The sequence below is a fragment of the Burkholderia anthina genome, assembly GCF_001547525.1.
GTDB lineage: Bacteria > Pseudomonadota > Gammaproteobacteria > Burkholderiales > Burkholderiaceae > Burkholderia > Burkholderia semiarida.
Window position 1 is genome coordinate 1,187,701 of record NZ_CM003768.1, and the last position, 904,948, is coordinate 2,092,648.

General features: G+C 66.9%; 827 protein-coding genes, 18 tRNA genes, 1 other RNA gene, 9 pseudogenes and 3 riboswitches (2 of these 858 running past the window's edge). Of the genes and pseudogenes, 405 read left to right on the top strand and 450 right to left on the bottom strand.

Annotated features, from left to right (window positions below; genetic code table 11):
* Together WS64_RS05480 and WS64_RS05485 are read left to right on the top strand one after the other, a co-directional pair.
* Nucleotides 1-1,696 carry the 3' portion of a CHASE2 domain-containing protein gene (locus tag WS64_RS05480; RefSeq protein WP_060965939.1) on the top strand. 692 nt of this gene lie to the left of the window's left edge, so only the last 1,696 of its 2,388 coding nucleotides appear in the window; its start codon lies off the left edge, out of view; it ends in the stop codon at nt 1,694-1,696.
* 37 nt (nt 1,697-1,733) lie between these two features.
* Complete coding sequence (locus tag WS64_RS05485) at nt 1,734-2,348, top strand: DUF4136 domain-containing protein (RefSeq protein WP_059575864.1); 615 nt, start codon at nt 1,734-1,736, stop codon at nt 2,346-2,348.
* Nucleotides 2,349-2,401: 53 nt separating this feature from the next.
* On the opposite strand, the gene galU is transcribed toward WS64_RS05485, so the two are convergent.
* Together galU and WS64_RS05495 are read right to left on the bottom strand one after the other, a co-directional pair.
* A complete protein-coding gene (galU, locus tag WS64_RS05490) occupies nt 2,402-3,286 on the bottom strand; it encodes a UTP--glucose-1-phosphate uridylyltransferase GalU (protein WP_059575861.1) in 885 nt (294 codons plus the stop codon).
* A gap of 87 nt (nt 3,287-3,373) precedes the next feature.
* Nucleotides 3,374-6,241 (bottom strand): valine--tRNA ligase, encoded by a 2,868-nt coding sequence (locus WS64_RS05495; protein ID WP_059575859.1) that lies wholly within the window; start codon nt 6,239-6,241, stop codon nt 3,374-3,376.
* A gap of 214 nt (nt 6,242-6,455) precedes the next feature.
* Between WS64_RS05495 and WS64_RS05500 the strand changes: the two genes are divergently transcribed.
* Together WS64_RS05500 and WS64_RS05505 are read left to right on the top strand one after the other, a co-directional pair.
* Nucleotides 6,456-8,819, top strand: a complete 2,364-nt coding sequence (locus tag WS64_RS05500) for a UvrD-helicase domain-containing protein (protein WP_059575855.1) — start codon at nt 6,456-6,458, stop codon at nt 8,817-8,819.
* Entirely contained in the window at nt 8,819-9,613 is a 795-nt protein-coding gene (locus tag WS64_RS05505; protein ID WP_406806132.1) for a 5'-methylthioadenosine/adenosylhomocysteine nucleosidase, read from the top strand. The genes WS64_RS05500 and WS64_RS05505 overlap by 1 nt, the downstream gene beginning before the upstream one ends.
* A 68-nt stretch (nt 9,614-9,681) precedes the next feature.
* On the opposite strand, the gene WS64_RS05510 is transcribed toward WS64_RS05505, so the two are convergent.
* Nucleotides 9,682-10,914: an MFS transporter gene (locus tag WS64_RS05510; RefSeq protein WP_060965940.1), complete on the bottom strand. Its 1,233-nt coding sequence runs from the start codon at nt 10,912-10,914 to the stop codon at nt 9,682-9,684.
* Between the two features lie 404 nt (nt 10,915-11,318).
* Between WS64_RS05510 and WS64_RS05515 the strand changes: the two genes are divergently transcribed.
* Nucleotides 11,319-12,992: a methyl-accepting chemotaxis protein gene (locus WS64_RS05515; RefSeq protein ID WP_060965941.1), complete on the top strand. Its 1,674-nt coding sequence runs from the start codon at nt 11,319-11,321 to the stop codon at nt 12,990-12,992.
* A 21-nt stretch (nt 12,993-13,013) separates the two neighbouring features.
* Here the strand turns inward: WS64_RS05515 and WS64_RS05520 are convergent, their stop codons facing one another.
* From WS64_RS05520 to WS64_RS05535, 4 genes are read right to left on the bottom strand one after another with little or no spacing between them, the layout of a single operon-like run.
* On the bottom strand, nt 13,014-13,889 hold the full coding sequence (locus WS64_RS05520) for an efflux RND transporter periplasmic adaptor subunit (RefSeq protein WP_060316250.1): 876 nt from the start codon (nt 13,887-13,889) through the stop codon (nt 13,014-13,016).
* A 12-nt stretch (nt 13,890-13,901) separates the two neighbouring features.
* A complete protein-coding gene (locus WS64_RS05525) occupies nt 13,902-14,105 on the bottom strand; it encodes a DUF1656 domain-containing protein (RefSeq protein WP_006476212.1) in 204 nt (67 codons plus the stop codon).
* The gene (locus WS64_RS05530) at nt 14,102-16,306 is read right to left on the bottom strand and encodes an FUSC family protein (RefSeq protein ID WP_060965942.1); all 2,205 of its coding nucleotides are present in this window, start codon (nt 16,304-16,306) and stop codon (nt 14,102-14,104) included. Before WS64_RS05530 ends, WS64_RS05525 begins: the two co-directional genes overlap by 4 nt.
* A 14-nt stretch (nt 16,307-16,320) precedes the next feature.
* Nucleotides 16,321-17,835: an efflux transporter outer membrane subunit gene (locus tag WS64_RS05535; protein ID WP_244166570.1), complete on the bottom strand. Its 1,515-nt coding sequence runs from the start codon at nt 17,833-17,835 to the stop codon at nt 16,321-16,323.
* A gap of 236 nt (nt 17,836-18,071) precedes the next feature.
* On the opposite strand from WS64_RS05535, the gene WS64_RS05540 reads away from it, so the two are divergent.
* Nucleotides 18,072-19,013 carry a LysR family transcriptional regulator gene (locus WS64_RS05540; RefSeq protein ID WP_059640691.1) on the top strand — a complete coding sequence of 314 codons (942 nt, stop codon included), beginning with the start codon at nt 18,072-18,074 and terminating at the stop codon, nt 19,011-19,013.
* 117 nt (nt 19,014-19,130) lie between these two features.
* Nucleotides 19,131-19,283 carry a hypothetical protein gene (locus WS64_RS34850; protein ID WP_167351608.1) on the top strand — a complete coding sequence of 51 codons (153 nt, stop codon included), beginning with the start codon at nt 19,131-19,133 and terminating at the stop codon, nt 19,281-19,283.
* 58 nt (nt 19,284-19,341) lie between these two features.
* On the opposite strand, the gene WS64_RS05545 is transcribed toward WS64_RS34850, so the two are convergent.
* The 4 genes from WS64_RS05545 to wrbA are packed head-to-tail and all read right to left on the bottom strand — an operon-like array spanning nt 19,342 to nt 22,656.
* Entirely contained in the window at nt 19,342-20,181 is an 840-nt protein-coding gene (locus tag WS64_RS05545; RefSeq protein ID WP_060965944.1) for a metallophosphoesterase, read from the bottom strand.
* A gap of 25 nt (nt 20,182-20,206) precedes the next feature.
* Entirely contained in the window at nt 20,207-21,628 is a 1,422-nt protein-coding gene (locus tag WS64_RS05550; RefSeq protein ID WP_060966894.1) for an FAD-binding oxidoreductase, read from the bottom strand.
* Nucleotides 21,629-21,646: 18 nt separating this feature from the next.
* Nucleotides 21,647-22,039, bottom strand: a complete 393-nt coding sequence (locus WS64_RS05555; protein WP_059640696.1) for a DUF2069 domain-containing protein — start codon at nt 22,037-22,039, stop codon at nt 21,647-21,649.
* A complete protein-coding gene (wrbA, locus tag WS64_RS05560; RefSeq protein ID WP_059640698.1) occupies nt 22,036-22,656 on the bottom strand; it encodes an NAD(P)H:quinone oxidoreductase in 621 nt (206 codons plus the stop codon). Before wrbA ends, WS64_RS05555 begins: the two co-directional genes overlap by 4 nt.
* Before the next feature lie 145 nt (nt 22,657-22,801).
* Here wrbA and WS64_RS05565 point away from each other — a divergent pair, with 145 nt between their 5' ends.
* Nucleotides 22,802-24,130, top strand: coding sequence for a YihY family inner membrane protein (locus tag WS64_RS05565; RefSeq protein WP_060965945.1), 1,329 nt, complete (start codon nt 22,802-22,804; stop codon nt 24,128-24,130).
* Between the two features lie 15 nt (nt 24,131-24,145).
* Here WS64_RS05565 and WS64_RS05570 read toward each other — a convergent pair whose 3' ends face one another.
* Nucleotides 24,146-24,463 (bottom strand): Mpo1-like protein, encoded by a 318-nt coding sequence (locus WS64_RS05570; protein ID WP_059640702.1) that lies wholly within the window; start codon nt 24,461-24,463, stop codon nt 24,146-24,148.
* A gap of 157 nt (nt 24,464-24,620) precedes the next feature.
* Here WS64_RS05570 and WS64_RS05575 point away from each other — a divergent pair, with 157 nt between their 5' ends.
* The 3 genes from WS64_RS05575 to aroC all read left to right on the top strand — a co-directional run bounded on the left by WS64_RS05575 (nt 24,621) and on the right by aroC (nt 28,526).
* Nucleotides 24,621-25,076, top strand: a complete 456-nt coding sequence (locus tag WS64_RS05575) for a CBS domain-containing protein (RefSeq protein WP_034207093.1) — start codon at nt 24,621-24,623, stop codon at nt 25,074-25,076.
* A gap of 139 nt (nt 25,077-25,215) precedes the next feature.
* On the top strand, nt 25,216-27,150 hold the full coding sequence (locus tag WS64_RS05580; RefSeq protein ID WP_060965946.1) for an MFS transporter: 1,935 nt from the start codon (nt 25,216-25,218) through the stop codon (nt 27,148-27,150).
* A gap of 275 nt (nt 27,151-27,425) precedes the next feature.
* Nucleotides 27,426-28,526 (top strand): chorismate synthase, encoded by a 1,101-nt coding sequence (gene aroC, locus WS64_RS05585; protein WP_059575828.1) that lies wholly within the window; start codon nt 27,426-27,428, stop codon nt 28,524-28,526.
* 151 nt (nt 28,527-28,677) lie between these two features.
* Here aroC and WS64_RS05590 read toward each other — a convergent pair whose 3' ends face one another.
* Entirely contained in the window at nt 28,678-30,351 is a 1,674-nt protein-coding gene (locus WS64_RS05590) for an electron transfer flavoprotein-ubiquinone oxidoreductase (protein WP_060965947.1), read from the bottom strand.
* A gap of 180 nt (nt 30,352-30,531) precedes the next feature.
* Between WS64_RS05590 and WS64_RS05595 the strand changes: the two genes are divergently transcribed.
* Nucleotides 30,532-31,314, top strand: coding sequence for an SDR family oxidoreductase (locus tag WS64_RS05595; protein ID WP_011545236.1), 783 nt, complete (start codon nt 30,532-30,534; stop codon nt 31,312-31,314).
* 32 nt (nt 31,315-31,346) lie between these two features.
* Nucleotides 31,347-31,787, top strand: coding sequence for an acyl-CoA thioesterase (locus tag WS64_RS05600; protein ID WP_059575825.1), 441 nt, complete (start codon nt 31,347-31,349; stop codon nt 31,785-31,787).
* A gap of 117 nt (nt 31,788-31,904) precedes the next feature.
* On the opposite strand, the gene WS64_RS05605 is transcribed toward WS64_RS05600, so the two are convergent.
* Nucleotides 31,905-32,450 (bottom strand): LuxR C-terminal-related transcriptional regulator, encoded by a 546-nt coding sequence (locus WS64_RS05605; RefSeq protein WP_060965948.1) that lies wholly within the window; start codon nt 32,448-32,450, stop codon nt 31,905-31,907.
* 220 nt (nt 32,451-32,670) lie between these two features.
* Between WS64_RS05605 and WS64_RS05610 the strand changes: the two genes are divergently transcribed.
* Both WS64_RS05610 and WS64_RS05615 read left to right on the top strand, forming a co-directional pair.
* Nucleotides 32,671-33,375, top strand: a complete 705-nt coding sequence (locus tag WS64_RS05610; RefSeq protein WP_059638825.1) for a CoA transferase subunit A — start codon at nt 32,671-32,673, stop codon at nt 33,373-33,375.
* A 1-nt stretch (nt 33,376) separates the two neighbouring features.
* The gene (locus tag WS64_RS05615; RefSeq protein WP_059575820.1) at nt 33,377-34,018 is read left to right on the top strand and encodes a CoA transferase subunit B; all 642 of its coding nucleotides are present in this window, start codon (nt 33,377-33,379) and stop codon (nt 34,016-34,018) included.
* 75 nt (nt 34,019-34,093) lie between these two features.
* On the opposite strand, the gene WS64_RS05620 is transcribed toward WS64_RS05615, so the two are convergent.
* From WS64_RS05620 to WS64_RS05630, 3 genes are read right to left on the bottom strand one after another with little or no spacing between them, the layout of a single operon-like run.
* Nucleotides 34,094-34,807 carry an SDR family oxidoreductase gene (locus WS64_RS05620; RefSeq protein ID WP_060965949.1) on the bottom strand — a complete coding sequence of 238 codons (714 nt, stop codon included), beginning with the start codon at nt 34,805-34,807 and terminating at the stop codon, nt 34,094-34,096.
* Between the two features lie 38 nt (nt 34,808-34,845).
* The gene (locus WS64_RS05625; RefSeq protein WP_060965950.1) at nt 34,846-35,856 is read right to left on the bottom strand and encodes a polysaccharide deacetylase family protein; all 1,011 of its coding nucleotides are present in this window, start codon (nt 35,854-35,856) and stop codon (nt 34,846-34,848) included.
* An 11-nt stretch (nt 35,857-35,867) separates the two neighbouring features.
* Nucleotides 35,868-36,425, bottom strand: coding sequence for an ester cyclase (locus WS64_RS05630; protein ID WP_060965951.1), 558 nt, complete (start codon nt 36,423-36,425; stop codon nt 35,868-35,870).
* A 135-nt stretch (nt 36,426-36,560) separates the two neighbouring features.
* Between WS64_RS05630 and WS64_RS05635 the strand changes: the two genes are divergently transcribed.
* From WS64_RS05635 to WS64_RS05695, 13 genes are all read left to right on the top strand, one after another.
* On the top strand, nt 36,561-37,469 hold the full coding sequence (locus tag WS64_RS05635) for a LysR family transcriptional regulator (RefSeq protein ID WP_059575810.1): 909 nt from the start codon (nt 36,561-36,563) through the stop codon (nt 37,467-37,469).
* Nucleotides 37,470-37,592: 123 nt separating this feature from the next.
* On the top strand, nt 37,593-38,489 hold the full coding sequence (locus tag WS64_RS05640; protein WP_060318229.1) for an alpha/beta fold hydrolase: 897 nt from the start codon (nt 37,593-37,595) through the stop codon (nt 38,487-38,489).
* Between the two features lie 79 nt (nt 38,490-38,568).
* Nucleotides 38,569-38,922, top strand: coding sequence for a RidA family protein (locus WS64_RS05645; protein ID WP_006486103.1), 354 nt, complete (start codon nt 38,569-38,571; stop codon nt 38,920-38,922).
* 39 nt (nt 38,923-38,961) lie between these two features.
* Nucleotides 38,962-41,196, top strand: a complete 2,235-nt coding sequence (locus tag WS64_RS05650) for a RelA/SpoT family protein (protein ID WP_059638819.1) — start codon at nt 38,962-38,964, stop codon at nt 41,194-41,196.
* Between the two features lie 84 nt (nt 41,197-41,280).
* Nucleotides 41,281-41,357 (top strand) — tRNA-Val (locus WS64_RS05655).
* Between the two features lie 271 nt (nt 41,358-41,628).
* Entirely contained in the window at nt 41,629-43,536 is a 1,908-nt protein-coding gene (gene thrS, locus WS64_RS05660; protein ID WP_006486105.1) for a threonine--tRNA ligase, read from the top strand.
* 49 nt (nt 43,537-43,585) lie between these two features.
* Nucleotides 43,586-44,110, top strand: a complete 525-nt coding sequence (gene infC, locus WS64_RS05665; protein ID WP_071734130.1) for a translation initiation factor IF-3 — start codon at nt 43,586-43,588, stop codon at nt 44,108-44,110.
* Nucleotides 44,111-44,300: 190 nt separating this feature from the next.
* Nucleotides 44,301-44,498 (top strand): 50S ribosomal protein L35, encoded by a 198-nt coding sequence (gene rpmI / locus WS64_RS05670; protein WP_004191477.1) that lies wholly within the window; start codon nt 44,301-44,303, stop codon nt 44,496-44,498.
* A gap of 30 nt (nt 44,499-44,528) precedes the next feature.
* The gene (gene rplT, locus WS64_RS05675; RefSeq protein WP_004192938.1) at nt 44,529-44,888 is read left to right on the top strand and encodes a 50S ribosomal protein L20; all 360 of its coding nucleotides are present in this window, start codon (nt 44,529-44,531) and stop codon (nt 44,886-44,888) included.
* Between the two features lie 148 nt (nt 44,889-45,036).
* The gene (gene pheS / locus WS64_RS05680; RefSeq protein ID WP_060965952.1) at nt 45,037-46,050 is read left to right on the top strand and encodes a phenylalanine--tRNA ligase subunit alpha; all 1,014 of its coding nucleotides are present in this window, start codon (nt 45,037-45,039) and stop codon (nt 46,048-46,050) included.
* Between the two features lie 98 nt (nt 46,051-46,148).
* Entirely contained in the window at nt 46,149-48,578 is a 2,430-nt protein-coding gene (pheT, locus tag WS64_RS05685; RefSeq protein WP_060965953.1) for a phenylalanine--tRNA ligase subunit beta, read from the top strand.
* A 72-nt stretch (nt 48,579-48,650) separates the two neighbouring features.
* Entirely contained in the window at nt 48,651-49,037 is a 387-nt protein-coding gene (locus tag WS64_RS05690) for an integration host factor subunit alpha (protein WP_006486093.1), read from the top strand.
* 56 nt (nt 49,038-49,093) lie between these two features.
* Complete coding sequence (locus tag WS64_RS05695) at nt 49,094-49,507, top strand: MerR family transcriptional regulator (protein WP_060965954.1); 414 nt, start codon at nt 49,094-49,096, stop codon at nt 49,505-49,507.
* Between the two features lie 85 nt (nt 49,508-49,592).
* On the opposite strand, the gene WS64_RS05700 is transcribed toward WS64_RS05695, so the two are convergent.
* Nucleotides 49,593-51,803, bottom strand: a complete 2,211-nt coding sequence (locus WS64_RS05700) for a hypothetical protein (protein ID WP_060965955.1) — start codon at nt 51,801-51,803, stop codon at nt 49,593-49,595.
* Nucleotides 51,804-52,193: 390 nt separating this feature from the next.
* On the opposite strand from WS64_RS05700, the gene WS64_RS05705 reads away from it, so the two are divergent.
* The 3 genes from WS64_RS05705 (at nt 52,194) to WS64_RS32405 (ending at nt 54,864) form a co-directional block, all read left to right on the top strand.
* Complete coding sequence (locus WS64_RS05705) at nt 52,194-52,907, top strand: class I SAM-dependent methyltransferase (RefSeq protein ID WP_060965956.1); 714 nt, start codon at nt 52,194-52,196, stop codon at nt 52,905-52,907.
* A 129-nt stretch (nt 52,908-53,036) separates the two neighbouring features.
* Nucleotides 53,037-53,113 (top strand) — tRNA-Pro (locus WS64_RS05710).
* Between the two features lie 131 nt (nt 53,114-53,244).
* Nucleotides 53,245-54,864, top strand: a complete 1,620-nt coding sequence (locus WS64_RS32405; RefSeq protein ID WP_167351609.1) for a DUF6538 domain-containing protein — start codon at nt 53,245-53,247, stop codon at nt 54,862-54,864.
* Nucleotides 54,865-55,193: 329 nt separating this feature from the next.
* Here WS64_RS32405 and WS64_RS05720 read toward each other — a convergent pair whose 3' ends face one another.
* Together WS64_RS05720 and WS64_RS35635 are read right to left on the bottom strand one after the other, a co-directional pair.
* A complete protein-coding gene (locus WS64_RS05720; RefSeq protein WP_060965958.1) occupies nt 55,194-56,231 on the bottom strand; it encodes a DUF4062 domain-containing protein in 1,038 nt (345 codons plus the stop codon).
* A 785-nt stretch (nt 56,232-57,016) separates the two neighbouring features.
* Nucleotides 57,017-57,355, bottom strand: coding sequence for an SWIM zinc finger family protein (locus tag WS64_RS35635; protein WP_155720393.1), 339 nt, complete (start codon nt 57,353-57,355; stop codon nt 57,017-57,019).
* Between the two features lie 839 nt (nt 57,356-58,194).
* Between WS64_RS35635 and WS64_RS05730 the strand changes: the two genes are divergently transcribed.
* The 9 genes from WS64_RS05730 (at nt 58,195) to WS64_RS05765 (ending at nt 69,566) form a co-directional block, all read left to right on the top strand.
* Entirely contained in the window at nt 58,195-58,815 is a 621-nt protein-coding gene (locus tag WS64_RS05730) for a recombinase family protein (protein ID WP_060965960.1), read from the top strand.
* Nucleotides 58,812-59,105 carry a hypothetical protein gene (locus WS64_RS05735; protein WP_060965961.1) on the top strand — a complete coding sequence of 98 codons (294 nt, stop codon included), beginning with the start codon at nt 58,812-58,814 and terminating at the stop codon, nt 59,103-59,105. The genes WS64_RS05730 and WS64_RS05735 overlap by 4 nt, the downstream gene beginning before the upstream one ends.
* 27 nt (nt 59,106-59,132) lie before the next feature.
* The gene (locus WS64_RS05740) at nt 59,133-59,534 is read left to right on the top strand and encodes a hypothetical protein (protein ID WP_060965962.1); all 402 of its coding nucleotides are present in this window, start codon (nt 59,133-59,135) and stop codon (nt 59,532-59,534) included.
* 312 nt (nt 59,535-59,846) lie between these two features.
* Entirely contained in the window at nt 59,847-59,999 is a 153-nt protein-coding gene (locus WS64_RS34205; protein WP_155720394.1) for a hypothetical protein, read from the top strand.
* The gene (locus WS64_RS05745) at nt 59,996-60,568 is read left to right on the top strand and encodes a hypothetical protein (RefSeq protein WP_060965963.1); all 573 of its coding nucleotides are present in this window, start codon (nt 59,996-59,998) and stop codon (nt 60,566-60,568) included. Before WS64_RS34205 ends, WS64_RS05745 begins: the two co-directional genes overlap by 4 nt.
* A gap of 400 nt (nt 60,569-60,968) precedes the next feature.
* On the top strand, nt 60,969-65,324 hold the full coding sequence (locus WS64_RS05750) for a hypothetical protein (protein ID WP_060965964.1): 4,356 nt from the start codon (nt 60,969-60,971) through the stop codon (nt 65,322-65,324).
* 377 nt (nt 65,325-65,701) lie between these two features.
* The gene (locus tag WS64_RS32410; RefSeq protein WP_167351610.1) at nt 65,702-67,276 is read left to right on the top strand and encodes an RNA-directed DNA polymerase; all 1,575 of its coding nucleotides are present in this window, start codon (nt 65,702-65,704) and stop codon (nt 67,274-67,276) included.
* Nucleotides 67,277-67,539: 263 nt separating this feature from the next.
* A complete protein-coding gene (gene bamC, locus WS64_RS05760; RefSeq protein WP_059575791.1) occupies nt 67,540-68,748 on the top strand; it encodes an outer membrane protein assembly factor BamC in 1,209 nt (402 codons plus the stop codon).
* 527 nt (nt 68,749-69,275) lie between these two features.
* Entirely contained in the window at nt 69,276-69,566 is a 291-nt protein-coding gene (locus WS64_RS05765; RefSeq protein ID WP_060965966.1) for a putative quinol monooxygenase, read from the top strand.
* 62 nt (nt 69,567-69,628) lie between these two features.
* Here the strand turns inward: WS64_RS05765 and WS64_RS05770 are convergent, their stop codons facing one another.
* The 3 genes from WS64_RS05770 to WS64_RS05780 all read right to left on the bottom strand — a co-directional run bounded on the left by WS64_RS05770 (nt 69,629) and on the right by WS64_RS05780 (nt 71,236).
* Nucleotides 69,629-69,886: a hypothetical protein gene (locus WS64_RS05770; protein WP_006486090.1), complete on the bottom strand. Its 258-nt coding sequence runs from the start codon at nt 69,884-69,886 to the stop codon at nt 69,629-69,631.
* 136 nt (nt 69,887-70,022) lie between these two features.
* Nucleotides 70,023-70,298, bottom strand: a complete 276-nt coding sequence (locus WS64_RS05775) for a hypothetical protein (RefSeq protein WP_059575785.1) — start codon at nt 70,296-70,298, stop codon at nt 70,023-70,025.
* Between the two features lie 221 nt (nt 70,299-70,519).
* Nucleotides 70,520-71,236, bottom strand: a complete 717-nt coding sequence (locus tag WS64_RS05780) for a YdcF family protein (RefSeq protein WP_060965967.1) — start codon at nt 71,234-71,236, stop codon at nt 70,520-70,522.
* Nucleotides 71,237-71,396: 160 nt separating this feature from the next.
* Between WS64_RS05780 and WS64_RS05785 the strand changes: the two genes are divergently transcribed.
* Nucleotides 71,397-71,714, top strand: a complete 318-nt coding sequence (locus WS64_RS05785) for a hypothetical protein (RefSeq protein ID WP_059575782.1) — start codon at nt 71,397-71,399, stop codon at nt 71,712-71,714.
* A gap of 197 nt (nt 71,715-71,911) precedes the next feature.
* Here WS64_RS05785 and WS64_RS35160 read toward each other — a convergent pair whose 3' ends face one another.
* Together WS64_RS35160 and WS64_RS05795 are read right to left on the bottom strand one after the other, a co-directional pair.
* Complete coding sequence (locus WS64_RS35160; RefSeq protein WP_060965968.1) at nt 71,912-72,163, bottom strand: hypothetical protein; 252 nt, start codon at nt 72,161-72,163, stop codon at nt 71,912-71,914.
* A gap of 201 nt (nt 72,164-72,364) precedes the next feature.
* Nucleotides 72,365-72,760: pseudogene (locus WS64_RS05795) on the bottom strand (transposase); the annotation flags it as partial.
* Between the two features lie 430 nt (nt 72,761-73,190).
* Between WS64_RS05795 and WS64_RS05800 the strand changes: the two are divergent.
* From WS64_RS05800 to truB, 9 genes are all read left to right on the top strand, one after another.
* Nucleotides 73,191-74,093 (top strand): LysR family transcriptional regulator, encoded by a 903-nt coding sequence (locus WS64_RS05800; RefSeq protein ID WP_060318259.1) that lies wholly within the window; start codon nt 73,191-73,193, stop codon nt 74,091-74,093.
* A gap of 75 nt (nt 74,094-74,168) precedes the next feature.
* Entirely contained in the window at nt 74,169-75,371 is a 1,203-nt protein-coding gene (locus WS64_RS05805) for a pyridoxal phosphate-dependent aminotransferase (RefSeq protein ID WP_060965969.1), read from the top strand.
* A 272-nt stretch (nt 75,372-75,643) separates the two neighbouring features.
* Nucleotides 75,644-76,678, top strand: a complete 1,035-nt coding sequence (scpB, locus tag WS64_RS05810; protein WP_060965970.1) for an SMC-Scp complex subunit ScpB — start codon at nt 75,644-75,646, stop codon at nt 76,676-76,678.
* A 60-nt stretch (nt 76,679-76,738) separates the two neighbouring features.
* On the top strand, nt 76,739-78,475 hold the full coding sequence (rluB, locus tag WS64_RS05815) for a 23S rRNA pseudouridine(2605) synthase RluB (protein WP_059638808.1): 1,737 nt from the start codon (nt 76,739-76,741) through the stop codon (nt 78,473-78,475).
* 452 nt (nt 78,476-78,927) lie between these two features.
* The gene (rimP, locus tag WS64_RS05820) at nt 78,928-79,386 is read left to right on the top strand and encodes a ribosome maturation factor RimP (RefSeq protein WP_059575772.1); all 459 of its coding nucleotides are present in this window, start codon (nt 78,928-78,930) and stop codon (nt 79,384-79,386) included.
* The gene (gene nusA, locus WS64_RS05825) at nt 79,386-80,861 is read left to right on the top strand and encodes a transcription termination factor NusA (protein WP_059499058.1); all 1,476 of its coding nucleotides are present in this window, start codon (nt 79,386-79,388) and stop codon (nt 80,859-80,861) included. The genes rimP and nusA overlap by 1 nt, the downstream gene beginning before the upstream one ends.
* A 91-nt stretch (nt 80,862-80,952) precedes the next feature.
* Nucleotides 80,953-83,871 (top strand): translation initiation factor IF-2, encoded by a 2,919-nt coding sequence (infB, locus tag WS64_RS05830; protein WP_060965971.1) that lies wholly within the window; start codon nt 80,953-80,955, stop codon nt 83,869-83,871.
* A 114-nt stretch (nt 83,872-83,985) separates the two neighbouring features.
* A complete protein-coding gene (rbfA, locus tag WS64_RS05835) occupies nt 83,986-84,384 on the top strand; it encodes a 30S ribosome-binding factor RbfA (protein WP_006495346.1) in 399 nt (132 codons plus the stop codon).
* 13 nt (nt 84,385-84,397) lie between these two features.
* Nucleotides 84,398-85,330, top strand: a complete 933-nt coding sequence (truB, locus tag WS64_RS05840; RefSeq protein ID WP_059638807.1) for a tRNA pseudouridine(55) synthase TruB — start codon at nt 84,398-84,400, stop codon at nt 85,328-85,330.
* Nucleotides 85,331-85,437: 107 nt separating this feature from the next.
* On the opposite strand, the gene WS64_RS05845 is transcribed toward truB, so the two are convergent.
* The 4 genes from WS64_RS05845 to WS64_RS05860 all read right to left on the bottom strand — a co-directional run bounded on the left by WS64_RS05845 (nt 85,438) and on the right by WS64_RS05860 (nt 90,368).
* Nucleotides 85,438-86,997: a DHA2 family efflux MFS transporter permease subunit gene (locus WS64_RS05845; protein WP_059638806.1), complete on the bottom strand. Its 1,560-nt coding sequence runs from the start codon at nt 86,995-86,997 to the stop codon at nt 85,438-85,440.
* 28 nt (nt 86,998-87,025) lie between these two features.
* Nucleotides 87,026-88,240 carry an HlyD family secretion protein gene (locus WS64_RS05850; protein WP_059575761.1) on the bottom strand — a complete coding sequence of 405 codons (1,215 nt, stop codon included), beginning with the start codon at nt 88,238-88,240 and terminating at the stop codon, nt 87,026-87,028.
* 52 nt (nt 88,241-88,292) lie between these two features.
* Complete coding sequence (locus WS64_RS05855) at nt 88,293-89,789, bottom strand: efflux transporter outer membrane subunit (protein ID WP_060965972.1); 1,497 nt, start codon at nt 89,787-89,789, stop codon at nt 88,293-88,295.
* 87 nt (nt 89,790-89,876) lie between these two features.
* A complete protein-coding gene (locus WS64_RS05860) occupies nt 89,877-90,368 on the bottom strand; it encodes a MarR family winged helix-turn-helix transcriptional regulator (RefSeq protein WP_059575757.1) in 492 nt (163 codons plus the stop codon).
* A 329-nt stretch (nt 90,369-90,697) separates the two neighbouring features.
* Between WS64_RS05860 and typA the strand changes: the two genes are divergently transcribed.
* The 6 genes from typA (at nt 90,698) to WS64_RS05890 (ending at nt 100,385) form a co-directional block, all read left to right on the top strand.
* Nucleotides 90,698-92,524, top strand: a complete 1,827-nt coding sequence (typA, locus tag WS64_RS05865; RefSeq protein WP_060965973.1) for a translational GTPase TypA — start codon at nt 90,698-90,700, stop codon at nt 92,522-92,524.
* Between the two features lie 316 nt (nt 92,525-92,840).
* Entirely contained in the window at nt 92,841-95,705 is a 2,865-nt protein-coding gene (locus WS64_RS05870) for a 2-oxoglutarate dehydrogenase E1 component (protein WP_059575755.1), read from the top strand.
* A gap of 135 nt (nt 95,706-95,840) precedes the next feature.
* Nucleotides 95,841-97,118 (top strand): 2-oxoglutarate dehydrogenase complex dihydrolipoyllysine-residue succinyltransferase, encoded by a 1,278-nt coding sequence (gene odhB, locus WS64_RS05875; RefSeq protein ID WP_060965974.1) that lies wholly within the window; start codon nt 95,841-95,843, stop codon nt 97,116-97,118.
* 81 nt (nt 97,119-97,199) lie between these two features.
* Complete coding sequence (gene lpdA / locus WS64_RS05880; RefSeq protein WP_059575751.1) at nt 97,200-98,630, top strand: dihydrolipoyl dehydrogenase; 1,431 nt, start codon at nt 97,200-97,202, stop codon at nt 98,628-98,630.
* A gap of 98 nt (nt 98,631-98,728) precedes the next feature.
* A complete protein-coding gene (gene zapE / locus WS64_RS05885; RefSeq protein WP_059575749.1) occupies nt 98,729-99,826 on the top strand; it encodes a cell division protein ZapE in 1,098 nt (365 codons plus the stop codon).
* A 148-nt stretch (nt 99,827-99,974) separates the two neighbouring features.
* Nucleotides 99,975-100,385 (top strand): transposase, encoded by a 411-nt coding sequence (locus tag WS64_RS05890; RefSeq protein WP_059575747.1) that lies wholly within the window; start codon nt 99,975-99,977, stop codon nt 100,383-100,385.
* Between the two features lie 110 nt (nt 100,386-100,495).
* Here WS64_RS05890 and WS64_RS05895 read toward each other — a convergent pair whose 3' ends face one another.
* From WS64_RS05895 to WS64_RS05910, 4 genes are all read right to left on the bottom strand, one after another.
* The gene (locus tag WS64_RS05895; RefSeq protein WP_006483501.1) at nt 100,496-100,957 is read right to left on the bottom strand and encodes a DUF2147 domain-containing protein; all 462 of its coding nucleotides are present in this window, start codon (nt 100,955-100,957) and stop codon (nt 100,496-100,498) included.
* 173 nt (nt 100,958-101,130) lie between these two features.
* Nucleotides 101,131-102,816, bottom strand: coding sequence for a ShlB/FhaC/HecB family hemolysin secretion/activation protein (locus tag WS64_RS05900; protein ID WP_059575744.1), 1,686 nt, complete (start codon nt 102,814-102,816; stop codon nt 101,131-101,133).
* Nucleotides 102,817-102,960: 144 nt separating this feature from the next.
* Nucleotides 102,961-104,310, bottom strand: coding sequence for a collagen-like triple helix repeat-containing protein (locus WS64_RS05905; RefSeq protein WP_060965975.1), 1,350 nt, complete (start codon nt 104,308-104,310; stop codon nt 102,961-102,963).
* A 40-nt stretch (nt 104,311-104,350) separates the two neighbouring features.
* The gene (locus WS64_RS05910; protein ID WP_060965976.1) at nt 104,351-106,006 is read right to left on the bottom strand and encodes a collagen-like triple helix repeat-containing protein; all 1,656 of its coding nucleotides are present in this window, start codon (nt 106,004-106,006) and stop codon (nt 104,351-104,353) included.
* A gap of 678 nt (nt 106,007-106,684) precedes the next feature.
* Between WS64_RS05910 and WS64_RS05915 the strand changes: the two genes are divergently transcribed.
* From WS64_RS05915 to WS64_RS05980, 14 genes are all read left to right on the top strand, one after another.
* Complete coding sequence (locus tag WS64_RS05915) at nt 106,685-106,912, top strand: Flp family type IVb pilin (protein WP_060965977.1); 228 nt, start codon at nt 106,685-106,687, stop codon at nt 106,910-106,912.
* A gap of 97 nt (nt 106,913-107,009) precedes the next feature.
* Nucleotides 107,010-107,510 (top strand): A24 family peptidase, encoded by a 501-nt coding sequence (locus WS64_RS05920; protein ID WP_060965978.1) that lies wholly within the window; start codon nt 107,010-107,012, stop codon nt 107,508-107,510.
* On the top strand, nt 107,507-107,953 hold the full coding sequence (locus WS64_RS05925) for a TadE/TadG family type IV pilus assembly protein (RefSeq protein ID WP_059575733.1): 447 nt from the start codon (nt 107,507-107,509) through the stop codon (nt 107,951-107,953). The genes WS64_RS05920 and WS64_RS05925 overlap by 4 nt, the downstream gene beginning before the upstream one ends.
* 90 nt (nt 107,954-108,043) lie before the next feature.
* Nucleotides 108,044-108,967, top strand: a complete 924-nt coding sequence (cpaB, locus tag WS64_RS05930) for a Flp pilus assembly protein CpaB (RefSeq protein WP_060965979.1) — start codon at nt 108,044-108,046, stop codon at nt 108,965-108,967.
* Between the two features lie 65 nt (nt 108,968-109,032).
* A complete protein-coding gene (locus WS64_RS05935) occupies nt 109,033-110,364 on the top strand; it encodes a type II and III secretion system protein family protein (protein WP_060966895.1) in 1,332 nt (443 codons plus the stop codon).
* Between the two features lie 60 nt (nt 110,365-110,424).
* The gene (locus tag WS64_RS05940; protein ID WP_060965980.1) at nt 110,425-111,699 is read left to right on the top strand and encodes a fimbrial protein; all 1,275 of its coding nucleotides are present in this window, start codon (nt 110,425-110,427) and stop codon (nt 111,697-111,699) included.
* A 3-nt stretch (nt 111,700-111,702) separates the two neighbouring features.
* The gene (locus WS64_RS05945; protein ID WP_059575728.1) at nt 111,703-113,076 is read left to right on the top strand and encodes a CpaF family protein; all 1,374 of its coding nucleotides are present in this window, start codon (nt 111,703-111,705) and stop codon (nt 113,074-113,076) included.
* Entirely contained in the window at nt 113,069-114,061 is a 993-nt protein-coding gene (locus WS64_RS05950; RefSeq protein WP_060965981.1) for a type II secretion system F family protein, read from the top strand. Before WS64_RS05945 ends, WS64_RS05950 begins: the two co-directional genes overlap by 8 nt.
* A 4-nt stretch (nt 114,062-114,065) precedes the next feature.
* Nucleotides 114,066-115,058, top strand: coding sequence for a type II secretion system F family protein (locus WS64_RS05955; RefSeq protein ID WP_060318302.1), 993 nt, complete (start codon nt 114,066-114,068; stop codon nt 115,056-115,058).
* 18 nt (nt 115,059-115,076) lie between these two features.
* Nucleotides 115,077-115,919, top strand: coding sequence for a tetratricopeptide repeat protein (locus tag WS64_RS05960; protein WP_060318757.1), 843 nt, complete (start codon nt 115,077-115,079; stop codon nt 115,917-115,919).
* A 19-nt stretch (nt 115,920-115,938) separates the two neighbouring features.
* The gene (locus tag WS64_RS05965) at nt 115,939-116,268 is read left to right on the top strand and encodes a DUF3613 domain-containing protein (protein WP_060965982.1); all 330 of its coding nucleotides are present in this window, start codon (nt 115,939-115,941) and stop codon (nt 116,266-116,268) included.
* A 5-nt stretch (nt 116,269-116,273) separates the two neighbouring features.
* A complete protein-coding gene (locus WS64_RS05970) occupies nt 116,274-118,337 on the top strand; it encodes a pilus assembly protein TadG-related protein (protein ID WP_244166571.1) in 2,064 nt (687 codons plus the stop codon).
* A 105-nt stretch (nt 118,338-118,442) separates the two neighbouring features.
* Complete coding sequence (locus tag WS64_RS05975) at nt 118,443-119,834, top strand: sigma 54-interacting transcriptional regulator (RefSeq protein ID WP_059575720.1); 1,392 nt, start codon at nt 118,443-118,445, stop codon at nt 119,832-119,834.
* 54 nt (nt 119,835-119,888) lie between these two features.
* Entirely contained in the window at nt 119,889-120,596 is a 708-nt protein-coding gene (locus tag WS64_RS05980) for a DUF2968 domain-containing protein (protein ID WP_060965983.1), read from the top strand.
* Nucleotides 120,597-120,688: 92 nt separating this feature from the next.
* On the opposite strand, the gene hfq (WS64_RS05985) is transcribed toward WS64_RS05980, so the two are convergent.
* The gene (gene hfq / locus WS64_RS05985; protein WP_060965984.1) at nt 120,689-121,255 is read right to left on the bottom strand and encodes an RNA chaperone Hfq; all 567 of its coding nucleotides are present in this window, start codon (nt 121,253-121,255) and stop codon (nt 120,689-120,691) included.
* Nucleotides 121,256-121,550: 295 nt separating this feature from the next.
* Here hfq (WS64_RS05985) and WS64_RS05990 point away from each other — a divergent pair, with 295 nt between their 5' ends.
* A complete protein-coding gene (locus WS64_RS05990; protein ID WP_060966897.1) occupies nt 121,551-121,832 on the top strand; it encodes a hypothetical protein in 282 nt (93 codons plus the stop codon).
* Nucleotides 121,833-121,859: 27 nt separating this feature from the next.
* On the opposite strand, the gene WS64_RS05995 is transcribed toward WS64_RS05990, so the two are convergent.
* The 4 genes from WS64_RS05995 to WS64_RS06010 all read right to left on the bottom strand — a co-directional run bounded on the left by WS64_RS05995 (nt 121,860) and on the right by WS64_RS06010 (nt 126,980).
* Nucleotides 121,860-122,777 carry a DUF1571 domain-containing protein gene (locus tag WS64_RS05995; RefSeq protein WP_060965985.1) on the bottom strand — a complete coding sequence of 306 codons (918 nt, stop codon included), beginning with the start codon at nt 122,775-122,777 and terminating at the stop codon, nt 121,860-121,862.
* Between the two features lie 29 nt (nt 122,778-122,806).
* Nucleotides 122,807-124,561, bottom strand: a complete 1,755-nt coding sequence (locus WS64_RS06000; protein ID WP_059638784.1) for an AMP-binding protein — start codon at nt 124,559-124,561, stop codon at nt 122,807-122,809.
* Between the two features lie 157 nt (nt 124,562-124,718).
* Complete coding sequence (locus WS64_RS06005) at nt 124,719-125,543, bottom strand: TetR/AcrR family transcriptional regulator (RefSeq protein WP_059638783.1); 825 nt, start codon at nt 125,541-125,543, stop codon at nt 124,719-124,721.
* 216 nt (nt 125,544-125,759) lie between these two features.
* Nucleotides 125,760-126,980, bottom strand: a complete 1,221-nt coding sequence (locus WS64_RS06010; RefSeq protein WP_060965986.1) for an MFS transporter — start codon at nt 126,978-126,980, stop codon at nt 125,760-125,762.
* 279 nt (nt 126,981-127,259) lie between these two features.
* Between WS64_RS06010 and WS64_RS06015 the strand changes: the two genes are divergently transcribed.
* On the top strand, nt 127,260-127,802 hold the full coding sequence (locus WS64_RS06015) for a GNAT family N-acetyltransferase (RefSeq protein WP_060965987.1): 543 nt from the start codon (nt 127,260-127,262) through the stop codon (nt 127,800-127,802).
* Nucleotides 127,803-127,997: 195 nt separating this feature from the next.
* Here the strand turns inward: WS64_RS06015 and WS64_RS06020 are convergent, their stop codons facing one another.
* From WS64_RS06020 to WS64_RS06060, 10 genes are all read right to left on the bottom strand, one after another.
* Nucleotides 127,998-128,936, bottom strand: a complete 939-nt coding sequence (locus tag WS64_RS06020) for a carbohydrate kinase family protein (RefSeq protein WP_060965988.1) — start codon at nt 128,934-128,936, stop codon at nt 127,998-128,000.
* A gap of 137 nt (nt 128,937-129,073) precedes the next feature.
* Complete coding sequence (locus tag WS64_RS06025) at nt 129,074-130,018, bottom strand: ABC transporter substrate-binding protein (protein ID WP_059575703.1); 945 nt, start codon at nt 130,016-130,018, stop codon at nt 129,074-129,076.
* Nucleotides 130,019-130,132: 114 nt separating this feature from the next.
* On the bottom strand, nt 130,133-131,170 hold the full coding sequence (locus tag WS64_RS06030) for an ABC transporter permease subunit (RefSeq protein WP_060965989.1): 1,038 nt from the start codon (nt 131,168-131,170) through the stop codon (nt 130,133-130,135).
* Between the two features lie 40 nt (nt 131,171-131,210).
* Complete coding sequence (locus WS64_RS06035; RefSeq protein WP_059575699.1) at nt 131,211-132,764, bottom strand: sugar ABC transporter ATP-binding protein; 1,554 nt, start codon at nt 132,762-132,764, stop codon at nt 131,211-131,213.
* A complete protein-coding gene (locus tag WS64_RS06040) occupies nt 132,751-133,998 on the bottom strand; it encodes an ROK family protein (protein ID WP_059638833.1) in 1,248 nt (415 codons plus the stop codon). The genes WS64_RS06035 and WS64_RS06040 overlap by 14 nt, the downstream gene beginning before the upstream one ends.
* A gap of 336 nt (nt 133,999-134,334) precedes the next feature.
* Nucleotides 134,335-134,421, bottom strand: a tRNA-Leu gene (locus tag WS64_RS06045).
* Nucleotides 134,422-134,525: 104 nt separating this feature from the next.
* Nucleotides 134,526-135,515 (bottom strand): aliphatic sulfonate ABC transporter substrate-binding protein, encoded by a 990-nt coding sequence (locus WS64_RS06050; RefSeq protein ID WP_059638779.1) that lies wholly within the window; start codon nt 135,513-135,515, stop codon nt 134,526-134,528.
* A gap of 187 nt (nt 135,516-135,702) precedes the next feature.
* Nucleotides 135,703-135,789 (bottom strand) — tRNA-Leu (locus WS64_RS06055).
* Between the two features lie 288 nt (nt 135,790-136,077).
* On the bottom strand, nt 136,078-136,203 hold the full coding sequence (locus tag WS64_RS35480) for a hypothetical protein (RefSeq protein WP_279616263.1): 126 nt from the start codon (nt 136,201-136,203) through the stop codon (nt 136,078-136,080).
* Nucleotides 136,204-136,436: 233 nt separating this feature from the next.
* A tRNA-Leu gene (locus WS64_RS06060) sits at nt 136,437-136,523 on the bottom strand.
* Nucleotides 136,524-136,772: 249 nt separating this feature from the next.
* Here WS64_RS06060 and rnr point away from each other — a divergent pair.
* The 6 genes from rnr (at nt 136,773) to WS64_RS06090 (ending at nt 143,988) form a co-directional block, all read left to right on the top strand.
* Nucleotides 136,773-139,247 carry a ribonuclease R gene (gene rnr, locus WS64_RS06065; RefSeq protein ID WP_059584327.1) on the top strand — a complete coding sequence of 825 codons (2,475 nt, stop codon included), beginning with the start codon at nt 136,773-136,775 and terminating at the stop codon, nt 139,245-139,247.
* 148 nt (nt 139,248-139,395) lie between these two features.
* Nucleotides 139,396-140,139: a 23S rRNA (guanosine(2251)-2'-O)-methyltransferase RlmB gene (gene rlmB, locus WS64_RS06070; protein WP_006484150.1), complete on the top strand. Its 744-nt coding sequence runs from the start codon at nt 139,396-139,398 to the stop codon at nt 140,137-140,139.
* Nucleotides 140,140-140,244: 105 nt separating this feature from the next.
* On the top strand, nt 140,245-141,117 hold the full coding sequence (locus WS64_RS06075) for an N-acetylmuramoyl-L-alanine amidase (RefSeq protein WP_060965990.1): 873 nt from the start codon (nt 140,245-140,247) through the stop codon (nt 141,115-141,117).
* 92 nt (nt 141,118-141,209) lie between these two features.
* Nucleotides 141,210-141,905, top strand: a complete 696-nt coding sequence (gene rpiA, locus WS64_RS06080; RefSeq protein ID WP_059584323.1) for a ribose-5-phosphate isomerase RpiA — start codon at nt 141,210-141,212, stop codon at nt 141,903-141,905.
* Nucleotides 141,906-142,187: 282 nt separating this feature from the next.
* Nucleotides 142,188-142,904 carry a FadR/GntR family transcriptional regulator gene (locus WS64_RS06085; protein WP_059638776.1) on the top strand — a complete coding sequence of 239 codons (717 nt, stop codon included), beginning with the start codon at nt 142,188-142,190 and terminating at the stop codon, nt 142,902-142,904.
* A 97-nt stretch (nt 142,905-143,001) separates the two neighbouring features.
* Nucleotides 143,002-143,988 carry a Gfo/Idh/MocA family protein gene (locus WS64_RS06090; RefSeq protein ID WP_059584320.1) on the top strand — a complete coding sequence of 329 codons (987 nt, stop codon included), beginning with the start codon at nt 143,002-143,004 and terminating at the stop codon, nt 143,986-143,988.
* Between the two features lie 61 nt (nt 143,989-144,049).
* Here the strand turns inward: WS64_RS06090 and WS64_RS06095 are convergent, their stop codons facing one another.
* The 7 genes from WS64_RS06095 to WS64_RS06125 form a co-directional block, all read right to left on the bottom strand.
* Complete coding sequence (locus tag WS64_RS06095; protein WP_006484207.1) at nt 144,050-144,742, bottom strand: amino acid ABC transporter permease; 693 nt, start codon at nt 144,740-144,742, stop codon at nt 144,050-144,052.
* Between the two features lie 122 nt (nt 144,743-144,864).
* Nucleotides 144,865-145,659, bottom strand: coding sequence for a cystine ABC transporter substrate-binding protein (locus tag WS64_RS06100; RefSeq protein WP_060965991.1), 795 nt, complete (start codon nt 145,657-145,659; stop codon nt 144,865-144,867).
* A gap of 99 nt (nt 145,660-145,758) precedes the next feature.
* Nucleotides 145,759-146,796, bottom strand: coding sequence for a quinone-dependent dihydroorotate dehydrogenase (locus WS64_RS06105; RefSeq protein WP_081059091.1), 1,038 nt, complete (start codon nt 146,794-146,796; stop codon nt 145,759-145,761).
* 98 nt (nt 146,797-146,894) lie between these two features.
* On the bottom strand, nt 146,895-147,725 hold the full coding sequence (locus WS64_RS06110; protein ID WP_060965992.1) for an arginyltransferase: 831 nt from the start codon (nt 147,723-147,725) through the stop codon (nt 146,895-146,897).
* Nucleotides 147,726-147,758: 33 nt separating this feature from the next.
* A complete protein-coding gene (aat, locus tag WS64_RS06115) occupies nt 147,759-148,523 on the bottom strand; it encodes a leucyl/phenylalanyl-tRNA--protein transferase (protein WP_060965993.1) in 765 nt (254 codons plus the stop codon).
* 10 nt (nt 148,524-148,533) lie between these two features.
* The gene (locus tag WS64_RS06120) at nt 148,534-149,079 is read right to left on the bottom strand and encodes an NUDIX hydrolase (RefSeq protein ID WP_006476111.1); all 546 of its coding nucleotides are present in this window, start codon (nt 149,077-149,079) and stop codon (nt 148,534-148,536) included.
* Nucleotides 149,080-149,262: 183 nt separating this feature from the next.
* Nucleotides 149,263-149,339 (bottom strand) — tRNA-Met (locus tag WS64_RS06125).
* Nucleotides 149,340-149,536: 197 nt separating this feature from the next.
* On the opposite strand from WS64_RS06125, the gene WS64_RS06130 reads away from it, so the two are divergent.
* From WS64_RS06130 to WS64_RS06140, 3 genes are read left to right on the top strand one after another with little or no spacing between them, the layout of a single operon-like run.
* The gene (locus WS64_RS06130; RefSeq protein ID WP_006476110.1) at nt 149,537-150,034 is read left to right on the top strand and encodes a heme-degrading domain-containing protein; all 498 of its coding nucleotides are present in this window, start codon (nt 149,537-149,539) and stop codon (nt 150,032-150,034) included.
* Nucleotides 150,035-150,043: 9 nt separating this feature from the next.
* Nucleotides 150,044-150,376, top strand: a complete 333-nt coding sequence (locus WS64_RS06135) for a DMT family transporter (RefSeq protein ID WP_371090929.1) — start codon at nt 150,044-150,046, stop codon at nt 150,374-150,376.
* Between the two features lie 31 nt (nt 150,377-150,407).
* Complete coding sequence (locus tag WS64_RS06140; RefSeq protein WP_060965994.1) at nt 150,408-151,562, top strand: enoyl-CoA hydratase/isomerase family protein; 1,155 nt, start codon at nt 150,408-150,410, stop codon at nt 151,560-151,562.
* A 127-nt stretch (nt 151,563-151,689) separates the two neighbouring features.
* Here WS64_RS06140 and WS64_RS06145 read toward each other — a convergent pair whose 3' ends face one another.
* Entirely contained in the window at nt 151,690-152,118 is a 429-nt protein-coding gene (locus WS64_RS06145; protein WP_059584310.1) for a hypothetical protein, read from the bottom strand.
* A 341-nt stretch (nt 152,119-152,459) separates the two neighbouring features.
* Here WS64_RS06145 and ssuD point away from each other — a divergent pair, with 341 nt between their 5' ends.
* The 9 genes from ssuD to WS64_RS06190 all read left to right on the top strand — a co-directional run bounded on the left by ssuD (nt 152,460) and on the right by WS64_RS06190 (nt 158,415).
* A complete protein-coding gene (gene ssuD, locus WS64_RS06150; protein WP_059638768.1) occupies nt 152,460-153,617 on the top strand; it encodes an FMNH2-dependent alkanesulfonate monooxygenase in 1,158 nt (385 codons plus the stop codon).
* 16 nt (nt 153,618-153,633) lie between these two features.
* Nucleotides 153,634-154,446, top strand: a complete 813-nt coding sequence (gene ssuC, locus WS64_RS06155; RefSeq protein ID WP_059584307.1) for an aliphatic sulfonate ABC transporter permease SsuC — start codon at nt 153,634-153,636, stop codon at nt 154,444-154,446.
* Nucleotides 154,443-155,402 (top strand): ATP-binding cassette domain-containing protein, encoded by a 960-nt coding sequence (locus WS64_RS06160; protein ID WP_060965995.1) that lies wholly within the window; start codon nt 154,443-154,445, stop codon nt 155,400-155,402. Before ssuC ends, WS64_RS06160 begins: the two co-directional genes overlap by 4 nt.
* Nucleotides 155,403-155,459: 57 nt before the next feature.
* Nucleotides 155,460-155,675 (top strand): TOBE domain-containing protein, encoded by a 216-nt coding sequence (locus WS64_RS06165; protein WP_006476104.1) that lies wholly within the window; start codon nt 155,460-155,462, stop codon nt 155,673-155,675.
* Between the two features lie 144 nt (nt 155,676-155,819).
* Nucleotides 155,820-156,017 carry a hypothetical protein gene (locus WS64_RS06170; RefSeq protein WP_006484168.1) on the top strand — a complete coding sequence of 66 codons (198 nt, stop codon included), beginning with the start codon at nt 155,820-155,822 and terminating at the stop codon, nt 156,015-156,017.
* A 55-nt stretch (nt 156,018-156,072) separates the two neighbouring features.
* Complete coding sequence (locus WS64_RS06175) at nt 156,073-156,318, top strand: hypothetical protein (RefSeq protein WP_059584304.1); 246 nt, start codon at nt 156,073-156,075, stop codon at nt 156,316-156,318.
* A 128-nt stretch (nt 156,319-156,446) separates the two neighbouring features.
* Complete coding sequence (gene dusA / locus WS64_RS06180) at nt 156,447-157,433, top strand: tRNA dihydrouridine(20/20a) synthase DusA (RefSeq protein WP_060965996.1); 987 nt, start codon at nt 156,447-156,449, stop codon at nt 157,431-157,433.
* 54 nt (nt 157,434-157,487) lie between these two features.
* Nucleotides 157,488-157,563: transfer RNA gene (locus tag WS64_RS06185), tRNA-His, on the top strand.
* Nucleotides 157,564-157,719: 156 nt separating this feature from the next.
* A complete protein-coding gene (locus WS64_RS06190) occupies nt 157,720-158,415 on the top strand; it encodes a hypothetical protein (RefSeq protein ID WP_060965997.1) in 696 nt (231 codons plus the stop codon).
* 4 nt (nt 158,416-158,419) lie between these two features.
* Here WS64_RS06190 and WS64_RS06195 read toward each other — a convergent pair whose 3' ends face one another.
* Genes WS64_RS06195 through WS64_RS06225 form a run of 7 tightly spaced genes read right to left on the bottom strand, consistent with a single transcriptional unit; the run spans nt 158,420 to nt 162,364 of the window.
* Nucleotides 158,420-159,541 (bottom strand): site-specific integrase, encoded by a 1,122-nt coding sequence (locus tag WS64_RS06195; protein ID WP_060965998.1) that lies wholly within the window; start codon nt 159,539-159,541, stop codon nt 158,420-158,422.
* A gap of 2 nt (nt 159,542-159,543) precedes the next feature.
* On the bottom strand, nt 159,544-159,783 hold the full coding sequence (locus WS64_RS06200; protein ID WP_060965999.1) for a DUF4224 domain-containing protein: 240 nt from the start codon (nt 159,781-159,783) through the stop codon (nt 159,544-159,546).
* Complete coding sequence (locus WS64_RS06205) at nt 159,780-160,478, bottom strand: hypothetical protein (protein WP_060966000.1); 699 nt, start codon at nt 160,476-160,478, stop codon at nt 159,780-159,782. The genes WS64_RS06200 and WS64_RS06205 overlap by 4 nt, the downstream gene beginning before the upstream one ends.
* The gene (locus WS64_RS06210) at nt 160,475-160,672 is read right to left on the bottom strand and encodes a hypothetical protein (RefSeq protein ID WP_034201656.1); all 198 of its coding nucleotides are present in this window, start codon (nt 160,670-160,672) and stop codon (nt 160,475-160,477) included. Before WS64_RS06210 ends, WS64_RS06205 begins: the two co-directional genes overlap by 4 nt.
* Nucleotides 160,669-161,574: a phage Gp37/Gp68 family protein gene (locus tag WS64_RS06215; RefSeq protein WP_060966001.1), complete on the bottom strand. Its 906-nt coding sequence runs from the start codon at nt 161,572-161,574 to the stop codon at nt 160,669-160,671. The genes WS64_RS06210 and WS64_RS06215 overlap by 4 nt, the downstream gene beginning before the upstream one ends.
* Complete coding sequence (locus WS64_RS06220) at nt 161,571-161,807, bottom strand: hypothetical protein (RefSeq protein WP_060966002.1); 237 nt, start codon at nt 161,805-161,807, stop codon at nt 161,571-161,573. The genes WS64_RS06215 and WS64_RS06220 overlap by 4 nt, the downstream gene beginning before the upstream one ends.
* Nucleotides 161,804-162,364 (bottom strand): hypothetical protein, encoded by a 561-nt coding sequence (locus WS64_RS06225; RefSeq protein WP_060966003.1) that lies wholly within the window; start codon nt 162,362-162,364, stop codon nt 161,804-161,806. Before WS64_RS06225 ends, WS64_RS06220 begins: the two co-directional genes overlap by 4 nt.
* Nucleotides 162,365-162,400: 36 nt before the next feature.
* On the opposite strand from WS64_RS06225, the gene WS64_RS06230 reads away from it, so the two are divergent.
* Complete coding sequence (locus WS64_RS06230; RefSeq protein WP_023474754.1) at nt 162,401-162,610, top strand: hypothetical protein; 210 nt, start codon at nt 162,401-162,403, stop codon at nt 162,608-162,610.
* A 164-nt stretch (nt 162,611-162,774) separates the two neighbouring features.
* Here WS64_RS06230 and WS64_RS06235 read toward each other — a convergent pair whose 3' ends face one another.
* The 27 genes from WS64_RS06235 to WS64_RS06345 form a co-directional block, all read right to left on the bottom strand.
* Nucleotides 162,775-163,014 carry a hypothetical protein gene (locus WS64_RS06235; protein WP_060966004.1) on the bottom strand — a complete coding sequence of 80 codons (240 nt, stop codon included), beginning with the start codon at nt 163,012-163,014 and terminating at the stop codon, nt 162,775-162,777.
* The gene (locus WS64_RS06240) at nt 163,011-163,199 is read right to left on the bottom strand and encodes a hypothetical protein (RefSeq protein WP_060966005.1); all 189 of its coding nucleotides are present in this window, start codon (nt 163,197-163,199) and stop codon (nt 163,011-163,013) included. Before WS64_RS06240 ends, WS64_RS06235 begins: the two co-directional genes overlap by 4 nt.
* Nucleotides 163,196-163,900 (bottom strand): hypothetical protein, encoded by a 705-nt coding sequence (locus tag WS64_RS35065; protein ID WP_060966006.1) that lies wholly within the window; start codon nt 163,898-163,900, stop codon nt 163,196-163,198. Before WS64_RS35065 ends, WS64_RS06240 begins: the two co-directional genes overlap by 4 nt.
* Nucleotides 163,901-164,098: 198 nt before the next feature.
* Complete coding sequence (locus WS64_RS06250; protein WP_155720395.1) at nt 164,099-166,075, bottom strand: hypothetical protein; 1,977 nt, start codon at nt 166,073-166,075, stop codon at nt 164,099-164,101.
* An 8-nt stretch (nt 166,076-166,083) separates the two neighbouring features.
* Entirely contained in the window at nt 166,084-166,395 is a 312-nt protein-coding gene (locus tag WS64_RS06255) for a beta-sandwich lipoprotein (RefSeq protein WP_244166572.1), read from the bottom strand.
* A 110-nt stretch (nt 166,396-166,505) separates the two neighbouring features.
* Nucleotides 166,506-166,766, bottom strand: coding sequence for a hypothetical protein (locus WS64_RS06260; RefSeq protein WP_060966008.1), 261 nt, complete (start codon nt 166,764-166,766; stop codon nt 166,506-166,508).
* 14 nt (nt 166,767-166,780) lie between these two features.
* Entirely contained in the window at nt 166,781-168,643 is a 1,863-nt protein-coding gene (locus WS64_RS06265; RefSeq protein WP_059638751.1) for a DNA cytosine methyltransferase, read from the bottom strand.
* A 114-nt stretch (nt 168,644-168,757) separates the two neighbouring features.
* Nucleotides 168,758-169,165 carry a hypothetical protein gene (locus tag WS64_RS06270; protein ID WP_155720396.1) on the bottom strand — a complete coding sequence of 136 codons (408 nt, stop codon included), beginning with the start codon at nt 169,163-169,165 and terminating at the stop codon, nt 168,758-168,760.
* Nucleotides 169,158-169,364 carry a hypothetical protein gene (locus tag WS64_RS06275; RefSeq protein WP_060966009.1) on the bottom strand — a complete coding sequence of 69 codons (207 nt, stop codon included), beginning with the start codon at nt 169,362-169,364 and terminating at the stop codon, nt 169,158-169,160. Before WS64_RS06275 ends, WS64_RS06270 begins: the two co-directional genes overlap by 8 nt.
* Nucleotides 169,361-169,801: a zinc-finger-containing protein gene (locus WS64_RS06280; protein WP_059638748.1), complete on the bottom strand. Its 441-nt coding sequence runs from the start codon at nt 169,799-169,801 to the stop codon at nt 169,361-169,363. The genes WS64_RS06275 and WS64_RS06280 overlap by 4 nt, the downstream gene beginning before the upstream one ends.
* A gap of 83 nt (nt 169,802-169,884) precedes the next feature.
* Complete coding sequence (locus tag WS64_RS06285; RefSeq protein WP_060966010.1) at nt 169,885-170,508, bottom strand: hypothetical protein; 624 nt, start codon at nt 170,506-170,508, stop codon at nt 169,885-169,887.
* Entirely contained in the window at nt 170,505-172,271 is a 1,767-nt protein-coding gene (locus WS64_RS06290; RefSeq protein ID WP_060966011.1) for an AAA family ATPase, read from the bottom strand. The genes WS64_RS06285 and WS64_RS06290 overlap by 4 nt, the downstream gene beginning before the upstream one ends.
* Nucleotides 172,268-173,152 carry a DNA translocase FtsK gene (locus WS64_RS06295; RefSeq protein WP_060966012.1) on the bottom strand — a complete coding sequence of 295 codons (885 nt, stop codon included), beginning with the start codon at nt 173,150-173,152 and terminating at the stop codon, nt 172,268-172,270. Before WS64_RS06295 ends, WS64_RS06290 begins: the two co-directional genes overlap by 4 nt.
* 30 nt (nt 173,153-173,182) lie before the next feature.
* On the bottom strand, nt 173,183-174,394 hold the full coding sequence (locus WS64_RS06300) for a prolipoprotein diacylglyceryl transferase (RefSeq protein ID WP_060966013.1): 1,212 nt from the start codon (nt 174,392-174,394) through the stop codon (nt 173,183-173,185).
* An 11-nt stretch (nt 174,395-174,405) separates the two neighbouring features.
* Nucleotides 174,406-175,218, bottom strand: coding sequence for a RecB family exonuclease (locus WS64_RS06305; RefSeq protein ID WP_060966014.1), 813 nt, complete (start codon nt 175,216-175,218; stop codon nt 174,406-174,408).
* Nucleotides 175,215-175,685 (bottom strand): HNH endonuclease signature motif containing protein, encoded by a 471-nt coding sequence (locus WS64_RS32425; protein WP_081059087.1) that lies wholly within the window; start codon nt 175,683-175,685, stop codon nt 175,215-175,217. Before WS64_RS32425 ends, WS64_RS06305 begins: the two co-directional genes overlap by 4 nt.
* Nucleotides 175,682-175,972: a KTSC domain-containing protein gene (locus WS64_RS06310; RefSeq protein ID WP_059638742.1), complete on the bottom strand. Its 291-nt coding sequence runs from the start codon at nt 175,970-175,972 to the stop codon at nt 175,682-175,684. The genes WS64_RS32425 and WS64_RS06310 overlap by 4 nt, the downstream gene beginning before the upstream one ends.
* Before the next feature lie 132 nt (nt 175,973-176,104).
* Complete coding sequence (locus WS64_RS34855; protein ID WP_167351611.1) at nt 176,105-176,248, bottom strand: hypothetical protein; 144 nt, start codon at nt 176,246-176,248, stop codon at nt 176,105-176,107.
* On the bottom strand, nt 176,245-176,412 hold the full coding sequence (locus WS64_RS34860; RefSeq protein ID WP_167351612.1) for a hypothetical protein: 168 nt from the start codon (nt 176,410-176,412) through the stop codon (nt 176,245-176,247). Before WS64_RS34860 ends, WS64_RS34855 begins: the two co-directional genes overlap by 4 nt.
* Nucleotides 176,409-176,792, bottom strand: coding sequence for a hypothetical protein (locus tag WS64_RS32430; protein ID WP_081103785.1), 384 nt, complete (start codon nt 176,790-176,792; stop codon nt 176,409-176,411). The genes WS64_RS34860 and WS64_RS32430 overlap by 4 nt, the downstream gene beginning before the upstream one ends.
* A gap of 172 nt (nt 176,793-176,964) precedes the next feature.
* Nucleotides 176,965-177,210 carry a hypothetical protein gene (locus WS64_RS06315; RefSeq protein WP_060966015.1) on the bottom strand — a complete coding sequence of 82 codons (246 nt, stop codon included), beginning with the start codon at nt 177,208-177,210 and terminating at the stop codon, nt 176,965-176,967.
* On the bottom strand, nt 177,207-177,557 hold the full coding sequence (locus tag WS64_RS06320; protein ID WP_060966016.1) for a hypothetical protein: 351 nt from the start codon (nt 177,555-177,557) through the stop codon (nt 177,207-177,209). Before WS64_RS06320 ends, WS64_RS06315 begins: the two co-directional genes overlap by 4 nt.
* 1 nt (nt 177,558) lies before the next feature.
* Nucleotides 177,559-177,783 (bottom strand): hypothetical protein, encoded by a 225-nt coding sequence (locus WS64_RS06325; RefSeq protein ID WP_155720397.1) that lies wholly within the window; start codon nt 177,781-177,783, stop codon nt 177,559-177,561.
* Between the two features lie 127 nt (nt 177,784-177,910).
* A complete protein-coding gene (locus tag WS64_RS06330) occupies nt 177,911-178,150 on the bottom strand; it encodes a hypothetical protein (protein ID WP_060966018.1) in 240 nt (79 codons plus the stop codon).
* Nucleotides 178,151-178,178: 28 nt separating this feature from the next.
* The gene (locus tag WS64_RS06335) at nt 178,179-178,448 is read right to left on the bottom strand and encodes a hypothetical protein (protein WP_059638739.1); all 270 of its coding nucleotides are present in this window, start codon (nt 178,446-178,448) and stop codon (nt 178,179-178,181) included.
* A 19-nt stretch (nt 178,449-178,467) separates the two neighbouring features.
* Entirely contained in the window at nt 178,468-178,884 is a 417-nt protein-coding gene (locus WS64_RS06340) for a hypothetical protein (protein WP_060966019.1), read from the bottom strand.
* Nucleotides 178,885-179,748: 864 nt separating this feature from the next.
* Nucleotides 179,749-180,213 (bottom strand): helix-turn-helix domain-containing protein, encoded by a 465-nt coding sequence (locus WS64_RS06345; protein WP_244166573.1) that lies wholly within the window; start codon nt 180,211-180,213, stop codon nt 179,749-179,751.
* Nucleotides 180,214-180,452: 239 nt separating this feature from the next.
* On the opposite strand from WS64_RS06345, the gene WS64_RS06350 reads away from it, so the two are divergent.
* On the top strand, nt 180,453-180,719 hold the full coding sequence (locus tag WS64_RS06350; RefSeq protein WP_155720398.1) for a hypothetical protein: 267 nt from the start codon (nt 180,453-180,455) through the stop codon (nt 180,717-180,719).
* Here WS64_RS06350 and WS64_RS34210 read toward each other — a convergent pair.
* Nucleotides 180,685-180,966 carry a hypothetical protein gene (locus tag WS64_RS34210; protein ID WP_155720399.1) on the bottom strand — a complete coding sequence of 94 codons (282 nt, stop codon included), beginning with the start codon at nt 180,964-180,966 and terminating at the stop codon, nt 180,685-180,687. The two genes, WS64_RS06350 and WS64_RS34210, sit on opposite strands and share 35 nt — an antisense overlap.
* Before the next feature lie 170 nt (nt 180,967-181,136).
* Between WS64_RS34210 and WS64_RS06355 the strand changes: the two genes are divergently transcribed.
* From WS64_RS06355 to WS64_RS06515, 34 genes are all read left to right on the top strand, one after another.
* On the top strand, nt 181,137-181,511 hold the full coding sequence (locus tag WS64_RS06355) for a hypothetical protein (RefSeq protein WP_059584259.1): 375 nt from the start codon (nt 181,137-181,139) through the stop codon (nt 181,509-181,511).
* Nucleotides 181,508-181,729, top strand: coding sequence for a hypothetical protein (locus tag WS64_RS06360; protein ID WP_060966022.1), 222 nt, complete (start codon nt 181,508-181,510; stop codon nt 181,727-181,729). Before WS64_RS06355 ends, WS64_RS06360 begins: the two co-directional genes overlap by 4 nt.
* On the top strand, nt 181,723-181,950 hold the full coding sequence (locus WS64_RS06365; RefSeq protein WP_060966023.1) for a hypothetical protein: 228 nt from the start codon (nt 181,723-181,725) through the stop codon (nt 181,948-181,950). Before WS64_RS06360 ends, WS64_RS06365 begins: the two co-directional genes overlap by 7 nt.
* Nucleotides 181,947-182,816, top strand: coding sequence for a hypothetical protein (locus WS64_RS06370; protein WP_060966024.1), 870 nt, complete (start codon nt 181,947-181,949; stop codon nt 182,814-182,816). Before WS64_RS06365 ends, WS64_RS06370 begins: the two co-directional genes overlap by 4 nt.
* Nucleotides 182,813-183,961 (top strand): DNA-methyltransferase, encoded by a 1,149-nt coding sequence (locus WS64_RS06375; RefSeq protein ID WP_060966025.1) that lies wholly within the window; start codon nt 182,813-182,815, stop codon nt 183,959-183,961. Before WS64_RS06370 ends, WS64_RS06375 begins: the two co-directional genes overlap by 4 nt.
* A complete protein-coding gene (locus WS64_RS06380) occupies nt 183,958-184,932 on the top strand; it encodes a phosphoadenosine phosphosulfate reductase domain-containing protein (RefSeq protein WP_208606848.1) in 975 nt (324 codons plus the stop codon). The genes WS64_RS06375 and WS64_RS06380 overlap by 4 nt, the downstream gene beginning before the upstream one ends.
* A complete protein-coding gene (locus tag WS64_RS32435) occupies nt 184,929-186,032 on the top strand; it encodes a DUF1376 domain-containing protein (protein WP_244166574.1) in 1,104 nt (367 codons plus the stop codon). Before WS64_RS06380 ends, WS64_RS32435 begins: the two co-directional genes overlap by 4 nt.
* Complete coding sequence (locus tag WS64_RS06390; protein WP_060966027.1) at nt 186,029-186,289, top strand: hypothetical protein; 261 nt, start codon at nt 186,029-186,031, stop codon at nt 186,287-186,289. Before WS64_RS32435 ends, WS64_RS06390 begins: the two co-directional genes overlap by 4 nt.
* An 11-nt stretch (nt 186,290-186,300) precedes the next feature.
* Nucleotides 186,301-186,555: a hypothetical protein gene (locus WS64_RS06395; protein WP_060966028.1), complete on the top strand. Its 255-nt coding sequence runs from the start codon at nt 186,301-186,303 to the stop codon at nt 186,553-186,555.
* The gene (locus WS64_RS06400; RefSeq protein ID WP_060966900.1) at nt 186,552-187,022 is read left to right on the top strand and encodes a RusA family crossover junction endodeoxyribonuclease; all 471 of its coding nucleotides are present in this window, start codon (nt 186,552-186,554) and stop codon (nt 187,020-187,022) included. The genes WS64_RS06395 and WS64_RS06400 overlap by 4 nt, the downstream gene beginning before the upstream one ends.
* A gap of 11 nt (nt 187,023-187,033) precedes the next feature.
* Nucleotides 187,034-187,360, top strand: coding sequence for a hypothetical protein (locus WS64_RS06405; protein WP_059638726.1), 327 nt, complete (start codon nt 187,034-187,036; stop codon nt 187,358-187,360).
* Nucleotides 187,357-188,016 (top strand): MalT transcriptional regulator family protein, encoded by a 660-nt coding sequence (locus tag WS64_RS06410; RefSeq protein WP_060966029.1) that lies wholly within the window; start codon nt 187,357-187,359, stop codon nt 188,014-188,016. The genes WS64_RS06405 and WS64_RS06410 overlap by 4 nt, the downstream gene beginning before the upstream one ends.
* Nucleotides 188,017-188,666: 650 nt before the next feature.
* Complete coding sequence (locus WS64_RS06415; RefSeq protein ID WP_060966030.1) at nt 188,667-189,332, top strand: putative metallopeptidase; 666 nt, start codon at nt 188,667-188,669, stop codon at nt 189,330-189,332.
* Between the two features lie 18 nt (nt 189,333-189,350).
* Entirely contained in the window at nt 189,351-189,830 is a 480-nt protein-coding gene (locus WS64_RS06420; protein WP_060966031.1) for a DUF2280 domain-containing protein, read from the top strand.
* Nucleotides 189,781-191,334, top strand: coding sequence for a phage terminase large subunit (terL, locus tag WS64_RS06425; protein ID WP_060966032.1), 1,554 nt, complete (start codon nt 189,781-189,783; stop codon nt 191,332-191,334). The genes WS64_RS06420 and terL overlap by 50 nt, the downstream gene beginning before the upstream one ends.
* Nucleotides 191,335-191,354: 20 nt before the next feature.
* The gene (locus WS64_RS06430; protein WP_060966033.1) at nt 191,355-192,821 is read left to right on the top strand and encodes a DUF1073 domain-containing protein; all 1,467 of its coding nucleotides are present in this window, start codon (nt 191,355-191,357) and stop codon (nt 192,819-192,821) included.
* Nucleotides 192,818-193,573, top strand: a complete 756-nt coding sequence (locus WS64_RS06435) for a phage head morphogenesis protein (RefSeq protein WP_060966034.1) — start codon at nt 192,818-192,820, stop codon at nt 193,571-193,573. The genes WS64_RS06430 and WS64_RS06435 overlap by 4 nt, the downstream gene beginning before the upstream one ends.
* A gap of 83 nt (nt 193,574-193,656) precedes the next feature.
* Complete coding sequence (locus tag WS64_RS06440; RefSeq protein ID WP_060966035.1) at nt 193,657-194,178, top strand: LPD3 domain-containing protein; 522 nt, start codon at nt 193,657-193,659, stop codon at nt 194,176-194,178.
* A 247-nt stretch (nt 194,179-194,425) separates the two neighbouring features.
* On the top strand, nt 194,426-195,790 hold the full coding sequence (locus WS64_RS06445) for a DUF2213 domain-containing protein (protein ID WP_244166575.1): 1,365 nt from the start codon (nt 194,426-194,428) through the stop codon (nt 195,788-195,790).
* A gap of 9 nt (nt 195,791-195,799) precedes the next feature.
* Nucleotides 195,800-196,306 (top strand): structural cement protein Gp24, encoded by a 507-nt coding sequence (locus tag WS64_RS06450; RefSeq protein WP_060966037.1) that lies wholly within the window; start codon nt 195,800-195,802, stop codon nt 196,304-196,306.
* 69 nt (nt 196,307-196,375) lie between these two features.
* The gene (locus WS64_RS06455; RefSeq protein ID WP_059638716.1) at nt 196,376-197,467 is read left to right on the top strand and encodes a DUF2184 domain-containing protein; all 1,092 of its coding nucleotides are present in this window, start codon (nt 196,376-196,378) and stop codon (nt 197,465-197,467) included.
* A 1-nt stretch (nt 197,468) separates the two neighbouring features.
* Nucleotides 197,469-197,936, top strand: coding sequence for an STY1053 family phage-associated protein (locus WS64_RS06460; protein ID WP_060966038.1), 468 nt, complete (start codon nt 197,469-197,471; stop codon nt 197,934-197,936).
* A gap of 63 nt (nt 197,937-197,999) precedes the next feature.
* Complete coding sequence (locus WS64_RS06465; protein ID WP_060009937.1) at nt 198,000-198,383, top strand: DUF4054 domain-containing protein; 384 nt, start codon at nt 198,000-198,002, stop codon at nt 198,381-198,383.
* A 28-nt stretch (nt 198,384-198,411) separates the two neighbouring features.
* Nucleotides 198,412-198,891 carry a hypothetical protein gene (locus tag WS64_RS06470; RefSeq protein WP_060009935.1) on the top strand — a complete coding sequence of 160 codons (480 nt, stop codon included), beginning with the start codon at nt 198,412-198,414 and terminating at the stop codon, nt 198,889-198,891.
* 61 nt (nt 198,892-198,952) lie between these two features.
* Nucleotides 198,953-199,330, top strand: a complete 378-nt coding sequence (locus tag WS64_RS06475) for a hypothetical protein (protein ID WP_060009932.1) — start codon at nt 198,953-198,955, stop codon at nt 199,328-199,330.
* Nucleotides 199,327-199,917, top strand: coding sequence for a phage neck terminator protein (locus WS64_RS06480; RefSeq protein ID WP_060966039.1), 591 nt, complete (start codon nt 199,327-199,329; stop codon nt 199,915-199,917). The genes WS64_RS06475 and WS64_RS06480 overlap by 4 nt, the downstream gene beginning before the upstream one ends.
* A gap of 9 nt (nt 199,918-199,926) precedes the next feature.
* Complete coding sequence (locus WS64_RS06485) at nt 199,927-201,402, top strand: DUF3383 domain-containing protein (protein WP_060966040.1); 1,476 nt, start codon at nt 199,927-199,929, stop codon at nt 201,400-201,402.
* 15 nt (nt 201,403-201,417) lie between these two features.
* On the top strand, nt 201,418-201,858 hold the full coding sequence (locus tag WS64_RS06490; RefSeq protein ID WP_060966041.1) for a phage structural protein: 441 nt from the start codon (nt 201,418-201,420) through the stop codon (nt 201,856-201,858).
* Between the two features lie 2 nt (nt 201,859-201,860).
* Nucleotides 201,861-202,439 carry a phage tail assembly chaperone gene (locus WS64_RS06495; protein ID WP_060966042.1) on the top strand — a complete coding sequence of 193 codons (579 nt, stop codon included), beginning with the start codon at nt 201,861-201,863 and terminating at the stop codon, nt 202,437-202,439.
* A gap of 59 nt (nt 202,440-202,498) precedes the next feature.
* A complete protein-coding gene (locus WS64_RS35485) occupies nt 202,499-202,630 on the top strand; it encodes a DUF6889 family protein (protein WP_260434614.1) in 132 nt (43 codons plus the stop codon).
* Nucleotides 202,623-204,626 carry a hypothetical protein gene (locus WS64_RS06500; RefSeq protein ID WP_060966043.1) on the top strand — a complete coding sequence of 668 codons (2,004 nt, stop codon included), beginning with the start codon at nt 202,623-202,625 and terminating at the stop codon, nt 204,624-204,626. The genes WS64_RS35485 and WS64_RS06500 overlap by 8 nt, the downstream gene beginning before the upstream one ends.
* The gene (locus WS64_RS06505) at nt 204,623-205,198 is read left to right on the top strand and encodes a phage baseplate protein (protein WP_081059081.1); all 576 of its coding nucleotides are present in this window, start codon (nt 204,623-204,625) and stop codon (nt 205,196-205,198) included. The genes WS64_RS06500 and WS64_RS06505 overlap by 4 nt, the downstream gene beginning before the upstream one ends.
* Nucleotides 205,198-205,515 carry a phage baseplate plug family protein gene (locus WS64_RS06510; RefSeq protein ID WP_059638706.1) on the top strand — a complete coding sequence of 106 codons (318 nt, stop codon included), beginning with the start codon at nt 205,198-205,200 and terminating at the stop codon, nt 205,513-205,515. The genes WS64_RS06505 and WS64_RS06510 overlap by 1 nt, the downstream gene beginning before the upstream one ends.
* Complete coding sequence (locus WS64_RS06515; RefSeq protein ID WP_060966044.1) at nt 205,512-206,480, top strand: phage protein; 969 nt, start codon at nt 205,512-205,514, stop codon at nt 206,478-206,480. The genes WS64_RS06510 and WS64_RS06515 overlap by 4 nt, the downstream gene beginning before the upstream one ends.
* On the opposite strand, the gene WS64_RS06520 is transcribed toward WS64_RS06515, so the two are convergent.
* Entirely contained in the window at nt 206,477-206,854 is a 378-nt protein-coding gene (locus tag WS64_RS06520; RefSeq protein WP_060966045.1) for a hypothetical protein, read from the bottom strand. The two genes, WS64_RS06515 and WS64_RS06520, sit on opposite strands and share 4 nt — an antisense overlap.
* Before the next feature lie 3 nt (nt 206,855-206,857).
* On the opposite strand from WS64_RS06520, the gene WS64_RS06525 reads away from it, so the two are divergent.
* The 12 genes from WS64_RS06525 to WS64_RS06580 all read left to right on the top strand — a co-directional run bounded on the left by WS64_RS06525 (nt 206,858) and on the right by WS64_RS06580 (nt 214,688).
* A complete protein-coding gene (locus tag WS64_RS06525; RefSeq protein ID WP_060966046.1) occupies nt 206,858-207,607 on the top strand; it encodes a Gp138 family membrane-puncturing spike protein in 750 nt (249 codons plus the stop codon).
* Between the two features lie 7 nt (nt 207,608-207,614).
* The gene (locus WS64_RS06530) at nt 207,615-207,968 is read left to right on the top strand and encodes a hypothetical protein (RefSeq protein ID WP_060966047.1); all 354 of its coding nucleotides are present in this window, start codon (nt 207,615-207,617) and stop codon (nt 207,966-207,968) included.
* The gene (locus tag WS64_RS06535; RefSeq protein WP_060966048.1) at nt 207,965-209,146 is read left to right on the top strand and encodes a baseplate J/gp47 family protein; all 1,182 of its coding nucleotides are present in this window, start codon (nt 207,965-207,967) and stop codon (nt 209,144-209,146) included. The genes WS64_RS06530 and WS64_RS06535 overlap by 4 nt, the downstream gene beginning before the upstream one ends.
* The gene (locus WS64_RS06540; protein ID WP_059638700.1) at nt 209,146-209,808 is read left to right on the top strand and encodes a DUF2612 domain-containing protein; all 663 of its coding nucleotides are present in this window, start codon (nt 209,146-209,148) and stop codon (nt 209,806-209,808) included. The genes WS64_RS06535 and WS64_RS06540 overlap by 1 nt, the downstream gene beginning before the upstream one ends.
* 63 nt (nt 209,809-209,871) lie before the next feature.
* On the top strand, nt 209,872-211,197 hold the full coding sequence (locus WS64_RS35165; protein ID WP_060966049.1) for a glycine-rich domain-containing protein: 1,326 nt from the start codon (nt 209,872-209,874) through the stop codon (nt 211,195-211,197).
* Nucleotides 211,194-211,394, top strand: coding sequence for a hypothetical protein (locus WS64_RS06550; protein WP_059638698.1), 201 nt, complete (start codon nt 211,194-211,196; stop codon nt 211,392-211,394). The genes WS64_RS35165 and WS64_RS06550 overlap by 4 nt, the downstream gene beginning before the upstream one ends.
* 5 nt (nt 211,395-211,399) lie before the next feature.
* Nucleotides 211,400-212,686 carry a class I SAM-dependent methyltransferase gene (locus WS64_RS06555; RefSeq protein WP_060966050.1) on the top strand — a complete coding sequence of 429 codons (1,287 nt, stop codon included), beginning with the start codon at nt 211,400-211,402 and terminating at the stop codon, nt 212,684-212,686.
* Between the two features lie 69 nt (nt 212,687-212,755).
* A complete protein-coding gene (locus tag WS64_RS06560; protein ID WP_059638696.1) occupies nt 212,756-212,938 on the top strand; it encodes a hypothetical protein in 183 nt (60 codons plus the stop codon).
* The gene (locus WS64_RS06565) at nt 212,931-213,428 is read left to right on the top strand and encodes a lysozyme (RefSeq protein WP_060966051.1); all 498 of its coding nucleotides are present in this window, start codon (nt 212,931-212,933) and stop codon (nt 213,426-213,428) included. Before WS64_RS06560 ends, WS64_RS06565 begins: the two co-directional genes overlap by 8 nt.
* Entirely contained in the window at nt 213,425-213,973 is a 549-nt protein-coding gene (locus WS64_RS06570; protein WP_060966052.1) for a hypothetical protein, read from the top strand. The genes WS64_RS06565 and WS64_RS06570 overlap by 4 nt, the downstream gene beginning before the upstream one ends.
* Nucleotides 213,970-214,449, top strand: coding sequence for a DUF2514 family protein (locus tag WS64_RS06575; RefSeq protein ID WP_060966053.1), 480 nt, complete (start codon nt 213,970-213,972; stop codon nt 214,447-214,449). The genes WS64_RS06570 and WS64_RS06575 overlap by 4 nt, the downstream gene beginning before the upstream one ends.
* Nucleotides 214,450-214,487: 38 nt before the next feature.
* Nucleotides 214,488-214,688 carry a hypothetical protein gene (locus WS64_RS06580; RefSeq protein ID WP_060966054.1) on the top strand — a complete coding sequence of 67 codons (201 nt, stop codon included), beginning with the start codon at nt 214,488-214,490 and terminating at the stop codon, nt 214,686-214,688.
* A 29-nt stretch (nt 214,689-214,717) separates the two neighbouring features.
* On the opposite strand, the gene WS64_RS06585 is transcribed toward WS64_RS06580, so the two are convergent.
* Entirely contained in the window at nt 214,718-215,107 is a 390-nt protein-coding gene (locus tag WS64_RS06585) for a hypothetical protein (protein ID WP_155720400.1), read from the bottom strand.
* Nucleotides 215,108-215,154: 47 nt separating this feature from the next.
* Nucleotides 215,155-215,607 (bottom strand): hypothetical protein, encoded by a 453-nt coding sequence (locus WS64_RS06590; protein ID WP_060966056.1) that lies wholly within the window; start codon nt 215,605-215,607, stop codon nt 215,155-215,157.
* A gap of 137 nt (nt 215,608-215,744) precedes the next feature.
* Here WS64_RS06590 and WS64_RS06595 point away from each other — a divergent pair, with 137 nt between their 5' ends.
* The 3 genes from WS64_RS06595 (at nt 215,745) to WS64_RS06605 (ending at nt 218,280) form a co-directional block, all read left to right on the top strand.
* Complete coding sequence (locus tag WS64_RS06595) at nt 215,745-216,089, top strand: ribonuclease E inhibitor RraB (protein ID WP_060966057.1); 345 nt, start codon at nt 215,745-215,747, stop codon at nt 216,087-216,089.
* 32 nt (nt 216,090-216,121) lie between these two features.
* Nucleotides 216,122-216,802 (top strand): SOS response-associated peptidase family protein, encoded by a 681-nt coding sequence (locus WS64_RS06600; RefSeq protein WP_060966058.1) that lies wholly within the window; start codon nt 216,122-216,124, stop codon nt 216,800-216,802.
* Nucleotides 216,803-217,764: 962 nt separating this feature from the next.
* Nucleotides 217,765-218,280, top strand: a complete 516-nt coding sequence (locus WS64_RS06605; RefSeq protein ID WP_060966901.1) for a GNAT family N-acetyltransferase — start codon at nt 217,765-217,767, stop codon at nt 218,278-218,280.
* Between the two features lie 79 nt (nt 218,281-218,359).
* Here the strand turns inward: WS64_RS06605 and WS64_RS06610 are convergent, their stop codons facing one another.
* Nucleotides 218,360-218,824, bottom strand: a complete 465-nt coding sequence (locus WS64_RS06610; RefSeq protein ID WP_060966059.1) for a plasmid fertility inhibition factor family protein — start codon at nt 218,822-218,824, stop codon at nt 218,360-218,362.
* A gap of 140 nt (nt 218,825-218,964) precedes the next feature.
* Between WS64_RS06610 and WS64_RS34215 the strand changes: the two genes are divergently transcribed.
* Nucleotides 218,965-219,111, top strand: coding sequence for a hypothetical protein (locus WS64_RS34215; protein ID WP_155720401.1), 147 nt, complete (start codon nt 218,965-218,967; stop codon nt 219,109-219,111).
* Nucleotides 219,112-219,122: 11 nt separating this feature from the next.
* Nucleotides 219,123-219,542 carry a hypothetical protein gene (locus WS64_RS06615; protein ID WP_060966060.1) on the top strand — a complete coding sequence of 140 codons (420 nt, stop codon included), beginning with the start codon at nt 219,123-219,125 and terminating at the stop codon, nt 219,540-219,542.
* Nucleotides 219,543-220,225: 683 nt separating this feature from the next.
* On the opposite strand, the gene WS64_RS06620 is transcribed toward WS64_RS06615, so the two are convergent.
* Nucleotides 220,226-220,969, bottom strand: a complete 744-nt coding sequence (locus WS64_RS06620) for a DUF695 domain-containing protein (RefSeq protein ID WP_060966061.1) — start codon at nt 220,967-220,969, stop codon at nt 220,226-220,228.
* A gap of 183 nt (nt 220,970-221,152) precedes the next feature.
* Between WS64_RS06620 and WS64_RS06625 the strand changes: the two genes are divergently transcribed.
* The 4 genes from WS64_RS06625 to WS64_RS06635 all read left to right on the top strand — a co-directional run bounded on the left by WS64_RS06625 (nt 221,153) and on the right by WS64_RS06635 (nt 223,033).
* A complete protein-coding gene (locus tag WS64_RS06625) occupies nt 221,153-221,461 on the top strand; it encodes a hypothetical protein (RefSeq protein WP_059584348.1) in 309 nt (102 codons plus the stop codon).
* A 40-nt stretch (nt 221,462-221,501) separates the two neighbouring features.
* Nucleotides 221,502-221,750, top strand: coding sequence for a hypothetical protein (locus WS64_RS32445; protein WP_081103787.1), 249 nt, complete (start codon nt 221,502-221,504; stop codon nt 221,748-221,750).
* Nucleotides 221,751-221,853: 103 nt separating this feature from the next.
* Entirely contained in the window at nt 221,854-222,396 is a 543-nt protein-coding gene (locus WS64_RS06630) for a hypothetical protein (protein WP_060966062.1), read from the top strand.
* Nucleotides 222,397-222,559: 163 nt separating this feature from the next.
* On the top strand, nt 222,560-223,033 hold the full coding sequence (locus WS64_RS06635) for a VOC family protein (RefSeq protein ID WP_059584167.1): 474 nt from the start codon (nt 222,560-222,562) through the stop codon (nt 223,031-223,033).
* An 81-nt stretch (nt 223,034-223,114) separates the two neighbouring features.
* On the opposite strand, the gene WS64_RS06640 is transcribed toward WS64_RS06635, so the two are convergent.
* Complete coding sequence (locus tag WS64_RS06640) at nt 223,115-224,086, bottom strand: GGDEF domain-containing protein (RefSeq protein ID WP_060966063.1); 972 nt, start codon at nt 224,084-224,086, stop codon at nt 223,115-223,117.
* Between the two features lie 259 nt (nt 224,087-224,345).
* On the opposite strand from WS64_RS06640, the gene WS64_RS06645 reads away from it, so the two are divergent.
* On the top strand, nt 224,346-224,573 hold the full coding sequence (locus tag WS64_RS06645; RefSeq protein ID WP_059638685.1) for a hypothetical protein: 228 nt from the start codon (nt 224,346-224,348) through the stop codon (nt 224,571-224,573).
* A 150-nt stretch (nt 224,574-224,723) separates the two neighbouring features.
* On the opposite strand, the gene WS64_RS06650 is transcribed toward WS64_RS06645, so the two are convergent.
* Both WS64_RS06650 and WS64_RS06655 read right to left on the bottom strand, forming a co-directional pair.
* Entirely contained in the window at nt 224,724-225,347 is a 624-nt protein-coding gene (locus WS64_RS06650) for a phospholipase D family nuclease (RefSeq protein WP_059638683.1), read from the bottom strand.
* Between the two features lie 332 nt (nt 225,348-225,679).
* The gene (locus tag WS64_RS06655; protein ID WP_059638682.1) at nt 225,680-226,168 is read right to left on the bottom strand and encodes a winged helix-turn-helix transcriptional regulator; all 489 of its coding nucleotides are present in this window, start codon (nt 226,166-226,168) and stop codon (nt 225,680-225,682) included.
* Between the two features lie 187 nt (nt 226,169-226,355).
* Between WS64_RS06655 and WS64_RS06660 the strand changes: the two genes are divergently transcribed.
* Both WS64_RS06660 and WS64_RS06665 read left to right on the top strand, forming a co-directional pair.
* A complete protein-coding gene (locus tag WS64_RS06660) occupies nt 226,356-226,793 on the top strand; it encodes a PaaI family thioesterase (RefSeq protein WP_006484216.1) in 438 nt (145 codons plus the stop codon).
* Nucleotides 226,794-226,948: 155 nt separating this feature from the next.
* Nucleotides 226,949-228,001 carry an NADP(H)-dependent aldo-keto reductase gene (locus WS64_RS06665; RefSeq protein ID WP_060966064.1) on the top strand — a complete coding sequence of 351 codons (1,053 nt, stop codon included), beginning with the start codon at nt 226,949-226,951 and terminating at the stop codon, nt 227,999-228,001.
* A gap of 87 nt (nt 228,002-228,088) precedes the next feature.
* Here the strand turns inward: WS64_RS06665 and WS64_RS06670 are convergent, their stop codons facing one another.
* Together WS64_RS06670 and WS64_RS06675 are read right to left on the bottom strand one after the other, a co-directional pair.
* Complete coding sequence (locus tag WS64_RS06670; RefSeq protein WP_060966065.1) at nt 228,089-229,375, bottom strand: MFS transporter; 1,287 nt, start codon at nt 229,373-229,375, stop codon at nt 228,089-228,091.
* Between the two features lie 35 nt (nt 229,376-229,410).
* Nucleotides 229,411-230,832, bottom strand: coding sequence for a M20 family metallopeptidase (locus tag WS64_RS06675; protein WP_060966066.1), 1,422 nt, complete (start codon nt 230,830-230,832; stop codon nt 229,411-229,413).
* A 162-nt stretch (nt 230,833-230,994) separates the two neighbouring features.
* Here WS64_RS06675 and WS64_RS06680 point away from each other — a divergent pair, with 162 nt between their 5' ends.
* From WS64_RS06680 to WS64_RS06695, 4 genes are all read left to right on the top strand, one after another.
* Complete coding sequence (locus WS64_RS06680) at nt 230,995-231,948, top strand: LysR family transcriptional regulator (protein WP_060966902.1); 954 nt, start codon at nt 230,995-230,997, stop codon at nt 231,946-231,948.
* Nucleotides 231,949-232,012: 64 nt separating this feature from the next.
* The gene (gene mnmH, locus WS64_RS06685; RefSeq protein WP_060966067.1) at nt 232,013-233,143 is read left to right on the top strand and encodes a tRNA 2-selenouridine(34) synthase MnmH; all 1,131 of its coding nucleotides are present in this window, start codon (nt 232,013-232,015) and stop codon (nt 233,141-233,143) included.
* Entirely contained in the window at nt 233,140-234,198 is a 1,059-nt protein-coding gene (locus WS64_RS06690) for a permease (RefSeq protein ID WP_060966068.1), read from the top strand. The genes mnmH and WS64_RS06690 overlap by 4 nt, the downstream gene beginning before the upstream one ends.
* A gap of 100 nt (nt 234,199-234,298) precedes the next feature.
* A complete protein-coding gene (locus tag WS64_RS06695) occupies nt 234,299-234,721 on the top strand; it encodes a hypothetical protein (RefSeq protein WP_059584150.1) in 423 nt (140 codons plus the stop codon).
* 51 nt (nt 234,722-234,772) lie between these two features.
* Here the strand turns inward: WS64_RS06695 and WS64_RS06700 are convergent, their stop codons facing one another.
* Entirely contained in the window at nt 234,773-235,606 is an 834-nt protein-coding gene (locus tag WS64_RS06700) for an ABC transporter permease (protein WP_059584149.1), read from the bottom strand.
* A 6-nt stretch (nt 235,607-235,612) separates the two neighbouring features.
* Nucleotides 235,613-236,527 (bottom strand): nodulation factor ABC transporter ATP-binding protein NodI, encoded by a 915-nt coding sequence (gene nodI / locus WS64_RS06705; RefSeq protein ID WP_060966069.1) that lies wholly within the window; start codon nt 236,525-236,527, stop codon nt 235,613-235,615.
* Between the two features lie 330 nt (nt 236,528-236,857).
* Between nodI and WS64_RS06710 the strand changes: the two genes are divergently transcribed.
* Nucleotides 236,858-237,355, top strand: coding sequence for a universal stress protein (locus WS64_RS06710; protein ID WP_059638666.1), 498 nt, complete (start codon nt 236,858-236,860; stop codon nt 237,353-237,355).
* A gap of 87 nt (nt 237,356-237,442) precedes the next feature.
* Here WS64_RS06710 and WS64_RS06715 read toward each other — a convergent pair whose 3' ends face one another.
* The 3 genes from WS64_RS06715 to lexA are packed head-to-tail and all read right to left on the bottom strand — an operon-like array spanning nt 237,443 to nt 239,188.
* A complete protein-coding gene (locus WS64_RS06715; RefSeq protein WP_060966070.1) occupies nt 237,443-238,150 on the bottom strand; it encodes a DUF2939 domain-containing protein in 708 nt (235 codons plus the stop codon).
* 29 nt (nt 238,151-238,179) lie between these two features.
* Nucleotides 238,180-238,515 carry a hypothetical protein gene (locus tag WS64_RS06720; protein ID WP_006476078.1) on the bottom strand — a complete coding sequence of 112 codons (336 nt, stop codon included), beginning with the start codon at nt 238,513-238,515 and terminating at the stop codon, nt 238,180-238,182.
* A gap of 25 nt (nt 238,516-238,540) precedes the next feature.
* Complete coding sequence (lexA, locus tag WS64_RS06725) at nt 238,541-239,188, bottom strand: transcriptional repressor LexA (RefSeq protein ID WP_006476077.1); 648 nt, start codon at nt 239,186-239,188, stop codon at nt 238,541-238,543.
* 264 nt (nt 239,189-239,452) lie between these two features.
* On the opposite strand from lexA, the gene WS64_RS06730 reads away from it, so the two are divergent.
* The 5 genes from WS64_RS06730 to WS64_RS06750 all read left to right on the top strand — a co-directional run bounded on the left by WS64_RS06730 (nt 239,453) and on the right by WS64_RS06750 (nt 244,526).
* The gene (locus tag WS64_RS06730; protein WP_060966071.1) at nt 239,453-240,490 is read left to right on the top strand and encodes a sulfate ABC transporter substrate-binding protein; all 1,038 of its coding nucleotides are present in this window, start codon (nt 239,453-239,455) and stop codon (nt 240,488-240,490) included.
* A gap of 136 nt (nt 240,491-240,626) precedes the next feature.
* A complete protein-coding gene (cysT, locus tag WS64_RS06735; RefSeq protein ID WP_046545642.1) occupies nt 240,627-241,520 on the top strand; it encodes a sulfate ABC transporter permease subunit CysT in 894 nt (297 codons plus the stop codon).
* Nucleotides 241,517-242,452, top strand: coding sequence for a sulfate ABC transporter permease subunit CysW (gene cysW / locus WS64_RS06740; RefSeq protein ID WP_059584141.1), 936 nt, complete (start codon nt 241,517-241,519; stop codon nt 242,450-242,452). The genes cysT and cysW overlap by 4 nt, the downstream gene beginning before the upstream one ends.
* A 13-nt stretch (nt 242,453-242,465) precedes the next feature.
* Entirely contained in the window at nt 242,466-243,524 is a 1,059-nt protein-coding gene (locus WS64_RS06745) for a sulfate/molybdate ABC transporter ATP-binding protein (protein ID WP_059584139.1), read from the top strand.
* Between the two features lie 75 nt (nt 243,525-243,599).
* Nucleotides 243,600-244,526: a CysB family HTH-type transcriptional regulator gene (locus WS64_RS06750; protein WP_034186954.1), complete on the top strand. Its 927-nt coding sequence runs from the start codon at nt 243,600-243,602 to the stop codon at nt 244,524-244,526.
* Between the two features lie 106 nt (nt 244,527-244,632).
* Here the strand turns inward: WS64_RS06750 and WS64_RS34220 are convergent, their stop codons facing one another.
* The gene (locus tag WS64_RS34220; RefSeq protein ID WP_060966072.1) at nt 244,633-244,890 is read right to left on the bottom strand and encodes a hypothetical protein; all 258 of its coding nucleotides are present in this window, start codon (nt 244,888-244,890) and stop codon (nt 244,633-244,635) included.
* 343 nt (nt 244,891-245,233) lie between these two features.
* Here WS64_RS34220 and WS64_RS06760 point away from each other — a divergent pair, with 343 nt between their 5' ends.
* From WS64_RS06760 to WS64_RS06830, 15 genes are all read left to right on the top strand, one after another.
* Nucleotides 245,234-246,184 (top strand): sugar ABC transporter substrate-binding protein, encoded by a 951-nt coding sequence (locus WS64_RS06760; RefSeq protein WP_011545349.1) that lies wholly within the window; start codon nt 245,234-245,236, stop codon nt 246,182-246,184.
* Between the two features lie 145 nt (nt 246,185-246,329).
* Complete coding sequence (locus WS64_RS06765) at nt 246,330-247,943, top strand: sugar ABC transporter ATP-binding protein (RefSeq protein ID WP_060966073.1); 1,614 nt, start codon at nt 246,330-246,332, stop codon at nt 247,941-247,943.
* Nucleotides 247,940-248,959: an ABC transporter permease gene (locus WS64_RS06770; protein WP_059584134.1), complete on the top strand. Its 1,020-nt coding sequence runs from the start codon at nt 247,940-247,942 to the stop codon at nt 248,957-248,959. The genes WS64_RS06765 and WS64_RS06770 overlap by 4 nt, the downstream gene beginning before the upstream one ends.
* Before the next feature lie 35 nt (nt 248,960-248,994).
* Complete coding sequence (locus tag WS64_RS06775; RefSeq protein ID WP_050012587.1) at nt 248,995-250,026, top strand: LacI family DNA-binding transcriptional regulator; 1,032 nt, start codon at nt 248,995-248,997, stop codon at nt 250,024-250,026.
* Nucleotides 250,023-250,952 carry a ribokinase gene (gene rbsK / locus WS64_RS06780; RefSeq protein ID WP_060966074.1) on the top strand — a complete coding sequence of 310 codons (930 nt, stop codon included), beginning with the start codon at nt 250,023-250,025 and terminating at the stop codon, nt 250,950-250,952. The genes WS64_RS06775 and rbsK overlap by 4 nt, the downstream gene beginning before the upstream one ends.
* Nucleotides 250,953-251,239: 287 nt before the next feature.
* Complete coding sequence (locus WS64_RS06785; protein WP_059638826.1) at nt 251,240-253,012, top strand: methyl-accepting chemotaxis protein; 1,773 nt, start codon at nt 251,240-251,242, stop codon at nt 253,010-253,012.
* A gap of 551 nt (nt 253,013-253,563) precedes the next feature.
* On the top strand, nt 253,564-255,486 hold the full coding sequence (locus WS64_RS06790) for a PrkA family serine protein kinase (RefSeq protein WP_027784391.1): 1,923 nt from the start codon (nt 253,564-253,566) through the stop codon (nt 255,484-255,486).
* Between the two features lie 125 nt (nt 255,487-255,611).
* Nucleotides 255,612-256,880 (top strand): YeaH/YhbH family protein, encoded by a 1,269-nt coding sequence (locus tag WS64_RS06795; RefSeq protein WP_006476064.1) that lies wholly within the window; start codon nt 255,612-255,614, stop codon nt 256,878-256,880.
* The gene (locus WS64_RS06800) at nt 256,877-258,556 is read left to right on the top strand and encodes a SpoVR family protein (protein WP_059638654.1); all 1,680 of its coding nucleotides are present in this window, start codon (nt 256,877-256,879) and stop codon (nt 258,554-258,556) included. The genes WS64_RS06795 and WS64_RS06800 overlap by 4 nt, the downstream gene beginning before the upstream one ends.
* Nucleotides 258,557-258,789: 233 nt before the next feature.
* Entirely contained in the window at nt 258,790-260,094 is a 1,305-nt protein-coding gene (locus tag WS64_RS06805; protein ID WP_059584128.1) for an MFS family transporter, read from the top strand.
* 971 nt (nt 260,095-261,065) lie between these two features.
* Entirely contained in the window at nt 261,066-261,650 is a 585-nt protein-coding gene (locus tag WS64_RS06810) for a fimbrial protein (RefSeq protein WP_059643254.1), read from the top strand.
* A 24-nt stretch (nt 261,651-261,674) separates the two neighbouring features.
* Complete coding sequence (locus WS64_RS06815) at nt 261,675-262,433, top strand: fimbrial biogenesis chaperone (RefSeq protein WP_081103788.1); 759 nt, start codon at nt 261,675-261,677, stop codon at nt 262,431-262,433.
* An 89-nt stretch (nt 262,434-262,522) separates the two neighbouring features.
* Complete coding sequence (locus WS64_RS06820; protein ID WP_244166577.1) at nt 262,523-265,261, top strand: fimbria/pilus outer membrane usher protein; 2,739 nt, start codon at nt 262,523-262,525, stop codon at nt 265,259-265,261.
* A 4-nt stretch (nt 265,262-265,265) separates the two neighbouring features.
* Entirely contained in the window at nt 265,266-266,072 is an 807-nt protein-coding gene (locus WS64_RS06825) for a fimbrial biogenesis chaperone (protein ID WP_060966075.1), read from the top strand.
* Between the two features lie 80 nt (nt 266,073-266,152).
* Entirely contained in the window at nt 266,153-269,140 is a 2,988-nt protein-coding gene (locus WS64_RS06830; RefSeq protein WP_060966076.1) for a two-partner secretion domain-containing protein, read from the top strand.
* A gap of 43 nt (nt 269,141-269,183) precedes the next feature.
* On the opposite strand, the gene WS64_RS35170 is transcribed toward WS64_RS06830, so the two are convergent.
* Nucleotides 269,184-269,390, bottom strand: coding sequence for a hypothetical protein (locus WS64_RS35170; protein WP_226223262.1), 207 nt, complete (start codon nt 269,388-269,390; stop codon nt 269,184-269,186).
* Here WS64_RS35170 and WS64_RS06835 point away from each other — a divergent pair.
* From WS64_RS06835 to WS64_RS06865, 8 genes and pseudogenes are all read left to right on the top strand, one after another.
* Nucleotides 269,380-270,372, top strand: a complete 993-nt coding sequence (locus WS64_RS06835; RefSeq protein ID WP_244166578.1) for a fimbrial protein — start codon at nt 269,380-269,382, stop codon at nt 270,370-270,372. The genes WS64_RS35170 and WS64_RS06835 overlap by 11 nt on opposite strands.
* A gap of 207 nt (nt 270,373-270,579) precedes the next feature.
* A complete protein-coding gene (locus WS64_RS06840) occupies nt 270,580-271,395 on the top strand; it encodes an ABC transporter substrate-binding protein (RefSeq protein ID WP_059584343.1) in 816 nt (271 codons plus the stop codon).
* 94 nt (nt 271,396-271,489) lie between these two features.
* On the top strand, nt 271,490-272,212 hold the full coding sequence (locus WS64_RS06845; RefSeq protein WP_059643266.1) for an amino acid ABC transporter permease: 723 nt from the start codon (nt 271,490-271,492) through the stop codon (nt 272,210-272,212).
* Between the two features lie 2 nt (nt 272,213-272,214).
* On the top strand, nt 272,215-272,940 hold the full coding sequence (locus WS64_RS06850) for an amino acid ABC transporter permease (protein WP_060966905.1): 726 nt from the start codon (nt 272,215-272,217) through the stop codon (nt 272,938-272,940).
* Nucleotides 272,941-273,218: 278 nt separating this feature from the next.
* Nucleotides 273,219-284,855, top strand: a complete 11,637-nt coding sequence (locus WS64_RS06855; protein WP_081103789.1) for a hemagglutinin repeat-containing protein — start codon at nt 273,219-273,221, stop codon at nt 284,853-284,855.
* A 730-nt stretch (nt 284,856-285,585) separates the two neighbouring features.
* On the top strand, nt 285,586-285,894 hold the full coding sequence (locus tag WS64_RS34225) for a hypothetical protein (RefSeq protein ID WP_155720403.1): 309 nt from the start codon (nt 285,586-285,588) through the stop codon (nt 285,892-285,894).
* A gap of 127 nt (nt 285,895-286,021) precedes the next feature.
* Nucleotides 286,022-286,819 (top strand): Imm49 family immunity protein, encoded by a 798-nt coding sequence (locus WS64_RS06860; protein WP_060966078.1) that lies wholly within the window; start codon nt 286,022-286,024, stop codon nt 286,817-286,819.
* A gap of 84 nt (nt 286,820-286,903) precedes the next feature.
* Nucleotides 286,904-288,663, top strand: a pseudogene (locus tag WS64_RS06865) (ShlB/FhaC/HecB family hemolysin secretion/activation protein).
* 209 nt (nt 288,664-288,872) lie between these two features.
* On the opposite strand, the gene WS64_RS06870 reads toward WS64_RS06865, so the two are convergent.
* Together WS64_RS06870 and WS64_RS06875 are read right to left on the bottom strand one after the other, a co-directional pair.
* On the bottom strand, nt 288,873-290,156 hold the full coding sequence (locus tag WS64_RS06870) for a M23 family metallopeptidase (protein ID WP_060966079.1): 1,284 nt from the start codon (nt 290,154-290,156) through the stop codon (nt 288,873-288,875).
* A gap of 329 nt (nt 290,157-290,485) precedes the next feature.
* Entirely contained in the window at nt 290,486-291,133 is a 648-nt protein-coding gene (locus WS64_RS06875) for a TetR family transcriptional regulator (RefSeq protein WP_059584121.1), read from the bottom strand.
* A 151-nt stretch (nt 291,134-291,284) separates the two neighbouring features.
* Between WS64_RS06875 and WS64_RS06880 the strand changes: the two genes are divergently transcribed.
* From WS64_RS06880 to WS64_RS06945, 14 genes are all read left to right on the top strand, one after another.
* A complete protein-coding gene (locus WS64_RS06880) occupies nt 291,285-292,487 on the top strand; it encodes a MexX/AxyX family multidrug efflux RND transporter periplasmic adaptor subunit (protein ID WP_059643278.1) in 1,203 nt (400 codons plus the stop codon).
* A gap of 15 nt (nt 292,488-292,502) precedes the next feature.
* The gene (locus WS64_RS06885) at nt 292,503-295,643 is read left to right on the top strand and encodes a multidrug efflux RND transporter permease subunit (protein ID WP_060966080.1); all 3,141 of its coding nucleotides are present in this window, start codon (nt 292,503-292,505) and stop codon (nt 295,641-295,643) included.
* The gene (locus tag WS64_RS06890; protein ID WP_060966906.1) at nt 295,643-297,103 is read left to right on the top strand and encodes an efflux transporter outer membrane subunit; all 1,461 of its coding nucleotides are present in this window, start codon (nt 295,643-295,645) and stop codon (nt 297,101-297,103) included. The genes WS64_RS06885 and WS64_RS06890 overlap by 1 nt, the downstream gene beginning before the upstream one ends.
* 754 nt (nt 297,104-297,857) lie before the next feature.
* Complete coding sequence (locus tag WS64_RS06895; protein WP_059584116.1) at nt 297,858-298,370, top strand: fimbrial protein; 513 nt, start codon at nt 297,858-297,860, stop codon at nt 298,368-298,370.
* Nucleotides 298,371-298,491: 121 nt separating this feature from the next.
* A complete protein-coding gene (locus WS64_RS06900; protein ID WP_060966081.1) occupies nt 298,492-300,945 on the top strand; it encodes a fimbria/pilus outer membrane usher protein in 2,454 nt (817 codons plus the stop codon).
* Nucleotides 300,946-300,961: 16 nt separating this feature from the next.
* Nucleotides 300,962-301,708: a fimbrial biogenesis chaperone gene (locus WS64_RS06905; protein WP_060966907.1), complete on the top strand. Its 747-nt coding sequence runs from the start codon at nt 300,962-300,964 to the stop codon at nt 301,706-301,708.
* On the top strand, nt 301,705-302,727 hold the full coding sequence (locus WS64_RS06910) for a fimbrial protein (RefSeq protein WP_060966082.1): 1,023 nt from the start codon (nt 301,705-301,707) through the stop codon (nt 302,725-302,727). The genes WS64_RS06905 and WS64_RS06910 overlap by 4 nt, the downstream gene beginning before the upstream one ends.
* A 237-nt stretch (nt 302,728-302,964) precedes the next feature.
* On the top strand, nt 302,965-303,633 hold the full coding sequence (locus WS64_RS06915) for an RNA polymerase factor sigma-70 (RefSeq protein ID WP_060966083.1): 669 nt from the start codon (nt 302,965-302,967) through the stop codon (nt 303,631-303,633).
* 85 nt (nt 303,634-303,718) lie between these two features.
* On the top strand, nt 303,719-303,961 hold the full coding sequence (locus WS64_RS06920) for an MbtH family protein (protein WP_006476052.1): 243 nt from the start codon (nt 303,719-303,721) through the stop codon (nt 303,959-303,961).
* Nucleotides 303,962-304,006: 45 nt separating this feature from the next.
* Nucleotides 304,007-305,014 (top strand): TauD/TfdA family dioxygenase, encoded by a 1,008-nt coding sequence (locus tag WS64_RS06925; RefSeq protein WP_059643292.1) that lies wholly within the window; start codon nt 304,007-304,009, stop codon nt 305,012-305,014.
* Nucleotides 305,014-305,862, top strand: coding sequence for an ABC transporter ATP-binding protein (locus tag WS64_RS06930; RefSeq protein WP_060966084.1), 849 nt, complete (start codon nt 305,014-305,016; stop codon nt 305,860-305,862). Before WS64_RS06925 ends, WS64_RS06930 begins: the two co-directional genes overlap by 1 nt.
* A complete protein-coding gene (gene fhuB / locus WS64_RS06935) occupies nt 305,859-307,949 on the top strand; it encodes a Fe(3+)-hydroxamate ABC transporter permease FhuB (RefSeq protein WP_060966085.1) in 2,091 nt (696 codons plus the stop codon). Before WS64_RS06930 ends, fhuB begins: the two co-directional genes overlap by 4 nt.
* Nucleotides 307,946-308,752 carry a siderophore-iron reductase FhuF gene (gene fhuF / locus WS64_RS06940; RefSeq protein WP_060966086.1) on the top strand — a complete coding sequence of 269 codons (807 nt, stop codon included), beginning with the start codon at nt 307,946-307,948 and terminating at the stop codon, nt 308,750-308,752. Before fhuB ends, fhuF begins: the two co-directional genes overlap by 4 nt.
* Complete coding sequence (locus tag WS64_RS06945) at nt 308,749-309,774, top strand: ABC transporter substrate-binding protein (RefSeq protein ID WP_060966908.1); 1,026 nt, start codon at nt 308,749-308,751, stop codon at nt 309,772-309,774. The genes fhuF and WS64_RS06945 overlap by 4 nt, the downstream gene beginning before the upstream one ends.
* Before the next feature lie 195 nt (nt 309,775-309,969).
* Here WS64_RS06945 and WS64_RS06950 read toward each other — a convergent pair whose 3' ends face one another.
* Nucleotides 309,970-311,715, bottom strand: coding sequence for a cyclic peptide export ABC transporter (locus WS64_RS06950; RefSeq protein ID WP_059643301.1), 1,746 nt, complete (start codon nt 311,713-311,715; stop codon nt 309,970-309,972).
* Between the two features lie 272 nt (nt 311,716-311,987).
* On the opposite strand from WS64_RS06950, the gene WS64_RS06955 reads away from it, so the two are divergent.
* The 9 genes from WS64_RS06955 (at nt 311,988) to WS64_RS06995 (ending at nt 334,194) form a co-directional block, all read left to right on the top strand.
* Nucleotides 311,988-321,686: a non-ribosomal peptide synthetase gene (locus WS64_RS06955; RefSeq protein ID WP_060966909.1), complete on the top strand. Its 9,699-nt coding sequence runs from the start codon at nt 311,988-311,990 to the stop codon at nt 321,684-321,686.
* 9 nt (nt 321,687-321,695) lie between these two features.
* Entirely contained in the window at nt 321,696-326,690 is a 4,995-nt protein-coding gene (locus WS64_RS06960; RefSeq protein WP_060966087.1) for a non-ribosomal peptide synthetase, read from the top strand.
* Nucleotides 326,680-327,633: a GNAT family N-acetyltransferase gene (locus WS64_RS06965; protein WP_060966088.1), complete on the top strand. Its 954-nt coding sequence runs from the start codon at nt 326,680-326,682 to the stop codon at nt 327,631-327,633. The genes WS64_RS06960 and WS64_RS06965 overlap by 11 nt, the downstream gene beginning before the upstream one ends.
* Nucleotides 327,634-327,665: 32 nt before the next feature.
* The gene (locus WS64_RS06970) at nt 327,666-329,042 is read left to right on the top strand and encodes a lysine N(6)-hydroxylase/L-ornithine N(5)-oxygenase family protein (protein ID WP_060966089.1); all 1,377 of its coding nucleotides are present in this window, start codon (nt 327,666-327,668) and stop codon (nt 329,040-329,042) included.
* A gap of 45 nt (nt 329,043-329,087) precedes the next feature.
* Complete coding sequence (locus WS64_RS06975) at nt 329,088-331,325, top strand: TonB-dependent siderophore receptor (RefSeq protein ID WP_060966910.1); 2,238 nt, start codon at nt 329,088-329,090, stop codon at nt 331,323-331,325.
* Between the two features lie 85 nt (nt 331,326-331,410).
* The gene (locus WS64_RS06980; RefSeq protein WP_059643312.1) at nt 331,411-332,250 is read left to right on the top strand and encodes a formyltransferase family protein; all 840 of its coding nucleotides are present in this window, start codon (nt 331,411-331,413) and stop codon (nt 332,248-332,250) included.
* Nucleotides 332,250-333,266 carry a GNAT family N-acetyltransferase gene (locus tag WS64_RS06985; RefSeq protein WP_060966090.1) on the top strand — a complete coding sequence of 339 codons (1,017 nt, stop codon included), beginning with the start codon at nt 332,250-332,252 and terminating at the stop codon, nt 333,264-333,266. Before WS64_RS06980 ends, WS64_RS06985 begins: the two co-directional genes overlap by 1 nt.
* 251 nt (nt 333,267-333,517) lie before the next feature.
* Complete coding sequence (gene vapB, locus WS64_RS06990) at nt 333,518-333,781, top strand: type II toxin-antitoxin system VapB family antitoxin (protein WP_059584333.1); 264 nt, start codon at nt 333,518-333,520, stop codon at nt 333,779-333,781.
* On the top strand, nt 333,778-334,194 hold the full coding sequence (locus tag WS64_RS06995; protein WP_081066539.1) for a type II toxin-antitoxin system VapC family toxin: 417 nt from the start codon (nt 333,778-333,780) through the stop codon (nt 334,192-334,194). The genes vapB and WS64_RS06995 overlap by 4 nt, the downstream gene beginning before the upstream one ends.
* A 45-nt stretch (nt 334,195-334,239) precedes the next feature.
* On the opposite strand, the gene WS64_RS07000 is transcribed toward WS64_RS06995, so the two are convergent.
* Together WS64_RS07000 and WS64_RS07005 are read right to left on the bottom strand one after the other, a co-directional pair.
* Nucleotides 334,240-335,145: a nucleotidyl transferase AbiEii/AbiGii toxin family protein gene (locus WS64_RS07000; protein WP_060966912.1), complete on the bottom strand. Its 906-nt coding sequence runs from the start codon at nt 335,143-335,145 to the stop codon at nt 334,240-334,242.
* Nucleotides 335,114-336,184, bottom strand: coding sequence for a type IV toxin-antitoxin system AbiEi family antitoxin (locus WS64_RS07005; protein WP_060966911.1), 1,071 nt, complete (start codon nt 336,182-336,184; stop codon nt 335,114-335,116). Before WS64_RS07005 ends, WS64_RS07000 begins: the two co-directional genes overlap by 32 nt.
* A gap of 356 nt (nt 336,185-336,540) precedes the next feature.
* Here WS64_RS07005 and WS64_RS07010 point away from each other — a divergent pair, with 356 nt between their 5' ends.
* Nucleotides 336,541-337,704: a M20 aminoacylase family protein gene (locus WS64_RS07010; protein ID WP_060318504.1), complete on the top strand. Its 1,164-nt coding sequence runs from the start codon at nt 336,541-336,543 to the stop codon at nt 337,702-337,704.
* Between the two features lie 153 nt (nt 337,705-337,857).
* Nucleotides 337,858-337,938 (top strand): hypothetical protein, encoded by an 81-nt coding sequence (locus tag WS64_RS35175; RefSeq protein ID WP_244166584.1) that lies wholly within the window; start codon nt 337,858-337,860, stop codon nt 337,936-337,938.
* Nucleotides 337,939-338,025: 87 nt separating this feature from the next.
* Here the strand turns inward: WS64_RS35175 and WS64_RS07015 are convergent, their stop codons facing one another.
* The 5 genes from WS64_RS07015 to WS64_RS07035 form a co-directional block, all read right to left on the bottom strand.
* A complete protein-coding gene (locus WS64_RS07015; protein WP_060966091.1) occupies nt 338,026-339,330 on the bottom strand; it encodes a cobyrinate a,c-diamide synthase in 1,305 nt (434 codons plus the stop codon).
* Between the two features lie 2 nt (nt 339,331-339,332).
* Nucleotides 339,333-339,935, bottom strand: a complete 603-nt coding sequence (gene cobO / locus WS64_RS07020) for a cob(I)yrinic acid a,c-diamide adenosyltransferase (protein ID WP_059584089.1) — start codon at nt 339,933-339,935, stop codon at nt 339,333-339,335.
* A 34-nt stretch (nt 339,936-339,969) separates the two neighbouring features.
* On the bottom strand, nt 339,970-340,347 hold the full coding sequence (locus tag WS64_RS07025) for a cobalamin biosynthesis protein (protein ID WP_059643329.1): 378 nt from the start codon (nt 340,345-340,347) through the stop codon (nt 339,970-339,972).
* A complete protein-coding gene (cobA, locus tag WS64_RS07030) occupies nt 340,344-341,093 on the bottom strand; it encodes a uroporphyrinogen-III C-methyltransferase (protein ID WP_059584328.1) in 750 nt (249 codons plus the stop codon). Before cobA ends, WS64_RS07025 begins: the two co-directional genes overlap by 4 nt.
* A 171-nt stretch (nt 341,094-341,264) precedes the next feature.
* A riboswitch (cobalamin riboswitch) is annotated at nt 341,265-341,502 on the bottom strand.
* Nucleotides 341,503-341,571: 69 nt separating this feature from the next.
* A complete protein-coding gene (locus WS64_RS07035; protein ID WP_060966092.1) occupies nt 341,572-343,710 on the bottom strand; it encodes a TonB-dependent receptor in 2,139 nt (712 codons plus the stop codon).
* 149 nt (nt 343,711-343,859) lie between these two features.
* Nucleotides 343,860-344,122: riboswitch (cobalamin riboswitch) on the top strand.
* A gap of 326 nt (nt 344,123-344,448) precedes the next feature.
* Between WS64_RS07035 and cobW the strand changes: the two genes are divergently transcribed.
* From cobW to WS64_RS07070, 7 genes are all read left to right on the top strand, one after another.
* Nucleotides 344,449-345,537, top strand: coding sequence for a cobalamin biosynthesis protein CobW (gene cobW, locus WS64_RS07040; protein WP_060966093.1), 1,089 nt, complete (start codon nt 344,449-344,451; stop codon nt 345,535-345,537).
* A 6-nt stretch (nt 345,538-345,543) separates the two neighbouring features.
* Entirely contained in the window at nt 345,544-349,353 is a 3,810-nt protein-coding gene (gene cobN, locus WS64_RS07045; protein WP_060966094.1) for a cobaltochelatase subunit CobN, read from the top strand.
* Nucleotides 349,350-350,432, top strand: coding sequence for an ATP-binding protein (locus WS64_RS07050; RefSeq protein ID WP_060966095.1), 1,083 nt, complete (start codon nt 349,350-349,352; stop codon nt 350,430-350,432). Before cobN ends, WS64_RS07050 begins: the two co-directional genes overlap by 4 nt.
* A gap of 68 nt (nt 350,433-350,500) precedes the next feature.
* A complete protein-coding gene (locus WS64_RS07055; protein ID WP_060318526.1) occupies nt 350,501-351,109 on the top strand; it encodes a vWA domain-containing protein in 609 nt (202 codons plus the stop codon).
* A gap of 61 nt (nt 351,110-351,170) precedes the next feature.
* Nucleotides 351,171-351,623 carry a YaiI/YqxD family protein gene (locus tag WS64_RS07060; protein WP_060966096.1) on the top strand — a complete coding sequence of 151 codons (453 nt, stop codon included), beginning with the start codon at nt 351,171-351,173 and terminating at the stop codon, nt 351,621-351,623.
* An 85-nt stretch (nt 351,624-351,708) separates the two neighbouring features.
* Nucleotides 351,709-352,281, top strand: a complete 573-nt coding sequence (locus WS64_RS07065; RefSeq protein ID WP_060966097.1) for a DUF1993 domain-containing protein — start codon at nt 351,709-351,711, stop codon at nt 352,279-352,281.
* Between the two features lie 30 nt (nt 352,282-352,311).
* The gene (locus tag WS64_RS07070; RefSeq protein ID WP_060966098.1) at nt 352,312-352,638 is read left to right on the top strand and encodes a low molecular weight protein tyrosine phosphatase family protein; all 327 of its coding nucleotides are present in this window, start codon (nt 352,312-352,314) and stop codon (nt 352,636-352,638) included.
* 42 nt (nt 352,639-352,680) lie between these two features.
* On the opposite strand, the pseudogene WS64_RS07075 reads toward WS64_RS07070, so the two are convergent.
* A pseudogene (locus WS64_RS07075) lies at nt 352,681-352,969 on the bottom strand (NUDIX domain-containing protein); the annotation flags it as partial.
* A gap of 99 nt (nt 352,970-353,068) precedes the next feature.
* On the bottom strand, nt 353,069-353,329 hold the full coding sequence (locus WS64_RS07080) for a hypothetical protein (protein ID WP_060966099.1): 261 nt from the start codon (nt 353,327-353,329) through the stop codon (nt 353,069-353,071).
* Nucleotides 353,330-353,606: 277 nt separating this feature from the next.
* Here WS64_RS07080 and WS64_RS07085 point away from each other — a divergent pair, with 277 nt between their 5' ends.
* The 4 genes from WS64_RS07085 to WS64_RS07100 all read left to right on the top strand — a co-directional run bounded on the left by WS64_RS07085 (nt 353,607) and on the right by WS64_RS07100 (nt 358,182).
* On the top strand, nt 353,607-354,770 hold the full coding sequence (locus WS64_RS07085) for a CaiB/BaiF CoA transferase family protein (RefSeq protein ID WP_060966100.1): 1,164 nt from the start codon (nt 353,607-353,609) through the stop codon (nt 354,768-354,770).
* Between the two features lie 102 nt (nt 354,771-354,872).
* A complete protein-coding gene (locus WS64_RS07090; protein ID WP_059584070.1) occupies nt 354,873-356,174 on the top strand; it encodes a CitMHS family transporter in 1,302 nt (433 codons plus the stop codon).
* Nucleotides 356,175-356,211: 37 nt separating this feature from the next.
* Nucleotides 356,212-357,378 (top strand): acyl-CoA dehydrogenase family protein, encoded by a 1,167-nt coding sequence (locus WS64_RS07095; RefSeq protein ID WP_060966101.1) that lies wholly within the window; start codon nt 356,212-356,214, stop codon nt 357,376-357,378.
* 60 nt (nt 357,379-357,438) lie between these two features.
* Nucleotides 357,439-358,182, top strand: a complete 744-nt coding sequence (locus WS64_RS07100; RefSeq protein WP_060966102.1) for an IclR family transcriptional regulator — start codon at nt 357,439-357,441, stop codon at nt 358,180-358,182.
* An 85-nt stretch (nt 358,183-358,267) separates the two neighbouring features.
* Here the strand turns inward: WS64_RS07100 and WS64_RS07105 are convergent, their stop codons facing one another.
* From WS64_RS07105 to cobG, 5 genes are all read right to left on the bottom strand, one after another.
* Nucleotides 358,268-359,623, bottom strand: a complete 1,356-nt coding sequence (locus WS64_RS07105) for a chitinase (RefSeq protein ID WP_060966103.1) — start codon at nt 359,621-359,623, stop codon at nt 358,268-358,270.
* A 351-nt stretch (nt 359,624-359,974) separates the two neighbouring features.
* Nucleotides 359,975-361,690, bottom strand: a complete 1,716-nt coding sequence (gene cobJ, locus WS64_RS07110; protein WP_060966104.1) for a precorrin-3B C(17)-methyltransferase — start codon at nt 361,688-361,690, stop codon at nt 359,975-359,977.
* The gene (locus WS64_RS07115; protein WP_060318548.1) at nt 361,687-362,421 is read right to left on the bottom strand and encodes a precorrin-2 C(20)-methyltransferase; all 735 of its coding nucleotides are present in this window, start codon (nt 362,419-362,421) and stop codon (nt 361,687-361,689) included. Before WS64_RS07115 ends, cobJ begins: the two co-directional genes overlap by 4 nt.
* Nucleotides 362,418-363,044 (bottom strand): precorrin-8X methylmutase, encoded by a 627-nt coding sequence (locus WS64_RS07120; RefSeq protein WP_059584056.1) that lies wholly within the window; start codon nt 363,042-363,044, stop codon nt 362,418-362,420. Before WS64_RS07120 ends, WS64_RS07115 begins: the two co-directional genes overlap by 4 nt.
* Nucleotides 363,037-364,437: a precorrin-3B synthase gene (cobG, locus tag WS64_RS07125; protein WP_060966105.1), complete on the bottom strand. Its 1,401-nt coding sequence runs from the start codon at nt 364,435-364,437 to the stop codon at nt 363,037-363,039. The genes WS64_RS07120 and cobG overlap by 8 nt, the downstream gene beginning before the upstream one ends.
* A 68-nt stretch (nt 364,438-364,505) precedes the next feature.
* A riboswitch (cobalamin riboswitch) is annotated at nt 364,506-364,696 on the bottom strand.
* Between the two features lie 201 nt (nt 364,697-364,897).
* On the opposite strand from cobG, the gene WS64_RS07130 reads away from it, so the two are divergent.
* The 4 genes from WS64_RS07130 to cobM are packed head-to-tail and all read left to right on the top strand — an operon-like array spanning nt 364,898 to nt 368,748.
* On the top strand, nt 364,898-366,160 hold the full coding sequence (locus tag WS64_RS07130; protein WP_060966106.1) for a bifunctional cobalt-precorrin-7 (C(5))-methyltransferase/cobalt-precorrin-6B (C(15))-methyltransferase: 1,263 nt from the start codon (nt 364,898-364,900) through the stop codon (nt 366,158-366,160).
* Nucleotides 366,160-367,248 carry a cobalt-precorrin-5B (C(1))-methyltransferase gene (locus WS64_RS07135; RefSeq protein ID WP_059643378.1) on the top strand — a complete coding sequence of 363 codons (1,089 nt, stop codon included), beginning with the start codon at nt 366,160-366,162 and terminating at the stop codon, nt 367,246-367,248. Before WS64_RS07130 ends, WS64_RS07135 begins: the two co-directional genes overlap by 1 nt.
* Complete coding sequence (locus WS64_RS07140) at nt 367,245-367,976, top strand: cobalt-precorrin-6A reductase (RefSeq protein WP_060966107.1); 732 nt, start codon at nt 367,245-367,247, stop codon at nt 367,974-367,976. The genes WS64_RS07135 and WS64_RS07140 overlap by 4 nt, the downstream gene beginning before the upstream one ends.
* A 43-nt stretch (nt 367,977-368,019) precedes the next feature.
* Nucleotides 368,020-368,748, top strand: a complete 729-nt coding sequence (cobM, locus tag WS64_RS07145; protein WP_060966108.1) for a precorrin-4 C(11)-methyltransferase — start codon at nt 368,020-368,022, stop codon at nt 368,746-368,748.
* Between the two features lie 42 nt (nt 368,749-368,790).
* Here cobM and WS64_RS07150 read toward each other — a convergent pair whose 3' ends face one another.
* Complete coding sequence (locus tag WS64_RS07150) at nt 368,791-369,969, bottom strand: MFS transporter (protein ID WP_060966109.1); 1,179 nt, start codon at nt 369,967-369,969, stop codon at nt 368,791-368,793.
* A 130-nt stretch (nt 369,970-370,099) separates the two neighbouring features.
* Between WS64_RS07150 and WS64_RS07155 the strand changes: the two genes are divergently transcribed.
* Complete coding sequence (locus tag WS64_RS07155; protein ID WP_059584044.1) at nt 370,100-370,621, top strand: MarR family winged helix-turn-helix transcriptional regulator; 522 nt, start codon at nt 370,100-370,102, stop codon at nt 370,619-370,621.
* Between the two features lie 104 nt (nt 370,622-370,725).
* Here the strand turns inward: WS64_RS07155 and WS64_RS32480 are convergent, their stop codons facing one another.
* The 3 genes and pseudogenes from WS64_RS32480 to WS64_RS35180 all read right to left on the bottom strand — a co-directional run.
* The gene (locus tag WS64_RS32480) at nt 370,726-371,076 is read right to left on the bottom strand and encodes a hypothetical protein (protein WP_081059274.1); all 351 of its coding nucleotides are present in this window, start codon (nt 371,074-371,076) and stop codon (nt 370,726-370,728) included.
* A gap of 688 nt (nt 371,077-371,764) precedes the next feature.
* Nucleotides 371,765-372,469, bottom strand: a complete 705-nt coding sequence (locus WS64_RS07160; protein WP_060966913.1) for a glutathione S-transferase N-terminal domain-containing protein — start codon at nt 372,467-372,469, stop codon at nt 371,765-371,767.
* 174 nt (nt 372,470-372,643) lie between these two features.
* Nucleotides 372,644-372,832, bottom strand: a pseudogene (locus WS64_RS35180) (porin); the annotation flags it as partial.
* 101 nt (nt 372,833-372,933) lie between these two features.
* On the opposite strand from WS64_RS35180, the gene WS64_RS34865 reads away from it, so the two are divergent.
* The 8 genes from WS64_RS34865 (at nt 372,934) to WS64_RS07195 (ending at nt 378,901) form a co-directional block, all read left to right on the top strand.
* Complete coding sequence (locus WS64_RS34865; protein WP_167351613.1) at nt 372,934-373,107, top strand: hypothetical protein; 174 nt, start codon at nt 372,934-372,936, stop codon at nt 373,105-373,107.
* A gap of 1 nt (nt 373,108) precedes the next feature.
* Complete coding sequence (locus WS64_RS07165) at nt 373,109-373,495, top strand: type II toxin-antitoxin system death-on-curing family toxin (protein WP_060966110.1); 387 nt, start codon at nt 373,109-373,111, stop codon at nt 373,493-373,495.
* A 288-nt stretch (nt 373,496-373,783) separates the two neighbouring features.
* Nucleotides 373,784-374,950 (top strand): ABC transporter substrate-binding protein, encoded by a 1,167-nt coding sequence (locus tag WS64_RS07170; protein ID WP_060966111.1) that lies wholly within the window; start codon nt 373,784-373,786, stop codon nt 374,948-374,950.
* A 49-nt stretch (nt 374,951-374,999) separates the two neighbouring features.
* Nucleotides 375,000-376,079: an ABC transporter ATP-binding protein gene (locus tag WS64_RS07175; protein ID WP_060966112.1), complete on the top strand. Its 1,080-nt coding sequence runs from the start codon at nt 375,000-375,002 to the stop codon at nt 376,077-376,079.
* A gap of 49 nt (nt 376,080-376,128) precedes the next feature.
* Entirely contained in the window at nt 376,129-377,001 is an 873-nt protein-coding gene (locus WS64_RS07180) for an ABC transporter permease (RefSeq protein WP_059585335.1), read from the top strand.
* Nucleotides 377,001-377,924, top strand: coding sequence for an ABC transporter permease (locus WS64_RS07185; protein ID WP_060966113.1), 924 nt, complete (start codon nt 377,001-377,003; stop codon nt 377,922-377,924). Before WS64_RS07180 ends, WS64_RS07185 begins: the two co-directional genes overlap by 1 nt.
* A 130-nt stretch (nt 377,925-378,054) precedes the next feature.
* A complete protein-coding gene (locus WS64_RS07190; protein ID WP_059643406.1) occupies nt 378,055-378,492 on the top strand; it encodes a hypothetical protein in 438 nt (145 codons plus the stop codon).
* 196 nt (nt 378,493-378,688) lie between these two features.
* Nucleotides 378,689-378,901 carry a hypothetical protein gene (locus WS64_RS07195; protein WP_059585338.1) on the top strand — a complete coding sequence of 71 codons (213 nt, stop codon included), beginning with the start codon at nt 378,689-378,691 and terminating at the stop codon, nt 378,899-378,901.
* 208 nt (nt 378,902-379,109) lie between these two features.
* On the opposite strand, the gene WS64_RS07200 is transcribed toward WS64_RS07195, so the two are convergent.
* Complete coding sequence (locus tag WS64_RS07200) at nt 379,110-380,075, bottom strand: D-2-hydroxyacid dehydrogenase (protein ID WP_059643414.1); 966 nt, start codon at nt 380,073-380,075, stop codon at nt 379,110-379,112.
* A 258-nt stretch (nt 380,076-380,333) separates the two neighbouring features.
* Between WS64_RS07200 and WS64_RS07205 the strand changes: the two genes are divergently transcribed.
* The 5 genes from WS64_RS07205 (at nt 380,334) to WS64_RS07225 (ending at nt 384,978) form a co-directional block, all read left to right on the top strand.
* Nucleotides 380,334-381,524 (top strand): CaiB/BaiF CoA transferase family protein, encoded by a 1,191-nt coding sequence (locus WS64_RS07205; RefSeq protein ID WP_060966914.1) that lies wholly within the window; start codon nt 380,334-380,336, stop codon nt 381,522-381,524.
* A gap of 21 nt (nt 381,525-381,545) precedes the next feature.
* Complete coding sequence (locus WS64_RS07210; protein ID WP_060966114.1) at nt 381,546-382,508, top strand: hydroxymethylglutaryl-CoA lyase; 963 nt, start codon at nt 381,546-381,548, stop codon at nt 382,506-382,508.
* 27 nt (nt 382,509-382,535) lie between these two features.
* Entirely contained in the window at nt 382,536-382,919 is a 384-nt protein-coding gene (locus WS64_RS07215) for a VOC family protein (RefSeq protein ID WP_034207330.1), read from the top strand.
* 225 nt (nt 382,920-383,144) lie between these two features.
* Nucleotides 383,145-383,972, top strand: coding sequence for an alpha/beta hydrolase (locus WS64_RS07220; RefSeq protein ID WP_060966115.1), 828 nt, complete (start codon nt 383,145-383,147; stop codon nt 383,970-383,972).
* Nucleotides 383,973-384,075: 103 nt separating this feature from the next.
* The gene (locus WS64_RS07225) at nt 384,076-384,978 is read left to right on the top strand and encodes a LysR family transcriptional regulator (protein WP_060966116.1); all 903 of its coding nucleotides are present in this window, start codon (nt 384,076-384,078) and stop codon (nt 384,976-384,978) included.
* A 58-nt stretch (nt 384,979-385,036) separates the two neighbouring features.
* Here the strand turns inward: WS64_RS07225 and WS64_RS07230 are convergent, their stop codons facing one another.
* The 3 genes from WS64_RS07230 to WS64_RS07240 form a co-directional block, all read right to left on the bottom strand.
* Nucleotides 385,037-386,500, bottom strand: coding sequence for an MFS transporter (locus WS64_RS07230; protein ID WP_060966117.1), 1,464 nt, complete (start codon nt 386,498-386,500; stop codon nt 385,037-385,039).
* A gap of 381 nt (nt 386,501-386,881) precedes the next feature.
* A complete protein-coding gene (prfH, locus tag WS64_RS07235; RefSeq protein ID WP_347876629.1) occupies nt 386,882-387,490 on the bottom strand; it encodes a peptide chain release factor H in 609 nt (202 codons plus the stop codon).
* Nucleotides 387,490-388,635 (bottom strand): RNA ligase RtcB family protein, encoded by a 1,146-nt coding sequence (locus tag WS64_RS07240; RefSeq protein ID WP_060966119.1) that lies wholly within the window; start codon nt 388,633-388,635, stop codon nt 387,490-387,492. Before WS64_RS07240 ends, prfH begins: the two co-directional genes overlap by 1 nt.
* 731 nt (nt 388,636-389,366) lie before the next feature.
* On the opposite strand from WS64_RS07240, the gene WS64_RS07245 reads away from it, so the two are divergent.
* Both WS64_RS07245 and WS64_RS07250 read left to right on the top strand, forming a co-directional pair.
* Nucleotides 389,367-390,236: an RNA ligase family protein gene (locus tag WS64_RS07245; RefSeq protein WP_060966120.1), complete on the top strand. Its 870-nt coding sequence runs from the start codon at nt 389,367-389,369 to the stop codon at nt 390,234-390,236.
* Nucleotides 390,237-390,277: 41 nt separating this feature from the next.
* Nucleotides 390,278-391,411: an AAA family ATPase gene (locus WS64_RS07250; RefSeq protein ID WP_059585373.1), complete on the top strand. Its 1,134-nt coding sequence runs from the start codon at nt 390,278-390,280 to the stop codon at nt 391,409-391,411.
* A 10-nt stretch (nt 391,412-391,421) separates the two neighbouring features.
* Here WS64_RS07250 and WS64_RS07255 read toward each other — a convergent pair whose 3' ends face one another.
* Nucleotides 391,422-392,054 carry a hypothetical protein gene (locus WS64_RS07255; RefSeq protein WP_059585348.1) on the bottom strand — a complete coding sequence of 211 codons (633 nt, stop codon included), beginning with the start codon at nt 392,052-392,054 and terminating at the stop codon, nt 391,422-391,424.
* Nucleotides 392,055-392,314: 260 nt separating this feature from the next.
* Between WS64_RS07255 and WS64_RS07260 the strand changes: the two genes are divergently transcribed.
* The 3 genes from WS64_RS07260 (at nt 392,315) to WS64_RS07265 (ending at nt 393,374) form a co-directional block, all read left to right on the top strand.
* On the top strand, nt 392,315-392,686 hold the full coding sequence (locus tag WS64_RS07260) for a GFA family protein (protein ID WP_059585349.1): 372 nt from the start codon (nt 392,315-392,317) through the stop codon (nt 392,684-392,686).
* Nucleotides 392,683-392,811 carry a hypothetical protein gene (locus WS64_RS35490; protein WP_256122098.1) on the top strand — a complete coding sequence of 43 codons (129 nt, stop codon included), beginning with the start codon at nt 392,683-392,685 and terminating at the stop codon, nt 392,809-392,811. Before WS64_RS07260 ends, WS64_RS35490 begins: the two co-directional genes overlap by 4 nt.
* Before the next feature lie 107 nt (nt 392,812-392,918).
* Nucleotides 392,919-393,374, top strand: coding sequence for a MarR family winged helix-turn-helix transcriptional regulator (locus WS64_RS07265; protein ID WP_060966121.1), 456 nt, complete (start codon nt 392,919-392,921; stop codon nt 393,372-393,374).
* Nucleotides 393,375-393,426: 52 nt separating this feature from the next.
* Here WS64_RS07265 and WS64_RS07270 read toward each other — a convergent pair whose 3' ends face one another.
* The 6 genes from WS64_RS07270 to WS64_RS07295 form a co-directional block, all read right to left on the bottom strand.
* The gene (locus WS64_RS07270; RefSeq protein WP_060966122.1) at nt 393,427-394,143 is read right to left on the bottom strand and encodes a GNAT family N-acetyltransferase; all 717 of its coding nucleotides are present in this window, start codon (nt 394,141-394,143) and stop codon (nt 393,427-393,429) included.
* 152 nt (nt 394,144-394,295) lie between these two features.
* Nucleotides 394,296-394,625, bottom strand: coding sequence for a DUF4148 domain-containing protein (locus WS64_RS07275; protein WP_060966123.1), 330 nt, complete (start codon nt 394,623-394,625; stop codon nt 394,296-394,298).
* Nucleotides 394,626-394,698: 73 nt separating this feature from the next.
* Nucleotides 394,699-395,025, bottom strand: coding sequence for a DUF4148 domain-containing protein (locus WS64_RS07280; protein WP_059585374.1), 327 nt, complete (start codon nt 395,023-395,025; stop codon nt 394,699-394,701).
* A gap of 64 nt (nt 395,026-395,089) precedes the next feature.
* Nucleotides 395,090-395,416, bottom strand: a complete 327-nt coding sequence (locus WS64_RS07285) for a DUF4148 domain-containing protein (protein WP_059643487.1) — start codon at nt 395,414-395,416, stop codon at nt 395,090-395,092.
* Nucleotides 395,417-395,482: 66 nt separating this feature from the next.
* Complete coding sequence (locus tag WS64_RS07290) at nt 395,483-395,902, bottom strand: organic hydroperoxide resistance protein (RefSeq protein WP_060966915.1); 420 nt, start codon at nt 395,900-395,902, stop codon at nt 395,483-395,485.
* Nucleotides 395,903-396,173: 271 nt separating this feature from the next.
* Nucleotides 396,174-396,638 (bottom strand): RidA family protein, encoded by a 465-nt coding sequence (locus WS64_RS07295; protein WP_059585377.1) that lies wholly within the window; start codon nt 396,636-396,638, stop codon nt 396,174-396,176.
* Nucleotides 396,639-396,853: 215 nt separating this feature from the next.
* Between WS64_RS07295 and WS64_RS07300 the strand changes: the two genes are divergently transcribed.
* Nucleotides 396,854-397,819, top strand: coding sequence for a LysR family transcriptional regulator (locus WS64_RS07300; protein WP_060966124.1), 966 nt, complete (start codon nt 396,854-396,856; stop codon nt 397,817-397,819).
* Nucleotides 397,820-397,850: 31 nt separating this feature from the next.
* Here WS64_RS07300 and WS64_RS07305 read toward each other — a convergent pair whose 3' ends face one another.
* The 4 genes from WS64_RS07305 to WS64_RS07320 form a co-directional block, all read right to left on the bottom strand.
* Entirely contained in the window at nt 397,851-398,558 is a 708-nt protein-coding gene (locus WS64_RS07305) for an SDR family NAD(P)-dependent oxidoreductase (RefSeq protein WP_060966125.1), read from the bottom strand.
* 460 nt (nt 398,559-399,018) lie between these two features.
* Nucleotides 399,019-399,570: a shikimate kinase gene (locus WS64_RS07310; RefSeq protein WP_060966126.1), complete on the bottom strand. Its 552-nt coding sequence runs from the start codon at nt 399,568-399,570 to the stop codon at nt 399,019-399,021.
* On the bottom strand, nt 399,567-400,214 hold the full coding sequence (locus WS64_RS07315) for a hypothetical protein (RefSeq protein ID WP_060966127.1): 648 nt from the start codon (nt 400,212-400,214) through the stop codon (nt 399,567-399,569). The genes WS64_RS07310 and WS64_RS07315 overlap by 4 nt, the downstream gene beginning before the upstream one ends.
* A gap of 28 nt (nt 400,215-400,242) precedes the next feature.
* Nucleotides 400,243-400,653 (bottom strand): acyl-CoA thioesterase, encoded by a 411-nt coding sequence (locus tag WS64_RS07320; protein ID WP_059585355.1) that lies wholly within the window; start codon nt 400,651-400,653, stop codon nt 400,243-400,245.
* Between the two features lie 384 nt (nt 400,654-401,037).
* On the opposite strand from WS64_RS07320, the gene WS64_RS07325 reads away from it, so the two are divergent.
* Nucleotides 401,038-402,150, top strand: a complete 1,113-nt coding sequence (locus tag WS64_RS07325; protein WP_060966128.1) for a 3-deoxy-7-phosphoheptulonate synthase — start codon at nt 401,038-401,040, stop codon at nt 402,148-402,150.
* A 19-nt stretch (nt 402,151-402,169) separates the two neighbouring features.
* On the opposite strand, the gene WS64_RS07330 is transcribed toward WS64_RS07325, so the two are convergent.
* Both WS64_RS07330 and WS64_RS07335 read right to left on the bottom strand, forming a co-directional pair.
* Entirely contained in the window at nt 402,170-403,537 is a 1,368-nt protein-coding gene (locus WS64_RS07330; protein WP_060966916.1) for a glutamate--cysteine ligase, read from the bottom strand.
* 119 nt (nt 403,538-403,656) lie between these two features.
* A complete protein-coding gene (locus WS64_RS07335; RefSeq protein WP_059585357.1) occupies nt 403,657-404,493 on the bottom strand; it encodes an AraC family transcriptional regulator in 837 nt (278 codons plus the stop codon).
* A 163-nt stretch (nt 404,494-404,656) separates the two neighbouring features.
* On the opposite strand from WS64_RS07335, the gene WS64_RS07340 reads away from it, so the two are divergent.
* From WS64_RS07340 to WS64_RS07360, 5 genes are all read left to right on the top strand, one after another.
* Nucleotides 404,657-406,096: an efflux transporter outer membrane subunit gene (locus WS64_RS07340; RefSeq protein WP_244166579.1), complete on the top strand. Its 1,440-nt coding sequence runs from the start codon at nt 404,657-404,659 to the stop codon at nt 406,094-406,096.
* Nucleotides 406,097-406,105: 9 nt separating this feature from the next.
* Nucleotides 406,106-407,470: an efflux RND transporter periplasmic adaptor subunit gene (locus WS64_RS07345; protein ID WP_081103791.1), complete on the top strand. Its 1,365-nt coding sequence runs from the start codon at nt 406,106-406,108 to the stop codon at nt 407,468-407,470.
* Nucleotides 407,467-409,005 carry a DHA2 family efflux MFS transporter permease subunit gene (locus tag WS64_RS07350; protein WP_060966130.1) on the top strand — a complete coding sequence of 513 codons (1,539 nt, stop codon included), beginning with the start codon at nt 407,467-407,469 and terminating at the stop codon, nt 409,003-409,005. Before WS64_RS07345 ends, WS64_RS07350 begins: the two co-directional genes overlap by 4 nt.
* Nucleotides 409,006-409,064: 59 nt before the next feature.
* The gene (locus WS64_RS07355) at nt 409,065-409,496 is read left to right on the top strand and encodes a hypothetical protein (RefSeq protein ID WP_059585360.1); all 432 of its coding nucleotides are present in this window, start codon (nt 409,065-409,067) and stop codon (nt 409,494-409,496) included.
* An 85-nt stretch (nt 409,497-409,581) separates the two neighbouring features.
* The gene (locus WS64_RS07360; RefSeq protein WP_081059346.1) at nt 409,582-410,316 is read left to right on the top strand and encodes an autoinducer binding domain-containing protein; all 735 of its coding nucleotides are present in this window, start codon (nt 409,582-409,584) and stop codon (nt 410,314-410,316) included.
* Here WS64_RS07360 and WS64_RS07365 read toward each other — a convergent pair.
* From WS64_RS07365 to WS64_RS07390, 6 genes are read right to left on the bottom strand one after another with little or no spacing between them, the layout of a single operon-like run.
* Complete coding sequence (locus WS64_RS07365; RefSeq protein ID WP_081103792.1) at nt 410,239-411,021, bottom strand: glutamine amidotransferase; 783 nt, start codon at nt 411,019-411,021, stop codon at nt 410,239-410,241. The genes WS64_RS07360 and WS64_RS07365 overlap by 78 nt on opposite strands.
* Before the next feature lie 20 nt (nt 411,022-411,041).
* Nucleotides 411,042-411,686, bottom strand: coding sequence for a glutathione S-transferase family protein (locus WS64_RS07370; protein ID WP_081103841.1), 645 nt, complete (start codon nt 411,684-411,686; stop codon nt 411,042-411,044).
* Entirely contained in the window at nt 411,680-412,915 is a 1,236-nt protein-coding gene (gene metC / locus WS64_RS07375) for a cystathionine beta-lyase (protein WP_081103793.1), read from the bottom strand. Before metC ends, WS64_RS07370 begins: the two co-directional genes overlap by 7 nt.
* Nucleotides 412,906-413,559, bottom strand: a complete 654-nt coding sequence (locus tag WS64_RS07380; protein WP_059585364.1) for a pyridoxine/pyridoxamine 5'-phosphate oxidase — start codon at nt 413,557-413,559, stop codon at nt 412,906-412,908. Before WS64_RS07380 ends, metC begins: the two co-directional genes overlap by 10 nt.
* 8 nt (nt 413,560-413,567) lie before the next feature.
* A complete protein-coding gene (locus tag WS64_RS07385; protein WP_060318623.1) occupies nt 413,568-414,470 on the bottom strand; it encodes an HpcH/HpaI aldolase/citrate lyase family protein in 903 nt (300 codons plus the stop codon).
* Between the two features lie 49 nt (nt 414,471-414,519).
* Nucleotides 414,520-415,662 (bottom strand): acyl-CoA dehydrogenase family protein, encoded by a 1,143-nt coding sequence (locus tag WS64_RS07390; RefSeq protein WP_059585366.1) that lies wholly within the window; start codon nt 415,660-415,662, stop codon nt 414,520-414,522.
* 505 nt (nt 415,663-416,167) lie between these two features.
* On the opposite strand from WS64_RS07390, the pseudogene WS64_RS35185 reads away from it, so the two are divergent.
* Both WS64_RS35185 and WS64_RS35190 read left to right on the top strand, forming a co-directional pair.
* Nucleotides 416,168-416,368: pseudogene (locus WS64_RS35185) on the top strand (hypothetical protein); the annotation flags it as partial.
* 79 nt (nt 416,369-416,447) lie between these two features.
* Nucleotides 416,448-416,588, top strand: a pseudogene (locus WS64_RS35190) (amino acid permease); the annotation flags it as partial.
* Between the two features lie 307 nt (nt 416,589-416,895).
* On the opposite strand, the gene WS64_RS07400 reads toward WS64_RS35190, so the two are convergent.
* The 14 genes from WS64_RS07400 to WS64_RS07465 all read right to left on the bottom strand — a co-directional run bounded on the left by WS64_RS07400 (nt 416,896) and on the right by WS64_RS07465 (nt 438,600).
* Nucleotides 416,896-419,616 carry a TonB-dependent receptor plug domain-containing protein gene (locus tag WS64_RS07400; protein ID WP_060966134.1) on the bottom strand — a complete coding sequence of 907 codons (2,721 nt, stop codon included), beginning with the start codon at nt 419,614-419,616 and terminating at the stop codon, nt 416,896-416,898.
* A 763-nt stretch (nt 419,617-420,379) separates the two neighbouring features.
* Nucleotides 420,380-423,547: a multidrug efflux RND transporter permease subunit gene (locus tag WS64_RS07405; RefSeq protein ID WP_060966135.1), complete on the bottom strand. Its 3,168-nt coding sequence runs from the start codon at nt 423,545-423,547 to the stop codon at nt 420,380-420,382.
* Nucleotides 423,548-423,593: 46 nt separating this feature from the next.
* Nucleotides 423,594-425,237 (bottom strand): ABC transporter ATP-binding protein, encoded by a 1,644-nt coding sequence (locus WS64_RS07410; protein WP_060966136.1) that lies wholly within the window; start codon nt 425,235-425,237, stop codon nt 423,594-423,596.
* Nucleotides 425,234-426,349, bottom strand: coding sequence for an ABC transporter permease (locus tag WS64_RS07415; protein WP_060966137.1), 1,116 nt, complete (start codon nt 426,347-426,349; stop codon nt 425,234-425,236). Before WS64_RS07415 ends, WS64_RS07410 begins: the two co-directional genes overlap by 4 nt.
* Nucleotides 426,303-427,355, bottom strand: a complete 1,053-nt coding sequence (locus WS64_RS07420) for a microcin C ABC transporter permease YejB (RefSeq protein ID WP_059645841.1) — start codon at nt 427,353-427,355, stop codon at nt 426,303-426,305. Before WS64_RS07420 ends, WS64_RS07415 begins: the two co-directional genes overlap by 47 nt.
* 13 nt (nt 427,356-427,368) lie before the next feature.
* Nucleotides 427,369-429,249 (bottom strand): extracellular solute-binding protein, encoded by a 1,881-nt coding sequence (locus WS64_RS07425; RefSeq protein WP_060966138.1) that lies wholly within the window; start codon nt 429,247-429,249, stop codon nt 427,369-427,371.
* A gap of 240 nt (nt 429,250-429,489) precedes the next feature.
* Nucleotides 429,490-432,315 (bottom strand): TonB-dependent receptor, encoded by a 2,826-nt coding sequence (locus WS64_RS07430; protein WP_060966139.1) that lies wholly within the window; start codon nt 432,313-432,315, stop codon nt 429,490-429,492.
* Nucleotides 432,316-432,572: 257 nt separating this feature from the next.
* Nucleotides 432,573-433,148, bottom strand: a complete 576-nt coding sequence (locus WS64_RS07435) for a helix-turn-helix domain-containing protein (RefSeq protein WP_059645851.1) — start codon at nt 433,146-433,148, stop codon at nt 432,573-432,575.
* Between the two features lie 251 nt (nt 433,149-433,399).
* Complete coding sequence (locus WS64_RS07440; RefSeq protein WP_060966140.1) at nt 433,400-434,590, bottom strand: tetratricopeptide repeat protein; 1,191 nt, start codon at nt 434,588-434,590, stop codon at nt 433,400-433,402.
* Nucleotides 434,591-434,606: 16 nt separating this feature from the next.
* On the bottom strand, nt 434,607-435,038 hold the full coding sequence (locus WS64_RS07445; protein WP_060966919.1) for an ExbD/TolR family protein: 432 nt from the start codon (nt 435,036-435,038) through the stop codon (nt 434,607-434,609).
* A gap of 78 nt (nt 435,039-435,116) precedes the next feature.
* Nucleotides 435,117-435,539 carry an ExbD/TolR family protein gene (locus WS64_RS07450; protein ID WP_059645854.1) on the bottom strand — a complete coding sequence of 141 codons (423 nt, stop codon included), beginning with the start codon at nt 435,537-435,539 and terminating at the stop codon, nt 435,117-435,119.
* A gap of 20 nt (nt 435,540-435,559) precedes the next feature.
* Entirely contained in the window at nt 435,560-436,465 is a 906-nt protein-coding gene (locus WS64_RS07455) for a MotA/TolQ/ExbB proton channel family protein (protein ID WP_060966141.1), read from the bottom strand.
* Between the two features lie 86 nt (nt 436,466-436,551).
* On the bottom strand, nt 436,552-437,253 hold the full coding sequence (locus tag WS64_RS07460) for an energy transducer TonB (protein WP_060966142.1): 702 nt from the start codon (nt 437,251-437,253) through the stop codon (nt 436,552-436,554).
* A gap of 858 nt (nt 437,254-438,111) precedes the next feature.
* Nucleotides 438,112-438,600, bottom strand: a complete 489-nt coding sequence (locus WS64_RS07465) for an aminoacyl-tRNA deacylase (RefSeq protein WP_059583420.1) — start codon at nt 438,598-438,600, stop codon at nt 438,112-438,114.
* 447 nt (nt 438,601-439,047) lie between these two features.
* Here WS64_RS07465 and WS64_RS07470 point away from each other — a divergent pair, with 447 nt between their 5' ends.
* Nucleotides 439,048-439,341, top strand: a complete 294-nt coding sequence (locus tag WS64_RS07470) for a YciI-like protein (RefSeq protein ID WP_059583421.1) — start codon at nt 439,048-439,050, stop codon at nt 439,339-439,341.
* 7 nt (nt 439,342-439,348) lie between these two features.
* On the opposite strand, the gene corA is transcribed toward WS64_RS07470, so the two are convergent.
* A complete protein-coding gene (gene corA / locus WS64_RS07475; RefSeq protein WP_059583422.1) occupies nt 439,349-440,326 on the bottom strand; it encodes a magnesium/cobalt transporter CorA in 978 nt (325 codons plus the stop codon).
* A gap of 200 nt (nt 440,327-440,526) precedes the next feature.
* Here corA and cydX point away from each other — a divergent pair, with 200 nt between their 5' ends.
* Nucleotides 440,527-440,673 carry a cytochrome bd-I oxidase subunit CydX gene (gene cydX, locus WS64_RS32495; RefSeq protein WP_063892434.1) on the top strand — a complete coding sequence of 49 codons (147 nt, stop codon included), beginning with the start codon at nt 440,527-440,529 and terminating at the stop codon, nt 440,671-440,673.
* Nucleotides 440,670-441,287 (top strand): P-loop nucleotide/nucleoside kinase family protein, encoded by a 618-nt coding sequence (locus tag WS64_RS07480; RefSeq protein WP_059583424.1) that lies wholly within the window; start codon nt 440,670-440,672, stop codon nt 441,285-441,287. Before cydX ends, WS64_RS07480 begins: the two co-directional genes overlap by 4 nt.
* 132 nt (nt 441,288-441,419) lie before the next feature.
* Here the strand turns inward: WS64_RS07480 and WS64_RS07485 are convergent, their stop codons facing one another.
* Both WS64_RS07485 and WS64_RS07490 read right to left on the bottom strand, forming a co-directional pair.
* Nucleotides 441,420-442,520, bottom strand: a complete 1,101-nt coding sequence (locus tag WS64_RS07485; protein WP_059645859.1) for a saccharopine dehydrogenase family protein — start codon at nt 442,518-442,520, stop codon at nt 441,420-441,422.
* A 468-nt stretch (nt 442,521-442,988) separates the two neighbouring features.
* Complete coding sequence (locus tag WS64_RS07490) at nt 442,989-443,453, bottom strand: Lrp/AsnC family transcriptional regulator (RefSeq protein ID WP_006481526.1); 465 nt, start codon at nt 443,451-443,453, stop codon at nt 442,989-442,991.
* A gap of 249 nt (nt 443,454-443,702) precedes the next feature.
* On the opposite strand from WS64_RS07490, the gene WS64_RS07495 reads away from it, so the two are divergent.
* On the top strand, nt 443,703-444,242 hold the full coding sequence (locus WS64_RS07495; RefSeq protein ID WP_060009782.1) for a Spy/CpxP family protein refolding chaperone: 540 nt from the start codon (nt 443,703-443,705) through the stop codon (nt 444,240-444,242).
* Between the two features lie 143 nt (nt 444,243-444,385).
* Entirely contained in the window at nt 444,386-444,817 is a 432-nt protein-coding gene (locus tag WS64_RS07500; protein WP_059583428.1) for a PGDYG domain-containing protein, read from the top strand.
* Nucleotides 444,818-444,850: 33 nt separating this feature from the next.
* Here the strand turns inward: WS64_RS07500 and WS64_RS07505 are convergent, their stop codons facing one another.
* The 8 genes from WS64_RS07505 to WS64_RS07540 all read right to left on the bottom strand — a co-directional run bounded on the left by WS64_RS07505 (nt 444,851) and on the right by WS64_RS07540 (nt 452,641).
* Nucleotides 444,851-445,213 (bottom strand): DUF3022 domain-containing protein, encoded by a 363-nt coding sequence (locus WS64_RS07505; RefSeq protein WP_059583430.1) that lies wholly within the window; start codon nt 445,211-445,213, stop codon nt 444,851-444,853.
* 13 nt (nt 445,214-445,226) lie between these two features.
* Nucleotides 445,227-446,015: a YhfC family intramembrane metalloprotease gene (locus tag WS64_RS07510; RefSeq protein ID WP_060966143.1), complete on the bottom strand. Its 789-nt coding sequence runs from the start codon at nt 446,013-446,015 to the stop codon at nt 445,227-445,229.
* 54 nt (nt 446,016-446,069) lie between these two features.
* The gene (locus tag WS64_RS07515; protein ID WP_060966144.1) at nt 446,070-447,113 is read right to left on the bottom strand and encodes a LacI family DNA-binding transcriptional regulator; all 1,044 of its coding nucleotides are present in this window, start codon (nt 447,111-447,113) and stop codon (nt 446,070-446,072) included.
* A gap of 320 nt (nt 447,114-447,433) precedes the next feature.
* Nucleotides 447,434-448,399 (bottom strand): NAD(P)-dependent oxidoreductase, encoded by a 966-nt coding sequence (locus tag WS64_RS07520; protein WP_059645992.1) that lies wholly within the window; start codon nt 448,397-448,399, stop codon nt 447,434-447,436.
* A gap of 4 nt (nt 448,400-448,403) precedes the next feature.
* Nucleotides 448,404-449,684, bottom strand: coding sequence for an MFS transporter (locus tag WS64_RS07525; RefSeq protein WP_059645875.1), 1,281 nt, complete (start codon nt 449,682-449,684; stop codon nt 448,404-448,406).
* 115 nt (nt 449,685-449,799) lie between these two features.
* Nucleotides 449,800-450,792: a sugar kinase gene (locus WS64_RS07530; protein WP_060966145.1), complete on the bottom strand. Its 993-nt coding sequence runs from the start codon at nt 450,790-450,792 to the stop codon at nt 449,800-449,802.
* A 28-nt stretch (nt 450,793-450,820) separates the two neighbouring features.
* Nucleotides 450,821-451,585, bottom strand: coding sequence for a TIM barrel protein (locus WS64_RS07535; protein ID WP_060966146.1), 765 nt, complete (start codon nt 451,583-451,585; stop codon nt 450,821-450,823).
* A gap of 162 nt (nt 451,586-451,747) precedes the next feature.
* On the bottom strand, nt 451,748-452,641 hold the full coding sequence (locus tag WS64_RS07540) for a LysR family transcriptional regulator (protein ID WP_059583441.1): 894 nt from the start codon (nt 452,639-452,641) through the stop codon (nt 451,748-451,750).
* Between the two features lie 112 nt (nt 452,642-452,753).
* On the opposite strand from WS64_RS07540, the gene WS64_RS07545 reads away from it, so the two are divergent.
* Nucleotides 452,754-453,830 carry a YeiH family protein gene (locus WS64_RS07545; protein ID WP_060966147.1) on the top strand — a complete coding sequence of 359 codons (1,077 nt, stop codon included), beginning with the start codon at nt 452,754-452,756 and terminating at the stop codon, nt 453,828-453,830.
* Between the two features lie 103 nt (nt 453,831-453,933).
* Nucleotides 453,934-455,667 (top strand): ClcB-like voltage-gated chloride channel protein, encoded by a 1,734-nt coding sequence (locus WS64_RS07550; RefSeq protein WP_196485766.1) that lies wholly within the window; start codon nt 453,934-453,936, stop codon nt 455,665-455,667.
* 27 nt (nt 455,668-455,694) lie between these two features.
* On the opposite strand, the gene WS64_RS07555 is transcribed toward WS64_RS07550, so the two are convergent.
* Nucleotides 455,695-456,315, bottom strand: a complete 621-nt coding sequence (locus WS64_RS07555) for a TetR/AcrR family transcriptional regulator (protein WP_059583446.1) — start codon at nt 456,313-456,315, stop codon at nt 455,695-455,697.
* A gap of 189 nt (nt 456,316-456,504) precedes the next feature.
* On the opposite strand from WS64_RS07555, the gene WS64_RS07560 reads away from it, so the two are divergent.
* The 4 genes from WS64_RS07560 to WS64_RS07575 all read left to right on the top strand — a co-directional run bounded on the left by WS64_RS07560 (nt 456,505) and on the right by WS64_RS07575 (nt 463,483).
* Nucleotides 456,505-457,614, top strand: coding sequence for an efflux RND transporter periplasmic adaptor subunit (locus WS64_RS07560; protein ID WP_060966148.1), 1,110 nt, complete (start codon nt 456,505-456,507; stop codon nt 457,612-457,614).
* Nucleotides 457,611-460,757, top strand: a complete 3,147-nt coding sequence (locus WS64_RS07565) for an efflux RND transporter permease subunit (RefSeq protein ID WP_060966149.1) — start codon at nt 457,611-457,613, stop codon at nt 460,755-460,757. Before WS64_RS07560 ends, WS64_RS07565 begins: the two co-directional genes overlap by 4 nt.
* A gap of 2 nt (nt 460,758-460,759) precedes the next feature.
* The gene (locus WS64_RS07570) at nt 460,760-462,325 is read left to right on the top strand and encodes an efflux transporter outer membrane subunit (RefSeq protein WP_060966150.1); all 1,566 of its coding nucleotides are present in this window, start codon (nt 460,760-460,762) and stop codon (nt 462,323-462,325) included.
* 129 nt (nt 462,326-462,454) lie between these two features.
* Complete coding sequence (locus WS64_RS07575) at nt 462,455-463,483, top strand: MerR family transcriptional regulator (protein ID WP_060966151.1); 1,029 nt, start codon at nt 462,455-462,457, stop codon at nt 463,481-463,483.
* A gap of 122 nt (nt 463,484-463,605) precedes the next feature.
* Here WS64_RS07575 and WS64_RS07580 read toward each other — a convergent pair whose 3' ends face one another.
* The gene (locus WS64_RS07580) at nt 463,606-464,130 is read right to left on the bottom strand and encodes a M949_RS01915 family surface polysaccharide biosynthesis protein (protein WP_059645995.1); all 525 of its coding nucleotides are present in this window, start codon (nt 464,128-464,130) and stop codon (nt 463,606-463,608) included.
* Nucleotides 464,131-464,208: 78 nt separating this feature from the next.
* On the bottom strand, nt 464,209-465,591 hold the full coding sequence (locus WS64_RS07585; protein ID WP_060966152.1) for a sigma-54 interaction domain-containing protein: 1,383 nt from the start codon (nt 465,589-465,591) through the stop codon (nt 464,209-464,211).
* A 253-nt stretch (nt 465,592-465,844) separates the two neighbouring features.
* Here WS64_RS07585 and WS64_RS07590 point away from each other — a divergent pair, with 253 nt between their 5' ends.
* Genes WS64_RS07590 through WS64_RS07600 form a run of 3 tightly spaced genes read left to right on the top strand, consistent with a single transcriptional unit; the run spans nt 465,845 to nt 469,255 of the window.
* Nucleotides 465,845-466,729 carry an MBL fold metallo-hydrolase gene (locus WS64_RS07590; RefSeq protein ID WP_059583456.1) on the top strand — a complete coding sequence of 295 codons (885 nt, stop codon included), beginning with the start codon at nt 465,845-465,847 and terminating at the stop codon, nt 466,727-466,729.
* Between the two features lie 33 nt (nt 466,730-466,762).
* On the top strand, nt 466,763-468,430 hold the full coding sequence (locus tag WS64_RS07595; RefSeq protein WP_060966153.1) for a bifunctional protein tyrosine phosphatase family protein/NAD(P)/FAD-dependent oxidoreductase: 1,668 nt from the start codon (nt 466,763-466,765) through the stop codon (nt 468,428-468,430).
* A gap of 18 nt (nt 468,431-468,448) precedes the next feature.
* Entirely contained in the window at nt 468,449-469,255 is an 807-nt protein-coding gene (locus tag WS64_RS07600; RefSeq protein ID WP_060966154.1) for a sulfite exporter TauE/SafE family protein, read from the top strand.
* 103 nt (nt 469,256-469,358) lie between these two features.
* Here the strand turns inward: WS64_RS07600 and WS64_RS07605 are convergent, their stop codons facing one another.
* The 4 genes from WS64_RS07605 to WS64_RS07620 all read right to left on the bottom strand — a co-directional run bounded on the left by WS64_RS07605 (nt 469,359) and on the right by WS64_RS07620 (nt 473,441).
* Nucleotides 469,359-470,180 (bottom strand): ABC transporter permease subunit, encoded by an 822-nt coding sequence (locus WS64_RS07605; protein WP_059583461.1) that lies wholly within the window; start codon nt 470,178-470,180, stop codon nt 469,359-469,361.
* Nucleotides 470,177-471,103 (bottom strand): ABC transporter permease subunit, encoded by a 927-nt coding sequence (locus WS64_RS07610; RefSeq protein ID WP_060966155.1) that lies wholly within the window; start codon nt 471,101-471,103, stop codon nt 470,177-470,179. The genes WS64_RS07605 and WS64_RS07610 overlap by 4 nt, the downstream gene beginning before the upstream one ends.
* Nucleotides 471,100-472,260, bottom strand: coding sequence for an ABC transporter ATP-binding protein (locus WS64_RS07615; RefSeq protein ID WP_059583465.1), 1,161 nt, complete (start codon nt 472,258-472,260; stop codon nt 471,100-471,102). The genes WS64_RS07610 and WS64_RS07615 overlap by 4 nt, the downstream gene beginning before the upstream one ends.
* Nucleotides 472,261-472,346: 86 nt before the next feature.
* Complete coding sequence (locus WS64_RS07620) at nt 472,347-473,441, bottom strand: polyamine ABC transporter substrate-binding protein (protein WP_059645918.1); 1,095 nt, start codon at nt 473,439-473,441, stop codon at nt 472,347-472,349.
* Between the two features lie 417 nt (nt 473,442-473,858).
* Here WS64_RS07620 and WS64_RS07625 point away from each other — a divergent pair, with 417 nt between their 5' ends.
* Nucleotides 473,859-474,062, top strand: a complete 204-nt coding sequence (locus tag WS64_RS07625) for a DUF1289 domain-containing protein (RefSeq protein WP_060966156.1) — start codon at nt 473,859-473,861, stop codon at nt 474,060-474,062.
* A gap of 76 nt (nt 474,063-474,138) precedes the next feature.
* Here WS64_RS07625 and WS64_RS07630 read toward each other — a convergent pair whose 3' ends face one another.
* The 3 genes from WS64_RS07630 to WS64_RS07640 all read right to left on the bottom strand — a co-directional run bounded on the left by WS64_RS07630 (nt 474,139) and on the right by WS64_RS07640 (nt 477,596).
* A complete protein-coding gene (locus tag WS64_RS07630) occupies nt 474,139-474,780 on the bottom strand; it encodes an OmpW/AlkL family protein (RefSeq protein WP_060966157.1) in 642 nt (213 codons plus the stop codon).
* Between the two features lie 65 nt (nt 474,781-474,845).
* Entirely contained in the window at nt 474,846-476,036 is a 1,191-nt protein-coding gene (locus WS64_RS07635) for an NAD(P)H-dependent flavin oxidoreductase (protein WP_060966158.1), read from the bottom strand.
* 123 nt (nt 476,037-476,159) lie between these two features.
* Nucleotides 476,160-477,596 carry an aldehyde dehydrogenase family protein gene (locus tag WS64_RS07640; protein ID WP_059583475.1) on the bottom strand — a complete coding sequence of 479 codons (1,437 nt, stop codon included), beginning with the start codon at nt 477,594-477,596 and terminating at the stop codon, nt 476,160-476,162.
* A gap of 267 nt (nt 477,597-477,863) precedes the next feature.
* Between WS64_RS07640 and WS64_RS07645 the strand changes: the two genes are divergently transcribed.
* The 3 genes from WS64_RS07645 (at nt 477,864) to WS64_RS07655 (ending at nt 479,608) form a co-directional block, all read left to right on the top strand.
* Entirely contained in the window at nt 477,864-478,229 is a 366-nt protein-coding gene (locus WS64_RS07645; RefSeq protein WP_027784520.1) for a hypothetical protein, read from the top strand.
* Between the two features lie 211 nt (nt 478,230-478,440).
* A complete protein-coding gene (locus tag WS64_RS07650; RefSeq protein ID WP_155720433.1) occupies nt 478,441-478,995 on the top strand; it encodes a hypothetical protein in 555 nt (184 codons plus the stop codon).
* 16 nt (nt 478,996-479,011) lie between these two features.
* Nucleotides 479,012-479,608, top strand: a complete 597-nt coding sequence (locus tag WS64_RS07655) for a polysaccharide deacetylase family protein (RefSeq protein ID WP_060966159.1) — start codon at nt 479,012-479,014, stop codon at nt 479,606-479,608.
* Here WS64_RS07655 and WS64_RS07660 read toward each other — a convergent pair.
* Nucleotides 479,605-480,597: a phosphotransferase gene (locus WS64_RS07660; protein ID WP_208606849.1), complete on the bottom strand. Its 993-nt coding sequence runs from the start codon at nt 480,595-480,597 to the stop codon at nt 479,605-479,607. The two genes, WS64_RS07655 and WS64_RS07660, sit on opposite strands and share 4 nt — an antisense overlap.
* On the opposite strand from WS64_RS07660, the gene WS64_RS07665 reads away from it, so the two are divergent.
* Nucleotides 480,596-481,285 carry a cephalosporin hydroxylase family protein gene (locus WS64_RS07665; protein ID WP_060966161.1) on the top strand — a complete coding sequence of 230 codons (690 nt, stop codon included), beginning with the start codon at nt 480,596-480,598 and terminating at the stop codon, nt 481,283-481,285. The two genes, WS64_RS07660 and WS64_RS07665, sit on opposite strands and share 2 nt — an antisense overlap.
* Here WS64_RS07665 and WS64_RS07670 read toward each other — a convergent pair.
* The 6 genes from WS64_RS07670 to WS64_RS07695 all read right to left on the bottom strand — a co-directional run bounded on the left by WS64_RS07670 (nt 481,242) and on the right by WS64_RS07695 (nt 487,975).
* Nucleotides 481,242-482,450: a glycosyltransferase gene (locus WS64_RS07670; RefSeq protein ID WP_060966162.1), complete on the bottom strand. Its 1,209-nt coding sequence runs from the start codon at nt 482,448-482,450 to the stop codon at nt 481,242-481,244. The genes WS64_RS07665 and WS64_RS07670 overlap by 44 nt on opposite strands.
* A gap of 7 nt (nt 482,451-482,457) precedes the next feature.
* On the bottom strand, nt 482,458-483,525 hold the full coding sequence (locus WS64_RS07675; RefSeq protein ID WP_060966163.1) for an asparagine synthase-related protein: 1,068 nt from the start codon (nt 483,523-483,525) through the stop codon (nt 482,458-482,460).
* A complete protein-coding gene (locus WS64_RS07680; RefSeq protein WP_060966164.1) occupies nt 483,522-484,400 on the bottom strand; it encodes a radical SAM family protein in 879 nt (292 codons plus the stop codon). The genes WS64_RS07675 and WS64_RS07680 overlap by 4 nt, the downstream gene beginning before the upstream one ends.
* Nucleotide 484,401: 1 nt before the next feature.
* Nucleotides 484,402-485,400 carry a phosphotransferase enzyme family protein gene (locus WS64_RS07685; RefSeq protein WP_060966165.1) on the bottom strand — a complete coding sequence of 333 codons (999 nt, stop codon included), beginning with the start codon at nt 485,398-485,400 and terminating at the stop codon, nt 484,402-484,404.
* Nucleotides 485,401-486,150 (bottom strand): FkbM family methyltransferase, encoded by a 750-nt coding sequence (locus WS64_RS07690; RefSeq protein ID WP_060966166.1) that lies wholly within the window; start codon nt 486,148-486,150, stop codon nt 485,401-485,403.
* 232 nt (nt 486,151-486,382) lie between these two features.
* Nucleotides 486,383-487,975 carry an ABC-F family ATPase gene (locus WS64_RS07695; RefSeq protein ID WP_059645954.1) on the bottom strand — a complete coding sequence of 531 codons (1,593 nt, stop codon included), beginning with the start codon at nt 487,973-487,975 and terminating at the stop codon, nt 486,383-486,385.
* A 169-nt stretch (nt 487,976-488,144) separates the two neighbouring features.
* Between WS64_RS07695 and WS64_RS07700 the strand changes: the two genes are divergently transcribed.
* Nucleotides 488,145-488,597 (top strand): lipocalin-like domain-containing protein, encoded by a 453-nt coding sequence (locus WS64_RS07700; RefSeq protein WP_060966167.1) that lies wholly within the window; start codon nt 488,145-488,147, stop codon nt 488,595-488,597.
* 68 nt (nt 488,598-488,665) lie between these two features.
* On the opposite strand, the gene WS64_RS07705 is transcribed toward WS64_RS07700, so the two are convergent.
* Nucleotides 488,666-490,960, bottom strand: coding sequence for an AsmA family protein (locus tag WS64_RS07705; RefSeq protein WP_060966168.1), 2,295 nt, complete (start codon nt 490,958-490,960; stop codon nt 488,666-488,668).
* A 152-nt stretch (nt 490,961-491,112) separates the two neighbouring features.
* On the opposite strand from WS64_RS07705, the gene WS64_RS07710 reads away from it, so the two are divergent.
* Entirely contained in the window at nt 491,113-491,814 is a 702-nt protein-coding gene (locus WS64_RS07710) for an ABC transporter ATP-binding protein (protein WP_060966169.1), read from the top strand.
* Nucleotides 491,811-492,614, top strand: coding sequence for an ABC transporter permease (locus tag WS64_RS07715; RefSeq protein ID WP_059583499.1), 804 nt, complete (start codon nt 491,811-491,813; stop codon nt 492,612-492,614). Before WS64_RS07710 ends, WS64_RS07715 begins: the two co-directional genes overlap by 4 nt.
* 155 nt (nt 492,615-492,769) lie before the next feature.
* On the opposite strand, the gene WS64_RS07720 is transcribed toward WS64_RS07715, so the two are convergent.
* Together WS64_RS07720 and WS64_RS07725 are read right to left on the bottom strand one after the other, a co-directional pair.
* On the bottom strand, nt 492,770-493,321 hold the full coding sequence (locus WS64_RS07720; protein WP_059583526.1) for a DUF6013 family protein: 552 nt from the start codon (nt 493,319-493,321) through the stop codon (nt 492,770-492,772).
* Nucleotides 493,322-493,482: 161 nt separating this feature from the next.
* Nucleotides 493,483-494,499, bottom strand: coding sequence for a zinc-binding alcohol dehydrogenase family protein (locus tag WS64_RS07725; protein ID WP_060966170.1), 1,017 nt, complete (start codon nt 494,497-494,499; stop codon nt 493,483-493,485).
* 126 nt (nt 494,500-494,625) lie between these two features.
* On the opposite strand from WS64_RS07725, the gene WS64_RS07730 reads away from it, so the two are divergent.
* Entirely contained in the window at nt 494,626-495,564 is a 939-nt protein-coding gene (locus WS64_RS07730; RefSeq protein WP_060966171.1) for a LysR family transcriptional regulator, read from the top strand.
* Nucleotides 495,565-495,734: 170 nt separating this feature from the next.
* The gene (gene serB / locus WS64_RS07735) at nt 495,735-496,580 is read left to right on the top strand and encodes a phosphoserine phosphatase SerB (RefSeq protein ID WP_060966172.1); all 846 of its coding nucleotides are present in this window, start codon (nt 495,735-495,737) and stop codon (nt 496,578-496,580) included.
* An 87-nt stretch (nt 496,581-496,667) separates the two neighbouring features.
* Here serB and WS64_RS07740 read toward each other — a convergent pair whose 3' ends face one another.
* The 4 genes from WS64_RS07740 to rimO form a co-directional block, all read right to left on the bottom strand.
* Nucleotides 496,668-497,849: a cystathionine beta-lyase gene (locus WS64_RS07740; protein ID WP_060966173.1), complete on the bottom strand. Its 1,182-nt coding sequence runs from the start codon at nt 497,847-497,849 to the stop codon at nt 496,668-496,670.
* 113 nt (nt 497,850-497,962) lie between these two features.
* Nucleotides 497,963-498,505, bottom strand: a complete 543-nt coding sequence (locus WS64_RS07745; RefSeq protein ID WP_059583507.1) for a hypothetical protein — start codon at nt 498,503-498,505, stop codon at nt 497,963-497,965.
* A gap of 119 nt (nt 498,506-498,624) precedes the next feature.
* Complete coding sequence (locus WS64_RS07750) at nt 498,625-499,551, bottom strand: sugar kinase (RefSeq protein WP_060966174.1); 927 nt, start codon at nt 499,549-499,551, stop codon at nt 498,625-498,627.
* Between the two features lie 3 nt (nt 499,552-499,554).
* Complete coding sequence (rimO, locus tag WS64_RS07755) at nt 499,555-500,916, bottom strand: 30S ribosomal protein S12 methylthiotransferase RimO (RefSeq protein ID WP_060966175.1); 1,362 nt, start codon at nt 500,914-500,916, stop codon at nt 499,555-499,557.
* A gap of 192 nt (nt 500,917-501,108) precedes the next feature.
* Between rimO and WS64_RS07760 the strand changes: the two genes are divergently transcribed.
* The 3 genes from WS64_RS07760 (at nt 501,109) to WS64_RS32510 (ending at nt 503,244) form a co-directional block, all read left to right on the top strand.
* Nucleotides 501,109-501,504, top strand: a complete 396-nt coding sequence (locus WS64_RS07760) for an AidA/PixA family protein (RefSeq protein ID WP_081103797.1) — start codon at nt 501,109-501,111, stop codon at nt 501,502-501,504.
* A gap of 376 nt (nt 501,505-501,880) precedes the next feature.
* On the top strand, nt 501,881-502,135 hold the full coding sequence (locus WS64_RS07765; RefSeq protein ID WP_059583515.1) for a hypothetical protein: 255 nt from the start codon (nt 501,881-501,883) through the stop codon (nt 502,133-502,135).
* 833 nt (nt 502,136-502,968) lie between these two features.
* A complete protein-coding gene (locus WS64_RS32510; RefSeq protein WP_081059350.1) occupies nt 502,969-503,244 on the top strand; it encodes a hypothetical protein in 276 nt (91 codons plus the stop codon).
* Between the two features lie 231 nt (nt 503,245-503,475).
* Here the strand turns inward: WS64_RS32510 and phaR are convergent, their stop codons facing one another.
* From phaR to WS64_RS07795, 6 genes are all read right to left on the bottom strand, one after another.
* On the bottom strand, nt 503,476-504,042 hold the full coding sequence (gene phaR, locus WS64_RS07770; protein ID WP_006485265.1) for a polyhydroxyalkanoate synthesis repressor PhaR: 567 nt from the start codon (nt 504,040-504,042) through the stop codon (nt 503,476-503,478).
* Between the two features lie 118 nt (nt 504,043-504,160).
* Entirely contained in the window at nt 504,161-504,901 is a 741-nt protein-coding gene (locus WS64_RS07775) for a 3-ketoacyl-ACP reductase (RefSeq protein ID WP_059583517.1), read from the bottom strand.
* 120 nt (nt 504,902-505,021) lie between these two features.
* Nucleotides 505,022-506,203, bottom strand: a complete 1,182-nt coding sequence (locus WS64_RS07780) for an acetyl-CoA C-acetyltransferase (protein ID WP_060966177.1) — start codon at nt 506,201-506,203, stop codon at nt 505,022-505,024.
* Nucleotides 506,204-506,302: 99 nt separating this feature from the next.
* Nucleotides 506,303-508,165 carry a class I poly(R)-hydroxyalkanoic acid synthase gene (gene phaC, locus WS64_RS07785; RefSeq protein WP_059585323.1) on the bottom strand — a complete coding sequence of 621 codons (1,863 nt, stop codon included), beginning with the start codon at nt 508,163-508,165 and terminating at the stop codon, nt 506,303-506,305.
* 356 nt (nt 508,166-508,521) lie between these two features.
* Nucleotides 508,522-509,361, bottom strand: coding sequence for a peptidoglycan editing factor PgeF (pgeF, locus tag WS64_RS07790; RefSeq protein WP_060966921.1), 840 nt, complete (start codon nt 509,359-509,361; stop codon nt 508,522-508,524).
* 6 nt (nt 509,362-509,367) lie between these two features.
* Complete coding sequence (locus WS64_RS07795; RefSeq protein WP_060966178.1) at nt 509,368-510,573, bottom strand: RluA family pseudouridine synthase; 1,206 nt, start codon at nt 510,571-510,573, stop codon at nt 509,368-509,370.
* A 41-nt stretch (nt 510,574-510,614) separates the two neighbouring features.
* Between WS64_RS07795 and WS64_RS07800 the strand changes: the two genes are divergently transcribed.
* Nucleotides 510,615-511,439, top strand: coding sequence for an outer membrane protein assembly factor BamD (locus tag WS64_RS07800; RefSeq protein ID WP_046545840.1), 825 nt, complete (start codon nt 510,615-510,617; stop codon nt 511,437-511,439).
* A 122-nt stretch (nt 511,440-511,561) separates the two neighbouring features.
* Here the strand turns inward: WS64_RS07800 and WS64_RS07805 are convergent, their stop codons facing one another.
* The 3 genes from WS64_RS07805 to WS64_RS07815 all read right to left on the bottom strand — a co-directional run bounded on the left by WS64_RS07805 (nt 511,562) and on the right by WS64_RS07815 (nt 514,902).
* A complete protein-coding gene (locus WS64_RS07805; protein ID WP_060966179.1) occupies nt 511,562-513,811 on the bottom strand; it encodes an ATP-dependent DNA helicase in 2,250 nt (749 codons plus the stop codon).
* 55 nt (nt 513,812-513,866) lie between these two features.
* On the bottom strand, nt 513,867-514,082 hold the full coding sequence (locus WS64_RS07810; protein ID WP_006478692.1) for a YdcH family protein: 216 nt from the start codon (nt 514,080-514,082) through the stop codon (nt 513,867-513,869).
* Between the two features lie 76 nt (nt 514,083-514,158).
* Nucleotides 514,159-514,902 (bottom strand): hypothetical protein, encoded by a 744-nt coding sequence (locus WS64_RS07815; protein WP_060966180.1) that lies wholly within the window; start codon nt 514,900-514,902, stop codon nt 514,159-514,161.
* A gap of 163 nt (nt 514,903-515,065) precedes the next feature.
* Here WS64_RS07815 and WS64_RS07820 point away from each other — a divergent pair, with 163 nt between their 5' ends.
* A complete protein-coding gene (locus WS64_RS07820; RefSeq protein WP_059585319.1) occupies nt 515,066-517,390 on the top strand; it encodes a Tex family protein in 2,325 nt (774 codons plus the stop codon).
* A gap of 115 nt (nt 517,391-517,505) precedes the next feature.
* On the opposite strand, the gene WS64_RS07825 is transcribed toward WS64_RS07820, so the two are convergent.
* From WS64_RS07825 to ndk, 17 genes are all read right to left on the bottom strand, one after another.
* Nucleotides 517,506-519,422: a potassium transporter Kup gene (locus WS64_RS07825; protein WP_059585318.1), complete on the bottom strand. Its 1,917-nt coding sequence runs from the start codon at nt 519,420-519,422 to the stop codon at nt 517,506-517,508.
* A 275-nt stretch (nt 519,423-519,697) separates the two neighbouring features.
* Complete coding sequence (locus tag WS64_RS07830) at nt 519,698-520,294, bottom strand: phosphoribosyltransferase (protein WP_059585317.1); 597 nt, start codon at nt 520,292-520,294, stop codon at nt 519,698-519,700.
* Between the two features lie 8 nt (nt 520,295-520,302).
* Nucleotides 520,303-521,649 carry an adenylosuccinate synthase gene (locus WS64_RS07835; protein WP_059585316.1) on the bottom strand — a complete coding sequence of 449 codons (1,347 nt, stop codon included), beginning with the start codon at nt 521,647-521,649 and terminating at the stop codon, nt 520,303-520,305.
* Nucleotides 521,650-521,762: 113 nt separating this feature from the next.
* The gene (locus tag WS64_RS07840) at nt 521,763-522,911 is read right to left on the bottom strand and encodes an ATP phosphoribosyltransferase regulatory subunit (protein ID WP_006496416.1); all 1,149 of its coding nucleotides are present in this window, start codon (nt 522,909-522,911) and stop codon (nt 521,763-521,765) included.
* Nucleotides 522,912-523,024: 113 nt separating this feature from the next.
* Entirely contained in the window at nt 523,025-523,216 is a 192-nt protein-coding gene (locus WS64_RS07845; protein ID WP_006478685.1) for a DUF2065 domain-containing protein, read from the bottom strand.
* Nucleotides 523,217-523,252: 36 nt separating this feature from the next.
* Complete coding sequence (gene hflC, locus WS64_RS07850) at nt 523,253-524,152, bottom strand: protease modulator HflC (RefSeq protein ID WP_060966181.1); 900 nt, start codon at nt 524,150-524,152, stop codon at nt 523,253-523,255.
* A 15-nt stretch (nt 524,153-524,167) separates the two neighbouring features.
* Nucleotides 524,168-525,514 (bottom strand): FtsH protease activity modulator HflK, encoded by a 1,347-nt coding sequence (gene hflK, locus WS64_RS07855; protein ID WP_060966182.1) that lies wholly within the window; start codon nt 525,512-525,514, stop codon nt 524,168-524,170.
* Between the two features lie 47 nt (nt 525,515-525,561).
* Complete coding sequence (gene hflX / locus WS64_RS07860) at nt 525,562-526,734, bottom strand: GTPase HflX (protein WP_208606852.1); 1,173 nt, start codon at nt 526,732-526,734, stop codon at nt 525,562-525,564.
* A 72-nt stretch (nt 526,735-526,806) separates the two neighbouring features.
* Nucleotides 526,807-527,046: an RNA chaperone Hfq gene (gene hfq / locus WS64_RS07865; protein ID WP_006399927.1), complete on the bottom strand. Its 240-nt coding sequence runs from the start codon at nt 527,044-527,046 to the stop codon at nt 526,807-526,809.
* A gap of 142 nt (nt 527,047-527,188) precedes the next feature.
* Nucleotides 527,189-528,526, bottom strand: a complete 1,338-nt coding sequence (gene der, locus WS64_RS07870) for a ribosome biogenesis GTPase Der (protein WP_059585312.1) — start codon at nt 528,524-528,526, stop codon at nt 527,189-527,191.
* A gap of 247 nt (nt 528,527-528,773) precedes the next feature.
* Entirely contained in the window at nt 528,774-529,919 is a 1,146-nt protein-coding gene (gene bamB, locus WS64_RS07875) for an outer membrane protein assembly factor BamB (protein ID WP_059645732.1), read from the bottom strand.
* Nucleotides 529,920-529,960: 41 nt separating this feature from the next.
* Entirely contained in the window at nt 529,961-530,590 is a 630-nt protein-coding gene (locus WS64_RS07880) for a tetratricopeptide repeat protein (protein ID WP_006761402.1), read from the bottom strand.
* 54 nt (nt 530,591-530,644) lie between these two features.
* Entirely contained in the window at nt 530,645-531,985 is a 1,341-nt protein-coding gene (gene hisS, locus WS64_RS07885) for a histidine--tRNA ligase (protein WP_059645729.1), read from the bottom strand.
* A gap of 20 nt (nt 531,986-532,005) precedes the next feature.
* Nucleotides 532,006-533,310: a flavodoxin-dependent (E)-4-hydroxy-3-methylbut-2-enyl-diphosphate synthase gene (ispG, locus tag WS64_RS07890; RefSeq protein ID WP_059585331.1), complete on the bottom strand. Its 1,305-nt coding sequence runs from the start codon at nt 533,308-533,310 to the stop codon at nt 532,006-532,008.
* A 112-nt stretch (nt 533,311-533,422) separates the two neighbouring features.
* On the bottom strand, nt 533,423-534,442 hold the full coding sequence (locus WS64_RS07895) for a helix-turn-helix domain-containing protein (RefSeq protein WP_060966184.1): 1,020 nt from the start codon (nt 534,440-534,442) through the stop codon (nt 533,423-533,425).
* A gap of 247 nt (nt 534,443-534,689) precedes the next feature.
* Nucleotides 534,690-535,829 carry a dual-specificity RNA methyltransferase RlmN gene (gene rlmN / locus WS64_RS07900; protein WP_060316423.1) on the bottom strand — a complete coding sequence of 380 codons (1,140 nt, stop codon included), beginning with the start codon at nt 535,827-535,829 and terminating at the stop codon, nt 534,690-534,692.
* Between the two features lie 55 nt (nt 535,830-535,884).
* A complete protein-coding gene (ndk, locus tag WS64_RS07905) occupies nt 535,885-536,310 on the bottom strand; it encodes a nucleoside-diphosphate kinase (RefSeq protein WP_040144283.1) in 426 nt (141 codons plus the stop codon).
* A gap of 249 nt (nt 536,311-536,559) precedes the next feature.
* Here ndk and WS64_RS07910 point away from each other — a divergent pair, with 249 nt between their 5' ends.
* Nucleotides 536,560-537,258, top strand: coding sequence for a Bax inhibitor-1/YccA family protein (locus WS64_RS07910; protein ID WP_059585309.1), 699 nt, complete (start codon nt 536,560-536,562; stop codon nt 537,256-537,258).
* Between the two features lie 64 nt (nt 537,259-537,322).
* Here the strand turns inward: WS64_RS07910 and rlmD are convergent, their stop codons facing one another.
* A complete protein-coding gene (gene rlmD / locus WS64_RS07915; protein WP_264162848.1) occupies nt 537,323-538,627 on the bottom strand; it encodes a 23S rRNA (uracil(1939)-C(5))-methyltransferase RlmD in 1,305 nt (434 codons plus the stop codon).
* A 324-nt stretch (nt 538,628-538,951) separates the two neighbouring features.
* Here rlmD and WS64_RS07920 point away from each other — a divergent pair, with 324 nt between their 5' ends.
* A complete protein-coding gene (locus WS64_RS07920) occupies nt 538,952-539,806 on the top strand; it encodes an endonuclease/exonuclease/phosphatase family protein (protein ID WP_060966185.1) in 855 nt (284 codons plus the stop codon).
* A 29-nt stretch (nt 539,807-539,835) separates the two neighbouring features.
* Here the strand turns inward: WS64_RS07920 and WS64_RS07925 are convergent, their stop codons facing one another.
* The 10 genes from WS64_RS07925 to ffs form a co-directional block, all read right to left on the bottom strand.
* Nucleotides 539,836-540,612: a 3'-5' exonuclease gene (locus WS64_RS07925; protein WP_059645787.1), complete on the bottom strand. Its 777-nt coding sequence runs from the start codon at nt 540,610-540,612 to the stop codon at nt 539,836-539,838.
* A 3-nt stretch (nt 540,613-540,615) separates the two neighbouring features.
* Entirely contained in the window at nt 540,616-541,710 is a 1,095-nt protein-coding gene (gene rpoS, locus WS64_RS07930; RefSeq protein WP_060316434.1) for an RNA polymerase sigma factor RpoS, read from the bottom strand.
* 11 nt (nt 541,711-541,721) lie between these two features.
* Nucleotides 541,722-542,612, bottom strand: a complete 891-nt coding sequence (locus WS64_RS07935) for a peptidoglycan DD-metalloendopeptidase family protein (RefSeq protein WP_060966186.1) — start codon at nt 542,610-542,612, stop codon at nt 541,722-541,724.
* Between the two features lie 5 nt (nt 542,613-542,617).
* On the bottom strand, nt 542,618-543,568 hold the full coding sequence (locus tag WS64_RS07940; protein ID WP_059645784.1) for a protein-L-isoaspartate(D-aspartate) O-methyltransferase: 951 nt from the start codon (nt 543,566-543,568) through the stop codon (nt 542,618-542,620).
* Nucleotides 543,565-544,326: a 5'/3'-nucleotidase SurE gene (gene surE, locus WS64_RS07945; RefSeq protein ID WP_060966187.1), complete on the bottom strand. Its 762-nt coding sequence runs from the start codon at nt 544,324-544,326 to the stop codon at nt 543,565-543,567. The genes WS64_RS07940 and surE overlap by 4 nt, the downstream gene beginning before the upstream one ends.
* A gap of 220 nt (nt 544,327-544,546) precedes the next feature.
* The gene (locus WS64_RS07950) at nt 544,547-545,752 is read right to left on the bottom strand and encodes a CaiB/BaiF CoA transferase family protein (protein WP_059585302.1); all 1,206 of its coding nucleotides are present in this window, start codon (nt 545,750-545,752) and stop codon (nt 544,547-544,549) included.
* 48 nt (nt 545,753-545,800) lie between these two features.
* On the bottom strand, nt 545,801-546,397 hold the full coding sequence (recR, locus tag WS64_RS07955) for a recombination mediator RecR (protein ID WP_006478665.1): 597 nt from the start codon (nt 546,395-546,397) through the stop codon (nt 545,801-545,803).
* Nucleotides 546,398-546,428: 31 nt separating this feature from the next.
* Nucleotides 546,429-546,755 (bottom strand): YbaB/EbfC family nucleoid-associated protein, encoded by a 327-nt coding sequence (locus tag WS64_RS07960; RefSeq protein WP_006482124.1) that lies wholly within the window; start codon nt 546,753-546,755, stop codon nt 546,429-546,431.
* A gap of 95 nt (nt 546,756-546,850) precedes the next feature.
* Entirely contained in the window at nt 546,851-549,226 is a 2,376-nt protein-coding gene (locus WS64_RS07965; protein ID WP_060966188.1) for a DNA polymerase III subunit gamma/tau, read from the bottom strand.
* A 127-nt stretch (nt 549,227-549,353) separates the two neighbouring features.
* Nucleotides 549,354-549,452: signal recognition particle sRNA small type (gene ffs / locus WS64_RS07970), an RNA gene on the bottom strand.
* A gap of 389 nt (nt 549,453-549,841) precedes the next feature.
* On the opposite strand from ffs, the gene trxA reads away from it, so the two are divergent.
* The 8 genes from trxA (at nt 549,842) to WS64_RS08010 (ending at nt 558,435) form a co-directional block, all read left to right on the top strand.
* On the top strand, nt 549,842-550,168 hold the full coding sequence (trxA, locus tag WS64_RS07975; RefSeq protein WP_006402348.1) for a thioredoxin TrxA: 327 nt from the start codon (nt 549,842-549,844) through the stop codon (nt 550,166-550,168).
* A gap of 195 nt (nt 550,169-550,363) precedes the next feature.
* The gene (gene rho / locus WS64_RS07980) at nt 550,364-551,626 is read left to right on the top strand and encodes a transcription termination factor Rho (RefSeq protein ID WP_006753675.1); all 1,263 of its coding nucleotides are present in this window, start codon (nt 550,364-550,366) and stop codon (nt 551,624-551,626) included.
* A gap of 129 nt (nt 551,627-551,755) precedes the next feature.
* Entirely contained in the window at nt 551,756-552,256 is a 501-nt protein-coding gene (locus tag WS64_RS07985; RefSeq protein ID WP_059585300.1) for a MerR family transcriptional regulator, read from the top strand.
* Nucleotides 552,253-553,809, top strand: coding sequence for an MFS transporter (locus WS64_RS07990; RefSeq protein ID WP_059585299.1), 1,557 nt, complete (start codon nt 552,253-552,255; stop codon nt 553,807-553,809). Before WS64_RS07985 ends, WS64_RS07990 begins: the two co-directional genes overlap by 4 nt.
* Before the next feature lie 38 nt (nt 553,810-553,847).
* The gene (locus WS64_RS07995) at nt 553,848-554,681 is read left to right on the top strand and encodes a M90 family metallopeptidase (protein WP_060966189.1); all 834 of its coding nucleotides are present in this window, start codon (nt 553,848-553,850) and stop codon (nt 554,679-554,681) included.
* Between the two features lie 157 nt (nt 554,682-554,838).
* Nucleotides 554,839-555,102, top strand: a complete 264-nt coding sequence (locus WS64_RS08000; protein WP_040144297.1) for a type B 50S ribosomal protein L31 — start codon at nt 554,839-554,841, stop codon at nt 555,100-555,102.
* 145 nt (nt 555,103-555,247) lie between these two features.
* A complete protein-coding gene (locus WS64_RS08005) occupies nt 555,248-557,080 on the top strand; it encodes an ArnT family glycosyltransferase (RefSeq protein ID WP_155720405.1) in 1,833 nt (610 codons plus the stop codon).
* Nucleotides 557,081-557,082: 2 nt separating this feature from the next.
* A complete protein-coding gene (locus WS64_RS08010; protein ID WP_060966191.1) occupies nt 557,083-558,435 on the top strand; it encodes an MATE family efflux transporter in 1,353 nt (450 codons plus the stop codon).
* An 11-nt stretch (nt 558,436-558,446) separates the two neighbouring features.
* On the opposite strand, the gene lipA is transcribed toward WS64_RS08010, so the two are convergent.
* The 6 genes from lipA to WS64_RS08040 form a co-directional block, all read right to left on the bottom strand.
* Entirely contained in the window at nt 558,447-559,412 is a 966-nt protein-coding gene (lipA, locus tag WS64_RS08015) for a lipoyl synthase (protein WP_060966192.1), read from the bottom strand.
* A gap of 2 nt (nt 559,413-559,414) precedes the next feature.
* A complete protein-coding gene (locus WS64_RS08020) occupies nt 559,415-560,530 on the bottom strand; it encodes an acetoin dehydrogenase dihydrolipoyllysine-residue acetyltransferase subunit (RefSeq protein ID WP_060966193.1) in 1,116 nt (371 codons plus the stop codon).
* Between the two features lie 4 nt (nt 560,531-560,534).
* Nucleotides 560,535-561,539 (bottom strand): alpha-ketoacid dehydrogenase subunit beta, encoded by a 1,005-nt coding sequence (locus tag WS64_RS08025; protein WP_060966194.1) that lies wholly within the window; start codon nt 561,537-561,539, stop codon nt 560,535-560,537.
* 55 nt (nt 561,540-561,594) lie between these two features.
* Nucleotides 561,595-562,578 (bottom strand): thiamine pyrophosphate-dependent dehydrogenase E1 component subunit alpha, encoded by a 984-nt coding sequence (locus tag WS64_RS08030; RefSeq protein ID WP_059645684.1) that lies wholly within the window; start codon nt 562,576-562,578, stop codon nt 561,595-561,597.
* A gap of 77 nt (nt 562,579-562,655) precedes the next feature.
* Nucleotides 562,656-563,432, bottom strand: coding sequence for an SDR family NAD(P)-dependent oxidoreductase (locus WS64_RS08035; RefSeq protein WP_060966195.1), 777 nt, complete (start codon nt 563,430-563,432; stop codon nt 562,656-562,658).
* A 58-nt stretch (nt 563,433-563,490) separates the two neighbouring features.
* Nucleotides 563,491-564,549: an ATP-NAD kinase family protein gene (locus WS64_RS08040; protein WP_060966196.1), complete on the bottom strand. Its 1,059-nt coding sequence runs from the start codon at nt 564,547-564,549 to the stop codon at nt 563,491-563,493.
* Nucleotides 564,550-565,074: 525 nt separating this feature from the next.
* On the opposite strand from WS64_RS08040, the gene WS64_RS08050 reads away from it, so the two are divergent.
* Entirely contained in the window at nt 565,075-567,009 is a 1,935-nt protein-coding gene (locus tag WS64_RS08050; protein WP_060966198.1) for a sigma-54-dependent Fis family transcriptional regulator, read from the top strand.
* A gap of 9 nt (nt 567,010-567,018) precedes the next feature.
* On the opposite strand, the gene WS64_RS08055 is transcribed toward WS64_RS08050, so the two are convergent.
* Together WS64_RS08055 and WS64_RS08060 are read right to left on the bottom strand one after the other, a co-directional pair.
* Nucleotides 567,019-567,453: a carboxymuconolactone decarboxylase family protein gene (locus WS64_RS08055; protein WP_060966199.1), complete on the bottom strand. Its 435-nt coding sequence runs from the start codon at nt 567,451-567,453 to the stop codon at nt 567,019-567,021.
* Nucleotides 567,437-567,898, bottom strand: a complete 462-nt coding sequence (locus WS64_RS08060) for a MerR family transcriptional regulator (protein ID WP_060966200.1) — start codon at nt 567,896-567,898, stop codon at nt 567,437-567,439. The genes WS64_RS08055 and WS64_RS08060 overlap by 17 nt, the downstream gene beginning before the upstream one ends.
* A 286-nt stretch (nt 567,899-568,184) precedes the next feature.
* On the opposite strand from WS64_RS08060, the gene WS64_RS08065 reads away from it, so the two are divergent.
* On the top strand, nt 568,185-568,796 hold the full coding sequence (locus tag WS64_RS08065; RefSeq protein ID WP_059645671.1) for a ComEA family DNA-binding protein: 612 nt from the start codon (nt 568,185-568,187) through the stop codon (nt 568,794-568,796).
* A gap of 88 nt (nt 568,797-568,884) precedes the next feature.
* Nucleotides 568,885-569,316, top strand: coding sequence for a YidB family protein (locus WS64_RS08070; RefSeq protein WP_059585284.1), 432 nt, complete (start codon nt 568,885-568,887; stop codon nt 569,314-569,316).
* Between the two features lie 119 nt (nt 569,317-569,435).
* Here the strand turns inward: WS64_RS08070 and clpB are convergent, their stop codons facing one another.
* Nucleotides 569,436-572,033: an ATP-dependent chaperone ClpB gene (gene clpB, locus WS64_RS08075; protein ID WP_059585283.1), complete on the bottom strand. Its 2,598-nt coding sequence runs from the start codon at nt 572,031-572,033 to the stop codon at nt 569,436-569,438.
* Between the two features lie 158 nt (nt 572,034-572,191).
* Complete coding sequence (locus tag WS64_RS08080; RefSeq protein ID WP_060966201.1) at nt 572,192-572,710, bottom strand: Rrf2 family transcriptional regulator; 519 nt, start codon at nt 572,708-572,710, stop codon at nt 572,192-572,194.
* 252 nt (nt 572,711-572,962) lie between these two features.
* On the opposite strand from WS64_RS08080, the gene WS64_RS08085 reads away from it, so the two are divergent.
* Nucleotides 572,963-573,523, top strand: coding sequence for a group III truncated hemoglobin (locus tag WS64_RS08085; RefSeq protein WP_059585281.1), 561 nt, complete (start codon nt 572,963-572,965; stop codon nt 573,521-573,523).
* Between the two features lie 62 nt (nt 573,524-573,585).
* On the opposite strand, the gene WS64_RS08090 is transcribed toward WS64_RS08085, so the two are convergent.
* The 6 genes from WS64_RS08090 to WS64_RS08115 form a co-directional block, all read right to left on the bottom strand.
* Nucleotides 573,586-574,062: a molybdenum cofactor biosynthesis protein MoaE gene (locus WS64_RS08090; protein WP_060316491.1), complete on the bottom strand. Its 477-nt coding sequence runs from the start codon at nt 574,060-574,062 to the stop codon at nt 573,586-573,588.
* A 9-nt stretch (nt 574,063-574,071) separates the two neighbouring features.
* Nucleotides 574,072-574,329 (bottom strand): molybdopterin converting factor subunit 1, encoded by a 258-nt coding sequence (gene moaD / locus WS64_RS08095; RefSeq protein ID WP_060966202.1) that lies wholly within the window; start codon nt 574,327-574,329, stop codon nt 574,072-574,074.
* Between the two features lie 19 nt (nt 574,330-574,348).
* Entirely contained in the window at nt 574,349-575,596 is a 1,248-nt protein-coding gene (locus WS64_RS08100; RefSeq protein ID WP_059585278.1) for a molybdopterin molybdotransferase MoeA, read from the bottom strand.
* A 234-nt stretch (nt 575,597-575,830) separates the two neighbouring features.
* On the bottom strand, nt 575,831-577,282 hold the full coding sequence (gene thrC, locus WS64_RS08105) for a threonine synthase (protein ID WP_059645654.1): 1,452 nt from the start codon (nt 577,280-577,282) through the stop codon (nt 575,831-575,833).
* Between the two features lie 14 nt (nt 577,283-577,296).
* Nucleotides 577,297-578,625 (bottom strand): homoserine dehydrogenase, encoded by a 1,329-nt coding sequence (locus WS64_RS08110; protein ID WP_059585276.1) that lies wholly within the window; start codon nt 578,623-578,625, stop codon nt 577,297-577,299.
* A gap of 53 nt (nt 578,626-578,678) precedes the next feature.
* Nucleotides 578,679-579,917: a pyridoxal phosphate-dependent aminotransferase gene (locus WS64_RS08115; protein ID WP_059585275.1), complete on the bottom strand. Its 1,239-nt coding sequence runs from the start codon at nt 579,915-579,917 to the stop codon at nt 578,679-578,681.
* A 315-nt stretch (nt 579,918-580,232) separates the two neighbouring features.
* Between WS64_RS08115 and WS64_RS08120 the strand changes: the two genes are divergently transcribed.
* From WS64_RS08120 to WS64_RS08160, 9 genes are all read left to right on the top strand, one after another.
* Complete coding sequence (locus WS64_RS08120) at nt 580,233-580,607, top strand: Mth938-like domain-containing protein (protein ID WP_059645648.1); 375 nt, start codon at nt 580,233-580,235, stop codon at nt 580,605-580,607.
* Nucleotides 580,608-580,731: 124 nt separating this feature from the next.
* A complete protein-coding gene (locus WS64_RS08125) occupies nt 580,732-582,408 on the top strand; it encodes a glycosyltransferase family 39 protein (protein ID WP_060966203.1) in 1,677 nt (558 codons plus the stop codon).
* A gap of 13 nt (nt 582,409-582,421) precedes the next feature.
* Nucleotides 582,422-582,793: an EamA family transporter gene (locus WS64_RS08130; protein WP_059585272.1), complete on the top strand. Its 372-nt coding sequence runs from the start codon at nt 582,422-582,424 to the stop codon at nt 582,791-582,793.
* Nucleotides 582,794-582,923: 130 nt separating this feature from the next.
* Nucleotides 582,924-584,075, top strand: a complete 1,152-nt coding sequence (locus tag WS64_RS08135; RefSeq protein WP_060966204.1) for a DegT/DnrJ/EryC1/StrS family aminotransferase — start codon at nt 582,924-582,926, stop codon at nt 584,073-584,075.
* A 6-nt stretch (nt 584,076-584,081) separates the two neighbouring features.
* Nucleotides 584,082-585,134 (top strand): glycosyltransferase, encoded by a 1,053-nt coding sequence (locus WS64_RS08140; RefSeq protein WP_059585270.1) that lies wholly within the window; start codon nt 584,082-584,084, stop codon nt 585,132-585,134.
* A complete protein-coding gene (locus WS64_RS08145; protein WP_060966205.1) occupies nt 585,131-586,078 on the top strand; it encodes a formyltransferase in 948 nt (315 codons plus the stop codon). Before WS64_RS08140 ends, WS64_RS08145 begins: the two co-directional genes overlap by 4 nt.
* Nucleotides 586,075-587,130 (top strand): bifunctional UDP-4-keto-pentose/UDP-xylose synthase, encoded by a 1,056-nt coding sequence (locus tag WS64_RS08150; RefSeq protein WP_006478632.1) that lies wholly within the window; start codon nt 586,075-586,077, stop codon nt 587,128-587,130. Before WS64_RS08145 ends, WS64_RS08150 begins: the two co-directional genes overlap by 4 nt.
* A 13-nt stretch (nt 587,131-587,143) precedes the next feature.
* Nucleotides 587,144-588,040 carry a polysaccharide deacetylase family protein gene (locus WS64_RS08155; protein ID WP_060966206.1) on the top strand — a complete coding sequence of 299 codons (897 nt, stop codon included), beginning with the start codon at nt 587,144-587,146 and terminating at the stop codon, nt 588,038-588,040.
* 110 nt (nt 588,041-588,150) lie between these two features.
* A complete protein-coding gene (locus WS64_RS08160) occupies nt 588,151-588,612 on the top strand; it encodes a peroxiredoxin (protein WP_059645625.1) in 462 nt (153 codons plus the stop codon).
* Between the two features lie 198 nt (nt 588,613-588,810).
* Here the strand turns inward: WS64_RS08160 and WS64_RS35195 are convergent.
* Nucleotides 588,811-589,052, bottom strand: a pseudogene (locus tag WS64_RS35195) (hypothetical protein); the annotation flags it as partial.
* Here WS64_RS35195 and WS64_RS08165 point away from each other — a divergent pair.
* A complete protein-coding gene (locus WS64_RS08165) occupies nt 588,948-590,759 on the top strand; it encodes a PhoH family protein (protein ID WP_059645620.1) in 1,812 nt (603 codons plus the stop codon). The pseudogene WS64_RS35195 and the gene WS64_RS08165 sit on opposite strands and share 105 nt — an antisense overlap.
* Before the next feature lie 234 nt (nt 590,760-590,993).
* Entirely contained in the window at nt 590,994-592,085 is a 1,092-nt protein-coding gene (locus tag WS64_RS08170) for a C40 family peptidase (RefSeq protein ID WP_060966207.1), read from the top strand.
* A gap of 122 nt (nt 592,086-592,207) precedes the next feature.
* Here the strand turns inward: WS64_RS08170 and WS64_RS08175 are convergent, their stop codons facing one another.
* The 10 genes from WS64_RS08175 to WS64_RS08220 form a co-directional block, all read right to left on the bottom strand.
* A complete protein-coding gene (locus WS64_RS08175; RefSeq protein WP_059585265.1) occupies nt 592,208-593,218 on the bottom strand; it encodes an inorganic phosphate transporter in 1,011 nt (336 codons plus the stop codon).
* A gap of 9 nt (nt 593,219-593,227) precedes the next feature.
* Complete coding sequence (locus WS64_RS08180; protein WP_059585264.1) at nt 593,228-593,854, bottom strand: DUF47 domain-containing protein; 627 nt, start codon at nt 593,852-593,854, stop codon at nt 593,228-593,230.
* Between the two features lie 138 nt (nt 593,855-593,992).
* Nucleotides 593,993-596,416, bottom strand: a complete 2,424-nt coding sequence (dnaB, locus tag WS64_RS08185) for a replicative DNA helicase (protein ID WP_060966208.1) — start codon at nt 596,414-596,416, stop codon at nt 593,993-593,995.
* A 140-nt stretch (nt 596,417-596,556) separates the two neighbouring features.
* Entirely contained in the window at nt 596,557-597,009 is a 453-nt protein-coding gene (rplI, locus tag WS64_RS08190; RefSeq protein WP_059645611.1) for a 50S ribosomal protein L9, read from the bottom strand.
* Between the two features lie 27 nt (nt 597,010-597,036).
* Nucleotides 597,037-597,312, bottom strand: coding sequence for a 30S ribosomal protein S18 (rpsR, locus tag WS64_RS08195; RefSeq protein WP_004193360.1), 276 nt, complete (start codon nt 597,310-597,312; stop codon nt 597,037-597,039).
* A 4-nt stretch (nt 597,313-597,316) separates the two neighbouring features.
* A complete protein-coding gene (gene priB, locus WS64_RS08200; RefSeq protein ID WP_011549649.1) occupies nt 597,317-597,616 on the bottom strand; it encodes a primosomal replication protein N in 300 nt (99 codons plus the stop codon).
* 40 nt (nt 597,617-597,656) lie between these two features.
* Nucleotides 597,657-598,031: a 30S ribosomal protein S6 gene (gene rpsF / locus WS64_RS08205; protein ID WP_006486255.1), complete on the bottom strand. Its 375-nt coding sequence runs from the start codon at nt 598,029-598,031 to the stop codon at nt 597,657-597,659.
* A gap of 230 nt (nt 598,032-598,261) precedes the next feature.
* Entirely contained in the window at nt 598,262-599,158 is an 897-nt protein-coding gene (locus tag WS64_RS08210; RefSeq protein ID WP_060966209.1) for an anti-sigma factor family protein, read from the bottom strand.
* Nucleotides 599,148-599,789, bottom strand: coding sequence for an RNA polymerase sigma factor (locus WS64_RS08215; RefSeq protein WP_060966210.1), 642 nt, complete (start codon nt 599,787-599,789; stop codon nt 599,148-599,150). The genes WS64_RS08210 and WS64_RS08215 overlap by 11 nt, the downstream gene beginning before the upstream one ends.
* Nucleotides 599,790-599,956: 167 nt before the next feature.
* The gene (locus WS64_RS08220; protein ID WP_059645602.1) at nt 599,957-600,868 is read right to left on the bottom strand and encodes a LysR family transcriptional regulator; all 912 of its coding nucleotides are present in this window, start codon (nt 600,866-600,868) and stop codon (nt 599,957-599,959) included.
* 171 nt (nt 600,869-601,039) lie between these two features.
* Between WS64_RS08220 and gcl the strand changes: the two genes are divergently transcribed.
* The 4 genes from gcl (at nt 601,040) to lysM (ending at nt 605,530) form a co-directional block, all read left to right on the top strand.
* On the top strand, nt 601,040-602,815 hold the full coding sequence (gene gcl, locus WS64_RS08225; RefSeq protein ID WP_060966211.1) for a glyoxylate carboligase: 1,776 nt from the start codon (nt 601,040-601,042) through the stop codon (nt 602,813-602,815).
* Between the two features lie 39 nt (nt 602,816-602,854).
* Nucleotides 602,855-603,664, top strand: coding sequence for a hydroxypyruvate isomerase (gene hyi / locus WS64_RS08230; protein ID WP_059585258.1), 810 nt, complete (start codon nt 602,855-602,857; stop codon nt 603,662-603,664).
* Between the two features lie 41 nt (nt 603,665-603,705).
* Nucleotides 603,706-604,599 carry a 2-hydroxy-3-oxopropionate reductase gene (locus tag WS64_RS08235; RefSeq protein WP_059585257.1) on the top strand — a complete coding sequence of 298 codons (894 nt, stop codon included), beginning with the start codon at nt 603,706-603,708 and terminating at the stop codon, nt 604,597-604,599.
* 460 nt (nt 604,600-605,059) lie between these two features.
* Entirely contained in the window at nt 605,060-605,530 is a 471-nt protein-coding gene (lysM, locus tag WS64_RS08240; protein ID WP_060966212.1) for a peptidoglycan-binding protein LysM, read from the top strand.
* Between the two features lie 106 nt (nt 605,531-605,636).
* On the opposite strand, the gene WS64_RS08245 is transcribed toward lysM, so the two are convergent.
* Complete coding sequence (locus WS64_RS08245) at nt 605,637-606,659, bottom strand: asparaginase (RefSeq protein ID WP_060966213.1); 1,023 nt, start codon at nt 606,657-606,659, stop codon at nt 605,637-605,639.
* A 272-nt stretch (nt 606,660-606,931) separates the two neighbouring features.
* Here WS64_RS08245 and WS64_RS08250 point away from each other — a divergent pair, with 272 nt between their 5' ends.
* From WS64_RS08250 to WS64_RS08260, 3 genes are all read left to right on the top strand, one after another.
* Nucleotides 606,932-607,222 carry a PsiF family protein gene (locus tag WS64_RS08250; protein WP_059585254.1) on the top strand — a complete coding sequence of 97 codons (291 nt, stop codon included), beginning with the start codon at nt 606,932-606,934 and terminating at the stop codon, nt 607,220-607,222.
* A gap of 269 nt (nt 607,223-607,491) precedes the next feature.
* Nucleotides 607,492-607,941 (top strand): hypothetical protein, encoded by a 450-nt coding sequence (locus WS64_RS08255; RefSeq protein ID WP_059585253.1) that lies wholly within the window; start codon nt 607,492-607,494, stop codon nt 607,939-607,941.
* Nucleotides 607,942-608,184: 243 nt separating this feature from the next.
* Nucleotides 608,185-608,772 (top strand): BPSL1445 family SYLF domain-containing lipoprotein, encoded by a 588-nt coding sequence (locus WS64_RS08260; protein ID WP_050013250.1) that lies wholly within the window; start codon nt 608,185-608,187, stop codon nt 608,770-608,772.
* Between the two features lie 121 nt (nt 608,773-608,893).
* On the opposite strand, the gene WS64_RS08265 is transcribed toward WS64_RS08260, so the two are convergent.
* The 9 genes from WS64_RS08265 to mltG all read right to left on the bottom strand — a co-directional run bounded on the left by WS64_RS08265 (nt 608,894) and on the right by mltG (nt 617,537).
* Nucleotides 608,894-609,958, bottom strand: coding sequence for a glycosyltransferase family 4 protein (locus WS64_RS08265; protein WP_060316529.1), 1,065 nt, complete (start codon nt 609,956-609,958; stop codon nt 608,894-608,896).
* 264 nt (nt 609,959-610,222) lie between these two features.
* On the bottom strand, nt 610,223-611,398 hold the full coding sequence (locus WS64_RS08270; RefSeq protein ID WP_060966214.1) for an AAA family ATPase: 1,176 nt from the start codon (nt 611,396-611,398) through the stop codon (nt 610,223-610,225).
* 36 nt (nt 611,399-611,434) lie between these two features.
* Complete coding sequence (locus tag WS64_RS08275; RefSeq protein WP_060966215.1) at nt 611,435-612,607, bottom strand: mechanosensitive ion channel family protein; 1,173 nt, start codon at nt 612,605-612,607, stop codon at nt 611,435-611,437.
* Between the two features lie 89 nt (nt 612,608-612,696).
* On the bottom strand, nt 612,697-613,053 hold the full coding sequence (locus tag WS64_RS08280; protein ID WP_059585248.1) for a Rap1a/Tai family immunity protein: 357 nt from the start codon (nt 613,051-613,053) through the stop codon (nt 612,697-612,699).
* Nucleotides 613,054-613,174: 121 nt separating this feature from the next.
* A complete protein-coding gene (locus WS64_RS08285) occupies nt 613,175-613,885 on the bottom strand; it encodes an ankyrin repeat domain-containing protein (RefSeq protein ID WP_059645577.1) in 711 nt (236 codons plus the stop codon).
* A 43-nt stretch (nt 613,886-613,928) separates the two neighbouring features.
* A complete protein-coding gene (locus tag WS64_RS08290; RefSeq protein ID WP_060966216.1) occupies nt 613,929-614,708 on the bottom strand; it encodes a TatD family hydrolase in 780 nt (259 codons plus the stop codon).
* Nucleotides 614,709-614,849: 141 nt separating this feature from the next.
* Entirely contained in the window at nt 614,850-615,878 is a 1,029-nt protein-coding gene (locus WS64_RS08295; RefSeq protein ID WP_060966217.1) for a DNA polymerase III subunit delta', read from the bottom strand.
* Nucleotides 615,879-615,897: 19 nt separating this feature from the next.
* Nucleotides 615,898-616,518, bottom strand: a complete 621-nt coding sequence (tmk, locus tag WS64_RS08300) for a dTMP kinase (protein ID WP_006478605.1) — start codon at nt 616,516-616,518, stop codon at nt 615,898-615,900.
* A complete protein-coding gene (mltG, locus tag WS64_RS08305) occupies nt 616,518-617,537 on the bottom strand; it encodes an endolytic transglycosylase MltG (RefSeq protein ID WP_060966218.1) in 1,020 nt (339 codons plus the stop codon). The genes tmk and mltG overlap by 1 nt, the downstream gene beginning before the upstream one ends.
* Nucleotides 617,538-617,614: 77 nt before the next feature.
* Here mltG and WS64_RS08310 point away from each other — a divergent pair, with 77 nt between their 5' ends.
* On the top strand, nt 617,615-618,649 hold the full coding sequence (locus WS64_RS08310) for a CAF17-like 4Fe-4S cluster assembly/insertion protein YgfZ (RefSeq protein WP_060966219.1): 1,035 nt from the start codon (nt 617,615-617,617) through the stop codon (nt 618,647-618,649).
* A gap of 76 nt (nt 618,650-618,725) precedes the next feature.
* Nucleotides 618,726-619,571 (top strand): NRDE family protein, encoded by an 846-nt coding sequence (locus WS64_RS08315; protein WP_060966220.1) that lies wholly within the window; start codon nt 618,726-618,728, stop codon nt 619,569-619,571.
* Nucleotides 619,572-619,587: 16 nt separating this feature from the next.
* On the opposite strand, the gene WS64_RS08320 is transcribed toward WS64_RS08315, so the two are convergent.
* The 5 genes from WS64_RS08320 to WS64_RS08340 form a co-directional block, all read right to left on the bottom strand.
* Nucleotides 619,588-620,034: a GNAT family N-acetyltransferase gene (locus tag WS64_RS08320; protein ID WP_060966922.1), complete on the bottom strand. Its 447-nt coding sequence runs from the start codon at nt 620,032-620,034 to the stop codon at nt 619,588-619,590.
* A gap of 41 nt (nt 620,035-620,075) precedes the next feature.
* Nucleotides 620,076-621,035 carry an alpha/beta hydrolase gene (locus WS64_RS08325; protein ID WP_060966221.1) on the bottom strand — a complete coding sequence of 320 codons (960 nt, stop codon included), beginning with the start codon at nt 621,033-621,035 and terminating at the stop codon, nt 620,076-620,078.
* 158 nt (nt 621,036-621,193) lie between these two features.
* The gene (locus tag WS64_RS08330) at nt 621,194-621,673 is read right to left on the bottom strand and encodes a PaaI family thioesterase (protein WP_006483907.1); all 480 of its coding nucleotides are present in this window, start codon (nt 621,671-621,673) and stop codon (nt 621,194-621,196) included.
* A complete protein-coding gene (locus WS64_RS08335; protein ID WP_060966222.1) occupies nt 621,673-621,984 on the bottom strand; it encodes a Dabb family protein in 312 nt (103 codons plus the stop codon). Before WS64_RS08335 ends, WS64_RS08330 begins: the two co-directional genes overlap by 1 nt.
* Before the next feature lie 303 nt (nt 621,985-622,287).
* Nucleotides 622,288-622,902: a serine protease family protein gene (locus tag WS64_RS08340; RefSeq protein ID WP_155720406.1), complete on the bottom strand. Its 615-nt coding sequence runs from the start codon at nt 622,900-622,902 to the stop codon at nt 622,288-622,290.
* Nucleotides 622,903-623,618: 716 nt separating this feature from the next.
* On the opposite strand from WS64_RS08340, the gene WS64_RS08345 reads away from it, so the two are divergent.
* Entirely contained in the window at nt 623,619-625,760 is a 2,142-nt protein-coding gene (locus tag WS64_RS08345) for a glucosidase family protein (protein WP_060966224.1), read from the top strand.
* Nucleotides 625,761-625,808: 48 nt separating this feature from the next.
* On the opposite strand, the gene WS64_RS08350 is transcribed toward WS64_RS08345, so the two are convergent.
* The 5 genes from WS64_RS08350 to WS64_RS08370 form a co-directional block, all read right to left on the bottom strand.
* Entirely contained in the window at nt 625,809-627,209 is a 1,401-nt protein-coding gene (locus WS64_RS08350) for a GGDEF domain-containing protein (RefSeq protein WP_060966225.1), read from the bottom strand.
* 256 nt (nt 627,210-627,465) lie between these two features.
* Nucleotides 627,466-628,644 carry an acetyl-CoA C-acyltransferase gene (locus WS64_RS08355; protein WP_059585195.1) on the bottom strand — a complete coding sequence of 393 codons (1,179 nt, stop codon included), beginning with the start codon at nt 628,642-628,644 and terminating at the stop codon, nt 627,466-627,468.
* Nucleotides 628,645-628,694: 50 nt separating this feature from the next.
* Nucleotides 628,695-629,327, bottom strand: coding sequence for a bifunctional nicotinamidase/pyrazinamidase (gene pncA, locus WS64_RS08360; protein ID WP_060966226.1), 633 nt, complete (start codon nt 629,325-629,327; stop codon nt 628,695-628,697).
* A 44-nt stretch (nt 629,328-629,371) separates the two neighbouring features.
* A complete protein-coding gene (locus WS64_RS08365) occupies nt 629,372-631,456 on the bottom strand; it encodes a 3-hydroxyacyl-CoA dehydrogenase NAD-binding domain-containing protein (RefSeq protein WP_060966923.1) in 2,085 nt (694 codons plus the stop codon).
* Between the two features lie 234 nt (nt 631,457-631,690).
* Entirely contained in the window at nt 631,691-633,334 is a 1,644-nt protein-coding gene (locus tag WS64_RS08370; RefSeq protein ID WP_060966227.1) for a 3-(methylthio)propionyl-CoA ligase, read from the bottom strand.
* A 151-nt stretch (nt 633,335-633,485) separates the two neighbouring features.
* On the opposite strand from WS64_RS08370, the gene WS64_RS08375 reads away from it, so the two are divergent.
* The 5 genes from WS64_RS08375 to WS64_RS08395 all read left to right on the top strand — a co-directional run bounded on the left by WS64_RS08375 (nt 633,486) and on the right by WS64_RS08395 (nt 637,301).
* Nucleotides 633,486-635,054, top strand: a complete 1,569-nt coding sequence (locus tag WS64_RS08375) for a protein adenylyltransferase SelO (RefSeq protein WP_059585192.1) — start codon at nt 633,486-633,488, stop codon at nt 635,052-635,054.
* 43 nt (nt 635,055-635,097) lie between these two features.
* Complete coding sequence (msrB, locus tag WS64_RS08380; protein WP_059585191.1) at nt 635,098-635,529, top strand: peptide-methionine (R)-S-oxide reductase MsrB; 432 nt, start codon at nt 635,098-635,100, stop codon at nt 635,527-635,529.
* A 130-nt stretch (nt 635,530-635,659) separates the two neighbouring features.
* The gene (locus tag WS64_RS08385) at nt 635,660-636,190 is read left to right on the top strand and encodes a septation protein A (RefSeq protein ID WP_059585190.1); all 531 of its coding nucleotides are present in this window, start codon (nt 635,660-635,662) and stop codon (nt 636,188-636,190) included.
* 1 nt (nt 636,191) lies between these two features.
* Nucleotides 636,192-636,500 (top strand): BolA family protein, encoded by a 309-nt coding sequence (locus WS64_RS08390; protein ID WP_050013273.1) that lies wholly within the window; start codon nt 636,192-636,194, stop codon nt 636,498-636,500.
* Nucleotides 636,501-636,518: 18 nt separating this feature from the next.
* Nucleotides 636,519-637,301, top strand: a complete 783-nt coding sequence (locus tag WS64_RS08395; RefSeq protein ID WP_050013274.1) for a peptidylprolyl isomerase — start codon at nt 636,519-636,521, stop codon at nt 637,299-637,301.
* A 169-nt stretch (nt 637,302-637,470) separates the two neighbouring features.
* Here WS64_RS08395 and WS64_RS08400 read toward each other — a convergent pair whose 3' ends face one another.
* Nucleotides 637,471-638,019 (bottom strand): GNAT family N-acetyltransferase, encoded by a 549-nt coding sequence (locus tag WS64_RS08400; protein ID WP_060966228.1) that lies wholly within the window; start codon nt 638,017-638,019, stop codon nt 637,471-637,473.
* Between the two features lie 7 nt (nt 638,020-638,026).
* Nucleotides 638,027-642,091, bottom strand: coding sequence for a phosphoribosylformylglycinamidine synthase (gene purL, locus WS64_RS08405; RefSeq protein WP_060966229.1), 4,065 nt, complete (start codon nt 642,089-642,091; stop codon nt 638,027-638,029).
* A 328-nt stretch (nt 642,092-642,419) separates the two neighbouring features.
* Here purL and WS64_RS08410 point away from each other — a divergent pair, with 328 nt between their 5' ends.
* The 3 genes from WS64_RS08410 (at nt 642,420) to pgi (ending at nt 647,052) form a co-directional block, all read left to right on the top strand.
* On the top strand, nt 642,420-643,721 hold the full coding sequence (locus WS64_RS08410; RefSeq protein ID WP_060966230.1) for an FAD-dependent oxidoreductase: 1,302 nt from the start codon (nt 642,420-642,422) through the stop codon (nt 643,719-643,721).
* A gap of 52 nt (nt 643,722-643,773) precedes the next feature.
* Nucleotides 643,774-645,318, top strand: coding sequence for an NAD(P)H-hydrate dehydratase (locus WS64_RS08415; RefSeq protein WP_060966231.1), 1,545 nt, complete (start codon nt 643,774-643,776; stop codon nt 645,316-645,318).
* Nucleotides 645,319-645,429: 111 nt separating this feature from the next.
* Nucleotides 645,430-647,052, top strand: a complete 1,623-nt coding sequence (gene pgi / locus WS64_RS08420) for a glucose-6-phosphate isomerase (protein WP_060966232.1) — start codon at nt 645,430-645,432, stop codon at nt 647,050-647,052.
* Between the two features lie 70 nt (nt 647,053-647,122).
* Here pgi and WS64_RS08425 read toward each other — a convergent pair whose 3' ends face one another.
* The gene (locus WS64_RS08425) at nt 647,123-647,839 is read right to left on the bottom strand and encodes an ABC transporter ATP-binding protein (protein WP_059645536.1); all 717 of its coding nucleotides are present in this window, start codon (nt 647,837-647,839) and stop codon (nt 647,123-647,125) included.
* Here WS64_RS08425 and WS64_RS08430 point away from each other — a divergent pair.
* On the top strand, nt 647,838-648,506 hold the full coding sequence (locus tag WS64_RS08430; RefSeq protein ID WP_060316593.1) for an arylesterase: 669 nt from the start codon (nt 647,838-647,840) through the stop codon (nt 648,504-648,506). The two genes, WS64_RS08425 and WS64_RS08430, sit on opposite strands and share 2 nt — an antisense overlap.
* A 75-nt stretch (nt 648,507-648,581) precedes the next feature.
* Here the strand turns inward: WS64_RS08430 and WS64_RS08435 are convergent, their stop codons facing one another.
* From WS64_RS08435 to tig, 7 genes are all read right to left on the bottom strand, one after another.
* Complete coding sequence (locus tag WS64_RS08435; protein WP_060966233.1) at nt 648,582-650,519, bottom strand: SurA N-terminal domain-containing protein; 1,938 nt, start codon at nt 650,517-650,519, stop codon at nt 648,582-648,584.
* A 165-nt stretch (nt 650,520-650,684) separates the two neighbouring features.
* A tRNA-Asp gene (locus tag WS64_RS08440) sits at nt 650,685-650,761 on the bottom strand.
* A 23-nt stretch (nt 650,762-650,784) separates the two neighbouring features.
* Nucleotides 650,785-650,860, bottom strand: a tRNA-Val gene (locus WS64_RS08445).
* Nucleotides 650,861-651,067: 207 nt separating this feature from the next.
* Nucleotides 651,068-653,491: an endopeptidase La gene (gene lon / locus WS64_RS08450; RefSeq protein WP_059585180.1), complete on the bottom strand. Its 2,424-nt coding sequence runs from the start codon at nt 653,489-653,491 to the stop codon at nt 651,068-651,070.
* 197 nt (nt 653,492-653,688) lie between these two features.
* A complete protein-coding gene (gene clpX, locus WS64_RS08455; protein WP_006489345.1) occupies nt 653,689-654,960 on the bottom strand; it encodes an ATP-dependent Clp protease ATP-binding subunit ClpX in 1,272 nt (423 codons plus the stop codon).
* A gap of 164 nt (nt 654,961-655,124) precedes the next feature.
* Complete coding sequence (gene clpP / locus WS64_RS08460; RefSeq protein ID WP_006496351.1) at nt 655,125-655,778, bottom strand: ATP-dependent Clp endopeptidase proteolytic subunit ClpP; 654 nt, start codon at nt 655,776-655,778, stop codon at nt 655,125-655,127.
* 140 nt (nt 655,779-655,918) lie between these two features.
* Nucleotides 655,919-657,265: a trigger factor gene (gene tig / locus WS64_RS08465; protein WP_059585179.1), complete on the bottom strand. Its 1,347-nt coding sequence runs from the start codon at nt 657,263-657,265 to the stop codon at nt 655,919-655,921.
* 382 nt (nt 657,266-657,647) lie between these two features.
* Between tig and WS64_RS08470 the strand changes: the two genes are divergently transcribed.
* Both WS64_RS08470 and WS64_RS08475 read left to right on the top strand, forming a co-directional pair.
* On the top strand, nt 657,648-658,793 hold the full coding sequence (locus WS64_RS08470; RefSeq protein WP_060966234.1) for a glycerate kinase: 1,146 nt from the start codon (nt 657,648-657,650) through the stop codon (nt 658,791-658,793).
* A gap of 62 nt (nt 658,794-658,855) precedes the next feature.
* The gene (locus tag WS64_RS08475) at nt 658,856-659,305 is read left to right on the top strand and encodes a MarR family winged helix-turn-helix transcriptional regulator (protein WP_060966235.1); all 450 of its coding nucleotides are present in this window, start codon (nt 658,856-658,858) and stop codon (nt 659,303-659,305) included.
* A 183-nt stretch (nt 659,306-659,488) separates the two neighbouring features.
* On the opposite strand, the gene WS64_RS08480 is transcribed toward WS64_RS08475, so the two are convergent.
* Nucleotides 659,489-660,487: a 2-dehydropantoate 2-reductase gene (locus tag WS64_RS08480; RefSeq protein ID WP_060966236.1), complete on the bottom strand. Its 999-nt coding sequence runs from the start codon at nt 660,485-660,487 to the stop codon at nt 659,489-659,491.
* Between the two features lie 109 nt (nt 660,488-660,596).
* The gene (locus tag WS64_RS08485; RefSeq protein WP_060316608.1) at nt 660,597-661,751 is read right to left on the bottom strand and encodes a helix-turn-helix transcriptional regulator; all 1,155 of its coding nucleotides are present in this window, start codon (nt 661,749-661,751) and stop codon (nt 660,597-660,599) included.
* A 302-nt stretch (nt 661,752-662,053) separates the two neighbouring features.
* Between WS64_RS08485 and WS64_RS08490 the strand changes: the two genes are divergently transcribed.
* The 5 genes from WS64_RS08490 to WS64_RS34230 all read left to right on the top strand — a co-directional run bounded on the left by WS64_RS08490 (nt 662,054) and on the right by WS64_RS34230 (nt 666,216).
* On the top strand, nt 662,054-663,100 hold the full coding sequence (locus tag WS64_RS08490) for a porin (RefSeq protein WP_060966237.1): 1,047 nt from the start codon (nt 662,054-662,056) through the stop codon (nt 663,098-663,100).
* Nucleotides 663,101-663,121: 21 nt separating this feature from the next.
* Nucleotides 663,122-664,330: an MFS transporter gene (locus WS64_RS08495; RefSeq protein ID WP_060966238.1), complete on the top strand. Its 1,209-nt coding sequence runs from the start codon at nt 663,122-663,124 to the stop codon at nt 664,328-664,330.
* 14 nt (nt 664,331-664,344) lie between these two features.
* The gene (locus WS64_RS08500) at nt 664,345-665,454 is read left to right on the top strand and encodes a class II histone deacetylase (protein WP_060966239.1); all 1,110 of its coding nucleotides are present in this window, start codon (nt 664,345-664,347) and stop codon (nt 665,452-665,454) included.
* Between the two features lie 112 nt (nt 665,455-665,566).
* Nucleotides 665,567-665,797 (top strand): hypothetical protein, encoded by a 231-nt coding sequence (locus WS64_RS08505; RefSeq protein ID WP_059585171.1) that lies wholly within the window; start codon nt 665,567-665,569, stop codon nt 665,795-665,797.
* A gap of 50 nt (nt 665,798-665,847) precedes the next feature.
* Nucleotides 665,848-666,216 (top strand): hypothetical protein, encoded by a 369-nt coding sequence (locus WS64_RS34230; protein WP_155720407.1) that lies wholly within the window; start codon nt 665,848-665,850, stop codon nt 666,214-666,216.
* A 148-nt stretch (nt 666,217-666,364) separates the two neighbouring features.
* Here the strand turns inward: WS64_RS34230 and WS64_RS08515 are convergent.
* A tRNA-Leu gene (locus WS64_RS08515) sits at nt 666,365-666,451 on the bottom strand.
* A gap of 235 nt (nt 666,452-666,686) precedes the next feature.
* Here WS64_RS08515 and hpnD point away from each other — a divergent pair.
* Nucleotides 666,687-667,520 carry a presqualene diphosphate synthase HpnD gene (hpnD, locus tag WS64_RS08520; RefSeq protein ID WP_060966241.1) on the top strand — a complete coding sequence of 278 codons (834 nt, stop codon included), beginning with the start codon at nt 666,687-666,689 and terminating at the stop codon, nt 667,518-667,520.
* Between the two features lie 10 nt (nt 667,521-667,530).
* Here the strand turns inward: hpnD and WS64_RS08525 are convergent, their stop codons facing one another.
* The 3 genes from WS64_RS08525 to WS64_RS08535 all read right to left on the bottom strand — a co-directional run bounded on the left by WS64_RS08525 (nt 667,531) and on the right by WS64_RS08535 (nt 670,728).
* Nucleotides 667,531-668,748: a DUF1501 domain-containing protein gene (locus WS64_RS08525; protein ID WP_060966242.1), complete on the bottom strand. Its 1,218-nt coding sequence runs from the start codon at nt 668,746-668,748 to the stop codon at nt 667,531-667,533.
* Nucleotides 668,749-668,815: 67 nt separating this feature from the next.
* Nucleotides 668,816-670,315, bottom strand: coding sequence for a DUF1800 domain-containing protein (locus tag WS64_RS08530; protein WP_060966924.1), 1,500 nt, complete (start codon nt 670,313-670,315; stop codon nt 668,816-668,818).
* Nucleotides 670,316-670,449: 134 nt separating this feature from the next.
* Nucleotides 670,450-670,728 carry a hypothetical protein gene (locus WS64_RS08535; protein WP_059585169.1) on the bottom strand — a complete coding sequence of 93 codons (279 nt, stop codon included), beginning with the start codon at nt 670,726-670,728 and terminating at the stop codon, nt 670,450-670,452.
* A 258-nt stretch (nt 670,729-670,986) separates the two neighbouring features.
* Between WS64_RS08535 and ompR the strand changes: the two genes are divergently transcribed.
* The 4 genes from ompR (at nt 670,987) to WS64_RS08555 (ending at nt 674,465) form a co-directional block, all read left to right on the top strand.
* Nucleotides 670,987-671,721 carry an osmolarity response regulator transcription factor OmpR gene (gene ompR / locus WS64_RS08540; RefSeq protein WP_006478565.1) on the top strand — a complete coding sequence of 245 codons (735 nt, stop codon included), beginning with the start codon at nt 670,987-670,989 and terminating at the stop codon, nt 671,719-671,721.
* 40 nt (nt 671,722-671,761) lie between these two features.
* Nucleotides 671,762-673,123, top strand: coding sequence for an ATP-binding protein (locus WS64_RS08545; RefSeq protein WP_059585168.1), 1,362 nt, complete (start codon nt 671,762-671,764; stop codon nt 673,121-673,123).
* 189 nt (nt 673,124-673,312) lie between these two features.
* Nucleotides 673,313-673,861, top strand: coding sequence for a peroxiredoxin (locus WS64_RS08550; protein ID WP_034207560.1), 549 nt, complete (start codon nt 673,313-673,315; stop codon nt 673,859-673,861).
* 76 nt (nt 673,862-673,937) lie between these two features.
* Nucleotides 673,938-674,465 (top strand): carboxymuconolactone decarboxylase family protein, encoded by a 528-nt coding sequence (locus WS64_RS08555; RefSeq protein WP_006478562.1) that lies wholly within the window; start codon nt 673,938-673,940, stop codon nt 674,463-674,465.
* Nucleotides 674,466-674,597: 132 nt separating this feature from the next.
* Here the strand turns inward: WS64_RS08555 and ispF are convergent, their stop codons facing one another.
* On the bottom strand, nt 674,598-675,083 hold the full coding sequence (ispF, locus tag WS64_RS08560; RefSeq protein WP_060966243.1) for a 2-C-methyl-D-erythritol 2,4-cyclodiphosphate synthase: 486 nt from the start codon (nt 675,081-675,083) through the stop codon (nt 674,598-674,600).
* Between the two features lie 27 nt (nt 675,084-675,110).
* The gene (ispD, locus tag WS64_RS08565) at nt 675,111-675,821 is read right to left on the bottom strand and encodes a 2-C-methyl-D-erythritol 4-phosphate cytidylyltransferase (protein ID WP_059585166.1); all 711 of its coding nucleotides are present in this window, start codon (nt 675,819-675,821) and stop codon (nt 675,111-675,113) included.
* Nucleotides 675,822-675,928: 107 nt separating this feature from the next.
* On the opposite strand from ispD, the gene mfd reads away from it, so the two are divergent.
* The 4 genes from mfd to WS64_RS08585 all read left to right on the top strand — a co-directional run bounded on the left by mfd (nt 675,929) and on the right by WS64_RS08585 (nt 682,408).
* Complete coding sequence (mfd, locus tag WS64_RS08570) at nt 675,929-679,399, top strand: transcription-repair coupling factor (RefSeq protein ID WP_059585165.1); 3,471 nt, start codon at nt 675,929-675,931, stop codon at nt 679,397-679,399.
* 126 nt (nt 679,400-679,525) lie between these two features.
* Entirely contained in the window at nt 679,526-680,746 is a 1,221-nt protein-coding gene (gene argE, locus WS64_RS08575; RefSeq protein ID WP_060966244.1) for an acetylornithine deacetylase, read from the top strand.
* Nucleotides 680,747-680,808: 62 nt separating this feature from the next.
* Nucleotides 680,809-681,828, top strand: a complete 1,020-nt coding sequence (locus WS64_RS08580) for a threonine/serine dehydratase (protein ID WP_060966245.1) — start codon at nt 680,809-680,811, stop codon at nt 681,826-681,828.
* A gap of 145 nt (nt 681,829-681,973) precedes the next feature.
* Nucleotides 681,974-682,408 carry a DUF3574 domain-containing protein gene (locus WS64_RS08585; protein ID WP_060966246.1) on the top strand — a complete coding sequence of 145 codons (435 nt, stop codon included), beginning with the start codon at nt 681,974-681,976 and terminating at the stop codon, nt 682,406-682,408.
* Nucleotides 682,409-682,492: 84 nt separating this feature from the next.
* Here WS64_RS08585 and WS64_RS08590 read toward each other — a convergent pair whose 3' ends face one another.
* On the bottom strand, nt 682,493-685,015 hold the full coding sequence (locus tag WS64_RS08590) for a penicillin-binding protein 1A (RefSeq protein ID WP_059585161.1): 2,523 nt from the start codon (nt 685,013-685,015) through the stop codon (nt 682,493-682,495).
* A gap of 498 nt (nt 685,016-685,513) precedes the next feature.
* Between WS64_RS08590 and WS64_RS08595 the strand changes: the two genes are divergently transcribed.
* The 4 genes from WS64_RS08595 (at nt 685,514) to WS64_RS08610 (ending at nt 688,916) form a co-directional block, all read left to right on the top strand.
* Nucleotides 685,514-686,194: a PspA/IM30 family protein gene (locus tag WS64_RS08595; protein WP_059585160.1), complete on the top strand. Its 681-nt coding sequence runs from the start codon at nt 685,514-685,516 to the stop codon at nt 686,192-686,194.
* A gap of 91 nt (nt 686,195-686,285) precedes the next feature.
* Complete coding sequence (locus WS64_RS08600; RefSeq protein WP_060966247.1) at nt 686,286-687,467, top strand: tetratricopeptide repeat protein; 1,182 nt, start codon at nt 686,286-686,288, stop codon at nt 687,465-687,467.
* 237 nt (nt 687,468-687,704) lie between these two features.
* Entirely contained in the window at nt 687,705-688,136 is a 432-nt protein-coding gene (mscL, locus tag WS64_RS08605) for a large conductance mechanosensitive channel protein MscL (protein WP_059585158.1), read from the top strand.
* A gap of 333 nt (nt 688,137-688,469) precedes the next feature.
* Complete coding sequence (locus tag WS64_RS08610) at nt 688,470-688,916, top strand: hypothetical protein (RefSeq protein WP_006488003.1); 447 nt, start codon at nt 688,470-688,472, stop codon at nt 688,914-688,916.
* Nucleotides 688,917-688,982: 66 nt separating this feature from the next.
* On the opposite strand, the gene WS64_RS08615 is transcribed toward WS64_RS08610, so the two are convergent.
* On the bottom strand, nt 688,983-689,876 hold the full coding sequence (locus tag WS64_RS08615; RefSeq protein WP_059645485.1) for an NAD(P)-dependent oxidoreductase: 894 nt from the start codon (nt 689,874-689,876) through the stop codon (nt 688,983-688,985).
* A gap of 164 nt (nt 689,877-690,040) precedes the next feature.
* Between WS64_RS08615 and WS64_RS08620 the strand changes: the two genes are divergently transcribed.
* Entirely contained in the window at nt 690,041-690,250 is a 210-nt protein-coding gene (locus WS64_RS08620; protein WP_006493215.1) for a dodecin, read from the top strand.
* Nucleotides 690,251-690,459: 209 nt separating this feature from the next.
* Entirely contained in the window at nt 690,460-691,389 is a 930-nt protein-coding gene (locus WS64_RS08625) for a LysR substrate-binding domain-containing protein (RefSeq protein ID WP_006478550.1), read from the top strand.
* Nucleotides 691,390-691,520: 131 nt separating this feature from the next.
* Here the strand turns inward: WS64_RS08625 and WS64_RS08630 are convergent, their stop codons facing one another.
* Entirely contained in the window at nt 691,521-692,933 is a 1,413-nt protein-coding gene (locus WS64_RS08630) for an 8-oxoguanine deaminase (RefSeq protein ID WP_060966248.1), read from the bottom strand.
* Nucleotides 692,934-693,440: 507 nt separating this feature from the next.
* Between WS64_RS08630 and uraH the strand changes: the two genes are divergently transcribed.
* Both uraH and WS64_RS08640 read left to right on the top strand, forming a co-directional pair.
* Nucleotides 693,441-693,794 carry a hydroxyisourate hydrolase gene (uraH, locus tag WS64_RS08635; protein ID WP_060966249.1) on the top strand — a complete coding sequence of 118 codons (354 nt, stop codon included), beginning with the start codon at nt 693,441-693,443 and terminating at the stop codon, nt 693,792-693,794.
* A 53-nt stretch (nt 693,795-693,847) separates the two neighbouring features.
* Nucleotides 693,848-695,041 (top strand): urate hydroxylase PuuD, encoded by a 1,194-nt coding sequence (locus WS64_RS08640; RefSeq protein WP_059585154.1) that lies wholly within the window; start codon nt 693,848-693,850, stop codon nt 695,039-695,041.
* Between the two features lie 162 nt (nt 695,042-695,203).
* Here WS64_RS08640 and WS64_RS08645 read toward each other — a convergent pair whose 3' ends face one another.
* Nucleotides 695,204-695,590, bottom strand: coding sequence for a RidA family protein (locus WS64_RS08645; RefSeq protein WP_060966250.1), 387 nt, complete (start codon nt 695,588-695,590; stop codon nt 695,204-695,206).
* Here WS64_RS08645 and WS64_RS08650 point away from each other — a divergent pair.
* Nucleotides 695,570-695,803 (top strand): annotated as a pseudogene (locus WS64_RS08650) (LysR family transcriptional regulator); the annotation flags it as partial. The gene WS64_RS08645 and the pseudogene WS64_RS08650 overlap by 21 nt on opposite strands.
* A gap of 75 nt (nt 695,804-695,878) precedes the next feature.
* On the opposite strand, the gene WS64_RS08655 reads toward WS64_RS08650, so the two are convergent.
* From WS64_RS08655 to WS64_RS08705, 11 genes are all read right to left on the bottom strand, one after another.
* Nucleotides 695,879-696,391: an ureidoglycolate lyase gene (locus WS64_RS08655; RefSeq protein WP_060966252.1), complete on the bottom strand. Its 513-nt coding sequence runs from the start codon at nt 696,389-696,391 to the stop codon at nt 695,879-695,881.
* Nucleotides 696,388-697,401 (bottom strand): allantoicase, encoded by a 1,014-nt coding sequence (gene alc / locus WS64_RS08660; protein ID WP_060966253.1) that lies wholly within the window; start codon nt 697,399-697,401, stop codon nt 696,388-696,390. The genes WS64_RS08655 and alc overlap by 4 nt, the downstream gene beginning before the upstream one ends.
* Nucleotides 697,402-697,476: 75 nt before the next feature.
* A complete protein-coding gene (gene uraD, locus WS64_RS08665) occupies nt 697,477-697,998 on the bottom strand; it encodes a 2-oxo-4-hydroxy-4-carboxy-5-ureidoimidazoline decarboxylase (RefSeq protein WP_060966254.1) in 522 nt (173 codons plus the stop codon).
* A complete protein-coding gene (gene puuE / locus WS64_RS08670) occupies nt 697,995-698,948 on the bottom strand; it encodes an allantoinase PuuE (RefSeq protein WP_059585148.1) in 954 nt (317 codons plus the stop codon). Before puuE ends, uraD begins: the two co-directional genes overlap by 4 nt.
* 150 nt (nt 698,949-699,098) lie before the next feature.
* On the bottom strand, nt 699,099-699,890 hold the full coding sequence (locus tag WS64_RS08675; RefSeq protein ID WP_060966255.1) for an aspartate/glutamate racemase family protein: 792 nt from the start codon (nt 699,888-699,890) through the stop codon (nt 699,099-699,101).
* A gap of 10 nt (nt 699,891-699,900) precedes the next feature.
* Nucleotides 699,901-701,385 carry an NCS1 family nucleobase:cation symporter-1 gene (locus WS64_RS08680; RefSeq protein WP_060966256.1) on the bottom strand — a complete coding sequence of 495 codons (1,485 nt, stop codon included), beginning with the start codon at nt 701,383-701,385 and terminating at the stop codon, nt 699,901-699,903.
* Between the two features lie 149 nt (nt 701,386-701,534).
* A complete protein-coding gene (locus WS64_RS08685) occupies nt 701,535-702,239 on the bottom strand; it encodes a GntR family transcriptional regulator (protein WP_060316692.1) in 705 nt (234 codons plus the stop codon).
* A 308-nt stretch (nt 702,240-702,547) separates the two neighbouring features.
* Nucleotides 702,548-703,486 carry a muramoyltetrapeptide carboxypeptidase gene (ldcA, locus tag WS64_RS08690; RefSeq protein ID WP_060966257.1) on the bottom strand — a complete coding sequence of 313 codons (939 nt, stop codon included), beginning with the start codon at nt 703,484-703,486 and terminating at the stop codon, nt 702,548-702,550.
* 103 nt (nt 703,487-703,589) lie between these two features.
* Complete coding sequence (gene tadA / locus WS64_RS08695; protein ID WP_264162829.1) at nt 703,590-704,180, bottom strand: tRNA adenosine(34) deaminase TadA; 591 nt, start codon at nt 704,178-704,180, stop codon at nt 703,590-703,592.
* Between the two features lie 11 nt (nt 704,181-704,191).
* Nucleotides 704,192-704,593 (bottom strand): DnaJ family domain-containing protein, encoded by a 402-nt coding sequence (locus tag WS64_RS08700; RefSeq protein WP_012328731.1) that lies wholly within the window; start codon nt 704,591-704,593, stop codon nt 704,192-704,194.
* A 275-nt stretch (nt 704,594-704,868) separates the two neighbouring features.
* Nucleotides 704,869-706,101: an MFS transporter gene (locus WS64_RS08705; RefSeq protein WP_059645773.1), complete on the bottom strand. Its 1,233-nt coding sequence runs from the start codon at nt 706,099-706,101 to the stop codon at nt 704,869-704,871.
* Between the two features lie 309 nt (nt 706,102-706,410).
* Between WS64_RS08705 and WS64_RS08710 the strand changes: the two genes are divergently transcribed.
* The 9 genes from WS64_RS08710 to WS64_RS08750 all read left to right on the top strand — a co-directional run bounded on the left by WS64_RS08710 (nt 706,411) and on the right by WS64_RS08750 (nt 713,449).
* A complete protein-coding gene (locus tag WS64_RS08710; protein WP_060966258.1) occupies nt 706,411-707,181 on the top strand; it encodes a GntR family transcriptional regulator in 771 nt (256 codons plus the stop codon).
* Nucleotides 707,178-708,917, top strand: a complete 1,740-nt coding sequence (locus WS64_RS08715; protein ID WP_060966259.1) for a fumarate reductase/succinate dehydrogenase flavoprotein subunit — start codon at nt 707,178-707,180, stop codon at nt 708,915-708,917. Before WS64_RS08710 ends, WS64_RS08715 begins: the two co-directional genes overlap by 4 nt.
* 11 nt (nt 708,918-708,928) lie before the next feature.
* Nucleotides 708,929-709,174: a 4Fe-4S dicluster domain-containing protein gene (locus WS64_RS08720; RefSeq protein WP_006490846.1), complete on the top strand. Its 246-nt coding sequence runs from the start codon at nt 708,929-708,931 to the stop codon at nt 709,172-709,174.
* 134 nt (nt 709,175-709,308) lie between these two features.
* On the top strand, nt 709,309-710,313 hold the full coding sequence (locus WS64_RS08725; protein WP_060966260.1) for a HEAT repeat domain-containing protein: 1,005 nt from the start codon (nt 709,309-709,311) through the stop codon (nt 710,311-710,313).
* Complete coding sequence (locus WS64_RS08730; protein ID WP_059645447.1) at nt 710,310-710,597, top strand: gamma-butyrobetaine hydroxylase-like domain-containing protein; 288 nt, start codon at nt 710,310-710,312, stop codon at nt 710,595-710,597. Before WS64_RS08725 ends, WS64_RS08730 begins: the two co-directional genes overlap by 4 nt.
* 35 nt (nt 710,598-710,632) lie before the next feature.
* Nucleotides 710,633-711,577, top strand: a complete 945-nt coding sequence (locus WS64_RS08735; RefSeq protein WP_347876616.1) for an NAD(P)-dependent oxidoreductase — start codon at nt 710,633-710,635, stop codon at nt 711,575-711,577.
* 121 nt (nt 711,578-711,698) lie between these two features.
* Nucleotides 711,699-712,145, top strand: coding sequence for an NUDIX hydrolase (locus tag WS64_RS08740; protein ID WP_060966925.1), 447 nt, complete (start codon nt 711,699-711,701; stop codon nt 712,143-712,145).
* 91 nt (nt 712,146-712,236) lie between these two features.
* Nucleotides 712,237-712,686, top strand: coding sequence for an acetyltransferase (locus WS64_RS08745; RefSeq protein WP_060966262.1), 450 nt, complete (start codon nt 712,237-712,239; stop codon nt 712,684-712,686).
* Nucleotides 712,687-712,831: 145 nt separating this feature from the next.
* Nucleotides 712,832-713,449 carry a 3'-5' exonuclease gene (locus WS64_RS08750; RefSeq protein WP_059645438.1) on the top strand — a complete coding sequence of 206 codons (618 nt, stop codon included), beginning with the start codon at nt 712,832-712,834 and terminating at the stop codon, nt 713,447-713,449.
* 25 nt (nt 713,450-713,474) lie between these two features.
* Here the strand turns inward: WS64_RS08750 and WS64_RS08755 are convergent, their stop codons facing one another.
* The 7 genes from WS64_RS08755 to WS64_RS08785 form a co-directional block, all read right to left on the bottom strand.
* Nucleotides 713,475-716,177, bottom strand: a complete 2,703-nt coding sequence (locus tag WS64_RS08755) for an AAA domain-containing protein (protein WP_060966263.1) — start codon at nt 716,175-716,177, stop codon at nt 713,475-713,477.
* A 302-nt stretch (nt 716,178-716,479) separates the two neighbouring features.
* Nucleotides 716,480-717,097, bottom strand: a complete 618-nt coding sequence (locus WS64_RS08760; protein ID WP_244166545.1) for a 2'-5' RNA ligase family protein — start codon at nt 717,095-717,097, stop codon at nt 716,480-716,482.
* A 134-nt stretch (nt 717,098-717,231) separates the two neighbouring features.
* Nucleotides 717,232-718,851 (bottom strand): glutamine-hydrolyzing GMP synthase, encoded by a 1,620-nt coding sequence (gene guaA, locus WS64_RS08765; RefSeq protein WP_059573715.1) that lies wholly within the window; start codon nt 718,849-718,851, stop codon nt 717,232-717,234.
* 107 nt (nt 718,852-718,958) lie between these two features.
* Complete coding sequence (locus WS64_RS08770; protein WP_060966264.1) at nt 718,959-719,567, bottom strand: hypothetical protein; 609 nt, start codon at nt 719,565-719,567, stop codon at nt 718,959-718,961.
* Between the two features lie 6 nt (nt 719,568-719,573).
* Nucleotides 719,574-721,034 (bottom strand): IMP dehydrogenase, encoded by a 1,461-nt coding sequence (gene guaB, locus WS64_RS08775; protein WP_034207642.1) that lies wholly within the window; start codon nt 721,032-721,034, stop codon nt 719,574-719,576.
* 282 nt (nt 721,035-721,316) lie between these two features.
* Entirely contained in the window at nt 721,317-722,126 is an 810-nt protein-coding gene (locus WS64_RS08780) for a DUF2182 domain-containing protein (RefSeq protein WP_060966265.1), read from the bottom strand.
* A gap of 28 nt (nt 722,127-722,154) precedes the next feature.
* Nucleotides 722,155-722,919: a DUF899 domain-containing protein gene (locus WS64_RS08785; protein ID WP_059573712.1), complete on the bottom strand. Its 765-nt coding sequence runs from the start codon at nt 722,917-722,919 to the stop codon at nt 722,155-722,157.
* Between the two features lie 113 nt (nt 722,920-723,032).
* Between WS64_RS08785 and WS64_RS08790 the strand changes: the two genes are divergently transcribed.
* The 3 genes from WS64_RS08790 to WS64_RS08800 all read left to right on the top strand — a co-directional run bounded on the left by WS64_RS08790 (nt 723,033) and on the right by WS64_RS08800 (nt 726,057).
* Nucleotides 723,033-724,253 (top strand): hypothetical protein, encoded by a 1,221-nt coding sequence (locus WS64_RS08790; protein WP_060966266.1) that lies wholly within the window; start codon nt 723,033-723,035, stop codon nt 724,251-724,253.
* A gap of 31 nt (nt 724,254-724,284) precedes the next feature.
* Entirely contained in the window at nt 724,285-724,971 is a 687-nt protein-coding gene (locus tag WS64_RS08795; RefSeq protein ID WP_060966927.1) for a Vgb family protein, read from the top strand.
* 120 nt (nt 724,972-725,091) lie between these two features.
* Entirely contained in the window at nt 725,092-726,057 is a 966-nt protein-coding gene (locus WS64_RS08800; RefSeq protein ID WP_060966267.1) for a DMT family transporter, read from the top strand.
* Nucleotides 726,058-726,099: 42 nt separating this feature from the next.
* On the opposite strand, the gene WS64_RS08805 is transcribed toward WS64_RS08800, so the two are convergent.
* Together WS64_RS08805 and WS64_RS08810 are read right to left on the bottom strand one after the other, a co-directional pair.
* Nucleotides 726,100-726,423, bottom strand: coding sequence for an RnfH family protein (locus WS64_RS08805; protein WP_050012887.1), 324 nt, complete (start codon nt 726,421-726,423; stop codon nt 726,100-726,102).
* A 4-nt stretch (nt 726,424-726,427) separates the two neighbouring features.
* The gene (locus tag WS64_RS08810; protein WP_006483809.1) at nt 726,428-726,865 is read right to left on the bottom strand and encodes a type II toxin-antitoxin system RatA family toxin; all 438 of its coding nucleotides are present in this window, start codon (nt 726,863-726,865) and stop codon (nt 726,428-726,430) included.
* Between the two features lie 99 nt (nt 726,866-726,964).
* On the opposite strand from WS64_RS08810, the gene smpB reads away from it, so the two are divergent.
* Complete coding sequence (gene smpB, locus WS64_RS08815; protein ID WP_006478511.1) at nt 726,965-727,411, top strand: SsrA-binding protein SmpB; 447 nt, start codon at nt 726,965-726,967, stop codon at nt 727,409-727,411.
* 153 nt (nt 727,412-727,564) lie between these two features.
* On the opposite strand, the gene WS64_RS08820 is transcribed toward smpB, so the two are convergent.
* The 3 genes from WS64_RS08820 to ppsA form a co-directional block, all read right to left on the bottom strand.
* Entirely contained in the window at nt 727,565-728,500 is a 936-nt protein-coding gene (locus WS64_RS08820) for an SPFH domain-containing protein (RefSeq protein ID WP_059573709.1), read from the bottom strand.
* A 33-nt stretch (nt 728,501-728,533) separates the two neighbouring features.
* A complete protein-coding gene (locus tag WS64_RS08825; RefSeq protein ID WP_059645423.1) occupies nt 728,534-728,968 on the bottom strand; it encodes an NfeD family protein in 435 nt (144 codons plus the stop codon).
* A 209-nt stretch (nt 728,969-729,177) separates the two neighbouring features.
* The gene (ppsA, locus tag WS64_RS08830; protein ID WP_059645420.1) at nt 729,178-731,577 is read right to left on the bottom strand and encodes a phosphoenolpyruvate synthase; all 2,400 of its coding nucleotides are present in this window, start codon (nt 731,575-731,577) and stop codon (nt 729,178-729,180) included.
* 375 nt (nt 731,578-731,952) lie between these two features.
* Between ppsA and ppsR the strand changes: the two genes are divergently transcribed.
* On the top strand, nt 731,953-732,768 hold the full coding sequence (ppsR, locus tag WS64_RS08835) for a posphoenolpyruvate synthetase regulatory kinase/phosphorylase PpsR (RefSeq protein WP_011549549.1): 816 nt from the start codon (nt 731,953-731,955) through the stop codon (nt 732,766-732,768).
* A gap of 99 nt (nt 732,769-732,867) precedes the next feature.
* On the opposite strand, the gene WS64_RS08840 is transcribed toward ppsR, so the two are convergent.
* The 16 genes from WS64_RS08840 to rpsB all read right to left on the bottom strand — a co-directional run bounded on the left by WS64_RS08840 (nt 732,868) and on the right by rpsB (nt 748,550).
* Nucleotides 732,868-733,650: a TrmH family RNA methyltransferase gene (locus tag WS64_RS08840; RefSeq protein WP_060966268.1), complete on the bottom strand. Its 783-nt coding sequence runs from the start codon at nt 733,648-733,650 to the stop codon at nt 732,868-732,870.
* A complete protein-coding gene (gene rnhB, locus WS64_RS08845) occupies nt 733,647-734,291 on the bottom strand; it encodes a ribonuclease HII (protein ID WP_059645414.1) in 645 nt (214 codons plus the stop codon). The genes WS64_RS08840 and rnhB overlap by 4 nt, the downstream gene beginning before the upstream one ends.
* A complete protein-coding gene (gene lpxB / locus WS64_RS08850) occupies nt 734,288-735,457 on the bottom strand; it encodes a lipid-A-disaccharide synthase (RefSeq protein WP_059573704.1) in 1,170 nt (389 codons plus the stop codon). Before lpxB ends, rnhB begins: the two co-directional genes overlap by 4 nt.
* A gap of 3 nt (nt 735,458-735,460) precedes the next feature.
* On the bottom strand, nt 735,461-736,249 hold the full coding sequence (gene lpxA, locus WS64_RS08855) for an acyl-ACP--UDP-N-acetylglucosamine O-acyltransferase (protein WP_059573703.1): 789 nt from the start codon (nt 736,247-736,249) through the stop codon (nt 735,461-735,463).
* Between the two features lie 67 nt (nt 736,250-736,316).
* Nucleotides 736,317-736,784: a 3-hydroxyacyl-ACP dehydratase FabZ gene (fabZ, locus tag WS64_RS08860; RefSeq protein ID WP_006495559.1), complete on the bottom strand. Its 468-nt coding sequence runs from the start codon at nt 736,782-736,784 to the stop codon at nt 736,317-736,319.
* 129 nt (nt 736,785-736,913) lie between these two features.
* The gene (gene lpxD, locus WS64_RS08865; protein ID WP_060966269.1) at nt 736,914-737,993 is read right to left on the bottom strand and encodes a UDP-3-O-(3-hydroxymyristoyl)glucosamine N-acyltransferase; all 1,080 of its coding nucleotides are present in this window, start codon (nt 737,991-737,993) and stop codon (nt 736,914-736,916) included.
* 16 nt (nt 737,994-738,009) lie between these two features.
* Nucleotides 738,010-738,507, bottom strand: a complete 498-nt coding sequence (locus tag WS64_RS08870) for an OmpH/Skp family outer membrane protein (RefSeq protein WP_059645405.1) — start codon at nt 738,505-738,507, stop codon at nt 738,010-738,012.
* A 64-nt stretch (nt 738,508-738,571) separates the two neighbouring features.
* Entirely contained in the window at nt 738,572-740,881 is a 2,310-nt protein-coding gene (bamA, locus tag WS64_RS08875; RefSeq protein WP_059573701.1) for an outer membrane protein assembly factor BamA, read from the bottom strand.
* Between the two features lie 61 nt (nt 740,882-740,942).
* Nucleotides 740,943-742,331, bottom strand: a complete 1,389-nt coding sequence (gene rseP / locus WS64_RS08880) for an RIP metalloprotease RseP (protein WP_060966270.1) — start codon at nt 742,329-742,331, stop codon at nt 740,943-740,945.
* A gap of 11 nt (nt 742,332-742,342) precedes the next feature.
* Complete coding sequence (locus WS64_RS08885; RefSeq protein WP_060966271.1) at nt 742,343-743,539, bottom strand: 1-deoxy-D-xylulose-5-phosphate reductoisomerase; 1,197 nt, start codon at nt 743,537-743,539, stop codon at nt 742,343-742,345.
* Nucleotides 743,540-743,554: 15 nt separating this feature from the next.
* Nucleotides 743,555-744,376 carry a phosphatidate cytidylyltransferase gene (locus WS64_RS08890; RefSeq protein WP_059573698.1) on the bottom strand — a complete coding sequence of 274 codons (822 nt, stop codon included), beginning with the start codon at nt 744,374-744,376 and terminating at the stop codon, nt 743,555-743,557.
* Nucleotides 744,370-745,152 carry a polyprenyl diphosphate synthase gene (uppS, locus tag WS64_RS08895; RefSeq protein WP_034201584.1) on the bottom strand — a complete coding sequence of 261 codons (783 nt, stop codon included), beginning with the start codon at nt 745,150-745,152 and terminating at the stop codon, nt 744,370-744,372. The genes WS64_RS08890 and uppS overlap by 7 nt, the downstream gene beginning before the upstream one ends.
* A 49-nt stretch (nt 745,153-745,201) precedes the next feature.
* Complete coding sequence (gene frr, locus WS64_RS08900; protein WP_006483822.1) at nt 745,202-745,762, bottom strand: ribosome recycling factor; 561 nt, start codon at nt 745,760-745,762, stop codon at nt 745,202-745,204.
* A gap of 133 nt (nt 745,763-745,895) precedes the next feature.
* Nucleotides 745,896-746,609 carry a UMP kinase gene (pyrH, locus tag WS64_RS08905; RefSeq protein WP_006402648.1) on the bottom strand — a complete coding sequence of 238 codons (714 nt, stop codon included), beginning with the start codon at nt 746,607-746,609 and terminating at the stop codon, nt 745,896-745,898.
* A gap of 156 nt (nt 746,610-746,765) precedes the next feature.
* Entirely contained in the window at nt 746,766-747,647 is an 882-nt protein-coding gene (gene tsf, locus WS64_RS08910) for a translation elongation factor Ts (RefSeq protein WP_060966272.1), read from the bottom strand.
* Nucleotides 747,648-747,809: 162 nt separating this feature from the next.
* Nucleotides 747,810-748,550, bottom strand: coding sequence for a 30S ribosomal protein S2 (rpsB, locus tag WS64_RS08915; protein ID WP_006483818.1), 741 nt, complete (start codon nt 748,548-748,550; stop codon nt 747,810-747,812).
* Nucleotides 748,551-748,927: 377 nt separating this feature from the next.
* Between rpsB and map the strand changes: the two genes are divergently transcribed.
* From map to WS64_RS32560, 3 genes are read left to right on the top strand one after another with little or no spacing between them, the layout of a single operon-like run.
* A complete protein-coding gene (gene map, locus WS64_RS08920) occupies nt 748,928-749,743 on the top strand; it encodes a type I methionyl aminopeptidase (protein ID WP_059573697.1) in 816 nt (271 codons plus the stop codon).
* 47 nt (nt 749,744-749,790) lie between these two features.
* A complete protein-coding gene (locus WS64_RS08925) occupies nt 749,791-752,367 on the top strand; it encodes a [protein-PII] uridylyltransferase (RefSeq protein WP_060966273.1) in 2,577 nt (858 codons plus the stop codon).
* 16 nt (nt 752,368-752,383) lie between these two features.
* The gene (locus WS64_RS32560; RefSeq protein WP_081103800.1) at nt 752,384-754,267 is read left to right on the top strand and encodes a pseudouridine synthase; all 1,884 of its coding nucleotides are present in this window, start codon (nt 752,384-752,386) and stop codon (nt 754,265-754,267) included.
* 82 nt (nt 754,268-754,349) lie between these two features.
* On the opposite strand, the gene def is transcribed toward WS64_RS32560, so the two are convergent.
* The 5 genes from def to WS64_RS08955 all read right to left on the bottom strand — a co-directional run bounded on the left by def (nt 754,350) and on the right by WS64_RS08955 (nt 763,078).
* Nucleotides 754,350-754,883 carry a peptide deformylase gene (gene def / locus WS64_RS08935; RefSeq protein WP_059573695.1) on the bottom strand — a complete coding sequence of 178 codons (534 nt, stop codon included), beginning with the start codon at nt 754,881-754,883 and terminating at the stop codon, nt 754,350-754,352.
* Nucleotides 754,880-756,955, bottom strand: coding sequence for an NAD-dependent DNA ligase LigA (ligA, locus tag WS64_RS08940; protein ID WP_059645389.1), 2,076 nt, complete (start codon nt 756,953-756,955; stop codon nt 754,880-754,882). The genes def and ligA overlap by 4 nt, the downstream gene beginning before the upstream one ends.
* 164 nt (nt 756,956-757,119) lie before the next feature.
* Nucleotides 757,120-758,400, bottom strand: a complete 1,281-nt coding sequence (locus tag WS64_RS08945; RefSeq protein WP_060966274.1) for a cell division protein ZipA C-terminal FtsZ-binding domain-containing protein — start codon at nt 758,398-758,400, stop codon at nt 757,120-757,122.
* 84 nt (nt 758,401-758,484) lie between these two features.
* The gene (gene smc, locus WS64_RS08950; protein ID WP_060966275.1) at nt 758,485-761,997 is read right to left on the bottom strand and encodes a chromosome segregation protein SMC; all 3,513 of its coding nucleotides are present in this window, start codon (nt 761,995-761,997) and stop codon (nt 758,485-758,487) included.
* Nucleotides 761,998-762,136: 139 nt separating this feature from the next.
* The gene (locus WS64_RS08955) at nt 762,137-763,078 is read right to left on the bottom strand and encodes a DMT family transporter (protein ID WP_060966276.1); all 942 of its coding nucleotides are present in this window, start codon (nt 763,076-763,078) and stop codon (nt 762,137-762,139) included.
* 159 nt (nt 763,079-763,237) lie between these two features.
* On the opposite strand from WS64_RS08955, the gene dapC reads away from it, so the two are divergent.
* The 6 genes from dapC to cls all read left to right on the top strand — a co-directional run bounded on the left by dapC (nt 763,238) and on the right by cls (nt 769,474).
* Nucleotides 763,238-764,470 carry a succinyldiaminopimelate transaminase gene (dapC, locus tag WS64_RS08960; protein ID WP_060966277.1) on the top strand — a complete coding sequence of 411 codons (1,233 nt, stop codon included), beginning with the start codon at nt 763,238-763,240 and terminating at the stop codon, nt 764,468-764,470.
* Between the two features lie 45 nt (nt 764,471-764,515).
* Complete coding sequence (gene dapD / locus WS64_RS08965) at nt 764,516-765,343, top strand: 2,3,4,5-tetrahydropyridine-2,6-dicarboxylate N-succinyltransferase (protein WP_006478479.1); 828 nt, start codon at nt 764,516-764,518, stop codon at nt 765,341-765,343.
* Nucleotides 765,343-765,711 (top strand): ArsC family reductase, encoded by a 369-nt coding sequence (locus WS64_RS08970; protein ID WP_034207673.1) that lies wholly within the window; start codon nt 765,343-765,345, stop codon nt 765,709-765,711. Before dapD ends, WS64_RS08970 begins: the two co-directional genes overlap by 1 nt.
* Nucleotides 765,712-765,831: 120 nt before the next feature.
* A complete protein-coding gene (dapE, locus tag WS64_RS08975; RefSeq protein ID WP_059573687.1) occupies nt 765,832-766,971 on the top strand; it encodes a succinyl-diaminopimelate desuccinylase in 1,140 nt (379 codons plus the stop codon).
* Nucleotides 766,972-766,982: 11 nt separating this feature from the next.
* Complete coding sequence (gene prmB, locus WS64_RS08980) at nt 766,983-767,891, top strand: 50S ribosomal protein L3 N(5)-glutamine methyltransferase (protein WP_059645359.1); 909 nt, start codon at nt 766,983-766,985, stop codon at nt 767,889-767,891.
* 143 nt (nt 767,892-768,034) lie between these two features.
* Complete coding sequence (gene cls / locus WS64_RS08985; RefSeq protein WP_060966278.1) at nt 768,035-769,474, top strand: cardiolipin synthase; 1,440 nt, start codon at nt 768,035-768,037, stop codon at nt 769,472-769,474.
* A gap of 28 nt (nt 769,475-769,502) precedes the next feature.
* Here cls and WS64_RS08990 read toward each other — a convergent pair whose 3' ends face one another.
* Nucleotides 769,503-769,982 (bottom strand): glutathione peroxidase, encoded by a 480-nt coding sequence (locus WS64_RS08990; protein ID WP_059573684.1) that lies wholly within the window; start codon nt 769,980-769,982, stop codon nt 769,503-769,505.
* Between the two features lie 136 nt (nt 769,983-770,118).
* Between WS64_RS08990 and WS64_RS08995 the strand changes: the two genes are divergently transcribed.
* Entirely contained in the window at nt 770,119-772,050 is a 1,932-nt protein-coding gene (locus WS64_RS08995) for an ATP-binding cassette domain-containing protein (RefSeq protein ID WP_060966279.1), read from the top strand.
* Between the two features lie 202 nt (nt 772,051-772,252).
* Here the strand turns inward: WS64_RS08995 and WS64_RS09000 are convergent, their stop codons facing one another.
* From WS64_RS09000 to alr, 3 genes are all read right to left on the bottom strand, one after another.
* The gene (locus WS64_RS09000; RefSeq protein ID WP_060966280.1) at nt 772,253-772,519 is read right to left on the bottom strand and encodes a DUF2866 domain-containing protein; all 267 of its coding nucleotides are present in this window, start codon (nt 772,517-772,519) and stop codon (nt 772,253-772,255) included.
* A gap of 148 nt (nt 772,520-772,667) precedes the next feature.
* Nucleotides 772,668-774,044 carry a DNA repair protein RadA gene (radA, locus tag WS64_RS09005; RefSeq protein WP_059573682.1) on the bottom strand — a complete coding sequence of 459 codons (1,377 nt, stop codon included), beginning with the start codon at nt 774,042-774,044 and terminating at the stop codon, nt 772,668-772,670.
* A gap of 11 nt (nt 774,045-774,055) precedes the next feature.
* Nucleotides 774,056-775,126 carry an alanine racemase gene (alr, locus tag WS64_RS09010; RefSeq protein ID WP_059645348.1) on the bottom strand — a complete coding sequence of 357 codons (1,071 nt, stop codon included), beginning with the start codon at nt 775,124-775,126 and terminating at the stop codon, nt 774,056-774,058.
* A gap of 218 nt (nt 775,127-775,344) precedes the next feature.
* On the opposite strand from alr, the gene lplT reads away from it, so the two are divergent.
* Nucleotides 775,345-776,652, top strand: a complete 1,308-nt coding sequence (gene lplT, locus WS64_RS09015; RefSeq protein ID WP_059573680.1) for a lysophospholipid transporter LplT — start codon at nt 775,345-775,347, stop codon at nt 776,650-776,652.
* A 58-nt stretch (nt 776,653-776,710) separates the two neighbouring features.
* Nucleotides 776,711-777,520 (top strand): bifunctional hydroxymethylpyrimidine kinase/phosphomethylpyrimidine kinase, encoded by an 810-nt coding sequence (gene thiD / locus WS64_RS09020; RefSeq protein WP_060966281.1) that lies wholly within the window; start codon nt 776,711-776,713, stop codon nt 777,518-777,520.
* Nucleotides 777,521-777,538: 18 nt separating this feature from the next.
* Here the strand turns inward: thiD and WS64_RS09025 are convergent, their stop codons facing one another.
* The 4 genes from WS64_RS09025 to tsaB are packed head-to-tail and all read right to left on the bottom strand — an operon-like array spanning nt 777,539 to nt 780,789.
* A complete protein-coding gene (locus WS64_RS09025) occupies nt 777,539-778,504 on the bottom strand; it encodes a DUF1853 family protein (RefSeq protein WP_060966282.1) in 966 nt (321 codons plus the stop codon).
* Nucleotides 778,501-779,538, bottom strand: coding sequence for a uracil-DNA glycosylase (locus tag WS64_RS09030; RefSeq protein WP_060966283.1), 1,038 nt, complete (start codon nt 779,536-779,538; stop codon nt 778,501-778,503). The genes WS64_RS09025 and WS64_RS09030 overlap by 4 nt, the downstream gene beginning before the upstream one ends.
* Nucleotides 779,525-780,025 carry a ribosomal protein S18-alanine N-acetyltransferase gene (gene rimI, locus WS64_RS09035; protein WP_059573676.1) on the bottom strand — a complete coding sequence of 167 codons (501 nt, stop codon included), beginning with the start codon at nt 780,023-780,025 and terminating at the stop codon, nt 779,525-779,527. Before rimI ends, WS64_RS09030 begins: the two co-directional genes overlap by 14 nt.
* Nucleotides 780,022-780,789, bottom strand: a complete 768-nt coding sequence (gene tsaB, locus WS64_RS09040) for a tRNA (adenosine(37)-N6)-threonylcarbamoyltransferase complex dimerization subunit type 1 TsaB (RefSeq protein ID WP_059645332.1) — start codon at nt 780,787-780,789, stop codon at nt 780,022-780,024. Before tsaB ends, rimI begins: the two co-directional genes overlap by 4 nt.
* Before the next feature lie 146 nt (nt 780,790-780,935).
* On the opposite strand from tsaB, the gene WS64_RS09045 reads away from it, so the two are divergent.
* From WS64_RS09045 to aceA, 3 genes are all read left to right on the top strand, one after another.
* Nucleotides 780,936-781,205, top strand: a complete 270-nt coding sequence (locus WS64_RS09045; protein WP_060966284.1) for an acyl-CoA-binding protein — start codon at nt 780,936-780,938, stop codon at nt 781,203-781,205.
* A gap of 357 nt (nt 781,206-781,562) precedes the next feature.
* A complete protein-coding gene (locus WS64_RS09050; RefSeq protein WP_059645329.1) occupies nt 781,563-783,107 on the top strand; it encodes a DEAD/DEAH box helicase in 1,545 nt (514 codons plus the stop codon).
* A 388-nt stretch (nt 783,108-783,495) separates the two neighbouring features.
* Nucleotides 783,496-784,803, top strand: coding sequence for an isocitrate lyase (gene aceA / locus WS64_RS09055; RefSeq protein WP_059645325.1), 1,308 nt, complete (start codon nt 783,496-783,498; stop codon nt 784,801-784,803).
* Nucleotides 784,804-785,013: 210 nt separating this feature from the next.
* On the opposite strand, the gene WS64_RS09060 is transcribed toward aceA, so the two are convergent.
* Nucleotides 785,014-785,448 carry a universal stress protein gene (locus WS64_RS09060; protein ID WP_059645760.1) on the bottom strand — a complete coding sequence of 145 codons (435 nt, stop codon included), beginning with the start codon at nt 785,446-785,448 and terminating at the stop codon, nt 785,014-785,016.
* A 159-nt stretch (nt 785,449-785,607) separates the two neighbouring features.
* Nucleotides 785,608-786,513 (bottom strand): LysR family transcriptional regulator, encoded by a 906-nt coding sequence (locus WS64_RS09065; protein ID WP_059573672.1) that lies wholly within the window; start codon nt 786,511-786,513, stop codon nt 785,608-785,610.
* Nucleotides 786,514-786,670: 157 nt separating this feature from the next.
* Between WS64_RS09065 and WS64_RS09070 the strand changes: the two genes are divergently transcribed.
* Together WS64_RS09070 and aceB are read left to right on the top strand one after the other, a co-directional pair.
* On the top strand, nt 786,671-787,438 hold the full coding sequence (locus tag WS64_RS09070; RefSeq protein WP_060966285.1) for a haloacid dehalogenase type II: 768 nt from the start codon (nt 786,671-786,673) through the stop codon (nt 787,436-787,438).
* 67 nt (nt 787,439-787,505) lie between these two features.
* On the top strand, nt 787,506-789,098 hold the full coding sequence (gene aceB / locus WS64_RS09075) for a malate synthase A (protein WP_059573729.1): 1,593 nt from the start codon (nt 787,506-787,508) through the stop codon (nt 789,096-789,098).
* Between the two features lie 130 nt (nt 789,099-789,228).
* Here the strand turns inward: aceB and WS64_RS09080 are convergent, their stop codons facing one another.
* Nucleotides 789,229-789,645, bottom strand: a complete 417-nt coding sequence (locus WS64_RS09080) for a gamma-glutamylcyclotransferase family protein (RefSeq protein WP_060966286.1) — start codon at nt 789,643-789,645, stop codon at nt 789,229-789,231.
* A gap of 266 nt (nt 789,646-789,911) precedes the next feature.
* Here WS64_RS09080 and WS64_RS09085 point away from each other — a divergent pair, with 266 nt between their 5' ends.
* Nucleotides 789,912-790,793, top strand: a complete 882-nt coding sequence (locus WS64_RS09085) for an AraC family transcriptional regulator (RefSeq protein ID WP_060966287.1) — start codon at nt 789,912-789,914, stop codon at nt 790,791-790,793.
* A gap of 26 nt (nt 790,794-790,819) precedes the next feature.
* On the opposite strand, the gene WS64_RS09090 is transcribed toward WS64_RS09085, so the two are convergent.
* The 9 genes from WS64_RS09090 to gltX form a co-directional block, all read right to left on the bottom strand.
* A complete protein-coding gene (locus WS64_RS09090; RefSeq protein WP_060966288.1) occupies nt 790,820-791,284 on the bottom strand; it encodes a GNAT family N-acetyltransferase in 465 nt (154 codons plus the stop codon).
* A gap of 339 nt (nt 791,285-791,623) precedes the next feature.
* Nucleotides 791,624-791,700 (bottom strand) — tRNA-Asp (locus WS64_RS09095).
* 73 nt (nt 791,701-791,773) lie between these two features.
* Nucleotides 791,774-791,849, bottom strand: a tRNA-Glu gene (locus tag WS64_RS09100).
* Between the two features lie 65 nt (nt 791,850-791,914).
* Nucleotides 791,915-791,991: transfer RNA gene (locus WS64_RS09105), tRNA-Asp, on the bottom strand.
* Nucleotides 791,992-792,070: 79 nt separating this feature from the next.
* Nucleotides 792,071-792,146: transfer RNA gene (locus tag WS64_RS09110), tRNA-Glu, on the bottom strand.
* A 63-nt stretch (nt 792,147-792,209) separates the two neighbouring features.
* Nucleotides 792,210-792,286: transfer RNA gene (locus WS64_RS09115), tRNA-Asp, on the bottom strand.
* A gap of 78 nt (nt 792,287-792,364) precedes the next feature.
* Nucleotides 792,365-792,440, bottom strand: a tRNA-Glu gene (locus WS64_RS09120).
* A gap of 137 nt (nt 792,441-792,577) precedes the next feature.
* Nucleotides 792,578-792,653, bottom strand: a tRNA-Ala gene (locus tag WS64_RS09125).
* A gap of 127 nt (nt 792,654-792,780) precedes the next feature.
* On the bottom strand, nt 792,781-794,190 hold the full coding sequence (gene gltX, locus WS64_RS09130; protein WP_060966289.1) for a glutamate--tRNA ligase: 1,410 nt from the start codon (nt 794,188-794,190) through the stop codon (nt 792,781-792,783).
* 279 nt (nt 794,191-794,469) lie between these two features.
* Here gltX and WS64_RS09135 point away from each other — a divergent pair, with 279 nt between their 5' ends.
* Nucleotides 794,470-795,387 (top strand): patatin-like phospholipase family protein, encoded by a 918-nt coding sequence (locus WS64_RS09135; RefSeq protein ID WP_060310059.1) that lies wholly within the window; start codon nt 794,470-794,472, stop codon nt 795,385-795,387.
* A 154-nt stretch (nt 795,388-795,541) separates the two neighbouring features.
* Here the strand turns inward: WS64_RS09135 and WS64_RS09140 are convergent, their stop codons facing one another.
* From WS64_RS09140 to WS64_RS09180, 9 genes are all read right to left on the bottom strand, one after another.
* Nucleotides 795,542-796,213: a C40 family peptidase gene (locus WS64_RS09140; protein ID WP_060310060.1), complete on the bottom strand. Its 672-nt coding sequence runs from the start codon at nt 796,211-796,213 to the stop codon at nt 795,542-795,544.
* 128 nt (nt 796,214-796,341) lie between these two features.
* Nucleotides 796,342-797,964: an ABC transporter ATP-binding protein gene (locus WS64_RS09145; RefSeq protein ID WP_060966290.1), complete on the bottom strand. Its 1,623-nt coding sequence runs from the start codon at nt 797,962-797,964 to the stop codon at nt 796,342-796,344.
* On the bottom strand, nt 797,961-799,058 hold the full coding sequence (locus WS64_RS09150) for an ABC transporter permease (protein WP_059573665.1): 1,098 nt from the start codon (nt 799,056-799,058) through the stop codon (nt 797,961-797,963). The genes WS64_RS09145 and WS64_RS09150 overlap by 4 nt, the downstream gene beginning before the upstream one ends.
* A 48-nt stretch (nt 799,059-799,106) precedes the next feature.
* The gene (locus WS64_RS09155) at nt 799,107-800,150 is read right to left on the bottom strand and encodes a microcin C ABC transporter permease YejB (protein ID WP_060966291.1); all 1,044 of its coding nucleotides are present in this window, start codon (nt 800,148-800,150) and stop codon (nt 799,107-799,109) included.
* A 51-nt stretch (nt 800,151-800,201) separates the two neighbouring features.
* Nucleotides 800,202-802,076 carry an extracellular solute-binding protein gene (locus WS64_RS09160; RefSeq protein ID WP_060966292.1) on the bottom strand — a complete coding sequence of 625 codons (1,875 nt, stop codon included), beginning with the start codon at nt 802,074-802,076 and terminating at the stop codon, nt 800,202-800,204.
* Nucleotides 802,077-802,217: 141 nt separating this feature from the next.
* Nucleotides 802,218-802,571, bottom strand: coding sequence for a hypothetical protein (locus tag WS64_RS09165; protein ID WP_059643983.1), 354 nt, complete (start codon nt 802,569-802,571; stop codon nt 802,218-802,220).
* Nucleotides 802,572-802,841: 270 nt separating this feature from the next.
* A complete protein-coding gene (locus WS64_RS09170; RefSeq protein WP_059643980.1) occupies nt 802,842-803,507 on the bottom strand; it encodes a response regulator transcription factor in 666 nt (221 codons plus the stop codon).
* Nucleotides 803,508-803,526: 19 nt separating this feature from the next.
* Nucleotides 803,527-804,918: a sensor histidine kinase gene (locus WS64_RS09175; protein ID WP_060966293.1), complete on the bottom strand. Its 1,392-nt coding sequence runs from the start codon at nt 804,916-804,918 to the stop codon at nt 803,527-803,529.
* Between the two features lie 11 nt (nt 804,919-804,929).
* The gene (locus WS64_RS09180; RefSeq protein WP_059644011.1) at nt 804,930-805,604 is read right to left on the bottom strand and encodes a response regulator transcription factor; all 675 of its coding nucleotides are present in this window, start codon (nt 805,602-805,604) and stop codon (nt 804,930-804,932) included.
* 218 nt (nt 805,605-805,822) lie between these two features.
* Here WS64_RS09180 and WS64_RS09185 point away from each other — a divergent pair, with 218 nt between their 5' ends.
* Nucleotides 805,823-806,122, top strand: coding sequence for a DUF4148 domain-containing protein (locus tag WS64_RS09185; protein WP_059643974.1), 300 nt, complete (start codon nt 805,823-805,825; stop codon nt 806,120-806,122).
* Between the two features lie 105 nt (nt 806,123-806,227).
* Here the strand turns inward: WS64_RS09185 and cyoD are convergent, their stop codons facing one another.
* The 8 genes from cyoD to WS64_RS09220 form a co-directional block, all read right to left on the bottom strand.
* Complete coding sequence (gene cyoD / locus WS64_RS09190; RefSeq protein ID WP_059573658.1) at nt 806,228-806,560, bottom strand: cytochrome o ubiquinol oxidase subunit IV; 333 nt, start codon at nt 806,558-806,560, stop codon at nt 806,228-806,230.
* The gene (cyoC, locus tag WS64_RS09195; RefSeq protein ID WP_059573657.1) at nt 806,561-807,169 is read right to left on the bottom strand and encodes a cytochrome o ubiquinol oxidase subunit III; all 609 of its coding nucleotides are present in this window, start codon (nt 807,167-807,169) and stop codon (nt 806,561-806,563) included. It abuts the gene before it with no gap.
* Nucleotides 807,169-809,175, bottom strand: coding sequence for a cytochrome o ubiquinol oxidase subunit I (gene cyoB / locus WS64_RS09200; protein ID WP_060966294.1), 2,007 nt, complete (start codon nt 809,173-809,175; stop codon nt 807,169-807,171). The genes cyoC and cyoB overlap by 1 nt, the downstream gene beginning before the upstream one ends.
* A 3-nt stretch (nt 809,176-809,178) precedes the next feature.
* A complete protein-coding gene (gene cyoA / locus WS64_RS09205) occupies nt 809,179-810,066 on the bottom strand; it encodes a ubiquinol oxidase subunit II (protein ID WP_059608796.1) in 888 nt (295 codons plus the stop codon).
* Between the two features lie 285 nt (nt 810,067-810,351).
* Nucleotides 810,352-811,881 (bottom strand): complex I subunit 4 family protein, encoded by a 1,530-nt coding sequence (locus WS64_RS09210; protein ID WP_060966295.1) that lies wholly within the window; start codon nt 811,879-811,881, stop codon nt 810,352-810,354.
* Between the two features lie 156 nt (nt 811,882-812,037).
* A complete protein-coding gene (locus tag WS64_RS34235; RefSeq protein WP_155720408.1) occupies nt 812,038-812,220 on the bottom strand; it encodes a hypothetical protein in 183 nt (60 codons plus the stop codon).
* Nucleotides 812,221-812,530: 310 nt separating this feature from the next.
* Nucleotides 812,531-813,127, bottom strand: coding sequence for a LysE family translocator (locus WS64_RS09215; RefSeq protein WP_244166546.1), 597 nt, complete (start codon nt 813,125-813,127; stop codon nt 812,531-812,533).
* A gap of 46 nt (nt 813,128-813,173) precedes the next feature.
* Nucleotides 813,174-814,433, bottom strand: coding sequence for an NAD(P)/FAD-dependent oxidoreductase (locus WS64_RS09220; protein ID WP_060966296.1), 1,260 nt, complete (start codon nt 814,431-814,433; stop codon nt 813,174-813,176).
* Nucleotides 814,434-814,541: 108 nt separating this feature from the next.
* On the opposite strand from WS64_RS09220, the gene WS64_RS09225 reads away from it, so the two are divergent.
* Entirely contained in the window at nt 814,542-815,261 is a 720-nt protein-coding gene (locus tag WS64_RS09225) for a class I SAM-dependent methyltransferase (RefSeq protein WP_060966297.1), read from the top strand.
* A gap of 48 nt (nt 815,262-815,309) precedes the next feature.
* On the opposite strand, the gene WS64_RS09230 is transcribed toward WS64_RS09225, so the two are convergent.
* From WS64_RS09230 to cysS, 24 genes are all read right to left on the bottom strand, one after another.
* Nucleotides 815,310-815,732 carry a hypothetical protein gene (locus WS64_RS09230; protein ID WP_060966929.1) on the bottom strand — a complete coding sequence of 141 codons (423 nt, stop codon included), beginning with the start codon at nt 815,730-815,732 and terminating at the stop codon, nt 815,310-815,312.
* A gap of 23 nt (nt 815,733-815,755) precedes the next feature.
* Complete coding sequence (locus tag WS64_RS09235; protein WP_060966298.1) at nt 815,756-816,178, bottom strand: hypothetical protein; 423 nt, start codon at nt 816,176-816,178, stop codon at nt 815,756-815,758.
* A gap of 32 nt (nt 816,179-816,210) precedes the next feature.
* A complete protein-coding gene (locus WS64_RS09240; protein ID WP_060966299.1) occupies nt 816,211-817,452 on the bottom strand; it encodes a beta-ketoacyl-[acyl-carrier-protein] synthase family protein in 1,242 nt (413 codons plus the stop codon).
* Nucleotides 817,449-818,678 carry a beta-ketoacyl-ACP synthase gene (locus WS64_RS09245; protein ID WP_060966300.1) on the bottom strand — a complete coding sequence of 410 codons (1,230 nt, stop codon included), beginning with the start codon at nt 818,676-818,678 and terminating at the stop codon, nt 817,449-817,451. Before WS64_RS09245 ends, WS64_RS09240 begins: the two co-directional genes overlap by 4 nt.
* On the bottom strand, nt 818,678-819,403 hold the full coding sequence (locus WS64_RS09250) for a 3-ketoacyl-ACP reductase FabG2 (protein ID WP_060966301.1): 726 nt from the start codon (nt 819,401-819,403) through the stop codon (nt 818,678-818,680). Before WS64_RS09250 ends, WS64_RS09245 begins: the two co-directional genes overlap by 1 nt.
* Nucleotides 819,400-819,903: a hotdog family protein gene (locus tag WS64_RS09255; RefSeq protein WP_060966302.1), complete on the bottom strand. Its 504-nt coding sequence runs from the start codon at nt 819,901-819,903 to the stop codon at nt 819,400-819,402. The genes WS64_RS09250 and WS64_RS09255 overlap by 4 nt, the downstream gene beginning before the upstream one ends.
* A 1-nt stretch (nt 819,904) precedes the next feature.
* On the bottom strand, nt 819,905-821,092 hold the full coding sequence (locus WS64_RS09260) for a beta-ketoacyl-[acyl-carrier-protein] synthase family protein (protein WP_060966930.1): 1,188 nt from the start codon (nt 821,090-821,092) through the stop codon (nt 819,905-819,907).
* The gene (locus WS64_RS09265) at nt 821,089-823,497 is read right to left on the bottom strand and encodes an MMPL family transporter (protein WP_060966303.1); all 2,409 of its coding nucleotides are present in this window, start codon (nt 823,495-823,497) and stop codon (nt 821,089-821,091) included. The genes WS64_RS09260 and WS64_RS09265 overlap by 4 nt, the downstream gene beginning before the upstream one ends.
* Nucleotides 823,497-824,087 carry a LolA family protein gene (locus WS64_RS09270; RefSeq protein ID WP_432206246.1) on the bottom strand — a complete coding sequence of 197 codons (591 nt, stop codon included), beginning with the start codon at nt 824,085-824,087 and terminating at the stop codon, nt 823,497-823,499. The genes WS64_RS09265 and WS64_RS09270 overlap by 1 nt, the downstream gene beginning before the upstream one ends.
* A gap of 65 nt (nt 824,088-824,152) precedes the next feature.
* Nucleotides 824,153-824,581, bottom strand: a complete 429-nt coding sequence (locus WS64_RS09275) for an acyl-CoA thioesterase (protein ID WP_060966931.1) — start codon at nt 824,579-824,581, stop codon at nt 824,153-824,155.
* Entirely contained in the window at nt 824,578-826,188 is a 1,611-nt protein-coding gene (locus WS64_RS09280) for an HAL/PAL/TAL family ammonia-lyase (protein ID WP_060966932.1), read from the bottom strand. The genes WS64_RS09275 and WS64_RS09280 overlap by 4 nt, the downstream gene beginning before the upstream one ends.
* Entirely contained in the window at nt 826,175-827,881 is a 1,707-nt protein-coding gene (locus tag WS64_RS09285) for a glycosyltransferase family 2 protein (RefSeq protein ID WP_060966305.1), read from the bottom strand. Before WS64_RS09285 ends, WS64_RS09280 begins: the two co-directional genes overlap by 14 nt.
* Nucleotides 827,881-829,569 carry an AMP-binding protein gene (locus WS64_RS09290; protein ID WP_060966306.1) on the bottom strand — a complete coding sequence of 563 codons (1,689 nt, stop codon included), beginning with the start codon at nt 829,567-829,569 and terminating at the stop codon, nt 827,881-827,883. The genes WS64_RS09285 and WS64_RS09290 overlap by 1 nt, the downstream gene beginning before the upstream one ends.
* On the bottom strand, nt 829,566-830,186 hold the full coding sequence (locus tag WS64_RS09295) for a COG4648 family protein (protein ID WP_208606853.1): 621 nt from the start codon (nt 830,184-830,186) through the stop codon (nt 829,566-829,568). The genes WS64_RS09290 and WS64_RS09295 overlap by 4 nt, the downstream gene beginning before the upstream one ends.
* Before the next feature lie 17 nt (nt 830,187-830,203).
* Nucleotides 830,204-830,452: an acyl carrier protein gene (locus tag WS64_RS09300; protein WP_060966307.1), complete on the bottom strand. Its 249-nt coding sequence runs from the start codon at nt 830,450-830,452 to the stop codon at nt 830,204-830,206.
* On the bottom strand, nt 830,449-830,754 hold the full coding sequence (locus tag WS64_RS09305; protein ID WP_060966308.1) for a phosphopantetheine-binding protein: 306 nt from the start codon (nt 830,752-830,754) through the stop codon (nt 830,449-830,451). Before WS64_RS09305 ends, WS64_RS09300 begins: the two co-directional genes overlap by 4 nt.
* The gene (locus WS64_RS09310) at nt 830,729-831,523 is read right to left on the bottom strand and encodes a lysophospholipid acyltransferase family protein (RefSeq protein ID WP_060966309.1); all 795 of its coding nucleotides are present in this window, start codon (nt 831,521-831,523) and stop codon (nt 830,729-830,731) included. The genes WS64_RS09305 and WS64_RS09310 overlap by 26 nt, the downstream gene beginning before the upstream one ends.
* Nucleotides 831,507-832,202, bottom strand: coding sequence for a beta-ketoacyl synthase chain length factor (locus WS64_RS09315; protein ID WP_060966310.1), 696 nt, complete (start codon nt 832,200-832,202; stop codon nt 831,507-831,509). Before WS64_RS09315 ends, WS64_RS09310 begins: the two co-directional genes overlap by 17 nt.
* Nucleotides 832,203-832,925: 723 nt before the next feature.
* Nucleotides 832,926-833,019 (bottom strand) — tRNA-Ser (locus tag WS64_RS09320).
* A 110-nt stretch (nt 833,020-833,129) separates the two neighbouring features.
* Nucleotides 833,130-834,383: an aspartate kinase gene (locus tag WS64_RS09325; RefSeq protein ID WP_012492698.1), complete on the bottom strand. Its 1,254-nt coding sequence runs from the start codon at nt 834,381-834,383 to the stop codon at nt 833,130-833,132.
* Between the two features lie 342 nt (nt 834,384-834,725).
* Nucleotides 834,726-836,147, bottom strand: coding sequence for a tRNA lysidine(34) synthetase TilS (gene tilS, locus WS64_RS09330; RefSeq protein WP_060966311.1), 1,422 nt, complete (start codon nt 836,145-836,147; stop codon nt 834,726-834,728).
* A gap of 46 nt (nt 836,148-836,193) precedes the next feature.
* On the bottom strand, nt 836,194-837,165 hold the full coding sequence (locus WS64_RS09335) for an acetyl-CoA carboxylase carboxyltransferase subunit alpha (RefSeq protein WP_006401892.1): 972 nt from the start codon (nt 837,163-837,165) through the stop codon (nt 836,194-836,196).
* A gap of 103 nt (nt 837,166-837,268) precedes the next feature.
* A complete protein-coding gene (locus WS64_RS09340) occupies nt 837,269-838,096 on the bottom strand; it encodes a DNA-3-methyladenine glycosylase family protein (RefSeq protein WP_060966312.1) in 828 nt (275 codons plus the stop codon).
* Between the two features lie 43 nt (nt 838,097-838,139).
* Entirely contained in the window at nt 838,140-839,537 is a 1,398-nt protein-coding gene (gene cysS, locus WS64_RS09345) for a cysteine--tRNA ligase (protein WP_060966313.1), read from the bottom strand.
* 234 nt (nt 839,538-839,771) lie between these two features.
* Between cysS and WS64_RS09350 the strand changes: the two genes are divergently transcribed.
* The 4 genes from WS64_RS09350 (at nt 839,772) to WS64_RS09365 (ending at nt 842,517) form a co-directional block, all read left to right on the top strand.
* Nucleotides 839,772-840,494 carry a tetratricopeptide repeat protein gene (locus tag WS64_RS09350; protein WP_081103802.1) on the top strand — a complete coding sequence of 241 codons (723 nt, stop codon included), beginning with the start codon at nt 839,772-839,774 and terminating at the stop codon, nt 840,492-840,494.
* Between the two features lie 39 nt (nt 840,495-840,533).
* Nucleotides 840,534-841,109 (top strand): peptidylprolyl isomerase, encoded by a 576-nt coding sequence (locus tag WS64_RS09355; RefSeq protein ID WP_059583382.1) that lies wholly within the window; start codon nt 840,534-840,536, stop codon nt 841,107-841,109.
* Between the two features lie 88 nt (nt 841,110-841,197).
* Entirely contained in the window at nt 841,198-841,689 is a 492-nt protein-coding gene (locus WS64_RS09360) for a peptidylprolyl isomerase (RefSeq protein ID WP_006483987.1), read from the top strand.
* Between the two features lie 27 nt (nt 841,690-841,716).
* Complete coding sequence (locus tag WS64_RS09365) at nt 841,717-842,517, top strand: UDP-2,3-diacylglucosamine diphosphatase (protein ID WP_060966315.1); 801 nt, start codon at nt 841,717-841,719, stop codon at nt 842,515-842,517.
* A gap of 50 nt (nt 842,518-842,567) precedes the next feature.
* Here the strand turns inward: WS64_RS09365 and cysE are convergent, their stop codons facing one another.
* Both cysE and WS64_RS09375 read right to left on the bottom strand, forming a co-directional pair.
* Entirely contained in the window at nt 842,568-843,341 is a 774-nt protein-coding gene (gene cysE, locus WS64_RS09370) for a serine O-acetyltransferase (RefSeq protein WP_059583378.1), read from the bottom strand.
* Between the two features lie 284 nt (nt 843,342-843,625).
* Nucleotides 843,626-844,450, bottom strand: a complete 825-nt coding sequence (locus tag WS64_RS09375; protein ID WP_060966316.1) for an RNA methyltransferase — start codon at nt 844,448-844,450, stop codon at nt 843,626-843,628.
* 281 nt (nt 844,451-844,731) lie between these two features.
* Between WS64_RS09375 and WS64_RS09380 the strand changes: the two genes are divergently transcribed.
* The 4 genes from WS64_RS09380 to WS64_RS09395 all read left to right on the top strand — a co-directional run bounded on the left by WS64_RS09380 (nt 844,732) and on the right by WS64_RS09395 (nt 851,606).
* Nucleotides 844,732-845,535, top strand: coding sequence for an inositol monophosphatase family protein (locus tag WS64_RS09380; RefSeq protein WP_059608913.1), 804 nt, complete (start codon nt 844,732-844,734; stop codon nt 845,533-845,535).
* A 304-nt stretch (nt 845,536-845,839) separates the two neighbouring features.
* On the top strand, nt 845,840-847,462 hold the full coding sequence (locus WS64_RS09385) for an NAD(P)/FAD-dependent oxidoreductase (RefSeq protein WP_060310075.1): 1,623 nt from the start codon (nt 845,840-845,842) through the stop codon (nt 847,460-847,462).
* Between the two features lie 273 nt (nt 847,463-847,735).
* Nucleotides 847,736-850,393 carry a DNA mismatch repair protein MutS gene (gene mutS, locus WS64_RS09390; RefSeq protein ID WP_060966317.1) on the top strand — a complete coding sequence of 886 codons (2,658 nt, stop codon included), beginning with the start codon at nt 847,736-847,738 and terminating at the stop codon, nt 850,391-850,393.
* The gene (locus tag WS64_RS09395; RefSeq protein ID WP_208606833.1) at nt 850,374-851,606 is read left to right on the top strand and encodes a hypothetical protein; all 1,233 of its coding nucleotides are present in this window, start codon (nt 850,374-850,376) and stop codon (nt 851,604-851,606) included. The genes mutS and WS64_RS09395 overlap by 20 nt, the downstream gene beginning before the upstream one ends.
* Here WS64_RS09395 and WS64_RS09400 read toward each other — a convergent pair.
* The gene (locus WS64_RS09400) at nt 851,586-852,128 is read right to left on the bottom strand and encodes an FKBP-type peptidyl-prolyl cis-trans isomerase (RefSeq protein WP_059643952.1); all 543 of its coding nucleotides are present in this window, start codon (nt 852,126-852,128) and stop codon (nt 851,586-851,588) included. The genes WS64_RS09395 and WS64_RS09400 overlap by 21 nt on opposite strands.
* Before the next feature lie 32 nt (nt 852,129-852,160).
* Here WS64_RS09400 and WS64_RS09405 point away from each other — a divergent pair, with 32 nt between their 5' ends.
* Complete coding sequence (locus tag WS64_RS09405) at nt 852,161-853,381, top strand: cupin domain-containing protein (RefSeq protein ID WP_060966318.1); 1,221 nt, start codon at nt 852,161-852,163, stop codon at nt 853,379-853,381.
* A gap of 56 nt (nt 853,382-853,437) precedes the next feature.
* Nucleotides 853,438-853,684, top strand: a pseudogene (locus tag WS64_RS35580) (hypothetical protein).
* Between the two features lie 307 nt (nt 853,685-853,991).
* Here the strand turns inward: WS64_RS35580 and WS64_RS09410 are convergent.
* The 10 genes from WS64_RS09410 to WS64_RS09455 form a co-directional block, all read right to left on the bottom strand.
* Nucleotides 853,992-854,768 (bottom strand): MBL fold metallo-hydrolase, encoded by a 777-nt coding sequence (locus WS64_RS09410; RefSeq protein WP_060966319.1) that lies wholly within the window; start codon nt 854,766-854,768, stop codon nt 853,992-853,994.
* Between the two features lie 4 nt (nt 854,769-854,772).
* Nucleotides 854,773-855,918 (bottom strand): outer membrane protein assembly factor BamC, encoded by a 1,146-nt coding sequence (gene bamC / locus WS64_RS09415; RefSeq protein ID WP_059643943.1) that lies wholly within the window; start codon nt 855,916-855,918, stop codon nt 854,773-854,775.
* Nucleotides 855,919-856,029: 111 nt separating this feature from the next.
* The gene (gene dapA / locus WS64_RS09420) at nt 856,030-856,932 is read right to left on the bottom strand and encodes a 4-hydroxy-tetrahydrodipicolinate synthase (RefSeq protein WP_059583362.1); all 903 of its coding nucleotides are present in this window, start codon (nt 856,930-856,932) and stop codon (nt 856,030-856,032) included.
* 46 nt (nt 856,933-856,978) lie between these two features.
* The gene (locus tag WS64_RS09425; RefSeq protein WP_060966320.1) at nt 856,979-857,581 is read right to left on the bottom strand and encodes a class I SAM-dependent methyltransferase; all 603 of its coding nucleotides are present in this window, start codon (nt 857,579-857,581) and stop codon (nt 856,979-856,981) included.
* An 8-nt stretch (nt 857,582-857,589) separates the two neighbouring features.
* Complete coding sequence (locus tag WS64_RS09430) at nt 857,590-858,792, bottom strand: tryptophan--tRNA ligase (protein ID WP_006487046.1); 1,203 nt, start codon at nt 858,790-858,792, stop codon at nt 857,590-857,592.
* An 8-nt stretch (nt 858,793-858,800) separates the two neighbouring features.
* Complete coding sequence (locus tag WS64_RS09435; RefSeq protein ID WP_059583358.1) at nt 858,801-859,463, bottom strand: site-2 protease family protein; 663 nt, start codon at nt 859,461-859,463, stop codon at nt 858,801-858,803.
* A 47-nt stretch (nt 859,464-859,510) separates the two neighbouring features.
* A complete protein-coding gene (locus WS64_RS09440) occupies nt 859,511-860,143 on the bottom strand; it encodes an L-threonylcarbamoyladenylate synthase (RefSeq protein WP_059643939.1) in 633 nt (210 codons plus the stop codon).
* A gap of 72 nt (nt 860,144-860,215) precedes the next feature.
* Entirely contained in the window at nt 860,216-861,046 is an 831-nt protein-coding gene (locus WS64_RS09445) for a 3',5'-nucleoside bisphosphate phosphatase (RefSeq protein ID WP_041492088.1), read from the bottom strand.
* A gap of 82 nt (nt 861,047-861,128) precedes the next feature.
* Nucleotides 861,129-862,019, bottom strand: a complete 891-nt coding sequence (locus WS64_RS09450) for an alpha/beta fold hydrolase (RefSeq protein WP_059583355.1) — start codon at nt 862,017-862,019, stop codon at nt 861,129-861,131.
* 176 nt (nt 862,020-862,195) lie between these two features.
* Nucleotides 862,196-863,053 (bottom strand): ferritin-like domain-containing protein, encoded by an 858-nt coding sequence (locus WS64_RS09455; RefSeq protein ID WP_060966321.1) that lies wholly within the window; start codon nt 863,051-863,053, stop codon nt 862,196-862,198.
* 145 nt (nt 863,054-863,198) lie between these two features.
* On the opposite strand from WS64_RS09455, the gene WS64_RS09460 reads away from it, so the two are divergent.
* The 3 genes from WS64_RS09460 (at nt 863,199) to WS64_RS09470 (ending at nt 865,213) form a co-directional block, all read left to right on the top strand.
* Nucleotides 863,199-863,723 carry a gamma carbonic anhydrase family protein gene (locus tag WS64_RS09460; protein ID WP_034183575.1) on the top strand — a complete coding sequence of 175 codons (525 nt, stop codon included), beginning with the start codon at nt 863,199-863,201 and terminating at the stop codon, nt 863,721-863,723.
* A 25-nt stretch (nt 863,724-863,748) separates the two neighbouring features.
* The gene (gene hslO, locus WS64_RS09465; protein WP_059583351.1) at nt 863,749-864,699 is read left to right on the top strand and encodes an Hsp33 family molecular chaperone HslO; all 951 of its coding nucleotides are present in this window, start codon (nt 863,749-863,751) and stop codon (nt 864,697-864,699) included.
* A 196-nt stretch (nt 864,700-864,895) separates the two neighbouring features.
* Nucleotides 864,896-865,213: a hypothetical protein gene (locus tag WS64_RS09470; RefSeq protein ID WP_124658737.1), complete on the top strand. Its 318-nt coding sequence runs from the start codon at nt 864,896-864,898 to the stop codon at nt 865,211-865,213.
* Between the two features lie 89 nt (nt 865,214-865,302).
* Here WS64_RS09470 and ftsB read toward each other — a convergent pair whose 3' ends face one another.
* The 9 genes from ftsB to WS64_RS09515 form a co-directional block, all read right to left on the bottom strand.
* Entirely contained in the window at nt 865,303-865,728 is a 426-nt protein-coding gene (ftsB, locus tag WS64_RS09475) for a cell division protein FtsB (RefSeq protein ID WP_060966323.1), read from the bottom strand.
* 81 nt (nt 865,729-865,809) lie between these two features.
* Nucleotides 865,810-867,093: a phosphopyruvate hydratase gene (eno, locus tag WS64_RS09480; RefSeq protein ID WP_006478406.1), complete on the bottom strand. Its 1,284-nt coding sequence runs from the start codon at nt 867,091-867,093 to the stop codon at nt 865,810-865,812.
* Nucleotides 867,094-867,199: 106 nt separating this feature from the next.
* Nucleotides 867,200-868,054, bottom strand: a complete 855-nt coding sequence (gene kdsA / locus WS64_RS09485) for a 3-deoxy-8-phosphooctulonate synthase (protein WP_059583346.1) — start codon at nt 868,052-868,054, stop codon at nt 867,200-867,202.
* Entirely contained in the window at nt 868,051-869,709 is a 1,659-nt protein-coding gene (locus tag WS64_RS09490) for a CTP synthase (RefSeq protein ID WP_034207739.1), read from the bottom strand. Before WS64_RS09490 ends, kdsA begins: the two co-directional genes overlap by 4 nt.
* 189 nt (nt 869,710-869,898) lie before the next feature.
* Complete coding sequence (locus WS64_RS09495; protein ID WP_059643924.1) at nt 869,899-870,756, bottom strand: alpha/beta fold hydrolase; 858 nt, start codon at nt 870,754-870,756, stop codon at nt 869,899-869,901.
* 234 nt (nt 870,757-870,990) lie between these two features.
* Complete coding sequence (locus WS64_RS09500) at nt 870,991-873,498, bottom strand: DNA internalization-related competence protein ComEC/Rec2 (protein WP_060966324.1); 2,508 nt, start codon at nt 873,496-873,498, stop codon at nt 870,991-870,993.
* 57 nt (nt 873,499-873,555) lie between these two features.
* Entirely contained in the window at nt 873,556-874,344 is a 789-nt protein-coding gene (locus WS64_RS09505; RefSeq protein ID WP_060966325.1) for a TatD family hydrolase, read from the bottom strand.
* A gap of 64 nt (nt 874,345-874,408) precedes the next feature.
* Nucleotides 874,409-875,104 (bottom strand): lipoprotein-releasing ABC transporter ATP-binding protein LolD, encoded by a 696-nt coding sequence (lolD, locus tag WS64_RS09510; RefSeq protein ID WP_059583336.1) that lies wholly within the window; start codon nt 875,102-875,104, stop codon nt 874,409-874,411.
* 58 nt (nt 875,105-875,162) lie between these two features.
* A complete protein-coding gene (locus WS64_RS09515) occupies nt 875,163-876,416 on the bottom strand; it encodes a lipoprotein-releasing ABC transporter permease subunit (RefSeq protein WP_060966326.1) in 1,254 nt (417 codons plus the stop codon).
* 158 nt (nt 876,417-876,574) lie between these two features.
* Here WS64_RS09515 and WS64_RS09520 point away from each other — a divergent pair, with 158 nt between their 5' ends.
* The 5 genes from WS64_RS09520 to WS64_RS09535 all read left to right on the top strand — a co-directional run bounded on the left by WS64_RS09520 (nt 876,575) and on the right by WS64_RS09535 (nt 883,295).
* Nucleotides 876,575-877,651: a hypothetical protein gene (locus tag WS64_RS09520; protein WP_060966327.1), complete on the top strand. Its 1,077-nt coding sequence runs from the start codon at nt 876,575-876,577 to the stop codon at nt 877,649-877,651.
* A gap of 13 nt (nt 877,652-877,664) precedes the next feature.
* On the top strand, nt 877,665-879,362 hold the full coding sequence (gene recJ / locus WS64_RS09525; RefSeq protein ID WP_060966328.1) for a single-stranded-DNA-specific exonuclease RecJ: 1,698 nt from the start codon (nt 877,665-877,667) through the stop codon (nt 879,360-879,362).
* 151 nt (nt 879,363-879,513) lie between these two features.
* Nucleotides 879,514-880,618, top strand: a protein-coding gene (gene prfB, locus WS64_RS32590; RefSeq protein WP_099316561.1) for a peptide chain release factor 2 whose coding sequence is annotated in 2 segments (ribosomal slippage) — nt 879,514-879,594 and nt 879,596-880,618 — 1,104 coding nt in all. Because the reading frame shifts where the segments join, the coding sequence is not laid out codon by codon here.
* Nucleotides 880,619-880,692: 74 nt separating this feature from the next.
* Nucleotides 880,693-882,219, top strand: coding sequence for a lysine--tRNA ligase (gene lysS / locus WS64_RS09530; protein WP_006478395.1), 1,527 nt, complete (start codon nt 880,693-880,695; stop codon nt 882,217-882,219).
* A 347-nt stretch (nt 882,220-882,566) separates the two neighbouring features.
* Nucleotides 882,567-883,295: a glycine zipper 2TM domain-containing protein gene (locus tag WS64_RS09535; RefSeq protein ID WP_059583328.1), complete on the top strand. Its 729-nt coding sequence runs from the start codon at nt 882,567-882,569 to the stop codon at nt 883,293-883,295.
* A 155-nt stretch (nt 883,296-883,450) separates the two neighbouring features.
* Here the strand turns inward: WS64_RS09535 and iscX are convergent, their stop codons facing one another.
* The 12 genes from iscX to WS64_RS09595 form a co-directional block, all read right to left on the bottom strand.
* On the bottom strand, nt 883,451-883,660 hold the full coding sequence (gene iscX / locus WS64_RS09540) for a Fe-S cluster assembly protein IscX (protein WP_059583326.1): 210 nt from the start codon (nt 883,658-883,660) through the stop codon (nt 883,451-883,453).
* A 19-nt stretch (nt 883,661-883,679) separates the two neighbouring features.
* The gene (fdx, locus tag WS64_RS09545) at nt 883,680-884,021 is read right to left on the bottom strand and encodes an ISC system 2Fe-2S type ferredoxin (protein ID WP_059583325.1); all 342 of its coding nucleotides are present in this window, start codon (nt 884,019-884,021) and stop codon (nt 883,680-883,682) included.
* 88 nt (nt 884,022-884,109) lie between these two features.
* Nucleotides 884,110-885,978 (bottom strand): Fe-S protein assembly chaperone HscA, encoded by a 1,869-nt coding sequence (gene hscA / locus WS64_RS09550; RefSeq protein ID WP_060966329.1) that lies wholly within the window; start codon nt 885,976-885,978, stop codon nt 884,110-884,112.
* A 54-nt stretch (nt 885,979-886,032) separates the two neighbouring features.
* Nucleotides 886,033-886,560 carry a Fe-S protein assembly co-chaperone HscB gene (gene hscB / locus WS64_RS09555; protein WP_011549462.1) on the bottom strand — a complete coding sequence of 176 codons (528 nt, stop codon included), beginning with the start codon at nt 886,558-886,560 and terminating at the stop codon, nt 886,033-886,035.
* A 96-nt stretch (nt 886,561-886,656) separates the two neighbouring features.
* Nucleotides 886,657-886,980 carry an iron-sulfur cluster assembly protein IscA gene (gene iscA / locus WS64_RS09560; RefSeq protein ID WP_011885413.1) on the bottom strand — a complete coding sequence of 108 codons (324 nt, stop codon included), beginning with the start codon at nt 886,978-886,980 and terminating at the stop codon, nt 886,657-886,659.
* Between the two features lie 62 nt (nt 886,981-887,042).
* Nucleotides 887,043-887,450, bottom strand: coding sequence for a Fe-S cluster assembly scaffold IscU (iscU, locus tag WS64_RS09565; protein ID WP_006478389.1), 408 nt, complete (start codon nt 887,448-887,450; stop codon nt 887,043-887,045).
* Between the two features lie 67 nt (nt 887,451-887,517).
* Nucleotides 887,518-888,741, bottom strand: a complete 1,224-nt coding sequence (locus WS64_RS09570) for an IscS subfamily cysteine desulfurase (RefSeq protein WP_059583323.1) — start codon at nt 888,739-888,741, stop codon at nt 887,518-887,520.
* Nucleotides 888,742-888,806: 65 nt separating this feature from the next.
* A complete protein-coding gene (gene iscR, locus WS64_RS09575; protein WP_006401955.1) occupies nt 888,807-889,346 on the bottom strand; it encodes a Fe-S cluster assembly transcriptional regulator IscR in 540 nt (179 codons plus the stop codon).
* A gap of 117 nt (nt 889,347-889,463) precedes the next feature.
* The gene (locus tag WS64_RS09580; protein ID WP_060966330.1) at nt 889,464-889,946 is read right to left on the bottom strand and encodes a low molecular weight protein-tyrosine-phosphatase; all 483 of its coding nucleotides are present in this window, start codon (nt 889,944-889,946) and stop codon (nt 889,464-889,466) included.
* Nucleotides 889,947-890,048: 102 nt separating this feature from the next.
* Nucleotides 890,049-890,276: a hypothetical protein gene (locus WS64_RS09585; RefSeq protein ID WP_060966331.1), complete on the bottom strand. Its 228-nt coding sequence runs from the start codon at nt 890,274-890,276 to the stop codon at nt 890,049-890,051.
* 128 nt (nt 890,277-890,404) lie between these two features.
* A complete protein-coding gene (locus WS64_RS09590; RefSeq protein WP_060966332.1) occupies nt 890,405-891,817 on the bottom strand; it encodes a lactate utilization protein B in 1,413 nt (470 codons plus the stop codon).
* Nucleotides 891,818-891,850: 33 nt separating this feature from the next.
* On the bottom strand, nt 891,851-892,573 hold the full coding sequence (locus tag WS64_RS09595; protein ID WP_006481974.1) for a (Fe-S)-binding protein: 723 nt from the start codon (nt 892,571-892,573) through the stop codon (nt 891,851-891,853).
* A 183-nt stretch (nt 892,574-892,756) separates the two neighbouring features.
* Here WS64_RS09595 and WS64_RS09600 point away from each other — a divergent pair, with 183 nt between their 5' ends.
* Nucleotides 892,757-893,566 carry an IclR family transcriptional regulator gene (locus WS64_RS09600; protein ID WP_006478384.1) on the top strand — a complete coding sequence of 270 codons (810 nt, stop codon included), beginning with the start codon at nt 892,757-892,759 and terminating at the stop codon, nt 893,564-893,566.
* 116 nt (nt 893,567-893,682) lie between these two features.
* Here the strand turns inward: WS64_RS09600 and pbpG are convergent, their stop codons facing one another.
* A complete protein-coding gene (gene pbpG / locus WS64_RS09605) occupies nt 893,683-894,849 on the bottom strand; it encodes a D-alanyl-D-alanine endopeptidase (protein ID WP_059643900.1) in 1,167 nt (388 codons plus the stop codon).
* A gap of 655 nt (nt 894,850-895,504) precedes the next feature.
* On the opposite strand from pbpG, the gene WS64_RS09610 reads away from it, so the two are divergent.
* On the top strand, nt 895,505-896,071 hold the full coding sequence (locus WS64_RS09610) for a phasin family protein (RefSeq protein WP_034188948.1): 567 nt from the start codon (nt 895,505-895,507) through the stop codon (nt 896,069-896,071).
* 191 nt (nt 896,072-896,262) lie between these two features.
* Here the strand turns inward: WS64_RS09610 and lpdA (WS64_RS09615) are convergent, their stop codons facing one another.
* From lpdA (WS64_RS09615) to aceE, 3 genes are all read right to left on the bottom strand, one after another.
* The gene (lpdA, locus tag WS64_RS09615) at nt 896,263-898,029 is read right to left on the bottom strand and encodes a dihydrolipoyl dehydrogenase (RefSeq protein ID WP_060966333.1); all 1,767 of its coding nucleotides are present in this window, start codon (nt 898,027-898,029) and stop codon (nt 896,263-896,265) included.
* Nucleotides 898,030-898,316: 287 nt separating this feature from the next.
* A complete protein-coding gene (gene aceF, locus WS64_RS09620; protein WP_060966334.1) occupies nt 898,317-899,969 on the bottom strand; it encodes a dihydrolipoyllysine-residue acetyltransferase in 1,653 nt (550 codons plus the stop codon).
* A 69-nt stretch (nt 899,970-900,038) separates the two neighbouring features.
* The gene (gene aceE / locus WS64_RS09625) at nt 900,039-902,735 is read right to left on the bottom strand and encodes a pyruvate dehydrogenase (acetyl-transferring), homodimeric type (RefSeq protein WP_059583310.1); all 2,697 of its coding nucleotides are present in this window, start codon (nt 902,733-902,735) and stop codon (nt 900,039-900,041) included.
* 273 nt (nt 902,736-903,008) lie between these two features.
* On the opposite strand from aceE, the gene fixL reads away from it, so the two are divergent.
* On the top strand, nt 903,009-904,948 hold the 5' portion of the coding sequence (fixL, locus tag WS64_RS09630) for an oxygen sensor histidine kinase FixL (protein ID WP_059583309.1). 577 nt of this gene lie beyond the right edge of the window; only the first 1,940 of its 2,517 coding nucleotides appear in the window; its start codon is at nt 903,009-903,011; its stop codon lies beyond the right edge, outside the window.

Below are 904,948 nucleotides of genomic sequence, written 5' to 3' on the forward strand. Positions count from 1 at the left end.
CACGCCCGCGTATCCGACACTGTCGTTCGACGACGTGCTCGAAGGGCGCGTGAAGCCCGACGCCCTGCGCGGCAAGATCGTCGTCGTCGGCGTGACCGCGTCCGGGCTGTACGATCGCTTCGCGACGCCGGTGTCCGGCGAGTTCGGTCCGCTCGCCGGCGTGTACATCCATGCGAACGTGCTCGACATGCTGGCGACCGGCAGCGCGATCTCGCCCGCGTCGCGCGCGGGATTGTTCGTCGCGTCGCTGCTGCCGCTCGCCGTGTTGCTGGGCGGCTTCCTGATGCTGTCGCCGTGGCGCGCGCTGCTGCTGACGCTGAGCCTGGCCGCGCTCGCCGTGGTCGCGAGCGTGACGCTGCTGTTCGAGGCGCGCATCTGGCTGACGCCGGCGCCGGCGATCTTCGGGCTGATCGCCGTCTACCCGATCTGGAACTGGCGGCGGCTGGAAATGACGATGTCGTATCTGCGTCGCGAGCTGCAGAAGCTCGCCGACGAGCCGCACCTGCTGCCCGAGGCGCCGCGCACGCGCAACGTCGGCGGCGACGTGCTCGAGCGGCAGATGGCGCTGATGGCGCAGGCCGCGCAGCGCGTACAGGACATGAAGCGCTTCGTGTGGGACAGCCTCGACAGCATGCCCGAACCGATCTTCGTGACCGACCTCGCCGGTACCGTGCTGATCGCGAATCATGCGGCCAAACGCTACGGGTCGCGGCTCGCGCTGCCGCTGCCGGAAGGGCGGCCGCTGCGCATCGCGCTCGGCGAGCTGACGTTCATGAAGACGGTCGACGGCAACGCCGAGCATGACGCGGCGATCCGCGAGCACTGGCCGGCCGCGCTCGACCCGACGCTCGAGGCCGAGCACGACGCGATGGCGCGCGGCATCGAGGTGCGCGACCGGGACGGGCTCGACCATCTGCTACGCTACGCCGCGTGCACGAACGCGCAAGGTCGCGTGACCGGCTGGATCGCCGGCCTCGTCGACGTGACCGAGCTGCACGCGGCCGAGCGGCAGCGCGAGGAAGCGCTGCACCTGCTGTCGCACGACATGCGTTCGCCGCAGTCGTCGATCCTCGCGCTGGTCGAGATCGAGCGCGACCGCGTCGAGAGCGATGCGATGCGCGGGCTGCTCGCGCGGATCGAGCGTTATGCGCACCGCGCGCTGTCGCTCGCCGACGAGTTCGTGCAACTGGCGCGCGCCGAGTCGCAGGCGTACCAGCTCGAGGCGACGAGCCTCGTCGACGTGCTGATCGATGCGAGCGACGAGGTGTGGCCGCAGGCGCAGGCGAAACACATCCGGATCGAGACCGACGTGGGCGCCGACATGTGCTGGGTGCGCGCGGACCGCTCGCTGATCACGCGCGCGTTCGTGAACCTGCTGAACAACGCGGTCAAATACAGTCCGTCCGACACGGTGATCACGTGTACGCTGACGGTCGAGCACGCAACGAAGCGGATGTTCTGTACGATTCGCGATCAGGGGTACGGCATCGCGCCGGAAGATCAGCGGCATCTGTTCGAGCGTTTCAAGCGGTTCCATGCCGGCGAGCGGCCCGAAATCTCGGGTTCCGGGCTCGGCATGGCGTTCGTGAAGACGGTCGTCACGCGCCATGGGGGCAGCGTGTCGGTCGACAGCGAAGTGGGTGTCGGCACCGCGGTGACGGTGTCGCTGCCCGCGATCGACGAGCCGTCCGCCTGACAGGGCCGGGCGCGACGGCAGGCATTTGGGGAAAGCCATGAGAAAGCAATGGGCGGCGGCCGCGCTGGCGGCGTCGCTGTTGGCGGGTTGCGCCGGCGTCACGAGCGGCGTGAGTGCGGTCGGGCAGCCGGATGCGTTCGCCTCCGGTGCGCACGGCTACGATTTCGTGCGGACGGCCGCGCAGGCGGGCGATGCCGAGTACCGGCAGATCGAGACGCTCGTGCGCGACGAGCTCGCGCGCCGCGGCTTCGATGCGCAGCCGCTCAAGGACGCGCGTTACCGGTTGTCGATCGCGTACGCGACGCAGCCGGCGGCGGTCGCGGCAAGCGCCGAGCGCTGCGGCGCGGCGAGCAGCGCATGTGTGACGGTCGACGGGCCCGCGCCGCTCGCGCTGCCGTTCATGGGCCGCGTGTACCGCCACGTGCTGACGCTGCGGTTCGTCGATGCGAAATCGGGTGCCGACGTCTATCGCGTGTCGGCGTCGCTGCGCGATCGCGATCCGGGTACGCAGCAGGCCGCGCCAGCGCTCGTGAAGAGTGCGCTGGCAAAGGTCCCGTTCGGCGACGGCACCGGCTGGCTGGTCAAGACGAAAAAAGACGACGCGGGCGGCATGCCGGGCGTCGTCTCGGTGAAGCCGGCCGACGCGCGCTGAAGGCGCCGGCCGCAAGGTGAGGGCGGGCCCGCCGGGGCAGGCCCTTGCCGCGTTCAGACGGCCGGTTGGCCGCCGTCGCGGGTGCGCAGGTACGTCTCGAACTCCGCGCCGACTTCCGGGTGGCGCAGCGCGAATTCGACCGTCGCCTTCAGGTAGCCGAGCTTGCTGCCGCAGTCGTAGCGCGTGCCCTGATACTTGTAGGCCAGCACCTGTTCGTCGGCGAGCAGCGCCTGGATCGCGTCGGTGAGTTGCAGTTCGCCGCCCGCGCCCGGTTTCAGCGCGCGCAGGTGCTCGAAGATCCGCGGCTTCAGGATGTAGCGTCCGACCACGCCGAGGTTCGACGGCGCGACTTCCGGCGCCGGCTTCTCGACGATCGCCGACATCTTGACGATCGACTCTTCCCATTCCTTGCCGTCGACGATCCCGTACGATTTCGTCTCCGACGGCGGGATCTCTTCGACGCCGATCACCGAGCTGTGATAGTGGTCGAACACGTCGACCATCTGCTTCATCACCGGCGGGTTGCCGTCGAGCAGGTCGTCCGCGAGGATCACCGCGAACGGATTGTCGGCGACCAGCTTTTCCGCGCACAGCACCGCGTGGCCGAGGCCGAGCGCTTCCGGCTGGCGCACGTAGAAGCAGTCGACATGGCTCGGCTTGATGCTGCGCACCAGCTCGAGCAGCTTTTCCTTGCCGCGCGCCTCGAGTTCGGCCTCGACTTCGTACGATTTGTCGAAGTGATCCTCGATCGCGCGCTTGCTGCGCCCGGTCACGAAGATCATCTCGGTGATGCCGGCAGCGATCGCTTCCTCGACCGCGTACTGGATCAGCGGCTTGTCGACGACCGGCAGCATTTCCTTCGGGCTCGCCTTCGTTGCCGGCAGGAACCGCGTGCCGAGACCGGCCACGGGGAATACCGCCTTGGTGACTTTCAACATGATCGAACCTTTATTCCTGTAATCGACTTGTCAGACGGTCTATGTTCACGTCCGCATTATAGTGAACGCAAATGACCTTACCCTTTGTTACGCAGGCAACCGATCGAGCTGAGCACGCAGTTTTTCGAGCGTGCTCTGGAATTCCGCGACGCGTTTTTGCTCCTGTTCGACCACAGCCGGCGGCGCTTTCGCGACGAAAGCCTCGTTGCCGAGCTTCGCGTTGCACTTCGCGATCTCGCCCGTCAGGCGCGTGATTTCCTTCGCCAGGCGCTCGCGTTCGGCCGCGACGTCGATTTCCACCTTCAGCACCAGCTTGTTCGGGCCGACGATCGCGATCGGCGCGCCGTGCGCCTGCTGGTCGAGCGACGCTTCGTCGGCCAGGATCTGCACTTCCGACAGGCGCGCGAGCGCCTGGACGTACGGCGCGAACGAGCGCAGGCGCTCGGCGTCGCCGGCGGCCAGCAGCGGCACCTTGGTGGCCGGCGACAGGTTCATCTCGCCGCGCAGGTTGCGGCAGGCGTCGACGATCGCCTTCAGGTCGGCCGCCCACTGCTCGGACGCCTCGTCGATCTTCTGCAGATTCGCGATGGGGTAGGCCTGCGTCATCAGCGACGCCTCGCCGTCGGCCTTGCCCTGCGGATAACGGCCGGCGAGCGGCGCGACCTTCTGCCAGAGCGCTTCCGTGATGAACGGGATGACCGGATGCGCGAGGCGCAGCACCGTTTCCAGCACGCGCAGCAGCGTGCGGCGCGTCGCGCGCTGCTGTTCCGGCGTGCCGTTCTGGATCTGCACCTTCGCGAGTTCGAGATACCAGTCGCAGTACTCGTCCCACACGAACTTGTAGATGCTGCTCGCGATGTTGTCGAAGCGGTAATCGGCGAAACCCTTCGCGATGTCGGCTTCGGTGCGCTGCAGCAGCGACACGATCCAGCGGTCCGCCGCGGAGAAATCGAGGTAGCCGCCGGGGCCGCAGTCGCCCGCGCCGCACACTTCGGGCTTGTCTGCGCCGCAGTCGTGACCTTCGCAGTTCATCAGCACGAAGCGCGTCGCGTTCCACAGCTTGTTGCAGAAGTTGCGATAGCCTTCGCAGCGCGCGAGGTCGAAGTTCACGTTGCGGCCGAGCGTCGCCATCGACGCCATCGTGAAGCGCAGCGCGTCGGTGCCGAACGCCGGAATGCCGTCCGGGAATTCCTTGCGCGTCTTCTTCTCGATCGTGGCGGCCTGCTTCGGGTTCATCAGGCCCGTCGTGCGCTTCGCGACCAGCGTGTCGAGATCGATGCCGTCGACGATGTCGATCGGGTCGAGCGTGTTGCCCTTGCTCTTCGACATCTTCTGGCCTTCCGCGTCGCGCACGAGGCCGTGCACGTACACGGTGTGGAACGGCACCTTGCCGGTGAAGTGCGTCGTCATCATCACCATCCGGGCGACCCAGAAGAAGATGATGTCGAAGCCGGTGACGAGCACCGACGACGGCAGGAAGTGCTGCAGTTCGGGCGTTTCGTTCGGCCAGCCGAGCGACGAGAACGGCACGAGCGCGGACGAGAACCACGTGTCGAGCACGTCCTCGTCGCGCTTGAGCGCGCCCGCATAGCCCTTCGCCGCGGCCTGCGCACGCGCTTGCTCCTCGTCGCGCGCGACGAACACCTCGCCGTTCTCGCCGTACCACGCGGGAATCTGGTGACCCCACCACAGCTGGCGCGAGATGCACCAGTCCTGGATGTTTTCGAGCCACTGGTAGTAGGTGGTCGTCCAGTTTTCCGGTACGAACTTGATCTGGCCGCTGCGCACGACGTCGAGCGACGTTTCGGTGATCGACTTGCCCGGATTGAACGTGCCTTCCGGCGCCGGCTTCGTCATCGCGACGAACCACTGGTCGGTCAGCATCGGCTCGATCACGACGCCCGTGCGGTCGCCGCGCGGCACCATCAGCTTGTGCGGCTTCACCGAGTCGAGGAAGCCCTGCGCGTCGAGGTCGGCGACGATCGCCTTGCGCGCGTCGAAGCGATCGAGGCCGCGATACTGCTCGGGGCCGTTGTCGTTGATCTTCGCGTCCAGCGTCAGGATCTCGATCGGCGCGAGGTTGTGGCGCAGGCCGACCTGATAGTCGTTGAAGTCGTGCGCGGGCGTGACCTTCACGACGCCCGTGCCGAATTCGCGGTCGACGTAGTCGTCGGCGATCACCGGAATCTCGCGGCCCGTCAGCGGCAGCGTGACGAGCTTGCCGATCAGGTGCGCGTAGCGTTCGTCTTCCGGGTGGACCATCACCGCGACGTCGCCGAGCATCGTCTCGGGGCGTGTGGTCGCGACGGTCAGCGAGCCCGAACCGTCGGCGAGCGGGTAGCGGATGTGCCACAGGTGGCCGTTTTCTTCCTCGCTCACGACTTCGAGGTCCGACACGGCGGTGAGCAGCACCGGATCCCAGTTGACGAGGCGCTTGCCGCGATAGATCAGGCCCTGTTCATACAGCGTGACGAACACGTCGCGCACGGCGGCCGACATCTTGTCGTCCATCGTGAAGTATTCGCGCGACCAGTCGGTCGACGCGCCGAGGCGGCGCACCTGGCCGGTGATCGTCGAGCCGGACTTCTGCTTCCATTCCCACACGCGCTCGACGAACTTCTCGCGGCCGAGGTCGTGGCGCGACACGCCCTGCGCGTCGAGCTGGCGCTCGACGACGATCTGGGTGGCGATCCCCGCGTGGTCGGTGCCGGGCACCCACAGCGTGTTCTCGCCGAGCATCCGGTGGTAGCGGGCGAGGCCGTCCATGATCGTCTGGTTGAACGCGTGGCCCATGTGCAGCGTGCCGGTGACGTTCGGCGGCGGCAACTGGATCGCGAAATCGGGGCGCGCCGGATCGAATGCCGGGGCGGCATAGCCGCGTTTTTCCCACTCGGGCCCCCATTGGGACTCGATGGTGTGGGGTTCGAAGCTCTTCGCCAGCGTGTTGTCGCTCATGGTGGAAATTTGCCGAAAAATGCGTGAATTGGATGCCGAATCCTACAATTATAAATGGATGCACATCGGCCAGCCATCGCCCGTCCGGCGCGGGGCCTCTCGGGACGCGCCCGCAACGTGCGTCCGACATGCGACCGAATCGATCGGAAACGGCATCGCGCGACGGACTTATAATGTCGGGTCCGCATTTTTCTCGCCCGTCAGCTGCCGCTCCATGCCCGATCTGCTCGCCAATCTGAACCCCGAACAACTCGCCGCCGTCACGTTGCCGAACGAACCGGCGCTGATCCTCGCAGGGGCGGGCAGCGGCAAGACCCGCGTGCTGATCACGCGCATCGCGTGGCTGATCCAGCAGGGCTACGCATCGCCGCCCACCGTGCTCGCCGTCACCTTCACGAACAAGGCCGCGCGCGAGATGATGGCGCGCCTGTCGGCGATGATGCCGATCGACACGCGCGGGATGTGGATCGGCACGTTCCACGGCCTGTGCAACCGGATGCTGCGCACGCACTGGCGCGACGCGGGCCTGCCGCAGACCTTCCAGATCCTCGACACGGCCGATCAGTTGTCCGCGATCAAGCGGCTGATGAAGGCGGCGAACGTCGACGACGAAAAGTACCCGCCGAAGAACGTCCAGTACTTCATCAACAACGCGAAGGAGCAGGGGCTGCGCCCGGACAAGGTCGACGCGACCGACAACTTCAACCGCAAGTTCGTCGAGCTGTACCAGGCGTACGACCAGCAGTGCCAACGCGAAGGCGTCGTCGACTTCCCCGAGCTGCTGCTGCGCTGCTACGAACTGCTCGCGTACAACGCGCCGCTGCGCGCGCATTACCAGGCGCGCTTCCGGCATATCCTCGTCGACGAGTTCCAGGACACCAACAAGCTGCAGTACGCGTGGCTCAAGATGCTCGCGGGCGGCGAGAACGCGATCTTCGCGGTCGGCGACGACGACCAGTCGATCTACGCGTTCCGCGGCGCGAACGTCGGCAACATGCGCGACTTCGAAGACGAATTCCGCGTGCGCAACCTGATCAAGCTCGAGCAGAACTACCGTTCGCACGGCAACATCCTCGACGCGGCGAACCAGCTGATCTCGAACAACGCGCACCGCCTCGGCAAGAACCTGCGCACCGACGCCGGCCACGGCGAGCCCGTGCGCGTGTACGAAGCCAGCACCGATTCGCAGGAAGCCGGCTGGATCGTCGAGGAGATCCGTTCGCTGATCAACACCGGGATGGCGCGCAGCGAAGTGGCCGTCCTGTACCGCAGCAACGCGCAGTCGCGCTCGATCGAGCACACGCTGATGTCGTCGGGCATTCCGTACCGCGTGTACGGCGGCCTGCGCTTTTTCGAGCGGCAGGAAGTGAAGCACGCGCTCGCGTACCTGCGCCTGATCGACAACCCGAACGACGATACCGCATTCGCACGCGTCGTGAACTTCCCGACCCGCGGAATCGGCGCGCGCTCGGTCGAGCAACTGGCCGACGCGGCGCGCCTGTACGGCTGCTCGATGGCCGCCGCGATTCCGTACGTGACGGGCAAGGCCGGCACGAGCCTTGGCGGGTTCGCGAACCTGATCGCGAAGATGCGCGCCGACACGCAGCACATGAACCTGCCCGACACCGTCGAGCACATCGTGCGCGCGAGCGGCCTCGCCGATTTCTACCAGGGCGAGCGCGAAGGCCAGGACCGCCTGGAAAACCTTCAGGAACTCGTGAACGCGGCCACCGCGTTCATCGCCGAGGAAGGCTACGGGCTCGACACGCCGGCTCGCTCGATCCCGCTGCGCGCGGGCGCGATCGCGGCGCCCGAGCTGGGCACGGCGACCGACGATCCGGCGCTCGACGTGCTCGATGCGGCGTCGCCCGCCGACCCCGCCCAGAACCCCGACACGATGACGCCGCTCGCCGGCTTCCTGTCGCACGCGTCGCTGGAGGCCGGCGACAACCAGGCGCAGGCCGGTCAGGACGCGGTGCAGCTGATGACCGTGCACGCGGCGAAGGGGCTCGAGTTCTCGGCCGTGTTCATCACGGGGCTCGAGGAAGGGCTGTTCCCGCACGAGAACAGCGTGCTCGAATCGGACGGCCTCGAGGAAGAGCGCCGGCTGATGTACGTCGCGATCACGCGCGCGAAGGAGCGCCTCTACCTGTCGTTCGCGCAAAGCCGGATGCTGCACGGCCAGACCCGCTACAACGTGCGCTCGCGCTTCTTCGACGAACTGCCGGAGCACGTGCTGAAGTGGCTCACGCCGAAGGTCGAGGCCGGCTCGCGCTGGGGCGGGCGCTCGGACAACGCCGGTTACGGGCGCGACTGGTTCGCGCGCCCCGGCGGCGGCAGTCGCGAGCAGATCGTCGACGCGGCCGTGTCCGCGCCGCTGCCCGCGTTCGCGGACAAGCAGCGCGCGGCCGACGCCGGCTTCCGGGTCGGCCAGCAGGTGTTCCATACGAAGTTCGGCGAAGGCACGGTCACCGCGCTCGAAGGCAACGGCACCGATGCGAAGGCGCAGGTGAAGTTCAAGCGCCACGGCGAGAAGTGGCTCGCGCTCGCGGTCGCGAAACTGCAGGCGGTGGAATGATGGACGTCGACCTGGGTGTTGCGCCTGCCGCGCGTCCGCTCGGCATTCTGGCCGCGCTGCCGGAGGAACTCGGCGACCTGATCGCCGCGATGCGCGCCGACGGCGCGATGAAGACGGTCACGCTCGGCCGCCGCGATTATCACGTCGGCACCGTGCACGGCGCGGCCTGCGTCGTCACGCTCGCGCGGGTCGGCAAGGTCGCGGCCGCCGCGACGGTCAGCGCGCTGATCCACGTGTTCGGCGTGTCGGGCGTGGTGTTTACCGGCGTCGCGGGCGGTGTGTCGCGCACGGTGCGCGTCGGCGACGTCGTCGTGGCCGATACGCTGCTGCAGCACGATCTCGACGCATCGCCGCTCTTTCCGCGCTACGAGGTGCCGCTGCTCGGCATCACGCGTTTCGCGACCGACGCGGCGCTGACGGCCCGCTTGCGGGCCGCGTGCGCGCTGTTCGTCGACGAAGAGGGCGCGCGGTTCGCCGAGCGCTTCGGGCTCGCCGGCGCGGCGCTGCACGCGGGGCTCGTCATCAGCGGCGACCGCTTCGTGTCGAGCGAGCGGGAAGTGCTCGCGCTGCGCGACGCGCTGCCGGACGCGCTCGCGGTCGAAATGGAAGGCGCGGCGATCGCGCAGGTGTGCGCCGAACACGACGTGCCGTTCGCGCTCGTGCGCACGATCTCCGATACGGCCGACGACCACGCGACGCAATCGTTCTCGCACTTCCTGTCAGCGATCGCGGGCAGCTACTCGTCCGGCATCCTCAAGCGTTTCCTGACGCTGCATGCCACGACGGCGGCCTGAAGCCGCCGTCGAACCCTTCTCCATTCGAATCGGCCGGCCGCGGCGCGTGTGCCGCGGCCGGCCGGTCGTCATGCCTGCTTGCGTCCGCTGCCTTCGAGGTTCGGCAGGAACACCGTCAGCACGCCGATCAGCGGCAGGAACGAGCACACCTTGTAGACGAACGGGATGCTCGTCGCGTCCGCGAGCTGGCCGAGCACGGCGGCGCCCACGCCGCCCAGGCCGAACGCGAAGCCGAAGAACAGGCCCGCGACCATCCCGACCTTGCCGGGCATCAGTTCCGTCGCATAGACGAGGATCGCGGCGAACGCCGACGCCAGCACGACGCCGATGATCACGGTCAGCACGCTCGTCCAGAACAGGTTCGCGTACGGCAGCAGCATCGTGAACGGCGCGACGCCGAGGATCGACACCCAGATCACGTACTTGCGGCCGATCCGGTCGCCGACCGGGCCGCCGATCAGCGTGCCGGCCGCCACCGCCGCGAGGAACACGAACAGGTGGATCTGCGCGGCCTGCACCGACAGATGGAACTTGTCGATCAGGTAGAACGTGAAATAGCTGTTGATGCTCGCGAGGTAGAAGTACTTCGAGAACACGAGCAGCACCAGCACGCCGATCGCACCCATCACGCGGCCGCGCGACAGCGTCGGGTGGCCGACCGACGCGGCCTTCTTCTTCATCGACGGATGCTTCTTGTACCAGTGGCCGATCTGCGTGAGCACGATCATCGCGACGAGCGCGGCCGCCGAGAACCACGCGATGCTGTGCTGGCCGTGCGGAATGATCACGAGCGCGGCAAGCAGCGGCCCGAGCGCGGAGCCTGCATTGCCGCCCACCTGGAACACCGACTGTGCGAGCCCGTGCCGGCCGCCCGACGCCATCCGCGCGACCCGCGACGATTCGGGATGGAACACCGACGACCCGCAGCCGACGAGCGCGGCGGCCACGAGCAGCATCGGGAAATTCGACGCCGCCGACATCAGCAGCAGCCCCGCGAGCGTGAAGCCCATGCCGACCGGCAGCGAATACGGCTTCGGACGCTTGTCGGTATAGAGGCCGACGAGCGGTTGCAGCAAGGACGCGGTGATCTGGTAAGTGAGCGTGATCAGGCCGATCTGCGCGAACGACAGCGCGAACTGGCTCTTGAGCATCGGGTAGATCGCGAGGATCAACGACTGGATCATGTCGTTGAGCATGTGCGAGAAGCTGATCGCGCCGAGCACCGGGTAGACGGTGCGGGCAACGGGCGGTGCGGACGGCTGGGCGGCGGCGCCGGCCCGGGAGTCGAGGCTGGTTTCCATGTGAGCTGAACGAGTTGAGGTGGCAGGCGCGCTCTGTTGGGGATCGGCGCGTGGGTTGATTCGTTGATGCGTCAATGAAGTGTAATGTGGCGTATCAAGAATGTCAGGCCAAGTTTTATCGCGAATCGGACATTCATCGGACGGATCGGCTGCTGCGTGCTTTTTGGACGGGTATAACGCTGGCGGCGCGTCCGCCCTTCAGCGGGGCCGCGCCGGGGCCCGGTGCGTGTTTTTCCGGACTCAAGAAACGGCGGTGGCGGCCGTAGAACGACCCAATGACGACACGCGCGCCGCGCCTGGCGCCGGCTACCCGCCGGGCGGGCGCAGGACGCGCGGCATGGCCTGCCATCGCGGGACAGCCGGACCGACCTTTCCGGCAGCGTGATCCATACGGGGATAGTTCGATGAAAGCAGCATCTTTGCATCCACAGCCCGGTGCGGCAGCCGCCGCATCCGACGCCGCCGCCGGTCGCGTCACGCGACGCGCGCGAGCGGCGCGCCGAGAGCGCCGGCCGTGGACCGTCAAGGCGACGTTGCGCGCCGCATTCGCGATCCTGCTGGCCGGTACGCTCGCGATCGGCGTGTTCTCGCTGTGGCAGATCAGCCGGCTGAACGCGTCGATCGCGTCGGTCTACGAGCAGGGCCACGTCGCGAGCCGGGCGGCGGCGGAGGTGCGGGCCGAGGTGCTGCGCGCGAGCCGCGCGCAGAAGATGCTGCTGACCGCGACCACCGCGAAGGAGCGTGACGAACTCGGCGCCGAAGTGAGCGCGGGGCTCGCGTCGATCGGCCAGGCGCTCGGCACGCTGCAGCGCTATGCGGATCCGGCCGACGCCGGCGATTCGGCGCGGCTGCGCGCGTTCTCGACGGCGGTCGGCACGTGGAGCGCGCATCTGCGCGATTTCGTCGCGCTGGTGCGCGCGCAGCCGCTCGACCTGTCGCAGATGAACTGGCAGGTCGGCACGCAGGACGTGTCGCTGCTGGTCGAAACCAGCAAGCTCGAAAAACTCGTCGCCGAACTCGTGAAGACGCGCGGCGAAAAATCGAAGGCGACGCTCGATGCGTCCGCGACCATTTTTTCGTCGTCGTTCGCGATGATCGCGGCAATGACGGCCGCGCTGATCGTGCTGGCCGTCGCGATCGCCGAGCGCGTCGTACGACGCCTCGCGTCGCAGCTCGGCGGCGAGCCCGCGCTCGCGAAGGAGATTGCCGCGGGCATCGCGCGCGGTGACCTGACGCGGCCGATCACGCTCGGCCGGCACGATCGCGACAGCATGGTGCGCGCGCTGGCCGAGATGCAGACGGGGCTCGCGGCAACCGTGGGCGAGATCGCGGTGAGCGCCGAAGCCATCGCGGCCGCGTCCGGCGAGATCTCGACCGGCAACCTCGACCTGTCGCGGCGCACCGAGCAGCAGGCCGTCGCGCTCGAGCGCACCGCGGCCAGCATGGAGCAGCTCACGTCGACCGTGCGGCAGAACGCCGAGAACGCGCGGCAGGCGAGCACGCTCGCGGCCAATGCGTCGGCGGTGGCGGAGACGGGCGGGGAAGTCGTCGGGCGCGTGGTCGCGACGATGAGCGAGATCGACGACAGCGCGAAGAACATCCGCGACATCATCGGCACGATCGAGGGGATCGCGTTCCAGACCAACATTCTCGCGTTGAACGCGGCGGTCGAGGCCGCGCGCGCCGGCGAGCAGGGGCGCGGTTTCTCGGTGGTCGCCGGAGAGGTGCGGCTGCTCGCGCAGCGCTCGGCGACCGCGGCCAAGGAGATCCGGGAACTGATCGGCGCGTCGGTCGAGCGCGTGGCGAACGGTGCGGCGCTCGCGCACGACGCCGGTCGCACGATGGACGACGTGGTGCGTGCGGTCAAGCGCGTGACCGACATCATCGGCGAGATTTCGGCGGCGTCGGACGAGCAGAGCGCGGGGATCGACGAGATCGGCCGCGCGGTCACGCAGATGGACGCCGGCACCCAGCAGAACGCGGCGCTCGTCGAACAGGCGGCCGCGGCCGCGAACGCGCTCGACGAGCAGGCGCAGGCATTGAAGGCGCTGGTCGGGCGCTTCCGCATCGCACCCTGAGCGTGCGGCGCGCCCCGCCGATTACCGTTTCTTCTGCTTGTCCGGATCGATGATGACCGTGCAGGTCGTGCCCGCCGACAGCACCACGTCGGCCGGCACTTCGTCGATCTTGATGCGCACCGGCACGCGCTGCGCGAGACGCACCCAGTTGAAGGTCGGGTTCACGTCCGCGACGAGGTCGCGGCTTTGCGGGTTGTCGCGATCGTAGATGCCGCGCGAGATGCTCTCGACGTGGCCCTTCATCACGCCGCCGCTCATCAGCCGCATTTCGGCCGGCGCGCCGATCTTCACGCGCGGCAGCTTGGTTTCCTCGAAGTAGCCGTAGACCCAGAACGAGTGGCTGTCGACGATCGCGAGCTTCGCCTGGCCGGCCACCGCGTAGTTGCCCTTGAAGGTCTGCAGGTTCGTGATGTAGCCGTCGACCGGCGCGACGACGCGCGTGCGTTCGAGGTTGAGCTTCGCGGCGTCGAGCGCGGCGAGCGCCTGCTGGTACTGTGCTTCGGCGCTCGATGCGCTGTGCGCCGCATTCTCGCGGTTTTCCTTCGACACGACGAGCGCATCGAGGTCCGCGCGGCGGGCCGCATCGTCGCGGCGCATCTGCAGTTCCGCGCGGCGGGCGGCCACCGCCGCCTGCGCCTGCTCGACCGCGATCTGGTAGTGCGACGGATCGATCTGCATGATCAGGTCGCCTTTCTTCACGAGCTGGTTGTCATGCACGGGCAGCTCGACGATCGCGCCCGACACGTCCGGCGCGACGTTGACGATCTCCGCGCGCACGCGCCCGTCGCGCGTCCACGGATCGTCCATGTAGTGCACCCACAGCGAGCGCCCGATCAGGATCGCGACGAGAAGGATGACGGCGGTCGCGACGAAGCCGAAGAGTTTTCTGAGCATCATGATGGTTCGGAATCAACGGTAAACGGCAAGACTCAGTCCGCCGCAAATGCAGACGAGAAGGCAGGCCCGGAACAGCGACGGGTGCCAGACGAGACGGTAGAGGCCCGTGTAGGCGAGCAGGCGGTCGACGGCCCAGGTCGCGATCGCGCCGAGGACGAACATCAGCACCACCGTGGGCATGTAGGCATCGAGAATGGCGATTTCACGCGGCATCATGACGAGGTTCCTGGTTGGGGACGCACGGGGCGGTTGCGGTTGAGCGGCTCGAGCGGCGATTCCGGGTCGAGCAGCGCGGTCCGCACGAAATGCAGATGGCTCAGGATGCGCTGCAGCCGGTGGCGCTCTTCACGCGACGGCTCGACCGCGTCGAGCGTTTGCCGGGTCGCGTCGATCGCCGCATTGGTCGCGGCGAGCGTCGCGTCGAAGCGCGCGGCGCTCGGCTTCGAGAACAGCGCCGACAGCGCCGTGCGCATCGTCTCGATCGCGCGACGCCACGGCATCGTGCTCGCATAGCGCGGGTCGGGCGGCAGCGCCGCAAGCTCGTGACGCAGGTCGATCGTCGCGTTGCCGGCTTCGAGCACCGCGAACATCCAGCGCAGCGCGTCGCGCTGCACGTCGGGCTGGTCGGCCGACAGCGTGTGCGCCTGGTACATCAGGTCGCGCGCGCCGCTTTCGAAGCGCGTGCGCAGGCCCGCGAGCCGTGCGTGGCCGGCCGCGACGACCTGATGGCGCAGATCGGCGAACAGCCGTTTCTTGAGCCACGGGGCGGTCGGCGGGAACAGCACCGCGAACGCGATCGCCGATACCGCCATCGACAGCACGAGCGCGAGCGAATCGTTCATGAAGCCGGTCGGGTCGTAGTGCGTGATGTTGTCCGGGCCGGCGAGGAAGCAGAAGAAAATCAGGTAGCCCATCCCGTAGCCGGCGAGCTTCGGCTTCAGCGTCATGTAGATGCCGATCGCGAGCAGCGGCGCGAGCGCCACGCACAGCAGCGGAAAGCCGTCGATGTGCGGATAGATCCCGAACGTCAGCAGGAAGCCCGTACAGACGGCGAGCGCCGTGCCCATGCCCATCTGCGCGGACATCGCGGTCGGGCGCGGCGTCGACGACGCGAGCGCGCAGGTGGCCGCCGCCGTGAGCGTCATCGTCACGCCGCTCGGCCACGCGGTCTCGATCCAGAACCAGCCGAGCACGAGAATCACGGTCGCGGTGCGGATCGCCGCGATCACCGTCGCCGTCGCGTTGGTGCGCGGCTCGTAGCGCTCGATCCAGCGTTCGCGCTCGTGCGTCGCGCTCGACAGCGACGCGTAGGTGGCCGCGTACTCGTGCAGGTCGGTGATGAAGCGGTACAGCAGTTCGGCGGCCGTATCGAAGTCGAGCAGCGGAAAGTCCGGCCGCGTTTCGAGCGTCGCGCGCGTCGCGCGGATGCGGCGCGGCAGCGCGTCGCGCCACGCGAGCAGTTGCGCGGCCGCATGGCCGGCGTCGGCCGACGTGCGCACCGGTTCGCCGGCCGGCGTCAGCAGCAGCGGCGCGATCTCGCGGAAGTACGGCTCGATCGCATCGATCGCGGCCTGCGCGCCGGCCGCATGCAGCCGGTTCATCAACTGGTGCAGCGCATGGAAACGGCTCGACGCGCTCATGAATTCGCTGTTCAGCCGCGCGAGGCGGCCGCTGCGCATCCGCGTGTCCGGATCCTCGAACACGGCCATGCTGCGGGCGGCCTCGAACCCGACCACGTCGGCGACGAAGCGCGTATGGATGGTTTCGATATGCGCACGGTCGAGCTGGCCCGAAAGCGTCGACGCGACGTAATCGACGAAGGTGCCGAAGCGCTTGCGTACCGTCGTGCGCATCTGTTCGCCCGTGTACTGCGGGAACACGAGCGCGCTGACGACGCCGGCCGACACGATCCCGACCATGATTTCGGCCACGCGCGTCAGCGCGCTCATGAACGCGCCGTCCGGGTGCTGCGACGCGGGCAGGCCGATCAGCGCGGTCGTGTAGCCGGCCAGCAGGAAGCCGTAGCTGCGGAAGTTGCGGTTGCGCGCGGCGCCCGCCGTGCACAGGGCGATCCACAGCGCGATCGCCAGCAGGAACAGTTGCGGCTGCTGCGGGAACAGCCCGACGAAGGTGAGCGTCGCGATCAGCCCGAAGATCGTGCCGGCGACCCGGTAGAAGCTCTTCGCGAGCACCGCGCCGCTTTGCGGCTGCATCACGATGAACACGGTCGTCATCGCCGTTTTCGGCGCGGGCAGGTCGAGCCGCATCGACACGCCGGTCGCGATGAACGCGGCAAGCAGCGCCTTGAACAGGTAGAGCCACGCGGCGCCGTCGGTGCGGGCCCAGTCGCCGAACGCGGCGTACCAGGCCGCGAATGCACCGCCGGCGGGCGTGGAAGCGGGGGAGGAGGCTGACATGGCGGCGCTCCGCGTTACCGTGCGTCCGGCGCGGCGGACGCGTCGGCGGTTGCGACCTGCGCGGGCCGGCCGACGGCGGCCGCGGGCTTCGTGCCCGATGCGGCGGCTGGCGCGGCGGCGCCGACGGCGGCTTCGTCCTTCGGCGATGGGTCGCCCCGGCCATCCGTGCCCGTCTCGACCCCGCCGCCGAGCGCGGCCATCAGCTGCGCGTGCGCGGCGAGGCGTTCCGCGTCGATGCGGGCGGCCGTCTCCTGCGCGCGCAGCAGTTGCTGTTGCGCGACCAGCACGTTCACGTAATCGGTCAGCCCGCGGCGGAAGCCTTCGCGCGACAACTGATAGCTACGATTGTTGGCCGCCACCGAGCGCGCGGCGTCCTTCTTCTGCGTCTCGAGCGAGCGAATCCGCACGACCTGGTCGGCGATGTCCTTGAGCGCGCCGACGATCGTCTGGTTGTAGCGCTCGACCGCCTGGTCGTAGCCGGCATTCGCGGCGCCGAGCTGCGCACGCAGCCGGCCGCCTTCGAAGATCGGCAGCGACAGCGCGGGGCCGGCCGTCCAGCCGCCGTTCATCGCGCGCAGGAAGTCGGTGAACGGCGCGGTCACGCCGAAGCCGCCGACCGTCGCGAGCAGGTCGATGTTCGGGTAGAACGACGCCTTCGCGACGTCGATGCCGCGCGCCTGCGCGTCGACCGTCCAGCGCGCCGCGACGACGTCGGGGCGGCGGCCGAGCAGGTCTGCCGGCAGCGCCGACGGCAGGCCGGCCGGCGCGTCGAGCGCGAGCTGCGGCCGCTTGATCGCGTCGCCGGCGCCCGGGCCCTTGCCGGCCAGCGCGGCGAGCTGGTGGCGCGCGAGCTGGATCGCTTCTTCATAGGTGTCGATCTGGCGCTCGTAGTCGGGCAGCATCGATTCCGCCTGGCTGACTTCGAGCTGCGTGCCGATGCCGGCCTGCAGCCGCTTGCGCGCGAGATCGGCGAGCGAGCGCTGGCGTTCGAAGGTTTCATGCGCGAGATCCAGCAGCGCGTAGTTCATCGACATGCCCACATACGCGCGCACCACGTTCACTTCAAGTTCGAGCTTCGCCGCCCGTGCGTCGGCGGCGGTCGCGTGCGCGGTGTCGAGCGCGCGTTCGGTTGCGTTCTTGTCCTTGCCCCACAGGTCGAGGTGGTACGACAGGCCGAGCGTGCCGGTATTGTTCCAGGTGTCGGCGTTCGCGAGCGGGCCCGGGCCGTAGTACACGTTGTCCGGCCAGTGCTCGCGCATCAGCGACAGATTGCCGTTGATCTGCGGCAGTTCGGCCGAACGGGCGACGCGCGCCATGGCCTGCGCTTCGCGCACGCGCGCTCTCGCCGCCGCCAGGGTGGGGTTGCCGGCCTGCGCGGCGGCGATCCATGCATCGAGCTGCGGATCGCGGTACGCGCGCCACCAGTCGGCGGCGGGCCAGCCCGCGTCGTGGTCCGCCGCGCGGATGGCCGCGCCGGCGTCGAGCGCGTTCGCTTCGATGCGGGTGGACTGGGTCCGGTTGTCGCCCATGCTCGCACAGCCGGCCATTATTAATGAGATTGCAAGAACCGCAAGTGCGAACGTCCCTGTTTTTCCCCGAGACTGCACGATTTTCTCCCTTTCGGATATAGATGGGTCGGGGGGGGATTATATTTTTCAGCGATTCCTGAATAAACCGGCAACGGCGAAACTCATTTTTACGAATCCTGGGATAATATTGGCTAGCGGATGTGCAACAATCCCTCCGCATTCAAACGGGTAGTGGGATGGATACGTTACAAAACATGCGGGTATTCGTCCGCGTGGTCGACGCGGGCAGCTTTACCGCGGCCGCCCAGCAGATGAATTCGACCACCGCCTACGCGTCGCGCGCGGTCTCGGATCTCGAGGCCCACCTGCGCACGCGGCTCCTGAACCGCACGACGCGCCGGATCGCGCTGACCGAAGCCGGCGAGCGCTATCTGCAGCGCTGCGAACAGATCCTCGCTTACGTCGACCAGGCCGAAGCCGAGGCCGGCGACGCGCATGCGCGCCCGTCCGGCAAGCTGAAGGTCCATTGCTTCACGAGCCTCGGCCAGCACTATCTGGTGCCGGCCATCGCGCGCTACCGCACGCGCTATCCGGACGTGCACGTCGAGCTCACGCTCGCGCAGCGGATGCCTGACCTGCTGGACGAGGGGTACGACGTCGCGATCGTCGTCGGCCGCGATCTGCCCGATTCGGGGCTCGTGTCGCAGCGGCTTGGCGAAAGCTACAGCGTCGTCTGCGCATCGCCCGGCTACATCGAGTCGCACGGCGTGCCGCAGCGGCCGGCCGACCTCGCGCAGCACGTGTGCCTCGGGATGGTCGCGCCGGGCTTTCACTTCGACGAATGGGCGCTGGCGGGGCCGAACGGCGACGAAGTCGTGCCGATCACGGCGCCGCCGTTTCGCGTGAACGTCGCCGAGGCGCTCGCGGTGGCCGTGCGGGAAGGGATGGGCGTCGGCGGGCTGCCGCTCTATTCGGCGATCGGCTGGCTGCGCAGCGGGCACATCGTGCGCGTGATGCCCGAGTACCGGTCGCACGTGATGAACATCTACGCGCTGTATCCGTCGCGGCAGTACCTCGACGCGAAAATCCGGACCTGGGTCGATTTCCTGCGCGACGAGCTGCCGGTCACGCTCGAAGCGGACGAAGCGGCGCTCGAACAGTACACGCATGCGACATGACAGCGCGGTGGGCCGCAATCTGACGAGATTTGTCCTTCACGCAACATTTTTTTACGAACGCGTGTCGGACAGTTTGATACTGTTGGAATTAACGAGATACATCACACCGGAGTAGCGATGGATACGCACCTGATGATCGGCCTTGGCGTCCTGCTGGGCGCGGTTGCCGCCGCGGCGGCAAGCCGCGACCTGCTGCGTGCGATGAAGGCGAAGGCGCAGATGAAGCCCGTGCCGGTCCGCGTGCGCGAGCCGCGCCGCCCCGGCCGCTGATTCCGCCGTCACGCTTCAGGTCTGGAAGGCCGCGCCACGCGGCGGCCAGGGCCGGCGCTCAGCCGAGCTCGACGACCTTGTCCCACGCGAACGCGGGGTTTTCCCATTCGCCGGTGCGCCGGTGAAAGTAGCCGCGCGGATTGCATACCACGCGCGTGCCGTTGTCCGTCACGTAATCGAATGACGTATGCGTGTGGCCGTGCAGCCACAGATCCACCGGCGGTCGCACCAGGTCCGCCATGTCCGTCACGAACCCCGCCGAAGCCAGATCGTCCGCATAGCGTTGCGCCAGCGAGCGCCGGTGCGGCGCATGATGGGTGACGACGATCGTCTTGCCCGCGAACGGCGCCGCCAGCTGCGCTTCCAGCCATGCGCGCCCTTGCCGGTGCAGCGCGATCGCGTCGGCCGGCGAGAACTCCCGGTCCGGTGCGTCCGGCGCACTCGCTGCCGCATGCAACGCCGCGTCGTGCGGCCAGGTCACCTGGATCAATCCCTTGAAATCGAGCATCACGCGCAGCGCGGCATCGATCGCGCGCGCGACGCTGGCTTCGTCGCGGCCGAACAGCGAGAAATCGGCCCAGAGCGTCGTGCCCAGCACGCGAAAGCGTTGCGCGGGATCGACGTAGACGCCGTTGTTCAAGTAGTGCACGTTGTCGAGCGCATGCGCCGCGTCGCGCATCGCCGTTTCCAGCGCGCCGAATTCCCCGTCGTAGTACTCGTGATTGCCGGGCACGTAGATCACCGGCACCGCGGGGTCGAACGTCTCGGCGGCCCAGCGCAGGCCTTCCGCGTGATTGTGGATGTCGCCGGCCAGCACGACGAGATCCGCGTCGGCATGCGCGATCGCGTCGGGCAGGTTGCTTTCGAGATGCAGGTCGGACAGGACGCGGACTTTCACGGGATTGGCTCCGGAGTAGGCGGCTTCAGCGCAGGACCTTGCCGGGATTCATCAGGCCGCGCGGGTCGAGCGCGGTCTTCAGCGTGCGCATCAGCGCCGTTTCGACCGGCGACTTGTAGCGTTGCGCGTCGTCGATCTTCAACTGGCCGATGCCGTGCTCCGCGCTGATCGTGCCGTGGTGGCGGTGCACGTTGTCGTAGACGATCCGGTTGATCGACGCCTGGAACGCGGCGAGGAACGCCTTCGCATCGCCGCCTTCGGGCATCTGCACGTTGTAGTGCAGGTTGCCGTCGCCGAGGTGGCCGAACGTGACCATCCGCGCGCCCGGCGCGGCCTGCTGGATCGCCGCGTCGGTCTCGTCGATGAAGCGTGCGATCGACGAGATCGGCACCGCGATGTCGTGCTTGATGTTGAGCCCTTCGTCGGCCTGCGCGAGCGGGATGTGCTCGCGCAGGTCCCAGAACGCACGCGATTGCGCGAGGTTCTCCGCGACCACCGCGTCGACCACGAGCCCGGCCTCGAACGCTTCTTCCATCAGCTTCTCGAACAGCGCGCGCGCATGTGCTTCGCTTTCGTTGTCGGACAGCTCCAGCAGCACCGTCTGCGCATGCGTTTGCGCGAACGGGTAGCGCAGTTGCGGATAGTGCTTGCCGACCAGCTGCATGCAGAAATCCGACATCAGCTCGAAGCCGGTCAGCAGCGGTCCGGCCGCGCGCTGCGCGAGCGCGAGGAAATCGAGCGCCGCGTGCGGCGATTCGAGCGCGGCCAGTGCCGTGACCTGCGCGGCCGGCAGCGGATGCAGCTTCATCACGGCCGCCGTGATGATCCCGAGCGTGCCTTCGGCGCCGATGAACAGGTCGCGCAGGTCGTAGCCCGTGTTGTCCTTGCGCAACCCGCGCAGCCCATCCCAGATCTCGCCTTGCGGCGTCACGACCTCGAGCCCGAGGCACAGCTCGCGCGCGTTGCCGTAGCGCAGCACCGCGGTGCCGCCCGCATTGGTCGACAGGTTGCCGCCGATCGTGCAACTGCCTTCCGCCGCGAGGCTCAGCGCGAACAGCCGGCCGCCTTCGCGGGCGCGCGCCTGCACGTCGGCGAGGATCACGCCGGCTTCGACGGTGATCGTGTTGTTGTGCGGATCGAGCGCGCGCACGCGGTTCAGGCGCGCGACGCTCAGCACGGCCTGGCTGCCGCTCGCGTCGGGCGTCGCGCCGCCCGCGAGCCCCGTGTTGCCGCCCTGCGGCACGAGCGCGATGCCGTGCGCGTTGGCCAGCTTCACGAGTGCGGCGACTTCGGCCGTGTTCGCGGGCTTCAGCACCGCGCACGCCGCGCCCTTGTAGCGGCGGCGCCAGTCGGTGAGGAACGGTTCGGTATCGTGCGGATCGGTCAGCACGTGGTCGGCGCCGATCGCGTCGCGGCACGCGGAAACGAAAGCTTCGGAGGACATCATCATCTTGTCGCGTAAGGGTCAGGACGTGGCGCGCGGCTTTTTCGCCGCGCGCTTGAACGGCGCGACGTAGGCCAGCGCCGCGACGAAGAAGCCGACGGCAAGCGCGGTCTCGCACCAGCCCAGCGTCGCGGACAGCCCGCGATCGGACATGCCGCGCACGATGCCTTCGGCAAGATAGACGAGGATCAGCATGCTCGCCCACTGCATCGTATAGATGTTACGCCGCCAGACGCCGGGCAGCGCGAGCGCGAGCGGCACGGCCTTGAGCATCAGCGCGGAGCCGCCGGGGCGCAGCGGCGCGAGCCACAGCTCCCACGCGAGCGACAGCGCGATCAGCGCGACGAGACACGCGGCGGCAGCCAGCGCGTAGTGCGGCCGGGCCGCGACGGCGGGGCGGGCGGGGGCGTTCATGCCGCCTCGGCCGCCTGGGCGCTGGAAAGGGCCGCGGCGGCGCGCGCGAGCCGTACGCCGAGCGCGGCCGCGAGCGCCTTCTCGTCCGCGGACAGTCCGCCGGGTGACGAGCGATCGTGCTGCGCGACGTGCGACGCGCCGTACGGCGTGCCGCCGGTACGGGTCGTGCTGAGGGCGGATTCGGTGTACGGGATCCCGACGATCATCATCCCGTGATGCAGCAGCGGCAGCATCATCGACAGCAGCGTCGATTCCTGGCCGCCGTGCAGGCTGCCCGTCGACGTGAACACGCTCGCGGGCTTGCCGGTCAGCGCGCCCGACAGCCATTGCGGCGTCGTGCCGTCGAGGAAATACTTGAGCGGCGCGGCCATGTTGCCGAAGCGGGTCGGCGAGCCGAGCGCGAGGCCCGCGCATTCCTCGAGGTCGCGCAGTTCCGCGTAGGGCGGGCCGTCGGCCGGGATGTCGGGAGCGGTGGCTTCGCAGACGGCCGACACGGGCGGCACGGTGCGGATGCGCGCCTGCATGCCCGGCACGCTGTCGATGCCGTTCGCGATCGCGAGCGCGAGATCGCGCGTGGCGCCGTGGCGGCTGTAATAGAGGACGAGAATGTCTTTCATGGGCGACGGAGCCGCGTGCGGCCGCGCGCATGCCCGGTGCAGTCGGCCCCTGCTGGAATCGAGCGGCTATTATAGGGGCTGAAGCCGTCGCGCAGCGCGGCGGCGGCGCGCCGTGACGCGCGCGGCATCAAGAAGGAGAAGCCGTTTGCCGAAGTTGAGCGTTGATCTCGATACCATCAAGCGCCTCGCGCAGTTCGCGGCCCGGCGCAGCGCCGAGGATCGCATCCCGCAGGTGGCGGGCAGCCTGACCTTCACGACGCTGCTGGCGCTCGTGCCGCTGCTGACGGTCGCGTTCGCGTTGTTCACCGCGTTCCCGATGTTCGCGTCGTTCCAGATCTCGCTGCAGGGGTTCCTCGCCGATCACCTGATGCCCGCGCAGTTCAACATCCAGATCTTCAAGTACCTGAACCAGTTCGCATCGAAGGCCAAGGGGCTGACGACGGCCGGCCTGATCGTGCTCGTCGTCACGTCGGTGATGACGATGATGACGATCGAATCGGCGTTCAACCTGATCTGGCGCGTGCGCAAGCCGCGGCCGTTCGCGCAGCGCGTGCTCGCGTACTGGGCGCTGATCACGCTCGGGCCGTTGCTGTTCGGCGTGAGCCTGTCGATCTCGTCGTACCTGTTCACGCAATCGCTCGCGTTCACCGGCGCGGGGCCGTCCACGTCGATCGTCGAGTGGCTGCTCGCGCTCGCGTCGCTGCCGTTGACGGTGCTCGCGTTCACGCTGCTGTACGTGTACCTGCCGAACTGCACGGTCGCATGGCGCGACGCGGTGATCGGCGGGCTGTTCGCGGCCGTCGCGTTCGAGCTCGCGAAGCGCGGCTTCGGCTACTACGTCAGGCGCATTCCGACATATACGGCTGTCTACGGTGCGTTCGCGGCGCTGCCGGTGTTCCTGCTGTGGGTGTATTTGAGCTGGTTCATCGCGCTGCTCGGCGCGATGGTCGCGTCGGCGCTGCCGGCGATTCGTGTCGGCCAGTTCCATCGCATTCACTATCCGGGCAGCGACCTGCTCGACGCCCTCGAGCTGCTTGCACGGCTCGCCGAAGCGCGCGCGGCCGGCAAGCGCGGCTACACGGCGATGCGGCTCGCGACGATGCTGCGCTGCGACATGGAAACCGGGCAGCGCTTGCTGACGACGATGGAGGAGCGGGAATGGGTCGCGCGGCTCGAGGGCGGCGACGAGGCCACGCCGCGCTACATCCTGCTCGCGAACCCGGAGCAACTGACGCTCGCGCAACTGTTCGACGTGCTGGTGATCGACCGCGCGGAGTTGACCTACCAGCTGGAGCGGCGCCGCAGCCACGTCGAAGGCGCGGCGCTGCTCGCGGTGCTGTCGAGCGACCGGTTCGACGTGACACTCGCATCGCTGATCGCCGCGCACCGGCTCGCGGGCGGGCAGCCGGCCGGGAGCGCCGGCCCGGCGCCGCGCGTGGACGATCCGCACGCGCGGCCGCCGCGGCCTGCGTGAAGGCGGGGCGGGCGGCTACAGCGGGATCTTGCCGGTGCAGATGTCCTTGAACATCACCCAGTCGCCCATCAGGCTGTAGATCGGGTGCCGGAACGTGGCCGGGCGGTTCTTCTCGAAGAAGAAGTGCCCGACCCACGCGAACCCGTAGCCGCACACGACCGCCGCCGGCAGCCACGGCCAGTGGCCGGTCGCGACCGCCATCGCGACGCAGCCGATCACGCCGAGCGAGCCGATGAAGTGCAGCCGCCGCGACGTCAGGTTCCGGTGCTCGTTCAGGTAATACGGGTAGAAGTCAGCGAAGCTGGCGAATTGCTCCGTATGCGTATGCGCCATGGCCGTCTCCTCGGGCCGTCGTTCACAAGGCCATTGTGCGGCGGGCGGCCGGCGTCCGCAAGCGGCGGCGGGCCGCCGCGCGGGCCCGTGCTTTCCTTTTGACAGGCTTTCCGATAGGATCGAAAGAGATTTTGCATTCAAGCATGAGGGGACTACGATGCGCGTCAGCGATATTCTGAAAGTGAAGGGCAACACGCTGTTTACCGTGACGCCCGATAAGCCGCTGCGCGAAGCGGTCGATACGATGGCCGAACACGACATCGGTTCGCTCGTCGTGATGGAGTACGGCGATCTCGTCGGGATGCTGACGTTCCGCGAGATCATCCTGCGCCTGCGCGAAAATGGCGGCGCGATCGGCGACGTGCAGGTGCGCAAGGTGATGGACGAGCCGCTCACGTGCACGCCGGAAACGGACGTCAACGAAGTGCGCCGGATGATGCTCGAGCGTCACGCACGCTACATGCCGGTGCTCGACAAGAAGGTGCTGATGGGCGTCATTTCGTTCTACGACGTCGCGAAGACGGTCGTCGAGGCGCAGAGCTTCGAGAACCGGATGCTGAAGGCATACATCCGCGACTGGCCGGAATCGGAAGCCGAAGCGCACAAGCCGTGAATCGCGCCGCGCCCGGCACGTCGATGCATGGGCGCCGCCATCCGGCACGCGGCGGCGCAGGCATGGCCTGCGCCGTTTTTTTTTCAACAACAACACGAGGCCCGCGCAGCTTCGCCCAGACGATGCGCGCGTATTCCGCATGAGCGATCACACGCAAGCCACTTCGGGGCGGCGCGACGAACGGCGCGCCCACGCATCGCAGTTCGACCTGCTGCGCGAGCGCCGCTTCGCGCCGTTCTTCACGACCCAGTTCCTCGGCGCGCTGAACGACAACGTCTTCAAGATCGGCTTCACGTCGCTCGTCACGTATCACACCGCACGGTTTTCCGGCGTCGATGCGAAGACGGCCGCATTCCTGATTTCCGCGATCTTCATTCTGCCGTTCGTGCTGTTCTCGGCCACCGCCGGCCAGATCGCCGACAAATACGACAAGGCGACTCTCACGCGCTTCGTGAAATCGTTCGAGATCGTGCTGATGCTGGTCGGCGCGGCCGGCTTCGTCACGCACAGCGCGACGCTGCTGTATCTGTGCACGTTCATGATGGGCATGCACTCGACGCTGTTCGGGCCCGTCAAGTATTCGTACCTGCCGCAGCATCTCGGCGAACATGAGCTGGTCGGCGGCAACGGGCTCGTCGAGATGGGCACGTTCATCGCGATCCTGATCGGCACGATCATCGGCGGCGCGGCGGCCGGCATCGAAGGCAGCGGCGAACGCGTGCTCGCGGTGAGCGTCGTCGTCATCGCGCTGGCGGGGCGGCTCGTCGCGCAGCGCGTGCCGCCCACGCCCGCGCCGCAGCCCGACCTCGTGATCAACTGGAACCCGGTCAGCGAGACCTGGCGCAACCTGAAGCTCGCGCGCCAGAACCGCACGGTGTTCCTGAGCCTGCTCGGCATCTCGTGGCTGTGGTTCGTCGGCGCGACGTTCCTCACGTCGTTCTTCAATTTCGCGAAGGATGTGCTGTCCGCCAGCCCCGACGTCGTCACGATCCTGCTCGCGACCTTCTCCGTCGGCATCGGCCTCGGCTCGCTGCTGTGCGAGCGGCTGTCGCAGCGGCGCGTCGAGATCGGCCTCGTGCCGCTCGGCTCGATCGGCATCAGCGTGTTCGCCATCGAACTGTATTTCGCGAGCCACGCGCTGCCGTCGCCCGGCCATCTGCTGTCGGTCGGCGAATTCCTGGCCGGTGCGCGCCACTGGCGCATTCTCGCCGACCTGTTCCTGCTCGCGATGTTCGGCGGCTTCTACAGCGTGCCGCTGTACGCGCTGATCCAGAGCCGCAGCGCGCCGACCCACCGCGCGCGGATCATCGCCGCGAACAACATCCTCAACGCGCTGTTCATGATCCTGTCGGCCGTGATGGCGATGGGGTTGACCAAGGCCGGCGTCGACATCCCGGGGCTGTTCCTCGTCACCGCGCTGCTGAACGTCGTGGTCGCGACGTATATCTACCTGCTCGTGCCCGAGTTCCTGCTGCGCTTCGTCGCGTGGGTGCTCGTGCACACCTTCTACCGGATTCGCCTCGTGCACGCGGAGCGGATTCCGGCGGAAGGGGCGGCGGTGCTCGTGTGCAATCACGTGAGCTACGTCGATGCGCTCGTGCTGGCCGCCGCGAGCCCCCGGCCGATTCGTTTCGTGATGGATCACCGGATCTTCAAGACGCGTTTCGCGAGCTGGGTATTCCGGCACGCGAAGGCGATCCCGATCGCGCCGCGCCACGAGGATCCCGCGATGCTCGCGCGTGCGTACGACCTGTGCGAGGCAGCACTGAAGGACGGCGAACTCGTGTGCATCTTCCCCGAGGGCAAGCTGACGAAGACGGGCGACATCAACACGTTTCACCATGGCATCACCGAGATCCTGAGCCGCACGCCGGCGCCGGTGATCCCGATGGCGCTGCGCGGGCTGTGGGGCAGCTATTTTTCGCGGCATGCCGATGCGCGGATGCCGCGGCCGATCAAGCGCGGCGTGATGAGCCGGCTGACGCTGGCGGTCGGCGAGCCGATCCCGGCGTCGATCGCGACGCCAGAAGCGCTGCAGGCGGCAGTGACCGAGTTGCGCGGCGCGCGGAAGTAGGCGGGGCGGCCGGGTGCGGGTTGCCGGTCGCCGGTTGCCGCGCAGCGACGAGCGCGGCGAGCCGCACGGCCCGCCCGGCCGCGGTGCGGCCGAGCGACGGCAGGCCACGCCGCGGCCACGGCCGGCCCCGGTGATCTGAACGGTTCACACGGCCCGCGGGCCCGGGACGGCTGGCATAATAACGGTTTACCTCTTTTTCGACCGGCAAACGATCGACCTGCCCGCGGCCCCCGGCAGCGCATCGGTTTGCCCATTTCTCTTTGGGCGGTTCCATCATGTCCGGCAATACCCTCGGCACGCTTTTCACTGTCACGACCTTCGGCGAATCGCACGGTCCCGCGATCGGATGCGTGATCGACGGCTGCCCGCCGGGGATGGGGTTGACCGAAGCCGACATCCAGGTCGAACTCGATCGCCGCAAGCCGGGCACGTCGCGGCACGTGACGCAACGGCAGGAGGCCGACGAGGTCGAGATCCTGTCGGGCGTGTTCGAAGGCGTGACGACCGGCACGCCGATCGCGCTGCTGATCCGCAATACCGACCAGCGCAGCAAGGATTACGGCAACATCGTCGAGACGTTCCGTCCCGGCCACGCCGACTACACCTACTGGCAGAAATACGGCATTCGCGACTACCGCGGCGGTGGCCGCTCGTCCGCGCGCCTGACGGCGCCGATCGTCGGCGCCGGCGCGGTCGCGAAGAAGTGGCTGCGCGAGCGCTTCGGAGTCGAGGTGCGCGGCTACATGAGCGCCCTCGGCGAGATCGACGTGCCGTTCGTCGACTGGTCGCATGTGCACGAGAACCCGTTCTTCTCGCCGAACGCGGCGGTCGTGCCGGAGCTCGAAGCCTACATGGACGCGCTGCGCAAGGACGGCGATTCGATCGGCGCGCGCATCGACGTCGTCGCGTCGGGCGTGCCGGTCGGCTGGGGCGAACCGGTGTTCGACCGGCTCGATGCCGATATCGCGAAGGCGATGATGAGCATCAACGCGGTGAAGGGCGTCGAGATCGGCGCGGGCTTCGACAGCGTCGCGCAGCGCGGCTCCGTGCATGGCGACGAACTGACGCCGGCCGGCTTCGTCGGCAACCACGCGGGCGGCGTGCTCGGCGGGATTTCGACGGGCCAGGACATCACCGTGTCGATCGCGATCAAGCCGACGTCGAGCATCCGCACGCCGCGCCGCTCGATCACGAAGTCCGGCGAAGAGGCGACGGTCGAAACCTTTGGCCGCCACGATCCGTGCGTCGGCATTCGTGCGACGCCGATTGCCGAATCGATGCTCGCGCTGGTGCTGATCGATCATGCGCTGCGCCATCGTGCGCAGTGCGGCGACGTCGAGACGTCGACGCCGAAGATCGCCGGCAGCGCGACCTGATACGAAGCAGGTTGGGGCGCGGCGCGTGTCGCCTCGTCCGGCAAACGATGAATGCAAGCGGGGCGCTGCGTGATGCAGCGCCCCGTTTCGTTTGCGGCGGTGTGCCGTGACCCACGCAAAACGCGCCGCTCGTGGCGGCGCGTTCCGGTCGTTACATGTTCGGGTAATTCGGCCCGCCGCCGCCTTCGGGCGTGACCCACACGATGTTCTGCGTCGGGTCCTTGATGTCGCAAGTCTTGCAGTGCACGCAGTTCTGCGCGTTGATCACGAGCCGATCGCCGCCGTCGTCGTTCTTCACGAACTCGTACACCGCGGCCGGGCAGAAACGCGCCTCCGGCCCCGCGTACGTGCGCAGGTTCACGTTCACCGGCACGCTCGCGTCCTTCAGCGTCAGGTGCGCCGGCTGGTTTTCCTCGTGGTTCGTGTTCGAGATGAACACCGACGAGAGGCGATCGAACGTCAGCTTGCCGTCCGGCTTCGGATAGTCGATCGGCTCGCATTGCGACGCCGGCTTCAGCATCTCGTGGTCCGCGTGCTGGTGATGCAGCGTCCACGGCACGTTGCCGCCCATTACCTTCTGCTCGAGCCCGACCATCAGCGTACCCAGATACAGGCCCTTGGCCATCCACTGCTTGAAGTTGCGCGCGCGGTACAGCTCCGTGTACAGCCACGATTGCTTGAACGCGTCCGGGTACGCGTTCAGCTCGTCCGACTGACGCCCGGCCTGCACCGCGTCGAATGCCGCATCGGCCGCCAGCATCCCGGTCTTGATCGCCGCGTGGCTGCCCTTGATCCGCGATGCGTTCAAAAAGCCCGCGTCGTCGCCGATCAGCGCGCCGCCCGGGAACACCGTCTTCGGCAGCGACAGCAGGCCGCCGGCCGTGATCGCGCGCGCGCCGTACGACACGCGCTTGCCGCCTTCGAGGAATGCGCGGATCGACGGATGCGTCTTGTAGCGCTGGAATTCCTCGAACGGCGACAGGTACGGGTTCGTGTAGCCGAGGCCCACGACGAAGCCGACCACGACCTGGTTGTTGTCCATGTGATACAGGAACGAGCCGCCGTACGTATCGGACTTCAGCGGCCAGCCGGCCGTGTGGATCACGAGGCCCGGCTTGTGCTTGGCCGGATCGATTTCCCACAGTTCCTTGATGCCGATCCCGTACGCCTGCGGATCGGCGTTCGCGTCGAGCTTGAACTTCGCGATCAACTGGCGGCCGAGGTGGCCGCGGCAGCCTTCGGCGAACAGCGTGTACTTCGCGTGCAGCTCCATGCCGAGCTGGAAGTTCTCGGTCGGCTCGCCGTCCTTGCCCACGCCCATGTTGCCGGTCGCGACGCCTTTGACCGAACCGTCGTCGTTGTAGAGGATCTCCGCGGCGGGGAAGCCCGGGAAGATTTCCACGCCGAGCGCCTCGGCCTGCTGGCCGAGCCAGCGCGTGACGTTGCCCAGCGAGATCACGTAGTTGCCATGATTCTTGAAGTTGTCGGGCAGCGCCCAGTTCGGCGTCGTGACCGCGCTCTTCTCGGACAGGAACAGGAAGCGGTCTTCCGTCACCTCGACGTCGAGCGGCGCGCCGCGTTCCTTCCAGTCGGGAAACAGCTCGGTGATCGCGCGCGGGTCCATCACCGCGCCCGACAGGATGTGCGCGCCGATCTCGGAACCTTTCTCGAGCACGCACACGCCGATCTCGGCGCCTTTCTCGGCGGCCAGCTGCTTGAGCCGGATCGCCGCCGACAGCCCGGCGGGGCCGCCGCCGACGATCACGACGTCGTATTCCATCGATTCGCGCGGGCCGTATTGCTCGATGAGGCTTGCGGGGGTCATTGGCGTTCCTCTAACCGTTAGAATGCTTTTATTCGGGAGCGTATTGTCTGCGAAACGAAACGCTTGCCGCAACAACATGCAGGTAGATTAGCACGATCGTTCTATTTTTTGTGCTAGGGTAATGCCGCTCGGGCTGTGCCAGCCCGGGCTGGCGCAACGACATCGAAAGGGGATGTGCAAATGGGTCGATCGATCAATCTGGAAGGCAAGGTTGCGCTGGTCACGGGCGCGTCGAGCGGCCTCGGGCAGCGTTTTGCGCAGGTGCTGTCGCAGGCCGGCGCGAAGGTCGTGCTCGCGAGCCGCCGCGTCGAGCGCCTGAAGGAGCTGCGTGCGGAGATCGAGGCCGCGGGCGGTGCCGCGCACGTCGTATCGCTCGACGTGACCGACGTCCAGAGCATCAAGGCGGCCGTCGCGCATGCGGAGACGGAAGCCGGCACGATCGACATCCTCGTGAACAATTCGGGCGTGTCGACGATGCAGAAGCTCGTCGACGTCACCCCGGCGGATTTCGAATTCGTGTTCGATACGAACACGCGCGGCGCGTTTTTCGTCGCGCAGGAAGTCGCGAAGCGGATGATCATGCGCGCGAACGGCGGCGGCAACGGCAAGCCGCCGTGCCGGATCATCAACATCGCGTCGGTGGCCGGGCTGCGCGTGTTTCCGCAGATCGGGCTGTACGCGATGAGCAAGGCGGCGGTCGTGCAGATGACGCGCGCGATGGCGCTGGAGTGGGGCCGCCACGGCATCAACGTGAACGCGATCTGTCCCGGCTATATCGATACCGAAATCAATCATTACCTGTGGGAAACCGAGCAGGGCCAGAAGCTGCAGTCGATGCTGCCGCGCCGGCGCGTCGGCAAGCCGCAGGATCTCGACGGGCTGTTGTTGCTGCTCGCGGCCGACGAGTCGCAGTTCATCAATGGCTCGATCATCTCCGCGGACGACGGCTTCGGCCTCGCGTGAGCGGATGACATTTCGCAACAAAGAAGACTGCAATGAGCGCAACAAGCGATTACTCTCCCGTTTTTGAGATGTCGATGCCGATCCGCTGGGGCGACATGGACGCGTTCGGCCATGTGAACAACACGGTCTATTTCCGCTACATGGAGCAGGCGCGGATCTCGTGGTTCGAGCAGCTCGGCATTGCGGGCGGCAACGGCGAGGGGCAGGGGCCCGTCATCGTCACCGCGTCGATGGAGTTCCTGAAGCAACTGCACTATCCGGGTGACGTGATCGCGAAGATGTCGGCTGCAAAGCCCGGCCGAAGCAGTTTCGACACCGGCTTCGAGCTCACGCGCGCGGATGATCCGCAGCATGTCTATGCACGCGGCAACGCGCGCTGCGTGTGGGTCGACTACGCACTCGGCAAGTCGGTGCCGCTGCCGCCACTGCTGCGCGACACGATCGAGCGCGCGCTCGCGACGAAAGTCGGCTGAACGCGGATACCGGCAGGCCGGCGCCAGGCCGCCGGTGGCGGGCCGTGCGCAATGTTTCCCCGGATCGGCCGCCGCGCGCGGCCGATCGTCATTCGCGCGCCGCGATGTAATGCGCGTTTACTGCCCGAGCAGGCGCTGCAGCAGCTCCGGCGTGTTGTTCGTCCCGTATTTGCGCATCAGCCGCGCGCGATAGATGTCGACCGTACGCGAGCTGATGTCGAGCACGCGCCCGATCTGCTTGCTGGTCTTGCCGGTCGCGAGCTGGGCGGCGATCTCGCGCTCGCGCGGGGTCAGCTCGACCGCGACGCGGCGCGTCGCGCTCAAATCCTCGAAGGTCCAGACGCCCGCCGAGAGCGGCGCGGTGCGGTCGAGCGCGCGGCCCGTCACGTGGCACCAGAACAGCTCGCCGTCCGCGCGTTTCATGATTCTGTCATCCGAGTAGACGCCGTTCGCGACCATCACGCGGGCGATGCGCTCGCCGATGCGCTGGAATTCGTCCGTCGACGGGTAGAGCACCGAGTACGATTTCCCGATCAGATCGGCCCGTGCGCAGCGGAAGATCGACGCGAGCGCGTCGTTGCAATCCTCGATCACCCGGTCGCGTGACAGCACGAGGCCGAGCGGCGCGAGGTGGAAGGCGGTCTGGTAATCGAGCTCGGGCATGGCGCAGGCAAGCGGAGGCAAATGCTTATGTATTTTTGCGTATTGTGCCGCATCGGCGTCACATCGTACCCTTTCAGGCATCTCGCGGCGGTGTGTCGCGACATAAAAACAGCGCGCTTCGACGCAGGCATCGCCGCGCATGCATAGAATGGTGCGGCGGGCTTGCGCCACGTGGCGCGTGAACCGGTTTTGCTGGTTTCCATAGAGGAAGGGACAACAGATGAACAAAGTCTATCCAAGCGCGGCTGCCGCGCTGGAGGGGATCGTCCGCGACGGACAGACCTTCGCGGTGGGCGGCTTCGGCCTGTGCGGCATTCCCGAGGCGCTGATCGCGGCGTTGCGCGATTCGGCCGTCAAGGGCATCACCTGCATCAGCAACAACGCGGGCGTCGACGGTTTCGGCCTTGGCCTGCTGCTGGAGACGCGCCAGATCAAGAAGATGATCTCGTCGTACGTCGGCGAGAACAAGGAGTTCGAGCGCCAGTATCTGGCCGGCGAGCTCGAGCTCGAATTCACGCCGCAGGGCACGCTCGCCGAAAAGCTGCGCGCGGGCGGCGCGGGCATTCCCGCGTTCTTCACGAATACCGGCTACGGCACCGTGATCGCGGAAGGCAAGGAAACGCGCCAGTTCGGCGATCGCCACTACGTGCTCGAGCCGTCGCTGACGGCCGACGTCGCGCTCGTCAAGGCGTGGAAGGCCGACAAGTCCGGCAACCTGATCTACCGCCGCACCGCGCGCAACTTCAACCCGATGTGCGCGATGGCCGGCAAGATCACCGTGGCCGAGGTCGAGGAGATCGTCGAGAACGGCGCGCTCGATCCGGACCACATCCATACGCCTGGCATCTTCGTGCAGCGCATCGTGCTGAACGCGACGCCTGAAAAACGCATCGAACAACGCGTCGTACGCGCGAAAGGAGACTGACATGGCCTGGAATCGTGACCAGATGGCCGCGCGCGCGGCGAAGGAACTGCAGGACGGCTTCTACGTGAACCTCGGCATCGGCCTGCCGACGCTCGTCGCGAACCACGTGCCGGAAGGCGTCGAGGTGTGGCTGCAGTCGGAGAACGGCCTGCTCGGCATCGGCCCCTCGCCGACCGAGGACGAAGTCGACGCCGATCTCATCAACGCCGGCAAGCAGACCGTCACGACGCTGCCGGGTTCGTCGATCTTCTCGTCGGCCGATTCGTTCGCGATGATCCGCGGCGGTCACATCAACCTCGCGATCCTCGGCGCGATGCAGGTCAGCAAGCAGGGCGATCTCGCGAACTGGATGATCCCCGGCAAGATGATCAAGGGGATGGGCGGCGCGATGGACCTCGTCGCGGGCGTGAAGCGCGTCGTCGTGCTGATGGAGCATGTCGCGAAGGGCGATCAGCACAAGATCCTCGACGAATGCAACCTGCCGCTCACGGGCGTCGGCGTGGTCGACCTGATCATCACCGATCTCGGCGTGATCGAGGTGACGCCGGCCGGGCTGAAGGTGCTCGAGCTCGCCGACGGCGTGAGCGTCGACGAGATCCAGGCGAAGACGGGCGCACCGCTCGACGTCAGCGCGGTGGCCTGACATTACCTCGTTGGGCCATCCTCGACGCCCCGCGTTCCCGACGGAACGCGGGGCGTTTTGTCATGACCGCATGTATCACGCGATCGCGCCGCCGCCGTCGATCAGCACCGTCGAGCCAGTCGCATAAGGCGTTGCCGCCAGATACAGGACCGCATTCGCGACATCCTCCGGCTGACCGACCCTGCGTGCCGGCAGCCGCTGCGCGGCGCCGGCATACATCGCGTCGCGTGCGTCGGGAGCGAGCTTGTCCCACAGCGGCGTCGCGATCAGGCCCGGCGACACGGTATTCACACGCACCGGCGCGAGTTCCAGCGCCAGCCCGCGGGCGAGCGCCTCGAGCGCCGCGTTGATCGCGCCTTGCAGGACCGACGACGCGCTCGGCCGCACGCTGAGGTAGCCCGACACGAACGTCAGCGAACCGCCGGGCGCGATATCGATCGCGCGGGCGATGCGGTAGGCGCCCCAGAACTTGCTGTCCATCGCCGCCTGCGCGTCGTCAAGCGGCAGCGCGCGGACCGGGCCCGTGGCCGTCTTCGCGGCCGAAATCACGACGTGGTCGAACTGGCCGGCGCGGGCGCAGAATGCGTCGACGTTCGCCGTATCGGTGATGTCGAGCGTTTCGGTTCGCACGTGCTCGCCCGGTATGGCGTCGATATCGAACCTGCCCGGATCGCGCGACGCGATCGTCACGCGCGCGCCGCGTTGCGCGAATGCCGTCGCGGTGGCGGCGCCGATGCCGGAGCTTCCTCCGACGACGAGTACTTTCTTTCCGTGGAGCGGATCATTCATGAAGGTCTTTCCTGGGTGATGGGTTGAACGGCATCCGGTCAGATCGTTTCGGTCTCGCGCAGCGTCGACGGGCTATGCAGCGCGAAGCGCGCAATGTCGTCCTTGCGCATGAAAGCGACACCCGGGTGTGATCGCGCGTAGTGCAGGAAGTCGTCCCACGCACGGACCATCTGCGGCGTGCCGCTGATCCGGTCGTGCGCACTGATCGACATCAGCCGCCGCCTGTGGCCGGCTTCCGCGTACAACTGGTCGAAATCGAGCTTGATCTGCTCGACGAACATCGTCGGCGAGTAGTTGCGGCCTTCGATCAGCAGGATGTCGTTGTTGCGCAGCGTGTACGGAACCACCGCGAAATCGCGACCATCGACGGTCTCGATGAACGGTTCGTCGCGACTGACGTCGTCGATGTGATACACGTAGCCGAGTTCCTGCAGCAGCGACAACGTATGCGGCCCGCGCCGCAGCCAGTTGCAGTTGTAGCCGGTCGGGCGCTGGCCGGTCACCGCTTCGACCATGTCGCGCGCTTCGGTCAGGAAGCGGCGCTCGTCGTCGCGGCTCATCGCGAATTGCGCGCGCCACGTCGGGCCGTGCGCGGCGGCTTCGTGGCCGCGCGACACGATCTCGCGCGCCAGTTCGGGGTGCCGGCGCGCGGCTTCCCCGATCATGTGCGACGTCACTTTCACGCCGTGTCGATCCCACAGATCGAGCAGGCGCGGAATGCCTTCCCGGTACCCATACGCGAACCAGGTGGCCGACGCGAGATCGATCGGCACCGACGGCGGAAACGCGACGGCCGGAAACGGGCTGTCCGCGCCGGTCGGAGGTTGTCCGCCCGCCTCGAACTGCATCGAGATCGAGATCACGAGCCGCGCGCCGTCGGGCCAGAACGGCGTAGCGCCCGGCGCCGCGGGCGCCGGCGTCGGCGCGGCGGTGGCAGGCAGGGGCGTGCCTGCGGCCAGCACGACGCCGGCGGCGAGCCCGGCGCCGGCCTGGGCCAGGAACGTGCGGCGCGGCAGGGGTGTCGCGGGCGTGTCGTTATCGTGAGTCATCGTCCCCTCCGTCAGCCGACGAGCCCGAGCTGACGCATCAGCGTCAGGTTGTCCTCGATGTGCCAGTTTTCCGCGATCCGGCCGTGATCGATCCGGTAGATATCGGTCGCGATGAAGTCGATTGCCTGTCCGCGCCCGGCCGTTCCGTTGAATGCGCCGGTGAAATGCCCGCGGAAATGCAGGTGCACGACGACCCGGTCGCCTGCCACGATCATCTGTTCGATGTCGCAGCGCAGGTCCGGGATCGCGCCGCGCATCGTGCCGGAGGCCGCGATCGGCCCCGCTACGCCTTGTTCGCGGCCGGGCGGCAGGGTTTGGTCGGTGAAGTCGTCGGCGAGCGCCGCGCGGGCGAGGGCGGGGTCGCCGGTATTCCAGAAGCTGCCGTAGCGGCGCGCGGCCAGGATTTGCGCGCGAGCCTGCGCGGCCGGCAAGCCTGCCGCGACGGTCAGGCTGTGCGGCGAGACGAGATCGGCGGCCTGGGCCGCGGCGGGCCAGAGCGCCACGACGCAAGCGGCTGCCGCGAATGCGTGCGCGACGGGGCGGGCGGCCGAACGAAGGCGGATCGACATGGTTTCGAGGGTCCTGTGAAGAGCGTCATGCGACGACGCGGAACAGGTATGGTAGGTTTCCGTTCTACATGCAAATACGGGCAAAAGACGAATGGATTCTTCGAAAAAAGGAAAGATTGAAGCGAGGCGGGCGCCATGACGCTCATCGACGATTTTCCGGCGCTCGATACCTTCGCGCGGATCGTGTCGGCCGGCAGCCTGTCGGCGGCGGCGCGCGAGCTCGATCTGTCGTTGTCCGTCGTCAGCAAGCGGCTCGCGCATCTCGAGTCGCGGCTCGGCGTGCGCCTGCTGCACCGGACGACGCGGCAGCAAACGCTCACCGACGACGGCGCGCAGTTTCACGCGCAGGTGCTGCGCATCCTGGCCGAGGTCGAGCATGCCGAAACGCTGATGCGCGATCGTCGCGGCACGGTCAGCGGCGTGCTGCGCGTGACGGCGCCCGGCGAACTCGGCCGCCTGCGCATCGCGCCGCTCGTGGCGGCCTTTCAGCAGAGACATCCGCAATTGACCGTGCAACTGGTGCTGACCGATGCGGTCGTCGATCTGCTCGCAGCCGACATCGACGTCGCCGTGCGAATCGGCAATCTTGCCGATTCGACGATGATCGCGCGCGAGCTGGCGCCGAATCATCGCGTGCTGTGCGCGTCACCGGGCTATCTCGCGGCGCACGGGCGGCCGGCCCATCCCGCTGAGCTCCGCGCGCATCGATGCATCGTGATGGGCGACCAGCCGCGTGCCGAATGGCGGTTCGACGGCGCGCAAGGCGGCGTGGCGGTCGAGGTGACGGCCGCGCTGCTGACGAACGACGGCGGCGCGGCGCGCACGCTGGCGCTCGAAGGCGCGGGCATTGCGTTGAAGTCGATCTGGGACGTCGGCGCCGATCTCGATGCCGGCCGGCTCGTGCGCGTGCTGCCGGCCTTCGAGGCGCCCGCGGCGCCGCTGCATGCCGTCTATCCCGGCGGCCGCCATGTGCCGTTGCGCGTGCGGACGTTCGTCGATTTCCTGCGCGAGCAGTTGCGCCACGCGTGGCGCCGCGACGCTTGAACCCGTCCCGGGCGGTGAGCCGGGCGCGTGGCGCCTCGTGATTCCGAAGCGGTTTACAATCGTTTGCATCGGGCGCCGCAAGCGTTGCCCTGCGCGTCGCCCCCGTTCGACAGGATGCCAACGATGCCAACGACCCCAGCGAATCCCGCGGTTCCCCGCCAGCGGCGCGTGCAGTGTGCGAGCGCGGCCGGCCTTCACCATGTCGCCTATACCGAGTGGGGCGATCCCGCGAATCCGCGCGTGCTCGTCTGCGTGCACGGCCTGACGCGCTCCGGGCGCGATTTCGACCGGCTTGCCGCTGCGCTGTCGGATACGTATCGCGTCGTCTGCCCCGACGTCGTCGGGCGTGGCCGGTCCGATCGGCTGGCCGATCCGCGGCTTTATGCGATTCCGCAGTACGTGGCCGACATGGTGACGCTGATTGCACGGCTCGACGTCGAATCGGTCGATTGGTTCGGCACGTCGATGGGCGGGCTGATCGGCATGGCGCTCGCCGGGCTGCCGGGTTCGCCGCTGCGCCGGATGATCGTCAACGACGTCGGCCCGCGCATCGAGCCCGATTCGCTGACGCGCATCGGCGAGTACCTCGGCGTGCAGCCGCGCTTTGCGACCGAGCAGGAGGGAATCGACTATCTGACGTCGCTGTCGCTGCCGTTCGGTGCGCTGAGCGCCGACGAGTGGCGCGAGATCAACGGGCCGCTGCTGCACGAATTGCCCGAAGGCGGCTGGACGATGCGCTACGACCCGCGCATCGCCGAGCCGTTCAAGGCGACGACACCCGAGCTGGCCGCGCTCGGCGAGGCCGCGCTGTGGCGCGCGATCGAGACGACGGACGCGACGCTGCTCGTCGTGCGCGGCGAGACGTCCGACCTGCTGTCGCGCGAGACGGCGGATGAAATGGTGCGTCGCGGCCGGCATGTGACGCAGGTCGAGATTCCGGGCGCGGGCCACGCGCCGGCGTTCGTCAGCGCCGACCAGATTGCGCTCGCGCGGCGGTTTTTCGTCGAAGGCGACGCATAAACGCGTCATAATATGCGGTTCGGCGGCACGTGGGCCGTGCCGCCGCCCGATTCCTTACCCATCACGACCGGAACATTTCATGGCAGTCATTCGTCACCACGTCGGGGCCCGTCTCTCCGAAACCGCGATCCACAACGGTACCGTGTATCTGGCCGGCCAGATCGCCGAAGACACCACGCAGGACATCCGCGGCCAGACGCGCGAAGTGCTCGGCCACATCGATCGCCTGCTCGCCGAAGCGAACAGCGACAAGGCGCATCTGCTGTCGGTGCAGATCTACATCTCGGATCTCGCGAACTTCGAAGGCATGAATGCGGAGTGGGACGCATGGGTCGCACCGGGCAACACGCCGCCGCGCGCGACCGTCGAGGCGAAGCTCGCCGATCCGGCGCTGCTCGTCGAGATCGTGGTCGTCGCCGCGCAGCGGAGCTGAGCGTTATCCGACGATGACCGTATTCCGGCAGGCCGTGCCATGACCGAATCCGTTTCCGCTTCTCCCGTCGCGGCGCCGTCGTTCGACGACGTGCTCGCGTTCGTGCGCGAGCGGGCCGGCGACGCGCGCCTGTCGTCGGGCGAGCTGCTCGCCGATCACTCGGCGGGCACGGCGGCGATCATGCGCACGCTGAACGTCGATCCGCACGCGATGCAGGCCGCCGCGCTGTTCGTGCTGACGCCGCACCTGAGCGACCCCGAGCGCGAGCTGACCGAGCGTTTCGGCGACGAGGTCGCGCGGCTCGTGGCCGACGTGCGCAAGCTGTTGCGGCTCGGTACCGTCAGCCTGCGCGCCGCGCAGAACGCGAAGCCCGACGCCGGGCGCGACGCGGCGGAGGAGCGGCGCACGCAGATCGAGGCGCTGCGCAAGATGCTGCTCGCCTTCGCGCAGGACATCCGCGTGGTGCTGATCCGGCTCGCGTCGCGGTTGCAGTCGCTGCGCTACTACGCGGCCGCGAAGCTCGATCCGCCGCCCGACGTCGCGCGCGAGACGCTCGAGATCTATGCGCCGCTCGCGAACCGTCTCGGTATCTGGCAACTGAAGTGGGAGCTCGAGGATCTCGCGTTCCGCTTCGAGGATCCCGTCACCTACAAGCGGATCGCGAAGCTGCTCGACGAAAAGCGCATCGAGCGCGAGGCGTACGTCACGCAGGCGATCGCGCGGCTGCAGCACGAGCTCGCGCAGGCGCACATCCAGGCCGACGTGAGCGGCCGGCCGAAGCATATCTACAGCATCTGGCGCAAGATGCGCGGCAAGGAGCTCGATTTCTCCGAGCTGTACGACGTGCGCGCGTTTCGCGTGATCGTGCCCGACATCAAGGATTGCTACGCGGTGCTCGGCATCGTGCATCACCTGTGGCAGCCGGTGCCGAAGGAGTTCGACGACTACATCTCGCGGCCGAAGCCGAACGGCTACAAGTCGCTGCATACGGTCGTGATCGGTGACGACGGCCGCGCGTTCGAGGTGCAGATCCGCACGCAGGAAATGCATCGTTTCGCGGAGTATGGCGTCGCCGCGCACTGGCGCTACAAGGAGGCCGGCGCGCGCGGCTATGGCGGCCAGTTCTCGGCGAGCGACAAGTACGACGAGAAGATCGCGTGGCTGCGCCAGTTGCTCGCATGGAAGGACGACGTCGAGGACGGCGGCGAAGTGTCGGGCGACCAGGCGTGGGCGCAACTGCGCGAGACGTCGCTCGACGACGACCACATCTACGTGCTGACGCCGCAGGCGCGCGTGATCGCGCTGCCGCAGGGCGCGACGCCGGTCGATTTCGCGTACCACCTGCACAGCGAGCTCGGCCATCGCTGCCGTGGCGCGCGCGTCGACGGGGCGATGGTGCCGCTGAACACGCCGCTCGCCAACGGCCAGACGGTCGAGATCGTCGCGGTGAAGGAAGGCGGGCCGTCGCGCGACTGGCTGAACCTGCAGCTCGGTTACCTGAAGAGCTCGCGCGCGCGGCAGAAGGTGCGTGCGTGGTTCAACTCGATCGAGCAGGAAGAAAACGTCGCGCACGGCCGCGCGCTCGTCGAAAAGACGCTGCAGCGCGAGGGCAAGACGTCGGTCAACCTGGACAACCTCGCCGCGAAGCTCGGGTTCAAGTCGCCCGAGGAACTGTTCTCGGTCGTCGGCAAGGAAGAGTTCAGCCTGCGCAACGTCGAGCACGCGCTGTCCGATGCGCCGCCGCCGGAACCGGCGCCCGAGGCGCCGGCCGATTTCGAGAAGCGCAGCAGCGGTGCGAGCGTCGCGCACGGCGCGTCGACCGGCGTGCTGGTGGTGGGCGTCGACGCGCTGCTGACGCAACTGGCGCGCTGCTGCCGTCCGGCGCCGCCCGATCCGATCAGCGGTTTCGTCACGCGCGGCAAGGGAATGTCGATCCACCGCAGCGACTGCCCGACGTTTCGCCGGATGGTCGAGCGCGCGCCGGAGCGCGTGCTGCAGACGACGTGGTCGGCCGACGTGCTGGGCGGGCGCGGCGCGTCCGTCTATCCGGTCGACCTGATGATCGAGGCGAGCGACCGGCAAGGGTTGCTGCGCGATATCTCCGAAGTGTTCGCGCGCGAAAAGATCAACGTCGTGGGCGTGAAGACCCAGAGCCGCCGCAATGCGGCGTTCATGCAGTTCACGGTCGAGGTATCGAATTCGGCGCAGGTGCAGCGCGCGTGCACGCTGCTCGGCGAGGTGCAGGGCGTCGTGCGGGCGGGGCGGAAATCGTAATGGGGTTGGAACGGCGCCATTTTGCTGCGACCGCATAAAACACTTGCCAAGCCGGCCGCTGCCCCATATAATCTTAGCTTCTCTAGGCTCGTAGCTCAGCTGGTTAGAGCACCACCTTGACATGGTGGGGGTCGTTGGTTCGAGTCCAATCGAGCCTACCAACGAATTGAGAATGCCCGGCCTCCGGGTGTTCGAAGCAGTACACAACTCAACGCGAACAAGGCGAATACGGTTATGACACCGCGAACGTTGACCGAAACCACTTCGGAGCGACGCTAGTCGAGGAACGTTTTCGCCCTTTCAGTTTGAGTGAAGTATCGAATGCGGCCCCTCGAAAGCGGGGCCGCATTTTTTTTGTCGCGAAATTTTCATGCGCGAGTTCGATCTCGCGTACCTGGTCTGCCGCCCACTGTCGGCATCACGGAGAGTGCTATGGTTTCGATACGCTTGCCTGACGGCTCAGTTCGACAATACGAGCATCCGGTGACAGTCGCCGAGGTTGCGGCCTCGATCGGTCCCGGTCTTGCGAAGGCTGCGCTTGGTGGCAAGCTCGATGGCGAGCTCGTGGATACGTCGACGGTAATCGACCGCGACGCGTCGCTCGCGATCGTCACGGACAAGGATGCCGACGGCCTCGACATCATCCGCCATTCGACCGCCCACTTGCTCGCGTATGCGGTGAAGGAACTGTATCCGGACGCGCAGGTGACGATCGGCCCGGTGATCGACAACGGTTTCTATTACGACTTCTCGTACAACCGCCCGTTTACGCCGGAAGATCTGGAAAAGATCGAAAAGCGCATGCAGGAACTCGCGAAGAAGGACGAGCCGGTCACGCGCCGTGTCGTGTCGCGCGACGAGGCGGCCGGTTACTTCCGCAGCATCGGCGAGAAGTACAAGGCCGAGATCATCGAATCGATTCCGCAAAGCGATGAAATCAAGCTGTACTCGCACGGCGGCTTCACCGATCTGTGTCGCGGCCCGCACGTGCCGTCCACCGGCAAGCTGAAGGTCTTCAAGCTGATGAAGGTCGCCGGCGCGTACTGGCGCGGCGATTCGAAGAACGAGCAGCTGCAGCGGATCTACGGCACGGCCTGGACGAAGAAGGAAGACCAGGACCAGTACCTGCACATGCTCGAGGAAGCGGAAAAGCGCGACCACCGCAAGCTGGGCAAGCAGCTCGACCTGTTCCACATGCAGGAAGAGTCGCCGGGCATGGTGTTCTGGCATCCGAAGGGCTGGGCGCTGTGGCAGCAGGTCGAGCAGTACATGCGCCGCCGCGTCAACGAAGCCGGCTATCTCGAGATCAAGACGCCGATGATCATGGACCGCTCGCTGTGGGAAGCGTCGGGCCACTGGCAGAACTATCGCGAGAACATGTTCACGACGGAGTCGGAGAAACGCGACTACGCGATCAAGCCGATGAACTGCCCGGGCCACGTCCAGGTGTTCAAGCACGGCCTGCGTTCGTACCGCGATCTCCCGCTGCGCTACGCGGAATTCGGCTCGTGCCACCGCAACGAGGCGTCGGGCGCGCTGCACGGCCTGATGCGCGTGCGCGGCTTCGTGCAGGACGATGCGCACATCTTCTGTACGGAAGACCAGTTCATCTCGGAATCGATCGCGTTCAACACGCTGGCCATGAGCGTGTACAAGGATTTCGGCTTCGATCACATCGACATCAAGCTGTCGCTGCGCCCCGACCAGCGTGCGGGCACGGACGAGACGTGGGATCGCGCCGAGCAGGGTCTGCGCGATGCGCTGACCGCCTGTGGCCTCACGTGGGAAGAGTTGCCGGGCGAGGGTGCGTTCTACGGCCCGAAGATCGAGTACCACATCAAGGATGCGCTCGGCCGCTCGTGGCAGTGCGGCACGCTGCAGCTCGACATGGTGCTGCCGGAGCGCCTGGGCGCCGAGTACGTGGCGGAAGACAACAGCCGCCGCCGGCCGGTGATGCTGCACCGCGCGATCGTCGGTTCGATGGAGCGTTTCCTTGGCATTTTGATCGAGCACCATGCTGGTGCAATGCCGGTTTGGCTCGCGCCGTACCAGGCAATTGTGCTCAATATCGCCGAAAGTCAGGCCGAATATGCGCAGTCTCTGGCCCAATCGTTGCAAAAACAAGGGGTTAGAGTGGCGGCCGATTTGCGCAACGAGAAGATTAGCTATAAAATACGCGAGCACACGCTGGAAAAGGTGCCTTATCTCCTCGTCGTGGGCGATAAGGAGCGTGATGCGCAAACGGTAGCCGTGCGTGCCCGTGGCGGCGTCGACCTTGGCGTTATGCCGGTCGAAGCCTTCGTTGAGCGTCTGCAGGAAGACCTGCGCTCGTTCAAGTAACCGCCCTGGCAGCGCGGCTCGTTTTTTTAATTTTTAGAGGAAACGTAACATCGCTACTGATAAGTCGTCGCACCGCATCAACGGTGAAATCACTGCGCCGGAAGTGCGCCTGGTCGGGATCGAGAATGAACCGCTCGGTATCGTAAAACTCGCTGACGCTTTCCGTAAATCGGAAGAACTGGATGTTGACCTGGTGGAAATCGCGCCGCAAGCGGTGCCGCCGGTTTGCCGTCTGATGGATTACGGCAAGTTCAAGTACCAGGAATCGAAGAAGCAGCACGAAGCGAAGCTGAAGCAGAAGGTCATCCAGGTCAAGGAAGTCAAGTTCCGTCCGGGTACCGATGACGGGGATTACAACGTCAAGCTCCGCAATCTCGTGCGCTTCCTCGAAGAGGGCGACAAGACGAAGATCACGTTGCGTTTCCGCGGCCGCGAAATGGCTCACCAGGAAATCGGTATGCGGATGCTCGAGCGTCTGCGCACGGATCTCGAGGAAGTCGGCCAGGTCGAGCAGATGCCGAAGATGGAAGGGCGCCAGATGATCATGGTGCTCTCGCCGAAGAAAAAGAAGTAACGGGCCCGCGCGCATCGCGCGCAGGTTCGACAGTGGTTCGGCGCGTTGCCCGGTCAGGGCGGCGCGCCAGCAACGACGGCGGCTGCGCGAGCGGTTCGCCGTACACAAGTGGACTGGGTTTCGAAGGGCGGGTCAAGGGCGCAAGCCAACCGCACACCCATCGCCATCTAATAAACTGGAGTTGTTCGTCATGCCTAAGATGAAGACCAAGAAGAGCGCTGCAAAGCGCTTCGTGGTGCGTCCGGGCGGTACCGTCAAGCGCGGTCAAGCCTTCAAGCGCCACATCCTGACCAAGAAAACCACGAAGAACAAGCGCCATCTGCGCGGCGCAACGGCAGTTCACGATTCCGATCTGAACTCCGTCCGCGCGATGCTCCCGTTCGCGTAACCCCTCAACTGATACTCCAAGGAGAGAAACATGCCTCGAGTCAAACGTGGGGTAACCGCACGGGCCCGCCACAAGAAGATCATCAACCTGGCCAAGGGTTATCGCGGCCGTCGCAATAACGTCTACCGCATCGCCAAGCAGGCGGTGATGCGCGCTGGTCAGTACGCGTACCGCGATCGCCGCAACAAGAAGCGTGTGTTCCGCGCACTGTGGATCACGCGTATCAACGCGGCAGTTCGCCAGCACGACATGACCTACAGCGTGTTCATCAACGGCCTGAAGAAGGCGTCGATCGAACTCGACCGTAAGGTGCTGGCCGACATGGCGGTGTTCGACAAGGCTGCTTTTGCTGCGATCGTCAAGCAGGTGAAAGCCGCCGTTGCAGCCTAATTGCGAAATTAGCACTGCGTGGTTAGTTGCAGCGAGGTTCCGGTAGTCTCGGCCGCTGCAGCGAAAACGGGGCTCTTCCGAGCCCCTTTTTTGTTTGGTGGGTAGATTTTCTCGCCAAGACCGAATGACGTTGGAAATGATGGGATCTATGGATCTGGACCAGATTGTCGCCGACGCGCAGCAGTCCTTCGAACAGGCTGCCGACATCACCACGCTCGAAAACGAGAAAGCTCGATTTCTCGGTAAATCGGGTGCGCTGACCGAGTTGCTCAAGGGCCTCGGCAAGCTCGATCCCGAAGCACGCAAGACCGAAGGCGCACGCATCAACGTCGCGAAGCAGCAGGTTGAAGCCGCGCTCACCGCCCGTCGCCAGGCACTGGCCGACGCGCTGCTGAATCAGCGCCTCACCGCCGAAGCGATCGACGTGACGCTGCCGGGCCGCGGCGCCGGCACAGGCAGCCTGCACCCGGTGATGCGCACGTGGGAGCGGGTCGAACGGATTTTCGGCTCGATCGGTTTCGACGTGGCCGACGGCCCCGAAATCGAGACCGACTGGTACAACTTCACGTCGCTGAACAGCCCGGAGAACCATCCGGCGCGTTCGATGCAGGACACCTTCTACGTCGAAGGCAAGGATGCCGACGGCCGTCAGCTGCTGCTGCGCACGCACACGAGCCCGATGCAGGTGCGTTATGCGCGCACGAACCGTCCGCCGATCAAGGTGATCGCACCGGGCCGCACGTATCGCGTCGACAGCGATGCGACCCACTCGCCGATGTTCAATCAGGTCGAGGGGCTGTGGATCGACGAAAACATCAGCTTCGCCGATCTCAAGGGCGTCTATACCGACTTCCTGAAAAAATTCTTCGAGCGCGACGACATCCTCGTGCGCTTCCGTCCGTCGTATTTCCCGTTCACGGAACCGTCGGCCGAGATCGACATGATGTTCGAGCAAGGCAAGAACGCCGGCAAGTGGCTCGAAATTTCCGGCTCGGGCCAGGTGCATCCGACCGTGATCCGCAACATGGGCCTCGACCCCGAGCGCTACATCGGTTTCGCGTTCGGCAGCGGCCTCGAGCGCCTGACGATGCTGCGCTACGGCGTGCAGGATCTGCGGCTGTTCTTCGAGAACGATCTGCGTTTCCTGCGCCAGTTCGCGTAACGCTGCTCGCCGCGCCGACATGTGCCCGTGCATGCCCCCGCCGGACGTTTCCGAAGGGGCCCGGGCGCCGATCTAACCCGTTTCGAACGTAGACATCCATGCAATTCCCTGAATCCTGGTTGAGAACCTTTGTCGACCCGCAGCTGACGACCGACGAGCTGTCGCACGCGCTGACGATGGCGGGGCTCGAAGTCGAATCGCTGAGCAAGGCGGCGCCGCCGACGTCGAAGATCGTCGTCGGCCGCGTGCTCGAAGTCGTCAAGCATCCGGATGCGGACAAGCTCAATGTCTGCCAGGTCGACGCCGGCACCGGCGCGACGCTGAACATCGTCTGCGGCGCGCCGAACGTGGCGCCCGGCATCAAGGTGCCGGTCGCGCTGGTGGGCGCGGAACTGCCGCCGGCGGAAGAGGGCGGCAAGCCGTTCGCGATCAAGCTGTCGAAGCTGCGCGGCGTGGAGAGCCAGGGGATGCTGTGCTCGGCGCGCGAGCTGAAGCTGTCGGAAGACCACAGCGGGTTGCTGATCCTGCCGGAAGACACGCCGATCGGCCAGGACATCCGCGAGACCCTCAATCTCGACGACACGATCTTCGAAATCAAGCTGACGCCGAACAAGGCCGACTGCCTGTCGGTGTTCGGCATCGCGCGCGAGACGGCCGCGATCACCGGCGCGCCGCTGACGCCGGTCGACATCCGCCCGGTGAACGTCGAGCTCGACGAAACGTTGCCGGTGCGCATCGCCGCGCCGGATCTGTGCGGCCGTTTTTCGGGCCGCGTGATCCGCGGCGTGAACGCGGGCGCGAAGACGCCGCAGTGGATGGTCGAGCGCCTCGAGCGTTCGGGCCAGCGCAGCGTGTCCGCGCTCGTCGACATCTCGAACTACGTGATGTTCGAACTCGGCCGCCCGTCGCACGTGTTCGATCTCGACAAGATCCACGGCGGCATCGAGGTTCGTTGGGGCAAGCGCGGCGAATCGCTGAAGCTGCTCAACGGCAACACGGTCGAACTCGACGAAACGGTCGGCGTGATTGCGGACGACCGTCAGGTCGAAAGCCTGGCCGGCATCATGGGCGGCGACAGCACGGCCGTCACGCTCGATACGACCAACATCTACCTGGAAGCCGCGTTCTGGTGGCCGGACAGCATCCGCGGCCGCGCGCGCAAGTACAACTTCTCGACCGATGCGGCCCATCGCTTCGAGCGCGGCGTCGATTACGCGACGACCGTCGAACACGTCGAGCGCATCACGCAACTGATCCTCGAGATCTGCGGCGGCAAGGCCGGCCCGGTCGACGATCAGGCGGTGAACCTGCCGCAGCGCGCGCCGGTGAAGATGCGCGTGTCGCGCGCGAACCGCATCATCGGCGTGAAGATCGGCGCCGACGAGATCGCGAACATCTTCACGCGCCTCGGCCTGCCGTTCGAGCGTGAAGACGACGCGTTCCTCGTCACGCCGCCGTCGCACCGCTTCGACATCGAGATCGAGGAAGACCTGATCGAGGAAGTGGCGCGCATCTACGGCTTCGAGAAGATCCCCGCGCGGCCGCCGGTCGCGACGAGCGAAATGCGCGCGACCCACGAAACGCGGCGTTCGATCCACGACATTCGTCACGCGCTGGCCGCGCGCGACTACGCGGAAACCGTCAACTTCAGCTTCGTCGATGCGGAGTGGGAGCGCGATTTCGCGGGCAACGACAACCCGATTCGTCTGCTGAATCCGATCGCGAGCCAGCTTTCGGTGATGCGCACGACGCTGTTCGGCAGCCTGATCGCCGTGCTGCGCCACAACCTGAACCGTCGCGCCGATCGCGTGCGCGTGTTCGAGTCGGGTCGCGTGTTCGTCGCCGATCCGTCGGTGAAGGCCGGCGAGCTGGCGGTCGAGGGGCATGCGCAGCCGAAGCGCGTCGGTGCGCTTGCGTACGGTCCGGCACTCGACGAGCAGTGGGGCGTGGCGACCCGCGCGGTCGATTTCTTCGACGTGAAGGGCGATCTCGAAGCGCTGCTCGCGCCGGCGGTGGCACGCTTCGTGAAGGCCGAGCATCCGGCCCTTCATCCGGGCCGCAGCGCACGCATCGAGGTCGACGGCCGCGCGGTCGGCTGGATCGGCGAACTGCATCCGCGTCTGATGCAGAAGTACGAGCTGCCGCACGCGCCGGTGATGTTCGAGATCGACGCGGACGCGCTGATCGCACGTGCGCTGCCCGCGCCGACCGACGTGTCGAAATTCCCGCCGGTCCGTCGCGATATCGCCGTTGTCGTCGATCAGGCGGTCGAGGTACAGGCCCTTTTCGACGAAATGAAGAAGGCGCTTGCGGAAGACGCCTGCCGATTCGTTCAGAAGGTTGTACTCTTCGACGAATTTCGTGCAAAATCAAATACTTCCGGTGGCCTTGCCGCGAACGAGAAGAGCCTTGCGTTCCGCGTGACGCTGCAGGACGCGGCTGGCACGCTGCAGGACGAGGTCGTCGATCAGGCGATCCAGACGCTGGTCGAGCGGATGGCGCGTGCCGGTGCGCGTCTGCGCGGCTAGGGAGAGGGCCCGCCCGTTCGCGGGCGGCTTTTTTCCATCGTAAGTTTTGATTCAACGCGCTGTATGGCAGATATGAACGACATGACCTCGAGTGAATTCGAAGCCCTCCTGACGGCGCAACGCAGCGCGATGAACCGCGACGCTTCGGCGCCGGCGTCCACCGAGACGCCGACGCTGACGAAGGCGGAACTGGCGGAGCTGTTGTTCGACAGCGTCGGGCTGAACAAGCGTGAAGCGAAGGACATGGTCGAGGCGTTTTTCGAAGTGATCCGCGACGCGCTCGAAAACGGTGAAAGCGTCAAGCTGTCGGGGTTCGGCAATTTCCAGTTGCGCGACAAGCCGCAGCGTCCGGGCCGCAATCCGAAGACGGGCGAGGCGATTCCGATCGCGGCCCGCCGGGTGGTAACCTTCCACGCGAGCCAGAAACTGAAGGCGCTGGTCGAAAACGGCGCGGAGTAACACGCGCCGGCGCCCCTGCGCGGCCCCGCGCATCCCTTACCGACGGTTAACCGACGATGACCACCACGGTTGAGAAAGTCGTTTTGCCTCCGATTCCCGCGAAGCGCTACTTCACGATCGGCGAAGTCAGCGAGCTGTGCGGGGTCAAGCCACATGTGCTGCGTTACTGGGAACAGGAATTCACTCAGTTGCGGCCGGTGAAGCGGCGCGGCAACCGGCGGTATTACCAGCATCACGAGGTGCTGCTGATCCGGCGGATTCGCGAGTTGCTGTACGAGCAGGGCTTCACGATCAACGGCGCGCGCAACCGGCTCGATTCGCCGGGCAGCGAGCGGGCCGCGGCGGAGCCGGTCGACTCCGACGCGCAGGCAAACGATGGGCGCGGGGCGGGCAAGCCCGGCGAAAACGTCGACGTCATTGCGTTGCGGCAGGCGTTGCTGGACGTGATCGACGGACTGAAACACGACTGAGTGCGCGCCGCGCAGGATGCGTTGAAAAGCCCGGTTGGCGATCTGCCACCGGGCTTTTTTCATGCGGGCCGTGCTTGCTTGCGGATCAGCGCGACGCAAGCGGATTCTTCTGTCCGATGTCGACGACCAGCGTGCCGTCCGGCAGCATCCGCACCGAGCCCTGCGCGACCTGGCTGCGATAGTCGTACAGGTCGAACCGCATCGGCCCGGCCTCGGCCGAATTCCGGATCAGCGCGCGCACGTTCAGTTCGAGCACGTTGAACATCTTCATGTCGCCGCCTTCCATCCACATATAGCTCGGCGCGTCGATCTGCGGCCGCTTCGGCGCGGGCGCGCCCGCCGCGCGCCGGAACGTGAGACGCAATCCATCGCGCTCGACGGTGGCCTGGGCCAGCTTGCCGTTCAGCACGGGCGGCGGGAACACGGTGTACTGGTCGAGCACGAGCGTGTCGCCGCGCAGTTCCGCGCCGCGTCGCCGCAACGGCGTCAGCGATGCGAGCTCGATGCCGAGCGAGCGCAGCAGCGTGGCCTGCGGGATGCCGAGCACCGACACCTGCGACGGCGTGAAGGCGAGATGCCGGTCGTCGAGCACCGTCAGCGAGCCCTTCATGTCGGTCGGCAGCCAGACACCCGGTACGTGATTCCACAGCTTGATGCCGCCCTGGACGCGCAGGTCCTGGCCGTCCGCGCTCAGTTGCAGGTCGTTCAGCGAGCGCGGCGAATAGTCGAGCAGGTAGTCGTTGAACAGCGCCGACATCGCCTTCCACGACTCGACGACCGTGCCGCCGAGAATGCGGATGTCGTACTGGTTCGGGTCGTCGAGATCGACGGGTTCGCCCGGGCGCTTCGACACGAGTTCCACGTCGAGATCGTCGACATGAAAGCCGATGTCACCGGACAGGTTGAAATCGACGTTGCGCAGATGGATCGTCGGGTTGCGGTTCGACACGTACCGTTCGTTGAACGGCGTCGACGACGTGCGTCGCATCGCGACCTTCTGCATGCCGGGCCGCATCGCGTCCGCCGCGAGCGCGGACGCTTCCCAGTGCTGGCGCACGTCGCGTAGCGCATTCTGCTGCGCGGCGAGAAAGCTGTCGTTCAGGCGCGCGGCCGCGTTGCCGAGCGCCGCGCCGCTGGCCGGGCCCGTATACGAAGGCATCCGGATCGTCATCGCGCCGCTTTCGTCGAAGTTGAAGTAGCCGGCCGATACCTGGTCGCGATAGTGATACAGGTCGAACACGAACGTCTGGTCGCGCTTCGACGGGTCGACCGGCCCGATCAGGATGTCCGCGTTCATCGGCATCGAGCGCATGAATTTCACGTCGCCGCCGCGGATGTACATCGCCTGCTGCGGCGCGTTCGCGGGCATCGCGAAGCCGGCATGCGTGCCGTCGTCGAGCTTCAGGTCGAGGCCGGCCGGCGTCACGCGCACGGCGGTGATCGTGAGTTTCAGGCGCGGCGGCGGCATCAGCTTGTCGACGGCCATCACGAGATCGTCGCCGGCGAGTTGCGCGATCGGTGTCTGCACCTTCAACAGGTCGGCCATTTTCACGTTGGCCGCGCGCATCACCGGCTGCGCGTCGAGGCCCGACACGCGTACGCCGGTCGGGTGGAACACGAGCTGGCTGCCGTCGCGGACCGCGAGCGTGCCGGTCAGCGAGAACGGTACCCAGCCGTCGCGCCGCATCTCGCCTTGCAGATGGATCACGCCGTCGCCGGCCGACACCGCGAGCTTGCGCAGCGGCGCGTTGCGATAGCCGAAGATGTAGGTGTTGAAGAGGGCGGTCAGCTTCGCGTTGTCGAGCGTGACCGTGCCTTCGTGCACGTCGATCTCGAAGCTCGTCGGATCGTCGAATACGATCGGCGCGCCGGCTTGCGTCGGCACGAGCGTGGCCGACAACTGATGGATGAAGAAGCCGAGGTTGTTGACGACGCGGAAATCGACGTCGCGCAGGAACGTCATCGCGCCGTTCTGGCCCGAGTCGCGCAGCGTGAACGGGCGCGGCTGCGTGAGGCTGATCGACGCGAGCGACGGCACGGTGCGCGCAAGCTGCCGTTCGCGCGCGAGGCGCTCGGCCTTGGCGCGTTCGATCTTCGTGGATGCGATGGATGTGTTGCTGTCGCGCTGCGCGGCGGATTCCGCGCAGCCCGCGCAGAGCAGCGCGAGCGCCAGCGCGCCGCAGCCGAACAGGCGGGATGTCGTGTGCGACTGCGGGGCGGCCGTGCGTCGCCGGCCGGAAAACCAGTCGAAAATTGCCAAAGGCGAGCGATGGCCGCGCCGGACCGTATTCCGCATCGTCTGTCTCCATGTCTTGTCTTGATCGACGGCGGCGCGCCAGTGCCCGGCGCGAGCGTCGATGCCGTGCAGTGTGTCATAGCGCGCTAGAGCGGCGTCACCAAACAACCGCCGCCCCGGCGCGCCGCGCCGGCGGGCGCCCAGACAACGGATTCGCGCCGGGGGTACGGCCGGATCAAACGGTCGTTTGGTTTGTGCGGGCCGCCGGTGGCTATCGTTCGAAGCGATCCTGAAAACTCGCGGCCCGCCTTGGCCGGCACGGGTTTCGCCCGATGCAGAGGCGGCGCGGCCCCGGGCATCGACGGATACGATCGGCGACGGCGGCGGGGTAAGATCGGCATCAGTGGCGGGTTCGACATCACAACACGGCAGCCATCACGGGGAAGCGCCATGGACCTGAAGGAAGTCGACGTACTGGGTGCGGGGGTGGGCGATCACTGGTACTACGCGTCGAAGGCGAGCGCGATTCGCCGGTTCCTGGGCGCGACTGGCGCGAACCGGATACTCGACGTCGGGGCGGGCTCGGGGTTTTTCTCGAAGCATCTGCTCGAACGCACGCACGCGATGGAAGCATGGTGTGTCGATACGAGCTATGCCGACGACAGCGACGGCGAGGCGGCCGGCAAGCCCATTCACTTTCGGCGCTCCGTCGATCGATTCGATGCCGATCTCGTGTTGCTGATGGACGTGCTAGAGCATGTCGACGACGACGTCGGGCTGCTGACGCAGTATGTGCAGGGCGCGCCTTCGGGCAGCCGGTTCCTGATCACGGTGCCCGCGTTCCAGTTCCTGTGGAGCGGCCACGACGATTTCCTCGAGCACAAGCGCAGGTATACGCTCGGCGGGCTGGAGAACGTGGTCCGGCGTGCAGGGCTCGACGTCGAGCGCGGCGCCTATTATTTCGGCCTCACGTTTCCGCTCGCGGCCGCATTGCGGCTCGGCGAGCGGGCACGTTCGCATCCGCGCGAGCCCGCGTCGCAATTGCGTCGTCATCATCCGTTCGTCAACGGCTTGCTCAAGACGATCTGCCGCATCGAGTTGCCGATGTTCCGCTTCAATCGCGTTGCCGGCCTGACGGTCATCTGTGTCGCGCGCAAGCGGTGACGGCGACGGGGGCGGCACCGTAGATTGCTCGCGTCGACGCCATCGCGCCGAAAAATTTCACGAGAACACGGACAAAATGCATGCGACCCGTTCTAAATCGGGAAACTGTCTGTTATAATTTTTTTCTTTCGGGGCGTAGCGCAGCCTGGTAGCGTACCTGCATGGGGTGCAGGTGGTCGGAGGTTCAAATCCTCTCGCCCCGACCAGGAATCAAGGCCTGGAAGGCTCGTCAGTAAAGGGTTTCCTTATCTGGGGTAGCTTTCCAGGCCTTTCCTTTTTCCGGGTGTGTCAGTTTGGTGTGTCAATTCCGCCGTGCAACAATGCGGAGATGACTGACTTGGCAACCCTTCCCACTGGCGTCTATTTGCGCCCAGGCTCGTCCGTGTTCCACCTCCGGATCGGCGTGCCCAAAGACCTGCAACAACACTTCCGCAATCCAAAGACGGGCAAACCGAGGGCCGATGCCTTTCGGGCGAGTCTCAGGACAAGCAATCGAATCGAGGCCTGCACGCGGGCACACGAAATCATCGCGGAATGGCAACGGCGGTTTGAAGCCCTTAGGGCGAAAACCGAACCCGCTCCGTTTGTAACGCTTACCCCGGCGTTGGCACAACAGTTCAAAGAGGCAGTCCGACGCAGGATTCTCGGAGGGGATGATGGCTTCCGGTTCGGCGCGGCCGGAAATGACAGACTGTGGACGCTTGCGCGGCAAGGCTATGCTGGCTGGAAACGCGATTGCGCGGACGCCCTGAGTCGGGGAAAGCTCGATTTCGCCTTGGGTTTCGCCAACAGCACTGCGGAATCTTGGGGTATTCGGGTCGATTGGGCGTCACCCGAAGGGACGCAATGTCTGATTCAAATTGGGCGTGCCGTTGTAGCTGCTTTGATGGACGTGGAAAAGCGGGATCAAGGCGAACCAGTCGAAACCCCGACCAGACCACAGCCGCCGATACAACACACGGCTAGCAGGCCGCCCCAGACGTTGCGCGAAGTCGTTCCTGCCTGGATCGCCCGTAATGCCCCTAAAGACAACGCAATTGGACGAACAGAGAAGGCGCTGGCGCTGTTCGAGCAGGCCGTGGGCCGCGTGCCACTTAGTCAGCTCACCAAGGCAACGGGGGCTGTATTTCTCGACTTCCTGCTAGACCCGGCTCGCGGATGGTCCCGAAAGACTGCTGGAAATCATGCTGCCTGCATTACGTCCCTAGCAAACGTCGCAGTGAAGGCTGATTTACTGGAGCGGAACCCGCTCGACCTCACGTTTGACAAGACTATCGGGGCGAAATCGCGTGGGCCTTGGACCGACGATGAACTGCGGCGCATGTTCGGTCATTCACTGTTCTCTGCTCGCATGGCGGCCGTCCCCCATTGGCAGGACGTAGCGCCGTCTGATGGTCGCGCTTTGCTGCTGTTACTGCTGCACACTGGGGCACGCATTGGCGAGATTGCGCAGCTACGGAAAGAGGACTTCCAGACCCGTAACGGGGTTACGGTGATACGGATCACTGCTGAGGCGGGCACGGTCAAGACTCAGGAGTCCGAGCGAGTCGTACCGCTGGCCGCGCACCTCTTGGCCGATCCTTGGTTTACCCAGTGGCTCCAGGAAATCCCGGGCGGTACCGGTTCCGCATTCCCGTCTGCGTGGGGGCGTGCTCGGGGACCGGGTGACACTATGGGCCAATGGTTCCATCAGTTCCGCAAGGATGCAGTATTACCTGAAGGGGCGCTTGAAGGCTCGCACAAGTTTCGCCATTGGCTCCGGTCGTCCCTGGCAGAGAAGCATGTGGGCGAAGCTACGATGGATTCTATAACCGGGCATAGCGCCCAGGGTTCCGCAGGGCGTAAGACCTACACCGCCGCCGCGTCGCTCCAGACCATGCTGGAAGCTCTCGACCGTATCGACTGGCCCAAGATCACGGCGCATGATGGACATGCAACGCCCAAGGCGAAGGAGTGACTGTGAACAAGAGCAGGACGAGAGCTACCAACGCCCGTCTACACGCAGACGCATTGCGGCTGCAAGCCGATAGCAGACGGCTACGTGAAGCTATGCAGGCCGAGAGTATGAGGCTGCTAGATGACATGCACGCGGCCCGTCGATGGGATCGGTGGGCATTCCTGGCGTGCGTGTGCGGTCTCATCCTGTTTTGCGGGTTCGCGCTCGGGACGTGGCTCATGCACTAACCGGGAGCGCAAAGGGCGTCCGCGCCGTCCCCGCGATTCACGCTGCAGGGCCCACATCGATACATCCCTTTCAGCGATGAGGGCCGCGCTGAACCTCGTGAATTATGGCTTCTTGATTGCTCTCAACCGCGTCATGACAGTGTCGCCGTAGGGCGTAAGCGTCCAGTATGAGCCTTTGTCTTTTACACTTCGGTTCTTCGTCGTACTTTGGGTAATAAGACCAAGGGCACGCAGCTGAACCTTAATTGTCTGAAAGTCCTCTGCTTCAGCTTTGACATCAAGAATATTGAGTCCCTTCAGGTCCCTGTCCTTTTGCAAGATCGGTAGCGCGACATGTCGAACGAGTTTGTCGAGCGCAGTGGTTAGTGCGCTCTCTGCCGCTTCGTGAATCATCAGCGGCGACAGAGCCGCAAAAATTTCATCCCATCCCGTCGTGATACTTGCCTTATAGGTAGTGCCGTCGTGGGCCCACCTCGATGGTGACGCAATGAACCGATATGAAATTTTAAATTCGTCGGCGCCTTGCGCGAGCTCAGCAGTTCCTGCGGGGCCGGTTGTACGCGTCGCTTGGAGTTCAGCCTGTAGATCTTCAATCTGCCGGCGCAAGCTCAGTATCTCCTCCGTCGCACTTTGCTCGGGTACGAGATTGCCACGAACCCACCCCACGGCAGGGCTACTCTTTATCAGCTTCACAAGGCTACGACTAACCTGGCTTCCCAAGTCTGCGGGGCTTTCCCAAAATCGACACAGCTTCTTTTGAGCAAGCGCACGAAATGCCTCAAGCTTCGCCTTGCCTTCTTCGCCAGCTTCGCACCTTTTCGCAGGGAGGGTCGTTGGGTCTCGGTGCACAAAGCCCAAAACTGGCTTGCCGGTTTCAAGTGCGTAACGGTACTCCATTTCGGTATAGCTCAGGCCGTCCGGCCCAATTGACCCGTAACGCCCCGCAATGATTACCATGTAGTAGTCGCAGTCATCGATTACCTTCTTGATCAGGGTCCATTGATCCTCGTTCGCCGCAGGGAAAAGCTCCATTCCAGCGGGAATGCAGTCGAGTTCCAGAAGCGCTTGCATTACTTCTTGGCGTTCGTCTAGTAGATCGGCGTAAGTCGAGCTCACGAAAACTTGATAGCGTTTGTCCATATTTTCTTGGTCGCTGCTTATTTAGAGGCCGAGCATGGCCCTGCGACTGAAATTGTAACGAAAACCGCCTCCAGTAGCAGTGGATATGCGCGGCCCACACGGCGCCACTCTAGGAGACCGGGTTTCACGGGAGCACACATAGGTGGACCATGCCGAAGCAGGAAAGATCAGGGAGCCCCATCATTGCGCGTGGGCAGGACGCTTGGGAGCACCTCAAGAAGGATGCGTCGAACCGCCGCGCCTTATCACGTGGGCCGGGAGATAAAGCTAGAGAGCGGCGCGAACAATCGCAGATCACGCACCGCCGTTGGTGGTTAGAAGTTGGTGAGGCCCTGACGATCGGCAAGCACAGGAGCGTATCGAACCAGTCCTATTCCGCATGGATCGCAGACAACGGCTTTGACGATCTCAATTACAAGACTCGCCAGGATGCCGTATGGCTGGTCGCTAACATAGAGACGCTTGGGGAACTGCCTGACGGCCTGGCAACTCCTTCGACCATACGGCAGTGGGCGAATAGGCGGCGGGCTATAGCGATGCGCCGCGCCAGTAGTAAGCCCGGTAGCGTGACCGGGCCAGTGAGCGCCACTGACGTTACGTCGCTCGGAAAGGCGGTGGCCTTGCTCCGAAACGCCGCGCGGGACGCTCGACGCAGCGCAGAAGCAATGGATGCAGCGGCACGGCTAATCGCCAAAGTGAGCATTGCGATCAAGAGACGAGGCGGCCCGTAGAAGTTCTGGCGTCGGTGCGTTCGCCACTGCGCCGACGCTGGCGACGGCCAAGCGTCAGTTTCGGCCTAGCATTGTGGCTGCTAGTCGCTTCTTTGCTGCGGACACTGCCTTCTTTGCTGCTTCTACTGCCTTCTCTGCGTCGTCTAGCTCCGCCATGCGCGTCGCTAGGTTTGACCCAGGGAGCCAGGACGCGACCACCTGAACCTGAGCGGTGTTATCGCTGACAACACCGCTCTGTACTCCGGCAAGGATCGACAGGCGATGCTTGCACGCCGTCCCGGTCTCGCCAGCTGGGCAGGAGCAAAATGCTGTAATCGTATTGCCGTCCCTAGAGAACGATAGTTCGTAGGGCGTCGCAGCCGAGCCCTGGACCAAAAAGCCGATTGTCTCCATGCCTGAAATATCTCCCGAGTCGTTAGGCAATCGTATGGTACCCGAAAGGATGCGGATGTTCTCCGGGATACCTCGGCCTCATTTTTCTCCCAGAAATGCGTGACAAGGTGTCCCCGGCCGCGCGAGCCAATTTCCCCCATAGGGGGCGAAAACGGTCTTGGAGCGGATGATCAATTCTGCCCCGAGTGGCCCCCGAAGTTGCGGAGATGGACCGGGAAGCACGGGCTGTCAATCACGGCCGTCTTTCTTTGCGCCGCCGAAGACCGCGATAAGCGCAATCCCCAAGACCACGCAGAACACCGATTTAATGAGGACCACTTGGATGGGCGGAATCGGGAAGTGTTGAAGCACAGCCGTAGTGCCCTGAAACCAGAATGCCCCGCCTGCTATGAAGCAGAGCACGCGTGCATATCGCACTAGCGCATCGGGCCGCTGTCCGCGCCGTATCGCAATATACATCGCGTGATCGAGGACGACGCACCCGGCCAGTAACGGTAAAGACCATCCGAAGTCATAGGCCGCTCGCTTCAATGGTGCGTCCGGGTGCTCGATAGCTAGGAGACCCACAAGGGCGGCAATGGATATGCTGAGCGCCGCTGCGCTCACCTTGCTAAATATGCTCCCGTTCATTTTTGGCCTCTTAGTCGATTTTCCATTCTAGCGGTGGCGCGAAGAACCCAGAGTCGGTATGTGGGCGGCTTCCTCTGAGGGTGTTCCGTTTGGGTATACCTGTAGCGAACGCGCAACGGCCATTCGTTTCCGTTCCGTTGAAGTTGACAGATTTTCGGAACACTGGATAATTCGAAACACTACTTCAACGGAACGGGGTTACGTAGCACATGAGACGCATCTACTACGGGCGTGTATCCACGCTCGACGGACAGACGGCTGCGAGCCAGTACGCCGACGCAGCCGCCCAGGGCATAGCCGCTGACGATGTGTTCATAGATGAAGGGGTGAGTGGGTATCACGTCCCGCCCGCCGAGCGCGAACAGTGGCAGCACGTGGAGCGCGACCTTCGCAAGGGTGGGGTCCTGGTGGTTCGCTGGCTCGACCGCATCTCGCGGCATTACGGCGAACTAGCCGAAACTATGCAGCGCCTTATGAAGAAGGGCGTCCGGGTTGAATGCACGCTCAACGGTATGGTGTTCGACGGGCGAGAGACCGACCCATTGCGGCTCGGGATTCGCGACGCGCTCTTAGCGTTCATGGCGGCGCAGGGCGCAGCGGACTATCTGAACCGGCGCGAGATGCAGGCACGAGGGATAGCCGTAGCCAAAGCTGAAGGCAAGTACAAGGGGCGGAAGCACGCCGTGGATTACGCAGAAGTCAGGGCGTATCACGCGGAACACGGCGGCTCTGTGCGATCTCTCGCGGAGCACTTTGGCGTAGGACTTGCCACCATCTCCCGCGCATTGAATTCCGCTAGTGCCGCCAACCCAGAGGAGGCTGCCAAATGATCGGACCGCATACACAGCTGATTCGTGCCCGCATTGCGTTCTCTCACGCCGGGTTGAGCGGCGATCATTCGTGGCTCGCGAAATCGGAAAGCGAACGGGCAGCGTCGGGTCTCTCCCTTACCTTTGCTCGCGGGGGTGTTGCCAGCATGCCGTCTGGAGAACTCGCGCTGCATTGGGCTGCGTCGATGGAAGACCAGATGCTGCGGCTCGCTAAGGAACTGGACACCCTGGAGATGCAGTACGCCGCCCTGGATTCAGCCATGACCGAGGCGACCGCCGAGCGGCAGTAACGCCCCTATCAATAAGGTGCAGAGGCCATGCAGAAAAAGAATGCGCAACAAACTATCCACGCCTACCGCATTCCGGCCGACGTGGAGGCGAAGCTGATCGATGCAGCAGGCCCCGCAGCAGCGGCATTGAGGGGCAAGCGCCAGGGCGCACTACGAGCTATCCCGGCGCATATCGTGCCCGTTCTCAATCGGGCAGCGGACACCGCAACGCGGCTGCTGAATGCTGACGGCGTCCGTGCGAGTCGTCGGGACCTCCGTGCCGCAGGAGCCGCCGTTGTGGTTCAACAGGAGGCCATTCTGGCAGTCGCAGGCATTGAGAGCCACACGCGTCACCAGGCCTCCGAGGAAATCCTCCATAAGACTCTGGTGGTCGAGATGCTCGCGCCGCTAGACCCGGACCTGGCGCATCAATACGGGTTCGCGGAATAAATCAGCACAGGGTAGAAGACCCTAGACGCGATTAACTCCGCACAAGGTAGTAGGCCCTAACCGGGCAACGACACCCCGCCATCGAGCGGGGTTTTTCTTTTTCAGCGCATTCTCTGCAAGCGCGAGCATTTGCGCACCTCTGCTTTTTGCTGAAACGACATCCCCATGAGATACCTCACGACCAACCCATCCCTACCGACGCAACGCGTATGCCGCTGTTGCAGGCGGCTCTTGCCAATCACGGCGTTCTATGAGGACAAGAGCGTTAGCCCCAAGCTCCGCTCGCGCTACGCGGCTCGCTGCATTGAATGCGTGACGACCGAGAAGCGCAAGCGATACGCGGTGAACCCGACGGCAGCCGCAGCACTGCGCAAGGACCAACGTGAGCGCAAGAAAGCCCGCGACGCCGCCGAGCATCTCCGGGAGCAAGCCATCGCCCGAAGCATTGCTGGACGCATACAATGATCGAGTCCAAACGCTGCAACAAATGCGGCGAGACCAAGCCGCACAGTGAATTCAGCCGGAATGCTGCGAGCCGCGATGGGCTATGCGGCCCGTGCAAGGCTTGCCAGGCCCGCTATTACGTAGCCAACCGCGATAAGCGCCGGGAGTATCAGGCCAGCTATCACCGGGACAATTGGGCGTCCAATGACATACGCGACGCCCGCAGGCGTGGTCCTGTCGTCAACTTGACGCCGGATTATCTCGACTCCATCCAGACCAGCCAATGCGCATGCTGCGGTAGTCGTCCGTCCGATTTCCTGTCGCTGCATCTGGACCGTATCGACACCGCGCTACCGTACAAGCCGGGGAACGTCGCGTATCTCTGCGGGACCTGCAACGTCCGAAAGAATGACCTGAGCGCCACTGACCTACTGGCCCGCTTCGAGCGCGACATGGCAGCAGGAAAGGATATGGCGGCCCATGATCTCATGCTGCACATGTACATCCGTCGAGAGAAGCTCAAGCATCCGCCTGCGGCTTGCGTACAGCACCCCCTGAGCCGCTGGACGTCCCGCGCCACTGCTCGTTAACTCCGGACCTCACGAGGCTGCCAGTGCGCCTCTCATCACCCCCGCCAAATCCTGACGACATGGGCGGCCCAGTGGCCGAATAAATCAGCACAGGTAGAGAGCACCGGGGCCGTCCCTATGATTAGCTAGGAGGTGGAGACAGCAAGGCTTGCATTGGTTGTCTCTAATGCAGCAGTACATAGCCCCCATCAAAGATAGCCCCATTGTTTATCAATGAGTGGCATCGCCTGAGACATCCCATGTTGCCTGGAAATATATTGGACTGCTTACCGATAACGAATCCATTGGAACCGCTCAGGGACCCTGTAGTCGCCCTCTGGCTCCATCCTCCCACCCAATCCAGCCTGCAAGGAAGACGGCGAGGAGGGGGACTGATAGAAACATAAATTGCACTCACACTATGACAAGTATTGGTGAATATCAAAATGTGGTCGAGGCGGTCCCCGCCGACTCTGGCGTACCGCTCAAACCGGCCCAGACGGGCTACGTCCCCGAGGACGTTGAGTACACGCACCTGACGCGCCCGGACACGATGGACGTGGCTGCTGCGATGTGGCGGCAGAGTACGAGCGTCGCGTCGCTTATCAACAACTACCGCGACGCGGACATCCAGGCGCAATCGGACCGCTCGTTCAATCCCTACGCCTTCATCGAGCAGAACAGGGACCAGTACAAGGACCTTCTGCCGCTGGTGACGGGCGGGTCGATCACGTTCAACAGTGTGGACTCACAGGCCGCTTTCGAGTCGTGGGCCGCCGCGCAACGCCAGAACATCAAAGACCGCGAGACTCTGGCTGCTGCTGATACCTGGCAAACCGTGGTGACCATGCCCGTCGCGATGCTCGACGCGACGCTCCTCCTGGCTCCCGTGGCCGAAGGCGCAGCTGCCCTGACCACGGCCCGCCTCGGGTCGGGCCTAGCCGCAAGCGCTGCACGCGGCGCAGTTTTCGGCGGTCTCGACATCGGCACACAACAGGGTGGCGTGTACGCACTCAACGACACGCAGACCGCTGAGGAAGCGTTCATGAACATCGGGGTCGGCATGTCGCTAGGCGCTGGCCTCGGCGCGGTATTCCGTCACGCCACGCCGGACAACATGGCCGCGATCCGCGACGGGCTGCATCCGGACAACCTCGACAATCCGATTCCCATAAACGAGCACCACATCGGCCAGCTGCCCGAGGAAGGCTACGCGTTCGGCGCGGACTCCATCGGTGCGGCTCGCGCCACTGCGGACACCGACACGCTCATCGCCACGTCGAAGAACCCCATCGCCCGTGCGGTGGACTGGGCCACGAAGCTCGGCAGCTACACGCCACTCCAGCGGCTCGGCGGGTATTCGAATGCGCTGACGCGAGACTCGATGCTCCGCCTGATGGACACGGGCGGCCTCCTGACGCGTGCGATGGCCGAGGGTAAGTCCACGGGCCTCGAAGCTGAGACCCTGAAGACGGTCTACGAGCAGCAGATGCAGAACGTGCGGCACAAGGTCTCCTCGATCTACCAGGCCGCCAATGCTGATCTGGGCCAATCAGGCGCTCGCACGGGTGTAGGCAACGTGGTCAACACGCTCACCCAAGGGTCCAAGGACATCAACGCTGTCTCGCAGAAGGCGTTTAACGATGCGGTCGCGCTGATCCAGTACGGCTCGAACGCGCAGGCGACGAACGAGGTGATCTCCAAGGCGGTCATGGACCGGCTCACGGCCGACGGGCTTTCGCTCGACCAGGCCAAGACTGTCCACCGCCGTGTGTACGAGGCCGAGAAGACCTACCACGAGGCATACGAATCCATGAAGGACGAGGCGATCAAGCACGGCCTGCTGGACCCCGAGAACCTCGTGGAGGGCCGGTACGGGATGCCGCAGCGCTGGATGCACAACGGCGTCGATGCGAACGCAGAAAAGCTTAGAGGCTTCTTCATGGAGCACCTGGGCGACAAGCCGACCGATGACTGGCTTCGCGAGAACGGATTCATCGCTGACCCGGCGCGGCCCCGCGTCGAAGGTGACGAGGCACTCCCGGAGTCTTGGGCCGCCCTGAAGCAGTCCGGCGACGACACGATGGTCAACTCCGTCCTGCGTCAGTGGGCCGGGGAGCAGCAGGACTTCCAGAACGCATACCTCCAGTCGAAACTCGCTGATTACCAGCAGCGGCAGTTGAAGGCGCAGGATCACGCCGCTGACATCCTGGACACGCTGAAGGGGCAGGAGAAGGACTGGCGCGGCGCGAAGTTGAAGGAGATGCGGACGGCGGCACGGGACATCGAGCGCCGCTCCGTGCTGCGGTCTGTCGCGTCCGCGCAGCTGCGGGCGCAACGGGCCGGTGAGAAGGTGCAGGCAGCGCTCAACCGTCTTGGCGGCGACGAGTCTGTCCTGGCCGATCTCCAGCGCCAACTCACCGATGGCGGCTACGCGCTGGACGAGGCTGGTGAAGCGGTAGCCAAGGCGCGTGCGCGTCATGCAGATGCGCAGAAGGCCGCCGCTGACACGGGCGAGGCTAAGGCTCTCGTGGACGCGCTGAAGGGCAAGAGCGACTCACTGCTCGCGGAGAAGCGCGATGTCTTGGAGGAACTCAAGGATATCCGCGCAAACCTCGAAGGGACCGAACTCGCACGCGCACGGAATCCGCTCAACCAACAACGAGCCGAGCTACACGCGCAGCGGCAGACCACACGCGCTGAGATTCAGAAGGTGCGGGAGGAAATCCGAGAGGCACTTGCCGAGCGCAACGAGGCGCGGGCGGACCTCCAGGAAGCCAACCGCAACTTCGACGCTCTGGCGAACCAGCAGGCCGAAGTGCGCCGCTGGCACGACGCGGCAGCGAAGGAGGTCAACACCATCGTCAACAACGAGGGCGACGCTCTGCTGGCACCTGGACTCCGCAAGGAGTTGGACGACCACATGGCGGCGGCTGCGGAGTTGAAGCAGGCGCTGGACGAGGCGCGTGCTGCGCGGCGTCTCGCATACGACACGATGAAGAAGACGGGCATGGAGGCGCGGGCCGCTGCGAGGGCAGCAGATCGGGCGGCAAGCCAGCTTCGGAAGGTTGCGTTCCAGGCTCGCCGGGGTATCGCACAACTCTCCCCGCTCACGCAGTACGTCGATGACCTCGTGAACTCCCTTCGTGGGACGGACCGGGCACCACGTGGCATCTTGCTCGACAAGTCGCCCACCTCGGGCCGCCTGAAGGAGCGGCAGTTTCAGTTCAACATGGACGAGTACCGGAAGCTCGTGGACGGCGGGTTCCTCGCGGGGAATGCCGACGACGCGTTCCAGGGCTACTACAAGGACCTGGGCGGCCAGTTGGCGGCGCATCGCTCCTTGGAAGGCCGAGACATCGGGGACATCCTGCGGGAAATCCAGGACGACTATGACGCACATATCGGCAGCGTAACCGACCCGAAGGAACGCCAGGCTCTGCTGGCCGAGAAGAAGTCTGCGCTGGACGATGTACGTCACGCGCACGACCGAATCCTCGGCAAGTACGACGTGAAGGACCACAACGGCCTGGTGTGGGCGGCAGACCGGCTGCGCCAGATGGGCGTCGTGCGCTACATGGGCGGCTTCGTGTTCTCGGCTATCGGGGACCTTGCTACGGCTGCGCTGACGGCAAAGGGGTCCGCCCTGAAGTCCATCGCGTTCAAGGGCGCACGGGACTACCAGTACATCCTGAAGCAGGCCGCTAAGGGCGACAAGGACGCAGAGGAACTCAAGATGATCCTCGGCTCCCTGGAGACCGGGACGCATCTGAATTCATCGGATCGTTCCCTGGGCACCGGGGAGGCCGCAGACATCATGGGCTTCGGAACCGGCCGTACCCGGCAAGTCACGCGCTCCATTGAGGTCGCTATGAATACGGCGGCGGACTACGGGAACAAGCTGTCGTTGCTGAAGGGATGGTCGGACAACATCCGGCGCACTGCTGGTCTCGTCCAACTGTCCAACATTCGGAGGTGGGTCTCTCGATACGACGCGCTCGACAAGGGCAAGGTCGCCCAACTGGGCGCACTGGGCATCGGGGAACCCGAGGCTCGCCGCCTCAACGAGTTGTTCGAGAAGCACGGCTCGGAGATGCGGCAGGGTCTATTCTCCCCAGGGATGTCCAAGTGGCTCGGTGAGCGCGACGGCGAGCACATGAAGTACGTGCTGGAGTCCGCGCTTATCAAGGCGCAGAAGCGGGCCTCATACACCTCTGGGTACGGCAACCAGCCGCTGCTCATGGACAAGTGGTACGGGAAGATGTTCTTGCAATTCCAGACAATGGCAATGCAGTTCTCGAACAACTTCATCCGCGCTGGTGTGCAGTATGGGTTCGTCACCGGGGATCACATGCGGTTCGCGTCTGCCCTTGGGACGGCACTGGCGGCTGGTGTCCTTATCAACGCTATCGCGGCGTTCCGAAAGGGGCAGGACATAGGCGACCAGGAGCCGCAGCAGTTCGCGTACAACGTGATCCAGCGCTCGGGTCTGCTCGGTATGGCAGGGTCCTACACGGACGCCGCAGTGAAACTCACGGACCCTGTGCTCAACTCGAACTTCGGGTGGACGCTCGGGGGCGGTGCTTCGAAGTTCTCCCAGAACTCCTGGCTCGCGAACCTAATGGGTCCGTGGAAGGGGAACGTGGAGACCCTCGAAAGCATCGCGGCGAACGCGCTCAACGGCGACCTCGACAAGGTGGGTAAGAAGGCGCTCCAACTAGCGCCGCTCAATCAGCAAATCCAGATGATTGCCCGGATAATCGCGGCGGAACGATAGTCGTTTTCACTTGTAGCTTGCCCGCATTTACGCGGGCGTTTTTTATTTGGGGTCCGATTATGGATGAATCGAAGGGATGTAATAGCGCAGCGCAAGTCGTTGCGGACTCGATGGCGGCAGTGTTTGCAGCTTCACTCGGTGACAATCTGGCGGTTCTGTTGGCCGCCTGTGACGCTCATGCTCGCGTACTTAATGAGGTTGCCCTGAGCGATCGGGAATAGCTGGGTCATCTTGCGGCCACTCACCTCGCCTTAGTGGAGGCCGTAACAGTCAGGCGAGCTGTTGCTCAAATGATGAGACATCCCGTATGCTGCCTCAGGCCCGTACCATCAAGTGGTGCGTGGATCATCCACATAAATCTAGATACACGCTACGTTATGAACTTGGATGACGCATGCAATCTAAGCATCGAGCATTTGGCGGCACACGGGCCGAGCGATATTACGCGTGAGTCGTTGGAAACCGCGCTTATCGTTGCCAACAAGGCCGATCTCATCGCAGAGGTTCGGGCTAAAATTAGAAGTGGCGATGTAAACGGCATGGGATTTAAGCCGATTCAATATATCTTAACGCCGAAGAATCGGTATGTATTTGACTACCGAAAGGCTGCGATAATTGATCCTCTGTGTCTTGCAAAATATACTGCGATTGTTCTGCAAGCTGCTCGGCAGATAGAGGGGGCGCGGATTCCGGTTTCGGAGAAGATCGTATTCTCGGCGCGATTTGCTCCAAATGAGAATGCGATCTTTGACAAGAACATAGGATATGGAGATTGGCGTGAGCGCGTGAAGGAATTGGCTAACGCTGGTTCTTGTAAGTATGTTGTGCAGTGTGATATTGCATCTTTTTACGACAGAATAAATATACACCGCGTCGAGTCGACATTGCTCAGTATCGGTGTGGATAGGCAAATCGTTTCGACGCTAAATAGTTTGTTGTTGCTTTGGTCAAAGAAGGATAGTTACGGTATTCCGGTCGGGAATGCTGCTAGCCGCATTATTGCAGAAGCTGCGCTCATTGATATTGATAGGTATTTGATTGACGAAGGCGTCAGGTTTGTTAGGTATGTAGATGATTTTCGGATCTTCGCGCCCGATTTAATTACGGCACAAAGATGGATGAACTTGCTCACAACCCGTTTGTTCAGGGATGGGTTGATGTTAAACACTGGTAAGACGAAATTATATCTTGCCAGTAAGGACGAGGAGGCATCTACGGGGCAATCTGATGATACTCCTGAGGCGATTATTAAGAAGGTAACGAAGCTCACGGGGGGATATAATCGGGTTGCTCGCACATTTATTATGCCCGCCAGCGACAAGTATGATGCATTTAAGAAGATAGATATTCCGCAGGAAATTGAAGTTCTCAAGGCGACCGGCATACCAGAATTCTCCGGAATTCAAAAATTGATCATCTCGTGCCTCGTGCAACAGAAATTCGATCTTTTGGAAACGGTTGCCATATTGTGTGGTGAATATCTATATTCTTTAGAATATTTTGTTGACATGTTGCTGAAAAATAGTGATGTCATTCCTCAGCAAAATAAAGAGAATATTACTAACCACTACGCACAGTTGGTATTGTCTTCGGGTTTTGGTGCGCTCGAATGGCACCAAGCGACGCTTGCAAAGCTTCTTTCTAGTGACGGGTATTTTAGGAAGTCCGCATTGATCCATATCGTCAAGGCGCCGGCGAAAGACAGCGTTACCTATCCGTCGATGATTGCATTGGAGGGATTGCGCGGGCATCTTACGCGTGAGGAGTTTCGGACTATTCGCGAGTGGTTCGACCGCTGCGACGAGTGGGAGAAAAGACGTGTGATCAGTGCATCAATTGCGATGCCAGAAGATGAGCGCAAGGCGTGGGGGCGGGCGATCAAGCCTATGCTTCAGGCAGACTTCCTTGCAACGAAGATGGCGGAGAATCTCATTCGGGGGCAAGAGCCGTAACGCGAGGCGTGCTAGACTTCATGTCACTGTGTCAATCGGCATGGCGGTTTTGACCGACACACTCCCCGGACAGCCTTGTTCCACCGTGGGCTCGACGAGGTTCAAATCCTCTCGCCCCGACCAGACAAGAACCCGCGTCAGCTCAGGCTGACGCGGGTTTTTTCTTGGCCGCCGCTTTTTTGCACATCGCAGCGCGGCCCCGGTAAAATGCAAGGTTGATCCACGGAAAGCGCCGTGATTTAGCGGAAGAGGATTCCCCGAACATGACTGATCTTCGTCTTACCATGCGGTTCGCTGCAGTGCTCGCCACCGGCGCGCTCGTCGCCGGTTGCGGTACGTCGTCGCCCACGAAAGTGGACTACAAGAGCGATTCGAAATCGAAGGAAGCGTCGCTCGCAGTGCCGCCCAACATGCTCGACGAGACGGCCGATCAGCGTTCGCTGCCGCCCCAGGGCGGCGCGACTTCCCTGTCCGCGCTCCAGCAGGTCCAGCAGGCCGCGCCTGCGCTGGACACCGTCGCGCCGGCCGTGGCCGGCATGCATATCCAGCGCGACGGCACGGAAAGCTGGCTCGTGATCGACGGCAAGCAGCCGGCCGCGATCTGGCCGCAGGTTCGCCGTTTCTGGCAGGAGCAGGGCTTCCTGCTCGTGGTCGACCAGCGCGACAAGGGCGTGATGGAAACCGACTGGAACGAAACCCATCCGCAGATCAACGACGGCCTGATCCGCAGCGTGATCTCGAAGGCGATGGGCAATTCGTACGTGACGGCCGAGCGCAACAAGTACCGCACGCGTCTCGATTCGGCGCCGAACGGCGGCACTTATGTGTTCATCAGCCAGAAGGGCATGCGCGAGGCGATCACCGGCGCGAACAACGATTCGAGCAAATGGGAACCGAAGCCGAACGATCCGGCGCTCGAGACGGAATACCTGAAGCGGTTGATGGCCGTGCTCGCGCAGAACGAGCAGCGCGCGAAGAACGGCGAGGCTCCGATCGCGAACATCAAGGACAACGTGGTACCGAAGGACAAGAAGGCGGATACCGACGCGTCGTCGAAGGCTGCCGCGGCGATTGCGGCGCAGAACGTCTCGCGCACGTCGGCGCAAGGCAACGACGCGGCGGAAGCGGCCGTGCCGTCCGAAGTCACGCTCGGCGAGCCGTACGACCGGTCGTGGCTGCACGTCGGTCTCGCGCTCGATCGCGCGAACTTCACCGTCGACGATCGCGATCGCTCGAAGGGCCTGTATTTCGTGCGCTACGTCGATCCGAAGGATCTGAGCTCGGCCGAACAGGGCTTCTGGAGCCAACTGTTCCACGGCAAGAAGGAAAAGCAGGCGAAGCAGTATCGCGTCAACGTGAAGGCGCTCACGGCCGATCAGACGCGCGTCGCGGTCGTCGACGATTCGGGGGCGATCGACACGTCGTCGGCGGCTCGCCAGATCATGGGGTTGCTCGTGAATCAGCTCCGCTGATTCCGGCGTTTCCCGCACCCTTGAAAAGCCCGCCATTCGGCGGGCTTTTTTCATGGCCGCTCGCCGGCGCGGGCGCGCGTTCGGGTGGTTCGGCCTTGCCTCGTGACGTTACGTAACATCCGTCGCGTTACGACGACGGAACACGTGTCACATTGTCGCCGATATAAAAATTATCCTTATGAATCAATGGGGTGAAGGTGGATTGGATGCTTGGCACGAAACCTGCTTTATATGTTCGAATCGTTAGAGCAGGGAGGATGGCGTCAGAGTCCGGAATGCGCCGCGAGCGCCTGAACAACGGTATCGACGCCTTTCAAATGCCGTCGCGACAAGCGTCGGTCAACAGATGACGATCCGCGCCAGCGTGCGGATCTCGATGGCCCCGTCGCCTATCCTCGTAGGGCGACGGTTTCGCCCGCGCTTCTCTGAAGCGCGGGCTATTTTTTTTGTGGCGTTGTCATGCCGTATCGGCGTCGCCGGCGCGCGATGCGCGTATTCTCGGACTTTTTCGGATGAAGGAGGCGGGAATGGCGGAAATCGCAGTCGTGGCGCTGATCGTGGCGAAGCCGGGCACCGAGGAAAAACTGCGCGTCGTGCTCGAGGGAATCGTCGAGCCGACCCGCAACGAAGCCGGTGCGTTGCAGTATGACCTGCACCGGGATCTGAGGGAGCCCGCGCGATTCGTATTCGTCGAGCGTTGGGAGAGCGAGGAGGCGCTGGCCGCTCACGCGCGTTCCGCGCACATTCTCGCCTATCGCGAAGCGGCCGCGGACTGGATCGAGCGTTCCGAAATCCGCGTGCTGTCGAAACTCGTCTGAGCCGGAGTCGGGCGGAGTGCGGCGGAGTGGGGCGACCGGACGTGTCCGGTCGCGGGGGCGCGTCAGTGCGACGCGCTGGGTACGTCGAGGATCAGGATGATGGTCCAGTCGGCGTCGCCGTCGTGGTGATACTGGCGCTCGGCAACGATGAACGGCTGCTGCTTGCCTTGCGGGCCGAGGAACAGCACGTCGCCCTCCATCGGCAGACACTCGATCGGCGGCAGCGCGAGGAACGCGTCGTCCGAGCCGCGGGGCATCAGTTGCTTGATCTTGCGAGTGGCGGCTTCGGTCCACTCGATGTCGAGTTGAATGTTGCTCATGCTGTCCTCCGCACCGGGGTGCGCACGGGTGGAAAATTTCGGTGCGCGACTTTAGCACAGCGCGCGGGCGCCGCAACCAAAAAAGCCGAACCCGGTTGCCCGGATTCGGCTTTTCGCTGGAGCGGTGCCGCCGAACTTACTGGCTGGCAGCGTCTGCAGCCTTCGCCTTCTTGGCGGCCTTCTTCGCTGCTGCCTTGTGATGCGCAGCCTTCTTGCCGTGGTGATGCTCTTCCTGCGCCGCCGGCTGAGCCGCTTCGGCCGCTTGTTGCTGTTGCAGCGCTTGGGCGCGCTGCTCGATCTCGGCGATCTTGGCCGGATCGGTGATGGTCTGGATCTGCGTGCTCTCTTGCGCATACGCTGCGCCAGTCAGCGCCGACATCGCTACCAGGATAGCCAGGGACGTCTTCTTCATTGCTTTACCTCCGCTAAGTGGTGATGAACCCGAGTGTTGCCGTTTTGTCTGGCGACTGCAATCGAGTGCGTGTCGAGTGTAACAAAAGTGACGGATCAATGTGCACCGGATCGTCGCACGACGCAAGGCGCCGTTGAAGTCGCGCAACACTTCGCGTAGTTCGTCACGCGTCGGCCATCGAGGATGGTGCCGCGATTTTCGCGCCGATTTTGACGATGTCGTCAAAACCAGCCGAGCCAACGATATACGTGGAATTGCGCGATCCCGACCAGTTCGTGCAACGCCTGCTCGGCGTTGGCCACGTTGCGCCAGCGCGGCAGCCAGCCCGTTTGCGCGCGTCGGAGATTCGCATAAACGGGTTGCGGATCGATGCCGAAATGGCGGAAGTCGAGCAGGGCTCGGCGCATCTGGTACGACGACGTGACGAGAATGCGCGCGTCGTCATACTGTGGGCGTAGTATAGATGCAGTGAATTTCGCGTTTTCGTAGGTTGTGCGGCTGTTCGGTTCGAGCACGAGATCGGCCGGCGCCACGCCTTGCGCGACGAGCTGGCGCCCGTAGACGGCCGCCTCGGTGTCGCCGTGATGCTGCGGGTCGCCGCCCGACATCACCACGGTACAGCGTTCGGCCTGTTGCCGGCACGTGCGATAGAGCGCCGCAACCTTGCGGATGCGCGCGACGCCATCGGGCGGCGGCTGCAATCCGGTGTCGGTGCGGCGCGTGCCGGCGCCGATCAGGATCAGCGTGGTTCGCCCGTGCATGTCGGGATGTTCGACCGGCGTGACGCCGGCCTCGGTCAAGGCGATCAGCGGCGCCGCAAGCCAGCCCGTCGCCAGCAGCCAGAACAGCGCGACGGCGACGATCGAAATGGTTCTACGCTGCTTGCGGCAGAGCATGAAACCGATGAAGAGAAGTACAAATGAATCGAACAGAATCAATTTGATTGGGGTATGGTGTCTTTTTATGGAGGACTGACGATCTGGCCCTGACGCGACGCCGGAGAACGTCGGCCTCCAGAATCGGTGGCGGTTGGGGCGGGCGGAGACCCCGCCCGGCGCGCCGCTTCGCATTGTCGCTGCACTTTAAGAAAGAATCGAGATGGCCACGTATTCCAACGAAGCGGTGCTCGACGCATTGAGACGAGTGCAGTACCGCCAGGTACCGTGGGCACGCCGCCCGGGCGTGTTCGAGTATCTCCGTTCGCTCGGGCTGATGGACACGGTCCGGCAGAAGACCGTTGCCCCCGCACCGGGCTTCCATGCACCGGTCGACATTGCCGTACTGACCGACAGCGGTCGAGCCGAATTCTCGCGCCTCGAGCGCGAAGAGAAATTACTTTCCTGGACGGATCGCCGCATGGACGACTACGCGTTGAGCGAAGCGAGCGCCGTGGCGATTCTCGAAAGCCGTCTGTAGCGGTATTCCATCCCGCCCCGTGCATCGCCACGCGGGCCCGCGACGCAAAAAAAGCCCGTATCGCGAAGATACGGGCGTACCGGATACTTTTGCTGCTGCCACGCTGTGCTCATGGCAACGATGTTGACCCGCCGCATGCGGCGCAGTTCCCGGATGCGGACATTTTCTTTCGCGAAATCTCGAAATCGGCAGGACGTCTACGGATGGCGTGGCACGCCGGGCGACTGAGAGCCGATCCGCGCCCGCGCGTTGCTGGCGATGTCGCCGCGCAAGTCGCCGCGCGGCACGGTTTGTCGGCTGGACGGGTTGGCGGACGGCGGCTGGCGGAGGGTGTTGCGGTGATCCTGCTGGCGATGGGGCGGCTTCACGCGATCGTCGGCATGGGCCGGAGCTGCGAGCGCCACGGAAACGACAATGCCGCATGCAACGAGCAGTGACATTGTTTTCATGGCGGGGCTCCCTTCAAGCCGTCCGTGCGGCCTGTTGATATGTCGCTAAGGTAAGCGTGGGAGTGCAGGCTTGCTGTAAATATTGGTAAATAGATGTTTCGCGGCACGACAACGGTAATCGACTGCAATGCATGCGGCGCAACAAGATCGCGTCGCAGAAAGAAACCGGGCGGCCGAAGCCGCCCGATCGAGCATTCGTTACGCCATCTTGACGGGCGCGCGCCAGGATTCCGGATTGGTCCAGAAGGCGCCGCGCAACCGATCGCGGCTCGGCGGCGCGGGTGGCTTCGCCGCGCTTGCGCCGATGCGTCCACGCAGCGAAATCTGCCGGCCGCTCGTGCCGAGTCGCTTCACGATTTCGGCGAGCGTACCGTCCGCCTGCCATTCGTCGAAGCGGCGGCGGCAGGTCGGCGGGGACGGATAGCGGCCCGGCAGTTTGGACCAGCCTTCGCCCGTCGACAGCACCCACAGCACGGCGTTGACCACCGAACGAGCTTCCACGCGAGGACGGCCGCGCCGCTCACTCCGTGCGGGTTCCGAGCAAAACAGACCCTCGACCAGCGCCCATTCGTTATCTCTCAAATCGTCGAACAGCATCATGTCCTCACCTCAGCGAAGCTAACTCCGGTGCGCTGCCCTGCGCCGCGCACTCTTCAAGCACTCGATCGTCGAGTGCCGGGTGGGGGCGTCCGGTTGGCCGGCAGCGGTGTTTCTGCTCTTCCGTCCGACGAAACCTGCACCCTGTGCGCAAGGTAATGCACGAAGCGTGCCATGTCGGAGGTGAATCCCTCGAGAGCCGCTTGGCAGCGAGCTAACGGCTAAGTCAGCTAGGGGCGTATAAGACGCCAAAATAACCCGTGAGCAAATCGGGACAATCACCAATCTTGTGCAATTCGCCCATGTCACGTGCGTTTGCGAACGTATTGCACCGCAGCGAAACATGGGCGAGGGACGCCGGATTCGTCACCGAAGCCGATTTCGCGCATTAAAATCGCGCATCGATATCGACGATTGATGAGGTCAGGGGATGAACGTTACGCTGCGCCAGCTTCGCGTGTTCATCGAAGTCGCGCGGCTCAAGAGCTTCAGCCGGGCGGGTGACGAGATCGGGCTCACGCAGTCCGCAGTCAGCCGCTGCGTGCGCGAGCTCGAGGCCGAACTCGGGCTGAAGCTGATCGACCGCACGACGCGGGACGTGCAACTGACCGACGTCGGGGCGAACCTGATCGCGAGCGTGTCGCGCCTGCTTGACGATCTCGACGATACGCTGCGCGAGATCCGCGAGATCGGCGAGCAGCGCCGCGGGCGCGTGATCGTCGCGGCAAGCCCGACGATCGCATGCAGGCTGATGCCGCGCGTGGTGGCGTCGTGCGAGCGGCAGTTCCCGTTCGTGACGCTCGGCCTGCGCGACGACGTACAGAGCGACGTGTTGCGCAAGGTGAAGTCGAGCGAAGTCGATTTCGGCGTCGTGATCGGGCCGCTGACGGTCGCCGATCTCGTCTGCGAACCGTTGATGACCGATTCGTTCTGCCTTGTCGCGCGCGCCGACCATCCGCTCGCGGCGCGGTCCGAGGTGCCGTGGGCGGCGCTGGACGGCGAGCGCCTCGTGCTGCTCGACCATGCGTCGGGCAGCCGGCCGCTGATCGATGCGGCGCTGGCCACGCATCGCGTCAACGCGACGGTCATGCAGGAACTCGGGCATTCGGCAACCGTGTTCGGGCTGGTCGAGGCCGGTGTCGGCGTGAGCGTGCAGCCATGGCTGTCGCTGCCGCTGCCCGCCGGCTCGACGCTCGTCGCGCGGCCGCTCACGCCGCGCACCGAACGCACCGTCGAGCTCGTGCGCCGCCGCGACCGATCGTTGTCGCCCGCCGCGCAGGCGATCTGGGAGCTCGTGCGGCAGATGCCGGCGCGGGCCGAGGACCTCGATTGATGCGCATCGGCGTGAGCCGGCCCGGCTTGCCGGCCGGTACACTACGTGGATCGTGTTCGTTGGCGGTGGTTCTCGATGACGCATTCCGCAGGTTTTTTCCCGGTGAACGATGAGCCTGCGGCGCGCGCCGCGGTGCACGCGCTGCGCCCGTCGCTGATCCGCGAAGTCGCGAACGCCGGCTTCGGCGTGCCGGACGTGCTGCCGTTCTGGTTCGGCGAATCCGATCGCGTGACGCCGGATTTCATCCGTGACGCCGCAGCGGCGGCGCTGCGCGAGGGTGCGACCTTCTACACGCACAATCTCGGCACGGCGCCGCTGCGCGACGCGATCGCGGCCTACGTCAGCGCGCGTCACGGCGCGACGGCGGCCGGCACGGTCGCCGTGACGAGCTCGGGTGTGAATGCGCTGATGCTGGCTGCTCAGATGCTCGTCGGGCCGGGCGAGCGTGTCGTCGCGGTCACGCCGTTGTGGCCGAATCTCGTCGAGATTCCGAAGATTCTCGGCGCGCGGGTCGACTGCGTGCCGCTCGATTACGGCGACGCGGGCTGGCAGCTCGACGTCGGCCGGTTGCTCGCGGCGCTGACGCCCGATACGCGGATGCTGTTGATCAATTCGCCGAACAACCCGACCGGCTGGACGATGTCGCGCGACGATCAGCAGGCCGTGCTTGCCCATTGCCGTCGTCACGGCATCTGGCTGGTCGCCGACGAGGTGTACGAGCGGCTTGCATTCGGCGAGGGCGGTGCGCCGTCGTTCCTCGATATCGCGTCGCGCGACGAGCGCGTCGTGGTCGTGAATTCCTTCTCGAAGGCATGGGCGATGACGGGCTGGCGGCTCGGATGGCTGGTTGCGCCGACGTCGGTGATGGGCGAGCTGTCGAAGCTCGTCGAATACAACACGTCGTGTGCGCCGGGTTTCGTGCAGGCCGCGGCCGTGGTCGCGTTGCGCGACGGCGAGCCGTTCGTGCGGTCGTTCGTCTCGGCACTGCGCGACGCGCGCGACCATCTGGTCGCCGCGCTGCGGACGCTGCCGGGCGTCGAGGTGCCGCCGCCATCGGGCGCGATGTACCTGTTCCTGCGGCTGCCGGGCGCGGCCGACAGCCTGGCGTTCTGCACGACGCTGGTGCGCGAGGCAGGCCTCGGCCTTGCGCCCGGGCGCGCGTTCGGCCCCGAGGGGGAAGGGTTCGTGCGCTGGTGCTATGCATGCGATCCGGCGCGACTCGACGCGGGCGTGGAGCGGCTGCGCCGGTTCCTCGCGCGCGGCGCCGGCGCCCGCTGAAGCGGGGCCGGAGCGGGCATGCGGCCCGGGCGGCGGCCTGTTCCGCTCATCTTTACGCACCGGGCAATTTTGCGTAATATGGCGTTCAGTCACGCGGTTCCGTCGTTGAGCCGTGCTGTTCCGTCCGGTTTGGGCCTGGCCTGAAGTTGGTTCGCCGCCCCCGGTTCGTGCTCCCATCAATATGACCGATCAGAATCGGGCGAGCGCGTCTTCCGTTCCTTTCGTCTGTTTGTTGATCCGGTTCGTTTGACCACAGGGTCTGGCCTAGCTGCATGAATACCCAAGAGGCGAAGATCGTCCTCGAGACTGCTTTGATCTGTGCGCAGGAGCCGCTGAAGCTCGGCGATTTGCGCAAGCTCTTTGCCGACGGCGTGTCGGCTGACACGGTCCGCACGTTGCTCGAAGATCTGAAACAGGATTGGTCCGGTCGCGGTGTCGAACTGGTGGCGCTGGCGACCGGGTGGCGCTTTCAGAGCAAGCCGGCGATGCGTCATTATCTCGATCGCCTGCATCCCGAGAAGCCGCCGAAATATTCGCGCGCGGTACTCGAAACGCTCGCGATCATCGCGTACCGGCAGCCCGTCACGCGCGGCGACATCGAAGAGATTCGCGGCGTCACGGTCAATACGCAGGTGGTCAAGCAACTCGAGGATCGCGGCTGGATCGAGGTGATCGGTCATCGCGACGTGCCCGGGCGTCCGGCGCTGTATGCGACGACCAAGCAATTCCTCGACGATCTCGGCCTGAAGGCGCTCGACGACCTGCCGGCGCTCGAAGAGCCGGCCGCGAACATCGAGGCCGCGCTGCTCGCGCAGCAGGCCATGGATTTCGACGGCGACGTGCCGGTGACCGACGAGGCTGCGGCCGAGGTGCCGCAGGCGCAGGCTGACGTGCCCGCCGGCGAGTCGGCCGAGGTGCCGGGCGATGCCGCGGCAGACGTCGCGTCGACGCAGGAATTCCCGAGTCGCGATACGCTCGATGCTGATCGCGGGCACGCGGAACAGACGGAACAGGTCGGCGCCGAAGCAGTGTCGACCGATGTGCAGCCCGAGCCGCAGCGTGCGGATTCGAGCGAGGAAGATCGCAAGCCGGCCGCCGAAGCGGCTGCCGGAGACGGAGCGGAAGCGGCCGGCGACATGCCCGGCGAGGCCGATCGGGCCGACGCCCCCCGCTCCCGTCCTGCGGACGACGAGACGCTGGACGACACGTCCGACAGTCTCGCGGATGCCGTACGAAGCGCCAGTGCGCCCATCGGCGCCGACGCGCTGCCGGACGACGAAGCAGAACCCGAACAGCGTCGCGCCTGATCGCGGCCAACTTCTTGCCGCGCCCGCGCCGGGCGCGAGACCTGACATTTTGAGGTTGTTTTGACAGATATCCACGATATTGAATCGTCCGCGCCTGCCGTGCAGGCAGCGCGTGCCGACGATGCGCCGGAGCAGGATGCTTCGGCCGCGGGTGGCGACGAGCGTCCCCGCCGCGGTCTGCGGCGCGGTCCGCGCAGCCTGATCGCGCGGCGTCGCGCGGCGGCCAAGTCGAAGGGCGCCGAAGGCGAGCAGCAGGGTGCCGAGGGCGCGGATGCGCAGCCGGTCGAGGCTGCCGATGCGCAGCCGGCGCGTGCGCCGCGCAAGGAAGGCGCGGCCAAGGGCGCTCGCAAGCCGGCCGGCAAGCGCGAAGGCGCGGCCAAGGGCGGCCAGGGCCGTCGCGGTGCATCGAAGGCAGAAGGTGGCTCGGCGAAACCCGTGGAAGGCGATGCGTCCCAGGACGAACTGTTCGCATACGTGACGTCGCCCGCCTTCGATGCGGACAACTCCGCGGGCGGTAGCGGCGTACGTGCGCCGATGCTGCGCCGCGGGCGCAACCAGCCGGCGAACAAGCGCGTGCTGTCGCCGGACGACGACGCGCCGAAGCTCCACAAGGTGCTGGCGGAAGCAGGCATGGGTTCGCGCCGCGAAATGGAAGAGCTGATCGTCGCCGGCCGCGTGTCGGTGAACGGCGAGCCCGCGCACATCGGCCAGCGGATCATGCCGACCGACCAGGTGCGGATCAACGGCAAGCCGGTCAAGCGCAAGCTGCCGAACAAGCCGCCGCGCGTGCTGCTGTATCACAAGCCGACCGGCGAAATCGTCAGCCACGCGGATCCGGAAGGCCGTCCGTCGGTGTTCGACCGCCTGCCGCCGATGAAGACGGCGAAATGGCTTGCGGTGGGCCGCCTCGACTTCAATACCGAAGGTCTGCTGATGCTGACGACTTCCGGCGACCTCGCGAACCGCTTCATGCATCCGCGTTACAGCGTCGAGCGTGAGTACGCGGTGCGCGTCGTCGGCGAGCTGTCCGAAGGCATGCGGCAGAAGTTGCTGCACGGCGTCGAGCTCGACGACGGTCCGGCGAATTTCCTGCGTATCCGCGATGGCGGCGGCGAAGGCACGAATCATTGGTATCACGTCGCGCTGGCCGAAGGCCGCAATCGCGAAGTGCGCCGGATGTTCGAGGCGGTCGGCCTGATGGTGAGCCGGCTGATCCGTACGCGTCACGGCCCGATTCCGCTGCCGCGCGGCTTGAAGCGTGGTCGTTGGGAGGAGCTCGACGACGCGCAGGTGCGCAAGCTGATGGCGACCGTCGGCCTGAAGGCGCCGTCCGAGGAGAAGGGCAAGCGCGGCGCTGCCGGTCCGGCCGAGCGTCGCCAGCCCGATCCGATGCAGACGTCGATGGGCTTCATCAGCCGCGAGCCGGTGCTGACGACGCACGGGCAACTCGACCAGCCGCGTCGCGGCGGTGGCCGGCGCGGCGGCCCGGGGTTGCCGGGTCTGAGCGGCTACGGCAGCCTGCCGGTTGCGCCGTCGGGCTACGGCAATCGCGCGGGCGGCGGCCGCGACGGCAACCGCATGGGGCGCGACGGCAACCGCGCCGGCGGCGGACGCGATGTCGACGGCAATCGCGCGTCGTATGGCGCAGGTCCCAAGCGCGATGGCGCGGGCGGCAAGCGCGGCGGCGGCAAGGGCGGCGGCAATCGCAATCCGGGCGGCAATCGTGCCGACGGCGCAGGCAACGGCGGCCCGCGCGGCGGCCAGCGTCCGCAGCGCAGCCGCACGCGCAGCCGTTAAGTCGCTGTCGATTGGCGTCGTACGGCGGCGTAAAGCCGCCGGCTCGTCGGTCTGGCCGGCATCCGGCCGGTTGTGTCGACGCGACGCATTGTATTGACGGGGTTCGGCTGCATCGATGTCGCGTGCCGCGACAACGGCGATCACCGGTACGGCAGGGTGATATCGGTCGATCGGGCAGCCCGATTTCGCATTTTCGGTCCGTAAAGGCAGCCGACGCGCTGCTTTTACCGGCTGGCTTGGCGTTTGCGCCAAAAATCGCTATAATCGCGGAGTCGCTGGGCGTACGGATTCAATGTGCGGCTCAGGTGCGACCACCAGTAAGAAGATGGGCGTTCCGCCCATTTTTTTTTGCTGAAACGGTTAGGCATCTCGGGTAGCGCTTCCTGCGCCGGCTAAGGCGCGCGCCCGCGGGTGAATCGCGAGCGGCGGGCGCGAACACCTGAGAGGACACTGTGCAACTGACGGAACTGATAGAAACCACGGTCACCGGGCTCGGCTACGAGCTGGTGGATCTCGAGCGCACCGGGCGCGGCATGCTTTGCATCTATATCGATCAGCCTGCCGGCATCTCGCTCGAAGATTGCGAAAAGGTCACACGTCAGCTCCAGCACGTCTTGACGGTCGAAAACATCGATTACGAACGGCTCGAAGTCTCGTCCCCGGGGCTCGACCGCCCGTTGAAGAAGCTGGCCGACTTCGAGCGCTTCGCCGGCAGCGAAGCTTCCGTGACCTTGAAAAAGCCGCTGGACGGGCGCAAGACGTACCGGGGCATTCTGCACGCGCCGAATGGCGAAACGATCGGTTTGGAATTTGAGGGGAAGAAGGGCGAGGCAGCCATGCTGGATTTCACGCTGGCCGATATCGACAAAGCCCGCCTGATTCCGCAAGTTGACTTTAGGAGCCGCAAATAATGAGTCGCGAAGTGTTGATGCTGGTGGATGCGCTGGCGCGCGAGAAAAACGTCGACAAGGATGTGGTGCTGGGCGCCCTCGAGGCCGCGCTCGCTTCCGCTTCCAAGAAGCTGTTCGACGAAGGCGCCGAAATCCGCGTCCATATCGATCGCGAAAGCGGCGAGCACGAAACCTTCCGTCGCTGGCTCGTCGTGCCCGACGAGGCAGGCTTGCAGGAGCCGGATCGAGAGATCCTGCTGTTCGAGGCACGTGAGCAGAATCCCGACGTCGAAGTCGGCGAGTATGTCGAGGAACCCGTTCCGTCCATCGAATTCGGTCGCATCGGTGCGCAGGCCGCGAAGCAGGTGATCCTGCAGAAGGTGCGCGACGCCGAGCGCGAGCAGATCCTGAACGACTACCTCGAGCGCGGCGAAAAGATCATGACCGGCACGGTGAAGCGCCTCGACAAGGGCAACTTCATCGTCGAATCGGGCCGTGTCGAGGCGCTGCTGCGCCGCGATCAGCTGATCCCGAAGGAAAACCTGCGCGTGGGCGACCGCGTGCGTGCGTATATCGCGAAGGTCGACCGCACCGCGCGCGGCCCGCAGATCGAACTGTCGCGCACGGCGCCCGAATTCCTGATGAAGCTGTTCGAGATGGAAGTGCCGGAAATCGAGCAGGGCCTGCTCGAGATCAAGGCGGCGGCCCGCGACCCGGGCGTGCGCGCGAAGATCGGCGTCATCGCCTACGACAAGCGGATCGATCCGATCGGCACCTGCGTCGGCATCCGCGGCTCTCGCGTGCAGGCCGTACGCAACGAGCTCGGTGGCGAAAACATCGACATCGTGCTATGGTCGGAGGATCCCGCCCAGTTCGTGATCGGCGCGCTCGCGCCGGCAGCCGTCCAGTCGATCGTCGTCGATGAAGAAAAGCATTCGATGGACGTCGTCGTCGACGAGAACGAACTGGCTGTCGCGATCGGCCGCAGCGGTCAGAACGTTCGCCTTGCCGGCGAACTGACCGGCTGGCAGATCAACATCATGACGCCGGACGAATCCGCCCTGAAGCAGGGCGAAGAACGCGACCGGCTGCGTGCACTGTTCATGGCGCGTCTCGACGTCGACGAAGAAGTTGCCGACATCCTGATCGACGAAGGCTTCACGAGCCTCGAAGAGATTGCCTACGTGCCGCTCAACGAAATGCTCGAAATCGAAGCGTTCGACGAGGACACCGTGCACGAACTGCGCAACCGCGCACGCGACGCGCTGTTGACGATGGCCATCGCGAACGAAGAAAAGGTCGAGAACGCGGCGCTGGATCTCAAGAGCCTCGACGGCATCACGCCGGAGTTGCTCGCGAAGCTGGCCGAACATGGCGTGCAGACGCGCGACGATCTCGCCGAGCTGGCTGTGGATGAACTGGTCGACATGACCGGGATGGAAGAGGATGCCGCTAAGGCGTTGATCATGAAAGCACGTGAACACTGGTTCCAGTGAGAAATGACCATGGCGCACTGATTTGATGGCGGCCGTATGGCCTGACCCGATGCTAACCGCAAGGAATCGGTCCTTGCACTAAGAGGAATGAATGGCGAGTAACAACGTAGCCCAATTTGCCGCGGAACTGAAAATGCCTGCTGGTGTGCTGCTCGAACAGCTGCAGGCAGCGGGCGTCCAGAAAGCGAGTGAAGACGATGCGCTGTCCGAAGCGGACAAGGCGCGTCTGCTCGATCATTTGCGCAAGTCGCATGGCGCAACCGACGGCGACAAGCGCAAGATCACGCTGACCCGCAAGCATACGTCGGAGATCAAGCAATCTGACGCGACGGGCAAGGCTCGCACCATTCAGGTCGAGGTTCGCAAGAAGCGTACGTTCGTCAAGCGCGACGACGTGGCCGACGGTGCGGAACAGGGTCAGGCGCAGGTTGCCGAAGCGGACGACGATGCGGAACTGAAGCGTCGCGAGGAAGAAGCGCGCCGCGAGGCCGAACTGCTCGAGAAGCAGGCGCAGGAGCTGCGCGAGCGTCAGGAACGCCTCGAACGCGAGGAAGCCGAGCGTCGCGCCCGCGAGGAAGCGGCCGAGGCCGAGCGCCGTCGCGCCGAGGAAGAAGCGGCGGCGAAGCGTGCCGCGGCGGAAGCCGCCGCGGCGCAGCAGGCGGCAGCCCGGCAGGCCGCCGCGGCCGAGCAGGAAACGGCGCCGACGCAGTCCGCGCAGGACGAAGCGCGTGCAGCCGCGGAACGTGCGGCGCAGCGCGAAGCGGCGAAGAAGGCCGAGGACGCTGCTCGCGAGGCAGCCGACAAGGCGCGCGCCGAGCAGGAAGAGATCAGCAAGCGCCGCGCGGCGGCCGAAGCCGAGGCACGCGCGATCCGCGAAATGATGAACACGCCGCGCAAGGCCGTGGTCAAGGCAGTCGAGCCGCCGAAGCCGGCGGAACCGGCGAAGCCGGCCGAAGCGAAGGGCACGCTGCACAAGCCGGCGAAGCCGGAAGGTGCGCAGGCGCGTCCGGCCGTGAAGAAGCCGGCCGGCGCCGCGGCACCGGCCGCGACGCAGGCGCCGGCAGGCGCGGGCGACCGCAACAAGAAGCCGGGCGCAGGCAAGGGCGGCTGGCAGGACGACGCAGCGAAGCGTCGCGGCATCAAGACGCGCGGCGATTCGAGCGGCGGCGTCGACCGCGGCTGGCGCGGCGGCCCGAAGGGTCGCGGCCGTCACCAGGACAGCGCATCGTCGTTCCAGGCGCCGACCGAACCGATCGTCCGTGAAGTGCACGTGCCGGAAACCGTGTCGGTTGCCGATCTCGCGCACAAGATGTCGATCAAGGCCTCCGAAGTCATCAAGGTGATGATGAAGATGGGCCAGATGGTCACGATCAACCAGGTGCTGGACCAGGAAACGGCGATGATCATCGTCGAGGAGCTGGGCCATCGCGCGCTCGCCGCGAAGCTGGACGATCCGGAAGCGCTGCTCGTCGAGGGCGAAACCGGTACCGATGCGGAGCAACTGCCGCGTCCGCCGGTCGTCACGGTGATGGGTCACGTCGACCACGGCAAGACCTCGCTGCTCGACCACATCCGCCGCGCAAAGGTTGCCGCGGGTGAAGCGGGCGGCATTACGCAGCACATCGGCGCTTACCACGTCGATACGCCGCGTGGCGTCATCACGTTCCTCGATACGCCGGGTCACGAAGCGTTCACGGCAATGCGTGCACGCGGCGCGAAGGCGACCGACATCGTGGTGCTGGTGGTGGCGGCCGACGACGGCGTGATGCCGCAGACGAAGGAAGCCATCGCCCACGCGAAGGCGGGTGGCGTGCCGATCGTCGTCGCGATCAACAAGATCGACAAGCCCGAAGCAAACCCCGATCGCGTCAAGCAGGAGCTGGTCGCGGAAGGCGTCGTGCCGGAAGAATACGGTGGCGATTCGCCGTTCGTGCCGGTGTCGGCCAAGACGGGCGCAGGTATCGACGATCTGCTCGAGAACGTGCTGCTGCAGGCCGAAGTGCTGGAACTGAAGGCACCGGTCGAAGCGCCGGCCAAGGGCATCGTGATCGAAGCGAAGCTCGACAAGGGTAAAGGTCCGGTCGCGACGATCCTCGTGCAGTCCGGTACGCTGAACCGCGGCGACATCGTGCTGGCGGGTACGGCCTACGGCCGCGTCCGTGCGATGCTCGACGAGAACGGCAAGCCGACGAAGGAAGCCGGCCCGTCGATCCCGGTCGAAATCCAGGGTCTGTCGGAAGTGCCGGGTGCGGGCGAGGAAGTGATCGTGCTGCCGGACGAGCGCAAGGCGCGTGAAATCGCGCTGTTCCGTCAGGGCAAGTTCCGCGACGTGAAGCTCGCGAAGCAGCAGGCCGCGAAGCTGGAAAGCATGCTCGAGCAGATGGGCGAAGGCGAAGTGCAGAACCTGCCGCTCATCATCAAGGCAGACGTGCAGGGTTCGCAGGAAGCGCTCGTGCAGTCGTTGCTCAAGCTGTCGACCGACGAAGTGCGCGTGCAGATCGTGCACAGCGCGGTCGGCGGCATCAGCGAAAACGACGTCAACCTCGCGACGGCATCGAAGGCGGTCATCATCGGCTTCAACACGCGTGCGGATGCACAGGCGCGCAAGCTGGCCGAGGCGAACGGCATCGATATCCGCTACTACAACATCATCTACGACGCAGTGGATGAGGTGAAGGCGGCGATGTCGGGCATGCTGGCGCCGGAGAAGCGCGAAGTGGTCACCGGCATGGTCGAGGTGCGCCAGGTCTTCAAGGTACCGAAGGTCGGCACGGTCGCAGGCTGTATGGTCACGGACGGTATCGTCAAGCGCTCGTCGTCGGTGCGCGTGCTGCGCAACAACGTCGTGATCTTCACGGGCGAACTCGAATCGCTGAAGCGCTTCAAGGACGATGTGAAGGAAGTGAAGCAAGGCTTCGAGTGCGGTATGTCGGTGAAGAACTTCAACGACATCATCGAAGGCGACCAGTTCGAAGTCTTCGAAGTGACCGAAGTCGCGCGTACGCTGTAATCGTCGCGTATCGGCTCATGGGCGGGGCAGGCTTGGGCCTGTCCCGCCCATTTTCATGGTGGCGTGCCGAAAATGGCCGCCGCTTCATCCTGATAAACGGATCACGGATCGATCATGTCCAGGAAACGTACTTCCCCCAATCGCAACGTTCAGATCGCCGATCAGATTCAGCGCGATCTGTCCGAACTCATCATGCGCGAGGTCAAAGATCCGCGCATCGGTATCGTGACCATCCAGAGCGTGGAACTCACGCCGGACTATGCGCACGCGAAGGTCTACTTCACGGCGCTCACCGGCGATCCGGACAAGACGCAGGAGGCGCTGAACCATGCGTCGGGCCACCTGCACAACCTGCTGTTCAAGCGCCTGCACATTCATACGGTGCCGACGCTGCATTTCCATTACGACCAGACGATCGAGAAGGCCGTCGAAATGTCGCGCCTGATCAAGGAAGCGAACTCGACGCGCGCGAAGGACGACGACGAGGCCGATGCGCCTGCCAAGGACGATTGAGCTCGACCGGCCTATGACGAATGCAGCACCCCAACGTCCGCGCGTGCCTCGGCGCGTGCTGGACGGCGTTCTCCTGCTCGACAAGCCGGTCGGCCTGTCGAGCAACGATGCGCTGATTCGCGCAAAGCGCCTGCTTCTCGCGAAGAAAGCCGGTCACACCGGCACGCTCGATCCGCTGGCGTCGGGCCTGCTGCCGCTGTGCTTCGGCGAGGCGACCAAGTTCTCGCAGGATTTGCTCGACGCCGACAAGACCTATGAAGCGACGATGCGTCTCGGCCAGCGCACGGCCACCGGCGACGCGGAAGGCGACGTGATCGACACGCGGCCCGTCGAATGCGATCGTGCGGCGGTGGAAGCGGCGCTCGTGCGCTTCACCGGCGACATCGTGCAGGTGCCGCCAATGTATTCGGCGCTCAAGCGCGACGGCAAGCCGCTGTACGAATATGCGCGGGCCGGCCAGACGGTCGAGCGGGAAGGCCGCAACGTGACGATCCACGCGCTCGAGCTGCTTGCCTGCGAGCTGCCCGACGTGACGTTTCGCGTGACCTGCAGCAAGGGCACGTATGTGCGCACGCTGGCGGAGGATATTGGCGAGGCGCTGGGTTGCGGCGCGCATCTGACGATGCTGCGTCGCACGGGCGTCGGCGCGTTGACGCTCGAGCATGCGGTGACGCTGGATGCGCTGTCGGACGCTGCCGAGGCGGCGCGCGATGCATGGCTGCAGCCGGTCGATGCGTTGCTGTCGACGTTCCCCGCCGTTCGGCTCGACGACGCGTGCGCGAAGCGGTTTCTGCACGGCCAGCGCCTGCCGCTGTCGGCATTGGAGCCGATCGGCGCGGCCGAGGGCGAGCGCGTGCGCGTGTACGACGCAACGCGGTTGCTCGGCGTGGCACGCAAGGCGAATGGTGTGCTCGCACCGGAACGGCTCGTCGTGACGGCTCAATGACGCAGCGGCGCGCATGACTGCACGCGGCGGAATAAGAAAAGCCCGGTCGAAATCGACCGGGCTTTTTGTTTCGCGTGACCGCGCAGTGATGCGCTGCCGGGTAGTGCTCAGTGTGCCGCCGACGCCGCCGCACCGGCATCGCCGCCGCCCGCGCGTTCGGGCTTGGTGATCCAGATCAGCGCGATCAGCAGCACGAAGATCACCGCCGAGATGTAGAACAGGTCGTTCACGCCGAGTTGCGCGGCCTGTTGCGTGGCCATGTTGTTGATGAGCCCGTGCGCCTGGTTCTGCGACAGCCCGAGATTGCCCATCTGCGTGACGGCCTGGTTGAACGTCGGGTTGTACGGGTTCGCCTGCTCGACCAGTTGCGCGTGATGGAAGTTGTTGCGGTGGTCCCACGCGGTCTGGAAGATCGACGTGCCGATGCCGCCGCACATGATTCGCACGAAGTTCGACAGGCCGGATGCCGCGGGAATGCGGTGGCCGGGCAGGCCGGACAACGTGATCGACACGAGCGGGATGAAGAAGCCCGCCATCGCGATACCCTGCACGAGCGTCGGCAGCGTCAGCGACCATTCGTCGACGCCGGTCGTGTAGCGCGAACGCATCCAGAAGCACAGCGCGAACGTCAGGAACGACGCCGTCGAGATGAAGCGTGGATCGGTGCGCGGCAGATACTTCCCGGTGAGTGGCGACAACAGGATGGCGAACAGCCCGACCGGCGCCATCACGAGGCCGGCGTCGGTCGCGGTATAGCCGATTTGGGTCTGCAGCCACAGCGGTAGCAGCACGAGATTGCCGAAGTACAGGCCGTACCCGATCGACAGCGCGACTGTCCCGCCGGTGAAGTTCCGGATGCGGAACAGCGACAGGTCGACGACCGGGTGCTCGGCGGTCAGCTCCCAGATCACGAAGAACGCGAACGCGATGACGGCGGTCAGCGCGAGCACGATGATGGTCGTCGACGCGAACCAGTCGAGATCCTTGCCCTTGTCGAGCATGATCTGCAGCGAGCCGACCCAGATGACCAGCAGCGCGAGGCCCACGCCGTCGATCGGCGCGCGACGCACGGCCGACTCCCGATTGCGATAGATCATCCACGTCGCGGCGGCGGCGGCGACGCCGACCGGGATGTTGACGTAGAAGATCCACGGCCACGAATAGTTGTCCGAGATCCAGCCGCCGAGAATGGGGCCCGCGACGGGTGCGATCAGCGTCGTCATCGCCCATAGCGCGAGCGCCATCGGCGCCTTTGCGCGCGGATAGCTCGACAGCAGCAGCGCCTGCGACAGCGGAATCATCGGGCCCGCGACCGCGCCCTGCAGCACGCGCGACCCGAGCAGGAACGGCAGGTTCGGCGACAGCCCGCACATCCACGACGAGATGACGAACAGGATGATCGACGCGAGGAACAGGCGCACTTGCCCGAAACGGTCGGTCAGCCAGCCGGTCAGCGGCACCGAAATCGCGTTCGCGACGGCGAACGACGTGATGACCCACGTACCCTGGTCGGACGACACGCCGAGGTCGCCCGAGATGGTCGGGATCGCGACGTTCGCGATGGACGTGTCGAGCACGTTCATGAACACCGCGAGCGACACCGCGATCGTGCCGAGTATGAGTTGCCCGCCCTGCAGGGGCGGGTAGGAGGCGGGAGCCTGTGCCATGTCGGTTGCCTTTCCGAAGTCGGAACGGTTACATCATTTTCGCGGCGGTGCTCTGCTTGGCCGCGACCGGCGCCGATGCATTGCCGCCTGCGTTCTCGGCGATGATGCGCGCGATTTCGGCGTCGGCTTCGTCGCCGTATTTCGCGAACACGTTGGTCTCGTAGACGGTGTTCGGCGCGTTGACGAGCTGGTCGCCGCGTTCGTCCTTGATGTTGACGTCGACCTGCATCGACAGGCCGATGCGCAGCGGATGCTTGTCGAGATCCTTCGGGTCGAGCTCGATCCGCACCGGCAGGCGCTGCACGACCTTGATCCAGTTGCCGGTCGCATTCTGCGCCGGCAGCAGCGAGAACGCCGAGCCCGTGCCGGCCGAGAAGCCGACGACCTTGCCGTGGTACGTGACCGACGAGCCGTAGATGTCGGCCGTCATTTCGACCGGCTGGCCGATGCGCATGTGCTTCAACTGGACTTCCTTGAAGTTCGCGTCGACCCACACGGCATTGAGCGGCACCACCGACATCAGCGGGTTGCCGGGCGACACGCGCTGGCCGACCTGCACCGAGCGCTTCGCGACATAGCCGGTGACCGGCGCCGGCAGCACGTTGCGCGCGTTCGCGAGGTAGGCGTCGCGCACCTTCGCGGCGGCGGCCATCACGTTCGGGTGCGATGCGATCGTCGTGTTCGCGGTCAATGCGCGATTCGAGGCGAGCTGCTGCTGCGCGGCGTCGACCGATGCCTGCGCGGCCTTCACGGCGTCGCGGGCATGCGAGATTTCTTCCTGCGACACGGCGCCCGTCTGCGCGACGGCCAGGCGGCGGCGCAGGTCGTCCTGGGCCTTCGACAGGTCGGACTGGCGCAGCGCGACTTGCGCGCGGTACTGATCGTCGTTGACGAACAGGCCGCGCACCTGGCGCACGGTCTGCGCGAGGTTGGCTTCCGCCTGCTGCAGCGCGACCTGCGAATCGGCCGGGTCGAGCACGACGAGCGGATCGCCGGCCTTGACCGTTTGCGTGTCGTCCGCCTTCACCGCGATCACGGTGCCGGTGACCTGCGGCGTGATCTGCACGACGTTGCCGTTCACGTATGCATCGTCGGTGTCTTCATGGAAGCGGGCGACGAGGAAGTAATAGAGGCCGTATGCGATGGCCGCGATCACGATGACCGCGACGAGCAGCGTCATCATTCGCTTGCGCTTGCCGTTATTCTGCGGCTGTGCGCTGGCGGCGTTTTGTTGGTCGCTCATGGCGATTTTCTCCGTCCGTTATTTCGAGTGTCTGCGTAGTGGTGGCGCCGGATCAGTTGGCGGCCTGTTTGGTCGGCGCGGCGGTATCGGGTGCGGCGAGCGGCGTGCCGGTCGCGTCGAACCCGCCGCCGAGCGCCTTGATCAGGGCGAGCTGCATGTCGCGCCGGCGCATCTTCAGGTTGGTCACCGTCTGCTCCGAGGCGAGGCGGTTGCTGTCCGCCGTCAGCACCTGCAGTTGCGGCGACAGGCCGGCCTTGTAGCGAATGACCGCGAGATCGTACGCGCGCGTCGACGCGTCGAGCGCACGTTGGGCGTCGCCCATCTGGCGATCGATCGCGCGGATCGACGCGACCTGCGTCGCGACGTCGTTCAGCGCGCTGATCAGCGTCTGGTTGTAGTTCGCGACCGACAGGTCGAAGTCGGCATAGCGGCCCTTGAGCTGGGCGCGCAGCGCGCCGGCATCGAAGATCGGCAGGTGGATCGCCGGCCCGAACTGCGCCTGGCGGCTCGCGAAATTCAGGAATTTGCCCCAGCCGAACGCATCGAAGCCGAAACCGGCCGCGAGGTTCACGTCGGGGAAGAACTCGGCCTTCGCCTCCTTCACGTCGTGCATCGCGGCTTCGACCTGCCAGCGCGCGGCGACGATGTCAGGGCGGCGCGACACGAGGTCGGCCGGCAGGTTGCCGGGCAGCGTGACGTCGCCGCTCGGGTTCATCACGGGCGCCGCGATCTGCAGCCCGCGATCCGGGCCCTTGCCGAGCAGCGCGGCGAGCTGGTAGCGCACCGTCGTGATCTGGCCGTCGAGGTCCGACAGCGAAGCCTGCGTCGTCGCGATGTTGCCGCGGGCCGTCTGGCGCTCGACGTTGGTGTCGAGGCCGGCCGATACGCGGCCGTCGGTGATCTTGCCGACCGTCTCGCGGTTGGTGATCTCGCGCTGCGCGATGTCGCGCAGCGCATAGAGCTGCGCGAGCGAGTTGTAGGTGCGCGCGACCGACGACGCGAGCGTGATGCGCGCCTGTTGCAGGTCGGCTTCGGCGGCCTTTTCCTGCGATACGGCCGTGTGCAGGCGTTCGCGGTTCTTGCCCCACAGGTCGAGTTCCCACGAGGCGCTCGCGAGCGCGTTGTTCTCGCTGTACCACTGGCCGCCGTACGGGGGCGGGAACAGCGCGTTCGACGAGTACAGTTCGCGCGTCCACGAATAGCTGGCTTCGGCCTTCGGCATCAGGTTCGAGCGCGACGACTCGATGTACGACGAGGCCTTCGCGATGCGCGCCTGCGCCTGCGCGATCGACGGGTTGCCCTGCAACGCTTCGTCGATCAGCTTCGGCAACTGCGGATCGCCGAACTGGCTGGCCCAGTCGAGCGCGGGCCACTGGCCGCCCTGGGCCGGCAGGCTCTGGGCGGATTCGAATTGCGACGCGGGGGCAATCTGCTTGTCGCTCTTGATGCCGATGTAATTCGCGCAGCCCGCGAGCGCCAGCGCGGCGACCGCGGCGGCGACGGCGGCGCGGCACGACCCGGCGCGCACGGACAACGGGGAGGATTTCATCGCGCTAACCCCTGACTCGGAATGAATGATGGACACTGCAAGGATTTCCTTACATTAATCTGTCAAAAGTAATTGTTATGGCAACTATTACGTGACGCTACCGCCGGCCGTCTCGCAATAGTTGCTGAGAATGCGGCGCAGCATGCTCTTCAGGAACCCGACTTCTTCCGGCGTAAACCCGTCCAGCACCTGGTCGAGCACGCTGCGGAAAATGGGTGGCAGCCGTTCGGCCAGTGCACGGCCTTCGTCGGTGAGCTCGAGGCGCACGACGCGACGATCCTCGATGCTGCGCACACGCGACAGCAGGCCGCGTTTCTCGACCCGGTCGAGCAGGCGCGTGACCGCGCTGGCGTCGATCCCGTATTCGCGCGCGAGTTCGGCGGCCGTCGAGCACTTGCCGACGGCGATCATGAACAGCATGCTCGCCTGCGTGCCGGTGATGCCGAGTTCTTCCTGCGTGCGCTGCGTGACGAGGTTGGTCATCACCGACTTCACGCGGGACATCAGATAACCGACGCTATCGTTCATCTGATACGTAGACAGCGGCGAAACGGGCGGTGGGGTAGAAGAATCCGACATAAAACCCTGAAGCTGCAATAGTTGACTAGGCAGCAGTATAGGCACAATTGCTTGCCGCGGCAAATGTTAATCGAACGGCAAAACGCGTGCTGTGTCCCGCGAGAGTCCCTTGTGCGGGTAAGGTTTCTTCGCCGCACGGTGCCGGTGCGCCGGACCTTTCAGCGGTTCGGGAGCGCCGCGCGGCGCAGCCGTTTTGCTGCGTTGCAACGGGCGGGTCGGCTCTCGACACGCGCACGTGCTATAATTTGAGGCTTTCCAAGCTGCAACGCGCGCGCCCGTGAAAAACACGAGCGCGCGCGTTTGCGCGTTCAAACGATTTCCAGGTTTCTATGACCCGCGCCCTTCGCAATATCGCCATCATCGCCCACGTCGACCACGGCAAGACCACGCTCGTCGACCAACTGCTCCGCCAGTCCGGCACCTTCCGCGAGAACCAGCAGATTGCGGAGCGGGTGATGGACTCGAACGACATCGAAAAAGAGCGCGGGATCACGATTCTCGCGAAGAACTGCGCGGTCGAGTACGAAGGCACGCACATCAACATCGTCGACACGCCGGGGCACGCGGACTTCGGCGGCGAAGTCGAGCGCGTGCTGTCGATGGTCGACTCGGTGCTGCTGCTCGTCGACGCGGTCGAAGGCCCGATGCCGCAGACGCGCTTCGTCACGAAGAAGGCGCTCGCGCTCGGCCTGAAGCCGATCGTCGTCATCAACAAGATCGATCGTCCGGGCGCGCGGATCGACTGGGTGATCAACCAGACCTTCGACCTGTTCGACAAGCTCGGCGCGACCGAAGAGCAGCTCGACTTCCCGATCGTCTACGCGTCGGGCCTGAACGGCTATGCGTCGCTCGATCCGGCCACGCGCGAAGGCGACATGCGCCCGCTGTTCGAGGCGATCCTCGCGCACGTGCCGGTTCGCCCGGCCGATCCGGAAGCCCCGCTGCAGCTCCAGATCACGTCGCTCGACTATTCGACGTACGTCGGCCGGATCGGCGTCGGCCGCATCACGCGCGGCCGCATCAAGCCGGGCCAGCCGGTCGTGATGCGTTTCGGCCCGGAGGGCGAAGTGCTGAACCGCAAGATCAACCAGGTGCTGTCGTTCAAGGGCCTGGAGCGCGTGCAGGTCGACTCGGCCGAAGCGGGCGACATCGTACTGATCAACGGCATTGAAGACGTCGGCATCGGCGCGACGATCTGCGCGGTCGACACGCCGGAGGCGCTGCCGATGATCACCGTCGACGAGCCGACGCTGACGATGAACTTCCTCGTCAACTCGTCGCCGCTCGCCGGCCGCGAAGGCAAGTTCGTGACGAGCCGCCAGATCCGCGACCGCCTGATGAAGGAGCTGAACCACAACGTCGCGCTGCGCGTGAAGGATACCGGCGACGAAACGGTGTTCGAAGTGTCGGGCCGTGGCGAGTTGCACCTGACGATTCTGGTCGAAAACATGCGTCGCGAAGGCTACGAGCTGGCCGTGTCGCGTCCGCGCGTGGTCATGCAGGAGATCGACGGCGTGCGTCACGAGCCGTACGAGCTGCTGACGGTCGACGTCGAAGACGAACACCAGGGCGGCGTGATGGAAGAGCTTGGCCGCCGCAAGGGCGAAATGCTCGACATGGCGTCGGACGGCCGCGGCCGTACGCGTCTGGAATACAGGATCTCGGCACGCGGCCTGATCGGCTTCCAGAGCGAATTCCTGACGCTCACGCGCGGCACGGGCCTGATGAGCCACATCTTCGACTCGTACGCGCCGGTCAAGGACGGCTCGGTGTTCGAGCGCCGCAACGGCGTGCTGATCTCGCAGGACGACGGCGCAGCGGTCGCCTACGCACTGTGGAAGCTGCAGGATCGCGGCCGCATGTTCGTGAAGCCGGGCGACGCGCTGTATGAGGGCATGATCATCGGCATCCACAGCCGCGACAACGACCTCGTCGTGAACCCGATCAAGGGCAAGCAGCTGACCAACGTGCGTGCGTCGGGTACCGACGAAGCCGTGCGTCTCGTGCCGCCGGTCCAGATGTCGCTGGAATACGCGGTCGAATTCATCGACGACGACGAACTCGTCGAAGTGACGCCGCAGTCGATCCGCCTGCGCAAGCGCTTCCTGAAGGAGCACGAGCGTCGCCGCGCGAGCCGCGAAGGCGCGGTCGACTGAGCATCGACCGTTCCCGAGCACGACGAAAAGGCTGCCTTCGGGCAGCCTTTTTCGCATCCGCGCATCGTGCAGCCGGGTTGCCTGCAAAACACTGTTCCCGCGGGCCGCCGCAATCCGGCAAAACCCCGTCGCGCGGTGCTTTCACGCACATTTCGCCGCGAACTCCGGTATCGGTTCTGTGATATGCTGCGCGCACGCAAGTTTTAGGTCCTTCCAAGCAAGACTTGATTCGCAATCCGCTAAACGGTCAGGCCGTGTCGCGGAAGGTTGAGTAACCCGCTATTTCTCGAGAAGCTCGAAGAAAGGTGAGCGTAAAATGTCAGATGTAATGAAGCAGTTTCAGCTGAACTCCTATCTGTTCGGCGGCAATGCTTCGTACGTTGAAGAACTGTACGATGCATACCTCAACAATCCGGCGTCGGTGCCGGAGAACTGGCGAGAGTATTTCGACGCGCTGCAGAACGTGCCTGCAACGGACGGCTCGAACGCCAATGACGTCGCTCACTTCCCGATCGTCGAATCGTTCGCCGAGCGTGCGAAGGCCAATGCCTTCATCCCGCGCGAAAGCACCAGCAACCTCGCGACCGCACGCAAGCAGGTGCACGTCCAGTCGCTGATCAGCGCCTACCGCTTCCTCGGCTCGCAATGGGCCAATCTCGATCCGCTGAAGCGCCGCGAACGTCCCGCCATCCCCGAGCTCGAACCGGCTTTCTACGACTTCTCCGAAGGCGATCTCGACCAGACGTACAGCGCAAGCAACCTGTACTTCGGTTTCGACCAGGCGTCGCTGCGCGACATCGTCAAGGGTCTGCGCGACACGTACTGCGGCACGATCGGCGCCGAGTACATGTACATCAGCGATCCGGAACAGAAGCGCTGGTGGCAGGAGCGCCTGGAGTCGACCCGCGCGACGCCGTCGTTCTCGGCCGACAAGAAGAAGCACATCCTGAATCGCCTGACGGCCGCCGAAGGCCTCGAGCGCTACCTGCACACCAAGTACGTCGGCCAGAAGCGCTTCTCGCTCGAAGGCGGCGAAAGCTTCATCGCGGCGATGGACGAAGTCGTCCAGCACGCGGGCAAGAGCGGCGTGCAGGAAATCATCATCGGCATGGCGCACCGCGGCCGTCTGAACGTGCTGGTCAACACGCTGGGCAAGATGCCGGCCGACCTGTTCGCCGAATTCGAAGGCAAGCACGTCGACGATCTGCCGGCCGGCGACGTGAAGTACCACAAGGGCTTCTCGTCGGACGTGTCGACGGAAGGCGGCCCGGTCCACCTGTCGCTCGCGTTCAACCCGTCGCACCTCGAAATCGTGAACCCGGTGGTCGAAGGTTCCGCGAAGGCGCGGATGGACCGCCGCGGCGACGAGGACGGCCTGCAAGTGCTGCCGGTGCAGATCCACGGTGACGCGGCCTTCGCCGGCCAGGGCGTCGTGATGGAAACGCTGAACCTCGCGCAGACGCGCGGTTACGGCACGCACGGCACGCTGCACATCGTCATCAACAACCAGATCGGCTTCACGACGTCCGACCCGCGCGACGCGCGCTCGACGCTGTACTGTACCGACGTCGTCAAGATGATCGAAGCGCCGGTGCTGCACGTGAACGGCGACGATCCGGAAGCCGTCGTGCTCGCGATCCAGATCGCGATTGACTACCGGATGCAGTTCCACAAGGATGTCGTGATCGACATCGTCTGCTTCCGCAAGCTGGGTCACAACGAGCAGGACACGCCGGCCGTCACGCAGCCGCTGATGTACAAGAAGATCGCGCAGCACCCGGGCACCCGTGCGCTGTACGCCGAGAAGCTCGTGCAGCAGGGCGTGATCACCGCCGAAGACGCCGACAACTACGTGAAGGCGTACCGCAAGGCGATGGACGACGGCCACCACACCGTCGACCCGGTCCTGTCGAACTACAAGAGCAAGTACGCGGTCGACTGGGTGCCGTTCCTGAACCGCAAGTGGACGGACGCGGCCGACACGGCCGTGCCGCTCGCCGAACTGAAGCGCCTGGGCGAACGCATCACGACGGTCCCGGAAAACTTCAAGGTTCACCCGCTCGTCGAGCGCGTGATCAACGACCGCCGCAACATGGCGCGCGGCGATCAGCCGCTCGACTGGGGCATGGCCGAACATCTCGCATTCGCGTCGCTCGTCGCATCGGGCTACTCGGTGCGCCTGACGGGCCAGGACTCGGGCCGCGGCACGTTCACGCACCGTCACGCGGTGCTGCACGACCAGAACCGCGAGCGCTGGAACGACGGCACGTACGTGCCGCTGCAGAACATCGCCGAAGGCCAGGCGAAGTTCACGGTGATCGACTCGGTGCTGTCGGAAGAAGCGGTGCTGGGCTTCGAATACGGTTACTCGACCGCCGAGCCGAACACGCTCGTGCTGTGGGAAGCGCAGTTCGGCGACTTCGTCAACGGCGCGCAGGTCGTGATCGACCAGTTCATCTCGTCGGGCGAAGTGAAGTGGGGCCGCGTGTCGGGTCTCACGATGCTGCTGCCGCACGGCTACGAAGGCCAGGGTCCGGAACACTCGTCCACGCGTATCGAGCGTTTCCTGCAGCTGTGTGCCGATCACAACATGCAGGTCGTCCAGCCGACGACGCCGGCGCAGATTTTCCATCTGCTGCGCCGCCAGATGATCCGCCTGTTCCGCAAGCCGCTGATCGTCGCGACGCCGAAGTCGCTGCTGCGCCACAAGGAAGCGGTGTCGGACCTGTCGGAACTCGCGAAGGGCTCGTTCCAGCCGGTGCTGGGCGAAATCGACGGCGGCATCGACGCGAAGAAGGTCAAGCGCGTGCTGGTGTGCTCGGGCCGCGTGTACTACGACCTCGTCGCGCACCGCCGCGAAGCGAAGGCGAACGACGTCGCGATCATCCGTATCGAGCAGCTGTATCCGTTCGCGCACAAGCAGTTCGAAGCCGAAATGAAGAAGTACGAGAACGCGACTGAAGTGGTCTGGGTGCAGGACGAGCCGCAGAACCAGGGCCCCTGGTTCTACGTCGAGCACCACCTGAAGGAAGGCATGAAGGAAGGGCAGAAGCTGGCGTACAGCGGCCGTCCGGCTTCGGCCTCGCCGGCGGTTGGCTACTACGCGAAGCACTACGAGCAGCAGAAGGCCCTGATCGAAGGTGCATTCGGCCGCCTGAAGAGCGCATCGATCGCGAAATAACCGACGTCAAGCGAAACGGGAAGGCGCACGGCGCTTTCCCGTTCCTTTTGGCCCGCCGGCGCGTGGCGCGCCGCACCGGCCGAAGGAATCGCACGAACCTCGTCATACCCCAGATTAAGCATCCAGGAAAATCACATGGCTATCGTAGAAGTCAAAGTCCCCCAGCTGTCGGAGTCGGTGTCGGAAGCCACCATGCTGCAGTGGAAGAAAAAGCCGGGCGAAGCAGTCGCGCAGGACGAAATCCTGATCGAACTCGAGACCGACAAGGTCGTCCTCGAAGTGCCGGCGCCGGCGGCGGGCGTGCTCGCGCAAGTGCTGCAGAACGACGGTGACACGGTGGTCGCCGATCAGGTGATCGCGACGATCGACACCGAAGCGAAGGCAGGTGCCGCCGAAGCCGCGGCAGGGGCCGCCGAAGTCAAGCCGGCTGCGGCGCCCGCCGCAGCCGCACCGGCTGCGCAACCGGCCGCCGCCACCGCATCGAGCTCGGCGGCCGCGTCGCCGGCCGCGGCCAAGCTGCTGGCCGAGAAGGGCCTGTCGACGGGCGACGTCGCGGGTTCGGGCCGCGACGGCCGCGTCACGAAGGGCGACGCGCTGGCGGCAGGCAGCGCACCGAAGGCTGCTCCGGCCGCCGCACCGGCGAAGACCGCCGTCGCGAAGCCGTCGCTGCCGGAAGTGAAGGTGCCGGCGTCGGCAGCGACCTGGCTGAACGACCGTCCGGAACAGCGCGTGCCGATGTCGCGCCTGCGTGCGCGTATCGCCGAGCGTCTGCTCGAGTCGCAGCAGACCAACGCGATCCTGACGACGTTCAACGAAGTGAACATGGCTCCGGTCATGGAGCTGCGTAACAAGTACAAGGACAAGTTCGAGAAGGAACATGGCGTGAAGCTCGGCTTCATGTCGTTCTTCGTGAAGGCGGCCGTCCATGCACTGAAGAAGTTCCCGCTGGTGAACGCGTCGATCGATGGCAACGACATCGTCTACCACGGCTACTTCGACATCGGTATCGCGGTCGGTTCGCCGCGCGGCCTGGTCGTGCCGATCCTGCGCAACGCGGATCAGCTGAGCCTCGCCGAGATCGAGAAGAAGATCGCCGAATTCGGCCAGAAGGCGAAGGACGGCAAGCTGTCGATCGAGGAAATGACGGGCGGTACGTTCTCGATCTCGAACGGCGGTGTGTTCGGCTCGATGCTGTCGACCCCGATCATCAACCCGCCGCAGTCGGCCATCCTCGGCGTGCACGCGACGAAGGAGCGCCCGGTCGTCGAAAACGGCCAGATCGTGATCCGCCCGATCAACTACCTCGCGCTGTCGTACGACCACCGCATCATCGACGGCCGCGAAGCCGTGCTGTCGCTCGTCGCGATGAAGGACGCGCTGGAAGATCCGGCACGCCTGCTGCTCGACCTGTAAGCCGAGTCTCACTGCATCGACCCGTTCTGCACGTTCGCGCCCACGCGCGAACGTGCAGGCGTACAAGTAGAAAGGATTGTCATGTCCAAGGAATTTGACGTCGTCGTGATCGGCGCCGGCCCTGGCGGCTACATCGCCGCGATTCGCGCCGCGCAGCTCGGCAAGACCGTTGCCTGTATCGAGAAGTGGAAGAACCCGGCCGGCGCGCTGAAGCTCGGCGGCACCTGCCTGAACGTCGGCTGCATCCCGTCGAAGGCGCTGCTGGCTTCGTCGGAAGAGTTCGAGAACACGTCGCATCACCTTGCCGACCACGGCATCACCGTCGACGGCGTGAAGATCGACGTCGCGAAGATGCTCGGCCGCAAGGATGCGATCGTCGAGAAGATGACGAGCGGGATCGAGTTCCTGTTCAAGAAGAACAAGATCACCTGGCTGAAGGGCCATGGCAAGTTCACCGGCAAGACCGATGCCGGCGTGCAGATCGAAGTGAGCGGCGAGGGCGAAGCCGAAGTCGTCACCGCGAAGAACGTGATCATCGCGACGGGCTCGAAGGCGCGTCATCTGCCGGGCATTCCGGTCGACAACAAGATCGTGTCGGACAACGAAGGCGCGTTGACGTTCGACTCGGTGCCGAAGAAGCTCGCCGTGATCGGCGCAGGCGTGATCGGCCTCGAGCTCGGCTCGGTGTGGCGCCGCCTGGGCGCCGAAGTGACGGTGCTCGAAGCGCTGCCGGCATTCCTCGGCGCAGCCGACGAAGCGCTCGCGAAGGAAGCGGCCAAGCTGTTCAAGAAGCAGGGCCTCGACATCCATCTCGGCGTGAAGATCGGTGACGTGAAGACGACCGCGAACGGTGTGTCGATCGCCTACACGGACAAGGACGGCAATGCGCAGACGCTCGACGCCGACCGCCTGATCGTGTCGGTCGGCCGCGTGCCGAACACCGACAACCTCGGCCTCGAGGCCATCGGCCTGAAGGCGAACGAGCGCGGCTTCATCGATGTGGACGACCACTGCCGTACGGCCGTGCCGAACGTCTACGCGATCGGCGACGTGGTGCGCGGCCCGATGCTCGCGCACAAGGCGGAAGACGAAGGCGTGCTGGTCGCGGAAGTGATCGACGGCCAGAAGCCGCACATCGACTACAACTGCATTCCGTGGGTGATCTACACGTACCCGGAAATCGCATGGGTCGGCAAGACGGAGCAGCAACTGAAGGCGGAAGGCCGCGAGATCAAGACGGGCAAGTTCCCGTTCTCGATCAATGGCCGCGCGCTCGGCATGAACGCGCCGGACGGCTTCGTGAAGATGATCGCGGATGCGAAGACCGACGAACTGCTCGGCGTGCACGTGATCGCCGCGAACGCGTCGGACCTGATCGCGGAAGCCGTGGTGGCGATGGAATTCAAGGCGGCGTCGGAAGACATCGCCCGCATCTGCCATCCGCACCCGTCGATGTCGGAAGTGATGCGCGAAGCGGCGCTCGCCGTCGACAAGCGCTCGCTGAACAGCTGAGCACGGCGTAGCGCCTGCCGGCCGTCGGCCGGCGCAGCCGTCTCATGACGAAGGCGGGCGGGGTTTCCCGCTCGCCTTCGTTCTTTCCGGTTTGCCCGATGAACGTCACCGAATACTACACGCGCGAGCTGACCACGCGCGGCTATCAGTCCGATCCCGCTCAGCGCGCGGCCGTCGATCGCCTGCAGCGCTGTTTCGACGAATGGGTCGAGTACAAGGCGCGCCGCTCGAACGCGTTCAAGAAGCTCATCAATCATCCGGATCTCCCGCGCGGCGTCTATATGTGGGGCGGTGTCGGCCGCGGCAAGAGCTTCCTGATGGACAGCTTCTACGCGGTGGTGCCCGTGCAGCGCAAGACGCGCCTGCATTTCCACGAATTCATGCGCGAAGTGCACCGCGAGCTCGAGGAGCTGAAAGGGCAGGCCGATCCGCTCGACGAACTCGCACGACGCATCGCGAAGCGCTACCGGCTGATCTGCTTCGACGAGTTCCACGTGTCGGACATCGCCGACGCGATGATCCTGTACCGGCTGCTCGATCGCCTGTTCAACAACGGCGTGCAGTTCGTGATGACGTCCAATTACGATCCCGACGACCTGTATCCGGACGGCCTGCATCGCGACCGCATGCTGCCGGCGATCGCGCTGATCAAGGAGAAGCTCGACGTGCTCAACGTCGATGCGGGCGTCGACTATCGCCAGCGCACGCTCGCGCAGGTGAAGATGTATCACACGCCGCTCGGCGCCGACGCCGATCGCGAATTGCGCCATGCATTCGGCAAGCTCGCGGCCGTGCCCGACGAGAGCCCGATCCTGCATATCGAGAAGCGTGAGCTCAAGGCGCTGCGCAAGGCGGACGGCGTCGTGTGGTTCGATTTCGCGACGTTGTGCGGCGGCCCGCGTTCGCAGAACGATTACCTCGAACTGGCGAGCCGCTTCCATGCGATCGTGCTGTCCGAGGTGCCGCAGATGTCGCCGCGGATGGCGTCCGAAGCGCGCCGCTTCACGTGGCTCATCGACGTGCTGTACGATCACAAGGTCAAGCTGCTGATGTCCGCGGCGGTGCCGGCGGAGGCGTTGTACGTCGAAGGCCCGATGGCCAACGAATTCGCGCGTACGGTCTCGCGCATCGTCGAGATGCAGTCGAAGGAGTATCTCGAAACGCCGCGCCGTATCGTCGATACGTCGTTGACCTGAACCGGTTGCGGGTCGGGAAAGTGGCGGGGTTTAAACATCAATTTCGGTTAAATTTCGTCAATCTTCGGGTATTTTCGGATTTGTCTTATATTCATCGTTGAGGTGAGCCGATATTGTGGTGTCATGGTTATTAAGGCTGGAGATGTCCATGACACCGTATCGCGATTTGACCGACCACGAATGGCGCTGCGTCGCGCCGCTTCTGCCCGAAATGCAGCCGCGCACCGAGTTGCGCGGCCGGCCGTTAGCCAATACGCGCGCCGTGCTGAACGGTGTGCTGTGGGTGATCTACAGCGGCGCAACGTGGTCGGCCATGCCGCGCCGTTACCCGTCGTATCAAACATGTCATCGCCGCTTCAAGGTATGGCACGAAACGGGCACGTTGATGAACGTGATGCGCGAGCTTTATGGCGACGCCGGCATGAATCTTTGCAATGAACTGTCCGCGCGGATGCGCAAGCACACGCAATCGAAGGCGGCGCAGGCGCGCAGCAACGCGGCGCCCGCATATCGCGCACCGGGCAGCTATGCACCGGATGCGATGAAGCACGCAGCGTGATGGCCATCGGTTTCCGTTGTGCGCGCACCAAAAGCAATCGGCCTGGCGACGTCGTCGCAGGCCGATTTTTTATTGAGCCCTGCTAATCGCGCGTTCGGGCGCGTACCGCGTTATTGCTGGCGAACCCAGGTTTGTGACCGGCCCAGCAGCGACACGCCGATGTAGCCGCGCACCACGAGCTTCTGGCCGCCGTCTTCAAGCGTCATCTTGCACTTGTAGACCTTGCCGTTCTCCGGGTCGAGGATGTTGCCGCCGTCCCAGTGGTCGCCGTCCTTCTTCATCGCCTTGATGATCGTCATGCCCTTGATGAGCTGATCCTTGCGCTCGTCCGTGCACGCGGTGCAGCGGCGATCGGGTGTATCGTTCGCGCCGAGTCCCTTGACGACCTTGCCCGTCAGCGAGCCGTCGCCGTCCTCGGCGATCTGTACCAGTGCCTTCGGTTGATGGGTGTTGTCGTCGATCGTCTGCCACATGCCGATCGGGCTGTCGGCCTGCGCGAACGTGGGCGCTGCGCACGCGAGCAGGGCGCCGGCGATGGCGATTGCACGCAACGGGCGGGTCAGTTGAATCATTGTCTTCCTCCTTGTTTTGCATGTCTGTCGATTCGCTCGCACGACCGTCTGCATGGGGCGGGCATGTTGCGAGCTTCGTCAGAATACGTGAAACAGCACGCCACGTTTGATAGAGGGGACTCTAATCGAAACAGCCGGCATCGCGCCGGCCGTTTCGTGGTTTGGGTGACCGATCAGTTGAGCTGATACGAGAACGCGGCGTTGATGCGCGGGCTGCGTGACGCGCTTTCGACCGGCGCATCGCCCACTGGTTTCGCGACGTTCAGATCGAGGCTGTAGTAGCGGCTGTCCGTGAGCCGCACGCCGACGGCGACCGACGACATGCGGTTCGGCGATGGCGTGCCCGCGTGCAGATACACGCGGGCCATGTCGTACGCGATGTACGGCGTGATCGATTTCAGATACGTCCAGCCCGGCGTGAAGCCGCGGTTGACTTCCAGCGACATCCCCCAGCCCGAGTCGCCCGACGTTTCGCCCGGCTGGTAACCGAGCGCGTAACGGGTCGAGCCGAACGATATCTGTTCGGACGTCGGCAGCGAGTCGGGACTGTATTGCCCGGTCAGCGAAACCGACGTGCCGATCCGGAACGGCCATTCGTTCGTCTGCGTGAAGGTCGCGCCGGTGCGAACGAAAGTCAGCGAGATCGGGCTGTCCACCGAGGTCGTCGTCGTACCGACGGTAATGTCCTGCGCTTTCGATGCGCCGAGGATGTTGAAGCCCTTCGCGACGTTGACGCTCAGCTTCTGCACCTGTTTCGGCTGGACACTCGTGTAGTCGAGCTGCATCTGCAGCACGCGGACTTGCGAGCGCGTGTCGATGCTGTTGCCGTTGATCTTGCTCTGGTAACGATCTTCGTTGTGCGACGCATAGCCAGACACGGTGCCGAGCAGGCTGCGCTGGTTGTTCAGCAAGATCGGATAGGACGCCGAAAGTCCGAGTTTCTCGTTCTTGACCGTGCGCTCGACTGACGACGGCAGGCCGGGGTTGTCGGTCGGCTTGCCGCGATACGTGCTCGCATCGAGACGCGTGATCAGGCCGCTGCTGCCGACCGGCAGCGCGCCGCTGAACGCGAAGTAGGTCTGCTTGTCGCGTCCCGGCGGTGCGAGCGCCGAGATGCTCAACTGCTCGCCGAACCGCGTAAGGCCGTTTTCGGTCGCGGTGATGAGGCCCTGGACGCCCGGGTGGTTGAAGTCGACCCCCGTGCTGACGTTGAATGGCTTGCGATCGACTGCGAGCTCGAGCGTCGTCGCGCCGTCGGTGGTTTGCGGCGGCGGGACGTTCGCTTTCACCGTGAGGCCGGGCAGCAGGCCGAACGTGTTCACGTAGCGCTCGAACGTGGCCCGGCGCAGCGGACGATCGGCCGTGATGTGCGCGGCAATGGCGCGAATCTTCGGTTCCATCGCGCCGGGTTTGCCGGTGACCTTGACGTCCGACACATAGCCTTCGACCACCGTGATGCGCACGACGCCGTTCTCGAACGTCTGCGCGGGAACGAACGCGAACGACAGCGCGTAGCCGCGTTCCTGATACAGCTTCGTCACGCCGTTGGCGGTTTCGATCAGCTCGCCGATCGTGATGTCCTTGCCGACGAGGGGCGTGAAGCGGCGCGTGATTTCCTCGAACGGTATCGACTTCACGCCTTCGACCTGGAACGTCTTCGGCGTCAGGTGCCGCGACAGCAGCTCCTGCAATTGCGGCGCCTGCGGCGCGACCTGAACGGTGACGTTCGGGCCCGTCTTCGGTGCGTTGATCTGGGGGAGGGAGTCGAGCGGGTTACCGCCGACGCGCGTTTGTGCCTGTGCCGTGCCTGCTGCCGCGATGGCGAGCAGCATCATCCATCTGTCGAGTCTGGATTTCATTGTTCTTCCTCGTAGGCCTTGCTTTTCGTCTTCTTTGTAATGCCGGCACGCGACACCAGGGTGTCGCGCGCCGCGTGCCGCCATGCCGGGCGTGTTGGTACGGCCGCGTCATTCGCTCCGGCTGCGATGACGCGACCGTCCTCCTTACTTGCCGACGCTACCCAGCGTACCCAGCAACCCCGTGACCGGCGCCAGCAGGCCCGTCGAACCGCTGCCGGACGATGCCGTACCCGACACGCTGCCGACCAGCGACGTGACCGGCGCGAGCGGGCTCGAGCCCCCGGACCCTGCCGCACTGCCCACTGCTCCGGTGACAGTATTCAGCAAACCGGTGACGGGCGCGAGAGGGTTTGCACTGCCTGCGCCACCCGTTGCGCCGCCGAGCGTGCCGGTGACCGTCGAGACGAGGCCCGTGACCGGTGCGAGCGGGCTGCTGCCCGAGCCGCCCGTTGCACCGCCGAGCGCGCCCGTGAGCGAGCCGAGCGGCGTCGAGCCGAGACCCGACAACAGGCCGCCGAGCGGGTTCGTCGAACCGGAACCCGATGACGAGCCGTTCTGGACGGTTGCCGTCGAGCCGCCGACGAGGCTCGTGATCAGGCCGGGAATCGGTGCCGCGCCGTTCGGGCCGTTCGGATTGACGAGGCCGCCGGCGTTGGTCACGGTATTGCCGACCGCGGTCACGAGCTGGCCGACGTCGCCGACGAGCGGCTGGCTCGACGTTGCGCCGACCTGCTTGCCGGCCGAGCTGATGGCGCCGCCGATCTGGCCGAGCAGGCCCGACACGGGTTGGCCGAGGCCGGTCGTTGTGCCGACCTGCTGCGTGACCTGGCCGGCGGTGATCACGAGCGGCGTGATCGCCGAGCTGATCGGCTGCGTGACCTGCTGCACGGCGCCCGACGACAGCGTCGAGCCGATCGTCGTGCCGGCGGCCGTCAGGCCGTTGGCGACCGTGTCCAGCACGGTGCCGACCGGCGTCGTGACCGGCGCGAGCGGTGCCAGCGGGCCCGTGCCCAGCGCCTTGACCGTCGAGCTCAGGCCGGACACCGTGTTGCTGGTCGCACCGACGACGTTGCCGAGACCGGCCACCGTGGTTCCGACCGGGTCCTTCGTCGAGCCGATCTGCCCGAGCCCGTTGCTCACCGCGTCGGCTGCCGCGCCGACGATCGTGCCGGTGCTCGCCAGTGTGCTGCCGACGCCCTTCGTCACGCCGTCGCCGAGGCCCGGCAGGCTGATGTTGCCGACCGTGCTGCCGAGGTCGCTGGCCGTCTGGCCGACCGTGCTGATGACGCCCTTGGTGCCGGTCGACGAGCCGCTGGTGCCGCTCGTGCCCGGCGTGCCGCTCGTGCTCGGGTTGTTGTTGTCGTTGCTGCTGGTCGGCGGCGAGCTGACGCCGCCGCCGCCGCAGGCGGCCAGCAGGCACGCCGCGGCGAAGGCGGTGAGGGGCACGCGCCACTGGCGCAGAGCGGCGGTCGTGACGGAACGTTGCTGGGACATGATGGACTCCTCGCTGTCTTTTCGATGAATGGATGTCGGATTACTTGCCGTGCGTGCCGCCGAGCAGGCCGCCGATCAGCGACGTGACGGGCGCAAGCAGATTCGACGACGAACCCGAGTTCGTGACGGCACCCGTGCCGCCGCTCAGTGCCGGTGCGCCGACCGTGCTGGTGACAGCGGGGACCGGAGCGGCAATCGGATTACCGCCGCCCGCTACGCTGCCGAGTGCGCCGGTGACCGCGGAGACGAGGCCCGTAACCGGGGCGAGCGGGCCGCCGTTGCCGCCTGCTGCGCCGCCGAGCGCGCCCGTCACGGTGGAGACCAGACCGGTAACCGGGGCGAGCGGACCACCGCTGCCGCCTGCTGCGCCACCCAGTGCACCCGTGACCGTCGAGACAAGGCCCGTGACCGGCGCGAGCGGACCACCGCTGCCGCCCGCTGCGCCGCCCAGTGCGCCGGTGACCGTGGACACGAGACCCGTGACCGGCGCAAGCGGGCCGCCGCTGCCGCCTGCTGCGCCACCCAGTGCACCGGTGACCGTGGAGACGAGACCCGTGACCGGCGCGAGCGGGCCGCTGCCGCCACCCGTTGCGCCGCCGAGTGCGCCGGTGACCGTCGAGACGATGCCGGTGAGCGGAGCGAGCGGGTTGGTCACGCCGCCGGTGCCGCCCGTGAGCAGGCCGCCGACCGCCTTCACGGTGTTGCCGGTCGACGAGACGGTGTTGCCGAGGCCCGTGGTGACCGGGTTGCCGCCCGTCGATGCGAGCAGGGCGCCGGCCTGGTTCAGGCCGTTGCCGACCGTGCCGAGCAGCGTGTTGACCGGTGCGCCGAGGCCGGTTGCCGAACCGATCGTCTGGGTCGTCTGGCCGACCATCGTCGTGATCGGCGTGATGGCCGAGCTGACCGTTTGCGTGATTTGCTGGATCGGGCCGGTCGACAGCGCGTTGGTGAGCGTGGTGCCGCCGTTCGACACGGCGCCGCCGAGCGTCGAGACGAGGCCGCCGACGGCGCCCGTGACGGGCGCGAGCGGCGACAGCGGGCCGCTGCCGAGGCTCGTGACCAGGTTGCCCGTTTGCGTGACTGCGCCGCCGAGCTGATTGACCACGCCGCCGGTGCTGGCAACCGTGGTGCCGACCGGATCCTTCGTCGCGCCGAGCTGGCCGAGACCGCTGCCGAGGCCGTTGCCCAGGGCGGTAACCGCGCCGCCCACGCTTTGTACGATGCCGCCCGCGGCTTGCGTGGTGGCCGGATTGACGCCCGGCAGCGTCTGGCTGCCGATGACGGAGCCGAGGCCGGAGACGGTGCCGCCGGCATTCGTGACGATGTTGCCGGTGCTTGCGAGGACATTTCCCACTGGATTCGCCGACACACCCGACGTGCCGGACGTACCGCTCGTGCCCGAAGTTCCGCTGGTGCCCGACGTACCGCTCGTACCCGAGGTCCCGCTAGTGCCGGACGTGCCGCTCGTGCCCGAGGTGCCGCTGCTGCCGGACGTACCGCTCGTGCCCGACGTGCCGCTCGAGCCATTGCCGCCCGACGTGGAGATCGTATCGCCGCCGCCCGAGCTCGAGCCGCCGCCGAGGCCCTGGCTGATGGAGCCGGAGCCGCCGCACGCGGAGAGGGAAAGCATGGCTGCAACGGTGGCCGCGATCAGAGTCGTCCGGAACACGCCATGAGGGATAACCTTAATGTCCATTTCGTCCTCGCATTAGAAGTGTGTTGTGAACTGCGTTGTGTTGAGTGGTGCGAGGACTACTCTGCAACTGTCGTGCCATTTCGATGCCCAACGGCTCGGCAACAGGTTTTAAACGAGGCAATTCCTTGTCGGAAAAGGAAGTTCCGGAGATTGAAAGATTGTTGAATCTGTTTAAGTGCAGGGGAATGAGAACGGTTTCGCCCGTTTCGTAACGTAACGTCACAACAATGGCGTTACGCGTGGGGCGTAACGCGGGGCCCACACGGGCTTGGTGGACGCGGCAATTGTTTTACTGGTGGATTAGGTGTGCACATCTAACCTATCGTAAATCCTATGTGTAAGTCGTACCGAAACGCCGTACAAATACGTTGTGCTCCTGGTCATTTTTTTCCGGCAGAGTGGTTAAAAGAGGTTGGAATTCAAATAGGATCGGATATAGAATCCGGAGCAGATGTAAGGGTATGTACGGTTCGGTACACTACGTTCGAGGAGGAGCGCTATCGCGAATGTTAACTTGCATCAAATCGTGAGCAATGCCCTTCGGGGCGACCTATAAAGAAAGCGCACCCGGTTGTCGTTACAGCAGATGTGACGAACGGTCCGGGGCAAACGGCCAGATATGCGGGGACGTATACGTATAAAAGGCCAGAAAACGTAAATACAGGCACGAGGAATAAAATGAAAGCAATCATCAAGCGTTTCCTTAAGGAAGAAGACGGGGTTACCGCGATCGAGTATGGGCTGATCGCGGGTCTTATCGCTGTCGCGATCGTCGCCGGGGTGACGAACATCGGCAGCAGTCTCGGCAACATGTTCACCAATCTCGGCACGTGCGTGTCGTCTCCTTCGTCTACGAACTGTTCTGCCTCCGCGATTCGGGCAACCCCGACAACCACGGCGGGCTAAGCCAACTTCTTCTTTTCCGGAAGTCGTCGTGGCGCAGTAGCGGGCGGACTACCTCGGTAATCCGCCCGCCCTTGCATCTGCTGCGGATCGTGGTGCGATGGAACATCTCATTTTTAGCGGGATATTTCTGACCTGGGCCGGCTTGGTCGTGGTCAGCGATATTCGTTTCCGCCGTATTTCGAACACCCTTGTCGTGGCCGGATTAATCGGCGGGGTCGGCGCTGCATGCGTGGCCGCGAGTCCGTTTGGCATTTCCGTGCATCAGGCAGTGGTCGGCATGCTGATCGGCCTGATCGGATTGATGCCGTTTTTCCTTCTGCGCGTCATGGGCGCAGCAGACGTCAAAATTTTCGCCGTGCTCGGCATCTGGTGCGGTGCGCATGCGCTGCTTTGGCTCTGGGTGGCTGCCAGTCTGGCTGCAGGGCTGCACGCGCTCGTACTGATGCTGTTGTCGCGCACGTCGCTCGGAGGCTTGTGGCGGCAGCGCGCGCCAGTACTGGCAGTTGGCGGGTATCGGGCGACGCCTTATGCCGCATGCCTCGCGGTGCCGGCTGCCGCCTGGTTGGTCTATCTGGTCGCAATCGGGGGCGTGCGATGAAACGACAGAACGCATGCCGGAGATGGCGACGGCAACGTGGAGCGACAGCGGTGGAGTTTGCGATCGTGTTTCCGTTGTTCTTCGTGATTTTCTACGCGATTCTGAGTTTCGGGATGATTTTCCTTATTCAGCAGAGCTTGACGCTGGCTGCAAGCGAGGGCGCGCGTGCTGGGTTGGCTTATGCACCGGACCTCTCGACGCGCGTCGCGAACGCCAAGACGACCACGCAGAACGTTCTAGGTTGGCTGAACAGCAGTCCGCCCAACGTGGTGGCGCAGCAGTGCAACTACAACGGAACGCCTACGCCGTTGCTGTACTGCCTGACGGTCACGGTGAGCTATACGCCTGATAGCTGGATGACGATCATGCCGTTCCTCGGGACGATCATGACCAAACCACTGACGGGTACGGCAGTGGTGCAAATTCCGCAGTCGATGCTGTGAGTTGGGCATCATGATGCGATAGATCTGTCACGTGCAAATCGCGCGACAAGAAGAAACTGATTGGATTCAATCCGGCATCCATACGACAACATGGCCAACAACATAACGAAGATCATCGCGGGGCTGCTGATTGCGATCGCGGTTCTGCTCGGAATCTATGCATGGGTGCTAGGACGCAGCGTGTCAAGTCCCACGCCGGCACAGCCGATGGTGGCGGCAACGGCGGTGCCGGTCGTCATTGCAACGCGTGCTTTGCCCGGTGGACAGCCGATCCCGGCCGATGCGCTGAAGATCCAGGCGACGGCGCCGGCACCGGCAGGCGCCTTCAGCGATCCCGTTGCGCTGGCTGGTCGCGTGCCGATTCGCGACATTCCGGCCTCGACCCCGGTCGTTGCGGATGCACTGGTGTCGGGGCTTGCCGAGGACGTGCAGCCCGGCGAGCGCGCGGTTGCGGTTCGGGTCGACGAAACGAACGCGGTCGGCAACCGGCTGCGGCCCGGGAATTTCGTCGACGTGTTCCTGAACCTGAAACGCGAGGTCGGCAGCACGATGCTTGACGGCGAGGTTTCACAGACCCAGGCGCGGCTTCTGTTGTCGAAGGTCAGGGTGCTGTCGTTCGGCGATGCGACCGCCGAGCGCGATAGCGGCAACAACAACGGGGGGAACGGGCAACCGACCGGCGCCCGCATCGCGGTGCTCGCGGTGCCGACCGCGCAGGTCGATGCGCTGACGCTCGGCGAGGCGAGCGGCCGCCTGACCTTTGCATTGCGCAACCCGCGTGACGACGATCTTGCGCTGCAGACGGTCGCAGTGCGTACGGATAACAAGCTGTCGCCGTCGGCGCTGGCCGCAGCAGGCGTCTCGCTGCAGCAACTGTCCGGCACACCGAGAACGCCCGTAGCCAGTGCGAACCTGCCTCCGTTGCCGTCGCATCTGCCGCCGCCTGTACGGCCGAGCGGGGGTGGCGGCATCGAAGTGATTCGCGGCGGCCGGTCGGAAACGGTTGCTTATTGAACCAGGTCGACGGCCATCGATATCAGCGACGACAAGCAAAAGGCCGCGCGCCGGTCTACCAAACGATGAAAAACACACTGATTGCATTCGCGATTGCCATCTGCATCATGACCTTCGCTTCGCTCGCAAGCGCGAGCGCTACGATCGAACTCGCCGTCGGCGCACAACGGCAGATTTCGGCGGGCCGCACGCTGCAGCGCGTCGCAGTCGGTGATCCGGCAATTGCCGACGTGCTGATCATGAAGGGTAGTCGCTCCGGTTCCGTGCTGCTCACTGCGAAGGCTCCCGGCGCGACCAACGTGATGCTGTGGGAGCGCGGGAACGATGAACCGAGGATCTGGAACGTCGCGGTGGTCGACGCGGCCGCGCAAGCCGTGCTCGACGGCGCTACGCCGCGTGTGAATGCATACGGCGGCACGGCCGTGCTGCAAGGCTCGGCCGCGTCGCTCGAGGCACATGCGCGTGCGGCTGCGGTCGGCAAGAACATGAGCGGAAAGGGCGCCGTGATCGACCGCTCGACGGTGCCCGGCAAGAGCGTCGTGCAAGTCGATGTGCGGGTCGTCGAATTCAGCCGTTCGGTGCTCAAGCAGGTCGGGTTCAATTTCTTCAAGCAAAGCAACGGCTTTTCGTTCGGATCGTTCTCGCCGGGTGGCGTGCAATCTTATAGCGGCGGGTCGGGCCCGGGGACCGGGGGATACGTTCCGACGCTCGGATCGCCAGTCGCGTCCGCATTCAACCTCGTCGTGAACGCGGCCGGACGCGGCATCTTTGCCGACCTGTCTCTGCTGGAGGCGAACAATCTCGCGCGCGTGTTGGCCGAGCCGACACTGGTCGCGCTGTCCGGGCAGAGCGCGAGCTTCCTCGCGGGAGGCGAGATTCCGGTGCCATCGCCGCAGGGGCTCGGTTCGACGGCGATCCAGTGGAAGCAATACGGCGTCGGGCTCTCGTTGACGCCGACGGTCTTGAGTCCGAGCCGGATCGCGCTGAAGGTCGCGCCCGAATCGAGTCAGCTCGACTTCGTGAACAGCGTGACGATCAGCGGCGTCGCAGTGCCCGGCATTACGACGCGCCGCGCGGATACGACCGTCGAACTGGGCGACGGAGAGAGCTTCGTGATTGGCGGGCTGATCGATCGCCAGACGATGTCGAACGTGAGCAAGGTGCCGTTGCTCGGCGATCTGCCGATCATCGGGTCCTTCTTCAAGAATCTGAGCTATCAGCAGAACGACAAGGAACTGCTGATCATCGTGACGCCGCATCTCGTTGCGCCGATTGCCAAGGGTGCAGTGTTGCCCGCGACGCCCGGCGAGTTGTCCGAGCAGCGCGACGGGCCGGTCTGGAAATCGTATCTGGGCGGAGTTGCGTCGCCCGACGCTGCTCCCGGATTTTCGAAATGAGTGGAATGTCTCGCGGCTTGCGATGCAACGCCACGCCTTGTGTAATCGGGGGTGTTCGACATGAATGCGCGAATTCAATCATTGTGTGAACCCGCCGTGACCGACTATTTCGTTTGTGCGTCGCAGCATGAGGCACATGTCCGCTGGCTGGCCGATACGCTCGTATCGGCCGGCGCGGTCGAGGCCGCATCGCTCGATCCGGGTGTGCTGGCGCAACGCATTACGGGCCTCAATCCGACGCTCGTTTTTATCGATTTCTCCGACGGCAGCACGGCGGCGAGCATTGCCGCGGCTGCGATTCGCGCCACGCATCCGGGGCTGCCGATCGTCGCGCTGGGTTCGCTCGCACAGCCGGAGAGCACGCTCGCTGCCTTGCGCGCCGGCGTTCGCGATTTCATCGACGTGTCGGCTCCGGCGGAAGATGCTTTGCGCACCACGCGCGGGTTGCTGGAGAACGTCGGCGAGCCGGCGAGCCGCCACGGCAAGCTCGTTGCATTGCTCGGCGCGCGTGCGGGCATGGGGGTGAGCACGCTCGCGGCGAATCTGGCCGTATGGTTGCAGAAGCGCTCGGTGAGCCCGGACGGGAGCGGCGTGCCGAACGGCGGGACGCCGGCCGGTCGCCAGACCGCGCTCGTCGACCTCGGGTTGCCAGCGGGTGATGGCGCGTTGTTCCTGAATACCCGCTGTGAATTCCATTTCATCGATGCGGTTCACAACCTGCGCCGCATCGACAGGACCTTCGTGAATACCGCGCTGACCCGGCACGAGAGCGGCGTTGCGTTGACGACGCTGCCGGCGGATCTTGGCGCGCTGCGCGACGTGTCGTACGCGTCGTGCGCCGGTTTGCTGAACCGGTTTCGCGCATTCTTCGATCAGCAGATCGTCGACCTCGGCGGTTTTTCGAACCGCGAATTCGTTGCACAAATCACGAGCTCCGCCGACGAAGCATGGCTCGTCTGCGATCAGGGTGTCGCGTCGATCGTGTCGGCGGCCGATTTGCTCACCGGGCTGCGCGATGCGGGTGTCGAGACCGATCGCATGCGGCTCGTCGTCAACCAGTACGACCCCGCGCTCGATCTGACGCCCGGGCAGATCGCGGAGCGGCTCGGGCTGTCGCTGGCCGGCACGTTGCCGTCGCGCCGCGTCGCGATCGGTCATGCGGCAAACCAGGGGCGACTCATCGTCGATATGGCGGAGCGCGATCCGTACGTGCGCGCGCTCGAGTCGCTCGCCGCGCGGCTGCCGGGCGTGTCGATTCGTCCGGCTGCACCCGGTCCGGCGTCTGGACTGTCCGCGCTGAAGCGTTTCATTCAACCCTTGTCCAAGCGGTCGTAAGCGATGGCACACGACATTCAATTTGCCGACGGCGCAGCGCCGTTCTCCCAGACTCAGCAGTTCCACGACATCAAGAATGCCGCGCACGAACACTTGCTGACGCGCATCGAAGAATTGGGCGCCGAGTTCGGCAGATGGTCCCGCCAGGCGATCAACCAGTTCGTCGATCTCGAGATCGACAGCTTCGTGCGCCTGCGCCGCATTCCGCTCAATGAAAACGAGGTACGGACGATCGCGGAGGCGCTGACGAAGGAACTCGCGGGTTTCGGCCCGATCGAGGATTTGCTGGCGGACCCGGCGGTCGAGGACATCCTGATCAACGGCTACAACGACGTGTATGTGTCACGTCACGGGATTCTTGCCAAGCTGCCGGTGCGTTTCACCGATAACGCGCACCTGTTGCGCATCGTGCGGCGGATACTCGCGCCGATCGGCCGCCGGCTCGACGAGTCGAATCCGATGGTCGATGCACGGCTGCCCGACGGCGGACGCGTGAACGTCGTGATCGAGCCGCTGTCGATCGATGGTCCGGTCGTGTCGATCCGAAAATTCCGCAAGGATCCGCTGAAGCCGTCCGACCTGCTTGGTAACGGGACATTCAACGAAGAGATCAACACGTTGCTTCAGGCGGCGGTCGAGGCGCGCTGCAACATTCTCGTGTCGGGCGGTACGAGTTCCGGCAAGACCTCGCTGCTCAACGCGCTCGCGTTCCATATTCCGGAAATCGAGCGTGTCGTGACGATCGAGGATACGGCCGAGTTGTCGCTGAACCACCCGCACGTCGTGCGGCTCGAGAGCCGTCCGGGCGGGTTCGACGGCACCGGTATCGTGTCGATTCGCGACTTGCTGCGCAATACGTTGCGGATGCGTCCGGACCGGATCATCGTCGGCGAAGTACGCGGCGGCGAGGTGCTGGAAATGCTGCAGGCCATGAACACAGGCCACGACGGCTCGATGGGCACGGTGCACGCGAGTTCTCCACGCGAGTGTCTGTACCGTCTCGAGATGCTTGCCGGTTTTGCAGGTTTCCAGGGCACCGAGTCGAGCCTGCGTCGGCAGATCGCGAACGCCATCGACTTCATCGTGCAGATCGGACGCCTGTCGAACGGGCGGCGACGGATTCTGTCGATCACCGAAGTGACCGGGCTGTCCGACAACATCATCGCGACCCAGGAGCTTTACCGCTATGAAGCGCGGGTGACGCCGGAGGGCGAGGAAGTCGATCACTGGGAAACCCTGGGCATTCATCCGCATTCACCGAAGCTTGCGCGCTTCCGTCAGACGCTGACGAGCGGTGGGTTCGGCGATGCCGGATTCGGTGGCGGCGGCTTTGGCGGTGGCGGGTTCGGCCGCGGCGGCGGGGGTTTCAATGTATAGCGGGATGGTGTGGGCGCTGGCGCTCGCGATGCTGTGTGTCGCGGCTGCGATGATGCTGTGGCATCACGCGCAGACCCGGCGCGTAAGGACCGACGCGAAGCGTTTCATCGACAGCCGGCTCGAGCCTGGCGCACGTGTCGACGCACCGGCGAAGCGTGCGCCGGCGGCTGGTGCAGTGCGTGCCGTACAGCAGCCGGGAGCGGCACGGAAGGTATCGTCGGATGCCTTTTGGGTGCACTGGTATGCGACCGCATCCGAATATCTGTCCAACCTCGCAAGCCGTGCGGGGATAGACGATGCGCGCGGCAAGGCGGTCATCGCGCTTGCCGCGCTCGTTGCGGCTGCGGTCATCGCCGGCAGTCACGGCGGCATGCTGGCGTGTTGCGCGGCGATCATTTGCGGTAGCGCGATACTCGGTGTCTGGCTCGCGTCGCGGATCCAGCGGCGACGGCTGAAGATCGTCCGGCAGATCCCGTCGTTCCTCGACGGGATCGTGCGTCTCGTGACACTGGGCAACAGCGTACCGGCTGCTTTCCAGTCGTCACTGTTGACGACCGAGGAGCCGCTGCGCGGCTGTCTCGACGTCGTGTCGCGGATGCTGCGCGGCGGTATCGAGATCGACCGCGCCATGATGCACATCGCGAAGATCTACCGGACCGAAGAGTTTGAGCTCGTCGGGTCGGTGTTGCGTTTGTCGGTCAAATATGGCGGTCGTGCGGATGTGATGCTCGAGCGGATGGCCGTATTCATGCGCGATCTCGAGCAGGCCGAGCGTGAATTGACCGCGATGTCGTCGGAGACGCGGCTGTCCGCGTTCGTCCTCGTCATGCTGCCGATCGCAATCGGGAGCTTTGTCGTGATGACCAATCCGAAGTACCTGTACGGGATGTGGGGCGATCCGAGCGGGCGGTCGCTGCTCATGATCGCGTTCCTGGCTCAAGTGGTCGGCAGCATATGGTTGTATCGAATGGCTCGGCTCAGGTGACGCTATGACAGCAACTCAGATCGGGGCGATTGCGTTGGCCGTGGGCGCGCTCGGGGTGCTGCTCCTCGGGATGGCCGTGACGTTACGTGCGAATGCCGCGGCGCGGGCGGAACGAGCATTGGTCGATGCGCTGGATCGGCGAATGGCTGCACTGGAGGCGGCGAAAGCGCGGCCCGCGCAGGATGGCGATGCGCAGGCGAAAGCCAACGCGCGTCGCGGGCGGCGCGTCGAACGTTGGCTGGATCGCCTGTCGGCGGCAGGCATGCGCTGGCTGGACACCGGATTCGGCAAATATGCCGTCGCGGAAGAGGATCGTCGCCTGCTGGAGCAGTGCGGGTATGTCGATGCACGCACGCGTGGGCTGTTTCTGAGCGCGCGGGTGGCATGCGGGATCGTGTTGCCGCTGCTGTTCGCGATTTTCGCGAGCGGGCGCATGAAAGGCAGCATCTGGATGGTCGGCATGTGCGCTGCCTTCGGGCTCGGCTTCATGCTGCCGAAACTCTACGTGCAGCGCCGCGCCGCGTCGCGGCGACAGAGCGTCGTCGACGAATTGCCGCTACTCGTCGACATGTTGCGCTTGCTGCAAGGCGTCGGCCTGTCGCTCGATCAAAGCCTGCAGGTCGTGACGAACGATTTTCGGGGGATGCTGCCGGTCTTGTCGTCGGAGGTGGGAATCGCGCAGCGTCAGTTCGCCGCGGGCCGTACGCGCGAGCAGTCGCTGCAGCGGCTGTCCAGTGGATTCGACAACGAGGATTTGCGCGCGATCGTGCGATTGATGATTCAGGTCGACAAGCATGGCGGTGCGGTGCAGGAACCGCTCAAGCAGTTCGGCGATCGTTTGCGCGAGACGCGTCGTGCGATGCTGCGCGAACGGATCGGCAGATTGACGGTAAAGATGACGGGCGTGATGGTGCTGACGCTGTTGCCGGCCTTGCTGATCGTGACGGCGGGACCGGGCATGCTGGCGGTGATGCGCGCGTTGTCGTCGCAGCATTGAAGGATGGAAGGACAGACGATGAAGCGAATCGGCGAAGCGGTAACCCGGGCGGGCATGCTGGCGGCGGCGCTGCTGCTCGGTGCATGCGCGACCAAGGAAAGCGGGTATGGCGTCGGCGCGCAGACCGAGCGTGCGGCACTGATGCAAGCAGCAGATCAGAAGCAATCCGTGCCCGATACGCCGGGGATGTATCTCGGTCTGATTCAGCGCATGCAAGCGCAGGGCCTCTATTACGCGTCGCTCGCGCACATCGATGCATATGACAAGACATACGGTGTCATGCCGGAATCGATCCTGTTGCGTGCGGACGCGCTGCGGATGACCGACCAGCCGGCCGCAAGTGCCGCTGTGTATGGACAATTGCTGAAGACGCCGCTTGCGGCACGCGGCTATCGCGGGCTGGGGTTGCTTGCGGGCGCCGCAGGCGATTTCGACCGTGCGGTGCAAGCGCTGACGCAAGCGTCGGAGCTCGCGCCGACGGATCCGTCGCTACTGTCCGACCTTGCTTATGCGAAGTTGCGCAGCGGCGACGTCGTCGGCGCGCGAGTGCCGCTGATGAAAGCTGCCGAACTCGATCAGCGCAATCCAAAAATCGTCAGCAACCTTGTGCTGTATCTGTTTGCGGCAGGACGTGCGCAGGATGCGCAACGGCTGATGAACCAGCAGCATCTGCCGCCGGAAATTCGCAAGGACATCAATGGTGATGCCGCGAAGATTGCCGCGGCAGTGCGTGCGCAGCAGCGCGCGATCGCGACGCCGCCGGTGGTGTCGCGGCCCGGCGCGACGACGGCGATCACGCCGATGGCGAACAACTTCGGTTACGACCAGACTGTGCCGCTGCTGCAACGGTTTGCGCAATGAACAGCTATCGGGGAACGATATGAACGACAACGCACACAATCGAAGCGCACGCGCGGGGCGGATGGCGGCGCTGGCCGCTATCGTCTGCATCGTAACGGGTTCTGCTGCCGCATACGGTCAAGACGCCGTGACACTGGGTGCGTCCGAGGTCGGCCGCTCGACCAAAGACTGGCTCGCGATGCAACGCGACAACCGCGCGGCGGCCCCGACGCAACCTGTGTTCGGCGACGTCGCGTCGCTTGCGTACCAGCGCTATCTGGATTCGTTCAAGAACAAGATTCCGGATTCGATGAGTTCGCAACTCGGCGCAGTGGGTGGCATGTCGGGCGGCGGGCAGGGCGCGCAATAAGCGGGATGACCATGCGCGCAGATCAATCGCACGCGGGGCGGCGGGTGAGCGCCGGCAGTCCCGGCGGAAGTCGCCAGCGCGGTGGCGTCGCGATCGTGGCGACGATCTGGACGCTGGCCGCGATCATTATCCTGGGTGCGATCGACGTCGGTCATTTCTATGCCGAAAGACGCCGGATGCAAGCCGCGGCCGATCTGGCCGCGTTGTCGGCGGTCTCTCAGGTCACGACCGACTCGACTTGCCAGGCGGCGAGGACCGCAGCCAGTCAAATCGCGAACCCGGCGACGAATGCATTGCCGGCGGGTTCGAAAGTTTCCGTGTCGTGCGGCATCTGGACCGCGCCCCAGGGCAGTGGCAGCGCGCAGTTCACACCGGTGTCGGGTGACCCGATCAGCGGAAACCAGTGCGCGGGTCTGTCGGCCGGAGCGGTCAATGGCCAGTCGATCAACGCCGTTTGCGTCACGGTGACCGAGCCGGTCGACGGGGTTTTTCGCGGTGGCGTCACGATTGGCGGATCTGCCATTGCCAAGAGCGTACCCACCGACACTTTTACGCTGACCACGTCGCTTGCAGCGTTGAACGGTGGATTGGCCAACCAATTGCTCAAGGCGCTGACCCGATCGAACGACAATGCGCTGAATCTTCAACTGGTCGACTATCAGGGGCTCGCACAAGTCAACTTGAAGCTGGCCGGCATTCTGGCCAATCTCCCGGTCGGCACCAGTACGGGCGTGCTGAACGGCACCGTGACGCTCGGTCAACTGGCCAATGCCGCGGTGCAGGCAGCGACGCAGCAAGGCGTGGCCGCGGCGAACCTGAAGGTGCTGAACGCACTTGTCATCGCCCTTTGTCCGGGCGGAGCCTGCGGCGGCCCGCAGATCGCGCTCGGTCAACTCGTTTCCGCCGCGACCGCGACGGGAAGCTCCGCCGTCAACGCCAGCGTCAATGCGCTCGGCTTGCTGTCGACGGCGTTGCAGATCGCGAACGGCACGAATTCAGTCGACATTCCGAGCGTCACGGTTCAGACGCCTACGGTGCTGTCACCGCTGCTGAACGTGACCGTCTCGGGTTCAGTCAAGTTGGGGGCCAATCCGCCGTCCACTGCGAGCGGTCAGCCCGGGCCATCGAATTGCGGAACATCCGATTGCACGACGAACACGTCGACCGCGCAGGGCAACGTGTTCCTCAATACGTCGATCTCGCTGCTGTCGAGCTGCCCTACTGGCGGGTTGGTCTTTCCGGGGGGCAGTTGCCCGTCGGGTAGCGCGACGCCGCTTGCCGCCGTTCAATTGCCGATTACGGCATACGTGGCGCCCGCCACGGCCGGCTTGGCGTCTGTCAGCTGTTCTGCGAACGGTACGAAAAGTGCGACAGTGAACGTACAGACCGGCATCGTCGCCGTCTATGTCGGTGGTTCTTCAAGTACGAAGATCAATCTCTCTGCGCCGTCGGGTTATTCGCCCGACAGCAGCGCGGCTCCGATTCAACTGGTGTCCGTCAATCTAAGCAGCCTGCTCAATCTGCTGAACCTTGGCGGGTTATCGTCCACGCTGGCGGTCTTGGTCAAGACCCTGACGCTCGGCATCGTCGACCTGAACGCAATTTCGGTCAACATTGGCTTGCGGCCCGGGCAAATGACGACAGTGCCCGTCGCTAACCAAAGTCCGACGCAGTTGCTGTTCTCGTATCCCGGGCCGCAGTCGTCCGCTGCGCCGAATCCGCCGGCGCCGTACGCATTGGGCGTCGGAACGGACCAGTTTCTGTCGCCCGCAGTGACAGGCATCACGAATAACGGTCTGACGGTGTCGTTGACGCTGGGTGACAGTGGACTGCTTGCGGCGTTGAAGGCAGTTGGCATCGATCTGAGCGGAGTACTGAGTCAGGTGTTGAGTAAGCTGCTAGGTCCGCTTCTGAGCGCGCTCGGGAACACACTCGTTCCGCTGCTCCTGCAACCGATCGATTCGCTCCTGACTTCCGTCACGGGACTCCTTGGCCTGAGCCTGGGGAATGCCTATGTCACCAACACACCGGATTCGATCAAATGCGGCGATCCCATGCTGGTTCAATGAACACCTGAACGTGCCGTTACCGAAGCAGGCGGTATGGCCGCCTGCATCCGGCTACTGGTCCGCCGCGCCACGCAACCCGTCAATTACTGAAGCCGCACCCGAAACATGAGAACCACGCCCGCAATCGAAGAGCTCGACCTGTACGTCTGGGAAGGCAAGGCGGACATCGTCGACCGTGTCGCCCGATGCATGGCGAGCTTCGACGTCGAAGTGATCCGTGCCGACAACGCGACGGTCTCGCCCGAGCGCGCCGCGTTGCGGCGGTCGCTGGCGATCATCAGCGTGACGATGATCGAAGGCGGCGCGGCATTCCTGCGCGACTGGCAGGCCAACATCGGCATGCCGGTGGTCTGGGTCGGCGCCGCGCGCGACCACGACGCGTCGCAGTATCCGCCCGAGTATTCGCACATCCTGCCGCTCGACTTCACGTGCGCCGAACTGCGCGGCATGATCGGCAAGCTCGTCACGCAACTGCGCGCGCACGCGGCCGAAACGTTGCAGCCGTCGGAACTCGTCGCGCACTCCGAATCGATGCAGGCGCTGCTGCACGAAGTCGATACGTTCGCCGACTGCGACACCAACGTGCTGCTGCACGGCGAAACCGGCGTCGGCAAGGAGCGCATCGCGCAACTGCTGCACGAAAAGCATTCACGCTACCGGCACGGCGAATTCGTGCCGGTGAACTGCGGCGCGATTCCCGACGGCCTGTTCGAATCGCTGTTCTTCGGCCATGCGAAAGGATCGTTCACCGGCGCGGTTGTTGCGCATAAAGGCTATTTCGAGCAGGCGGCCGGCGGCACGCTGTTCCTCGACGAAGTCGGCGATCTGCCGCTGTACCAGCAGGTCAAGCTGCTGCGCGTGCTCGAGGACGGCGCCGTGCTGCGGGTCGGCGCGACGGCGCCGGTCAAGGTCGATTTCCGCTTGGTCGCGGCGAGCAACAAGAAACTGCCGCAGCTCGTGAAGGATGGGCTGTTCCGCGCTGATCTCTACTACCGGCTCGCGGTGATCGAGCTGAGCATTCCGTCGCTGGAGGAGCGTGGTGCAGTGGACAAGATCGCGCTGTTCAAGTCGTTCGTCGCGCAGGTCGTCGGCGCGGAGCGGCTCGCCGAATTGTCCGATCTGCCGTACTGGCTCACGGATTCGGTCGCGGACAGCTACTTCCCCGGCAACGTGCGCGAACTGCGCAACCTCGCCGAGCGCGTCGGCGTGACGGTGCGGCAGACGGGCGGCTGGGATGCCGCGCGGCTGCAGCGGCTGATCGCGCACGCACGTAGTTCGGCCCAGCCGGTGCCGGCGGAGAGCGCGGCCGAGGTGTTCGTCGATCGCAGCAAGTGGGACATGAACGAGCGCAATCGCGTGATCGCGGCGCTCGACGCAAACGGTTGGCGGCGTCAGGACACGGCCCAGCAGCTCGGCATCAGCCGCAAGGTGTTGTGGGAAAAAATGCGCAAATACCAGATCTTCGACGAAGAGCCCGAGACCCGCGAAAGCGAGTAATTAATGAGATAAAATCGCGGTGAATTACAACGACTCGGGCGGGAATAAAACTTCATGAGCCATATGACGGGGTTGGGGCGGGTGAGCGTAGTGCTCGCGATGGTGGGAGGCATGCACGGCGCGTTCGCGCAGGGGCTGGCAGGCAGCGATTCGTCGGCGGTGCAGCCGGCGTCGGCGCCGGTGGCCGCGATTCCGGTGATCGACTCGCAGGCGCAGACGTCGGTGCAGCCGCAGGCCGGCGAGACGACGGGGCCGAGCACGGTCGACGACTTGCAGCGCCAGATCCAGGCGCATTCGCTGACGGAAATGCGCACAAGCTACAACGGCAGCTACGGCGCGAGCCTGCTGTTCAACGTCAAGGACGGTGCGTACTTCGTCGCGTTGTTCCAGCAGAAGGCGTTCTGGCGCGTGATCAAGACTTACGACGAAACGCGGGCGGAAGCGATCTATCGCGATTTCTCGCGCCAGGCCGAGCGGCTGGCCGTCGACGAACTGCGGGCGGCGAAGCTGGAATCGCAGAAGGCGCAGATGGACAAGCAGATCGAAGTCGCGCAGAACCGCGCGCGGCGCCTGCAGGCGGACATCTCGATCGCCCGCCAGCAGCAGGCGGCGGTGGCGGATCGCCAGAAGAGCGTGCGGAGCGAAACGGCGGCGCTGCAGGCGCAACAGGCCCAGCTTCAGGCGCAACTGCGGGCGTTGCAGCAGCAGGTGCGTTCGCTGCAGCGCGAGGCCAACGCGGGCCTGCCGACGACGGCACGCTGAACGCGGTAGCGGCGGTGCGGCGACGTGCCGCGCCGGTCGTACGCCGGTCGTACAAGTGAAAAGGGCAAGCCGGTTGGCTTGCCCTTTTTGTTTTACTGGCCGTCCGGCACGATTCGCCGGCGGCGCGTCACGATGACCGGCCCGTTGCCGCCGCGGGAATCCGACGGTGCGGCGTTGCCGGATGCGTCGCCGGCATCGCGCGGCGCGCCGTAGCTTTCGCGCGGTTCACGCGGCGCGCCATAGCCTTCGCGCGGCTCACGCGAGCCGTAACCCTCGCGCGGTTCGCGCGAACCGTAGCCTTCACGCGGCTCGCGGGAGCCGTAGCCGCCGTCGCCGCGCGATTCGCGCGGGCCGCCGTGCGAGCCGTACGGGCTGTGCCCGCCGCCTTCACGGCCGCCGGGGCGACCACCGGTGCGCGGGCCGCGGGGGCCGCCGCCCGGGCGCGAGCCGCCCGTGTCGAGCTGGATCGTGGAAATCGCACGCTTGTAGATGCCTTGCAGACCCACGGGGGTGCGCAGCATCACCAGATACTGGTCGAACGACTCGATGCACCCCGTCAGACGAATGCCGTTGACGAGATAGATTTCAACACGCTTACGTTCCTTGCGCGCCGAATTAATGAAGTCGTTTTGCGGATGGGATTCTGCGGGATTGGCCATTGAGGTGCGGCAGGAGCCTGCGTCAGAGAATATGTTGTGCGTGTGTGTGGCGTGTTCGTCCACATGGTGTTTGGCGGAATTCTACCTTGTTCGATAGGGAAGCGCGCAGTCGTGATTGTGTCGAACCGTAACCCACTATAGACGTTCCAGCGCATTTTCGCGATTCGGCCGAACGGCGAAAGCCGTTCGGTTACGTCGCGTTACGACTCTCGCCGCCCCGTATCACCTTGGCGCGCACACCGCGCTTACATTGGTCGCGCGAGCCGGGCGGGCCGGCTGATCAGGGATGCGGAGCATGAACAAGAGGCAAGTGGCAGGGATGATCGGGAGCATGGCGTTGCTCGTTTCGGGCAGTGCAATGGCGGGCCATGTGGACCTGTCGGTCGGCATCGGCGTACCAGTCGCGCCGGTCTATGTCGAGCCGGCGCCGGTCTATGTGGCGCCGCAACCCGCCGTGGTCGCCTATCCGGCCTACGGGTATGGCTATTACGGCGATGACGACGACGATCGCTACCGCAAGTGGCGCAAGCACTACTACAAGCACCGGCATCGGCACCACGACGACGATGACGACTGAGCCCGACACCGGCCCCGCCAGCGCGCGTCAGAACGCGTAGTCGGGATTTTTCGGGTCGAATGCGGTGTCGTCGAGCGGCGTCGGCGCGATTTTCTCGATGACGATCCGCTCGAAGATCCTGCCGTCGTTGTCATAGGATTCGACGGTCCGGAAATAGGGTGCGTGCAGATCGAGCCCGAGCACTTCCTTTTTCGCATAGAACTGCGGCCGCCCGGTCGGCGTTTCGTAGGTGAGCGCGACGACGCGCACGCCGCCGATCGTCCTGGCTTCCACATCCGTCGGGCGCTGCACGCCGGCTTCCAGGTATTTCTTCCCTTCGGTCAGGTACAGGTTCGCGATGAATTCGGTGCCGAGATCCTTCACCTGATGATTCGACTGGGCGCGCGCCAGCGCGCCGTCGATCGCTGTCCACAGCGGAATCTTGCCGAGCAGGCCGCCGAGGTGGCCATACATCTCGTCCTTGCGCTGCGTCGTGTCGTAGATCGTCTCCTGTCCGGCATGCGCGCCGCCCGGCAGCCATTTCGCATACACGCGCAGCGGTTCGCGGGTCGTCTTCACGAGCATGCGGTCGGGCGTGTCGGACCATTTTCCGCTGATACGCTCCTGGCGCACCATCGTGAACTGGTAGGACGGATAGCCGTTCGGGCCGTTGCGGATGTAAAGCGGCACGGCGAGCGGGTCCAGCGCCTTGAAGAGCGCCGTGAGCGTCGCGTCGTCGAGTTGCGCGAGCGTGCCGCGCTGGGCCGCCGTGCGCAGCCAGCGCGCCTGTTGCGCGAGCGGCTCGTGCGTGACCTTCGCGAGGTCTGCCGGCAGCGCGACTTCCTGTGCCGCGCTCGCGGCGCCTGCCGTCTCCTGTGCGTGCAGTCCTGCCTGTGCGAGCGACAGCACGCCCGCGATGGCTGCCGCCGCGGCATGCCGCGCGCGGCGTTTCATTCCTTCGTTCATCGACAGCGTCTCCCGGAGCGATGGATCGTTCAGCTCTGCTTCGCGGCATTGAGTTTGGCGAGTTCCTCGTCGCGCAGCGCGCGGCGCAGGATCTTGCCGACGTTCGTCTGCGGCAGTGCGTCGCGGAACTCGACAAACTTCGGCATCTTGTAGCCGGTCAGGTTCTTGCGGCAGTGGGCGAGCACGTCCTCGGTCGTCAGCGACGGGTCGCGGCGCACGACGAACACCTTGATCCGCTCGCCCTGTACCGCGTCCGGAATGCCGATCGCCGCGGCCTCGCTGATGCCGGGATGCATCACGAGCACTTCCTCGATCTCGTTCGGATACACGTTGAAGCCCGACACGAGGATCATGTCCTTCTTGCGGTCGATGAGGCGGATGAAGCCGCGCTCGTCCATCACGCCGATGTCGCCGGTGGCGAGCCAGCCGTCGGCATCCAGCACCTTGGCCGTCTCGTCGGGGCGCTGCCAGTAGCCGCGCATCACCTGCGGGCCGTGCACGCACAGCTCGCCGGGCTCGCCGATGGCGGCCCAGGTGCCGTCCTCGCGGCGAAAGCGCACGAGGGTCGACGGCGCGGGCAGGCCGATGGAACCGCTGAACGCGGCCATGTCGTTCAGGTCCACGGGGTTCATCGTGACGATCGGCGAGCATTCGGTGAGGCCGTAGCCTTCGACCACCGGCCGGCCCGTCACTTGCTGGAAGCGCTCCGCGACCGCGCGCTGCATCGCCATCCCGCCCGCCATCGCGAGCTTGAGCTTCGAGAAGTCGCGCTTGCGGAATTCCTCGTTGTCGAGGAACGCGTTGTACAGCGTGTTGATGCCGGTGATTCCCGTGAACGTCTCGTGGCGGATGATCTTCATCACCATCTTCATGTCGCGCGGGTTCGCGATCAGGATGTTGCGCCCGCCGAGCCCCATGAAGATGAACGCGTTCACCGTCAGCGAATAGATGTGATAGAGCGGCAGCGGCGTGAGCACGGTTTCGATCTCGCCCGACACCTGGTCGGCGATCCAGGCCTTCGCCTGCAGCAGGTTCGCGATCAGGTTGCCGTGCGTGAGCATCGCGCCTTTCGCGACGCCGGTCGTGCCGCCCGTGTACTGCAGGAACGCGAGATCGTCGCGCGTGGTCGGCACCGGCTGCGGCTTGCCGCGCGCGCCGAGCGCGAGGGCGGAGCGCAGCCGGATCGCCTGCGGCAGGTGGTAGGCCGGCACGAGCTTCTTCACGTGCTTCAGCACGAAATTGATCAGGCGTCCTTTCGCGTTGAAGCCGTCGGCGAGCAGGTCGCCGAGCGCGGTGACGACGATGTGCTTCACCTGCGTTTCGGGCAGCGCGTCCTGCAGCGTGCGCGCGAAGTTCTCGAACACGACGATCGTCTGCGCACCGCTGTCCTTCAACTGGTGCGCGAGCTCGCGCACGGTATAGAGCGGATTCACGTTGACGACGATCGCACCGGCCTTCAGCGCGCCGAACAGCGCGACCGGATACTGGAACGTGTTCGGCAGCATGATCGCGACGCGGTCGCCGGGCTTCACGCCGAGGCTTTGCAGATACGACGCGAACGCGTCGACCTTCCGCGCGAGCGTGCGGTAGGTCATCGACGCGCCGGCGCTCACGTAGGCGACGCGCTCGGCGAAGCGGGTCGTGCATTCGTCGAAGAACTGCACGAGCGACGCGTATTGCGTGACGTCGATCTCGTGCGGGACGCCGGGCGGGTACGACGCGTACCAGATGCCGTCGGTGTTCGGCGGAAGCTGGGCCGAGGTGGGTGCTGCGGAAGATGACATGACGTGTCTCCGGTCTTGGCTCTCGGCGAGGGCCGCGCGTCAGCGCGTGCCCATGCCCCGTGCTTCGCGGCCGGCCGGCGCGGGCGTCTCGACGCCGCGCCTGACCGCGCGTATCAATCAAATCGTGAACAGGCAGCCGCGCGTTGGCCTCGCGCGCTCAGTTCGTGGAATGCAGCGTGGCCGTCTCGGCGGTCGTCGCCGCGCACGACTGCGGCAGCCCGAACGCTTCGCTTGCGCCCGCGTCGTCGAGCACGGCCGCGAAGATCGACAGTTGCGCGCTGTCGGGCATCGGCGCCTTCAGCGCGGCGACGATCAGCGACGACAGCCGGGCGATCATCTGCACGTCGTTCATCGTGCGGCCTTGCGAGAATTCGTCGATCAGGCTTTCCGTTTCGGCGCCCGCGAGCGCGCCGGACAGCGCGCCGATCGCGAAGTGCAGCCGCCAGCCGAGCTCGGTGCGCGGCAGGTGCGGCAGCGCGCGCTGGAAGGCGTCGAAGAAGCGGCCCGCGACGCTCGCGTAGTGCGCGGTCAGGAAGTTGCGCACGAACGGCGAAGGGTCGGTGTATGCGCGGCCGATCAGCCGCAGGAACCCGGGCCCGCCGCGTTCGGGGTTGCGCGACGCCTTCAGCGCCGGAATGAACATCGCGCCGAGCACGTGCTCGCAGGTGATGTGCGCACCGAGCTGCGCGTCGAAGCGGTCGAGGATGCCGAGGCGTTCCTGGTTCAACTGATCGAGCCGGCGCGACAGCATCGCGTGGATCAGCGCTTCCTTGCTGCCGAAGTGGTAGTTGACCGCGGCGAGATTGACCGCCGCGCGCGACGTGATCTGCCGCATCGACATCGCCTCGAAGCCATGTTCGATGAACAGATCCTCGGCCGCATCGAGAATGCGGGCCTTCGTCCCGCCGGTCTGCCGCGTGCCGGATGACCGTGCCCCGGACGGCCGTCCCGAAGATGGCCGTGCCTCCTGACTTACTGCCATGTTCCGCCTCCCATGCCGGTTTCCCGGCCGCGAACAGGTGATTTTGATTGTTCGATTCAAACAGTCGTTTTTATTAAGATAAAAAAACGCGGGTGGAGGGGGCAAGCGCGGAATCTGGACCAATTCCTCTAGTTCGATGTGCAAGTGCGGAAAGCGCGGCATCCGCTCGCGGCCGGGCGGGGCGCGAGCGATGATGCGGTGCCGCAACGCGCGGGTTCACCCGACGGTGCTACGCGTATTGACCGATTGCGTCATGTCGATGCCGCGCCGTTCGCGGCTGAACAGGATCAGCACGGCGATCGCGACGGCGACGATGCCGGCCACGAGCGCGAGCGCAAAGCCGTAATTGTTGTCGTTCGATACGGCGAGCGACGCCTGCATCGTCGCGTTGCCCGACGCGAGCAGGTTGCCGAGCTGGTAGACGACGCCGGGGAAGGTCGCGCGGATTTCGTCGGGCGAGATCTCGTTCAGGTGAACCGGTATCACGCCCCACGCGCCCTGTACCGAGATCTGCATCAGGAACGCGCCGGCGGCGAGCGCGATCGCGCCGCTCGAGAACGCCCACAGCGGCAGCACGGGCAGCGCGATCAGCGCGGCGATGAAGATCGCGCGGCGCCGGCCGATCCGCTCCGAGATCGCGCCGAACGCCAGGCCGCCGACGATCGCGCCGACGTTCAGCACGATCGTGATCCACGACACGGTATGCGGATCGAAGTGATGCTGTTCGCGCAGGAAGGTCGGATAGAGATCCTGCGTGCCGTGCGAGAAGAAGTTGAATGCGGTCATCAGCACGATCGCGTAGAGCGTGAGTTTCCAGTTCTGCTTCAGCGTGGCGCCGAGGCTCGGGCGCGCTCGCTTCTCCATCTGTTTCCACGCCGGCGATTCGGGCACGTGCGCACGCACGTACAGCACGAGCAGCGCGGGCAGCACGCCGACCATGAACATCCCGCGCCAGCCGATGTATTGGTAGAACAGGCCGAACACGACCGACGCGAGCAGATAGCCGCTCGGATAGCCGGCCTGCAGCAGCCCGGACACGACGCCGCGCGCGTGGGTCGGCACGGTTTCCATGGTCAGTGCGGACCCGACGCCCCATTCGCCGCCCATCGCGATGCCGAACAGCGCGCGCAGCACGAGCAGCGCGGTCAGGCTCGGCGCGAAACCCGACGCAAGTTCGAGCAGCGAATAGCACGCGATGTTGACCATCAGCGTCGGGCGGCGACCGAAGCGATCGGCGAGCCGGCCGAAGATCAGCGCGCCGAGCGGGCGCATCGCGAGCGTGAGCGTGAGCGCGAACGCGACGGCGGGGATCGTCGACGCGAATTCAGCGGCAATGTCCTTCAGCACGAAAACCATCAGGAAAAAATCGAACGCATCGAGCGTCCAGCCAAGGTAGGCGGCGATCGTGACGTTGCGTTGCTCGCGGGTCCAGCTCATGTCCGGGTCTCCTCGTTGGCTTGCGCGCTCGCGACAGGCATGCGGATGCCGGCCCGCTCGCGCGCGGTGCGGGCGCACTGATCGAGTGTAGGCTTGTGCACCGCGCGACGTGGGGCGCGATACGCCCGAATCGGGAATAATCCCTACGAAATGCACTGTTTCGGAAACGGAAACGGCACCGAGCGAGGCACGCGACAGGTGCCTGTATCATTCCGGAAGGCTTTTTGTATCAGTTCTGTAATGCATTCGATGCGCATCGTCACCGAATCAGGAGTCCGGATGAACGACCATTCCGCCGCCCCGTTGCCCGTGCTCGAAACCGCGCGGCTGTGGCTGCGTCCACGTGTGCTGGCCGATCTCGATGCATGCCTCGAGATGGATCGCGATCCCGAGGTCACGCGGCATATCGCGGGCCCGTGGCACGACCCCGTCGAGCATCGCCGCTTCGTCACGCACCGGATCACGCGCGATTATCCGCCGGGCCTCGGTTACTGGTCGATCTTCGAGAAGGCCGCGCCCGAGGTGTTCGTCGGCTGGATCCTGCTGATTCCCGACTACAAGGACGGCTCGCGCGACGTCGAGATCGGCTGGCGGCTCGTGCGGGCGACGTGGGGGCGCGGCATCGCGAGCGAAGCCGCGGCGGCCGTCGTGCGGCACGCGTTCGACACCTTGCGCCTGCCGCGCGTGATCGCCGATATCGCGGAGGCCAACGGCGGCTCGCTGAACGTGGCGCGCAAGCTCGGCATGCGGCGTGTGAGCGTCGTGCACGACGGCATTCCTTACATTCGTCATCGCCTCGAACGCGACGATTTGCGCGCGTAGCGCGGCGTCGCGCACGTGGCGGATGTCGGAGATCGTCAACCGGATGAGTATCGCGGTCGTGATGGATCAACGGCTCGCGCGATCACGCGTAAGGCGCTGACGGGGCTCGAGGACGATCCGCCCCGACGCCGACTCGCCGCAGCCCGATCATTTCGCGGCGCTCGACGCACCGCCCGCGCCGCGCGTCGGCGCCGTCTATTGCGAAAGCGCGGCGCCGGCGCCGGTGCGCTCGATCATGCCGGCCACTTCCGCGGCCGTCGGCGCATAGGCGCCCGCATGCTCGCAGACGACGGCCGCGCAAGCGGCCGCGTAGCGCAGATGCTCGGCTGCCGACGCGTCGGGCCGGGTGAGCTGGCTCGCGAGCCAGCCGCCGATGCTCGCGTCGCCACAGCCGACCGTGTCGGCGACCTCGGTCGGGAACGCGGGCTGGAACAGCACGGTATCGCGATGCAGCAGTTGCATGCCGGCTGCGCCGCGCGTGACGAGCATCGTCGCGTCGGGCGCCCATGCACGCAGTTGCGCGAGCGCGGCCGCTTCGTCGAGTTCGGGAAAGAGCCCGCTCAGGTCCTCGTCGGATACCTTGATCCAGTCGGCGAGCGCGCTCAGCCGGCGCAGCGTGTCGCGGTACGACGGCGCGGCCATCGGCGCGCGGAAGTTCGGATCGAACGAGATCCGCTTGCCGGCCGCCCGCGCGGCCTGCGCGAGTTCGATCAGGCGCGACGCGAGCGGCTCGCGCACGACGCCGAGCGAGCCGACGTGCACGATGTCGGCCGCGTCGAAGGCGCCGGCCGGCAAGTCGGCCGGATCGAACGCGAGATCGGCGCTGTTTTCGCCGATGAAGAAATAGTGGGGCGGCTGCTTCGACACGACCATCGCGAGCAGCGGTGCGCGGTCGACCTGCCGGATGAAGCGCATGTCGAGCCCCGCGTCGGCGCTCTTGCGCATCAGCTCGTCGCCGAAGGTATCGCGGCTGACCGTGCCGGCAAAGGCGGTCGGCGCGCCGAGCCGCGCGCCGACGCGCGCGACGTTCCAGCACGAGCCGCCGGCGATGCTGCGCCAGTGCTGCGCGTCGTCGCGGATGAAGTCGGTCAGCGCTTCGCCGAACACGATCAGGCGGGGAAACGTCGTCGTCATGGGGAAACCTTGTGCCGCGGCATCGCACGCGGCCGTACAGCGGTTGATCTGAACAGGCGGGCAGTGCCGGCCGTCGCGCGCGCAGACGCGGCCCGGCACCGCCCGGCCTCGCGGGCGGGCGGGCGCGGGCGCCGCGATCAGCGCGGGGAGCTCCAGCCCTTGTAGGTCTTCACGTTGTCGCGCGTCACGAGCGTCGGCTCGATCAGGATCATCGGATTGGCCGGCTTCTGGCCGTTCATGATCCCGTAGCCGACGTTGACGGCCTGCTGCGCCATCGCCCACGGATCCTGGCTCGACGACGCCTGCACGAGCGTGTTCGACTTCAGCGCCACCTCGATGTCGGGTGCGCCGTCGACCGACGTGATCACGATGTTCGGGCGGTTCAGCTGCTTCGCCGCGAGGTCGGTGCCGATCGCCTGCGGGTCGTTGATCGTGAATACGCCGTCGAGCTTCGGAAAGCGCGTCAGGTAGCCCTGCATCGCATTCATCCCGCCTTCGCGCGAGCCCTTGCCGTCCTGGTCGCTCGACAGCAGCTTGATGCCCGGGTTCTTCGCGAGTACGGTCTTGCAGCCGTTCACGCGGTCGATCACGGCCGACACCTGCGGGCCGTTCTCGATGATCACGTTGCCCTTGCCGTTCAGCTTCTTCGCGAGGTAGTCGCACGCGAGTTCGCCGGCCTTCACGTTGTTGGTCTGCACGGTCGCGTTCGCGCCGGCCGCCGCGACGTCCACCGCGACGACCGTGATGCCGGCCGCCTGCGCCTTCTTCACCGCCGGCTCGATCGCCTTCGGGTCGGTCGCGTTGAGCAGGATCATGTCGACGTGCGCGGAGATGAAGTTGTCGATCTGCGTGAACTGCTTGTTCAGGTCGTAGTCGGCCGATACGGCCGTGACTTTCGCATTCGGGTTGAGCTGCTTCGCGCGTGCTTCGGCGCCTTTCACGATCGTGACGAAGTACGGATTGCCGAGCGACCCGACCGTGACGCCGATCGATTTCAGCGGCTTGTCGGCTGCCTGGGCGGCGGTGGCGCCGAAGGCGAGTGCGCAGGCGACGGCGGTCAGGGCGGCGGTGTGCTTGAACATGTCGTTGTGTCTCCGAGAGGTCTGTTGGCGAACGGGCGCAGGAGGACCTGCCTGCGCGCCGATGGTTGAACGATAACGAATGCGCGACAAGAAATGCGCGGTGAGGCAAGCGTGTCAGGTACGGGCCGAGTCGCGCTGGCGATAGCGGTCGAGCGCGACCGCGCCGATGATCACCAGCCCCTTGATGATGTACTGCCAGATGTCGGACACGCCGAGCAGCACGAGGCCGTTGGTCAGTACCGCGATGATCAGCGCGCCGATCAGCGTGCCGACGATCGAACCGACGCCGCCGACGAAGCTCGTGCCGCCGAGGATCACCGCGGCGATCGCATCGAGCTCGTACGACTGGCCGAGCTGCAGGCCGTTGGCCGCATACAGGCGCGCGGCCGACATCACCGCACCGAGGCCGGCGAGCAGGCCCGACGCCGCATACACGAACATCTGGATCGCCCGCACGTTGATGCCCGACAGGCGCGCGGCTTCCGGGTTGCCGCCGACCGAATAGATGCGCATCCCGAGCACCGTGCGGCGCAGGATGAACCACGAGATCGCGATCACCGCGCACGCGATCACGACGAGCCACGGCACGCCGAGGATCGAGCCGTTGCCGATGAACGCGAACGGCAGTTGCGGGTTGAACACGGTCGTGTCGTTGCCGATCAGGCGCGCGACGCCGCGTACGGCCGTCATCGCGCCGAGCGTGACGATGAACGGCGGCAGGCGCAGGAACGAGATCAGCCCGCCGTTGATCGCGCCGAACACGAGGCCGACGGCGAGCGCGAACGGCACGCCGAGCCAGCCCCAGCCGGGAATGGTCGACGCGATGAGCGCCGCGACGGCCGCGGCGGCGAGCACCGAGCCGACCGACAGGTCGATGCCGCCCGTCAGGATCACGAACGTCATGCCGGCGGCGAGCACGATGTTGATCGACGCCTGCTGCGTGACGATCGACAGGTTCTGCAACGTGAAGAAGCCGTCGGTCAGGAAGCCGAAGCCGACGCACAGGACCAGCAGCACCGGCAGCATGCCGGCCGTGCGGATCAGCGATTGCATGCGGGCGCGATGATCGGCGCCGCGCATCAGGGGCGTGCGGTTGGCGACCGGTTGGGCGGTCGCGGAAGCGAGGTTCCGCTGCTTGGTCGGGTTGATCATTTCGGTAGCCTGAAGGTAAGAGTGAAATGAAAAGGGCGGCTCAGTGCGCGTCGGCCAGTTCGGCCTGCGAGCCGGTGGCGAGCGCGATGATCGCTTCCTGCGTGATCGGCGTATGCGTGTGTCCGCCGAGTTCGCCCGCGATCTCGCCTTCGCGCATCACGAGCACGCGATCGGCGACGCCGATGATTTCCGGCAGCTCGCTGGAGATCACGATCACGCCCACGCCAGCGCGGGCCAGTTCGTTGATGATCCGGTAGATCTCGGATTTCGCGCCGATGTCCACGCCGCGTGTCGGTTCGTCGAGGATCAGCACGCGCGGCTTCGTCTCGAGCAGGCGCGACAGCAGCACTTTCTGCTGGTTGCCGCCCGACAGCGCGCCGACGTTGACGTTCGCGTGCGGGACGCGGATCGACAGCGATGCGATGGCGTCGCGCGCACGTTCGGCGCCGCGCGCGAGGTCGAGCGCGCCGAGCCGGGCATCGCGGTTGCACACCGAGATGTTGATGTTGTCGCGCACGCTCATGTCGAGGAACAGGCCCTGGCGCTTGCGGTCTTCCGTCAGGTAGACGAGGCCCGCGTCGATCGCGTCGCGCGGCGAATGCGCGCCGAACGTGCGCTCGCCGAGCTTCACGTCGCCGCGCACGCGCGGCTCGGCCCCGAAGATCAGCCGCGCGAGCTCGGTGCGGCCCGCGCCGACGAGCCCCGCGATGCCGAGCACCTCGCCTGCGTGCAGATCGAGGCTGCAGCCGCGCACGCGCGCGCCGTCGGCGATGTCGCGGACCGACAGCAGCAGATGGCCGGGGTCGTACGGTGCGTGTTCCTTCTTGTAGAAACCGGAGATGTCGCGGCCGACCATCATCCCGACGAGCCGGTCGGCCGACAGCGCCTCGCGCTCCAGCGTGCCGACGTACGTGCCGTCGCGCAGCACCGACACGCGATCGGACAGCTCGTAGATCTCCGCCATCCGGTGGCTGATGTAGATGATCGCGAGACCTTCCTCGCGCAACTGGCGGATCAGTCGGAACAGGTGTTCGGTTTCGCGCGACGACAGCGGCGTGGTCGGCTCGTCCATCACGAGGATCCGGGCGCGGGTGTGCACGGCGCGCGCGATTTCGACGAGCTGCTGTTCGGCGATCGACAGCGTGTCGACGAGCGTGTCGGGCCCGAACGGGGCGCCCAGACGCGCGAGCACGTCCTGGCAGCCGCGCGCCATCGCCGCGCGGTCGATCGTGCCCCAGCGCCGGTTGCCGCGGCGCAGTTCGCGGCCGACGTAGATGTTTTCCGCGACGGTCAGGTTCGGCGACAGGCACAGCTCCTGGTAGATCACCGCGACGCCGGCATCGCGCGCGGCGAGCGGGCCGTCGATGTCGATGCGTTCGCCGTCGATCAGGATCTCGCCGCCGGCGTCGGCGCGGTATGCGCCCGACAGGATCTTCATCAGCGTCGACTTGCCTGCGCCGTTCTCGCCCATCAGCGAATGGATCTCGCCCGGATAGACGGTCAGGCTGACGTTGTCGAGCGCGCGTACGGCCGGGAACGTCTTGCTGATCCCGCGCATTTCGAGCAGCGGACGGGGCGACTCAGAACGCGACATGGTGGACCTCCTGCGAATCGGTGCGGGCGCCCTTGAGGATGCCGGCCCGCGGGGAGAAGTTGAAAAACATCGGCAGCGTGGCGGCGCCGATCGCGCCGGCGTCGGCGCCGAACGTGCCGCGTACGAGCACCGGCGTGCCGCGCGCCTCGGGCGCGGTGGCCACGAGCGCCGCGCGCAGGCGGGTCGTGACCGCGTCGAGCAGGCCCGCGTCGGTGTCGGCGTCGAGCACGACCACCGGCGCGTCGATCACGCACAGCACCGCGCGCAACGCCGGCGCGAGCGCGTCGACGCAGTCGTCGATCCATTCGTCGACGGCCGGCAGGCCGCGGGCGATGCATGCTTCGAGATCGGCGCGGTTCTCGACCGTCTCGCCGTGATGGCGCAGGTGGCGCACGAGCGCATGCAGCGATGCGCGTGCGAGCAGGATGTCCCACGGGCCGCGCGGCGGCGGCGCGGAGGCCAGCCGGCTCGGCGGCACGGGAATCACCGCGATGTCGCCCGCGTTGCCGGTCACGCCGCGCAGGCAGTCGCCGTCGATCGCGATGCCGCCGCCGATCGCCGGCCCGATGAACAGGTAGACGAAGTCGTCGCACTGGCGGCCGTATCCGTAGAACAGTTCGGCGATCGCGGCCGCGTTGCCGTCGTTTTCGCCGAACACGGGCAGCGACAGCGTGCGGCCGAGGTCGGCCGCGAAATCGACGTCTTCCCAGGCGTGAAACGTGTCGGGCGCGAGACCGAGCTCGCGCATCCACGCGCCGAGGTTGTACGGCTGCGCGACGCCGACGCCGGTCAGGCGCGCGCGTTCATGGTCGGGGAGCAGGGCCTGCATCGCGTCGATGTCGCGACGCACGATTTCGAGCACGTCGGCGGGCGGGGGCAGCAGCGTGTCGTGCGAGCGGCGGCCGAGCACGTCGCCGGCGAAGTTGACGAGCGCCGTCTCGATGCGCATGCGGTCGAGATGGACGCCAATGCCGAACGCGCCGCGCGGATCGAGACGGATCAGCGAAGCGGGTTGGCCGCGCTGGCCTTCGGTGCGGCCGGCGAACTGGATCAGCTTCGCGTCGGCGAGCGATGCGATGATGCTGCCGACCGCCGTACCCGTCATGCTCGCGAGACGGGCGAGATCGGCCTTCGATGCGCTGCCCGCGCGGCGCAGCGTCTTCAGCAGCAGGCGCTCGTTGTAACGGCGCACGTTGGCCGAATTGCTTCCCTGGCCGAAGTGCGGGCTTCTCATGGCGTCTCCTTCCATGGCGCGCCGTGCGGCGGCGCATTAAATAAATCACGTTGATTTATTTAACCGTGTGAGCGGCGACCTGTCAGCCTAGGGAAATCCCGGTTGCGGCCGGGAAGGCGCGCCGGGCAGGGCACACGCGGCTCGCCGTGGGCCCGGAATTTCGGATTTGTCGGATGAATTTGCGGCTGGGTGCGCATCGCGATTGCCGCTCGGGCCTGCATGCGACAGGCTTGCAGGCGCAGCCTTTCGAGGCCTCGCGCAAAGCGCGCAGGCGCTTTGCTTCCTGGGCTTGAAATGAAAAAAGGCCGGCTAGAAGCCGACCTTTTCGAAAACAGATGGTGCCCAGGAGAGGACTCGAACCTCCACGATGTTGCCACCGCTAGGACCTGAACCTAGTGCGTCTACCAATTCCGCCACCTGGGCACGTTTCGCTTGCTGCGATGCGAAAGACCGAAATTATAGCGTGCTGATTGAGCCTGTCAACATAATTTCATTCGGGACGATAAAAATAATGCGCCACGAGCCCGTCACGCGCCGACCGGTTCCGCACGCTTCGCGGCGAAATTCCAGCGCTGCGCCTGGCTCGTATCGACGCGGGCGGGTAGCAGTCCAGCCGCCAGGAACGTATCGGCGATCTTCTGCTGTTCGCCGAAGTTTTGCGTGGTCACCGCGCGGACGAGGTAGCTGCGTCGCGCATTCGCCCGCGCGATCGTCGCGGCATCGAGCCCCCAGATCGGTGCGAGCGTGTTCGCGGCCTCCTGCGGATGGTCGCGCAGCCACGCGCCGGCCACCGACAGTTGGTCGAACAGAATCTGGACGACGTCGGGGCGCGCGGCGGCAAAGCTGCTCGATGCGAGGTAATAGCGCTGGTACGACGCGAGTCCGTTGCCGTCGGCCAGGATCCGTACGTCGGGATTCCGGTCGACCGACGCGACATAGGGGTCCCACGTGATCCATGCGTCCACGCTGCCGCGCTCGAACGCGGCGCGGCCGTCCGCGGGCGTCAGGTAATGGATCGCTACCTCGGCGGGCGCGAGCTTCGCGCGTGCGAGCGCGGCAAGCAGCAGGTAGTGGCTGCCGGCCGCCTTGGTGACCGCGATACGCCGGCCCTTGAGATCGGCGAGCGTGCGCAGCGCGCTGTCCTGCTTGACGACGATCGCCTGCGCTTTCGGCGAAGGCGCCTCCTGCGCGACGTACACGAAACGCGCATGCGCGGCCTGTGCGAAGACCGGGACCGTATCGGCCACATCGGCACTGAAGTCGACGGCGCCGACGTTGAGCGCTTCGGTCAGCGGCAATCCGCTCGCGAATTCATGCCATGACACGCGCAGGCCGATCGGCGTCAGCGCCTGCTCGAGCGTGCCGCGCGTGTTGAGCAGCGTGATCAGCGTCGACGACTTCTGGTAGCCGATGCGCAATGTGCCCGGCGCATTCTCGGCGTGCGCGCGGACGCCGGCGGCAGCGAGGCCTGCGGCCAGCATTGCGCGTGCGAATGCGCGGCGGTTCATCGACGTCATGAGGGGTGCTCCTCGTTGGATGCGTTGAAAGCGAGGCGGCTAACGTAACAACGGAGAGGGTGATTGATAACCGATAAATTCTGCTATCGATCGGAGCGGCCGACATAAGGGCCGAAGACAGGCGCTTTGCTTCCTGGGCTTGAAATGAAAAAGGCCGGCTTAGAAGCCGACCTTTTTAAAAAACAGATGGTGCCCAGGAGAGGACTCGAACCTCCACGATGTTGCCACCGCTAGGACCTGAACCTAGTGCGTCTACCAATTCCGCCACCTGGGCACGTTTCGCTTGCTGCGATGCGAAAGACCGAAATTATAGCTGGTCCCGAGAGGCTGTCAACACAATTTCATCGGAGCCCCCAAAATATTCGCTCGCGCGCGATCGCCCGCTCGCACCTCGACGAATCGGAAGCGCCCAGTTGCGGCGAGGTTCCGGTCTCGTGGTTCCGTATCGACGCGAGCCGGCCCCGCGGTCCGTGGTCAGGACCGGCAATTCGGACCACGAACTATCGCATGTCACGCTGCAGGTGATTCGTGTTGCGGGGATGTCGCTGCCGGCCGCGGCCCTCTAGAACAACTGCGACAACTGCGAGTTCAGGATCCAGAACGACGATCGCTTTTCCCGTGCACTCCACTGGATCTTCGCGGTCGTGATCCCGTGCACGATGGTGGCCGGATGCTCGCTGCTCTTCATTACCAGCCGGATGTCTGGCGTTTCGTGTCGACACGCAACGGGTTGCTCGCGTGCCGCCTGAGCCGATGAAAGGGAGGGCTGGCGCGCGACTGCGTACGGTACGGCCGGCGGCGTCCGCCGGGCAAACGAAAAAAGGTCGGCTTTCTCTGACCTTTTTGAAAGCCGGAAGCACTTTGCTTCTTGGGCTGGAAATGAAAAAAGGCCGGCTAGAAGCCGACCTTTTTAAAAACAGATGGTGCCCAGGAGAGGACTCGAACCTCCACGATGTTGCCACCGCTAGGACCTGAACCTAGTGCGTCTACCAATTCCGCCACCTGGGCACGTTTTGCAGTAGCTGCTTGCTGCAAAGAAGCGAAATTATAGCGCCCCAATTATCCCTGTCAACACTTTTTTGCGATGCATCGCAAACCGGCCGCCGCCGCGCCTGCGCGCGGCATTCCCGACATTTGGCGACACGGGCGGGTGATAGAATGACCCGCCGCCGTCAATATAGAACTGTCAGACGGACACCTCTATGTTGATGCCGTGCACCATCAGTCAACGCAACGAGAACAATCATCGACAAACCCTTGAGCAAATATCCGTACCCCATTCCGAGCCGTGAAGAAATTCTCGGCGTGCTGCGTACGAGCGACGCGCCGCTAGCCGCCAACGACATCGCCGAAGCCCTGTCGATCAAGCGTCAGGAGCGCGAGGGGTTCTTCCGGCGGGTCGCCGCGATGGAGCGCGATGGCCAGATCCGCCTCGACAAGCGCGGCCACTACCAGTTGACCCATCCGTCGAATTTCGTCGCGGGGCGTGTGCAGGGCCATCGCGACGGCTACGGGTTCGTGATCCGCGACGACGGCCAGGACGACCTGTTCCTCCCGAACGGCGAAATGCAGAAGGTGATGCACAACGATCGCGTCCTCGCGCGGATCGTCGGCTACGATCGCCGCGGCCGCCCGGAAGGGCATGTCGTCGAAGTCACCGAGCGCGCGAACAAGCGCGTGATCGGCCGCCTGCTGAACGAGAACGGTGCGCTGATCGTCGCGCCGGAAGACAAGCGTATCGGCCACGACATCCTGATCACGCAGAACGTGAAGAAGGCGAAGGTCGGGCAGGTCGTCGTCGTCGAGCTGACCGATTTCCCGAGCCGCCATTCGCAGCCGCTCGGCCGTGTCGTCGAGGTGCTCGGCGATATCGACGATCCGGGCATGGAAATCGAGATCGCGGTGCGCAAGTACGGCGTGCCGCACGAATTCAGCCAGCCGGCGCTCGACGAAGCCGCCGCGCTGCCCGACAAGGTGCGTCCGGCCGACCTGCGTTTCCGCGTCGACTTGCGCGACGTGCCGCTCGTGACGATCGACGGCGAGGATGCGCGCGACTTCGACGATGCCGTCTATTGCGAGCCGGTCAAGGTCGGTCGCGGCGACGGCTATCGGCTGATCGTCGCGATCGCCGACGTGTCGCACTACGTGCAGCCGGGCAGCGGCCTCGATGCCGACGCGCTCGAGCGCAGCACGTCGGTCTACTTCCCGCGCCGCGTGATCCCGATGCTGCCGGAGAAGCTGTCGAACGGCCTCTGTTCGCTGAACCCGCAGGTCGACCGCTGCGTGCTCGCATGCGACATGGTGATCACCGCGCGCGGCGAGATCAAGGCATACCAGTTTTATCCGGCCGTGATCCATTCGGCGGCGCGCCTCACGTACACCGAAGTCGCCGCCGTGCTGTCGAACACGAAGGGGCCGGAAGCCGCGCGCCGCGCGGATCTGCTGCCGCACCTGCAGGATCTGTACGGCGTCTACAAGTCGCTGTTCGCCGCACGTCAGAAGCGCGGCGCGATCGATTTCGACACGACCGAGACCTACATCGTCTGCAACTCGCAAGGCAAGATCGAGCAGATCGTGCCGCGCCAGCGCAACGACGCGCACAAGCTGATCGAGGAATGCATGTTGGCCGCGAACGTCTGCGCGGCCGATTTCCTGAAGCGCAACAAGCATCCGGGCCTGTACCGCGTGCACGCGGGGCCGACGCCGGAGAAGCTCGAGAACCTGCGTGCGTTCCTGCGCGGCATGGGCCTGTCGCTCGGCGGCGGCGACAAGCCGCACGCGAGCGACTACGCGGCGCTGATGGCGCAGATCCGCGACCGGCCGGACGCGCAGATGCTGCAGCCGATGCTGCTGCGCTCGATGCAGCAGGCCGTCTACAGCCCGGACAACATCGGCCACTTCGGTCTCGCATACGAGGCGTACGCGCACTTCACGAGCCCGATCCGCCGCTACCCGGACCTGCTCACGCATCGCGCGATCTACGCGATCCTGTCCGGCAAGAAGTACGTGCCGAAGGCGCCGGAAGGCTTCGAGCTGAACACCGCGCTGTCGCCGCGCGCCCGCGCGATGCAGCAGGCCGACGACGAGGCGCGCGGCCGCTCGCGTTCGAACACGGCGATCTGGGAGGAGCTCGGCCTGCACTGCTCGGCGAACGAGCGCCGTGCGGACGAGGCGTCGCGCGACGTCGAGGCGTGGCTCAAGTGCTACTTCATGCGCGACAAGCTCGGCGAGGAGTATGGCGGGATGGTGAACGGCGTGACGTCGTTCGGCATCTTCGTGCAGCTCGACACGCTGTTCATCGAAGGGCTCGTGCACGTGACGGAGCTCGGCTCCGACTACTTCCAGTACGACGAGATCAAGAACGAGCTGCGCGGCGAACGCACGGGTATCCGTTATCGCCTGTCGGACCGCGTGCGCGTGCAGGTGAGCCGCGTCGATCTCGACGCGCGCAAGATCGATTTCCGCCTCGTGCGCGATACGCCGGTGAAGGCGCCGCGTCCGTCGCCCGCACCGGCTGCCGGCGTCGATCGCAACGGCAGCGGCCCGCGCGTGCGTGCACTGCCGCCGGTGGAGGACACCGTGCCGCGTGGCAAGAAGGCCGCGAGCGCGCCGAGCGTCGCGGTGAAGGAAGCGCGCGCCGCACGTGGCGCCGCGAAGAAGAAGGGCGGCGGTGGCGGCGGCGCGCCGGCGAAGCCGACCGCGAAGAAGGCCCGCGCCCGCAAGAAGTACTGAGCGTTCGGGGCGGCGTGTGCGCACGCCCTGCAGTATCGAGAGACGCCGCGTTACCGGCCATCGGCCGGCCACGCGGCGCTTTCCTTTTCCATGGATCGCGGCTGCGCGCGTCGCGCGGCCGCCTGTTTGATCGAAGGTTGTTCCAGTCATGTCACGTCTGAAGGTTCTTTACGGTTTTCATGCGGTGACCGCACGTTTGCGGCACGATGCATCGACGGTGGCGGAGGTGCTGTACGACCAGACGCGCCGCGACCGCCGCATGCAGGAGTTCCTGCACGCCGCGAAGGAAGCGGGCGTCCGGCTGATCGCAGCCGACGAAACGCGTCTGTGGGGCCTCGCGCATACCGAGCGCCACCAGGGCGTCGTCGCGCGCGTCGAGGACATGCCGCTCGCGCAGAACCTGTCCGAGCTGCTCGACGGCATCAACGGGCCTGCGCTGCTGCTCGTGCTCGACGGCGTCACCGATCCGCACAATCTCGGCGCGTGCCTGCGGGTCGCCGATTCGGCCGGCGCGCACGCGGTCATCGCGCCGCGCGATCGGGCGGTCGGCCTGAACGCGACTGCCGCCAAGGTGGCGAGCGGTGCAGCCGATACCGTGCCCTACATCACCGTGACGAACCTCGCCCGTGCGCTGCGCGAGCTGAAGGAAGCCGGCGTGTGGATCATCGGGACGTCGGACGAGGCGCCGGCGACGCTCTACGAAACGAAGCTCGACGGCCCGGTCGCGCTCGTGATGGGCGCGGAAGGCGAAGGCATGCGCCGGCTCACGCGCGACACCTGCGACGAAGTGATGAGCATCCCGATGGCCGGCAGCGTGGAAAGCCTGAACGTGTCGGTCGCGAGCGGCGTGTGCCTGTACGAAGCCGTGCGCCAGCGGCGCGTGAAGGGCTGAGCCCCCGGGCCCGCCCGTCCCGCGCGTGATGCGCGGGCGTCGAATCACCCAAGCGACGCGTGCCCCGATGCAAGGCGGCACGCGGCTCTCCGGAACCCGCGACCGATGACCCTGTTTCGTGCCGGCATCTCCTGCGCCGTGCTCGGCCTGCTGGCGGCCTGCACGTCGCCGTCGCTCGTCGAGCGCGGCACCTACTACGCCGACACGAGCCTGCACGCGCGCGGCGCCGATTCGCGGATTCGCTTTCTCGTGATGCACTACACCGAAAGCGACGAGACGAAATCCTTGCGCACGTTGACCGGCGATTCGGTCAGCGTGCACTACGTCGTTCCGCCGCGGCCGCCCACCGAGCGCGGGATGCCCGTCGTCCACCAGCTCGTTCCGGAAGCGCGGCGTGCATGGCACGCGGGCGTCAGCGAGTGGCAGGGCACGACCGAGCTGAACGCGGTGTCGATCGGCATCGAAAACGTGAACCGCGGCCCGCTCGACCCGCAGCAGCGCACCTGGCAGCCGTATCCGCCCGAACAGGTCGACGCGCTGATCCGCCTGTCGAAGGATATCGTCGCGCGCTACGGGATTGCGCCGACGCGCGTGGTCGGGCACAGCGACATCGCGCCGCAACGCAAGATCGATCCCGGGCCGCTGTTCCCGTGGCATGTGCTCGCGCAAGCCGGCATCGGCGCGTGGCCGGACGACGCCACCGTCGCCGCGCGGCTCGGCGGCCGCGACCCGCACGCGCCGGTCGACGTGCGCGAACTGCAGCTCAAGCTCGCGCGCTACGGCTACGACGTGCCGACCGACGGCGTGCTCGACACGCGCACGCGGCGCGTGTTCGCGGCGTTCCAGATGCATTTCCGGCCGTCCGACTACGCGGGCGACCCGGACGCGGAAAGCGACGCGATCGCGCAGGCGCTGCTCGACAAGTACTTCCCCGGCGCGCAAACGGCGGTCCCCGCTCCGGTGGCCGACACGCGCTGAATGCGCGGCGCATTGCACGCCGAAAAACGCGGGGGCGTCCGCCGACTCCGGTAAACTGGCGGTTTTCAGCAATCCCGCAGCATTACCACGCCATGACTCAAGACGAACTCAAACGCCTCGTCGGCCAGGCCGCCGCCGATTACGTGATCCAGAACGTGCCGGAAGGCGCCGTGATCGGTGTCGGCACCGGCTCGACCGCCAACTGCTTCATCGACGCGCTCGCGGCCGTCAAGTCGCGCTATCGCGGCGCCGTGTCGAGCTCGGTCGCCACGACCGAACGCCTGAAATCGCACGGCATCAAGGTGTTCGACCTGAACGAGATCGACTCGCTGCAGGTGTACGTCGACGGCGCCGACGAGATCGACGCCGGCGGCGCGATGATCAAGGGCGGCGGCGGCGCGCTGACGCGCGAGAAGATCGTCGCGTCGGTGGCCGACACGTTCGTCTGCATTGCGGACGCCAGCAAGCGCGTGCCGGTGCTCGGCGCGTTCCCGCTGCCGATCGAGGTCGTGCCGATGGCGCGCACGGCGATCGGCCGGCGCGTGACCGCGCTCGGCGGCGTGCCCGTGCTGCGCGTGACGAAGGACGGCGCACCCTACATCACCGACAACGGCAACGAGATCATCGACGTGAAGGGCCTGCAGATCGCCGATCCGCGCGGTTTCGAGGCACAGGTGAACGCATGGCCGGGCGTCGTGACGGTCGGCCTGTTCGCCGAGCGCGGCGCGAATCTGTGCTTGCTCGGCACGGAAAACGGCGTTGAAACGATCGCTTATCCGGCTGGCTGAAACTGAATGAGAAGCAGTCCGTAACGGCGCGGTATCGGTCGTCACGGATTGCATAGTTAAATCTTGTGGAAACCGGGGTCCGGCAGGCGCGACGCGCTTCCCGGGCTTTTTTTTTAGCCGTATAAATCACCTCGTTCAAAAGAGGGATAACCCTGTCAGGTGTTTACCAGATAGCGAAATATCGTCGAACTCATCAACTTATAGATCATAAGAACAGAGTAGTAACCAGGGCCGGCGGAACTGCGGAGCAGGTGTTCGCAAATCGACGCACGGGGAGGTGTCATGGAGCAGGGCAAAGACCGGTCACTGGTCGCCAAAGTGATGGATGGGCTTGTCTCGGGTATCGTCGAGGACAAGTACGGCGGCATCTTGCCGCCGCAGGACGTGCTGTCGAAAGAGTTCGACGTGAGCCGCACGGTGATGCGGGAGGCGTTGTCGATGTTGCTTGCGCGCGACATGCTCGACGTGCGTCCGAAAGTCGGGACGCGCGTGCGGCCGATGCGCGACTGGCGGATGATCGACGAAGACGTCGTGAGCTGGCGCTTTCGGGCAAAGCCCGATCCGCAGTTCATGCGCGACGTCATCGAATTCCGGATGCTGATCGAACCGCGCGCGACCGCGCAGGCCGCCGTGCGTGCGACGGCCGCCGACATCGCGGCCATTCGCGAAGCGTTCGATGCGTTCAAGGTGCTGCAACCGGGCGATTCCGGCTACGACACGGCGGACGAGTTGCTGCATACGCGGATCGTCCAGGCAAGCGGCAACCAGTTCTTCCAGCAGATGGCGGCGATCGTGCGCGGGGCGGTGCGTCTCGTGAATCCGCGCGTCGTGCAGAAGGAAGGCGCGCACGACATCGCGGTGAAGGCGCATGCGCGCGTCGTCGACGCGATCGAGCGGCGCGACCCGCGCGAAGCCGAAGCGGCGTCGCTCGCGCTGATCGATTTCAGCGCGGACGAGATTTCGCGCGATTTCTCGGTCGACGTGCCGGTGCGGGCCTGACGGCGCGCGTGTCGTCCATCCGTGTGCCGCGGGGCCGTTTATCATGACGGCCGGCAGCGTGCCGGCAACCGCCATACGACCGACACGGAAGATCAGGATGAACGACAACGACCATCGCCCGGTGCGCTTCGGCATCGTCGGCGCAGGCAGCATCGCGCGCCGCTTCGCGCAAAGCCTCGCGCACGTGCCGGGCGCCACGCTCGCCGGCGCCTGGGCCCGCCGCGCCGACGCAACGGCCGCCTTCTGCGAGACATGCGGCGGCACGCCTGCCGCCAGCCTCGACGCGCTCCTCGCGAGCGATATCGACGCGGTCTACATCGCGACGCTCCATGACAGTCATGCGCAGTACACGCTTGCCGCACTGGCTGCCGGCAAGGCGGTGCTGTGCGAGAAGCCCGCCGCGCTGAACGCCGCGCAACTCGACACGGTGCTGCACGCGGCGCGCGCTGCCGGGCGGCTCTTCATGGAGGCGATGAAGCCGCCATTCTTCCCGCTGTACCGTCAGTTGCGTGCGCACCTGCGTGACGATCCGATCGGCGAGATCCGGCTCGTGCGGGCGGGCTGCGCATCGTCGTCGGTGCCGGAGGCGCATTCCGTCTATCGGCTCGATCGCGCGGGCGGCGCGCTGCTCGACATCGGCATCTACGAGGCGTTCCTTGCCGTCGACTGGCTCGGCGCGGCGCGCGACGTGCAGACGCTCGGACGCGTCGGCGCGACGGGCGTCGACCTGTTCGCGAGCCTGAACAGCGTGCATGAGAACGGCGGGATCGCGCAGCTCTTTTGCGGTCTCGACGTGATGGGGCGCGGCGACGCGCTGATCGCCGCGGCGGGCGGCCACGTGACGATTCACGAGAAGTGGTGGAACCCCGCGCGTGCGACGATCCGCTACGCGGACGGGCGCACCGTCGAGCTCGATGCGCCGGTCGACGGCGGCGGGCTGAACTACGAAACCGAGCACTTCTGCGATCTGCTGCGTGCGGGCGAGACCGAAAGCCCGATCATGACGCACGACCATTCGCGGCGGATGATCGCGATGACCGATGCGGCGCGCGCCGTGCTCGGCGTGCGCTATTCGGGCGAATAGACGAGAAGACGGGAAAGCGGGCGTCGGGCCGGCGAGCGCCGGCCCGGTGCAACCGCGTGGCTCAGTGCCGCGACGGCAGCGACAGGCGCTTTTCGTACCAGCGCTGCACCCATTCGAGGATCTGGCACAGGATCCAGTACACGGCCGCGGCGGCGAGATAGAGCGGCAGCGGCTGATAGGTCGCGGCGATCACTTCCTGCGCGCTGCGCAGCAGTTCGGTCACGGTGATCACGGACACGAGCGACGTGTCCTTGATCAGGCTGATCAGGCTGTTCGACAGGCTCGGTACCGCGATGCGCAGCGCCTGCGGGCCGATCACGTAGCGCAGCGTCTGCCCCCACGACAGCCCCAGGCTGTACGCGGCGAGCCACTGGCCGCGCGCGATCCCGTTGATCGCGCCGCGCATGCTTTCCGACATGTAGGCCGCGACGTTCGCGGAGAGCGCGATGACGCCGGCCGGCGTCGGATCGAGCGAGATGCCGAGGCTCGGCAGCCCGTAATAGATGACGAAGATCTGCACGAGCAGCGGCGTGCCGCGCATCAGGCTCACGTACGCGCGCGCCAGCCACGCGAGCGCGTTCACCCAGATGCGCTCGAAGCCGTCGAGCGCTTCGCTCTGCCGGATGCCCATCATCGCGAGCACGACGGCGCCAAGCAGGCCGAACACCATCGACAGCACGGCGAACTTGACGGTCAGCACGGCACCCTGGGCGAGCACCGGCAGCGATTGGACGAGCAGGGACGTTGTCGACATGGAATACGAAGCGAATGCGTGCGCGAAAGCGCAATCATAAACCGGACCGATAAAACAAAGGGCGGCATCGTTGCGGATGCCGCCCTTTCCGGCCCGCCGTCAGGCGGGAAATGCAGGCGTGCTTACTTGATCGGTTTCGTCACGTCGATGCCGAACCACTTGTCGGAGATCTTCGTGAACGTGCCGTCGGCTTCGAGTTGCGCCATCGCGTCGTCGATCGCCTTCTGGAACTTCGGGTTGCCCTTCTTGAACGGGATGCCCGACGGGTTCGCCGAACCGACGTTCGCGCCCGGGCGCAGCGGCAGCTGCGAATTCTTCGTCAGGTACGCGAGCATCAGGCGGTCGTTGAGCGCCGCGTCGAGGCGCCCGGCCGCGAGATCGCGCAGGTACTCGGGCGCGCCCGGGTACGTCTTCACGTCGATGCCCGGCACCGATTTCGCCATGTCCATGTAGTTCGTGCCGAGCGCGACGCCGAGCTTCTTGCCCTTCAGGTCTTCCAGCGACTTGAACGCGCGCGTGTCGTCCTTGCGCTGGATCAGCTGCGCGGACGAGTACGTGTACGCAGGCGAGAAGTCGAGCGTTTCCTTGCGCTTGTCGGTGATGCCGACCTGGTTGACGATCACGTCGAACTTGCCGGCCTGCAGGCCCGCGATGATGCCGCTCCATTCGGTCGTCACGAATTCGGCCTTCACGCCGAGCTTCGCCGCGACGGCCTTCGCGATGTCGACGTCGAAGCCGACGAGGTCGCCTTGCGGGCTCTTCGAGTTGAACGGCGGGAACGTGCCTTCGAGGCCGACGCGCAGCGTGCCGCGTTGTTTGACCTGGTCGAGGAGGTCGGCCGCATGCGCGGTTGCCGCGGCGAACGACATGCCGATCGCGCCGGCAACCAGCAGCTTCTTCAACAGCGGAAATTTCATCGTGTGTGTCCTTGCCCTGGTGGGGTCAATGGTTTTCGTCATACGGCGATGATAGCAAAAACGCTATCGATAGCTAAATATACTTTGCTTATGGCTATATTACGCGCTGCGTTCGCTGGCGATCGCCTTCACGCATTCCGACACGAGCGCCGGGCCGCGATAAATGAAGCCGGTATAGAGCTGGACGAGCGCCGCGCCGGCCGCCAGCTTCGCACGGGCATCCTCGCCCGAGAAAATGCCGCCGACGCCGATGATCGGCACGTCGTTGCCGACTTCCGCATGCAGCTTGCGGATCACTTCGTTCGATGCGTCGAACACCGGGCGGCCCGACAGGCCGCCGGCTTCGTCCGCATGCGGCAGGCCCTGGACGGCCGCGCGCGACAGCGTCGTATTGGTGGCGATGACCGCTTCGATCTTGTGGCGCAGCAGCGTGTCGCCGATTTCCTTGACCTGTTCGTCGTCGAGATCGGGCGCGATCTTCAGTGCGAGCGGCACGAGCTTGCCGTGCAGGTCGGCGAGGCGCTGCTGCTTGTCCTTCAGCGCGGCGAGCAGCGCGTCGAGCTCGCCCGCGCCTTGCAACTGGCGCAGGTTCTTCGTGTTCGGCGACGAGATGTTGATCGTCACGTAGCTCGCGAACGGATACACGCGCTCGAGGCAGTACAGGTAATCCTCGGCGGCGCGCTCGATCGGCGTGTCGGCGTTCTTGCCGATGTTCAGGCCGAGGACGCCGCGATAGCGGGCGGCCTGGACGTTCTTCACGAACTGGTCGACGCCGTGGTTGTTGAAGCCCATCCGGTTGATCAGCGCTTCGGCCTGCGGCAGCCGGAACATCCGCGGGCGCGGATTGCCGGGCTGCGGGCGCGGCGTGACCGTGCCGACCTCGATGAAGCCGAAGCCGAGCGCCGCGAGGCCGTCGATGGCCGCGCCGTCCTTGTCGAGGCCGGCCGCGAGGCCGACCGGGTTGCGGAACGTGAGCCCCATCACGGTACGCGGCGCGTCGGGCACGCGCGCCGACAGCGCGCAGGCGAGGCCCGTACGGCCGGCCGCGCCGAGCGCGCGCAGCGTAAGGTGGTGAGCGTCTTCCGCATCCATCTTGAACAGGGATGCGCGGGCCAGCGGGTAGAGGGAACTGAACACGGGAATGGGGCGGACGGCCGGAATGAATGACAACCCGCTATTTTACCGGGAGTTGCGCGGCACGGGCGCGCTTCGCTTCGTAGCCGCCGCGGCGCGCGTCAGCTCGACCCGGAATGCCCGCCCGGCAACGGCGCGCGCGCCAACGCCGCGTCGACGGGCGGCAGGTCGATCCGTTCCGGATCGAGCGTCTTCCAGCGGCCGTCGATCAGCCCTTCGAGCGGATGGAAGTTCGCCTTGTAGGCCATCTTCGGGCTCTCGCGGATCCAGTAGCCGAGGTACACGTAGGGCAGCCCGAGGCTCTTCGCCTGCTCGATCTGCCACAGGATGTTGTAGGTGCCGTAGCTCGTGTGTCGGTCGTCGGGCTCGAAGAACGTATAGACCGACGACAGGCCGTCGCCGAGGATGTCGATCATGCTGACCATGCGCAGCTTGCCGGGTTCGCCGCCCGGCGCGTCGAGGTCGCGGAATTCGACGAGGCGCGAGTTGATCCGGCTTTGAAGCAGGAACTGTTCGTACTGGTCGCGGCTGTCGCGGTCCATGCCGCCGCCCGCATGGCGCGCGGACTGGTAGCGCATGTAGAGTGCGTAGTGTTCTTCGTCGTAGTGCAGCGGCGACACCGTCGCGACCAGCGCGCGATGCCGTTTCCACATCCGGCGCTGCGTGCGCGTCGGCGCGAACGCGGCGACCGGCACGCGCACCGGCACGCATGCGCGGCAGCCGTCGCAGTACGGGCGGTACGTGAACACGCCCGAGCGGCGGAAGCCGGCCTTCACGAGCTCGGTGTAGATGTCGGAATTGATCAGGTGGCTCGGCGTCGCGACTTGCGAGCGCGCGATGCGGCCGTCCAGATAACTGCACGGATAGGGCGCCGTTGCATAGAATTGCAGCGCCGAAAGCGGTGAAAGCGGCAGCTCAGTCGGATGAGTCATGGGCAGCTCTCGATGCAGGGAAGGAGTGCCGCGCTAGCGCTCGGTCCCGGTGGGCGCCGCCGTTTCGGCGGGGCTCGTCAGCGCGGCGAGCACGCGCTTGTCGAAGTGCCACGGAATCGGCGGTTCGGCTACCGCGCGGCGCACGTGAGCGACAAAGGCCTTGCGTGCGATCTCGCGGCCGCCGAGCGACGCTAGATGCGACGTATTCTGCTGGCAGTCTATCATTTCCAGCCCGTGCTCGCGAAGGTGCGCGACGAGCGCGGCCAGCGCGATTTTCGACGCGTCGGTCACGTCCGCATACATCGACTCGCCGAAAAACATCCGGCCGAACGACACGCCGTACAGGCCGCCGACGCGGCGCCCGTCGTGCCACGTCTCGATGCTGTGCGCGTTGCCGGAGCGGTAGAGCGACGTATAGGCGTCGATGATCTCGGCGGTGATCCAGGTGCCGCGCTGCCCGCGGCGCGGCGCCTGCGCGCAGGCGCGCATCACGCCGGGAAAGTCGTGATCGACGCGCACTTCCCATTCCGGCTCGCGCAGCACGCGCTTGAGCGTCTTGCGCAGCGACGGCGACACCTTGAATTCGGCCGGCACGAGGATCATGCGCGGGTCGGGGCTCCACCACAGCACCGGCTGGCCGTCCGAGTACCACGGGAAGATGCCGCGCAGGTAGGCGTCGATGAGGCGCGACGGCAGCAGGTCGGCGCTCGCGGCGAGCAGCCCGGGCGCACCGGTCGCGGGGCCGAGCGCGCGCTCGATGGGCGGGAACGGATCGTCCGGGCCGAGCCAGGGAACCATGGGGCGCGGCTCAGCCGTTGCGCAGCGAGCGGAAGATATCGCCGGTGTGCACGCCGTAGTCGCCGGCGGCGCGATCGGCGAAGAAGAAGCGCAGGGTCTGGCTGACGGTCGGGAACGCGATCTCGTCCCACGGGATGTCCGCTTCGTCGAACAGTTTCACCTCGAGGCTTTCCTCGCCGGCTTCGAAGCCCGGGTCGGTGAGCCGTGCGAGGTAGAACAGGTGGACCTGGTGCACGTGCGGCACGTTGAGCAGCGTGAACAGGTTCTGCACCTCGACGCGCGCGCCGGCTTCCTCGAGGGTTTCGCGCGCGGCGGCTTCCGCGGTCGTTTCGCCCATTTCCATGAAACCGGCCGGCAGCGTCCAGAATCCGTAGCGCGGTTCGATCGCGCGGCGGCACAGCAGGATCTGGTCGCCCCAGACCGGCACCGTGCCGACGACGTTGCGCGGATTCTGATAGTGGATCGTGCCGCAGTGATCGCAGACGAAGCGCTCACGATTGTCGCCCGGAGGAATGCGCGCGAGGACTTCGTGACCGCAGACGGAGCAGAATTTCATGTCGAGTGGAAGGGACGAGGTGATGCGAGTGTATCACCGGGCCGCGGCATTCTTGAACGCCTGCGCATGCGGCGGCGTGTCGTGCGAAACGGCGGGTGCGCAAGCGAAGGGCGCGCGGCGCCCGGACGCGCAAAAACAAAAAGCCCGACGCGAGGCCGGGCTTTCTGCGAAATTCTGGACGGTTGGTTGCGGGGGTAGGATTTGAACCTACGACCTTCGGGTTATGAGCCCGACGAGCTGCCAGACTGCTCCACCCCGCGTCCGTCGAAGAATTGAATTATAGGGGCTATCCAGAATGCGTGCAAGTGTTTTGTGACAATCGCATGGCGAGCGCTGGTGGGGCCGGTACGGGCAGGCACGTGCGCTAGAATCGAGCGGTTTGTGTCGTCATCCCGGCAGCGGCCCTGCGCGATCGCATCGGCACCGTTGCGGCTCTCCTTACTGCATCGACGGATTCATGGACATCGCTCACGATCTGCAATCGATCGGCGCGCAGGAACAGGCGCTCGTGTTTCCCCATTTCGACCCGGCTCGCGCATGGGCGCTCGGCAACCGGATGCATGCGCTCGCGACGTCGCGCGGTCATGCGATCGCGATCGACATCGTCACGTTCGGCCAGCCGCTGTTTTACGCGGCGCTCGCCGGAGCCACGCCCGACAACGCCGACTGGGTGCGCCGCAAGCGCAACGTCGTCGCGCATTTTCGCCGCAGCTCGTACGCGATCGGCCTGCGCATGCAGCAGGCCGGCGCGACGCTCGCGGACAAGCACGGATTGCCGGTCGCCGAGTATGCGTCGCACGGCGGCTCGTTTCCGCTGACCGTCGCCGGCGCCGGCGTGATCGGCTCGATCACCGCGTCCGGGCTGCCGCAGCGCGCGGATCACGAGTTCGTCGTCGAGGCGCTGTGCGCCGAGCTCGGCCACGACTACGCGGTACTGGCCCTCGCAAGGAGCTGAGCGATGCAATTGCCCGGCTACGCATGGCTCGCGATCGCGATCGTCGCGGAAGTGATCGGCACGTCCGCGCTGCGCGCGGCGGACGGTTTCACGCGCTTGTGGCCGTCGGTGCTCGTCGTCGCCGGTTACGGCGTCGCGTTCTACTGCCTGTCGCTCACGTTGCGCACGATGCCGGTCGGCATCATCTATGCAGTCTGGTCGGGCGCCGGCATCGTGCTGATCACGCTCGTCGCGATGCTGCTCTATCGTCAGGTGCCGGACGTGCCGGCGGTGATCGGCCTCGGGCTGATCATCGCGGGTGTCGTGGTGCTGAACCTGTTCTCGAAGATGCAGGCGCACTGAGCGTGCGACTGCCGTTTGCCGGACGACTTTCATGACCGATTCCACTTCCGCCGCCGTTTCCGCCGAATCCGCCCAGCCTGACGTGCGCGCGTATGTCGCGAACCGCATCGGCTTTCTCGAACTGAACCGTCCGAAGGCGCTGAACGCGCTGTCGGTCGGCATGATCCGGCTGATGCAGCAGGCGCTCGACGCGTGGCGCGACGATCCCGACGTCGTCGCGGTCGTCGTGCACAGCCCGCATCCGCGCGCGTTCTGCGCGGGCGGCGACGTGCGCTTCTTCCACGACGCGTGGCAGCGCGGCGACCGCGACGCGGTCGACACGTTCTTCATCGAGGAATACACGCTGAACCATGCGATCTTCACGTACCCGAAGCCGTACATCGCGCTGATGCACGGTGTCGTGATGGGCGGCGGCATGGGGATCTCGCAGGCGGCGCGGCACACGGGCGGCCTGCGCGTCGTGACCGATTCGACGAAGATGGCGATGCCCGAAACGCGCATCGGCCTGTTCCCGGACGTCGGGATGAGCTGGTTTCTCGCGCGTACGCCCGGCGCGATCGGCCGCTATCTCGCGGTGACCGGCGCGACGCTCGACGCGGCCGGCGCGCTGTACGCGCAACTCGCGGACGTCTATCTGCCCGATGCCGCGCTGCCGGCGCTGCTCGACACGCTGCGCGGCGCGCGCATCGACACCGGCGCGCACGCCGTCGCGTGCGTGACCGACGCGGCTGCCGCGCACAAGGTCGTGCCGACGCCCGACACGTCGGCGCTTGCCGATGCGCGCGCCGGGATCGACCGGCATTTCGCGCAACCCGCCCTCGACGCGATCCTCGCGTCGCTCGACGCCGAGGCCGATTGCGCGGCGGTCGACGGGTGGATCGAGAAGGCGACCCATGCGATGCGCGAGCAGTTGTCGCCGCTGTCGATGGCCGTGTCGCTCGAAGTCGTCGAACGCGCGCGCGGCGCGACGATGGCCGATTGCCTGCGGCGCGATCTCGACCTCACGCGCTCGACCTTCCCGCACGGCGACGTGATCGAAGGCGTGCGCGCGCTGATCGTCGACAAGGATCACCAGCCGGTGTGGCGCTTCAAGTCGGCCGCCGACGTCGCGCGCGCCGACGTGCTCGCGATGTTCGACAGTCCGTGGACGCCCGACACTCATCCGCTGCGCAAGCTGAAGGACTGACGCCGATCGGGCTGGCGCGCGCGGCCGACCGACGCGCGACACGGAAACGCAAAGGCCGCGTGCAGATGCACGCGGCCTTTGTCATGGAAGTCGGCTGGTCCCGAAGGACGCGTCGCGCGCGCCGGCGTTATTCGTCGCCCGCGTCGTCCGACATGAACGCGCGCATGAACACGAGCGCGCCGAAGCCCCACACCGCATTCGCCGCGAAGCCGGCCGCCAGCACGGGCAGCATGTTGCCCGACGGCCAGATGCCGCGCAGCGGATCGATCGCGAACACGCGGGCGGCCGTCAGCACGATACCGCCGAACACCAGCGCGCCGATCCACGATGCTTCGCGCTCGGGCGAGACGCGCAACAGCCACGCCATCGGAATCGCGCAGCACGCGCTGATCAGTGCGTTCGCGACAAATTCAGGAATGCCGAGCGGCGCGAACGGCTGTGTCGAGAAGCCGGTTGCGGCGATCAGGTCGGCCGTGTGGAGAAGGGCGAGCGTGGCCTCGCGGAAGAACAGGGCGGCCAGGAAGCCGGACAGGAAGGGCAGGATGACTTTCTGCATCGATGAGTGCACCGCAGGCGCGCACGGCCGGGGCCGGGCGCGCGGAGTTATTCGGATAGGTGCGCCATTATAGGGCCCGGCCGCGGCGATATTCGCTCCAGCGTCGTGCTAATCACGAAAGCGGAAAACCTAAGCTCAAAAAAATCGTTCCAAAGCCTGGTACCGATCCCTAGACTGATTTCCCAGAAACAGCCGTGCGATCGCGTCCTCGTCCGCTGCACGGCGTGACCGGCGAGCCATCCCGATTCGAATGCACACCATGCATGCGTCGCTCATCCGCGACGCGAGCAGGGCGATGTTTTTTTCAAATTTCGGCAGTGACAGTCAAGCAGGAGCAGCAGATGAATGTGTTCTGGTTTATCCCCACGCATGGCGACAGCCGCTATCTCGGCACGGCCGAAGGCGCGCGCGCCGCGGACTACGATTACTTCAAGCAGGTCGCCGTGGCGGCGGACACGCTCGGCTACGACGGCGTGCTGCTGCCGACCGGCCGTTCCTGCGAGGATGCGTGGGTCGTCGCGTCGAGCCTCATTCCCGCGACGCAGCGCCTGAAGTTCCTGGTCGCCGTGCGCCCCGGCATCGCTTCGCCGGGGCTCGCGGCGCGGATGGCGGCGACGTTCGACCGCCTGTCGGGCGGCCGCCTGCTGATCAACGTCGTCACGGGCGGCGATGCGGCCGAGCTCGAAGGCGATGGTCTCTTCGCCGATCACGACACGCGCTACGAGATTACCGACGATTTCCTGAACATCTGGCGCGGGCTGCTTGCCGCGTCGCACGACAACGGCGGGTTCGACTACATCGGCAAGCACCTGCAGTCGAAAGGCGGCAAGGCGCTTTACCCGCCCGTGCAGCGCCCGCATCCGCCGCTGTGGTTCGGCGGCTCGTCGCCGGCCGCCCACGCGATCGCCGCCGATCACATCGATACCTACCTGACCTGGGGCGAGCCGCCCGAGGCCGTCGCGAAGAAGATCGCCGACATCCGTGCCCGTGCCGACGCGCGCGGCCGCAAGATCAAGTTCGGCATCCGCCTGCACGTGATCGTGCGCGAGACCGAGGACGAAGCATGGCGTGACGCCGAGCGGCTGATCAGCCGGCTCGACGACGACACGATCGCACGTGCGCAGAAGGCGTTCGCGAACATGGATTCGGAAGGCCAGCGCCGGATGGCCGCGCTGCACGGCGGCAAGCGCGGCGGCCGCGAGACGCTCGAGGTCTATCCGAACCTGTGGGCCGGCGTGGGGCTCGTGCGCGGCGGCGCCGGCACGGCGCTCGTCGGCAATCCCGAGCAGGTCGCGGAACGCATGCGCGAATACGCGGATCTCGGCATCGAGACGTTCATCCTGTCCGGCTATCCGCACCTCGAGGAGTCGTATCGCTTCGCCGAGCTCGTGTTCCCGCTGATCAAGGGCAAGGGCGTGGAGAGAGCGGCCGGCCCGCTGTCGGGGCCGTTCGGCGAGATCGTCGGCAACAACTATCTGCCGAAGACGAGCCAGAGCTGAGCGACGGAGGCCTGCGATGACAACGAAAACCTCGACGACGGGCGTCGCCGTGGCCGCCCGCGCGTGGCGCGGCGTCGCGCCGTGGCTCGTGCCGCTCGCGTTGCTGGTGGTATGGGAAGTCGGTGCGCGCACCGGGTGGCTGTCGACCCGCGTGCTGCCCGAGCCGGTGGCGGTCGTGCGCGCGGCGTGGTCGCTCGTGACGTCGGGCGAAATGTGGGCGAACGTGAAAGTGAGTACGTGGCGCGCGCTGTTCGGCTTCGCGATCGGCGGCGGCGTCGGCCTCGCGCTGGGGCTCGCGACCGGGCTGTCGAAAGCGGCCGAGGTCGCGCTCGACTCGACGATCCAGATGATCCGCAACATTCCGGCGCTCGCGATGATTCCGCTCGTGATCCTGTGGTTCGGCATCGACGAGAAGGCGAAACTGTTCCTCGTCGCGCTCGGCGTGTTCTTCCCCGTCTACATCAATACGTATCACGGGATCCGCTCGGTCGACGCGAACCTGATCGAGATGGCGAAGAGCTACGGCGTGCGCGGCTTCGCGCTGTACCGCGACGTGATCCTGCCCGGCGCGTTGCCGTCGATCCTCGTCGGCGTGCGTTTCGCGCTCGGACTGATGTGGGTGATGCTGATCGTCGCGGAAACGATCTCCGCGCAGTCGGGCATCGGCTACATGACGATGAACGCGCGTGAATTCCTGCAAACCGACGTGGTGGTGGTCGGCATCCTGCTGTACGCGGTGCTCGGCAAGCTGGCCGATGTGCTGGCGAAATCGATCGAGCGCGTGACGCTGCGCTGGCACCCCGCCTATCAATCAGGAGCAAAGGCATGAATGCGACGACTTCGGCGGCCGCCTACGGCCCGCTCGCCGGCGCAGACCTCGAGGCCGAGCTCGCGCAGGCCCGCGTCGCGGATGGCGACGCGCGCGATGCGGCGGTCCTCGAACGCGACGGCAGCGCATCGGTCGTGCCGCTGGCACGGCGGCGCCCGGGCAGCCCGGCTCCCGACGACGCGGTCACGCTGTCGGGCGTCAGCAAGCGCTTCGGCGCCCGCACGGTGCTCGACAACGTTGAGCTCGGCATCGCGCGCGGCAGCTTCGTCGCGATCGTCGGCCGCAGCGGCTGCGGGAAATCGACGCTGCTGCGTCTCGTCGCGGGGCTCGAGCAACCGAGCAGCGGCGCGCTCGTGACGCGCGGCGAGGGCGGCGGCGCGCTCGATACGCGAATCATGTACCAGGATGCGCGCCTGCTGCCGTGGAAGACCGTGCTCCAGAACGTGATGCTGGGGCTCGGCCGCGGCGCGCGCGACCAGGCCCGCGCGGTGCTCGACGAAGTCGGGCTGCTGGAACGCGCGAACGACTGGCCCGCGCAACTGTCAGGCGGCCAGCGGCAGCGCGTCGCACTGGCACGCGCGCTCGTGCACCGGCCGCAACTGCTGTTGCTCGACGAGCCGCTCGGCGCGCTGGACGCGCTTACCCGCATCGAGATGCATGCGCTGATCGAGCGCCTGTGGCGCGAACACCGGTTCACCGCGCTGCTCGTCACGCACGACGTGCAGGAGGCCGTCGCACTCGGCGACCGCATCCTGTTGATCGAGCAGGGGCGAGTGGCGCTCGACCAGTCGGTGCCGCTCGACCGGCCGCGCGCCCGCGCGTCGGCCGCCTTCGCGGCGCTGGAGGACCGCGTGCTGAAACGCGTGCTCGCCGGCGGCCCCGGCGCGGGCGAGCACGACGCGGCGCATGAAGCAGACGAGGTTCGACCGGTCGGGCAGATCCGCTGGGCCGTTTAATTCCGGGCGGCTTCGGCCGCCCGTTCTGAGACTTTTTTCTTCGGAGCGATCATCCCGATGAGCATCACTGCAATCAACGTACGTAACCAGTTCAAGGGCAAGGTCAAGGAGATCATCCGCGGTTCCGTGGTCTCCGAAGTCGACGTCGAGACGCCGTTCGGCATCGTCACGTCGGTGATCACCACCCGTTCGGTGGACGAACTCGAACTGAAGGTCGGCGCCGAAGTCGTCGCGCTCGTGAAGTCGACGGAAGTCTCGATCGCGCGTCTCTGAGCGCGCGGGTCGCGCCTCGGTGCGGCGCCGCCGGGCAGCGTGCCCGCCGGCGCCGCATTGCATTTCGCGCGGCGCGTTTGCCACGGTATTCGGCTTCCGGGCGAAGTGCTAGGATGGAACGACACCGATGCCGGAGGCCAACGCATGACCCCCATCCTTTCCCCCGAAGCCATCGAGGCGCTGAAATGGATCGACCAGTTCGGCGACAGCCGGCCGGTTCCCGCCGCGTTCGACGACGTCGTCTACGCGTTGCTGAATGACGGGCTGATCTATCAGGCGACGGCCGACCGGGTCGATCTGACGGCCGATGGCCGGTCGTTTTTGTCCGACGAATACGATTGAGCGCGCGGCGCCGGCCGCGCGGGCGGCTTGGCGCGGCATCACCACGGAGCGTGCGATGGAACCGAGAGGGAGCGACCTCGGCGATTTCAGCGAGCCGTACCGCGGCTTCGAGATCGAGGTGAAGACCGAGCAGGTCTGGGACGGCGAGCGGGCGCACTATCGCGTGCTGCAGGGCGATGCCGTGCGGATCGACTGGCGGCTGGTCAAGATCGACGGGATGCTGCTCACCGAACGGCGCGTGATCGAGCGCGTGTTCGACGAGGCGCGCCGCGCGGTCGATGCTGAATTGGGCGGCCGGTAGTGCGCGTGTCGGGCGGGCAGGGCCGGTCTTGCGGTAAAATGTCGGGTTGTTCCGTGCCGTCTGGCCTGTACCCGAATTCCATGTCCGTTCCACCCTCGCTTCCTACCCGCCGCGTATCCGTCGCGCCGATGCTCGACTGGACCGACCGCCATTGCAGGTCGTTCCACCGCACGCTGACGCGCAATACGTGGCTGTATACGGAGATGATCACGACGGGCGCGCTGCTGTTCGGCGACGCCCAGCGGCATCTTGCGTTCACGCCGAGCGAATCGCCGGTCGCGCTGCAACTGGGTGGCAGCGAGCGGGACGATCTCGCGCGCGCGGCGAAGCTCGGCGAGCAGTGGGGCTACGACGAGATCAACCTGAACTGCGGATGCCCGTCCGAGCGCGTGCAGCGTGGCGCGTTCGGTGCGTGCCTGATGAACGAGCCGTCGCTCGTCGCCGACTGCGTGAAGGCGATGCGCGATGCAGTGTCGGTGCCGGTGACGGTCAAGCACCGGATCGGCGTCGACGCGGTCGAGGACTACGCGTTCGTGCGCGACTTCGTCGGCACGGTGGCCGAGGCCGGGTGCGAAACGTTCGTCGTGCATGCGCGCAACGCGATCCTGAAAGGGCTGTCGCCGAAGGAGAATCGCGAGATCCCGCCGCTCAAGTACGACTATGCGTATCGGTTGAAGCGCGATTTTCCGTCGCTGGAGATCGTGATCAACGGCGGCATCACGACGCTCGATGAGGTTGCGCGGCATCTCGAGCACGTCGATGGTGTGATGCTCGGCCGCGAGGCCTATCACAACCCGTACGTGCTGGCGGAGGTCGATGCGCGCTTCTACGGAGCGACCTCGGCGGTGCCGACGCGCGAAGAGGCCGAGGCGCAATTGATCGCGTATTGCGCGGCCGAGCTGAAGCGCGGCACCTACCTCGGCGCGATCGTGCGGCACGCGCTCGGGCTGTATCGCGGCATGCCGGGCGCGCGCGGCTGGCGTCGCGTGCTGTCCGACAACAAGAAGCTCGCACGCGGCGATCTGGCGGTGTTCGACGAGGCGCGTGCGCATCTGAACGCGGCCGAAGAAATTTTTGAAAAAAATGCTTTGCAAGATTCAAAAGACTTCGTATAATCTTGTTCTTCGCTGCTGAAACAAAACAGCGAAACGAAGCAAGCAGTATCAGTGGTGGCTGTAGCTCAGTTGGTAGAGTCCAGGATTGTGATTCCTGTCGTCGTGGGTTCGAGTCCCATCAGCCACCCCAACAAATTCAAGCACTTGCAGCAAGATCACGCTGACGTGTTACAAGTTTTGGAAGATGAGATTCCAAAACTTGGAAGATGATCAAAGAAAGGCCCGCCGAAGAGCGGGCTTTTTGCATTGCGGCCGCACATGTGTTGCGACAACCGGGGAAACAGCCATGGCACTGATTGATGACATCGGCGTTGTACTGAAGCAAACAGAAGACACGCTTGTTACTGCGCGCTACGGGTATTCGGATTTGATTGGAGACGATCAAGCGCGCCGCATGGTGGGCTTGCGCAATTTCGTAGTCTTCGGCCGGTCAGTGTCATACGCCCTGCAAAACTTGCGAGGCATCGTCGGGAAGACGGAATTCGACGAGTGGTATTTGCCGAAGCAGGAGGCAATGTCGAAAGATCCCGTCTGCAAACACATGAATTCTGTGCGGAACGAAATCCTGAAGGAGGGCAAACTCGGGGTTGCCGGATTCGGCCACCTGAAAAGCTTCAGCACGGACGACCTAGCGAGATTTCCGAAACCGGGGGGCGCCGAGGCCTTTTTCATGTTCGATGCTACCGGCGGCTCCGGTTGGACTGTGCGTCTAGCGGACGGGTCGACCGAGCCATATTACGTGGAGCTCCCCGGCGATATCGGTTCGTGGAAGCAATATTTCGTCGGACTCGATGACAAGAAATTTGGCGAGGTCGGAGTGCGATCAGTCGAGGAGGTCGCGAAGCATTATCTCGACATATTGGAGGGCTTGGTTGCCGACGCGAAACGGCACTTCCTCGCGAACGCTGCGCCGCACCCCGATGAATCCACGGTGAGGACGGCAGGGCCCGCGGGGCGTCCGCACCTGCGGCTCGTCAAATAGTGCATCACCGTGTGGCGCGCACCTTTCTTTGCCGCCGGCGGTCGTATGTCTTCCGCACCATTCGTTCATCTACGTGCCCAGTCGCGTCGATGATGCGATCGTCGCCTTCCTCTTGGCGATCTGTCACGGCCGCCGGGCGCATGTCGCGCAGCGCGAACCGCTCGAACGGCACACCGCGCGCCTGCGCTTCTTTCTCGCAGTAGCCCATCAGGCGCGACCAGTTCGTGTTCCAGCCGCTGCGCGTATACACCTGGCCGGCAGTGTTGCCGAATACGTGAACGCTAGACGTTCGCTGCAGGGCGAGCGCCTCGTCGATCACTGCCTTCAGCTCGGGTGACCACAGCACGAGCTTCACGCGCTGCTGCTCGCCGGCTTTGCGCTTGCCGATCGGCACTTCGACGCCATCGGGCCGAATACTTTGACGGTGGAGCTCGCGCATCTCGGTCGGCCGGCTGACGGTCAGGTACGCTGCCTTCACGCATAGCGCGAGGATCAGGTACGCCGAACTCGGGTGCTGGTCACCAACGCTTCGGCGCGACCGCGCAACTTCGACGGCGAGATCGATCTCGTCCTGCCGGACGTACCGCTGGCGCGGCCGCGTCGGGTTGTACTCGATGCCGCGGCACGGGTTCGTTTCGAGCTCGCCGCGGCGCCGGCCGTATTCGAGGATCGCGGACAGGAGGGCGATTTCTTTGTTCGCCTTCGCCGGCGCGCCGAGCTGCGCACGTTTGTCGAGGTAGCCGTAGACGTGCTTCGGCTTGATGGCAGCCGGCGCCATCTTCCCAAAGACCTTGACCAGGCGCTTCGACTCGACGCGGTTCTCGTCCAGGGTGGACTGGGCCTTGCGGCGCTCGTCGGTGTGCGGCAATCCATCCTGCCATTCGAAGTACCGCGCGACGAGCGCCTCGACCGTACCGGGTTCGATCGCGTTCCCGTTGAGCGCCTCCGCGCGCTCGATCGCCTGCTTGCGGATCTCGGCGAGCGCTTCCTTGTTATGGGCCGGCGCCGACAGGCGGAACGCCCAGCGGCCGTTCGGCAGTTTGTAGCCGAAGCTGACCTTGTGTTTCCCGTAGTGGGCGTAGAGCCGGAAGGGCAGCCCATCCGGTCGTTTGCGTCGTCCGATCATGATTACAGTGCGGCGAAGTTCGGTTCTTCCGACGCGGCGGCGCGGTGCCGGCGCGCGGGCGTTGCGGGTGCGGTGCCGTTCATGCGGGCGTCGTAATACTCGCGCGCGACGAGCGGCACGCCGGCGATGTTGACCGCAAACGGCCAGTGGTTGCGCTCGAGCCAGCGTTTCATGCAGGCGTGGCTACGCGGCTTGCAGCCAACCAGCTCGGCCAGCTCCGGCGTGGTGAGGTAGATGCTCATCGTTCGATCCTTCGAAATTCCACGACCCAGACCCACGGGTTCATGTCCCAGCCATGCCCACGCGCGGCGTTCAGGCTGTCCCACAGGTCATGAAACGCGCGAATGCTCGGCGGCCGATAGGCGCCAGCGCAGTACCCGCGCATGTGGTGGTCGGCAATCGTCACGCCTTCGGCGCGGGCGTCTGACTCGCTGATTGATTGCAGGCGCTCGGCGTGCACACCGGTGATCTCGAGCGTGATGCGCGACGCCCAGCGCGGCATGTGGATGGACGGTGTCCAGCCGCGCGATTCCTTGGCGTCAAGCGCCTGGAACGTGTTGAGATCAATGTCGACTTCGGCGCGGCCGTCGTCGGCCTGGTACGCGATGCCGGCATAACGGCGCGCCGGCCGGCCACCCTCGCACGTTTCGGTACCGATGCGGCGCACCTCATGCGTTTCGCGAACCCACAGCCGATCGCCGACGTCGCCATGCGGGCAGACGTAACAATCACCGGTGCGCGTGTGCCAGATCGCAGCCAACTCTGGCGCGGGTGTTCCGCCGACATACTTCACGGCGCCGCCGCCGGCGGTCGTCGGTTCCCATGCACCGAGCGGGTTGTTGTGCGGCAGCTTGATGATGCGACGCGTCTGCGTCTTCCGGCCTTCGAGGATGGCCCGCACCATCGGGCTGCTGAAAAGGATCGGGCGTTCCGTCACAGGTCGAGCTCCTTCGTTTCTGCGAACGTCGTCGTCGCGAGGCGCACCATCTCGCGGATGTTTGTCGACAACTTCCACGACGGGTAGGTGGTCGCGAGCTGCTCCTGCAGCTTCTTCCACTCGCCGAGCGTCATCGTCATGGTGAGCGTCATCGGCACGTCGTCGGGCCGCTGGATTTTGAATTCGGATTTCATCGTGCCTCCGGGAATTCGTCGTGCGCGCGGCCGTCGAGGTGGCGGCCGGCGGCGCGCTTGCCAAGGCGAACGGAATGCTTGCCGTCGGGCCATGGGTGAAGGGCGGAATCAGCTGTGCCGAGCATGTCAACTCCTGGCTGATCATGGTCGATCCATTCGCCCCACTGCTTGAATAGGAACGGGACACCGGCAGCCGCGCACTGGTTACGCAGCTCGCGCGCCCAGTTGGGATGCATCGGCCGCGCGCTGGGGCCGCTTTCGCCGCCGACTATCACCCAGTGCAGGCCGTGTTCAGGACTGGTCCAGCCCTGCAGGACGCTCACGCGATGACCGCCCCACGGGATCGAGGTGAGGTCGACCGGCCCGAGCAGCGGCTCCATCGACAGGAAGCGCACGCGCGCCGGCACCGCGAGCAGCTTCGGGATGTCGCGGTCGGCCTCGGCCTGATTCACGATCGTTGCGCCGAGCCACACGTTCGATGCCCATCTGCGGCGCGGACACGTCCAGTCATACGGGACCATCGCAGCGACGTTGCCGATCCGCTTCGTGAGCAGCAGCCAGTCAAGGTTCGGCGTGGCCGTGATGAGGTCGAACAGGTCGGCGCGCCAGTCGTCGGAGACTTGGTTGTCGAACACGTCCGCGAGCGACGCGCAGAACACGCGCTGCCGGCGCCCGTGCACGGCGAAGAACTGATCGTGCCGCGCATTCCAGCGGATCGGCTCGCGCCACGTCGCGTCCGACGTGCGGACACGCTCGCCGTGCGGCCCCCAGACGACCTTGTGCAGCCGCGTGTCCATCATGTGCTCGGCGTAGCAGTGGTCGCAGCCAGGCGATACCTTCGTGCAGCCGATGAACGGATTGAACGTGTGGTCCGTCCATTCAATCTTGCTGTTCTCGCTCATAGGTCGATGTCCACGTATTTGGTGACGAAGCGCGCGTCTTCGCTGTGGTGACGGCGGTAGATAATGCGGATGCCTCCACCAAGGTCGAGCGGGCGCCCGCGGCCGTTGTCGTCGTTCAGCTCGGCTTGGTGGTCAAAGCAGGCCGAGCGCAGTGTGTCGGCGAAGGAGACGGGATCGACCAACAGTCGAAGCAGGAAGTCGTGGTTCATCTCGATGATGGTTCGGGTGCTCATGCCGCAAGCTCCTCGTTGTTGACGTCCATGGGCTGCTGAAAGACGCGGCCGCGCTCGCCGGCGGGGATCGTTACGAGACCTGCCGCGGCGAGGAACGGATTGCGCTTCATGGCGCTGCGTGCCGCGCGAGCAGCTTCGGTCTTGATAGCGGCCGGGCACGGCACATCGGGCCCGGTGCCGACAGCCCAGACCGCCCGCCACTGAGCGCGGCCGACCGGAGGAATCCAGTCGACGATATGCACTTCGGTGCGGTGAATCGTCAGTAGCTCGCTGACGCGTTGCTGCGAGACGCCGCAGCGCTTCACCAGCTCGCGCACCGACTGGGGCTCCCGCTCGAGAATGGCGCGCATCCTGTCCCACGCCGGCGTCGCGCGCGACCTGTAGTCGCGCTGCGCGCGCTTGAGCTTGAGCACCCTGGTGGCAAAGGTCTGGACTGACTTACGCGAATGACGCGGAAACGCTGCGTACAGAGCCCTTGACGGGATGGGGGACGGATAGAGGCGGGCGAGCAGGCGCGCCTCGGCGGTCGTCCACAGGTTGTGTGTCGAGGTCGACATGCTACGATTCCTCCGGATTCTTCCAGCGAGCACCAGATGAAGACGGTTTTCCTGATGCGTGGGTACGAGATGAACTGCACGCCACGCCCGACCGACGACGGCAAGTTCGCCGCGCAGGTCGAAGTGACGAAAGTGGGATTCAGCCGCGAGGCGGCGTTTCGGAAACTCGGCGAATTCGACACGGAAGCCGAAGCGGTTGCCTATGCGAAGCAGTTTTCCGAAGAGTGGTTGACTCGATACGCGTGACCAAGCCGAGACGACATGAATCGCGATGAGCCCAAAAAGAGAAAGACGATCAAGGACTGGCTCGGTCTAGGCCTGATCGTTTGGGTCGTCGCCCCGCCGATCGCGTCGCTCGTCTTCTTCGTAGTGCTGATGCTTTGGTGTTCCGTGTCTTCGAGCTGTAAATTCTAGGATTTCACCCATCCTTTCGACGTCGAGCGGATCTTTCCGGACTTGCGCGCCGCCTGAAGGCGCCGGTCGACGATTCGCCAGGCCACGACTTCACCGAAGGTGGTCGGCCGACATTCTTCGCGCGCGAGGCGCTCGCTTTCCTCGCGCACTGCGCCGGTATTGACCGCTGCAAACTTCTTCGGCGATTCGTCGATCGACGCGACGATCAGCGCGTCGAGCTTCTGGTACTTACTCATGGTGCCTCTCCTGCCACGATGCAAGCCGTGCACGCACCGCACCACTGGCCGCTCGCGTCGTGAACGTCCCCTGTTCCGTCGCAGGCCGAGCAGCGCGGCGTCAGCTCCGGATACAGCTTCTCGCGCAGGTGATTGGGCAGTCCGGACGCGCGGATCTCGAACACTTCGACGTCGGTCTGCTTCATTGGATTTCACCCGCGCTGATCGCGTCGATGGCCTCGATGAACTTGCGATGCTCGTTCTCGCGCGCCCACCATGCGAACATCACGTATCTCTTGACCCACATCTCGGACGGTGTGTCGAGACGATCCGGCCCTGTGAGGTTCGGGCTGGAGAACACGACGGGTTGCGTACGTTGAATCACGCGGCGCTGCGTGCGTTCCACCAATACCTCCGGCTCACCGTTTTTCATCAGCGCGCGCCAGCGCATTGCCTCCTGTTGGACGTCGTCCGTCACCTCGTCTCGCGGCTCCGGCTGAAACTCGTCCATCAGCACGTGTCGAAGTGCGGCCCGCGTGTCGCGCGTCGGGTGCTCGTGATACTCGTCGACGAGGGCGAGGACTCGCTTTGAGCGCGTGATTGCGTCTCTTGGCTCCGGCACCTTGAACATCCCATGCTGAATCTTTACGGCGACGTCGAGCGCGTCGATGTGGTCGTCGGTAAGGGCATGCGCACGGTCAGCCTCGATCACGGCGATTGCTGCCGTGATTACGCCAACCGAGGCTCGCGGCTCCGGCTGCTGGGTGGCGAGGATGCCGCGCAGCGCGTTCACGAAACACGATGCGTCGTTGGGGCCAATCGTCGTCGGTTTTTCCAGGCTCAAGGTATCGATCAGGATTTCGACCCAGCGCCGGTTGATCTGCGCTTCGGTCAGCGTCTTACTCATGCTTGGCTCCCGTAACTGCAAACTTCATGCGGCCAGCCTCATCGATCAGGTGCGGCGGAACCTCATCACGCATGCAAGGCGGCACGGCGGCCGTAGGCCGGCCGCAGGCGTGGCAGGTGAACCCCATGCACGCTGCGTTCTGAGGAAAGCCGTTCGGGCACAACCCGCCGGGCCGATATGCGGAGCAGTGGTGGTCGTTCATTGCTTGTCCCCTTTGAGAAGAGCGCGGAGTAGCGAATGGTGAATATTGTGCTGCGATGCCATACCGATAGCCCACTCAATGGCTTTTCGCTGCCCGTCAGTTAGCCCGACAGGAGCGGATGCCGGGGCGACCTCATTGCGGCCTTTCTTGAGCCCGCGGTTATATCCGAGCGAGTAGAGGTTGTGGCCTTCACGCGTGCGAGCGAGTGCCGGCAGCTTGCCCTTATTGCCGCCTGATTGCGGCGGATCGATCTCGGGGATGGTGGATGCCGGGGCGGCGTTCTCGATCACCTCCAGCGCTTCGTCCCACGGGCAGTTCGCGTTCGAGTGCTCGCCGATGTCCACGCCGAAATGCTTGGCAATGGCTGCGGCAAGCTTGTTGGCTGTCTCTTCATACTCATCACGCTCGCGCAGCGTTTGGTCCCACAGTTCGTCATCGGTCGGCCGCGCGGATGCCGGGGCGGGAGTGGTGGCGTCCTGACCGCGCAAGTACTGAGCCAGTGCGCACGCGAAATCAGCGGCCAAACTCTCGTTGATGTAGCGGCCGAAGTCGTGCCGGCGCAGCCGCGTCGCGAAGAACTCGGCGATATAGCCGCGCCCACCATCACTCGTGCTCATGTCGTGTTCGCCGATCGCCACCGCTTCCACCGCCTGCACGTCTGCCGGCGCTGCCGCTGCATCTGCGGAGGGAGGTTGCGGGGCGGCGGCGAGCAATGCCGCATAGCGCTCCGACGGAGTATCGTCCGCGCCTGGATCGTAGACGAAGGTCAGCATTTCGACCGTCGGATCGACCGGCATCAGCTTCCACCCCTCCGGCACCGCTCCCGCCACATCAGTGCGAGGGGCGCGGACGATGCCGTTCGGCGATGTGCTGTCGAGGTAAAACAGGATTCGAACGGCTTGGTTTTCGTCAATTGCAAGACCATCGCATTCGCCCTCGATCGCATCGATGATCGCTTTTATCCGCGACGTTTGGGCCTTCGCCCCTTCCGCCCCCGCCGCATTGGGCGACGAGGCGCGGACTGCTTCAACGATCTGACGCAGTTTCTCGCGGCCGAAGAACACGGCGTTCGCTTTCAGCACAGCGTCAACTGCGTCGATGGCCGCCCGCTCGTCTGCCGCTGGCGGTTCGGGCTGCGACGCATCACGGCGAGCCCACCATTCCCTGACCCACTGCCGGCGACGTTCCTTTTCCTCGTCCGTCAGCTGGATGAGTTCATCGGCCGGCGCTGCTTCGTGCTGCTCGACAGGGTAGCCGCCAAACGCATGCGCGATGAACTCGTGCAGGAGGAAGCGATCATCGTCGTTCGGCTCCCGCGAATCGTTGCTCTCGCCGACGATCTCGAACGTTTCGATCGCCGCCAATGCTTCCTGCGCAGTCAGCGTTGTTGGCTGCTCGACAGGGGGTGCGGCGAGAAGCATGCGCGCGAACAGAATCGGCCGCGTCGTGCTGACGTTATGGTCGATCGAACACCACATGCGCCAGATTTCGGCATCCGTCAGCGCATGAGCGCGGCTCACTTTCGAACTCGTCCCATTGCTGCCGCGGGCGCGCGCGCCGACAATGCACTCGGCGGCCGGGACAACCTCCATAAGGGTACTGTCCATTCCCGGCCGCTGTTGCGCCGCCTCGCTTGCCTGTTCGGGAGCGGGGCTCTTTGCGTTGGAGAGGTGGTCGCGCAGCCACGTCGCGACGTCTTCGCCCTGCGGGCAACCGAACTCGCTACAGATACCATGCAGCAGGTCGAGATTCACGCGGACCGCGTTGTACACCCAACGCGCGATCGGGCGCAGCAGGTCGCCGTCTTGCTGTGGCTCGATGGCGTCGAGCAGGTCGCGCACGATCTTGACGCTCGCCGAACTGTCGTTCGTGAGCTCGTCGATGTTGTCGCCGCCATGCTCCGCGTCGTAGTGGTGGCGGATGAACTCGCGCAGCTGGTCGACGGTATAACCGCCGTAGGTGTTCGTCGTCATCGTCGTCCTCACTTGACGGAGATATCCGGCACGATCACCGAAGGCTTGAATACCACCTTGTAGTGGTAGGTGCTCGCGGGAGCGGGCTCGAGCTGCTCGATGAAGTACGTCACGTTGTTCGACAGTCCGAGGAAGTGCTTCTTGTATTCGTTCGGCCCGGTCTTGCAGATGATCGCGAGCTTCGTGTCGGTGCTGGAGTTGTCCTTCGAGCAAAGGCCCTCGATGGTGAGCATGTACTCGCCAGTGAAACCGTTGTAGAACACGATGCGGCGGTTGATCTCGAAGTTGTCGGCGGCCGCCGACAGATTCTTCGATGCCACGTCGGCATCAGAGCACCCGGCAGTTACCGCGATGCTGCCAAGCAGTGCAGCAACGATCAGCAGCCGAGCGGACAAGTTCGAGTGATGGGTCATGGTGTGAGCCTCGATGGTCATGCGAATAGGTCGCCCTGTTTTTTGCCGCTCGACTCTGCGAGGTGCGTAGGGCAGAAGTGGGTATCGGCGCCGACCAGATGCGCATGCACCGCGCACAGGTGCCGGTCGCATGTCTTGCCCGGCTTCGTCTGGAAATCGCACAGGAAGTCGCTCGGCGCGTCACAGCCGTCGACCGAGCAGCGACGCTCGCGCTTGCGACCTCGCGTGCAGATGATTCCGGACATGCCGCCGGGAAGGCGAAACGGTGTGCAGGGCATCAGGCGTCTCCGAATCAGAAGGTCTGCGGCGCTACGGTGAGTGCGATCGCGATCGGGCGCACCCAGACCGGTGTCGACGACAGTTGGAACGTCTCGCCGGATTCAGCGAGCAGCAGCGTGGTGCCCATCGCTTCGGCGATCGCCTGCGCGGCGTCCGGCGGCACGGCGTTGCCGATGCGCTCGCGCCATGCCTGGTCGCTTTCACCGTCGAGCTTGAACGCGAACGCACCCGCGAACACATTGCCGGTCGCCGCGATTTGCTTTCGCCGCCAGTCGGCCTCCTCCGCATCGATCCAGATCTGTTCAGGATCGACGAGCGACTGCAGCACGGCCAGCTCGAGCGTGGTGAACGGCCGGTGCCAGGTGCCATCGAGCGCGCGGATTACGGCGACGGTCTTCTCGTTCGCAGCGGGCATGCGCGGATCTGCGACGGACCAACGCCCGTTGTCGTGGCCGGCGGCGGCCGACACCGCGCCGGTGTGCTGATGCCAACCGACTACGCCGTAATGGCCGCCGGTCAGGTACGCGTCGCCGCGCTCGCGGCGCATGCCCGGGCGCGGATCGGCGACCGCGTACGCGCCCTGGTCATCGCCGCCGATGACCGTGCCGGCGTGGCGGGCCCACTCGGTCACCTTGTACTTGCTGAAGAGTGGGCCGGCCGGCGGCCGCGGGTCGGCGACACCCTGGCCGCCGGCGCTCGGCCCGGTGCCGCCCGTGACCACACCTGCCGGCTGGTCGAACGGCACAATGCGGAAGCAGTTGTTGTGCTTCACGCCCGTCCGCGGGTCCGCGACGCTGAAGGTGCCTTGCCCGGGCGACTTCTGGCCGGTGATCGTGCCGGCGTGGTCGTTCCAGTCGAGTACGCCGTACTGCTGGTATTGCGCCGCGTCAGCCGGCCCGCGCGGGTCGGCAACCGAAAAGGTGCCATTGCCCGGGCGGCTCGCGCCGGCCACGACGCCGCACGGCTCCTCCCAGCGGTTCACGCCGAGCACACCGTTGTGCATGTCCGGCACGATCAGGTAGTCGCGCAGGTGGCCGTTCTCGACCGCGAGCTTGTTCAGGCTGCGCCAGTCGCTGCCTGCCTCGACGAACGCGAGGCGCACCCACGTTTTCCACTGCAGCGACGGCACGCGGTGCATCGGGCCGGCGGCCTCGACGTCGCCCGGCAGCGGCATGCGGCCGAGCAGTGTGCCAACGCCCTGCAGGCGCTTGGCCGGCGGCTCGTACAGGCACGCCGGCACCTTTTCCATGTGCCGCGCGACGAGCAGGAAGCGCTTGCGGCTCTGCGCGAGGCCGGCGATCACGCCGCAGTCGTGCGTCGTTTCGTTCACGGCGTAGCCGTAGTGCCGCAGGATCTGGCCGATCTGGTCGAGCAGGTGGCGGCCGCGCGTCGCGAGGCGCGGGACGTTCTCGAAGACGATCAGCTCGACCGGATCGTCCTTCCATGCCTCGCACATCAGCCACACGCAGCGCAGCGTCAGTTCGTTGAGTGCCTGGTACTTCGGCGTGCGGCTGAGCGTCTCCGATAGCAGGCCCGACGCACCCTTGCACGGCGACGAGATGAACACGCAGTGCGGATGCTGGTAGCCGGCGGCGCGGCGCACGTCTTCGGGTGTGGCCTCGCGCCAGCTTGGCGGCGGCTCGGCGCCGTGGAACGAGGTGTACTGCTCGCGCGTGAAAAGGTCCATGACCGTGCACGGCGTGCCGACCAGCATCTCGAAGTCGCGCGCGGCCGCCGGATCGTTGTCGATGCCGCCGATGCAGCGCCACGTCGCGGTCATGTTGCCGACCCGGGAGGTGGCTTTGGTGAAGCCCTTGGCGCCGCCGCCGAGGCCGCAGCAGAAACCGAAGCTGTTGTATACGCGCTGATTGTCCATAGGTGCCACAGGGAGAATCGGAAAAAAGAAGGGCGCCGAAGTTCGGCGCCCCTTCAAGGCCGCGCAGTCCGAGGTAAGCCGCGCCGGGTTACTCTGTCGTTGAGACGGGGATGGTCAGTCGGATGAGTCGATGGTTTCGCTGAACCCGCACTTCGTACAGGTGTACTGATTCATGCAGTTTCCGACGTTCTTCCGGTCCATCACATGCTTGCACCCGAACCGGAAAACTCTCACGGTGCCGCCCCAGTAATCGCCGATCAGCGCGTAGCTGATCTGGTCGTGCATGAAGAACATTCGCGCGTCGCCGAGGACGGTGCGCGACCACCCAGTCGCGATCGGCGAGTAGCGAAAGAACGATGACTTTGCGAATTCATCCCACGAGATCTCGGTCCAACCATTCGGCAGAACGTCGCAACCGTAGTGGCGCACGGGATGCGGCTGGCAGCCGACCTTGCCGCCCCAGTACAGGTTTTCGATCTGACCGCGAAACGCGGCGTCGGCGCCGCCGATCTTGTCAAGCAACATGGCGGGTCTCCAGCGCTTTCGGCAGCGTCGCGTCGAGGTGTCGAATCAACTTCACGATGTCCTCGGGGATGCGAATTGCGTGGCTGCCGTGCATAGCGGCGAACGCCGGCCGCAGCAGGTTGCGTTCGTCGTCGCTCAGCTCGGCGTGTTCGAGGCGCGCGAGCGCACACCAGAGCGGGTCTTGCGTATCGGTCATCGGGGATACTCCTGTTCAATGACGGCCACGACGCGCTCGCATGTCGCGACGTCGAACCAGCCGATGTGACATTCCTCGTGGTTCGCGATGCCGAGCTGCCGAGCCAGCCAGATATATGCGTCGGTGCGCGTCATGCCGCCGGACTGCCAGATCGGGTTGAAGGCGGCTTTCGCGCGCTTCCGTGCGTCACGAGTCGGCTCGTCGGCCAGCGTGCCGAGAGGAATCTTGGTGAAGGGGTGCAGGCCGACATACGCCCGGCAGGAACGACACAGGAACGCCCACGGCCACTCGCCATACTCGCGTCCGTAGATCGCTGAGTTGTTCACGATCTCGACAGGGCCGCCGTCGTATGGGCATTTCGTCGGAGCCGGCAGAGGGTTTTTGACCCGGGCGGTCGCGCGCCGTGATGGATTCCACGGTGTTTTCGTCTTTTTCATGACCAGATCGAAAAAATGGGCGCTGTGCGAGCCGCCCGAATGCGCCGCGCAATCCGGGGCACGGAAGGCGCGCGGCGGTGCTGCTATCGGGGCATCCACTGCGTGCCGCGCACGATCCGGCCGACTGGCTCGAGTACGAGCACCTCGGATTCCTTCTCGCTGCGCACGAGTGCGCTGCCGCGGCGCTGTGCTTTCTCGAGCGACGTGTGGCGCTTCGGCTTGCAATACCTGCCGACCGTCACGAACAACGGTGCGCTCGCGCCGACCGGCCCGAGCGTCAGCTCGTCGATGCGCGCTTCGAGTGCCGCGGTATTCGCGCGCCACGTGTCGGCTCGTTGCTGCGCAGCGTCGCGCTCGGCGGTGAGGCGCTCGACGTCGGCGCGCAGGTCCGCGATGATCCGCGCGACGTCGATGACGCGGGCGTTCGGGTCCAGTGACTCCTCGACAAGGCCGACCGATACCAGCGCCGGCGCTGCGTTGGCCGGCGGCGCGTCGCCGGCCGGCGTGGCCTGCTGCACTGCGCGCGCGAGCCAGTACACGTACTCGTTGCCGCCGCCGGCCCGCTTCTCGCGTTCGACGATCGCCTCGCCGAGCATCCGGTTCAACTCCTTCGTCACGTCGAGATGCGGGAGCCCGGTTCCCGTCGCCACGGCCTTCGCCGTGGCTTCCGATGTCGCGGCGAGATACTTCTCGATGTCCTCTCTCACGCTGCCTCCCGGATTGCACGCTGCGCGGCCGGCGCGACCTGACCGCCCTCGACCCAGAATGCTTCGATGGCCTCGGGCAGGCCGCCGGGTGGCGTTTTCAGGCTCATGAACACGAGCGCCGTGTCGATCTGATTGGTGTATGCGAGGTCGTCGAGCCAGTAGAGCAGCCGATCGCGCTCCGGGCCGACCAGGACGTCGGCGCGATCGAGCACGAGCAGCTTGAGGCCCGAGAAGTGGCCGATCGCCGCGGCGATGTGCGCGTCGACTCGCCAGCGCTCCGATTCGGACAGCAGAGCGTAGGCGCGCCCGTCGGCGAAGATCTCCATCTCAGGCGTGATCGTCACGTCGGCCCATTCGGACATCTCGGCGAGCGCGACGAGGCGCTCGTTCATCGGCGTCAGCGCTTCGCTGAGCAGGTCGGCCGGGATGCCATTCGGCGCGAGCGCGTCGGCGATCGCCTCGTACGCGACGACGTCTTCGTGCAGCGCGGCGGCCTGCTTCGCCAGATCGGCAGCGCCGGCGGCGCGCCGCTCGATTTCGCGAAGCGTCGCGATGTCGGTGTCGAGCTGCTTTCGGCGGCGGTGGAGGTCGGCCAGTTCCGAGCGAGCGGCGTCGCCGCTCTCGCGTGCGGCGGCCGCGCCGCTTTCCTCCGCATCGTCTTCGTGTGCGCGCAGCTGCGTCGCGGCCGCGTCCGCCGCTTCGACGTCGCGTTTGCGGTTGGCGGCCGCGTTTTGCAGCGTCTTCAAGCCCTGCTCGTACTCGGGCAGCTTTGCGGCCGCGTCAGCGTCGCGCGCGCCGGATGCGGCCGCCGCCGACAGCACGCCGTTGAGGTAGCGCAGGAGCGCGCCGCATTCCGGGCACGAACATTCTGTTCCGGCCGGCGCCGCGCCGGCGAGCACACGAAGCGCTTCGACCTTGGGCAGGAATTCAGCGACCTGCTCGTCGGCGAGCTGCGCGAGCTCGACCGCCTTCGCGTAGCCGGCGGCGCGCGTGCGCAGGTCCGCGATTTTCGACGCGCGCGCACGGGCCGCGGTGTCGGCCGCGTCGGCTGCGCCGATCTGCTGCTGCAGTTCGCCGATCCGGTCGTCGAGCGCCGCGCGGTCGCCCGTGAGCTTCCGCAATGCTGCCTCGTCGAACTCGACCGCCGCCGGGCGCCAGGTGGCGGCCTTTTGGCTGCCGTACGTTTCGCCGGTCGCGGTGCGCCACGACTGCTTCGCGCCGCGCGCGCGATCGGCGGCTTCCTTCTGCGCAGCTTCGAAGCCGGCACGCAACATCGGCGTGATGGCCGCGAGCCGCGCGGCGGCCGGCGCCGGCACCGCATCGGCGCGGAACCCAAGCTTATCGAGCAGCCGGGCCCGCATTTCGTCGACGCCGATCTTCACGCCCATCAGGTCGTACAGGAACGCCCGGCGCTCGGCCGCGCCGAGGTGCGCGAACCGGTGCGCGTCGAGGACCAGCGGCAGGCGCGGATCCTCGGCGAGTTCGCGCTTGAGCTTGCCGGACGGCAGCATGACGCTGTTCGCCTGCTCGCCGCATGCGACCACGATCTGGCCGCCGTCGGCCCCCTCGGTAACGAGCGAGCCGTACTCCTTCTTCAGCGCGACGCGCACGGTGTCACCGGTGAGCGCCATGCGTACGGCTTCCTGCAAGCTGCTTTTGCCGGCACCGTTCGGGCCAGTGAAGAGGGCGACGGGTTTCGCGAGCCGGACGTCCGCGGTGCGGATCCCGAGAACGTTCGCCACGTAGATGTCGGTGATTTTCACGATTCCTCTCCCTGCGGTCGGCGCGGCCGCAGCACCGTGCGGCCGCCGTCCGAATCCATCGCACTGACGATGCCCTTCGCTTCGAGCAACTCGACCAGCCGCGCGGCGCGGTTGTAGCCGATCTTGAACTGGCGCTGTACGCTCGAAATCGTCACTTTCTGCTGCTCGATCACGAACGCTTCGACTTGGGCGTACAGCGGATCCTCGTTGCCGGAGGCGGCTTGTTCCTCGTGCCACTCCTTCCAGCCCTTCACCCATGCGATGCACAGCTCGCCGGCCATCACCGGGCACTCGCTTTCCGGTTTGCCGTCGGCGGCCGCTTGCCGGCCGGCCTGATGCTGCTCGTCGAGTTGCGCTTGCGTCGGGCCGTCGCCGAGCTTCGGCACTTCGCGGAATTCGGCGTCGACGACGTCGTCGCCGTTCGGGCGCCGCCCGTCCATGCCGTCGCCGTCCTGGTCGGTGTACTCGCGGCCGAGGTCCAACCCACGCTGATCGGATTCGCCGCGGATCTCGTCCATGCCGCCGGTGTGCTCGTCGGGGTTTGCGACGACGACCAGGACGGCTTTTCCGCTCGCCTCGTACAACTCGTGCAGGTTCGGTTGGGAGCCGCCGAATTTCACGACCGCCTTGACGCCGTCCTTGATCGTGATCTGGTCGAGGTCGCCCTGAACGACGATGCGGCCATCGCTAGCGATCAGGTGCGTCGCCATCTTCACGTTGTGCTCGACGCGCGCCTTCAGCCGATCGATGACGTCGTTCTGCTTTTTCTCGGACAGCTTGACCCACATGTCCGGCAGGAGCTTGATCTCGGTGACGAGCGCGGAGAGCAGGTCTTTGCCGATCGATTCGGCGGTCATCTGGAGTACGTTTTTGTCGGTCATGTCGAAATCCTTGGCGGCGGTAGTGGCGGGTTAGTCGGCGTTGATCGGGCCGCGCGGCCGGCGGCCGGCCGGCGTGGTAGTCTGGGCGGCTGCTTTGCCGGCGGCCGCCTGCTCAGTTGCGGCGGTGATAGCGCGCATGCGCGCCGAGGCGAGGGCGTTCAGTTCGGCCTTGGCGGTTTCATCGGGCACACCGCTGATCGCGCTCCGAGCGAGGTCGAGGTCTTCGGGAGATTTCGCGCTTTCGATGTCCTCGCGGATGCCGCGCACGAGTCCGGCGACATCGAAGTCGAAGCCGCCTTGGGCGCCGTCATCGTCATCGCTCGGTTCACCCTGGTCGTCGACGGGATCCGCGGGCGCGTCCGACGGCGGCGCGGCGTTTTCGCGCGATTCGGTGGCGGGACCGGTTTGCGCCGGCGTGGCGCGCGAGACTTCCTCGGCCGGCTGCGCGCGGCCGGCTCGCAGCTCGTCGAGCGTCGAGCGGTTGACCGAGTAACTGCCGTCTTCGTGCACGTCGACGATATCCGCCACTTCCTCGACGCTCGTCAGGCCCATCAGTAGCTCGGGCGCGTACAGCTTCCCGAAGAACGACGCGCTGCGGTACCGAAGCATTACTTCGGGCATCGTCTGCCACTTGCTGCCGTTCTTCGTGTACCAGCCTTCCTTCACAGCGAGCTCGATCGACACCGGCGGCGATTCGAGGCGCGTGTCGGTTCCGCGCTCGAGCGCCCAGGCGATGCACTCGATATCCTCGATCTCCACGTCTTGGCGCTTCTCGGTGCGCGAGCGGTTGCCGCTCGGGCCGCTCCATTCGAACGTCACGTATGGCACCGTCTTGCGTCCGAGCTTGCGGATGTCGAAACGCAGCGGGGAGAAGCGTCCGCAACCGTTCACGGCCGCGATGATCCACTGCGACGACCAGGACGGCCGTCCCTCGACGATGTACAGGTTCTGCATCACCATCAGGGGGTCTGCGCCCATGCGTTGCGCCATGTTCAGCGCGACGACGGCATTCGCAATCGCGTTCGGGTTCTCGCGCGATTCGGTGACCTCACCGTAGCGATTGGTTTTCTCGATCGTTTTGCGGTACGCGGCAGGCACAAGCGTCGACGACGCCAACAGGTTCGCCGCGCGCTGCATCAGCTCGAACGATTGCAGCGAGCCGAAGCCGGGCGCGACGGCGGGGAGGGTGGCCTCGCGCGGCAACGGCGAGCGGACGGATTCGAGAGTTGTGGGCGTGGACATGGATACCTCGGTTATTCGTGGAATTGGCAGGTGCCGTAGCGCGGGCAGTATTTCTTGTCGCACAACAGCGATTTCGGGTTGGGGTAGAAGCGGCCAGATCGGAACATGTCGGCCGCGAACTGGATCAGGCCGGGCGTTTCCTCGGTTCCGATCATCACGCGCTTCGCGTTCTTGACCGGGGCGGTCGCGACCTCTGGCTTGCCCTTCGTTTTGAGCCCGATGATCTCGGCTGTATCGGCTATCAGCTCGCCGGTCGTGTGCTCGTAGAGCATCTCGTAGGTGCCGATCTGCGGCCCGTGACCCTTCGTCACCGCGACACCTTGGGCGACAGCCTTCGACCCGCTTTTCAGATCGGCAATGCCGGGGCCGAGCGCTGTGCGCCGGACTCGTGCGCGGTCCATCGTGCCGGTGAGGCGGATCACGATTCCACCGCCGCAGTCGATGTCGAGCGGCTTTGTTTCCATCTCGACCGCGACGAATTCGTACCTCGGCGTGATCTCGAGGCAGTACTTCGTCGTGAGCGAGATTCCGATGCGCTCGGCCTCCTGCAGGTTGAGATCGTCGCTCTCCGGGTTGTACTCGTTCGATGGGTCGTAGAGTTTGTCGATGAATGCGCCAGCCGCGTCGTCGATGGTCAGGCCGGAGCCGTCAAGCACGCTCTGGTCATAGGCGGCCGTGCCGGCGTGGATCGCGGTACCGAGCGCGGCGCGTAGCCCCACGACGTTGCGCATGCCGAGGATGTGGATTGCTTCAAAGCGGTATGCGCATTCAAATAGCGAGGCCCATGCTGACGCACGGACACGAAAGATCGACGGGGTGATCATCGTTGAGCTCCAAAGCCCGGGCGTGAGACCGGTGCGAACTCCGGCCATGCCGGAGAATTCGAGAGGCGGTGGTGCAGAGCGACGTGATACTCGTGAGTGCACACGAGCAGGTTTTCAGGGCGGTTGTCGCTCTTCACGCCGTTGATGTGGTGCACTACCTCGGTGTTTGGATTGCCGGGGCCAAGACTGCGCAGAGGGCGGCCAAGCGCCGCCTCGGCGACGAGAATGTGTTCGTAACGCCGCGTGTTTGCCGCGACGCGCACGACCACATAGCCTTGCGTGCTGAACGTGCGATTTCCTATCGCCGCTGCCGTCTTCGCGGCCGCCGCTTTGCCGATGCCATGGCCCTTGAGGTACTTCAGCGGCTGGCCCTTGATCCATCCCTTCGAACGATCGTTGACGGGCGCAACCCGTGTCGGCCGGCCGCAGCCGCACTGGCAAAGGGCTACGATTGTCGCGGTGGTCATGCTTCACCCTCGACGACGGCCGGCTCGGCCGCCGGCATCTGCTCGATGCACACGTACGGGAAGCGCTCGGGGAACGGCTTGATGTGCTTGTAGAAGTGCGAGCCGATCGAGTCGGCCGTCTTGAGCGCGTCGAAGTTGGCCTGCGTGAAGTCGGCGTAGTGATACAGCGACGTCCGCGCGCCGGTCTTGCGATCCTTGAACCGGACCGCAAGCGTTTCGGATTCAGCGTCGTAGCCGATGCTGTGGATCTGCGAGGATTCGACGGGCAGGGTGTCGATGGTTTTCATCTCGGTTGCTCCTGATAGAGGGATCGGGGCGTGCGTCGGCAGCGCGCAAACTCGCGGCGCGGTGGCACTGGATTCAACGGGGCGGGTGGAGACAGCGTCTCGCGGAATGCGAGGCGGTGCGGCTCGGTGGCGTTACAGAATGCCGAAGTGCTTGGCGATGCCGTCGACGGCGACAGCAAGAAGAGCGACCGCGACGAGGATCGCGACGACGAGGACGCGCGCGGCGCGCGGGTGCCGCCGCTCGAAGAGGTCGGCGTGATCGGTGAAGCGGCTCATGCGGGCCTCACAAAAATGGACGCGGCCGAAGATCCATCGGCGTTGAGTCCGGCGACAATCAAAGTGCACGCGGCCGCAATTGCGAGCGCGGCGAGGTAGCCAACTATGGGATTCCACTCGTATAGGCGTTCGAGCAGATTGCCCAGGTAATCGAACGGCGTCATGGTCGGTTGTCTGTTCGGCAGTGCGGGCAGTCTTGTGAATAGCGGTCGGCATCTCGCAGAAACCTGCCACAGCCGACGCAATTCACGCGAAAGGCACGCGGCTTCGGTGGCTCGATCAGCTTGATGCCAGTACCAGACAGCGCCTCATTGCGATCGATGTACTGCATGTCGACAGCGGGGCGGGTCTTGGAATCGATGTATTCCTTGGGCCACGGGATGTCAGTCTCGCGGGCGTTGTGCTTCGCTTGGGCTTCTTCGCGCGTGAACAGGCGCGCCTTCCGCAGATCGGTTGTGTATCCGCCGCAGCCTTTCTCGGCCCACCACAAAACGTCGTTTCCTACGTAGGCGCGGCTGTCTTGGAGATAGAACTGATTGCTCATCCGAGGCTCCGCAGGTAGGGGCCAGCAAGGTCAGCGCCGAACCAGAGCGCGCCGATCACGACGCCGTATGCCGCCGCCCACGCCGATCCTTCGATTACGTAGCGCAGACGCGATACAGGTGATCGTTTGTAATTGCGCGATACAGGCGATAGGCTGTTGAGGGAAACTCGCATCAGTGATTCCTCCGTAGGTTCCGTTCAGCAAACGTCGCGACGTTGTGCTTCGTGCGATTGAGGATCTGATGCGCGATCGCCTCGCTGCCAACCATGGCAATGCCGAGCGCCGCCTTGCTGATCAGCATTTCCATCACGTTCGCGAGCGCATCGGGATTTCCGTATGCGCCGCAGTTGCGCACGTAGTCGGCGATCAGCCTTTCGGCGAGGTCGCCGCATTGGACGGGGGATTTGAGGGTGCTCATCGGTCGACTCCGGCGATGGTGATGTGGCGAACGGGATCGGACACCGGCATGGGAGCGCGGAAACCCGCCTTCGCCAGCGCGTCGTCGACAACGGCGCGGATGCCAGACGTCAGCACGGTCTTCGACGCGACCAGGTGCAACGCATCGATCAGGTGCGCCATCGGTTGAAGGTGCGCGTCGAGCGACCGATCGGCCGCGAGCGAGCGCGCATAGGCATCAGCCGACGCACTATCGCCGGCATCCGACGGCAGCTCGCCGTAAGCGAAGCTCGAATCGGCCCGCTCCTGCGCCAGTTCCTTCGCGCGCTGCAGCCAGGCTTGACCGACCGAGTGCTTGTTCTCGTTCATGTCAGGCACCTCGCGCGCGGAGCATGGCGTCGGCGTAGTGGTAGTTCCAGCGCGTGCGCCGCTGCCACGAGTCGGTTTCACCGGTCGCCCAGCCGAAATCGTCCGGCACGTCGGGTGCATGTGCGGCGAAGTAGTCGCGCAGCGTCATACCAGATTTGCCTTCATAGCCGTTGCAGTCGCCGGGAACTTCCGGAAACGCCGGGCCGCCATGCTTCGTGTTGTCCATTTCGATCCTCTTCGCGGTACTGACGGCCATCGTCAGGCAGCGCCACACGCTGCGACCTCGCCGCGATGCTCTGCGGCGGGCGGTTTCGGCCTTGGGTCAGATTGCCCGCCGTAGCGGGCGCGGTTGGTCAGGCCGTGGGATAAACCCCGTTGCGGATGTCGTTCTCGGCCTGGAGCTTCCAGAGATCAGCCTCGCGGTTCACTTCGGCGCAGATGGCGCGCCGGTCCTTCGGACGGCCCAAGGCGTCACGATTGAACGGGTTCACGGTTTGCTCGAAACGCCGGGTCTTCTGGCGTTTCTTGCCCGTCCCCGGGTCGATCCAGCACACGGTTCGTTTGGTGGTGACCATCTCGAAAGTGATTCGCATGTCTTTCTCCTGTAGCGGGAGCAGTTGATCAGGCCGGCTGCAATTCGTTGATCCGAGAAAGCAGATCCTCAACCCCGTTCCAGGCGAGATTGCCGATAACGTCATCGGTGATTTCGGTCCCATATTCGAGATGCCACGAATCGCCGTTGAACTTGATCACGGCGAGTTCCCACTCGCCGCGATCACCGCCGTAGCTGAATTCGTGTTGCACCACGCTCGCGCCGAATCCGTTTTCGAAGCGATAGAGTTTTTGCGTGCCGCCATTCAGCGGACGTTCCATATAGGGCGTGAATCCCATGGCTTTCTCCTTGGGTTGGTCAGTCGGCGCGCGCCCGGCGCCCGAAGTGTCCGTTGCAGCTGGAAAACCCGGCATTGCCCGGCCCGAACTTCTGGCCGCAGCTCGAGCAGTAGACGTTCGCGAAACGCGGCACGGCGGCGGCGAGATCAGCGTCGGCGATGCGCTGCGCGATTTCCGCGTCGAGCGCTTCCTTGCAGACATTCCAGACCTCGTACACGTCCTCGATTCGGCCGCGACGCAGCGCGGCATCGAGCACGGCGATCTGCTCAGTCGAGAACGGCAGCACGTCGAACGTGACGCCTTCGGCGATTGCTTCGTTGCGCTCGTCGCGCTCGAGCGCTGCATCGTCGGCCGCGGCCTGCAGCTGGTTGGCGTGTCGGTCGACCCGCACGGGCAGGGTGCGTATGTTGTGGTGATGAGGTCGAGGAGTGTGCATAGCGCCCTCCAATGAAAGTAGTATTGCTAAGCAAATTACGGTCTTGAACTTCGATGCTGCGTGTGCAGCTCTCACTGGTGACGCCTCAGAAGACGAACCGCCACCGGTCAGAACTGCATCACTCGCGCGCCCGACTACTCCCGGCCGCGCCGGCTCCGGGTCGCGCGAGGTTTGTGCCGATTACGACGCCATCGGTCACGTGGTGCTGGCTGTCTTGTGTCAGGTTCGTTCAAGCCTGCAAGCGGTAGCCAAACTTCGGCCTAGCGCGCTGCGCCTGTCCTGACTCACGACGCGGATCGCGCCGGCCGGTTGCTCCCATACTGCGGTCCCGGCTGTCCAGATTGTTTTCACGATGCCGGCATGACTACTGCCGATCCGTCTAAAGAGCGATCCGCTAGGGCGGTGGCGCGGCGTCGGTGCCGCGTTGAACGAATAATCACATATGTGATTTGTCACAGTCAACACAAATGTGATTTAGACAGGAAAAGTTTGTAACAACGGGACGTGAGGGTCGCGGAAACGCCCCGGGATTAAGCAGTTGCTGACACCAGTTGAAAGTCGCCCGGATCTGGTACTAAACTACTGTACATTCATACAGTATTTGGTGCTGACAGGCGAGGCGACTGATGAAAGAAGAAGTGAAGGCGCGACTGCGGTGCAAGCCCGGGGATTTGGCGATCGTGACGAAATGCGGGGTGCCCGATCGAATCGGGCTTCTGGTGCGGGTAGTTGAACGGTGCTTAGACGATCAGCACGACTGGCTGGTAGAACTTCAGGGGCCTGGAGTTTGGGCCCGTGGCGCTGTAACGGGTCGCGTCACCGTGCGGCGACGGGCGCTCTTGAATGACTGGAATTTGACGCCAATCAGCGGGGAGGCTCTTCCAGGCGAAATGGCTCGTCCGGATTCGGAAGCATCCGAAGCATCAGGGCGAATGTTTGTGCCGGCTCGCCAGCCTTGTCTGCCTTGAGGATCGCGTCAATTAGCGCCTTCGCGCCTGCGCTCGCGGTGACTAGCGCGGAATCGTAGCTTTCCGCGGTATCGGCATCCGACGTCGGTTTACCTTTCCCCTCGGCGAGCCATAGGGCACTCACGCCGAGCGTGTCGGCAATTTGAGGAAGGCGGCGTGCGCTGTTGCGCGTACCCGCTTCCAGATTCCCAATCGTCGATTGGGAAACGCCTGCCTTGGCGCCCAGTTCCTCTTGGGATAGGCCGGCTCGGGCTCTCGCCCATTTAAGTCTGTCGGCTAGCGTGTACATATCACAATCGTAATAGAACGGACCATTCGATTTGTGTTGACCAAAGCAAACACAAATGTGATACTGGGCCATGGACATCCAACGTGCAGTCGCCGACCTCCTTGGATCGGGACTTACCCAATCTCAGCTAGCGGGCCTTGTTCCGTGCTCGCAATCGCTCATTTCCGCACTTCTCCGGGGCGCTCGCGGCTCGAGAGTGTCCTACACGATTGCAAATCGGGTCGCGGAACTGCACGCGGAACGATGTGCCGAGGCGGCCAAGGAGGGGGCGTGAGCTACCTAAAACCCTCGCGTGCGCCCAAGGAGGCGAAGTGAAACCTATATCCGATATCACCGAGCCGCCACCGCGGCCGACGCATGTGCGGAAGCTGCCGCGCATCACCGACCGCCAGGTCGAGATCATGACCGCGACTCTCTGCGAGGTGATCGCGAACAAGAATCTGCCGCCCGACGAGGGGAAGGAAATTGTCGGGCAGCTGATTCGAGCAATGGTGATCCAGGTATCGAGGCTGAACACCGCGATCGCGTATGGCGTCGATGAGGTTATTCCCCGAGCTTCGTCCAAAGCTCCGGATTGAAATCGCCGTCTTTTTCTTCCGGAGGTAGATCGAGATACACGTGCAGCGCGCTCGCATCTTTCCGGTAGACGAACTGGCGGCCAACGACCACAAAGGCTCTTGGTCCCGTAGAAAGTTCGAAATCGACGACATCGCCGGTGTTCGGGAACGGATCGGTCGGAGAGGTGAGGAATTCCGGATTGCCGCCTGGTTCGTTGATGGTCTTCTGGGCGCGATCGGTGTAACGGAAATAGATGTTGATGGCCATGCGAACCCCGTTGTGTGGTGGTTGAGGAAGGGAAGATCTTCGATTCTCGCATAGCGGTGGTTCGCATCTCTTTTTCGCATTCGGCCAGGTGTTGTCCTGGCCGTTATTTCGCCCCGGCGCCAACTGGGTAAGCAAGTGGGTAATCAACTGGGTAACGATTGATTTTTCGTATGAACCAGCCAGAAATCAGGATGTTTGCGCTGTGGACGCCGGCCGCCACGCTTCCCGAGAGCGAGATCGAGGCTATGACGTTCGAGGAGTGCCTGGCGAAGGCACTCGAGATTGGCGTCACGCGCTTCGATCGAAAGACGCTCGCGAAGAAATCGAAGATCCACTATCCGCATCTCGGTGATCTGATCGCCGGCCGCCGTCCATTTCCCGCGACGAAACTGCACCTGTTCTGCATGTTCAGCGGCTGCGACTACCCGCGGCAATGGCTCGCCATCCAGGAGCGGAAGGCAATCGAGGAATACCGCCGGCTGAGCCAGCAGGCGATCGGCGAGTTCGTCCAGCAGGCTTTCGGCCAGCGGCAGGTGGCGGCATGACGGTCACGATCAGCCGGCGCGACATCGGCAAGGACTTCGTCCGCAAGCTCGGACGGCCCATGACCTACCTCGGCCTCGTCGAGGAAAAGCACCTTTTCATCTTCCGCGATCCCCCGCAGGACTATCTCGCGTTCCGTCCGGACCAGCTCTGGATGCTCGAGCGCGTGCGACCCGAGGCGGCGCCGATCGACAACGCGAAGGAGGGCGGCTCGTGCTGACCGAACTGTTCGAGCGCGCGGCGTTCCGCGCTGGCTGGCGCGCCGCGCGCGCAGGCATCCCATTTCACGAGAACCCGCTGCGCGGCCCGCTCGCGCGCTTCGTGCGGCAGTGGGGGTGCGGCTGGGCGGCGGCGAACGACTGCCCGCGGCCGTACAGGGTTTTCGATTGGGAGGCAGGGATTCGGCCGGAAACCGTTGAACTGGCACTGGAGGCGGCATGACGTGGGCGCACGATGACCTCGCCAAGGATCTCGCCGCGCATCTTCGCGGCGCATCCGATCGCCTCGTATGGACCGACATGCAACTCGGGCCGGCCGGCTCGCCGCGGCCCGACGTCTACACAGTGCCGTGCTCGTTCGCGCGATTCCAGCCTGTCGCCTACGAATGCAAGATCAGTGTCGCCGACTTCCGCCGCGACGTGACGGCGGGGAAGTGGACCTCCTACCTGCGGTTCGCCGCCGGCGTGATCTTCGCTGCGCCGGCCGGGCTGCTGAAGAAAGAGGACATCCCGGCGGGCTGCGGGCTGATCGTGCGCGGCCCGGACGGTTGGCGCTCGCTGAAGGGGCCGACGCTGAAGAACATGGAGAACCTGCCGCGCGACGCGTGGATCAAGCTCATCATCGACGGCATGGCGCGGCTCGCGGACCAAAGCTACGAGCAGCTGCGCGCCGGTCTGTGCAATGAATGGACGCTCGAAAAAAAGCTTCGCGCGCGCCTCGGCGACGTCGTCGCAGATGCTGTCCGGGATCGACTGAACGCGGAGCGCCGACTGAAGGTGGCCACCGAGCGCCTTGAGAACCTGGCCGAAGAGGCGGAAGACGAACGGCGCCTGATCCTCGATCGGGCGAAGCAGCATGCGGAGCGCGATGCGGCGCAGATCGATGGCGCACGCATCGAGCTCGCGCACGCGCTTGGACTGCCGGCGAGTGCAGGAGCGTGGCAGATCGCCAGCGCCTGCAAGCAAGCCGCGCGGCGCGTCTGCCTCGATTCCGAGGTCAAGCGGCTCCGTCAGCAGCTTGAGCGCATTCAGGCTGCGATCGAGTCGGCTGCCGAGCCGCTGCCGCATATCGCACGGGAGGCGGTGTGAACTGGATCGACCACTCCCACCGCGGCGACTGCCGCGACCTGATGCGCGCGATGATCGCCGACGGCGTGCGCGTGCAGACGATCGTGACGTCGCCGCCGTACTGGGGCCTGCGCTCGTACCTTCCCGACGGCCACCCGGACAAGCATCGCGAGATCGGCCAGGAGCCGACGCTGCGCGAATTCATCGACACGCTGGTCGGCGTGTTCGACCTCGCGCGCGAGCTGCTCGCCGACGATGGCACGCTCTGGTTGAACATGGGCGACAGCTATGCCGGATCGCGCAGCGGGCCGGATATTGGTTCCACGCTGCAGGGCACGCGGCGCAACCAGGCTGAGTCGCGGAAGGCTCGTACGAGCATGACGGCGAGCCGGCGACGCGATGACGCGCCGGTACCGCGCTCGGACGTGCGCGTCGACGGCCTGAAGCCGAAGGATCTGGTCGGCCAGCCGTGGCGCTTGGCGTTCGCACTGCAGGACGCCGGCTGGTATCTGCGTCAGGACATCATCTGGCACAAGCCCAACCCCATGCCGGAGAGCGTGCGCGACCGTTGCACGAAGGCGCACGAATACCTGTTCCTGCTCAGCAAGGGCCCGAAATACTACTTCGACCAAGAAGCGATTCTCGAACCGGTCAGCCCGAACACGCATGCGCGCCTGTCGCAAAACGTGCAGGCTCAAATCGGCAGCGAGCGTGCGAACGGCGGAGCGAAGACGAACGGGAATATGAAGGCCGTCGCCCGCGGCGTCGGTTGGGGCCACGGCACCGACGCCGACGAGCGCAGCCGCGGTCGCGTGACGCGTAAGCTGGCCAACGACGGCAGCGGGACGAAGAACAACGGCAGCTTCGACGACGCGATGGCGATCATGCCGACTGAACGTAACCGGCGTTCCGTCTGGACGATCCCGACCCAGTCGTACAGCGGTGCGCACTTCGCGACCTTCCCCGAATCGCTCGTCGAGCCCTGCGTGCTCGCCGGCAGCCGCCCGGGCGACGTCGTGTTCGATCCGTTCTTCGGCAGCGGCACTGTCGGCCAGGTTGCGCAGCGGCTGGGCCGGCGCTTTCTCGGCTGCGAGCTGAACCCCGACTACGAACCGCTGCAGCGCGATCGCCTGCGCCAGCCCGGTCTCGTGCTGGAGGTGTCGTGATGGACCGGCCGACCCTCCACGTCGCTTCGCTGTCGGGCGGGAAGGACAGCACCGCGACGCTGCTCGTCGCGCTCGAGCTGCACGGCCACGAGAATGTCCGTGCCGTATTCGCCGACACCGGCAACGAGCACGAGTCGACGTACGAATACGCGCTCGAATACCTACCGCGCGCGCTGGGAATCGCCGTCGACGTGGTCCGCGCCGACTTCACCGACGAATTTGCCACGAAGCGCGCGAACCTCGCGCGGATCGCCGCCGGCGAGCCGGAATCATCCGTGTACGGCAAGCGCGAGTTCATGTACGCGTGGACGCCCGAGGCGGCCGCTCGCGCGCTAGACCTGCTGCACCCGACCGGGAATCCGTTCCTTGACCTTTGCATGGTGCGTGGTGGCTTCCCGTCCCGGAAGCGGCAGTTCTGCACTGAATACTTGAAGCGGAATCCCTTGACGGAATACGCGCTGGATCAGATCGACGCGGGGTATTTCGTCGAGTCGTGGCAGGGCGTTCGCGCGGACGAGAGCGAGGCGCGCAGGTGGCTTCCGAATTACGAATGGCGCGGTGGTCATTACGCCGTGTTTCGACCGATTCTGCGCTGGAACGTTGCGGACGTATTCGATGCACACGCGGCCGCTGGCATCGCCGCGAATCCGCTGTACCGCGAAGGCATGACGCGCGTCGGGTGCATGCCCTGCATCAACGCAGGGAAGCTCGAATTGCGTGAGATCGCGCGCCGGTTCCCCGAGCACATCGAGCGCATCGCCGCGTGGGAGAGCCTAGTTTCGGAGGTATGTCGACCCTTGAGCCCCGTCTCATTTTTCCACATGGGCACGGCGGGGCATTCGGGCCAAGCCACAACAGTGCATCAGGTCGTCGAGTGGTCGAAAACGACTCGCGGCGGCCGGCAATACGACCTTCTCGCGGACGCCGAGCCGGCGGCCGCATGCGCCTCGGCGTATGGACTTTGCGAATGAATGACGTCCCGAATCCTCTCACCGACGCGACATGTGACTTGCGGACGTTCGCGTTCATGCCGCTCGATGTCGTGCGTCTTCGCGACAGCGACATCGCCGCGCTGTCCACAGCTGAAGAGTTCCGCGCGGCAGTGCTGCTCTGGTGCGCGGCATGGCACCAGGTGCCGGCAGCGTCGCTTCCTGATGATGATCGCGTGCTCGCGCAGTTGGCCGGCTACGGCCGCGTCGTCGCCGAGTGGCGGAAGGTGCGCACCGGCGCGCTGCGTGGCTGGATCAAGTGCGCTGACGGTCGGCTGTATCACCCCGTCGTCGCCGAGAAGGCACGCGACGCTTGGGCCGCGAAGCACGAGCAGCGCTACAAAACCGAGTGCGCGCGCATCAAGAAGCACAACCAGCGACACGGGACAGAGATCGAATTCCCCACGCTCGAAGAGTTCTTGTCCCCCGATTACCACGATCCTGTCCCCAGGGACAAAAAGAAGATGTCCCCGGGGACAAAGGGCAAATGTCCACCGGGACAGACCGAAGTTGTCCCTCAGGACGTCCCTAGGGAAACAGCATCCAAGGGACAGGGAGAGGGAGAAGTAAACCTAAAAGCAAGCGGCGGCGGCACAGCACAGGCAGTAGGGGGCGATGCGCCGATCGCCGCCGCCGCCTTCGTCGAAATCCTTCGCTCGTCGGGCGTCGGCTTCGCCGCCGATGACACGCGGTTGGCGAGCTGGCCCGGGCGCGGCGTGACGGTCGACGACCTGCGTGCGGCGATCGCCACGGGACGCAAGCGCCGTGAGCGCGAGCGCTCCGAGCAGCCGCTGAACCTCGGCCTGCTCGAGCTGATCCTCGGCGACCTGCTCGCCGCGCGCGCCGCGAAGCCGGTGCCTGGGACGTGCTCCGTAGGCGACTGGTGGCGCTCGTGGACCGGCATCGTCGAGCACGGCGGCACGCTCGGCATCGAGCAAGGCCGCGACGAACCTCCGTTCGATTTCAAGCTGCGCGTGTTCGACGCCGCGGGCGACGGCCCGTGGTGGGACGACCACAACCGTGCATTTCGCAACACTGCCGGCCCGGTCGCGGCCGGCGCTTTGATGGGGGAAGGGCGATGAACTGCAAAGTCGGCGACATGGCCGTGATCACGCGTGGCGAAGCCCGCGACCGCATCGTCGAGGTGAAGGCGCCATACGGCGACTACCTGCACCTTGGCTTCTGCTGGTACGTCGAGGCGCCCACGCCGATCCCGGCGACGGACGTTGTCACGTTTCGGCCGTGCGAGCTCAAGACCGGATGGATTCCGGACGCGTGGCTGCGCCCGATCAGCGGCGTGCCGGTGACGAACGACGTGAGCGACGAGGTGACGGCATGAGGGTCTTGGGAATGGATGTGATCGAGTCGCCGCTGTGCGCTGACGTGCCGCGCATGACCGTTTCGCCGCGATTCGCCGAGCTGATGCCCGCCGAGTTCGTGAGCGACTTGAACCGGTGGATGCGCGAGTTCTTCGGCACTTCCGACGTGTCGTACATCGTCGAAGGCCGCACGATCGTCATGAGCCCGCGCGCGGCCGCCGATCTCCGCCGGCAGGCTTCGCAGGCTTCAGTTCGTCCCTGGCATTGGCAAGGGTGGCGGGCATGACGCAGCAGTCGCTCATCACGGCGTCGCCGATCGCGCAGCGCGTCGAGTTCGTCGTTCCCGGCACGCCGGTCGCGAAGGGGCGCCCGAAGTTCGCGCGCCGCGGCGCGCACGTCACGACCTACACGCCCGAGAAGACGGAGCGTTACGAGAACCTCGTGAAGATGGCCGCGCGCGAGGCGATGCGCAGCGCCGCGCCGTACGTCGGTCCGATCCGCCTGATCGTGCACATCGGCCTGCCGATCCCGGCGAGCTGGTCGCTGAAGCGCCAGGGCGAAGCGGCTGCCGGCGCCATCGGCGCGACGAAGAAGCCGGACGCCGACAACGTTGTCAAGGCGTTGAAGGACGGCATGAACGGGGTGGTGTACGTCGACGACGGCCAGGTCGTCGACCTCTGGGTGTCGAAGCGCTACGCGCGCACGCCGGGCGTGCGGATCGAGGCGATCGAGTTGAATTTGAAGTCAGCATAAGGAGCGGGGCCTTGAAAGCAAAAAGCAAACTCACCATCAACGGGCTGATCGGCGCGATGAAGCCCGGCGTCCGGTATTCCGCGCACGACCTCGCACGCCGGGTGAAGCATCCGGTTTCGTCGGTGCGCCAGCTGCTGTCGCTCGACGTCGCGCTCGCGCGGCTCGACTGCCATTCGGAGAGCCGCGGCCGCATGTACTCGCTGGCGGGCACGAGCCGCTCGCCGGGCACGCACGTCGACACGCGCATCCGGCCGGACTTCACGAGTAACCTGTCGGGCTACATGGCCGAGCTCAACACGCGCCAGGCGCTGGCGATGATGACGCGGGGTGGCCGGTGATCGCCATCTTCGAGAACACGCAGCAGGCGCTGCACGTCAGCTTCCTGGTGACGTCGCTGCCGCCGCGGCAGAAGCAGCAGTTCCGCCTGGCGCTGATCCAGATCCTCGAATCGGTCGGGCGCCTCAGCGCGCGCCAGGCTGAATTCCTGGACTACCTGTACGGCAGCTCGTCGGGCACGATCAACTTCGACGGGTTGAGCAGTGACGAAATCCGGGCTCAGTGCGCGATGGTCGTCGGCGCGGTGCGCGATCACCTGCTGAAGCCGGAACGCAACGCGGTGTGGCTTCGCTATGCCTGCGGCATGCCGGCGCGGCCGGCGAGCGCCACGCGCGCGGCAGACCCGGGAATTCCGCCGTCGGCCGAGTGGAAGCGGGCGCTGGTCGAGATGCGGACGTACCTACGGCCGTCGCTGACCGTGACGAACGGCAAGGCGATCATGGCGCTGATCGCCGGCCATTCGCAGGCTCGGCTGCGTCAGGACGGGTTGTCGTATCGGGAAATCTCCGAGGAGACGCACGTCACGGTCCGCACTCTCGAGCGGAACGCGCAGATCATCCGGAAGCGCCTCGTCGAGCTGGAGCACCAGGCTGTGAAGCGGCTGACGCCGCTGTTCGAGCGAAACAACGTGACGATTGCGGAGGCCGTTGAGGCGTAAGGGGTGCAGCGAAAATACCCCTTGCAAATGTGGCGGATGGGGTGTAAATTTTCGCCAAATTGCAGAGTTGCGACCAAAGCCCGCTGAGCCGACAAGCCAGCGGGCTTTTTCGTTGTGGCGTGTCCGCGCTATACTCGGCTCGGCCTTAGCTGCGCCGGCGGGAAAGACGCTGCGAGGCGATCAGCCAGCGCGCCGAAAGGTGCAGACGGGTTTCCGCCGCCCTGCTGGCACCAGACATGTTGAGCCCGCTGAGCGAAAGCCAGCGGGCTTTTTTGCTTTGCTATCTCGACACGGGAAGGTTGTACCAGGTGCTTGCAACGCTTTCTGTTACCAGCACGGCGTACGAAGTCTTAACCCGTGCTGCGGCTGCTTTGACGCTTTCCAGCACACCCTCTCTGGTCCCGGTGCCTTCTCCGTAGTATTCGGCCGGTGGAAGGTCATACCAGACCCCGTCGCTGTCAACGATCGCTCGGCCGAGACCGATTGCGGCCATTTGAGTGTGAAGCTTTTCGTAGTCTTCCCAAGTTGCGTTATGTAGTTCGACGCGCACAACAAATCGAGTCATTGCGTCACCCCGTAGATGTATGCCGGCGGATTGCGGCTGGACAATTCTACGCCGCCGTCCTGACCCACCCGAGCACGCGATAAACATGCCTCGTTCGACGCGAACTGAAGGCGCTCCGGTGGCGCACGCGCCGCGGCCTGCGCCGCCCGACATCCTCTTCGATGATTCGAACTGGATCCGGCGCATCGTGCCGGCCGACGGTGTCGCCGAGTGGGTGAACGACACGCTCCTACGCGGAGGCGCGCCGCTGCACAACACTGACCACGAGCACCTGATCGGCGCCGACGTCGCCTACCTATGGGCAGCCGTCGAGAACGTGCGCCATATGCGCCGCGTCGTCGGCCAGTGCGAAGAGGTGGCGATCCGCTCGGGTGGTTGGCAGCGGGCCCGGCAGGAACAGCAGTACCTCGAATGGTTCGGCCGTGTGCCGGCGTTCCTGATCACGCTCGACGCGCATTACGCGCGCGAGTGCAACGACCTGCAGTGGTGCGCGCTCGTCGAGCACGAGCTGTATCACATTGGCCAGCGTACCGACGAATTCGGCGCGCCGGCTTTCACGAAGGACGGCATGCCGAAGCTCGGCATCCGCAGGCACGACGTCGAGGAGTTCGTTGGCATCGTCCGACGCTACGGCGTGGCCGGCGGCGCGGGCGACACCGCGAAGCTCGTCGACGCCGCCCGCCGCGCGCCCGAGGTCGGCCACGCCGACATCGCGCGCGCCTGCGGCACCTGCATCCTGCGGGCCGCGTAACCCGACCGTTTTCCCGCTATGGCAGCACTTCCCGACGCGATCAAGGTGTTCATCGTGCAGTCGCTGGCGTGCTTCGATACGATCTCGCGCACCGCGAAGGCCGTGCGCGAAGAGTTCGGCGTCGAGGTGTCGCCGCAGCAGTGCGAGCGTTACGACCCGACGAAGCGTGCGGGCGAGACGCTCAGCAAGAAGTACCGCGAGATCTTCGAGCGCACGCGCGCGGAGTTCCTCAACGACACGTCGCGCATCGGCGTGTCGCACCGCGCCGTGCGCCTGCGCGCGCTCGACCGTGCCGTCGCGGAAGCGGAGCGACGCAACAACCTGCCGCTGATGGCGCAGCTGCTCGAGCAGGCTGCGAAGGAATCCGGCGACGCCTACACGAACCGGCGCCGCCTCGAACACACTGGGGAGAACGGCGGCCCGATCGAGAACAGGACGGTCGTCGTCGATGAAAAGCAGGTCGCAGACGCCATCGCCAAACTCGAAGACGAGTATTGACCCCGCCATCGAGCGGGCCGTCCTGAAGGCGAAGTGCGAGCGGGATCACCTGTTTTTCAGCAGGTACTTCTTCAAGCACCGGCAGGCGATCAAGTTCCGCGTCAACTGGCACCACGTGCTGATCGCCGACACGGTGCAGCGCGTGATCGACGGCACGCTGAAGAACGTCGTCATCAACGTGCCGCCGGGCTCGTCGAAGACCGAGCTGGTCGCGATCAACCTGATCGCGCGCGGCCTCGCGCTGAACCCGCGCGCGCGGTTCCTGCACATCAGCTACTCGGACGACCTCGCGCTCCTGAACAGCGAGACGGCACGCGACATCGTCGCATCCGACGAGTATCAGGCGCTCTGGCCGCTGAAGGTGGCTGACGACGCGAAGTCGAAGAAGCGCTGGAACGTGCTGGTCGACGGGAAGAAAGCCGGCGGCGTGTACGCGGTGTCCCTCGGCGGGCAGATCACCGGCTTCCGTGCCGGGCACATGGCCGAGGGCTGGCAGGGCGCGATCATCATCGACGACCCGCTGAAGGTCGAGGACGCGTACAGCAAGACGAACCGCGACAAGGCCAACCGCAAGCTGCAGTCGACCGTGAAGAGCCGAAAGGCGAGTCCGGACACGCCGATCATCGTGATCATGCAGCGGCTCGCCGAGGAAGATCCGACGGGCTTCATCAAGGCGCGCAAGCTGCCCGGCGAGTGGGAGTTCATCGAGATCCCGGCGCTGATCACCGACGAGTACGTCGCGAAGCTGCCGGCGCACATCCGCGACCGCGTCGAGCGCGACGAGCGGGACGAGGATGGCCGGTACAGCTACTGGCCGTACAAGGAACCGCTGCAAGAGCTGATCGCGTCCGAGAAGGCCGACGCGTACGTCTTCAACGGCCAGTACATGCAGCGTCCGTCGCCGCTGGGCGGCGGGATCATCCAGAGCGGCAAGTTCCTGCGCTACGGCGCGCTGCCGCAGTTGCAGTACCGGAAGATCTTCGCCGACACGGCCCAGAAGACCGCCGAGCGAAACGACTACAGCGTGTTCGAGTGCTGGGGTCTCGGGTACGACAACCGTCTGTACCTGATCGACCTGGTGCGCGGGAAGTGGAAGGCGCCCGAGCTGAAGCGCCGCGCGATCGACTTCTGGAACAAGCACGCGGCCATCGGCGCCGACGACCCGGCCGCGCCGGTGCTGCGGCAGATGAAGGTCGAGGACAAGTCCAGCGGTACCGGGCTGATTCAGGACATTCAGGCCGAGGGCGGGATCCCGATCGAGGGCATCGAACGCGTGAAGGACAAGCTGACGCGCGTCATGGACGTCGTCAGCCACATTGACGCTGGCAACGTCGGCGTCCCGCTGGATGCCCCGTGGGTCAGCGACTTCTTGACCGAGTGCGACTCGTTCACGGCTGACGACACGCACATGCACGACGACCAGATCGATCCGATGGTCGACGCAATCAACGACATGCTGGGAGGCGCGAAGGACCTGTCGGTCTGGGAGCGGCTTGCCGGTTGAGCACGACAGGATTTCCCGGAATGTCGAAACGGAAGCAACAGACGCGGCCGCCGCGCGCACCGGCGGCGACGCGCGCCCATCGCACGGTCGACTCGTTCGCCAACTTCGAAGCGCGGCTCGGCTGGGGCGCCGACAACCAGGCGTCGGCAGCGCAGTACACGCTGACGTACCAGAGCCGCAACCGCGTCTGGCTGGAAGCGGCGTATCGCGGATCGTGGATCGTGCGCGCTGCGGTGGATGCGATCCCGGAGGACATGACCCGCAAGGGCATCGAGATGTCCGGGCTCGATCCGACCGACGTGTCGAAGATGGAGACGGCGCTCACGCGCAAGGCTATCTGGGACCAGCTGTGCGACACCGGCAAGTGGGCGCAGCTGTACGGCGGCGCGATCGCGGTGATGCTGATCGACGGCCAGGACATGTCGCAGCCGTTGCGGCGCGAGACCATTGGGAAAGGCCAGTTCAAGGGCCTGCTGGTGCTCGACCGCTGGATGGTTGCGCCGCCGGTCGGTGAAGTCGTGACCGAGTTCGGCCCCGATCTCGGCATGCCGAAGTACTACGACGTGCTGCCGACCGCGATCGGCTTGCCGCAGGGGCGCATTCACCACTCGCGCGTGCTGCGAATGGATGGCGAAGCACTGCCGTTCTACCAGCGCATCAGCGAGAACGGTTGGGGCCTGTCGATTCTCGAGCCGATGTGGGACCGGCTGATCGCGTTCGACAGCGCGACGGTCGGCGCCGGTCAGCTCATCTACAAGGCGCATCTGCGCACGCTGAGCGTCGAGAAGCTGCGCGAAATCATCGCGGCCGGCGGCCCGGCGCTCAACGGCCTGCTGAAGCAGGTCGAGATGATCCGGCACGGGCAGTCGAACGAGGGCATCACCCTCATCGACTCGACCGACAAGTTCGAGGCGCACCAGTACGCGTTCAGTGGCCTGTCTGACGTCATGCTCCAGTTTGCGATGCAGCTCAGCGGCGCGACTGGTATTCCGCTCGATCGCCTGTTCGGCCAGCAGCCGGCCGGGCTGAGCGACACCGGCGAGGGGTCGCGCCTGCTGTATCACGAGAAGGTGCACACGCGGCAGGAGCGTCGGCTGCGCAACCCGCTGCACGGGCTGCTTGACGTGATGTGCCGGTCGGAAATCGGGCAGCCGCTGCCCGAGGACTTCTCATACGAGTTCAACCCGCTGCAGGAGATGTCGGCCGCCGAGAAGGCGGAGATCGGCAACAAGACGGTCGACTCGGTGACGAAGGCCGTAGACGCCGACCTGATTCCGCGCAGCCAGGGCATGCGCGAGCTGAAGGCGTCGTCGCCCGACACCGGCATGTTCGGCGACATCCCCGACGAAGCAATCGAGCAGGCCGAGCGCGACGAGCAGGGCGAGGATCCGCCGGGAATTGATCCAGTGCTTCCGCTCGGCGCGACGCCGGGCGCGGCCGCACGGACGAATGATTCTCTGCTTCGCAGGCTTTTCCGACGTCGATGATCCTCACCCTCGATCGAAAGCGCGAACGGCGCAAGAATCCTGTCCGGCTGAGCGGTGCCGAGCGCCAGTACGGCAGCCAGTTGCGAAAGATCGCTCATCAGGTCGGCGTGCTCGTGAACGGCTTTCCGGCCGATGACTCGTCGTATGCGCCGACGATCGAGGAACTGCTGCGGCGGTACGCCGAGGCGCTCGCGCCGTGGGCCGAGGCGACTGCGGCGCGCATGATCGCCGACCTGAACCAGCGCGACGAGCAGATGTGGATGAAGCAGGCCGCCGACATGTCGCGCGCGCTGCGCAGCGAGATCCGCGGCGCGGCCACCGGCGAGACGATGCGTGCGCTGCTGTCCGAGCAGGTGCGGCTGATCAAGTCCATCCCGCTCGACGCAGCCGAGCGCGTTCACCGGCTCACGCTCGAAGGAATCGTCGACGGCACGCGCGCCGCGGAGATCTCGAAGGCGATTCAGGAGTCGGGGCAGGTCGCGAAGAGCCGGGCCGATACGATCGCGAGAACCGAGGTCAGTCGCACGGCCGCGACGCTCACGGAGGCGCGTGCCATCGACGTCGGCAGCCCGGGCTATTTCTGGCGGACGTCGGGCGACTCGGACGTCCGCGAGGACCATCGCGAACTGGAAGGCAAGTTTTTCACGTGGGACAAGCCGCCGGTCGCGGATAAGCGTTCGGGCGCGCGGGCGCACCCGGGCTGCATCTACAACTGCCGATGCTGGGCGGAAGTGGTTTTGCCGGCGGACTGATGTCGTGAGATTGGACGGGCCGGTCGGCGTCGGCCTCCGCTTTGAGTAGTTGCCGGGCCGAGCCCGCATGACCCGACAGGCCCATGGCAAAGCATCTGCATATCTACTTCCACACGTATGACGCGTCGTGGGAGGAGTCGAAACACCCACGCTCCGCGAACGGTCAGTTCGGATCCGGCGGCGGTGCCGGGACATCGGCAGCCGCACCTACGACGCTGATAGGTGACGAGCTAGGTGACTTCACCAGCATGAAGGAGCTGCGCCAAAAGGCGATCGCCTACGGCAAGCAGTTCGCCGGGAAGAAGTTCAAGAACGTGGCGACGGGCAACCAGATCGAGGTGACGAACGGCGGGATACGGCACACCGTGGCGACCGGCCACGATGAGGTGCTGCGTTCAATTCCTGCCTTGCCGGACCTGCTGACGAGAGCTCGACTCATCGACTCGCAGCCCGATAAGCGCGGCGATCCGAACGTGAAGGCGGTCGAGACGTACTCAGCTCCGCTCAAGCTGGACGGCAAGAGCTATCGGGCGGTGATCACGGTGAAGGTGTTCTACGACGGCCATCGGTACTACAACCAGGGCCTGGTGCGGGAAGGGGAATAGGGCCAGTCGTCGTTTAAATAAGGCACCCCCTGCCTTTCGGCAGTCGGCTCACCTCCGGCGACCGTCCCTGTCCGCATTATAGCCAAGTACTCACGGCATGAGAATTCCTCGCCAAATCATCGACTTACCTCCAAATTCGTTCCAGATGCGAACTATTCGAATTCCAACGGCGGACCACGCCTGTAGCTGCGGGGCGGGTGCCGCCCGCGCTCGCGCGCATACCCGCGACGGCATCACCGCGTCGGGCGTGTACGCGGCCGAGCAGCTCGGCGAGCGGCAGTCGATCACGCCGGAAGGCTTCCTGCTCTGCGAGGCTGTGCCGATCGCGCGCGTCGGCGCGCAGGACTACGCCTATTTCGAGCTGCCCGAGATCGAGGCGAAGGACGGCGTCATCGTCGCCGAGCGCACGGCCGACGTGCTGTTCAGCCCCGAGACGCTCGCCAGCTTCGAGGGTAAGCCGATCACGATCGACCATCCGCCGGACTTCGTGACGCCGGCGAACTACATGTCGGTGGCGCGCGGCACGGTCCGCAACGTGCGGCAAGGCGAAGGCGACCAGGCCGAGCTGATGCTTGCGGACCTGCTGATCACGGACGCCGAGGCGATCCGTCGCGTCCAGAGCAAGGGCGCCGATGCGCTCACGCAGGTCAGCAACGGTTACGACGCCGACTACGAACAGATTGCGCCTGGGCGGGCGCGACAGGTGGTGATCGTGGGCAACCACGTCGCCCTCGTGAAAAGCGCCCGCTGTGGCCCCGTGTGTTCGATCGGGGATAGCAGTTCCAACTTACTCCCGACAGGAGATGCAAGCATGGCAACCAAGAAAGGCTCCAAGTTCGTCGACGCGTTGCGCAAGGCGTTCATGACTCGCGATTCCGAAGCGTTCGAGAAGGTCGCGAGCGAGATGACCGGCGACGAAGGCGGCGAGGGTGGCGACGGCCAACCCCAGATTCACATCCACATGCCCGGCACCGGCGCGGACCCGAAGGCGGCCGTCTCGCCGACCGGCGACGATGGCGCAGGCGGTGGCGAAGGCGACCCGCTGAAGCAGGTGCTCGATGCGATCCAAGCCACCAACGGCAAGATCGATGCGCTCGCCGATCGCGTGACGAAGCTCGAAGGCGGCGGCACCCAGACCGGCGACGCGGACGACGATGACGACGACCTGCTCGGTACCGGTACGACGGACGACGGCTCCGGCGAGGGCGACGACGACAAGACCGGCGCGCGTACCGGAGACAGCGCCGCGCTGCGTGACCAGTTTCAGGACGCGCTCTCGCGCGCCGAGATCCTCGCGCCGGGCGTTCGACTGCCGACGTTCGACGCGAAGGTCGCGCGAAAGAAGACGGTCGACGCCCTCTGCGTGCTGCGCCGCCGCGCGCTGCGCGCCGCGCTGGACAACGAGAACGCCGAACTGGTCAAGTCGGTGGTCGGCGGCGCGAACGTGGCCAGCATGACCTGCGATTCCGTCGCAGCGTTTTTCAACGCAGCGTCGGAGGTCGTGCGCAGCAAGAACTCCGGCGTCACGCAGCGCCGGACGAACGATTCCGCTCAAGCCGAGCGGAAAGACATCAACGCAATCCACGCGGAATTCTGGAAGGTCCGCAAGTAAGGAGCCGACATGCCCTCGTATCAAGCCTATCAGTACCGCATGCCGGCGGGCTTCGCCGGCGACCTTCAGCGCGCCGAAGTAGCCACGATCGAGACGCAGCTGATCGACCCGGCGGCGCCGCCGACGGCGTTCGGCGTTCCCGTGAAGATGGTGAACGGCAAGATCCAGCCGATCAACAACGCCGCCGACACCGCGGTGTCCGTGTACGGCGTGAATCTCCGCGCGTACCCGATTCAGGGCAACGGCACGGATCCGCTCGGCACGTCGACGCCGCCGACGAGCGGCCCGACCGACATCCTGAAGCGCGGCTACTTCGACGCCGCGCTCGGCGGCACCGCACCGGCCACGAAGAACGGTACGGTGTACGTGCGCGTCGCGGCGGTCGCCGCCGGCAAGCCGCTCGGTGGTTTCGAAGCGGCCGCCGACGGCACGAACACCGTCGCGATGCCCTCGAACTGGTACTTCACCGGTCCGGCCGACGCTTACGGCATCGTCGAGATCGCCGTCAACATCTGATCCGGCGCTGAACAGCGCTTCACCCGAAGCCCGGCAATCGCGGGGCTTTTGCATTTCTGGAGCCATTACATGGACATGTCCGAACTGAAGCACCTGCGCCGGGCCGGGGCCTCGATCCCGATGTCGGCGGCCGTCGCGGATGCGACGCGCCGGCTGGTCCGCGCGCGTACGCAGGACCAGCAGTACACCTACGATCGCGCGACGATCGACTCGACGGGCGCGTTCCTCGTCGGCCAGCTCGAACGCCTCGACCAGACGCTGAACGAGCCGCTCGTCGAGTACACCTGGTCGCGCGACATCTACATCCGCAGCGACGTGTCGGCGGCTGACGAAGTCGCGTCGTTCACGAACTCGGCGTTCGGGATGAGCGGCGGCATCAACCCGAACGGCCTGAACTGGATCTCGAACGAGGGCAACGCGATCGCTGGCCCGTCGGTCGACATCGGCAAGACGCCGCAGCCGATGCGTCTGTGGGGTGCCGAGGTCAAGTACACGGTGCCCGAGCTCGTGAAGTCCCAGGCGCTCGGCATGCCGATCGACTCCCAGAAAGTCGAAGCCATGAACATGAAGCGCAACATGGACCTCGACCAGATCGTCTACTACGGCGATCCGCAACTGAACTTCACCGGCCTGGTGAACTCGATCGGCGCCGTCGGCAGCGTTTCGAACGTTGCGAACGGTGCGGCCGGCACGCCGCAATGGAACACGAAGACGCCGGACGAAATCCTGAAGGACGTCAATGAAATCCTGACGTCTGCGTGGCAGGCCACCGGCTGGAAGGTGAAGCCCAATCGCTTGATGCTTCCGCCGGCCACGCTCGGTGGTATCGCATCGCGCATCATCAGCAATGCCGGCAGCAAGTCGATCCTGACCTATCTGCTCGAGAACAATATCTGCACGCAGCAGGGCACGCCGCTGGAGATCCTCGAGCTGAAGTGGCTGATCGGCGCCGGCGCGGGCGGCACGCAGGGGCAGCTCAATACCGTCGACCGGATGGTCGCGTACAACAGCGACAAGAAGTACGTCCAGTTCCCGATGACGGACCTGCAGCGCACGCCGCTCGAGTACCGCTCGCTCTACCAGATCACGACCTATTGGTCGCGGATCGGTCAGGTCGAGTGGCGCTACGGCACGACGGCTGCTTACCGGGACGGGATCTGACATGGCGAAGATCAACGTTCTGACGGCGTTCACGATCCGGCTGGCCCACGAGGGCGAGGAAGTCATCCGTCGCGTCGAGGCCGGCGTGCAGGAGGTCGAGGACTTCATCGCCGACCACTGGTACGCGAAGGCGCACACGGGCCCGCTGCCGGAGAAATCCGGCGATTCGGGTGGGGCGCAAGACGGCGAGGCGGATCAGGATGCCGCGCTGGCAGCAGCGAAGGCCGATCTGCAGTCCGAGTCGGACCGCCTCGAAAAGCTGCGTGTCGAGCTCGACACGTTCAGCAAAGGTCTGGACGAACGCGCGGCGGCGCTCGATGCGCGTGAAGCTGCTGTTGCGGCGAGCGAGCAGGATCTCGCCGCGCGGGTCGCGGCCTTCGAGGCGGCCCAGAAGGATGCCGCGGCGGCCGCGAAGGATGGCGCAGCCGACGGCGCGCCCCAGAAGTCCGGCAGCGGGAAGAAGGCATAATGGCCTCCCGGCGCCGCGCCATGCAGGCGCGCGCCGGGCATCCGAATTTTGGCAAGGTGACACGTGGATATCGCCCAGTTCCGACAGTCGTTCCCCGAGTTCGACGATACGACGACGTACCCCGACTCGCTCGTCCAGTTCTGGATGACCGTCGCGGTGTCGCTCGTCAACGCTGACCGGTGGGGCGAGCTGACCGATCTGGGTATCGCGCTCGTCACCGCGCACCACCTCGCGCTCGCGCTGAAGGACCAGAAGACGGCCGCCGTCGGCGGCGTGCCGGGGCAGGTGACCGGGCCGCAGTCGTCGAAGGCCGTCGACAAGGTGAGCGCGAGCTACGACACCGCGGCCGTTGCCATCAAGGACGGCGGCTTCTGGAACGCCACGATGTACGGCGTCCGCTATCTCAGTCTGGCGCAGATGATGGGCTCGGGCGGCATTCAGCTGTAACGCTGCCGCCGCCCATCGGGAGAATCCCATGGACGGCATGAAAATCGACCGCCTCGACGAGGTGCTGAAGTCGATCAGCGGGCTCGTGCAGAAAGAAGTGCTCGTTGGCGTGCCCGACAGCACCGCCGGACGGAAGAACGAGGGCGAGCCGCTCAGCAACGCCGAGATCGGCTACATCATGGAAAACGGCTCGCCGGCCAACAACATACCGGCGCGCCCGCACCTGGTGCCCGGCGTGCAGGACGCGCGGCCGAAGTTCGAGCCGCAGCTCCAGAAGGGTGTCGAAGCGGCACTCGACGGCGATCTCGAACAGGTCGAGCGCAGGCTCAAGCTGGCAGGTCTTGCCGGGCAAAACGGCGTGCGCGCGAAGATCAACAGCAACATCGCTCCCAAACTCGCTGACTCGACGCTGGCCGCGCGCCGGCGCCGCGGCGTCACGCGCGAGAACACGCTGGTAGACACCGCTCAGTATCGAAACGCGATCACGTACGTGGTCCGCAAGAAGTAGTTTCCAGTCTCCCCGATCCATGGGCCGCCGAGTGCGGCCCTTTTTCGTTGGTGCCCGCGCAATGGCCTTCCTCGACGTTACCGACGTACTGCTCGACCCGGATTTCATGGACACCGGTCTGCTCTGCAACCGCATGACGCAGACAGTCGACGATCACGGTCGCGCGCAGAACACAGCGGCGCCGACGCCGTTCTCGGCCGTCGTGACCAGCGACAAGGGCGACATCCTGCATCGCAATGCGGACGGCAGCCGAATCATCGGTTCCATCACGCTGCACACGATGTTCCGGCTGATAGACGGCAGCGCCGGCCACGACGCCGACGAAGTCGTGTGGGCGGGCCGCACCTACACGGTCGTGAATGTGAACGACTACTCGCACTTCGGCCGCGGCTTCGTTTGCGCGACGTGCGACATCAAGCCTCTCTCGGGGACCTCATGAACGACAGCTCGACCGGCGGCTACCTGGCGCCAGCCGTCGATGCGCCGCCGGCCGAGGACGACGCGCTCGATGATCTGGTCCACGACCTCATCGCGGGCGTCACGGCGCTCGCGCCGGACCTTGTGCGGCCGCGCTGGCAGCAGACCGTGCCAAAGCAGCCTGAGCCGTCCGTCGACTGGTGCGCGTTCGGCGTGCAGGAGCAGGAGACGGACGCCGGCCCGGCGATCCAGCATGACGGCGCCGACGACGGGCACGACACGTACATCCGGCACCAGGACATCGACGTCGTGTGCACTTTCTACGGCCCGCGCGCGAAGGGTTACGCGCAGCGGCTCGCCGATGGCCTCGCGATCCCGCAGAACCGCGAGCAGCTCCAGCTGCAGGAGATGGCGTTCGTCGGCGTCGGCGCGATCCGCCCGGCGCCGGACCTCGTCAACCAGCAGTGGGTGCGGCGCTACGACATGACCGTGACGCTGCGCCGCAAGATCACCCGGACCTACGCGGTCCTCAACCTCAAATCGGCCACCGTGGCGACGACGACCGACTCGTCGACGCCGGTGGTTGGCGTTTCGAACATCCACTCGTAGGGGACTAGCATGTCCAACGGATTGCCGGTATCGCGTCTGATCAACGTGACGATCAACCTCGCCGCGCTGGCGGCGCAGGGTGCGAACATGAACACCGGGCTGATTCTCGGCCCGTCGGCCATCATCGACACCAACGAGCGCGCGCGCTCGTACGGCGGCATCGATGAGGTGACGCCTGATTTCGGCACGAACACGCCGGAGTACTACGCCGCTGCGCTGTACTTCAACCAGGTGCCGCAGCCGAAGTCGCTGTTGATTGGTCGGTGGGCGAAGACGGCGACGTCCGGCTCGCTGCGCGGTGGCGTGCTGTCGGCGGCGCAGCAGGACATCGCGGTGTGGGAGGCGGTCACGACCGGCGCGTTCAGCATTACGGTCGACGGCGTGGCGAAGTCGGTCACCGGCCTCGACTTTTCGGCACAGACGAACCTGAACGGCGTCGCCACCGTGATCAACGCGAAGCTGACGGGCGCGACCATCGCCTGGACCGGTTCGCAGTTCGTCGTGACGTCGAATACGACCGGTACGAACTCGAAAGTCGGCTATGCGACGGCGCCGGGCAGCGGCACGGACATCTCGGCGATGCTTGGCCTGACGAGCAGCCTCGCCGGCGTGCCGGCGGATGGCATCTCACCCGAGCAACCTGTCGACGCCGCCGCGCTGTTCCTCGATCGCTTCGCGAACCAGTTCCTCGGACTGGACTTCGCCGACGCGTCGATCACAGACGACCAGCACATCGCGGTCGCGAACCTCATCGAGGCCGACCAGCGGCACATTTACGGCATCACGACGCAGAACGCGAAGGTGCTCGACTCGACCGTGTCGACCGACATCGGGAGCAAGCTGAAAGCACTGAAGCTGAAGTACACGGTGGTGCAGTACTCGAGCTCGACACCGTACGCCGTGTCGTCGCTGCTCGGCCGCCTGCTGACGGTGAACTTCGACGGCAACAACACGACGATCACGCTGATGTTCAAGCAGGAGCCGAGCGTCGTAGCCGAGCAGCTCACCAGCACGCAGGCGAACGCGCTGCAGGCGAAGAACTGCAACGTATTCGTGAACTACAGCAACGACACGTCGATCATCCAGTACGGCGTGACGCCGAGCGGCATCTACGTTGACTCGGTCTACAACGCGATCTGGTTCCGCAATCGCATCGAGACGGACGTCTACAACCTGCTGTACCAGAGCCCCACGAAGATTCGGCAGACCGACGGCGGCAATGCCACGATCGCGGCCACGATCTCGGCGGCCTGCGAGGCAGGGGTGAACAACGGGTATCTGGCACCTGGCGTCTGGAACTCGGCTGGCTTCGGCGTGCTGAACCAGGGCGACACGCTCGCGAAGGGCTACTACGTGTACCAGCCGCCGATCGCGACTCAGTCGCAGGCCGACCGCGAGGCGCGCAAGTCCGTCACGTTCCAGGTCGCGGCGAAGGAAGCAGGCGCGATCCACAGCGTGGACATCCTCGTCAACGTCAACCGCTAACAGAGGCATATCAACATGGCGACTTACAGCTTTCAGGACGTCGCGGCGACGATCGTAGGCCCGGGCGGTGCGTTCTCGCTCGGCTACGGGGAAGCGACCGCGGAAGAAGGCATCACGATCGTGCGCGCGGGCGACAAGAACACGATGATGGTCGGCTCGGACGGCGAGGGCATGCACAGTCTGCATGCCGACAAGTCCGGGCAGGTCACGCTGCGATACCTCAAGACGGCGCCGATCAACGCGAAGTTGATGGCGCTGTACGACGCGCAGTCGCTCGACAGCCGCCTGTGGGGCAAGAACCTGATCGAGGTTCGGCAGACGGCCGCCGGCGATGTGACGACCGCGCGCAGCTGCGCGTTCAAGAAGGCGCCGGACCTGAAGTACGCGAAGGACGGCGACACCGTCGAATGGGTCTTCGACGCGATCAAGATCGACAACATCCTCGGGACGTATTGAGCATGACGACCGAACTCAAACTCAACGGCGTGCGGTACGCGATCGGCAAGCTGAACGCGATGCAGCAGTTCCACGTGTCGCGTCGCATCGCGCCGATCATCCCGTCGATGATCCCGGTGCTGATGAAGTTCTACGCCGAGCTCGAGCAGACCGACGTCGCGCGCGAGCAAGAGCGCACGAACGCCGCGCTCGCGGCGCTGGCCGAACGTGCCGAAGGTGCGGAAGCGGCGGCCGCCGCGGCGTCGGCCACCGCGGCGCCGGCACCCGCGGCCGACCGCTCGCGCGAGCTGCTGTCGATGGTCGATGCGATCGCACCGGTGCTGCAACCGTTCGCCGACGCGCTGGCCGGCCTGAAGGACGAGGACGCTGAATACGTTTTCGGCACATGCCTGTCCGTTGTCGAGCGTTGGCAGGGCGCCGGCTGGGCGAAGGTCTGGAACCTCGCGCACAAGACGTCGATGTTCGACGACATCGGCATCGACGTGATGCTGCCGTTGGTCGTGCGCGTCGTGGTGGCGAACCTCGGCCCTTTTATCAGCGGGCTGCTTACCAGCCAAGCGAGCAGCCCGGCGGCGACGTAGGCTGGATCCGCACGCTGCCGGGCGGCGAGGATTGGCTGCTCGAGCCAGCGCGAGCGCAAATGTGCAAATACGAGTCGCTGATCGACGGAACGCTCGACTTGGCCGATGTCGCGCTGATGAACGACTATCTCGCCGTCCGGGCGGACAACGAAGCGGCGTACCGCCGCAAGATGGAAAGAGAAAATGGCTGATTCGGTCGTCATCCGCGAGTTCCTGGTCGCGCTCGGCTTCAAGGTCGACGAGAAGGGCCTGAAGAACTTCAAGGAAGGCGTCGAAGGCACGACGAAGGGCGTCAAGCAGCTGATCGCAACGGTGTCGGGCGCCGCGCTCACGGTGAGCGCCGGCGTCGCCGCATTCGCGTCGAAGCTTGAGCGGCTTTATTTCGTGTCGCAGCGCACCGGCGCGTCGGCGACCAGCCTGCGCGGCTTCGAATTCGCGGCGCGGAACATGGGCGTCTCCGTCGAAGCGGCCACCGGCACGATCGAGAACCTCGCGCGGTTCCTGCGCAACAATCCTGCGGGCGAGGGTTACCTCGCGACGCTCGGCGTGCAGACGCGCAACGCGAACGGCGAGCTGCGCGACACGGTCGACATCATGTCCGACCTCGGGAAGTCGCTGGCGAACAAGCCGACGTGGCTCGCGAGCCAGTACGGCAACATCCTCGGCATCGACGAGAACCTGATGCTCGCGATGCGTAACGGGGACTTCGAGAAGCTCCGCGCGCAGTACCGCGAGATGTCGAAGTCGACCGGCCTGGACAAGGCGGCCGACGACTCACACCGGTTCATGACGCAGCTGCGCGGGCTTGGCACGTCGTTCGAGAACCTCGGCATTCGCGTCGAGGGCGCGATGCTGCAGAAGGTCGGGCCCAGTCTCGATCGGTTTCAACGGTGGATGGACGCGCACGGCGACGAGATCGCCAATCGGATAACGGACATCGCCAACGCGGTCGTGAAGGCGGCCGCAGCGATGGGACCGCCGCTGGCCTGGCTTGCCGACAAGTTCGTCGAGCTCGATCGTGACACCGACGGCTGGTCGACCAAGATCCTGCTGCTCGGGGTGGCGCTGAAGGCGCTGGGCGTATTCAAGATCGCTGGCGGCATTCTGAAGATGGCCGGCGCACTGCGCGCCGCAGGCGCAGCCACGAGTACGGCTACTGCCGCCGGCGGCGGCCTGCTGACGGTGCTCGGAAGTCTCGCGACAGCGGCGGCCGCAGTCGGTGCCGCATTCGCGGGCTGGAAGATCGGCGATGCGCTGCGCGACTCCGTCGACGGTTGGATTTCAAAGGCGTCCGGCGGCCGGTTCCGCTCGATCTGGGATGTGCTGACCGGGAAGGATCGGCGCGGGCTCGACGCGACCGGCGGCTACACGCAGGCCGAGCTCGATAGTGTGCGGAAGGACGGCGGCGGTGGCGCGAAGTTGGCGTCGCCGCGCGGCGCTGCTCCTGCACCGTCGCCTGCCGCGCCCGCTGTACCCGCCGCATCGGCCGGCCTGGCCGGCGCGATGTCGCGTCTCGCCGACACTGCATTCGGCCAGCTGATCGCGCGCGGCGAGGGCGACTACAACAGCGTCAACCGCGGCGCGCGCGGTGGATACCGCTCCGGCACAGAGAACCTCGAAGGCATGACGCTGGCGCAGGTCATGGCGGCGCAGCGCGCCGGGCAGTTCAACGCCGCCGGCCGCTACCAGATCATCGGTAGCACCCTGGCGGAGGCGGCGCGCGGGTTGAAGCTGAACGGCGACGAGATGTTCGACCGCAAGCTGCAGGACCGGATCTTCGAGCAGTACCTCGTGCGCAACAAGCGCCGCGCGATCGCCGACTACGTCGAAGGGCGAAGCGACGATCTGCGCGGCGCGCTACGCGCGGCGTCGCGCGAGTGGGCCAGCGTCGCCGATCCGGACACGGGCCGCAGCTACTACGCCGGCAAGGGCAACAACCGCGCGAGCATCACGGTGGCAGAGATGGAAGCCGCGTTGCGCAACACGCGCGCGACCTACCAGCCGGCCGGCGCGCTGGCCGCGCAGTCGGCGGCGCGCGGCGGCCCCGCGAAGGTCGAGCTGCACCAGTCCACGCAGATCCACGTGACCGGCGCGGGCGACGCTTCGGCGGCCGGTCGCGTGGTCGAGCGCGAGCAGCGCGCGGTGAACGCAGACATGGTGCGCAATCTACAGGGGGTGATCGCGTGATCCTCGACATGATCATGATCTCGCCGAAGAAGATCGGCAGCATCACGGTGCAGGTCGCGATCGAAGAGGTCTACAACGACGAACTGACGATCACCGAGCATCCGGTCGAGCAAGGCGCACAGATCACCGATCACGCGTTCAAGCGTCAGCCGGATCTCGTGATGCGCTGCGGGTGGAGCAACGCCGACTACGAAGCGCTGCTCGGCGCGGCGGAGGCGACGTTCGACGGCGGCGGTCTGCCGTCGGCGCAGTACGTCAACGCGATCTACTCGCAGCTGCTGGCGCTGCAGCAGGCACGCACGCCGTTCGACGTCACGACGAGCCGCCGCACCTACCAGAACATGCTTCTGCAGGGGCTGCGGCTCACGGTTGACGCGAAGACGTCGAGCGCGCTGATCCTGACGGCGACGCTCAAGCAGATCCGCATCGTGTCGACGCAGGTGACGAAGTTGCCGCCGCGCGAGAACCAGGCCGATCCGGCATCGACGGCCGAGACCGGCAACGGCGGCGCGAAGGCCGCCGTGCCTGCGACGCCGGCGCCGGGCGGCGCAGTGCCGCCGGGGAGTATGTGATGCCGAGCTTCTTCGAGATTCCGTTTTCGCCGCGCCCGGAGCGCTTCACCGTGACGCTGAGCGGGACCGACTATCGCCTGACCGTCCAGTATCGCAAGGCCGGCGGCGCGGGCTGGGTGCTCGACATCGCGGACGCCTCGGATAACCCGCTGGTGTCCGGCATCCCGCTGGTAACCGGCATCGACCTGCTCGGCCAGTACAAGCACCTGGGCTTTCAAGGCCGGCTATGGGTGCAGGGCGCCGCTGATCCTGACGACGTTCCGACGTACGAGGATCTGGGCATCGGATCGCATGTTTTCTGGGTGACGGACCAATGAGCGTTGAGCAGTTCGGCCGGAAGGTATCGCTGATCATCGGGTTCGACAGCGGCGAGGCACTCGACCTGTCCGAGCTGCGGATCGTGTTCCGCGTTCAGCGTGGCGATCTGCAAACGCCGAACCAGGCGCGGATCCGCGTCTACAACGTGTCCGCGACGACGGCGCGGCGCGCGCGGAAGGAGTTCACGCGCGTCGTGCTGCAGGCCGGCTACGAGGGCAACTACGGGATCATCTTCGACGGCCAGATCAAGCAGGTGCGACGCGGCCGCGAGAGCCAGACCGACACGTTCCTCGACATCACCGCGGCGGACGGCGACTCCGCGTACAACTTCGCCGTGGTCAACACGACGCTTGCGGCCGGCTCGGTCGCGACTGATCATGTGTCCGTGGCTACGGCGGCGATGAACCCGTACGGCGTGTCGCTCGGCTACATGCCGCAGGTGACGTCGAATCCGCTGCCGCGCGGGAAGGTGATGTTCGGGATGGCGCGCGATTTCCTGCGCGGGATCGCGAAGACGACGCAGACGGTCTGGAGCATCCAGGACGGCAAGGTGGTGATGGTGCCGGAGACGGCGTACATGCCCGGCGATATTCCGGTGATCACGTCGGCGACCGGCATGGTCGGGCTGCCGCAGCAGACCGCCAACGGCATCGAAGTGAAGATGCTGCTGAACCCGAGCGTGAAGATCGGCCGGCTGATCTGGCTCGACAACGCGAGCATCCAGCAGTACGAGTACAGCCTGAACGTCGGCCAGCAGGCCGAGAACGAGCGGATCGAGATGCAGGCGAAGCTGCAGGACGATGGCTTCTACTACGTGATGCTAGCGGAGGTGAGCGGCGATACGCGCGGCGAAGAGTGGTACACGAGCGTGACGTGCCTGGCGGCCGACGTGACGGTGCTGCCCGATTCGTTCAAGGATAAGGCGGCCGTGCCGCCCGCCGGTGTGATCAAAAAGTATGGCTAACGGCCGTAGGTCGGCAGCGCCTTGATCGTCATCGACGTGTTCTCGCCGTTGCGCTTCACGTCGGCGCGTGCGAGCACGTTGAGCGGCATCGACTTCGTTGGCATCGTCGGCACGATGATCACGGCGTCGCCGTCGATCGTTTCGCCCCAGCAACCTACGTCCCACACGCCGCGGTAGGACTCGTATCGCCGCATGTTCTTCGCGTTCGCGAGCGGCAGGTCGCACTTCTTCCCCGTGTACAGGATGGTCGGGAATTCGTTCTCGACGGTCACGCCGACCTTCATGCCGGCGAACGGGTAGACGTAGGCGTCGTCAGCGACGGCGGCGAGCGGCGCGAGCAGCGCGGCGGTCAACAGCATTTTTTTCATTTTCATCCCATGGATCGACGTGAAAGGGTAGGCGACCCGGAGGTCGCCCTGCGTGAAGCGTTCGACGGCTTGCGCGCGGGCGTCTGGACGGCATTGCCCGGAATTATCCAGTCGTTCGAAAGCGCCGCCGACCGGCCGCCGACGTGCAGCGTCCAGCCGGCCATCAAGGCGCAGGTGCGCAGCATCGACGGCACTATCCAGAGCGTTGCGCTGCCGCTGCTGGTCGACTGCCCGGTCCAGTTCCCCGCTGGCGGAAATTGTACGTTGACGTTTCCGGTCAAGCAGGGCGACGAGTGCCTTGTCGTCTTCGCCTCGCGCTGCATTGATGCATGGTGGCAGTCGGGCGGCGTGCAGGAGCAGGCCGAGCTGCGCATGCACGACCTGTCGGACGGGTTCGCGCTGCTCGGCTTTCGATCACGGCCGCGCGCGCTCGTCGGCGTCAGCGGCACCTCGACGCAGCTGCGCAGCGATGACGGCGCGACGTACATCGAGCTGAACCCGGCCCTGCAGAAGGTGAAGATTGTGGCGCCGGGCGGCTTCGACGTGGTCGCTCCGCTGTCTACGTTCTCCGCGGCCGTGACGATCACGGGCCTGCTGACGTTCGTCGGTGGCATGGTCGGCAGCGCGGTGAGCGGCGCTGCGGCGGTCTTCAACGGCGTGCTGAACGTGATCGGACAGATCACGGCGAACGGCAAGCGGGTCGACGACACGCACACGCACTCCGACCCGCAGGGCGGCAACACCGGTCCGGTCAACTGAGATTCCCATGCGATACCGAAAACTCGACGCTGACGGCGATTACGTCTTCGGCGGGGGCGCGGCCGACTTCCTCGTGAACACGCCGGAGACGGTCGCGCAGGCCGTGCTGACGCGCTTGCGCCTGCTGCGCGGCGAATGGTTCCTCGACACGACGGCCGGCATGCCGTGGGCGACTGACGTGCTCGGAAAGTACACGAGCGGCAAGTACGACGCGGCGATCCGCCAGTGCATCCTCGGCACGCAGGGCGTGACCGAACTCGTCAGCTACTCGAGCACAGCTGATCCCGAGACGCGCGTGCTGACCGTCACCGCGACGATCAACACCATCTACGGCACCACCACGGTACAGGCGACATTGTGACTCTCACGACTCTCGCACCCACCATCGACGCGAACGGCATCACTGCCCCGACGTACGCGGACGTGTTCGCGTATCTGCAGGATCAGTACCGTTCGATTTACGGCGCCGACACGTATCTGGAGCCGGACAGCCAGGACGGTCAGTTGATCGGCGTGTTCGCGAAGGCCATCAGCGACGTCAACTCGGTCGCGATCGCGATCTACCGGTCGTTCAGCCCGGCGACGGCGCAGGGCGATGCGCTATCGAGCAACGTCAAGATCAACGGCATCGCGCGCAAGGTCGCGTCGTTCTCGAGCGCCGACCTGGTGCTGGTCGGGCAGACGGGCGCGACGATCACCAACGGCGTCGCGAAGGACATCAACGGCGTGCAGTGGATGCTGCCGGCTACGGTGACGATCCCGCCGAGCGGCACGATCACCGTCACGGCCACATGCGCGACGATCGGCGATGTCTCCGCGCGCGCGGGCACCATCAACCAGATTGCGACGCCGGCGCTCGGCTGGCAGTCGGTGACGAACCCGACGGATGCCGCCGAGGGCGCGCCCGTCGAGAAAGACCCGGTGCTGCGGCAGCGGCAGACGGTGTCGACGGCGCTGCCGTCGCTCACGGTGCTCGACGGCATCATTGGCGCAGTGGCGAATGTCCCGGGCGTCACCCGGTATGTCGCCTACGAAAACGACACCAGCGTGACCGACGCGAACGGCATCCCGTCGCACTCGATTTCTCTGGTCGTCGAGGGCGGCGACGCGACTGCCATCGCGAACGCGATCGCGGCAAAGAAGACGCCGGGGTCCGGGACCTACGGTACGACCGCCGTCATCGTCACGGACATCTACGGTCGTCCGATCACAATCAGGTTCTTCCGGCCGGTGGCCGCGCCGATCACCGCGACGGTCACTCTGAAGGCGCTCACCGGCTACACCAGCCAGGCCGGCCAGCAGATCCAGCAAGCCGTGTCGGATTACATCAACGGCGTGCACATCGGCGGTGGCCTGTCCGGCAGCGTCGAATGGGGTGACGCGCTGACCGCGGCGAATGGCGTGGGCGGCGGCGTCACGTTCAAGCTGTCGGGGCTGGCGCTTTCCGGCCCGCGCGGCGCCGGCGCGCCGGACGTCGCGCTGCTGTTCAACGAAGCGGCGTCGTGCACGCCCGCGAATGTGACTTTGGTGGTGACGTGATGGCCGAGCTGACCGACTACACGGCGCTGATCACGTCCGAGCACCGCGACCTGCCGCGGTTTTCGGCGGTGCTCGGCGCGCTCGTGCAGCCGCTCGTCGATCAGATGAACGTGCTGCAGAGCATGCCGGGAAAGTTCGACCTCGATAACGCGGTCGGTGTGCAGCTCGACGACGTCGGCGTCTGGGTCGGCGTGTCGCGGAAGATCCGCACGCCGCTGTCCGGCATCTACTTCTCGTTCGATGTCGCTGGTCTCGGATTCGATCAGGGCATCTGGAAGGGGCCGTTCGACCCGGACACCGGCCTCACGGTGCTCGACGACGACACGTATCGGCTCGTCATCCGCGCGAAGATCGGCGCGAATCACTGGGACGGGACGCTCGAATCCAGCGCCGCGATCCTGAACAGCATCTTCGACGCGGACACGCACGTGTTCATCGAGGACCACCAGGACATGTCGATGACGATCGGGATCGCGGGCAAGGTGCCGTCGGCCGTGTTCCTCGCGCTACTCGCGGGAGGCTATATCCCGCTGAAGCCGGAGGGGGTCCGCGTCGCGTACACCGTTGTCACATCAGTCGACGGATCACCACTTTTCGGGTTCGACATGGACTCCGACCTGGTCGCCGGATTCGACGCCGGTGTCTGGGGAACCACTCTGTAACGGACGACATTTCTCGCGCATTGCAAGCCGCCTTCGGGCGGCTTTTTCATTTCTGGAGCATCAATGCCCACCATTCAGAACGACTTCCTGCCGTTCGCGACCGGCCCGGGTGCGAATGTTGTCGATCAGGCTACGTACAGTGCGCTCACGGCGCTCACGACGGGCTTCTTGTCCGGCACGGCGCAATCTCAGCAGCTCAACAAGGTTTGGCGCCAGTCGAGCATCATGTCTGCAGTGATCGCGCAGTTCATCGTCGCGCAGACCGGACAGGCCGCAGTCGACGACGGGACCACGCCTACGCTGCTCGCCAATTTCACGAAGGCCGTGAATGCCGCATCGAAGCAGCGCGTCATCCTCACGGATACCGGTGCGGCGAACGCGTGTGCTGCTGCCAACCCGGTCCCCATGACCAGCCTGCCAACGGTGAGCGGCGTCGTGCAAACGATCAGCGTGAAGGCGAGCAACACGGGAGCGTCGACGTACGCGCCGGACGGTCTTGCCGCGCGACCGATTTTTGGCCTCGGCGGCGCCGCGCTACAGGGCGGCGAGATGCCGGCGAACGGGATCGCGACGCTCGTTTCGTATGTCGGGCCCCTGCTCAATGGCGGAGTGCTCTGCTGGGTGTTGTTCGAGTGCATCGGCGGCGCGCAGCAGGTCGCGCCGGCGACACAGTTGCAGCATGCGCTGCAGCTCGGTCAGGCTACAGGACGCCTGCTCCGGACGACGGTCTACATCAATTCCGGTGGTGTGCTTCAATCGTCGATCGATGGAGCGGCGTTCGCGAATGCGAGTTCAACGTACACACCCCTCGCATTGACGACGTCGATCGAGGTCGAGGTGCTGGGCGGTGGGGGTGGAGGCGGCGGCGCGGCGTCTACCGGGGCAAACCAGGTTTCCGCGGGCGGCGGCGGCGGTGCAGGAGGCTATGCACGAAAGCGCATCATGGGGGGCTTCTCCGGCGTGACCGTGACGGTCGGTGCAGGTGGCACGGCGCCTGCCGGCGCGGCAGGTACAAGCGGCGGCTCGTCGTCATTCGGTCCACTGGTTTCGGCGACAGGGGGTGTTGGAGGGACGCTCGGTGCGGCCGCTTCGAGTACCACGAACTCGTTGAACGGCGGTTCGGCGGGCGGAGGCGGTTCGGGAGGCACGATCAACGGCGTCGGGGGTATGGGGCAATCCGCCTTTTATGCCCTCGTGCCGGTCAGCGGGAAAGGCGGAGGGTCGATGTACGGCGAGGGGGCGTTTCCGGTCAGCAATAACTCAGGTGGCAGCTCGGCAACATCGTACGGGGCCGGAGGCAGCGGCGGCTCGTTGACGCAGAATGCGGCCAGTCCGGCGGCAGGCGGCAACGGAGCGGGCGGATTGGTCATCGTTAGGGAGTATGCATGATGAAGATTTACGCGCGTGTAGACGATGACGTAGTCGTCGAGATCATTGAGCCGGTGACTGACGATCTCGGAAATGAAGTGCCTATCGAGGACCGTTTCACCCCCGAAATCGTCAAGCAGATGGTGGATGTAACCGGGCTTTCCCCAACGCCAGCGTGCTGGTGGACATATTTAAACGGCGAGTTTTCAGCCCCCTGAGAGTCATGCTACTCTTCTCGCCAACAAAAACCGAGGGGGCCGCAATGCTTGGCAAGGACGAGTTGGTTGCGTTGATGAATCGTGAGATTCCGGCAGGGGTAGATTGGAAGGCCGGCGCGGAAAAATATGTCGCGAGCTGCTTTGAGAAGATGGGGCGGGAAGAGATCGAGATATATTCCGCCAACAAGCCGTTCCGGGTTGTAGGAAGTGTCGACCCGACGCCTGCCATTGTTGAGTGCGTGCACTATCTGAACAATTTCGCCAATGCTTTGGCGCTTCTCAAACCGCGCCTCGGGTCGCGTGTGTTAGACGTTGCGTGCGGGGGCGGGTGGGTTTCTCATTATCTTAGCAAGCTCGGGTATTGGACGTACGGGATCGATATATCGAGCGACTTTATCGATCTTGCACGCAGCCGCCTAGCCACCGACCCGTCGCTCAGGGTGACTCCGTCTGATGCGATCTCGCGGTTTCAAATCCTCGATATTGAAACGACACGCCTGCCCGATCATCTCAAGGGCACCTTCGATATTATTTGGCTCGAATCCTGCCTCCACCATTTTGTCGATCCAGTTAAGGCGCTCGAACATCTAGTAGAAGGGCTATCTCCAGACGGGATAATCGTCCTGATTGAATTCGAAAATCGAGTTGCCGGCATCAAAGACGAGTACATGCAGGTGATGCGAGAGTTCGACACGCTGGAACGTCCCTATGCACGTTGGGAATTGGAAAATGCATTGGATCTCGTAGGCCTTTGCGAGCGCGAATTCGTTGGCTCGATCAATGGCTGGTTTTCGCCGCACGACCCGGCTACCGCGCACCTCGGGCAGGCGACGATATCCGGTGCAAACCAAATGAACCTCGCGATTTGCGCGAGGCAACCCGGACGACTCGACGCAATATTTCCCCATCGGCTGCAACATAATGGTGTCTCGCTGCGCGGTGAGGCAGCAGTGAAATTTGGGCTTGGCTTCTACCCGAATGAAGGCGGATTCAGGTGGTGCGGACCAGCCGGCGAACTGACCGCGTCGCGCGATATGCCGGACGTAGCGCTCGACGTCGTAAGCATGCCGCTGCACGAGGAAGCCGGCACGCAGACGATCGTTGCGTACGGTCCGGGCGGAGAATTGTCCCGGGTTACGTTGAGCGCGCAGCATCCTTCGCGCACCCTGCAGTTGAAGAGCCTCGCGGCCGGTGATGTCGTTAGCCTGCATTCAACCGAGGCTTTCCGTCCTTCGTGGAGGGGCAGCGGCGACACGCGATTGCTGTCCTTCTACGTTCGAACCAACGACTGACCAGAATCAGTTCCAGCGCAACATTACAACAAGCCGCCCTTGGGCGGCTTTTTCCATTTCGGGGAATCGATGAAGAGCGATCTCGCGACAAGCGCTGCGAAGGTGGCGCCGGCAGTGGGGAGCAACTTTTGGTTGTGGCTGACAAGCCACGACATCAACTGGTGGGTAGCCGTCGCGACGATCGCGTACATCGGGCTGCAGGCGTACTACCTGGTCAAGAACAAAGGGAAGAGGGCATTGCTCGATGGCTAACGTACCGAAGAAGACACTGGCTGGTGTTGTGGGGGCTGCTGCGGCAGCCCTTCTTTTTTCCATGGTCCCGAAGTTCGAGGGGCTCGAGCTCGTCGCGCGGCCGGACCCGATCGGCATCATCACGGCGTGCTACGGCGACACGAAGGACGTGCGCGCTGGCCAGCGCTTTACGCCGGACGAGTGCCGCGCGCGCCTCGAACAGCGGCTGATCGAGCACGCCGAGCCGGTTCTGAAATGCACGCCGGTCCTGAAGGGGCACACGTACCAGCTCGCGGCCGCGGTGAGCTTCGCCTACAACGTCGGCACGGGCGCGTACTGCGGCAGCACGACGGCGAAGCGGTTCAACGCTGGAGACTGGAAGGGCGCGTGCCGAGCGATGAATGAATCGGACAGCGGCAAGCAGCAATGGGTGTACGGAGGTGGCCACGTGCTGCCGGGGTTGGTCGAGCGTCGCGAATTCGAACGCGCACTTTGCGAGCGCGGCCTATGACGACCATGAAGACCCACGAAACGCGGCGCACGCTCGCCGAGGACGTCTTCTATCCCGATCACGAACCGCGCACCGAGTCGCCGACGTTCCGCGCGAGCAAGCGCGCGATGAAGGCGGCCGGCGGCTACGTCTGCGCGGTATGCGGCGACGACCAGGCGGTCGAGTCGCATCACAGGTTCTTCGAGTGGGCGTTCTCGCGCGCTATCGACTGGAAGTGGATCCGCGGCGTCGCGCTCAACCAGATCGACACGATGTTCAGCCACAAGCTGCAGCGCATCGTGCCGATCCCGCGCCAGCACCCGATCTGGGACGTGATCAAGCTGACGCAGGGCTTCGACTGGGAGGCGTTCGACCCGGCCCGGCCGGAGGCATTCGTCGACTCGACCTACAACCAACTGCTGCTGTGCGCGCTCCATCACCGGGGCAAGGACCACGGCCGGCACGAGGAAAGCGACCCGGTCTGGAGCGTGCAGGCGTTCCTGCTGGCTGGCTTCGTCTACTCGCCGGACGAGTTGAAGCAGCTGCATGCGAAGGAGCGGAAATGACACTTCTGAAACTGGTGTGTCCGTACGTGCTCGCCGTGCTGCTCGGCTTCGCCGCCGGCGTCTACGGCGAGCACCTGATCAGCGCGCGCGAGATCGCCGGCATGAAGGCCGACGCCGCGATGGCTCAAGCGAAGGCTGTGGATGCCGCGCGCGCCGAGGAACAACGCCGCACCGCGGCTCAATCGGAGATTGCGAAAGATGCGAACCAACAACGAACGGCCGCGCTTGCGGATGCTTTTGCTGCTCGTGCTGCCGCTGGCAGCCTGCAGCAGCGCGTCGACCAGTTCGTCGCCGCCGCCCGCCATCCCGCCGCTGCCGCCGGAGGCCCGGCAACCGGCGACGCCCTCGATCTGCTTGCCAACGTGCTCGGCCGCGCTGACGAGCGCGCGGGCGAACTGGCAGAGTACGCTGACCGTGCCCGCATCGCCGGCCAGCAGTGCGAGCGCGACTACGATGCGCTGACGCCGATACGTTGATCTACTAGACTTCCGTCGTCTGGGTGACGGAGGCTGTCATGGACGAACCTGAGATCGACTGGGAAGTGGCCCCGAAGAACGCTCGCTGGTGGGCCATGGATGCCGACGGACGTGCGTACTGGTATTCCATGCCGGACATCAAGCCGTTCACGGACTTCTGGGGCGTCGATATGGTTGAGGCCCCGGCGTTCGAATTCGGCGGGGACTGGCGGATGAGCTTGGTCGAGCGGCCAACGTGACCGCTGGCGGTGTGCCGGGAGCGGTAGGGCTAGTTGATCGGTTCAAGGTAGAACCCGCGCGCCGTCAGGTCCATCTTCGCGTCGCTGAACGAGTCGAAAATGTCGTAGCCGCATTCGACGTACGTGATCGTGTGGTCGAAGTCGAGGTGCTCGATATTGCGCTTCCACGTGAGAGGCAAGTCGGTCGAGTGTCCGGGATCGAAGTGAACGACGCTCAGATACGGCGGACGGATGCCGCGAGGCGGATATTCCGTGCGTAGTACGAGCTCGACGTTCACGACAACATGGTGTTCCGGGATGCGGTCTGCGTAACGCAGCAGGTACGCCCGCAGCGAGTGGCCGTCCTTTCGGTCTTGCGCCGAGGCGAAGCCAAACCAGTCGTCGTCGGAATCCCTGAATTCTTCCGCAATCGTGCGCATGTCGATCTCCAAGTGCGACGAACGTTCAGGATGCCATAGCCGCGCCCTCACTTCATGCCGGCGCGCAGCATCTCTTCTCCCAGCAGGTGGTATAGCTTTCGAAACGGCCCAAACGGACCGTCCAGATCGCCACGGTTCGACGTCGCACTTTCGGTCGTCTGCCACCAGTCCATGACCTTTTCAAGAGATTTTCGCAGCGCCACGATCTCGAGGATCAGGCGCCGTACCTCGGGGTCGCGGTTGGTGCGCCAGAGCTCGCGCAGCTCCGCTTCGGTCGGGGCGACGAAGTCCGGCATCGGCACGTGGCGACGGATTGGCGCCCTCAGTGGCACCACATTTCGATCGACCTTCGTCTCCTCCAGCGGGCGCGGGTCCGATTCATCGGGGAACTGTCCGGTGTAGGACTGAAATTCTCCGCGCGTCACAGGGATGTGCGTGCGCCGGCGCTCCCCGGATTCGAGGTGCGTGTACTCCCAGATATAGGCCCAGCGCGGTTTCATGATGCGACACGATGCTGTATGAATGTACAGTGTATCGCGTCGTGGTGTGATCTCGTCAAGCTGCAGAAATAGGGAGCGGATGTTGCGGTCGAGGGTGATACGATGAGATTCGATCCGAGAAAAATGGGGCCTGGACCATGTCGACTATCGCAGCGCTGATGGACACCGCCGTGGCCGACGTTGAGCTCCTGCGCGTGCTCGACTCCGATGGGGACGATTTCAGCATTCCTCGGGATGTTGAATTTCTGCTGCGCGGTCCATCCGCGGAGAAGACATCGCTCGTTGCAAGCTTCATCAATGACCACCAGTACGGCCGCGCGATCGCCGATCAATCAGGGGAAATTTATCGCGTCCTGGTGGTGATCAATATGCCTATCCAGCAGCACAATATCCTGTCCGTTTCCGGTTTCATGGTATGCCTGAGCATGCTCTACGGTTTGGAGTATGACGGGTGGGGGTGTCTTGTCCAGAGGCGCCACTGACTACGGCACGTATCATTGGAGGTACCTCCGAGATGTGCACGAACTACGTCGCGCCGGGCGAGGACCCGGGTCTGAGCGAGCTCAAGATCGACAGCTTCCGCGACCTGTACCGCTGGACCCCGTGGAAGCCCGAGATCTACCAGGACTACGACGCGCCGATCGTCGGCTACGTAGACGGGCAGTTTAAGCCGCTGATCGCTGGCTTCGGATTCTGGCCCCGCGCGCTGCAGAAGGCCAACGTCGAGAAGGCGAAGGAGCAAGGCAAGAAGCCGCCGATCATCCGCAGTACGATGAACGTGCGCGACGACAACCTTGGGAAGTCGCCGCTGTACGGGCCGGCGTGGCGCGCCGGGCACCGCTGCCTGATCCCGGCGAAGTGGATCTACGAGCCGAACTGGGAGACTGGGAAGCACATCCGGTACCGGATCGGGTTGGCGGGCTGGCGGCCGCTGTGCGTGGCTGGTATCTGGCGGACGCTTCAGCGCCCGGATGGCACCGAGCAGCATGCCATGGCGATGATCACCGTGAACGGCGACGAACATCCGATCATGAAGCACATGCACCGGCCCGGCGATGAGAAGCGATCGGTCGTAATCCTGCGCCCGGACGACTGGGAGGAATGGCTGACGACGTCGAACGTCGAGGCGGCCCGCGCGATGCTGCAGTTGTACCCGGCGGAGGACATGGCGGCCGAGCCGGCGGCAGCCGAATGAGGCGAATTTCTCTGGAAGATGAGGAATTTTCGCTACGCCAGACAAGGATCTCGCGACACCAAATATTCCAATGTTTCGGTCTAACCTTATGAAATATAAGGAAAATATATAAGGATTGTGATTCCTGTCGTCGTGGGTTCGAGTCCCATCAGCCACCCCAACAAATTCAAGCAAAAAGCCCGGTTCATTGAGCCGGGCTTTTTGCTTTTCGGCGTTCGGATAGAGCCTCGGCGTGTCTTGCCCGCGGTGTCTTTAACGAAGCGGCATCCCGTATTCAACGAAGCGACCGCGATACCATGTCGGCGCTCGCGCGCTTCAAAAGTGCGGTTGCGTAAATCGAGTCACCCCGACGATATGGCTTCGATGTCGAATATGAAATCGCGGACGAGGCGGACAGGTGTTGAAATCGGGCGCGCGATCGTGCGTGGTATCGACCGATGGCGCCGCTTGTCTCGCATCGCCGACGGGGATGACGGAGATGGCGACGAGGCCTCGGGCCTGCTTCGTATCGCGCTTCCGTGTCGTTGCGCTGACAACGTTCGTACCCGTTTACCCGCGACGTTTTCTTTCCCGCCTAAGGTTCCCGCGCGCCGTGCCGTTATCTTCTCTGGACAGCCCTCGTGCCTCGAATGCTGATCCGTTTTCTTGCCTGCTCGCGCCAAACGCGAGCAGGCTTTTTTCGTTTACGGCCTTTCGTAACCCGCTGATTGGCGGAATCGAACAGGGGCTTGGCGCAAACCGACAAAGTGCAACAGTCTTGCATGCGTGTAATGTAGGACCTTCCTCGTGCCCTCATGCTTTGCAGGGCCGTTCGATCCCGATGACCGATGAAGGTGTCGGGATTTTTTTGCCCGCACGCCGAGATCCCGACAACGCGCCGCATGAAGTGCATCCCGCAAAGCACGGTATATTTTGCGATGACACATGCCGATCAAGAAAACCAGCACAAGGAGTTGCCGCCGATGCCGGGCACCCGGACCACACTGCGCACCGCGACGGCGCACGACGCGAACCACATTGCTCGCCTGCACACGCTGAGCTGGCAAACCGCCTATAGCCATATCCTTCCGGCCGCCTATCTGACCGACGAGGTGCCGACGGAGCACGCGGTTCGCTGGCGCAAGTATTTCGATCGCGACGAGAGCGAGTGGGGCTTCGTGCTGATCGCCGAATCGCACGGCGAGCCGGTCGGCTTCGTCAGCGCCGAGCGCCCCGTCGATCCGGCGCTTGGCGTGCTGCTCGACTGCCTGCACGTTCATCCTTCGCATCACGGCGGCGGCACGGGCAAGCGCATGATCGAAGCCGTTCGCGCGTGGGCCAGGTCGATCGGCGTGGGCAAGGTCCATCTGCAGGTGCTGGAGGGCAACGTGCGCGCGATCGGGTTCTACGAACACAACGGCTGGCGATTGGCCGGTGTCGAAACGTGTCGCCTCGGCCAAACGGAAGTCATTGACCGGATTTACGCGATCGAGGCTTGAACGCTTGCGGCTTCGGCGCGGGCGGCGGCAGCCGGCCGCCATGGCATCGCGCGAGGGGAAAGCCGAACGGACATTGCGATCATTCGCCGCAATACCGCACAAGCAAATCGGCTTCGGTCTCGTGGATTTCGACGGGCAAGGTCGTCGCACCGGCATAGGCCAGATAGCGCGCGCGATGCTGGCCGTTACGGAACGACGCGACGCCGATTTTCGACAGGCCGGGAATACCGAGTAGCGTTCGCGTTCTCGTCTCGCGAAACGTGATGAACGGCATGTCCGGGATCCTGCTGCGGTTCGGATCGAGGAATTCGCGAATGCCGGCGGCTTTGCCAGGGGCCCAGTACTGAACCGACGGCAGTACGTAGTCGGTGGTGTCGCGGTCGGCGCAGGCCAGCAATTTCTTCAGGTCGACCGTCACGACCCGATGCCGCGAGTCGTCGGACGAGAATACTCGCTTGAGGTGCGTGTAGGCATAGGGGGCGTGTCCGGGAAGCTGGACGATCCAGACATCTACGCCGCTTTGTTTTGCGTGAGCGAGCGTCATTATTTCCTCTGGTGGCGCGAGGTCTTTGTGATCCGAGTTTAGCAGCGCGACGACGGCCGCGGAGCAGGTCGACAACGGAAATAGCAAGGCGGGGCAACTTTCGGTGCCATCGAAAGGGCAAAAGGAATGAGAGCGGTCATATGGCTGAGGTCGATATCGACAGGTTGCGAGAATATCGTGATGCTGCCGGTGAAAATGAAGCGCTGCGCGAAATTCACGCAAGATTCACACTGTGCCGCGAAGCACGTCGGGTGCCGGGCGTCATAAAAATAGAGAGGGCGGATTGAGCGGAGAAGCCATGTCGTCGAAACTCGAGATCGAATATCTCGATTACTGTTTCACAGCAACGCTCGACGTCACGGCGTCGGGCCGTACCGCGGTTGTCGACAGGCAACTCGAATCCGCGGTGCGAAGCAGGACGCTCGCGTGGATCGTGTTCGATCGCTTTCTGGAGCGCAATGATTTCGCCAATGCGGAAGACGCGCGCGCCAGTATCATCGACTGGCTGGAGCGACTTGCCGATCCGAAGCCCGTCGCATCGACCGCGATTGCGAAGGCGAACGCGGTGGCGACCGGCGCGGTGGCGGCAGATTCGTCGACGGCCGAAATCGTTGGCGATGTCGCTATCGAGATCGTCGGCGATGCCGCTGTCGAGATCGTCAGCAATCTCGACTGGGGCGATATGGTTGCCGACTGGTTTTCCAGCGGCTCGTTGTAGTGACGAACTCGTGATTTCGTGACGCAGATCATTGCGTGCGTGAAATTCCTCGCGAAAAAATGAAGCGAAAATCACTTCGTCAAAAAATAGAATAATCCTGCTTTGACAATACCGGCGACTTACCGGAAACTGCGCGCGGTGCTGAAAAATTGAATTGAATTAAGACGGGATAAACCGCTGGATGGGCAGGCGACCGCTGTCGGCCGGCTCTTCGTCAGCGAAGTCCGCAAGCAATGCGTCGCGCTTGAACCATGACGGTATTCGTCGGCACGCGAGCATGCCGGTTATCGTCACATTGTCACCAAAGGGTGAGTTGCCGCACAGACCGTCGCGTGACCCGCGATCACAATTTGACCGGTTGACCGTTCTTCCCCGGCCCGGTCAACCATTTCCCCGCTCGCTCGCGCAGGAGCGGGGGCTTTTTGCCCCCCGACGCCGGAAGGCTGCGTCGGCGGAACCGGACAGGCGTCCGGCGGGCTGCGCGACGGCATTCGTTCGCGTCCCCACATCCGTTCGCCTGATCCGTACGAATCGTTTTCCTCGTGCCTGAGCGAACCCTCAGGCCCATCGCCGGTTTTTGCCGGCGATGCCTTGATCCCGGCGGCGGGCAACATCGCTGCCGGGATGTTTTTTGCGTCGGATGGCGTGACGTCACATCGCGCGCCACGGGCATGGCGCTTCGCTCATCCCGCCTGTTCGACGCTGGTTTCCCATCCGTCGTAGTTTCCGCCGAGCGCGCGTACCTCGCGATTGAGCGCGATCGTATGGCGCGTGATGTCGGCGAGCGCCATCGTGCCTTCGTGCGAAAACCGCACGGCGGACTTGCCGTCTTCGGTCGGCGCGACCGATTCGACCGGATAGCCTTTCGCTTCGGCCCAGTCCGCGAACTGGTGCGCGTCGCTCGGGTCGGGGAAGTACGCCCAGTGCATCACGCGCCGGCCCACGTCGGGGACATCGCCTTGCTGCCGCAGCGCATCCAGCGTGCGCATGTCGCGCATGATCTGCCAGTCGTCGTCGGTCGGGTAGAGCGTCTGCCAGTAAGTGGCCTTGTCCGGGTCGTCCTGATGCGCGTACTGAAGTGCATAGGTCGTCTGGTCGGCCAGCGAATCGACGATTTCCGCGGCTGCCTCTTCGTCGAACGGCACGTAGAAAAGAAAATCCCGGTTGCCGTCGACGGTGATGCGGCCGACCTGCACGCCGCCTTTCGCGATGATCGCGGCGTCGAGCAGATCCTCGATCTTCGCGAGATCGGCGAATTCGTCGCCGGTCGGCAGGCCTTCGGGCGACGGGCGCGCGAACGGGACGCGCACGCTCAGCAGCGACGTGCGCGGATCGCCTTCGGCGATTTCCGCAAAGCCATGGTTGAAGCTGATGAAAGCCTGATGGTCGCCCATTCTGGCAGGGAAGGTTCCCCAGGCGTCGCTCATGTGTTTCTCCCGTACACGATTGTCTGTTGACGGTTGCAAAGCGTCCCAATGTATCATCGAAAATCGCGTTGGCCGGGCAAGCGCGCATGATCGCCGGCACGTGCGGGCCATGGTCGCGAGATCCGGCTGTCAGCCGCTTGCCGCGTGCAGGCGGCAGGCCGCAAAAATTCAAAGGAGATGCCGATGTCGACGTTTGCGGTGAATGGTGTACGGATCGATCCGCTCAGCGCGCGCGTGACGCACGTGCGCTGGGCGGCCGTGAACCCGGCCGATCGCTCGTGGGCGGAGACGCCGCGCGAGGCCCCGGTGGCGGACGTGGCGCGCGCGCTTGCGTCCGGTAACGATGTCCGCGCGATCTTCTCGGCATCGGATACCACCGCGATCGGGCCCAGGCTGAAACGCGTGCTGTATCGCGATGCGTCGGAAGGCATCGAGCTCGACATCGATGCAACGAGCGAGTCGCGCACGTTGCGCGATCTGCCGCAGATCTGACTGCGGGCCGTTACCCCAAACGAATCGAGCGAGCGCGTCCATGACCCTGTCCAGATTTTCCATCGTCCCGTCGGCATTCGCGCTGTGTCTGGCGCTTGCCGCCTGCCAGACCGCGTCCGGGCCGGCGCCCGTGCAACCGTCGCCGGAGACCGCGTCGACGACCGATCCTGCCTCGTCGCCGGTGGCCGCGCCGGATCGCGGCATGGGCCTCGCGCCCCGGTTGGCGGAACAGACTCACAGGGCCACCGGTCAATGTACGGCCAACGGTTCCGTCAACGTATGCAATTGACCGATGTCGGCGCCGCGGCGCGTGATTCGCGCCATCGGTATCGGAATCCTCACATGCCGGCCGCGTCGATGGGCCGGCGGCCGTCGGCACGAGCGGGCGTGCAATGACTGACGAGCGGAAACCAACGGATTCCGGCTGGCACGTCGATCCCGACGCGGAAACGGTCATCGGCGCGTTGCCGGTCACGCTGGCAGTCGACAGCCGAAGCCTGAAAAGCAGGGCGATCGTGTGTGCGGGGCTGGCCGTGGCGAGCCTGTGCGGTTACGTGGCCGCGCCGGCGCTCTGGCCGGTGGCGGCGCTGGCCGCGTTGCTGGGGCTGGCTAGTGCGGCGTTGTTCGTGTCGTCGCGGCGCAAGCTCGCGCTGCAGATCGACGAGACAGGCTTCCGGCTGATCGGCGCCGCGCGCGAAAAACCCGTCACGCCGTGGCGGGACGTCGCCGAATTCCGGATCGTCAGCGTCGCCGGTAATCATTACATCGGCTACCAGTTCTCCGCGCATTCGTCGCGCACGAAGGTGCCGGGTGGCGTGATGCTGCCGATCGCCCGGTTTGCCGATTTTCCGCTCGGCGCGGTGGCCGGGTTGCTGGAAGCCTGCCGTCGTCAGTTCGGCCTGCCGGACGAACAGGCCGAGCGAACGGGCCGATGACGCCCGAAACCGCGTTGTCCCGCGCCTCTGTCACTCGATCAAACAAAAAAATCCCGGGCGCCATGTCGATTTTCGCCGGAGTCGTCCGTCGTAGCATCGGAGGCGTGCGCAACGCGCGTCCGTCCCGATTTTCGATACGACAACCGACTGAAGGAGCGACACCATGCCCACGTCCGTCAAGCCGATCCCGGAAGGGATGCGCACGCTGACCCCGCACCTGATCTGTGCGGGCGCGACCGCAGCCATCGATTTCTACAAGCGCGCGTTCGACGCGACCGAACGATTCCGCCTCGCGATGCCCGACGGCCGGCTCGCGCATGCGTGCCTCGCGATCGGGGATTCGACGCTGATGCTGGTGGATGAAATGCCCGAGCACGGTGCGCTGGGGCCGAAGGCGCTGAAAGGCACGCCCGTCTGCCTGCATCTGTACGTGCCGGACACCGATGCGGCGATCGCGAAGGCGGTGGCAGCCGGCGCGACGGTCACGATTCCGGCCGCGGACATGTTCTGGGGCGATCGTTACGGGCAGGTCGAGGATCCGTTCGGGCATCGCTGGTCGCTGGCGACGCATCAGCGCGATCTGACACCCGAGCAGATCGCGGACGCCATGGCCAGCGCGCCGCCTTGCGGCAGTTGAACCGGCCCTCGTCGAACGACCGTGGGCGAGCGCGCTGCGCGGCGGCGCGATCTCGCCGCGGCCCGCGTGGCGCGTTCGCGGTCATGCGCCGGCCGTCTTGCCGTGCTGCTTGTGTTCGTACATCCGGCGATCGGCCGATGCCAGCAGGTCGGCGACGGTGCGATGGTGTGCGGGATCGTAGGCAACGTGCCCGACGCTGAACCGGATCGCGTAGCCGCGTGCGTCGGCGGCGTTGCGCTGCGCGAGCGCCTGCGTGACGCGTTCGACGGGCTCGGCGACGTCGGCCGGATCGGTGGCGCTCAACAGCACGACGAACTCGTCGCCGCCGAGCCGTGCGATGACGTCGCTGTCGCGCAGCGCGCCCGTCAACGTTTCGGCGAACGCCTTGAGCGCGCGGTCGCCTTCGCCATGGCCGAAGCGATCGTTGATCGCCTTGAAATCGTTCAGGTCGAAGAACAGCAGCACGGCGTGACGGCCGACACGATCGCACAGCCTCAGCACGTGGCGGGCGAGAAGCTCGAAGCCGCGCCGGTTCGTCAGTTGCGTGAGTTCGTCGGTGGTCGCGAAATGCAGCGCGGCGATCTCGCGCTCGGTCATGTGGGCGAGATCGCCCAGCAGCGCGAGTTCGTCGGGTTCGAGCGAGCGGGGCCGCGTGTCGATCAGGCACAACGTGCCGATGGGGGCGCCGTTCGGAGCGGCGAGCGGCCGGCCGGCGTAGAAGCGGATGCCGGGCGCGCCGGTGACGAGCGGATTGTCGTGGAAGCGGTCGTCGTTCAGCGCGTCCTGGATCACCATCGTATCGGGCGCGAGCAGTGCGTGTGCGCAGAACGACACGTCGCGCGGCGTCTGCGCGGCGTCGAGGCCCGGATGACTTTTGAACCACTGGCGGTTCTCGTCGACGAGGCTGACGAGGGCGATCGGGACGTCGAACAGCCGCCGCGCGAGGCGCGTCAGGCGATCGAAACGCTCTTCGGGCGGCGTATCGAGGATCGAGAGCGAATGAAGCGTATCGAGCCGGGCCGCCTCGTCGGCCGATTTCGGTGCGATTTGCATGGGCCTTGCCTCTTGTCCCGGCCGTCGGGCCGGTGATGGGTCGTACGTGGAACAGTATCGCGCATTCGTCGATGCATCGCCACGCTGCATGTTCCGCCACGGCGGTGACCGGGTTCGTGAGATTCGGTGACGATGCCGTGAAAGGCGCGTGTCACCGGCCCGGGTTTCGTCCCGCTGCGGAATCGGACACGCGATAACCTCAAGGCGCGCGTCGCCGCGCCGTAAACAGGACAAGTCCAATCGTTCATCCCATCGCACCATGGTTCGAATCCTGTACGCGGGCTATCTCGCGTTCGCGCTGTATTTCCTTTACCCGCTGGTTCAGAACACACTGACATTCAGCACCGATTGCGTGCGCAGTGCGCTGCCGATGGGCGCCCACGGCTTGTCGGCGAATTCGGCGAGCGGTGCGGACGGACATGCGAATCGCTGTGCGTCGAGCGCGCATGCCGGCGTCGCGACCGGCCGGGTGCCGGAGATCCATTGAGCATGGCGGCATCGCGCGTGACGGGCGCTTCGCGCGGCGGTGCACTGGCCATTCGGCCGAATTGAACATCACGCCGCGCTCGTCGATCATTTGCACCATGGTGGCGGGAAGGCGAGCGGTCGAGCGTCGGGCGAAAGGGCGTGCGGCGCGTCAGTAGCTGGAGCGGTACGGCGTGCCCTGATCGAAGCGGCTTTGCCAGTGCGTGAGGTAGCGCGACGCGAGTTGCGGATTGTTCCAAACCACGACGACGTTCTCGGAATTGCGGCTGGCGGCCGACGCACTGTAGTTGAACGAGCCTGTTTCGACGTGCTCGGCATCGATCACGAGGTACTTGTCGTGATGGATCGCATAGGTGTCGATCGTGCGTGTCGGGATGCCCGCGTTGATGAGCAGGTTCAGTGCCTGCTTGCTGCTCTTTGCGCGGTTGCCCTTGTCGTCGACGACCACTGCGACATTGACGCCGCGGCGCTTGGCGGCAAGCAGTGCACGCGTGACGGGCGGCGACGTGAACGAGTAGGCGGCGACCCGGATCGAACTGCGCGCCGCGCCGATCGCTTTCAGCACGAGCGCCTCGGCGCCGCCGTCGGGCGAGAAGGCCGATTCGACGACCTGCGTCGCGGGAGCTTCGTGAGTCGGAGCCGGCAACCATCGCGACACGAGATCGATCGCCTGCTGAAGCAGCGATTCGCTTTGCGTCTTGCCGAAGGCGGCGAAGGGTGTGGCGAGCAGGGAAGCGGCGAGACAGGCGGCAGCGAGGCGATTGCGCGACAACATGTTGGACAGCGAATGATTTCGAGACAGCGGGCCGTGAGTGTAACGCACGCGTGGCGGCCCGGTCACGTGCGGATGCGAAGCGACGGGCCACGCGATGATCGGTAGGGGTGGAGAAGGGTGACGCAAAGTTGCGTTGTGCGGTCCGTGTGCGATCGGCAATCAACGGACAGGAGTAGGCCCGATGATTGTGTGCGTTTTGCGTGTACCGTTGCGGAGCACGCGCGTGCGAGCAATGCGCGCGCCCGCTCGGACGGGCGCCCAATCAATGCGGCCCGCGGCTCAGGCGTACGTCTGGCGGGCATGCCGCTCGGGCATCCGCACGCAACGCATCGTCAATCCGCCGCTGCACGCGCCCCGGCTTCGTCGGACGCGATCCAGCCGGGCCCGGGCTCGGGCTGCACGTCGCGAGCGTCGAGCGGTTCGCCGCAGGCCGAGCACACGGTGACCGCGTGCATCAGTTGCCCGCAGGCCCGGTGGCGCAATTGCACCGGCGGACCGTGGCCATCGTCCTTCCAGCGATCGCCCCACGCCATCAGCGCGAGCAGGGCCGGGTAGAGGTCGAGGCCCTTTTCCGTCAGCCGGTATTCGAAGCGCGGCGGGCGTTCCTGATACGCGCGCTTGACGAGCACGCCTTCGTCGACGAGCCGCGCGAGCCGTTCGGCCAGCACGTGGCGCGTCAAGCCGAGCTGGGCCTGGAACGCATCGAAGCGGCGGCAGCCGAGGAAGGCGTTGCGCAGGATCAGCATGGTCCAGCGGTCGCCCAGCACGGCGAGCGTGCGCGCGACCGAACAGTTCAGCGTGCCGATGTCATCCCATTTCATCGTCGAGTCTCTTGCCTCTTGCGGCGGTCTTGCGGCAGTTCAGCGAAATAGCGGGTTCGATTATAGAACTCGCCTTCGGTCGCAACGGCCGCAGCCGCGTTGACAACGGCCGGCGTCGTTGACAATAATGAGTTCCAATTTAGAACTTACGCGCGCGGCGACGCGCTTTCAACCCGGAGACAACCCGATGAATCCGCTTTCCCTGTCTGGCCTCGATCTGCTGCGTGCCGCCGTGTCGGGCGACGCGCCCCTCGCGTCGATTTCCGAGACGATCCCGATGCGTCCGCTCGACGTCGAGCTCGGTTACGTGAAGTTCTCGGCGCGAGCGGACGGCCGGCACCTGAATCCGCTGGGCGGCGTGCACGGCGGATTCGCGGCGACGGTGCTCGATTCGGTTACCGGGTGCGCGGTGCATTCGATGCTCGACGCGGGCGTCGGTTACGGCACCGTCGATCTGCACGTGAAGATGCTGCGGCCCGTGCCGCGCGACGTCGACCTGATCGCGGAAGGGCGGGTGATTCACCTGTCGCGTTCGCTGGGCGTCGCGGAGGGCACGCTGAAGACGCCGGACGACAAGATCGTCGCGCATGCGTCGGCGACCTGCTTCATCCAGCGGCCCCAGTAACGGGGGGCGGCCTCACGCTTGACGGAGCGGGCGAAGGAGCGCAGGAGCGTGCCGGGCGGCACCGCAGGCCGCCTGTAAGCATGTGCCGCGCCCGTCTGAAGCAGTCGCTCCAATGTGATAGCGTTCCTGCTTTCCACCGACGCGACAGGAACAGCATGGAATACCGCACACTCGGCGATTCGGGTATCGAGGTCAGCCTGATCGGTCTCGGCACGATGACGTGGGGCGAGCAGAATTCGGAGCGCGACGCGCACGAGCAGATCGACTACGCGCTCGGGCAGGGCGTGACGCTGATCGACGCCGCGGAGATGTATCCGGTGCCGCCGAAGCCCGACACCCAAGGCCGCACCGAACAATACATCGGCACCTGGATCGCGCGGCATCGCGCGCAGCGCGATCGCATCGTGCTCGCGACGAAGATCGCGGGGCCGGCGCGGCAGCCGCACAATCCACGCCATATTCGCGGCGAGGGCAACCAGTTCGACCGCAAGAACCTGACCGAAGCGCTCGACGGCAGCCTCAAGCGCCTGCAGACCGACTACGTCGATCTCTACCAGCTGCATTGGCCCGATCGCAGCACGACCACGTTCGGCCGGCCCGCGTATCCGTGGGTCGACGACGCGTACACGGTGCCGATCGAGGAAACGCTCGGCGCGCTCGCGGAATTCGTGAAGGCCGGCAAGGTGCGCGCGGTCGGCGTGTCGAACGAAACGCCGTGGGGTGTCGCGCAGTTCCTGCGCGCGGCCGAAAGGCTCGGGCTGCCGCGCATCGCAAGCATCCAGAATCCGTACAGCCTGCTGAACCGCACGTTCGAGAACGGGCTGTCGGAATTCACGCATCGCGACGGCGTCGGTCTGCTCGCGTATTCGCCGCTCGCGTTCGGCTGGCTGTCCGGCAAGTACGAGAACGGCGCGCGTCCGGCCGGCGCGCGCATCACGCTGTTCGAGCGCTTTCAGCGCTACAGCAAGCCGCAGGCCGTCGAGGCGACGTCGCGCTACGTCGCGCTCGCGCGGCGTCACGGGCTGTCGCCTGCGCAACTGGCGCTCGCGTTCGTCAACAGCCGCCCGTTCGTGCGCAGCAATCTGGTCGGTGCGACGTCGCTCGAGCAGTTGAAGGAGAACATCGGCAGCATCGACGTGACGCTGTCCGACGAGATCCTCGCCGAGATCGACGCGTTGCACGAACGGCAGCCGAATCCGGCGCCGTAAACGGCGCGCGGCCCGCGCGGCAGCGATGTCGCGACGGGCTGCGATCGGTTGCACCGACGGCGCCGCGCCGCGCCGTCGTTGCTCGCGTCAGCGCATCTTCAGCCGCGTGCGTGCGACGAACAGCGCGGCGAGGCTCAGCAGCGCACATCCGATCAGATAGAGCGCCGGCGACAGCCGGTTGCCGGTCGCGCTGATCAGCCAGGTGATGACGAACGGCGCGAAGCCGCCGAACAGCGTGACGCCGGTGTTGTAGCTGACCGCGAGCCCGGTGGCGCGCGTCTGCGACGGGAACAGTTCAGCCATCAGCGCCGGCAGCGCGCCGCAGTACATCGCCTTCAGCCCGCCGATCCAGACCAGTGCGGCGAGCATCGTCGCGAACGACGCGTGGCGCGTGAGCCATGCGAACGTCGGCCACACGGTCAGGAGCATCAGCACGGCCGCGACCGCCATCATGCGGATCCGCCCGGTGCGGTCGGACAGATGGCCGACGACCGGCGTGACGAGCGTGAGCACGAAGCCGGTCGCGAGCGTCGCCGCGAAGCCGGTCGATGCCGGCAGCCCGAGCTGCTTGATCGCATAGGTCGGCATGTACAGGATCATGTAGTTGATCGCGGTCGAGATCACGAGCACGCCGATCGACAGCAGCAGCCGCACCTTCTGGCCAGCGAACAGCTCGCGCACCGGCGCCTCGGAGCGTGCCTGCGTCTTGAATTCGACGCCTTCGTCGACGTAGCGGCGGATGTACAGCCCGACCGGGCCGATCGCCAGCCCGAACAGGAACGGCACGCGCCAGCCCCAGCTTTCGAGTTGCGCGGAGGTCAGCGTGGCCGTCAGCAGCGCGCCGAAGCCCGACGCGAGCAACGTCGCGAGGCCCTGGCTCGCGAACTGCCAGCTCGACATGAAGCCGCGCCGCTGCGGCGCGTGCTCGACGAGGAATGCGGTCGAACTCGCGAATTCGCCGCCGGCGGAAAAGCCCTGCATCAGCCGCGACAGCATGATCCCGAGCGGCGCGAGAATGCCGATCGATGCGTAGGTCGGCATCAGCGCGATCAGCAGCGTGCCGGCCATCATCATCGCGATCGACAGCAGCAGCGACGCCTTGCGGCCCGCGCGATCCGCGTACGCGCCGAGCACGAAGCCGCCGATCGGCCGGATCAGGTAGGACAGCCCGAACGTGCCGAGCGTCAGCATCAGCGACGTCGCTTCGCTCGTGGCGGGGAAGAACAGCTTGGCGATCGTCACCGCGAAGAAGCCGTAGACGATCAGATCGAACCATTCGAGCGCGTTGCCGATCGACGCCGCGAAGATGATGCGCCGGATTTGCGCGGCGCTGGGGCGCGCGGCGTCCTGTGAGGTCAGGGTGGTCGTATTCATCGTGTGTGCAGGTCCCGTGAAAGGGGCGAAGCGCGTTACAGGGCGGCGCCGGCCGCGGCGGAGGCCGCGCGGCGAACGGGCGGCGCGTTCTCGCCGAGATCCCAGAAAAGGCCGGCCATCATCTGCAGCCCCTCGCTGACGACGCTCGCGAGCAGGTGCTCGTCGGGCGCGTGCTGCGAGCACGCCGGGTACGAGTGCGGCACCCACAGCGTCGGCAGCCCGAGCGTGTCGGCAAACACCTCGTTCGGCAGCGTGCCGCCGAGATTCGGCAGGATCGCGGGCTTCTTGCCGGTGGTGCGCGCGAGCGACGCGACGGCCCAGCGGACCCACGGATCGTCCGGCGGTACGCGCGTCGCCGGTGCGCCGCGTTCGACGTCGATCTCGATGTCGGCGAAGCCGTGCGCATCGAGATGGGCGCGCAGGTGCGCGTGCAGCGCTTCCCAGTCGGTGCCGACGACGAAGCGCAACTGGCAGTGCGCGTACGCGGCGGGCGGGATCGCGTTGACGGGATGCTCCGGATTGCCGGCCTTGAACGCGAGGATCTCGAACGTGTTCCAGCCGAACACGCGCTCGGCCGCGGACAGGCCGGGCTCGCCCCAGTCGGCGTCGAGCGCCGGGTCGCCGGGGCCGCCGCCGACGGAAAGATCGGCGAGCGCGTCGCGCACCGCGGCCGGGATCGGCGGCGGGCGCAGCCCCGCGACGCGAATCGCGCCGCGCGCGTCGACGAGGCTCGCGAGCGCATGCGCGAGCACGATCGCCGGGTTGCGCAGCAGTCCGCCCCAGTTGCCCGAGTGATGCGCGCCGTCGCGGGCGCGCAGGCTCAGCTTGAAGTTGACCGAGCCGCGCGAGCCGAGAAATACCGTCGGGCGCGCGGCGGCGATGCGCGGGCCGTCGGACGCAATCAGCACGTCGGCCGCGAGCGCGTCGCGCTCCCGGCGGCACAGCGCGTCGAGGCCCGGCGAGCCGGTTTCCTCGCCCATCTCGATCAGCAGCTTCGCGTTGAAGCCGAGCCGGCCGCCGCGTGCTTCGAGCACGCTCGCCAGCGCGGCCAGGTTGATCGTGTGCTGGCCCTTGTTGTCGGCGCTGCCGCGGCCGTACCAGCGGTCGCCGTCGGCCGTCAGCGTCCACGGCGACAGCGGCGTGCGCCACTGCGCGTCGTAGCCGCGCACGACGTCGCCGTGGCCGTAGATCAGCACGGTCGGCAGCGCGTCGTCTTCGTGGCGCGACGCGAGCAGGAACGGCCCGCCGCCAGCGACGGGGTTGTCGACGATCCGCGACGTGAAGCCGAGGCGCGCGGCCTCGGGTGCGATCTCGTCGGTCAGATAGGCGCGCAGCGCGGCTTCGCTGCCGCTTTCCTGGCTTTCGGTGCGCAGGCCGACGCGGCGGCTCAGGGTCGTGAAGAACGCACCGGATTCGAATTGGTTCAGCGCGTGCTGGATGGCGGCGGTACGGCTCAAGTCGAGTCTCCTCGGTCGGGTTCGCCGTGCGCGGGCGCGCAGGCAGCGTGAAGTGCGATCGATTCTAGAAAGCCGGTTTTTTTGTCACAATGATCGAATTTCGAACCTTTCTTTGCCGAAAAGGCAAAGCAGCGCGGCCGGATGCGGCGCGGAGACAGAACGATGGCGGCTTTCCTGCATGGCCTGGCATTGCGATATTTCGTCGAGGTGGCGCGTACCGGGTCGATCAGCGACGCGTCCGCGCGGCTGCACGTGGCCGTATCGGCAATCAGCCGCCAGATCGCGAAGCTGGAGAGCGAGCTCGGCACGCCGCTGTTCGAGCGGCGGCCGCGCGGGATGGCGTTGTCGGAGGCGGGAGAGCGGTTGCTGGCGTTCGCGCAGCGCAGCCTGCTGGAGGCCGAGCACGTGATGAAGGACATCGGCGGGCTCGACGCGCTGCACGGCAGCCTGCTGAAGATCGCGTGCTCGGAAGGGTTCGCGATCGATTTCCTGCCCGGCGTGCTCGCGAACTTCAAGGCGCGCCACCCGGGCGTCGACTTCATCGTGTGGGTCGTGTCGCCGGCGGACGCGACCCGGCGCGTGCGCGACGGCGATGCGGACATCGCATTGACCTTCAGCCTCGCGCCGGAGAAGGGCGTGCGCGTCGACCACACCGAGCGCGCGCCGGTCTTTGCGCTGGTCCGGCACGATCATCCGCTCGCGGCGCGCGACGCGGTGTCGCTTGCCGATGTCGCCCGGTACGCGCACGTGCTGCCCGAGGCCGGCACGACGGTGCGCCAGCTGATCGACATCGCGTGCGCGCTCGACGGGCTGCTGCTCGAGCCCGAGCTGACGAGCAACAATACCGCGGCGATGTACGGCTACGCGCGGCGCACGGGCGCGGTGATGTTCACGGGGCTGTTGTCGGTGCGCGACCGCGCCGAGGCGGACGGTTTCGTCGTCGTGCCCGTGACCAATCCGCAACTGCGCGAACGCAGCATCCAGGTGCAGACGATGGCGGGGCGCGATCTGCCCGCGTCGGTGCGCGCGTTCCGCGACCATCTGATCGACGCGATGCAGGCCGCTTCGTCGCCGCCGACCGCCGCGCGAGGCCCGGGACGCCGGCCCGTGAGATAATCGTCAATCCGCCTTCCGCGCCCATGCGGCTTCTCGAGCCGCATCGCCCCTGTTCGACGCCAAATTGAAGAACCTGATTGTCACCCTCGATCGCGCCGGCGAGTTCGACGAGATCATCGACGTGCGCACACCGCTCGAGTTCGCCGAGGACCATATCCCCGGCGCGCTGAACGCGCCCGTGCTCAGCAACGAAGAGCGCGTGCTCGTCGGCACGATGTACCGGCAGGTGTCGCCGTACGAGGCGACGCGCGTCGGCGCGGCAATGGTGGCGCGCAACATCGCGCGCCATCTCGACACGACGTTCGCGGACCGTCCGCGCAACTGGCGGCCGCTGATCTACTGCTGGCGCGGCGGCAAGCGTTCGGGCTCGATGACGACCTGGTTCAACCTGATCGGCTGGAAGGCGCGCCAGCTCGACGGCGGCTACAAGGCGTACCGCCGGTCGGTGTGCGCGACGCTCGATTCGCTGCCTACACGCTTTCGCTATATCGCGCTCGTCGGCCATACGGGCTGCGGCAAGACGCGCCTGCTGAACGCGCTGCGCGACGTGGGTGCGCAGACGCTCGACCTGGAAGCGCTCGCGTGTCATCGCGGCTCGCTGCTCGGCGCGCTGCCGGGCAAGCCGCAACCGGCGCAGAAGGGCTTCGATTCGGGGCTCGTCGAGGCGCTCGGACGCTTCGACCCCCAATGGCCGGTGTTCGTCGAGTCGGAAAGCCGCAGGATCGGGCTCGTGCAGTTGCCGATCGCGCTGATCGAGGCGTTTCACGCGGGGCCGTGGGTTCAGGTCGAAGCCGCCCACGACGAGCGGATCGCGTTCCTTCTCGACGATTACGCCCATCTGTTCGACGCGCCGGACGCGTTCAAGGCGCAGCTTCATCGGCTGATCGGCCTGCACAGCCGCGAAGAGGTGTCGCGCTGGAAGGGGCTGATCGATGCCGGCGCGCGAGCCGAATTGTTCACCGAACTGATCGACAGGCATTACGATCCCGCCTATGCGCGCACTTACCGCGCGACGTACAACAAGCCGAACCGGGTGCTGACGTTCACGTTCCGGCCCAACGCGGCCGACGTTCACGATCAGGCGCGCACGCTGCTGGCCGAACTCGCGCAAGCCGGGCTGCCCGCATCGGCCGCATTTGCTGCCGGCACGACATCCGAAATCGATAAAAACCACTCGACGACCATCACACGATGACGACCACACGCACCCAACCCGCCCCGGCCCTCGGCTGGACGACCTTCCTGCTGATCGCGGTCGCGGGACTGTTCTACGTAAAATGGTTTCCGTACTACAACAAGGCGTTCGTTGCCGCCGAGCACCATTCGATCGGCCAGTCGATCCTGATGGGCACGTCGGCGGCCGCGCCCGAGCCGTCGCTGAAGGCGGCGCTCGACTACGCGTGGGCATACGGCAAGGCGATCTGGCAGGCGATGGTACTGGGCCTGCTGCTCGGCTCGGCCGTGCAGGCGCTGCTGCCCGCGCACTGGGTGGCGCGCGTGCTCGGTCGCACGGGTTTCGGCAGCGTCGCCGCGGGCGGGCTGTTGTCGCTGCCCGGGATGATGTGCACGTGCTGCGCGGCGCCGGTCGTCGCGGGCCTGCGTGCGCGTCATGCGTCGCCGGGCGGCGCGGTCGCGTTCTGGCTCGGCAACACGGTGCTGAACCCGGCGGCGCTGGTGTTCATGGGCTTCGTGCTCGGCTGGCACTGGAGCGCGCTGCGCCTCGTGCTCGGCATCGCGATGGTGTTCGGGATCGGCTATCTGCTGAATCGCGTCGCACGTCCCGAAGACCGCAGCATCGACGATGCGCAGCTTGCCGCGCTGGCGGCCGAACAGGCCGCGGCCGGCAATCCGTTCGTCCGCTGGATGAAACTGCTCGCACGCATGGCCGTGCGGCTCGTGCCCGAATACATCGTGCTCGTGCTGCTGCTCGGCGCCGCGCGCGCCTGGCTGTTTCCGCATATCGGCCCGGACATCGGCAATCAGCTCGGCTGGATCGTCGCATTCGCGGTCGCGGGCATGTTGTTCGTGATTCCGACGGCCGGCGAGGTGCCGATCATCCAGGCCATGCTGTCGCTTGGCATGGGCGTCGGTCCGGCCGCCGCGCTGTTGATGACGCTGCCGCCGATCAGCGTGCCGTCGCTCGCGATGCTCGCGCGTTCGTTCAAGCCGTACATGCTGGCGATCGTCGCGACGCTCGTCGTCGTATTCGGGATCGTGAGCGGCTTGCTCGCGATCGCGTTCGGGTTCTGACGCGCGCAACGGCGCGCCCGTCGCGCGCCATCGTCGTATTCACCCGGCGCCGCCGCTTCATGCGTGCGGCGTCCTTTACAAGAAGCAAACAGGAAAACGCATGACCCAACCGAAGATTCATCCTCGACTCGAAAAGGCGCTGACGCGCGGCGATCTCGCGATTCGTCAGGCCAATTCCGCGCGGGCGACGGCCGTGCTGCACGCACTCGGCACGATGATCATCGAGGCCTCCGCAACGATCGGTGTCGAGGCCAGCATCGACATTCCGCAGGGCGATCGCATTTACGATCCCGTCAACGGCCTGTGGCCGCAGAAGATGCTGGTGTCGTTCGACGGCCCGGTGGACGAAGCCGACAAGGAAGAGCTGCGCACGGTGTATCTGGTGGCCGACGATCCGGGCACGCAGTTCCGCGTGGAATGGCATCGCGCGGACGGCAAGCTCGGCCGCCACGAAGGCGGCCCGCTCGCGACCGTCGCGTTCCTGACCGACGTCGAAATTCCGTGGAGCGACGACGACGAGTAACGTCGTCGCATTTGGCCGGCGGCCGGTGCGTGGTGCCCGACGCGCCGGCCGTCAGCGCATCATCCGCCGCCGGAACAGCCACGCGGACAGCAGGAATCCGCCGACCGCGTAGCCGGCGAGCACCGCGACGTGCAGCGCGATGTCGGTCGCCGGCCGGCCGAGCATCGCAGGCCGGATCAGCTCGACCGCATTCGCAAGCGGCAGCGCCTGCGCCGCATGCCGCGCGATCGGCGGCAACTGCGTGATCGGGAAGAACACGCCCGACAGCAGCAGCATCGGCGTCAGCACGAGCGTCTGATAGAACATGAAGAAATCGTAGGATGGCGCGAGCGCCGTGACGATCATCGCGATGCTGGCGAACGCGAGGCCGGCCAGCGCGATCACCGGCAGCACCGCGAGCATCGACGGAAAGCGTGCGTAGCCGAGCACGCCCGCGACGAGCATGATCGCGCCCCCCGACAGCATTGCCTTGCTGGCCGCCCACACGATTTCGCCGAGCACGATGTCGCCGAGCGCGAGCGGCGTATGCATGATCGCTTCCCACGTGCGCTGCACGTGCATCCGCGAGAAACCCGAATACATCGACTCGAAGCTCGCGGACATCATCACGCTCGAGCCGACCGTGCCGGCCGCGAGGAATGCGATATACGACACGCCGTCGACATGGCCGAGCATCAGGCCGAGCCCGAAACCCAGCCCGAACAGATAGATCATCGGATCGGCAAGATTGCCGAACATCGACGCGAGCGCGAGCTTGCGCCACACGAGGTAGTTGCGTCGCCAGACGGCGACCCAGTTGCCTGCATTGGCCGGCATCGCGATCGCGAAGCGTGATTCGCGCGGCGGGGCCGACGGCGTGGTGGCGGAATAGTTGCGGACGTCCATGGTCGTTCAGTCCTGCATCTCGCGGCCGGTGAGCCGCAGGAACACATCTTCCAGATTGGCCGGGCGATGCAGATAGCGCAACCCCGTGCGGCCCTTGAGGCGCGCGCTGAGCGGTTCGGGATCGGTCACATAGCAGAACAGCGTCTCGCCGCTGATCTCGGTGCGCTTCGCGAAGGCCGACAACTCGTCGCGCAGCGCGGCCGGATCGGGCCCGTAGATCTCGATCACGTCGCACCCGATCTCCGATTCGATCAGGGCATGCGGCGCGCCTTCGGCGATCTTGCGACCTTCCTCGATCACGCACAGCCGATCGCACAGACGCTCGGCTTCTTCCATGAAATGCGTGGTGATCAGGATCGTCTTGTCGCGCGCGAGCAGCGAACGCAGCCGCTCCCACATCAGATGCCGCGCCTGCGGATCGAGGCCCGTCGTCGGCTCGTCGAGTACAAGCACGTCGGGATCGTTGACGAGCGCGCGGGCGAGCGTGAGGCGACGCTTCATGCCGCCCGACAACTCGCCCACCTTCGCATCGGCCTTGTTTTCGAGCTTCGCGAATTCGAGCAGCGGCGGCACGAGCGCGCGTGCCGCCTGCGCCGACATCCCGAAATAGCGGCTGAACACGAGCAGGTTTTCCCGGACCGTGAAGTCCGGATCGAGATTGTCGAACTGCGGGACGACGCCGACGCGCTGGCGTGCATGTCGGGCACGCGATGGAACCGGTTCGCCGCACAGCGAAATGGTGCCGGCATCGGGATGCGCGAGGCCGAGCAGCATCTTCAGCGTCGTGGTCTTGCCGGCGCCGTTCGGGCCGAGCAGGCCATAGCATTCGCCGGCCTTCACGTGGAAGGACAGACCGTTGACGACGAGCTTGTCGCCATAGCGTTTTTCGACGTTGCGGAAATCGATCGGTGCGACGGACATGGGCGCTTGTCGTTGTAAGCGGGCGTGTGCTGCTGCCTGGTGCGTGGCTGGTTTCCGAACGGATCGCGCGAATCCGTGTCACACGGGCGTGACCGAAGCGCACGATGCCGGCGCGACGCGGCTCGCTGGTGTACGAATGGGCCATTCTAGTGCATCGGCTGCGTCGCTTCAGGGCACGCCCGCCCGGTGCGACGCATGTGCGCACCGATCATGCACCGCATCATCGCGCACGCGCCACGCGGGGCGAATCAGCGTTTTCCATCTCTTGCGTCCTGGATTGCGGCGCACCATGATGAATGCGTCGGCTCGTTGTCGCGATAGGGAGGCTTCATGGCTAGCTACAACAAGATTTTGCTGTGTTACGACGGCACGCTCGAAGGGCGCAAGGCACTACGCTGCGGAGCCAATCTCGCAATGGACCTGAAGGCGGAAACGCATTTGCTGTCGGTCGTCGACATGCGTTCGAGCATTGCGCAAAGCGCCGGCTTGCTGACCGATGTCGCATGCGGCCGCTTCGAGGAAACCGCGCGCGAAATCCTGCAGGAAGGCGTGAACTGGCTGCGCGAGCGCGGTGTGCAAGCCGAGGGCCATTTCGCCTTCGGTTATCCGATCGACGAAATCGCGAATCTCGCGTCGGAGCTGAAGGTCGACCTCGTCGTTGTCGGCCATCGGTGCCGCAGCGGATTGTCGAGATGGTGGATGGGCTCGGGCAATACGCAACTGCTCGATCGCGTGAACTGCAGCATTCTGGTGGCGTGTTCGTCGGCGGAAGAGCAGAAGGCCGAAATCGCGCGCGAGCGCGAGGCGGCCATGGCGAGCGGCCAATGATCTAAAGACTGGATGGCGACCTGACCGGCGATGGAGGCCGGTCAGGCATCGCGCTGGATCGGCGGAGCGGGCGTCCAGCGCGACCTGCTATGCATGCAGGTCGATCCCGGACAATTTCCACGAGAACAGCCCGAAGCGGTGAAAGATCGCCGCATAGCGCGTGCCGTCGGTGCCGCGCTGATACGTGACGACGAATTCATCGATATTTCGGTAGCCCGCGCTGGTTTGTTGCTGGCGCGGCGCTTGCGGTGCCTCGCTGGGGCTGGCCGGTGCGGCGGGCGCGGGGGCCGGCGACGATGCCGCGGAAGCGGCCGCGTTGCCACCCGGTACGCCGGCACTTGCCGGCGCCGGATGGGCGGGTGGCGCGGCAGGCGCATTGCCCGCCGGTGGCTGATTCGACCAGTCAGGCGGCCGCTCCCCCGGATTGCCGCGCGGCGGCAATCCGCTCATCAGCGCGGCGACGCCTTCCGGGGTCGCGTACGCATCGACGAGCGGGCCGATCAGCGCGGACCCGATCAGCGCACCGATCACCGCGAACGGATTGTCCTTCTTTACGGCGTCGACGCGGCGCATCAATTCTTCCGTGACCTGCTGCTTCAGGCTGATGCGCAGCGACGGAAAGTCCACATATTCGCTGATCGCCTGCGCGTCGCGCGCATCGATCGCCGATTTCAGGCGGCCGAGCGCGAGATACGGCGACGCGTACCCATAGCCGAGCGCCGCAATGACGGCCACGACGACCGCGACGATCAACAGGGGCTTGAGTCGCCATGCACGGCGCGACGAACCAGTCACGTTGCCTCCAGTGCCGGAAGGTTCCGCAATCAGAGACCGCCCGGCGTGGCCGATCGTTCCTCCGCGATGCAGCGATCGATCATCCGGCAGACGGCGTCGATCGTGCCCACCATGATCAGGCGCGAACGACCGTGATAGACGCGCACGGGCGCGCGACGCGCGGGTTCCGCGTGATTCAGGCCAGCGTTCAGCGATACGCGCGCGAACGCGGGGAGCGCTGACGGCAGCAGGGACGCCTGCCGTTCGACTGCGACTTCTTCTTGCACGGGCGCCGCCGCGGACAGCGGAGCGCAGGGCGTGCGGCCGCGCAGATGACGCAGGCGACCGAATTGACGGAAAGGCAGCAGGCGGGCAAGGCGTTCCATGATGTTCTCCTAGCGAGACGGAATGTCAGAGTTCGCCCGAGCGGATCAGCCCGACGGCGATGCCTTCCAGCGCGAAATCCGCGCTGCCGGCCTTGACGAAGATGTTTTCGTAATCCGGGTTCTCCGCGATCAGCTCGAGGCCGCCGGGCCGGCGCATCAGGCGCTTGACCGTGACGTCGTCGCCCAGGCGCGCGACGATGATCTGGCCGTCCTTCGCTTCCGTGCGCTTCTGCACGGCGAGGAGGTCGCCGTCGAGAATGCCGGCGTCGCGCATAGACAGCCCGCGCACCTTCAGCAGGTAGTCGGGCTTGCTGGTGAACAGCGCGGGATCGCACGCGTAGTGCTGCGAGATGTGCTCCTGCGCAAGGATCGGGCTACCGGCCGCGACGCGGCCGACGAGCGGCAGCGACAGTTGCATCAGGCCGGCGTGCGGCAGCGTGAACTGATGCGGGGCGTCGTCGATGCCGAGCAGCCGGATGCCGCGCGATGCGCCCGCGGCCAGCTCGATCACGCCCTTGCGCGCCAGCGCACGCAGGTGCTCCTCGGCCGCATTCGGCGAGCTGAAGCCCAGTTCGGCCGCGATCTCGGCACGGGTGGGCGGGAATCCGGAGCGCTCGATCGCGCGACGGATCAAGTCGAACACTTGCTGCTGACGGGCGGTGAGTTTGGTCATGGCTCAACTGTATGGATAGACAGTGAGCTGTATTTTTATACAGTACTTCGTGAATTTCAAGTGTTACTTGAGGTTCGACGCGATTGCGTCGATTCCGGCGCGATTTCGCGACGCCCGGACGCCGGTTTGTCCGCCGCAACCGTCCGTCCCGTATGCGTTAGCACTTTTGAGTATTAAAAAATGAGGAAGGATTATTTTTAATCATGTAACCCGTTCGATAGACTGGCCCGACATCGCAATACCGACAACACTGGAGAACCAAGGATGGGCAAGCGCAACACGGGGCTGGTGGGCGGAGTGGGCCGCCTGATCGCAACATTCGCGCTGGGCGCGGCGGCGGCGCTGGGCGTCGCGACGCATGCGCAGGCCGATACGACTTTCCTGAACGTGTCGTACGACCCGACGCGCGAGCTGTATCAGGATTTCAACCAGGCGTTCGGCAAGGAGTGGAAGGCGAAGACGGGCGAAACCGTCAACTTCAAGCAGTCGCACGGCGGTTCGGGCGCGCAGGCGCGCTCGGTGCTCGACGGCCTGCAGGCCGACGTCGTCACGCTGGCGCTGGCGTACGACATCGACGCGCTCGCGAACAAGGGGCTCGTGAACAAGGATTGGCAGAAGCGCCTGCCCGACAACGCGTCGCCGTACACGTCGACGATCGTGTTCCTCGTGCGCAAGGGCAATCCGAAGGGGATCAAGGACTGGGACGACCTGACCAAGCCGGGCATCTCGATCGTCACGCCGAACCCGAAGACGTCCGGCGGCGCGCGCTGGAACTACCTGGCCGCATGGGCGTACGCGCTGCACAAGCCGGGCGGCAACGAGCAGACGGCGAAGGACTTCGTCACGAAGCTCTACAAGAACGCGGGCGTGCTCGATTCCGGCGCGCGGGGCGCGACGACGAGCTTCGTGCAGCGCGGGATCGGCGACGTGCTGATCGCATGGGAGAACGAGGCGTTCCTGTCGGTCAAGGAATTCGGCACCGACAAGTTCGAGATCGTCGTGCCGTCGGTGAGCATCCTGGCCGAGCCGCCTGTCGCGGTGGTCGACAAGGTGGTCGACAAGAAGGGCACGCGCAAGCTGGCGGAGGCGTACCTGAATTACCTGTACAGCCCGCAGGGCCAGGAAATCGCGGCGCGCAACTACTACCGGCCGCGCTCGAAGAACGTGCCGGCTGAACTGACCAGGCAGTTCCCGAAGCTGAAGCTGTACACGGTCGACGACACGTTCGGCGGCTGGACGAATGCACAGAAGACGCATTTCGCGGACGGCGGCGTGTTCGATTCGATCTACAAGCCGCAGTAACGCACGCAGTCACACCATAACGACCAAGCGGCGCGCCACGACAGCGCGCCGCATCCCCGACGGGCCGCCGGCGCGATGCACTGCGCCGGCGTTTGCGTCGGACCCGTGAGCAGCATCGACCCAGCAAGAGCATCCGATGACGACGTACACCTTTCGCAAGCCGAGCGCGCTGCCCGGTTTCGGCGTGACACTCGGCATCACGGTGGCCTATTTGAGCCTCGTGGTGCTGATTCCGCTCGCCGCCACGTTCCTGAAGACCGCGACGCTGTCGTGGGACCAGTTCGTCACCGCCGTCACGTCGCCGCGCGTGCTCGCGTCGTACCGGCTGACGTTCTCGGCCGCGCTCGGCGGCGCGCTGATCAACGCCGTGTTCGGCTTTCTCGTCGCGTGGGTGCTCGTGCGCTACACGTTCCCGTTCAAGCGCCTCGTCGATGCGGTCGTCGACCTGCCGTTCGCACTGCCGACCTCGGTGGCCGGCATCTCGCTCGCGGCCGTCTACGCGACCAACGGCTGGGTCGGCCAGTATCTCGCGCCGCTCGGCATCAAGATCGCGTTCACGCCGGCCGGCGTGCTGGTCGCGTTGACCTTCATCGGGCTGCCGTTCGTCGTGCGCACCGTGCAGCCGGTGCTCGAGGATTTCGAGCGCGAGCAGGAAGAGGCGGCCGCGTGCCTCGGCGCGTCGCGCTGGCTGACCTTCCGCCGCGTCGTGCTGCCGGCCGTGCTGCCGGCGCTGCTCACCGGTTTCGCGCTCGCGTTCGCGCGCGCGCTCGGCGAATACGGATCGGTGATCTTCATCGCCGGCAACGTGCCGATGAAATCCGAGATCACGTCGCTCCTGATCATCACGAAGCTCGAACAGTACGACTACGCGGGCGCGACCGCGTTGGCGGTCGTGATGCTGGTGGTGTCGTTCCTGATGCTGCTGCTGATCAACACGCTGCAGTGGTATCTGCAGCGCAGGACGAGCAAGGGCGCGAGCGGTCCGGCGCCCGCCACCGTCAACGCCGTCGCGGCAGGAGGCCAGCAATGAGCCAGGAGGCCACCGTCGTGCTGAAAACCCCGTCGTCCGCCGTGCGCGCCACGAAGCGGCTCGACCCCGTCAGCGAGTCGCGCGTCGTGCGCTGGCTGCTCACGGGCATCGCGCTCGCGTTCCTCGCGTTCTTCCTCGTCGTGCCGCTCGCCGCGGTGTTCGTCGAGGCGCTGCGCAAGGGCGTCGGCTTCTATCTCGAATCGCTGGCCGATCCCGATGCGTGGTCGGCGATCAAGCTGACGCTGACCGTCGCCGTGATCGCGGTGCCGCTGAATCTCGTGTTCGGCGTATGCGCATCGTGGGCGATCGCGAAGTTCGAATTCCGCGGCAAGGCGCTGCTGACGACGCTGATCGACCTGCCGTTCTCGGTGTCGCCGGTGATCTCCGGCCTCGTGTACGTGCTGCTGTTCGGCGCGCAGGGCTGGTTCGGGCCGTGGCTGCAGGATCACGACGTGCAGATCATCTTCGCGGTGCCGGGCATCGTGCTCGCGACGATCTTCGTCACGTTCCCGTTCGTCGCGCGCGAGCTGATTCCGCTGATGCAGGCGCAAGGCACCGACGAGGAAGAAGCGGCGCGCGTGCTCGGTGCATCGGGCTGGCAGATCTTCCGCCGCGTGACGCTGCCGAACGTGAAATGGGGCCTGCTGTACGGCGTGATCCTGTGCAATGCGCGCGCGATGGGCGAGTTCGGCGCGGTGTCGGTCGTGTCCGGCCACATCCGCGGCGTGACCGACACGATGCCGCTGCACGTGGAGATCCTGTACAACGAATACAACTTCGCGGCGGCGTTCGCGGTGGCGTCGGTGCTGGCGCTGCTCGCGCTCGTCACGCTCGCGCTGAAGCTGATCGCCGAGCGTCATCTCGCCGCCGAACTGGCCGACGCCGTTCCCGCACATGCCGGCCCTGTCGGTGCCGTTTCGTCGAAATCGTAAAGAGGCAACCAGAATGGGTATCACTGTCCGTAACCTTCAGAAGCGCTTCGGCGATTTCACGGCGCTCGACAACGTATCGCTCGACTTCCCGCCCGGCGAACTGGTCGCGCTGCTCGGGCCGTCCGGCTGCGGCAAGACCACGCTGCTGCGCGTGATCGCGGGCCTCGAGCACGCGGACGCCGGCCAGGTCGTGCTGCAGGGGCTCGACGTCGCGTCGGTCGGCGCGCGCGACCGCCAGGTCGGCTTCGTGTTCCAGCACTACGCGCTGTTCCGCCACATGACCGTGTTCGAGAACGTCGCGTTCGGGCTGCGCGTGAAGCCGCGCCGCGAGCGGCCGTCGGAAGCCGCGATTCGCGAGAAGGTGCACGAGTTGCTCAAGCTCGTGCAGCTCGACTGGCTCGCGCAGCGTTACCCGTCCGAGCTGTCGGGCGGCCAGCGCCAGCGCATCGCGCTCGCCCGCGCGCTCGCGGTCGAGCCGAAGGTGCTGCTGCTCGACGAACCGTTCGGCGCGCTCGACGCGAAGGTCCGCAAGGAACTGCGCGGCTGGCTGCGTCGCCTGCACGACGACTTGCACATCTCGACGATCTTCGTCACGCACGATCAGGAAGAGGCGCTCGAGGTGGCCGATCGCATCGTCGTGCTGAATCGCGGCCACGTCGAGCAGGTCGGCAGCCCGCAGGATGTCTACGATCATCCGCAAAGCGCGTTCGTGTACGAGTTTCTCGGCGCGGCGAACCGGCTGCCGGGCACGGTCGCCGGGCGCGGCTTCGTCGCCGACGGCGCGGCTGCGCCGATCGAGGTCGACGCCGATTTCGCCGGCCCCGCGAATGCGTACGTGCGGCCGCACGATCTGCAGCTGTGGCCGGCGGGCGAAGGGCACCGCGACGGCATCGCGGTGGACGTGCGGCGCGTGATTCCGCTCGGCGGTTCGGTGCGCGTGGAGCTGGAGGCACGCGCGGGCGGGGCGCTCGAGGCGGAACTCGACCGCGACGCCTGGCGGGCGCTCTCGCTGCAGGTCGGCGACGGCGCGACGGCCGTGCCGCGTGCCGTGCGGGTATTTCCCGCGCGTTGACGAGACAATGTGGGGCAAAGGGCGGGATTCGCTCCGATTCGACAATCAAACAACGACAGCCTAAGAGGCATACCCATGAATTTTCAGCAATTGCGGTTCGTGCGCGAAGCGGTGCGCCAGAACATGAACCTGACCGAAGTCGCGAACGTGCTGTACACGTCGCAGTCGGGCGTGTCGAAACAGATCAAGGATCTGGAGGATGAACTGGGCGTCGACATCTTCATTCGGCGCGGCAAGCGGCTGACGGGGCTCACGGAGCCCGGCAAGGCCGTGCACCAGCTGATCGAGCGGATGCTGCTCGACGCCGAGAACCTGCGCCGCGTCGCGCGCCAGTTCGCCGATCAGGACAGCGGCCACCTCGTCGTCGCGACGACGCACACGCAGGCGCGCTACGCGCTGCCGAAGGTGATCCGGCAGTTCACCGAGGTGTTTCCGAAGGTGCATCTCGCGCTGCGCCAGGGCAGCCCGCAGCAGATCGCGCAGATGATCCTGAACGGCGAGGCCGATCTCGGCATCTCGACCGAGGCGCTCGACCGCTATCCGGACATCGTCACGTTCCCGTGCTATTCGTGGCACCACACGGTCGTCGTGCCGAAAGGCCACCCGCTCGTCGGCCGCGAGAACCTGACGCTCGAGGAAATCGCCGAGTACCCGATCATCACGTACGACCAGGATTTCACGGGCCGCTCGCACATCGACCAGGCATTCACGCAGGCGGGCGCCGTGCCCGACGTCGTGCTGACCGCGATCGACGCGGACGTGATCAAGACTTACGTCGAGCTCGGGATGGGGATCGGCGTGGTCGCGGCGATGGCCTACGATCCGCAGCGCGACACGGGGCTGGTCGCGCTCGATACGCAGCACCTGTTCGAGGCGAGCACGACACGGGTCGGGCTGCGCAAGGGCGCATTCCTGCGCGCGTATGCGTACCGGCTGATCGAAATGTTCGCGCCGCACCTGAACGAAGCGGAAATCGCCGGGCTGTTGCGCGAAGCCGTCTGACCATTGCGCGTCGCGCGCCGTCCGGGCGGATGTCACGGATGCCGCGCGACACGCACCACGCTTACCTTGCCGTCCGACGCACCGGGCGGCGGCAGGGGAGGCGCCGTCACGATCGAAGCCTCGGCCGAGGTTTTCCGCGCCAGACGGCGATCGATACACGTTCCCACGCCAACAGAAGAACAGGAACGACCTGCCGAACCTCGGCGCGGCACGAAAAATCGGCAGTCTCTTCCCATTCACGCAACAGCGCCGTCCGACTCGCCGCTTCCGTCATGGTCGGCGACAGGTCGCGACGACGAATGCCCGCGCGCTGCGCGTCGATATCGTCGGCGCGAAGCGCGTTGTCCACGACGAACCGCGCCATCGTCGGCCGCCGCCCGCGAAGCGAGCGCTTCGGCGAGCCGCCGTCGCGAGTGTCGCATTTGCGCGTCGCGAAGCCCGCTCGCGCGCTCCGAATAAACCCTTAAATATTGATCAGACAGGTTGCGCGCCGAAGCGAATCGGTACAGCATAGCCTTCACTCCGCCGGCGTTCCGCCGACGGTGGCGCGTCGACGACAGCACGCGCCAGGCAGTCGGCCGTCTGCCTCGCTTCCATTCCGTGGTACCGACAGCAGCATCGATGGCCATTGCCCGGGTAGTGTGGCGCAAACGTTTGCTCACATTAAAACAACAATCCGGCCTTCGGGCCGTCGCCAGGAGATGTGTATGAATGTCCGCTTTCGCCGTCGCTTCCTGACCGCCGCGCTCGCCGCCGTCGCGGTGGCCGCCGCACCGGCTGTCCACGCGCAGTCCGCGGCCAAGCCGAAGGTCGCGCTCGTGATGAAGTCGCTCGCCAACGAGTTCTTCCTGACCATGGAAACGGGCGCGAAGGAATACCAGAAACACAACGCGAACCAGTTCGACCTGATCACCAACGGCATCAAGGACGAGACCGACACCGCGAACCAGATCCGCATCGTCGAGCAGATGATCGTGTCGAAGGTCGATGCGATCGTGCTCGCGCCGGCCGATTCGAAGGCGCTCGTGCCGGTCGTGAAGAAGGCCGTCGACGCCGGCATCGTCGTGGTGAACATCGACAACCGGCTCGATCCCGACGTGCTGAAGTCGAAGAACCTGAACGTGCCGTTCGTCGGCCCGGACAACCGCAAGGGTGCGCGCAAGATCGGCGATTACCTCGCGAAGCGGCTGAAGGCGGGCGACCAGGTCGGCATCGTCGAAGGCGTGTCGACGACCACCAACGCGCAGCAGCGCACGGCCGGCTTCCAGGACGCGATGAAGGCGGGCGGGATGAAGGTCGTGTCGGTGCAGTCGGGCGAATGGGAGATCGACAAGGGCAATGCGGTGGCCGCCGCGATGCTCAACGAATACCCGAACCTGAAGGCGCTGCTGTGCGGCAACGACAACATGGCGATCGGCGCCGTGTCGGCCGTGCGCGCGGCCGGCAAGCAGGGCAAGGTGCTCGTGGTCGGCTACGACAACATCAACGCGATCAAGCCGATGCTGAAGGACGGCCGCGTGCTCGCGACCGCCGACCAGTACGCGGCGAAGCAGGCCGTGTTCGGCATCGACACGGCGCTCAAGGCCATTGCCGAGCATCGCAAGCAGGCCGACATGTCCGGCGTGGTCGAGACGCCGGTGGATCTCGTGACGAAGTAACGCCGCACCGGTCCGGCCGCCGGCCTCAAGAATCCGGCGCGGCGGCCGTTATCCGGTGTGAGCGCGATCACGGCCACTGCATGCACATGCACTTGTGAGCGTCATACCCGCGCGCCGCGTGCGCGCGGCCGCAATCAGGATCGCGATGGAACCGACCTTCCAACCCTCCCGTTCAGCCCACCCCGTGCTGTCCGTCTCCGGTATCGGCAAGACCTATGCCGAACCCGTGCTCGCCGACGTCACGCTGACGCTCGATGCAGGCCAGGCGCTCGCGCTGACCGGCGAGAACGGCGCGGGCAAGAGCACGCTGTCGAAGATCATCGGCGGGCTCGTCGACCCGACCACCGGTACGATGCAGCTCGGCGGCGAGGCCTATGCGCCGGCGAGTCGCACGCAGGCCGAGGCGCTCGGCGTGCGCATGGTGATGCAGGAGCTGAACCTGCTGCCGACGCTGACCGTCGCCGAAAACCTGTTCCTGAACCGCCTGCCGCGCCGCTTCGGCATCATCGATCGCGCGCGGCTGCGCGACGACGCGCGCGCGGCGATGGCGCAGGTCGGGCTCGACGCGGTCGACCCCGATACGCCGGTCGGCGCGCTCGGCATCGGCCACCAGCAGATGGTGGAGATCGCCCGCAACCTGATCGGCGACTGCCGCGTGCTGATTCTCGACGAGCCGACCGCGATGCTGACCGCGCGCGAAGTCGAGCTGCTGTTCGAGCAGATCGACCGGCTGAAGGCGCGCGGCGTCGCGATCGTCTACATCTCGCACCGGCTCGAAGAGCTCGCGCGCGTCGCCGAGCGCGTCGCGGTGCTGCGCGACGGCCGGCTCGTGCACGCGGGCGACATGGCGGCGACGACGTCCGACGGGCTCGTCACGCTGATGGTCGGGCGCGAGATCGGCGAACACATCGATCTCGGCGAGCGCCGGTTCGGTGCGCCGCGGCTCGCGGTATCGGGCCTCACGCGCGGGACGGCCGTGCGCGACGTGTCGCTGGAGGTGCGCGCGGGCGAGATCTTCGGCATCTCCGGGCTGATCGGCGCGGGGCGCACCGAGCTGCTGCGGCTGATCTACGGCGCCGATACGCCGGACGCCGGGACGATCGCGGTCGGCCAGCCGCTGAAGCCGGTGCGGATCGCGTCGCCCGTCGAGGCGGTGAAGCGGGGCATTGCGCTGATCACCGAGGATCGCAAGGGGGAAGGGCTGCTGCTGTCGCAGTCGATCACCGCGAACGTGTCGCTCGGCCAGCTCGACCGGCTCGCGCGCGGCGGCATCGTCGATTCCGCACGCGAAACGGCGCTCGCCGAGCAGCAGATCGAGGCGCTGCGGATCCGCACGCACGGCGCGGCGCAGGCGGTCGGCGAGCTGTCGGGCGGCAACCAGCAGAAGGTCGTGATCGGCCGCTGGCTCGCGCGCGACATGGGGGTGCTGCTGTTCGACGAGCCGACGCGCGGGATCGACGTCGGCGCCAAATTCGAGATCTACACTTTGATGGGCGCGCTCGCGCGCGAAGGCCGCGCGCTCGTGGTCGTGTCGAGCGACCTGCGCGAGCTGATGCTGATCTGCGACCGGATCGGCGTGATGTCGGCCGGGCGCATGACCGCCGTGTTCGAGCGCGGCAACTGGACCCAGGATGCGCTGCTGGCCGCGGCGTTCGCCGGCTTCGGCCGCGAGACGTCGGCCCCCGCCATGCAGCATCCGGACGCGGGGCAGGCGCGCGGCGCCGCTCCGGGCACTTCGACGACAGGACGACAGCAATGACCCAGCCTCCCGTATCCCCGACCGACGCAGGCGCGCAGCAGGACGTGACCGGGCGCCGCGCGCGCACGCTGTCCGGCACGCGGCTCGGCCTGTCGAACTATCTCGGGCTCGCCGGCGCGCTGGCCGCGATGATCGCGCTGTTCTCGGCGCTGAGCTCGCATTTCCTGACCTACGACACGTTCAGCACGATCGCCAACCAGATTCCCGATCTCGTCGTGATGTCGGTCGGGATGACCTTCGTGCTGATCATCGCCGGGATCGACCTGTCGGTCGGCTCGGTGCTCGCGCTCGCCGCGTCGATGGTCAGCGTCGCCGCGCTGAAGTGGCAGTGGGGGCCGCTGCCGGCCGCGCTGATCGGGATTGCGGTCGCGACCGCGACGGGCGCGCTGACCGGCGCGGTCACGGTCGGCTGGCGGATTCCGTCGTTCATCGTGTCGCTCGGCGTGCTGGAGGCCGCGCGCGGCCTCGCGTACCAACTGACGAATTCGCGCACCGCGTATATCGGCGACGCGTTCGATTTCCTGTCGAACCCGATCGCGCTGGGCATCTCGCCGGCGTTCCTGATCGCGGTCGCGGTGATGATCGCCGCCCAGTTCGTGCTCACGCGCACCGTGTTCGGGCGCTATCTGGTCGGGATCGGCACGAACGAGGAAGCGGTCCGACTTGCAGGGGTTAACCCGCGGCCGTATAAAATCCTCGTATTCGCACTGATGGGCGCGCTCGCGGGGCTCGCGTCGCTGTTCCAGATTTCGCGGCTCGAGGCGGCCGATCCGAACGCGGGCGCGGGCCTCGAACTGCAGGTCATCGCCGCCGTCGTGATCGGCGGCACGAGCCTGATGGGCGGGCGCGGTTCGGTGATCAGCACGTTCTTCGGCGTGTTGATCATCTCCGTGCTGGCCGCGGGGCTGGCGCAGATCGGTGCGAACGAGCCGACCAAACGGATCATCACGGGCGCGGTGATCGTCGTGGCGGTCGTGCTCGATACGTATCGCAGCCGGCGTACGCGCGTGCGGTAAAAAGACAGACAGAACAGACCAGAGAGAAACGGGAAATGGCGACGATCAAGGATGTGGCGGCCATGGCGGGCGTGTCATTTACGACCGTCTCGCACGTGGTGAACAATTCGCGGCCGGTGTCCGCGGATGTGCGTGCGAAGGTCGAGGGCGCGATCCGCGAGCTGAATTACGTGCCGTCGGCCGTGGCGCGCTCGCTGAAGGCGCGGGCGACGGCGACGATCGGCCTCGTCGTGCCGAACAGCACGAATCCGTACTTCGCCGAGCTGGCGCGCGGGATCGAGGATCAGTGCGCGGCCAACGGCTATTGCGTGTTCTTCTGCAATTCGGACGACGATCCCGTGAAGCAGCGCAACTACCTGCGCGTGCTGCAGGAAAAGCGCATCGATGGGCTGATCGTCGCTTCGGCGGGCGAGGACGCGGTGCTCGCTCAGACGCTCGCCGATATCCATGCGCCGCTCGTCGTCGTCGATCGCAACATCGAGGGGCTCGCGGCCGATCTCGTGCAGATCGACCACGAGCGCGGCGCGTACCTCGCGACGCGCCACCTGCTCGAACTCGGACACGCGAAGATCGGCTGCATCACCGGGCCGACCGACACCGCCGTCAGCGCGATGCGCGTGCACGGCTTCATCCGCGCGATGGCCGAGCGCGGGGTCGACATCGTGCCGGGCGCGATCGCGGAAAGCGATTTCTCGTGCCTGGGCGGCTATCACGCGGCGTCGCGGCTGTTCGAATCGGTGCGGCCGAGCGCGATCTTCGCGGGCAACGACCTGATGGGCGTCGGCGCGCTGCGCGCGGCGGCCGAGCGCGGGCTGCGCGTGCCCGACGACTGCTCGATCATCGGCTTCGACGACATCGAATTTTCCCGCTACACGTATCCGGCGCTGTCGACGGTCGGCCAGTCGGTGCGCGCGCTCGGCGAAATGGCCGCGCAGACGCTGATCGAACGGATCGGTGGCGGTTCGACGGCCGTGCCGAGCCGTCGCCGCGTCGTGTCGCCGCGCCTCGTGCTGCGCGAATCGACGGCGGTCTATCGCGAGCCGGCCGCGCCGGGCGCTCGCGCATGACGGCGAGCGCAACGGGCGCCGGCCGCGTGACGGTGGTCGGCAGCCTCAACATGGATCTCGTCGTGCGGGCGCCGCGGCTGCCGCTGCCGGGGGAAACGCTCGCCGGGCATGCGTTCGCGCAGGCGGCGGGCGGCAAGGGCGGCAACCAGGCCGTCGCCGCCGCCCGGCTCGGCGCGCAGGTCGCGATGATCGGCTGCGTCGGTGCGGATGCGCATGGCGCCGCGCTGCGCGCGGGCCTCGAGGCCGAGGGAATCGACTGCGCGGGGCTCGCGACGAGCGTGTCGGCGTCGACCGGCGTCGCGCTGATCGTCGTCGACGACGGAAGCCAGAACGCGATCGTGATCGTCGCGGGCGGCAACGGCGAGGTCACGACCGATACGATCGCGCGGCACGAGGCCGCGCTGGCGGCGGCCGACGTGCTGATCTGCCAGCTCGAGACGCCGCCGGACGCGGTGTTCGCGGCGCTGTCGGCCGGGCGCCGCCTCGGCCGCACGGTGGTGCTCAATCCGGCGCCGGCCGTCGCGCCGCTGCCGGACGGCTGGCTGCCGCTCGTCGATTACCTGATCCCGAACGAGGTCGAGGCAGCCGCGCTGACCGGGCTGCCGGTGCGCGATCCGGCGCAGGCCGAAACCGCCGCGCGGGCGCTCCAGGCCGGCGGCGCGCGCAACGTGCTGATCACGCTCGGCGCGCGCGGCGTGCTTGCGCTGACCGCCGACGGCGCCGCGCATCACTATCCGGCGCCGGTCGTGGAGGCCATCGACACGACGGCGGCCGGCGACACCTTCATCGGCGGCTTTTCCGCACGGCTCGCGGCCGGCGCGGACGTCGACACGGCCATCCGCTTCGCGCAACGCGCGGCGGCGCTGTCGGTCACGCGCGCGGGCGCGCAGCCGTCGATTCCGACGCGCGCCGAATTGGCCGACTAGGGCCGGATCCCCGGTTTTCCGGTTCCATCGCGCTGCCGGTGCGTCGCATGAGACGGCCGGCGGCGGCCCCGGCAATGCTTGGCGTTCCCACTGGCCTTTGGCGATTCCCCATCCCGACCCGAATTCCGTCATTTATTCAGACTTATGAAATAAACAGACGAATAATTCGAAATAAACACGCCAAAACCATCAAGTTATGCGTCGTGCGGTCGTAAATGCACCAAGTGAAGCAATGCTTCGAGCCAACGGGCCAGGCCCGTTCATGACGACGCAACACAGGATGGATGATGGTGTTCAGGAACCTGACGATTCGGGCGCGCATCGGTTTCACGATGGCGTTTCTGGCGGTACTGCTGGCGGTCACCGGCGTGCTCGGTCTGCACGGGATGACGCGTTCGAACGATTCGACGCGCGAGATTTTCACGAACCAGATGCCGAGCGCGGTCGACGTGGCGATGGCGGAAATGTTCGCCGCGCGCGAGCGCCTCGCGCTCGACCGTGCCGCGCTGCTGGCCGGCACGCCCGACTCGGCGGCGGCCATCGAGCGCAGCCGCGCGATGCGGGCGCAATCGGACGCCTGGTGGCAGAAGTACCTTGCGCTGCCGCGCGACGCCGACGAGGACCGGCTCGCACAGGACGTCGTCGCCCGGCGCAAGGTGTTGCAGAGCAGCTGCGACGCGTTCGCGAGCGCGGTCGCGGCCGGCGATCACGAGCGGATCGGCGACGGCGCCAAGCAGCTTCAGGCGCGCTATACCGAGCTGGCCGCGGCCGGTGAAGCGCTGCGCGGCTTCCAGTTCACCAATGCGCAAGCGCGCTTCGATCAGGCCGAATCGGTGTTCGAGACGATGCGCGTGCTGTCGATCGTCGTGCTGCTGGTCGGCATCGGCGCCGCGGTGCTGTCGTGGCTGACGCTGAGCCGCGCGATCGGCCGCCCGATCGCCGACGCGCTGTCGCATTTCGACGCGATCGCCGCGGGCGACCTGCGCCGGCCGATCGTCGTGGACCGGCGCGACGAGATGGGCCAGTTGCTGGCGGGCCTCGCGAGGATGCAGCGCGGGCTCGTCGACACGGTGCGCACCATGCGCGGCGGCAGCGAGTCGATCGCGACCGCGGCCCGCCAGATCGCCGCCGGCAACATCGACCTGTCGTCGCGTACCGAGGAACAGGCTGCTGCGCTGCAGGAAACCGCGTCCAGCATGGAGCAACTGACGGGCACCGTGAAGCAGAATGCGGACAATGCGCGTCAGGCAAGCTCGCTGGCGGCGAATGCGTCCGAAATTGCGAACAAGGGCAACACGGTGGTCGGCCAGGTGGTCGGCACGATGGGGGAAATCAACGACAGCTCGGCGAAAATCGCGGACATCATCGCGATCATCGAGGGAATCGCGTTCCAGACCAACATTCTGGCGCTGAATGCGGCCGTCGAAGCCGCACGGGCGGGCGAGGAAGGCCGCGGCTTCGCGGTCGTCGCGGGCGAAGTGCGCAGCCTCGCGCAGCGCTCGTCGAGCGCGGCGAAGGAAATCAAGGCGCTGATCGACGCGTCGGTGGAGCGTATCCGGACGGGCTCGACGCTGGTCGACGAGGCGGGACGCACGATGAGCGACGTGATCGGCGCGGTCCAGCGCGTGACGGACATCATGGGCGAGATCGCTGCGGCGTCCGAGGAACAGAGCGGCGGGATCGACCAGGTGGCGCGCGCGGTCGCGCAGATGGACGAGGTCACGCAGCAGAATGCCGCGCTCGTCGAGGAAGCCGCCGCCGCCGCGCAGTCGCTCGAGGAGCAGGCGGCCCGCCTGCGCGAAACGGCGGCGGTATTCCAGCTCGACGACGAGGCGGCACGTGCGGGCACCGTCGTTGCGGTTGCCGCACGTCACGCGCCTCGCGCGCCTTCCGCGCCGGCTGCTGCGCCCGCACCGGCTGCCGCGCGCGTCGAACGCGAGGCCGCGCCGAAACGCGCGAGCACCGCGACGCCGGCGCGCAAGCCCGCCGCCGTGTCGGCCGCCCCCGCACCCGCGCCGGCAGCGGCGACCGCCGGTGGCGACGACTGGGAGACGTTCTGATTCGCGTGCGCCGCGTATCTATCCCCATTTGGTGACGACGACGCCCGCGATCCGCGGGCGTTGCCGTTTCTGCGGCGGACGAAATGTGACAGCGCGGACGAGTCGATCGCGCATCGGCAGGTGTGCCGAGCGTCGCGCACCGAGAGATTCGCCGGAATGCGCTGCGTGCGCGTCATGTTCCCGCGTTCGTCGTACGGGTATGTCCGTAAGGGACTGCGAAAAAAATTTGTAACGGTTCGCGCGGCGTGTCATCGCACGCGGCCGCTCGAACGTAAAGGGATGAAGGGAGGAGGTGGCGACGTCGGAGGTGTCCAACGCACGAGACGTTTCGGTGTTCGACGAGACGCGGCGGATGCAGTTTCTGCGGCTCGGGAAATCGATTGTAAAACGACGAAATGCGTTGTCCAAGCGGTGTTGTCGAGAATGACGAACTTCATACGAAGAGTTCGTGAAAAAAAATAAGAAAGGGTTTAGGATGAATTCGAACGCGCTTGCTTCTGCGCAGTCATACGAAGGCAGGCACGTCTTCAGACTCAGGCGAGGGAGGTAGCATGGATATTTACAGCAGCTTCGCGAACCGCTTCGAAAAAACGCGAGAGGAAGAGCTCTCGCTGGAGGAGTATCTCGCGCTCTGCAAGAACGATCCATCCGCGTACGCGACGGCTGGTGAACGCATGCTGGAAGCAATCGGGGAACCTGAACAGATCGATACCCGCAACGACCCGCGCCTGTCGCGGATCTTCGCGAACAAGGTCATCAAGGTGTATCCGGCATTCCGTGAGTTCTACGGAATGGAGGAGGTGATCGAGCAGGTGGTCGCGTACTTCCGCCACGCTGCGCAAGGTCTTGAAGAGAAGAAGCAGATCCTCTATCTGCTGGGCCCGGTGGGCGGCGGCAAGTCGTCGATCGCCGAGCGCCTGAAGCAACTGATGGAGCGCGTGCCGTTCTATGCGCTGAAGGGCTCACCCGTCAACGAGTCGCCGCTCGGGCTGTTCGACTACGACGAGGATGGGCCGATCCTCGAGGAGCAATACGGCATTCCGCGCCGCTACCTGAAAAGCATCCTGAGTCCGTGGGCCGTCAAGCGCCTGCACGAATACAACGGCGACATCCGCCAGTTCCGCGTGGTGCGCCGCTATCCGTCGATCCTGCGGCAGGTCGGCATCGCGAAGACGGAGCCGGGCGACGAGAACAACCAGGACATCTCCTCGCTGGTCGGCAAGGTCGACATCCGCAAGCTCGAGCAATACGCGCAGGACGATGCCGACGCGTACAGCTACTCGGGCGGCCTGTGCCTCGCGAACCAGGGCCTGCTCGAATTCGTCGAAATGTTCAAGGCGCCGATCAAGGTGCTGCACCCGCTGCTGACCGCGACGCAGGAAGGCAACTTCAAGGGTACCGAAGGTTTCGGCGCGATTCCGTTCGACGGCGTGATTCTTGCGCACTCGAACGAGTCGGAGTGGAAGGCTTTCCGCAACAACCGCAACAACGAGGCACTGCTCGACCGGATCTTCGTCGTGAAGGTGCCGTACTGCCTGCGCGTGTCGGAAGAGATCAAGATCTACGAGAAGCTGATCCGCAATTCGTCGCTGGCCGAGGCCGTATGCGCGCCGGGCACGCTGAAGATGATGTCGCAGTTCTCGGTGCTGTCGCGCCTGCACGAGCCGGAGAATTCGAGCCTGTTCTCGAAGATGCAGGTGTACGACGGCGAGAATCTGAAGGACACCGATCCGAAGGCGAAGTCGTACCAGGAGTATCGCGACTACGCGGGCGTGGACGAAGGGATGACCGGCGTGTCGACACGCTTCGCGTTCAAGATCCTGTCGCGCGTGTTCAACTTCGACACGAGCGAGGTCGCGGCGAACCCGGTGCATTTGATGTACGTGCTCGAACAGCAGATCGAACGCGAGCAGTTCCCGCCGGAAACCGAGCAGAAGTACCTGTCGTTCGTGAAGGACGTGCTCGCGTCGCGCTATGCGGAGTTCATCGGCAAGGAGATCCAGACGGCGTATCTCGAGTCGTATTCGGAGTACGGCCAGAACATCTTCGACCGCTACGTCACGTATGCGGACTTCTGGATCCAGGACCAGGAATTCCGCGATCACGACACGGGCGAGAGCTTCGATCGCGCCGCGCTGAACGCGGAGCTGGAGAAGATCGAGAAGCCGGCCGGGATCAGCAATCCGAAGGATTTCCGCAACGAGATCGTGAACTTCGTGCTGCGCGCACGGGCGGCGAACGCCGGCAAGAACCCCGTGTGGACGAGCTACGAGAAGTTGCGGGTCGTGATCGAGAAGAAGATGTTCTCGAATACCGAGGAACTGTTGCCGGTCATTTCGTTCAACGCGAAGGGCTCGGCGGAGGAGCAGCGCAAGCATGAGGACTTTGTGAACCGGATGGTCGCGAAGGGCTATACGCCGAAGCAGGTGAGGCTGCTTTGCGACTGGTACCTGCGCGTGCGCAAGTCGTCATGACACGCGCGGTATCGCGCCCGTACGGCGAGTCCGTACGGGCACTTTCAGAGGCGCCACCCGCATGACGGCAGACGGCATGCGCGGCGAGTGCCCCGGCAGATCGACTTTCGAGCGGGAGACCGGGAGTGCTTCATCAAATCATCGACCGCAGGCTGGCCGGCAAGAACAAGAGCATCGCCAATCGCGAACGCTTCCTGCGTCGCGTCAAGAACTACATTCGTCGCGCCGTGTCCGACGCGGTGCGCGACCGTAGCATCAAGGATATCCAGAGCACGCAGAGTATCACGATCCCGCGCAAGGACATCGCGGAGCCGAATTTCCGGCACGCGCCGGGCGGGCGTCGTGAATACGTGCACCCGGGCAACGAGGACTACGTGCGCGGCGACAAGATCCCGCGTCCGCAAGGCGGCTCGGGGGGCGGCGGCAGTCAGGCGAGCAACGAGGGCGAAGGGCAGGACGACTTCGTGTTCGAGCTGTCGCGCGACGAGTTCATGCAGTACTTCTTCGACGATCTCGAACTGCCGCGCCTCGTGAAGACGCACCTGCTGACGGTGCCGAGCTGGAAGAACGTGCGCGCGGGCTGGTCGGCGGAAGGCACGCCGAACAACATCGACGTCGTGCGTTCGCTGCGCAGCGCGCTCGGCCGGCGCATCGCGCTCGGCTCGCCGCTCGTCAACGAGTTGCGCGAGCTCGAGGCGCAGCTCGAAGCGCTGAAGAGCGACCCGGAAGACCGCCGCGCGGAAATCGCGACGCTCGAAGCCGAGATCCATCACCTGAAAGGGCGCATCTGGCGGATTCCGTTCATCGATCCGTTCGACCTGCGCTACATCAACCGCGTGAAGCAGCCGCAGCCGTCGAGCCAGGCCGTGATGTTCTGCCTGATGGACGTGTCGGGCTCGATGGACGAGCAGCGCAAGGATCTTGCAAAGCGCTTCTTCATCCTGCTTTACCTGTTCCTCAAGCGCAACTACGAGCGCATCGAAGTGGTGTTCATCCGCCACCACACGCGGGCCGAGGAGGTCGACGAGGACACCTTCTTCCATTCGACCGAAAGCGGCGGCACGGTGGTGTCGAGCGCGCTCGAACTGATGCGCAAGGTGATGGACGAGCGCTACTCGCCGACCGAGTGGAACATCTACGGCGCGCAGGCGTCCGACGGCGACAACTGGACTGACGATTCGCCCAAGTGTCGCAAAATCCTGGAAGAGGATATCCTCACCAAGACGCGTTACTTCGCGTATATCCAGGTCGCGCCGGAAGAGCAGAACCTGTGGCTGGAATACGCGCAACTGGCCCTGTCGCAACCGCATCTCGCGATGAAAAAAGTGGAATCGGCTGCGGACATTTACCCAGTGTTTCGCGAATTGTTCGAAAAGCAGGTGGAAATGTCATGACGAGCCGCCATCTGCACAACGAGTCGCGCGGCTACGAGCCGCGCCCTTCCGGCGACGACACGGCCGGCCCTGCCGCATCGCAGCAACCCGGGCAGGCCGAGCCGCCGCCGCCGGCCGCCGACTTGCCCGGTTCCGGGCAAAAGGAAGCGCGTATGAACGTTGCCGAACGCAAGCCGCTGCCGTGCCCGTCCGACTGGACGTTCGAATTGCTCGAGGAATACGACACGCACATCTCGCAGGTTGCCGAACAATACGAGCTCGACATCTACCCGATCCAGCTCGAACTGATCAGCGCCGAGCAGATGATGGACGCGTATGCGTCGGTCGGGATGCCCGTCAACTACCGTCACTGGTCGTTCGGCAAGCACTTCCTCGCGACCGAGAAGAGCTACCGCCGCGGGCAGATGGGCCTGGCCTACGAAATCGTCATCAATTCGAACCCGTGCATCGCGTATCTGATGGAAGAGAACACGATGACGATGCAGGCGCTCGTCATCGCGCACGCGGCGTACGGGCACAATTCGTTCTTCAAGGGCAACTACCTGTTCAGGCTGTGGACGGACGCGCACGCGATCATCGACTATCTCGTGTACGCGAAGAATTACGTCGCGGAATGCGAGGAGCGCTACGGTCTCGATCGCGTCGAGGAACTGCTCGACTCGTGCCATGCGCTGATGAACTACGGCGTCGACCGCTACAAGCGGCCGCAGAAGCCGTCGCTGTCGAAGGAAGCGGCGCTGCGGCGCGAGCGCGAGGCGTACCTGCAATCGCAGGTCAACGAACTGTGGCGCACGCTGCCGGGCAAGAAGCCCGAGCTGACGGAGGAGCAGGAAGACCGCTATCCGCCCGAGCCACAGGAGAACCTGCTGTATTTCGCGGAGAAGAATGCGCCGCTGCTCGAACCGTGGGAGCGGGAGGTGATCCGCATCGTGCGCAAGATCGGCCAGTATTTCTATCCGCAGCGGCAGACGCAGGTGATGAACGAAGGCTGGGCGACGTTCTGGCACTACACGCTGCTCAATACGCTGTACAACCAGGGGAAGCTGGAAGACGGCTTCATGATGGAGTTCCTGCACTCGCACAGCAACGTGGTCTACCAGCCGCCCGTCACGAAGCCGTACTACAGCGGGATCAACCCGTATGCGCTCGGCTTCTCGATGATGAGCGACATTCGCCGGATCTGCGAAGCGCCGACGGAAGAGGACTACAAGTGGTTTCCGGAGATCGCGGGCACGCCGTGGCTGCCGGCGATGCACTACGCGATGCGCAACTTCAAGGACGAGAGCTTCATCGCGCAGTACCTGTCGCCGAACCTGATCCGCGAGATGCGGCTGTTCTCGGTGCTCGACGACGACATGCGCGATTCGCTCGAGGTATCGGCGATCCACGACGATTCCGGCTATCAGTACGTGCGGCAGGCGTTGTCGCGGCAGTACGACATCCATCACCGCGAGCCGAATATCCAGGTATGGGCCGTCAACACGCGCGGCGACCGCAGCCTCACGCTGCGCCACTTCATGACCGACAACCGCCACCTGTCGAACGACAGCGACGAAGTGCTCAAGCACATGGCGCGGCTCTGGCAGTTCGACGTGTACCTGGAAAGCGTCGACGAGGCCGGCACCGTGCGCAAGCGCTACGAGTGCCGCTACGTGCCGCCGGAGGTACGCGTGTGATCGTCGCGGTCGAACATGTTTGCATCCGACGCCAGCCTGCCGGCTGGCGTTTTCATATGACGAACGGGTGACGGGAGAAAAATTTTCTACATCCGGACGAACCCGCAAAGCCTGTTACTTTACATTTCGCTAAAATCCCGTAGCGCCGTGCGCCGGAACCGGTGCCACGCGCGACCGCACGCGGCGGCCCCGGCCGTCTCGCCCAGAAAGCACTAAAAGGAACAGACCAACCCATGGACGTCCAGACCGACCAAGCTGCGCTGTCCGCGCATGACACCCGGCGGCGCGTGTTCGCCATCGTCGGCGCCTCATCGGGCAACCTCGTCGAGTGGTTCGACTTCTACATCTACTCGTTCTGCGCGCTGTACTTCGCGCCGGCGTTCTTCCCGAGCGGCAACACGACGACGCAGTTGCTGAACACGGCCGGCGTGTTCGCGGCCGGCTTCCTGATGCGTCCGATCGGCGGCTGGCTGTTCGGCCGCATCGCCGACCGTCATGGCCGGCGCGCGGCGATGATGATCTCGGTGCTGATGATGTGCGGCGGCTCGCTCGTGATCGCGGTGCTGCCGACCTATGCGCAGATCGGCGCGCTCGCGCCGGCGCTGCTGCTGGTCGCACGGCTGTTCCAGGGCCTGTCGGTGGGCGGCGAGTACGGGACGAGCGCGACCTACATGAGTGAAGTGGCGCTCAAGGGCCGTCGCGGCTTCTTCGCGTCGTTCCAGTACGTGACGCTGATCGGCGGCCAGCTGTGCGCGCTGCTGGTGCTCGTGATCCTGCAGCAGACGCTGTCGGCCGGCGAGCTGAAGGCATGGGGCTGGCGCATTCCGTTCGTGGTCGGCGCGGCGGCCGCGCTGATTTCGCTGTACCTGCGCAAGTCGCTCGACGAGACGTCGACGAGCGCGTCGCGCGACAAGAAGGACGCGGGCACGATCCGCGGCGTGTGGCAGCACAAGGGCGCGTTTTTCACGGTGGTCGGCTTCACGGCCGGCGGCTCGCTGATCTTCTACACATTCACGACGTACATGCAGAAATACCTCGTGAACACGGCCGGCATGCACGCGAAGACGGCCAGCAACGTGATGACCGTCGCGCTGCTCGTCTACATGCTGATGCAGCCGGTGTTCGGCGCGCTGTCGGACAAGATCGGCCGCCGCACGTCGATGATCCTGTTCGGTTCGTTCGCGGTGATCGGCACGGTGCCGCTGATGCATGCGCTGAAGGACGTGACGAGCCCGGTGGCCGCCTTCGTGCTGGTGACGGTCGCGCTGGCGATCGTCAGTTTCTACACGTCGATCAGCGGCCTCATCAAGGCCGAGATGTTCCCGCCGGAAGTGCGCGCGATGGGCGTCGGCCTGTCGTATGCGGTGGCGAACGCGATCTTCGGCGGCTCGGCCGAGTACGTCGCGCTGTGGTTCAAGTCGATCGGCAGCGAGGAAACCTTCTACTGGTACGTGACCGTGCTGTGCGCGATCTCGCTGATCGTGTCGTGGCGGATGCGCGATCCGAGCAAGGAAGGGTACCTGCGTCACGAGCCGTGATCGATTGCGCCGTGCGCGCATGTGCATCGTGACGAACGTCCCGCCAGCGGCGGGACGTTTTCGTTGGTGCGCGCGATTCCGCCGGGGCGACGCGCGGTCGGGATCCGGTGCCGGAGCCTGGACAGGCGCGGGCATGAGCGTACGCCGTCATATCGATATGGAAATCGATTCGTTGCCTGTTGCGGGCGATTTCCTTACTCTGAACCCGTAGTTCGTGTGACACCTCCTTGACTGGGATTCGCGCCCGCTGCTTGCAGCGGGCGTTTTTTTGCGTGCTGCGCCCACTGCCGGGCGAGGAGCGACGAGTGCCTGGCCGGCTCTCGGCTTGAAGACGCGCATGGGACACGTCCGTAATAGTGCGGGTGTCGATATAACCGGTCCAAAAATGTGGATTTTCAACCGTGAGCCGGGAAGGCATGCCAATTTCCATTGGCAATGCTCGTGTGCGGGTAATTCGTCAAAGAAAACCCGGCGTGCATTGCCCCGATCATGCGATTTGTCCTTTTTTCTATCTTCGTTGATGGTACGTTATCGAGCGTTTTAATTTTGATATAAGGAATTGCCGGTTTTTGACTAATGTGAATATTTTTTGACGATTCAGGACAAGCTGCAAAAAACAACCGGGACAGACCATGTCTCGTGCTGCCGGGAAGGCGATTCGCCGGCCCGTGCGCGCATTCCGGCCGGTCGACGCAGATGGCCGAAACTATGCCGGTTGGCTGATATCGAGCCGGTTTCGTGGTTAGGATTTATCCGAACGGATAAGGATTCCGATATTTCTTACTCGTCCGATATCGGAAAGTCATCCAAATAAATAGAATGGCTGCGGTCGTCATTTTTCGGTTGAAGTCATCCAGTCTTCCGGAATAACGCGATCCGATCGGCGGTGCCGGCAAGCGGTGGAAGGCTGAATGCCCATGCGCCGATCGTCTCTTCCGAGAAAAATCGTCCATTTTTAGAGGAATCCAACGATGAAAATGAATCTGCTTCGGGGTTGCGTTGCAGCGGGTGTCGCGAGTGTCGCCATGGTGCCGTCGGTTTCGCACGCGTTCGATGGCCAGCTCGATTTCTACGGCAGCATCTCCGACGTTACCTGCAACATCAATGGCGAAGCGCCCGGCCCCGGCAACCGGAAAGAGGTGCAGCTCGGCGATCGCATCAGCCCGGGCACGTTCGACAAGATCGGGGCGACGTCGACGCCTGTCGCGTTCAATCTGGCCATCGGCGGCAATACCGGTTGTACCAACAACACGAAGGTCGTGATCGAATTCGATCCGGTGTCGGTGAACATCAACCCCGCCACGGGCAACCTGAAGCTCATCGGCACGAAACCGGCGGAAGGCGTCGAGATCCAGATCAGCGACGCGGGTAACGGCAAGTCCGGCAAGATCATGCTCGGCAAGCCGCAGAACATCACCGAAGCGCAGGTCGCGACCGTCCAGAACAACGTCGCAACGCTCAGCTATACGGCGTCGTATGTGTCGACGGCCGCACCGGATGCGATCAAGACTGGTTCGGGCAACTCGTTCATCCGCTATCTGCTCGCGTATCACTGATCGGCGCATTCTCCATTCCATGTCATGACCTTGTCAGTTCGTTGTCCTTATTTACAAGTCGTGGCCGGTGTCATGGCGTGGGCCGCCTGCGCCACGCTGGCGCAGGCGGCGCTTTTGCTGGACGGTACGCGGGTGATTTTTCCCGAGCGCTCGCGCGACGTCACGGTCCGGATGGAAAACTCCGGTTCCGATCCGGTGCTCGCGCAAAGCTGGATCGACGACGGCCGCGCCGACGTTCCGCCCGAGCAGATGCGCACGCCATTCGTCGTCACGCCAACGCTGGCGCGCGTCGAGGCGGGGCGCAGCGCGGTGCTGCGCATCACCAACATGCAGGCGAAGTTGCCGGCCGACCGTGAATCGGTGTTCTGGCTGAATGTGCTGGAAGTTCCAACGGTGCGTCCCGATGCGGACAATCAGCTGCGCTTCGCGTTCCGAACCCGTATCAAGCTGTTTTATCGGCCTTCGTCATTGGCGAACGACGTCGATATGGCACCGGAAAAACTGGTGTGGAAGGCGGCGACCGATACGTCGCATGCGGGCGAACGGCAGATGTCGCTCGAGGTCTCCAACCCGACGCCGTATTACGTTTCGTTCGGGATGGTCGAAGGCGGCTTCGGCGGCACGTTCGTGTCGGCCGGTGGCGGGATGGTCGCACCGTTCGCGTCGCAGCGTTTTCCGCTGCGAGGCGCCGCCGTGCAGTCGCATCTCCCGACGGCCGTACGTTACATGCTCATCGACGACTACGGCGGCCGCACCACGATAACGAAAAAACTGACCGACTGAGCAGTCGGTCCACGCAACGCATCCGGAAGGCACCATCCAGTATGCCGGATTCCATTTATCAATTCGGTATACGAACTAACTGAATCCACATGCGCAGTTCAGCAGGTTTCCACTCTTCATGCGCGACGGGGCTTGCGCTCCGGTTGCCGCAGCGGCCGTGTCTGCTGGCGGTCGCATCCGTGTTCGCGACGGTCGCGATGGTGTCGGGTACGGACGCCATCGCGGACACGATCGACACGGTGGCGCAGGAGGACGAGCGTCGCGCGGCCGCGGGTACGGCGCCGGCCAACCCCGCGGCGGGCGCGACGCGCTTCGACGATTCGATGTTGATGCACGGCCCGGACAGCGAGCCGATCGATACGACGCCTTTCGAGCGCCCGAATACGGTCCCGGCAGGCGTGCATCGGGTCGATCTGATCGTCAATGGACTGTGGCGTGGCGTGGAGGACATCACGTTCCGCCCCGATGCGCGCGGCGACGTGACGCCTTGCTACGACAAGGCGCTGCTGCAGCGGGTCGGCGTCGACCTCGACCGAAGCGCGCGCGGCCAGGATGGCGACCAGCCGCCGAACCCGATGCCCGACGGCACGATCTGCGATGCGCTGTCGCGCTACGTGCCCGGTGCCGCGTTGTCGTTCGATGCGGCCGAGCAGAAACTGTATCTGACGGCGCCGCAGTTCTATATGCGGCTCGCCAGCCGGAGCACCTACGTCGATCCGTCGAACTGGACGAACGGCGTGCCTGCCGCGTGGCTGAACTACAGCGCGAGCGTGTTCAATACGCGTTCCAGCGGCTACGCGTTCTCGCAGCTCTACACCGGGTTGTCGATGGCCGCGAGCGCCGGGCGGTTCCGAATTCGCCACAACGGCAACCTCACGTGGTCGCAGCGCGGCGGCACCCGCTATCAGCGCGGCTACGTATACGCACAAACCGATCTGCCCGACTGGCGCGCACAGTTGCTGGCCGGCGAAAGCTCGACCAACGGCACGCTGTTCGACGGTGTGTCGTTCCGCGGTGTACAAATCTCCAGCGATGACCGGATGCTGCCCGACGAACAGCGCGACTATGCGCCGGTCGTGCGGGGCGTCGCGCAGTCGAATGCCAAGGTGTCGATCTACCAGCGCGGCTATCTCGTTCACGAGACGACCGTCGCACCGGGGCCGTTCACGATCGACAACCTGCAGGCGATGACCTACGGCGGCGACCTCGACGTGACGGTGACCGAGGCCAACGGCGAAACGCGCAGCTTCGTGGTTCCGTTCGCGACGACGGTCCAACTGTTGCGGCCCGGCAGCACGCGGTTCAGCGCGATGGCCGGGCAGGCGATCGAACTCGGCGGCGGCACCGACATCGGCACGCAGTACGTCGGCCAGTTCACGGTGCGGCGAGGCATCAGCAACGCGGTGACGGCCTACGGCGGCGCCGCGTTCGCGAACCGCTACCAGTCGGTGCTGACGGGCGTCGCGCTCAATACGGCGATCGGCGGTTTCGCGGCGGACGTCACGGTCGCGCGCACCCAGCCGCAAGGCAGCGAGCGCATGACGGGCTCCAGCGTGCGCGTGTCGTACAGCAAGAACCTGCCGAACAGCGGCACGAACTTTTCGCTGCTCGCGTATCGCTACTCGACCAAAGGCTACCTCGGCCTGCGCGACGCGCTGCTGCTGAATGCCCAGAGCAACACCGGCGCGGGTCTGGCATCGATCGCGCGCGTGCGCAATCGCGTCGACCTCAACGTGAGTCAGCAGGTCGGGCGCACGGGCAGCGTCTACGCGAACGGATCGGCGCTCAGCTACTGGGCGGGACGCGGGCAGACGCTCAGCTTCACGCTCGGCTACAACACGCAGTGGCGCGACGCCACGATCACCGCGTCGGTGCAACGCGTGCGCAATCTGTCCGTGATGGACCGGTCGTTCGGCGGCACGTCGGGCAGCACGCTCGTGAGCCTGAACGTGTCGATTCCGCTGGGTCGCAATACGCGGCGCGCACCGATCTTCAGCTCGTTCGTCACGCATGACAGCAGCACCGGTACGAGCGCGACGGCCGGCCTCGCGGGCCGTTTCGGCCAGCAAAACGGCGGATCGTATTCGCTGTCGTCGAGCTACGACGGCAGCAACCGCGCGTCGTCGGGCAGTTTCGGCGTCGGCTATCAGCGGCCGGCCGTGTCGCTGTCGGCGAATGTCGGCATCGGGCGCGATTATCAGCAGGCGTCTGCGAACGCAACGGGCGGCCTGGTGCTGCACCCGGGCGGCCTGACACCGGCGCCCACGTTGAGCGAGACCATCGGTGTCGTGCATGCGCCGAACGCGCGCGGCGCATTGGTGGCAAACACCACGGCACGCGTCGACCGCTTCGGTTACGCGATCGTGCCGAGCCTGATCCCGTATCAGCTCAACAAGGTCGACATCGACCCGAAGGACGTGCCGGAAGACGTCGAACTGAAGACCGTGTCGCACAGCGTGGCGCCGCGCTCCGGTTCGATCGTCATGCTGTCCTACGACACGGTGAAGGCGCGCGCGCTGCTGATCGACGCGCAAACCGACGACGGCCGGCCGCTGCCGTTCGCCGCGCGTGCGCTCGACGCGCATACCGGTGCGGCGCTCGGCGTGGTGGGGCAGGGTAGCCGGCTGTTCGTGCGCAGTCCCGCGGAAGACGGCCAGATTCGCGTCGAATGGGGCACGCGCGCCGATCAGCAATGCGTGATCGATTACGCGGTGCCGGCCGCGCAGCGTGCGGGAACCGGCTACGTGACGCTGAGCGGCGTCTGCCGCGCGGCGACGGTAGTGCCGACGCCGGTGGCATCGGCGGCCGATCGTATTGGCGAGCGCTAGCCCCATGCGTCGATCGACATCCCGTTTCGCCGCCGTCATTCACACGCTGCGGCCCCGCTGGCGCCATCGCCCCGTCGTTGTGCGGGTCGTGTGTGCGGCCGTGCTCGGCTGCGTCGCGAGCGTCGGCACGATGCGGTGCGACGCAGCGTTATCCGTGGTCGGCACGCGCTTCGTTTATCCGGGCGACGCGCGCGCACTGACCATCTTCACGCGCAACGACGGAGACGCACCGATCCTCGTGCAGGCGTGGCTCGACGATGGCGATGCGAACGCCGATCCGGGCCGCCTGCGTGTGCCGTTCGTCGTCTCGCCGCCGCTCGCGCGGCTCGATCCGGGGCAGCCGCTGTCGATCCGTGTGCAGTCCCTGGGCGGCGGCCTCGCCGCGGATCGAGAGTCCTGTTTCTGGATCAACCTGCTCGAAGTGCCGCCGGCCGCACCGGCGGGCGAACACGCGCTGCGCATCGCGTACCGGCTGCGGATGAAGCTACTGGTTCGGCCGCCCGGTCTCGACGGCGATCCGGACGAGGCACCGAACCGGCTCGCATGGTCGCACGCCGGCGCGAACGAGGCGGCGTCGCCGGCGCCGCTCGTCGCGCTCAATCCCACGCCGTACTACGTGACGCTCACGCGTGTGTTGCTGAACGGCAAGGGCGCGATGCCGGCGAACACGGTAATGGATATCGCACCGTTCGGCCGTGTCGAGATCCCGATCGGCGCGCAGGCCGGCACGGGGCCGGGCGAGATCGTGTTCGACGCCGTCGACGACAGCGGCGCCGCGCACGAATACCGCGCGCGGCTCGCGCCGCCGTAACGGCCGGCGCGTGAAAGCTTGCAGTACCCGTCCTGCCGTGGGCATCGGCAGGGATTCAACCACAACAAGGAAAAACGAACGTGAACAAGACCTATTCTTTGGTATGGAGCGACGCGCAAGGCGCGTGGCAGGTCGCCGGCGAACGGGTGCGCCGGCGCGGCAAGTCGGCGACGCGCGCGCGCGTCGTCGCGGTGCTGGCGCTGCTCGCCGGCGGCGCGGCGACATCGGCGTATGCGCTGCCGACAGGCGAGAAGATCGTGTCCGGGAACGGCGACATCCATCGCTACGACAACGGGCGGCAGATGTCGATCAACCAGCATAGCGACAAGCTCGTGACGGACTGGCAAGCGTTCAACATCGGCAAAGGCGAGCGCGTCAAGTTCAACCAGCCGTCCGCGGCGTCGATCGCGCTGAACCGGGTCGTCGGCCAGGACGGCACCACAATCTACGGCAATCTCGATGCGAACGGCCGCGTGTTCCTCGTCAATCCGAACGGCATTCTGTTCGGCAAGGGCGCACAGGTCAATGTCGGCGGCCTGGTGGCGACGACGCTGGATATCAAGAACGACGACTTCGACGCAGGCCGCTACCGGTTTTCCGGCCAGTCTCCGACCGAAGTGCGCAACTTCGGCAATCTCGTGGCGAGCGAAGGCGGCGCGATCGCGCTGCTCGGCGCGAAAGTCTTCAACAACGGGGTCATCCAGGCGCAGATGGGCACTGTCGCGCTGGGCGCGGGGAGCGACGCCACGCTGAACTTCGACGGCAGCAAGCTGCTCAACGTGCAGATCGACCGAGGCATCGTCGATGCGCTCGTCAGCAACGAGCAGTTGCTGAAGGCCGATGGCGGGCAAGTGCTGATGAGCGCGAAGACCGCCGATACGCTGCTGCGCACCGTGGTCAACAACCAGGGCACCATCGAGGCGCGCACGCTCAGAAACGTCGCGGGCCGGATTTCGCTGGACGGCTACGACGCCGGCACCGTCAACGTCGCGGGCGTGATGAACGCGAGCGCGTCGACGCCGGGCGACGGCGGCACGGTCGAAACCCGCGGCGCCGACGTGAAGATCGCGCTTGGCGCGAGGGTCGATACGCGCGCAACCAACGGACGCGTCGGCACCTGGCGCATCGCATCGTCGGATATGTCGGTCAAGGCGGGCGCGAACCAGCCAGGTACGATCGTGGCCGATACGCTGTCGCGCAATCTCGCGACCACCGATGTCGAGCTGATCGCCGAACGCGGCCAACTGTCGGTCGACGGCCCGGTGACCTGGGCCAGCGGCAATCGCTTGACGCTCGCCGGCCGGCAAGGCGACGTGTCGATCAACGGCGCGCTGCGTGCGACCGGTGCGAATGCGAGCATGGCCATTGCCGCGAAGAACAACGTGCAGATCGCGGCGCCGATCGCGCTGACCGGCACCAACGCGCTGCTGACGCTCGATTACGGCGTCGCGCACGCCCTCGCGGGCGGTGCGGCCGTGACGCTGTCGGGGGCCGGTGCCGGTTTCGAGTCGAACGGCTATCGCTATACCGTGATCCAGAATCTGCAGCAGTTGCAGGCCGTCAACGCGAATCTCGACGCGCTGTATGTGCTCGGCAACGATATCGCCGGTTCGTATTATTACGGCTCGTCGCTCAAGACGATCGGTTCGGGCACGCCGTTCGCCGGCGTGTTCGACGGCCTCGGCAACACGATCAGCAATCTCGCCATCGCGAGCAGCGATGCCTATGCCGGGCTGTTCGGCCGCAACACCGGTACGATCGCCAACCTCAACCTGAAGTCGCTGCGTGTCAGCGCAGCCTCGGGCGTCGGTCCGGTCGCGATCGGCGGGCTGGTGGGCGAAAACGCCGGCAAGATCTCGAACGTGACGGCGACGGGCATGCAGATGAGTGCCGGCGCCAGCCGCAGCAACGTGCTGGGCGGTCTCGTCGGCATCAATAGCGGCGAGCTTTCCCACGCGCAGTTTTCGGGATCGGTAACGGGCAACGGCATGTCGGATGCCGTGGGCGGGCTGGTCGGCGAGAACCGACTGGAACAGCGTGCCGGCATCGTGTCGGACAGCGAGTCCAACGCGACCGTTTCCGGCGGCGCGTCGGTCGGCGGTCTCGTCGGCGTGAATCGGCGCGGTGAAATTCTGCGCTCGACGAGCCGTGGCACCACATCGGGCGCGTATGTCGCCAGCGCGAACGTCGGCGGGTTCGTGGGTTCGAACCTGTTCGGCACGATCGTCGACGGAACGGCGCTCGGGCGCGTGACGGGCGGCTCGAGCGGCACGGCAGGCGGGTTTGCCGGAAACAATACCGGCACGATCACCGGTTCGAGCGCGAGCGGTGCCGTGGACGGCCGATACGCGCAGGCAGTCGGCGGCTTCGTCGGGCTGAATCAGAGCAAGGTGGCCGACGGCAAGGCGCTGGGCGCCGTGTCGAGCCAGTCGGCAGGTTCGACGGGCGGTTTCGTCGGCATCAACCTCGGCGACAACGCGTCCATCGACATGGCGGAAGCGCACGGCACGGTAACGGGCGGCCAGGGTGCGAACGGTGGTTTCGTCGGCAGTCATCTCGGCGGCCGGATTGTCGACTCGGTCGCACGCGGCAAGACGATGGGCGGCAGCTACAGCAAGACGGGCGGCTTCGTCGGCAACAACGATGCCGAATTGGTTGGTGTGAACGCGAGCGGCGACGTGGTGGCCGGCACGAGTGCGTCGGTGGGCGGCTTCGCGGGCGCCAACAGGCGGTTCGGCACGATCGACGTCGCGTCTGCAGCTGGCAAGGTGATGGGCGGCCAGTCGAGCACGATCGGCGGGTTCGCAGGCGAAAACCTCGGCACGATGCGCGACGTATCGGCATGGGGGACGGTCGGCGCCGCCTACTGCGCGACGCTCGGTGGTCTGGTGGGCCTGAACGCCGGGCTCGTCGAGCGCGGTGACGCAAGCGGACGCGTCGACGGACGGCCGAACCAGACCTTCGGCGGCCTCGTCGGCATCAATCGCGGCATTTTCCGTAACAGCACCGTGTCCGGCGAAGCTGCGCTGCAGAAGATCGCCGGTCTCAATCTCGGTGTGATCGAGTAATGCAGCAGGCGGCGGGCGAGCATGGCCGGCTCCCGTCGCCGATTCAACGGGAGGGCAGCATGAAGACGATTCGACGGCGCTGGCTTTGGCGAGTCGGCCGGGCGATGCGTCGCCTGGCGACGGCGGGATGCATCCTTGCATTCGGCACGAACGCGATGGCGCAGAGCAGCAGTGGCGCGACGGCGCTGGGGTGCACGTTCAGCAACGCCGACGCGTCATCCTGGCGAATGATCACGCCGTTGACGAGCACGACGCCGGTCGGCGCGATCCTGTATCAACGCACGGTTTCTCTGATAGTCTCGTTCGCGTACGGCGTCGCGCCGACGGCGCACGAACTGGTGAGCGCCGCACACTGGATGCCCGGCAGCGTGGTCGCGAACGGTGTTGCGCAGACGAATGTGAGCGGGATCGGCTTCAAATGGGCCGGCGTGTCCGACGACAGCAGCGAGCGCACGCTGCTGCAGAGCGCGCTGCCGATGGTAACCGCAAAGTCCGAACTTGCTCTACCGGTGGGAGGCGGCAACGACGCGCGAATGGTGCGCTTCCGGCAATTTCTGGTGCTGGACAAACCGGTGTCGCAATTGCCGGAGGGCAAGCTGGTCGTCAAGAACCTGCTGGGCAGCCCGACCGTCGCGATTTATGCGATCGACTTTCCAAAAGGTGTCGCTTCGATCGGCAGCACGGTGGTGGTACCCGAGCAAACGACGCCGCCCAACCTGTGCAAGCAGGTGAAGACCTTCGTCGGCGTCGGCAACGTCTGCATCGGCAGCCAGTGCGAGATCCAGGTGCCGAACCGCTGCGAGATCCAGTCGAACATGATCGTGCCGGTCACGCTCGGCAATTTTTCGATCAACAATTTTCCAACCGTGAACGCGATGTCGAAGCCGGTCAGTTTCGATATTTCGCTCAGCCAGTGCGCGGCAGCGGCGAAGCCATTGATCAGTTTCCGCGACAAGGCCACGCAGCCGAATCCGGACAAGACGTTGCTGCAGTTGAGCGCACCGGCCGGCCAGAAGGTCGCGCGCGGGTTCAACATCGTGATGACGAATGCGCTGACCGGCGAGCGGATTGCATACGGCGAGCCCGGCGCGGCCGTCCAGTATCCGATGCGGCGCACGGGCGACATGGCCGTCATGCCGTTGAGCGCGCAGTACATCCGCACCGGTACGGATGCGGAGCTGGGCCCCGGCTATGCCGGTGGCGGCGCGGAATTCTCGTTGACGTTTCCGTGAACGCGATGCATCGATCGGTGGTCAAGCCGGTGCCGACCCGCCGGCCTCATCACGAAACCCGCAGAGCAAAGCACCATTTGTTGGTTCGGATTCGCCGCACGCGCTGATACGTTAGCGGCTTCGCGACGACACACTTCGCCGCGATGTTTTTCGAACCGTGCCGCCGCGCGATCCGCGGCGGCCTCCATAACAAATCAGGTCGTGCTCATGAAAATCAACACGCTCGCTACGTGGCTCGTCGGGGTCGCGCTCATTACCGCAGGCACCGTCGCGCATGCGGACCGTCTCGACGACATCAGGAAGGCCGGTGTGCTGCGCGTCGCGACGTTCGACAGCAACCCGCCGTTCGGTTATGTCGACGCGAAAAGCAACCACATCGTCGGTCTCGACGTCGATTACGCGAAGGCGCTTGCCGACAAGCTCGGCGTGAAGCTGCAACTGCAGCCGACCAACCCCGCGAACCGCATTCCGTTCCTGACCTCCGGCAAGGTCGACCTCGTGCTCGCGAATTTCACGATCACCGACGAGCGCGCGAAGCAAGTCGACTTCAGCATCCCGTATTTCTCGTCAGGCCAGCAGTTTCTCGCGAAGAAGGGCGTGCTGAAATCGGCCGATCAGCTGAACGGCTTGCGCGTCGGCGCGGACAAGGGCACGACCAACGAAATCACGCTGCGCGAGAAATTCCCGAAAGCGACGATCGTCGCATACGACGACACGCCGTTCGCATTTGCCGCGCTGCGCGCGGGCAACGTGCAGGCCATCACGCAGGACGGCCCGAAGCTGATCGGCCTGCTCGCGAACGTGCCCGACAAGCAGAACTACGAGATCCCGGCGTTCACGATCTCGAACGACTACATGGGCGTCGGCGTGCCGAAGGGCGAGACGCGCCTGCTCGGCTTCGTCAACGACACGCTGAAGGGGCTCGAGGCGAGCGGCCGCGCCACGCAGATCTACGACGCATGGTTCGGGCCGACGACGAAGACGCCGCTCACGCGCATTTTCCGGATCGGCGACAAGACCTGACCGCTTCCGCACGCACGCCGCGACCGGCCGGAAGATCGGCCGCGCGGCGTTGTTCGTATACCTCCGATCGCGCGCTTCGTGCGCGCTTCCCAGCATGCTCGGGTTGGCTCCCAAATATCTGTCCTGGCTCTGGCAGGGCTTCCTGCTGACACTCGGCCTCGCGGCCGCGTCGGCCGTCGCCGCGACCGTCGGCGGGCTGCTGCTCGCCGTGATGCGGCATGCACGCGGCAGGGCGCCGCGTGCGGCCGCCGCCGCGTACGTGATTGCATTTCGCAACACGCCGTTGCTCGTGCAGTTGCTGTTCTGGTATTTCGGTGTCGCGTCGTTGCTGCCCGATACGTGGACGGCGTGGCTCAATGCGCGCCATGCCGCGAGCGTGGGCCCGTTCACGCTCGCGTGGCCGTCGTTCGAATTCGTGGCCGGGTGGGTCGGGTTGAGCGCCTATACGGCTGCCTTCGTCGCCGAGGAATGCGAAGCCGGCCTGCGCGGCGTGCGGCGTGCGCAACACGATGCGGCGGCCGCGCTCGGCCTCACGCCGATGCAGTCGCTGCGCTACGTGGTGCTGCCGCAGGCCGTGCGCATCGCGTTGCCGCCGTTGTTCGGCCAATACATGAATCTCGTGAAGAACTCGTCGCTCGCGATGGCGATCGGCGTCGCCGAGTTGTCGTATGCGTCGCGGCAGGTCGAGACCGAGACGTTCAAGACGTTCGCCGCATTCGGCGTCGCGACGCTGCTGTACGTCGCGGCGGTGGCCGCGATCGAGGCCGGCGCGTATGCGGCCACGCAATGGCGCGACCGACTCGGAGCGGGGCGCTGACGATGGATCTTTCGCTGCTGCTCTCGAATCTGCCGTACCTGCTGGTCGGCGCGTTTCCGGACGGCCCGCTCGGCGGCGCCGCGCTGTCGCTGGTGTTGGCGCTCGCGTCCGCGATCGCGTCGGCCGCGCTCGGCGTGGTGCTCGGCGTCGCGATGGCGCTTGTACGCGGCCCGGCGCGCGTGCTGCTGCTCGCGTTCATCGGCTTCTTTCGCGCGATTCCGGTGCTGATGCTGATCTTCTGGACGTATTTCCTGATGCCGGTGCTGCTGCACATGGATGTGCCGGGGCTCGCGACGGTCGTGTGCGCGCTGGCGCTGATCGGTGGCGCGTATCTCGCGCATGCGGTGCATGCGGGGATCGTCGCGGCCGGCGACGGGCAATGGCAGGCCGGCCTGTCGCTCGGGCTCACGCGCTGGCAGACGGTGCGCTACGTGCTGTTGCCGCAGGCGATCCGGATCATGACGCCGTCGTTCGTCAACCAGTGGGTCGCGCTCGTGAAGGACACGTCGCTCGCGTATATCGTCGGCGTGCCGGAACTGTCGTTCGTTGCAACGCAGGTGAACAACCGGCTGATGGTGTATCCGGCGCCGATCTTCCTGTTCGTCGCGGTCATCTATCTGGTGCTGTGCACGTCGCTCGACGGCGCGGCGCGGTGGTTGCTGTCGTGGCGGCCGCGGTCGCGGCGTGTCGAGAGCACGGCGGTCGAACGGATCAAATCCCTCCGATGATGTAATCCCGATACGCGGTTGCAAGGGAGCCGATTACTGGTCGCATGCCGATTCGACCTCGCAATTCTGTCAGGGATTTTTTCGAAATGATGGATGAGGTAAGATTCGCGCGGATTGCCGTTAACAATACCGTCGATATTTGCAGTTGACGGAATATGTCATTACATAAAATAAAGATAATCGGATTGACGCGGCCTTTCCACGGTTTCAATTAGCTTCCATGCGATGTTCGAGGCCGTGAGGGCGGATCGAACGAGAATCGCGAGTAGACCAAGAATATGAACAAAAACCATTATCGGCTGGTGTTCAGCCGCGTACGGGGTATGTTGGTTGCCGTCGAAGAGACGGCCAGCAGGACGGGGAAAACAAATACGGGCGAGACTCGTCGCGTCGCCGAGCGCGGCGGCGAGCATCATCCGGCAGCGAAGTTCGCGTTACGGGTTGCTGCATTCGGCGCGCTGGTCGCAGCCGGCATGAATCCGATTTGGGCGACTGCGCAGATCGTCGGCGGAGGGGCTCACGCGCCCGCGGTGGTGCAGACGCCCAACGGCCTGCCGCAAGTCAACATCAACAAGCCGAGCGCTGGCGGCGTGTCACTGAACACCTATAACCAGTTCGACGTTCAGAAGAGCGGCGCGATCCTGAACAACGCGCCGACGATCGTCAACACGCAGCAGGCCGGCTATATCAACGGCAATCCAAACCTGAGCGCGGGGCAGGCGGCGCGCATCATCGTCAACCAGGTCAACAGCACCGCGGCTAGTCAGATCAGGGGGTATGTTGAGATCGCGGGAAGCCGCGCGGAGATCGTTCTTGCCAATCCAGCCGGGATCGTCGTGGACGGAGGTGGTTTCATCAATACGTCGCGGGCGGTCCTGACGACCGGTGTGCCGCAGTTCGGCGCGGACGGATCGTTGACGGGTTTCAACGTTAATCGCGGCCTCGTGACTGTGCAAGGTGCGGGCCTCGATACCTCGAATGTTGATCAGACCGACATCATCGCCCGCGCTGTACAGGCTAACGCCGCGATCTATGCGAAGAATCTCAACGTAATCGCGGGTGCGAATCAGGTCAATCACGACACGCTGGCCACGACGCCGATCGCGGGTGACGGTCCTGCCCCGGCTGTCGCGATCGATGTGGCTCAGTTGGGCGGCATGTATGCCAATAGGGTGTTTTTGGTCGGCAACTCCTCGGGCGTGGGTGTCGCGAACGCTGGCACGATCGCGGCGCAGGCAGGCGATCTGACGTTGCAATCGGATGGTCGGCTCGTGCTCACGGGCAAGACCACGGCGAGCGGCAACCTCGCGATGTCCGCCTCGGGCGGCATCCAGAATAGCGGCACCACGTATGCGCAACAATCGTTGTCGGCGAACTCTGCGACCGATTTCACGAACAGCGGGACGCTCGCGGCGCAGCAGAATGCGGCGATCAACGCCGGCAGCGTCAATTCGACCGGCACGCTCGGCGCGGGTGTGAACAACGACGGTTCCGTCGCGCACAGCGGCGACCTGAACCTGATTGTGTCGGGCCAACTGACCGCCATCGGCCAGAATGTGGCGGGCGGTAACGCATCGCTGACGAGCGGCAGTGTGAATCTCGCCGGCAGCCAGACCGCCGCGAACGGCAATCTGTCGCTGAATGCGACGGCCGGCGACGTGAATCTGTCGAACGCGACGACGAGCGCGCAAGGCGCCATTCAGGCGAACGCATCGGGCACCGTCATCAACGACCACGGTAGCCTGTCGAGTGGCAACGGCACGACGCTGACCGGCGGCAACCTGTCGAACCAGGGCGGCAAGATATCGTCGCAAGGCGCGCTGTCGGTGAATGTCGCCGGTCGGATCGCCAACCAGTCCGGCGAACTGGTATCCGAACGCACGGTGGACGTACGTGGCGGCGCCATCGCGAACAATCAGGGTACCGTTCAAAGCGCGGCCGGCATGACAGTGGCCGGTGCATCGCTGGACAACACGGCAGGTCGGATGACGTCGCTCAATAGCGACGGCCTCTCCGTAACGACCAGCGGCCAGTTGACCAACGCAGCGGGCACGACCGCGAACGGCGCGCAGGGCGGCGTGATCGGTGGCAACGGCGACGTCACCGTGCACGGCGGCAACGTCGCCAACCACGGGACGATGACGTCCAATACGAATCTGCATGTCTCGGGACGAGCGATCGACAATAGCAGTGGCGCTTTGCAGGCTACGCAAACGGTAGCGGTCGATGCGGGCGCGCACCTGATCAACAACGGCGGCTCGATTGTCGCTCAGACGGCAGAACTGACCGGCACGGCCCTCGACAATAGCGCGGGCGCCGTGAAGGCCGACAAGATGTCGTTGAATGCGACCGACCTCGTGAACCACGGCGGCACGATCACGCAGATCGGCACCGGCGCGATGAGCGTGAACGTGTCCGGCACGCTCGACAATTCGAACGGCGGTACGTTGCAAACCAACAGTACCGACCTGACGCTCGCCCCTGCGTCGCTGGTCAATGACGGCGGCAAGATCACGCATGCGGGCACCGGCGCACTTACACTCGGCAACGGCACGGGATCAGTGTCGAACGTCGGCGGTACGATCGCGAGCAATGGGCGCGTGGTGGAGCGATCGGCCAAGCTGAACAACACATCCGGTTCGATCACCGGCCAAACCGGCCTGTCAGCCACGGTCGGTAGCGTGCTGAACAATACGAACGGCAAGCTGCTGTCCAATACGGACCTCGGCATGACGAGCGGCACGCTCGCAAACGACGGGGGGCGGATTGGTGCGACGACGAATGCGGTAATCCACACGGGCTCGATGACGAACCTGAGTGGATCGGTCAGCGCGTCCAACGTGTCGGTGACGGCTGATTCGACGCTTGACAACAACGGCGGCAAGCTCGAAGCCAACCAACTCGCATTGACCACACCGAACCTGACGAACCATGGCGGCACGATCACGCAATATGGCTCGTCGGCCATGGCTGTCAACGTCAGCGGCACGCTCGATAACTCGGCAGCCGGTGTGATTCAGACGAACAGCACCGATCTTATGCTGACTCCGGCTTCGCTCGTGAACGATGGCGGCACGATTACGCACGCCGGTACCGGCACGCTGGCGATTGGCAATGGCGCTGGTTCGATGTCGAACGTCGGCGGCTCGATCGTGAGCAACGGGCGCGTTATCGCGCAAAGCGGTTCGCTGAACAACACCTCGGGAGCGATCAACGGCCAAGCCGGGGTGACGGCGACGATCGCCGGCGTATTGAACAACACGAATGGCAAGCTGTTGTCCAGTACGGACCTTGCTGTTTCCAGCGGGACACTAACGAACGACCGTGGCCAACTTGGCGCAAGCGCGAACGCGATGATCCACACGGGCTCGATGTCGAACCTGAACGGTTCGATCGTTGCGCCAAATCTGTCGGTGATGGCCGACTCGACGCTTGACAACAATGACGGTTCGCTCGAAGCGAATCAGCTCGCGTTGAGCGCGTCGAATCTCACGAACCACGGTGGCACGATTACGCAACTTGGCTCGTCGGCCATGGCTGTCAACGTCAGCGGCACGCTCGACAATTCGAATGGCGGTACGCTACAAACCAACAGTACGGACCTGACGCTTTCCCCTGCATCACTCGTGAACGATGGCGGCACGATTACGCATGCCGGCAGCGGCATGCTGACGCTTGGAAACGCGACGGGATCGGTATCGAACGTTGGCGGGTCGATTGCAAGCAACGGTCGCGTCGTGGAGCATTCGGCCACGCTGAACAATACATCGGGGTTGATCAACGGCAAATCCGGGTTGACGGCGACGGTCGGGAACGTGCTGAACAATACGAACGGCAAGTTGCAGTCCCGCGCGGACCTTGGCGTTTTCAGCGGCACGCTGACGAATGACGGCGGTCAGATCGGCGCGAGCACGAATGCGTCGATCCACACGGGCTCGATGACGAACCAGAGCGGATCGGTCAGCGCGTCCAGCCTGTCCGTGACGGCCGGTTCAACGATCGACAACAGCAGGGGCAAGCTCGAAGCCAACCAACTTGCGTTGACCGCGCCGAACTTGACGAACCACGGCGGGACGATCACGCAATATGGCTCGTCGGCCATGGCTGTGAACGTCAGCGGCTCGCTCGACAACTCCGCAGCAGGCGTGATTCAAACGAACAGTACCGACCTGACGCTGGCCGCTAGCCAATTGAACAATGCAGGCGGCACGATCACGCATGCCGGTACCGGGACGCTGACAATCGAGCCGGGTAACGGTGCGAGTGCGCTGAACAATGCAGGCGGGACCATTGTCACCAAGGGGCAGGCGGTTGTCGATGCGAGCAGTTGGGACAACTCGAACGGCATTCTCGCGGCACAGGGCGGCGTCACGGCGACGGTTGCGGGCGACGTGAACAACGCACAAGGGCTGGTGCGTGCGGGCGCGTCTCTGTCGTTGACGAACGGCGGCGCGCTGGTGAACCAGGCCGGGCACGTTCAGGCCGGGCAGGCGACGGCCGGGGACACGAGCACGCTCGCGGTTCATTCCGGATCGGTCAACAACGCTGACGGGGCCATTACCGACCTCGGCACGGGCGCGATGACTGTGCAAAGCGGCAGCCAGGTCACGAACAGCCGCGCAGGCAACGTGTCGGGCATGGGCGCGATCACCGGTAATGGCGACGTGACGATCAGCGCGACATCGATTTCCAACACGCAGGGCGGGGAGTTGAGCGGTGCGAGCCTCCATGTTCAAGGGACGATCTTGGACAACAGCGGCGGACAAATCGGCAGCGTTGCGAATTCGAGCGGCGACGTGGACGTGACGACGAGCGCGGCACTCACGAATACGAACGGGCACATCAGCGCCACACACGATCTGGCGATCACGGCTCCGACACTGCAAGGCGGCGGCGCGTATAGCGCAGCGCACGATGTACGCGTGAATCTGCAAGGTGATTACACGACAACGCCGGGTACACAGTTCAACGTCGGTAACGATCTTACCTTTGCGCTGCCCGGTACGTTCACCAACAACGCGGGTTTCCAAACCATCAATGGCCTGAACATCAACGCGGCCAGTATCGTCAACTCGGGCGCGTTGTCGGCCGGCGGACTGCTGCATACGCAATCGAGCAATCTGTCCAATACCGGGTCGCTGGTGGGAGGGAGCGTCTCGCTCAACGCAACCGGCACGGTGTCGAACGTCGGGCCGACGGCGTTGATTGGCGCATCGGATAGTAACGGCAAGCTTGAAATTCTCGCGCACGACATCGAAAACCGTGACGACACGACGGCGACCGATTCGATGCCGACGACGGCGATTTTCGGGATGGGTAAGGTTGTACTCGCGGGCGGCAAGGACGCGAGCGGCAATTACACGAATGCGGCACTCGTCAATAATTCGTCGGCATTGATTCAGTCCGGCAGTGATATGGAGCTGCACGCCGACAAGGTGACGAGCACGCGTCGCGTGATGAGCACCACGGGAAGCACGAGTAACGTCGATCCGGCGGTACTTGCACAATACGGCATCAGCTTGTCGGGCTGTGCGGCGTATTTCGCGGGGAATTGCACTGGTCAGACGAGTTACGGTATTCGGTCCGACAACCTCACGCCGGACATGAGCGACGTGTTGCTCAAACAGCCGGGCGGCATGTATATCGAGCCGCCTCACGGCGGCCAATGGAACAGCAGCTATCAGTACACAACCTATACCGGCACCGCCGTTGCGAACACGGTCACGGCATTGAGTCCGGCCGCGCAGATTGTGTCGGGCGGCAAGATCGATGCGTCGTCGACCGGTACCCTCCAGAACTACTGGAGCAGCATCACGGCCGTCGGCAATCTCCACTTGCCGCAAAACTATGACGGTAACGGTTGGGCGGCGACGGGCCAGCAGGCACCGACCGTGACGGTGACGTACTCGGGACAGTATCACTACAACAACTACGACAACTCCGAGCACAACTGGCAGTTGCCGTTTGGCGATGCCACGTTCGTGACGAGTCGTCCGGGTGGCTATACCCAGGTCGCTCCAGCGGACGTCAAGACCTACAAGCTGCCGGGCTACGATTCGACCTTGGGTTCGAACGGCACGATTTCCGGCACGGGCGTGAGCATCAACAACACCGCTGGCAACGCATCGCTGCCGTCGCTCGGCCTGCTGCCCGGTCAATCGGTCACGGGTTTGACGCCTGTCTCGCTCAATGGTGCTGCGACGGGCTCGGGGGTGACCGTGACGCCTGCCACGCTCAATGGCAATGCAACGGCTTCCGCAACGGCTGGCGGCGCCGTTCGAGGGGCGGTCGCGGGCGCGGGTGCCCAATCGGCGGCACCGGTGCATGGCGGCGCCTCAACACCGGTCGATCGGATCATTGCAAGCGCGACTGCGTTGAACGTGCTGAACAACCTGACGATTCCGCAGGGTGGCTTGTACCGACCGAATCCGTCGCCGAATGCGAGCTACGTGATCGAGACGAATCCGGCGTTCACGAACCAGAAGAACTTCATTTCGAGCGACTACTTTTTTGGTCAGATCGGGGTTGACCTCACCCACATTCCGAAGCGCCTGGGTGACGGCTTCTATGAGCAGCAGCTTGTACGCAATCAGGTGACGGCGCTGACGGGCCGCGCGGTATTGGGTCCTTACACGGATCTTCAGGGTATGTATCAGCAGCTTATGGCGGCGGGTGCAGCGCTGGACAAGCAACTCAATTTGCCGATTGGCGCGAGCCTGTCTCCCGAGCAGGTGTCGAAGCTGACCGGTAACGTGATCATGATGGAAACGCGCGCGGTCGACGGTCAGTCGGTGCTCGTGCCGGTCGTGTATCTGGCACAGGCGAACCAGCAGAACGTCAATGGTCCGCTGATCACCGCCACCGACATCGATCTGAAGGACGCGCAGAACTTCACGAACAGCGGCACGCTGAAAGCGGACAATTCGTTGTCGATTCAAGGCAAGCAGATTGACAACGCGTTCGGTGCGCTGCAAAGCGGCGGTCTGACGACATTGATAGCTGAAGGTAACGTTGATCTGACTTCGGCCAAGGTAAAGGCTGGCAATCTGTTGATCGGCGCAGGGGGCGACCTGATTCTTAATACCGCAGCCAAGACCGAGACGCAGGTGAGTCGTGACGGTGCGATCAGCGTTAAAACGACGCTTGGGCCGACGGCGAGTGTTGATGTGGCTGGCGATGCCGGGATCATCACCGGGGGGAACTTCCAGCAGAACGCCGGCAGCCTGACGGTGGGCGGCAATTTCGGCGCATTGATCGGCGGTGACTGGGATCTGGGCGCGGCGCAAACGGGAGAGCACAAGGTTGTTCAGCGCGCGAACGGTGTGTCGAATACCGATTTCAACCAATCTGCGGTCAGTTCGGTCAAGGTCGGAGGCGTGTCGGCAGTCGCCATCGCGGGTGATCTGACCTCGCACGGCGCACAGATCGAGCTGGGTAAGGGGGGCGCGATTGCCGCGCAGGGGAACATCTCTCTGTTGGCGGTAAGCGCGACCTCAAACTTGAACAGCAACAGTTCGGGTAGCGATAGCCACGGCAGCTACGCGGACACGCAACATGCGTCAGATCAGACGCTGACGGGTACCATGCTCAAGAGCGGCGATGCACTCAGCCTTTCATCGAGCAAGGACATTACGCTCAGCGGCAGCGCGCTGGTCCTCGACAAAGGCAAGGCGACGCTGGATGCGAAGGGGGATGTAAATATCGGCGTCGCGACCGAGACGCACGAACTCAATTCGCACGAGAATCACAGTCACGGTAGCGTGGTCAGTAGCACGAAGGTGGCAAGCGGTCTTGACCAGGCCGACACAATCAGTCACGGTAGTCTGGTGTCGGCCGACAGCGTGTCGGTGAGAAGCGGGCACGACATCAACGTGACCGGTAGTGCGGTTGCCGGAACGGGCGATGTCTCGCTGGACGCTGCGCGCCACGTGAATGTCCTTGCGGCGGAGGATCGGAGCGATTCGTCGGCGTATTTCGACAAGAAACAATCGGGTGTGATGGGTTCCGGTGGTCTGGGCTTCACGATTGGTTCGGCCGAGCAAAAGGCGCAGTCGGATAATCACGTGGTTACGCAAAGCCAGGACCGCAGCACGGTTGGTAGCGTGCGGGGCAACGTGTCGATCAAGGCCGGTGAAAACGTCCACATCGGTGGCAGCGACGTTACAGCGGGTAAGGCCGCAGGTGACACTAAGAACGCGACGGGCAATATCAAGATCGCAGGCCAGAATGTCACGATCGATCCGAGTGAGGACGACACACGAACCCACGACCAGCAGGAATCGAAGTCCAGCGGCTTGACGTTCGCGGTCACTGGTACGCCGTTCGATACGGTTCGTAATCTGAAAGACAACGCGTCAACCGGTAACGCATTCCAACGCGGGCAGAGCGTTGCGAACGAGATTGGCGCTAGCGCGCTTGATGTGCCGTCGATTTCCGTGACTTATGGTCGCAGCCAGAGCAAGAGCGTGATCGATACGTCGAACCAGACGCATGCCGGCAGCGCAATCCGAGGTGCGGGCAACGTTTCCGTGACCGCCACGGGCGGCGCGGAGCGCGACGCACAGGGCAATGCGATTGACGGCGATATTAACGTGATCGGCTCGACGATCAGTGCAGGCGGCAAGACGCTGCTGGATGCAAACCGGAACGTGAACCTCACGGCTTCGACTGACCAGTATCAACAGAGCAACGCATCGAGTAGTTCGAGCACGAGTATTGCCCTCCTGTCGTCACCGAGCCTGGGCGATTTGGGGCGTTGGATCAGTGGTACGGCGAACCATGGCGGCAACAGTCCCTCGCCGTACAACGCGAGCCGCAGTAGCTCAGACGGAAACATGTCGGAGACGCACCAGACGGCGAGCCTTGTCACTGGCGACAAGGTTGAAATCATCAGTCGAACGGGTGATGTGAACGTCGTCGGATCGGGGGTGAGCGGCACTCACGATGTGAAGGTGACAGCCGACAAAGGTGCGATCAACGTGCTCGCAGGCCTGGAGACGAGCGTGAGCCATCAAGAATCGAGCAGTCGCCAGATCGGCAGCCTTGGCAGCAATGGCACGTCAACGGGTTTCAGCGTCGGTGTGGCGAACAGCCATACGGTGCAGGATAGTGCGAGCCAGACGCAGAACACGATGCGCAGCCAGATCGCGAGCGCGAGCGGAAACGTAACGCTCGACGCGAAGAAGGATATTACGGTCGCGGGTTCTGACTTGATGGCGGGCAACGACCTGAAGCTCAAGGGCGAGAATGTCCACCTTGACCCGGGCTCGGATACGACGCAAACGAGTATGAGCCAGCACTCGAGCCAGTTCGGCGTTAGCCTTGCGTTGGGCGGTGCCGTGGGTAATGCCGTGGCCGCGGTAAACCAGAGCATGCGAAACCCGGCGCGTGGTGGTGATGCGCGCCTTGGCGCGCTTGACAAGGCGCAGGCCGCGCTCTCGGTCTACGACGCGACCAAGGTGGCGGAGAACTTCAGTAATGGCAAGCCGACCGGGCAACCGCTCATAAAGGCGACGGTGAGCATCGGCGGTGGCACGAGCAGCAGTGAATCACGTAGCAGCTCGCTTGCGAACACCGGGAGCACGCTTACGGCAGGGCGGAACGTCGAGGTAATCGCCACGGGAAGCGGTGCAAAGGATGCGGACGGTTTTGCGGCGGACGGCAATATCGACGGTCGCGGCACGCGCATTACGGGCAAGAACGTGACACTCGACGCTGCGCGCGATATCAACCTGCAAAGCGCGAAGGATACGACGCAACTGTCGAGCAGCAACAGCAGTAGCGGCGGCAGCATCGGTCTCGGCGCGAGCCTTGGTGGACAGCAGAACGGCTTTACGCTCGAATTGGGCGCGAGTATGGCGCGTGGTAACGCGAACGGTCAGAGCGTGACGAACCGCGATACGGTGGTGTCGGCAAGCGATACCCTTACATTGAAGAGTGGTCGCGATACGAATCTGCGCGGAGCTGAAGCGACGGGCAATCGTGTTGTCGCGGACGTGGGTCACGATCTGAACATCCAGAGCCAGCAGGATACGGCGACGTATGACAGCAAGCAGACGAGCGGCGGATTCCAGGCAAGCATCTGTGTGCCGCCGTTCTGCTACGGCCAGACGGTTAGCGGTAGCGCGAGCGCGAGCCAGGAGAACGTCAAAGCGAACTTCGCTTCGGTCAACCAGCAAAGCGGGATATTTGCAGGCAGCGGGGGTTATGACGTCAACGTCGGGAACCATACGCAGCTCGATGGTGGGGCGATCATTGCCACGGCAAGTCCCGACAAGAACAGCCTGTCCACGCAGACGCTCGGCTATACGAACATCGAAAACAAGGCGAGCTATTCGGGCGAGTCGGTCGGCTTCAGCGCGAGCGGTGGTGTGGGTAACAGTTCGTCCAAGGGTATCAATCTGAATACGCCAGTCACCCAATCCGGGCCAGTCGGGCGGGGACCGGTGACGCCGAACGGTTTGGGGCCCAGTGGGTTCTCGTCGGCGGGTACCAGCAGCGACGTGACGGGAACGACCTACGCAACGGTGAGTCCGGGCAAGATCACGGTTCGCGGTGATGCGGGTACGGATCATGACAGTACGGAAGGGCTGAATCGCGATACGTCGATTGCGAACGGGGCAGTGCAGAACACGTTCGACGCGCAGAAGGTGCAGAACGATATTGCAGTGCAGCAGGCAGCCGGTCAGGTCGGCATGCGGGTCGTCGGCGAGATCGGGAAGTACATGACGGATAAGGCAGCGGCCGCTGTAAAAACGGCCGATGCCGAGTTGAAGGCCGCCGAGAAATCGGGTGATCCGGTGGCGATTGCGACGGCCAAGGTCAATCTCGATTCAGCCAATCAGCAGTATGCGATGTGGAACGAGGACAGTGCGAGCCGTACGATCGCGCACGCGGTCGTAGCGGGGGGCGCTGCTGCGCTCGGCGGAGGTAACGTGGCCGGTGCAGTTGGCGGCACGCTGGCGGGCGACTACGCTAGGAAAGAAGTCGGGCAACTCACGAACGATACGCTCGGAGGGACGCTGCTGACGAACGTTGTAGCGGGTGCGGCTGGTGCAGCAGCAGGCGGAGCGATCGGCGGCGCGTCGGGGGCAATTAGCGGTGGGGGTGGTGCGTTGAGTGCCGACATGTACAATCGGCAATTGCACCCTGACGAAAAGGCCGCCATTGCGAAGAAATCAAATGGAGATAAAGATTTAGAAAACGAATTGACGCGTGCGGCCTGTTACGTAGTTCAATGCTGGGCGGAATTTACTCCAAATAGTGCGCAATATCGGGAAAATTTCGTTTCTATTGTTGAGGCTGAGAATCTCAAATCTCAGATTGATTGGGTCGTGGAACAGCAGAGCCGAGGTTTGTTTGTTTATTCTGAAAGTCAAAGGTATGTCGACAACGTAAAGTCGAATCTGATCGCGCCGGCGAAGGATGTGGTCAAAGTTGCTACGGGAACCATAGCGACTACGACTGGACTTGGCCTCTGTTCCGCGACGGGCGTTGGGTGTATTGCTGGCGGGCCGATGGCCGCAATGGGAGCAAGTGATATAACAGAAGGGGGGACAGGCTTGTATCGCTTCTATTTCGGGGACGGGGCGGTAGGATACAATCCGCTGAAAAGCGCTGCTACGACGGTATTCCCCCAATGGGGCGAGGTTGGATACGATGTTGTCAACTTCGTTGTTAGTCTTGGCGCTCTTTCTGCGCCGCAGGTGCTTAACGTTGGCCTTGCAGATGGACTTGGACGTGCCAAGTCTATGTTCGGCGTAACTGTCCCGGCGTTTAATAACGTTAAATTGTTGCCGCTTACAAAAATGCCGTTACCTGGAGTAAATCAGCCGGCAATGCTAATTGGTGTTGGGGCAAAAGGTGCTGCAGTCTATACCGGCGTGTCGAATGCGAAAGGGGGTGAAGGAAAGTGAGGGGTAGCATGATTGAAAGAATTAGGGAAGTTGTTTTTATTATTTCAGTATCGTTTGGGACGGGTATTTTTTGGTCTTTTTTGATTTCGGGGGTGGTCAGGTACGCTTTTGGAGTTGATGAGAATAAGGTTCTTTTATTTTTGGGGTTTCCTGTATTTTTTGTCTATTTTTTTTGGTGTTGTTGTGCATTAAATAAAATTTTACGGAAAGCGAGGGGTGGTTAACGTATTTCGGCTGCTTGTCGTGGTGCATAGCCACGTATGCAGTCGATAGCGATCTGTTGGGCGAGATCGCGTAAGTGGTCTACGGGCAGAATCAAGGATTCGAGGGCAAATGAAAATCAAGAAGCGGCTGCCGGCGTTGATGTCGCTCCGGGTATAGTGAACGTGACTACTGAGTCTGCGGCGTTCACGTAATCGTCGTCGTTTCCGTCAAGAATGGCGGGGCTTGCATTCGAGATGTATGGCCGCTCGGCGTTGTATTTGCATATTCTATCCAGTGAGTGCTCTGCAGATCGCATTAACTGGAAGAGGCGTGATTATCCATCTATGAGATCAATGCATTCGGTAGTGCTATGAATAGAATATGTGATCTTTACTTGCCCGTGGGGTCGACGTCGGTTGACATCAGGTTTATCAGACTTTTTGATTCTGGATTCTTGTATGATGCCGGGCACTCGTATAGTGGCTTCATAAACGTGAACGTTTCTAGGGTAAAGTTGGTTTCGGTTGTGTCTGAGTTGCGAAAAAAAGAGGTTTTGTCTTTTAGTGTTCCTGTGGAATACCGGGATGGCAAGATCGTTGATGTTCGCGAAGCAATGGAAATTGCGGAGAATTATGCGAAGTCGATTGGTTGCTTAATAGTCGGAGCGTCGCCTCGATCGGGATTTGCGCCTTTATTTTGGGTGTTCGATATTGCAAGCAAAGAAGGGGGTATTGATAAAGTGGGAGGAGTAGTGATGGTGGATAAACTGGATGGTCACGTTTGGACGATGGCTGAGTACGAGGAGTATATGTACGACTACAACAACGTGTTTTGATTCCATTGAGATTGCTTGCCCCGATGGGTACTAAGATGTTGTTGTGAGAATTGGTCACTGTGCCTTGTTGATAGGCCGCAAAAAATGGACAAACTTGCTGTTCCTGTAAAGATTGAATGAGTGTGATATGGTAAAAGGACTCGGTTATTCGGATATTCAGATAAAGGGGTTAGATCATGTCGAAAAGCGCCTTCTGGCTCTTTCTGATAAGGTCAAATTCTTTTTGGAGATTATCTCAAGCGGCAGCGGAGACCCCGATTTTTGCCTGGTACGCCTTCGCTCTCACGCCATGGCTGCGGCCTTGGCCTCATGGTTCAAGGGGCGTGACATAATTTCCTTTAAGCAGTGGTGCTATGTATCTGGAAAGCTGGAATACATCTCGTTTCAGCGAGAGCCGAAAAGTTGGTATCCAGCGTATCTTCTGTTGATGCCGTTGCTGTCTGATCACGAGGGATTGATTCAATGGTTCGCGAGCAATGATCAGCCGTTCGACATGATTCGAGCCAATGATCCAGCGACGGCGGAATTTCACGGGTACCAGGCGCTTTTGGCTCTGCGCGGTGAATGGAAGACGTTGGAGCAGCGTTGCTTCCAGATCATTGGAAATTCGTCGGAAGAGATGAAAAAGTACGAAATAGATCATCGCTTCTATCTTGCATTGTCCCGTCAAGATGTGCCGAGCATGGAGGCGACGTTACAAGAGCTCACGTCACCAAAAGTTGCTAAGGTGCGAAACGCCGAACACGCGTTTGGCTTTACTGAAAAACTCATTGGCACCCATGCGGTGATATACGCAAAAATCGCGTGGCGTCACGGATTGAAGGTGAGGGTGGAGACGCCTTGGATTCCGGAGGAGTGGCTGCCGATTGAGCCGCTAGAAAATTACCTCGATCCTTACGAGTTTATGGGGAAATTTAAAGTCTGATCGGTTATTTTGCCTCTCGAACTTTTGCTCGAGCGTGATGGTGCTCCTTTGCTGGGATCAGGCGGAATCAGAGATTTAAGAACAATGAAAATTAAGAAGCGGCTGGCGGCTTTGCCGATCACAGCCTTAGTATCGCTCGGAGTCCAGGCGCAGCAGGCTCCCACGCCTGCCGATCAAGCCGCCGCAGCTCGCGCGAACGCCGAACAGGATCGGCAGGCGCAGCAGCAACGTGACGTGCAGCAGCGCGACGCGGCCGTGCGTACTCCTTCCGTGCGTTCCGATGTACCGAAGGCCGAAGCGTATCCGGCGCTTCCTGCCGAAACGCCGTGCTTTCGCATCGACCGCTTCACACTCGACGTCCCGACGTCATTGCCCGACGCAGCGAAAGCACAAGGTGCATCGGCTCTACCGATGGATCGTTTCACCTTCGCCCGGGAATGGTTGAACCACTACGCTGGTCAATGCGTCGGCAAGCAAGGTATTGACGTACTGATCAAGGGACTGTCGCAGGCGATTCTGGCGAGAGGTTACGTCACTACGCGGGTGCTCGTTCCCGAGCAAGACCTATCGACCGGCACGCTCAAACTTTCGCTGATTCCCGGCACGATTCGCCGTGTGCGCTTTGCTGATGAAAAGCTCCGCGGCACCTGGAAAACCGCCTTTCCCAGCCGCGACGGTGAGGTGCTGAACCTGCGCGACCTCGAACAAGGCCTTGAGCAAATGAAACGCGTATCGAGTCAGGATGTCTCGATGCAACTTGTTCCGGGTGATCTTCCCGGCGAAAGCGACGTCGTGCTCGACGTGAAGCGCGGCAAGCCGTGGACAGTCGTCGCGTCGATCGACAATTCCGGCACGCGTGCCACCGGCAAACTGCAAGGCAACCTCTCGCTCGGCATCGACAACCCGCTCGGCCTGAACGACGTGTTCAACGTCGGCGTCAGCCAGGATCTCGAATTCGGCGACAAGCGCCTCGGTTCGCACGGCTGGAACGTTTCTATTCGATTCCGTGGGGCTACTGGACGGCAACGCTCTCGGCTTACACGAACACGTACTACCAGCAGATCGCCGGCGTGAACCAGACGTTCATCGCAAGCGGCAACTCCAAGACGGTCGATTTCAAGCTGGCCCGCGTGCTGTCGCGTAGTCAAAATGATGTGTTCGGCGCCTACGTTCGCCTGTCGCGTCGTTTCGGACAAAGCTTTATCGAAGACACCGAGATCTCGCAGCAGCGCCGCAACAACACGATGATCGAACTGGGCCTGACCGATCGCCACTACTTCGGCGGCGCACAGTTCGACGGCTCGCTTGCATATCGTCAAGGTGTCGGTGGATTGGGCGCTCAGGACGATACGATGGCAGCGGGTGGTGGACCGACCTATCGCTTCAAGATGGCGGTGCTCGACGCGAACCTGTCGGCGCCGTTCGCGATCGGCAAACAGCCATTCCGCTATGTCGGCACATTCCACGGTCAGTACACCGGAAACACGCTTTACTACATCGACGACTTGACGATTGGCAGTCGCTACACAGTGCGCGGTTTCGATAGCGAAACGATGCTCACCGCGGCACGTGGCTTCTACTGGCGCAACGAACTACAGGCGCCGATCGGGCAGACGGGACAGGCAATTTATGCGGGGCTCGACTACGGTCGCGTATGGGGTCCGCAGCCTGTCGCCCTCGTCGGGACGCAATTGGCCGGCGCTGTGATCGGCATAAAAGGTAGCGTGGGCACGCGATTCGGAGCGTATGCGTACGATCTCTTCGCGGGTACGCCTGTCTACAAGCCGTCGGGTTTTCCGACTGCGCGAGTGACGCTCGGTTTTCAGGTGACTGCTCAGTTCTGAATAAACGCGGTCTTGTTTGTCATGAGGGAACCTATCTCGCTCAACTACGAGAGGTAAGTGCACACCACAGGCGGTATCGGGCGCAGGTCTGCTTTTACCCCGTGCCAGAACATCGGCTCAAGCCCGTGACCAGCCGACGGTGTAGAGAAGAGTGGCGGAGCACTTGACCGTACGCTCTTCCGCGACCACCAGCATCGTGTACCTCAGAATCAGCTTCGCTCCGCCGAGTAGTGCGTATCGAAAACCGCACGCAGCGTCGACGGACCGGTCGCGAAATCGCCCCACAGCGGCCCGTCATTCTGCGCGAACGCGAACGGCGTCGTCTTGATCGACGCAAGCCGGAAGCGCCATTGCGCGGCTTCCTGGCGGAACGCGGTGAGCTGCATGTCGGACAGCCCCGTCTGCGCGTTCGCGAGCGTGACGAGCGGATCGACCGGATCGTTCGCGATCCGCACCTCGAAATGCAGGTGCGGGCCGGTGGCCGCGCCCGTCATCCCGACCGAGCCGATGCGCTGGCCCTGCTTCACCGTTTCGCCGACCTTCAGCCCGCGCGCGTACGCGGACAGATGTGCGTAGTAGGTCGAATAGCCATCCGCATGATCGACGATCACGTAGCGGCCATAGCCGCCCGGATCGGTGCCGACGAACGACACGACGCCGTCGGCCGCCGCGTCGACCGGCGTGCCGCCCGGCGCGGCGAGATCGACGCCCGTATGGAACGCCATCGCCTGCGACAGCGGATGGATGCGCTCGCCGAAGAACGAGCTGATGCGCGTCCACTTGACCGGCATCGTGAACGCCGCGGCTTCGAGCGGCGAGCCGTCGAGCGTGTAGTACGCACCGTGTTCGGCGCCCGGCGCGTGGAACCAGATCGCGCCGAACGTGCGGCCGGCGACGCGCAGTTCGAGCGCGGTCAGGCGCGGCGTGCCGTCGTGCGCGTCGAACGCGAGGCGGTAATAGTCGCCGCGCTGCGCACTCGCGCGCATCGCGACCTTGCCGGTGACGAGATCGCCCAACTGGATGCGCACTTCGGGCGGCACGTCGAGACGATTCAGCGTATCGGACAGCGTGAGCTCGATGTCGCCTGCGCGCATCCCTTGCCGGTGATCGGGCGACGCGAACTGGAACAGGCTCGCGTAGCCGAGCATGTCGTTGCGATGCGCGCTGAGCGGCGCGAACAGGCCCGGCTGCGGGCTGCGATCGTTGCGCTCGAGGTATTCGTTGCGCTCGCCGAGCGTGCGTGCAAGCTCGCTCGTCACGAAATGCTGCGCGGTGGGAAACGGCGTATCGGACAGCACGCGCTGCGGCAGCGCGGCCGTGCCCGAGTCGACGGCGCCGGGCAGTTGCGACACGGCAGGCAGCGCGGCGGCGAGACCGAAGGCGGCGAGGGCGCCGAGCACGGCGGCCGGCACGAGCGCGCGCACGAGGCGCTGCGCGCGGCCGGGCGCGAAAGCATCAGGGGTTGCGGCAGGCTTGACCAAAGGTGTCCACATCCAGGAAAGCGGTTCAAAGAGGTGTGGGCAGGAGCCGTCGGCGGTCCATGCGTCAGGGGGGCGACATGGCGGGCGACGGGCGTGCAACAAAACAGGCCCCGCCAGGGGCCTGTATCGTTCCCGTTCGACCCAACTCGCGGGGCGGGCCCCGCTTCGAACGGCGGCGTGCATGCCGGGTCGAACCCGGTTATCACGAAGACGCTAAAGAAAGATGACAGCGTCAGTCTACCGATGTTCCGCGAAACGTTAAAAATTTTAAAGAGGGTCAGCTCATTCGTTTCGCACTGCGGTAAGTCGGGTTAAATCAGCATTTGTTACGACGATTTTCATTAGTCCGGCAATTTTTGCGCGCGCCTGCGCAGCGCGGCCGACGTGCGGACGGCGTCGAAACCGGCGTCGAGCATCGCCTCGGCGTCGTTCCACAGGTTGCCGCGCAGCCGGTTGGTCCAGATCATCGACGCGAACACGCCTTCGAGCAGCGACACCAGATAGACGGCAGCCAGATGCACGTCGAGATCGGCGGCGATTTCGCCGGCAGCGATCGCGCGACGCAGCAGCGCCTTCGTGATCCGCAGCATCTGCAGCTCGAGCAGCATGCGGCGCCGCTGCAGCGCGCCGTTTTCCTCGCTCTGCTCGCACTTCGTATAGAGGATCACGAGCACGCGCTGCATCGGGCCCGGCTCGCCGCATTCCTGCAGGTAGTGCGACGCGGCGCGGCGCAGCGTCGCGAACGGCGGCAGGCCGTCGCCGGCGTCGAAACCTTCCGACGTGCGCGCGAACGCGCGGTCGCACATCGCCAGACAGACTTCCATCTTGTTGCGGTAATGGCCGTAGACGGCGCCCCGCGACATCCCGGCGGCCTCGGCGAGGTCCGCCATCGCGGTTTGCGCGACGCCTCGCTCGAGCAGCACGAGCTCGGCGGCGTCGAGGATCCGGTGCTTGATGGCGAGCGATTCTTCCCGGGTCTTGCGGGCCATGTCGTGAAATTCCTTACAGTTCGCTGTCGTTTTATTGAGACAGTGTGTCGGTCAGATTGAAGGAGCCTGTATTTAATCAGACATGACTGATTATAATCGGCCACCCTGAGCCGCCGCATTGTATCGGCGGCGAACGTTCCGAGGTCAGAACATGAATAACAAACGCACCCTGTGGCGCCGCACGCGGCTGGCGCCGTTCGCGCTCGCGGCCCTGCTGGCGGTGGGCGGATGCGGAAAGGGCGACGAGGACGCCGCGCCGGAGGCCGCGAAGCAGGCCGCCGTCGTGACGGTGCGCCCGACGGCGGTGCCGATGACCGTCGAGCTGCCGGGCCGGCTGGACGCATACCGGCAGGCGGAAGTCCGCGCGCGGGTCGCGGGCATCGTCACCGCGCGCACCTACGAGGAAGGCCAGGAAGTGAAGCAGGGCGCGGTGCTGTTCCGCATCGATCCCGCACCGCTGAAGGCCGCCCGCGACGCCGCGCAGGGCGCGCTCGCGAAGGCGCAGGCCGCCGCGCTCGCGGCGACCGACAAGCGCCGCCGTTACGACGATCTCGTGCGCGATCGCGCGGTGAGCGAGCGCGACCACACCGAGGCCGTCGCGGCCGACACGCAGGCGAAGGCCGAGGTCGCCTCGGCGAAGGCGGAACTCGCGCGGGCGCAACTGCAGCTCGACTACGCGACCGTCACCGCGCCGATCGCGGGCCGCGCACGGCGCGCGCTCGTGACCGAGGGCGCGCTCGTCGGCCAGGACCAGGCGACGCCGCTGACGACCGTCGAGCAGCTCGATCCGATCTACGTGAACTTCTCGCAGCCGGCCGCCGACGTGGACGCATTGCGTCGCGCGGTGAAGAGCGGGCGCGCGACGGGCATCGCGCAGCACGACATCGCGGTGACGCTGCTGCGCGCGGACGGCACCGCATATCCGCTGAAGGGCAAGCTGCTGTTCAGCGATCTCGCGGTCGATCCGACCACCGACACCGTCGCGATGCGCGCGCTGTTCCCGAATCCGGAGCGCGAGCTGCTGCCCGGCGCATATGTGCGGATCGCGCTCGACACGGCGGTCGACCAGCGGGCGATCCTCGTGCCGCGCGACGCGCTGCTGCGTACCGCCGACCGTACGTCGGTGCGTGTGGTGGGCGCGAACGGCAAGGTCAAGGATGTCGAGGTCACGGCCGACCAGATGAGCGGCCACGACTGGCGCATCACGCGCGGCCTCGCGGGCGGCGAGCGCGTGATCGTCGACGACGCCGCGCAGTTCGCGCCGGATACCACCGTCAAGCCCGTCGAAAAGGCGCCGCGGTCGAAGGCGGCGCCGGCAGCGGCCGCTTCGCAGGCGGCCGCCCGTCAAACCTGACCGGTTCAAACCAACATGGCACGTTTCTTCATCGATCGCCCCGTCTTCGCGTGGGTGATCGCCATCTTCATCATGCTGGGCGGCCTGTTCGCGATCCGCGCGCTGCCCGTGGCGCAGTACCCGGACATCGCGCCGCCCGTCGTCAGCATCTATGCGGCGTACCCGGGCGCGTCAGCGCAAGTCGTCGAGGAATCGGTGACCGCGCTGATCGAGCGCGAAATGAACGGCGCGCCGGGATTGCTGTATACGTCCGCGACGAGCAGCGCCGGGGCGGCGTCGCTGTACCTGACGTTCAAGCAGGGCGTGAACGCCGATCTCGCGGCCGTGGAAGTGCAGAACCGGCTGAAGACGGTCGATGCGCGCCTGCCCGAGCCCGTGCGCCGCGACGGCATCCAGGTCGAGAAGGCCGCCGACAACATCCAGCTCGTCGTGTCGCTGACGTCCGACGACGGCCGGATGACCGACGTGCAACTCGGCGAGTATGCGTCGGCGAACGTCGTGCAGGCGCTGCGCCGCGTCGAGGGTGTCGGCAAGGTGCAGTTCTGGGGCGCCGAATACGCGATGCGGATCTGGCCCGACCCGGTGAAGCTGGCCGGGCACGGCCTCACCGCGTCGGACATCGCGTCGGCCGTGCGCGCGCACAACGCGCGCGTGACGATCGGCGACATCGGCCGCAGCGCGGTGCCGGACAGCGCGCCGATCGCGGCGACCGTGTTCGCGGACGCGCCGCTGAAGACGCCGGCCGATTTCGGCGCGATCGCGCTGCGCGCGCGGCCGGACGGCTCCGCGCTGTTCCTGCGCGACGTCGCGCGCATCGAATTCGGCGGCAACGACTACAACTATCCGTCGTACGTGAACGGCAAGGTCGCGACCGGGATGGGCATCAAGCTCGCGCCGGGCTCGAACGCGGTGTCCACCGAGAAGCGCGTGCGCGCGACGATGGACGAGCTGTCGAAGTACTTTCCGCCGGGCGTGAAATACCAGATCCCGTACGAGACGTCGTCGTTCGTGCGCGTGTCGATGAACAAGGTCGTCACGACGCTGATCGAGGCCGGCGTGCTGGTGTTCCTGGTGATGTTCCTGTTCATGCAGAACCTGCGCGCGACGCTGATTCCGACGCTCGTCGTGCCGGTCGCGCTCGCGGGCACGTTCGGCGTGATGTACGCGGCCGGCTTCTCGATCAACGTGCTGACGATGTTCGGGATGGTGCTCGCGATCGGCATCCTCGTCGACGACGCGATCGTCGTCGTCGAGAACGTCGAGCGGCTGATGGTCGAGGAAGGGCTCGGGCCGTACGACGCGACCGTCAAGGCGATGCGGCAAATCAGCGGCGCGATCGTCGGGATCACCGTGGTGCTCACGTCGGTGTTCGTGCCGATGGCGTTCTTCGGCGGCGCGGTGGGCAACATCTATCGGCAGTTCGCGCTGTCGCTCGCGGTGTCGATCGGCTTCTCGGCCTTCCTCGCGCTGTCGCTGACGCCCGCGCTGTGCGCGACGCTGCTCAAGCCGGTGTCCGGCGACCATCACGAGAAGCGCGGCTTCTTCGGCGGGTTCAACCGCTTCGTCGCGCGGGCGACGCAGCGCTACGCGACGCGGGTCGGCGCGATGCTGAAGAAGCCGGTACGCTGGCTCGTCGTGTACGGCGCGCTGACCGCGGCCGCCGCGCTGATGCTCACGCAACTGCCGACCGCGTTCCTGCCGGACGAGGATCAGGGCAACTTCATGGTGATGGTGATCCGCCCGCAAGGCACGCCGCTCGCGGAAACGATGCAGAGCGTGCGCGAAGTGGAGTCGGCCATCCGCCGCGACGAGCCGGCCGCCTATACCTATGCGCTCGGCGGCTTCAACCTGTACGGCGAAGGGCCGAACGGCGGGATGATCTTCGTCACGCTGAAGAACTGGAAGGCGCGCAAGGCCGCGCGCGATCACGTGCAAGCGATCGTCGCGCGCATCAACGAACGCTTCGCGGGCACGCCGAACACGACGGTGTTCGCGATGAACTCGCCGGCGCTGCCCGATCTCGGTTCGTCGAGCGGCTTCGACTTCCGGCTGCAGAACCGCGGCGGGCTCGACTACGCGACGTTCAGCGCCGCGCGCGAGCAACTGCTCGCGGCGGGCGGCAAGGATCGTGCGCTCACCGATCTGATGTTCGCGGGCACGCAGGACGCGCCGCAACTGAAGCTCGACATCGATCGCGCGAAGGCGTCCGCGCTCGGCGTGTCGATGGACGAGATCAACACGACGCTCGCGGTGATGTTCGGCTCCGACTATATCGGCGACTTCATGCACGGCACGCAGGTGCGGCGCGTGATGGTGCAGGCCGACGGGCGGCACCGGCTCGATCCTGACGACGTGAAGAAGCTGCGCGTGCGCAATGCGCGCGGCGAGATGGTGCCGCTCGCGGCGTTCACGACGCTGCACTGGACGCTCGGGCCGCCGCAGCTCACGCGCTACAACGGTTACCCGTCGTTCACGATCAACGGCTCGGCCGCGGCCGGCCACAGCAGCGGCGAGGCGATGAGCGCGATCGAGCGGATCGCCGCGAAACTGCCGGCCGGCATCGGCTATGCGTGGTCGGGTCAGTCGTTCGAGGAGCGGCTGTCGGGCGCGCAGGCGCCGATGCTGTTCGCGCTGTCGGTGCTGGTCGTGTTCCTCGCGCTCGCGGCGCTCTACGAGAGCTGGTCGATTCCGTTCGCGGTGATGCTGGTCGTGCCGCTCGGCGTGATCGGCGCGGTGCTCGGCGTCACGCTGCGCGCGATGCCGAACGACATCTATTTCAAGGTGGGGTTGATCGCGACGATCGGGCTGTCCGCGAAGAACGCGATCCTGATCGTCGAAGTCGCGAAGGATCTCGTCGCGCAGCGCATGTCGCTCGTCGACGCGGCGCTCGAGGCCGCGCGCCTGCGGCTGCGGCCGATCGTGATGACGTCGCTCGCGTTCGGCGTCGGCGTGCTGCCGCTCGCGTTCGCATCGGGCGCCGCGTCCGGCGCGCAGACGGCGATCGGCACCGGCGTGCTCGGCGGCGTGATCACGGCGACCGTGCTCGCGGTGTTTCTCGTCCCGCTGTTTTTCGTGATCGTCGGCCGCCTGTTCGACGTCGGCCCGCGCCGGCGCGGCGGCGCGCAGCCGACGACGATGGAGGGTTCGCAACCATGATGTTCGCGCTGAATGCACGCGTCGCGCGGCGGCTTCCGGCGGCGCTGGCCGCCGCGCTCGCGCTCGCCGGGTGCTCGCTCGCGCCGCGTTACGAGCGCCCGGCGGCGCCGGTGCCGGCGACCTATGCGCCGGTCGACGGCGGTACGACACCGGCCGGCGCGTTGGCCGCGGCGCAGGATGCGGCGCTGCTCGACGACTGGCATGCGTATTTCACCGATCCGGCGCTGCAGGCGTGGATCGACGCGGCGCTCGCGAACAATCGCGACCTGCGGATCGCGGCCGGCCGGCTCGAGGAAGCGCGCGCGCTGTACGGCGTGCAGCGTGCGGACCTGATGCCGTCGGTCGATGCGAATCTCGGCTATGAACGCGCGCGCCAGTACGATCCGGTCGTGCGCGAAAGCGCGATCAGCGGGCTGTACCGCGCGGGCGTCGGCGTCAGCGCATACGAGCTCGACCTGTTCGGCCGCGTGCGCAACCTGTCCGACGCGGCGCTCGCCGAATATTTCGCGACGGCCGACGCGCAGCGCACGGTCCGCATCGGCGTGATCGCCGAAGTGGCGGGCGCGTACGTTTCGGAACGATCGTTGCACGAGCAACTGGCGCTCGCTCAGCGCACGCTCGATGCGCGCGAGCGGATGGCCGCGCTCACGCAACGCCGCTATGCGGCCGGCACGAGCGACGCGATCGAGCTGCGCTCGGCCGAGATGCTGGTGGCGTCCGCGCGCGCGTCGCAGGCCGCGCTGCAGCGCGAGCATGCGCAGGCCGTACGGGCGCTGCAATTGCTGGCGGGCGACTTCGCGCGCCACGTGCCCGACGGCCCGAGCGCGCTCGACGCGCTGTCGATCGCGCCCGTGGCGCCCGGTGCGCCGAGCGCATTGCTCGAACGGCGGCCGGACATCCGGCAGGCCGAGGCACGGCTGAAGGCCGCGAACGCGAACATTGGCGCGGCGCGCGCGGCGTTCTTCCCGCGCATCGCGCTGACGACGGACTACGGCTCGGTGAGCGACGCGTTCTCGAGCCTGTTCGCGGCTGGCACGAGCGTGTGGACGTTCGCGCCGCGCATCACGCTGCCGATTTTCGCGGGCGGCCGCAATCGCGCGAACCTCGACGTCGCCAACGCACGCAAGGACATCGCCGTTGCCGAATACGAGAAGGCGGTGCAGACCGCGTTTCGCGAAGTGGCCGATGCGTTCGCCGCGCGCGACTGGATCGACCGGCAGCTCGCCGCGCAGCAGGATGTATATGAGGCGGACGGCGCGCGGCTGAAGCTGGCGGAGCGTCGCTACGCGGGCGGCGTCGCGACTTATCTCGAACTGCTCGACGCCCAGCGCAGCACGTACGAGTCGGGGCAGGAACTGATCCGGCTCAGGCAGCTCAAGCTCGCGAACGCGATCGCGCTGTACCGTGCGCTCGGCGGCGGCTGGGCGCCGGCAACGGCGGAGGCCGCGGCTTCCGCGTGACGTGCGATTCGTCGCCCGACGCCGCGTGTCGGGCGACTTCACGGCGGCCACGCGCTTCGACGTTCGGCCGCCGCTTCGACAGGGCGTACCGCCCGCCGTGCCGCCGATCGCGATCGGCGCCTCCTTTCGCCGTTCGGCGGACCGTCTCCGCGCTTTTTCATTTCGCCCAATCCGGCATGCCAGCCGCGTTCCAGCGGCCGCGCCTGCATGCGGTTTCACGATCGGCAATTGACGATCGAATTAATCAATGCATTGGAATTAATGGCGGCGACAAAGTGTCGCGGTAAAACGTTTGTATGCTTTTCGCAATCGTTTGCGCGATAAATCCATGTCGATGGAATGCCGTCGTTAATTTCCTGTCAGTTGAAAATGGCGTGATATTCGCGTTGCGATATGACAACGGTGGCGGCTTTGGACAATGTTTTGTCTTTTGAATGGTGCTCCCGTGCAACCCAATGCAGGCAAGGATGAGCAGCGCGCCAGAGATTGTCGGCAAGAAATTTCCTTAATCTTCAACAATTTCCGAAAAATAAAAAAGGACTGCGGATGAAAAGGCGGGAATTGAAAATGGAAAGGAAGGAATGAAGTTTTAGAGGGGTAAATCGAACATTGTCAGATGTATTTGACAATGATTTACAGAAATCTTTCGCGGTTATCTCGATAATGCCGCCTCGTGACGGACGGGAGCCACCACACGCTGCCGTTTGCGTCCGCCACGTCATTCATTCCATTTGCACTCCTTACGGGAAACTTCATGAAAAAAACCATCCTGACCGCTGTCGCACTCGCGGCCCTGTCCACCTCGGCCTTCGCGGCGGGCACCGGCACGATCAACTTCACCGGCGAGATCGTCGCGGGCGCATGCGGCATCGACTCGGGCTCGGTCAACCAGACCGTGAACCTCGGCAAGGTGCCGACCAACGTGTTCAAGCAGGCCGGCGACAAGTCCACGCCGACCAACTTCGACATCAAGCTGACCGATTGCGACACCAGCGTCGCGAAGAACGCGTACTTCACGTTCACGGGTACGTCGAGCGCCGGCCAGCCGAAGCTGCTCGCCACGATCGGTTCGGCAACCAACGTCGGCATCCGCCTGCAGGCCGCGTCGGGCGAGTACCTCGACAACGGCGCCGAGCAGAAGGCGCCGACGGTGCTGCAGAACGGCACGAACATCGCGCGCTTCGCGGCGATGTACGAAGCGACGGCAGCCGGCGTGACGCCGGGTACCGCGGACGGCGTCGCGAACTTCACGGTCCGCTACCAGTAAGCGTCCGTACCGGAGGAGGGAGGCGTGCATCCCTTCCTCCGTCATCTTCCCCCCGTTTTCCTTCTCCCTGGACTCCCGGTAGCGCCGCGTGCGAATCAGACATTCCTTCCTTTGCGTCTCCGTGCTGGTCGTCGGCAGCCAGAGCCAGGCGACGGAATTCAATTCGTCGTTCCTCGACATCGGCGGTACGAACAACGTCGACCTGTCGCAGTTCTCGCAGCCCGACTTCACGTTGCCGGGCGAATACATGCTCGACGTGCAGGTCAACGACCTGTTCTACGGGCTGCAATCGATCGAGTTCATCGCGCTCGACGCATCGGGCGCGGGCAAGCCGTGCCTGCGGCCGGAGCTCGTCGCGCAGTTCGGGCTGAAGCCGTCGCTCGTGAAGGATCTGCCGCGCTTCCAAGGCGGGCGTTGCGTCGACCTCGGCGCGATCGAGGGCGCGACCGTGCGTTACCTGAAAAGCGACGGGCGGCTCAAGATCACGATTCCGCAGGCCGCGCTCGAGTTCACCGATTCGACCTACCTGCCGCCGGCGCGCTGGTCCGAAGGCATTCCGGGTGCGATGCTCGACTATCGCGTGATCGCGAACACGAACCGCAACTTCGGCTCGGGCGGCGGGCAGACGAATTCGATCCAGGCCTACGGGACGGTCGGCGCGAACTGGAATGCGTGGCGCTTTCGCGGCGACTACCAGGCGCAATCGAACGTGGGGAACACCGCGTACGCGGACCGCACGTTCCGCTTCAGCCGGCTGTATGCCTTTCGCGCGCTGCCGTCGATCGAATCGACGGTGACGTTCGGCGACGACTACCTGAGCTCCGACATTTTCGACACGTTCGCGCTGACGGGTGCGTCGATCCGCAGCGACGACCGCATGCTGCCGCCGTCGCTGCGCGGCTATGCGCCGCTGATCTCGGGTGTCGCGCGCACCAACGCGACCGTGACGGTGTCGCAGGCCGGCCGCGTGCTGTACGTGACGCGCGTGTCGCCGGGCGCGTTCGCGCTGCAGAACATCAACACGAGCGTGCAGGGCACGCTCGACGTGGCGGTCGAGGAAGAGGACGGCAGCGTGCAGCGCTTCCAGGTGACGACGGCCGCCGTGCCGTTCCTCGCGCGCACCGGGCAGTTGCGCTACAAGGCCGCGGTCGGCAAGCCGCGCCTGTTCGGCGGCGCCGGCATCGCGCCGTTCTTCGGCTTCGGCGAGATCGCGTACGGGCTGCCGTTCGACATCACCGCCTATGGCGGCTTCATCGCCGCGTCGGGCTACACGTCGGTCGCGCTCGGCGTCGGCCGCGATTTCGGCGCGTTCGGCGCGGTGTCGGCCGACGTCACGCATGCTCGGGCGCGCCTGTGGTGGAACGGCGCGACACGCAACGGCAACTCGTATCGCATCAACTATTCGAAGCACTTCGACGGGCTCGATGCCGACGTGCGCTTCTTCGGCTACCGCTTCTCCGAGCGCGAGTACACGAACTTCGCGCAATTCTCGGGCGATCCGACCGCGTACGGCCTCGCCAACAGCAAGCAGCGCTATTCGGCGACGCTGTCGAAGCGCTTCGGCGACACGTCGACCTATTTCTCGTACGACCAGACGACCTACTGGGCGCGTGCGTCCGAGCAGCGGGTCGGCCTGACGCTCACGCGTGCGTTCTCGATCGGCACGCTGCGCAACCTGAACGTCAGCGTGTCGGCATTTCGCACGCAGAGCGCGGGCGCGAGCGGCAACCAGTTCTCGGTCACCGCGACGCTGCCGATCGGCGGCCGCCACACCGTCACGTCGAACCTGACGACGGGCAGCGGCAGCACCAGCGTGAACGCCGGCTACATCTACGACGATCCGGCCGGCCGCACGTATCAGGTCAATGCGGGCGAGACCGACGGGCGTGCATCGGCGAACGCGAGCTTCCGCCAGCGCACGTCGGCGTACCAGCTCACCGCGCAGGCATCGACGCTCGCCAATGCGTATGCGGCCGCGTCGCTCGAGGTCGACGGCTCGTTCGTCGCGACGCAGTACGGCGTGTCGGCGCACGCGAACGGCAATGCGGGCGACACGCGGCTGCTGGTGTCGACCGACGGCGTGCCCGACGTGCCGCTGTCAGGCACGCTTGCGCATACCGATTCGCGCGGCTACGCGGTGCTCGACGGTATCTCGCCGTACAACGTGTACGACGCGACCGTCAACGTCGAGAAGCTGCCGCTCGAAGTGCAGGTGACGAACCCGATCCAGCGCATGGTGCTGACCGACGGCGCGATCGGCTTCGTCGAATTCTCCGCCGCGCGCGGCAGCAATCTGTACCTGACGCTGACCGACGCGGCCGGCAAGCCGCTGCCGTTCGGCGCGTCGGTGCAGGACGCGGCGAACGGCAAGGAACTCGGCATCGTCGGCGAGGGCGGTGCGGCGTTCCTGACCCAGGTTCAGCCGAAATCCATGCTGGCGGTGCGAGCGGGCGAACGGACGCTCTGCACGATCGACGCACTGCCGAGCCAGCTCCAACTCGAAGGCACGCCGATTCCGGTGACGTGCCGGACGCCCGGCGAGTCGCATGCGGCGGCCGCGCGCGTCGAACGATGATTTCACGGATCCAGCGATGAACAATTCCTTTGCCCTTTCTTTCCCGCGGCGCGCGCTGTGCGCGCTCGCGGCCGCCGGCGCGCTGCTCGCGGGCGCCGCCCATGCGGCGATCGTGCCCGATCGCACGCGCGTGATCTTCAACGAAGGCGAACAGGCCGCGATCGTGACGATCACCAACAAGAGCACGACGTATCCGTATCTCGTGCAGTCGTGGCTGGAGGACGCGAAGGGCAACAGGGTCACGTCGCCGCTGATGGTCGTGCCGCCGCTGCAGCGCGTCGAGGCGAACGAGCGCAACGTGCTGCGGATCGCGAAGCTGCCGGGCGCCGAGCTACCGGCCGATCGCGAAACGGTGTTCTATCTGAACATCCGCGAAGTGCCGCCGAAGACCGACACGCCGAACACGCTGCAGATCGCGCTGCATACGCAGATGAAGCTGTTCTACCGGCCGAAGGCCGTGCAGCCCGCCCGCGACGAGGACTGGACGCTGCCGATGACGCTGCGCGTCGACGCGGCCGCGCACAGGCTGGTGTTCGACAACCCGACGCCGTACCACGTGACGGTCGTCGACGTGAGCGCGGGCGCGCAGAAGACGCCGGTGCCGATCGAGCCGGTGATGGTGAGCCCGATGAGCACGGCCGACGTGCCGTTCAAGGCGGCGACGCCGTCGACGCTGTTCGTCACGCATATCGACGATTACGGCGGCCAGGTGGCGGTCGAATATGCGTGCGACGCGGGTGTGTGCAAGAGCGTGAAGCGATGAGCGCGGGCATGCGTCAACAGGTGTCGCCGGCGGCATGGTTGCGCTGGGTCGTCCTCGCGCTGCTGGTCGCGGCGGTGCAGCCGGCGTGGGCGCTGCGCTGCCTGACCAACAGCGGCGCGACGTCGTTGACCGAGCCGATCGGCGGCGTGGCGTCGTACCCGACCGATGCGCCGGACGGCTACGTGATCTGGGTGTCGCCGGTGCGCACGACGTCGGGGTATTGCTACAAGGATCTGGGTGACGCCGGCAGCCTGAAGGTCGTCGACAACATTTACTTCTACGCGAATCCGAATCGCACGGACCCTGCAGCATGGGGGCTCGAGATCGGCATCCGTTACAAGGGCGTCGATTATTTCGACAAGACCAGCAATCGCGGCGGCGGGGTGTTTACCGGGTATGCGGTGCCGCCGTGCAGCCGGTACGACTTCGATCGGGGGCGTTGCCAGCGGACGAACATCAGCATCGACTACCAGGTCGTCGTGCGCAAGAAGGGCAACTGGGTCCAGCCGCCGAGCGACATCTACACGGTATTCCAGTTCGACGGCGAATTCGGACTGAATGCGTTCGGCACGAGTTTCCAGTACCGCCTGAGCGGCCTGCGCAACCTCAAGCCGACGCCGTGCTTCGTCGACGTGCTGGTGACGCCCGAACCGGGCATCGTCAATTTCGGACAGGTGCAGGCGGCCGGTAACGGCTTCCTGCCGGCGGTGCCGCGCAAGCGGTTCTCGTTGTCGTTGACCAAGAAGTGCAACGTCGCGGTGCGGGTGGACGGATATTTCGAAACGAGTTTTCCGGTCCAGAACGGTTTGCTGGTGCCGGCGAAGGACAGCAATTTCGGGATCGGCATCGAGGACAGCCAGGGCAGGGCCATTCCGTTCAACCAGCAGTTCACGCTGGCTCAGTTCGCGTCCAACGTGATGAATCAGAGCGTGTTGATGGACGCGGTGCTGAAGTCGTTCGGTCCGCCGAAGATCGGACGATTCGACGCGACGGCGACGATTCGGTTGTTTATCTACTGACGGCGGCGGGCGCGGCCGAAGCGGCTGCACGCGGAGCAAGGGAAACGCCGGCGTGTCGCGTTTTTTCAAACTCGCCGCCAGATGGTGGGGGCCGGATGCGTCCCATCCGTCAAAACATGGATTCCGTCGATTGTTCAGACAAATCCCGACAACCGGAAGGGTCATCGTGTAATCGGATTGAGAATGATTTGCGTTTACGTTAAATTGCGCTATCTCGGAATTTGACGGAGCAGATCGATGGCGATGGCGGAAGTGCTCGACCGACCGGCGGCGGCAGCGGCGAACCCGTTCCTCGGCAGTTATCCGGACCTGCCGCCGCGCGCCGCGCCTCGTGCGCGCCGGGCGGCCGAGCCCCGTGCGCAGGGCGCGCTGCTCGACGTGCTGATCTCGCATCGCGCGATGCTCGTCAACGTCGCGCGCGGCTTCGTCGGCTGCGCGAGCCGCGCGGAGGACGTCGTGCACGACGTGTTCGTGAAGCTCGTCGAATTCCCGAACCAGGAGGCGGTGCGCCAACCGGTCGCGTACGTGACGCGAATGGTGCGCAATGCGTCGATCGACGCGTGCCGTCGGCAAAGCCTCGAAAACATCTATCACACGGAAGAGGACGACGGCTTCGACGTGCCGTCGCCCGAGCCGACGCCGGAAGCCGCGCTGATGACGCGCGACACGCTGCGGCGCGTGTGGGCCGCGCTCGACGACCTGCCGGCGCGCAGCCGGGCCGCATTCGAGATGGTGCGGCTGCGCGAGGAAACGCTGCAGACCGCGGCGCGCGCGCTGAACGTGTCGCAGACGCTCGTGCATTTCATGGTGCGCGACGCGGAGCGCCACTGCGCGGAATGCCTCGACGCGTGCCATCGCGGCGTCGCCTGCCCGGTGTTCCTGGGCGGCCGCGCGCGGCGGCGGTAAAAAAACGCGCCGGCCAACCGTCTATCAGACAGGAGCGGCCGAATTCGCCGCTCCGCCTCCTTCAACCGCCCAGCGATTTCCGATCATGACGCAAGCCCCGACGCCTTCCGCCGACACCGACGATCTCGTCTATACGGTCGTCATCAACGACGAAGAACAGTATTCGATCTGGCCGACGTTCCGGCCCGTGCCGGCCGGCTGGCGCGAAGTGGGCGTGAGCGGCCCGAAGGCTGACTGCCTCGCGCACATCGAGACCGTCTGGACCGACATGCGCCCCGCGAGCCTGCGCCGCGCGATGGACGGCGAGCGCGCGACGCGCGCGTCGTGACCCGTTGCGCCGCATGCGCGGCGCGCCACCTGAAGAGGACGTTGCATGACCCTGCTTTCGTTGCCGACGCTCGACGACCTGCGTATCGAGCCGGGACTGCCCACCGTCGTGTCGCCGCGCGGCAACGACGGGATGTCGATCGACGAGGTCGCGCCGCTCGCGCGCGAGATCGCGGCCGACACGCTCGAGAGGGCGGGCGGCGTGCTGTTCACGGGCTTTCGCGTGCCGTCGATCGACGCATTCCAGCAATTCGCGGCCTCGTTCGGCGATCCGCTGATCGGTTATGAATACGCGTCGACGCCGCGCAGCCAGGTCGAGGGCGCGGTCTACACGTCGACCGAATACCCGCCGCACCGCGCGATTCCGCTGCACAACGAGCAGTCGTACACGCGCGAATGGCCGCTGCGCATCTGGTTCCACTGCGCGCTCGCCGCGCCGAAGGGCGGGGCGACGCCGATCGCGGACAGCCGCGCCGTGTATCGCGCGCTCGATCCCGCGCTCGTCGCGCGCTTCGAGAAGCGCGAGCTGCTGTACGTGCGCAATTTCGGGCAGGGGCTCGACCTGCCGTGGCAGCAGTCGTTCGGCACCGACGAGCCGGCCGAGGTCGAGCGGATGTGCGCGGCGCGCGGGATCGAATGCGCATGGCGCACCGACGACGACGGCGAACTGCTGCTGCGCACGCGCGAACGCTGCCAGGCCGTCGCGCGTCATCCGCGCACGGGCGATCGCGTATGGTTCAACCAGGCGAACCTGTTTCACCTGTCGGCGCTCGACGACGACATGCAGGAAGCGCTCGTCGACGCGGTCGGGCTGGAGAACGTGCCGCGCAACGTGTATTACGGCGACGGCGAACCGCTCGAGGCCGACGCGCTCGCGCAGATCCGCGGCGTGCTCGACCAGCAGCGCATCGTGTTCCCGTGGCGCACCGGCGACGTGCTGATGCTCGACAACATGCTGACCGCGCATGCGCGCGACCCGTTCGAGGGGCCGCGCAAGGTCGTCGTCGCGATGGCGCAGAGTTATACGGTCCCGCGCGACCGAACGGAGGATTGATGACGCGTAGTACCGCCGCGCTTGCCGCGCGCGGGCTGTCGGTGGGATATCGCGACCATGTCGTGATCGACGGGCTGGACCTGTCGATCGCGGCCGGCCGCGTAACCGCGCTGTGCGGACCGAACGGCTGCGGCAAGAGCACGCTGCTGCGCACGCTGGCGGGCCTGCAGCCCGCGCGTGCCGGCCATGTCGAAGTGAACGGCCGGCCGCTCGCGTCGTTTCGCCGCCGCGCGCTCGCGCGCGAGCTGACGATGCTCGCGCAGTTCAACCAGATTCCGTCGGGCCTCACGGTGCGCGAACTCGTCGCGTACGGGCGCTATGCGTACGGCGGCTTCCTGCGCGGCCTGTCGCGGGCCGATCATGCGGCGATCGACGAGGCGCTCGACACGAGCGGCCTCGCGGGCGACGCGGAGCGCGACGTCGGCGCGCTGTCGGGCGGCGAACGCCAGCGCGCGTGGATCGCGATGGCGCTCGCGCAGCAGGCGCCGATCGTGCTGCTCGACGAACCGACGACCTACCTCGACATCCATCACCAGCTCGACATCCTCGATGCGCTGCGTGCGCTGAACCGCGCGCGCGGGCTGACGATCGTGTGGGTGCTGCACGACCTGAACCAGGCGGCCGCGTACAGCGACGAGATCGTGCTGATGCGCGCGGGTCGCCTCGTCGCGCAGGGCACGCCCGACGCGATGCTCGATCCGGCGCGGCTGCGTGCGGCGTTCGGCGTCGAGATGCTGAAGCTCGCGCATCCGCAGACGGGCGCGCCGATGTGCGTGCCGGCCTACGGGCCGACGGCCGACGGCGCGCCGCAGGCGGCCGGCGTTTTCGATCGGGATCTCGCGGTATGACGACGTTCGCGATGCGCAAGCGCCTCGCGGCGACGGGCAAGCGGGCGACCGCAGGGCGGGCCGGCGCGATTGCGCTCGGCCTCGTCGTGCTGATCGCGCTGCTCGCCGCGCTACGGATCGCCCCCGATCTGCGCGTGTGGTGGGACGCGGCGCCCGGCAGCGATGCCGCCGCGCTCGCGCACGTGTTCCTGTTCGACCTGAATCTGCCGCGCGTCGCGGCCGCGCTCGTCGCGGGCGGCTGCCTCGGCATCGCCGGCGCGTTGTTTCAATCGCTGACGCGCAACCCGCTCGCGTCGCCCGACCTGCTCGGCGTGACGGGCGGCGCCCAGCTCGGCCTGCTCGCGGCGATGCTGGTGCCGGCGTTGGCCGGTGTCGCGTCGGTGCCGCTGCTGTTCGTCTGCGGGCTCGCTGCCGCCGCGTGCGCGATCGTCGCGGCGGGCGGTTGGCGCGCGACGCCGTTGCGGCTCGTGCTCGCGGGCAGCGTGTGCATGCTGCTGTTCGCGGCGCTATCGACGCTCGTACTCGCGTTCTTCGAGCAGAACATCGCGGGCGCCGCGCTGTGGACCAACGGCAGCCTGTACCAGCCGGGCGCGACGGGCCTCGCGCTCGCCGCGCGCTGGCTCGTCGTGCCGCTCGTCGCGCTGCCGTTCGTGATCCGGCCGCTGAATCCGCTCACGCTCGGCGACGATGCGGCGGCCGCGGCCGGCGTGCGCGTCGATGCGACGCGGCTCGCCGCGACGATCGTCGCGGTCGCGTTCACGAGCGTGGCCGTCAGCATCGCGGGCCCGCTGTCGTACGTCGGCCTCGTCGCGCCGAACCTGCTGCGCCAGATCCGCGGCGCGCGTGCGGCGCGGCTCGGCGTGCTGGTGCCGCTGTCGGCGCTCGCCGGCGGCGCGCTCGTGCTCGTCACCGACAGCGCGGTGCTCGCGTCGGGCCTCGACGCGACGCTGTCGACCGGCGTCGCGATCGCGCTGGTCGGCACGCCGCTGATGCTCGCGATGATCCGGCGCGGCGCCGCGTGGTCGGGCGTGCTGCACGCGGATGCCGAACGCGCGGCGGGCGGCGGCTCGACGCGGCTCGTCGGCTGGCTCGAACGGCTCGGCTGGCCGCTGCGCACCGTGCTGTTCGTCGTGGCGGGCGTGCTGGTCGTTTTCGTCGGCGTGTCGGCCGGCCCCGAGTGGCTGTCGCCCGCGCGCTGGTCGGCCGCGCTGTCCGGTCACGATGCGCTCGCGCGCATGCTGATCGACCTGCGCATGCCGCGCCTGCTGTGCGCGCTGCTCGCCGGCGCGTTGCTGGCCGTCAGCGGCGTCGCGATGCAGAGCGTCGTACGCAATCCGCTCGCGGGCCCCGAAGTGCTCGGCGTCACGCAGGGCGCGGGGCTCGTCACGCTGTTCGCGCTGTCGACGTGGCCGCTGATGGGCCATGTGACGCTTGCCGCCGCCGCGCTGATCGGCGGCGGGCTGTCGCTCGCGATCACGCTCGCGCTGAATCACCGGCATCGCTACGCGCCGCTTGCGGTTGCGCTGACGGGCATCGTGATCGGCGCATTGTGGACGACGCTCGCGCAATGGCTGATCACGCAGGAAAGCGTGCAGCCCGCGCGCTTCGTCGTGTGGCTCGTCGGCGGCACGTATGGCCGCAGTTGGGGCGAGGTGTCGATGCTGCTGCCGTGGTGCGTGCTCGCGGTGCCGGTGTTCGCGTGGCTCGCGAAACCGCTCGACATGCTCGCGCTCGGTGACGATCAGGCGGCCGCGCTCGGCCTGCCGGTGGCCGCGCTGCGGCCGCTCGCGCTGACGATCGCGACGCTCGCGGCGTGCGCGGCCGTCGCGGCGGTCGGGCCGGTCGGCTTCATCGGGCTGATGGCGCCGCACGTCGCGACGATGCTCGGCGCGCGCCGGCATCGCACACGGCTGTGGCTCGCGGCGGCGTGCGGTGCGCTGATCCTCGGCGTCGCGGATCTCGCGGCGCGCACGGTCGTCGCGCCGCGCGAAGTGCCGGCCGGCGTGCTGACCGCGCTGATCGGCGCGCCGTACCTGCTCGGGCTGCTGATTCTCGAGGGGCGCCGCGCCCGGCGCGCGGGGCGATGACGCCCGCGCTCGACGGCGCGCGCGCCACGCGCTTTTCGGCGTTCGCGCCGCAACCGTTCGCCGAACATCTCGACGTCGTCTGGCTCGGCATGCCCGACGATGCGCACGTGCACGCGCCGGGCCGTATCGTCGTGCCCGTCGCCGAATTGCCCGCGCATCGCGACGCCGTGCTCGCCGCGATGGTCGACCATTACGGCGGCGATCCCGCGCAGCATGCGCGCGCGCTGATGTCGCAATGGAGCAAATACTATTTCGGCCGTGCGGCGCCGGCCGGCGTCGTCGCCGCGCTGACGCTCGGCCGGCCGCTCGACATGACGCCCGAGCGCACGTTCGTCGCGCTCGACGACGGGATGCCGGCCGCGCTGTATTTCGCGAACGATGCGCTCGGCGCGCCGTGCGACGAACCGGAGCCGCGCTATGCGGGGCTCATCGCGCATCTCGGCGCGGTGATCGAGCGGCTCGCGGCGATGGGCCGCGTCACGCCGCGCGTGCTGTGGAGCAACGCGGGCAACCTGCTCGACTATCTGCTCGATACGTATCGTTCGCTGCCGTGCGCGGCCGATCCCGTCCGCGATGCGGACTGGCTGTTCGGTTCGACCTGCGTGCGCGGCGAATCGAATCCGTTGCGCCAGCCCGTGCGCGATGCGGTGCCGCGCTCGCCGCTGCTGCCGACGCCGTTTCGCGCGCGCCGCGTGTGCTGCCTGCGCTACGAAATTCCTGGAGAAACGCAACTGTGTGGAAGCTGCCCCCTGCTACTGACGATGGACGACGCGGCGCTGGCCGAGCAGGACGCGTGCCGGTGACGCACGCCGGCCGCCGTCACGCGCTCGGCACGCTCGCGGCGGCACTCGGCGCCGCATGCTGTGGCGCGTTTTCCGCATTGGCCGCCGCGGCTTCCGTCGCCGGCGATGCACGTGGTACACAGGGCGCCGTGTCGCTGGCCGGCAATCCCGTCGTGTCGCAGGCCAGCGCGAAGATGCCCGTGCGGCCGCAGCGCGTGGTCGCGCTCGACTTCATGTTCGCGGAAAGCGTGATCGCGCTCGACCTCGTGCCGGTCGGGATGGCCGATACCGCGTTCTACCCGGGCTGGCTCGGTTATCGCAGCGAGCAGCTCGCGCACGTGACCGACATCGGCTCGCGGCAGGAGCCGGGGCTCGAGGCGATCGCGGCGGTCAAGCCGGACCTGATCATCGGCGTCGGTTTCCGGCATGCGCCGATCTTCGATGCGCTCGACCGGATCGCGCCGACGATCCTGTTCCAGTTCAGCCCGAACGTGTCCGAAGGCGGCGTGCCCGTCACGCAGCTCGACTGGATGCGCCAGATCTTCCGGACGATCGGTGCGGTCACGGGCCGCGACGCGCGCGCGCAGGCGGTCGAAGCGCAACTCGACGCCGGCATCGCGCGCAATGCGGCGCGGCTCGCGGCCGCGGGCCGCCACGGCGAGCGCGTCGCGCTGCTGCAGGATCTTGGCCTGCCCGACCGTTACTGGGCCTATACGGGCAACAGCACGTCGGCGGGCCTCGCGCGCGCGCTCGGGCTCGATCCGTGGCCGAAGAAGCCGACGCGGGAAGGCACGCTGTACGTGACGTCGGCCGATCTGCTGCGGCAGCGCGACCTGGCCGTGCTGTTCGTGACGGCGTCGGGGATGGACGTGCCGCTGTCGGCGAAGCTCGACTCGCCGGTGTGGCGTTTCGTGCCCGCGCTGAAGGCGCACCGGATCGCGCTGATCGAGCGCAATATCTGGGGGTTCGGCGGCCCGATGTCGGCGCTGAAGCTGGCCGACGTGATGACCGATACGATGCTGAAGCTGCCGGCCGTGCGTTGAGCGCGCGGCGCGCTTCGAGCCGCGGACGATGCTGCGTTTGACGAGCAGGGCGTTGCGACCGACCTCACGACGCGCGGTTTCCACCTTTCCTTTTCACCGCGCGTCAGCAACGTTCCCCGCTGAAACGACAATCGCCGACACACTGCCAATGAATGCAGCGTGCCGGCGATTTTTCTCGTCGACCGTCGTGTCGGGTTACGCGCTCAGCGCATCGACGCCATCCTGCGCACGCAGGCGCGCCGGCTGCGTGTCGCTGACGATGCGCCCGTTGTCGAGCTTCAGCAGGCGGTCGGCGAGATCGAAGTAGCGGTCGTCGTGCGTGATCACGATCACGGCCTTGCCGCGCGCGCGCAGCTCCGGCAGCAGTTGCTCGTAGAACACGGCCTTGAACGACGGATCCTGATCGGCCGCCCATTCGTCGAACAGGTAGAACGGACGATCCTCCAGATACGCGACGACGAGCGCGAGCCGCTTGCGCTGCCCGGTCGACAGCGCGCGCGTCGAGAACGCGCCGTCGACGACCTTCACCTTGTGGTCGAGCGCGAGTTTCGCGACGAGCGCGTTCGCCCGCGCATCGGCCTGCGCGCGCGACGGATCGTCGGGGTCGACGATGCCGAGTAGCGCATCGAACAGGTGGAAATCGTTGAACACCGCGCTGAAGCGCTGCCGGTAGGCCGCGCGCTCGCGCCAGCCGATCGTGCGGCCGTCGACCTCGATCGTGCCTTGCTCGGGCTCGTACAGCCCCGTCAGCACCTTCGCGAGCGTCGTCTTGCCGCTGCCGTTGCCGCCGACGATGAACACGAGCTCGCCCGGTTTGATCGTCAGGTCGATCGGCCCGATGCTGAACATCCGTTCGTCGCGTTCGTGGAAATACGCATGCGTGACGCCGCGCAGCGTGACGGCGCCGGCTGGCGGCACGTCGGGCGCATCGGCCGCGGGCGGCACCGTGCGCAGCGCGCCGAATTCGGCCATCACGCCTTCGATCCGCGTGAGCGACACGCGCGCCGCGTTGACGGTCGGCAAGTTGTTCAGCAGGCCGTCGAGCGGCACGAGCATGAACAGGAACACGACGACGTAGCCGGCGGCCGCGGCCGGGTCGGCATGCACGCCGAGCTGCGGCCAGAACGACGCGACGCCGAGAAACACGTAGAACAGGAAGATGATCCAGCCGACCCCGACCGCATACGCGCTGAACGCGCGGCGGCGGTGGTCGCGCACCTCGCCGATCGCGGCGCCGAGCTGGCCGTCGACGAACTGGCGGGCGCGCGCGTCGTGCAGCTTCAGCTCCTTCGCGCCGGAGAACAGCGAGCCGAGATAGCCGAACAGCCGGTCCTGCGCCTGGCCGGCGGCTTCGAGCGCCGCGATCGCGCGGCGGTCACCGGTGTGATAGCCGAGCGAGCCGGCGATGATCGCGGCCAGCGCCAGCAGGCACACGGGCCAGGACAGCCACGCCAGATAGCCGAGGCAGCCGAACACGATCGAGCCGTGCATGACCAGGTTCGGCAGCGCGAAGAACAGCATCGACACGTTGGTCGCGTCGTCGGTCAGCACCGACTGCACGGGCGCCGCGCCGATGCGCTCGATGTCGCGCAGTTCGGCCGCGCCGACGCGCCGCGCCAGATGCACGCGCAGCCGCGCCATCGTGTCCTGCGACAGCCGGGCGAACAGCGTGCCCGACACGATCCGCGTGACGAGCGCGATCACCGCGCACAGCGCGAAACGCCACGCGAGCGCCGCGTCGGCGGCGCCCGGTTGCGACAGCGCGCGGTTCAGCGTCGCGACGAGCAGCACGCTCGCGACGCCGTTCAGCACGCACGCGGTGAGCGCCAGCGTGAGCGACACGCGGCTTTCGCGCAGCAGCGCGAGGATCAGGCGCGCCGCGGGGCGGCCGGGGGAAGCGTCGAGGGACGGCGGGGAAGAAGGCTCGTGGGCGGCTGTCATCGGCAACGTCGGTAAAGGGAGGGCAGGCAATAACGCGAAAACGGCAAATCTGACGCGAAAGCGGCGGGCGGGGCGAGCCCCGTTGCGGCTTTCCTCCCTGATAGACGAACGGGCCGCGCAAATATTTAGTCCCGTCGTCAAAAAAAAGCGGTCGCACGCACTTTGCGCGCAAAACGGTAAAAAATCGGCTGCGTCGTTCGTCACACCAGTGAAGCCGCCCCTTGCGGCCCCGAGACTTGGCCGAAGCGGCCGGACCGAAGGACTTCACGCACATGACGAGTTTCCCGACTGCGCTGCATCACCGAATCCGCGAACTGGCGCGCCTCGCGCCCGACGCGCCCGCCATCGCGGTGCCTTTCCAGAACGACCTGCGCCTGTCGCGCGGTGCGCTCGACGCACGTGCATCGCGACTCGCCAGGCAACTGCGCGCGGCCGGCGTCGGCGCCGAAGTGCGGGTCGGCGTGTGCGTCGAGCGTTCCGGCGAACTGTTCGTCGCGCTGCTGGCCGTGCTGAAGGCCGGCGGCGTGTTCGTGCCGCTCGATCCGCGCCATCCGGCCGCGCGCCTCGACTGGATCGTGCAGGATGCGCAACTGCGGCACGGCATCGTCGACGCCGCCGGCCGGGCGGCGCTCGGCACGCCGTTCGAACACGCGTTCGACGTGGCGGCCGAAGCGTCGGGCGTCGCGCAGGATCACGCGTTCGACGACGATGCCGTGGCCGTGCACCCGCGTTCGGCCGCGTACATGATCTATACGTCGGGCTCGACCGGCACGCCGAAGGCGGTGGTCGTCGAGCACGGGCCGCTTGCCGCGCACTGCGACGCGCTCGCGGCCGCGCTGCCGATCGAGGCGGGCGACCGTCTGCTGCATTTCGCGTCGGTCAACTTCGACGCCGCGCACGAATGCTGGCTCGCGCCGCTCGCGGTCGGCGCCGGCATCGTCGTGGCGCCGCCGCAACCGTTCGCGCCGGACGCCGCACATGCGCTGATGGTGCGCGAAGCGGTCAACGTCGCCGCATTTCCGCCTGCTTACCTGCGCGAGTTCGCGGCCGTCGCCGCACGCGACGGCGTGCCGCCGGCCTTGCGCGTGCTCGCGTTCGGCGGCGAAGCGCTGCCGCAGCAGGCATTCGAATTCGTGCGCCGCACGTTCCCGGCCGTGCGCCTGATCAACGGTTACGGGCCGACCGAAGCCGTGATTTCGCCGATGCTGTGGCCGGTGGAGCCGGGCGAGACGCCGGTGCTGGCCGCCGACGACGCGTATGCGTCGCTGCCGATCGGCCGCGCGATCGGCCCGCGCGTTGCGCGCATCGACGGCGCCGACGCCGACGGGGTGGGCGAACTGCTGCTCGGCGGCGTGTGCATCGCTCGCGGTTATCACGGTCGCCCGGCGTTCACGGCCGAACGTTTCGTTCCCGATGCGGACGGTGAGCCCGGCGCGCGCGTCTATCGCACCGGCGACCTCGCACGGCTGCGCGACGACGGCGCGTTCGACTATCTCGGCCGCCTCGACGATCAGGTCCAGGTGCGCGGCGTGCGCGTGGAGCCGGCGGAAATCGCCGCATGCCTGCGCTCGCACCCGGCCGTGGCCGACGCGGCCGTGCTGGCCGAAACCGCCAACGGGCCGACGCGGCTGATCGCGTGCGTCGTGTTGCGCGCGGCGGCCGACGATGCCGCATTGAAGGCGCACGTGGCCGCGCAATTGCCGGCCGCGTGGCAGCCGCACCGGTTCGTGCGTTGCGATGCGCTGCCGTACACGCTGAACGGCAAGCTCGACCGTGCCGCGCTGCGCGAGCGGATTGCCGCCCAGCGGATTGCCGCCCAGCAGGCTGCCGCCGCGCGCGACACGACGCAAGCCGCGGGCGATGCGCCGCGCACGCCGACCGAACAGCAGATCGCGGGCCTCTGGCAGACGCTGCTGGGCCTCGACGTCACGCCATCGCGCGACGATCGCTTCTTCGCGCTCGGCGCCGATTCGCTCGCCGCGATGCAGTTGCAGGCCGCGATCCGTGCCGCCGTGCGCGTGAACCTTCGGCTCGACACGCTGTTCGCCGATCCGGCGCTTGCCGAACTGGCCGAAACCGTCGATCGCGCGGAGCGCGAGACCGGCGAACCGCTGGCCACGATTGCCGCGCGCCGCACGCCGGCCGATGCGGCCGTATCGGGCGCGCCATACGTCGATCGCGCGGCATCGCTCGCGCAGCAACGCTTCTGGGTGCTCGCGCAGACGCGTGACGCGAGCGCCGCGTATCACATCGCCGCGCACTGGACGATCGACGGGGCGCTCGACCGCGACGCGCTGCAGCGCGCGCTCGATCACGTGATCGGCCGTCACGAAGCATGGCGCACGACGCTGGTCGACAACGACGACGGCGTCGTGATGCAGCGGATTCATGCGCATCTGCCGGTGTCGATCGCCGCCGTCGATCTGCGCGACCAGCCGCCGGCCGCCCGCGACGCGCAAGCCGCGCGTCTCGCCGAGCGCGACGCGGCCGCGCCGTTCGACCTCGCGCGCGGCCCGCTGCTGCGCGCGACGCTCGTCGTGCTCGCCGACGACCGTCACCGGCTGCTGCTGACCGCGCATCACGCGATCACCGACGGCTGGAGCTCGCGCTGCGCGTTCGACGAACTGTCGGCTGCGTATCGCGCCTGTGCCGAAGGCCGCGAACCGTCGCTGCCCGCGTTGCCGATCCAGTACGCCGACTACGCGGACTGGCAGCGCGACATGCTGGCCGGCGGCGAGGGCGAGCGCCAGCTCGACTACTGGCGCGGCGCGTTGCACGACGTGCCGGGCCCGCTCGCGCTGCCGGTCGATCGCCAGCCGGGCGCCGTGCGTACGCTGCACGGCGCGCGCGTGTCGGTGCGCCTGCCCGATGCGGTCGCGGCCGACGTGCGGCAACTCGCACGCGACGCGCAGGCGACCGTCTTCACGGTGCTGCTGGCCGCGCTCGACGCATGGCTGTCGCGCGTGACCGGCGAAACGGACGTCGTCGTCGCGGTGCCGGTCGCGCATCGCCAGCGCCCCGAAACGCGCGCGTTGCTGGGTCTTTTCCTGAATACGGTCGCGCTGCGCGTGCGCGTGGCGCCGACGCTGCCGTTCCGCGCGCTCGTCGATGCGGCGCGCACCGCGGCGCTCGATGCGGTCGCGCATCAGGACGTGCCGTTCGAGCGCGTCGTCGATGCGGTGAAGCCGCCCGTCAAGCGCGGCGACGAATGGCTGCGCGTGAAGTTCGCGCAGCAGTTCGACGCCCGGCACGACAGCGTGCTGCCGGGCGCGACCGCGGTCGCGACGCCGGGGCCGGATCTCGCCGCGCGCTTCGACTTCGCGCTGGATTTCACCGACGACGCGAACGGGATCGAGCTGGTCGCGGCGTATGCGACCGACTGCATCGATGCCGACACCGCGCGCGCGTGGCTCGACAGCTATGCGGCGCTCGTCGCATCCGCCGCGCATGAACCGCACGCCACGACGGCCGCGCTGCCGTGCGATGCGTCGGCTGCATCGCGTCAGCCGCGCGACGGCCGTGCGCTGCGCGTCGAACATGCCGACATCGTCGCCGCGTTCGCACGGCAGGCGGCCGCTTATCCGCATCGCGTCGCGCTTTCCGACGCATCGGCATCGCTGACGTTCGCCGAACTCGACGACGTATCGAACCGCATCGCACGCGCGCTGGCGCAACGCGGCGTGGCCGCCGAAGCGGCGGTCGTCGTCTGCATCGAGCGTTCGGCGCGTTTCGTCGTCGGCCTGCTGGGCGCGCTGAAAGCCGGCGCGCTGGCCGTGCTGCTCGACCCCGCGCAGCCGGCCGCCCGCCTCGCCGCGGCCGCGGCCGACTGCGGCGCGCGCTGGGCGCTCGTCGCGCAGCCGGCCGCGTGGCCGGCCGGCATCGACGCGCAGCCGCTCGACGTCGACGCGCTCGCGCAGGACGCGACGCTCGCCCATGCGGCCGGCGTGCGCGTCGCGCCGCACCCGGAGCAGGGTGCGTACCTCATCTATACGTCGGGCTCGACCGGCACGCCGAAGGGCGTCGTCGTCTCGCACGGCGCGCTGGCCGATTACGTGCAGGGGATGCTCGACGAACTCGCGTTCGCGCCCGACGCATCGTTCGCGATGGTCTCGACGGTCGCGGCCGATCTCGGCCACACGACGCTGTTCGGCGCGTTGTGCGCGGGCCGCACGCTGCACCTGCTGCCGGCCGCGTGCGCATTCGATCCGGACCTGTTCGCCGATGAAATGCGCCGCCGTGAAGTGGGCGTGCTGAAGATCGTGCCGAGCCATCTGCAAGCGCTGCTCGACGCGCGCGTGCCGGCCGACGTGCTGCCGCGCCACGCGCTCGTGACGGGCGGCGAAACGCTCACGTGGGCGCTCGTCGCGCGGCTGGCCGCGCTCGCGCCGGCCTGCCGCGTGATCAACCATTACGGGCCGACCGAAGCGACGGTCGGCGCGATCGCGTGCGATACGGCGTCGATCGCCGCCGACGCGCGCGATCCCGCGAGCGGCGTGCCGCTCGGGCTGCCGCTGCCGAATGCGCGCGCGCTGGTGCTCGACGCGTTCGGCGCGTGCGTGCCGGCCGGTGCGACGGGCGAACTGTACCTCGGTGGGCCGGGCGTCGCGCGCGGCTACCTCGGGCGCCCCGCGCAAACCGCCGAGCGCTTCGTGCCCGATCCGTTCACGCCCGGCGCGCGGCTGTATCGCACGGGCGACCGCGTGCGGTTGCGCGCGGACGGCCGGCTTGCGTTCCTGGGCCGCATCGACGATCAAGTGAAGATTCGCGGCTACCGCGTCGAGCCGGGCGAGGTGAGCGCGGCCGTGCGCGCGGCCGGCCCGATCGCGCAGGCCGAAACGCTCGCGATCGAGCACGATGGCCGCCTGCGGCTCGCGACGTTCGTCGTGATGCGCGACGGCGCGGCGTTCGACGAAGCCGCGGTGCGCGCCGCGCTCGCCGCGACGCTGCCCGACTACATGGTGCCCGCGCAGTTCGTCGCGCTCGCACGCCTGCCGGTGACGGCGAACGGCAAGATCGATCGCGCGGCATTGCGCGAACGGGCGGCGGTGCCGGTCGCGGCCGCGCCGGGCGATGCGCCGCAGGGCGCGGTCGAGACGGTGCTCGCCGACGTCTGGCAGGCCGTGCTGAAAGCGCCGAAGGTCGGCCGCGACGACAATTTCTTCGAGCTCGGCGGCGATTCGATCCTCGTGTTGCAGGTGATCGCCCGGGCGCGCAAGCGCGGCGTGCGCTTCACGCCGAAGCAACTGTTCGACGGGCCGACCGTCGCCGAACTCGCACGCGTCGCGAAAACGGACGACGCGGCCGGCGCCGCTCAACCTGTGGGCGCGGCAGCAGCGACCACGGCTGTCACGCCGGCTGCCACGCCGATCCTGACGCCCGCGCAACAACGCTTCTTCGCGCTCGGGATTCCGCACCGCGGCCACTGGAACCAGTCGGTGTCGTTCGATGTGCGCGGCGCGTTCGACGCGGATGCATTCGCGCGCGCCTTCGACGCGTTGCTCACCCATCACGACGCATTCCGCCAGCGCTTCGCACGCGGCGCCGACGGCACGTGGCACGCGAGCGACGCGGCGAAGCCGTACGACACGCTGCCGTTCGTCGAAGTCGCCGCACGCGACGACGCCGACGCGCTGGCCCGCTTCGACGCGCTGCAACGCCGTCTCGATCTCGGCCGCGGGCCGCTCGCGTGCGCGTGCGCGGCACGGCTGCCGGACGGTTCGACGCGACTCTATCTGGCGATTCACCACGCGATCGTCGACGGCGTGTCGTGGCGCATCCTGCTCGACGACCTGGACACGGCCTACCGCGCCGCATGCGAACGCACGCCGGTGCGCCTGTCGCCGCCGGGCCTGCGCGCGGACGCCTGGGCCGCACGGCTTACGCGTGCCGCGACGGAACCGGCGTCGCCGTTCGCGGCCGAAGCCGCCTACTGGGCCGGCATGGCGCAGGGTGACGACATCGCGCCCGATCACCCCGACGCCGTGGCCACGAACGCCGATGCGGCCGTCGTCGTGCAGACGATCGACCCGGCATTGACCCGCGCCGCGCTGACCGACGCGCACGCGGCCTATCGCACGCAGACGATCGAACTGCTCGGCGCGGCGCTCGCATTGGCGCTGGCCGGCGCGCGCGGCGCCGCGTCGTGCCGGGTCGAACTCGAAGGGCACGGCCGCGAAGCGCTGTTCGACGACGCGGATGCCAGCCGCACGATCGGCTGGCTGACGAGCCATTACCCGGTGACGCTGCCGGTCGAAGCAACGGCCCGCGACACGCTGTGCGCGGTCAAGGACACGCTGCGCGCGGTGCCGCACAAGGGGCTCGGCTTCGGCGTGCTCGCGCACTACGGCGATGCGGCCACGCGCGCGGCGCTGGCCGCCGTGCCGCGCCCGCGCGTCACGTTCAACTATCTCGGCCAGTTCGACGCGCCTCGCGATGCGACGCTCGTCCCGCGTTTCGGCGGCACCGGCGTCGAGCGCGATCCGAACGGGCCGCTCGGCAATACGCTCGCGATCCATGCGTACCTCGACACGGACGGCGACGGCGCGCGCACGCTGAAGGTGCACTGGGTCTACGGTGCGCCGCAATTCGAACGCGTGACGATCGACGCGTTCGCCGAACGCTTCGCAAACGCGCTGCGCGAACTCGTCGAGGCATGCGCGTCACGCATCGCGCATCGCGGCGCCGGCGCGACGCCGGGCGATTTCCCGCTCGCGCAGGCCGCCGGCCTCACGCAGGCCGCGATCGAACGCGCACCGCTCGACTGGCGCGCGATCGACGATGTGTATCCGCTGTCGCCGATGCAGCAGGGCATCCTGTTCCATGCGCTGTTCGCGCCCGGCCACGCGAGCTACGTGAACCAGCTCGTCGCGACCGCGACCGCGCTGGACGCCGACCGGCTCGCGGCCGCGTTCGACGCGTCCGTCGCGCGTCACGACATCCTGCGTACGAGCGTGATGCCGGACGAAGCCGCGCCGCTGCAATGCGTGCATCGTCACGCGCGCATGCCGGTCGAGCAGCTCGACTGGCGTACGCGCGGCGACACGCTCGACGCCGATTTCGACGCGTGGCTCGCGGCCGACCGCACGCGCGGCTTCGACTGGCGCGAGCCGCCGCTGATGCGGCTCACGCTGATCCGCGTGACGGACGACGCGTGGCGCGTCGTCTGGACGCGCCACCACGTGCTGCTCGACGGCTGGAGTACCGCGCGCCTGCTCGCCGACGTGCTGCGCGACTATCGCGACCCGGATGCCGTGTCGCCGTTCGCGAGCCGCCCGGCGCTGCGCTATCGCGACTTCATCGCATGGCTCGGCACGCGCGAGCGCGACGCCGACGAACGCTTCTGGACCGAACGCCTCGCGCGCCTCGACGCCCCGACGCTGATCGCGGAACGCACGGCCGATCGCGCGGAGGCCGAGATGGTCACATGGCGCGCGACGCTCGACGCCGACACGACGGCGCGCGTCGCGCAGACGGCCCGCGCGCTGAAGCTGACCGTCAACACGCTGGTGCAGGGCGCGTGGGCGCTCGCGCTGCAGCGGATGACGCACCAGCTGGCCGTCGCGTTCGGCGCGACCGTCGCCGGCCGTCCCGATGCGCTCGCGGACGTCGACTCGGTGCTCGGTCTTTTCATCAACACGCTGCCGGTCATCACCGCGCCGGCGCCGCAGCAACGCGCGGCCGACTGGCTGCAAACGCTGCAGCGCGAGAACGCGGCGGCCGCCGAACACGCGCACACGCCGCTTGCCGACATCCAGCGCTGGGCGCGCGGCTCGGGCGGCGCGCTGTTCGACACGCTGGTCGTGTTCGAGAACTATCCGGTGGACGACACGGCGCGTGATGCCGATCCGCGCGCGCTGGCGCTGAGCGACGTACGCAGCATCGAAGCGACCGATTTCGCGCTGACGCTCGTGATCGAAAGCGGCGCCGAACTGACGATCGACTACGGCTACGACACCGCGCGCATCGACGCGCGTCAGGTCGAGACCTGGCATCGCGCGTTCGCCTGCGCGCTCGACGCGCTGGCCCGTACGCCCGACGCGCTGCTCGGCACGCTGTCGATCGCCGACGATGCGACCCGCGACGCGCTGGCCCGCGCGCAGGACACCGCACATGTCTGGCCGATCGAACGACGCCAGCCGCTGCACCTGCAATTCGCCGACGCGGCACGGGCGACGCCCGACGCGATCGCGCTCGAATACGCGGACGCTCAAGGCCGCGTGCAGCGCGCGACCTATCGCGAACTCGACGCCGCCACGTCGCGCATCGCCGCCGCGCTGCGCCGGCGCGGCGTGCGGCCGGACACGCCGGTCGCGCTGTGCGTCGAGCGCTCGTTCGACATGGTGATGGCGCTCGTCGGCGTGCTGAAGGCCGGCGCCGCGTACCTGCCGGTCGATCCCGACTATCCGGCCGAGCGTATTGCGTACCTGCTGCGCGACGCGCGGCCGGCCGTCGCGATCACGCAGGCGCATCTGCGCGAGCAGGTCGAGGCCGCGCTGGGCGAGGGCGCCGATACGCAACTGCTGACGGTCGCCGACCTGCTGGCTGACGAGGCCGGCGATATCGATGGCGAAACCGCCGCGGTCGACGACGCGCAGCTCGCGTACCTGATCTACACGTCCGGCTCGACCGGCAAGCCGAAGGGCGCCGGCAACACGCATGGCGCGCTCGCGAACCGGATCGCGTGGATGCAGCACGCATACCGGCTGACGCGCGACGACGTCGTGCTGCACAAGACGCCGTTCGGCTTCGACGTGTCGGTGTGGGAATTCGTGTGGCCGCTCGCGATCGGCGCGAAGCTCGCGATCGCCGCGCCGGGCGACCACCGCGATCCGGCGCGTCTGGCCGCGGCGATCCACGCGCACGGCGTGACGGTGCTGCATTTCGTGCCGTCGATGCTCGCCGCGTTCGCCGCGCATCTCGACGATTTCTCGGCCGCCGCGCAATGCGACAGCGTGCGTCTGATCGTCGCGAGCGGGGAGGCGCTGGCGCCCGAACTCGTCGCGAAGATGGCGCGCCTGTTGCCGAACGCGACGCTCGTGAACCTGTACGGGCCGACCGAGGCCGCGATCGACGTGTCGCACTGGACCTGCGGTCCCGACGACGCGCAAGCGGTCGCGGTGCCGATCGGCCATCCGATCGCGAACCTGCAACTGCACGTGCTCGATGCCGCGTGGCAGCCGGTGCCGGCCGGCGCGACCGGCGAACTGTATCTCGCGGGCGCGGGCCTCGCGCGCGGCTATCTCGGCCGGCCGGCGCTGACCGCCGAGCGTTTCGTGCCCGATCCGTTCGTGCCGGGCGCGCGCATGTACCGCACCGGCGACCTCGCGCGCCGGCGCGCGGACGGCGCGCTCGACTACCTCGGGCGTGTCGACACGCAGGTGAAGCTGCGCGGCCAGCGGATCGAGCCGGGCGAGATCGAGGCGCTGCTGCGCGCGGCGCCGGGCGTGAACGATGCGGTCGTGATCGTGCGCGACGAGCAACTGATCGGCTATGTCGCGCGCGGCGACGCGGGCGCGCTCGACCGTGCGGCGCTGCTCGACGCGCTGCGCGCGCAACTGCCGGCGTACATGGTGCCGTCGCAGTTGATCGAGCTGGACGCATTGCCCGTCACGCCGAACGGCAAGTGCGACCGCCATGCGCTGCCGGCGCCGGTGCGCGAAGCGGCCGAAGCCGTCGAGCTCGCGACCGATACCGAGCGCGCGCTCGCGGCGATTTGGCAGCGCGTGTTGCGCGTGGACGCGATCGGCCGCGACGGCGATTTCTTCCTGCTCGGCGGCCACTCGCTGCTCGCGACGCAGGCTCACGCGCAGGCGAACCTGCACTGGGGGCTCGCGCTGCCGCTGCGCACGCTGTTCGACACGCGCACCCTCGCGCGCTGCGCGCAAGCGATCGACGCGGCCTGCGCGGCGCGCGGCGAGACCGATGCGGCGAGCGCGATCGACGCGCTGCTCGGCGAACTGGAAACCCAATAAGGACGACGGATGACGAAGGTTCAACCCGACTGGCTCGCGCTCGCGACGCGTTTCGCGCAACTGCCCGACGCGCAGCGCGCGGTCTTCATCGACAAGCTCGGCGCGGCCGGCATCGATTTCCGCGTGCTGCCGATTCCGCCGCGCACGCCGCGCAGCGACCGCGTGCCGGCGTCGTTCGCGCAGACGCGGCTATGGCTGCATGCGCGGCTGATCGATGCGCCGGACGCGTACCACATCACCGAGCGCCTGGCGCTGACGGGCCCGCTCGACGGGCATGCGCTGCGTCTCGCGTGCGATGCGCTGATCGCGCGCCATGAGGCGCTGCGCACGACTTTCGACGAAGCGCAGGACGGCGTCGCGCAAACGATCCACGCGCCGCTGCGCTGCCCGTGGCGCGAAACCGATCTCGAAGCGCTGCCGGACGCGCAGCGCGTGCCGCGCGCCGAAGCCGTCGCGGCGGCCGACGAAGCCGAACCGTTCGACCTCGGTACCGCGCCGCTCGTGCGTGCGCACCTGGTGCGCTTCGACGCGACGCATCACTGGCTCGTGCTCACCGTGCATCACATCGTGTCTGACGGCTGGTCGTCGGGCGTGATGCTGGAAGAGCTCGCGGCGTTCTATCGCGCGTATGCGTCGGGCGAGCCGGTGCCGCTCGCGCCGCTGCCGATCCAGTACGCCGACTACGCGCTGTGGCAGCGCCGCTGGCTCGATGCCGGCGAGCGCGACCGCCAGCTCGCGTTCTGGCGCGAGCGGCTCGATCCGCAGCGCGGCGTGCTGACGCTGCCGGGCGCGGCCGCACGGCCGGCCCGCCGCAGTGCGCGCGGCGCGCGTCACGTGTTTTCGCTCGATGCGCGCGTCGGTGCGCAGTTGCGCGCGTTCGCGGCCGCGTCCGGCGCGACGCCGTTCGCGGTGCTGCTCGCCGCGCTCGACGCGCTGCTGGCGCGTGCGACCGGCGACGCGCGGATCTGCGTCGGCGTGCCGGCCGCGAACCGCGAGCGCGCGGAAGTCGCCGGCCTGATCGGCTTCTTCGTCAATACGCTGGCAATCGACGTCGACGTGCCCGCGCACGGCGATTTCTCGTCGCTGGTCGCGCGTACGCAGCGCGCGCTCGTCGACGCGCAGATGCACCAGGACGTGCCGTTCGAGCAGGTGGTCGACGCGCTCGGCGTGCCGCGCAGCGCGAGCCACCATCCGCTGTTCCAGGTGATGGCCGCGTATGGCGAACGCCGCGCGCTGCCGCCGCTCGGCGCGGCGTCGGCCGCGCTGCTGCCGTCGGGCACGCCGTCCGCGAAATTCGATCTGACGCTGTCCGTCGAAGCGACGCCGGACGGCACGTTCGACGCGGCCTTCATCTACGCGCTCGACCTGTTCGACGCGGATGCGATCGCACGGCTGGCCTCGCGCTTCGTCACGCTGCTGACCGACGCGCTCGCGCGTCCCGACACGCCGATCGGCGATCTCGACTGGCTGCCTGCCGACGAACGCGCGCAGCTCTTCGCGTGGAACGCACCGGCCGGCGCGGCCGCCACCGAGCCGTTCGTGCCGGTGCACGTGCGCATCGCCGCGCATGCGCACGCGCGGCCCGATGCACGCGGCGTCGCCGATATCGATCGCGCATTGACGCGCGGCGAAGTCGATGCGCGTGCCGCGCGCCTGGCGCGCCATCTGGTGGCGGCCGGCGTGCGGCCCGAGATGCGCGTGGGCGTCGCGCTACAGCGCTCGGTCGATCTGCTCGTCGCGCTGATCGCGGTGCTGAAGTCCGGCGCCGCGTTCGTGCCGCTCGACCCGGCGCACCCGCGCGAGCGGCTCGCGCAGATCGTCGGCGATGCGAACATCGCGCACGTGCTGACCGACGCCGCGAGCGCCGCGTCACTGCCCGAATTGCCGGAATTGCGCATCTGGCGCGCGGACGAAATCGATGCGCTCGACGAAGCCGCGCACGTCGCGCTGCCGGACGTGCTGCCCGGCCACGCGGCGTACGCGATCTACACGTCGGGCTCGACCGGCAAGCCGAAGGGCGTGATCGTCGACCACGCGTCGTTCGCGCTGCACTGCGCGGCGATCGCCGAACGCTACGGCGCAGGCGAGAACGACGTGTTCCTGCTGTTCCAGTCGGTCAATTTCGACGGTGCGCACGAAGGCTGGTTTTCGCAATACATGTCGGGCGCCGCCGTGTCGGTGACGGCCGACGTGCTGTGGCCGCCCGCGCAGACCTGCGCGATGATGATCCGCGACGGCGTGACGATGACCTACGTGCCGCCGGGCTGCGCCGCCCAGCTTGCAGAATGGGCGCTCGCGCACGGCGCGCCGCCGACGCTGCGTTCGCTGACCGTCGGCGGCGAGGCGACGTCGCGCGAGGCGTTCGCGATGCTGCGCCGCGCGCTGCCGAACGTGCGCGTGGTCAACGGCTACGGCCCGACCGAAACGGTCATCACGCCGACGCTGTGGATGTTCCGTCCCGGCGACGATCTCGCGAAGCTCGGCGACGCCGCGTATTTGCCGATCGGTACGCTGGTCGGCGCGCGCACCGCGCACGTGCTCGACGCGCGGCTGCATCCGCTGCCGGTCGGCGTGATCGGCGAACTGTATCTGGGCGGCGAGGGGATCGGCGTCGCACGCGGCTACCTCGACCGCCCGGCGCTGACGGCCGAGCGTTTCGTGCCCGATCCGTACGGCGCGCCGGGCGCGCGGCTGTACCGTACCGGCGACCTCGTGCGGCGCCGCGCGGACGGCGTGTTCGACTTCATTGGCCGCGTCGATCATCAGGTGAAGCTGCGCGGCCTGCGCATCGAACTCGGCGAAATCGAGGCGCAGCTTGCCGCGCACGACGCGGTGCGCGAAGCCTGTGCGGTCGTGCACGGGCAGGGCGCGCTCGCGCAGCTTGTCGCGTACGTCGAGCTGACGGCGGAGGCGCGGGCGGCCGCGCAGCCGGTCGAAGCCGCGGCGCTCGACGCGCATCTGCGCCGCACGCTGCCCGACTATATGGTGCCCGCGCAACTGATCGTGCTCGATGCGCTGCCGCGCAACGCGAACAGCAAGGTTGACCGTGCGCGGCTGCCGGCGCCCGTGCGTGTCGAACGCGCATACGAGGCGCCGCGCGACGGCGACGAAGCCGCGCTCGCGGCGATCTGGTGCGACGTGTTGAACCTGGAACGCGTCGGTCGCGGCGATCATTTCTTCGATCTCGGCGGCCATTCGCTCGCGGCCGTGCGCGTGGCGACGCGCGTGGCCGAACGGCTCGGCCGCGACGTGCCGGTGCGCGCGCTGTTCGAGGCGCCCGTGCTTGCCCAGTACGCGCTGCAGGTGGCCGACGCGCCGCGCGCCGCGCAGGCGGGCGCCACGGCGCCGGGTATCGCCGTGGCCAAACCGGACGCCCACGGCGTGTGGCCGCTGTCGCCCGCGCAGCTCGGCCTGTGGTTCCTGTGGCGCGCGCAGCCGGACAGCGCCGCGTACAACATTCCGGTCGCGCTGCGCGTGCGCGGCCCGCTCGACGTCGATGCGCTGCGCGCGGCGTTCTCGGATGCGGCGGCCGTGCATCCGGCGCTGCGCGCGCGGCTCGTCGCCCGCGACGGCGCGCTGCCGGGTCAGCGGATCGACGCGGACGTGGCCGTCGCGCTGCCGGTGATCGACCTGTCGGCCCGAGCCGATGCGCTGGCCCGCGCGGCCGCGCTGACCGACGAGGATGCGCTCGCACCGTTCGACCTCTTGGCCGACGCGCCACTGTGGCGCGCTCGTGTGCTGCGGCTCGGTGCGAACGACCACGTGCTGTCGGTGACGATCCATCACATCGTGTCGGATGGCGAATCGATCGAGCTGTGGCTCGACGCGGTGCGAGCTCGCTATGTCGCCCGCGTGCAGCGCAGCGGCGCGCCGGCCGACGAAGCCGACCAAGCCGCCCGACCGGCCCTCCCGCTCGTGCTGCCCGCGCCATGCCATCCGGCGCGCGTCGCGTACTGGCGCGACGCGCTCGCGGATCTGCCGTCGCGCGTGTTGCCGCAGCGCGCCGATGCGCCGGCCGTGCCGCAATGGCGCGCGGCCCGTATCGCGTTCGAATTCGACGCACAACTGATTCGCGCAGCGCGCGACGCCGCATCGGCCTCGCACGCGACGCTGCCGATGCTGCTGCACGCGGCGCTCAACACCGCGCTGTTCCGCGCGACGGGCGCGGCCGACCAGCCGGTCGGCGTGCTGGCGTCGACGCGCGAGCTCACGGGCGACGCGGCCCGCGCCGCGCTCGGCCTGTTCATCAACTCAGTCGTCGTGCGTACGCGGATCGGCCCGGCGGCGCGCCGCGCGGACGTGCTCGCGCAAGTGCGCGACACGGCGCTCGCCGCGTATGCGCATGCCGACGTGCCGTTCGCCGACGTCGTGGCCGCGCTGCGTGCGCCGCGCGCCGCGCAGGCCAATCCGCTGTTCCAGGTGATGTTCAACTACCTGCGCCCGACCGGCGCCGCCGCACGCGACTGGGCCGGCCTGTCGCTGGCCGAATTCAACGAGACGCGCCATCGCGTCGTGTTCACGCTGGAGCTGGACGTCGTCGAGCATCCGGACGGCCGCGTGAGCGCCGCGTTCTCGTATGCGGACGAATTGCTCGCGCGCGATTTCGTCGACGCGCTCGTCGAGCTGTATCACGACGAGGTCGCGCGTTTCGCCGGCGCGTCGGAAGCAGCGCTCGGCGCACCCGATGCGCGCGCAACCACGCACGGCGCGTTCGGCGCCCACGCTCACGCGGCAGCGCCAGTCGATGCAATGCCGTCGCATGCCGCCGCCGCGCTCGCCGCGCTGTGGTCCGACACGTTCGCGACGGCCGCTCCCGAGCCCGATGCCGACCTGTTCGAAGCCGGCGCGACGTCGTTCGACGTCGTGCGCTTCGTCGACGCGGCCGGCCGCGCCGGTCACGCGCTGACGGTCGCCGACGTGTTCGCGGCGCCGACGCTCGCGGCGCTCGGCGCGCGGCTCGATGCGCGAGCGGAAACGGGACAGGAGGCGCGCCATGCTGGCTGAAGTGCGTCCGGACGGATTCACGATGCTCGATACCTACCGGCTCGCGTTCGCGGACGGCCTGTTCGCCGTGCGCGACGGCGCGGAGATCCGCGTCGCGCACGGCGACGGCATCGGCGCGCAGTTGCTGCGCGCGCAACTCGGCGACGACGGCGCGCTGCGCCTCGTCGCGTACAACCATCGCGCGGCGCCGGCCGACCAGCGGCGGGCGCTGCTGGCCGCACTGGCCGCGGCGTTTTCGGACAGCGCGCGCCACGCGGCGGTCCGGCTCGACCCGGCTGCCTGGCCGGCCGTCGCGCTCGACGCGTTGCGCGCGAGCGGCGTCCTCGCCGACGGCGGCCGCTGCCTGCGCGACGGCTGGGCGCAACAGGCCGACCTGTGGCGCGTCGGCCCGGCTCTGCCGTGCGCGACGCTGCCGACGATCACCGACGGCCGGCGTCATCCGCGCCGGCCGCCCGCACCGCGCGGCGACGTCTATGCGCGCGACCTGCCGGCGCTCGGCGTGCGCTTCACGCTGCGCGGCTGGCAGCCGGCCGAGGACGCCGAACGGCTCGCGCGCTGGTTCGCGGAGCCGCGCGTGCGCGACGGCTGTTTCGACGGCGAGCCGTTCGCGTATTTCGAGGCGTTCTGGCTGAAGGAGGACGCGCTCGCGCCGCACGTTGCGGCGCGCGACTACGACCGCGGGCTGCGGATGCTGGTCGGCGAGTCGCGCTGGCGCGGCGCGCACCGCGTGGCCGGCTGGCTGCCGTCCGTCGTGCATTACCTGTTTCTCGACGACCTGCGTACCGAAGCGGTCGGCTGTGCCGTTCCGGCCGGCCATACGCGGGTTGCCGACCATCTCGCGCGGCATGGCTTCGCGCGGCAGCGCCGTCTCGCGCTGGCCGACGCGCAGCCGCTGTGGATGCGCACGCTGCGCGAGACGTTCTTCTCCGGCCGTCACGTCTGACGGGCCGGATTCACCGACAAGGGAGCTGAGACATGCAGAGAGAAACCGTATTCGACCTGATCGGCGTCGGCTTCGGGCCGTCGAATCTGGCGCTGGCCGTGCGCCTCGCGGAGCGCGGCGGCGCGCACACGCTCGCCCATTGCTTCATCGAGCGCCAGCCGGAATTCGGCTGGCATCGCGGGATGCTGCTCGACGACTGCCGGATGCAGATTTCGTTTCTGAAGGATCTCGTGACGATGCGCGATCCGAAGAGCCGCTACACGTTCATCAACTATCTGTTCGAACGCGGTCGGCTGAACGAATTCATCAACCTGAAGAATTTCTACCCGACCCGCGTCGAATTCCACGATTACCTGAGCTGGGTCGCCGATGCGTTCGACGATCGCGTCCATTACAGCGAGACGGTGCTGGGGATCGAACCGGTGCGCGGCGACGGCGCGAGGATCGACGCGCTGCGCGTGCTGTCGCGCGACGCGGCCGGCCACGAGCGCCAGCGCGTCACGCGCGCGCTGTCGATCGGCGTCGGCGGCACGCCGGCGATTCCGGATGCATTCGCCGCGCTCGGCCGCGACCGCGTGATCCATTCGTCGTCGTACCTGGCCGACATCGACCGGCTCGTCGCGTCGCCCGACGGCGAACGCCGCCGCGTCGCGGTGATCGGCGCGGGGCAGAGCGCGGCCGAGGTGTTCATCGACCTCGCGCGCCGCTTCCCGTACGTCGACGCGAGTCTCGTGATGCGCGCCGGCGCGTTGAAGCCGGCCGACGACAGCCCGTTCGTCAACGAAATTTTCAGCCCCGAATTCACCGACGTCGTCTATGCGCAGCCGCACGACGCGCGTCGTGCGCTGCTCGAGCGCTATCGCGACACGAACTACGCGGTGGTCGACCGGCCGCTGATCGAGCAGATCTACGAAATGCTGTACCTGCAGCGCATCGACGGCACGCCGCGGCATGCGCTGCTCGCGAACAGCGCGATCGAGGCCGCGGTGCGCGCCGCCGACGGCCGCATCGAGCTGACGCTGCGCGACCGGATGAGCGGCGCCACGCGCGTCGAGCGTTTCGATGCGCTCGTGCTCGCGACCGGCTATCGCCGCGACACGCATTCGGCGCTGCTCGAAGGGCTCGCGCCGCATCTGGGCGATGCGCTCACGCGCGGCGACGTCACGCGCGACTACCTGCTCGCGACGCCCGAGCACTTCGCGCCGCGCATCTACCTGCAAGGCTGCTGCGAAGACAGCCACGGCCTGTCCGACACGTTGCTGTCGGTACTGGCGCGCCGCGCGGACGAAATCTGCGCGTCGCTCGAAGACGGGATCGCGCTCGCCGAGGACGACGGCGCGGCCCGGGCAACGCACGAAAAACGACCGAACAACGGGGTGAGCGCGGGCCGGATGGCTTTCGCTCTTTGACAAAGGCGCGGTCGGAGACCGCATGAAAAAGTGGAGCAGAAGAAGATGGAGTGGGCAACAGGCACGCGTTTGCGTGCGATCGCAGCCGCGGCGAGCGTGGCGTTCGGTACGGCGGCAGGGCACGCATACGCCCAGACGGCGCCGGCCGTGAACGCGGGCGCCGCGGCGTCGGCCAGCAGTGCGCAAAACGGCGCGACGGCGAATGCGTCGACCAGCGCGCAAAACGGCACGCTGCCGGCGATCACCGTCAACGCGGCCTCGGCAGGTGACGGCACGGTCGGGCTCGTCGCGAAGCGCAGCACGACCGGCACCAAGACCGACACGCCGCTCAACGAGATCCCGCAGACGATCAACGTCGTCACCGCACAGCAGATCGAGATGACCGGCGCCACCGACGTGAACGCGGCGCTGCGCTACGTGCCGGGCTTCTCGTCGTACGGCTCGGACAACCGCTCCGACTGGTACGCGGCGCTGCGCGGCTTCACGCCGACCGCCTACGTGAACGGGCTGCAGGTGCCGAACACGATCAACCTCGCGAGCTGGCGCGTCGATCCGTACATGATCGACAGCATCAGCGTGCTGCGCGGGCCGACCTCGGTGCTGTACGGCGCGGGCGATCCGGGCGCGATCATCGACGTGCACACCAAGCTCGCCGACGGCGAGCGCGTGCGCGAAGCGGGCGTGCAGATCGGCAACTACGCGCGCAAGCAGTTCATGATCGACGTTGGCGACAAGCTCGATCCGGACGGCAAGTATGCGTACCGGTTCGTCGGCGTCGCGCGCGACGGCAACGCGCTGACGGGCCCGAACAACGACCAGCGCGTCGCGCTCGCGCCGTCGTTCCGCTGGCGCCCGGACGCGGATACGTCGCTGACGCTGTCCGCGACCTACCTGCAGGACTGGGGCGACATCTCGTCGAACTTCCTGCCCGCGCAGGGCACGGTGCTGCCGAATCCGAACGGGCAGCTCGACAAGGACGTCTACGGCGGCGACCCGAATTTCAACTACTACCGCAAGAAGCAGTGGTCGGTCGGCTACCAGTTCGAGCGCAACCTGACGCCGGCCTGGACGTTCCGCCAGAACACGCGGCTGATGCACCTGTCGCTCGACAACGGTTCGGTGTTCGGCAACGGCTTCGTCGAGGGCAGCACGACCGACGTGTCGCGCTGGGCCGGCGTGTTCCAGATGAACTACAGCCGCTTCGACATCGACAACAACCTCGAGGGCCGCTTCGCCACGGGCCCGCTCCAGCACACGCTGCTGCTCGGCTTCCAGTACAACCGGCAGACCGCGACCGACAGCGAATGGCTGGCCGCCGCGCCGCCGCTGAACATCTACAACCCGGTGTACCAGCCGGTCACGACGGCGGTGTTCACGCCCGACGCGACGTTCCGCACCAACACGTACACGACGCTGAACACGTTCGGCCTGTACGCGCAGGATCAGATCAAGTGGAACCGCTGGACGCTGACGCTCGGCGGCCGCGAGGACTGGGTCAACCTGCGGCAGGACGACCGCGCGGCCGGCACGTCGACGAAGGCCGATGTGACGGCATTCACCGGCCGCGTCGGCCTCACGTACCAGGGCGATTACGGGTTGTCGCCGTACGTCAGCTACGCGACGTCGTTCAATCCGCTGATCGGCGTGAACCTGGTCGGCGGCGGGCTGCCGCAGCCGACGCGCGGCAAGCAGATCGAAGCCGGCCTGCGCTGGCAGCCGCCCGGCAAGAACCTGATGCTGAACGCGGCGATCTACCAGATCAACCAGACCAACGTGCTCACGTCGGCGCTGCCGAGCCAGGACCCGACCGGCACGAAGTCGGTGCAGACGGGCGAGGTACGCTCGCGCGGGATCGAGTTGAGCGCGACCGGCAAGGTCACGCGCAACCTGTCGGTGATCGCGTCGTACGTCTATCAGGACGTGAAGAACGTGCAGGCGAACGACGTCTCGCTGAACAACTGGCCGGTCGATATCCCGCGGCCGCGCCAGATGGCGTCGCTGTGGACCGACTGGACGTGGCACACGGGGCCGCTCGCGGGCTTCGGCCTCGGCGGCGGCATTCGCTACCAGAGCGCGTCGGCCGGTGCGGCCGACAACTCGCTGACGGTATCGAGCGTCACGCTGTTCGACGCGGGCCTGCATTACGACATGCGTAACTGGCGCTTCGCCGTGAACGGGACGAACCTGTTCAACCGTCATTACATCAGCGGTTGCCAGTCGAACAACGTCTGCATTTTCGGGACCGACCGCACGGTAATCGCGACCGCGAAATACAACTGGTGACGTCGCGCGCCGCGGCTCGCCGGCCGGCCTTCGTGGCCGGCGCGGGCGGCCGCGGCGCCTTCGTCCGCTTTTCCACGACGCATCCATGCCGAAGAAAAATCTCGTCTACATCCAGTCGCTGCGCAACGGCGCGGCCGATCGTGCCGGCCAGCCGGTCGCTTATCGGGGCGGCACGCGCTACATGAAGGCGCCGCTCGAATTCCTCGTCGAGCGCCTGAACGATTCGCCGCTCGGCGAACGCTACACGCTCCAGGGCGTGATCGTCGACGACGACGAAGGCTCGCCCGCCGACCGCGCGAAAGTGGCCGACTACGGTTTCGCGCGCACCCCGGGCCGACCGTGGATCCTGCCGGAAGGCCTGACGGTGCAGGGCAGGCCGGTCGACGAACTGTTCTGCACGATTGCGTCGACGTACCGGCGGCTGCCGCGCGACGCGCGCGAGCGCGTGGCCGGCAAACAGGCGTTCGAGCGCCGCGTGCTCGAACGCCTGCTCGAACTCGAAGCGGACATCGTCGTGCTCGACGGGCTGCTCGTGATCCTCGACGAACTCGTGCGGCCGGGCGCGCGCTTTCACCGGCGCATCGCGAACATCCACCCGGGCATCACGGCCGACGATTCGCCGTACCAGCGGCGTGGCGCGTGGGCGACGCTCGACGCGCTGCACGGCGCGCGCGGCGAACGCGTCGACTGGGCCACTGGCGCCACGTCGGCGGTCGAACCCGTGACGATGACGGGTGCGTCGTTCCACTACGTCGACAACGGTATCGATTCCGGCGAGGTGATCTGCGACGTGCTCGACACGCCGATCGCGCCGGACGACACGATTCTCGAACTGCGCTGGAACAACTTCCAGCGCAGCCTGTTTCCGGCGCTCGAGCGCGGGCTGCACGTCCTCGCCGACCGCCACGACGCGGGAGCATTGTGATGCAAGACACGCTGACGAAACCGGCCGGCGCCGCCGACGCGGTCGAAGGTGAAGCGGCCGCCGCGCTCGACGGCGCCGCGCACGGGCAGGCGGCGGCCGTCGTCGAGCATGCGCTCGACGCATGGCGGTCCGACGACACACCCGACGCGCTGCTCGCGACGTTCGTCGCGCTGTTCAACACCGACACGCGGTACGACGCGGCAACGATCTCGGTGCCGCGCGGCGGCGCCGATGCGGCGGCCGTGGCGGCGTACGTCGCGCGTGCGGTGCGCGAGGGCGTGATCGACGGCGCGCAAGTCGCGGGCGACACGCTGCGGCTCACCGTGTCGCGCACGACGTTCTGGCAGAATCCGCGGCCGTGGCTGAAGGCGAGCGCGTCGGGCGGAATGCCGCTGCGCTACGCGATCACGAACGGCCATCGGCATCCGGTGCGGCCGCCGTCGCCGGCTGGCGAGATCTATGCGCGCCACATGCCGCAGGTCGGGATGACGTTCAGCCTGCGCACCGTCGACATCGATGCACACGCGGACCTGTTCAGCGGCTGGATGAACCTCGACCGTGTCGCGCATTTCTGGGACCAGCGCGGCACGCGCGACGAGCATGCGGCGTATCTCGCCGAACGGCTGGCCGACCCGCACATGCACCCGATGATCGGCTATTTCGACGACACGCCGTTCGGCTATTTCGAGTTCTACTGGGCGAAGGAGGACCGCCTCGCGCCGTTCTACGACGCGCACGACTACGATCGCGGGCTGCACCTGCTGATCGGCGATTCGCGTTTCCAGAGCGCGGGCAAGCTGCATGCGTGGTGGAGCGGGGTGCTGCACTACATGTTCGTCGACGAGCCGCGTACGCAGCGGCTCGTCGGCGAGCCGCGCGTGGATCACGTGCGGCATATCGCGTACATGCACCGGCTCGGGTTCTACACGCTGAAGGAATTCGATTTCCCGCACAAGCGCGCGGCGCTCACCGTGATCGAGCGCGATACGTTTTTTGACACTTTCCGGTTGCCTTGACGGGGCCGGGCACGCGGCGTCGCTGCGACGGTGCGCGCGGCCTTGCGATGCGCATGCATCTGCCGTCCGGTATATGGACCGCGCGGCCTGCGTCATGAAGAATGGGGCACTTCTCTCATCGACGACAGGCCGCCAGCATGAATCAGACATCCTCGACAACGTGGGACGCAACCGCGAGTTCGCCACCCGCCAAATTGACATATGTCGGCATATGTCTAGAATGGGCGCATCGTACTTCCATGGAGTGGCTCATGCGCACCGTTTCCATTTTCAAGAACGCCCGTAACCAGGCAATCCGCATCCCGAAGGACATGGAGTTCGAGGGTGTCACGGAACTCGAGATCCGCCGCGAGGGCGATACGCTGCTGTTGCGGCCGGTACGTCCCACGTGGCTGTCGTTCGCGAACGAACCGCTGGCCGATGCCGATTTCCTTGCCGAACGCCCGGCCGTCATCGAGTCCGGTCGCTTCGATCTGTCCGGCGACGCCGACGCCCCGACGGAGTCCAACCGGTGACCACGCTCTACATGCTCGATACGAACATCTGTTCGTTCATCATGCGCGAGCGGCCACCCGTCGTGCTGTCGCGGTTGCAGTCGTGCGTCAACGCGCAGCACCGGATCGTCGTGTCGGCCGTTACCTACGCCGAGATGCGCTTCGGCGCGGTTGGCAAACGAGCGTCCCCGAAGCATGCGGAACTCGTGACGGCCTTCGTTTCCCGGCTGGATGGCGTGCTGTCGTGGGATTCCGCGGCAGTGGACGCCACGGCCGCGATTCGCGCGGCGCTCGCCGTACGCGGCACGCCGATCGGCGCAAACGATGCGTCGATCGCCGGGCATGCGATCGCGGCCGGTGCGGTGCTCGTCACGCACAACGGCCGCGAATTCGGCCGTGTCGCGGGGTTGTCGCTGGAAGATTGGGCGGCATGAACACGTCGGGCTGAAAGTGCGATGCCGTCGCCGCTGCTTGGCGCATCATGCGTGCGGTGGGGGCGAATCGACGAGAAACGCGCGGCGGAACGCGTCGAGATACCGTTCGGCGTCGTCGCTGAATTCGCCTGGCAGCAGCGCGAACGCGCGAGCGAGCAGATCCTGGCGGAGTGCCGCATAGGTTGCTTCGTCGGACAGCAATGCGCGGATGGCGTCGCGCGTTTGCGGCAGGGTGATGCGTTTCGCATCCCGCGCGAGCAACCCGGCTGCGGCAAGACCGGGCTGGAACGCATGTGTCTCGAGCAGATCGGCCGCCGCATCCCAGATGCGCTCGCGATTCCCGGCGTCATGATAGTGGCGCAGCAGAAACAGCAGGTCGTACGCGTCGCTGTTCTGGCGCGCGCGCCGATCTTTCCACGCGAGCAGCTTGAGCAGCGCGAGTGCGGGCAAACGGGCGACCGGCACCACGGTCCGCGCGTCGATCGATACCAGTTGCGCCGTGTCGACCGCTTCCTGGAAGCCGAGCACGTTCAGGACGAATTCACCGGCCGGCGGCCACGCGATTTCGCCCGGCGGCGCTTCGAGCGGCCCGAACGGCACGAGATCGAGCTCGGTGCGAAAGCCCGGCATGCCGCTTTCGAACAGCAGTTTCTGCTGTTGTTTCGGTGCTCGCGTGAATCGCCCGGTCGCGACGAGCGTATCGACGAGCTGCGCGTGGAACGGCCAGCTCACCGCGCATACGGCAACGTCGACGTCCCGCGTCGCGCGCGCCGGCCGGATGCCGTGGACATGCCACATCAGAATGTCGCGCGCGGTTGCGCCGGCCACGACGAAGGCCGCGTCGAGCTGCGCGCAGGCCGTGCCGACCGCTCGCAGCAGCGCGACCGCCGCCGGTTCGAGCGGCCGGCTCGCCTCGACTTCAAGCGGGCGGGTGGGTGAGGTATCGGTCATGGATTCGTTCGGCGGCAGCAAGGTTGCGGCTGTCCCCGGACGAGACGAGATCCGCATAGATCAGGAGCGGCGGCACGAGCGGCACATCCTGCTCGTGCCAGTCGAGCGCCGGCGAGCGCGGCCAGAACGCTTCGAGCAGCTCGACGTCGCCGTGCTCGTCCGGGCGCAGGCGCGCCTGCAGCAGCAGGCGGTTCGGCACGGCGCCGTGCGTATAGACGGTGATCGCCGCCGGCTTCAGGTCGTGCGTCAGCAGATCCGCCGCCGCTTCGCCGCCGAGCCGCGCATCGAAGGCGGCGAAATCGAAGCCGCGCCACCAGTCGGGTGCGATCGCGGCAAACCGCCGGGCCGGCAGTTTCGCGCGCAGGCGGCTCGGGTACAGCGCGACCCATTCCTGCAGGAAGCGCGGCCAGTCCGGCATCAGCCTTTCGCCGTTGCGCCGCTGCGCGACGAGGCCGCGCGCGATCAAGTCGTCCATCGCGAGATTGACCGTGCCGAGCGCGACGCCCGATGCGGCGGCGATCGCCCGGTACGGCTGGGCGACGAGGCCCGGGTGCGTCGCGAGCGCGAACATCACGGCGAGCCCCTTGGGCGTGGTCGCGCGCGACGCCTGACGGCGCGGCGTACGCGCAGGTTTCGGTCGGCCGGAGATCATCAGGGTGGCCTCCGGCTGGATCAGGCTCGCATTGCCGGCGGTATCGAGAAACGGGATGTCGTGCTCGGTCAGGCGGGCGGCCAGTTCGGCAGAAAAATAAGGTGCGACCAGCATCAGCGGCCGCTCGCCCGGCACCGGTGGGCCGCCGCGGCGACGCAGCGCCGCGAGCGCTGCTTGCAGCGATTCGACGCCGACGCTCACGGCTGCCGGCATCTCGAAGGTCTGCCCGGCGATGTCGAAGCGGATCATGGCGTCGGCGCGCGCCTGGTACGCCTGCGGCACGCGCACGGGCCGCGCGGCGAAGCGCCGGGTCGCGCGTCCGAACGCGGCACAAGCCTCGTCGAGCACGTGCTGTTCCGAGATGGGGAGGGGGACGTTCGCGGGCATCACGGAGAATCGCTTGTTCACTGTTTTGTCAGCGTACACAAAAAATGTACAACCGTCAAAAAATGAACAAATCATTTCAACCCGTTGATGTAAAGGGATTATTCCGGAATGTTGGGCGACTGCCAACGATAACCTCCGTGTGAAAATCGAGCCTGAACACCAGTGTCGGGCATGCCTGTCGCTAGCGGCAGTCGTTCGTATGGGATAGCCCATACGGGCGGCCGCGCTTGGCCCTGCGCCCTGCGATCGACCGACAATCAACGGTTGCCACCGCGACGACTTTCTGTCTGTCCGGTTGTCGCTCAACGAACTATCCTTGCCTGCACGTTCCCCACTGGACAACAGGAGACGACACCGTGACGCACAGCGTGATCCCCGCAGGCCTTGCCGACGAAATGATCGAGATCCGGCATCGCATCCACGCCCACCCCGAACTGGGTTTCGAGGAATTCGCGACGAGCGATCTCGTCGCGGAGCAGTTGCAGTCATGGGGCTACACCGTGCATCGCGGGCTCGGCGGCACCGGCGTCGTCGCGCAGTTGAAAGTGGGCGACGGCCAGCAGCGCCTCGGGCTGCGCGCCGACATGGACGCGCTGCCGATCCACGAAACGACGGGCCTGCCGTACCAGAGCACGATCGCGGGCAAGATGCACGCGTGCGGCCACGACGGCCACACGGCGATGTTGCTCGCGGCCGCGAAGCACCTCGCGCGCGAACGCCGCTTCTCGGGCACGCTGAACCTGATTTTCCAGCCGGCCGAGGAAGGGCTCGGCGGCGCGAAGAAGATGCTCGACGACGGGCTGTTCGAGCAATTTCCCTGTGACGCGATCTTCGCGATGCACAACATGCCGGGCTTCCCGACCGGCACGTTCGGTTTCCTGCCGGGGCCGTTCATGGCGTCGTCGGATACGGTCGTCATCGACGTGCAGGGCCGCGGCGGACACGGCGCGGTGCCGCACCGGGCGATCGATCCCGTCGTCGTGTGCGCGCAGATCGTGCTGGCGCTACAGACGATCGTGTCGCGCAACGTGTCGCCGCTCGACATGGCGATCGTCACGGTCGGCGCGATCCATGCGGGCGACGCGCCGAACGTGATTCCCGATCGCGCGCAGATGCGCCTGTCCGTGCGTGCGCTGAAGCCCGACGTGCGCGACCTGCTGGAGACGCGCATCAAGGAGGTCGTGCATGCGCAGGCAGCCGTGTTCGGCGCGACCGCGACGATCGACTACCAGCGCCGCTACCCCGTGCTCGTCAACGACATGGAGATGACGGCGTTCGCGCGCGGCGTCGCGCGTGAATGGGTCGGCGAAGCCAATCTGATCGACGGAATGGTGCCGCTCACCGGCAGCGAGGATTTCGCGTTCCTGCTCGAAAAGCGGCCGGGCTGCTACCTGATCATCGGCAACGGCGACGGGGAGGGCGGCTGCATGGTGCACAACCCCGGCTACGACTTCAACGACGCGGCGTTGCCGACCGGTGCGTCGTACTGGGTGAAGTTGGCCGAGGCGTTTCTGGTGTGACGGACGAGGCTAGACAGCGTGGGTCTCCGGAGCAGGCAGAGCACCATCACCGTGATCTGAGCGGCACCATCGAAGCGCTGCGCGCGGCAAAAAACGGGGCGAACTTGCGTCGTTCGCGACGGGTATTTTCGCTACCCCGCTGGCTCTCACGTTGTGTTTTACCGTGAAACGGATGACGCGATCGATGTGATTCGGCTCCTGCATCAGCGAATGGACATCGAACGGCATCCGTAGCCGCGCACGTCGAATGCCGTAGTCGCTACAAAGCGACGCTCAAACCCGACAGGATGCCGCCTCGATGCAGGCTCGACATCGATCAGCCTAGAACGCTTCCCCGCTGAACAACGCAACGACCGCATCCGGATTCGACGGCCAGTACATGTGCATGTACGTCGCGACGATCGCGCCGCTGCGATAGACGGCTTCGCCGCCGTCCGGCGTGCCGTCGGGGCGCGTGGCGTTCGCAATCGGCACCAGCGGCGTCGCGAGCCGCGAGTAGTGAAACGTATGACCGCGCATCGGCCCCGTGCGCGTATCGAGCTGCTGCATGCCGAGCGCCGCGAACCGGCGCTGCATCGTCGCGTGGCCCGGCAGCACGCCGAGCATCGGCGTCGCCGAGCCATCCACGTCGGTCAGCGATTCGCACAGATACACCATCCCCCCGCATTCCGCGACGATCGGCCGGCCGGCGGCCGCATGCGCGCGAATCGTCCGTGCGGTCGCGGCATTCGCCGCGAGCGTCGCCGCATGCAGTTCCGGATAGCCGCCCGGCAAAAACAGCGCGTCGCAATCGTCGGGCACGGGTTCGTCGGCGAGCGGCGAGAAGAACCGCAGCTCGGCACCGAGTGCGTCGAGCAACGCGAGATTCGCCGGATAGATGAACGAAAACGCCGCATCGCGCGCCACCGCGATCCGCTTGCCGGCCAGCGCACGCGGCAGCGGCGCGGCCACGTCCGGTTCCGCGAATGTGACGGCAGGCGGCAACTCGGCGAGCGCGGTTTGCGCGAGCACATCGGCCGCGCGGTCGAGCCGTGCATCGAGATCGTCGATATCGGCCGGCTGATGCAGGCCGAGATGCCGCTCCGGCAGCGCAATACCCGCATCGACCGGCACGTGCCCGAGCCAGCGCAGGTCGCCGGGCAACGCCTGTTGCAGCAATTGCGCATGCCGCGCCGAGCCGACGCGGTTGGCCAGCACGCCGTGAAACGGCAACCCCGGCCGGAACCGCGCGAGCCCGAAGGCGATCGCCGCGAACGTCTGCGCCATCGCCTTCGCCGAAATCACCGCGACGACCGGCACGCCGAACGCGGCCGCGAGATCGGCGCTGCTCGGCGTGCCGTCGAACAAGCCCATCACGCCTTCGATCAGGATCAGGTCCGCGTCGCGCGCGGCTTCGGCGAGCAGCGCGCGACAACCGGCCTCGCCGACCATGCCGAGGTCGAGCGCATGCACGCTCGCGCCGCTCGCGCGTTCGAGCAGCATCGGATCGAGAAAATCGGGCCCGGTCTTGAACACGCGCACGCGGCGGCCGAGCCGGCGGTGCAGCCGCGCGAGGCCGGCCGTCACCGACGTCTTGCCCTGGCCCGACGCGGGCGCGCTGACGAACAGCGCGGGGCAGGCCGGCATGCTCAGAACTCCACGCCGCGCTGCGCCTTCACGCCTTGCTCCTTGTACGGATGCTTGACGAGTCGCATTTCGGTGACGAGATCGGCCGCATCGATCAGCGCATCGGGCGCGTGCCGCCCGGTGACGACGACGTGCACCGACTCCGGTCGAGCCGTGAGCGTCGCGAGCACTTCGTCGAGCGGCAGGTATTCGTACTTCAGCACGGTGTTCAGTTCGTCGAGGATCACCATCCGGTAGTCGCCGCTTTCGATCATCCGGCGCGCCTCGTCCCAGCCTTTGCGCGCGGTCGCGATGTCGGCGTCGCGGTTTTGCGTGTTCCACGTATAGCCGTCGCCCATCGTCACGAAATCGCATTGTGCGACCGCACCGAGGAAGTCGCGCTCGGACGTATGCAGCGCGCCCTTGATGAACTGCACGACGCCGAGCCGCATGCCGTGGCCGAGCACGCGCACGGCCATCCCGAACGCGGCCGTGCTCTTGCCCTTGCCGTTGCCGGTGTGGACGATCAGCAGGCCTTTCTCCTGCGTGGCGGCGGCCTGCTTCTTCTCGTGGCCGGCGCGGCGGCGTTCGGCCATCCGCTGATGGGATTCGGAATCGGTCTTCATCGGGAATCGTCCTGTCGAAAGCGAAACAATGGGTTCAGAGCGGGCCGGCGAGCGCGACCGTCACGCCGTCCCGGATGGATTTGGGGCCGAGCAGCCGGCCATGCGGCGCCGCGAGCCGCGCGCACGGCTCAGCCACGCCCGCGACGCCGAAGCGGGCCAGCGCGGCGTCGGAAGGACCGCTCGCGGCCAATTCCGGACGGCTCGCGAGTTGCGCAGCATCGAACGCGACGAGCGGCCAGCCACGGCGCGCACACAGCGTGCGCAGCGCACGCGCGCGCGCCTTGTCGGCGAGCGTCGCGACGAGCGCCGGTTCGGCGCCCGGATGGCGCGCGAGCGCGGCGCGGATCGCGGCATCGAGTTGCGCGGGCGTGACGCCCGCGCGGAAGCCGACGCCGAGCGCGACGCGCATCATGCGCGGCCGCCGAGCGCCGCACGCACCGCCGGATCGTCGGCGAGCGCGGCTACACGGCCGATCACGACGATCGCCGGCGAACCGATGCCGGTTTCGCCGACGCGCGCGACGAGCGTATCGAGCGTCGCGAGTACGTGGCGCTGTTCGGCGCGCGTGGCGTTCTCGATCGCCGCGCACGGCGTGTCGCCGGGCAGGCCGCCGTCGCGCAGCGCCGCGGCGATCGCGTCGAGCCGGCGGATGCCCATGTAGATCACGATCGTCATGCGGGTGGCCGCGAGCGCGCGCCAGTCGGGCTCGTCGGCCCCCGCGCCATGGCCGGTGACGAAGATCACGCCTTGCGCGTCGCCGCGGTGCGTGACCGGGATGCCGAGCGCGGCCGGCGCGGCGATGCCGGCCGTGATGCCGTTGACGACTTCCACCGGAAAACCCGCCGCGCCGAGCGCGATCAGTTCCTCGCCGCCGCGGCCGAACACGAACGGATCGCCGCCCTTGAGCCGTGCGACGCTGCGGCCGGCGCGCAGGTGCGCGAGCATTGCGGCGACGATCGTCTCCTGCGGCGTCGACGCATGGCCGCCACGCTTGCCGACGTGCTCGATCGACGCATCGGCGCGCGCATGGCGCAACACGTCGGGGTTCACGAGATCGTCGACGAGCAGCACGTCGGCCGCGCCGATCGCGCGTACGGCCTTGAGCGTGAGCAGGTCGGCGTCACCGGGGCCGGCGCCGACGAGCCAGGCGCGGCTCATCGCGCGCGGCACGGCGCGCACCGTGTCGAAACAGTGGAACAGGGCAGGCGGGCGGCGCATCGGCGGCCGGCGGGCAGGCAGTGCATGGCGGATCGGGGCGAAACCCGCGCGAACGCGGGTGGAATGCGCACCCGATCCGTCCCCCGCGGATCGGGCGTTCGGCGAGCAGTGCGCTCGCCCCTTGCGTCGGCCGGTATCCGGGCTGGCCGCTTGCCAGGCCGCAGCCTTCCCGCCCGGCAGAAGGGCAGTGGCATCGCGGGCGGCCTGGGCGCACGCGCGGCAGAGCGCGTTGCGCGGGCGGCGTACCGTTGCGGGGACAGCACAGGCCGGGCGGGTCTCCGCCTCCTGTTTCCCGTTTAACTGCATGCACGGAATGCGCATGCGAGCACCGAACGCGGCGCATACGATAGCACACGCGTGCGCCGCGCGAGCGGCCCCGGCGCGCCCGCTGCGCGGGGCGGCGGCACCATGCACGCGGTCAGAACTTGTACGTCGCCGTCAGCGTGAACGTGCGTGGCGTGCCGGGCATGATCTGCGCGACGCTCGTCGCATTCGCGTAGTAGTCGCGATCGGTCAGGTTGACGGCCGCCAGCGTCACCTCCAGGTCGCGCGTGCGATATCCGGCCTTGCCGTCCCAGCGCACGTAGGCGGGCAGTTCGAGCACGTTGTCGCGATCGGCGTAGCGCGCACCTTCGTACACGAGCCCGAGTTCGGCGAAAAAACCGCGCAGCGGCGCATGGCCGACGAACAGGCTGCCGTTCGACGCCGACACGCCCGCCGACCGCTTGCCCGCGTACTTCGGTTCGGCGTCGACCACCCGCGCGTGTTGCCAGCCGATGCCGCCGCGGACGAACCAGTCGCCCGTGAGCCGGCCGGCGACGCCCAGTTCCATACCGCGATTGCGCTCGAGGCCGGTGAGATCGAAGAATCCCGGCCGAACCGGGTCGGCGACGCGGCGGTTGTACAGATCGAGCTGAAACAGCGCGAGCGTCGTGCTCAGCGCGCCGTCGCGCCAGTCGCTTTTCACGCCGATCTCGTATTGACGCGTGTATTGCGGGCCGAGATCGTTGGCGTTGCCGCGCGCGCCGGGCGTGATGCCGATCAGGTCGCCGCCGACCGGCGCGAAGTTCTTGCTGTACGACGCATACAGGCTGTGCGCGCTCACCGGCGACCACACGACGCCCAGCCGCGGGCTCCATGCCGTCGTCGTGCGCCGTGCATGCAGATCGTTCAGCGCGTTGGTCGAATCGACGTCGAAGCGTTCTCCCCGCACGCCACCGAGGAGCTTCCACCCTCGCCCGAAGTCGATGCGATCCTGCGCGAAGATCGCGTAATCGCTGACACGGTGGCGATTCATCGCATACGGACGCGGCGTCGAGCCGGCCAGGGCGAGACGATCCGGTCCGGCGATCGGGACCGGCGCCGCGTCGGCCTGCCAGAGCGTCGGGGCGCGTTTCTGCCAGCCGTATTCGATGCCGAACAGCAGGTGATGCACGCCCGGGCCGGTCGCGACCTTGCCGCCCAGTTCGACGCCGGTCTGCACGTTCAGATGCGTCATGTCCTGCAGGTAGCGCGCCCGTTGCACGCGCCGGTAGTCGCGCGGCTTCGTGACGTAGCTTTGCGTGACGTAGGTGTTGTCGAAAGTGCTGCGCAGATCCAGCACGCCCAGCGTATGGCGCAGTTCCCAGCCGCCATCGAACGCGTGCGTGAAGACCGAGCGCCAGTTCATGTTTTCGTCGCGGATCGTGTCGCGGCCCGCCGCGCCGAAGAAGGTCGCGCGCGGCGCGGACGGCAGCGCGTACGCGAGCGGCTTGCCGGCTGCATCGACCGCGGCGACCGACGCCGGCATGCCGCGATCGGGCACGCGCCGGTACGTGTCGTATTCGAACTGCAGCAGCCAGCTTCGCCGTGCGTCCTGCCATTTGATCGACGGCGCGATGTACTGGCGCGTGCCGTCGACGTGGTCGCGGAAGCTGCCCGCGTGCTCGCGTCCGGCATTGAGCCGCACGCTCCATGCGCCCGACAGCATCCGGTTGAGATCGACCGACGCGCCGAGTCGTCCATAACTGCCGGTCGCCGCCGACACATGTCCGAAGTTTTCCGGCAACGGCTGCTTGGTGATCCGGTTGATGACGCCGCCGCCGCTGCCGCGCCCGTACAGCGCCGCCGCCGGCCCCTTCAGCACTTCGACGCGTTCGATGTTGCCGAGACTGCGCACGTATTGCGCGTCGTCGCGCATGCCGTCGAGCAGCAGGTCGCCCGCGGCGGAAAAGCCGCGAATGCGGAACGAATCGAAGCGCGTGTCCGAGGTATTCGACACACCCGGCACGCCGGCCAGCGCGTCGGCCAGCGTGCGGCCGCCATAGGACAGCGTTTCCTCGACCGGCACGCTGTCGATGGTTTGCGGGACGTCGCGCGGATCGCTCGCGGTGCGCGTCGCCGTACTCACGCTTTCGGCGCGCGGATCGTTCGGATGACGGCGGCTGCGCACCTCGAGCGCGGGCAGTTCGTCGTCGAACTCGGCCGCCGGGGCAGGAAAGGAGGCAACGCCGGCGATCGAGCACAGCGACAGGGCGAGCACAGGAAAGGGCCGCCCGGATATCTGTCGTTTCGACATGGAAATTTAAGGATGACTGAGTGATTGCCTCACATTGCCGTTGCGCGGGGTTCGTTGTTGTCGGGTGAAGTTTATCTCGATCAGTTGAAAACGACAATCATTCTCGTTCGCTGCTGGCCGCTCGCCTTGACGCTCCCGGCCCCGCCGCCTACACTCGCACGCGTTTTGGTGCTCGCGCGCGCCGCTCCGGCGCACGCAGTTAAACGGGAAACAGGGAGCCCGCCTGCGCCGCAGTCGAGCCAACCTGTGCTGCCCCCGCAACGGTAAGCGAACGCGTCGCGCGCAAGCGCCACGCAGCGCCGCTTCGCCGCATGCCATGCGCATGCGGACGACCGCCACTGGATGCCGCGCATCCGGGAAGGCGAAGCGCGTGTTCGTCAGCCCGGATACCGGCCTAAACGTTGGGGTTCAGCGCCGCGGGGAGGCGGCGCATCGTCCACGGCCGCGGCAGGCCCGACGCCCGGTGTTTCCCGCTGTCTCCTCCGATCCGCCGGCGCGCGAACGCGCCCGGCCGGCACGGCGAACGGCGCGACGCGGGCGGGGCAGGCAGCAGCCGTGTTGGCATTCACGATGTCGACCGTTCGCAAGGAAGCACCATGCCCGATTCGTTGTTCCGCCCGTCCCGCGGCTGTCCGGCCGGACTGCGCGGCGACCTTCCCGCGTACCGTCCCGTGAATGGCCGTGCCGCCACCGACGCGACGATCCCGTCCTGATTCCTTCTTCGACACCGGACCTACCATGACCCTACGCAAGCTGCCCGTCACGATCGTCACGGGCTTTCTCGGCAGCGGCAAGACGACGCTGATGCGTCACATCCTGCAGCACGCCGAAGGCCGCCGCATCGCGGTGATCGTCAACGAATTCGGCGAGCTCGGCATCGACGGCGAAATCCTCAAGGGCTGCGGCATCGGCTGCGACGAGGCCGACGGCGCGCAGGGCGAAGCGTCGGGCCAACTGTACGAACTCGCGAACGGCTGCCTGTGCTGCACCGTGCAGGAAGAGTTTTATCCGGTGATGGAAGCGCTCGTCGAGCGCCGCGCGGACATCGATCACGTGCTGATCGAGACGTCGGGCCTCGCGCTGCCGAAGCCGCTCGTGCAGGCGTTCAACTGGCCGACGATCCGCAACAGCTTCACGGTCGACGCGGTCGTGACCGTCGTCGACGGGCCGGCCGCCGCGAGCGGCCAGTTCGCGGAAAACCCGCAGGCCGTCGACGCGCAGCGCCGCGCCGATCCGAACCTCGACCACGAATCGCCGCTGCACGAACTCTTTGCCGATCAACTGTCGTCCGCCGATCTCGTGATCGTGAACAAGGCCGACCTCGTCGACGACACCGAATTCGCGCGGATCGAAACCGCGATCCGCGAAGAAATTCCGCCGCAGGTGAAGATCGTGCGCGCGACGCGCGGCGCGCTCGATCTCGCGATGCTGCTCGGCCTCGAATCGGCGTCGGAGGAAACGATCCACCTGCGTCACGACCATCACGGCTCGGCCGACGACGGCGATCACGATCACCATCACGACGATTTCGATTCGGTCGTGGTGTCGGGCGACGCCGGCACGCGCGAAGCGACGATCGCCGCGCTGCAGCGTGTGGTCGAAGCGCACACGATCTATCGCGCGAAAGGCTTCGCCGCGCTGCCGGGCGCGCCGATGCGGCTCGTGATCCAGGGCGTCGGGCGCCGTTTCGACAGCTATTTCGACCGCCGCTGGCAGGACGGCGAAGCGCGTGCGAGCCGCTTCGTGCTGATCGGCGAGGATCTCGACGCGGCCGCGCTGCAACGCGCGTTCGACGCCGCGTGCGCGGCCGAGCCGCAACAGGCGTAACGCACGATGCATCTGCTGCGCACCACGCCGGGCGGCTTCGTCGACGATACGCAGGGCGTCGTCCGGATCGACCAGCAGCCGGCCGACATCGTGATCCTGAGTTCGGCCGACACGACGCTGTCGCTGCTCGCGAGCGTCGTGCCGCACTTGCCCGAAGGATTTCCGAGCGTGCGGCTCGCGAACGTCACGTTCCTGCGGCAGCCGGCGTCGGTCGATTTCTACGTCGATGACGTGCTGCGTCACGCGAAGACGGTCGTGATCGATCATCTCGGCGGCGAAGCATACTGGCCGTACGGGATCGAGCAGGCCGTGTCGCTCGCGTCGAAGCGCGGGCAGCAGCTCGCGATGTTCTCGGGCGACCTGCAGGAGGACCCGAACCTCGTCGCGAAGAGCACGGTCAGGCCGGACCTGTGCCGGCTGTGGTGGCGCTATCTGCGCGAGGGCGGCGTGCACAACGCCGACGCGTTGCTGCGCAGCATCGCGTTTCACACGCTCGGGTTCGGCGACGAGCCCGAACCGCCGCGCCCGCTGCCGGCCGCCGCGCTGTATCACCCGGCGCGCGACCGCGCGAGCGTCGACGACTGGCGGCCGCGCTGGACACCCGGCGCGCCGGTCGTCGCGATCCTGTTCTATCGCGCGCACTGGCAGGCCGCGAACACGGCCGTGTTCGACGCGCTGGCCGACGCGCTGATCGACGAAGGGCTGAATCCGCTGCCGATCGCGGTCACGTCGCTGAAGGACGCGGTGAGCCGCGAGGTCATCACGCAGCTGTGCGACACGCATGGCGTCGCGCTCGTGCTGAATACCACCGCGTTCGCGGCCGGCGCGATCGACAGCCCCGAGCACGACGTGCTCGCGGGCGACGCGCCGGTGCTGCAGGTGATTCTGTCCGGCGGCAATCGCGACGCGTGGCTCGCCGACAGCCAGGGCCTGCACGCCCGCGACATCGCGATGCACATCGCGCTGCCCGAGGTCGACGGGCGCATCGTCACGCGCGCGGTGAGCTTCAAGGGGCTCGCGTATCGTTGCCCGCATACCGAGGTCGACGTCGTGCGCTATCAGCCGGATGCCGAGCGGATCGCGTTCGTCGCGGCGCTCGCGCGCGGCTGGTGCCGGCTGCGCACACTGGATAACGCCGACAAGCGCATCGCGCTGATTCTCGCGAACTATCCGCAAAGCGAAGGGCGGATCGGCAACGGCGTCGGGCTCGACACGCCGGCCTCCGCGCTGCGCGTGCTCGCGGCGCTGCGCGACGCGGGCTATACGGTGGCCGACCTGCCGCCCGACGGCGATGCGCTGATCGCGCGACTCACCGAGGGCGTGACCAACGATCCCGCCGTGCGCACGCTGCGCCCCGCATTTCAGAGCTACGCGCTGACCGACTACGTCGCGCGGTTCGCGCGGCTGCCGGCCGCCGTGCGCGATGCGCTGAACGAACGGTGGGGGCCGCCCGAAGCCGATCCGACGCTGCGGCAACAGCGTTTCACGATCGCCGGCTGGCGCGCGGGCAACGTGTTCGTCGGCATCCAGCCGTCGCGCTCGCGCGACGAGAACGACTACGCGAGCTACCACGACGCCGACCTCGTGCCGCCGCACGCGTATCTCGCGTTCTATTTCTGGCTGCGCGATGTGTACCGCATCGACGCGGTCATCCACCTCGGCAAGCACGGCAACCTCGAATGGCTGCCGGGCAAGAGCGTCGCGCTGTCCGACGCGTGCTGGCCCGACCTGACGCTCGGGCCGCTGCCGCACCTGTATCCGTTCATCGTCAACGATCCGGGCGAGGGCAGCCAGGCGAAGCGCCGCGCGCAGGCCGTGATCATCGATCACCTGATGCCGCCGCTCACGCGCGCGGAAAACTACGGGCCGCTGCAGGATCTCGAACGGCAGGTCGACGAATACTACGAAGCGCTGATGGTCGATGCGCGGCGCGCGAAGCTGCTGCGCAAGACGATCCTCGCGACGATCGCCGAGCATCGTCTGCACGACGAGCTGAGCGTGTCGCCGCCGCGCGATGCGGGCGACGAGGATGCGCTGCTCACGCGGGTCGACGCGTGGCTGTGCGAATTGAAGGAAGCGCAGATTCGCGACGGGCTGCACGTGTTCGGCGCGTCGCCGGTCGAGCGCCAGCGGCGCGACACGCTGCTCGCGCTCGCACGTTTTCCGGTTGGCGACGGCAAGGGCGAACGGGCGGGGCTGATCGGCGCGCTCGCGCGCGATCTTGCGCTCGGCGACGCGTTCGATCCGCTCGCGGCCGACTGGGCCGCGCCGTGGACCGGGCCGCGGCCGGCCATCCTGCAGACGATCGACGCGTCGCCGTGGCGGCACGCGGGCGATACGCGCGAGCGGCTTGAACGGCTCGCGCAGCACTGGCTGGCCACTGTGTGCGGAACCGCTTCGGAGAATTCCGGTATCGACGTGCCGCCGCCCGGCGAATGGCCGCATACGCTCGCGGTGATCGAGCGCGTGCGGTCGACGCTGTTGCCCGCACTCGACGCGTGCGGCCGCGAGGAAATGCGTCAACTGCTGCGCGGGCTCGACGGGCGCTTCGTGCCGCCGGGGCCGAGCGGCTCGCCGTCGCGCGGCCGCCCCGACGTGCTGCCCACGGGCCGCAACTTCTACTCGGTCGATACGCGCGCGGTGCCGACGCAAGCCGCGTGGTCGCTCGGGCTGAAATCCGCGCAGCAACTGATCGAACGCCATCTGCAGGATCACGGCGACTATCCGCGCGCGATCGGGCTGTCGGTGTGGGGGACGGCCACGATGCGCACCGGCGGCGACGACATCGCGCAGGCGTTCGCGCTGATCGGCGTGCGGCCGAAATGGGCGCACGGCAGCCACCGCGTGACCGACTTCGAGATCCTGCCGATCGAGATCTTCGACCGGCCGCGCATCGACGTGACGCTGCGCGTGTCGGGCTTCTTCCGCGACGCGTTTCCGAACCTGATGCATCTGTTCGACGCGGCCGTGCAGGCCGTTGCCGCGCTCGACGAGCCGGAGGAGCTGAACCCGATCCGCGCGCGCATCGAGCGCGAACGCGAGAAGTGGGTCGCACAGGGCATGGCGCCCGACGACGCGCGGCGCCGCGCCGGCTGGCGCGTGTTCGGCGCGCGGCCGGGTAGTTACGGCGCGGGCCTGCAGGATCTGATCGACCAGCGCCGCTGGCAGACGGACGCCGATCTCGCCGATGCCTACCGTCAATGGGGCGGCCACGCATACGCGCAGAACAGCGCGGGCGACGCGGCGGCCGACGTGTTCGGCGAGCGGCTCGCGACGATCGACGTCGTCGTGCAGAACCAGGACAGCCGCGAGCACGACATCCTCGATTCGAACGACTACTACCAGTTCCAGGGCGGGATGACGGCGGCCGTGCGCCATCTGTCGGGGCAGCAGCCGAGCATCTATCACGGCGACCATGCGAACCCGGTCGCGCCGAAAATGCGCACGCTGCGCGAGGAAATCGCGCGCGTGATCCGCTCGCGCGTCGTCAACCCGAAATGGCTCGACGGCGTGAAGCGTCACGGCTACAAGGGCGCGGCCGAGCTGGCCGCGACCGTCGACTACCTGTACGGCTATGACGCGACCGCGCGCGTGCTGTCCGATCACCAGTACGCGCTCGTCGCGGACGCGTACCTGTTCGACGACGCCACCCGCGCGTTCCTCGAACGGCACAACCCGAAGGCGCTGCACGGCATCTGCGAACGCTTCGTCGAAGCGATGCAGCGCGGGCTGTGGCAGCAGCCGGGCCCTTATCGCGAGCGGATCGAGGCGGTCTGGCTCGCCAGCGAACAACGCCAGGAAGGAGGACCGCGATGACCGATCCGACGATGCACCGCGCCCGCGCGGTTTTTCCGTTTGCGGCGCTCGTCGCGCAGGACGCATTGCAGCAGGCGCTGCTGCTCGCCGCGATCGACCCGTCGATCGGCGGCGTGCTCGTCAGCGGCCCGCGCGGCACCGCGAAATCGACGGCCGCGCGCGGCCTCGCGGAGCTGTTGCCGGAAGGGCAGTTCGTCACGCTGCCGCTGTCGGCGAGCGACGAGCAGGTGACGGGCACGCTCGATCTCGCGCATGCGCTCGCCGAAAACGGCGTGCGCTTCCGGCCGGGTCTGCTGGCTCGCGCGCATCTCGGCGTGCTGTACGTCGACGAAGTCAACCTGCTTGCCGACGGGCTCGTCGATACGCTGCTCGACGTCGCCGCGAGCGGCGTGAACATCGTCGAGCGCGATGGCGTGTCGCACGCGCACGACGCGCGGTTCGTGCTGGTCGGCACGATGAATCCCGAGGAGGGCGAGCTACGCCCGCAGTTGCTCGACCGCTTCGGGCTGATGGTCGCACTCGAGAACTGCTTCGACGCTGGGCAGCGCGAGCGGATCGTGAAGGCGCGTCTTGCGTTCGATCTCGATCCGGACGCGTTTCGCGCGCGTCACGCGGTTGCCCAGCGGGAACTCGCGGACCGGATTCACGCGGCGCGCGCCCGGCTGCCGGCGCTGGATTTCGACGATGCGGTTCATGCACGCGTCAGCGCGCTGTGCATCGATGCGGCCGTCGACGGGTTGCGCGCCGATCTCGTGATGCTGCGCGCCGCGCGCGCGCTGGCCGCGCTGGAGCAGGCCGACGCGGTGACGGTGTCGCACGTGGAGCGCGTGGCCGAAGCCGTCCTGCGGCACCGGCGCCATGCGGAGCCGCCGCATCAGTCGCCGCGCCAGTCGTCGCAACACGGCGGCGAACGCGACGATCGTTCGCCGCCGGATACGCGCCAGCAGCCCGGCGACCGATCGGGCGAAACACAGGCCGGCGCGTCGGCATCGCAGGGCGACTGGGGTTACCTGCCACCCGAACCGGCCGGGCTGCGCGACGTGAAAGGCGTGGTGCCGCTGCCGCTAAAAAAACGCTGAGCCATCGAGCCGGCGCCGCCGCGAACGCGATTCGCGGTCCTCGATGGCAATCAGGCGCAGCGGCGCGCGTGCCGGGTACGTTGCGTGCCGGCACGGCCGTCGCGTGGCCGGCGACGCTCGCCGCGAAACGCGGAAGTCCGCTGCATCGCGACCATCTGCGCTTCGCGAAACGCGCGGGCACGCCGCACGCGCTGCATTGCTTCGTGCTGGATTGTTCGGCGTCGATGCTGTCGCACGAGCGGCTCGCGCTCGCGAAGGGGCTGATCGTCGCGTATTTCGATCAGGCCGCGCGTGAGCGTGCCGAAACCGCGCTGGTCTGCTTCGGCGGCAACGGCGCCGCGCGGCGCTTCGGCCCGGCCGTGCCGCGCTGGTGGAATGCGCGCTGGCTCGAGCCGGTCGACGGCGGCGGCGGCACGCCGCTGGCGGACGGCATCGCGGCCGCCGCGCAGTTGCTCGCCCGCGCGGCGCGGCGCGAACCGGCCAGGCAGCGCTGGCTGTGGGTGCTGTCCGACGGGCGCACGCGCGAGATGCCGGCCAGACCCGCGGCAGCCGATCACGTCGTGTTCGTCGACTTCGACGATGCGGCCGTGCGGATCGGGCAGGGCCCGCGGCTTGCCGCGGCGTGGGGCGCGCAGTGGGTGACGGCCGACGCGCTTCGCACGGATCTCGCGGGCTGATGGCCGCCCGGCGGTGCGCTATGATCACCGTTTCCGCTTCTGCTCCCTGGAAACTCCCGCCATGCAAGTATTGGTCGATGCCGACGCGTGTCCCGCCGTCATCAAGGACATGCTGTTTCGCGCCGCGCGTCGTGCCGAAATCTGCGTGACGCTGGTCGCGAACCAGTTTCTGCGCACGCCGCCGTCGCCGTTCATCAAGGCCGTGCAGGTGCCGGCCGGCTTCGACGTGGCCGATGCGCGCATCGTCGAGCTGGCGGAAGCCGGCGACCTCGTGATCACCGCCGACATCCCGCTGGCCGCCGCGGTGCTCGAAAAGGGCGCGCATGCGCTCGACCCGCGCGGCAACTGGTTCAGCCGCGAAAACATCGAGGAGCGCCTGTCGACGCGCGCGATGATGGACCAGTTGCGCAGCGCGGGCATCGACACGGGCGGCCCGGCGCCATTCAGCGCACGCGACGGCAAGGCATTCGCATCGCAGCTCGACCGTTTTCTGGCGCGGCACGGCAGGCCGTAACGACACGTCGGCGCCCCCGCCGGGATGCAGGTTTGCGCCGACGCTGCTATCGTGTGGCGCGAACCCCCAGCACAGGAGCGCACGCGTGTCACCGACCCAACTTCTCGTTCCGACGTACACCCAGATGCTCCGCGCGCAGTCCGCGTGGCTCGACAAGGCCGTCGCGCCCCGGCAAGCCGCGGGCGAGGAACCCGACGCGGCGATGACGCTGAGGCTGGCGCCCGACATGTATCCGCTCGCCGCCCAGGTGCGTTTCTCGTGTTTCCAGGCGATGGAGCCGGTCCACCGGCTGCGTGGCGAGCCGCTGCCGGCTGCCTTGCTGGCGCTGCGCGAGGCCGGCTGGAACGCCGATGCGCAACCGGGCTCGCCGGCCGACGCGCAGGCGATCATCGCCGGCACGCTCGCCTTTCTCGGCGAACTCGCGCCCGATGCGCTCGACGGCGGCGCGGCGCTGCCGATCTCGCTCGAGCTGCCGAACGGGACCGCGTTCGACATGACGGGCGAACAGTACGCGCGCGACTGGGCGCTGCCGCAGTTCTACTTTCACGCGATCGCCGCGTACGCGATCCTGCGCCATCACGGCGTCGAGCTCGGCAAGGCCGATTACGTGCCGCACATGCTCGCGTACGTGCGGCCGGGCACGATTCCGCAAGGCTGAGCGGGCCATCCCGGGGCGGCGCGAAGCGACATGACGCGCGCACTGTTCATCTGCAGCCGCAACCGGCTGCGCAGCCCGACGGCCGAAGCGGTATTCGCCGCGTGGCCGGGCATCGAGACCGATTCCGCGTGCCTCGCGCCCGATGCGGACGCGCGGCTCACCGCCGAGCAGCTCGACTGGGCGGACATCGTGTTCGTGATGGAGCGCGCACACAAGGCGCGACTGTCCGCGCAATTCGGCGCGCATCTGAAGCACCGGAAGATCGTCTGCCTCGACATCCCCGACCGCTACGCGTTCATGCAGCCCGAACTCGTCGCGCTGCTCGAACGCAAGGCCGGCCCGTTCCTGCGCGCGTAATCGCCGCGGTCGGTACCCGAGCCCGAGCCGGCGTCGACCTCGGCGAAGCGGCTCGCTCGTGCACTCTGAAAAACAGTCGAGCCGCAGCAGTTCGATGATCTCGCGCGTCGGTACGCTCGCCCGAGCGTGTCGAGCCGGTCGACGGTGAATCACATGCAGCGCGCGATCTCGTTGCTCGCGCACGGCGTCAGGTTCGCCGGCACGTCGGCCAGACCACCAACACGTGACGCAGCTTCGTCAGGCCGCCGAACCGCACCACGTAGTCGAGCGCGAGCCCCTCCAGCCGCGTTTGCTCCGCAAGCTCCCGCTGCGCGGCTTCGAGCGGCGTGTCGAGCGCCGGCCGGCGGCGACGGCATGCAGGCCGCCGCACCGACGTGACCGGCCGTTCGTGACCGTTCCATGCGCCGCGGTCGCGCCCACGGACGACAGTTCACGCGTGCGTGTAGATTCCGCTGCGCGCGGGTTTCGCCCGGCGCGAATGGCGGCGCTTGTCAACGGCACGCCGGTGATGACGCGCCGGCGCGGTGACGTGCCGGCGCGCGGGCGCGGGCCGCGCGGCCGGCCCCGCAGCATGCGGCGCGGCGCCCGGCATCCCCGTTTGTCCCTCGCCGAAGTGGAAAGTCTGGTTCTGCGCGTGCGCGACGCCCAGCGACGACACCAGCACGAGGGCCGCCAGCCACAACCGTTTCATGAATATTTCGCCTTGTATGGATAGGGATGAACGTTGCCCACCAGCTTAGCGAAGCGCAAGGCGCCACCGCAACCGGCGCGCGTTCGGTGTCATCCCCACTTGCACGCGACGGCGTGATCCGGACGGCAAGCGGGTCCATCCGGGCTTGACAACATAATTCGTGAGTGTGAATATAAATTCACGCACAAGAATTATTTATCGAATCCGGACTGGCCGCGCGCAAGCGCCGGCCCACCGGAACCGGCAGTCCGATCGACCGGAACCAGGAGCGAGACGCATGGCGGAACACGAGCAGCAGGGCGCGCTGGCGGGATTGCGCATCATCGATCTGTCGCGGGTGCTGGGCGGCCCGTACGCGACCCAGATCCTCGCCGACCACGGCGCGGAGGTGATCAAGGTCGAACCGCCTTCCGGCGACGAGACGCGCACGTGGGGCCCGCCGTTCGACGGCGACACAGCGTCGTACTTCCTCGGCGTGAACCGCAACAAGCTCGGCATCGCGCTCGACCTGACGCAGCCGGCCGATCGCGAGCGGCTGCTCGGGCTGCTCGAACACGCGGACGCGCTGGTCGAGAACTTCAAGATCGGCACGATGGAGCGCTGGGGGCTCGGTTTCGATGCGCTGCACGCGCGGTTTCCGCGCCTCGTGTATTGCCGCGTGTCGGGTTTCGGCGCGGATGGTCCGCTCGGCGGGCTGCCGGGCTATGACGCGGCGGTACAGGCGCTCGCGGGGCTGATGAGCGTCAACGGCGAAGCCGGCGGCGCACCGTTGCGCGTCGGCGTGCCGATCGTCGATCTCGTCACGGGGCTGAACGCGGCGCTCGGCGTGCTGATGGCGCTGCGCGAGCGCGATGCGAGCGGGCGCGGCCAGTTCGTCGAGTCGACGCTGTTCGACTGCGCGCTGTCGATCCTCCATCCGCATACGTCGAACTTCTTTCATTCGGGCCAGGCGCCCGTGCGCACCGGCAACGCGCATCCGAACATCACGCCGTATGACAGCTTTCCGACGGCGGGCGTCGACATCTTTCTGGCGGTCGGCAACAACGGGCAGTTCGCCGCGCTGTGCGACGTGCTCGGCACGCGCGACTGGCTCGACGATCCGCGCTTCGCGGACAACCGCGCGCGCAGCCGTAACCGCGCCGCGCTGCGCAGGCTGCTCGAAACGGCGCTGGCCGCGCACGACGGCGCGACGCTCGCCGAGCGACTGATGCACCGCGGCGTGCCGTGCGCGCCCGTGCTCGCGCTCGACGCGGCGCTCGCCCATCCGCACGTCGCGCATCGGCGGATGACGGTCGAGCTGGGCCGGCATCGCGGCATCGCGTCGCCGATCAAGCTCGGCCGCACGCCGGCCACGTACCGGCGGCCGCCGCCCGCGCTGAACGAACATGCGGCACAGGTGTTTGCGGATGACAACGGCAACGACGGCAACCGCCGGACCTGACCGGCCTGGCCGCGCGCGCCGGCACACCAACAATTCGGACATCACGCCGGCCCGCGCATCGACACGCACCGACACGCGCACCGGCTGAAGAGGAGACGCATCATGCTCGCATGGATCGGCGCGATCGCCATCGTCGCGCTGTTCGGCCTGATCATCACGAAGCGGCTGTCGCCGCTCGTCGCGCTGATCGTCGTGCCGGTGGCCGCGTCGCTCGCGGCCGGCTTCGGCCTGCAGACCGGCAAGTTCGTCGTGCACGGCGTACAGAACATCGGCCCGATCGCCGGGATGTTCGTTTTTGCGATTCTATTTTTCGGTATCCTCACCGATGCGGGGATGCTCGATCCGATCATCGCCGGCGTGCTGCGCGTGATCGGCTGCCATCCGCCGCGCATCGTGATGGGCTCGGCGCTGCTCGCGCTGCTGATCCATCTCGACGGCTCGGGCGCCGTCACGTTTCTCGTCACGCTGCCCGCGATGATGCCGCTCTATACGCGGCTCGGGATGGATCGCCGCATCCTCGCGTGCGTCGCGTCGATGGCGGCCGGCGTCAATTTCCTGCCGTGGGTCGGGCCGATGCTGCGCGCGTCGGCCGCGCTGCACATTCCCGGCTCGGCGATCTTCACGCCGATGATTCCGGTGCAGATCGTCGGGCTCGTGTTCGTATTCGGCACCGCGTACGTGCTCGGCGTGCGCGAGGCGAAGCGGCTCGGGCTCGACCGCGCCGGCGCGGCCGCGCTCGCGATCGCACCGCGCGAGCTGACCGACGCCGAGCGCGCATTGCGCCGGCCGGGCCGCTTCGGAATCAACGTCGCGCTGACGCTCGTCGTGCTCGTCACGCTGGTGTCGGGCATCGTCGACCCAATGGTGATGTTCATGCTCGGCACGGTCGCCGCGCTCGTGATCAACTATCCGGACGTGCACGCGCAGCGCGAGCGGATCGACGCGCATGCGAAGGCCGCGCTGATGATGGCGAGCGTGCTGCTCGCGGCCGGCGCGTTCACCGGCATCATGTCCGGCACCGGGATGCTGAAGGCGATGGCCGAGGTCGTCGTCGCGCACGTGCCGGTCGAGCATGCGCGCCACATGCCGTTCGTGCTCGGGCTGCTGTCGATGCCGCTCAGCCTGCTGTTCGATCCCGATTCGTTCTACTTCGGCGTGCTGCCGGTGCTCGCGGAGAGCGGCAAGCTGCTCGGCGTGCCACCGATCCAGATGGCGCAGGCCGCGCTGCTCGGCCAGATGACGACGGGTTTTCCGGTGAGCCCGCTCACGCCCGCGACGTTCCTGATCGTCGGCCTGACCGGCGTCGAGCTCGCCGAGCACCAGAAATTCACGATTCCGTTCCTGTTCGCCGCCACCGTGCTGATGGTCTTCGCCGCGGTCGCGACGGGCGTGTTTCCATTGTGAGCGGCGCGGCCGTTCACGCTTGCCGGGAGAGCAGTCCATGCAGTTCGACCTGACCGACGACCAGCGCGCGATCGAAAGCGCGATCGAGAAAATCTGCGAGCGCTTCGGCGACGACTACTGGCTCGAACGCGATCGCGCGGGCGGGTTTCCGGCCGATTTCCACGCGGCGCTCGCCGAGGCCGGCTGGCTCGGCATCGCGATGGATCCGGCCTACGGCGGCGCCGGCCTCGGGATGACCGAGGCGGCGCTGATGATGCGCACGATCAGCGCGTCGGGCGCCGGGCTGTCCGGCGCGTCGGCGGTCCACATGAACATCTTCGGGCTGAATCCGGTGCAGGTGTTCGGCAACGATGCGCAGAAGGCGCGCTTCCTGCCGCCGCTGATCGCCGGGCGCGACAAGGCATGCTTCGCGGTGACCGAACCCGACGCCGGGCTCGACACCACGCACCTGAGCACGCAAGCGCGCCGCGACGGCGATCACTACGTGCTGAGCGGGCGCAAGATCTGGATCTCGACCGCGCAGGTCGCGAACAAGATGCTGATCATCGCGCGCACGACACCGCTCGAGCAGGTCGCGAAACCGACCGACGGGCTGAGCCTGTTCTATACCGACCTCGACCGCTCGCGCGTCGAGGTGCGCGAAATCGAGAAGATGGGCCGCAAGGCGGTCGATTCGAACATGCTGTTCATCGACAATCTGCGCGTGCCGCGCGACGACCTGATCGGCAACGAAGGCGACGGCTTCCGCTATCTGCTGCACGGGCTGAACCCCGAACGGATCCTGATCGCCGCCGAGGCGATCGGGCTCGGGCAAGCCGCGCTGCGCCGCGCGACGCAGTATGCGTGCGAGCGCGTCGTGTTCGGCCGGCCGATCGGGCAGAACCAGTCGATCCAGCATCCGCTCGCGCAGGCATGGATGCAGCTCGAGGCCGCGTGGCTGATGGTGATGAAGGCCGCGACGCGCTACGACGCAGGCCAGTCGTGCGGCGCGGAGGCGAACGCGGCGAAATACCTCGGCGCGGAAGCCGCGTTCCAGGCGTGCCAGACGGCGATCGCGACGCATGGCGGGATGGGGTACGCGAAGGAATACCATGTCGAGCGCTACCTGCGCGAGTGTATGATTCCGAGGCTCGCGCCCGTGAGTCCGCAACTGATCCTGTGCTACATCGCGGAGAAGGTGCTCGGGCTGCCGAAGTCGTACTGACCGTACCGACCCGGCGGCCCGCCCGGCGCGCGGATTCCCGTTCCGAATCAAGCGCTCGTCATGGACGTCAAACTCGTTGCCCGCACGCTCGACCTGTTCGAGCTGTTCGCCGCCGAACGGCGGCCGCTGCCGCTCACCGAACTCGCGCGCCTGCTCAACGTGCCGGCGTCGAGCTGCCTCGCGATGGCGCGCACGCTCGTGAGCCGCGGCTATCTGTACGAAGTGCGCAAGCGCGGCGGCTACTATCCGACGCGGCGCCTGCAGACGGTCGCCGCCGCGATCGACGCGACCGATCCGGTCGTCGACATCGTGCATCCGCACCTCGTCGCGCTGCGCGACGCGAGCCGCGAAACGGCCGTGCTCGGCAAGATCCAGGGCGCGTCGGTCACGTACCTCGACGTCGTCGAATCGGAGCAGGCGATCCGCTATACGCGCCAGCCGGGCGAACTGCGGCCGCTGCATGCGAATTCGATCGGCAAGGCGATCTTCGCGGAACTCGCCGCCGATGCGCAGCAGGCACTCGGCGCGCAACTGCCGTTCGAACGCTTCACCGACGCGACGGTGGGCGACCTGCCGGCGCTCGTCGCGCAGACCGCGCGGTTTCGCGAACTCGGGTGGGCGGAGAACTTCGGCGAAAGCGCGCCCGAACTGTCGGCGATCGCGGTCGCGCTGACGCTCGACGGCGACTGGTACGGGCTGTCGATCGTCGGCCCGACCGAGCGGATCCGCCAGCATCGCGACACGCATGCGGCGCTGCTCGTCGACGCGAAGGCGCGGCTGCTGGCCGAGCACGCGCGCGGGTAGGGCGCCGGCTGCGGGCCGTCGCCGGCGTGCGGTCCTGCCACGCGGGAACGGCCCGCCGCGCGTCACGCGCGAGCGCGCCGCACCGTCACGACTTCACCCACACGCCGCCCGCGCTCGGGTTGTCGCCCTGCGTCCACCATTTCGCGCAATACTTCGCGCCCTGATACGTCACGCACGTGCCGCCCTGGTACGCGGTCGTCGCCGACCACGCAGGCGTGCCGCCGCCGATCGGTTTCCACACGGCGGCCTGGCCGGGCACGTCGCCCTGCGTCCACCACTGCGCCTGATACGTCGTGCCCTGGTAGGTGACCGTCGCGCCGGCCGTATAGACCTGGCCGGCCGCCCACGGTGCGCCCGGCTGCGGCGTGCCGCCGTCCGAGCCGCCGCCGTAGTTCGGGTCCTGCGTGACGCCCGCGCCCCACTTGCCGTCGAGCTTCCTGAAGATCGCCGCGAACGCGTACGGCTGCTGCGCGACGCCCGAGCAGGTCGGCGACGCATACGTGCCGCCGGACGGGCACGCCTGATCGCGGCCGACCGACCAGTTGCCGAAGAAGCCGTAGCCGTTCGCGACCGCCGCGTTCAGCACGGTCTGTGCATTCGCGAGCGTGAAGGTTTCGCCCTGCACGTCGTTCACGCCGATCATCGGCGTGACGCCGACCATCTGCCACAGCTGCGCGTTGGTCTTCGGCTGGCCGGCCGACTTGAACGCCGTGTCGAGCTGCGAATACAGCGCCTGCGCGGCGCTGATCGCCGCGGCGCCCATGTCGATGTTCGCGGGGCCGTAATCCATCGCCATCACGTTGACCGCATCGAACGTGGTCTTGTTCGCGATGGCCGCGTTGACGACGTTCACGCCGTCCTGCGTGAGCCCGGTCGGCATCGTCGGCAGCGTCAGCGTCACGTGCAGCGGCTTGCCCTTCGCCGCGTAGTCGGCCTGCAGTTGCGCGACCGCCTGGAAGTTGCGCGCCACCGCCGCCGTATCCTGCTGCGACGCGCCCTCGATGTCGAAATCGACATGCGTGAGGCCGTACGTATCGATCACCGTCTGGTATGCGGTCTTCAGCGCGGGGACCGTCGAGCACGCCTGCATCAGCGGCGTGCCGTTCGCGCCGCCGAACGACACGGCGACTTCGCCGCCTTTCGCGCGGTAGCTCGCGATCGACGTGGACAGCGCGGTCAGCAGGCCGCCGCTCGCGCCGTTGCCGATCGGCTGCACGCCGCCCCACGACGGCACGCAGCCGTTGCCCGCGACCACGAACGCGAGCGTGAACTGCTGGATGCCCTGGCGTACGCCGATCTGGTCGACCAGCGGTGTCGGATAAAGCGTCACGTCGACATACGGTGCATAGACGCCGGCACCGTGCGACACGCTCGCCATCGCGAGCAGACAACCCGCGGCAAACGCACGCGGAACGAAACGCGGCAACACATTGTTGTTCATTCTGTGTTCTCCAAGTGGAAGAGGGATACGCTGGCCTGCGTATCGCCGCCGGCGGGCAACGCAGGTGTCCCACCGGCGGCGTGCCTATCTTGGAGGATTCGCGTCGAATAGGGAATTTAGGTGTTCTTCTTTTCGTTATTCGATTCCCAATACGTAACGAACTTGCCGATTCGATCGCGTTTCGAAACGCGAGGCGGGCACTTTTTCCGGTCAATCGTGCGACGGCGTGCGCATGGACCGGTTCCAGCGAACCCGCGACGCGCCGGCATGCCGATCGCCGGCGCGCGTGCATGCGCATTCACGCGAGCGTCGCCGGGGATGCGGTACGCGCCACGCCGCGCGCAGCCGCGTTCACCGATACCAGCGCGGCGTATAGACCCATTCGCGCGCGTTGCCGATCGCGAAACGCCGTGTCGTCGACGAGCCGACGATCACCATCGTGCGCATGTCGACCTGCTCGCCGCGCAGCGCGCCGAGCGTCGTCGTCGAGAGCGTCGCGCCCGGCCGGCCGATGTCGCGGCCGAGCACGACCACCGTATCGGCCGCGCGATGCGCGCGCACGATATCGAGCGCACGGTCGAGCTGCCACGGCCGCGCGCGCGAGATCGGGTTGTAGAACGCCATCACGAGATCGGCTTGCGCCGCGTGCCGCAGGCGCGTCTCGATCACGTCCCACGGCTTCAGGTTGTCCGACAGCGAGATCGCGCAGAAATCGTGGCCGAGCGGCGCGCCGGCCTGCGCGGCCGTCGCGAGCGACGCGGAGATGCCGGGCTCCACGCGCAGGTCGACCGCGGCCCATTGCGGGTTGCATGCTTCGTCGAGCGCTTCGAGCACGGCCGCGGCCATCGCGAACACGCCGGGGTCGCCCGACGACACGACCGCGACGCGGCGGCCCTCGGCCGCCAGTTCGAACGCATGGCGCGCGCGCTGCATTTCCTCGCGATTGTCGGTGCCGTGCACGCGCTGGTCCGCCCGAAACGGGCCGGCCATGTTCACGTAGGTCGTGTAGCCCAGGATGTCGGTCGCGTCCGCGAGCGCCGCGCGCGCGGCCGGCGTGAGCCATGCGGCGCCGCCCGGGCCGAGGCCGAGCACCGTCAGGCGGCCGCGTGCGCGGCCGAGCGTGGCCGGATCGACCGGCTGCGATGCGACCGCGCACGCGAGACCGTTCGATGCGTCACGCAGCGTATGCGCGACGCGCAATGCGCGGCCGAGCAGCGTGGCGGCGTCGGCGGGCGCGTCGCGATCGCCATCGCTAGCGACGAAACGCAGCGGCACGTCGAGCGTGCTCGCCGCTTCTTCCAGCGCGGCGTCGCCGATCGCCGAGGCCGGCGCGACGATGGCCGCGAGCGCCAGCCGCGCGAGGTCCTGCGCGTCGAGCGCGGCTGCGATGCGCACGGCTAGCGCTTCGTCGGCATGCACGGCATCCGCCGCCACGCCGACCACCACGCTGCGCGGATGAATCACGAGTTCGTCGCGCGCGCCGCGCCACGCATCGGGCGTCACGCGAATCGCATGCGCGGCCGCGGCATCGCGCGGCAACGCGACCTCGTCGAGCCACGGCGCGGCGCCGTCGATGCGCGTCGACGCGCCCGCGAGCAGGTCGGACACGAAGCGCTTGCCTTGCGCGAGGTCGGCGAGCGCGTAGCCTTCCGGCGGATTGAGTACGCATGCGCCGAAGCGCAGTTCGCCGCTCGTCGTGATCGCCGGCGCGACGCCGACGCATGCGGCGATTTCACGCGCGATCGCGTTGACACCCGTCAGCCCGCCGAGCAGCGGCACGACGGCCGAGCCGTCCTCCGCGACCGCGAGCACCGGCGGCTCGACGCCCTTGTCGGCGAGCGCGGGTGCGAGGCAGCGGATCACGATGCCGGCCGCGCACAGCGCGACGATCGGCAAGCCGCGTGCATAGAGTTCGCGCAGGTGCGCGCCGAGTTCGTCGAACGACACGTCGGCGTCGACGCGCGCGGCAAGCCCGTGCACGCGGGCGCCCGGGTAACGCGCCTGGATCCGCCGTGCGGTATCGAGCGCGCCCGCGCCGAGAATCACGATCGCGGGCGGCGTCGTCATCCTTGCCATTTTTCCCCCGGCACGACGAGCAGCGAGAAATACGGCGACGCCATCGGATCGACCTCGTCGAGCGGCACGATGCGCTGGTTCGCCATCGTCGCGCGCTCGACGTACAGCGCGCGCTTCGCGAGCCCGAGTTCGTCGAGCACGCGCCGCACCTTGTCAAAATTGCGGCCGAGCTTCATCACGACGGCCGCGTCGGCCCGCGCGAGCCGCTCGCGCAGTTCGTGCTCGGGCAGCACGCCCGACAGCACCGACAGGCTCTGGTTGCGATAGACGAGCGGCTGGCCGAGCACGGCCGTGCCACCGAGCATCGCGCACACGCCGGGGATCACCTCGGTGTCGTAGCGCGGCGCGAGGCGGTCGTGCAGATACATGTACGAGCCGTAGAAGAACGGATCGCCTTCGCAGATCACCGCGACGTCGCGGCCCGCATCGAGGTGCGCGGCGACGATGTCGGCCGCGGTGTCGTAGAAATCGGCGATCACCGTCTCGTAGCACAGTGGCGGCGGCAGCGCCTCGGTCGTCACCGGGTAGACGAGCGGCAGTTGCGTCTGCCCGTCGAGCAGGTGCGCCTCGACGATGCCGTACGCGTTGCCTTTCTTGCCTTTCGCGACGAAATACGCGACCACGGGCGCCGCCTGCAGCACGCGCAGCGCCTTGATCGTCATCAGTTCGGGGTCGCCCGGGCCGACACCGACCCCGAACAGCCGTCCGCGCGCCGTCGTCATTCGACCTCCGTTGCAAGCGCATTGACTGCGGCGGCGGCCATCGCGCTGCCGCCGCGCCGGCCGAGCAGCGCGACGTACGGCACGCCGCGGCTGTCGGCGTCGAGCATCGCCTTCGATTCGGCCGCGCCGATGAAACCGACCGGGAAGCCGAGGATCAGCGCGGGGCGCGGCGCGCCGGCGTCGATCATGTCGAGCAGATGAAACAGCGCGGTCGGCGCATTGCCGATCACGACGACGCTGCCCGCGAGATGCGGGCGCCACAGTTCGAGCGCCGCGGCCGAACGCGTGTTGCCCAGTTGCCGCGCGAGATCGGGCACCTCCGGCTCGCCGAGCGTGCAGATCACGCGATTGGCCGCGGGCAGCCGTGCGCGCGTGATGCCTTCGGCGACCATCCTCGCGTCGCACAGGATCGGCGCGCCGGCCGCGAGCGCGGTACGGCCGGCCGTGCCGGCGCCGGCGGAAAAACGCAGGTCGTACACGATGTCGACCATCCCGCACGCATGGATCACGCGCACCGCGAGTTTCTCGAGATCGGGCGGGATCTGCGACAGGTCGGCCTCGGCGCGGATCGTCGCGAACGACTGGCGGTAGATTTCCTGCCCGTCGCGAATGTAGTCAAGCATCGGTGGTGTCCTGGGTGTGCCGCGCGTCCATGAGTCGGACCGCGGCCTGGTCAATCGTCAGATGGCGCGCGAGCGGGGCGCCGAGGCCCGCGGCCGCGTCGCGCCGGTAAAGGTCGTAGTGCGCGGGCGCCACCGCGACGAGCGTATGCGCGGCGGGGTGCGGCAGCGCGCAGTGGCGTTCGCAACCGGTCAGATGCACGTCGAGCGGATGGCCGAGACGCGCGGCGAGCGCGCGCGCGTCGTGTTTCGTGTCGGCGTGCGCTTTCGCGCAGCCGGCGCTGCCGGCGCACGCGACGAGCGCCGCCAGCGGTTCGGACGACGCGCACACGAGGCCGAGCGACGCGAGTGCTTCGCGCATCGCAGCCGCACGCGCGTTCGGCACGCCGTGCATGAACACGCCTTGCCACGGCGTCATCGACAGCGTGCCGTCGCCGTCGGCTTCGGCCAGCGCGGCGAGCCGTTCCAGTTGCGCCGCGTCGAGCCGCCCGAGCGCGAATTGCGCGCCGATGCTGCAGCGCGCCGCGTCGCGCGACGGGCGCGCGCCGAAACGCAACGCGGGGTCGGTGCGCGTGCGCCGCCAGTCGGCAAGCGCCGGATCGGCCGCGAGCGGGAAGGGCAGGTCGTGCTGAGCGCGTTCGAGCAGCGTGCGTTCGTCGCACGTCTCCAGCAACGCGCGCATCCGCGTGACCTCGGCCGGCGCGAGATCGAGGAACGCGCGCAGCAGCGCGCGAACCAGCGCGACGGCCTGATCGGGCGATACGTCGACCGAAGCCGGCCGGTCGCCGCGCGCAACCGGCGGACAGCCGGCCAGCCCCGCCGCGACACGCATCGCGCCGTCGCCGCGACGCCACGCCGCCAGCCAGATGTCGTGCGGATGATCGAGCGCCGCGACCGTTTCGCCGCCGTCGAGCTGGATCGAGAATTTCGGCGACAGTTCGCCGCGACGCGGCTCGCTCGCCAGCATGTCGAGCAGCGACTCGGCGAGCGCGCGGCTATCGACGAGCGCGGCCGGGTCGTGCCCGGCGAGCGGGCTCACCATCACGTTGCGGACGTCGTCGCTCGCCGCGAGCGCGGCTGCATCGAAGGTGGCGTTGTCGGCGCTTGCGCGGGGGCCGAGCCCCGCGTCGAGCAGCGCGTGCGCCAGCGCATCGGCCGCGCCGTCGCGAATGCCGCGCAGCTGGAGATTCGCGCGATTGGTCGCGTCGATCGCACCGGAGCCGTACAGGCGCGCGGCGGCGGCGATCGCGCGCGCCTGGCGCGCGTCGAGCCGGCCGCCCGGCAGCTTGATCCGGCACAGCCCGCCGTCGGCAGCCGCGACCACGCGCACGAGCCCCGGGCAGGCCGACGGGCGCACGGCGGGCGACGCAGGAATCGAATCGGGAGCGGAATTCAACGAGATACCGGGACAGTGTGGCGCCGCGGCCAACGCATCGGTACACCCCGCCCGACGCCGACTGGCACGCACGCACTTTCTGGCCGGCAGGTCTCCTGGCTGACAGGTCGGCGCCGGCTCCCGGCCTTCCCGGTGAAACCAGTGGCATGAGGGGGAGATCGGCTCGCTGTCTACAGTTGCGGGGGCAGCCACAGCGGCGCGCGAGGCGCCCTGTGTTCCCTCTTCGGCCCCGAGGGGCACCGGCGAACGAACGGCCGTAGGATACCCGATTTCGGCCGCGATTCGCGACCGGCCGGCCGTTCGCGGCGGGCGAAGCGGGCAACGATCGGGCGCGGGCGGGCCGGCGGATGAAACGCAGGGTGGAACACGGTACCATGCCGTTTTTCGCAATGCGGACGGCTGCACCGGCGCTTTCACGGCCGGCGGCGACACGATGGAATCGAACGATGGGGAAGGGTGCATGACGGCGTGGCTGACGGTAGTGGGCATCGGCGACGACGGTTACGCGGGGCTCGGACGCCACGCGCGGCGCGCGCTGCTCGACGCGACGCATGTGGTCGGCGCGAAACGGCATCTCGACATGCTGCCCGCCCGGCTGCGGGCCGCGCGCGAAGCTTGGCCGTCGCCGTTCGACCTGTCGGGGCTGCTCGCGCGCCGCGGCGCGCCCGTATGCGTGCTCGCGAGCGGCGACCCGATGCTGTTCGGCGTCGGCGCGACGCTCGCCCGCCAGCTTTCTCCCGACGAATGGCGCGTGCTGCCCGCGCCGTCGTCGCTGTCGCTCGCCGCCGCGCGCCTCGGCTGGGCGCTGCAGGACGTCGGCGCGGTGTCGCTCGTCGGGCGTCCGCTCGCGACGCTGGCGCGCCACCTGCTGCCGGGCCGGCGCCTGTTCGTGCTGAGCGCCGACGGCCGCACGCCGGCCGCCGTCGCGGCCGAACTCACCGCACGCGGCTTCGGACCGACGCGCGTCAGCGTGTTCGAGCATCTGGGCGGGCCGCTCGAGCGCCGTATCGACGGCCTCGCGCAGGACTGGAACGTCGATGAAACCGCCGCGCTCAATCTCGTCGCGCTGGACTGCCAGGCGGGGCCCGATGCGCCGCGCCGCGCGCTCACGCCCGGCCTGCCCGACGACGCATACCGCCACGACGGCCAGCTCACCAAGCGCGACCTGCGCGCGATGACGCTAGGTCGTCTTGCGCCGGCCCCCGGCGAACTGTTGTGGGACGTCGGCGCCGGCAGCGGGTCGATCGGCATCGAATGGATGCGCGCGCATCCATCCTGCCAGGCGATCGCGATCGAAGCGCATGCGGAGCGGCAGCGCTTCATCGAACACAACCGCGATACGCTCGGCGTGCCGGGCCTGCAACTCGTCGCGGGCCGCGCGCCCGCTGCGCTCGCGGGGCTCGCCGCGCCCGACGCGATCTTCATCGGCGGCGGCGCAACGGCGCCGGGTGTGCTCGACGCGTGCTGGGCGTCGCTGAAACCCGGCGGGCGGCTGGTCGCGAACGCGGTCACGCTGCAGGGCGAGACGGCGCTGGCCGCGTGGCGCGATGCGCATGGCGGCACGCTCACGCGCGTGTCGCTCGCGCATGCCGAGCCGCTCGGCCGCTTCGACACGTGGCGGCAGCCGCTGCCCGTCACGCTGTACGACGTGCGCAAGCCCGACGCGACAGACGCGGCCGGCTCGTCGCATATGTCGAACACGTCGAACCCAATGGACGCGTGATGCGCGACGAAACCCCCGAACAGCCCGCGCCGCTACGCTTCGGCTACACGACCGGCAGCTGCGCGACCGCGACGTCGCTCGCGGCCGCGCGGCTGCTGCTCGCAGGTCACGCGGACGACGCGGTCGAGATCGTGCTGCCGAAGGGACAGCGCGTGATGATGCGGCTCGAATTCTGCCGCGCCACGGCCGAGGGCGCCGAAGCCGGCACGATCAAGGATGCCGGCGACGATCCGGACGTCACGCACGGCGCGCTGATCTTCGCGCGTGTCGCGCTCGCGGCGGCGCCCGGCGTGCGCTTTCATGCCGGACCGGGCGTCGGCACGGTCACGCGTGCGGGGCTGACGCTGCCGGTCGGCGAACCGGCGATCAACCCGGTGCCACGCCAGATGATGACCACGCACCTCGAAGCGCTCGCCGCCGAACACGGCTACGCGGGCGGCTTCGACGTGACGATCGGCGTCGAAGGTGGCGAGGCGCTCGCGCTGAAGACGATGAACCCGCGCCTGGGCATCGTCGGCGGGCTGTCGATCCTCGGCACGACCGGCATCGTGCGGCCGTTCTCGTGTTCGGCCTATATCGCCTCGATTCATCAGGGCATCGACGTCGCACGGGCGAACGGCATCGCGCACATCGCCGCCTGCACGGGCAACGCGAGCGAGGACGCGATGCGCGCGCACTACCATCTGCCCGACATGGCGCTGATCGAAATGGGCGATTTCGCGGGCGCGGTGCTCAAGCACCTGCGGCGCGCGCCGGTCGCGCGCCTGTCGATGTGCGGCGGCTTCGGCAAGCTCAGCAAGCTCGCGGCCGGCCATCTCGACCTGCACAGCCGCCATTCGAGCATCGATCTGCCGCTGCTCGCGCAGTGGGCGGCCGAGGCCGGCGCGAGCGATGCGCTGCAGGCCGCGATGCGCGCCGCGAACACGAGTCAGGAAGCGTTGAAACTCGCGCAGGCGGACGGCGTGCCGCTCGGCGATCTCGTCTGCGCGCATGCGTTGCGGGTGGCGCGCGACATCGTGCCGCCGTCGGTCGCGGTCGAGATGTTCGCGATCGACCGGCAGGGCCGTTTCGTCGGGGAGGCGCGATGAGCCCGCGCATCCTGCTGCTCGGCGGCACCGGCGATGCGCTGAAGATCGCGCGCACGCTGGGCCCGCATCATGTCTACAGTCTCGCCGGTCTCGGCAAGGCGCCAGACGATCTGCGCTGCGACGTGCGCGTCGGCGGTTTCGGCGGCGCAGCCGGGCTGACCGCGTATCTTCGCGACGCCGGCATCGGTCTCGTGATCGACGCAACGCATCCGTATGCCGCGCAAATCAGCGCGAACGCCGCGGCGGCGACGCGCGCCGCGGGCGTGCCGCTCTGGGCGCTGCGACGCGCGCCGTGGACGCCGCAACCGGGCGACGACTGGCGGATGGTTGACGACTGGGCCGGCATCGAGGCCGCGCTCGCGCCGTTCAGGCGCCCGCTGTTCACGCTCGGCCGCGAGCCGCTCGCACATCTCGACGCGATCCCGCCGCACCAGTTCTGGCTCGTGCGCTGCCTCGATGCGCACCCCGGCAACGCCCGCGCGCAGGTCGTCGCCGCGCGTGGGCCGTTCACGCCCGAAGGCGAGCGCGCGCTGTTCGCGCTGGCCGGCATCGACGTCGTCGTCAGCAAGAACAGCGGCGGCGCGGCCACCGAGGCCAAGCTCGACGTCGCGCGCGAACGCAGGCTGCCGGTCGTGATGCTGCGCCGGCCGCCGCTGCCCGATGCCGACCGCGCGTTCGACTCTGTCGCGGCGCTCGTCGACGCACTCGATCCGGCCGCGCGCGCGTGACGCAACACAGCGGCTCATCCCACGAATTGACGGAGAAATTTCGATGACGGTGTATTTCATCGGCGCGGGCCCCGGCGACCCGGAGCTGATCACGGTAAAGGGCCAGCGCCTCGTGCGCACGTGCCCGGTGATCCTGTATGCGGGCTCGCTCGTGCCGGCCGCCGTGCTCGACGGTCATCGCGCGGAGCAGGTCGTCAACACGGCCGAGCTCGATCTCGACGCGATCGTCGCGCTGCTCGCGGCCGCGCACGCGAAGGGGCAGGACGTCGCGCGCGTGCATTCGGGCGACCCGTCGCTGTACGGCGCGATCGGCGAGCAGATCCGCCGCCTGAAAGCGCTCGGGATTCCATACGAAATCGTGCCGGGCGTGACGGCCACGGCCGCATGCGCGGCCACGCTCGGCGTCGAACTGACGCTGCCCGGCGTCGCGCAGACGGTGATCCTCACGCGCTTCGCGGGCAAGACGACGATGCCGGAGGGCGAAGCGCTCGGCGCGCTCGCCGTGCATCGTGCGACGCTCGCGATCCATCTTGGCGTGCGCCATCTCGCGCGCATCGTCGACGAAGTGCTGCCGCATTACGGCGCCGATTGCCCGGTGGCGGTGATCTATCGCGCGAGCTGGCCCGACGAGGAGCGCGTGACGGGCACGCTGGCCGACATCGTCGGCAAGGTACAGGGCACGCAGATCGAGCGCACCGCGCTGATCCTGGTCGGGCGCGTGCTCGACGCCGAAGGGTTCGCGGATTCGACGCTCTACGCGAGCACGGGCTGAGCGCGCCGGCCTTGGCATCGGCGCGCCCGGCCGGCAGGCCCGTCAGGCCCGCGCGATCTGCCGCATCTGCTTCGGCGCAAAGCCGGCCGCCAGCGCGAACAGCGCGATACACAGGCACGCCATCGCGATCCACGCGGGCGTGAGATCCGCCAGATGCTGGCGCGCGATGCCGGCCGCGAACGGAAACAGGCCGGCGATCAGATAGCCAATGCCCTGCACGAACCCCGTCAGCGACGCGGCATCGGCCGGCGTGGCCGCGTGGTCGACCGTGACGATCAGCGACAGCGGAAACAGCGCGCCGATCCCCGCGCCGAGCAGCAGCGCGGCCGGCAATGCGAGCGCGTCGGGCGCGGCCAGCATCACCAGCAACCCGACGAGCAGCGACGCGATCGCCGCATGCAGCGCAGGCCGGCGATCGGGCAGGCGGTCGATTGTCGCGGAAACGGTCAGCCCCGCGACGACTTCCGCGAACGTCACGCCGCCGAGCAGGCTGCCCGCCGCGGTCGGCGACCAGCCGAGCCGTGTGTAGTATGGCGGCAGCCACGCGAGCACGAGCGTGTAAGCACCCGTCGCGATGCCGAAGAACAGTGCGAGCCGCCACGCCCGCGGCGAACGCGATGGCTGCGCACCCGATACCGACACCGGGCCGGAGGCAAGCGCGTCGCCGCCCCGGCTGGCCAGCGGCCAGGCCAGTGCGGCCAGCGCCGCCGGCAACGCCCAGCCCGCAAGCGCGGCGAGCCAGCCCCAGCGCACTGCGGCGAACGGCGCGACGACGCTCGCGAGCACCGCGCCGCCCATGATCGACGTCGAATAGACGCCCATCGCGCCGCCGATGCGTGTCGCGAAATGCGCCTTCACGAAGCCGGGTAGCAACGCCTGCACCATCGCGATCCCGACGCCCGCGCAGCACGCGCTCGCGAGCAGCAGCCATGCGTGCTGCGCCCCGACGCGCGACGCGCAGGCCAGCGCGATCAACGCGACGCCGAGCCACACGCCGCCCGCGATCCCGGTGAGGCGCTGCAGGCGCCGCGCGCTCAGCGCGCCGAGCCCCATCAGCAGGATCGGGATCGTCGTCAGCAGGCTCGCCGCGCCGTCGCCGATGCCCGTCGCGCGCTGGATCATGTCGAGCAGCGGGCCGATCGCGGCAAGCGCCGGCCGCAGGTTCAGCCCGACGAGCACGACCGCGGCGAGCCGCCAGCCGGGGGAGATGAAGCGATTCATTGCAAGGCCCTCGATATCGGTGCGCGGCTGCCAGCCAGGCGCCGCACGTTTTTCAGGTAAAGTATCTCGACATCAAGATATATGGCGATTTATCTTGACGTCAAGATAACCGGTGAGCCGAGGAGGGTTAATGGATCGAGCCGAGCACGCGCTCGCGCAATGGCGTGTCGAGCGCCCGGATCTCGACGCGACGTCGATGGTGGTGATGGGGCGGCTGCAGGAAGCCGCGCTCGTGATCGCGCGCGATCGTCTCAATCCGCTGTTCGCGCGCTACGGCATGCAGCCGGGGGAATTCGACGTGCTCGCGACGCTGCGGCGCAGCGGCGCGCCGTTCGCGCTGACGCCGACCGCGCTGTACGACGCGCTGATGATGTCGTCGGGCGGGATGACCGCGCGCATCGACCGGCTGCAGAAGGCCGGCTGGGTCGAGCGCCGGCCGAATCCGGCCGACGGGCGGGGGACGCTCGTCGCGTTGACGCATGCCGGGCGGGCGTTGATCGACGAAGCGGTTGTCGCGCATATCGATAACCAGCGGGCGGTGCTGGCTGCGTTGTCAGAGACCGAACAGGCGCAGTTGTCGCGGCTGTTGGGGAAGCTGCTGGCGGGGTTGGAAGCCGGAACGCCGGAAGGGGAGGAAGGGAACTCGCGTTGAACAATGCGTGATGGAAACGTACGCGGCGGGCAAAAAGTTCTTCGTGAATTCTCGTGGACGTCGCGTGTCGACCCGGAGCGGCCTCACAGCTATCCTGCAAGCGGTCATTCAAAGTCCAAGGCGATCTCTGCGGTGGCCTTATACCAATCTAGAAAATTTTCGAACTCGCCGGCACATTCCCACCCTGGCGACGCGAAGTCATGAACAATCTGCACTCGTTCGCCCTTGCCCGTCTCCCAACAGGCTATGTCATCGCTACTCGTATCCCGGAAGAAAGGAACCAACTGCCGATCGGGATATCGCTTAGCCAGCCCTTCCAACCGAACGCGAAGCCACTTTCCCTCAAGTAGCTGCCACGGATCCAGATTCAGGATATTCAGTTCAACAGCTCGGACAAAGTGGCGCGGATAAGAAAACCATGTTGGTCGCTCAGTTTCATTAAGTAAATCGGGCATCACGGATTCACTCGCGGCAGTCATTGGGAGCAGCGTCGATCGCTGTGGTGATTGTTGCCGATACAAGACGCGAGGTCTACCGGCCGCTTCTGGCCGCGCTGTGCCACAAGATCGAAGGTGACGACCATAGCGTGTTTCTTTTGACCGATCGGGGTGGCCGCGGCAGGAAGCAGCGACCTCACGACGGTACGTCACGGCTCCGAACTTAGAGCGCAGAGTGCGGATTCAATTCCAAGAGTTCTCGCGCTAGTCCAACGGTAACAACCACGCCGCAGTCGTCGCAGACGCCGTCGTTTGTTTTCTTGCCGCAACACGGGCAATACCATTGCCCTATCTTAGTCAACGGCGGCTGGCCGGGAGCACGCTTTAGCATGAGTTCCTCGAACCGCGCTCGAACAGAGACGCTGAAGAGCGCACCCGAAGAAGCGCATCGAAGTTCCCCTCCCAGTGCGATCGTGAGTTTGGCGGAGCAATATGGGCAATTCATTGGTACGCGACAAATGACCGAGTTGATTGTCGACAATAATGCGGGGCATGTCGAACGTCTGCAACTGGCCGAATACCGACGGTCTCCCGGCGTTCCCCGGAGATCGGCAATGGTCAAAAAAAACCCGCCGCGCAATGCGGCGGGCGGCGGGCGGCACAAATCATGGGCCGTAGCTCGCACGGCGCGTACCCGCGCAGCGGATCAACCCCGCGCCGGAATATTGAGCCCACGCTCGACAGCCGGCCGCGCAACGAACGCGTCGAGCACCCGCTTGACGTTGCGGAATTCGCTGAAGCCCACCAGATCGCCCGCTTCATAGAAGCCAACCAGATTGCGCACCCACGGGAAGATCGCGATGTCGGCGATCGTGTACGCATCGCCCATCACCCACTGGCGGTTCGCGAGATGCGCGTCGAGCACGCCGAGCAGGCGCTTCGATTCGGCGACGTAGCGGTCGCGCGGGCGCTTGTCCTCATAATCGCGGCCGGCGAACTTGTGGAAGAAGCCGACCTGGCCGAACATCGGCCCGATGCCGCCCATCTGGAACATCACCCACTGGATCGTCTCGTAGCGGCCCGCGAGATCCTTCGGGATCAACTGGCCCGTCTTGTCCGCCAGATAGATCAGGATCGCGCCCGATTCGAACAGTGGCAGCGGCTGGCCGTCGGGGCCGTTCGGATCGATGATCGCCGGGATCTTGTTGTTCGGGTTCAGCGACAGGAATTCGGGCGACAACTGGTCGTTCGTGTCGAAGCGCACGAGGTGCGGCTCGTACGGCAGGCCGGTTTCCTCGAGCATGATCGACACCTTGACGCCGTTCGGCGTCGGCAGCGAGTAGAGCTGGAGGCGGTCGGGATGCTGGGCCGGCCACTTTTGCGTGATCGGGAAGGCGGACAGATCGGGCATGAAGGTTCGCTCGTCGAAGTGAATGATCCACGCTGCGTTCGCGCCGCCGCGCTCGCGCACGGTTCGCGGCGCGGCGGCGGGGCGCAGCGCGCCGAAAGCGCCCACTGTAGCCGATCACCGGAATCGATGCAGGCGCCGGCTGCGCACGTGCCTGCGCCGCGTGGCCCGAAGCCGTCAGAAGTTGTGCCGGGGCCCGACCATCGCGGCCGTCGTACCGACGCCCGGCGCGACCGGCTGCCCATACATGAGCATCTGGTCCATCATGCGGCGATTGTTCACGTGGCCGACCTGCGCGTAGACCTTCGTCCGCTTCGACGTGCTGTAGTCGGCCGCGAGGACGACCGCCGTCGACCGGTTTTCAGCATCGACCGCCTCGTCTGGTGCTATGATTTCGAGCGGTGCGGTGCCGCGTGAAAATGCGGACTAAGCCACTGATTTGTTATCGTTTTTAATGGAATGCCATCATGGCCCCAAAAAGAAAGGTGCTGTACGGGGTTGAACTGAAACCCCGCACGATTATTCGCCCCACGACCGAGGTCAAGGCTTCGACCGAAACCGAGAAAAGCGATGTCCTTCGAGCAGCCCGGAAAGTCATTTCCGAACACCGGGACGTGCTGATCGCATTGAAGGACCGCTGATTTGCTGGATCTCGATTACGTCATCACGATCCACGACGAAATCATTCGAGACCTCGGCGGTCTGAGCGGGTTTGCGCATGCCGGGCGTGGCGGTGTCGAAGCCGCCTTGCACCGGGTTGAAAATCACGTCCATTACGCCGGTCTCGACGACGTGTTCGGCATTGCGGCGACCTATGCCGTCGCGATCGCGCGCGGCCATGTATTCAATGATGCAAACAAGCGCACCGGGCTGACGTGTGCATTGACGTACATGGAGCGACAAGGCATCTCGATGCCCCGTTTGGCTGATCTCGAAGATCTCATGGTTGACGTTGCGGACGGCAGCGTCACAAGCGAAGAGCTGGCCGAGTATTTCAGTGCGGTCTGGGAAAGTTCGCTTTCTCGCTGAAGCGCCCCACGGATTCATTCTTCTGCGGTGCTGCCGCAGTAACTGCCCATCGGTCATTCCGCAGACTGTCGCTCGAAAGCATCACGCTCTCGCTGCTCATACGTTGACATATGACGTCTTAACAGCACTGACTGACATACCGGGGCTTCCTAGGCATGCTGTTACGGAAGCTTTTTGTCAGGGAAAGTCCCGCCCCGCATCCCGCGGTTTTTTGTTGACCGACATCGTATAACGCCGTCATGATTTCCTGACAAGAAAGGTCCCATCCACCGACCGAAGTGAGGAGACATGAACACCACCCCGATCGCTCGCCGTGTCCGCCGGATCGCACTCGCACTGGGCTTCGCGCTGTCGGCCGCCGCGGCCGTTGCCGCCCCCGTATCGCTGAACATCGTCGACGTCGCAGGCAACCTGCAGCTCACGCAGAAGGCCATCGAGGCGTTCAAGGAGAAGAACCCGAATCTCGTCGCGAACGTCACGTTCACGAACGCGCCCGCGCCGCAGTTGCCGGGCAAGATCAAGGCGATGCAGGCGGCGGGGCGCGCCGACATCGACCTCGTGCTGACGGGCACCGACGCGCTCGCCGCCGGCATCGAGCAGAACCTGTGGCAGAAGCTGCTGCCCGACAACGCGGCCGCGCTCCCCGGTGTGCTCGACAAATACGCGCCCGGCCCGCGCAAGATGCAGGATCTCGCGCAAGGCTACGGCCTCGAGGTCACCTACATGCCGGCCGGCCCGCTGCTCGAATACAACCCGGCGAAGGTCAGCGACCCGCCGAAGACGCCCGACCAGCTGCTCGCGTGGTGCAAGGCGCACCCGAACAAGCTGATCTATGCGCGCCCGGCGAACTCCGGCCCCGGCCGCACGTTCCTGATGGGGCTGCCGTACGTGCTCGGCGACAAGAGTCCGCAGGACCCGATCAACGGCTGGGACAAGACCTGGGCGTTCCTGAAACAGTTGAACGAATGCGTGCCGTACTACCCGGGCGGCACGTCGGCGGTGATGAAGGAGCTCGGCGAAGGCACGCGCGACATGACCGTGACCGTCACCGGCTGGGATCTCAACCCGCGCGCGCTCGGCATCGTGCCGGCCGAATTCAAGATCCAGGCGTTCGACAACATGACGTGGGTCAACGACGCGCACTACATGGTGATCCCGAAGGGCGTGCCCAAGGAAAAGCTCGACGTGCTGTTCAAGCTGATGAACTTCCTGCTGGAACCGGCGCAGCAGGCGATGACCTACGACGACGGGTATTTCTATCCGGGCCCGGCGGTGAAGGGCGTGACGCTCGAGATGGCACCCGCGCACAGCCAGGAAGTCGTGCGCAAGTTCGGCCGCCCCGAATACGCGAAGCTGCTCGCCGATCGTCCTCACGTGCAGCCGCTCAACGCGCAGGCGATGGTCGCCGCGTTCCAGAAATGGGATCGCGAGATCGGTTCGCAGAAATCGAAGTGACGCCTGAACCGGCGGGCGCCGCGGCGTCCGCGTCGATGGAGTTCGTGGAATGAAGCACAGTTTCGAACGGTTGCGGCTCGACGGCGTGTGCCGCAGTTTCACCAATGCGCAAGGCGCGCAGGTCGCCGCGCTGGACGGGCTCGACCTCGAGATCCGGCGCGGCGAGTTCATCGCGCTGCTCGGCCCGTCGGGCTGCGGCAAATCGACCGCGCTGAACTGCATCGCGGGGCTGCAGCCGCTCACGCGCGGCGGCATCTGGCTCGACGACACGCGCATCGACGTGCTGCCGCCCGAGCGTCGCGGCTTCGGCATGGTGTTCCAGAACTACGCGCTGTTCCCGCACATGTCGGTGCTCGACAACGTCGGCTTCGGCCTCAAGATGCGCGGCGTGCCGAAGCAGGAAACGCGGCGGCGCGCGCAGCAGGCGCTCGAGCTCGTGCAGCTCGTCGGTCACGAAGGCAAGCTGCCCGGGCAGTTGTCGGGCGGGCAGCAGCAGCGCGTCGCGATCGCGCGTGCGATCGTGATCGAGCCGCCGCTCGTGCTGATGGACGAGCCGCTGTCGAACCTGGACACGAAGCTGCGCATCGAGATGCGCGCGGAGATCCGCCGCATCCACACGCAGCTCGAACGCGCGACGATCTACGTGACGCACGACCAGGACGAGGCGCTGTCGATGGCCGACCGTATCGTCGTGATGAAGGAGGGCGTCGTGCAGCAGGTCGCGTCGCCGAAAGACGTCTACACGCGCCCGCACAATCTGCATGTCGCGCGCTTCATGGGCTATCGCAACGTGCTGCCGTTCACGCTCGAAGGCATGGCCAGCGATTACGTGAACGTCGCGTCGGGCGGCGTGCGCCTCGCGGGCGTGCCGATGGCCGGCTTCGACGCGAAGGAGGTCGTCGTCGCGCTACGCCCCGACGACATCGAGCGCGCGGAACAAGGCGCCGACAATGCATTCGACGCGACCGTCGAGACGGTCGAGTACGGCGGGCGCGACTCGCTGATCCGCGCGATCACGCCGTTCGGCGCGATCTGGGCGCGCGTGGCCGGCGAGTTCACGGAAGGCGAGCGCTTGAGGCTGCGCGTGGCGCCGGCGCGCACGCTCGTCTATGCGGGAGACGGGCAATGAACGGGCTGCGCCACGCGGCGCGCGCGGCGGCGTCCCGCCCGGAGGCCGCATGAGCACGCTCGCGACCGGCGGCGCGGCGCGCGACGCGAAAGCCTGGCTCGTCACGCCGGCGCTCGCGTTCATCGCCGCGCTGTTCATCTATCCGTTCGCGTACGGCCTCGTGCTGTCGTTCCAGCCGATGAACGGCGGCGGCGCGCTTGCGAACTACGTGCAGTTCTTCACCGACACGGCGATGTGGCCGACCGTGCTCGTCACGCTCAAGCTCGCGGTGCCGGCCACACTGCTCAACGTCGGCATCGCGGTGCCGGTCGCGTTCGCGCTGCGCCGCCATTCGCCGTACCAGAAGTTCGTCACGACGCTGCTCGTGATTCCCGTCACGCTCGGCACGGTGCTCGTCGCCGACGGGATGCTCACGTACTTCGGGCCGAACGGCTGGTTTCCGCAGGCGCTGCAGGGGCTGCACCTGTACACCGACGAAGTGCGCCTCACGCACAACTACTGGGGCGTGCTGCTGTCGCTGATCGTGTCGGGCTTTCCGTTCGCGTTCCTGCTGATGCTGTCGTACATCAGCGGCATCGATCCGACGCTCGCGCGCGCGGCCGCGACGCTCGGCGCGAACCCGTGGCAGCAGTTCCGGCAGATCTACCTGCCGCTGCTCGTGCCGGGGCTCACGATGGCCGCGTGCCTGTCGTTCGTGCAGGCGTTCTCGGTGTTCCCGTCGGCCGTGTTGCTCGGCGCGCCGGCCGGGCCGACGCGCGTGATCTCGATCGCGGCGGCCGAAGCCGCGTTCGAAAGCTACGACTATTCGCTCGCATCGGCGATCGCGATCGTGATGGGCTTCGCGCAGTTGCTGGTGGTCGCGTCGATGCTCGGCGCGCGCCGCTTCTTCTACACGGGTGCGGTAACGGGAGGCAAGGGCTGATGGCGACCGACAATCATGCCGCTCGCACGTGGCCGCCGAAGCACGACGCCCCCGATGCGCGGCCCGTCGATGCAAGGAAACCGCACCGGATGAAAAGCAATCTCGCCGGCCGCGCATGGAAGGCGCTCGTGTGGGGGCTGATGGCGTTCTTCCTGCTGAACGTGATGCTGCTGATCGCGACCGTCGCGGTGAACTCGGTCGCGACGCGCTGGTTCGGCACGCCGCTGCCGCAGGGCTTCACGCTGCACTGGTATGCGAAGGCATGGGAGGATTTCCAGCTCGCGAGCGTGCTGTGGGTGACCGTCGAGGTCGTCGGCGCGGTCGTGCTGCTGTCGATCGCGCTCGGCGTGCCGGCCGCGTATGCGCTCGCGCGCGTGCAGTTTCGCGGCAAGCGCTTCGCGCTGCTGGTGTTCCTGCTGCCGCTGATGGTGCCGCCCGTCACCTACGGGATCCCGATGGCGACCGTGATGTACAAGATCGGGCTCGCGGGCACGCTGCCGGGCGTGATCCTCGCGAATCTCGTGCCGGCGCTGCCGTTCGTGATCCTCGTGATGACGCCGTTCATCGAGCAGATCGATCCGAACCTCGAAGCCGCCGCGCGCACCTTCGGCGCGAACACGTGGCGCTATTTCCGCTACGTGCTGCTGCCGCTGCTGGTGCCCGGCATGCTCGCGGCCGGGTTGCTCGTGCTCGTGCGCACGATCGGGATGTTCGAGCTGACGTTCTTCACCGCGGGTCCGAGCACGCAGACGCTCGTCGTCGCGCTGTATTACGCGGTGTTCTCGACCGGCGTGCGCGCGCCGCAGTCGATCGACGCGATGGCGATGATCTACATGGCGATCACGCTCGTGTGGGTCGTGATCGCGCTGCAGTTCGTCAGCCCGACGCAACTCGTGAGCCGCGTGAAGCAGGAACGGCAGTAGGCCAGGGCGTCGCACGATCGCGCGCGGGCGCCGTGTCGCCCAGCCGCCGTGCAATTGGTTACAAATGGATACCGCGCACGACGCGCGGACGTTGCAGACTACGCGGCGTTCACCCGATCGACGGATATCCATGAAGTTTCAACTGCTGCTGACCCTCGCCGGCGCGTCGACGCTGCTGGCCGCCTGCAACCTGCTTCACGACGGTCCCGGATCGAGCGACGTCGACGCCGCCGTGCGCCGCGCGCTCGAAGCGGAAAACCACGGCGGGCTGAACGCGCTGTTCGGCCAGCCGCTGCCCGTTTCGGCCGACGTCGTATCGGCGAAACCCGACGGTGACTGCAAGAAGCTCGGCGATCGCACGTACTCGTGCGACGTCGTGGTCACGTGGCGCAACGCCGATTACTCGCCGTCGCGCGCGAACCTGACCTTCGTGAAGGCGGCCGACGGCTCATGGCAGACGTCGGGCGTCGACGCGGCGCTCGTGACGGGCACCGCGAAGTCGCTGATCGACCATATCGGCAAGGCGTGGCCGGGCAATGCGGCGAGTGGCGCTTCGGCGCCGCAGTGACGCGCCGGCGGCGAGCCTTCTTCTCCTTCCTCGTTTATGCGGCCCCATCCGCGCGGGCCGCGGTGACATGTTTTTGATGAAAGGGCGCGACCATCGCGCCTATCTTGATTTGAACGCATCCTCGGTATGCGGGCAGGATTATAGGGAAAACCCTTATCTCAAGGTATAATTCCGGGCTGAGAGAAAGGTCAAGATCATGCCTGAACGTTTCCAAGCCCTTGAAAAATTTGTGTTTTCCCTCGTCGTGATGTCCGCGGTCGTGTGCTCGGCCTTCCTCGCGTACGAGCGTCACCCCGAGATCAAGATCGCGCTGCACGAAGGCGAGGCGCTGATGCGCGAGAGCGCCAAGTACTCGGTCATCTGCTCGCCGTCGAAGGTCGACCCTTGCGTCGAGATGTCCGCCTACTGAGCCGGTTTTCCGCTTTTCGGACTGGCCTGATATCGACATCCTTGCCGGTCTGAACGCGTTGAAGTAGCGCCCATCAGATAGTCGGAAACCCGCCGCCAGACAGGGCCGAGGCACGAACCCTTCACGTGCCGGGTCGCTGGCGCAAGCAGCCCCGCATTCAGTCGGCCCCGCTTCGAGCAATCGAGCGGGGCCGTTCCGTTCGTGCGTGTCACACGACATGCCGCGGCTCGCCGCCGACGAACGCGGCGACGTTGTCAACGAGCTGATCGGCCAGCGTCTGCATTGCCTCGTCGCTCGCCCACGCGACATGCGGCGTCAGGATGAACGCCGGATGCGACAGGATCGCGTGAAACGGATGCGCGGCCGGCAGCGGCTCCTGCGTGACGACGTCGAACCCCGCGCCCGCGATCTGCCCCGACTGCAACGCCTCGACGAGCGCGCTTTCGTCCACGAGCCCGCCGCGCGCGGTATTGATCAGCAGCGGCCGGCGCGCCATTCGCGCGAATGCGCGGGCGTCGATCAGGTGCCGCGTCGCGGGCGTGAGCGGGCAGTGCAGCGTGATCACGTCGCTGTCGCGCAGCAGCGTGTCGAACGGTGCATGGCCGTCGCGCGCGGTGTCGCCGTGTGCCGCGAACAGCACGCGCATGTCGAGCGCCCGCGCGATGGCGGCCACCGCGCGCCCGAGCACGCCGTCGCCCACGATCCCGAGCGTCGTACCGGCCAGGTCGCGAATCGGGTGATCGAAAAAGCAGAACTGTCCGCTGTCGAGCCAACGCCCCGCGCGCACCGCGTCGCGATAAGCGACGAGGCTGCGACGCAGCGCGAAGATCAGCGCGAACGTGTGCTCGGGCACCGTGCGCACCGCATAGCCGCGAATATTGCTCACGACGATCCCGCGTGCCGCGCACGCATCGAGATCGACGATGTCGGTGCCGGTCGCGGCGATCGCGATCATCCGTATCTGCCGCGCATCGGCGAGGGCCGTCGCGTCGAGCCGCACCTTGTTCGTCACGACGATGTGCGCGTCGCGGATGCGCGCCGCGACCTCGTGCGCGGCCGTCCGGTCGAATGTCTGCAAGGCGTGCGGAAACGGAAATCGTTTCAGCACGGTCTGCGGCGACAGCGTCGCCCGGTCGAGGAACACGATCTTCGCGGGAGCGGAAACGGAAAACATGGCGGTCTCGCTGGCAGGCGCCCGATGGCGCGGAACGGCCTCGATTCTGCCGGCGGCGCGCGCGCCGTCGTTTGACCGTTGCGCGAGCGCGCTTTCCCGGATGGAAAGGCTGGCGCGTCCCGCTTGGCCGATACCGCGCTCGCGCCGTCGCCTGCCTTTCCGTTTCGGAAAGGCGGGTTGACCATCGAGCGATTTTCGCCGGGCGCGAACGCCGTCATGATCGCCGTCATCGACAACGCGATTTCATCGGAGACAGTCATGACACGCCCCCTGGACGGCATCCGCGTGCTGGAACTCGGCCAACTGATCGCCGGGCCGTTCGCGGGCCGGATGCTCGCCGAATTCGGCGCGGACGTCATCAAGGTCGAGCCGCCCGGCGTCGGCGACCCGCTGCGCAAGTGGCGGCTGCTGCACGACGGCACGTCGGTCTGGTGGGCCGTGCAGTCGCGCAACAAGACCTCGCTCACGCTCGATCTGCGCACGCCCGAAGGACAGGACGTCGTGCGCCGCCTCGTCGCGGAGACCGACGTGCTGATCGAAAACTTCCGGCCCGGCACGCTCGAAGGCTGGGGGCTCGGCTGGGACGCGCTGTCCGCGCTCAACCCGGGGCTCGTGATGCTGCGCGTGTCGGGCTTCGGACAGACGGGCCCGTATCGCGACCGCCCCGGCTTCGGCGTGATCGCCGAGGCGATGGGCGGCCTGCGCCACCTCACGGGCGAACCGGGCCGCACGCCGGTGCGCGTGGGCATCTCGCTCGGCGATTCGCTGTCGGCGCTGCACGGCGTGATCGGCGTGCTGCTCGCATTACGGCATCGCGAGCAGCAGGGCGGCAAGGGTCAGGTCGTCGACGTCGCGCTGTACGAATCGGTATTCAACATGATGGAAAGCCTGTTGCCCGAATATGCGGCGTTCGGCGCGGTGCGCGGGCCGGCCGGCAGCAGCCTGCCGGGGATCGCGCCGACCAACGCGTACCGCTGCCGCGACGGCCGGTACGCGCTGATCGCCGGCAACGGCGACAGCATCTTCCGGCGCCTGATGGAACTGATCGGCCGGCCCGATCTCGGCAACGATCCGGCGCTCGCGCACAACGACGGGCGCGTCGCGCAGGTCGCGCGCATCGATGCGGCGATCGGCGAATGGAGCGCGCGCCACGACCTCGACGACGTGCTCGCCGCGCTGAACGACGCGCGCATTCCGTCCGGACGCATCTACGACGTGGCCGACATCGCGGCCGATCCGCACTACCGTGCGCGCGACATGATCGTCGACGCCGCGCTGCCCGACGGCACGCCCGTGCTCGTGCCGGGCATCGTGCCGAAACTCGATGCCACGCCCGGGCGCATCGAGCGGCCGGCCCCCGCGCTCGGCGCGGATACCGACGCGGTGCTCGAATCGCTCGGCATCGATGCGGCGACGCGCGACGACTGGCGCACGCGCGGCGTGATCTGAAACAGCCATCGGAACGAAGACATGAATCCGCATCCGCAACGCCTCCACATCCACGAAGTCGCGACCCGCGACGGTTTCCAGAACGAAGCGGCGTTCGTCGACACCGACGACAAGATCGCGCTCGTCGACGCGCTGAGCGCCTGCGGCTACGCGAAGATCGAGGTCACGTCGTTCACGTCGCCGAAGGCGATTCCCGCGCTGCGCGACGCGGAAGCCGTGATGCACGGCATCGCGCGCGCGCCGGGCGTCGTCTATACGGCGCTCGTGCCGAACGTGCGCGGCGCCGAGCGCGCGCTGTCGTGCGGCGTCGACGAGGTGAACCTCGTGATGTCGATGAGCGAGCGCCACAACCGCGCGAACCTGCGGATGACGCGCGAGCAGTCGTTCGCGCAGTTGCGCGACGTGATCGACGCGGTGCGCGGCACGGGTGTCGCGATCAACGTGTCGCTGTCGACCGCGATGGGCTGCCCGATCGAAGGCGACGTGCCGGCCGAAACCGTGCTCGCGTGGATGCAGCGCTTCGCGGATCTCAGCGTGCACGGCTTCACGCTGTGCGACACGACGGGCATGGCGTTTCCGTCGCAGGTGCGCGACTTGTCCGGACGTGCGCGCGAGCGATTCCCCGCGTTGCAGCTCACGCTGCACTTCCACAACACGCGCGGGATGGCGCTCGCGAATACGCTCGCCGCGCTCGACGCCGGCATCGACCGCTTCGACGCTTCGCTCGGCGGGCTCGGCGGCTGCCCGTATGCGCCGGGCGCGACCGGCAACGTCTGCACCGAGGAACTCGTGCACATGCTCGAACTCGACGGCTACGATACGGGCATCGACCTCGCGGCCGTGCTCGCCGCGGCCGCACGGCTGCCCGCGCTGATCGGGCATGACGTGCCGAGCCAGATCCTGAAGGCCGGGCGCCGCTCGGACCTTCATCCGCCGCCGCGCGCCGATGCCGGCGGCAAGCCCGCGCAACGCGCGTTCTCGTGAACAGCAACAGAAACAGGAGCGAATGCCATGGCGCTGATCGACCACCTCGATCATCTCGTGCTGACCTGCGTCGATCCGGAACGGACGAAGCATTTCTACACCGAGGTGCTGCAGATGCAGCTCGAAACCTTCGGCGCGGGCCGGCTCGCGTTCCGTTTCGGCAACCAGAAGATCAACCTGCACGTGCGCGGCGCGGAATTCGAGCCGAAAGCGCACGTGCCGGTGCCGGGCGCGCTCGACCTGTGCTTCATCGCGTCGGTCCCGCTCGACGACGTGATCGCGCACCTGCGGCGCGTCGACTGGCCGATCGTCGAAGGGCCCGTCGAACGCACCGGCGCGACGCAGAAAATCCGCTCGGTCTACGTGCGCGATCCCGACCTGAACCTGATCGAAATCTCCGAGCCGATCTGAATTGCCGGGCTCGGTCGCCCGCGCGGGCGCCGGCCCGCCGCGCGCACGGCGTCGCAGTCCTTCGCCGAAAGCGGACAGGCACGCGCCGCGCCCGCCGATTCCGGATAGCCGTGCGCGGCCGCGCTGCGGATAATGGCGCCACGGCGTCGGCCCGGCCGCCGCCTTCGCCGCGCGCACGGACAGACCTGCCGCGCGCATCCGCAACCCGATCCAGGCGCTTCCCGAATGACGATCCTCTATCGCGGCATGGACCGTGCGGCGCTCGACGCCGCGTACCTAAACACGAGGGCTGTTCCCGATTTCCCCGCGCTGCTCGCGTCATGCCAGGCGCGCAGCGCGGCGCTGTACGCGGCGACGCCCGGCCGCCGCGACCTGCGTTACGGCGCGCAACCCGCGCAGCGCTTCGACTGGCTGCCGTGCGGGCAGCCCGACGCGCCGCTGTTCGTGTTCATCCACGGCGGCTACTGGCAACACTGCACGAAAGAGGATTTCGCGTATGCGGTGAGCGGGCCGCTCGCGTGCGGCTACGACGTCGTGCTCGCCGAATACACGCTCGCGCCGGTCGCGACGATGACCGATATCGTCGGCGAGATCGGCGCGCTGCTCGACCATCTCGCGGCCGACCGCGACGGCCTCGGCATCGCGGGGCGGCCGATCCACCTGAGCGGCCATTCGGCGGGCGGCCATCTGACGGCCATGCATCGCACGCATCCGGCCGTCGTGTCGGCACTGGCGATCAGTCCGCTCGTCGATCTCGAACCGATCGCGCTGTGCTGCCTGAACGACAAGCTGCAGCTCACCGCGCGGGAGGTCGACGCGTACAGCCCGTTGCGCCATGTCGGACCGGGCGCGGCGACCGTCGTGGCAGTCGGCGACGCCGAACTGCCCGAACTCGTTCGGCAGGCGGACGAATACGCGACGGCGTGCGAAGCCGCCGGCGAGCGGATCGCCCGCGCGTGGCTGCCCGGCATGCAGCACTTCGCGGTGCTCGACGATCTCGCGACGCCCGACGGCGCGATGCTCGCCGCATTGCACGCCATCGCGCCGCGCTAGCCGCGCCGTATCGTGCGTATCGCATGCGCACGGCCCGGCGTATGATCGGCGTCAGGCCGGCGCGATGATGACGCCCCCGCACGGCCTTCCCAGGACCCCCGACATGGTGAACCCGCTTCATTTCGATCTGCAGTCGCTGCGCGTGTTCGCGCTCGTCGCCGAGCACGGCAGCCTGACGAAGGCGGCCGAACACGGCCAGCTCACGCTGTCCGCGGTCAGCAAGCGCATCGCCGAACTCGAAAGCGTGACCGGCAGCGCGTTGTTCGTCCGGCACGCGCGCGGCGTCGAGCTGACGCCCGCGGGCCGCGCGCTGCTCGATCATGCGGCGAAGGTGATCGAGCAGGTGAACCGGATGGCGCACGAGATGAGCGACTACGTCGCAGGCGTGCGCGGCCATATCCACGTGTGGACCAACACGTCGGCGATCGTCCAGTTCCTGCCCGCCGATCTCGCCGCGTTCCTCACCGGCAACCCCGGCATCAAGGTGAGTCTCGAGGAGCGGCTGAGCCACGAGATCGTCGACGCGATCGCGTCGGGCAAGACCGATCTCGGTGTATTCGCCGACAACGTGCCGGCGCCCGGCATCGACCGGCGGCTGTACCGGCGCGACGAGCTCGTGCTGCTCGTGCCGCGCACGCACCGGTTCGCCGTGCGCGACAGCATCCGCTTCGCGGATACGCTCGACGAGGACTACGTGGGCCTGAGCGATGGCAGCTCGCTGCTCGCGCGCATGACCGACGCCGCGTTCGCGGCCGAGCGCTCGCTGAAGCTGCGGATCCAGGTATCGAATTTCGACGGCGTGAGCCGGATGATCGAGGCGGGGCTCGGCATCGGCGTGCTGCCGCGCGATGCGGTGACCGGCGAGCGCGCGGCGCGGCTCGGTGTCGTGAAGCTCGACGACGCGTGGGCGACGCGCACGCTATGGGTCGGCGTGAAGGCCGGCGCGGTGCTGACGACCGACGTCGCGAAGCTGTTCGATTTCATGTCGGCGCGCCGAATGCGATGAGGCGATGAAACGGCGACGCACGGGGCACGCGTGCGTGCGCCCCGTGCCGATCGCCGCGTCAAACCGGATTGATCTCGTCCTGACTGCGCCGCGTGGTGAGCGGGCCGAGCACGCGCAGCGTGACGGCGACGATGCCGAGTGCGACCGAAATCACGCCGAACATCGCGCCCGCGCCGTAGTCGACGAGCACCGGCAGCAACACGAACGGCAGCGCGCCGCTGACGATGCGCGACAGCGCATAGGTGCTGCCGATCGCCGTCGAACGCGCGCCGGCCGGGAAAATCTCGGCCTGGTACACGTGATACGCGTTGCTGAACACGTTGGACGCACACGTCGTCAGGAACCCGAAGCCGACGATCAGCACGGTATGGCCGGAATACGCGAAGCACAGCCCGAACACCGCGATCGACAGGATCGACACGATCACGAGCGTGCGGCGCTCGATCCAGTTGAGCAGCGGAATCGACAGCAGCGAGCCGATCGGATAGCCGATGAACGACAGCGCGATGAACAACGTGCTGTCCGTCACGTCGAAGCCGCGGCTTTTCACGACGGTGCCGGCCAGCGTGCCGAACCCGTAATAGCCGAAGCCCTGGAACAGGTGAAAGATCGCCAGCATCACGTAGCGCGCGCCGTACGGACGGCGACGCAGCAGCGCGATGCGCTCGCCGAGCCCGAGCGGCCGCTGCGGCTGGACCGGTTCCGCGAAATGCTCGGGCACGGGCACGCCGGCGCTTTGCGCGAAACGCCGCAGCGCCGCGTGCGCATCGGCCGTGCGGCCTTGCGCGAGCAGCCAGCGCGGGCTTTCCGGCAGCCGGTGCTGCACGAGCAGCACGTACACGGCGCCGAGGCTGCCGACCGCGAGGATGATGCGCCAGCCCGCGACGCCCGCCACATGCAGCGGGTTCAGCCACAGCGCGAGAAAGCCGACGAGCGGCACCGCGACATACGAAGTCGTGTAGGCCCACGCGGCGAGCCGCCCGCGCTTGTCCTTCGGCAGGATTTCGGACAGGAAGCTGTCGGCGACCGGATAGATCGCGCCGACGCCGATGCCGGTCAGGAACCGGCAGGCCACGAGCATGTCGGCACTCGCCGAAAACGCACCGACCAGCGAGAACGCGCTGTACCACCCGAGCGTGAGCAGGAACGCCTTGCGCCGGCCGATGCGGTCGGCCAGGCTGCCGAGGCACATCGCGCCGACGAACATGCCGATGAACGCGGACGCCAGCAGCAGCTTGAAATCGGCGCTTTGCCGGCTCAGCCCGTATTCGTGCTGCAACGCGGAGCCGATCGTACTGACGAGAAAGATCTCGTACATGTCGAAGAACAGCCCGATGCCGATTACCCAGACGACGAAGCGGTGCAACGCACCGACCGGCAGATCGTCCATGAAATCGCCGAGCGTGACGCGGCGGGCGGGGAGGGGCGTTGCGTCGACGCCGGCGCCTGCGGAGGCGGCCGACGTGCGGGCGGACGCGCGTGCGCCCGCATGGCCGTCGAGGTCGAGGGATTGGCTGTTCATCGTGTCTCCTGATTATCGATATGCGGTGGCGCTGGGCTGGCCGTTCTTAGCCGGCGTCACGCGTCGGCCGCACGATGCGACGCCAGGCATCGCCAGGCAGGTGCAAGAGGCGGCCATGCGGGCTGCGCCGATCGTCCGACACATGGTGGGCAAATCGGCGGCACGTGATAATTGAGGATGTTTCAAGCATCCTTTCCCGAGCAGAAAGGGTAGGGAGCGCGCGGTGGACACGATTCGCGCGGCAGGCCGTTGCAGCCTGCGTGGCGGGCGGATGCGTATCGAAAACGATGCGCACCCGCGCCATCCGGCGAGGCCGGGAAAACCATGACGCCAGTGGCGTGGCCGCCGGCGCAACCGCCGCCGACGACCACACGGTCGTGCTCAATCGACCGGCACGAACGCCGTCCCATGAAACACGCGCACGGGGTTCCCGCGCGCCAGCGCAAAGTGTTGCATCCGCCGCTGCCGGCGCGCGTCCGACGCATGACGATCGGCTTCCTGCTGCAAACGCACGTGCAGCAATTGCAACGCCAGACGCTTATTCGCATGCTGGCTGCGCTCGCTTTCCACGCGTACCGACAGGCCGGTCGCGACATGGGTCGCGCGGATGGCCGAGCTCGTCTTGTTCACGTGCTGGCCACCGGGCCCGCGCGCACGCATCGCTTCGAACCGCACGTCGCTGTCCGGCAGCGGCTGCGCGTCCGCACAGCGCGTGACGCCGATGAACCAGTTCTTGCGTGGATGGCGTGACCGGTACGGACTCGCGCAAATCCATTGCAGCGTGCCCGTCCACCGCTGCGCGAGCGCCTGCGCGGCATCGCCGTCGAGATCGACCAGTGCCGAACGCAGCGTGCCGGGCAGGTCGCCCGGCTGCACATCGAGCACCGTGACGATCACGCACCGCGCATCGGCTTCCGCCTGCAGACGCCGCAATGCATGCGCCGCGGCGAGCTGACATTCGAGTGGCCCCAGTGCCGAAGAAATCTGCATCAGCATCGGTCGCCCGCCCCGGAGGTCTTGTAGGTCAGCACCGGCGCGAGCCGTGCGAGCCGACGCAGCAGGCCGGCCGCCTCGAGCGCGTCGACGACGCTGTCGATCGGCTTGTACGCCTGCGGCGCTTCGTACAGCAGGTCGCGATCCTCGCAGACGACGTGGCTGCCGAGCGCGGTGCGCGTGAGCTGCGACGGCGTGAAGCGCCGCTCGAGGCGGCCCTTGCAATCGCCGCGCGCCCACTTGCGGCCCGCGCCGTGCGCGAGCGACGCGAGGCTCGCCGCATCGTCGGGCCGCCCCGGCGCGACCAGATAGCTGTAGTCGCCGCGCGAGCCGGGAATGACGACGGGCCCCGCATCGGCCGGCGTCGCACCTTTGCGATGCAGCCAGCCCGATTCGCCGTCGACGGTCGCGCGGCTCACTAGGTTGTGGTTCACGTCGAGCACGCAGCGGCCATCGCTGCGCCAGCGCGCCAGCATGCGCCGCGCGATCAGGTCGCGATTCGCCACGGCATAACGTAACGCCGCATCGTGACGCGCAAGGTACGCGGCGCATGCGGCGTCCGACTCGCCGAGGCCGTCGTAGCCATGCTCGCGCATGTGCTGCTCGAGAATCGACTGGCCGAAGCCGCGCGACCCGCTGTGCACGAGCAACAGCAGGCGGTCGCGATCGAGATCGAGCGCCTCGACGGCCTCGGCGTCGTACACCGTGTCGATGCGCTGCGCCTCCGCGAAATGATTGCCGCTGCCGATCGTACCGAGCGACGCGGCAAACGCATGATCCGCGAAGCCCGCAGCCGCGATCAGCGGCTGCCAGCCGGCATCGGGCGTCGCGTCGATCGAGCCGAGCCGGCTCGCGAGCTTCGACGCACCGACGCGCCGCGCATCGAGCGCGGTTTGCCAGAGCGCCATCCCGCAGCCGATATCGCCGCCGATCAGCGCCGGATAGAGCCGGCCGGTCGAAAAGAACGCGGCGCCGACCGGGTAGCCGCGTCCGGGATGAAGATCGGGCATGCCGGCGACGCGCCGCATGCCGGGGAGGGTGGCAGCCTGTTCGAGCTGCCGGATGGCCTCACCTTCGATCCAGGTGGTGGCGCAAGCGCACAGCGTGATGCACTCGGCCAGGTATTGCATGGAATTGCCCATGGAGGTTTCCGTTCGATGAAAAGGAAGAACGGCGGGCCATGGCGCGGACAGTGCACATGCGCTGTCCGACATCGGAAGTCGGGAGGAGGGCGGCACGACCGGACCGGAACGATCCGGCGCATCGCGATGACGGCGATGCGATGTGCTGCGTGGCGTGAGCGATGAAACGAGCGGACGCGAAAAACCCGAACTACGACCCGCGACGGGAGGAGCATTGGCGTGACGTCATGATGTTCTTCTCCTTGCGAGTGAGGGGTTGATCGGAATGGCGGCGACTCTAGCATGCACGCAACCGGCGCAGCAAGCGGACGACGCGATGCCGGCGATCGATTCGGCGCGTGATGTGGCGAAAAACACACACATAGGATTCCGGATCGTTCATGTATCGATCACCGGTGCGGCGCGTCGCAGCAGGCGTTCGACGCGTTCGGCAGGCCGCAATGGACGCACCCGGTCGCGCTTGACACCGCAAAAACCGTTTCGTAGCATCCGCCTGCTTCATCCCTGAACCCTCATCGAACCGGTGATCCAAGTGCCCGCAATCATTCGTCCCTTCGCCTGATACGCCGACGACTGCCGTCCCGGCCGCGTGTCGTCCTGCCCGTTTCCGTTTGCGCCATCGCGTCGGAACAGTGATCGCAGGGCCGCGCCCGGACTCGCACTGACACCGCAACGCACTCCAATCCGTTCGTTCACGTCGTCGGCTTTTTCCCTGTTTCCGGAGAAAGACCATGACGCTGGATTTTCGCGCCTACGCGCAATCGCTCGACCTCGCCCGCTACCCGCGCACGCCGCACCTTGAAGGCTCACGCCTGCAGGACGGCGACGAAGGTCACGACCATGTTCCCTATCGCACGCTCGCCGGCGCGTACCTTGTCGTCGAGGAAAAGCTCGACGGCGCGAACACGGGCATCAGCTTCAGCCCGGCTGGCGAACTGCTGCTGCAGTCGCGCGGCCACTATCTGGCCGGCGGCGGCCGCGAGCGGCAGTTCGGTTTCGTGAAGACCTGGGCAGCGGCCCATGCCGGCTGGCTGCTCGAGCGCCTCGGCGATCGCTACGTGATGTACGGCGAGACGATGAGCAAGAAGCACGCGGTGTTCTACGACGCGCTGCCGCATCATTTCTTCGAATTCGACGTGTTCGACCGCGCGACGGGCCGCTTCCTGTCGACGCCCGCGCGGCGCGCACTGCTCGCCGACGGGCCCGTGCTGTCGGTGCCCGTGCTGTACGAAGGCGTGGCGCCGGCGCGGCTTGCGGACCTCAAGGCGCTGCTCGGTCCGTCGCTTGCGAAGACGCCGGACTGGCGCCGCGCATTCGAGCACACCGTGCGGCGGCAAGGGTTCGATCTCGCGCGTGCCTGGCAGCAGTGCGACAAGTCGGAGCGCTCCGAAGGGCTCTACGTGAAGGTCGAGACCGACGACACGACGACCGCGCGCCTGAAGTGGGTGCGCCACGATTTCGTGCAGGCGATTCTCGATTCCGCGCGCCATCACTCGGAGCAGCCGTTCATCCCGAACCTGCTCGCGCCGGGTGTCGACCTGTATGCGCCGTGCCCGACGGTGACGTGGGCGTCGTGTCCGGCTGCGCATTCGAACCCATGAATACGAAGCGGCTGCGCGCCGCGTCGACAGGAGTCCAGATCATGAAGTACGAAAACTTGCAGGCGCTCGTGCCTGCGCCCGGACGACAGCCGGACTATCGCGCGTGCCTCGCGGCGTTCCCCGCGCTCGAACATGCGAAAACAACGCCGCAAGAGCCCGCGCATCACGGCGAAGGCGACGTATGGACGCATACGATGATGGTGATCGATGCGCTGCTGGAACTGCCCGGATATCAGGCAGCGTCGCGCGCCGATCAGGAAATCGTGTTCCTGGCCGCTCTGCTGCACGACATCGCCAAGTCGAGCACGACAGTGCTCGACCCCGTCACCGGTGCGATCGGCCATCCCGGCCACTCGCGCAAGGGGGCGATCGATGCGCGCATCGCGTTATGGGATGCCGGCGTGCCGTTCGCGGTGCGCGAGGCCATCTGCCGGATGATCGCCGTGCACCAGGTGCCGTTCTTCGCGATGAGCGGTGCGCGCCGTGGCACGCCGGAGTTCATCGCGCGCGAACTGTCGTGGCAGGTCAGCCTGCCGCTGTTGTGCCTGCTCGCCGAAGCGGACATCCGCGGCCGCATCTGCCACGACACGCAGCGCGTGCTCGACAACATCGAGCTGTGGCGCGAACTGGCGCGGGAGGACGGTTGTTACGGCCAGCCGCGTGCATTCGCCGACGCGCATACCGCACTCAGCTACTTCCGCGGCGCGGACGTGCATCCCGACTATCCGCTGTTCCGCACGCCGGGCTCGTCGGTCGTCGTGATGGCGGGCTTGCCTGCATCGGGCAAGAACACGTGGGTGGCGCGCCATCATCCGGATCTGCCGGTCGTGTCGTTCGACGATGCGCGCGATGCGTTGGGGCTGCGTCACGGCCGCAACGAAGGCGCGGTCGCGCACCATGCGATCGATGCCGCGAAGGTGTTGTTGCGCGACCAGCGGCCGTTCGTGTGGAATGCGACGAACCTGTCGCCGCTGATGCGCAAGAAGACGCTCGACCTGCTGTATGCGTACGGCGCCGACGTGACGCTCGTGTACCTCGAACGGCCCCGCGCGGAGCTGTTGCGCCGCAATGCACGGCGCGACACGTCGTTGACGAACCGTGCGCTCGAGGCGATGCTGCTGCGCTGGGATCTGCCGCTGCCGACCGAAGCGCATGCGGTGCGCTACGAAGTCTGACGCGGCGACCCTAGCTCGCCATCACGATGAATACCGTCAGCGCGATCGGGAACAGCGCGAGACCAAGCAGGCCCAGCGCGCCGTCCGCCGCCATCGTGATCGGCGACAGCGCGAGCTTGGCGCCCTTGCCGACGGCCGACAGCTTCTCCGTCACCGTCACGCCATACGCATGATTGAACGCCTGCGGGACTGCCGACGGCGTGACATCGTTCGGCAGGTAGCGCTTGCCGCTGATCGTGCCTTCCGACTCCAGGTGGCCCGAGTCCTTCCTGAAGCCGTCCGCAAGCGCACGCTCGCGCGTGCCGGAGCCGGTCGGCGCATCTGCGTAGTCCAGCATCATCGTGTAATGACCGGTGATCGTGTCGCCATGCGCCTCGAAATCGTTGAACGCCGTGTGGAGCTTCGGGCGATACGGCGCGGTGAGCACGGTCGCGAGGCCCGGCGGCATTTCGAAGATGTAGTGATACCGCTTGCCGAGCACGACGAGTTGCTTGCCGTCGGATGTAATCAGGAAGGTCGACAACGTTTCGTCGTATTTCGAATCCTTCATCCACTCCTTGGTGACGGGACCGAAATCGGCGCAGCCGGCCAGCATGCCGGACGCCGCCATGGCAGGCAGCGCGAGAAATGTTCTTCTTTTCATGAATGTTGTAATGGTGTTGTTCGTTATTCGGCGGAACCGCGTGAATGTCGGCGAAGCGTTCGACGAACGCTGCGCGCTGACGGCCCTGGATGCGGTTTCTCCGGCCGCCATTCTAGGGCCGAAACAGGAAATGCGATACGTGTCGCCGCGCGCTGTAGATTTGCAATGTCCTGTATCCGCCCCGACGGCCGATACAGTGCGATACACCGCCCGCGCGCGGCTTCGCTATAAAGCAGGCGTGACCTTTTTCGGAGCCCGTCATGTCTGCCACCCGGTTCAAAGGATCCTGCCATTGCGGGGCCGTCAAATTCGAAGTCAGCACGGCCATTGCGCCGGCCGTTCGCTGCAACTGCAGCCTGTGCCGCCGGCGCGGCGCGCTGATGAGCCCGATGTTCGCCGCCGCTAACCTGACGATCGTCGAAGGCGAGGGCGCACTGACGTGCTATCGCTTCAACACGCACACCGCACGTCACTATTTCTGCAGCCGGTGCGGCGTCTATCCGTTCCACCAGACCCGCAAGGACCCGGCATGCTGGCGCGTCAACCTCGGTTGCCTCGACGGCGTCGATCCGTACACGCTCGACGCGACGGTGGCCGATGGTGCGAGTCTCTCGGTCGTGGAGGACGCATGAAACGCTGGCTGATGATCCTGCTGTTTGCCGCGGGCGGGCTCGCGACCGAAATCGCGCATCCGGTGCAGTGCACGTTGTTGTCGGTCAGCCGTCAGCAAACCGGCAAGCGCCGCAAGCCGGGCTGAGCGCGGCGCGCGCGAGCCGATCGACCCCGATTATCATGCTTCCGATAAGATCGCATGCGATATATAATGCGATTGTCTGCGACCGTTCGCGTCGCTGGAGGAAGTCCATGAAACCGACCGAAACCCCGTCGCCCGCCGCGCCGAAGCTGTCCGAGTTCCTGTGCTTTGCGATCTACTCGGCGAACCTCGCGTTCGGCAAGGCGTACAAGCCGATCCTCGACGAGCTCGGCCTCACGTACACGCAATACATCACGATCATCGCGCTGTGGGAGCAGGACAACCAGACCGTCGGCCAGCTCGGCGAGAAGTTGTTCCTCGAATCCAATACGCTGACGCCGATCCTGAAGAAGCTCGAGGCAATGGGTTACCTGGAGCGGCACCGCGATCCGTCCGACGAACGCCAGGTGCTCGTCAGCCTGACGAAAAGCGGCCGCCGCGTGCGCGAGAAGGGGCTCGACATGAACCTGGTCGAAGCCACCGGGCTGAAGCCGGACGAGTTCGCGAAGGTGCAGAAGGCGATCGTCACGCTGCGCGGCAACCTGATCCGGTCGACCGAAGAATAAAGGCACTCAGGCATGACGAGTGGCCGGCGCGTGAATCGCGCCAGCCGAATTGTCACGCGTGCGCATCGCCCAGCACCAGCAGGTGCATGTCGCGCCGTACGACGAAACCGAGCGCGAGATAGCGCTCGATCGCCACCTGGTTCGTCGTGAGCACGTGCAGGAACGGCGTGTCCGATCGTGCGTCGATCGACGCAATCAGCGACCGGATCAACCTCGCCGCCAGCCCTTGCCGCCGAAACGCGGCATCCACGCACACGGCGCTGATCTCCGTATAGCCGTCCAACTGCATCCGCTCGCCGGCCATCGCGGCCAGCCGCCCTTCGCTGCGCACGCCGATGTAGCGGCCGAGTTCGAACGTGCGCGGGCCGAACGGGCCCGGCTGCGCGGCGGCGGTCAGCGCAAGCATGTCCGGCACGTCGGCTTCGCCGAGCGGGACATGTTCCGATTCATGTGCCGGGTCGAACGTCCGTTGCCAGATCATTTGGAGCAGCGTCGCGCGCCGGATCACCGACCATCCCGCCGGTGGCGCGATCTCGTCCGGCGTGACGAGCGCGGCCGGCCCGTGTGCGGCGACCAGCGCGCGCAGCGCGTCGAACGACGCCGGGCTCGTGTCGGCGAGCGCGGCAAACGGCGCCACGGGCGCCGGAAACCGCCATGCGCGGTCATTGCCGAGCGCAAAGCGGTGCTGCTTGCCCGTCAGCGCGTTCCAGACAACGCGATCGAGCACGTGCGCATCGCTTGTCGCGTTTCCGGTCATGGCATCCGGCATCGGCGGCTCCTTCGTGAAAGATGGGGGTGCCGCACAGAATAATCCGGGATGGGCGGGGATGCAGGTTGCGGCAATGCAAATAAAAGCGCATACGATTACATCGCATGCGCTTTATATGATGGACTTCAGCGACCGAATTCGTCGTACCACGCTCAATGCCCGAAATAGATCGAGCGCTCGGCCATGCGAATCGCGCCGCGGCTGCCGGACTGCGTGGCGCCGCCGGCATCACCGCCGTAACCGGCTGTCTGCGTATCGGCCGCGACGGCGCCATCGTCGCGAATCCTTTTCAGCGCCGCCTGGATATTGTCCGGATAGTGCGGATCGTTGGGGCGATTCGGCTGGTAGCCGGCTTGCTGCAACGCGGCCAGTTCGGCACGCACTTGCGCACGCGTGACGGTGCTTTCTCCGGCAAAAGCCGGCGCGGCGACGGCGGCCGACACGGCAACGAGCAGGGCGGCAATCAGTTGGGGCTTCATCATTCACCTCGACAGGGATTCAGGAATTCAGGGGGGCGCACCGCACGCCGGCCATCGGCGCCGTTCGCGCGTTCGTTCAATGACCGAAGTAGATCGAGCGTTCGGCAACACGCATCGCCGGCCGGCTGCCCGACTGCGTCGCGGCGGCGGCATCGTTGCCGTAACCGGATGCCGATGCGTCGGCCGCCACCGCGTCGTTCGCATGAATGCGCGTCAACGCGGCCTGCAGGTCGTCCGGGTAATGCGGATCGTTCGCGCGGCCCGGCCGATAACCGGCTTGTTCCAGCTGGACGAGCTCGGCGCGTACTTGCGCGCGGGACACGACGGCTGCATCGGCAAACGCCGGCGCGGCGGCAGAAGCGGAAACAGCGACGAGAAGGGCAGCGATCAGGCGGGTTTTCATCATTCACCTCGACAAAATGGAATCAGGAATAAAAGGACTCAGGGTTCACGTACCGGCGTAGTGCTCAGTGACCGAAGTACACCGAACGCTCGGCCACGCTTGCGACATCGCGGCGGCCGGATTGCGTCGCGGCGCCGCCGTCGCTGCCGTACCCGGCAGCCGCTGCGTTGGCCGCGACGGCGTCGCCCGCATGGATCCGCGTCAGCGCGGCCTGCAGATCGTTCGGATAGGTGGCGTCGGTCGCGCGGTTCAGCGGATAGCCGGCGTGTTGAAGCTGCGCGAGCTCGGCGCGCACCTGCGCACGCGTCACGGTGGTTTCGTTGGCGAACGCCGGTGCGGCAACAGCGGCCGAAACAGCGACGAGCAGGGTAGCGATCAGTTGGGTTTTCATCATTCACCTCGATGGAAAAGGAATCGGGAATTCGGGAGGGCGGCGCTCGGCCGCCCGATGCAACGTTCAGACGATCCGGATGTCGACGTCGATGTTGCCGCGCGTCGCCTTCGAATACGGGCAGGTCTGGTGAGCGGCGTCGACGATGCGTTGCGCGACGTCGCGCTCGAGCCCCGGCACGCTCACGTTCAGCCGGGCCTGCAGGAAGTACGCGTTGCCCGCGGTGCCGAGATCCACTTCGGCATCGACCGCGAGGTCGGCCGGCAGCGTCACCTTCGCGGCACGCGCCGCAAGCTGCATCGCACCGATGAAGCAGGCCGACCAGCCGGCTGCGAACAGTTGTTCCGGGTTGGTGCCGGTGCCGGCGCTGCCCGGCGACGAGAACTGGATGTCGAGGCGGCCGTCGGAACTGCGCGCCGTGCCGTCGCGGCCGCCGGAAGTCGTATGCGTCTTGCCCGTGTACAGCACCTTGTCGATCTTGCTCATCATTTGCTCCGTCGGTTGGTTTGTCTCAGATGCGATTCGATCGCATGCGACGCAGTTTCCGCCTGACGACCTCTCTCGTCAAGCGGATTCGATTAAATCGCATGCGATATTTTGTATTTCAATGTATCCGGATCGTGTAGCGCCTTTCCTGACAAGCTTTTCAGACGATCCGGCCCCGATTGCACGGTGCACCGACGTGCGTGCCCGATGCCGGTAGGGCGCGCGAGAACACTTGCGGGACGGGATGCCGCCCCACACGTCCGGCCTGTCATCACGCCACCTCGATTTCGGCGATCACGACCAGGATCACGGCGGCGTTGGCCGGCAACTGGTGCTGGGAGAACGCCGAACGCGCATGTCCGGCCTTGGCGCCGAGCACGGCGGCGAACAGGTCGGACGCACCATCGATCACGGCTGGCTGTCCGAAAAAGCCGTCGGCAGAGCTCACGTGCCCCTCGACGCGCACGATCTTGCGCAGGCGATCGAACCCGCCCAGATGCTTGCGGATTTGCGCAAGCACGTTCAGTGCCGCCAGCCGCGCGGCATGCTTGCCATCGTCGACGCTCAACTGCTCGCCGACACGGCCGGTATAAGCAAGCTTGCCGTCGGCGAGCGGCAACTGTCCCGACACGAACAGCAGGTTGCCGGCTTCGCCGACGGCCGTATAGCTGCCGAGCGGACTCGGCGGTTCCGGTAATGCGAGGCCGAGTTCGGCCAGGTTCTGTTCGACGCTCATGTCGTGCTCCTTGCGGTAAAAGGGATCGGGCGGCCGGCGTGGCCCGTGAATCACTGTAGTCACGCGGCCGAAGCCGGTAAATGCCGGCCGCGCAATTGAGTCGGGACGTCATGTAACGAATCGCGCCCGCCGCACCGGCTGGTTTCCCGCACGAGATTCATGCACACTCGTTGCTTCACCGCGTCCCCCATGGCCGAGACGGCAGGAATCGCCCCATGCAACGACAATTCGACGATCTGCTGCTGGGCAGCATCGAGCTGTTCTGTCTGGCTGCCGAGCTCGGCAGCTTCACGCTTGCGGCAAATGCGGCCGGCGTCACGCCGGCTGCGGTCAGCCGGTCGGTCGCACGGCTCGAGGAGCGTCTCGGCGTGCGCCTGTTCGTACGCACGACGCGACAGATCCGGCTGACCGATTCCGGCCGGCGTTATTTCGAGCAATGTCGCGATGCGTTGTCGCAGCTCGTCGACGCGGAGCGCGAAGCCACGGGCCAGCAGGCCACGCCCGCCGGCCTGCTACGGATCAGCATGCCGACGCCGTACGGGCACTATCGCGTGCTGCCGCTGCTGCCGGCGTTTCGCGAGCGCTACCCGGCGGTACGCATCGAAACTCACCTGAGCAACCGCAACGTCGACTTCGCCGAGGAAGGCTACGATCTCGCGATCCGCGGTCGCGCGCCGGCCGATTCGAGCCTGGTCGCGCGCAAGCTGGAGGACGCCGAACTCGTCGTCGTCGCGACGCCCGGCTATCTGAAGCGCGCGGGCACGCCGATCGCGATCGCCGACTTGCACGCGCACGAATGCATCCAGTTCGAGCTGCCGAGCAGCGGACGGACGATTCCCTGGCTGTTCGACGACGGCGCGGATGAAATCGACGTCACGACGGCCGGCAGCTACGGCACGTCGGGCGACGTCCTGGCCGGCGTGACGCTCGCGCGCGGCGGCGCAGGGCTGTTCCAGACCTACCGCTTCATCGTCGAGCACGATCTGCGCGCCGGCACGCTCGTGGAAGTGCTGTCCGGCGTCGGCGGCCGGTCGCGGCCGTTCGTGCTGCTGTACCCGCATGCACGCTTTCTGTCGTCGCGCGTGCGGGTGTTCGTCGACTTTCTCGTCGAACAGCTGGCGCAGGCGCCTGCCAACCCGACAGCCGGCACACGCGGCAAACGCGCCGGCGCATCGCGATAGACACGCCGGCTCGCGGCTTCGACGCCGGCGCTCAATGCCCGGCGCTCTGACCGCCGTCCACGTGCAGGATTTCGCCGGTGACGAACGGCGCCGAATCGAGATACAGGATCGCACCGACGATATCGCTCATCTCGCCCATCCGGCCGACCGGATGCAGCGACGCGAGCGTCGCGTGCGTGTCGGCCGCATGCATCGGCGATTTGATGATGCCGGGCGACACCGCATTGACGCGAATGCCGGCCTTCGCATACTCGATCGCGAGCGACTTCGTCGCGGCATTCAATCCGCCTTTCGTCAGCGACGCCAGCACCGACGGTACGTTGCTGTTCGCGTGATCGACCAGGCTCGTCGTGATGCTGACCACATGGCCGGCGCCGTGCTTCTGCATCGCGGCGATCGCACGCTGCGTGACGTGGAAGAAGCCGTTCAGGTTGACGCTCGTGATCCGTGCATAGTCGTCCGCGGTGTATTGCGTGAACGGCTTCGCGACGAAGATGCCCGCGTTGTTGACGAGCGTGTCGACACGGCCGAAATGTTCGATTGCCGCATCGACCACACGGTGCGCGACGGCCGGATCGCCGATGTCGCCCGCGACGGTGACGAGATCGGGACCGTGCGACGGGCCGATCGAACGGGACGTCGCGACGACGCGATGGCCGCGTGCCCGGAATGCGTTGACCGTTTCCGCCCCGATGCCTTGCGATGCGCCGGTGACGATGATGACTTTGGATGCGCTCATGATGTACCTCGACAGGTGAATGGTGTTCGGCCTCGATGCCGACCGGATCGATGAATCCGATGGGCAGACTGTAGGCGTGCCGGTCACGATTTCGAACACCCGCCATGGAGCAACAGTCTTGCGTCGCGGGAACAAATGACGGGAAAAGGCGAGGGTCTGCGGCGATCGCCGCGCTGGAGTCGGGTACGCCGCCGCGCCGGGTGCTCGCCAAGTCGGCGCGCTACGGGAGAATGTCGGCGCGGGGCGGGATCGCGCCTGATGGACCGATTTTCCGGGAGCTTGAAGCGTCGATTCGTTTGCCACGAAAACGCGGGGTTGGATAAGAAAATACCTCTATCCGGATAACTTTTCTTATCACGATAGCACTATCGCAAATCCAAACTCGCCACTTCAAAAACGCGTATGACGTCGAGCGCGTCGTCGAATCGAAGGGCAGGGAAGCGACCGCGCCGTCACGCCGTCACGCCGGCGCGTTCCTCCGCGCAAACAGCAGCGTCAACACCTCCGCGGTCGCGTGCGCGACATCGTGTGCGGTCGTATCGACCAGCGCATGCGCGCATTCGCGATACAGCGGGTCGCGCGTCCGGTACAGCGCGGCGAGCGTCTGCCGCGGTTCGCCCGCCTGCAGCAGCGGCCGCCGCCGCGTGTCGTCGCGCGTACGCCGCCACAGCACATCGGGATCCGCATGCAGATAGATCACGCTGCCGCGCTCGCTCAGGCGTGCGCGGGTGTGCGGATTCAGGACCGAGCCGCCGCCGGTCGCCACGACCACGTTCGCGCGCTGCGTCAGCTCGTCGACGATATACGCTTCGAGCAGCCGAAAGCCGCCTTCGCCGACCACGTCGAACAGCGCGGCGACCGAGCGGCCGGTGCGCCGCTCGATCTCGTCGTCGCTGTCGGCGAACGCCCAGCCGAGCGAAGCCGCGAGCGCGCGGCCAAGCGTCGATTTGCCCGCGCCCATCATGCCGACCAGAAACGCGCGCCCGCCGGCCGTCTCGACGGCGGGGCTCATAACCGTCGCGCGAGCGGCCAGCCGGCCCGCGTCGCCAGGCAGATCCTTCGCGCGCGCACCGCGTCCGACAGCGTGTCGAGCGCCGCGCCGGTCGACGCGTCATCGGCGTCGAGCAGCGCGCCGAGCACCTGCTCGTCCGGATCGCAGGCCGCGATGTGCTCGGCTGCATCCGCCGCGATGGTCCGCGGCGTGCGTTCAGGCGCCGCGTCGCGCTCGGGCCGCCGCCACCTGCCGTGCAGATCGCGCCATCGCACGACCAGCCCGTAGAGCAGCGCACCACCCGGCACGGCCGCGTCGTCGGGTGCCGCTGCCGAATCGTCGGCCGTCGTACACCGTGTGACCCAGCTCGCGAATTCGAGCAGCGACGCGTCGTGGGCAACCGTCGCCGCGTCGAGCGCCACGGCCACGCCGGCATCCCGCAGCCGGCCGAGCAGCGTCCGCACGCCGTCGTGCGCGCCGCCGCACGGCTGCAGCAGCACTTCCAGCTCGTCCTCGTGGCGGCACGCGAGCGCACGGTGCCGCTCGAGCGCGGCGGGCTCGAGCAGCGCCTGCGCCGCATGCCGGACGATCACGATCGCGCGATCGTCCCGCCTCTCGACGATCGCGCCGATCCGGCGCCGGGCGCGCGCCACCGCGCAGCTCACGTTTCGCTCCCGAGCGCGCGCTCACGCATCACAGCGACCCCTGGAATTCGAGCACGCGCGTCTTGAATTCGTCGGGCACGGCCAGCGTCGTGTTGTTCGCGTAATCGAACATCACGTGCGTCGACACGCCGCGCGCGACGATGGTCTGGTCGTCGCGCTCCATCAGGTGTTCGAGATCGAAGCTCTTGCTGCCGAAGCGCACGATGCTCGAGCGGACGGTCAGGTTGTCGCCGAACTGGGCCGGTGCGAGGTACTCGCACTGCGTCTTCACCATGATGTGCGGCAGTTTCTCGGTGCGCGGCAGGCCGAGCAGATCGAACATGTAGCAGAGGTACGAATGCTGCAGATAGTCGTAATAGACGGGGCTGCTCACATGCCCCATCGAATCCGTATCGCGATACTTGACGTGAATGGGGGTTTCGTAATGCCGTTTCGACATGGTGACTCTCCGCAATGACTGGGTTGATTTATATTTTCGAGCCCGAATGGCCTGTCGGGCATCCGAAAATTAATCGAACGACTATCGGGCCGCCACTATCAGAACGAATAGCGAAGCGTGGCGGAAAGCCGCATGCGGACGCATTCGCCGCTGCAAGATCACGGCCTGATTTCCGAACGAAAACCCAATGAACGCTCCATTCCACACCCGCGAACAGGCATGCCGACAGGATCCTCAATTATCGAATCCGACGCTTATTTACCTCATTCATAAGGTTATGAATTAGAAACTGATAACTATGTTAGTTGCGCGCTGAAAGCACCATTCAATACAGTCGCGCTGTAGTAAAAAGTCACGTTCATTATCGACAGGAGGGCAGTCCCCATGCATGCAAACGCCTGGACGACAAACCGCGACGCCGTGCTGCGCTTGCCGTCCCCTGCGGATCTGGCCGGCGCGCTGCCGCCGGCGTGGCGCGCGTCGCGCACAGTTCATACGACCCGCCGCGCGATCGTCGACGTGCTCGACGGCGCGGACGACCGGCTCGTGGTCATCGCCGGCCCGTGTTCGATACACGATCCCGACGCCGCGCGCGACTACGCGGCACGGCTCGCGCTGCAACGCGCGCGCTTCGCGGACGAGCTGGAAATCGTGATGCGCGTGTATTTCGAGAAGCCGCGTACGACGGTCGGCTGGAAGGGGCTGATCAACGATCCGCTGCTGGACGGCAGCGACCGGATCGACATCGGACTGCATACGGCCCGCGCGCTGCTGTGCGACATCAACGGCGCGGAGATGCCGGCCGCGACCGAGTTGCTCGATCCGCTGTCGCCGCGCTACCTGGCCGATCTGATCGCCTGGGGCGCGATCGGCGCGCGCACCGTCGAGTCGCAGGTGCATCGCGAGCTCGCGTCGTCGCTGCCGATTCCGATCGGCTTCAAGAACGGCACCGACGGCAATGTCCAGGTCGCCGTCGACGCGATGCGCGCGGCGGCGCACGCGCACCGGTTCCTGTCGATCGATGCAGGCGGCCGGCTATGCGCGAGCGCGTCGCCCGGCAATCCGCATACGCACGTCGTGCTGCGCGGCGGACGCGAACCGAATTTCGACGCGGCCGCGGTGAACGCCGCCTGCGAACGCATGACGGCCGCGCAGTTCGCGCCGCGCGTGATGATCGACGTCAGCCACGGCAACAGCCGCCGCCAGTACCGGAACCAGCTCGCCGTCGGCGCGGAAGTCGCCGCGCAGGTGGCGGCCGGCGATACGCGCATCGTCGGCGTGCTGATCGAATCGAACCTGATCGAAGGGCGGCAGGATCTCGTGCCCGGCGTGCCGCCGCGCTACGGGCAGAGCATCACGGACGCGTGCCTGTCGTTCGCCGATACCGCGCAGTTGTTCGAGACGCTCGCGCACGCGGTGCGTACGCGGCGACGCGGCCACCCGCTGCCGCTCGGCGCCGAGTTCGCGCACGAGCCGCTGCTCGCCTGCTGCGCGTGAGCGGCCCGGCGCGATACGCTCAGATGGCGGCTTCGTCATGGATGCGCGTCGCGTCGCCGGCCCACGCGTCGCGATAGCGGGCCAGCCAGTGCTCGGCCTGCGTCGGCGCACCGGCGACGATCTCGTCGAGCGGCGCGAGATACATCGATTCATCGCGGCCGGCCGCATCCGTGCGCGCCCGCGCGCGCAGGCCGCGATGCGCGATCGCGAGCGCATCGGCCGCGATCGCGCGTAACGACCGGCCGCCGGCCGGCGTATCGAGCCCGGTACGCGGCACGTCGCGACGCAGCGCGAGCAGCGTACCGCGGTCGATCTCGGCAGCCAGCGCCCCGGCATCCGACAGCGCCGCCGGATCGTACAGCAGGCCGGTCCAGAACGCGGACAGCGCGACCATCATGTCGGGCGAGCCGGCGTCGGCGCCGCGCATCTCGAGATAGCGCTTGAGCCGGACCTCGGTGAACACCGTCGTCAGATGGTCCGCGAAATCGCCCAGCGTCGGCGTCTCGCCTTCGAGGTGCGGAATGCGCCGCCGCATGAAATCGCGGAACGTGTGCCCGGTCGCGTCCGCATAACGATCGCCGCGCCGCACGAAATACATCGGCACGTTGTCGAGCAGCCAGCTCACGTAGCGCTCGAAGCCGAAGCTGCGCGACAGGAACAGCGCCGGCGCGCCGCAGCGATCCTCGTCGGTATCGAGCCACGTGTGCGCACGCGTCGACAGCAGGCCCGACGGGCGGCCGTCGCGGAACGGCGAATTCGCGAACAGCGCGGTGGCGACCGGCTGCAACGCGAGCGACACGCGCATCTTGCGCGCCATGTCGCTTTCCGATGCGAAATCGAGGTTGACCTGCACGGTGCAGGTGCGCTGCATCATGTCGAGCCCGCGCGTGCCGACCCGCGGCATGTAGCGCCGCATGATCGCGTAGCGCTGCTTCGGCATCCACGGCAGCGCGTCGCGCGACAGGTGAGGGTGAAAACCGAGCGGCACGCAGCGCAGGCCGAGCGGATCGCATGCCGCGCGGGCCGCGGCGAGGTGCGCGTGCAGCTCGGCGTGCGTGTCGTGCAGCGTATCGAGCGGGGCGCCCGACAGTTCGAGCTGGCCGGCCGGCTCGAGCGAGATCGCGGCGCCGTCGCGCTGGATCACGCCGACGGTCTGCCCGGCATCGACGATCGGCGTCCCGTCGCCGCGCAGCCGCGCCAGCACCTCGGCGATGCCGGACGATCCTTCATAACGCGCGGCAGCATGCGTCGCGCGGGAAACGACGAACTTCTCGTGCTCGGTACCGATCCGGAACTGCGCGGCCGGCTTGCAGCCGGCGGCCAGATGATCGGCGAGCTGCTGCTCGGAGACGATCGGCGTGTTGTCCGATCCGACGGCGTTCGACATCGACATCCTCCACAGGTCACATTGGGCGACCGACCGGCCGGTCGCACGGCGACTATAGCGACGTCGATGCGCGCGCAGTACTGGCAGGGGTGATAGGGGCCGGCCGATGCCGCGCGGCGTTACGGCTGCTTGCGCTTCGCGAAGTAATGCGCGGGCGAATCGCCGAACGCGCGGCGGAACATCGCGATGAAATTGCTCGGCGTCGCATAGCCGAGCGCGTCGGCGATGTTGGCGACGCTGTCGCCGTTCGCCAGACGTTCGAGCGCATGCGTGAGCCGCGCCTGTTGCCGCCACTGCGCGAAGCTCGTGCCGGTTTCCGCGACGAACAGCCGGCTCAGCGTGCGGGCGGACAGCCCGGCCCACTCGGCCCACGCGTCGAGCGTGCGGCTGTCGTGCGGCTGCCCGAGGATCGCATTGGCGATCCGCAGCAACCGCCGGTCGTGCGGCATCGGCAAGTGCAGCGGTTCGTGCGGCGCGCGGCGCATCTCGTCGAGCAGCACGACGCTCATGCGCGCCTGTTCGATGTCGAGCCGGTCCTGGTCGGCCCACGACACCGCGCGCCGCACGAGCGCGCGCATCAGATCGGTGATCGCGATCACGCACGGCTGGTCGGGCATGCGGCGGCTCGCGGCCGGCGCGATCACGACGCTCCAGCCGCTCAACGCGCCGCTGATGCTGACCTTGTGCTGCTCGCCCGGCGGAATCCAGCCCGCGCGATGCGGCGGCAGCAGCCACGAACCGTGCGGCGTGCGCACGTGCGCGAACCCGCTTTCGACGCAGAACACCTGGCCGCGCAGATGGCTGTGCCAGTCGACCTCGCGGGTGCCGAGCTGGTAGGTATTGCTGCCGTCGTCCTCGCCCCAGACGGCGATCAGCGACGGGCCGTCCGCGCGTTCGCTCGGATCGGCGTCGGCGCGTTGCGCCGCGCGGGCGGGAGAGGCTTCTCGGATGGGCATGGCCGGAATTCATTATTTTTTGTCTAAACAACATTATCAGCTTTACCCGGGAGCGTCCAACAATGCGTGTCGTGTTCAAACCCAAACGAAGCAGAGGAACGCGATGCACGCAGCACTTGCTCCCTCGCCACGCGATGCCGTCGCGCGGCGCGTCCTGTCGCGCATGGCCGCAGTCGTGGCGCTCGCCATGCTCGGCGCATGCGCGAGCCGCGACGGGCTCACGCCCGCCGGCACGCTGCGCGGCGCCGATACGCTCGCGGCATCGCGCAGCCTCGCGCATGCGCCGGCCGCCGACTGGCCAGCAGCCGACTGGTGGGTTGCGCTGAACGATGCGCAGTTGAATGCGCTGATCGACGAAGCGCTTGCCGGCAATCCCGATCTCGCGACCGCCGATGCGCGTGCGCGCGAGGCGCAGGCGCTCGTGATCGAAGCACAGGCTGCCCGCTTGCCGCATCTGGTCGGCCGCGCGGGCGCGAAAGGGGAACGCACGTCCGGCACGCAGTTCTCGAAAGGCGAGGGCGGCGGCGTCTTCAGCCACACGCGCGAAATCAATCTCGGCCTGAGCTGGGATCTCGATTTGTGGGGCGGCCGCCGCGCGGCGTGGGAAGCCGCGCTCGGCGAAGCGCGGGCCGCGCAGATCGATGCACGGGCCGCGCGCGTGCTGCTGTCCGTCAACGTCGCGCGCGCCTACGTGAATCTCGCCTATGCGTTCGATCAGCAGGACGTCGCGCGGGCCGAATACGATCGCGCCGACGAAGCACTGTCGCTGACGCGTCAGCGTGTCACGAAAGGCATCGACAACGTCGCGCAGCAGCGCCAGGCGGAAAGCGAAGTCGCGGCCGCGATGCGCGAGCAGGCACGCGCGGCGCAGGCGATCGACAGCGCGCGCATCGCGCTCGCGATCCTGCTCGGCGCGGGCCCCGATCGCGGCCTTGCGCTCGCGCGGCCCGCGCCGCTGCCCACCGCCGCGCTCGCGGTGCCGGCCGACCTGCCGGCCGCGCTGCTCGGCCGGCGCGCCGATCTCGTCGCCGCACGCTGGCGGGTGGAAGCCGCGAGCCGCAACGTCGCGGCTGCCCGCGCGGACTTCCTGCCCGACGTGAGTCTCACCGCGCTGATCGGCCTCGCGACGCGCGGCGGTGCATCGCTGTTCCAGGCAGCGTCGCGCACCTACAACGTCAGCCCGGCCGTGAGCCTGCCGATCTTCGACGGCGGCGAACGGCGCGGCGTGCTGCGCAAGCGCGACGCGCAATACGACGTCGCGGTCGCCACCTACAACAAGACGCTGATCGGCGCGATCGGCGAGGTGGCCGACGATCTGCACCGGCTGCATTCGCTCGCCGTGCAGGCCGATGCGCAGCAGCGCGCATTCGACTCCGCCACCGATGCATGGCGGCTCGCGGACGCGCGCTACCGCGCGGGCGTCGGCAGCTACCTCGACGCGCTCGTCGTGCGCCAGCAGCTCCTGATCGCGAGCCGCGAAGTCGCCGCGTTGCGCGCCCAGCGCGCGGACCAGTCGCTGCAGCTCGTCGCCGCGCTCGGCGGCGGCTTCCGCGCCGAGCCGGACGACGTCGCGCTCGCCGCCACTCCTTCCCACCGTCCTTGACATCGAACCATGAGCAGCGACAACACCCTGCAGACTCCCGCGCGGCCCGCCGCCGCCGATCCGGCCAGCGCCCGCCAGCAACCGTCGGCCGACCACACCGGCGCGCCGCGCGCGCCAGGCGGGTCGGACGCCCGCACGCAACCGGCACCGGGCGGCGCCGCACCGGCCACGCCGCCGCCCGCAAGACGCAAGCACCTCGTGCGTGCGCTCGTCGCCGTGTTCGCGCTCGGCATCGTCGGCTGGGGCATCTGGTACGGGCTCGTCGGCCGCTGGTACGAGTCCACCGACAACGCGTACGCGCAAGGCAACGTCGTCGAGCTGACGCCGCAGGTGACGGGCACCGTCGTGTCGATCGACGCGGACGACGGCGACCTCGTCCGCGCCGGCACGCCGCTCGTCCGTCTCGACGCGAGCGACGCGCAGATAGCGCTCGCGGCCGCGCAGGCCGACCTCGCGGCCACGGTGCGCAAGGTGCGCGGCCTGTACAGCAACGAGCGCGGGCTCGCGAACAGCATCGACGGCGCGCGCGCCGATCTCGACGCGCGGCGCACCGCGCTCGACAAGGCGAAGGCCGACTACCGGCGCCGCGAGGATCTCGGCCGCTCCGGCGCGATCTCGCGCGAGGAGCTCGCGCATGCGCTCGATACGCTGACGTCCGCGCAAAGCGCGTACGCCGCCGCGCAAAGCGCGCTCGCGACGTTGAGCGAACAGCACCAGACGAGCAAGGCGCTCGTCGACGACACCGCGGTCGCGTCGCATCCCGACGTCGAGGCCGCGGCGTCGCGGCTGCGCGCGGCCTATCTTGCCCGTGCGCGCACCGACATCGTCGCGCCGGTCACCGGCTATGTCGCCAAGCGCACGGTGCAGGTCGGCCAACGCGTGTCGCCCGGCGTGCCGCTGCTCGCCGTCGTGCCGCTGCGCGAGCTGTGGGTCGACGCGAACTTCACCGAAAAGCAGCTCGAGCACATGCGGATCGGGCAACCAGTCGAGCTGACGGCCGACCTGTACGGCGACGCCGTGCGTTATAAGGGCCGCGTGCAGAGCCTCGGTGTCGGCACCGGCAGCGCGTTCTCGCTGCTGCCCGCGCAGAACGCGACCGGCAACTGGATCAAGATCGTGCAGCGCCTGCCGGTGCGCATCGAGCTGACGGATCCATCGCAACTCGACGTGCATCCGCTGCGCATCGGCCTGTCGATGCACGCGCGCGTCGACCAGCACGACCGCAGCGGTGCGATGCTGTCGCGCCGCGCGCAGGACGCGCCGGTGTTCAGGACCGACGTGTACCGCGACGAGCTCGCGCGCGCCGACAGCCTGATCGCCGACGTCGTGCATGCGAACCTGCCGGCGGCGGTGCGTGCGGAGCGTGTGCGATGAGCGGCCCGATGCCGGCCGCGGACGCCGGCTTTCGCCCGTCGAGCGTCGCGCTGACGACGTTCGGCCTCGCGCTCGCGGTGTTCATGCAGGTGCTCGACGGCACCGTCGCGAACGTCTCGCTGCCGACGATCGCCGGCAACTTCGGCGTCAGCACGACGCAGAGCGCATGGGTCGTCACGACGTTCTCGGTCAGCAATGCGATCGCGTTGCCGCTGACCGGGTTTCTCGTCAAGCGTGTCGGGCAGGTCCGGCTGTTCGTGTGGGCGACGCTGGCGTTCACGTTCGCGTCGCTCCTGTGCGGCCTCGCGCAGAACCTGCCGCAGCTCGTCGCGTTCCGCGCGCTGCAGGGCCTCGTGGCCGGGCCGATGATCCCGACCACCCAGGCGCTGATGCTGTCGATCTACCCGCCGCAGCGGCGCGGCTTCGCGCTGTCGATGATCGCGATGGTCACCGTCGTCGCGCCGATCGCGGGCCCCGTGTTCGGCGGCTGGGTGACGGAACATTACTCGTGGCGCTGGGCGTTCCTGATCAATCTGCCGATCGGCGTGTTCGCCGCGATGTGCGTGTTCGCGCAGATGCGCGCGCGCGTCGAGACGACGGTCGCCGCGCGCGTCGACTATGTCGGGCTCGCCGCGCTCGTCGTCGGCGTCGGCGCGCTGCAGATCGTGCTCGACAAGGGCAACGAAGCCGACTGGTTCAATTCGACGTTCATCGTCGTGATGTCGGTGGTCGCCGCGTTCGGGATCGCGCTGTTCCTGATCTGGGAGCTCAACGAGCCGAACCCGATCGTGAACCTGCGGCTGTTCGCGCATCGCAACTTCGCGGCCGGCACGCTGACGCTCGTGCTCGCGTACTCGGCGTTCTTCGCGGTCAACGTGATCGTGCCGCAGTGGCTGCAGCGCACGCTCGGCTATACGGCGTTCTGGGCCGGGCTGGCCGTCGCGCCGATGGGCGTGATCCCCGTGCTGATGACGCCGTTCATGGGCAAGTACGCGCCGCGCTTCAACATGCGCGTGCTCGTGTGCTGCGCGTTCGCGATCCTCGGCACGTCGTCGTTCCTGCGCGCGGGCTTCGTACCCGACGTCGACTTCACGCACATTGCGCTGATCCAGCTGCTGCAAGGCCTCGGCCTCGCGCTGTTCATCATGCCGATCAACAGCATCCTGCTGTCCGACCTGAAGCCGGACGAGATCGCCGCAGGCTCCGGCCTGTCGACGTTCCTGCGCACGCTCGGCGCGAGCTTCGCCGTGTCGATCACGTCGTTCTTGTGGGACCGGCGCGCGATCCTGCATCACGCGCAGCTCAGCGAACACCTGAGCAGGTTCGATCCGTCCGTTCGCGCCGAACTCGCGCAGCTGGGTGGCGACGATCCGCAACGCGCGGCGGCGCTGCTCGGCAACCTGGTCGACGCGCAGGCGTACCAGATCTCGTTCAACGACGTGTCGTTCGCGCTCGGCTGCGTGTATCTCGCCGTGATCGCGGTGGTGTGGCTCGCCCGCCCGCCGTTCGGCCCCGGCGCTGCCGCGAAACGATGAAGCGGGCGCCGCGCGGCCCGTTCCGACCCATGCTGTTCAACTCGATGGAGACTGACCCGATGCCTACCCACCACGCTGGAAACGCGCCGTCCGCACTGGCGGCGCTCGCCGTGTTCGACGTCACGGAATTCCCGCTCGTCGTCGTGCGCAACGACGCCATTGCGTCCCGCGGCTACGCGCAGCGGTGGCTCGACGACATGCACGCGCTGATGCGGCACGGCGAGCCGTTTGTCATGATCTTTCCGCCGGCCCGCCCCGACGAGCCGCACGACGACCGCAAGGAGCGCGGCATGTGGCTCAAGCAGAACCGCGCCGCGCTCGCCGCGGTCTGCCGCGCGCTCGTGTCGGTCGAACCGGACCCGAACGAGCGTGAAGCGGCCATCGCGAACGCATCCGGCATCGAAAAGGCGTTCGGGATCCCGTTCGACGTGACGGCTTCGCTCGACGACGCGAAGCAGGCGGGTCGGCGACGTCTGACCGAGGCGGTCTAGCGCGGCCCGTTCGCGCGCAACGCCTCGAACCGGTTGCGCAAGTCCGCCTGATTGCAGATTCCAACTAATAAACGGGGTGGCTTGTATGAAAGGACTGGATTGTCTGAAATGGTTGGTACCCGGCGACACGGACGCGTCATGGCAGCGGATGACCGACGCGGCCGCCGGCATGGGGTTCGACAAGGTCGTGCTGATCGTGCTGCCGTTCGCCGGCGCATCGTTCGATCTCGCGCGCAAGTGGAGCAGCGGCGTGCCGGGCTGGACGGCGCTGTACCGGCAGCGGCAGTTCGACCGCATCGACCCGATGCTGCAGCATTGCTTCCGTTCGGCGCTGCCGCTCGTCTGGGACGGCGCGCTGTTCGGGCTGCCCGGGCAACGGCCATGCTACGAGGCGGCGGCCGCGTACGGCATGCGCAGCGGCGTCGTGTTGCCCGTGCGCGGCCCGAAGGGGGAGGTCGGCATGCTGTCGTGCGCGAGCGCGGACGATCTCGCCACCACGTGCGAGCGCTGCGACCGGCATCTGGCGGCGCTCACGCTGCTGCGCGACATCGCCTGCGAAGCGATCGCCGGCACGCGCTGCCACACACCGCCCGACAGCGTGCCGCGTCTGAGCCGGCGGGAGGTCGAGTGCCTGCGCTGGCATGCGGCCGGCAAGACCTCGTGGGAAATCGGCCACATCCTGAACGTGACCGAGTCGTGCATCAACTTCCACTTCATGAACATCCGCCGCAAGTTCAACGTGTCACGTCGGCACGAAGCCGTGCTGCGCGCGGTCGAGTGGGGGCTGATCAGCATCTCTGACGTGACCGTGCAGACCTGATGCCGGCGTCCCGTCGAGCCAGCGGTCGAGAAACGCGCTGAGCCACGCGGCCGTCGCGCGGTCGTGCCGGCAGCCTTCGTTCGCCTGCGTCGCGAGATCCTGCGCGCCGGGCACCCCCAGCTTGTGCGCGGCCGCCGTGCTCCAGCGCCGCATCATCGGATAGCTCACTTCCGGATGGAACTGGACACCGTACGCGCGCGGCCCGTAACGGACGGCCTGGTTCTCGAAATGCTCGCCGGTCGCGAGGATCTCGAGCCCCGCGACGCGCTCGAAGCCCTCGCGATGCCACTGATACACGTGCGACGGCCATGAACCGAGCCGCCGGCCGGCCGGCGTCGCGGCGATCGGCCAGTAGCCGATTTCCGCGCGCCCGTCGCGATGCGCGTTCACGCGACCGCCCAGGTGGCGGATCATCATCTGCGCGCCGAGGCAGACGCCGAGAAACGGCGCCGCCTCGCGCAGCGGCACGCCGATCCAGTCGATCTCGTCGCGGATCCAGCGATCGCCGTCGTTGGCGCTCATCGGGCCGCCGAACACCACGGCGCCCGCATGGTCGGCGAGCGTCGCCGGCAACGGATCGCCGAGCGGCGGGCGCCGGATGTCGAGCGGATGGCCGCGGGCGGCGAGCAGCCGGCCGATCCGGCCGGGGCTCGACTGTTCGCGATGCAGCACGATCAGGATCGGACGAAGGGCGGAATGCGTCATGTCGTGAGGTCGATAGAAGGTCAGCCCGGCTGGCCGCGCAACGCGTCGAACGACACCATCACCTGTTCGCGGTAGGCGGGCCGTCGGCACAGGCGGGCGTACCAGGCCTCGACGTGCGGCAACGGCGGCCGCTCGACGTCGAGCGAGAAATAGCGGAACAGCGTCGCGCCGGCCGGGATGTCGGCCAGGCCCGGCGTCGCGCCGCCGAGAAACGGCTGGGTCGACAGCAGCCGGTCGAGCAGCCGGTAATGCGCCGCGCTGCGCGCGGCCTTGTCGCGCACGATCGCATCGTCGCGCCGCTCCGGCGGCGTTCGCACGAGTGCCCAGAACAACCCGGTCATCACGTCGGGTTCGAGCGCGGTCTGCGACCAGTCCATCCAGCGCTCCGCGCGCGAACGGGCGAACGTGTCGCGGCACCAGAACGGATTGCTCGGCACGCGCGCGGCCAGATAGCGCAGGATCGTGTGCGACTCCCACACGACGTCGCCGTCCCAGTCGATCACCGGGATCCGGCAGGTCGGATTCAGCGCCGCGAACGCGGGCGTCTGCAGCGAGCCGTGCTCGCCGCCGGCCGGAATATGCCGGTAAGGCAGGCCGAGCTCGCCGATGAGCCACAACACCTTCTGCACGTTGAACGACGTGCGGCGGCCCCAGACGGTCAGCATCGCGCGGCATCCTCGCAGGCGGCGGTCGACGCGCATGCCGCGTAGCGGTCGAGGCCCGCCGCCAGATCGGCGATCAGGTCGTCCGCATCCTCGAGCCCGATGTGCAGGCGCACGCCGCGGCTGCCGGCCTGCCAGCGCGCCGCGAGGCCGTGCGCGTCCAGTTCGAACGGCAACGCGAGGCTCTCGTAGCCGCCCCACGAATAACCGAGCCCGAACAGCGCCAGATGATCGAGAAACGCGTCGATCGCGTGCGCGGGAGCCGGTTGCAGCACGATCGAGAACAGCCCCGACGCGCCACGGAAATCGCGGCGCCATAGCGCGTGGCCCGCGTCGCCCGGCAACGCCGGATACAGCACGCGCTGCACTTCGGCGCGCGTCGCGAGCCAGCTCGCGACCGCAAGCGCATTGCGCTGATGCTGCCGCAGCCGCACGCCGAGCGTGCGCAGCCCGCGCAGCGCGAGATACACGTCGTCGGGGCCGGCGCACAGTCCGAGATCGCCATGCAGTTGCTTCAGCGCGGGCCATGCGCGCGCGTTGGCCGACACGGTGCCGAGCATCGCATCCGAGTGCCCGACCAGATACTTGGTGCCGGCCTGGATCGACAGGTCGATCCCGAATGCATGCGGCTGAAAGAACAGCGGCGTGGCCCAGCTGTTGTCCGCGAGGACGAGCGCACCGTGCGCATGCGCGAGCCGCACGAGGGCAGGGATGTCGTGCATGTCGAACGTGTAGGAGCCGGGCACCTCGACGTACAGTGCACGCGTGTTCGGACGAAACGCGGCTGCGACGGGCGTGCTGCCGTCGTACCACGTCGTCTCGACGCCGAGCCGCGCAAGCACGCCTTCGCATGCGTGACGCACCGGGCCGTAGACCGATGCGGTCATCAGCAGATGGTCGCCGGGCTTCAGGCACGACAGCAGCGCGAGCGTGCACGCGGACAGGCCCGACGGGCACAGCACCGCGCCGGCGCCGCCTTCGAGGCGCGTCACCGCGCGCTCGAGCGCGTCCGTCGTCGGTGTGCCGCGACGGCCGTAGATATACGGCTGCGTGCGGTTCAGCAGATCCGACACCGTCGGGCTGAGCACGGTCGACGCATGGTAGACGGGCGGATTGACGAAGCCGTGCCACGCGGCGCTGTCGCGGCCCGCGTGCGCGAGCCGCGTGTCGTCGTGCAGGCCGTCATGCGCGCCGTCGCGCGGCGGCGGCGGTTCGTCACGCTTCACGGCCATAGCGCACACCGTTCCCAGCGCGCGCCGGCGCGACGATAGGCCTGCCGCGCGAAACGGCGCGAACTGTCGGCCCGCCAGAACTCGACTTCGTCGGGGGCCAGCGCATACAGGTGCCAGTCGGGCGACACGAGCGCCGGATCGGCGGCCAGCCGTTCGAGCTGCGCGTCGATCGCACGCGTCAGGTCGGCCGGATCGTCGAGCCGTTCGCTTTGCCGTCCGGCCAGGATGCTCGCGCGCGACCGCTCGGGGCGGCTCGCGAAATCGGCATGGCCTTCGGCGTCCGGCAACCGCTCGACCGGGCCGCTCAGCCGGATCTGGCTCGCGATCGCGGGCCAGTAGAACGTCAGCGCCGCGAACGGCCGGTTCGCAAGCTGGCGGCCCTTCGGACTGCGTGCGTTCGCCGCGAAATGCCAGCCGCGCGCGTCGACGTTCAACAGCACGACGGAACGGGCATCGGGCCGTCCGTCCGGGCGGACCGTCGACAGCGTCGTCACCTGCGGTTCGAGCGCGCCGGCGGTCACGGCCTCGTCGAGCCAGCGTTCGAACTGCGCGTGCGGCGTGTCGGCCCAGTGGTCGGCCGGCACGTGCGGCGCGGCATGCGCGAGGGTTTTCAGCGCCTTCAAGCGCGTGGCGATCGTATCCATGGCGGTACTCACGCGATGCCGAATTGCGTCGCGCGGGCGATCAGCCGATGCGCGGCGAGATAGTCGGGGACTTCCGCGAGGAAGCCGTCGACGACGGCCGCGGCCACTCGGCGGCCGCCGGAGGTACGCCGCGCGTGATCGAACGCGTCGATCACGCGGCGGGCGAGGGCGACCTCGTCGGCCGTCGGCGTCAGCACGCGATTGACGACCGGCACGAACTGCGCGTTGACGATCGCTTTCGCCTGGTAGCCAAGGCCGCGCGACACGCGCATGTCGAGTTCCGCGCCTTCGTTGTCTGCATAGCTGTACGGGCAGTCGATCGCGGTCACGCCGACCGCCGCGCATTCGACGCGAAAGCGCGAGCGCACGTAGTCGAGCTCGCGGCCCGCACGGGTGCGCTCGGCACCCATGTCGGCCACCATGTCCTCGGTCGCGACGAGCACGGCCGACACGCGCGGGCTCGAGCGCGCGATCGCCATCGTGTTCACGAGGCCGAGCGTCGTCTCGACGTTCGGCACGAGTTCGGTCGAGCCCGGCGCGATGTCGTATTCGCGCTCGAAGCGCGTGACGGCTTCGTCGAGCGCGACGACCTGCTCGGGCGTCGCGACGTACGACATCATCACGATGTCCGGGCGGCCGCGCATCGCGGCGCGCAGGTCGTCGATGCCGCCCGCGTCGAGCGGATTCACGCGCACGGACGCCAGCACGCCGGCATCGCGCCAGCCCGCGAGCACCCGCTCGCTCAGTTCGCGCGCGGCCGGGCGCCGGTCGGGCGGCGTAAAGGTTTCGAGTTCCTGGATCAGCACATCCGCGCCGCTCGCGGTGCCGGCAACGAGCGCATCGTGATCGGCGCCGGCGAGAAACAGCCAGGAGCGGCGCAGGCGGGAAGGGCGTCGGTTCGTCGGTGTCATGCGTGGTTTCCTGTAAGGTGCGCGGTGCGCGCGGCGATGGCGCGGGCGATCAGCCGGCGCGCATCATCTGGTTGAAGATGTTCTTGCGATGCATTTCCTCGGTGCCGCCGACGCTCATGAAGCCCAGTGCGTCCGCCGCGAACGCGGCCACCGGCCCGGCCTGGTAGCCGAGGCTGCCGTACAGCCGCACGAGGCCGAGCGCGCTGTCGACGAGATCCTGAGCGCCGACGAGCTTCGCGATCGAGCATGTCATCAGCGCGTGCGGGTGATCCGTCAGCAACTGGGCGAGCGCGCCGCGCGCGAGCCACGTGCCGCGCTCGATGCCGATCTGCAAATCGACGAGGCGGCGCTGCACGTACTGGTGGACATCGATCGTGCTGTCGAAACTGCGTCGCTCGCGGCAATAGCCGATCGCGTCGCGCAGATAGGGCGCCGTCACCTGGGCGGCGACGAGGCCGTAATAGAGCCGGCCGAGCGAGATGATGTCGATCAGGTTGCCGAGCCCGGCGCCCGGTTCGCCGAGCAGCTGCCCGCGCGTGATCGGACAGTCGTCGAAATGCAGCGCGCCGGTGGGCAGGTCGTCGAGGCCCAGTTTGCGGTCGGGCGGGCTCACCGTGATGCCCGGCTGGTCGCGATCGACGATCACGAGCGCGGTGTTGCGCCGGCCCGGCGTTTCGATGCGCGTGACGACGAGGATGAAGCGCGCGAGCGGCGCATGCGCGATATTGAATTTGCTGCCGGTCAGCCTGTAGCCGTCGCCGTGCTCGGCGAGCGTCGTCGCGATGCTGCGCACGTCGGTGCCGGTGCCCGGCTCGGCAATCGCGGTCGCGCTCAGTTCGCCACGCAGGATCGCACCGAAATAGCGGTCCTGCTGCGCGGCCGTGCCATACCGTTCGAGTGCGCGCACCATGCCGGCCTGCGCGATCACCGACAACAGCAGCGCCGGGCGGCGGATCGATGACGCAAGCCCTTCGAGCGCTGCGGAAAAGTGCCACCAGCCGTGACCGTCGCCGCCATACGTCTGCGGCACGATCATGTCCCACAGTCCTTCCTGCCCGAGCTTCATCCAGCCGGCTTCGTCGAATCCGGCGGGCGCGCGGCCGTCGCGTTCCACGGCGGCGGCGATTCCGGCGCCAATGTCGCGAAACCGCGCCCGCGTCGCGTGCTGCTCCTGCGTCCAGTCAAATGGCATCTGTCGTGTCTCCGGTCGAAGCGGCGCGGCCTTCGACGGCGCGCCAGCGATGACGACAAGGTTAAGGGGGCACGGACAGCGCAGGTACTGGCAGTAGTGGTAGTTGCCGCCCCAATGACGGCGATGACACCGGCACATGGCGTGCCGGCTTCGCGTCGCCGGTCCATTGTTTCCGCACGACCAACTGTGAAGTCTTCCGCCAGGCATTTATCGGGTGGGCGGCCGTCCCGATAATCGATGCATAAGGTCAGGGCAGGGTACGCGGCGATCCGGTGGCGACGCGCCCGACCCGCAGGAAAAGGCGGAGGGCACGATGGATACGATGGCGCCCGAATGGGCGGCCTGCGTCACGGCCAGGCAGGATGCGCCGGCGTTCGGCGTCCGGCGCGTCCGGGACGCGCGGGACGGAACGCCGATCCTCCTGCGTGCGATCGAGCCCGACGATCTCGACATCGAACGCGAACTGGTCGACCGGCTGTCGAGCCGCAGCCGCTACCTGAGGTTGATGTCCGCACGTAAGCCGACCGAAGACGAATTGATCCGATGGACCCGCATCGATCGCCGGCGGGAAGGCGCGGTGATCGCGACGATCCGCGCCGGCGGTCGCGAGCGTTTGATCGGCGTTGCGCGTTATGCGATTGACGATGGATCAACCGAAATCGTCGAATGCGCGATCGTGATCGACGACGCATGGCAGCGGCAAGGGCTCGGCCGTATGCTGCTGTCGAGCCTGATCGATCTCGCGCGGCGCTCGGGCATGCGGCAAATGGTCGGCACGATGCTGCGCGGTGGCCGATATATGGCTGCTCGTCAGCCTCGAGAAGACGGCGCTCGTGCTCGGCGTCGTGTGGTTCGCGCTCGGGCTCGTGTATCTGTGCTGGATTACGCGGCTGTTTCGGCAGGCACCGCCGGAAGTGGCGATTTGACGGGACTCGACGAAACCGATGACCAGCCGGCGGCCGGTTAGCTTACGCGGCCCGAAAGCGACATTTCAACTTTGCTCAGATGCGACATTACTACTTTGCTTTTACACGTGAACTATCGATAATTATGATTATGTCAAATACGATAAAGTCGACTGCATGGAGTGCTGCTAGCCAAGCATCCTCGCGTTCAAACCTTGCGCCTCCGCCCTTGCCTTGAGTAAAGCCGACTGCCAGTCCAGCTCATTCTTCGTCGTCCCGGCGCGGGCCGCGCGCCGGGACCGGTTGCCGCCTGGCGGTTTCCTCCCTGTCAGAACCGGTACGTCGCCCCGATCTGGAAGAAGCGGCCAAGGTCCGTGTAGAGCGACTGGTCATAGCCAGTGATGTCGGGCACGGCTTGCCACTCGACGTCGAACGGCGGCTTCTTGTCGAAGAGGTTCGTGATGCCGCCGTAAATCGTCCAATGCTTGAAGCCCCGATAGTTGAACATGAGGTTGAACTGGCTGTACGACGCCACCGATCCCGTACCGCCGTCGCCGAATTCCGCGGCCACGGCGTTCGTATACGGTCCCGTGTATTGCCAGGTCAGCGTGGTGGTCAGCTGCCGGTAGTCCCAGCTCAGGCTCGTGTTGCCCTTCCAGCGCGGGTTGCTCGCGCCGAACGGCTGCAGCAGCGCAAGGTTGTTGCCGGCGAAGTCCTGCGGTGCAGTTCCGGGGCTGTGCAGCTTGAAGTGCCACACATAAGCCCAGTCGCCTGCGAGCGTGAACGTGCCGTACTTGGTGCGCAGCGCCTTGCGGAAGTTGAGATCGAAACCATCGGTGTCGAGCGCGCCGAGGTTCACGAAATGCTGAACGAGGTAACGCACCGATCCGTCGGCGTTGCGCACGACGCGGGAGGGATCGTTGGCGACGAGCACCGCGTTCGGATCGTCGGTGCCGATGACGCCGTCGATGCGGACCTTGTAGAACGCCGCGCCGATATCGGTCATCGCATCGGGCGAAAGCTGGAAGCCGATGTTGTAGTTCTTCGTGTGCTCGGGCTGAAGATTCGGATTGCCCGCGACTTGCTCCGTCGTGAAGTGCTTCGTCGGCACACCGCTCGGATCGTTCGGATCGACGAGGTTCTGGTGAGAGAGATAGACGGCCTGCGAGTTTTCGACGAGGGTCGGCGCGCGGAAGCCGCGACTGTACGATGCATACGTCGTCAGCATCTGCACCGGCTGGAAACGCAGCGCAAAGCTCGGCGAAAACGCCCCGCCGAAGTCGCTGTAGTGATCGTAGCGGCCCGCCTGCGTGAACGTCAGATTGCGCAGGATCGGAATGTCGACCTGGTAGAACGCGGCGGCGACGTTGCGCGACCCCTCCACCGTCTGCACGTTCGCGGGCGCGGATACGCCCTGCGACGCGAGCGTCTGCGGGTTGATCGTCGACGATTCGTGGCGGAACTCCGTGCCCAGGCCCAGGCCGACCGGGCCGCCGGGCAGCGTGAAGAGATTCGACGTCGAGGCCTTGGCTGTCACGCTGTCGACCTTCGAGATGGCCTGCTGATCGTCGTCCGTGAAAACGCCGTTCAGGCCGTTTGGCGTGGCGGCCGGGTTCGAGAAGTTGTAGGTGCCGTTCGCGAGCATGTTCTCGAGGCCCGCGACGTTGATCCGGTTGCGATACGTCGTATCGACGGTGCTCTGCGAATGGCCGTAATCGGCCGACCAGTCCCATGCGCCGAATCTGCCTGCATCGAACGAACCTTTGACGCCCGTGTTCGCCATCCAGAACGTCGATACCGTGTCCGCCCCCACGACGTTGCCCGGGAAGGTCAGGTTGATCGCCGTCGGCACGCCGAACGGGTTATAGGGGTTGCTCACCGGTACGGTGCGCGGCAGCGGCGAAACGGACCCGGTCGACGGGTTGTAGACGTTCGTCGTGCTCGAGATGGAGGCCGGTCCCTGCAACTGGACGGTTTCATCGCGGCTCACCCAGAAGCCCGCATAGGCCTGCGTGTTGTCGTCGATCTTGAAGGTGGCGCGCACCTTCGCGTTCAGGCGCGTCGTGGACGGAACGAGCGATGTCGACGCGGCCGGGTTGTACGTGCAATTGGTCGCGCTCGTCTTGCTGCCCGGCGGGCACGGCGAAAGCGGCACCTTGGAGCCGTCCGCCCGCGACCAGTACGATTGCTGGTTCGGCCCGAGCGGCGCTGCCAGCCCGCCGGGATATTGCGTGAAGTCTTGCGCCGACGTCATGTCGCGATCGCCGAGCGTCGAGCCCGAATCGCGGTAATAGCTGGCGGCCGCGGTGACGTTGAAGCGATCCGAATTCAGATCGCCGAAGCCGGCCAGTACGCTGAAGTTACCCTGCCCGTCGCCCGGATGCTGCGCCTTGCCGAGTTGGCCGTCGATCTGCAGGCCCTGAAAGTTCTTCTTCGTAATGATGTTGACGACGCCCGCGATCGCGTCGGAGCCGTACACGGATACCGCACCGGTCTTGACGATCTCGACGCGCTCCACCATGTTCAGCGGGATCGCGTTGACATCGAAGAACGTGTCGGTGAAGTTCACCGACTGCGCATAGTTCGCGACGCGCTGGCCGTCGACGAGCACGAGCGTGTATTTCTCGCTGAGCCCGCGCAACGCCATGCCGGCGCCGCCGGGGGCCGAGCTGTTCATCGTCGTCTGGCCCCAGCTGCTTGCGGAGTTGGCCGAGGTCGAACGCAGGAAATCGGCGACCGTCGTGTATCCGCTTTGCTGGATTTCCTTCGCGGTGATGACCTGCACTTCGGTGTGACCGACCTTGTCGGATGTGCGGATCAGCGAGCCCGTCACCTCGAACTTGTCGAGCTTTTTCACGCTCTGCCCGCCGGCGGTGGCGCCAGATGCCGGCGCCGGCGCGGCGGCGGCAGCGCTGCCGGTTTGCTCGGCGGCGACGCTTCCGTCGACAGGCGTTGTCTGCGCGTAAGCGGAGGTACCCAAAGCCGCCGTCAACGCGACTTCAGCCCATACGATGCTGCGTATTGCCGATCCCAAAGCCGTTGGTTTCATAACACCCCTCTGTCGTCGCAAGGCCTGACCTTTTTGTATGCACGGAGATTCGCCGGCCTTTAAATAGCGCTGCCCCGCTTTCCTGATTCGTCATCTAGCGATCGCAACCATTCCGTTCGCCTGCGCATTTCTTTCAACGTTATTTCTTCTACCGACAAGTGGAATTAATTTGAAATACAAGAAACGGCATTCCCATAGAGTTAGGAAACCTAATTACATGAGTCGATCTTTCCGCGCATCGAACGGCTGCAAACAAGCTGCACCCTGGAAAATTCGCACTATGGCGCCTCGTCAATTAGCGCGTACGCGTTGCCAGGAAAACCAGTCGCTCGTCGAAGGGCTGCTTTACGTCTTCACTTTGAAAGCCTTAATGCACGGAATCTTCATTACCGTTCGCTACCAAAGTTTTACGTTGGACGCGAACATAGCAGGACAGAATCGATGCGTCAAAAAATATTTGATGCCGCATAACTTTGTTTAGGTGCATTAAGCGCACTCGGTTGGTGCCGAATGAAAGCGATATGGTTCACCAGCCGATACCGTTGTCTTGTCTTCCTTGTTCGGCTGTTTTTCGCCCCCTCCCGAATGCGCCGCAATGGAGCACACTGCCGGTACTCGTCAGCCAGAACTTTTTTGTTTAGCAAAGAGCGGGCACTCATCCTGAGAACAGATCGGACTCTTGATGGAGCAGCCCTTCGCGCACGTGCGCGGCGTCGCGCACCGGCGAGTTGACAGCCTTCGTGTGGAACACCCGTCGCGACCATCAATCGGTCTCCAGATTCCCGGGCGTTTCCACGCGCTGCGCGTCGCGCTTCGTCACCGCCGCCTGCCGCCCGCGCCGGCCTATGGACACGACTACCCGAAACGCCACCGGCGCGAACACCAGCCCGAACACTGTCGCCGCCAGCACGCCCCCGAACGCGCCGGTTCCGATCGAACGCCGGATTTCCGCACCCGCGCCGGTCGCCAGCACCAACGGCACGACGCCGAGCAGAAACGCCATCGACGTCATCACGATCGGCCGAAACCGCGCAGCCGCCGCCTCCACCACCGCCTGCCGCAGCGGCACGCCGCGCCCGACGAGCTCACGCGCGAACTGCACGATCAGAATTGCATTCTTCGCCGACAACCCGATCACGGTAATCATCCCGACCTTGAAGTACACGTCGTTCGGCATCCCGCGCGCGAGCGCCGCCGCCAATGCCCCCACGATGCCGAGCGGCACGATCGTCAGCACCGACAACGGAATCGTCCAGCTTTCGTACAGCGCGGCAAGCGCCATGAACACCGCGAGCACCGACAACCCGACCAGCAGCGGCGTCTGCCGCGCGGCGATCCGCTCCTCGCGCGCCGCGTCCACCCAGTCGTAGCCGATCCCGGCCGGCAGCATCGCGGCAAGCCGCTCCATCTCCGCCATCGCCGCGCCCGAACTGGTGTGGGTCGCCGCCCGGCCGCTGACGTCGAGCGACGGATAGCCGTCGTAGCGATTCAGCATCACGGGCCCGACCGTCCAGTGCGGCGCGGCGATGGCCGACAGCGGCACCATGTCCCCCGTGCGGTTGGGCACCGTCAGCGCCATCAGTTGCGTGTCGGTCGCGCGTGCGGCCGGGTCTGCCTCGATGATCACGCGGCGCATCCGGCCCGACGCCGGAAAATCGTTGATGTAGTTCGAGCCGAACGTACCGCCGAGCAGCCCCGCGATGCGCTCGAACGGCACGCCAAGCGCATACGCCTTCGCGCGATCGACGTCGAGCTCGATGCGCGGCGCATCGGGCAAGTCCTCGAAATGCACGGACGCGAGCGCCGGGTCTGCCTTCGCGCGCGCGGCCATCTGCTCGCGAGCGGCCTTCAGCGCGTCGAGCCCGACCCCGCCACGATCCTCGAGACGGAACGTGAAGCCGTCCGCGTGACCGAGGCCGGGCACCGATGGCGGCAGCGTCGCTTGTACGTCGCCGTCGAGCATCCCGTCGAAGCGCCGGTTGAGGCGATCGCGCAACGTCGTCGCATCGACGTCGCGCCGCGTCCAGTCCTTCAACTCGACGAATGCCATCGCGACGTTCTGTCCGCTGCCCGCGAAACTCCAGCCGATCACGCTCGTCACGTTCGCGACGGCCCGCTCCGCGCGCAGAATCGCCTCGACGCGCTGGACGACCGCCACCGTACGCGCTTGCGTCGCGCCAGCCGGCAACTGGATCATCACCTGCAGTTGCCCCTGGTCCTCGGTCGGCAGGAAGCCGCCCGGCATCATCCAGGACAGCAGCCCGCACACGGCCACGAGTGCGACGTAGAGGCCCGCGACCGTGCCCGTGCGGCGTACCGCCGACACGGTCACGCGCCGATAGCCGGCTTCGGCCCGCGCGAACGCGACGCCGAAGCGGTCGGCCAGGCGCGCGCCGAGGCTGCGTCGCGGCACGTGGGCGCCTTCGCGACGGCCGACTGGCTTCAGCAGATTCGCGCACAGCGCCGGCGTGAGCGACAGCGCCATGAACGACGATACGAGCATCGACGCGATCATCGACACCGCGAACTGCCGGTAGATGCCGCCGACGCTGCCCGGGAAGAACGCCATCGGCACGAACACGGCCGTCAGCACCGCCGTCACGCCGACGATCGCCCCGCCGATCCGCTTCATCGCGAGGCGCGTCGCCTCGCGCGGCGACACGCCCTCCTCCATCACGCGGTGCACGCTCTCGACCACGACGATCGCATCGTCGACGAGAATGCCGATCGCCAGCACGAGGCCGAACATCGTGAACACGTTGATCGACAGCCCGAACGCCCACATCGCGACGAACGCGCCCATCAGCGTGACGGGAATCACGACGGTCGGCACGAGCGTGTAGCGCAGCTCGCGCAGAAACAGCCACATCACGCAGAACACCAGCACGACGGCCTCGACGAGCGTCAGCACGACTTCCCGAAGGGCGATCGTCACGAAATGCGCGCCGTCGAATGGAATCTCGACCGCGACGCCAGGCGGCAGCGTCTTCGACAGCTCGGCAAGCCGCGCCCGAATCGCGTTCGACGTCTGGAGCGCGTTGCCGCGCGGGCCGAGCTGGATCCCGACGGTGGCCGCCGGGCGGCCGTTCAGCCGGGAATAGAACGAATAGTCGTCGCGGCCGATTTCGACGCGGGCGACGTCGGCGACACGCACCACCGAACCGTCCTGCTTCGACTTCAGCACGATCCGGCCGAACTCCTCCGGCGACGTCAGTTGCCCCTTGACGACGATCGTCGCGGTGAGCTGCTGGCCGCGCTCGAACGGCGCATCGCCGATCGCGCCGGCCGTGACCGTCGCGTTCTGCACGCCGATCGCGGCGATCACGTCGTCGGCGCCGAGGTCGTATTCGCGCAATTTGTTCGGATCGAGCCAGACCCGCAGCGCCTCGTCGGCGTCCCACAGCTGGGCCGCGCCGACGCCCGGCGCGCGCTTCAGTTCGCGCAGCACGTAACGGTTCAGATAGTCGCCGAGCTGGGCGGAGTCGCGCGTGCCGTCGGTCGACGTCAGCGTGACGAGCATCAGGAACGTGTTGGCGGCCTTGAACACGCCGATGCCCTGCTGCACGACCTGCTGCGGCAGCCGCGGCTCGACCTGCTTCAGCCGGTTGTTGACGTCGACGAGCGCGATGTCCGGATCGGTGCCGGGCGCGAACGTCACGTCGATCTCGAGATTGCCGTGACCGTCGCTGCTCGTTTCGTAGTACTGCAGCCCGTCGGCGCCGTCGAGGCTTTCCTCGATGATGCTGCCGACGGCGCCGTCGACCGTCTCGGTCGACGCGCCCGGATAGGCCGCCGTGATCACGACGCGTGGCGGCGCAAGGCGCGGATACTGCGCGACCGGCAATTGCGGAATGGCGAGCACGCCCGCGACGACGATCGCGAGCGCGACGATCCACGCAAATACCGGGCGGTCGATGAAGAACGACGGCATCGGCGTGCGTCAGCGAACGGTACGGGCGCGCCGCGCCCGCTTCACGTCACTCATCCGCGTCCCCTTCCCGCTGCCGCGGCCCCGGTTCCGGCGCGAGCATCGACGACGCGAGCAGCGCCTGCGTATACGGGTGGGACGGCGCGTGCAACACGTCGAGCGTATCGCCTTCCTCGACCACGCGCCCCGCCTTCATCACGATGACCCGATGGGCCATCGCACGCATCACCGCGAGATCGTGCGTGATGAACAGATAGCTCAGTTCATACTTCTTTTGCAGATTCGTCAGCAGATTCAGCACCTGCTTCTGGATCGACACGTCGAGTGCGCTCGTCGGCTCGTCCAGCACCAGCAATTCAGGCTCCACCGCCAGCGCGCGCGCGATCGCGATGCGCTGGCGCTGGCCGCCGGAAAATTCGTGTGGATAGCGAAGCATTGCCTCGGCCGGCAGGCCGACCTCCTGCAGCAAGGCCGCGACGCGCGCGCGCCGCGCGGCGCCGGCCACCGTCGGCCGGTGCACGGCGAGCCCCTCGCCGACGATCTGCTCGACCGTCATGCGCGGCGACAGCGAGCCGAACGGATCCTGGAACACGACCTGCATGCGGCCGTACAGCGCGCGCCGGCCGCGTGTCGTGCGCAGCGACGCCAGCGGCATGCCGTCGATCTCGATGCCGCCGGATGCCGGCCGCTGCAGGCCGAGCACGGCTGCCGCCAGCGTCGATTTCCCCGACCCCGATTCGCCGACGATCCCGAGCGTCTCGCCGCGCCGCAGGCTCAGCTTCACGTCGTGCACGGCCCGGAACGCCGTCTTGCCGAACGCCGCGCGCCAACCCTTCGCCGCGATGCGGTAATCGACGGCAAGGTGCTGGACATCGAGGATCGTCCGCGCGTCGGCCGCAACCGGCTCGACCGCGCGTTGCGGCGCGCTGTCGAGCAGCCGGCGCGTGTACGCGTGCCGCGGCGCGGCGAACAGCGCGCCGGTCGTATTCGTCTCGACGAGCACGCCCTGCTCCATCACGGCCACGCGCTGCGCGAAGCGCCGCACGAGGTTCAGGTCGTGCGTGATCAGCAGCACGGCCATTCCGCGCGCGGCCGCCTCCTGCTCCTGCAGCTCGATCAGCAGATCGACGATCTGCTGGCGCACCGTCACGTCGAGCGCCGTCGTCGGCTCGTCCGCGAGCAACAGCCGCGGCCGGCACGCGAGCGCCATCGCGATCATCGCGCGCTGCCGCTGGCCGCCCGACAACTGGTGCGGAAAACTGTCGATGCGCCGTTCCGGCTCCGGAATTCCGGTGCGCCGCAGCAGCGCGATGCCGCGCTCGCGCGCGTCGCCCGCTCGCAGCCCCTCGTGCAGCCGCAGGCTCTCGGCGATCTGCTTGCCGATCGTATACAACGGGTTGAGCGCCGTCATCGGCTCCTGGAACACCATCGCGATATCGGCGCCGCGGATGCCGCGCATCTGCTGCTCGGTCTTCGCGAGCAGATCCTCGCCGTCGAACAGCATCTGGCCCGACAGCGTCGCCTGCTGCGCGAGCCGCAGAATCGACAGCGCCGTCACGCTCTTGCCCGAGCCCGACTCGCCGACGAGCGCCACGCGCTCGCCGCGCGCGACCGCGAGGTCTAGGTCCTTCACGGCGGCTTTCGCGCCGAAGTGCGCGGAGAACCGCCGGATGTCCAGCAACGGCGCCGTCATCGTTGCTCCCCGCCGAAGGCCGAGCCGCGCGCGCGCATGTCGAGCGCGTTGCGCAGCGCGTCGCCCATGAACGTAAGCAGCAGCAGCGTGACGACCAGCGCCGAGAACGCGGAGATGGAGATCCACCACGCGTCGAGGTAGTTCTTGCCTTCCTGCAGCAGCTCGCCGAGGCTCGGCGTCGGCGGCTGCACGCCGAGGCCGAGGAAGTCGAGGCTCGTCAGCGACAGGATCGCCGCGCTCATCCGGAACGGCAGGAACGTGATCACCGGCGTCAGGCTGTTCGGCAGCACGTGCCGCCACATGATCTGCCAGTTCGACAGCCCCATCGTGCGCGCGGCCTTCACGTAGTCGAGCGCGCGGTTGCGCAGGAACTCCGCGCGCACGTAGTCGGACAGCACGAGCCAGCCGAACATCGACAGCAGGATGAACAGCAGCCACAGCGACGGTTCGAAGATCGACGCGAAGATGATCAGCAGGTACAGGTCGGGCAGCGCGCTCCAGATCTCGATCAGGCGTTGCCCGACGAGATCGGTACGTCCGCCGTGGAAGCCCTGCAGCGCGCCCGTCAGCACGCCGATCGCGACGCCCGAGACCGTCAGCGCGAACGCCATCAGCACCGACAGCCGAAATCCGTACAGCAGCCGCGCGAGCACGTCGCGGCCGAACTGGTCGGTGCCAAGCCAGTTGCTCGCGGACGGCGGCGCCGGGTACGGCCGCGACGCGAAATAATCGATCGTGTCGTAGCGGTAGCGGTTCGGCGGGTAGATCGCGAAGTTGCCGTGCGACTCGATCTTCGCGCGGATGTACGGATCGAGATAGTTGGTCTTCGCCGGGAAATCGCCGCCGAACTGCGTCTCCGGATAGTCCTTCACGATCGGGAAATAGAGGTGCCCGTCATAGCGCACCACGAGCGGCCGGTCGTTCGACAATCCGTCGGCCAGCAGGCTGATCGCGAACAGCGTGGCAAAGATCACGAGGCTCCAGTAGCCGAGCCGCTGCGCGCGAAACCGCAGCCACGTGCGTCGCCACGGCGACGGCGACGCCGCGCATGCGACGGCGGCCGGATCAGTGGTCCAGGCGGCTGAACTGGATACGGGGGTCGACGAGGACATAGCAGATATCCGCGATAAGCTTGGTCAGCAGACCGATCAGGGTGAACAGGAACAGCGAGCCGAGCACGACCGGATAGTCGCGGCGGATCACCGAGTCGTACGACAGTTGCCCCATCCCGTCGAGCGAGAACAGCGTCTCGATCAGCAGGTTGCCGTTCAGGAACGCGCCGACGAATGCCGCCGGCAGCCCGGTGAGCAGCGGAATCGCCGCATTGCGCAGCACGTGCTTCCACAACACGTCGCGCTCCGGCGCGCCCTTCGCGCGCGCGGTCAGCACGTATTGCCGGCCGATTTCCTCGAGGAACGTGTTCTTCGTGAGAATCGTGACGATCGCGAAATTGCCGACGACCGACGCGGTGACCGGCATCGCGATGTGCCACAGATAGTCGAGGATCTGGCCGATCAGCGTCAGGTCGTCGAAGTTGTCCGACGTGAGCCCGCGCATCGGGAACACCTGCCAGAACGTGCCGCCGCCGAACAGCATCAGCAGCAGCACGCCGAGCACGAAGCCCGGCACGGCGTAGCCGGTCAGCACCAGCACGCTCGTCACGGTGTCGAACCGCGAGCCGTTGCGCACCGCCTTCGCGATGCCGAGCGGCACCGACACGAGATACGTGAGAATCACCGTCCACAGCCCGAGCGTGATCGACACCGGCAACTTCGAGCGGATCACCGCCCATACGCTGCGGTGCGCGAAATAGGATTGCCCGAGGTCGAACGTCGCGTAGCTTTTCAGCATCAGCGCGTAGCGTTCGAGCGGCGGCTTGTCGAAACCGAACTGCTTGCGGATCTGCTCGATCTGCTGCGGATCGACGCCCTGGCTGCCGTGGTAGCCGCCCCCGCCTCCGCCCGCGTCGCCTCCACGCGCGCTGCCGTGGCGCAACTGCGCGAGCACCTGCTCGACCGGGCCGCCCGGCACGAACTGCGTGACCGCGAATGTGATCGTCACGACGCCGATCAGCGTCGGAATCATCAGCAGCAGCCGCCTCACTATGTATGCCAGCATCGTTGCTCCCCCGTCAGGCCGCCGGAGCGGGTTGTGGTCGTGCGGCCGGCTTCTTCACGTACCAGTAGTCGACGATCCAGTCCTCGTACTGATAGGAAGCCGGCACGACCGCCGGATGGCCGAGCGTCGTCTTGTATGCGATCCGCGCGTTCGGCAGGTAGTACTGCGGGACCAGCACGTACAGGTTGATCAGCACGCGGTCGAGGGCGTGCGTGGCCGTCTCGAGATCGTCGAGCGTATCTGCCGCGAGCGCCGCGCGGATCAGCGCGTCGACGGCCTTCGACTTCACGCCCGGATAGTTCTCCGAGCCGGGCTGCGAGGCGGCCGCGCTGCCGAAGCGGCGCGTCAGCTCCGCGCCGGGGATCGTCACGGGCGAGTAGATATACGTCGTCATGTCGTACTCGAAATTGTCGAGCCGCTTCTGGTGGAGCGCGCTGTCGATCTCGTGCAGGTACGCGTGGATGCCGAGCGTCGCCAGCGCCTGCGTGTACGGCAGGATCAGACGATCAATGCCGGGCTCGTCGTCGATGATCTCGATCGTCATCGGCGTGCCGTTCGCGTCGCGCAGCGCGCCGTCGCGATAGTGCCAGCCGGCCTGCGCGAGCAGGTCGCGCGCTTGCCTGAGGTTCGCGCGCAGCGAGCCGGGCGGCAGCGTCGACGGCTGTTTGACCATCGGGCCGAACACCTCCGGCGGCAACGTCGACCGGAACGGCTCCAGCAATGCGAGTTCCTTCGCGCTCGGCATGCCGGATGCCGCGAACGGGCTCGCGTCCCAGAAGCTGTTGGTGCGGCGATACTGCCCGTAGAACATCATCCGGCTCATCCAGTCGAAGTCGAATGCCAGCGCGAGCGCATGCCGCACGCGTACGTCCTGGAACATCGGCTTGCGCAGGTTCATCAGGAAACCCTGCATCTGCGCGGGGCCATCCGGGAATTCGCCCTTCTTCAGCAGCCCGTTGCGGAAATTCTTGCCGACGTACTTGCGCGCCCACTGCGTCGAGCTGTACTCCACCCGCGCGTCGACATCGCCGGCCTTGAACGCCTCGAGCGCCGTGTACTGGTCGAGATACAGCTTGAAGGACACGCGTGCGAAACGGAACATCCCGCGCCGCGACGGCAGGTTCGCGGCCCAGTAGTGCGGGTTGCGCACGTACGTGATCTGCTTGTCGTTCCTGCGCTGCTCGATCAGGTACGCGCCGCTCGCGATCGGCGGCACGTTCGCGATCTGGTCGAACGGCGGCCGCGTACCGTCCGCGCGCTGCCCCCACTTCGGCGAGAACACCGGCAAGTCGCCCGCGATCAGCGCCGCGTCGCGCTCCGCGTGCTGGAATTCGAAGCGGATCGCGTGCCGGTCGATCACCACCGCGCGCTTGATGATGGAGAACTGCGCGTTGTAGATCGGCGACGCCTGCGGGCTCGTCAGCGTGTCGAACGAATACTTGACGTCCGCCGCGGTGATCGCGTCGCCGTTCGAAAAGCGCGCGGCCGGATTGATGTGGAACGTGGCCGACAGCCCGTCGGGAGCGACCTCGACGTCGTCGGCGATCAGCGCGTATTCGGACGCGAGCTCGTCCCAGCTGCGCTGCATCAGCGTGTCGAACATCAGGTTCTTGATGTCCGGCGCGGGCGAGCCGCGCACGAGGAACGGGTTCAGCGAGTCGTAGCTCTGCGCTTGGTCGTAGTTTTCGAAATTGAGCGTGCCGGTGTCCGGCGCGTCGGGATCGGCATAATCGAAATGCGCGAAATTGGTCGGGTACTTCGGCTGATCGTATTGCGCAAACGCCGACACCGCGAGCGCCGCACGTGGCATGGCGCTACCCGACACGAGCAGCACGACGCATGCGAACAGCGCCGCGCGCGGCACGCCTGTCCATCGCCATTTCAACAGTTTCATGGTCGGTCTGTCCGAAAGCGTGCGGGCGTGATGCCTGCGCGCGGTAGATGCCGGTGCAGGATGCCGCGTGCCACCTGCATCCCACTGGTTGTTCGTGCTGAAAACGCGCCTGCGAACTGCATCGCCGCACGTCCCGGTTGCAGGCCGTCGTGGCGCCAGGCGAAAAAGGGCCGCTCCAAAAAATGGGGAGGTGGACGTGGAGCGGCCGGTCTAAAGCCCATCCGTGCATCGCAATCGGCATCAGAACTTGTAGGTCGCGCCAACCTGCGCGAATCGACCGACATACGTGTACAGCGACGTGTCGTAGCCCGTCTGGTAGCTCGCGTTCATGAAAACCGGGTCGAACGGCGGCGCACGATTGAAGATGTTGTCGATGCCCGCGTAGATCGTCCAATGCTTGAAGCCGGTGTAGCTGACCATCAGGTTGAACTGGCTGTACGACGCCACGCTGTCCTGCATGTTCGGATATTGGCCCGGCGACAGGATGGCCTGGCTGTACGGTCCCGTGAACATCCACGTCAACGTCGCGTTCCATTGGTTGTGGTAGTTCCAGTTCAGACTCGTGTTGCCCTTCCAGCGCGGGAAGCTGCCGCCGAACGGCTCGTTCAGCGAACCGTTGTTGCCCGCGAAGTCGGTCGTCTCGCCGCCCACCGGCATCTTGAAGTGCCACACGTAGGCCCAGTCGCCCGACAGCGTGAAAGTACCGATCTTGGTCGACACCGATTGGCGGAAGGTGGTCTCGAAGCCGTCCGTATCGAGCGACGACAGGTTCATGTACGGCAGCACGACATACGCGATCGAACCATTCGGATTACGGATCACCTTGGACGGATCGTTCTGGTCCACCACCGTCTGGATGTCTTCCGTGCCGATCACGTTGTCGATGTGGATCTTGTACCAGTCGAAGCCGAAATCGGTATTGCGGGTAGGCGACAGCTGGAAGCCGATGTTGTAGTTCTTGGTCCGCTCCGGCTGCAGCTTGCTGTTACCGGCCTGCACTTCCTCGACGAGGTTGTATGCGTTCGGGTTGTTAGGATCGTTCGAATCGACCGCGCCCTGCGCGCCGTAAGTCCTCGACGAGGTGTTTTCGATCAGCGTCGGCGCGCGGAAGCCTCGGTTGTACGAACCGTACATCGTCAGCTCGCGGATTGGCTGGAAGCGCAACGCGAAGCGCGGCGAGAACGCGCCACCGAAGTCGCTGTAGTGGTCGTAGCGTCCCGACTGGCTGAACGTCAGGTTCTTCAGGATGGGAATGTCGATCTGGTAGTAGACCGCCGCGACGTTGCGCTCGCCGTTGACTGATTGCAGCGCCGGCTGGATGAGCGTGCCGTTCGCGTAGTCCGCGCCCGTCCCGATGTATTGGCTCTGGTGCGTGAATTGCGTACCGAGACCTAGGCCGACGTTACCCGTGGGCAACGTGAACAGGTTCGGCGTCGACAGCGTCGCATCGACGGCGTCGAGCTTCGTGATGGCCTGCGTCGACGTGCTTCCGTACAGCCCGTTCAACCCGTTCGGTGTCGACGATGGATTCGCGAAGTTGAATACGCCGTTCTGGACGATATTTTCGAGCGCGGCCGCGTTGATCAGGTTCGAATAGTTGTTCGACACCGTGTTCTGCGAATGCGTGTAGGACGCCGTCCAGTCCCAGTCACCCACGCGCGGCGTGCTGAACGATCCTTTCACACCCGTCGCGGCACGCCAGAAGTTGGAGCTCGTATGCACGGCCTGCGTGGCCGGGAATGCATAGACCAGCTTGGCCGGCACGCCAAACGGGTTATACGGGTTGCTACCCGGCACGAGGTTCGAAATCGGGTTGAGACCGCCCGTCGCGGGATCATAGGTCTGCGTGCTGTTGCCGAGGCGGCCGACGAAGTTGTTCGTGACCGTCGTATTGTTGCTTTCCCAGAGATCGGCGAACGCCTGCATCGCGTCGCTGATCTTGAAGTCGGCGTGCACCTTCGCGCTCAGGCGTTCAGTCCACGGTGACAGCGACGATGCGTACGCGGTGTTGTTTGCGCAGACCGTGCCGGGACCGTTGACCTGCGCGACGGAGGTGCCCGGCACGGCCTGGCCGCCGTTCGGACACGGGCTCAGCGGCACCTTCGCGCCGGTGGCCGGATTGCGCCAGTACGACACGCTCTGGTTCGACAGGCCGCCCGGGAAATTGGAGAAATCCTGGTTCTGCGTCGTGTCGCGATCGGCGATCGAGATGCCGTTCGACTTGTAGTAGCTGAGCGCCGCCGTCACGTTGAAGCGGTCGGCGTTCAGGTCGCCGAAGCCGCCGAGGATGCTGAACTTCGTCGTGCCCTGGCCGCCTTCACCGTTCGTCGCACCGCCGTAGCTGCCTCCCAGCTCGAGACCCTGGAAGTTTTTCTTCGTGATGATGTTCACGACGCCCGCGATTGCGTCGGAACCATACTGAGACACCGCGCCTGTCTTGACGATTTCGATTCGGTCGATGATGTTGAGCGGCAGCGTGTTCAGGTCGAAGAACTGATCGCTGCCGTTCACCGCGAACGCATACGGTGACACCCGCATGCCGTCGATCAGCACCAGCGTGTACTTCTCGCTGAGGCCGCGCAATGCGATGCCTGCGCCGCCCGGCGCGAAGCTGTTCGTCGTCCCTTCGCTCCAGCTGCTTGCCGAATTCGCCGAGGTGCTGCGCAGGTAGTCGGCGACGCTGGTGTGGCCGCTGTTCTCGATGTCCTTGCTCGTGATGGTCTGAACCTGGTTGAAGCCGACCTTGTCGGCCTGCCGGATCAGCGAACCCGTCACTTCGAACCGCTTGATCTGCGCGACCTTCCCTTGTCCGTTCGCGCCGGGAGCGGCAGGCGTCGCCTCGGCTGCCGCACCGGATGCCGCGGCGCCCGTGGCGGCGACAGTGCCCGCCGTACCGTTCGCCTGCGCAACGGTCACGGGTGCGCCATTCGCGACCGCATCCGCGATCGATGCGGCGCCCGGCGCCGGCTGGCTCTGGGCGAACGCCGGCGGCACCAGCGCGGCCGTCAGCGCCAGTTCCGCCCAGACTATCCTCTTGATGGCCAACGCCAACACTCTCTGCTTCATCTCGTTCCCTCTCGCTCGTAGTAAGACCCCACCTGCTGTACGCCGGAACCTTGTGAATTCCTTGCGCGTCCTGGGCGCCCGTGTAACGGAACCCGCAATAGCCACCCTTCCGACCGCCACCACTCGAACGGATCGGCCCTGGGCATCCGTTCCGTCCGGCATCACCGTTTCTTTATATTTACTTCGTCATACTTACTACATGTCATGAGCGCACTTCCTGCTGCTTCCGGTTCGACATGCGGTGCCTGCCGCCTCCGCTAGAACAGCCTCGGCGTGCCGACCCAGACGATCACCGCTTCCTCGTCGGCCGTGTTGCGCCATGCATGCGGCATCGTCGATTCGTAGTGCGCGGTATCGCCCGCATTCAGCGTGAACGTGCAATCCTCGAGCGTCAGCGCGACCTGCCCGCGCATCACGTAGACGAATTCCTCGCCCGCATGCGTCGTTATCTCGGACGGCGACTGCCCCGCCGGCATCCTGACGAGAATCGCGTCGAGCTTGCGGCCATCCACCAGGTTCGTCAGCCTGGCGAACAGGCTGGCCGAGTTCGCGAACTGGAAGTACTGCAGCGCGTTCCCGCGGCACACCGAACGCGCTTCCGTCGGCGTGTCGATGAAGTACTGCATCGTGACGCCCAGCGCGTGCGCGATCCGGACCAGCGACGTGATCGACGGCGTCGCGCGCCCACGCTCGACCTGAGACAGGAACGGCTTCGAAATACCCGCGATCCCGGCCGTCTCGTCAAGCGTGAGCTTCAGGCGCTGGCGCAGCGCCCGGATCTTGCTGCCCAGCGATACCGCGACCAGAACCGACTCATCAGGGGGCACAGTCATGGAAGTGCGGAGCCTCGCAGTCGAAACCGGTTTGATGTCGGCCATCCTTGCCCGATGCGATGACGCGGCCGTCGCGGCGCGGCACCGTCGCCGCGCACCCGCAAGTGTTTCGCCTATTTCATTCGTGTTACTAATTAACAAGATTTCCCCTGTCTCTCTTCATGTCCGACCGTCAAGGACTTGTACTTCCATCGCGCCACGCTGCTCGTCGATTGCGTGCGCATCGCATGCCGTCGCGGCCTTGCGCTGCGCTACCGGGACGCCACCGCCGTCCACAGCTTCGCCAGATCCGCCGACCCGTCGTTACCCTTCACCGTGCGCAGCACCTGGACCGCACGCGCCTTCTGGCCGGCCACGTAGTACGCCTCGCCGAGCCGCAGCCGCGCGGCATCGGGATGCTCGAGTCCACCTTTCGCGATCACCTGCTCCATCATCGACAGCCCCTGCGCCGCATGGCCCGCGAACACCAGGTTCATGCCGGCATCGATCGGCGCCACCGGGTTGGCGGCGTCCGCACCCGACTGCGCACGCGTGGCAGCCAGCGCCTGCAGCCGTTTCTCGCGCTCGGCCTGCGCATCCTTGCCGAGCACGCCGGACGCGAATCCCTGGTCGATCACCTGCCTGCCCTCGGCCGGCGTTCCCGCCACCAGCGCGAGCTGCGTCATCTCCATGTAGGCGTCGGCCGTCGTCAGCGAGCCCGTCGCCCTGCGCAACCGGTAGATGTCGAGGTCGAGCGACGACAGGTAACCGGGGCTGCCGCGAATGGCCGAGATCATGTCCTCCCAGTACGCGGGGCTCGGATGAAAAGCCACCAGCATGCCGAGCGCGTTGCGATAGGCAACGGCGTCCTTGCTCTTTTGCGCACAGGTCGCCAGCATCTGCAGCTGGCCCTCGTCCGGCGCGTGGCCGGCCTTCGCCTGTGCCTCCGTGCTCGCCTTCAACTGGCTCACGACCTGGCCGCAATCGTTCGACAGGTAATACGACTGCGTGAGCAGCGTGCGCATGTCCGGGTCCGTGCCGCCCGCCTTCAGGTAGCGCTGCGCGACGCGGATCGCCTGCGGATAGTTCTTCTGCTGGAAGTAGATTCCCGCGAGCGCCGCCGTCGTCCGCTGCTCGTCCGCGCCCGACAGGCGCCCCGAGTTGAGCACGGTTTCGTAGGCCTGCGCGGCCACGCCGGTATCGCCGGCCGCCATCGCCGCCGCGCCGCGCGTCGCTTCCACCATGTAGGTTTCGTACGGCGTGCGGTTGGGCACGGCGGCCGCCTGCGCGATCTTGCCGAGCGCATCGCGATACTTGTGCGCGCGATACAGGTCCTGCGCCGCGGCCAGCGGCTTCGCTACGTCGGGCCGCAACACGTCGGCCGCCCACGCCGGCCGGCCGAGCACGCAGGCCGCACCGAGCGCGGTCAGCGCCATCATCCGTTTCCATCGTCGCTGGTTCATCGGTCCGCCTGTCCCGTCATTGCATGAACTGCTCGTTTCCGATCAGGCCGATCTTCGTCGCGCCCACGCGCTGCGCGGACGCCAGTACAGCCGCCACGTCCTTGTACGGCGCCAGCTTGTTCGCCCGCAGATGGATCTCCGCCTGCACGGGCTCGTGCGCGACCGCCGTCAGCTTCGCCTCGAGTGCCGCGCGGTCCGGCACCGGTGCGCCGTTCCACGTCGTCGTACCGTCGAAGTCGATGTCGATCTGCACCACTTCCGGCGGTGCGGCGGGCGGCGGCGGGTTGCCCACCGGCAGGTCCATCTTCACCGAATGCATCTGGATCGGGATCGTGATGATCAGCATGATCAGCAGCACCAGCATCACGTCGATCAGCGGCGTGGTGTTGATGTCGACCATCACGTCCGGCTCGCCGCCGCTCCCGCCCGAAGGCACGTTCATTCCCATCGTCTGCTCCTGTCGATGCCTGATCTGATCCCATGCGTCGTCAATCGGAATCGGCGCGTATGCCGTTCCCATGCAAGGCTAACCACCCCGCGCCGGCGGTTCCGTAATGAACGACACCTTCGCGATACCCGCTCGCTCGCACATCGTGACGACCCGGCCGATGAACTCGTAGCGCGTGTTCTGGTCGCCCCGTACGTGCACGCTCGGCTGCGGCTGCTGCTGCGACACACCCTTCAGCTTCGCGAGCAACGCCGACGCATCCACCCGTTGTTCGCCCCAGAAGAAATCGCCGTCGCGATTCACCGCGATCTCGACGCTCTTCGGCGTGGTCTGCAGCGGCTGTACGACCTCCTTCGGCAACTGCAGCTGGATCGTGTGCGTGACGACCGGAATCGTGATCAGGAAGATGATCAGCAACACCAGCATCACGTCGACGAGCGGCGTCGTGTTGATGTTCGCGATCACCTCGTCGCTTTCGTCCTGCCCGACGTTCATGCCCATCGCGCGCCTCCGTCAGCCGGTCAGTTCACGAGCGACGCGGCAGGCGACGGCGCGCGCACGGCACGCTTGCTGCCGGCCAGCAGCACGGTATGCAGCTGGGCGCCGAAGTTGCGGACCCGTTCCATCACCGACTTGTTGCGCCGGACGAGGAAGTTGTAGCCAAGTACGGCAGGCACCGCGACCGCCAGACCGATCGCCGTCATGATCAGCGCCTCGCCCACCGGGCCCGCGACCTTGTCGATCGACGCCTGGCCCGCGATCCCGATCGCCGTCAGCGCGTGATAGATCCCCCAGACCGTGCCGAACAGCCCGACGAACGGCGCGGTCGAACCGACCGTCGCCAGGAACGCGAGCCCGTCCTGCAGGCGGTTCGACACGTTCGTGATCGAGCGCTCGACGGACACGTCGATCCACGTGTTGCGGTCCACGGCTTCGAGCAGGGCCTCGTCGTGATGCTCGCCCGCCTCGATCGCCGTTTCGGCGATGAAGCGGAACGGCGACGCCTCGTCGAGCAGCTTCGCGCCCTCGGCCAGCGACGGCGCGCTCCAGAGCTGCGCGTCCGCGATTTTCGCGCGGCGGTTTGCGCGCAATTGCTCGACGAACTTCGTGATCATGATGTACCAGCTGCCCATCGACATGATCACGAGCAGGATCAGCACGAAGCGCGCGACGAAGTCGCCGTTCTTCCAGAGCGCGCCGAGCCCGTACGGATTCTCGACCGCTTCGGTCGTAGCAGGCGACGGCGGCGGGGCCGGCTCGGCCGCGGAAGGCGCCTGCGTGGGCGCCGCGGCCTGTTGCGACGCGTCGGATGCCGCCGCGGATCCGCTCGCCTGCGCGTAGGCGGGCTGCGGTGCAACGAGTCCGTCGATTGCAGCGACGGACATCAACAGGCTTGCCGCCAGCGCGGCCAGAGAACGCTTCGTCATACCCCACTCCAATTCTTTCGTTGAACTTACGATTAAGGTTCGAGCCGGTTTTCACCGGTCCGGCTCCCGCCGGACCGCCCACTGCATCAATTCAGGTTGAACGAGAACGGCACCTGCACCCGTACCGCCTGGCCTTGCGCCACGCATTTGAACCGCTTCACGGTGTTGTACGCCGCACGATCGAGCACGGGGTCGGCCGACTGGGCCACGCGTTCGTTCGTGATGTTCCCTTCCGCATCCACGACGAACTCGATCGTCACGTCACCCGTGATGTTGTTTTCCTGCGCTTCCTTCGGGTACTGCATCGACGCGCGAATCGTGTCCGAATTCGGGCAGACGACACCTACTTCGTGACTGACCGGTTTGGCGGCCGGCGCGGGCGGTGCGATGACCGGCGCCTGCACGGCCGGTGCGGATGGCACCGGTGCCGACTGGTGCGTGATCGTCGCCTGCGGCGGCGCCTGCACCGGTACTTCCGGCGGCGGCACGAACGGCGGCGGCGGGGGCGCGAACTTCGGCGGCGGAAGCTTGACGACCGGCATCGGCGGGGGCGGCGGCGGCTTCACCGGCTCGATGATGCGGGTTTCGATCGGATGCTGGATCACCTGCACGACTTTCGTCGCGAGGCCGTTGAGCAACGCGTAGATCAGCACTGCATGCAACAGGAGGACGACTGCGACGCCGCCGAAACGGCGCACCGGATTCTGCTGCTTCTTGCCGAATTCCCGCGGACGGCCGAGCGTGGCCAGTCCGCTGTTCGAAGCAACCAGATGCTCTTCGACTTTCATGCCCACTATCCATCCCCCCAAGCGAATTGCCCAGTTTCGCGATGATGGCCGGCGCCGGAACCGGGTCGGTTCCGCCTCCGCCTCAACCCGAAATTTCATTTTCAATGCAATTAGCAATCCGAATCGAAAGCATCGATTTCGGATCCGAATTCATTCAATTTCAAGGAATCGTTTCAACCACCACGGGATATCCGCCCTATCCGGCGTCCGCCCCGCACCAGCGCGTTCAGGCAATTGTCAGCTTCGTCGGCGCAGGCACGTTCTCGTATGACGATTGAATCTTCGTTACACGCCGACGTCAGCCAGGCCGTTCGTCTTGGCTGCAGAAGATAGCAAGGAAAAAATTTGGGCGTCAAACTTTATTTGATACCCAAATACAAAGTTTGGAGGCCTTACTCGAATAACAAGTTAGTAAGCTTCAACAAACATTTTCCATTAATTCGGTAATTATTTTGTAGGCTATCGCACTAATTCAGTGCCTCTCATAAATAATCACCGATTTAGTGCGGCGCACTGAATTGGCGCGTCTGGAATGAGCGCCGCCGGATGCGTCTGGTTGTCTCATGCAAGGATGGAAGCCGATTGACCGTTGTCACGCGGAGCCAGGGCCCGTTGACGCGATGTTCCGAGGAGTCGCCCGCCGCTTATTTGAAAAGGATTCCAAACGAAAATAAGCAAACCTTCCTACCGGCCTGGTTTAAATAATCGTCTGCACAACGAATATTTTTTACGAAACCGGATACCGCTGCGCCAGCGTGAATTCGTTGCCGCCCCTCTGCGTGCACGGGCATCTCCACTTCACCGAGTCCGGTGGGAAAAATGCCCGCGCATGCGTCATCGATGCACGGCCGGCATCGCTCAGGACAGCATCATCCCCTGCATACGATGCGAGAAATGCGCGCGCTCGGCCGTCTCCATCAGCGCCAGGAATTCGTCCTGCATCATGTGGATCAGCGCTTCGTGGTCGCCGGCCTCGAAATAGACTTCCGGCTGCTGCGCGAGGTGTTCCTCGAGGAACGTCTTCATCCCGTACGCCATGCACACGGGCGGCAGCGCGCCCATGTCGCAATCCTTGAAGAGGTCGCGCAATTCGACCTCCCGGGCGAGCACGAGATGGCGTCCCGTCTTCACCCAGAGATCCGACAGACGCACGGCGTGCGTCGTCGGCAACACGGCGGCGACGTAGCCCTCGGCGTCCTCGAGGAGCACCGTTTTCGCGAGACGATCGCCGGGAATGTGCGCGGCGGCGGCCGTCTCCATGCTCGTATGGCTATAGGGGTGGTACACGACTTCGTACCGCGATGACTTCTGGCGCAGGCAATCCTGCAGGGTGGCTGAGACCGGCATGGCACACCTCGTCTGGGCGAATCGGGCGAACGGCGTTCGCTCCGGATTCGTTCAGCATAGGTCGCATTCCGGCCCAATGGAAACACCCCTCGCACGCCCCCCGCCCCGGGCCGGCGCCTATCGTTTTCACCCGCTCCCCTGCGTTCGCCGGCATGCGAAATCCGGACCCGGCATAGGCCGGCGGCCCCTCGTTTCCTGTAGACGAATTCCACGCGGATCGGCCGTGGACGCGAAGCGCCCGGCAATTCGCCGATGTTTGGAAGCTCGACCGTTAGTTGCGTTTTTGAGGAAGCCAGCGGGATATCGGCCGGGATGCGCGGGTCATGAAGCGCGCCCGGCCAATGCCCGCCATCGCGCCGGCAAACCACGCCGCCAAGGGCGTTCCCGCTGCCCTATACTGACCTGGCCGCCCACTATCCGAGGCGGAAACCGATTCCTGGAGCGATCATGCATTACCAGTTGATCTACGAACTCGTCGACGACTACCTGTCGCGCCGCGAACCGCTTCGTGCGGAGCATCTCGCGCTCGCGCAGGCCGCGACCGAGCGCGGCGAACTCGTGCTCGCCGGTGCGCTGGCCGACCCGGCCGACCAGGCCGTGCTCGTGTTCGAAGGCGATTCGCCGGAAGCGGCCGAATCGTTCGCGCGCGCCGATCCGTACGTGCAGAACGGCCTCGTGAAATCGTGGCGCGTGCGACCGTGGCGCGTCGTGGTCGGCAAGCACGCGCCGCGTCCGGCGTGACGCCGCCCTACAGCCACCCTGCCCGCTTGAAACGCCACCACAGCGCGAGGTCGGCGGCGGCCATCACCGCGATGCAGCCGTAGAACCCGTATTTCAGGTGCAGTTCGGGCATGTTCGCGAAGTTCATCCCGTAGATGCCGGCGATCATCGTCGGTATCGCGAACAGCGCGGCGAACGAGCCGAGCCGCTTGGTCACCTCGTTCTCCGCGAGCGAGATCATTCCGAGGTTGACCTGGATCGCCGTGACGACCATCTCGCGCCGCCCTTCGATCGTTTTCACGATCCGCTGCAAATGGTCGTACACATCGCGGAAGTAGGCCGCCATCCCGCTGCAGACTTGCGGAACACGCCCGCCGGTGAGCTTCGCGAGCGGCTCCATCAGCGGCGCCGTGTGCTGGTACAGCAGCACGAGCCGGCGTTTCAGCGAATAGAGATCCTCGATGATCGCGCGCGACGACGCCGGCGTGGCCTTCGCGAAAATGCGGTCCTCGAGTTCCTCGAGTTCGGTGCCGAGCGTTTCGAGAATCGGGAAATACCGGTCGACGACCTGGTCCATCAACGCGTAGAACACGAACGCCGACCCCTCCCGCAGCAGATGCGGCTCCCGCTCGCAACGCTTGCGCACGTCGCGGAAATCGTGCTCGGTATGGTTACGGATCGACAGCACGTAATTCGGGCCGACGAACACGTTCAATTCGCCGACCTTGAATTCGCCGTCCTCGTCGAGTTCGACCGTATGCAGCACCGCGAACAGCGAATCGCCGTATTCCTCGATCTTCGGCCGCTGATGGCCCTTGCGCGCATCCTCGAGCGCCAGCTCGTGCAACCCGAATTCCTCGCCCATCAGGTCGATTTCCTCGGGCGTCGGATCCTTCAGCGCGACCCAGACGAAGCATTCGGGCTTCGACACGTAATCGCTGATGGCATCGATGTCGATATCGGCCAGCTTGCGGCCGTCCTGGTAAGCAGCACAGTTGATCAGCATGTTGTTCACGATATTGCGGTTTGCGCATCAGTTTACCGGTTTGCTGCACGGACGGGCCGGCTTGCGCGGCACGCCGATATTGGTCATGATCGGGCTGCGTGCACCGCAGCACGCGCCCCGGGCGCTTCGACAGCCCTCGCCGGGCCTGCATTGCGCACTGCACAACGGCCGCGCGGCCCAACCGTCAAGGAGACAGACCTATGTGGTATTTCTCGTGGATACTCGGCATCGGCGTGGCGCTCGGCTTCGGCATCATCAACGCGATGTGGCTGGAAGCGGAAGTGTTCTCGCGCGGCGACAAGCGCGGCGACACGTCGGGCCAGCGGTCGGGGAGCCGGCATTCGTGACGCACCTGGTGTTCTTCTGCGGTCACGCCGGCACCGGCAAGACCACGCTTGCGAAGCGGCTCATCGGGCCGCTGATGCGCGCGACCGGCCAGGCGTTCTGCCTGCTCGACAAGGACACGCTGTACGGTCGCTACAGCGCGGCCGCGATGGGGGCGCTCACGGACGATCCGAACGACCGCGACAGCCCGCTCTACCTGAAGCACCTTCGCGATGCCGAATACCAGGGCCTGCTCGACACGGCCCGTGAAAATCTCGCGCTCGGCATCGGCGCGCTCGTCGTCGGCCCGCTGTCGCGCGAAGTGCGCGACCGGCGCATCCTCGATCGCGCGTGGCTCGGCATCGCGCCGGACGTCACGCTGACGGTCGTGTGGGTCCATACGTCGGAAGACGTCGCGCACCAGCGGATCGTCGCGCGTGCAAACCCGAACGATGCGTACAAGCTCGCGCACTGGGACGAATACCGGCAGCGCCGCTTCGTGCCCACCGGCCGCGAATGCGACGGCATCGTGATGTTCGACAACACCGCGCCGTCCGACGCGGACATCGACGCGCTGCTGTACCGCATCGTGCCGCCGCCGCAACCGGCGACGATGGTCCCGCCGCTGCCGGCCTGATCGCGCGCCCCGGCGCCCTTCCTCTTCTCGCCCAAAAAACAACGCCGGAAGCGCTGCTGCGCTCCCGGCGTCGTACGGCCCTCGTGCCAGTGTCTGGCGAATCGTCTAGTAACTACTGTGTGGCAACCTCGGTCAGGCAACCGCGTGCATGCGCTCCATCGTGCCGCCGTCGTACAGCTTGCCGAAACGATTCGACAGGAACGCCTTCAGCGACACCTTCTCCTGCGGGATGAAACCGCTCTGCGGCAGCTTCTTTTCGCGGAACAGATCCAGCACCGCGCACATCGCGCCGGCCGTCGTGATCTGGATCGCGCTCATGTGCATCCCGCACACGTCCTTCGCGAAGATCTTGCGCGTGAACACGTCCTGAACCAGTTGGCCGTCCTTCACGCCCGTCACCGTGACGAACACGAGCACGACGTCCTGCTTCGTCGACGGCACCGCGCGGCGCATGATCGACTTCAGCGTGTCGCGGTCGGTCGACAAGCGCAGGTCTTCCAGCAGGAACTGGACGAGTTCGCGGTGGCCCGGGTAGCGCACCGACTTGTAGTCGAGCGTCTCGACCTTGCCCGACAGCGTCTCGCACAGCGTGCCGAGGCCGCCCGACGTGTTGAACGCTTCGTATTCGGTGCCGTCGAGCGAGAAGTGTTCGAGGCCTTCGAGCGGCTGCACCCACTGCTTGCGGCCGTCGCGGATCGCTTCGCACGGCTGGCAGTATTCGTTGATCAGGCCGTCGACGCTCCACGTCAGGTTGTACTTCAGCGCGTTGGTCGGATATTCGGGCAGCGCGCCGACGCGCATCTTCACGTCGCGCACTTCGCTGAAGCCGTTCACGAGTTCGTGCGCGGCGATGCCGATGAAGCCCGGCGCAAGGCCGCATTGCGGCATGAACGCGCGGTCGGAGCCGTCGGCCAGTTCGCGGATCGCATGGGTGGCGCGCACGTCTTCGGTCAGGTCGAAGTAATGGACGCCGGCCGCCTTCGCGGCGGCGGCCACGTTGACCGCGAGGTAGTAAGGCAGCGCGTTGACGAGCGCATCGAAGCCCTTCACCGCTTCGCGAATCGCGTTCGCGTCGGCCGAATCGACCCGTTGCGTCGCAATGCCTTCGCGCGTCAGCTTCGCGAGCGCATCCGCGTCGCGGTCGAACGCGACGACTTCGTAGTCGCCGGTTTCGCGCAGCATGTGAGCAATGGTGTGGCCGATCAGACCTGCGCCGACGATGGCGATTTTCATGCGCTTATCTCCTGATGATGGGTTTGGTGTTGTGAACGGCGTTGAGCCAATGAACACAGTGTAGGGACGCGCAAAATCAGTTCCAAGACGAAGAATGATGCGAAACGACCGATAATTTCGACGTTATGACGATAGATTTCGTCGAAACGACCGATTCACATAAAAATCGCGTATAGCCGCTGTCGCACGCCGGCCGTTGGCGGCTGCGCATTGCGAGGATGAAGACGACGCACGGCGTCGCACCGGACGCACGAACCGCACATGCGTCAGGTACGACACATCGGTCGAAGCGAAATACGAAAGGAGATTCGGGAAAGACGCGCGAAGTGCGCAGAAGGACAACGGCGGGCGCCCGTGCCGATCACGAAGGACAGCGAAGGCCGATACGAATGCGTGCGGGCAGGTACCACGGCTTCAATCCGGGCAGCCGTGACGCAGCGACGCCCGCGCGGCGCCGCATCCAACGGATCAGCCGCCGATCGTTCCGCGATCGATCTTGCGCGACAGGATGATCGACGTCGTCGTGCGCTCGACGCCCTCGAGCGTGCCGATCTGGTCGAGCAGGTCGTTGAGCCGCTCCGGCGAATCGGCGCGCAGCCACGCGACGTAGTCGTACTCGCCGCTCACCGCGCACAGCAGTTGGACTTCCGGCATCCGGTCGAGCTTGCGCAATACGTCCTTGCCGAACTTCGGCGTGAGGATGATGCCGACGTACGCATAGATACTCGCGTCGAGCACGTCCTGCCCGAGTCGCACGCTGTACCCGGCGATCACGTTGGTGCGTTCGAGCCGCGCGATGCGCGCGACGACCGTCGTGCGCGCCACGTCGAGCTGGCGCGCGAGATCGGCGACGCTGGCGCGCGCATCGGCTTGCAGCAGCGCGACGAGTTGCCGGTCGAGATCGTCGAGTTGGTCGAGACGGGGTGGACGCATGACGCTGAGCCGGCGCGCGATGTGCCGGCGGAGTGGAAAGTGACGCGATGATAGCGCCGAACGCCCGCGCGCCCAACCGGCACGGCCCGGATTCGCACCTTCGATTTCGATTCGTATCGGATGTAAGCAAGTGTCGCATTCACTGCCGCGCGGCAGGCAACGTGCTACTAATAACGGGCGACGCGACAGGCGCGCTGGCGGCGATGGCCGCCGCGCCCGCTCGCCAGACACCACCCCGGAGAGCCAACCATGAAGAAAATCTCGCTCACCCTCGCTACGCTCGCCGTTGCAGCCAGCGCGTTCGCGCAAACCCCGGCACAGCCGCAAGCACCGGCAACGACGGCCGCGGCGTCGGCGCCGAGCGCCGAGCAGCGCGCGGCACGCCACGAAGCGCGCATCGAGCAGCGCATCAAGTACCTGCACGACCAGTTGAAGATCACGTCGGCGCAGGAGCCGCAATGGAAGACGTTCGCCGACACGATGCGCGACAACGGCGCAACGATGGGCCGCCTCTACAGCGAACGGATGGCCAAACACGACGTGTCCGCGATCGACGACATGAAGCAGTACGCGGAACTGTCGCAGGCGAACGCCGACGGCGCGAAGAAGCTCGCCGACGCATTCGCGCCGCTCTACGAGAGCTTCCCGGCCGAGCAGAAGGCGCTGGCCGACACGACGTTCCGCAGCTGGCTGCACCACGGCGGCGAGCACCGCGGCAAGGGCAAGACGAAGGGCAAGGAAGGCAACGCGGCCGCCGCGCCGGCCGCGAGCGCGCCCGCGCAGCCCTGACACCTTCCCCGCCGGCGCCGTGCCGGCCCACCCGGGCCGAACGGCGCCGCGCGTCGACCGGCGACCGGCGACCGGCGCGTCACACGGCGCGCCGAATTCGGGATAAGCTCCCGGCTTTTCCCGCTTTCCCGCCCCTCCCCGCCATGCTCGAACTCAAGCAACTCGATCTGCGTACCGATCCGCAGGCCCGTCGCGTCGTCAAGGACGAAACCGTCGCCGTGTCCTTCGCGGACGCCGACGGCGAACTGATGAGCCTCGAAGGCCCGAACCGTTATGTGACGGGCGACGCATTGATCACCGGCTCGACCGGCGACCGCTGGGTCGTGTCGCGCGCACGTTTCGACGCCAAATACCTGCCCGCCGATCCGGCGCTCGCGCACGGCACGCCGGGCGCCTACCGCAACCGGCCGGCCGTCGTGCTCGCGCGCCGGATGGACGAGCCGTTCACGATCGCCCGCTCGGAAAACGGCGACACGCTGCGCGGCGTCGCCGGCGACTGGGTAATGCAATACGCGCCCGGCGACTACGGCGTCGTGCAGGCGCAGCGCTTCGCTCAGGTCTACCGCGACGCGTGACGCACCGCGCCGGCCCGCGGCCGGCGCCGCCGCTCACGCAAAGTCTTCGTCCAGTTCGAGTTCCGCGTCGCGCTCGACGGCCTCGCCGGCCGCGTGCCGCTCTTCGAGCGAGCCGAGCATCGCTTCCGTATACGCATGCAGCACCGCATGGCTGCGCGCGCGCTGCATCGGCTTGAGCGCCAGGTAGCGCGCGAGCGCGGCCGGCACGATCCGGATGTCCAGCGTCATCCGCTTCGGCGTCGCGCCGAAACGCATCGCGAGCCACTGCACGGACAGGAATCGCCCGCGTTCGTCGCTGTTTTCGACAAAGCGCGTCTGCTCCGGAAAGAGTTCGCAGATCACGCGCGCAAGCGCGTCGAATTCCGCGCTCGGGCATTCGATCAGATAGTCGTCCATTGCGTCTCTCCGGTCAGGCCGTCGCACGCGACGGCCGGCACGTCTTCACCAGCACGGCCACCAGGATCGCGGCCAGCACGAAATACGCGGCCTCGACCCACGCGGCCGGCAGCACGCGCACCTGGTACAGCAGCGTGGGCGTCGCCGCGAGCGCATGCAGCACGATCGCGAGCGGCAACACGGCGATGCGGCCGGCACGCACGCCGCGCCACATCAGCACCGACAGCGCCAGTTGCACCGCGAACGCCGCGCAGCGTTCGAGCAGCAACAGCAGGATCGACTGGGCCGACAGCGTCGCGAGCATCATGTGCAGCCGCACCACGGTGTCGACCGGCAGGTCCGACAACTGCGTCTCGAGCTGGCCGCGGCTCGCGAGCCACGCGAGATACGACCACTGGCCCCACACGAGCACGCCGACGAACCACGCCTCGGCGCCGCCGTGACCGATCCCGTAGCCGATCCCGCGGCCGTCGCCGGCCGACGCGCCATAGCGGCGGTTCAGCACGCGCATGCCGAGATAGCGGCCGATTTCCTCGAATACGGCGGTCGCGAGCGCGCTGTACGCGACGAACGCGAGCGGCTGCGTCAGCCAGCCGTCCTCGGGCGTGCGGCTCAGCACGAGCCCGTGGAGCGCGCGCTCGACGATCATGGCAAACAGCGTGAAGACGGCGACGCCGACGATCGTGTCGCGGCGATTGAGCACGAGCGGCTTGCGCAGGATGCGGTAGAGGACGAGCGGCAGCAGCGCGATGATCAGCGTGGCGGCGATCAGCGCCGCCAGCGTGACGGGAGCGACAGTCATGGAGTTCCTTGTTCGAGGCAGCGCACCTGGCGCGCTGCGTGCCCCGAATGATACTCAGCTTGCGGTCGACGCGCGCGCGATCAACTCGCCGGGCAGCATCGCGACGCGCACGTCGCCCGCCGCGCCGTCGATCCGCTCGTGCACGAATTCGACGGCCTTGTAGCCGATTTCGTAGGTCGGCTGACGGATCGTCGTGATGCCGATCAGCTCGGCCCATTCCGGATCGTCGATCGACAGCAGCGCCGCCTGCTGCTGCCATGCGGCGCCGAAGCGCGCGCGCAGGTGGCGCGCGATCGCCAGCGCGACCGGCGCATTCGCGGCGAACAGCGCCGCGCGCACGCCGCGCCGCGCCGCATCGTCGATGCGCGCATCGACGTCGGCAAGCGCCGCCGCGGCCGCGCCAGATTCGTTCAGATCGAGCACGACCGTCGACGGCACCGCCAGCCCGCGCGCCGCCAGCGCCGCGCGGAACGCGGCCTCGCGCACGCGCCGCGAGCTCACGTGCTCGAACGGCTGCACGACGAAATGGATCGCGTCGAAGCCCTGTGCGACCAGATGCGCGAGCGCCGTCTCGATCGCGTCGGTATTGTCGAGGCCGATCAGGTCGGCCTCGAAGCCCTCGACCGTGCGGTCGACGAGCACGGCCGGAATGCCCGCGCCGCGCAGCGGGCGCAGCACGTCTTCCTCGGCGCCGAGCGCGTTGACGATCAGCCCTTCGACGCGGTAGGTCGTGAGCAGTTGCAGGAAGCGGCGCTCCATCTCGACTTCGTTCGCCGCGTGACAGATGAGCGGCATGTAGCCGAGCGCATGGCACGCGGCCTCGACGCCCTGCAGCACTTCGACGGTGTAGGGATTGGTCAGGTCGGCCGCGAGCATGCCGAGCAGCCGGTTGCGGCCGCGCTTGAGCCCGCGCGCCATCTGGTTCGGCCGGTAGTTGAGCCGCGCGATCGCCGCCTCGATCCGCTGGCGCAGATCGACCGACAGCACATGCGTCTCGCCGTTCAGGTAGCGCGAAACGCTGGTCTTGCCCGTGCCGGCCTCGCGCGCGACGTCGCTGATCGTCGCCGGACGCGTCGTGGAAGATTGCGAATCGGTCACTGTCGTGCCTCGCGACGTACGATCCGCGCCGCTTCGTGAGCAGACGGACCATTGTTGTTGGAAACGTAAGCCAGCCGGCGGCCTCCCCTGTCCTGGCGCGTCGGCGCCTGCGCCGGCCCGGTGCTTCACGCTCGAGCAGACGCCCGCCAATGGCGTTCCAGCAGTCGGCCGCACCGGACCTGGCGCGGATGCCCGTCGCGCGACGCCGCCGGCCGCATGGCCGGCCGTCGATGCGACGAGCGCGGGCGATCATAACGCAGCCAGCCCTCGGGCACCAAGACCATCGACTCTAACCGCGCAGGGCGGTTATCGCAGGCGGCTCAGGCGTGCGCCAGCGCATCCGGGTTGACGAGATTCGCGCGCAGCGTGCCGGCCAGCGCGCCGACCAGGTTTTCCGCCGCGCAGCGCGCCATCGCATGGCGCGTCTCGTGCGTCGCCGAGCCGATATGCGGGAGCGCGACGACGTTCTTCATCCGCAGCAGCGGCGAATCGGCCGGCAGCGGCTCCTTCTCGAACACGTCGAGCCCCGCGCCGCGGATGGTTCCCGCACGCAGCGCGTCGATCAGCGCGGCCTCGTCGACCACCGGCCCGCGCGACGCGTTGATCAGGATCGCGCCGCGCTTCATCTTCGCGAACTCGGGCGCCCCGATCAGATGGCGCGTGTCGGGCGACAGCGGCACCTGCAGGCACACGAAATCCGACTGCGCGAGCAACTCGTCGAGCGTCACGCGCCGGGCGCCGTACTGCGTCTCGGCCTCGGCATGCGCGGACCGGTTCGCGTACAGCACCTGCATCCGGAAGCCGAGCGCCGCGCGGCGCGCGACCGCGCCGCCGATGCGCCCGAGCCCGACGATGCCGAGCGTCTTGCCCTGCACGTCGGTGCCGTACAGGTCGGGGCCGATGCTGCGATGCCAGTGTCCGGCCTTCACCCACTCGGCCAGCTCGACCACGCGCCGTGCGGAGGCCAGGATCAGCGAAAACACCGTATCGGCCGTCGACTCGGTCAGCACGTCGGGCGTATGCGCGAGCACGATGCCGCGCCGCGTGAAATCGGCGACGTCGAAGTTGTCGTAGCCGACCGAGATCGTCGACCACGCCTTCAGCCGCGGCGCACGGTCGAGCATCTGCGGCGTGACCTTCAGGCTCGCGCCGATCGCGCCGTCGGCGTCGCCGAGCGCGGCGGCAAGCGCGTCGGCGCCGTCGGCCTGCACGACGTCCGCATGCTCGCGCAGGTACGCGAGAACGTCATCGGGCAGCGGCTTGTACGCGACGATACGGGGCTTCATCGTTTCATTTTCCTTGCAGCGGCGCGGCGAGCGGATGCGCATCGCGCGCCTGGGGTTTGACGGACAGCGTGAGGATCACCGCGGCGACGAGCGCGGCGCTCATGAACGCGTACGACGCGACGGGCGACCCGGTCGCGCCGTTCAGGTAGCCGACGAAGTACGAGCCGACGAACGAGCCGAGCGCGCCCATGCTGTTGATCAGCGCCATCGCGCCGCCGGCGACGTTCCTCGGCAGCAGTTCCGGCACGATCGCGAAGAACGGGCCGTACGGCGCATACATCGCGGCGCCAGCGACGACCAGCAGCGCATACGAGATCCAGAAATGCGACGAGCCGAGCGCGTACGACGCGGCGAACGCGGCCGCGCCGACCAGCAGGAACGGCCACACGAAGCCGCGACGCGAGCCGACCTTGTCGGACGCCCACGACGCGGCGAGCATCGCGATCGTCGCCGCGAGGTACGGCAGCGCGGACAGCCAGCCGGTCGCGACCATCCCGAGATCGGAGCCGTTCTTCACGATCGACGGCAGCCACAGCACGAAGCCGTACACGCCGATGCTCCAGCAGAAGTACTGCGCGCACAGCTTGATCACGGCCGGCGAGCGGAACGCCTCGCCATAGTTGCGCACCGGCTTGATCGCCGCCTGCTCGGCCGCGAGCGCGGCGTCGAGGTCGCGCTTTTCCTGCGCGTTGAGCCACGGCGAATCGGCCGGCTTGTCCTGCACGAGGCACCACCAGCACACGGCCCAGATGATGGCCGGCACGCCTTCGGCGATGAACATGTGGCGCCAGCCGAATTCATGGACGAGATAACCCGACACGATCGACATCCACAGCACGGTGACCGGGTTGCCGAGGATCAGGAACGTGTTCGCGCGCGAGCGCTCGTTCTTCGTGAACCAGTTGCTGATGTAGATCAGCATCGCCGGCATCACGGCCGCCTCGACGACGCCGAGCACGAAGCGGATCGCCATCAGCGACGGGATGTTGCTGACCACGCCGGTCAGGGCCGCGCAGCCGCCCCACAGCACGAGGCTCGCGAACACGAGCTTCTTCACGCTGCGGCGTTCCGCATAGATCGCGCCGGGAATCTGGAAGAAGAAGTAGCCGAGGAAGAACAGCGCACCGATCAGCGACGACAGGCCCTTGCTGATCCCGAGATCCTGGTTGATGCCGGCCGCCGCCGCGAACCCGTAGTTCGCACGATCGAGGTAGGCGAGGCTGTACGTGATGAAGACGATCGGCATGATCGTCCACCACCGACGGGCTGCGAGATTGGCTGCCATGTGAGTGTCTCCGTATATGGACCGGAGTGGACGCGCTGGCGCCTGCCCGGCCTCGAACAAAACTGCTGTGCGTCGCGCACGAAATGGATCCGCGGATTGTGCCGTGTCCGGCCTCTCATTGCGCGGTGATGGTTTCCTCTAAGCGATCGGCGTCATTGCTGACATTTTCGAGCCGGTCGAGCGCGTCGCGGGTCGGCAACCCTTCCGAATCGCCGATCACCTGGATCGCGAGCGCACCGATCCGGTTGCCGCGCGCGACCGCCTGCTCGACGCTGCGGCCTTCGAGCAACGCGCTGACCACGCCGACCGCGAAGCCGTCGCCGGCGCCCACCGTATCGACGACCTTTTCAACGCGCTCGCCGGCAACGATGCCTTCGCGGCCGTCGGCCGTGCGGAAATACGCGCCCTGCTCGCCGAGCTTGATCACGACGCCGCGCGCGCCCTGCGCGAGATAGAAGCCCGCGATGTCGGCCGGCGTGTCGTGCCCGGTGAGCTGCCGCCCTTCGGCGAGGCCCGGCAGCACCCAGTCGGCGAGCGTCGCGAGCGCATTCAGCGTCTTCGCCATCACGTCGGCGGCCGGCCACAGCGTCGGGCGCAGGTTCGGATCGAACGAGATCGTCTTGCCGGCCGCCCGCATCTCGCGCGCGAGCCGGAACGCCAGTTCGCACGACGTCGCCGAGATCGCCGGCGCGACGCCCGTCAGGTGCAGATGGCGCGCGCCGAGCACGTAGTCGGCCACGTAGTCGTCGCACGACAGGTGGCTCGCGGCCGAACCCTTGCGGAAATATTCGACGGTCGGGTCGCTGCCGTCGTCGTTGCGCGACTTCAGCTGGAAACCGGTCGGGTAACGCGGGTCGACGGTCACGCACGACGCGTCGATACCCTCGCGCGCCAGCGTGTCGAGCACGTAGCGGCCGAACGAATCGCTACCGACCCGGCTCATCCAGCCGACCCGGAAGCCGAGCCGCGACAGGCCGATCGCGACATTCAGGTCGGCGCCGGCGATCCGCTTCGCGAATTGCCCGGCGTGCGCGAGGTGGCCGGGCTCCGTCGCGACGAACATCGCCATCGCTTCGCCGTAGGTCACGACATCGAGTGCTGCTTTCATGACTGAACTCCTCAGGAACCTGCTGCCGTTACGCGGTCGCGAGCCACGCGACACGCCGGCAGGCATCGCCGGCCAGGTCGGCCGCGTCGAACGGGAACTCGATGCCGCGCGGCGCATGCCGCGGCAGCGCCGCGAGCACGCCGGTCACGAGCGCATCGTCCGGCGCCGGCGCGACGGCGAAACGACGCGCGCCCTCGCCTTCGATGGTCTTGCAATGAATGTATTCCACGTGCGGCGCGAGCACCTGTGCGCAGTCGAGCGGCGCTTCGCCGCGCCACAGCCAGTTGCCGATGTCGAACGTCATGCCGAGCGCCTCGCGCATGCCGGCATCGGCCAGCGCATCGAACAGCCCGCGGAACTGCGCGAACGCGCCGCCGACCTCGAGCTGGCCGTTTTCCACCACCACGCGAGCCCGCGCGCCGCGCGACAGCGCGACGATCTCGGCCGCGTGCGCGTCGCCCGCGAAGCCGCCGAGCTGCAATTTCACGAAGCGCGCGCCGAGCGCATCTGCTTGCGCGAGCGCGTCGCGCAAAGCGTCGGCATCGAGCGCGCCCGTTTCCGTATACAGCGAGTCCGGGGTCGAATAGACCGACCACAATCCGTGGCCGGCGATTTGCGCGCCGAGCGCGGCCAGCGCGCCGGGCGCCGTGTCGTCGTCCGACGCGAACAGTTCGCGCCGCACCTCGAACCCGGTCGCACCGGATGCCGCCACGGTCGCGATGAATGCACTGTGGCCCTCCTGGCGCACCCGGTCCATCCCGAATGCGCTCGCCACGATCACGATGTCTGCCATGTTGCCCTTTTTCAACCGGAATGGAACCGGTTCCATTTGCTTGAGACGGATGGTGCGCTTCGCTTCAGACCCACGCCATAGAGGAAATCCCTAAGGCCCGCTGGCCGCGCGAATGCGCGCCCGAACGCATGCAACACCTGTTCCCGGCGCAGCGGCGAGCGTCTATGCGAGGCCCTGCGCGAGGCTCATTTCGAGGAATTGCGCGGCGATTCGCGACGGTGCGCCGCCGTGCGGCACGAGAATGGAGAAATGCCGCGTGAGCGGCGCGGGCGCCAGCGAGCGCGGCACGAGCGCCGCATCCTCGTGACGCAGCGACATCGCGGACACGAACCCGACGCCCATCCCCGCGCGCACGGCCTCCTTCACGGCCTCGACCCCGGCGATCTCGAACGCGACGCGCATCGGCGCGCCGCCGTGCGCGAACGCGCGCTCGACGAGTTGCCGCACCGCGGAGCCCGCCTCGCGCAGCACGAGCGGATGCGCGGCGAGCGCATCGAGCGTCACGCCCGCGTCGTGGCCAGGCGCCGCGAGCGGATGGCCGGCCGGCACGATCGCGACGATCTCGTCCTCGTGCCACGCGTGCACGGCCGTACCCGGCGGCAGCGCCTCGCCGGGCGGCCCTTCGATCAGCGCGATGTCGAGCGACGGCAGCGCCGCGACCACGTCGGCCGTATTGCCGCTCATCGTCTGGATCGACACGCGCGGCGCGCGCGGCTGGAACGCCGCGATCAGGTACGGCAGCAGGTAGCTCGCGGGCGTCGTGCTCGCGCCGATGCGCAGCGTGCCGGCTTCCAGCCCGCGCACCGCGTCGCGAAACGCACGCGCCTGCGCGAACGTGTCGCGCTGCGCCTTCGCGTACTGCGCGAGCTGTTCGCCGACCGGCGTCAGGCGGATGCCGCGGCCGTCGCGCTGGTACAGCGGCTCGCCGAACTCGTCCTGCAGCAGCCGCAACTGGCCCGACACGGCCGGCTGCGACAGATGCAGCGCCACGGCGGCGCGGCTGATGTTCAGATGCTCGGCGACGGCGGCGAACGTTATCAGTTGATCCGGGGTCATGGCGATGAATTATCGGCTTTCCGGATAGTTTACGTCACAAATCACAATTTTTCATATCGATATAACGAAATTAGGATTACACCATCGCCACACGCTCCATCACGGTGCCCCCATGTCCACTGCTCCGACTCCCCCTCTCAGCCATGCCGCGCCGTCGATGCGCGGCCAGTTGAACGGCGTGCTGTTCGTCGCGCTGTTCGCCGCCGCCGTCACGAGTCTGTCCGAACTCCCCGCGATCGCGGGGCTCGGCCTGTCGCCGCTGATCGTCGGCATCGTCGCCGGCGCGCTGTACGGCAACGGCCTGCGCGACGGCATGCCGGCCAGTTGGGCGGCCGGCGTCAATTTCTCCGCGCGCAAGCTGCTGCGCATCGCGGTCGCGTTCTTCGGCCTGCGCGTGAGCCTGCAGGAAATCGCGCAGGTCGGGCTGCCGGGCCTCACGGTATCGGTGCTGGTCGTCGTCAGCACGCTCGCGATCGGCACCTGGGTCGGCATGAAGCTGATGAAGCTCGACCGCGACGCCGCGCTGCTGACCGCCGCCGGCAGCGCGATCTGCGGCGCGGCCGCCGTGCTCGCGTTCGAGTCGACGCTGCAGTCGAAGCCGCACCAGAGCGCGATGGCCGTGGGCAGCGTCGTGCTGTTCGGCACGCTGTCGATGTTCCTGTATCCGCTCGCCTATCACGCCGGTCTGCTGAACCTCGATCCGGCGGGCCTCGGCCTGTTCTTCGGCGGCACGATCCACGAAGTCGCGCAGGTGGTCGGCGCGGCGAGCGACATCAGCCCGGAGGTCGTGCGCGTCGCGACGATCGTCAAGATGACGCGCGTGATGCTGCTCGTGCCGGTGCTGCTCGCGCTCGGCTGGTGGCTCGCCCGGTCGGCGCGCTCGGCGCATGACGCGGCCGGCGGCGCGCAAGGCAGGCGCAAGGTGGCGGTGCCGTGGTTCGCGCTCGGCTTCCTCGGCTTCGTGATCGTCAATTCGCTGAACGTGCTGCCGGCGGACGTCACGCACACGCTGAACGTGCTCGATACCTTCGCGCTGACGATGGCCATGACCGCACTCGGCATCGAGACGCGCGTCGCGCAGATCCGGGCGGCCGGCCCGCGAGCGCTGATGACCGGCCTGATCCTGTACGTGTGGCTGATCGTCGGCGGCTACGGCATCACCTGGGCCGTGCAGCACTGGCTTGGCTGAGCCGCACGTCCGCGACGGTTCGCGCGCCGCGCCCGACGGGAGAGTCCCGCGGGCGCGGCGCGGTGCTATGCTTCGCGTCGTTTTCCATCGCCCCCTTTCAGCCGTGCTCTCGTTCCTGCTGAAGCTGCGCACTCGCGCCCGAACGCTGCTCCGCCTGTCGGACGCCCATACGATGCTGATCTGGTCGGCCATCGTCGGCGTCGGCGGCGCCTTCGCGACGATCGCGTTCCGCGAAGGCATCGATCTGATGCAGCGCCTGATCTCGGGGCACAGCGGCAGCTTCGTGCAGATGGCCAGGAGCCTGCCGTGGTACGTGCGGTTCTGGATGCCGGCCGCGGGCGGCTTCCTCGCCGGCTGCGTGCTGCTCTTCGCGACGCGCGGCGACAAGGAGGCCGCCAAGACCGACTACATGGAATCCGTCGCGCTCGGCAACGGCGTCGTGCCCGTGCGGCAGAGCCTGTGGCGCAGCGTGTCGTCGCTGCTGACGATCGGCAGCGGCGGCTCGATCGGCCGCGAAGGCCCGATGGTGCAGCTTGCGGCGCTCGCCGCGTCGCTCGTCGGCCGCTTCGCGCACTTCGACCCGCCGCGCCTGCGCCTGCTGGTCGCGTGCGGGGCGGCGGCCGGCATCACGTCCGCGTACAACGCGCCGATCGCCGGCGCCTTTTTCGTGTCGGAGATCGTGCTCGGCACGATCGCGATGGAGAGCTTCGGGCCGATGGTCGTCGCATCGGTCGTCGCGAACATCGTGATGCGCGAATTCGCCGGCTACCGGCCGCCGTACGAGATGCCGGTGTTTCCGGCCGTGACGGGCGCCGAGGTGCTGCCGTTCGTCGTGCTCGGCGCGCTGTGCGGCGTGCTCGCGCCGCAGTTCCTGCACCTGCTCGACGCGTCGAAGACGCAGTTCAAGCGGCTGCCGGTGCCGCTGCCCGTGCGGCTCGCGCTCGGCGGCCTCGTCGTCGGCGTGATCTCGGTATGGATTCCGGACGTGTGGGGCAACGGCTACAGCGTCGTGAACCACATCCTCCATTCGCCGTGGACCTGGCAGGCGCTCGTCGCGGTACTCGTGTTCAAGGTGATCGCGACCGCCGCGACCGCCGGCTCGGGCGCGATCGGCGGCGTGTTCACGCCGACGCTGTTCGTCGGCGCCGTGTTCGGCTCGCTGTTCGGGCTCGCGATGGACGCGCTGTGGCCCGGCCATACGTCGGCCTATTTCGCGTACGCGATCGTCGGGATGGGCGCATTCATGGCGGGCGCCACGCAGGCGCCGCTGATGGCGATCCTGATGATCTTCGAGATGACGCTGAGCTATCAGGTCGTGCTGCCGCTGCTGGTGTCGTGCGTGTTCGCGTATTTCGTCGCGCGCGCGACGGGCACGACGTCGATGTACGACATCACGCAGCATCACTACCAGGACGCGCAGGAGCGGCAGCGGCTGCGCACCACGCAGATGCGCGCGCTGATCCAGCCCGCGCAGACGGTCGTGCCGCTCACCGCGAGCGTCGCCGACATGACGCGCGTGTTTCTCGAATATCCGGTGAAGTACCTGTACGTGACCGACGACGCCGGGCGCTTTCGCGGCGCGGTCGCGCTGAAGGACATCACGTCGGACCTGCTCGACAAGCGCGACACGGCCGACAAGACGGCCGCGCACTACGCACATACGCCGTTTCCGCTGCTCACGCCCGACATGCCGCTCGCGACCGCGCTCGAACGCTTCATGGCGTTCCAGGGCGAACGGCTGCCGGTGATCGAGAGCGAAGCCGAGCCGACGCTCGCGGGCGTCGTCTACAAGACGTCGCTGCTCGATGCGTACCGGCGGATGACCGGCGAGCGCTGACGCGCGCCGCCGCACCGCGCGCGCCGGTCAGTCGGGCGCGCGCCCCAGCACGACCCGCGCGAAGAACCCCGCGAGCGCCGCTTCGGCCACGTCGGCCGACACGTGCTGCGGATCGGCCGTGTAGTACGACTGCACGCCGTCGCACAGGCACATCAGCCCGAACGCGAGCGTGTCGGCCGGCAGCAGCAGCGGCGTGCCCGAGCGCTCGGCGAAGCGCTCGATGAATTCGGCCATCTGCACGCGCTTGCCGTGCAGGAACTGGTTGAAGCGCACGCGGAACTTCGCGTCGCGCGCGGCCTGCAGCTTCGCCTCGCCCCACAGCAGCGAATATTCGTCGTCGCGAAACAGCGTCCGGTAATACGCGAGCGCCATCGATTCCATCTGCTCGCGCGTGCCGCCGCCTTCGAAAATCGCCTCGAAGTCGGCCCGCACCTCCTCGTGATCGCGCTCCAGCAACTCCAGCAGCAAGTCGGACTTGCTGCGGAAATTCGAATAGAACGCACCGCGCGTATAGCCGGCCGCCGCCGCGATGTCCTCGACGCTCGCGGCCACATAGCCCTTCTTCAGAAAAATGCGATGCGCGGCTTTCAGCAGACGTTCGCGCGTCTGGTCCCGGCTCTGCTCTCGAGTTAAGCGCTGTGGTTTCATGGCGCGCAGTCTAGCATCCTTTCCCTTTCAGATTCATCTTTGCATTCGGATACAGGTGTGTATTAGAATCCGCCACAGTTTCTGACAATGTTGTCCGTCTGTCCGCGTGCGCCGATGCCGGCGCCGTTTTGGGGCAAGCGCCCGCCGCGCTTGCCGGCTTCGTTCCGCTCCACCTCACCTGGGGGTTTCGTGAATCGCTCCGGTTCCCGCGCCGCGCTGCTGATCGGCGTCGCGCTCGTCCTTGCCGCCTGTCATCCGAAAGAATCCGCGCCGCCCGCCCCGCGCCCCGTCGTCGCGCTGCCCGCACGGGCCGACACCGCCGCAGCCGCGCGCACGCTGCCCGGCGACATCCAGCCGCGCTATGCCACCCCGCTGTCGTTCCGCATCGCCGGCAAGATCATCGAGCGCCGGGTGCGGCTCGGCGATACGGTGAAGGTCGGCCAGGTCGTCGCGCTGCTCGATCCGTCCGACGTCGAGAAGAACGCCGCGAGTGCGCAGGCGCAACTCGATGCCGCGACGCACAGCCTCGCGTTCGCGAAGCAGCAGCTCGACCGCGATCGCGCGCAGGCCCGCGAAAACCTGATCGCGACCGCGCAGCTGGAACAGACCCAGAACAGCTACACGTCGGCGCTCGCGCAGCGCGACCAGGCGCAGCAGCAGCTCGCGCTCGCGAAGAACCAGCTCCGCTACGCGACGCTCGTCGCCGATCACGCGGGCACCATCACCGCCGAACAGGCCGATACCGGCCAGAACGTGTCGGCCGGCCAGCCGGTCTACCAGCTCGCGTGGTCGGGCGACGTCGACGTGGTGAGCGACGTGCCCGAGGCCGCGCTCGCGTCGCTCGCGCCCGGTCATGCGGCCACCGTCACGCTGCCGTCGCTGCCGGGGCGCCAGTTCGCCGCGAAGGTGCGCGAAATCGCGCCGGCCGCCGATCCGCAAAGCCGCACCTGGCGCGTGAAGCTCACGCTCGGCACGCCCGATCCCGCGATCCGGCTCGGGATGACCGCGGACGTCGCGTTCGCCGGCGCGCCGGTTGCCGGCGACGCGCAGCCGATCACGCTGCCCGCCACCGCGCTGTTCCACGACGGCGCGCAGCCGGCCGTGTGGGTCGTGCGCACCAAGGACGACACGCTCGAGTTGCGCCGCGTCGACGTCGCGCGCTTCAACGAGCGCACCGTCACCGTGTCGCGCGGGCTGCAGCCGGGCGAGCGCGTCGTGCTGCAGGGCGTGCATACGGTCAGCGCGGGCGAGAAGGTGCGCGCGATCGCGCCGCTGCATCCGGAGGACTTCGCATCGTGAGCGTCTCCCACGAAGAAGGCCGCTTCAACCTGTCCGCCTGGGCGCTGCGCCACCAGGCGCTGGTCGTCTACCTGATCGCGCTCGCGACGCTCGCGGGCATCCTTGCGTACACGCGGCTCGCGCAATCCGAAGACCCGCCGTTCACGTTCCGCGTGATGGTGATCCGTACCTTCTGGCCCGGCGCGAGCGCGCGGCAGGTGCAGGAACAGGTGACCGACCGGATCGGCCGCAAGCTGCAGGAAACGCCGGCCATCGATTTCCTGCGCAGCTATTCGCGCCCCGGCGAATCGTTGATCTTCTTCACGATGAAGGATTCGGCGCCCGTGAAGGACGTGCCCGAGACCTGGTACCAGATCCGCAAGAAGGTGGGCGACATCGGCTATACGCTGCCGCCCGGCGTGCAGGGTCCGTTCTTCAACGACGAATTCGGCGACGTCTACACCAACATCTGGACGCTCGAGGGCGACGGCTTCACGCCCGCGCAACTGCACGACTACGCGGACCAGTTGCGCACCGTGCTGCTGCGCGTGCCGGGCGTCGGCAAGGTCGACTATTTCGGCGACCCCGACCAGCGGATCTTCATCGAGGTCAACAACGCGCAGCTCACGCGCCTCGGCATTTCGCCGCAGCAGCTCGGGCAGGCGATCAACGCGCAGAACGACATCTCGTCGGCCGGCGTGCTGACGACCGCCGACGATCGCGTGTTCGTGCGGCCGAGCGGCCAGTTCGACAACGTCGCCGCGATCGCCGATACGCTGATCCGCATCAACGGCCGCACGTTCCGGCTCGGCGATCTCGCGACGGTCAGGCGCGGCTACGACGATCCCCAGGTTACGCAGATGCGCGCGAACGGCCATGCGGTGCTCGGCATCGGCGTGACGATGCAGCCCGGCGGCGACGTGATCCGGCTCGGCAAGGCGCTCGACGCCGAATCGAAGGATCTGCAGGCGCAACTGCCGGCCGGCCTGAAGCTCACCGAGGTGTCGAGCATGCCGCACGCGGTCTCGCACTCGGTCGACGACTTCCTCGAAGCCGTCGCCGAAGCGGTCGCGATCGTGCTGGTCGTGAGCCTCGTGTCGCTCGGGCTGCGCACCGGGATGGTCGTCGTGATCTCGATTCCCGTCGTGCTCGCCGTCACCGCCCTCTTCATGTACCTGTTCGACATCGGGCTGCACAAGGTGTCGCTCGGCACGCTCGTGCTCGCGCTCGGGCTGCTCGTCGACGACGCGATCATCGCGGTCGAGATGATGGCCGTGAAGCTCGAACAGGGCTACAGCCGCGCGCGTGCCGCCGCGTTCGCGTACACCAGCACCGCGTTCCCGATGCTGACGGGCACGCTCGTCACGGTATCGGGCTTCCTGCCGATCGCGCTCGCGAAATCGAGCACCGGCGAATACACGCGCTCGATCTTCGAGGTGTCGGCGATCGCGCTGATCGCGTCGTGGTTCGCGGCCGTCGTGCTGATCCCGCTGCTGGGCTATCACATGCTGCCCGAGCGCAAGCGGCACGCGCACGAGGCGCATCTGCCCGACGATCACGAGCACGACATCTACGACACCCGCTTCTACCGGCGGCTGCGCGGCTGGATCGACTGGTGCATCGAGCGGCGCTTCGTCGTGCTGCTGATCACGGGCGCGCTGTTCGTCGTCGCGCTGATGGGCTTCACGCTCGTGCCGCAGCAGTTCTTCCCGAGTTCCGACCGGCCCGAGCTGCTGGTCGACCTGCGGCTGCCCGAAGGTGCGTCGTTCGCGGCGACGCTGCGCGAGACCGAGCGCCTCGAGAAGGTGATCGACAAGCGTCCCGAGATCGACCATTCGGTGAACTTCGTCGGCAGCGGCGCGCCGCGCTTCTACCTGCCGCTCGATCAGCAGTTGCAACTGCCGAACTTCGCGCAGTTCGTGATCACCGCGAAATCGGTCGAGGATCGCGAGAAGCTCGCGGCCTGGCTCGAAACCACGCTGCGCGACAAGTTCCCGGCCGTGCGCTGGCGGCTGTCGCGGCTCGAGAACGGCCCGCCGGTCGGCTATCCGGTGCAGTTTCGCGTGAGCGGCGACAGCATCGCGACGGTGCGCTCGATCGCCGAGAAGGTCGCGGCGACGATGCGCGGCGACGCGCGCACGGTCAACGTGCAGTTCGACTGGGACGAGCCGGCCGAGCGCTCGGTGCGCTTCGAGCTCGACCAGAAGAAGGCCCGCGAGCTGAACGTCACGTCGCAGGACGTGTCGAGCTTCCTCGCGATGACGCTGTCCGGCACGACCGTCACGCAGTATCGCGAGCGCGACAAGCTGATCGCCGTCGACCTGCGCGCGCCGCGCGCCGACCGCGTCGATCCGGCGAAGCTCGCGGGCCTCGCGCTGCCGACGCCGAACGGCCCCGTGCCGCTCGGCTCGCTCGGCCGCTTCACACCGACGCTCGAATACGGCGTCGTGTGGGAGCGCGACCGCCAGCCGACCATCACCGTGCAATCCGACGTGCGCGCCGGCGCACAGGGCATCGACGTCACGCACGCGGTCGACGCGAAGCTGAACGCGCTGCGCGCGCAGTTGCCGGTCGGCTACCAGATCAACATCGGCGGCTCGGTCGAGGAAAGCGCGAAGGCGCAGGCATCGATCAACGCGCAGATGCCGCTGATGGCGATCGCCGTGTTCACGCTGTTGATGATCCAGCTGCAAAGCTTCTCGCGCGTGCTGATGGTCGTGCTGACCGCGCCGCTCGGGCTGATCGGCGTGGTCGCGACGCTGCTGCTGTTCGGCCAGCCGTTCGGCTTCGTCGCGATGCTCGGCGTGATCGCGATGTTCGGGATCATCATGCGCAACTCGGTGATCCTGGTCGACCAGATCGAGCAGGACATCGCGGTCGGCCACGGCCGCGTCGACGCGATCATCGGCGCGACCGTGCGGCGCTTCCGCCCGATCACGCTGACGGCCGCGGCCGCCGTGCTCGCGCTGATCCCGCTGTTGCGCTCGAATTTCTTCGGGCCGATGGCGACCGCGCTGATGGGCGGCATCACGAGCGCGACCGTGCTGACGCTGTTCTATCTGCCTGCGCTGTACGCGACGTGGTTCCGCGTGAAGCGCGACGAACGCGACCCGCAGGACGGGCCGCCGCCAGGCGGCACGCCTGCCGCGCCGTCGGGAGCCTGACCATGAATCGATCGATGACCCTGAAAACGAAAACCGTGCGGGCGCTCGCGGCGGCGAGCCTCGCCGGCCCGCTCGCGGGCTGCGCGTGGTTCGCGCCGAGCGGCGAGCCGCCCGCGATGCCGTCGCCCGCGCACTATGGCGCCGCGCCGCAGGTCGAGCAGACCGTGTCCGCGCATGGCGTCGCGCAGCAGTTCGAGGTCGGCGCACAGCCGGTGCCGGACTGGTGGAAACAATACCGTTCCGATGCGCTGAACGCGCTCGTCGACGAAGGGCTGCGCAACAGCCCGACGCTGAGCGCGGCGTCGCATTCGCTGGATGCCGCGCGCGAACAGTTGCGCGGCCAGATCGGCAGCTCGATGCTGCCGTCGATCGACGCGGTCGGCCAGGCCGCGCGCCAGCGCGCGCTCGGCGTGCCGATTCCCGCGCTCGGCGCGCCGACGCTGCTGTACGACACGTTCGTCGGGCAACTGCAGGCGAGCTACACGGTCGACCTGTTCGGCGTGTCGCGCTTCGCGAACCGCGCGCTCGCGAAACGCGTCGACGTCAGCGCGTTCCAGCTCGAATCCGCGCGGCGTGCGCTGGCCGCGAACATCGTCACGGCGTCGATCACCGTGTCGGTGCTCAATGCGCAGATCGAGACCACCGAGCGGCTCGTCGCGCTCGCGAACGACCAGGCGCACGACGCCGAGCGCCGTTACGCGCTCGGTTCGGCATCGCGCAGCGACGCGCTCAATGCCCGGCAAAGCGCCGACACGTTCGCGGCGAGCCTGCCCGCGCTGCGCCAGCAGCGCGACTCGGCGCGCCATGCGCTCGCGGTGCTGGTCGGCCGTACGCCCGACCGGCCGCCGGCCGATCTCGCGCTCGCCGATCTGCACCTGCCCGAACAGGTGCCCGTCGTCGTGCCGTCGGACCTGCTGCAAAGCCGCCCCGACATCCAGGCCGCCGATGCGGGGCTGAAGGCCGCCGCCGCCGAAGTGGGCCTCGCGACCGCGCAGATGTTCCCGCAACTGTCGCTGTCGGCGGCGATGGGCAAAGGCGGCTTCAGCTGGCCAACGATGCTGTCGGGCGCCGGCGCGATCTGGAACGTCGGCGCGTCGCTGAGCCAGCCGATCTTTCACGGCGGCGCGCTGCTCGCGCAGCGCCGCGCGGCGAAGGCGACTTACGAGGCCGCGGTCGACCAGTACAAGCAGGCGGTGCTCGGCGCGTTCCAGAACGTCGCCGATTCGCTCGCGGCGCTCGAGCACGACGCGCAAGCGCTCGACGCGTCGTCGCGCGCCGCGCTGTCCGCACGGGGCGCGTACGACGACGCGGCCGCCCGCGTGCGGCTCGGCGCGCTGCCGCCGTCGGCCGCGCGCGCGAGCGAGTTGCAGTACCGCAATGCGCGGCTCGACGAGATTCGCGCGACCGGTGCGCGGCTCGCGGATACCGCGCGGCTTTACCAGGCGATGGGCACGCCGCCGGCCGGCAAGGACGCGCCGTCCGACAAGGCCGGCAACGCCGCCGGCGACACTGCCGCCGGCAAGGAAGCACGCGCCGCCGCGCCCGACGCCGCGCCTTCGGCGCAATAACCGGCCCCCCCCCCCGGATCGGACGCGCGTGCGGCTACCCGCCACGCGCGTCCGATCGCCGATCTTCCGCTTGACCCTCACGTAGCGTAACGTTCGAGACTCCAGTGTGCGCACTGAACGGAGGAACGAATGCGGCTGAAAGTGGGAGAACTGGCGAAACGCAGCGGGCTGACCGTCCGCACGCTTCATCACTATCACGCCATCGGCCTGCTGACGCCTTCGGCGCGCGCCGACAACGGCTACCGGCTGTACGACCGCGACGACATCGCCCGGCTCCACCAGATCCAGGCCCTGCGTCGCTTCGGACTGTCGCTCGCCGAAATCGGCGACTACCTGAACCAGCCCGGCACCCCGCTCGTCGATCTCGTCGCGAAGCAGATCGCGTCGCTCGACCGCCAGCTCGCGCAAACCGCGCAACTGCGCGAGCGGCTCGCGAGCCTGCATGCGCAGCTCGCGGCGGGCACCGAGCCGGAACTGGCCGATTGGCTCACCACACTGGAGTTGATGACCGTGTACGACAAATATTTCTCCGAGGAAGAACTCGCGCGCCTGCCGATGTACCAGAAGAGCCAGGCCGGCGACGCGGAATGGATCGCGCTCGTCGCGCAAGTTCGTGCGCTGCACGAGGCGGGCGTGCCCGCCGAGGACGAGCGCGTGCGTGCGCTCGCCGCGCGCTGGATGGCGCTGCTGGTGTGCGACACGAACAACGATCCGCGGCTGCTCGCGAAGCTGAACCTGATGCACGAGCAGGAGCCGTCGATGCAGTCGAAGTTCGGCATCTCGACCGCGTTGCGCGACTACGTGCTGCGCGCATCATCGGAAACGAAGATGCGGCTCTTCGAGAAGTACCTCACGCCGAACGAGATCCGCTTCATGCGGGCGCACTACGCCGAACGCGCGATGGAATGGCCGCAACTGATGGCCGACGTGCGCGATGCGATCGATGCGGGCACGCCGCCCGATTCGCCGCAAGGCCGCGCGCTCGCGCAGCGCTGGCTCGAGCTGTTCCGCAGCTACGCGGGCGACGATCCGGCCACGCACGCGAAATTCCGTCAGGCGTTGATGAACGAGCCGGCGCTGTCGAAGGACTCGTGGACCGACGACACACTGCTCGGTTTCATGCGCGCAGCGATGGCGCAGTTGGCGCCGGTGCGTTGATCGCATGACGGGCGGGCGGCGAGCGGATTTCCCGTTTGCCGCCCGTTTCGCCATTGGCGGCCGGTATCGCGCGCTCACCGGCCGGGCGTCCGGCCAGGGCCCAATCACGCCAATAACACACCCTAGTCGCTGCGCATGCTGATCCCGCGCCAGCGCTTCGTCATGTAACGCAGAAACGCGGGCTGCGCCTTCAGGTCCGCGTTCGGCACGGGCGCCGCGCCGCCGTCGACCAACTTGCCGTTGACCGTCACGGTTTCCTCGCCGCGCAGCACGTACTTCGTCCCTGCGTCGATCAGGAAATACTTGACCTGATCGGCACTCACGTCGCCGCGGCAACCGATCTTGTACGCGAACAGGAACTGCTTGCGACCGGTGCCGAGCACGTCGCGCATCTCGATCGATTTCGGCACGACGTCGAGAATCACGTCGACCGGGCAATCCTTCACGTAGTCGCGCACCGTCCAGTCGGGGCGGCCGTCGAGCGTCGCGGACACCTTGAGCTCGACGTCGCCGCCGGAAACGGTTCTGGCGAGCGTCACGGCATGCGCGCCGGCCGCGTCGGTCCACGTGTAATCGGCCGCCTGTACGGGATTGGACAGCACTGCCGCCGTGAGAAACAGGCCAGGCAAAAGGAAGCGTATTTTCATCGGCGACGGGGTGAGAATCGAACGCGCCATTATCGACGAAGCCGCGTGCCGGCGACAGCCTCGCGCGACACCCGCCGTTCAGCGCTCCCGCGTACCGAGACCGAGCGCCTTCATCCGCCGGTACAACGTCCGCTCGCTCAATCCGAGCCGTTCGGCGAGCGCCTTGCGCGTGCCGTCGAACGCGCGCGCGATGCGCACGAGCTCCGCGTCCGACACGCCGCGCGTGTCCGCCGCCTGCACGTGCGGCGCGGCCGCGGCCGCGACCAGCTCGGCCGGCAGGTGTTCGACGCGAATCGTCCCGTCGTCCGCGAACAGGCACGCGCGTTCGAGCACGTTGCGCAGCTCGCGGATGTTGCCGGGCCACGCATACGCGTCGAGGCATGCGCGCGCGCGTTCGGTCAACGTGAACGGCCGGGCATTCGCGTCGCCCGCCTTGCCGCGCGCGTTCGCGATGCGCCGCAGGATCGATTCGGCCAGCAGCGCGACGTCGCCCCGCCGTTCGCGCAGCGCCGGCAGCGGAATCGGAAACGCGTTGATCCGGTAGTAGAGATCCTGCCGGAACCGGCCGTCGTCGATCATCTCGCGCAGCGGCTTGTGGGTGGCCGCGACGAGCCGGAAATCGGCGCGCAGCGCCTCGACGCCGCCGACACGCCGGAACGTCCCCGATTCGATCAGCCGCAGCAGCTTCACCTGCATCGGCAGCGGCACGTCGCCGATCTCGTCGAGAAACAGCGTGCCGCCCTGCGCGGTTTCGACGAGGCCCGGCTTGCGCTGGTTCGCGCCCGTGAACGCGCCCTTCTCGTAGCCGAACAGCTCGCTCTCGAACAGCGTCTCGGCGATCCCCGAGCAATCGACGACGACGAACGGCCCCATCGCGCGGTCGCTCGCCTCGTGCAACGCGCGGGCGAACAGCTCCTTGCCCGTGCCCGATTCGCCGAGCAGCAGCACCGGCAGCGTCGAGGGTGCCACGCGCTGCAGCGCGCCGAGCGCCGCGTTGAACGCGTCGGAGCCGCCGACGAGCCCTTCCGCGCTCGGCTGCGCGGACGCGCTGCGCACCGTCGTCAGCCGCTCGACATACGCGATCACGTTGCCGTGCGCATCGAAGATCGGCCGCAGCTCGACGTCGACATGCTCGGGGCCGCGCGGCGTGTGATGGATGTGCAGCACGCGGTTCAGCCCGCGCGATTCGAGCGCCTGCTTCATCGGGCAATGCTCGCCGGCCTGGTCGCACGGCACGTCGTAGTGATGCGACACCTGGAAACAGTGCCGGCCCACGTGCTCGACGCCGGCCACACCGAACTGGCGCCGGTACGCGTCGTTCGCCGCGAGGATCCGGTAGTCGGGATCGACCACGATCATCGGCTGCGGGTCCTGCTCGAGATACGCGACGAGTGCGCGTACGTCGGGCATCGCGTCGTGGCGCGGGGCGGGGACGATCGGAATGGTGTCGTGCGGATTCATGCGGCGGCTCGCTCGGCGAAGGGGCGCCCGGACGGACTGCCAGGCAGGCTGCCAATTCTGCCACGACACTGCCAGCTGTGGCAGTCATCGTCGTCAACCGGATGTCGCCGCCGCCTTCAGCGGGCCGCCGATGCACCGAAAAACCGAGCCGAATCAAGTCCTTGCCACATCGGTGGACGCTGCACCGCAGGTTGGCACGCTTCTTGAAGTAAAGACTGCGATTGCAGATGCAGAACCCGATCGAGGACACCCCGTGAGCCACGCCCCCGCCCTGTCGGTCGAAGGTTTTTTCGACCCGGCGACCCACACCGTCAGCTATCTCCTGCTCGATACGGCGAGCCGCGCGTGCGCGCTGATCGACAGCGTGCTCGACTACGACCCGAAATCCGGCCGCACGCGCACGGCCAGCGCCGACCGGCTGATCGCGCGCGTCGCCGAACTCGGCGCGACCGTGCACTGGCTGCTGGAAACGCACGTGCACGCCGACCACCTGTCGGCCGCGCCGTATCTGAAAGCGCGGCTCGGCGGCCGGATCGCGATCGGCTCGCACGTGCGTCGCGTGCAGCACGTGTTCGGCACGCTGTTCAACGCCGGCCCCGGCTTCGCGGAAGACGGCCGCCAGTTCGACCGGCTCGTCGACGACGGCGACACGCTCGCGCTCGGCGCGCTGACGATCCGCGCACTGCACACGCCGGGCCACACGCCCGCGTGCATGACCTACTGCGTGGACGATGCGACACAGCGCGCGGCGTTCGTCGGCGACACGCTGTTCATGCCCGACTACGGCACGGCGCGCTGCGACTTCCCCGGCGGCGACGCGCGCACGCTGTACCGCTCGATCGCGCGCGTGCTCGCGCTGCCGCCCGACACGCGCCTGTATCTGTGCCACGACTACCAGCCGGGCGGCCGCGACGTGCAGTTCGTGACGACCGTCGCCGAGCAGCGCCGCGCGAACGTGCACGTGAAGGACGGCGTGACCGAGGACGATTTCGTCGCGATGCGCACCGCGCGCGACGCGACGCTCGACATGCCCGTGCTGATGCTGCCGTCCGTGCAGGTCAACATGCGCGCCGGCCACCTGCCCGAACCCGAGAACAACGGCGTGCGCTACCTGAAGATTCCGCTCGACGCGATCTGAGCCGTGCGCCCCGCCCATCCGGAGAACCCCGACATGACCATCCGCAAGCTGACCGACACGCTGTCGGTCTCGCCGCAGATCGCGGCGGCCGACCTGCCCGCGCTTCACGCGGCCGGCATCCGCGCGATCATCTGCAACCGGCCCGACGGCGAAGGCGCCGACCAGCCGACCGTCACCGAGATCCGCTCGGCCGCCGCGCCGCTCGGCATCGACGTGCATTACCTGCCGGTCGATACTGGCAAGGTAACCGACGACCAGGCCGCGCAGTTCGGTGCGCTGCTTGCGTCGCTCGACGGGCCCGTGCTCGCGTACTGCCGCAGCGGCACGCGTTCGGCCACGCTGTGGGCGCTGTCGCAAGCCGGGCTGCGGCCGCTGGACGACCTCGTGGCCGCCGCCGGCGCGGCTGGCTACGATCTGAGCGCACTCGCCTCGCGTGTCTCGCCAGGTGGCCGCCGGACGGCGCCGACCGTGGACGCACGGCACGACGTCGTGATCGTCGGCGCCGGTGCGGCGGGCATCGCGGTCGCGTCGAGCCTGCTCGCGCGCGACGCGTCGCTCGACATCGCGGTGATCGATCCGGCCGACGTCCACTATTACCAGCCCGGCTGGACGATGGTCGGCGCGGGCGTGTTCCAGCCCGGCACCACCGCGCGGCCGATGACCGACGTGCTGCCGCGCGGCGTGCAACGGATCCAGGCCGCCGTCGCGGGCTTCGAGCCCGACGCGCATGCGGTCGTGCTCGACGGCTGCCGGCGCATCGGCTATCGCAAGCTCGTCGTCTGTCCGGGGCTCAAGCTCGACTGGCACGCGATCGACGGCCTCGCCGACACGCTCGGCCGCAACGGCGTCACGTCGAACTACCGCTACGATCTCGCGCCGTACACGTGGGAGCTCGTGCGCGCGTTCCGCAGCGGCAATGCGCTGTTCACGCAACCGCCGATGCCGATCAAGTGCGCGGGCGCGCCGCAAAAGGCGATGTACCTGTCATGCGACCACTGGCGGCGCACGGGCCGACTCGCGGCCGCGAACGTCGAATTCCTGAATGCGGGCGGCGCGCTGTTCGGCGTCGCCGATTACGTGCCCGCGCTGATGGAGTACGTGAAAAGCTACGACATCGCGCTGTCGTTCGGCCACAACCTCGTCGCGATCGACGGGCCCGCGCGCCGTGCGACGTTCTCGCGCGCGCTGCCGGAAGGCGGCAAGGAAACCGTCGAGCGCGCGTTCGACATGATCCACGTCGTGCCGCCGCAGAAGGCGCCGGACTTCGTGCGCGCGAGCCCGCTCGCCGACGCGGCCGGCTGGATCGACGTCGATCCGGCGACGCTGCGGCACAAGCAGTTTGCCGACATCTACGCGCTCGGCGACGTCACCAACACGACCAATGCGAAAACGGCCGCGGCCGCCCGCAAGCAGGCGCCCGTCGTCGCGCACAACGTGCTCGCGTCGCTCGGCCGCGCGCACGGCGACGCGATGTACGACGGCTACGGCTCGTGCCCGCTCACCGTCGAGCGCGGCAAGATCGTGCTCGCCGAGTTCCTGTACGGCGGCAAGGTCGCGCCGACCTTCCCCGCATGGCTGATCGACGGCAAGCGACCATCGCGGCTCGCATGGCTGCTCAAGGAGCGCGTGCTGCCGCCGCTCTACTGGAAGGCGATGCTCAAGGGCCGCGAATGGCTCGCGAAGCCCGCGATCGCACGCTGACCGGAGCGCGATGACGTCATGCTGATTTCCCTCGTGCTCGGCGGTTTCGTCGGCGCCGTGCTCGGCCTGACCGGCGCCGGCGGCGGCATTCTCGCGGTGCCGGCGCTCGTCGTCGGAATGAGCTGGCCGATGCAGCAGGCCACGCCCGTCGCGCTCGTCGCGGTGGCCGGCAGCGCGGCGCTCGGCGCGCTCGAAGGCTTCCGGCGCGGGCTCGTGCGCTATCGCGCCGCGCTGCTGATGGCCGTGGCCGGCGTGCCGCTGACCACGCTCGGCGTGCGGCTCGCGCACGTGCTGCCGCAGCGCCTGCTACTCGCGCTGTTCGCGCTGACGATGCTGGTCGTCGCCGGCCGCCTGTGGCGACAGGCGCTGCGGCGGCAGGCGGCCGATGCGGACGCGTCGCCGCTGTGCGTCGGCCGCGTGAATCCCGATACGGGCCGGCTCGTGTGGTCGTGGCCCGTGGGCATCGCACTGGCGTCCACCGGCGCGGTCACGGGCTTGATGACGGGATTGCTCGGTGTCGGCGGCGGCTTCGTGATCGTGCCGATGCTGCGCAAGTTCACGAACGTGTCGATGCATGGGGTGGTCGCGACGTCGCTGATGGTGATCGCGCTGGTCGGCACCGGCGGCGTGTTGGCCACGCTCGTGTCGGGCACGCGCGCGCCGCTCGACGTGACGCTGTGGTTCACCGTCGCGACCGCGCTCGGGATGGCGATCGGCCGCGGCGCGTCGCGCCACCTCGCCGCGCGGCACGTGCAGGCCGGGTTCGCGGCCGTGCTCGTGTGCGTCGCGCTGGGGCTGCTGGCGAAGGCGGCGTTCGGCGCATGAACGCCGGCGACGGGCCGGCGATCGTGACGCGCCGCCAAACAAAACGCCCGGCCCGACTCGTCGTCGGCACCGGGCGTTTTTCATCACGGCCGCAACCGGCGCGTCAGGCCGCGAACCCCGCCATCCGCTTGCGTTCCTGACGCAGCATCACGAAGTTCGCGATCACGACGCCGGCCGTCACCGCGATGATGAACAGCGTCGCGAGCGCGTTCATCTCCGGGTTCAGACCGAGGCGCACGCGCGAGAACACGACGAGCGGCAGCGTCGTCGAGCCGGGGCCCGACAGGAACGCCGACAGCACGAGGTCGTCGATCGACAGCGTGAACGACAGCAGCCAGCCGGCGATCAACGCCTGCGAGATCAGCGGCAGCGTGATCGTGAAGAACACCTTCAGCGGCGTCGCGCCGAGATCGAGCGCGGCTTCTTCCAGCGACGGATTCAGCTCGCGCACGCGCGACTGCACGATGATCGCGACGTAGGAAATGCACAGCATCACGTGGCCGAGCCAGATCGTGAACACGCCGCGCTCGGCCGGCCAGCCGATCCACTTCGCGAGCTCGATGAACAGCAGCAGCAGCGAGATCCCCTGGATCACCTCGGGGATCACGAGCGGCGCGTTGATCATCCCGCTGAACAGCGCGAAGCCGCGAAAGCGCCCCATCCGCGCGAGCACGAAGCCGGCCCACGTGCCGATGAACACCGACGCGAACGCGGTCAGCACGCCGATCTTCAGCGACAGCCACGCGGCCGTCAGCAGCTCGTCGTCCTCGACGAGCGCCGCGTACCAGCGGAACGAGAAGCCCGACCACACGGTGACGAGCTTCGACTCGTTGAACGAATAGACGATCAGGCTGAGGATCGGGATGTACAGGAACGCGAAGCCGACGAACAGCGCCGCGAACTGCAGGTAGCGATTCGGCTTCATCGACGGCCTCCCTGTTCCTTCGCCTGGAAGTGCTGGAACATCGCCATCGGCACGAGCAGCAGCAGCACCATCGCGCAGGTCACGGCCGACGCCATCGGCCAGTCCGCGTTGTTGAAGAACTCGTTCCACATCACGCGGCCGATCATCAGCGTATTCGCGCCGCCGAGCAGCTCCGGAATCACGTATTCGCCGACCGCCGGAATGAACACCAGCAGGCAGCCCGCGATGATCCCGTTCTTCGACAGCGGCAGCGTGATCTGCACGAACGCCTTCCACGGCTTCGCGCCGAGGTCGTACGCGGCCTCGAGCAGGCGCAGGTCCATCTTCACGAGGTGCGCGTAGAGCGGCATCACGAGAAACGGCAGATACGAATACACCATCCCGATGTACACCGCGTAGTTCGTGCGGTACAGCTCGATCGGCGCATGGGTGAGCCCGATCCACATCAGGAAGTTGTTCAGCAGCCCGTTGTTCTTCAGGATGCCGATCCACGCGTACACGCGGATCAGGAACGACGTCCAGAACGGCAGCATCACGCCCATCATCAGCAGGTTGCGGGTGGCCGGGTTCGAGCGCGCGATGTAATACGCCATCGGATAGCCGAGCAGCAGGCACAGCAGCGTCGTGATCGCGGCCACCACCACCGAATTCACGTAGGTCGCGAAATACAGGCTGTCGGTCAACAGGAACGCGTAGTGCGACAGGTTCAGCGCGATGTGCACGACGCCGTCCGCGTACGACGCGAGTTCCGTATACGGCGGGATGCCGAGCTGCAGCTCCGCGAAGCTGATCTTCACGACCAGCACGAACGGCACGAGGAAGAACAGCACGAGCCACGTGAACGGGCCAGCCACGACCGCCGTGGCGCCCGTCAGGTTGAAGCGCCGCACCGGCCACTCGAGCAGGGACTTGAACGCGTTCATGACGTCAGCACCACGCCGGCGGTCGCGCTCCAGCGCACGTAGATCTCGTCGGCGAGCGCCGGCGTGTCGAGTTCCGAAATCGCGAGGCTCGACACGTTCGCGATCACCGTCTTGCCCCCGTCGAGCTTCACGTGATACAGCGAATAGCCGCCCATGTACGCGACGTTGCTGATCCGGCCGCGCGCCCAGTTGAACGCGCCTTCGGGCGGCTTGCGCGTGAGCGCGATCCGCTCGGGGCGCACCGACACCGTGACCGGCATCCCGAGCGGGCCCGAGATCCCGTGGCTCACGTACAGCCGGCTCGGCAGCTCCGGCGATTCGATGTACACGTGATCGGGCTCGTCCTCGACCGTCACGCCGTCGAACAGGTTCGTCGAGCCGATGAATTCGGCCGAGAAGCGGCTGTTCGGGTATTCGTACACTTCGTTCGGCGAGCCGATCTGCACGATCTGGCCTTCGCTCATCACCGCGAGCCGGTTCGCCATCGTCATCGCCTCTTCCTGGTCGTGCGTGACCATGATGCACGTGACGCCGACCTTGTTCAGGATGTTGACGAGCTCGATCTGCGTGCGCTGGCGGATCTGCTTGTCGAGCGCGGACATCGGCTCGTCGAGCAGCAGCAGCTTCGGGCGCTTGACCAGCGAGCGGGCCAACGCGACACGCTGCTGCTGGCCGCCGGACAACTGGTGCGGCTTGCGCTTCGCGTACTTGCCCATCTGCACGAGTTCGAGCGCGGACGCGACACGCGCCTTCAGCTCGGCCTTCGGCGTGCCTTCCTGCTTGAGCCCGAACGCGACGTTCGACTCGACCGACATGTGCGGGAACAGCGCATACGACTGGAACATCATGTTCACGGGCCGCTTGTACGGCGGCATCTGCGCGAGGTCCTCGCCGTCGATCAGGATCTTGCCCGACGTGACCGTCTCGAGGCCCGCGAGCATCCGCAGCAACGTCGACTTGCCGCAGCCCGAGCTGCCGAGCAGCGCGAACAGCTCGCCCTGGCGCACGGTCAGGTTGACGCTGCGCACGGCTTCGGTGTCGCCGAATTTCTTGACGACGTCAACGATCTGGATGAAGTTCTCGGCGCGCGCATCGGCGCCGGAGGAGGAAACGGAGAACGGCGCGCCCGCAACCGGCGCGCCCGACTGGCTATTCATGATGTGCTGCTTCTCTCCTGCGTTAGACGAACAAAGCCCCCGGGGGCACCAGGGGCTTCATGACCGCGGGTTCACTTCGGCTCGCGTCAGCGGCCCGACTTCAACTCGGTCCACAGACGCGTCTGCAGACGCTGGATTTCAGGCGGCAGCGGCTTGAGCAGGAACAGCGTCTTCACGACGTCGGCCGGCGGGTAGACGGCCGGGTCGTTCGCGACGTCGGGCCGCACGTACTTGCGTGCCTCGGTGTTGGCGCTCGGGTAGTACACCGCGTTGGTGATCGCCGCGTGCACCTTCGGATCCTCGATGTAGTTGATCCACTGCAGCGCGGCTTCCTTGTTCTTCGCGTCCTTCGGGATCGCCATCACGTCGAACCACACCGGCGCGCCGCCCTTCGGAATGTAGTACTCGACCTTGTACGGCTTCTTCGCCTCGATCGCGCGATGCTTCGCGATCACGACGTCGCCCGACCAGCCGAACGCGAAGCAGATGTCGCCGCCGACCAGGTCGTTGATGTAGCCCGACGAGTTGAATTGGGTGATGTACGGGCGGATCTTCTTCAGTACGTCCATCGCGGCCTTGTAGTCGGCCGGGTTCGTGCTCATCGGATCCTTGCCGATGTAGTGCAGCGTCGCCGCGAACATCTGGTCGGGCGCGTCGAGCACCGACACGCCGCAGGTCTTCAGCTTCGCGATGTTTTCCGGCTTGAACAGGATGTCCCAGTTGTCGAGCGGCACCTTGCCGAGGGCCTGCTGCGCCTTCGTCAGGTTGTACGCGAGACCGGTCGTGCCGTACGCCCAGGGCACCGAGTACTTGTTGCCCGGATCCGCGCCGGCGACGAGCGCCATCAGTTGCGGATCGAGGTACTTGAGGTTCGGCAGCTTCGACTTGTCGAGCGGCGCGAAGATGCCGGCGGCGATCTGCTTGCCCGCGTAGTTGCTGGTCGGCACGACGATGTCGTAGCCCGAGCTGCCCGTCAGCAGCTTCGCCTGCAGCGTGTCGTCGCTGTCGTAGTTGTCGTAGCGGACCTTGACGCCCGTCTGCTTCTCGAAGTTCGGGATCGTGTCCTTCGCAATGTAGTCCGACCAGTTATAGACATTGAGCTGCGTATCCTTCGCCGCTGCCGCCGATGCGCCCACGCACAGCGCGAGCGCCGCGAACCGGCCCACTACCTTTGCTTTCATCCCGTTCTCCCTTCGGCCGGACGCATTGCCCGGCTGCCGTCTGCCTCGTCATGGCGGCGCATTCCGGCGCGCCGCCCCTCGAAAACCCCGAAAACTACCATCATTCGCGCCCCGTCACAAAAAAATCATGCCGGTGTCGCGCAAACGGAACAGATTCCCGCCGCCGGTCGGTCGAGCCGCCCGTGCGGCGGGGCGTTCCGGGGGAATTCTATCGGGTAATCGGCGGTTGTCCACCGGCAAAAGCGGACGGCGGCGAATCCGCGTTTGCATGGCGGGCGGCCCGTTCGACGGCCGCGCGCAACGCCCGGCCGGACTGTCGCGCTCCCGCGCGGGACGACATGCGGGCGGCGACGCCCGGCCGGGCCGCCGCGATGCATTAAAATGGCGGCTCACGATTCAACTGCGCGAACCCTGCCGATGGCCTCCAATCTTCACGACCTCCCCGACAGCCCCTGCATCGGCGTGTGCTCGACGCTTTTCGACGAAGTCTGCAAGGGCTGCGGCCGCACGGCCGTCGAAGTCTCGAACTGGGTATTCCTGAGCGATGACGAAAAGCGGGCGGTGTGGGAACGCATCACGCGCGAAGGCACCGCGATGCGCTTCCAGTACGACAAGCTGTAAATCCGCGCGCACAAAAAAAGAGCGGCATGCCGACCGCCATGCCGCCAACCCCAACTCTGTTCTTTTACAGTCGCGTCTAGAACTTCATCCCGACGCCCACGCCGACGATCAGCGGATCGATGTGCAGCGTGCCGATGCCCTTGTCGCCCAACGTCGCATCGGTGCTCATCCAGATCTTCTTCACGTCGACGTTCATGAACACCTTCTTCGTCAACTGCACGTCCACGCCGAACTGCAGCGCGGGGCCGAAGCTGCTCTTGTTGATCGACACACCCTGCCCGCCGACGTTGAGCCCGTTGTTGTAGAAGTACGTGTAGTTCAACCCGGCGCCGACGTACGGACGCACCTTGCCGGCATGGTTGAAGTGATACTGCAGCAAGAGCGTCGGCGGCAGCACGCCCACGCCGCCGAGATTGCCGAGGCTCGACGTCATCTGGTGCCGCGACGTGCCGAGAATCAGTTCCACGCCCAGGTAGTCGCGGATCATGTACGTGAAGTCGAGCTCGGGCACGATCGCGTTGTTCACGCCCGTGTTGATCGCGCCGAGCGTGTCGCTCGCGCGCTCGTTCGGCTGGATGCTGATCGCGCGAAGCCGAACCAGTACGTCACCCTGATTGATGCCGTCCCCCGGCGATGCCGCGTACGACAGCGACGGCATCGCGAGGACGCTCGCCGCGACGGCGGCGGTGGTGACACAAGTTCGAATCGTTTTATGCATGGTACGGACCCCCAAAGAATGGTTTCCATTCTCCCTGTAGGGTCTTTTCGTCATCTTGATATTGGTCAAGCCAGCGTAAACGTGGGACGGTTTGCCGCAGGCTCGGTCGCACTGCCCGTCAGCAGCAGGTCGAGCAGATCGCGCACGCTGCGGATCGCGCGGCCGAACGGCAACGCTTCGCGGCCGCGGAAGAACAGCCCGTTCGCGACGTCGCCGCGCAGCGCGGCCGCGAGCCGCGTGTCGATGCAGAAGTGGCCGAATTTCTCGATGCCGTCGCGCAGCCCGCATACGCTCAGGCATTCGAGCGCGGTCGGGCAACGCTGCCTGAACGCGCCGAGCTTGTTGCGAATGCGCGTCTCGTTGCGCAGGTAACGATCGAGCCACGGCGTCTTCACCGCACGTGCCGGCAGCCCCGTCACGCTGACGAATTCGACGATGTCGTCGGGCGTCGCATCGGCAAGCACGCGCTTGAAACGCGGATGCGCATCGCCCTCTTCGGTCACCGCGAACGGCGTCCCGACCTGCACGCCGTTCGCGCCGGCCGCGAACGCCGCGCGCACCGTGTCGTGGCTGTTGATCCCGCCGGCCACGATCAGCGGGATCGTGTCGCGGGCGACACCGAGCGACGCCATCACCTGCGCGGTCTCGTCGAGCACGCGCGCGAAATCGAAGCGGCCGTCGTGCATGTCGTCGAGCTGCGTGACGCCGAGGTGGCCGCCCGCGTGCGCCGGATGCTCGATCACGATCGCATCGGGCAAGCGGCCCTTCTTCATCCACTTCTTCAGCACCAGCGCGATCCCGCGGCTGTCCGACAGGATCGGGATCAGCGCGATGTCGCGCCCTTGCGTGAGGTCGGGCAGATCGAGCGGCAGGCCCGCGCCCATCACGATCGCGTCCGCGCCCTCGTCGCACGCGACCCGCACGTAGTCCGCATGCGCGCTCACCGCCTTCATCACGTTGACCGCGATCATCCCGCGGCCTTCGCTGTACGTTTTCGCGAGACGGATCTCGCGCGCGAGCGCGTCGAGGTTCGCCGCCTCGAGCGTCGCGCGATCGGGTTGCGCGCGGCAACGCGCGAGCAGATCCGCATGATGGTGGCGCAGGTCGATGCTCGCGATCGTGCCGACCGCGCCTTCGCGCGCGACGCTGCCCGCCAGCCGGTGCGCGGAGATGCCGACGCCCATGCCGCCCTGCACGACGGGCAGCAAGGTGCGGCCGCGGATCGTCAGCGGCGGAAAGGAAGTGCGTACGGTCATCTGAAACCTCGTCGGAACATCGGAACCGCGATGATCGACGATCCACCGCCGCGCACCTTGACGGCCGTCAAGAAAAAAACGGCACGCGAGCGTGCCGTTTCCGATTCGGGCCGCGAGCGGCGTTCAGGCCGGCTTCGCCGGCTTCAACTGTATCGACTTGTACTCGAGATACTCTTCGAGCCCGTACACGCCGTTCTCGCGGCCGTACCCCGACTGCTTGAAGCCGCCGAACGGCGCGGCGGCGTTCCACGTGCCGCCGTTGATGTCGACCTGCCCCGTGCGGATGCGGCGCGCGACGCGCATCGCGCGCTCGTCGCTGCCTGCCCACACCGCACCGCCGAGCCCGTACGGCGAATCGTTCGCGATCCGCACGGCCTCGTCTTCATCGCGATACGTGATGATCGACAGCACCGGCCCGAAGATCTCTTCCTGCGCGATCGTCGATTTCGGATCGACGCGGCCGAACACGGTCGGCTTCACGAAGAAACCCTTTTCGAGCCCTGCCGGCAATCCGGTGCCGCCCGTCACGAGTTCCGCGCCTTCGTCGATGCCGCGCTGGATATACGCCTGCACGCGCTGCTGCTGCGCGGCCGACGCCAGCGCGCCGAGGCGCGTCGCCTCGTGCCGCGGGTCGCCCGCGACGTACGACTCGGCGGCCGCCTTCGCGAGCTCGCGCGCCTCTTCGTAGCGCGCTTGCGGCACCAGCATCCGCGTATGCGCGGAGCAGGTCTGGCCCGCGTTCAGGTAGCACGCGTTGACCGTGCCCTTCACGGCCGTCGCGAAATCGGCATCGTCGAGGATCACCGACGCCGACTTGCCGCCCAGCTCGAGCGCGACGCGCTTGACGCCCGCGGCCGCCAGCTCGGCCACGCGCTTGCCCGCGCGCGTCGAGCCGGTAAACGACACCATGTCGACGTCCGGATCGCTGGCCAGCACCTCGCCGACGACCGGGCCATACCCGCACACCAGGTTGAACACGCCGGCCGGCAGCCCGGCCTCGTGGATCGCTTCGGCGAGCATGAATGCGTTCAGCGGCGCGACTTCCGACGGCTTCAGCACCACCGTGCAGCCGGCCGCGAGCGCCGGCGCGACCTTCAGCGTGACCTGGTTGAGCGGGTAGTTCCACGGCGTGATCGCCGCGACGACGCCGACCGGCTCGCGCACCACCAGCGAATTGCCGACCCGCGCGTCGAATTCGAACGATTCGGCGAGCTTCGCATACGCCTTCCAGTTGTAGATCGGGCCGCCGACCTGGATCGCCCGCGACAACTTGATCGGCATGCCGACTTCGCCGGTGATCGACTGCGCGAGTTCCTCGCTGCGCGCCTGCAGATGCTCGACGATCTTGCGCAGGTAACCCGCGCGCGTCGCGGCCGGCGTGGCCGCCCACGCGTCGAAGGCCGCGCGCGCCGCGCGGATCGCGGCCTGCGCGTCGGACGCGACGCCCTCGGGAATCCGGCCGATCACGGCTTCGGTGCCCGAATCGATCACGTCGATCGTGCCGGTGCCGGCCGGTTTGCGCCATGCGCCGTCGATGTAGAACTGGTCGTAGATTTTCATCGTGTTCCGCCTCCAGGGAAGCCGCCATTCTAGCGAGCGTTTCGGTGGCTGGTGTGACGAATGACAGCCGTCCGAAAGGACCGGCGAGGCCCCGCGCCGGCGCTCCGCCGCCCGCGCGCATGGCCGGCGGCGCCTTCGTCCGGCCAACGCCGCGTCAGCGTCCGCCCGGGTGCGCGGCCGGGCCCGCATCGTGCTATGTTTTTACTATCGGCATCGGCCCGTTGCGGCCGGCGCCGCCCGGAATCGACGCACTTCGTGAGCGCTGCCATGTCCGACGCATCCCATACCCTCGGCTCGCAAGACCGCCTGGAGCTGCTTTGCTGGCTCACCTGCGGCAACCTCGGCGCGTTTTACCTCAACGAATCCTGGCCGGACGCCGCGTTCCAGGTCCAGGCCGCGCACCGCTGGCTCGACCGCCATCACCGCCAGGCCGACTGGCTCGCGGTCGCCAGGCTCGCGGCGCTCGCGCAGGACATCGCGAAGCGGCATGCAGGCTTCGTCGACGCGTCGTGGGCGCGCGACGCGGTCGAGGAAATCGTCGATACCGACGATCTCGACTATCGGGCCAAACTCGTGCAGTGGGTGTACGAGGACTGCTGCAAGGCGCTCGCCGACAAGCGGCTGGCCGATTGAGCCGCGCAGAGGCGGCGTGAAACGTCAGGCAGCGTGATATCGCGGCGGTTTGACGACGCTCGACGGAGCGATTCCGCGCGGCATCGCGGGGGCGGCAAGCGCACGACAGCCATTCCGTGTCGCCGCCCCGCGCGAAGCGTCATAGAATCGTCGTCGCCGGCAGCTCGGCCGCTGCGGCCCGACATCCCTCTCGAACATGAAGAACACGCGCGTGACGCTCGCCCATCGACTTCTGCTGATCGCCGGCGCCTCGATCGCGCCGATGGCCGGCGCCGGTACCGCCGGTGCGGCACCCGCGGCCGCGGCGGCCGCGACCTGCGCCTCGCCTTCGTTCGACCGTTATCCGGCGCCGGCCGCCACCCGCGCGCCGCGCAAACCTGCTGGCGCGCCTCGGCTCGCCAGCAGCGAAGCGCGCCTGTACCGCACCGTCATTCGTGACGCATTCGCCCGACCGGCCAATTTTGCCGGCCACTACCGCGTCGCGATCTGGGGTTGCGGAACGGATTGCCGAAATTTCGCGATCCTCGACAAGAACACGGGCGCGACGTACACGATGCCCGGCGTGACGGCCATCTCGGGCGTGATGGGCAACGACGACGAGCGCGTCGACTTCCGTGCCGGCAGCAGGCTGCTGATCGTCGCAGGCTGCTTCAACGACGATTGCGGCGACGGCCACGCGAAAGCGGCCCGCTTCTTCTACGAATGGACCGGCTCCCGGCTGCGGCCGGTCGGCACCTGCCCGCTGGCCATCGAGCCAGTTCAGTGAGCGAGCCTGGCAATCCATGACGTCCATTCACCTCAGTTTCGACGACGGCCCCGGCCCGTCGACGCCCGCGCTGCTCGACGTGCTGCGCGACGCCTCGTGCGCGGCGACGTTCTTCGTGCTCGGCCAGCACTTGCCACGCGCGCTCGACGTTGCGACGAGAATCGCGCGCGAAGGCCACCGGCTCGGCAATCACACCTATTCGCATGCGAAACCGGGCGCGCTCGCGGACGCCGCACTGATCGACGAGATCGATGCAACCGATGCGCTGATCCGCGACGTCTACCGCCGCGCCGGCCTTGCCGCGCCCGACACGATCCCGCTGCGCCTTCCGTACGGGTTGATGCCGCACGACGATCGCGCGGCCGTGCTCGCGCGCCTGCGGCGCGAACACACCGGCTGGACCGCGATACTGGACGACTGGCAGCGACCGCCCCCGTCACCCCAGGCGCTGTTCGACGCGATGTGCGCGCATGTCGACGCTTGCACGGCGCGGCAGCGCGACGTGCTGTTCTGCCTGCACGACGGGTCGCGGCATGGCGAAGCGCGGCCCAACACGGTCGAAGCCGTGCGCCTGTTCCTGAACCGGCGGCGCGCCGACGCGACGCCCCGCTAACCCGCGGGCACCGTCCCGTCCAGCAACTGGCGCCAGCCGCCAAGGAAACCGATCCCGGGCCCCGGCATCCACAGCCCGCGCTGCGCGGCCTCGAGATGGATCAGCGTCTGATCCGCGCAGAACAGCGTCATCAGCGCGTCGTGGTTGTCGCGCAGCCACGCCGGCGCCGCATCCGGCCGCGTCGCCGCATAAGCCTCCAGGCCGGCCGCCCATCGCCCGCGGTCGAACACGAAGCCATCGTCCCGGCCCACATCGCGCGACAGCGCGAACGACGCAAAGGCGGCCTCGATCCATTGCGCGCCCTGCCCCACGTCGTCGAAATCCAGCACGCCGTTCACCGCATTGCCGACATACAGCAGGTTGCCCGCGTGATAGTCGCCGTGCAGCCAATGCACCGGCCCCGTCAACCACGATGCCGCCGCGTCGAGATGCGTGCCGATCCGCCGGATCACCGTGCCGTAGTCGTCGCTCAAGCCGGCCGGCAGCGACGGCATCGCGCGCGCCGCGACGCGCGCATGACGGGCCGACAGCCACGCCAGCGGCGCCGCTTCGCCGGCGGGTATCGCGGCCAGCGCCGCATGCAGATGCGCGAGCGTGCGCATCGCGTCGATCGCCCCCGCATGCAGGTCGTCCGGCGGGCCGGGACGGCCGTCGATATGCTCGAACAGATGCAACCAGCTTCCATCGGGCGTCTGCACGCCGGGTTGCGCGTCGACGGTCGGCCGCAGCCGCGGCAGCGCGGGCAGCGTCGACACCGTGCGCGCCTCGCCGAGACGCGCGAGTATCGACGCCTCGCGCCGCATCTGCGCGACCGGCTTGCCGGACCACGACACGCGCAGCACCGTGCGCCCCGCATCGCCCTCGACGAGATACGTTTTGTTAGTATGGCCCGACGCCAGCGCCCGCAGGCGCGCCGGCCCGGTGTTCCAGTACCGGTGAAGCCACGATTCCAGCGTTTTCACGTCACTCCTACTCGTTGCATCGACCATGTCAGAGCGTCCTTCGGCCCGCATGCGGGACATCAACATCGAATGGCTGACGCGCGCCGCCGAATTCGGCCATCTGTTCCAGACCCGCTGGCTCGGCGAGCGCTTCTTCCATCTGCCCGGCGACATGCTCGCGCTGCAGGAACTCATCTGGCGCGAGCGTCCCGACTGCATCGTGCAGACCGGCATCGCGGCGGGCGGCGGCGTGGTGTTCACCGCGTCGATGCTGGAGCTGGCGGGCACCGATGGCCGCGTCGTCGCGATCGAGCCGCGCCTGCGCGACGAGGTCCGCCAGCGCCTGCACGCGCACCGGCTCGCCCACCGCATGGTGCTGATCGAAGGCGAATCGTGCGCGGCCGACACGCTCGCGTCGGTGCGCGCGCAGATCGGCGACGGCGCGCGCGTGATGGCGATTCTCGATCTCACGCATACGCACGCGCACGTGCTGCGCGAACTCGAATGCTATGCGCCGTTCGTGACGCCCGGCAGCTACGCGATCGTGATGGACACGATCATGGAGTACCTGCCCGAGTCGATGTTCGACGGCAAGCCGTACGGCCGAGGCAACAACCCGGCCACGGCCGCGCGCGAATTTCTTGGCCGCGACGACCGGTTCGAAATCGACCACGACATCGAGGACCGGGTGCTCATGACGCTGTCGCCAGGCGGCTTCCTGAAGCGAGTGCGCTGATCAGGCGGGCCGCTTGCGCGGAGCCGTCGCACGCGGCATAGCTGTCGCGGATCCGCGCCGCCTGCTCGCGCAACGATCCGGCACGCAACAGGCGTTCGAGCGCGTCGGTAATGGCCGCGACGCCGGCCTGCCGCAGATCGAGCACGCATCCGGCGCCGGCCCGCTCGACGAAATGCGCCGAATGGAACTGGTCGTTGCAGAACGGCGACAGCAGCATCGGCACGCCGCACGCGAGCGACTCCATCACCGAATTCGCGCCGCCGTGGCTGACGAACGCGTGCGTGCGCCGCAGCAACGCCAGTTGCGGCGCGTAACGCACCGCGATCACGCGTTCGTCACCCCCCGGCAGCAGATTCGAATCGACCAGTTCGCCCACCGACAGCACCAGTTGCGCGGCCGTCGCACGCGTCGCGTCGATCACCTTCGCGAACAGGTCCGGGTGGTAGTAAAGCTGGCTGCCGAGCGACATATAGACGAGCGGGCGATCCGCGTCGAGGCGTTCCCACGGAAACACCGTCTCGTCGCCGCGCGGGCCAGACGGCATCGCGGGGCCGACCAGCTCGACGCCGGGCGGCGGCGCGCCGACCAGCGCGTCGGTCGTAAACGCGAGCGTCAGGTGCGGCGACAGCACGTCGCAACCGCGAAAGCGCGCGTCGAGGCCGTAGCGCGCGAACAGGCGCGCGCGTTCCGGTTCGAGCCATCGCACCGTGCGCAGCAGTTCCGAATCGAGATCGTCCGGCAGCACCGGATTCAGCGAATTGGACATCGACACCCACGGCAGCCCTTCCAGCTCGGCGGCAATCGCCGCCGCATAGAGCAGCGGATCGATCACGACCACGTCGGGCTGCCATTCGCGCAGCACCGCGCGAATGCCGTCCACCTGCGCGGGCGCGAGGTCGATCAGCAGCGTGCGGATCCAGTGCCGCAGCCAGTCGGCGTCGCGAATGTTCGCGGCGAAGCTCGCGCCGCGCGACAGGTCGTGGCGCTCGGGCGTCTCGCGCGGCCCGACGAACGCGAAGCCGCCCGCGCCGTCGAGCTGTGCGCTGATGTCGGCCGGCGCATAGAACGCGACGTCGCAGCCGGCGGCGCGCAGATGCTGGGCCGGGCCGATGCACGGATTGACGTGGCCCTTCTCGGGCACCACGCAGAACAGGATGCGTTTCATGAGCGGCTCAGGTTGGGCGATGCGCGGCATCGCGGTGAAGGCGATCGAGATGATCGAGAAGCAGTGTCAGCGTCGTCCACAGCACGCGTTCGGTATCCGCCTGCAACGTGGGCGCGGCGAGGCCGAGCGTATCGGCCAGTGCCTGCGTGCGGCCGCGATCGAGCAGCGTCGCGAGATTCATCGCCGGCGCGAGCCGCCCGCGCTTGGGGCCGTGCACGAGACGGTCCGGCAGATTCAGGCGCGCACCGAGATCGCGCAAGCACTGCTTGTTCGGGTCGGGCGCGATGCTCGTCAGATGCGCGACGACGGCGGCATCGACGAACGGCGGATGCAGGTCGACCGACGCGGCGTCGAACAGCGCATGGCACAGCGGCAGATAGTTGGCCGAGCGGTCGCGGCGCAAGACCTGATCCGCGCCGTCGCCGGTAATCGCCACCTCGACGCCGTCCGCCGCCATCGCGTCGGCCAGCAGCAGCTTCGCGACCGGATGCAGGTTGAACATCGGTTCCTCGACCGCATGGGTCGTTCTCGGCAGCGCCGCGACGAAATCGGCCTCGTTCGCGCGCACGATCTTCACGTTCGCCTGCATCTGCGCGGCCAGTTCGAGCGCCGCGTCGCGTTCGCAGTAATCGGGCATGTCGGTCGCAAGGATGTAGGCCGTCACGTGCCGCAACGCGCCGAGTTCGCGCAGCAACGCGAGCAGCAGCGCCGAATCGAGCCCGCCGCTCAGCGCCAGCGCGACCCGCTTGCCGCTGTCGAGCGCGCGCTGCAGCGATGCGCACAGCACGGCGTCGAGATCGGCTGGCCGTGGCCGCTCGGGCGCCGGCTGCACCGTCAGCCCTTGCGGCGACCGGATCAATGCATGACCGGGCGGCACCGCGAGCACGTCGCGCAGCACGGTACGGCCGACGAGACGCTCGCCGCTCAGGTAGCCCGCGATGGCGGCCGCGTCCGGCGCGCCGGCCGGTTGCCCCGACGCCCGCAATACGGCGCGGATGCCGGATGCCGACACGCCGCTGCGCGGATGGTAGTGCAGACGATCGAAACCGAACGAGTCGCGCGTGCCGACGATCATGGATAACGAGCCTTCAAGGTGTCCACTTCAATGCGTTTCAGGATGCGATGCGGCGCGACCGGCGCGCTGCCGCCCCGACAATGCAGGCACGCTTCGAGCGGCGTCTCGCGTTGCAGATACGCGAGCATCGCGTCGAGCATGCCGGCGTCGTCGCGCAGCGGCAGGCCGTCGGCCTGAAAGTCCTTCTCGCCCTTGTACAACGTATGGAAATGCGCGGGGCGCGTGCACGTGTAGAACATGCCGTCGCGAATCATATGGCAGCGCTCCCGGATCCAGCAATCGTGATAAAGGCGTCGGGCCTCGTCGCGATCCGTGCCGGGCTGTGCGCGGTTCATCGTCGTGAACACGTCCTGCACTTTCCAGTTCAGACGCACGTCGAAGCGCTCGGCCTGGCGCTCGACATGCGCGACCAGATCGGTGGAAAGCGCCGGCTTCGGATAGCGCGAGATCGTCAGCGCATCCACCGCTTGCCAGAACGCGTCGGGCATCTCGCCGAGTTTCAGGCCGTTCGTCGTGACCGAGATCACGGGCGCGATGCCGGTGCCGCGCGCGCGCTCGACGATTTCGACGAGCGCCGGATGCAGGAGCGGCTCACCGCCAACCAGCTTGAACATGCGCGGGCGCAACACCTTCGCGGCCTTGCGCAAATCGGCTTCGATCGATGCGGGGCTCGCATGCCACTCGGGCAGAAGCGGCGACAGCGAGCAGCATTCCGCGCAAGTGAGGTTGCAGTGATCGACGATATGCGCTTCCAGCGAGCGCGTCTGGACGCGTCCGTCCTCGACGCGGTAATCGCGATCGAGCGGCGGCGGAAACACGTGCTGCCGCTCGCCGGCGCGCGGCCGATTCGGGATCTCGTTCGGGCTCGTACTCACATCAGCTTCCTGCTTCCACGCAACGGGAAAAGAAATCGATCAGATGGCCACGCGCGTCCACCATCGCGGACGCCATCGTCGCCGCGCCGTTCAGATGCGACGCGAAGCGCGACGGATCGTCGAGCCAGCCTTGCACGATCCACAGCTTCAGCGCGTGCTGCAAGCATGCGGCATCGACCGCCCATGCGATGTTTGCCGGGTTCACCGGCCGCACTCGCTGGTACGCACGCACGAACGCTTCCGCGCGGTCCGGCGCCTCCAGCGGCAAATGATTCAGGCATCGCACCAGTTCGTATTCGCGCGGCGCACCGATCGACGCTTCCCAGTCGAGGATCAACGGCGGCAGCGTACCCGTGAACAGATAGTTGAATTGGTTGTAGTCGTTGTGAACGGGATGCTGCGGGTCGTCGGCCGGAAACGCTTCGATGCTGCCCGGATAGTAGCGGTCGAGCATGCGCAGCGCGAGATCGACGTAGCGGCGCAGGTTCGGGGCGGCGGCAGCGTTCGCATCGGCTCGATCGAGTGCATCCAGCAGGCTGCCGCGTATCGCATCCGCGTCGATGGAGGTCAGCCGCGCATGGATCGTGTCGAGCGACGGCAGATGCAGTTGTTCGAGACTCACGTGCAATGCGGCCAGACTGGCGCCGAGCGCATCCCATTCGGTTGTCGAGAACGTATCGTAGGTTCTGAACTGGCCTGCCTCCCAGCGCGTCAGCATCGCATGGGAGTTTTGTCCCGACCAAAGCGATTCGCCGGACCTTGTACGCTTCAGCGTCTGCACATGGAAGCGAGTATCGCCGTGCGTTTCCAGATGCGCGAGGACGGCGGTTTCCTTCATCGCACGCGCATGGTGTTCGCCGGCATAGCGCTTGACTGCCACGCCTGCGCCGCTGTCGGTCGGCAGATGCCACACCCGCTCGCTGACCTGCGTCGGCAGCCCGCCGCGACCGAGCCCGTAGGCGTCGCGAATCTCGTCGAAGGTGGCGGCGAGCGTATCCATTCAGATGTGCTCGGCCGGCCCGTGCCGATACGGATGGCCGGTCAGGAACGTGTTGTGTCCGACGTAGCGCAGCTTGTACATCGCCGGCCGGAACAACACCGACGGGTCGTTGTTCGCGATGCCGAGCAGCGGGTACAGGTCGCGCCGCACGAAGAACGCGTTGTTGCCCATGTCGTCGCAGCACACAAGCTCATAGCCCTTCTGCCTGCCAAGATGCACGAGCGATTCGAGGCTCGCGCCGTAATAGGTCGAGCCGTCCCATTCGTGGTCCGGATTGAAGCACATGACCCAGCGCTCGGGCGGCGTGTAGTACGGGTTGTATTCGATCACGACGATGCGCGGCTGGAACGCTTGCAGGCCGCGCCACACCCAGTAATCGTTGCCGTCGATGTCGATCGACAGCAGGTCGAAGTCGGCCGGCACGTTCGCCCCGGCGAGCAGTTGATCGACCGTGTCGGGCTGGACGCGATCGTGATGCAGGCGGACGCGCTCCGCACCGGCGTAGTGCGCGGCAAGCTTGCCGAACCGGTATGCGCTGCCTTCCACCAGTACGCCGGCCCAATCCTGTTCGCGCAGCAGCCGCGCGGTATTGCTGTTGCGCAGGCCGTCGCTCGCGCCGATATCGACGCAGAAGCGGTGGGTCGGCGCGATCCGCTCCATCAGGCGCGACAGGATGCCCTCCTCGGTGCCCTGCGCGTACAGGCTGGGCGCAAGGCAGGACAGGTCGAGCGGGAGAGGATGGTCCTGCATCGAGGGCGGCTCCGGGTGAAATGGGGAATGATGGGGGTGTTGGGTGGGTAATTTACCCGAAGTCGATCAAGCAGAGGAAACCGGCATGCACGGCACGACGGGGTTCGGGCCGGCGGATATGAAAAAGCCCGCATCGACATGGCTGTCGATGCGGGCCCGTAGCACTTCTGGCGGTTCGCTCCGTGCGGTGATGCCCGACCTGGCCTCACGCCCGGAGGAAACCTCGGGGCACTTACTCCTGCCCCTGGCTCGCCAGGAACTCCTCATAATTCCCGCCGAAGTCGAACAGCGTCCCGTCCGTGCGCACTTCGATGATCCGGTTCGCCAGCCCGCTCACGAACTCGCGGTCGTGGGACACGAAAATCAGCGTGCCTTCGAACTGCTCGAGCGCGATCTGCAGCGACTCGATCGACTCCATGTCCATGTGGTTGGTCGGCTCGTCCATCAGCAGCACGTTGTGGCGGCCGAGCATCAGCTTGCCCCAGATCATGCGGCCCTTCTCGCCGCCCGACAGCACCTTCACCGACTTCTTGATGTCGTCCGACGAGAACAGCAGGCGGCCCAGCGTGCCGCGCACCATCGTTTCGTCGTCGCCGTCCTTGCGGTACTGGTCGATCCAGTCCATCAGCGTGATGTCGTCCGGGAATTCCTCGTACGTGTCCTGCGGCATGTAGCCGACATTCGCGTTCTCGGCCCACTTCACCGTGCCGTGATCGAGCGGCAGGTTGCCGAGCAGCGAGCGCAGCAGCGTCGTCTTGCCCGCGCCGTTCTCGCCGATGATCGCGATGCGCTCGCCCGGCTGCACCGACAGGTTGAAGTTCTGGAAGATCGTGCGCTCGTACTTCTTCGTGATCTCTTCGGCGACCACCGCGACGTTGTGCAGCTTCTTCTCGAACTCGAAGCGGATGAACGGGTTCTGGCGCGACGACGGCTTGAATTCCTCGATCTTGATCTTGTCGATCTGCTTCGCGCGGCTGGTGGCCTGGCGCGCCTTCGACTTGTTCGCCGAGAAGCGGCGCACGAAGTCCTGCAGTTCGGCCACGCGCTCCTTCGCGCGGGCGTTCGCCGCCGCCTGGCGCTCGCGCGCCTGGGCCGATGCGAGCATGTAGTCGTCGTAGTTGCCCGGCCAGACCTTCAGCGTGCCGAAGTCCATGTCGGCCATGTGCGTGCACACCGAGTTCAGGAAGTGACGATCGTGGGAGATGATGATCATCGTCGAGTTGTACTCGTTGAGCGTGTGCTCGAGCCAACGGATCGAGTTGATGTCGAGGTTGTTGGTCGGTTCGTCGAGCAGCAGCACGTCCGGCTTCGAGAACAGCGCCTGCGCGAGCAGCACGCGCAGCTTCCAGCCCGGCGCGACGTCGGCCATCGTGCCGTTGTGGAACTTCTCCTCGATGCCGATGCCCAGCAGCAGCGCGCCCGCGCGCGCTTCGGCGTCGTAGCCGCCGTATTCGGCGAACTTGCCTTCGAGCTCGGCCGCGTGCATGTAGTCGTCGTCGGTCGCTTCCGGGTTCGCGTAGATCGCGTCACGCTCGGTCATCGCGGCCCACATCTCGGTGTGGCCCATCATCACGACGTCGAGCACGCGCACGTCTTCGTACGCGAACTGGTCCTGGCGCAGCTTGCCGAGGCGCACGTTCGGCTCCAGCGCGACGTTGCCGGCGCTCGGCTCGAGGTCGCCGCCGAGGATCTTCATGAAGGTCGACTTGCCACAGCCGTTCGCGCCGATCAGACCGTAGCGGTTGCCCTCGCCGAATTTGACCGAGATATTCTCGAACAAGGGCTTCGGCCCGAATTGCATCGTGATGTTGGCAGTAGAAAGCACGGCAGGTCCCGTAAGAGAGAAATCGACGGAAAACCGTGTATTTTAGCAGGTGTCGGAGAAACTGCCGACCGCCCCGCCCCGGCAGCGCATTCCGGCCACGCCGGCCCGCCGCCCGGCGGCCCGTCAACACGACGGCACGCGCGTCACCGCCGTCCTACCGGAATCCCGCATGCTCGCCAGCCAGCTTCGCGAACGACTCGTCGGCGCATGGCGCCTCGTGTCCGACGAAATCCGCCCGCGTGACGGCGGGACCGTCACCTATCCGCTCGGCCGCGACGCGCGGGGCTGGATCCTCTATACGCCCGACGGCTACATGTCCGCGCAGCTGATGGCGGCCGGCCGCCCGCCTTACGCGGACGGCGACCTGCAGGGCGGCAGCGTCGAGGAGCGCGCGGCCGCGGCGCACGGCTACATTGCGTATTCAGGCCCCTTCAACGTCGACGACGACGGCACGTTGACTCATGAAATGGACGTCAGCCTGTATCCGAACTGGATCGGCAACGTCCAGCAGCGTGTCGTCAGCCTGGACGGCGACCGGCTGCAACTCGGCACCGCCGGCCCGATCCGGATCGGCGGCCGGGAGGTCGAACCGGTGCTCGTCTGGGCACGCGCCCGCCGCTGAACGCCCGCGGCGGCGTCGCACAGCCGGCGCTCGAGCGCACCGGAGCAAGCCGCTCCGGCGGCTGAGCATTACTTGCCGGCCTTCTTGGCCGCCTTCTGCGCGGCCTGCGCCTTCATCTGCCCGAACAACTCGGAGCACGGCACGTCCCGGTTGTTGCTCGGCGCGATCAGCGGGATCAGCGCCGCGAACGGGTTGATCAGCCCGAGCCCGACCATCGCGCCGGCGCGCAGCGCGAGCGCGCCCGCATCGACGCCGACCTTCGGGTTCTTGAACGTGCCCTTCGCATACAACGGCGAGCGCAGCGAGAAGATCCGGAATCCCTTCGTGTGCGGGTGGATCTTCAGGTCGAGCGATTCGTCGCGCAGGTTGATCGGGCCGTCGACGTTGATCAGCGCATCGTCGGTATCGAGCGCGAAGACCTTCGGGTCGAGCATGCCGTCAGTCGCGACGAAATCGATGGCCGCGCAGTTGATGTTGACGTCGCGGTTGCCGAACAGCTTCTCGTAGACGACGTTCGCGACGTTCAACCCCGCGGCCTCCATCAGCAAGCGGCTGATGCGGCCGTTGGTGATGAGCGCCTTCACTTCGCCGGTCGACGTCGCCGCGAGCGCGGCCGGCGAATTGCCGGTTGCCGACAGCGACGCGTCGCCGTTGATTTCGCCGAACGCCGTCTGCATCACCTTCTGCGTCGGGAACAGCTGCTTGAGCTTCAGATGCCGCGCGGCCAGCGTGAAGCGGCCCTTGAGCGGCGTGCGGCTGCCGTCGAGGCGCGCGTTCGTCGCGAGCGTGCCGCCCGCGACGCCGAACTGCAGCGGCTCGAGCGACAGCACACCGTCCTGCAGCAGGATGTGCGTGTACAGGTCGGTGATCGGCAACTCCGGGCTCTTGATCAGCTTGCGGCCGGTGAACTTCACGTCCGCATCGATCGCGCTCCAGCGTTCGGTACGGAACGTCGCGACCGGCAGCACGCGGCCGGGCGGCTGGCGCGTCGTGTCGCCGCGCTTGGCCTTGCTCGCGGCCGTATCCGCGCCGATCACCGGCGCGAGATCGGAGAATTGCAGCAGATTCGACACGAGTTCGCCCGACAGCTTCGGACGCGGCTCGCGCTGCGCCCAGGTGAGCGTGCCGCCGAGATCGCTGCCGCCGACGCGGCCGTTGAAGTTCTCGTAGCGGAAGGTGCTCGCGTTCGGCTTGAAGTTGCCGATCAAGCGCCCTTCGGTCGCGTAAGGCGGCGTATCGGGCAGCGTGATGCCCGTGAGCTGGTAAAGGTGCGACATCGACGTGCCCTGCAGCCACAGCCGCAGGTTGAGCGCCGCGAGATGCCTCGGGTCGGTCAGCGTGCCGACGATCGCGAGGCGCGTGTCGCCGGCCTTCACGTCGGCCTGCAACGGGAACGGCCGCGACGTATCCTGGATCGCGAGCACGCCGCCGACCTTGCCCGTGCCGCTGACCGGCACGTTCTTGTAGCGGCCGTCGACCTTCAGCCCGAATGCATAGGTCGGGCCGGCGGGCTTCGCGGGCGCCGCGGCCCCGCTCGCGCCGGACGCGGCAGCCGCCGACGCGGGAGGCGCGGATGAAGCCGACGAACCCGACGAACCGGCAGCCGCCGAAGCGACGACACTCGCCGCCGACGCACCCGAGGCCGCAGCCGCACTCGCCGCCGACGCGCCCGACGCGGCTTGCGCATCGACCTTCGCGCCCAGTTGCGCGGCGCCGTGCTTGCCGACGCGCTGCGCCGACGCCGCACGCGACTTCTGCTCCTGCTCCTTCAACACGTCGCCGAGCGGGATCGGCTGGCCGAGCGTATCGATCGCGACGGTCAGATCGGCCTTCGTGATCGCGTCGCGATACGTGACCGTGCCCTTCGCGAAACCGAAACTGTCGAGCCGCACCTTCCAGCGCGACGGCTGCGACGATTGCTTGAACTGAAACGTCCACGTATTGCTGCCGTCCGCGCGCCGCTCGAGATCGACGGCGGGATTCACCACGTCGATCGACGGGATCACGATCTCATGCGCGAGCAGCGGCAGGATCGCGAGGTCGAAGTGCGCGGCGTCGAGCGTGACGAACTTGGGCGCCTGCGCCCAGTCGGGATTGCCGATCTCGAGCTGCGTGGCGGAGAAACTCGGCCACGGCACCCATGCGCGCCAGCCGGTCTCGCCATCGGGACGACGCCAGCCGACCTTGAGATCGCCGTTGATCGCGAACGGACGGCCAAGTGCCGTACTCACCTGTTCGTTGACCCACGGTTTCGCGCGGTTCCAGTCGAACGTGAAGAGAAAGATGCCGGCCGCCGCGATGAGCACCGCGACGATACCGACGATCCATGCAGCCGATTTGCCGATGGTTCGGGCTAGCGTCATGGCGGTTCCGTTGTTGTTCTGAAGTGTTGCCGCACCATGCCGGGCCGCTTGCGTGGACGAACGGCGCACGACAACTGCGGCTTTTCAATCGGTATTATGGCGCACGAGATGGCGGCCTTTCGGCGCCATTAACGCTTTTTTTCATTTTTGACATGACCTCCCCCACCGGCCTCATCGACGCGCGGCACATCACGCGGCGCGACGCCAGCAGCGGCAAGACGCTGCTCGCCCCGACCGATTTCAGCCTCGCCGCGGGATCGCGAATTGCTATCACCGGACCGTCCGGGTCGGGCAAGAGCGTGCTGCTGCGCGCGCTCGCGCTGCTCGATCCGCTCGACGGCGGTCACCTCCTGTGGCGCGGCCGCCGGATTCGGCGCAGTGCGATCCCGCGTTACCGGCGCAGCATCGCCTATGTCCGCCAGCGCCCGGCGCAGATGGACGGCACCGTCGAATCGCAATTGCGCTACCCCTACTCGCTCGCGATCTATCGCGACGTCGCGTTCGATCGCGCGCGCGCCGAAGCGCTCGCCGCGCAGGCCGGCCGCGGCGCCGACTTTCTCGACAAGCGCGCGAGCGACCTGTCCGGCGGCGAAGCGCAGATTACCGCGCTGCTGCGCGTGCTGCAGCTCGACCCCGACGTCCTGCTGCTGGACGAGCCGACCTCCGCGCTCGATCCCGAATCGGCGCGCGCGATCGAGGCGCTCGTCGGCGCGTGGTTCGACGCGGCGCCCGACGCACGGGCCTACATGTGGATCTCGCACGATCCGGCCCAGGCCGCGCGGATCGGCACGATACGGCTCGTGATGCAGGCCGGCGTCCTGCACGCGGCCAACCCGGCGGAGGCCGCGCAATGAGCCCGGCACTGCAGGACCTGAGCCTAGTCGACGTCGGCATCGCCGCCGCGCTCGTCGCCGTCAACGGCGCGATCTCGGCGGCGCTGTCGCTCGGCCTCGGCCGCAAGCTCGCGCTCGCGGCGGTGCGCACCGTCGTGCAGTTGCTCGCGATCGGCTACGTGCTCGGCTGGGTGTTCGGCCATCCGCACTGGTACGTCGTGCTGCCGCTCACCGCGCTGATGACGCTGATCGCCGGCTTCGCCGGCGCGGGGCGCGGCAAGCGCACGTACCGCGGCCAGCGCGTCGACAGCATCGCGTCGATCTGGTTCAGCAGCTGGTTCGTCGCGGCGGTCGGTCTGTTCGTCGTGATCCGCATCCATCCGTGGTACGCGCCGCAGTATGCGATCCCGATCCTCGGGATGATTCTCGGCAATACGCTGACGGGCGTCTCGCTCGGCGTCGAGCGGATGATGGAAGAACTCACGGCACGCCGCGATCGCGTCGAAACCGCGCTCGCGCTGGGTGCGACGCGCTGGGAAGCCGCGCAGGACGCCGCACGCCAGGCCGTGCGCGCGGGCATGCTGCCGACGCTGAACCAGATGGCGGTGGTCGGCGTCGTGAGCCTGCCGGGGATGATGACGGGCCAGGTGCTCGCCGGCCAGTCGCCGCTGCAGGCCGTGCGCTACCAGATCGTGATCATGTTCCTGATCGCCGCGGCGTCCGCGCTCGGCACCGTCGGCGCGGTGCTGATGACCTATCGCCGGCTGTTCTCGGCCGATCACCGCTTTCTCGCGTCGCGGCTCGAAGAGCGCACGCAGTGACGCGCGGCGGCGGCGGCGCGAGCCGTACCGCGAAGCGGGCAGCGGGACGCATTGCAACGGCGGCACGGCGCGACTTGCTCGCACGCCGCCCTGCTCGTCACGCCAATCGAACCGGTTGCGCGCGCACCGAAGAAGCCCCGGCTCGCGCGCACCGCTCAATGCTTGATCGACACCGTCACCTTGGTTCCGTCGCTCATCGTCACGGACTTCGACCCGCCGTTGGTCGGAATCGACACCCACTTCACCTGGCTCACCGACACGACGTCGGGACACTGCAGCGACTTGCCGCCGGCCGTCACGCTGCGCGCGCCTTTCGGTGCGGCCGCCTGGAAACTCAACTGCACGTTGGCGACGCCCTTCGCGTCGACCGACGGCGCGAGCCGCACCTGGGTCTGCCGCACCATCGCGCCGTTCGCGTCGCGCGGCAGGTTGTCGGCGTTCGGGCAGCCATCCGGCATCGCGACCGCGCCGCTCGGCGGCACCGATTTCCAGTTGAAATCGTCCGTCTCGCCCGAGCGAATCTTGCGGGTCTCCTGTGTGTTGCCGAAGGTCTTCGAGTCGACCTTGACGGTGTATTCGAGCTGTCCGGTACCGCCGCCCTTCAGGCTGCCCTTGACCGGCGGCGCCGCGAATACGCTCGCGCTGGCGCACGCCGCCGCGAACACGACCGACCACGATGCGGCGACCGACAAGCTGCGTTGGCTCATGCTGACCTCCTTGTCATGCGGCGGCACGCGCGTGCCGCGCGGTTTTAGATGCATGATGCGCTGCCAGTCTACCGCCAAGCGGGACGCAATGCGCCGCAAACGCATCGGGTGTTACCCCGCTTGCGTTCGCGGCGCCGCGACCTTAATCGCGCGTACCCGGCTCAGAACCCGCTCAGCACGAGCTTGCCGATCGCGCGCCCGCCCTCGAGCATCCGATGCGCGCGCCGCACGTTCTCGGCGTTGATCGTGCCGAGCTGTTCGCCGAGCGTCGTGCGCAGCGTGCCGCCGTCGACGAGCCGCGCGACTTCGCCGAGGATCCGGTGCTGCTCGATCATGTCCGGCGTCTCGAACATCGCGCGCGTGAACATGAATTCCCAATGAAACGCGGCGCTCTTCGCCTTCAGCAATTCGACCGGCACCGGCTTCGCGTTCTCGACGATCGTGCAAATGCCGCCCTGCGGCCGGATGACTTCCGCCGCGGCCGGGAAATGATGGTCGGTATCGTTGAAGATCAGCACGTAGTCGACCGTCGGATGCCCGAGCTCGCGCAACTGCGCCGGCAGGTCGCCGAAATGGTCGACCACCGTATCCGCGCCCAGCGCGCGCACCCATTCCGCCGACGCCGGCCGCGACGCGGTCGCGATCACGTGCAACTTGCCGAGCGTCTTCGAGAGCTGGATCGCGATCGAACCCACGCCGCCCGCGCCGCCGATGATCAGCACCGACTTGCCGGCGTCCGCGCCCTGCGGCGACACGCGCAACCGGTCGAACAGCGCTTCCCACGCGGTCAGCGCGGTGAGCGGCAGCGCGGCGGCCGCCGCGAAGTCGAGCGTGCGCGGCTTCAGCGCGGCGATCCGCTCGTCGACCGCGTGGAATTCGCTGTTCGCGCCGGGCCGCGTGATGCTGCCCGCGTAGAACACTTCGTCGCCGGGCCGGAACAGCGTGACGTCGGCGCCGACCGCGACGACCGTGCCGGCCGCGTCCCAGCCGAGCACGCGCGGCGTCTCCTCGACCTGCGGCTTCGGCGCGCGCACCTTGGTGTCGACCGGGTTCACGGAAATCGCCTCGACCTTCACGAGCAGATCGCGCGGGCCCGGCACGGGCTGCGGCAGTTCGACGTCGAGCAACGCTTGCGGGTCGTCGATCGGCAGATAACGGGTCAATCCAACGGCTTTCATCTCGATACTCCTTTCAACGGAATTCGGACAGGCTGCGGCGCAACCTCCATGCGTGCCATCGTAGACACCCCGATCATTCGAGAAAACCGCTATATTTCCTGAAACATTTTCAGGAATTTCAGAATAATGACGCCCGATCCGATGCCTGCGCCCGACAAGCCGCTCGACCTGCTCGACGTCGCGCTGTTCGTGCGCGCGGCGCTGCTCGCGAACGTCAGCGCGGCCGGGCGAGAATTCGGCGTGTCGGCCGCGGTCGCCAGCGCGCGCATCGCGCAACTCGAACGCCAGCTCGGCGCGCGGCTGCTGCATCGCACCACGCGCCGCATCAGCCTTACGCAGGACGGCGAAATCTTCATGGCGCGCGCCGACGCGCTGCTGGCAGCCGCCGATGCGGCGCGCGCGTCGGTGGGCCGCGGCCGCCACGAGCCGTACGGGCGGCTGAAGGTGTCGATGTCGTCGTCGTTCGGCCGCCAGCACGTCGCGCCGGTGATTCCCGCGTTCCTGCGCCGCTACCCGTCCGTATCGCTCGATCTGCGGCTGTCCGACGAGATCGTCGATCTGGTCGACGACGGCTACGACGTCGCGATCCGCCTCGGCGCGCTGAAGGATTCGACGCTCGTCGCCCGCAAGCTCGCCGCCAACCGCCGCGTGCTGTGCTGCTCGCCCGCCTACCTCGCCGAACGCGGCACGCCGCGCCATCCGGCCGACCTCACGCAGCACGAGTGCGTGATCCTCGGCGACCAGCGCGACTGGTCGTTCGCGACGCCGCAGGGCCCGCTCACGGTGCGGGTCGGCGGCCGGCTCGTTGCAAGCAACGGCGAGGCGATCCGCGAAGCGCTCGTCGACGGCTTCGGGATCGCGATCAAGTCGACCTGGGACGTCGGCCCGCTGCTCGCGAGCGGCGCGCTCGTCACCGTGCTCGACGATTACCCGTTCGCGGAAGACGTCGCGATCTGGGCCGTCTATCCGAGCCGCGCGCACGTGCCGCTGAAAACGCTCGCGTTCATCGCGTTCCTGGCCGAGCATTTCGGCGATCCGCCGTACTGGGATCGCGCAAACGGGTGAGCGCCACCGCTGCGCGCACGGGTTTCGCTCCGGCGCCGGCCGCCCTGCGCGGCCAACCGGCTACAATGGCGCGTTCGCGACGCAACGGCCCGCAGCCGCACGGGGCCCGCGTTCGCAGGCGGCCGCCCGCGGGCCGCGCACGTCATTCATTCGCCTCCCAACCACTCGTCATGACCCACAATCTCGTCATCCAGAGTCTTGCGCCGCTGTCGGACGCCCATCACAAACCGCTGCTCGCGCTGTCGCGCGGCACCCGCGTCGTGCAGACCGACGATCACGCGCTGCGCATCGAAGACGCGAACCCCGCGCAACGCCTCGACATCGACGCGTACTGCGGCACGCACGCGCTCGACTTCGGCTTCGTCGAGGCCGGCCGCACGCTCGGCGATTTCGGGCTCGCCGTGATGGACATGGATTCGACGCTGATCACGATCGAGTGCATCGACGAGATCGCCGATTTCTGCGGGCTGAAAACGCAAGTCGCGGAGATCACCGAAGCGGCGATGCGCGGCGAGATCCGCGACTTCAACGAAAGCCTCACGCGCCGTGTCGCGCTGCTGGCCGGGCTCGACGCGCACGCGCTCGAGCGCGTGTACGAAGAACGGCTGCAACTGTCGCCGGGCGCCGAGACGATGCTGGCCGGCGTGAAGGCCGCCGGCCTGAAGACGCTGCTCGTGTCGGGCGGCTTCACGTTCTTCACCGAGCGGCTGAAAGCCCGCCTCGGCCTCGACTACGCGCATGCGAACACGCTCGAGATCGTCGACGGCAAGCTCACCGGCAAGGTGCTCGGCGAAATCGTCAACGCGGACGTGAAGGCGCGCCTGCTGCGCGAGACGTGCGCGTCGCTCGGCCTCGAGCCGAGCCGCGCGATCGCGATGGGCGACGGCTCGAACGACCTGAAGATGATGGCCGAAGCCGGGCTGTCGGTCGCGTTCCACGCGAAGCCCGTCGTGCGCGATGCGGCCACCGTCGCATTCGACCATGTCGGCCTCGACGGGCTGCTGCGCCTGTTCTGATCCCGCCGCACCGTCAATGAAAAACGCCGGCGCGATATCGCATCGCGCCGGCGTTTTGTTTTTGTGCCGGACGTTGCCGGCGTGCGATCAGCCGAGAGTGGCCTGCATCGCCCGCTCGATGTCGGCGCGCAGGTCGGCTTCGTCTTCCAGCCCCACGTAGAAACGCACCAGCGTGCCGCGATGCGGCCAGTCCGGACGCATCGACGCGACGTCGTAAGGCATCGCGAGGCTGCACGCGCCGCCCCAGCTCCAGCCGATCGCGAACAGCTCGAGCGACTCGACGAAACGGTCGACCTGCTCCGCGCTGTAGCGCGCGTCGAACACCACCGAGAACAGCCCACCCGCGCCCGTGAAATCACGCATGAACGACGCATGCCCCGGACAGTCGGCGATCTGCGGATGCAGCACCGCCGCGATCTCCGGTCGAGTCTTCAGCCATTGCGCGAGGGAGAGCGCGCTCTTGCCGTGCGCGTCGAAGCGCACCTGCATGCTCGGCAGGCTGCGCAGCACGAGCGAGCAATCGTCGACCGACACGCCGATCCCGCAGCGCATCCGCGCGAGCTTCAGCTTCGCGTGCAGTTCCGCGTTCGCGGTGATCGTCGCGCCCATCAGCACGTCGCTGCCGCCCGACTGGTACTTGGTCAGCGCCTGCACCGAAATGTCGACGCCGTGCTCGAACGGCTTGAACGCGAGCCCCGCAGAAAAGGTGTTGTCGATCGCGGTGACCACGCCGCGCGCTTTCGCGGCCGCCGTGATCGCCTGCACGTCGGGCACTTCCATCGTCACCGAGCCGGGCGCCTCGAGCCAGATCAGTCGCGTGTTCGGCTGGATCAGCCCGGCAATGCCGGCGCCGATCAGCGGATCGTAGAAGCGCACGGTCAGGCCGAAATCCTTCGCGAGCCAGTTGCCGAAATCGGCGTTCGGGCCGTACACGTTATGCGGAATCAGCACGTCGTCGCCCGCTTTCACGATCCCGAAGTAGACGTTCATGATCGCCGCGAGGCCCGACGGCTGCAGCAGCGCGTGCGTGCCGCCTTCGATCTCGGCGAGCCGCTGCGCGAGCGCGAGCGACGTCGGCGTCGCATGCAGCCCGTAGCGCCACTGGTTGTCGTCGTGCCAGACCAGCGCGCGCATCGTCGCGAGATCGGGGAACACGACCGTCGACGCGCGCGCGACGGGCGGCACGAACGAACGGAAGCCTTCCGGAATGATGTCGTCAGGTTGAACGATACGGGTTTGCAGTGCGCGCTTGGGAGTGGATGCAGTCATGACGGGGAGCCGGGCACGAGGCCGTTCGGTTGCGGAATATGTCGCTAGATTAGCCAAAATCGATGCGTTTGGCCCGGTACAATGCGCGCCGCGCACACCGAGCCAGCACACGCTCAGTCGTCGGTACGCAGGTTGACGATGCCGCCCACCGTCTCGATTTCGTTCACGCGGCCGTCGCGCACCTGCAGCGCCGCGCGCTTGCCCGGCGCCAGACGCAGCACGACCGGCTGCGGGTCCGATTCGTCCGAATTCATCCGGTCGGCCTTCAGGTCGCCCGTGGCGTCGAAGCGGCCGATCCACACGCCGGTGATGTTCGTGCCGTCGTTCGACTCCTCGATCTCGAGCGTATCGCCGTCGCGGTCGCCCGCGAGCAGCACGACCTCGCCCGTGTCGGCGAACTGGTATTCGCCGTGCACGCCTTCCTCGTCCGTCTTCGGGCCGAGATGCACGACGATCGGCCGATCGCCGAGCGTGCCTTCGTAGCGCGGCAGGCGGGCGAACTCGGGATTCGGCTTCAGCGGCCGCGCCGGCGCCGGTTCATCCTGCTGCACGCCCGGTACGACGGCCTGCGCCGCGACCACCGTCGGCATCGCGACGCCTGCTGCCAGCGCACCCGCGACGACGAGCGCCCGTTGCCATTCCGAATATCGACCCACCTTGTGTTGCTCCTTGCTTCAGATTGGCCCGACAACCGCGGACCGTGCCGGGTCGAGACCCGGTTCCTGCGTGGCCGCGCGAACCGGCGCCGCAAAGGCGCCGGCTTGCGCGTTTCGCGTCAGCCCTGCATCAGGCGTTCCACCGCATCGCGGTGCGGAATCGGCGCGACCGCGCCGTAACCGGTCGTCGACAGCGCCGCCGCCGCGTTGGCATAGCGCGCGGCCGCGAACGGATCGTCGCCCGCGACGATCCGCGCGACGAACGCGCCGCCGAAGCAGTCGCCCGCGCCGGTCGCGTCGACGGCCTCGACCGCGAAGCCCGGCACGACGCGCCGCTCGTTCGGCGTCGCGACATACGCGCCTTCCTTGCCGAGCTTCAGTGCGACGACCCGCGGCCCGTGTTCGAGCATCGCGTCGACGATCGCGTCGCGATCGTTCGCGCCCGTGAGCGCCGTGACATCGTCCCAGCTCGGCAGGCAGATGTCCGTCTGGCGCAGCGCCTCGCGCATCACCGCGCGGGCACGCGGCAGCGGCCACAGCTTCAGCCGCAGGTTCGTGTCGAAGCTGACCTGCGCGCCGTTGCTGCGCGCATGATCGATCGCCGCAAATGCCGCGTCGCACGCGGCCGTGCTGATCGCAAGACTGATGCCCGACAAATGCACGGCCTTGGCCGCGGCCAGCGCGTCGAACGGCAGATCGGCCGCTGCATAGCGGCTCGCCGCCGACCCCGCGCGCAGATAGTCGAACTGATGGCCGTCGGCGCCGTGCGTGACGAAATACACGCCGGTCGGCGCCGAACGGTCGATCCGCACGTACGTCGTGTCGACGCGCTCCGACGCCCACATGTCGGCCAGCAGGCGGCCGAACGGATCGTCGCCGATCGCCGACACGAAGCCCGTCGACGCGCCCTGGCGCGCCGCCGCGATGCAGAAGTTCGACGTATCGCCGCCGAAGCCCTGCAGGAATTCAGGACGCCCCGGCTGCGACTGGTTGAATTCGATCATCGCCTCGCCGAGCGCGAGAATCTCCGGGAATGCGGCGGCCATCGCTTACACCTCGCCCCACAGATCGTGGCCGTCGGCGCCCGTGATCTTCACGGACACGAAATCGCCGACCTTGTAGCGCTTCGATGCCTTCGCCGCCGGCTCGACGTAGACGACGCCGTCGATTTCCGGCGCGTCGGCTGCCGTGCGGCCGATGCCGCCTTCTGCGCTCACCTCATCGATCAGCACCTTGAGCGTCTTGCCGACCTTGCGCTGCATGCGGTTCGCCGATACTTCCTCGGCGACTTCCATGAAGCGTGCGCGGCGTTCCTCGCGGACGTCGTCCGGCAGCGCGCCATCGAGGTCGTTCGCGGTCGCGCCTTCGACCGGCGAATACGCGAAACAGCCGACGCGATCGAGTTCCGCTTCGCGGATGAAGTCGAGCAGCGTTTCGAACTGTTCTTCCGTCTCGCCGGGGAAGCCCGCGATGAACGTGCTGCGGATCGTCAGGTCCGGGCAGATCTCGCGCCACTTCTGCACGCGCTCGAGCACCTTCTCCGCGTTCGCCGGACGCTTCATGCGCTTCAGCACGTCCGGGTGCGCGTGCTGGAACGGCACGTCGAGATACGGCAGCACGTGGCCTTTGAACGGGCCTTCGGCCATCAGCGGAATCACTTCGTCGACGCTCGGATACGGATACACGTAGTGCAGGCGCACCCATGCGCCGTACTGCGCGGCGAGCTCGCCGAGCGCGCCGACCAGGTCGGTCATGCGCGTCTTGATCGGCTTGCCGTTCCAGAAGCCCGTGCGGTACTTCACGTCGACGCCGTATGCGCTCGTGTCCTGCGAGATCACGAGCAGTTCCTTCACGCCCGACTTGAACAGGTTCTCGGCTTCGAGCATCACTTCGGCGACCGGGCGCGAGACGAGGTCGCCGCGCATCGACGGGATGATGCAGAACGTGCAGCGGTGGTTGCAGCCTTCGGAGATCTTCAGGTATGCGTAGTGACGCGGCGTGAGCTTGATGCCGGCCGCGGGCACGAGGTCGACGAACGGGTCGTGCGGCTTCGGCAGGTGCGAATGCACGGCCTGCATCACTTCGCCCACCGCGTGCGGGCCGGTGACGGCGAGCACCTTCGGGTGGACTTCCTCGATCAGGTTCGAGCCGCTTGCGCTCGACTTCGCGCCGAGGCAGCCGGTGACGATCACCTTGCCGTTTTCGGTCAGCGCTTCGCCGATCGCGTCGAGGCTTTCCTGCACGGCTTCGTCGATGAAGCCGCAGGTGTTCACGACGACGAGGTCGGCACCGTCGTAGCTGCCGGAGATTTCATAACCTTCGGCGCGCAGTTGCGTGATGATCTGTTCGGAATCGACGAGCGCTTTCGGGCAGCCGAGGCTGACAAAACCTACTTTGGGGGACTGAGACATCTGGGGTGTGGGGGCGTGGCGGCAAAAGCGTGAGTTTACAGCCGTTTAGGGACGGCGAGGCAAAATCCCACAGCGCTAGCCGGTGCGCGCCCATGCCGGGTGCTCGTCGGCTCCGTGCCGGTCATTGACGATCGCGTCGGGGGACGGACGGTCCGCATCCCCCGCCCCTCACGGCGCGGGCAAAGCGTGTTAATGGGGACAGAAAACCGAAATTGCGGGCTCTATCCGGCCCCGGGCGCGCTGGCGCGTGGTCGAAATCTTCGCCCAGATCTTCACGACACCACGGCTCCTGATGGTGCCATTCCGGTTTATGCCGACAAGGCGATGGATTTGCGCCCGGGAATCGGGCTGACCCACCGCGGCTATACGTTGGCGCGGGCCGCGGAGCCCAATCCGGAGACGAAGGACGGCCTTGATGCGATTCATGTCCCGAGGTCGTTCTCGCTCTTTGACACGCGCGTCATTGGAAACGGAACGGAGAGTTTCTGGATCCGGTTTGCGTTGTATACGCTCGCGCCCGATGGGGAAACGCAAAAGTTCCATAGCTACTACGAATGGGATCCGACGATCACCACCTTGGCGCTGTGAGCCGAAGCGTGCGCGTTGCGTGACACGTGCTCGCTTCGGTCGAGTGGGCACGCCTGTCAGGGACCGTCACGCTCGACACCGCCGATCAGGCGGCAACCATTCATCAGCGTGTCGTCGCGCCACATTCGGGCGGCGGCGCGGCAGGCACGCTGAGCGATTCTGCCCGGCACAACGGCTAACGCGCCATGGATACATCGCTTCCTGGCGACCCTGTTCTCTCATGCGTGCCACCGCCTGATGATCTGCTTCACCTTCTGCAAAGGCGACATGGCGCGCCATCGGCGCCACATGCCGCACCGAAATCGGCCCGAATCCAGCCGGCCGCTATGCGAAAATCGAACCCTCCACCCTTTTCAATCGACCCAACGGGGTTCGCATGACCACGCACATCACGATCGAATTCACCGAGCACGCGGCGGAAGCCATCGGCGAGCAAACGAGCACCAGCTTTTCGTATGATCAGGGCGCGCACGTCCCGCAACCGGGCGACTTCGTCGAGCTCGAAAACTCCCGGCAGACGTTTCTCGTGATCGGCCGCGTGTTCTCGCTCAAGGCAAACTACAGTGCGGTCAAGCTCGTTCTCGATCTACCGCCGTCGGATGACGAACACGGGTTCGATCCGGAATCCTGACGCATCCAGTTCCGTGACGAAATCGCCAAAAATCCGCCGCAGCAGGCCCGTACTCGCTCCGATGCTCGCGCCGGATACGTTGCTGCCGTCAAACACCGATTGAACCAGTCCGCATCGTCGCCATCGCCGATCGACCACAGCGCCACGTCTCGTTGCGGTCGGCCGGTTGTCGGCGCAGGCGCGCGACTATCGCTATCGACCGTCCCCGCACGCACCCAGCCTGTGCGCCACCGTTATCGCATGCCTGCGCGTCGCAACACCCCGCCGGGCGAATCTTCCCGCCATCGCCTGTAGCGTACCGAAACGCGCATACGAAACGCGCGCGCCCCGCGCATCGCCCGGTACGAAGTCGCCGTTCACGTCGAAGCCCGCCAACGGGCCGCCCGTCTATTTCGCGAGCACCGATGCTCGGCCCGCGCCAGCGCGATCAGCGCTTGCCTGACCGATCGGCCGGCACGGCGGCTCGCTCGTCGCTGACCTCGGGCTTGGCGATGAATCGTATTCAAAAAATCCGACCGACAAAATAAAAGTAGAAAAACAAACCCCACAAAAATCGCCAAACCACACCACGACTCAAAACCACAACTCGAAATAATCCATAAATTTATTTTTTACGACCACCCAATCACCGCATCCTTTGCAAACCATCACAACGCACAATTCACAAAAATATTTTGAAATAGTCAATAATCCACAAAAATCATTTCCAAATCCGCCACCCACATCCAACACCCGATCAATCTCCAATATATTCGACACCTATTCAGCCTGGCAACACTGAACCGCGCATTACCCGTACCACAACCAAGCAATCCATTCATCAAGGAAAGACCATGAGAAAACTCGCGGCCGCCCTCGTTTCGGCCATGATGCTTGCTGCATCCTCGTACGCCTCCGCGGAATCGCTTTGCAAGGCAGGCAAGATCGACAAGATCGAAACCGATACGAGCGGCAACCTCCTCGTATCCATCAACGATGGTATTTACTCGTTCAGCGCCAAGGAAGTCTTTCCGATCATCTACTCGGCATTTTCCGAAAATAGAAATATCTTTATTTACGGAAACAACTGCTCGAACGGATCGGCGGCAAGCCGCTTCGCGGTTCGATAAGCCGGCTGAAAATCCGGCCATCGGCATCTTTTATAATCAGCGCTTTATCCGATATTCGGCCGACCGGGCTTTGCCGGTCGGCCTTTTAATTTGCACTGATGCGCCACGGTACGACAACGCCCATGCACTCGCGGCCAATGCCACCGTGCGGACAATCGTTCCGCGAAACGGCCCGTTGCCGTCCCGCGCGATGCCGGCGCGACACTTTGCGCGCCCACGCCGGATCGCCGCTTACTTCTTCTCCGGTTCCGACGCTCCCGGCTGCTTGAACGGGAACGTACTGAACATCGACTTCGCCTGGTTCTGCATCTGTTCCTGCATCTGCACGAACATGTTCTTCGACTGCTCGATGTAGCTCGTCATCATCCCTTGCATCATCGGCGCCTGCATGTTCATGAACTGCGACCAGACTTCCGGATTCATCGCGTTCCCTTCGTACAGGTTCTTCGACTGATCCGCGAGCTTGTTCTGGATGTCGATGAACGCCTGGATGTTCTTTTCCAGGTACGTGCCCATCATGCCCTGCATCGCATGACCGTAGAAACGGATGATCTGCGACAGCATCGACGACGAGAACATCGGCACGCCACCGCTTTCCTCTTCGAGGATGATCTGCAGGAGGATGCTGCGCGTCAGGTCTTCGTTGGATTTCGCATCGACGACCTTGAAATCCTCCTGCTCCAGCACGAGCTGCTTCACGTCGGTCAGCGTAATGTACGTGCTTGTCTCGGTATCGTAGAGCCGGCGGTTCGGATACTTCTTGATGAGCCGTTCGGCCGTCTTCTTTGTAGTAGTCATGTAACGCCTTTGAGTGCAGCGTAGCGCAAGTGACGAATCCCCGCCGCCCGAATCCGGGAGGCGGGGGCCTTCGGAAAACGCCCGGCCGCGCGGCCATCCGCCCGCGCGGCCCGGACGCTCAGCCCATGTGCAGGCCGCCGTTCAGCGAGAAGTCGGCGCCCGTCGCGAAGCCGGAATCGTTCGACGCGAGCCACGCGACGATCGAACCGATTTCTTCCGGCCCGCCGAGACGCCGCACCGGAATCGTCGCAACGATCTTCTCGAGCACGTCCGGACGGATCGCCTTCACCATGTCGGTACCGATGTAGCCCGGCGACACGGTGTTGACCGTCACGCCCTTCGTCGCGACTTCCTGCGCGAGCGACATCGTGAAGCCGTGAATGCCGGCCTTCGCGGTCGAGTAGTTCGTCTGACCGAATTGCCCCTTCTGGCCGTTCACCGACGAAATGTTGATGATGCGGCCCCAGCCACGTTCGACCATCCCGTCGATCACCTGCTTCGTCACGTTGAACAGGCTCGTCAGGTTCGTGTCGATCACCGCCGTCCAGTCTTCATGCGTCATCTTGCGGAACACGACGTCGCGCGTGATGCCCGCGTTGTTGACCAGCACGTCGATCTCGCCGACTTCGGCCTTCACCTTGTCGAATGCTGCCTTGGTCGAGTCCCAGTCGCCGACGTTGCCTTCCGACGCGATGAAGTCGTACCCGAGCGCCTTCTGGTCCTCGAGCCATTTCACCCGGCGCGGCGAGTTCGGGCCACAACCTGCCACCACCTTGAAGCCGTCCTTCGACAGACGCTGGCAGATGCTGGTGCCGATGCCGCCCATCCCGCCGGTTACGTACGCAATTCGCTGAGACATAAATCTCACTCCATTTTTTGGTTTCGAGAGCTGCCGGAGCCCCCTCTGACTTCACGTGACGCCGGCCGAAGCCGCAATCGGCCGGCGCACGGATTCGGTTCGCCGATGGCGAACGGCCGGTCACGGACGCTCGACCGCGAGCGCGACGCCCATCCCGCCGCCGATGCACAGCGACGCCAGCCCGCGCTTCGCATCGCGCTTGGCCATCTCGTGCAGCAGCGTCACCAGGATCCGGCAGCCCGACGCGCCGATCGGGTGGCCGATCGCGATCGCCCCGCCGTTCACGTTCACCTTCGACGTGTCCCAGCCCATCTGCTTGTGCACCGCCAGCGCCTGCGCCGCGAACGCCTCGTTGATCTCCATCAGGTCCAGGTCGCCCGGCGTCCAACCCGCGCGCTCCAGGCACCGGCGCGAGGCCGGCACCGGACCCATGCCCATCACGCTCGGATCCACGCCCGCGTTCGCGTACGCCTTGATCCGCGCCAGCGGCGTCAGGCCCAGCGCCGCCGCCTTCTGCGCCGACATCACCAGCACCGCCGCCGCGCCGTCGTTCAGCCCCGACGCGTTCGCCGCCGTCACCGAGCCGTCCTTCGCGAACGCCGGCTTCAGCCCGGCCAGCGAGTCCGCCGTCACGCCGTGACGCACGAATTCGTCGGTCGCGAACTGCAGCGGCTCGCCCTTGCGTTGCGGAATCGACACCGGCACGATCTCGTCGTTGAAGCGCCCGGCCTTCTGCGCCGCTTCCGCCTTGTTCTGCGACAGCGCCGCGAATGCGTCCTGCTCCTCGCGCGTAATCCCGTATTCCTTCGCGACGTTCTCCGCCGTGATGCCCATGTGGTACTGGTTGTACACGTCCCACAGGCCGTCGACGATCATCGTGTCGACCAGCTTCGCGTCGCCCATCCGGAAGCCGTCGCGCGAGCCCGGCAGCACGTGCGGCGCCGCGCTCATGTTCTCCTGGCCGCCCGCGATCACGATGTCCGCGTCGCCCGCGACGATCGCGTTCGCCGCCAGCATCACGGCCTTCAGGCCCGAGCCGCACACCTTGTTGATCGTCATGCCCGGCACGGCGCTCGGCAGCCCCGCCTTGATCAGCGACTGCCGCGCCGGGTTCTGCCCGGAGCCGGCCGTCAGCACCTGGCCCATGATCACTTCGCTGACCTGCTCGGGCTTCACGCCCGCACGCTCCAGCACCGCGCGGATCACCGTCGCGCCCAGTTCAGGCGCGGCCACCTTCGCCAGCGAGCCGCCGAATTTGCCGACCGCGGTCCGCGCGGCCGATACGATCACTACGTCCGTCATTTCCCTTTCCTCCAGGCCCGCACGACACGGCGCATCGTTACCGGCCCTGTTAAAAAAACTGCGGTGCGCCAGACAGCGTGCGCCGCTGTCCGGTTTTCGTCAATCGCGCTGCAACACGTAGCGCCCGGGCGCCGGCTCGATCACCGGGAATTGCGCGGAACCGGGCTGGGCCGGCGGCGCGATCTTGCGGCCGCCGTACGCGTCGAGCCACTCGACCCACGTCGGCCACCAGCTTCCCGGCTGCTCGGTCGCCGCAGCGAACCAGTCGTCGGCCGATTCGGGCAGGTCGTCGTTGACCCAGTAGCTGCGCTTCTTCTTCGCCGGCGGGTTGATCACGCCCGCGATGTGCCCCGACGCGCCGAGCACGAACTTCAGCGGGCCCGACAGGATCGACGTCGATGCGTAGGCCGTCTGCCACGGCACGATGTGATCCTCGCGCGAACCATAGATGAAGGTCGGCACGTCGATCAGCGACAGGTCGACCGATTCCCCGCACACGGTCAGCGCCCCCGGCTCGCGCAGCTTGTTCTCGAGATAGGTATGGCGCAGGTACCACGCGTACATCGGGCCCGGCAGGCTCGTCGAATCGCTGTTCCAGTACAGCAGGTCGAATGGCGCGGGCGTGCGGCCCTTCAGGTAGTTGTCGACGACGTAGTTCCACACGAGATCGTTCGGCCGCAGGAACGAGAACGTGTTCGCGAACTCGACGCCGCGCATCAGCCCCGGTTGCGCGCCGTTCTTGCCGCCGATGGTCTGCTCGCGCATCTGCACGTGCGCCTCGTCGACGAACACGTCGAGGATGCCCGTATCGGTGAAGTCGAGCATCGCGGTGAGCAGCGTCATCGACGCGGCCGGATGTTCGCCGCGTGCGGCCAGCACCGCGAGCGCCGTCGCGAGCATCGTGCCGCCGACGCAGAAGCCCAGCGTGTTGATCTGCTCGCGGCCGCTGATCTGCTGCACCGCGTCGATCGCGGCGAGCAGCCCTTCGTTCATGTAGTCGTCCCACGTCTTGTGCGCGACCGACGCATCCGCGTTGCGCCACGACACGAGAAACACCTGATGGCCGTTCGACAGCGCGTGCGCGACGAGCGAATTCTCGGGCTGCAGGTCGAGGATGTAGAACTTGTTGATGCACGGCGGGACGATCAGCAGCGGCCGCTCGAACACCTTGTCCGTCTTCGGCGTGTACTGGATCAGCTGGATCAGGTCGTTCTCGTACACGACCGCGCCTTCGGTACACCCGAGGTTCTTGCCGACCACGAACTGCGATTCGTCGGTTTGCGAAATCTTGCCGCGCTGCAGATCGCCGAGCAGGTTCATCATCCCCTGCCGCAGGCTTTCGCCGTGCGTCTCGAGGATCGATTTCTGTGCTTCGGGATTGAGTGCGAGGAAGTTGCTCGGCGCGGCGGCGGCCGTCCACTGCTGGACCGTGAAACGGATGCGCTCGCGCGTCTTCGGATCGGTCTGCAACGCGTCGGCCAGCTCCTGCAGGTAACGCGCGTTGAGCAGATACCAGGCGGCCGCAAACGCATGCGCGGGCGACGCCTTCCACGCGTCGCCACTGAAGCGGCGGTCTTTCAACTCCGGCGACTCGAGCTTCGCGGCGCTCGCCTGCTGCATCAGCGTCATGCAATCGCGCGCGTAGTCGGCCTGCAATGCCTGGAGCCGTTCGGGCGGAATCGCGGCAACCGGCAGCTTCAGCCCCGCGAACGGCGACGCCATCGCGCCGAGGTCGGGCATCGACGGCATCTGGAACGGAAACGACGTCGGGAACTGGAATGTCGCGAACGGATTGACGGAGGCCGACGCCGTCGCGGCGCGCGCCGGATCCGCAAAACCACGCCACGCGTTCAACCACGACTCGAACATCTGCTGCATCGGCTGGGCAGCCGGATCGAAACCGGTGCTGCCCGCGGAAGTGCCCGCATGCGCGGACGTCGACGAATTTTTCGATGCTGTCATTACCTGCCTTACCGGTGATTCGTGAGCGTCAATCGTGAAATCCTGCTCGCGCGCGGCGTGCCGGCTGCGAGCCGGGCCGTCATGCTCTGGAGAGGCGTCTCCAGATTCTGCCGCAGTGCGGTATTTTTATCATTATCGTTTTCCCCATGTGATGCGCGATCAAACCACTGAACATTTCCGCGCGGAGATAATCCTCGCACAACAGACGGGACAAGGGTTCCGACGAAACATAAAACATTTTTCCTGGCTTGACGCCGGAATTTTTCATTCAGTCGCGCATGCAACGCCGCATTGCCGCCTCAATATCGAGATAAACCGATTTCGCGGCGCAACAAAACCCGCGCATGCGCGTGCGATCAATCGGCGAGCCAGATTGCCGCGGCCATGCGGCCCGTCACGCGGTCGCGTCGATACGAATAGAAGCGCGTGCGTTCGGCGACCGTGCAAGCCGTCCCGCCGCTCACGTGCGCCACTCCCGCACGCGCGAGTCGCAGGCGCGCGAGCGCGTAGAGATCGGCGAGAAACTTGCCGGGCGCACCGTCGATCGCGACGAACGCATGACGGGTTTCATCATGCTCCGACTGCGGAGCCGTGTCGAGAAACGCATCGCGCACGTCGGCGCCGACCTCGAACGCCTGCGGGCCGATCGCCGGCCCGAGATAGGCATGCAGCGTGTCCGTCGCGCCGCCCGCGAGCGCCGCGACGCGCGCCGCGGTCTGCTCGACGATGCCGGCCGCGAGCCCGCGCCAGCCCGCATGCGCGGCGCCGACCGCGCGGCCCTGCGCGTCGCACAGCAGCACGGGCAGGCAATCGGCCACCATCACGACGCAGACGGCGCCTGGCTGGGCCGTGACGCTCGCGTCGGCCTGCACCGGCGCCGTGGCGGCAGGCGCCGCGGCGATCACCGCGTCCGCCTGCACGATCTGCGCGCCGTGAACCTGCTCGAGCCATGCGGCGCTCGACTGGCCCGCGAGCGCGAGCACGCGCGCGCGATTGACGGCGACATGGTCCGGATCGTCGCCGGTATGCAGGCCGAGATTCATCCCGCCCGGCAGCGCGGCGCCGTCGTGCCAGCGCCCGTACGGACCTTCGCTCACACCGCCGTTGCGCGTCGTGATCAGCGCACGCACGCGCGGCGACACCTGCCAGTCGGGCTGCACGCAGTCGTGCCACGTCAACGGCGCCAGGTTCGTCATCGGCACTCACTCCTCCTCATCGTCCAGATACGGCTCGTCGTCGTGATACTCGCCGCCGAAATCGTCATCGTCGTAGACACCGTCGTCGTCGAACTCCTCGTCGCCCTGCCCGAAGCCGAGCGCCGCGACGAGCGCGTTCATGTCGTCCGGCAGCGGGCAGCGCCACTGCATCGCCTTGCCCGTGACCGGATGCACGAGGCCGAGCCGCCACGCATGCAGCGCCTGCCGTGCGAATCCGTCCGGCAGCGGCGTGACCGAACGCTTGCCGCGCGCATGCCCGTAGACCGGATCGCCGAGCAGCGGGTGTCCGGCGTGCGCGCAATGCACTCGGATCTGGTGCGTGCGGCCGGTCTCGAGATCGCACTGAATCGCCGACACCGGCTGACGTTGCCACAGGCATGTGTCAACCGTGCGGAAATGCGTGCGCGCGGGCTTGCCCGACGCGCCGGTGACGACGGCCATGCGCGTACGCTCGCGCGGGTCGCGGCCGATCGGCGCGTCGATCGTGCCCTCGTCGGGCATCGTGCCCCACACGAGCGCGAAATAGCGGCGCTTCACCGTGCGGGCCTGCAACTGGCGTACGAGGTCCGTCTGCGCGGCCAGCGTGCGTGCGACCACCATCAGGCCGGAAGTTTCCTTGTCGAGCCGGTGGACGATCCCTGCCCGCGGCAGGCCGGCCGCCGCGTCGCCGTAGCGGTGCAGCAGGCCATTGAGGATCGTGCCGCTCCAGTTGCCGGCGGCCGGATGCACGACGAGGCCGGCCGGCTTGTTGATGACGACGAGCGCGTCATCCTCGTAGATCACGTCGAGCGGCACGGGCTCAGGCGTGAACGCGAGCTGCTCGGGCAGCAGGTCGGGCACGAGCGCGATCTTCGCGCCGAGCGGCACCGGTTGGCGGATCTTCGCCGGCGCGCCGTCGACGAGCACGCGCTGCGCCTCGATCCAGCTCTGCAGGCGGCTGCGCGAGAATTCGGGGAACAGTTGGGCGAGCGCCTTGTCGAGCCGTTCGCCGGCGAGCGACAGCGGCACTTCGACGATGCGCGGCGCGTCGTCGCCCGCCGCGGACGGCACCACGGGCGGCTGCATGGCGTCGCCGGCCAGATCGTCATCGAGGGAATCCCCCGACGCAGCGTCGGCGGGCCGATCGCTTGGGCTATAATCTTCGCGATTTGGTGTGCCCGGCTGGGCATTCTGCGAACTTGAACGGGTCATTTAGACTGGGTCACCGAGACTTGAAGCTAGGACATGCGAGCATGATGAATTCGACCAAACGCACGGCCAGAACCGTCGCCGCCCGGGCTGCGGCGGTAGCGGCCGCGGCCCTCATCGCCGGCTGCCACGGCTTGCCGCAGAAGCAGGACGAGACGGCTACCTGGTCGAACAACAAATTATACTCAGAGGCCCAGGACGCACTGTCCGGCGGCGACTGGGGCAAGTGCGCGAAATATTTCGAATCGCTGCAAGGCCGCGATCCGTTCGGCCATTTCGCGCAGCAGGCGCAGATCAACGTTGCATACTGCAACTGGAAGGACAACGAAGCGGCAGCGGCCGACCAGGCCGTCGATCGCTTCATCCAGCTCCACCCCGATCACCCGGATATCCCGTACGCGTACTACCTGAAGGGGATGATCCACTTCAACGACGATCTCGGCCTGTTCGGGCGCTTCTCCGGCCAGGACATGAGCGAGCGCGATCCGCAGGCGCTGCGCGAATCGTACGATGCGTTCAAGGTGGTCGTCGACCGCTTCCCGAAGAGCAAGTACGCGCCCGATGCGGCCGCGCGGATGCGCTACATCGTCAACGCGCTCGCGTCGCACGAAGTGCATGCGGCCGACTACTACTACCGTCGTGGCGCGTATGTCGCGGCCATCAACCGCGCGCAGCTCGCGATCAAGGACTACAAGGGTGCGCCGGCGATCGAGGATGCGCTGCACATCATGATCCTGTCGTACGGCAAGCTGAACCAGCCGGAACTCGCCGAAGACACCAAGCGCGTGCTCGCGGGCACGTTCCCCGACAGCCCGTACGTGACGGGCCATTCGCGCCCCGGTACGAAGAAGTCGTGGTGGCAGTTCTGAAGCACGGCGCGACGTAACACCCCGGCGCACACACAAAAAACCCGGCCAACGAGCCGGGTTTTTTATTGGCGCCGCATGCAGGCAGCGCCGGTGCGTTCGCGCGGCCAGCGCCGCGCATGCGGTCACGCGCGCTTGTCCGAGCGGTGCTCGTCGAAGAAATCCTGGACGACCGCGATCTCGCGCGTGCGCTTGAACGGCGGCAGGCTCTGCCAGATCCGGCGCCCGTACGGCTTGTCGACGAGCCGCGTATCGCAGATCATCAACACGCCGCGATCCGTCTCGGCACGAATCAGCCGGCCCGCGCCCTGCTTCAGCGTGATCACGGCCTGCGGCAATTGATGCACCGCAAACGGGCTCAACCCCTTCTTCGTCAACGCATCGAGCCGCGCGGCCAGCACCGGATCGTCCGGCGGCGCGAACGGCAGCTTGTCGATCACGACCAGCGACAACGCATCGCCGCGCACGTCCACGCCTTCCCAGAAACTCTGGCTGCCGACCAGGATCGCATTGCCGTACGCGCGAAAGCGGTCGAGCAGCTCGGTGCGGCTTGCGTCGCCCTGCACGAGCAGCGGCGTGTTCCAGCCGCGCGATTCGATCACGTCGCGCAGCTTCGATGCGATCCGGTCGACCGCGCGCAGCGTCGTGCACAGCATGAACACGCCGCCGCCGGACGCCTCGATCGCCGGCAGCGCGGCATCGAACACGGCATCGGTGAACGCGGGCGAAGACGGCTGCGGCAGGTTGCGCGGCACGTACAGCAGCCCCTGCGACTGGTAATCGAACGGGCTGGCGAGCGTCATCGAACGGCGCGAGCTCAAGCCCATCTGCGCCGCGTAGTGCGTGAAATCGCCGCGCACCGACAGCGTGGCCGACGTGAACACCCATGCGCGCGGCACGCCCGCACGCTGTTTCGCGAAAATCGGCGCGACCGACAGCGGCGTTTCGTGCAGTTGCACGGTATGCGCGAACACCTCGACCCAGCGCACCTTCTCGTTCGGATCGCCTTCGGATGCCGCGTTGTCGCCGGCGGCTGCCGCATCGGCCTGCGCGGCCGCTTCCGCCGCGCCGGGCGCGACCCAGCCGGCCAGCAGGTCCTGCAGCTCGCGGGCGCGGCGCAGGCACGCACCGAGCGATTCCGCGCGCTCGGCCTGGCTCGCGAGCGCCGATGCGAGCGCATCGAGCGCGACGTCGAGCGCGTCGAGCGCACCGAACATCGGGTGATCGTCGTCCAGTTGCGCGAGCGACATGCGCACGATCTGGTCGTTCGCGAACGCGAGGCGTAAGTCGCGCGCCGCGCGCTCGAGATCGCCGCCGAGCTTCACCCACTCGACCGCGTCGCGCGCATGGCTCAGGCCTTCGGCCACGGTGTCGCGCGCGAGCTCGAGAATCTGCGTCGTCGACAGCGTTTCGCCGAAGAACAGCGTCGCCGTCTCCGGCAACTGGTGCGCTTCGTCGAAGATGATCGTGTTCGCGTTCGGCAGCAGTTCGGCCATCCCCGTGTCGCGCAGCATGATGTCCGCGAAGAACAGGTGATGGTTGACGACGACGATGTCGGCCTGCTGGGCCTCGCGCCGCGCCTGCATCACGAAGCATTCCTTGTAGTGCGGGCATTCCTGGCCGAGGCAGTTGTCGCGCGTCGACGTGACCATCGACCACACGGGCGCGTTTTCGGGCACGCTCGCGAGTTCGGCCTTGTCGCCGCTCTTCGTGATTTTCGCGAAGCGGACGATTTCCTGCAGATAGGCCGTATCCTGCCGCGACGGCAGCCGGCCGTTGTCGGCCGTGCGTTGCAGGTAGTAGTGGCACAGGTAGTTGGCGCGGCCCTTGAGCATCGCGACCGACACCGGCACCGCGAGCGCGTTGCGCACGGTCGGGATGTCGCGCAGGAACAATTGGTCCTGCAGATGCTTCGTGCCGGTCGACACGATCACCTTGCCGCCCCACAGCATCGCAGGCACCAGATACGCGTAGGTCTTGCCGGTACCCGTGCCGGCCTCGACGATCAGCGTGTTGTCGCCCGCGTCGTGGTCGGATTCGGCGGCCGCGGCGTCGTCCGCGGCCGGCGCGGCCGTCTTGTCGGCCTCGCCCAAGCGGCGCGCCGGCCGCTTGCGGGTTTCGAAGATCTCGGGCTCGGGCATCCGGCGTGCGGATGCCTCCATCGCGGACGCGACCGCCCGCGCCATCTCGATCTGCGACGTACGCGGCCGGTAACCGTCGAGCGCACGCGCCAGCAATCCGCCTTCGCCAAAGATCGTGTCGAGTTCGTCGACGCGCTTGCGGCTCAGCTCGAAAGTGCCTTCGGGCGCACGAGCGCGCGCGGCGGACGTCGTGTCACGCCGGGCATCGGGGGTGGCTTCAAGCGGTGAATTCAAGGCAAGCGTTCCTGTGTCCAGCGCCCGGGCGGCGCCGGCGCTTGCCAGGCCGCGCTCAGGCGCGCTTATCCGGTTCGAGCTGCGATTGCAGCAGAATGATTTTGTCCTTGGCTGCCAGCTTTTCCTTCTTCAGCCGGTGCAGCGTGATGTCGTCGATGTCGGAGTGTCCTTCCTTCAGCTCGATCTCCCGAGCGAGCTGCTGGTGCTGCTCCTGCAATGCAGCCAAACGGTTGTGCAATTCCTGCTGCTGTTCCGTGTGACGGTTTTGCATAGTTGCCTCCTCATCGAAGCAGCGCGACGGCTGGCGTGCCGACGCGCCCGAGACTGATCCCGATCAATTCAACACGTTACTGCCCCTGCTGTTGCTGCTGCCTGGCCTTCTCGGCCGCTTCCTGCTGACGCCGCTCGACATCGGCCTTGTGCTGCGCGGCTTCCTTCTGCTTTTGCTCGTAGCGCGCGGCGTTGTCCGCCCGCTCCTGCGCCTTCTGCGCCGCCTGCTGGTGCGCCTGGTCGAGCTTGCGCTGGAAATCCGCCTGCTTCTGGTCGTATGCCTGCTTGCTCGCCGCGCGTTGCGGCCCTTCCGCGCCGCGCTGCGCCTGCTTCAGTGCATTCTGCTCCTGCTTGTCGCGGAATGCAGCCGCGTTCGCCGCGTCGTTCGCCGCCCGCTGCGGCGCTTCCGCCGCGTTCCGGGCCTGCTTCAGCGCCTGCTGCTGGTCGCGCTGCTGCGCCCGCACCGCGCGCTGCTCGTCGTTGAGCGCGAGCTGCTCCTGGCGGATGCTCGCCCTCTCCTCGCGCATCCGGTCGCGCGCCTTGCCGAGACAGTGGTTGACGAAGAATTTGCTGTAGCAATCGTGCTCCGCCACCGCATAACGATAATCGTTTTCCGCGGAGCGCTGATTGAGCACTTTTTGACGGGCGTCGAAATCCGGGGCGGCGGAGGCGGCAACGGGCGCGGACGCGGACGCGGCGGCGTCCGAGGCTTGCGCGAATGCGGCGGAAGACCCGGCAGACAAAGCCGCGGCGAGCGCTGCGCCGAGCGCGACGAGAGAAATACGGGAAGTTGGCAACGTCGTAGGAAAGCTGCGGGACATGTGTCAAATTCTATCACCCCCGGCTGGACGCTCCGCCATTTATGGCAAAATGCCCCGCTCCATTCACCCGCGGCCTTGCCCCGGCGGGCCCGCCGTGCAGTCCGCCGCTGCGGGCCTGCTGGCCCGCGCCGCGATTTCAGCAGGCAGACAGACCATCCACGACATGACGGAAACCGTAGCACTCAAGATCGTACAGCGCATCGCCACCGAACTGTCCGTCCAGCCGCGCCAGGTCGCGGCGGCCGTGCAACTCCTCGACGAAGGCTCGACCGTTCCGTTCATTGCCCGGTACCGCAAGGAAGTGACCGGCAACCTGGACGACACGCAGCTGCGCCAGCTCGAGGAACGCCTCCTGTACCTGCGCGAGCTCGAGGATCGCCGCGCCGCGATCCTGTCGAGCATCGACGAACAGGGCAAGCTGACCGACGAACTGCGCGCCGCGATCGACGCGGCCGACAGCAAGCAGGTGCTCGAAGACCTTTATCTGCCGTACAAGCCGAAGCGCCGCACGCGCGCGCAGATCGCCCGCGAAGCCGGCCTCGAGCCGCTCGCGCACGCGCTGCTCGCGAACCCGCTGCTCGACCCGCAGGCGGAGGCGGCCGCGTACGTCGACGCCGACAAGGGCGTCGCCGACGTGAAGGCCGCGCTCGACGGCGCGCGCGACATCCTGTCCGAACAGTTCGGCGAGACGGCGGAGCTGCTCGGCAAGCTGCGCGACTACCTGCACAACCAGGGCGTGGTGTCGTCGGCCGTCGTCGAGGGCAAGGAAAACGAGGAAGGCGAGAAATTCCGCGACTATTACGACTACGCGGAAACGATCAAGACCGTGCCGTCGCACCGCGCGCTCGCGCTGTTCCGCGGCCGCAACGCCGGCGTGCTGACGATCAAGCTCGGCCTCGGCGAGGAGCTCGACGCGCAGGTGCCGCACCCCGGCGAGGCGATGATCGCGCGCCATTTCGGGATCGCGAACCAGAATCGCCCGGCCGACAAATGGCTGTCCGACGTCTGCCGCTGGTGCTGGCGCGTGAAGGTGCAGCCGCACATCGAAAACGAACTGCTCACGCAGTTGCGCGAAACGGCCGAAACCGAGGCGATCCGCGTGTTCGCCCGCAACCTCAACGACCTGCTGCTGGCCGCGCCGGCCGGCCCGAAGGCGGTGATCGGTCTCGACCCCGGCCTGCGCACGGGCGTGAAGGTCGCCGTGGTCGACCGCACCGGCAAGCTGCTCGCGACCGACACGATCTACCCGCACGAACCGCGCCGCGACTGGGACGGCTCGATCGCGAAACTCGCGCGCATCGCCGCGCAGACGCAGGCCGAGCTGATCAGCATCGGCAACGGCACCGCGTCCCGCGAAACCGACAAGCTCGCGAGCGAATTGATCGCAAAGCACCCCGAACTGCGGTTGCAGAAGATCGTCGTGTCGGAAGCCGGCGCGTCGGTCTACTCGGCGTCCGAGCTCGCCGCGAAGGAATTCCCGGAGCTCGACGTGTCGCTGCGCGGCGCCGTGTCGATCGCCCGCCGCCTGCAGGACCCGCTCGCCGAGCTCGTGAAGATCGAGCCGAAGGCGATCGGCGTCGGCCAGTACCAGCACGACGTGAACCAGCGCGAACTCGCCCGCTCGCTCGACGCGGTCGTCGAGGATTGCGTGAACGCGGTCGGCGTCGACGCGAACACGGCGTCCGTCCCGCTGCTCGCCCGCGTGTCGGGCCTGAACGCGACGCTCGCGCGCAACATCGTCGACTACCGCGATGCGAACGGCCCGTTCCCGTCGCGCGAGCACCTGCGCAAGGTGCCGCGCCTGGGAGACAAGACCTTCGAGCAAGCCGCCGGCTTCCTGCGCATCAACGGCGGCGAGAATCCGCTCGACCGGTCGTCGGTGCACCCGGAAGCGTATCCGGTCGTCGAACGGATGCTCGCGAAGATCAACAAGCGCATCGACGACGTGCTCGGCAACCGCGAAGCGCTGTCGGGCCTGTCTCCGATGGAATTTGTTGACGAACGTTTCGGCCTGCCGACCGTGCGCGACATCCTGGCCGAACTGGAAAAGCCGGGCCGCGATCCGCGTCCGGAATTCAAGACGGCCACGTTCCGCGAAGGCGTCGAGAAGGTATCGGACCTCGTGCCGGGCATGACGCTCGAAGGCGTCGTGACGAACGTCGCCGCGTTCGGCGCGTTCGTGGATATCGGCGTGCACCAGGACGGCCTCGTGCACGTGTCGGCGATGTCGACGAAGTTCATCAAGGACCCGCACGAAGTCGTGAAGGCCGGCCAGGTCGTCAAGGTGAAGGTGCTCGACGTCGACGTGAAACGCCAGCGCATTGCGCTGACGATGCGCCTCGACGACGACGCGGCAGCGCCCGGCATGTCGTCGCGCGGCGGCCAGGATCGCGGCAACGCGGGGCGCGGTGCCGCCCGCCCGCAGCGTTCCCGCGAGCCGGAACCGGCAGGCGCGATGGCCGCGGCATTCGCGAAGCTCAAGCGCTGAGCGCGCGAAGGCGCCCGAAGCAATAAAAAACCCGCCTTCCGGCGGGTTTTTTATTGCTTCGGCGAAACGCGCAGCCTGGCCGGCATGGGCCGCATGCGCGGCCCCACCGCACCGGTCAGATCTCGATCTTCGTGCCGAGCTCGACGACGCGGTTCGCCGGAATCGAAAAGAAGTCGGTCGGCTTCGCGGCGTTCTGATGCATCCACGCGAACACGCGCTCGCGCCAGATCGACATCCCCGGCAGATGCGTCGGCACGACCGTTTCGCGCGCGAGGAAGAACGACGTATCCATCAACTCGAACGTCATGTCGTGCGAGCGGCCGAATTCCTCGAGCACGGCCTTCACGTCCGGCGTCTCGTTGAAGCCGTACTCGGCCTTGACGATGTACAGCCCGCCGCCGGCATCGCGTGAGCTCAGGCGCTTGTCGTCGCGCACGTAAGGAAAATCGCGCGTGACGAACGTCAGGAAAATGGTCCGCTCGTGCAGCACCTTGTTGTGCTTCAGGTTGTGCAGCAGGCTGACGGGCACGAGCTTGTCGTTGCCGGTCAGGTAGATCGCGGTGCCCGACACGCGATGCGGCGGATGCGCGAGCAGCCCCTGCAGGAACGGCTCCAGCGGAATACCGTCGGCCGCCGTGCGCTCCTTGACGATGTGGCGCCCCTTGTACCAGGTCATCAGCAGGAAGAACAGCAGCGCGCCGATGCCGAGCGGCAGCCAGCCGCCCTGCGCGACCTTCAGCAGGTTCGCGCCGAAAAAGCCGAGGTCGATCGCGAGGAACACGGCGATGATCGCGCCCACCAGCAGCCGGTTCCAGTTCCACACCTTTACCATCACGACGCACGCGAGCACGGTCGTGATCACCATCGTCGCCGTCACCGCGATACCGTACGCGGCCGCGAGATTGTCCGAACTCTTGAAACCCACGACGATACAGAGGATCACGAACAGCAGCAGCCAGTTCACGACCGGCACGTAGATCTGGCCGATCGCGAGCTCGGACGTATGCAGCACCTTCATGCGCGGCACGTAACCGAGCTGGATCGCCTGCGACGTCAGCGAATACGCGCCCGAGATCACGGCCTGCGACGCGATCACGGTCGCGACCGTCGACAGCACGACGAGCGGCAGCAGCCCCCATTCGGGCGCCAGCAGGAAGAACGGATTCTCGATCGCTTTCGGATTCTGGATCAGCAGCGCGCCCTGGCCGAAATAGTTCAGCACGAGCGACGGCATCACGAGCCCGTACGCGGCGTAGCGGATCGGCTTGGCACCGAAGTGGCCCATGTCCGCATAGAGCGCTTCCGCGCCGGTCAGCACCAGCACGACCGAGCCGAGCACGACGTAGGCCTGCAGCAGGTGGTCGGCCATGAACGACGCCGCGTAATACGGATTGATTGCCGCGATGATGCCCGGCACGCGAACGATGTGGTACACGCCGAGCGCCGCGATCACGACGAACCACAGCACCATGATCGGGCCGAACAGCTTGCCGACCAGCGCGGTGCCGTGCCGCTGGATCCAGAACAGCGCGATCAGGATCACGATCGTGATCGGCAGCACGAGATGGGACAGGTGCGGCGTCGCGATCTCGAGACCTTCGACGGCCGACATCACGGAGATCGCCGGCGTGATCACCGCGTCCCCGTAGAACATGCACGCACCGAATATCCCGAGTGCCATCAGCGCGCCCGCGACACGGGTTTTGGAATCGAGCGGCCGCAGCGACAGCGCCATCAGCGCGAGCACGCCGCCTTCGCCGTTGTTGTCGGCGCGCATCACGAACAGCAGGTATTTGACGCCGACCACCAGCACGATGGCCCAGAACAGCAGCGAGATCACGCCGAGAATCGACCCTTCGGTCAGCGGAATCCCGTGCGCGGGGCTGAACGCCTCCTTGAGCGAATACAGCGGGCTGGTGCCGATGTCGCCGAACACGACGCCGATGGCTGCTATCGCTAGCGCCCGCATCGAATGTTGTTGCGTCGAATGCGGCGCGTGTGCGGCGTCGGTCGCGTGAGTCGTGTCGTTCATATGAAGCGTAATAATCGGGTCCGGGTCGGACAAAACGAGCGCTATTCTACTCGCGCCCCCGTGAAACGCCGCCCTGCCGTGTTGCCGTGGAACCACGTGATCCACGCCGCGCATGCAATCCGGCGCCACCTGTGGCAGGGCTGCCATCATAGCCGGGACCGCGCCGCCTGCCTATCGGGGTGCGCAAGGCGGGCCGCGCGGCGCGACGCGCGCACCAATAAAAACGGCGCCGCAAGCGGCGCCGTACCAAGCTTTCCTTCGATCGGCCGGCGCGCTTACGCGCCTGAACCGTCGCGCTGCGCGCGACCGCGCTTGATCCACGCCTCGAGGTTGTGCGGACGAACCGTGTCCCACTCCTCGAACGGCTGATGAATCCACGGATTCGTCGGCAGGAACTGCGTGTGATAGTCGGGCTTGACCTTCGAGCAACCCTTGTACCAGAGCACGGCCGAACGCACGGCCGTGACCGCCGGATAGCGCTCCTTCAAATGCTCCTGCACGCGCGCGAGCGTGACGCCCGAATCGACGAGATCGTCGACCAGCAGCACGTTGCCCGCCAGATGGCCGCGCGTCATCGTGATGTACTGCGCGATGTCGAGCTCGCCCTGCTGGGTGCCGGCCGCTTCCCGGTACGAGCTCGTCGCGAGGATCGCGAGCGGCACGTCGTAGATGCGCGACAGCTGGTCGCCGACGCGCAGGCCGCCGCGCGCGAGGCACAGGATCTGGTCGAACTTCCAGCCCGACGCATGCACCTGGAGCGCGAGCAGCTCGATCAGACGGTGATACTCGTCCCAGCCTACCCACAGGTTCTTGTCGTCGTTGCGCGGATCGGTCATCAAGTCTGCCGCCGTCATCGTGATTTGCTGCGTCATCTTGGGAATTACACCTTGAACGGATGGCGGAGCAGGATCGTTTCGTCGCGGTCCGGGCCCGTCGACACCATGTCGACCGGCACGCCAGCCACTTCCTGGACGCGGCTCAGGTAAGCCTGCGCGTTGGCCGGCAGCGCGTCCCACGTCTTGATGCCGACGGTGCTTTCCTTCCAGCCGGCGAACGTTTCGTACACCGGTTCGCAGCGCGCGACGTCGACCGCGCCACGCGGCAGAATGTCCACGTCCTTGCCGTCGACCTGGTAGCCGACGCACAGCTTGACTTCATCGAGACCGTCGAGCACGTCGAGCTTCGTCATGCACAGGCCCGACACGCCGTTGATCTGGATCGAGCGGCGCAGCGCCGCTGCATCGAGCCAGCCGGTGCGGCGCGGACGGCCGGTGACCGAGCCGAATTCCTTGCCGACGTTCGCGAGCGTGACGCCGACCTGGTCCTGACGCTGCGGGTTGTCCGCATCGTACAGTTCGCTCGGGAACGGGCCCGAGCCGACGCGCGTGCAGTACGCCTTCGTGATGCCGAGGATGTAGTTCAGCTTCTGCGGACCGACGCCGGCGCCGGCCGATGCCGCGCCCGCGACGCAGTTGCTCGACGTGACGAACGGATAGGTGCCGTGGTCGATGTCGAGCAGCGTGCCTTGCGCGCCTTCGAACAGCAGGTTCTGGCCCGCGTTGTTCGCGTCGTACAGGCGGCGCGACACATCGGCCACCATCGGCTTCAGGCGGTCGGCATAGCCGAGCATCGTGTCGAGCGTGGCCTGGAAGTCGACGGCCGCACCGCCCAAATATTGGGTCAGCACGAAATTGTGGAAATCGAGGTTTTCGCGCAGGCGATCGGCGAAGGTCTTCGCGTCGAACAGGTCCTGCACGCGCAGCGCGCGACGGCCGACCTTGTCTTCGTACGCGGGCCCGATGCCGCGGCCCGTCGTGCCGATCTTGCCCGCGCCCTTGCGCGCTTCGCGCGCCTGGTCGATCGCGATGTGATACGGCAGGATCAGCGTCGTGGCTTCGGAGATGAACAGACGGTCGCGCACGTTCACGCCGGCTTCTTCGAGCTCGCCGATTTCCTTGAACAGTGCTTCGGGGGACAGGACGACGCCGTTGCCGATGTAGCAGGCGACGCCTTCACGCATGATGCCCGACGGAATGAGGCGCAAGATCGTTTTCTTGCCGCCGATGATGAGGGTGTGGCCGGCGTTGTGACCGCCCTGGAAACGCACGACGCCCTGAGCGTGGTCCGTCAGCCAGTCGACGATCTTGCCCTTGCCTTCATCACCCCATTGCGTTCCCACGACGACGACATTGCGCCCGGGAGTCACGTTCACTGCGCTGGCAGACATGTTGATTCGTTAGCTGGTTAAAAACGTATTCTACCTATGTTCGCGGGCGATTCCGAATTTTTCCGTTTCGCTTCAACGATATGCACGCCGAAGCGCGACCCGCGAACGCCTGTTTATCGGGGTTCGACCACCCATGCGCCGTTGCGCTCCACGAGCGAGCGATCGCACGCGAATTCGTCGAGCACATGGTCGTGGCCCGGCAGCGCCTGGATCACGACCTCGCCCGCATCGCGCAGCGCCGCGACGGCCGCGCCCAGCGCGTCGTCCTGCGCCCACGGCGCAAGGATCGCGGTGCCGCGCGCCTCGACCGGCGAAATCCGGGCGAGCTCGCGCAGATCGAGCGAGAAGCCGGTTGCCGGACGCGCCCGGCCATAGGCCTGCCCCACGTGGTCGTAACGGCCGCCGCGCGCAATCGCGTTCGGCACGCCGTCGATGTACGCGCTGAACATCGCGCCGCTGTGGTACGCATAGCCGCGCAGGTCGGCGAGATCGATCGCGACTTCGACGCCCTTCGCCTGCGACGCAAGCTGCGCGAGGTCGTCGAGCGCCCGCGTGATTTCAGGCAGCACCGGCAGGCGCGTGCGCGCCTCGGCGAGCACGCTCGCGTCGCCGTAGAGGTTCGGCAGCGCGCGCAGCGCGGCACGCGTATCGGCGCCGAGATCGTCGGTGAGTTCGTTCAGCAGCGGCACGTCCTTGCCCGACAGCGCGTCGTACAGCGACTCGCCGCGCTCGGCGGCCTGCGCGTCGCGCGCCAGCAGCGCCGCGAGCACGCCCGCGTGACCGAGGTCGAGACGGATGCGCGACAGGCCCGCGAGATGCAGCGCATCGAGCATCAGCTGCTGGATCTCGAGATCGGCTTCCAGCCCGGCGTGCCCGTAGATTTCGGCGCCGATCTGGATCTGCTCGCGCGTCGCGTGCAGGCCGCGCGGACGCGTATGCATCACGTGGCCCGCGTAGCAGAGGCGCGTCACGCCCTGCCGGTTCAACAGGTGCGCGTCGATCCGCGCGACCTGCGGCGTGATGTCCGCGCGCAGGCCGAGCGTACGGCCCGACAACTGGTCGACCAGCTTGAAGGTGCGCAGGCGCAGATCGGCGCCGCCGCTCGTCAGCAGCGACTCGAGATACTCGAGCAGCGGCGGCATCACCATTTCGTAGCCGTACGAACGGAAGCGGTCGAGCAGCCTGCGGCGCAGCTCCTCGATCTTGCGCGCTTCCGACGGCAGCACGTCGGCGATATTCTCGGGAAGTAACCAGGTCGACATCGGTACGGTCCTACGACGGGAAACGGCGCGCGACACGCGCGCCGCGAGTTGAATCGGAACTTCGAAATCGGGCGAAACGATCGGCGGATGCGCCGTCCGGATCGGGGCGCCGGTCAGGTCGCGAGCAACAGCAGCACGAGCCCGAGCACCATCACGATCAGCCCGCCGATCCGGATATGATGCGGCGGCCGCTCCGCTATTCTACGAAACGTGTCGCGCCAGGCGACGGGAAACACGAAAGGGAACGCCCCCTCGATGATCAGCATCAGCGCTACCGCGAGCAACAACGAGCCAGCCAGGTCCATGCGAGCGACGGCGCCGCTCGACGCGGCGCCCCAAGGTCAATGTTTGCGGGGAGCGGGCGCCGCCGGTGCGGCGCCGCCCGTCGGGCTGCGCATGAAGCGGAAGAACTCGCTGTCGGGATCGACGACGATGATGTCGTTGCGCTTGAACGTATTCCGGTAGGCCTGCAGGCTCGCGTAGAACTGATAGAACTGCGGATCGCGGCCGAACGCGTCGGCGGCGATCGTCGCGGCCTTCGCGTCGCCCTCGCCCTTGATCGTCTGCGCGGACTTGTACGCGTTCGCGAGCACGGCTTGCTGCTCGCGTTCGGCGTCGGCCTTGATCTGCTCGACGTCGGCCGCGCCTTGCGCACGCACCTGGGCCGCCTGATCGCGCAACGCGCCGATCATCCGTTGATAGACGGCGTCCGTCTGCGCGGCCGGCAAGTCGACACGCGTGAGCTGAACATCGACCACGTCGACGCCGAAACCGGACGCTTGCGCCTTCGCCGCATCGCGCGCGGCCTCGGCGATCGCGCGCTGGCCGCCGAGCGCATCGTCGAGCGCGCGCTTGCCGAATGCGTCGCCGAGCGCGCCCTTCAGCACGCCGGCCAGCCGGTCGGCGGCCGCCGCCGGGTCGCCGCCCGTCGCGGTGAAATACTTCATCGGATCGCTGATCCGGTACTTCGCCGCATACGCGACCAGCAGGTCGTGCTTGTCTTCGGTTGCCAGTTGCAGCTGATCGGACGACTCGAGCGACTGCACGCGCGTGTCGATCAGCGTGGCCGTCTGCAGCGGCGGCGGCAGCTTGAAGTGGACGCCGGGGCCCGCGAGCTCCGGTTGCGTACCGTCGCGGCCCGACAGCACGGCCGCATGGCGCGGATCGACGGTGAGGACCGTCGACGATGCCGCGAAGGCGACGATCACGATTGCGACGACGAGCGCAATGATTCGGTTCATGTTCTGCGCTCCCCGTTACTTCGTATCGTCTTCACGCGACCGGCTGCGAAACGCTTCACGCGATCGCAGCACGTCGACGCCCGACGCGGTGGCGGCCGGTGCGGCGCTCGCCGGTGCCGGCGCGGCTGCCGACGGCGTCGTGGCCGCCGGGGCCGACGCCGCATCGGGCGCGGACGCGCCGGTCGACGCCGCGGCGTTTTGCCGCCCCTGCTCGACGAGCTTGTCGAGCGGCAGATACACGACGCTGTTGCCGCCCTTGTTGCCGACGAACACCTTCGTCGCGTTCGAATAGATTTCCTGCATCGTCTCGAGATACATCCGCTCGCGGATGACCGCGGGCGCCTTCGAGTACTGCGCGTAGACCTGCTTGAAGCGGTCCGCATCGCCTTCGGCTTGCGTGACCACGCGATCGGCATACGCCTTCGCTTCGTCGACGAGCTTCGCCGCATCGCCCTGCGCCTTCGGCAGCAGGTCGCTCGCGTAGGCCTGCGCGGCGCGCTTCGCGGCCTCGCGCTCGTCGCGCGCCTTCGCGACTTCGGCGTACGCGGCCTGGGTCTGGTCGGGCGCCGCGACGCTCTGCATCGTGACGGCCGTCACCTCGAGCCCCGACTGGTAGCGGTCGAGATCACGCTGGATCGCGGTGGAAAGCTGCTCGCGCAGCGCATCGCGATCCTGATTCAGCATGTCGGCCGCGCTGCGCGTGCCGACGATCGCGCGCACCGCGGCCTGCGCGGCCTGCGACACGCTGCGTTCGGGATCGACGCTGCGGAACAGGTAATCGGTGGCGGAACGGATCCGGTACTGGACGATGAAGCGCACGTCGACGATGTCGGCATCGCGCGTCAGCATCGCGGCCTCCTTCACGTTCGCGAGGCGCACGACGTTATTGCGGCCGATCTCGATCGAGCGGACCTGCGACGTGTCGACGACCTCGTGCGACGCGAACGGATACGGCGCGCGCCAGTGCACGCCCTGGCCGACCGTGCCCGACAGCTTGCCGAGCTGCAGCACGACGCCCGTCTGGCCTTCCTGCACGACGAACAGCCCGCTGCCCGCATACACCGCGACCAGCACGCCGATCACGATGCCGACGCCCACCCGTGCGGCCCGGCCGTTGTCGGGACGCAAGCCGTTACCGCCCTTGCCGCCGAACAGGCCGCTCAGGCGCCGGTTGAAGTTGCGCCACATCTCGTCGAGATCGGGCGGACCGTCGCCGTCGCCGCCTTGCGGACGCTTCGATTCGTTCGCGCGGGGGCGGGATCCGTCCTTGCCATTGCCTTCGCCGCGTCCCCAGCGGGGATCGTTGATCGACAACAAGGCGCGCATCCGCCGCCAGGTACTCCGCTCGTTGTATTCGTTCACCAGAGTTTGTTCACCAGATTGGAAGCCGGCGAACCGGCCGGGGCCGGTTAGCGCCCGTGTTCGGAAATCGTGTGGTCTTCGTGCGGTTCAGCGGACGTGCCATCGAGCGCGTCGGACAACGTCGCGCTGGAAAGGTGTTCCGCGGAGGCGATTTCGGCGATGGCGGCACGCAACGTATCAAGACCCTGACCGGTGCGCGCGCTCAAAAAGACGCGCGAAATATTACCATATTCGTCCCGCTCGACCGCGTCGCCGCGGGCCGCCAGCTCGGGCACGGCGTCGATCTTGTTGAACACCAGGACCTGCCGGACCGTGTCCGCACCGATCTCGTGCAGCACGCCGTTGACCTGCTCGATTTGCTCGAGCCGGACCGCGCTCGACGCATCGACCACGTGCAGCAGCAGATCCGCATGGATCGTTTCCTCGAGGGTCGCGCGGAACGCCGCGACGAGCTGGTGAGGCAGCTCGCGGATGAACCCGACCGTATCGGACACGACGATCTGCCCGACCTCGTCGCCGAGGTACACGCGCCGCGACGTCGTATCGAGCGTCGCGAACAGCTGGTCGGCCGCGTAGGCCTGCGCTTTCGTCAGCGCATTGAACAGCGTCGACTTGCCCGCGTTCGTATAGCCGACGAGCGACACCGACATCGTGCCGCTGCGCGCGCGCTGCCGGCGCTGCGTGCTGTGCTGGCGGCGCAGCCGGTCGAGCCGCGACTTCAGCATCTTGATGCGTTCGCCGATCAGCCGGCGGTCGGTTTCGAGCTGGGTTTCACCGGGGCCGCGCAGGCCGATACCGCCCTTTTGCCGTTCGAGGTGGGTCCACGCTCGAATCAGCCGGGTCGACAGGTATTGAAGCTGCGCGAGCTCGACCTGCAGCTTGCCTTCGTGGCTGCGGGCGCGCTGCGCGAAGATGTCGAGGATGAGGCTCGTGCGATCGACCACGCGCCTGTTAAGCGCCTGCTCCAGATTGCGTTGCTGGGCTGGCGCCAATGCGTGGTTGAAGATGACGATTTCGACGTTGTGCGCGTCGCAGGCGAGCCGCAGCTCTTCGGCTTTGCCGCTGCCGATGAACATCTTGGCATCGGGACTGGCGCGACGCCCCGTGAGGGTGACGGCGGGACGGGCTCCCGCGCTGGAGGCGAGAAGACTGAGTTCTTCGACACTGGCTTCGAAATCGGTCTTGCCGAAATCGATGCCGACGAGCGCTGCGTTGATCAAATTATCGGGTGTCAAGATAAGGCGGCTGGCATCGGTCGCTCGCGGCGACCGGATGCCGGCCGCTGCGATAGGTTAGGACGAGGCTTCCGCGTCCGGGTGGAAATTCACCGGGCGCGCCGGCACGACCGTCGAGATGGCGTGCTTGTAAACCATCTGGGTCACCGTATTACGGAGCAACACGACGTACTGGTCGAACGATTCAATGTTCCCTTGAAGCTTGATGCCGTTGACGAGGTAGATCGAAACGGGAACGTGCTCTTTGCGCAGTGCGTTCAAAAACGGGTCTTGTAACAATTGCCCTTTGTTGCTCATGGCGTACTCCATCTTTTTTTGCAGGTTGATCTGGATTGGCGGCGAAGAAAAAGAGATCCGGCGCCAATCGCTACACTATAGCTGATTTTGCCTGCCCCGCCCGGTGCATAGGCCTTCCGGCCTGGCCGTGGCGGGCCATGCGTCAGCCCTTGTCCGCGTACGGATTGTTCGACGAACGGAACTCTATGCGCAATGGAGTCCCGGTCAGCGAGAAAGTTTCGCGGAACCGGTTTTCGAGGTAGCGCTTGTAGGTTTCCGTCACCGCGTCGAGCGCGTTGCCGTGAATCACGATGATCGGCGGATTCTGGCCGCCCTGGTGCGCGTAGCGCAGCTTCGGACGCACCGGGCCGCGACGGCGCGGCTGCTGGAATTCGACGGCCTCGATCAGCGCGCGCGTGAGCTTCGGCGTCGGCAGTTTCGCCATGGCCGCCGCGTAGGCGTCGTCGACCGAGCGCATCAGCGCGCCGATACCCGTCTTCTTCGCGGCCGAAATGAAGTGCGATTTCGCGAAGTCGAGGAATTTCAGCTTGCGGGTCAAATCCGCTTTCGCGCGGTCGCGCGCGTGGTCGTCGAGGCCGTCCCACTTGTTGACGCCGATCACGAGCGCGCGGCCCTGCTCGACGACGAAGCCGGCGATGTGCGCGTCCTGGTCGGAAATGTCCTGCTGCGCATCCAGCAGAAGAATGACGACGTTCGCGTCGGAGATCGACTGCAGCGTCTTCACGACCGAGAACTTCTCGATCGCCTCGAACACCTTGCCGCGGCGGCGCAGGCCGGCCGTGTCGATCAGCGTGTACTTCTTGCCGTTACGCTCGAAGTCGACGTAGATCGAATCGCGCGTCGTGCCCGGCATGTCGAACGCGATCACGCGGTCCTCGCCGATCAGCGCGTTGACGAGCGTCGACTTGCCGACGTTCGGGCGGCCGACGATCGCGATCTTGATGCCGCGCGACGGATCGTCCTCGTCCGCTTCCTCGGGCTGGCCCGCGTACGCGACTTCGAGCGCCTCGTTGATCATGTCGGTCACGCCGTCGCCGTGCGCGGCCGAGATCGCGCGCGGATCGCCGAGCCCCAGCTCGTAGAACTCGGAGGCGACCGCCGTGTACTTCATCCCCTCGGCCTTGTTGACGACGAGGAAGATCGGCCGGCCGGTCTTGCGCAGGTAGTCGGCGATCGACTTGTCCTGCGGCGCGAGCCCGTTGCGGCCGTCGACGATGAACACGACGACATCGGCTTCCTCGACGGCCTGCCGCGTCTGGCGCGCCATTTCGTGCAGGATGCCGTCCTTCGCGACGGGTTCGAAGCCGCCCGTATCGACGACCAGATAGGGCCGTTCGCCGACGCGCCCTTCGCCGTAATGGCGATCGCGCGTCAAGCCCGGCAAGTCGGCGACCAGCGCATCGCGCGAGCGCGTGAGCCTGTTGAACAGCGTGGATTTCCCCACATTGGGGCGCCCAACGAGGGCAATGACCGGTTTCATCTGTGTTTTCTACGGTGAAGCGCAGCAGCGGGAGGCCCGCTGCTGCGGGCGGCTGCGCTGAATGAAAATATCACGAATTCGCGCCGCGCCGGATGCGCGCGCCGGGCGCGCGTCGCGCGCCGTCGTCTTTCGTCTCGAACTGCCTTTCAAATACCGAGCGGCCGGGAACGCCGGCCGCCTTCAAGTCGCGGGGCCGCGGCGCGCGGGACCGGCCCGCCGCGCCGCGGCCCCGCCTGTTTCCCGCGTGTCAGCGCGGACGGAACCCGTACAGGCCGCCGTCCTTCGTCTGCACGACGAGCGTATTGCCCGCGAGAACCGGCGCCGCCGTAATCGCGCTGCCGTCGGTCTTCATCCGCGCGATGAAGCTGCCGTCTTCGCGCGACAGGAAATGCACGAAGCCCTTGTAATCGCCCATCACGACCGCGTGCCCGAGCAGGTACGGCACGCCGACGTCACGGCTCTTCAGCTTGTCGTTGCGCCACAGCTGGTTGCCCGTGGCCGCGTCGTACGCGGTGACGACCGACCAGTCGTCGCCGCCGGCGACCACCGAATCGTCCTGCGCGAGGCCGCTGCGGCTCGAGAACGGTTTTTCCCACAGCGGACGGCCCGAGTTCGCATCGAAGCAGCCGAGCTGACCCTGGAACGTCACCGCGCAGGTTTCCGCGCCCACGAGCGTCGGCGGGCCGCTGACGTCGTTGATGCGCTCGACCTCGGTCACGCCCTTCGGGAACGACACGGGGGTCTGCCAGAACGGCTCGCCCGTCTGCAGGTTGATCGCGACGAGACCGCCGCCCGGGAAGCCCGCGAGCACGGCCGCGTCGCCCGCGAACGTCATGCCGGCCGACACGCGCAGGTTCAGCGGCACCGCACGGTTGCGGTAGTTCCACTTCTGCTCGCCCGTCTGCGCGTTGAACGCGATCACCTGGCCGTCGATCGTGCGCACGATCACGAGACCATTGCCGACGAGCGGCGGCGAGAAGATCTCGCCCTGCACGGTGGTCTTCCACAGTTGCTTGCCGTCCGGGCCCAGCACGAACACGCCGCCCTTCAACGCACCGACCGCGGTCAGGTTGCCGTCGCTGCCGACACCGGCCGACAGGTCCGAACCCACCTTCGAGCGCCACAGCGTCTGGCCCGTCTTCGCGTCGATCTTCTCGACCGAACCGTTTTCGCCCGCCGCATAGACGGCGTCGCCCACGGCAACCGGCGAGAACAGGTAGCGTCCGCCCTTGCCGACGCTCGCCTTCCAGACCTGTTGCACGTCCATCACGGGCTTGAACTCGGTGAGCGGCGTCGGCACGCGGCGCGCGTCCTTCGACGACGAGCAAGCCGCCAAAGCGAGGACAGCCGCCGCGCAGGCAACGGGCACAGCGTAACGTTTCAGCAAATTCATCGGTTAGCGAAGCAGAGTTAAGAGGTTGAGGGGGCCGGGATTCAGCCGCCGAGCGCGTCCAGCTTGAACTGCACGAGCTGGCGTGCCGACTGGTCGTCCTTCGACAGGCCGTCGAGCGCAAGCTTGTAAGCCGCGCGCGCATCGTCGGTCTTGCCTTGCGCGGCCAGCAGATCGCCGCGGCGATCGGCCACGAGGCCCTTGAACGCATCGACCGGCGTACCCGACAGCAGCGCGAGGCCCGCATCGTACGCCTTCTCGTCGAGCAGCAGCGACGCGAGCCGCAGCTTCGCGATCTGCTTGTACTCTTCGTCCTTGGCGTGATCGGCGGCCCATTGCAGCTGCGCCTTCGCGCCTGCCGCATCGCCGGCCGCGTACAGCGTCTTCGCGGCCGCGAGCGCCGTCATCTGCGCATACGGCGTGCTGCCGAACTTGTCTTCCATGTCGGCAGCCGCGCGGGCCATCGTCGCCTTGTCGTTCGCGGCGGCCGCCTTCTGAACCTGTTCGTACAGCCCGGACGCCTCGGCGGCCTGACGGCGCTGCCAGTAGTTCCAGCCGTTGAAACCGGCCGCGACGACGAGCGCCGCGAGCACGATCCACGTGGTGAGGTTGCCCCAGCGGGCCCACCACGCCTTGAGACTTTCAATCGATTCTTGTTCGTCGTGATAACTCATCGGCGAGCGATTCCTTCCTGTTCAGCTTTTCTTGTCGCGCGGATGCCAGCGCGATCAGTCGTCGCCGTCTTCGGCGGATGCAACCATCGCATTGATTAGGAATTCGGTCAAGCTTTCGACCGGTACGGTCTGCTGAACGTTCTTTTCCCCTTCCGCGCCCGCGCCGCGCAGCGCTTTCACGCCCACCGTGCCGTTCGCGACCTCTTCTTCGCCGAAGATCACCGCGAACGCGGCGCCACTTGCATCGGCCCGCTTCATCTGCGACTTGAAGCTCGCCGGCGCGCCGTCGGCGCTGCAGTGGAAGATCACGTCGAGGCCCGTGTCGCGCAGGCGCTCGGCCGCGATGAACGCCTGTTCGCGCGCGGTTTCACCCTGGTGCACGACGTATACGTCGACGCCTTCCTGCTCGGGCGCGAGATCCTCTTCCTTCAGCAGCTCGAGGATGCGCTCGATGCCCATCGCCCAGCCGCACGCGGCGGTCGGCTTGCCGCCGAGCTGCTCGATCAGCGGATCGTAGCGGCCGCCGGCCGCGACCGTGCCCTGTGCGCCGAGCTTGTCGGTCACCCACTCGAACACGGTCAGGTTGTAGTAATCGAGGCCGCGCACGAGACGCGGATTGATCTTGAACGGAATGTTGTTCGCGAGCAGCAGGCGCTGCAGCCCTTCGAAATGCGCGCGCGATTCGTCGCCGAGGAAATCGATCAGCTTCGGCGCGTTCTGCGCGATCTCCTGCAGCGCGGGATTCTTCGTGTCGAGCACGCGCAGCGGGTTCGTGTACAGGCGGCGCTTCGCGTCCTCGTCGAGCACGTCGGCGAACTGCTCGAGGTACTTGATCAGTTCGACGCGGTGCGCGGCGCGCTCTTCGGCGAGGCCGAGCGAGTTGATCTCGAGCTTGATGCCGGTCAGGCCGAGGTCGTCCCACAGGCGCTGGCACATCATGATGATCTCGGCATCCGCATCGGGACCCGCGAAGCCGAGCGCCTCGACGCCGACCTGGTGGAACTGGCGATAACGGCCGCGCTGCGGACGCTCGTGACGGAACATCGGGCCGATGTACCACAGGCGCTTCGGGCCGTCGTACAGCATGTTGTGCTCGATCGCCGCACGCACGACGGCCGCGGTGTTTTCCGGGCGCATCGTCAGGTTCTCGCCGTTCAGCGCGTCGGTGAAGCTGTACATCTCCTTCTCGACGATGTCGGTGACTTCGCCGATGCCGCGCGTGAAGAGCTGCGTATGTTCGACGATCGGCGTGCGGATGTTCTGGTACCCGTACGCGCGCAGCAGCGATTTCACGGTAGCTTCGAAGAATTCCCACAGGCCGGCATCCTGCGGAAGGATATCGTTCATGCCTTTGACGCCGGTGAGCTTCTCGATCTTGCGTTTCTGTTCAGTCATCGTTCGTGTGTGTGGACGAATTAGTTCAGGGCCTCGGTGCGGCCGTAATTGCGTGCGACGTAGTCGCTGACGATCTGCTGGAATTCCTCGGCGATCCGCTCGCCGCGCAGCGTCTTGACCTTTTCGCCGTCGATGAAGACGGGCGCGGCCGGGTTCTCGCCCGAGCCCGGCAGGCTGATGCCGATGTTCGCGTGCTTCGATTCGCCCGGGCCGTTGACGATGCAGCCCATCACCGCGACGTTCATCTTCTCGACGCCCGGATACTCCTTGCGCCAGACCGGCATCTGCTCGCGCAGATACGTCTGGATCTGCATCGCGAGTTCCTGGAACAGCGTGCTCGTCGTGCGGCCGCAGCCCGGGCACGCGATCACCATCGGCGCGAACGAGCGCAGGCCCATCGTCTGGAGGATTTCCTGGCCGACGATCACTTCGCCCGTGCGCGACGCGCCCGGCTCCGGCGTCAGCGAAATGCGGATCGTGTCGCCGATCCCTTCCTGCAGCAGCACGCCGAGCGCCGCCGTCGACGCGACGATCCCCTTCGAGCCCATGCCGGCCTCGGTCAGCCCGAGGTGCAGCGCGAAGCCGCAGCGGCGGCCGAGTTCGCGGTACACGGCGATCAGGTCCTGCACGCCGCTAACCTTGCACGACAGCACGATGCGGTCGCGGCCGAGGCCAAGCTCCACCGCACGCTCGGCCGAGCCGATCGCCGACTGGATCAGCGCCTCGTACATCACGCTCTGCGCGTCCCACGGCTGCGCGCGCGCGGCGTTCTCGTCCATCATGCGCGCCAGCAGATCCTGGTCGAGGCTGCCCCAGTTCACGCCGATCCGCACCGGCTTGTCGTACTTCGCCGCGGCCTCGATCATCTGCGCGAACTGCGTGTCGCGCTTCGCGCCCTGACCGACGTTACCGGGGTTGATCCGGTACTTCGACAGCGACTCCGCGCAGCCCGGGTAGTCGCGCAGCAGCAGGTGCCCGTTGTAGTGGAAATCGCCGACGAGCGGCACCGTCACGCCCATCCGGTCGAGCTGCTCGCGAATCGCCGGCACGGCGGCCGCGGCTTCGGGCGTGTTGACCGTGATGCGCACCAGCTCGGAGCCCGCATTCGCGAGTTCCTTGATCTGGATCGCCGTGCCGATCGCGTCGGCCGTGTCGGTATTCGTCATCGACTGCACGCGCACCGGCGCGTCGCCGCCGATCGTCACGAGTTGCCCGCCCCAGCGGACATCCACCGCATGCGATACGCGGCGCGGCTGATGCCCGCCGAACACCGGCTCGGTTGAACAAATCTGACTGCTGCGTGGGGATTGAGCTTCGGATTGCATCGATAGATCCATTTACGCGGAATGCGCCGCGACGCGGCGCATGAATTGAAAAAGCGCCGTGCCCTCACGGCCTGCCGATATCGACGGCAGGCCTTCGCCACGGCGCTTGACGTCAGGGCAGCGTGAACCGCGCCACGTTACCCCGCGCTGCCGAATATTTTGCCGGATCGACCGGTTTTCCGTCGAACGCAATCGCGTCGAGGCCAGCCTTGTTGCCGATCGTGACCTTGAACGGCCCGTCGCCGGCAACCTGCTTCGTTTCGCCGGCGCGCACCAGCGCCGAGAACAGCTCCTTGCCGTTCTTGTCGCGCACGCTGAACCAGCAATCCTGCTTGACCTTCAGTTCGACCATCGACTGGCCTGCCGCGACCGCGACGCTCGCCGGCTGGGCCGGCGCGGCCGTGCTTGCCGCCGTCGTTGCCGCCACGGGCTGCGATGCCGCAGCCGTCGCGACCGGGGCCGCGGGCGCCGGGACAGCCGATGCAATCGCCTCCGCGGGGGCCGGGGCCGCCGACGCGGCAGCCGGGGCCGGAACCTCATTCGCCACCACTGCCGACGCACCGTTCGGGGCCGCTTCTTCAGCGGAGGACGCTGCCGCCGCGCTCGCGGCCGACGCATGTTCGGCGTCGCCGCCCTTGAAGCGCGCGAGCAGGCTCGACGAATCGCCGCCAGTGTGCCACATCAGTGCGGCGACCACCGCGACGATGACGATCCCCGTTCCCCAGAGCCAGGGATGGTGGCGCGACGAACCGCCCAGCGGAATCGACACGCGGCCGCGCGGCAGATCCGTGCCCGACGACGCCGGCATCGACAGGTCGACTTCCGGCACCCCGCGCTCGCGGCGCAGCGCCTGCGCGAACGGTTCCGGATCGACGCCGAGCATCTTCGCGTAGCTGCGCACGACGCCGAGCGCGAAGGTCACGCCGGGCAAATGGCTGATGTCGCCGGCCTCGAGCGCCCGGAGTTTCTGCGGTGCGACCTTGAGTCGCGCCGACACGTCGTCGACCGACCAGCCCTTCGTCTCCCGAAGCTGCGCCAGCCGGCTGCCGACCGCCGCCAGCGATTCCAGTCCCGCCGGTGCCGGCTTCGCGGCATTCGTCTCTGCGCCGTTAGACGGCTGCGGCTCACTCATCCTTGTCCTCGCGTCGATTCTTCTTCACTGGCGGGTGCCGCCGGCTCCTGCCGGCCGGCACCCGCAACGGTTCATACCCTGCGCGGCGCCGAGGCGCCGCGACCGATCGCTATTCGCGTGTTGCACCGCCAAACGGTTCGGGCACCCTGGGCAGGTGCCCCGAACCAGGCGCCCCCGACTACGCGCCCCCGACTGGGCGTCCCCGACTGGGCGTCCCCGACTGGGCGTCCCCGACTAGGCGTCCCCGTCAAACTGCCCGAACTTCGATGATCTTTCCTGCCGCGCCTGTCCGTTCCGCGAGGCGCGTGCGGTCCTTCACCGCGCCGGCCAGTTGCCCGCACGCGGCATCGATGTCGTCGCCGCGCGTCTTGCGCACGGTCGTGACGACGCCCGCGTCGATGAGGACCTGCGCGAAACGCTTGATCTGCTCCGGCTTCGAACGGATCAGGCCAGATTCCGGAAACGGATTGAACGGGATCAGGTTGAACTTGCACGGCACGTCGCGCGTGACGGCCAGCAGTTCGCGCGCATGCGCTTCGGTGTCGTTGACACCGTCGAGCATGCAGTATTCGAACGTGATGAAGTCGCGCGGCGCGACTTTCAGATAACGCTGGCACGCAGCCATCAGCTCGCGAAGCGGATACTTCTTGTTGAGCGGCACCAGCTCGTCGCGCAGCGCATCGTTCGGCGCATGCAGCGAAACGGCCAGCGCGACCGGCAACTCGGCGCCGAGGCGGTCCATCATCGGCACCACGCCGGACGTCGACAGCGTGACGCGACGGCGCGACAGGCCGTACGCGTTGTCGTCGAGCATCAGCCGCATCGCGGGTACGACCGCGCTGTAATTCAGGAGCGGCTCGCCCATGCCCATCATCACCACGTTGGTGACGACCCGCTCGGCCCGGCCATTCGGGCCGGGCGCGCGGCCCAGCGACGCGCGCAACGCAAACTCGGCCATCCGGAGCTGGCCGATGATTTCGGCTGTCGACAGGTTGCGGGAGAAGCCCTGCTTGCCCGTCGAACAGAAGCGGCAGTTCACCGCGCATCCGGCCTGCGACGACACGCACAGCGTGCCGCGCGTCTCTTCCGGGATGAACACGGTTTCGACCGCATTGCCGTTTCCGACGTCGATCAGCCACTTGCGCGTGCCGTCGGTGGAAACGTGATCGCTGACGATATCCGGCATCACGATCGACGCGCGGCCCTTGAGCTTTTCCCTCAGGGACTTCGCGAGATCGGTCATGCCGTCGAAGTCGCCGGCGTTGTACTGGTGGATCCAGCGCTGCAACTGCTTGGCGCGGAACGGCTTCTCGCCCAGGCTGCCGCAGTACGCGACAAGACCCTCGGCGTCGAAGTCGAGAAGATTGACGGAAGTTTCGCTCGTCATGATGTGCTGCCTTGCCGCGTGCGCTGAATCCTGCCTACTTGCTGTCAGCCAGGGCTTAACGCGAGTAAACGTTCATTTCCGGGAAGAAGAACGCGATTTCGACCGCTGCCGTTTCCGCGGCGTCCGAGCCGTGCACGGCGTTCGCGTCGATGCTGTCGGCGAAGTCGGCGCGGATCGTGCCCTTTTCCGCCTTCTTCGGATCCGTCGCGCCCATCAGGTCGCGGTTCTTCAGGATCGCGCCTTCACCTTCCAGAACCTGGATCATCACCGGGCCCGAGATCATGAAATCGACGAGATCCTTGAAGAACGGACGTGCCGCGTGGACTGCGTAGAACTTCTCTGCGTCAGCACGCGACAGGTGTGCCATGCGCGCTGCGACGATCTTCAGGCCGGCGCCTTCGAAACGGCTGTAGATCTGGCCGATCACGTTCTTTGCCACCGCATCCGGCTTGATGATCGACAGGGTGCGCTCGATTGCCATAAAAACTCCAAAAAATTAAGAAGTTACAGGTTCAAATGAATCCGCTATTGTAGCACGATCCCGTGTATCATTGCGATTGAACCCTTACACGAATGAAAGGTTCAGAATGCATATGTTTTGTTCCGCCGAGCCATTGAAACCTCGCGGCACGGAACGTATCTTAGCCATAGCTGCTCCGGTTTGCTGCGCCGCACACCGCGTGTGCCGAACCGGCCCCGGACGCCCACGCGTTCAATGTTAGGAGAAACCATGAACGACTATCCGTACAATTTCGGCCGCGGCGGTTCCGTCAGCACCGCCGAGGTTCGCAACCGCGTGCTGCGGAACACGTACTGGCTGCTCGCGCTGTCGATGGTGCCGACCGTGCTGGGCGCCTGGGTCGGCGTCGCGACGGGCTTCTCGCTGTTCGCGGCCACGAGCCCGATGATGAGCCTGCTCGCGTTCTTCGCGATCGCGTTCGGCTTCATGTTCGCGATCGAGCGGACGAAAAACAGCGCGGCCGGCGTGTTCGTGCTGCTCGGCTTCACGTTCTTCATGGGCCTGATGCTGTCGCGGCTGCTGAGCTTCATCCTCGGCTTCTCGAACGGCCCGTCGCTGATCATGCTCGCGTTCGGCGGCACCGGCATCATCTTCGCCGTGATGGCGACGATCGCCACCGTCAGCAAGCGCGACTTCTCGGGGCTCGGCAAGTGGCTGTTCATGGGCGTGATCGTGATCCTGCTGGCGTCGGTCGCGAACATCTTCCTGCAACTGCCGGCGCTGATGCTCACCGTGTCGGTGCTCGCGATCGCGATCTTCTCGGCCTACATGCTGTTCGACGTCCAGCGCGTCGTGAACGGCGGCGAGACGAACTACATCTCGGCCACGCTCGCGATCTACCTCGACCTGTACAACGTGTTCACGAACCTGCTCGCGCTGCTCGGCATCTTCGGCGGCAACCGCAACTGACGTTCGCTGCGCACCCATGAAAAAACCGGCCCGCGGGCCGGTTTTTTTACGTCCGCCGCCCGGCTCAGTCGCGCTCGAACAGCGCAATCGATTCGACGTGCGACGTATTCGGGAACATGTTCACGACACCAGCGCCCTTCAGCCGATAGCCGGCCTCGTGCACGAGCAGGCCCGCATCGCGCGCGAGCGTCGACGGGTTGCACGACACGTAGACGATGCGTTTCGGCAGCGGGCCTTCGCCGCTCTGCGCGATCTCGGCCAGCGCCTTCGACACCGCGAGCGCGCCTTCGCGCGGCGGGTCGATCAGGAATTTGTCGAATGCGCCGAGCGCGCGCAGGTCGTCGCCCGTCACTTCGAACAGGTTCCGGCACGCGAACGTCGTGTGGCCGTCGACACCGTTCTCGCGCGCGTTCGCCAGCGCGCGCGTGGTCAGCGTGTCGCTGCCCTCGATGCCCATCACTTCGCGCGACAGCCGCGCGAGCGGCAGCGTGAAGTTGCCGATTCCACAGAACAGGTCGAGCACGCGGTCGTCGCGCGACGGCGCGAGCAGGCGCAGCGCGCGGCCCACCAGCACGCGGTTGATCTGGTGATTGACCTGCGTGAAGTCGGTCGGCTTGAACGGCATGCGGATGCCGAATTCCGGCAGCGTGTAATCGAGCGACACGTCGAGCGGATAGAACGGCGTTACCGTGTCCGGCCCCTTCGGCTGCAGCCAGAACTGCACCTTGTGCTCGTCCGCGAACGCGCGCAGCAGCGCTTCGTCGTCCGCGTTGATCGGCTCCAGCACGCGCAGCACGAGCGCCGTGACCGCCGAGCCGACCGCGAGTTCGATCTGCGGCATCCGGTCGCGAATCGACAGCCCCTCGACGAGCCGGCGCAGCGGCACGAGCATCGCCGACACGTGCGGCGGCAGCACTTCGCAGCTCGTCATGTCGGCGACGTAGCTGCTCTTCTTCTCGTGGAATCCGACCAGCACGCCGCCCTTCTTCGCGACGTTGCGCACGGTCAGGCGTGCGCGGTAGCGATAGCCCCATGACGGGCCGTGGATCGGCGCGAACATCGTTTCCGCGCGCAGCTTCGCCAGGTGCCACAGATTGTCTTCGAGCACGCGCTGCTTGACCGCGACCTGCGCGCGCATGTCGAGATGCTGCATCGAGCAACCGCCGCAGGTGCCGAAGAACTTGCATTTCGGCTGCGTACGCATCACGCTCGGACGCAGAATGTCGACGACCGTCGCTTGCTCGTAGCTCGGCTTGCGGCGATAGCTCGAATAGGTCACGCGCTCGCCCGGCAGCGCGCCTTCGACGAAGATCACCTTGCCCGGCTGGCCGTCCTCGGTCACCGTGCGGCCGACACCGCGCGCTTCCATGTCGAGCGATTCGATCTCGAGAACCGGTGCAGGCCCGGGCGGAACGGGCGCATTTTTCGATTTGCGCGCAGAAGTGGGGACGGCTTCGGACACCAGCTTTTCCTGACAAACGTTGAAGAAGGCGAGATTGTAGACGACGAAGGCCCTCGCCGCGTGCTTTGGATGAGGCACGCATCGGGCACGCGGGCATAAACCATGCGGCGCGGGCCCGGACGGCCGCTCGACGCGGCTTTCCGATTCGCCTGCAGTCGGCGTGGGCCACGGAATCAGCCGAGGCAACGTCCGAGGCCCAACATCCCTACCCGCCCGACAGGAGGTTCGACCATGCGATTGATCGACTGGAACATCCAATGGGGCCGCGACGCGGACGGCGTCGTCGATCTTCCGCGCACCGTCGCGGCCATCCGCCGGCTCGGCGATTTCGACGTGCTGTGCCTGCAGGAAGTCACGCGCGGCTTCGACGCACTGCCCGGCCGGCCAGGCCCGGATCAGTTCGCCGAACTCGCGGCGCTGTTGCCCGGCTATACGATCGTCGAGGCCATCGGCGCCGACCTGCCTGCCATCCGGCCCGGTGGCGCACGCCGCCAGTTCGGCAATGCGATCGCGACGCGGCTGCCGGTCGGGCGCGTGCTGCGCCAATTGCTGCCGTGGCCCGCCGACGCCGGCGCGCCGTCGATGCCGCGCGTCGCGCTCGATATCGAGTTGCAGCCGCCCTTCGGGCCGTTGCGCGTGATCACCACGCATCTGGAGTATTACTCGGCGCGCCAGCGGCTTGCACAGGTCGACGCGCTACGCGCGCGGCATCGCGAGGCCTGCGCGCACGCGGACCACCCCGCGCCCGCCGAAACCGCCGACGGGCCGTTCAGCGCGACCGGACAACCGCGCGACGCGATCGTCTGCGGCGATTTCAACAGCGCGTTCGGCAGCGACGCGTACCGGCGCTTTCTGGAGCCGATTGCCGACGCGCCGCGTTTCGTCGACGCGTGGGTCGCGCTGCATCCCGGTCGTACGCCGCCGCCGACGGCCGGCGTCTACGATACGGTGCAATGGTCGGACGGCCCGCTCGCGTGCGATTTCGTGTTCGTGACCGACACGCTGTTGCCGCGCGTCACCGGCTGCGAGATCGACGGCGACGTACGCGCGTCCGATCACCAGCCGGTGCTGCTCGAACTGGCCTGATCGCGCAGGTTGCGGCGCCGCCGCCCGCGCTACGCGTCGAAGCCGGCCAGGTATTCGGCCCAATGCGGCGCCGGCTCCAGCGCGAGCGCGTTCTTCACGAGCAGGATTTCGTCGGCGTACTCGCTCGGCGTCAGCCCGCCGCGCATCAACTGAAACCGGCAATACAGCAGGTAGGTGTTGACGACGTCGGTTTCGCAATAGTTGCGGATTTCGTCGATTCGGCCGTCGCGGAACGCCGGCCATACCTGGCTGCCGTCCATCCCGAGCTTGCCCGGGAAACCGCACAGCTTCGCCAGCGCGTCGAGCGGCGCGTTCGCGCGCGCCTGATACATCGCCAGCACGTCCATCAGGTCGGTATGCCGCGAGTGATAGCGCGAGATGTAGTTGTTCCACTTGAATTCGCGGTCGTCCTCGCCGAGATCCCAGTAGCGGGTGGCGGGAATGCCGTGCACGAGCGCGCGGTAATGGAGCACCGGCAGATCGAAACCGCCGCCGTTCCACGACACGAGTTGCGGCGTGTATTTCTCGATCACGCGGTAGAACGACTGGATCAGCGTGGCTTCGTTGTCCTGCGGCGTCCCGAGCGAGCGCACGCGAAAACCGTTGTTGTCGCGGAACACGCACGAGATCGCCGCGATCCGCTGCAGGTGGTGCGGCAGGAAATCGCCGCCGGTCTTCTCGCGGCGTGCGGCAAACGCATGTTCGGCCACCGCGGCATCGTCGAGCGTCGCGGGCAGGTCTTCCAGACGGCGGATGCCGTCGACATCGGGAATCGTCTCGATGTCAAAAACGAGAATCGGAGTCATCAGTTACAGAACGGCGTCCTTGCGCACGCCGTTGGAGGCGAAGAACCGCTTGAGGCGCACCAGCGCTTCCTGCTGGATCTGGCGCACGCGCTCGCGCGTGAGCCCCATCTCGTCGGCAAGCTCCTCGAGCGTCGCCGGTTCGATGTGGTTCAGGCCAAAGCGGCGCTCGATCACGTGCCGGTGCTTGTCGGACAGCCGCGATAGCCACGCGCGCGTCAGCGTTTCGAGCTCGCGGTGCTGCACCTCGGCGTCGGGCGACTGGCTCTGGTCGTCGGGCAGCAGGTCGAGCAGGCTGCTCGCGGGATCGAGGTCGAGCGGCGCGTCGAGCGACGCCGTGTGTTCGTTGAGCGCGAGGATATCGGTGACTTCCTCGGCGGTCTTGCCGGTGAGATAGGCGATGTCGTCGATGCTGGCTTCGCGGCGCTCGGCCGCCTCGCCCGTCGACATCGAATTCTTTTCGAGGTGGCGCTTCGCGCGCAGCACCTGGTTCAGTTCGCGAATCACGTGCACGGGCAGGCGTACCGTGCGGGCCTGGTTCATGATCGCCCGCTCGATGCTCTGCCGGATCCACCACGTCGCATACGTCGAGAAACGGAACCCGCGCGTCGGGTCGAATTTCTCGATCGCATGCATCAGGCCGAGGTTGCCTTCCTCGATCAGGTCGAGCAGCGGCACGCCGCGGTTCAGGTACCCCTTCGCGATACTGACGACGAGACGCAGGTTGCGCTCGATCATTACCTGCCGCGCTTCGAATTCGCCGGCCTTCGCGAGGCGCGAATAGCGCTGCTCTTCCTCGACGGTCAGCAGCGGCTTCACGCTGATGCGGTTCAGGTAATGCTGGATCGTGTCGGCCGTGAGTTCGGCCTGCAGCAGCGTGCGGAAATCGTCGACGTCCGGGACTGCTTCCTGGCGGCCTTCGCGCTCGTCGTCGCCACCGTCCGCGTCGGCGTCGGCGTCGCGTGCCTCGAGATCGCGTTCGTTTTCCGCGACGTCGTCTTCGTCGTCCGTCGAAGCACCTGCTCGCCCCACCGATGCTTGCGTGGCACGACTGATCTTCTCAGACTCGGCTTGCGGCTCGTGGCGCTTCGATTTCGGCATGGTCGTCTCGGTTATTGAGGCGGCAAATACTTCAGCGGATCGACAGGCTTACCCTGCCGGCGAACCTCGAAATGCAGCATCACGCGGTCGGCATCGCTGTTACCCATCTCGGCGATCTTCTGCCCCTTCGTTACCGCGTCCCCCTCTTTTACCATCAAAGCGCGATTGTGTGCATACGCCGTGAGGTAAGTTGCATCGTGTTTGATGATAATGAGGTTGCCGTAACCACGCAGCCCGTTGCCGGAGTAAACGACGCGGCCGTCTGCTGCTGCCTTCACGGCCTCGCCGGCCGTCCCGCCGATATTGACACCCTTGTTCTTCGCATCGTCGAACCCGTTCAGCACGGGGCCGCGCGCGGGCCACGCGAACGTCACGGGACCGCTCGGGGCCGCGGCCGTATCGCTCGATCCCGTTGCCGCGGCCGGCGGCGTGGCGGCAAGTGCCGACGACGTGCCGGCAGCCGGCGTGGCCGGGCCGCTGCTCAGCGGCGCGGTCGCGACCGCACCACCGGCGATCGGCGCGGTGGCCGGCGCGCCCGCGACCGCGGCGCCGCCCGGCGGCGCGACACGCAGCAACTGGTCGACTTCGATCTGGTTCGGGTTCGCCAGATTGTTCCACGACGCGATGTCTCGATAGTTCTGCCCGTTCTCGAGCGCGATCCGGTACAGCGTGTCACCCGGCTTTACCCGATAGAAGCCGGGCGGCGGCGGGCCGAGCGGCACCGCGGGCTGCGCGGCGCTGCTCGTGCCGAGCGCCCCGGAGCGGTCGACGACGGGCGCGTTGTCGAGCCGCGTCGCACAGGCGGCCAGCAGCGTGGAGAAAGCAGCCACACAGATCGCGCGCTGGGCGAGCGTGAGCGGTTCCCTGGATCGGTTGTTTTGCATCGCGCGCAACATACTCATCGGTTTCAAATCACTCCGGATTTTAAAGGGACAAAGAAAACGCGATCAAGCCGGGACTCTCGCCATTGCGCGTGCGCGACGCGCTCGACGAGCGTGAGCACCTGGTGCTGTCCGCTCTGCGCACCGACGGGCGCGACGAGCCGCCCGCCGATCGCGAGTTGCTCGAGCAGCGCCTGCGGCACGTCGAGCCCCGCCGCCGCGATCACGATCGCGTCGAACGGGGCCGCGGACGGCAGGCCGACACGCCCGTCGCCGTAGTGCAGACGGATGTTCGGCACGCGCAGCGGCCGCAGGTTCAGCTTCGCGCGCTCGTAAAGCGGCTTGATGCGTTCAATCGAATACACGTCGCGTGCCACGTGGCTCAGCACGGCGGCCTGATAGCCGCAGCCCGTGCCGATCTCGAGCACGCGCTCGAGCGTGCGGCCGGCCATCGCGAGCTCGATCATGCGCGCGACGACCGACGGCTTTGAAATGGTTTGCTGGTGGCCGATCGGCAGCGCCGAATCCTCGTAGGCCTGCGTCGCGAGCCCCGGATCCACGAACAGGTGGCGCGGCACCGCGGCCATCGCGTCCAGCACGCGCGCATCGGTCACGCCGTTCGCGCGCAGGCGTTCGACCATCCGCTCGCGCACACGTTCCGACGTAAGCGCGAACGCGCCGGCCGGCGCGACACTCGGCGCGGCCGGCTTCGGCAGCGCAGGTTTCAGTGCGGTGGGCTTCGGTGCAGTCGCCGGCTTCGCGGCGGCGATGCCCGGCTGCGGCGCACGCAAGGCTGCCGGCTTCACCGCAACCGGTTTCACCGCGACCGGTTTCAGCGCGGCCGCGGGTTTGTCGGCGGCCTTCGGCACCGCGCTCGCCGTCTGGCGTTCGCCGGCCCGGCCTTTTTCCGACTTGCGTGGCGCTCGCTTGAGATCTTCGAGCGCGAGCGGGAACCGCTTCGCGCGCTCGCCGCTCATGAAGCCCGCCCTCCGGCGCGCGCCCATTCGCGCGTCGCGGGCAGCATCTGCGTATGCGTGAGATCGAGCTGCAGCGGCGTGATCGACACGAAACCGTTCGCGACGGCATGGAAATCGGTGCCTTCGCTGGCGTCCAGCGCCTCGCCCGCGGCGCCGATCCAGTAGATCGGCTCGCCGCGCGGGTCGGTCTGGCGAATCACCGGCTGCGACGGATGACGCTTGCCGAGGCGCGTGACCTTCCAGCCCTTCAGTTGATCGTACGGCAGGTTCGGAATGTTGACGTTCAGCAGCGGCTGGCCCGGCAGCGGATGCGCGAGGTAGTGCGCGACGATTTCCGCGGCGACGCGCGCGGCGTCGGCCAGATGCGTCCAGCCCTTGTCGACCAGCGAGAACGCGATGGCCGGCACGCCGAACATGATGCCTTCGGTGGCGGCTGCAACTGTCCCCGAATAGAGCGTGTCTTCGCCCATGTTCTGGCCGTTGTTGATACCGGACACGACGATGTCCGGCCTCGCATCGGCCATCCCCGTCAGCGCGACGTGCACCGAATCGGTCGGCGTGCCGTTCACGTAGAAGAAACCCGTACCCGCTGCACGCTGCACCGACAGCGGCCGCGACAACGTGAGGGAATTCGACGCGCCGCTGCAGTTCTGCTCGGGCGCGATCACCGTAAGCTCGGCCAGCGGCCGCAGCGCTTCGCTGAGCGCGGCGAGACCGGGGGCGAGATAGCCGTCGTCGTTGCTGAGTAGGATTCGCATCCGGCGATTGTAACCGAGGAAGGATGGCGCGAGAGCGACAGTCCAGCCACCGCAGACGGGCGGGTATACGCATGGACGGGCGATGCGCCGCCGTACTGCGCGGCGGCGTTCCGCGCGCTGGGGAAAACACCGTGTCGCCCGGTTTGCCGCCCCGACGAAAGTCTCGTCGACGGAATACCATCGTCGGGAAGCCCGGCGCGACGCGCCGGGCCGGCTGCGCTCAGATCGCGCCCGCCTCGCGCAATGCGGCAATCGCCTGCGTGTCGTAGCCGAGGCCGCGCAGCACCTCGTCGGTGTGCTCGCCGAGCTCGGGCCCGAGCCAGCGCGTTTCGCCCGGCGTGGCCGACAGCTTCGGCGTGATGTTCGGCAGCGGAATGTCCGTGCCGTCGGCCAGCTTGAACCGCTGGATCATCTGGCGCGCGACGAATTGCGGATCGGTGAACATGTCGGCCGCGCTGTAGATGCGTCCGGCCGGCACGTCGGCCGCGTTCAGCACGCCGAGCGCCTCGTCGATCGTGCGCGGCGCGAGCCACGCGGCGATCGCGTCGTCGATTTCCTGCGTGCGCGGCACGCGCCCGTCGTTCTGCGCGAGCGCGGGATCGTCGGCGAGGTCGTCGCGCTCGATCGCCTTCATCAGCCGCTTGAAGATCGGGTCGCTGTTGCCGCCGATCACGATGCTGCCGTCGCGGCATGCATACGTGTTCGACGGCACGATGCCCGGCAGCGACGCGCCGGTGCGCTCGCGCACCATCCCGTACACGCCGTATTCGGGCACTACGCTTTCCATCATGTTGAAGACGGCTTCATACAGTGCAACGTCGACCACCTGCCCCGCGCCGCCGTTGACCTTGCGGTGATGGAGCGCCATCAGCGCGCCGATCACGCCGTGCAGCGCGGCGATCGAATCGCCGATCGAGATGCCGATGCGCGGCGGCGGCAAATCGGGATAGCCGGTGATGTGGCGCAGCCCGCCCATCGATTCGGCGATCGCGCCGAAGCCGGGCCGGTCGCGGTACGGGCCCGTCTGCCCGTAGCCGGACAGGCGCACCATCACGAGGCCCGGATTGTCGGCCGACAGCACGTCGTAGCCGAGCCCGAGCTTTTCGAGCAGGCCCGGACGGAAGTTCTCGATCACGATGTCGGCCTCGCTCGCGAGTTGCCGCGCGATCGCCTTGCCGGCGTCGGCTTTCAGGTTCAGCGTGACCGATTTCTTGTTGCGCGCCTGCACGGACCACCACAGCGACGTGCCGCCCTGCTCCGGGTAGAGCTTGCGCCATTTGCGCAGCGGGTCGCCGCCGTTCGGATCCTCGATCTTGATCACTTCCGCACCGAATTCGGCGAACAGCCGCGACGCGAACGGCCCCGCGATCAGCGTTCCGAATTCGAGCACTTTGACGCCCGCGAGCGGGCCCTGGCTGGTGCTCATGTGTCTCCCTGGCATGAGGAACGGCGCCGCTAGCAGGCGGCGCCCGGCTTACATCGTGCGGCGATCGAGCATCGCGCGGGCGATGGTGCCCGCGTCCACGTACTCGAGCTCGCCGCCCACCGGCACGCCGCGCGCGAGACGCGTGACCGCCAGCCCGCGCGCCTTGAGCGTCTGGCCGAGATAGTGGGCGGTGGCTTCGCCTTCGTTCGTGAAGTTGGTCGCGAGCACGACTTCCTTGACGACGCCGTCGGATGCGCGCCGCACGAGGCGGTCGAAATGGATTTCCTTCGGACCGATTCCGTCGAGCGGGCTCAGTCGCCCCATCAGCACGAAATACAGCCCGCGGTAGGTCATCGTCTGCTCGAGCATGATCTGGTCGGCGGGCGTCTCGACGACGCACAGCAGCGTCGGATCACGCTCCTCGTCGCTGCAGACCTCGCAGATCTGCGCTTCGGTGAACGTGTTGCACTTTTCGCAATGCTGCAGGTGCTCGGTCGCGAACAGCAGCGACCGGCCGAGCCGCTCCGCGCCCTCACGGTCGTGCTGCATCAGGTGAACCGCCATGCGCTGCGCGGATTTCGGCCCGACGCCGGGCAGCACGCGCAACGCTTCGACGAGAGCGGACAGGGCGGACGGCTGTTTCATACGGCGGCAAACGGTGGCAAGGACGCCGCGCTCAGAACGGCAGCTTGAAGCCCGGGGGCAGCGGCAGGCCCGACGTCATGCCGCTCATCTTTTCCTGCGACGTGGCTTCGGCCTTGCGCACCGCGTCGTTGAACGCAGCGGCGACGAGATCCTCGAGCATGTCCTTGTCGTCCGCGAGCAGGCTCGGGTCGATCGACACGCGGCGCACTTCGTTGCGGCACGTCATCGTCACCTTGACGAGGCCGGCGCCCGACTGCCCTTCGACCTCGATCAGCGCAAGCTGCTCCTGCATCTTCTTCATGTTTTCCTGCATTTGCTGCGCTTGCTTCATCAGTCCGGCGAGGTTGCCTTTCAACATGGGAATACTCCTTCTCGATCGTGTGAAAACCGGCACGCGGCGCGTGCCGGCCAATGTGTGCGGGGCGTGATTGTGCCTGTCGCGGGGCGCTCAGTTCAATGGAGTGTAGGCGGCGCGCCGTCCGGCGACGAATCGGCGAGCGGACGCACCGACCCCTCGACGATGCGCGCACCGAACTCGCGCACGAGCTGCTGGACGAACGGATCGCCGTGAATCTCCTGCTCGGCTTCGCGCTGGCGTGCCGCGCGCGCGGCCGCATCGAGCGCCGCCGCGGTGCGCCGTGCGGGCCCGACCTCCACGATCACCTCGACCGGCTTGCCGAGCGCATCGGCCAGCGCGGCCTTCAGCTTCGCCACCTGCGCGGCGTCCGCATACTGCGGCACGGGCACGGACAGTTTCAACGCGCTCGCATCGACGGCCGTCAGCTCGCTGTTGAACGCGAGCTGGTATGCAACACCCTTCAGCGGCAGCCGCGCGGCCAGCGCCGGCCATTCGCCGTCGAAGCCGATCGGATCGAGCGCGATCGCCGGCGGCAGCGGGCGCGTGTCGATCGGCGCGGCCGGACGCGCGTCCGCCGGCTTCGGCGTCACGCTCACATCGTCGGGACCGCTGTCGAACACCGGCACGAAGCCGTCGTCGGAACCGCCGAACATTTCGTCGGCGCTGAGCGGCACGTAGTCGTCGGGCGGGATGTCCTCCCACGGCGGCGACGACTGGCGCGCCTCGGCGGCTTGCGGCGCGCGGGCGGCGGCACGCGGCGTCGGCACCTGCACGGCCGGCCGCGGCGCGGCCGGCTTCTCGGCGGCCGGCTGGGCCGCCGCCGGCTTGGCCGCAGCGCCTGCACGACTGCGGTCCGACGACACGCGCATCCCTGCATTGCGCAGCACGTCGAGCGCGGCGGCGGCACCGCCGGCGCGCGCCGCCGGACGCGCGGCGGCCGGCTCGGGCGACGCGGCGCGCGGCACCGGTTCGGCCTGCGGCGCCGGTTCGTCGTTTCGCTGCACGGTGGCAACGGCAGCCGGCTCGGATTCCTTGAGGGCGGATGCCGGCATGTCGCCGGTGGGCGCCGCCTTCGTTTCCGGCTGCGTCGGCACGATGGCGTGTGCGTCGGCCGCGACCGGCGCCGGCGCTGCCGCCTCCGCCGGCGACGGGACGGCAGCCGGCTTGGCGGCCGATCGCCCGGCTTCGTCGCCCGACTGCGCCGGCATCGAACGTGCGACCGGCACGACAGGTGCGGCCGGCGTCGCAACTTGCGGACGCGCTGCGCTGGCGGGCGCGGCCGATACCGGCTTCGCCGCGGCGGCGGCCGGTGCCGCGGCCGCGCGCGGGGCCGGCACGGCGCGCGGCGGCACGGACGGCTGGCCGCCCGGCGCACTGCCGGCGCCAACGGCCGGCTCGAACGCGAGCATCCGCAGCAGCGTCATCGTGAATCCGGCGTATTCGTCCGGCGCCAGGCCGAGTTCGGCGCGCCCGACCGTCGCGATCTGATAGAACAATTGGACTTGCTCGGGGCTCAGCGTCTGCGCGAAACGGCGCAGATCGGCCGCTTCCGGCCACTCGTCGAGCACCGAGCCCGGCGCGAACTGCGCCCATGCGATCCGGTGCAGCAGGCTCGCGAGATCCTGCAGCGCGGTCGAGAACGACAGGCTGCGCAGCGACATCTCGTCGGCAATCGCGAGGATTTCCGGGCCGCTGCCGGCCGCGAGCGCGTCGAGCAGGCGCACCATGTAGGTCTGGTCGAGCGCGCCGAGCATGCCCGACACCGCCGACTCGGTCACCTCGTTCGCCGAATAGGCGATCGCCTGGTCGGTCAGCGACAGCGCATCGCGCATGCTGCCCTGCGCGGCGCGCGCGAGCAGGCGCAACGCCTGCGGCTCGAACGTGATCCGCTCTTCGCCGAGGATCCGCTCGAGATGCGACACGATGTGTCCGGCCGGCATCTGCTTCAGGTTGAACTGCAGACAGCGCGACAGCACGGTGACGGGGATTTTCTGCGGATCGGTCGTCGCGAGGATGAACTTGACGTGCGGCGGCGGCTCTTCGAGCGTCTTCAGCATCGCGTTGAACGCGTGGTTCGTCAGCATGTGCACTTCGTCGATCATGTAGACCTTGAAGCGCGCATCGACGGGCGCGTACACCGCGCGCTCGAGCAGCGCAGCCATTTCGTCGACGCCGCGGTTGCTCGCCGCGTCCATCTCGACGTAATCGACGAAACGGCCCTCGTCGATCTCGCGACAGGCGCGACACACGCCGCACGGCTGCGACGTGACGCCGGTTTCACAGTTGAGCGCCTTCGCGAAGATCCGCGACAGCGTCGTCTTGCCGACACCGCGGGTTCCGGTAAACAGATAGGCGTGATGGAGACGCCCGCCGTCGAGCGCGTGCGTGAGCGCCCTGACGACGTGCTCCTGGCCGACGAGCGAAGCGAAATCCTTCGGACGCCACTTGCGTGCGAGAACTTGATAGGTCATCGGGAAATTGTATCAGTAACGCTGCGTCGCGCCGACACGCGAAACGGTGCGGAACACGGGCAACGCGCAGGTCGAACGGAGTGTGACGCGGAAATAAAAAACGCCCGGCGAACGGGGCGAGAAGGAAGGTGACGAGCCCAACCCTCGGCACTGGCGGAAAACGATTGTGGCTGCTTCGTTCCCGACCTGACCAGGTTCACCGCCCCACCATGCGAGGAGGCCCGTCACGGCATATTCTATCACCGCTTCCGGACGAATGCGACCGTTTGTTCGCATCAATGCGAATGTCGCCGGGCAAACCGGCGCGTCGTCCATTCGGATACGTTGCATGCGGCGCGCCCCTTGCAATTGGCGAACCGGCCTCCACCTGCGTGGCACGACGGTCGAACGTCGCGTCGTACCCCTACTCGCGTAGCGGCTACTATCGCCGCCCGCAGCAGATAGCAATTTAGGCTAATATGACGCCCGAACGACCCGCGAGCCGCGGATGCAGCGCTTACGCCCCTCCTTTCCGGAAAGGCGGAGTGACCTGCCGCGGCGGCCGGCAGCCTACGGCGGCCGGTTCGCCGCAACGCGCAAGCAGGCAGTCCCCGAACCGTAAGAGGTATTGACCCAATGAGCGAACAGATCAAACACATCAGCGACGCATCGTTCGAACAGGACGTCGTCAAGTCCGACAAGCCCGTACTCGTCGATTTCTGGGCCGAATGGTGCGGCCCGTGCAAGATGATCGCCCCGATCCTCGACGAAGTCGCGAAGGACTACGGCGACAAGCTGCAGATCGCGAAGATCAACGTCGACGACAACCAGGCCACGCCCGCGAAGTTCGGCGTGCGCGGCATCCCGACGCTGATCCTGTTCAAGAACGGCGCGGCTGCCGCGCAGAAGGTCGGCGCGCTGTCGAAATCGCAGCTCACCGCGTTCCTGGACAGCCACCTGTAATACCGGCAGATCCGCGGACGTGTTGTCAGTCGGCAACACGTCCGCCGCCAAGCCGCCGATCGCTCGCTCAAGCGCGAATCGGCCTATGCTAGAATTAAAAAACGTCGGCAAGACGCATTTAAGTCTCTGAGCGCTTCCGCTCGCCCTCCTCCCTTATTTTCTTTCGTCGCTTCTCCTCCCTGGCGGGTTCTCCGTATGCATTTATCCGAGCTCAAGTCTCTGCACGTGTCCGAACTGATCGAAATGGCCAATGGCCTGGAGATCGAAAACGCGAACCGCCTGCGCAAGCAGGAGTTGATGTTTGCCATTCTCAAAAAGCGCGCCAAGACGGGAGAGACGATCTTCGGCGACGGTACGCTCGAAGTGCTGCCGGACGGCTTCGGCTTCCTGCGCTCGCCGGAAATGTCGTACCTCGCGAGCACCGACGACATCTATATCAGCCCGTCGCAGATCCGCCGCTTCAACCTGCACACCGGCGACACCATCGAAGGTGAAGTCCGCACGCCGAAGGACGGCGAGCGCTACTTCGCGCTGGTGAAGGTCGACAAAGTCAACGGGCAGCCGCCCGAGGCCTCGAAACACAAGATCATGTTCGAGAACCTCACGCCGCTGCACCCGAACAAGCCGCTGGCGCTCGAGCGCGAGATGCGCGGCGAGGAAAACGTCACGGGCCGCATCATCGACATGATCGCGCCGATCGGCAAGGGCCAGCGCGGCCTGCTGGTCGCGTCGCCGAAGTCGGGCAAGACGGTGATGCTCCAGCACATCGCGCACGCGATCAAGCAGAACCACCCGGACGTCGTCCTGTTCGTGCTGCTGATCGACGAGCGCCCCGAAGAAGTGACCGAAATGCAGCGCTCGGTCGCCGGCGAAGTCATCGCGTCCACGTTCGACGAGCCGGCCACGCGTCACGTGCAGGTCGCCGAAATGGTGATCGAGAAGGCCAAGCGCCTCGTCGAAATGAAGCACGACGTCGTGATTCTGCTCGACTCGATCACGCGTCTCGCACGCGCTTACAACACCGTGATCCCGGCATCGGGCAAGGTGCTGACGGGTGGTGTCGACGCGAACGCGCTGCAGCGCCCGAAGCGCTTCTTCGGCGCAGCGCGCAACATCGAGGAAGGCGGCTCGCTGACGATCATCGGCACCGCGCTGATCGAGACCGGCAGCCGCATGGACGACGTGATCTACGAAGAGTTCAAGGGCACCGGCAACATGGAAGTGCACCTCGAGCGCCGCCTCGCGGAAAAGCGCGTCTATCCGTCGATCAACCTGAACAAGTCGGGCACGCGTCGCGAAGAGATGCTGATCAAGCCCGAGATCCTTCAGAAGATCTGGGTGCTGCGCAAGTTCATCCACGACATGGACGAAGTCGAGGCAATGGAATTCCTGCTCGACAAGATCCGCCAGACGAAGAGCAACTCCGAGTTCTTCGACCTGATGCGCCGCGGCGGCTGATCGCCCTCGCCGCGCGACACGGCCGCCCGCGCATTCCGCCTGGCGGCCGTTTCTCGGTCCCAACCTGTACGTGAACGTACACGTTGATCTATAATCGCGTCATCCTTCCGCCGAAATCCGCCACCTCCGATGCCGAACGATGCCTCCGCCCCGTTATTGACCGTCAGCGACGCCGCGTCGCGGCTCGGCGTCACGCCGCGCACGCTCAAATATTACGAAGAGCGCGGGCTCGTCACGCCGTCGCGCAGCGAAGGCCGCTACCGCCTCTACGACGAAACCGACCTCGAGCGCTTCGCGCGCATCCTGCGGCTGCGCGCGCTCGGCTTCTCGTTGCACGGCATCACCGAAATGCTGAAGCGCCCGCTGGAAGAAACGGGCGACGGCCGGCGCCGCTATTCGGATGCATCGCTGCGCGACATCCGCGCCGGCCTCGCCGAGCAGATCGATACGCTCGACCGGCGGATCGCGGCCGTCCAGCGCGAACTGAAGGAAGCCGTCGCGCTGCGCAAGGAATTGCAGCACGACATCGACTACGTCGAACGGCGCCTCGCCGGCGAAAACGCCGATGCGCTGATCGCGCAGCGGCGGGCGGAAGCCGGCGCGCGGCGCGCCCGCAAGGATCGCGAATGAACGCGGTGCCCGGCCGATCGCCGCTGTGGAGCCGCGCGAACCTGCGCGCGGACTTGTTCCCATGGGCGCTCGCGCTCGTCACGGGCATCGACTACTTCGACAACGCGGTCTTCTCGTTCTTCGCGAGCTACATCGCGGGCGGCATCAACGCATCGCCCGACGAACTCGTGTGGTCGTCGAGCGCCTACGCGGTCACGGCCGTGCTCGGTATCCTGCAGCAGCAATGGTGGGTCGACCGGCTCGGCCATCGCCGCTACGTCGCGGGCTGCATGCTGATGTTCTCGTTCGGCGCGATCGCGTCGGCGCTGGCCGACACGTCGCTGGCGCTCGCGTTCGCGCGCGGTTTCCAGGGGTATTTCATCGGCCCGATGATGGGCGCGTGCCGGATCCTGATCCAGATCAGTTTCAAGCCGCAGGAGCGGCCGCCCGCGACCCGCGCGTTCCTGATCATGATCCTGCTCGGCAGCGCGCTCGCGCCGATCGTCGGCGGGCTGCTCGTCGCGCATTCGACGTGGCGCGCGCTGTTCGCGTGCACGGCGCCGGCCGGCATCGCGTTCGCGATCCTCGCGCTGCTCACGCTGCCCGATTCGGGCCGCGCGCCGGACGACGAACGCGGTTCCGGCCACTTCTGGCCGTACGTCCTGTTCGCGCTCGCGCAAGGGGCGCTGCAGATCGTGCTGCAGCAGGTGCATTACCAGCTCTACAGCGGCTCGCCGATGCTGATCGCGCTGACGATCGCCGGGCTCGGCGCGCTCGCGTGGTTCGCCTATCACCAGTGGCATCACCCGACGCCGCTCGTGCGGCTGCACGCGTTTCGCGAGCGGACGTTCCAGATCGGGCTGCTGCTCTACATGTTCTATTACTACGAGACGACGGGCTTCAGTTACCTGACGTCGCGGTTTCTCGAGGGCGGGCTCGGCTATCCGGTCGAGAACGCCGGGCGCCTGGTCGGCACGATGTCGCTGATCTCGGCCACCGCGCTGTTCGCCTATCTGCGCTACGCGAAATTCGTCACGCACAAGAAATGGTTCGTCGTGCCGGGGTTCGCGATCGCGGTCACGGCCGCGCTGTGGATGACGCGGATGACGCCGCAGGTCGGCGAGGCGGCGCTGATCGTCCCGCTGCTGCTGCGCGGGTTGCTGCTGCTGTTCATCGTGCTGCCGGTCGCGAACCTCACGTTCCGCATCTTCGCGATCGACGAATACACGCACGGCTACCGGCTCAAGAACATCGTGCGGCAACTGACGATCTCGTTCGCGACGTCGTCGGTGATCATCGTCGAGCAGCACCGGCTGGCCGTGCACCAGACACGGCTCGTCGAGCGCGCGAACGTGTTCGACCCGCTGTTCCAGCAGACCGCCGATGCACTCACGCGCGGCTATGCGGCCGCCGGCCACGCGCTGAACGACGCGCACGGCCTCGCGATCGCGTCGATCGCGCGGATGGTGGCGCAGCAGGCGTCGTTCCTCGCGTCGCTCGACGGCTTTTACTTCCTCGCGGGCGTGGCGCTCGTCGGCGGCCTCTTCGCGGCATGGCAAAAACAGATCGATTGAGTTAAAAGACAGGCTTTGGATTTTCGTCCGCAGCCTCCATGCTTTCGAAACTGACCCGCTGGTTCGACGACCGCCGCCGCGACCGCGCGCTGCGCAGCCATCCGATTCCCGACGCGCTATGGCGCGAAACCGTCGAGCGGCTGCCGTTCCTGGCCAATCTTCCGCCCGACGCGCTCGGCCGGCTGCGCGAGATGACGAGCCTGTTCGTCGCGAAAAAATCGTTTTCGACCGCGCACGGGCTCGAGCTGACCGACGCGATGATCGTCGCGATCGCCGCGCAGGCCTGCCTGCCCGTGCTCAATCTCGACCTGTCGCTGTACGACGGCTGGGTCGGCGTCGTCGTGTATCCGGGCGAATTCGTGATCCGCAAGACGGTGCAGGACGAGGACGGCGTCGTTCACGAAGTCGAGCAGGACGCGAGCGGCGAGGCATGGGAAGGCGGCCCCGTGATCCTGTCGTGGGAAGACGCGCAGATGACGGACGGCCGGGATGCATACAACGTGGTGATCCACGAGTTCGCGCACAAGATCGACATGGTCAACGGCGCGGCCGACGGCTATCCGCCCCTTTTTCGCCGCTGGCATGCGCCGCACCTCGACGCGCAGGCTTGGGCCGACGTGTTCGAACATGCGTACGACCAGTTCTGCGCGCGCGTCGACGCGGTGCCGGAGCGCGCGTGGGCGCGCTTCGAGCGGGACTCGCTGATCGATCCCTATGCGGCCGACCACCCGTCGGAATTCTTCGCCGTATGCAGCGAGGCGCTGTTCGTGCGACCGACAGCGTTCGAGTCCGAATTTCCGGAGCTGTACCGGCTGCTCGCGCGCTACTACCGGCAGGATCCGGCCGGCGCCGGCGCGCTCGACGCACCATGAAAATTATTCGTCAACCGTCTGATTTTCTGGCATAATCGCCGTTTTTCGACCTTAGGCAAGTGGCTCGCGCCGGGCTTGACGTCAGCCGAAACGCTCCCATCGGGGCGGCACGGCCGGCCAAGCGGCGGGTTGGCTACCGCTATCACCAAGGAAAATCATGAAACCTGGCATTCACCCGGACTACCGCGAAGTCGTCTTCCAAGACATGTCGAACGGCTTCAAGTTCATCACGCGCTCGACGATCCAGACGCGTGAAACCATCGAGCACGAAGGCAAGACCTACCCGCTCGCCAAGATCGAAGTGTCGTCGGAATCGCACTCGTTCTACACGGGTCAGCAAAAGATCATGGACACGGCAGGCCGTGTCGAGAAGTTCAAGAACAAGTTCGGCGCACGCGCCAGCGGCAAGGTCGCGAAGTAAGCTTCGCACCGCATCCGGTGGTTGCAACGCACCGGTACCGCACGAAAGGGCAGCCCAGGCTGCCCTTTTTTGTCTCTGCCCGCCCGGAAAGGCGCCGCCCGGCGCCCGGGCAACGACCTGACGCACAACAGCGGGCGCGACTACAATGCCGGATGCTCGAAACCGGCTCGACCGCGCGCAGCCGCGCCGGCCGCCCGCCCATAACAAATCGCTCATCTGCATGAAGCCTGTCGTCCGTCTCACCGCCTCCGCCACGCGTGCGCTGCCGCGCTGGCTGCTGCTCACGCTCTGCCTCGTCTACGCGGCGTTCGGCCTGTTCGGCCGCGACCCGTGGAAAAACGAGGACGCGGCGGGCTTCGGCGTGATGTGGACGATGGCCAAGGGCGGCTGGCACGACTGGCTGCTGCCGAACCTGGTCGGCAAGTTCATCACGACCGACGGGCCGCTCGGCTACTGGCTCGGCGCACTGTCGATCCGCGGCCTCGGCCCGTGGGTCGACGCAAGCAACGCGTCGCGCGTCGATACCGGCGTGCTGTTCTGCGCCGCGTGCGCGTTCGTCTGGTACGCGGCCTACCTGCTCGGCCGGCGCGCCGAGGTTCAACCGTTCAAATACGCATTCGGCGGCGAGCCCGAGCCGCGCGACTACGGCCGCACGCTCGCGGACGGCGCGCTGCTGGTGCTCGTCGCCTGCTTCGGCCTCGCGGAACGCGGGCATGAAACGACGCCGCAACTCGCGCAATTCGCGTGGATCGCGATGCTCGTGTACGGGATCGTGCGCGGCATCGACAAGCCGCTGCAAGGCGCACTGTGGTGGGGCCTCGCGATGGGCCTCGTCGCGCTGTCCGGCAACCCGGTGCTGGTCGTCGCGCTGCTCGCGGGCACGGCCGCGCTGTGGCTCGTCACGCCCGAGATGCGCAACCTGCGCCTGCCGCTGGTCGGCCTGCCGCTCGCGGCCGCGATCTTCGCGCTGTGGCCGATCGCCGCCTTCGTCGCGGCGCCGGACGACGCCGCATGGTTCTTCAACCAGTGGATCCACGGCAGCCTGATGCGCTTTTCGGGCCCGCCGACGGCCGTGCTCGGCTATGCGGCGAAGAACCTGCCGCTGTTCACGTGGCCCGCCTGGCCGCTCGCGATCTGGGCGTGGTGGAGCTGGGCCGGCATGCGCCGTCGCGCGCACATCGCGATTCCGCTGTCGGTGGCCGTGCCGCTCGTCGCGCTCGTGATCCTGCAAAGCCAGCAGTCGAACCGCATGTACATGCTGCTGCTGCCGCCGCTCGCGGTGCTGGCGACGTTTGCGCTGCCGACCCTCAAGCGCGGCGCGATCAACGCGATCGACTGGTTTGCCGTACTGAGCTTCACGATCCTCGGCACCTTCGTGTGGCTGGTGTGGCTCGCATCGCTCACCGGCTTCCCGCATCCGCTCGCGCGCAACCTCGCGCGTCTCGTGCCCGGCTACGAGCCGCATTTCAATATCCTGTCGTTCATCTGCGCGGTGATCGTCACCGTGTGCTGGTGCTTCATCGTGCGCTGGCGCGTGTCGCGGCAGCCGAAGGTGCTGTGGCGCAGCGTCGTGCTGTCGGGCGCGGGCACGACGCTGATGTGGGTGCTGCTGATGACGCTGTGGCTGCCGATCGTCAACTACGGCCGGACCTATCGCGACGTCGCGCAACAGATCGCCGTGCACCTGCCGTCCGACTACGAATGCATCTCGCCGGTGCGGCTCGGCGACGCGCAGATCGCGACCTTCGCGTACTTCGGCGACATGCACTTCGATTTCTCCGGCGACTGCGACGTGATCCTGCGCCAGGACCGCGCTGACTTCGGCGAGCCGAGCGCGATGTCGCAATACGTGTGGCGTCTCGTCTGGGAAGGCCGCCGCGTCGCCGACCGCGACGAGCGCTTCCGCCTGTACGAGCGCATCGAACGGCCGAAGACGCCCGTCAAGCGGCGTCCGCCGCGCCGCCGGGCGGCCGATTGACGATGTTCGGCGACATCCGCCGGATCGTCGGTCTCGCGTGGCCGGTGCTAGTCGGCCAGCTCGCGATCATCGCGTTCGGCGTGATCGACACCGCGATGGTCGGCCGCTACTCGGCCGTCGATCTCGCCGCGCTCGGGCTCGGCTCGTCGATCTACGTATCGATCTATATCGGTCTAACCGGCATCCTGTCCGCGCTGCAGCCGATCACCGGGCAACTGTACGGCGCGCGGCGCTATGCGGAAATCGGCGAGGAAGTGCGCCAGGCGCTGTGGCTCGCGCTGCTGCTCGCGATTCCCGGCTTCCTGCTGCTGCATTTTCCCGAGCCGCTGTTGCGCATCGCGCATGCGCCCGCCGCGCTGCACGAGCGCACCGTCGACTACCTGCGCATCCTGTCGTACGGGCTGCCCGCGAGCCTCGTGTTCCGCATCTACAACGCGCTGACCAACGCGGCCGGCAAGCCCCGGCTCGCGATGATCCTGCAGATCGGCGCGCTGCTGCTCAAGTTTCCGCTGAACGTCTGGTTCATCTTCGGCGGCTTCGGCGTGCCGGCGCTCGGCGGCCCCGGCTGCGGGCTCGCGAGCACGCTGATCAACTGGGCGCTCGCGCTGATCGGCTACACGCTGCTCGCGAAGCTCGACGTGTTCGCGCCGCTCGCGATCTTCTCCCGCTTCTGCTGGCCCGTCTGGGCACGCCAGAAGGCGATCCTGAAGCTCGGCGTGCCGATGGGCCTGTCGTATCTGATCGAGGTCACGTCGTACACGTGCATGGCGCTGTTCATCGCGCAGTTCGGCACGACGACGCTCGCCGGCCACCAGATCGCCGGCAACATCGGCGCGGTGCTGTACATGACGCCGCTGTCGATCGGCGTGGCGGCGTCGACGCTGGTCGCGCGCGCGCTCGGCGCCGGGCACGCCGAGGAAGCCCGGCTGCTCGGCCGGCACAGCGTGATGTTCGCGTGCGGCGTGGCGGCTGCCTACGGCGTGCTCGTGTTCGCGCTGCGCCCGCTGATCATCGGCGGCTACACGCCGAACCCGGCCGTCGCCGCGGCCGCGATGCCGCTCGTCGCGATCGTCGCGTGCTACCACGTGTTCGATGCGCTGCAGGTCACGTCGGCGTTCGTGCTGCGCGCGTACAAGGTGGCGGTCGTGCCGACCGTGATCTATGCGGTCGCGCTGTGGGGCGTCGGACTCAGCGGCGGCTACCTGCTCGGCTTCGACGTCGGCGGGATCGCGCCCGCGTGGCTGACCGGCGCGCGCGGCTTCTGGTTCGCGAACACGGTCAGCCTGCTGCTGGCGGGCGCGGGGCTCGTGCTGTACCTGCGCCGCATCGGCCGCGCGCACGCCGCCACTGCCTGACGCGACGCGCGCTACGCGCCCTCCAGCACGTCGGCTGCGTGATAGGAGGACCGCACGAGCGGGCCGGCGACCACTTCCCTGAAACCGAGCGCAAGCGCCTCGTCGCGCCACGCGGCGAAGGCCTCCGGGCTCACGTGGCGCCGCACGGGCAAATGGTGCGCCGACGGCGCCAGATACTGGCCGAGCGTCAGCACGTCGACCTCGTGCGCGCGCAGGTCGCGCAGCGTGTCGCGCACCTCGTCGTCGCGCTCGCCGAGCCCGAGCATCAATCCCGATTTCGTCACGAGCGTCGGCCGCGCGGCCTTCGCCTGCGCGAGCAGTTCGAGCGAGCCGCGATAGTCGGCGCCCGGCCGCGCCGCCCGATACAGCGACGGCACCGTCTCGATGTTGTGGTTGAACACGTCGGGCCACGCCGACGACAGCGCGTCGAGCGCCCGTGCCGTGCGGCCGCGGAAGTCCGGCGTCAGCACCTCGACGCCGATGCCCGGCACGCTCGCGCGCACCGCCGCGATGCACGCGGCGAAATGCGCGGCGCCGCCGTCGCGCAGATCGTCGCGGTCGACCGACGTGATCACGACGTAGCGCAACCCGAGCGCCGCCGCCGCGTCGGCCAGCCGCGCGGGCTCGTCGGGATCGAGCGGCTCGGGACGGCCGTGCGCGACGTCGCAGAACGGGCAACGCCGCGTACACAGCCCGCCCATGATCATGAAGGTCGCGGTACGCTGCGCGAAGCATTCGCCGATGTTCGGGCACATCGCCTCCTCGCAGACGGAATGCAGCCGATGCTCGCGCAGCACGGCGGCCATGTCGGCCACCGCCGCGCTCATCATCGGCCGCGCGCGCAGCCACGGCGGCTTCGGCAGCGCCGCGCCGGCCGCGGGCTCGACGCGCACCGGAATGCGCGCGAGCTTGTCGCGACTTCTCGCGCCGGGCTGGCCGAGCGCCGTGAGGCTGGGTCGTTCGAGCGCGGCGGCCATCGTCAGTCTCCGAGGAACGCGACGATCAGGCGGTTCACGTCGGCGGCCGCCTCCATCTGCACCATGTGCCCGCCGCCGGCGATCACCTCGGCGCGCACGCCGTCCGGCAAGCCCTGCGCGTGCCGCGCGGGAATCACCTGGTCGCGCTCGCCCCAGATCACGAGCGTGCGCGGCGCAAGCGTCGCGAGCCGGTCGCGGAATACGCGCCGCTGCGCCGCGCCGTCGAACGCGGCGTCCGCGATCTTCTCCAGCGCGGCCTGCACGCCTTCGAGCCGCTTGTACTTGACGAGATCCTCGACGAGCTGCCGCGTGACCAGCGCGTCGTCCGCGAACAGCGCGCCGAGGTGCGGCTTCAGCGTGTTGCGGCTATTGCCGGCGACGAAGCCGTCGATGTATGCACGGTTGATGTCGGCGCCGAGCCCCGCGCTCGCGATGAGCGTGAGCGACGCCACGCGCGCCGGCGCGCTGTCGGCCAACGTCATCGCCACCGCGCCGCCCATCGAATGGCCGATCAGGTGCGCACGCTCGATGTGCTGCGCATCGAGCAGCGCAAGCACCGCGTCGGCCAGTTCGTCGAGACTGCCGGTCTCGACGGCCTTCTCCGACTCGCCGTGGCCGGGCAGATCGAGCGCCCACACCGGCCGGTGCGCGGCGAGTTCCGCATGGTTGAACAGCCAGTTGTTCAGGTCGCCGCCGAAGCCGTGGATCAGCACGGCCGGCGTGCCCGAACCGTCGCCGAGCTTCAGGAAGCGGATCGTGCGTCCGCCGATCCGCGCCTTCTCCGGCTGCGGGCCGGCCGCCTCGTCGGACGCCGCGCTCGGCACGAAATCGCGCTGGAAGTCGGCGATCGCCGCATCGATGTCGGCGTCGCTCGTGTCGGCGGCCGCGACCACGCCGAGCAGCGCGCCGACGGGCAGCGTCTCGCCCTCCTGCGCGATCTGTCGGCGCAGCGTGCCGTCGAACGCGCATTCGACGCCCGACGAGATCTTGTCGGTCTCGACGTCGAGCACCTCGTCGCCTTTCGCCACGCGTTCGCCGATCGCCTTCAGCCAGCCATTGACCTGCCCCTGCTCCATCGACAGCCCCCACTTGGGCATCGTGATCATGTGAATCGACATCGTGTCAGCTCCTCGTCTTCAGGATCGCCCGCGCAATCGCATCGGCGGACGGGATATACAGGTCTTCGAGCACGCCGGCGAACGGCGCGGGCGTATGCGGCGCGGTGACGAGCTCGATCGGCGCCTTGAGCGAGCGGAACGCGCGCTGCGCGACGAGCGCGGCGATGTCGGTCGCGATCGAGCAGCGCGGGTTCGCTTCGTCGACCACCACCACGCGCCCCGTGCGCGTCGCGCTTTCGAGAATCGTTTCCTCGTCGAGCGGCGACGTCGTGCGCAGGTCGATCACGTCGCACTGGATGCCGTCCTTCGCGAGCGTCGCGGCCGCGTCCATCGCCAGATGCACCATCCGGCCGTACGTGACGATCGTCGCGTCGTCGCCGTCGCGCAGCACGTTCGCCTCGCCGAACGGAATCGCATAGGATTCCTCCGGTACGTCGCCCTCACGCGTATAGAGCAGCTTGTGTTCGAGGAAGATCACGGGATCGTTGTCGCGGATCGCCTGGATCAGGAGCCCCTTCGCGTCGTACGGCGTCGACGGGCACACGACCTTCAGCCCCGGGATGTGCGTGAACAGCGACGTGAGCATCTGCGAGTGCTGCGCGGCCGCGCGCAGGCCGGCGCCGTACATCGCGCGGATCACGACCGGCGTCACGGCCTTGCCGCCGAACATGTAGCGGAATTTCGCCGCCTGGTTGAAGATCTGGTCGAAACACACGCCCATGAAATCGATGAACATCAGTTCCGCGACGGGCCGCATCCCGCACGCGGCAGCGCCGACCGCCGCGCCGATGTAGCCGCCCTCCGACAGCGGCGTATCGAGCACGCGGCCCGGAAACTTGTGGAACAGCCCCTTCGTCACGCCGAGCACGCCGCCCCATGCGTCGTCCTCGCCGGGCGCGCCCGCGCCGCCCGCGTTGTCCTCGCCCATCACGATCACGCTGTCGTCGCGCGCCATTTCCTGCGCGAGCGCCTCGTTGATCGCCTGCGAATAGGTAATCTTCCTTGCCATGTCTGTCTCCTGAAATGTTCGGTTCGCCGTGCCGGCTGCTCGGTCAGGCCCGGGTTCACGGATACGACACGTAGACGTCGGCGAGCAGGTCGGCGGCATCCGGCAGCGGCGCCGCCTTCGCCTGCGCGACCGCGTCGTCGATCAGCGCCTTCACCTGGGCGTCCACCGCGCGCAGGTCGGCCGTCGTCAGCGCTTCGGCGCGCACGACGCGCGTTTCGAAATGCTTCAGGCAGTCCTTCTCGTCGCGCAGCTTCTGCACTTCGCCCGGCGCGCGATAGGTTTGCGCATCGCCCTCGAAGTGGCCGAAATAGCGCGTGAACTTCACCTCGACGAGCGTCGGGCCGCCGCCGTTGCGCGCGCGGTCGACGGCTTCGCCGAGCGCCTCGTGCACCGCGAAGAAGTCGAAGCCGTCGACGATCACGCCCGGCATCCCGAACCCGTTCGCCCGATCGGCGATGTTGTCGGTCGCGACCGACCAGCTCGACGACGTCGCTTCCGCATAGCCGTTGTTTTCGGCGACGAAGATCGCGGGCAGCCGCCACACCGACGCGAGGTTCATCGATTCGAAGATCACGCCCTGGTTCGACGCGCCGTCGCCGAAGAAGCACACGCCGACGCCGCCGGTTTTCCTGTACTTGGCCGCGAGCGCCGCGCCGCACACGAGCGGTCCGCCCGCGCCGACGATCCCGTTCGCGCCGAGCATCCCCATCGACAGGTCGGCGATGTGCATCGAGCCGCCCTTGCCGTGGCAGACGCCTGTCTTCTTGCCGTAGATCTCGGCCATCATCCCGTGCACGTCGACGCCCTTCGCGATGCAATGGCCGTGGCCGCGGTGCGTGGTGGCCACGTAGTCGTCGAGGCCGAGGTGCAGCATCGTGCCGACGGCGGACGCCTCCTCGCCCGCGTACAGGTGAACGAAACCGGGTATCTCGCCGGTCGCGAATTCGACGTGCAGGCGTTCCTCGAATTCGCGGATCGTGCGCATCAGCCGATAGGCGTCCAGCAGCTTGTCCCTGCCGAGCTGTGTCGAAGCGGTCATGTGTGTCTCCTGGGTAGGTCTGACTGCGAATGCCGCCCCGGCCATGCCGTGGCGGCGGATTGCACGGCCTGCGGCCGTCAGTGAAACGTGAAGCCGCCGTCGACGTTCACGGCCTGGCCCGTCACGTTGTCCATCGTCGCGAAGAACAGCGCGAGCCGGCCCATGTCTTCCGGCGTCTGCGCGCGGCCCTGCGGAATCAGCGTCAACTGGTGCCGCTGCCACGACTCCTCGACCGATTCGCCGTCGGTCTTCCATTCGTCGGACAGCCGGTCCCACATGTAGGTACGGACGATGCCGGGGCAGATCGCGTTGACGGTCACGCCGTCGCGCGCGAGCTCCTTCGCCAGCGCGTTGGTGAAACCGACGACCGCGAATTTCGATGCGCTGTAGTGCGCGAGATTCGGGAAGCCTTCCTTGCCCGCGATCGACGCGACGTTGATGATCCGGCCGCGCCGCTGCGCCTTCAGATGCGCGAGCGCCGCGCGGCAGCCGAGGAACGTGCCCTTTGCGTTCACGTCCATCACGAAATCCCAGTCGCGCTCGGTCAGTTCGGCAACCGGACGGATGCTGATCACGCCCGCGCAGTTCACGAGGATGTCGAGCCCGCCGAGGTCGGCGAGCGCCTGCGCGACCATCGCGTCGACCTGCGCGGCCTGCGTGACGTCGACCTTCGCGATCGCCGCGCGGCGGCCGAGCGCGCGCACCTCGCCGGCGGTCGCGTCGAGCGCGTCGTCGAGCAGGTCGGCCAGCAGGATGTCGGCACCGGCGCCGGCGAGCGTCAGCGCGATGCCGCGGCCAATGCCGCGCGCGCCGCCCGTGACGATGGCGACCTGTCCTTCGAGAGGGGCTGTCATGGCGATGTCTCCTTGATGATCGTGATGGATGTCGAAACGTCTTCGTGAAGCCGGTGTATCAGTCGTGCCGCGCACCGGCATCGCGCAGCAGTTGCCGTGACGACGCGTAGCGCAGCGTGCGGCCGACGTCGACCGTCAACGGTCCGCGCCAGTCGAGTGCGATCTCGTAGCGATCGCCGCGCGCGACCTCGATTTCGCGCTCGCCGTCGAACGCGAGCGTGCCGTGCTCGAACGGAATCGCGTGCCACGCGCCCGGCTCGAGCCGCTCGCAACTGCGCATCACGACGCGGTCGACGCGCCCCGGCGCGATCGGCGCGACGAGCGGCGTGCCGGCCGTCTTGCCGGCATCCGCGAAGCGCATCGCGAGCCCGTGCGGCGCGCTGCGTTCGAGCGGCGCCCACGCGCCGCCGAGCGCGGACAGGCCGATGCCGTCCGGTTCCGCGAACGTCAGATAGAGCGTGTCGATGTCGTCCGAGCCGGAGATCGCGCGCGCGCCGACGAAGCGCTGCCGCGCGGCGCACACATCGACGAGCGCGATCTCCTCGCGCCCGGGCTGCGCGCCCGCGACGCAGCGCACGACGAGCCGCTTGTTGCGCACGAACGCGACCTCGGCCGGCACGGCGCCGGTCGCGACGAGCCCCGCGGCGACGCCGGCGACGGTCGCCTCGCGATGTTCGGGAAACGCGTTGTTGGTGCCGGTGGACAGCGCGACGAGCGGCGTCGCACCGCAATGCGCGGCCACCGCGCGATGGGTGCCGTCGCCGCCGAGCACGACGATCAGCGACACTTCCATCCGATGCAGATAGGCGGCGCCGGCCTGCGTGTCGGCGACGCTATCGGTGATCGGCAGGTCGACGAATTCGACCTGGGGCCAGCGCTCGTGCGGCGCGACCGCGCGATGCGTGTCGACCGCGCGCAGCAGCAGCGTCGCGATGCCCGTGCGGTCGCGCAGCGTCAGCACGCGCTCGACGCCCATCGCGCCGAGGCCGGCCAGCAGGCGCACGATCATGTTCGCCTTCTCCGCGGTCGGAAACACGGATGCATGCGTCGTGAGGCGGCGGATGTCGCGCCCCGATGCGGGGTTCGCGATCACGCCGACGGTAACGGGCGTCGTCACGGGTTTGTCTCCATCCAGTCGGCAGGGCCGGCGTATTGCGTGCGCCGCCCTCGCCTGTTTCGTCCGCTGCCTTCGACGGGCGGCGGATCGTCGTCGCCGACGCGATCGCCGGCTTGCCCGTCATCTCTGCAAGCGGCGTGCCATCGTGCACGCGATGCCCGCGAAACCCGCGTCCGCGCTGGCGCGGCGGGCATGCGCGGGTTCGCAATGCGCGGTCGTGACGGCGCGGCGCGCGTCGAATTCGCCGGCACGTCTCATGCCGTCGATACGGCGACGCGATCGTCGCGGCGCGCGCGCATGCGCGGCGTTCCGCCCGCAAACCCTGCGTTCGCGCGGCGCCGCGCGCGCGACGCCCGGCCTGACGACCGTCGCGCCGCGCGCGGGCGGCCGTCTCAATCGCGCGAGACGCATCGGATACCGGTGAGACGACCGTCTCACGCGCGCCGCGTGCTGCAATGCAGTGTGATCCGCCGGACCGGATGTGCTACAAGAACAGCGACATCCCCGCCGTACCCGGAGCCGACCATGCCCTACGCCGTCCCCCAGGCCCAGCACGCCGACCGCATACTCGGCGCGCTCGCCGGGCGCCTGCCCGCGCCGGCCGATTCCGCGCGCCTCGTGTCTTCGTGGCAGCGATCGCTGGAGCGCTATCGTCTCGACCCCGCTTCGTCGATCGGCCCGCGCGTGCTGACCGCGGCCGAGCTGCGCGAAGTGCGCGACAAGGAAGAGGCCTTCCTGCGCGCGTCGGGCCAGTGCCTGACGCGGCTGCATGACATGATCCGCGTCGCCGACTACTGCGTGATGCTGACCGACGCGCACGGCGTGACGATCGACTACCGGATCGACCGCGAGCGCCGCAACGACTTTCGTCATGCGGGGCTGCACATCGGCTCGTGCTGGTCGGAAAGCGAGGAAGGAACCTGCGGCGTCGCGAGCGTGCTGACCGATCTCGCGCCGATCACCGTGCACAAGACCGATCACTTTCGCGCGGCGTTCACGACGCTCACGTGCAGCGCGGCGCCGATCTTCTCGCCGGGCGGCGATCTGATCGGCGTGCTCGACGCGTCGGCCGTGCATTCGCCCGACGGCCGCGACAGCCAGCGCCTCGTCTACCAGCTCGTGCGGCAAAGCGCGGCGCTGATCGAGGACGGCTACTTCGTGCACAGCACCGCGCAGCACTGGATATTGTTCGGGCATCCGAACCGTCACTACGTCGAGGCGCAGCCCGAGTGGCTGATCGCGTTCGACGAATGCGGCAACATCGTCGCCGCGAACCGGCACGCGCGCGACGCGCTGCCGGCGCTGCGCGAGCCGCGCCATATCGACGAGATCTTCGATGCGACCGAGATGCCGCTGCGCGACGCGGCGCGGCTCGACGCGATCGTCGCGCTGCGGCTGCGCGCGACCGGCGCCCCGCTCTACGCGCGGCTGCGCGCGCCGCTACGCCGCGCCGGCCGCGAACCGGGCGCGGCCCGGGCCGCCACGGCATCGCGCCGCCCGGGCACCGCCGCGCCGCGTCACGTCGGCGCGCTGACGCCGTTCCTGCACAGCAGCGATGCGCGCATCGCGCAACAGGCCGAACTCGCGCTGCGCGTCGCGAGCAAGCGGCTGCCGATCCTCGTGCTCGGCGAAACCGGCGCGGGCAAGGAAGTGTTCGCCCGCGCGATCCACGACGCCGGCGCGCGGCGCGCGCGGCCGTTCGTCGCCGTGAACTGCGGCGCGCTGCCGGAAGCGCTGATCGAGAGCGAACTGTTCGGCTATGCGGCCGGCGCGTTCACCGGCGCACGCAAGCACGGCGCGCGCGGCAAGATCGCGCTCGCCGACGGCGGCACGCTGTTTCTCGATGAAATCGGCGACATGCCGCTCGCGCTGCAGACGCGCCTGCTGCGCGTGCTGGCCGACGGCGAGGTCGTGCCGCTCGGCAGCGATACGCCGGTGCGCGTCGATCTCGACGTGATCTGCGCGACGCACCGCGATCTTGCGCGGATGGTGGCCGACGGCACGTTCCGCGAGGATCTGTACTACCGGTTGAGCGGCGCGACGTTCGAGCTGCCGCCGCTGCGCGAGCGCGCGGACGTGCGCGACGTGATCGCCGCCGTGTTCGCCGAGGAAGCGCAGGCGACCGGCCACGTGCTGACGCTCGATGCGACGCTCGCCGAACAGCTCGCGGCCTACCCGTGGCCGGGCAACGTGCGGCAACTGCGCAACGTGCTGCGCTATGCGTGCGCGGTGTGCGACGCCGCGCGCGTGACGCGGCACGACCTGCCGGCCGAACTCGCCGCGCAGCTCGGCGGCACCCCGGCGGGCGTGCTGCCCGACGACGAACGCGGGCGCATCGTCGCCGCGCTCACCGCGCATCGCTGGCGGCCCGACGCGGCCGCCCGCGCGCTCGGCATGTCGCGCGCGACGCTGTACCGGCGCATCGCGAAGCACCGGATCGTCGCGCCGCACCGCGCGTGACGCGCGCCGTCATGCGGGATGCCTGGCCGCTTCGTTCGCGTGGTCTGCCCCGCCGGCCGCTTCGTCGCGCCGCTTGAACACCTCGTGCGCGGCGAACAGCGCGTTGAGCGCGGCCGGCATCCCCGCATACACGGCCATCTGCATGAACACCTCGACGATCTCGTCGCGCGTGCAGCCGACGTTCAGCGCGGCCTCGATATGCACCTTCAGTTGCGGCTGCGCGTTGCCGAGCGCGGCCAGCGCGGCGATCGTCGCGATTTCGCGCGCCTTCAGGTCGAGCTGCGGCCGGCTGTAGATGTCGCCGAAGCTGAATTCGACCAGGAGCCGCGCGAAATCCGGCGCGATCGGCGCAAGTGCCGCGATCACGCGTTCGCCCGCTTCGCCGTCGATTTCCTTGAGCTTGTTCCAGCCGCGCGTGTAGCGATCCTCAACGAGTCGTTCCATCTTGTCCGTCCTGTTCCGATAAAGAGTGAGAAAGATTCGCCCGTCGTTCCGTTTCCCGTTCCTGCGCCTCGTAGTACGCGATCTTGGCGCCGATCGCATCGAGGCTCGCCTGCAGCTCCGCGATATGCGCGTGCACCGCGTCGCGATGCGCGACCAGCAAGTCGCGCCGCGCGCGGAACGTCGACTCGCCCTGCTCGCGCAGCACCGCGAACGCCTGCATCTGCGCGATCGGCATGCCGGTCGCCTTCAGGCGCATCACGAAGGCCAGCCAGTCAAGGTCGGCCGGCGCATAGAGCCGGTGCCCGGCCGCCGTGCGCGAAATCGCGCGCAGCAGGCCGGCCTGCTCGTAATACCGCAACGTGTGCGTCGACACGCCCGTCAGTTCGGCGACTTGCCCGATCGTCAGCGGACCGGCGGCGGAGGGTTGGGATACGGTTTTCGACATGGCAGGAACAAGGTTAGGAGTTAGAGTTCACTCTAAGTCAAGCATTGTCTGACTGCCAGTGCGGCGTTCGCCCGCGATCCCCCTGCGACACCGTAAAGAATGGTCAAAATCGCCCGCCGCGACCGCTTTCGGCCTTTACAGCACCGCAAGCCTTCAGCAAGATGCGATCAGCCTGTCTCAAAAAGGGCACGCATTTGTCCTATGCTTAACGGCGACGCCCGGCCAGCTCGTGGGCCGCCGTCCGTTGCAACAACCATTCATCCGTCAGAACCAGGGAGCCCTTGCCATGCTGAAAAAGCTGCTGATGCTGTTCGTCGCGCTGTCGCTGTCGCTCGCCGCCGGCCTTGCCGCGGCCGTCGATGTCAACACGGCCGACCAGGCCGCGCTCGAATCCGTGAAGGGTCTCGGGCCCGTGAAGTCGAAGGCGATCATCGACGAACGCACCAAGAACGGCCCGTTCAAGGACGCCGACGATCTCGCGAACCGCGTGAAGGGTCTCGGCACGAAGTCGGTCGGGCATCTCGAGGAAAACGGCCTGACGATCGGCGGCTCGTCGACGCCGCCGAAGGGCGTGAAGCCGTCGAAGCCGGCCGCGACGACGTCGGCGCCCCCATCGACCACGACGTCGGCAGGCACCGCATCGACGTCCACGACCGCGACGGCCGGCACGACGACCACGGCCCCCGCGCCGGCGGCGAGCGCACCGGAAGCAGCCGCCAAGCCGGCCAAGACCAAGCGCGCATCGAAGAAGGAAAAGGCGGCAGCGGCGGCAGCGGCATCCGCGGACGCGGGTGCGAGCGCACCGGCGGCCGCGTCGTCCACGAAGGCCGCGAAGGGTTCGAAGAAGAAGAGCAAGAAGGACAAGGCAGCCTCCGCCGCCGCGGCGTCGGGCGCCTGATGTGCGCCGCGCGCGCGACGGCGTGCGCGCGGCATTCGTTCAACGGGCGCCGTCGTCACGGCGCCCTTTTCAGTGAAGGTGAAGAACCATGGGTCTCCTCGACATCGTCGGCGGTCTGATCGGCGGCCAGGCCGGCGGCAACTCGCAAAGCGCGCTGATCACGACCGCGCTCGAATTCATCAACAACCAGCCGGGCGGCCTGAACGGGCTGATCGAGAAGTTCAAGGCCGGCGGCGCCGGCGAGATCATCGGTTCGTGGGTCGGCACCGGCGAAAACCAGCCGATCTCGCCGGATACGCTGCAGAACGTGCTCGGCTCGGACGTCGTCGGCTCGCTCGCGAGCAAGGTCGGCATCGATCCCGCGCAGGCCTCGTCGATCCTCGCGCAGGTGCTGCCGCACGTCGTCAACGGCGCGACGCCGAACGGCGAAGTGCCGGCCAGCGGCCAGGTCGACACGTCGAACGTGCTCGGCACGCTCACGCAGCTCGCCGGCATGTTCGGCGGCAACAAGCAGGGCTGAGAGCCCGCGCCGCGACCGGGCGGCCCGTTCGGCCGCTCCATAAGCAAACACCCCGCCGAGGCGGGGTGTTCGTTTTTGCGCGCCCGGCGTGAGCCGGGCACGCGGCCGATGGCGGACGATCAGTGAACGACGCGGTCGAACACGAACTGGCCGTCGTTCACGTCGACCGGGATCACGTCCTTCGGACCGAAGCGGCCCGCGAGGATCAGCTTCGCGACCGGGTTCTCGATCTCCTGCTGGATCGCGCGCTTCAGCGGCCGCGCACCGAACACCGGATCGTAGCCGACCTTCGCGATCTGTTCGAGCGCCGCCGGCGACACGTCGAGCGCCATGTCGAGCTTCGCGAGCCGGTCATGCAGGCGCGCCAGCTGGATCTTCGCGATCGACTCGATGTTGCTGCGGTCGAGCGCGTGGAACACGACGACGTCGTCGATCCGGTTCAGGAACTCGGGGCGGAAATGCTGCTTCACCTCGAGCCACACGGCGTCCTTGATCTCGTCCTGCGGCGAGCCCGTCATCGCCTGGATCACCTGCGAGCCGAGGTTCGACGTCATCACGATGACCGTGTTCTTGAAGTCGACCGTACGCCCCTGCCCGTCCGTCATGCGGCCGTCGTCGAGCACCTGCAGCAGCACGTTGAACACGTCCGGATGCGCCTTCTCGATCTCGTCGAGCAGGATCACGCTGTACGGCTTGCGGCGCACGGCCTCCGTCAGGTAGCCGCCTTCCTCGTAGCCGACGTAGCCCGGCGGCGCGCCGATCAGCCGCGCGACGCTGTGCTTCTCCATGAACTCGCTCATGTCGATGCGGATCAGGTGCTCTTCCGAATCGAACAGGAACGACGCCAGCGCCTTGCACAGCTCGGTCTTGCCGACACCGGTCGGGCCGAGGAACAGGAACGAGCCGTACGGACGGTTCGGATCGGCGAGCCCCGCGCGCGACCGACGGATCGCATCGGCCACCGCGCTGATCGCCTCGTCCTGGCCGACCACGCGCTCGTGCAGCTTTTCCTCGATGTGCAGCAGCTTCTCGCGTTCGCCCTGCATCATCCGCGACACGGGGATGCCCGTCGCACGCGACACCACTTCCGCGATTTCCTCCGCACCGACCTGCGTGCGCAGCAGTCGCGGACGCGTCGGGTTGTGCTGCTCCTGCTCTTCGGCCTGCGTGACCTGCTTCAGTTGCGCCTCGAGCTGCGGCAGCTTGCCGTACTGCAGCTCGGCGACCTTCTCCAGCTTGCCTTCACGCTGCAGCCGCGCGATGTCCGCCCGCACCTTCTCGATCTCTTCCTTGAGCTGCGCGCTGCCCTGCACCGCGGCCTTCTCGGCGGTCCAGATCTCTTCCAGGTCCGCATATTCGCGGCCGAGGCGATCGATCTCTTCCTCGATCAGTTGCAGGCGCTTCTGCGACGCTTCGTCCTGCTCCTTCTTCACCGCTTCGCGCTCGATCTTCAGCTGGATCAGACGACGGTCGAGCTTGTCCATCTCTTCCGGCTTCGAATCGATTTCCATCTTGATCTTCGAGGCGGCTTCGTCGATCAGGTCGATCGCCTTGTCGGGCAGGAAGCGGTCGGTGATGTAGCGATGCGACAGCTCGGCCGCGGCGACGATCGCCGGGTCGGTGATGTCGACGCCGTGGTGCAGCTCGTACTTCTCCTGCAGCCCGCGCAGGATCGCGATCGTCGCCTCGACGCTCGGCTCGTCGACGAGCACCTTCTGGAAGCGGCGTTCGAGCGCGGCGTCCTTCTCGATGTACTTGCGGTATTCGTCGAGCGTGGTCGCGCCGATGCAGTGCAGCTCGCCGCGCGACAGCGCTGGCTTGAGCATGTTGCCCGCGTCCAGCGCGCCTTCGGCCTTGCCCGCGCCGACCATCGTGTGAATTTCGTCGATGAAGACGATCGTCTGGCCTTCGTCCTTCGCGATGTCGTTGAGCACGGCCTTCAGGCGCTCCTCGAACTCGCCGCGATACTTCGCGCCGGCGAGCAGCGCGGCCATGTCGAGCGACAGCACGCGCTTGCCCTTCAGCGTCTCGGGCACCTCGCCGTTGACGATCCGCTGCGCGAGCCCTTCGACGATCGCGGTCTTGCCGACGCCCGGCTCGCCGATCAGCACCGGGTTGTTCTTCGTGCGGCGCTGCAGGATCTGGATCGAGCGGCGAATTTCGTCGTCGCGGCCGATCACCGGGTCGAGCTTGCCCGCGCGGGCGCGCTCGGTCAGGTCGACCGTGTATTTCTTCAGCGCCTCGCGCTGGCTTTCGGCGTCCTGGCTGTGCACCTGCGAGCCGCCGCGCACCGCGGCGATCGCGGCTTCGAGCGCCTTGCGCGTGAGACCGTGCTGGCGCGCGAGCTTGCCGGCGTCGCCCTTGTCGTCGGACACGGCGAGCAGGAACATCTCGCTCGCGATGAACGTGTCGTTGAGCTTCTGCGCTTCCTTGTCGGCCTGATTCAGCAAGCCGGCCAACTCACGGCCGATCTGGATGTCGCCGCCCGTGCCCGTTACTTGCGGCAGGCGCGAAATGGCTTCGTTCAGCGCGCCCTGGAGCGCCTGCACGTGCACGCCCGCGCGCGACATCAGCGAGCGGGCCGAGCCATCGTGCTGCGCGACCAGCGCCGCGAGCACGTGAACGGGTTCGATGTATTGATTGTCGCGGCCTGCCGCGAGGCTTTGCGCGTCCGCGAGTGCTTCCTGGAACTTGGTGGTGAGCTTGTCGATTCTCATTTGGTTGAGACCTCCAATTTTCGATTAACACCAAGATGAGGATGGTTATGCGGCTTTCAAGCGAAATTCGGGTTGATTCAGCGCAAAAATTGCCGGATAACCTGAAAACGGTCCGGCGGCGTGATGGCGCGAGCGGGCAGCGCGCGGCGCCCCGCGCATCAGGGGGCCCTGGAGGACGTCTGTTCAACTGCCGGCGCTTCGTCCGGCGACGGCGCGGCACGCACGAGCGCGACCGGACGAATGCCGAGCAACGCCGCGAGCGGCGATGCGGGCACGGCCAGCTCGCCGAGCGTGTGACGATCGAGCTCCGCGAAGAACGCATCGCGCGCGGCCGCCAGCACGCTTTTCAGCCGGCACTGCGGCTCGATCACGCAGCCGCGCGGCTCGCTGCCGTCGGGCGAAAAGCAGCCGACCAGCGCGAAGTCGTTTTCGGTCGCCCGCACGACCTGGCCGACCGTCAGCCGCAGCGAATCGGCGAACAGCCGCAGCCCGCCGTTGCGGCCGCGCACGGTGTCGACCCAGCCCAGTTCGCCGAGCCGCTGGACGACTTTCATCAGATGGTTCTTCGAGATGCCGTAGGCGTCCGAGATCTCCTGGATCGTCGCGAGCCCCTCGCCGCGCACGGCCAGATACAGCATCACGCGCAGCGAATAGTCGGTGTAGTCGGTGAGTCTCATGAGCGAATACAGAAAAGGTCGATCGTGCCCCGCTCGGATGAACCGGGCCGATCGCGAGGCGTGCAGGGCCGATAGACGGCGCCGTGGCGCGGCCCCGGGTTGCCGGGATCGCGTGCGCGCAATAAGATGCGGGATATCTACACGTTTTCCAGGGGTTATTGGACGCTATTTTGCGTCAAAATCCGACCGGCGTCCTGCCCGTCGCCGGCGCCGTCGCGCCGTCACCGCCCCGCTCTACCGGCCCTTTTCGTCATGACTGCCCAACCCGTCTCGCCCGATACCGTACCGGCCCGCCCCCGCGACGCCGAGCCGACCGAAGACAACATCCGCGATCTCGTCTACGCGTTCTACGACCGCGTACGCGCCGATCCGCTGCTGGGGCCCGTATTCGACGCGAAGCTGGCCGGCCGCTGGGACGACCATCTGCCGAAGATGGTGACGTTCTGGTCGAGCCTCGTGCTCGGCACCAAGGGCTATCGCGGCAACGTGCAGCAGGCGCACCAGCCGCTCGACGGGATCGAGCCGGCCCATTTCAGCCGCTGGCTGTCGCTGTTCCTGAACACCGTCGAAGCGCGCTACGCGCCGCCCGCGGCGGTTCGTTTCATGGAGCCCGCGCTGCGGATCGCGCAGAGCCTGCAGTTGAGCCGGTTCGGCTGGGACTACCGGATTCCGCCCGAGCAGCAGGCGCTGCTCGACGCGATCGCGCCGCGCCGCCGCGACGCGGGCGACGATTCGCACGCGTTGCCGTCGCGCGCCCGCGGCGAGCCTTTTCCGACGAAGATCATCGGGCGCGGCGTCGACCCGGACGCGTAACGCCCTTTACACGCGACGACGGCACGCACGCGGCACTTCGCTGCATCGCCCGCGTGCCGCGCTCAGCGCGGCGCGTTGCCCGACTCGACGCCCCAGCGCGCGAGCGCGGCGTCGTCGGTGCTGCGCGCATCGACCCAGCGCTCGCCGTCAGGCGTCGTTTCCTTCTTCCAGAACGGCGCTTCGGTCTTCAGATAATCCATCACGAACTCACACGACGCGAACGCGTCGCCGCGGTGCGACGCGACCGTCGCGACCATCACGATCTGGTCGAGCGGTAGCAGCCTGCCGACGCGGTGCACGATCGCGACGTCGACACCCGGCCAGCGCCGGCCGGCCTCGGCCGCGATCTTTTCGAGCGCCTTCTCGGTCATTCCGGGATAGTGCTCGAGCTCCATCGCGGCGACCGTATCGCCTTCGTTCAGGTCGCGCACCGTGCCGACGAAGCACGCGAGCGCGCCGATCTTCGGGTTGCGCGCCCGCAATGCCGCCACTTCGGCATTCAGATCGAAATCGTCGGTCTGGACTCGTACCGTTGCCATCGCCCCCCCTCAACCGCCCGTGACGGGCGGGAAGAACGCGACCTCGCAGCCTTCGGTGAGCCGCGTGTCGGGGTCGGTCATCTCGTGGTTGCACGCCATGCGCAACGCGCGCCCTTCGGCGAGCGTGTCGGCCCACGCGCCGCCGCGCACACGCAGCCACGCGCGCACGTCGCCGACGGTCGTCACGCCGTCCGGCACGTCGGCTTCTTCATCGGCCACGCCCAGCGCTTCGCGCACGCTTGCAAAAAATTTCAGTTGAATCTTCATGGTTCGGGGAGCCGTCGCGTCACGACAGCAGTTCGGAAAACGGAATGAAACGCACGGTCTCGCCTGCGCTGATCGCGTGCTGCGGCGGATTGTCGATCAGGCCGTCGCCCCAGACCGTCGACGTGAGCACGGCCGAGCTCTGGTTCGGGAACAGGTCGAGGCCGCCGGCCGCATTGACGCGCGCGCGCAGGAATTCGTTGCGCCGGTCGCCCTTGCTCTGCGAAAAATCGGCACGCAGCGACAACGCGCGCGGCGCGACGTCGCGCACGCCGGACAGGCGCAGCAGGAACGGCCGCACGAACAGCAGGAACGTGACGAAGCTCGAGACCGGGTTGCCGGGCAGCCCGATGAAATGCGCGTCGGCGCGCTCGTCGCCGCGGCGCACCGCGCCGTACGCGAGCGGCTTGCCGGGCTTCATCGCGATCTGCCACAGCGCGAGCCGGCCTTCGGCCTCCACGGCCGGCTTCACGTGATCCTCGTCGCCGACCGACACGCCGCCGCTCGTCAGGATCACGTCGTGATCGCGGGCGGCCTCGCGCAGCGTGTCGCGCGTCGCGGCCAGCGAGTCGGGCACGATTCCGTAGTCGGTCACGTGGCAGCCGAGCCGCTCGAGCAGCCCGCGCAACGTGAAGCGGTTCGAGTTGTAGATCGCGCCGGGCTTCAGCGGCTCGCCGGGCATCGTCAGTTCGTCACCGGTGAAGAACACCGCGACGCGAATCCGCCGCGCGACCGCCAGTTGCGCGCAGCCGACCGACGCGGCGAGACCCAGCGCCTGCGGCGTGAGCCGCGTGCCGGCCGGCAGGATCACCGAACCCTGACGGATGTCCGCGCCCTGCGCGGTGATCCATTCGCCGGCCTTCGGCGTGTGCAGGATCTCGACCGCGTCGCCGTCGGCCGATGCCTGCTCCTGCATCACGACGGCATCGGCGCCCGGCGGCACCGTCGCGCCGGTGAAAATCCGCGCGGCCGTGCCGGCCGCGAGCGGCGCGGCCGGATGCCCGGCCGGAATGCGCTGCGACACCGGCAGGCGCCGGTCGCCGTGCAGCAGGTCGGCGACACGCACCGCATAGCCGTCCATCGCGCTCGTGTGCATCGGCGGCACGTCGAGCGGCGAGCTGACGTCGGCCGCCAGCACGCGGCCGAGCGCGTCGAGCGTGGCGACGGTTTCGGCGCCGGGCAGCGGCTTCGCGGCGTCGAGCAGCGCGGCGAGCGCCTCGGCGGTCGACAGCATCGGCGCGCGCGGCGCCGCGGGATTCGGGTTCGACATCGATGGAATCGGGGATCGTTGGAATCAATACGTCATTGTAGCGACGACGCCACGCGGGCGCGCGATATGGCGGGCATGCGAAAACTGTGATCGGCGCGAACGCGCGGGTCTGGCACCTGTTTCGCGCGGCGTACGAGGCCCGCGCGCCAAACGAAACGGCCGGAACCCCGATCCGTTCGACGAATCGGCATTCCGGCCGTCCCGCGCGACCGGGCCCGCGGGCCCGGCCGTGCGTCATGCGCCCGTATGGGCGGCGATGAAGTCCTTCACCTGCTGCGCGTCGGCCTTCACGACCTCGAAGCGCTGCGGCAGCGCCTCGAGCCCGTCGAAAGCGGCCGGACGCTCGGCTTCGCGATCGAGCGCCTCGCGGATCGTCTCGCCGAACTTGATCGGCTGTGCCGTCTCGAGCACGACCATCGGCACGCCGGCCTCCAGATGCTCGCGCGCGACCTTCACGCCGTCGGCCGTATGCGTATCGATCATCGTGTCGTAGCGCGAGAACACGTCGCGGATCGTCGCGATGCGGTCGGCGTGGCTGCTGCGGCCGGACACGAAGCCGAATTCGGCCACACGCGCGAAATCGCCGCTCGCCGCGAGATCGAAGCCGCCCTTCTCCTCGACGTCGCGGAACAGTTGCATCACGCGCGCCGGATCGCGGCCGAGCAGGTCGAACACGAAGCGCTCGAAGTTCGACGCCTTCGAGATGTCCATGCTCGGGCTGCTCGTGTGATAGGTGTTCTCGGCGCTGCGCACGCGGTACGCGCCGGTGCGGAAGAACTCGTCGAGCACGTCGTTCTCGTTGGTCGCGACCACCAGCTTCGCGATCGGCAGCCCCATCATCCGCGCGATGTGGCCCGCGCAGACGTTGCCGAAGTTGCCCGACGGCACCGTGAACGACACGCGCTCGTCGTTGGACTGCGTCGCCGCGAAATAGCCCTTGAAGTAGTACACGACCTGCGCGACGACGCGTGCCCAGTTGATCGAGTTGACGGTGCCGATCTTGTGCCGCGCCTTGAACGCGTGATCGTTCGACACGGCCTTCACGATGTCCTGGCAGTCGTCGAACACGCCTTCGACCGCGAGGTTGAAGATGTTCGGATCCTGCAGGCTGAACATCTGCGCCGTCTGGAACGCGCTCATCTTCTTGTGCGGCGACAGCATGAACACGCGCACGCCGGCCTTGCCGCGCATCGCATACTCGGCCGCGCTGCCGGTGTCGCCCGACGTCGCGCCGAGGATGTTCAGCGTTTCGCCGTGCTTCGCGAGCGTGTACTCGAACAGGTTGCCGAGCAGTTGCATCGCCATGTCCTTGAACGCGAGCGTCGGGCCGTTCGACAGTTCGAGCAGCGACAGCGCCGCGCCGTTCTCGGTGCCGAGCGCCTTCAGCGGCGTGATGTCGGACGCGTTCTCGCCATGGCGCGTGTTGCTGTACACGGCGGCCGTATAGGTGCGGCGCGTGATCGCGCGCAGGTCGTCGGCCGGCACGTCGTCGCAGAACTTCGACAGGATCTCGAACGCGAGATCCGCGTACGACAGCGTGCGCCAGCGCGCGAGCTCGTCGGCGGACACCTTCGGATACTCGGCCGGCAGGTAGAGCCCGCCGTCCTTCGCGAGCCCGCCGAGCAGGATGTCGGAGAACGTATGGCGCTCGCCGATGCCGGCGCCGCGCGTGGAGATGTAGTTCATGTCGTTCCTGGTCCTCAGTTCAGCGCTTCCATGCGCAGCTTCGTTACCTTCGAGACCACCGTCGCGAGGCTCTCGATCTGCGCGATCGCCGCGTTGACGTTCTTCTCGACCGTCTCGTGCGTGATCAGGATGATGTCGGTCTCGCCGTTCGCGCCGTCGATCTGCTCCGATTCCTTCTGCAGCAGCGCGTCGATCGAGATGCCCGACTCGGCAAGGATGCGCGTGATGGCGGCCAGCACGCCCGTCTGGTCGGCGACGCGCAGGCGCAGGTAGTAGCCGCTCGTCACTTCCTCGATCGGCAGGATCGGCGTGTTCGACAGGCTGTCCGGCTGGAACGCGAGGTGCGGCACGCGGTGCTCGGGGTCGGCCGTGTGCAGGCGCGTGACGTCGACGAGATCCGCGACGACGGCCGATGCGGTCGGCTCCGCGCCCGCGCCCTTGCCGTAGTACAGCGTCGTGCCGACCGCATCGCCGTGCACGACGACCGCGTTCATCGCGCCCTCGACGTTCGCGAGCAGGCGCTTTTCCGGGATCAGCGTCGGGTGCACGCGCAGCTCGATGCCGTTTGCGGCGCGGCGCGCGATGCCGAGCAGCTTGATCCGGTAGCCGAGCTCTTCCGCGTAGCGGATGTCGGTCGCGTCGAGCTTGCTGATGCCCTCGACGTACGCGCGGTCGAACTGCACCGGCACGCCGAACGCGATCGCGCTCATGATCGTCGCCTTGTGCGCGGCGTCGACGCCTTCGATGTCGAAGGTCGGATCGGCTTCCGCGTAGCCGAGTTCCTGCGCGGCCTTCAGCGCGGTCGCGAAATCGAGACCGCGGTCGCGCATTTCCGACAGGATGTAGTTCGTCGTGCCGTTGATGATGCCCGCGATGTACTGGATGCGGTTCGCGGTCAGGCCTTCGCGCAGCGCCTTGATGATCGGGATGCCGCCGGCGACGGCCGCCTCGAACGCGACCATCACGCCCTTCTCGCGCGCGGCTTCGAAGATCTCGGTGCCGTGCACCGCGAGCAGCGCCTTGTTCGCCGTGACGACGTGCTTGCCGTTCGCGATCGCGCGCAGCACGAGCTCGCGCGCGATGCCGGTGCCGCCGATCATCTCGGCGACGATCGCGATCGACGGATCGTCGACGACCGCGTTGAAGTCGTCGGTGATCTGCGCGGCCGCGGCGTCACCGCCGAGCGCGGCCTGCGCCTTGGCCGGGTTGCGCACGGCAATGCGCGCCACCTCGATGCCGCGCCCCGCGCGTCGCTTGATTTCTTCCTGGTTGCGGCGCAGCACCGTGAAGGTGCCGCTGCCGACGGTGCCGAAGCCCAACAGGCCAACTTTGATCGGTTCCATGCTGCGTGTGATCGATGAGTAAGAAGTAATGAGTTCCGTGTGGCGCTGCCCGCTCAGACCGAATGGCGCTTGCGGTAGCCGTCGAGAAAGCGCGCGATCCGGTTGATCGAATCGGCCAGATCGTCGAGGTTCGGCAGGAAGACCACGCGGAAGTGGTCCGGCGTCGCCCAGTTGAACCCCGTGCCCTGAACCAGCAGCACGCGTTCCTCGAGCAACAGGTCGAGAATGAACTGCTGGTCGTTCTGGATCGGGTAGAGCTTCGGGTCGAGGCGCGGGAACATGTACAGCGCGGCCTGCGGTTTCACGCAGGTCACGCCCGGGATCGACGTCAGCATGTCATACGCGAGTTCGCGCTGCTTGTACAGGCGCCCGTTCGGCACGATCAGCTCGTTGATGCTCTGGTAGCCGCCGAGCGCCGTCTGGATCGCGAACTGGCCGGGCACGTTCGCGCACAGGCGCATCGACGACAGGATGCCGAGCCCTTCGAGGTAATCCTTCGCGCGCCGGCGATTGTCGCCGCCGAGGCCCGACACGGCCATCCAGCCCGCGCGATAGCCGCACGACCGATAGCTCTTCGACAGGCTGTTGAACGTGACGGTGATCACGTCCTCCGACAGCGCACCCAGCGCGGTGTGCTCGAGACCGTCGTAGACGATCTTGTCGTAAACCTCGTCGGCGAACACGATCAGCCCGTGCTGGCGCGCGATCTCGAGCAGCTCGAGCAGCAATTCGTCGGAATAAAGCGCGCCGGTCGGATTGTTCGGGTTGATCACGACGATCGCCTTCGTGTTCGGCGTGATCTTGCCGCGGATGTCGTCGAGGTCGGGCATCCACGCGTTCTGCTCGTCGCACACGTAGTGCACGGGCGTGCCGCCCGACAGGCTCACGGCCGCGGTCCACAGCGGGTAGTCGGGCGCGGGCAGCAGCACTTCGTCGCCGTCGTTCAGGAGCGCCTGGGTCGCCATCACGATCAGCTCGGACGCGCCGTTGCCGATGTAGATGTCGTCGAGGCCGACGCCGACGACGCCCTTTTCCTGCGTGTAGTGCATCACGGCCTTGCGCGCCGAGAACACGCCCTTCGAATCCGAATAGCCGGACGACGCCGGCAGATTGCGGATCATGTCCTGGATGATTTCGTCCGGCGCGTCGAAACCGAACGGCGCGAGGTTGCCGATGTTCAGCTTGATGATGCGGTGGCCTTCTTCCTCGAGGCGCTTGGCGTGCTCGAGCACCGGGCCACGGATGTCGTAGCAGACGTTGAGCAGCTTGTTCGACTTCTGAATCGGTTTCACGACGACACGGTTCCTGGGTTGGCCTTGCGGCCGGGGGGACGGGATCAAAACTGGAAAGCGGCCGGTCTGTGCGCGCTGTCTAGGCTGGGAAAAAGCGGCGGCCGGACGCGGCTTGTGGCGACGCACGACGCAAGTGGCGCCCGGGGGCGACCAAAAAGTTATAATTTAGCGGATTTTGGCCGACTTTCGCAATGCACCATAGCCGCGCCGGGCCCGCGCCGTCAGGCGTCCGCGCGTGCCGGAGCGCGCGAAACCGGCCCGCCGGGCCCCACGGCCCTGCCAATCCATTCCCCTACGGAACCGCGGAATACCGATTTGAAACTGCACCAGGACACGAGCGGCGCGCTCAACACCGTCACCGGCTACGGCCCCGATTATGTCGACGTCAATCTCGAACGCCATGAAACGAGCGTCATCGTCCTGCCCGGCGCGCCGGTCCAGGCCTGGCCCGTGGCGTCGTTCGACGCGCTCGCGCCCGAGCATTTCGCGATGCTGCTCGACCCCACGCCCGAACTCGTGATCTTCGGCAGCGGCGCGCGGCTGCGCTTTCCGCACCCGCGGCTCGTCGCGGCGCTCACCGCGAAACGGATCGGCGTCGAGACGATGGATTTCCAGGCCGCCTGCCGCACCTACAACATCCTGATGGCCGAGGGCCGCAAAGTCGCCGCCGCGCTCTTGATTGAACGTTAATCCCCGATGCGGTAAAACACGGGCCGGCGCAGCGGGTCGATCCCCGGATCGCCCCCGGCCAGGCCGCCCGCCCCCGGCGCACCGCGCCGGCGGCCCGTCACAACAACCAACAGGCTGAAAACCCATGAACGATACGCCTTCGAGGCTACCGCTCAATCGCATCACGCTCGTCCTCCTCGTCGTCGCGCTCGCGATCGTCTGGTTCGCGCCGCTCGGGCTGCGCCACCTGATCCCGAGCGACGAAGGCCGCTACGCGGAAATGGCGCGCGAGATGTTCGTCACCGGCGACTGGATCACGCCGCGCTACAACGGCTACAAGTACTTCGAGAAGCCGCCGCTGCAGACCTGGCTGAACGCGCTCACCTTCGCGTGGTTCGGCATCGGCGAATGGCAGGCGCGCCTCTATACCGCCGTCGCGAGCTTCGCCGGCGTGCTGCTCGTCGGCTACACCGGCGCGCGCCTGTTCAACCCGCTGTCGGGCTTGCTCGCGGCCGTCGTGCTGGCCAGCTCGCCGTACTGGAACCTGATGGGCCACTTCAACGCGCTCGACATGGGGCTCGCGTTCTGGATGGCGCTGTCGCTCTGCTCGCTGCTGCTCGCGCAGCGGCCCGGGCTGCGCCCGGCCGCGGTACGCGGCTGGATGTGGGCGTGCTGGGCCGCGATGGCGTTGGCGGTGCTGTCGAAGGGCCTCGTCGGCCTGATCCTGCCGGGCGCCGTGCTCGTGCTGTATACGCTGATCGCGCGCGACTGGGCGCTGTGGAAGCGCCTGTACCTCGTCAGCGGCCTCGTGATCTTCTTCGCGATCGTCACACCGTGGTTCGTGCTCGTCCAGCAGCGCAACCCCGAGTTCTTCAACTTCTTCTTCGTCGTCCAGCAGTTCCGCCGGTATCTGACCCCGGAACAGAACCGCCCGGGCCCGCTGTACTACTTCGTGCCCGTGCTGCTGGTCGGCTTCCTGCCGTGGCTGTCGGTCGCGTGGCAGAGCATCCGCCATGCGCTGCGCATGCCGCGCCAGCCGAACGGCTTCTCGCCGATGCTCGTGCTGCTGATCTGGAGCGCGTTCATCTTCCTGTTCTTCAGCGCGTCGCATTCGAAGCTGATCTCGTACGTGCTGCCGGTCGCGCCGGCGCTCGCGCTGATCATCGGCGCGTACCTGCCGCTGATGACGGCCGAGCGCTTCCGCCGCCACCTGCTCGGCTATCTCGTGTTCTTCGTCGCCGCGGCGTTCGGGATCATCTTCCTCGCGTACCAGGGCGACGCCCGCACGCCGAACGCGCTGTACCGCGCGTTCCAGATGTGGCTGTACGCCGGCCTCGCGGTCTCGGCCGCGCTGACGCTCGCGGCCGCGTGGCTGAACCGCCGGGCGGGCGCGGCCGCCGCGCTCGCCGCGTTCGGCGCCGCGTGGCTCGCGTTCGGCACGATCGGCGGCACCGGGCACGACGAGTTCGGCCGCTACAGCTCGGGCGCGCTGCTCGCGCCGGCCGTGCGCGCCGAGCTGGCGAAGCTGCCGCCCGACACGCCGTTCTACTCGATCGAAATGCTCGACCACACGTTCCCGTTCTACGTGGGCCACACGACGATCATGGTCCAGCGCCAGGACGAACTCGCGTTCGGGATCTCGGTCGAGCCGAACAAGTGGATCCCGACCGTCGGCGAATGGATCACGCGCTGGAAGCAGGACACCCATGCGCTCGCGATCATGCCGCCCGGCCAGTACGACGCGCTGGCCAAGGAAGGCGTGCCGATGCGCGTGATCGCGCGCGACAACCGCCGCGTGATCGTCGAGAAACCGCAATCGTAAGGACGTCCCCCGCATGAATCCCGTTTCGTTCGTCTGCATCGTCACCGGCGTGATGCTCAACGCCTGTGCGCAACTTTTGCTGAAAGCCGGCGTCAACGCCGTTGGACACTTCGAATTCAGCCGTGCGAACATCATTCCGGTCGGATTCAAGATCGCGACCCAATTGCCGATCATCGGCGGCCTCGGCTGCTACGTGCTGAGCGTCGTCGTATGGATCGTCGGGCTGTCGCGCGTCGACGTGTCGATCGCGTACCCGATGCTGTCGCTCGGCTACGTCGTCAATGCGTTCGCGGCGTGGTACCTGTTCGGCGAAGTCCTGTCGATGCAGCGGCTCGTCGGCATCGGCATCATCCTGATCGGCGTGCTCGTGCTCGCGCGCAGCTGAGCACGGCGCGCGGCGTTAAGCGTCCGCCTACAAAAAATCACGGTACGAATCGGCCAACCGGTGTTTAATGCCGGTTTCGGACGGATCGCCCGACCCTTTTATTACACGCCATTACAGGCCCAACGCGTTCATGAGCCAGACTACCGCTCCGTTTCTGCCGTTCACCCGCCCCGAGATCGACGAGGAAACCATCCAGGGCGTCGTCGACGTGCTGCGCTCGGGCTGGATCACGACCGGCCCGCAGTGCCAGAAATTCGAAGCCGCGCTGTCGGAGTACTGCGGCGGCCGCCCGGTCCGCGCGTTCAATTCGGGTACCTGCACGCTCGAGATCGGCCTGCGCATCGCGGGCGTCGGCCCCGGCGACGAGGTGATCACGACGCCGGCGTCGTGGGTCTCGACCAGCAACGTGATCATCGAAACGGGCGCGACGCCCGTATTCGCGGACATCGATCCCGTCACGCGCAACATCGATCTCGACAAGCTCGAGCAGGCGATCACGCCGCGCACGAAGGCGATCGTCCCCGTGTTCCTGTCCGGCCTGCCGGTCGACATGGACCGCCTGTACGCGATCGCCCGCGCGCACAAGCTGCGCGTGATCGAGGATGCCGCGCAGGCATTCGGCTCGACGTGGAACGGCAAGCGCATCGGCGCGTTCGGCGACCTCGTGTCGTTCAGCTTCCACGCGAACAAGAACCTGACGACGATCGAAGGCGGCGCGCTCGTGCTGAACGACGAGGACGAAGCCGTGCTCGCGCAGAAGTACCGGCTGCAGGGCATCACGCGCACCGGCTTCGACGGGATGGACTGCGACGTGCTCGGCGGCAAGTACAACCTGACCGACGTCGCCGCGCGCGTCGGCCTCGGCCAGCTACCGCACCTCGAGCGCTTCACCGCGCAGCGCCGCGCGCTCGCCCGCGCGTATTTCGCCGCGTTCGACGGCGGCGCGGCCGTGAAGCTCGGCCTCGGCCTGCCGGTCGCCGAATTCGAGAACGGCAACTGGCACATGTTCCTCGTCACGCTGCCGCTCGAGCGGCTGACGATCACGCGCGCCGAATTCATGGCGCAGATGAAGGAACGCGGCATCGGCACCGGCATCCACTACCCGGCGATCCATCTTTTCACGCTGTACCGTGCGCGCGGTTTCAAGGAGGGGATGTTCCCCCACGCCGAACGGTATGGCGCGTCGACCGTCACGCTGCCGCTGTTTACGCAGATGTCGGAAGGCGACGTGCGTCGCGTGGTCGACGCCGTCAATCAGATTTGCGAACAATACGGAAAATAAGCGTACATGAGTCACCTTGAAGCACGCGCCGGGCATCCGGGCGCCGGGCACCCGGGCGCCGCGCATCCGGACGCTGGCCGGCCCGAAGTCTCGGTCATCATCCCCGTATACAACGAGGAAGACGGCCTCGCCGCGCTGTTCGCGCGACTGTATCCGGCGCTCGACGCACTCGACACGCCGTACGAAGTGATCCTGATCAACGACGGCAGCCGCGACCGCTCGGCCGCGATGCTCGCCGATCAGTTCCACGTACGGCCGGACACGACACGCGTCGTGCTGCTCAACGGCAACTACGGCCAGCACATGGCGATCCTCGCGGGCTTCGCGCAGTCGCGCGGCGAGATCGTCATCACGCTCGACGCCGACCTGCAGAATCCGCCCGAGGAAATCGGCAAGCTGATCGCGAAGATGCGCGAGGGCTACGACTACGTCGGCTCGATCCGCAAGCAGCGCCAGGACAGCCTGTGGCGGCGCAAGGCGTCGCAGATGATGAACCGGCTGCGCGAGCGCATCACGCGCATCAAGATGACCGACCAGGGCTGCATGCTGCGCGCGTACAGCCGCCGCATCATCGACACGATCAACGTGTGCGGCGAAGTCAACACGTTCATCCCCGCGCTCGCGTACACGTTCGCGCAGAACCCGACCGAAATCGAGGTCGCGCACGAGGAACGCTTCGCGGGCCAGTCGAAGTATTCGCTGTACAGCCTGATCCGGCTGAACTTCGACCTCGTGACGGGCTTCTCGGTCGTGCCGCTGCAGTGGCTGTCGTTCATCGGCGTGATCCTGTCGCTCGGCTCCGCCGCGCTGTTCGTGCTGCTGCTCGTGCGCCGCTTCATCGTCGGCGCGGAAGTGCAAGGCGTGTTCACGCTGTTCGCGATCACGTTCTTCCTGCTCGGCGTGATCATCTTCGCGCTCGGCCTGCTCGGCGAATACGTCGGCCGCATCTACCAGCAGGTGCGCGCGCGGCCGCGCTACCTGATCCAGGCCGTGCTCGAGCAGCACGACGGCGTGCCGCCGGTGCCGGCCGGCGCGAACCATCCGGGAGCCGTGCAATGAAGCCGCGCGCGGTCGTCTTCGCGTATCACAACGTCGGCGTGCGGTGCCTGCAGGTGCTGCTGGCGCGCGGCGTCGACGTCGCGCTGGTCGTCACGCACGAAGACAATCCGAACGAGAACATCTGGTTCGGCAGCGTCGCGGCCGTCGCGGCCGAGCACGGCATCCCGGTGCTCACGCCGGCCGATCCCGCCGATCCGGCGCTGCGCCGCGCGGTGTCCGACGCGCGGCCCGATTTCATCTTCTCGTTCTACTACCGCCACATGCTGCCGGTGGACCTGCTCGCGATCGCGCCGCGCGGCGCGTACAACATGCACGGTTCGCTGCTGCCGAAATACCGGGGTCGGGTTCCGACCAACTGGGCCGTGCTGAACGGCGAGACCGAGACCGGCGCGACGCTGCACGAGATGGCCGCCAAGCCCGACGCGGGCGCGATCATCGGCCAGACCGCGGTGCCGATCCTGCCGGACGACACGGCCGCGCAGGTATTCGACAAGGTCACCGTGGCCGCCGAGCAGACGCTGTGGCGCGTGCTGCCCGCGCTGCTCGCGGGCGAGGCGCCGCACCTGCCGAACGATCTCGCGACCGGCAGCTACTACGGCGGGCGCAAGCCCGAGGACGGCCGCATCGACTGGTCGAAGCCGGCCGCGCAGGTCTACAACCTGGTGCGCGCGGTCGCGCCCCCGTATCCGGGTGCATTCACGGACGTCCACGGCGCACGCTTCGTGATCGCGCGCGCGCGCCTCGCGGCGCCCGGCAGCGCGATGGCGGCGGCCGCCGCGGATTTGCCGCCCGGCCTGCACGTAAGCGATAATGCGCTATTCGGCGTCTGCGGCGACAGCCGCGCCCTATCCATTCTCGAGCTCCGGCAACAGCGCGACGGCGGCGAAACCGTCGTGACGCCCGCGGAATTCGCGCAGTTCATTCATTCTTCCCGTCATTCATGAAAGCAAAAAAAGTCCTGATCCTGGGTGTGAACGGCTTCATCGGCCATCACCTGTCGAAGCGCATTCTTGAGACCACCGATTGGGAAGTGTTCGGCATGGACATGCAGACCGACCGGCTGGGCGACCTCGTCAACCACGAGCGGATGCATTTCTTCGAAGGCGACATCACGATCAACAAGGAGTGGGTCGAGTATCACGTGAAGAAGTGCGACGTGATCCTGCCGCTCGTCGCGATCGCGACGCCGGCCACCTACGTCCAGCAGCCGCTGCGCGTGTTCGAGCTCGACTTCGAGGCGAACCTGCCGATCGTGCGCTCGGCCGTCAAGTACGGCAAGCACCTCGTGTTCCCGTCGACCTCCGAGGTCTACGGCATGTGCTCGGACGAGCAGTTCGACCCCGATGCCTCCGCGCTCACCTACGGCCCGATCAACAAGCCGCGCTGGATCTACGCGTGCTCGAAGCAGCTGATGGACCGCGTGATCTGGGGCTACGGGATGGAAGGCCTGAACTTCACGCTGTTCCGCCCGTTCAACTGGATCGGCCCGGGCCTCGACTCGATCTACACGCCGAAGGAAGGCAGCTCGCGCGTGGTCACGCAGTTCCTCGGCCACATCGTGCGCGGCGAGAACATCAGCCTCGTCGACGGCGGCTCGCAGAAGCGCGCGTTCACCGACATCGGCGACGGCATCAGCGCGCTGATGAAGATCATCGAGAACAAGGGCGGCGTCGCGTCGGGCAAGATCTACAACATCGGCAATCCGAAGAACAACTTCTCGGTTCGCGAGCTCGCGCACAAGATGCTCGAACTGGCCGCGGAATTCCCCGAGTATGCCGATTCGGCCAAGCAGGTGAAGCTCGTCGAAACGACGTCCGGCGCCTACTACGGCAACGGCTACCAGGACGTGCAGAACCGCGTGCCGAAGATCGACAACACGATGCAGGAGCTCGGCTGGGCGCCGCAAGCGACGTTCGACGACGCGCTGCGCAACATCTTCGAAGCGTATCGCGGCCACGTCGCCGACGCGCGCGCGCTCGTCGAACAGCAAGGCTGAGCGGGACGTTCGCTTGGCTCGCATCGTCCTCAAGATCGACGTCGACACGCTGCGCGGCACACGCGAAGGCGTGCCGAACCTCGCGCGCATCTTCGATCGCTTCAATGCGCGCGCGACCTTCCTCTTCAGCCTCGGGCCCGATCACACGGGCTGGGCGCTGCGGCGCGTGTTCCGCCCGGGCTTCCTGAAGAAGGTGTCGCGCACGTCGGTCGTCGAACACTACGGCGTGAAGCAGCTGATGTACGGCGTGCTGCTGCCCGGCCCCGACATCGGCCGCCGCGCGATCGCCGACATGCGCGCGATTCACGAGGCCGGCTTCGAATGCGGGATCCACACGTGGGATCACGTGGTCTGGCAGGACAACGTGCGCGTGCGCGATCGCGACTGGACCGCGCGTGAAATGCAGAAGAGCCACGCGCGCTTCATCGAGATCTTCGGCGCGCCGCCCGTCACGCACGGCGCGGCCGGCTGGCAGATGAACGATTCCGCGTTCGAGCAGATCGACGCGTGGGGGATGCGCTACGCATCCGACGGTCGCGGCCACTCGCCGTACCTGCCCGTCGTCGGCGGCCGCACGCTGTCGCACGTGCAGATGCCGACCACGCTGCCGACGCTCGACGAAGTGCTCGGCGTCGACGGCATCGACACGCACAACGTCGCCGCGCACATCCTCAAGTTCACCGAAGCCAATCCGCACGACCAGGTGTTCACGCTGCATGCGGAACTGGAAGGCCAGAAGCTCGCGCCCGTGTTCGAACACCTGCTCGCCGGCTGGCGTGCGCAAGGCCACACGTTTGCGACGATGGGCGACTACCACGCGACGCTGGACCGCGACTCGCTGCCATCGTACCCTGTCGCGTGGGGCGAAATCCCCGGCCGCTCCGGCGAACTGATCGTCCAGCCCGACTGAGTTCGCGCGCGAGCCGGCGTCGCCGCTCCCGCCCTCGCGGCGCGTTGCCGCGACGCCCCGCCGAACCGCGCCGCCGCAGCGGCGCCCTTCCATAACAACAGGAGAAACACGTGTCTGTCGAAGTTGACCGTCAAGTTCCCGATTTCACCGCACCGGCCACGGGCGGCGACATTTCGCTGTCCGACCTGAAGGGCAAGAAGCTCGTGCTGTACTTCTATCCGAAGGACAACACGCCGGGCTGCACGACCGAAGGGCTGCAGTTCCGCGATCTCTATCCGAAGTTCAAGAAAGCCGGTGCGGAAGTCATCGGCGTGTCGCGCGACAGCCTGCGCTCGCACGACAACTTCAAGGCCAAGCTCGAACTGCCGTTCCCGCTGATCTCCGATGCCGACGAAGCGCTGTGCGCGTTGTTCGATGTCATCAAGATGAAGAAAATGTATGGCAAGGAAGTGCGCGGAATCGAGCGCTCGACGTTCCTGATCGACGCGGACGGCGTGCTTCGCCACGCATGGCGCGGCATCAAGGTACCGGGTCACGTGGACGACGTGCTAAAGGCTGTACAAGCGCTTTGAGGCGCGTTATATTGGGCCGCAATGAATGCCAGTTCGCCCCATATTTCTCGTAGCTGCGCCGGTGCCCGTTGCGATGCTTGCCGGCACCTGACGCGCATCACGACGGCATCAGCCGAGCCGCATGTCCCTGTCGACGGGGCAGCGGCTTTTTTTATGGAACGCGCGCCGGCCCTCCCCGGTCCGGCCCTTACCGCATCGAGGAGCTGATCGACACTTAGGCGAACCGGCTAGACGAAATTCCTGTGCGCCACCGCGCGCAAACTGCATGCGTCTACGTCACGCAGGATGCGATCAGCGGCGCACGTCATGCGACACGATTCCTCCCGAGGGACACCATGCCTTTGCCTACTCCCCCCAGCAAGCTCGGCAGCCTGCTGCCGCCCGACGAATACAAGGCGAAAGCGCGGCCCGCGAAAGCCGCGAAGAAATCCGCCGAAGGGGACGCATCCACAGCCGGTGACTATGGTCCGGCCAGCGTGGCCCAACCGATGATCGAAGCAGCGAACACGGCCGCGCCGCTGCGCGCCGTCGCGTCTTCGGCGCCCGATGCCCCGAGCGCGCCCGCGCGCGGCCGCAAGACCAGGCAGACGGCCGCGCTGCTGCAGCCGATGCCGGCGCCCGCCGAACCCGCGGCGCCCGTCGTGGCACGCAACGACAAGCCGGCCGCCGACAAGTCTGGCGGAGCGGCCGCGGCACCCGCGCGCGATGCCGGCGCCGCGACGAAGTCGCGCAGCCGCAAGCCCGCCGACGCCGAACTGCAGAAGCTGTTCGTGCTCGACACCAACGTGCTGATGCACGACCCGAGCAGCCTCTTCCGCTTCGAGGAACACGACGTCTATCTGCCGATGATGACGCTCGAGGAACTCGACAACCACAAGAAGGGGATGTCCGAAGTCGCACGCAACGCGCGCCAGGTCAGCCGCACGCTCGACGCGCTCGTCGCCGACGGCGGCCCGATCTCGGCCGGCATCCCGCTGTCGCGCCTCGGCAGCCGCGACGCGCTCGGCCGCCTGTACTTCCAGACGAAGCTGGCCGATATCGCGCCGGTGGAAGGTTTGCCCGAAGGCAAGGCCGACAATCAGATCCTCGGCGTCGTGCGCGCGCTGCAGCGCGACCGGCCCGACCGCCAGGTCGTGCTGGTGTCGAAAGACATCAACATGCGGATCAAGGCGCACGCGCTCGGCCTGCCTGCGGAAGACTACTTCAACGACCAGGTGCTCGAGGATTCGGATCTCCTGTACAACGGCGTGCGCGAACTGCCGCAGGACTTCTGGACCAAGCATGCGAAGGGCATGGAGAGCTGGCAGGACACGAAGACGGGCACCACGTACTACCGCGTGACCGGCCCGCTCGTCGCGTCGATGCTCGTCAACGAGTTCGTCTATCTCGAGCCGCAGAACGGCGAGCCGACGTTCCACGCGATCGTCCGCGAGCTGAACGGCAAGACGGCGCTGCTGCAGACACTGCGCGACTACAGCCACCACAAGAACAACGTGTGGGGCATCACCGCGCGCAATCGCGAGCAGAACTTCGCGCTGAACCTGCTGATGAACCCCGAGATCGACTTCGTCACGCTGCTCGGCCAGGCCGGCACCGGCAAGACGCTCGTCGCGCTCGCGGCCGGCCTCGCGCAGGTGCTCGACGACAAGCGCTACAACGAGATCATCGTGACGCGCGCGACCGTGCCCGTCGGCGAGGACATCGGTTTCCTGCCCGGCACCGAGGAAGAAAAGATGCAGCCGTGGATGGGCGCATTCGACGACAACCTCGAAGTGCTGCAGAAGACCGACGACGCGGCCGGCGAATGGGGCCGTGCCGCGACGCAGGAGCTGATCCGTTCGCGCCTGAAGGTGAAGAGCATGAACTTCATGCGCGGCCGCACGTTCGTCGACAAGTACCTGATCATCGACGAGGCGCAGAACCTGACGCCGAAGCAGATGAAGACGCTCGTCACGCGCGCGGGCCCCGGCACGAAGATCGTGTGCCTGGGCAACATCGCGCAAATCGACACGCCCTATCTGACCGAGGGCAGCTCGGGCCTGACCTACGTCGTCGACCGCTTCAAGGGCTGGGGCCACAGCGGCCACGTGACGCTCGCGCGCGGCGAACGCTCGCGGCTCGCCGACTACGCGTCGGACATTCTGTAACGCGCTGGCCGGCCGATCGGCCGGCTGTCGACGCCACGCGGCGCTCCGTTTCCGGAGCGCCGTTTTTATTTGGGGTCGAAGACGAAGGTAACGCGTCGTCACGCAACCATGCAGTTTACGCGCGAAACTTCAAGTAAATTCTCAAGAATGGTTGCTTAAGCCCCGCCGGAGCGTCTACCATCGGGTCTGTCTGTTGTCATACGATTCGCGAGTGCACCGCTCGCCCGCCTTGCCATGCTTCGAATCTGGGTTCCCGTCGCCGTCGTCTCCCTGCTTGCGGCCTGCTCCAGCGTGCCGCCGCAATCGGCATCGCGTTCCGCGTCGGGCATGAAGATCACGACGCCGCGTGCGTTCCCGGCGCCGGCCAATTTCCCCAAATTCGTCGATCACAGCGTCGGCCAGGAAGAAATCTCGATCCAGGCGATGAGCCTCGTCGGCGTCCCGTATCGCTGGGGCGGCAACACGCCGGCGAGCGGCTTCGACTGCAGCGGGCTCGTGCGCTACGTGATCGGCCGCGCGGCCGACGTGAACCTGCCGCGCACGACCGCCGACATGAGCAGCCGCGGCGTGTCGATCGAGCCCGACGAGATCGCGCCGGGCGACCTGATCTTCTTCAATACGACCGGGCGGCCGCATTCGCACGTCGGCATCTATGTCGGCAAGCTGCGCTTCGTCAACGCACCGTCGACGGGCGGCACCGTGCGGCTCGACTACCTGACGAACCCGTACTGGGCGAAGCGCTTCGACGGCATTCGCCGCGTCGCGCCGCCGCGCTCCGCACCGACGCCGTTCGATGCGCCGACCTACGAGGCCAAGCGCGACGAGCCGCGCAATCCGCCGGCGCTGGCGGCTGCTCCGGCGGTCGTGACGGCTGCCGCCGCGCCGCGACAGCCGGCGGCGTATGCGTCTTCACAAGCAAGAGCGACGCAGGCGCCGGCTCCAGCGTCGGCCATTCCGACCACGCCGGTCGTGACGGCCACCGCAACCGCACCGGCAGCACCGGCCGCCGATCCGTATGAACCGCCGCCACCGCGGATGCAGGCGGCCCAGCAGCAAGCCACGTCGGTGAATGACAGCGCGACCGCGATGACGGCCAACGCAGCACCGACCGCCCCGGCGGAAGTCGGCACGCAGATTCCGACGACCGCCCTGACGGCCGCCCAGGCCGCCGCCTTCGATGCCGAGCCTCCGCCCGCCCCCGGCACGCCGCCACGCACCGTCGAGCCCGTGCAGGTGTTGCGTGCGTCGACGCAATCCGCGCCCATCAGCCCGCGCACCAGTACGGCAGACGATCCGATCGCGCGGTTCGCGAACGGCAGCTACTGAGCCGTTGCTCGAACCGCGACCGTCGACGACGTCGACAACATGCTCCGCTGGCCTCCAAAAGAAAATGCGCCGCGGCCTTTCGGCCTGCGGCGCATTTCGCGTCGATCAGGTAGTGTCGGCGATCAGAAGATCTGATGCCCGAGCCACCAGCCGCCAGCCGCGAACAGCGCGGCCGCCGGCAACGTCAGCACCCACGCCCACACGATGTTGCCGGCGACGCCCCAGCGCACGGCCGACAGCTTCTGCGTCGCGCCGACACCGACGATCGCACCGGTAATCGTGTGCGTGGTCGACACGGGAATGCCGAGGAACGATGCGACGAACAGCGTGATTGCCCCACCGCTTTCCGCGCAGAAGCCGCCGACCGGCTTGAGCTTCGTGATCTTCTGGCCCATCGTGCGCACGATGCGCCAGCCGCCGAACAGCGTGCCGAGGCCCATCGACAGGTAGCACGCGCCGATCACCCACGCCGGCGGCGCATCGGCGGTGGCCGACGCGTAGCCGCTCGCGATCAGCAGCATCCAGATGATACCGATCGTCTTCTGTGCGTCGTTGCCGCCGTGGCCCAGGCTGTACAGCCCCGCCGACAGCAGCTGCAGCCGGCGGAAGCGCCGGTCGACCTTGCTGGGCGCGGTACGGAAATACAGCCACGACACGCCGAGCATGAACAGCGAACCGAGGATGAAGCCGAGCAGCGGCGAAATGAAGATGAACGCGATCGTCTTCAGCAGCCCGTCGATGTTCAGCGAGCTCCAGCCCGACTTCGCGAGCGCCGCGCCGACGAGGCCGCCGATCAGCGCGTGCGACGAGCTCGACGGAATCCCGTAGTACCACGTGATCACGTTCCAGCCGATCGCGCCGACCAGCGCGCCGAACACGACGTAGTGGTCGACGATCTCGGGATCGATCGTGCCTTTACCGACGGTCTGCGCGACTTTCAGGTGGAAGATGAAATACGCGATCACGTTGAACGCGGCCGCGAACACCACGGCCTGCTGGGGCTTCAGCACCCCGGTCGACACGACGGTGGCGATCGAGTTCGCCGCGTCGTGAAAGCCGTTCATGAAGTCGAATACGAGCGCGACGAGCACGAGCGTCGCGACCATCCATAGGGCGAGTTGTATCGAATGCATGTGGTCCGCTCAGGCGTTTTCCAGCACGATGCCTTCGATGATGTTCGCGACGTCCTCGCACTTGTCGGTGATCTCTTCCAGCAGCTCGTAGATCGCCTTCAGCTTGATGAGCGTCTTCACGTCGTCTTCCTCGCGGAACAGCTTCGACATCGCCGCGCGCAGCACGCGGTCGGCTTCCGACTCCCAGCGATCGATTTCCTCGCACTGCTTGAGGATCTGCGCCGACTGCTTCATGTCGGACAGCAGGCCGACGGCCTGCTGCACGTGTTGCGCCGACTGCGTGACGATATGCGCGAGCTGGCTCGCCTCGGACGTGACGGACTGCACGTCGTACAGCGACACGGCCGTCGCGACGTCCTCCATCAGGTCGAGGATGTCGTCCATCGTCGTGATCAGCTTGTGGATCTCGTCACGATCGAGCGGCGTGATGAAGGTCTTGTGCAGCAGATCGATCGCCTCGTGCGTGAGCTTGTCGGCGGCCTTCTCGGCGATTTGCACGTTTTGCTTGTGAATCTCGGCGTCGACGAGATTGTCGATCAGCAGTTCGAGCTCGCGGCCACCGGAAACGATGTGCTTCGCGTGCGAGTTGAAGAGTTCAAAGAACTTGCCCTCGGTGGGCATGAATCGACCGAACATGGGATTCCTGAGAGATTGTCAAACTACTGTCACGAAAACGGGCGACATTGTACCGGTTCCGGTCGCGACGCGACGTGCGCATATGCGCACGCCGGGATTGGATACAACATTTGGCGAAATAGGTGTTTACAACCGGCTTTACTCGCCGTAGAAAGTCTGCGCCCCGGCAAAATTGTCGAACTTCGTGTATTGCCCCAGGAACGTGAGCCGAACGGGCCCGATCGGGCCGTTACGCTGCTTGCCGATGATGATTTCGGCCGTCCCCTTGTCAGGGCTGTCGGGATTGTAGACCTCATCTCGATAAATGAACAGGATCACATCCGCATCCTGTTCGATTGCGCCCGATTCGCGCAAATCCGACATCACCGGCCGCTTGTTCGGGCGCTGTTCGAGGCCGCGGTTCAGCTGCGACAGCGCGATCACCGGCACGTCGAGCTCCTTCGCGAGGCTCTTCAGCGATCGCGAGATTTCCGAAATTTCGGTCGCGCGGTTCTCGCCCTGCGACGAACCCGACATCAGCTGCAGGTAGTCGACGATGATCAGGCCGAGCTTGCCGCATTGTCGCGCGAGGCGCCGCGCGCGCGAGCGCAATTCCATCGGATTCAGGCCGCCCGTCTCGTCGATGAAGAGCTGCGCCTCGCTCATCTTCTGCACCGCGTGCGTCAGCTTCGGCCAATCCTCGTCCGTCAGGCGGCCGGTACGCATCCGGTGCTGGTCGAGCCGGCCGATCGAACCGAGCATACGCATCACGAGCTGGGTGCCCGGCATTTCCATCGAGAACACCGCGACCGGCAACCCGTACTCGACCGCGACGTATTCGCCGATGTTCATGGAGAAGGCCGTATTGTGGGTCACGACGTAATCGTCGGTCACGTACAGCCGCGACGGATGCGAGACCGAAATGCATTGCGTGGCCGTCCGGCGCGTCGGCTCGATGCCGACGATGACCGGCATCTTGCGGCGCACACGCCCGCCCGTCAGCCGGTCGCGCTTGCCCTGGAACAGGAACAGGCTCTGCGGATCCGGATGACTGATCGTGCAAACGTAAGCCGTCGCACCGGCCTCGCGTTCGCCGTCGACCGTGAAGCTCGTCGCCTTTTCGGCAATCTGGCACCATGCACCGAGCGAACGCGCCAGTTCGCGCACATCGCTCGCCAACTGCGCACTGGCGGTCGAATAACGCACCGTCCCCCACGCTTCGACCCAGCCGTCCGTGTCGAGCAGCCCGCGCAACAAATCCAGCCGCGCGTCCTTGTCCGCATCGAGGTAGAGGCGCGGGATGAACTTGTCGTAGCTCGTCCTCCCCCACACACCGAGCTGCTCGAGAGCAGCCATGAGCGGGTTGGCGGACGACCGGGCTTCCACGGCCGTCGACGGCCGGCGCTTGATCCGCCAGTCGTACTGGCCCGCGTATTCGAGCTCGAGCGACGCGTCGACGCGCGCGCGCATCCGGCTCAACGTTTCCTCGGCCTTCACGCTGAAACGCACGGCAGTCCCGCCGAGCGCACCGTCGCCCAGCAGCGCGCCGAGCACCCACGGATCGATCGGCAGCACCTCGCGATGACCGAACTCGCCGCTCGGCATATCGATCCACAGCCGGTTCCGGTAGCGTTCGCGCGTCAGCAACGTGCGAATCTCCGCGGTCGACAGTACGCGCGGCTTTTCCCACTCACGAAAATGGACGCACCACAGGTGCTCGTCGCAGCATTCGGCCGAACGCCCGTCCGAAAAGCGGACCCGATACACCTGGCGCTCGCCCTGCGGGTAGATCCCGGTCACGATCGACGCTGCGCCGTCGACCGAAGCAAGTGCATCACCGACCGCCAGCTCACCCATCGGCTTCCAGCCCGTCAGCGTCCTGACGCGCGCATCGAGCGGCTGGGCCTTACCCATCGACGGTCTTCCGGCCACGATGATCAGCTCGCCGCCGTGCATCCCGGACGTCATCCGGTCGAGGTCGACGAAGCCGGTCGGCGTGCCGGTGACGTCGCTCGGGTTCGCGGTGTGGTACAGCGTATCGATGCGCTCGACCACCTGGGTGAGCAGCGGGCCGATCTCGAGGAAACCCTGGTTGCCGCGCGCGCCCTCCTCGGCGATCGAGAACACCTTCGATTCGGCCTCGTCGAGCAGTTGGCGGACTTCCTTGCCCTGCGGATTGAAGGCGTCGGCCGAGATCTCGTCGGCGACCGACACCAGCCGGCGCAGCACCGCGCGATCACGCACGATTTCCGCGTAGCGGCGGATGTTCGCCGCGCTCGGCGTGTTCTGCGCGAGCGCGTTCAGGTACGCGAGCCCGCCGACGTCGTCGGCCTTGCCGGACGTGGTCAGCGCTTCGTACACGGTCACGACGTCGGCCGGGCGCGTCGACGCGATCAGGCGGCCGATGTGCTCGTAGATGATCCGGTGGTCGTAGCGGTAGAAGTCGCCCTGCGACAGGAAATCGGCAATCCGGTCCCATGCCGCGTTGTCGAGCAACAGGCCGCCGAGCACCGACTGCTCGGCTTCGACCGAATGCGGCGGGACTTTCAGCGATTCGATTTGGGGATCTTGCGGCGCGTTCATGGGTTGGGATTATCGCGAATAGATGGCGGCAGCGCTACCACCGCGTGCCGGCGATCGGGCAATAAAAAAGGCAGGCCCCGGTTGCCCGGGCGCCTGCCCTTGTCCGGACGACGGAAGCCGCCCGGCAAGCTTGCATACGCTTACGCGTGGTCGCCGATCACGTTGATCGTGACGTCGACGACGACGTCCGTGTGCAGCGCGACTTGCACGTTGTGCTCGCCGATCATCTTCAGCGGGCCTTCCGGCATGCGCACTTGCAGCTTCTCGACTTCGTAGCCTGCCTTCTTCAGCAGTTCCGCGACGTCGCCGTTCGTGACCGAGCCGAACAGACGGCCGTCGACGCCCGACTTCTGCGTGATTTCGAACGACTGGCCGTTCAGCTTCTCGCCGACTGCCTGAGCCGCCGCCAGCTTTTCAGCGGCGATCTTTTCGAGTTCAGCGCGGCGCACTTCGAATTCGGCGATCGCTTCCTTCGTTGCACGGCGAGCCTTGCGGTTCGGGATCAGGAAGTTGCGAGCGTAACCGTCCTTGACCTTGACGATATCGCCGAGGTTGCCCAGATTGGCGACTTTTTCCAACAGAATGATTTGCATTCGAATTCTCCTTATTGCGTCGCCTGATTACGCCTTGTGCTGATCGGTGTACGGCAGCAGCGCGAGGAAACGCGCACGCTTGATGGCCGTATCCAGCTGACGCTGATAGTGCGCCTTCGTACCCGTCAGACGAGCCGGCGTGATCTTGCCGTTTTCGCCGATGAAGTCCTTCAGCGTTTCCGTGTCCTTGTAGTCGATCTGCTCGACGCCTGCAGCCGTGAAACGGCAGAACTTCTTGCGCTTGAAGAGCGGGTTTTGTTGCTGACGACGCTTGTCGAATTTCTTACCAGTCGGGCGGGCCATGATTTCAGTCCTTTCCTGTGTCCTGCAATGCAGTGATGTGAAACACCAAGGTTCTCGCGTTGCGGCTTTTCTTGGCCAGAAAGCCCGTGAACAGCGTTTCGACGCCCATTTCACGACTTTCCAGCTTGCCGCTCGCCTCACCGGCCGCCACCGCCTCGATCGTCATTTCGACCTGACGGGGAATGCCTGCTTCGACGACTTCCGTGCGGTGATGCAATGTGGCGCTTGCGATCGGAACACCGGCCGGCGTATATCGCACCGGTGCGCGTTCGACGACGCTCGCCGTCAATTGCAACCTGTTCACGTGAGTGGCGCGCTCCTTGATGGCTTAATAAGTGACGAACTTAAGCCTGCGCTTCGGCCGGCTGAGCAGCAGCCGCCTTCTTGGCTTCTTCGCGCTGAACTTCCTTCATCATCGGCGACGGGCCGGTTTCGGCCTTCTTCATCTTGACGATGAGGTGACGCAGCACGGCGTCGTTGAACTTGAACGCGTGTTCGAGTTCGTCGAGCGTCGTCTGGTCGCACTCGATGTTCATGCAGACGTAGTGAGCCTTCGCGAGTTTCTCGATCATGTAGGCCAGCTGGCGACGGCCCCAGTCTTCGACACGGTGGATCTGGCCGCCGTGCGACGTGATCGTGGACTTGTAGCGCTCGATCATCGCGGGCACTTGCTCGCTTTGATCCGGGTGCACGATGAATACGATTTCGTAATGACGCATTACACACTCCTTGTGGATTAAAGCCACCCGGGCGTCTGAACCGGTGTGGCAAGTGAGAAGCCGAAGATTCTAACCCGGTTACGGGGCGCATGCAAGGCCAATCGACGATCGGCAGACGGATTCGGCCGTGTTTTCAAAGACTTGAGCAGGCATGCGGGCGGCCGCGGCCGACATCCGGCCCTTCCACGGCCGGGGTCGGAACACGCGTGCGCCGCCCCTCGGCCGCGCCGTCATTCGCTGCGCGCGCCGGCAAGCCGCGCGCCGAGGGCCGTCCGGAACGCCGCGAGCGCCGAGGGCTCGGCGTCGGTCACGGCCCACCACGTCATCCCGGCCGCGTTCCAGCGGTCGAGCGCATAGCCCTGCGACACGGTCGTGTACGGGGCCGCCGGCCGTTCGCCGACCGGCTGCACGTAGACGTCGACCACGTGCTGCCGGTGGCGATAGACGAGCACCGCGACGCGGCGCCGCCCGACGTAGTCGAGCCGGCCGCCGACCAGCGCGAAGCCGCTCGCCGCGAGATCCTCGACCGGCGGCGCATAGTCGAGCCGGCCGTTGAACCACGGCTTGACCGTGTGCCGGTCGGTCGAGATCACGTCGATGGCGCGCGCCGACAGGTCGGCCCGTACATGGCTCGCGACGAGTTCGTCGACCGTTCGCTCGGTGTCGGCGTGGCGGGCCGACCACGCCATTCCGCCCGCCGCCGCGAGCGCCATCAGCAACGCGACGCCCCAGCCGAGACCCGGCAACGCGGCCACGCGCGGGCCGATGCCGGCCGGCCCCGGGCGCGCCGGCCCGCCACGCCCGCTCAGCCAGGAAAACCAGCCGCGTCCGCGCGGCCGCCGCGGCGGCGGTGACCGGGGCTCGGGCCGCGGCTCGGCCGGCGACGACTCACGGGCGCGCGCATCGGCCGCGGCCGGCAGGCTCGCAAGAATGCTCGCCCGCAGCGCGTCCGGCGCGCGGTGATAATCGGCCTGCCGCACGGCCTGCACCAGCGTGACGATCCGCGCGCGTTCGCGGCGGCACGCGTCGCACCCGTCGACATGCTGCTGGACCCGCAACGCATCGGGCGCCGACAGCTCGCGGTCGACGTCCGCGTCCAGCAACGCTCGCGCTTCGTTACAGTCCATCGATACCCTCCGATGCGGTTCCGCCCGCCGGCGTCCGGCCCGGCCGGCCTTCGGTCGTCGGCGCCGGCGCGGCGCCCAGCAGCGCGGCGAGCTTGCGCCGGCCGCGCGCGAGCCGCGACATCACCGTGCCGACCGGCACGTCCGCGATCGCCGCGATCTCGCGGTAGCTCAGGTCCTCCATCTCGCGCAGCACGAGCACCTCGCGGTATTCGGTCGGCAGCTTCGCGAGCGCCGCATTCACGAGCCGCACGTTCTCGCCGCGCAGCAGCTGCGCGAGCGGGTCCTCCGTCGCCGGCTGCCAGTCGTCGGGCACGTCGGCGTCGTCGAGCGTGTCGGGCAGCGCCACTTCGTGCGCATGCGTGCGCCGCCGCCATTCGGTGTACCAGGTGTGGCGCACGATCGTCAGCAGCCACGGCCGCGCGTTGTCGCCGCGACACGAATCGACGAAGCGCAGCGCGCGCATGCACGCGTCCTGCACGACGTCGTCCGCATCGCCGGCGCTGCCGCTCAGCCAGCGCGCGAGGTTGTACGCGGCGTCGAGATGCGGCAGCACGAGCGTGCGAAACCGCTCGCCGCGCGCGGCTGCCTCGTCCGCCGCCCGCTCATCGACCGCCTGTCCGGCTTGCCCCACATGGCCTCCCTGGTCCCGGCGGCCGACGCCGCGCCCGTTCCGCGCCCGGCGCCCGGACAGACCGGCAACGTGCGCGCTCGATGACCGTACCGCTGCTGCGTCGAGTTTATTCCCGCGCCGCACGCATGCAGCCTAAAAAAATCGCAGGCGGCCGGGCGCGCCGGCCGTTACGGCGTGGTGCGCCAGTAACCGGGGCGCGCATACGCTTCGCGCAGGTAATCGATGAAGTAACGCACGCGCGCCGGCACGTAGCGCTGCTGCGGGTAGACGGCGAGGATGTCGTAGTCGGGCAGCGCGTATTCGTCGAGCACGGTCTCGAGTTCGCCCGTTTCGAGCTGCGCGGCGATCTCCCACGTCGAGCGCCAGCCGAGCCCGAGCCCCTCGGCCACCCAGCGGTGCAGCAGCTCGCCGTCGTTGCAGTCGAGATTGCCGGTCACGCGCATCGTCGCGATCTTGCCGTGACGCTGGAAATACCAGCCGCGGTTCTGCCCGCCCTGCAGGTTGAACGCGAGACAGTTGTGCTTGAGCAGGTCGTCGAGCGATTTCGGCCGGCCGTGCCGGCGGAAATAGTCGGGCGTGCCGCACACCACGCGCCGGTTCGATGCGAGCTTCACCGCGACGAAGTTCGGATCGACCGCGCCGCCGATCCGGATCGACAGGTCGTAGCCTTCGCGCACGAGATCGACGACGCGGTCGGTCAGATTGAACGACAGCTGCATCTCCGGCTTGTCGGCCAGAAAGCCGGGCGCGTGCGGCGCGACGTGCTTGCGGCCGAACGCGGCCGGCGCCGACACGATCAGGTGCCCGCTGACCGCGCGCCGGCCGGCAGCCAGCTCGTTCTCGGCCTGATCCCATTCGGACAGCAGCCCGCGGCAGCGCTCGAGGAACGCGGCGCCCTCCTCGCTGACCACCAGCCGCCGCGTCGAGCGGTACATCAGCTTCACGCCGAGGCGCTTCTCCAGCGCGTCGATGCGCCGCCCCAGCACCACCGGCGACACGCCCTCCTCCAGCGCCGCCGCGGCGAGGCTGCCGGCATCGGCCACGCGCACGAACGTCTCGATCTGCTTGAAGCGGTCCATCTCCCGTCTCCGTCTTGGCTCCGACACCGGCGGGAAGCCCGCCCGGTCGTCATTCCATACTTTTAGTTTCGAAATAAGCGACTTCGGCTGATCTTATCAAACCTTTCCTGCATCCCTAAAGTGTCCCCAACAGACCGATTCGCACGATCCGCCATATTCAAGGAGACATTCATGGCCAAGATGAGAGCCGTCGACGCAGCCGTACTCGTGCTCGAGAAGGAAGGCATCCAGACCGCGTTCGGTGTGCCGGGCGCGGCGATCAACCCGTTCTACTCGGCCATGCGCAAGTCGGGCGGCATCAGCCACGTGCTCGCGCGCCACGTCGAGGGCGCATCGCACATGGCCGAAGGCTTCACGCGGGCGGCGCCGGGCAACATCGGCGTGTGCATCGGCACGTCGGGCCCCGCCGGCACCGACATGATCACCGGCCTCTACTCCGCATCGGCCGACTCGATTCCGATCCTCGCGATCACGGGCCAGGCGCCGCGCGCGCGCCTTTACAAGGAAGACTTCCAGGCCGTCGACATCGAATCGATCGCGAAGCCGGTCACCAAGTGGGCCGTCACCGTGCGCGAACCGGCGCTCGTGCCGCGCGTGTTCCAGCAGGCGTTCCACCTGATGCGCTCGGGCCGCCCGGGCCCGGTGCTGGTCGACCTGCCGATCGACGTGCAGCTCGCCGAAATCGAGTTCGACATCGACACGTACGAACCGCTGCCGGTCTACAAGCCCGCGGCCAGCCGCGCGCAGATCGAGAAGGCGCTCGCGATGCTCAACGACGCGGACAAGCCGCTGATCGTGTCGGGCGGCGGCGTGCTCAACGCGGCGGCCGAAGACCTGCTCGTGCAGTTCGCCGAAACGGTCGGCGTGCCGGTGATCCCGACGCTGATGTCGTGGGGCGCGATTCCCGACGATCACCCGCTGATGGCCGGCATGGTCGGCCTGCAGACGTCGCACCGCTACGGCAACGCGACGATGCTCGCGTCCGACTTCGTGCTCGGCATCGGCAACCGCTGGGCGAACCGCCACACGGGCAGCGTCGAGGTCTACACGAAGGGCCGCAAGTTCGTGCACGTCGACATCGAGCCGACGCAGATCGGCCGCGTGTTCGGCCCGGATCTCGGCATCGTGTCCGACGCGAAGGCGGCCCTCGAGCTGTTCGTCGCGGTCGCACGGGAATGGAAGGCCGCCGGCAAGCTGAAGGACCGCGGCGAGTGGGTGTCCGAGTGCCAGGCGCGCAAGCGCACGCTGCAGCGCAAAACGCACTTCGACAACGTGCCAGTCAAGCCGCAGCGCGTGTACGAAGAGATGAACAAGGTGTTCGGCCGCGATACCTGCTACGTCAGCACGATCGGCCTGTCGCAGATCGCCGCCGCGCAGTTCCTGCACGTGTTCAAGGCACGCAACTGGATCAACTGCGGCCAGGCCGGCCCGCTCGGCTGGACGATCCCCGCCGCGCTCGGCGTGCGCGCGGCCGACCCGAGCCGCCCGATCGTCGCGCTGTCCGGCGACTACGACTTCCAGTTCATGATCGAGGAGCTCGCGGCCGGCGCGCAATTCAAGCTGCCGTACGTGCACGTCGTCGTGAACAACTCGTACCTCGGGCTGATCCGCCAGGCGCAGCGCGCGTTCGACATGGACTACTGCGTGCAGCTCGCGTTCGACAACGTGAACGCGCCCGAACTGAACGGCTATGGCGTCGACCACGTGGCGGTTGCCGAAGGCCTCGGCTGCAAGGCGCTGCGCGTGTTCAAGCCGGAAGAGATCGAGCCGGCGCTGCGTCAGGCGCAAACGCTCGCGGAAGAGTTCAGCGTGCCGGTGGTCGTCGAGGTGATCCTCGAGCGCGTGACGAACATCTCGATGGGCACCGAGATCGACGCGATCAACGAATTCGAGGAGCTCGCCGAAAAGGCCGAGCACGCACCGACCGCGATCTCGATGCTCGACTGAACCGCACGACATTTTTGACCGACCGAAGAGGCTTAGCTCATGCCGAAGTTTGCTGCAAACCTGACCATGCTGTTCAACGAAGTGCCGTTCCTCGACCGGTTCAAGGCGGCCGCGGACGCGGGCTTCGACGCCGTCGAGTTCCTGTTTCCGTATCCGTACGCGAAAGAAGAACTCGCCGAGCGGCTCGAGACGCACGGCCTGCGCCTCGTGCTGCACAACCTGCCCGCCGGCAACTGGGACCAGGGCGAGCGCGGCATCGCGTGCCTGCCCGATCGCGTCGGCGAATTCCAGGAAGGGGTCGGCCGGGCGATCGACTACGCGAAGACGCTGAAGGTGCCGCAGCTGAACTGCCTGGTCGGCATCCCGTCGGCGAGCACCGCGCGCGACAAGACGTTCGTGACGATCGTCGACAACCTGCGCTTCGCCGCCGATGCGCTGAAGCGCGAAGGCATCCGCCTGCTCGTCGAGCCGTGCAACCGCTTCGACATCCCGGGCTTCGCGCTGAACCGCTCGTCGGAAGGCCTCGACGTGATCCGCGCGGTCGGCTCGGACAACCTGTTCCTGCAGTACGACATCTATCACATGCAACGCATGGAAGGCGAACTCGCCGCGACGATCGAACGCAACCTCGCGTCGATCGGCCACGTCCAGCTCGCGGACAACCCGGGCCGCAACGAACCGGGCACCGGCGAGATCAACTACGCGTTCCTGTTCGCGCTGCTCGACCGGCTCGGCTATGCCGGCTACGTCGGCTGCGAATACAAGCCCCGCACCACCACGACGGAAGGCCTCGGCTGGCTGCAAAGCGTGGCCGGTTGCGCACCGGCCTCGGCGCGTCGCGCCGCCTGAGTCGCACCCTTTCCGTTTTCAGCCCCACAGGAGACTTTCACATGGCAACCATCGGTTTCATCGGCCTCGGCATCATGGGCGCGCACATGGCGCGCAACCTGCTCAAGGGCGATCATCAACTCGTCGTGAACGGCGCGTTTCCGATCCCGGACGATCTGCGCGGCAGCGCCAAGGTCGTCGCGAACTCGACCGAAGTCGCGCGGCACGCGGACATCATCATCTCGATGGTGCCGGACACGCCGGACGTGCGTAACGTGCTGTTCGCCGACGACGGCGTCGCGAAGGGCCTGAGCGCCGGCAAGCTCGTGATCGACATGAGCTCGATCTCGCCGCTCGACACGCAGGCATTCGCGAAGCAGATCAACGCGCTCGGCTGCGACTACCTCGACGCGCCGGTGTCCGGCGGCGAAGTCGGTGCGCGCGAGGCGACGCTGACGATCATGGTCGGCGGCCCCGAGAAGGCGTTCGAGCGCGCGAAGCCGCTGTTCGAGAAGATGGGCAAGAACATCACGCTCGTCGGCGACAACGGCGCTGGCCAGACCTGCAAGGTCGCGAACCAGATCATCGTCGCGCTGAACATCGAAGCGGTCGGCGAAGCGCTGCTGTTCGCCGCGCGTTCGGGCGCCGATCCGGAACGCGTGCGCCAGGCGCTGATGGGCGGCTTCGCCGCGTCGCGCATCCTCGAAGTGCACGGCGCGCGCATGACCAAGCGCACGTTCGACCCGGGCTTTCGCATCGAGCTGCACCAGAAGGACCTGAACCTCGCGCTCGACGGCGCGCGCAAGCTCGGCCTCGCGCTGCCGCACACCGCGAGCGCGCAGCAGTTGTTCAGCGTGTGCGCGTCGCACGGCGGCAAGGCATGGGATCACTCGGCACTCGTGCGCGCGCTCGAGATCATGTCGAACTTCGAGATCGGCCAGACGCCGGCCGCGTAACGCGGCCGCAGCAACGCGCGTTTGTGCTGCGATGGCGGACGCGCGCGACGAATGATTGCGATCCGGCCGCGGCCGGTCGCATCGATGCGCGGTGCACACGCGCATCACGGTGGGGCGCCCCGCCCTGCATCGCCAACGGCATGCGGGACGGGGCGAAAAACGCCGCTCTGGGCTGAGAGCGGCGTGGTGGGGTCCGCAGCGGCACCCGGCGGCGCCGGGGAAGCCTTGGTCGGTCAGACGTCGTCGTCGGGTGTCCGCCTGTCGGATTTCGCGTATTACATTTCTTTACGTTCGAGCGTGCGATTTTTCATGCAATCGTCGCGTTGAACGCCTACACTTTCGCCACGCCTTTCGAGAAAACCGCCGCGCCTGCGTTTCCCTCCGGAGACCGCACCCAGCGCGGTGTTTTTTTCGCCACTTCACGGCGCGTTTTCTTTTCAACCACCTAAGGAGTGCAACGATGGGTCTTCTTTCGTTTATTAAAGAGGCGGGTGAAAAACTGCTGGGTCACGCCGATGCACAGGCAGCGGAAGATCCGAATGCCGCGAACCAGACCGCGGCCGATGCGATCAAGAACTACATCAACTCGCAAGGTCTCGACACGTCGAACCTGACCGTCGCGTTCGACGGCGCGTCGCGCACCGTCACGCTGTCGGGCAGCGTCGCCGATCTCGACACGAAGGCGAAGGTCAAGGTCGCGGCCGGCAACGTGCAGGGTGTCGCGGGCGTCAACGACGACGGCCTGCAGCCGGACGATCCGCAGGTGCGGTACCACGACGTGAAGCCGGGCGACACGCTGTCGGCGATCGCCAAGGAAGTGTACGGCGACGCGAACAAGTACCCGGCGATCTTCGAGGCGAACAAGCCGATGCTGTCGAGCCCGGACCGGATCTACCCGGGCCAGAAGCTCGTGATTCCGCCGCAGTCCTGAGCATTCGCGCAGCGCTGATGCAAAAAAGGCAGGCCGCTCGGCCTGCCTTTCTTCATGGGCGACGCGCACCGCGCGATCGGCGCGTGTCGACCATCCCGTCATCGAATCACAGCGTATCGAACGCGCGCTGCAATGCGTCGCGATCGTGAATGCCGTTCGCGAGCGCGAGCATCAGCAGCACGCGCGCCTTGAACGGGTGCAGCGAGCCCGCGCTCACGAAACCGAGTGCATCGTCGCTCGCGGCGCCGTTGCGCATCACGTGCCCCGACCCGACGCGCGACGCACGGACCACCGCCACGCCCGCATTGACCGCATCGGCGAGCGCCGCCTGCAGCGTCGCATGAATCGACCCGTTGCCGGTGCCCGCGACGACGAGGCCGCGCACGCCGGCCCCGACGAGCGCATCGACGGCCGTGCGCGTCACGCCCGCATAGCTCGCGACGACCTCGACCGGCGGCCAGCTTGCCGCGATCGCCAGTTGCGTGTCGCGCGTGCGCGTGATGCGGCGCGCGAATTCGACGCGGCCGTCCTGTACCCAGCCGAGCGCCCCGAGCTCCGGCGACTGGAACGCGTCGACCGCATAGGTGCTCGTCTTCACGACGTCGCGCGCGCCGTGGATCCGGTTGTTGAACGCGACCAGCACGCCCTGCCCGCGCGCGGCCGGATGGGCGGCCACCGTCACCGCGTTCAGCAGGTTCAGCGGGCCGTCGGACGACAGCGCGGTCGCCGGCCGCATCGCGGCCGTCAGCACGACCGGCTTGTCGCCCCGGACGACCAGATGCAGCGCGTACGCCGTTTCCTCGAGCGTATCGGTGCCGTGGGTGATCACGATGCCGTCGATCGCGGGATCGGCCATCAGCGCGTCGATCCGCGCGGCGAGCGTGTTCCACAGCGGCAACGCGAGATCCTTGCTGTCGATGCTGGCGATCTGCTCCGCGTCGATGCGCGCGACCGACGCAAGCGCCGGCACGGCGTCGACCAGGAAACTGACGCCGAGCGCGCCGGCCTGGTAGCCGGCCGTGCTGGCCGCGTCGGGCGCGGCGCCGGCGATCGTGCCGCCGGTGGCAAGTACGGCGATGCGCGGCAGCGTCGCCGCGGACGAAGAGGATGCGGTGTTCGGTGTATTCATGGCCGCGATTGTAATGGCTCGCGGCCGCGAGCCGGCAGGTTCCGGCGCGACGGGCCGGCGCCGGCCGCCGCGCGTCATGGTTTGTCCCGATCTCCTGGCCGCGTGCGCCGTCAACGGCCATGGCGTCCGCAACGTTATAGAAAGTGCCGTTTTGGTGTTTTCACCTTGATTTGCCATAATCGGAACGCGTGGTGCGATGTGGCCCTGTCCACGTCGCGTCGAGCTTCATGACGGCGTCGACCACGCGCAATTCACCCCATGGGAGTGTCGAAATGAAAATCCAATCGCTCGTAGCCGCACTGCTTCTCGGCGGCATGCTGGCTTCCCCCGCCTTCGCGGCGAACAGCCAGCAGGACAAGATGAAGGCCTGTAACACGCAGGCAGCCGGCAAGACGGGCGACGAACGCAAGGCGTTCATGAAGGACTGCCTGTCGGCGAAGCCCGCGAAGGCGATGACGCAGCAGGAAAAGATGAAGGCGTGCAACACGCAGGCCACCGGCAAGAAGGGCGACGATCGCAAGGCGTTCATGAAGAGCTGCCTGAGCAATCAGCCGGCCGCCTGAGTTCCGGCGCTCCCGTCTCGAATGCCGCGCACCGCTTCGGCGGGCGCGGCATTTTCATTTTCGTTGCACGCGCATCGACGCGCGCACGCCGCCTGTCCCTCCCCGTTTTCCGGCCCGCCGTCCCGACGCCGCCACAGGGGCGGTAATTCGGGTGCGGCAATTCGCCGCGTTTTCTTCTATGATGGCTGCAACGCGGCCCACCCAAGACCAAGAAGCGCCATCGGGCCGCCCTCGAGACGAACGCGCACGCGCGTCAAACGGAGGCCTGGATGGCATGGAGACAACACCGCTGGTTTCGCCGCTGGCTGATCGTGATCGTGTTCTGGGCCGTGCCCGTCGCGATCGTCGCCGTGCGCGAGATCCGCGAGGAAATGGCCTACAACAAGGCCGACCTGCAGCTCGCGCTGACCACCTGGCAGCTCACCGACGCGCAGCAGGCCGCCGGCGCCGCCGCGAAGTGCCGCGGGGATGCCGACGAGGCGCGGGCGGCCGGTTGCCCGGCCGATGTGCTGGCCGCCAACGCGCCGCGCCAGCAGGCGGCTCGCGACGAATACGTCGTGCGCCGCAATACGCTCGCCGGCTATCTGTGGCATGCGTTCGTCGGCTACTGGGTCGTCCCGGCCGCGTTCCTGTTCGCGTGCGGCGTCGTGATCGCGCTGATCCGTCGCGCGCTGCGCCGCCCGCCGATCAAGCCGCCCGTTCCCCCCGTCACGCACTGACACCGGCGCGCCGCGGGTGCCGCCCCTGCAATCGCCCGCACGTTCCCGCACGACGCCCCTGTGCGAGGCGCGCGTCGCGCGCGGGCGCCGCTTCGTCCGTTGGCGCGCCGCGACACCCGCGCGCGATTTGACGCTTTTTCACGTGGCAACGAAAAGAGGCCCTGATCCGCTGTGATATAACTGCCGACGTGATCCGCTCCTTGAGCGAGACTCACTCCGAACATCATCCGATGGAGAACAACGATGCAAAAACGGACTCTTGTGCTCAAAGCCGCCGCCGCGCTCATCGTCGGTAGCCTCGCGCTCACCGGTTGCACCACCACCCCGGACAAGCCGGACAATGCCGCCACCAACGCGTCGAAGCGTCAGTCGATCGACGCGAGCGTCGACGCCACGCTGTCGCGCATGTACTCCACCGTCAAGGGCTCGCGCGAACTCGTCGCGAAATCGCGCGGCGTGCTGGTCTTCCCCGAAGTGCTCCAGGCCGGCTTCATCGTCGGCGCCCAGTCCGGCAACGGCGCGCTGCGCGTAGGCGGCAGCACCGTCGGCTACTACAACACGTCGTCGCTGTCGGTCGGCCTGCAGGCCGGCGCGCAGTCGAAGGCGGTCGTGTTCCTGTTCATGACGCAGCAGGCGCTCGACGAATTCCGCAACTCGGACGGCTGGGCAGCCGGCGCCGGCGCATCGGTCGCGCTCGTGAAGATGGGCGCGAACGGCGCGGTCGATTCCAACACGGCCACCGCGCCGATCCAGGTCGTCGTGCTGACGAACGCCGGCCTGATGGGCGACGTGTCGATCAACGGCACCAAGGTCACGAAGCTCAAGATCTGACATTGACGCACCGCCCGCGCGCGGCGCGCCGGGCATGCGCAAACGGCGATGTCCTCGCGGGCATCGCCGTTTTTTTATCCGCCCGCGCCGCGCGTCAGGGCGGCCAGGCTGCTCGGACCGCTCAGGTCGTCGAGTCGATCACCTTGAAGCGCGAGCGCTTCTGCGCGCGGATCACCGACTGGTACACGTCCACGTACTGCTGCGCCATCCGGCGCGACGTGAAGCGCTCCTCGAAGCGCTGCCGCACGCGCGCACGCGGCAGCAGGTGCAGCCGGTTCACCGCGGCCACCGCGCTGATTTCATCCTCGACGATGAACCCCGACACGCCCTCGTCCACCACTTCGGGCACCGCGCCACGGTTGAATGCGATGACCGGCGTGCCGCACGACATCGCCTCGATCATCACCAGGCCGAACGGCTCCGGCCAGTCGATCGGAAACAGCAGCGCATGCGCGCCCGACAGGAATTCGGCCTTCTCGTGATCGGCGATCTCGCCGATGTATTCGACGTGCGGCAACGCGAAGAGCGGCTTGATCTCGCGGTCGAAGTATTCCTGGTCGGCCGCGTCGATCTTCGCGGCGATCCGGATCGGCAGCCCGCACTGGCGCGCGATGCGGATCGCGGTATCGACGCGTTTTTCCGGCGAGATGCGGCCGAGGAACGCGAGATAGCGCGGCTCGACGGGCTGCGGCATGTACAGCGTATCGGGCAGCCCGTGATAGACGGTCGTCAGCCATTTCGCCTGCGGCAGCGGCTGGCGCTGCGCGTTGGAGATCGAGATCACCGGCGCCGTGTTGAAGGTGTCGAATACCGGCTGCTGCTCGGGCAGGTCGAGCCGGCCGTGCAGCGTCGTCACGTAAGGCGTTTCCTGCCGGTTGAAGACCGAGAACGAGTAGTAGTCCATGTGGAAATGGAGCACGTCGAAATCCTTCGCGCGGCGCGCGACCGTCTCCATCAGCAGCATGTGCGGCGCGACCCGGTCGCGGATCGACGAATCGAGCCGCAGCGCGCGCGGCCACACGGCCTCGAGCGTCGCCCGCGTCGTCGAATCGCCGCTCGCGAACAGCGTCACATCGTGGCCGAGGTCGACGAGCGCCTCGGTGATGTAGGACACGACGCGCTCCGTGCCGCCGTACAGCTTCGGCGGCACGGATTCGGTCAGCGGGGCGATCTGGGCAATTCTCATGGTCCACGTCTCCTGTGTCCTGTCCGTTGCGGTACGGCCGGCGGGATGGCGCGCTTGCGTGCGCCCGCCGTGCGTCCATGCGGCGCCGGCCGGCGTGGTGCCAGCCGAATATCTCATTATTATTCGCGATCCCGATGAGCGGAACCGCTGGTCTTTCATTTTTTGGGGGTTGTTACAGACCGGATACATTCGGCCGACCGGGCACGGCCGCCTCGCAGCGGGGCCCGGCCGGGCCGATCACGTCCCAGGCGCACCGTCAGGCTGTCAACGCGACGGCCACTTCCAGGCCGGCAGGTCGCGCGAGTCGGCATCGACGAGCGCGGTCGCGCCTAGCTGCTTGCCGAGCACCAGCGATTCGCAGCCGGCCTCGCGCTCGAGCGTTGCGATGAGCCGCGCCGCGTGAGACACGACCAGCACCTGCGAACGCCGGGCGGCCTGCGCGATCAGGCGGCCGAGCGCCGGCAGCAGATCGGGATGCAGGCTCGTCTCCGGTTCGTTCAGCACCATCAGCGCCGGCGGCCGCGGCGTCAGCAGCGCGGCCGCGAGCAGCAGGTAACGCAGCGTGCCATCCGACAGCTCGGCCGCCGACAGCGGCCGCAGCAGCCCCGGCTGGCGCATCAGCACGTCGAAACGGCCGCGGCCGCCCGGGTTGTCGATCTCGACCGACGCACCGGGGAACGCGTCGTCGATCGCCGCGTCGAGCGCCGCGGCATCGCCGATTTCACGGATCGTCTGCAGCGCGGCGGCCAGGTCGGCGCCGTCGTCCGCGAGCACCGGCGTATGCGTGCCGATGTGCGACTGGCGCGCCGGCGCGTGCGCATCGGTCCGGAAATGGTCGTAAAAGCGCCACGAGCGAATCCGTTCGCGCACCGCGATCATCTCGGGCGCGCCGGTCGGATCGGCGAATTCGGTCATCATGCTGTCGAAGCTCGCGACCGGCTGCGGAATCGTCAGCCAGTCGCCCGACGCGGTACGCGCGCGGATCTGCGCGCCCTGCCGGTCGACCAGCAGCGTGGACGGGCGCAGCACCGCGCCGCCCCAGATGCACTCGCGCTTGACCACCGGGTCGAGCGCGAACTGCGAACGGCTCGGCAACGGCAGGCCGAGATCGATCGCATAGCCGAAATCGTCGCACGCGAAACCGAGCTTCAGGCTCACCGGGCCCTTGCGCACCGTGCCCGTCACCGGCACCTCGCCGGCCAGCATCGCGCGCGAGAAGCGCTCGGGGCCGGCCCACAACGTCGACGGCAAGCCGCCCTCGCGCGCGAGCGACGGGATCACGCGGCCCTGTGCGGTATCGGCGAGCAGTCGCAGCGCGCGGTACACGCTCGACTTGCCGCTGCCGTTCGGGCCCGTGACGACGTTGAGCGCCGCGAGCGGCACGATCAGCTCGCGCAGCGAGCGGTAATTGGCGATGGCAAGCGTCTTCAGCGCGGTCATGGGAACGGGAAATGGCAAGCAGGGGCCGGGCCGCGCTCAGCGGCCTTCGACGGCCTGCGGGTCGGCGGCGGTGTTGGCCGCCGTGCTGGCGGCAGGCGAGCGCACGTGCGGCCGTTCGCGATTCGGCGCATCGGGCGCCGAGTCGTGCGGATACAGCTCCATCCGGCTGCGCGGCAGGCATTGCGGATAGCGGTCCTGCAGATAGGCGATCAACCCTTCGCGCACGCGGCAGCGCAGATCCCAGCACGACGACGAATCGGCCGCGCTGACGAGCGCGCGCAACTGCATCGTGCGCTCCGTCGCGTCGGTCACCTGCAGCACCTGCACGCGGCCGTCCCACTCGGGCGCGGCGTGGACGAGCCGCGCGAGTTCCTCGCGCAGCGGCGCGAGCGGCGTGCGGTAATCGACCGACAGGTAGACGGTGCCGATGATCTCCGCGCTGCTGCGCGTCCAGTTCGTGAACGGGTTCTCGATGATCCACTGCAGCGGCACGACGAGGCGCCGCTGGTCCCACAGCCGCACCGACACGAACGAGCCGGTGATTTCCTCGATACGCCCCCACTCGCCCTGGATCACGACCACGTCGTCGAGCCGGATCGGCTGCGTGAGCGCGATCTGCAACCCGGCAATCAGGTTGCCGAGCACCGGCCGTGCGGCGATACCGGCGACCAGCCCCGCGACGCCGGCCGACGCCAGCAGGCTCGCGCCGATCTGGCGCACGTTCGGGAACGTCATCAGCGCGGCGCCGGTGCCGATGATCACGATCAGCACCATCACGGTCCGCACGAGCACCTTGGCCTGCGTATGGACGCGCCGTGCCTGAAGATTGTCGGCCGTATCGATCGGATGGGCCTGGATGATCGCGTCGCCGACGCCGGCCGCGAGCCGCACCAGCAGCCACGTGAGCGACACGATCGAGCCGACCGCGGCCGCGGTGCGCATGCCGCGCACGAACGACATGCCGTCGTCGGCCTGGACCCACAGGAATTCGAGCGCCAGCAGCGCCAGCACGACGAGCGACGGCTTGTCGATGTAGCGCAGGATCGCGCTCATCAGCGGATACGGCTGCGCGATGCGCTTGACGATGCGTGCGCCGAGGCGGTGCACGACCGTGACGACCAGTATGACGATGACCGACACGCCCAGCGTGCCGAGCCACGAATGCAGCGGCGCATCGGCGATGCGCTGCAGTTCCTCGATTGAAATCATCGGCGCCCTCGAGTGATGAAGCCCACTGGCTTCGTCCTGGATGCGTCGGCGACGCCCGGGCCGCGCACGCGCCCGGACACGGCGTCAGATCAGCTGCCGTTCCTGCAGGGAAACGCCTTGCCGAGACCGAGCGACACCGCGGTGCTCGCGTTGTAGTCGGCCAGCTTCGGATTTTCCGCGATGTACTTGCGCACCGCGTCCGTCATCTGTTGCGCCCGGATGTCGGGCGGCAGGCAGAAATACTGGCCGACGCGCGGCCCCGTGGTGCCGCCGATCGCATCGATCGTGTTGTAGACGCCGTCGGCGGCGCCTTCGATATAGGCCGCGCACGACGCCCGCGACTTGACGTCCGTCTTCGCGCACAGCCGGTCGAGATCCGCGCCCGTGAAAGCCGCCGCCGACAACGGCACGGCAAACGCCGCGGCACAAAACATTGCGCGCAACATGGTGTTCCTTCTTATGTCAAGGCGGCCCGAGACCGCCTGCTGCGTTGGCCGGTGCGGCAACGGATGCCCTGCTCCGCCCGGAAGCCGGCTGGCCGGACAGGCGCCGCCGCACCAAAAACCGTTATTTTGCACTCTTTTGAGCATCTGCCGGCGTGCCCGCACCGATACGCGTCGTCCGCTTGCTCAGGATCTCGATCGCGTCCGGCGCGTTGTAGTGCTTCGCGAACTCGAGCGCGGTGATGCCGAGCTGGTTCTTCACCTGCGGATCCGCGCCCTGGTCGAGCAGCAGCGTGACCGTCGACGCATGATTGCCGCGCGCGGCCATCATCAGCGGCGTCGTGCCGTTCGGCGATGCGGTGTCGATGTACGCGTCGTGGTCGAGCAGCACCTTGACGACCGCGTCCTGGCCGTTGGTCGCCGCGTAGTGCAGCGGCGCCCAGCCCTTCTTGCTGACTTCCGCGCCCTTGTCGATCAGCAGCTTGACGAGGCCGAGGTCGCCATTCAGCGATGCAAGCATCAGCGCGTTTTCGCCGGCCTTGTCTTCCTTCTCGAGGTCGACGTTCGGCGTCGTCGCGATCGCGGCCGCGACCTTGTCGGACTTCTCGCGCGCGGCGATCACGAGGATCGGGTCGCCGTTCGGCGCGAGCGTGTTCGGATCGAGCTTGCCGCTCTTGAGCTGCTTGCCGATATCGGCGATGTCGTCGAACTTGACGGCCTTGACGATCGCGTCGAGCGACTCGGCATGCGCGCCGGCGGCGGCGAACAGGCCGCTCGCGACGAATGCGGCGGCAACGAGGGCGCGTTTGGGCAGATGGTTGGTCGGCTTCGTCATTGTTGTGGGCTCCTTCCCTGGGTTGTCGGCTGCGCGCGCGTCGTTAGCGGGCGATCTTGAACAGCCGGAAAAAATTCTGCGTCGTCGCATCGGCGAGCACCTCGACGGCGATCCCGCGCTCGGATGCGATAAAGCGTCCGACATGGCTCACGTACGCAGGTTCATTCGGCTTGCCGCGATACGGCACCGGCGCGAGGTACGGCGAGTCGGTCTCGATCAGCAGCCGGTCGAGCGGCACGCGCCGCGCGACGTCCTGCACGTCGGTCGCGTTCTTGAACGTGACGATGCCCGACAGCGAGATATGGAAGTTCTGCGCGAGCGCCTGCTCGGCGACCGGCCACGGCTCGGTGAAGCAGTGCATCACGCCGCCCGGCACGTCCGCGCGCTCCTCGGCCATGATCCGCAGCGTGTCTTCCGACGACGCGCGCGTGTGGATGATCAGCGGCTTCATCGTCGCGCTCGCTGCGCGGATGTGCGTGCGAAAACGTTCGCGCTGCCATTCCATGTCGGCGATCGAGCGGCCTTCGAGGCGGTAGTAGTCGAGGCCGGTTTCGCCGATCGCGACGACCTTCGGGTGCGCGGCCAGCTCGACGAGCTCCGCGAGCGTCGGCTCGCGCGCGTCCTCGTGATCGGGATGGACGCCGACCGACGCGTACACGTTGTCGTGCGCTTCGGCGATCGCGAGCACGTCCGGCAGCGTCTCGAAATCGACCGACACGCACAGCGCGTGCGTGACGTCGTGCTCGCGCATGTTCTCGAGAACGGCCGGCAGGCGGTCGCCCAGGCCCTTGAAATTGATGTGGCAGTGAGAGTCGACGAACATCGTGTTTCCTGAATACGTGAGACGGGCGCTCATGCGCCCGCCGGCTGGCGGCACCGGGCGACGTGCGCGGGCCGGGCGGCCACGGCCGCGCCGCCGCGGGACCCGTTCATCGTTTCGCAACCCATCGGAAACAATGCCGGATCAAGCGAATATTTCCCGATATCCGAGAAACAATTCCTCGAATACGAGCCGCGCGTTGAGCGGATGATTCTCGACCGTCCGCTGCCGCGTCACGGCTTTCATGAAGCGCGCGAATGCGTTCGCGTCGACCGCTTCCGCGCAGCGCGCCAGGGCGGCCGCGTGCGTCGGGAAGTAGCGCGGCGCGCCGGCCATCCGCTGCGCGAGCAGATCGTACAGCCAGCGCTGCAGCCAGCCGAGCACCAGCGGCACCGGCAGCTTCTGCAGCGTCTCGCCGCATGCGAACGGGTCGCAGGCCGCTCCGGCCGCGAGTTGCCCGAGCGTGTAGTCGCGCAGCGGGCGGTTCTCGTCGCTCGCGAGCGCCAGCGCGGCGAGGGGCGCGCCGCCGGCTTCGGCGAGCAGCGCGCTGGCGTGGTCGACGCCCTGCGCCGCGAGCCACGCGGCGGCCGCCTCCGGCGCCGGCACGGTCATCGGCCACTGGCGGCAGCGGCTGATGATCGTCGGCAACAGGCGGTCGATGCGCGCCGACACGAGCAGGAACACGACGCCGGGCGGCGGCTCCTCCAGTGTTTTCAGCAGCGCGTTCGACGCGGCGACATTGAGCGCCTCGGCCGGATACAGCACGACGACGCGCGCGCCGCCGCGGTGCGAGCCGACCCCGCAGAAGTCGAGCAGCGCCCGCACCTGCTCGATCTTGATTTCCTTGCTCGGCGCCCGCGTCTTCTTGCCGCCTTCGTCCGCGTCGGCCAGCTTCGCGTCGTCGGCCGCGCCCGGCGCCTCGCCCGCCAGCGCCTCGGGCAGCACGATCCTGTAGTCCGGATGGTTGCCCTGCGAGAACCAGTTGCAGGCCGCGCAGGCGCCGCACGGCTCGCCGTTCGGCTGCGGCGATTCGCACAGGAAGCCCTGTGCGAGATGCTGCGCGAACTGCAGCTTGCCGATCCCGGCCTGACCGTGCAGCAGCAACGCATGCGGCCATTGCGCGCGCAGTTGCTGCAGGCGGTTCCAGTCGTCGGTTTGCCACGGATAGATCATGGGGTGCGTTCCTTGCGGGTTACAGCGCGGCGAGCACGCGTTCGAGCTGCTGGCGGATCTCGGGAATCGATCGCGTCGCGTCGACGATCGCGAAGCGGTGCGGCGCCTCCTCCGCCCGCCGCAGGTATTCGGCGCGCGTACGCGAGAAGAACGCGTCGGATTCGCTTTCGAACTTGTCCGGCATGCGCGCGGCGCCGCGACGCTCGCTCGCCACCTGCGGCGCAACGTCGAACAGCACCGTGAGATCGGGCTGGAAACCGCCCTGCACCCAGCGCTCGAGCGTCTCGAGCTTGTCGCGCGGCAACCCGCGCCCGCCGCCCTGGTACGCGAACGTCGCGTCGGTGAAGCGATCGGACACGACCCAGTCGCCGCGCGCGAGCGCCGGCTCGATCACGAGCGCGAGGTGCTCGCGACGCGCGGCAAACATCAGCAGCGCTTCCGTCTCGAGATCCATCGGCTGGTTCAGCAGGATCTCGCGCAGTTTCTCGCCGAGCTGCGTGCCGCCCGGCTCGCGGGTGACGACGACCTGCCGGCCGGCCGCGGCCAGCCGGCCCTGGAGGCGTTCGCAGAACCATTGCAGGTGGGTGGTCTTCCCCGCCCCGTCGATGCCTTCGAACGTGATGAATTTACCGCTCGCCATTATTGACCTCGTATGTACTTGTCCACGGCCTTGTTGTGGTCGCCGAGCGTGTCCGAGAACACGCTCGTGCCGTCGCCCTTCGCGACGAAATAGAGCGCGCTCGTCGGGGCCGGATTGATCGCCGCCTGCAGCGCGGCGACACCCGGCAACGCGATCGGCGTGGGCGGCAGCCCGCGTCGGGTGTAGGTATTGTAGGGAGTGTCGGCCTGCAGGTCGCGCTTGCGCAGACGGCCGTCGTACGCGTCGCCGAGCCCGTAGATCACCGACGGATCGGTCTGCAGCGGCATGCCGATGCGCAGCCGGTTCGCGAACACGGCCGCGACGAACGCGCGATCGGCCGCATGGCCGGTTTCCTTCTCGACGATCGACGCGATCGTCAGCATTTCGTAAGGCGACTTGTACGGCAGCCCCGGCGTGCGCGCGGCCCAGGCCTCGTCGACGCGCGCCTGCATCAGGCGGTAGGCGCGCCGGTAGATGTTCAGGTCGCTCGTGCCCTTGTCGAACAGGTAGGTGTCGGGGAAGAACAGCCCCTCGCCGCTGCCGCGCTGCACCGCGCTCTCCGACGCGCCGATCGCGCGCAGCAGCTCGGCGTCGCTCATGCCGGCCGTCGCGTGCGTGAGATCGGGGTTCGCGTCGAGCTCCGCGCGCATCCGCTTGAAGGTCCAGCCTTCGATGACGGTCGCGACGTACTCGTTCACGTCGCCGCGCGCGATCTTCTGCAGCACGTCGTACGGCGTGATGCCGGTCTTGAATTCGTAGTTGCCCGATTTGAGCCGGCTCGACAGCCCGAGCACGCGCGTCATCGCGACGAACGCGAACGGCTCGACCGGCACGCCGCCGCGCTGGAGCTGCAGCGCGACGCTCTTCACGCTGCTGCGCGGCTTGATCGTGACGTCGAGCGATGCCGAGCCCAGCAACAGCGGCCGGGTCGCCCAGTAATACCCGCCGCCCGCGCCGGCAGCGGCCACAACGACGGCCAGCGCCACGATCGTCGCGGCGCATTTCTTCAGTAGGGACATGGAAACGTGACTCAGGTAAGACCCATATAATACTTGCTCGCCTCCGTCAAAGTCAGGGTTGACTGTTCCCTCATTCCATGAGCACACCGTTCGCTTCACCGGCTGCCCAGGCCGCATCCGCCTCGCTCCCCGTTTTCCCCCGCCCGTCGGCCGCCGATTTCGATGCGCCGGCCGCCTGCATGCCGCTGCCGCAGTTCGGCGTGATCGACGTGGCCGGCGACGATGCCGCGACGTTCCTGCACAGCCAGCTCACCAACGACATCGAGCATCTCGATGCCGGCAGCGCGCGGCTGTCCGGGTACTGCTCGCCGAAGGGCCGGCTGCTCGCGTCGTTCCTCGCGTGGCGCGCCGGCCACGACGTGCGCCTGCTCGTGTCGAAGGACGTGCAGCCGGCCGTGCAGAAGCGGCTGTCGATGTTCGTGCTGCGCGCGAAGGCGAAGCTGACGGACGCGAGCGACGCGCTCGCGGTGACCGGCTTCGCGGGCGACGTGCGCGACGCGCTGTCGGGCATCTTCGATGCGCTGCCCGACGGCGTGCACGTGAAGGTCGACGGCCCGGCCGGCGCGCTGATCCGCGTGCCCGATGCGGCCGGCCGCAAGCGCTATTTGTGGATCGGCCCGCGCGCCGAAGTCGACGCGCGCGTCGCCGCGCTCGCCGGCACGCTGCCCGTCGTGTCGCCCGCCGTGTGGGACTGGCTCGACGTTCGCGCGGGCGAGCCGCGCATCACGCAGCCGGCCGTCGAACAGTTCGTGCCGCAGATGGTCAACTTCGACGTGATCGGTGCCGTTAACTTCAGGAAAGGGTGCTACCCGGGCCAGGAAGTGGTGGCGCGCAGCCAGTACCGCGGCACGATCAAGCGCCGCACCGCGCTCGCGCACGTCGCCGGCGAGACCGATACCGTGCATGCCGGCGTCGAGCTGTTCCACAGCGACGATCCGGGCCAGCCGTGCGGGATGATCGTCAACGCGGCGGCCGCGCCGGCGGGCGGCGTCGACGCGCTCGTCGAGATCAAGCTCGCCGCGCTCGACAGCGGCTCGGTGCACCTCGGTTCGGCCGACGGCCCGGCGCTCGCGTTCGACGCGCTGCCGTACGCGTGGCCGACCGAAGCCTGATGCACTGACAACCCGTTCGCGCGCCGGCTCGCGAGTCGCAGCCGGCGCGCGACGTTTCCTGCGAGAGATTCGCCCGATGTGTCTGATTGCCTTCGACTGGCAGCCCGATGCCGCCGCCGGTCCCGTCTTTACCCTCGTCGCCAATCGCGACGAGTTCTTTCGCCGGACCAGCGCGCCGCTCTCGTGGTGGGAAGACGTGCCGGGCGTACTGGCCGGCCGCGACCTCGAGGCCGGCGGCACGTGGCTCGGCGTCTCGCGCGACGGCCGCTTCGCCGCGCTGACCAACTACCGCGCGCCATTCGACATCCGCGCGGGCGCGCCGACCCGCGGCAAGCTGGTATCCGATTTTCTCGGCGGCACGCCGGTCGCGCCGCTCGACTATCTCGCGCAGCTTGCCGAGCATGCGGCCGTCTACAACGGCTTCAACCTGCTCGTCGGCGACTGGCGCCGGCGCGAACTCGCATGGTTCTGCAACCGCGCGCCCGACGGCGAAAGCCGGGTCGCCGCGCCCGTCGCGATCGAGCCGGGCGTGCATGCGCTGTCGAATGCACGGCTCGATACGCCCTGGCCCAAAGTGGTGCGCAAGCGCGCGGAGCTCGGCACGCTGCTCACCGACAATCCGACCCCGTCGCTCGACGAACTGATCGCGCTGATGCGCGACCCGCACGTCGCGGACGACGACGCACTGCCGCACACGGGCATTCCGATCGAGCGCGAGCGCGCGCTGTCGGCCGCGTTCATCGAGACGCCCGAATACGGCACGCGCGGCACGACCGCGCTGCGCGTCACGATGAAGGAAGGCGTGCGGCTGACGGTCGAGGTCAAGGAGCGCAGCGACGACGACGGCTCGCACCGCACCGTGCGCCCGGGCGCGTTCGAGCGCGCGTTCACGTTCGATATCGACGCGGCGCGCCCGCGCTGAACGCACGCGTGGCGTGCTACGGCGCGCGCGCCATCTCGACGTGCGGCACGCCGGCCTCGACGAACGGTTCGCCGACCGCCGCGAAGCCGTGCCGCAGATAGAACGACACCGCCGAATCCTGCGCGTACAGCCGCACGACGGCTTCGCCGCGGCGCCGCGCGGCATCCAGCAGCGCATTCAGCACGGCCGACCCGACGCCCTGCCCGCGCACGTCGGCCAGCACCGCGACGCGGCCGATCGTGCCGGACGGCAGCAGCCGCCCCGTCGCGACCGCGCGGCGCAGCCCGGTCGCCGCGTCGGTCCGGTACGCGACCGCATGCAGCGACAGCGGATCGTCGTCGTCGAGTTCCCATTCCGGCGGAATCTGCTGCTCGCGCACGAACACCGCGTCGCGGATCCGCGCAGCGTCGCCGCCCAGTACCGTCCAGTCGCCCGTTTCCACCGCGCCCACGCCGTTCGTCATCGCCATCCTCCCGCGGCGTGCGCGCCGTCAGGCGCTCGCCGTCAAACCTCGTCGAATGCGGCCTTCAGCGCCGCGACCGCATCGGCATGCGCGGCCCGCACCTCGGGCACGTAGCCGCCCATCTTGAAGAATTCGTGGATCATCCCCGGATAGCAGACCAGCGTGACCGCGTTGCCGGCCGCGCGCAACTTGTCCGCGTACGCGGCGCCCTCGTCGCTCAGCGGATCGTACTCGGCCGTCGCGATCCACGCCGGCGCGACACCCTCGAACGACGGCGCGCCGCGCGTACCGTCGAGCGGCGCGAAACGCCAGTCGTCGCGATCGGCCCGATCGCGCACGTATTGCGTGAAGAACCACTGGATCGTGTCCTGCGTCAGCAGGTAGCCGCTCGCGAGCCGCGCGTGCGATTCGGTGTCCTGGTGGCCCGTCACGCCCGGGTAGATCAGCAGCTGCAGCGCAAGACGAATGCCCGCGTCGCGCGCGAGCACCGCGCAGACCGTCGCGAGCGTGCCGCCCGCGCTGTCGCCGCCGACCGCCAGCCGCCCGGCGTCGATGCCGAACGTGGCGGCCTCGCGATGCAGCCACTGCAATGCGTCGTCCGCGTCGTTCACCGCGGTCGGAAACTTGTGTTCGGGCGCGAGCCGGTAGCCGACCGACAGCACCGCGCATTGCGCGTCGTGCGCGAACATCCGGCACAGCGCATCGTGCGTGTCGACGCTGCCGACCGTGAAGCCGCCGCCGTGGTAGTACACGAGCGCGGGCAGCGGCTCCGCGAGGCTCGGCGCGACCGGCAGATACAGCCGCGCGCCGATCGTGCGGCCGTCGCGCGTCGGCACGACGCACTCCTCCACCGCATGCATCGGCGCCGGCGCGACGTCGAGGATCGGCGCGCTCTTCTCGTACGCGGCGCGCGCCTGCTGCGGCGTCTGATGGTGATACGACGGGCGTTTCGCGCGCTCGATCATGTCGAGCACCTGGGCGATCTTCGGATTCAGCGGCATCGGTGTGGACGGCGCCGGTGCGGCGTCGTGAACGGACAAGCGTCACATGATGCCACGCGCGCGCCGGGCAGGCGCGCCGTGCCATGTACCGCCATCCCGGGCTCCAAAACGAAATAGCCCTGCCGCATCGAAGAGACAGGGCCGTGCGTGGCGGGTGCTTACGCGTCGCTCGGGCCGGGCTGCGCGTCCGGCGCCGTGCGCGAGCGTTGCCGCTTGATGTCCCGGCCGACCGCGAGCCGGCGCATGTACTTGAACGTGCCGAGCGCCTTCGCGACGAAATTGCCGTCGCTGTCGCGCACTTCGCCTTCGCAGTAGGCCATCGTCGTCGAGCGATGCATCACGCGCCCGTAAGCGCGCAGCTCGCCGCGGCCCGGCTGCATGAAGTTCACCTTCATCTCGACCGTGACGACGCCGACGCCGTCGTCGGTCAGGCTGCGCGCCGCCATCGCGAGCGCGATATCGGCGAGCGTCATCGTCACGCCGCCGTGCGCGATGCTCCACGTGTTCATGTGCCGCTCCTCGAGCGGCAGCACGATCTCGCTCGCGCCATCCTTCGCGGACACGAGCTGCACGCCGAGCAGATCGACGAACGGGCTTTCGATCGACGGGCCTTCCGTCGGGGTTGCCGCGTCGCTCATCACACGTTGTCGACGATGTAGTCGACGCACTCGCGCGATTCGGCCACCGCGACGACGAACTTCTTCACTTCCTGGTGAACCGGATGCACCTGGTACGCGTCGAGCGCGGCCTTGTCGGCGAAATCGGAGACGAGCACGATGTCGGCGGTCGCATCGAGGCCCGGCGTCGCCACGCCGACGTCGATCTGCAGCGTGCCCGGCACGAGGTCGCGACAGCCTTCGAGCTTTTCCTTCAGCTTCAGCGCGTTCTGCGCACGCGTCGCGCCTTCGGCCGATTCCTTCAACTTCCACATGACGATATGTCTGATCACTTCGTTCGCTCCTGTTCGTGTTGGTTCGGCGATTGGCCTGTCGTCCTTGGCAGCCGGGCACTTTACACCCTTCCGCCGTTCGCTCACGGTCACCCTCCTGCCCGGCATCAGGATCCGACAAGCTCGCGCAGGCGACAAGCCTACCAAACTTGCCGATGGCAATGGACGGTATCTTGGGGCGGGCCCGTCCGCTGCCCAGCTCCGGTGCCCGTCGACTCGGTGCGCGTTCCGGCGCCCCAATGCAAAAGCCCCGAGCGCGCTCGCACCCAGGGCTTTGACAGCGTCACATTCGATCCCGCCGGACTAATCCCAAACCAGGTTCTCGAACGGCGTGAACCATCCATACGTTCTTGAGCTGACCACGACTTTCCCGCCGTACACGCCGTAGCAAATGTCCTCGCTATCCACGTTTCCCACCACGGGCGCGCCACTGTCGCCCGGTTGGGTCTGCGCATCTCCGTCCAGGTTGAGCAGGACGACGTTCTTGACCTTATCGTTGGTGCCAGGCACCGTGATATCCGCATCCGCCTCGGCAACCGAGCAATTCACGAAACCGGAGAGCGCACCCTGCAACCACAAACGCTGGCCCTTTACGGGACGAACGTTTGAGCCGAACTCCACCGGTTTTTTGCCACTGTCCGTCCATATCTCATTGGCCGTTGCCTTGACTCCCGACAACACCGTCACGAGGGCGATATCCTGATTTTGCTCGAGGAAGTTGACGAGCAAATCGCCCACGTGGTTTGCGTCATCGGGCTGACCCACCTTCACATCCTTCTTTCCGAACACATGGCCCGCCGTCGCAAAGCACGTGCCGCCGTCGTATTCCACGACCAGACCTAAAGTGCCGATCTTGCTGGGGGTCACGATTTTGATCCCGCCGACCAAAGGACGAACTTTGAGATTGTTTGCAGGCATCACGGGCTCCGCTAACGGTTGAAAAAAGGATTGATCATTGCCGGATGACTATCAAGAACGTTGAAACATGACGCTTGTGAACCTTGGACTGTCTGGCGATCCATCGACGACCCTCGTCGTGCGGCACACGCGCAGGAACGCGGTTTGCTCGGCCTCGCGCGTGCCGCTATTTGCATATCGGCCTGTCTCGACACTGCCCGACACGGCGCGGCGATTCATTTCCTGTTGGGCATCAATGCCCGGCCCGGCCTCGTATTTCCGGTCGTTTTGTCACCGGATATCCGGAATACGTTAATTCGAATCCATTGAATCGCACATTTTACCGAAGCGACTGGCAATAATTTCATCCCATTTTTCAATTCAACACTCGAGAACAAAAACATTATTGACTTCGACTTTCCCGTAAATTTAGAATCGCCTACGACGGCTTATGCATCATTTTCCGCGCCGCCCCGGATTCGCCGCTCACCTGCGCGAAGGCCTGTCTCATCGCCTTTCCCGCGGGGCATCGACGCACACCTCTGCCGTTTTCAGCTTTCGGCATTTATCGGCCAACCGGTTATTTGCCAGCCTGTTTTCCTTTCGAAGAAGCGCAACACCCCGATTTAATTCCCGCCATTCGCCGCAACGAATGCAAAACGGGATCAGACGGACCCAAGATCCGCCGATTGGAACATCCAGATAAAAAATCGCGAGTCATCAGGAGGGACATCAACATGCATCGCCTTGCGAAGTCGCTGTGTCTCGGGCTCGTCTGCGCCGGCCTGCTGTCGGCCTGCAACGACGACGACGTCAAATCGAACAACCCGCCGTCGAACACCGCCGCGTTGTCGTTCCGCATGGACACCGGCGGCCAGATCAACGCGTTCTACCGGCAGGACAAGGTCGCCGCGCACCTGCTGGCGCGCTCGTCCACGAAGCCGCGTCTGCTCGTGGTCTTCCCCGCCGGCAATAGCGGCACCGGACTGTGGTTCGACGACACCGCGCAGCCGGTGAACTGGAGCCTCGACACGCCGCCGGCCGCACTGTCGGCCCCGGACGCGCACGGCCGTCCGCTGTACGGCATCGGCGCCGACGTGTCGGTCGACACCGCTACGCTGACGATCCGCCAGGGCGTGCTCAGCAACGTGCGCTTCCTGCGCGACTTCAACGGCGGCGCGACGATTCCGCCGCAGATCCTCACCGCGCCGACGGTCCAGGGCAGCACCGCGCAATGGCAACGCGACCGGCTCGACGGCGCGCCCGGCTATGCGCTGCGCATCACGCTGCGCGACGGCGGCAGCATCGCGCCGGCAGCGGGCGGCAAGCTCGTGCTCAACGCACCGGCCGGCTCGCACACGCTGAAGCTGCACATCGATGCGCTGTCGGGCGAGACGCCGCTGTCGCCGATCACGCACGCCAACCTGTTCGCGCCTTCCGTGAACCCCGACCCGGTCAGCCAGAACGTGCTCGAATTCCTGAGCTTCAACGACAAGCTGCTGGCCGGCTCGTGGCAGTACGACACGTACTTCGGCCGCGACACGCTGATCTCGGTCCGCATGCTGATGCCCGTGCTCGAACCGGCGGCGATCGAGGCCGGGCTGTCGTCGGTGCTGAGCCGCCTGTCGCCCGACGGCAAGGTCGCGCACGAGGAAGGCATCGGCGAATTCGCGCTGGTCGACAACCAGAAGAACGGGCGGCCGAACGATGCGACGCCGACCTACGACTACAAGATGATCGACAGCGACTACCTGCTCGCACCGATCGCCGCCGCGTGGCTGATCGACGATACGCGCGGCCAGGCCCGCGCGGCCGCGTACCTGGCGCAGCGCGGCAGCGACGGGCAGACCAACGGCAGCCGCCTCGTCGTCAACTTGCTGCACGTCGCGACGACCGCGCAGCCGTTCGCACAGCAACCGTCGGTGGCAAACCTGATCCACCTGCGGCCCGGCGAAATCGTCGGCAACTGGCGCGACAGCACCGACGGCCTCGGCGGCGGCGTGTACCCGTACGACGTGAACGCGGTGCTCGTGCCGGCCGCGCTGCGCGCGGCGAACGCGTTCCTCGCCCGCGGCCTGCTCGATCCGTATCTCGACGCGCAGCAACGCGCGACGCTCGCCAACACGGCGAACGAAGCGGCCACGTGGGAAACGCAGGCGCCGCCGCTGTTCCAGGTCAGCGTGCCGGCCGCACAGGCGGCCACCGACGTGTCGGCCTATGCGCCATCCGCCGGCGTGCCGGCCGGCGCCGCGCCCAACGCACCGCTGGCCTTCTACGCGCTGTCGCTCGACCAGCAGGGCAACCCGATTCCGGTGATGCATTCGGACGGCGGCTTCGCGCTGCTGTTCGGCACGCCGCCGGACGATCAGCTCCAGCGGATCGTCGGCGACGTCACGCGGCCGTTCCCGACCGGGCTCGTGACCGATGCCGGGATGCTGATCGCGAACCCCGCGTATGCGAGCCCGTCGCTGTGGCCGAAGTTCACGAGCTCCGCGTATCACGGCACGGTGGTCTGGTCGTGGCAGCAGGCGATGTGGGTGGCCGGGCTCGATCGCCAGTTGGCGCGCCAGGACCTGTCGGCCACGACACGCACGCTGCTCGCGCAGGCGCGGCAGACGATCTGGCAGGTAATCTCGAACGGACGCGACATGCGCACATCGGAAATGTGGACGTGGTCCTACGTGAACGGCAAGTACCAGACCGACGCATTCGGCACGCGCAGCGCCGATGCGACCGAAGCCAACGCGGCGCAACTCTGGAGTACGACGTATCTCGCGATCCGCGATCCGCAGCAGCGCGCGGGCAAGTACTGGTGGCAGGCGTCGCAGCCGATGCAGGACGAACGATCGAAGCAGGCGACGGCCGTGGCGTCGCGCTAGCGCGCGTCGCCACGCGCGTGCATGCCGGCACCGGCGCCGGCATGCGGACTAGTGCGTCACCACGCGGTTGCGCCCTTCGCGCTTCGCCTGGTACAGCCGCTCGTCGACCACCCGCAGCAGCGCATCGACCGTGCCGCCGTCGACGCCGTATTGCGCGACGCCGACGCTGACCGTCACCTGCACGCGCTTGAAGTCCAGCCCAAACGGCGCACTCGCGATCGACGAACGCACGCGCTCGGCCGTCATCCGCGCGCCCTCGAGCGGCATTTCGGGCAGGAGCGCCATGAACTCCTCGCCGCCGACCCGCGCGAGCGCGCCCGCCGGCCGGATCGCCTCGAGGCACTGGCGCACGACGCCGCGCAGCACCTCGTCGCCGATCTGGTGCCCGTAGGCATCGTTGATGGTCTTGAAATTGTCGAGATCGAGCGCAAGCAGGCAGAACGGCGTGCCGTCGCGCTCGGCCCGCACGATCTCGCGCTCGACCTGCGCGATGAACTGGCGGCGGTTCGACGCGCCCGTCATCGGGTCGGTCGCGGCCATGTACTCGAGCTTCTGGTTCGTGCGCCGCAGCTCCTGCAGCGCGCTTTCGGTGCGCGCCATCGATTCGGACAAGCGGCTCATCAGGTCTTCCTGGCTGTAGATCGCCGAGAACGAGCGCGTCGTCTGCAGCGCCTGCACGACGCCGTAACTGAGCAGGAAGAACCCGCCCGCGAAGATCGCATGCGCGAGCCACCACATGTGATTCCACGGCTTGCCGAGGATGAACGCGAGCGACGACAGCGCGAACGCCATGATCGACATGCCGTAGATCACCATCAGCGGCGAGCGGATCCGCCGCGCGAGCAGCAGGCACACGTTCAGCAGCGAGAACACCAGCGCGCCGCCTTCCATCGACAGCCGCGTGCCGAGCGCACCGGCAACCGGCGAATACGCGACGTACGCGACCACCACGTCGACGATCAGGAAGAGCACGATCCAAGGCAGCCACGTCCGTGCGCTCGTGCGCTTGTCGACCCGGTCGGGCGGACGCGAATACGACAGCAGGCCCGTGAGCAGCAGCATGGACATCACCAACCGCGACGCGGGCCCGTACAGCAGGAACAGCCAGATATTGTGATGCGCCATCCCGGTGAACGCGCCGTGCAGCGCATAGATCATCGCGAAACCGAGAAAGCCGAGCGTCAGCCAGCGCAGCAGCGGCTCGCCGGACGACCGGTAGCACACCCACGTCACATAGGTGACGAACGCGCCTTCGATCGTCGCCGCCGCGATCGCGATTTCATGGAAAGCGTGGTTCTCGAATACGACGCTCCGGTCGCTGAAGAACCACAGATAGGCAATCAGATACGCAGGCAGCAACGCGAATCCGACCAGCAGGCATTTCGCGTAGAGCCTTGCGGCCGCACTGACGACGCGCGGCGGTTCCCCGGCTGCATAGGTCGTACTCATTCGGTCCCCGGTCGGTCTGCTGCGTTGATTGGAGTCCTCGCGGCACGGATCGCGCAACGCATGATCTGACCCATCGTGCCGAAAGGCAAATGTCAGAGCAAGTATAGGTGGGGTAATTCGTTTGACAAGTCAGGGGAAACGGCATTGCCGGGTACATGCCTTTTGCTTCCCCGTCGTTGCGAATCGCGCATCGGTCGCGCCGATTCATCGCGGCGGCGTGCGGTGGCGCCGAAGCGCCACCGCGGCCGGTCAAAGATCAGAGGATTTCGAACAAGCCGGCCGCACCCTGCCCGCCGCCGATGCACATCGTGACGACCACGTACTTCACGCCGCGCCGCTTGCCCTCGATCAGCGCATGGCCAGTCAGGCGCGCGCCCGACACACCGTACGGATGGCCGACCGCGATCGCGCCGCCGTTCACGTTCAGGCGCTCCTCAGGAATCCCGAGCGTGTCGCGGCAGTACAGCACCTGCACCGCGAACGCCTCGTTCAGCTCCCACAGGCCGATGTCGTCGACTGTCAGCCCGGCCTGCTTCAGCAGCTTGGGCACCGCGAACACCGGGCCGATGCCCATTTCGTCCGGTTCGCAGCCGGCCACCGCGAAGCCGCGGAACGCGCCCAGCGGCTGCAGCCCTTCGCGTTGCGCGGCGTCGGCGCTCATCACCACGCATGCCGACGCGCCGTCCGAGAACTGGCTCGCATTGCCCGCGGTGATCACGCCGCCCGGCACGGCCGAACGGATCTTCGACACGCCTTCGAGCGTCGTGTCGGGGCGGATGCCTTCGTCGGCCGAGACCGTCACTTCCTGCGTGTACAAGCGGCCCGTCGCCTTGTCGGCGATGCCCGCGAGCACGGTGATCGGCACGATCTCGTCGCGAAAGCGCCCGGCTTCCTGCGCGGCCGCGGCACGCAGTTGCGACTGCACGCCATACGCGTCCTGCCGCTCCTTCGAGATGCCGTAGCGCTTCGCGACGTTCTCCGCGGTCTGCAGCATGTTCCAGTAGATCTCGGGCTTGTGCTGGACGAGCCAGCCTTCCTGGATCATGTGCCGGTTCATCTCGTTCTGCACGCACGAGATCGATTCGACGCCGCCGGCCACATAGATCTCGCCTTCGCCCGCGACGATCCGCTGCGCGGCCAGCGCGATGGTCTGCAGCCCCGACGAACAGAAACGGTTCACCGTCATCCCCGGCACGCTCACCGGCAATCCCGCGCGCAGCGCGATCTGCCGCGCGATGTTCGCGCCCGTCGCGCCTTCGGGATTCGCGCAGCCCATGATCACGTCCTCGACGCGCGCCGGATCGAGCTTCGCGCGTTCGAGCGCGGCCGCGACCACGTGGCCGCCGAGCGTCGCGCCGTGCGTCATGTTGAATGCGCCGCGCCAGGATTTCGCGAGCGGCGTGCGTGCGGTCGATACGATTACGGCTTCGGTCATGCGAGTCTCCTTCGGTCCTGCTTCATGTCCTGAATCGGATGGGAAATGCGCTACGCCGCCGGGCGCGCGCCGGCGGACGTCGCATGCGCGACGCCCGCTGCCTGCATCTGCTGCCATGCGTGCGCGAGCGACCCGTTCAGGTCGATCGCACGGCACGCATCGTTGATCACCGCGGCTTCGAAACCGGCCGCGCGCGCATCGAGCGCCGACCATGCGACGCAATAGTCGGTCGCGAGCCCGCAGCACCACACGCGCTTCGCGCCGAGCTCGCGCAGATAGCCCGCGAGCCCCGTGCGCGTCGTGCGGTCGGCCTCGACGAACGCGGAATAGCTGTCGACCTGCGCGTCGCCGCCCTTGCGGATCACGAGCCGCGCGTGCGGGATGTCGAGGTCGCGATGCAGCGCCGCGCCGTCGGTATCCTGCACGCAGTGCACGGGCCACAGCACCTGCTCGCCGTACGGCAGCGACAGCGTGGAAAACGGCTCGCGGCCCGGATGGTTCGCCGCGAACGACACGTGCTCGCGCGGGTGCCAGTCCTGCGTCAGCACGACCTGATCGAAGCGTTGCGCGAGCGCGTTGATCACCGGCACGACCGCATCGCCGTCGGGCACCGCGAGCGCGCCGCCCGGCATGAAGTCGTATTGCACGTCGATCACGAGCAGGACGTCGTCGGTGCGTTTCATTTCAATTCTCCTGGGTGGATCGGGCGCGCCGTCGTGCGAGATCGTTAGCCGTTGAACCCGCGGCCGGCCTTCGCCAGTTCCGCGATCGACGGCGCGAGCTGCCACGCGTCGCCGTTCGGCGCCGCCGCGTAGCGGCGAATCGCGCGCTCGACGTTGTAGAGGCCGACCGTATCCGCGTACAGCATCGGGCCGCCGCGCCACAGCGGGAAGCCATAGCCGGTCAGGTAGACCATGTCGATGTCGGACGCCTTCGACGCGATCTTCTCCTCGAGGATCTTCGCGCCTTCGTTGACGAGCGCGAACACGAGCCGCTCGACGATCTCGTCGTCGCCGATCTTGCGCCGCTCGACGCCGCGCTCCTTCGAGTACGCGACGACCATCTCGTCGACGAGCGCCGACGGCTTCGCCTTGCGATCGCCCGGCACGTAGTCGTACCAGCCGGCGCCCGTCTTCTGGCCGAAGCGGCCCTGCTCGCACAGGCGGTCGGCGATCTTCGAATAGTGCAGGCCAGGCTGCTCGACGTAGCGCCGCTTGCGGATCGCCCAGCCGATGTCGTTGCCGGCGAGGTCGCTCATCCGGAACGGCCCCATCGCGAAGCCGAACTTCTCGATCGCGCGATCGACCTGCGCGGGCAGCGCGCCTTCCTCGAGCATGAACAGCGCCTGGCGGATGTACTGCTCGATCATCCGGTTGCCGATGAAGCCGTCGCATACGCCCGACACGACCGCCGTCTTGCGGATCTTCTTCGCCACCGCCATCACGGTCGCGAGCACGTCCTTCGCGGTCCGCGCGCCGCGCACGACCTCGAGCAGCTTCATCACGTTCGCCGGGCTGAAGAAGTGCATGCCGACGACGTCCTGCGGACGCTTCGTGAACGCCGCGATCTTGTCGACGTCGAGCGTCGACGTGTTGGACGCAAGGATCGCGCCCGGCTTCGCGACTTCGTCGAGCTTCCTGAACACCTGCTCCTTCACACCGAGTTCCTCGAACACCGCTTCGACGATCAGGTCGGCGTCCTTCAGGTCGTCGTAGGACAGTGTCGGCGCGATCAGCGCCATGCGCGCGTCGAGCTTCTCCTGCGTAAGCTTGCCCTTCCTCACCTGCGCGTCGTAGTTCTTGCGGATCGTCGCGAGGCCGCGCTCGAGCGCGTCCTGCTTCGTCTCGAGCAGCGTGACGGGCAGCCCCGCGTTGACGAAGTTCATCGCGATCCCGCCGCCCATCGTGCCCGCGCCGATCACGCCCACCCGGCGGATCTCGCGCAACGGCGTATCGGCCGGCACGTCGGGAATCTTGCTCGCCGCGCGCTCGCCGAAGAACGCATGGCGCAGCGCGCGGCTTTCCGGCGTCATCATCAGCGCGACGAAACCCTCGCGCTCGGCGATGCTGCCCTTGTCGAAGCCGTTCAGCACGCCGGCCTCGATCGCGTCGATGCACTTGTGCGGCGCAGGGAAATTCGGCGCGGCGGCCCGCGCGGAATTGCGCGCGAACTGGATGAAGCCCGCCGCGTTCTCGTGGACGATCTTGCGATCGCGCACGCGCGGATGCGGCCCCTTCTGCGCGCCAACCTTGCGCGCGAACGCAACGGCCGCGTCGAGCAGGTCGCCGTCGGCCATTTCGTCGAACAGCCCGCTCTTCGCGAGTTGCTCCGACGGCACCGGCGCGCCCGACACGATCATGTTCAGCGCGGTTTCGAGCCCGACCGCGCGCGGCAGGCGCTGCGTGCCGCCCGCGCCCGGCAGCAGCCCGAGCTTCACCTCGGGCAGCGCGACCTGCGCGCCGGGCGCGGCGACCCGGTAATGCGCGCCGAGCGCGAGCTCGAGGCCGCCGCCCATCACGACGCTGTGCAGCGCCGCGACGACCGGCTTCGCGCTCGCCTCCACCGCGCGGATTACGGTGTGCAGCGTCGGCTCCTGCAGCGCCTTCGGCGTATTGAATTCGGTGATGTCGGCGCCGCCCGAGAACGCGCGGCCCGCGCCGGTCAGCACGATGGCCGTGACCGACGGATCCTGCGCGGCGCGATCGAGCGCGTCCATGACGCCCTGGCGGGTCGACAGGCCGAGCCCGTTGACGGGCGGATTGTTGAGCGTGATGACGGCCACGCCGTCGCGAGTCGAGTAATCCACTGCCATCTGCCTGCCTCCATGCATCGCGCGCCGGATTGGCTGCGCTTCATTGTGCGCGGTCGAACGGCCGCATGTCCGGATGAACGCAGGCAGCATACAACGAAAAAGCACGATCGTTCAATTTGAATTGCGTTCCCGATTCGGGGACGGAGCGGGGCGACCGGCGTCGGGCGACCGGCGTCGGGCGACCGGCATCGGGCGACCGGCCCCGCGTGCCGGCGGCTGCCCGGGCGCGACGGCTTACGGCGCGCCCACCGCCGTCGGCAACACGTAATCGCGGAACGTCTCGCGCAACTTCAGCTTCTGCAGCTTGCCGGTCGCGGTGTGCGGCAGCGAGTCGACGAACACCACGTCGTCGGGGATCCACCATTTCGCGACCTTGCCCTCGTAGAACGCGAGCAGCGCGTCGCGGCTCAGGTTCGCGCCTTCGCGCGGGACCACGACGAGCAGCGGCCGCTCGGTCCATTTCGGGTGCGCGCACGCGATGCAGGCGGCCTCGGCCACGCCCGGATGCGCGATCGCGACGTTCTCGATGTCGATCGAGCTGATCCACTCGCCGCCCGACTTGATTACGTCCTTGCTGCGGTCGGTGATCTGCAGGAAGCCGTCGGGGTCGATCGTCGCGACGTCGCCGGTCGGGAACCAGCCGTCCGCCAGCGGCGATTCATTGCTGCGAAAGTAGTGGTCGATCACCCACGGCCCGCGCACCTGCAGTTCGCCGAACGCGACGCCGTCCCACGGCAGCTCGCGGCCGTCCTCGCCGACGATGCGCATGTCGACGCCGCAGATCACGCGCCCCTGCTTCTCGAGCAGCCGGCGCTGCGCGTCGAGCGGCCGCCGCGACTGCGCCCAGTTGAGCTTCGCGAGCGTGCCGAGCGGCGACAGTTCGGTCATCCCCCACGCATGGATCACGCGCACGCCGTATTCGTCCTCGAACGTGCGCAGCATCGCGGGCGGGCACGCGGAGCCGCCGATCACCGTGCGGTTCAGCGTCGAGAAACGCACGCCGGCTTCGCGCATGTAGTTCAGCAGGCCGAGCCACACGGTCGGCACGCCCGCGGAGAACGTCACGCGCTCGGCCTCCATCAGCTCGTACAGCGATTTCCCGTCGAGATCCTTGCCGGGCAGCACCAGCTTGCCGCCTGTGAGCGGCACCGCGTACGGCAGCCCCCATGCGTTGACGTGGAACATCGGCACGACGGGCAGCACGGCGTCCATCGCGGACAGGTTCATCGCGTCGGGGAGCGCGGCGCCGTACGCATGCAGCACGGTCGAGCGATGCGAATACAGCACGCCCTTCGGGTTGCCGGTCGTCCCCGACGTGTAGCAGAGCCCCGACGCCTGCTGCTCGTCGAGGCGCGGCCAGTCGTAGCGGCCGTCCTCGGCGTCGACGAGCGTTTCGTAGCAGAGGAACGGCGTGGCGCCAGACGGCAGGTGCGCGGCGTCCGTCATCGCGATCCAGCCCTGCACGTGCGGACATTGCGGCGCGATCGCATCGACGAGCGGCGCGAAATTGATGTCGAAGAAGACGTAGCGGTCTTCCGCGTGATTGACGATGTACGCGATCTGTTCGGGGAACAGGCGCGGATTGATCGTGTGGCACACGGCGCCCATCCCGCCGATCCCGTAATACGCCTCCAGGTGCCGGTAGCCGTTCCACGCCAGCGTGCCGACGCGGTCGCCGGTGTCGACGCCGAGCCGCGCGAGCGCCTGCGCCAGTTGCTTCGCGCGGCGTTCGCAATCGCGGTACGTATAGCGATGCAGGTCGCCCTCCACGCGCTTCGACACGATCTCCGTGTCGCCGGCGTGCCGCGCGGCATGCGAAATCAGCGACGACACGAGCAACGGCACATCCATCATCTGGCCCAGCAACGGCTTACCCATCGTCTTGTTCTCCGTGAAGGATGCGAATCGGTGACCGGCTCCCGCGGCGCGCCCGTCGGCGGCCCGGACGGGCGCGGCGCACGGTGCGCGGGCCGCCATGCGGGCGGCGCGGCGCCGCCTTACAATATCGGCTTACCCAGAGGCGCTCAACATGTCGTTTTCCCGAAGCGCAGCCGATGCGGCTGACACCCTGCCCGACCTCGCCGCGACGCTCGGCGCGCCCGCCGAACGTGCGTTCGTGACGCTCGGCGACGCGTTTCATACGCGGCTGCCGGCCGCGCCGCTCGCCGCGCCGTACGTCGTCGGCTTTTCCGACGAAGTCGCGCGACTGCTCGACCTGCCGCCGTCGATCGCCGCGCGGCCCGGCTTCGCCGAGCTGTTCGCCGGCAACCCGACGCGCGACTGGCCCGCGCACGCGATGCCGTACGCATCGGTCTATTCCGGCCATCAGTTCGGCGTGTGGGCCGGCCAGCTCGGCGACGGCCGCGCGCTGACGATCGGCGAACTGCCCGGCGCCGACGGCCGGCGCTACGAATTGCAGCTCAAGGGCGGCGGCCGCACGCCGTATTCGCGGATGGGCGACGGCCGCGCGGTGCTGCGCTCGTCGATCCGCGAATTCCTGTGCTCGGAAGCGATGCATCACCTCGGCATCCCGACCACGCGCGCGCTGACGGTGATCGGCTCCGACCAGCCGGTGGTGCGCGAGGAGATCGAGACGGCGGCCGTCGTCACGCGCGTGTCGGAAAGCTTCGTGCGCTTCGGCCACTTCGAGCACTTCTTCTCGAACGATCGCCCCGACCTGCTGCGCCAGCTTGCCGATCATGTAATCGACCGCTTCTATCCGGCCTGCCGCGACGCGGACGATCCGTACCTCGCGCTGCTCGAAGCCGCGACGCTGCGCACGGCCGAGCTCGTCGCGCAATGGCAGGCCGTCGGCTTCTGCCACGGCGTGATGAACACCGACAACATGTCGATCCTCGGCGTGACGATCGACTACGGTCCGTTCGGCTTCGTCGACGCATTCGACGCGAACCACATCTGCAACCACTCGGACACCGGCGGCCGCTATGCGTACCGGATGCAGCCGCGCATCGCGCACTGGAACTGCTATTGCCTCGCGCAGGCGCTGCTGCCGCTGATCGGGCTGCAGCACGGCATCGCCGACGACGATGCGCGCGCCGAGCGCGCGGTGGACGATGCACAGGCCGTACTCGCGACATTCCCCGAACGCTTCGGTCCCGCGCTCGAACGCGCGATGCGCGCGAAGCTCGGCCTCGAGCTCGAGCGCGAGAACGACGCCGAACTCGCGAACAAGCTGCTCGAGACGATGCACGCGAGCCACGCGGATTTCACGCTGACGTTCCGCCGGCTCGCGCAGCTGTCGAAGCACGACGCGAGCCGCGACGCGCCCGTGCGCGACCTCTTCATCGACCGCGAAGCATTCGACGCATGGGCGAACCTCTACCGCGCGCGGCTGTCCGAGGAGACGCGCGACGACGCGGCGCGCGCGGTTGCAATGAACCGCGCGAACCCCAAATACGTGCTTCGCAACCATCTGGCCGAAGTCGCGATCCGGCGCGCGAAGGAAAAGGATTTTTCGGAAGTCGAGCGGCTCGCGCGAATCCTGCGCCGCCCGTTCGACGAACAACCGGAGCACGAAGCATACGCGGCGTTGCCGCCCGACTGGGCCGGCTCGCTCGAAGTGAGCTGCTCGTCGTAAGCCCGCAACCCGCGCATCTCGACCGACCGATCAGGAGAACCCCATGTCCCACGATTCCGACGACAAAACCTACCCGTACCAGAAGGACGACGCCGAGCTGCGCCGCCGGCTCACGCCGATGCAGTACGAGGTCACGCAGCACGCGGCGACCGAGCGCGCGTTCACCGGCGAATACACCGACACCGAGGATGCCGGCATCTACAAGTGCGTCGTCTGCAGCACGCCGCTGTTCGAATCCGGCGCCAAGTTCCACTCGGGCTGCGGCTGGCCCAGCTACTTCAAGCCGCTCAACGGCGAGGTGATCGACGAGAAGGTCGACTACTCGCACGGGATGGTGCGCGTCGAGGTGCGCTGCAACCACTGCGGCGCGCATCTGGGCCACGTCTTCGAGGACGGCCCGCGCGACAAGACCGGTTTGCGGTACTGCATCAATTCGGCTGCGTTAAACTTCGAGTCCCGACCCGAAAACGAATGAGCGGCGCCGGGCGGATCTGCCGGGCGGCCAGCCTCGGGCCGGACCGCCCCGATCCGCGACGGCGATGCCTGGCGGGTCCCTACAACGGTGACGGGCCGCACGAGCGGCCCGTCACGCAGCTGCGAGCGCCATGAAATTCCTGTTCGATCTGTTTCCGATCATCCTGTTTTTTGTCGCCTTCAAGGTCTGGGGCATCTTTACCGCCACCGCCGTCGCGATCGTCGCGACGCTGGCCCAGGTCGCGTGGGTCGCCTTCCGGCACCGGAAGGTCGACACGATGCTGTGGGTCAGCCTGGGCGTGATCGTCGTGTTCGGTGGCGCCACCCTCGTCCTGCATGACGAGAAATTCATTCAATGGAAACCGACCGTGCTGTACTGGCTGTTTGCGATCGGGTTGCTCGCCGCGCGTTATGCGTTCAGCAAGAACCTGATCGAGAAGATGATGGGCAAGCAGCTCACGCTGCCGTCCCCCGTGTGGGACAAGCTGAACGTCGCGTGGGCGCTGTTCTTCGCGGTGCTCGGCGTCGCGAACCTGTACGTGGTGCACAACTTCACCGAATCGCAATGGGTGAACTTCAAGCTGTTCGGTACGACGGGCGCGATGGTCGTATTCATCATCCTGCAGAGCCTGTGGCTCACGAAGTACCTGAAGGACGAATGACATGAGCGACGCCTTTCTCCACGCCTCCGCCGACGAACGCATCGCGCTGATCGAAGCGCGCCTCACCGCGTCGCTCGCGCCGCTGTCGCTCACCGTGCGCGACGACAGCGCGCAGCACGCAGGCCACGCGGGCGCGGCCGCCGGCGGCCATTTCACGGTCACGATCGTATCGTCCGCGTTCGCGGGCAAGCCGCGCGTCGCGCGGCATCGGCTGGTGTATGATGCGCTCGCTGATGCGATGCAGCGCGGCATTCACGCGCTCGCGATCGTGGCTTACACGCCCGAAGAATTCAACGAATCTTCAATCTAGTCTCAACAGGAATTTCCGATGATCCTGAAATCCCCCCGCCTGTGGGTCGCGGCGGCTGCGTTTGCAGCGGCGCCGGCATTCGCCCAGAACATCGCCGTCGTCAACGGCACGCCGATTCCGAAATCGCGCGCCGACGCGATGGTCGCGCAGCTCGTCCAGCAAGGCCAGACCGACGGCCCGCAACTGCAGCAGGCCGTGCGCCAGGAACTCGTGAACCGCGAAATCCTGATGCAGGAAGCGATCCGCGAAGGCATCCCGAATCGTCCGGACGTGAAGGCGCAAGTCGCCGTCGCGCAGCAGACCGTCGTGCTGCGCTCGATGATCGAGAGCTTCCTGAAGAAGAACCAGCCGACCGACGCCGAAGTGAAGGCGCGCTACGACGAACTCGTCAAGGGCGTGGGCGGCAACCGCGAGTATCACCTGCACCACATCCTCGTCGAGAGCGAACAGCAGGCGAAGGACCTGATCGCGAAGATCAAGGGCGGCGCGAAATTCGAGGATCTCGCGAAGCAATACTCGAAGGATCCGGGTTCGGGCAAGAACGGTGGCGATCTCGACTGGTCCGATCCGAAGGCGTACGTACCGGAATTCGCGGCGGCCGCGCAGAAGCTGCAGAAAGGCCAGATGACCGACGCGCCGGTGAAGACGCAGTTCGGCTGGCACATCATCCGCGTCGACGACATCCGCGACATCGCCCCGCCGCCGTTCGACCAGGTGAAGGCGCAGATCGCGCAGCAGCTCGTGCAGCAGAAGCTGCAGGCGTTCGAGGAAGGTCTGCGCCAGCAGGCGAAGATTCAGTAACGCCGGCGCGCGTCATCCGCGCATCGCAAAGCCGCTCTTCGGAGCGGCTTTTTCTTTTGGCGCGCGCGAACATGTGTCTCGCGATGCGGCGACGCGCGGCCGACGTGCAATAAAAAACCGCTCCGAAGAGCGGCTTTGCCATTCCAGGTGTGACCGCACACCGCGTTCGCTACGCGGCGGGATAGAACACGTCGTGGTAACGCACGTTACCTGACGGCACCGGTGCCGATTCGTCGAACGACAGCGCGAGGAAATACTCGGACGGCACGCCCGGAAACACGATGCCGCCGTGCGGTTCGAACCCGAAACGCGCGTAATACGCGGGCTCGCCGAGCACGACACAGCCACGCGCGCCGAGCCGCCGCAACGCGTCGAGCCCCGTGCGCACGAGCCCCGCGCCGATGCTTTGCCGCTGGCATTCGGGCCGCACCGCGAGCGGCGCGAGCCCGTACCACTGCTGGCTGGCGGCCGGCTCGCCGCCGATCGCAACCGGCGAGAACGCGACGTGCCCGACGATACGCCCGTCGCGCTCCGCGACGAGCGACACGCTCAGCGCACCGTCGGCGCGCAGCGTGTCGACGATGCGCTGCTCGAACTGCCCGCCCTGCGGCTCGCCCGCGAACGCCGCGCGGATCACGCGGCCGATCGCGTCGGCCTCGCTCGCACGCGCGTCACGCAGCGTGACGACCTCGACCGGCGCGTTCGGGTCGAACATCATCCCCGGATCAGCCGATCCAGCGGCGTGCGTTGCGGAACACACGCATCCACGGGCTCGCCTCACCCCAGCCTTCCGGGTGCCAGCTCATCGTGACCGTGCGATGCACGCGCTCCATGTGCGGCATCAGCACCGAGAAGCGGCCGTCGGCCGTCGTGACCGACGTGATGCCGGCGGGCGAGCCGTTCGGGTTGAACGGATAGCGCTCGGTCGCTTCGCCGCGGTGGTCGACGTAACGCATCGCGACCGCGACGCGCTCGATGTCGCCCTGCTGCGAGAAGTCCGCATAGCCTTCGCCGTGCGCGACCGCGACCGGAATCCGCGAGCCTTCCATCCCCGCGAAGAAGATCGACGGCGACTTCTCCACTTCGACGAACGAGAAGCGTGCCTCGAACTGCTCGGACTTGTTGCGCGTGAACTTCGGCCACGCCTCCGCGCCCGGGATCATCGACGCGATGCTCGACAGCATCTGGCAGCCGTTGCAGATGCCGAGTGCGAACGTATCGGGACGCGCGAAGAACACCGAGAACATGTCGGCGAGGTTCGCGTTGAAACGGATCGTCTTCGCCCAGCCTTCGCCGGCGCCCAGCACGTCGCCGTACGAGAAGCCGCCGCACGCGACCGCGCCCGCGAAATCGGCCAGCGTCGCGCGGCCCGCGAGCAGGTCGCTCATGTGCACGTCGTGCGCATCGAAGCCTGCGCGGTCGAACGCGTACGCCGTTTCCAGATGCGAGTTCACGCCCTGCTCGCGCAGGATCGCGACGCGCGGCCGAGCGCCCGTCGCGATGAACGGCGCGGCGATGTCGTCGGCCGGATCGAACGTCAGCACCGGCGAGATGCCCGGATCGGCCGCGTCGAGCAGCGCGTCGTATTCGGCATCCGCGCAGGCCGGGTTGTCGCGCAGGCGTGCGATGCGCCAGCTTACTTCGCTCCATGCGCGATGGAGTTCGGTACGCGGCGCGTCGAAGATCTTCTTCGCATCGCGGTACACCTCGATCACGTCGCGATCGTTGACCGAGCCGATCACGTGCGAGCACGTCGACAGGCCGAACTCGCGCAGCGCGCCGAGCACCGCGTCGCGGTCGGACGCGCGCACCTGCACGACGGCGCCGAGCTCTTCGGAGAACAGCGCGCGCAGCGTGCGGTCGTCGCGACGGCCGCTCGTCTGCTTCGCCCAGTCCTTCGCGTCGCCGTAGTCGGATTCGTGGTTCGGGTCGAGCGTCAGCATGTCGACGTTCAGCGACACGCCCGCGTGGCCCGCGAACGCCATTTCGCACACGGTCGCCCACAGGCCGCCGTCCGAGCGATCGTGGTACGCGAGCAGCAAATCTCGCGCATTGAGCGACTGGATCGCGCTGAAGAAGCGCTTCAGGTCTTCCGCGTCGTCGACGTCCGGCGTCGTGTCGCCAACCTGCTGCGTGACCTGCGCGAAGATGCTGCCGCCCATCCGGTTCTTGCCGCGGCCGAGGTCGATCGCGATCAGCACGCTGTCGCCCGCATCCGCCACGCGGCGCAGTTGCGGCGTGAGATGGCGGCGCACGTCCTCGACCGGCGCGAACGCGGAGATGATCAGCGACACCGGCGACACCACTTCCTTCGCGACGCCCTGCTCGTCCCACTTCGTCTTCATCGACAGCGAGTCCTTGCCGACCGGGATGCCGATCCCGAGTGCCGGGCACAGCTCCATGCCGATCGCCTTGACCGTGTCGAACAGCGCGGCGTCTTCGCCGGCCGTGCCGCACGCGGCCATCCAGTTCGCCGACAGCTTCAGCTTGTCGAGCGACGCGATCGGCGCGCTCGCGATGTTCGTGATCGCTTCGCCGACGGCCATGCGGCCCGATGCCGGCGCATCGATGACCGCGAGCGGCGTACGCTCGGCCATCGTCATCGCCTCGCCCTTGAAGCCGGCGTAGTCGAGCGCGGTGATCGCGCAGTCGGCCACCGGCACCTGCCACGGGCCGACCATCTGGTCGCGCACCGACGTCCCGCCGACCGAACGGTCGCCGATCGTGATCAGGAACGACTTGCTGCCGACCGTCGGGTGCTTCAGCACGTCGAGTGCGACTTCCGACAGCGCGATGCCCGTCACGTCGACCGGCGCGCGCTCGGTCTTCACGCGCACGACGTCGCGGTGCATGCGCGGCGGCTTGCCGAGCAGCACTTCCATCGGCATGTCGACCGGGTATTCGCCGGCGCCCGTCGCTTCGTCGTCGACGAGCTTCAGCTGGCGCTCGTCGGTCGCGACACCGACCACCGCGAACGGGCAACGCTCGCGCGCGCAGATCGCCTCGAAGCGCGGCAGGTCGGCCGGCGCGATCGCCAGCACGTAGCGCTCCTGCGCCTCGTTCGACCAGATTTCGCGCGGCGACAGGCCCGATTCCTCGAGCGCGACCTTGCGCAGCTCGAAGCGCGCGCCCTTGCCCGCGCCGTCGACGATTTCGGGGAACGCGTTCGACAGGCCGCCCGCGCCGACGTCGTGGATGCTCAGGATCGGGTTTTCCGCGCCGAGCTGCCAGCAGCCGTTGATCACTTCCTGCGCGCGACGCTCGATTTCCGGGTTGCCGCGCTGCACCGAGTCGAAGTCGAGCTCGGCCGTGTTCGCGCCGGTCGCCATCGAGCTCGCGGCGCCGCCGCCCATGCCGATCCGCATGCCGGGGCCGCCGATCTGGATCAGCAGCGAGCCCGCCGGCACGTCGTGCTTGTGCGTGTGCTGATCCGCGATGTTGCCGAGGCCGCCCGCGATCATGATCGGCTTGTGATAGCCGTGCACCGTGCCGCCGACGTTCTGTTCGTACACGCGGAAGTAGCCGCCGAGGTTCGGGCGGCCGAATTCGTTGTTGAACGCGGCGCCGCCGAGCGGGCCGTCGATCATGATCTGCAGCGGCGACGCGATGCGGTCCGGACGGCCGTACGGGCCGTGCGCTTCGTTCGGGTTGCGCTCGGCCATCGGCTGCGCGGCGTCGCGATCGTTTTCCCACGACCGGCGGGCGTCAGGCAGGTCGAGGTTCGACACGGTGAAGCCCGTGAGGCCGGCCTTCGGACGCGCGCCGCGGCCCGTCGCGCCTTCGTCGCGGATCTCGCCGCCCGCGCCGGTCGCCGCCCCCGGGAACGGCGAGATCGCCGTCGGGTGGTTGTGCGTCTCGACCTTCATCAGCGTGTGCGTGAGCTCGGTGTGGCGGCCATAACGTTCACCCGGCTCGCCCGCGGCACCCGACTTGCGCGGGAACCAGCGCTCGGCTTCGGCGCCGACCATGATCGACGAATTGTCCGAATACGCGACGATCGTGCCCTGCGGGCTCAGCTTCTCGGTGTTGCGGATCATCGCGAACAGCGACATGTCCTGCGCTTGCCCGTCGATCGTCCACTGCGCGTTGAAGATCTTGTGGCGGCAGTGTTCGCTGTTCGCCTGCGCAAACATCATCAGCTCGACGTCGGTCGGATTGCGTTCGAGCTTGCGGAACGCGTCGACCAGGTAATCGATCTCGTCGTCGGCGAGCGCGAGGCCCAGCTCGACGTTCGCCTGCTCGAGCGCGGCGCGGCCGACACCCAGCACGTCGACGGTCGACAGCGGCTTGGCCGGCAGCTCGTCGAACAGATGCTTCGCGTCGTCGCGGGCCGCGACCACGCTTTCGGTCATCCGGTCGTGCAGCGCGGCCGCGACGGCCGCACGGGCGTCGTCCGACAGCGCCTTCTTGCCGCCGAGCAGGCCCGACTTCAGCGTGACCGTGAATTCGACGCCGCGCTCGATGCGCCGCACGTGCGTGAGGCCGCAGTGCTGCGCGATGTCGGTCGCCTTGCTCGCCCACGGCGAGACCGTGCCGAAGCGCGGCAGCACGACGAAGGTCTCGGTCGCGCCCTTCTCGCCCGCCGGCTGGAACGGCTCGCCGTAGTGCATCAGCGCGTCGATGCGCGCGCTGTCGTCCGCCGACAGCGGCTCGGCCGCATTGACGAAGTGCAGGAACTGGCCGCGCACCGCGACGATGTTGGCGTCGATTTGCCTGAGCGTGTCGAGCAGACGGGTTTGACGGAAATCGGAGAGGGCCGAAGCGCCGGGAAAACACGAGAAGTGAGCCATGGGCTGGACTGACGTCGAAGAGTCGCGCGAGGTGGCGACGTGGGGCGAAAGGAAGGCCGTAATTATACCCGGAAGTCGGGCGTCCCAGACCGGCCGATCGGTGCGCCTCATGCACCGCACCGGTGCCCGCGCGCGGGGCGCGCACGGCCGCCGGCCGGGCCGGCCCGAGCAGCCCGTGCGCCGCGCCGTCGTGGCGCGCCCGCACGACCCATGCTCGGCCGGCGCCGGCTCGCGCACTTTTGGCGCTATCATTCCGGGTTCACCGGGCCCGGGCCCTCAGCGAATTCTCACCGGGCGGCGTGCGCGCCGCCCGTCATCGAAGCAATCCATGGATGTGATCGTCATCGGCGGCGGGATCAGCGGCGTCGCCACCGCCTACCAGCTGCGCGCGGCCGGCCATCGCGTGTGCGTGGTCGAACGCCACGCGACCGTCGCGCAAGGCGCGACCTACGGCGACGGCGGCGCGCTGCTGCCGAGCCCCCTCGACGTCTGGTTCGGCCCGACTTTCATGCGTCAGCGCCAGCCGCGCGACAGCGGCATCGTCTACAAACCGGGCTTGAACGGCGGCGTGCGCCGCTTCGTCAAGCAGCTCGGCGCGCTGCGCGAGCCCGACGCGTTCGCCGCGCAGTACGCGCGGCTGCGCCCGCTGATCGACGTGTCGCGCGACACGCTCGCCGATATCGAGGCGCGCCTGGAACTCGAATTCGAGCAGAAGCCGGGCATCCTGCACGTCGTGCGCGATCCGCGCGACTGGGACGCGCTGCAACCCGCGCTCGACCTGCTGCGCACGCTCGACCAGCCGTACCGCACGCTCACCGCCGACGAATGCACCGCGCTGGAACCGTCGGTGCCGGCCGAACCCGGCTTTGCGGGCGGCGTGCTGCTCGAAACCGAGCGCACCGGCAACTGCCCGCTGTTCGCGAAACTGGTCAAGCAGACGCTCGACGAGCACGGCGTGCAGTTCCGCTTCGGCGCGGACGTCGCCGCGATCCGCGTCGACAACGGCCGCGCCGCGGTCGAACTCGTGCCGCCGGGCAATGGAAACCCGGCGAAGGCGCGCGAGGTCGACGTGATGTCCGCCGACGCGATCGTGGTCGCAGCCGGCGCCGGCAGCCTTGCGCTGCTCGAACGGCTCGGCTGGCGCCTGCCGCTGCATCCGGTGCGCACCCATACGCTCACCGCGCCGGTTGCATACGAAGAGCATGCGCCACACCTGAGCGTCGTCGATTCGATCAAGCGGATCTCGATCACGCGCACCCACCAGCGGCTGCGCATCGGCGGCGGCGCCGTGCTGCAGAGTCTCGCCGATACCGCGAAGCCGCTCGCCGAGCCGCTGTCCGAGGCCGCGCTCGCGCTGCTTGGCCAGGCCGTCCACGATTGGGTACCCGGCGCGGCGCGGATTTCGGCCGCGCTGTCGTGGCAAGGCATGCAACTGCTGTCGCCGGACGGCCTGCCCGTCGTGGGTCCGACCCCGCATCCACGCGTGTTCGTCAATTTCGGCCATGGCCCGGCCGGCTGGGGGCTCGCGTGCGGGTCTGCTAAAGTGGTGGCCGACTATCTGGGCGGCAACGTCCAGCACTGGCCCGCCGACACGCTGGCCGCGCTGAGCGCCGGCCGCTTCACGACCTGACCGCCGCGGGGCGTCCCGTGGCGGCATCCTTGCCAGCCGCCACGATCCCGCGATGACCGCTACCCACCCGCTTCCCGATTCCGATCCGATCGCGCTGCTGCGCGTCGCCGACCTGCGCGCGGCCGAAGCCGACGCCACCGCCGCGCTGCCGCCGCACACGCTGATGGGTCGCGCCGGCGCCGCCGCCGCACATTGGCTGTCCGAGCGCATGGCGGGCGACGAACGCCCCGTCTGGTTCGCGGTCGGCCCCGGCAACAACGGCGGCGACGCACTGGTGGCGGCCGCGCAGCTCCAGCAGCTCGGCGTTGCGACGCATGCGTGGATGCCGGTGCCGGTCAAGCCGGACGACGCGCAATGGGCGCTCGGTCTCGCGCGCTCGGCCGGCGTGCCGTTGTCGGCCGCCCCGCCAGCGTCGCTCGACGGCTATGCGTGGGTCGTCGACGGGCTGTTCGGCATCGGTCTCGGCCGCGCGCTCGACGGCACGTTCGCCGAGCAGGCCGCGCGCATCGCCGCCCATGCGCGCGGCGGCGGCCGCGTGCTCGCGCTCGACGTGCCGAGCGGGCTCGACAGCGACACAGGTCGGATCGTCGGCGCGGGCGTCGCCGTCGCGGCCACCCACACGCTCACCTTCATCGGCGCGAAGCCCGGCCTCTACACGGGCGACGGCCGCGACCTCGCCGGTGAAATCCACGTCGCGTCGCTCGACGTCGCGCCGCCCGCCGCGCCGGCCATCGTGCTGAACGCAGCCGCGCGGTTCGCCGCGGCGCTGCCCGTGCGCGCGTTCGCATCCCACAAGGGCACATTCGGCAGCCTCGCGGTGCTCGGCGGCGACACGGGCATGTGCGGCGCGCCGATCCTCGCCGCCCGCGCCGCGCTGTTCGCCGGCGCCGGCAAGGTGCACGTCGGCTTCCTTGGCGCGGGTGCGCCGCCGTACGATCCGCCCTTTCCCGAATTGATGCTGCATCCGGCCGACACCCTCGACCTCGGCGCGATGACCGCGATCGCGGCCGGTTGCGGGCTCGGCACGCGCGAGGCCGCGGCGACGCTCGTGCGCGACGTGCTCGCGCACGACACCGCGACGCTACTCGATGCCGACGCGCTGAATCTCGTCGCGACGCACGCGGACCTCGCGGCCGCGGTCGCCACGCGCGGCGCACGTGGCAATCCATGCGTGCTGACGCCGCATCCGCTCGAAGCCGCACGCCTGCTCGGCAGCGACACCGCCGCCGTGCAGCGCGATCGCGTCGCGGCCGCACAGGCGCTCGCCGCCCGTTACGCGGCCATCGCCGTGCTGAAAGGCTCGGGCACGGTGATTGCGGCGCCCGACGGCCGCGTGACGATCAATCCGACCGGCAACGCGGCGCTCGCCACCGGCGGCACCGGCGACGTGCTCGGCGGCCTGATCGGCGCGCTGCTCGCGCAGCGGGTCGCGCCGTACGAGGCCGCGCTGGCCGGCGTCTACCTGCACGGCCTCGCGGCCGACACGCTGACCGCGAACGGCACAGGCCCGGCCGGGCTGACCGCGGGCGAGCTCGCGCCGATGGTGCGCACGCTGATCAATCGCCTTTTTTATCCGTCGCCGCGCGCCGACACGTAACGCCGCTATACTGACTGCCCCGCCGCACGGCGGGCCTTCTCGTCCGCCGGCTTTCCGATCCCGATGAGCCGGCGCGGCATTCCTCCCGATTCACGCTTCACTCGAACCGCCATGACGCTGAAATCGCTCCCCGCCTGGACTGCCCTTCAATCCCACTTCGAACAGATCCGCCACGCGCGGCTGCGCGACTGGTTCGCGCCGGAAAACGACCGCGCGCCCACCCGCGCCGAGCGCTTCACGATTGCCGGCGGCGGTCTCGCGGCCGATTTCTCGAAGAACCGTATCGACGACGAAACGGTACGCCTGCTGGCGCAGCTCGCGCGCGACGCGGGCGTCGAAGCGCGCCGCGACGCGATGTTCGCGGGCGAGATCGTCAACCCGACCGAAGGCCGCTCCGCACTCCACACCGCGCTGCGCGCGACCGACCCGCAGGCGCCGTTTCACGCGCAGGTGAGCGCCGAGCGCGCGAAGATGGCGACGTTCGCGCGCGCCGTGCGCGGCGGCACGTGGACGGGCTATACGGGCAAGCGCATTCGCCACGTGATCAATATCGGCATCGGCGGCTCCGATCTCGGGCCGAAGATGGTCGTGCATGCGCTGCACCACGTCGCGACACCCGAGATCTCGACCCACTTCGTGTCGAACGTCGACGGCGCCGATCTCGCGCGCGTGCTCGAACAGGTCGATCCCGAGGAAACGCTCGCGATCATCGTGTCGAAGACGTTTACGACGCTCGAGACGATGACCAACGCACGCTCGCTGCGCGACTGGTTCGTCGCGCGCGGCTGCCCCGAGGACGCGCTCGCGAAACACTTCGTCGGCGTGTCGGCGAACCCGGCCGAAGTCGTGAAGTTCGGCATCGCCGCGGACAACGTGTTCGAAATGTGGGACTGGGTCGGCGGCCGCTATTCGCTGTGGTCGGCGGTCGGCCTGTCGATCATGATCGCGGTCGGCCCCGAACGGTTCGACGAGCTGCTGGCCGGCGCGAACGACATGGACCGCCACTTCCGCGAAGCGCCGCTCGAGCGCAACCTGCCGGTGCTGCTCGGCCTGATCGGCATCTGGTACCGGAATTTCTTCGGCTCGCAGAGCTATCTCGTCGCGCCGTACTCGGAAGCGCTGCACTACCTGCCGTCGTACCTGCAGCAGCTCGAAATGGAGAGCAACGGCAAATCCGCGCGCCTGGACGGCACCTTCGTCGACTACCCGACGTCGGCCGTCACGTGGGGCGAGCCGGGCACCAACGGCCAGCATGCATTCTTCCAGATGCTGCACCAGGGGCCGACGATCGTGCCGATCGATTTCATCGCGGTGCTGACGCCCGAGCATCCGCTGGCGAGCCATCATCCGAAACTGCTCGCGAACTGCTTCGCGCAGAGCGAGGCGCTGATGCTCGGCCGCACGCTCGAAGAAGCGCGCAAGGTGGCCGGGCCCGGCAAGGAAGCGCTCGCGCCGCACCTGACGTTCCCCGGCAACCGCCCGACCACGACGCTGCTCGTCGATGCGCTGACGCCACGCACGCTCGGCGCGCTGATCGCGCTTTACGAGCACAAGGTGCTCGTGCAGGCGACGGTGTGGGACATCAATCCGTTCGACCAGTGGGGCGTCGAGCTCGGCAAGATTCTCGGCAAGGTCGTCGAAGCCGACCTGTCGGCCGAATCGGTCGATCCGGCGAAGCACGATTCGTCGACCACGGCGCTGATCGAGCGCGCCCGTGCGGCGCTCAAGCGTTGAAGAAGGACTGACGCGACGGCGTCGCACCCGTGCCGGCCGCGCAATTCACCATGCGCGGCCGGCACGACATTCACGCGTCACGCGGAGCGATTGTGTGCGGCGCGACGATGCGCCCGGCGTCGATGGTGACTGTCGTCGCGCAGCGGCGCGCGAGTTCGGTATCGTGCGTGACGAGCACGAGCGTCGCGCCATGCGTGCGGTTCAGCTCGAACATCAGGTCGATGACCGCGTGGCCGGTTGCGGCGTCGAGGCTGCCGGTCGGCTCGTCGGCGAACAGGATCGCCGGGCGCGTGACGAACGCGCGGGCGAGCGCGACGCGCTGCTGTTCGCCGCCCGACAGCAGCTTCGGATAATGCGCGGTGCGTTCGCCGAGACCGACCTGCACGAGCAGCGCGCGGGCGCGGTCGGCCGCGTCGCGCGCGCTGATGCCGCCCTGCAGTTCGAGCGGCAGCATCACGTTCTCCAGCGCCGTCAGGTGCGGCATCAACTGGAACGACTGGAACACGAATCCGACCGCGCCGTTGCGCAGCGCCGCACGTTCGTCCTCGTCGAGCGGGTCGAGCGCGCGGCCGAGCAGGCGAACCGTGCCGCTCGTCGCGCTGTCCAACCCCGCAAGCAGGCCGAGCAGCGTCGATTTGCCCGAGCCCGACGCGCCGACGATCGCGAGGCTGCTGCCCGGCTGCACGGCGAGCGTGATGCCGTCGAGGATCGTCAGCTCGCCCGTTGCATCGGCAACCCGCTTGCACACGTCATGGACTTCGATGATCGGATCGGTAATCTTGAACATGGACACGACATTTCGCTGGAAAAGACGCGCGACGGCCGCCGCGCTGCTGGGCACGCTGCTGGCCGTCACCGTACCCGCACGCGCCGCGACGGCGCCGGCATCGAGCCCGCCCGTGATCGTCGTGCTCGGCGACAGCCTGTCGGCCGAATACGGATTACCGCGCGACACTGGCTGGGTGGCGCTGCTGCGGCAACGGCTCGCCACCGAGCGAATCGATTATAGCGTCGCGAACGCCAGCGTCAGCGGCGACACCACGAGCGGCGGCCGTGCGCGGCTGCCGGCGGTGCTGCAGCGGCTCAAGCCGTCGATCGTCGTCGTCGAACTCGGTTCGAACGACGCGCTGCGCGGCGTGCCGCTCGCGACGACCGAGCAGAACCTGCGCGACATCATCGCCGGCGCACGGCGTGCACAGGCGAAGGTCGTGCTGGTCGGCATGTACGTGCCGCCCAATTACGGCCCCGACTACACGCAGAAGTTCCACGCGCTCTATACGCGGCTGTCGAAGGACCTCGGCGTGCCGCTCGTGCCATTCCTGCTGGCCGGCATCGAGAACAAGCCCGAGATGTTCCAGGCCGACCAGATGCATCCCGCGCAGCAGGCCCAGGGCATTCTGCTCGACAACGTGTGGCCGACATTGAAGCCGCTGCTCGGCAAGCCGCGCGGCTGACCGCAGCCGACGCACCGGAAAACGAAAAGCCCCGCTTCGAGCGGGGCTTTTCGATGGTTGCGGGCGAAACGACGCTCAGTTGTCGCCGTCCTGCTGCTGGCTGGCCGTCGTGCTGCCGTACAGCTTCACCTTCGAGCGATCGCGCAGCGCGGCGAGATACGCCTCGCCTTCGCTTTGCGCGTCGACCTGGGCCATCTGCTGCTGCGCGGCCGCCAGTTGCTGCGGATCGACCGCCGAACCCGGAATGACCGCGTTCACGCGATAGATCGCATAGCCGTCCGCGCCGAGGTCGACGCCGACGTAAGCCGGCAGCGTCTTCGCATCGACCTTGTAGACGGCGCTCAGCGCAGCCGGCGTCAGGCCCTGCGACTGCGTACGCGACACCTTCTGCGCGGCCGTAAAGCCGTCCGTCGACTTCGACTTCTGCAGTTCGGCCAGCTTCGCCGCACCGTCCTTCTTCGCGAGTTCCGCGGCCTGCTTGGCGATGACCTTCTGGCGCACGACATCCTTGATCGCGTCGAGCGCGGGCACCGCAGCCGGCTTGTAGTCGGTCACGCGCGCCGAGATCAGCGTGTTGTTGCCGACGTCGATCGCCTGCGTGTTGTTCTGGTTCTTCACCGCGTCGTTCGCGAACACGGCGGCCAGGAACTTCGGATTGTTCAACGGGCTCGTCGGCGGCAGTTGCGGATTCGGCGTCGGCGTGACCGTGGCCGTCTGGATCGTCAGCTTGTACTTGTCCGCGGCCGGCTGCAGCGTCTTCGCCTTTTCGTAGACGGTCGACGTGAAGCCCTCCGCGTTGTCCGAGAACGCCTTCGATGCGTACTGCTGCTTCAGGTCGACCGCGATCTGGTCCTTCACTTCCGCGAACGGCTTGACGACGGCCGGCTTCACTTCGGTTGCCTTCAGGATGTGGAAACCGAGATCCGACTGCACGATACCGCTGACGTCGCCCTGCTTCAGGGAGAAGGCGGCATCGTCGAACGCCTTGCCGCCCGCGGTCGAGCCGCGCGTGATGAAGCCGAGGTCGCCGCCCTTCGCCGCCGACGGCGCGTCCTGCGAGTTCTTCTGCGCGATCTGCGCGAACTGGTCCGGATGCGCCTTCACGTCGGCGAGCAGTTGCTCGGCCTTCGCCTTCGCGGCTGCCTTGTCGGCCGCGCTCGCGCTGCCCGGCGCGGCGATGAAGATGTGGCTCACGCGCACCTGCGCTTCGGTACGGAAGTGCGTCGGGTTGTCGTCGTAGAACTTCTTGATGTCCGCCTCGGTCGGCTGCGCGCTCGCGGCCGCCGCTGCCGGCGAATAGACGAGGTACTGGATCGTCGCGGTTTCCGGCGTCGCGAAGCTCTGCTTGTGCGCGTCGTAGTACGCGGCGAGCTGCGCGTCGGTCGGCTGGACCTTCGCTGCGAAGTCGCTCGTCTTCAGCACGAGCGCCTGCACTTCGCGCTGTTGCGCGGCGAGTTCGGACAGGCGTTGCGCGAGGCTCTTCGGCGTGAACGCGCTCGACACGATGCTTGCGGGAATCTGCTGCAGCGCGAGGCTGTAACGCACGCGCTCCTGGTACTGCTCGGGCGTCATCCCCTGGAACGACAGCAGTTGCGCATAGCGTTCGACGTCGATCGTGCCGTCGGGCTTCTTCAGCGACGCGATCATCGGGTCGCTCATCAGCGCGTCGCGCACGGCGTTGTCGGAGGCGGTCAGGTGCAGGCGTTGCGTCTCGTCGGCCAGCACGCGTTGCTGGATCAGGCCGTCGAGCACCTGCTTGCGATGCTCGGGCGTATCGAACATCTTGATGTCGAACTGCCCGCCGAGCGCCTGGCGCGCCTGGTCGATCTGCTGACGGAACGCGCCGTCGAATTCGACCCGCGTGATCTTGTGTCCGTTGACCGCCGCGACGTTCGCACTGTCGTCGAAGAAGCCGCGGAAGCCTTGGATCCCGACGAAACCCAGCCCCGGCAACACGATCAGGAGCAGGAGCGCCATCATCAGGCGCTGGTGATTACGGAAGAAATCGAGCATGCGTGACGGGAAAATTGGACAAAACGTCCGATATTACAACATACGGGGTGGGACGGGATAAAACGCAGGCGGCTTCCTCCACTCCGCAATCACACGCCCGCCAGCGGGCGCAAAACCGAATGCACAAACAACAATGCCCGCACGAGGCGGGCATTGTTGTTTGTTTGGCGGAGCGGACGGGACTCGAACCCGCGACCCCCGGCGTGACAGGCCGGTATTCTAACCGACTGAACTACCGCTCCTTGGTCTGGCTGAATCGCGAAACTGGTGGGTGCTGAGGGGTTCGAACCCCCGACCTACGCCTTGTAAGGGCGCCGCTCTACCAGCTGAGCTAAGCACCCGTTTCCGATTCGTTCCGACTGCGATCTGCGTTTCCGCATCAACAATCAGCGAGCCCGCAAGTTTAATTCATCCCCGATCATTTTGCCAAGCGTGTGCGTGAATTTTTTTAACGCCCGCGCTCGCCCGATGCCGGCGCGCATAAAAAAACCCGCGGGCATCGCCGCGGGTTTCGTGAACAACCGTCAACAACGACGGTCGTCAGGGTCTCAGTGCTTGACGACTTCCGTCGAGCCGGCATCCTTCGCCGCCTCGCCGACCGGCGCCGCTGCCTTCGCTTCTTCTTCCGGCGGCAGCGGAGTCGGCGAACGCTCGAGCGCAAGCTCCAGCACCTTGTCGATCCAGCGGACCGGCACGATCTCGATCGCGTTCTTCACGTTGTCCGGAATGTCCGCGAGATCCTTCACGTTCTCTTCCGGAATCAGCACGAGCTTGATGCCGCCGCGATGCGCCGCCAGCAGCTTTTCCTTCAGCCCGCCGATCGGCAGCACTTCGCCACGCAACGTGATTTCGCCCGTCATCGCGACATCGGCCCGCACGGGAATACCCGTCAGCACCGACACCAGCGCGGTCGTCATCGCACCGCCGGCGGACGGACCGTCCTTCGGCGTCGCGCCTTCCGGCACGTGGATATGGATGTCCTGCTTCTCGAACGCTTCGTCCTTGATGCCGAGACGCCGCGAACGCGAGCGCACGACCGAACGCGCAGCCTCGACCGACTCCTTCATCACGTCGCCGAGCGAGCCCGTACGAATCACGTTGCCCTTGCCCGGCATCACCGCGGCTTCGATCGTCAGCAGGTCGCCGCCGACTTCCGTCCACGCGAGGCCCGTCACCTGACCGACCTGGTTTTCCTTCGCCGCGAGGCCGAAGTCGTACTTGCGCACGCCGAGGAACGTGTCGAGGTTCTCGCCATCGACCTTGATCGCACCCGATGCCTTCTTCAGCAGCAGCATCTTCACGACCTTGCGGCAGATCTTCGACACTTCCCGCTCGAGCGAACGCACACCGGCTTCGCGCGTGTAGTAGCGGATGATGTCGCGGATCGCCTGTTCGGTGACCTCGACCTCGCCTTCCTTCAGCCCGTTGTTCTTCTTCTGCTTCGGCAGCAGGTAACGCTGGGCGATGCTGACCTTCTCGTCTTCCGTGTAGCCCGACAGACGGATCACTTCCATCCGGTCGAGCAGCGGCGGCGGGATATTCAGCGAGTTCGACGTCGCGACGAACATCACGTCCGACAGATCGAAATCGACTTCGATGTAGTGGTCGGCGAACGTGTGGTTCTGTTCCGGATCGAGCACTTCGAGCAGCGCCGACGACGGATCGCCGCGGAAATCCATGCCCATCTTGTCGACTTCGTCGAGCAGGAAGAGCGGATTGCGCACGCCGACCTTCGCGAGGCTTTGCAGGATCTTGCCCGGCATCGAACCGATGTACGTGCGACGGTGGCCGCGGATCTCGGCTTCGTCACGCACGCCGCCGAGCGCCATCCGGACGAACTTGCGGTTCGTCGCACGCGCGATCGACTGGCCGAGCGAGGTCTTGCCGACGCCCGGGGGCCCGACGAGGCACAGGATCGGCGCCTTGACCTTGTCCACGCGCTGTTGCACCGCGAGATACTCGAGGATCCGTTCCTTGACCTTCTCGAGGCCGAAGTGATCCTCGTCGAGTACCTGCTCGGCGTTCGACAGGTCGTTGTTGACCTTGCTCTTCTTGCGCCACGGCAGGCCGATCAGCGTGTCGATGTAGTTGCGCACGACGGTCGCTTCCGCCGACATCGGCGACATCAGCTTCAGCTTCTTCAGCTCGGCGTCGGCCTTCTTCTTGGCTTCCTTCGGCATGCGCGCGGCGTTGATGCGCTTCTCGAGTTCCTCGAGATCGGCGCCCTCCTCGCCCTCGCCCAGCTCCTTCTGGATCGCCTTGACCTGTTCGTTCAGGTAGTACTCGCGCTGGCTCTTTTCCATCTGGCGCTTCACGCGCCCACGGATGCGCTTTTCGACCTGCAGGATGTCGATCTCGGCTTCGAGCTGCGCGAGCAGATGCTCGAGGCGCTCGATGACCGGGAACATCTCGAGGATGTGCTGCTTCTGGTCGAGCTTGAGCGGCAGGCGCTCGGCGATCATGTCGGCGAGACGGCCTGCTTCGTCGATACCCGACAGCGACGTGAGGATCTCCGGCGGGATCTTCTTGTTCAGCTTCACGTACTGGTCGAACTGCGACACGATCGCGCGGCGCAGCGCTTCCGTTTCCGCGCTGTCGGCGTGATCGGGCTCGAGCGGCATCACGTCGCAGGAGAATTGCGTCTCCTGTTCCTCGATGGACAACGCCTTCGCGCGCTGCAGGCCTTCGACGAGCACCTTCACGGTGCCGTCCGGCAGCTTCAGCATCTGCAGAATGTTGGCGATACAACCGACCTCGTACATGTCCTTTTCGGTCGGTTCATCCTTGGCCGCGGTTTTCTGGGCGACGAGCATGATGTGCTTGCCGCCTTCCATCGCTGCTTCGAGGGCCTTGATCGATTTCGGCCGGCCCACGAAGAGCGGAATGACCATGTGCGGGAAAACGACGACATCCCGCAGCGGCAGCAGCGGGAGCGTGATGCGTTCCGGCGGGAGAAGTTGGGTGCCTGACATTTCATTTCCCCATGAGTGGAATCAATTGTTCGGTAATTGAGGCCGCCACAACGAATTGCAAGCCTTCAAGTGCGGGAAATATTCGGTAAGAAAGTAACCACCGCGTGTCGAGTCAGAGTTACCCACAAGATAAACGAAAAAAAGCCGCCCACGGACTCATGAACGGCCTTTTTCGATGAACATCGTCGGCAAGCCGGTCAGTTCGAACCCGCCACCTTCGGCGTGTCCTCGTAGATCAGCAAGGGCTTGCCGTCCCCATCGATGACGTTCTCGTCGATGATGACCTTGCTGACCCCTTTCATCGTCGGCAGCTCGTACATCACGTCGAGCAACGCCTGTTCGATGATCGAACGCAAACCGCGCGCGCCGGTCTTGCGGCGGATCGCCTTGCGGGCGACTGCCTGCAACGCGCCCGGCCGGATTTCCAGCTCGACGCGCTCCATTGCGAACAGCTTGTGATACTGCTTGACGAGCGCATTCTTCGGCTCGACCAGGATCTTCATCAGCGCGGCTTCGTCGAGCTTGCCGAGCGTCGCGACCACCGGCAGGCGGCCGATCAATTCGGGGATCAGACCGAATTTGATCAGGTCTTCCGGTTCCGTTTCGCGCAGCACCTCGCCCGCGTCGCGTTCCTGCTTGCTCTTGACCGTCGCGCCGAAGCCGATGCCGGTTTTCTCGGTACGATCGGTGATCACCTTTTCGAGACCGTCGAACGCGCCGCCGCAGATGAACAGGATGTTGGTCGTGTCGACCTGGATGAAATCCTGGTTCGGGTGCTTGCGGCCGCCCTGCGGCGGCACCGACGCCATCGTGCCCTCGACGAGCTTCAGCAGCGCCTGCTGGACGCCCTCGCCCGACACGTCGCGCGTGATGGACGGGTTGTCCGACTTGCGGCTGATCTTGTCGATTTCGTCGATGTAGACGATCCCGCGCTGGGCCTTGTCGACCTCGTAGTTGCAATTCTGCAACAGCTTCTGGATGATGTTCTCGACGTCCTCGCCGACGTAGCCGGCTTCGGTCAGCGTCGTCGCGTCGGCGATCACGAACGGCACGTTGAGCAACCGCGCGAGCGTCTGCGCGAGCAGCGTCTTGCCGGAGCCCGTCGGGCCGATCAGCAGGATGTTGCTCTTCGACAGCTCGACGTCGTCCTTCTTGTCGAGGTGCTTCAGGCGCTTGTAGTGGTTGTACACGGCCACCGCGAGGATTTTCTTCGCGCGCTCCTGGCCGATCACGTACTGATCGAGGATGTCGCGAATTTCCTGCGGGCTCGGCAGATCCGACCGGGACAGGCTGGCCTCGACGCCGGCGGCAGCCGCCTCGTCGCGAATGATTTCGTTGCAGAGGTCGATACATTCATCGCAGATGAACACCGACGGGCCCGCAATGAGTTTTTTCACCTCATGCTGGCTCTTCCCGCAAAACGAGCAATACAACAGCTTTTCGCTGTTCGAACCTTTTTTGTCCGCCATGAATGTAGAGCCTCCGGACAGGTAGATGACATGATACGCCGATTGCTCCGGACGCCGCGCCTAGGGCGCGACCGGAGCCGGCTGGATGCGCTTGCCGCAGATGCTCAGGGCACTCGGGACGTTTGAGGGCGCCGGCCCGAATCGGGGCGGCACCCCGTTTAAGCTCACGGGCGCTTCAGCAGCACCTGATCGATCAGCCCGTACGCCTTCGCGTCCTCGCTCGACATGAAGTTATCACGGTCGGTGTCGCGCGCGATGCGCTCGACGTCCTGGCCCGTGTGCTGCGCGAGCAGGTTGTTCAACCGCTCCTTCAGGTAGAGGATCTCGCGTGCCTGGATCTCGATGTCGGATGCCTGGCCGCGCGCGCCGCCGAGCGGCTGGTGAATCATCACGCGCGAATTCGGCAGCGCGAAGCGCTTGCCCTTCGCACCCGACGCGAGCAGGAACGCGCCCATGCTGGCCGCGAGGCCCATGCACAGGGTCGACACGTCCGGCTTGATGAACTGCATCGTGTCGTAGATCGCCATGCCGGCCGACACCGAGCCGCCCGGGCTGTTGATGTAGAGGCTGATGTCCTTGTCGGGATTCTCGCTCTCGAGGAACAGCAATTGCGCGACCACGAGGTTGGCGGTCTGGTCGTTCACTTCGCCGACCATGAACACCAGGCGCTCCTTCAGGAGACGCGAATAGATATCGTACGAACGCTCGCCGCGGCCGCTCGTTTCGACGACGATCGGCACCAGCCCCAGCGCTTGGGCCTCGAAACCCTGCGGCGCGTTCGAAGCAAGCATGTCCAGCAATTCAGCGCGAGTGATCATTCAATGAACCTTGTTCGATTGGAAAATTGAACGGAAGGAAGCCGCCCGCTCAATCGCCATATTAATGGCAACCGTGCGCTTGACGTAAAAACGGCGTGCGGGCCGTCGCTCCGACAGCCGGCACGCCGCAAGAGCGACAGTTACGCTTGCGCCGATGCGCTCGCGAGTGCCTCGAAGCTCACTTCCTTGTCCGTCACCTTTGCCTTGCCCAGCACGAAGTCGACGACGTTGCTTTCAACGACGAACGCTTCCATCTCGGCGAGGCGCTGCTGGTTGGAATAATACCAGCGGACCACTTCCTTCGGGTCTTCGTAGCTCTTCGCGAACTCGTCGACTTCCGCGCGGATCTGCTCCGGCTTCGCTTCGAGGCCGTTCGCCTTCACCAGCTCGGCCAGCACGAGGCCCAGCTTCACGCGGCGCTCGGCCTGCTCGGCGAACATTTCGGCCGGGATCGGTGCATCCTTCGCGTTCGGCACGCCGCGCTGCGCCAGATCCTGGCGAGCCATTTCGACGAGACGTTGCTGGTCCTGCTCGATCAGCGCCTTCGGCACGTCGAGTTCGGAAATCTTCAGCAGCGCGTCCATCACCTGGTTCTTGACGATCGACTGCGTGCGGCGCTTCGCTTCGCGCTCGAGGTTTTCCTTGATCTCGGCGCGCATCTTCGTGAGGTCGCCGTCTTCGATGCCGAGCGACTTCGCGAATTCCGCGTCGATTTCCGGCAGGTGCGGCCATTCGATCTTCTTCATCGTGACCGTGAACTGCGCCGTTTTGCCGGCAACGTCCTTGCCGTGGTAGTCGTCCGGGAACTTGAGGTCGAACGTACGCTGTTCGCCGACCTTCAGGCCGAGCGCCGCCGTTTCGAATTCCGGCAGCATGCGGCCTTCGCCGAGCACGAACGGGAAATCTTCGGCCGTGCCGCCCTGGAACGCGACGTCGTCGATCTTGCCGACGAAGTCGACCGTCACGCGGTCGCCGTTCTTCGCCGCGGTGTCCGCGCCGCCGTCGCCGTGCTCGCCGGCTTCGCCGCGTGCGTGGTAGTGCACGCGCTGCTTGCGCAGGATGTCCAGCGTGCGGTCGATTTCGGCGTCGCCGATCGTCGTGGTCGAGCGCTCGACTTCAGCCGTCGCCAGATCGCCGATCTTCACTTCCGGGTAGACCTCGAACGTCGCGTCGAACGCGTATGCGTCCTCGGCCTGCTCCTGCTTCGGCTCGAAGCTCGGCTGGCCGGCGACGCGCAGGTTTTCCGCGCGGCTGATCGTGAAGAATTCCTGGCCGATCTTGTCGCTCAGCACTTCCGCCTCGACCTGACCCGCGTACTGTTGCGCGACCATCTTCAGCGGCACCTTGCCCGGGCGGAAACCCGGCATGCGCACGTTCTTCGCGAGTTTCTGGATGCGGGCGTCGATTTCCTTCTGCACGGTGTCTTTCGGCAAAGAAATCGTCACACGGCGTTCAAGCTTGCCGAGGTTCTCAACAACGTTAGCCATGGCTTCAATCGTCCTAAAATTATTCGAGCGAATCGGGTTTTCCTTGCCGTGCCTGCCTGCAGCGCGAGGTGCGCACACTCACACGCCGCGCCGGGGCGCCACGCCATCCCTGCACGCGCCGAATGGCTAGCGCAAGCGGCTCGGAGCACGGCTTTGGCCGGAAGAATCGACTATTCTAGCAAACAATTTTCCTCATACCGCCAGATCGGCGCGACACAGGTTGTCCCAGCCCCGTCGGCGGCCCGTCGCACGCCCCTGCACGCGGATCGTCGCTATGCCGAACGGCGTATCCTCCCCAGCCCCGCCATCCTGTAAGCTCCGATAACGTGCGGGCCACCGTCGTGGCCCGACCTTCATACCAATCACGCCTTTCGGAGACACCATGCCGCACCGCCCGTCCGCGCCTGTCGTCGTCATCGCGCCCGATTCGTTCAAAGGCTCGCTTTCCGCCGAGCAGGTCGCGGACGCGATCGCCACCGGCATTCGCCGTGCCCGGCCCGACGCCGTCGTGCGCTGCTGCCCGATGGCCGACGGCGGCGAAGGCACGCTCGACGCGATGCTGGCGGGCGGCGGTACGCGGCGCACGCTGCGGGTGGCCGGCGCGTCGCTCGCGGCGCGCGATGCGGCGGTCGGCGTGATCGACGTGCGCACCGCGATCGTCGAGACGGCCGAGATCGTCGGCATCACCGACCCGGTCGGCATGAGCGTGCCGGTCGATGCGCGCAGCACGCGCGGGATGGGCGAAGCGATCCGCCTGCTGCTCGACGAAGGCGTGCGCCGCTTCTTCGTCGCGCTCGGCGGCAGCAGCACCAACGACGCGGGCGCGGGGCTCCTCGCGGGCCTGGGCCTGCAGTGCCTCGACGCGAGCGGCCAGCCGGTCGAGCCGGTGCCGTCGCGGCTCGCCGACGTCGCGCGCATCGACGCGTCGGGGCTCGATCCGCGGCTGAAGGAAACCGAATTCATCGGCATGTCCGACGTCGACAACCCGCTGACGGGCGCGCATGGCGCCACCGCGGTGTTCGGTCCGCAAAAGGGCGTGACGGCAACGCAGGTCGCGACCCTCGATGCCGCCCTCGCCCGCTTCGCCGATCTGCTCGAGGCCGCGCTCGACCGCCGCGGCCGCGATCTGCCGGGGGCGGGCGCCGCGGGCGGCCTCGGTTTCGCGCTGCACATGCTCGGCGCACGCTTCGAGGCAGGCGCCGAAGTGGTCGCGCGCCAGGTCGGGCTCGACGCCGCACTGGCCGGCGCCGACTGGCTGATCACCGGCGAAGGCCGCTCCGACGTGCAGACGCTGCACGGCAAGGCGCCGTTCATCGCGTGCCGGCACGCGCGGGCCGCCGGCGTCCCCGCGTCGCTGCTGTCGGGCGCGGTCGATCCGGCCGCGCTGCCGCGCCTGTCCGAGCATTTCTCCGGCTGCTTCTCGCCGGCTCCCGGGCCGATCACGCTCGACGTCGCGATCCGCGATGCGGCGAATCTGCTCGCGAACGAAGCAGAACAGTTGACACGGCTGAAGTACGGCGCACACTGACCGTTGACCCGAGCGCGCGATACAGGAACAATCGGGCCCGCCCTTTTTCTTCAGGATTCGACATGAAAGGCCGTCAAGCCGGGCTCGATCAGTTTCTGACCTATCGCCTCCATGTGCTCACGAAGCACTCCGACCGCGGAATCGGCGAGGTGTACCGGCACAAGCTCGACATTTCGCTGCCCGAGGCGCGCGTGATCGCCGCCGTCGGCGCGTTCGGCCCGTTCTCGATCATGGATCTCGCACGTCACACCAATCTCGACAAGAGCCAGGCGAGCCGCGCGGCCGAAGCGCTGCTGCGCCAGGGGCTGCTCGAGCGCGGCGCGAGCGAGGAGGACGGCCGGATCGTGCTGATCGCGCTGACTGCCGACGGCCGCGCGCTGTATCGCAAGATCATGCCGATCGTGCGCAAGTGGAACGACGGCTTGCTCGCATGCCTGTCCGACAGCGAACGTCAGACGTTCGAGCGGCTGCTCGACAAGGTCGTCGCGCACGCGACCGAGCACGACGACTGAGCGTCGCGTCGGCCCCGGCATCGCCGGACGGCCGCTTGCCGCGGGCCGCATTGATCCGACGAATCAGACAGGCCGCGCGGGTCGCGTCACACGCGATCCGCGCGGCCCATTTTGCATCACGCGGCGATCTCGCGCGAAGCGCGCGTTGCCGGCGGCCGCGCATTCGCGCCGGCCGGGCGCGCACTACAATCCGCTGTTCGTCGCGCGCTGACGCAACAATCCGAGCACCGCGTCGCAGTACGGGGTCGGCACGCCAAGCTTGCGGCCGAGTTCCGGAAACACGCCGAGAATCGGCCCGATCTCGAGCGGGCGCCCCGCTTCGAAATCCTGCAGCATCGACGTCTTGAACGCGCCGAGCTTGCGCGTGACCGCGATCCGCTCGGGACCGCTCATCCCGGTGGACAGGCCGAGCTTCGCGCCGATCGCGGCCGCCTCCTCCATCATCCGCAGCGCCAGATCCTGCGTGAACGGATCATCCAGCAACTGCTCGGCCGTTGAACCGGTCAGCGCGCTCAGCGGATTCATGTTCATGTTGCCCCAGAGCTTCGTCCAGATCTCGGTCCGGATCGCGGGCGTCGACTCGACGTCGAAACCGCCGGCCGAGAGTGCGGCGGCGAACCGCGCCGTGGGCACGTCGAGCCGCGGATCGGGCGTGCCGACGATCAGCCGGTTGCCGCGCCCGCGCCGCACGACGCCCGGCGCGTCGGTACTCGACGACAGGTGCACGACGCAGCCGATCGCCCGCGCGGGCGGCAATGCCGCCGACACCGCACCGGCCGGATCGACCGCCTCGAGCGGCACGCCGTCGAGCGCTCCTTCGAGCCCGTGCGTGAACCACCACGGCAACCCGTTCATCGCCGCGACGATCACGGTGTCGGGCCCGACCAGCGGCGCAATGCGCGCGGCCAGCGCCGGCAGCGCCTGCGCTTTCAGCGCGATCACCACGTAGTCCTGCACGCCGAGCGCGGCCGCATCGTCGCTTGCCCGCACCGGCACCGACGACGTTGCGCCCGCCTCGTCGATCACGCGCACGCCATGCGTATTCAGCGCATCGAGCGTCGCGCCGCGTGCGTACGCGCTCACGGTCACGCCGGCTCTGGACAACGCAACCGCGAGCAATCCGCCGATCGCGCCGACCCCGACCACCGCCGCGCGCACCGACCCTGAATTCGTGTCGTTCATGATGGGATTCCGTCTTCCGAGAGCAGACGAGCATAACGCTCAATAGTTGCGGGCACAACCATTCCGACAACGCCGGCCGCTCCCTGCGGCACCCGGTCATGCGTGCGCGTCAGCGCGGCATGCCGCCGGCTTCCACCGCCTCGTCGTCGGCCGTACCGCCCGTCGTCGCACCGAGCACGCCGGCTATCTGGCTCTTGTCGTGCATGCCGAGCTTGCGGTACGCGCAGCGCAGGTAATGGCGCACGGTCGTCGGCGAGATCGCCATCTGCTGCGCGACTTCCTTGTGCGAGCGCCCGGCCCCGTAATAGCGGATCGCTGCGAGTTCGCGCGGGCTGAGCCGGTCGAGCAGCGAGCGTGGCCGTGCCTCGATCTGGAACAACCCGGCGACGGGCACGCACTGGATGCGCAGCGCGTCGCCGACGAACGGCTGGCCCGACTGGCGTCGCAGGTGCGCGACGAGCGCCTCCGGCACGCGCGGGCCCGCCCAGGCCGGCCACTCGGCGCGCAGCACGTCGTCGAAACCGGGGTCGGCATGGTGCAGCACGCCGAAGTTGTCGCACAACGCTCGCGCGGCCGGGGCGACCGTGTCGGCGCGCTCGCGTTCGCGCGTGAGCTGCGCGGCGCGATTGATCGTCAACGCCGCCGCGAGGTGCGGAATGAGTTCCTCGAAACGATGTGCGTCGTTGTCGCCGAACGGCCGATTCAGGCCCTGGCGGTAAATCGACACGAACGTCGTCAGGCCGAAGCGGCGATCGATCGTACAGACGAACATCAGTTGCGCGAGCCCGTACTTCACGCACCAATCGCGAAATCGTGCATCGAGCCCCGGCTCGATGACCGTCAGCCGTACCGCGCGACCGTGCGCGCCGTGCAGCGTGCGGTGCGCGAGCGGATCGCAATCGCGCACACGCTTCCAGTCGGTGAAGAACGCGTGCGGCAACCGGTACAAAAAGCTGTTGTGCATCACGGGCCCGGTCGGCACGTGGGTCGCGACGCCCGTCCACGCGGCGTCGAACGGAATGAGGGCCTGCAGCAGCGAAAAGAACCGGTACTCGAATTCGCCGATGGCGGACTGCGCGGCCACCGCGTACAGGTCGAGCAGCATCAGGCCGAGTTCGCGCTGCGGCGCGTCGCCACGCGTGACGCCGTCGAAATCGGCGCGCCGGGACGGCCGCGTCGGCCACGCGAATTCGTCGAGCACGATGGCGGCCGGCACGTCGCGCAGCGCGTCGAGGTCCTGCCCGATATCCGTCGTGATCCTCACTTTCCGCTCCCCTGCCCGGTCGGGCTGCTGATGTGCGCAACGACACCGGCCGATTATAGCGAGCCGCTTTTTTGGCGGGCCACGGTGCCGGACCGCTCGTCAGCCCCATCCATTTGAACGGTGCACCGCCGGTTGCTGCTATGCAGCACCGCGCGCGCCGGCATCGCACGGCGTTCATGCGGGGCACCGCGGGTTTTCCGCACCGTTCATCTGGACGACTGTTCGAAGGTTTTCCCGCTACGGACACTGCGTCGCGACAACACCAACGACAAATCGATGCAGCACGGTATGGAGAACCCCACGTGACGACACCCCGCTTCATCCGCATGGCCGCGGCCGCCGCGACGCTCGCCGCATGCGGCGGCGTTGCGCACGCGCAGTCCGCCCTCACGCTGTACGGCGCGCTCGACGCCGGCGTGCAGTACCTGACGCATGCCGACGGACATCAGTCGGCCGTGCGATTGCAAAACTACGGCATCCTGCCTTCGCAGATCGGGATCAAGGGCCACGAGGATCTCGGCGGCGGCTGGCGTGCGCTGTTCAAGCTCGAACAGGGCCTCAACCTCAACGATGGCACCGCGACCGTGCCCGGCTATGCGTTCTTTCGCGGCGCATACGTGGGGATCGCGGGGCCGGTCGGCACCGTCACGCTCGGCCGCCAGTTCAGCGTGCTGTTCGACAAGACGCTGTTCTACGACCCGCTCTGGTATGGGTCGTACAGCGGCCAGGGCGTGCTCGTGCCGATGAACGCGAACTTCATCGACCACTCGGTCAAATACCAGTCGCCGACCTTTGCCGGCTTCGACGTCGAGGCGCTCGCCGCGACCTCCGGCGTCGCCGGCAATACGCGCGCCGGCCGCGTGCTCGAGCTCGGCGGCCAGTACACGAGCAACGGCCTGTCGGTCGGCGCGGTGCTGCATCAGGCGCACGGCGACGTATCGGCGGCCGGCGACGCATCCGCGCGGCGTCGCGAACTCGGCACGCTCGCCGCACGCTATGCGTTCGCCGCGCTGCCGCTCACCGTCCATGCAGGCGTCGAACGCCTGACCGGCGACCTCGACGCGGCGCGCACGATCGTGTGGGGCGGTGCGCGTTACCTGATGTCGAACGGGATTGGCCTGAACGCCGGCGTCTACCACACCGATTCGCGCACGCCGGCGATCGGCCACCCGACGCTGTTCATCGCGAGTACCACGTACGCGCTGTCCAAACGCACCGTCGCCTACGTGAACCTCGGCTATGCGCGCAACGGCGGCCAAAGCTCGCAGACCGTCTACGAATACGACCCGACACCGCTTGCCGGCGCGTCGCAGTTCGGCGCGATGGTCGGCATGTACCACCTGTTCTGATTCCCTCGACGAGATCCCGCCATGAAAATCCTGTCCCCGGATGCCGCCCGCTCGCCCGACGTCCGCGCGTCGACGTTCGCACGCTCGACCCTCGTCGCGCTCGTCGTGTTCGCGGCCATCACGCCGCTGTTGCTGCTCGTCGCGCCCGCCGTCGCCGGCCAGCTCGCGACGCAGCTCGGCTTGACCGCATCGCAGATCGGCACCTACTTCTTCGTCGAACTCGGCGCGTTCAGCCTCGCGACCGTGCCTTCGTACCTGTGGCTCGGCCGGATCGACGCGCGCCGCGTCGCCGCGTTCGCCATCGCGCTGTTCGGCGCGGGCAACCTGCTGACCGCGCTGTGGATGCCCGGTTTTGCCGCGCTGCTCGCGCTGCGCGCCGTCACCGCGCTCGGCGGCGGCTCGCTGATGGTGCTCTGCATGACGAGCGCCGCGACGAGCGGAAACAGCGACCGCGTGTACGGCCTGTGGGTCGTCGGCCAGTTGATCGCGGGCGCGATCGGCCTGTTCGTGCTGCCGCAGGTGTTCGCCGCGTTCGGGCTGCGCGCGCTGTACGTCGCGCTCGCGGTGCTCGCGCTGCTCGCGGCGCCGCTGTCGCGCGGGTTTCCGTCGTCGCTCGGCATGCGGACGGCATCCGCGCGCACCGCGCACGGCGACGTGCCCCACACGCCGCGAAGCTTCGTGGTGCTCGCCATCGGCGCGGTGCTGACGTTCTATCTCGCGATCGGCAGCGTATGGACGTTCGCGAGCCGCGCGGCGGCCGAGGCCGGGCTCGATCCGCAGTCGACCGGCAACGTGCTCGCGATCGCGAGCGTGATGGGCATCGCCGGCGCGGCGCTCGCATCGTGCGCGGGCGGCCGGCTCGCGCGGCGCGCGATGCTCGCGGCCGGCTACGCGCTGCTCGCGGCATCGCTCGTCGCGCTCGCCGCGATGCGCCACGGCGGCAGCTACAGCGCGGCGATCTTCGGGTTCAAGTTCGCATGGACCTTCGTGCTGCCGTTCATTCTCGCGACGGTCGCGCAGATCGACACGTCTGGCCGGCTCGTCGCGACGCTCAACTTCGTGATCGGCGCGGGGCTCGCCGCGGGCCCGCTGCTGGCCGGCCTGATGCTCGACGCCGGCGGCACGATGCGCGCGCTGTTCGCGGCCGCGACGGCCGTCGCGATCGTGTCGTTCGCCGCGCTGCGCCACATCGATCGCCGCGCGCGCCCCTCCGTTTCCTCCCAACCGTGACAGGTCAAGCACCCATGAATCGCACTGCCTTCTTCACCGACGAACGCACTTTCTGGCACACCGGCGGCACGCACGCGCTGTTCCTCCCGGTCGGCGGCTGGGTCCAGCCGCCGTCGAGCGCGGGCTACGCGGAATCGCCCGATTCGAAGCGCCGCTTCCTGTCGCTCGTGCAGGCGTCGGGGCTGGCCGCCCGGCTCGACCTGCGCGGCGCGGCGCCCGCGACGACAGCCGACCTGCTGCGCATTCATCCGGCGCACTATCTCGACGCGTTCCGCGCGCTGAGCGACGCGAGCGGCGGCGACCTCGGCGATCTCGCGCCATTCGGCAAGGGCAGCTACGAGATCGCCGCGCTGTCGGCCGGCCTCGCGATCGCGGCGGTCGACGCGGTCGTCGGCGAGCGCGCGGCGAATGCGTTCTCGCTGTCGCGTCCGCCCGGCCATCACTGCCTGCGCGACCGCCCGATGGGCTTCTGCCTGCTCGCGAACATCCCGATCGCGATCGAGGCCGCGCGCGCGAAGCACGGCATCGAGCGCGTCGCGGTGATCGACTGGGACGTACATCACGGCAACGGCACGCAGTCGATCTACTACGACGATCCGGATACGTTGACGATCTCGCTGCACCAGGATCGCTGCTTTCCGCCCGGCTACAGCGGCGCGGACGACCGAGGCGAAGGCGCGGGCATCGGCGCGAACCTGAACGTGCCGCTGCTCGCGGGCAGCGGCGACGATGCCTACCGATATGCGTTCGAGCGGATCGTGCTGCCGGCGCTCGCCCGTTTTCGCCCCGAGCTGATCGTCGTCGCGAGCGGCCTCGACGCGAGCGCGGTCGATCCGCTCGCGCGCATGCAGCTGCATACCGACAGCTACCGGTTCATGACCCGCGCGGTGAAGGACGCCGCGCAGCGCCATTGCGGCGGGCGGCTCGTGATCGTTCACGAAGGCGGCTATTCGGAGGCGTACGTGCCGTTCTGCGGGCTCGCGATCGTCGAGGAACTGGCCGGCATTCGCACCGAGGTCGCCGATCCGATGCTCGACCTCGCGATCGCGCAGCAGCCGGGCGAGCGGTTCGTCGCGTTTCAGCGCGAACTGCTCGACGAACTGGCCGCGTCGTTCGGGTTGTAACGGGCGGGAACGGACGTGGCAAGGGCCGGCCCGCGCCGGCCCTTGCGCGATCCGCGCGGATGGGGTTTCCTGTGCCTTTACCCTTGTTCCGGCACGAGGCCGCACTCTTCCGATGAAATCGTCCCCGCGCGATCACGACGACAACACCAAAACGCGCCGCCAGCCGTCGAAGCTGGCCTTGAACATCGCCGCCGTGACGGTCGGCCTGATCACGTTCGCGATCGGTGCGGCGTGGGTGATCTATAGCTGGGTCGTCGATCGCGAAGCACAGTATTTCGCGATTCCGCTGGTGTTCTCGGTGCCGGTGATCGTGGCCGTCGCGATCCGCAGCTTCTGGGAATAGGCGTGGCGGAAACGACGAAGCGGCGCGCTCGGGCGACGCGCGGCGCTTGCTTGTCGAACGACGCAGCGCTCATCTACGAGCCATTTGCAGGCCGGCATGCGGTTCCGGATTGTTGCAGCCTGCCCTTCGATACAACACTGAGCGCGGACACGGCCAGCACCGTACCGACCGATTTCAGCACGGACTCCGCGGAAGGACGCTCGCCGCCTGCGATCCGCCACCCCGCAGAAGTGGAAGTGGAAATGGACGTGGGGCAGTCAAGCGGCTTCCGGGCGGTCGGCCCGGGGCTCGTGCTCCACGCCACGTTGTCGGCAGGCGTGGCCGCGACAGCCGGCATCGCGAGCATCAGCGCCAGAACGCCGATCGTGCGTACGGTGTTGGTCATCGACGGTCCCCGGTTGAACAGCCCGCGTGCATGAATGGTTGCGTCATATTACACATCGCCGATTTACCGTGCCTGCGCGAGCGGCATCATCGCCGCTGAGGGCCATCAACAAAAAAGCGCTGCGGTCAGCCGACCGGCAGCGCTTTTTCGCGAACGGCCCGTGACGGGGCTCGTTCGACTTCTGGTGCGTGAGGCCGGACTCGAACCGGCACACCCTTGCGGGCGTCAGGACCTAAACCTGGTGCGTCTACCAATTTCGCCACTCACGCGCATTTCCGTCGCCTGACCGCGCGGCACGCAAGATGCGTGCTCCACGCGCCCGGGACTTCACGCCGGCCCGAAAACCGGCACGCCCGATCAGGCGAGCGCGAGATTCTACCCGATCCCTGCGGTCTTGTCTCGCCCTGCCGGCGCCCGTCGTGCCGCGGTGCTAGAATGCCGCGCTCGACGTTTCGGCAACGCGCCGCCGCGCGTCCCCCGAACCCGCCCCACCCGATTCAGCCCGTGAACTTCGACGACTACTGTCAGCAAAAGGCCGCCCCCGCAGGCTCCAGCGTCTACTACGCGCTGCGCCAGGCGCCGCTCGCCACGCAGCCGCGCCTGACCGCGCTGTTCGCGCTGCGCCGCGAACTCGAGGAAACCGTCAAGGAAACCAGCGATCCGACGGTCGGCCACACGAAGCTCGCGTGGTGGCACAAGGAACTCGCGGCACTGGCCGACGGGCAGCCGTCGCACCCCGTCACGAAGGCGCTCGCGCAGCATCACCCGGCGATCGCCGCCGAAGCCGATGCGTTGCGCACGCTCGTCAACGGTTACGGGATGGATCTCGAACAGGCGCGCTACCTCGACTTCGCGAACCTGCAGCGCTATATCGCGCAGGTCGGCGGCACCTTCGCGTCGCTGGTCGCGCGCGCCAGTTCGGCGAATCCGGCCGCACCGCAACCGTGGGCCGCGGACGTCGGCCGCGCGCTGATGCTCGCGCAATTCGTGCAGGAACTCGGCAACGACGCGCGCCACGGCCGCATCTATCTGCCGATCGACGAACTGCAGCGCTACAACGTGACCGCGGCCGATCTGCTGAACCGCCGCTACAGCCCGGCCTTCACCGAATTGCTGCAATTCCAGACGACCCGTGCGCGCGACGCGCTCGCGGCGGCCGATGCGGCGATCCCCGCCGCCGAACGCCGCGCGCAACGCACGCTGCGCGCGCAGATCGCGCTGGCCGGCGCGCTGCTCGAAGAAATCGCGCGCGACGGCTACCAGGTGCTGCACCAGCGCATCGCGCTGACGCCGATCCGCAAGCTGTGGATCGCGTGGCGCGCCGCGCGCCGCCGCTGAGCGGCGCGCCTCACGCCTTCAGCAGCGGCAGCGTGTCGAAGCGCTGCTGCAGCACGCGCGTCGCATCGAGCCCCCACCAGGACCCAAGCACCGTCGCGTAAAGCTGGCGGAAATCGACCGCGACCGGCAGGTTGCCGTTGCCGTCGAGCCGCCCGAGCGCCGGCGGCGCGCCGTACAGCCCGCCGGCGACGCGGCCGCCCATCACGAAGTGCGGCGCGGCCGTGCCGTGATCGGTGCCGTTGCTCTGGTTCTCGCGCACGCGCCGCCCGAATTCCGCATACGTCATCACGAGCGTCTCGTTCCAGCGCCCGAGTTCGATCAACGCGGCGCGCATCGCGCTCATCCCTTCCGCGAACTGCTTGAGCAGCGCGGCGTGCTGCGCCGGCTGGTTCTGGTGCGTGTCGAAGCCGTTGAGCGTCAGGCGCAGCACCGCGACACCGTCCTGCACGCCGGGCCCCGACGCTTCGCACGCGGCCAGCACCTGCATCGCGGTCTTCACCGACGTGCCGAATGCGCCGGCCGGAAAGGTCGTCCTGAATTCACGCATCCCGCCGCGCGGGCGCAGCCGGTCGGCCGCTTTCACGATGTCGTTCTCGACGTCGATGATGTGCGCGAGCGCCGGGTTCTGCTCGCGCAGCGACGACGGCTCGGCGAGCCGGGCCGCACGGATGAACTGCGCGGGATTGACGAGTGCGATCGCGCGCGCGCCGTTCGACAACGGCCCCATCTCGGCGCTGCCGAGCACGACGCCGTCCGCCGCGAAACCGGGCGGCACGGGCGCCTGCGCGAACGTGCGCGTGAGCCAGCCTTCGTGCAGGTACTGATCCGAGCGCGACGCGGTGTCCCAGATCTCGATCGAGCGGAAATGCGACAGGTTCGGCTGCGGATAGCCGACGCCCTGCACGACCGCGACCTGACCGTCGCGCCACAGCGGCATCAGCGGCGCGAGCGACGGATGCAGCCCCGTCCGCGCGTCGAGCTGCAGCACCTGGTCGCGCTTGATGCCGATGCTGCGTCGGCACTGGTAGTACAGCGGATCCGCGTACGGCACGACCGTGTTGAGGCCGTCGTTGCCGCCCTTGAGCTCGACGAGAATCAGCACGTTCGCATACCCGGCCGCCGGCTTTCGCTCGGCCGGCGTCGCGCCAGCCGCCGTCGCGGGCGCCTGCCACATCGACACGCCGGCGGCGGCGGCACCGGTCAGCGTCAGAAAATCACGTCGGTTCATCGCACATCCTTCGGTTCTCCGCCCGGCGCCTTGGCCGCGGCGGCTGCCCGCTTCGTCATCGTTCGCATCATTTCAGTTGATAGGCCGGATCCATCAGCAGCGCCTCGAGATACGCGCCGCCGGTCGAATCCGTGTCGATCGCGGCGACCGGCGAGAGTTGCAGCACCGCATGCTGCAACTGCAGCTCGGTCGACAATCCCGCGATCGCCTGCGGCCGCGCACGATACTGGGCCAGCCAGCGCTCGAGATCGAACCGCAGGCCGCCGCGCGCCGGCTTCGCGGGCGTGCCGCGCATACCGGCCGACGCCGCGTCGGCCACCGGCATGGCCTGTGCCCGCGCGTTCGGCGGCGTCGGGACCGCACGGGCCGGCGGCCGCATGCCGGCCGTCTCGGTCGCGCGGAACAGTTGCTCGACGAACTGCTTGCGCGACAGCAGCGTGGTGCTGTTGATCCACAGCGCGCCGCCCGGCCAACCCTTCACGTTCGGCGGATAGAACAGGTTCTGCCCGAGCGTGCGCACGGTGTTCGCGAGCATCTGCGGATCGCCGTACGCGACGTCGAACAGCCGCACCGAGCCGACGACGAATTCCGCCGGCGACTTGACGAGCACGCCGCGGTTGCGCGGATCCCAGAACGCGTCGGTTGACCACAGCGCGGCGAGCGCCGCGCGAACGTCGTAGCCGCTCGCGCGAAACCGGTCGGCCACCGCATCGAGCGCACCCGGCTCCGGCGTATCGGACACGAACTCGCGCCACAGCTTGCCGGCGATGAAGCGCGCGGTGTCCGGCCGCTTCAGCAGGATGTCGAGAAAGCCGTCGCCGTCGAACGGCCCGGTTTCGCCGAGGATCGTCTTGTCGCCGGCATCGTGCCAGTCGGGCCGCACCGCGAAGCGCAGCGTGTCGGGATCGACCGTCCAGCCCGTCATCGCGCGCGCGGCTTCGGTCACGTCGTGTTGCGTGTAGTGCCCTTCGCCGAGCGTGAACAGCTCCATCACCTCGCGCGCGAAATTCTCATTCGGCCGCCCCTTGCGATTGCTCGCGCCGTCGAGATACTGCAGCATCGCCGGATCCTTCGCGACCGCGTGCAGCAGCGTGCCGAAATTGCCGAGCGCCTCGCGGCGAAACAGCGCGTTCTGCGCGGCCATCGTCTGCGGGTAAGGCACCTTGTCCTGCCCGGACGTGAAGTGCCCGTGCCAGAACAGCGTCATGCGCTCGGTGAGCGGCGACGGCGTCGCGACCATCTCGTTGATCCAGGCCGCCCGCAACGCATCGTAGCGGCGATTGCGCTCGCGCTGCTCGTCGCGCCGCATGTCGGGCGTGAGCGCCTGGCGCTGCGCGCGCGTCGGCGGCGGCTCGGCGAGCCAGTCGGGCCACGTCGTGACGGGCTCGCGTCGCGCATTGCCGAGCGTGTCGGCCACGACCTGCGCACGCGTCATGCCGACGATGCGCGCGACCTCGGCGGGTGCGGGAGAGAAACCGGTGCGGCCGAGAAAAAACAGCGCGTCGTCGGCATCGAGCGGCGACTGCATGGCAGGCGACGGCGCCGGTGCGGCAGCGTTCGCTTTCATCGTCATGGACTCCCGGAACGCACCGGCGGTGCGGATGCCCGTACAACGGCATTCGGCAGCCGAAAGTTGACGGAAAAAGTGCTACGAATTCTTTCCGCGCGGGCATTTCCGCGCACGAAAAACGACGGCACGCATCAGCGCTTGTACAGCTCGCGAACGGCGTCTTCGATGTGCTGGCGCAACAGGTGCCGCTCTTCGGGCGTCATGTGTCCGTCGCGGCGGCGCTGTTCGAGATCGGGAGGCACGGCGGAACGGGCCGTCATGTCGGCGGCGCGATCGGGTTGCGACGCTTTGCCGCGCGGCAGCTTGCGCGACGGTGCGCCCTGCTCGGGGCGCTGCGCATACGCGAAGTTCGACGCATACGGACCGGCAAGCGCGATCGTCAGCATCAGTGCAATCCGGGCAGATCGCATGACCGTCCTCGCTTCTTTGGTCGATTTGTTCCCTTCGTCACGCGGCAACCGGCTACCTCTGGTACTTGAAAAACCCTGCGGAATTCGGGTGTGCAAAGATGAAAGATGGAGTGCAGGGGAGTATCTACCGAATTTCGGCTTCGAGTAAAGGAATCTATATAGCCTGCCTTTACTCGGCGCGACACTACGGGTAAATTTTGTAACCGACTGTAACGCACGAAAATACGCGGCCGTGCGCCAATTCCCATTCGCGATAAGATGCCGATCATGGAAACGAAAAACCCCTCCAAGATTCTCGTCGTCGACGACGACCCTCGCCTGCGCGATCTGCTGCGCCGCTACCTCGGCGAGCAGGGTTTCAACGTCTACGTCGCGGAAAACGCGACCGCGATGAACAAGCTCTGGGTACGCGAGCGTTTCGACCTGCTCGTGCTCGACCTGATGCTGCCCGGCGAAGACGGCCTGTCGATCTGCCGCCGCCTGCGCGGCAGCAACGACCGCACGCCGATCATCATGCTCACCGCGAAGGGCGAAGACGTCGATCGCATCGTCGGCCTCGAGATGGGCGCCGACGATTACCTGCCGAAGCCGTTCAACCCGCGCGAGCTGGTCGCGCGCATTCATGCGGTGCTGCGCCGCCAGGCGCCGGCCGAACTGCCGGGCGCGCCGTCGGAAACCACCGAGGTGTTCGAGTTCGGCGAATTCTCGCTGAACCTCGCCACGCGCACGCTGACGAAGTCCGGCCAGGAAATTCCGCTGACCACCGGCGAATTCTCGGTGCTGAAAGTCTTCGCGCGTCATCCGCGCCAGCCGCTGTCGCGTGAAAAGCTGATGGAGCTTGCGCGCGGCCGCGAATACGAAGTGTTCGACCGCAGCCTCGACGTGCAGATCTCGCGCCTGCGCAAGCTGATCGAACCGGATCCGGGCAGCCCGCGCTTCATCCAGACCGTCTGGGGCCTCGGCTACGTGTTCATCCCGGACGGCGCCGCCTGAGTTTTTCCTTCCCGGTTTCGCCCCGCCCACGGCCCGTCCCATGCGTATCGACCGGCGCCTTCTGCAGCTCGCGTTCGGCGGGCTGTTCTGGCGCACCTTCCTGCTGATCGCGCTGCTGATCTCGGTCAGTCTCGCCGCGTGGTTCCAGAGTTTTCGCGTGATCGAGCGCGAGCCGCGTGCGCAGCGCGTCGCGCTCCAGCTCGTCGCGGTCGTGAAGCTCACGCGCACCGCCCTGCTCTATTCCGATCCCGACTTGCGGCGCGCGCTGCTGCAGGATCTCGAGAGCAACGAGGGCGTGCGCGTGTACCCGCGCGAGAAAACCGACAAGTTCAAGCTGCAGCCCGACGAATCGCTGAACCGCCTGATCGAGCACGACATCCGCAGCCGCCTCGGCGACGATACCGTGATCGCGCAGTCGGTCAACGACATTCCCGGCGTATGGATCAGCTTCAAGATCGACGACGACGATTACTGGGTCGCGCTCGACCGCGATCAGCTCGACAACGTCACGGGCCTGCAGTGGGCCGGCTGGGGGCTGTTCGCGCTCGCGCTGTCGCTGTTCGGCTCCGCGTTCATCACGAGCCTCGTGAACCGGCCGTTCTCGCGGCTCGCGCTCGCCGCGCGCCAGGTCGGTTCGGGCCAGGCGCCCGAGCCGCTGCCCGAGCGCGGGATGGGCGTCGCGGCCGAAACCAACCGCAGCTTCAACCAGATGGTGCGCGACCTCGAACAGCTCGAGGCCGATCGCGCGCTGATGCTCGCGGGCATCTCGCACGACCTGCGCACGCCGCTCGCGCGGCTGCGGCTCGAAACCGAGATGAGCCCGTCCGACCAGGCGACGAAGGATGCGATGGTCGACGACATCGAGCAGATGGACCGCATCATCGCGGCCTTCATCGACTACGCACGCCCGTCGCAGCGCAAGCCCGAACCGGTCGACCTGTCGTCGATCGCGCACGAAGTCGCCGCGCGCGTGTCGGGCGAGGACGGCGTCGAGATCCGCACGCGGCTCGCGCCGAGCGCGATCATCGAAGCCGACGAGACCGACATGCGCCGCGTGATCGGCAACCTCGTCGAGAACGCGCGCAAGTACGGCCAGAGCAAGCAGGACGGCATCTCGCGCATCACGCTCGAGACGCGCGTGTCGCATGCGCGTGTCGAACTGGCGGTGAGCGACGAAGGCCCCGGCATCCCCGAGGATCAACTGCCGCTCGTGATGCGGCCGTTCTACCGCGTCGACACCGCGCGCACCAAGGCGGACGGCACGGGCCTCGGGATGGCGATCGTGCTGCGGCTCGTCAGCCGTTATCGCGGCGCGCTGCGCCTGCGCAACCGCCACCCCGAAGCGGGCCTGGAAGTCACGCTCGAGTTCCCGGGCGCCGGCAAGGCGCGTGCGACCGCGTGACACGCTCGCGCACGCATCTTGCGCGTCACACTATCGACCCGGTTGATAAAAGCTATGAGGGTCGTTAGTCAAAATCTATTGAAGTGTCTTATTAATAGTGTTATAGTCTTCGGCATGCTGTCACATCATCGTTGCAGCACCGAGGTAGCTTGACTCAGTCTTCTTCCCAACTCACACAGGAGTATCCGCATGAAAACCGTGGGCGATAAACTCGAAGCATTCACCGTCGTAGCCGCGAAGCCGGGCTTCAACAATCATGAGGAAAACGGCCAGTCGGCGTTCGAGACGATCACCGAAGCGTCGTTCCCGGGCAAGTGGAAGATCATCTACTTCTATCCGAAGGATTTCACGTTCGTGTGCCCGACGGAAATCGTCGAATTCGCGAAGCTCACGAAGCAGTTCGAAGAGCGCGACGCCGTCCTGCTCGGCGGCAGCTCGGACAACGAATTCGTCAAGCTCGCATGGCGCCGTGAGCACAAGGATCTCGACAAGCTGAACCACTACTCGTTCGGCGACGTCAAGGGCGAACTGATCGACCAGCTCGGCGTGCGCGACAAGGAAGCCGGCGTGGCCCTGCGCGCGACGTTCATCGTCGATCCGGACAACACGATCCAGCACGTTTCGGTGAACAACCTGAACGTCGGCCGCAGCCCGGAAGAAGTCCTGCGTATTCTGGACGGCCTGCAAACGGACGAACTGTGCCCGTGCAACCGTGCAGTCGGCGGCGCAACGCTGTAAGCGCATCGATGCACGAAGCCCGCGGCGCACGTCCTGCCTGCGGGCTTTTTTAACGGCCAACCCATAGGAGATATCAATGGAATTCATCGACTCGATTAAGGCGCGTATCCCCGACTACGCGAAGGACATTCGCCTGAACCTCGACGGCACGATCTCGCGCTCGTCGCTCGAAGGCACCGACGCGGTCGGCGTGGCGCTGGCCGCGGCCATCGCGGCGAAGAGCACGGTGCTCGTGAAGACGATCCGCGAAGCCGGCGTGCTGTCGCCCGAAGAGACGAACGCCGTGCTGACGGCGGCCGCGCTGATGGGGATGAACAACACGTGGTATCCGTATGTCGAGATGGCCGACGACGCCGACCTGAAGACGCAGCGCGCCGAATTGCGGATGGGCGCGTATGCTACGCACGGCGGCGTCGACAAGCGCAAGTTCGAGATGTACGCGCTTGCCGCGTCGATCGTCGGCAAGTGCCACTTCTGCGTGAAGTCGCACTATGCGCTGCTGAAGAACGAGCAAGGGATGACCGTCACGCAACTGCGCGACGTCGGCCGCATCGCGTCGGTGATCAACGCCGCCGCGCAGGTGATCGCCGCCGAAGGCGAATGAGCGAATGAGCGGTTGCGCGGCGCTCGCCATACGCGGCGCCCGCTTCCAACGAAAATGCCACGCATGCGCGTGGCATTTTTCATTTCGGCGGCGCGGCGTGCGGCGCGAACCGCACGCCGCCACGGCCGGACGTCAGCCGCCCTGCTTCACCAGCAGCGCGGCGGCCTGCGCCTCGATCCCCTCGCTGCGGCCGAGATAGCCGAGCTTCTCGTTGGTCTTCGCCTTCACGTTCACGCGCTCGAGCGGCAGCCCGAGATCCGCGGCGATGTTCGCGCGCATCCCGTCGATATGCGGCGCGAGCTTCGGCGCCTGCGCGATCACGGTGCTGTCGACGTTCTGGATCGCGAAGCCGGCCGCCTTCACGCGCTCGGCGCACGCGCGCAGCAGCACGCGGCTGTCGGCGCCCTTGAACGCCGCGTCGGTGTCGGAGAAATGGCGGCCGATGTCGCCGAGCGCCGCCGCGCCGAACAGCGCGTCGGTGATCGCGTGCAGCAGCACGTCCGCGTCCGAGTGGCCGAGCAGGCCGCGCTCGTACGGAATCGTCACGCCGCCGATGATGAGGGGGCGCCCTTCGACGAGCTGGTGCACGTCGTAGCCTTGTCCGATTCTGAAATCCATGCGTGTTCCGATTGAGAGGAGTGAAAGTCAGGAAGCGTTTTCGGGGCGCGCGAGGATCGCCTCCGCGAGCGCGAAATCTTCCGGGTACGTGACCTTGAAGTTGCGCAGGCTGCCCTGCACGACGCGCGGCGTATGACCGGCCCATTCGATCGCGCTCGCTTCGTCGGTCAGGTCGTGCCCTTCGCGCTGCGCGCGCAGGATCGCTTCGCGCAGCATGCCGATACGGAACATCTGCGGCGTCTGCGCCTGCCACAGCGCGTCGCGCGGCTCCGTGCGCGCGATCGCGTCGCCGCCGGCCGGCACGCGCTTGAGCGTATCGGCCACCGGCAGCGCGACGATCCCGCCGACCGGGTCATCCTTCAGCGTCGCGACGAGCGTGCGGATCAGCGCCGGCGTGATGCCCGGGCGCGCGGCGTCGTGCACGAGCACCCAGTCGTGGTCGGTCGCGCCGAATTCCGCCAGCTCCAGCAGCCCGTTGAGCACCGACGCCTGCCGCGAGCCGCCGCCGCAGCGACGCACCGCGAAGCGCAGGCCCGCGAAGCGGCGCGCGTCGAAATGGGTATCGTCGGGCGCGAGCACGACGAGCGTCTGCGCGAACTCGCTGCACGCGTCGAACGCGGCGAGCGTGTAGTGCAGCAGCGCGCGGCCGGCCAGCGTGCGGTATTGCTTCGGCACGGCCGAGCCGGAACGGCTGCCCGTGCCGGCACAGGGAATCAGGGCGAAAAGTCGGGGAGTCACGAAGGGAAACGCCGGAAAGGTGAAATCGAGAAGCGGATTTTATAATAGGTCTTTCGTCTCGACCGGCGCACCGCGATGCGCCCGTGCACGCCACCCCTGTCGTCCCTATGCCAGATAACGCTTCCACCCCGTCCGCTTCACCCGTTGCCCGCGTCAAGCCCGGCCAGCGTTTCGCCTTCGACGGCGCGCACGGCTCCGCCGACGCGCTCGCCATCGCCCGTTATCTCGCCGACAACCGCCAGGACGTGCCGCTCCTCGCGGTGATCTGCGCGAACGCGGTCGACGCGCAGCGGCTGTCGCAGGAAATCCACTACTTCTCGCCCGATGCGCGCGTGCGCCTGCTGCCCGACTGGGAAACGCTGCCGTACGACACGTTCTCGCCGCACCAGGACCTCGTGTCCGAGCGGCTGGCGACGCTGCACGACCTCGGCGAGGGCCGCTGCGACATCCTGCTGGTGCCCGCGACCACCGCGCTGTACCGGATGCCGCCCGCGTCGTTCATGGCCGCGTACACGTTCGCGTTCGCGCAGGGCGAGCGGCTCGACGAGGCGAAGCTGAAATCGCAGCTCACGCTGGCCGGCTACGAGCACGTGAGCCAGGTCGTGCGGCCCGGCGAATACTGCGTGCGCGGCTCGCTGATCGACCTGTACCCGATGGGTTCGCCGCTGCCGTACCGGATCGACCTGTTCGACGACCAGGTCGACTCGATCCGCGCGTTCGACCCCGACACGCAGCGCAGCCTGTACCCGGTGCGCGACGTGCGCCTGCTGCCCGGCCGCGAGTTCCCGTTCGACGAGGCCGCGCGCACGGCCTTCCGCAGCCGCTGGCGCGAAACCTTCGAGGGCGACCCGAGCCGCGCGCCGATCTACAAGGACATCGGCAACGGCGTGCCGTCGGCCGGCATCGAGTATTACCTGCCGCTGTTCTTCGACGAGACGGCCACGCTGTTCCACTACCTGCCGCAGGACGCGCACCTCGTGTTCACCGGCGATCTCGAAGCGTCGATCCGCCGCTTCACGGCCGATACGAAGCAGCGTCACGCGTTCCTCGCGCACGATCGCGAGCGGCCGATCCTCGAGCCGCAGCGGCTGTTCCTGTCCGACGAGGATTTCTTCGCGTTCGCGAAGCCGTTCGCGCGCGTCGTGCTGCCCGCGCAGCCGGCCGGCGGCTGGGCGACCGCGCTGCCCGAGCTCACCGTCGACCGCCATGCGGAGGATCCGCTCGCGTCGCTGCGCACGTTCGTCGAATCGTCGGGCAAGCGCGTACTGCTCACCGTCGAATCGGCCGGCCGTCGGGAAACGATCCTGCAACTGCTCGCGGAACATCACCTGCGGCCATCCTCGAACGACGATTTCGCGAGCTGGCTCGCGAGCGACGCGCGCTTCGCGCTCGGCGTCGCGCCGCTCGCGAACGGCTTCGCGGTGCCGGGCGAAGGCTACGCGATCGTCACCGAAACGGAGCTCTACGGCGCGCTCGGCCGCCGCGCGGGCCGCCGCCGGCAGGAACAGGCGAGCAACGTCGACGCGATGGTGCGCGACCTGTCCGAGCTGAAGGTCGGCGATCCGGTCGTGCACGCGCAGCACGGCATCGGCCGCTACATGGGCCTCGTGTCGATGGATCTCGGCGAAGGCGAGACCGAATTCCTGCATCTCGAATACTCGGGCGACAGCAAGCTCTACGTGCCCGTCGCGCAACTGCACGTGATCTCGCGCTACAGCGGCGCCGATCCCGACAGCGCACCGCTGCACGCGCTCGGCTCCGGCCAGTGGGAGCGCGCGAAGCGCAAGGCCGCGCAGCAGATCCGCGACACGGCCGCCGAGCTGCTGAACCTGTACGCGCGCCGCGCGGCCCGCGAGGGCCACGCGTTCGCGCTCGACCCGCGCGACTACGTGAAATTCGCGGAAAGCTTCGGCTTCGAGGAAACGCCCGACCAGGCCGCGGCGATCGCGGCCGTGATCGGCGACATGACGAGCGGCAAGCCGATGGACCGCCTCGTGTGCGGCGACGTCGGCTTCGGCAAGACCGAGGTCGCGCTGCGCGCCGCGTTCATCGCGGTGATGGGCGGCAAGCAGGTCGCACTGCTGTCGCCGACGACGCTGCTCGCCGAGCAGCACACGCAGACCTTCGCCGACCGCTTCGCGGACTGGCCGGTGCGCATCGTCGAGCTGTCGCGCTTCAAGACCGCGAAGGAAGTGAATGCGGCGATCGCGCAGATCAACGAAGGCAGCGTCGACATCGTGATCGGCACGCACAAGCTGCTGTCGTCGGACGTGCAGTTCAAGCGCCTCGGCCTCGTGATCATCGACGAGGAGCACCGCTTCGGCGTGCGCCAGAAGGAAGCGTTGAAGGCGCTGCGCGCGGAAGTCGACGTGCTGACGCTCACCGCGACGCCGATCCCGCGTACGCTCGGCATGGCGCTCGAAGGGCTGCGCGATTTCTCGGTGATCGCGACCGCGCCGCAGAAGCGGCTCGCGATCAAGACGTTCGTGCGCCGCGAGGAAGAAAGCGTGATCCGCGAGGCGATGCTGCGCGAGCTGAAGCGCGGCGGCCAGGTGTACTTCCTGCACAACGAGGTCGAGACGATCGAGAACCGCAAGGCGATGCTCGAGGCGCTCGTGCCCGAGGCGCGCATCGTGATCGCGCACGGCCAGATGCACGAGCGCGAGCTCGAACGCGTGATGCGCGATTTCGTCGCGCAGCGCGCGAACGTGCTGCTGTGCACGACCATCATCGAGACCGGCATCGACGTGCCGAGCGCGAACACGATCATCATGCACCGCGCGGACAAGTTCGGCCTCGCGCAGCTTCACCAGTTGCGCGGCCGCGTCGGCCGCTCGCACCACCAGGCCTACGCGTACCTGCTGGTCAACGATCCGCAGTCGTTGACCAAGCAGGCGCAGCGCCGGCTGGAAGCGATTCAGCAGATGGAGGAGCTGGGCTCGGGCTTCTATCTGGCGATGCACGACCTCGAGATCCGCGGCACCGGCGAGGTGCTCGGCGACAAGCAATCGGGCGAAATCCACGAGATCGGCTTCCAGCTCTATACGGACATGCTGAACGACGCGGTGAAGGCGCTGAAGAACGGCAAGGAACCCGACCTCACCGCCCCGCTCGCCGCGACGACCGAAATCAACCTGCATGCGCCCGCGATCCTGCCGGCCGACTACTGCGCGGACGTGCAGGAGCGACTGTCGCTGTACAAGCGGCTCGCGAACTGCGAGCACGGCGACGCGATCGACGGCATCCAGGAGGAACTGATCGACCGCTTCGGCAAGCTGCCGCCGCAGGCGCACGCGCTCGTCGAGACGCACCGGCTGCGGATCGCCGCGAAGCCGCTCGGCATCGTGAAGATCGACGCGAGCGAGGCCGCGATCGGGCTGCAGTTCGAGCCGAACCCGCCGATCGATCCGATGCGGATCATCGAGATGGTGCAGAAGCATCGCCACATCAAGCTGGCGGGCCAGGACAAGCTGCGCATCGAGACGCGCTCGCCCGACCTCGCGATCCGCGTGTCGACGATCAAGGAAACGCTGCGCGCGCTCGCCCCGAAACAGGGGGCGGCCGTCGCGGCCCGTTGATGCAGCGCCGACGCAGCGCCGATGCGATCCTGACGGGCGCGACGTTGCTGCACCGCATCGCGCCCGGCGAAGGCGGCCGGGCGCGTTTTTGAGTATGATTTCTCATTCATCAGACGGAGTTTTGCCATGTCCACTCTCGACGCGACGGCGCCGTCCGCCGCCACCGAAGGCGACGCATCGCTCGTCAGCCTGCCCTGGGTCAAGCAACTCGTGTCGATGGACACGACGAGCCGCGTGCCGAACCTCGGCCTGATCGAGACGGTGCGCGACGCGCTCGCCGCGAAGGGCATCGCGTCGACGATCACGCACGACCCGCGCGACGGCTGGGCGAACCTGTTTGCCACCGTGCCCGCGCACGACGGTTCGACGAACGGCGGCATCGTGCTGTCGGGCCATACCGACGTCGTGCCGGTCGACGGCCAGCAATGGGACAGCGACCCGTTCGCGCCGGAAATCCGCGACGGCCGCCTGTACGGCCGCGGCACCTGCGACATGAAGGGCTTCATCGGCGCGGCGCTCGCGCTGCTGCCCGAGATGCAGGCGACGAAGCTCGCGCAGCCGATCCATTTCGCGCTGTCCTACGACGAGGAAATCGGCTGCGCGGGCGCGCCGCTGATGATCGCCGATCTCGTGAAGCGCGGCGTGCAGCCGTCCGGGTGCATCGTCGGCGAGCCGACCAGCATGCGGCCGATCATCGCGCACAAGGGCATCAACGCGTACCGCTGCTGCGTGCGCGGCCACGCCGCGCATTCGTCGCTGACGCCGAAGGGGCTCAACGCGATCGAGTATGCGGCGCGCCTCATCTGCCACATTCGCGACATCGCCGAGCGCTTTCGCGCCGAAGGCCCGTTCGACGAACTGTACGACGTGCCGTTCACGACCGCGCAGACGAGCACGATCCAGGGCGGCAACGCGATCAACACCGTGCCGGCCGAGTGCCGCTTCGACTTCGAATTCCGCAATCTGCCGACACTCGATCCCGAACAGATCTTCGCGCGCATCGAAGCCTACGCGCAGGAAACGCTGCTGCCGCAGATGCTGCGCGAGCATCCGAGCGCCGCGATCGAGTTCTCGAAGATCGCCGCGGCGCCCGGCCTCGACGCGACCGAACAGGCGGCGATCACGCAGCTCGTGCGCGCGCTGACGGCCGACCAGGACAAGCGCAAGGTCGCGTACGGCACCGAGGCCGGGCTGTTCGCCCGCGCGGGCATCCCGAGCGTCGTGTGCGGGCCCGGCAACATCGAGCAGGCGCACAAGCCGAACGAATATGTCGAACTCGCGCAGCTCGCCGGCTGCGAGCAGTTCCTGCGCAAGTTCATCCGCAGCATGTCGGTCGACGCGCACTGACTGCCTCCCGCCCCACGCCGGCCCGCGTGCGCGGGCCGGCCCACTCCGCCACCCGCCACGTCATGTCGACTGAACAACAGGGCACGGCCCATACGACGATCGACGGCGAGCCGATTCCGACGCTCGACGAGATCGCCGCGCAGCATTTCGCGTTGTCGCCGTGGGTCGCGCGCACGCCCGTATTCGAGCGCGCCGACCTGCCCTCCCTCGAAGGCACGCACGTCAACTTCAAGTTCGAGCTGCTGCAGGCGAGTGGCAGCTTCAAGGCGCGCGGCGCGTTCACGCACGTGCTCGCGCTCGACGAAGCCCGCAAGAACGCGGGCGTCACCTGCGTGTCGGCCGGCAATCATGCGGCGGCCGTCGCGTACGCGGCGATGCGGCTCGGCAGCAGCGCGAAGGTCGTGATGTTCCATACCGCGAGCCCGACGCGCATCGCGCAGTGCAAGCAGTACCGCGCGGAAGTCGTGCTCGCGGGCAGCGCGTCGCAGGCATTCGACCTCGTGCGGCGCATCGAGGCCGAGGAAGGCCGCTTCTTCATTCATCCGTTCAACGGCTATCACACGATCCTCGGTACCGCGACGCTCGGCTACGAATGGGCGACGCAGACGCCGGACCTCGACGCGGTGATCGTGCCGATCGGCGGCGGCGGGCTCGCGGCCGGCATGGCGACCGCGCTGCGGCTCGCGAATCCGCGCGTGCACGTGTACGGCGTCGAGCCGGAAGGCGCCGACGCGATGAGCCGCAGCTTCGCGGCCAATCACACGATCAAGATGAGCGCGATGCAGTCGATCGCCGATTCGCTGATGGCGCCGCATACCGAGGAATACAGCTATCAGCTGTGCCGGCGCCATCTCGATCGCATCGTCACCGTCTCCGACGATGCACTGCGCACCGCGATGCTGTTCCTGTTCTCGCACCTGAAACTGTCGGTGGAGCCGGCCTGCGCGGCCGCGCTCGCGGCGCTCCTCGGCCCGCTGCGCGAAACGCTGCAGGGCAAGCGCGTCGGCGTGCTGCTGTCGGGCACGAACACCGATCCCGCCACGCTCGGCATGCACCTCGCGCACGCGCAACTGCAGCACTGACCACGCGTCGTGCGTGCGCAGACCGACCCGGGGTTATCCCCAGATTATGTTGACAGCCCTGTTGATAACCCGCCGGACAAGCGCGCAAGTGGTTGAGCGGGCGGCGTTTTGCGCGCGCGAAGGTCGATCGTCACGAAATGGGCAGATGCGGCGGCTGGCCGCATGCGCTGCGGTGCTCGCCCTGCTCGCCGGTTGCGCGGCGCCACCCTCGTCCACCTCCACCGCGCAATCTGCGTCCTGCGCGCGGCCGGGCGAAAGCCGCATGCTGCAGGCCGACCTGCTGTTCGGGCGCGACATCGCCGGGCGCGGCCCCGTCACCGATGCCGAACGCGCGGCATTCCTCGCCGACACGGTCACGCCACGCTTCCCCGACGGCCTCACGTACTGGGACACGCACGGCCAGTGGCGCGACCGCGGAAGCGGCGCGATCACGCGCGAAGACAGCTTCGTGGTCCGTATCATCGCCGACGATACGCCGGACACGCGCGCACGGCTCGCCGCGATCCGGCAAGCGTACGTCGAGCGATTTCACCAGCAATCGGTCGGCATGACCGTCGTGCCGGCCTGCGCGTCGTTCTGATTCACCGTCTTTGCTGCCCGGCCGCACGCAAAAAAAACGGGCGCCCGAAGGCGCCCGTCGCATGCGCGGAGAACGGCGTATCGCTTACTTGCTCTCGAACATGTCCATGATCTGCTGCTTCTCCTGCGGCGTGACGGGCGGCGGCGCCAGCCCTGCCGCGCCGGCGGAACCGAGTGCGTCGTTCGCGCTGATCGCGTTCTCGGCCGGGTTGATGTCGACGTTCGCGACGAACCCGTTGCCCGGCGTGCGATCGGCGTAGTACAGCTCGCCGTCGATCGTGGTCAGGCCGTCCGGCATCGGCATCTGCTGCTCGGGCACGCCGTTCAGCGCGGTGCGCATGTAGTTCACCCAGATCGGCAGCGCGAGCTGCGCGCCGAATTCGCGGCTGCCCAGGCTCTTCGGCTGGTCGAAGCCCATCCAAGCCACCGCGACGAGCGACTGCTGGTAGCCGGCGAACCAGCCATCCTTCGCATCGTTCGTCGTACCCGTCTTGCCCTGCAGGTCGTTGCGGCCCAGCGCGTTGGTGCCCGCGCCCGTGCCGGCCGTCGCGACCGAATGCAGCAGGCTGTTCATCACGTACGCGTTGCGGCCTTCGATCGTGCGCGGCGCCGTGCTGCCCGCGACTACCGGCTGCGACTTCTGCATCGGCTGGCCGCGCGCGTCGTCGACTTCGGCGATCAGGTACGGGTCGACCTTGTAGCCGCCGTTCGCGAACACCGCATAGCCGGTCGCGAGCTGCAGCGGCGTCACGAGCCCCGCGCCGAGCGCCATCGGCAGGTACGGCGGCGTCTTCGCCGGATCGAAGCCGAAGCGCTGCGTCACGTACTGCTGCGCGTACTGCGTGCCGATCGACGCGAGGATCCGGATCGACACGAGGTTCTTCGAACGCTGCAGGCCGGTGCGCATCGTCATCGGGCCGTCCGGCTGGTCGTCGTCCTTCGGCTCCCACGCGGTGCCGCCCGGCACGCTCGGCGGGAAATACAGCGGCGCGTCGTTGATCATCGTCGCCGGCCCGAGCCCCTTGTCGAGCGACGCCGAGTAGATGAACGGCTTGAACGACGAGCCCGGCTGCCGCCACGCCTGCGTCACGTGGTTGAACTTGCTCTTGTTGAAGTCGAAGCCGCCGACGAGCGAGCGGATCGCGCCGTCCTGCGGCGCGATCGCGACGAGCGCGCCTTCGACCTGCGGCAACTGCACCACCTGCCAGCCCGTCTTGCCGTCCTTCAGCACGCGCACGACCGAGCCCGGCTTGATGCGCAGCGCGTTGTTCGCGCGCGGGCCCAGCGCGGCCGACACGAAACGCAGCCCGGCCGGGCCGATCGTCGTGGTCGCCCCGCCGACGAACTGCACCTCGACCGCGTTCGGCGACGCCGACAGCACGACCGCCGATTGCAGGTCGCCGTTGTCCGGGTGATCGGCGAGCGCGTCGTCGATCGCCTCGTCGCGCTCGTCGCCGGCCGCGGGCAGGTTGATCGACGCTTCGGGGCCGCGATAACCGTGGCGGCGCTCGTAGTCGAGAATCCCGCGACGCACGGCCTGGTATGCGGCTTCCTGGTCGGCCGAATTGATCGTCGTCGTGACGGTCAGCCCGCGCGTGTAGGTTTCGTCCTTGTATTGCTCGTACATCATCTGCCGCACCATCTCGGCGACGTACTCGCCGTGCACCGCGTACTGGTTGCCCGGCGTGCGCACGTGAATCTCTTCCTTGATCGCTGCGTCGTACTGCGGCTGTGTGATGTAGCCGATGTCGAGCATGCGCTTCAGGATGTATTCCTGACGCACCTTCGCGCGCTTCGGATTGACGACCGGGTTGTACGCGGACGGCGCCTTCGGCAGCCCCGCGAGCATCGCCGCTTCCGCGAGCGTGATGTCCTTCAGGTCCTTGCCGAAGTACACGCGCGCGGCGGCCGCGAAGCCGTACGAACGCTGGCCGAGATAGATCTGGTTCATGTACAGCTCGAGGATCTGATCCTTCGTCAGGGCCTTCTCGATCTTGTACGCGAGCAGCATTTCGTAGATCTTGCGCGTGTAGGTCTTCTCGCTCGACAGGAAGAAGTTGCGCGCGACCTGCATCGTGATCGTGCTCGCGCCCTGACGCGCGCCGCCGTGCATCAGGTCGGCCACGCCCGCACGCAGGATGCCGAGGAAATCGACGCCGCCGTGCTCGTAGAAGCGGTAGTCCTCGATCGCGAGCACGGCCTTCTTCATCACGTCGGGAATGTCCTGGAAGCGCACGAGGCTGCGGCGCTCCTCGCCGAACTCGCCGATCAGCACGTGGTCGGCGGTGAACACGCGCAGCGGCACCTTCGGCTGGTAATTCGTCAGCGCATCGAGCGACGGCAGTTGCGGCGCCATCACGACGAGCGCGTAACCGACGATCAGCGCGCCGACGACCGCGAGCGTCGCGATGAGGCCGACGAACCACAGCGCGACGCGCGAGCCGAACGTGCGGCGGCGCCCTCCGCCTCCGCCACCGCGCTGCTGCGCGCGGCGGCCGTCGTCGCGATCGTCGTCATCGGGGTAATAGGCTCCGGACGGCGAACGGCGCAGCGTGTAGTGGGGTTCGTTCCTGTCGGAAGAAGAAGGCGGTCGTTTGATAATTGGCATGTCGGAATGGCGGGCGGTCGTGGCGCCCTCGGACGCATGCGGAAATGCAAGCGGATGAATCAGAGTGGGTGCATCGAGATGCGGCTGTCACGTCGACAGACCCCGCCGCGCGGCGATCCGTTCCCGCGACGTGACAGCGCATTTTAATGAAATCGACCGGGGGCCTTCGCGATTTTTTGTAAAAATTCCCGCAATGGCGTGATTTCCGGCACGTATTGTCGGCATCCTCGGCCTATGATGGACACGCGACACGGCGCGTGCGCACGCGTTTCTTTCAGCCGCGAAAGGTTGGGCGTCCTGATGCACGAGCCGCTTGAACTCGCGCGTTTAAGCCGTATTTAAGTGAACCGGTGGTGTAATATCCGCCGGCTCACGCGGGCCGGGACCGAAGCGGAACCGAAGCGGAACCGAAGCGGAACCGAAGCGGAACCGTAGCGGGACCAGCTCGCACCGGGCATTGCCGCGGTCACGCGGTGCCTTTCAACCACGGAGGATTTCATGTCGCTTTTCGACTCTATTTCGCGCACGATCAAAGGCCTGCTGAACGATGCGGCCGATTCGGTACAGGATCCGTCGCGCGACGCACGGCAGATCGTGCGGGAGCTCGACGACAGCATCGGCCGTGCCGAGAATTCGCTGATCGAGATCGAGGCACAGGTCGCCACCCAGCGCAGCAAGCGCGATGCGGCCGACGACAAGGTGAAGAAGTACGAGGACGGCGCGAAGCGTGCGCTGCAGGCCGGCGACGAAGCGCTCGCCCGCGAGGCGCTCGCCGCACAGTCCAACGCGGAAGCCGAGCGCGATGCGCTCGCGGCCGAACTGGCGACGCTCGAGCCGTCGGTCGACAAGCTGAAGGGGCAGATCGCCGACATGCGCCAGCGCCGCAACGACCTCAACGCGCGCTCGAACATCCTGCAGGCCAAGCAGGAAATCGCGCAGGCGAAGGACGTGGCCGCCAGCGCGCTGGGCGGCATCGGCGGCAAGAACCTGTCCGAGGATTTCCAGAAGCTCGAGGACAAGGTCGCGCTGCAGAACGCCCGCTCGGACGCGCGCCTCAATTCGGCCGACACGTCGAGCGGCAAGGCGCTCGAGGACAAGCTCGCCGCGTTGAACAAGGGCCCGTCGGTCGAAGATCGTCTCGCCGCGCTGAAGAAGCAGCTCGATACGCCCGCGCAGTAACCGCCGCCGCGGGCCTCCGCGTCGCGCCCCGGCCCGGGCGCGCGGCGCGAACCGATCGTCAGGAGACGGGCGCGTCGCGCCCGGTTCGACCATGAAGAAATCTCTCGCCGCACTCGGCCTCTCGCTGATGTTGCTGTCGTCCGCCGCGTTTGCGGTCCCGTCGCTGCAGCAGGTCGAGCAATCGATCGCGCAGCGCAACTGGCAGCAAGCCGACACGCAACTGTCGCAAGTCATCGATGCCCATCCGAACAACGCGCACGCGCGCTACCTGTATGCGCAGGTGCTGGACCGCGAAGGCCGCGCGTCCGACGCGCTCGCGCAACTGCAGCGCGCGAAATCGCTCGATCCGCAACTGAAGTTCACCGACGCGTCGCGCTTCGCGCAGACGGAGTCGCGCCTTCGCGCCGATGCGGCGCGCGTGCGCGGCAACACGCCGTCGGCCACGCAGGCGGGCACCCTGCAGCCGGGGCTCGCTCCCGCCGTCGCGCCTGCCGAAAAACACGGCCCGTCGACCGGTATGTGGATCGGCCTCGGGCTGATCGTCGCCGTGATCGCGCTGGTGCTGCGCTGGACGCTGCGACGCGCGCGCACGGCCGACGACGGCCGCGCCGACGACGAACGCCGCACGCAGCTCAAGCGCGCGACCGACGTGCTGAACGACATCCGGCCGCTGAAGCTCGATGCGAAGCTGTCGACGGCGCCTGGCGCCGCGGCGCTGACCGGCGAGCTCGAAGCGATCGAGAACGACGCGCGCACGCTCGTCGAGACGCTCTCGAGCGGCAAGAATCCGGTGCCGCCGTACCGCGTCGATGAACTCGAACAGCGCCACGCCAGCGTGAAGGCGCGCGTCGAAGGCCGTCCCGACCCGGCGGCGCAGCCCGCGGCGCCGGCGAACGGCAGCGGCTCCGTGTACGCGCAGGAAGCCGACCGCATGACGGGCGCCCAGGGCCAGCCGTATCAGCAGCAGCCCTACCCGCCGCAACAGCCCTATCCGCAACAGCAGCCGCCCGTCGTGATTCAGCAAGGCGGCGGTTTCGGCGGCGGGATGGGCGGGCTCCTGACCGGCGTGCTGCTCGGCGAAGCGATGTCGGGCGGCCGCGAGCGCGTGGTCGAACGCGACGTGATCGTCGACGGCGAACGCCACCGGCAGGAGGCCGACCCGGGCTTCGACCTCGGCCGCGGCGACGATTCGAGCTGGAGCGACGGCAATGGTGGAGGTGGCGGCATGGACCTCGGCAGCAACGACGACGGCTGGACAGACGACAACACCTGAAGCACCGACGGCCGGGCGTCGACGTCCGTCTCGACGCCCGGCCGCGCACGCCGCGCGCTGCCGCATGGCCGCCCGCTGCCGGCGCGCGGATTTGTCAATCATTTCAAGATGGACTACCGGCAATGGGGCACGTTCGCTATCATGCGGCCATCGGCGTGCCACCGACCCTCATTCGACGCAAGGCAATCCTGCGCGTCGCGGCACGCCTCCCCCGCCCCAAACAGGAGAAAGCCGCTCATGAGCATCATCAAGGAATTCAAGGAGTTCGCCGTCAAGGGCAACGTGATGGATCTCGCCGTCGGCGTGATCATCGGCGGCGCGTTCTCGAAGATCGTCGACTCGGTCGTGAAGGACCTCATCATGCCGGTCATCGGCGTGCTGACCGGCGGCCTGGATTTCTCGAACAAGTTCATTCTGCTCGGCACCATCCCCCCGTCGTTCAAGGGTAATCCCGATTCGTTCAAGGACCTGCAGGCCGCGGGCGTCGCCGCATTCGGCTACGGTTCGTTCATCACCGTGGCGATCAATTTCGTGATCCTCGCGTTCATCATTTTCCTGATGGTGAAATTCATCAACAAGCTGCGCAAGCCGGAAGAAGCCGCGCCGGCCGCGACGCCGGAAGACATCGTGCTGCTGCGCGAGATCCGCGATTCGCTCAAGCAGCGCTGATCGCGCCACGCTTCGCGTGCCAGGCCCGCCCCGTGCGGGCCTTTTTATTGCGCATGCGATGCACCGCCGCATGCGGCCCATCTCACTTTTTTGTGACGGGCGAATGCACGCGCGGGAAAAGCAGGTCTATGATGGAGACTAAACGACAGTACGGGCGCCAAGACGCTGGCTGTGTCGATCATGGCGAGCAGGTCGACGGGAGACATTGATCGTCGTACTGCACGAATGCAGCATTTTCGTGTGCTATAAAGGATCGACATGCGGCGTACATAGCCGGGAGTGGGTCGCATGAAAGTGCCGCATTTCTTGCAATTGTTTTTGAGGCGAGTGTTTATGTCCTTCCCGAAAAAACGTCGGCGTGCGCCGCAGGATGGCCAGGAGTCGTTCCTCGCGGTCTTGCGCCACTCGAAGCCGTTTGCCCAGCTCGACACCAAGATTGCCCGCGCCCGCGCGCAGGACGAGCCCGTCCTCTATGCGCACGTGCTGCCCGGCCTCGACGTGCTCCTGTGCAGCGTGCGCGGCGCGCAGCCGCCCTATCCGGCCATCGCCGAGCTGCGCAAGCGCTGCATCGAATCGATCGCCAACGCGCTCGAGCAACCGCTCGACGGCCTCGAGAACGGTGGTTACTGGTACGAAGCGAACGGCTTCGGCTTCCTCGTGTTCGCCAGCCGCGCACGTGCGCGCATCCTGCCCGAGTTTGGTGCGGGCACGAAAGCGAGCCTGCGCGGCGGCCTCGGCCGCCAGAACGCCGGCGATACGACACCCCGCTCGCTCGGCTGATCCGCCAGTCATTCGATGGGCCGCCTCCGGGCGGCCCATCTGCCATTCACACGCCTTGCTTGCCCGTCACGACGCCTGCCGGCGACCGTTGCCCGGCCGCACGATGTCGATGAACGCGGCGAAATCGGCGCCCGCCAGCCCCTGCGCGGCGCCGAGCCTCAGCACCTGCTGCACGGTGGCCGACACGGGCATCACCGCGCCCGTGTCGCGCGCGGCGTCCGCGATGGCATCGACATCCTTTTGAAACGTACTCAGCGCGCCGATCGCAGGATGGCCCCCCGACGTCATGCGCGGCACGAACGTCTGCAGCAGCACCGAATCGGCCCATCCGCCGGCCAGCGCCTCGGCCAGACGCGCGGCGTCGATGCCGCTCGCCTGCGCGAGGCCCACAGCCTCGGCGATCGCGGTGACCGTCGCGGTGACGATCGCCTGGTTGCACAGTTTCGCCGTCTGGCCCGCCCCCGCATCGCCCATGTGCGTGATGCGCGACGCGTACGTATCGATCAACGGGCGCACCGCGTCGAGATCGGCCGCGCGGCCGCCGGCCATCACCGCGAGCGTGCCGGCCTGCGCGCCCGGCACGCCGCCGGACACCGGCGCATCGACCCAGCCGACGCCGAGCGCGGCCGCACGCGCCGCATAGTCGCGCGTGACGGCGGGCGGAATGCTCGAATGATCGACGATGCGCCGCACGCGACGCGCGCTCGCGTCACCGGAAAGCAGCCCGTGCTCGCCGAACACGACGTCGCCGACCGCCCGGCCGTCGAGCACGCACACGAACGCCGTCTCGACGCGCTCGGCCAGCTCGCGCGGCGTGCCGACCACCTGCGCGCCGTCCTTCACCAGCGCCTCGGCCTTCTCGCGCGAGCGGTTCCACACGCTCACGCGATGCCCGGCCGCCAGCAAATGCCGAATCATCGGCGCGCCCATCAATCCCGGTCCGCAAAATCCGACTTCCACGTTCGTCGTCTCCGATATGGGTTGCAGTTGCCGCCCATCATACCTATCACTCAAGAAGCCGGGCACGCACCGGACCGTAGCGGGACCGTAGCGGGACCGTAGCGGAACCGCCTCGGGACCGCGCCTTGCACCGGCAAAACAGATCGATATCCCAGGGAGGCATCATGAGCGACCACGTGTACAAGATGATCGAGCTGACCGGTTCGTCGCGGCAATCGAGCGACGACGCGATTCGCAACGCGATCTCGAAAGCCGGCAAGACGCTGCACAACCTGCACTGGTTCCAGGTGACCGAAACCCGCGGCCACATCGAAGGCGATCAGGTCGTGCACTGGCAGGTCACGCTGAAGGTCGGCATGCGCATCGACGACTGACGCACCCGTCGCCACCCGCCGCGCCGCAGGCCGGATCCGCGCAATACGGATCCGCGCGGCGCCGCGCGCCCCCCGTTCAGGCCCCTTGTCGCGGCCCGGCCGGCGGATACCTGCGGGTATCCATCTCTTGACGCTGATTTTCGTTCATATTAAAAACGATATACCCCACCCACTCCTCGATCAGCCCAGCCATATAACCCGGAGATAACATGAGTCAGCAACGCGAGGCGATCGACACGTACCTCTTGCGCGTCTTGCACACCTTGTTGATGGAGCGCAGCGTCACGCGCGCGGCCGTCAAACTGAACCAGTCGCAACCGGCGATCAGCGCCGCGCTGCGGCGCCTGCGCGACATCACCGGCGATCCGCTGCTGGTGCGCGGCAAATCCGGCATGGTGCCGACCGAATACGGGCTGCGCCTGCTCGAGCCCGTGCAGAACGCGCTGCGTGAAATCGAGCGCATCAAGTTCCAGCAGCACAACTTCGACCCGGCCACGTCGATCCGCTGCTACCGGATCGGCTGCCCCGACTACCTGAACGTGCTGTTCGTGCCGACCGTCGTCGAACGCTTTCGCCTGGCCGCGCCGAATGCGACGCTCGAGTTCCACTCGCTCGGCCCCGCGTTCGACTACGAGCTCGCGCTGGAAGACGGCAAGCTCGACATCGTCGTCGGCAACTGGCCCGAGCCGCCCGAGCAACTGCACCTGTCGAACCTGTTCGTCGATGAGATCGTCTGCCTGATGAGCAACACGCACCCGTTCGCGAAGCGCGGCGGGCTCACGCTCGACCAGTACCTGAACGCGCCGCATCTCGCGCCGACGCCGTACTCGGTCGGCCAGCGCGGCGCGATCGACGTGCATCTCGCGCGCGAACGGCTCAAGCGCCACGTGGTCGTCACGCTGCCGTACTTCAACCTCGCGCCTTACGTGCTCGTGAAGTCGGACCTGATCTTCACGACCACGCGGCTGTTCGCCGATCATTACGCGAAGTTCCTGCCGTTGTCGGTCGTGCCCGCGCCGCTCGACTTCCCGCCGATGCAGTATTACCAGCTGTGGCACGAGCGCTGCCATTACTCCGACGAAGTGCGCTGGCTGCGCAGCCTCGTCGCCGAAGCCACCCGCACGCTGATCGAGGCGTAAGCGCACAGGGCGCGCCCCGCGCGCGCCGGTCACGCCGTTGCGCGTGGCCGCGGCGGGTTGCGCGGCGGGCGGTGGCCGCCACGGCCGCGCACCCGATCCGCAACGTGCTGCGCGACCTCCGCGCCGACGCGTCAGCGCGACGCTTCCACGAGCGCGTGCGCAAGCGCGTTGTGGCGCTCGATCACGGGCGGCAGATCGAGCGTGGCCAGCCGCCCTTCGCGCACCACCACCTTGCCGTTCACCACCGTGTACGCCGTCTGCGACGGCGCGCAGAACACGAGCGCCGCGACCGGATCGTGCAGCGCGCCCGCGAACAACGGCTGACGCAGGTCGAACGCGGCGAAATCCGCGGCCATGCCGGGTTTCAGCGCGCCGATGTCGTCGCGGTTCAGCACCTTCGCGCCGCCGAGCGTCGCGATCTCGAGCGCTTCGCGCGCGGTCATCGCGTCGGGCCCGAAGCCGACGCGCTGCAACAGCAGCGCCTGGCGTACCTCGGCGACCATCTGCGCGCCGTCGTTCGATGCGGAACCGTCGACGCCGAGCCCCACCGGCACGCCCGCGAGTCGCATCTTCTTCACCGGCGCGATGCCGGACGCGAGCCGCATGTTCGAGCACGGGCAATGCGCGACACCCGTGCCGGTGCGCGCGAACAGGCCGATGCCCGCATCGTCGAGCTGCACGCAGTGCGCATGCCACACGTCGTGACCGACCCAGCCGAGGTCTTCCGCGTATTCGGCCGGCGTCATCCCGAACTTCTCGCGGCTGTATGCGATGTCGTTGACGTTCTCCGCGAGGTGCGTGTGCAGCGACACGCCGTATTCGCGCGCGAGCACGGCCGCGTCGCGCATCAACTCGCGGCTCACCGAGAATGGCGAGCACGGCGCGACCACCACGCGCAGCATCGCGTAGCGGCCTTCGTCGTGATAGGTCTCGATCAGGCGCTGCGTGTCGCGCAGGATATCGGGTTCGCGTTCGACGACCGAATCGGGCGGCAGCCCGCCGTCGCGCTGGCCGACGCTCATCGCGCCGCGGCTCGCGTGAAAGCGCATGCCGATCCGCCGCGCGGCGCCGATGCTGTCGTCGAGCCGGCTGCCGTTCGGATAGATGTACAGATGGTCGCTCGACGTCGTGCAGCCCGACTGCAGCAGCTCGGCCATCGCGGTGAGCGTCGACACCTCGATCATCTCGGGCGTCAGGTGCGCCCAGATCCGGTACAGGTTCGTGAGCCAGCCGAACAGTTCGGCGTTCTGCGCGGCCGGCACCGCGCGCGTGAGGCTCTGGTACATGTGGTGATGCGTGTTCACGAGCCCCGGGATCACGAGGTGGCCGCGCAGGTCGAGCACTTCGTCGGCCGTGTCGGGCAGCTCGGCGCTCGGGCCGACCGCGACGATCCGGTTGTCTTCGATGTAGAGCCCCGCGTCGCGCAGCTCGCGGCGCGTGTCGTCCATGGTCACGAGCACGTCGGCGTGCTTGACCAGCAGGGTCGTCGGGCGGGATGAGGTGTGGTTGGGCGCGCGTGCGCCAGCGTGCTGCTCGAGATTCATGCGTTCTCCGCGTCGGTCTGCCTCCCGGGTTGCCCTGGAGGCGGTCACACAGCCGTTCGAACGCTGAATCGCGGCACGCCCCGGTGCCTGCGTCCGTTCGAACGCCCTGGCCCGGTTACCCGGCGTGCTCGCCGTCTTCGGGGTACGCGCGGGCCACGGGCCGACGCGCACGGCGGGAGGATCGCCCAAGCGCGCGCCGCGCACAATGCGCGATCCCGAATACCGTCCTTCAGGGATTCGGTATGGTACGCCGCCCGCCACCCCGCCGGGCGCCCGGCATCCACGCGCGAAGCCCTGTCGGGCGGGCCGTCGACAGCCGCTCATGCGCGGCGCATTATCTTCGATATCGCGCACGTATTTGCACGGGGAACCTTTTTACAATGCCTGCACGGCGCTCGCTTCACGCTCGCCGACGGGTATGTAGCCACGTGACGTGGAGCCTCGATCCGCCGCACAGTCATGGATCGGGTCGCCGCCGAACCTCGCATTCACACAAGGACACAACGAATGGGAAAGCTCACTACCCACGTACTCGATACGGCGCACGGCCGTCCCGGCGCGGCCATCAAGGTCGACCTCTACGCGCTGGACGGCGAATCGCGCCGCGCGATCAAGACCGTGCTGACCAATAGCGACGGCCGCTGCGACGAACCGCTGCTCGAAGGCGCCGCGCTCGCCGCCGGCGAATACGAACTCGTGTTCCATGCCGGCGACTACTTCGCGTCACTCGGCGTGAAGGTGCCCGAACCCCGCTTCGTCGACCGCGTCGTGCTGCGCTTCGGCATCGCCGACACCGGCGCGCACTACCACGTGCCGCTGCTCGTGTCGCCGTGGTCGTACAGCACCTATCGCGGCAGCTGACAGACGAATCAGCGCCTGCATCAAGACAAACGATCTGAGTCTGGAGGAGTTTCATGGAAGGCTTCATCACCGACTGGCTGAACCTCGCGCTGCGATGGCTGCACGTCATCGTCGCCATCGCGTGGATCGGCGAGTCGTTCTATTTCGTCGCGCTCGACAACAGCCTGAAACCGCCGACCGACGCGAACCAGCGCAAGCGCGGCGTGTTCGGCGAGCTGTGGCACGTCCACGGCGGCGGTTTCTACAACATGCAGAAGTACACGGTCGCCCCGCCGGAAATGCCGGACGACCTGCACTGGTCGAAGTGGCCGTCGTACACGACGTGGCTGTCGGGCTTCACGCTGTTCTTCGTGCTGTACCTGCTCGCCCCGAACACGTACCTGATCGACAAGAACGTGCTCGACATGGGCCCGGTCGTCGCCGTCGCCTCCGCGCTCGGCTTCCTCGCGGCCGGCTGGATCGTCTACGACTCGCTGTGCCGCATCCTCGGCACCAACGACCGCGTGCTCGGCATCTGCGTGGGCCTCTACGTCGTCGCCGCCGCGTACCTCGCATGCCACATCTTCTCGGGCCGGGCCGCCTACCTGATCGTCGGCGCGATGCTCGCGACGATCATGTCGGCGAACGTGTTCTTCGTGATCATCCCGGGCCAGCGCAAGATGGTCGACAAGATGCTCAAGGGCGAGGAACCGAATCCGATCTACGGCAAGCGCGGCAAGCAGCGCTCGGTGCACAACACGTACTTCACGCTGCCGGTCGTGTTCGCGATGCTGTCGAACCACTATGCGATGACGTACACGAACAAGTTCAACTGGGTCGTGCTCGTGCTGATCATGCTGGCCGGCGCGCTGATTCGCCAGTTCTTCGTGATGCGCCACCGCGGCAAGCAGCTGTGGTACCTGCCGATCGGCGGCGTCGCGCTGCTGTCGGGCGCGCTGGTGTGGACGATGCCGAAGCCAGTCGCGCCGGAAGCGCAAGCGGCCAACGCACCGAAGATCGTGATCAACGACATCATGCCGATCCTGCAGCAGCGCTGCGTCGCGTGCCACTCGGCCAAGCCGACGCTGATGGGCAGTGCGCCCGCCGGCGTGATGTTCGACACGCCCGACGAAGTGTCGAAGAACGCGCAGCGCATCTACGACCAGGCCGTGCGCCTGAAGGCGATGCCGATCGGCAACGTCACGCACATGACCGACGACGAGCGGACGAAGCTCGCCGCGTGGTTCGAGGGCGGTGCGGTCAAGTAAGCCGCCCGCCGGGCGCCGGAAATCATTCGCCGGCGCCAGCCTCTTCGTTCTCGGGCCCGGTGACGGGCCCGTTTTTTTGCCCGCGCGGGGGTGAATGCGCTTCGCGCGTCAGCCGGGCATCGCGTCTTCCGCTTCGCGGAACGTCGAACCGCAACGCTCGACTCACGCGTCGACCGTCTCCGGCAGCCGCGCGATCGCCTTGATCTCGAACTGGAAGCCGTACAGCCAGGTCACGCCGACGGCGGTCAGCGTCGGATGCGGTGCGTCGCCCCAGTATTCGGGCACGATTTCCCAGACGCGCTCGAACGTCGCCTCGGGATCGACGAGGAACACCGTCACGTCGACGACGTCGTCGAACGTGCAGCCGACCGCCCGCAGCACCCCATTCAGGTTGTCGAACGCGCGGCGGACCTGCGCGCCCAGCTCCGGCTCGGGCGAACCGTCCTCGCGGCTGCCGACTTGCCCGGACACGAACAGGAAGCCGTTCGAGCGCAGCGCCGGCGAGTAACGGTTGCGGTCGTACAGCGGGACTACATGGCCGCCGCGCATCGCGCGAGCGGCGACCTGGTGCCGCTGTTCGAGCAGTGGCAACTCGAACCGATGCCGATGTATGTCGCCTTCCCGCCGAACCGGCACGTCAGCGCGAAGCTGCGCGTATTCGTCGACTGGGTGGCCGAGCTGATGGCGCGGCATGCGCCGGTCGCGAGCCGCCGCCGCCGCGGTCAGGGTGCGCGCGATACGCGCAAGGGCGCGGCGGCCTGATTCGCCTGAAAACGACGCGCATGAAAAAACCCGCGCGGATCGCGCGGGTTTCGATCGACGGACGATCGGCCCGACTCAGGCCGTCAACGGATGCAGCGCGTCGTCGGTGAGCCACAGCGATTCCGGCAGATCCTGCTCGTTCAGGTTCAGGCCGTCGCCGCCGCGATCGACGACGATGAAGTCGCTGACGCCGCCGAGCGCGATCAGCGGGTGATGCCACACGCCCTTCGCGTAGTTCACGCCCTGCCAGCCGCTCGTGACGAACGCGCGGATCTTCGCCGGATCGAGATCGCCCGCCGGCGCGACGACGACGAGATACGGCCGGTCGTTCAGCGGCACGAACGCCTGGCTGCCGAGCGGGTGCCGCTCCAGCATCTTCACTTCGAACGGCAGCGTGCGCGGCTGGCCGCGAAACAGGTTGACGAGCGGGCGGCCGCCTTCGTCGGCCACGTCGACTTTCGCGAGATCGTGAAAGCGGATCGTCGTGCCGAGGTTGATCGGGATCTGCTTCGCCCCTTCCGTTTCGATCACGTCGCCGAACGGCGCGAAGGCTTCCCTGGTCAGCGGTTCGATGGCAAGCGTCTTCATTTGTCGAGCGTCCCCCACAGGCGCAGGCGCGACACGCCGCCATCGGGAATGATGTTCAGCCGCACGTGCGTGACGGGGCCGAGCGACGCGATCTCATGTTCGAAGTAGTGCTGCTTGTCCATCTGCAGCTTCTGCTCGCCGAGCAGCACCGGCCAGAACATCGACTGCGTGATCAACGAGCTGTCGGTGCCGCCCGACACGTACGCGGCCTGGATCGAGCAGCGGTCCGGGTAGTTGCCCTTGAAGAACGCGGTATCGACTTCGATCTTGCGGATCACGCCCGGCTGCGCGAGCGCGATGATCGCCCAGTCGTTGCCCGGTTCGCGGCGGCGGCGGGTTTCCCAGCCGTCACCCATGTTCACGCCACGGCCCGGCAGCAGCAGGTTCGACGCGACGCCGAAGTGCTGGTTGTTCGCGGCCACCACGTAGCCGCCGTTTTCCATCGCCGCGAGATCGAACTGCTCGGTCGCGCTCGCGCCGGCCCAGTCGAGCTGCGGCTGGCCATACACGCGCAGGCGCGCGATGCCGCCGTCCGGGTAGATGTTCACGCGCAGGTGCGTGAACGCACGCGCGTCGCTCGCTTCGACGTAGTGATGGCTGTTGCCCTGCAGCGTCGTCGGCGGCACGATCTCGACCCAGTCGGTCGCCTGCGTCGGCGCGCCGTCGGCCACGAACGCGGCCTCGATCGACGCGGCCGGCGGGAAGTTGCCGGTGAAGTGGCTCGTGTCGATGTCGAAGCCCTTGATCACGCCCGGCCGCGCGAGCTTGACGATGCACCAGTCGTAGCCGGTCGTACGCTTGCGGCGCGTTTCCCAGCCGTCCATCCACTTGCCGTGATCGTCGTACTTGCCGGGAATGAAGACGGCCGGCTCGGGGTTCAGCATCCGCTCCTTCGGCGCGAAGAAGTCGTCGCTGGCCTCGAGCGCCTGCGCACCGAGACGCGGGTCGGCAAGGTTCACGTAGCGCCGCGTGAAATCGGGTGCGTTCGGATCGAGAAGCGGAACAGCCATGATGTTTCCTTGTTTCAGTGAAGCGATCGGGCCGCCGCGACGCGGCGGCCCAGAGTGCGGTGTCAGACGGCGACGTCAGGCGTCGATCAGGTCGTCGAGGCGAAAGCGCGCGATCCGGTAGATCTGGTCGAGGCTCGCGCGCAGCTCCTCGTCGCGCGAATGATTCACGCGCGACTCGAAGTTCGCGATGATGCCGTGCCGGTCATAGCCGCGCACCGCCAGGATGAACGGGAAGCCGAATTTCTCGCGATACGTGCGGTTCAGCGTCAGCAGCTTGTCGAATTCTTCCTGCGTGCACTGGTCGAGGCCCGCGCCGCTCTGCTCGCGGGTCGACTCGGCCGTCAGCTCGCCGCGCACGGCGGCCTTGCCGGCCAGCTCCGGGTGGGCGTTGATCAGGGCGAGCTGGCGCGCTTCGCCGCCGGTTTCCACCGCATCCGACATCGTCTCGTGCAGCGAGTCGATGCTCGCGAACGGCCGCTTGCCCGCGGCGACCTCGGCCACCCACGGCGAATGTTCGAAGATGCCCGACAGCGCCGCGACGAATGCGCCGGGCGCCATCGTGTTCAGTTGCTCCAACGTGTAACGCATCGCCTTCATGCTTTCCCTTCGTTTCGATGATTGGGCTGATACGGATGATGTTCACGCCAGTGACGCGCGATATCGACACGGCGCGTCACCCATACGCGATCGTGCTGCTCGATGTGGTCGAGAAAACGCTGCAGCCCGCGGAACCGGCCCGGCCGGCCGAGCAGCCGGCAGTGCATGCCGATCGACAGCATCTTCGGCGCCTCGTCGCCCTCCGCGTACAGCACGTCGAAGGCGTCGCGCAGGTACTGGAAGAAGTGGTCGCCGGTGTTGAAGCCCTGCGGCGTCGCGAAACGCATGTCGTTCGTGTCGAGCGTGTACGGCACGATCAGTTGCGGCGACGTGCGGCCGCCCGACACCTCGACGTCCATCCAGAACGGCAGGTCGTCGCCGTAGTTGTCGGAGTCGTACAGGAAGCCGCCGTATTCGGCGACCAGGCGGTGCGTATTGGGGCTGTCGCGGCCCGTGTACCAGCCGAGCGGACGCTCGCCCGTCACGCGCTCGATCGCCTCCATCCCGAGGCGCATGTGCTCGGCTTCGAGCTCCGGCGTCATGCTCTGGTAGTGGATCCAGCGCCAGCCGTGGCACGCGATTTCATGGCCGAGCTCGACGAATGCGCGCGCAAGCTCCGGATGACGCTCGATCGCCATGCCGACGCCGAATACCGTCAGCGGCAATCCACGCTTCTCGAATTCGCGCAGGATGCGCCACACGCCGGCCCGCGACCCGTATTCGTAGATCGACTCCATGCTCATGTGGCGGTCCGGGTACGCGGCCGCGCCGACGATTTCGGACAGGAACTGCTCGGAGCCCGGATCGCCGTGCAGCACGCAGTTCTCGCCGCCCTCCTCGTAGTTCAGCACGAATTGCACGGCGACGCGGGCGCGCCCCGGCCAGTTCGCCTGCACGGGATGGCGGCCGTAGCCGATCAGGTCGCGAGGATAGTTGGGATCGAGTGGCATGGGTTCGAGGTGCGGCGAAAGCCTTGCTGAAGTAATGGGTTCGCATCGGCTGCACGGCGCCCCGAGGCCGGCCGCACGAGCCGATGCGATGACGGCCCAGTGTAGCGAAAACGCTCATACGCGCCCATACAGCGGCGCAGATAGTGCGTGTCAGACGGTGTGTATGTGCGGTTGCGGCAAATTCGGGCCCGGCTGCGCCGCCTCGCCGTCCGGCGGGCTGAAGCGGGCGAACGCGCCGTCGTAGCGCTTCGGCAGCGGGCGCGCGTAGTCGCCGCGCTTCGCGGTCGCGAGGCGCAGCGCGACGAGCGCCTCGGCCCACTTGACGGCCGCCGTGACGCCCTCGACCACCGGCGCGCCGATCTGCTGCTCGATCTCGTGCGCGAATTCGGCCATTCCCGCGCAGCCGAGCACGATCGCGTCGGCGCCGTCCTCGTCGAGCGCGCGCCGGCATTCGCCGACGATGATCCGGCGCGCGGCCGAGCCGGGCCGGTCGAGTTCGAGCACCGCGACGTCGGTCGCGCGCACGTTGCGGCAGAACCGCTTCATCCCGTAGCGTTCCGCGAGGTGCCACGCCATCCCGCAGGTGCGCGCGAGCGTCGTGACGACCGAGAAGCCCGGCGCCAGCACGCTCGCCGCATGCATCGCGGCCTCGGCGATGCCGATCACCGGCCCGCGCGCGAGCTCGCGCGCCGCATACAGGCCCGGATCGCCGAAACACGCGATCACGTACGCGTCGCAACCGTCGCGCTCGCCTTGCGCGATCTCGGCAAGCAGCCCCGGCGTCGCGAGCGCCTCGTCGTAATACCCTTCGATCGACGGCGGCCCCATCGGCGGGCTCACGGCCACGATCTCCGTGCCGGCGGCCGCGACCTCGCGTGCGCAGCGGCCCATCGCGTCGGTCATCCGCTGCGTCGTGTTCGGATTGATCAGTCGGATCTTCATCGCCCGCTCCTTACGCCTTCGCGCTCGCGAGCATCCGGTAGAACACGAAGCCGAGCCCCGCGCCGATGAACCACGAGAAATTCGCGACGCCCTCCCAGCCCGGCACCATCACGCAGGCGACCGCGATCACCGCGGCCGGCAGCAGCGCGGCGAGCGCGCGGCGATTCACGCCGCCCGTATACCAGTAGGCGCCGCTTTCCGACATCGTGTACAGGTCGTCGCGCACGAGGCGGCCGCGCTTGACGAGATAGAAGTCGGCGATCAGCACGCCGTACAGCGGGCCGATGAACGCGCCAAGCACGTCGAGCGTGTAGTGGATCACGGCCGGGTTGTTGAACAGGTTCCACGGCGTGATGAAGATCGACGCGACGGCGGCGAGCATCCCGCCCGCGCGCCAGCTGATCAGGCGCGGCGCGACGTTCGAGAAATCGAACGCGGGCGACACGAAGTTCGCGACGATGTTGATGCCGATCGTCGCGATCGTGAACGTCAGCGCGCCCAGGATCACCGCGGTCGGATGGTCGATGCGGCCGACCGTCTCGACCGGGTCCGTGATGAGCTGGCCGAACACCGGCAGCGTCGCGGCGGTGGTGATCACCGTGACGAGCGAGAACGCGAGGAAGTTGACCGGCAGCCCCCAGAAATTGCCGCGCTTCACGTCGCCGAACGAGCGGCAGTAGCGCGAGAAATCGCCGAAGTTCAGCATCGGCCCGGAGAAGTACGACACGACGAGCGACACGGCAGTGATCATCACCGGAATCACTTCCGCGCCGTGATACTTGACGCCGCCGAGGTTGATGCCGATGTTGCGCCAGCCCGCGCGCCACACCATGTAGCCGGCGAGGATGAACATCACGACGTAGACGGCCGGGCCCGCGAAATCGATGAACTTCTTGATCGTCTCCATCCCGTTCCAGAACACGAACGCCTGGAGCACCCACAGCAGCATGAAGCCGGCCCAGCCGACCGCCGACAGCCCGAGAAAGCCGTAGCGATGGACGTCCGCGTACGGCAGCCATTGCGGGAAGAATTTGAGCACGACGATCACGAGCGCGCTCGACGCCAGATACGTCTGGATCCCGTACCACGCGATCGCGATCAACCCGCGGATCACGGCCGGCACGTTCGCGCCGAGCACACCGAACGTCGCGCGGCACGCGACCGGATACGGCACGCCGATCTGCTGGCTCGGCCGCGCGATCAGGTTGCACAGCGCGTTCACGAGGCCGATGCCGACGATCAGCGCGATCAGCACCTGCCAGCTCGTCAGCCCGAGCGCGAACAGGCTGCCCGCGAACACGTAACCGCCGACGCTGTGCACGTCCGACATCCAGAACGCGAAGATGTTGTACGCACCCCATGTCTGATTTCTAAGGGGTGCCAAATCTTCGTTGTACAGACGTTCGCTGTAACCATCCGGCAGTGCCGGACCACCGCTCTCGCCGCCTTCTTCCGCCGGATAGGCGCTGTCGTGCGCCACACTGAACTGAGCCATGACTTCTCCTTGACGCGGCCGCAAGGCCGCTCCACCGTCATCGATATCGCCCCGGATCGTCGCCCGGAGTCGGACCAGCGGCTCGCGGCAAACGCCGCGGGCCTGCATTTCGCTCGTTCTGTGGCGCGCGGCCGCGTTCGCGTCGCCGCTCAGGCGCCGCCGAACACTTCGCGCAAATCGACCTGCCCTTGCGCGGGCCGGTCCAGCATCTTCAGTTCGACATGCTGCAGGTGGCGCGCCATCAGCGTCACCGCCTGCTTCGGATCGCCCGCCTCCAGCGCGGCGAGGATCTCGTCGTGGTCGTCGCACGAGCACGGGCTGCGCCCGTGCGATTCGTACAGCGCCGACATCAGCGTCGAGCGTGCGACGAGCCCTTCGAGGCACTCGCTGAGCGTCGCATTGCCCATCAGCGCGGCAAGCGCCGTATGGAATTCGCCCGACAGCCGGATCCACGCCGCGAAGTCGTGCCGCTCGAACGCCTTGCGTTCCTTGTCGATCAGCGCGGCGACGCCCTTCAGCCGCCTGGCGCCGGGGCCGGTCGCGAGCCGCTCGACCACGGCCAGCTCGATGATCCGGCGCATCTCGAACACTTCGTGCACGTCCTGCAGCGTCGGGCTCGCGACGAACGCGCCGCGGTTCGGCTCCAGGTCGACCAGCTTGTCGGTCGCGAGCTGCGCGAGCGCCTGGCGGATCGTTCCGCGCTTCACGCCGAACACGTCGCAGAGCTGCGCCTCCGTCAGCTTCGCGCCGGGCGCGAGCCGATGCTCGAGGATCGCGGTGCGGATCCGCTCGGCGATCGCTTCAGGGCTGGCCGCACCGGACGGAGGGGAATCAGGCTCGTTCATGATCGGCATCGTGTGATGGTCCTCATCCTAGGGTGGACATAAAGATTGTCAACAATTCTTTTGAAGGATTTCGCACAATCGGCGTGCGCCGGCGTGCCTTCATTCGGTGCAACGCGCACGAAATATCAAGCCTCACAGGCAAGACGGAGGCCCTTCTCGTCGTATACCCTTCCACCGATTTTGTTGACAAAAATGGTGCAAAACCGGGCGAAACTCAGGTCGGCGTCAACGAAAAATATCGACCGTTAGTTGCGTATTTGCATAAAGAAAAAGGCGGGAAACCGCCTTTCGAATCGATCGCGCCGGCATCGCCGGCGTCAGCCGAGATGCGGGTAGTCCGACAGCGTGAGCCGGAACCCGTGCGCATTCGCGACCAGTTGCGCCTGTGCGCCGAACGGCAGCGTCAACAGGTCGGGCACATGGCCGAACTGGAGCCCCGTGACGACCGGAATCCCGACCACCGCCCGTACCTGGTCGATCATCGCCTGCATGTCGTAGCCGTTGTCGTACTCGAACGGCCGCGCGCCGGTGAACTGGCCGAGCACGAGCGCCTGCTGGCGCGCGAGCAGTCCCGACAGGTGCAACTGATAGATCATCCGCTCAATCCGGAACGGCTGCTCGTTGACGTCTTCGATGAACAGGATGCCGCCCTCGATGTCGGGCATGTATGGCGTGCCGACCAGCGACGTGAGGATCGCGAGGTTGCCGCCCCACAGCGTGCCCGTCACGTTCACCGCCTGCACCTGCGGGGCGTCGGCCACGATCGTCGTGCTCGGCTGCGTCAGCGTCTGCCAGAAATGCTGCATCGTGAAGTCGCTCGGCGTTTCCGCGCCGAAATCGGCCGACAGCATCGGGCCGCCGAACGTCTTGATGCGCGCCTTCGCGTACAGCGCCAACTGGATCGCCGTGAAGTCGCTGTGACCGACGAGCGCGACCGGCTGGTCGCGCAGCCGGCGTTCGAGCCCGCGATAGTCGAGCCCATGCAGGATGCGCGCGGCGCCGTAGCCGCCGCGCACCGCGAGCCCGATGTCCGGCAACGGCCGTGCGAGATCGGCGAGGCGGTTCAGGTCGCCTGCCCGCTCGCCGTCGGTGCCGCCGAAACGCTGGAAGCGGCGCTGCGTCGCCTCGATGTTCTCGATGCGCTGCTGCGCGGTGCTCAGGCGTTCGAGCGCGCGGTTGATCGCGTCGGGGTCGTGCGGATAGCCGGACGGCGCCAGCAGGCGGATGGTGTAGGACGCGGCGGGCTGGAAGGACATGGCGGAAGGTGTCGGAGGTCGTCAAACCTGCTTAGAGGGTCCGAACCGTGGGCGGTTCACGAAACCATGCGCGCCCACAACGACCGGCGCGGCGGCGACGCGCCTATGACGCGCCGGATTCGGCGTCGCGGGCAAGCCGTGCTTCGCGCAGCGCGCGTCGGCGCTCGGCGAAGAACGACTTCAGCGCGGCGCCGCATTCGTCGGCGAGCACGCCGCCCGTCACTTCGGTGTGGTGGTTCAGTTGCGGATTCGCGAATGCGTCGATCACGCTGCCGCACGCGCCCGTCTTCGGGTCGGCCGCGCCATAGACGACCCGCGCGATGCGGGCATGCATGATCGCGCCCGCACACATCAGGCACGGCTCGAGCGTCACATACAGCTCGCAGCCGGGCATCCGGTAATTCCGCAGGTGCTGCGCGGCCATGCGCAGCGCGGCCATTTCGGCATGCGCGGACGGGTCGTGCCCGCCGATCGGATGGTTGAAGCCGCGCGCGATCACTTCGTCGCCGCGCACGAGCACCGCGCCGACCGGCACTTCGCCGGCCGCGCGCGCCTCTTCGGCGGCGGCCTGCGCAAGACGCATGAAATGCAGATCGCGCGCCGAGATGGGCGCGGCTTCCTGAACGGGAGAATCGGCGGCGGGTTCAGCGCCCGAGGCGGCTGCCGCAAGGCCGGCAGGGGCTGCGTCGGGCAGCGCGCCGGACGTCACATCGGCCCCGCTTCGGCGGGCGCTTCGTCGAGCCCGCGCTCGCACAGGCGTTCCGCGATACGCCGGCAGTAGTCGCGCGGCATCACCATCGGGCCGCCGCGCAGCGATTCGAGCGCCATGTCGAGCGCGAGGATCTTCGCTTGCAGCCGGCAGCGCGCGGCGCGGTCGCTGACCGCCTGCACCTCGTCGTGCAGGTTGCGCAGCGCGCGCAGTTGTTCGACGGCCGGCGGCACGAAGCCCGCATTCTTCAGGATACGGTTGGCCACCCGCACCTCCTCGGGCACGAGCAGGTCGTCATCCAGCGCCTGCGGCGCGCCGGTACCCGGCAAATCGTCGAACTCGCCCCGCGCGGCGGCGGCGGCAATACGTTGTTCGACCAGAGCGTCAAGCAATCTCATCAGTCAATCGGAACAATGCGGCAGGCCGAATTCTATCAGGGTGACGCCGGTATGACAGGCCCTTCGAATACATGCTCGATATTGTGCTTTTAGGGGCCGAATCGCAGCGCATGCGCGCCGATCGCAGCCACTTGCCGCGCTGCTGCGCCGCAGCAGGCCTAGCGTCGTTCGGCCGCGTCCGAACGGGCGCGATGTCCGAGCCATTTTTTATCCGCGCCAGGGAGGTGGCCACAGCCCGCCCGGCGAAAACGCGAGGCGCCCCACTCCCAGCCCGATTACGCAGCCACCGTTTCCTGTCGCGCTTTCGCGAACGGGCGGAACAGCGTCGCGATCAGGAACGCGCCGATCCCGATCGCGAACGAGCCGAGGTACAGCCAGCCGTAGCTGCCGAGCGCATCGACGATCAGCCCGCCAGCCACCGGGCCCGCGGCCATCCCGAGGCTGCCGGCCATCGCGCAGCCGCCGATCACCGTGCCCATCATGCGCAGCGGGAAATTCTCGCGCGCGAGCACCGAATACAGCGGCATCACGCCCGCATAGATGAAGCCGAACAGCGTCGCGACCGCGTAGAAGCCGTCGAGCGTGCGCACGAAGTAGTAGCCGAGCGCGCCGAACGCCTGCGCGAGCAGTCCGGCGACCAGCATGCGCTTGGCGCCGAGGCGGTCGCCAAGTATCCCGAACGCGATCCGGCCGCCCATGCCGGCCAGCCCTTCGACGCTGTAGATCGACACGGCGACGATCAGCGGAATCCCGCAGGTCACCGCATAGCTGACCGTATGGAAGATCGGGCCCGAATGCGTCGCGCAACAGAAGAAGTTGGTCAGCACCAGCACCATGAACTGCGGCGAGCGCAGCGCATCCGCGACCGACATCGTCGGGGCCGGCGCGCCGGCAGGCGCCGACTCGGCCGCCGCCTGCGCGGGCGCGGGCGCGTACTCGAGCGCGGGCGCCCGGCGCACCAGCAGCGACACCGGAATCATCACGACGGCCGCCAGCACGGCGATCAGCAGCATCGACGTGCGCCAGTCGCGCACCGACACGAGCCACGCGGCCAGCGGCGCCATCGTCATCGGCGCCATTCCCATGCCGGCCGACACGAGCGACACCGCGAGGCTGCGGTGCGTGTCGAACCAGCCGGTCACGCACGCCATCATCGGTGCGAATATCGCGGCCGTCGCGCTGCCGACGGCCAGCCCGAAGGTGAGCTGGAACACCAGCAGCGACGGCGCGCGGCTCGCGAGCGCCAGGCTGGCCGACAACAGCACGGCCCCCGCGATGACGACGGGCCGCGTGCCGACGCGATCCGACAGGCTGCCCCACGCCATGCTCGCAAACGCCATCGCGATGAAGCCGAGCGTCATCGCCGCGGAAATGCCGGTCATCGACCAGCCCGTATCGTGCGCGATGGACCGCAGGAACACCGGCAACGAAAACATCGCGCCGATCGCGACGCACCCCATCAGGCCGCCCGCGGCGACAATGACCCAGCGGTATCGGGAATCCGGCATGTGGCGTGTCATGGGGCCTCTCCTCGTTCGTTGCGCCATTCGCGGAAAACCGGGGGGCCGGCCGCATCGCGCGGCGCACTGCCCGGTCTACATCGATACGACGGGCGACGCATCCGGAAATCGACATGCGGCGCGCATCGGGCCACGTTTTTTATTGTGGGCGATCCCGCTCGGCTCGCAAGGGTCGGTTCACCCGCTCGCGCCGCCGCCCCCTTTTTCCGCCACGGGAAATCGAAATCAGAAATGCTTGGTTGGGGCGCGCCCTTGCGCTGGCTACACTCGCCTCATCTTGTCATAACAAGTTGACCGATGCCCCCACCCAACGTCGTGCCGCTGTCAGCGGCCCCGCTCTACGTGCAGATCAAGGACACGCTGCGCGCGCGCATTCTCGACGGCACTTATGCGCCGCACAGCCGGATGCCGTCCGAGCACGAACTGTGCGCGATGTTCGACGTGAGTCGCATCACGGTGCGCCAGGCGCTCGGCGACCTACAGAAGGAAGGCCTGCTGTTCAAGCTGCACGGCAAGGGCACGTTCGTGTCGAAGCCGAAGGCCTTCCAGAACGTGACGTCGCTGCAAGGGTTCGCCGAGGCGATGTCGTCGATGGGCTACGAGATCGTCAACCAGTTGCGCAGCCTGCGCACCGTGAAGGCCGATCGCCATCTCGCGACGAAGCTGAACGTGCCGGAAGGCGCGCCGCTCGTCGAGATCCATCGCGTGCGGCTGCTGAACCGCGAACCCGTGTCGCTCGAACAGACCTGGGTGCCGGAGGCGCTCGGCAAGCGGCTCGCGGGCGCCGATCTCGCGACCCGCGACATCTTCCTGATCCTGGAGAACGACTGCGGCATCCCGCTCGGCCACGCCGACGTGTCGATCGACGCGATCCTCGCCGACGACGACATCGTCGACGCGCTGCACGTCGAGGAAAGCAGCCCCGTGCTGCGCATCGAGCGCCTCACGCACGACGCGTCGGAGGCGCCGATCGACTACGAACACCTGTACTTCCGCGGCGACGCCTTCCAGTACCGGTTGCGCGTCGACCGGCAGAAGGCGCGCAAACCTGCAAGGAACCCACGATGAACACCCATGTGCACGAATACGACATCGTCGTGGTCGGCGGCGGCACGGCCGGGCCGATGGCGGCCATCAAGGCGAAGGAGCGCGATCCGTCGCTGCGCGTGCTGCTGCTCGAGAAGGCCAACGTCAAACGCAGCGGCGCGATCTCGATGGGGATGGACGGCCTGAACAACGCGGTGATTCCCGGCCATGCGACGCCCGAGCAGTACACGCGCGAGATCACGATCGCCAACGACGGGATCGTCGATCAAGCGGCCGTGTACGCGTACGCGGCGCACAGCTTCACGACGATCGAGCAGCTCGACCGCTGGGGCGTGAAGTTCGAGAAGGACGGCACCGGCGACTACGCGGTGAAGAAGGTCCATCACATGGGCTCGTATGTGTTGCCGATGCCGGAGGGCCACGACATCAAGAAGGTGCTGTACCGGCAACTGAAGCGCGCACGCATCGCGATCACGAACCGGATCGTCGCGACGCGCGTGCTGACCGACGCGCAGGGCCACGCGAGCGGCGTGCTCGGCTTCGACTGCCGCACCGCCGAGTTCCACGTGATCCGCGCGAAGGCCGTGATCCTCTGCTGCGGCGCGGCCGGCCGCCTGGGCCTGCCGGCATCGGGCTACCTGATGGGCACGTACGAGAACCCGACCAACGCGGGCGACGGTTACGCGATGGCCTATCACGCGGGCGCGGCGCTCGCGAATCTCGAATGCTTCCAGATCAATCCGCTGATCAAGGACTACAACGGCCCGGCGTGCGCGTACGTGACGGGGCCCCTGGGCGGCTTCACCGCGAACGGCAAGGGCGAACGCTTCATCGAATGCGACTACTGGAGCGGCCAGATGATGTGGGAGTTCTACCAGGAGCTGCAAAGCGGCAACGGTCCCGTGTTCCTGAAGCTCGACCATCTCGCGGAAGAAACGATCCGGACCATCGAGCAGATCCTGCATACGAACGAACGGCCGAGCCGCGGCCGCTTCCATGCGGGGCGCGGCACCGACTACCGCCGCCAGATGGTCGAGATGCACATCTCCGAAATCGGCTTCTGCAGCGGCCACAGCGCATCCGGCGTGTACGTGAATGCACGCGCGGAGACGACCGTGCCGGGGCTTTACGCAGCGGGCGACATGGCGGCCGTCCCGCACAACTACATGCTCGGGGCGTTTACGTACGGCTGGTTCGCCGGGCAGAACGCGGCCGATTACGTGGCCGGCCGCGAACATGCGCCGGTGGACGACGAACAGGTCGACGCCGAGCGCACCCGCGTGCTCGCGCCGCTGCTGCGCGAACGCGGCCTCGCGCCGGCGCAGGTCGAGTACAAGCTGCGCCGCATGGTGAACGACTACCTGCAACCGCCGAAGGTGACGCGCAAGATGGAAATCGGGCTGCAACGCTTTGACGCCATTACCGAGGATATCGAAGAGATCAAAGCGAACCATCCGCACGAGTTGATGCGCGCCGCCGAAGTGCGCGCGATCCGCGACTGCGCGGAAATGGCCGCACGTGCATCGCTGTTCCGCACCGAAAGCCGCTGGGGGCTGTACCACCATCGCGTCGATTTTCCGCATCGCAACGATGCCGAATGGTTCTGCCACACCTGGCTGCGCAAGGATGCCGCAGGCGCGATGCGTAGCGAGAAGCGGCCGGTCGAGCCGTACGTCGTGCCGCTTGCCGACGACGAACGCGGCGCCTACGCGCAATTGCGCATCCGCGAACCGGCCGCGCTCGCGGCCGCCCTTTGAGGAACCTTGCCATGCCGCATACCCCGCACGACATCTTCCAGCGCAGCAGCGCGCCCGTGACGATCGACGAGTCGCTGTGCATCGCCGACAAGGGCTGCACCGTGTGCGTCGACGTATGCCCGCTCGACCTGCTCGCGATCGACGTCACCAAGGGCAAGGCCTACATGCAGTTCGACGAATGCTGGTACTGCATGCCGTGCGAACGCGATTGCCCGACCGGCGCGGTCAAGGTCGATATCCCTTACCTGCTGCGCTGACACGGCGCGCGGCCCCGCACCGGCGACGGCACGACCAAGCCGGCTTTCGTCGACATCGAGCGCCGCTGTCTCGCGCTATTGCGCGACGCGGCGTCAGCGCGCATGCCGGCCCATTCACCGCACCGACTTTTTCCATGACCGCTTCTTCCTCCGCTTTTCCGCTTCCGGGCGTGCCGGCCGGCGATCACGCCGATCATGCCGCGCTCGTCGCGCGCCTCGCCGCAGCCGATGCATCGGTGCGCCGCATCGCGCTGCTCGAACTCGCCGATCTCGAAGCGCCCGAACTCGTGCCGTCTTTCGTCGCGGCGCTGCGCGACGATGCGTCGGCCGACGTGCGCCGCGAGGCTGCGCGCGTGCTCGACGCGTGGGAGCAGCCCGATGTCGTCGACGCGCTGTGCCACGCGCTGCTCGATCCGGACGACGGCGTGCGCGCGACCGCCGCGCATAGCCTGTCCGAACTCAAGAACCCGGCATCGGGCGCCGTGCTGTGCCGCTGGGCCGACCGGCCCGAGCCGTTCGTGCGCGCCGCCGTGCTGCGCGGCTTGCGCGAGTTGCGCGCCCCCGATGCGTTCGCGCCGGCGCTGCGCGCGCTCGATGCCAGCAATGCGGACGTCCGCGCCGAGGCGGTCGTCGTGCTCGGCTGGCTCAAGGACGGCCGCGCGCTGCCGCCGCTCGCGCGCGTCGCGACCACTGACGCCGATGTGGACGTGCGGCGCGCCGCGGTCGGCGCAATCGGGTTCGCGGCGGCGGGCGACACCGCCGTCGTCACCGCATTGCTCGCGGCACTGCGCGACGCCGCATGGCAGGTACGCGAGGAAGCCGCTGCCACGCTCGGCAAGCTGCGCGCCGCCGTTGCGCGCGACCCGCTCGTCGCCGCGCTCGACGACGATTACTGGCAAGTGCGCGTGCGCGCCGTCCGCGCGCTCGGCCAATTGCGCGATGCAGCCGCGGCATCGGCCGTCGTCGCGCTGCTCTCGCATGCGATCAGCAATCTGCGCAAGGAAGCCGCACTCGCGCTCGGCGAATTGCGCGACCGGGAGACACTGCCGGCGCTGCACGGCGCACTCGACGATCGCGACCCCGAAGTACGCAAGGCCGCGCGGATCGCGATCGGACAGATCGACGAGGCGTCGCGATGATCGCGCCGACCGAAATCGCACTCGATCACCCCGCGCATGCACTGACGTTGCACTGGCCCGACGGCGTCACGCAACGCATCGGCTATGCGCGCTTGCGCGGCGATTGCCCGTGTGCGCAATGCCGGAGAATCCGCTTCGATGGCGGCCATATCGACGCGCGGGCCAGCCTGACGTTGGACGGCGTGGAAGCGCTCGGCTACGGCGTGCGCTTCCTGTTCGGCGACGGCCATGCACGCGGCATCTATCCGTGGCCGTACCTCGCGGAGATCGCGTCGCGGCGATGACGCGGCTGCCGCGTCGCGCGGGCCGGATGGCAGGCATGCGCAAACGCTGCGATACTGACGCCCACGATCGCATCACCCACCGTGGGAGCAGCATCATGCAAACCGCAGTCGGATTCGTCGGCCTCGGCGTGATGGGCACGCCGATGGCGCTCAATCTCGCGCGGGCCGGCACGCCGCTCGTCGTGTGGAGTCGTTCTCACGGCAGCGACGATGCACTGCGCGACGCCGGCGCACGGGTGGCCGACGGCATCGACGACGTATTCGCGTCCTGCCGCACCGTGATCCTGATGCTCGCGAACGACGCGGCCATCGATGCCGCTCTCGCCCGCGGCACACGTGCTTTTGCCGCGCGGGTCGGTGGACACACGATCGTCAACATGGGCACGAATGCGCCCGAGTATTCTCGCGCGCTCGCCGACGACATCGCCGCCGCGTCGGGCCGCTACGTCGAGGCGCCGGTATCGGGCTCGCGCAAGCCGGCCGAAGCCGGTCAGCTCGTCGTGATGCTGGCCGGCGCGCCGGACGATGTCGATGCCATCCGCACGCTCGTGAAGCCGCTGTGCCGCGACAGCTTCGTGTGCGGCGACGTGCCGGCGGCGCTGACGATGAAGCTCGCCGTCAACCTGTTCCTGATCACGATGGTCACCGGTCTCGCCGAAGCCACGCACTTCGCGCAACGTCACGGCATCGACCTCGCGCGCTTCGCCGACGTGCTGAATGCCGGCCCGATGGCGAGCGACGTGTCGCGCGTGAAGCTCGGCAAGTTCGTCACGGAAGATTTCTCGGTGCAGGCCGCGATCAGCGACGTGCTGAAGAACGCGCGCCTCGTCGCCGAGTCCGCGCGCGGCATCGGCATCGCGTCGCCGCTGCTCGACATCTGCCATGCGCTTTACGCGGAAACCGAGCAGGCCGGCCATGGCGCGGCCGACATGGTCGCCGTGATCCGCGCGATCGAACGGCGTACCGGGGACGCGCGATGAGCGGTGTCCCCGCACCCGCATTTGTTCGAACCAACGGGTAGGCCCGACCATGTCCGCTACCGGCACGTCCGCTACCGGCACGTCCGCAACCGGCACGTCCGCAACCGGCAACGCTGCACCGTTGCGCCCCGTTCCCGCCGTGATCGGCATCGTGCTGCGCGAGCGCGACGTGCTGCTCGTGCGCCGCGCGAACCCGCCCGATGCCGGCTGCTGGGGGTTCCCCGGCGGCAAGATCGAGCCGGGCGAGCCGCTTGCCGAGGCGGTCGTGCGCGAGATCGCGGAAGAAACGACGATCGACGTGGAGGCGCTCGACGCCTTTACCGCGCTGGACGCATTCGATTACGATGCGCGCGGCGCCGTGCGCCAGCATTTCGTCATGGTCGCGGTGCTGTGCAGATGGCTGCGCGGCACGCCGGCCGCCGGCGACGATGCGCTCGACGCGCGCTGGTTCGGCATCGACGAACTCGACCGCGACGATTTGCCGATGAGCGGGGGCGTACGGGACGTCGCGCGACGGGCGATGGAGCGGGCGGCGGTGCTGGACAACATGCGGCCGCCATCCGCCTAACACTTCCGCGGTCGCTTGCGCATCATCGCGACGCGTTCGCTCCGTCACCGAGGCGGCCCCAGCCGAGCGCCAAGTCATCCCACATCAAACCATGATCAGAATTCGACAATCCACCGAGGCCGACGGCACACGCGTACTGGACGTCTGGCGCCAAGCCGTCGATGCCACGCATCATTTCCTGAGCGACGATGATCGTCGCGCGATCGAATCCGAAGTCGTCGCGTTTCTGCCGGGCGCACCGCTCGATCTGGCCGTCGACGAAACCGATCGCCCGATCGGCTTCATGCTGCTCGACGGCAGCCACATGGCAGCGCTGTTCGTCGATCCCGCCCACCATCGCGCGGGGATCGGGCGGCTGCTCGTCGAAGACGCGATCAAGCGCCATCCCGACCTGTCGACCGACGTCAACGAACAGAACGAAGCGGCGGCACGATTCTATGAACGGCTCGGATTCGAGCGCTGCGGGCGATCGGAGCTGGATGGACAAGGGCGGCCTTATCCGCTGATTCACCTTCGTTATCGCGGGTGCGGTCGAGACTGAAAATCATCCCGACGGGCTGAGATTTTCATTATCGTCAATCGGCAGCCTGCCCACTCGCCGCTCGACGAACCCGCCGTTCGCGCGCCCGAAGATGCTACCCTCTCGGCCACACTCGACATCTTCTAATGAAGCACCCGAATTCAACATGCAAACCGTCGCGGTACTGGACTTCGAAACAACCGGGCTGTCGCCGAATCTGGGCGACCGTGCAACCGAAATTGCCGTCATCCTGCTGCGCGACGGGCAGGTCGTCGACCGTTTCCAGAGTTTGATGAATGCAGGCCGACGCATCCCGTCCGACGTCGTCGCGCTCACGGGCATCACGAACGACATGATCGCGGCGGCGCCCCCGGCTTCCGAAGTCATGAAGGAAGCGGCGGCGTTCGTCGGCCAGCATGCGGTCGTGGCCCACAACGCCGGTTTCGACAAGCGCTTCTGGCAGTCGGAACTCGGGATGCTCGGCATGTCGGCCGACCATGCGTTTGCGTGCACGATGCTGGTGGCGCGACGGATCTACCCGGACGCGCGGAGTCACCGCCTGTCGAGCCTGGCCGAGATGCTGCGGCTGCCGCAATCGGGCCGTGCGCACCGCGCGATGGTCGATGCGGAGATGGCCGGCCATCTGTGGTGCCGGTTGCAGCAGGATATTTCGCGGACTTATGGGCTGGATCGCATCGATCATGCGCTGATGTCGCGGGTTCAGGCGACGACCAAGGCGAAAGTTCCGATGTATCTGCGGTCGCTCGGGCGGGCGCATGTGTGACAACTTCACGGCAACGCGATCCATATCAAGCAGTTTCGGTACCGCTTGCCCACTGGGTCAAAAAGGCTGCGACCTTTTCTTCGATATGACTTTCAACAGTCTGCAACCGGAGCAAGGGGATTCCGCTTTTCCTCAGAATGCTGTCTTTCAGCTCATCCCGTTCGATTTGTTGCGCCGTGCCGTGCGATCCGCCGTCCACTTCGATCACACCCAACGGCGTCTTCCCCACCTTGAAATACAGCACGAAATCACAACTCGCACGATTTTTCATGAAATCCCGCTCCCGTGACGTCAGGGTGCCGTTCGTCATGGACACCAACTGAATCAAGGCAATCTGCGAGTGGAATGTCATCGCCCGATAAGCGTCGCCGGACAATACTTCACGCAGTATCTGCGCGACGATCTGTTCGGACTTGTATTGGGAGTCGGCGGGACGCAACCTGGCGTTCAGCCGTTCGAGTGACGCGTCATACTCCTTGTATAGCAGGTCGAAAGCAGACACAACCGGAGCGCGATGGATCTGCTTCTCGGGGGCGTAGTATTCGATATGGCGAATCAGTGCCGCAATATGTCCATTGGTTGCAGCAAAAACGTCATCTCCCGTCACCAACGTGAATTTGTGCCTCGCTCTCGATACAGCCACATTGACCAAGTGCGGATCATCGACGAAACCCAAGCTTTGTTGACTCCGGTACTTCTTGTCCAGCACCGTGGAAAAGACAATCTCATCGCACTCCCTGCCTTGAAACTTGTGTACCGTGTCTTTGACGAAATCGGCCGGCAAATGCTCGCGAGACAGCGCCACCTGCGCGTTGTACGGGGCGATAAACCCTCTGCGCCGCTCCTGGTCCCAGTCGCTCACACCATCCCATTTGAGCGTCTCAAGCAGAGAATCCAGTTCGCGTCGATTCGCATTGCTGCGCGTGTGATTTCCCTTCGCCGTGACGAGCAGTTCCAATGAGCTTTCGCCTCCGTCGCGCGTCATCGGTACAAGCTGATTGTCATAGAACTGCTGATTGCAGAACTGGATGATTCTGGGGTGACAACGGTAATGCTCCCTCAGGAGCGTCATCGGTATCGAATCCTTGAACACGCCGACGCACGAATCGAGCAGACTGTATTTGTCGCAATCGTAGAACTCGCCAGGTGAAGCGATACCAAGCTTCTGGGGGATATGGGGGAGCTGTTTCCTGTCGCCAACGATGATCAGGTTTTTGGCGCAGCCCAGCGCCAGTATCCCGGGAACGATGTCTTGTTGCGACGCCTCGTCGATGATCACATAGTCGAGAATCGCGCCATGGACCGAGTTGACAATAGAATGCGTGCCGCTACCGATAACCGGGAAGCGCCGCACAAACGCATCGAAGTTCCTGCCGTAATTCTCTGCATCGAACGATTCGTGCCGCGAGATATGCTGGTGAAGATGGTACTTAAGATGAGCCATCGATCCTGCGACCAGCTCATCCAGCAATGCGTCGAAGTTTCCCAGCACCAGCGCTTCGCGATGGGCAGTCAATGCAGATCGCTTCTCCTGCAGCGTCCTTTCGTAGTAGTGCTTCTGCAGCGCATAGATCACCGATTTGCGCTTTTCCCAGTCCTCAAATGGCTTCGCTCGAAAGATTCCAAAATTGAGTAGCAGCTCGAGTCGGTCCTTGAGCCGAATACGATTCTCCGCAAGATAGGTCAGATAGGCCATCAGGTCCGACGATTTTCGCGGAGACAGTTTGTACTTGCCGAGAGAAACCGGCGTCGCCACCGAATTCTCGCGCTGCCACTCGACTAGGTAGTTCAGCTCTACGGTGAGCTCATCGACCTCGGCCTGCAGGCGAGCCACGGTGTTCTGAACATAGAGATGTTGCTTCAGCTTCTGCAGAACCGCTTGAATCTGATCCATCGCAGGAGGTGGCGCAGGCGGCTCCGACGGCAAGACGGGAACATCGACAAAGAAATCCTCGCGATTTGCCGCACGGCCCAGCTTGGCAACCACGTAGTCCAGCCCGACCCTGTTCAATTTTTCATAGATGTTTTCAACAGCAGCATTGTTATTGGACAGGACAGCGACTGTGTTCCCCCGCAATAGAATATTGGCAAGGATGTTCAAGATCGTTTGCGTCTTTCCCGTTCCGGGCGGCCCCTCTATCAGGCTGATTTGCGAGGCGAAAGCTTGCTCTACCGCCTTAAGCTGACTCTCGTTGACACCAAACGGGTAAATAAAGCCCTCTCCTTGCGTCCGCAACTGATGCCGTGCCGTGCAATACGCGTGCAACGCCGTGTCTTCATGCGGAGCCACCTTCTCCAACTGGCGCAGCACGTTGTCGGCGATAGGTTTGTCCTGCAGGCTCGCTTGTTCGGCTCGGGCCTTTGCCACGGCAACGAAATAGCGAAATACCGGTTCATTCTTGATTTTTGTCGTACGGGTGAGCTCGATTTCGTGAGCGTTCATGACGTAAATCTTTCGACTGCCCGGATAGTGGACGGCAGCGTATTTTCCGCCATAGATCACCACCTTGTCGACGACGCTGAATTTCACCCCTCCTTTCTTTGACAGGAGCCTGTCTTGGACTATTTCAGTCGGCTCGATTCTGCAATTGCCGAGCGGACTACGAAAAGATTTTCCGGACGGGAAGTGGCAAGTCAACATCAACTCCTCCCTGTCGGAAGCCCACCATATCGTCCAGTCTTTGATCTGCCTGGTTCTTTCTTCGTCGTTTATCCAGATGGAAACCATATGATCCTTATGCGAATTTATTCAAAGCATAAAAATTCAGATTTCCCATTCTAAACGACACTCGACTACGACGATCCAGCAAGGAGCGAAACGGGCGTCAATGCAGTTTGATCGTAATGGTCGAATGCACTGTTATTGATAAGTCGTCGTTCGAGAACAGCGGGATACGTAAGCGGCCAGATGCGTACTGCGTCCAAAAGCAGGCCGAGTTGCCCACCCCACAACGGAATCGCGGTCTTTCGTCTGCCGTTCCGGGCAGGTCGCCACCCATCGCAGAATTGCAGATCGTAAACGATCGCCTTTCAGATCGTCCCGATGTTGCCCGTCAACGGCCAACGCCCGATCACGTCGTAATGCGTCTTGCCGAGCCAGCTGTGGATCAGCATGAACTCGTTCACGGTCCAGGTGATCGGCTCCAGGTCGCACCGACCGAATTTTCCGTCGCCGTAAAGCAACGTGAGATGCGGCATGAAACGCGTACCCGAAATACGCAGACGGGCTCCTCTGAGAGCGTCTAAAAGACTGCGCTGAAACATGATCAACGCGTCCAGCCCCTCGCTCCCCGTCAGCACGAAAGGTCGATGGCCGGGTCGCCCGTTGAAGCGCAGCATCTGATCAAACGTCACGCCGAACGGTGGCACATCGATAGTTGCCGCGGCGAAACATGCCCGCTCGACAACCATCTCCGGCACATACACGAAGTCGCCCAAACTGTACAGCGTGACATGCAGACGCTTAGCGTCGAGCGGGCGACCGCTGATCCGCACGGCTGGGCCCAGACGCTCGCGCTGCTTTGTCATGCGCATAGCGGTGTCCGGGTCGGGCATCACGGCAAAGAAAAAGCGATGCTCCGGCATCAATCGAGTTGCCTCGAATCCGGGTAGCGTCAGTTGCTGCACCGCAGCGTTGTCGATTTGCATGGTGGACCCTCCAGTATCGTCAACCGAATCCGACCGCCAACAACACAAACAACAACGCCCGACAGGTATCCCGCCGGGCGTCCGCATCATCCGATGCCGCTATCAGTCATCGAGGCACGCCTCGGCGCTAAAGCTCACTCCCACTCAATCGTCGCCGGCGGCTTCCCCGAGATGTCATACACCACGCGGTTGATCCCGCGCACTTCATTGATGATCCGGTTCGACGCGCGGCCGAGCAGCGCATACGGCAGATGCGCCCAATGCGCGGTCATGAAGTCGGTCGTCTGCACCGCCCGCAACGACGTCACATAGTCATACGTCCGCCCATCGCCCATCACGCCGACCGACTTCACCGGCAGGAACACCGCGAACGCCTGGCTCGTCAGGTCGTACCAGCTCTTGCCGACGTCGGCGTCGCCGCACAGGCCGGCCGCCGCATCCTGCGCGGTCGCGACCGTGCCGCGCAGTTCCTCGATGAAGATCGCGTCCGCACGGCGCAGCAGATCCGCGTACTCGCGCTTCACTTCGCCGAGAATCCGCACGCCGAGGCCCGGGCCCGGGAACGGATGGCGGTACACCATCTCCGGCGGCAGGCCGAGCGCGACGCCCAGCTCGCGCACTTCGTCCTTGAACAGGTCGCGCAGCGGTTCGAGCAGCTTCAGGCCGAGCGTTTCCGGCAGGCCGCCGACGTTGTGGTGGCTCTTGATCGTCGTCGCCTTCTTCGTCTTCGTGCCGCCCGATTCGACCACGTCCGGGTAGATCGTGCCCTGCGCGAGCCACTTCGCCTTCGACAGCTTCTTCGCCTCGGCCTGGAACACCTCGACGAACTCGCGGCCGATGATCTTGCGCTTCGCTTCCGGATCGGTCACGCCGGCCAGATGGCCGAGGAACTGGTCGGACGCGTCGACGTGCACGACCTTCGCATGCAGGCGGCCCTCGAACATGTCGAGCACCATCTTGCCTTCGTTCAGGCGCAGCAGGCCGTGGTCGACGAACACGCACGTCAGTTGATCGCCGATCGCACGATGGATCAGCGCGGCCGCGACGCTCGAATCGACGCCGCCCGACAGGCCGAGAATCACTTCCTCGTCACCGACCTGCTCGCGAATCTTCGCGACGGCTTCCTCGATGTGGTTCTTCATGATCCAGTCGGGCTTCGCGCCGGCGATCTGCAGCACGAAGCGTTCGATGATCTGCCGGCCCTTCACCGTGTGCGTGACTTCCGGATGGAACTGCACCGCGTAGTAGCCGCGCGCCTCGTCGGCCATGCCGGCGATCGGGCAGCTCGGCGTCGACGCCATCAGCGCGAAGCCCGGCGGCAGCTCGGCCACCTTGTCGCCGTGGCTCATCCAGACCTTCAGCATCCCGTGGCCTTCGGCCGTCGTGAAATCCTCGATGCCGTCGAGCAGACGCGTATGGCCGTGCGCACGCATTTCCGCGTAGCCGAATTCGCGATGGTCGCTCCACTCGACCTTGCCGCCGAGCTGCACGGCCATCGTCTGCATCCCGTAGCAGATGCCGAGCACCGGCACGCCGAGATCCCACACGGCCTGCGGCGCACGCAGCTGGTGGTCTTCATACGTGCTCGCGTGGCTGCCCGACAGGATCACCGCCTTCGGCGCGAACTCGCGGACGAAGTCGTCGGACACGTCGTTCGGGTGAATTTCGCAGTAGACGTGCGCTTCGCGCACGCGGCGCGCGATCAGTTGGGTGACTTGCGAACCGAAGTCGAGAATCAGGATTTTGTCGTGCATGGCTGCGGACGGGATGAAGAGAATAAGAAAAGCAGCGCATCGAGCGCTGCGTCAAAAGCATGGACAGCGGCGTCGGGCGGCAGGCGGCTCGCGCGACGCATCGCCGGTCAATCCTGCGACGGCGGGCGCGCGTCGAACGCGACGCTGCCTGACGCACGGTCGGATGCGGCCGACGGGGTAGCCGCGGCCGGCGCCGCAGGCGCCACCGGACGGCTGACGACCGGCTCGACTCGCGGCTGCGCCACGGAGGCCGGCGCCGGTTCGACCGGACGCTTCGCATCGCGGCCCTCGAGCGCCTGCGCCCTGTCGGCCCTTTCGCGCCGGCGCACGGCCGATGCGAGCCGCACGCCGCCGAGGCCGAGCACGATCAGCGCGACGCCGGCCACGGCCGACAGCACCCGGCCGGCGGCCGCGAGCGCCGGCCCGCTGCCGGTGCCGATCGACCACACGACCGTCAGCACGCCGGTCAGCCAGTACACGTGGCCGACCGGGCGCGCGACGGGCGCCGTGAGATCGCCGTTGAACGCCGCATGAAACGCGAGCCACGCGAGCCCGAGCAGCGCGATGCCGAACGCCTGGCCGAGCATCGCGGGCTGGATGTTCGCCAGTTGCAGCGCATTGAACAGCGCCTGCCAGGGCGTCAGCACGAACAGCGCGCCGAACGCCAGCAGCAGTACGGCATCGACGATCAGCACGGCTCGCAGCAGCGGTTTCATCGGCGATCAGTCCACGTGGTAGTTCGGTGCTTCCTTCGTGATCTGCACGTCGTGCACGTGCGACTCGCGCATGCCCGCCGCGGTGATCTGGACGAATTCCGCCTTCTCGTGCAGCTCGTCGATCGTGCGGCAGCCGCAGTAGCCCATGCTCGCGCGCACGCCGCCGACCAGCTGGAACAGGATCGCGTTGACCGAACCCTTGTACGCGACGCGGCCTTCGATGCCTTCCGGCACGAGCTTGTCGATGTTCGCCGAGTTGTCCTGGAAGTAGCGGTCAGCCGCGCCGTCCTTCATCGCACCGACCGAACCCATGCCGCGGTACGACTTGTACTGGCGGCCCTGGTACAGGAACACGTCGCCCGGCGCCTCTTCGGTGCCCGCGAACATGCTGCCCATCATCACCGCGTTCGCGCCGGCCGCGAGCGCCTTCGACACGTCGCCCGAGAAGCGCACGCCGCCGTCGGCGATGCACGGCACGCCGGTGCCCTTCAGCGCCTCCGCGACGTTCGCGATCGCACTGATCTGCGGCACGCCGACACCCGCGACGATCCGCGTCGTGCAGATCGAGCCCGGGCCGATACCGACCTTGACCGCGTCCGCGCCGTATTCGACGAGCGCCTTCGCGGCGGCGGCCGTCGCGATGTTGCCGCCGATCACCTCGACGTGCGGAAAGTTCTGCTTGACCCAGCGCACGCGCTCGAGCACGCCCTTGCTGTGGCCGTGCGCGGTATCGACGACGATCACGTCGACGCCGGCCTGCACCAGCAGTTCGACACGCTCTTCGTTGTCCGGGCCGACGCCGACCGCCGCGCCTGCGCGCAGCTTGCCGTGTTCGTCCTTGCACGCGTCCGGGTGCTCGGTCTGCTTCGTGATGTCCTTGACGGTCATCAGGCCGCGCAGCTCGAACGCGTCGTTGACGACCAGCACGCGCTCGAGGCGGTGGCTGTGCATCAGCGCCTTCGCTTCGGCGAGCGGCGTGCCTTCCTTGACCGTGACGAGGCGCTCGCGCGGCGTCATGATCGACTTGACCGGCTCGTCGAGGCGCGTTTCGAAACGCAGGTCGCGGTTCGTGACGATGCCGACGAGCTGCGGGCCCTCGACGACCGGGAAGCCCGAGATGCCATGCTGGCGCGACAGCGCGATCACGTCGCGCACCTTCATTTGCGGCGGCACCGTGATCGGGTCGCGGACGACGCCCGACTCGAAACGCTTGACCTTCGCGACTTCGCGGGCCTGCTCGGCCGGCGTGAGGTTCTTGTGGACGATACCGACGCCCCCCTGCTGCGCCATCGCGATCGCGAGGCGACCTTCGGTGACCGTGTCCATCGCGGCGGACACGAGCGGCATGTTCAGGGAGATGTTGCGGGTCAGCTTGGTCTTGAGGCTGGTGTCGCGCGGGAGAACGTCGGAGAAGGCGGGAACGAGGAGCACGTCATCGAAAGTGAGTGCTTTTTGGATCAGACGCATGGCAAATCCTATGGGCGCAAAAGCGAATTATACGCGAAGCGCCGTGATTTTTCACAACACGAACAACGGCTTAGCCGGTTTCGGCGGTTCGGGGGCCGAATCGTTCGGATCGCCGTTCGGTTCGTTTTCGATCGACTTTCGTTTCACCGCTGCGTCGAGCCATTCGCGCAGCCGGCGGCCGGACGGCACGTGCGCGTGTCGCGGCGAGGCGACACGGGCGCGACGGCGGCGGCCGCGCACGGCCCGGCGACCCGCGCGCCGAAGCGGCTTGCCTGCCCGACCTCACGCCAGACCGGCCGCACGGGCGGTCATCGCGATGCCGCCCGCCACCGTCCCGCAACCGACGATCCACGCGACGCGCCAGCCGGCAGGCGCAACGCGTTCGGCGGCGATCGCGACCGTCACGGCGGCCATCACGCGCAGGTCCATCATGCCGGCCGCCAGCGCGACCGCCATCAGATTCCCGCAACACGCGCCGCATCGGACCGCGGCGTGCACGCCGTACCGCCATGCCGTGACGGCCGCTGCCCGTGGCCGATGCACGTCGTGCGCCGTCGGGTGCCGGCAGCACGCGAGCCGCCGCGCCTTCCATTCGGTGAATTGCAACGTGCCCGCGGCCAGCACGACGGCGCCGGCCACGAACGGCATCGCCCCGGCGAGCGCCGGCAGACGGGCAGCGGCCGCCGTCAGCGCAGCGCCGGCCGGCAACACGAGCGCCCCGAGCACCATCCAGACCGAGAAATATCCCGCCCCCGCGACGACGACGAGCCAGGCCGACCGCGCCGCCGCCCGTGGGCCGATGCGCCGCCGGTAATGCCAGAGCTGCGGCGCGAGCACCGGCAGCATCATCGTCACCGTCATCGCGCCCCACATTCCGGCGAAGGCCGCGAATGCGCGGCCGGCGCCCTGGCCGCACGGCCGCAGCCATACGGCCGAAGCCATCCAGCCGCCGGGCATCGGTTCGCCGCCCATCGCACCCATCGACGCGTGCTGCGCCAGCGTCGCCATCGCGGCGAGCGCGAACACGGCGGTGGCCGCCACGCCGAATGCCCGCGGATCGGGGGCCGCCTCTCCGGTTGCCGTTCGCGTCATCGCGCGCTCCCGCCCGTGGCCGGCCCGCTCAGCCACGCGCGTATTCGTCGTGACGGCGCCACCACGGGCCGGCCTCGTTGCGTCCGCGCGGCGCGCGATCGAGCCACTGATACATCCCCCACAATCCGTCGAGGCCGCGCGCATAGGTCGAATACGTGTGATAGACGGCGCCGTCCTCGCGCACGAACGCGCTCATCCCCGGCCGATCGAGCGCATACGTGACCGGATCGGTGCCGCACGTGGCCGCGAACTGCACGACGGGCGCCGGCGGCGGATCCATGTCCATCGCGTGTCCAGCCTTCGCATAGTTGTATTCGACGTCGCCCGCGCGCTGCTGCGCTTCGGTGAACGACACGTTGAAATCGAAGTTGAAATCGCTGCCGACCGACGACGCCCAAGGGAACGTCCACCCCATCCGCTGCCGGTACGCGAGCAGTTTCGCGAGCGGCGCGCGCGACACGGCCGCGAGCGTCACGTCGTGATGCGCCAGATGCACGGCAAAGCCGTCGAAGCCGTCGGCGAGCGCGGAGCACGACGGGCAGCCCGCCTTGTAGTCGGGGCCGAACATGAAGTGATAGACGAGCAGTTGCGAACGGCCGCCAAACAGGTCGTCGAGCGTCGCCTGCCCTGCTTCGGTGTCGAACCGGTAGGTCTTGTCGACGCGCACCCACGGCAGCGCCTGGCGCTGCCGCGCGAGTTCGTCGCTGTGCCGCGTCAGCGCCTTTTCCGCGTCGAGCAGCGCGCGGCGCGCGGCCAGCCATTCGTCGCGGGTGCCGGTGAGATGGGTCGTCATGGTGGGGTCCTCCTTCCGATGGGTATCCGGGCACGGCGTACGGGCCGTGTGCGTGGTGCTAGATTAGTGGCGGGCATCGGACCGAAGGGAGTGACAAGTGTGTCGGGATTCGAATGGATTCGCTGATCACGGCGGCCGCGCACGCGCTCGCGGCCGGTGACGCGCTCGGCGCGCTGAACCGCGTCGCGCTGCGCGACGATGCGCCGGCGCTCGCGCTGCGCGGGATCGCGCTGGCGCAGCTTGGCGATTTCGAGCGTGCACGGTCGCTCGTGCGCGGCGCCGCACGCGCATTCGGCGCGAAGGAAGCGGTCGCACGGGCGCGCTGCGTCGTCGCGGAAGCGGAAATCGCGCTCGCGTCGCGCGACCTGCGCTGGCCAACGCGCGCGCTCGACGCGGCCTGCGCGACGCTCGACGCGCATGGCGACCGCGCGAACGCCGCGCATGGCCGCTATCTCGGCGTCCGCCGCTTGCTGCTGATCGGCCATCTCGACGAGGCCGAGCGGCTGCTCGCGCATCTCGACCCCGCGCCGCTGCCGCCCGCGTCGCGCGCCGCCCATGAATTGATCGCGGCCGGCATCGCGATGCGCCGCATCCGCACGCACGCGGCCCGCGCGGCGCTCGACCGCGCACGGACAGCCGCCCGCGCCGCCGGCATCGCCGCGCTGGCGGCCGAGGTCGACACCGCGGCGCGCGTGCTCGACGCACCGGCCGCGCGGCTCATCGCGCGCGGCACGTCGCGGCTCGTGCCGCTCGACGAAGTCGAGACGCTGTTCGAGTCGAATGCGCTCGTCGTCGACGCGTGCCGCCACACGGTGCGCGATGCGCGCACGACCGTGTCGCTCGCGCGACGCCCGGTGCTGTTCGTGCTCGCCCGTGCACTTGGCGAGGCCTGGCCGGCCGACGTGTCGAGAAATGCGCTCGTCGCCGCCGCGTTCCGCGCGAAACAGGCCGACGAATCGCACCGCGCGCGGCTGCGTGTCGAGATCGGCCGGCTGCGCGCGGTGCTGCGCCCGCTCGCGAACGTCGTCGCGACGCCGCGCGGCTTCGCGCTCGAACCGCTCGGCGTGCGCGAAACCGTCGTCCTCGCGCGGCCGGTCGACGATCGCCATGCGGCCGTGCTCGCGCTCCTCGCCGACGGCGAAGCGTGGTCGAGCTCCGCGCTGGCGCTCGCGCTCGGCGCGAGCCAGCGCACCGTGCAGCGCGCGCTCGATGCGCTCGCGCAAACCGGCAAGGTGCAGACACTCGGCCGCGGACGCGCGCGCCGCTGGCTCACGCCGCCGCTGCCCGGATTCGCGACGACCTTGTTACTCCCGCTTGCGCTGCCGGGCGATTAGGATGGCCTCATCGAACGACGAGGTGACGAACATGAAGCGCTCCACCGCAGACATCCTTCACGAGTACGGCCCGTTTCCGGGCGTCGACGGCGTGCACGGCGTCACGTTCGACGGGCGGCACGTGTGGTACGCGTCCGGCGACAAGCTGAATGCGCTCGACCCCGAGCGCGGCACGATCGTCCACTCGCTCGACGTCGCCGCGCACGCGGGCACGGCGTTCGACGGCCGCCACCTGTTCCAGATCGTCGAGGACCGCATCGAGAAGATCGACCCCGAATCGGGCCGCGTGCTCGCGACGATTCCGGCGCCCGGCGGCGGCGCCGATTCGGGGCTCGCGTGGGCGGAAGGCACGCTGTGGGTCGGCCAGTACCGCGAACGCAAGATTCATCAGGTGGATCCGCAATCGGGCGCCGTGCTGCGCACGATCGAGTCGAACCGCTTCGTCACCGGCGTGACGTGGGTCGACGGCGAGCTGTGGCACGGCACGTGGGAAGCCGACCGCAGCGACCTGCGGCGCATCGATCCGCGCACGGGCGAAGTGCTCGAGCAGGTCGACATGCCGCCCGGCGTCGGCGTGTCTGGCCTCGAATCCGATGGCCGCGACCGCTTCTACTGCGGCGGCGGCAACAGCGGCAAGCTGCGCGCCGTGCGCCGCCCGGCGCGCGCGGAGCCTGCCGGCGACGGCGCGCGGCCAACCCCCGATTCGGCGGACGAATGATTCGCCGCCCGCCGAAGCCGCGTGACGGCCGCACCCGGCCGCGAGTGCAGGAATGAACAAGACGCCGCCGCGCCGGCATCGCTAAGATGCGCGCACCTCAGTCATTCTTCGGAGCGGTCGATGCAGCGCGGCGTGGTGTACGGTATCCTGGCAGGCGCCCTGTGGGGCATGGTGTTTCTCGTTCCGCGGCTGCTGACCGATTTCTCGCCGCTGCTGCTGAGCGCCGGCCGCTACACGATGTACGGCCTCGTGTCGCTCGCGGCCGCGCTGCCGGCCGCCCGCTCGCTGCTCGATCGGCTGACCCGCGCGGATCTCGTCGCACTGGTGAGGCTCGCCGTCATCGGCAACGTCGCGTACTACATGCTGCTGTCCGGCGCCGTGCACCTGATCGGCATCGCGCCCAGTTCGCTGATCGTCGGCGTGCTGCCGGTGACCGTCACGCTCGCGGGCCTCGGCGACCACGGCGCGATGCCGCTGCGGCGGCTCGCCGCCCCACTCGCGCTCGTGATCGCGGGCATCGTCTGCATCAACGTCGATCTGTTTACGTCCGAGGCCGCGCACGCGACGACGCTCGCCCAGAAGCTCGCGGGCATCGCCTGCGCGGCTGGCGCGCTCGCGAGCTGGACCTGGTATGCGGTGGCAAACACACGCTACCTGCAGCGCCATCACCGCTTCGGCGGCAACGAATGGTCGGTGCTGTGGGGTGTCGTGACGGGCCTGATCGGCGGGCTCTGCTGGCTGGCGATCCTCGCGCTGCCCGCCGGGACGGTGCAGGCGGCCGTCCCCGCCTCGCGCTGGCAATTGTTCTGGCTGCTGAACCTCGTGCTTGCGATCGGTGCGTCGTGGCTCGGCAACGGACTGTGGAATGCCGCGTCGAAGCGGCTGCCGCTCACGCTGTCGGGCCAGTTGATCGTGTTCGAAACCGTGTTCGCGATGCTGTATGCGTTCGTGTACGACCAGCGGATGCCGCGCGCACTCGAGATCGCCGCGCTCGTGCTGCTGCTCGCGGGCGTATACGGCTCGGTGCGACGGCACGGCGACACGCCGGGCGGCGCGCCCGCAAACGCAAACGCCGCGGCCCACTGAGCGCCGCGGCGTTTGATCGGACCAACCTGAGCGCACGACGCGTCAGCGCGCGTCCTTGTGCATCCACTTGCGGCCCTCGATCGAGCCGTCGCGGCGGGATTTGTCGACACGCCGCTGGCGTGCGAGCTTCGGATCGACGATCAGCGGACGATAGATCTCGACGCGGTCGTGATCGACGAGCGGCGCATCGAGCGGCGCGAGCTTGCCGTAGACGCCCGTCTTCGCGTGCGCGAGATCGATCTCCGGGTGCAGCGCGAGCACGCCGCTCGCGTCGATGGCCGAGCGCACGGTCGCCCCTTCGGGCAGCGACAGCGGAATCAGCGTCTGGCGGTCCGGCAATGCGTAGCAGACTTCGATCGACAGCATCGCGTCACCCCTTTCCGTACCGCTGGTCCGCACGCTTCACGAACGAATCGACGAACGTGTTCGCGATGTGGCTGAACACCGGCCCGATGATCTTCTCGAGCAGGATGCTCGAAAATTCGTAGTGCAGCGCGAATTCGATCTTGCACGCGTCGGCGCGCAGCGGAATGAAGCGCCACGAACCCGTGAACTTCTTGAACGGCCCGTCCGCGAACTCCATGTCGATGCGGGTCGGGCGCTGCTGCGTGTTGCGCGTCGCGAAATGCTGCTTGATGCCCTTGAAGTTGATGTCGATGCGCGCTTCCATTCCGCTCTCGTCCTGACGGCGAATCTCGACACCGCCGCACCAGGGCAGGAAATTGGGGTAGTCGGCCACGTCGGTGACGAGGTCGAACATCTGTTCCGCCGAATGGCGAATCAATACGGTTTTCTGGACATCTGCCATAAATCGCGCGGCATCGCTGAAAGTGGAAACGCCAAGCCGGGCAATTGCCGCCCCGCTTTGCTAAAATCGTGATTTTAAACGAGTTGGCCCAATCCTTTCATGAGCATCATCGACAACAGGAAAGCGCACTTCGATTATCACATCGAGGAACGCTACGAAGCGGGGCTCGTGCTGGAGGGCTGGGAAGTCAAGGCGCTGCGCGCCGGACGCGGCCAGATCAAGGAAGGCTACGTCGTGGTGAAGAACGCCGAGATCTTTCTGATCGGGACCCATATCAGCCCGCTGCCCGAGGCTTCGACGCACATCAAGCCCGACCCGGTTCGCACGCGCAAGCTGCTGCTGCACCGCGAGGAAATCAAGAAACTGATCGGCAAGGTCGAGCAGCGCGGCTACACGCTCGTGCCGCTGAACTTCCACTACAAGGGCGGCCGCGTGAAGTGCGACATCGCACTCGCGAAAGGCAAGAAGCTGCACGACAAGCGCGAAACCGAGAAGAAGCGCGACTGGGAACGCGAGAAGGCACGCATCATGCGCGCCGGCACCTGACGCACACGGCATTCATCGCACACGACACGGCCCGCTCGAAGCGGGCCGTGTTGCTTTGGACGTGGTGAATCGCACCGGCCGGTCGCGCGGCTGCGCGACGATTCGCCGCACGACGACGCGCACGCGGCAGCCGCGCGCGCGTCGAGATGGGGCTCAACCCTTCGCGCCCGACGCGGCGCCCGCGCTCTTGACGATCGTCAGCGCCGACGAGATCGCGGTGCCGAGATCCGACAGGTTCGACGGCACGATCAGCGTGTTGCCCTGCTTCGCGAGATTCGCGAACGCGCCGACATATTGCTCGGCGACCTTCAGGTTCACGGCATCCATCCCGCCTTGCGACTGGATCGCGCTCGCGATCTTCTGGATCGCCTGCGCGTTCGCCTCGGCCACCGCCAGAATCGCGGCGGCTTCGCCCTGCGCCTGGTTGATCGCGGCCTGCCGCTCGCCTTCGGACTTCTGGATCGCCGCTTCGCGCGCACCCGACGCGAGGTTGATCTGTTCCTGCTTGCGGCCTTCGGAGGCGGCGATCAGCGCGCGCTTTTCGCGCTCGGCGGTGATCTGCGCCTGCATCGCGTGCAGGATTTCCTTCGGCGGCGTCAGGTCCTTGATCTCGTAGCGCAGCACCTTCACGCCCCAGTTCGCCGCGGCCTGATCGAGCGCCGACACGATGTTGTGGTTGATGAAATCGCGTTCCTCGAACGTCTTGTCGAGTTCGAGCTTGCCGACCACCGAGCGCAGCGTGGTTTGCGCGAGCTGCGTGATCGCCAGCACGAAGTTGCTCGACCCGTACGACGCCTTCATCGGATCGGTCACCTGGAAGTACAGCACGCCGTCCACCTGCAACTGCGTGTTGTCGCGCGTGATACAGACCTGGCTGGGCACGTCGAGCGGAATTTCCTTCAGCACGTGCCGGTACGCGATCCGATCGACGAACGGCAGCACGATATTGAGGCCGGGCGACAGCGTCGCGTGATAGCGCCCGAAGCGCTCGAGCACCCATGCATGCTGCTGCGGCACGATCTTCACCGTCTTCGACACGATCACGATCGCGATGACGAGCAGGACAACCCAGATGATCAGCGAATCCATGAAATATTCCCTCCTTGTTGTATTGGCGGACGATCAGCCCGCGGGTTTCGCCACGACCACGAGACAATTGCCGCGCACGGCGCTCACCTGGTACACGTGCGCATCGTCGCGCTCGCCGTGCGCGAGCTCGACGTCCCAGTCGGCGCCGCGATACTGCACGCGCGCGCGGCCGTCACGCCACGCGTCTACCGTGACGGTCGAGCCGATATCGAGATTGACGTCGGGATTCGCCGACGTGTCGCGCTTCTGCTTGCGGCCGAGCCCCGACCGGCGCAGCACGATCATCGCGACGATCGCCACCGCGGCCGCCGCGCCGAACTGCACGTGCGGCGCGAAACCGGCCAGTTGCAGCAAGCCGCCCGCGAGAAAGCCGAGTGCGATCATCAACAGATAGAACGTGCCCGTCAGCAACTCGGCGACGACCAGCACGCCTACCCCGACCCACCAGAACAGATGCCCCGACATCATTGTGGTCTCCAGAAAAACGCCCCCGATGCTCACTATATTCGCCGCGCTCGCAACTGTGCGAAGCGGTCGGCGCTCCAGGGGCAGCCGGCGCGTACCGACGAAAAAAAACACCCCGGTGCTTACCGGGGTGTTTATAGCATGAACCTTGCATTTTGCCTTCAACGAAAACGCGGTGGACCGCCCTTTCGCCGAAGTTGCATGACGGATCGTTACTTCCGGTTGGCGAGCGCCTGCCACGTATCGATGATCGTGTCCGGGTTCAGCGAGATCGACGCGATGCCTTCGTCGGTCAGCCATTGCGCGAAATCCGGGTGATCGGACGGGCCCTGGCCGCAGATACCGACGTACTTGCCCATCTTGCGGCAGGTATCGATCGCACGCTTCAGCAGGAACTTGACGGCCGGGTCGCGTTCGTCGAAGTCGACTGCGAGCAGTTCCATGCCCGAATCGCGGTCGAGGCCGAGCGTGAGCTGCGTGAGGTCGTTCGAGCCGATCGAGAAACCGTCGAAGTGTTCCAGGAACTCTTCGGCGAGGATCGCGTTGGTCGGGACTTCGCACATCATCACGAGGCGCAGGCCGTTTTCGCCGCGCTTCAGGCCGAACTTCTCGAGCAGGCCGACGACGCGCTCCGCCTGCTTCACGGTCCGCACGAACGGCACCATGATCTCGACGTTGGTCAGGCCCATCTCGTCACGCACGCGCTTCAGTGCACGGCATTCCATCTCGAACGCCTGCGCGAAGTCGTCGGCGATGTAGCGCGACGCGCCGCGGAAGCCCAGCATCGGGTTTTCCTCGTCCGGCTCGTAGCGCGAACCGCCGATCAGCTTCTTGTACTCGTTCGACTTGAAGTCGGACAGACGCACGATCACCGGCTTCGGATAGAACGCCGCCGCGATCGTCGCGACGCCTTCCGTCAGCTTGTCGACGTAGAACTGACGCGGCGACGCGTGGCCGCGCGCGACGCTCTCGACCGCCTTCTTCAGGTCCTGGTCGATGTTCGGGTACTCGAGAATCGCCTTCGGGTGCACGCCGATGTTGTTGTTGATGATGAACTCGAGACGCGCGAGGCCAACACCACCGTTCGGCAGTTGCGAGAAGTCGAACGCGAGCTGCGGATTGCCGACGTTCATCATGATCTTGACCGGGATTTCCGGCAGTTCGCCGCGCTGCACTTCCGTGACTTCCGTCTCGAGCAGCCCGTCGTAGATCTTGCCTTCGTCGCCTTCCGCGCACGACACGGTGACGAGCGCGCCGTCCTTCAGCACGTCGGTCGCATCGCCGCAGCCGACCACCGCCGGCACGCCGAGCTCACGCGCGATGATCGCCGCGTGGCAGGTGCGGCCGCCGCGGTTCGTGACGATCGCCGCCGCGCGCTTCATCACCGGCTCCCAGTTCGGGTCGGTCATGTCGGCCACCAGCACGTCGCCCGGCTGCACGCGTTCCATTTCCGACGGATCCTGGATCACGCGCACGGGGCCCGCACCGATCTTCTGGCCGATCGCACGGCCCGTCGCGAGCACCTGCGACTGGCCCTTCAGCTTGAAGCGCTGCTCGGCCTTGCCGCTCGCCTGGCTCTTCACCGTTTCCGGGCGTGCCTGCAGGATGAAGATCTTGCCGTCGCGGCCGTCCTTGCCCCACTCGATGTCCATCGGACGCTGGTAGTGCTTCTCGATGATGACCGCGTACTTCGCGAGCTCGATCACGTCTTCGTCGGTGATCGAGTAGCGGTTGCGCTGCTCGTGCGGCACGTCGACCGTCTTCACGCGGCCCGGCTCGCCCGGCTGCGTGAATTCCATCTTGATCAGCTTCGAGCCGATCGAGCGGCGGATGATCGGGTACTTGTCCTGCGCGAGCGTCGTCTTGAACACGTAGAACTCGTCCGGGTTCACCGCGCCCTGCACGACGGTTTCGCCCAGGCCGTAGCTCGACGTGATGAACACGGCGTCCTTGAAGCCCGATTCGGTATCGATCGTGAACATCACGCCGGCGGCGCCGACGTCCGAGCGGACCATGCGCTGCACGCCGGCCGACAGCGCGACTTCGGCGTGCGTGAAGCCCTTGTGCACGCGGTACGAGATCGCGCGGTCGTTGTACAGCGACGCGAACACGTGCTTCATGCGGTCGAGCACGTCGTCGATGCCGACGACGTTCAGATACGACTCCTGCTGGCCCGCGAACGATGCGTCGGGCAGGTCTTCCGCGGTCGCCGACGAGCGCACGGCGAACGACAGCTCGCTCGGCGAGCCGTTCTTCAGCACTTCGAACTGCGCGCGGATTTCCTGCTCGAGGCGCGGCTGCAGCGGCGCGTCGACGATCCACTTGCGGATTTCGGCACCGGCTTCGGCGAGCGCCTTCACGTCGTCGATGTCGAGCGACTCGAGACGCTTGGCGATGCGATCGGTGAGGTCGTTGTGCTTGAGGAAATCGCGGAATGCGAGCGCGGTCGTGGCGAAACCGGTGGGTACGCGAACGCCTGCTTCGGAAAGCTGGCTGATCATCTCGCCGAGCGACGCATTCTTGCCGCCCACGATTTCCACATCGGTCATCCGCAACTGCTCGAACGGAATTACATACGCCTGGTCCTTTGCGACGTTTGCTGCGTTAGTCATACAAGCCCCTAAGTGTGAAAAAAATGCTCGATCGCGCAAGTGGGCTCGAACGCGGGCGCTTGCAAAAAGGCGCGGCGCGTCTTGCGCAACCTGTTAGATAAGCATTCGCAGCGGCGAAAATGTTCCGACCCGATTTGCAAAAATCCCGGCAGAAGGGCGATATTTGCAGACAAATCGCCAGACTTGCCGGGAATTCTGAAATCGTGCGGCCCAGCTACGGGCCGCCGTTCACGCCCCGCCCCGCAATTGCTTATCCAACAGGTTGCCGCTATTCTACCGTGCCGGCTGCCGGATGTGGCGCGACCTTGTCACTGCGTGTGGAGGCGAACCTCCAGCGGTCCGCGCAACCGCCCTTCACGCTCGACGTCCAGATTCATGCTGCCTACCGTATTCATCGTCTCCGACGGCACCGGGATCACTGCCGAAACCTTCGCGCACTCGATCCTCTCCCAGTTCGACCAGAAATTCCGCCTCGTGCGCGTGCCGTTCGTCGACTCGCTCGACAAGGCCTACGCGACCGTCGAGAAGATCAACGAGGCCGCCGTGCACGATGGCCGTCGCGCGATCGTGTTCACGACGCTCGTCGACAGCGAGTCGAACGACATCGTCAAACGCTCGAACGCGCTCGTGCTCGACATGTTCCAGCGCTTCGTCGAACCGCTCGAGCAGGAACTGGAGCTCAAGTCGAGCCACGCGATGGGCCGCGGCCACCAGAACGCGGACACCGAGGAATACAAGACGCGGATCGAGGCGATCAACTTCTCGCTCGCGCACGACGACGGCCAGTCGAACCGCAACCTGTCGGAGGCCGACGTGATCCTGGTCGGCGTGTCGCGCAGCGGCAAGACGCCGACGAGCCTGTACCTCGCGATGCAATACGGCGTGAAGGCCGCCAACTATCCGCTGATTCCGGAGGATTTCGAACGCGGCAAGCTGCCGTCGGCGCTGGCGCCGTACAGCGAGAAGCTGTTCGGGCTGTCGATCGACCCGCAGCGCCTGTCGGAGATCCGCAACGAACGCCGGCCCGGCAGCAAGTACGCGGCGCCCGAGAACTGCCGCTACGAGATCAACGAGGCCGAGGCGATGATGCGCCGCGAAGGGATCAAGTGGCTGTCGTCGACGCACAAGTCGATCGAGGAAATCGCGACGACGATCCTGCAGGAAATCCGCCTCGACCGGCAGTCGTACTGAGCGCGGATGCGCGGGCGGCTGTCCGCCGCCGAAAGCAACAAGGCCGCGTCGAACGCGGCCTTGTTTCGTTTTACGGTAATCAATTGCGCGCGTGCGGCGTCACGCGGGCCGCTGCTGCCGAACCTGCTCGAACAGGCACACCGCGGCGGCGGCCGCGACGTTCAGCGACTCCATCCCGCCCGGCTGCGGAATCGTCACGCGATGCGTGGCCGCGTCGCGCCAGAATGCCGACACGCCGGCGCCTTCGTTGCCGAACACCCATGCGACGGGCCCCGACAGATCGCAGTCGTAGACCGCCCGCGCCCCGTGCGAATCGGTCAGCGCGACCGGTACGTCGAGGCGTTCGGCAAGCGCCGCGGCTTCGACGTCCTCATGGATCGACAACAGGAAATGCGCGCCCATGCCCGAGCGCAGCACCTTCGACGACCACGCATAGGCCGTCCCCGGCGCGCAGAACACGTGACGCACGCCAGCCGCCGCCGCGCTGCGCAGGATCGAGCCGACGTTGCCGGCATCCTGCACGCCGTCGAGCACGACCGACGTATGCGTCACGCGCGCGGGCAGCGGGTGCGCCGGCCGGTCGACCAGCAGCAGGAAGCCGACGCCGTTGACGACGTTCGACAACTGCCCGAACAGCGCGTCCGGCAGCGAGACGACCCGCTGCGCGTCGATGCGCGCGACGATCGCCTGCGCCTCCGCGTGGCCGAGCGCACCTTCGGTCGTGACGCACAACTCCGGCGTCGCGCCCGTATCGAGGTACGCGCTCGCGAGATGGAAACCTTCGAGCAGCGCCTGGCCGCTGCGGCGCTGCTGGGGCGTCGAACCCGCGAGCGCCTTCAGGCGCTTGTACAGCGGGTTGTCGCGGGAAGTGATGCTTTTCATCGAATCAGATCGAGCGCCGCACGAACCGGCGCGAACGAGCGCCGGTGCGCTTCGCACGGGCCGTGCTCGCGCAGTGCGGCAAGATGTTTCGCGGTGCCGTAGCCTGCATGCACGTTGAAGCCGTACACCGGGAAGCGTTCGTGCAGGTCGACCAGCATGCGGTCGCGCGTGACCTTCGCGAGGATCGACGCGGCCGAGATGCTCGGCACGAGCGCGTCGCCGCTGACGATCGCCTCGGCGCGCACGCTCAGCGTCGGGCAGCGGTTGCCGTCGATCTGCGCAAGCGTCGGCAGCACCGACAGGCCTTCGACGGCCCGCTTCATCGCGAGCATCGTCGCGTGCAGGATGTTCAGCGTATCGATCTCGTCGACACTCGCCGACGCGACGCAATACGCGTGCGAACGCGCGACGATCAGCTCGTACAGCATGTCGCGCTTCTTCGCGGACAGCGCTTTCGAATCGTCGAGCCCGTCGATCGGCCGAGCCGGATCGAGGATCACCGCGGCGGCCACCACCGGCCCCGCGAGCGGGCCGCGGCCGGCTTCGTCGACGCCGCAGACGATCTCGTCCGGGCGGCTGAAATCGAAACCGCCCTGCACGTCGGCCGACGCGCTGCGACGTGGCGCACGGACTGCGGTCATGCGCGCCCCTTGCGTTGTTCGAGCACGCGCACGACGGCCTCGGCCGCCTTCGCGGCCGTGTTCTGCCGCAGCGAAAGATGCATTTCGGTAAACACTTCGGTCAGCGTGCGGCGGTTCGCGTCGTCGCGCAGCTGCGTGAGCGTCGCATCGGCGAGCGCCTCGGGCGTCGCGAAATGCTGCAGCAGTTCGGGCACGACGAAGCGCCCCGCCAGGATGTTCGGCAGGCCGACATACGGCAGGTAGCCTTGCCGGCGCATGATCTGCCCGGTCAGCCAGGGCACCTTGTACGAGATCACCATCGGCTTTTTCAGCAGCGCGGCTTCCAGCGTGACGGTGCCGCTCTTCACGAGGATCGCGTCGGCGGCCGTCATCGCGACCTGCGAACGGCCGTCGGTGATCGTCAACGCGAGCTGCGGATGTGCGTCGACGAGCGGCTGCAGCAGTTCGCGCAGCGCGGGCGTCGCGGCCGGCATCACGAACCGCACGCCGGGCTCGCGCTGCTGCATCAGCGCCATCGCCGCGAAGAACGTCGGGCCGATCAGCGCGATCTCCGAGCGCCGGCTGCCCGGCAGCACCGCGATCACGGGGCCGTCGGCCGGCAGGCCGAGCGCAATGCGCGCGCCGTGCGTATCGGGTTCGAGCGGGATTTCATCGGCGAGCGGATGACCGACGTAGGTCGATGCGACGCCGGCCTTGTCGAGGATCGCCGGTTCGAACGGGAACAGGCACAGCATGTGATCGACGGATTTCGCGATCTTCTTGATCCGGCCGCCGCGCCACGCCCAGATCGACGGGCACACGAAGTGGATCGACGGGATGCCCGCGTCGCGCGCGGCCTGTTCGACGTTGAAGTTGAAATCGGGCGCGTCCACACCGATGAACGCGTCCGGCCGCTCGGCGAGCAGTTGGCGCTTCAGTTCGCCGCGAATCCGCAGGATCTCGGGAATCTGGCCCAGCGCCTCGACATAGCCGCGCACGGTCAGCTTGTCCATCTGCCAGTGCGAGTCGAAGCCCTGCGCGATCATGCGCGGCCCGCCGATCCCGTAATACTGGGCCGATTCGGGCAGCCGCTCGCGCAGCCCGCCGAGCAGCGAGGCCGCGAGCAGGTCGCCCGACGGTTCACCGGCCACCATCGCGAGCCGGAGCTGGTTGGTCGGAAGCGGCATCGCTTAGCGGATGATGCCGCGTTGCGACGCGTCGATGAACTCGACGAGCGCCTTCACCGGTGCATCGCCGTCGCCGCCCGCTTCCGCGAGCTCGCGCAGTTGCACCTTCGCTTCCTCGAGCGACAGGCTGTTCTTGTACAGCACGCGGTACGCGCTGCGCAGCGCCGAGATCGCGTCGGCCGAGAAGCCGCGCCGGCGCAGCCCTTCGACGTTGATCCCGTGCGGCTCGGCCTTGTTGCCCGCCGCGATCACGAACGGCGGGATGTCCTGCACGAGCGCCGACGCGCCACCCAGCATCGAATGCGCGCCGATGCGCACGAACTGGTGCACGCCCGACATGCCGCCGATGATCGCGAAGTCGCCGATCTCGACGTGGCCGGCCATCTGCGCGTTGCTCGACAGGATCACGTTGTTGCCGACGCGGCAGTCGTGGCCGATGTGCACGTAGGCCATGATCCAGTTGTCGTCGCCGAGCGTCGTCACGCCGACGTCCTGCACGGTGCCCGTGTGGATCGTCGTGAATTCGCGGATCGTGTTGCGGTTGCCGATCACGAGCTTCGTCGGCTCGTCCTTGTACTTCATGTCCTGCGGACGCCCGCCGACCGACGCGTAATGGCCGATGCGGTTGTCCTCGCCGAGCGTCGTATGGCCTTCGATCACGCTGTGCGAGCCGATCGTCGTGCGCGCGCCGATCGTGACGTGCGGGCCGACGATCGCGTACGGGCCGATCTCGACCGATTCGTCGATCTGCGCGCCCGGCTCGACGATCGCGGTAGGATGAATCCTGGTCATGCGCCGTTGCCTCTCGATATGATGTGTCGCGTTGCTCGCGTTATGTTGCCCATGCGTGCCGCGTCGCTCAGGGCGCCGCGTCGGCCGTCTTGACCGTGCACATCAGCTCGGCTTCCGCCGCGACCTTGCCGTCGACTTCCGCCACCGCCTTGAACTTCCAGATGCCGCGAATGTAGCGCTCGAACGTCACGTTCAGGATCAGCTGGTCGCCCGGTTCGACCACGCGCTTGAAGCGCGCACCGTCGATTCCGACGAAGTAGTACAGCGTGTTCTCCGGATCCTTCGGCTGCTCTTCCGCGAACGTCAGCAGCGCCGCGGCCTGTGCGAGCGCCTCGAGGATCAGCACGCCCGGCATCACCGGCCGCTTCGGGAAATGCCCCTGGAAGAACGGCTCGTTGATCGACACGTTCTTCAGCGCTTTGATCCCTTTGTGCGGTTCGAGTTCGAGCACGCGGTCGACGAGCAGAATCGGGTAGCGATGCGGCAGCAGCGTGAGGATCTTGTGGATGTCGAGATTGATTTTTTCAGTGCTCATGATGGTTCGTCTCACGCAGAGGCTGCGCGGTGGTGATGCAAAGGCTGAAGCGGGCCGCCGCGCGGCCCAGTCTGGCAAACCGGGCCGGTTGCGCTGGCCGTGCCCGGTTCGTGATCTCGCATGATGGGCTCAGGCGTGGGTGCCGCCCTGGGCGGCGAGCGCGGCTTCGAGCGCCTTGATGCGCTCGCGCAGCTTGTCGAGGTTGCGCACGAGCGCGGCGCTCTTGTTCCACTCGCCGTGGTCGACGGCCGGGAACGCGCTGGTATAGATGCCGGCCTTCGGCAGCGACTTCGATACGCCCGACTTCGCGGTGATGATGACATAGTCGCCGAGCGTCACGTGGCCGGCGATCCCGGCCGCGCCGCCGATCATGCAATGGCGGCCGATCGTCGTGCTGCCCGCGATGCCGGCGCTGCCGGCGATCACCGTGTACGCGCCGATCCGGCAGTTGTGGCCGATCTGGACCTGGTTGTCGATCTTCACGCATTCCTCGATGACGGTATCCGCCATCGCACCGCGGTCGATCGTCGTGTTCGCGCCGATTTCGACGTCCGGGCCGATCGTCACGCCGCCGACCTGCGGAATCTTGACCCAGCTGCCGGTGCGCGCGTCGCCGTCGCCGACGAAATCCGGCGCGAAGCCGAAACCGTCGGAACCGATCACGGCGCCCGCATGGACGATCGCGCGCGGGCCGATCTTGCAGCCGTGGTACACCGATGCGTTCGGATAGAAGTGCGAGCCGGCGCCGATCGTCGTGCCGCGGCCGACGAATACGTTCGCGTCGAGCTGCACGCCGTCTTCGATCACCGCGCCGGCCTCGACCGTCACGTGCGGGCCGATCACCGCGGTCGCGGCGACCTTCGCGGCCGGATCGATCGTCGCGCTCGGATGCACGCCGGCCGCGCGCGGCGGCGTAGCGAGATCGATGAACATCTGCGCGACGCGCGCGAAGTACGCGTACGGATTCGGCGTCACGATGAAGTTGCGACCCTTCGCGGCCGCGCCCAGCTTTTCCAGATCCTTCGGCGCGATCAGCACCGCGCCGGCGCGGGTCGTTTCGACCTGCGACAGGTACTTCGGGTTCGCGAGGAACGCGAGCTGCTGAGGGCCTGCCTGGTCGAGCGGCGCGAGGCCGCCGACCGTGCACTGTGCGTCGCCGGCGATCTCGCCGCCGAACCGCTTTACGAGTGCCTCGAGCGTCAATGCCATTCGTCGTCTGCTCCGTTCAGTTCGTCGAGCCGGACGCGAGCGCCTTGAGCACCTTGTCGGTGATGTCGATGCGCGGGCTGACGTACACGGCTTCCTGCACGATCAGGTCGTAATTCTGCTGTTCGGCGATCTGCTTGATGACCTTGTTCGCCTTCTCGAGCACGGCCGCCAGTTCCTCGTTGCGACGCTGGTTCAGGTCTTCGCGGAACTCGCGCTGCTTGCGCTGGAAGTCGGTGTCGAGCTGCGCCAGATCGCGCTGCTTCTGCGCGCGATCGGCCGCCGACAGCGACGTGCCGTTCTTGTCGAGCGAATCGGACATCGACTTCAGACGGGCCGCCAGGTCCTGCAGATCCTTGTCACGCTTCGCGAACTCGGCTTCGAGCTTCGTCTGCGCCGCCTTCGCGGGCACCGACTCGCGCAGGATCCGATCCGAATTGACCGCCGCGATGCGGGCGACGTCCTGTGCGTGCACCGTTGCCGCGCCCAGGGCCAGCGCAACGGTCAGCGCGCACATCACTCGTTTCGAAAACTTACCGGTTAGCAAAATTACCCTCTCGTTGCTGTTGTCATGCGTTCGGTCAGAACGCCGTCCCGATCTGGAACTGGAATTTCTGGTACTGGTCGCCTTCGTGCTTCTGCAGCGGGAAGCCGAGGCTCAGCTTCAGCGGGCCGATCGGCGAGATCCACGCGAGACCCACACCGTAGCCGTAGCGCAGGCCGTTGGCGCCCGTACTGGTGCCGCCCGGCGCATTGCCCCACACGTTACCGCCGTCGAGGAACGTGAACACGCGCAGCGTACGGTCGTAACCCGTGCCCGGCAGCGGGAACGTCAGCTCGATGTTGCCGACCAGCATCTTCGAACCGCCGATCGGATCGTTCGTCTTCGTGTCGCGCGGGCCCAGCGAGCTCGGCTCGTAGCCCCGCACGGAGCCGATACCGCCCGCGTAGTAGTTCTTGAAGATCGGGTACGGGTTGCCGATACCGTTACCGTAGCCGCCTTGCAGGTTCAGGCCCAGGATGAAGCCGCGCGAGAACGAATAGTAGTACTGCGCCTGCAGGTCGGCCTTGTAGTACTGGATCTTGCCGACCGGCACGCCGTACTCCATGTTCGCCTGCGTGAAGTAGCCGCGGCTCGGAATCAGCGCGCTGTCACGCGCGTCGCGCGACCATGCCACCGTCAGCGGCACCGTGTTCGACACGCGGCCGAACTCGTTCACGTAATCCTGGTAGCTCTGCGGCGTGTTCGAATCGACGTCGAGGCGGTTCTGTTCGAAGCCCGCGCCGAAGTAGACGGTATCGACTTCCGAGAACGGAATGCCGAACTTCAGGTTGCCGCCCGCGCTGATGATCCGGAAGCTCGAGCTCGTCGAATAGTAGAGCGGCTGGTACGTGCGGTAGTACACGTCGGTGATCCGCTTGATGCCGTCGACCGTGAAGTACGGGTCGACCTGCGTGACGGTCAGCGTGCGGTAGCTCTTCGCGGTGTTGACGTTCACCGACAGGCTCGTGCCCGAACCGAACACGTTGTCCTGCGACACGCCGGCCGACAGCACGACCTTGTCCGTCGACGAGAAGCCGGCGCCCAGCGTGATCGCGCCGGTCGGTTTTTCGTCGACCTTCACGTTCACGTCGACCTGGTCGTTCGTGCCTTCGACCGGCACCGTCGTCACGTCGACGTTGGTGAAGTAGCCGAGGCGGTTCACGCGGTCCTTCGACAGCGCGAGGCGGTTCGAGTCGAACCACGAGCTTTCGAGCTGGCGCATTTCGCGGCGCACCACTTCGTCGCGCGTACGCGTGTTGCCGACCACGTTGATGCGGCGCACGTACACGCGGCGGCTCGGATCGACGACGAGGTTCAGGTTCACCTTGTGGTTCGCCTGGTCGATGTCCGGCTGCGCGTTGACGGTCGCGAATGCGTAGCCGTATTCGCCGAGCTTGTCGACGATCGACTTGGTGGTCTGCTGCAGCTTTTCGGCCGAGAAGCGGTCGCCCGGCTTGATCTTGATCAGCTTGTTGAGTTCGGCCTCGCGATCGAGCAGGTTGCCCGACAGCTTGATGCCCGACACCGTGTACGGCTCGCCTTCGTGCAGCGTGACCGTCAGGTACATGTCCTTCTTGTCCGGCGAGATCGATACCTGGGTCGACTCGATGTTGAACTCGAGGTAGCCGCGGTTCAGGTAGTACGAGCGCACGGCCTCGAGGTCGCCCGTGAGCTTTTCCTTCGAGTACAGGTCGTTCTTCGTGTACCAGGAGAACCAGTTCGGCGTCGACAGCTGCATCTCGTCGCGCAGCGTGCTCGTGCTGAACGCCTTGTTGCCGATGAAGTTGATCTGGCGGATCTTCGCGCTCGGGCCTTCGGCCACCGCGAACAGGATCGACACGCGGTTCGCGTCGACCGGCGTGATCGTCGTCTTGACTTCGGCCGCATAGAAGCCGCGCGTCAGGTACTGGCGCTTGAGTTCCTGCTCCGCCTTGTCGACGAGCGCCTTGTCGTAGTAGCGGCCGTCGGCGAGGCCGACCGCACGCAGCGCCTTCGTCAGGTTGTCCTTGTCGAATTCCTTCGTGCCGGTGAAGTCGATCGACGCGATGGCCGGCCGCTCCTGCACCTGCACGATCACGACGTTGCCTTGCGTGGCGACGCGCACGTCGTTGAAAAAGCCCGTCGCGTACAACGCGCGGATTGCTTCGGATGCCTTGTCGTCCGTGAAGGTATCGCCCTGCTTGATCGGCAGATAGGCGAACACCGAACCCGCTTCGACGCGCTGCAGCCCCTCGATCTTGATGTCTTGCACCACGAACGGTGCCGCTGCATGCGCCGCGAGGCCGTGCGCGGCGAGCGCGGCCGCTGCAACTGTCTTAGGTACAAAGCGATGAGGTTTGAACAACATGCATCCCCAATATTTAGCTGCATCAAATCGGGCGGCTGGCCAGCGGCCGCCGCCTGACGCTTCAGAAATGGATTAACCGAGCCAGATCGTTGAACAGCGCGATCGCCGACAACGCGACGATGCAGATCAACCCGGCTCTTTGCAGAATCAGCTGCCAGCGCTCCGATACGGCTTTCCCGGTCGCGGCTTCAACCGCATAATATAACAGATGCCCCCCGTCCAAAACGGGAATCGGCAACAAGTTCAGGACGCCAAGGCTAATGCTGACAAGGGCGAGGAACGACAGGAACGCCGACGGACCGAGCCGTGCGCTCTTGCCCGCGTAGTCGGCGATCGTCACCGGGCCCGACAGGTTCTTCAACGACGCGTTGCCCGTGATCATCCGCCCGAACATCTTCAGCGAATACACGGAAATGTCCCACGTGCGGTGCGCGCCGAGCCGCAGGCTCTCGATCGGCCCGTAGCGCACGTCCACCGACGGCGCGTGCATCGACAGCGCCGCGCCGATGCGGCCGACCTGCTGCCCCGATTCGTCGTCGCGCTGCATCTGCGGCACGATCGACACCGTCCGCGCGGCGCCGTTGCGTTCGATCTGCAGCGCGAGCGGCTCGCCCGCATGGTGCTTCACCGTATCGATGAAGCGCGACGCGCCGCCGATCGGCTTGCCGTCGAGCGCGACCAGCTTGTCGCCGGCTTTCAGGCCCGCCTGCTCCGCCGCGCTGCCCGGCTGCACCGACGCGACCGACAACGTGCCGCCGCCGGCCTCGAAGCCCAGATGGGCCATGAAGTCGTCGTCGAGCTGGCTGTCGGGCACGTTGCGCAGGTCGACGCGGAAATCGAACGTCGCATTGCCGTCGCGCGCGCCGAGCACGACCGCGCGATGGTCGAGCGCGGCCGACAGCAGCTTCCAGCGCAGGTCCGACCACGATCGCACCGGCTCCGACTCGCCGCCCTGCGCGTCGCCCACGCGCACGTCGCGGATCGACACGACCGTCTCGCCGCCGTCGAAGCCCGCGCGAGCCGCCACCGTGCCGGCGGCCGGCGGCGCGACGATCGCGGTCGGCTCGGTCACGCCGGTGGCGAATATGGCGGAGAACAGCACGATTGCCAGCAGGAAGTTCGCAATCGGTCCGGCCGCGACGATCGCGATGCGCTTGTAGACCGACTGGCGGTTGAATGCCTGCCCGAGTTCCTCGGGCGGAATGCCGCCCGGGCCTGGATCGCGCTCGTCGAGCATCTTCACGTAGCCGCCGAGCGGCAGCGCGGACAGCGTCCACTCGGTGCCCGTCCTGCGGCTGACCCAGCGCGCGACGGGCTGGCCGAAGCCGATCGAGAAACGCAGCACCTTCACGCCGCACCAGCGCGCGACGCGATAGTGTCCATACTCATGCACGACGACCAGCACCCCGATCGCCACCGCAAACGCGACCAGTTCGACCAGTACGTTCATGAGCACTCCATTCAGACCGCACGCTCCACGCGTGGCGCAGGCGCTTTCGCAATGATCGCGGCGGCGAGGCGGCGAGCCTCGGCATCCGCCGCGAGGACGTCGTCGAGCCCGTCGGGCGCGCGGTTCGGCAGCGTGTTGAGCACGGCGTCGACCGTCGCCGCGATCGCCATGAAGCCGATCCGGCGCTCGAGAAATGCTTCGACCGCCACTTCGTTCGCCGCGTTCAATGCGGCGCTCGCGATACCGCCTTCCTCGAGCGCCTTCAGCGCGAGCGCGAGGCACGGGAAGCGCGCGTAGTCGGGCTTCTCGAACGACAACTGGGCGATCTGCGCGAGGTCGAGCTGATCGACGCCCGCGTCGACGCGCTCGGGAAACGCGAGCGCGTGCGCGATCGGCGTGCGCATGTCGGGGTTGCCGAGCTGCGCGAGCACCGAGCCGTCGCGATACGACACGAGCGAATGGATCACGCTCTGCGGATGGATCAGCACGTCGATCCGGTCGCCCGGCAGCCCGAAGATCCAGTGCGCCTCGATCACCTCGAGGCCCTTGTTCATCATCGTCGCGGAATCGACCGAGATCTTGCGGCCCATCACCCAGTTCGGGTGCCTGCACGCCTCGTCCGGCGTCACGTCGACGAGCGTGGCCGGCTCGCGCGTGCGGAACGGGCCGCCCGACGCGGTCAGGATGATCTTCGAGATCCCGCCGTGCTCGGCCGCGTCGCGCGGCATGCACTGGAAGATCGCGTTGTGTTCGCTGTCGACCGGCAGCAGGATCGCGCCATGGTCGCGCACGGCGTCCATGAAGATCGCGCCCGACATCACGAGCGCTTCCTTGTTCGCGAGCAGGATCCGCTTGCCGGCGCGTGCGGCCGCCAGGCTCGGCGCAAGGCCGGCCGCGCCGACGATCGCGGCGACCACCGTGTCGCAGCCGTCGCTCTTCGACACGTCGACGAGCGCCTGCGGCCCGTGCAGCACGACCGTCTTGCTGCCCGCCGCGCGCAGTTTCGCGTCGACGTGCGCGGCCGTCGCGGCATCGCCGACCACCGCCACTTCAGGCGCGAAGCGCAGACACTGCTCGACGAGCTTGTCGCCGTTGCGGTGCGCGGTCAGCGCGTAGACCGAGAAGCGCTCGGGATGGCGCGCGACCACGTCGAGCGTGCTGTCTCCGATCGAGCCCGTGGAACCGAGCAATGTCAGGCGTTTTTGCATAACAGAAATAATGGTTTAACCAAGCAGCAGCATCGCGAGCGGCAGCACCGGCAGCAGCGCGTCGACCCGATCGAGCACGCCGCCGTGGCCCGGCAGCAGTCCGCTCGAATCCTTCACGCCCGCCTGCCGCTTCAGCAGCGACTCGAACAGGTCGCCAATCACGCTGTATGCAACCAGCAGCGTCAGTGCGGCCCACGCGCCGGGCATTCCGTAGCGCGCGGCGAGCGCGGAAAACAGGGTCGGTTCGAAAGCGTGTACGGCCATCGCGACGCCGGCGACGACCATCACCGCGAACCAGCCGCCGATCGCGCCTTCCCAGCTCTTGCCGGGGCTGATCGTGATGGCCAGTTTACGCTTTCCGAAGGCCTTGCCGGCGAAGTATGCGCCGATATCGGCCAGCCAGACGACCAGAAGCAGCGACAGCACGAACGGCACGCCCTGCGCGCGGGCTGCCACGAGCGCGTGCCAGCAGGCGGCGAACACGACGAGGCCGGCGGCCAGCAGGAACGGTCGCCACACGCCGCCCGCGAGTTCGGGCTTGCGCCGCAGCGCGAACGGGCCGACCAGCAGCCAGAACACGCCAGCCGCCATGAAAAGGGGACGGGACGAAGCCGCGTCGACGCCGAGCGGCGCGGTGGCCGCGAGCGCGAGCGCCGCGACGAGCGCATAGACGACCGGCGCGGCGCCGCCGAGCTTCAGCAGGCGCGCCCACTCCCACGCGGCGAACACCAGCACGACGCCGATCAGCGCGCCGAACCCGGCGAGCGGCGCGAACAGCGTCACCGGCAGCAGCACGGCCAGCATCACGATCGCCGTGATCACACGGGTTTTCAGCATGAAAGGGAGTCGGCGTTCTGCGATTGCGGTTCGAGCTGCGCACTCGTGCGCCCGAAACGGCGCTCGCGCTCGGTATACGACGCCATCGCGTCGGCCAGTGCCGCGCCGTCGAAATCCGGCCAGTACTTGTCAGTGAAATAGAATTCGGCGTACGCGAGCTGCCACAGCAGGAAGTTGCTGACGCGCTGCTCGCCGCCCGTGCGGATGAAGAGATCGGGCTCCGGCGCGTAGGCCATCGCCAGGTGCGGCGCGAAAGCGTCCTCGGTCACTTCGATCTCGCGACCTTCGCGCACGGCCTGCTCGACGAGCTTCTTCGTCGCCTGCAGGATGTCCCACCGGCCGCCGTAGTTGGCCGCGATGGTGAGCGTCAGACGGGTATTGCGCGCCGTCTTGGTTTCGGCGCGGCGAATCAGTTCACGGATGCGCGGCTCGAAACGGTCGAGATCGCCGACGACACGCAGACGGATGCCGTTCGCATGCAGCTTGCCCACCTCGCGCTCGAGCGCGGTGATGAACAGCCGCATCAGGAACGACACTTCGTCGTTCGGCCGGCGCCAGTTTTCCGAACTGAACGCGAACAGCGTCAGGTATTCGACGCCGGCGCGCGCGCAGCCTTCGACCACCGCCCGCACGGCATCGACGCCGCGGGTGTGCCCCGCGACGCGCGGCAAGCGGCGTTCGGTCGCCCAACGGCCATTGCCGTCCATGATGATCGCGATGTGACGCGGCACGACGCCGACGTCAGGCACGCGAACGGTAGAGCTGGTATAGGTCATGGCCGTTGAGACAGTAATGCGGGAAGAAGGCGGCGCGCGAGGACGGTCGTCAGACCGTCATGATCTCGGCTTCCTTGGTCTGCACGAGCTTGTCGACTTCGGCCACGTGCTTGTCGGTCAGCTTCTGCACGTCGTCGCTTGCGCGGCGCTCGTCGTCTTCCGAGATTTCCTTGTCCTTCACGAGCTTCTTCAGCGCTTCGTTCGCGTCGCGGCGCAGGTTGCGGATCGCGACCTTGGCCGTTTCGCCTTCGCTCTTCACGACCTTGGTCAGCTCGCGGCGGCGCTCTTCCGTCAGCGCGGGCATCGGCACGCGGATCAGGTCGCCGGCCGTGGCCGGATTCAGGCCCAGATCGGCTTCGCGGATGGCCTTCTCGACCTTCGCGACCATGTTCTTTTCCCACGGCTGCACGCCGATCGTGCGCGCGTCGACGAGCGTCAGGTTCGCGACCTGCGAGATCGGCACCATCGAGCCGTAGTAGTCGACCTGAACGTGATCGAGCAGACCGGTGTGTGCACGGCCCGTACGGATCTTGGCCAGATCGTTCTTGAACGCTTCGATCGAGCGCTGCATCTTTTGCTCGACGCCCTTCTTGACATCAGCGACACTCATTTCAACCTCCGAACCTTCAAACCTTCAAAGAACGCGAGCGCCGACCGGCGCATGTCGCGCGCCGCGGCCGGCAACCCGCAGCCAGTCGCACATAGCCGGTGGCCCGCCGTCAGTCGCCCGCATCCGCGGGAGTTTACACGTGGACGAGCGTACCTTCGTCCTCGCCCAGCACGATGCGCTTGAGCGCACCCGGCTTGTTGATCGAAAACACGCGAATCGGCAGCTTCTGGTCGCGGCACAGCGCAAACGCCGTCGCGTCCATCACCTGCAGGTTGCGGCTGATCGCCTCGTCGAAGCTGATCGTCGTATAGCGCGTAGCCGACGGATCCTTCTTCGGATCGGCAGAATATACGCCATCGACCTTGGTCGCCTTCAGCACGACTTCGGCGCCCACTTCCGAGCCGCGCAGCGCGGCCGCGGTATCCGTCGTGAAGAACGGGTTGCCGGTGCCGGCCGCGAAGATCACGACACGGCCTTCCTCGAGCTGACGGATCGCACGCGGCCGGATGTACGGCTCGACGACCTGGTCCATCCGCAGCGCCGACTGCACGCGCGCCTCGATGCCCGCGTGGCGCATCGCGTCCTGCAGCGCCAGCGCGTTCATCATCGTCGCCAGCATCCCCATGTAGTCGGCCGTCGCGCGGTCCATGCCGGCCGCGCCGCCCGCGACGCCGCGGAAAATATTACCGCCACCGATCACGACCGCGAGCTGCGTGCCGAGGCGCACGACTTCTGCGATATCCGCCACCATCCGCTCGATCGTCGCGCGATTGATGCCGAAGGCGTCGTCGCCCATCAGCGCTTCGCCGGAGAGTTTGAGGAGGACGCGTTTATAGGCATTGGACATAGGGGCTTCCGAGCGACGAGAGGATGACAACCACGAACTGTAGGGGCGAAATACTGATTCGGGCAAGCGCCGACGACCGGGCCGGGGTTCCCGGCCGGCCGGCGGCGCCGCCGGCCGCGGCGGAGCGGACGCCCGCCGCGGTTACTGCCTGACTGCTTACTGCTGCTTTGCTGCTGCGACTTGCGCGGCCACTTCGGCGGCGAAGTCGTCCTGGCGCTTCTCGATGCCTTCGCCGACGACGAACAGCGCGAACTTCTGCACCGCGGCATTCGCTGCCTTCAGCATCTGCTCGATCGTCTGCTTGTCGTTCTTCACGAACGTCTGGTTCAGCAGCGACACTTCCTTCAGGTACTTCTGGACGCTGCCGTCGACCATCTTCGCGACGATTTCGGCCGGCTTGCCCGATTCCGCGGCCTTCTGCTCGGCCACGCGGCGTTCCGTCTCGATCAGTTCCGCCGGCACGTCGGCCGACGACAGCGCGACCGGCTTCATCGCCGCGATGTGCATCGCGACGTCCTTGCCGACCTGCTCGTCCGCGCCCGTGTACTCGACGATCACGCCGATACGCGCGCCGTGCAGGTACGTGGCGATCTTGTTCGCGGTTTCGAAACGGACGAAACGGCGGATCGACACGTTCTCGCCGATCTTGCCGATCAGCGCCAGACGCACTGCGTCGACGGTCGAGCCGTCGAGCGGCAGCGCCGACAGTGCCGCCACGTCGGCCGGATTTTGCGTCGCGACGAGTTCCGCCACCGTCTTCGAGAACGCGAGGAAGTCGTCGTTCTTCGCGACGAAGTCGGTTTCGCAGTTCAGCTCGACCAGCGAGCCTGCGTTGCCGCCGACGAACGATGCGACGACGCCTTCCGCCGTCACGCGCGACGCGGCCTTGCTCGCCTTGTTGCCGAGCTTGACGCGCAGCAGTTCTTCAGCCTTGGCCAGATCGCCGTCGGCTTCCGTCAGCGCCTTCTTGCACTCCATCATCGGTGCGTCGGTCTTTGCGCGCAGTTCTGCCACCATGCTTGCGGTAATTGCCGCCATCATTCGCTCCTTGAGTCTGTATTCACAACGCCGCCCGCTTGGACGCGAACGGCCGAGATTCGTTTCCGGACCCGCGCCGATTCGGCGCGATCAGGTCCGGCGCACAAGCTTAAAAAAAGGGGGCCTGTTGAGAGCCCCCTTTTTGCGCCGGCTCGGGGCCAGTTACGCGTTTTCCTCGACGTACTCGTCGTCGCCGCGTGCAGCCTGGACCACTTCGTTGACCGCGTTCGCACGGCCTTCGAGGATCGCGTCGGCCACGCCTTCCGCGTACAGCGCGACTGCCTTGCTCGAGTCGTCGTTACCCGGGATCACGTAATCCACACCTTCCGGCGAGTGGTTCGTATCGACCACGGCGATGACCGGCACGCCCAGCTTGTTCGCTTCCGTGACGGCGATCTTGTGGTAGCCGACGTCGACGACGAAGATCGCGTCCGGAATGCCGCCCATGTCCTTCACGCCGCCGATCGACTTCTGCAGCTTGGCGATTTCGCGCTCGAACAGCAGCGCTTCCTTCTTGCTCATCTTCTCGAGCTCGCCCGCCTCGACAGCCGCTTCCATGTCCTTCAGGCGCTTGATCGACACCTTCAGCGTCTTGAAGTTGGTCATCATGCCGCCGAGCCAGCGTGCGTTGACGTACGGCATGCCCGCACGCTGCGCTTCCTGGGCGATCGTGTCACGCGACTGGCGCTTCGTGCCGACGAACAGGATCGTGCCGCGGTTCGCTGCCAGCTGGCGCACGTACTTCTGTGCGTCCGTGAACATCGGCAGCGTCTTTTCGAGGTTGATGATGTGAATCTTGTTGCGGTGACCGAAAATGAACGGAGCCATCTTCGGGTTCCAGAAGCGCGTCTGGTGACCGAAGTGGACACCCGCTTCCAGCATTTGGCGCATCGTGACTGCCATGTAAATTCTCCACGAGGGTTGGGTCTTAAGCCGGCTGCCGTACCGCCGCGCGAACCCGCCCGAAGGGCGCGGATGCCGCGCGGCCGGCACCCTGGTTGCGCCGGCTTGCGATTCGGCACGCGCAAAACGCCCGTGCCGTAAGCCTTTCATCGCGATGCCGCCCCAAGACGGGGAAAATTCGGCATTTGGATATCGACTTAGCCAGAGAGTATAGCACGCGGAATTGCCCGCTCTCAAGTCGCGCGGCACTTTCGCGTGCCGTGCGGCAGCGGGCCGGACAATCCGCGAAAACCCGCATCCGCGCGGCCCGCAGGGGCTGCGAGGCCCGCCATAAGGTGCGATAATCCGTCAATTCACCGCATTGCAGGCATACCTCGATGGCTATTACGCTCAAAAACGAACACGATATCGCCCAGATGCGCGTCGCCTGCCGTCTCGCGAGCGAAGTGCTCGACTTCATCACGCCGCACGTCGTCGCAGGCGTCACGACCGCCGAACTCGACCGCCTCTGCCACGAGTACATGCTCAACGAGCAAGGCACGATCCCCGCGCCGCTGAACTACCAGCCGCCCGGCTATCCGCCGTACCCGAAGGCCACCTGCATTTCGGTCAACGACGTGATCTGCCACGGTATTCCGGGCGAGAAGGTGCTCAAGAACGGCGACGCGCTGAACATCGACATCACCGTGATCAAGAACGGCTATTTCGGCGACACCAGCCGGATGTTCATCGTCGGCGAGGGGTCGATCCTCGCGAAGCGCCTCGTGCAGACCACCTACGAATGCATGTGGCTCGGCATCGACCAGGTCAAGCCCGGCGCGCACCTCGGCGACATCGGCTACGCGATCCAGAAGCACGCGGAAGCGCAAGGCTACAGCGTCGTGCGCGAATACTGCGGCCACGGCATCGGCACGGTGTTCCACGAGGATCCGCAGGTCGTCCACTACGGCCGCCCGGGCACCGGCGTCGAGCTGAAGGCCGGCATGATCTTCACGATCGAGCCGATGATCAACGCCGGCAAGCGCGACATCCGCACGATGCCCGACCAGTGGACGGTCAAGACGCGCGACCGCAGCCTGTCCGCGCAGTGGGAGCACACGGTGCTCGTCACCGAAACCGGCTACGAAGTGCTGACCGTGTCGGCCGGCACGCCGGCGCGCCCCGTGTTCGCGCAACCGGCCGCCGCCGTCTGAGCGACGTCACGCCAGCCCGCCCCACTTTCGCACCTGAACGGCTGCCCATGAGCGCTCACGCTGCCCCCTCGCCCGAAGCGCTGTCGCGGCGCGCCGAATTCAAGGCCGCCAAGACGGAAATGCTCGAGCGTTTTCGCCGCGCGGCGAACGTCGCGTCGCTGATGCACGCGTTGTCGAAACTCACCGACGACGCGTTGAAGCGCGTGTGGGACGAATGCGGGCTGCCCGCGACGCTCGCGCTCGTCGCCGTCGGCGGCTACGGGCGCGGCGAGCTCGCGCCCTATTCCGACGTCGACATCCTCGTGCTGCTGCCCGATACGCACGACGCGGCGCTCGACGCGCGCATCGAGCGCTTCATCGGGATGGCGTGGGATCTCGGCCTCGAGATCGGCAGCAGCGTGCGCACGGTCGCTCAGTGCATCGAGGAGGCGTCGCAGGACGTCACGGTGCAGACCTCGCTGCTCGAAGCGCGCCGCATCGTCGGCAGCACCGCGCTGTTCGAGCGCTTCACCGTGCGCTACCACGAAGCGCTCGACGCCCGCGCGTTCTTCACCGCGAAGGTGCTGGAGATGCGCCAGCGCCATGCGAAGTTCCAGGACACGCCGTACAGCCTCGAGCCGAACGTGAAGGAAAGCCCGGGCGGGCTGCGCGACCTGCAGACGATCCTGTGGATCGCGCGCGCGGCCGGCTTCGGCAGCAGCTGGCGCGAACTCGACACGCGCGGGCTCATCACCGACCGCGAAGCACGCGAGCTGCGTCGCAACGAAGGCTTCCTGAAGACGCTGCGCGCGCGGCTGCACGTGATCGCCGGGCGCCGCCAGGACATGCTCGTGTTCGACCTGCAGACGCAGGCCGCCGAGAGCTTCGGCTACCAGCCGACGCAGGCCAAGCGCGCGAGCGAGCAACTGATGCGCCGCTACTACTGGGCCGCGAAGGCCGTCACGCAGCTCGCGACGATCCTGATCCAGAACATCGAGGCGCAACTGTTCCCCGCGACGAGCGGCATCACGCGCGTGCTGTCGGCCGATCGCTTCGTCGAGAAACAGGGGATGCTCGAGATCGTCGACGACGGCGTGTTCGAGCGCCATCCCGACGCGATCCTCGAAGCGTTCCTGCTGTACGAGACGACGCGCGGCGTGAAAGGCCTGTCCGCCCGCACGCTGCGGGCGCTGTACAACTCGCGCGAAATCATGAACAACGCGTGGCGCCGCGATCCGCAGAACCGCCGCACGTTCATGCGGATCCTGCAGCAGCCCGAAGGCATCACGCATGCGTTCCGGCTGATGAACCAGACGAGCGTGCTCGGCCGCTACCTGCTGAATTTCCGCCGTATCGTCGGCCAGATGCAGCACGACCTGTACCACGTGTACACGGTCGACCAGCACATCCTGATGGTGCTGCGCAACATCCGCCGCTTCGCGGTGGCCGAACATGCGCACGAATACCCGTTCTGCAGCCAGCTGATCGGCAACTTCGAGCGGCCGTGGGTGCTGTACGTCGCGGCGCTGTTCCACGACATCGCGAAGGGCCGCGGCGGCGATCACTCGACGCTCGGGATGGCCGACGCGCGGCGCTTCTGCCGCGAGCACGGGATCGACGGCGACGACGCGGCGCTGATCGTGTGGCTCGTCCAGCATCACCTGACGATGAGCCAGGTCGCGCAGAAGCAGGACACGAGCGACCCCGAGGTCATCAAGCGCTTCGCCGAAGTCGTCGGCAACGAACGCTACCTCACCGCGCTCTACCTGCTGACCGTCGCCGATATCCGCGGCACGAGCCCGAAGGTATGGAACACGTGGAAGGGCAAGCTGCTCGAGGATCTGTACCGCATCACGCTCGCGGTGCTCGGCGGCGCGAACCCCGACGCGCATTCGGAACTGAAGTCACGGCAGGAGCAGGCGCTCGCGCTGCTGCGCCTGGAAACCGTGCCCGACGACGCGCACCGCGCATTGTGGGATCAGCTCGACGTCGGCTTCTTCCTGCGTCACGACGCGGCCGACATCGCGTGGCAGACGCGCGTGCTGTACCGGCACGTGAACGCCGAAACCGCGATCGTCCGCGCGCGGCCGTCGCCGATCGGCGACGCGCTGCAGGTGCTCGTGTACGTGAAGGACCGCCCCGACCTGTTCGCGGGCATCTGCGCGTATTTCGACCGCAACGGGCTGTCGGTGCTCGACGCGCGCGTCAGCACGACGCGGCACGGCTATGCGCTCGACAACTTCATCGTCACGCAGACCGAACGCGACGTGCGCTACCGCGACATCGCGAATCTCGTTGAGCAGCAGCTCGCGGCGCGGCTGGCCGAAACCGCATCGCTGCCGGAACCGTCGAAGGGCCGCCTGTCGCGGCTGTCCCGGACGTTTCCGATCACGCCGCGCGTCGACCTGCGGGCCGACGAGCGCGGTCAGTACTACATCCTGTCCGTGTCGGCCAACGACCGGCCGGGCCTTCTCTATTCGATCGCGCGCGTACTCGCCGAACATCGGATCGGCGTCCATGCGGCGCGGATCAATACGCTCGGCGAGCGCGTCGAAGACATCTTCCTGCTCGCGGGTGCCGGCCTGTCCGACAACCGCCTGCAGATCCAGCTCGAAACCGAATTGCTGCGTGCGATCGCAGTCTGAATGAATCCCAGCGTTTATGCGCACCAAATTAACCGTCAAGAATCCGAAGCCGGCGTCGCCGACTCGCGCCCCCGTCCGCTCCGGCAGCCTCGTCGCCCGCAAGGCGGTACGCCCCGCCGCGCCGCCCGCGGCGGACAAGCCGGCCCGCCCGAAGAAGGCGCCCGCGGCGGCCGCCACCGGCGAGCGCTCGTTCAAGCCGCGCGGCGCCGCCGGCGCCGAACGTCCGGGCGCGGATCGCGCACCGGCGAAGCGCGCGCCGCGTGACGGTGGCGCCGAGCGCGGCACGCGCGCGCCGTATCGCGACAATGCGGTCGGCGAAGGTGCGAAGCGCGGCTTCGGCGAGCGTCGCACGTCGTCGGATCGCCCGCCGCGTCGCAACGATGACGATGCGCGGCCGCGCCGCGCCGGTGGCGACGAAGGCAAGCGTCCGTCCTATCGTGACAACGCGGCCGGCGAAGGCGCGAAGCGCGGCTTCAGCGAGCGTCGCACGTCGTCGGATCGCCCGCCGCGTCGCGATGACGACGCACGTCCGCGTCGCGCGGGTGGCGACGAAGGCAAGCGCCCGTCCTATCGCGACAACGCATCCGGCGAAGGCGCGAAACGCAGCTTCGGTGAGCGTCGCACGTCTTCCGACCGCCCTCCCCGCCGTGATGACGACGCCCGTCCGCGTCACGCAGCAGGCGGTGACGACAGCAAGCGCCCGTCCTATCGCGACAAGGCCGCCGGCGAAGGTGCGAAACGCAGCTATGGCGACCGCAATACGTCATCGAATCGCCCGCCGCGCCGCAGCGACGACGATACGCGTCCGCGCCGTGCAGCGGGCGGTGACGACAGCAAACGCCCGTCCTATCGCGACAAGGCCGCCGGCGAAGGCGCGAAGCGCAGCTATGGCGACCGCCGCCCGTCGTCCGATCGCCCGCCCCGTCGTGATGACGATGCACGCCCGCGCCGCGCAGCAGGCACCGACGACGGCAAGCGTCCGTCCTACCGCGACAAGTCGGCCGGCGAAGGCGCGAAGCGCAGCTTCGGCGATCGCCCGGCCCGCCCCGCGCGCGACGGCGAGCGCCGTTCGTTCGGCGCGGTGAAGACCGCGCAACCCGTCAAGCGCGCGGCGGCGGCCGATGTCGACTACGGCGACGAAACGGGCCTGATGCGCCTGTCGAAGCGGATGTCCGAGCTCGGCATGTGCTCGCGCCGCGAAGCCGACGAATGGATCGAAAAGGGCTGGGTGCTCGTCGACGGCCAACGCATCGACACGCTCGGCACCAAGGTGCGCGCCGACCAGAAGATCGAAATCGACGAGCGGGCGAGCGCCGCGCAGGCCGCGCAGGTGACGATCCTGCTGCACAAGCCGGTCGGCTACGTGTCGGGCCAGGCGGAAGACGGCTACGAGCCGGCGTCCGTGCTGATCACGCGCGCGAACCGCTGGAGCGGCGATCATTCGCCGCTGCGCTTCTCGCCGCAGCATCTGCATGCGCTTGCGCCGGCCGGCCGTCTCGACATCGACTCCACCGGCCTGCTCGTGCTGACACAGAACGGCGTGATCGCGAAGCAGCTGATCGGCGAGCAGTCGGACATCGACAAGGAATACCTGGTGCGCGTGCGCTTCGGCGAACGACTGATCGACATCGACCAGCACTTCCCGGCGGAATCGCTCGCGAAGCTGCGCCACGGCCTCGAGCTCGATGGCGTTCCGCTGAAGCCGGCGATGGTGAGCTGGCAGAACGGCGAACAGTTGCGCTTCGTGCTGCGCGAAGGCAAGAAGCGCCAGATCCGCCGCATGTGCGAACTGGTCGGCCTCGACGTGATCGGCCTGAAGCGCGTGCGGATGGGCCGCGTGATGCTCGGCGCGCTGCCGCAGGGCCAATGGCGCTACCTGTCGGCCGACGAGACGTTCTGACCTCGGGCACGCGCGACGTGCGCCCCGTCATGACGAAGCCCGCTTGCGCGGGCTTTTTCTTTTCCGCGCAAAGCGCGGACGATCAGTCGTCGTCGGCCGGATCGAGCCCCGGGAACAGCACCTCGGTGAAGCCGAAGCGCGTGAAGTCGGTAATCCGCATCGGATACAGCTTGCCGATGAGGTGATCGTATTCGTGCTGGACCACGCGCGCGTGGAATCCTTCGGCGACGCGATCGATCTTCTGGCCGAACTGGTCGTAACCGCTGTAGCGCACCTTCGCGTAGCGGCTGACGACGCCGCGCATGCCCGGCACCGACAGGCAGCCTTCCCAGCCCTCTTCCATGTCCGGCGGCAGGTACTCGATCTTCGGGTTGATCAGCACGGTCTCGGGCACCGGCGGCGCGTCCGGATAGCGGTTGTTGTTGCCGAAGCCGAAGATGATGATCTGCAGCCCGATGCCGATCTGCGGCGCGGCCAACCCGGCGCCGTTCGCGTGATGCATCGTCTCGAACATGTCCGCGACGATCTCGTGCAGCTCGGGGGTATCGAACCGCTCGACCGGTTGGGCGATTTCGAGCAGGCGCGGATCGCCCATCTTCAGGATCTCGCGAATCATGGCGTATTGCCCTCCAGGAGTTGGTGCAGACCGTCTTCGTCCAGCACGGGGATGCCGAGTTCCTCGGCCTTCGCGAGCTTGCTGCCGGCTTCGGCGCCCGCGACCACGTAATCCGTCTTCTTCGACACCGAACCGGCCACCTTGGCGCCCGCCGCTTCGAGCATTTCCTTCGCCGCATCGCGCGTGAGAGTCGGCAGCGTGCCCGTCAGCACGACCGTCTTGCCGGCCAGCACGCCCTGCGGCGCCTTCGGCGCGGGCGGCCCTTCCGGCCACGTGACCTTGCCCGGCGCGCGCAACTGCTCGATCACGGTCCGGTTATGCTCTTCCGCGAAGAACTGGTGAATCGACTCGGCGACGATCGGCCCGACGTCGTTGACTTCGAGCAGTTCGTCGATCGACGCGTCCATGATCGGCGTCAGCGAGCCGAAATGCTTCGCGAGATCCTTCGCGGTCGATTCGCCGACATGGCGGATGCCGAGCCCGTAGATGAAGCGCGCGAGCGTCGTATGCTTCGCCTTCTCGAGCGAATCGAGCAGATTCTGCGCGGATTTCTCGGCGAACCGGTCGAGTTCGGCCAGCGTCGCGAAGCCGAGATTGAACAGGTCGGCCGGCGTGCGCACCAGATTCAGCTCGACGAGCTGGTCGATGATCTTCTCGCCGAGGCCGTCGATGTCGAGCGCGCGGCGCTGCGCGAAATGCCACAGCGCCTGCTTGCGCTGCGCCGGGCAGAACAGCCCGCCCGTACAGCGCGCGATCGCCTCGTCCGGCAGGCGCTCGATCTTCGAGCCGCACACCGGGCATTCGGTCGGCATCACGAATTCGGCCGCATCCGCCGGGCGCCGGTCGAGCAGCGCGCCGACCACTTCCGGAATCACGTCGCCCGCGCGGCGCACGATCACGGTGTCGCCGATCCGGATGTCCTTGCGGCGCACTTCGTCCTCGTTGTGCAGCGTCGCGTTGGTCACGGTCGCGCCGCCGACGAACACCGGCTCGAGACGCGCGACCGGCGTGATCGCGCCGGTGCGGCCGACCTGCACGTCGATCGCGACGAGCTTCGTCAGCGCTTCCTGCGCGGGGAACTTGTGTGCAAGCGCGAAGCGCGGCGCGCGCGACACGAAACCGAGGCGCTCCTGCTCGTCGCGCCGGTTGACCTTGTAGACGACGCCGTCGATGTCGTACGGCAGCGACTCGCGCTTCTCGCCGACCTTGCGGAAGAAGTCCAGCAGGCCTTCGGCGCCGTGCACGACCGCGCGCTCGCGGTTCACCGGCAGGCCGAGCGACTCGTACCAGTCGAGCAGCGCGCTGTGCGTGTCGGGCATCGGCATCCCGTCGAGCACGCCGATCCCGTATGCGAAGAACGACAGCGGCCGCTGCGCGGTGATCTTCGAGTCGAGCTGGCGCAGGCTGCCGGCCGCCGCGTTGCGCGGGTTCGCGAATTCGCGCTGCTCGGCCGCGCGCTGGCGTTCGTTCAGGCGCGCGAAATCGCGCTTGAACATCAGCACCTCGCCGCGCACGTCGAGCACGGCCGGCACGTGCTTGCCCTTCAGCTTCAGCGGAATCGAGCGGATCGTGCGCACGTTCTCGGTCACGTCCTCGCCCGTCGTCCCGTCGCCGCGCGTCGCCGCCTGCACGAACACGCCCTGCTCGTAGCGCAGCGAAATCGCGAGGCCGTCGAACTTCAGTTCGCACGCGTATTCGACGGGGTCCGTCACCGAGCCGGCGAGATCGGTCGACTTGGCGAGCGCGTCGGCGACGCGCTTGTCGAACGCGACGATGTCCTCGTCGGCGAAGCCGTTGTTCAGCGACAGCATCGGCGCATCGTGGACGACGGGCGTGAAGCCGCCGGCCGCTTCGCCGCCGACGCGCTGCGTCGGCGAATCGGGCGTCACGAGTTCGGGATGGTCGGTTTCGAGCTGCTGCAGCTCACGGAACAGCCGGTCGTATTCGGCGTCGGGCAGATCCGGCTGATCGAGCACGTAATAGGCGTAGTTCGCCCGCTCGAGTTGGTCGCGCAGCCACGCGGCGCGCGCGTCGGGCTGGCTGGCTGGCGGTTCGGCTTGGGTTCGGGCCATGCTGGCGGCAGATTCGTTCTGAAAAATCGGATTTCCGATTATCTCAGTTTGACGCCGCGGCGGGGTGCGCAATGCGGGCCCGATGGCATGCTGCGGCGCACACCAAGCGGTGTGCGCCGCGGCGACGAACGACGGCGCCAGGGGCCGCCGTCCGCGCGATCGCGTTACTGGCTGAAGAGGCGGCGCGTGACCGGCGAACCGGCCGGAATGCCGGCTTCCTCGAGCTTCGCGTACAGCTTCATCAACTGCTGCTCGATCGCGAGCAGCGTCGACTCCGGCAACGGCCGGCGCGAATCGTCGACGACGCGCGCGCCGATCCGCTCGGACAGCGACTTCGCGTAATCGCACATCAGCCGGAACGGCAGGATGTCCTCTTCGGCCACCGGCACGTCGAGCACCAGCGTGATCATGTTGCCGCCCTTGTACGTCAGGTCGTCGCGCAGGAAGTTCGTATCGCCGAACTGCAGCATGAACACCGGATTCTGCTTCGCGTCGAGCTTCACGAAGCGCGTGCCGTCGCGCGACAGCAGCAGCCCGTCCTGCGACGCGACCGCCTGCACGTAGTTCGCGGACCACGGCGCACCGTCCGACATCACGTTGATCGACAGTTGCGCGTCGCACTGCGCGGCAAACGCATCGAGCTCGCGCGCCATCGCGACCGTTTCCATCATGTCCGGGAATTCCGGCGCGCCGTCGATCGCGTCGGCGAACTGCTGGACGCCCGTCACGAATTCGGAGAATTCGAGCTCGTTCAGCGCGCCGCCGCGGTTCGCGAGTTGCGCGGCCGCGCGCAGCTCTTCGTAGCGCACGCCGTTCTGCAGCAGCTCCCACTGGCCGCCTTCCGGCTTGCCTTCGATGTGCACGGGCTTGCTGCCCGCGCGGCGCAGCCGCTGCGCGATCGGCAGGATCTTGTCGCCCGGCAGCGGCCCGGTGAGACGGATCGGCACGATGCAGTCGATCCGGCGATCGACGATCGCGGGCGGCGCCGACGAGATCGTCGTCGCGGCCGGCAACACCGGTTCGGTCGGCTCGGCCGCCGCCTCGTGCGTGGCGGCGGGCACGGCTTCCTCGCCCGCGGCCGGCGCGGTCGGTGGGGCCGACGTGTCGACACCCGTCGCCTCGGCCTGCAGGTCGGCCGGCGTATCGGCCGGCGCGGCGCCGCCCGCGGCCGCACCGAAGGTGGGCTCGACGCGCGTGGCTTCGGCCGTGGCCGCCGTACCCGCGGAGACCGGCGCCGCGGGCTCGCGACGCACCGGCTGACGCACCGGCTCGATGAACGGCGGCTCTTCGTCGCGCTCGGGGCGGTTCATCGCCTCGGCCGCTTCCTCCGGCATCGGGCGCGGCATCCTGCGCCGCACTTTCGCGCCCTGCCATGCGTTGTAGACCACGACGCCGCCCACCACGACGGCGCCCGCGCCGATCAAACCGAGTGTCAACTCGTCCATGCACGCTCCATCAGCAATTCTTTTTCGTCGGGACCGCGAACGGGCGCCATGCGCCGCGCGAACGCGGTCCGGTTTCGTCAAACGTCAATTCTGGGCAAAACCCGCGGCGGTTTCCATGTCCACCGCGACGATCCGCGACACGCCCTGCTCCTGCATCGTCACGCCGATCAGCTGCTGCGCCATTTCCATCGCGATCTTGTTGTGCGAGATGAACAGGAACTGCGTCTTGTCGGACATCGCGCGCACGAGATTCGCGAAACGCTCGGTGTTCGCGTCGTCCAGCGGCGCGTCGACCTCGTCTAGCAGGCAGAATGGCGCCGGGTTCAACTGGAACATCGCGAACACCAGCGCGGTCGCGGTCAGCGCCTTCTCGCCGCCCGACAGCAGGTGAATCGTCGCGTTCTTCTTGCCCGGCGGCTGCGCCATCACCTGCACGCCGGCATCGAGAATCTCGTCGCCCGTCATGATCAGCTTCGCCTGGCCGCCGCCGAACAGGCGCGGGAACAGATCGCTGAAATGACGGTTGACCTCGTCGAAGGTGCCCTGCAGCAGCGTGCGGGTTTCCTGGTCGATCTTGTGGATCGCGTCCTCGAGCGTCGTGATCGCGTCGATCAGGTCGGCCGACTGCGCGTCGAGGAACACCTTGCGTTCGCTCGCGGCCTTCAGCTCGTCGAGCGCGGCCATGTTCACCGGCCCGAGCGCGTTGATCGCGTTGTTCAGGCGCGTGACTTCGCCCTGCAGGTACGACGGCTTGAGATCCGGCGTCAGCTTCGCGGCCAGCGCGGCCTCGTCGACCTCGGCGGCCGCGAGCTGCTCGGCGAACTGCTCGACGGACAGGCGCGCGGCCTGCTCCTTCAACTGCAGCTCGGTGATGCGGTCGCGCAGCGGCTGTAGCGAACGCTCGGCGACGAGCCGTTGCTCGTCCGACGCGCGCAGCTTCGCGGTCAGGTCGTCGAGCTCGATGCGCGCGGCCTGCAGCGCTTCTTCCTTCACCGCGCGAATCTCGAGCGCGTCCTGCAGGCCCGTGTGCGCGGTCTGCTCGTTGATCGTCTCGAGTTCGGCGCGCGCGTCTTCCAGCGACGCGGCGACGCGCTCGCTCTGCTCGTGCGCGACCTGGATCGTGCGCTTGAGTTCGTCGATGCGGGTCGCCGCGTTGCGTGCGGCAAAGCGCGCGTCGTTCGCACCGCGCTCCAGGTCGCGCGCTTCCTGACGCGCCTGCGTCAGCGATTCGTCGAGCGACTCGAACGCGAGCTGGTTGTCCTCGAAGCGCGCCTGCAGTTCCGCGAGCTCGCCGTCGAAGCGCTCGAAATTCGCTTCCGACTCCGCGCGCAATGCACGCTGCTCCTCGATCTGCGCGCCGATTTCCTCGAGTTCCTCGCGGATCTGCGTGCTGCGCTGCGTATAACGCTCGTGCGCCTGCGCGAGCTTCAGCACGTCCATCTGCAGCGCATGCAGGCGCTGCGTCGCGCGCTCGGCCTGCGCGCGCACGTCGCCGAGCGCCTGCGTGGCCTGCGTGTGCGCGGCTTCCGCCCGCACGGCCGCCGTGCGCGCCTCGTCGGCGAGCAGCGCCTGCGCGCGCACCTGGCGCGTCAGGTTTTCGATTTCCTGCTGGCGGGCCAGCATCCCGGCCTGCTCCGAATCGGCCGCGTACAGCTGCACGCCGACGCGCGTGACGATGTGGCCGGCCTTGACGACGAACGCGCCGCCTGCCGGCAACTGCGTGCGCGTGGCGAGCGCCTGCGCGACGTCGTCGGCGACGTACACGTTGCCGAGCCAGTCGTTCAGCACCGCGCGGATACCGGCGTCGTCGATGCGCACGAGCGACAGCACCGGCCGCAGCCCGGCCGCCGCGGCGGGCGGCTCGCCGGCCGCGGGCGGCGCATAGAACGCGAGCTTCGCGGGCGGCGCGTCGGCAGCGAACGCCTTCACCCAGTCGAGATTCGACACTTCGAGCGCGGCGAGGCGCTCGCGCAGCACGGCCTCGAGCGCCGCTTCCCAACCGGCCTCGACGTGCAGCTTCTTCCACAGCCGCGGCAGCGCACCGAGCTCGTGCTTGTCGAGCCACGGCTGCACCTTGCCTTCGGTCTGCACGTTCTCCTGCAGCTGCTTCAGCGCGGCGAGGCGCGCCTCCAGCTGGTGGATCTGCGCGGCTTCGGCCTGCACGCGCTCCTGCGCGGCACGGCGTTCGCCGTCGAGGCGCGGCACCGTTTCCTGCGCGTCCGCGAGGCGTGCCTGCGCTTCAGCGAGAATCTCTTCCTGCTCGGCCAGTTGCATGCGCAGCTCTTCGAGCTGCGTCTCGTCCGGCGCGTCGAGCCCGCCCGCTTCGCTCTTCAGGCGCTCGTGGCGCTGCTGAAGCTGCTGGAGCTGCTGGTCGGCGTTGCGCTGGTGCGCGGCTTCGAGCTTCAGCGACTGCTCGGTCTGCGCGATCCGCGCGCGCTCGTCGTTGAGCTGCGCCTGCGCGTCGCGCCACTTCGCTTCGAGCGCCGGCAGCGCATCGTGCTTCGCGGCCGCGTTGTCTTCGGCGAGCGCGGCCTTCTCGTCGGCCATCGCGCGCGCCTCTTCGGCTTCCTCGAGCTCGTCCTGCGACTTCTCGGCCTGCGCGCGCCACTGCTCGCGCTGCGCGTTCAGCGCGGCGATCTGCGCCTGCACGCGATTGCGCGATTCGACGATGAACTTGATCTCGGCTTCGAGGCGGCTCACCTCGGCGTTCGCCTCGTAGAGCGCGCCCTGCGCGCCCTGCATCGCGTCGCTCGCCGAGTAGTGCGCGACGCGCAGCGTCTCGAGCTGCGCCTCGACTTCGCGCAGCTTCGCCGTCTGCGCCTCGAGGTCGATCTGCGCCTGTTCGATCGCACGCTGCTGCTTCTGCTGCTCGCCCGCGGCCTCGTTCTTGCGCAGCAGCCACAAGAGGCGCTGCTTCTCCTCGCCGTCGGCGACGAGTTCCTTGTACTTGGTCGCGACCACCGCCTGCGCCTCGAGCTTCTCGAGGTTCGCGCCGAGTTCGCGGACGATGTCCTCGACGCGCGTGAGGTTCTCGCGCGTGTCGTGCAGACGGTTCTCGGTTTCGCGGCGGCGTTCCTTGTACTTCGACACGCCGGCGGCTTCCTCGAGGAACACGCGCAGCTCTTCGGGCTTCGCCTCGATGATCCGCGCGATCATGCCCTGCCCGATGATCGCGTACGCGCGCGGCCCGAGGCCCGTGCCGAGGAAGATGTCCTGGATGTCGCGGCGGCGCGCCGGCAGGTTGTTGATGTAGTAGCTCGACGTGCCGTCGCGCGTCAGCACGCGCTTCACGGCGATTTCGCCGTACTGGCCCCACTGCCCGGCCGCACGGCCGTCGGAGTTGTCGAAGATCAGTTCGACGCTGGCCCGGCTGCCGGGCTTGCGGGCGGTCGAACCGTTGAAGATCACGTCCTGCATCGATTCGCCGCGCAGCTCGGACGCGCGCGACTCGCCGAGCACCCAGCGCACGGCATCGATGATGTTGGACTTGCCGCATCCGTTCGGGCCGACCACGCCGACGAGCTGGCCCGGAACCTGGAAATGCGTGGGATCGACGAAGGATTTGAAGCCAGCGAGTTTGATCGAGCTCAGACGCACGGCGGTATCGGATGTGAAGAAGGTGTGAGACGGACGGGGCCGCACGGCGCGGGGCCGGAGAGCCCCTGCGCGCCACGCGCCCCGGAATTCAAAAACGGGGCCGCGCGCATCCAGCGTTGGGCCCCGCAAACGGCGTCCATCATACCATCGCGCGTGCGCCGTCCCGACCGGCGCCGGGTTTGTCCGGTGCCGGCACGGCACGATGGACCCGGCTCGACAGCAGCGTCGCCAGCACGATGCACGCGCCGCCCGCCCACTCGCGCGCGCTCGGCAGCTCGTTCGCGAACACCCACGCGGACAGCGCGGTGATCACGATCTCGAACAGCATGATGATCGATGCACGGTTCGCCGGCACACGCGCGAGGCCGTACTGGACGAGCAGGTTGTTCGACGCCATCGTCACGCCGATCGCCGCGATGATCAATGCGGCGACGCCAAGCTGGCCGCTTGCCGGCGCGGCCGGCAGCCCCTCGAACAGCGACGCGATCGCGCCGAACACGGTCGCGCCGCCGAACAGCGTCGCGGTGCGCATTTCCGCGCGCATGTCGGGCAGCTCGCGGCTCGCCTTGATCACCAGCACGTTGCTCATCGCGAAGCTCAGGCCGGCCGCGAGGCCCGCCCATTCGGCCGGGTTGGCCGGCAGCGGCAAGCCGAGCGCCGGCGACCACAGCATCAGCATCGCGCCGCCGATCGACAGCGCCGCGAGCCCCGCGCCGGCCCAGGTCAGCCGCTCGCGCAGCAGGAAGTGCGCGTAGATCGCGGTCCAGGCCGGCGTCAGGTAGAACAGCAGCATCACGCGCAGCACCTCGCCGTGGATCGTGCCCCACACGAAACCGAGGTTCGTCACGCCGGCCGTCACCGCGATGCCCGGCAGCACCCAGTGCCAGCGCAGCGTCGCGATCGCGCGGTGCCGCGCGACGATCACGAACAGGAATGCGACGAGGCTCGTCAGCGCGCTCGCCAGCGTGCCCGTCACGCCGAGCGACGCGAGGATCCGCAGCGGATACCAGATCAGGCCCCATACCGACGCGCCGATCAGGATGGCCAGCGTCGGCAGGCTGCCGCGTACCGCATTGTTCATTTGGTTCGATACCCTTTATTCGATCGGCCCGGCCGCCGCGCCGGCAGGCCGTGACCGCATTCCGTCACGCTATAATCGTCCGCTGCGACCCGCGCGCCCGAGGCGCCCGCTCGCAGCCGCGCGGCGCGCCCGCCGCTTCTTTCGCTCCAACCGGCCGCGATGGCCGCTTCGCCCGTGAACCCTCGACTCGACTCGCTCCAGCCCTATCCCTTCGAAAAGCTGCGCGCCCTGTTCAAGGACGTGACGCCTTCCGGCGACCTCAAACCGATCAGCTTCGGCATCGGCGAGCCCAAACACGCGACGCCGGCGCTGATTCGCGACGCCGTGGTGGCCGCGCTCGACGGCCTTGCGTCGTATCCGGCCACCGCCGGCTCGGACGCGCTGCGCACGTCGATCGCACGCTGGCTCGAGCGCCGCTACGGGCTGCCGGCCGTCGATCCGGCCACGCAGGTGCTGCCGGTGTCGGGCTCGCGCGAGGCGCTGTTCTCGCTCGCGCAGACCGTGATCGACGCGCGCACGACCGCGGACGGCAAGAAGGCGATCGTACTCTGTCCGAATCCTTTCTATCAAATTTACGAAGGCGCGGCGCTCCTGGCCGGTGCCGAACCCTATTTCGCGAACAGCGACCCGGCCCGCAACTTCGCGTGCGACTACGCGGCCGTGCCCGACGACGTGTGGGCGCGCACGCAGCTGCTGTACGTGTGCTCGCCGGGCAACCCGACAGGCGCCGTGCTGACGCTCGACGACTGGCGCGAGCTGTTCGCGCTGTCCGACCGCCACGGTTTCGTGATCGCGTCCGACGAGTGCTACTCGGAAATCTATTTCGACGAAGCGGCGCCCCCGCTCGGCGGCCTCGAGGCCGCGCACCGCCTCGGCCGCGGCTTCGAGCGCCTCGTGATGCTGTCGAGCCTGTCGAAGCGCTCCAACGTGCCGGGCATGCGCTCGGGCTTCGTCGCCGGCGACGCCGCGCTGCTCAGGAAATTCCTGCTGTACCGCACGTATCACGGCGCCGCGCTGTCGCCGGTGTGGCAGCACGCGAGCATCGCCGCGTGGAACGACGAGGCGCACGTGCGCGAGAACCGCGCGCTGTACCGGCAGAAGTTCGATACGGTCACGCCAATGCTCGCCGACGTGATCGACGTGAAACTGCCCGACGCCGCGTTCTACCTGTGGGCCAACGTGTCGCGCACCGGCCTGTCGGACACCGAGTTCGCCCGCCGCCTGTACGCCGACTATAATGTGACGGTTCTGCCCGGCTCGTACCTCGCGCGCGATGCGCACGGCACGAACCCGGGCCGCGATTTCATCCGGATCGCGCTCGTCGCGGGCACCCCCGAATGCGTCGAGGGCGCGCAACGCATCGTCGATTTCTGCCGGGCTCTCCCGCGGTAAGACGTCCATCCCGATCAATTCCATCCATCTCCTGCGAAAACGAACATGTCGCAACAACTTCAGCAAATCATCGATACCGCCTGGGAAAACCGCGCCGAGCTGTCGCCGAAGGCCGCGCCCGCCGACGTCCGCGAGGCCGTCGCTCACGCGATCGAGCAACTCGACAAGGGCGCGCTGCGCGTCGCCGAGAAAATCGACGGCAACTGGACGGTCCACCAGTGGCTGAAGAAGGCCGTGCTGCTGTCGTTCCGCCTGGAGGACAACGCGCCGATGCCGGCCGGCGGCTACTCGCAGTTCTACGACAAGGTGCCGTCGAAGTTCGCGAACTACACGGCCGAGGATTTCGCCGCGGGCGGCTTCCGCGTCGTGCCGCCGGCCATCGCGCGCCGCGGCTCGTTCATCGCGAAGAACGTCGTGCTGATGCCGTCGTACACCAACATCGGCGCGTACGTCGACGAAGGCACGATGGTCGACACGTGGGCGACGGTCGGTTCGTGCGCGCAGATCGGCAAGAACGTGCACCTGTCGGGCGGCGTCGGGATCGGCGGCGTGCTCGAGCCGCTGCAGGCGAACCCGGTCATCATCGAGGACAACTGCTTCATCGGCGCGCGCTCGGAAGTCGTCGAAGGCGTGATCGTCGAGGAAAACTCGGTGATCTCGATGGGCGTGTACCTCGGCCAGAGCACGAAGATCTACGATCGCGAGACGGGCGAAGTCAGCTACGGCCGCATCCCGGCCGGCTCGGTCGTCGTCGCCGGCAACCTGCCGTCGAAGGACGGCTCGCACAGCCTGTACTGCGCGGTAATCGTCAAGAAGGTCGACGCGAAGACGCGTGCGAAGGTCGGCCTGAACGAGCTGCTGCGAGGCGACTGATGGCGAAGCCGCACACCGTGGTCGTCTACGGCATTCCGAACTGCGACACCGTGAAGAAGGCCCGCGTGTGGCTCGACGATCACGGCGTCGAATTCGAGTTCCACGATTTCAAGAAGCTCGGCGTCAGCGCGCCGCTGATCGAAGACTGGCTGAAGGACGTGTCGCTCGACGCGCTCGTGAACAAGCGCGGCACGACGTGGCGCGGCCTGGACGACGCGATGAAGGCGGCCGCCGAAACGAAGACCGGCGCGGTCGCGCTGATGATCCACAAGCCGTCGGTCATCAAGCGCCCCGTGCTCGTCGTCAACGGCCGCGTGAAATCGCTCGGCTTCGCGGCCGACCAATACGCGGCGCTGTTTGCCGCATAGGGCTGCCCGCGCCGCGCCTGCGGGCGGGCCTGTTCACGCTAATAACGGGCTTGCGCTGGCCCGACGCCCTGTCGCTGCCGGCCACCGCGCCGGCATTTTTTATCGAAAGTGGTCCGAACCATGTCCGCCACCCTAGCCCTTACCGAACAGCTGATCGCCCGCGCGTCCGTGACGCCCGACGACCAGCACTGCCAGCAGATCATGACCGAGCGCCTCGCCGCGCTCGGCTTCGAATGCGAGACCATCGCGTCGCACGGCGTGACCAACCTGTGGGCCGTCAAGCGCGGCACCGACGGCCGCGACGGCAAGCTGCTCGCGTTCGCGGGTCACACCGACGTCGTGCCGACCGGCCCGCTCGAACAGTGGACCTCGCCGCCGTTCATCCCCGCCCATCGCGACGGCAAGCTGTACGGCCGCGGCGCGGCCGACATGAAGACGTCGCTCGCGGCGTTCGTCGTCGCGTCCGAGGAATTCGTCGCGGCCCATCCAGGCCACCGCGGCGCGATCGCGTTCCTGATCACGAGCGACGAGGAAGGCCCGGCCACCGACGGCACCGTGAAGGTCGTCGAGCTGCTGCAGGCACGCGGCGAGCGGCTCGACTACTGCATCGTCGGCGAACCGACGTCGACCGCCGAGCTCGGCGACGTCGTCAAGAACGGCCGCCGCGGCTCGATGTCCGGCGAACTGGTCGTCAAGGGCGTGCAGGGCCACATCGCGTATCCGCACCTCGCGAAGAACCCGATCCACCTGCTCGCGCCGGCGCTCGCCGAGCTCGCCGCCGAGCAGTGGGACGCCGGCAACGAATACTTCCCGCCGACCACCTGGCAGGTGTCGAACCTGCACGCCGGCACCGGCGCGACCAACGTGATCCCCGGCCACGCCGACCTGCTGTTCAACTTCCGCTTCTCGACCGCGAGCACGGTCGAGGGCCTGCAGGCCCGCGTGCATGCGATCCTCGACAAGCACGGCCTCGAATACACGCTGAAGTGGTCGGTGAGCGGCCTGCCGTTCCTCACGCCGCGCGGCGAACTGTCGGGCGCGCTGGAAAACGCGATCCGCGCCGAGACCGGCATCACGACCGAGCTGTCGACGACGGGCGGCACGTCGGACGGCCGCTTCATCGCGCGCATCTGCCCGCAGGTGATCGAGTTCGGCCCGCCGAACGGCAGCATCCACAAGATCGACGAGCACATCGAGCTGCGCTTCGTCGACCCGCTGAAGAACGTGTACCGACGCGTGCTCGAACAACTGATCGCCTGACGGAGCCTCGCATGACGACACCTTTTGCCACGGTCCGCGACCTGCTGCGCTACGCGGTCACGCGCTTCTCGAAAGCGAAGCTCGCGTTCGGCCACGGTTCCGACAACGCGTACGACGAAGCGGCCTACCTCGTGCTGCATACGCTCGACCTGCCGCTCGACACGCTCGAGCCGTTCCTCGACGCGCGCCTCTTGCCCGACGAAATCGCGGCCGTGCTCGCGGTGATCGAACGACGCGCGACCGATCGCGTACCGGCCGCGTACCTCACGCACGAAGCGTGGATGCACGGCCACCGCTTCTACGTCGACGAACGCGTGATCGTGCCGCGCTCGTTCATCGGCGAACTGCTCGACGACGGGCTGCAGCCGTATGTCGCCGATCCCGAGCAGGTTGGCGCGGTGCTCGAACTGTGCACCGGCTCCGGCTGCCTCGCGATCCTCGCGGCGAGCGCGTTCCCGAACGCGGAGATCGACGCGGTCGACCTGTCGGACAAGGCGCTCGAAGTCGCGGCAATCAACGTGCGCGACTACGGCCTCGAAGACCGCATCGGGCTGCACCGCGGCGACCTCTACGCCCCGCTGCCCGCGTTCCGCACCGATCCCGGCTCGCGCTACGACGTGATCCTGACGAACCCGCCGTACGTCAATGCCACGTCGATGGCCGCGCTGCCGCCCGAATACCGGCACGAGCCGGAAATGGCGCTCGCCGGCGGCGACGACGGGATGGACATCGTGCGACGCATCGTCGCCGAAGCGCACCGCTGGCTGCACGACGACGGCGTGCTCGTCGTCGAGATCGGCAACGAACGCGAGAACGTCGAAGCGGCGTTCGGCGGCCTCGAGCTCACGTGGCTGCCCACCAGCGCGGGCGACGACGCGGTGTTCCTGATCCAGGCATCGGACCTGCCGCGCAAGGCCTGAGCGTGTGCGGGCCACCCGCCGTGCGGCGCACCGTTGCGCCGCACGGTTGGGTAAGATGCGCGTAGGCGGCCGCCCGGCCGCACGACCTGCGGAATCCCTTCGGGAGCTCTCCCGGCAGCACCCCGGCAGTTCTTTACGCGCTCATGACCCTCGACTGGCTACATCTCGGCACCCTGATCCTGATCATCCACGTGCTCGGGATCGTCGCGGCGTGCCACGCAATCATGAACACGCGCACGTCGCAAGGCGCGATCGCGTGGGCCGTCTCGCTCACAGCCATGCCGTACCTGACGCTCGTTCCGTACCTGTTCCTCGGCCGCAGCAAATTCTCCGGCTACGTCGACGCCCGGCGCCACGAGCTCGAAATGTTGCGCACGCACACACCTCGCTCGCCGTGGCGCACCGCCGACGCGACCGACGGGCCGGCCGCGGACGCGCTGGGACAGGCCGCCGTGCTCGCGCTCACGCGGCTCGGCGGCATGCCGTTCCTCGGCGGCAATTCGGTGCGCACGCTCGTCAACGGCGACGCGACGTTCTCGGCCATCCTGGCGGCGATCGACGCCGCGCGCGACTACGTGCTCGTCCAGTTCTTCATCGTGCGCGACGATGCGCTCGGCCGGATGCTGCGCGACTCGCTGCTCGCGCGTGCGGCGGCCGGCGTGCGCTGCTGCGTGCTGTACGACAGCATCGGCAGCTTCGACCTGCCGCACCGCTACGTCGACGCGTTGCGCCGGGGCGGCGTCGAGGTCCATCCGTTCGCGACCAACCGGAAATTCGTCAACCGCTTCCAGCTGAACTTCCGCAACCACCGCAAGATCGTCGTCGTCGACGGCAATCGCGCGTTCGTCGGCGGCCACAACATCGGCGTCGAATATCTCGGCGCGAATTCGCGGCTGTCGCCATGGCGCGACACCCATATCGAGATCCGCGGCCCCGTGGTGGCGAGTATTCAATACGTGTTCGCCGAAGACTGGCACTGGGCGACGCAGAAGCTGCCGCCCATCGCGCTGCCGCCGTCCGCGCAGCCTGGCGACGGCATGCATTGCCTCGCGGTGCCGATGGGGCCCGCCGACAAGCAGGAAACCGGCTCGCTGTTCTTCGTCGAATCGATCAATGCCGCCCGCGAACGGGTCTGGATCACCACGCCGTACCTCGTTCCCGACGAAGCCGTGGTCTGCGCGCTGAAGCTCGCCGTGATGCGCGGCGTCGACGTGCGCATCCTGATCCCGAGCCGGCGCGATCACTACGTCGTGTTCGAGGCGTCGAAGCTTTACGCACGCGAGCTCGTCGATGCGGGCGTGAAGGTGTTCCGCTACCGGCCCGGCTTCCTGCACCAGAAGGTCGTGCTGATCGACCGCATCGCGGCGGCGGTCGGCAGCGCGAATCTCGACAACCGCTCGTTCCGCCTCAATTTCGAGGTCATGGTCATGACCGTCGATCGCGCGTTCGCCGACGAAGTGGAAGCGATGCTCGATGCCGACTTCGCGCAGGCGTACGAGGTCGATGCCGACGAATACCGGAAATCGCCCGCCTGGCGGCGCATCGCGATGCACGTCGCGCGGCTGTTCGCGCCTATCCTGTAACGGCCGCTGCGCATGCCGCGCGTCGCCGTCACAGCAGCTTGTCGATGTCCGCGGCGATTTCGTCGGGCTTGGTGGACGGCGCATAGCGCTTGACGATGCGCCCTTCGCGGTCGATCAGGAATTTGGTGAAATTCCACTTGATCGCCTTGAGGCCGAGAATGCCGGGCGCCTCGTCGGTCAGGTAGCGATACAGCGGATGCGCATGGTCGCCCTTCACGTCGATCTTCGCGAACATCGGGAACGTGACGCCGTAGTTGCGTTCGCAGAACGCGCCGATCTGCGCGGCGTCGCCCGGCTCCTGCCTGCCGAACTGGTTGCACGGGAAGCCGAGCACGAAGAAGCCGCGCGCCGCGTACTGGTCGTACAGCTTCTGCAGCCCAGCGTACTGCGGCGTGAAACCGCACTCGCTCGCGGTATTGACGATCAGCAGCACCTTGCCGCGATACGCGTCGAGCGATACCGGCGCACCGGCGAGCGTCTCCGCGCTGAACGAATACAGGGTGGACATCGGGCACTCCTTTTACGAAACCGGATCGACGTGGAGTCTAGGCTAAATTGCGCCGTGGCGGCATCCGCCGATCGGCCGATGCCCGGCGCACGCGGCGCGCAGTCTAGAATAGCGGTTTTGGCCAGCCATTTCCGCCGTGATCCGTTTCAATCAGTTCAGCCTTGCGCGCGGCACCAAGCCGCTGTTCGAGTCGGCCTCGTTCGTGCTCAATCCCGGCGAGAAAGCCGGCCTGATCGGCGCGAACGGCGCCGGCAAGTCGACGCTGTTTTCCGTCCTGCGCGGCGAGCTGCATTCCGACGGAGGCGATTTCTCGATGCCGCCGTCGTGGCGGATCGCCCACGTGTCGCAGGAAACGCCCGCGGTCGACCGCTCGGCGCTCGACTACACGCTCGACGGCGACACCGCGCTGCGCGAGATCGAGGCGCGCATCGCCGCCGCGTCGGCCGCGCATGACGGCGCGGCCGAAGCCGACGCGCACGCGGCGTTCGCCGATGCCGACGGCTACACCGCGCCGGCCCGCGCCGAAGCGCTGCTGCTCGGCCTCGGCTTCACGCTCGCGCAAACGCGCGAATCCGTCGCGAGCTTCTCCGGCGGCTGGCGCATGCGCCTGAACCTCGCGCAGGCGCTGATGTGCCGCTCCGATCTGCTGCTGCTCGACGAACCGACGAACCACCTCGACCTCGACGCGATCGTCTGGCTCGAAGACTGGCTGCACCGCTACGCCGGCACGCTCGTCGTGATCTCGCACGATCGCGAATTCCTCGATTCGATCTGCAACGTCACGCTGCATCTGGAAAATCGCCAGGTGAAGCGCTACGGCGGCAACTACTCGCAGTTCGAGGTGCTGCGCGCGCAGCAACTGGCGCTGCAGCAAAGCGCCTACGAAAAGCAGCAGAAGACGATCGAGCACCTGCAGAGCTTCGTCGACCGCTTCAAGGCCAAGGCGACCAAGGCCAAGCAGGCGCAAAGCCGGATGAAGGCGCTCGAGAAGATGGAGCTGATCGCGCCCGCGCACATCGCGTCGCCGTTCACGTTCGAATTCCGCACGCCCGACGCCGCGCCGAACCCGATGATGGTGATGGAGGACGTCCGCTGCGGCTACCACGCCGACGACGGAACGGACATCCCGATCGTCGAGCGCGTCGCGCTGTCGATCCAGAACGGCCAGCGCATCGGCCTGCTCGGTGCGAACGGCCAAGGCAAGTCAACGCTGATCAAGACGCTGGCCGGCACGCTCGCGCCGCTGTCCGGGCACGTGCGCGACGGCAAGGGGCTGACGATCGGCTATTTCGCGCAGCACCAGCTCGAAACGCTGCGCGAGGACGATTCGCCGCTCGCGCACCTGGCGCGGCTCGCACCCGACACGCGCGAACAGGAATTGCGCGACTTCCTCGGCGGCTTCAATTTCTCGGGCGACATGGCGACCAGCCCGGTCGGGCCGTTCTCGGGCGGCGAGAAAGCCCGCCTCGCGCTGGCGCTGATCATCTGGCAAAAGCCGAACCTGCTGCTGCTCGACGAACCGACGAACCACCTCGACCTCGAAACGCGCCACGCGCTGACGATGGCGCTCGCGCAATTCGAAGGCACGCTGATCCTCGTGTCGCACGATCGCCACCTGCTGCGCGCGACGACCGACCAGTTCATGCTGGTTGCGAAGCACCGGCTGCAGCCGTTCGACGGCGACCTCGACGACTACCGCGACTGGCTGCTGCAGCATGCGGCCGAGCAACGCGCGGCCGCGAAGGCCGACAGCGCGGCAGCCGCGGGCGCCGATCCGGGCGTCAACCGCAAGGATCAGAAACGCCAGGCCGCCGAGGAGCGCCAGCGGCTGTCGCAACTGAAAAAGCCGCTGCAGAACCGCATCACGAAGCTCGAAAAGGAAATGGAAACGCTGCACGCGGAGAAAGCGCGCCTCGACGCGTTCGTCGCCGATCCGGCGAGCTACGAGGCCGCGCGCAAGACGGAGCTGACCGACGCGATCCGCAAGCTCGGCGAAGTCACGACTCGGCTCGAGACGGTCGAGGCCGACTGGCTCGCCGTGCAGGAAGAACTCGAGCAGATCGGCTGAACGCGGCGCGGGCGTCGTCAGCCGATCCCTTCAGCGGCGGCGGGTACGCCGCGGCGGTCGGGGTGTCGACGCCCCACGAACCCGCCTGGCCGCGCCCCGCCCCCGGAAACGATGAGGCCGGGCGCGCCGGCCCGGCCTCTTTGTCACGGCTGCGTTCGACGCGGCTGCATCGGCCGGCCCTTATGCCCGCCGCACCATCCGCTCAGCGGCGCGGCAGCGTGTCGCGCGGCATCTGCTCGTCGTCGCTCATCAGGTGCCGGCGCCCTTTGATCGGCCGGCGGATCGCCGCGGCGACTTCCGCTTCCGTCACGTCCTCGGACACGACCTTGCGCGCCAGCCGCCCTTCTTCGTCGATCCATTCGACGATCCGGCATCCGCCACCCCACGGCTGGCGGATCGGCTCCGACACGCGGCAGCCGCGCAGGTTGTAAAGGCGTCCGCCAGGCGCTTCCCCATACGATTTCAACATAGGTTCCCTTCGCATTGCGCGGTTCGACAATCCGGCCAAGGATAGGGAAAAGCGATGTCCGGCGGGTTACATCAGCCTACATATTCTTTACAGCGAATTACGCGACAGATCGCCCGGCTCGATACGGCCCGTGCACGGGCCGGGCCGCTCATTCAAGATCGCGCACGCGGTCGATCGCCTGCTCGAGCCGCTCGACGGCCATCACGTTCAGCCCTTCGATCGGCTGCTTCGGCGCATTCGCCTTCGGAATCAGCGCGGACGTGAAGCCGAGCTTCGCCGCTTCGCGCAGCCGCTCCTGCCCGCGCGGGGACGGCCGGATCTCGCCCGCCAGACCCACCTCGCCGAACACGATCAGCCCTTTCGGCAGCGCCTTGTTGCGCATCGACGAGTGAATCGCGAGCAGCACCGCGAGGTCGGCGGCCGGCTCGGTGATCTTCACGCCGCCCACCGCGTTGAGGAACACGTCCTGATCGAAGGCCGCGATGCCCGCGTGCCGGTGCAGCACCGCGAGCAGCATCGCGAGCCGGTTCTGCTCGAGGCCGACCGCGAGCCGGCGCGGGTTCGGCACGTGCGCCGTATCGACGAGCGCCTGGATCTCGACGAGCAACGGGCGCGTGCCTTCCTGCGTGACGAGCACGCACGAGCCGGGCACGACCTGCTCGTGCTGCGACAGGAACAGCGCGGACGGGTTGGCTACGCCGCGCAGCCCGCGCTCGGTCATCGCGAACACGCCGAGCTCGTTGACCGCGCCGAAACGGTTCTTGAACGCACGCACGAGCCGGAACGACGAATGCGTGTCGCCCTCGAAGTACAGCACCGTGTCGACGATGTGCTCGAGCACGCGCGGGCCGGCAAGGTTGCCCTCCTTCGTCACGTGCCCGACCATGATGATCGCGGTGCCCGACTGTTTCGCGATGCGCGTGAGCTGCGCCGCGCATTCGCGCACCTGCGCGACCGAACCGGGCGCCGACGTGAGCGCGTCCGAATAGACGGTCTGGATCGAGTCGATCACGGCCACGTCCGGCCGCTCCGCATCGATCGCGGCCTGGATCTTCTCGAGCTGGATCTCGGCGAGCAGCTTCAGTTCGGCCGCCGGCGCGCCGCCGTCGAGCAGCGCGAGCCGTTGCGCGCGCAACGCGATCTGCGCGGCCGATTCCTCGCCGCTGATATAGAGCGCGCGCCGCTCGCTCGCGATATCCGCGAGCGACTGCAGCAGCAGCGTCGACTTGCCGATGCCCGGATCGCCGCCGATCAGCACGACGCCGCCCGGCACCAGCCCGCCGCCCAGCACGCGGTCGAATTCGCCGATGCCGGTCGAGAAGCGCGGTACGTCGGCGGCCTCGATGTCGACGAGGCGCTGCACCGGCGCGCGCTTCGCGAGCGACTGGAAACGATGGGCGGCCGGCGACTCGGCAACCGATTCGACGAGGGTGTTCCACGCCTGGCACGACGGGCACTGGCCCTGCCATTTCGGGGTCTGTCCGCCGCACTCGCTGCAGACGTATACGGTTTTCTGTTTGGCCACGCGCGACGCCCTTATTCCGCTCGCACCGGCACGCGGGCAGCGACCGCGCACATCAGCTCGTAGCCGATCGTCCCGCAATGGCGCGCGACGTCGTCGATCGGCAGCGCATTGCCCCACAGCTCGACGCGCGCGCCGACGCCGGCTTGCGGGCACGGCGTCAGGTCGACGGTGATCATGTCCATCGACACGCGGCCGACGATCCGCGTGCGGATGCCGTCGACGATCACGGGCGTGCCTTCCGGCGCGACGCGCGGATAGCCGTCCGCGTAGCCGCACGCGACGACGCCGATGCGCATCGGCGCCTGCGCGGAGAACGTCGAGCCATAGCCGATCGCCTGCCCCTTTCCGATCGTCTGCACCGCGATCAGCTCCGACGCGAGCGTCATCGCCGGCTTCAGCCCCGTGTCCGCGATGTCGGACGACAGCCCGGACGGCGACGCCCCATACAGCACGATCCCCGGCCGCACCCAGTCGAAGTGCGTATCCGGATGCCACAGCACGGCCGCCGAATTCGCGAGACTGCGCGCCCCGGCGATGTTTTCCGCGCCGCGCTCGAACGTCGCGAGCTGCTCGGCGACGCCGCGCTCGTTGTCCGCGTCCGAAAAATGGGTCATCAACGTGATCTGGCCGATGCCGGGGCACGCGCGGGCGCGCTCCCAAGCGGCGCGGTATTTCTCCGGCACGTAACCGAGCCGGTTCATCCCGCTGTTCATCTTGAGCTGCACGTTGACGGGCTTCGACAGCCGCGCCGTTTCCAGCATCCGCATCTGCTCGTCGTTGTGCACCGTCGTGGTCAGGCTGTAGCGGTCGATCACGTCGATGTCGGTCGAGCGGAAGAAGCCTTCGAGCAGCAGGATCGGGCCGGCCCAGCCGAGCTCGCGCAGCTTCACGGCCTCGTCGAGGTCGAGCAGGCCGAAACCGTCGGTGCCGCGCAGGCCCGGAAACACGCGGGCGAGACCGTGGCCGTACGCGTTGGCCTTGACGACCGCCCAGACCTTGGACGGGCCGGCAAAGCGGCGGACGACGGAGAGATTGTTCGCGAGAGCGGCGGTGTGGATGGTGGCGGAGATCGGGCGCGGCATGGGAAATTTACGTAAAGACGCTTGCGAATCATCAGCTTACCGCGCCTTTTGAGCACCGAAGCCGACAATTTGCGGAACGATCGGGGAATCTTGCTAGTCCGAATTCGCGTATTTTCATGTTATAAAGCCGTGCGCACAACCCATTTCGAACGGAATAAGCCGATCGCATACCAGGCGGCCTACGCGGCCCTGCCGCAGCGACGAAAGCATCGCATCAGATGAAAAAAGGTTTTTACACCATCATGGCCGCGCAGTTTTTTTCGTCGCTGGCCGACAATGCGCTCCTCATCGCCGCCATCGCCCTGCTGAAAGATCTCCACGCCCCCAACTGGATGACACCGCTGCTGAAGCTGTTCTTCGTGTTGTCGTATGTGGTGTTGGCGGCGTATGTCGGTGCGTTCGCGGATTCGCGTCCGAAGGGCCGCGTGATGTTCATCACGAACTCGATCAAGGTGATCGGCTGCCTGATCATGCTGTTCGGCGCCCACCCGCTGATCGCGTACGGCATCGTCGGCTTCGGCGCGGCAGCCTACTCGCCGGCCAAGTACGGCATTCTCACCGAGCTGCTGCCGGCCGACCGGCTGGTCGCCGCGAACGGCTGGATCGAAGGCACGACCGTCAGTTCGATCATCCTCGGCACCGTGCTCGGCGGCGCGCTGATCAGCCCGCACATCGCGTCGCACGTGATCGCGCACACGCCCGCCTGGATCGGCACGCCCGCCGAAGCGGCGATGGCGATCATCATGGCGATCTACGTGGTCGCCGCTCTGTTCAACCTGCGCATTCCCGACACGGGCGCCCGCTATCCGAAACAGGAGCGCGGCCCGGTCAAGCTGCTCACCGATTTCGCCGACTGCTTCATGGTGCTCTGGCGCGACAAGCTCGGCCAGATCTCGCTCGCGGTCACGACGCTGTTCTGGGGCGCGGGCGCGACGCTGCAGTTCATCGTGCTGAAGTGGGCCGAGGTGTCGCTCAACATGTCGCTGTCCGAAGGCGCGATCCTGCAGGCCGTGGTCGCGGTCGGCGTCGCGGCCGGCGCGATCGCCGCCGCCGCCCGGATCCCGCTGAAGAAGTCGCTGACCGTGCTGCCCGTCGGCATCATCATGGGCATCGCGGTGATGCTGATGGCGTTCTACACGCGCGACCTGTTCCCGTCGCACTGGGCCGTGCATGTCGGCCACCTGCGCCTGCCGTTCTATCTGATCGTCGCCTACATCTTCCTGATCGGCGTCGGCGCGCTGTCCGGCTACTTCGTCGTGCCGATGAATGCGCTGCTGCAGCATCGCGGCCACGTGCTGCTGTCGGCCGGCCACTCGATCGCGGTGCAGAACTTCAACGAGAACCTGTCGGTGCTCGTGATGCTGTGCCTGTATGCGGTGCTCGTGTGGCTCGACGTGCCGGTCGGCGTCGTGATCGTGCTGTTCGGCACGTTCGTCTGCCTGACGATGTGGCTCGTGATGCGCCGCCATCAGGCGAACCAGCGCCAGTTCGACTCGGTGGCGCTGATCGGCGAATCGCGGCACTGACGCTACACTGTCCGTTTCCGTCCGCCGGCGCCGGGCCTCGAACCGGCGCATTGCCCTCATGACGTATCCGATACCCAACATCCTGACGATCGCCGGCTCCGATTCGGGCGGCGGCGCGGGCATCCAGGCCGACCTGAAGACGTTTTCCGCGCTCGGCGCGTATGGCGCGAGCGTGATCACCGCGCTGACCGCGCAGAACACGCGCGGCGTGACGGGCGTGCATGCGCCGGACGCCGCCTTCGTGACAGCGCAGCTCGACGCGGTGTTCGGCGACATCCGCATCGATGCGGTCAAGATCGGGATGCTCGCGAACGCGGCGATCGTGCAGGCGGTGGCCGACGCGCTGCGCCGTTACGCGCCGCGCTTCGTCGTGCTCGACACGGTGATGATCTCGAAGAGCGCGCACGCGCTGCTCGCGCCCGATGCCGTCGACGCGCTGCGCGACACGCTGCTGCCGCTTGCGACGGTCGTCACGCCGAACCTGCCCGAGGCAGCCGCGCTGCTCAACGACGCGCCCGCCACCACCGAAGACGACATGGTCCGGCAAGGCCGGGCCTTGCTGCAGACGGGCGCACGCGCCGTACTGATGAAGGGCGGCCACCTGCCCGACGCGTCCGCGAGCCCCGACTGGCTCGTCGAAACGACGCGCACCGTGCGGCTCGACGGCACGCGCGTGCCGGTCAGCAACACGCACGGCACCGGCTGCACGCTGTCGTCGGCGATCGCGGCGCTGCTGCCGCAGCAGCCCGACCTCGAAAGCGCGGTACGTGAAGCCAAGACCTACCTGACCGGCGCAATCGTCGCGAGCGCCCACCTCGACGTCGGCCACGGCGTCGGCCCGGTCCACCACTTTCATCGCTGGTGGTGAGCGGCCGCTCGCGCGGCGTCAGCGATCCTGTGCGGCGAACGCCTGCGCGCGCGCCGGCCAGTCGTCGGGCACGACGAAACCGCGCGCCGTCTCGCGCCACGTGCCGTCGCCGCTCCTTTCGTGGATCGCGATCAGGTCGGGCGCTCCGCGCGCCGCCAGCACGGCCGGCAACTCCGGTGCGCTCGCCAGCGGCTCGGGCTCGAAACCGGCGCCGGCGACGGCACGCCGCGGCGCCAGCCACGCCAGTCGCGGCAACGCGCTCCATGCGGCGCCGTCACGCTGCGCGGCCGCCCACGCCGGCCACTGCGCGTGCGTGAGCCAGAAACCGCGCGGGTGATCCGGCGCGATTTCGGCGGATACTGGCAACACCGGCGCGCCGTGCGGATGGAACAGCCAGCCCTTGATGAACATCTGCGCGTCGGACGGCGCGCCGTAGCCGAGCCGGGCAAAAGCGTCGTGCTGGCCGAGCCGCAACTGGTGGTCGAGCAGCCGGCTGCGCTTGCGGTCGAAGCGGTCGACGAGATTGGGGCCGACGAAGTCGGCGAGCGCCGCGCCGTCGCGCACCGGCGCGCACAGATAGCACTTCACCGCGAGTTCCCAGTGCAGGCGCCGGCCGTCCGGCCCATCGACCAGAAAATCGACTTCACCGAGCGTGCGGCCATTGCTGCGCAGCGGCAGATTGGCCGCGACGAGCCGCAGCGCCGGCCCGTGCGTCAGAAAGTATTCGAGCAGGCATTCGGCGTAGCGGCCGAGCCGCGTGGGCCGGAACCCGTCGAGCGCGCGATGCAGCGGCCCGGGGTGCGCATCGAGCGCGGCAAGCCAGGCTTCGACGGCCGCTTGGCCCGCCGCATCCGGCCACGGGCGCGCGAGCGGCGCGCCCGGTACCGCGGTGAGCAGGCTCGGGCTGGCCAGCAGCCAGCCCAGATCGCGCACCGCGACGTCATGCAGCGTATCGACGAACGCGTACGCCGCGCCGGTCGTCATGGCCCGGCCGGACCGTTCGCGTCGGCGCCTTGCGCACGCCGGAACGTGTCGCGCGCGAGGCACAGGTCGGCCCATGCCTTCGCCTTGTCCTGCAGGCTGCGCAACAGGTAGGCCGGGTGGTACGTGACGATCACCGGCACGCCCTCGTAAGCATGCACGCGGCCGCGCAGCGACGCGATGCTCGCGTCCGTCTTCAGCAGCGTCTGCGCCGCGAAACGGCCGAGCGCGACGATCAGCTTCGGCTTCACGAGCGCGACCTGGCGCTGCAGATACGGCTCGCAGCGCGCGACCTCGTCCGGCTCCGGATTGCGGTTGCCGGGCGGCCGGCACTTGATCACGTTCGCGATGTAGACGTTGTCGCCGCGCTTGAGCGACAGCGACTGCAGCATGTTGTCGAGCAGCTTGCCGGCCTGGCCGACGAACGGCTCGCCCTGCTTGTCCTCGTTCTCGCCCGGCGCTTCGCCGATCAGCATCCAGTCCGCTTCGCGGTCGCCGACGCCGAATACGGTGTTGGTCCGCTTCTCGCAGAGGCGGCACAGCGTGCAGCCGGCCACGCGCTCGGCCAGCGCATCCCAGTCGAGCGCGGCGACCGGCATGCCGGCGGGGCGCGATTCGACGGCCGGCACGGGCACGGATTCGCCCGGCGGTGCCGCGTCGAACCACGCGAAATCGTCGTCACCTGCCGGCGGCGCGTCACCCTTCGGCGGCATCGTATCGGGCGATGCCGCCGATGCGGTCGATGCGGCCTGCGCGGGCGGGCGATCGCGATCGACGACGCCGTGCGCCGCCGGCGACTCGCGAGCCGGCACACCGCCGGCCGCGCCATGCGCGACGGCCGCGGGCGCATCGTCCCGCACCGGCGCCCGCGCGGCGCGCACCGGCCGCGCGGCCGCGACGGCGTGACCATCGTCGGCCGTCGCGGCCTGTACGACGGCCGGCACGTCGGCGGCCGCGCCTTCGTCCGCGCGCTGCCCGCGCCGCACCCAGATTTGCGCGAGACCCAGTTCCTCGAGCACCGCTTCAGCCCACGCCATGCGTGTCCCCCTCGTCCTTGTTCAGCGTCAGACGCATCACGATCGCGTCCTCCCGGCTGCGATGCTTCGCCGGATAGTAATTCTTGCGCCGGCCGATCGTCACGAAGCCGAAGCGCTCGTACAGATGAATCGCGCGCGAATTGGTCGGCCGCACTTCGAGCAGCACGCCGTCGAGCCCCTCCGCGCGCGAAATGCGCACCGCCTCGCGCAGCAGCGCGAGGCCCGCGCCCGCGTGCTGCGCGGCCGGCGCGACGCACAGGTTCAGCAGATGCATCTCGTCGATCACGGGCATCAGCACGCAATAGCCGACGAGCGACCCCGTCACGTGCCGCAGGCACACGCCCAGATAGCCGTTGCGCAACGAATCCTCGAAGTTGCCGCGGCTCCACGGAAATTCGTACGCGACGTGCTCGATCGCGACGACCTCGTCGAGATCGGCGTCCGTCATCGGCGCCAGATAGCGGTCGCTCAGCAGGACGCCCGTCATCCCTTCGCCCCGCCCGTCTGTGCCGCTCGTGCCGCGACGCGCTCGGCCGTCGTCTGCGCGACCTTGTCGCGCACGTACTCGGGCGCGGCCTGGTCGGCCGGCACCGCACGCCCGGCGCGAAACGCGCGCAGCGCGGCATGCGCGACCGCCAGCGCATGCGGCAACGCATCGCCGTCGATCGAGGCCGCCCGCGCGGCGGCCGGCAATTGCGCGCCGAACGCCGCGGCCGCATTGCCGGCGAGCGTGAACGGCGCGTCGGGCACGCCGACGGCGCCCGGTGCGTCGAGCGACGCCGGATGCCGCGTGCGCCAGTCGCCGGCGGCGGCGTCCCATTCGAAATCCGCCCAGTAGGCTTCGTCCATCCGCGCGTCGAGCGCGGCGAGCACGCGGGTCGTACCGGGCGTACGCAGCCGCGCATGTTCGGCGCACGCGAGCAGCGTGCCGATCGGCACGACCGGCAGCCCGGCGCCGAACGCGAGGCCCTGGGCAATGCCCGTCGCGGTCCGCAGGCCCGTGAACGAGCCCGGGCCCGCGCCGAACGCGATCGCGTCGCAGTCGGCGAGCGTCAGCCCGGATTCGGCGAAGAGTTCCTGGATCGCCGGCAGCACGCGCGTGCTCGACACGGCGCCCGTCAGCTCGTGACGGACCCAGGTTTGCGGGGGGGAAACGGCGTCATCGGCGTGGGCCGAGCGCAGCAACGCGACCGAGCAGTATTCGGTCGACGTATCGATGGCGAGGAGCACTGTTTGCGTCATGGGCGACATTGTAATGCGCCGCCCCGCTCCCACGGGCGATCGGGCCCGATCTGTCGCGCGTGCGGCGTCGCCCGCGGTTTGGAAGGATCGCTCGACCCCGCGCGGCGGTCCGCTTGTTAAGATCGGCCGACCTGAAACCCTTACGGAGACACCCGATGAGCGACCTCACCGCGCAATTCGACCAGGCCCAGATCGACGTCAAGCAACTGACCGAACGGCCGGGCAACCTGACCCTGCTGCGCCTGTATGCGCTCTTCAAGCAGGCGACCGACGGCGATGCGCACGGCGACAAGCCCGGCTTCACCGACATCGTCGGCAAATACAAGTACGATGCCTGGGAAGCCCTGAAGGGCACGTCGCGGGATGCGGCGAAGCAACAGTACGTCGAACTCGTCGAATCGCTGAAAAACGGCACGGCGTCCTGACCGAATCGCCGTCATCGCAATAGGCAATCAAATCAGTGGCGCAGCGCAGCAAATTTCTTTATAATGCTGCCTGCGTCATCTCCCGCGCTCGGCTCGCAAGCCGTTCCGGCCCGACGCCTCGTAGCGTTAAGCTCCAATCCGGTTTAGAACCTGTCCCCTCCTGCTTCGACCCTTGCGGTCGTCAACTAGGCTGGCGGCCCCGCTCCTGAAGCGCGCCGCACCCAAAACAGCTTCTAATGCCTCATCCGCCGACGGTTCGGCGGATTGCACCCGTTTCCCGATTTGCTCGCTGAATCCGACGACTTGGGTATGCGCGATTGGCGCCGACGTTTCACCCACTGTGTTTCAAGGATTGTTATGACTTCGAGCATCAACACCAGCCCGCTCAACGCGATCGCCGACCAGGCGCTCGGTCTCGACGCCGCCGCCGCACCGGCCGCGGTCGAACCGGCGTCGGACGAGCCGAGCTTCGCGTCGCTCGGGCTGTCGCCGGAGATCGTCTCCGCGCTGCAGGCCGCCGGCTACGTAAAGCCGACGCCGGTCCAGCAGCGCGCGATTCCGGCCGGCATCGCCGGCCGCGACCTGCTGGTGTCGAGCCCGACCGGTTCGGGCAAGACGGCCGCATTCATGCTGCCCGCGATCGAACGTTTCGCGCAGCTCCAGAAGACGCAGGCGCAGCAACCGCGCACGCCGCGTGAACCGAACCAGGGCGATCGCCGCGCGCGCCGCCCGCAACCCGTCGCGCGCCCGGGCCTGCTCGTGCTGACGCCGACCCGCGAACTCGCGATGCAGGTCACGACGGCCGCGTCGACGTACGGCAAGCACCTGAAGCGCCTGCGCACGGTCAGCATCCTCGGCGGCGTCGCCTATGGCCAGCAGCTGATGCTGCTCGCGAAGAACCCGGAAATCCTGGTTGCCACGCCGGGCCGCCTGCTCGACCACCTCGAGCGCGGCCGCATCGACCTGTCGGAACTGAAGATGCTGGTGCTCGACGAAGCCGACCGCATGCTCGACATGGGCTTCATCGAAGACATCGAAACGATCGTCGCCGCCACGCCGGAATCGCGCCAGACGATGCTGTTCTCGGCCACGCTCGACGGCAAGATCGGTTCGCTGACGAGCCGCCTGCTGAAGGATCCGGAACGCATCGAGATCCAGCAGCGCCTCGAATCGCGCGCGAACATCGCGCAGACCGTCCACTACGTCGACGACCGCGATCACAAGGATCGCCTGCTCGATCACCTGCTGCGCGACGACGCGCTCGACCAGGCGATCATCTTCACGGCGACCAAGATCGACGCCGACCAGCTCGCCGGCCGTCTCGCCGACGCAGGCTTCGAATCGGCCGCGCTGCACGGCGACCTGCCGCAGGGCGCGCGCAACCGCACGATCCGTGCGCTGCGCGAGCGCCGCGTGCGCGTGCTGGTGGCCACCGACGTCGCGGCACGCGGCATCGACATCCCGGGCATCACGCACGTGTTCAACTACGACCTGCCGAAGTTCGCGGAAGACTACGTGCACCGTATCGGCCGTACCGGCCGCGCAGGCCGTTCGGGTATCGCGGTGAGCCTCGTGCATCACGCCGAGCAAGGCGCGCTCAAGCGCATCGAGCGCTTCGTGCGCTCGCCGCTGCCGGTCAACGTGATCGAAGGCTTCGAGCCGCGCAAGGCGCCCCCGCGTAACGGCGGCACCGGCGGCCGCGGCCGTCCGGGCGGCGGTAACGGCGGTCGTCGTTTCGGCGGCAAGCCGGGCGGCGGTTATGGCGGCAGCGGCAACGGCCGCAGCTACGGCGGCGGCAATGGCGGCGGCTGGAGCGGCAAGCCGGGCGGCAGCCGCGACGGCGGCCCGCGTCGCGACGGCCAGCGCAGCGGCGGCCCGCGCCGCAGCAATTCGGCATCGTAAACACATACGGGCGGCCGTCGGCCGCCCAGTGGATCGGCAACCCGCCCATCCCAGCCGACCGGCGCATCCGCGCCGGTTTTTTTTCGCCCTTCCGCATATTTCACAATACGGAAAAAATTTTTGTGTCGTAAAAAATCATGCTGCACGGCACAACCCACGCGATTGCAGGATAGGAAAATGCATTTCTTATCTCGAAATTACACGCACAAGCCATTGATTCAAAACAGTTAAAAAATTACGCGCGTCACAAACCGGCCCCTGTTTCACTCCCGTCGATTTGCCTAGACTCTTATACAAGACCTCGCGAAACGAAACACACTGCTTCCCCGCTTCGCGAACAGCATCACCGTCAGATTCGGCAGGCATACATCGCATCAAGGAGCTCATCATGTCGCGTCAGCAACAGGCACAGGAACTGCAACAGCAATGGGAAACCGATCCGCGCTGGAAGGGCATCAAGCGCAGCTACTTGGCTGAGGACGTGGTCCGCCTGCGCGGCTCGGTCCCCATCGAGCACACGCTGGCCAAGCGCGGTGCGGAAAAACTGTGGAGCCTCGTCAACAACGAGCCGTTCGTCAACGCACTCGGCGCGCTGACCGGCAACCAAGCCATGCAGCAGGTGAAGGCCGGCCTGAAGGCCATCTACCTGTCCGGCTGGCAAGTGGCCGGCGACGCCAACGTCGCGGGCGAAATGTACCCGGACCAGTCGCTGTATCCGGCGAACTCGGTGCCGCTCGTCGTGAAGCGCATCAACAACACGCTGACGCGCGCCGACCAGATCCAGTGGTCGGAAGGCAAGAACCCGGGCGACGAAGGCTACGTCGACTTCTTCGCGCCGATCGTCGCCGATGCGGAAGCCGGTTTCGGCGGCGTGCTCAACGCGTTCGAGCTGATGAAGGCGATGATCGAGGCAGGCGCTTCGGGCGTTCACTTCGAGGACCAGCTCGCGTCGGTGAAGAAGTGCGGCCACATGGGCGGCAAGGTGCTCGTGCCGACGCGCGAAGCCGTCGCGAAGCTGTCGGCCGCGCGTCTCGCGGCCGACGTGATGGGCACGCCGACCGTGCTGATCGCGCGCACCGACGCGGAAGCGGCCGACCTCATCACGTCCGACGTCGACGACAACGACAAGCCGTTCCTGACGGGCGAGCGCACGGTGGAAGGCTTCTTCCGCACGAAGCCAGGCCTCGAGCAGGCGGTCTCGCGCGGCCTCGCGTACGCGCCGTACGCGGACCTGATCTGGTGCGAAACGGGCAAGCCGGATCTCGAGTACGCGAAGAAGTTCGCGGAAGCGATCCACAAGCAGTTCCCGGGCAAGCTGCTGTCGTACAACTGCTCGCCGTCGTTCAACTGGAAGAAGAACCTCGACGACGCGACGATCGCGAAGTTCCAGAAGGAACTCGGCGCGATGGGCTACAAGTTCCAGTTCATCACGCTGGCCGGCTTCCATGCACTGAACTACTCGATGTTCAACCTCGCGCACGGCTATGCCCGCACGCAGATGAGCGCGTTCGTCGAGCTGCAGCAGGCCGAGTTCGCGGCCGCCGACAAGGGCTTCACGGCCGTCAAGCATCAGCGCGAGGTCGGTACGGGCTACTTCGACGCGGTCACGCAGACGGTCGAACGGGAAGCGTCGACGACCGCGCTGCACGGGTCGACCGAGGACGAACAGTTCTTCGACGGCAAGAAGGTCGCATAACGCGCGCAGGCGCTACGCCGATGCCCGCCGCGTCTCACGACGCCGCGGCGTCGGCCACGGGAACAACAATCAGGGAGGAGACGGCAGGCGCGCGAGTCCCATCGCGCGACCGGCCGCGCGGCCTGCGGGCCGCCAGCAACGATGCGCGCCGGCTTGGTCCGGCGCGCCCTTTTTCTGCGGTGCAGCCGCCCGGCCACGGCCGGCGCTGCCCTACCGATAGACGATCACCGGAATTTTCGTATGGGTCAGCACGCGCTGCGTCTCGCTGCCGATCAGCAGGCTGCCGAGCCCGCGGCGTCCGTGGGACGCCATGAAGATCACGTCGCACCCGCCGCGTTCGGCCGCCTCGATGATGCCGAGATACGGCGACGGATGCACGCTCGTCCAGGTGTCGCACGCGACCCCGGCCGCCTTCGCGGCCGCTTCCACCTCTTCGAGATGCGCACGCGCCTCGCGCTCGCTGCGCGCGCGGAAATCCGCGGGCGGCTCGATGATCACTTCGGAAAACGGCGAGTACGGGTATTGCGGCAGGCACGCGTAGGCCGTCACGCGCGCGCCGACCGCGCGAGCCAGGTCGATCGCACCGTCGATCGCCTTTTGCGACAGTTCGGAACCGTCGGTTGGAACGAGGATGTGCCGGAACATCGCGCCCTCCTTCGTCGATTGCACGCCACGCGCCGCGGCGCCGGCCGAGCCGGCCGCGACACGGCGCGCATGCCTCTTACGATTGTAGTGCGCGAAACCGCGCACGCCGCGCCGCCAGCGGGTTCGCCCTCATATCGGAAACACGCGGGCGCGCGTCGCCTACCCGCCCCAATAGCCGGGGCGCTCGTACGTATGCTTCAGGTAATCGAGAAACAGGCGCACGCGCAACGGCAGATGCCGGCGCTGCGGAAACACCGCATGGATGCCGATCGGCGGCGCGGCGAATGCATCGAGCACGCTGACGAGCCGGCCGGCCGCGATGTCCTCGCCGACTTCCCACCACGAGCGCCACGCCAGGCCATGGCCTGCGAGGCACCACTCGTGCAGCACCGCGCCGTCCGAGCATTCCATCGTGCCGTTCACGCGGATCGACACGACCTTGCCGTCCTCCTGGAACGTCCAGCCGCGCTGCTGGTTCGCGTTCGCCGCGAGCGCGAGGCAGTTGTGCCGCGCCAGTTCCGCGAGCGTGACCGGCATGCCGCGCCGCTCGAGATATGCGGGAGACGCGACGCACACGCGGCGATTCTCGCCGAGCTTCAGCGATACCAGCGACGAGTCGGGCAGCTCGCCGAGCCGCACCGCGCAATCGAATCCTTCGTTGACGAGATCGACCATCCGGTCGGACAGGTCGAGCGTGACCGACACGTCCGGGTGCCCGACGCTGAATTCGGGCACGAGCGGCGCGACGTGCCGGCGGCCGAAGCCGGCCGGCGCGGAAATGCGCAGGTGGCCGCTGGCCTTCACGCCGCCGGCGGACACGCTCGCTTCCGCGTTCTGCATGTCGTTGATGATGCGCTGGCAATCCTCGAGGAACGCCGAACCCTCGAACGTCAGCGTGAGCTTGCGTGTCGTGCGCACCAGGAGCTTGACGCCGAGCCGCTCCTCGAGCGCGTCGAGGCGGCGGCCGATGATCGCCGGCGCGACTCCTTCCGCATGCGCGGCCGCCGACAGGCTGCCTTTTGCCGCGACCGCGGCGAACGTTTCGATCTGTTTGAACCGGTCCATGACGCTCGCGAGAGGACGGCATCGCCGCCCTTCAAATAGCTTGAGCCGCTCAGATTAGGTATATGAAAGTAAAAGATCAAGTGATGTTTCGCGTATTTTTTAGCACCTTCTATCACGAATACAATCGACCCGACCTCTGAAACTGGAGCGCAAGGCTATGTCGGCCACAACGACACTCTCCTCTCCCGACGCCATTCTCTTCGACGCATTCGGCACGTTGTTCGACGTGCGTGCCGTGCTGGCCGCGGCAGAGCAGATGTTCCCCGGACACGGGGAACGGTTGTCGCAGCTGTGGCGACGCAAGCAGATCGAATACTCGCAGCTGCGCACGCTCGCCGATCCGGCCGGCGCGCACTACCGCCCGTTCCGGGACATCACGCTCGATGCGCTGCGGTTCGCCGCGCGCCGGCTCGGGCTCGCGCTGAACGGCGCGGCCGAGAAGCGGCTGATGGACGAATACGCGTGCCTGTCCACCTATCCCGACACGGTGCCCGCGCTGCGCAAGCTGCGCGCGCTCGACCCGCGCCCGCCGCTCGCGATCCTGTCGAACGGCACCCCGCAGATGCTCGACATCGCGATCAAGAGCGCGGGCATGTCCGGCCTGTTCGATCGCGTGCTGTCGGCCGACACCGTGCGCGCGTACAAGCCGAGTCCGGCCGCCTATGCGCTCGGCACCGCCGCGTTCGCAGCGAACCCGCGCGACATCGTGTTCGTGTCGTCGAACGCGTGGGACGTCGCCGGCGCGACCTGGTTCGGCTACACGACGTTCTGGCTCAACCGCACGGGTGCGCCCGCCGAGGAACTCGGCGCGCCGCCCGACGGCACCGGCACCGGCATGGCCGACCTGCTCGCCTTCCTCGCCACACCCGCCCCGGCTCCGTCCGGCAGACCCGCGAACCGCACGCGCCCCGGCCCGGGTGCATGACGCTCGCAGCGCTGCCGCCTTCCCCCTTCACCGAAACCGCAACTGACCGACCAAGGAGATGAGACTCATGAGCACCCCGATCACGCTGCCGCAAGGCATGACGATCACCGGCGAAATCAAGCCGGGTTACGAAGCGATCCTGACGCCCGACGCGCTGGCACTCGTCGCGGCGCTGCACCGCACGTTCGAATCGCGTCGCCAGGCGCTGTTGCAGGCCCGCGTCGAGCGCACGAAGCGCCTCGACGCGGGCGAACGCCCTGATTTCCTCGCCGAGACGAAGGCGATCCGCGAAGGCGACTGGAAGGTCGCGCCGCTGCCGGCCGACCTGCAATGCCGCCGCGTCGAGATCACGGGCCCCGTCGAGCGCAAGATGATCATCAACGCGCTGAACTCGGGCGCCGATTCGTACATGACGGACTTCGAGGATTCGAACGCGCCGAGCTGGACGAACCAGATCGACGGCCAGATCAACCTGAAGGACGCGGTGCGCCGCACGATCTCGCTCGAACAGAACGGCAAGTCGTACAAGCTGAACGACAAGGTCGCGACGCTGATCGTGCGCCCGCGCGGCTGGCACCTCGACGAGAAGCACGTGACGGTCGACGGCCAGCGCGTGTCCGGCGGCATCTTCGATTTCGCGCTGTTCCTGTTCCACAACGCGAAGGAACTGCTCGCGCGCGGCTCGGGCCCGTACTTCTACCTGCCGAAGATGGAAAGCCATCTCGAGGCGCGCCTGTGGAACGACATCTTCGTCGCCGCGCAGGAAGCGGTCGGCGTGCCGCGCGGCACGATCCGCGCGACGGTGCTGATCGAGACGATCCTCGCCGCGTTCGAGATGGACGAGATCCTGTACGAGCTGCGCGAGCACAGCTCGGGCCTGAACGCCGGCCGCTGGGACTACATCTTCTCGGCGATCAAGAAGTTCAAGAACGACCGCGACTTCTGCCTGGCCGACCGTTCGAAGATCACGATGACGGTGCCGTTCATGCGTGCATACGCGCTGCTGCTGCTGAAGACCTGCCACAAGCGCAACGCGCCGGCGATCGGCGGGATGAGCGCGCTGATTCCGATCAAGAACGATCCGGAAGCGAACGACAAGGCGATGGGCGGCGTGCGCTCGGACAAGCAGCGCGACGCGACCGACGGCTACGACGGCGGCTGGGTCGCGCACCCGGGCCTCGTGCCGATCGCGATGGAGGAATTCGTCAAGGTGCTCGGCGACAAGCCGAACCAGATCGCGAAGCAGCGCGACGACGTGCAGGTCGAAGCGAAGAACCTGCTCGACTTCCAGCCGGAAGCGCCGATCACCGAAGCCGGCCTGCGCAACAACATCAACGTCGGGATCCACTACCTCGGCGCGTGGCTCGACGGCAACGGCTGCGTGCCGATCCACAACCTGATGGAAGACGCGGCGACGGCCGAGATTTCCCGCTCGCAGGTGTGGCAATGGATCCGCTCGCCGAAGGGTGTGCTCGACGACGGCCGCAAGGTCACGGCCGAGCTCGTGCGCGAATTCGCGAAGATCGAGCTCGACAACGTGAAGCGCGCGGTCGGCGGCAACACGCAGCCGTACGAACGCGCCGCGGCGATCTTCGAGCAGATGTCGACGTCGGAAGGCTTCACCGAATTCCTGACGCTGCCGCTGTACGAGGAAATCTGACGGCACGTCCGTTGCGATCGGCGGCCGGCCCCACGCCGCACCGCCGGCCGCATGCGAGGACGGCATGAAGGAAGCGCCCCACGGGGCGCTTGCTTTTTGCAGCGATGCCAGCCGCCGCCGGCAGGCACGCTCAGGCGGCGGCTTCCTGCTCGCGCCGGTGCTGGACCCAGTCGCCCGACGCGATGCGCGGGCGCCCGGCTGCCGCGTGCGCGGCGACCGGATAATACAGGCAGGCATACTGCCGGCCGCCGAGCTCGACCGTTACCTGCTGCGGCTTGAACAGCGAGTCGACGCCCGGATAGACGCGCTCGATCTCGTCGAGCACCGGGACGAGCCGCTCGTCGACCTCGTAGACGTCGCCCCACACCAGCGACTTGCCGGCCGTCCCGGCAATCATGCCCGGATACGTGCCGAAATCGTACAGTTCACCCGGCAGCGCGGCCGCCCCCAGCAGCGTCGGCGCGGCGATGCCGTGGCGGGCGGCCGCATGGCCGATGTCGTTGGCCTGTCCGGCTCTCAAGGTGCCATAGACGAATACGTGGCGCATCGTGGTTCTCCTCTTCAATTCGTGTGTTGCCGTGTTTGCGTGCGATCGGTCCGCGATGGGCGCGACCTGGCGCACGCATCGATAGACCGCGATACCGGCCCGATGGTTCGAACGGTCGGCACGCGCGGCCGCGGCGCCGCTCCGGATTCGCCGATGCCCACACAAAATTCATTTGAACCCGGCATGATGACCCGACAAACCGCCGCACGCGCACGCGCTGCACCTTCTAAAATGACGGCAACGCCGCCGCGCCGCCCGAACCGTTCATGAATCCGCCCGCTCCAGCCGACGTATCGAACCCGTACGACGTCATCGACATCCCGCCGGAATTCGCACCGACCGCCGTTCATCCGATGCGCGTGCGCGCACGGCAGGTCGATGCCGGCCACCGCATTCCGCTGCACACGCATGCGTGGGCGCAACTCGCATACGCATCGCGCGGCGTGCTGCGCGTGGCGACGACCGGCACGACCTGGATGGTGCCGCCGTCCCGCGCGATCTGGGTGCCGCCGCACGTGACGCACGAAGTCACGATCGTCGAAGAGGCCTATTTGCGCACGCTGTACATCGACGAATCGATCGTGCCGGGCGGCCTCGATGCGTGCCGCGTCGTCGAGGTGACGGGGCTGCTGCGCGAACTGATCGTCGCACTCGACGCGCGCGAGCTGAGCACCGCGCGCGAGCACCTGCTGTGCGGGCTCGTGCTCGACGAACTGAGTCATGCCGAACCGTTGCCGCTCGCGGTGCCGATGCCCGACGAGAAACGGTTGCGTCTTCTGTGCGAATCGGTACTCGCGCACCCCGCGCATGCGGAGTCGCTCGAACACTGGGCGAGCGAGGTCGGCGCGAGCACGCGCACGATCTCGCGGCTCTTCAAGCAGGAACTCGGTGTGAGCTTTTCGCAGTGGCGTCAGCAGGCGCTGCTCGCGCGGGCGATCCCGCTGCTGAACCAGGGGCGCCCGCTGTCGCATATCGCGCGCGAACTCGGCTACCAGAGCCAGAGCGCGTTCTCGGCCATGTTCCGCCGGGCATTCGGCGAAAGCCCGCGCGCGTTCATGCTGCGCGGCTACGAACATCGAGGCCCGGAAGGCCGCGTCGCGGACGACGACGCGCGGGACGACGACGGCGCGATCGACACGGCGCGCTGACCCTCGCGCGCCGGCGCGCCGGGCCGTCAGACCGGCCGCACCATGTGGCGGATCGAGCCGAGTTGCGCGAGCCGCGGCCCGGTCTCCTGGTAGCCCATGCGCAGGTACAAACGCGCGGCAGGGTTGTCGACGAACACGCGCAACTGCAATTCGTGCAGCCCGCGCGCACGTGCCCAGCGATGCGACATCTCGAGCATGTAGGTGCCGGCGCCCTGCCCGCGATGGCCGGCCGCGATCTGCACGTCGCGAATATGCAGCGAATCGCCCTCCTCGGTCACGCGCAGCACGCCGATGCGCTCGCCGTCGGCCTCGAGGATGAAGTTTTCGGATTCGCGCCAGCTCGCATAGAACAGGTCGCTGCGCCATACGAGCCCATGACGCTTGTAGTAGCCGCCCATGTTGCCGTGCGTCAACGCTTCGGCATACGGAAAATCATCGGGCTCCGCGGGCCGGAGCTGATACAGGAGTCGCAGGTCGGTCGGATCGAGCATCGCGCAGGAGTCGGAAACGCATCCCGCCACGATAGCGCAGTCGCGTACGGATGCAATCGCGAATTTCTCGTAGGGGCGCGGTGCTCGATGCAGCATGCGGGACCACAACGCACAAACAACAATGCCCGCACGAGGCGGGCTTCTTCATTTTTTGGCGGAGCGGACGGGACTCGCCCACATCCTGCAGGCCGCGGCTGCGCGTGCACGCGCAACCCTTCGAGTCCCGCCGGAAGCCGCGCAGGCGGCTTCCTCCACTCCGCAGTCACGCGCCCGCCAGCGGGCGCAAAACCACAACGCACAAATAACAATGCCCGCACGAGGCGGGCATTGTTATTTGTTTGGCGGAGCGGACGGGACTCGAACCCGCGACCCCCGGCGTGACAGGCCGGTATTCTAACCGACTGAACTACCGCTCCAGTCTTGCTGCTTGCCTGGCAGGCGTCGGTTACCTCCTGCCGGCGCGTCGTTTGTTCGAACGACGCCGAAATCTGGCGTCCCCTAGGGGATTCGAACCCCTGTACTCACCGTGAAAGGGTGATGTCCTAGGCCTCTAGACGAAGGGGACAACGTACTGCTTACATCCTTAACGAGAAAGCCCGTTCAAAAAACGCTTTTGAACGGGCTTCGTTCTGGCGGAGCGGACGGGGCTCGAACCCGCGACCCCCGGCGTGACAGGCCGGTATTCTAACCAACTGAACTACCGCTCCAGCTTTCTGCACCACCGCCTCCAGGATCTCGTCACGTTCCTGCAGGCGCTGCGACACTTCCATGAAACGCCGCTGAATCTGGCGTCCCCTAGGGGATTCGAACCCCTGTACTCACCGTGAAAGGGTGATGTCCTAGGCCTCTAGACGAAGGGGACAACATACTGCTTACATCTTTAATACAAAAGCCCGCTCAAAAACGTCTTGAACGGGCTTCGTTCTGGCGGAGCGGACGGGACTCGAACCCGCGACCCCCGGCGTGACAGGCCGGTATTCTAACCGACTGAACTACCGCTCCAGCTTTCTTACCCAACCTGCGGGACGTCGGTTACGTTCCCGCAAGCCTCGCGACACTTCCATGAAACGCCGCTGAATCTGGCGTCCCCTAGGGGATTCGAACCCCTGTACTCACCGTGAAAGGGTGATGTCCTAGGCCTCTAGACGAAGGGGACAAAATCTTTTCAGATTTGTCTGACTTTCGCTATTTACTTCCAGTCAACAGCGAAGGCCGAAATTCTAACTGCTTTGAATCATTTTGTGAAGCATTTATTACTACCGCTGCTTCGCCAATCAATTCGGTTTGTTCTGATGGTGGAGGTAAGCGGGATCGAACCGCTGACCTCTTGCATGCCATGCAAGCGCTCTCCCAGCTGAGCTATACCCCCTTGCAGAACAGAAATGAGATTATATGGACCTACTTTGATCTTGTAAATACCCTTTTTGCGATTCGTGCGAAATTTTTTGCGAAGCTGCCGCGCGCTCACGCGCAGACAGCTTCAATGACGCACGAACTCAGGCCAGCGCGGCCTCGATGCGCGACACCACGACGTCGCGCCCGAACAGCACGAGCACCGCGTCGATCGACGGCGTATGCGTCGTGCCCGCCACCAGCAGACGCACCGGCATCGCGAGCTGCGGCATCTTCAGCTTGTGCGCGGCGAGCGTCGCCTTCAGCGCGGCGGACACCGCCTCCTTCGTCCACTCGGCCGCCTTCAGCGCGGCGACGAGATCGGCCAGCGCCGGCCGTACCGCATCGGTCACGTGCTGCGCGAGCGCGTCCGCGTCGGGCGCCGGCACACGATAGAACATCGCCGCGCCTTCCGCGATCTCCTTGACCGTCGTCGCACGGTCCTTCATCAGGCCGACCACCGCATCGAGCGCCGGGCCCGTCGCGATCGCCGCGTCGTCGATGCCGAGCGCGTCGAGGAACGGCTTCGCGAGTTCCGCAAGGCGTGCGTTGTCCGCTTCCTTGATGTAGTGCGCGTTCAGCCAGCTCAGCTTGCTGTGGTCGTACTGCGCGGGCGACTTGCCGAGATGCTCGAGATCGAACCATTCGACGAACTGCTCGCGCGAGAAGATTTCCGCATCGCCGTGCGACCAGCCGAGACGCGCGAGATAGTTGACCACGGCTTCAGGCAGGAAGCCCGCATCGCGGTACGCCATCACGCTCATCGCGCCATGCCGCTTGCTCATCTTCTCGCCCTGCTCGTTCAGCACGGTCGGCAGGTGCGCATAGACGGGCGGCTCGCCGCCGAGCGCCTTCAGGATGTTGAGCTGGCGCGGCGTGTTGTTCACGTGGTCGTCGCCACGGATCACGTGCGTGATGCCCATGTCCATGTCGTCCACCACCACGCAGAAGTTGTAGATCGGCGTGCCGTCCGGGCGCGCGATCACGAGGTCGTCGAGTTCCTCGTTCGAGATCTCGACACGCCCCTTCACCGCGTCGTCCCACACGACCGTACCAGTCAACGGATTGCGAAAGCGCAGCACCGGCTTCACGCCGGCCGGCGGCTCCGGCAGCACCTTGCCGGGCTCCGGACGCCACGTACCGTCGTAGCGCGGCTTCAGGCCGGCCTCGCGCTGGCGTTCGCGCAGCGCGTCGAGTTCCTCGGCCGACATGTAGCACGGATACGCGAGGCCCTTCTCGAGCATCTGCGCGAGCACTTCGCGATAGCGGTCCATCCGCTGCATCTGGTAGATCGGACCTTCGTCGAAATCCAGCCCGAGCCATTGCATCCCTTCGAGGATCGCATCGACCGCTTCCTGCGACGAGCGCTCGACGTCGGTATCCTCGATGCGCAGCACGAACGTGCCTTTCATCTTGCGGGCGAACGCCCACGGATAGAGTGCGGAGCGGATGTTGCCGAGGTGGATGAAGCCGGTGGGACTCGGCGCGAAGCGGGTACGGACAGGACGGGTCATAAACGGTAACTCGAACGCCTGGGGCGCATGAATGATTCGACGCGGGACGGTGGCGGCAGCCTGGACAGCAACGGAGCCGGCGACGCCCGGAACGGGAAAGAAGCCGGAATTATACTCGCGCCGGACATCGCGCCAAGCGCGCCGCTTGCTTTATGATGTGCGCGCCGCGGCCGCCAGCCGGCGCGGCGCCGGCCGCACGGAACCCGCCGCGCGGCCTCGGAAACCATCGCAGCCGCGGGCCGCATGACCCGCCGCGCCAAGCCGCCGGAGAACCATTCGATGTCGTCCCCTCGCCTGTCGCGCCGCCACTTCACGATCGCGTGCGCGTCCGCCAGCCTCGCCGCCTGTACGTCCTTCGGCGACAAGTCCCGCCCCGGCACGGCATTGCCGCAGGAGAAGCCGGTGAAGATCGGCATCGCGCTCGGCGGCGGCGCCGCGCGCGGCTTCTCGCACATCGGCGTGCTGAAGGCGCTCGAGGCGCGCGGCATCCCGATCGAGATCGTCGCCGGGACGAGCGCGGGCTCGGTGGTCGGCGCGCTCTACGCGTCGGGCATGAACGCGCTGCAGATCAACAAGATCGCCCTCGACATGGACCAGGCGTCGATCAGCGACTGGGCGTTGCCGTTCCGCTCGCGCGGCCTGCTGCAAGGCGTGGCGCTGCAGAATTTCCTGAACAAGACGCTCAACAACCGGCCGATCGAGAAGATGGCGAAGCCGCTCGGCATCGTCGCGACGGACCTGCAAAGCGGCCAGCCGATCCTGTTCCAGCAAGGCAACACGGGGCTCGCGGTGCGCGCGTCGTGCAGCGTGCCGTCGGTGTTCGAGCCGGTGAAGATCGGCAGCCGCGAATATGTGGACGGCGGCCTCGTGAGCCCGGTGCCCGCATCGTTCGCGCGCAAGATGGGCGCGAGCTTCGTGATCGCGGTCGACATCTCGGCCCGGCCCGACGGCGCGGCAACCAACAACCCGATCGAGATGCTGCTGCAGACCTTCACGATCATGGGCCAGACGATCAAGACCTACGAACTCGACAAGTACGCGGACGTCGTGATTCGCCCGAACCTCGCGGCGATGGGCGGCAGCGACTTCAACCAGCGCAACGCGGCGATCCTCGCGGGCGAGGAAGCAGTCGCGCGCATCATGCCGGAACTGCAGCGCAAGCTCGCGGCGGCGCGTGGCGTGACTGCCGCCGCATAACACGGTGGGCGGGAGGCCGCGGCAAGCGCGCCTGCCGGTGGCCGACGGAACGATTTCCGCCTCGTCCGTCGTCCGCGCCGGCCTCAAAACAAAAAACCCTGCCGCCTTCCGGCGACAGGGTTTTTTATTGTCCGGCCTGACCGACCGGCCAACGTCAGTTGCTGCCGTTCGCCGAATCGTCGCCGAGCGTCGCGCGCACGCGCTGACGCAGGTCTTCGGGCTTCATCGGGAATTCCGATTCGATCCGGCGCGCGCCGGTGAAACGCTTTTCCCAGTAGCCGCTGTCGAGATCGTCGACGCGGACGGTGCTGCCCGTCGACGGCGAATGCACGAACTTGTTGTCGCCGATGTAGATGCCGACGTGCGAGAACGTGCGGCGCATCGTGTTGAAGAACACGAGATCGCCCGGCTTCAGGTTGCTCATGCTCACCTTCTCGCCGACACGGCTCATCTCTTCCGCGCGACGCGGCAGCGACATGCCGAGCGTGTCCTGGAACACGTAGCGCACGAAACCGCTGCAGTCGAGGCCCGAATCCGGCGAGTTGCCGCCCCAGCGATACCGCACGCCGATCATGTTCAGCGCGCCGACCACCACGTCGCCCGCCTTGCCCGCCATGCCGGCAAGGAACGACTTCGCGCCGCCGGACGGCTGCGCGCTGGTCTGCTGGAGGGAGGAACCCGACCCGATTTGAGTCGAATTGGTGACATTCTGGTTAAAACTGCTGACTTCGTCGGCGAACGCGCCGGGAGCTGCTGCGAACAGGGCGCCGATGAATAGCCCGGCGATGGTGCGCGCGCATGCCTGGGTCAGGGATCGATGCTGCATTGGTCGATGGAATGTGCTTAAAAATCAGCTGATTGGCGGAAAATTTCGGTCGATACTAGCCAGCGCGTAATCGTTTGTCAAAACAAATTAAAAAATACAATCGAGATGGTCAGACCATTGGACGCCTATCACGCTTTCCAGACCGCTTTCAACAGCTTTTGTGTGTAAGGATGTGACGGTCTCGCGAAGACGTCGGCCACCTCCCCCGACTCGACGACGGCGCCGTCCTGCATCACCGCGACGCGGTGCGCCATCGCGCCGATCACCTCCAGGTCGTGGCTGATGAAGACGTAGCCGAGGTTGTATTTCTGTTGCAAATTCGCGAGCAGCTTCAGCACCTGCTGCTGGATCGACACGTCGAGCGCCGAGGTCGGCTCGTCGAGGATCAGGATGCGCGGCTCCAGCACCAGCGCCCGCGCGATCGCGATCCGCTGGCGCTGGCCGCCCGAGAATTCGTGCGGATAACGGTGCAGCACCGTACGGTCGAGGCCGACTTCGCGCAGCACCGCGAGCGATTTCGCGCGGCGCGCATCGGGCGTCATGTCCGGGCGGTGCAGCTCGAGCCCCTCGCCGACGATCCGCTCGATCGTGTGACGCGGCGAAAGCGAACTGAACGGATCCTGAAAGACCACCTGCATGTTCGAGCGCAGCGCGGTCTGCTCGCGGCCGCGATAGGTCGACAGCGCGCGCCCCTGGAATTCGATCTCGCCGCCGGCCGTCTTCTGCAGCCCGAGCAGCGCCATCGCGAGCGTCGACTTCCCCGATCCCGATTCGCCGACGATCCCGAGCGTTTCGCCCTGCCGCACCGACACCGACACGTCGGCCACGGCCGTCACCGGCACCGTGCCGAACCAGCCCGCGAAGCCCGGCCGCTTGCGCGCGAACTGCACGCTCACGTGACGCGCGTCGAGCACGACGGGCGCGATCGGCATCACCGGCGTGACCGCGCGCTGCGGCCGGCTGTTCAGCAGCCGCTGCGTATACGGATGCTCGGGCGCCGCGAAGATCCGCTCGACGGGCCCGCTCTCGACCAGCCGGCCGTGCTCCATCACCGCGACGCGCTGCGCGAAGTGCCGCACGAGATTCAGGTCATGCGTGATCAGCAGGATCGCCATCCCGCGCTTTTCCGCTTCCTCGCGCTGCAGTTCCAGCAGCAGATCGACGATCTGCGCGCGGATCGTCACGTCGAGCGCGGTGGTCGGCTCGTCGGCGAGCAGCAGGCGCGGCCGGCACGCGAGCGCCATCGCGATCATCGCGCGCTGCCGCTGGCCGCCCGACAACTGGTGCGGGTAGCTGTCGACGCGCTTGTCCGGCTCCGCGATGCCGGTGCGCGCGAGCAGCGCGATCGCCCGCTTGCGCGCCTCCACGGCCGATACGCCGTCGTGCAGCACGATCGTCTCGCCGATCTGCACGCCGATCGTATACAGCGGATTGAGCGCCGTCATCGGCTCCTGGAAGATCATCGCGATGTCCGAGCCGCGCAGCCCGCGCATCTCGCGCTCGCTCCTGGCCGCCAGATCCTGCCCCGCGAAGCGGATCGCGCCCGTGACCTCGGCGTCGCGCAGCAACCGCAGGATCGACAGCGCGGTCACGCTCTTGCCGGACCCCGACTCGCCGACGAGCGCGACGCGCTCGCCGCGCCCGATCGCGAGCGTCACGTCGTCCACCGCGACCGTGTCGCCGAAACGGACGTGCAGACGCTCGAGCGACAGCAGCGGCTCGTGTTGCGTCGATACGGTCGACTCGCTCATCGCTGCCCTCCCGCGGCGCGCACCGAATCGGCGATCCGCGTGTCGAGCGCGTTGCGCAACGCATCGCCCATGAAGGTCAGCAGCAGCAGCGTCGCGACCAGCACGCCGAACGTCGACAGCGAGATCCACCACGCATCGAGATTGCCCTTGCCCTGCGCGAGCAACTCGCCCAGGCTCGGCGTCGGCGGCGGTACGCCGAGGCCGAGGAAATCGAGGCTGGTGAGCGCGAGGATCGAGCCGCTCATCCGGAACGGCAGGAACGTGATCACCGGCGTCAGACTGTTCGGCAGCACGTGGCGCCAGATGATCTGCCAGTTCGTCAGCCCCATCGCGCGGGCCGCGCGCACGTAGTCCTGCGTGCGGTTGCGCAGGAATTCCGCGCGCACGTAGTCGGCGAGCCCGATCCAGCCGAACAGCGACAGCAGCACGATCAGCAGCAGGAAGCTCGGCTCGAAGATCGACGCGAAGATGATCAGCAGGTACAGCTCCGGCAGCGAGCTCCAGATCTCGATCAGCCGCTGCCCGACGATGTCGATGCGCCCGCCGAAGAAGCCCTGCACCGCGCCCGCGGCGATCCCGAGCAGCGTGCCGATCGCGGTCAGGATCAGCCCGAACTCGACCGACACGCGGAACCCGTACACGAGCCGCGCGAGCAGGTCGCGGCCCTGCGCATCGGTGCCGAGCCAGTTCTCGCGCGACGGCGGCGCCGGATTCGGCACGTTCGAGAAGTAGTTCAGCGTGTCGTAGTAATAGCGGTTCGGCGGATAGACGACGAAGTTGCCGGGCGCCTCGAGCCGCTTGCGCACGTACGGATCGAGATAGTCGGCCGGCGTCGGGAAATCGCCGCCGAAGGTCGTCTCCGGGTACGCATGGAACATCGGGAAATAGGTCTGGCCGTCGTAGCGCACGACGAGCGGCTTGTCGTTCGACCACAGCGGCGCCGCAAGGCTCGCGGCAAAGGCCACGACGAAGATCACGAAGCTCCAGTAGCCGAGGCGCTGCTGCCTGAAGCGCTGCCACACGCGGCGCGCGGGCGACGGCGACACGCGCGCGCGCGCGGCGTCGATGCGGGGGGATGCGACGGCCCGGTTCATCGCGCGCCTCGCCCGATGACGCCGGGCATGCGAACGGCTCGTTTCATGTCAGCGCTCCAGGTTGTCGAATTGAATGCGCGGATCGACCCACACATAGCAAAGATCGGAGATCAGCTTGGTCGCGAGCCCGATCAGCGTGAATAGGTACAGCGTGCCGAGTACGACCGGGTAATCGCGCCGCACGACCGATTCGTAAGACAGCAGCCCGAGGCCGTCCAGCGAGAACAGCGTCTCGATCAGCAGGCTGCCGGTGAAGAACGCGCCGATGAACGCGGCCGGGAAGCCGACGATCAGCGGCAGCATCGCGTTGCGGAACACGTGCTTCCACAGCACGCTGCGCTCGGAGAGCCCCTTCGCGCGCGCGGTCAGCACGTATTGCCGGCGGATCTGGTCGAGGAACGCGTTCTTCGTGAGCATCGTGACGACCGCGAAACTGCCGACGACCGACGCGGTGATCGGCAGCGCGATGTGCCACAGGTAGTCGAGCACCTTGCCGACGAGCGACAGCTGCGCGAAGTTGTCCGACGTGAGGCCGCGCAGCGGAAAGAGCTGCCAGAACGAGCCGCCGCCGAACAGCACGAGCAGCAGCACGCCGAGCACGAAGCCCGGAATCGCGTACCCGACGAGCACGACGAGGCTTGTCGCGACGTCGAACGGCGAACCGTTGCGCACGGCCTTCGCGATGCCGAGCGGCACCGAGATCAGGTACGTGAGGAAGAACGTCCACAACCCGATGCTGATCGACACGGGCAGCTTCTGCACGACCAGCGCCCACACGCTCTGGTGGCGGAAGTAGCTGTCGCCGAGATCGAAGCGCGCGAAGCGCTTCAGCATCAGCCAGTAGCGTTCGAGCGGCGGCTTGTCGAAGCCGTACAGCGCCTTCAGTTGCGCGAGTTGCTGCGCGTCGACGCCGGTGTGCGCACGCATCCCGAACGGCGTCGCGCCCTGCTCCGTCGCGCCCTTGCGCAACTCCTGCACGGCCTGCTCGACCGGGCCGCCCGGCACGAACTGGATCACCGCGAACGTGAGCGTCAGCACGCCGACGAGCGTCGGGATCATCAGCAGCAGGCGTTTGAGGATGTAGCTCCACATAGGGCGTCGACTCGTGATCGGGTGGTGGGTTGGACGAAGGGCCGGCGCGGGTCAGTGATCGGGCTTCGCCCACCAGGTCGACACGACCCAGCCCTCGGCCGAATAGTACAGCGGCAGCGTCTGCGGATAGGCGAGCGTGCGCTTGTACGCGATGCGGTGCGTCGTGCTGTACCACTGCGGGACCGCGTAGTAGCCGTGCATCAGCACGCGATCGAGCGCGTGCGTCGCGTCGAGCAGTTCCTCGCGCGTCTGCGCGGCACCGAGCGCGTGCAGCAACGCGTCGACGGCCGGCGATTTCAGTCCGATGAAGTTGTCGGAACCCGGCTCGTCGGCGAACTTGCTCGCGTAACGCGAGTACTGCTCGGCGCCCGGCACCTGCACGCCCGGCAGGCGGATCGTCGTCATGTCGTAGTCGAACGCATCGAGGCGCTTTTGCAGCAGCGCGTAATCGGCCGTGCGAAACCGCACGTCGATGCCGAGCTTCGCGAGGTTGCGCTGGTAGGCGGTCACGACGCCTTCCATCGCGCCGCCCGCATCGTCGAGGATCTCGAACGCGAACGGCTCGCCCTTCGCATTGCGCAGCGCACCGTCGCGATAGGTCCAGCCGGCCTGCGCGAGCAGCGCACGCGCCTTCAGCAGGTTCGCGCGCAGCGAGCCCGGCGGGTTCGTGTCCGGCTGCGTGACCATCGGGCCGAACACGGCCGGATCGAGCTGCGCGCGCAGCGGCTCCAGCAGCTTCAGCTCGCCTTCGCCAGGCGTACCGGTCGCCTGCAGGTCGGTATCGGCGAAATAACTGTTGAGGCGCGTGTACGCGCTGTAGAACAGCTGGCGGTTCAGCCATTCGAAGTCGAACGCGAGGTCGAGCGCCTGGCGCACGCGCACGTCGCGGAACAGCGGCCGGCGCAGGTTCATGAAGAAGCCCTGCATGCCGGCGCCGTTATGCTGGCGGAATTCGCGCTTGATCAGTTCGCCGCTGTCGAAGCGCTTGCCGACGTCGCGCCGCGCCCAGTTGCGCGCGATGTACTCGACGAGCACGTCGTATTCGCCGGCCTTGAACGCCTCGAGCCGCGCGACGCCGTCGCCGTACAGCTTGTAGACGATCCGCTCGAAGTTGTGGGTGCCGACCCGCACCGGCAGGTCGGCGCCCCAGTACGCGGGGTTGCGCCGGTAGGTGATCGTGCGGCCGTTGTCGTAGCGCTCGATCACGTAAGGGCCGCTGCCGATCGGCTGCTCGAACGCGAGCTGGTCGAACGGGATGCGCGAGCCGTCCGCCCGCAGGCCCCACTTGCGCGAGAACACGGGCACGCCGCCGGCGATCAGCGGCAGCTCGCGATTCGCGCTGCGGAACTCGAAACGCACGGTCGCCGGATCGACGACCACGGCCTTCGCGATCTCCGCGAAATACGCGCCGAACTGCGGCGCGGCCTGCTTGCTCTTCAGCGTATCGAACGAAAACTTGACGTCGTCCGCCGTGACGCGATCGCCGTTCGAGAACCGCGCGCGCGGATTCAGGTGGAACGTGACCGAACGGCGGTCCGGCGCGACGTCGATGTCGTCGGCCAACAGCCCGTATGCGGACGCCGGTTCGTCGGAGCTGCCCGTCGTGAGGCTCTCGAACAGCATGTCGATGCCGGGCGCGGCGTTGCCGCGCATCGTGAACGGATTGAACTTGTCGAACGACGTCAGCCGGTTCGGGTTCGCAAGCACCAGCGTGCCGCCCTTCGGCGCGTCGGGATTCACGTAGTCGAAATGCTTGAAGCCCGGCGGATACTTCGGCTCGCCGTACTGCGCAATCGCATAGGCCGCATGCGCGGCCGGCGCCGCGAGCGCCGCGTGCAGCGCCAGCACCGCGGCCACGCGGCCGGCAGCCCGCAGCACGCCGAAGCGGGCGCGCGTGGCGGCGGCCCGGGGCGAACCCTTCGTCATAGAGGCCCTGTCGTCGAATGAGGGTAGTAACGTGGAGCGATTCTACCCATTCATCTGTCGAGCCAAAAGAAAACCGCCAACGCGGGCGGTCTTCTTCGCGAGCAGTTGTCGCGCACGCGGCACGCATGCGCGAGCCGCCCGTCAGCGCCAGCCGTTGTGGCGGCCGTGATCCCAGTGGCCGCGATCGCCCCAGCCGCGACCATGGTGGCGATACCATTCGTCGCGGCCCCAGTAGCGGCGGCCGTCCCAGTAGCGGTCGCCGTGCCAGCCGATCACGATCGCCGGCGCCGGCCCGTACACGGGCGCCGGCGCATAGACCGGCGCCGGCTGGTAGACGACCGGCGGCGGAGGCGGCGCATACACGGGCGCGGGCGCGACGTAGACCGGTGCCGGCACGCCGACGTTGATCCCGACATTGACTCCCGCCATTGCTGCGCCCGACACGAGCAAGGCCGTCATACCGGTCAGGAGCGAGGCAACACGCAAAGTCTTCATGGATTCCTCTTCTGGTTGTGTCATGTGTGATTCGACTATAGCGGCAAGCGCCGCGCCCGCATATTTCAAGTTTGTAAGAACTGATGCGCGGCATCGCAACGGGAAGCCCGCGCTAACGTCTTGTAACAATCGGCGCCCGCCCCCGTCCCCCGCTCTTTCCCCCTTGAACATCCTTCATCCCGCGTCGCGCCCGGCGTCAAGCGGCCCCGCGCCCTCCGGGCGGGCCGGACCGGGCCCGTCAAACCCCTTCTTGCCGAGCGCCAATATCCGTCACCCGCCCGTATCGAACCGGAAACCGAATCTCGCGACCGTTTCGATCCGGGCGGAGAACGCGTGTGCGACCAGCTTGCGCCGCAACCGCACGACCAGCGCATTGACCGTCTCGGGTTCGATGTCGGCATCGTCCCACGCATAACGCAGCACGGCGTCGCGGCCGACCGGCCGCCCCGCTTCACGCAGCAGGCATTCGACCACGCGAAATTCCCGCGCGGTGAGCGCGAGCCGCCGGCCATGCTCCTCGAGCGCGCGCGTGGCCGTATCGAGTCGAACCGATTCACGCGTGGCGACGACGCCCGCGCGGCGCCACAGCGCGCGCAACCGCTCGTGCAGTTCGACGAACGAACACGGATGGGCAAGACATACGTCGCAGCCGGCCTTCAGCATTTGCGCGCGCCGGGCGGGCGTGGCGCCGGCGACGATCGCGGCAATCGTCGCGCCGCCGGCCGACGCGGCGAGCCGCGGCAATCCTTCGAGGATCGCCGGGCGCGCGGCGGCATCGGTCGCGACGATCACGATCGCGTCGAACCGGCCCTGCGTCGCCGCAAAACAGCCATCGCGCCATTCGTCGACGCGCTCGACGCCGTGCATGCTTTCCCGAAACGCCTTGTCGAGCCGCGACGCGCCGGGGTTCGGCGGCGCAATCAGCAGGATGCGCATCGATCGGGTTCCTGCGCCGTCACGCGAGCGAGCGCGGCCAGCATTCGACCGTGATCGCCGCACCGGCCGGCCGCGCATCGCCGATTCGCAGCGCGAAATCGTGCACGCGCATCACCGCCGACACGACGCTCAACCCGAGCCCGGAGCCGTTCACATGACGCGTGCGTTCGCCGCGATAGAAGCGTTCGAGCACTGCATTGCGCTCGGCGGGCGGGATACCGGGCCCGGTGTCCTCGAACCGGACGAGCGGACCGTGCGGCGTCGCCTGGAGCACGACGCGCACACGGCCGCCCGGCGGCGTGAACTTGATCGCGTTGTCCGCGAGATTGCTGAACGCCTCGAACAACAACGCGCGGTCGCCATGGATGCCGTCGACCGCGGCCGCCTCGAGCGCGAACGACACGTCGACGGCCTCGGCCAGCGGTTCGTAAAGCTCGCACACATCGCGCAGCAAGGCCGCGACGTCGACCGCGGCAAAACCGCCGCGCCGGCTCAGCGTGCCGATCTCGGAGATGCGCAGCATCGCGCGAAAACGTTCGAGCAGGCGGTCGGTCTCGTCGCGCGCCGACGCCAGCAGCGCCGCCGACGCGGCATCGTGTGCGCAGAACGGCTGGCCCGAGAGCCGCGCCAGCATCGTATGCACGCGTGCGAGCGGCGTGCGCAGGTCGTGCGCGATCCCGTCGCAGGTATGCCGCACCTCGCCCATCAACCGCTCGACTTCGTCGAGCATGTGGTTCACGAGATGCGCGAGCAGATCGAGTTCGTCGTAGCCGCCAACTGGCAGCCGCTTGCCGAGATCGCCTTCGGCGATCTGCCGCGTGACGCGCCGGATCGCGGCGACGCGGCGCATCTGCCGCATGCCGAGCATGCTGCCGCCCGCGACGCCCGCGATCAGGATCATCACGCCGCCGATCACGAGCCCGCGAATCGCGACGTCGCGGATCTGGATGAAATGCGACAGGTCGCGCGCGACCACCAGCGTCATCCCGTTGTCGCGGCGCACGGCCATCGCGCGCGCGATCGGCGACGATTGGCCGTCGAGCAGCACGAGCGTGCGGTCCAGCGTACGGCCGTGGCGATCGATGCGCAGCGCGGGCGGTGTCGTGATGTCGCCCGCCACGCGGCGCCCGCTCGCATCGAACAGCCCGTAGAAATTCGTGTGCATGTGCTCGTGCTCGAGCCGCCGATGGATCGCGAGCGGCAGCTCGGCATCGGGAATCGAATCGAAATAGATCAGTTGCCACGCGAGCACCTCGTCGGTGTCGCGCGTCATCGTGTGGGTCGCGGCCACGCTGATCACGCCCGCGAGCAGCAGCAGCGACACCGAGAAGATCGCCGCGTACGCGCACAGCCAGCGAAACGTCGTCGTATGCCAGCGGCGCGTGAAGTTCGCCGCGCGGGCTGCGTCCATCCGTGCCTCCGTCAAGCGAGCATGTAGCCCGATCCGCGCACCGTCTGGATCATCGGGTTCGCGCCAGGCGGATCGATCTTCTTGCGCAGCCGGCCCATGTGGACGTCGATCAGGTTGGTGCCGGGATCGAAGTGATAACCCCACACGGCCTCGAACAGCATCGTGCGCGTGATCGTCTGGCCTGCGTTGCGCATCATGAATTCGAGTACGCGGAACTCGGTCGGCAGCAGCGCGATCTCGTCGGCGCCGCGGCGCGCGCGGCGCGAAATGAGGTCGAGCTCGAGCGGGCCGACTTTCAGCAGCGTCTGCTGCGGCACGCCCGATGCCTGCCGGCGGCGCAGCAGCACTTCGATGCGCGCGCTCAGTTCGCCGGAATCGAACGGCTTCGTCAGGTAATCGTCGCCGCCCGCGCGCAGCCCGCGAATGCGCTCGTCGACGTCGCCGAGCGCGCTCAGCATCAGCACCGGCGTGTCGATGCCGACCGTGCGCATCGCGGTCACGATCGCGAGACCGTCCGCGCCCGGCAGCATCCTGTCGAGCGTGATCGCGTCGTACGACGCGCTCATCGCGCGCATCATCCCCTCGCGACCGTTGTCGATCCAGTCGACCGCGAAGCCGCGTGCGGTCAGTTCGCCGACGATTTCGTTCGCGGTCACCGCATCGTCCTCGACCGTCAGTACTCGCATGGTTGCCCTCGCAATGAACTTCGAGACGGGCGCATACCACGCGCCCGCCACTATCGTAAGCGCCGCGATCGCCGTGCGGCGCAAGATGAAAATAGCTTCATCCGGCATCGCGGCAAGCGTGCGTAAAAAATGTTTCATCCGTCCGTCGCCTGCCCCGCGACCGCGGCCGTCTACGCTGACATCGTGCGGCAACGGGCCGCGAAACCAGGAGCTACCGGATGAAACTGTCGACCACCCTCGCCTGCATGCTGCTCGCATGCGCCAGCACCGCCGCGTTCGCGGGGCCCCACCTCACCCCGCAGGAATGCACCGCGTACCCGTTCGTGCACACCGGCAGCGGCGTCACGCGCGCGGACCTCGTGCGCGAGCTGACCGAACTCGAACAGGTCGGCTACGAGCCGGCGCACGCCAGCCCGTATTACCCCGACGATCTCGCCGATGCGAAGCATCGGCTCGCCGCCGAATACCGCGCCGACTGCACGCACGCGCTGACGGCCGACGCGGGCGCGCACCACTGACCGCACGGCCGGCGCAACGCAGCCGGAAAGCAAAAAGGCGGCACGCGCGTGCCGCCTTTCTTCATGAACGCGCATCGACGTGGACGCGACGCGCCACGCCGGCGCTCAACGCGACATCATGTTCATGCTGACGTTGTGCATCACCCACAGCGTGCCGACGATCAGGATCGCCGCGGTCAGCACCGTATAGCTGAACGCCATCACGTTCCAGCGCTGGCCCGACGAGCCGTTCATGTGCAGGAAGTACACGAGGTGCACGACGATCTGCACGAACGCGAGCACGGCGAGCCCGATCAGCGACGCATGCGGCGACAGCACGCCGCCCATCACGAGGCCGAACGACGCGGCCGTGAGCAGCACCGACAGGATGAAACCGGCGACGTAGCCGCCGACACTGCCGTGCCCTTCTTCGAGTTGAGACGAATGCGAATGGGCCATTTAGATCACGCTCGCGAGATAGACAAAGGAAAACACGCAGATCCACACGATGTCGAGGAAGTGCCAGAACAGGCTCAGGCACGTCAGGCGTCGCAGGTCGCGATCGGTCAGGTCGCCGCCGCGCGACATGATCTGCGCGGCGAGCACGATCATCCACAACAGGCCCGCCGTCACGTGCAGCCCGTGCGTGCCGACCAGCGTGAAGAACGCCGACAGGAACGCGCTGCGCTGCGGGCCGGCGCCTTCCGCGATCAGGTGCGAGAACTCGCGCAGCTCCATCGCGAGAAACGCCGCGCCGAGCACGAACGTCACCGCGAGCCAGGCGAGCAGCGCGCCGCGCCGCTGCTTGTACGCCGCGAGCATCGCGAAACCGTACGTGATGCTCGACAGCAGCAGCGCGGCGGTTTCCACCGCGACGCCCGGAATGTCGAACAGGTCCTTCGCGGTCGGACCGCCCGCGTACTGATTGCCGAGCACCGCGAACGTCGCGAACAGCGCCGCGAAGATCACGCAGTCGGTCATCAGGTACAGCCAGAACCCGAACACCGAATGCGACGGCGGATGGTCGTCGTGCTCGAGCAGGGTCGCGCTCAAGGTTTTCTGCAACATCAGTTGGCCTCCAGTTCCACGTCGTCGACGCGCGCGGCCGTGCGCCGCGTCGGCTGCTTGTCTTCGGTCTTGCGCACCGTCGACGCAGGGATGTAATAGCCGTCGTTATCGCGCGAGCTGTAGATCACGAGCGTCGCGATGATGCCCACGAGCCCGCCGATCGCCATCCACCAGATGTGCCACACCAGCGCGAAGCCGAGCACCAGGCTGAAGATCGCGATCACGAGGCCCGCACACGTATTCGACGGCATGTGGATGTCGCGAATCGCCGCCGGGTTCGGCCGGCCTTCGCCGCGCGCCTTCATGTCCGCGTACGCGTCGAGCGTGCGCACCTGCGGGATCACCGCGAAGTTGTAGTCGGCCGGCGGCGACGACGTCGCCCACTCCAGCGTGCGGCCGCCCCACGGGTCGCCCGTCGTGTCGCGGTACGCGGGCAGGTTGCGATTGCGGATGCTGACCACCAGTTGCAGCAGCTGGCACGCGATGCCGATCGCGATCAGCACGGCGCCGAACGCGGCGACCAGCAGCCACGGATGCCATGCCGGGTTGTCGTAGTGGTTCAGGCGGCGCGTCATGCCCATGAAACCGAGCACGTAGAGCGGCACGAACGCGACGTAGAAGCCGACCTGCCAGAACCAGAACGCGGCCTTGCCGAGCTTCTCGTTCAGCTTGAAGCCGAACGCCTTCGGGAACCAGTAGTTGAAGCCCGCGAGATAGCCGAACAGCACGCCGCCGATGATCACGTTGTGGAAGTGCGCGATCAGGAACAGGCTGTTGTGCAGCACGAAGTCCGCGCCCGGAATCGCCATCATCACGCCGGTCATGCCGCCGAGCGTGAACGTGACCATGAAGCCGATCGTCCACAGCACGGGCGTCGTGAACTCGATCCGGCCGCGATACATCGTGAACAGCCAGTTGAATACCTTCACGCCGGTCGGGATCGCGATGATCATCGTCATGATCCCGAAGAACGCGTTCACGTTCGCGCCCGAGCCCATCGTGAAGAAGTGATGCAGCCACACGAGGAACGACAGCACCATGATCGCGCAGGTCGCGTACACCATCGTCTTGTAGCCGAACAGCGGCTTCTTCGCGAACGTCGCGATGACCTCCGAGAAGATCCCGAACGCCGGCAGGATCAGGATGTACACCTCCGGATGGCCCCACGCCCAGATCAGGTTCAGGTACAGCATCGCGTTGCCGCCGGCTTCGTTCGTGAAGAAGTGCATGCCGAGGTAACGGTCGAGGCCGAGCAGCGCGAGCGTCGCGGTCAGGATCGGGAACGACGCCATGATCAGCACGTTCGTGCAGAGGGCCGTCCACGTGAACACCGGCATCTTCATCAGCGTCATGCCCGGCGCGCGCATCTTGATGATCGTCACGAAGAAGTTCACGCCGGTCAGCAGCGTGCCGACGCCGGAGATCTGCAGCGCCCACAGGTAGTAGTCGACCCCTACCCCCGGGCTGAACTGCAGCTCCGACAGCGGCGGGTACGCGAGCCAGCCCGTCTGCGCGAACTCGCCGATCACGAGCGACACGTTGATCAGGATCGCGCTGACCGCCGTCATCCAGAACGACAGCGAGTTGATGAACGGGAACGCGACGTCGCGCGCACCGATCTGCAGCGGCACGACCAGGTTCATCAGGCCGACCATGAACACCATCGCCATGAAGAAGATCATGATCACGCCGTGTGCCGTGAAGATCTGGTCATAGTGGTGCGGCGGCAGATAGCCGGGCGCGTTGTACGCGAGCGCGAGCTGCATGCGCATCATGATCGCGTCGGCGAAGCCGCGCAGCAGCATGATCAGCGCGACGATGATGTACATCACGCCGAGTCTCTTGTGGTCGACCGTGGTCAGCCATTCCGTCCACAGCCATTTCCAGCGGCCGGTGATCGTCAGCGCGGCGAGAATGCCCAGCACGACCAGCCCCATGAAGGCGCCGGCCCCCATGATGATGGGCTGATCGAACGGGATCGCCGAAAGTGTGAGTTTGCCGAACATGCGTTACCCCTTCGTGCCGCAGGCGGCGTCCTTCAGGTCGAGGACGTGGCCATCGTTGTATTTCGCGATGATGTTGTGGAAGAGCCGCGGATCGACCGACGAGAAATAGCGCACCGGCGCCTTCTCGCTCGGCTGCGCGACGGTGCCGTACACCGTCGCGTCGAGCCGTTCCGGCGACGCCTTCACCTTCTGCACCCACGCATCGAACTGCTCGCGCGGCTCGGCGAGCGTGCGGAACTTCATGTCGGAGAAACCGCGGCCGCTGAAGTTGGCGGACGTGCCCGCGTAGTTGCCCGGCTCGTCGGCGATCAGGTGCAGGCGCGTCTGCATGCCGGCCATCGCATAGACCTGGCCGCCGAGCTGCGGGATGAAGAACGAATTCATCACCGAATCCGACGTGATGCGGAAGTTCACCGGCGTGCCGACCGGAATCGCGAGCTGGTTCACCGACGCGATGCCAAGCTCCGGATAGATGAACAGCCACTTCCAGTCGAGCGCGACCACCTCGACGTCGATCGGCTTCACGGCCGATTCGAGCGGCTTGTACGGATCGAGCTCGTGCGTGGTCTTCCACGTGAGCACGCCCAGGAACAGGATGATCAGCGTCGGCACCGTCCAGATCACGACCTCGATCGCGGTCGAGTGCGACCAGTTCGGCGCGTACGCGGCGTTGCGGTTCGACGCGCGGTAACGCCACGCGAACCACAACGTGAGCAGAATCACCGGCACGACGACGATCAGCATCGCCCAGGTGGACGTCGCGATCAGCGCCTTTTCTGCCGCGCCCACGCTTCCTTTCGGATTTAGTACATCTAAATTACAACCTGACAGGCTCAACGCCGCGCCGATTGACATCAGCGCCGCCCAGCCTCTTGAAGCTCTTCTTCTCATCACACAGCCCCGCGGGTCATTGAATCCGTTTGCGTATGCCCGATGCGCATTCGATTCACGAAATTGGCCGAATCATACGTCGCGCGAGTGCGATGAAAAACCGGTGCATGCGGCAAATCATCATTGCAAAATCTGCCGTGAGTCACATTGTCGCGGGGCAATTTCACGCAGCCGAAAGCGGGCCCGGCACTTGCCGTGCCGGGCTGCGGATCGATGCGCGCGCAACCATGCGCGCCGCGCGATGCGGCGGGCTTGCGCGGCGTGGCGCGGCTCGACGTGCCGCGATCAGTCGTGCGTCGACGCCATGTACGACGGCAGCGCCGGCGCGGGAGCGTCCCCTGCCGGCACCTTCGAATGGCTCGCTTCCTGGATCAGCTTGCCGACGGTCGGATCGATCGCATCGGTGAACGGCTTCGGATCGATGCCGACCGCCAGCACGATCAGCGCGAGCGACGCGAACATCACGATCTCGCGACGGTTCAGGTCGGCGAGCTTCGCGATCTGCTGGCTCGCGACCTTGCCGAACACGACGCGCTTGAGCATCCACAGCGTGTACGACGCGCTGAGGATCAGCGTGAGCGCCGCGATCGCGCCGATCCAGAAGTTGAAGCGGATCGCGCCCATGATCACCATGAACTCGCCGACGAACCCCGACGTGCCCGGCAGGCCGACGTTGGCCATCGCGAACAGCAGCGTGAAGGTCGCGAAACGCGGCATCACGCCCGCCACGCCGCCGTACGCGGCGATCTCGCGCTGCCGGGTACGGTCCACGAGCACGTTCACGCACAACAGCATCGCGCCCGCGACGAAGCCGTACGACACGAGCTGCACGATCGCGCCTTCGACGCCGATCCGGTTGAACAGGAACAGCCCGAGCGTGACGATCCCCATGTGCGCGATCGTCGAATACGCGAGCAGCTTGCCGAGATCGGTCTGCGCGAGCGCGATCAGGCTCGCGTAGACGATCGCGAACAGGGACAGCGCGATCACGGCCGGCGCGAAGAAATGACTCGCGTCGGGCGTGATCGGCAGCGCGAAGCGCAGGAACCCGTACCCGCCGAGCTTGAGCATCGCGAGCATCAGCGCGGCGCCCGTCGGGCCGTCGGTGTACACGTCGCTCAGCCACGTGTGGACCGGCCACATCGGCACCTTGACCGCGAACGCGGCGAAAAAGCCGACGAACACCAGCAACTGCGGCGCGAAGCCGAGCTGCAGCGTGCGCCACACGGCCATGTCGAACGTATGCGACTGCGCGTACAGGTACAGCATCGCCATCAGCAACAACAGCGAGCCGGCGAACGAGATGAAGAAGAACTTCACGGCCGCATACACGCGGCGCTCGCGCCCCCACGTGCCGATCAGCAGGTACAGCGGGATCAGCGTCGCCTCGAAGAAGATGAAGAACAGCAGCCCGTCCTGCGCGACGAACACGCCGACCATCAGCCCCGACAGGATCAGGAACGACGCGTAGTACTGCGCGACGCGCACCGTGACCGATTCCCACGACGCGACCACCACCACGAGCGTCGTGAACGCGGTCAGCACGACGAGCCACAGCGACGCGCCGTCGATGCCGACCCGCCATCCGGCATTGAATGCCGCGAGCCAGTCGCGTCTTTCGACGAACTGCATCGCAGCCGAATGCGCGTCGAAGCCGGCAACCAGCGGCACGACGGGCGCCAGTCCGGCGATCGCGCCGACGAGCGCGATCAGCCGTATTCGCCGTGAATGCTGATCGGAACCGGCGCGCAGCAGGCCCGCGCCGAACAGTATCGGAACCCAGATGGCCAGGCTCAGGAAGGGAAAATCATGCATGTCAACAACGCCTTGAGGAAGTCGCACCCTGCATCGGGGACAGGCGCGACGAAAGGAACGAAATCAAATCGACAGGTAGATTTCGTGAATCGCCAATGTTGGCTAAATGTAAAGCGACATCAGCGGAAAACTTGATGCCGCTCAAACGCGATCGGGTTAACCAGCATAAGGCGATTGATTATTTTCTGCAGCGCAGCAGAACGTTGTTTTTTGGTGTCGGCGTAGTTCGCTGATTTTTATGAGTAATTTTTTGTATTGCCCGAGGTCGGGCGCGACGAAAATAGACGCAGCGCCGCATTTTTGATGTTGACCGGTCATTTGGAAGGGCAGGAACGACATGGTCGACATCTCGCGGGGCGCCGATCGCGCTGCGCCCGCCGCCTTACACGACTTCTTTCATTTTTATTTCACTGGGCATGTGATCTTTTCCTCGGCAGGAATCGGAGAACGTCACGCTCCGTTGACGAAGCCTCGCGGCCGATCCAAAGCCGTCAGCTGTGCATCGTTCACGACCCGCTTGTAGTGGCGCCGCCTTTCACAACGCCCCGCCATCGCACGCCAGGCCGCGACCGCTTGCACCGTGGCGACACCTCGCCTTCATAACGCGGTACCAGCCTTCCGGATTCAAGTAGCACGACCCAGGGGAAGCTCATTTCACGAGCGAATACAGCAGAGACCCCGAAAAGAGAACCAGCAGCACCGACGCAGAACGAAATAGAGCCGTGATATGACGTGGGCCGGATGCCAGTATCCCGGTCACGCGCCCGAGGCTTGCCCAACCCACTCCAATGGGCACGAGGACCAACAGAAACGCACCGAACGCGACGGCTCCGTTATTGGCATTCCGGAACGTCTGGAGTGGAAACACCGTGCTTGCAAGCAGAAAGGCCTTCGGATTCAATAGCGTTGCGAGGATTACATCGTGCCACGTCACCGGCTTCGAACGTCGATCCTCTTCCAGCCTGCCCCGTGCCCACATTTTTGCGGCCAATAGCAGCAGATACGACGCGCATGCCAACTTGATCATGCTCAAGGTCCGAGGATGCTCCACGGCGAACGCCAGCAGCGAAACGCCCCAAACCGAGATAGCGATGACGTAGCCTGCGCCTTCGGCGAGCAAGAGCGGGAGGGTCCGCGCCAGGCCAACGCTTATTCCGGATGAAAAAAGTAACGTGTTGGTCGGTCCCGGAACAATCAATACCAGGGCCGAATAAAGGCATATCGTAATGAGTTGATGCGTATCCAATGCAATCTCGATCGAGGTGATGACGCGATGTATTTAGCCTCGCGCGCTACGAAGCGACGACGGTCTCGCGTATCGGGCTGCACAACTGCGCAAGAATATCGAGACCCCGCGCCGGTTCCCGTACAAACGGATTCGTCTCGTCCCACGCATAACCCGCCAAAATCGAGCAGACCATGCGTTTCACGTCGGATGCCTTGTCTTCGTGAAACACGATGTCTTGCAGCGCTCCCGAGTACCAACGTTCGACGAAGGCGCGGAAGGTGTCGATACCCTTGCGCAGCGCGATGTCGTAGTCACGTGCCCAGTCGACCGACTCGCCACGCAACTGCCGTTCGAGTGCGGCAACCGCCAGTTGAGCCGACCGCATCGCGATCGTCACGCCGGACGAGAAGATCGGATCGAGGAATTCGCCGGCGTTACCGAGCAGCGCATAACCGGGGCCGTGCAGGGCCTCGACATTCGATGCATAGCCCGAGATGCGGCGCACGGGCATCACGAACGGCTTGCTGCCGACGAGGCGCGACAAGGTCGGCTCGCTTTGCAGCAATTCGCGCAACAACGATTCCTGCCGCGCCTCCGGCACATCGAGAAACCCGGCATCGGCCACGCAACCGACCGACGAGCGCCCGTTCGTCAGCGGGATCATCCAGAACCACACGTCGCGCCGCTCCGGATGAACGGCGATGCAGATCTTGTCGCGATCGGTCGACCCGGCCGGCAGGCTGTCTTCGACGTGCGAGAAGATGGCCGCTCGCGTCGGCAGACCGGTCGGCGCCTCGAGACCGAGCAGTCGCGGCAACACGCGGCCGAACCCGCTCGCATCGAGTACGAACGATGCCTGAACGGAATATTCGTGCCCCGTTTCGTCGACGATGTCGAGTCGCGGCATATCGCCAGGCTGGAAGGCGCGCACGCTATGGCCGAAACGCACGTCCGCGCCCTGTTCGGCCGCACAACGGATCAGCAGATCGTCGAATGCCGCGCGCTCGACCTGATAGGCCGTCCCCCAGCCCGCGGAAAACTTCTCGCGAAAATCGAACGACGACATCCTGTCTCGATAGACGAAGTACGCGCCGTTCTTGAACTGGAAGCCGGCCTCGACGACCGCCTGCAGCATGCCCGCCTCCTCGAGATACTGCATGCTCTGGGGCAACAGGCTTTCTCCGATCGAAAAGCGCGGAAAATGCTGACGCTCGAGCACCAGCACCGAACGGCCGGCCTTGCGCAGCAGCGCGGCCGCGACGGCACCGGAAGGCCCTGCCCCGATGATCGCGACGTCGATGGAATTCGATTTCATTTCACTCATGCTTGCCAATTCAGTTCGATTGATTGGGTATCTTATGTTTCTCACGCCACGATCCGGCGTTGCAAACTACAATAGGCGCTCAACAAATCCAAGATCGACGAGAGACCCATGACGTCCTACCGCACGCACGCCCCCGCTTATGTTCCCGAAACCCGGTTCGGCATCTGGTTTCTTCGCACGCATACGTGGGAACATCACGTGCTCAAGGTCGCCATCGACGATCTGAAGCGGCTCATCGCGGCGCCGCTGCCGTCCGCCCCTGTCCTCCTCGACGCAGGATGCGGTCAGGGCAAGTCGTTTCGCCTGCTGAGCGAAGCCTTCGCACCCGCCAGGATCATCGGTATCGATTGCCACGACGACTCGCTCGCGCATGCGTCGGAAGCCGCGCATCGTTGCGCCACGCCCGTCGAACTGCATCATGCCGACTGCACGCAGATCCCGCTTGCCGATGCGAGCGTCGACATCGTGTTCTGCCATCAGACCTTTCACCATCTCGTCGATCAGGAGCATGCGCTGGCCGACTTTCACCGCGTGCTGAAACCCGGCGGACTGCTGCTGTTCGCCGAATCGACCGACGCGTACATCAAGTCGTGGGTGATCCGGCTGCTGTTCCGCCACCCGATGGAGGTTCAGAAAAGCGCCGACGGCTACCTTGCCATGCTCCGCCACGCCGGGTTCGGTTTCGAAACCCGCAACGTGTCGTTCCCCTACCTGTGGTGGAGCCGCGCGAAAGACTTCGGACTCCTCGAGCGCATCGGCCTGTACACACCGAAACCCGGCAAGCGCCGCGAAACGCTCGTCAACGTCGCCGCGCGCAAGCCTGCCTGAGCAAGCAAGGCCGCCGTGTCGCGGCCTCGTGCTACCGGCCGATGCCGGTTATTGCTTCAACGTCACGACCTCGCCCGTCAGCGCCGCGCCGGCGACGAACGCACCGGCACCGCACGTGTACTCGCTCGGACTGGAGCGCAACACGTTGCGATAGTTGCTCTTGATGCCGACCACCGCATTGCCGCCCTCCTTTCGCGCACGCGCCTGAAGCTCGATCACGGCCGACAGGAACACATGCTGGCACGCCGCGTCGTCGCTCTTGCCGAACGAATTGGTCTTCTTGTTGGTCGCAAACGTACCGTACGACTTGATCACGCGCGGATGCGGCTGATCGCCGAAATAGAGCGCAACGCCGTCGTCGAGCTTTCCTTCCTCGCTCTTCAACGCGCTCTCGATCGGATAGTCGTTGATCGTATCCCGTGCGTATGCAGCCGAAGCCGCGAACGTCACGCCGAGCAGTACCAGTGCCATGCGATATTTCACGTATGCCCCCGTCATTGAGCGTTCAACTGCACGACGTCGCCTGACACGGCAATCGCGCCGGCACTGCCGCTCACGCCGCACGTATATTCGGTCGTCGAATTCGAGCGTTTTTCATGGAAACGCGTCGTCACGTTGATGACCGCATTCCCGCCGTGATTCTTCGCATAGACACGAAGACGGCTCAGCGCTTCCGCCAGCGCCTGGTCGCACGTCGGCTGTTCACTTTCCACCCGGCGCACGCGCGCCGATTCAGAACGCGGACCGATGCTGGTCTTGACCTCCGGATGCGGCTGCGCACCGAAATAAAGCGCGACACCGCTCGCGTCCGGTGCCATCGCCGCCGCCGGCAGAGGCAGCGAACGTACCACGGTGCCACACCCCGTCAACAACGATGTCACGACCAACATGCCGGCCAGATGTCGTTTGTGTTTCATTGTTATCGTCCTCTCAGCTCAGTAAGTTCACTTCAATCGCCCTTCCAGGCGTCCAACAACACACTTGCGCAGCTCCCGCCGAATCCGAACGAAACCGACAGCGCGCGTTCGATCGTGAATTCGCGCGCGTCGCACACAAGCGGCATGCCGGCTATCGCCGGATCGGGTGCATCGTCAACGGCCGAGCCCGCGACGAAGCCGTCGCGCATCATCAGGATCGTATAGATCGCTTCATGCGCACCGCTCGCGCCGAGCGGATGCCCCGTCATGCCTTTCGTCGATGAAAACGCCGGCACGTCGCCGCCGAATACGTCGCCGAGCGCCTTCAGCTCCTCGACGTCGCCGCGCTGTGTCGACGGCGCGTGCGTATTGACGTAGTCCGGACGCCGTTCGCCGCCGTTTTCGAGCGCGCCGCGCATCGCGCGCGCAATCCCCGGCGCATGCGGCATCGCCATACCGGCGTTGTCCGTGCATTGGCCGAACCCGCTGATCTCTGCGTAAATTCGCGCTCCCCGCGCGCGTGCATGCTCGAGCGATTCGAGCACGAGAATGCCCGCGCCAGACGCGATCACGAAACCATCCCTGTCAAGCGCATACGGACGCGACGCGCGGTCCGGCGTGTCGTTGAAACCGCTGGACAACACGCCCATCGCGTCGAACATCAACGTCATGTTGTCGTGCAGCGCCTCGCTTCCACCGGCCAGCACGATGTCCTGACACCCGGAGCGGATCAATTGCGTCGCCTGGCCAATCGCGAGCACCCCGCTCGTACAGGCGGACGACGGCGAGTACGACACGCCCTCGATGCCGAACAGTTGCGCGACGCATGCCGACGCCGTGCTGCTCATCGCCTTCGGAACGACATAGGGCGGCGTCTTGTCGATGCCGCGATGGTGCGCGATCGTCATCGCGTCGTCGTAATCGGCCATCGATCCGATGCCGGACCCCACGATCGCGCCCGCGCGCGGCGAACGGAGCATCCCGGTGTCGAGGCACGCGTCATCGAGCGCCGACATGGCCGCATGAGCGGCAAAGCGTGCCGTGTCGCCCATGAAGCGTTCGTGCTTGCGTGCAAACCGCGCTGCCGGGGCGACGGACGCCACCCCGGCAACCTGGCTGCGAAAACCGCGCTGACGCCATGCGTCCACGCGGCTCACACCCGAACGCCCGGCGCGCAGCGCGGCCGATACTTCGTCAAGCGAATTACCGAGGCATGACACGATGCCCAGACCCGTGACGACGACGCGCGCCGCCGCGCTGCTGCCCGCCGTCATGCGGCGACCCGCCGGAAGATCAGTGACGTGTTGATCCCGCCGAACGCGAAGTTGTTGCTCATCACGAATTCCGCTTCGATCCGCCGTGCGTCGCCGACGATGTAGTCGAGCGGCGCGCAGGCTGGATCGATCGTATCGAGATTGAGCGTCGGCACATACCAGTTGCGCTTCATCATCTCGATCGTCCACCACGCCTCGAGCGCACCACATGCGCCCAGCGTATGCCCCACATAGCTCTTAAGCGAGCTGATCGGCATGCGCTCGCCGAATACGGACGCCGTTGCATGACTTTCCGCCACGTCGCCCCTATCGGTCGACGTGCCGTGCGCGTTGACGTAGGCGATCGCATCGGCATCGAGCGCCGCATCGCCCAGCGCGAGACGCATCGCGACCGCCATCGTCTCCGCGGTCGGCTGGGTGATGTGCGCGCCGTCGGAATTGCAGCCGAAACCGACGATCTCCGCATGGATCGTCGCGCCGCGCGCAATCGCGTGCTCGTATTCCTCGAGCACGAGCGTCGCCGCACCTTCCCCGACCACCAGCCCGTCGCGATCGGCATCGAACGGGCGCGGCGTCAGGTTCGCGGCATCGTTGCGCGTGCTCGTCGCGTACAGCGTATCGAACACCGCCACCGCGGGGCCGGACAATTCCTCCGCGCCGCCCGCCAGCATCAGCGCCTGCTTGCCCGTCGCGATCGCCTCGTACGCGTAGCCAATCGCCTGGCTGCCGGACGCGCAGGCCGACGACGTCGGCACGATCCGACCTTTCAGATCCCAGAACAGGCTGACATTGACCGCCGTGGTGTGCGGCATCATCTGTACGTAGCTGTTCGACGTGACGTCGCGCATCGAACCCGTCTCGATCATCGTGCCGAACGCGCGGATCGGCTCGACCGATCCCGATGACGACCCGTACGCGACACCCATCCGGCCGTCCCGGATCGACGGGTCGTCGCCCAGTCCCGCATCGGCCAGTGCCAGTTCGCTCGCGCGCACCGCGTACATCGACACGGGTCCCATCGAACGGGTCTTCTTGCGCGGATACGTGCGAGGCAGCTCGAACGCCGGCAGCGGGCATGCGAGTCGCGTATGCAGCGCTTCATAGCAGTCCCATCCCGGCATGTACCGCACCGCATTGCGCCCGTCGCGCAGGCGCGCCTCGATTTCCGCCCAGCTTTGACCGAAGGCGGTCACGCCGCCCATCCCCGTCACGACCACTCGCTTCATCACACCATCCCGCCGTTGACGCCGATCACTTGCCGGGTGACGTAGGTCGCCGCATCCGACATCAGGAAACCCACCACCGCCGCGACTTCGTCGGGCCGGCCGACGCGCCCCATCGGTACCGTCTTCAATGCATGTTCCAGCGGCACGTCGTCGAGCATGCCGGTATCGACCAGCCCGGGCGCGACGCAATTGACCGTGATCTTTCGCGATGCCAGTTCGATGGCCAGCGCCTTGGTCGCGCCGATCAGGCCGGCCTTCGCGGCGCTGTAATTGACCTGGCCGCGATTGCCCATCACGCCCGACACGGACGCGATCGTCACGATCCGGCCACCGCCGCGCAGACGCACCATCGGCATGGTCAGCGGATGAACGACGTTGTAGAACGCATCCAGCCCGGTTTCGATCACGATGTCCCAGTCCTCCTCGGACAGCGCCGGAAATGCGCCATCCCGCGTCACGCCCGCGCTGCAGACGATCCCGTAGTACGCGCCGTGCGCGTCGACGTCGGCCTCCAGTTCACGCCGGCAAACCGCGCGATCGCGCACGTCGAACTGCAGCACGCTTGCCGTACCGCCCTGCGCGCGAATCGTCGCGGCGACGCTTTCCGCGTCGTCGCGGCCGGCGCGGCAATGAACCGTCACGGCGAAACCGTCGGATGCCAAGCGCAGTGCCACGGCGCGGCCGATGCCGCGGCTCGCCCCTGTCACGAGAACTCGCCGAGTCATGAATTGAAACTCCCTTGGATAAAAGTCTGAAAATCGCTCGGTTGGTACACCTTGACGACGGCTTCGGCGCAGCACTCGCCTTCGGCATGGATCGCGCACTCGTACGCGCCGTGCCCCTCGTCGCCGCGCAACAGTTCCCGCGCGACGATGCGCAGCGCCGTATCCGTGCGGAACGCGGTGCGATGCGCGACATAGCGGTTCGCGCCGAGCAACACGCCCGGCTTCGCCCGGCCGCCCGCATGCGCGGCGAGCAGACCGACGTGCGCGGCGATCGCCTGCGCCATCAGCTCGATACCGATCCACGCCGGCATCGCACCGCTGTCGTCGGCGTACCACGCATCGCTGCGCGCGACTGCGCTCACCTCGATGCCGGTTTCCGAGCAGCGCTCGATCGAGTCGAGCAGCAGCATCGTGCCGCGATGCGGCAACACGTCGCGCACGTCGCCGACAGGAATATCCGCGCCGCCGTGCAGCGGGTCGGTCAATGGTCCGGCTTGCATGTCAGGTTCCCAGAATCAGGCTGGCATTGCTGCCGCCGAAAGCGAACGAATTACTCATCACGTAACGTCCGGTTGCATCGCCGGCGAGACGGCGCTCGCTGTCGACAAGGTCGAGTGCCGGCAGCGCCGGATCGTGCTCGCCGTCCCAGACGTGCGCCGGCAGCGCGATCCCGCCAGCCAGCGTCAGCCAGCCGAATCCGAGCTCGGTCGCGCCTGCCGCGCCGAGCATGTGGCCCGTCAGCGGCTTGGTCCCGCTTACCGGCACGCCGTGCGGAAACACGCGAGCGGTTACGTTCGCTTCCATCTCGTCGTTCAGCCGCGTCGCCGTCGCATGCAGGTTCACGTAACCGATCGCGGACGCAGCCACACCCGCGTCCGCCAGCGCGGCGCGCAACGCGTCCTCGGCGCCGTAACCCGCCGGATCCGGCGCCGAGATGTGATGCGCGTCGCTCGACTCGCCGACGCCGGCCAGGCGAACCGCCGCTTCGTCGCGGCTCATCACGAATAGCGCGGCGCCTTCGCCGATATTGATACCGCACCGGTTCCGGCTCATCGGATTGGTCCGGCCCGGGCTGACCGATTCAAGCGATGCGAAACCCTGCAACGTCAACTCGCACAGCGAATCCGCACCGCCGACGACGACCGCATCGCACAGCTTCAGCCGCAGCAGGCGGCGCGCGGCCGCGAACGCCTTCGCGCTCGACGTGCAGGCCGTCGACAGCGTATAGGCCGGCCCGCTGACACCGAGCACGGCCCGCACGAACGGCGCCGCCGTGCCGATTTCCATCTGTCGATAGTCGAATCCGGCGGGTGTCGCGCCGGTCGCGGCACGCGCGGCAAACGCCTGTTCCGCGGCCTGAATACCGGACGTACTCGTGCCGATCACGACCCCGACCCGGCGCGGACCATGGCGCTCGATCGCGGCGTCGATCGCTGATTCGATCTGCGCGAGCGCGGCGAGCAACAGCCGGTTGTTCCGGCAGTCGAAATGCGCGAGCGCGTCAGGCGGCGCGATGTCGAGCGCAGACCGTACTTGCCCGACCCAGCCGCCGGCGGGAACGTCGGTACGCGGCGCCATGCCCGCTGCGACGCCCGCGCGCAATGCGTCGACGATCGCTTCGGTCGTGGCGCCAAGCGCGTTGATCATGCCGGGCGCGGACAGGTAGACCGGCGTCTGTTTCGAATTCATGCGCGACACTCCTTCGCGGATGGCGTGGCGAGCGGTGCGAACAGCACGGAAAATACGATGCCCATCGCGAGCGTCGTGCCGAAGCTGCGTAGCGCGGGCATCGCGCTCGCGCCGAGCATGCCGAACGACAGCAACGTCGTGGCCGCCGACAGCAGCACGCCGGTCCACACGGCGCCGATCCCGGCCTGGTCGCGCAGGCATCCTTCGCGGAGGAACACGGCGTAATTGGCGCCCACGCCGAGCACCAGCATCAGTGCAAGCCAGTTGAACAGCGTGAGCGGCGCCCGCGCATAGCCGAACGCAGCCAGCGTCAACGCGATGGCGAACACGACCGGCAACGTCGTCGCGATGCCGCCGCGCACGCCGTATCGCCACATCAGCAGGGCGGCGACCACGACCAATGCGCCGATCAACCACAGGCCGCTGTCGACACGATATGCGCCGAACAGATTCGACACGCTCGCGGCCTTGTCGACCCACGATACGCCCGGCAGCGTGCGCGCGAGGCCCGCGAACGTCACCGCGTTCGTCGCGTCGACCCGTTCCGGAATCGCCAGTGCGGCATCGACAGGACCGGCGCCACCGTCCACGCGCCCGAGCCATAGATGCCGGAACGGCGCCGACCAGCGTGCCGCCAGCCAGCTGTCGACCGACAGCGTCGCCCGAGCATCGCGGAAAAATGCCTGAATCCATGCGTCGGCAACGTCGTCGCGGAAACCCGCTTTCGCGAGCGTCTCGCGCAGCGCAGCGACATCGGCAAACACGCGCGTGTCGAGCACGGTGCGGTTATGTGCTTGTTGCTTCGCCGACGGCACGAACGTCGCGATCGACTGGATGCGGCCAAGCTGCTGCCGATCGAGCGCCCGAACCAGCGCCTCCGAGCGCTCGAGTACCTCTTCCTGCGACGCACCCTGGATGACGAAGAACTGTGCCGTATTCGCCAGTCCGACCGCCGCCCGGATATTGGCTTCCTGCCGAGCGAGACTCGCATCGCGCTGAACCAGCAGATGAATGTCGTCATCGCTCTTCAAGCGCGCCCAACCCGGAATCGCGACCAGCGCAACGAGCACCGCGGCAGCCACGGCGCGCCGGCCCGCGAGCAACGACTGCCATCCGCCCAGCAGGCGCGCGGCGCCCGAGAAAAGCCGGGACGGCACGCGCCGCGGCGCCTGCGTCAGCATGAGCGGCAGGAAGCCGGTCACGGCGGCGAATGCACAGACGATCCCGACGATCGCAAAGCACGCGATCTGCTTGAGCGCCGGGAACGGCACCCACATCAGGATCGCGTAACCGAGCAGGCTCGTCGCCAGCGCCACCGCGAGCGCCGGCCGCACCGCCGCCGCGCCGCGCCGCGCTTCCCACTGCCGCCCTGCGGACAGGTACGCGACGAAATACTGGATCGAATAATCGACGGCCTCGCCGATCAGGCTCACGCCGAACACCAGCGTCAGCAGGTGCAGCTTGCCGAATACGAGCAGCGTCGCCGCCAGCGCGCAGACGATGCCGAACGCCGTCGACGCAAATGCGAGCACCAGCAGACGCGGCGAACGGAATACGCCCATCAGCAGCAGCGCGATGCCCGCCAGCGACACGGCGCCGATCACGTGCACGTCGCGCTCCGCGCTGGCGCGTGCGGCTTCCGCATAAAACACCGCGCCGGCCCGGTCGACGCGAACGCCGCGAAAATCCGTCGCCAGCGCTCGCTCAGCATCCGCCGTCGCGACACGAACCGCGTGCTGGACCTTGGATTCATAGGCCGAGCCCGGCAGCGACGTCATCACGAGCACGCCGGTTTCCGCATCGCGATGGGACACCAGCATGCCGTCTTCGAGCGACAGATTCGATGTGCCGAGCGGCAGTTCGCCGAGCCAGTGCTGCAGCCAGCCGAACGGATCGTCGGCCACGGAGGTCTGCAGACCCTCTCCCGGCGGCGCATAGAGCCGCCGGGCCAGCCGTTCGCCGAGCGCGGCGTCGCCTTGTTCGAGGGACCGGCGATCCGCGTCCGTGAGCAGGCCAAAACGGGCCGGCAGGTAGGTGGCCGCGATCTGCGACAGGTCGAACGGCGGCACCTCGACAGTCACCGAACGAAATGCGCCGCTCGCGCCGAGCCGCGCGCCAAACTGCTTCGCGGCGGCCTTCGCTCGGGCAGCGTCCCGGTCAGTCACCAGGTAGACGGTGCGATTGCCGAGCGCATCGCCCAGCATGTCGACGGCGCGTTCGGCAACCGGGTTCGCCTCGGTGGCCGGCAGCAATGCGAGCAGGTTCGTCTGCAGCGGCGCCGGCCCGCTGAATCGCCACAGGATGATCGCGACGGCCGCCAGCGTGACGAGCAGCCACGCGACGCACTGCACGCGCCGCCGGGCTCGTTCTTCCGCCACGCCGATCACGTCGCGCGCCGGGTTCATCAACGCGCCTCCAGCCACGCGCGCTCGGCAGGCGTGGGCGCATCGACCGGCGTCGTCCGCCCGAACTCGAGCACGGTCACGTTGCCGTTCGCGAACGTCATGTCGAGCCGGCCGAGATAGGCGCCGCCGCGCATTTCGAGCGTGCGGATCGCCTGGGCGAGCTGCGGCTGATTCGGTCGCAGGACCATTCGCCAGCGCTCCGGCGTGCCGCTCGCATCGACGTCGAATTGCGCGTACAGCGCGGACAGGTCGCCGCCCAGCATGTCGCGCATCATGCGCGACACCTGTGCGACGCCACGGCCGCCACCACCGGACGCGACGAGGCGCCCGTCCGCGCCCACCTCGCGCACGCCGCCGTCGGTGATCACATAAGTGGCCTTGTAGGGCGTCTCGATTCGCCAGATGACGCCCGACCTGCGATCGAACAACATCGATCCGGTGCTGACGAGCGGCTGCTTCATCGCGGACAGCGTCTGGGTCTGCCGAAAATCCGCGCGTATCGCGCCGACCCGCGCCAGCCGCATCGCGATGTCGGACACGAGCGCGGCATTTTCCGGCCGGGTCGCGACGGCCGGCGCCGGGGCGGCCATCGCGTCACCGCCGGCGAGCGCCGCGCATGTGCCGAACACCGCCAACAGTCGTCTCCAATGCGGATTCAGGCCCATTGCGCATGCACCCTTTCGATCAAGGCCGGCGGCGCCACGAACTGAAGTTCGCGTGTCGTCGCATCGACAGCCAGTTGCACCGTATATCCCTTCGTCAAACGCTCGCCGGAGGCCGCGTCGACGATTTCGTAACCGATCTTCAGCCGGTTCTCGAATTCGAGCAGCGTCGCACGTACATCGAGCTGCTGGCTGTAATGGGCCGGGCGAACGTACTTCAGATGTGCCTCCACGACCGGCCACATGTAGCCCGACGCCAGCATTGCCGGATAGTCGTAGTCGATCATGCGCAGCAATGCCGCGCGGCTGCTTTCGAAGTACTTCAGGTAATGACCGTGCCAGCAGACGTTCATCGCGTCGACATCGTGAAACAGGACCTCGACGCGAGCCGTCGCGGTCAGCGGCGGACGAGATGCGTTCATGCCGCCTCCCCGCGCCATGCGTCGCCGGATACTTCGCCGATCGGCTCGCAGGCCGCAAGGCGCGCCGTCAGCGCACGCAGCTCCGCTTCGAGCGGCCGATCCTCGACCACCAGCGGCGACTGGCGGCCAACGTCGTCGATGAACGCGCGCAGAGCGGGCGAAAGCTGTGTCCCGGGGGCGTCACGCAGACGCAGTCGGGCGGCCTGCACGGTCGCGAGCACGTGTGCCGCGGCAACCTGTTCGGTCAGGGCCAGCACGCGCAGGCAATCGCGCGCGGCGATCGTCCCCATGCTGACCTTGTCCTGGTTGTGCGACTCGGTCGAACGCGAGAACACGCTCGCCGGCATCGTGTGCTTCAGCGCCTCCGCCGTCCACGCGGAAGACGAGATCTGCACGGCCTTGAACCCGTGGTTGATCGCCGCGCGCTCCGGAGCAGCGCCCGTCAGATTGCGCGGCAATCCGTTGCTGAACTTGTCGTCGACCAGCAGCGCAAGCTGGCGATCCATCAGATCCGCGAGGTTCGCCACCGCGGTCTTCAGCGCATCCATCGCGAACGCGATATGGCCGCCGTAGAAATTACCACCGTGCAGGACGCATCCTTCGTCCGGATCGATCAGCGGATTGTCGTTCGCACTGTTCAGTTCGTTCTCGATGTCACGGCGCATCCACGACAACGCGTCGCGCGCCACGCCGATCACGTGCGGCGCGCACCGCACCGAATAGCGATCCTGCAGACGGCGTCCGGGCAGTTCGTCGCGCCCGGCCAGGTCGGCGCGTATCCACGCGGCCGCCTCCGCCTGCCCCGCATGCGGTTTCGCGTCGAACAATCGTGCATCGAAGTGCCCCGCCCGCCCGTCGAGCGCGACGGTCGTCAATGCGGTCAGGCGGGCCGCCATCCGCGTGAGGTGATCGGCACGTGCGAAAGCAAGACAGGCCAGTCCGGTCATGACGGCCGTGCCGTTCATCAAGGCCAGTCCTTCTTTCGGTGCAAGCGACAGCGGCGCGCGACCGATCGTGTCCCATGCGTCGCGCGCGTCCCGTTCGTCGCCATCGAACGATACGGTGCGCTCGCCGACCAGCGCCGCCGCGACATAGGACAGCGGTGTCAGGTCGCCGCTGGCGCCAACCGAGCCTTCCGACGGAATGCGCGGCAGAATCCGGTGATTCACCATATCGGTCAGCCGTTCGAGCAACATGAAGCGCACGCCCGAGTAGCCGAAGGCGAGCGAATTGAGCCGAGCGACGATGATGGCAAGCGTTTGCGTCGCGTCGAACCAGTCCCCCATCCCGCACCCGTGATAGCGCGTCAGTTGCAGCGGCAGCGCTTCGACGAGCGCCGGCGGCACCTCGACCACGCACGCGTCGCCATATCCGGTCGTTACCCCGTAAAGCGTGCCGCCATTCGCGAGATAGTCGCGCAGCCAGGTTGCACCGCGCTCGATCCGTGCGCGCCATTCGTGCGCCGCGTTCAGCGCGACCGGTGCACCGTCGCGGGCGACCGCGACGACGTCCTCGATCGTCAGATGCCGGCCGCCGACCACGACGGCCGGCCGGTTCGCGTCCGCGCCGGCGATCACCGAGGCGTCGTTCATATCATGCTCGGCCACGCGGACCTCCATCGGGCCGCGCCCAGAAATCGAAGAAGTTGAACCATTGATAGGGAGCCTTGCGGCAATAGTGTTCGAGCCGCGCGGCATAGCGCTGCGCCCATTCGGCGACGTGGCCCGCGCGCTCGCGGCGCGGCAACTCGATCCGGTCGGCGAACGGTTCGAAATAGAGCCGGTAGCCGCGCGCCTCCTTCAGGCAAAAGAACAGGTAGACCGGGCAGCCGAGCGCGTGCGCGAGGATGTACGGGCCCTGCGCGAACGGAGCCATCGCGTCGAGGAAACAGGCGTCGACCGTCTTGCCGGAATCTCGCGGCGGCACGCGGTCGCCGACGATCACCAGCAGTTCGCCCGCGTCGATACGCGACTGCATCATCATCGCCGTATCCGGCCCGAAGTCCGATACTTCGACGAGTTGCTTGCCGAATTCCCGGTTCGCGCCGGCTAGCACGCCGGTAAAACGCTTCGCATGCTCGGTGTAGACGATCGCCGTCACCTTCGTGTGCGCGTCGCGCAGCGCAAGCGCCCGGGTCATCTCCAGGTTGCCCAGGTGCGCGCCGATCACGAGCGCGCCGCGCCCGCTCGCGGCGAGCGTATCGAACGCGGACGAATCGTCGAAGCGCACGTCGAGTTCGTCGAGACGGCCGGACCATGCGACGAACTTGTCGAATCCCGCCTGCGCGAAGGCAAGCATGTGCCGGTACGCACTGCGCCATCCCGGCTTCGGCACGTCCGCCGCTCGCGCGTCGCGCAGGCGCGCGATATAGGCATGCGACGCGGTGCGCGCCGTGCGATTCGTCAGCACGAAATAACCGACGATCGGATGCAGCCAAAGCGACGTGAAGCCTTTGCCGAACCAGCGGCAACTGAGGGCCAGCAACGCCATGCCGATACGGCTGCCGCGTTCCGGCAGGCGCCACCATGCGCGCGTGCGCGCCGCCGGCGATGCGCCGCGCCGCCCGACGAGCCGACGCGTCAGCAGCATCGGTGCGCGCCCAAGCATCCCGGCGACGAGCCGCGCATGACTCATGCTGATGCGCACGTTGTCACGCCAGACGTCGAAATGCGATACGCCGTCGGCCGGGTAGACGACGCGCGTCGGGATCGTCCTGAACGTCAGCCCGCGCCAGTGCAACCGGACCAGGATTTCGCTATCGAAAGCCATTCGGGTCGGCATCGATACCGTGTCGATCAGTTCGCAGACGGCATCGACCGGATAAAGCCGAAACCCGCACATCGCATCGGGGATATCGAGCGACAGCGTTTCGATCCATACCCACGCGTGCGTGAGGTAGCGGCCATACAGACGCGCCTTCGGCACGCTGTCGTCGAAACGCGGCCGGCCCAGAATCACGGCGTCCGGCGCGGCCTGCGCAGCCGCGACGAACTTCGGCACGTCAGCGGCATCGTGCTGGCCGTCGGCGTCGATCTGAATCGCGTGCCGATAGCCGCGGGCGCGCGCGGCGCGCAATCCTTCCATGACCGCCGCGCCCTTTCCGGCGTTGGCGGGCAACCGCAACAGCGTCACGGACGGTGCATATTGCGCGGCCAGCGCGGCCAGCGCCTGTTGCGTCGGCGCGTCGCTGCCGTCGTCGACCACCAAGATCGGCAAGCCGTGCACGGCCAGGCGCGCCAGCGTGCCGCCGATCGCTTCGCGATGGTTGTAGATCGGAATGACGATGCAGGTGTCGCTCATCACTTCGCCGCGCCGTAGACCAACACGCCCGACGTGCACTCCCGCCCGCCGCAGCGAAACGCGAAGCGTGCACATCCGCGTACGGGGTCGTGCGCGATACGCAACGCCAGCACCGCACCCGGCGGCACCGGCGCCTTGAATTTCAGGTGTTCGATGGAACGGATTGCGCGCGCGGCCGGCATCTCGCGGCCGGCAAGGCGTGCGGCCCAGTCGATTTGCACGACACCCGGCAGGATCGGCAGCCCCGGAAAATGCCCTTCGAAATGGGCGAGCGCGGCCGGCACGCGCAGTTCGTAATGCAGCGCGTCGTCGCTGCGCCACGAAGCGAGCAATTCGAAGCCCTCCGGCGTGGCCGTGAATGCGGCCGCCAGCGCGGCTGCCGGCAATTTGCCGCGTGCATCGAACGGCATCGCGTGCGGGAATCGCCAGTAGCGCGGCAATGCGGCCGCATCGAAGTACGCGCCGAGCGCATGCCGCAAGATCGTGGCAACGGCAAGTCGCCCCTCGCTCGCCAGCACGCCGCGCCCCGCCGCGGTCAATACTGCGACGACGCCGACGTGCGCGCGCGTCGTGCCGTCGACCACCACGGCCGCCGCCTGCTCGACGTAGGCGTGCGCATGCAGCCGCGCCTCGAGTTCGGGCAGCGAAACACGCTTGCCGTCGAGCTTGACGACGCGATCACGCCGCCCCGCCAGTGCGAAGCGGCCGTGCGCGTCGAAGCGAGCGGTGTCGTCGGTGCGGTGCCAGTGGTCGTGACCGAGATGGGCGGAGCGCACGCACAGCGCGCCGTCGTCATCGCAACGCACGTCGACGCCCGTCAGCGGCTGCCACGCGGACGAGACATCCTGACGCCGCCACGCGATGCCGCCGGTTTCGGTGCTGCCGAAGATCTCGAGCGGCGCGGCGCCGAACGCGTTCGAATAGGCCATCGCCGCATCGGCCGACAGCGGGCCGCCCGACGAGAAGAACGCGCATGGCGCCGGTGCCTGCATCGGGAAGCCCGGCAACGCCGGCCAGCGCATCAGTTGCGACGGCGTGGAAACCACGACACCGCCGCCGTATTCGGCGAGCCGCTGCTGCAGTTGCAGCGGTTCGAGCACCGGCATCCGGTCAAACGCACGGCCCGCTGCCAGCGGCCATAGAATCCTGAAGAGCAGTCCGTAGATGTGGTGATGCGGCACGCTCGACAGCGTCACGGCCGCCCCGATACGGCTGCCCCACTCGCGTTGCAGCGTGCGTACTTCGGCGTCGAGTTGCGCGAGCGACTTCCGCACCGGTTTCGCGGTGCCGCTGCTGCCCGATGTATAAAGCGTCACCGCAGCGGCGGCGTCGATCGGGCGGGTGGCGATAGCCGATTCGCCCGCCGTGTCGCGCTCGGATGCGGCCAATGCCGGCGCATCCAGCACCAAGTCGTATGCATGAGCCAGATCGCCGAGGTAGCCCGGCGCGTTGCTCGCCGGAATCACGATTTCCGCGTGCGCGGCCGCGACCGCGAAAAATGCGCACGCGAACGCATACGGATCATCCGTGCTGATCGCGACCCGGCGCGCGCCGCGCGCCTCCACCATCCGCGCGATGGCGTCCACGCGGGCACGCAGATTCCCCAATGTCAGCCGCGCGGCGCCGTCGCGACAGACGGCCACGCCGCTATCTACTTCAGCACACAGCATCTCGTGCAGCGCGATCATGCGACACCCGCCCGTTTCCGCGTCGGCACGACGACGAACCTGCGCCACAGCCACTCGCCCGCGAGCAGCATCCCGATCAGCACGTACGCGATCAGCCCGTTGTAGAGCGCCCATGATTCACGGCTCCAGTACAGCGCCGTATAAACCGAAAAGCCGCCGTTGACGATGAAGAACGCGCACCACACCTGGGTAACGCGCCGCGCATACCGGACGATTGCCGGGCCGGGCTCGGGATAGGTCAGCCGTGCGAATTTTTCGATCATTGTCGGACCGTGCCGCAGGGTCGCGCCGAACGCGACCAACAAGCCGGCACTCACGCATGCGGGATAAAGATGAAGGAGTCGTTCGCTATCGGTCATGGCAATCGCGACCGACAACGCGGTCAACGCACCGGCCACGCACCAGTCGAGCGTCGTGAGCCGTTTGAGCGCCTTCGCCAGCGGGCCCCTGCCGATCGTGCGCTGCAGCCACAGCAACGCAACCAGCAGGCAACCGACGTAACGCGGCGACATGCATTGCCACGCAAACAGGATGACGAGCGGATAAGCCACGACCAGCGCCACCCTGGCAACGACCGCTGCCCAGCGCGGCAAGACCGTGCCTGTAGCCGCCCGCATGCCCGTCACCGCTATCGTCACGCGCGCGCGAGCAGCGCGTGAACGGCGGCAACGACATCACCGACCGTCCGTACCGACTTGAACTCTTCGGGCTTGATGCGCTTGCCCGTCATTTCCTGAAGCTTGATGGCCAGATCGACTGCGTCGATGCTGTCCAGGTCGAGTTCCTCGAACAGGTGCGTATCGGGCGTCACGTTATCGGGCTCGATCGCGAAATTCTCATGAAAGATCGCGCGGATGCGCTCCAGGATTTCAGCGTCGGTCACGAGTGCCCCCCTTTTTCCAGCACGGCTTCTTGCGATGCGTGATGAGACTGCTGATCGGCAATGAAGGCCGCCAGCGTGTTGATCGACCGGAAATGTGCCTTCGTGCGCTCGTCATTCGCGGCGATCGTCAGTTGAAACTTCTTGCGCAGCATGATGCCGACTTCGAGTGCATCAACGGAATCGAGCCCGATCCCGTCGGTCGAGAATAGCGGCGCGTCGTCATCGATTTCGTCGACCGTCATGTCGCTAAGGTCGAGCATCTCGATCAGAAGCTGCTTAATTTGCAGTTTTAAAGTATCCATGCTGAAACAGGCGTTGAGTAATGTGCACTTCCACCTCGCGGGCAATGCTGCGAGCGGCAATCGACGGCGGCGTCACGCCCGGCGCCAGCCGGTTCGGATCCATCGGCTCCAGCACGTCGATGCGCATGCGAAACGCGCGAGACGGCACGTGATACCAGCGAAGCGTCTTGGTAAATACTGGCGGATCGCAATCGATCAGAACCGGCAGGATCCGACTGCGCGACTGCAGCGCCATATGCGCGAAGCCGCGCGAAAAAGCATGCAAGCGATCGCCACCCGGGCTGCGCGTCCCTTCCGGGAAGATGATCATCGTGTAGCCTGCCGCCAGTTGCCTCGCTCCGGCCTCGACGAGATCGGCGGCATCTGCATTGCTCACGTACTCCGCTGCACGGACGATGCCCCAGAAACAGGGGTTGCCCCAGTGGCCGCGCTTGACGACGCAGCATGCCTTCGGCGTCAGAGACAGCAGCACCATGACGTCGAGCCAGGTCGGGTGATTCGCGACAACGATTGCCGGGCCACCTTTTGCAAGACGCTCAACGCCGCTCAACTCGAGCCTCATCACGCCGATACGCTGCAGCAATACGACCAGCGCGCGGAAGAAATAATGGATAACAAGTGTCACGCCGCGCTGGCGCGAGCGCCGGTGTGGCCATAGCCAGCCGACGACGATTGTCAGCAACGAGAACACCGATCCGCACAGCACGAAAAAAACCAGGCTCGCACCAGTCGCGAACAGACGCCAGCCGTAGTCAAGCCGCGCGATCATGCCAGCTCCATCGCCAGGATGCGTGTTGACCGCGCCACGACGCCGTCGTGCGCGCCGACAGGCAACGCAGCACCGCCGCGCTTTGCGTACCGGCCGCGTCGCCGGTAACCCCCGCATCGCTCGGGCCGTCGGCCGCCACTTCACAGATCAGATGACCGGCCGGCTCGCCGGCACCGAGCAGAATCGCCAGCCCCACGCTCTCCGCGTCGTCATCGACATCGCCGTAGACGGGATCGGCCGGCTCGTGCGCATAGACGAGCAACACCGGCGATGCCGGCGACGTTTCGTATTGGGAATAAGCTTCGAGCAGCGCGTAACCGAGCGTTTCGTGCCCGGCCGCGACCGCGGTCGCGGCGGATCGGTCACGTCGGGCGATGCCAAATATACCTGTAACGGCATTGAGGACCGAGAGGCTGAAGGCCGTCGGCGAGACAGGTTCCGCAGCACCAATGGAGGCGAGAATGCCGGTGGTACGCACCAGTTCGCCGTGACGCGATGCGAATACCACACGCACCGGATTTTCCGTCCCGGCGCAATCGTACGCCACCTGAAGCGCGAGACGCGACAGCCGGCTCAAGCGGCGTCGCACCATCGGATCGAGGGCTTCGACGCCCGGCACCCCCGCGGTCGAAATCGACGTCCATCTGGCGATTGGCATGGTCCAATGCAAATCGGCCATTTTTTGTTCTCTTTGAGGTTACTTCGCTGAGGGCAATTTTTCTATTGTGCTGCTCACCACCGCGCTGACACACCCCGCTTTCGCCGAGCGCGCCGCCGTGTATATCGGCCTCAACGGATGAGACATCGACTTATGGGCTCCCGAGCCACATATGCCCGACAAGACAAGAAATCACGTCAGTAAGCAATAATACGATCGCACTGCCGACTACCTTAACCTGGCTGGCGCATCGTGTTTCGGCGAGACTGTAGCAGGACCGTAGCGCAAAATCAACGCGAGGACGCCTGAGCACGAAGGCATTTGATACCGTTTGTCAATTGTAATGAGACCCTCGATCCGAGGTCCCCAGAACGATCTGAAGGGCACGTTGGCAGTTGAAGAAGGATCAGTGAACGCTCTACAGCAATCCGTTGTATCGACCGGTTGGTTCCGCAATCAGGTCGGCCGTTCCTTTCACATGGAGCGGCAGATAGCTGTCCAACCGCAGCTGTTTGCCATCACCCGGCGAGTGCCTGCTTCCGAGGCGCCAAGCGCAAACAACTCCCGATATATCGTCGTGCCCTGACGCCAGCGCTTGAGCTGCGCCCGCCCGCAGTTGCGCTTCGCTTCATTCGCTGCGATCAACTCATGGCGAGACTTTCACTCGCAGGAGTTCGCCCATGCTGGGCGCACAAAGAAAAAGCCCCGCAAGTCCGAGAACTTGCGGGGCTTTGTCACCGCTTTTGGCGGAGACGGAGGGATTCGAACCCTCGATCCAGGTTTTGGCCCAGATGCTCCCTTAGCAGGGGAGTGCCTTCGACCTCTCGGCCACGTCTCCCAAACTTTCGCTCGCACCAGGGAGGCAGTGCGACGAGAACGAGATAATATAGGGTTTCGAACCGTACGTCAAATTCCGTGATGCATTTTCTTCAATGCATCACGAAAAATTCACGATGCCTGGTCGAGTTCGAAAGCCTTGTGCAGCGCGCGGACGGCCAGCTCCATGTATTTCTCGTCGATCAGCACCGAGATCTTGATTTCGGACGTCGAGATCATTTGGATGTTGATGCCCTCTTCCGACAGCGTGCGGAACATCTTGCTCGCGACGCCCACGTGCGAACGCATGCCGACGCCGACGACCGACACCTTCGACACCTTCGGATCGCCCTGCACGCGCTCGGCGCTCACATGGCCCTGCACCTGGTTGGTGAGGATGTCCATCGCCTTCTGGTAGTCGCCGCGACCGACCGTGAACGTGAAGTCGGTTTTGCCTTCGACGCTCTGGTTCTGGATGATCATGTCGACGTCGACGTTCGCATCGGCCACCGGGCCGAGGATCTGATATGCGATGCCCGGCTTGTCGGGCACGCCCATCACCGCAATGCGTGCTTCGTCGCGCTGGAACGCGATGCCGGAAATGACTGCCTTTTCCATGGTCTCGTCTTCTTCAAAAGTAATCAGGGTGCCCGAGCGCATTTCTTCGTCGAGCGCAATCAGCGGATCGGTCAGGCTCGACAGCACACGCGTCTTCACCTGGTATTTGCCGGCGAATTCGACCGAGCGGATCTGCAGGACCTTCGAGCCGAGGCTGGCCATTTCCAGCATCTCCTCGAACGTCACGCGGTCGAGGCGGCGCGCCTCTTCGACGACACGCGGATCGGTCGTGTAGACGCCGTCGACGTCGGTATAGATCAGACACTCTTCGGCACCGAGCGCAGCCGCCACCGCCACCGCCGACGTGTCCGAGCCGCCACGGCCCAGCGTCGTGATGTGACCGTCCGGATCGACGCCCTGGAAGCCCGTGATGATCACGACCTTGCCCGCGTTCAGGTCGTCCTTCACGCGCTCGTCGTCGATCGAGTGGATGCGCGCTTTCGTAAACGCGCTGTCGGTCTTGATCGGCACTTGCCAGCCGGCATAGCTCACGGCCTCGACACCGATTTCCTGCAGCGCGATCGACAGCAGGCCGACGCTGACCTGCTCGCCGGTCGACGCGATCATGTCGAGCTCACGCGGGCTCGGCTGGCTCGAAATCTCTTTCGCAAGACCGAGCAGACGGTTGGTTTCGCCGGACATCGCCGAAGGCACGACCACCATCTGGTGCCCGGCCTGATGCCATTTTGCGACGCGTTTCGCGACGTTCTTGATGCGCTCGACCGAGCCCATCGAAGTGCCGCCGTATTTGTGTACGATGAGTGCCATTGTCGTTCTGAACTGGAGGAGAAGCCGCACGGGCGCGCTGGGCAGGCCGCATAGCCGTTCGGTCACGCGGCTTGTGGCTGTGGACGGACGACAAGGGGGACGGCTGGGACGCAACACGCAAGCGTGACGGATTTTGCCCGGAAGGCCGATCAGGCCGCGCAAACCGGGTACGTCACGCGGAAAACCTGCACAAAACGCTCAAAAATCGAGCCGGGCAAACGACCGAGCGTACCCGATAGAAGCCCGCTTGACAAGCCGCGCGCCGTGGCGGCGGCCGTTCCGGCGCTGTTTACCAAATGGTGAAAATGGGCGCGCCATCGCGCCGCCGGAAGCGTGCCGCCGTTACGCGATCAGCAGGTCGGGACGCCACTCGATCCGGCGCCATGCGGCGGCGCCGGGCGCCGCCCCGTCAGGCATGCCGATGTCGCGATTGACACCCAGCCGCGGCACGTAGATCAGCCGGTCGCCTGCGAACAGCAGCGGCACGTCGCGTTGCCAGGCCGGCACCCCGCGCTCCTGGAACAGGTTCTTCAGCGTTCGGCCCGGCCCGCCCGGCGACGTACGCATCCGTTCGCCACCGGCCCGGGCGCGCGCCGCCAGCCGCGCACCGCGCAGCAGCTCCTCCGGCACCGCGTCGGCGCTGCCCGCGTCGGCGGGCGCAAACACGAACGTGCCGCGCCATCCCGGCAGGTGCCACACCTGCTGTCCGTCCCATGCGAGCGCCGCCTCCGGTTGCGGCGTACCCGTACCGTCGTCGGCCGGTTCGCTGCTGTCGCCGGCTTCCCAGTAGACGACATCGCGATAGAGCCGCAGGCACTGCCCCGCGTGATCGACGCGCAGCGCATGCGCGTCGTGCGCCGCGCGCAGTTGTCGCATCATGTTGGCGAGCCGGGCGGCCGACGCGCCCGGCAAACCGAGCCGGCGCATCCAGAAGCGCAGCAGGTTCGCGCCGCGCGTGTCGTCGAATCCGATCAGCGCGTCGCGCGACAGCGCCTGCCCGTCATCGCGCGCGGCGACGGCGAAATCCAGCTCGGCCAGATCGTCGAGCAGCCGCTGAGCCGCCGCCGCGTGCTGCGCCGCGCGACCGAGCGCATCGCGAAAGCCCGGGAAATGCACGGCCAGCGCCGGCAGCACGTCGACGCGCAGCGCATTGCGTGCATAGCGCGTGTCGCCGTTCGATTCGTCGTCGATCCACGCGAGCGCGTGCTGCTCCGCATAGCGCTCGAGTTGTGCGCGCAACAGTCGCAGCAACGGGCGCACGCGCTCGATGCTCACGCCGTCGGGGCGATAACGCGGCGCCATCGCGGCAAGCCCCGCGATTCCCGCACCGCGCAACAGTTGCAGCAGCACGGTCTCGGCCTGGTCGTCCGCATGTTGCGCGAGCCACAGCGCCGCCACGCCGTGGCGTTCGCCCATCGCGTCGAGCGCCGCGTAGCGACGCTCGCGCGCCGTCGCCTCGATACCGAGCCCGCTGTCGCGCGGCACGTCGACGCGCATCGATTCGAATGCGACGCCGAGCCGCGCCGCCTCCGCTTCGGCATGCGCGACCCATGCGTCGGCATTCGCGCTCAGGCCGTGATGCACGTGCAACGCGACGCAGCGCGATGCGCCCGCGACGCGCACGGCCGCATCGAGCAGCACCGTCGAATCGAGGCCGCCGCTGTAGGCGATCGCGATGCGCGCATCCGGCGGCAGGCCGGAAAGCGCAACGCCGACCGCGTCGAGGACGACACGGTCGGCGGAGAATTCGGTGGGCGGGATCACGAGCGGGACGCGCGCGCCGCGGCGCGCGCATTGAATACACGGCCGGTCATGCGCCCGGCGTGGTTTCCTTGAACTTGCCGTAGGCCATCAGGCGCTCGAAGCGGCGCTCGCGCAGCGCATCGATGCTCATGCCCTGGAACTGGCGCAGCGAATCGGCCAGCGCGCGGCGCAGCAGCGCGGCCATGCCCTTCGGATCGCGATGCGCGCCGCCGAGCGGCTCGTTGATGATCTTGTCGATCAGGCCGAGCGCCTTCAGGCGGTGCGCGGTCAGGCCCAGCGCTTCCGCGGCTTCCGGCGCCTTCGCGGCGCTCTTCCACAGGATCGACGCACAGCCTTCCGGCGAGATCACCGAGTAGGTCGAGAACTGCAGCATCATCACGGTATCGGCCACGGCGATCGCCAGCGCGCCGCCCGAACCGCCCTCGCCGATCACCGTCGTGATGATCGGCGTCTTCAGCTCGGCCATCACGTACAGGTTGCGACCGATCGCCTCCGACTGGCCGCGCTCTTCCGCGCCGATGCCCGGGTACGCGCCCGGCGTGTCGACGAACGTGAAGATCGGCAGCCCGAACTTCTCGGCCAGACGCATCAGGCGCTCGGCCTTCCGATAGCCTTCCGGACGCGGCATCCCGAAGTTGCGCGCGGCGCGCTCCTTCGTGTCGCGGCCCTTCTGGTGACCGATCACCATGCACGGATGGCCGCCGAAGCGCGCGAGACCGCCGACGATCGACAGGTCGTCCGCGAACGCGCGGTCGCCATGCAGTTCGTGAAAATCGGTAAACAATTCCGCGACGTAATCGAGCGTGTACGGACGCTGCGGGTGCCGCGCGATCTGCGAAACCTGCCACGGCGTCAGATTCGCGTAGAGGTCCTTCGTCAGTTGCTGGCTTTTCTTCGACAGCCGCTCGATTTCTTCCGAAATATCGACAGCCGAGTCGTCCTGCACGAATCGCAGCTCTTCGATCTTGGCCTCGAGTTCGGCGATCGGCTGTTCGAAATCCAGAAACGTGGTCTTCATGTGTTCGAATCCTTGGGTCTTGCGGCAGCGCGTATTCTACCCGCGCGGGCGGCGCGCAAAACCGGCTCTCAACTATTGATGTTCAAAATTCGATAGCCTGCACTCAGGCGTCGGCGTCGGGCGCATCGAGGCTGCGCCACATGTACCAGGTCGCGACGGTACGCCACGGCTCCCAGTTGGCCGCGACCTCGCGCGCCTCGCTGCGCGTGACGGGTTCGCCGCTGAAGTAATTGACGCTGATCGCACGGATCAGGCCCGGGTCGTCGAACGGCAGCACGTCCGGCCGCGACAGGTTGAAGATCAGGAACATCTCGGCGGTCCAGCGACTGATGCCGCGGATCTGCGTGAGTTCCGCGATCACGTCCTCGTCGTCCATCGACGTCCATTTGTCGACGTGCAGCGCCCCCGACACGAAATGCTGCGCAAGATCGAGGATGTATTCCGTCTTGCGCTTCGACAGCCCGCACGCGATCAGCTTGTCCGCGCCGAGCCGGATCACCGGTTGCGGCGCGAGCTTCGGGCAGGCGTCCTCGATGCGCGCCCACAGCGACTGCGCGGACGGCACCGAAATCTGCTGGCCGACGACCGAGCGCGCGAGCGTGACGAACGGGTCGCCGCGTTTCACGAGATGCGCGGGACCAAACTTCGGAATCAGCTTCTTCAGGATCCGGTCGCGCTTGACGAGGTCCGCGCATGCCTTGTCCCAATAGGCGGGACGCACGACGACCTCCTCGCCCTCCGCTTCGGACGCACGTGTCTTGCGGGCCGCGTCGGCGGCCGGCGGCGCGGCCGCCGGCTGCGCATGACCGTTCAGCGCGCCGTTCGGCACGGCGCGCGTCGCGTCCGCCTTCGCCGCCGGTACGCGCTTGGCTGCCGGACGCGCGGCGACCGGGGTCGCGCGCCTGACCGGCGCTTTTCTGGCCGTTGCCATCTTGCCTCCTACCTGACGGATCGGTCAGTGGAACGCACCGCGCTCATACGCGACGCCATTCGGTCGATCCGCCCGGTTTGTCTTCAAGTGCGATGCCGGCTTCGAGCAATTCCGCCCGGATCCGGTCCGCTTCGGCATAGTCCTTCGCTTGCTTCGCCGCGACGCGCGCGGCGATCTTCGCTTCGATCTCGTCGGCCGCGAGCCCGCCCGCCTGCGCGGCGCCGGACGCCTGCTGCAGGAACGCGCGCGGTTCGCGGCCCAGCAGGCCGAGCAGGCCCGCCAGCTGTTTCAGTTGCCGTGCGAGCGACGCGTCGCGCGTGCGGTTGACTTCACCCGCCAGCTCGAACAGCGTCGCCACCGCGACCGGCGTGTTGAAATCGTCGTTCATCGCGGCCGCGAAACGCTGTGCGTGCGGCTCGTTCCAGTCGAGCGCGAGCGTGTCGGGCTCGACGTCCTTCAGCGCGGTGTACAGACGCGTGAGCGATGCGCGTGCATCGTCGAGATGCACGTCGCTGTAATTGAGCGGCGAACGGTAATGCGTGCGCACGATGAAGAAGCGCATGACTTCCGCGTCGTAACGCTCGAGCACTTCCCGGATCGTGAAGAAGTTGCCGAGCGATTTCGACATCTTCTCGTTGTCGACCTGCACGAAGCCGTTGTGCATCCAGTAATTGACGAACGTCTCGCCGGTCGCACCCTCGCTCTGCGCGATCTCGTTCTCGTGGTGCGGGAATTGCAGATCCTGCCCGCCGCCGTGGATGTCGAAATGATTGCCGAGCAGCGAGCAGCCCATCGCCGAGCATTCGATGTGCCAGCCCGGGCGGCCCATCCCGTACTTCGACGCCCACGACGCGCCTTCCGGATCTTCCGGCTTCGCGCGCTTCCACAGCACGAAGTCGAGCGGATCCTGCTTCGCATCGTTCGCGGCGACGCGTTCGCCCGCGCGGAGGTCGTCGAGCGACTTGCCCGACAGCTTCCCGTAGCTCGCGAACTTGCGCACCGAGTAATTGACGTCGCCGTCGGCCGCCTGATACGCGTAGCCGTTCGTCTCGAGCGTCTCGATCATGCCCAGCATCTGCGAGATGAACTGCGTCGCGCGCGGCTCGATGTCGGGCCGCTGGATGCCGAGCGCGGCTTCATCCTCGTGCATCGCGCCGATGAAGCGGTCGGTCAGCGACTTGATCGTCTCGCCGTTCTCGACCGCGCGGCGGATGATCTTGTCGTCGATGTCGGTGATGTTGCGCACGTACGTGACCCGGTAGCCGATCGCACGCAGCCAGCGCTGGACGAGGTCGAACACGACCAGCATGCGCGCGTGGCCCACGTGACAATAGTCGTAGACGGTGATCCCGCATACGTACATCCGCACTTCGCCGGGCTGGCGCGGCACGAAGACTTGCTTGTCACGCGCGAGCGTGTTGTAGATGCGCAGTGATTCCATAGAGATGAACCGTGAGCCGAAGGAAACCGCCCTGGCGAAGCTCGCCCAGCATGTGAAACGGACGGACCATCTGCTGCGGCGCCGGGCCGCGCGTCCTCGTTATCACATGGGGCGGTCAGGCTGCAAGCACAGCGGTGACGGCCACGAGAGGCTAAGAAAGACTGTCTGCCGCTCGCCGGAACGCGCAGACGTTTTGTTAGAATGGCTCGGAGTATAACATTCCGATTTACGCCTATGAAACCTCATCGCGGCCGCGCGCCGAGCGCTGCGACCCTCGTTGCGACCACCGTCATGGGCGTCGCGCTGACGCTTTTCGCGGCACCCGCGGCGCATGCGCAGAAAGCCCCGGCGGTCGCCGACGGCACGCCCGAAATCGACGCGTCGATCGGCGGCAAGCAGTGGAAGCAGGCGCTCGCGCAGCTCGACGCGCGCATCGCGTCGAACCCGCACGACGTGCAGGCGCAGTTCAAGCGCGGCACCGTGCTGGCCCGCCTGAACCGCGACGACGACGCGATCCAGCAGTTCGTCGCGATCACGCAGGCGTACCCCGAGCTGCCCGAGCCGTACAACAACCTCGCGGCGCTCTACGCGAAGCACGGCCGCTATGACGAAGCGCGCAGCGCGCTCGTCACCGCGACGCAGTCGAACCCGAGCTACACGCTCGCGTACGAGAACCTCGGCGATCTCTACCTGCGCCTCGCGGCCGAATCGTACAAGCGCGCGCAATCGCTCGGCCGCACGAGCGGCGCGACCGCGCAGCGCCTCGCCGATCTGCAGAAGATCGTGTCGCCGTCGAAAGCCGCGCCGAACGCGCGCGCGACGACGCCCGCCACGCGCGACTACACCGAGCGCGCCGCCGCGAACGTGAGCACCACCACGCTGCCGATGTCGCCGACGTTCCAGTTCAGCGGTCCGTCGGGCGCACTGGCGGCGCCGTACGTCGCGCCGTCGCGCTAAGCGGCGCGGCCTTCCTTCCCTCCCAACCTGAGGATCGCAATGAAACGTCTGTTGCTGGCGCTTGGCGGCGCCGCCCTTCTCGCGACCGCGCCCGCATTCGCGCAATCGGCCACCGCGCACCCCGTCGTGCAGCTGAAGACCTCGCAGGGCGACATCCGCGTCGAGCTCTACCCGGAGAAGGCGCCGAAGTCCGTCGCCAACTTCCTCGATTACGTGAAGGCCGGCCAGTACAACGGCACGATCTTCCATCGCGTGATCAAGGGCTTCATGATCCAGGGCGGCGGCTACAAGACCAACTTCGAGGAAAAGCCGACCCGCGCGCCGATCCCGCTGGAGAGCCGCAATGGTCTGAAGAACCTGACGGGCACGATCGCGATGGCCCGCACGAGCGATCCGAATTCGGCCACCGCGCAGTTCTTCATCAATACCGTCGACAACGGCGGCCTCGACTACCCGAACCCGGACGGCAACGGCTATGCGGTGTTCGGCAAGGTCGTGTCGGGTCTCGACGTCGTGAAGAAGATCGAAGGCGTGGCGACGACCTCGCGCGGCCCGATGCAGGACGTACCGGCGCAACCGGTCGTGATCGAATCGGCGAGCATCGTCTCGAAGTAAGCACCTGCCGGCACGTCCGGCGCCTCACGCGGCCGCGTCGCACGACCGGCCGCGTGCCATTTAAACTGCCTCACCGAAGGAATTCATCATGGTTGAACTGCACACGAACCACGGCGTGATCAAGCTCGAGCTCGACGCCGCGAAGGCACCGAAGACGGTCGAGAACTTCCTGAACTACGTGAAGAAGGGCCATTACGACGGCACCGTGTTCCATCGCGTGATCAACGGCTTCATGATCCAGGGCGGCGGCTTCGAGCCGGGCCTGAAGCAGAAGCCGACCGACGCGCCGATCGACAACGAGGCGAACAACGGCCTGAAGAACGACAACTACACGATCGCGATGGCGCGCACGAACGATCCGCACTCGGCGACCGCCCAGTTCTTCATCAACGTGAACGACAACGACTTCCTGAACCACTCGTCGCCGACGCCGCAGGGCTGGGGCTACGCGGTGTTCGGCAAGGTCGTCGAAGGCCAGGACGTGGTCGACAAGATCAAGGGCGTCAAGACGGGCAACGCCGGCTTCCATCAGGACGTGCCGACCGACGACGTCGTGATCGAAAAGGCCGTGGTGGTCTGACGCACCCGCCGTTACGGAGGCACTTCGATGTTGCAGGAGAGTCCGCCGCGAAGCGTCTCCGCGGGCGTGCCGGGCGAGCGCGAGTACGCGCAAGCCGCACGCCCGTTCCTGTTTCTGTCCGATCTGCACCTGAGCGAGGCGATTCCGAAGACGGTCGCCGCGTTCGAGCATTTCGTCAAATACACCGCCGACAGCGCCGATTCGGTGTTCATCCTCGGCGACCTGTTCGAATACTGGATCGGCGACGACGTCCTCGATGACGATCCGTTCGCCGCACGCATGGCCGCGCTGATGCACACGTTCTCGGAACGCGGCATCGCGCTCTACGTGATGCACGGCAACCGCGATTTCCTGCTCGGCCGGCGCTTCATGAAGGCCGCCGGCGCGATGCTGCTGCCCGACCCTTCGCTGATCATGGCGTTCGGCCAGCGCATCGTGCTCGCGCACGGCGACGCGCAATGCACGGCCGACCGCGGCTACCAGGTGTTCCGTCGCTTCGCGCGCAACCGCGTCGCGCAATGGCTGTTTCTCGCGTGGCCGTTCCGGTGGCGCCGCGCGCTCGCGCAGCGCATGCGCTCGAGCAGCGAAGCGGGCCGCATGCGCCCTGCGTCGGCCGTGTACGACGTCACGCAAGAAGGCGTGGCCGCGCTGTTCCGGAAGAGCCGCGCGAGCGTGATCATTCACGGCCACACGCACCGCCCCGCGCGCCACGCGGAGCCGGGCGGGATCCGCTGGGTGCTGCCCGACTGGGATCTCGATCACGGCACGCCGCGCGGCGGCTACCTGCGCGTCGACGCGGAAGGCATCCACCCGATGCCGCTCGACTGACGCCGCCGCTGCCGTCGCACTGACGGCAGCGGCGGCGTCGATCGCGTTCGTTACGTCTGGCGTTCGACCGTCTTGCCTTCGAGCACCGCCGACAGCCTGCGCAGGTCGAGGCGCGCCGCGTCGGCGCCCTGCAGCGTTTCCAGATGCGTGCCGAGCCGCTCGAGCGCCGCGACGATCTCGTCGACGCGGCGGCTTTCCTTCGCCGCGTGATCGATCAGACCGTGAATCGCGAGCGACATCGGATCGTCGGCGTTCGGCGTGATCCCGTATGCGCTGAACGCCGCACGCTCGGCCTGCGGCTTCGGCTGCGCCGGCATCACGATGCGCGCCGGGTTGCCCACCGCCGTGCCCCCCGCCGGCACCGGCTTGACGACCACCGCGTTCGAGCCGATCTTCGCGCCCGCGCCGACCGTGAAACCGCCAAGCACCTTCGCGCCGGCACCGACGATCACGCCGGCCTCGAGCGTCGGGTGGCGCTTCGCGCCGCGCGTGAGCGACGTGCCGCCCAACGTCACGCCCTGATAGATCGTGCAGTCGTCGCCGATGATCGCCGTCTCGCCGATCACGACACCCATGCCGTGATCGATGAACACGCGCCGGCCGATCGTCGCGCCGGGATGGATCTCGATTCCGGTCAGGAACCGGCCGGCCTGCGACACGAACCGCGCGAGCCAGTAACGTTTCGCGCGCCAGCATGCGTGCGCGAACCGGTGCAGCACGAGCGCGTGCAGCCCCGGATAACAGGTCAGCACTTCCCACGCACTGCGAGCGGCGGGATCCCGCTCGCGAATCGTTGCAACGTCTTCGCGCAGTCTCGTGAACATGATGTGGTTTGGGAAAAGGCCGGCGCGCATCGCCGGCAATGCCGGCCGTTATCGCGCCGGGTCATTTGCTTATGACGTCCGGCGATTGTAGGGCCAGTCGCGCCCGGCCGCACGCGGCCGCGCGTTCACCCCGCCGTCGGCGCGGGTATTCGACCGGGACGCTTGCCGTGGCGGCGTTTGCAGGGTGTGTCGGTCGGGAGAAATAGAAGCTTCGACGCTTCCGGTGGGTCGAGGCACGGCCTGCCACCGGATTCCCCGCGCCCGGCAATCGGAGCGTCGGCCGCTTACGCGTCGCCGCCCGGCTGGCCCGACTTCAGCAGGATGTGCTTCGCGATGCCGCGCAGGATATTGACCTCCTCGCGCTCGAGGCCGGTGCGCGCGAACAGGCGCCGCAGCCGCGGCATCAGCTTCTTCGGATTGCGCGGATCGAGGAAGTCGAGCGCGATCAATGCGTTTTCGAGGTGCACGTACATCCGCTCGATCTCGTCGCTCTGCGCGAGCGTGCCGGCTTCGGCCGGCGGCTGCGCCGACGGCTCGCTCGCCTGTTCGAGAAACGCGACGCGCAACTCGTATGCGAGCACCTGCACGGCCTGCGCGAGGTTCAGCGAACTGTAGGCAGGGTTGGCCGGAATATGCGCGAGCGCGCTGCACTGGTCGACATGCTCGTTCGCGAGACCGGTGCGCTCGTTGCCGAACACGAGCGCGATGTCGCCCGCGCCGACCTGCGCGCTCGCCTGCGCGGCGGCCGCGCGCGGTGCAAGACGCGGCGGCCCGTATTCGCGCGTGCGCGCGGTCAGCGCGATCGACCAGTGAACGCCGGACAGCGCTTCGCCGAGCGTCGGCACGACATGCGCGGACGCAAGGACGTCGTCCGCGCCGCTGGCCATCGCGATCGCGTCGGGGTCGCGCTGCACGTGCGGCACGCGCGGCGCGACCAGCACGAGGCGCGAGAAGCCCATCGTCTTCAGCGCGCGGGCAGCCGCCCCGACGTTGCCGGGATGGCTCGGCTCGACGAGCACGAAGCGGGTGGACGTGAAGCCGCCGGACGGCGGCGCGGACGAGGCCGCGCCCGATTCGGACGGCGCGGCGGTGTTCTGCGGGGTTTCCACTACGATACGACTCGGTTCATCAGAATGGCCGTATGGTATCGCCATCGCCCGCGCAAACCCACTCGTCCAGACGGCCAGTGGGGGTTTCCCCGCATGCCGGTCGCCTGAAACCGCCGAAAATCGGGTAAAATCATGCCTTTACGCGTTGCGCTCGGCGCAGCGCGGGTCGTACCCCGCTCTTTGTCAATTCGCGTCTCACCTCGCCCCGGCACGCTTGCGCCGTTCCGGGCGGTTGTCCCACTTCGTGGCGGCCCGTGCCGCCGGCTACAGGATCCAGGCTCATGCATCCCATGCTCAACATTGCTGTCAAGGCTGCGCGCCGCGCCGGACAGATCATCAATCGTGCGTCCCTCGATCTCGACCTGATCGAGATCCGCAAGAAGCAGCAGAACGACTTCGTCACCGAAGTGGACAAAGCCGCCGAAGACGCGATCATCGAGACGCTGAAGACCGCCTACCCCGATCACGCGATCCTCGCGGAGGAATCGGGCGAATCGGAGAACGAATCCGAATTCAAGTGGATCATCGATCCGCTCGACGGCACGACCAACTTCATCCACGGCTTCCCGTACTACTGCGTCTCGATCGCGCTCGAGCACAAGGGCGTCGTCACGCAGGCCGTCGTCTACGATCCGAACAAGAACGACCTGTTCACGGCCACCCGCGGCCGCGGCGCGTACCTGAACGACCGCCGCATCCGCGTCGGCCGCCGCGACCGCCTGTCGGACGCGCTGGTCGGCACGGGCTTCCCGTTCCGCGAGAAGGACGGCCTCGACGCCTACGCGCGCCTCTTCACCGAAATGACGCAGGCCTGCACGGGCCTGCGCCGCCCGGGCGCGGCGGCGCTCGATCTCGCGAACGTCGCGGCCGGCCGCCTCGACGCGTTCTTCGAGCAAGGCATCAACGTGTGGGACATGGCGGCGGGCAGCCTGCTGATCACGGAGGCCGGCGGCCTCGTCGGCAACTACACGGGCGACGCCGATTTCCTGCATCGCCACGAGATCGTCGCCGCGAACCCGAAGATCTACGCACAGATGATCCCGATCCTGAACCGCTACAGCCGCGTGCATCCGGCAGCGGAGTAAGCCCGGGCCGCGCCCGCGTGGCGCGGCTTTCGCGCAAACCGCTCGCGCGGCATCGTCACGATGGCGCGCCGATCGTCTGGCGCACGGATAAATCTTCCGTGCACACGGATCGCTTCGTGCGCCTATCCTGAAGTTGCTCGCGTGGCGCGTGCGGGTCGGCGTGTTGCCGCTCGCTCCGCTTCTGCCGCAACGACGGCGAATGGTTTGCGTCCGGCATGCGCGCGCGGCGAACGAGGCCGCCGGCATGCCGGCCCCGCCTGTATCAACACCGCCACGGCGCCGTGGCAATCGCATCCGAGTCCCCATGTTACGGCTAAGCGAAATCAAACTCCCCCTCGACCACCCCGAGAGCGCACTCGAGGCCGCGATTCGCGCGCGCCTCGCTGAGCTCGGCGTGGCGCCAGACGGGTTGCTCCGTTACACCGTGTTCCGCCGCGCGCACGACGCGCGCAAGCGTGCCGACATCAAGCTCACGTATATCGTCGACGTCGAAGTCAAGGACGAGGCGGCCGCGCTCGAGCGCATCGCCGGCAAGCCGCATTGTGGCGTGACGCCCGACATGACGTACCACTTCGTCACCAAGGCGCCCGAGCACGCCGATTTCCTGCGCCCGGTCGTCATCGGCATGGGTCCGTGCGGGCTGTTCGCGGGGCTGATCCTCGCGCAGATGGGGTTCCGTCCGATCATCCTCGAACGCGGCAAGGCCGTGCGCGAGCGCACCAAGGACACCTTCGGCCTGTGGCGCAAGAGCGTGCTCAATCCCGAATCCAACGTGCAGTTCGGCGAAGGCGGCGCGGGAACGTTTTCCGACGGCAAGCTGTACAGCCAGATCAAGGATCCGAACCACTATGGCCGCAAGGTGCTGGACGAATTCGTCAAGGCCGGCGCGCCCGACGACATCCTGTACCTGAGCCGCCCGCACATCGGCACGTTCCGCCTCGTCAGCATGGTGGAAAAAATGCGCGCGTCGATCCACGAACTCGGCGGCGAAGTGCGCTTCGAAACCCGTGTCGACGACATCGAAATCGACCAGGGTAAGGTGCGCGCGCTCAAGCTGTCGAACGGGGAAACATTGCGGTGCGACCGCGTGGTGCTGGCCGTGGGCCACAGCGCGCGCGATACGTTCCAGATGCTGCACGACCGCGGCGTCTATATCGAAGCCAAGCCGTTCTCGCTCGGGTTCCGGATCGAGCATCCGCAAGGCGTGATCGATCGCAGCCGCTTCGGCAAGTTCGCGGGCCACAAGCAGCTCGGCGCGGCCGACTACAAGGTGGTCCACCACGCAAGCAACGGGCGCGCGGTCTACAGCTTCTGCATGTGCCCGGGCGGCACGGTGGTCGCCGCGACCTCGGAGCCCGGCCGCGTGGTCACCAACGGAATGAGCCAGTATTCCCGCGCCGAGCGCAATGCGAACGCGGGCATCGTCGTCGGCATCACGCCGGACGACTATCCGGGCGGCCCGCTCGCCGGCATCGCGTTCCAGCGTAAATGGGAAACGCGCGCGTTCGAACTCGGCGGCGGCGATTACCGCGCGCCGGGCCAACTGGTCGGCGACTTCATCGCGGGCCGGCCGTCGACGTCGCTCGGTGCGGTGGAGCCGTCGTACAAGCCCGGCGTGACGCCGACCGATCTCAGTACCGCGCTGCCGGACTACGTGATCGAAGCGATCCGCGAAGCGCTGCCCGAGATCGACAAGAAGATCGCCGGCTTCGCGATGCACGACGCGGTGCTCACCGGCGTGGAGACGCGCACGTCGTCGCCGATCCGGATTCGGCGCAAGGACGACTACCAGAGCATGAACGTCGAAGGCCTGTATCCGGCCGGCGAAGGCGCCGGCTATGCCGGCGGCATCTATTCGGCGGCGATCGACGGTATCGAAGTCGCGCAAGCGGTCGCACTGAGTCTGACGTCGGGGCACGCGTCCTGATTTGCGGCACGGGGTCGGCGCGCGCAGGCTCGCCAGCCGAGCGCCGCCGGGCCTGCCCCGCTCGTTGCAACGCTTCGGAAGGGCGAAAGACGCGCCGCCCACGGCCATGCGCCCTTCTTCGGTGCCTCGTGGCAAGCGCTCGCGAGCGACCGCGCGAATTCGGCTGCCACTGCACGACAGCGCCGGCAGTCGACCAAACGGCCAACTTCGCGCGTTCACGTCGAAGCCACTGGTAAACTCGGGCAACCCAAGCAACAACTTCATGCCTGACCTATGACCACGCTGTCGCCCGAAGCCTTCGCAGGCCACACTCCAATGATGCAGCAGTACCTGCGCATCAAGGCCGATCATCCGGACACGCTCGTCTTCTACCGGATGGGCGACTTCTACGAGCTGTTCTTCGAGGATGCGGAAAAAGCGGCACGCCTGCTCGACCTGACCCTCACGCAGCGCGGCGCGTCGGCCGGCACGCCGATCAAGATGGCCGGCGTCCCGCATCACGCGGTCGAGCAATATCTGGCGAAGCTCGTGAAGATGGGCGAATCGGTCGCGATCTGCGAGCAGATCGGCGATCCGGCCACGTCGAAGGGCCCGGTGGAGCGCAAGGTCGTGCGCGTCGTCACGCCCGGCACGCTGACCGATGCCGCGCTGCTGTCCGACAAGAACGACGTCTACCTGCTCGCGATGTGCACCGGCCACAACAAGCGCGGCGTCGCGGTCAACATCGGCCTCGCGTGGCTGAACCTCGCGAGCGGTGCGCTGCGGCTCGCCGAAATCGAGCCCGAGCAGCTCGCCGCCGCGCTCGAACGCATCCGGCCGGCCGAAATCCTGACGCCTGACGGGGCAACCGACGCCATTCCCGCCGGCGCGGGCGCAACCAAGCGCGTGCCGGCCTGGCACTTCGACATCGCATCGGGCACGCAGCGTCTGTGCGACCAGCTCGACGTCGCGAGCCTCGACGGTTTCGGTGCGCATTCGCTGACGAGTGCGTGCGGCGCGGCCGGCGCGCTGCTGCTTTATGCCGCGGCCACGCAAGGCCAGCAACTGCGGCACGTGCGCAGCCTGAAGGTCGAGAACGAAACCGAATACATCGGGCTCGATCCGGCCACGCGCCGCAATCTCGAACTGACCGAGACGCTGCGCGGCACCGAGTCGCCCACGCTGTATTCGCTGCTGGACACCTGCTGCACGACGATGGGCAGCCGCCTGCTGCGTCACTGGCTGCATCATCCGCCGCGCGCATCGGTCGCCGCGCAGTCGCGCCAGCAGGCAATCGGCGCGCTGCTCGATGCGCCGGCCAGCGCGAGCCTCGATGCGCTGCGCAGCGCACTGCGCCAGGTCGCCGACGTCGAACGGATCACCGGGCGGCTCGCGCTGCTGTCCGCGCGCCCGCGCGACCTGTCGAGCCTGCGCGACACGTTCGCCGCGCTGCCGGCGCTGCGCGAGCGCATCGGCGCGATCGTCGCGAACGCGGATGCGCTCGCACGCGTCGATGCGGCGCTCGCGCCGCCCGCGGAATGCCTCGACCTGCTGACGAACGCGATTGCCACCGAGCCGGCCGCGATGGTGCGCGACGGCGGGGTAATCGCGCGCGGCTACGATGCCGAGCTCGACGAGCTGCGCGACATTTCGGAGAACTGCGGGCAGTTCCTGATCGACCTCGAAGCGCGCGAGCGCGCACGCACCGGCATCGCGAACCTGCGCGTCGAATACAACAAGGTGCACGGCTTCTACATCGAGGTCACGCGCGGCCAGACCGACAAGGTGCCCGACGACTACCGTCGCCGCCAGACGCTGAAGAACGCCGAGCGCTACATCACGCCGGAACTGAAGACCTTCGAGGACAAGGCGCTGTCCGCGCAGGAACGCGCATTGGCGCGCGAGCGCGCGCTGTACGACTCGGTGCTGCAGGCGCTGCTGCCGTTCATCCCCGAATGCCAGCGCGTCGCCTCGGCCCTCGCCGAGCTCGACCTGCTCGCCGCCTTCGCCGAACGCGCACGCGCGCTCGACTGGGTCGCGCCCACCTTCACCGACGAGATCGGCATCGAAATCGAACAGGGGCGCCATCCGGTCGTCGAAGCGCAGGTCGAGCAGTTCATCGCGAACGACTGCCGGTTCGGCCCCGAGCGCAAGCTGTTGTTGATCACCGGGCCGAACATGGGCGGTAAGTCGACGTTCATGCGGCAGACCGCACTGATCGCGCTGATGGCGTACGTCGGCAGCTACGTACCGGCGAAGTCGGCGTGCTTCGGCCCGATCGACCGGATCTTCACGCGCATCGGCGCAGCCGACGATCTCGCGGGCGGCCGCTCGACCTTCATGGTCGAGATGACCGAGGCCGCGGCGATTCTCAACGACGCGACGCCGCAAAGCCTGGTGCTGATGGACGAGATCGGCCGCGGCACGTCGACCTTCGACGGCCTCGCGCTCGCCTGGGCCATCGCGCGCCACCTGCTGGCGCACAACGCGTGCTACACGCTGTTCGCGACGCACTACTTCGAGCTGACGCAACTGCCGGCCGAATTCCCGCAAGCGGCCAACGTCCATCTGTCGGCGGTCGAGCACGGCCACGGCATCGTGTTCCTGCACGCGGTCAACGAAGGCCCGGCGAACCAGAGCTACGGTCTTCAGGTCGCGCAGCTCGCGGGCGTCCCGGCGCCGGTGATCCGCGCCGCACGCAAGCACCTCGCGTATCTCGAACAGCAGTCGGCCTCCCAGCACACGCCGCAACTCGATCTCTTCAGCGCGCCGCCGGCGGCCGTCGACGATCTCGAATGCGCGGATGCGCCGGCGCTGCCCGACACGCCGCACCCGGCGCTCGAAAAACTGCGCGACATCGATCCCGACGATCTCAAGCCGCGCGAGGCGCTCGACCTGCTGTACGAACTGCGCACGCTGGTCCGGTCGCACGATGCCGACGGGCACGCGTAAGCGCATTGCGCGGGGCCTGCCGGCCCGCGCCGCCGCCGCGCTCGTCGCGGCGGTTGTTGCGTTCGCGCAGGCCGGTGCGCTGGCCGCGCCGCCCAAGCGCAGCGCCGCGCCCTATTCGTTCGCGGTCGTGTCGGGCGTCATCAACGCCCCGGCGGACGAACCGGCCGCGCAGCGGCTGCTCGATGCGATCGCACGGGAGCGCAACCTCGCGTTCGTCGTCTATGCGGGCGATCTCAAAGGCTCGAAGGAAGCATGCCGCGACACGCTGTATTCGCAGCGCGGCGCGATCCTGGATTCGGCGCGCGTGCCGCTCGTGTTCATTCCCGGCCACGACGACTGGATCGCCTGCAACGCCGCGGCGGGAGGCGGCTACGACCCGGTCGAGCGGCTCGATTTCCTGCGGCAGACGCTGCTCGCCGATTCCGCGCTGCCCGACCCCCGTGCGCTGCCGATTACGCGGGAGAGCGAAGTCGCACGGTTCCGGCCGTATCGCGAGAACGCCCGCTGGATGCGCGACGACATCGTCTACGTCGCGCTCAACGTGCCGGCGCCGAACAACCATTATTTGACGGCGGGCGGCCGCAACGGCGAATTCGAGGACCGCGTGATCGCGAACAGCTTCTGGATCGACCACGCGGCCGAATATGCGAAGCGGCGCGAAGCGCGCGCGATGGTCGTGATTTTCGAAGGCGATCCGCAGTTCGAACGCTATGAACGCTCGGAGCGCTTCGCGTGGCTGCGCTTCAACCGGCCGCGCGTGCGCGACGGCTTCCGCGAGCTGAAACGAACGCTGGTGAAGGCCGCGGGGGCGTTCCGGGGCCCGATACTGGTGGTGCACGCGAGCGGCGAACCGCTGGCGAACGGCTTTCTGATCGACCGTCCGCTGCATGGCGACGACGGTGAGCTGGTAGGAAACGTGACGCGCGTCGCGATCGGACCGCGCCATCCGGGGAATCAGTGGGTGAAGGTGAGCGTATCGCCGGCACGGCAGACGATCTTCAACGTCAGCCTGCAGGAAGTACCGAAGAACCTGCCGGTGCCGCCCACGCTGCCGCTCGTGCCGCGCGACGACGTGCCGCTGCCGCAGATGCCGGAAATCCCCGCGCTGCCGGCGCTGCCCGATGCGTCGTCGGTCGCGCCGCCGTTGCAGGGCGACGGCGCCGCACCGGGCGGCGCGTCGTGGCCGGCAAGCTCAGTGCAGGGTGCGCCCTGACGGCGCTTCGCCGTCTTCGTCGTCGTCCTCGTCGAGGATCTCGAGCCCTTCCGCGCCATGCGCGTGCTCGTGCTCGATTTCGTCTTCGGTGGCTTCGCGCACGTCCTTCACGGTCAGCGCGAAACGCAGCGCCATGCCCGCCAGCGGGTGATTGCCGTCGAGCACGACCTTGTCTTCGGCGATATCGGTGACCGTATAGATCAGCGAGTCGACTTCCTCGTCACCGTCTTCCGGCGTGCCTTCGAACTGCATGCCCACTTCGAGCGGCTCGGGAAAACGGTCGCGCGGCTCGATCTTCACGAGTTCGGGATCGTAGTCGCCGAACGCGTCCTGCGGCTCGAGCTGGATCTGCGCCTGGTAGCCAGCCTCGTGGCCGTCGAGCTGTTCCTCGATCTTGGGGAACGTGCCATCATAGCCGCCGTGCAGATAGACCATCGGCTCGTCGCTTTCCTCGATCAGGTTGCCCTGTGTGTCCGACAGCTTGTAAGTGACCGACACGACGGTGTTTTTTGCGATTTTCATCCAATTCTCCCAAATACAAGTCTCATTATACGATGCGCAACCGGTCTCAAGCCGAACCGCGGCAAGCCGCTGCCGCCCCGCTCGGCGCGCCGCCCCCCGATCTTCCCACGCCGCTGCTCGGCGGCCTTACGCCGGCGCAATTCATGCGCGGCTACTGGCAAAAGAAGCCGCTGTTGATCCGCCAGGCGATTCCCGGCGTCGCGTCGCCGGTCACGCGCGATGCATTGTTCGAGCTCGCCGCCGACTATGACGCGGAATCGCGATTGATCACCCATTTTCGTAACAAGTGGCAACTGGCGCACGGCCCGTTCGAACCCGACGCGCTGCCCGCCGTTACGCGCAAATCCTGGACCCTGCTCGTGCAGGGGCTCGATCTGCACGTCGACGCGGCGCGCGCGCTGCTCGACCGCTTCCGCTTCATCCCCGACGCGCGGCTGGACGACCTGATGATCTCGTATGCGACGGACGGCGGCGGCGTCGGCCCGCATTTCGATTCGTATGACGTATTCCTGCTGCAGGTCGAGGGCCGGCGCCGCTGGCGGGTCGGCGCGCAGAAGGATCTGTCGCTGCAGGCGGACGTGCCGCTGAAGATCCTCGAAAACTTCGAGCCGAGCGACGAATGGGTGCTGGAGCCCGGCGACATGCTGTATTTGCCGCCGCACATCGCGCATGACGGCGTCGCCGAGGGCGAGTGCATGACCTGCTCGATCGGCTTTCGGGCGCCGTCCGCGGGCGAGCTGGGCGCCCAGTTCCTGTACTACCTCGCGGAGCGCGGCGGCCTGCGCGACGCGGGCGGCGACGATCTCTACCGCGATCCGAAGCAGCCGGCCGTCGATGCGCCCGCGCAACTGCCGCCGGCCATGGTCGAACGTGTCGCCGAGATCGTCGACGCGATCCGCTGGCGCAAGCGCGACGTCGCCGAATTCCTCGGCTGCTACCTGAGCGAGCCCAAATCGAACGTCGTTTTCGACCCGCCCGAGCGCCCGCTGTCCGAGGCGGCGTTCGTCACGCAGGCGTCACGCCGCGGCGTGCGTCTCGACAGAAGGGCCGCATTGATGTATAACGCGCGCTCGTACTTCATTAATGGCGAGGAAGGACCACTCGAGCAAGCCGGTGAATGGCTGCCCGAACTGGCCAATCAACGCCAGATGGAGGCGAAACGGTTTGTAACACTATCCCGGGCTCCCTCGATGACAGCCTTGTTGCACGAGTGGTATCGTGCGGGCTGGATACGGGTCGGATGCCGGAATTAGTGTGAGTCGCCCCGTATGCCCGTACAGATCAAATTCTGTATGGGAAAGACAACGTATTGACCCCGCATTTGTCGACGGTCGATAGGAAAGTGCATATAATTTCCGCCCAAGCCGTAGGGAAGATTCACGCTCTAAGAAGTGCATCTCCACCAGCGGCCCAGGTCGGTGTTGGAGCACATTACCGGTATTGTTTCGCGCTGTTGCTTACCTTTAACCATAAAAGGACGTGATCATGAAGAAATCCCTCCTCGTAGCTTCCCTGTTGGCTGCTGTTGCACTGGCTGCTTGCAACAAGAGCGCTGATCAAGCTGCTTCGTCGGCTGCAAGCGACGCGGCTGCTGCTGCTTCGTCGGCTGCTTCGGCAGTTGCTGGTGCTGCGAGCGACGCTTCGGCTGCTGCTTCGTCGGCAACGGCTGCTGCGAGCGACGCTGCTGCTGCAGTGGCGTCGGCTGCTTCGGCAGCGACGGCTGCTCCGGCTTCGGGCGCAAGCCAGTAAGCCTTCAGCGTCAGCTGAAAAAAAACCGGCCCGAGGGCCGGTTTTTTTACGTCTGCCGCTTTCGAATCGAGCGCCCGGCAGTCGCTTCGGGCCGCCGCGGCGGCCCCGCCCTGCTCATCCGAGCGTCAGCCAGTCGAAGCCCGTGTCCTGCGAGGCCACGATTACGTCTTCCCCGTCCGTCCCGAGCACGCCGCCAAACGCCTGGCGAGCCAGTTCCGGCAGATTGTTCTGCTGGCTCAGATGGGCCGCGACCAGGTGCTGGAGACGGCTGCGTTCGAGCGACGCGAGGATGTCGGCCGCCGCGTCGTTGCTCAGGTGGCCGTGGTTGCCGCCGATCCGCGCCTTCAGCGACTGCGGATAGCGGCTGGCGGCCAGCATCGCGGTATCGTGGTTGGATTCGAGCACCAGCGCGTCACAGCCGCTCAGGACGGCCGTGATGTGCGGCGTGGCCATCCCGACGTCCGTCAGCACGCCGAGCCGGCGGCTTCCGTCCATGAACACGTACTGGAGCGGTTCCCGCGCATCGTGGGGAACCGTATAGGGCATCACGGCCAGATCGCGGATCGCGGCCGTCTCGTCGCCCCACAGCACATGCAGATCGACATCGGCCTCGTCCGCGCCGACCGCGCGCGCGGTGCCCCAGCTCATGTAGAGCGGCAGCGACGCGCGGCGCGCGAGCGTCAGCGCGCTGCCGACGTGGTCGCTGTGTTCGTGGGTAATGAGGATCGCATCGAGATCGGCGATGCAGAGATTCAGTCGGCCGAGCCGGCGCTCGACCTCCTTGGCGGAAAAGCCGCAGTCGAGCAGCACGCGGGTGGTCGTCGTGCCGCTCGAGGCCTCGACGACCAGCGCGTTGCCTTCGCTGCCGCTTCCGAGGCTGGCGAATCGCACGCGTTCAGTTCAGTTGCGCGTGCAGCAGCGAGATGATCCGCTGCGCGTCCGACGAGTTGTCGATCTGGCCATTCGCGCCGATCACCGCGACCTGCGTGCCGCCGGTGCCTTGCGCGCGCACGTTGACGAGGAACTCCTTGCCCGGCTTCGCCGCCGACGGGCCGCCGTAGAACAGCTTGCCGAACAGGCCGTCACGCTTGAGCTCTTCCATCGAATTCGCATAGCGCACGGTGTACACGCCCTTCTCGCGGTCGCGATTGTCGACCGTGAAGTTGGTCCGGTCGAGCGCGAGGCCCACGCGCAGCCAGGCGCGATCGAACGACTCGGCCAGTTGCAGCGTCGCCGCGCCGCCGCTCGTGTCGCTGACCTGCGCCGGCGCCGTCGCGGGGCGCGCATCGGTCAGCAACTGCTTTGCCTGCGCGTCGGTCAGGCCGAACTTCTGCATCAGCTTCGACAGGAACACGGCTTCGAGCACCGGGTTGCGCGGCCGCTCTTCCCAGCGCGACGACGTGCCGCCCTGCGGGCCGACCATCATTTCTTCCATCGCGCTGTGCGTGATCGAGATGTCGGTGTTGCCGTCGGACGTCCGGTTCACGAGCGTGCGGAAGCGGTCGCGCGTACCCGACGAATACGCGAAATCGATGACCTTGCCGATCGTGCGGCGGAACCAGTCGTCCGGAATGTTCGCGCGGTTCTCGGCCCAGTCGGTGGCCATGATGCCCGTCGACGGCGCATCGGTCTTCAGCGAGAAGCCGTTCTCCTGCCAGAACTCCTTCAGGATCGGCCACAGCTGCTCGGGCGTGCGGCCGTCGACGACGAGCCAGCGGCGGTCGCCGTCGCGCTCGATGTGCATGCCGAGCGGATCCTGCGCGCTCGGGATGCCGTCGGTCGCGTTGCCGGCCTTCGTCGTGGCCCGCGGCGGCAGCGTGCCGAGCCCGGCGTTGGTCGGCGGCGCGACGAACTGCTGCGTCGTCGGCACCGGCTTCAGGTCGCTCGGCACCGCGAGCGGCGGCGCCGAACCGGTGTTCTTGTAGTTGACCCGGTCGGGGGCCAGGTAATCGTTCAGCGTATCGCAGCCAGCGAGCGCGCCCAGCGCCAGCGCCACCACCGACAACTGGATGGCGCGAGAGGAAAAGGCGAAACGTTTCATGAAATCCTTCGTCTTGCTAGAACGCTCGTCAGGAGCGGCGCCGGACGGAGCCGGCCGGTGCGGGTTGATCAGGGGTCGAGCCGGCGGCCGCAGGACGCGGCCGCCTTGCCATCAGAGAACGCCGGCCTCGACGAGGGCCGAACGCACGGCATCGTGGCAGCGCTCGTCGAGCGCCGTGAGCGGCAGCCGGATACCGCCCTGCATCTTGCCCATCGCCTGCAGCGCCCACTTCACAGGGATCGGGTTCGCTTCGATGAACAGGTTCTTGTGCAGCGACAGCAGCTTCATGTGCAGCGTGCGGGCCGTCTGCACGTCGCCGGCCAGCGCCGCGCGGCACAGCTCGCTCATCGCGCGCGGCGCGACGTTCGCGGTCACCGAGATGTTGCCGTGGCCGCCGAGCAGCATCAGCGCGATCGCGGTCGGATCGTCGCCGCTGTAGATCGCGAAATGCTTCGGCGCGGCCTTGATCAGATGCGCGGCGCGATCGATGTTGCCGGTCGCTTCCTTCACGCCGATGATGCCCGGGACTTCCGCGAGGCGCAGCGTCGTCTCGTGCGCCATGTCCGCGACCGTCCGGCCCGGCACGTTGTACAGGATCACCGGCAGGTCGACCGCTTCGGCGATCGTCCGGAAGTGGCGGTACATGCCTTCCTGCGTCGGCTTGTTGTAGTACGGCACGACCTGCAGCGTCGCGTCCGCGCCGACGGCCTTCGCGTGCTTCGTCAGCTCGATCGCCTCGGCGGTCGAATTGCCGCCCGCGCCCGCGATGATCGGGATGCGTTTCGCCGCATGCTCGACCGCCGTGCGGATCATCAGGATGTGCTCTTCGACGTTGAGCGTTGCCGACTCGCCGCTCGTACCGACGACGACGAGCGCATCGGTGCCTTCCGCGATGTGCCAGTCGATCAGTTTGCGAAACGCCGGCAGGTCGAGACTGCCGTCTTCGAGCATCGGGGTGACGATCGCGGGGATGCTGCCGCGGATTTGAATGCCGTCTTGGGTGCCGTTAGCCATGAAACGCGATTGATTGTGTACCGGTAAACGTTGAGATTGTAGCGGATTAGCCGGGCAGTTCGTAACGTGGAATTCCCGCCCCCGCCTTCGGGGTCGCGCCCTCGCGCACCGCGCAAAGACGCTGGACGAACGCCTCGCGCGGCGCGGCGACGAAACCGTCCTCGTATGCGACCACCCGCAGGTGCCCGCGCACGGCGTCCAGCAACTCGCCCGGGGCGAGCAGGAACGCGGGGTTGGACGGCTTTCCGACCGTTTCGTTTCCTTGCGCGAAGGTTTCGTAGACCAGCACACCGCCCGGCGCCACGGCATCGAATAGATGGGGCCAGAGCGGGCGATGCAGATAGTTCGTGACGATCACGGCCGCGAACCGCTCGTCGGCCGGCAGCGGCCATGGCGCGCCTTCGAGATCGGCCGCGCGGGCGTCGACGCCGGGAATCGCGCGCAACGCGGCCAGTGCGACCGGATCGCGGTCGAGCGCGACGACGGGATGGCCGCGCGACGCGAACCAGCGTGCATGGCGGCCGCCGCCGGCGGCAACGTCGAGCACCGCACCGCCGGCCGGCACGAGCCGCGCCCATTGCGCGACCCAGCGCGACGGCTCGGCCTGGCCGACGTGGCCGCCTGCGGCGGCGATGACGGATTCGCTCATGCGCCGGATCAGTTGTACGACAGGCCCATCGCGTCGCGCACGTCGCGCATCGTTTCCGTCGCGTACTTGCGCGCCTTGTCGCAACCGTCCGCGACGATCGCGCGCAGCAGCGACGGGTCGTCCATGTACTTCTGCGCGCGCTCGAGCATCGGCTGCTGTTCGCGCAGGATGCCCTCGACGACCGGCTGCTTGCAGTCGAGACAGCCGATGCCCGCCGAGCGGCAGCCCTTCTGCACCCACTCGTGCGTCGCTTCGTCCGTGTAGACCTGGTGAAGCTGCCACACCGGGCACTTGTCGGGATCGCCCGGATCGGTGCGGCGCACGCGCGCGGGATCGGTCGGCATCGTGCGGACCTTCTTCGTGATCGTCTCGGCGTCTTCGCGCAGGCCGATCGTGTTGCCGTACGACTTCGACATCTTCTGCCCGTCGAGGCCCGGCATCCGCGACGCCTCGGTCAGCAGCGCCTGCGGCTCGACCAGGATGATCTTGCGCGCGCCTTCGAGATAGCCGAACAGGCGCTCGCGGTCGCTCATCGACAGGCTTTGCGATTCCTGCAGCATCGCGCGCGCCTGTTCGAGCGCCTCGTCGTCGCCTTCCTGCTGATACGCGTTGCGCAGCTCGTGATAGAGCTTCGCGCGCTTGCCGCCGAGCTTCTTCGCCGCTTCGAGCGCCTTCTCCTCGAAACCGGGCTCGCGGCCGTACAGGTAGTTGAAGCGGCGCGCGATCTCGCGCGTCATCTCGACGTGCGGCACCTGATCCTCGCCGACCGGCACGAGCGAGCCGCGATACAGCAGGATGTCGGCGGCCATCAGCACCGGGTAGCCGAGGAAGCCGTAGGTGGACAGGTCCTTGTCCTTCAGCTTCTCCATCTGCTCCTTGTAGGTCGGCACGCGTTCGAGCCAGCCGAGCGGCGTGCTCATGCCGAGCAGCAGCGCGAGTTCCGCGTGCTCGGGCACCTTGCTCTGGATGAACAGCGTCGCCTGCGCCGGATCGATGCCGGACGCGAGCCAGTCGATCAGCACGTCCCATACGTTCTTCTCGATGACCTCGGGCGTCTCGTAGTGCGTCGTCAGCGCATGCCAGTCGACGACGCAGAAGAAGCACGGGTACTCGGACTGCAGCTTCACCCAGTTTTTCAGCACGCCGTGGTAATGACCGAGGTGCAGCGATCCGGTGGGTCGCATGCCGGAGAAAATACGTTCTGGGAACATGATTGTCGTTAGAAAAGCGAGGCGAAGGGAGACAGGATGGCGCTCAGCACGGCATAGCCGACATTGACGAGCGGACGCAGCCAGAAGTTCGTCAGCACGCCCGTCGTGACGAGCACGAGGACGATGATGAAACCGTACGGCTCGATGCGCGACAGCGCGATCGATTGCCGGGTCGGCAGCAGCGCCGCCAGGATGCGGCCGCCGTCGAGCGGCGGCAGCGGAAAGAGGTTCAGCACGCCGAGCACGAGGTTCGCGCTGACGCCGGCCAACGCCATGCGCGTGAAGAACGGCTCGTCGACGCCGACGGCCGGCAGCACGAGGGTCAGCACGCCCCAGACGAGCGCCTGCACGAAGTTGCAGGCCGGGCCCGCGAGCGCGACCCACAGGCTGCCCCAGCGCGGATTGCGCAGGTTGCCGAACGACACCGGCACCGGCTTCGCATAGCCGAACAGGAACGCGCCGCCGGTGAGGAAGTACATCGCGAGCGGAATGGCGATCGTGCCGAGCGGATCGATGTGACGCATCGGATTGAACGACACGCGCCCCATCGCGTAGGCGGTATTGTCGCCGAGCAGACGCGCGGCATAGCCATGCGCGGCCTCGTGCAGCGTGATCGCGAAGATCACGGGTAGCGCGTAGACGGCGATGGTCTGTATCAGGGAAGCATCCATATCGCGTTATTGTAACAAGCGCACTCGCGCAAAAATGGCACGGCGCGTCATGCGGCCGAGAGCCCGAAGGGTTCGAGGGAGCCGCGCCCGGCGCGCACGAGTTCGGGCGCATCGCCGGTCAGGTCGATCACCGTCGACGGCTCGCGCGGGCACGCGCCGCCGTCGATCACGAGGTCGACCTGTTTCTCGAGCCGCGTGCGGATTTCCTCGGGATCGTTCAGCGGTTCGTCGTCCGGCGGCAGGATCAGCGTCGTGCCGAGCAGCGGCTGACCGAGCGACTCCAGCAGCGCGAGCGTGATCGCGTGATCGGGCACGCGCAGCCCGATCGTCTTGCGCGACGGGTGCGACAGCCGGCGCGGCACTTCCTTCGTCGCCTGCAGGATGAACACGTACGGGCCCGGCGTCACCGACTTGATCTGCCGGTACTGGCGGTTGTCGACCATCGCGAAATTGGCGAGCTCCGACAGGTCGCGCACGAGCAGCGACAGATGCTGCTTTTCGTCGAGGCCGCGAATCCGGCGCACGCGCTCGACCGCGTCCTTGTCGTCGAGATGGCACGCGAGCGCATAGCTCGAATCGGTCGGCATCGCGATCACGCCGCCCTTGCTGACGATCTCCACCGCCTGCTTGATCAGGCGCGGCTGCGGATTATCCGGATGAATCCTGAAGTACTGGGACATGGGGACACGTAAAGAGGGAGAAGTCGGATGCGCGCAGCGGCGGCGACACGGGCGGCCCGAAGCCGCCCGGCGTCAGAGCCAGCGCTCCCAGACCGGCGTCAGGTCGGGCGGCAGCGGCGGCAGGCTGCCGAGCTCGATGCGGCCCTCGCCCGGCGCATGGAAATCCGAACCGCGCGATACTTCGAAGCCGAAGCGGCGCGCGACGTCCGCGTATTCGCGGTACTGGTCGGGCGTGTGGCTGCCCGTGATGACCTCGATCGCGCGGCCGCCGAGATCGATGAACTCGCCGAAGAACGCGTCGAATTCGACCGGCGTATAGCGATAGCGGCCCGGATGCGCGACCACCGCTTCGCCGCCTGCCGCGCGGATCCAGCCGACCGCGTCGGACAACGACGCCCAGCGATGCGGGACGAAGCCGGGCTTGCCGTCGCCGAGCAGGCGGTCGAACACGTCGGACGTCGACTCGGCATGGCCGTTTTCGACGAGAAAGCGGGCGAAGTGCGTGCGCGAGATCAGGTCGGGATTGGACACGTATTTCAGCGCGCCTTCGTAGGCGCCAGGAATGCCGAGCGTCGCGAGCTGCTCCGCGATCGCCAGCGCGCGCGCCGCGCGGCCGTGGCGCGTGCGGTACAGGCCGTCGACCAGCGCCGGATGGGCGGGATCGATGTTCAGCCCGACGATGTGCACGGTGCGCGACGCCCACGTGACCGAAATCTCGACGCCGCTCAGGTAGCGCATGCCGAGCGCTTCCGCCTCGCTGCGCGCCGCCGCCTGGCCGCCGATCTCGTCGTGGTCGGTCAGCGCCCACAGGGTCACGCCGCCCGCATGCGCGCGGCGCGCGACGTCGGCAGGCGACAGCAACCCGTCGGAAACATTGGAATGGCAGTGGAGATCGGCGTTCATTATCAGCATCGCAGGTAAGGCCTCATTCTACTGCAACGCCGCAATTGCGCCGCCCGCGTGCCCTGCCGCCGGCGCCACGCGCCTACGCGCAGAACGCCTCGATCAGCGCCGCGATCTGCTCGGGCTGGTCGTGATGCACCATGTGGCCGGCATCCTCGACGAGCTTCTCGCGCCAGTCGGGAAATGCATTGAAGCGCGCCTTGAATTCGGGCAGCGGGATGTCGCCGGCAAGGTGCGCGAGCGTCGGCGAATTGACGGCCTCGACGTGCAGCACCTTCGCACGCACCTGCTTCCAGATGGCCATGACTTCGTCGAGCCGGTACAGCAGCGGGCCCGGCATCTTGTGCGCCGGGTCCGCCAGCAGATGGTAGAGGCCGTCGTCGCCGCGTTTCGACCAGTGGGCGGCCAGAAACGCGGCGCGGCGCGGGTCGAGCCGCGGATTGGTCTTGATCAGGCGCGCCGCCACGTCGTCGAGCGATGCGTACGGCCGCAGCGCGGGCGGCTCGCGCAGTTCGTCGAGCCAGCCGCGCAGCCGGCGCGGCGCCTGGTCGGCTCGCGCCGGCGCGAGCCCGAAACCTTCGAGGTCGACGACGCGCCGCACGCGTTCCGGCCGCGCGCCGGCATACAGGCACACGACGTTCGCGCCCATGCTGTGTCCGACCAGGTTGATCTCGCCGGTCGGTGCGTAGCGGTCGACGAGCGCATCGAGGTCGCCCAGGTATTCGTGGAACCAGTAGTGACCGCCGCCCTGTCGCGCGACCGGCCAGTCGGACAGCCCGAAGCCGCGCGCGTCGGGCGCGATCACCTGCCAGTCGCCGGCGAGCGCATCGACGACGAACTGGAACGACGCCGCGACGTCCATCCAGCCGTGCAGCATGAACAGCGTCGGCGCGTCGGGCCGGCCCCAGCGCCGCACATGCAGCCGGACGCCGCGCACCGTGACGAAATCGGAAACAGAACTCGAGGCACTCATCGCAGCCGCCAAAAAAGAATGGTCGTTCGATTATAACGGCGACGCTCCGGTTCCGGCGGCCGGCAATCGAGGTGCCGCTCTAGCGGCGAGGTCGTTCGAGGGCCGGCCGGCAGACACCATCGGCGAGACGCGCGAGCCGGCCCACGACCACCCGGACGCGGCCGAACGCGATCCGGCTAATGCGCGGGGCGCCCGTCCGCCGCGTCCTGCGCGGCCAGTTCGTCGAGTTCGACCTGCTCGAAGCCGGCATCGCGCCGCGCATCGAAATTGAACGGGCCACGCAGCCGCGGCGCGTGGTACTGCTCGGCGAGCTGTCGATAGGTCGGCACGGGGTCGCGGCCGGCTGCGTCGCACAGATGGCGGAACCAGCGGTTGCCGATCGCGACATGGCCGATTTCGTCGCGCAGGATCACGTCGAGGATCGCGGCCGACGCATCGTCGCCCGCCTGCACGAGCCGCGCGCGGATCGGCGGCGACGCGTCGAGCCCGCGGGCCTCGAGCGTGCGCGGCACGAGCGCCATGCGCGCCAGCACGTCGCCCTTGGTCCGCTCGCACATCTCCCACAGCCCGTTGTGCGCGGGAAAATCGCCGTATGCACGCCCGAATGCCGCGAGACGATCGGACAGCAGCGTGAAGTGATAGGCCTCCTCGGCCGCGACCTTCAGCCAGTCCGCGTAGAACGCGTCGGGCATGCCCGCGAAGCGCCAGACCGCGTCGAGCGCCAGGTTGATCGCATTGAATTCGATATGGGCGAGCGCGTGCAGCAGCACGGCGCGCCCTTCGGGCGATCGCATGCTGCGCCGCTGCAACTCGCGCGGCTCGACGAGCGGCGGCCGCGCCGGGCGCCCGGGCAGATCGGCCGGTTCGCGCAGTTGAAGCGATGGCACGATCGCGGCCTGCCCGGCCCGCAGCGCATGGTGCAGCGCGCGTACCTGCGCGGCTTTCGCCGCCGGCTCGGCAGCTCGCAGCGCATCGAGCGCCACGCTGCGCACACAGGCGGGCGCCGTGCCGAAAGAAGAAGACGCGATGCTCATAAACAGGGACACCTTGCGTACGCGGCGTGGGAGCACAGGCACGCGACGGTTTACAATATGCGTTTGTTCCGCGGCGCCAGGCGCCGGGCAAACCGGACGCGCCATTCTACCGGCGCCCGTCATCGAAGATCACCAAGGAGACTCCGTGACGATCTACAAGCTGGGCGATACGGCCCCGACGATCCACGAAAGCGTATTCGTCGCCGATACGGCGGCCATCATCGGTAAGGTCGTGCTCGAGGAAAACGCGAGCGTATGGTTCGGCGCGACGATTCGCGGCGACAACGAGACGATTGCGGTCGGCGCCGGCAGCAACGTCCAGGAAGGCGCCGTTTTGCATACCGACCCGGGGTTTCCGCTGACGATTGCCGAGAACGTGACGATCGGGCACCAGGCGATGCTGCACGGCTGCACGATCGGCGAAGGTTCGCTGATCGGGATTCAGGCGGTGGTCTTGAATGGCGCGGTCATCGGCCGCAACTGTCTGGTTGGTGCCGGCGCGGTCGTGACGGAAGGCAAGACGTTCCCGGACAACTCGCTGATTCTCGGCGCACCGGCGAAAGTCGTGCGCGAGCTGTCGGCCGAAGACATCGCGCGGCTGCGCGCAAACGCGAAGACGTATGTCGAGCGGCGCGCGCATTTCAAGGAGCAACTCGTGCGGATCGGGTGATTCGCACGGATTTCAAGGAAGAAGAGTGAGCGACCAGTTACAGAAATTCATGTTCAATGCGGCGCCCGTGCGCGGCGAGATCGTTTCGCTGCGCAACACGTGGCAGGAGGTGCTCGCCCGCCGCGACTACCCTGCCCCCGTGCGCACGGTGCTCGGCGAGATGATGGCCGCGTGCGCGCTGCTGTCGGCGAACCTGAAATTTCACGGCACCCTGATCATGCAGATCTTCGGCGACGGGCCGGTGCAGATGCTGGTCGTCCAGTGCGGGTCCGATCTGTCGATGCGTGCGACCGCGAAGTTCTCGGGTGACGCCGCGCAGACGATCGGCGACGACACGCGCTTCGCATCGCTCGTCAACGCGAGCGGCCACGGCCGCTGCGTGATCACGCTCGACCCGGCCGACAAGCTGCCGGGTCAGCAGCCGTATCAGGGCATCGTGCCGCTGAACGGCGTCGACGGCCCGCTCGAATCGGTGTCGCAGGTGCTCGAGCAGTACATGCGCCACTCGGAACAGCTCGACACGCGGCTGTGGCTCGCCGCCGATCGCGACCGCGCGGTCGGCATGCTGCTGCAGAAGCTGCCGGGCGACGGCGGCATCGTGCCGCGCAACGCCGAAACCGATATCGACACGTGGGAACGCGTGTGCACGCTCGGCGGCACGCTGTCCGCGAAGGAACTGCTGGAGGTCGAACCGGAAGTGGTGTTCCGGCGGCTGTTCTGGCAGGAAAACGTCCAGCACTTCGAACCGGCCGGCACGCGCTTCCAGTGCTCGTGTTCGCGCGAGAAGGTCGGTGCGATGCTGCGCATGCTCGGTCGCGAAGAAGTCGACAGCGTGATCGTCGAGCGCGGCCACGTCGAGATCCACTGCGAATTCTGCAACCAGCGCTACGAATTCGATCCGGTCGACGTCGCGCAACTGTTCGCGGCGCCCGGTGTCGAAACCGGTATCGCGCCCGCGACCGACCAGCGTCACTGAGCCACGCGTGAGCCGCGCGCCCGTGCCCGCCACCGGCGCGGCACGGGCGCATAATGACGCACGAGCGCCGCACGCGCGGCTCAGGCGCCGGAGGTTCGGCCTTCGGCACGAGCCGCTTTCCACGGTCGGCGCACCGCAGGAGAAACACATGAATCGCCGCCTCTTTTGCGCCATCCGCACCATCGTCCTGACGAGCATGGCCGCCGGCACGCTCGCGCTTGCCGGCTGCGCGATGCCGCCGCCGACTTCCACGATCCTGAGCCGCCTGCCCGAACCGGGCGCGTCGGGTGGTCAGCCGCCCGTGCTGTCGAGCGCCGAACGCAAGCGCTACGACGAGATCGATCAGCAAGTCCTGCGCGAGCAGAACAGCGCGATGGCGGCGGAAGCGGCCGCGCGCGCGTGGGCTTATTACTCGCCGCCGCCCGTGACGGTCTACGGCGGATATTACGGCGGCGGATGGGGCAATCGCTGGGGCTCGGGTATCAGCTACGGCTACCCGGGCTGGTGGTGGTGAGCAGGCATCGCCCGATCGATTGACGACTGGCAGGAAATAAAAAAGCGCGGCATTTCCCGCGCTTTTTCAATGGGTTCGAGGTATCGCGCTCAGTGATGCGCGGCCTTGCCCTTGTCGCCGCCATGATGCCGCGACGGCTTCGTGATCGACTGCGGATTCGGCACGACCCGCACGGGCGCCGCCGAGACGGTACCGCGCGTCGACGTATTCGCCGGCGTGTTGTTCGTCGGTCCCGCAGGCGCGTTCGGCGATACGAACTGCACGAATACTTCGCCGTCCTTGACCATGCCCATCTCGTAGCGCGCACGCTCCTCGATCGCCGCGGTGCCGCTCTGCAGATCCTGCACTTCGCCGGCGGTGCGCTCGTTGCGCAGCTTCTCGTCCGCGTTCTTCCGGAGCTGGTCGTCGAGCTGCTGACGCAATTCATGCACCCGCAGCCAGCCGCCGTGTCCCCACCATAGGGGGTACTGAATGAGCGCCAGCAAGGCAATCAGGACGACAGTGACAAGCCGCATGTAAGAGACGCAGATATAAGAAGCGCCGCTCCGCGCACAGGCACAGAGCGGCGTCGAGATGACGAACCCGATAGTAGCGCGTTAGCGCAGGTTATAGAAAGCCGATTTACCCGGGTAGCTCGCGATGTCGCCGAGGTCTTCCTCGATGCGCAGCAGCTGGTTGTACTTCGAGATACGGTCGCTGCGCGACAGCGAACCCGTCTTGATCTGACCGGCATTCAGGCCGACCGCGATGTCCGCGATCGTCGAATCTTCGGTTTCGCCCGAGCGGTGCGAGATCACGGCCGTGTAGCCCGCGCGCTTCGCCATTTCGATCGCCGCGAACGTTTCGGTCAGCGTACCAATCTGGTTGATCTTGATCAGGATCGAGTTGGCGATGCCCTTCTCGATGCCTTCCTTCAGGATGCGCGTGTTCGTGACGAAGAGATCGTCGCCAACGAGCTGCACCTTCTTGCCGAGGCGGTCGGTCAGCAGCTTCCAGCCGTCCCAGTCGCTTTCGTGCATGCCGTCCTCGATCGACACGATCGGGAACTTGTCGGCGAGCGTCGCGAGGTAGTCGGTGAATTCGGCCGACGACAGTTGCAGGCCTTCGCCCGCGAGCTGGTACTTGCCGTCGTGGTAGAACTCGGATGCCGCGCAGTCGAGCGCGAGCAGCACGTCTTCGCCAGCACGGTAGCCGGCCTTCTCGATCGCCTGCAGGATCGTCGACAGGCACTCGTCGTTGCTGCCGAAGTTCGGCGCGAAACCGCCTTCGTCGCCGACCGCCGTGCTCATGCCGCGGTCGCTGAGGATCTTCTTCAGCGCGTGGAACACTTCGGCGCCGCAACGCAGCGCTTCACGGAACGTCGGCTGGCTGACCGGGACGATCATGAATTCCTGGATGTCCAGGCTGTTGTTCGCGTGCGCGCCGCCGTTGACGATGTTCATCATCGGCACCGGCAGTTGCATCGCGCCCGAGCCGCCGAAGTAGCGGTACAGCGGCAGGCCGGCCTCTTCGGCGGCGGCCTTCGCGACGGCCATCGACACCGCCAGCATCGCGTTCGCGCCGAGGCGCGACTTGTTGTCGGTGCCGTCCAGCTCGAGCAGCGTCTTGTCGAGGAACGCCTGTTCCGACGCGTCGAGGCCCATGATGGCTTCGGAGATTTCGGTGTTGATGTGCTCGACCGCCTTCAGCACGCCCTTGCCGTTGTAGCGGCCGGCTTCGCCGTCGCGCAGCTCGATCGCTTCACGCGAGCCGGTGGACGCGCCCGACGGCACCGCCGCGCGGCCCATCGTGCCCGATTCGAGCAGCACGTCGCATTCGACGGTGGGGTTGCCGCGCGAATCCAGAATCTCGCGGCCGATGATATCTACGATTGCACTCATGGGTTTCCTCTGAGAATGACGATGGATTCTTCAAACTGCGACGGCGTGCGTGCCGGAACCGCTTTCGCTACAGACGCGCGAAGCCATCGCAAGGTTCATTCGATCTTTAATTGAAATCGTTTTCCAGGAACGGATTGCGCTTCACCGCCTGGTCGAGCGTGACGAGGGTCTCCAGCAGCGCGCTCATCCGGTTCAGCGGCACCGCGTTCGGGCCGTCCGATTTCGCCTCGGCCGGATTCGGGTGCGTTTCCATGAAGAGGCCCGCGACGCCCGTCGCGACCGCCGCACGGGCGAGCACCGGCACGAATTCGCGCTGGCCGCCCGAGCTCGTGCCCTGCCCGCCCGGCAACTGCACCGAGTGGGTCGCATCGAACACGACCGGCGCGTTCGTCTCGCGCATGATCGCGAGCGAACGCATGTCCGACACGAGGTTGTTGTAGCCGAACGAGACGCCGCGCTCGCACGCCATGAAGCGGTCTTCCGACAGCCCGGCTTCACGCGCCGCGTCGCGCGCCTTGTCGATCACGTTCTTCATGTCGTGCGGCGCGAGGAACTGGCCCTTCTTGATGTTCACGGGCTTGCCCGAGCGCGCGCACGCATGGATGAAATCGGTCTGGCGGCACAGGAACGCCGGCGTCTGCAGCACGTCGACGACCGACGCGACCTGCTCGATCTCGTCGATCGAATGCACGTCGGTCAGCACCGGCAGGCCGAGCTGGCGCTTCACCTCGCCGAGGATCCGCAGCCCCTCGTCCATTCCGAGGCCGCGAAACGACTTGCCCGAGCTGCGGTTCGCCTTGTCGTAGGACGACTTGTAGATGAACGGAACGTTCAGCTTCTCGCAGATTTCCTTCAGGCGGCCGGCCGTGTCGATCGTCATTTGCTCCGATTCGACGACGCAGGTACCCGCGATCAGGAAGAACGGCTGGTCGAGACCGACCTCGAAATCGCACAGCTTCATGCTTGCACTCCGCGCGCTTGCTTGTTGGCGAGCGCGGCTTCGACGAACGACTTGAACAGCGGATGACCGTCACGCGGCGTGGACGTGAATTCCGGGTGGAACTGGACGCCGACGAACCACGGGTGCATCGAACGCGGCAGCTCCATCATCTCCGGCAGATCCTCGCTCGGGGTACGGGCGCTGATGATAAGGCCGCCGGCTTCGAGCTGGGGCACGAAGCGGTTATTGACTTCATAACGGTGGCGATGGCGCTCGTTCACGTCCTTGCCGTAGATTTCCTCGGCCATCGTGCCCGGCTTGATCGGGCAGCGCTGCGAACCCAGACGCATCGTGCCGCCGAGGTCGGATTCCTCGGTGCGCGTCTCGACCTTGCCTTCGCGGTCGTACCATTCGGTGATCAGCGCGACCACGCGCTCGGGCGTGTCCGGATCGAATTCCGTGCTGTTCGCCTGCTTCAGGCCGACGACGTCGCGCGCGAATTCGATCACCGCGAGCTGCATGCCGAGACAGATGCCGAGATACGGCACCTTCGACTCGCGCGCGTAGCGAACCGCGGCGATCTTGCCTTCCGTGCCGCGACGGCCGAAACCGCCCGGCACCAGCACGGCGTCGAGATGCTTGAGGCTGTCGACGCCGTTCGTCTCGAGCTCTTCCGAGTCGATGTATTCGATGTTGACCTTGGTCGACGTGTGGATCGACGCATGGCGCAGCGCCTCGATCAGCGACTTGTACGACTCGGTCAGGTCGACGTACTTGCCGACCATGCCGATCGTCACTTCGTGCTGCGGGTTCTCGAGCTTCTCGACGAGCGTCGACCACATGCTCAGGTCGGCGTCCTTCGGCGACAGCTTCAGCTCCTCGCAGATGATCCGGTCGAGGCCCTGGTCGTGCAGCATCTGCGGAATCTTGTAGATGCTGTCGGCGTCCCACACCGAGATCACGGCGTCTTCCGGCACGTTCGAGAACATCGAGATCTTCTTCGATTCGTCGTCGGGAATGCGGCGGTCGGCACGGCACAGCAGCACGTGCGGCAGGATGCCGATCTCGCGCAGCTTCTGCACGCTGTGCTGGGTCGGCTTCGTCTTCAGCTCGCCGGCCGTCGCGACGTACGGCACGAGCGTCAGGTGCACGAAGCATGCGCTGTTGCGGCCGAGGCGCAGGCTCATCTGACGTGCGGCCTCGAGGAACGGCAGCGACTCGATGTCGCCGACCGTGCCGCCGATCTCGACGATCGCGACGTCCGGCTCGCCGCAGGTGGCCGATGCCGCCCCGCGCTCGATGAACGCCTGGATTTCGTTCGTGATGTGCGGAATGACCTGCACGGTCTTGCCGAGATAGTCGCCGCGGCGCTCCTTGCGGATCACCGATTCGTAGATCTGGCCGGTCGTGAAGTTGTTGGCCTTGCGCATCTTCGTGCTGATGAAGCGCTCATAGTGGCCGAGGTCGAGGTCGGTCTCCGCTCCGTCTTCCGTCACGAACACTTCGCCGTGCTGGAACGGGCTCATCGTGCCGGGGTCGACGTTGATGTAGGGATCGAGCTTGAGGAGGGTGACTTTCAGACCGCGCGATTCGAGGATCGCGGCGAGAGAGGCGGCGGCAATACCCTTGCCGAGGGAAGAAACTACGCCGCCGGTGACGAAAACATATTTGGTCATCGCTGGATGCTCGCGGGAAAAACGGATTATACCGTAAAGCCCGCCCTTTTCTCAGCAATTGACGCGATGATCGCGCCCTTTCGTACCGGCCCGCGCGGACCCGCGCCGGTCACGCGCGCCGACGCGAACCGGCCGGCCGGTGGCGCCACGCGCATGCGCCGGCGGGCGCTCGGCGCACGGGACGAAACGTCAGGCGCGCTTCGCGAGCGGCGCGCCGGCCTGCGAAATGCCGCCCGAAACGCCGCCCTCTTCCGCCTTCAGCGAATTCAGCATCCGCTGCAATGCGCGGGCGGTCTCGATCGGCCGCTCCATCGGGAACAGATGACTGCCTTCCAGCCATTCGATGCGCCCGCGCGTCGCACGGCGCGTCGCATCGAGCCCGACCTGCCGCACCTCGCGCGAGCGCGTGCCGGCGAGAAAGCCGAGCGGCACCGGCGCGCCGTGCGCGAGCCGCGGGCCGAGCGTGTGCGGCAGCGTCCGGTAGATCAGGTATTCGACCTGCCGGTCGAACGCGAGCGCGCGTGCGCCGTCGGGGCCGGCCTGCGGGATGCCGTAGTCGATATAGTCGGCGAGCATCCGTTCGTCCCAGCGCGCGAACGCGGGCTTCTCGCGGAAGTGCCGCCAGACTTCGTCGCGGCTCATCCAGCGCGTGCGCCGGTTGCGCGTCGCCGCGGCCGGCGACAGCCGCTCGTCGAGCCCCGCCCACTGGCTCGCGCGCAACGCGCCGGCACGCCAGCCCGCGATGATCGGCGAATCGATCATCACGACGCCGCGCACCCACTGCGGCTTCTTCAGCGCGGCCATCAGCGACAGGTAGCCGCCGAGCGAATGGCCGACGAGCCAGACCGGGCGCTCGTAGCGGCTGCCGATATCGTCGAGCAGTTGTTCGACGAGATGCGGCCAGTCGCGCGTCACCGGGTAGCGGCGGTCGTGGCCGATCCGTTCGATGTAGCGCAGCTCGTAGTCGTCGGCGAGTTCGGCGAAGATCGTCCGGTACGTCGACGCCGGGAAGCCGTTCGCGTGCGAGAAGTGGAGGATGTCCTTCAAATGCCGGTGTCTCCTTTGTCGACGAGAGTTAGCGCTTTAGCGCTTACTCTCGTCCCATGCTTCGCGGTCGACGGGAGTTAGCGCTTTAGCGCCTACTCTCGTCCCATGCTTCGCGGTCGCCGGGAAGGGGTGCGTCAGCGCTTACGCCATTCCCCTGCGTCATATTTCTGTCGGAACCGGGCCGCGGCACGGCACGCCGGGCCGCCCGTCCCGATACGCCGGCCGTCGCCACGCTTACCGGTCCATCCAGTACCGGCGCCGTTCGTCGCGATAGCGCGCGAATGCGAACCCGCCGCGGGCCGGCGCGACGTCGAACCGCACGGCGCCGTCGCGATCGGTGCGCGGCAGCGGAATCCCGCGCGCCTCGTAGCGGGCGAGCACGGTCCGGTGCGGATGCCCGAAACGATTGCGATAGCCTACAGGAAATACCGCGACGCGCGGCCCGACCGAATCGAGGAAAGGTTCGACCGACGACGTGCGGCTGCCGTGATGCGGAACGACCAGGATCTGCGCGGCCAGCGCATCGCGCGCATCGGCCACCAGCCGGCGCTCGGCGGCCGCCTCGATGTCGCCCGTCAACAGGGCCGACGTGCCGCCCGCGTCGATGCGCAGCACGCACGATTGCCCGTTCGACGAACCCGTGCCCACCCCGTCCGGCGGCCACAGCATCGTAAAGACGACGCCGTCCCAGGTCCAGCGCTGCCCGGCCGCGCACGGCAGCCGATCGGCCACGCCGGCCGCCTGCGCCTCGCGCCACAGCCGGTGCCGCGGCGCGATGCCGGCCAGCAGCTGGCGCACGTCGGTCGCCGCATAGACGGCCGAAGCACCGCCTGCATGATCGGCATCCGCATGACTGAGCACGAGCGAATCGATCGCCGCGATGCCGCGCGCCCGCAACGCCGGCGCGACGATCCGCGTACCGGCATGCGTCGATTCCGCGCCGGGCCCCGCATCGAACAGCAAGGTGCGCCGCGCGGTCTCGACCAGCACCGCCGCGCCCTGCCCGACGTCGAGCACGGTCAGCCGGAAGCCGCCCGCCGGCGGCGCGTCGGGCGCCGGCGCGACGAGCGGCAGCCACGTGACCGGCGCCGCCCAGCGCAACGGCCAGCCGCGCGGCATCAGCGCCCAGGCGACGCCCACGCATGCCAGCGCCAGTACCGGCCACTCGGGCATGCGCAGCCAGAGCACGCCGGCCGGCCAGTCGGCCAGGTGCCCGAGCAGCGTCATCATCGGTGCGAGCGCCGCATGGGCGAGCATGAACGCACCGGCATCGAACGGCGCCGGCAACGCGATGCCGGCCAGCACGACGGGCGTGACGACCGAGCTGACCCACGGAATCGCGAACGCATTGCCGAACGGGCCCGACAGGGAAACCTGCGCGAACCATGCGGCGGTGAGCGGCGCGAGACCGATCGTCACCGCGTACTGCACGCGCGTGGCCTCGGCGATGCGGCGCCGGCAGCGCGTCGCCCACCCGCGCAATCGCCTGCGCAAGCCGGCCGTGCGGCTTTCCGCGCCCGTTTCGTCGTTCTCGTCGATCCCGTCGTTCTCGTCGAGTTCCCGCACCGCGCGCCAGCCGGCGACGGCCAGCAGGATCACGGCGACCGCGCCGAACGACAGCCAGAACCCGGCCGACAGCACGGCCCACGGATCGGCGAGCAGCACGCCGCCGAGCGCCGCACACAGCACCGCGGAAGTCGGCACGCTGCGGCCAGCCAGATACGCGATGCCGCCGCCCGCGATCATCCACCACGCGCGCTGTGCCGGTACGTTGAAGCCGGCGAGCGCGGCATAGCCCGCCGCGGCCGCCAGCGCGGCGAGCGCGGCCGCGTACGGCGCCGGCAACACGAGCGTCGCGGCCCGCGCGCGCCAGCGCACGCGGCGCCAGACCAGCGAGACGAGCCAGCCGGCAATCGCGCCGACCAGCCCGACATGGAGACCCGAAATCGCGACCAGATGGCTCGTGCCCGTAGTGCGCAGGACGCGCCAGTCGTCGTCGCCGATGCCCGACTGGTCGCCGATCGCCAACGCGGCGACGATGCCGCGGTGCGCCGCATCGGTGCCGAGCACCTCGCCGATGCGTGCCCGCAGCGCGTCGCGCACGCGGTCGATCGATGCGCGCCATCCCGCCGCGCGCGCATCGAGCAATACGGCCCGACGCGGCGCGCTGACATAGCCGATCGCGCGAATGCCTGCCGCGAGCCACGCCGCCTCGCTGTCGCGCACGCCGGGATTGGCCTCGGCATGCGGACGCTTGAGACGCACGACGAAACGCCAGCGCTGGGCCGCGCGCAAATCGGGAAGCGCATCGCGTGTCGCGGGTGCGCCGTATGCGCGCCACGACAAGCGGATCAATGGCGGAAAGCGGGCGAGCCCCGCATCGTTCGATTCGACCGCGAACAGCAGCCGCGCCCCCGTCTCGTCGACGACGGGCAATCCGCGGATCACACCCGTGACGACGATGTCGCGCCCTTCCCACTCCGGCGGGAGGCTGTCGCCGAGCCGCCACTCGGCCCGCGCGGCCGCATAGCCGAACCCCGCGACGCAGGCCGCGAGCACACACAGCATCCAGCCGCACACCACGACCGCACGCGTGCGCCGTCGCCGCATGCACCACGCGCCCAGCGCCGCGCAGCCCGCGAGCACGGCTGCTCCGACCGTCCATGCGATCGCCCCCGGCAACGCCGCCTGCCGCTGCAGCACGACGACGCCGAGCGCGAACGCGATCCACCACACGCGCATTCCGCCTCCTCGTCGACCCGGCGCGAGCCCTGCCCGGGCGGCGCCTTCCGGCAACGATTATGCGGACGAAAGTGCGAGTCGCGGCAGCGCGGCGAGCGCGTTAGCCGAAGTGCATACGGCCAGTTCGCCAGTATCGAGCCCGCGCAATTCGGCGAGCACGCCGCCGATGCGCGCCACCTGGTCGGGCGTGTTGCGGGATTTGTATGCCCATTCGGGCGCGATGTCGGGCGCGTCGGTCTCGACGACGAGCGCGTCGAGCGGCAACTCGGCGGCGAGCCGGCGGATCTGCCGCGCGCGCGTGAAGGTCACGTTGCCGCCGAAGCCGAGATGCAGGCCTTGCGCCAGATACGCTTCGGCCTGCTGGAAACTGCCGTTGAACGCATGCGCGATGCCGCGCCGCACGCCGAAACGGCGCAGCCCGGCGAGCACGCGGTCCTGCGACTTGCGCACGTGACACAGCACGGGCAAGTCGAATTCCCGCGCGAGCCTGAGCTGGCCCTGGTAGAAGAACTGTTGGCGCTCTTCATCGAGCCCCGGCACGAAATAGTCGAGCCCGATCTCGCCGATCGCGACGAAACGCGGATCGTCGAGACTCGCCTCGATCTCCATGCGCAGCCGGTCGAGATCGGCGTCGCGCGCCTGCGGCGTATACATCGGATGGATGCCAAGCGCGTACGCCGCGCCGGGCGTGCGCTGCGCGAGTTCGCGCACCGTCGTGAAGTTGTCGCGCCCGATGCTCGGGATCACGACGCGCGACACGCCGGCCGCGCGCGCGGCGTGCGCGACCGCGTCGCGGTCGGCGTCGAATTCGGCGGCATCGAGATGACAATGCGTGTCGATCCACATGGCAGCGGTCCTGCGCCGTTGCGCCGTGCCGCGGCGAGCCGGCACGGCCAACGGCGTGGCTTTTTTACACCGGCAGCGCCGGCTCCTCGTGCAACACGCCGTCGCGCAGCCGCATGATGCGGTCGCAGCGCGCGGCGAGATCGGGGTCGTGCGTGACGATCACGAAACTCGTTTCGAGCGTCTCGGACAGTTCGAGCATCAGGTTGAACACCGTGTCGGCCGTCGTGCCGTCGAGGTTGCCGGTCGGCTCGTCGGCGAGCACGCACGCGGGCTTCGTGACCAGCGCACGCGCGATCGCGACGCGCTGCCGTTCGCCGCCCGACAACTCGCCCGGCCGATGCTTCGCACGCGGGCCGAGACCGACGCGTTCGAGCATCGCCTGTGCCTGCCCGCGTGCGTCCTCGGTCGTCATCCGGCGGATGCGCAGCGGCATCGCAACGTTGTCGAGCGCCGTGAACTCGGGCAGCAGGTGATGGAACTGGTAGACGAAGCCGAGCGCGCGGTTGCGCAGCTCGTTGCGCTCGCGCTCGGCGAGCTGCGTAAACGGCTTGCCGAGCAGCGACACTTCGCCGGCGCTCGGCTCGTCGAGCCCGCCCAGCACGTGCAGCAGCGTGCTCTTGCCGGAGCCCGACGCCCCGACGACCGCGAGCTTCTCGCCGCGCCGCACCGTCAGCTCGGTGTTGTTGAGCACCTGCACGTTGAAGCCGCCCTGCACGAACGCCTTCGTGATCCCGCGCGCCTGAAGCACGTATTCCTGCATACCTGCCGAATCCTGTCCGTTGTGTTGTTGTCGTGAATCCGCGAATGCGGCCGCGCGGTCATTCATAGCGGAGCGCCTCCGCCGGCTTCACCTTCGCGCCGCGCCAGCTTGGATAAAGCGTCGCGACGGCCGACAGCGCGAACGCGATCAGCCCGATCCGGATCACGTCGCTCGCGACGAGTTCGGACGGCAGCTCGCTGATGAAGTACACCGACGGCGGCAGGAACTGCACGCCGAACAGGTGCTCGATCATCGGGATCAGCCACGGGATGCTCCATGCGATCAGGCAGCCGAGCGCGACGCCGGACGCGGTGCCGACGAAACCGATCGTCACACCCTGCACGACGAAGATCTTCATGATCGACCCCGGCTGCGCGCCGAGCGTGCGCAGGATCGCGATGTCGGCCTGCTTGTTGGTCACCGTCATCACGAGCGACGACACGAGGTTGAACGCGGCCACCGCGATGATCAGCGTGAGGATGATGAACATCATCCGCTTCTCGATCTGCACGGCCGAGAACCAGGTCTTGTTCTGCTGGGTCCAGTCGCGGATGTACAGGCTGCCCGACAGCGTATGCGACAGCTCGAGCGCGACCTGCGGCGCCTTCTGCATGTCGGTGAGCCGCAGCCGCACGCCGGTCGGCGCGCTCATCCTGAACAGCGCCTCGGCGTCGCGGATGTTGATCATCGCGAGCGTGCTGTCGTATTCGTAGTGGCCGGACTCGAACACGCCGACGACCGTGAACTGCTTGAGCCGCGGCATCATGCCGGCCGGCGTGATCGAGCCTTCGGGCGCGACCAGCGTGATCTTGTCGCCGACCGTCACGCCGAGGTTGCCGGCGAGCGCGTCGCCGAGCACGATGCCGAACTGGCCGGGCACGAGCGCGGCCAGCTGGCCCGCCTTCATGTCCTTGCCGATGTCCGACACCTGCGGTTCGAGCGACGGCTCGACGCCGCGCAGCATCACGCCGCTCACCGCGTCCTGGCGCGTGAGCAACGCCTGCGCGTCGACGTACGGCGCCGCGCCGATCACCGACGGATTGCGGCGCGCTTCCTGCGCGGTCAGTTGCCAGTCGGGCATCGAGCCCGTCGGCGAGAACACCTCGACGTGCGCGAGCACCGACAGCATGCGGTCGCGCACCTCCTTCTGGAAGCCGTTCATCACCGACAGCACGACGATCAGCGCCGCGACGCCGAGCGCGATCCCGAGCATCGATACGAGCGCGATGAAGGAAATGAAGCCGTTGCCGGTCGTGCGTTTGCCGGCGCGCGTGTAGCGCCAGCCGATCTGCCATTCGTACGGAAGTTTCAAGCGAATCCTTTCTGCTGGTTACGGCGGACAGGTGCGCGGCGGCCGGACCGCCGCCGGGTCGTGGCCGGTAGCGGCCGGCCCCCGGCACGGTCGAAAAACGGCCGCCGGACGCGAACGGGCCGTCAGCCGGCCCGATCACGCGCGCAGTTTGCCATACAATGCGCACCATCATGCACGACCGACGCCTCCATTTTCTCGTTCCGTTCGCGCTGCCGTCGGCGGCCGATGCGGCCTCGTCCCTGCACACGCTGGACAGCCCCGCGCTTCAAAAGTTGCTCGCCCGCGCAAGCGTCGTCGAGCGCGTGGCCGGCGAGGACTTCCAGCGCACGCTGCCGCACGAGCGCTGGCTGGCAAGCCGATTCGGCGCCACGCAGGGCAACGCCGCGGACGAGGCGCCGCTCGCGCCCTACATGCTGCTGGCCGACGGCGGCGACCCCGGCACGCACGCGTGGGCATGCGTCGAGCCCGTGCACGTCGAAATCGCGCACGATCACCTGGTGCTCGTCGATCCGGCCGCCCTCGCGCTCGACGACGGCGACGCGGCCGCGCTGCTCGCGGTCGCGCGGCCGCTGATCGAGGAGCTCGGCGTGCGGCTCGAAGCGCCGAACCCGGCGCGCTGGTACCTGTCGAGCGACCAGCTCGCGCGCCTCGCCGGCGCGGCGCCGCTGCGCGCCAGCGGCCGCAACATCGAGATCTGGCTGCCGCACGAGGCCCATACGGGCGAGCGCTCGCGGATGTGGATGAAACTGCAGAACGAAGTGCAGATGGCGTGGTTCCAGCATCCGGTCAACGAAGCCCGCGAGGCGCGCGGCCTGCCGGCCGTCAATTCGATCTGGTTCCATGCGCAGGGCACGCTGAAGCCGGTCGGCAAGCCGTTCGCGCGCGTGCTGTCCGCATCGCCCGCCGCGCTCGGCCTCGCGCGCGCCGCGCAAACCGAAGCCAGCCGCCCGCCCGCGACGTTCGGCGCGCTGCCCGCCGCCGACGGCGCGACGCTCGTCGATCTGCCGGCGCTGACCACCCCGTTCATCGAGCAGGACTGGGCGCGCTGGCACGACGGCCTCGCCGCGCTCGAGCGCGACTGGTTCGCGCCGGCGCTCGCCGCGCTGCACAACGGCGAGCTGGCGAGCGTCGATTTCACGCTGTGCGGCGACACGAGCTCCGTGACGCTGCACGCGACGCGCGGCGACCTGCGCAAGTTCTGGCGCCGCCGCGCGCTCGCCTCCCTGTTCGAATGACCAGCCACCCCGTATGACCCGGATCGTTACCCGCCCCGTCGTGCCCGCCGACGCCGAAGTGCTCGCGCGCCACGGCCTGCACCCCGTCCTCGCGCGCCTGTACGCGTCGCGCGGCGTGCAGTCGCCCGTCGACATCGAGACCGCGCTCGCGCGCCTGGTTCCGCCCACCGAGCTGAAAGGCTGCGCCGAGGCGGCGACGCTGCTCGCCGACGCGATTGCCGACAAGCGGCGCCTGCTCGTCGTCGCCGACTACGACTGCGACGGCGCGACTGCCTGCGCGGTCGCGGTGCGCGGCCTGCGGATGTTCGGCGCGCAGATCGACTACCTGGTGCCGAACCGCTTCGAATACGGCTACGGCCTCACGCCGGAGATCGTCGAACTCGCGGCCGCGCGCAAGCCCGACCTGCTGATCACCGTCGACAACGGGATCGCGAGCGTCGCCGGCGTCGAAGCCGCGAACGCGCGCGGCATCGACGTGCTCGTGACCGACCACCACCTGCCCGGCGACGCGCTGCCCGCCGCGCGCGCGATCGTCAACCCGAACCAGCCCGGCTGCGCGTTCCCGAGCAAGCACCTCGCCGGCGTCGGCGTGATGTTCTACGTGCTGCTCGCGCTGCGCGCCGAGCTGCGCCGCCGCGGCGCGTTCGCGAGCAAGGAAGCCGAGCCGCGTCTCGACGGCCTGCTCGACCTCGTCGCGCTCGGCACCGTCGCCGACGTCGTGCGGCTCGACGGCAACAACCGCGTGCTCGTGGCGCAGGGCCTGCAGCGCATCCGCAACGGCCGCATGCAGCCGGGCGTCGCCGCGCTGTTCCGCGCCGCCGCGCGCGAAGCGCGCACCGCGTCGGGCTTCGATCTCGGCTTCGGCCTCGGTCCGCGCCTGAACGCGGCCGGCCGGCTGTCCGACATGTCGCTCGGCATCGAGTGCCTGATCACCGACGACATCGGCCGCGCGTGGGATCTCGCGCAGCAGCTCGACGTGATGAACCGCGAACGTCGCGAGATCGAGGCCGGCATGCAGCAGCAGGCGCTCGCCGATCTCGCCGACGTCGATCCGGCCGACGCGTGCACGATCACGCTGTTCAATCCCGCGTGGCACCAGGGCGTGATCGGCATCGTCGCCGGCCGGCTCAAGGAGAAATTCCACCGTCCGTCGTTCACGTTCGCGCACGCCGACGACGAAGGCCGGCGCGTCAAGGGTTCCGGCCGGTCGATCGCCGGCTTCCACCTGCGCGACGCGCTCGACCTCGTGTCGAAGCGCGAGCCGGACCTGATCGTCGCGTTCGGCGGCCATGCGATGGCGGCCGGCCTCACGCTCGACACCGAAAACGTGCCGCGCTTCGCGGCCGCGTTCGAGGCCGTCGCGCGCGAATGGCTGTCCGACGACGCGCTGGCCCGCGTGATCGAGACCGACGGCGAGCTCGAGGATGCGTACTTCACGCCGCAGTTCGTCGGCCTGCTGGACGAAGCCGTGTGGGGGCAAGGGTTTCCGGCCCCGCTTTTCTCGGGCGAATTCGACGTCGTGTCGCAGTCGCTCGTGAAGGAAAAGCACCTGAAGCTGCAGCTCGCGCGTGGCCGCCAGCGCTTCAACGCGATCTGGTTCAACCACACCGACCCGCTGCCGGCGCGCGCGCTGGTCGCGTACCGGCTCGTCGCCGATACGTGGAACGGCGTCACGCGCGTGCAGTTGATCGTCGAACACGCGGCCGGCTGAGCCGGCGACCGTCCCGCGACGCGCCGCCGCACGCTCGCGCGCCGCGTTGGGCGGGTCCTCCACGCATGCGCGAGCACCGTTTGCGTCACCGGGCAAGTTTGCCGATCGGCTATAATTCCGCTTTTTTACGAAGCCGGAACAGCGAACGATCATGGAAGCGGAACGTCTCAACGCGATCGAAAGCTCCCTGCTCGACCTGCGCAATCGCGCGGGCGAGCTTCGGGGGTATCTTTGACTACGACGCCAAAGCTGCGCGTCTGACCGAAGTCAACAAGGCACTCGAAGACCCGAACGTCTGGAACGATTCGAAGAACGCCCAGGCGCTCGGCCGCGAGAAGAAACTGCTCGAAGGCGTCGTCATGACGCTCACCGCGCTCGATAGCGACCTGCGCGACGCGCTCGACCTGTTCGAGCTGGCACGCGAGGAAGGCGACGAGGACACGCTTCTCGCGTCGGAAGAAGACGCCGCGAAGCTCGAGGCGCGCGTCGGCGACATCGAGTTCCGCCGGATGTTCTCGAACCCGGCCGATCCGAACAACTGCTTCATCGACATCCAGGCCGGCGCCGGCGGCACCGAGGCGTGCGACTGGGCGTCGATGCTGCTGCGCCAGTACCTGCGCTACTGCGAACGCAAGGGCTTCAAGGCCGAAGTGCTCGAAGAGTCCGACGGCGACGTCGCCGGCATCAAGAACGCGACGGTCAAGGTCACGGGCGAATACGCGTACGGCTTCCTGCGCACCGAAACGGGCATCCACCGCCTCGTGCGCAAGTCGCCGTTCGACTCGTCGGGCGGCCGCCATACGTCGTTCTCGTCGGTGTTCGTCTATCCGGAAATCGACGACTCGATCGAAGTCGAGATCAACCCGGCCGACCTGCGCATCGACACGTACCGTGCATCGGGCGCGGGCGGCCAGCACATCAACAAGACCGACTCCGCGGTGCGGATCACGCACATGCCGACCGGCATCGTCGTGCAGTGCCAGAACGACCGCTCGCAGCACCGCAACCGCGCGGAAGCGATGGCGATGCTGAAGTCGCGCCTGTACGAAGTCGAAATGCGCAAGCGTCAGGCCGAGCAGGACAAGCTCGAATCGAGCAAGACCGATGTGGGCTGGGGCCACCAGATCCGCTCGTACGTGCTCGACCAGAGCCGCGTGAAGGATCTGCGTACGAACGTCGAAATGAGCAACACGCGTGCGGTGCTCGACGGCGACCTCGACGACTTCATCAGCGCGAGCCTCAAACAGGGCGTGTAAGCGCCGCGGCGCGGCCTGCCCCGCGCCGCCCTTTCCGTTTGCGTTGCCGCACCCCACTCCGAATTCCGACCATCATGACCGAACCGACCCAAACGCAGCCCGCCGTCACGGCGGACGAAAACCAGATCATCGCCGAGCGCCGCGAGAAGCTGCGCGCGTTGCGCGAGCAAGGCGTCGCCTATCCGAACGACTTCCGGCCCGAGCACCACGCAGCCGACCTGCAGGCGAAATTCGCCGATTCGGACAAGGCCGCGCTCGAAGCGAACCCGGTCGAGGTGTCGGTGGCCGGCCGCATGATGCTCAAGCGCGTGATGGGCAAGGCGAGCTTCGCGACGGTGCAGGACGGCTCGGGCCAGATCCAGTTCTTCGTGACGCCGAACGACGTCGGCGCCGACACCTACGACGCGTTCAAGAAGTGGGACCTTGGCGACATCGTCGCCGCGCGCGGCGTGCTGTTCCGCACCAACAAGGGCGAGCTGTCGGTCCAGTGCAAGGAGCTGCGCCTGCTGTCGAAGGCGCTGCGTCCGCTGCCGGACAAGTTCCACGGCCTGTCCGACCAGGAAATGCGCTACCGCCAGCGCTACGTCGACCTGATCGTCACGCCGGAAACGCGCGACACGTTCCGCGCCCGCACGAAGACGATCGCGTCGATCCGCAAGTTCATGGACAACGCCGACTTCATGGAAGTCGAGACGCCGATGCTGCACCCGATCCCGGGCGGCGCGGCCGCGAAGCCGTTCGTCACGCATCACAATGCGCTCGACATGCAGATGTTCCTGCGCATCGCGCCGGAGCTGTACCTGAAGCGCCTGATCGTCGGCGGCTTCGAACGCGTGTTCGAGATCAACCGCAATTTCCGGAATGAAGGCGTGTCGCCGCGGCACAACCCGGAATTCACGATGATGGAGTTCTACGCCGCGTACACCGACTACCGCTGGCTGATGGACTTCACCGAGCAACTGATCCGCCAGGCGGCGATCGACGCGCTCGGCACCGCGACGATCCAGTATCAGGGCCGCGAACTCGACCTCGCGAAGCCGTTCCATCGCCTGACGATCACGCAGGCGATCCAGAAGTACGCACCGGACTACACCGACGGCCAGTTGTCGGACGACGCGTTCCTGCGCACCGAGCTGAAGCGCTTCGGCGTCGACGTGTCGCAGCCGGCGTTCCTGAACGCGGGCATCGGCGCGCTGCAGCTCGCGCTCTTCGAGGAAACGGCCGAAGCGCAGCTGTGGGAACCGACGTTCATCATCGACTACCCGGTCGAGGTGTCGCCGCTCGCACGCGCATCGGATACGGTGCCGGGCATCACCGAGCGCTTCGAGCTGTTCATGACCGGCCGCGAGATCGCGAACGGCTTCTCGGAGCTGAACGATCCGGAAGACCAGGCCGCGCGCTTCAAGAAGCAGGTCGAGCAGAAGGATGCAGGCGACGAGGAAGCGATGTTCTTCGACGCCGACTACATCCGCGCGCTCGAATACGGGATGCCGCCGACCGGCGGCTGCGGGATCGGCATCGACCGTCTCGTGATGCTGCTGACCGACAGCCCGACGATCCGCGACGTGCTGCTGTTCCCGCATCTGCGCCGCGAGGACTGACAGCCGCAACCGCGTGTGCGCCGCGCCCCGTGGCGCGCACGCGTCGCCTTTGTAACGACGCGTAAATCCCGCCAGCCGGCGTCCGCCGGCCTTCGATCCTCCCCCGTTTTACTCCCTCGTCGCGACGCCCTTCTGCGGGTTTTCCCGGAAACGGCCGCCGACGCCCCGCTGCAATTCGTTACACCTTGATACGGCGTGCCCCGGGGCCGTGGACGACACTCCTGTTGCGTCACCACGCATGACCACGGGACCAGAACGAGGCGCAGGAACGCCGAGTCTGATCGCTCCCGAGCGTGGGATCCAGCTCCGGCGCCACGCGCCGATCCGGATCGACATTGGAGAAAAAAATGGACAACCAGAATCAGACCACGCCGCAAAAGCAACGCCTCCACCCGCTGATCGCCACCGCGGCGGGCGCCGTCATCGTCGCCAGCCTCGCGGCGACGGCAGCGATCACGGGCGTCTTCCCGAAAGCCACCAGCAGCAGCGAACAGAACGGCCAGACCCAGGCCGCGCTGATCGCGTCGCAGCCGGCGGTCGATACGGCCGCGGCCGCCAGCGCCGCGCTGGCCGCGCAAGCGCAGCGACAGGCCGCGGAACAGGCCGCCGCGCAGCAGAAGGCCGCCGTCGCGCAGGCCGAGCCGAAGCCCGCGCCGCGCCCGGCTGCGCCGCACCGCCGTCACACGACCGCCCCGCAGCCGCCGCAATATGCGCAGCAGCCGTCGGCGCCTGCGCAAGCCTACTGCCAGAGTTGCGGCACGGTCGTCTCGATCACGCAAACGCGCACGCCGGGCCAGAGCTCGGGCATCGGCGCCGTGGGCGGCGCGGCGGCCGGCGGCCTGCTCGGCAATCAGTTCGGCCACGGCAACGGCCGCACCGCGATGACGATCATCGGCGCGCTGGGCGGCGGTCTCGCCGGCAACCAGGTCGAGAAACAGGTCCGCGCGGAAACCGACTATCAGGTGCAAGTGCAGATGGAAAGCGGCGCGATGCGCACGTTCACGTATCGCAACCCGCCGCCGTTCGGCCAGGGCCAGCGCGTACGGATCGAGAACGGCACGCTGGTCGGCGCGTAAGCTCCCAATCGCGTCATCGCCGGCGTCGCTGCCCACGCGTCGCGCGCGGGCACTTCGCCCAAAACGAAAACGGCTCGCGAGCAGGCGCTCACGAGCCGTTTTTTCATTGGCGCGGCGTACACCATTGCAGCGTACGCCGTGGCCGGCCGGGTCGGTCAGTCCTCGTCGTCGAAGTCGGATTCGTCGATCCAGTGCGCCTGGATCGCCTCGAGGATCTTCTCGCCCGAGTGCGCCGGATCGTCGTCGAAGCCGTCGAGCTCCAGCACCCATTGGCGCAGGTCGACGAAGTTGATCCGCTGCGGGTCGATGTCCGGGTGCTTGTCCGCCAGTGCAATGGCTATTTCACGCGAATCGGTCCATTTCATCGCCTGCCTCCGGTTTCGGTCAGTGATTTTCCTTCGCGTGGTTGATCGAGTACTTCGGAATCTCGACCACCAGGTCCGAATCTTCCTTCACGATCGCCTGGCACGACAGGCGCGACGTCGGCTCGAGGCCCCACGCCTTGTCCAGCAGATCGTCCTCGTCCTCCTCGGACGGCGCGAGATCGTTGAAGCCTTCGCGGATCACCACGTGGCACGTCGTGCATGCGCACGACTTCTCGCATGCGTGCTCAATCTCGATCCCGTTGTCGAGCAGGTTGTCGCAGATACTCTTGCCGGGCGTCGCGTCGATCACCGCGCCATCCGGGCACAGTTCGACGTGAGGCAGCACCACCAGTTGAGGCATGTCCGTTCCGTCAGTCAGGGTGCGGCGCCAGGCGCCGCGTGGTTCATTAGCGCGCGGGCCGTGGCCGGCCGATGCGCGGTTCGTGGGTTCAGATCTCGTCGAGCCGGCGGCCCGACAGCGCGCGCTTGATGCTCTTGTCCATCCGGCGCGCCGCGAATTCGTCGGTACCGTCGGCCAGCGCCTTGGTCGCCGCTTCGATCGCATTCGTATCGTCGCCCTGCGCGACCGCGCGCAGCGCGGCAGCCAGCGCGTCGACCCGCGCGCGCTCGCCGGCATCGAGCAGTTCGCCGTCAGCCGCCAGCGCGGCCTGCGTCGCCTCGAGCATCCGCTCGGCCTCGACCTGCGCTTCGCGCAGCGCACGGGCGCGCATGTCGATTTCGGCGGTCTTGAAACTGTCTTCCAGCATCTTCGCGATGTCGTCGTCGGCAAGGCCGTACGACGGCTTCACGACGACCGATGCCTCGACGCCCGACAACTGCTCGCGCGCAAACACCGACAACAGGCCGTCCGCGTCGACCTGATAGGTCACGCGAATGCGTGCGGCGCCCGCCGTCATCGGCGGAATGCCGCGCAGCTCGAAGCGCGCGAGCGACCGGCAGTCGGCGACGAGCTCGCGCTCGCCCTGCACGACGTGGATCGCCATCGCGGTCTGGCCGTCCTTGAAGGTCGTGAATTCCTGCGCACGCGCGATCGGAATCGTCGAGTTGCGCGGAATGATCTTCTCGACGAGGCCGCCCATCGTCTCGACACCCAGCGACAGCGGAATCACGTCGAGCAGCAGCCAGTCGTCGCCGGTGCCGCGATTGCCCGCGAGCAGATCGGCCTGGATCGCCGCGCCGAGCGCGACGACCTGATCCGGATCGAGGTTCACGAGCGGCGGCTGGCCGAAGTATTTGGCGACCGCGTCGCGGATCACCGGCATGCGCGTCGCGCCGCCGACGAGCACCACGCCCTTGATGTCGGCCGGCGTGACCTGTGCATCGCGCAGCGCCTTGCGGGTCGGCGTGAGCGTACGCTGCACGAGCGGCTCGACGAGCGACGCGAACGTGTCGTGCGAAATCGTCTGCACGAGGTGCGCGCCGCTCGACAGCGTCACGTCGAGCGCCGCCTCGGGCGCGAACGACAGCGCTTCCTTCAGCACGCGCACGCGATCGAGCAGCAAGCGCACGTCCTCGGGCGCGAGCGTCTTCGCGTCGATACCGGCCTGCGCGAGCACGTGATCGAACAGCGCGTGGTCGAAATCGTCGCCGCCGAGCGCGGAATCGCCGCCCGCGGCCAGCACTTCGAACACGCCCTTCGTCAGCTTCAGGATCGACAGGTCGAACGTGCCGCCGCCGAGGTCGTACACCGCGTACAGGCCTTCGGCCGCGTTGTCGAGACCGTAGGCGATCGCCGCGGCGGTCGGTTCGTTCAGCAGGCGCAGCACGTTGAGGCCGGCGAGGCGCGCGGCGTCCTTGGTCGCCTGGCGCTGTGCGTCGTCGAAGTAGGCGGGCACCGTGATCACCGCACCGACCAGCTCGTCGCCGAGCGTGTCTTCCGCGCGATAGCGCAGCGTCGCGAGAATCTCGGCCGACACTTCGACCGGGCTCTTCACGCCGTCGATCGTGCGGATCTGCACCATGCCAGGCGCGTCGACGAATTCGTACGGCGCGTTCGCCGCGCCTTCGACCTCGGCCTTGCCGCGGCCCATGAAGCGCTTGACCGACACGATCGTATTGCGCGGATCGGTCGCGGCCTGCTCCTTCGCTTCGTGGCCGATGCGGCGGCCGCCCTTCTCGAGGTAACGGACCACCGACGGCAGCAGCAGGCGGCCGGCTTCGTCCGGCAGGACTTCGGGCACGCTGTTGCGCACGGCGGCGACGAGCGAGTTCGTCGTGCCGAGATCGATCCCGACGGCGAGTCGCCGCTGGTGCGGCGCCGGCGCCATGCCCGGTTCGGAAATTTGCAGTAAAGCCATCTTGGTTCGTTCGGGCGCTCGGCCCGTTTGCTGCGCGTGCCGCGAGGCACGCGGTTAAGTTTCGAGGCGCTCGATCTGCGCGCCCACTTCCGACGCGACCCGTTCGATGAACATCAGCTGACGCACGGCTTCCGCGGCGGCCTGGTCGGCACCGCTGTCGAGCAGCGTGCCGAGGCGCTCGACGCGCACGCGCTTCTCGTCGCGCAACTCGGCGAGCAACGCGTCGAGCGCGTCGACGTTGCGGGCGGCCGCGGCATCCTCGATGCCCTCGCGCCACTCCATCTGCTGCATCAGGAACGCCGGCTCCATCGCCGTGTTGTTTTCCGCGCCGATGTCGACGCCGCGCAGCGACAGCAGATAGGACGCGCGCTTCAGCGGATCGCGCAGCGTGCGGTACGCCTCGTTCGCGCGCGTGGCCCATTGCATCGCGATGCGCTTTTGCGCATCGCCGGCCGCCGCGAAGCGGTCCGGGTGCACCTGCGTCTGCACCGTCCGGTAGGCGGCGTCGAGCGCCGCCTCGTCGAGCGCGAATTGCGCCGGCAGGTGAAACAGGTCGAAATGGCTGTCTTTCAGCGAAACCATCGTCGCGTTCAATTCCGGTTCGTCGCGCGGCAAACGCCGCACATTAAAAAGGCGGCCCGTGCCGCCTCTTGCCCGCATCGCGCGGAGGGAGCCGCGTCACACGCGGAACGATTCCCCGCACCCGCACTCGTCCTTCACGTTCGGGTTGTTGAACTTGAACCCTTCGTTCAGGCCTTCGCGGGCGAAGTCGAGCTCGGTGCCGTCGATATAGGCGAGGCTCTTCGGATCGACGACGACCTTCACGCCATGGCTCTCGAACACCTGATCCTCGGGAGCCAGCTCGTCGACATACTCGAGCTTGTACGCGAGCCCCGAGCACCCGGTCGTGCGAACGCCAAGCCGCAGGCCCACACCCTTGCCGCGACGGACGAGGTATTTCTGGACGTGTTGTGCTGCTTTTTCGGTCAGTGTAATTGCCATGATGTCCTTGCCGCGGGGCGCCTGGACGACGCACCGCGTTCCTTCACAACGCTCGATGCCGGTCAGGCTGCTGCCTGATCGCTTTCCTTGGTGTCGTGGCGCTTCTTGTAGTCGGCCACGGCTGCCTTGATCGCGTCTTCCGCGAGGATCGAGCAGTGAATCTTCACCGGCGGCAGCGCGAGTTCCTCGGCGATCTGCGTGTTCTTGATCGACAGTGCCTCGTCGAGCGTCTTGCCCTTCACCCATTCGGTGACGAGCGAGCTCGATGCGATCGCCGAACCGCAACCGTAGGTCTTGAACTTCGCGTCTTCGATCACGCCGTCCGCGCCGACGCGGATCTGCAGCTTCATCACGTCGCCGCACGCCGGCGCGCCGACCATGCCCGTGCCGACCGTGTCGTCGTCCTTCGCGAACGAACCGACGTTGCGCGGGTTTTCGTAGTGATCCAGAACCTTGTTGCTGTAAGACATGACTCAGACTCCTTGACTCGTTACGTCTGCGTGCGTCAATCCGCCCGCGGTTGCATTCAATGCGGTATCAGTGCGCGGCCCATTCGATCGTCGACAGATCGATGCCTTCCTGGTGCATTTCCCAGAGCGGCGACAGTTCGCGCAGCTTCGCGATCTTGCTGTTCAGCAGATCGATCACGAAGTCGACTTCCTGCTCCGTCGTGAAGCGGCCGACCGTGAAGCGGATCGAGCTGTGCGCGAGCTCGTCGTTGCGGCCGAGCGCGCGCAGCACGTACGACGGCTCCAGCGACGCCGACGTGCACGCGGAGCCCGACGACACCGCGACGTCCTTGATCGCCATGATCAGCGACTCGCCTTCGACGAAGTTGAAGCTGATGTTCAGGTTGTGCGGGACACGGTGGTCCATGTCGCCGTTCACATAGGTTTCCTCGATCTGCGACAGGCCGCGCAGCAGCTTGTCGCGCAGCATGCGGATGCGCTCGTTCTCGGTCGCCATTTCCTCGCGCGCGATGCGGAACGCCTCGCCCATGCCGACGATCTGGTGCGTCGGCAGCGTGCCCGAACGCATGCCGCGCTCGTGACCGCCGCCGTGCATCTGCGCCTCGATGCGCACGCGCGGCTTGCGGCGCACGTACAGCGCGCCGATGCCCTTCGGGCCGTAAGTCTTGTGGGCCGAGAACGACATCAGGTCGACCTTCAGCTTCGCGAGGTCGATTTCGACCTTGCCGGTCGACTGCGCGGCATCGACGTGGAACACGATGCCCTTCTCGCGGCAGATTTCGCCGATCGTCTCGATGTCCTGGATCACGCCGATCTCGTTGTTCACGTGCATCACCGACACGAGGATCGTGTCCGGGCGCAACGCGGCCTTGAGCACGTCGAGATCGATCAGGCCGTCTTCCTTCACGTCGAGGTAGGTGACTTCGAAACCGTCGCGCTCGAGCTCGCGGCACGTGTCGAGCACGGCCTTGTGCTCGGTCTTCACCGTGACGATGTGCTTGCCCTTGCCCTTGTAGAAATTCGCGGCGCCCTTGATCGCGAGGTTGTCCGACTCGGTGGCGCCGGACGTCCAGATGATCTCGCGCGGATCGGCGTTCACGAGTGCGGCCACCTGTTCGCGCGCTTCCTCGACCGCACGCTCCGCGTCCCAGCCATAAGCGTGGCTGCGCGACGCCGGGTTGCCGAACTGCTCGCGCAGGTACGGCACCATCTTGTCGACCACGCGCGGATCGACGGGCGTCGTCGCGCTGTAATCCATATAGATGGGCAGGTGGAGAGTCTCTTGGGTCATCTGTCGCTCCGGGTATTCTGTGCAGGGACTATGTGCGTTATGGGGTGTGACGGGCGCCTTCGCGCTCACGAACTCGCGATGTTGAACACCGAATTGGGGCCGAGCGGCATCGTGCGCACGGGCTCGGCCGGTGCGGCGACGGGCTCCGGCGCGCGACGGTCGCGCAGCACCGCAGGGGCGCCCTCGCGTGCGCGCTGCTGATCGACGAGATCCTGCAGCGACACCGAATCGAGGTATTCGACCATTTTCTGGTTCAGCGTCGACCACAGCTCGTGCGTCATGCAATGGCCGTCGGGCTGCTTCGAGCCGTCGCATGTGCCTTTGCCGCCGCACTGCGTGGCGTCGAGCGGTTCATCGACCGCGATGATGATGTCGGCAACGGTGACGTCCTGCGCGCGACGCGCGAGGTTGTAGCCGCCGCCCGGGCCGCGCACGGATTCGACGATTTCATGCCTGCGCAGCTTGCCGAACAGCTGTTCGAGATACGAGAGCGAAATCCGCTGGCGCTGGCTGATGCCTGCAAGCGTCACCGGGCCCTGCTCCTGGCGCAGTGCCAAGTCAATCATCGCCGTGACGGCGAAACGGCCTTTGGTGGTGAGTCTCATGGTGTCTAGGGGACTGCAATCTTGACGATTTTGGTCAAGTATAAATATTTGACGATTTTAGTCAAGTATCCATGTCTTCGACAGGGTATTCGCAAACCGCTGAATTTCCCGTGTCGATCAGCGCGCGGCGCGACTGCGCAGCGTGTCCAGCAGGCCCGCGCACGCGCGCTCGACCTGATCGAGCACCTGTTCGAAGCCCTGCTCGCCGCCGAAATAAGGATCGGCCACCTCGGTCTCGGCCGCGCCCGGCGCGAATTCCATCAGCAGGCGCACCTTGTCGCGATACGCCGGCGGACAGCGCCGGCGCAATTCCGCGAGGTTGGCTTCGTCCATCGCCAGCAGCAGGTCGAAGCGCTCGAAATCCGCCGCGCTCACCTGCCGCGCCCGCAGCGCCGACAGGTCATAGCCGCGGGTGCGGGCCGCCGCCTGCGCGCGCGAGTCGGGCGGCTCGCCGACGTGCCAGTCGCCGGTGCCGGCCGAATCGATCACGATCCGGTCGGCCAGCCCGGCCGCGCCCACCTGGTGGCGCATCACGCCTTCCGCCGTGGGCGAACGGCAGATATTGCCGAGACAGACGAAACAGATCGCTACGCGGGTCATCGCACTATCGGAAAACCGCGGCGAACCGCGTGGGAAGAAGAACACGCCATTATACAAAGGCGCCCGAAATCGCGCCGCCGCGCGAAGCGACGGCGACGTGCCTTACAGCGCCTTGGGCGCAGCGATCACGACGTCGCCGGATGCGGCCGGCAGCGGCTTCGCCGCGTCGTCGACCAGCCCGAACGACACCGCGCGCGCAAGTTCGGCGGACGCCTGATGAGCCGCGAGCGGGCCGCGCGACGGCGCGTCGGCCACCGCATGCAGATAGGCAGCCGCCGCCAGCGGAACCACGATTGCCAGCGGCCAGTACATCGATATTGTCTTTTTCATGATGCGTACCTCCTTGACCTCGCACCCCGAAACCCGATTCCGGGGACTACAGCCAAGATTCTATAGATCGCATCTATCGAGATAAATATGCGAATAGCGAACGCACTGTTGCTGCTCGCTGAACAGTGTCAGCCGAGGTGGCTTTGCGACGCCGCGTACAGCTCGCGGAACGTGCGCCCGGTCGGTGTCGGCATGTCGCGCGTGTCCATCCAGCCGCCCATCAACGGCAGGCGCCGCAGCATGCCGCCATTGTCGCCCAGCCGCTCGAGGACGCGCACCGCGAGCTTGGTCGTCAGCGCATACAGCATCGGCCGCCGGGCGAGGAAACCCCACGCGGCGAGCGCCGCCCGCTCGCGCCACGGCCGCAGATGGCGCTCGACCTGCTTCTCGCGCAGCGTGCGCAACAGGTGCGACAACGGAATCCCGACCGGACATACGCTGTCGCATTCGCCGCACAGCGTCGCTGCCTGCGGCAGGTCGAGCGCGCGATCGAGCCCGACGTAGCTCGGCGTCAGCACCGATCCCATCGGCCCCGGATAGACCCAGCCGTACGCATGACCGCCGACCTTCTGGTACACCGGGCAATGGTTCATGCACGCGCCGCAGCGGATGCAGCGCAGCATCTCCTGGAATTCGCCGCCGATCAGGCCCGTGCGGCCGCCGTCGACGAGCACCACGTAGTTGTGCTCGGGGCCGTCCTCGTCGCCGGGCCCGCGCGGCCCGGTCAGCAGCGAGAAATAGTTCGACGTCTTCTGCCCGGTCGCGGAACGCGGCAGCAGCCGCATCGCGGTCGCGAGATCCTCGAGCGTCGGCAGCACCTTCTCGATGCCCGTCACCGCGACATGCACGCGGGGCATGACCGTGCACATGCCCTCGTTCCCTTCGTTCGTCACGATCGCGACCGAGCCCGTCTCGGCGATCACGAAGTTGCCGCCCGTCACGCCCATGTCGGCCGACATGAAATGCGGGCGCAGCACCTCGCGCGCCTCGCGCGTCATGTCCGGAATCTCGGTGAGCCGCTCGCGCCGGTGCGTGCGCGCGAACAGGTCGGCGATCTCGTCCTTGTCCTTGTGCACGACGGGCGCAATGATGTGGCTCGGCGGCTCGTTGTCGTTGATCTGCAGGATGTATTCGCCGAGGTCCGTCTCGATCGACTGCACGCCCATCTCGGCGAGCACCGCGTTCAGCTGCATTTCCTCGGACACCATCGACTTGGTCTTGATGACCTTCTTCACGTCGTGCCGGCGCGCGATGTCGGCCACGAGCCGCGCGGCATCGGCGGTCGTTTCGGCGAACAGCACCGTCGTGCCGCGCCGCGTCGCCTCGCGCTCGAATGCCTCGAGCCACACGTCGAGATTCTCCAGCGCGCGGTTGCGGCGCGCCTTGAGCGCGGCGCGCGTGGCCGGGAAGTCGATCAGGGTCATCGCGTCGGCGCGGGCGGACACGAACTTCGTCGACAGTTTCTTCAGGTTCTGCTGCAGGCGCTGGTCGGCCAGCTTCTGGCCGGCGCGCGCCTTGAAATGCATCGATTGGACTTGCATCGCGGTATCGGGGAAAGTGAGCGGAACCGGGCGTCAGACGTCGCCCGCCAGCACCTGCGCGACGTGCAGCACGCGCGTGTCGCGGTCGCCGGTGCGGCGCAACCGCCCTTCGATGTTCAACATGCAGCCGAGATCGCCCAGCACGACCGTGCCCGCGCCCGACGCGCGCACGTTCGCGCATTTCTCGTCCGCGATGGCCGCCGAGATGTCGCCGTACTTGACCGCGAACGTGCCGCCGAAGCCGCAACAGTGCTCGCAATCCTTCATCTCGGTCACCGCGACGCCGCGCTGCGCGAGCAGCGCGCGCGGCTGCGCCTTCACGCCGAGCTCGCGCAGGCCCGAGCACGAATCGTGATAGGTGACCGGCCCGGCGAACTCGCCCGGCGCGAGCGACACCTTCGCGACGTTCGCGAGGAAGTCGGTCAGTTCGTGAACTTTCTGCTGGAACCGCGTGTAGCGCCCCATCAGCTCGGGATCGTCGCGAAACAGGTCGCCGTAGTGCGCGCGGATCATCCCGCCGCACGAACCCGACGGCGCGACGACGTAATCGAACTGCTCGAACTCGCGCAGGGTCTTTTCCGCGAGGTCGCGCGCCAGCGCGCGGTCGCCCGAGTTGTAGGCCGGCTGGCCGCAGCAGGTCTGCGCGGGCGGCACGATCACCTCGTAGCCGGCGTCGCGAATCAGCTTGAGCGCCGAAAAACCGATTTCGGGGCGCATCAGGTCGACCAGGCAGGTCACGAACAAACCGACTCGCATACGTGCTCCTTCGAGAAAACGGCTCTCATTATCCGACGTTTGACCGGCAAGACCAACGCCGGCCCGCGCGCAAGCCCGCGGCGCACGAAACGAGGACTTCCTCGAACGGCGTTCGCTTTTTTCACGATACGAGATACAATCGGTCCAACACCGCCTGACGCGTCAATCGATTCCTCCCCCGACATGAGCCAACCCACCCCCGATTCAAAAACGTCGATCCAGGTGATCGAACGCATGATGCGGTTGCTGGACGCGCTCGCCGCGCACAGCGACCCCGTCAGCCTGAAGGAACTCGCGCAGCGTACGGAACTGCACCCGTCGACCGCGCACCGCATCCTCAACGACATGGTGACCTGCCGCCTCGTCGACCGCTCCGATCCCGGCACCTACCGCCTCGGCATGCGGCTGCTCGAGCTCGGCAATCTCGTGAAGGCGCGCCTGTCGGTGCGCGACGCGGCGCTGATGCCGATGCGCGAGCTGCACCGCCTCACCGGGCAGACCGTGAACCTGTCGGTGCGCCAGGGCGACGAGATCGTCTATATCGAGCGCGCGTACTCCGAGCGCTCGGGAATGCAGGTCGTCCGCGCGATCGGCGGCCGCGCGCCGCTGCATCTCACGTCGGTCGGCAAGCTGTTCCTCGCGGCCGACGAGACGTCGCGCGTGCGTGCCTATGCCACGCGCACGGGGCTGTCCGGCCATACGCAGAACAGCATCACCGATATCGCGAAGCTCGAACGCGAGCTGACGATCGTCCGTCAGCAGTCGTGCGCGCGCGACAACGAGGAGCTCGAACTCGGCGTGCGCTGCATCGCGGCCGGCATCTACGACGATTCCGGGAAGCTCGTTGCCGGCCTGTCGCTGTCGGCGCCGGCCGACCGGCTGCAGGACGCATGGCTCGGCCAGTTGAGCCGGACGGCGCTCACCATCTCGGAATCGCTCGGCTACCGGCCGGCGCCCGAGAAAGACGTGGACGGGCTGCAGCGGCAGGCGTAAGCCTCGCCGTCGGCCCGGCACCGGCACCGGCTCCCGATTCGTCGGACAAAAAAGCCCCGCGATCGCGGGGCTTCTTCGTTGCGGCGATCGGCATGGCGGCGAACCGCCGTGGACGATCAGGTGCCGCCGTTCGGCGTGTTGGCCGCCGTCAGGCGCTCGCCGCCGCCGGCATCGAGCCAGTTGCGCAGGCGCGACGCGTCGGCGAAGCGCGAGTACTTGCCGAACGAATCGAGCAGCACCATCACCATCGGCCGGCCGTGGATCGTCGCCTGCATCACCAGGCATTCGCCCGCTTCGTTGATGAAGCCCGTCTTCTGCAGGCCGATGTCCCACGAGCCGTTGCCGCGGATCAGCGCGTTGGTGCTGTTGTAGACCAGGTTGCGCTTGCCCGTGTACACCTCGTAGGTGCGATCGGTCGAGAACTGACGGATCATCGGGTACTGGTACGCCGCATTGACCATCTTCACGAGGTCGCGCGCGCTCGACACGTTCGAGCTCGACAGGCCGGTCGAATTCTCGAAGTGCGTGTCGGACATGCCGAGCGACTTCGCCTTCGCGTTCATCGCCGCGATGAACGCCGGGCGGCCGCCCGGGTAGTAACGCGACAGCGCTGCCGCCGCGCGGTTTTCCGACGCCATCAGCGCGATGTGCAGCATGTCCTCGCGCGACAGCACCGAGCCGACCGACAGGCGCGAGCCCGTGCCCTTCTCGTAGTCGCGGTCTTCGTCGGTGACTTCGATCTGGTCGGTCATCGGCGCTTTCGAGTCGAGCACGACCATTGCCGTCATCAGCTTCGAGATCGACGCGATCGGCACGACCGCGTGCGAATTCTTGTCGAACAGCGGCTCGCCGGTATTCTGGTCGACGACGTACGCGACGCTCGAGCGCAGCGCGAGCGCGTCGGGCGTGTCGTGCAGGCCGAACGCCTGGCCGACCGTCGGGCGGCGCGGCTGGAACGCGACCTTGCGCACCGCGCCGCGATGGCCGCCGTGCACGCTGTTCGCCGCGAGCGTCACGCGCTTTCGCGACGCCTTCGCGCGCGGCGCATCGGCCGACGCGACCTTGGCGGATTTGTCGGAGGTCGCCCCGGCCGACTTCTTCTTCGCGGACGAAGCAGGAGCGACGGCCTTTTTCTTGGCGGCTTGGGTCTTCGCAGTGGCGGCGAAGGCGTCAGCAGGCGTGACGGACGCGGTGGTCGCCAGCAACGCGACTGCGACCGACACAGCGGTGCCGAGCGTCATGCTCTGCAACAATCTGCGCGGTGAAAACGATTCGGCTTTCATTGGGGTCTGGACAAAGCGGGCGGGAGGTTTCCGCAAGTGTAGTTAAAGCTTAAAAAAAGAGCAATATTAGGCACTTACCGATCGTCTTTAAACCGGAATGTAAGAGTCGGCCAACCTCTGGCCAATCGACTCTCCCGCTCCCATCGAAAAAAAACCATGGGACGCACTGCCCGACAGCGCCCGTCTCCCGATTACCGCACGGTTAATTGAGATAACGTCACTTTGGAGGCGATTTAAAGCGGGGAAACTACGTATCCGGGGCTCGGCGTGCCAAGGGCGCCGGTCTCGACCGTGGCGGCGGCACGTCGCCACGGCACGCGCATCGAAACGGCGCGTTTTTCGACAGGAACAGAAGGATAACGTTCCATGGGCCTGTCAGGTTTACCGGTGCATGATCATGGTGCGGCGCGTTTGCCCCGCCGCCGTGCGCACCATGTGGGAACGTGCCTGAAACCGATTCCGAACGGCCGCGATAACTCGTTGTTTTATCGATAATTTGTCGCGATTGTGCAACGCACAAAAAATGCTTGACATCCGCTTTCTCTGCCCTAAAATAGGCCTCATTGCTGCGTTGCACAAAGCACGCGGCGCCGAAGTTCCCCAGCGTAGTGCCCTTTATCCTGCGATCGACGCGATCGCTTTTCAGGAGCCTGACATGTCCTTGCTGACCCCCGAGCAAATCGCCGCCGCCCAAAAAGCCAACCTCGAAAGCCTGTTCGGTCTGACGACCAAGGCGTTCGAAGGCGTCGAGAAGCTGATCGAACTCAACCTGCAAGTCGTGAAGTCGACGCTGGCCGAAGGCCAGGAAAATGCACAGCGCCTGCTGTCGGTGAAGGACGCGCAGGAACTGATCGCGCTGCAGGCGAGCCTGTCGCAGCCGGTCGCGGAAAAGGTGCTGTCGTACGGCCGTCACCTGTACGAAATCGCATCGTCGACGCAAGCCGAATTCGCGAAGGTTGCCGAAGCGCAATTCGACGAGCAGAACAAGAAGGTCCAGGCGCTCGTCGACAACGTCGCGAAGAACGCCCCGGCCGGTTCGGAAACGGCCGTCGCCGCACTGAAGTCGGCGCTGAACGCTGCGAACACCACGTACGAAACGGTTCAGAAGGCCACGAAGCAAGCAGTGGAAATCGCTGAAACGAACTTCAACGCCGCTGCCGCCGTCGCCACGAAGGCTGCCACCGCCGCTGCCGCACGTCGTTCGAGCAAGCCGGCCGCGTAAGCGTCCCCTGCTCCTGAAAGAGCCGCGCGCAGCGCGGCTTTTTCGTTTCCGGCGCCCGAGCGCGCGCGGGCGGCGAACCGCCCGCCACAACGAGCCCGTCGCACGCCCCGCAAAAGAAAACGCCGTCGGCCGGATGACCCGGGCGACGGCGTTTTTTCACGGCCGGCGCGTGGCCGGCCGTACCGCTCGCGTTACTTCTTGCGCTGCGGCGGCAGGTCCGTACAGACGCCTTCGTACAGTTCGGCGGCCATGCCGACCGATTCGCCGAGCGTCGGGTGCGGATGGATCGTCTTGCCGATGTCTTCCGCGTCCGCGCCCATCTCGACCGCGAGGCACACTTCGCTGATCAGGTCGCCCGCGTTCAGGCCGACGATGCCGCCGCCGATCACGCGATGGGTTTCCTCGTCGAAGATCAGCTTCGTGAAGCCTTCGTCGCGGCCGTTCGCGATCGCGCGGCCCGACGCGGCCCACGGGAACACGGCCTTGCCGTACTTGATGCCTTCGGCCTTGCACTGGTCTTCCGTCTTGCCGGCCCACGCCACTTCCGGATCGGTGTACGCCACCGACGGGATCTGCAGTGCGTCGAAATACGCCTTCTCGCCGTGCGCGGCTTCCGCGGCGACGTGGCCTTCATGCACGGCCTTGTGCGCGAGCATCGGCTGGCCGACGATATCGCCGATCGCGAAGATGTGCGGGACGTTCGTGCGCATCTGCTTGTCGACGTCGATGAAGCCGCGATCCGTGACCGCGACGCCGGCCTTGTCGGCACCGATCTTCTTGCCGTTCGGGCTGCGGCCCACCGCGACGAGCACGAGGTCGTAGCGCTGCGCTTCCGCGGGCGCCTTCTCGCCCTCGAACTTCACGTAGATGCCGTCTTCCTTCGCTTCCGCGCCGACCGTCTTGGTCTTCAGCATCACGTTGCCGAAGCGCTTCGCGTTGTACTTTTCCCAGACCTTCACGAGATCACGGTCGGCGCCCATCATCAGGCCGTCCATCATTTCGACGACGTCGATCTCCGCGCCGAGCGTCGCGTACACCGTGGCCATTTCGAGGCCGATGATGCCGCCGCCGATCACGAGCATGCGCTTGGGCAACTGGCGCAGTTCGAGCGCGCCCGTCGAATCGACGACGCGCGGGTCTTCCGGCATGAACGGCAGCTTCACCGCTTGCGAGCCGGCGGCGATGATCGCCTGCTTGAACTTGACGACCTTCTTGCCGTTTTCGCCCTGCACTTCCATGTGGAACGGATCGACGAACGCGCCGACGCCGGTGACCACTTCGACCTTGCGCGCCTTCGCCATGCCGGCGAGGCCCGTCGTCAGTTTCTTGACGACGCCGCCCTTGAAGTCGCGCAGTTTGTCGAGATCGACTTGCGGCTTGCCGAACGTGATGCCGTGCGACGCGAGCGCCGCGGCTTCGTCGATGACGAGTGCCGTGTGCAGCAGCGCCTTCGACGGGATGCAGCCGACGTTCAGGCACACGCCGCCGAGCGTCGAATAGCGTTCGACGAGCACGGTCTTCATGCCGAGATCGGCGGCGCGGAACGCGGCCGAGTAGCCGCCGGGGCCGGCGCCGAGCACGAGCATGTCGCACTCGATGTCGGCGGCGCCGCCGTAGCTGCCGGCTTGCGGCGCGGGTGCCGGCGCGGCTGCGGCCGGCGCCGGTGCGGCGGCTGCGGGCTTCGGCGCTTCGGGTGCTTTCGCGGGAGCGGCTGCGCCTGCCGAGGCTTCGACGATGGCGATGATGGTGCCTTGCGAGACTTTCTCGCCGGCTTTGACCTTGACTTCCTTGACGGTGCCGGCGACGTCGCTGGGCACTTCCATGGAGGCTTTATCGGATTCGAGCGTGATGAGGGTTTGTTCTTTTTCGATCACGTCGCCGGGTTTGACGTTGACTTCGATGACATCGACGCCGCTGAAATCGCCGATATCCGGAACCTTGACTTCGATGAGACTCATGACTGTCCCCTTCTTGATTGACTGCGGAGAGAGAGGGAGGGGGCTGGCGAAAAAGCGGAACCTGACGACATGCGGCCTGACAAGAGCACGGGACGTTGGGCAGGACCACCTTTGCCGTCCGCCCAAGGACGCGCCTTTCTTTTGGTTACTTTTCTTTGGAAGACAAAGAAAAGTGACCGCCGCCCCGCGCAGGGGCGACGCTAGCAGACCGTTAGCGCAACAGGTTCAACGAAAGGGCGTGGAGAACCAACAAAAAACCACGCCCCCGCGAGCCCCCTCCCCGCTCATCAAAGAATGATGCGACGGAAATCGGCGAGCAACGCCCCGAGATACGCATTGAATCGCGCGGCCTCGGCGCCATCGATCACGCGATGGTCATACGACAGCGACAGCGGCAGCGTGAGCCGCGGCACGAACTGCTTGCCGTCCCACACCGGCTTCATCTGGCCGCGCGACAACCCGAGGATGGCGACTTCCGGCGCATTGATGATCGGCGTGAAGTTCGTCCCGCCGATGCCGCCGAGCGACGAGATCGAGAAGCAGCCGCCCTGCATCTGGTCCGGCTTCAGCTTGCCGTCGCGCGCGGCCTTCGACAGCTCGGCCATTTCCTTCGCGATATCGACGAGCCCCTTCTTGTCCGCATCGCGGATCACCGGCACGACGAGACCGTTCGGCGTGTCGGCTGCAAACCCGATGTGGTAGTACTGCTTGAACACCAGGTTGTCGCCGTCGAGGCTCGCGTTGAAGGTCGGGAACTTCTTCAGCGCGGCGACGACTGCCTTGATCACGAACGCGAGCATCGTGAACTTCACGCCCGCCTTCTCGTGTTCCTTGTTCAACTGGACGCGCAGCGCTTCGAGCTCGGTGATGTCCGCTTCGTCGTTGTTCGTGACGTGCGGGATCATCACCCAGTTGCGATGCAGGTTCGCGCCCGAGATCTTCTTGATGCGCGACAGCGGCTTCGCCTCGAACGGGCCGAACTTCGAGAAGTCGACCTTCGGCCACGGCAGCAGGTTCAGCTCGCCGCCGCCTGCCGGCGCGGCTGCCGCGGCCGGCGCCGCGCGCTGGCCGGTCATCACGCCCTTCACGAAGCCCGTGATGTCTTCCTTCGTGATGCGGCCCTTCGGACCGCTACCCTGCACGCGCGCGACTTCGACGCCGAGTTCGCGTGCGAACTTGCGCACGGACGGCGACGCGTGGCTCGCGCGGTATTCACCCGAGGGCGCAGCGGCCGGCGCGGCAGCAGCCGGTGCGGGCGCGGCCTGCGCGGGCGCCGGTGCGGCAGCAGGCGCGGGCGCCGGAGCAGCCGGAGCCGGCGCGGTGGCCTGCGGCGCGGCGGCAGCCGGTGCACCGGCGGTTTCGAGCAGCACGATCAGCGTGCCTTCCGACACCGAATCGCCCACCTTCACCTTGATGTCCTTCACGACGCCGGCAGCCGGGCTCGGCACGTCCATCGTCGCCTTGTCCGATTCGAGCGTGACGAGCGACTGTTCCTTCTCGACCGTGTCGCCGACCTTCACGCCGATCTCGATCACCGGAACGTCCTTGTAGTCGCCGATGTCGGGCACCTTCACCTCGAGCGTACCGCCGGCGGCTGCCGGGGCGGCGGCGGGCGCCGCGGCGGCCGATGCCGGCGCTGCTGCCGGAGCCGGGGCCGGAGCCGCGGCCGGCGCGGCCGCGCCGTTCGCCTGGGCGCCTGCGCCACCTTCGAGCAGCACGATCAGCGAACCTTCCGACACGGAATCGCCGACCTTGACCTTGATTTCCTTCACGACGCCGCCGACCGGGCTCGGCACGTCCATCGTCGCCTTGTCGGACTCGAGCGTGACGAGCGACTGCTCGGGCTCGACCGTATCGCCGACCTTCACGCCGATCTCGATGACCGGCACGTCCTTGTAATCGCCGATATCCGGCACCTTCACTTCGATCGCTTGACTCATCTGTTTCTGTCTCCATGGCCGCGCGCGCTCCTCGCGGGAGCGGCGCGCGGCATTACACGGCGTGTGCGTTTAAACGGTCATCGGGTTGGGCTTGGACGGATCGAGGTTGTACTTGGCGATCGCGTCCGCGACCACCTTGCGCTCGATCGTGCCTTCGTCGGCCAGCGCGTTGAGCGCGGCGACGGTGACCCAGTGACGGTCGACCTCGAAGAAGTGACGCAGCTTCTCGCGGGTGTCCGAACGACCGAAGCCGTCGGTGCCCAGCACGACGAAGCGGCGGTCGATCTGGCCGCGGATCTGGTCGACCAGCGCACGGACGTAGTCGGTCGACGCGATGACCGGGCCCTGCGTGTCCTTCAGGCACTTCTGCACGTGCGACAGGCGACGCTCCTCGGTCGGATGGAGCAGGTTCCAGCGCTCGACGTCGTGGCCTTCGCGCGCGAGCTCGGTGAAGCTCGGCACGCTCCACAGGTCGGCGGCGACACCCCAGTCGTTCTTCAGCAGGTCGGCGGCGGCGATCACTTCGTTGAAGATCGTGCCCGCGCCGAGCAGCTGGACGCGCGGCGCCTTCTTGTCGGCGTCGGCCTTCCTGAACGCGTACATGCCCTTGATGATGTCGGCCGCCACGTGCTCGCCCTGCGGAATCGCCGGGTGCTCGTAGTTCTCGTTCATCACCGTGATGTAGTAGTACACGTCTTCCTGGTCCTGCACCATGCGGCGCAGGCCGTCCTGGATGATCACCGCGAGTTCATAGCCGAACGTCGGGTCGTAGCTCACGCAGTTCGGCACCGATGCCGCCCACAGCAGCGAGTGGCCGTCTTCGTGCTGCAGGCCTTCGCCGTTCAGCGTCGTGCGGCCCGCCGTGCCGCCGAGCAGGAAGCCGCGCGAGCGCATGTCGCCCGCGGCCCAGGCGAGGTCGCCGATCCGCTGGAAGCCGAACATCGAGTAGAAGATGTAGAACGGCACCATGATCTCGCCGTGCGTCGAATACGACGTCGCCGCCGCGATCCAGTCGCACATGCCGCCCGCTTCGTTGATGCCTTCCTGCAGGATCTGGCCGGTCTGCGATTCCTTGTAGAACATCAGCTGGTCGGAATCTTCCGGCACGTACTTCTGGCCTTCCTGGTTCCAGATACCGATCTGGCGGAACAGGCCTTCCATGCCGAACGTACGCGATTCGTCCGGAACGATCGGCACGACGCGCTTGCCGAGCGCCTTGTCCTTCAGCAGGATGTTCAGGATCCGCACGAACGCCATCGTCGTCGAAATCTCGCGGCCTTCGCCCGTGCCCTTCAGGAGCGGCTCGAACGCGTCGAGCGCCGGCACCGGCAGCGACGTCGCCTTCTCGCGGCGGTGCGGCAGGTAGCCGCCGAGGTCCATGCGCTTCTGGCGCATGTATTCGAGTTCCTTCGAGCCTTCCTCGAACTTCAGGTACGGCACGTCGGCGATCTGCTCGTCGGTGATCGGCAGGCGGAACTGGTCGCGGAACTTCTTCAGTTGCTCGACCGGCAGCTTCTTCTGCTGGTGCGTGATGTTCATCGCCTGGCCCGACTCGCCCATCCCGTAGCCCTTGATGGTCTTCGCGAGGATGACGGTCGGCGCGCCCTTCGTGTTCGTGGCTTCGTGGAACGCCGCGTAGATCTTGTGCGGATCGTGGCCGCCGCGGTTCAGCGCCCAGATGTCGTCGTCCGACCAGTCGGCGACGAGCGCCTTCAGCTCAGGCGTGTTGAAGAAGTGCTCGCGAACGTACGCGCCCGACTCCGACTTGTACGTCTGGTATTCGCCGTCGACGCACTCCATCATGCGGCGCATCAGCGCGCCCGACTTGTCGCGTGCGAACAGCGCATCCCAGCGGCTGCCCCAGATGACCTTGATCACGTTCCAGCCGGCGCCGCGGAATTCCGATTCGAGTTCCTGGATGATCTTGCCGTTGCCGCGCACCGGGCCGTCGAGACGCTGCAGGTTGCAGTTGATCACGAACACGAGGTTGTCGAGCTTCTCGCGGCTCGCCATGCCGATCGCGCCGAGCGATTCCGGCTCGTCCGTCTCGCCGTCGCCGAGGAACGCCCACACCTTGCGGCCTTCCGTCTTCGCGATGCCGCGCGACTCGAGGTACTTCATGAAGCGTGCCTGGTAGATCGCCATGATCGGGCCGAGGCCCATCGACACGGTCGGGAACTGCCAGAAGTCCGGCATCAGCCACGGGTGCGGGTACGACGAGATGCCCTTGCCGTCGACTTCCTGGCGGAAGTTGTCGAGCTGCTCTTCCGACAGGCGGCCGAGCAGGAACGCGCGCGAGTACACGCCCGGCGACGAGTGGCCCTGCACGAACACGAGATCGCCGCCGTGCTGGTCGGACGCCGCGTGCCAGAAGTGGTTGTAGCCGACGTCGTAGAGCGTCGCGGCCGATGCGAACGATGCGATGTGGCCGCCGACGTTCGTGTCCTTGCCTGCACGCAGCACCATCGCGAGCGCGTTCCAGCGCGTGTACGAACGGATGCGGTGCTCGATGTCCTGGTCGCCCGGAATCTTCGCCTGGGCTTCGACCGGAATCGTGTTGATATACGGGGTATTGGCGGAGAACGGCAGGTGTTCGCCGTGCATGCGGGCGAATTCGATCTGCTTTTCGATCAGGTAGTGCGCGCGGCCAGTGCCCACGGAGGAGATCACGCCATCGAGCGACTCGAGCCACTCGACGGTTTCTTGCGGGTCGTCGTCACGTTCGGCGGCGACATATTTCATCACTTCGTTCGGTACAGCGGACATTCTCGTCTCCTGGGTCCTGGAATGTGAGGATCGCTCTCGTGCAGACGACGCGACGCGACCGGCTGCGGGCAAGCTCCGACGGATTGTAATGAGCGTGGACGGGCCTGCGCAACAAAATTTTCGAATTGTGAGATCTTTTCTCGCCATGCGGAATATTGCTGCGCTGCACCCTTGTTTCGGGGCTCCGCGGCCCGTCTCGTCGGAACAAAACCGTTTCCGTTCAACATATCCGGTAGCGGTTTTCCATGTATTGCGCTGCGCTACAATCCTGCCATGTTGACCGATCGGCTTTTCGCACGCTCGGCGCGACCGCCGGGCCCGCCGGCGGAGTCGCAGCCGTCCCGTTGGCACCACGGACCGTGGTGGTCCAACTCCTATCTGCTGACGCCGCTGCTGTCGATCCTGGTGTTCCTCGTCGTGATGAGCCTCATCCTGTGGAGCCTCAACCGGCGCGAACAGCAGCAGCAGGAAGACACCCTCTTTCGCAACGTCGCGTGGGCCCAGCAGCAGATCCGCCTGTCGATGACGGGCGCGCAGGAACAGTTGCAGGCGCTGTCGCGCGACCTCGCATCCGGCCGGCTCGACCAGAACGCATTCCAGATGGCCGTCGCGGACGTCATGCAGACGCATCCGGAAATCCTCTACCTGAACTGGTACACCGCGCCCGGCGTGCAGCGCTGGCCGACCGTGCATCCGCCGTTGCTCGGCCAGCGGCTCGCGAAACCCGGCGACGCGCAGATGCAGGAGGCCGTGCGCGGCGCGTACGACGAGGCGCGCAGCACGCGCCGCCAGGCCTATTCGCCGCTGATCTACGACGACTTCGGCAACGGCTTCATCACGTTGCAGACGCCCGTGATGCGCGGCGACCGCGAATATCTCGGCGCGATCGCCGCGGTGTTCTCGGTCGAAGGGATCCTGAAGCACGACATCCCGCAGGAATTGTCGTCGAAGTACAAGATCTCGATCACCGATTCGAACAACCGCGAGCTGTCATCCACGTCGACGCGCCCGCGCCTGCCGCGCGACTCGCACTACGACCTGCCGCTCGACCCGCCCGGCCAGGGGCTGACGGTGCGCGTGTATGCGTTCCCGCAGCTCACGAACCTCACCAACAACACGCTCGTGTGGCTCGTCGCCGGCCTGTCGTGCTTCGTGCTGTGGAGCCTCTGGAGCCTGTGGAAGCACACGCGCCAGCGCTTCGAGGCGCAGCAGGCGCTGTACGCGGAGGCGTTCTTCCGCCGCGCGATGGAAAACTCGGTGCTGATCGGCATGCGCGTGCTCGACATGCACGGCCGCATCACGCACGTGAACCCCGCGTTCTGCCGGATGACGGGCTGGGACGAAACCGATCTCGTCGGCAAGGTCGCGCCGTTCCCGTACTGGCCGCGCGACGCGTACCCGGAAATGCAGCGCCAGCTCGACATGACGCTGCGCGGCAAGGCGCCGAGCTCGGGCTTCGAGCTGCGCGTGCGGCGCAAGAACGGCACGCTGTTCCATGCGCGCCTGTACGTGTCGCCGCTGATCGACAGCTCGGGCCGCCAGACCGGCTGGATGTCGTCGATGACCGACATCACCGAGCCGAAGCGCGCGCGGGAGGAACTCGCCGCCGCGCACGAGCGCTTCACGACGGTGCTCGAAAGCCTCGACGCCGCGGTGTCGGTGCTCGCCGCCGACGAAGCCGAGCTGCTGTTCGCGAACCGCTACTACCGCCACCTGTTCGGCATTCGCCCGGACGGCCATCTGGAGCTGTCGGGCGGCGGCTTCGACCGCGCGCAGGCGTCGTCCGACTCGATCGACATGGTCGACGCGTTCGCGGGCCTGCCGGCCGCCGCGCTGACGAGCAGCACCGCCGACGCGCAGGAGGTGTACGTCGAGAGCATCCAGAAGTGGTTCGAGGTGCGCCGCCAGTACATCCAGTGGGTGGACGGCCACCTCGCGCAGATGCAGATCGCGACCGACATCACGACCCGCAAGAAGGCGCAGGAACTCGCGCACCAGCAGGAAGAAAAGCTGCAGTTCACGAGCCGATTGATGACGATGGGTGAAATGGCGTCGTCGATTGCTCACGAATTGAATCAGCCGCTCGCCGCGATCAACAACTACTGCTCGGGCACGCTCGCGCTCGTGAAGAGCGGCCGCGGCACGCCCGAGACGCTGCAGCCCGCGCTGGAAAAGACCGCGCAGCAGGCGCTGCGCGCGGGGATGATCGTCAA

What these genes read in the sequence shown, in the direction of transcription:
- WS64_RS07455 (WP_060966141.1), bottom strand. Translation starts at nt 436,465, where the DNA reads ATGACGAAGCGTTCTCTGGCCGCGCTGGCGGCAAGCCTGTTGATGTCC.
- WS64_RS06400 (WP_060966900.1), top strand. Translation starts at nt 186,552, where the DNA reads ATGACGCAGCAGTCGCTCATCACGGCGTCGCCGATCGCGCAGCGCGTC.
- WS64_RS07810 (WP_006478692.1), bottom strand. Translation starts at nt 514,082, where the DNA reads ATGCAAAACCGTCACACGGAACAGCAGCAGGAATTGCACAACCGTTTG.
- hyi (WP_059585258.1), top strand. Translation starts at nt 602,855, where the DNA reads ATGCCGAAGTTTGCTGCAAACCTGACCATGCTGTTCAACGAAGTGCCG.
- WS64_RS07935 (WP_060966186.1), bottom strand. Translation starts at nt 542,612, where the DNA reads ATGAGTATGTTGCGCGCGATGCAAAACAACCGATCCAGGGAACCGCTC.
- WS64_RS05890 (WP_059575747.1), top strand. Translation starts at nt 99,975, where the DNA reads ATGACACCGTATCGCGATTTGACCGACCACGAATGGCGCTGCGTCGCG.
- WS64_RS06855 (WP_081103789.1), top strand. Translation starts at nt 273,219, where the DNA reads ATGAACAAAAACCATTATCGGCTGGTGTTCAGCCGCGTACGGGGTATG.
- aceF (WP_060966334.1), bottom strand. Translation starts at nt 899,969, where the DNA reads ATGAGTCAAGCGATCGAAGTGAAGGTGCCGGATATCGGCGATTACAAG.
- WS64_RS07585 (WP_060966152.1), bottom strand. Translation starts at nt 465,591, where the DNA reads ATGAATCCGCACGACACCATTCCGATCGTCCCCGCCCCGCGCCACGAC.
- WS64_RS08480 (WP_060966236.1), bottom strand. Translation starts at nt 660,487, where the DNA reads ATGAACGACACGAATTCAGGGTCGGTGCGCGCGGCGGTGGTCGGGGTC.
- thrC (WP_059645654.1), bottom strand. Translation starts at nt 577,282, where the DNA reads ATGAACTACATCTCCACGCGCGGCGCCGGCATCGGCGAGCGCCATACG.
- cobM (WP_060966108.1), top strand. Translation starts at nt 368,020, where the DNA reads ATGACGGTGTATTTCATCGGCGCGGGCCCCGGCGACCCGGAGCTGATC.
- WS64_RS09235 (WP_060966298.1), bottom strand. Translation starts at nt 816,178, where the DNA reads ATGAAACACAAACGACATCTGGCCGGCATGTTGGTCGTGACATCGTTG.
- WS64_RS06355 (WP_059584259.1), top strand. Translation starts at nt 181,137, where the DNA reads ATGAACCAGCCAGAAATCAGGATGTTTGCGCTGTGGACGCCGGCCGCC.
- WS64_RS05855 (WP_060965972.1), bottom strand. Translation starts at nt 89,789, where the DNA reads ATGAAATCCTCCCCGTTGTCCGTGCGCGCCGGGTCGTGCCGCGCCGCC.
- WS64_RS06595 (WP_060966057.1), top strand. Translation starts at nt 215,745, where the DNA reads ATGTCGACTATCGCAGCGCTGATGGACACCGCCGTGGCCGACGTTGAG.
- WS64_RS34215 (WP_155720401.1), top strand. Translation starts at nt 218,965, where the DNA reads ATGGCTGAGGTCGATATCGACAGGTTGCGAGAATATCGTGATGCTGCC.
- puuE (WP_059585148.1), bottom strand. Translation starts at nt 698,948, where the DNA reads ATGCCACTCGATCCCAACTATCCTCGCGACCTGATCGGCTACGGCCGC.
- WS64_RS09430 (WP_006487046.1), bottom strand. Translation starts at nt 858,792, where the DNA reads ATGTTCCCAGAACGTATTTTCTCCGGCATGCGACCCACCGGATCGCTG.
- WS64_RS05535 (WP_244166570.1), bottom strand. Translation starts at nt 17,835, where the DNA reads ATGGGCGACAACCGGACCCAGTCCACCCGCATCGAAGCGAACGCGCTC.
- WS64_RS05700 (WP_060965955.1), bottom strand. Translation starts at nt 51,803, where the DNA reads ATGCGGAATACGGTCCGGCGCGGCCATCGCTCGCCTTTGGCAATTTTC.
- WS64_RS09395 (WP_208606833.1), top strand. Translation starts at nt 850,374, where the DNA reads ATGCCGACGGGCACGCGTAAGCGCATTGCGCGGGGCCTGCCGGCCCGC.
- tsaB (WP_059645332.1), bottom strand. Translation starts at nt 780,789, where the DNA reads ATGTCGCCCATGACGCAAACAGTGCTCCTCGCCATCGATACGTCGACC.
- terL (WP_060966032.1), top strand. Translation starts at nt 189,781, where the DNA reads ATGAAAAGCAGGTCGCAGACGCCATCGCCAAACTCGAAGACGAGTATT.
- cydX (WP_063892434.1), top strand. Translation starts at nt 440,527, where the DNA reads ATGTGGTATTTCTCGTGGATACTCGGCATCGGCGTGGCGCTCGGCTTC.
- WS64_RS08825 (WP_059645423.1), bottom strand. Translation starts at nt 728,968, where the DNA reads ATGATGTCGGGGCATCTGTTCTGGTGGGTCGGGGTAGGCGTGCTGGTC.
- WS64_RS08410 (WP_060966230.1), top strand. Translation starts at nt 642,420, where the DNA reads ATGGATGTGATCGTCATCGGCGGCGGGATCAGCGGCGTCGCCACCGCC.
- WS64_RS07490 (WP_006481526.1), bottom strand. Translation starts at nt 443,453, where the DNA reads ATGCGTCCACCCCGTCTCGACCAACTCGACGATCTCGACCGGCAACTC.
- smpB (WP_006478511.1), top strand. Translation starts at nt 726,965, where the DNA reads ATGAGCATCATCGACAACAGGAAAGCGCACTTCGATTATCACATCGAG.
- WS64_RS05945 (WP_059575728.1), top strand. Translation starts at nt 111,703, where the DNA reads ATGGCACACGACATTCAATTTGCCGACGGCGCAGCGCCGTTCTCCCAG.
- WS64_RS06920 (WP_006476052.1), top strand. Translation starts at nt 303,719, where the DNA reads ATGACGCAAGCCCCGACGCCTTCCGCCGACACCGACGATCTCGTCTAT.
- WS64_RS06625 (WP_059584348.1), top strand. Translation starts at nt 221,153, where the DNA reads ATGTCGACGTTTGCGGTGAATGGTGTACGGATCGATCCGCTCAGCGCG.
- WS64_RS08260 (WP_050013250.1), top strand. Translation starts at nt 608,185, where the DNA reads ATGCAAAAACGGACTCTTGTGCTCAAAGCCGCCGCCGCGCTCATCGTC.
- WS64_RS09400 (WP_059643952.1), bottom strand. Translation starts at nt 852,128, where the DNA reads ATGAAAATCGCAAAAAACACCGTCGTGTCGGTCACTTACAAGCTGTCG.
- WS64_RS06905 (WP_060966907.1), top strand. Translation starts at nt 300,962, where the DNA reads ATGAACAATTCCTTTGCCCTTTCTTTCCCGCGGCGCGCGCTGTGCGCG.
- WS64_RS05765 (WP_060965966.1), top strand. Translation starts at nt 69,276, where the DNA reads ATGGCGGAAATCGCAGTCGTGGCGCTGATCGTGGCGAAGCCGGGCACC.
- WS64_RS07060 (WP_060966096.1), top strand. Translation starts at nt 351,171, where the DNA reads ATGCAAGTATTGGTCGATGCCGACGCGTGTCCCGCCGTCATCAAGGAC.
- WS64_RS08350 (WP_060966225.1), bottom strand. Translation starts at nt 627,209, where the DNA reads ATGAGTACGACCTATGCAGCCGGGGAACCGCCGCGCGTCGTCAGTGCG.
- WS64_RS05900 (WP_059575744.1), bottom strand. Translation starts at nt 102,816, where the DNA reads ATGAAATCCAGACTCGACAGATGGATGATGCTGCTCGCCATCGCGGCA.
- truB (WP_059638807.1), top strand. Translation starts at nt 84,398, where the DNA reads ATGACGAATGCAGCACCCCAACGTCCGCGCGTGCCTCGGCGCGTGCTG.
- WS64_RS09315 (WP_060966310.1), bottom strand. Translation starts at nt 832,202, where the DNA reads ATGGCCGATTTGCATTGGACCATGCCAATCGCCAGATGGACGTCGATT.
- WS64_RS09070 (WP_060966285.1), top strand. Translation starts at nt 786,671, where the DNA reads ATGTCGGCCACAACGACACTCTCCTCTCCCGACGCCATTCTCTTCGAC.
- WS64_RS06325 (WP_155720397.1), bottom strand. Translation starts at nt 177,783, where the DNA reads ATGGACAACACGAAGCATGGCGGCCCGGCGTTTCCGGAAGTTCCCGGC.
- WS64_RS09260 (WP_060966930.1), bottom strand. Translation starts at nt 821,092, where the DNA reads ATGAATTCGAAACAGACGCCGGTCTACCTGTCCGCGCCCGGCATGATC.
- WS64_RS06870 (WP_060966079.1), bottom strand. Translation starts at nt 290,156, where the DNA reads ATGTGGACACCTTTGGTCAAGCCTGCCGCAACCCCTGATGCTTTCGCG.
- WS64_RS07520 (WP_059645992.1), bottom strand. Translation starts at nt 448,399, where the DNA reads ATGAAGCCCCGTATCGTCGCGTACAAGCCGCTGCCCGATGACGTTCTC.
- WS64_RS06040 (WP_059638833.1), bottom strand. Translation starts at nt 133,998, where the DNA reads ATGAGAAGCCCGCACTTCGGCCAGGGAAGCAATTCGGCCAACGTGCGC.
- WS64_RS32425 (WP_081059087.1), bottom strand. Translation starts at nt 175,685, where the DNA reads ATGACCACCGCGACAATCGTAGCCCTTTGCCAGTGCGGCTGCGGCCGG.
- WS64_RS07100 (WP_060966102.1), top strand. Translation starts at nt 357,439, where the DNA reads ATGGACGTCAAACTCGTTGCCCGCACGCTCGACCTGTTCGAGCTGTTC.
- gcl (WP_060966211.1), top strand. Translation starts at nt 601,040, where the DNA reads ATGGCCAAGATGAGAGCCGTCGACGCAGCCGTACTCGTGCTCGAGAAG.
- WS64_RS08090 (WP_060316491.1), bottom strand. Translation starts at nt 574,062, where the DNA reads ATGGCAACGGTACGAGTCCAGACCGACGATTTCGATCTGAATGCCGAA.
- WS64_RS32480 (WP_081059274.1), bottom strand. Translation starts at nt 371,076, where the DNA reads ATGCCCGATTTACTTAATGAAACTGAGCGACCAACATGGTTTTCTTAT.
- WS64_RS07580 (WP_059645995.1), bottom strand. Translation starts at nt 464,130, where the DNA reads ATGAAAATACGCTTCCTTTTGCCTGGCCTGTTTCTCACGGCGGCAGTG.
- WS64_RS06120 (WP_006476111.1), bottom strand. Translation starts at nt 149,079, where the DNA reads ATGAAATTCTGCTCCGTCTGCGGTCACGAAGTCCTCGCGCGCATTCCT.
- WS64_RS06340 (WP_060966019.1), bottom strand. Translation starts at nt 178,884, where the DNA reads ATGCACACTCCTCGACCTCATCACCACAACATACGCACCCTGCCCGTG.
- WS64_RS07345 (WP_081103791.1), top strand. Translation starts at nt 406,106, where the DNA reads ATGAGCAGCGACAACACCCTGCAGACTCCCGCGCGGCCCGCCGCCGCC.
- WS64_RS06650 (WP_059638683.1), bottom strand. Translation starts at nt 225,347, where the DNA reads ATGTTGTCGCGCAATCGCCTCGCTGCCGCCTGTCTCGCCGCTTCCCTG.
- WS64_RS09175 (WP_060966293.1), bottom strand. Translation starts at nt 804,918, where the DNA reads ATGGACGCAGCCCGCGCGGCGAACTTCACGCGCCGCTGGCATACGACG.
- WS64_RS09535 (WP_059583328.1), top strand. Translation starts at nt 882,567, where the DNA reads ATGGACAACCAGAATCAGACCACGCCGCAAAAGCAACGCCTCCACCCG.
- WS64_RS08020 (WP_060966193.1), bottom strand. Translation starts at nt 560,530, where the DNA reads ATGTCGATTCACATGATCACGATGCCCAAGTGGGGGCTGTCGATGGAG.
- rbsK (WP_060966074.1), top strand. Translation starts at nt 250,023, where the DNA reads ATGACGGCGAGCGCAACGGGCGCCGGCCGCGTGACGGTGGTCGGCAGC.
- WS64_RS08755 (WP_060966263.1), bottom strand. Translation starts at nt 716,177, where the DNA reads ATGGTTTCCATCTGGATAAACGACGAAGAAAGAACCAGGCAGATCAAA.
- WS64_RS08745 (WP_060966262.1), top strand. Translation starts at nt 712,237, where the DNA reads ATGATCAGAATTCGACAATCCACCGAGGCCGACGGCACACGCGTACTG.
- phaC (WP_059585323.1), bottom strand. Translation starts at nt 508,165, where the DNA reads ATGACAGCATCGAAAAATTCGTCGACGTCCGCGCATGCGGGCACTTCC.
- WS64_RS34220 (WP_060966072.1), bottom strand. Translation starts at nt 244,890, where the DNA reads ATGGCGCGGTTCGTCGTGGACAACGCGCTTCGCGCCGACGATATCGAC.
- WS64_RS08325 (WP_060966221.1), bottom strand. Translation starts at nt 621,035, where the DNA reads ATGCCGCTGAATCCGAAGATCGCCCAGGTGCTCGACATGATCGAGCGC.
- WS64_RS06010 (WP_060965986.1), bottom strand. Translation starts at nt 126,980, where the DNA reads ATGAGCTGGACCCGCGAGCAACGCAACGTCACGATCGCCGCCTACCTT.
- nusA (WP_059499058.1), top strand. Translation starts at nt 79,386, where the DNA reads ATGAGTCGCGAAGTGTTGATGCTGGTGGATGCGCTGGCGCGCGAGAAA.
- WS64_RS07355 (WP_059585360.1), top strand. Translation starts at nt 409,065, where the DNA reads ATGCCTACCCACCACGCTGGAAACGCGCCGTCCGCACTGGCGGCGCTC.
- WS64_RS06015 (WP_060965987.1), top strand. Translation starts at nt 127,260, where the DNA reads ATGAACGACCATTCCGCCGCCCCGTTGCCCGTGCTCGAAACCGCGCGG.
- WS64_RS05730 (WP_060965960.1), top strand. Translation starts at nt 58,195, where the DNA reads ATGAGACGCATCTACTACGGGCGTGTATCCACGCTCGACGGACAGACG.
- WS64_RS07620 (WP_059645918.1), bottom strand. Translation starts at nt 473,441, where the DNA reads ATGAAAGCAAAGGTAGTGGGCCGGTTCGCGGCGCTCGCGCTGTGCGTG.
- def (WP_059573695.1), bottom strand. Translation starts at nt 754,883, where the DNA reads ATGATTCGCGAGATCCTGAAGATGGGCGATCCGCGCCTGCTCGAAATC.
- WS64_RS07575 (WP_060966151.1), top strand. Translation starts at nt 462,455, where the DNA reads ATGCGGCTGAAAGTGGGAGAACTGGCGAAACGCAGCGGGCTGACCGTC.
- WS64_RS08165 (WP_059645620.1), top strand. Translation starts at nt 588,948, where the DNA reads ATGCCTTTGCCTACTCCCCCCAGCAAGCTCGGCAGCCTGCTGCCGCCC.
- WS64_RS08080 (WP_060966201.1), bottom strand. Translation starts at nt 572,710, where the DNA reads ATGAGACTCACCGACTACACCGACTATTCGCTGCGCGTGATGCTGTAT.
- argE (WP_060966244.1), top strand. Translation starts at nt 679,526, where the DNA reads ATGTCCACTCTCGACGCGACGGCGCCGTCCGCCGCCACCGAAGGCGAC.
- WS64_RS09275 (WP_060966931.1), bottom strand. Translation starts at nt 824,581, where the DNA reads ATGAACGCATCTCGTCCGCCGCTGACCGCGACGGCTCGCGTCGAGGTC.
- WS64_RS09325 (WP_012492698.1), bottom strand. Translation starts at nt 834,383, where the DNA reads ATGGCACTCATCGTACACAAATACGGCGGCACTTCGATGGGCTCGGTC.
- WS64_RS06925 (WP_059643292.1), top strand. Translation starts at nt 304,007, where the DNA reads ATGACCCTGCTTTCGTTGCCGACGCTCGACGACCTGCGTATCGAGCCG.
- iscU (WP_006478389.1), bottom strand. Translation starts at nt 887,450, where the DNA reads ATGTCTTACAGCAACAAGGTTCTGGATCACTACGAAAACCCGCGCAAC.
- mfd (WP_059585165.1), top strand. Translation starts at nt 675,929, where the DNA reads ATGCCAGATAACGCTTCCACCCCGTCCGCTTCACCCGTTGCCCGCGTC.
- purL (WP_060966229.1), bottom strand. Translation starts at nt 642,091, where the DNA reads ATGGCTCACTTCTCGTGTTTTCCCGGCGCTTCGGCCCTCTCCGATTTC.
- pheT (WP_060965953.1), top strand. Translation starts at nt 46,149, where the DNA reads ATGCAATTCCCTGAATCCTGGTTGAGAACCTTTGTCGACCCGCAGCTG.
- WS64_RS35485 (WP_260434614.1), top strand. Translation starts at nt 202,499, where the DNA reads ATGTGCAAATACGAGTCGCTGATCGACGGAACGCTCGACTTGGCCGAT.
- WS64_RS09025 (WP_060966282.1), bottom strand. Translation starts at nt 778,504, where the DNA reads ATGACGACCGGCGCGGCGTACGCGTTCGTCGATACGCTGCATGACGTC.
- WS64_RS09360 (WP_006483987.1), top strand. Translation starts at nt 841,198, where the DNA reads ATGGTTGAACTGCACACGAACCACGGCGTGATCAAGCTCGAGCTCGAC.
- WS64_RS09350 (WP_081103802.1), top strand. Translation starts at nt 839,772, where the DNA reads ATGAAACCTCATCGCGGCCGCGCGCCGAGCGCTGCGACCCTCGTTGCG.
- WS64_RS06170 (WP_006484168.1), top strand. Translation starts at nt 155,820, where the DNA reads ATGACCCCCATCCTTTCCCCCGAAGCCATCGAGGCGCTGAAATGGATC.
- WS64_RS05500 (WP_059575855.1), top strand. Translation starts at nt 6,456, where the DNA reads ATGCCCGATCTGCTCGCCAATCTGAACCCCGAACAACTCGCCGCCGTC.
- WS64_RS09145 (WP_060966290.1), bottom strand. Translation starts at nt 797,964, where the DNA reads ATGAGCGAGTCGACCGTATCGACGCAACACGAGCCGCTGCTGTCGCTC.
- WS64_RS05910 (WP_060965976.1), bottom strand. Translation starts at nt 106,006, where the DNA reads ATGGACATTAAGGTTATCCCTCATGGCGTGTTCCGGACGACTCTGATC.
- WS64_RS09080 (WP_060966286.1), bottom strand. Translation starts at nt 789,645, where the DNA reads ATGCGCCACGTATTCGTCTATGGCACCTTGAGAGCCGGACAGGCCAAC.
- WS64_RS06785 (WP_059638826.1), top strand. Translation starts at nt 251,240, where the DNA reads ATGGTGTTCAGGAACCTGACGATTCGGGCGCGCATCGGTTTCACGATG.
- WS64_RS08030 (WP_059645684.1), bottom strand. Translation starts at nt 562,578, where the DNA reads ATGACCGCTTCGACACAGCTCGGCAGGGACAAGCTGCTGGACGCCTAT.
- lpxB (WP_059573704.1), bottom strand. Translation starts at nt 735,457, where the DNA reads ATGCCGCTTCCGACCAACCAGCTCCGGCTCGCGATGGTGGCCGGTGAA.
- WS64_RS07750 (WP_060966174.1), bottom strand. Translation starts at nt 499,551, where the DNA reads ATGGCCGCCGCATTCCCGGAGATTCTCGCGCTCGGCGAGGCGATGATC.
- WS64_RS08385 (WP_059585190.1), top strand. Translation starts at nt 635,660, where the DNA reads ATGAAATTCCTGTTCGATCTGTTTCCGATCATCCTGTTTTTTGTCGCC.
- lysS (WP_006478395.1), top strand. Translation starts at nt 880,693, where the DNA reads ATGACCGAACCGACCCAAACGCAGCCCGCCGTCACGGCGGACGAAAAC.
- WS64_RS06265 (WP_059638751.1), bottom strand. Translation starts at nt 168,643, where the DNA reads ATGGACAATCAGCGCGTATACAACAGCTTCGGTTTCTGCTGCGGCCTC.
- WS64_RS07725 (WP_060966170.1), bottom strand. Translation starts at nt 494,499, where the DNA reads ATGAAAGCCGTTGGATTGACCCGTTATCTGCCGATCGACGACCCGCAA.
- WS64_RS08760 (WP_244166545.1), bottom strand. Translation starts at nt 717,097, where the DNA reads ATGCAAATCGACAACGCTGCGGTGCAGCAACTGACGCTACCCGGATTC.
- WS64_RS07205 (WP_060966914.1), top strand. Translation starts at nt 380,334, where the DNA reads ATGACACGCCCCCTGGACGGCATCCGCGTGCTGGAACTCGGCCAACTG.
- WS64_RS06215 (WP_060966001.1), bottom strand. Translation starts at nt 161,574, where the DNA reads ATGAGCGAGAACAGCAAGATTGAATGGACGGACCACACGTTCAATCCG.
- WS64_RS06225 (WP_060966003.1), bottom strand. Translation starts at nt 162,364, where the DNA reads ATGTCGACCTCGACACACAACCTGTGGACGACCGCCGAGGCGCGCCTG.
- WS64_RS09225 (WP_060966297.1), top strand. Translation starts at nt 814,542, where the DNA reads ATGACGTCCTACCGCACGCACGCCCCCGCTTATGTTCCCGAAACCCGG.
- der (WP_059585312.1), bottom strand. Translation starts at nt 528,526, where the DNA reads ATGAAACCGGTCATTGCCCTCGTTGGGCGCCCCAATGTGGGGAAATCC.
- WS64_RS06980 (WP_059643312.1), top strand. Translation starts at nt 331,411, where the DNA reads ATGCCGAAGAAAAATCTCGTCTACATCCAGTCGCTGCGCAACGGCGCG.
- WS64_RS07450 (WP_059645854.1), bottom strand. Translation starts at nt 435,539, where the DNA reads ATGGGCATGAACGTCGGGCAGGACGAAAGCGACGAGGTGATCGCGAAC.
- WS64_RS08390 (WP_050013273.1), top strand. Translation starts at nt 636,192, where the DNA reads ATGAGCGACGCCTTTCTCCACGCCTCCGCCGACGAACGCATCGCGCTG.
- WS64_RS05610 (WP_059638825.1), top strand. Translation starts at nt 32,671, where the DNA reads ATGAACAAAGTCTATCCAAGCGCGGCTGCCGCGCTGGAGGGGATCGTC.
- WS64_RS08315 (WP_060966220.1), top strand. Translation starts at nt 618,726, where the DNA reads ATGTGTCTGATTGCCTTCGACTGGCAGCCCGATGCCGCCGCCGGTCCC.
- lysM (WP_060966212.1), top strand. Translation starts at nt 605,060, where the DNA reads ATGGGTCTTCTTTCGTTTATTAAAGAGGCGGGTGAAAAACTGCTGGGT.
- WS64_RS06330 (WP_060966018.1), bottom strand. Translation starts at nt 178,150, where the DNA reads ATGCGAATCACTTTCGAGATGGTCACCACCAAACGAACCGTGTGCTGG.
- WS64_RS06165 (WP_006476104.1), top strand. Translation starts at nt 155,460, where the DNA reads ATGAGCATCACTGCAATCAACGTACGTAACCAGTTCAAGGGCAAGGTC.
- WS64_RS08330 (WP_006483907.1), bottom strand. Translation starts at nt 621,673, where the DNA reads ATGAGCGACGCGGCAACCCCGACGGAAGGCCCGTCGATCGAAAGCCCG.
- wrbA (WP_059640698.1), bottom strand. Translation starts at nt 22,656, where the DNA reads ATGAAAGACATTCTCGTCCTCTATTACAGCCGCCACGGCGCCACGCGC.
- WS64_RS08840 (WP_060966268.1), bottom strand. Translation starts at nt 733,650, where the DNA reads ATGAAAAGCATCACTTCCCGCGACAACCCGCTGTACAAGCGCCTGAAG.
- fhuB (WP_060966085.1), top strand. Translation starts at nt 305,859, where the DNA reads ATGACGACGTTCGCGATGCGCAAGCGCCTCGCGGCGACGGGCAAGCGG.
- surE (WP_060966187.1), bottom strand. Translation starts at nt 544,326, where the DNA reads ATGCGAATCCTACTCAGCAACGACGACGGCTATCTCGCCCCCGGTCTC.
- WS64_RS05980 (WP_060965983.1), top strand. Translation starts at nt 119,889, where the DNA reads ATGAGCCATATGACGGGGTTGGGGCGGGTGAGCGTAGTGCTCGCGATG.
- WS64_RS06415 (WP_060966030.1), top strand. Translation starts at nt 188,667, where the DNA reads ATGCCTCGTTCGACGCGAACTGAAGGCGCTCCGGTGGCGCACGCGCCG.
- WS64_RS06250 (WP_155720395.1), bottom strand. Translation starts at nt 166,075, where the DNA reads ATGACGACGAACACCTACGGCGGTTATACCGTCGACCAGCTGCGCGAG.
- WS64_RS07420 (WP_059645841.1), bottom strand. Translation starts at nt 427,355, where the DNA reads ATGCTGGCATACATAGTGAGGCGGCTGCTGCTGATGATTCCGACGCTG.
- WS64_RS05975 (WP_059575720.1), top strand. Translation starts at nt 118,443, where the DNA reads ATGAGAACCACGCCCGCAATCGAAGAGCTCGACCTGTACGTCTGGGAA.
- WS64_RS06645 (WP_059638685.1), top strand. Translation starts at nt 224,346, where the DNA reads ATGGTTCGAATCCTGTACGCGGGCTATCTCGCGTTCGCGCTGTATTTC.
- WS64_RS35490 (WP_256122098.1), top strand. Translation starts at nt 392,683, where the DNA reads ATGAAACGCTGGCTGATGATCCTGCTGTTTGCCGCGGGCGGGCTCGCG.
- WS64_RS07485 (WP_059645859.1), bottom strand. Translation starts at nt 442,520, where the DNA reads ATGAAAATCGCCATCGTCGGCGCAGGTCTGATCGGCCACACCATTGCT.
- WS64_RS07300 (WP_060966124.1), top strand. Translation starts at nt 396,854, where the DNA reads ATGCAACGACAATTCGACGATCTGCTGCTGGGCAGCATCGAGCTGTTC.
- WS64_RS06515 (WP_060966044.1), top strand. Translation starts at nt 205,512, where the DNA reads ATGAGCGTTGAGCAGTTCGGCCGGAAGGTATCGCTGATCATCGGGTTC.
- WS64_RS05895 (WP_006483501.1), bottom strand. Translation starts at nt 100,957, where the DNA reads ATGATTCAACTGACCCGCCCGTTGCGTGCAATCGCCATCGCCGGCGCC.
- typA (WP_060965973.1), top strand. Translation starts at nt 90,698, where the DNA reads ATGACCCGCGCCCTTCGCAATATCGCCATCATCGCCCACGTCGACCAC.
- WS64_RS07435 (WP_059645851.1), bottom strand. Translation starts at nt 433,148, where the DNA reads ATGACTGTGCCCCCTGATGAGTCGGTTCTGGTCGCGGTATCGCTGGGC.
- WS64_RS07370 (WP_081103841.1), bottom strand. Translation starts at nt 411,686, where the DNA reads ATGCTGACCGTCTGGGGCCGCCGCACGTCGTTCAACGTGCAGAAGGTG.
- WS64_RS06090 (WP_059584320.1), top strand. Translation starts at nt 143,002, where the DNA reads ATGAACGACAACGACCATCGCCCGGTGCGCTTCGGCATCGTCGGCGCA.
- WS64_RS35160 (WP_060965968.1), bottom strand. Translation starts at nt 72,163, where the DNA reads ATGAAAACAATGTCACTGCTCGTTGCATGCGGCATTGTCGTTTCCGTG.
- WS64_RS08545 (WP_059585168.1), top strand. Translation starts at nt 671,762, where the DNA reads ATGCGTATCGACCGGCGCCTTCTGCAGCTCGCGTTCGGCGGGCTGTTC.
- WS64_RS05635 (WP_059575810.1), top strand. Translation starts at nt 36,561, where the DNA reads ATGACGCTCATCGACGATTTTCCGGCGCTCGATACCTTCGCGCGGATC.
- WS64_RS05720 (WP_060965958.1), bottom strand. Translation starts at nt 56,231, where the DNA reads ATGGACAAACGCTATCAAGTTTTCGTGAGCTCGACTTACGCCGATCTA.
- WS64_RS08990 (WP_059573684.1), bottom strand. Translation starts at nt 769,982, where the DNA reads ATGTCCACCCTGTATTCGTTCAGCGCGGAGACGCTCGCCGGTGCGCCG.
- WS64_RS06790 (WP_027784391.1), top strand. Translation starts at nt 253,564, where the DNA reads ATGGATATTTACAGCAGCTTCGCGAACCGCTTCGAAAAAACGCGAGAG.
- WS64_RS06360 (WP_060966022.1), top strand. Translation starts at nt 181,508, where the DNA reads ATGACGGTCACGATCAGCCGGCGCGACATCGGCAAGGACTTCGTCCGC.
- WS64_RS05595 (WP_011545236.1), top strand. Translation starts at nt 30,532, where the DNA reads ATGGGTCGATCGATCAATCTGGAAGGCAAGGTTGCGCTGGTCACGGGC.
- WS64_RS05645 (WP_006486103.1), top strand. Translation starts at nt 38,569, where the DNA reads ATGGCAGTCATTCGTCACCACGTCGGGGCCCGTCTCTCCGAAACCGCG.
- prfH (WP_347876629.1), bottom strand. Translation starts at nt 387,490, where the DNA reads ATGCAGATTTCTTCGGCACTGGGGCCACTCGAATGTCAGCTCGCCGCG.
- WS64_RS06195 (WP_060965998.1), bottom strand. Translation starts at nt 159,541, where the DNA reads ATGATCGGACGACGCAAACGACCGGATGGGCTGCCCTTCCGGCTCTAC.
- hfq (WP_060965984.1), bottom strand. Translation starts at nt 121,255, where the DNA reads ATGGCCAATCCCGCAGAATCCCATCCGCAAAACGACTTCATTAATTCG.
- WS64_RS07545 (WP_060966147.1), top strand. Translation starts at nt 452,754, where the DNA reads ATGTCCACTGCTCCGACTCCCCCTCTCAGCCATGCCGCGCCGTCGATG.
- WS64_RS07265 (WP_060966121.1), top strand. Translation starts at nt 392,919, where the DNA reads ATGAAACCGACCGAAACCCCGTCGCCCGCCGCGCCGAAGCTGTCCGAG.
- WS64_RS06910 (WP_060966082.1), top strand. Translation starts at nt 301,705, where the DNA reads ATGAGCGCGGGCATGCGTCAACAGGTGTCGCCGGCGGCATGGTTGCGC.
- clpB (WP_059585283.1), bottom strand. Translation starts at nt 572,033, where the DNA reads ATGAGAATCGACAAGCTCACCACCAAGTTCCAGGAAGCACTCGCGGAC.
- WS64_RS35165 (WP_060966049.1), top strand. Translation starts at nt 209,872, where the DNA reads ATGCCCACCATTCAGAACGACTTCCTGCCGTTCGCGACCGGCCCGGGT.
- WS64_RS06630 (WP_060966062.1), top strand. Translation starts at nt 221,854, where the DNA reads ATGACTGACGAGCGGAAACCAACGGATTCCGGCTGGCACGTCGATCCC.
- WS64_RS09180 (WP_059644011.1), bottom strand. Translation starts at nt 805,604, where the DNA reads ATGCGAGTACTGACGGTCGAGGACGATGCGGTGACCGCGAACGAAATC.
- WS64_RS07710 (WP_060966169.1), top strand. Translation starts at nt 491,113, where the DNA reads ATGACCTCCCCCACCGGCCTCATCGACGCGCGGCACATCACGCGGCGC.
- WS64_RS07720 (WP_059583526.1), bottom strand. Translation starts at nt 493,321, where the DNA reads ATGAGCCAACGCAGCTTGTCGGTCGCCGCATCGTGGTCGGTCGTGTTC.
- WS64_RS05695 (WP_060965954.1), top strand. Translation starts at nt 49,094, where the DNA reads ATGACCACCACGGTTGAGAAAGTCGTTTTGCCTCCGATTCCCGCGAAG.
- WS64_RS08810 (WP_006483809.1), bottom strand. Translation starts at nt 726,865, where the DNA reads ATGGCAGATGTCCAGAAAACCGTATTGATTCGCCATTCGGCGGAACAG.
- WS64_RS08270 (WP_060966214.1), bottom strand. Translation starts at nt 611,398, where the DNA reads ATGACCGCGCTGAAGACGCTTGCCATCGCCAATTACCGCTCGCTGCGC.
- WS64_RS09450 (WP_059583355.1), bottom strand. Translation starts at nt 862,019, where the DNA reads ATGAGTGCCTCGAGTTCTGTTTCCGATTTCGTCACGGTGCGCGGCGTC.
- WS64_RS06110 (WP_060965992.1), bottom strand. Translation starts at nt 147,725, where the DNA reads ATGACTCATCCGACTGAGCTGCCGCTTTCACCGCTTTCGGCGCTGCAA.
- WS64_RS05745 (WP_060965963.1), top strand. Translation starts at nt 59,996, where the DNA reads ATGATCGAGTCCAAACGCTGCAACAAATGCGGCGAGACCAAGCCGCAC.
- WS64_RS32430 (WP_081103785.1), bottom strand. Translation starts at nt 176,792, where the DNA reads ATGAGCAATCAGTTCTATCTCCAAGACAGCCGCGCCTACGTAGGAAAC.
- WS64_RS07015 (WP_060966091.1), bottom strand. Translation starts at nt 339,330, where the DNA reads ATGCCGGCCTGCCCCGCGCTGTTCGTCAGCGCGCCCGCGTCGGGCCAG.
- WS64_RS09445 (WP_041492088.1), bottom strand. Translation starts at nt 861,046, where the DNA reads ATGAACGCCGATCTCCACTGCCATTCCAATGTTTCCGACGGGTTGCTG.
- WS64_RS06845 (WP_059643266.1), top strand. Translation starts at nt 271,490, where the DNA reads ATGCTCGGGTTGGCTCCCAAATATCTGTCCTGGCTCTGGCAGGGCTTC.
- WS64_RS07465 (WP_059583420.1), bottom strand. Translation starts at nt 438,600, where the DNA reads ATGCCGGTCTCAGCCACCCTGCAGGATTGCCTGCGCCAGAAGTCATCG.
- lexA (WP_006476077.1), bottom strand. Translation starts at nt 239,188, where the DNA reads ATGACCAAACTCACCGCCCGTCAGCAGCAAGTGTTCGACTTGATCCGT.
- WS64_RS06560 (WP_059638696.1), top strand. Translation starts at nt 212,756, where the DNA reads ATGAAGAGCGATCTCGCGACAAGCGCTGCGAAGGTGGCGCCGGCAGTG.
- WS64_RS08800 (WP_060966267.1), top strand. Translation starts at nt 725,092, where the DNA reads ATGCAGCGCGGCGTGGTGTACGGTATCCTGGCAGGCGCCCTGTGGGGC.
- WS64_RS06320 (WP_060966016.1), bottom strand. Translation starts at nt 177,557, where the DNA reads ATGAACGAGAACAAGCACTCGGTCGGTCAAGCCTGGCTGCAGCGCGCG.
- WS64_RS08945 (WP_060966274.1), bottom strand. Translation starts at nt 758,400, where the DNA reads ATGGACGAGTTGACACTCGGTTTGATCGGCGCGGGCGCCGTCGTGGTG.
- WS64_RS05845 (WP_059638806.1), bottom strand. Translation starts at nt 86,997, where the DNA reads ATGGCACAGGCTCCCGCCTCCTACCCGCCCCTGCAGGGCGGGCAACTC.
- WS64_RS09580 (WP_060966330.1), bottom strand. Translation starts at nt 889,946, where the DNA reads ATGACCCGCGTAGCGATCTGTTTCGTCTGTCTCGGCAATATCTGCCGT.
- WS64_RS07150 (WP_060966109.1), bottom strand. Translation starts at nt 369,969, where the DNA reads ATGAATCGCTTCATCTCCCCCGGCTGGCGGCTCGCCGCGGTCGTGCTC.
- WS64_RS09435 (WP_059583358.1), bottom strand. Translation starts at nt 859,463, where the DNA reads ATGGATGCTTCCCTGATACAGACCATCGCCGTCTACGCGCTACCCGTG.
- guaA (WP_059573715.1), bottom strand. Translation starts at nt 718,851, where the DNA reads ATGCACGACAAAATCCTGATTCTCGACTTCGGTTCGCAAGTCACCCAA.
- WS64_RS06605 (WP_060966901.1), top strand. Translation starts at nt 217,765, where the DNA reads ATGCCGGGCACCCGGACCACACTGCGCACCGCGACGGCGCACGACGCG.
- hfq (WP_006399927.1), bottom strand. Translation starts at nt 527,046, where the DNA reads ATGAGCAACAAAGGGCAATTGTTACAAGACCCGTTTTTGAACGCACTG.
- WS64_RS08295 (WP_060966217.1), bottom strand. Translation starts at nt 615,878, where the DNA reads ATGATCTATCCGTGGCAAACCGACGACTGGAACCGCCTGCAGCAACTG.
- WS64_RS08750 (WP_059645438.1), top strand. Translation starts at nt 712,832, where the DNA reads ATGCAAACCGTCGCGGTACTGGACTTCGAAACAACCGGGCTGTCGCCG.
- WS64_RS06460 (WP_060966038.1), top strand. Translation starts at nt 197,469, where the DNA reads ATGGCGAAGATCAACGTTCTGACGGCGTTCACGATCCGGCTGGCCCAC.
- WS64_RS08145 (WP_060966205.1), top strand. Translation starts at nt 585,131, where the DNA reads ATGAAGCCGCGCGCGGTCGTCTTCGCGTATCACAACGTCGGCGTGCGG.
- dapA (WP_059583362.1), bottom strand. Translation starts at nt 856,932, where the DNA reads ATGGCTAACGGCACCCAAGACGGCATTCAAATCCGCGGCAGCATCCCC.
- ppsA (WP_059645420.1), bottom strand. Translation starts at nt 731,577, where the DNA reads ATGACTAACGCAGCAAACGTCGCAAAGGACCAGGCGTATGTAATTCCG.
- WS64_RS07840 (WP_006496416.1), bottom strand. Translation starts at nt 522,911, where the DNA reads ATGTCGACCTGGTTACTTCCCGAGAATATCGCCGACGTGCTGCCGTCG.
- fhuF (WP_060966086.1), top strand. Translation starts at nt 307,946, where the DNA reads ATGACGCCCGCGCTCGACGGCGCGCGCGCCACGCGCTTTTCGGCGTTC.
- WS64_RS06095 (WP_006484207.1), bottom strand. Translation starts at nt 144,742, where the DNA reads ATGTCGACAACGTCCCTGCTCGTCCAATCGCTGCCGGTGCTCGCCCAG.
- WS64_RS06825 (WP_060966075.1), top strand. Translation starts at nt 265,266, where the DNA reads ATGCGTCGATCGACATCCCGTTTCGCCGCCGTCATTCACACGCTGCGG.
- WS64_RS06490 (WP_060966041.1), top strand. Translation starts at nt 201,418, where the DNA reads ATGGCGACTTACAGCTTTCAGGACGTCGCGGCGACGATCGTAGGCCCG.
- lon (WP_059585180.1), bottom strand. Translation starts at nt 653,491, where the DNA reads ATGTCAGGCACCCAACTTCTCCCGCCGGAACGCATCACGCTCCCGCTG.
- WS64_RS06550 (WP_059638698.1), top strand. Translation starts at nt 211,194, where the DNA reads ATGATGAAGATTTACGCGCGTGTAGACGATGACGTAGTCGTCGAGATC.
- WS64_RS07670 (WP_060966162.1), bottom strand. Translation starts at nt 482,450, where the DNA reads ATGAAACGCATCCTGTTCTGCGTGGTGCCCGAGAAGGGCCACGTCAAT.
- vapB (WP_059584333.1), top strand. Translation starts at nt 333,518, where the DNA reads ATGCGCACCGTTTCCATTTTCAAGAACGCCCGTAACCAGGCAATCCGC.
- WS64_RS07825 (WP_059585318.1), bottom strand. Translation starts at nt 519,422, where the DNA reads ATGAACGACACGACTCACGCGACCGACGCCGCACACGCGCCGCATTCG.
- WS64_RS07275 (WP_060966123.1), bottom strand. Translation starts at nt 394,625, where the DNA reads ATGATGAAGCCCCAACTGATTGCCGCCCTGCTCGTTGCCGTGTCGGCC.
- rimI (WP_059573676.1), bottom strand. Translation starts at nt 780,025, where the DNA reads ATGACGGGCGTCCTGCTGAGCGACCGCTATCTGGCGCCGATGACGGAC.
- WS64_RS06570 (WP_060966052.1), top strand. Translation starts at nt 213,425, where the DNA reads ATGACGACCATGAAGACCCACGAAACGCGGCGCACGCTCGCCGAGGAC.
- WS64_RS09500 (WP_060966324.1), bottom strand. Translation starts at nt 873,498, where the DNA reads ATGCGCGTGTGGTGGATCGCGTTCGCGCTCGGCGTCGTCGTGCTGCAG.
- WS64_RS07760 (WP_081103797.1), top strand. Translation starts at nt 501,109, where the DNA reads ATGGGGACAGAAAACCGAAATTGCGGGCTCTATCCGGCCCCGGGCGCG.
- WS64_RS08280 (WP_059585248.1), bottom strand. Translation starts at nt 613,053, where the DNA reads ATGTTGCGCGCAATGTTTTGTGCCGCGGCGTTTGCCGTGCCGTTGTCG.
- WS64_RS08530 (WP_060966924.1), bottom strand. Translation starts at nt 670,315, where the DNA reads ATGAAAGCGAACGCTGCCGCACCGGCGCCGTCGCCTGCCATGCAGTCG.
- pncA (WP_060966226.1), bottom strand. Translation starts at nt 629,327, where the DNA reads ATGAAACGCACCGACGACGTCCTGCTCGTGATCGACGTGCAATACGAC.
- WS64_RS06930 (WP_060966084.1), top strand. Translation starts at nt 305,014, where the DNA reads ATGACGCGTAGTACCGCCGCGCTTGCCGCGCGCGGGCTGTCGGTGGGA.
- WS64_RS06510 (WP_059638706.1), top strand. Translation starts at nt 205,198, where the DNA reads ATGCCGAGCTTCTTCGAGATTCCGTTTTCGCCGCGCCCGGAGCGCTTC.
- bamC (WP_059575791.1), top strand. Translation starts at nt 67,540, where the DNA reads ATGACTGATCTTCGTCTTACCATGCGGTTCGCTGCAGTGCTCGCCACC.
- WS64_RS09045 (WP_060966284.1), top strand. Translation starts at nt 780,936, where the DNA reads ATGAGCGACCTCACCGCGCAATTCGACCAGGCCCAGATCGACGTCAAG.
- cysT (WP_046545642.1), top strand. Translation starts at nt 240,627, where the DNA reads ATGACGACGTACACCTTTCGCAAGCCGAGCGCGCTGCCCGGTTTCGGC.
- WS64_RS08355 (WP_059585195.1), bottom strand. Translation starts at nt 628,644, where the DNA reads ATGACCGAAGCCGTAATCGTATCGACCGCACGCACGCCGCTCGCGAAA.
- WS64_RS34210 (WP_155720399.1), bottom strand. Translation starts at nt 180,966, where the DNA reads ATGGCCATCAACATCTATTTCCGTTACACCGATCGCGCCCAGAAGACC.
- WS64_RS07460 (WP_060966142.1), bottom strand. Translation starts at nt 437,253, where the DNA reads ATGAAAGTCGAAGAGCATCTGGTTGCTTCGAACAGCGGACTGGCCACG.
- WS64_RS05870 (WP_059575755.1), top strand. Translation starts at nt 92,841, where the DNA reads ATGTCAGATGTAATGAAGCAGTTTCAGCTGAACTCCTATCTGTTCGGC.
- WS64_RS06970 (WP_060966089.1), top strand. Translation starts at nt 327,666, where the DNA reads ATGCAGAGAGAAACCGTATTCGACCTGATCGGCGTCGGCTTCGGGCCG.
- WS64_RS07035 (WP_060966092.1), bottom strand. Translation starts at nt 343,710, where the DNA reads ATGTCGAAACGACAGATATCCGGGCGGCCCTTTCCTGTGCTCGCCCTG.
- WS64_RS06635 (WP_059584167.1), top strand. Translation starts at nt 222,560, where the DNA reads ATGCCCACGTCCGTCAAGCCGATCCCGGAAGGGATGCGCACGCTGACC.
- WS64_RS09355 (WP_059583382.1), top strand. Translation starts at nt 840,534, where the DNA reads ATGAAACGTCTGTTGCTGGCGCTTGGCGGCGCCGCCCTTCTCGCGACC.
- WS64_RS07190 (WP_059643406.1), top strand. Translation starts at nt 378,055, where the DNA reads ATGAAGTTTCAACTGCTGCTGACCCTCGCCGGCGCGTCGACGCTGCTG.
- WS64_RS08025 (WP_060966194.1), bottom strand. Translation starts at nt 561,539, where the DNA reads ATGGCAAGGAAGATTACCTATTCGCAGGCGATCAACGAGGCGCTCGCG.
- WS64_RS09255 (WP_060966302.1), bottom strand. Translation starts at nt 819,903, where the DNA reads ATGCAAGCCGGACCATTGACCGACCCGCTGCACGGCGGCGCGGATATT.
- WS64_RS06230 (WP_023474754.1), top strand. Translation starts at nt 162,401, where the DNA reads ATGAAGACGGTTTTCCTGATGCGTGGGTACGAGATGAACTGCACGCCA.
- WS64_RS07830 (WP_059585317.1), bottom strand. Translation starts at nt 520,294, where the DNA reads ATGACGCAGCAAATCACGATGACGGCGGCAGACTTGATGACCGATCCG.
- WS64_RS05485 (WP_059575864.1), top strand. Translation starts at nt 1,734, where the DNA reads ATGAGAAAGCAATGGGCGGCGGCCGCGCTGGCGGCGTCGCTGTTGGCG.
- aceB (WP_059573729.1), top strand. Translation starts at nt 787,506, where the DNA reads ATGAGCACCCCGATCACGCTGCCGCAAGGCATGACGATCACCGGCGAA.
- WS64_RS07340 (WP_244166579.1), top strand. Translation starts at nt 404,657, where the DNA reads ATGGCCGCAGTCGTGGCGCTCGCCATGCTCGGCGCATGCGCGAGCCGC.
- WS64_RS06345 (WP_244166573.1), bottom strand. Translation starts at nt 180,213, where the DNA reads ATGGCCCAGTATCACATTTGTGTTTGCTTTGGTCAACACAAATCGAAT.
- phaR (WP_006485265.1), bottom strand. Translation starts at nt 504,042, where the DNA reads ATGACTACTACAAAGAAGACGGCCGAACGGCTCATCAAGAAGTATCCG.
- metC (WP_081103793.1), bottom strand. Translation starts at nt 412,915, where the DNA reads ATGGCCGTGAAGCGTGACGAACCGCCGCCGCCGCGCGACGGCGCGCAT.
- frr (WP_006483822.1), bottom strand. Translation starts at nt 745,762, where the DNA reads ATGAGTGTCGCTGATGTCAAGAAGGGCGTCGAGCAAAAGATGCAGCGC.
- WS64_RS34860 (WP_167351612.1), bottom strand. Translation starts at nt 176,412, where the DNA reads ATGACGCCGTTCGATTACCTGGGCAATCTGCTCGAACGCCTATACGAG.
- trxA (WP_006402348.1), top strand. Translation starts at nt 549,842, where the DNA reads ATGAGCGAACAGATCAAACACATCAGCGACGCATCGTTCGAACAGGAC.
- WS64_RS08625 (WP_006478550.1), top strand. Translation starts at nt 690,460, where the DNA reads ATGAGTCAGCAACGCGAGGCGATCGACACGTACCTCTTGCGCGTCTTG.
- ompR (WP_006478565.1), top strand. Translation starts at nt 670,987, where the DNA reads ATGCCGATCATGGAAACGAAAAACCCCTCCAAGATTCTCGTCGTCGAC.
- prmB (WP_059645359.1), top strand. Translation starts at nt 766,983, where the DNA reads ATGACGACACCTTTTGCCACGGTCCGCGACCTGCTGCGCTACGCGGTC.
- WS64_RS08050 (WP_060966198.1), top strand. Translation starts at nt 565,075, where the DNA reads ATGCCCTACGCCGTCCCCCAGGCCCAGCACGCCGACCGCATACTCGGC.
- WS64_RS07070 (WP_060966098.1), top strand. Translation starts at nt 352,312, where the DNA reads ATGACGCGCGCACTGTTCATCTGCAGCCGCAACCGGCTGCGCAGCCCG.
- WS64_RS08475 (WP_060966235.1), top strand. Translation starts at nt 658,856, where the DNA reads ATGAAAGGCCGTCAAGCCGGGCTCGATCAGTTTCTGACCTATCGCCTC.
- WS64_RS08870 (WP_059645405.1), bottom strand. Translation starts at nt 738,507, where the DNA reads ATGTGCGCGCTGACCGTTGCGCTGGCCCTGGGCGCGGCAACGGTGCAC.
- WS64_RS32435 (WP_244166574.1), top strand. Translation starts at nt 184,929, where the DNA reads ATGAATGACGTCCCGAATCCTCTCACCGACGCGACATGTGACTTGCGG.
- WS64_RS07950 (WP_059585302.1), bottom strand. Translation starts at nt 545,752, where the DNA reads ATGAGCACCAGCCAGGGCCCGCTCGCGGGCGTCAAAGTGCTCGAATTC.
- WS64_RS08210 (WP_060966209.1), bottom strand. Translation starts at nt 599,158, where the DNA reads ATGGACTGTAACGAAGCGCGAGCGTTGCTGGACGCGGACGTCGACCGC.
- WS64_RS09000 (WP_060966280.1), bottom strand. Translation starts at nt 772,519, where the DNA reads ATGTTGAAATCGTATGGGGAAGCGCCTGGCGGACGCCTTTACAACCTG.
- WS64_RS07845 (WP_006478685.1), bottom strand. Translation starts at nt 523,216, where the DNA reads ATGGACCTGGCTGGCTCGTTGTTGCTCGCGGTAGCGCTGATGCTGATC.
- WS64_RS06005 (WP_059638783.1), bottom strand. Translation starts at nt 125,543, where the DNA reads ATGGCAGTAAGTCAGGAGGCACGGCCATCTTCGGGACGGCCGTCCGGG.
- WS64_RS07570 (WP_060966150.1), top strand. Translation starts at nt 460,760, where the DNA reads ATGAATCGATCGATGACCCTGAAAACGAAAACCGTGCGGGCGCTCGCG.
- WS64_RS07240 (WP_060966119.1), bottom strand. Translation starts at nt 388,635, where the DNA reads ATGGGCAATTCCATGCAATACCTGGCCGAGTGCATCACGCTGTGCGCT.
- WS64_RS32510 (WP_081059350.1), top strand. Translation starts at nt 502,969, where the DNA reads ATGAGAAAACTCGCGGCCGCCCTCGTTTCGGCCATGATGCTTGCTGCA.
- WS64_RS07320 (WP_059585355.1), bottom strand. Translation starts at nt 400,653, where the DNA reads ATGTCGAAACGGCATTACGAAACCCCCATTCACGTCAAGTATCGCGAT.
- WS64_RS06130 (WP_006476110.1), top strand. Translation starts at nt 149,537, where the DNA reads ATGGACATCGCTCACGATCTGCAATCGATCGGCGCGCAGGAACAGGCG.
- rbfA (WP_006495346.1), top strand. Translation starts at nt 83,986, where the DNA reads ATGTCCAGGAAACGTACTTCCCCCAATCGCAACGTTCAGATCGCCGAT.
- WS64_RS09230 (WP_060966929.1), bottom strand. Translation starts at nt 815,732, where the DNA reads ATGGCACTGGTACTGCTCGGCGTGACGTTCGCGGCTTCGGCTGCATAC.
- WS64_RS09290 (WP_060966306.1), bottom strand. Translation starts at nt 829,569, where the DNA reads ATGATCGCGCTGCACGAGATGCTGTGTGCTGAAGTAGATAGCGGCGTG.
- WS64_RS07630 (WP_060966157.1), bottom strand. Translation starts at nt 474,780, where the DNA reads ATGCATAAAACGATTCGAACTTGTGTCACCACCGCCGCCGTCGCGGCG.
- ftsB (WP_060966323.1), bottom strand. Translation starts at nt 865,728, where the DNA reads ATGCGGCTTGTCACTGTCGTCCTGATTGCCTTGCTGGCGCTCATTCAG.
- WS64_RS07960 (WP_006482124.1), bottom strand. Translation starts at nt 546,755, where the DNA reads ATGTTGAAAGGCAACCTCGCCGGACTGATGAAGCAAGCGCAGCAAATG.
- ssuC (WP_059584307.1), top strand. Translation starts at nt 153,634, where the DNA reads ATGACAACGAAAACCTCGACGACGGGCGTCGCCGTGGCCGCCCGCGCG.
- WS64_RS08680 (WP_060966256.1), bottom strand. Translation starts at nt 701,385, where the DNA reads ATGGCTCAGTTCAGTGTGGCGCACGACAGCGCCTATCCGGCGGAAGAA.
- WS64_RS06000 (WP_059638784.1), bottom strand. Translation starts at nt 124,561, where the DNA reads ATGTCATCTTCCGCAGCACCCACCTCGGCCCAGCTTCCGCCGAACACC.
- WS64_RS08725 (WP_060966260.1), top strand. Translation starts at nt 709,309, where the DNA reads ATGACCGCTTCTTCCTCCGCTTTTCCGCTTCCGGGCGTGCCGGCCGGC.
- WS64_RS09600 (WP_006478384.1), top strand. Translation starts at nt 892,757, where the DNA reads ATGAGCCAACCCACCCCCGATTCAAAAACGTCGATCCAGGTGATCGAA.
- WS64_RS05735 (WP_060965961.1), top strand. Translation starts at nt 58,812, where the DNA reads ATGATCGGACCGCATACACAGCTGATTCGTGCCCGCATTGCGTTCTCT.
- WS64_RS08180 (WP_059585264.1), bottom strand. Translation starts at nt 593,854, where the DNA reads ATGTTCGGTCGATTCATGCCCACCGAGGGCAAGTTCTTTGAACTCTTC.
- WS64_RS05860 (WP_059575757.1), bottom strand. Translation starts at nt 90,368, where the DNA reads ATGTCGGATTCTTCTACCCCACCGCCCGTTTCGCCGCTGTCTACGTAT.
- WS64_RS07295 (WP_059585377.1), bottom strand. Translation starts at nt 396,638, where the DNA reads ATGAGCGTCGAACAGAACCTGGCCGAACTCGGCCTCGCATTACCGGAA.
- WS64_RS09245 (WP_060966300.1), bottom strand. Translation starts at nt 818,678, where the DNA reads ATGAAGCGAGTGGTCGTGACGGGGATGGGCGGCGTGACCGCCTTCGGT.
- WS64_RS08580 (WP_060966245.1), top strand. Translation starts at nt 680,809, where the DNA reads ATGTCGACTGAACAACAGGGCACGGCCCATACGACGATCGACGGCGAG.
- WS64_RS06525 (WP_060966046.1), top strand. Translation starts at nt 206,858, where the DNA reads ATGGATCGACGTGAAAGGGTAGGCGACCCGGAGGTCGCCCTGCGTGAA.
- WS64_RS08600 (WP_060966247.1), top strand. Translation starts at nt 686,286, where the DNA reads ATGAAGAAATCTCTCGCCGCACTCGGCCTCTCGCTGATGTTGCTGTCG.
- WS64_RS07985 (WP_059585300.1), top strand. Translation starts at nt 551,756, where the DNA reads ATGCCGAACGATGCCTCCGCCCCGTTATTGACCGTCAGCGACGCCGCG.
- WS64_RS05555 (WP_059640696.1), bottom strand. Translation starts at nt 22,039, where the DNA reads ATGAACGCCCCCGCCCGCCCCGCCGTCGCGGCCCGGCCGCACTACGCG.
- WS64_RS06960 (WP_060966087.1), top strand. Translation starts at nt 321,696, where the DNA reads ATGACGAAGGTTCAACCCGACTGGCTCGCGCTCGCGACGCGTTTCGCG.
- WS64_RS08700 (WP_012328731.1), bottom strand. Translation starts at nt 704,593, where the DNA reads ATGAGATTGCTTGACGCTCTGGTCGAACAACGTATTGCCGCCGCCGCC.
- WS64_RS07330 (WP_060966916.1), bottom strand. Translation starts at nt 403,537, where the DNA reads ATGTCGAACGCCGTCGGATCGGACAACACGCCGATCGTCTCCGAGCAG.
- WS64_RS06160 (WP_060965995.1), top strand. Translation starts at nt 154,443, where the DNA reads ATGAATGCGACGACTTCGGCGGCCGCCTACGGCCCGCTCGCCGGCGCA.
- WS64_RS07115 (WP_060318548.1), bottom strand. Translation starts at nt 362,421, where the DNA reads ATGACGACGGCGCGCGGACGGCTGTTCGGGGTCGGTGTCGGCCCGGGC.
- WS64_RS09590 (WP_060966332.1), bottom strand. Translation starts at nt 891,817, where the DNA reads ATGCAAGTCCAATCGATGCATTTCAAGGCGCGCGCCGGCCAGAAGCTG.
- WS64_RS09440 (WP_059643939.1), bottom strand. Translation starts at nt 860,143, where the DNA reads ATGTCCCAGTACTTCAGGATTCATCCGGATAATCCGCAGCCGCGCCTG.
- WS64_RS08235 (WP_059585257.1), top strand. Translation starts at nt 603,706, where the DNA reads ATGGCAACCATCGGTTTCATCGGCCTCGGCATCATGGGCGCGCACATG.
- WS64_RS08675 (WP_060966255.1), bottom strand. Translation starts at nt 699,890, where the DNA reads ATGAAGATCCGACTGATCAATCCGAACACGACGCAGCGGATGACCGAC.
- WS64_RS06175 (WP_059584304.1), top strand. Translation starts at nt 156,073, where the DNA reads ATGGAACCGAGAGGGAGCGACCTCGGCGATTTCAGCGAGCCGTACCGC.
- WS64_RS06305 (WP_060966014.1), bottom strand. Translation starts at nt 175,218, where the DNA reads ATGATCACCCCGTCGATCTTTCGTGTCCGTGCGTCAGCATGGGCCTCG.
- WS64_RS07350 (WP_060966130.1), top strand. Translation starts at nt 407,467, where the DNA reads ATGAGCGGCCCGATGCCGGCCGCGGACGCCGGCTTTCGCCCGTCGAGC.
- WS64_RS08000 (WP_040144297.1), top strand. Translation starts at nt 554,839, where the DNA reads ATGAAACCTGGCATTCACCCGGACTACCGCGAAGTCGTCTTCCAAGAC.
- dapD (WP_006478479.1), top strand. Translation starts at nt 764,516, where the DNA reads ATGTCGCAACAACTTCAGCAAATCATCGATACCGCCTGGGAAAACCGC.
- WS64_RS09090 (WP_060966288.1), bottom strand. Translation starts at nt 791,284, where the DNA reads ATGCTCGATCCGACCGACCTGCGACTCCTGTATCAGCTCCGGCCCGCG.
- WS64_RS08790 (WP_060966266.1), top strand. Translation starts at nt 723,033, where the DNA reads ATGGATTCGCTGATCACGGCGGCCGCGCACGCGCTCGCGGCCGGTGAC.
- WS64_RS09270 (WP_432206246.1), bottom strand. Translation starts at nt 824,087, where the DNA reads ATGGCCGCCCCGGCGCCGGCCGTCGCGACCCGGCCGGAAAATGCCGCG.
- WS64_RS09085 (WP_060966287.1), top strand. Translation starts at nt 789,912, where the DNA reads ATGAATCCGCCCGCTCCAGCCGACGTATCGAACCCGTACGACGTCATC.
- WS64_RS05925 (WP_059575733.1), top strand. Translation starts at nt 107,507, where the DNA reads ATGAAACGACAGAACGCATGCCGGAGATGGCGACGGCAACGTGGAGCG.
- WS64_RS08035 (WP_060966195.1), bottom strand. Translation starts at nt 563,432, where the DNA reads ATGACAGCCCCTCTCGAAGGACAGGTCGCCATCGTCACGGGCGGCGCG.
- WS64_RS06020 (WP_060965988.1), bottom strand. Translation starts at nt 128,936, where the DNA reads ATGACGACGACGTTTCCCCGCCTGATCGTGTTCGGCGAAGCGCTGACC.
- WS64_RS09265 (WP_060966303.1), bottom strand. Translation starts at nt 823,497, where the DNA reads ATGAACCCGGCGCGCGACGTGATCGGCGTGGCGGAAGAACGAGCCCGG.
- WS64_RS06670 (WP_060966065.1), bottom strand. Translation starts at nt 229,375, where the DNA reads ATGAATACGACCACCCTGACCTCACAGGACGCCGCGCGCCCCAGCGCC.
- WS64_RS05625 (WP_060965950.1), bottom strand. Translation starts at nt 35,856, where the DNA reads ATGACTCACGATAACGACACGCCCGCGACACCCCTGCCGCGCCGCACG.
- WS64_RS09030 (WP_060966283.1), bottom strand. Translation starts at nt 779,538, where the DNA reads ATGGCGTGGGCTGAAGCGGTGCTCGAGGAACTGGGTCTCGCGCAAATC.
- WS64_RS07180 (WP_059585335.1), top strand. Translation starts at nt 376,129, where the DNA reads ATGAGCACGCTCGCGACCGGCGGCGCGGCGCGCGACGCGAAAGCCTGG.
- WS64_RS05950 (WP_060965981.1), top strand. Translation starts at nt 113,069, where the DNA reads ATGTATAGCGGGATGGTGTGGGCGCTGGCGCTCGCGATGCTGTGTGTC.
- WS64_RS05590 (WP_060965947.1), bottom strand. Translation starts at nt 30,351, where the DNA reads ATGACCCCCGCAAGCCTCATCGAGCAATACGGCCCGCGCGAATCGATG.
- WS64_RS08770 (WP_060966264.1), bottom strand. Translation starts at nt 719,567, where the DNA reads ATGAAACCGCTGCTGCGAGCCGTGCTGATCGTCGATGCCGTACTGCTG.
- WS64_RS06480 (WP_060966039.1), top strand. Translation starts at nt 199,327, where the DNA reads ATGAACGACAGCTCGACCGGCGGCTACCTGGCGCCAGCCGTCGATGCG.
- WS64_RS06520 (WP_060966045.1), bottom strand. Translation starts at nt 206,854, where the DNA reads ATGAAAATGAAAAAAATGCTGTTGACCGCCGCGCTGCTCGCGCCGCTC.
- WS64_RS09585 (WP_060966331.1), bottom strand. Translation starts at nt 890,276, where the DNA reads ATGAAAAAGACAATATCGATGTACTGGCCGCTGGCAATCGTGGTTCCG.
- WS64_RS07645 (WP_027784520.1), top strand. Translation starts at nt 477,864, where the DNA reads ATGTCCGACGCATCCCATACCCTCGGCTCGCAAGACCGCCTGGAGCTG.
- WS64_RS06280 (WP_059638748.1), bottom strand. Translation starts at nt 169,801, where the DNA reads ATGAAAAAGACGAAAACACCGTGGAATCCATCACGGCGCGCGACCGCC.
- WS64_RS07665 (WP_060966161.1), top strand. Translation starts at nt 480,596, where the DNA reads ATGTCAGAGCGTCCTTCGGCCCGCATGCGGGACATCAACATCGAATGG.
- WS64_RS07385 (WP_060318623.1), bottom strand. Translation starts at nt 414,470, where the DNA reads ATGACACCGACGAACCGACGCCCTTCCCGCCTGCGCCGCTCCTGGCTG.
- lipA (WP_060966192.1), bottom strand. Translation starts at nt 559,412, where the DNA reads ATGGCCGCCGCGCTCGAACGACCCAGCCTCACGGCGCTCGGCCAGCCC.
- WS64_RS07440 (WP_060966140.1), bottom strand. Translation starts at nt 434,590, where the DNA reads ATGAACCAGCGACGATGGAAACGGATGATGGCGCTGACCGCGCTCGGT.
- WS64_RS09385 (WP_060310075.1), top strand. Translation starts at nt 845,840, where the DNA reads ATGTTACGGCTAAGCGAAATCAAACTCCCCCTCGACCACCCCGAGAGC.
- cpaB (WP_060965979.1), top strand. Translation starts at nt 108,044, where the DNA reads ATGGCCAACAACATAACGAAGATCATCGCGGGGCTGCTGATTGCGATC.
- WS64_RS08285 (WP_059645577.1), bottom strand. Translation starts at nt 613,885, where the DNA reads ATGACGAAGCCGACCAACCATCTGCCCAAACGCGCCCTCGTTGCCGCC.
- WS64_RS05750 (WP_060965964.1), top strand. Translation starts at nt 60,969, where the DNA reads ATGACAAGTATTGGTGAATATCAAAATGTGGTCGAGGCGGTCCCCGCC.
- WS64_RS07660 (WP_208606849.1), bottom strand. Translation starts at nt 480,597, where the DNA reads ATGGTCGATGCAACGAGTAGGAGTGACGTGAAAACGCTGGAATCGTGG.
- WS64_RS06770 (WP_059584134.1), top strand. Translation starts at nt 247,940, where the DNA reads ATGACCCAGCCTCCCGTATCCCCGACCGACGCAGGCGCGCAGCAGGAC.
- WS64_RS05740 (WP_060965962.1), top strand. Translation starts at nt 59,133, where the DNA reads ATGCAGAAAAAGAATGCGCAACAAACTATCCACGCCTACCGCATTCCG.
- WS64_RS07260 (WP_059585349.1), top strand. Translation starts at nt 392,315, where the DNA reads ATGTCTGCCACCCGGTTCAAAGGATCCTGCCATTGCGGGGCCGTCAAA.
- WS64_RS07540 (WP_059583441.1), bottom strand. Translation starts at nt 452,641, where the DNA reads ATGACCCCGGATCAACTGATAACGTTCGCCGCCGTCGCCGAGCATCTG.
- ispF (WP_060966243.1), bottom strand. Translation starts at nt 675,083, where the DNA reads ATGGATTTCAGAATCGGACAAGGCTACGACGTGCACCAGCTCGTCGAA.
- WS64_RS08370 (WP_060966227.1), bottom strand. Translation starts at nt 633,334, where the DNA reads ATGGGTAAGCCGTTGCTGGGCCAGATGATGGATGTGCCGTTGCTCGTG.
- lpxA (WP_059573703.1), bottom strand. Translation starts at nt 736,249, where the DNA reads ATGACCAGGATTCATCCTACCGCGATCGTCGAGCCGGGCGCGCAGATC.
- WS64_RS06310 (WP_059638742.1), bottom strand. Translation starts at nt 175,972, where the DNA reads ATGAAAACCATCGACACCCTGCCCGTCGAATCCTCGCAGATCCACAGC.
- WS64_RS06555 (WP_060966050.1), top strand. Translation starts at nt 211,400, where the DNA reads ATGCTACTCTTCTCGCCAACAAAAACCGAGGGGGCCGCAATGCTTGGC.
- WS64_RS08365 (WP_060966923.1), bottom strand. Translation starts at nt 631,456, where the DNA reads ATGGCAGTGGATTACTCGACTCGCGACGGCGTGGCCGTCATCACGCTC.
- WS64_RS07640 (WP_059583475.1), bottom strand. Translation starts at nt 477,596, where the DNA reads ATGAAAATCTACGACCAGTTCTACATCGACGGCGCATGGCGCAAACCG.
- WS64_RS06565 (WP_060966051.1), top strand. Translation starts at nt 212,931, where the DNA reads ATGGCTAACGTACCGAAGAAGACACTGGCTGGTGTTGTGGGGGCTGCT.
- WS64_RS08640 (WP_059585154.1), top strand. Translation starts at nt 693,848, where the DNA reads ATGGAAGGCTTCATCACCGACTGGCTGAACCTCGCGCTGCGATGGCTG.
- WS64_RS08170 (WP_060966207.1), top strand. Translation starts at nt 590,994, where the DNA reads ATGCTTCGAATCTGGGTTCCCGTCGCCGTCGTCTCCCTGCTTGCGGCC.
- WS64_RS35065 (WP_060966006.1), bottom strand. Translation starts at nt 163,900, where the DNA reads ATGAGTAAGACGCTGACCGAAGCGCAGATCAACCGGCGCTGGGTCGAA.
- WS64_RS07250 (WP_059585373.1), top strand. Translation starts at nt 390,278, where the DNA reads ATGAAGTACGAAAACTTGCAGGCGCTCGTGCCTGCGCCCGGACGACAG.
- WS64_RS08620 (WP_006493215.1), top strand. Translation starts at nt 690,041, where the DNA reads ATGAGCGACCACGTGTACAAGATGATCGAGCTGACCGGTTCGTCGCGG.
- iscA (WP_011885413.1), bottom strand. Translation starts at nt 886,980, where the DNA reads ATGGCAATTACACTGACCGAAAAAGCAGCACAACACGTCCAGAAATAC.
- rpsF (WP_006486255.1), bottom strand. Translation starts at nt 598,031, where the DNA reads ATGCGTCATTACGAAATCGTATTCATCGTGCACCCGGATCAAAGCGAG.
- bamC (WP_059643943.1), bottom strand. Translation starts at nt 855,918, where the DNA reads ATGAAACGTTTCGCCTTTTCCTCTCGCGCCATCCAGTTGTCGGTGGTG.
- WS64_RS07090 (WP_059584070.1), top strand. Translation starts at nt 354,873, where the DNA reads ATGCTCGCATGGATCGGCGCGATCGCCATCGTCGCGCTGTTCGGCCTG.
- WS64_RS08065 (WP_059645671.1), top strand. Translation starts at nt 568,185, where the DNA reads ATGCTGAAAAAGCTGCTGATGCTGTTCGTCGCGCTGTCGCTGTCGCTC.
- rlmB (WP_006484150.1), top strand. Translation starts at nt 139,396, where the DNA reads ATGTCACGTCTGAAGGTTCTTTACGGTTTTCATGCGGTGACCGCACGT.
- WS64_RS07895 (WP_060966184.1), bottom strand. Translation starts at nt 534,442, where the DNA reads ATGAGTGAGCCGCAGCCGTCTAACGGCGCAGAGACGAATGCCGCGAAG.
- WS64_RS07995 (WP_060966189.1), top strand. Translation starts at nt 553,848, where the DNA reads ATGCTTTCGAAACTGACCCGCTGGTTCGACGACCGCCGCCGCGACCGC.
- WS64_RS07185 (WP_060966113.1), top strand. Translation starts at nt 377,001, where the DNA reads ATGGCGACCGACAATCATGCCGCTCGCACGTGGCCGCCGAAGCACGAC.
- WS64_RS05550 (WP_060966894.1), bottom strand. Translation starts at nt 21,628, where the DNA reads ATGATGTCCTCCGAAGCTTTCGTTTCCGCGTGCCGCGACGCGATCGGC.
- WS64_RS05630 (WP_060965951.1), bottom strand. Translation starts at nt 36,425, where the DNA reads ATGTCGATCCGCCTTCGTTCGGCCGCCCGCCCCGTCGCGCACGCATTC.
- WS64_RS07820 (WP_059585319.1), top strand. Translation starts at nt 515,066, where the DNA reads ATGACGGAAACCGTAGCACTCAAGATCGTACAGCGCATCGCCACCGAA.
- WS64_RS05520 (WP_060316250.1), bottom strand. Translation starts at nt 13,889, where the DNA reads ATGATGCTCAGAAAACTCTTCGGCTTCGTCGCGACCGCCGTCATCCTT.
- WS64_RS06950 (WP_059643301.1), bottom strand. Translation starts at nt 311,715, where the DNA reads ATGACAGCCGCCCACGAGCCTTCTTCCCCGCCGTCCCTCGACGCTTCC.
- WS64_RS06300 (WP_060966013.1), bottom strand. Translation starts at nt 174,394, where the DNA reads ATGTCCACGCCCACAACTCTCGAATCCGTCCGCTCGCCGTTGCCGCGC.
- WS64_RS08255 (WP_059585253.1), top strand. Translation starts at nt 607,492, where the DNA reads ATGGCATGGAGACAACACCGCTGGTTTCGCCGCTGGCTGATCGTGATC.
- WS64_RS09065 (WP_059573672.1), bottom strand. Translation starts at nt 786,513, where the DNA reads ATGGACCGGTTCAAACAGATCGAAACGTTCGCCGCGGTCGCGGCAAAA.
- WS64_RS35635 (WP_155720393.1), bottom strand. Translation starts at nt 57,355, where the DNA reads ATGGAGACAATCGGCTTTTTGGTCCAGGGCTCGGCTGCGACGCCCTAC.
- WS64_RS06955 (WP_060966909.1), top strand. Translation starts at nt 311,988, where the DNA reads ATGACGAGTTTCCCGACTGCGCTGCATCACCGAATCCGCGAACTGGCG.
- WS64_RS06875 (WP_059584121.1), bottom strand. Translation starts at nt 291,133, where the DNA reads ATGGCCCGCAAGACCCGGGAAGAATCGCTCGCCATCAAGCACCGGATC.
- WS64_RS09380 (WP_059608913.1), top strand. Translation starts at nt 844,732, where the DNA reads ATGCATCCCATGCTCAACATTGCTGTCAAGGCTGCGCGCCGCGCCGGA.
- WS64_RS09335 (WP_006401892.1), bottom strand. Translation starts at nt 837,165, where the DNA reads ATGAAGACCACGTTTCTGGATTTCGAACAGCCGATCGCCGAACTCGAG.
- alr (WP_059645348.1), bottom strand. Translation starts at nt 775,126, where the DNA reads ATGCCGCGCCCGATCTCCGCCACCATCCACACCGCCGCTCTCGCGAAC.
- rnhB (WP_059645414.1), bottom strand. Translation starts at nt 734,291, where the DNA reads ATGACCGCAGTCCGTGCGCCACGTCGCAGCGCGTCGGCCGACGTGCAG.
- WS64_RS09595 (WP_006481974.1), bottom strand. Translation starts at nt 892,573, where the DNA reads ATGCGAGTCGGTTTGTTCGTGACCTGCCTGGTCGACCTGATGCGCCCC.
- WS64_RS07500 (WP_059583428.1), top strand. Translation starts at nt 444,386, where the DNA reads ATGCTCGAACTCAAGCAACTCGATCTGCGTACCGATCCGCAGGCCCGT.
- msrB (WP_059585191.1), top strand. Translation starts at nt 635,098, where the DNA reads ATGTCCCACGATTCCGACGACAAAACCTACCCGTACCAGAAGGACGAC.
- WS64_RS05605 (WP_060965948.1), bottom strand. Translation starts at nt 32,450, where the DNA reads ATGCCCGAGCTCGATTACCAGACCGCCTTCCACCTCGCGCCGCTCGGC.
- WS64_RS07920 (WP_060966185.1), top strand. Translation starts at nt 538,952, where the DNA reads ATGCGATTGATCGACTGGAACATCCAATGGGGCCGCGACGCGGACGGC.
- WS64_RS32560 (WP_081103800.1), top strand. Translation starts at nt 752,384, where the DNA reads ATGCGCACCAAATTAACCGTCAAGAATCCGAAGCCGGCGTCGCCGACT.
- WS64_RS09135 (WP_060310059.1), top strand. Translation starts at nt 794,470, where the DNA reads ATGTCGTCCCCTCGCCTGTCGCGCCGCCACTTCACGATCGCGTGCGCG.
- WS64_RS07605 (WP_059583461.1), bottom strand. Translation starts at nt 470,180, where the DNA reads ATGAAGCCGAATCGCTACCTGCAGTTCGCGGCGCTGTTCGTCGGCTTC.
- lpdA (WP_059575751.1), top strand. Translation starts at nt 97,200, where the DNA reads ATGTCCAAGGAATTTGACGTCGTCGTGATCGGCGCCGGCCCTGGCGGC.
- WS64_RS07390 (WP_059585366.1), bottom strand. Translation starts at nt 415,662, where the DNA reads ATGCCATTTGACTGGACGCAGGAGCAGCACGCGACGCGGGCGCGGTTT.
- serB (WP_060966172.1), top strand. Translation starts at nt 495,735, where the DNA reads ATGACCCACAATCTCGTCATCCAGAGTCTTGCGCCGCTGTCGGACGCC.
- WS64_RS06435 (WP_060966034.1), top strand. Translation starts at nt 192,818, where the DNA reads ATGATCCTCACCCTCGATCGAAAGCGCGAACGGCGCAAGAATCCTGTC.
- WS64_RS07005 (WP_060966911.1), bottom strand. Translation starts at nt 336,184, where the DNA reads ATGCCCGCGAACGTCCCCCTCCCCATCTCGGAACAGCACGTGCTCGAC.
- WS64_RS09610 (WP_034188948.1), top strand. Translation starts at nt 895,505, where the DNA reads ATGTCCTTGCTGACCCCCGAGCAAATCGCCGCCGCCCAAAAAGCCAAC.
- WS64_RS07130 (WP_060966106.1), top strand. Translation starts at nt 364,898, where the DNA reads ATGACGGCGTGGCTGACGGTAGTGGGCATCGGCGACGACGGTTACGCG.
- rpsB (WP_006483818.1), bottom strand. Translation starts at nt 748,550, where the DNA reads ATGGCAGTCACGATGCGCCAAATGCTGGAAGCGGGTGTCCACTTCGGT.
- WS64_RS08130 (WP_059585272.1), top strand. Translation starts at nt 582,422, where the DNA reads ATGAATCCCGTTTCGTTCGTCTGCATCGTCACCGGCGTGATGCTCAAC.
- ppsR (WP_011549549.1), top strand. Translation starts at nt 731,953, where the DNA reads ATGCTGCCTACCGTATTCATCGTCTCCGACGGCACCGGGATCACTGCC.
- WS64_RS08685 (WP_060316692.1), bottom strand. Translation starts at nt 702,239, where the DNA reads ATGCCGATCATGAACGAGCCTGATTCCCCTCCGTCCGGTGCGGCCAGC.
- WS64_RS06660 (WP_006484216.1), top strand. Translation starts at nt 226,356, where the DNA reads ATGAATCCGCTTTCCCTGTCTGGCCTCGATCTGCTGCGTGCCGCCGTG.
- WS64_RS06140 (WP_060965994.1), top strand. Translation starts at nt 150,408, where the DNA reads ATGACCGATTCCACTTCCGCCGCCGTTTCCGCCGAATCCGCCCAGCCT.
- cyoB (WP_060966294.1), bottom strand. Translation starts at nt 809,175, where the DNA reads ATGTTCGGCAAACTCACACTTTCGGCGATCCCGTTCGATCAGCCCATC.
- WS64_RS05525 (WP_006476212.1), bottom strand. Translation starts at nt 14,105, where the DNA reads ATGATGCCGCGTGAAATCGCCATTCTCGATGCCTACATGCCCACGGTG.
- WS64_RS07140 (WP_060966107.1), top strand. Translation starts at nt 367,245, where the DNA reads ATGAGCCCGCGCATCCTGCTGCTCGGCGGCACCGGCGATGCGCTGAAG.
- aroC (WP_059575828.1), top strand. Translation starts at nt 27,426, where the DNA reads ATGTCCGGCAATACCCTCGGCACGCTTTTCACTGTCACGACCTTCGGC.
- cyoA (WP_059608796.1), bottom strand. Translation starts at nt 810,066, where the DNA reads ATGAGAAGAAGAGCTTCAAGAGGCTGGGCGGCGCTGATGTCAATCGGC.
- pgeF (WP_060966921.1), bottom strand. Translation starts at nt 509,361, where the DNA reads ATGACGAACCTGGCGCCGTTGACGTGGCACGACTGCGTGCAGCCCGAC.
- WS64_RS34850 (WP_167351608.1), top strand. Translation starts at nt 19,131, where the DNA reads ATGGATACGCACCTGATGATCGGCCTTGGCGTCCTGCTGGGCGCGGTT.
- hflC (WP_060966181.1), bottom strand. Translation starts at nt 524,152, where the DNA reads ATGAACCGAATCATTGCGCTCGTCGTCGCAATCGTGATCGTCGCCTTC.
- WS64_RS08055 (WP_060966199.1), bottom strand. Translation starts at nt 567,453, where the DNA reads ATGGAACGACTCGTTGAGGATCGCTACACGCGCGGCTGGAACAAGCTC.
- WS64_RS07535 (WP_060966146.1), bottom strand. Translation starts at nt 451,585, where the DNA reads ATGGCAGACATCGTGATCGTGGCGAGCGCATTCGGGATGGACCGGGTG.
- WS64_RS07335 (WP_059585357.1), bottom strand. Translation starts at nt 404,493, where the DNA reads ATGCCCATCCGAGAAGCCTCTCCCGCCCGCGCGGCGCAACGCGCCGAC.
- WS64_RS08645 (WP_060966250.1), bottom strand. Translation starts at nt 695,590, where the DNA reads ATGCGCGGCGGCCATGTAGTCCCGCTGTACGACCGCAACCGTTACTCG.
- cobN (WP_060966094.1), top strand. Translation starts at nt 345,544, where the DNA reads ATGCATCTGCTGCGCACCACGCCGGGCGGCTTCGTCGACGATACGCAG.
- WS64_RS06470 (WP_060009935.1), top strand. Translation starts at nt 198,412, where the DNA reads ATGGACGGCATGAAAATCGACCGCCTCGACGAGGTGCTGAAGTCGATC.
- WS64_RS05540 (WP_059640691.1), top strand. Translation starts at nt 18,072, where the DNA reads ATGGATACGTTACAAAACATGCGGGTATTCGTCCGCGTGGTCGACGCG.
- WS64_RS07215 (WP_034207330.1), top strand. Translation starts at nt 382,536, where the DNA reads ATGGCGCTGATCGACCACCTCGATCATCTCGTGCTGACCTGCGTCGAT.
- uppS (WP_034201584.1), bottom strand. Translation starts at nt 745,152, where the DNA reads ATGACCTATACCAGCTCTACCGTTCGCGTGCCTGACGTCGGCGTCGTG.
- rpsR (WP_004193360.1), bottom strand. Translation starts at nt 597,312, where the DNA reads ATGGCCCGCCCGACTGGTAAGAAATTCGACAAGCGTCGTCAGCAACAA.
- WS64_RS06030 (WP_060965989.1), bottom strand. Translation starts at nt 131,170, where the DNA reads ATGATCAACCCGACCAAGCAGCGGAACCTCGCTTCCGCGACCGCCCAA.
- WS64_RS06495 (WP_060966042.1), top strand. Translation starts at nt 201,861, where the DNA reads ATGACGACCGAACTCAAACTCAACGGCGTGCGGTACGCGATCGGCAAG.
- gltX (WP_060966289.1), bottom strand. Translation starts at nt 794,190, where the DNA reads ATGACCCGTCCTGTCCGTACCCGCTTCGCGCCGAGTCCCACCGGCTTC.
- mscL (WP_059585158.1), top strand. Translation starts at nt 687,705, where the DNA reads ATGAGCATCATCAAGGAATTCAAGGAGTTCGCCGTCAAGGGCAACGTG.
- pheS (WP_060965952.1), top strand. Translation starts at nt 45,037, where the DNA reads ATGGATCTGGACCAGATTGTCGCCGACGCGCAGCAGTCCTTCGAACAG.
- cobJ (WP_060966104.1), bottom strand. Translation starts at nt 361,690, where the DNA reads ATGACGACGCCGCCCGCGATCGTGATTCTCGGCGCGGGCGCGCTCGAT.
- lplT (WP_059573680.1), top strand. Translation starts at nt 775,345, where the DNA reads ATGAAAAAAGGTTTTTACACCATCATGGCCGCGCAGTTTTTTTCGTCG.
- ndk (WP_040144283.1), bottom strand. Translation starts at nt 536,310, where the DNA reads ATGGCAATCGAGCGCACCCTGTCGATCATCAAGCCGGATGCGGTGGCA.
- WS64_RS08470 (WP_060966234.1), top strand. Translation starts at nt 657,648, where the DNA reads ATGCCGCACCGCCCGTCCGCGCCTGTCGTCGTCATCGCGCCCGATTCG.
- tsf (WP_060966272.1), bottom strand. Translation starts at nt 747,647, where the DNA reads ATGGCGGCAATTACCGCAAGCATGGTGGCAGAACTGCGCGCAAAGACC.
- WS64_RS07615 (WP_059583465.1), bottom strand. Translation starts at nt 472,260, where the DNA reads ATGAATAGCCAGTCGGGCGCGCCGGTTGCGGGCGCGCCGTTCTCCGTT.
- WS64_RS09365 (WP_060966315.1), top strand. Translation starts at nt 841,717, where the DNA reads ATGTTGCAGGAGAGTCCGCCGCGAAGCGTCTCCGCGGGCGTGCCGGGC.
- WS64_RS07600 (WP_060966154.1), top strand. Translation starts at nt 468,449, where the DNA reads ATGCTGATTTCCCTCGTGCTCGGCGGTTTCGTCGGCGCCGTGCTCGGC.
- WS64_RS05990 (WP_060966897.1), top strand. Translation starts at nt 121,551, where the DNA reads ATGAACAAGAGGCAAGTGGCAGGGATGATCGGGAGCATGGCGTTGCTC.
- WS64_RS34865 (WP_167351613.1), top strand. Translation starts at nt 372,934, where the DNA reads ATGGCCCCAAAAAGAAAGGTGCTGTACGGGGTTGAACTGAAACCCCGC.
- WS64_RS06585 (WP_155720400.1), bottom strand. Translation starts at nt 215,107, where the DNA reads ATGCGCACGATTGCGGAAGAATTCAGGGATTCCGACGACGACTGGTTT.
- recJ (WP_060966328.1), top strand. Translation starts at nt 877,665, where the DNA reads ATGACCCGGATCGTTACCCGCCCCGTCGTGCCCGCCGACGCCGAAGTG.
- WS64_RS05640 (WP_060318229.1), top strand. Translation starts at nt 37,593, where the DNA reads ATGCCAACGACCCCAGCGAATCCCGCGGTTCCCCGCCAGCGGCGCGTG.
- WS64_RS08140 (WP_059585270.1), top strand. Translation starts at nt 584,082, where the DNA reads ATGAGTCACCTTGAAGCACGCGCCGGGCATCCGGGCGCCGGGCACCCG.
- WS64_RS07800 (WP_046545840.1), top strand. Translation starts at nt 510,615, where the DNA reads ATGATGAATTCGACCAAACGCACGGCCAGAACCGTCGCCGCCCGGGCT.
- WS64_RS06690 (WP_060966068.1), top strand. Translation starts at nt 233,140, where the DNA reads ATGACGACCACACGCACCCAACCCGCCCCGGCCCTCGGCTGGACGACC.
- WS64_RS08150 (WP_006478632.1), top strand. Translation starts at nt 586,075, where the DNA reads ATGAAAGCAAAAAAAGTCCTGATCCTGGGTGTGAACGGCTTCATCGGC.
- WS64_RS05805 (WP_060965969.1), top strand. Translation starts at nt 74,169, where the DNA reads ATGACGCATTCCGCAGGTTTTTTCCCGGTGAACGATGAGCCTGCGGCG.
- recR (WP_006478665.1), bottom strand. Translation starts at nt 546,397, where the DNA reads ATGAAACAGCCGTCCGCCCTGTCCGCTCTCGTCGAAGCGTTGCGCGTG.
- infB (WP_060965971.1), top strand. Translation starts at nt 80,953, where the DNA reads ATGGCGAGTAACAACGTAGCCCAATTTGCCGCGGAACTGAAAATGCCT.
- WS64_RS08720 (WP_006490846.1), top strand. Translation starts at nt 708,929, where the DNA reads ATGCCGCATACCCCGCACGACATCTTCCAGCGCAGCAGCGCGCCCGTG.
- WS64_RS05965 (WP_060965982.1), top strand. Translation starts at nt 115,939, where the DNA reads ATGAACGACAACGCACACAATCGAAGCGCACGCGCGGGGCGGATGGCG.
- WS64_RS07625 (WP_060966156.1), top strand. Translation starts at nt 473,859, where the DNA reads ATGGCCTCCAATCTTCACGACCTCCCCGACAGCCCCTGCATCGGCGTG.
- hisS (WP_059645729.1), bottom strand. Translation starts at nt 531,985, where the DNA reads ATGACTGAACAGAAACGCAAGATCGAGAAGCTCACCGGCGTCAAAGGC.
- rpoS (WP_060316434.1), bottom strand. Translation starts at nt 541,710, where the DNA reads ATGCCGAAATCGAAGCGCCACGAGCCGCAAGCCGAGTCTGAGAAGATC.
- WS64_RS06575 (WP_060966053.1), top strand. Translation starts at nt 213,970, where the DNA reads ATGACACTTCTGAAACTGGTGTGTCCGTACGTGCTCGCCGTGCTGCTC.
- WS64_RS05785 (WP_059575782.1), top strand. Translation starts at nt 71,397, where the DNA reads ATGGCCACGTATTCCAACGAAGCGGTGCTCGACGCATTGAGACGAGTG.
- WS64_RS07155 (WP_059584044.1), top strand. Translation starts at nt 370,100, where the DNA reads ATGGATCGAGCCGAGCACGCGCTCGCGCAATGGCGTGTCGAGCGCCCG.
- WS64_RS08505 (WP_059585171.1), top strand. Translation starts at nt 665,567, where the DNA reads ATGAAATCGTCCCCGCGCGATCACGACGACAACACCAAAACGCGCCGC.
- WS64_RS08585 (WP_060966246.1), top strand. Translation starts at nt 681,974, where the DNA reads ATGCGGCGGCTGGCCGCATGCGCTGCGGTGCTCGCCCTGCTCGCCGGT.
- WS64_RS08495 (WP_060966238.1), top strand. Translation starts at nt 663,122, where the DNA reads ATGAAAATCCTGTCCCCGGATGCCGCCCGCTCGCCCGACGTCCGCGCG.
- WS64_RS08070 (WP_059585284.1), top strand. Translation starts at nt 568,885, where the DNA reads ATGGGTCTCCTCGACATCGTCGGCGGTCTGATCGGCGGCCAGGCCGGC.
- WS64_RS07410 (WP_060966136.1), bottom strand. Translation starts at nt 425,237, where the DNA reads ATGACGGCGCCGTTGCTGGACATCCGGCGGTTCTCCGCGCACTTCGGC.
- cyoD (WP_059573658.1), bottom strand. Translation starts at nt 806,560, where the DNA reads ATGGCCCATTCGCATTCGTCTCAACTCGAAGAAGGGCACGGCAGTGTC.
- WS64_RS07400 (WP_060966134.1), bottom strand. Translation starts at nt 419,616, where the DNA reads ATGAAACCAACGGCTTTGGGATCGGCAATACGCAGCATCGTATGGGCT.
- nodI (WP_060966069.1), bottom strand. Translation starts at nt 236,527, where the DNA reads ATGTCCGTCGCACCGATCGATTTCCGCAACGTCGAAAAACGCTATGGC.
- WS64_RS32445 (WP_081103787.1), top strand. Translation starts at nt 221,502, where the DNA reads ATGACCCTGTCCAGATTTTCCATCGTCCCGTCGGCATTCGCGCTGTGT.
- WS64_RS07050 (WP_060966095.1), top strand. Translation starts at nt 349,350, where the DNA reads ATGACCGATCCGACGATGCACCGCGCCCGCGCGGTTTTTCCGTTTGCG.
- WS64_RS08435 (WP_060966233.1), bottom strand. Translation starts at nt 650,519, where the DNA reads ATGCTCGATTTCTTCCGTAATCACCAGCGCCTGATGATGGCGCTCCTG.
- clpX (WP_006489345.1), bottom strand. Translation starts at nt 654,960, where the DNA reads ATGGCGGACAAAAAAGGTTCGAACAGCGAAAAGCTGTTGTATTGCTCG.
- WS64_RS07470 (WP_059583421.1), top strand. Translation starts at nt 439,048, where the DNA reads ATGCATTACCAGTTGATCTACGAACTCGTCGACGACTACCTGTCGCGC.
- WS64_RS06260 (WP_060966008.1), bottom strand. Translation starts at nt 166,766, where the DNA reads ATGCCCTGCACACCGTTTCGCCTTCCCGGCGGCATGTCCGGAATCATC.
- WS64_RS08010 (WP_060966191.1), top strand. Translation starts at nt 557,083, where the DNA reads ATGTTCGGCGACATCCGCCGGATCGTCGGTCTCGCGTGGCCGGTGCTA.
- WS64_RS08320 (WP_060966922.1), bottom strand. Translation starts at nt 620,034, where the DNA reads ATGACGAACGGCGTGGGCGCGGTGGAAACGGGCGACTGGACGGTACTG.
- WS64_RS08885 (WP_060966271.1), bottom strand. Translation starts at nt 743,539, where the DNA reads ATGCAAAAACGCCTGACATTGCTCGGTTCCACGGGCTCGATCGGAGAC.
- lpdA (WP_060966333.1), bottom strand. Translation starts at nt 898,029, where the DNA reads ATGAGTCTCATCGAAGTCAAGGTTCCGGATATCGGCGATTTCAGCGGC.
- pgi (WP_060966232.1), top strand. Translation starts at nt 645,430, where the DNA reads ATGACGCTGAAATCGCTCCCCGCCTGGACTGCCCTTCAATCCCACTTC.
- cobW (WP_060966093.1), top strand. Translation starts at nt 344,449, where the DNA reads ATGACCCTACGCAAGCTGCCCGTCACGATCGTCACGGGCTTTCTCGGC.
- WS64_RS07220 (WP_060966115.1), top strand. Translation starts at nt 383,145, where the DNA reads ATGACGATCCTCTATCGCGGCATGGACCGTGCGGCGCTCGACGCCGCG.
- WS64_RS08705 (WP_059645773.1), bottom strand. Translation starts at nt 706,101, where the DNA reads ATGCCGGATTCCCGATACCGCTGGGTCATTGTCGCCGCGGGCGGCCTG.
- WS64_RS09305 (WP_060966308.1), bottom strand. Translation starts at nt 830,754, where the DNA reads ATGGATACTTTAAAACTGCAAATTAAGCAGCTTCTGATCGAGATGCTC.
- WS64_RS08630 (WP_060966248.1), bottom strand. Translation starts at nt 692,933, where the DNA reads ATGAATCTCGAGCAGCACGCTGGCGCACGCGCGCCCAACCACACCTCA.
- thrS (WP_006486105.1), top strand. Translation starts at nt 41,629, where the DNA reads ATGGTTTCGATACGCTTGCCTGACGGCTCAGTTCGACAATACGAGCAT.
- WS64_RS06760 (WP_011545349.1), top strand. Translation starts at nt 245,234, where the DNA reads ATGAATGTCCGCTTTCGCCGTCGCTTCCTGACCGCCGCGCTCGCCGCC.
- WS64_RS07025 (WP_059643329.1), bottom strand. Translation starts at nt 340,347, where the DNA reads ATGATGCGCGTCGCGCTCGGCGTCGGCTTCCGCGCGGGCGTCACGCCC.
- WS64_RS07635 (WP_060966158.1), bottom strand. Translation starts at nt 476,036, where the DNA reads ATGACCGTACGCACTTCCTTTCCGCCGCTGACGATCCGCGGCCGCACC.
- WS64_RS06860 (WP_060966078.1), top strand. Translation starts at nt 286,022, where the DNA reads ATGGTAAAAGGACTCGGTTATTCGGATATTCAGATAAAGGGGTTAGAT.
- bamA (WP_059573701.1), bottom strand. Translation starts at nt 740,881, where the DNA reads ATGTTGTTCAAACCTCATCGCTTTGTACCTAAGACAGTTGCAGCGGCC.
- WS64_RS08610 (WP_006488003.1), top strand. Translation starts at nt 688,470, where the DNA reads ATGTCCTTCCCGAAAAAACGTCGGCGTGCGCCGCAGGATGGCCAGGAG.
- WS64_RS05505 (WP_406806132.1), top strand. Translation starts at nt 8,819, where the DNA reads ATGGACGTCGACCTGGGTGTTGCGCCTGCCGCGCGTCCGCTCGGCATT.
- WS64_RS05905 (WP_060965975.1), bottom strand. Translation starts at nt 104,310, where the DNA reads ATGTCCCAGCAACGTTCCGTCACGACCGCCGCTCTGCGCCAGTGGCGC.
- WS64_RS05495 (WP_059575859.1), bottom strand. Translation starts at nt 6,241, where the DNA reads ATGAGCGACAACACGCTGGCGAAGAGCTTCGAACCCCACACCATCGAG.
- pbpG (WP_059643900.1), bottom strand. Translation starts at nt 894,849, where the DNA reads ATGAAAGCCGAATCGTTTTCACCGCGCAGATTGTTGCAGAGCATGACG.
- WS64_RS06335 (WP_059638739.1), bottom strand. Translation starts at nt 178,448, where the DNA reads ATGGGATTCACGCCCTATATGGAACGTCCGCTGAATGGCGGCACGCAA.
- tig (WP_059585179.1), bottom strand. Translation starts at nt 657,265, where the DNA reads ATGGCTAACGTTGTTGAGAACCTCGGCAAGCTTGAACGCCGTGTGACG.
- WS64_RS05955 (WP_060318302.1), top strand. Translation starts at nt 114,066, where the DNA reads ATGACAGCAACTCAGATCGGGGCGATTGCGTTGGCCGTGGGCGCGCTC.
- WS64_RS08135 (WP_060966204.1), top strand. Translation starts at nt 582,924, where the DNA reads ATGAGCCAGACTACCGCTCCGTTTCTGCCGTTCACCCGCCCCGAGATC.
- WS64_RS06530 (WP_060966047.1), top strand. Translation starts at nt 207,615, where the DNA reads ATGCGATACCGAAAACTCGACGCTGACGGCGATTACGTCTTCGGCGGG.
- WS64_RS06765 (WP_060966073.1), top strand. Translation starts at nt 246,330, where the DNA reads ATGGAACCGACCTTCCAACCCTCCCGTTCAGCCCACCCCGTGCTGTCC.
- WS64_RS07325 (WP_060966128.1), top strand. Translation starts at nt 401,038, where the DNA reads ATGCATGCAAACGCCTGGACGACAAACCGCGACGCCGTGCTGCGCTTG.
- WS64_RS07430 (WP_060966139.1), bottom strand. Translation starts at nt 432,315, where the DNA reads ATGAAGCAGAGAGTGTTGGCGTTGGCCATCAAGAGGATAGTCTGGGCG.
- iscR (WP_006401955.1), bottom strand. Translation starts at nt 889,346, where the DNA reads ATGAGACTCACCACCAAAGGCCGTTTCGCCGTCACGGCGATGATTGAC.
- WS64_RS06220 (WP_060966002.1), bottom strand. Translation starts at nt 161,807, where the DNA reads ATGAGCACCCGAACCATCATCGAGATGAACCACGACTTCCTGCTTCGA.
- WS64_RS08970 (WP_034207673.1), top strand. Translation starts at nt 765,343, where the DNA reads ATGGCGAAGCCGCACACCGTGGTCGTCTACGGCATTCCGAACTGCGAC.
- WS64_RS09295 (WP_208606853.1), bottom strand. Translation starts at nt 830,186, where the DNA reads ATGCGGGCGGCTACAGGCACGGTCTTGCCGCGCTGGGCAGCGGTCGTT.
- aceE (WP_059583310.1), bottom strand. Translation starts at nt 902,735, where the DNA reads ATGTCCGCTGTACCGAACGAAGTGATGAAATATGTCGCCGCCGAACGT.
- WS64_RS07095 (WP_060966101.1), top strand. Translation starts at nt 356,212, where the DNA reads ATGCAGTTCGACCTGACCGACGACCAGCGCGCGATCGAAAGCGCGATC.
- WS64_RS07965 (WP_060966188.1), bottom strand. Translation starts at nt 549,226, where the DNA reads ATGACCTATCAAGTTCTCGCACGCAAGTGGCGTCCGAAGGATTTCGCT.
- WS64_RS07730 (WP_060966171.1), top strand. Translation starts at nt 494,626, where the DNA reads ATGACGCCCGATCCGATGCCTGCGCCCGACAAGCCGCTCGACCTGCTC.
- WS64_RS07080 (WP_060966099.1), bottom strand. Translation starts at nt 353,329, where the DNA reads ATGAAACGGTTGTGGCTGGCGGCCCTCGTGCTGGTGTCGTCGCTGGGC.
- WS64_RS06485 (WP_060966040.1), top strand. Translation starts at nt 199,927, where the DNA reads ATGTCCAACGGATTGCCGGTATCGCGTCTGATCAACGTGACGATCAAC.
- WS64_RS06580 (WP_060966054.1), top strand. Translation starts at nt 214,488, where the DNA reads ATGGACGAACCTGAGATCGACTGGGAAGTGGCCCCGAAGAACGCTCGC.
- WS64_RS07495 (WP_060009782.1), top strand. Translation starts at nt 443,703, where the DNA reads ATGAAGAAAATCTCGCTCACCCTCGCTACGCTCGCCGTTGCAGCCAGC.
- cyoC (WP_059573657.1), bottom strand. Translation starts at nt 807,169, where the DNA reads ATGTTGCAGAAAACCTTGAGCGCGACCCTGCTCGAGCACGACGACCAT.
- fabZ (WP_006495559.1), bottom strand. Translation starts at nt 736,784, where the DNA reads ATGAGCACTGAAAAAATCAATCTCGACATCCACAAGATCCTCACGCTG.
- WS64_RS08375 (WP_059585192.1), top strand. Translation starts at nt 633,486, where the DNA reads ATGTCGTTTTCCCGAAGCGCAGCCGATGCGGCTGACACCCTGCCCGAC.
- WS64_RS07685 (WP_060966165.1), bottom strand. Translation starts at nt 485,400, where the DNA reads ATGGATACGCTCGCCGCCACCTTCGACGAGATTCGCGACGCCTACGGG.
- WS64_RS06800 (WP_059638654.1), top strand. Translation starts at nt 256,877, where the DNA reads ATGACGAGCCGCCATCTGCACAACGAGTCGCGCGGCTACGAGCCGCGC.
- WS64_RS06975 (WP_060966910.1), top strand. Translation starts at nt 329,088, where the DNA reads ATGGAGTGGGCAACAGGCACGCGTTTGCGTGCGATCGCAGCCGCGGCG.
- WS64_RS08290 (WP_060966216.1), bottom strand. Translation starts at nt 614,708, where the DNA reads ATGTTCGTCGACTCTCACTGCCACATCAATTTCAAGGGCCTGGGCGAC.
- iscX (WP_059583326.1), bottom strand. Translation starts at nt 883,660, where the DNA reads ATGAAATGGACCGATTCGCGTGAAATAGCCATTGCACTGGCGGACAAG.
- scpB (WP_060965970.1), top strand. Translation starts at nt 75,644, where the DNA reads ATGAATACCCAAGAGGCGAAGATCGTCCTCGAGACTGCTTTGATCTGT.
- WS64_RS06655 (WP_059638682.1), bottom strand. Translation starts at nt 226,168, where the DNA reads ATGAAATGGGATGACATCGGCACGCTGAACTGTTCGGTCGCGCGCACG.
- aat (WP_060965993.1), bottom strand. Translation starts at nt 148,523, where the DNA reads ATGGTTCCCTGGCTCGGCCCGGACGATCCGTTCCCGCCCATCGAGCGC.
- rho (WP_006753675.1), top strand. Translation starts at nt 550,364, where the DNA reads ATGCATTTATCCGAGCTCAAGTCTCTGCACGTGTCCGAACTGATCGAA.
- WS64_RS08795 (WP_060966927.1), top strand. Translation starts at nt 724,285, where the DNA reads ATGAAGCGCTCCACCGCAGACATCCTTCACGAGTACGGCCCGTTTCCG.
- WS64_RS05615 (WP_059575820.1), top strand. Translation starts at nt 33,377, where the DNA reads ATGGCCTGGAATCGTGACCAGATGGCCGCGCGCGCGGCGAAGGAACTG.
- WS64_RS06540 (WP_059638700.1), top strand. Translation starts at nt 209,146, where the DNA reads ATGGCCGAGCTGACCGACTACACGGCGCTGATCACGTCCGAGCACCGC.
- WS64_RS06810 (WP_059643254.1), top strand. Translation starts at nt 261,066, where the DNA reads ATGAAAATGAATCTGCTTCGGGGTTGCGTTGCAGCGGGTGTCGCGAGT.
- WS64_RS06200 (WP_060965999.1), bottom strand. Translation starts at nt 159,783, where the DNA reads ATGAGCATCTACCTCACCACGCCGGAGCTGGCCGAGCTGGTTGGCTGC.
- dapC (WP_060966277.1), top strand. Translation starts at nt 763,238, where the DNA reads ATGGCCGCTTCGCCCGTGAACCCTCGACTCGACTCGCTCCAGCCCTAT.
- WS64_RS07305 (WP_060966125.1), bottom strand. Translation starts at nt 398,558, where the DNA reads ATGAGCGCATCCAAAGTCATCATCGTCACCGGCGCATCGCAAGGCATC.
- WS64_RS05915 (WP_060965977.1), top strand. Translation starts at nt 106,685, where the DNA reads ATGAAAGCAATCATCAAGCGTTTCCTTAAGGAAGAAGACGGGGTTACC.
- WS64_RS07765 (WP_059583515.1), top strand. Translation starts at nt 501,881, where the DNA reads ATGACCACGCACATCACGATCGAATTCACCGAGCACGCGGCGGAAGCC.
- WS64_RS05515 (WP_060965941.1), top strand. Translation starts at nt 11,319, where the DNA reads ATGAAAGCAGCATCTTTGCATCCACAGCCCGGTGCGGCAGCCGCCGCA.
- hscB (WP_011549462.1), bottom strand. Translation starts at nt 886,560, where the DNA reads ATGGTTTCGCTGAAAGACAGCCATTTCGACCTGTTTCACCTGCCGGCG.
- WS64_RS09570 (WP_059583323.1), bottom strand. Translation starts at nt 888,741, where the DNA reads ATGACCCAAGAGACTCTCCACCTGCCCATCTATATGGATTACAGCGCG.
- WS64_RS07880 (WP_006761402.1), bottom strand. Translation starts at nt 530,590, where the DNA reads ATGAGTTATCACGACGAACAAGAATCGATTGAAAGTCTCAAGGCGTGG.
- WS64_RS07425 (WP_060966138.1), bottom strand. Translation starts at nt 429,249, where the DNA reads ATGAAACTGTTGAAATGGCGATGGACAGGCGTGCCGCGCGCGGCGCTG.
- WS64_RS09210 (WP_060966295.1), bottom strand. Translation starts at nt 811,881, where the DNA reads ATGCATGATTTTCCCTTCCTGAGCCTGGCCATCTGGGTTCCGATACTG.
- WS64_RS07925 (WP_059645787.1), bottom strand. Translation starts at nt 540,612, where the DNA reads ATGACTCCGATTCTCGTTTTTGACATCGAGACGATTCCCGATGTCGAC.
- WS64_RS09165 (WP_059643983.1), bottom strand. Translation starts at nt 802,571, where the DNA reads ATGAAGACTTTGCGTGTTGCCTCGCTCCTGACCGGTATGACGGCCTTG.
- hscA (WP_060966329.1), bottom strand. Translation starts at nt 885,978, where the DNA reads ATGGCTTTACTGCAAATTTCCGAACCGGGCATGGCGCCGGCGCCGCAC.
- WS64_RS08175 (WP_059585265.1), bottom strand. Translation starts at nt 593,218, where the DNA reads ATGCATTCGATACAACTCGCCCTATGGATGGTCGCGACGCTCGTGCTC.
- WS64_RS06640 (WP_060966063.1), bottom strand. Translation starts at nt 224,086, where the DNA reads ATGCAAATCGCACCGAAATCGGCCGACGAGGCGGCCCGGCTCGATACG.
- WS64_RS09150 (WP_059573665.1), bottom strand. Translation starts at nt 799,058, where the DNA reads ATGAACCGGGCCGTCGCATCCCCCCGCATCGACGCCGCGCGCGCGCGC.
- WS64_RS06440 (WP_060966035.1), top strand. Translation starts at nt 193,657, where the DNA reads ATGGCAAAGCATCTGCATATCTACTTCCACACGTATGACGCGTCGTGG.
- WS64_RS05775 (WP_059575785.1), bottom strand. Translation starts at nt 70,298, where the DNA reads ATGAAGAAGACGTCCCTGGCTATCCTGGTAGCGATGTCGGCGCTGACT.
- aceA (WP_059645325.1), top strand. Translation starts at nt 783,496, where the DNA reads ATGTCGCGTCAGCAACAGGCACAGGAACTGCAACAGCAATGGGAAACC.
- WS64_RS09185 (WP_059643974.1), top strand. Translation starts at nt 805,823, where the DNA reads ATGAAACTGTCGACCACCCTCGCCTGCATGCTGCTCGCATGCGCCAGC.
- WS64_RS06965 (WP_060966088.1), top strand. Translation starts at nt 326,680, where the DNA reads ATGCTGGCTGAAGTGCGTCCGGACGGATTCACGATGCTCGATACCTAC.
- WS64_RS06450 (WP_060966037.1), top strand. Translation starts at nt 195,800, where the DNA reads ATGCCCTCGTATCAAGCCTATCAGTACCGCATGCCGGCGGGCTTCGCC.
- WS64_RS06100 (WP_060965991.1), bottom strand. Translation starts at nt 145,659, where the DNA reads ATGAAATTTCCGCTGTTGAAGAAGCTGCTGGTTGCCGGCGCGATCGGC.
- WS64_RS08430 (WP_060316593.1), top strand. Translation starts at nt 647,838, where the DNA reads ATGGACACGACATTTCGCTGGAAAAGACGCGCGACGGCCGCCGCGCTG.
- WS64_RS06615 (WP_060966060.1), top strand. Translation starts at nt 219,123, where the DNA reads ATGTCGTCGAAACTCGAGATCGAATATCTCGATTACTGTTTCACAGCA.
- WS64_RS07290 (WP_060966915.1), bottom strand. Translation starts at nt 395,902, where the DNA reads ATGAGCAAGATCGACAAGGTGCTGTACACGGGCAAGACGCATACGACT.
- galU (WP_059575861.1), bottom strand. Translation starts at nt 3,286, where the DNA reads ATGTTGAAAGTCACCAAGGCGGTATTCCCCGTGGCCGGTCTCGGCACG.
- WS64_RS08735 (WP_347876616.1), top strand. Translation starts at nt 710,633, where the DNA reads ATGCGCAAACGCTGCGATACTGACGCCCACGATCGCATCACCCACCGT.
- mutS (WP_060966317.1), top strand. Translation starts at nt 847,736, where the DNA reads ATGACCACGCTGTCGCCCGAAGCCTTCGCAGGCCACACTCCAATGATG.
- ssuD (WP_059638768.1), top strand. Translation starts at nt 152,460, where the DNA reads ATGAATGTGTTCTGGTTTATCCCCACGCATGGCGACAGCCGCTATCTC.
- WS64_RS07525 (WP_059645875.1), bottom strand. Translation starts at nt 449,684, where the DNA reads ATGGCAGCCAATCTCGCAGCCCGTCGGTGGTGGACGATCATGCCGATC.
- WS64_RS06805 (WP_059584128.1), top strand. Translation starts at nt 258,790, where the DNA reads ATGGACGTCCAGACCGACCAAGCTGCGCTGTCCGCGCATGACACCCGG.
- WS64_RS06050 (WP_059638779.1), bottom strand. Translation starts at nt 135,515, where the DNA reads ATGACGTCGATGAACCGCCGCGCATTCGCACGCGCAATGCTGGCCGCA.
- WS64_RS06075 (WP_060965990.1), top strand. Translation starts at nt 140,245, where the DNA reads ATGACCCTGTTTCGTGCCGGCATCTCCTGCGCCGTGCTCGGCCTGCTG.
- cysS (WP_060966313.1), bottom strand. Translation starts at nt 839,537, where the DNA reads ATGGAATCACTGCGCATCTACAACACGCTCGCGCGTGACAAGCAAGTC.
- WS64_RS08245 (WP_060966213.1), bottom strand. Translation starts at nt 606,659, where the DNA reads ATGAATACACCGAACACCGCATCCTCTTCGTCCGCGGCGACGCTGCCG.
- WS64_RS08425 (WP_059645536.1), bottom strand. Translation starts at nt 647,839, where the DNA reads ATGTTCAAGATTACCGATCCGATCATCGAAGTCCATGACGTGTGCAAG.
- ispG (WP_059585331.1), bottom strand. Translation starts at nt 533,310, where the DNA reads ATGCAATCCGAAGCTCAATCCCCACGCAGCAGTCAGATTTGTTCAACC.
- WS64_RS06880 (WP_059643278.1), top strand. Translation starts at nt 291,285, where the DNA reads ATGAATAACAAACGCACCCTGTGGCGCCGCACGCGGCTGGCGCCGTTC.
- WS64_RS05995 (WP_060965985.1), bottom strand. Translation starts at nt 122,777, where the DNA reads ATGAACGAAGGAATGAAACGCCGCGCGCGGCATGCCGCGGCGGCAGCC.
- WS64_RS07795 (WP_060966178.1), bottom strand. Translation starts at nt 510,573, where the DNA reads ATGACCCGTTCAAGTTCGCAGAATGCCCAGCCGGGCACACCAAATCGC.
- WS64_RS08590 (WP_059585161.1), bottom strand. Translation starts at nt 685,015, where the DNA reads ATGCCAATTATCAAACGACCGCCTTCTTCTTCCGACAGGAACGAACCC.
- rimO (WP_060966175.1), bottom strand. Translation starts at nt 500,916, where the DNA reads ATGTCTCAGTCCCCCAAAGTAGGTTTTGTCAGCCTCGGCTGCCCGAAA.
- WS64_RS34235 (WP_155720408.1), bottom strand. Translation starts at nt 812,220, where the DNA reads ATGTCGTTCCTGCCCTTCCAAATGACCGGTCAACATCAAAAATGCGGC.
- ldcA (WP_060966257.1), bottom strand. Translation starts at nt 703,486, where the DNA reads ATGTCCTTCCAGCCCGCCGCGTCCTACACCATCCGCCTGCTGGCGCCG.
- WS64_RS05690 (WP_006486093.1), top strand. Translation starts at nt 48,651, where the DNA reads ATGAACGACATGACCTCGAGTGAATTCGAAGCCCTCCTGACGGCGCAA.
- WS64_RS06985 (WP_060966090.1), top strand. Translation starts at nt 332,250, where the DNA reads ATGCAAGACACGCTGACGAAACCGGCCGGCGCCGCCGACGCGGTCGAA.
- WS64_RS06815 (WP_081103788.1), top strand. Translation starts at nt 261,675, where the DNA reads ATGACCTTGTCAGTTCGTTGTCCTTATTTACAAGTCGTGGCCGGTGTC.
- WS64_RS09250 (WP_060966301.1), bottom strand. Translation starts at nt 819,403, where the DNA reads ATGACTCGGCGAGTTCTCGTGACAGGGGCGAGCCGCGGCATCGGCCGC.
- WS64_RS07310 (WP_060966126.1), bottom strand. Translation starts at nt 399,570, where the DNA reads ATGAGCCCCGCCGTCGAGACGGCCGGCGGGCGCGCGTTTCTGGTCGGC.
- WS64_RS06390 (WP_060966027.1), top strand. Translation starts at nt 186,029, where the DNA reads ATGAACTGCAAAGTCGGCGACATGGCCGTGATCACGCGTGGCGAAGCC.
- WS64_RS07280 (WP_059585374.1), bottom strand. Translation starts at nt 395,025, where the DNA reads ATGAAAACCCGCCTGATCGCTGCCCTTCTCGTCGCTGTTTCCGCTTCT.
- WS64_RS07655 (WP_060966159.1), top strand. Translation starts at nt 479,012, where the DNA reads ATGACGTCCATTCACCTCAGTTTCGACGACGGCCCCGGCCCGTCGACG.
- WS64_RS09060 (WP_059645760.1), bottom strand. Translation starts at nt 785,448, where the DNA reads ATGTTCCGGCACATCCTCGTTCCAACCGACGGTTCCGAACTGTCGCAA.
- WS64_RS08730 (WP_059645447.1), top strand. Translation starts at nt 710,310, where the DNA reads ATGATCGCGCCGACCGAAATCGCACTCGATCACCCCGCGCATGCACTG.
- WS64_RS07225 (WP_060966116.1), top strand. Translation starts at nt 384,076, where the DNA reads ATGGTGAACCCGCTTCATTTCGATCTGCAGTCGCTGCGCGTGTTCGCG.
- WS64_RS08125 (WP_060966203.1), top strand. Translation starts at nt 580,732, where the DNA reads ATGAACGATACGCCTTCGAGGCTACCGCTCAATCGCATCACGCTCGTC.
- bamB (WP_059645732.1), bottom strand. Translation starts at nt 529,919, where the DNA reads ATGAATTTGCTGAAACGTTACGCTGTGCCCGTTGCCTGCGCGGCGGCT.
- WS64_RS35480 (WP_279616263.1), bottom strand. Translation starts at nt 136,203, where the DNA reads ATGAAGAGCAGCGAGCATCCGGCCACCATCGTGCACGGGATCACGACC.
- alc (WP_060966253.1), bottom strand. Translation starts at nt 697,401, where the DNA reads ATGGCTGTTCCGCTTCTCGATCCGAACGCACCCGATTTCACGCGGCGC.
- eno (WP_006478406.1), bottom strand. Translation starts at nt 867,093, where the DNA reads ATGAGTGCAATCGTAGATATCATCGGCCGCGAGATTCTGGATTCGCGC.
- map (WP_059573697.1), top strand. Translation starts at nt 748,928, where the DNA reads ATGGCTATTACGCTCAAAAACGAACACGATATCGCCCAGATGCGCGTC.
- WS64_RS08310 (WP_060966219.1), top strand. Translation starts at nt 617,615, where the DNA reads ATGAGCACACCGTTCGCTTCACCGGCTGCCCAGGCCGCATCCGCCTCG.
- WS64_RS08890 (WP_059573698.1), bottom strand. Translation starts at nt 744,376, where the DNA reads ATGCTGAAAACCCGTGTGATCACGGCGATCGTGATGCTGGCCGTGCTG.
- WS64_RS05940 (WP_060965980.1), top strand. Translation starts at nt 110,425, where the DNA reads ATGAATGCGCGAATTCAATCATTGTGTGAACCCGCCGTGACCGACTAT.
- WS64_RS08955 (WP_060966276.1), bottom strand. Translation starts at nt 763,078, where the DNA reads ATGAACAATGCGGTACGCGGCAGCCTGCCGACGCTGGCCATCCTGATC.
- WS64_RS08595 (WP_059585160.1), top strand. Translation starts at nt 685,514, where the DNA reads ATGTCGCTTTTCGACTCTATTTCGCGCACGATCAAAGGCCTGCTGAAC.
- WS64_RS05510 (WP_060965940.1), bottom strand. Translation starts at nt 10,914, where the DNA reads ATGGAAACCAGCCTCGACTCCCGGGCCGGCGCCGCCGCCCAGCCGTCC.
- WS64_RS07270 (WP_060966122.1), bottom strand. Translation starts at nt 394,143, where the DNA reads ATGCCGGATGCCATGACCGGAAACGCGACAAGCGATGCGCACGTGCTC.
- WS64_RS09240 (WP_060966299.1), bottom strand. Translation starts at nt 817,452, where the DNA reads ATGACGGCGGGCAGCAGCGCGGCGGCGCGCGTCGTCGTCACGGGTCTG.
- WS64_RS05920 (WP_060965978.1), top strand. Translation starts at nt 107,010, where the DNA reads ATGGAACATCTCATTTTTAGCGGGATATTTCTGACCTGGGCCGGCTTG.
- WS64_RS09310 (WP_060966309.1), bottom strand. Translation starts at nt 831,523, where the DNA reads ATGATCGCGCGGCTTGACTACGGCTGGCGTCTGTTCGCGACTGGTGCG.
- WS64_RS07505 (WP_059583430.1), bottom strand. Translation starts at nt 445,213, where the DNA reads ATGGACGACTATCTGATCGAATGCCCGAGCGCGGAATTCGACGCGCTT.
- WS64_RS06275 (WP_060966009.1), bottom strand. Translation starts at nt 169,364, where the DNA reads ATGACCGATACGCAAGACCCGCTCTGGTGTGCGCTCGCGCGCCTCGAA.
- WS64_RS05960 (WP_060318757.1), top strand. Translation starts at nt 115,077, where the DNA reads ATGAAGCGAATCGGCGAAGCGGTAACCCGGGCGGGCATGCTGGCGGCG.
- pyrH (WP_006402648.1), bottom strand. Translation starts at nt 746,609, where the DNA reads ATGTCCAATGCCTATAAACGCGTCCTCCTCAAACTCTCCGGCGAAGCG.
- WS64_RS09340 (WP_060966312.1), bottom strand. Translation starts at nt 838,096, where the DNA reads ATGGCAACGGCCAGAAAAGCGCCGGTCAGGCGCGCGACCCCGGTCGCC.
- WS64_RS08535 (WP_059585169.1), bottom strand. Translation starts at nt 670,728, where the DNA reads ATGCGATCTGCCCGGATTGCACTGATGCTGACGATCGCGCTTGCCGGT.
- cysW (WP_059584141.1), top strand. Translation starts at nt 241,517, where the DNA reads ATGAGCCAGGAGGCCACCGTCGTGCTGAAAACCCCGTCGTCCGCCGTG.
- WS64_RS06035 (WP_059575699.1), bottom strand. Translation starts at nt 132,764, where the DNA reads ATGTCGCGTTCTGAGTCGCCCCGTCCGCTGCTCGAAATGCGCGGGATC.
- WS64_RS09505 (WP_060966325.1), bottom strand. Translation starts at nt 874,344, where the DNA reads ATGTGGATCGACACGCATTGTCATCTCGATGCCGCCGAATTCGACGCC.
- WS64_RS06890 (WP_060966906.1), top strand. Translation starts at nt 295,643, where the DNA reads ATGTTCGCGCTGAATGCACGCGTCGCGCGGCGGCTTCCGGCGGCGCTG.
- WS64_RS08250 (WP_059585254.1), top strand. Translation starts at nt 606,932, where the DNA reads ATGAAAATCCAATCGCTCGTAGCCGCACTGCTTCTCGGCGGCATGCTG.
- cobA (WP_059584328.1), bottom strand. Translation starts at nt 341,093, where the DNA reads ATGAGCCGCGCCTGGCTCGTCGGCGCCGGCCCCGGTGACGCCGACCTG.
- rpmI (WP_004191477.1), top strand. Translation starts at nt 44,301, where the DNA reads ATGCCTAAGATGAAGACCAAGAAGAGCGCTGCAAAGCGCTTCGTGGTG.
- WS64_RS05970 (WP_244166571.1), top strand. Translation starts at nt 116,274, where the DNA reads ATGACCATGCGCGCAGATCAATCGCACGCGGGGCGGCGGGTGAGCGCC.
- WS64_RS09050 (WP_059645329.1), top strand. Translation starts at nt 781,563, where the DNA reads ATGACTTCGAGCATCAACACCAGCCCGCTCAACGCGATCGCCGACCAG.
- WS64_RS07175 (WP_060966112.1), top strand. Translation starts at nt 375,000, where the DNA reads ATGAAGCACAGTTTCGAACGGTTGCGGCTCGACGGCGTGTGCCGCAGT.
- WS64_RS06370 (WP_060966024.1), top strand. Translation starts at nt 181,947, where the DNA reads ATGACGTGGGCGCACGATGACCTCGCCAAGGATCTCGCCGCGCATCTT.
- WS64_RS08345 (WP_060966224.1), top strand. Translation starts at nt 623,619, where the DNA reads ATGCATCGCCTTGCGAAGTCGCTGTGTCTCGGGCTCGTCTGCGCCGGC.
- WS64_RS09520 (WP_060966327.1), top strand. Translation starts at nt 876,575, where the DNA reads ATGCGCACCATCATGCACGACCGACGCCTCCATTTTCTCGTTCCGTTC.
- WS64_RS07530 (WP_060966145.1), bottom strand. Translation starts at nt 450,792, where the DNA reads ATGAAAGCAGCACTCGATGTCGTGACCTACGGCGAAGCGATGGCGATG.
- WS64_RS07285 (WP_059643487.1), bottom strand. Translation starts at nt 395,416, where the DNA reads ATGAAAACCCAACTGATCGCTACCCTGCTCGTCGCTGTTTCGGCCGCT.
- WS64_RS06775 (WP_050012587.1), top strand. Translation starts at nt 248,995, where the DNA reads ATGGCGACGATCAAGGATGTGGCGGCCATGGCGGGCGTGTCATTTACG.
- dnaB (WP_060966208.1), bottom strand. Translation starts at nt 596,416, where the DNA reads ATGAACGCGCCGCAAGATCCCCAAATCGAATCGCTGAAAGTCCCGCCG.
- WS64_RS07740 (WP_060966173.1), bottom strand. Translation starts at nt 497,849, where the DNA reads ATGACTGCATCCACTCCCAAGCGCGCACTGCAAACCCGTATCGTTCAA.
- WS64_RS07780 (WP_060966177.1), bottom strand. Translation starts at nt 506,203, where the DNA reads ATGACGGACGTAGTGATCGTATCGGCCGCGCGGACCGCGGTCGGCAAA.
- WS64_RS06665 (WP_060966064.1), top strand. Translation starts at nt 226,949, where the DNA reads ATGGAATACCGCACACTCGGCGATTCGGGTATCGAGGTCAGCCTGATC.
- WS64_RS07415 (WP_060966137.1), bottom strand. Translation starts at nt 426,349, where the DNA reads ATGTCCTCGTCGACCCCCGTATCCAGTTCAGCCGCCTGGACCACTGAT.
- odhB (WP_060965974.1), top strand. Translation starts at nt 95,841, where the DNA reads ATGGCTATCGTAGAAGTCAAAGTCCCCCAGCTGTCGGAGTCGGTGTCG.
- WS64_RS32410 (WP_167351610.1), top strand. Translation starts at nt 65,702, where the DNA reads ATGAACTTGGATGACGCATGCAATCTAAGCATCGAGCATTTGGCGGCA.
- WS64_RS06420 (WP_060966031.1), top strand. Translation starts at nt 189,351, where the DNA reads ATGGCAGCACTTCCCGACGCGATCAAGGTGTTCATCGTGCAGTCGCTG.
- WS64_RS07195 (WP_059585338.1), top strand. Translation starts at nt 378,689, where the DNA reads ATGCCTGAACGTTTCCAAGCCCTTGAAAAATTTGTGTTTTCCCTCGTC.
- WS64_RS07595 (WP_060966153.1), top strand. Translation starts at nt 466,763, where the DNA reads ATGACCATCCGCAAGCTGACCGACACGCTGTCGGTCTCGCCGCAGATC.
- WS64_RS06720 (WP_006476078.1), bottom strand. Translation starts at nt 238,515, where the DNA reads ATGGAACGCCTTGCCCGCCTGCTGCCTTTCCGTCAATTCGGTCGCCTG.
- WS64_RS09455 (WP_060966321.1), bottom strand. Translation starts at nt 863,053, where the DNA reads ATGAGCATCGCGTCTTCTTCTTTCGGCACGGCGCCCGCCTGTGTGCGC.
- WS64_RS06190 (WP_060965997.1), top strand. Translation starts at nt 157,720, where the DNA reads ATGGCACTGATTGATGACATCGGCGTTGTACTGAAGCAAACAGAAGAC.
- WS64_RS08415 (WP_060966231.1), top strand. Translation starts at nt 643,774, where the DNA reads ATGACCGCTACCCACCCGCTTCCCGATTCCGATCCGATCGCGCTGCTG.
- WS64_RS07835 (WP_059585316.1), bottom strand. Translation starts at nt 521,649, where the DNA reads ATGTCTGCCAGCGCAGTGAACGTGACTCCCGGGCGCAATGTCGTCGTC.
- WS64_RS08275 (WP_060966215.1), bottom strand. Translation starts at nt 612,607, where the DNA reads ATGATTTCAATCGAGGAACTGCAGCGCATCGCCGATGCGCCGCTGCAT.
- WS64_RS06710 (WP_059638666.1), top strand. Translation starts at nt 236,858, where the DNA reads ATGGCTAGCTACAACAAGATTTTGCTGTGTTACGACGGCACGCTCGAA.
- WS64_RS34855 (WP_167351611.1), bottom strand. Translation starts at nt 176,248, where the DNA reads ATGAGCCGCTTCACCGATCACGCCGACCTCTTCGAGCGGCGGCACCCG.
- WS64_RS06610 (WP_060966059.1), bottom strand. Translation starts at nt 218,824, where the DNA reads ATGACGCTCGCTCACGCAAAACAAAGCGGCGTAGATGTCTGGATCGTC.
- WS64_RS08100 (WP_059585278.1), bottom strand. Translation starts at nt 575,596, where the DNA reads ATGTCGAACCCGAATCCCGCGGCGCCGCGCGCGCCGATGCTGTCGACC.
- mltG (WP_060966218.1), bottom strand. Translation starts at nt 617,537, where the DNA reads ATGTCCCTACTGAAGAAATGCGCCGCGACGATCGTGGCGCTGGCCGTC.
- WS64_RS09285 (WP_060966305.1), bottom strand. Translation starts at nt 827,881, where the DNA reads ATGAGCGACACCTGCATCGTCATTCCGATCTACAACCATCGCGAAGCG.
- WS64_RS06680 (WP_060966902.1), top strand. Translation starts at nt 230,995, where the DNA reads ATGGCGGCTTTCCTGCATGGCCTGGCATTGCGATATTTCGTCGAGGTG.
- WS64_RS05570 (WP_059640702.1), bottom strand. Translation starts at nt 24,463, where the DNA reads ATGGCGCATACGCATACGGAGCAATTCGCCAGCTTCGCTGACTTCTAC.
- WS64_RS06730 (WP_060966071.1), top strand. Translation starts at nt 239,453, where the DNA reads ATGGGCAAGCGCAACACGGGGCTGGTGGGCGGAGTGGGCCGCCTGATC.
- dapE (WP_059573687.1), top strand. Translation starts at nt 765,832, where the DNA reads ATGTCCGCCACCCTAGCCCTTACCGAACAGCTGATCGCCCGCGCGTCC.
- uraD (WP_060966254.1), bottom strand. Translation starts at nt 697,998, where the DNA reads ATGAAGGCGATGCGTTACACGTTGGAGCAACTGAACACGATGGCGCCC.
- WS64_RS07210 (WP_060966114.1), top strand. Translation starts at nt 381,546, where the DNA reads ATGAATCCGCATCCGCAACGCCTCCACATCCACGAAGTCGCGACCCGC.
- WS64_RS08555 (WP_006478562.1), top strand. Translation starts at nt 673,938, where the DNA reads ATGGAATTCATCGACTCGATTAAGGCGCGTATCCCCGACTACGCGAAG.
- WS64_RS09170 (WP_059643980.1), bottom strand. Translation starts at nt 803,507, where the DNA reads ATGCGCATCCTGCTGATTGCGCCGCCGAACCCCGGCGCGTCGCGGCTC.
- WS64_RS08060 (WP_060966200.1), bottom strand. Translation starts at nt 567,898, where the DNA reads ATGTCGAAAACCGTATCCCAACCCTCCGCCGCCGGTCCGCTGACGATC.
- WS64_RS06695 (WP_059584150.1), top strand. Translation starts at nt 234,299, where the DNA reads ATGACCCAACCGAAGATTCATCCTCGACTCGAAAAGGCGCTGACGCGC.
- WS64_RS07815 (WP_060966180.1), bottom strand. Translation starts at nt 514,902, where the DNA reads ATGTCCCGCAGCTTTCCTACGACGTTGCCAACTTCCCGTATTTCTCTC.
- lolD (WP_059583336.1), bottom strand. Translation starts at nt 875,104, where the DNA reads ATGCAGGAATACGTGCTTCAGGCGCGCGGGATCACGAAGGCGTTCGTG.
- WS64_RS07135 (WP_059643378.1), top strand. Translation starts at nt 366,160, where the DNA reads ATGCGCGACGAAACCCCCGAACAGCCCGCGCCGCTACGCTTCGGCTAC.
- WS64_RS06895 (WP_059584116.1), top strand. Translation starts at nt 297,858, where the DNA reads ATGAAAAAAACCATCCTGACCGCTGTCGCACTCGCGGCCCTGTCCACC.
- WS64_RS05705 (WP_060965956.1), top strand. Translation starts at nt 52,194, where the DNA reads ATGGACCTGAAGGAAGTCGACGTACTGGGTGCGGGGGTGGGCGATCAC.
- WS64_RS06085 (WP_059638776.1), top strand. Translation starts at nt 142,188, where the DNA reads ATGGAGCAGGGCAAAGACCGGTCACTGGTCGCCAAAGTGATGGATGGG.
- kdsA (WP_059583346.1), bottom strand. Translation starts at nt 868,054, where the DNA reads ATGAAGCTGTGCGATTTCGAGGTCGGTCTCGACCAGCCGTTCTTCCTG.
- WS64_RS06885 (WP_060966080.1), top strand. Translation starts at nt 292,503, where the DNA reads ATGGCACGTTTCTTCATCGATCGCCCCGTCTTCGCGTGGGTGATCGCC.
- thiD (WP_060966281.1), top strand. Translation starts at nt 776,711, where the DNA reads ATGACGTATCCGATACCCAACATCCTGACGATCGCCGGCTCCGATTCG.
- moaD (WP_060966202.1), bottom strand. Translation starts at nt 574,329, where the DNA reads ATGAAGATTCAACTGAAATTTTTTGCAAGCGTGCGCGAAGCGCTGGGC.
- WS64_RS09220 (WP_060966296.1), bottom strand. Translation starts at nt 814,433, where the DNA reads ATGAGTGAAATGAAATCGAATTCCATCGACGTCGCGATCATCGGGGCA.
- WS64_RS06915 (WP_060966083.1), top strand. Translation starts at nt 302,965, where the DNA reads ATGGCGATGGCGGAAGTGCTCGACCGACCGGCGGCGGCAGCGGCGAAC.
- WS64_RS08340 (WP_155720406.1), bottom strand. Translation starts at nt 622,902, where the DNA reads ATGCCTGCAAACAATCTCAAAGTTCGTCCTTTGGTCGGCGGGATCAAA.
- lpxD (WP_060966269.1), bottom strand. Translation starts at nt 737,993, where the DNA reads ATGGCATTGACGCTCGAGGCACTCGTAAAGCGGTTCGGCGGCGAGATC.
- WS64_RS06820 (WP_244166577.1), top strand. Translation starts at nt 262,523, where the DNA reads ATGCGCAGTTCAGCAGGTTTCCACTCTTCATGCGCGACGGGGCTTGCG.
- WS64_RS06395 (WP_060966028.1), top strand. Translation starts at nt 186,301, where the DNA reads ATGGATGTGATCGAGTCGCCGCTGTGCGCTGACGTGCCGCGCATGACC.
- WS64_RS09140 (WP_060310060.1), bottom strand. Translation starts at nt 796,213, where the DNA reads ATGCAGCATCGATCCCTGACCCAGGCATGCGCGCGCACCATCGCCGGG.
- WS64_RS08220 (WP_059645602.1), bottom strand. Translation starts at nt 600,868, where the DNA reads ATGGACCGCTTCAAGCAGATCGAGACGTTCGTGCGCGTGGCCGATGCC.
- WS64_RS07940 (WP_059645784.1), bottom strand. Translation starts at nt 543,568, where the DNA reads ATGAGCGGCGAGCGCGCGAAGCGGTTCCCGCTCGCGCTCGAAGATCTC.
- WS64_RS07690 (WP_060966166.1), bottom strand. Translation starts at nt 486,150, where the DNA reads ATGCAGGACCATCCTCTCCCGCTCGACCTGTCCTGCCTTGCGCCCAGC.
- rpiA (WP_059584323.1), top strand. Translation starts at nt 141,210, where the DNA reads ATGACTCAAGACGAACTCAAACGCCTCGTCGGCCAGGCCGCCGCCGAT.
- WS64_RS08805 (WP_050012887.1), bottom strand. Translation starts at nt 726,423, where the DNA reads ATGCTGTCGATCGAAGTCTGCTACGCATTGCCGGACCGCCAGACGCTG.
- WS64_RS05770 (WP_006486090.1), bottom strand. Translation starts at nt 69,886, where the DNA reads ATGAGCAACATTCAACTCGACATCGAGTGGACCGAAGCCGCCACTCGC.
- WS64_RS07360 (WP_081059346.1), top strand. Translation starts at nt 409,582, where the DNA reads ATGAAAGGACTGGATTGTCTGAAATGGTTGGTACCCGGCGACACGGAC.
- WS64_RS08780 (WP_060966265.1), bottom strand. Translation starts at nt 722,126, where the DNA reads ATGACGCGAACGGCAACCGGAGAGGCGGCCCCCGATCCGCGGGCATTC.
- WS64_RS09155 (WP_060966291.1), bottom strand. Translation starts at nt 800,150, where the DNA reads ATGTGGAGCTACATCCTCAAACGCCTGCTGCTGATGATCCCGACGCTC.
- WS64_RS08550 (WP_034207560.1), top strand. Translation starts at nt 673,313, where the DNA reads ATGAAAACCGTGGGCGATAAACTCGAAGCATTCACCGTCGTAGCCGCG.
- rplI (WP_059645611.1), bottom strand. Translation starts at nt 597,009, where the DNA reads ATGCAAATCATTCTGTTGGAAAAAGTCGCCAATCTGGGCAACCTCGGC.
- WS64_RS06620 (WP_060966061.1), bottom strand. Translation starts at nt 220,969, where the DNA reads ATGAGCGACGCCTGGGGAACCTTCCCTGCCAGAATGGGCGACCATCAG.
- WS64_RS07675 (WP_060966163.1), bottom strand. Translation starts at nt 483,525, where the DNA reads ATGATCGTCGGCACGCGCGACTCGTTCGGTTTCGATCGTCTGCACTAC.
- WS64_RS07910 (WP_059585309.1), top strand. Translation starts at nt 536,560, where the DNA reads ATGAACGACTATCCGTACAATTTCGGCCGCGGCGGTTCCGTCAGCACC.
- WS64_RS07445 (WP_060966919.1), bottom strand. Translation starts at nt 435,038, where the DNA reads ATGGGAATGAACGTGCCTTCGGGCGGGAGCGGCGGCGAGCCGGACGTG.
- WS64_RS07255 (WP_059585348.1), bottom strand. Translation starts at nt 392,054, where the DNA reads ATGAAAAGAAGAACATTTCTCGCGCTGCCTGCCATGGCGGCGTCCGGC.
- WS64_RS07700 (WP_060966167.1), top strand. Translation starts at nt 488,145, where the DNA reads ATGCTCGCCAGCCAGCTTCGCGAACGACTCGTCGGCGCATGGCGCCTC.
- uraH (WP_060966249.1), top strand. Translation starts at nt 693,441, where the DNA reads ATGGGAAAGCTCACTACCCACGTACTCGATACGGCGCACGGCCGTCCC.
- WS64_RS08525 (WP_060966242.1), bottom strand. Translation starts at nt 668,748, where the DNA reads ATGAACCGACGTGATTTTCTGACGCTGACCGGTGCCGCCGCCGCCGGC.
- WS64_RS08265 (WP_060316529.1), bottom strand. Translation starts at nt 609,958, where the DNA reads ATGAGAATTGCCCAGATCGCCCCGCTGACCGAATCCGTGCCGCCGAAG.
- rplT (WP_004192938.1), top strand. Translation starts at nt 44,529, where the DNA reads ATGCCTCGAGTCAAACGTGGGGTAACCGCACGGGCCCGCCACAAGAAG.
- WS64_RS06590 (WP_060966056.1), bottom strand. Translation starts at nt 215,607, where the DNA reads ATGAAACCGCGCTGGGCCTATATCTGGGAGTACACGCACCTCGAATCC.
- dusA (WP_060965996.1), top strand. Translation starts at nt 156,447, where the DNA reads ATGCTCGACTGGACCGACCGCCATTGCAGGTCGTTCCACCGCACGCTG.
- WS64_RS06455 (WP_059638716.1), top strand. Translation starts at nt 196,376, where the DNA reads ATGGACATGTCCGAACTGAAGCACCTGCGCCGGGCCGGGGCCTCGATC.
- WS64_RS05800 (WP_060318259.1), top strand. Translation starts at nt 73,191, where the DNA reads ATGAACGTTACGCTGCGCCAGCTTCGCGTGTTCATCGAAGTCGCGCGG.
- WS64_RS08395 (WP_050013274.1), top strand. Translation starts at nt 636,519, where the DNA reads ATGATCCTGAAATCCCCCCGCCTGTGGGTCGCGGCGGCTGCGTTTGCA.
- ligA (WP_059645389.1), bottom strand. Translation starts at nt 756,955, where the DNA reads ATGGCCCGAACCCAAGCCGAACCGCCAGCCAGCCAGCCCGACGCGCGC.
- WS64_RS08715 (WP_060966259.1), top strand. Translation starts at nt 707,178, where the DNA reads ATGAACACCCATGTGCACGAATACGACATCGTCGTGGTCGGCGGCGGC.
- WS64_RS05600 (WP_059575825.1), top strand. Translation starts at nt 31,347, where the DNA reads ATGAGCGCAACAAGCGATTACTCTCCCGTTTTTGAGATGTCGATGCCG.
- WS64_RS05580 (WP_060965946.1), top strand. Translation starts at nt 25,216, where the DNA reads ATGAGCGATCACACGCAAGCCACTTCGGGGCGGCGCGACGAACGGCGC.
- WS64_RS06840 (WP_059584343.1), top strand. Translation starts at nt 270,580, where the DNA reads ATGAAAATCAACACGCTCGCTACGTGGCTCGTCGGGGTCGCGCTCATT.
- WS64_RS09425 (WP_060966320.1), bottom strand. Translation starts at nt 857,581, where the DNA reads ATGAGCGAATCCGTCATCGCCGCCGCAGGCGGCCACGTCGGCCAGGCC.
- WS64_RS05935 (WP_060966895.1), top strand. Translation starts at nt 109,033, where the DNA reads ATGAAAAACACACTGATTGCATTCGCGATTGCCATCTGCATCATGACC.
- clpP (WP_006496351.1), bottom strand. Translation starts at nt 655,778, where the DNA reads ATGATCACTCGCGCTGAATTGCTGGACATGCTTGCTTCGAACGCGCCG.
- WS64_RS06025 (WP_059575703.1), bottom strand. Translation starts at nt 130,018, where the DNA reads ATGTTCAAGCACACCGCCGCCCTGACCGCCGTCGCCTGCGCACTCGCC.
- cobO (WP_059584089.1), bottom strand. Translation starts at nt 339,935, where the DNA reads ATGAAGACCGATTCCGAATCCCATCAGCGGATGGCCGAACGCCGCCGC.
- WS64_RS07105 (WP_060966103.1), bottom strand. Translation starts at nt 359,623, where the DNA reads ATGAACAACAATGTGTTGCCGCGTTTCGTTCCGCGTGCGTTTGCCGCG.
- WS64_RS06295 (WP_060966012.1), bottom strand. Translation starts at nt 173,152, where the DNA reads ATGACCGACAAAAACGTACTCCAGATGACCGCCGAATCGATCGGCAAA.
- WS64_RS09405 (WP_060966318.1), top strand. Translation starts at nt 852,161, where the DNA reads ATGCGCAACCGGTCTCAAGCCGAACCGCGGCAAGCCGCTGCCGCCCCG.
- WS64_RS06745 (WP_059584139.1), top strand. Translation starts at nt 242,466, where the DNA reads ATGGGTATCACTGTCCGTAACCTTCAGAAGCGCTTCGGCGATTTCACG.
- WS64_RS05850 (WP_059575761.1), bottom strand. Translation starts at nt 88,240, where the DNA reads ATGAGCGACCAACAAAACGCCGCCAGCGCACAGCCGCAGAATAACGGC.
- WS64_RS07715 (WP_059583499.1), top strand. Translation starts at nt 491,811, where the DNA reads ATGAGCCCGGCACTGCAGGACCTGAGCCTAGTCGACGTCGGCATCGCC.
- WS64_RS06500 (WP_060966043.1), top strand. Translation starts at nt 202,623, where the DNA reads ATGGCTGATTCGGTCGTCATCCGCGAGTTCCTGGTCGCGCTCGGCTTC.
- WS64_RS07990 (WP_059585299.1), top strand. Translation starts at nt 552,253, where the DNA reads ATGAACGCGGTGCCCGGCCGATCGCCGCTGTGGAGCCGCGCGAACCTG.
- WS64_RS07245 (WP_060966120.1), top strand. Translation starts at nt 389,367, where the DNA reads ATGACGCTGGATTTTCGCGCCTACGCGCAATCGCTCGACCTCGCCCGC.
- WS64_RS07000 (WP_060966912.1), bottom strand. Translation starts at nt 335,145, where the DNA reads ATGACCGATACCTCACCCACCCGCCCGCTTGAAGTCGAGGCGAGCCGG.
- WS64_RS08085 (WP_059585281.1), top strand. Translation starts at nt 572,963, where the DNA reads ATGACTGCCCAACCCGTCTCGCCCGATACCGTACCGGCCCGCCCCCGC.
- guaB (WP_034207642.1), bottom strand. Translation starts at nt 721,034, where the DNA reads ATGCGTCTGATCCAAAAAGCACTCACTTTCGATGACGTGCTCCTCGTT.
- rseP (WP_060966270.1), bottom strand. Translation starts at nt 742,331, where the DNA reads ATGAACGTACTGGTCGAACTGGTCGCGTTTGCGGTGGCGATCGGGGTG.
- WS64_RS08710 (WP_060966258.1), top strand. Translation starts at nt 706,411, where the DNA reads ATGCCCCCACCCAACGTCGTGCCGCTGTCAGCGGCCCCGCTCTACGTG.
- WS64_RS08655 (WP_060966252.1), bottom strand. Translation starts at nt 696,391, where the DNA reads ATGAAGACGCTTGCCATCGAACCGCTGACCAGGGAAGCCTTCGCGCCG.
- WS64_RS09470 (WP_124658737.1), top strand. Translation starts at nt 864,896, where the DNA reads ATGGCCGCCGGCACGCTCGCGCTTGCCGGCTGCGCGATGCCGCCGCCG.
- WS64_RS07405 (WP_060966135.1), bottom strand. Translation starts at nt 423,547, where the DNA reads ATGCCGTCGTTCTTCATCGACCGCCCGGTATTTGCGTGGATCGTCGCG.
- fdx (WP_059583325.1), bottom strand. Translation starts at nt 884,021, where the DNA reads ATGCCTCAACTGGTGGTGCTGCCTCACGTCGAACTGTGCCCGGATGGC.
- WS64_RS06430 (WP_060966033.1), top strand. Translation starts at nt 191,355, where the DNA reads ATGTCGAAACGGAAGCAACAGACGCGGCCGCCGCGCGCACCGGCGGCG.
- WS64_RS05575 (WP_034207093.1), top strand. Translation starts at nt 24,621, where the DNA reads ATGCGCGTCAGCGATATTCTGAAAGTGAAGGGCAACACGCTGTTTACC.
- WS64_RS07510 (WP_060966143.1), bottom strand. Translation starts at nt 446,015, where the DNA reads ATGACTGTCGCTCCCGTCACGCTGGCGGCGCTGATCGCCGCCACGCTG.
- WS64_RS06700 (WP_059584149.1), bottom strand. Translation starts at nt 235,606, where the DNA reads ATGGACGTCCGCAACTATTCCGCCACCACGCCGTCGGCCCCGCCGCGC.
- rlmD (WP_264162848.1), bottom strand. Translation starts at nt 538,627, where the DNA reads ATGGAAGCGCGCGGTGTCGGCCGCACGGTGACCGAGGACGGCCAGCCG.
- zapE (WP_059575749.1), top strand. Translation starts at nt 98,729, where the DNA reads ATGAACGTCACCGAATACTACACGCGCGAGCTGACCACGCGCGGCTAT.
- WS64_RS06235 (WP_060966004.1), bottom strand. Translation starts at nt 163,014, where the DNA reads ATGAGTAAGTACCAGAAGCTCGACGCGCTGATCGTCGCGTCGATCGAC.
- WS64_RS08820 (WP_059573709.1), bottom strand. Translation starts at nt 728,500, where the DNA reads ATGGATTCGCTGATCATCTGGGTTGTCCTGCTCGTCATCGCGATCGTG.
- WS64_RS06475 (WP_060009932.1), top strand. Translation starts at nt 198,953, where the DNA reads ATGGCCTTCCTCGACGTTACCGACGTACTGCTCGACCCGGATTTCATG.
- WS64_RS06850 (WP_060966905.1), top strand. Translation starts at nt 272,215, where the DNA reads ATGGATCTTTCGCTGCTGCTCTCGAATCTGCCGTACCTGCTGGTCGGC.
- WS64_RS07365 (WP_081103792.1), bottom strand. Translation starts at nt 411,021, where the DNA reads ATGACGCATTCCGCCCTTCGTCCGATCCTGATCGTGCTGCATCGCGAA.
- corA (WP_059583422.1), bottom strand. Translation starts at nt 440,326, where the DNA reads ATGCTGATCAACTGTGCTGCTTACCAGGACGGCCGCAAGCTGGCCGAT.
- WS64_RS07200 (WP_059643414.1), bottom strand. Translation starts at nt 380,075, where the DNA reads ATGTTTTCCGTTTCCGCTCCCGCGAAGATCGTGTTCCTCGACCGGGCG.
- WS64_RS06315 (WP_060966015.1), bottom strand. Translation starts at nt 177,210, where the DNA reads ATGAGCACCCTCAAATCCCCCGTCCAATGCGGCGACCTCGCCGAAAGG.
- WS64_RS06145 (WP_059584310.1), bottom strand. Translation starts at nt 152,118, where the DNA reads ATGCAGAAAGTCATCCTGCCCTTCCTGTCCGGCTTCCTGGCCGCCCTG.
- WS64_RS07170 (WP_060966111.1), top strand. Translation starts at nt 373,784, where the DNA reads ATGAACACCACCCCGATCGCTCGCCGTGTCCGCCGGATCGCACTCGCA.
- WS64_RS09490 (WP_034207739.1), bottom strand. Translation starts at nt 869,709, where the DNA reads ATGACCAAATATGTTTTCGTCACCGGCGGCGTAGTTTCTTCCCTCGGC.
- cls (WP_060966278.1), top strand. Translation starts at nt 768,035, where the DNA reads ATGACCCTCGACTGGCTACATCTCGGCACCCTGATCCTGATCATCCAC.
- tmk (WP_006478605.1), bottom strand. Translation starts at nt 616,518, where the DNA reads ATGGCGAGCGGTAAATTCATCACGTTCGAAGGCATCGACGGGGCGGGG.
- WS64_RS07120 (WP_059584056.1), bottom strand. Translation starts at nt 363,044, where the DNA reads ATGCTTGACTACATTCGCGACGGGCAGGAAATCTACCGCCAGTCGTTC.
- WS64_RS08500 (WP_060966239.1), top strand. Translation starts at nt 664,345, where the DNA reads ATGAATCGCACTGCCTTCTTCACCGACGAACGCACTTTCTGGCACACC.
- WS64_RS07555 (WP_059583446.1), bottom strand. Translation starts at nt 456,315, where the DNA reads ATGAAACCACAGCGCTTAACTCGAGAGCAGAGCCGGGACCAGACGCGC.
- WS64_RS06210 (WP_034201656.1), bottom strand. Translation starts at nt 160,672, where the DNA reads ATGAAATCCGAATTCAAAATCCAGCGGCCCGACGACGTGCCGATGACG.
- WS64_RS07610 (WP_060966155.1), bottom strand. Translation starts at nt 471,103, where the DNA reads ATGAACGCGTTCAAGTCCCTGCTCGAGTGGCCGGTGCGGCGCTTCAAC.
- WS64_RS06600 (WP_060966058.1), top strand. Translation starts at nt 216,122, where the DNA reads ATGTGCACGAACTACGTCGCGCCGGGCGAGGACCCGGGTCTGAGCGAG.
- rlmN (WP_060316423.1), bottom strand. Translation starts at nt 535,829, where the DNA reads ATGACGAGCGAAACTTCCGTCAATCTTCTCGACTTCGACGCCGAGGGT.
- WS64_RS08005 (WP_155720405.1), top strand. Translation starts at nt 555,248, where the DNA reads ATGCCGGATGCTCGAAACCGGCTCGACCGCGCGCAGCCGCGCCGGCCG.
- WS64_RS08925 (WP_060966273.1), top strand. Translation starts at nt 749,791, where the DNA reads ATGAGCGCTCACGCTGCCCCCTCGCCCGAAGCGCTGTCGCGGCGCGCC.
- WS64_RS05530 (WP_060965942.1), bottom strand. Translation starts at nt 16,306, where the DNA reads ATGTCAGCCTCCTCCCCCGCTTCCACGCCCGCCGGCGGTGCATTCGCG.
- WS64_RS05620 (WP_060965949.1), bottom strand. Translation starts at nt 34,807, where the DNA reads ATGAATGATCCGCTCCACGGAAAGAAAGTACTCGTCGTCGGAGGAAGC.
- WS64_RS07160 (WP_060966913.1), bottom strand. Translation starts at nt 372,469, where the DNA reads ATGCCCGATCTGTCCGCCTTCCCGATCACGCAAAAGTGGCCGGCCCAG.
- WS64_RS06750 (WP_034186954.1), top strand. Translation starts at nt 243,600, where the DNA reads ATGAATTTTCAGCAATTGCGGTTCGTGCGCGAAGCGGTGCGCCAGAAC.
- WS64_RS07775 (WP_059583517.1), bottom strand. Translation starts at nt 504,901, where the DNA reads ATGTCTCAGCGAATTGCGTACGTAACCGGCGGGATGGGCGGCATCGGC.
- WS64_RS09160 (WP_060966292.1), bottom strand. Translation starts at nt 802,076, where the DNA reads ATGACGAAGGGTTCGCCCCGGGCCGCCGCCACGCGCGCCCGCTTCGGC.
- WS64_RS07705 (WP_060966168.1), bottom strand. Translation starts at nt 490,960, where the DNA reads ATGACGCTAGCCCGAACCATCGGCAAATCGGCTGCATGGATCGTCGGT.
- WS64_RS08400 (WP_060966228.1), bottom strand. Translation starts at nt 638,019, where the DNA reads ATGATGTTCGACCCGAACGCGCCGGTCGAGGTCGTCACGCTGCGTGAC.
- WS64_RS08785 (WP_059573712.1), bottom strand. Translation starts at nt 722,919, where the DNA reads ATGACGACCCATCTCACCGGCACCCGCGACGAATGGCTGGCCGCGCGC.
- WS64_RS07085 (WP_060966100.1), top strand. Translation starts at nt 353,607, where the DNA reads ATGGCGGAACACGAGCAGCAGGGCGCGCTGGCGGGATTGCGCATCATC.
- WS64_RS07380 (WP_059585364.1), bottom strand. Translation starts at nt 413,559, where the DNA reads ATGGATACGATCGCCACGCGCTTGAAGGCGCTGAAAACCCTCGCGCAT.
- WS64_RS05650 (WP_059638819.1), top strand. Translation starts at nt 38,962, where the DNA reads ATGACCGAATCCGTTTCCGCTTCTCCCGTCGCGGCGCCGTCGTTCGAC.
- WS64_RS07230 (WP_060966117.1), bottom strand. Translation starts at nt 386,500, where the DNA reads ATGAACAGCCAATCCCTCGACCTCGACGGCCATGCGGGCGCACGCGCG.
- WS64_RS08110 (WP_059585276.1), bottom strand. Translation starts at nt 578,625, where the DNA reads ATGGAACCGATCAAAGTTGGCCTGTTGGGCTTCGGCACCGTCGGCAGC.
- WS64_RS06240 (WP_060966005.1), bottom strand. Translation starts at nt 163,199, where the DNA reads ATGAAGCAGACCGACGTCGAAGTGTTCGAGATCCGCGCGTCCGGACTG.
- cysE (WP_059583378.1), bottom strand. Translation starts at nt 843,341, where the DNA reads ATGTTCACGAGACTGCGCGAAGACGTTGCAACGATTCGCGAGCGGGAT.